The 922746-nt window shown below is 41.8% G+C and carries 820 protein-coding genes, 7 tRNA genes, 4 pseudogenes and 2 riboswitches (2 of these 833 running past the window's edge); of the genes and pseudogenes, 415 read left to right on the top strand and 416 right to left on the bottom strand.

Annotated features, from left to right (window positions below; translation table 11 throughout):
- Positions 1-1431: the 3' portion of a carboxypeptidase-like regulatory domain-containing protein gene (locus tag ACOQON_RS17715; protein WP_420576763.1), read on the top strand. It extends 1215 nt beyond the left edge of the window; the window shows 1431 of its 2646 coding nt (coding positions 1216-2646); its start codon lies beyond the left edge, outside the window; the stop codon is at positions 1429-1431.
- An 83-nt stretch (positions 1432-1514) separates the two neighbouring features.
- Here the strand turns inward: ACOQON_RS17715 and ACOQON_RS17710 are convergent, their stop codons facing one another.
- Both ACOQON_RS17710 and ACOQON_RS17705 read right to left on the bottom strand, forming a co-directional pair.
- Complete coding sequence (locus ACOQON_RS17710) at positions 1515-2354, bottom strand: tetratricopeptide repeat protein (RefSeq protein WP_420576762.1); 840 nt, start codon at positions 2352-2354, stop codon at positions 1515-1517.
- Complete coding sequence (locus ACOQON_RS17705; RefSeq protein WP_420576761.1) at positions 2326-3447, bottom strand: hypothetical protein; 1122 nt, start codon at positions 3445-3447, stop codon at positions 2326-2328. Before ACOQON_RS17705 ends, ACOQON_RS17710 begins: the two co-directional genes overlap by 29 nt.
- Positions 3448-3532: 85 nt before the next feature.
- Between ACOQON_RS17705 and ACOQON_RS17700 the strand changes: the two genes are divergently transcribed.
- On the top strand, positions 3533-4318 hold the full coding sequence (locus ACOQON_RS17700; RefSeq protein ID WP_420576760.1) for a sensor histidine kinase: 786 nt from the start codon (positions 3533-3535) through the stop codon (positions 4316-4318).
- A 127-nt stretch (positions 4319-4445) separates the two neighbouring features.
- Here the strand turns inward: ACOQON_RS17700 and ACOQON_RS17695 are convergent, their stop codons facing one another.
- The 9 genes from ACOQON_RS17695 to ACOQON_RS17655 form a co-directional block, all read right to left on the bottom strand.
- Positions 4446-5561, bottom strand: a complete 1116-nt coding sequence (locus tag ACOQON_RS17695; protein ID WP_420576759.1) for a DUF4249 family protein — start codon at positions 5559-5561, stop codon at positions 4446-4448.
- On the bottom strand, positions 5561-7975 hold the full coding sequence (locus ACOQON_RS17690; RefSeq protein WP_420576758.1) for a TonB-dependent receptor: 2415 nt from the start codon (positions 7973-7975) through the stop codon (positions 5561-5563). The genes ACOQON_RS17695 and ACOQON_RS17690 overlap by 1 nt, the downstream gene beginning before the upstream one ends.
- Positions 7976-8098: 123 nt before the next feature.
- Positions 8099-8599, bottom strand: coding sequence for a thiol peroxidase (tpx, locus tag ACOQON_RS17685; RefSeq protein WP_420576757.1), 501 nt, complete (start codon positions 8597-8599; stop codon positions 8099-8101).
- Positions 8592-9167 (bottom strand): 5-formyltetrahydrofolate cyclo-ligase, encoded by a 576-nt coding sequence (locus ACOQON_RS17680; protein ID WP_420576756.1) that lies wholly within the window; start codon positions 9165-9167, stop codon positions 8592-8594. Before ACOQON_RS17680 ends, tpx begins: the two co-directional genes overlap by 8 nt.
- 34 nt (positions 9168-9201) lie before the next feature.
- A complete protein-coding gene (locus ACOQON_RS17675; RefSeq protein ID WP_420576755.1) occupies positions 9202-11784 on the bottom strand; it encodes an ABC transporter permease in 2583 nt (860 codons plus the stop codon).
- A gap of 2 nt (positions 11785-11786) precedes the next feature.
- Positions 11787-12119: a PadR family transcriptional regulator gene (locus ACOQON_RS17670; protein ID WP_420576754.1), complete on the bottom strand. Its 333-nt coding sequence runs from the start codon at positions 12117-12119 to the stop codon at positions 11787-11789.
- 323 nt (positions 12120-12442) lie between these two features.
- Positions 12443-13981: a YifB family Mg chelatase-like AAA ATPase gene (locus ACOQON_RS17665; RefSeq protein WP_420576753.1), complete on the bottom strand. Its 1539-nt coding sequence runs from the start codon at positions 13979-13981 to the stop codon at positions 12443-12445.
- An 81-nt stretch (positions 13982-14062) separates the two neighbouring features.
- Positions 14063-14422: a hypothetical protein gene (locus ACOQON_RS17660; protein WP_420576752.1), complete on the bottom strand. Its 360-nt coding sequence runs from the start codon at positions 14420-14422 to the stop codon at positions 14063-14065.
- A 111-nt stretch (positions 14423-14533) separates the two neighbouring features.
- Entirely contained in the window at positions 14534-16174 is a 1641-nt protein-coding gene (locus tag ACOQON_RS17655) for a hypothetical protein (RefSeq protein WP_420576751.1), read from the bottom strand.
- A gap of 98 nt (positions 16175-16272) precedes the next feature.
- Here ACOQON_RS17655 and ACOQON_RS17650 point away from each other — a divergent pair, with 98 nt between their 5' ends.
- The 8 genes from ACOQON_RS17650 to ACOQON_RS17615 all read left to right on the top strand — a co-directional run bounded on the left by ACOQON_RS17650 (position 16273) and on the right by ACOQON_RS17615 (position 23023).
- Entirely contained in the window at positions 16273-16518 is a 246-nt protein-coding gene (locus ACOQON_RS17650) for a type B 50S ribosomal protein L31 (protein ID WP_420576750.1), read from the top strand.
- Positions 16519-16608: 90 nt separating this feature from the next.
- Positions 16609-17790: a GlmU family protein gene (locus ACOQON_RS17645; RefSeq protein ID WP_420576749.1), complete on the top strand. Its 1182-nt coding sequence runs from the start codon at positions 16609-16611 to the stop codon at positions 17788-17790.
- A gap of 3 nt (positions 17791-17793) precedes the next feature.
- Entirely contained in the window at positions 17794-18909 is a 1116-nt protein-coding gene (locus ACOQON_RS17640) for an ATP-binding protein (RefSeq protein WP_420576748.1), read from the top strand.
- A complete protein-coding gene (locus ACOQON_RS17635; RefSeq protein WP_420576747.1) occupies positions 18902-19327 on the top strand; it encodes an ATP-dependent zinc protease in 426 nt (141 codons plus the stop codon). The genes ACOQON_RS17640 and ACOQON_RS17635 overlap by 8 nt, the downstream gene beginning before the upstream one ends.
- Entirely contained in the window at positions 19328-20257 is a 930-nt protein-coding gene (gene hemC, locus ACOQON_RS17630) for a hydroxymethylbilane synthase (protein ID WP_420576746.1), read from the top strand.
- A 23-nt stretch (positions 20258-20280) separates the two neighbouring features.
- The gene (locus tag ACOQON_RS17625) at positions 20281-21129 is read left to right on the top strand and encodes a peptidylprolyl isomerase (RefSeq protein WP_420576745.1); all 849 of its coding nucleotides are present in this window, start codon (positions 20281-20283) and stop codon (positions 21127-21129) included.
- A gap of 81 nt (positions 21130-21210) precedes the next feature.
- Positions 21211-22128, top strand: a complete 918-nt coding sequence (locus ACOQON_RS17620; RefSeq protein ID WP_420576744.1) for an SDR family oxidoreductase — start codon at positions 21211-21213, stop codon at positions 22126-22128.
- Entirely contained in the window at positions 22121-23023 is a 903-nt protein-coding gene (locus ACOQON_RS17615) for an ATP-grasp domain-containing protein (protein ID WP_420576743.1), read from the top strand. Before ACOQON_RS17620 ends, ACOQON_RS17615 begins: the two co-directional genes overlap by 8 nt.
- Positions 23024-23437: 414 nt before the next feature.
- Here the strand turns inward: ACOQON_RS17615 and ACOQON_RS17610 are convergent, their stop codons facing one another.
- The 14 genes from ACOQON_RS17610 to yaaA form a co-directional block, all read right to left on the bottom strand.
- Complete coding sequence (locus ACOQON_RS17610; protein ID WP_420576742.1) at positions 23438-24076, bottom strand: hypothetical protein; 639 nt, start codon at positions 24074-24076, stop codon at positions 23438-23440.
- Between the two features lie 474 nt (positions 24077-24550).
- On the bottom strand, positions 24551-25093 hold the full coding sequence (locus ACOQON_RS17605; protein WP_420576741.1) for a type II toxin-antitoxin system VapC family toxin: 543 nt from the start codon (positions 25091-25093) through the stop codon (positions 24551-24553).
- Positions 25086-25436 (bottom strand): STAS-like domain-containing protein, encoded by a 351-nt coding sequence (locus ACOQON_RS17600; protein ID WP_420576740.1) that lies wholly within the window; start codon positions 25434-25436, stop codon positions 25086-25088. The genes ACOQON_RS17605 and ACOQON_RS17600 overlap by 8 nt, the downstream gene beginning before the upstream one ends.
- Positions 25437-25441: 5 nt before the next feature.
- Positions 25442-26314: a hypothetical protein gene (locus ACOQON_RS17595; protein ID WP_420576739.1), complete on the bottom strand. Its 873-nt coding sequence runs from the start codon at positions 26312-26314 to the stop codon at positions 25442-25444.
- On the bottom strand, positions 26314-26808 hold the full coding sequence (locus tag ACOQON_RS17590; RefSeq protein WP_420576738.1) for a hypothetical protein: 495 nt from the start codon (positions 26806-26808) through the stop codon (positions 26314-26316). The genes ACOQON_RS17595 and ACOQON_RS17590 overlap by 1 nt, the downstream gene beginning before the upstream one ends.
- A gap of 8 nt (positions 26809-26816) precedes the next feature.
- The gene (locus tag ACOQON_RS17585) at positions 26817-29729 is read right to left on the bottom strand and encodes a DNA methyltransferase (protein ID WP_420576737.1); all 2913 of its coding nucleotides are present in this window, start codon (positions 29727-29729) and stop codon (positions 26817-26819) included.
- Between the two features lie 530 nt (positions 29730-30259).
- Positions 30260-31096, bottom strand: coding sequence for a biotin-dependent carboxyltransferase family protein (locus tag ACOQON_RS17580; protein WP_420576736.1), 837 nt, complete (start codon positions 31094-31096; stop codon positions 30260-30262).
- Entirely contained in the window at positions 31084-31773 is a 690-nt protein-coding gene (pxpB, locus tag ACOQON_RS17575; RefSeq protein WP_420576735.1) for a 5-oxoprolinase subunit PxpB, read from the bottom strand. The genes ACOQON_RS17580 and pxpB overlap by 13 nt, the downstream gene beginning before the upstream one ends.
- Positions 31736-32476: a 5-oxoprolinase subunit PxpA gene (pxpA, locus tag ACOQON_RS17570; RefSeq protein WP_420576734.1), complete on the bottom strand. Its 741-nt coding sequence runs from the start codon at positions 32474-32476 to the stop codon at positions 31736-31738. The genes pxpB and pxpA overlap by 38 nt, the downstream gene beginning before the upstream one ends.
- Before the next feature lie 118 nt (positions 32477-32594).
- Positions 32595-33794: an Nramp family divalent metal transporter gene (locus ACOQON_RS17565; RefSeq protein ID WP_420576733.1), complete on the bottom strand. Its 1200-nt coding sequence runs from the start codon at positions 33792-33794 to the stop codon at positions 32595-32597.
- An 89-nt stretch (positions 33795-33883) separates the two neighbouring features.
- Positions 33884-34321, bottom strand: a complete 438-nt coding sequence (locus ACOQON_RS17560; protein WP_420576732.1) for a PaaI family thioesterase — start codon at positions 34319-34321, stop codon at positions 33884-33886.
- Positions 34318-35130: an NRDE family protein gene (locus tag ACOQON_RS17555; protein WP_420576731.1), complete on the bottom strand. Its 813-nt coding sequence runs from the start codon at positions 35128-35130 to the stop codon at positions 34318-34320. The genes ACOQON_RS17560 and ACOQON_RS17555 overlap by 4 nt, the downstream gene beginning before the upstream one ends.
- A 17-nt stretch (positions 35131-35147) precedes the next feature.
- A tRNA-Pro gene (locus ACOQON_RS17550) sits at positions 35148-35222 on the bottom strand.
- 22 nt (positions 35223-35244) lie between these two features.
- Complete coding sequence (yaaA, locus tag ACOQON_RS17545; protein WP_420576730.1) at positions 35245-36021, bottom strand: peroxide stress protein YaaA; 777 nt, start codon at positions 36019-36021, stop codon at positions 35245-35247.
- A 50-nt stretch (positions 36022-36071) separates the two neighbouring features.
- Here yaaA and ACOQON_RS17540 point away from each other — a divergent pair, with 50 nt between their 5' ends.
- Positions 36072-36356 (top strand): hypothetical protein, encoded by a 285-nt coding sequence (locus ACOQON_RS17540; protein WP_420576729.1) that lies wholly within the window; start codon positions 36072-36074, stop codon positions 36354-36356.
- Here the strand turns inward: ACOQON_RS17540 and ACOQON_RS17535 are convergent, their stop codons facing one another.
- The 4 genes from ACOQON_RS17535 to ACOQON_RS17520 are packed head-to-tail and all read right to left on the bottom strand — an operon-like array spanning position 36357 to position 40422.
- Positions 36357-37322 carry a polyprenyl synthetase family protein gene (locus ACOQON_RS17535; RefSeq protein ID WP_420576728.1) on the bottom strand — a complete coding sequence of 322 codons (966 nt, stop codon included), beginning with the start codon at positions 37320-37322 and terminating at the stop codon, positions 36357-36359.
- A gap of 37 nt (positions 37323-37359) precedes the next feature.
- Positions 37360-38448: a chorismate mutase gene (locus tag ACOQON_RS17530; protein ID WP_420576727.1), complete on the bottom strand. Its 1089-nt coding sequence runs from the start codon at positions 38446-38448 to the stop codon at positions 37360-37362.
- Entirely contained in the window at positions 38445-39605 is a 1161-nt protein-coding gene (locus ACOQON_RS17525) for a pyridoxal phosphate-dependent aminotransferase (protein ID WP_420576726.1), read from the bottom strand. The genes ACOQON_RS17530 and ACOQON_RS17525 overlap by 4 nt, the downstream gene beginning before the upstream one ends.
- Positions 39598-40422: a prephenate dehydratase gene (locus ACOQON_RS17520; protein WP_420576725.1), complete on the bottom strand. Its 825-nt coding sequence runs from the start codon at positions 40420-40422 to the stop codon at positions 39598-39600. Before ACOQON_RS17520 ends, ACOQON_RS17525 begins: the two co-directional genes overlap by 8 nt.
- 244 nt (positions 40423-40666) lie before the next feature.
- On the opposite strand from ACOQON_RS17520, the gene ACOQON_RS17515 reads away from it, so the two are divergent.
- Complete coding sequence (locus ACOQON_RS17515) at positions 40667-40840, top strand: hypothetical protein (protein ID WP_420576724.1); 174 nt, start codon at positions 40667-40669, stop codon at positions 40838-40840.
- Positions 40841-40842: 2 nt separating this feature from the next.
- Here the strand turns inward: ACOQON_RS17515 and ACOQON_RS17510 are convergent, their stop codons facing one another.
- Together ACOQON_RS17510 and ACOQON_RS17505 are read right to left on the bottom strand one after the other, a co-directional pair.
- Positions 40843-41877: an AbiH family protein gene (locus ACOQON_RS17510; RefSeq protein ID WP_420576723.1), complete on the bottom strand. Its 1035-nt coding sequence runs from the start codon at positions 41875-41877 to the stop codon at positions 40843-40845.
- A 3-nt stretch (positions 41878-41880) separates the two neighbouring features.
- On the bottom strand, positions 41881-44334 hold the full coding sequence (locus ACOQON_RS17505; protein ID WP_420576722.1) for a zinc-dependent metalloprotease: 2454 nt from the start codon (positions 44332-44334) through the stop codon (positions 41881-41883).
- A 51-nt stretch (positions 44335-44385) separates the two neighbouring features.
- Between ACOQON_RS17505 and ACOQON_RS17500 the strand changes: the two genes are divergently transcribed.
- The 4 genes from ACOQON_RS17500 to ACOQON_RS17485 are packed head-to-tail and all read left to right on the top strand — an operon-like array spanning position 44386 to position 47753.
- Positions 44386-45243, top strand: a complete 858-nt coding sequence (locus ACOQON_RS17500; RefSeq protein ID WP_420576721.1) for an alpha/beta hydrolase — start codon at positions 44386-44388, stop codon at positions 45241-45243.
- 4 nt (positions 45244-45247) lie between these two features.
- Positions 45248-46048: an alpha/beta hydrolase gene (locus tag ACOQON_RS17495; protein WP_420576720.1), complete on the top strand. Its 801-nt coding sequence runs from the start codon at positions 45248-45250 to the stop codon at positions 46046-46048.
- Entirely contained in the window at positions 46041-46574 is a 534-nt protein-coding gene (gene thpR / locus ACOQON_RS17490) for an RNA 2',3'-cyclic phosphodiesterase (protein ID WP_420576719.1), read from the top strand. Before ACOQON_RS17495 ends, thpR begins: the two co-directional genes overlap by 8 nt.
- 12 nt (positions 46575-46586) lie before the next feature.
- The gene (locus ACOQON_RS17485) at positions 46587-47753 is read left to right on the top strand and encodes an energy transducer TonB (protein WP_420576718.1); all 1167 of its coding nucleotides are present in this window, start codon (positions 46587-46589) and stop codon (positions 47751-47753) included.
- On the opposite strand, the gene ACOQON_RS17480 is transcribed toward ACOQON_RS17485, so the two are convergent.
- Positions 47750-48238 (bottom strand): DUF6702 family protein, encoded by a 489-nt coding sequence (locus ACOQON_RS17480; RefSeq protein WP_420576717.1) that lies wholly within the window; start codon positions 48236-48238, stop codon positions 47750-47752. The two genes, ACOQON_RS17485 and ACOQON_RS17480, sit on opposite strands and share 4 nt — an antisense overlap.
- A 104-nt stretch (positions 48239-48342) precedes the next feature.
- On the opposite strand from ACOQON_RS17480, the gene ACOQON_RS17475 reads away from it, so the two are divergent.
- The 5 genes from ACOQON_RS17475 to ACOQON_RS17455 all read left to right on the top strand — a co-directional run bounded on the left by ACOQON_RS17475 (position 48343) and on the right by ACOQON_RS17455 (position 53893).
- Positions 48343-48930, top strand: a complete 588-nt coding sequence (locus ACOQON_RS17475; protein WP_420576716.1) for a HupE/UreJ family protein — start codon at positions 48343-48345, stop codon at positions 48928-48930.
- Between the two features lie 25 nt (positions 48931-48955).
- Positions 48956-51199: a M1 family metallopeptidase gene (locus tag ACOQON_RS17470; RefSeq protein WP_420576715.1), complete on the top strand. Its 2244-nt coding sequence runs from the start codon at positions 48956-48958 to the stop codon at positions 51197-51199.
- Between the two features lie 86 nt (positions 51200-51285).
- The gene (locus tag ACOQON_RS17465; RefSeq protein WP_420576714.1) at positions 51286-52095 is read left to right on the top strand and encodes a hypothetical protein; all 810 of its coding nucleotides are present in this window, start codon (positions 51286-51288) and stop codon (positions 52093-52095) included.
- A gap of 91 nt (positions 52096-52186) precedes the next feature.
- The gene (locus ACOQON_RS17460; protein WP_420576713.1) at positions 52187-53578 is read left to right on the top strand and encodes a sensor histidine kinase; all 1392 of its coding nucleotides are present in this window, start codon (positions 52187-52189) and stop codon (positions 53576-53578) included.
- A 33-nt stretch (positions 53579-53611) separates the two neighbouring features.
- On the top strand, positions 53612-53893 hold the full coding sequence (locus tag ACOQON_RS17455) for a DUF427 domain-containing protein (RefSeq protein ID WP_420576712.1): 282 nt from the start codon (positions 53612-53614) through the stop codon (positions 53891-53893).
- Here the strand turns inward: ACOQON_RS17455 and ACOQON_RS17450 are convergent.
- Complete coding sequence (locus ACOQON_RS17450) at positions 53890-55089, bottom strand: DUF4105 domain-containing protein (protein WP_420576711.1); 1200 nt, start codon at positions 55087-55089, stop codon at positions 53890-53892. The two genes, ACOQON_RS17455 and ACOQON_RS17450, sit on opposite strands and share 4 nt — an antisense overlap.
- Positions 55090-55116: 27 nt before the next feature.
- Here ACOQON_RS17450 and ACOQON_RS17445 point away from each other — a divergent pair, with 27 nt between their 5' ends.
- The 3 genes from ACOQON_RS17445 to ACOQON_RS17435 are packed head-to-tail and all read left to right on the top strand — an operon-like array spanning position 55117 to position 58623.
- Positions 55117-56139, top strand: a complete 1023-nt coding sequence (locus ACOQON_RS17445) for a radical SAM/SPASM domain-containing protein (protein ID WP_420576710.1) — start codon at positions 55117-55119, stop codon at positions 56137-56139.
- A gap of 33 nt (positions 56140-56172) precedes the next feature.
- Positions 56173-58146: an alpha-ketoacid dehydrogenase subunit alpha/beta gene (locus ACOQON_RS17440; protein ID WP_420576709.1), complete on the top strand. Its 1974-nt coding sequence runs from the start codon at positions 56173-56175 to the stop codon at positions 58144-58146.
- Positions 58147-58179: 33 nt separating this feature from the next.
- Complete coding sequence (locus ACOQON_RS17435) at positions 58180-58623, top strand: YybH family protein (protein WP_420576708.1); 444 nt, start codon at positions 58180-58182, stop codon at positions 58621-58623.
- A gap of 6 nt (positions 58624-58629) precedes the next feature.
- Here the strand turns inward: ACOQON_RS17435 and ACOQON_RS17430 are convergent, their stop codons facing one another.
- Positions 58630-59025 (bottom strand): hypothetical protein, encoded by a 396-nt coding sequence (locus ACOQON_RS17430; protein WP_420576707.1) that lies wholly within the window; start codon positions 59023-59025, stop codon positions 58630-58632.
- Positions 59026-59028: 3 nt separating this feature from the next.
- Entirely contained in the window at positions 59029-59643 is a 615-nt protein-coding gene (locus tag ACOQON_RS17425; protein WP_420576706.1) for a porin family protein, read from the bottom strand.
- A 100-nt stretch (positions 59644-59743) separates the two neighbouring features.
- Between ACOQON_RS17425 and ACOQON_RS17420 the strand changes: the two genes are divergently transcribed.
- Entirely contained in the window at positions 59744-60718 is a 975-nt protein-coding gene (locus ACOQON_RS17420; RefSeq protein WP_420576705.1) for a gliding motility lipoprotein GldB, read from the top strand.
- Positions 60719-60791: 73 nt separating this feature from the next.
- On the opposite strand, the gene ACOQON_RS17415 is transcribed toward ACOQON_RS17420, so the two are convergent.
- The gene (locus ACOQON_RS17415) at positions 60792-61994 is read right to left on the bottom strand and encodes a glycosyltransferase family 4 protein (protein ID WP_420576704.1); all 1203 of its coding nucleotides are present in this window, start codon (positions 61992-61994) and stop codon (positions 60792-60794) included.
- A 94-nt stretch (positions 61995-62088) separates the two neighbouring features.
- Positions 62089-62733, bottom strand: coding sequence for an endonuclease III (gene nth / locus ACOQON_RS17410; RefSeq protein WP_420576703.1), 645 nt, complete (start codon positions 62731-62733; stop codon positions 62089-62091).
- A gap of 175 nt (positions 62734-62908) precedes the next feature.
- Between nth and ACOQON_RS17405 the strand changes: the two genes are divergently transcribed.
- Complete coding sequence (locus ACOQON_RS17405) at positions 62909-65341, top strand: outer membrane beta-barrel protein (protein WP_420576702.1); 2433 nt, start codon at positions 62909-62911, stop codon at positions 65339-65341.
- Between the two features lie 63 nt (positions 65342-65404).
- Here ACOQON_RS17405 and ACOQON_RS17400 read toward each other — a convergent pair whose 3' ends face one another.
- Both ACOQON_RS17400 and ACOQON_RS17395 read right to left on the bottom strand, forming a co-directional pair.
- Entirely contained in the window at positions 65405-65632 is a 228-nt protein-coding gene (locus ACOQON_RS17400; protein ID WP_420576701.1) for a hypothetical protein, read from the bottom strand.
- Positions 65607-66206, bottom strand: a complete 600-nt coding sequence (locus ACOQON_RS17395) for an RNA polymerase sigma factor (protein WP_420576700.1) — start codon at positions 66204-66206, stop codon at positions 65607-65609. Before ACOQON_RS17395 ends, ACOQON_RS17400 begins: the two co-directional genes overlap by 26 nt.
- A 178-nt stretch (positions 66207-66384) precedes the next feature.
- Here ACOQON_RS17395 and uvrA point away from each other — a divergent pair, with 178 nt between their 5' ends.
- Positions 66385-69177, top strand: coding sequence for an excinuclease ABC subunit UvrA (gene uvrA, locus ACOQON_RS17390; protein ID WP_420576699.1), 2793 nt, complete (start codon positions 66385-66387; stop codon positions 69175-69177).
- 9 nt (positions 69178-69186) lie between these two features.
- On the opposite strand, the gene ACOQON_RS17385 is transcribed toward uvrA, so the two are convergent.
- The 3 genes from ACOQON_RS17385 to ACOQON_RS17375 all read right to left on the bottom strand — a co-directional run bounded on the left by ACOQON_RS17385 (position 69187) and on the right by ACOQON_RS17375 (position 71767).
- Entirely contained in the window at positions 69187-69588 is a 402-nt protein-coding gene (locus ACOQON_RS17385; protein ID WP_420576698.1) for a TerB family tellurite resistance protein, read from the bottom strand.
- A 104-nt stretch (positions 69589-69692) separates the two neighbouring features.
- Positions 69693-70382, bottom strand: a complete 690-nt coding sequence (locus ACOQON_RS17380) for an ABC transporter ATP-binding protein (RefSeq protein ID WP_420576697.1) — start codon at positions 70380-70382, stop codon at positions 69693-69695.
- On the bottom strand, positions 70379-71767 hold the full coding sequence (locus ACOQON_RS17375) for a DUF5687 family protein (protein WP_420576696.1): 1389 nt from the start codon (positions 71765-71767) through the stop codon (positions 70379-70381). The genes ACOQON_RS17380 and ACOQON_RS17375 overlap by 4 nt, the downstream gene beginning before the upstream one ends.
- 67 nt (positions 71768-71834) lie before the next feature.
- Here ACOQON_RS17375 and tpiA point away from each other — a divergent pair, with 67 nt between their 5' ends.
- From tpiA to ACOQON_RS17320, 11 genes are all read left to right on the top strand, one after another.
- A complete protein-coding gene (gene tpiA / locus ACOQON_RS17370) occupies positions 71835-72599 on the top strand; it encodes a triose-phosphate isomerase (RefSeq protein WP_420576695.1) in 765 nt (254 codons plus the stop codon).
- Positions 72599-73423 carry a 50S ribosomal protein L11 methyltransferase gene (gene prmA, locus ACOQON_RS17365; protein WP_420576694.1) on the top strand — a complete coding sequence of 275 codons (825 nt, stop codon included), beginning with the start codon at positions 72599-72601 and terminating at the stop codon, positions 73421-73423. Before tpiA ends, prmA begins: the two co-directional genes overlap by 1 nt.
- A 53-nt stretch (positions 73424-73476) precedes the next feature.
- Positions 73477-78426 carry a hypothetical protein gene (locus ACOQON_RS17360; protein WP_420576693.1) on the top strand — a complete coding sequence of 1650 codons (4950 nt, stop codon included), beginning with the start codon at positions 73477-73479 and terminating at the stop codon, positions 78424-78426.
- 69 nt (positions 78427-78495) lie between these two features.
- Positions 78496-79863, top strand: a complete 1368-nt coding sequence (locus tag ACOQON_RS17355) for a dipeptidase (RefSeq protein WP_420576692.1) — start codon at positions 78496-78498, stop codon at positions 79861-79863.
- Between the two features lie 3 nt (positions 79864-79866).
- On the top strand, positions 79867-81804 hold the full coding sequence (locus ACOQON_RS17350; RefSeq protein ID WP_420576691.1) for a thioredoxin family protein: 1938 nt from the start codon (positions 79867-79869) through the stop codon (positions 81802-81804).
- An 18-nt stretch (positions 81805-81822) separates the two neighbouring features.
- Positions 81823-83133 (top strand): peptidoglycan DD-metalloendopeptidase family protein, encoded by a 1311-nt coding sequence (locus ACOQON_RS17345; protein WP_420576690.1) that lies wholly within the window; start codon positions 81823-81825, stop codon positions 83131-83133.
- 99 nt (positions 83134-83232) lie between these two features.
- The gene (locus ACOQON_RS17340; RefSeq protein WP_420576689.1) at positions 83233-83910 is read left to right on the top strand and encodes an OmpA family protein; all 678 of its coding nucleotides are present in this window, start codon (positions 83233-83235) and stop codon (positions 83908-83910) included.
- Positions 83911-83923: 13 nt separating this feature from the next.
- On the top strand, positions 83924-85975 hold the full coding sequence (locus tag ACOQON_RS17335; protein WP_420576688.1) for an OmpA family protein: 2052 nt from the start codon (positions 83924-83926) through the stop codon (positions 85973-85975).
- A gap of 61 nt (positions 85976-86036) precedes the next feature.
- Positions 86037-87440 (top strand): aldehyde dehydrogenase family protein, encoded by a 1404-nt coding sequence (locus ACOQON_RS17330; RefSeq protein WP_420576687.1) that lies wholly within the window; start codon positions 86037-86039, stop codon positions 87438-87440.
- Positions 87441-87443: 3 nt separating this feature from the next.
- Positions 87444-87845: a hypothetical protein gene (locus tag ACOQON_RS17325; RefSeq protein WP_420576686.1), complete on the top strand. Its 402-nt coding sequence runs from the start codon at positions 87444-87446 to the stop codon at positions 87843-87845.
- Between the two features lie 82 nt (positions 87846-87927).
- Entirely contained in the window at positions 87928-90828 is a 2901-nt protein-coding gene (locus ACOQON_RS17320) for an AsmA-like C-terminal region-containing protein (protein WP_420576685.1), read from the top strand.
- Between the two features lie 20 nt (positions 90829-90848).
- Here the strand turns inward: ACOQON_RS17320 and rodA are convergent, their stop codons facing one another.
- The 6 genes from rodA to ACOQON_RS17290 all read right to left on the bottom strand — a co-directional run bounded on the left by rodA (position 90849) and on the right by ACOQON_RS17290 (position 97596).
- Complete coding sequence (gene rodA, locus ACOQON_RS17315; RefSeq protein WP_420576684.1) at positions 90849-92117, bottom strand: rod shape-determining protein RodA; 1269 nt, start codon at positions 92115-92117, stop codon at positions 90849-90851.
- Positions 92086-93882 carry a penicillin-binding transpeptidase domain-containing protein gene (locus ACOQON_RS17310; RefSeq protein WP_420576683.1) on the bottom strand — a complete coding sequence of 599 codons (1797 nt, stop codon included), beginning with the start codon at positions 93880-93882 and terminating at the stop codon, positions 92086-92088. The genes rodA and ACOQON_RS17310 overlap by 32 nt, the downstream gene beginning before the upstream one ends.
- A gap of 23 nt (positions 93883-93905) precedes the next feature.
- Positions 93906-94421, bottom strand: coding sequence for a hypothetical protein (locus tag ACOQON_RS17305; RefSeq protein ID WP_420576682.1), 516 nt, complete (start codon positions 94419-94421; stop codon positions 93906-93908).
- Positions 94418-95218, bottom strand: coding sequence for a rod shape-determining protein MreC (gene mreC, locus ACOQON_RS17300; protein WP_420576681.1), 801 nt, complete (start codon positions 95216-95218; stop codon positions 94418-94420). The genes ACOQON_RS17305 and mreC overlap by 4 nt, the downstream gene beginning before the upstream one ends.
- A gap of 7 nt (positions 95219-95225) precedes the next feature.
- Positions 95226-96257, bottom strand: coding sequence for a rod shape-determining protein (locus ACOQON_RS17295; protein ID WP_420576680.1), 1032 nt, complete (start codon positions 96255-96257; stop codon positions 95226-95228).
- A gap of 88 nt (positions 96258-96345) precedes the next feature.
- Positions 96346-97596, bottom strand: a complete 1251-nt coding sequence (locus ACOQON_RS17290) for a TAXI family TRAP transporter solute-binding subunit (RefSeq protein ID WP_420576679.1) — start codon at positions 97594-97596, stop codon at positions 96346-96348.
- Between the two features lie 242 nt (positions 97597-97838).
- Here ACOQON_RS17290 and ACOQON_RS17285 point away from each other — a divergent pair, with 242 nt between their 5' ends.
- Positions 97839-99767, top strand: coding sequence for a CASTOR/POLLUX-related putative ion channel (locus ACOQON_RS17285; RefSeq protein WP_420576678.1), 1929 nt, complete (start codon positions 97839-97841; stop codon positions 99765-99767).
- Here ACOQON_RS17285 and ACOQON_RS17280 read toward each other — a convergent pair.
- Positions 99764-99937, bottom strand: coding sequence for a hypothetical protein (locus ACOQON_RS17280; RefSeq protein WP_420576677.1), 174 nt, complete (start codon positions 99935-99937; stop codon positions 99764-99766). The genes ACOQON_RS17285 and ACOQON_RS17280 overlap by 4 nt on opposite strands.
- A 180-nt stretch (positions 99938-100117) precedes the next feature.
- Between ACOQON_RS17280 and gdhA the strand changes: the two genes are divergently transcribed.
- Positions 100118-101467: an NADP-specific glutamate dehydrogenase gene (gene gdhA / locus ACOQON_RS17275; RefSeq protein ID WP_420576676.1), complete on the top strand. Its 1350-nt coding sequence runs from the start codon at positions 100118-100120 to the stop codon at positions 101465-101467.
- On the opposite strand, the gene ACOQON_RS17270 is transcribed toward gdhA, so the two are convergent.
- Both ACOQON_RS17270 and ACOQON_RS17265 read right to left on the bottom strand, forming a co-directional pair.
- Positions 101464-102060, bottom strand: a complete 597-nt coding sequence (locus ACOQON_RS17270; RefSeq protein WP_420576675.1) for a class I SAM-dependent methyltransferase — start codon at positions 102058-102060, stop codon at positions 101464-101466. The genes gdhA and ACOQON_RS17270 overlap by 4 nt on opposite strands.
- A 9-nt stretch (positions 102061-102069) precedes the next feature.
- Positions 102070-102486, bottom strand: coding sequence for an Hsp20/alpha crystallin family protein (locus ACOQON_RS17265; protein ID WP_420576674.1), 417 nt, complete (start codon positions 102484-102486; stop codon positions 102070-102072).
- Positions 102487-102664: 178 nt separating this feature from the next.
- On the opposite strand from ACOQON_RS17265, the gene ACOQON_RS17260 reads away from it, so the two are divergent.
- The 3 genes from ACOQON_RS17260 (at position 102665) to ACOQON_RS17250 (ending at position 104519) form a co-directional block, all read left to right on the top strand.
- Positions 102665-103252 carry a hypothetical protein gene (locus ACOQON_RS17260; protein WP_420576673.1) on the top strand — a complete coding sequence of 196 codons (588 nt, stop codon included), beginning with the start codon at positions 102665-102667 and terminating at the stop codon, positions 103250-103252.
- 83 nt (positions 103253-103335) lie between these two features.
- A complete protein-coding gene (locus ACOQON_RS17255; RefSeq protein ID WP_420576672.1) occupies positions 103336-103995 on the top strand; it encodes a LiaF transmembrane domain-containing protein in 660 nt (219 codons plus the stop codon).
- An 8-nt stretch (positions 103996-104003) separates the two neighbouring features.
- The gene (locus ACOQON_RS17250; RefSeq protein ID WP_420576671.1) at positions 104004-104519 is read left to right on the top strand and encodes a GNAT family N-acetyltransferase; all 516 of its coding nucleotides are present in this window, start codon (positions 104004-104006) and stop codon (positions 104517-104519) included.
- Here the strand turns inward: ACOQON_RS17250 and ACOQON_RS17245 are convergent.
- From ACOQON_RS17245 to ACOQON_RS17215, 7 genes are all read right to left on the bottom strand, one after another.
- Positions 104496-105113, bottom strand: coding sequence for a LysE family translocator (locus ACOQON_RS17245; protein ID WP_420576670.1), 618 nt, complete (start codon positions 105111-105113; stop codon positions 104496-104498). The two genes, ACOQON_RS17250 and ACOQON_RS17245, sit on opposite strands and share 24 nt — an antisense overlap.
- Positions 105110-106135 (bottom strand): hypothetical protein, encoded by a 1026-nt coding sequence (locus ACOQON_RS17240; protein WP_420576669.1) that lies wholly within the window; start codon positions 106133-106135, stop codon positions 105110-105112. The genes ACOQON_RS17245 and ACOQON_RS17240 overlap by 4 nt, the downstream gene beginning before the upstream one ends.
- A 3-nt stretch (positions 106136-106138) precedes the next feature.
- The gene (locus tag ACOQON_RS17235; RefSeq protein WP_420576668.1) at positions 106139-106648 is read right to left on the bottom strand and encodes a DinB family protein; all 510 of its coding nucleotides are present in this window, start codon (positions 106646-106648) and stop codon (positions 106139-106141) included.
- A gap of 74 nt (positions 106649-106722) precedes the next feature.
- A complete protein-coding gene (locus tag ACOQON_RS17230) occupies positions 106723-107199 on the bottom strand; it encodes a regulatory protein RecX (protein ID WP_420576667.1) in 477 nt (158 codons plus the stop codon).
- A 4-nt stretch (positions 107200-107203) separates the two neighbouring features.
- A complete protein-coding gene (locus tag ACOQON_RS17225; RefSeq protein WP_420576666.1) occupies positions 107204-107683 on the bottom strand; it encodes a YcxB family protein in 480 nt (159 codons plus the stop codon).
- 52 nt (positions 107684-107735) lie between these two features.
- Complete coding sequence (gene nadC / locus ACOQON_RS17220; protein ID WP_420576665.1) at positions 107736-108593, bottom strand: carboxylating nicotinate-nucleotide diphosphorylase; 858 nt, start codon at positions 108591-108593, stop codon at positions 107736-107738.
- Positions 108594-108636: 43 nt separating this feature from the next.
- Positions 108637-109011: a DUF4783 domain-containing protein gene (locus ACOQON_RS17215; protein WP_420576664.1), complete on the bottom strand. Its 375-nt coding sequence runs from the start codon at positions 109009-109011 to the stop codon at positions 108637-108639.
- A gap of 103 nt (positions 109012-109114) precedes the next feature.
- Here ACOQON_RS17215 and gpmI point away from each other — a divergent pair, with 103 nt between their 5' ends.
- The 3 genes from gpmI to ACOQON_RS17200 all read left to right on the top strand — a co-directional run bounded on the left by gpmI (position 109115) and on the right by ACOQON_RS17200 (position 112409).
- A complete protein-coding gene (gpmI, locus tag ACOQON_RS17210; RefSeq protein WP_420576663.1) occupies positions 109115-110617 on the top strand; it encodes a 2,3-bisphosphoglycerate-independent phosphoglycerate mutase in 1503 nt (500 codons plus the stop codon).
- Positions 110618-110619: 2 nt separating this feature from the next.
- Complete coding sequence (locus ACOQON_RS17205; RefSeq protein ID WP_420576662.1) at positions 110620-111168, top strand: hypothetical protein; 549 nt, start codon at positions 110620-110622, stop codon at positions 111166-111168.
- 119 nt (positions 111169-111287) lie between these two features.
- Complete coding sequence (locus tag ACOQON_RS17200; protein WP_420576661.1) at positions 111288-112409, top strand: M1 family aminopeptidase; 1122 nt, start codon at positions 111288-111290, stop codon at positions 112407-112409.
- Here ACOQON_RS17200 and ribH read toward each other — a convergent pair.
- The 3 genes from ribH to pdhA all read right to left on the bottom strand — a co-directional run bounded on the left by ribH (position 112406) and on the right by pdhA (position 114918).
- Entirely contained in the window at positions 112406-112891 is a 486-nt protein-coding gene (gene ribH, locus ACOQON_RS17195) for a 6,7-dimethyl-8-ribityllumazine synthase (RefSeq protein ID WP_420576660.1), read from the bottom strand. The genes ACOQON_RS17200 and ribH overlap by 4 nt on opposite strands.
- A gap of 188 nt (positions 112892-113079) precedes the next feature.
- Complete coding sequence (locus ACOQON_RS17190; protein WP_420576659.1) at positions 113080-113775, bottom strand: tetratricopeptide repeat protein; 696 nt, start codon at positions 113773-113775, stop codon at positions 113080-113082.
- A 126-nt stretch (positions 113776-113901) separates the two neighbouring features.
- Positions 113902-114918 carry a pyruvate dehydrogenase (acetyl-transferring) E1 component subunit alpha gene (gene pdhA, locus ACOQON_RS17185; protein ID WP_420576658.1) on the bottom strand — a complete coding sequence of 339 codons (1017 nt, stop codon included), beginning with the start codon at positions 114916-114918 and terminating at the stop codon, positions 113902-113904.
- 236 nt (positions 114919-115154) lie between these two features.
- Between pdhA and recF the strand changes: the two genes are divergently transcribed.
- On the top strand, positions 115155-116222 hold the full coding sequence (recF, locus tag ACOQON_RS17180) for a DNA replication/repair protein RecF (RefSeq protein ID WP_420576657.1): 1068 nt from the start codon (positions 115155-115157) through the stop codon (positions 116220-116222).
- Positions 116222-116512 carry a DUF721 domain-containing protein gene (locus ACOQON_RS17175; RefSeq protein ID WP_349566099.1) on the top strand — a complete coding sequence of 97 codons (291 nt, stop codon included), beginning with the start codon at positions 116222-116224 and terminating at the stop codon, positions 116510-116512. The genes recF and ACOQON_RS17175 overlap by 1 nt, the downstream gene beginning before the upstream one ends.
- On the opposite strand, the gene ACOQON_RS17170 is transcribed toward ACOQON_RS17175, so the two are convergent.
- Both ACOQON_RS17170 and ACOQON_RS17165 read right to left on the bottom strand, forming a co-directional pair.
- Positions 116509-117171, bottom strand: a complete 663-nt coding sequence (locus tag ACOQON_RS17170) for a DUF6048 family protein (protein WP_420576656.1) — start codon at positions 117169-117171, stop codon at positions 116509-116511. The two genes, ACOQON_RS17175 and ACOQON_RS17170, sit on opposite strands and share 4 nt — an antisense overlap.
- The gene (locus ACOQON_RS17165; protein WP_420576655.1) at positions 117152-117592 is read right to left on the bottom strand and encodes a hypothetical protein; all 441 of its coding nucleotides are present in this window, start codon (positions 117590-117592) and stop codon (positions 117152-117154) included. The genes ACOQON_RS17170 and ACOQON_RS17165 overlap by 20 nt, the downstream gene beginning before the upstream one ends.
- A gap of 316 nt (positions 117593-117908) precedes the next feature.
- On the opposite strand from ACOQON_RS17165, the gene rimO reads away from it, so the two are divergent.
- The 7 genes from rimO (at position 117909) to ACOQON_RS17130 (ending at position 128056) form a co-directional block, all read left to right on the top strand.
- On the top strand, positions 117909-119225 hold the full coding sequence (gene rimO / locus ACOQON_RS17160) for a 30S ribosomal protein S12 methylthiotransferase RimO (protein ID WP_420576654.1): 1317 nt from the start codon (positions 117909-117911) through the stop codon (positions 119223-119225).
- 16 nt (positions 119226-119241) lie between these two features.
- Positions 119242-120798 carry a bacillithiol biosynthesis cysteine-adding enzyme BshC gene (gene bshC, locus ACOQON_RS17155; RefSeq protein ID WP_420576653.1) on the top strand — a complete coding sequence of 519 codons (1557 nt, stop codon included), beginning with the start codon at positions 119242-119244 and terminating at the stop codon, positions 120796-120798.
- Between the two features lie 58 nt (positions 120799-120856).
- On the top strand, positions 120857-121942 hold the full coding sequence (locus ACOQON_RS17150) for an alanine racemase (RefSeq protein WP_420576652.1): 1086 nt from the start codon (positions 120857-120859) through the stop codon (positions 121940-121942).
- Position 121943: 1 nt separating this feature from the next.
- Positions 121944-123092 carry a glycoside hydrolase family 3 protein gene (locus ACOQON_RS17145; protein WP_420576651.1) on the top strand — a complete coding sequence of 383 codons (1149 nt, stop codon included), beginning with the start codon at positions 121944-121946 and terminating at the stop codon, positions 123090-123092.
- Positions 123093-123133: 41 nt separating this feature from the next.
- Positions 123134-124009, top strand: coding sequence for a bestrophin family protein (locus tag ACOQON_RS17140; RefSeq protein WP_420576650.1), 876 nt, complete (start codon positions 123134-123136; stop codon positions 124007-124009).
- 35 nt (positions 124010-124044) lie between these two features.
- Positions 124045-124944 carry a hypothetical protein gene (locus tag ACOQON_RS17135; RefSeq protein ID WP_420576649.1) on the top strand — a complete coding sequence of 300 codons (900 nt, stop codon included), beginning with the start codon at positions 124045-124047 and terminating at the stop codon, positions 124942-124944.
- A gap of 112 nt (positions 124945-125056) precedes the next feature.
- Positions 125057-128056: an ATP-binding cassette domain-containing protein gene (locus ACOQON_RS17130; RefSeq protein WP_420576648.1), complete on the top strand. Its 3000-nt coding sequence runs from the start codon at positions 125057-125059 to the stop codon at positions 128054-128056.
- On the opposite strand, the gene lipA is transcribed toward ACOQON_RS17130, so the two are convergent.
- From lipA to ACOQON_RS17095, 7 genes are all read right to left on the bottom strand, one after another.
- The gene (gene lipA, locus ACOQON_RS17125) at positions 128053-128934 is read right to left on the bottom strand and encodes a lipoyl synthase (protein WP_420576647.1); all 882 of its coding nucleotides are present in this window, start codon (positions 128932-128934) and stop codon (positions 128053-128055) included. The genes ACOQON_RS17130 and lipA overlap by 4 nt on opposite strands.
- Before the next feature lie 55 nt (positions 128935-128989).
- Complete coding sequence (locus tag ACOQON_RS17120) at positions 128990-129697, bottom strand: hypothetical protein (RefSeq protein ID WP_420576646.1); 708 nt, start codon at positions 129695-129697, stop codon at positions 128990-128992.
- A gap of 36 nt (positions 129698-129733) precedes the next feature.
- Positions 129734-130111, bottom strand: a complete 378-nt coding sequence (gene ytxJ, locus ACOQON_RS17115; protein ID WP_420576645.1) for a bacillithiol system redox-active protein YtxJ — start codon at positions 130109-130111, stop codon at positions 129734-129736.
- Between the two features lie 19 nt (positions 130112-130130).
- Positions 130131-131399: a hypothetical protein gene (locus ACOQON_RS17110; protein WP_420576644.1), complete on the bottom strand. Its 1269-nt coding sequence runs from the start codon at positions 131397-131399 to the stop codon at positions 130131-130133.
- A gap of 72 nt (positions 131400-131471) precedes the next feature.
- A complete protein-coding gene (locus ACOQON_RS17105) occupies positions 131472-133022 on the bottom strand; it encodes an Rne/Rng family ribonuclease (RefSeq protein WP_420576643.1) in 1551 nt (516 codons plus the stop codon).
- 145 nt (positions 133023-133167) lie between these two features.
- Positions 133168-133953 carry a tetratricopeptide repeat protein gene (locus tag ACOQON_RS17100; protein ID WP_420576642.1) on the bottom strand — a complete coding sequence of 262 codons (786 nt, stop codon included), beginning with the start codon at positions 133951-133953 and terminating at the stop codon, positions 133168-133170.
- Positions 133950-134240, bottom strand: a complete 291-nt coding sequence (locus ACOQON_RS17095; protein WP_089355061.1) for an HU family DNA-binding protein — start codon at positions 134238-134240, stop codon at positions 133950-133952. Before ACOQON_RS17095 ends, ACOQON_RS17100 begins: the two co-directional genes overlap by 4 nt.
- A gap of 89 nt (positions 134241-134329) precedes the next feature.
- Between ACOQON_RS17095 and mutY the strand changes: the two genes are divergently transcribed.
- The 9 genes from mutY to ACOQON_RS17050 all read left to right on the top strand — a co-directional run bounded on the left by mutY (position 134330) and on the right by ACOQON_RS17050 (position 143095).
- Positions 134330-135391: an A/G-specific adenine glycosylase gene (gene mutY / locus ACOQON_RS17090; RefSeq protein WP_420576641.1), complete on the top strand. Its 1062-nt coding sequence runs from the start codon at positions 134330-134332 to the stop codon at positions 135389-135391.
- A 13-nt stretch (positions 135392-135404) separates the two neighbouring features.
- Positions 135405-135845 carry a single-stranded DNA-binding protein gene (locus ACOQON_RS17085; RefSeq protein ID WP_420576640.1) on the top strand — a complete coding sequence of 147 codons (441 nt, stop codon included), beginning with the start codon at positions 135405-135407 and terminating at the stop codon, positions 135843-135845.
- 61 nt (positions 135846-135906) lie between these two features.
- Positions 135907-137223, top strand: coding sequence for a gliding motility-associated protein GldE (gene gldE, locus ACOQON_RS17080; RefSeq protein WP_420578700.1), 1317 nt, complete (start codon positions 135907-135909; stop codon positions 137221-137223).
- 17 nt (positions 137224-137240) lie between these two features.
- Entirely contained in the window at positions 137241-137810 is a 570-nt protein-coding gene (gldD, locus tag ACOQON_RS17075) for a gliding motility lipoprotein GldD (RefSeq protein ID WP_420576639.1), read from the top strand.
- Between the two features lie 210 nt (positions 137811-138020).
- A complete protein-coding gene (locus tag ACOQON_RS17070) occupies positions 138021-138902 on the top strand; it encodes a M57 family metalloprotease (protein WP_420576638.1) in 882 nt (293 codons plus the stop codon).
- Positions 138903-139076: 174 nt separating this feature from the next.
- Positions 139077-139955, top strand: a complete 879-nt coding sequence (locus ACOQON_RS17065) for a M57 family metalloprotease (RefSeq protein WP_420576637.1) — start codon at positions 139077-139079, stop codon at positions 139953-139955.
- 86 nt (positions 139956-140041) lie between these two features.
- Positions 140042-142135, top strand: a complete 2094-nt coding sequence (recG, locus tag ACOQON_RS17060; protein WP_420576636.1) for an ATP-dependent DNA helicase RecG — start codon at positions 140042-140044, stop codon at positions 142133-142135.
- A gap of 111 nt (positions 142136-142246) precedes the next feature.
- Positions 142247-142645 (top strand): GNAT family N-acetyltransferase, encoded by a 399-nt coding sequence (locus ACOQON_RS17055; protein WP_420576635.1) that lies wholly within the window; start codon positions 142247-142249, stop codon positions 142643-142645.
- Between the two features lie 30 nt (positions 142646-142675).
- Positions 142676-143095, top strand: coding sequence for a hypothetical protein (locus ACOQON_RS17050; protein WP_420576634.1), 420 nt, complete (start codon positions 142676-142678; stop codon positions 143093-143095).
- Between the two features lie 108 nt (positions 143096-143203).
- On the opposite strand, the gene purH is transcribed toward ACOQON_RS17050, so the two are convergent.
- From purH to ACOQON_RS17035, 3 genes are read right to left on the bottom strand one after another with little or no spacing between them, the layout of a single operon-like run.
- Positions 143204-144730 carry a bifunctional phosphoribosylaminoimidazolecarboxamide formyltransferase/IMP cyclohydrolase gene (gene purH, locus ACOQON_RS17045; RefSeq protein ID WP_420576633.1) on the bottom strand — a complete coding sequence of 509 codons (1527 nt, stop codon included), beginning with the start codon at positions 144728-144730 and terminating at the stop codon, positions 143204-143206.
- 50 nt (positions 144731-144780) lie between these two features.
- Positions 144781-145356 (bottom strand): phosphoribosylglycinamide formyltransferase, encoded by a 576-nt coding sequence (locus ACOQON_RS17040; RefSeq protein ID WP_420576632.1) that lies wholly within the window; start codon positions 145354-145356, stop codon positions 144781-144783.
- Positions 145357-145371: 15 nt separating this feature from the next.
- A complete protein-coding gene (locus ACOQON_RS17035; protein ID WP_420576631.1) occupies positions 145372-145713 on the bottom strand; it encodes a YraN family protein in 342 nt (113 codons plus the stop codon).
- Between the two features lie 30 nt (positions 145714-145743).
- On the opposite strand from ACOQON_RS17035, the gene ACOQON_RS17030 reads away from it, so the two are divergent.
- Positions 145744-146715 (top strand): type I phosphomannose isomerase catalytic subunit, encoded by a 972-nt coding sequence (locus ACOQON_RS17030; protein WP_420576630.1) that lies wholly within the window; start codon positions 145744-145746, stop codon positions 146713-146715.
- A 3-nt stretch (positions 146716-146718) separates the two neighbouring features.
- Complete coding sequence (gene lipB, locus ACOQON_RS17025) at positions 146719-147426, top strand: lipoyl(octanoyl) transferase LipB (protein ID WP_420576629.1); 708 nt, start codon at positions 146719-146721, stop codon at positions 147424-147426.
- Here the strand turns inward: lipB and ACOQON_RS17020 are convergent, their stop codons facing one another.
- On the bottom strand, positions 147427-148125 hold the full coding sequence (locus tag ACOQON_RS17020; RefSeq protein WP_420576628.1) for a hypothetical protein: 699 nt from the start codon (positions 148123-148125) through the stop codon (positions 147427-147429).
- An 89-nt stretch (positions 148126-148214) separates the two neighbouring features.
- On the opposite strand from ACOQON_RS17020, the gene ACOQON_RS17015 reads away from it, so the two are divergent.
- From ACOQON_RS17015 to ACOQON_RS16985, 7 genes are all read left to right on the top strand, one after another.
- Positions 148215-148604: a hypothetical protein gene (locus ACOQON_RS17015; protein WP_420576627.1), complete on the top strand. Its 390-nt coding sequence runs from the start codon at positions 148215-148217 to the stop codon at positions 148602-148604.
- Positions 148605-148628: 24 nt separating this feature from the next.
- Positions 148629-149351: a 3'-5' exonuclease gene (locus tag ACOQON_RS17010; RefSeq protein WP_420576626.1), complete on the top strand. Its 723-nt coding sequence runs from the start codon at positions 148629-148631 to the stop codon at positions 149349-149351.
- Between the two features lie 19 nt (positions 149352-149370).
- A complete protein-coding gene (gene rnr / locus ACOQON_RS17005; protein ID WP_420576625.1) occupies positions 149371-151545 on the top strand; it encodes a ribonuclease R in 2175 nt (724 codons plus the stop codon).
- 30 nt (positions 151546-151575) lie between these two features.
- On the top strand, positions 151576-152091 hold the full coding sequence (locus tag ACOQON_RS17000) for a hypothetical protein (RefSeq protein WP_420576624.1): 516 nt from the start codon (positions 151576-151578) through the stop codon (positions 152089-152091).
- Between the two features lie 140 nt (positions 152092-152231).
- The gene (locus ACOQON_RS16995) at positions 152232-152780 is read left to right on the top strand and encodes a hypothetical protein (protein ID WP_420576623.1); all 549 of its coding nucleotides are present in this window, start codon (positions 152232-152234) and stop codon (positions 152778-152780) included.
- An 88-nt stretch (positions 152781-152868) separates the two neighbouring features.
- Positions 152869-154125: a sensor histidine kinase gene (locus ACOQON_RS16990; protein ID WP_420576622.1), complete on the top strand. Its 1257-nt coding sequence runs from the start codon at positions 152869-152871 to the stop codon at positions 154123-154125.
- Positions 154122-154487, top strand: coding sequence for a response regulator (locus ACOQON_RS16985; protein WP_420576621.1), 366 nt, complete (start codon positions 154122-154124; stop codon positions 154485-154487). Before ACOQON_RS16990 ends, ACOQON_RS16985 begins: the two co-directional genes overlap by 4 nt.
- Here ACOQON_RS16985 and ACOQON_RS16980 read toward each other — a convergent pair.
- Entirely contained in the window at positions 154481-155965 is a 1485-nt protein-coding gene (locus ACOQON_RS16980) for a DUF4301 family protein (protein WP_420576620.1), read from the bottom strand. The genes ACOQON_RS16985 and ACOQON_RS16980 overlap by 7 nt on opposite strands.
- 106 nt (positions 155966-156071) lie before the next feature.
- On the opposite strand from ACOQON_RS16980, the gene ACOQON_RS16975 reads away from it, so the two are divergent.
- On the top strand, positions 156072-156530 hold the full coding sequence (locus ACOQON_RS16975) for a hypothetical protein (protein ID WP_420576619.1): 459 nt from the start codon (positions 156072-156074) through the stop codon (positions 156528-156530).
- Here the strand turns inward: ACOQON_RS16975 and ACOQON_RS16970 are convergent.
- On the bottom strand, positions 156527-157294 hold the full coding sequence (locus ACOQON_RS16970) for a S1/P1 nuclease (protein WP_420576618.1): 768 nt from the start codon (positions 157292-157294) through the stop codon (positions 156527-156529). The two genes, ACOQON_RS16975 and ACOQON_RS16970, sit on opposite strands and share 4 nt — an antisense overlap.
- Positions 157295-157636: 342 nt before the next feature.
- Between ACOQON_RS16970 and mfd the strand changes: the two genes are divergently transcribed.
- Complete coding sequence (gene mfd, locus ACOQON_RS16965) at positions 157637-160996, top strand: transcription-repair coupling factor (RefSeq protein WP_420578699.1); 3360 nt, start codon at positions 157637-157639, stop codon at positions 160994-160996.
- A 148-nt stretch (positions 160997-161144) separates the two neighbouring features.
- Positions 161145-162485, top strand: coding sequence for a gliding motility lipoprotein GldJ (gldJ, locus tag ACOQON_RS16960; RefSeq protein WP_420576617.1), 1341 nt, complete (start codon positions 161145-161147; stop codon positions 162483-162485).
- Between the two features lie 51 nt (positions 162486-162536).
- On the opposite strand, the gene ACOQON_RS16955 is transcribed toward gldJ, so the two are convergent.
- A complete protein-coding gene (locus ACOQON_RS16955; RefSeq protein ID WP_420576616.1) occupies positions 162537-163202 on the bottom strand; it encodes a ComF family protein in 666 nt (221 codons plus the stop codon).
- 21 nt (positions 163203-163223) lie between these two features.
- Between ACOQON_RS16955 and ACOQON_RS16950 the strand changes: the two genes are divergently transcribed.
- From ACOQON_RS16950 to ACOQON_RS16915, 8 genes are all read left to right on the top strand, one after another.
- Entirely contained in the window at positions 163224-163580 is a 357-nt protein-coding gene (locus ACOQON_RS16950; protein WP_420576615.1) for a hypothetical protein, read from the top strand.
- A gap of 40 nt (positions 163581-163620) precedes the next feature.
- Positions 163621-167001, top strand: coding sequence for a DUF4175 family protein (locus ACOQON_RS16945; protein WP_420576614.1), 3381 nt, complete (start codon positions 163621-163623; stop codon positions 166999-167001).
- Positions 166994-167398, top strand: coding sequence for an ATP-binding protein (locus tag ACOQON_RS16940; protein WP_420576613.1), 405 nt, complete (start codon positions 166994-166996; stop codon positions 167396-167398). The genes ACOQON_RS16945 and ACOQON_RS16940 overlap by 8 nt, the downstream gene beginning before the upstream one ends.
- The gene (gene ybeY / locus ACOQON_RS16935) at positions 167399-167818 is read left to right on the top strand and encodes an rRNA maturation RNase YbeY (protein WP_420576612.1); all 420 of its coding nucleotides are present in this window, start codon (positions 167399-167401) and stop codon (positions 167816-167818) included.
- A 61-nt stretch (positions 167819-167879) separates the two neighbouring features.
- On the top strand, positions 167880-169745 hold the full coding sequence (gene mnmG, locus ACOQON_RS16930) for a tRNA uridine-5-carboxymethylaminomethyl(34) synthesis enzyme MnmG (protein ID WP_420576611.1): 1866 nt from the start codon (positions 167880-167882) through the stop codon (positions 169743-169745).
- A 125-nt stretch (positions 169746-169870) separates the two neighbouring features.
- The gene (locus ACOQON_RS16925; RefSeq protein WP_420576610.1) at positions 169871-170617 is read left to right on the top strand and encodes a class I SAM-dependent methyltransferase; all 747 of its coding nucleotides are present in this window, start codon (positions 169871-169873) and stop codon (positions 170615-170617) included.
- A complete protein-coding gene (locus ACOQON_RS16920) occupies positions 170614-172290 on the top strand; it encodes an Ig-like domain-containing protein (protein WP_420576609.1) in 1677 nt (558 codons plus the stop codon). The genes ACOQON_RS16925 and ACOQON_RS16920 overlap by 4 nt, the downstream gene beginning before the upstream one ends.
- Before the next feature lie 378 nt (positions 172291-172668).
- Complete coding sequence (locus tag ACOQON_RS16915; protein ID WP_420576608.1) at positions 172669-174477, top strand: tetratricopeptide repeat protein; 1809 nt, start codon at positions 172669-172671, stop codon at positions 174475-174477.
- On the opposite strand, the gene ACOQON_RS16910 is transcribed toward ACOQON_RS16915, so the two are convergent.
- Positions 174454-174867 carry an Lrp/AsnC family transcriptional regulator gene (locus tag ACOQON_RS16910; protein WP_420576607.1) on the bottom strand — a complete coding sequence of 138 codons (414 nt, stop codon included), beginning with the start codon at positions 174865-174867 and terminating at the stop codon, positions 174454-174456. The genes ACOQON_RS16915 and ACOQON_RS16910 overlap by 24 nt on opposite strands.
- 195 nt (positions 174868-175062) lie before the next feature.
- Between ACOQON_RS16910 and ACOQON_RS16905 the strand changes: the two genes are divergently transcribed.
- Positions 175063-176304, top strand: coding sequence for a cystathionine gamma-synthase family protein (locus ACOQON_RS16905; protein ID WP_420576606.1), 1242 nt, complete (start codon positions 175063-175065; stop codon positions 176302-176304).
- Here ACOQON_RS16905 and ACOQON_RS16900 read toward each other — a convergent pair.
- Complete coding sequence (locus ACOQON_RS16900) at positions 176301-176858, bottom strand: hypothetical protein (RefSeq protein ID WP_420576605.1); 558 nt, start codon at positions 176856-176858, stop codon at positions 176301-176303. The two genes, ACOQON_RS16905 and ACOQON_RS16900, sit on opposite strands and share 4 nt — an antisense overlap.
- A gap of 89 nt (positions 176859-176947) precedes the next feature.
- On the opposite strand from ACOQON_RS16900, the gene ACOQON_RS16895 reads away from it, so the two are divergent.
- The 4 genes from ACOQON_RS16895 (at position 176948) to ACOQON_RS16880 (ending at position 182641) form a co-directional block, all read left to right on the top strand.
- On the top strand, positions 176948-177445 hold the full coding sequence (locus ACOQON_RS16895; protein ID WP_420576604.1) for a MarR family winged helix-turn-helix transcriptional regulator: 498 nt from the start codon (positions 176948-176950) through the stop codon (positions 177443-177445).
- Between the two features lie 27 nt (positions 177446-177472).
- Complete coding sequence (locus ACOQON_RS16890; RefSeq protein WP_420576603.1) at positions 177473-179854, top strand: 3-hydroxyacyl-CoA dehydrogenase NAD-binding domain-containing protein; 2382 nt, start codon at positions 177473-177475, stop codon at positions 179852-179854.
- A gap of 54 nt (positions 179855-179908) precedes the next feature.
- Positions 179909-181084, top strand: a complete 1176-nt coding sequence (locus ACOQON_RS16885) for a thiolase family protein (protein WP_420576602.1) — start codon at positions 179909-179911, stop codon at positions 181082-181084.
- Between the two features lie 96 nt (positions 181085-181180).
- Positions 181181-182641: a M28 family peptidase gene (locus ACOQON_RS16880; RefSeq protein WP_420576601.1), complete on the top strand. Its 1461-nt coding sequence runs from the start codon at positions 181181-181183 to the stop codon at positions 182639-182641.
- A gap of 437 nt (positions 182642-183078) precedes the next feature.
- On the opposite strand, the gene ACOQON_RS16875 is transcribed toward ACOQON_RS16880, so the two are convergent.
- From ACOQON_RS16875 to ACOQON_RS16850, 6 genes are all read right to left on the bottom strand, one after another.
- Positions 183079-183738 carry a response regulator gene (locus ACOQON_RS16875; protein ID WP_420576600.1) on the bottom strand — a complete coding sequence of 220 codons (660 nt, stop codon included), beginning with the start codon at positions 183736-183738 and terminating at the stop codon, positions 183079-183081.
- A gap of 21 nt (positions 183739-183759) precedes the next feature.
- Complete coding sequence (locus ACOQON_RS16870) at positions 183760-184527, bottom strand: sensor histidine kinase (protein WP_420576599.1); 768 nt, start codon at positions 184525-184527, stop codon at positions 183760-183762.
- 17 nt (positions 184528-184544) lie between these two features.
- Positions 184545-185207: a hypothetical protein gene (locus ACOQON_RS16865; RefSeq protein ID WP_420576598.1), complete on the bottom strand. Its 663-nt coding sequence runs from the start codon at positions 185205-185207 to the stop codon at positions 184545-184547.
- Positions 185208-186037: 830 nt separating this feature from the next.
- Positions 186038-186400 (bottom strand): hypothetical protein, encoded by a 363-nt coding sequence (locus ACOQON_RS16860; RefSeq protein ID WP_420576597.1) that lies wholly within the window; start codon positions 186398-186400, stop codon positions 186038-186040.
- A gap of 303 nt (positions 186401-186703) precedes the next feature.
- A complete protein-coding gene (locus ACOQON_RS16855; protein WP_420576596.1) occupies positions 186704-186832 on the bottom strand; it encodes a hypothetical protein in 129 nt (42 codons plus the stop codon).
- A 43-nt stretch (positions 186833-186875) separates the two neighbouring features.
- Positions 186876-187952, bottom strand: coding sequence for an aminotransferase class V-fold PLP-dependent enzyme (locus ACOQON_RS16850; RefSeq protein ID WP_420576595.1), 1077 nt, complete (start codon positions 187950-187952; stop codon positions 186876-186878).
- 73 nt (positions 187953-188025) lie between these two features.
- Here ACOQON_RS16850 and ACOQON_RS16845 point away from each other — a divergent pair, with 73 nt between their 5' ends.
- Entirely contained in the window at positions 188026-188361 is a 336-nt protein-coding gene (locus ACOQON_RS16845; RefSeq protein WP_420576594.1) for a Rieske (2Fe-2S) protein, read from the top strand.
- A gap of 3 nt (positions 188362-188364) precedes the next feature.
- On the opposite strand, the gene ACOQON_RS16840 is transcribed toward ACOQON_RS16845, so the two are convergent.
- The gene (locus ACOQON_RS16840) at positions 188365-189561 is read right to left on the bottom strand and encodes a sodium:calcium antiporter (protein ID WP_420576593.1); all 1197 of its coding nucleotides are present in this window, start codon (positions 189559-189561) and stop codon (positions 188365-188367) included.
- A 162-nt stretch (positions 189562-189723) separates the two neighbouring features.
- On the opposite strand from ACOQON_RS16840, the gene ACOQON_RS16835 reads away from it, so the two are divergent.
- From ACOQON_RS16835 to ACOQON_RS16825, 3 genes are all read left to right on the top strand, one after another.
- The gene (locus ACOQON_RS16835; protein ID WP_420576592.1) at positions 189724-190485 is read left to right on the top strand and encodes an SDR family NAD(P)-dependent oxidoreductase; all 762 of its coding nucleotides are present in this window, start codon (positions 189724-189726) and stop codon (positions 190483-190485) included.
- 61 nt (positions 190486-190546) lie between these two features.
- Complete coding sequence (locus ACOQON_RS16830; RefSeq protein ID WP_420576591.1) at positions 190547-190966, top strand: TerB family tellurite resistance protein; 420 nt, start codon at positions 190547-190549, stop codon at positions 190964-190966.
- A 14-nt stretch (positions 190967-190980) separates the two neighbouring features.
- Complete coding sequence (locus tag ACOQON_RS16825) at positions 190981-191376, top strand: TerB family tellurite resistance protein (protein ID WP_420576590.1); 396 nt, start codon at positions 190981-190983, stop codon at positions 191374-191376.
- 31 nt (positions 191377-191407) lie between these two features.
- On the opposite strand, the gene ACOQON_RS16820 is transcribed toward ACOQON_RS16825, so the two are convergent.
- A complete protein-coding gene (locus tag ACOQON_RS16820; protein WP_420576589.1) occupies positions 191408-192232 on the bottom strand; it encodes an arylamine N-acetyltransferase family protein in 825 nt (274 codons plus the stop codon).
- Positions 192229-193308 carry a hypothetical protein gene (locus ACOQON_RS16815; RefSeq protein WP_420576588.1) on the bottom strand — a complete coding sequence of 360 codons (1080 nt, stop codon included), beginning with the start codon at positions 193306-193308 and terminating at the stop codon, positions 192229-192231. Before ACOQON_RS16815 ends, ACOQON_RS16820 begins: the two co-directional genes overlap by 4 nt.
- 66 nt (positions 193309-193374) lie before the next feature.
- On the opposite strand from ACOQON_RS16815, the gene ACOQON_RS16810 reads away from it, so the two are divergent.
- From ACOQON_RS16810 to ACOQON_RS16790, 5 genes are all read left to right on the top strand, one after another.
- The gene (locus tag ACOQON_RS16810; RefSeq protein WP_420576587.1) at positions 193375-193950 is read left to right on the top strand and encodes a DNA-3-methyladenine glycosylase I; all 576 of its coding nucleotides are present in this window, start codon (positions 193375-193377) and stop codon (positions 193948-193950) included.
- 38 nt (positions 193951-193988) lie between these two features.
- Positions 193989-195059: a peptide chain release factor 1 gene (prfA, locus tag ACOQON_RS16805; RefSeq protein ID WP_420576586.1), complete on the top strand. Its 1071-nt coding sequence runs from the start codon at positions 193989-193991 to the stop codon at positions 195057-195059.
- 15 nt (positions 195060-195074) lie between these two features.
- Positions 195075-196448 carry a right-handed parallel beta-helix repeat-containing protein gene (locus ACOQON_RS16800; RefSeq protein WP_420576585.1) on the top strand — a complete coding sequence of 458 codons (1374 nt, stop codon included), beginning with the start codon at positions 195075-195077 and terminating at the stop codon, positions 196446-196448.
- Positions 196449-196521: 73 nt separating this feature from the next.
- On the top strand, positions 196522-198492 hold the full coding sequence (locus ACOQON_RS16795; protein WP_420576584.1) for a tetratricopeptide repeat protein: 1971 nt from the start codon (positions 196522-196524) through the stop codon (positions 198490-198492).
- A gap of 2 nt (positions 198493-198494) precedes the next feature.
- On the top strand, positions 198495-198863 hold the full coding sequence (locus tag ACOQON_RS16790; RefSeq protein ID WP_420576583.1) for a response regulator: 369 nt from the start codon (positions 198495-198497) through the stop codon (positions 198861-198863).
- A 1-nt stretch (position 198864) separates the two neighbouring features.
- Here ACOQON_RS16790 and ACOQON_RS16785 read toward each other — a convergent pair whose 3' ends face one another.
- Positions 198865-199170: a hypothetical protein gene (locus ACOQON_RS16785; RefSeq protein WP_420576582.1), complete on the bottom strand. Its 306-nt coding sequence runs from the start codon at positions 199168-199170 to the stop codon at positions 198865-198867.
- Between the two features lie 50 nt (positions 199171-199220).
- Here ACOQON_RS16785 and ACOQON_RS16780 point away from each other — a divergent pair, with 50 nt between their 5' ends.
- The 6 genes from ACOQON_RS16780 to ACOQON_RS16755 all read left to right on the top strand — a co-directional run bounded on the left by ACOQON_RS16780 (position 199221) and on the right by ACOQON_RS16755 (position 207000).
- Positions 199221-199949 carry a DUF3667 domain-containing protein gene (locus ACOQON_RS16780; RefSeq protein WP_420576581.1) on the top strand — a complete coding sequence of 243 codons (729 nt, stop codon included), beginning with the start codon at positions 199221-199223 and terminating at the stop codon, positions 199947-199949.
- A 107-nt stretch (positions 199950-200056) separates the two neighbouring features.
- Positions 200057-203965, top strand: a complete 3909-nt coding sequence (locus ACOQON_RS16775; protein WP_420576580.1) for an ATP-binding protein — start codon at positions 200057-200059, stop codon at positions 203963-203965.
- Between the two features lie 250 nt (positions 203966-204215).
- A complete protein-coding gene (locus tag ACOQON_RS16770) occupies positions 204216-204758 on the top strand; it encodes an RNA polymerase sigma factor (RefSeq protein WP_420576579.1) in 543 nt (180 codons plus the stop codon).
- 8 nt (positions 204759-204766) lie between these two features.
- Positions 204767-205507: a HEAT repeat domain-containing protein gene (locus tag ACOQON_RS16765; RefSeq protein ID WP_420576578.1), complete on the top strand. Its 741-nt coding sequence runs from the start codon at positions 204767-204769 to the stop codon at positions 205505-205507.
- Positions 205508-205555: 48 nt separating this feature from the next.
- Positions 205556-206338 carry a DUF4097 family beta strand repeat-containing protein gene (locus ACOQON_RS16760; protein ID WP_420576577.1) on the top strand — a complete coding sequence of 261 codons (783 nt, stop codon included), beginning with the start codon at positions 205556-205558 and terminating at the stop codon, positions 206336-206338.
- Positions 206339-206340: 2 nt separating this feature from the next.
- On the top strand, positions 206341-207000 hold the full coding sequence (locus tag ACOQON_RS16755; RefSeq protein ID WP_420576576.1) for a hypothetical protein: 660 nt from the start codon (positions 206341-206343) through the stop codon (positions 206998-207000).
- A 31-nt stretch (positions 207001-207031) separates the two neighbouring features.
- On the opposite strand, the gene ACOQON_RS16750 is transcribed toward ACOQON_RS16755, so the two are convergent.
- Positions 207032-208066: a hypothetical protein gene (locus ACOQON_RS16750; protein WP_420576575.1), complete on the bottom strand. Its 1035-nt coding sequence runs from the start codon at positions 208064-208066 to the stop codon at positions 207032-207034.
- Between ACOQON_RS16750 and ACOQON_RS16745 the strand changes: the two genes are divergently transcribed.
- Positions 208047-208571, top strand: coding sequence for a hypothetical protein (locus ACOQON_RS16745; RefSeq protein ID WP_420576574.1), 525 nt, complete (start codon positions 208047-208049; stop codon positions 208569-208571). The two genes, ACOQON_RS16750 and ACOQON_RS16745, sit on opposite strands and share 20 nt — an antisense overlap.
- On the opposite strand, the gene ACOQON_RS16740 is transcribed toward ACOQON_RS16745, so the two are convergent.
- Positions 208568-209317: a hypothetical protein gene (locus tag ACOQON_RS16740; RefSeq protein ID WP_420576573.1), complete on the bottom strand. Its 750-nt coding sequence runs from the start codon at positions 209315-209317 to the stop codon at positions 208568-208570. The genes ACOQON_RS16745 and ACOQON_RS16740 overlap by 4 nt on opposite strands.
- Positions 209317-212196: an aminomethyl-transferring glycine dehydrogenase gene (gene gcvP, locus ACOQON_RS16735; protein ID WP_420576572.1), complete on the bottom strand. Its 2880-nt coding sequence runs from the start codon at positions 212194-212196 to the stop codon at positions 209317-209319. The genes ACOQON_RS16740 and gcvP overlap by 1 nt, the downstream gene beginning before the upstream one ends.
- A gap of 147 nt (positions 212197-212343) precedes the next feature.
- On the opposite strand from gcvP, the gene ACOQON_RS16730 reads away from it, so the two are divergent.
- The 4 genes from ACOQON_RS16730 to ACOQON_RS16715 all read left to right on the top strand — a co-directional run bounded on the left by ACOQON_RS16730 (position 212344) and on the right by ACOQON_RS16715 (position 216621).
- Positions 212344-213798 carry a M28 family peptidase gene (locus ACOQON_RS16730; protein ID WP_420576571.1) on the top strand — a complete coding sequence of 485 codons (1455 nt, stop codon included), beginning with the start codon at positions 212344-212346 and terminating at the stop codon, positions 213796-213798.
- Positions 213799-214129: 331 nt separating this feature from the next.
- Positions 214130-215464, top strand: coding sequence for a dihydroorotase (locus ACOQON_RS16725; RefSeq protein WP_420576570.1), 1335 nt, complete (start codon positions 214130-214132; stop codon positions 215462-215464).
- A 67-nt stretch (positions 215465-215531) separates the two neighbouring features.
- Positions 215532-215607 (top strand) — tRNA-His (locus ACOQON_RS16720).
- A gap of 249 nt (positions 215608-215856) precedes the next feature.
- Positions 215857-216621 carry a DUF3667 domain-containing protein gene (locus tag ACOQON_RS16715; protein WP_420576569.1) on the top strand — a complete coding sequence of 255 codons (765 nt, stop codon included), beginning with the start codon at positions 215857-215859 and terminating at the stop codon, positions 216619-216621.
- Positions 216622-216666: 45 nt separating this feature from the next.
- Here ACOQON_RS16715 and ACOQON_RS16710 read toward each other — a convergent pair whose 3' ends face one another.
- Complete coding sequence (locus ACOQON_RS16710; RefSeq protein WP_420576568.1) at positions 216667-217836, bottom strand: hypothetical protein; 1170 nt, start codon at positions 217834-217836, stop codon at positions 216667-216669.
- A gap of 59 nt (positions 217837-217895) precedes the next feature.
- On the opposite strand from ACOQON_RS16710, the gene ACOQON_RS16705 reads away from it, so the two are divergent.
- On the top strand, positions 217896-218576 hold the full coding sequence (locus tag ACOQON_RS16705) for an SDR family NAD(P)-dependent oxidoreductase (RefSeq protein ID WP_420576567.1): 681 nt from the start codon (positions 217896-217898) through the stop codon (positions 218574-218576).
- Position 218577: 1 nt separating this feature from the next.
- Here ACOQON_RS16705 and ACOQON_RS16700 read toward each other — a convergent pair whose 3' ends face one another.
- The 4 genes from ACOQON_RS16700 to ACOQON_RS16685 are packed head-to-tail and all read right to left on the bottom strand — an operon-like array spanning position 218578 to position 221730.
- Positions 218578-219288: a DJ-1/PfpI family protein gene (locus ACOQON_RS16700; protein ID WP_420576566.1), complete on the bottom strand. Its 711-nt coding sequence runs from the start codon at positions 219286-219288 to the stop codon at positions 218578-218580.
- On the bottom strand, positions 219285-219701 hold the full coding sequence (locus ACOQON_RS16695) for a nuclear transport factor 2 family protein (protein WP_420576565.1): 417 nt from the start codon (positions 219699-219701) through the stop codon (positions 219285-219287). Before ACOQON_RS16695 ends, ACOQON_RS16700 begins: the two co-directional genes overlap by 4 nt.
- A gap of 4 nt (positions 219702-219705) precedes the next feature.
- The gene (gene metK / locus ACOQON_RS16690) at positions 219706-220959 is read right to left on the bottom strand and encodes a methionine adenosyltransferase (RefSeq protein WP_420576564.1); all 1254 of its coding nucleotides are present in this window, start codon (positions 220957-220959) and stop codon (positions 219706-219708) included.
- Between the two features lie 60 nt (positions 220960-221019).
- On the bottom strand, positions 221020-221730 hold the full coding sequence (locus ACOQON_RS16685; RefSeq protein WP_420576563.1) for an SAM-dependent methyltransferase: 711 nt from the start codon (positions 221728-221730) through the stop codon (positions 221020-221022).
- Between ACOQON_RS16685 and ACOQON_RS16680 the strand changes: the two genes are divergently transcribed.
- A complete protein-coding gene (locus ACOQON_RS16680; protein WP_420576562.1) occupies positions 221731-221937 on the top strand; it encodes a DUF2905 domain-containing protein in 207 nt (68 codons plus the stop codon).
- 141 nt (positions 221938-222078) lie between these two features.
- On the opposite strand, the gene ACOQON_RS16675 is transcribed toward ACOQON_RS16680, so the two are convergent.
- Positions 222079-222846: an alpha/beta fold hydrolase gene (locus tag ACOQON_RS16675; protein WP_420576561.1), complete on the bottom strand. Its 768-nt coding sequence runs from the start codon at positions 222844-222846 to the stop codon at positions 222079-222081.
- A gap of 113 nt (positions 222847-222959) precedes the next feature.
- Here ACOQON_RS16675 and ACOQON_RS16670 point away from each other — a divergent pair, with 113 nt between their 5' ends.
- From ACOQON_RS16670 to ACOQON_RS16655, 4 genes are all read left to right on the top strand, one after another.
- Positions 222960-224318: an alanine/glycine:cation symporter family protein gene (locus tag ACOQON_RS16670; RefSeq protein WP_420576560.1), complete on the top strand. Its 1359-nt coding sequence runs from the start codon at positions 222960-222962 to the stop codon at positions 224316-224318.
- A gap of 60 nt (positions 224319-224378) precedes the next feature.
- Positions 224379-225719 carry a Trk system potassium transporter TrkA gene (trkA, locus tag ACOQON_RS16665; RefSeq protein ID WP_420576559.1) on the top strand — a complete coding sequence of 447 codons (1341 nt, stop codon included), beginning with the start codon at positions 224379-224381 and terminating at the stop codon, positions 225717-225719.
- Positions 225720-225794: 75 nt separating this feature from the next.
- Entirely contained in the window at positions 225795-227186 is a 1392-nt protein-coding gene (locus ACOQON_RS16660) for a TrkH family potassium uptake protein (RefSeq protein WP_420576558.1), read from the top strand.
- Between the two features lie 53 nt (positions 227187-227239).
- Positions 227240-228334, top strand: a complete 1095-nt coding sequence (locus tag ACOQON_RS16655; RefSeq protein WP_420576557.1) for a prolipoprotein diacylglyceryl transferase — start codon at positions 227240-227242, stop codon at positions 228332-228334.
- A 55-nt stretch (positions 228335-228389) separates the two neighbouring features.
- On the opposite strand, the gene ACOQON_RS16650 is transcribed toward ACOQON_RS16655, so the two are convergent.
- The gene (locus ACOQON_RS16650; RefSeq protein WP_420576556.1) at positions 228390-228614 is read right to left on the bottom strand and encodes a hypothetical protein; all 225 of its coding nucleotides are present in this window, start codon (positions 228612-228614) and stop codon (positions 228390-228392) included.
- Between the two features lie 283 nt (positions 228615-228897).
- Here ACOQON_RS16650 and clpB point away from each other — a divergent pair, with 283 nt between their 5' ends.
- Both clpB and ACOQON_RS16640 read left to right on the top strand, forming a co-directional pair.
- Positions 228898-231513 carry an ATP-dependent chaperone ClpB gene (gene clpB / locus ACOQON_RS16645; RefSeq protein WP_420576555.1) on the top strand — a complete coding sequence of 872 codons (2616 nt, stop codon included), beginning with the start codon at positions 228898-228900 and terminating at the stop codon, positions 231511-231513.
- Positions 231510-231650, top strand: coding sequence for a hypothetical protein (locus ACOQON_RS16640; RefSeq protein WP_420576554.1), 141 nt, complete (start codon positions 231510-231512; stop codon positions 231648-231650). Before clpB ends, ACOQON_RS16640 begins: the two co-directional genes overlap by 4 nt.
- A gap of 74 nt (positions 231651-231724) precedes the next feature.
- Here ACOQON_RS16640 and ACOQON_RS16635 read toward each other — a convergent pair whose 3' ends face one another.
- Together ACOQON_RS16635 and ACOQON_RS16630 are read right to left on the bottom strand one after the other, a co-directional pair.
- The gene (locus ACOQON_RS16635; protein WP_420576553.1) at positions 231725-232246 is read right to left on the bottom strand and encodes a DinB family protein; all 522 of its coding nucleotides are present in this window, start codon (positions 232244-232246) and stop codon (positions 231725-231727) included.
- A gap of 75 nt (positions 232247-232321) precedes the next feature.
- The gene (locus ACOQON_RS16630) at positions 232322-233464 is read right to left on the bottom strand and encodes a PQQ-binding-like beta-propeller repeat protein (protein ID WP_420576552.1); all 1143 of its coding nucleotides are present in this window, start codon (positions 233462-233464) and stop codon (positions 232322-232324) included.
- Between the two features lie 106 nt (positions 233465-233570).
- Here ACOQON_RS16630 and ACOQON_RS16625 point away from each other — a divergent pair, with 106 nt between their 5' ends.
- The 3 genes from ACOQON_RS16625 (at position 233571) to ACOQON_RS16615 (ending at position 236318) form a co-directional block, all read left to right on the top strand.
- Complete coding sequence (locus ACOQON_RS16625; protein ID WP_420576551.1) at positions 233571-234803, top strand: hypothetical protein; 1233 nt, start codon at positions 233571-233573, stop codon at positions 234801-234803.
- 76 nt (positions 234804-234879) lie between these two features.
- Positions 234880-235047 (top strand): hypothetical protein, encoded by a 168-nt coding sequence (locus ACOQON_RS16620; RefSeq protein WP_420576550.1) that lies wholly within the window; start codon positions 234880-234882, stop codon positions 235045-235047.
- A gap of 56 nt (positions 235048-235103) precedes the next feature.
- The gene (locus ACOQON_RS16615; protein ID WP_420576549.1) at positions 235104-236318 is read left to right on the top strand and encodes a WG repeat-containing protein; all 1215 of its coding nucleotides are present in this window, start codon (positions 235104-235106) and stop codon (positions 236316-236318) included.
- 136 nt (positions 236319-236454) lie between these two features.
- Here ACOQON_RS16615 and ACOQON_RS16610 read toward each other — a convergent pair whose 3' ends face one another.
- The 3 genes from ACOQON_RS16610 to ACOQON_RS16600 form a co-directional block, all read right to left on the bottom strand.
- A complete protein-coding gene (locus ACOQON_RS16610) occupies positions 236455-237288 on the bottom strand; it encodes a dienelactone hydrolase family protein (protein ID WP_420576548.1) in 834 nt (277 codons plus the stop codon).
- An 85-nt stretch (positions 237289-237373) separates the two neighbouring features.
- Positions 237374-238021 (bottom strand): TPM domain-containing protein, encoded by a 648-nt coding sequence (locus tag ACOQON_RS16605; RefSeq protein ID WP_420576547.1) that lies wholly within the window; start codon positions 238019-238021, stop codon positions 237374-237376.
- A 13-nt stretch (positions 238022-238034) separates the two neighbouring features.
- Complete coding sequence (locus ACOQON_RS16600; protein ID WP_420576546.1) at positions 238035-238922, bottom strand: TPM domain-containing protein; 888 nt, start codon at positions 238920-238922, stop codon at positions 238035-238037.
- Positions 238923-238949: 27 nt separating this feature from the next.
- Between ACOQON_RS16600 and ACOQON_RS16595 the strand changes: the two genes are divergently transcribed.
- Positions 238950-239540, top strand: a complete 591-nt coding sequence (locus ACOQON_RS16595) for a LemA family protein (RefSeq protein WP_420576545.1) — start codon at positions 238950-238952, stop codon at positions 239538-239540.
- Between the two features lie 61 nt (positions 239541-239601).
- Here ACOQON_RS16595 and ACOQON_RS16590 read toward each other — a convergent pair whose 3' ends face one another.
- The 4 genes from ACOQON_RS16590 to katG form a co-directional block, all read right to left on the bottom strand.
- Positions 239602-240285, bottom strand: coding sequence for an energy transducer TonB (locus ACOQON_RS16590; protein WP_420576544.1), 684 nt, complete (start codon positions 240283-240285; stop codon positions 239602-239604).
- Positions 240286-240349: 64 nt separating this feature from the next.
- Positions 240350-240865, bottom strand: coding sequence for a hypothetical protein (locus ACOQON_RS16585; protein WP_420576543.1), 516 nt, complete (start codon positions 240863-240865; stop codon positions 240350-240352).
- Between the two features lie 27 nt (positions 240866-240892).
- Complete coding sequence (locus tag ACOQON_RS16580; protein WP_420576542.1) at positions 240893-241249, bottom strand: ankyrin repeat domain-containing protein; 357 nt, start codon at positions 241247-241249, stop codon at positions 240893-240895.
- 61 nt (positions 241250-241310) lie between these two features.
- A complete protein-coding gene (gene katG, locus ACOQON_RS16575; RefSeq protein ID WP_420578698.1) occupies positions 241311-243485 on the bottom strand; it encodes a catalase/peroxidase HPI in 2175 nt (724 codons plus the stop codon).
- A 70-nt stretch (positions 243486-243555) separates the two neighbouring features.
- Between katG and ACOQON_RS16570 the strand changes: the two genes are divergently transcribed.
- On the top strand, positions 243556-244629 hold the full coding sequence (locus tag ACOQON_RS16570) for a DUF3089 domain-containing protein (protein ID WP_420576541.1): 1074 nt from the start codon (positions 243556-243558) through the stop codon (positions 244627-244629).
- On the opposite strand, the gene ACOQON_RS16565 is transcribed toward ACOQON_RS16570, so the two are convergent.
- Positions 244626-245405: a carboxypeptidase-like regulatory domain-containing protein gene (locus ACOQON_RS16565; RefSeq protein ID WP_420576540.1), complete on the bottom strand. Its 780-nt coding sequence runs from the start codon at positions 245403-245405 to the stop codon at positions 244626-244628. The genes ACOQON_RS16570 and ACOQON_RS16565 overlap by 4 nt on opposite strands.
- An 82-nt stretch (positions 245406-245487) precedes the next feature.
- Between ACOQON_RS16565 and ACOQON_RS16560 the strand changes: the two genes are divergently transcribed.
- The 7 genes from ACOQON_RS16560 (at position 245488) to ACOQON_RS16530 (ending at position 252953) form a co-directional block, all read left to right on the top strand.
- On the top strand, positions 245488-245970 hold the full coding sequence (locus ACOQON_RS16560) for an SRPBCC family protein (RefSeq protein ID WP_420576539.1): 483 nt from the start codon (positions 245488-245490) through the stop codon (positions 245968-245970).
- 21 nt (positions 245971-245991) lie between these two features.
- A complete protein-coding gene (locus ACOQON_RS16555) occupies positions 245992-246339 on the top strand; it encodes a DUF4260 domain-containing protein (RefSeq protein WP_420576538.1) in 348 nt (115 codons plus the stop codon).
- A gap of 2 nt (positions 246340-246341) precedes the next feature.
- Positions 246342-246746, top strand: a complete 405-nt coding sequence (locus tag ACOQON_RS16550) for a VOC family protein (RefSeq protein WP_420576537.1) — start codon at positions 246342-246344, stop codon at positions 246744-246746.
- The gene (locus ACOQON_RS16545) at positions 246743-247447 is read left to right on the top strand and encodes a TIGR04283 family arsenosugar biosynthesis glycosyltransferase (RefSeq protein ID WP_420576536.1); all 705 of its coding nucleotides are present in this window, start codon (positions 246743-246745) and stop codon (positions 247445-247447) included. Before ACOQON_RS16550 ends, ACOQON_RS16545 begins: the two co-directional genes overlap by 4 nt.
- A complete protein-coding gene (locus ACOQON_RS16540; protein WP_420576535.1) occupies positions 247448-248461 on the top strand; it encodes a glycosyltransferase in 1014 nt (337 codons plus the stop codon).
- A complete protein-coding gene (locus tag ACOQON_RS16535; protein WP_420576534.1) occupies positions 248461-249615 on the top strand; it encodes an MFS transporter in 1155 nt (384 codons plus the stop codon). Before ACOQON_RS16540 ends, ACOQON_RS16535 begins: the two co-directional genes overlap by 1 nt.
- A 101-nt stretch (positions 249616-249716) precedes the next feature.
- Positions 249717-252953 carry a S41 family peptidase gene (locus ACOQON_RS16530; protein ID WP_420576533.1) on the top strand — a complete coding sequence of 1079 codons (3237 nt, stop codon included), beginning with the start codon at positions 249717-249719 and terminating at the stop codon, positions 252951-252953.
- 104 nt (positions 252954-253057) lie between these two features.
- Here the strand turns inward: ACOQON_RS16530 and ACOQON_RS16525 are convergent, their stop codons facing one another.
- The 3 genes from ACOQON_RS16525 to ACOQON_RS16515 all read right to left on the bottom strand — a co-directional run bounded on the left by ACOQON_RS16525 (position 253058) and on the right by ACOQON_RS16515 (position 254514).
- Entirely contained in the window at positions 253058-253507 is a 450-nt protein-coding gene (locus tag ACOQON_RS16525) for a DUF6265 family protein (RefSeq protein WP_420576532.1), read from the bottom strand.
- A 45-nt stretch (positions 253508-253552) separates the two neighbouring features.
- The gene (locus ACOQON_RS16520) at positions 253553-254011 is read right to left on the bottom strand and encodes a BLUF domain-containing protein (protein WP_420576531.1); all 459 of its coding nucleotides are present in this window, start codon (positions 254009-254011) and stop codon (positions 253553-253555) included.
- Positions 254012-254076: 65 nt separating this feature from the next.
- Complete coding sequence (locus ACOQON_RS16515) at positions 254077-254514, bottom strand: BLUF domain-containing protein (protein ID WP_420576530.1); 438 nt, start codon at positions 254512-254514, stop codon at positions 254077-254079.
- A gap of 45 nt (positions 254515-254559) precedes the next feature.
- Between ACOQON_RS16515 and ACOQON_RS16510 the strand changes: the two genes are divergently transcribed.
- The 4 genes from ACOQON_RS16510 (at position 254560) to ACOQON_RS16495 (ending at position 257806) form a co-directional block, all read left to right on the top strand.
- Complete coding sequence (locus tag ACOQON_RS16510; RefSeq protein WP_420576529.1) at positions 254560-255384, top strand: hypothetical protein; 825 nt, start codon at positions 254560-254562, stop codon at positions 255382-255384.
- The gene (locus ACOQON_RS16505; protein ID WP_420576528.1) at positions 255374-255886 is read left to right on the top strand and encodes a DUF350 domain-containing protein; all 513 of its coding nucleotides are present in this window, start codon (positions 255374-255376) and stop codon (positions 255884-255886) included. The genes ACOQON_RS16510 and ACOQON_RS16505 overlap by 11 nt, the downstream gene beginning before the upstream one ends.
- A gap of 74 nt (positions 255887-255960) precedes the next feature.
- Positions 255961-256695, top strand: coding sequence for a DsbA family protein (locus ACOQON_RS16500; RefSeq protein ID WP_420576527.1), 735 nt, complete (start codon positions 255961-255963; stop codon positions 256693-256695).
- Between the two features lie 118 nt (positions 256696-256813).
- On the top strand, positions 256814-257806 hold the full coding sequence (locus ACOQON_RS16495) for a hypothetical protein (protein WP_420576526.1): 993 nt from the start codon (positions 256814-256816) through the stop codon (positions 257804-257806).
- On the opposite strand, the gene ACOQON_RS16490 is transcribed toward ACOQON_RS16495, so the two are convergent.
- Positions 257807-259132 carry a flavin-containing monooxygenase gene (locus ACOQON_RS16490; protein WP_420576525.1) on the bottom strand — a complete coding sequence of 442 codons (1326 nt, stop codon included), beginning with the start codon at positions 259130-259132 and terminating at the stop codon, positions 257807-257809.
- Positions 259133-259251: 119 nt separating this feature from the next.
- Positions 259252-259686 carry a YHS domain-containing (seleno)protein gene (locus ACOQON_RS16485; protein ID WP_420576524.1) on the bottom strand — a complete coding sequence of 145 codons (435 nt, stop codon included), beginning with the start codon at positions 259684-259686 and terminating at the stop codon, positions 259252-259254.
- A 404-nt stretch (positions 259687-260090) separates the two neighbouring features.
- Here ACOQON_RS16485 and ACOQON_RS16480 point away from each other — a divergent pair, with 404 nt between their 5' ends.
- Complete coding sequence (locus tag ACOQON_RS16480; protein ID WP_420576523.1) at positions 260091-260516, top strand: BLUF domain-containing protein; 426 nt, start codon at positions 260091-260093, stop codon at positions 260514-260516.
- Positions 260517-260538: 22 nt separating this feature from the next.
- Positions 260539-261327 (top strand): PhzF family phenazine biosynthesis protein, encoded by a 789-nt coding sequence (locus ACOQON_RS16475; RefSeq protein ID WP_420576522.1) that lies wholly within the window; start codon positions 260539-260541, stop codon positions 261325-261327.
- Positions 261328-261338: 11 nt separating this feature from the next.
- On the opposite strand, the gene ACOQON_RS16470 is transcribed toward ACOQON_RS16475, so the two are convergent.
- Positions 261339-263393, bottom strand: coding sequence for a T9SS type A sorting domain-containing protein (locus ACOQON_RS16470; RefSeq protein ID WP_420576521.1), 2055 nt, complete (start codon positions 263391-263393; stop codon positions 261339-261341).
- Positions 263394-263466: 73 nt separating this feature from the next.
- Positions 263467-266331 carry an FAD-binding and (Fe-S)-binding domain-containing protein gene (locus ACOQON_RS16465; protein ID WP_420576520.1) on the bottom strand — a complete coding sequence of 955 codons (2865 nt, stop codon included), beginning with the start codon at positions 266329-266331 and terminating at the stop codon, positions 263467-263469.
- A gap of 191 nt (positions 266332-266522) precedes the next feature.
- Here ACOQON_RS16465 and ACOQON_RS16460 point away from each other — a divergent pair, with 191 nt between their 5' ends.
- The 6 genes from ACOQON_RS16460 to ACOQON_RS16435 all read left to right on the top strand — a co-directional run bounded on the left by ACOQON_RS16460 (position 266523) and on the right by ACOQON_RS16435 (position 271250).
- Complete coding sequence (locus ACOQON_RS16460; protein ID WP_420576519.1) at positions 266523-267074, top strand: RNA polymerase sigma factor; 552 nt, start codon at positions 266523-266525, stop codon at positions 267072-267074.
- 96 nt (positions 267075-267170) lie between these two features.
- A complete protein-coding gene (locus tag ACOQON_RS16455; RefSeq protein ID WP_420576518.1) occupies positions 267171-267965 on the top strand; it encodes a HEAT repeat domain-containing protein in 795 nt (264 codons plus the stop codon).
- A gap of 17 nt (positions 267966-267982) precedes the next feature.
- Positions 267983-268810 (top strand): DUF4097 family beta strand repeat-containing protein, encoded by an 828-nt coding sequence (locus ACOQON_RS16450; RefSeq protein WP_420576517.1) that lies wholly within the window; start codon positions 267983-267985, stop codon positions 268808-268810.
- A gap of 35 nt (positions 268811-268845) precedes the next feature.
- Positions 268846-269658 (top strand): hypothetical protein, encoded by an 813-nt coding sequence (locus ACOQON_RS16445; protein WP_420576516.1) that lies wholly within the window; start codon positions 268846-268848, stop codon positions 269656-269658.
- 8 nt (positions 269659-269666) lie between these two features.
- Positions 269667-270836 (top strand): serine hydrolase domain-containing protein, encoded by a 1170-nt coding sequence (locus ACOQON_RS16440; protein ID WP_420576515.1) that lies wholly within the window; start codon positions 269667-269669, stop codon positions 270834-270836.
- Between the two features lie 63 nt (positions 270837-270899).
- Positions 270900-271250 carry a DUF202 domain-containing protein gene (locus tag ACOQON_RS16435; RefSeq protein ID WP_420576514.1) on the top strand — a complete coding sequence of 117 codons (351 nt, stop codon included), beginning with the start codon at positions 270900-270902 and terminating at the stop codon, positions 271248-271250.
- On the opposite strand, the gene ACOQON_RS16430 is transcribed toward ACOQON_RS16435, so the two are convergent.
- Positions 271221-272996, bottom strand: a complete 1776-nt coding sequence (locus tag ACOQON_RS16430) for an SLC13 family permease (protein WP_420576513.1) — start codon at positions 272994-272996, stop codon at positions 271221-271223. The two genes, ACOQON_RS16435 and ACOQON_RS16430, sit on opposite strands and share 30 nt — an antisense overlap.
- A gap of 25 nt (positions 272997-273021) precedes the next feature.
- Here ACOQON_RS16430 and ACOQON_RS16425 point away from each other — a divergent pair, with 25 nt between their 5' ends.
- The 12 genes from ACOQON_RS16425 to polA all read left to right on the top strand — a co-directional run bounded on the left by ACOQON_RS16425 (position 273022) and on the right by polA (position 284980).
- Entirely contained in the window at positions 273022-273987 is a 966-nt protein-coding gene (locus tag ACOQON_RS16425; RefSeq protein ID WP_420576512.1) for a bile acid:sodium symporter family protein, read from the top strand.
- 140 nt (positions 273988-274127) lie between these two features.
- Entirely contained in the window at positions 274128-275960 is a 1833-nt protein-coding gene (locus ACOQON_RS16420) for a peptidylprolyl isomerase (protein WP_420576511.1), read from the top strand.
- A gap of 87 nt (positions 275961-276047) precedes the next feature.
- A complete protein-coding gene (locus ACOQON_RS16415) occupies positions 276048-276308 on the top strand; it encodes a DUF493 family protein (protein ID WP_420576510.1) in 261 nt (86 codons plus the stop codon).
- Between the two features lie 12 nt (positions 276309-276320).
- Positions 276321-276560, top strand: coding sequence for a 4a-hydroxytetrahydrobiopterin dehydratase (locus ACOQON_RS16410; protein WP_420576509.1), 240 nt, complete (start codon positions 276321-276323; stop codon positions 276558-276560).
- A gap of 110 nt (positions 276561-276670) precedes the next feature.
- Positions 276671-277351, top strand: coding sequence for a 16S rRNA (cytidine(1402)-2'-O)-methyltransferase (rsmI, locus tag ACOQON_RS16405; RefSeq protein ID WP_420576508.1), 681 nt, complete (start codon positions 276671-276673; stop codon positions 277349-277351).
- A complete protein-coding gene (locus ACOQON_RS16400) occupies positions 277348-278133 on the top strand; it encodes an inositol monophosphatase family protein (RefSeq protein WP_420576507.1) in 786 nt (261 codons plus the stop codon). The genes rsmI and ACOQON_RS16400 overlap by 4 nt, the downstream gene beginning before the upstream one ends.
- A gap of 34 nt (positions 278134-278167) precedes the next feature.
- A complete protein-coding gene (locus ACOQON_RS16395) occupies positions 278168-279028 on the top strand; it encodes a DUF4349 domain-containing protein (protein ID WP_420576506.1) in 861 nt (286 codons plus the stop codon).
- A gap of 107 nt (positions 279029-279135) precedes the next feature.
- Entirely contained in the window at positions 279136-279624 is a 489-nt protein-coding gene (gene ispF, locus ACOQON_RS16390) for a 2-C-methyl-D-erythritol 2,4-cyclodiphosphate synthase (protein WP_420576505.1), read from the top strand.
- 65 nt (positions 279625-279689) lie between these two features.
- Complete coding sequence (locus ACOQON_RS16385; protein ID WP_420576504.1) at positions 279690-280919, top strand: carboxypeptidase-like regulatory domain-containing protein; 1230 nt, start codon at positions 279690-279692, stop codon at positions 280917-280919.
- Positions 280916-281584, top strand: a complete 669-nt coding sequence (gene mnmD, locus ACOQON_RS16380; RefSeq protein ID WP_420576503.1) for a tRNA (5-methylaminomethyl-2-thiouridine)(34)-methyltransferase MnmD — start codon at positions 280916-280918, stop codon at positions 281582-281584. Before ACOQON_RS16385 ends, mnmD begins: the two co-directional genes overlap by 4 nt.
- Before the next feature lie 9 nt (positions 281585-281593).
- Positions 281594-282202, top strand: coding sequence for an FISUMP domain-containing protein (locus ACOQON_RS16375; RefSeq protein ID WP_420576502.1), 609 nt, complete (start codon positions 281594-281596; stop codon positions 282200-282202).
- Between the two features lie 18 nt (positions 282203-282220).
- Positions 282221-284980 carry a DNA polymerase I gene (polA, locus tag ACOQON_RS16370; RefSeq protein ID WP_420576501.1) on the top strand — a complete coding sequence of 920 codons (2760 nt, stop codon included), beginning with the start codon at positions 282221-282223 and terminating at the stop codon, positions 284978-284980.
- Positions 284981-285123: 143 nt separating this feature from the next.
- On the opposite strand, the gene ACOQON_RS16365 is transcribed toward polA, so the two are convergent.
- A complete protein-coding gene (locus ACOQON_RS16365; protein ID WP_420576500.1) occupies positions 285124-285510 on the bottom strand; it encodes an endonuclease domain-containing protein in 387 nt (128 codons plus the stop codon).
- 193 nt (positions 285511-285703) lie between these two features.
- Here ACOQON_RS16365 and ACOQON_RS16360 point away from each other — a divergent pair, with 193 nt between their 5' ends.
- The 4 genes from ACOQON_RS16360 to ACOQON_RS16345 all read left to right on the top strand — a co-directional run bounded on the left by ACOQON_RS16360 (position 285704) and on the right by ACOQON_RS16345 (position 288145).
- Positions 285704-286654, top strand: coding sequence for a threonine ammonia-lyase (locus tag ACOQON_RS16360; protein ID WP_420576499.1), 951 nt, complete (start codon positions 285704-285706; stop codon positions 286652-286654).
- Entirely contained in the window at positions 286654-287541 is an 888-nt protein-coding gene (locus ACOQON_RS16355) for a diacylglycerol/lipid kinase family protein (protein WP_420576498.1), read from the top strand. Before ACOQON_RS16360 ends, ACOQON_RS16355 begins: the two co-directional genes overlap by 1 nt.
- On the top strand, positions 287538-287705 hold the full coding sequence (locus ACOQON_RS16350) for a DUF4160 domain-containing protein (protein ID WP_420576497.1): 168 nt from the start codon (positions 287538-287540) through the stop codon (positions 287703-287705). The genes ACOQON_RS16355 and ACOQON_RS16350 overlap by 4 nt, the downstream gene beginning before the upstream one ends.
- Before the next feature lie 137 nt (positions 287706-287842).
- Positions 287843-288145 carry a DUF2442 domain-containing protein gene (locus ACOQON_RS16345; protein WP_420576496.1) on the top strand — a complete coding sequence of 101 codons (303 nt, stop codon included), beginning with the start codon at positions 287843-287845 and terminating at the stop codon, positions 288143-288145.
- Here the strand turns inward: ACOQON_RS16345 and lgt are convergent.
- The gene (gene lgt / locus ACOQON_RS16340) at positions 288135-288914 is read right to left on the bottom strand and encodes a prolipoprotein diacylglyceryl transferase (RefSeq protein ID WP_420576495.1); all 780 of its coding nucleotides are present in this window, start codon (positions 288912-288914) and stop codon (positions 288135-288137) included. The two genes, ACOQON_RS16345 and lgt, sit on opposite strands and share 11 nt — an antisense overlap.
- 67 nt (positions 288915-288981) lie before the next feature.
- On the opposite strand from lgt, the gene ACOQON_RS16335 reads away from it, so the two are divergent.
- Entirely contained in the window at positions 288982-289377 is a 396-nt protein-coding gene (locus tag ACOQON_RS16335) for a hypothetical protein (RefSeq protein WP_420576494.1), read from the top strand.
- Here the strand turns inward: ACOQON_RS16335 and ACOQON_RS16330 are convergent.
- Positions 289374-289856: a PaaI family thioesterase gene (locus ACOQON_RS16330; protein WP_420576493.1), complete on the bottom strand. Its 483-nt coding sequence runs from the start codon at positions 289854-289856 to the stop codon at positions 289374-289376. The genes ACOQON_RS16335 and ACOQON_RS16330 overlap by 4 nt on opposite strands.
- A 183-nt stretch (positions 289857-290039) precedes the next feature.
- Between ACOQON_RS16330 and ACOQON_RS16325 the strand changes: the two genes are divergently transcribed.
- Positions 290040-290924, top strand: a complete 885-nt coding sequence (locus ACOQON_RS16325; protein WP_420576492.1) for an MBL fold metallo-hydrolase — start codon at positions 290040-290042, stop codon at positions 290922-290924.
- Positions 290925-290928: 4 nt separating this feature from the next.
- A complete protein-coding gene (locus ACOQON_RS16320) occupies positions 290929-291492 on the top strand; it encodes a pentapeptide repeat-containing protein (protein ID WP_420576491.1) in 564 nt (187 codons plus the stop codon).
- Positions 291493-291562: 70 nt separating this feature from the next.
- Here ACOQON_RS16320 and ACOQON_RS16315 read toward each other — a convergent pair whose 3' ends face one another.
- The 4 genes from ACOQON_RS16315 to ACOQON_RS16300 form a co-directional block, all read right to left on the bottom strand.
- Positions 291563-293044 (bottom strand): RagB/SusD family nutrient uptake outer membrane protein, encoded by a 1482-nt coding sequence (locus ACOQON_RS16315; protein WP_420576490.1) that lies wholly within the window; start codon positions 293042-293044, stop codon positions 291563-291565.
- An 11-nt stretch (positions 293045-293055) separates the two neighbouring features.
- A complete protein-coding gene (locus tag ACOQON_RS16310; RefSeq protein ID WP_420576489.1) occupies positions 293056-296130 on the bottom strand; it encodes a SusC/RagA family TonB-linked outer membrane protein in 3075 nt (1024 codons plus the stop codon).
- A 115-nt stretch (positions 296131-296245) separates the two neighbouring features.
- The gene (locus ACOQON_RS16305) at positions 296246-298621 is read right to left on the bottom strand and encodes an FtsX-like permease family protein (RefSeq protein WP_420576488.1); all 2376 of its coding nucleotides are present in this window, start codon (positions 298619-298621) and stop codon (positions 296246-296248) included.
- A 183-nt stretch (positions 298622-298804) separates the two neighbouring features.
- Entirely contained in the window at positions 298805-299158 is a 354-nt protein-coding gene (locus ACOQON_RS16300; protein ID WP_420576487.1) for a DoxX family protein, read from the bottom strand.
- 95 nt (positions 299159-299253) lie between these two features.
- On the opposite strand from ACOQON_RS16300, the gene ACOQON_RS16295 reads away from it, so the two are divergent.
- The 3 genes from ACOQON_RS16295 (at position 299254) to ACOQON_RS16285 (ending at position 302931) form a co-directional block, all read left to right on the top strand.
- Complete coding sequence (locus tag ACOQON_RS16295; protein WP_420576486.1) at positions 299254-301413, top strand: penicillin acylase family protein; 2160 nt, start codon at positions 299254-299256, stop codon at positions 301411-301413.
- Positions 301410-302120, top strand: a complete 711-nt coding sequence (locus ACOQON_RS16290; RefSeq protein WP_420576485.1) for a membrane or secreted protein — start codon at positions 301410-301412, stop codon at positions 302118-302120. Before ACOQON_RS16295 ends, ACOQON_RS16290 begins: the two co-directional genes overlap by 4 nt.
- Before the next feature lie 61 nt (positions 302121-302181).
- A complete protein-coding gene (locus tag ACOQON_RS16285) occupies positions 302182-302931 on the top strand; it encodes a hypothetical protein (protein ID WP_420576484.1) in 750 nt (249 codons plus the stop codon).
- On the opposite strand, the gene ACOQON_RS16280 is transcribed toward ACOQON_RS16285, so the two are convergent.
- The 3 genes from ACOQON_RS16280 to ACOQON_RS16270 are packed head-to-tail and all read right to left on the bottom strand — an operon-like array spanning position 302932 to position 305875.
- A complete protein-coding gene (locus ACOQON_RS16280) occupies positions 302932-303723 on the bottom strand; it encodes an MOSC domain-containing protein (protein ID WP_420576483.1) in 792 nt (263 codons plus the stop codon).
- 2 nt (positions 303724-303725) lie between these two features.
- Positions 303726-304208 (bottom strand): hypothetical protein, encoded by a 483-nt coding sequence (locus ACOQON_RS16275; RefSeq protein WP_420576482.1) that lies wholly within the window; start codon positions 304206-304208, stop codon positions 303726-303728.
- A 5-nt stretch (positions 304209-304213) separates the two neighbouring features.
- Entirely contained in the window at positions 304214-305875 is a 1662-nt protein-coding gene (locus ACOQON_RS16270; protein WP_420576481.1) for a glutamine--tRNA ligase/YqeY domain fusion protein, read from the bottom strand.
- Between the two features lie 157 nt (positions 305876-306032).
- Between ACOQON_RS16270 and ACOQON_RS16265 the strand changes: the two genes are divergently transcribed.
- The gene (locus ACOQON_RS16265; protein WP_420576480.1) at positions 306033-306197 is read left to right on the top strand and encodes a Lacal_2735 family protein; all 165 of its coding nucleotides are present in this window, start codon (positions 306033-306035) and stop codon (positions 306195-306197) included.
- Between the two features lie 79 nt (positions 306198-306276).
- Positions 306277-307194 carry a polysaccharide deacetylase family protein gene (locus ACOQON_RS16260; RefSeq protein WP_420576479.1) on the top strand — a complete coding sequence of 306 codons (918 nt, stop codon included), beginning with the start codon at positions 306277-306279 and terminating at the stop codon, positions 307192-307194.
- On the opposite strand, the gene ACOQON_RS16255 is transcribed toward ACOQON_RS16260, so the two are convergent.
- Entirely contained in the window at positions 307191-307679 is a 489-nt protein-coding gene (locus tag ACOQON_RS16255; RefSeq protein WP_420576478.1) for a GNAT family N-acetyltransferase, read from the bottom strand. The genes ACOQON_RS16260 and ACOQON_RS16255 overlap by 4 nt on opposite strands.
- 179 nt (positions 307680-307858) lie before the next feature.
- Here ACOQON_RS16255 and ACOQON_RS16250 point away from each other — a divergent pair, with 179 nt between their 5' ends.
- Positions 307859-308023, top strand: a complete 165-nt coding sequence (locus ACOQON_RS16250) for a Lacal_2735 family protein (RefSeq protein WP_420576477.1) — start codon at positions 307859-307861, stop codon at positions 308021-308023.
- A gap of 2 nt (positions 308024-308025) precedes the next feature.
- Here ACOQON_RS16250 and ACOQON_RS16245 read toward each other — a convergent pair whose 3' ends face one another.
- The 9 genes from ACOQON_RS16245 to ACOQON_RS16205 all read right to left on the bottom strand — a co-directional run bounded on the left by ACOQON_RS16245 (position 308026) and on the right by ACOQON_RS16205 (position 324274).
- Entirely contained in the window at positions 308026-310698 is a 2673-nt protein-coding gene (locus ACOQON_RS16245) for an FtsX-like permease family protein (RefSeq protein ID WP_420576476.1), read from the bottom strand.
- Positions 310695-311027 carry a PadR family transcriptional regulator gene (locus ACOQON_RS16240; RefSeq protein WP_420576475.1) on the bottom strand — a complete coding sequence of 111 codons (333 nt, stop codon included), beginning with the start codon at positions 311025-311027 and terminating at the stop codon, positions 310695-310697. The genes ACOQON_RS16245 and ACOQON_RS16240 overlap by 4 nt, the downstream gene beginning before the upstream one ends.
- A 211-nt stretch (positions 311028-311238) precedes the next feature.
- Positions 311239-313842, bottom strand: coding sequence for an ABC transporter permease (locus ACOQON_RS16235; protein WP_420576474.1), 2604 nt, complete (start codon positions 313840-313842; stop codon positions 311239-311241).
- Between the two features lie 49 nt (positions 313843-313891).
- Positions 313892-314245 (bottom strand): PadR family transcriptional regulator, encoded by a 354-nt coding sequence (locus tag ACOQON_RS16230; protein ID WP_420576473.1) that lies wholly within the window; start codon positions 314243-314245, stop codon positions 313892-313894.
- Positions 314246-314484: 239 nt separating this feature from the next.
- Complete coding sequence (locus tag ACOQON_RS16225; RefSeq protein ID WP_420576472.1) at positions 314485-317067, bottom strand: ABC transporter permease; 2583 nt, start codon at positions 317065-317067, stop codon at positions 314485-314487.
- Positions 317060-319690, bottom strand: a complete 2631-nt coding sequence (locus ACOQON_RS16220) for an ABC transporter permease (protein WP_420576471.1) — start codon at positions 319688-319690, stop codon at positions 317060-317062. Before ACOQON_RS16220 ends, ACOQON_RS16225 begins: the two co-directional genes overlap by 8 nt.
- Positions 319683-322406 (bottom strand): ABC transporter permease, encoded by a 2724-nt coding sequence (locus ACOQON_RS16215; RefSeq protein WP_420576470.1) that lies wholly within the window; start codon positions 322404-322406, stop codon positions 319683-319685. Before ACOQON_RS16215 ends, ACOQON_RS16220 begins: the two co-directional genes overlap by 8 nt.
- A gap of 19 nt (positions 322407-322425) precedes the next feature.
- A complete protein-coding gene (locus ACOQON_RS16210; protein WP_420576469.1) occupies positions 322426-322788 on the bottom strand; it encodes a PadR family transcriptional regulator in 363 nt (120 codons plus the stop codon).
- Positions 322789-322894: 106 nt separating this feature from the next.
- A complete protein-coding gene (locus tag ACOQON_RS16205; protein ID WP_420576468.1) occupies positions 322895-324274 on the bottom strand; it encodes a WD40/YVTN/BNR-like repeat-containing protein in 1380 nt (459 codons plus the stop codon).
- A 124-nt stretch (positions 324275-324398) separates the two neighbouring features.
- Between ACOQON_RS16205 and ACOQON_RS16200 the strand changes: the two genes are divergently transcribed.
- Together ACOQON_RS16200 and ACOQON_RS16195 are read left to right on the top strand one after the other, a co-directional pair.
- Positions 324399-325172, top strand: a complete 774-nt coding sequence (locus ACOQON_RS16200; protein ID WP_420576467.1) for a DUF6503 family protein — start codon at positions 324399-324401, stop codon at positions 325170-325172.
- Between the two features lie 61 nt (positions 325173-325233).
- The gene (locus ACOQON_RS16195) at positions 325234-326268 is read left to right on the top strand and encodes a hypothetical protein (protein WP_420576466.1); all 1035 of its coding nucleotides are present in this window, start codon (positions 325234-325236) and stop codon (positions 326266-326268) included.
- A gap of 31 nt (positions 326269-326299) precedes the next feature.
- Here the strand turns inward: ACOQON_RS16195 and ACOQON_RS16190 are convergent, their stop codons facing one another.
- On the bottom strand, positions 326300-329389 hold the full coding sequence (locus tag ACOQON_RS16190) for a CHAT domain-containing protein (protein WP_420576465.1): 3090 nt from the start codon (positions 329387-329389) through the stop codon (positions 326300-326302).
- A 329-nt stretch (positions 329390-329718) separates the two neighbouring features.
- Between ACOQON_RS16190 and ACOQON_RS16185 the strand changes: the two genes are divergently transcribed.
- The 5 genes from ACOQON_RS16185 to ACOQON_RS16165 all read left to right on the top strand — a co-directional run bounded on the left by ACOQON_RS16185 (position 329719) and on the right by ACOQON_RS16165 (position 347508).
- Complete coding sequence (locus tag ACOQON_RS16185; RefSeq protein WP_420576464.1) at positions 329719-331509, top strand: LamG domain-containing protein; 1791 nt, start codon at positions 329719-329721, stop codon at positions 331507-331509.
- A 4-nt stretch (positions 331510-331513) separates the two neighbouring features.
- Positions 331514-341350, top strand: coding sequence for a BspA family leucine-rich repeat surface protein (locus ACOQON_RS16180; protein ID WP_420576463.1), 9837 nt, complete (start codon positions 331514-331516; stop codon positions 341348-341350).
- A 165-nt stretch (positions 341351-341515) separates the two neighbouring features.
- Positions 341516-342565 (top strand): hypothetical protein, encoded by a 1050-nt coding sequence (locus tag ACOQON_RS16175; protein ID WP_420576462.1) that lies wholly within the window; start codon positions 341516-341518, stop codon positions 342563-342565.
- Between the two features lie 8 nt (positions 342566-342573).
- On the top strand, positions 342574-343497 hold the full coding sequence (locus ACOQON_RS16170; protein WP_420576461.1) for a hypothetical protein: 924 nt from the start codon (positions 342574-342576) through the stop codon (positions 343495-343497).
- A 6-nt stretch (positions 343498-343503) separates the two neighbouring features.
- Positions 343504-347508: a T9SS type A sorting domain-containing protein gene (locus ACOQON_RS16165; RefSeq protein WP_420576460.1), complete on the top strand. Its 4005-nt coding sequence runs from the start codon at positions 343504-343506 to the stop codon at positions 347506-347508.
- A gap of 46 nt (positions 347509-347554) precedes the next feature.
- Here ACOQON_RS16165 and ACOQON_RS16160 read toward each other — a convergent pair whose 3' ends face one another.
- From ACOQON_RS16160 to rbfA, 4 genes are all read right to left on the bottom strand, one after another.
- Positions 347555-348799: a PDZ domain-containing protein gene (locus ACOQON_RS16160; protein ID WP_420576459.1), complete on the bottom strand. Its 1245-nt coding sequence runs from the start codon at positions 348797-348799 to the stop codon at positions 347555-347557.
- Between the two features lie 77 nt (positions 348800-348876).
- A complete protein-coding gene (locus ACOQON_RS16155; RefSeq protein ID WP_420576458.1) occupies positions 348877-351789 on the bottom strand; it encodes an SNF2-related protein in 2913 nt (970 codons plus the stop codon).
- A gap of 80 nt (positions 351790-351869) precedes the next feature.
- Positions 351870-353096, bottom strand: coding sequence for an ABC transporter permease (locus tag ACOQON_RS16150; RefSeq protein WP_420576457.1), 1227 nt, complete (start codon positions 353094-353096; stop codon positions 351870-351872).
- Positions 353093-353455, bottom strand: a complete 363-nt coding sequence (rbfA, locus tag ACOQON_RS16145) for a 30S ribosome-binding factor RbfA (RefSeq protein WP_420576456.1) — start codon at positions 353453-353455, stop codon at positions 353093-353095. Before rbfA ends, ACOQON_RS16150 begins: the two co-directional genes overlap by 4 nt.
- Positions 353456-353612: 157 nt before the next feature.
- Here rbfA and ACOQON_RS16140 point away from each other — a divergent pair, with 157 nt between their 5' ends.
- On the top strand, positions 353613-354920 hold the full coding sequence (locus ACOQON_RS16140) for a hypothetical protein (protein WP_420576455.1): 1308 nt from the start codon (positions 353613-353615) through the stop codon (positions 354918-354920).
- On the opposite strand, the gene rpiB is transcribed toward ACOQON_RS16140, so the two are convergent.
- The 3 genes from rpiB to glyA are packed head-to-tail and all read right to left on the bottom strand — an operon-like array spanning position 354910 to position 357442.
- On the bottom strand, positions 354910-355338 hold the full coding sequence (rpiB, locus tag ACOQON_RS16135; protein ID WP_420576454.1) for a ribose 5-phosphate isomerase B: 429 nt from the start codon (positions 355336-355338) through the stop codon (positions 354910-354912). The two genes, ACOQON_RS16140 and rpiB, sit on opposite strands and share 11 nt — an antisense overlap.
- A 4-nt stretch (positions 355339-355342) precedes the next feature.
- On the bottom strand, positions 355343-356164 hold the full coding sequence (tatC, locus tag ACOQON_RS16130) for a twin-arginine translocase subunit TatC (protein WP_420576453.1): 822 nt from the start codon (positions 356162-356164) through the stop codon (positions 355343-355345).
- Positions 356165-356167: 3 nt separating this feature from the next.
- Positions 356168-357442 (bottom strand): serine hydroxymethyltransferase, encoded by a 1275-nt coding sequence (gene glyA / locus ACOQON_RS16125; protein ID WP_420576452.1) that lies wholly within the window; start codon positions 357440-357442, stop codon positions 356168-356170.
- A gap of 52 nt (positions 357443-357494) precedes the next feature.
- Between glyA and radA the strand changes: the two genes are divergently transcribed.
- A complete protein-coding gene (gene radA, locus ACOQON_RS16120) occupies positions 357495-358850 on the top strand; it encodes a DNA repair protein RadA (RefSeq protein WP_420576451.1) in 1356 nt (451 codons plus the stop codon).
- Here radA and ACOQON_RS16115 read toward each other — a convergent pair whose 3' ends face one another.
- Genes ACOQON_RS16115 through ACOQON_RS16105 form a run of 3 tightly spaced genes read right to left on the bottom strand, consistent with a single transcriptional unit; the run spans position 358851 to position 363009 of the window.
- Complete coding sequence (locus ACOQON_RS16115) at positions 358851-360404, bottom strand: DUF5723 family protein (protein WP_420576450.1); 1554 nt, start codon at positions 360402-360404, stop codon at positions 358851-358853.
- Positions 360405-362078 (bottom strand): hypothetical protein, encoded by a 1674-nt coding sequence (locus ACOQON_RS16110; RefSeq protein ID WP_420576449.1) that lies wholly within the window; start codon positions 362076-362078, stop codon positions 360405-360407.
- Positions 362079-362106: 28 nt separating this feature from the next.
- Positions 362107-363009, bottom strand: a complete 903-nt coding sequence (locus ACOQON_RS16105; RefSeq protein ID WP_420576448.1) for a 1-aminocyclopropane-1-carboxylate deaminase/D-cysteine desulfhydrase — start codon at positions 363007-363009, stop codon at positions 362107-362109.
- 17 nt (positions 363010-363026) lie between these two features.
- Between ACOQON_RS16105 and ACOQON_RS16100 the strand changes: the two genes are divergently transcribed.
- Positions 363027-364052 carry an RluA family pseudouridine synthase gene (locus ACOQON_RS16100; protein WP_420576447.1) on the top strand — a complete coding sequence of 342 codons (1026 nt, stop codon included), beginning with the start codon at positions 363027-363029 and terminating at the stop codon, positions 364050-364052.
- A gap of 31 nt (positions 364053-364083) precedes the next feature.
- Here the strand turns inward: ACOQON_RS16100 and ACOQON_RS16095 are convergent, their stop codons facing one another.
- From ACOQON_RS16095 to recJ, 5 genes are all read right to left on the bottom strand, one after another.
- Complete coding sequence (locus tag ACOQON_RS16095; RefSeq protein WP_420576446.1) at positions 364084-365670, bottom strand: SulP family inorganic anion transporter; 1587 nt, start codon at positions 365668-365670, stop codon at positions 364084-364086.
- Between the two features lie 55 nt (positions 365671-365725).
- Positions 365726-366013 (bottom strand): hypothetical protein, encoded by a 288-nt coding sequence (locus tag ACOQON_RS16090; RefSeq protein ID WP_420576445.1) that lies wholly within the window; start codon positions 366011-366013, stop codon positions 365726-365728.
- Positions 366014-366112: 99 nt separating this feature from the next.
- On the bottom strand, positions 366113-367606 hold the full coding sequence (locus ACOQON_RS16085; RefSeq protein WP_420576444.1) for a GH3 auxin-responsive promoter family protein: 1494 nt from the start codon (positions 367604-367606) through the stop codon (positions 366113-366115).
- Between the two features lie 41 nt (positions 367607-367647).
- Complete coding sequence (gene lptB, locus ACOQON_RS16080) at positions 367648-368379, bottom strand: LPS export ABC transporter ATP-binding protein (RefSeq protein ID WP_420576443.1); 732 nt, start codon at positions 368377-368379, stop codon at positions 367648-367650.
- Positions 368380-368393: 14 nt separating this feature from the next.
- On the bottom strand, positions 368394-370091 hold the full coding sequence (gene recJ / locus ACOQON_RS16075; protein ID WP_420576442.1) for a single-stranded-DNA-specific exonuclease RecJ: 1698 nt from the start codon (positions 370089-370091) through the stop codon (positions 368394-368396).
- Between the two features lie 89 nt (positions 370092-370180).
- On the opposite strand from recJ, the gene ACOQON_RS16070 reads away from it, so the two are divergent.
- Genes ACOQON_RS16070 through hemH form a run of 3 tightly spaced genes read left to right on the top strand, consistent with a single transcriptional unit; the run spans position 370181 to position 372449 of the window.
- Entirely contained in the window at positions 370181-370813 is a 633-nt protein-coding gene (locus ACOQON_RS16070) for a hypothetical protein (RefSeq protein ID WP_420576441.1), read from the top strand.
- A gap of 27 nt (positions 370814-370840) precedes the next feature.
- Entirely contained in the window at positions 370841-371431 is a 591-nt protein-coding gene (locus tag ACOQON_RS16065; RefSeq protein ID WP_420576440.1) for a VTT domain-containing protein, read from the top strand.
- A 4-nt stretch (positions 371432-371435) separates the two neighbouring features.
- Positions 371436-372449: a ferrochelatase gene (gene hemH, locus ACOQON_RS16060; RefSeq protein WP_420576439.1), complete on the top strand. Its 1014-nt coding sequence runs from the start codon at positions 371436-371438 to the stop codon at positions 372447-372449.
- On the opposite strand, the gene ACOQON_RS16055 is transcribed toward hemH, so the two are convergent.
- Positions 372446-372919 carry a hypothetical protein gene (locus ACOQON_RS16055; RefSeq protein ID WP_420576438.1) on the bottom strand — a complete coding sequence of 158 codons (474 nt, stop codon included), beginning with the start codon at positions 372917-372919 and terminating at the stop codon, positions 372446-372448. The two genes, hemH and ACOQON_RS16055, sit on opposite strands and share 4 nt — an antisense overlap.
- Positions 372920-373039: 120 nt before the next feature.
- Between ACOQON_RS16055 and ACOQON_RS16050 the strand changes: the two genes are divergently transcribed.
- Complete coding sequence (locus ACOQON_RS16050) at positions 373040-373897, top strand: hypothetical protein (protein WP_420576437.1); 858 nt, start codon at positions 373040-373042, stop codon at positions 373895-373897.
- Position 373898: 1 nt separating this feature from the next.
- Here the strand turns inward: ACOQON_RS16050 and ACOQON_RS16045 are convergent, their stop codons facing one another.
- The 4 genes from ACOQON_RS16045 to ACOQON_RS16030 form a co-directional block, all read right to left on the bottom strand.
- A complete protein-coding gene (locus tag ACOQON_RS16045) occupies positions 373899-374357 on the bottom strand; it encodes a DoxX family protein (protein ID WP_420576436.1) in 459 nt (152 codons plus the stop codon).
- Positions 374354-375499 carry a cysteine desulfurase family protein gene (locus ACOQON_RS16040; RefSeq protein ID WP_420576435.1) on the bottom strand — a complete coding sequence of 382 codons (1146 nt, stop codon included), beginning with the start codon at positions 375497-375499 and terminating at the stop codon, positions 374354-374356. The genes ACOQON_RS16045 and ACOQON_RS16040 overlap by 4 nt, the downstream gene beginning before the upstream one ends.
- Before the next feature lie 12 nt (positions 375500-375511).
- On the bottom strand, positions 375512-376894 hold the full coding sequence (glmM, locus tag ACOQON_RS16035; RefSeq protein ID WP_420576434.1) for a phosphoglucosamine mutase: 1383 nt from the start codon (positions 376892-376894) through the stop codon (positions 375512-375514).
- 62 nt (positions 376895-376956) lie between these two features.
- Complete coding sequence (locus tag ACOQON_RS16030) at positions 376957-377184, bottom strand: hypothetical protein (RefSeq protein WP_350216837.1); 228 nt, start codon at positions 377182-377184, stop codon at positions 376957-376959.
- A gap of 184 nt (positions 377185-377368) precedes the next feature.
- Here ACOQON_RS16030 and mazG point away from each other — a divergent pair, with 184 nt between their 5' ends.
- Positions 377369-378163, top strand: coding sequence for a nucleoside triphosphate pyrophosphohydrolase (gene mazG, locus ACOQON_RS16025; RefSeq protein ID WP_420576433.1), 795 nt, complete (start codon positions 377369-377371; stop codon positions 378161-378163).
- Positions 378164-378213: 50 nt separating this feature from the next.
- On the opposite strand, the gene ACOQON_RS16020 is transcribed toward mazG, so the two are convergent.
- Positions 378214-378573 carry a helix-turn-helix domain-containing protein gene (locus ACOQON_RS16020; protein ID WP_420576432.1) on the bottom strand — a complete coding sequence of 120 codons (360 nt, stop codon included), beginning with the start codon at positions 378571-378573 and terminating at the stop codon, positions 378214-378216.
- 315 nt (positions 378574-378888) lie between these two features.
- On the opposite strand from ACOQON_RS16020, the pseudogene ACOQON_RS16015 reads away from it, so the two are divergent.
- Positions 378889-379221: pseudogene (locus ACOQON_RS16015) on the top strand (RDD family protein); the annotation flags it as partial.
- 188 nt (positions 379222-379409) lie between these two features.
- Here ACOQON_RS16015 and cysS read toward each other — a convergent pair.
- On the bottom strand, positions 379410-380894 hold the full coding sequence (cysS, locus tag ACOQON_RS16010; protein ID WP_420576431.1) for a cysteine--tRNA ligase: 1485 nt from the start codon (positions 380892-380894) through the stop codon (positions 379410-379412).
- 158 nt (positions 380895-381052) lie between these two features.
- Here cysS and ACOQON_RS16005 point away from each other — a divergent pair, with 158 nt between their 5' ends.
- Positions 381053-384022 carry a tetratricopeptide repeat protein gene (locus tag ACOQON_RS16005; protein WP_420576430.1) on the top strand — a complete coding sequence of 990 codons (2970 nt, stop codon included), beginning with the start codon at positions 381053-381055 and terminating at the stop codon, positions 384020-384022.
- A gap of 12 nt (positions 384023-384034) precedes the next feature.
- Complete coding sequence (locus tag ACOQON_RS16000; protein WP_420576429.1) at positions 384035-388090, top strand: OmpA family protein; 4056 nt, start codon at positions 384035-384037, stop codon at positions 388088-388090.
- On the opposite strand, the gene ACOQON_RS15995 is transcribed toward ACOQON_RS16000, so the two are convergent.
- Genes ACOQON_RS15995 through ACOQON_RS15985 form a run of 3 tightly spaced genes read right to left on the bottom strand, consistent with a single transcriptional unit; the run spans position 388087 to position 401468 of the window.
- Complete coding sequence (locus ACOQON_RS15995; protein ID WP_420576428.1) at positions 388087-389124, bottom strand: PorP/SprF family type IX secretion system membrane protein; 1038 nt, start codon at positions 389122-389124, stop codon at positions 388087-388089. The two genes, ACOQON_RS16000 and ACOQON_RS15995, sit on opposite strands and share 4 nt — an antisense overlap.
- A complete protein-coding gene (locus ACOQON_RS15990; protein WP_420576427.1) occupies positions 389121-390338 on the bottom strand; it encodes a gliding motility-associated C-terminal domain-containing protein in 1218 nt (405 codons plus the stop codon). The genes ACOQON_RS15995 and ACOQON_RS15990 overlap by 4 nt, the downstream gene beginning before the upstream one ends.
- Positions 390339-401468 (bottom strand): tail fiber domain-containing protein, encoded by an 11130-nt coding sequence (locus tag ACOQON_RS15985; protein ID WP_420576426.1) that lies wholly within the window; start codon positions 401466-401468, stop codon positions 390339-390341.
- Between the two features lie 328 nt (positions 401469-401796).
- Here ACOQON_RS15985 and rimP point away from each other — a divergent pair, with 328 nt between their 5' ends.
- From rimP to ACOQON_RS15965, 4 genes are all read left to right on the top strand, one after another.
- Positions 401797-402243: a ribosome maturation factor RimP gene (gene rimP / locus ACOQON_RS15980; protein WP_420576425.1), complete on the top strand. Its 447-nt coding sequence runs from the start codon at positions 401797-401799 to the stop codon at positions 402241-402243.
- Between the two features lies 1 nt (position 402244).
- Positions 402245-403486, top strand: a complete 1242-nt coding sequence (nusA, locus tag ACOQON_RS15975; RefSeq protein ID WP_420576424.1) for a transcription termination factor NusA — start codon at positions 402245-402247, stop codon at positions 403484-403486.
- Positions 403487-403506: 20 nt separating this feature from the next.
- The gene (infB, locus tag ACOQON_RS15970; RefSeq protein WP_420576423.1) at positions 403507-406200 is read left to right on the top strand and encodes a translation initiation factor IF-2; all 2694 of its coding nucleotides are present in this window, start codon (positions 403507-403509) and stop codon (positions 406198-406200) included.
- Positions 406201-406360: 160 nt separating this feature from the next.
- Positions 406361-406726: a hypothetical protein gene (locus tag ACOQON_RS15965; protein WP_420576422.1), complete on the top strand. Its 366-nt coding sequence runs from the start codon at positions 406361-406363 to the stop codon at positions 406724-406726.
- Here ACOQON_RS15965 and ACOQON_RS15960 read toward each other — a convergent pair.
- From ACOQON_RS15960 to ACOQON_RS15950, 3 genes are all read right to left on the bottom strand, one after another.
- A complete protein-coding gene (locus tag ACOQON_RS15960) occupies positions 406723-407451 on the bottom strand; it encodes a HisA/HisF-related TIM barrel protein (protein WP_420576421.1) in 729 nt (242 codons plus the stop codon). The genes ACOQON_RS15965 and ACOQON_RS15960 overlap by 4 nt on opposite strands.
- Positions 407452-407516: 65 nt before the next feature.
- Entirely contained in the window at positions 407517-408212 is a 696-nt protein-coding gene (locus tag ACOQON_RS15955) for a response regulator transcription factor (RefSeq protein ID WP_420578697.1), read from the bottom strand.
- Positions 408199-409812 carry a sensor histidine kinase gene (locus ACOQON_RS15950; RefSeq protein WP_420576420.1) on the bottom strand — a complete coding sequence of 538 codons (1614 nt, stop codon included), beginning with the start codon at positions 409810-409812 and terminating at the stop codon, positions 408199-408201. The genes ACOQON_RS15955 and ACOQON_RS15950 overlap by 14 nt, the downstream gene beginning before the upstream one ends.
- 143 nt (positions 409813-409955) lie before the next feature.
- Between ACOQON_RS15950 and ACOQON_RS15945 the strand changes: the two genes are divergently transcribed.
- The gene (locus ACOQON_RS15945; protein ID WP_420576419.1) at positions 409956-410792 is read left to right on the top strand and encodes a T9SS type A sorting domain-containing protein; all 837 of its coding nucleotides are present in this window, start codon (positions 409956-409958) and stop codon (positions 410790-410792) included.
- A gap of 52 nt (positions 410793-410844) precedes the next feature.
- Here the strand turns inward: ACOQON_RS15945 and ACOQON_RS15940 are convergent, their stop codons facing one another.
- From ACOQON_RS15940 to ACOQON_RS15925, 4 genes are all read right to left on the bottom strand, one after another.
- The gene (locus ACOQON_RS15940; RefSeq protein WP_420576418.1) at positions 410845-411243 is read right to left on the bottom strand and encodes a DUF1987 domain-containing protein; all 399 of its coding nucleotides are present in this window, start codon (positions 411241-411243) and stop codon (positions 410845-410847) included.
- Positions 411244-411254: 11 nt separating this feature from the next.
- On the bottom strand, positions 411255-412649 hold the full coding sequence (locus ACOQON_RS15935) for a PP2C family protein-serine/threonine phosphatase (RefSeq protein WP_420576417.1): 1395 nt from the start codon (positions 412647-412649) through the stop codon (positions 411255-411257).
- A gap of 91 nt (positions 412650-412740) precedes the next feature.
- Complete coding sequence (locus ACOQON_RS15930) at positions 412741-413424, bottom strand: response regulator transcription factor (RefSeq protein WP_420576416.1); 684 nt, start codon at positions 413422-413424, stop codon at positions 412741-412743.
- Complete coding sequence (locus tag ACOQON_RS15925; protein WP_420576415.1) at positions 413417-414652, bottom strand: sensor histidine kinase; 1236 nt, start codon at positions 414650-414652, stop codon at positions 413417-413419. Before ACOQON_RS15925 ends, ACOQON_RS15930 begins: the two co-directional genes overlap by 8 nt.
- A gap of 130 nt (positions 414653-414782) precedes the next feature.
- Here ACOQON_RS15925 and ACOQON_RS15920 point away from each other — a divergent pair, with 130 nt between their 5' ends.
- Positions 414783-415148 (top strand): DUF1573 domain-containing protein, encoded by a 366-nt coding sequence (locus tag ACOQON_RS15920; protein ID WP_420576414.1) that lies wholly within the window; start codon positions 414783-414785, stop codon positions 415146-415148.
- 35 nt (positions 415149-415183) lie between these two features.
- Here the strand turns inward: ACOQON_RS15920 and ACOQON_RS15915 are convergent, their stop codons facing one another.
- The gene (locus ACOQON_RS15915) at positions 415184-418783 is read right to left on the bottom strand and encodes a BamA/TamA family outer membrane protein (protein WP_420576413.1); all 3600 of its coding nucleotides are present in this window, start codon (positions 418781-418783) and stop codon (positions 415184-415186) included.
- Positions 418780-419580 carry an SdiA-regulated domain-containing protein gene (locus tag ACOQON_RS15910; protein WP_420576412.1) on the bottom strand — a complete coding sequence of 267 codons (801 nt, stop codon included), beginning with the start codon at positions 419578-419580 and terminating at the stop codon, positions 418780-418782. The genes ACOQON_RS15915 and ACOQON_RS15910 overlap by 4 nt, the downstream gene beginning before the upstream one ends.
- 188 nt (positions 419581-419768) lie before the next feature.
- Here ACOQON_RS15910 and ACOQON_RS15905 point away from each other — a divergent pair, with 188 nt between their 5' ends.
- Both ACOQON_RS15905 and ACOQON_RS15900 read left to right on the top strand, forming a co-directional pair.
- Positions 419769-420386 (top strand): HD domain-containing protein, encoded by a 618-nt coding sequence (locus ACOQON_RS15905; protein ID WP_420576411.1) that lies wholly within the window; start codon positions 419769-419771, stop codon positions 420384-420386.
- Positions 420365-420988 (top strand): Pycsar system effector family protein, encoded by a 624-nt coding sequence (locus ACOQON_RS15900; RefSeq protein WP_420576410.1) that lies wholly within the window; start codon positions 420365-420367, stop codon positions 420986-420988. Before ACOQON_RS15905 ends, ACOQON_RS15900 begins: the two co-directional genes overlap by 22 nt.
- Here ACOQON_RS15900 and ppk1 read toward each other — a convergent pair.
- Together ppk1 and ACOQON_RS15890 are read right to left on the bottom strand one after the other, a co-directional pair.
- Positions 420976-422958 (bottom strand): polyphosphate kinase 1, encoded by a 1983-nt coding sequence (gene ppk1, locus ACOQON_RS15895; protein ID WP_420576409.1) that lies wholly within the window; start codon positions 422956-422958, stop codon positions 420976-420978. The genes ACOQON_RS15900 and ppk1 overlap by 13 nt on opposite strands.
- Before the next feature lie 3 nt (positions 422959-422961).
- Positions 422962-424224, bottom strand: coding sequence for an adenylate/guanylate cyclase domain-containing protein (locus ACOQON_RS15890; protein ID WP_420576408.1), 1263 nt, complete (start codon positions 424222-424224; stop codon positions 422962-422964).
- A gap of 100 nt (positions 424225-424324) precedes the next feature.
- Here ACOQON_RS15890 and ACOQON_RS15885 point away from each other — a divergent pair, with 100 nt between their 5' ends.
- Genes ACOQON_RS15885 through ACOQON_RS15870 form a run of 4 tightly spaced genes read left to right on the top strand, consistent with a single transcriptional unit; the run spans position 424325 to position 428177 of the window.
- Entirely contained in the window at positions 424325-425155 is an 831-nt protein-coding gene (locus tag ACOQON_RS15885; RefSeq protein WP_420576407.1) for a GNAT family N-acetyltransferase, read from the top strand.
- Positions 425156-425159: 4 nt separating this feature from the next.
- Positions 425160-427544 (top strand): bifunctional UDP-N-acetylmuramoyl-tripeptide:D-alanyl-D-alanine ligase/alanine racemase, encoded by a 2385-nt coding sequence (locus ACOQON_RS15880; RefSeq protein ID WP_420576406.1) that lies wholly within the window; start codon positions 425160-425162, stop codon positions 427542-427544.
- Positions 427545-427553: 9 nt separating this feature from the next.
- Positions 427554-427694: a hypothetical protein gene (locus ACOQON_RS15875; RefSeq protein WP_420576405.1), complete on the top strand. Its 141-nt coding sequence runs from the start codon at positions 427554-427556 to the stop codon at positions 427692-427694.
- Positions 427695-427712: 18 nt separating this feature from the next.
- On the top strand, positions 427713-428177 hold the full coding sequence (locus ACOQON_RS15870; RefSeq protein ID WP_420576404.1) for a DUF2306 domain-containing protein: 465 nt from the start codon (positions 427713-427715) through the stop codon (positions 428175-428177).
- Here the strand turns inward: ACOQON_RS15870 and ACOQON_RS15865 are convergent.
- Positions 428160-428288: a hypothetical protein gene (locus ACOQON_RS15865; RefSeq protein ID WP_420576403.1), complete on the bottom strand. Its 129-nt coding sequence runs from the start codon at positions 428286-428288 to the stop codon at positions 428160-428162. The genes ACOQON_RS15870 and ACOQON_RS15865 overlap by 18 nt on opposite strands.
- A 64-nt stretch (positions 428289-428352) precedes the next feature.
- On the opposite strand from ACOQON_RS15865, the gene ACOQON_RS15860 reads away from it, so the two are divergent.
- Positions 428353-429495 carry a 5-(carboxyamino)imidazole ribonucleotide synthase gene (locus tag ACOQON_RS15860; protein ID WP_420576402.1) on the top strand — a complete coding sequence of 381 codons (1143 nt, stop codon included), beginning with the start codon at positions 428353-428355 and terminating at the stop codon, positions 429493-429495.
- A complete protein-coding gene (gene purE / locus ACOQON_RS15855; RefSeq protein WP_420576401.1) occupies positions 429495-429986 on the top strand; it encodes a 5-(carboxyamino)imidazole ribonucleotide mutase in 492 nt (163 codons plus the stop codon). Before ACOQON_RS15860 ends, purE begins: the two co-directional genes overlap by 1 nt.
- Positions 429987-429988: 2 nt before the next feature.
- Here purE and ACOQON_RS15850 read toward each other — a convergent pair whose 3' ends face one another.
- From ACOQON_RS15850 to ACOQON_RS15835, 4 genes are all read right to left on the bottom strand, one after another.
- Positions 429989-430975, bottom strand: a complete 987-nt coding sequence (locus tag ACOQON_RS15850; protein ID WP_420576400.1) for a TerC family protein — start codon at positions 430973-430975, stop codon at positions 429989-429991.
- A 106-nt stretch (positions 430976-431081) separates the two neighbouring features.
- Positions 431082-432557 carry a sodium:proton antiporter gene (locus tag ACOQON_RS15845; protein ID WP_420576399.1) on the bottom strand — a complete coding sequence of 492 codons (1476 nt, stop codon included), beginning with the start codon at positions 432555-432557 and terminating at the stop codon, positions 431082-431084.
- A 98-nt stretch (positions 432558-432655) separates the two neighbouring features.
- Entirely contained in the window at positions 432656-433888 is a 1233-nt protein-coding gene (locus ACOQON_RS15840; protein ID WP_420576398.1) for a Glu/Leu/Phe/Val dehydrogenase dimerization domain-containing protein, read from the bottom strand.
- Between the two features lie 38 nt (positions 433889-433926).
- A complete protein-coding gene (locus ACOQON_RS15835; protein WP_420576397.1) occupies positions 433927-434967 on the bottom strand; it encodes an anhydro-N-acetylmuramic acid kinase in 1041 nt (346 codons plus the stop codon).
- A gap of 25 nt (positions 434968-434992) precedes the next feature.
- Here ACOQON_RS15835 and ACOQON_RS15830 point away from each other — a divergent pair, with 25 nt between their 5' ends.
- Genes ACOQON_RS15830 through ACOQON_RS15795 form a run of 8 tightly spaced genes read left to right on the top strand, consistent with a single transcriptional unit; the run spans position 434993 to position 441868 of the window.
- Positions 434993-435712 carry a type III pantothenate kinase gene (locus tag ACOQON_RS15830; RefSeq protein WP_420576396.1) on the top strand — a complete coding sequence of 240 codons (720 nt, stop codon included), beginning with the start codon at positions 434993-434995 and terminating at the stop codon, positions 435710-435712.
- Positions 435712-436956: a hypothetical protein gene (locus ACOQON_RS15825; RefSeq protein ID WP_420576395.1), complete on the top strand. Its 1245-nt coding sequence runs from the start codon at positions 435712-435714 to the stop codon at positions 436954-436956. The genes ACOQON_RS15830 and ACOQON_RS15825 overlap by 1 nt, the downstream gene beginning before the upstream one ends.
- A gap of 13 nt (positions 436957-436969) precedes the next feature.
- Entirely contained in the window at positions 436970-438289 is a 1320-nt protein-coding gene (locus tag ACOQON_RS15820) for a tetratricopeptide repeat protein (protein ID WP_420576394.1), read from the top strand.
- Positions 438267-438911: an LPS export ABC transporter periplasmic protein LptC gene (gene lptC, locus ACOQON_RS15815; RefSeq protein WP_420576393.1), complete on the top strand. Its 645-nt coding sequence runs from the start codon at positions 438267-438269 to the stop codon at positions 438909-438911. The genes ACOQON_RS15820 and lptC overlap by 23 nt, the downstream gene beginning before the upstream one ends.
- Entirely contained in the window at positions 438908-439135 is a 228-nt protein-coding gene (locus ACOQON_RS15810; RefSeq protein WP_420576392.1) for a hypothetical protein, read from the top strand. The genes lptC and ACOQON_RS15810 overlap by 4 nt, the downstream gene beginning before the upstream one ends.
- Positions 439128-440411: a hemolysin family protein gene (locus tag ACOQON_RS15805; protein WP_420576391.1), complete on the top strand. Its 1284-nt coding sequence runs from the start codon at positions 439128-439130 to the stop codon at positions 440409-440411. The genes ACOQON_RS15810 and ACOQON_RS15805 overlap by 8 nt, the downstream gene beginning before the upstream one ends.
- Positions 440412-441416 carry a 1-acyl-sn-glycerol-3-phosphate acyltransferase gene (locus ACOQON_RS15800; RefSeq protein WP_420576390.1) on the top strand — a complete coding sequence of 335 codons (1005 nt, stop codon included), beginning with the start codon at positions 440412-440414 and terminating at the stop codon, positions 441414-441416. It begins immediately after the preceding gene.
- Positions 441413-441868, top strand: coding sequence for a GNAT family N-acetyltransferase (locus tag ACOQON_RS15795; protein WP_420576389.1), 456 nt, complete (start codon positions 441413-441415; stop codon positions 441866-441868). Before ACOQON_RS15800 ends, ACOQON_RS15795 begins: the two co-directional genes overlap by 4 nt.
- On the opposite strand, the gene ACOQON_RS15790 is transcribed toward ACOQON_RS15795, so the two are convergent.
- On the bottom strand, positions 441865-442716 hold the full coding sequence (locus ACOQON_RS15790) for a toxin-antitoxin system YwqK family antitoxin (protein ID WP_420576388.1): 852 nt from the start codon (positions 442714-442716) through the stop codon (positions 441865-441867). The two genes, ACOQON_RS15795 and ACOQON_RS15790, sit on opposite strands and share 4 nt — an antisense overlap.
- Positions 442717-442733: 17 nt before the next feature.
- A complete protein-coding gene (locus ACOQON_RS15785) occupies positions 442734-445295 on the bottom strand; it encodes a M14 family zinc carboxypeptidase (protein ID WP_420576387.1) in 2562 nt (853 codons plus the stop codon).
- Between the two features lie 126 nt (positions 445296-445421).
- Here ACOQON_RS15785 and ACOQON_RS15780 point away from each other — a divergent pair, with 126 nt between their 5' ends.
- The gene (locus ACOQON_RS15780; protein WP_420576386.1) at positions 445422-445919 is read left to right on the top strand and encodes a hypothetical protein; all 498 of its coding nucleotides are present in this window, start codon (positions 445422-445424) and stop codon (positions 445917-445919) included.
- Between the two features lie 95 nt (positions 445920-446014).
- Here the strand turns inward: ACOQON_RS15780 and htpG are convergent, their stop codons facing one another.
- On the bottom strand, positions 446015-447904 hold the full coding sequence (gene htpG, locus ACOQON_RS15775) for a molecular chaperone HtpG (protein ID WP_420576385.1): 1890 nt from the start codon (positions 447902-447904) through the stop codon (positions 446015-446017).
- Between the two features lie 122 nt (positions 447905-448026).
- Positions 448027-448416, bottom strand: coding sequence for a hypothetical protein (locus ACOQON_RS15770; RefSeq protein ID WP_420576384.1), 390 nt, complete (start codon positions 448414-448416; stop codon positions 448027-448029).
- Positions 448417-448521: 105 nt separating this feature from the next.
- Here ACOQON_RS15770 and ACOQON_RS15765 point away from each other — a divergent pair, with 105 nt between their 5' ends.
- On the top strand, positions 448522-449196 hold the full coding sequence (locus tag ACOQON_RS15765) for an RNA polymerase sigma factor (protein ID WP_420576383.1): 675 nt from the start codon (positions 448522-448524) through the stop codon (positions 449194-449196).
- On the opposite strand, the gene ACOQON_RS15760 is transcribed toward ACOQON_RS15765, so the two are convergent.
- A complete protein-coding gene (locus ACOQON_RS15760; protein WP_420576382.1) occupies positions 449197-449700 on the bottom strand; it encodes a DUF4293 domain-containing protein in 504 nt (167 codons plus the stop codon).
- Positions 449701-449874: 174 nt separating this feature from the next.
- Here ACOQON_RS15760 and truA point away from each other — a divergent pair, with 174 nt between their 5' ends.
- Genes truA through ACOQON_RS15745 form a run of 3 tightly spaced genes read left to right on the top strand, consistent with a single transcriptional unit; the run spans position 449875 to position 452950 of the window.
- The gene (gene truA / locus ACOQON_RS15755) at positions 449875-450618 is read left to right on the top strand and encodes a tRNA pseudouridine(38-40) synthase TruA (protein WP_420576381.1); all 744 of its coding nucleotides are present in this window, start codon (positions 449875-449877) and stop codon (positions 450616-450618) included.
- Between the two features lies 1 nt (position 450619).
- The gene (locus ACOQON_RS15750) at positions 450620-452389 is read left to right on the top strand and encodes an ABC transporter ATP-binding protein (RefSeq protein ID WP_420576380.1); all 1770 of its coding nucleotides are present in this window, start codon (positions 450620-450622) and stop codon (positions 452387-452389) included.
- Between the two features lie 21 nt (positions 452390-452410).
- Positions 452411-452950, top strand: coding sequence for a hypothetical protein (locus ACOQON_RS15745; protein ID WP_420576379.1), 540 nt, complete (start codon positions 452411-452413; stop codon positions 452948-452950).
- On the opposite strand, the gene ACOQON_RS15740 is transcribed toward ACOQON_RS15745, so the two are convergent.
- On the bottom strand, positions 452951-454735 hold the full coding sequence (locus tag ACOQON_RS15740) for an ABC transporter ATP-binding protein (RefSeq protein WP_420576378.1): 1785 nt from the start codon (positions 454733-454735) through the stop codon (positions 452951-452953).
- 126 nt (positions 454736-454861) lie between these two features.
- On the opposite strand from ACOQON_RS15740, the gene ACOQON_RS15735 reads away from it, so the two are divergent.
- The 13 genes from ACOQON_RS15735 to coaE all read left to right on the top strand — a co-directional run bounded on the left by ACOQON_RS15735 (position 454862) and on the right by coaE (position 465504).
- Positions 454862-455962 (top strand): Glu/Leu/Phe/Val family dehydrogenase, encoded by a 1101-nt coding sequence (locus ACOQON_RS15735; protein ID WP_420576377.1) that lies wholly within the window; start codon positions 454862-454864, stop codon positions 455960-455962.
- Between the two features lie 87 nt (positions 455963-456049).
- Positions 456050-457216, top strand: a complete 1167-nt coding sequence (gene nusB / locus ACOQON_RS15730; protein WP_420576376.1) for a transcription antitermination factor NusB — start codon at positions 456050-456052, stop codon at positions 457214-457216.
- A gap of 14 nt (positions 457217-457230) precedes the next feature.
- Positions 457231-457527 (top strand): YtxH domain-containing protein, encoded by a 297-nt coding sequence (locus ACOQON_RS15725; RefSeq protein ID WP_420576375.1) that lies wholly within the window; start codon positions 457231-457233, stop codon positions 457525-457527.
- Between the two features lie 6 nt (positions 457528-457533).
- Positions 457534-458094: a hypothetical protein gene (locus ACOQON_RS15720; protein WP_420576374.1), complete on the top strand. Its 561-nt coding sequence runs from the start codon at positions 457534-457536 to the stop codon at positions 458092-458094.
- A 226-nt stretch (positions 458095-458320) separates the two neighbouring features.
- Entirely contained in the window at positions 458321-458485 is a 165-nt protein-coding gene (locus ACOQON_RS15715) for a hypothetical protein (protein ID WP_420576373.1), read from the top strand.
- A gap of 73 nt (positions 458486-458558) precedes the next feature.
- The gene (locus ACOQON_RS15710) at positions 458559-459914 is read left to right on the top strand and encodes a carboxypeptidase-like regulatory domain-containing protein (protein ID WP_420576372.1); all 1356 of its coding nucleotides are present in this window, start codon (positions 458559-458561) and stop codon (positions 459912-459914) included.
- Entirely contained in the window at positions 459904-460542 is a 639-nt protein-coding gene (locus tag ACOQON_RS15705) for a hypothetical protein (RefSeq protein ID WP_420576371.1), read from the top strand. Before ACOQON_RS15710 ends, ACOQON_RS15705 begins: the two co-directional genes overlap by 11 nt.
- A gap of 1 nt (position 460543) precedes the next feature.
- Positions 460544-461053 (top strand): hypothetical protein, encoded by a 510-nt coding sequence (locus ACOQON_RS15700; protein WP_420576370.1) that lies wholly within the window; start codon positions 460544-460546, stop codon positions 461051-461053.
- Between the two features lie 57 nt (positions 461054-461110).
- Positions 461111-462871, top strand: a complete 1761-nt coding sequence (locus ACOQON_RS15695; RefSeq protein WP_420576369.1) for a peptidase domain-containing ABC transporter — start codon at positions 461111-461113, stop codon at positions 462869-462871.
- Between the two features lie 160 nt (positions 462872-463031).
- Positions 463032-463565 (top strand): DUF1573 domain-containing protein, encoded by a 534-nt coding sequence (locus ACOQON_RS15690; protein WP_420576368.1) that lies wholly within the window; start codon positions 463032-463034, stop codon positions 463563-463565.
- A gap of 78 nt (positions 463566-463643) precedes the next feature.
- Positions 463644-463970 carry a preprotein translocase subunit YajC gene (yajC, locus tag ACOQON_RS15685; RefSeq protein WP_420576367.1) on the top strand — a complete coding sequence of 109 codons (327 nt, stop codon included), beginning with the start codon at positions 463644-463646 and terminating at the stop codon, positions 463968-463970.
- Between the two features lie 18 nt (positions 463971-463988).
- Positions 463989-464915, top strand: coding sequence for a hypothetical protein (locus ACOQON_RS15680; protein WP_420576366.1), 927 nt, complete (start codon positions 463989-463991; stop codon positions 464913-464915).
- Entirely contained in the window at positions 464905-465504 is a 600-nt protein-coding gene (coaE, locus tag ACOQON_RS15675; RefSeq protein ID WP_420576365.1) for a dephospho-CoA kinase, read from the top strand. The genes ACOQON_RS15680 and coaE overlap by 11 nt, the downstream gene beginning before the upstream one ends.
- Here coaE and ACOQON_RS15670 read toward each other — a convergent pair.
- The 4 genes from ACOQON_RS15670 to ACOQON_RS15655 all read right to left on the bottom strand — a co-directional run bounded on the left by ACOQON_RS15670 (position 465490) and on the right by ACOQON_RS15655 (position 471837).
- On the bottom strand, positions 465490-468051 hold the full coding sequence (locus ACOQON_RS15670; protein WP_420576364.1) for a WG repeat-containing protein: 2562 nt from the start codon (positions 468049-468051) through the stop codon (positions 465490-465492). The genes coaE and ACOQON_RS15670 overlap by 15 nt on opposite strands.
- Before the next feature lie 241 nt (positions 468052-468292).
- Complete coding sequence (locus ACOQON_RS15665; protein ID WP_420576363.1) at positions 468293-469438, bottom strand: hypothetical protein; 1146 nt, start codon at positions 469436-469438, stop codon at positions 468293-468295.
- Between the two features lie 5 nt (positions 469439-469443).
- A complete protein-coding gene (locus ACOQON_RS15660; protein ID WP_420576362.1) occupies positions 469444-470586 on the bottom strand; it encodes a hypothetical protein in 1143 nt (380 codons plus the stop codon).
- A gap of 120 nt (positions 470587-470706) precedes the next feature.
- On the bottom strand, positions 470707-471837 hold the full coding sequence (locus tag ACOQON_RS15655; RefSeq protein WP_420576361.1) for a DUF2911 domain-containing protein: 1131 nt from the start codon (positions 471835-471837) through the stop codon (positions 470707-470709).
- Positions 471838-471959: 122 nt separating this feature from the next.
- Between ACOQON_RS15655 and ACOQON_RS15650 the strand changes: the two genes are divergently transcribed.
- From ACOQON_RS15650 to ACOQON_RS15640, 3 genes are all read left to right on the top strand, one after another.
- Positions 471960-472709, top strand: coding sequence for a TMEM175 family protein (locus tag ACOQON_RS15650; protein ID WP_420576360.1), 750 nt, complete (start codon positions 471960-471962; stop codon positions 472707-472709).
- Positions 472710-472839: 130 nt separating this feature from the next.
- Positions 472840-474393, top strand: coding sequence for a hypothetical protein (locus ACOQON_RS15645; protein WP_420576359.1), 1554 nt, complete (start codon positions 472840-472842; stop codon positions 474391-474393).
- Between the two features lie 219 nt (positions 474394-474612).
- The gene (locus ACOQON_RS15640) at positions 474613-475611 is read left to right on the top strand and encodes a CBASS cGAMP-activated phospholipase (protein WP_420576358.1); all 999 of its coding nucleotides are present in this window, start codon (positions 474613-474615) and stop codon (positions 475609-475611) included.
- Here the strand turns inward: ACOQON_RS15640 and ACOQON_RS15635 are convergent.
- Positions 475608-476150, bottom strand: coding sequence for a TIGR00730 family Rossman fold protein (locus ACOQON_RS15635; protein WP_420576357.1), 543 nt, complete (start codon positions 476148-476150; stop codon positions 475608-475610). The two genes, ACOQON_RS15640 and ACOQON_RS15635, sit on opposite strands and share 4 nt — an antisense overlap.
- A 264-nt stretch (positions 476151-476414) precedes the next feature.
- Here ACOQON_RS15635 and ACOQON_RS15630 point away from each other — a divergent pair, with 264 nt between their 5' ends.
- Positions 476415-477416, top strand: a complete 1002-nt coding sequence (locus tag ACOQON_RS15630) for a pirin family protein (RefSeq protein WP_420576356.1) — start codon at positions 476415-476417, stop codon at positions 477414-477416.
- A 7-nt stretch (positions 477417-477423) separates the two neighbouring features.
- On the opposite strand, the gene ACOQON_RS15625 is transcribed toward ACOQON_RS15630, so the two are convergent.
- From ACOQON_RS15625 to ACOQON_RS15615, 3 genes are read right to left on the bottom strand one after another with little or no spacing between them, the layout of a single operon-like run.
- A complete protein-coding gene (locus ACOQON_RS15625) occupies positions 477424-477924 on the bottom strand; it encodes a DUF6843 domain-containing protein (protein WP_420576355.1) in 501 nt (166 codons plus the stop codon).
- A gap of 16 nt (positions 477925-477940) precedes the next feature.
- Entirely contained in the window at positions 477941-478645 is a 705-nt protein-coding gene (locus ACOQON_RS15620; protein WP_420576354.1) for a potassium channel family protein, read from the bottom strand.
- Positions 478646-478656: 11 nt separating this feature from the next.
- On the bottom strand, positions 478657-480435 hold the full coding sequence (locus tag ACOQON_RS15615) for a TrkH family potassium uptake protein (RefSeq protein ID WP_420576353.1): 1779 nt from the start codon (positions 480433-480435) through the stop codon (positions 478657-478659).
- A 103-nt stretch (positions 480436-480538) separates the two neighbouring features.
- Between ACOQON_RS15615 and dinB the strand changes: the two genes are divergently transcribed.
- The 5 genes from dinB (at position 480539) to ACOQON_RS15590 (ending at position 487361) form a co-directional block, all read left to right on the top strand.
- Positions 480539-481744: a DNA polymerase IV gene (gene dinB / locus ACOQON_RS15610; protein WP_420576352.1), complete on the top strand. Its 1206-nt coding sequence runs from the start codon at positions 480539-480541 to the stop codon at positions 481742-481744.
- Between the two features lie 278 nt (positions 481745-482022).
- Complete coding sequence (locus ACOQON_RS15605) at positions 482023-482454, top strand: endonuclease domain-containing protein (RefSeq protein WP_420576351.1); 432 nt, start codon at positions 482023-482025, stop codon at positions 482452-482454.
- A gap of 185 nt (positions 482455-482639) precedes the next feature.
- Positions 482640-485615, top strand: coding sequence for a DNA polymerase III subunit alpha (locus ACOQON_RS15600; protein WP_420576350.1), 2976 nt, complete (start codon positions 482640-482642; stop codon positions 485613-485615).
- A 237-nt stretch (positions 485616-485852) separates the two neighbouring features.
- Positions 485853-486956 (top strand): TRAP transporter substrate-binding protein, encoded by a 1104-nt coding sequence (locus tag ACOQON_RS15595; protein ID WP_420576349.1) that lies wholly within the window; start codon positions 485853-485855, stop codon positions 486954-486956.
- Positions 486957-486959: 3 nt separating this feature from the next.
- Positions 486960-487361, top strand: coding sequence for a nuclear transport factor 2 family protein (locus ACOQON_RS15590; protein ID WP_420576348.1), 402 nt, complete (start codon positions 486960-486962; stop codon positions 487359-487361).
- A 54-nt stretch (positions 487362-487415) separates the two neighbouring features.
- Here ACOQON_RS15590 and ACOQON_RS15585 read toward each other — a convergent pair whose 3' ends face one another.
- The 9 genes and pseudogenes from ACOQON_RS15585 to ACOQON_RS15545 form a co-directional block, all read right to left on the bottom strand.
- Positions 487416-490979: a T9SS type A sorting domain-containing protein gene (locus tag ACOQON_RS15585; protein ID WP_420576347.1), complete on the bottom strand. Its 3564-nt coding sequence runs from the start codon at positions 490977-490979 to the stop codon at positions 487416-487418.
- Positions 490980-491080: 101 nt separating this feature from the next.
- Entirely contained in the window at positions 491081-492547 is a 1467-nt protein-coding gene (locus ACOQON_RS15580) for a tetratricopeptide repeat protein (protein WP_420576346.1), read from the bottom strand.
- A gap of 130 nt (positions 492548-492677) precedes the next feature.
- Positions 492678-497048 carry a T9SS type A sorting domain-containing protein gene (locus tag ACOQON_RS15575; protein WP_420576345.1) on the bottom strand — a complete coding sequence of 1457 codons (4371 nt, stop codon included), beginning with the start codon at positions 497046-497048 and terminating at the stop codon, positions 492678-492680.
- Positions 497049-497152: 104 nt separating this feature from the next.
- A complete protein-coding gene (locus ACOQON_RS15570) occupies positions 497153-498799 on the bottom strand; it encodes a tetratricopeptide repeat protein (protein ID WP_420576344.1) in 1647 nt (548 codons plus the stop codon).
- Positions 498780-501302: a ligand-binding sensor domain-containing protein gene (locus ACOQON_RS15565; RefSeq protein WP_420578696.1), complete on the bottom strand. Its 2523-nt coding sequence runs from the start codon at positions 501300-501302 to the stop codon at positions 498780-498782. The genes ACOQON_RS15570 and ACOQON_RS15565 overlap by 20 nt, the downstream gene beginning before the upstream one ends.
- A gap of 12 nt (positions 501303-501314) precedes the next feature.
- Positions 501315-501416 (bottom strand): annotated as a pseudogene (locus ACOQON_RS15560) (hypothetical protein); the annotation flags it as partial.
- 53 nt (positions 501417-501469) lie between these two features.
- Positions 501470-502771 carry a TRAP transporter large permease gene (locus ACOQON_RS15555; RefSeq protein ID WP_420576343.1) on the bottom strand — a complete coding sequence of 434 codons (1302 nt, stop codon included), beginning with the start codon at positions 502769-502771 and terminating at the stop codon, positions 501470-501472.
- Positions 502768-504075 (bottom strand): hypothetical protein, encoded by a 1308-nt coding sequence (locus ACOQON_RS15550; protein ID WP_420576342.1) that lies wholly within the window; start codon positions 504073-504075, stop codon positions 502768-502770. Before ACOQON_RS15550 ends, ACOQON_RS15555 begins: the two co-directional genes overlap by 4 nt.
- Complete coding sequence (locus ACOQON_RS15545) at positions 504053-504613, bottom strand: TRAP transporter small permease subunit (RefSeq protein ID WP_420576341.1); 561 nt, start codon at positions 504611-504613, stop codon at positions 504053-504055. Before ACOQON_RS15545 ends, ACOQON_RS15550 begins: the two co-directional genes overlap by 23 nt.
- Between ACOQON_RS15545 and rlmN the strand changes: the two genes are divergently transcribed.
- Positions 504603-505643, top strand: coding sequence for a 23S rRNA (adenine(2503)-C(2))-methyltransferase RlmN (gene rlmN, locus ACOQON_RS15540; protein ID WP_420576340.1), 1041 nt, complete (start codon positions 504603-504605; stop codon positions 505641-505643). The genes ACOQON_RS15545 and rlmN overlap by 11 nt on opposite strands.
- Before the next feature lie 43 nt (positions 505644-505686).
- Positions 505687-506544: a hypothetical protein gene (locus ACOQON_RS15535; RefSeq protein WP_420576339.1), complete on the top strand. Its 858-nt coding sequence runs from the start codon at positions 505687-505689 to the stop codon at positions 506542-506544.
- A 5-nt stretch (positions 506545-506549) separates the two neighbouring features.
- Here the strand turns inward: ACOQON_RS15535 and ACOQON_RS15530 are convergent, their stop codons facing one another.
- From ACOQON_RS15530 to ACOQON_RS15510, 5 genes are read right to left on the bottom strand one after another with little or no spacing between them, the layout of a single operon-like run.
- Entirely contained in the window at positions 506550-506921 is a 372-nt protein-coding gene (locus ACOQON_RS15530; protein WP_420576338.1) for a hypothetical protein, read from the bottom strand.
- Positions 506922-506963: 42 nt separating this feature from the next.
- Entirely contained in the window at positions 506964-507878 is a 915-nt protein-coding gene (locus ACOQON_RS15525; protein WP_420576337.1) for a rhomboid family intramembrane serine protease, read from the bottom strand.
- Positions 507879-507881: 3 nt separating this feature from the next.
- Positions 507882-508670, bottom strand: a complete 789-nt coding sequence (locus ACOQON_RS15520) for a rhomboid family intramembrane serine protease (RefSeq protein WP_420576336.1) — start codon at positions 508668-508670, stop codon at positions 507882-507884.
- 7 nt (positions 508671-508677) lie between these two features.
- Positions 508678-510501, bottom strand: coding sequence for a DNA mismatch repair endonuclease MutL (gene mutL, locus ACOQON_RS15515; RefSeq protein ID WP_420576335.1), 1824 nt, complete (start codon positions 510499-510501; stop codon positions 508678-508680).
- Positions 510498-510842 carry a hypothetical protein gene (locus ACOQON_RS15510; RefSeq protein ID WP_420576334.1) on the bottom strand — a complete coding sequence of 115 codons (345 nt, stop codon included), beginning with the start codon at positions 510840-510842 and terminating at the stop codon, positions 510498-510500. The genes mutL and ACOQON_RS15510 overlap by 4 nt, the downstream gene beginning before the upstream one ends.
- 83 nt (positions 510843-510925) lie before the next feature.
- Between ACOQON_RS15510 and ACOQON_RS15505 the strand changes: the two genes are divergently transcribed.
- Genes ACOQON_RS15505 through ACOQON_RS15495 form a run of 3 tightly spaced genes read left to right on the top strand, consistent with a single transcriptional unit; the run spans position 510926 to position 515026 of the window.
- Positions 510926-513163 (top strand): serine hydrolase domain-containing protein, encoded by a 2238-nt coding sequence (locus ACOQON_RS15505; protein WP_420576333.1) that lies wholly within the window; start codon positions 510926-510928, stop codon positions 513161-513163.
- Positions 513164-513217: 54 nt separating this feature from the next.
- Positions 513218-514363, top strand: a complete 1146-nt coding sequence (gene bshA / locus ACOQON_RS15500; RefSeq protein WP_420576332.1) for an N-acetyl-alpha-D-glucosaminyl L-malate synthase BshA — start codon at positions 513218-513220, stop codon at positions 514361-514363.
- Between the two features lie 48 nt (positions 514364-514411).
- Positions 514412-515026 (top strand): sterol desaturase family protein, encoded by a 615-nt coding sequence (locus ACOQON_RS15495; protein WP_420576331.1) that lies wholly within the window; start codon positions 514412-514414, stop codon positions 515024-515026.
- Here the strand turns inward: ACOQON_RS15495 and ACOQON_RS15490 are convergent, their stop codons facing one another.
- Complete coding sequence (locus ACOQON_RS15490; protein WP_420576330.1) at positions 515027-515251, bottom strand: hypothetical protein; 225 nt, start codon at positions 515249-515251, stop codon at positions 515027-515029. It lies immediately after the preceding gene.
- Positions 515252-515280: 29 nt separating this feature from the next.
- Between ACOQON_RS15490 and ACOQON_RS15485 the strand changes: the two genes are divergently transcribed.
- The 6 genes from ACOQON_RS15485 (at position 515281) to ACOQON_RS15460 (ending at position 521977) form a co-directional block, all read left to right on the top strand.
- Entirely contained in the window at positions 515281-516378 is a 1098-nt protein-coding gene (locus ACOQON_RS15485; RefSeq protein WP_420576329.1) for a vWA domain-containing protein, read from the top strand.
- Positions 516379-516407: 29 nt separating this feature from the next.
- Entirely contained in the window at positions 516408-517913 is a 1506-nt protein-coding gene (locus ACOQON_RS15480; protein ID WP_420576328.1) for a sigma 54-interacting transcriptional regulator, read from the top strand.
- On the top strand, positions 517906-518553 hold the full coding sequence (locus ACOQON_RS15475) for a helix-turn-helix domain-containing protein (RefSeq protein ID WP_420576327.1): 648 nt from the start codon (positions 517906-517908) through the stop codon (positions 518551-518553). Before ACOQON_RS15480 ends, ACOQON_RS15475 begins: the two co-directional genes overlap by 8 nt.
- 96 nt (positions 518554-518649) lie before the next feature.
- Entirely contained in the window at positions 518650-519987 is a 1338-nt protein-coding gene (locus ACOQON_RS15470; protein WP_420576326.1) for a PhoH family protein, read from the top strand.
- A gap of 71 nt (positions 519988-520058) precedes the next feature.
- On the top strand, positions 520059-520721 hold the full coding sequence (locus ACOQON_RS15465) for an ABC transporter ATP-binding protein (protein ID WP_420576325.1): 663 nt from the start codon (positions 520059-520061) through the stop codon (positions 520719-520721).
- An 89-nt stretch (positions 520722-520810) separates the two neighbouring features.
- Positions 520811-521977, top strand: a complete 1167-nt coding sequence (locus tag ACOQON_RS15460; RefSeq protein WP_420576324.1) for a mechanosensitive ion channel — start codon at positions 520811-520813, stop codon at positions 521975-521977.
- A gap of 51 nt (positions 521978-522028) precedes the next feature.
- Here the strand turns inward: ACOQON_RS15460 and ACOQON_RS15455 are convergent, their stop codons facing one another.
- Positions 522029-522208, bottom strand: a complete 180-nt coding sequence (locus ACOQON_RS15455; RefSeq protein ID WP_420576323.1) for a hypothetical protein — start codon at positions 522206-522208, stop codon at positions 522029-522031.
- Positions 522209-522362: 154 nt separating this feature from the next.
- On the opposite strand from ACOQON_RS15455, the gene ACOQON_RS15450 reads away from it, so the two are divergent.
- The 9 genes from ACOQON_RS15450 to ACOQON_RS15410 all read left to right on the top strand — a co-directional run bounded on the left by ACOQON_RS15450 (position 522363) and on the right by ACOQON_RS15410 (position 530211).
- Complete coding sequence (locus ACOQON_RS15450) at positions 522363-523814, top strand: BatD family protein (RefSeq protein WP_420576322.1); 1452 nt, start codon at positions 522363-522365, stop codon at positions 523812-523814.
- A gap of 4 nt (positions 523815-523818) precedes the next feature.
- Positions 523819-524901 (top strand): chorismate synthase, encoded by a 1083-nt coding sequence (gene aroC / locus ACOQON_RS15445; protein ID WP_420576321.1) that lies wholly within the window; start codon positions 523819-523821, stop codon positions 524899-524901.
- A 37-nt stretch (positions 524902-524938) separates the two neighbouring features.
- The gene (locus ACOQON_RS15440) at positions 524939-526255 is read left to right on the top strand and encodes a dicarboxylate/amino acid:cation symporter (RefSeq protein WP_420576320.1); all 1317 of its coding nucleotides are present in this window, start codon (positions 524939-524941) and stop codon (positions 526253-526255) included.
- Between the two features lie 4 nt (positions 526256-526259).
- On the top strand, positions 526260-527681 hold the full coding sequence (locus ACOQON_RS15435) for a dicarboxylate/amino acid:cation symporter (RefSeq protein ID WP_420576319.1): 1422 nt from the start codon (positions 526260-526262) through the stop codon (positions 527679-527681).
- 210 nt (positions 527682-527891) lie between these two features.
- Entirely contained in the window at positions 527892-528479 is a 588-nt protein-coding gene (locus ACOQON_RS15430) for a NifU family protein (protein ID WP_420576318.1), read from the top strand.
- A gap of 33 nt (positions 528480-528512) precedes the next feature.
- Positions 528513-529010, top strand: coding sequence for a YciI family protein (locus ACOQON_RS15425; RefSeq protein ID WP_420576317.1), 498 nt, complete (start codon positions 528513-528515; stop codon positions 529008-529010).
- Positions 529007-529282: an acylphosphatase gene (locus ACOQON_RS15420; RefSeq protein ID WP_420576316.1), complete on the top strand. Its 276-nt coding sequence runs from the start codon at positions 529007-529009 to the stop codon at positions 529280-529282. The genes ACOQON_RS15425 and ACOQON_RS15420 overlap by 4 nt, the downstream gene beginning before the upstream one ends.
- Position 529283: 1 nt before the next feature.
- Positions 529284-529880: a Crp/Fnr family transcriptional regulator gene (locus tag ACOQON_RS15415; RefSeq protein ID WP_420576315.1), complete on the top strand. Its 597-nt coding sequence runs from the start codon at positions 529284-529286 to the stop codon at positions 529878-529880.
- 52 nt (positions 529881-529932) lie between these two features.
- Positions 529933-530211: a hypothetical protein gene (locus ACOQON_RS15410; RefSeq protein WP_420576314.1), complete on the top strand. Its 279-nt coding sequence runs from the start codon at positions 529933-529935 to the stop codon at positions 530209-530211.
- An 8-nt stretch (positions 530212-530219) separates the two neighbouring features.
- Here ACOQON_RS15410 and ACOQON_RS15405 read toward each other — a convergent pair whose 3' ends face one another.
- From ACOQON_RS15405 to ACOQON_RS15370, 8 genes are all read right to left on the bottom strand, one after another.
- A complete protein-coding gene (locus ACOQON_RS15405; RefSeq protein WP_420576313.1) occupies positions 530220-530975 on the bottom strand; it encodes a hypothetical protein in 756 nt (251 codons plus the stop codon).
- 102 nt (positions 530976-531077) lie between these two features.
- Positions 531078-534065 carry a protein translocase subunit SecDF gene (gene secDF / locus ACOQON_RS15400; protein WP_420576312.1) on the bottom strand — a complete coding sequence of 996 codons (2988 nt, stop codon included), beginning with the start codon at positions 534063-534065 and terminating at the stop codon, positions 531078-531080.
- A gap of 86 nt (positions 534066-534151) precedes the next feature.
- Positions 534152-534502 carry a hypothetical protein gene (locus tag ACOQON_RS15395; RefSeq protein WP_420576311.1) on the bottom strand — a complete coding sequence of 117 codons (351 nt, stop codon included), beginning with the start codon at positions 534500-534502 and terminating at the stop codon, positions 534152-534154.
- Positions 534503-534523: 21 nt separating this feature from the next.
- Positions 534524-535132 (bottom strand): uridine kinase, encoded by a 609-nt coding sequence (gene udk / locus ACOQON_RS15390; protein WP_420576310.1) that lies wholly within the window; start codon positions 535130-535132, stop codon positions 534524-534526.
- On the bottom strand, positions 535125-535664 hold the full coding sequence (gene rdgB, locus ACOQON_RS15385; protein ID WP_420576309.1) for an RdgB/HAM1 family non-canonical purine NTP pyrophosphatase: 540 nt from the start codon (positions 535662-535664) through the stop codon (positions 535125-535127). The genes udk and rdgB overlap by 8 nt, the downstream gene beginning before the upstream one ends.
- Positions 535665-535708: 44 nt before the next feature.
- The gene (locus ACOQON_RS15380) at positions 535709-536332 is read right to left on the bottom strand and encodes an FKBP-type peptidyl-prolyl cis-trans isomerase (RefSeq protein ID WP_420576308.1); all 624 of its coding nucleotides are present in this window, start codon (positions 536330-536332) and stop codon (positions 535709-535711) included.
- A 12-nt stretch (positions 536333-536344) separates the two neighbouring features.
- Positions 536345-537247 carry an FKBP-type peptidyl-prolyl cis-trans isomerase gene (locus tag ACOQON_RS15375; protein ID WP_420576307.1) on the bottom strand — a complete coding sequence of 301 codons (903 nt, stop codon included), beginning with the start codon at positions 537245-537247 and terminating at the stop codon, positions 536345-536347.
- A complete protein-coding gene (locus ACOQON_RS15370) occupies positions 537244-538254 on the bottom strand; it encodes a DHH family phosphoesterase (protein WP_420576306.1) in 1011 nt (336 codons plus the stop codon). The genes ACOQON_RS15375 and ACOQON_RS15370 overlap by 4 nt, the downstream gene beginning before the upstream one ends.
- A 134-nt stretch (positions 538255-538388) precedes the next feature.
- Here ACOQON_RS15370 and ACOQON_RS15365 point away from each other — a divergent pair, with 134 nt between their 5' ends.
- Positions 538389-538808, top strand: a complete 420-nt coding sequence (locus ACOQON_RS15365; RefSeq protein ID WP_420576305.1) for a nucleoside-diphosphate kinase — start codon at positions 538389-538391, stop codon at positions 538806-538808.
- 51 nt (positions 538809-538859) lie between these two features.
- Here ACOQON_RS15365 and ACOQON_RS15360 read toward each other — a convergent pair whose 3' ends face one another.
- Entirely contained in the window at positions 538860-539633 is a 774-nt protein-coding gene (locus tag ACOQON_RS15360) for a segregation and condensation protein A (protein ID WP_420576304.1), read from the bottom strand.
- Positions 539634-539780: 147 nt separating this feature from the next.
- On the opposite strand from ACOQON_RS15360, the gene dxs reads away from it, so the two are divergent.
- From dxs to ACOQON_RS15345, 3 genes are all read left to right on the top strand, one after another.
- Entirely contained in the window at positions 539781-541697 is a 1917-nt protein-coding gene (gene dxs, locus ACOQON_RS15355) for a 1-deoxy-D-xylulose-5-phosphate synthase (protein ID WP_420576303.1), read from the top strand.
- A gap of 67 nt (positions 541698-541764) precedes the next feature.
- Entirely contained in the window at positions 541765-543246 is a 1482-nt protein-coding gene (locus ACOQON_RS15350) for a transporter substrate-binding domain-containing protein (RefSeq protein WP_420576302.1), read from the top strand.
- A gap of 100 nt (positions 543247-543346) precedes the next feature.
- A complete protein-coding gene (locus ACOQON_RS15345) occupies positions 543347-543793 on the top strand; it encodes a hypothetical protein (RefSeq protein ID WP_420576301.1) in 447 nt (148 codons plus the stop codon).
- Here the strand turns inward: ACOQON_RS15345 and ACOQON_RS15340 are convergent.
- From ACOQON_RS15340 to ACOQON_RS15330, 3 genes are read right to left on the bottom strand one after another with little or no spacing between them, the layout of a single operon-like run.
- On the bottom strand, positions 543768-545081 hold the full coding sequence (locus tag ACOQON_RS15340; protein ID WP_420576300.1) for an FAD-dependent oxidoreductase: 1314 nt from the start codon (positions 545079-545081) through the stop codon (positions 543768-543770). The two genes, ACOQON_RS15345 and ACOQON_RS15340, sit on opposite strands and share 26 nt — an antisense overlap.
- A complete protein-coding gene (gene kynU, locus ACOQON_RS15335) occupies positions 545071-546345 on the bottom strand; it encodes a kynureninase (protein WP_420576299.1) in 1275 nt (424 codons plus the stop codon). The genes ACOQON_RS15340 and kynU overlap by 11 nt, the downstream gene beginning before the upstream one ends.
- Positions 546346-546354: 9 nt before the next feature.
- Positions 546355-546885, bottom strand: coding sequence for a 3-hydroxyanthranilate 3,4-dioxygenase (locus tag ACOQON_RS15330; protein ID WP_420576298.1), 531 nt, complete (start codon positions 546883-546885; stop codon positions 546355-546357).
- Positions 546886-546926: 41 nt separating this feature from the next.
- Here ACOQON_RS15330 and ACOQON_RS15325 point away from each other — a divergent pair, with 41 nt between their 5' ends.
- Both ACOQON_RS15325 and ACOQON_RS15320 read left to right on the top strand, forming a co-directional pair.
- Complete coding sequence (locus tag ACOQON_RS15325; protein WP_420576297.1) at positions 546927-547703, top strand: SDR family oxidoreductase; 777 nt, start codon at positions 546927-546929, stop codon at positions 547701-547703.
- A gap of 4 nt (positions 547704-547707) precedes the next feature.
- The gene (locus ACOQON_RS15320) at positions 547708-549135 is read left to right on the top strand and encodes an aldehyde dehydrogenase (RefSeq protein WP_420576296.1); all 1428 of its coding nucleotides are present in this window, start codon (positions 547708-547710) and stop codon (positions 549133-549135) included.
- Between the two features lie 57 nt (positions 549136-549192).
- Here the strand turns inward: ACOQON_RS15320 and ACOQON_RS15315 are convergent, their stop codons facing one another.
- A complete protein-coding gene (locus tag ACOQON_RS15315; RefSeq protein WP_420576295.1) occupies positions 549193-549930 on the bottom strand; it encodes a hypothetical protein in 738 nt (245 codons plus the stop codon).
- Positions 549931-550145: 215 nt separating this feature from the next.
- Between ACOQON_RS15315 and ACOQON_RS15310 the strand changes: the two genes are divergently transcribed.
- Positions 550146-551414 (top strand): dipeptidase, encoded by a 1269-nt coding sequence (locus ACOQON_RS15310; protein WP_420576294.1) that lies wholly within the window; start codon positions 550146-550148, stop codon positions 551412-551414.
- A gap of 9 nt (positions 551415-551423) precedes the next feature.
- Here the strand turns inward: ACOQON_RS15310 and ACOQON_RS15305 are convergent, their stop codons facing one another.
- Positions 551424-552041, bottom strand: a complete 618-nt coding sequence (locus ACOQON_RS15305) for a carboxypeptidase-like regulatory domain-containing protein (protein WP_420576293.1) — start codon at positions 552039-552041, stop codon at positions 551424-551426.
- 70 nt (positions 552042-552111) lie between these two features.
- Between ACOQON_RS15305 and ACOQON_RS15300 the strand changes: the two genes are divergently transcribed.
- From ACOQON_RS15300 to ACOQON_RS15275, 6 genes are all read left to right on the top strand, one after another.
- Positions 552112-552495 carry an ArsR/SmtB family transcription factor gene (locus ACOQON_RS15300; protein ID WP_420576292.1) on the top strand — a complete coding sequence of 128 codons (384 nt, stop codon included), beginning with the start codon at positions 552112-552114 and terminating at the stop codon, positions 552493-552495.
- A complete protein-coding gene (locus ACOQON_RS15295; RefSeq protein ID WP_420576291.1) occupies positions 552492-553178 on the top strand; it encodes a YjjG family noncanonical pyrimidine nucleotidase in 687 nt (228 codons plus the stop codon). Before ACOQON_RS15300 ends, ACOQON_RS15295 begins: the two co-directional genes overlap by 4 nt.
- 82 nt (positions 553179-553260) lie before the next feature.
- The gene (pruA, locus tag ACOQON_RS15290; RefSeq protein ID WP_420576290.1) at positions 553261-554886 is read left to right on the top strand and encodes an L-glutamate gamma-semialdehyde dehydrogenase; all 1626 of its coding nucleotides are present in this window, start codon (positions 553261-553263) and stop codon (positions 554884-554886) included.
- Positions 554886-555302: a VOC family protein gene (locus tag ACOQON_RS15285; protein WP_420576289.1), complete on the top strand. Its 417-nt coding sequence runs from the start codon at positions 554886-554888 to the stop codon at positions 555300-555302. Before pruA ends, ACOQON_RS15285 begins: the two co-directional genes overlap by 1 nt.
- Positions 555303-555362: 60 nt before the next feature.
- Positions 555363-556151, top strand: a complete 789-nt coding sequence (locus tag ACOQON_RS15280; protein WP_420576288.1) for a hypothetical protein — start codon at positions 555363-555365, stop codon at positions 556149-556151.
- 29 nt (positions 556152-556180) lie between these two features.
- A complete protein-coding gene (locus ACOQON_RS15275) occupies positions 556181-557707 on the top strand; it encodes a sensor histidine kinase (protein WP_420576287.1) in 1527 nt (508 codons plus the stop codon).
- Here ACOQON_RS15275 and ACOQON_RS15270 read toward each other — a convergent pair.
- Positions 557704-558105 carry a response regulator gene (locus ACOQON_RS15270; protein ID WP_420576286.1) on the bottom strand — a complete coding sequence of 134 codons (402 nt, stop codon included), beginning with the start codon at positions 558103-558105 and terminating at the stop codon, positions 557704-557706. The two genes, ACOQON_RS15275 and ACOQON_RS15270, sit on opposite strands and share 4 nt — an antisense overlap.
- A gap of 284 nt (positions 558106-558389) precedes the next feature.
- A tRNA-Asn gene (locus tag ACOQON_RS15265) sits at positions 558390-558463 on the bottom strand.
- Between the two features lie 242 nt (positions 558464-558705).
- Between ACOQON_RS15265 and ACOQON_RS15260 the strand changes: the two genes are divergently transcribed.
- From ACOQON_RS15260 to ACOQON_RS15250, 3 genes are all read left to right on the top strand, one after another.
- Complete coding sequence (locus ACOQON_RS15260; RefSeq protein WP_420576285.1) at positions 558706-559134, top strand: Hsp20/alpha crystallin family protein; 429 nt, start codon at positions 558706-558708, stop codon at positions 559132-559134.
- Between the two features lie 154 nt (positions 559135-559288).
- Positions 559289-560755 (top strand): Do family serine endopeptidase, encoded by a 1467-nt coding sequence (locus ACOQON_RS15255; RefSeq protein ID WP_420576284.1) that lies wholly within the window; start codon positions 559289-559291, stop codon positions 560753-560755.
- Positions 560756-560822: 67 nt separating this feature from the next.
- Positions 560823-561938: an NAD(P)/FAD-dependent oxidoreductase gene (locus ACOQON_RS15250; protein ID WP_420576283.1), complete on the top strand. Its 1116-nt coding sequence runs from the start codon at positions 560823-560825 to the stop codon at positions 561936-561938.
- Here ACOQON_RS15250 and ACOQON_RS15245 read toward each other — a convergent pair.
- The gene (locus ACOQON_RS15245; protein ID WP_420576282.1) at positions 561931-562791 is read right to left on the bottom strand and encodes a UbiA family prenyltransferase; all 861 of its coding nucleotides are present in this window, start codon (positions 562789-562791) and stop codon (positions 561931-561933) included. The genes ACOQON_RS15250 and ACOQON_RS15245 overlap by 8 nt on opposite strands.
- 53 nt (positions 562792-562844) lie before the next feature.
- On the opposite strand from ACOQON_RS15245, the gene ACOQON_RS15240 reads away from it, so the two are divergent.
- Together ACOQON_RS15240 and ACOQON_RS15235 are read left to right on the top strand one after the other, a co-directional pair.
- Positions 562845-563939, top strand: a complete 1095-nt coding sequence (locus ACOQON_RS15240; protein ID WP_420576281.1) for a type III polyketide synthase — start codon at positions 562845-562847, stop codon at positions 563937-563939.
- Entirely contained in the window at positions 563932-564618 is a 687-nt protein-coding gene (locus tag ACOQON_RS15235; RefSeq protein ID WP_420576280.1) for a methyltransferase domain-containing protein, read from the top strand. Before ACOQON_RS15240 ends, ACOQON_RS15235 begins: the two co-directional genes overlap by 8 nt.
- On the opposite strand, the gene ACOQON_RS15230 is transcribed toward ACOQON_RS15235, so the two are convergent.
- On the bottom strand, positions 564619-565170 hold the full coding sequence (locus ACOQON_RS15230) for an EF-hand domain-containing protein (protein WP_420576279.1): 552 nt from the start codon (positions 565168-565170) through the stop codon (positions 564619-564621).
- Between the two features lie 128 nt (positions 565171-565298).
- Between ACOQON_RS15230 and ACOQON_RS15225 the strand changes: the two genes are divergently transcribed.
- From ACOQON_RS15225 to ACOQON_RS15215, 3 genes are all read left to right on the top strand, one after another.
- Positions 565299-566837: an aldehyde dehydrogenase family protein gene (locus tag ACOQON_RS15225; protein WP_420576278.1), complete on the top strand. Its 1539-nt coding sequence runs from the start codon at positions 565299-565301 to the stop codon at positions 566835-566837.
- Between the two features lie 267 nt (positions 566838-567104).
- Entirely contained in the window at positions 567105-567635 is a 531-nt protein-coding gene (locus ACOQON_RS15220; protein WP_420576277.1) for a YceI family protein, read from the top strand.
- A 23-nt stretch (positions 567636-567658) separates the two neighbouring features.
- Positions 567659-568918, top strand: coding sequence for a hypothetical protein (locus tag ACOQON_RS15215; RefSeq protein WP_420576276.1), 1260 nt, complete (start codon positions 567659-567661; stop codon positions 568916-568918).
- A gap of 55 nt (positions 568919-568973) precedes the next feature.
- Here the strand turns inward: ACOQON_RS15215 and ACOQON_RS15210 are convergent, their stop codons facing one another.
- From ACOQON_RS15210 to ACOQON_RS15195, 4 genes are all read right to left on the bottom strand, one after another.
- A complete protein-coding gene (locus ACOQON_RS15210) occupies positions 568974-569624 on the bottom strand; it encodes a hypothetical protein (protein WP_420576275.1) in 651 nt (216 codons plus the stop codon).
- A 39-nt stretch (positions 569625-569663) separates the two neighbouring features.
- Entirely contained in the window at positions 569664-571346 is a 1683-nt protein-coding gene (locus ACOQON_RS15205) for a formate--tetrahydrofolate ligase (protein WP_420576274.1), read from the bottom strand.
- 99 nt (positions 571347-571445) lie between these two features.
- Positions 571446-572006, bottom strand: coding sequence for a DinB family protein (locus tag ACOQON_RS15200; protein WP_420576273.1), 561 nt, complete (start codon positions 572004-572006; stop codon positions 571446-571448).
- A 66-nt stretch (positions 572007-572072) separates the two neighbouring features.
- A complete protein-coding gene (locus ACOQON_RS15195) occupies positions 572073-572651 on the bottom strand; it encodes a Crp/Fnr family transcriptional regulator (protein ID WP_420576272.1) in 579 nt (192 codons plus the stop codon).
- A 481-nt stretch (positions 572652-573132) separates the two neighbouring features.
- Between ACOQON_RS15195 and ACOQON_RS15190 the strand changes: the two genes are divergently transcribed.
- The 3 genes from ACOQON_RS15190 to ACOQON_RS15180 are packed head-to-tail and all read left to right on the top strand — an operon-like array spanning position 573133 to position 577202.
- The gene (locus tag ACOQON_RS15190) at positions 573133-573657 is read left to right on the top strand and encodes an RNA polymerase sigma factor (protein WP_420576271.1); all 525 of its coding nucleotides are present in this window, start codon (positions 573133-573135) and stop codon (positions 573655-573657) included.
- A gap of 49 nt (positions 573658-573706) precedes the next feature.
- Positions 573707-574648 (top strand): FecR family protein, encoded by a 942-nt coding sequence (locus ACOQON_RS15185; protein WP_420576270.1) that lies wholly within the window; start codon positions 573707-573709, stop codon positions 574646-574648.
- 4 nt (positions 574649-574652) lie between these two features.
- Positions 574653-577202 carry a TonB-dependent receptor plug domain-containing protein gene (locus ACOQON_RS15180; RefSeq protein WP_420576269.1) on the top strand — a complete coding sequence of 850 codons (2550 nt, stop codon included), beginning with the start codon at positions 574653-574655 and terminating at the stop codon, positions 577200-577202.
- 2 nt (positions 577203-577204) lie between these two features.
- Here ACOQON_RS15180 and ACOQON_RS15175 read toward each other — a convergent pair whose 3' ends face one another.
- On the bottom strand, positions 577205-577774 hold the full coding sequence (locus tag ACOQON_RS15175) for a hypothetical protein (protein ID WP_420576268.1): 570 nt from the start codon (positions 577772-577774) through the stop codon (positions 577205-577207).
- Between the two features lie 59 nt (positions 577775-577833).
- Here ACOQON_RS15175 and ACOQON_RS15170 point away from each other — a divergent pair, with 59 nt between their 5' ends.
- A complete protein-coding gene (locus ACOQON_RS15170; protein WP_420576267.1) occupies positions 577834-578217 on the top strand; it encodes an acyl-CoA thioesterase in 384 nt (127 codons plus the stop codon).
- On the opposite strand, the gene queD is transcribed toward ACOQON_RS15170, so the two are convergent.
- Entirely contained in the window at positions 578206-578574 is a 369-nt protein-coding gene (gene queD / locus ACOQON_RS15165) for a 6-carboxytetrahydropterin synthase QueD (RefSeq protein ID WP_420576266.1), read from the bottom strand. The two genes, ACOQON_RS15170 and queD, sit on opposite strands and share 12 nt — an antisense overlap.
- Before the next feature lie 96 nt (positions 578575-578670).
- Between queD and ACOQON_RS15160 the strand changes: the two genes are divergently transcribed.
- Positions 578671-578744 (top strand) — tRNA-Ala (locus ACOQON_RS15160).
- A 133-nt stretch (positions 578745-578877) separates the two neighbouring features.
- On the opposite strand, the gene ACOQON_RS15155 is transcribed toward ACOQON_RS15160, so the two are convergent.
- The 4 genes from ACOQON_RS15155 to ACOQON_RS15140 all read right to left on the bottom strand — a co-directional run bounded on the left by ACOQON_RS15155 (position 578878) and on the right by ACOQON_RS15140 (position 581172).
- A complete protein-coding gene (locus ACOQON_RS15155) occupies positions 578878-579342 on the bottom strand; it encodes a PEGA domain-containing protein (RefSeq protein WP_420576265.1) in 465 nt (154 codons plus the stop codon).
- Between the two features lie 79 nt (positions 579343-579421).
- Positions 579422-579889: a C40 family peptidase gene (locus ACOQON_RS15150; RefSeq protein WP_420576264.1), complete on the bottom strand. Its 468-nt coding sequence runs from the start codon at positions 579887-579889 to the stop codon at positions 579422-579424.
- Between the two features lie 20 nt (positions 579890-579909).
- Positions 579910-580350, bottom strand: coding sequence for a Dps family protein (locus tag ACOQON_RS15145; RefSeq protein WP_420576263.1), 441 nt, complete (start codon positions 580348-580350; stop codon positions 579910-579912).
- Positions 580351-580401: 51 nt separating this feature from the next.
- A complete protein-coding gene (locus ACOQON_RS15140; RefSeq protein ID WP_420576262.1) occupies positions 580402-581172 on the bottom strand; it encodes a class I SAM-dependent methyltransferase in 771 nt (256 codons plus the stop codon).
- Positions 581173-581247: 75 nt separating this feature from the next.
- Here ACOQON_RS15140 and ACOQON_RS15135 point away from each other — a divergent pair, with 75 nt between their 5' ends.
- Positions 581248-582393 (top strand): GWxTD domain-containing protein, encoded by a 1146-nt coding sequence (locus ACOQON_RS15135; protein WP_420576261.1) that lies wholly within the window; start codon positions 581248-581250, stop codon positions 582391-582393.
- A complete protein-coding gene (gene rlmB / locus ACOQON_RS15130) occupies positions 582390-583130 on the top strand; it encodes a 23S rRNA (guanosine(2251)-2'-O)-methyltransferase RlmB (protein WP_420576260.1) in 741 nt (246 codons plus the stop codon). The genes ACOQON_RS15135 and rlmB overlap by 4 nt, the downstream gene beginning before the upstream one ends.
- On the opposite strand, the gene ACOQON_RS15125 is transcribed toward rlmB, so the two are convergent.
- Positions 583127-584203, bottom strand: coding sequence for a mannose-1-phosphate guanylyltransferase (locus tag ACOQON_RS15125; protein ID WP_420576259.1), 1077 nt, complete (start codon positions 584201-584203; stop codon positions 583127-583129). The two genes, rlmB and ACOQON_RS15125, sit on opposite strands and share 4 nt — an antisense overlap.
- 147 nt (positions 584204-584350) lie before the next feature.
- Here ACOQON_RS15125 and recQ point away from each other — a divergent pair, with 147 nt between their 5' ends.
- From recQ to ACOQON_RS15105, 4 genes are all read left to right on the top strand, one after another.
- Complete coding sequence (gene recQ, locus ACOQON_RS15120) at positions 584351-586540, top strand: DNA helicase RecQ (protein WP_420576258.1); 2190 nt, start codon at positions 584351-584353, stop codon at positions 586538-586540.
- Between the two features lie 66 nt (positions 586541-586606).
- Entirely contained in the window at positions 586607-587890 is a 1284-nt protein-coding gene (purD, locus tag ACOQON_RS15115) for a phosphoribosylamine--glycine ligase (protein WP_420576257.1), read from the top strand.
- Positions 587891-587946: 56 nt separating this feature from the next.
- Entirely contained in the window at positions 587947-589095 is a 1149-nt protein-coding gene (locus ACOQON_RS15110) for a PSP1 domain-containing protein (protein WP_420576256.1), read from the top strand.
- A 1-nt stretch (position 589096) separates the two neighbouring features.
- Positions 589097-589561, top strand: a complete 465-nt coding sequence (locus ACOQON_RS15105; protein ID WP_420576255.1) for a gliding motility lipoprotein GldH — start codon at positions 589097-589099, stop codon at positions 589559-589561.
- On the opposite strand, the gene ACOQON_RS15100 is transcribed toward ACOQON_RS15105, so the two are convergent.
- From ACOQON_RS15100 to ACOQON_RS15090, 3 genes are read right to left on the bottom strand one after another with little or no spacing between them, the layout of a single operon-like run.
- A complete protein-coding gene (locus ACOQON_RS15100; RefSeq protein ID WP_420576254.1) occupies positions 589526-589873 on the bottom strand; it encodes a hypothetical protein in 348 nt (115 codons plus the stop codon). The genes ACOQON_RS15105 and ACOQON_RS15100 overlap by 36 nt on opposite strands.
- Before the next feature lie 2 nt (positions 589874-589875).
- Entirely contained in the window at positions 589876-593871 is a 3996-nt protein-coding gene (locus ACOQON_RS15095; RefSeq protein WP_420576253.1) for an AAA domain-containing protein, read from the bottom strand.
- 4 nt (positions 593872-593875) lie between these two features.
- On the bottom strand, positions 593876-594613 hold the full coding sequence (locus ACOQON_RS15090) for a ComEA family DNA-binding protein (RefSeq protein ID WP_420576252.1): 738 nt from the start codon (positions 594611-594613) through the stop codon (positions 593876-593878).
- A gap of 92 nt (positions 594614-594705) precedes the next feature.
- Here ACOQON_RS15090 and hemA point away from each other — a divergent pair, with 92 nt between their 5' ends.
- The 4 genes from hemA to ACOQON_RS15070 are packed head-to-tail and all read left to right on the top strand — an operon-like array spanning position 594706 to position 600492.
- The gene (gene hemA, locus ACOQON_RS15085; protein ID WP_420576251.1) at positions 594706-595956 is read left to right on the top strand and encodes a glutamyl-tRNA reductase; all 1251 of its coding nucleotides are present in this window, start codon (positions 594706-594708) and stop codon (positions 595954-595956) included.
- 28 nt (positions 595957-595984) lie between these two features.
- The gene (locus tag ACOQON_RS15080; protein ID WP_420576250.1) at positions 595985-598117 is read left to right on the top strand and encodes a WG repeat-containing protein; all 2133 of its coding nucleotides are present in this window, start codon (positions 595985-595987) and stop codon (positions 598115-598117) included.
- A 55-nt stretch (positions 598118-598172) separates the two neighbouring features.
- Positions 598173-600131 (top strand): PAS domain S-box protein, encoded by a 1959-nt coding sequence (locus ACOQON_RS15075; RefSeq protein WP_420576249.1) that lies wholly within the window; start codon positions 598173-598175, stop codon positions 600129-600131.
- Positions 600124-600492 (top strand): response regulator, encoded by a 369-nt coding sequence (locus tag ACOQON_RS15070; protein WP_420576248.1) that lies wholly within the window; start codon positions 600124-600126, stop codon positions 600490-600492. Before ACOQON_RS15075 ends, ACOQON_RS15070 begins: the two co-directional genes overlap by 8 nt.
- On the opposite strand, the gene ACOQON_RS15065 is transcribed toward ACOQON_RS15070, so the two are convergent.
- Positions 600489-601091 (bottom strand): ribonuclease HII, encoded by a 603-nt coding sequence (locus ACOQON_RS15065; RefSeq protein ID WP_420576247.1) that lies wholly within the window; start codon positions 601089-601091, stop codon positions 600489-600491. The genes ACOQON_RS15070 and ACOQON_RS15065 overlap by 4 nt on opposite strands.
- A 128-nt stretch (positions 601092-601219) precedes the next feature.
- Here ACOQON_RS15065 and ACOQON_RS15060 point away from each other — a divergent pair, with 128 nt between their 5' ends.
- Positions 601220-603568, top strand: a complete 2349-nt coding sequence (locus tag ACOQON_RS15060) for a TonB-dependent receptor (RefSeq protein ID WP_420576246.1) — start codon at positions 601220-601222, stop codon at positions 603566-603568.
- Positions 603569-603657: 89 nt separating this feature from the next.
- Positions 603658-604296: a peptide-methionine (S)-S-oxide reductase MsrA gene (gene msrA, locus ACOQON_RS15055; RefSeq protein ID WP_420576245.1), complete on the top strand. Its 639-nt coding sequence runs from the start codon at positions 603658-603660 to the stop codon at positions 604294-604296.
- 40 nt (positions 604297-604336) lie between these two features.
- On the opposite strand, the gene ACOQON_RS15050 is transcribed toward msrA, so the two are convergent.
- Both ACOQON_RS15050 and pnuC read right to left on the bottom strand, forming a co-directional pair.
- Positions 604337-604861: an AAA family ATPase gene (locus ACOQON_RS15050; RefSeq protein ID WP_420576244.1), complete on the bottom strand. Its 525-nt coding sequence runs from the start codon at positions 604859-604861 to the stop codon at positions 604337-604339.
- A 71-nt stretch (positions 604862-604932) separates the two neighbouring features.
- Positions 604933-605541, bottom strand: coding sequence for a nicotinamide riboside transporter PnuC (gene pnuC, locus ACOQON_RS15045; protein ID WP_420576243.1), 609 nt, complete (start codon positions 605539-605541; stop codon positions 604933-604935).
- Positions 605542-605726: 185 nt separating this feature from the next.
- On the opposite strand from pnuC, the gene guaB reads away from it, so the two are divergent.
- Positions 605727-607196, top strand: coding sequence for an IMP dehydrogenase (guaB, locus tag ACOQON_RS15040; RefSeq protein WP_420576242.1), 1470 nt, complete (start codon positions 605727-605729; stop codon positions 607194-607196).
- Between the two features lie 48 nt (positions 607197-607244).
- Here guaB and ACOQON_RS15035 read toward each other — a convergent pair whose 3' ends face one another.
- The 6 genes from ACOQON_RS15035 to ACOQON_RS15010 form a co-directional block, all read right to left on the bottom strand.
- Entirely contained in the window at positions 607245-607463 is a 219-nt protein-coding gene (locus ACOQON_RS15035) for a DUF6500 family protein (RefSeq protein WP_420576241.1), read from the bottom strand.
- Positions 607460-608116 carry a phosphatidylserine decarboxylase family protein gene (locus tag ACOQON_RS15030; protein WP_420576240.1) on the bottom strand — a complete coding sequence of 219 codons (657 nt, stop codon included), beginning with the start codon at positions 608114-608116 and terminating at the stop codon, positions 607460-607462. Before ACOQON_RS15030 ends, ACOQON_RS15035 begins: the two co-directional genes overlap by 4 nt.
- A 99-nt stretch (positions 608117-608215) precedes the next feature.
- The gene (locus ACOQON_RS15025; RefSeq protein ID WP_420576239.1) at positions 608216-609490 is read right to left on the bottom strand and encodes a Glu/Leu/Phe/Val family dehydrogenase; all 1275 of its coding nucleotides are present in this window, start codon (positions 609488-609490) and stop codon (positions 608216-608218) included.
- A 65-nt stretch (positions 609491-609555) separates the two neighbouring features.
- Entirely contained in the window at positions 609556-610374 is an 819-nt protein-coding gene (locus tag ACOQON_RS15020) for a phosphatidate cytidylyltransferase (RefSeq protein ID WP_420576238.1), read from the bottom strand.
- Positions 610367-610573: a hypothetical protein gene (locus ACOQON_RS15015; protein ID WP_420576237.1), complete on the bottom strand. Its 207-nt coding sequence runs from the start codon at positions 610571-610573 to the stop codon at positions 610367-610369. Before ACOQON_RS15015 ends, ACOQON_RS15020 begins: the two co-directional genes overlap by 8 nt.
- Positions 610566-611441 (bottom strand): CPBP family intramembrane glutamic endopeptidase, encoded by an 876-nt coding sequence (locus tag ACOQON_RS15010; RefSeq protein ID WP_420576236.1) that lies wholly within the window; start codon positions 611439-611441, stop codon positions 610566-610568. The genes ACOQON_RS15015 and ACOQON_RS15010 overlap by 8 nt, the downstream gene beginning before the upstream one ends.
- Positions 611442-611476: 35 nt before the next feature.
- Between ACOQON_RS15010 and dusB the strand changes: the two genes are divergently transcribed.
- From dusB to ACOQON_RS14995, 3 genes are read left to right on the top strand one after another with little or no spacing between them, the layout of a single operon-like run.
- Positions 611477-612472: a tRNA dihydrouridine synthase DusB gene (gene dusB, locus ACOQON_RS15005; protein ID WP_420576235.1), complete on the top strand. Its 996-nt coding sequence runs from the start codon at positions 611477-611479 to the stop codon at positions 612470-612472.
- A 14-nt stretch (positions 612473-612486) separates the two neighbouring features.
- Positions 612487-612948: a PH domain-containing protein gene (locus tag ACOQON_RS15000; RefSeq protein ID WP_420576234.1), complete on the top strand. Its 462-nt coding sequence runs from the start codon at positions 612487-612489 to the stop codon at positions 612946-612948.
- A gap of 20 nt (positions 612949-612968) precedes the next feature.
- Entirely contained in the window at positions 612969-613877 is a 909-nt protein-coding gene (locus tag ACOQON_RS14995) for a DMT family transporter (protein ID WP_420576233.1), read from the top strand.
- Here the strand turns inward: ACOQON_RS14995 and ACOQON_RS14990 are convergent.
- The 5 genes from ACOQON_RS14990 to ACOQON_RS14970 form a co-directional block, all read right to left on the bottom strand.
- Positions 613850-615271 carry an SLC13 family permease gene (locus tag ACOQON_RS14990; RefSeq protein ID WP_420576232.1) on the bottom strand — a complete coding sequence of 474 codons (1422 nt, stop codon included), beginning with the start codon at positions 615269-615271 and terminating at the stop codon, positions 613850-613852. The genes ACOQON_RS14995 and ACOQON_RS14990 overlap by 28 nt on opposite strands.
- A 10-nt stretch (positions 615272-615281) precedes the next feature.
- Positions 615282-616205 (bottom strand): hypothetical protein, encoded by a 924-nt coding sequence (locus ACOQON_RS14985; RefSeq protein WP_420576231.1) that lies wholly within the window; start codon positions 616203-616205, stop codon positions 615282-615284.
- Between the two features lie 81 nt (positions 616206-616286).
- Positions 616287-616535, bottom strand: a complete 249-nt coding sequence (locus tag ACOQON_RS14980; RefSeq protein ID WP_420576230.1) for a hypothetical protein — start codon at positions 616533-616535, stop codon at positions 616287-616289.
- A gap of 217 nt (positions 616536-616752) precedes the next feature.
- On the bottom strand, positions 616753-617910 hold the full coding sequence (locus tag ACOQON_RS14975) for a homogentisate 1,2-dioxygenase (RefSeq protein ID WP_420576229.1): 1158 nt from the start codon (positions 617908-617910) through the stop codon (positions 616753-616755).
- Position 617911: 1 nt separating this feature from the next.
- Entirely contained in the window at positions 617912-619543 is a 1632-nt protein-coding gene (locus ACOQON_RS14970) for a S41 family peptidase (protein ID WP_420576228.1), read from the bottom strand.
- A 78-nt stretch (positions 619544-619621) separates the two neighbouring features.
- On the opposite strand from ACOQON_RS14970, the gene ACOQON_RS14965 reads away from it, so the two are divergent.
- The 5 genes from ACOQON_RS14965 (at position 619622) to ACOQON_RS14945 (ending at position 622562) form a co-directional block, all read left to right on the top strand.
- A complete protein-coding gene (locus tag ACOQON_RS14965; RefSeq protein ID WP_420576227.1) occupies positions 619622-620356 on the top strand; it encodes an iron-sulfur cluster repair di-iron protein in 735 nt (244 codons plus the stop codon).
- Positions 620356-620769, top strand: a complete 414-nt coding sequence (gene ruvX / locus ACOQON_RS14960) for a Holliday junction resolvase RuvX (protein ID WP_420576226.1) — start codon at positions 620356-620358, stop codon at positions 620767-620769. Before ACOQON_RS14965 ends, ruvX begins: the two co-directional genes overlap by 1 nt.
- Positions 620766-621314, top strand: coding sequence for a peptide deformylase (gene def / locus ACOQON_RS14955; RefSeq protein ID WP_420576225.1), 549 nt, complete (start codon positions 620766-620768; stop codon positions 621312-621314). Before ruvX ends, def begins: the two co-directional genes overlap by 4 nt.
- Positions 621315-621462: 148 nt before the next feature.
- Positions 621463-622251: an amidohydrolase gene (locus ACOQON_RS14950; protein ID WP_420576224.1), complete on the top strand. Its 789-nt coding sequence runs from the start codon at positions 621463-621465 to the stop codon at positions 622249-622251.
- 161 nt (positions 622252-622412) lie between these two features.
- Positions 622413-622562, top strand: coding sequence for a hypothetical protein (locus tag ACOQON_RS14945; protein WP_420576223.1), 150 nt, complete (start codon positions 622413-622415; stop codon positions 622560-622562).
- Positions 622563-622824: 262 nt separating this feature from the next.
- Here the strand turns inward: ACOQON_RS14945 and ACOQON_RS14940 are convergent, their stop codons facing one another.
- Positions 622825-623229, bottom strand: a complete 405-nt coding sequence (locus ACOQON_RS14940; RefSeq protein WP_420576222.1) for a hypothetical protein — start codon at positions 623227-623229, stop codon at positions 622825-622827.
- A gap of 188 nt (positions 623230-623417) precedes the next feature.
- Here ACOQON_RS14940 and ACOQON_RS14935 point away from each other — a divergent pair, with 188 nt between their 5' ends.
- Entirely contained in the window at positions 623418-623987 is a 570-nt protein-coding gene (locus ACOQON_RS14935) for a hypothetical protein (RefSeq protein WP_420576221.1), read from the top strand.
- An 89-nt stretch (positions 623988-624076) separates the two neighbouring features.
- Here the strand turns inward: ACOQON_RS14935 and ACOQON_RS14930 are convergent, their stop codons facing one another.
- The 5 genes from ACOQON_RS14930 to ACOQON_RS14910 all read right to left on the bottom strand — a co-directional run bounded on the left by ACOQON_RS14930 (position 624077) and on the right by ACOQON_RS14910 (position 628995).
- Positions 624077-624592 (bottom strand): REP-associated tyrosine transposase, encoded by a 516-nt coding sequence (locus ACOQON_RS14930; RefSeq protein ID WP_420576220.1) that lies wholly within the window; start codon positions 624590-624592, stop codon positions 624077-624079.
- A 106-nt stretch (positions 624593-624698) separates the two neighbouring features.
- Positions 624699-627098: a leucine-rich repeat domain-containing protein gene (locus ACOQON_RS14925; RefSeq protein ID WP_420576219.1), complete on the bottom strand. Its 2400-nt coding sequence runs from the start codon at positions 627096-627098 to the stop codon at positions 624699-624701.
- A complete protein-coding gene (locus ACOQON_RS14920; protein WP_420576218.1) occupies positions 627091-627924 on the bottom strand; it encodes a hypothetical protein in 834 nt (277 codons plus the stop codon). The genes ACOQON_RS14925 and ACOQON_RS14920 overlap by 8 nt, the downstream gene beginning before the upstream one ends.
- Positions 627921-628493, bottom strand: coding sequence for a hypothetical protein (locus ACOQON_RS14915; RefSeq protein WP_420578695.1), 573 nt, complete (start codon positions 628491-628493; stop codon positions 627921-627923). Before ACOQON_RS14915 ends, ACOQON_RS14920 begins: the two co-directional genes overlap by 4 nt.
- Before the next feature lie 7 nt (positions 628494-628500).
- A complete protein-coding gene (locus tag ACOQON_RS14910; protein WP_420576217.1) occupies positions 628501-628995 on the bottom strand; it encodes a nucleoid-structuring protein H-NS in 495 nt (164 codons plus the stop codon).
- Between the two features lie 199 nt (positions 628996-629194).
- On the opposite strand from ACOQON_RS14910, the gene ACOQON_RS14905 reads away from it, so the two are divergent.
- On the top strand, positions 629195-629740 hold the full coding sequence (locus ACOQON_RS14905) for a hypothetical protein (RefSeq protein ID WP_420576216.1): 546 nt from the start codon (positions 629195-629197) through the stop codon (positions 629738-629740).
- A gap of 252 nt (positions 629741-629992) precedes the next feature.
- Here the strand turns inward: ACOQON_RS14905 and ACOQON_RS14900 are convergent, their stop codons facing one another.
- From ACOQON_RS14900 to ACOQON_RS14885, 4 genes are all read right to left on the bottom strand, one after another.
- Positions 629993-630145: a hypothetical protein gene (locus ACOQON_RS14900; protein ID WP_420576215.1), complete on the bottom strand. Its 153-nt coding sequence runs from the start codon at positions 630143-630145 to the stop codon at positions 629993-629995.
- 947 nt (positions 630146-631092) lie between these two features.
- Positions 631093-631177: transfer RNA gene (locus tag ACOQON_RS14895), tRNA-Ser, on the bottom strand.
- 59 nt (positions 631178-631236) lie between these two features.
- A complete protein-coding gene (locus ACOQON_RS14890; RefSeq protein WP_420576214.1) occupies positions 631237-632310 on the bottom strand; it encodes an acyltransferase family protein in 1074 nt (357 codons plus the stop codon).
- Position 632311: 1 nt separating this feature from the next.
- Positions 632312-632878 (bottom strand): ankyrin repeat domain-containing protein, encoded by a 567-nt coding sequence (locus tag ACOQON_RS14885; RefSeq protein WP_420576213.1) that lies wholly within the window; start codon positions 632876-632878, stop codon positions 632312-632314.
- A 196-nt stretch (positions 632879-633074) separates the two neighbouring features.
- Between ACOQON_RS14885 and ACOQON_RS14880 the strand changes: the two genes are divergently transcribed.
- Positions 633075-635120: a helix-turn-helix domain-containing protein gene (locus ACOQON_RS14880; protein ID WP_420576212.1), complete on the top strand. Its 2046-nt coding sequence runs from the start codon at positions 633075-633077 to the stop codon at positions 635118-635120.
- A gap of 3 nt (positions 635121-635123) precedes the next feature.
- Here the strand turns inward: ACOQON_RS14880 and ACOQON_RS14875 are convergent, their stop codons facing one another.
- Genes ACOQON_RS14875 through ACOQON_RS14860 form a run of 4 tightly spaced genes read right to left on the bottom strand, consistent with a single transcriptional unit; the run spans position 635124 to position 637591 of the window.
- Entirely contained in the window at positions 635124-635534 is a 411-nt protein-coding gene (locus ACOQON_RS14875) for an acyl-CoA thioesterase (protein ID WP_420576211.1), read from the bottom strand.
- Positions 635534-636568, bottom strand: coding sequence for an endolytic transglycosylase MltG (mltG, locus tag ACOQON_RS14870; protein WP_420576210.1), 1035 nt, complete (start codon positions 636566-636568; stop codon positions 635534-635536). The genes ACOQON_RS14875 and mltG overlap by 1 nt, the downstream gene beginning before the upstream one ends.
- 28 nt (positions 636569-636596) lie before the next feature.
- Positions 636597-637112: a 4'-phosphopantetheinyl transferase family protein gene (locus ACOQON_RS14865; RefSeq protein WP_420576209.1), complete on the bottom strand. Its 516-nt coding sequence runs from the start codon at positions 637110-637112 to the stop codon at positions 636597-636599.
- A gap of 5 nt (positions 637113-637117) precedes the next feature.
- On the bottom strand, positions 637118-637591 hold the full coding sequence (locus ACOQON_RS14860; protein WP_420576208.1) for a hypothetical protein: 474 nt from the start codon (positions 637589-637591) through the stop codon (positions 637118-637120).
- Between the two features lie 182 nt (positions 637592-637773).
- Between ACOQON_RS14860 and ACOQON_RS14855 the strand changes: the two genes are divergently transcribed.
- Complete coding sequence (locus ACOQON_RS14855; protein WP_420576207.1) at positions 637774-639342, top strand: capsule assembly Wzi family protein; 1569 nt, start codon at positions 637774-637776, stop codon at positions 639340-639342.
- Between the two features lie 2 nt (positions 639343-639344).
- Here ACOQON_RS14855 and ACOQON_RS14850 read toward each other — a convergent pair whose 3' ends face one another.
- Together ACOQON_RS14850 and ACOQON_RS14845 are read right to left on the bottom strand one after the other, a co-directional pair.
- Positions 639345-639974, bottom strand: a complete 630-nt coding sequence (locus ACOQON_RS14850; RefSeq protein WP_420576206.1) for an FkbM family methyltransferase — start codon at positions 639972-639974, stop codon at positions 639345-639347.
- Positions 639975-640033: 59 nt separating this feature from the next.
- Positions 640034-641650, bottom strand: a complete 1617-nt coding sequence (locus tag ACOQON_RS14845) for a cyclic peptide export ABC transporter (RefSeq protein WP_420576205.1) — start codon at positions 641648-641650, stop codon at positions 640034-640036.
- A gap of 137 nt (positions 641651-641787) precedes the next feature.
- Between ACOQON_RS14845 and ACOQON_RS14840 the strand changes: the two genes are divergently transcribed.
- Together ACOQON_RS14840 and ACOQON_RS14835 are read left to right on the top strand one after the other, a co-directional pair.
- A complete protein-coding gene (locus ACOQON_RS14840; protein WP_420576204.1) occupies positions 641788-643098 on the top strand; it encodes a hypothetical protein in 1311 nt (436 codons plus the stop codon).
- A gap of 39 nt (positions 643099-643137) precedes the next feature.
- Positions 643138-643929: a glycosyltransferase family 92 protein gene (locus ACOQON_RS14835; RefSeq protein ID WP_420576203.1), complete on the top strand. Its 792-nt coding sequence runs from the start codon at positions 643138-643140 to the stop codon at positions 643927-643929.
- Here ACOQON_RS14835 and ACOQON_RS14830 read toward each other — a convergent pair whose 3' ends face one another.
- The gene (locus tag ACOQON_RS14830) at positions 643930-644844 is read right to left on the bottom strand and encodes a Stealth CR1 domain-containing protein (RefSeq protein ID WP_420576202.1); all 915 of its coding nucleotides are present in this window, start codon (positions 644842-644844) and stop codon (positions 643930-643932) included. It lies immediately after the preceding gene.
- 40 nt (positions 644845-644884) lie between these two features.
- Here ACOQON_RS14830 and ACOQON_RS14825 point away from each other — a divergent pair, with 40 nt between their 5' ends.
- Complete coding sequence (locus ACOQON_RS14825; protein ID WP_420576201.1) at positions 644885-645481, top strand: LicD family protein; 597 nt, start codon at positions 644885-644887, stop codon at positions 645479-645481.
- On the opposite strand, the gene ACOQON_RS14820 is transcribed toward ACOQON_RS14825, so the two are convergent.
- Positions 645478-646197, bottom strand: coding sequence for an NTP transferase domain-containing protein (locus ACOQON_RS14820; RefSeq protein ID WP_420576200.1), 720 nt, complete (start codon positions 646195-646197; stop codon positions 645478-645480). The two genes, ACOQON_RS14825 and ACOQON_RS14820, sit on opposite strands and share 4 nt — an antisense overlap.
- 160 nt (positions 646198-646357) lie before the next feature.
- Here ACOQON_RS14820 and aepX point away from each other — a divergent pair, with 160 nt between their 5' ends.
- Genes aepX through ACOQON_RS14805 form a run of 3 tightly spaced genes read left to right on the top strand, consistent with a single transcriptional unit; the run spans position 646358 to position 649864 of the window.
- Positions 646358-647650, top strand: a complete 1293-nt coding sequence (gene aepX, locus ACOQON_RS14815; RefSeq protein ID WP_420576199.1) for a phosphoenolpyruvate mutase — start codon at positions 646358-646360, stop codon at positions 647648-647650.
- Complete coding sequence (gene aepY, locus ACOQON_RS14810) at positions 647650-648768, top strand: phosphonopyruvate decarboxylase (RefSeq protein ID WP_420576198.1); 1119 nt, start codon at positions 647650-647652, stop codon at positions 648766-648768. The genes aepX and aepY overlap by 1 nt, the downstream gene beginning before the upstream one ends.
- Positions 648769-648772: 4 nt before the next feature.
- Positions 648773-649864, top strand: a complete 1092-nt coding sequence (locus tag ACOQON_RS14805; protein WP_420576197.1) for a 2-aminoethylphosphonate aminotransferase — start codon at positions 648773-648775, stop codon at positions 649862-649864.
- Here the strand turns inward: ACOQON_RS14805 and ACOQON_RS14800 are convergent.
- A complete protein-coding gene (locus ACOQON_RS14800) occupies positions 649852-650952 on the bottom strand; it encodes a glycosyltransferase family 4 protein (protein ID WP_420576196.1) in 1101 nt (366 codons plus the stop codon). The two genes, ACOQON_RS14805 and ACOQON_RS14800, sit on opposite strands and share 13 nt — an antisense overlap.
- On the opposite strand from ACOQON_RS14800, the gene ACOQON_RS14795 reads away from it, so the two are divergent.
- The 4 genes from ACOQON_RS14795 to ACOQON_RS14780 are packed head-to-tail and all read left to right on the top strand — an operon-like array spanning position 650952 to position 654736.
- Entirely contained in the window at positions 650952-651743 is a 792-nt protein-coding gene (locus ACOQON_RS14795; protein ID WP_420576195.1) for a DUF3108 domain-containing protein, read from the top strand. The two genes, ACOQON_RS14800 and ACOQON_RS14795, sit on opposite strands and share 1 nt — an antisense overlap.
- A gap of 32 nt (positions 651744-651775) precedes the next feature.
- On the top strand, positions 651776-652867 hold the full coding sequence (locus ACOQON_RS14790; protein ID WP_420576194.1) for a phospholipase D-like domain-containing protein: 1092 nt from the start codon (positions 651776-651778) through the stop codon (positions 652865-652867).
- Positions 652868-652885: 18 nt separating this feature from the next.
- Entirely contained in the window at positions 652886-653818 is a 933-nt protein-coding gene (locus ACOQON_RS14785; RefSeq protein ID WP_420576193.1) for a fatty acid desaturase, read from the top strand.
- A 3-nt stretch (positions 653819-653821) separates the two neighbouring features.
- Entirely contained in the window at positions 653822-654736 is a 915-nt protein-coding gene (locus ACOQON_RS14780) for a CDP-alcohol phosphatidyltransferase family protein (protein WP_420576192.1), read from the top strand.
- Position 654737: 1 nt separating this feature from the next.
- Here ACOQON_RS14780 and ACOQON_RS14775 read toward each other — a convergent pair whose 3' ends face one another.
- The 7 genes from ACOQON_RS14775 to ACOQON_RS14745 form a co-directional block, all read right to left on the bottom strand.
- Positions 654738-654989, bottom strand: a complete 252-nt coding sequence (locus ACOQON_RS14775) for an acyl carrier protein (RefSeq protein WP_420576191.1) — start codon at positions 654987-654989, stop codon at positions 654738-654740.
- Positions 654986-656269 (bottom strand): beta-ketoacyl-[acyl-carrier-protein] synthase family protein, encoded by a 1284-nt coding sequence (locus ACOQON_RS14770; RefSeq protein ID WP_420576190.1) that lies wholly within the window; start codon positions 656267-656269, stop codon positions 654986-654988. Before ACOQON_RS14770 ends, ACOQON_RS14775 begins: the two co-directional genes overlap by 4 nt.
- Before the next feature lie 3 nt (positions 656270-656272).
- Positions 656273-656716: a 3-hydroxyacyl-ACP dehydratase FabZ family protein gene (locus ACOQON_RS14765; RefSeq protein WP_420576189.1), complete on the bottom strand. Its 444-nt coding sequence runs from the start codon at positions 656714-656716 to the stop codon at positions 656273-656275.
- Positions 656713-657492, bottom strand: coding sequence for an SDR family oxidoreductase (locus ACOQON_RS14760; protein ID WP_420576188.1), 780 nt, complete (start codon positions 657490-657492; stop codon positions 656713-656715). Before ACOQON_RS14760 ends, ACOQON_RS14765 begins: the two co-directional genes overlap by 4 nt.
- A 133-nt stretch (positions 657493-657625) precedes the next feature.
- Positions 657626-658744, bottom strand: a complete 1119-nt coding sequence (locus tag ACOQON_RS14755) for a hypothetical protein (protein WP_420576187.1) — start codon at positions 658742-658744, stop codon at positions 657626-657628.
- Complete coding sequence (locus tag ACOQON_RS14750) at positions 658744-659697, bottom strand: NAD-dependent epimerase/dehydratase family protein (RefSeq protein ID WP_420576186.1); 954 nt, start codon at positions 659695-659697, stop codon at positions 658744-658746. Before ACOQON_RS14750 ends, ACOQON_RS14755 begins: the two co-directional genes overlap by 1 nt.
- Before the next feature lies 1 nt (position 659698).
- A complete protein-coding gene (locus tag ACOQON_RS14745) occupies positions 659699-660904 on the bottom strand; it encodes an aminotransferase class I/II-fold pyridoxal phosphate-dependent enzyme (protein WP_420576185.1) in 1206 nt (401 codons plus the stop codon).
- Positions 660905-660999: 95 nt separating this feature from the next.
- On the opposite strand from ACOQON_RS14745, the gene ACOQON_RS14740 reads away from it, so the two are divergent.
- Positions 661000-661734, top strand: coding sequence for an NTP transferase domain-containing protein (locus ACOQON_RS14740; protein ID WP_420576184.1), 735 nt, complete (start codon positions 661000-661002; stop codon positions 661732-661734).
- On the opposite strand, the gene ACOQON_RS14735 is transcribed toward ACOQON_RS14740, so the two are convergent.
- Positions 661735-663045 (bottom strand): inositol-3-phosphate synthase, encoded by a 1311-nt coding sequence (locus ACOQON_RS14735; RefSeq protein WP_420576183.1) that lies wholly within the window; start codon positions 663043-663045, stop codon positions 661735-661737.
- Positions 663046-663233: 188 nt separating this feature from the next.
- On the opposite strand from ACOQON_RS14735, the gene ACOQON_RS14730 reads away from it, so the two are divergent.
- The 6 genes from ACOQON_RS14730 (at position 663234) to ACOQON_RS14705 (ending at position 668687) form a co-directional block, all read left to right on the top strand.
- A complete protein-coding gene (locus tag ACOQON_RS14730; protein ID WP_420576182.1) occupies positions 663234-663860 on the top strand; it encodes an L-threonylcarbamoyladenylate synthase in 627 nt (208 codons plus the stop codon).
- Positions 663857-664474 carry a WbqC family protein gene (locus ACOQON_RS14725; protein ID WP_420576181.1) on the top strand — a complete coding sequence of 206 codons (618 nt, stop codon included), beginning with the start codon at positions 663857-663859 and terminating at the stop codon, positions 664472-664474. The genes ACOQON_RS14730 and ACOQON_RS14725 overlap by 4 nt, the downstream gene beginning before the upstream one ends.
- 144 nt (positions 664475-664618) lie before the next feature.
- On the top strand, positions 664619-667183 hold the full coding sequence (locus ACOQON_RS14720) for an ATP-dependent Clp protease ATP-binding subunit (protein ID WP_420576180.1): 2565 nt from the start codon (positions 664619-664621) through the stop codon (positions 667181-667183).
- A 104-nt stretch (positions 667184-667287) separates the two neighbouring features.
- Positions 667288-667860: a hypothetical protein gene (locus ACOQON_RS14715; protein ID WP_420576179.1), complete on the top strand. Its 573-nt coding sequence runs from the start codon at positions 667288-667290 to the stop codon at positions 667858-667860.
- Complete coding sequence (locus ACOQON_RS14710; RefSeq protein WP_420576178.1) at positions 667857-668141, top strand: winged helix-turn-helix domain-containing protein; 285 nt, start codon at positions 667857-667859, stop codon at positions 668139-668141. Before ACOQON_RS14715 ends, ACOQON_RS14710 begins: the two co-directional genes overlap by 4 nt.
- Before the next feature lie 51 nt (positions 668142-668192).
- Positions 668193-668687: a hypothetical protein gene (locus ACOQON_RS14705; RefSeq protein WP_420576177.1), complete on the top strand. Its 495-nt coding sequence runs from the start codon at positions 668193-668195 to the stop codon at positions 668685-668687.
- A gap of 28 nt (positions 668688-668715) precedes the next feature.
- On the opposite strand, the gene ACOQON_RS14700 is transcribed toward ACOQON_RS14705, so the two are convergent.
- The 6 genes from ACOQON_RS14700 to fabG all read right to left on the bottom strand — a co-directional run bounded on the left by ACOQON_RS14700 (position 668716) and on the right by fabG (position 677327).
- Positions 668716-670746, bottom strand: coding sequence for a hypothetical protein (locus ACOQON_RS14700; protein WP_420576176.1), 2031 nt, complete (start codon positions 670744-670746; stop codon positions 668716-668718).
- A gap of 106 nt (positions 670747-670852) precedes the next feature.
- Positions 670853-672079 carry a hypothetical protein gene (locus ACOQON_RS14695; protein ID WP_420576175.1) on the bottom strand — a complete coding sequence of 409 codons (1227 nt, stop codon included), beginning with the start codon at positions 672077-672079 and terminating at the stop codon, positions 670853-670855.
- A gap of 33 nt (positions 672080-672112) precedes the next feature.
- The gene (locus ACOQON_RS14690) at positions 672113-672976 is read right to left on the bottom strand and encodes an outer membrane beta-barrel protein (RefSeq protein WP_420576174.1); all 864 of its coding nucleotides are present in this window, start codon (positions 672974-672976) and stop codon (positions 672113-672115) included.
- Positions 672945-674648, bottom strand: coding sequence for a DUF1501 domain-containing protein (locus ACOQON_RS14685; protein ID WP_420576173.1), 1704 nt, complete (start codon positions 674646-674648; stop codon positions 672945-672947). The genes ACOQON_RS14690 and ACOQON_RS14685 overlap by 32 nt, the downstream gene beginning before the upstream one ends.
- 5 nt (positions 674649-674653) lie before the next feature.
- Positions 674654-676429 carry a DUF1800 domain-containing protein gene (locus ACOQON_RS14680; protein WP_420576172.1) on the bottom strand — a complete coding sequence of 592 codons (1776 nt, stop codon included), beginning with the start codon at positions 676427-676429 and terminating at the stop codon, positions 674654-674656.
- Positions 676430-676580: 151 nt separating this feature from the next.
- A complete protein-coding gene (gene fabG / locus ACOQON_RS14675; RefSeq protein ID WP_420576171.1) occupies positions 676581-677327 on the bottom strand; it encodes a 3-oxoacyl-[acyl-carrier-protein] reductase in 747 nt (248 codons plus the stop codon).
- 116 nt (positions 677328-677443) lie between these two features.
- On the opposite strand from fabG, the gene lpdA (ACOQON_RS14670) reads away from it, so the two are divergent.
- Positions 677444-678838 (top strand): dihydrolipoyl dehydrogenase, encoded by a 1395-nt coding sequence (gene lpdA, locus ACOQON_RS14670; RefSeq protein ID WP_420576170.1) that lies wholly within the window; start codon positions 677444-677446, stop codon positions 678836-678838.
- Positions 678839-678928: 90 nt separating this feature from the next.
- Here the strand turns inward: lpdA (ACOQON_RS14670) and ACOQON_RS14665 are convergent, their stop codons facing one another.
- The 3 genes from ACOQON_RS14665 to ACOQON_RS14655 are packed head-to-tail and all read right to left on the bottom strand — an operon-like array spanning position 678929 to position 682177.
- Positions 678929-679906: a homoserine dehydrogenase gene (locus tag ACOQON_RS14665; protein WP_420576169.1), complete on the bottom strand. Its 978-nt coding sequence runs from the start codon at positions 679904-679906 to the stop codon at positions 678929-678931.
- Positions 679903-680874, bottom strand: coding sequence for a homoserine O-acetyltransferase family protein (locus ACOQON_RS14660; protein WP_420576168.1), 972 nt, complete (start codon positions 680872-680874; stop codon positions 679903-679905). Before ACOQON_RS14660 ends, ACOQON_RS14665 begins: the two co-directional genes overlap by 4 nt.
- On the bottom strand, positions 680852-682177 hold the full coding sequence (locus ACOQON_RS14655; protein WP_420576167.1) for an O-acetylhomoserine aminocarboxypropyltransferase/cysteine synthase family protein: 1326 nt from the start codon (positions 682175-682177) through the stop codon (positions 680852-680854). The genes ACOQON_RS14660 and ACOQON_RS14655 overlap by 23 nt, the downstream gene beginning before the upstream one ends.
- A 253-nt stretch (positions 682178-682430) precedes the next feature.
- Positions 682431-682536, bottom strand: a riboswitch (SAM riboswitch).
- Positions 682537-682838: 302 nt separating this feature from the next.
- On the opposite strand from ACOQON_RS14655, the gene ACOQON_RS14650 reads away from it, so the two are divergent.
- The gene (locus ACOQON_RS14650) at positions 682839-683300 is read left to right on the top strand and encodes a MaoC family dehydratase (RefSeq protein ID WP_420576166.1); all 462 of its coding nucleotides are present in this window, start codon (positions 682839-682841) and stop codon (positions 683298-683300) included.
- Positions 683301-683529: 229 nt separating this feature from the next.
- Here the strand turns inward: ACOQON_RS14650 and ACOQON_RS14645 are convergent, their stop codons facing one another.
- Both ACOQON_RS14645 and sucD read right to left on the bottom strand, forming a co-directional pair.
- Positions 683530-684183 (bottom strand): hypothetical protein, encoded by a 654-nt coding sequence (locus ACOQON_RS14645; protein ID WP_420576165.1) that lies wholly within the window; start codon positions 684181-684183, stop codon positions 683530-683532.
- A gap of 125 nt (positions 684184-684308) precedes the next feature.
- Positions 684309-685181 (bottom strand): succinate--CoA ligase subunit alpha, encoded by an 873-nt coding sequence (sucD, locus tag ACOQON_RS14640; RefSeq protein WP_420576164.1) that lies wholly within the window; start codon positions 685179-685181, stop codon positions 684309-684311.
- A gap of 356 nt (positions 685182-685537) precedes the next feature.
- Here sucD and ACOQON_RS14635 point away from each other — a divergent pair, with 356 nt between their 5' ends.
- On the top strand, positions 685538-686857 hold the full coding sequence (locus tag ACOQON_RS14635; RefSeq protein ID WP_420576163.1) for an HTTM domain-containing protein: 1320 nt from the start codon (positions 685538-685540) through the stop codon (positions 686855-686857).
- Positions 686850-687866 carry a threonine aldolase family protein gene (locus tag ACOQON_RS14630; protein WP_420576162.1) on the top strand — a complete coding sequence of 339 codons (1017 nt, stop codon included), beginning with the start codon at positions 686850-686852 and terminating at the stop codon, positions 687864-687866. The genes ACOQON_RS14635 and ACOQON_RS14630 overlap by 8 nt, the downstream gene beginning before the upstream one ends.
- Here ACOQON_RS14630 and ACOQON_RS14625 read toward each other — a convergent pair.
- A complete protein-coding gene (locus ACOQON_RS14625) occupies positions 687847-688731 on the bottom strand; it encodes a DMT family transporter (protein ID WP_420576161.1) in 885 nt (294 codons plus the stop codon). The genes ACOQON_RS14630 and ACOQON_RS14625 overlap by 20 nt on opposite strands.
- A 48-nt stretch (positions 688732-688779) precedes the next feature.
- Here ACOQON_RS14625 and ACOQON_RS14620 point away from each other — a divergent pair, with 48 nt between their 5' ends.
- Positions 688780-690048 (top strand): replication-associated recombination protein A, encoded by a 1269-nt coding sequence (locus tag ACOQON_RS14620; protein WP_420576160.1) that lies wholly within the window; start codon positions 688780-688782, stop codon positions 690046-690048.
- On the opposite strand, the gene ACOQON_RS14615 is transcribed toward ACOQON_RS14620, so the two are convergent.
- Positions 690045-690818: a hypothetical protein gene (locus tag ACOQON_RS14615; RefSeq protein ID WP_420576159.1), complete on the bottom strand. Its 774-nt coding sequence runs from the start codon at positions 690816-690818 to the stop codon at positions 690045-690047. The two genes, ACOQON_RS14620 and ACOQON_RS14615, sit on opposite strands and share 4 nt — an antisense overlap.
- Before the next feature lie 66 nt (positions 690819-690884).
- Between ACOQON_RS14615 and hutI the strand changes: the two genes are divergently transcribed.
- Positions 690885-692111 carry an imidazolonepropionase gene (gene hutI, locus ACOQON_RS14610; RefSeq protein ID WP_420576158.1) on the top strand — a complete coding sequence of 409 codons (1227 nt, stop codon included), beginning with the start codon at positions 690885-690887 and terminating at the stop codon, positions 692109-692111.
- On the top strand, positions 692104-693027 hold the full coding sequence (gene hutG, locus ACOQON_RS14605) for a formimidoylglutamase (protein WP_420576157.1): 924 nt from the start codon (positions 692104-692106) through the stop codon (positions 693025-693027). The genes hutI and hutG overlap by 8 nt, the downstream gene beginning before the upstream one ends.
- Here hutG and ACOQON_RS14600 read toward each other — a convergent pair.
- Both ACOQON_RS14600 and ACOQON_RS14595 read right to left on the bottom strand, forming a co-directional pair.
- Positions 693024-693401 carry a RidA family protein gene (locus ACOQON_RS14600; protein WP_420576156.1) on the bottom strand — a complete coding sequence of 126 codons (378 nt, stop codon included), beginning with the start codon at positions 693399-693401 and terminating at the stop codon, positions 693024-693026. The genes hutG and ACOQON_RS14600 overlap by 4 nt on opposite strands.
- Positions 693402-693465: 64 nt before the next feature.
- Positions 693466-694296 (bottom strand): mechanosensitive ion channel family protein, encoded by an 831-nt coding sequence (locus tag ACOQON_RS14595; protein ID WP_420576155.1) that lies wholly within the window; start codon positions 694294-694296, stop codon positions 693466-693468.
- Positions 694297-694470: 174 nt separating this feature from the next.
- Between ACOQON_RS14595 and ACOQON_RS14590 the strand changes: the two genes are divergently transcribed.
- Positions 694471-696177, top strand: a complete 1707-nt coding sequence (locus tag ACOQON_RS14590; RefSeq protein ID WP_420576154.1) for an alanine/glycine:cation symporter family protein — start codon at positions 694471-694473, stop codon at positions 696175-696177.
- Between the two features lie 32 nt (positions 696178-696209).
- Here ACOQON_RS14590 and ACOQON_RS14585 read toward each other — a convergent pair whose 3' ends face one another.
- Positions 696210-696659 carry an SRPBCC family protein gene (locus ACOQON_RS14585; RefSeq protein ID WP_420576153.1) on the bottom strand — a complete coding sequence of 150 codons (450 nt, stop codon included), beginning with the start codon at positions 696657-696659 and terminating at the stop codon, positions 696210-696212.
- A gap of 145 nt (positions 696660-696804) precedes the next feature.
- On the opposite strand from ACOQON_RS14585, the gene ACOQON_RS14580 reads away from it, so the two are divergent.
- Positions 696805-697848 (top strand): bifunctional transcriptional activator/DNA repair enzyme AdaA, encoded by a 1044-nt coding sequence (locus ACOQON_RS14580; protein ID WP_420576152.1) that lies wholly within the window; start codon positions 696805-696807, stop codon positions 697846-697848.
- Here the strand turns inward: ACOQON_RS14580 and lysA are convergent.
- The 13 genes from lysA to ACOQON_RS14515 form a co-directional block, all read right to left on the bottom strand.
- Positions 697842-699050: a diaminopimelate decarboxylase gene (gene lysA, locus ACOQON_RS14575; RefSeq protein ID WP_420576151.1), complete on the bottom strand. Its 1209-nt coding sequence runs from the start codon at positions 699048-699050 to the stop codon at positions 697842-697844. The genes ACOQON_RS14580 and lysA overlap by 7 nt on opposite strands.
- Before the next feature lie 187 nt (positions 699051-699237).
- On the bottom strand, positions 699238-699741 hold the full coding sequence (locus ACOQON_RS14570; RefSeq protein ID WP_420576150.1) for a hypothetical protein: 504 nt from the start codon (positions 699739-699741) through the stop codon (positions 699238-699240).
- A 129-nt stretch (positions 699742-699870) separates the two neighbouring features.
- The gene (locus ACOQON_RS14565; protein WP_420576149.1) at positions 699871-700302 is read right to left on the bottom strand and encodes a hypothetical protein; all 432 of its coding nucleotides are present in this window, start codon (positions 700300-700302) and stop codon (positions 699871-699873) included.
- 34 nt (positions 700303-700336) lie between these two features.
- Complete coding sequence (rny, locus tag ACOQON_RS14560) at positions 700337-701902, bottom strand: ribonuclease Y (protein ID WP_420576148.1); 1566 nt, start codon at positions 701900-701902, stop codon at positions 700337-700339.
- Positions 701903-701967: 65 nt separating this feature from the next.
- The gene (locus ACOQON_RS14555; protein ID WP_420576147.1) at positions 701968-702252 is read right to left on the bottom strand and encodes a cell division protein ZapA; all 285 of its coding nucleotides are present in this window, start codon (positions 702250-702252) and stop codon (positions 701968-701970) included.
- 15 nt (positions 702253-702267) lie between these two features.
- Positions 702268-702600: a hypothetical protein gene (locus tag ACOQON_RS14550; protein WP_420576146.1), complete on the bottom strand. Its 333-nt coding sequence runs from the start codon at positions 702598-702600 to the stop codon at positions 702268-702270.
- Entirely contained in the window at positions 702566-704977 is a 2412-nt protein-coding gene (gene pheT / locus ACOQON_RS14545; RefSeq protein WP_420576145.1) for a phenylalanine--tRNA ligase subunit beta, read from the bottom strand. The genes ACOQON_RS14550 and pheT overlap by 35 nt, the downstream gene beginning before the upstream one ends.
- A gap of 70 nt (positions 704978-705047) precedes the next feature.
- Positions 705048-705644: a DUF1684 domain-containing protein gene (locus ACOQON_RS14540; protein ID WP_420576144.1), complete on the bottom strand. Its 597-nt coding sequence runs from the start codon at positions 705642-705644 to the stop codon at positions 705048-705050.
- 133 nt (positions 705645-705777) lie between these two features.
- The gene (gene radC, locus ACOQON_RS14535) at positions 705778-706470 is read right to left on the bottom strand and encodes a RadC family protein (RefSeq protein WP_420576143.1); all 693 of its coding nucleotides are present in this window, start codon (positions 706468-706470) and stop codon (positions 705778-705780) included.
- Positions 706471-706542: 72 nt separating this feature from the next.
- A complete protein-coding gene (rpsT, locus tag ACOQON_RS14530) occupies positions 706543-706794 on the bottom strand; it encodes a 30S ribosomal protein S20 (RefSeq protein WP_420576142.1) in 252 nt (83 codons plus the stop codon).
- A gap of 96 nt (positions 706795-706890) precedes the next feature.
- On the bottom strand, positions 706891-707583 hold the full coding sequence (locus ACOQON_RS14525; protein ID WP_420576141.1) for a hypothetical protein: 693 nt from the start codon (positions 707581-707583) through the stop codon (positions 706891-706893).
- Positions 707584-707731: 148 nt separating this feature from the next.
- Positions 707732-710128, bottom strand: a complete 2397-nt coding sequence (locus tag ACOQON_RS14520) for a ribonucleoside-diphosphate reductase subunit alpha (RefSeq protein ID WP_420576140.1) — start codon at positions 710126-710128, stop codon at positions 707732-707734.
- 31 nt (positions 710129-710159) lie between these two features.
- On the bottom strand, positions 710160-711155 hold the full coding sequence (locus ACOQON_RS14515) for a ribonucleoside-diphosphate reductase small subunit (protein ID WP_420576139.1): 996 nt from the start codon (positions 711153-711155) through the stop codon (positions 710160-710162).
- A 418-nt stretch (positions 711156-711573) separates the two neighbouring features.
- Here ACOQON_RS14515 and rplU point away from each other — a divergent pair, with 418 nt between their 5' ends.
- Complete coding sequence (rplU, locus tag ACOQON_RS14510; protein ID WP_349563742.1) at positions 711574-711885, top strand: 50S ribosomal protein L21; 312 nt, start codon at positions 711574-711576, stop codon at positions 711883-711885.
- Between the two features lie 6 nt (positions 711886-711891).
- Complete coding sequence (gene rpmA / locus ACOQON_RS14505) at positions 711892-712152, top strand: 50S ribosomal protein L27 (RefSeq protein ID WP_420576138.1); 261 nt, start codon at positions 711892-711894, stop codon at positions 712150-712152.
- Positions 712153-712294: 142 nt separating this feature from the next.
- Here the strand turns inward: rpmA and ACOQON_RS14500 are convergent, their stop codons facing one another.
- From ACOQON_RS14500 to ACOQON_RS14475, 6 genes are all read right to left on the bottom strand, one after another.
- Positions 712295-712786, bottom strand: a complete 492-nt coding sequence (locus ACOQON_RS14500; RefSeq protein WP_420576137.1) for an NUMOD4 domain-containing protein — start codon at positions 712784-712786, stop codon at positions 712295-712297.
- 95 nt (positions 712787-712881) lie between these two features.
- Positions 712882-713331 carry a sterol desaturase family protein gene (locus ACOQON_RS14495; RefSeq protein WP_420576136.1) on the bottom strand — a complete coding sequence of 150 codons (450 nt, stop codon included), beginning with the start codon at positions 713329-713331 and terminating at the stop codon, positions 712882-712884.
- Between the two features lie 47 nt (positions 713332-713378).
- Positions 713379-714221: a phytoene/squalene synthase family protein gene (locus ACOQON_RS14490; RefSeq protein WP_420576135.1), complete on the bottom strand. Its 843-nt coding sequence runs from the start codon at positions 714219-714221 to the stop codon at positions 713379-713381.
- Entirely contained in the window at positions 714221-715717 is a 1497-nt protein-coding gene (locus tag ACOQON_RS14485) for a phytoene desaturase family protein (protein WP_420576134.1), read from the bottom strand. Before ACOQON_RS14485 ends, ACOQON_RS14490 begins: the two co-directional genes overlap by 1 nt.
- Positions 715707-716213, bottom strand: a complete 507-nt coding sequence (locus ACOQON_RS14480; protein WP_420576133.1) for an RNA polymerase sigma factor — start codon at positions 716211-716213, stop codon at positions 715707-715709. Before ACOQON_RS14480 ends, ACOQON_RS14485 begins: the two co-directional genes overlap by 11 nt.
- Positions 716214-716331: 118 nt before the next feature.
- Entirely contained in the window at positions 716332-717219 is an 888-nt protein-coding gene (locus ACOQON_RS14475) for a MerR family transcriptional regulator (protein WP_420576132.1), read from the bottom strand.
- 93 nt (positions 717220-717312) lie between these two features.
- Between ACOQON_RS14475 and ACOQON_RS14470 the strand changes: the two genes are divergently transcribed.
- A complete protein-coding gene (locus ACOQON_RS14470) occupies positions 717313-717618 on the top strand; it encodes a DUF4286 family protein (RefSeq protein WP_420576131.1) in 306 nt (101 codons plus the stop codon).
- Here ACOQON_RS14470 and ACOQON_RS14465 read toward each other — a convergent pair.
- The 3 genes from ACOQON_RS14465 to serS form a co-directional block, all read right to left on the bottom strand.
- A complete protein-coding gene (locus ACOQON_RS14465) occupies positions 717615-718061 on the bottom strand; it encodes a GNAT family N-acetyltransferase (RefSeq protein ID WP_420576130.1) in 447 nt (148 codons plus the stop codon). The genes ACOQON_RS14470 and ACOQON_RS14465 overlap by 4 nt on opposite strands.
- 61 nt (positions 718062-718122) lie before the next feature.
- Positions 718123-720261: a prolyl oligopeptidase family serine peptidase gene (locus tag ACOQON_RS14460; protein WP_420576129.1), complete on the bottom strand. Its 2139-nt coding sequence runs from the start codon at positions 720259-720261 to the stop codon at positions 718123-718125.
- A 73-nt stretch (positions 720262-720334) separates the two neighbouring features.
- Complete coding sequence (serS, locus tag ACOQON_RS14455; RefSeq protein WP_420576128.1) at positions 720335-721618, bottom strand: serine--tRNA ligase; 1284 nt, start codon at positions 721616-721618, stop codon at positions 720335-720337.
- A gap of 244 nt (positions 721619-721862) precedes the next feature.
- Between serS and rho the strand changes: the two genes are divergently transcribed.
- The gene (gene rho / locus ACOQON_RS14450; protein ID WP_420576127.1) at positions 721863-723440 is read left to right on the top strand and encodes a transcription termination factor Rho; all 1578 of its coding nucleotides are present in this window, start codon (positions 721863-721865) and stop codon (positions 723438-723440) included.
- A 49-nt stretch (positions 723441-723489) separates the two neighbouring features.
- On the opposite strand, the gene ACOQON_RS14445 is transcribed toward rho, so the two are convergent.
- The 7 genes from ACOQON_RS14445 to ACOQON_RS14415 are packed head-to-tail and all read right to left on the bottom strand — an operon-like array spanning position 723490 to position 730958.
- Complete coding sequence (locus ACOQON_RS14445) at positions 723490-724695, bottom strand: NAD(P)-dependent oxidoreductase (protein WP_420576126.1); 1206 nt, start codon at positions 724693-724695, stop codon at positions 723490-723492.
- A gap of 57 nt (positions 724696-724752) precedes the next feature.
- On the bottom strand, positions 724753-724944 hold the full coding sequence (locus ACOQON_RS14440) for a hypothetical protein (protein ID WP_420576125.1): 192 nt from the start codon (positions 724942-724944) through the stop codon (positions 724753-724755).
- Positions 724945-724948: 4 nt separating this feature from the next.
- A complete protein-coding gene (gene gltX, locus ACOQON_RS14435) occupies positions 724949-726484 on the bottom strand; it encodes a glutamate--tRNA ligase (protein ID WP_420576124.1) in 1536 nt (511 codons plus the stop codon).
- A gap of 60 nt (positions 726485-726544) precedes the next feature.
- A complete protein-coding gene (locus tag ACOQON_RS14430; RefSeq protein WP_420576123.1) occupies positions 726545-726928 on the bottom strand; it encodes a RidA family protein in 384 nt (127 codons plus the stop codon).
- A gap of 9 nt (positions 726929-726937) precedes the next feature.
- On the bottom strand, positions 726938-728770 hold the full coding sequence (glmS, locus tag ACOQON_RS14425) for a glutamine--fructose-6-phosphate transaminase (isomerizing) (protein ID WP_420576122.1): 1833 nt from the start codon (positions 728768-728770) through the stop codon (positions 726938-726940).
- Positions 728771-728788: 18 nt separating this feature from the next.
- On the bottom strand, positions 728789-730111 hold the full coding sequence (locus tag ACOQON_RS14420; protein ID WP_420576121.1) for a hypothetical protein: 1323 nt from the start codon (positions 730109-730111) through the stop codon (positions 728789-728791).
- A 37-nt stretch (positions 730112-730148) separates the two neighbouring features.
- Positions 730149-730958, bottom strand: a complete 810-nt coding sequence (locus ACOQON_RS14415) for a glycogen/starch synthase (RefSeq protein WP_420576120.1) — start codon at positions 730956-730958, stop codon at positions 730149-730151.
- A 113-nt stretch (positions 730959-731071) separates the two neighbouring features.
- Here ACOQON_RS14415 and panC point away from each other — a divergent pair, with 113 nt between their 5' ends.
- From panC to ACOQON_RS14385, 6 genes are all read left to right on the top strand, one after another.
- The gene (gene panC / locus ACOQON_RS14410) at positions 731072-731923 is read left to right on the top strand and encodes a pantoate--beta-alanine ligase (RefSeq protein ID WP_420576119.1); all 852 of its coding nucleotides are present in this window, start codon (positions 731072-731074) and stop codon (positions 731921-731923) included.
- A gap of 6 nt (positions 731924-731929) precedes the next feature.
- Positions 731930-732280 (top strand): aspartate 1-decarboxylase, encoded by a 351-nt coding sequence (panD, locus tag ACOQON_RS14405; RefSeq protein ID WP_420576118.1) that lies wholly within the window; start codon positions 731930-731932, stop codon positions 732278-732280.
- Positions 732281-732285: 5 nt separating this feature from the next.
- The gene (locus ACOQON_RS14400) at positions 732286-733272 is read left to right on the top strand and encodes a lysylphosphatidylglycerol synthase transmembrane domain-containing protein (protein ID WP_420576117.1); all 987 of its coding nucleotides are present in this window, start codon (positions 732286-732288) and stop codon (positions 733270-733272) included.
- Positions 733273-733360: 88 nt separating this feature from the next.
- Positions 733361-734050 carry a zinc metallopeptidase gene (locus tag ACOQON_RS14395; RefSeq protein WP_420576116.1) on the top strand — a complete coding sequence of 230 codons (690 nt, stop codon included), beginning with the start codon at positions 733361-733363 and terminating at the stop codon, positions 734048-734050.
- A gap of 123 nt (positions 734051-734173) precedes the next feature.
- Positions 734174-735313, top strand: a complete 1140-nt coding sequence (locus tag ACOQON_RS14390) for an acyl-CoA dehydrogenase (protein WP_420576115.1) — start codon at positions 734174-734176, stop codon at positions 735311-735313.
- 114 nt (positions 735314-735427) lie between these two features.
- The gene (locus tag ACOQON_RS14385) at positions 735428-736342 is read left to right on the top strand and encodes a helix-turn-helix domain-containing protein (protein WP_420576114.1); all 915 of its coding nucleotides are present in this window, start codon (positions 735428-735430) and stop codon (positions 736340-736342) included.
- On the opposite strand, the gene ACOQON_RS14380 is transcribed toward ACOQON_RS14385, so the two are convergent.
- Genes ACOQON_RS14380 through ACOQON_RS14365 form a run of 4 tightly spaced genes read right to left on the bottom strand, consistent with a single transcriptional unit; the run spans position 736339 to position 739970 of the window.
- The gene (locus tag ACOQON_RS14380; protein WP_420576113.1) at positions 736339-736719 is read right to left on the bottom strand and encodes a hypothetical protein; all 381 of its coding nucleotides are present in this window, start codon (positions 736717-736719) and stop codon (positions 736339-736341) included. The genes ACOQON_RS14385 and ACOQON_RS14380 overlap by 4 nt on opposite strands.
- On the bottom strand, positions 736697-737056 hold the full coding sequence (locus ACOQON_RS14375; protein ID WP_420576112.1) for a phage holin family protein: 360 nt from the start codon (positions 737054-737056) through the stop codon (positions 736697-736699). The genes ACOQON_RS14380 and ACOQON_RS14375 overlap by 23 nt, the downstream gene beginning before the upstream one ends.
- A gap of 23 nt (positions 737057-737079) precedes the next feature.
- Entirely contained in the window at positions 737080-738225 is a 1146-nt protein-coding gene (locus ACOQON_RS14370) for a Na/Pi symporter (RefSeq protein ID WP_420576111.1), read from the bottom strand.
- A gap of 26 nt (positions 738226-738251) precedes the next feature.
- Positions 738252-739970 (bottom strand): Na/Pi cotransporter family protein, encoded by a 1719-nt coding sequence (locus tag ACOQON_RS14365; RefSeq protein ID WP_420576110.1) that lies wholly within the window; start codon positions 739968-739970, stop codon positions 738252-738254.
- Positions 739971-740196: 226 nt separating this feature from the next.
- Between ACOQON_RS14365 and ACOQON_RS14360 the strand changes: the two genes are divergently transcribed.
- Positions 740197-741366 carry a porin gene (locus tag ACOQON_RS14360; protein ID WP_420576109.1) on the top strand — a complete coding sequence of 390 codons (1170 nt, stop codon included), beginning with the start codon at positions 740197-740199 and terminating at the stop codon, positions 741364-741366.
- A 2-nt stretch (positions 741367-741368) separates the two neighbouring features.
- Here ACOQON_RS14360 and ACOQON_RS14355 read toward each other — a convergent pair whose 3' ends face one another.
- The 12 genes from ACOQON_RS14355 to ACOQON_RS14300 form a co-directional block, all read right to left on the bottom strand.
- Positions 741369-742559 carry a M20 metallopeptidase family protein gene (locus tag ACOQON_RS14355; RefSeq protein ID WP_420576108.1) on the bottom strand — a complete coding sequence of 397 codons (1191 nt, stop codon included), beginning with the start codon at positions 742557-742559 and terminating at the stop codon, positions 741369-741371.
- Positions 742552-743046, bottom strand: coding sequence for an SPOR domain-containing protein (locus tag ACOQON_RS14350; RefSeq protein WP_420576107.1), 495 nt, complete (start codon positions 743044-743046; stop codon positions 742552-742554). Before ACOQON_RS14350 ends, ACOQON_RS14355 begins: the two co-directional genes overlap by 8 nt.
- Positions 743028-746381, bottom strand: a complete 3354-nt coding sequence (gene secA, locus ACOQON_RS14345; RefSeq protein WP_420576106.1) for a preprotein translocase subunit SecA — start codon at positions 746379-746381, stop codon at positions 743028-743030. Before secA ends, ACOQON_RS14350 begins: the two co-directional genes overlap by 19 nt.
- A 98-nt stretch (positions 746382-746479) precedes the next feature.
- A complete protein-coding gene (gene dapF, locus ACOQON_RS14340; protein WP_420576105.1) occupies positions 746480-747250 on the bottom strand; it encodes a diaminopimelate epimerase in 771 nt (256 codons plus the stop codon).
- A gap of 65 nt (positions 747251-747315) precedes the next feature.
- Entirely contained in the window at positions 747316-747681 is a 366-nt protein-coding gene (rplS, locus tag ACOQON_RS14335; protein WP_420576104.1) for a 50S ribosomal protein L19, read from the bottom strand.
- 75 nt (positions 747682-747756) lie between these two features.
- Positions 747757-748371, bottom strand: coding sequence for a response regulator (locus tag ACOQON_RS14330; RefSeq protein ID WP_420576103.1), 615 nt, complete (start codon positions 748369-748371; stop codon positions 747757-747759).
- Positions 748368-749150, bottom strand: a complete 783-nt coding sequence (locus tag ACOQON_RS14325) for a sensor histidine kinase (RefSeq protein ID WP_420576102.1) — start codon at positions 749148-749150, stop codon at positions 748368-748370. Before ACOQON_RS14325 ends, ACOQON_RS14330 begins: the two co-directional genes overlap by 4 nt.
- 605 nt (positions 749151-749755) lie before the next feature.
- Positions 749756-750385: a hypothetical protein gene (locus tag ACOQON_RS14320; RefSeq protein ID WP_420576101.1), complete on the bottom strand. Its 630-nt coding sequence runs from the start codon at positions 750383-750385 to the stop codon at positions 749756-749758.
- A 177-nt stretch (positions 750386-750562) separates the two neighbouring features.
- Positions 750563-751438: a hypothetical protein gene (locus ACOQON_RS14315; RefSeq protein ID WP_420576100.1), complete on the bottom strand. Its 876-nt coding sequence runs from the start codon at positions 751436-751438 to the stop codon at positions 750563-750565.
- A 69-nt stretch (positions 751439-751507) separates the two neighbouring features.
- The gene (gene trmD, locus ACOQON_RS14310; RefSeq protein WP_420576099.1) at positions 751508-752182 is read right to left on the bottom strand and encodes a tRNA (guanosine(37)-N1)-methyltransferase TrmD; all 675 of its coding nucleotides are present in this window, start codon (positions 752180-752182) and stop codon (positions 751508-751510) included.
- A 9-nt stretch (positions 752183-752191) separates the two neighbouring features.
- On the bottom strand, positions 752192-752713 hold the full coding sequence (gene rimM, locus ACOQON_RS14305; protein WP_420576098.1) for a ribosome maturation factor RimM: 522 nt from the start codon (positions 752711-752713) through the stop codon (positions 752192-752194).
- Between the two features lie 6 nt (positions 752714-752719).
- Positions 752720-753424, bottom strand: coding sequence for a 30S ribosomal protein S16 (locus tag ACOQON_RS14300; RefSeq protein ID WP_420576097.1), 705 nt, complete (start codon positions 753422-753424; stop codon positions 752720-752722).
- A gap of 300 nt (positions 753425-753724) precedes the next feature.
- Between ACOQON_RS14300 and ACOQON_RS14295 the strand changes: the two genes are divergently transcribed.
- From ACOQON_RS14295 to lpdA (ACOQON_RS14285), 3 genes are read left to right on the top strand one after another with little or no spacing between them, the layout of a single operon-like run.
- Complete coding sequence (locus tag ACOQON_RS14295; protein ID WP_420576096.1) at positions 753725-756436, top strand: 2-oxoglutarate dehydrogenase E1 component; 2712 nt, start codon at positions 753725-753727, stop codon at positions 756434-756436.
- A 43-nt stretch (positions 756437-756479) separates the two neighbouring features.
- Positions 756480-758045, top strand: a complete 1566-nt coding sequence (gene odhB, locus ACOQON_RS14290; RefSeq protein ID WP_420576095.1) for a 2-oxoglutarate dehydrogenase complex dihydrolipoyllysine-residue succinyltransferase — start codon at positions 756480-756482, stop codon at positions 758043-758045.
- Between the two features lie 38 nt (positions 758046-758083).
- Entirely contained in the window at positions 758084-759478 is a 1395-nt protein-coding gene (gene lpdA, locus ACOQON_RS14285; protein WP_420576094.1) for a dihydrolipoyl dehydrogenase, read from the top strand.
- A 2-nt stretch (positions 759479-759480) separates the two neighbouring features.
- Here the strand turns inward: lpdA (ACOQON_RS14285) and ACOQON_RS14280 are convergent, their stop codons facing one another.
- The 10 genes and pseudogenes from ACOQON_RS14280 to ACOQON_RS14235 all read right to left on the bottom strand — a co-directional run.
- On the bottom strand, positions 759481-761229 hold the full coding sequence (locus ACOQON_RS14280) for a tetratricopeptide repeat protein (RefSeq protein WP_420576093.1): 1749 nt from the start codon (positions 761227-761229) through the stop codon (positions 759481-759483).
- Positions 761230-761359: 130 nt separating this feature from the next.
- Positions 761360-761716 (bottom strand): DUF1801 domain-containing protein, encoded by a 357-nt coding sequence (locus ACOQON_RS14275; protein WP_420576092.1) that lies wholly within the window; start codon positions 761714-761716, stop codon positions 761360-761362.
- Positions 761713-762084, bottom strand: a complete 372-nt coding sequence (locus ACOQON_RS14270) for a VOC family protein (RefSeq protein ID WP_420576091.1) — start codon at positions 762082-762084, stop codon at positions 761713-761715. The genes ACOQON_RS14275 and ACOQON_RS14270 overlap by 4 nt, the downstream gene beginning before the upstream one ends.
- Positions 762074-762718, bottom strand: a complete 645-nt coding sequence (locus ACOQON_RS14265; protein WP_420576090.1) for a GyrI-like domain-containing protein — start codon at positions 762716-762718, stop codon at positions 762074-762076. Before ACOQON_RS14265 ends, ACOQON_RS14270 begins: the two co-directional genes overlap by 11 nt.
- 87 nt (positions 762719-762805) lie before the next feature.
- Entirely contained in the window at positions 762806-763294 is a 489-nt protein-coding gene (locus ACOQON_RS14260) for a YybH family protein (protein ID WP_420576089.1), read from the bottom strand.
- A gap of 5 nt (positions 763295-763299) precedes the next feature.
- Positions 763300-764268 (bottom strand): helix-turn-helix transcriptional regulator, encoded by a 969-nt coding sequence (locus ACOQON_RS14255; RefSeq protein WP_420576088.1) that lies wholly within the window; start codon positions 764266-764268, stop codon positions 763300-763302.
- A gap of 45 nt (positions 764269-764313) precedes the next feature.
- Entirely contained in the window at positions 764314-765198 is an 885-nt protein-coding gene (locus tag ACOQON_RS14250; RefSeq protein ID WP_420576087.1) for a hypothetical protein, read from the bottom strand.
- 154 nt (positions 765199-765352) lie between these two features.
- Entirely contained in the window at positions 765353-765706 is a 354-nt protein-coding gene (locus tag ACOQON_RS14245) for an arsenate reductase family protein (protein WP_420576086.1), read from the bottom strand.
- A gap of 3 nt (positions 765707-765709) precedes the next feature.
- Positions 765710-766312, bottom strand: a complete 603-nt coding sequence (locus ACOQON_RS14240) for a hypothetical protein (RefSeq protein WP_420578704.1) — start codon at positions 766310-766312, stop codon at positions 765710-765712.
- Positions 766313-766327: 15 nt separating this feature from the next.
- A pseudogene (locus ACOQON_RS14235) lies at positions 766328-766555 on the bottom strand (hypothetical protein); the annotation flags it as partial.
- A 193-nt stretch (positions 766556-766748) separates the two neighbouring features.
- On the opposite strand from ACOQON_RS14235, the gene ACOQON_RS14230 reads away from it, so the two are divergent.
- Together ACOQON_RS14230 and ACOQON_RS14225 are read left to right on the top strand one after the other, a co-directional pair.
- A complete protein-coding gene (locus tag ACOQON_RS14230) occupies positions 766749-768023 on the top strand; it encodes a hypothetical protein (RefSeq protein WP_420576085.1) in 1275 nt (424 codons plus the stop codon).
- A 7-nt stretch (positions 768024-768030) separates the two neighbouring features.
- Entirely contained in the window at positions 768031-769155 is a 1125-nt protein-coding gene (locus ACOQON_RS14225) for a pyridoxal phosphate-dependent aminotransferase (protein ID WP_420576084.1), read from the top strand.
- 288 nt (positions 769156-769443) lie between these two features.
- On the opposite strand, the gene ACOQON_RS14220 is transcribed toward ACOQON_RS14225, so the two are convergent.
- Together ACOQON_RS14220 and ACOQON_RS14215 are read right to left on the bottom strand one after the other, a co-directional pair.
- Positions 769444-769824, bottom strand: coding sequence for a hypothetical protein (locus ACOQON_RS14220; RefSeq protein ID WP_420576083.1), 381 nt, complete (start codon positions 769822-769824; stop codon positions 769444-769446).
- A 2-nt stretch (positions 769825-769826) separates the two neighbouring features.
- Positions 769827-771896 carry an alpha-ketoacid dehydrogenase subunit alpha/beta gene (locus ACOQON_RS14215; protein ID WP_420576082.1) on the bottom strand — a complete coding sequence of 690 codons (2070 nt, stop codon included), beginning with the start codon at positions 771894-771896 and terminating at the stop codon, positions 769827-769829.
- A gap of 382 nt (positions 771897-772278) precedes the next feature.
- Between ACOQON_RS14215 and ACOQON_RS14210 the strand changes: the two genes are divergently transcribed.
- Positions 772279-773412 carry a Fic family protein gene (locus ACOQON_RS14210; RefSeq protein WP_420576081.1) on the top strand — a complete coding sequence of 378 codons (1134 nt, stop codon included), beginning with the start codon at positions 772279-772281 and terminating at the stop codon, positions 773410-773412.
- 54 nt (positions 773413-773466) lie between these two features.
- On the opposite strand, the gene ACOQON_RS14205 is transcribed toward ACOQON_RS14210, so the two are convergent.
- Complete coding sequence (locus ACOQON_RS14205) at positions 773467-775626, bottom strand: S9 family peptidase (RefSeq protein ID WP_420576080.1); 2160 nt, start codon at positions 775624-775626, stop codon at positions 773467-773469.
- A gap of 22 nt (positions 775627-775648) precedes the next feature.
- Entirely contained in the window at positions 775649-776452 is an 804-nt protein-coding gene (locus tag ACOQON_RS14200) for a hypothetical protein (RefSeq protein ID WP_420576079.1), read from the bottom strand.
- A 35-nt stretch (positions 776453-776487) separates the two neighbouring features.
- Between ACOQON_RS14200 and ACOQON_RS14195 the strand changes: the two genes are divergently transcribed.
- Positions 776488-777177 (top strand): alpha/beta fold hydrolase, encoded by a 690-nt coding sequence (locus tag ACOQON_RS14195; RefSeq protein WP_420576078.1) that lies wholly within the window; start codon positions 776488-776490, stop codon positions 777175-777177.
- 4 nt (positions 777178-777181) lie between these two features.
- On the opposite strand, the gene ACOQON_RS14190 is transcribed toward ACOQON_RS14195, so the two are convergent.
- A complete protein-coding gene (locus ACOQON_RS14190) occupies positions 777182-777937 on the bottom strand; it encodes an enoyl-CoA hydratase/isomerase family protein (RefSeq protein WP_420576077.1) in 756 nt (251 codons plus the stop codon).
- A gap of 168 nt (positions 777938-778105) precedes the next feature.
- Between ACOQON_RS14190 and ACOQON_RS14185 the strand changes: the two genes are divergently transcribed.
- From ACOQON_RS14185 to ACOQON_RS14165, 5 genes are all read left to right on the top strand, one after another.
- Positions 778106-779242 carry a hypothetical protein gene (locus tag ACOQON_RS14185; protein WP_420576076.1) on the top strand — a complete coding sequence of 379 codons (1137 nt, stop codon included), beginning with the start codon at positions 778106-778108 and terminating at the stop codon, positions 779240-779242.
- Between the two features lie 63 nt (positions 779243-779305).
- Positions 779306-780475 carry a histidine kinase gene (locus ACOQON_RS14180; protein ID WP_420576075.1) on the top strand — a complete coding sequence of 390 codons (1170 nt, stop codon included), beginning with the start codon at positions 779306-779308 and terminating at the stop codon, positions 780473-780475.
- Positions 780476-780528: 53 nt separating this feature from the next.
- Positions 780529-782424, top strand: coding sequence for a tetratricopeptide repeat-containing sensor histidine kinase (locus tag ACOQON_RS14175; RefSeq protein ID WP_420576074.1), 1896 nt, complete (start codon positions 780529-780531; stop codon positions 782422-782424).
- A gap of 2 nt (positions 782425-782426) precedes the next feature.
- Positions 782427-783170, top strand: coding sequence for a LytR/AlgR family response regulator transcription factor (locus ACOQON_RS14170; RefSeq protein WP_420576073.1), 744 nt, complete (start codon positions 782427-782429; stop codon positions 783168-783170).
- Positions 783171-783214: 44 nt separating this feature from the next.
- Entirely contained in the window at positions 783215-783919 is a 705-nt protein-coding gene (locus ACOQON_RS14165) for a ZIP family metal transporter (protein ID WP_420576072.1), read from the top strand.
- Here the strand turns inward: ACOQON_RS14165 and paaZ are convergent.
- The 3 genes from paaZ to ACOQON_RS14150 are packed head-to-tail and all read right to left on the bottom strand — an operon-like array spanning position 783916 to position 787268.
- The gene (gene paaZ / locus ACOQON_RS14160) at positions 783916-785973 is read right to left on the bottom strand and encodes a phenylacetic acid degradation bifunctional protein PaaZ (RefSeq protein ID WP_420576071.1); all 2058 of its coding nucleotides are present in this window, start codon (positions 785971-785973) and stop codon (positions 783916-783918) included. The two genes, ACOQON_RS14165 and paaZ, sit on opposite strands and share 4 nt — an antisense overlap.
- Before the next feature lie 54 nt (positions 785974-786027).
- Positions 786028-786645 carry a deoxynucleoside kinase gene (locus ACOQON_RS14155; protein ID WP_420578694.1) on the bottom strand — a complete coding sequence of 206 codons (618 nt, stop codon included), beginning with the start codon at positions 786643-786645 and terminating at the stop codon, positions 786028-786030.
- Positions 786646-786674: 29 nt separating this feature from the next.
- Positions 786675-787268, bottom strand: a complete 594-nt coding sequence (locus ACOQON_RS14150; RefSeq protein ID WP_420576070.1) for a transferase hexapeptide repeat family protein — start codon at positions 787266-787268, stop codon at positions 786675-786677.
- Between the two features lie 98 nt (positions 787269-787366).
- Here ACOQON_RS14150 and ACOQON_RS14145 point away from each other — a divergent pair, with 98 nt between their 5' ends.
- Positions 787367-787900, top strand: a complete 534-nt coding sequence (locus ACOQON_RS14145) for a hypothetical protein (protein WP_420576069.1) — start codon at positions 787367-787369, stop codon at positions 787898-787900.
- Between the two features lie 42 nt (positions 787901-787942).
- On the opposite strand, the gene pcaF is transcribed toward ACOQON_RS14145, so the two are convergent.
- On the bottom strand, positions 787943-789148 hold the full coding sequence (gene pcaF / locus ACOQON_RS14140) for a 3-oxoadipyl-CoA thiolase (protein WP_420576068.1): 1206 nt from the start codon (positions 789146-789148) through the stop codon (positions 787943-787945).
- Positions 789149-789309: 161 nt separating this feature from the next.
- Between pcaF and carB the strand changes: the two genes are divergently transcribed.
- A complete protein-coding gene (gene carB / locus ACOQON_RS14135) occupies positions 789310-792126 on the top strand; it encodes a carbamoyl-phosphate synthase large subunit (protein ID WP_420576067.1) in 2817 nt (938 codons plus the stop codon).
- Positions 792127-792137: 11 nt separating this feature from the next.
- Positions 792138-792389, top strand: a complete 252-nt coding sequence (locus ACOQON_RS14130; protein ID WP_420576066.1) for a DUF4834 family protein — start codon at positions 792138-792140, stop codon at positions 792387-792389.
- 1 nt (position 792390) lies between these two features.
- On the opposite strand, the gene ACOQON_RS14125 is transcribed toward ACOQON_RS14130, so the two are convergent.
- The gene (locus ACOQON_RS14125) at positions 792391-794346 is read right to left on the bottom strand and encodes a tetratricopeptide repeat-containing sensor histidine kinase (RefSeq protein WP_420576065.1); all 1956 of its coding nucleotides are present in this window, start codon (positions 794344-794346) and stop codon (positions 792391-792393) included.
- Between the two features lie 127 nt (positions 794347-794473).
- Here ACOQON_RS14125 and accD point away from each other — a divergent pair, with 127 nt between their 5' ends.
- The 4 genes from accD (at position 794474) to ACOQON_RS14105 (ending at position 798454) form a co-directional block, all read left to right on the top strand.
- Complete coding sequence (gene accD / locus ACOQON_RS14120) at positions 794474-795313, top strand: acetyl-CoA carboxylase, carboxyltransferase subunit beta (RefSeq protein WP_420576064.1); 840 nt, start codon at positions 794474-794476, stop codon at positions 795311-795313.
- A 126-nt stretch (positions 795314-795439) separates the two neighbouring features.
- A complete protein-coding gene (nqrF, locus tag ACOQON_RS14115) occupies positions 795440-796738 on the top strand; it encodes an NADH:ubiquinone reductase (Na(+)-transporting) subunit F (protein ID WP_420576063.1) in 1299 nt (432 codons plus the stop codon).
- Positions 796739-796904: 166 nt separating this feature from the next.
- Positions 796905-797243 (top strand): hypothetical protein, encoded by a 339-nt coding sequence (locus tag ACOQON_RS14110; RefSeq protein WP_420576062.1) that lies wholly within the window; start codon positions 796905-796907, stop codon positions 797241-797243.
- Positions 797244-797314: 71 nt separating this feature from the next.
- Positions 797315-798454: a formimidoylglutamase gene (locus ACOQON_RS14105; RefSeq protein WP_420576061.1), complete on the top strand. Its 1140-nt coding sequence runs from the start codon at positions 797315-797317 to the stop codon at positions 798452-798454.
- Here the strand turns inward: ACOQON_RS14105 and ACOQON_RS14100 are convergent.
- Positions 798451-798645: a PspC domain-containing protein gene (locus ACOQON_RS14100; protein ID WP_420576060.1), complete on the bottom strand. Its 195-nt coding sequence runs from the start codon at positions 798643-798645 to the stop codon at positions 798451-798453. The two genes, ACOQON_RS14105 and ACOQON_RS14100, sit on opposite strands and share 4 nt — an antisense overlap.
- Before the next feature lie 6 nt (positions 798646-798651).
- Positions 798652-798882 (bottom strand): hypothetical protein, encoded by a 231-nt coding sequence (locus ACOQON_RS14095; RefSeq protein ID WP_420576059.1) that lies wholly within the window; start codon positions 798880-798882, stop codon positions 798652-798654.
- A 439-nt stretch (positions 798883-799321) separates the two neighbouring features.
- On the opposite strand from ACOQON_RS14095, the gene ACOQON_RS14090 reads away from it, so the two are divergent.
- A complete protein-coding gene (locus ACOQON_RS14090) occupies positions 799322-802588 on the top strand; it encodes a PAS domain S-box protein (protein ID WP_420576058.1) in 3267 nt (1088 codons plus the stop codon).
- Here the strand turns inward: ACOQON_RS14090 and ACOQON_RS14085 are convergent.
- The gene (locus tag ACOQON_RS14085; RefSeq protein ID WP_420576057.1) at positions 802572-803168 is read right to left on the bottom strand and encodes a LuxR C-terminal-related transcriptional regulator; all 597 of its coding nucleotides are present in this window, start codon (positions 803166-803168) and stop codon (positions 802572-802574) included. The two genes, ACOQON_RS14090 and ACOQON_RS14085, sit on opposite strands and share 17 nt — an antisense overlap.
- Positions 803169-803246: 78 nt before the next feature.
- Here ACOQON_RS14085 and ACOQON_RS14080 point away from each other — a divergent pair, with 78 nt between their 5' ends.
- The 3 genes from ACOQON_RS14080 to ACOQON_RS14070 all read left to right on the top strand — a co-directional run bounded on the left by ACOQON_RS14080 (position 803247) and on the right by ACOQON_RS14070 (position 805721).
- A complete protein-coding gene (locus ACOQON_RS14080; protein WP_420576056.1) occupies positions 803247-804617 on the top strand; it encodes a response regulator in 1371 nt (456 codons plus the stop codon).
- Positions 804604-805257 carry a response regulator gene (locus tag ACOQON_RS14075; RefSeq protein ID WP_420576055.1) on the top strand — a complete coding sequence of 218 codons (654 nt, stop codon included), beginning with the start codon at positions 804604-804606 and terminating at the stop codon, positions 805255-805257. The genes ACOQON_RS14080 and ACOQON_RS14075 overlap by 14 nt, the downstream gene beginning before the upstream one ends.
- Positions 805258-805388: 131 nt before the next feature.
- Positions 805389-805721, top strand: coding sequence for a hypothetical protein (locus ACOQON_RS14070; protein ID WP_420576054.1), 333 nt, complete (start codon positions 805389-805391; stop codon positions 805719-805721).
- 332 nt (positions 805722-806053) lie between these two features.
- Here the strand turns inward: ACOQON_RS14070 and ACOQON_RS14065 are convergent.
- A tRNA-Arg gene (locus ACOQON_RS14065) sits at positions 806054-806127 on the bottom strand.
- A 162-nt stretch (positions 806128-806289) separates the two neighbouring features.
- Between ACOQON_RS14065 and ACOQON_RS14060 the strand changes: the two genes are divergently transcribed.
- On the top strand, positions 806290-807057 hold the full coding sequence (locus ACOQON_RS14060) for a hypothetical protein (protein ID WP_420576053.1): 768 nt from the start codon (positions 806290-806292) through the stop codon (positions 807055-807057).
- Here the strand turns inward: ACOQON_RS14060 and ACOQON_RS14055 are convergent.
- Positions 807054-807656: a hypothetical protein gene (locus ACOQON_RS14055; RefSeq protein ID WP_420576052.1), complete on the bottom strand. Its 603-nt coding sequence runs from the start codon at positions 807654-807656 to the stop codon at positions 807054-807056. The genes ACOQON_RS14060 and ACOQON_RS14055 overlap by 4 nt on opposite strands.
- An 8-nt stretch (positions 807657-807664) precedes the next feature.
- Positions 807665-809101, bottom strand: a complete 1437-nt coding sequence (rpoN, locus tag ACOQON_RS14050) for an RNA polymerase factor sigma-54 (RefSeq protein ID WP_420576051.1) — start codon at positions 809099-809101, stop codon at positions 807665-807667.
- A 150-nt stretch (positions 809102-809251) separates the two neighbouring features.
- Here rpoN and asnS point away from each other — a divergent pair, with 150 nt between their 5' ends.
- The 3 genes from asnS to ACOQON_RS14035 all read left to right on the top strand — a co-directional run bounded on the left by asnS (position 809252) and on the right by ACOQON_RS14035 (position 812593).
- Positions 809252-810706 carry an asparagine--tRNA ligase gene (asnS, locus tag ACOQON_RS14045; protein WP_420576050.1) on the top strand — a complete coding sequence of 485 codons (1455 nt, stop codon included), beginning with the start codon at positions 809252-809254 and terminating at the stop codon, positions 810704-810706.
- Positions 810707-810824: 118 nt separating this feature from the next.
- Positions 810825-811676, top strand: a complete 852-nt coding sequence (locus ACOQON_RS14040; RefSeq protein WP_420576049.1) for a hypothetical protein — start codon at positions 810825-810827, stop codon at positions 811674-811676.
- Between the two features lie 98 nt (positions 811677-811774).
- Positions 811775-812593, top strand: coding sequence for a sterol desaturase family protein (locus ACOQON_RS14035; protein ID WP_420576048.1), 819 nt, complete (start codon positions 811775-811777; stop codon positions 812591-812593).
- On the opposite strand, the gene ACOQON_RS14030 is transcribed toward ACOQON_RS14035, so the two are convergent.
- The 11 genes from ACOQON_RS14030 to hflX all read right to left on the bottom strand — a co-directional run bounded on the left by ACOQON_RS14030 (position 812594) and on the right by hflX (position 824403).
- Positions 812594-815245: an ABC transporter permease gene (locus ACOQON_RS14030; RefSeq protein ID WP_420576047.1), complete on the bottom strand. Its 2652-nt coding sequence runs from the start codon at positions 815243-815245 to the stop codon at positions 812594-812596. It abuts the gene before it with no gap.
- The gene (locus ACOQON_RS14025) at positions 815232-815564 is read right to left on the bottom strand and encodes a PadR family transcriptional regulator (protein ID WP_420576046.1); all 333 of its coding nucleotides are present in this window, start codon (positions 815562-815564) and stop codon (positions 815232-815234) included. Before ACOQON_RS14025 ends, ACOQON_RS14030 begins: the two co-directional genes overlap by 14 nt.
- Positions 815565-815677: 113 nt before the next feature.
- Positions 815678-816277: a porin family protein gene (locus ACOQON_RS14020; RefSeq protein ID WP_420576045.1), complete on the bottom strand. Its 600-nt coding sequence runs from the start codon at positions 816275-816277 to the stop codon at positions 815678-815680.
- A gap of 91 nt (positions 816278-816368) precedes the next feature.
- The gene (locus ACOQON_RS14015; RefSeq protein ID WP_420576044.1) at positions 816369-817274 is read right to left on the bottom strand and encodes a hypothetical protein; all 906 of its coding nucleotides are present in this window, start codon (positions 817272-817274) and stop codon (positions 816369-816371) included.
- A gap of 12 nt (positions 817275-817286) precedes the next feature.
- On the bottom strand, positions 817287-817451 hold the full coding sequence (locus ACOQON_RS14010) for a hypothetical protein (protein ID WP_420576043.1): 165 nt from the start codon (positions 817449-817451) through the stop codon (positions 817287-817289).
- A gap of 10 nt (positions 817452-817461) precedes the next feature.
- On the bottom strand, positions 817462-817965 hold the full coding sequence (locus ACOQON_RS14005) for a hypothetical protein (RefSeq protein ID WP_420576042.1): 504 nt from the start codon (positions 817963-817965) through the stop codon (positions 817462-817464).
- 125 nt (positions 817966-818090) lie between these two features.
- Positions 818091-819449, bottom strand: a complete 1359-nt coding sequence (locus ACOQON_RS14000; protein WP_420576041.1) for a sigma-54-dependent transcriptional regulator — start codon at positions 819447-819449, stop codon at positions 818091-818093.
- Positions 819450-821846 (bottom strand): ATP-binding protein, encoded by a 2397-nt coding sequence (locus ACOQON_RS13995; protein WP_420576040.1) that lies wholly within the window; start codon positions 821844-821846, stop codon positions 819450-819452.
- A 77-nt stretch (positions 821847-821923) separates the two neighbouring features.
- Positions 821924-822835: a DUF4382 domain-containing protein gene (locus ACOQON_RS13990; protein WP_420576039.1), complete on the bottom strand. Its 912-nt coding sequence runs from the start codon at positions 822833-822835 to the stop codon at positions 821924-821926.
- 342 nt (positions 822836-823177) lie between these two features.
- Positions 823178-823249: transfer RNA gene (locus ACOQON_RS13985), tRNA-Arg, on the bottom strand.
- 29 nt (positions 823250-823278) lie between these two features.
- Positions 823279-824403, bottom strand: a complete 1125-nt coding sequence (gene hflX, locus ACOQON_RS13980) for a GTPase HflX (RefSeq protein WP_420576038.1) — start codon at positions 824401-824403, stop codon at positions 823279-823281.
- A gap of 65 nt (positions 824404-824468) precedes the next feature.
- On the opposite strand from hflX, the gene ACOQON_RS13975 reads away from it, so the two are divergent.
- The 10 genes from ACOQON_RS13975 (at position 824469) to ACOQON_RS13930 (ending at position 836564) form a co-directional block, all read left to right on the top strand.
- Positions 824469-825578, top strand: coding sequence for a glycosyltransferase family 4 protein (locus tag ACOQON_RS13975; protein WP_420576037.1), 1110 nt, complete (start codon positions 824469-824471; stop codon positions 825576-825578).
- Positions 825579-825617: 39 nt separating this feature from the next.
- Entirely contained in the window at positions 825618-826373 is a 756-nt protein-coding gene (locus ACOQON_RS13970) for a polysaccharide biosynthesis/export family protein (RefSeq protein ID WP_420576036.1), read from the top strand.
- Positions 826373-828748 (top strand): GumC family protein, encoded by a 2376-nt coding sequence (locus ACOQON_RS13965; protein ID WP_420576035.1) that lies wholly within the window; start codon positions 826373-826375, stop codon positions 828746-828748. The genes ACOQON_RS13970 and ACOQON_RS13965 overlap by 1 nt, the downstream gene beginning before the upstream one ends.
- Entirely contained in the window at positions 828749-829468 is a 720-nt protein-coding gene (locus tag ACOQON_RS13960) for a tyrosine-protein phosphatase (protein ID WP_420576034.1), read from the top strand. It abuts the gene before it with no gap.
- A 96-nt stretch (positions 829469-829564) separates the two neighbouring features.
- Positions 829565-830968, top strand: a complete 1404-nt coding sequence (locus ACOQON_RS13955) for a tetratricopeptide repeat protein (RefSeq protein WP_420576033.1) — start codon at positions 829565-829567, stop codon at positions 830966-830968.
- 68 nt (positions 830969-831036) lie between these two features.
- A complete protein-coding gene (locus ACOQON_RS13950) occupies positions 831037-831792 on the top strand; it encodes a phosphosulfolactate synthase (RefSeq protein WP_420576032.1) in 756 nt (251 codons plus the stop codon).
- Positions 831793-831807: 15 nt separating this feature from the next.
- On the top strand, positions 831808-832686 hold the full coding sequence (locus tag ACOQON_RS13945) for a DUF368 domain-containing protein (RefSeq protein ID WP_420576031.1): 879 nt from the start codon (positions 831808-831810) through the stop codon (positions 832684-832686).
- 49 nt (positions 832687-832735) lie between these two features.
- A complete protein-coding gene (locus ACOQON_RS13940) occupies positions 832736-833473 on the top strand; it encodes a shikimate dehydrogenase family protein (RefSeq protein WP_420576030.1) in 738 nt (245 codons plus the stop codon).
- 3 nt (positions 833474-833476) lie between these two features.
- Positions 833477-835498 carry an excinuclease ABC subunit UvrB gene (gene uvrB, locus ACOQON_RS13935; RefSeq protein WP_420576029.1) on the top strand — a complete coding sequence of 674 codons (2022 nt, stop codon included), beginning with the start codon at positions 833477-833479 and terminating at the stop codon, positions 835496-835498.
- A gap of 97 nt (positions 835499-835595) precedes the next feature.
- Positions 835596-836564, top strand: coding sequence for a ketoacyl-ACP synthase III (locus ACOQON_RS13930; RefSeq protein WP_420576028.1), 969 nt, complete (start codon positions 835596-835598; stop codon positions 836562-836564).
- An 89-nt stretch (positions 836565-836653) separates the two neighbouring features.
- Here ACOQON_RS13930 and ACOQON_RS13925 read toward each other — a convergent pair whose 3' ends face one another.
- Positions 836654-838825, bottom strand: a complete 2172-nt coding sequence (locus ACOQON_RS13925; RefSeq protein ID WP_420576027.1) for a ComEC/Rec2 family competence protein — start codon at positions 838823-838825, stop codon at positions 836654-836656.
- 117 nt (positions 838826-838942) lie between these two features.
- The gene (locus tag ACOQON_RS13920) at positions 838943-839725 is read right to left on the bottom strand and encodes a J domain-containing protein (RefSeq protein WP_420576026.1); all 783 of its coding nucleotides are present in this window, start codon (positions 839723-839725) and stop codon (positions 838943-838945) included.
- A 102-nt stretch (positions 839726-839827) separates the two neighbouring features.
- Between ACOQON_RS13920 and ACOQON_RS13915 the strand changes: the two genes are divergently transcribed.
- The 7 genes from ACOQON_RS13915 to ACOQON_RS13885 all read left to right on the top strand — a co-directional run bounded on the left by ACOQON_RS13915 (position 839828) and on the right by ACOQON_RS13885 (position 845033).
- Positions 839828-840520, top strand: coding sequence for a glycosyltransferase family 2 protein (locus tag ACOQON_RS13915; protein ID WP_420576025.1), 693 nt, complete (start codon positions 839828-839830; stop codon positions 840518-840520).
- A gap of 2 nt (positions 840521-840522) precedes the next feature.
- On the top strand, positions 840523-841980 hold the full coding sequence (locus ACOQON_RS13910) for a cellulose synthase family protein (protein ID WP_420576024.1): 1458 nt from the start codon (positions 840523-840525) through the stop codon (positions 841978-841980).
- Between the two features lie 69 nt (positions 841981-842049).
- On the top strand, positions 842050-843360 hold the full coding sequence (locus ACOQON_RS13905; protein WP_420576023.1) for a hypothetical protein: 1311 nt from the start codon (positions 842050-842052) through the stop codon (positions 843358-843360).
- Entirely contained in the window at positions 843357-843587 is a 231-nt protein-coding gene (locus ACOQON_RS13900; RefSeq protein ID WP_420576022.1) for a hypothetical protein, read from the top strand. The genes ACOQON_RS13905 and ACOQON_RS13900 overlap by 4 nt, the downstream gene beginning before the upstream one ends.
- A complete protein-coding gene (locus ACOQON_RS13895; RefSeq protein WP_420576021.1) occupies positions 843572-843883 on the top strand; it encodes a type II toxin-antitoxin system RelE/ParE family toxin in 312 nt (103 codons plus the stop codon). Before ACOQON_RS13900 ends, ACOQON_RS13895 begins: the two co-directional genes overlap by 16 nt.
- A complete protein-coding gene (locus tag ACOQON_RS13890; protein WP_420576020.1) occupies positions 843880-844374 on the top strand; it encodes a rhodanese-like domain-containing protein in 495 nt (164 codons plus the stop codon). Before ACOQON_RS13895 ends, ACOQON_RS13890 begins: the two co-directional genes overlap by 4 nt.
- A gap of 17 nt (positions 844375-844391) precedes the next feature.
- Complete coding sequence (locus tag ACOQON_RS13885; RefSeq protein ID WP_420576019.1) at positions 844392-845033, top strand: TIGR04282 family arsenosugar biosynthesis glycosyltransferase; 642 nt, start codon at positions 844392-844394, stop codon at positions 845031-845033.
- On the opposite strand, the gene ACOQON_RS13880 is transcribed toward ACOQON_RS13885, so the two are convergent.
- The 5 genes from ACOQON_RS13880 to ACOQON_RS13860 form a co-directional block, all read right to left on the bottom strand.
- The gene (locus ACOQON_RS13880; protein WP_420576018.1) at positions 845030-846280 is read right to left on the bottom strand and encodes a POTRA domain-containing protein; all 1251 of its coding nucleotides are present in this window, start codon (positions 846278-846280) and stop codon (positions 845030-845032) included. The two genes, ACOQON_RS13885 and ACOQON_RS13880, sit on opposite strands and share 4 nt — an antisense overlap.
- Positions 846277-847131, bottom strand: coding sequence for a hypothetical protein (locus ACOQON_RS13875; protein WP_420576017.1), 855 nt, complete (start codon positions 847129-847131; stop codon positions 846277-846279). Before ACOQON_RS13875 ends, ACOQON_RS13880 begins: the two co-directional genes overlap by 4 nt.
- A 99-nt stretch (positions 847132-847230) precedes the next feature.
- The gene (locus tag ACOQON_RS13870; RefSeq protein ID WP_420576016.1) at positions 847231-849903 is read right to left on the bottom strand and encodes an ABC transporter permease; all 2673 of its coding nucleotides are present in this window, start codon (positions 849901-849903) and stop codon (positions 847231-847233) included.
- Positions 849900-850235 carry a PadR family transcriptional regulator gene (locus ACOQON_RS13865; protein ID WP_420576015.1) on the bottom strand — a complete coding sequence of 112 codons (336 nt, stop codon included), beginning with the start codon at positions 850233-850235 and terminating at the stop codon, positions 849900-849902. The genes ACOQON_RS13870 and ACOQON_RS13865 overlap by 4 nt, the downstream gene beginning before the upstream one ends.
- 327 nt (positions 850236-850562) lie before the next feature.
- Positions 850563-851243: a Crp/Fnr family transcriptional regulator gene (locus tag ACOQON_RS13860; protein ID WP_420576014.1), complete on the bottom strand. Its 681-nt coding sequence runs from the start codon at positions 851241-851243 to the stop codon at positions 850563-850565.
- 77 nt (positions 851244-851320) lie between these two features.
- Between ACOQON_RS13860 and ACOQON_RS13855 the strand changes: the two genes are divergently transcribed.
- Genes ACOQON_RS13855 through ACOQON_RS13840 form a run of 4 tightly spaced genes read left to right on the top strand, consistent with a single transcriptional unit; the run spans position 851321 to position 852918 of the window.
- Complete coding sequence (locus ACOQON_RS13855) at positions 851321-851854, top strand: CopD family protein (protein WP_420576013.1); 534 nt, start codon at positions 851321-851323, stop codon at positions 851852-851854.
- Positions 851854-852048, top strand: a complete 195-nt coding sequence (locus ACOQON_RS13850) for a hypothetical protein (RefSeq protein WP_420576012.1) — start codon at positions 851854-851856, stop codon at positions 852046-852048. The genes ACOQON_RS13855 and ACOQON_RS13850 overlap by 1 nt, the downstream gene beginning before the upstream one ends.
- A 53-nt stretch (positions 852049-852101) precedes the next feature.
- Complete coding sequence (locus ACOQON_RS13845; RefSeq protein WP_420576011.1) at positions 852102-852470, top strand: SCO family protein; 369 nt, start codon at positions 852102-852104, stop codon at positions 852468-852470.
- The gene (locus ACOQON_RS13840; RefSeq protein ID WP_420576010.1) at positions 852460-852918 is read left to right on the top strand and encodes a c-type cytochrome; all 459 of its coding nucleotides are present in this window, start codon (positions 852460-852462) and stop codon (positions 852916-852918) included. The genes ACOQON_RS13845 and ACOQON_RS13840 overlap by 11 nt, the downstream gene beginning before the upstream one ends.
- Here the strand turns inward: ACOQON_RS13840 and ACOQON_RS13835 are convergent.
- From ACOQON_RS13835 to ACOQON_RS13815, 5 genes are all read right to left on the bottom strand, one after another.
- On the bottom strand, positions 852915-853322 hold the full coding sequence (locus tag ACOQON_RS13835) for a hypothetical protein (RefSeq protein WP_420576009.1): 408 nt from the start codon (positions 853320-853322) through the stop codon (positions 852915-852917). The two genes, ACOQON_RS13840 and ACOQON_RS13835, sit on opposite strands and share 4 nt — an antisense overlap.
- A 68-nt stretch (positions 853323-853390) precedes the next feature.
- Positions 853391-853828 (bottom strand): hypothetical protein, encoded by a 438-nt coding sequence (locus tag ACOQON_RS13830; RefSeq protein ID WP_420576008.1) that lies wholly within the window; start codon positions 853826-853828, stop codon positions 853391-853393.
- Positions 853829-853830: 2 nt separating this feature from the next.
- A complete protein-coding gene (locus ACOQON_RS13825; protein WP_420576007.1) occupies positions 853831-855075 on the bottom strand; it encodes an ABC transporter permease in 1245 nt (414 codons plus the stop codon).
- Complete coding sequence (locus ACOQON_RS13820; RefSeq protein WP_420576006.1) at positions 855072-855698, bottom strand: ABC transporter ATP-binding protein; 627 nt, start codon at positions 855696-855698, stop codon at positions 855072-855074. Before ACOQON_RS13820 ends, ACOQON_RS13825 begins: the two co-directional genes overlap by 4 nt.
- On the bottom strand, positions 855698-856222 hold the full coding sequence (locus ACOQON_RS13815; RefSeq protein ID WP_420576005.1) for a DinB family protein: 525 nt from the start codon (positions 856220-856222) through the stop codon (positions 855698-855700). Before ACOQON_RS13815 ends, ACOQON_RS13820 begins: the two co-directional genes overlap by 1 nt.
- A gap of 271 nt (positions 856223-856493) precedes the next feature.
- Between ACOQON_RS13815 and ACOQON_RS13810 the strand changes: the two genes are divergently transcribed.
- The 4 genes from ACOQON_RS13810 (at position 856494) to acs (ending at position 861195) form a co-directional block, all read left to right on the top strand.
- Positions 856494-857750: a cation:proton antiporter gene (locus tag ACOQON_RS13810; protein ID WP_420576004.1), complete on the top strand. Its 1257-nt coding sequence runs from the start codon at positions 856494-856496 to the stop codon at positions 857748-857750.
- Between the two features lie 30 nt (positions 857751-857780).
- Complete coding sequence (locus ACOQON_RS13805; RefSeq protein WP_420576003.1) at positions 857781-858842, top strand: glutaminyl-peptide cyclotransferase; 1062 nt, start codon at positions 857781-857783, stop codon at positions 858840-858842.
- A gap of 3 nt (positions 858843-858845) precedes the next feature.
- Positions 858846-859142, top strand: coding sequence for an SCP2 sterol-binding domain-containing protein (locus ACOQON_RS13800; RefSeq protein WP_420576002.1), 297 nt, complete (start codon positions 858846-858848; stop codon positions 859140-859142).
- 151 nt (positions 859143-859293) lie between these two features.
- Positions 859294-861195 carry an acetate--CoA ligase gene (gene acs, locus ACOQON_RS13795; RefSeq protein ID WP_420576001.1) on the top strand — a complete coding sequence of 634 codons (1902 nt, stop codon included), beginning with the start codon at positions 859294-859296 and terminating at the stop codon, positions 861193-861195.
- Positions 861196-861201: 6 nt separating this feature from the next.
- Here acs and ACOQON_RS13790 read toward each other — a convergent pair whose 3' ends face one another.
- The 3 genes from ACOQON_RS13790 to ACOQON_RS13780 are packed head-to-tail and all read right to left on the bottom strand — an operon-like array spanning position 861202 to position 867928.
- Positions 861202-861876: a phosphatase PAP2 family protein gene (locus tag ACOQON_RS13790; RefSeq protein WP_420576000.1), complete on the bottom strand. Its 675-nt coding sequence runs from the start codon at positions 861874-861876 to the stop codon at positions 861202-861204.
- A 3-nt stretch (positions 861877-861879) separates the two neighbouring features.
- On the bottom strand, positions 861880-866850 hold the full coding sequence (locus ACOQON_RS13785; RefSeq protein ID WP_420575999.1) for a C25 family cysteine peptidase: 4971 nt from the start codon (positions 866848-866850) through the stop codon (positions 861880-861882).
- A complete protein-coding gene (locus ACOQON_RS13780; protein ID WP_420575998.1) occupies positions 866837-867928 on the bottom strand; it encodes a PorV/PorQ family protein in 1092 nt (363 codons plus the stop codon). The genes ACOQON_RS13785 and ACOQON_RS13780 overlap by 14 nt, the downstream gene beginning before the upstream one ends.
- A 262-nt stretch (positions 867929-868190) precedes the next feature.
- On the opposite strand from ACOQON_RS13780, the gene ACOQON_RS13775 reads away from it, so the two are divergent.
- A complete protein-coding gene (locus ACOQON_RS13775) occupies positions 868191-868535 on the top strand; it encodes a PadR family transcriptional regulator (RefSeq protein WP_420575997.1) in 345 nt (114 codons plus the stop codon).
- Positions 868532-870979: a PspC domain-containing protein gene (locus ACOQON_RS13770; protein WP_420575996.1), complete on the top strand. Its 2448-nt coding sequence runs from the start codon at positions 868532-868534 to the stop codon at positions 870977-870979. The genes ACOQON_RS13775 and ACOQON_RS13770 overlap by 4 nt, the downstream gene beginning before the upstream one ends.
- 83 nt (positions 870980-871062) lie before the next feature.
- Here the strand turns inward: ACOQON_RS13770 and ACOQON_RS13765 are convergent, their stop codons facing one another.
- Both ACOQON_RS13765 and ACOQON_RS13760 read right to left on the bottom strand, forming a co-directional pair.
- Positions 871063-871347 (bottom strand): putative quinol monooxygenase, encoded by a 285-nt coding sequence (locus ACOQON_RS13765; protein WP_420575995.1) that lies wholly within the window; start codon positions 871345-871347, stop codon positions 871063-871065.
- 2 nt (positions 871348-871349) lie between these two features.
- Positions 871350-872126 carry an SAM hydrolase/SAM-dependent halogenase family protein gene (locus ACOQON_RS13760; RefSeq protein ID WP_420575994.1) on the bottom strand — a complete coding sequence of 259 codons (777 nt, stop codon included), beginning with the start codon at positions 872124-872126 and terminating at the stop codon, positions 871350-871352.
- Positions 872127-872292: 166 nt separating this feature from the next.
- Between ACOQON_RS13760 and ACOQON_RS13755 the strand changes: the two genes are divergently transcribed.
- The 5 genes from ACOQON_RS13755 (at position 872293) to ACOQON_RS13735 (ending at position 875679) form a co-directional block, all read left to right on the top strand.
- The gene (locus ACOQON_RS13755; RefSeq protein WP_420575993.1) at positions 872293-873255 is read left to right on the top strand and encodes a PhoH family protein; all 963 of its coding nucleotides are present in this window, start codon (positions 872293-872295) and stop codon (positions 873253-873255) included.
- The gene (locus ACOQON_RS13750; RefSeq protein WP_420575992.1) at positions 873224-873661 is read left to right on the top strand and encodes a GNAT family N-acetyltransferase; all 438 of its coding nucleotides are present in this window, start codon (positions 873224-873226) and stop codon (positions 873659-873661) included. The genes ACOQON_RS13755 and ACOQON_RS13750 overlap by 32 nt, the downstream gene beginning before the upstream one ends.
- Before the next feature lie 64 nt (positions 873662-873725).
- The gene (locus ACOQON_RS13745) at positions 873726-874532 is read left to right on the top strand and encodes a DUF6597 domain-containing transcriptional factor (protein WP_420575991.1); all 807 of its coding nucleotides are present in this window, start codon (positions 873726-873728) and stop codon (positions 874530-874532) included.
- 77 nt (positions 874533-874609) lie between these two features.
- Entirely contained in the window at positions 874610-875125 is a 516-nt protein-coding gene (locus ACOQON_RS13740) for a GNAT family N-acetyltransferase (protein ID WP_420575990.1), read from the top strand.
- The gene (locus ACOQON_RS13735; protein ID WP_420575989.1) at positions 875122-875679 is read left to right on the top strand and encodes a dihydrofolate reductase family protein; all 558 of its coding nucleotides are present in this window, start codon (positions 875122-875124) and stop codon (positions 875677-875679) included. The genes ACOQON_RS13740 and ACOQON_RS13735 overlap by 4 nt, the downstream gene beginning before the upstream one ends.
- A gap of 72 nt (positions 875680-875751) precedes the next feature.
- Here ACOQON_RS13735 and ACOQON_RS13730 read toward each other — a convergent pair whose 3' ends face one another.
- From ACOQON_RS13730 to ACOQON_RS13695, 8 genes are all read right to left on the bottom strand, one after another.
- A complete protein-coding gene (locus ACOQON_RS13730; RefSeq protein ID WP_420575988.1) occupies positions 875752-876195 on the bottom strand; it encodes a DUF6265 family protein in 444 nt (147 codons plus the stop codon).
- A 58-nt stretch (positions 876196-876253) separates the two neighbouring features.
- Complete coding sequence (locus ACOQON_RS13725) at positions 876254-877054, bottom strand: DUF6597 domain-containing transcriptional factor (RefSeq protein ID WP_420575987.1); 801 nt, start codon at positions 877052-877054, stop codon at positions 876254-876256.
- Between the two features lie 90 nt (positions 877055-877144).
- Positions 877145-877972: a hypothetical protein gene (locus tag ACOQON_RS13720; protein ID WP_420575986.1), complete on the bottom strand. Its 828-nt coding sequence runs from the start codon at positions 877970-877972 to the stop codon at positions 877145-877147.
- A gap of 6 nt (positions 877973-877978) precedes the next feature.
- Entirely contained in the window at positions 877979-879730 is a 1752-nt protein-coding gene (locus tag ACOQON_RS13715; RefSeq protein ID WP_420575985.1) for a 4Fe-4S binding protein, read from the bottom strand.
- A gap of 48 nt (positions 879731-879778) precedes the next feature.
- Entirely contained in the window at positions 879779-881110 is a 1332-nt protein-coding gene (locus tag ACOQON_RS13710; RefSeq protein ID WP_420575984.1) for an NAD(P)/FAD-dependent oxidoreductase, read from the bottom strand.
- A 270-nt stretch (positions 881111-881380) separates the two neighbouring features.
- Positions 881381-882118 (bottom strand): ABC transporter ATP-binding protein, encoded by a 738-nt coding sequence (locus ACOQON_RS13705; RefSeq protein ID WP_420575983.1) that lies wholly within the window; start codon positions 882116-882118, stop codon positions 881381-881383.
- On the bottom strand, positions 882118-883173 hold the full coding sequence (locus ACOQON_RS13700) for an iron chelate uptake ABC transporter family permease subunit (RefSeq protein ID WP_420575982.1): 1056 nt from the start codon (positions 883171-883173) through the stop codon (positions 882118-882120). The genes ACOQON_RS13705 and ACOQON_RS13700 overlap by 1 nt, the downstream gene beginning before the upstream one ends.
- On the bottom strand, positions 883170-884237 hold the full coding sequence (locus ACOQON_RS13695) for an ABC transporter substrate-binding protein (protein WP_420575981.1): 1068 nt from the start codon (positions 884235-884237) through the stop codon (positions 883170-883172). The genes ACOQON_RS13700 and ACOQON_RS13695 overlap by 4 nt, the downstream gene beginning before the upstream one ends.
- Before the next feature lie 34 nt (positions 884238-884271).
- Positions 884272-884492, top strand: a riboswitch (cobalamin riboswitch).
- Between the two features lie 75 nt (positions 884493-884567).
- On the opposite strand from ACOQON_RS13695, the gene ACOQON_RS13690 reads away from it, so the two are divergent.
- Positions 884568-886415: a TonB-dependent receptor plug domain-containing protein gene (locus ACOQON_RS13690; RefSeq protein ID WP_420575980.1), complete on the top strand. Its 1848-nt coding sequence runs from the start codon at positions 884568-884570 to the stop codon at positions 886413-886415.
- Here the strand turns inward: ACOQON_RS13690 and meaB are convergent.
- On the bottom strand, positions 886412-887404 hold the full coding sequence (gene meaB / locus ACOQON_RS13685) for a methylmalonyl Co-A mutase-associated GTPase MeaB (RefSeq protein WP_420575979.1): 993 nt from the start codon (positions 887402-887404) through the stop codon (positions 886412-886414). The two genes, ACOQON_RS13690 and meaB, sit on opposite strands and share 4 nt — an antisense overlap.
- 137 nt (positions 887405-887541) lie before the next feature.
- Between meaB and ACOQON_RS13680 the strand changes: the two genes are divergently transcribed.
- Positions 887542-888792: a CHASE2 domain-containing protein gene (locus ACOQON_RS13680; protein WP_420575978.1), complete on the top strand. Its 1251-nt coding sequence runs from the start codon at positions 887542-887544 to the stop codon at positions 888790-888792.
- 33 nt (positions 888793-888825) lie between these two features.
- Complete coding sequence (locus tag ACOQON_RS13675) at positions 888826-889770, top strand: hypothetical protein (RefSeq protein WP_420575977.1); 945 nt, start codon at positions 888826-888828, stop codon at positions 889768-889770.
- Between the two features lie 868 nt (positions 889771-890638).
- Here the strand turns inward: ACOQON_RS13675 and ACOQON_RS13670 are convergent.
- The 3 genes from ACOQON_RS13670 to ACOQON_RS13660 are packed head-to-tail and all read right to left on the bottom strand — an operon-like array spanning position 890639 to position 897765.
- Positions 890639-894838, bottom strand: coding sequence for a CHAT domain-containing protein (locus ACOQON_RS13670; protein ID WP_420575976.1), 4200 nt, complete (start codon positions 894836-894838; stop codon positions 890639-890641).
- Positions 894839-894886: 48 nt separating this feature from the next.
- Complete coding sequence (scpA, locus tag ACOQON_RS13665) at positions 894887-896887, bottom strand: methylmalonyl-CoA mutase (RefSeq protein WP_420575975.1); 2001 nt, start codon at positions 896885-896887, stop codon at positions 894887-894889.
- On the bottom strand, positions 896887-897765 hold the full coding sequence (locus tag ACOQON_RS13660) for a methylmalonyl-CoA mutase family protein (protein WP_420575974.1): 879 nt from the start codon (positions 897763-897765) through the stop codon (positions 896887-896889). Before ACOQON_RS13660 ends, scpA begins: the two co-directional genes overlap by 1 nt.
- 244 nt (positions 897766-898009) lie before the next feature.
- Here ACOQON_RS13660 and dnaA point away from each other — a divergent pair, with 244 nt between their 5' ends.
- Positions 898010-899398, top strand: a complete 1389-nt coding sequence (dnaA, locus tag ACOQON_RS13655; protein WP_420575973.1) for a chromosomal replication initiator protein DnaA — start codon at positions 898010-898012, stop codon at positions 899396-899398.
- Here the strand turns inward: dnaA and ACOQON_RS13650 are convergent.
- A complete protein-coding gene (locus ACOQON_RS13650; RefSeq protein WP_420575972.1) occupies positions 899395-900825 on the bottom strand; it encodes a S1C family serine protease in 1431 nt (476 codons plus the stop codon). The genes dnaA and ACOQON_RS13650 overlap by 4 nt on opposite strands.
- A 69-nt stretch (positions 900826-900894) precedes the next feature.
- Between ACOQON_RS13650 and ACOQON_RS13645 the strand changes: the two genes are divergently transcribed.
- Both ACOQON_RS13645 and rseP read left to right on the top strand, forming a co-directional pair.
- Positions 900895-902103, top strand: coding sequence for a 1-deoxy-D-xylulose-5-phosphate reductoisomerase (locus ACOQON_RS13645; RefSeq protein ID WP_420575971.1), 1209 nt, complete (start codon positions 900895-900897; stop codon positions 902101-902103).
- Complete coding sequence (gene rseP / locus ACOQON_RS13640) at positions 902104-903414, top strand: RIP metalloprotease RseP (protein WP_420575970.1); 1311 nt, start codon at positions 902104-902106, stop codon at positions 903412-903414.
- A gap of 43 nt (positions 903415-903457) precedes the next feature.
- Here the strand turns inward: rseP and ACOQON_RS13635 are convergent, their stop codons facing one another.
- Both ACOQON_RS13635 and ACOQON_RS13630 read right to left on the bottom strand, forming a co-directional pair.
- Positions 903458-903598, bottom strand: coding sequence for a bacteriocin class II family protein (locus tag ACOQON_RS13635; RefSeq protein ID WP_420575969.1), 141 nt, complete (start codon positions 903596-903598; stop codon positions 903458-903460).
- Between the two features lie 132 nt (positions 903599-903730).
- A complete protein-coding gene (locus ACOQON_RS13630) occupies positions 903731-905731 on the bottom strand; it encodes an OmpA family protein (RefSeq protein ID WP_420575968.1) in 2001 nt (666 codons plus the stop codon).
- A 145-nt stretch (positions 905732-905876) separates the two neighbouring features.
- Between ACOQON_RS13630 and lon the strand changes: the two genes are divergently transcribed.
- The 3 genes from lon to hslU are packed head-to-tail and all read left to right on the top strand — an operon-like array spanning position 905877 to position 910719.
- The gene (gene lon / locus ACOQON_RS13625; protein WP_420575967.1) at positions 905877-908345 is read left to right on the top strand and encodes an endopeptidase La; all 2469 of its coding nucleotides are present in this window, start codon (positions 905877-905879) and stop codon (positions 908343-908345) included.
- The gene (porQ, locus tag ACOQON_RS13620; protein WP_420575966.1) at positions 908342-909334 is read left to right on the top strand and encodes a type IX secretion system protein PorQ; all 993 of its coding nucleotides are present in this window, start codon (positions 908342-908344) and stop codon (positions 909332-909334) included. The genes lon and porQ overlap by 4 nt, the downstream gene beginning before the upstream one ends.
- Positions 909331-910719, top strand: a complete 1389-nt coding sequence (hslU, locus tag ACOQON_RS13615) for an ATP-dependent protease ATPase subunit HslU (protein ID WP_420575965.1) — start codon at positions 909331-909333, stop codon at positions 910717-910719. Before porQ ends, hslU begins: the two co-directional genes overlap by 4 nt.
- A 58-nt stretch (positions 910720-910777) precedes the next feature.
- On the opposite strand, the gene ACOQON_RS13610 is transcribed toward hslU, so the two are convergent.
- The gene (locus ACOQON_RS13610; RefSeq protein WP_420575964.1) at positions 910778-911263 is read right to left on the bottom strand and encodes a SixA phosphatase family protein; all 486 of its coding nucleotides are present in this window, start codon (positions 911261-911263) and stop codon (positions 910778-910780) included.
- On the bottom strand, positions 911264-912268 hold the full coding sequence (locus tag ACOQON_RS13605; RefSeq protein ID WP_420575963.1) for a glycosyltransferase family 9 protein: 1005 nt from the start codon (positions 912266-912268) through the stop codon (positions 911264-911266).
- 203 nt (positions 912269-912471) lie between these two features.
- Between ACOQON_RS13605 and ACOQON_RS13600 the strand changes: the two are divergent.
- The 4 genes and pseudogenes from ACOQON_RS13600 to ACOQON_RS13585 all read left to right on the top strand — a co-directional run.
- Positions 912472-912774 (top strand): annotated as a pseudogene (locus tag ACOQON_RS13600) (EVE domain-containing protein); the annotation flags it as partial.
- A gap of 32 nt (positions 912775-912806) precedes the next feature.
- Positions 912807-914363, top strand: a complete 1557-nt coding sequence (locus ACOQON_RS13595; RefSeq protein ID WP_420575962.1) for a hypothetical protein — start codon at positions 912807-912809, stop codon at positions 914361-914363.
- Positions 914364-914397: 34 nt separating this feature from the next.
- On the top strand, positions 914398-914940 hold the full coding sequence (pyrR, locus tag ACOQON_RS13590) for a bifunctional pyr operon transcriptional regulator/uracil phosphoribosyltransferase PyrR (RefSeq protein WP_420575961.1): 543 nt from the start codon (positions 914398-914400) through the stop codon (positions 914938-914940).
- Positions 914937-915860 carry an aspartate carbamoyltransferase catalytic subunit gene (locus ACOQON_RS13585; RefSeq protein ID WP_420575960.1) on the top strand — a complete coding sequence of 308 codons (924 nt, stop codon included), beginning with the start codon at positions 914937-914939 and terminating at the stop codon, positions 915858-915860. The genes pyrR and ACOQON_RS13585 overlap by 4 nt, the downstream gene beginning before the upstream one ends.
- Position 915861: 1 nt before the next feature.
- Here the strand turns inward: ACOQON_RS13585 and purB are convergent, their stop codons facing one another.
- Positions 915862-917205, bottom strand: a complete 1344-nt coding sequence (gene purB / locus ACOQON_RS13580) for an adenylosuccinate lyase (RefSeq protein WP_420575959.1) — start codon at positions 917203-917205, stop codon at positions 915862-915864.
- A gap of 100 nt (positions 917206-917305) precedes the next feature.
- Between purB and ACOQON_RS13575 the strand changes: the two genes are divergently transcribed.
- The gene (locus tag ACOQON_RS13575; protein WP_420575958.1) at positions 917306-918379 is read left to right on the top strand and encodes a 2Fe-2S iron-sulfur cluster-binding protein; all 1074 of its coding nucleotides are present in this window, start codon (positions 917306-917308) and stop codon (positions 918377-918379) included.
- Here ACOQON_RS13575 and ACOQON_RS13570 read toward each other — a convergent pair.
- Positions 918376-920604, bottom strand: a complete 2229-nt coding sequence (locus tag ACOQON_RS13570; RefSeq protein ID WP_420575957.1) for a tetratricopeptide repeat protein — start codon at positions 920602-920604, stop codon at positions 918376-918378. The genes ACOQON_RS13575 and ACOQON_RS13570 overlap by 4 nt on opposite strands.
- Positions 920605-920729: 125 nt before the next feature.
- Here ACOQON_RS13570 and ACOQON_RS13565 point away from each other — a divergent pair, with 125 nt between their 5' ends.
- Positions 920730-922746 carry the 5' portion of a M14 family metallopeptidase gene (locus ACOQON_RS13565; RefSeq protein ID WP_420575956.1) on the top strand. The gene runs 494 nt beyond the window's last position, so the window shows 2017 of its 2511 coding nt (coding positions 1-2017); it begins with the start codon at positions 920730-920732; its stop codon lies off the right edge, out of view.

The following is a 922746-nucleotide window of genomic DNA, read 5'->3' as shown; positions in this document are numbered from 1 at the left end:
CGCAGCACCATTGATCAGGGCATGATGAGAAATTCACAGCTGCTTTCCGGCGATAATCAATTGCAGGAAGGGAGTGCACGAATGCCACAAAGCATGAGTCATCAGCTGCGCATGTTCCAGGCGCTGAATGAGCGGAACATCATCTCCGCAGAGGTCAAATACAATGATGAACAGAACGTCAGCAATCAGCTGCTCTCCAGCGAGCAAGCTTTGTTTAGTTCCTTCCTTTCCAGTGATGTGCCGCTGCTACAGCTGAACCAGGATCAATCCATCGACACCCGACGACTGGATGGGGCCTTCAACTACTATTACATCCTCAATAAAACCACGCACATCAATACGGCATTTGGCATCAACCTTTCCAGACAGACACTGTCTACGAACCTGGCAGGTGAAGGGGAAAACGTATTCTCCCTGGATCAGGACCTGGACATCACCAATCGGTACGTCCGGCTGATGTACAAAAAGAAGTGGAACAAGCTCACGGTAAGTCCGGGAGTGAGTTTCAACAGTTATACACTCAATGGGGCAAGCGATGCTCAGGAGAATTCACAGTATGTTTTTCCGGAGCTTCGAGCGCTGTATGAGTTTGGAGGCTCACATTCCCTTGAGCTGGATTACCGTCAGTCCATTGAGTACAATGACGTGGCTGCTTACAGCGAAGGATACGTTATGAGTCGGTACAATACCTTGCTTTTTGGTAATGCTGGATTGAGTCCGGCGCTAAGCCATGCAGTGGGAGTAAACTATCGGAACTACAACATGTACAACTTTTTCAACATCTACGGCGGGCTCAACTTCACCTACATCGTAGACGGGTTTACCAATAATCAGCAGCTGCAAGGAGTAGAGAACGTGCTCACCCCGGTCAACGCCGGTTCCGCCAATCACATCACAAGCGGGTACCTCAACCTGGAAAAGCGTTTCGACCACTTCCGTGTAAGCGGACAGGTGAATCTCTCACAAGCAGTACTCAACAACCAAATTGAAAATCAGGTGATTGAAAATGACAATTTCACACAAAATTATTCCCTGAATATGTCAGCCAGGTTGTTCAAAAAATTGTCGGTGAGAACCGGTTATACCATGAGTCTGAATCGATACAGTTCGGGAGCAACTACCAGCCGGTTTGTGAATCATCGTCCCAACATTGGCGCGACCCTGACCATTAATGGATGGAGGATGGAGACTTCCTATGCGTACAACAATTACCTGAACAAAAACCAAAATCAGGAGACCTCTTTCGATATGCTGGACGCTTCATTGAGCTACCGCAAAAAGAAAAGTCCGTGGGAATTTAAGGTGCAGGGCTTCAACCTGCTGGACACTAGAAATGTCCGTAGGGACAGCTTCAGTGACAACCTGATCAGCACCTTTTCTTATGCCATCCAGCAGCGGTATGGGTTATTTACAGTGAAGTATGATTTATGATAGACTGGTGCAACAACTTTGACAGAAAGTGTCCCGGATTAATTCCGGGACCTAAATGTCATTGTGCACCTCAGTGAAGTCGATTAGCTAGTCGATATCTCCCTCCCCAGCCCCACTATGTCCTGAAGATAGATCTGTTCCAGTACCTCCACATAAGGGCGTTGATGGAAGTAACCCTTTTTGAAATATTCCTCAGCTATATCCAGTTCCTTTAAGGCCAGATCAAACTGTCCTCTTGCAATGTAAATACGTGCTTTGTGGTAAAAGCAGTCCGATAGGTTCGGATAATATTTCAGGACTCGGTCAAATTCAATAATCGCCTCATCGAAACGCTCTAGCTGCAGGAGTGACAGCCCTTTGTAAAGAATTGCGTACACGTCGACCCAGGATTCACCTTCTTCCTCTACCACTTTATTGATGTAGCGATCAAGAAAATTAATAGCCGTGGTATAATCCTTCATCCCGTAATAGCAAATTCCCCGCATATAATCATGGCTCTGACCTTGCGAGTAGTCCACCTGGCCATTTGCCTCATCCCCAAGATTAAAATCAGCGATAGCTCTTTCATAATCGCGATAAAAATAGAGGTATAGATAGCCTCTAAATCCGGCCCACTTTTCCGGCTTTCTTTTTACCGCCTCATTATAGTAGTAATACATTTCGTCCAGGATGCCACGCTTGACCCTAGCTGTTCCAAATTCCCGCCATAGATCCGCGTCAGTGGAATCGAGCATCATCGCTTCTTTTAACTGAAACTGCTCCGGTACTGATCCCTGATAGGAGTACACCCGCCCTGCTCGCACTTGCGGAGAGTATTGTTTTTTTAATTCTTCGGAAAGCTCCTTTTTGTACCACTCTCGCTGCTCGCAGGAGGTAAATGCAATGATCAGCGCACTAAGGAAGTATATCGATGATTTCACCATTTTCTATTTTAAAGTTGATGTAGTAATAAGCGTCTCTTCCCTCGTCCCCGATCACAACAGGTCTCCAATCCTCCAGCTTTTTTAAAATGCTATATAGATGCTCCACTGTTTCTTTCCGAAACTCCATGGGCTGGTAATTGACATCATATCCTTTTGCAATAAATCGGCCTGCTTTTCCCTCACAGTTGACCACAAAACGAAACACCAGGCTTCCGTTCTGATCTTCTAACTTCGATTTATCCAGATTGGTAAAGATGGTGTCCATCATCGCCCGCTTATCGTGTAGATATCTCCCGTCAGGGGTGGAGTTGTAGTAGTCGGCAATGCGAATCTCATGCCCACACAGGGTAAATTCAGTATCATCACCGATGGTTTGATCAGGATCAATCCATGCCACACGGTGTTCTCCATGAGCGGCTCTTTTTTCAAACTCCTCCACCGACATTTGCTCGATCAGCTCCATCTGCAAAGAATAGTCCTCTCCCTCTCCATCAGAACCAAAAAATCCCATGTCCTGAACATAGTAAGAGCGTGTTTTACCTTTGTTGAAGGTGGAATCTTTTCCTGCCTCCCGATAATTCCACTCACTCAAGAACACTTTAGCTGGCTTATCAAGAATGATGCTATCATATGCTGACTGCTGCTGTTCGGTATAGATATACGCCTGGTCATCAAACTCATATTGAATTTGGTATGGAGTCTTCATCTCATGCTCCCAAACAGAAACTACTTTGCTTAACAGGTTGAGTTCTGTGGTGTCCGTATAGTCCCTATAGCTAATGCCCATACCCCGATCAAGGATAAGGGAGTCGCCAGAAATTTCATAAAACCGGTTGTTCATTAATTGAAACCCGGCGTTATACTCTTCGGTCATGAAATGATTTTCATCCAGCCTGACATGCTTAGTATACTTCACTTCCGTGATAGGTCTGCGATCGGTGTTATCAGGGTAGTAGTGGCTGTAATACTTACTTACAAAACCATCTTCAAAGACGGATTCCGGGGGATAATACTTAAAAATTGGGCTATCGGATGGTTTTTCATCGCATCCTGCCTGGATGATTACCAGCATTAAGGTGATTAGTCTCTTCAAATTTTCTTACCTTTTAATTAGCGAAAAATACATAATCACTGTTTATCAGTTCCTATATTAAAGGCCTTTAACAAATTGTTAGGAAATGGAAGAGCATAAATCCAATGAAATAATCGAAAAGCTGAACCAGGAATTACTGGAAAAGCAGGAAGAATTGGATAGGCTCAATAAGATGAAAGGACGATTATTTTCGATCGTCTCTCACGATATCAAATCTCCCATTGGAATAGTTACAGGTTTTGCTGAAGTGTTGATCAATCACGTATCTGAAAACTACGATGTAAAAGATGATCCGCAGTTTGAGATCATAAAAAAGCATCTCAATGATGGCAAGGGTCGATTACTCACCTTACTTGAGGATCTCATCAGCTGGGTGAAAATTGAAAATGGAAGCATGCCATTCAGAGCTAAGATGCAAGAGGCAAAGCCCATCATTCAGGAAGTCCTGAATTCCTTCCAGTCATATGCATCGGAAAAAGATATAACCATCGATTTGCAGCTGGATGACGATCTTACCCTGTATGGCGACACCAATACTTTAAAAGTTATTTTTAAAAACGTATTAAACAACGCAGTTAAGTTCACAAAAAATGGAGGAAAGATTGAAGTTCTGGGTGTGAAAAAGGAAGGGTTTATTGCGTTTGAAATCTCCGATAATGGCATTGGGATACCCAAAGAGATCATCGATAGGATCTTTGAAGCGACTAAAGATAAAATCAGACCTGGTACGGGTGGTGAGTCTGGTGTTGGGCTCGGACTCAGTGTGGTCCACGGGTTTGTAGTACTGAATCAAGGAGAAATTAGCTTTGAGAGCAAAGAGGGTGAAGGGACTACATGCTATCTCAAAATTCCATCTGCGGAACCCAAATAAAAAACCCCGGCCAAAAATTGGCCAGGGCATCTATCACCAACCAGCTATAAATCGCGTCACCCGCGAGATATACTTGTTAGTGATACTTACGAAAGTCTTGTTCAGATTGGATTTCAGCGGAGTTAAATTATTTGACTTCTCTGACCTGATCCTCACTTCTTAGTCGATTCCCCGCGCTGGACACAGCTGCAATATTGAAAAATCCTGCTACTAAATTATCGTTGTTTTCAGCAACAATATTTGTAGAAACATTTGCCAACGGAGTAGCGAATAGAGCACCAAAACCTCCTTCTCTCCCGGACTCAATAATTACCTGATTCAAAAAGAAATACGCCTCATTGGAAATGGAGTGGATTTCTACATATACAGAATCTCCCATTACATAAAGTGAAGTGTCTGATTGAGCAACAAAGCGATCATCGTTTAGAGGAAGTGAAACCAGATAGTCAGGAACATTATTGTTTTGAAAAATACTGTCTATCTCATAGTATATTTTTTCATCCACTAGTACAGCATACTTTGAGCTATCTGGATAAATCAATGTATCACCATACCACCACAATGTTTCCGGCAAGGAATAGGGCGAAAGCAATTCTTCATTCCTTGACTCATCAATAGGGCTTATCAAGTCACGGATAGGCTGGATAAATTGAACCCCATCATTATCTGCATCTGGAGAAAACGCTGCATCATATGCAACATTTATTTCATCAATATTACCAAGAAACTGCCCGTTTTTCCATGCTTTGATCCAGTAGGTATCATCCTGCCCTTCCAAATCAGTTGCGAAAACCTCCCCAAAGATGAGATCGTCAAAAAATGAGTTTCCCTCCTCAAGACGAAAGCTTATACTGTCGATGGGAGGCACATCATTCAAAGTAGTTCTTGAAGTATAGATATCTCCGTTTAGCTCCACCCTCAATTCGTATTGATTTCCGATAATGCCGAGTGTTGCGCCTTTTCCTCCTCGCCAGGTATATCTATTTTCTTCTTCTTCGAAAGTGTATAATGTATTGTCAGTAAGATCTCTTACCGTCACGGAAGCCCCCGGTACTTTGCTGGGTGCCTGAGAATCAAAATAGGATTGCGATCTCGTGATGTTTACATGTTGGATTGAGTCAAAATTGGTCAGCCAGGCATCAATCACCAATACATTCAGAGAAGAATCAAGCGAAGGGTCTACCTCGGTTTCACATGAGAAAGACAATCCAATAATTAGAAGATATAATAGCTTATGTCTCATTAGAATTTGAAATTGTAAGTGATCGCCGGTAAAACAAAAAACAGTATAGATGTCTGTGAGGCTTTGGTTTGCACTCGCTCTGACGGAAGCACCAGGTTATTGATCTGGTTGTATCTCACCCTCTGTTCATCCTGGGTGAAATTGATCGCAAAAGCATTTTTACGGTTGTAAAGGTTGTAAACGGAAAGCACCAGGCTGCTGGACCTTTGCTTGCCTTTTTTACTGACCCAGTTGTAATCAATGGTATAAGAAATATCCAACCTGTGATAATCAGGAATCCTGACATTATTTCTACTCCCATCATTGACGGGGATTATATAACCTGCGACCTGAATCCGATCTGTTGGATAGGTGGTCGGTGTTCCAGTAATGTAGCTGAAGGTAGCTGACAAATTCTTTCGATCATTTAGCTGGTAGTTAGAAACAATCTTGAGGTTGTGCGTTTGATCAAATCGAGTAGGGTACCACCGGCCTTCATTAAACTCATTATTGAGGCCAGTATTGATCCCATCAACTTTTAACTCCGACCGACTTAGCGTATAGCTCAACCAACCGGTCAATCGACCTGAGTTTTTCTTGACGTATAATTCCAGCCCATAAGCTCTGCCAATCCCTGAAAGAACGTCAGCTTCGAGCAACTCATTGATGAACAAGTCCGCACCGTCAATATAATCAACCTGATTTCTGGTCCATTTGTAGTACGCCTCTACAGAAGTTTCGAATTGATTTTTATTGAAGTTTCTGAAATATCCGAGTGCCACCTGATCTCCTAGTTGCGGTTGAATATTGTTGGTACTTGGTTGCCATACATCAATAGGAGTCGCTGCAACTGTATTAGAAATCAAATGAATGTACTGATTCATTCTGTTGTAGCTGGCCTTTATGGAAGAATAGTCATTCAGTTGATACCTCACAGAAAGCCGAGGCTCCAGATTACCAAATTTGGCGATGGAAGCTCCTGAGCCTATGTCAACCGTATCTCTTACAGGTTTCCTTATTCCGGCTAGCGTATCTCCAAACGTGTATCGCTCTCCAGGACCCATATGATTGAAGTAGGAATACCTAAGCCCATATTCTACATTCCATTTATCTCCAATCTTTTGCTTGTTGCTTACATAAATACCAGCTTCAAGTGCTTTCTTTTTATCCAGTGTCAGATCAATGGGTTCGCCGGACGTAAATCCAATCGCATCGGCTGGAAAAAAGGTATAGTACAGAATTTCGCCACCGAATGTGATCTCGTTCTTCTGATCAGGAAAGTAGGTGAAATATGGTTTGAAGTTAAGCGTTCGGATTTTCGAACTCCAGTCAAATTGATCATCGTCTGTATTACCAAACTCAAATGCATAATCATAATTACTGTAGAAGGCGGTGAAGTTGCTGAAGAACCGATCATTAAAAAGATGATTCCATCGGATTGACGCGGTTTGGTTTCCCCAGTTAAAGCCCTGCTGTTCATCAAACTTAAATACATCTCTTCCAAAATATCCCGAAGCAAAAATCCGGTTTTTTGAATCGATGTTGTAATTGGCTTTTGCCGTCAGGTCATAAAAGTATAAGCCCGCTCCATCATCCAAAACGTCGGTAAACAATTTGATTGGTACATCGGCATAGGACCTTCGACCAGCCAAAATGAAAGAGGCTTTATCTTTCTTAATTGGACCCTCTAAAGTCAGTCGGCTAAAAACAGTTCCAATACCTCCGGAAACATCAAACTCCTTTATGTTTCCTTCCTTCATTCGAATGTCCAGGATGGAAGAGAGCCTTCCGCCGTAATTTGCAGGAATGCCCCCCTTGTAAAGCTTAATGTCTTTTACAGCATCAGGATTAAACACGGAGAAAAAGCCAAATAGGTGAGAGCTTTGATACACCGGAGCTTCGTCCAGAAGCACCAGATTTTGACCAACAGATCCTCCTCGAACATTGAATCCAGAGGCTCCTTCACCAACCGTACTTACACCAGGTAACAACTGGATGCTTTTTAAGATATCCAGCTCGCCTGCAAAAACAGGAATTTTGCTTATCGTTTTGATATCGAGCTCAGCCACACTCATTTCCGTAGAGGTGACATTCTCATCTTCCGGCTCTGCTGTGACTACCACTTCCTCCAGCTGAGTTTGTTCTTCTACTAGCTCTATATCTATTCGAGTATTTTCAGTGAGAGAGACCTTCCTTTTCTGAGATACAAATCCAACGTATCGATATAATACAGAGTACTCCCCTGGAGGAAGAGTGATTGAGTAAAAACCATAAACATTGGTAATGTTTCCTGTTCCTAAATCCTCAATCAGTACGGTAGCTCCGATGAGCGCTTCTCCATTGGCAGCATCCTTTACATACCCATTGATTGTGTACTTTTCCTGAGCCTTCATAAACATTGGAATGAAGGTCAGCAGCAGTAGAAAATTTTTCAAAACGGTGATAGAATTTTAAGTATTGACCTCTCGAAAGACGCATGAGGGTTCAAATAGTTTCGCTATTTGGTGGCAATAACAATTTGATAATGTGAATTAATGCCGAATGGTTGCTTTAGCTACCTAAATGGCAGCCAAAGCTTTTTCATAATTAGGCTCCTGGCCAACCTCCGATACTAATTCTGTGTATTTCACGGTTCCATCTTCATCAATCACTACTATGGCCCGGGCGTTTAATCCTTTGAATGCTCCGTCTGTAATTTCCACCCCGTAGCTCTTTCCAAAATCACCACCATCTCTAAAGTTGGTCAGGTTGTCAAGGTTGTCGATTCCTTCTGCATCACAATACCTTTTCAGTGCAAAGGGCAGGTCCCTGGAAACGCACACGATGCGGGTATTATCCAGTTTAGAAGCTTCCTGATTGAATTTGGTTGTGGACATGGCACAAACGCCTGTGTCAATGCTAGGATAAATATTCAGGATCACTTTCTGTCCGTGATAGCTCGCCAGCGTTTTTTCCTGCATGTCTTTACTTACCAATGTGAAGTCGGGTGCCTGACTTCCCACTTCAGGAAGGTTTCCAATGGTGTTCGTTTCGTTTCCGCCCAATGTGATTTTAGCCATAGTTATAGGTTTTAAAAGGTGTTATTAAATAGTCTAATGGAATATCCCATTCTTCTCTCTGTAGAATTTCATCTACCGGAGGCGATAAGGATAACCCCACTTTCAATGCTTTTGTTTCTTCTAGCAGTCGATCATAATAGCCTCCTCCGTATCCAATCCGGTATCCTGCTTTATCACTGACCAGCAGCGGTACCAAAATCAGATCCACATCATCAATGGAGACTTCCTTTGCTCCTGATGGTTCAGGGATGCCCATCTTATTTCTAACAAGCACTGTTTGATCATCTACATAGTAATGATAGAGCTGCTTAAGCTGGAAATCAATTTTGGATACAACCAGTCGAACATCTTCAGACCACCACTTTTTAAACAATGGTGAAACATCCGGCTCTCGGTTTTTATCCATCGACAAAAAGGTATGGATACTTTCAGCCTCTCTAACCTCTAAAAATTTTTCCACTGAACTCAATAGTCGGGTATTTCGCTGGAGGTATAATTCCTGACCAAGGAGCTTGCGATACTGAAGAACTGATTTGCGTAGAACTGACTTAGATATTGCGCTTTCCATCTGCTTGGAAATTTAAGCAGAGCTACGCTAATATTTATTCATACCTCAAACTCTCGACCGGGTTTTGTTTTGAGACATTCATTACATGCCAAATAATCGCCACAGTAGCTACCAGCGACGCTATGCAACCAGCCGCTATAAATACCCACGACCCAATGGTTGTCCGGTATGCAAACTCCTGAATCCATTGATTCGCAAAATACCAGGCGAAAGGAAGGGCAATGAGGAATGCGATGGCTACAGATTTAAGAAATGAAGATGATAACAGATAGATGATCTGCAATGCAGAAGCTCCGTTTACTTTTCGTATTCCTATCTCTTTGGTTCTTCTTCTGGTTTCGTAAAGTGAAAAGGTAAACAGTGAAATGGAAGACAGAATCAACGCTACCATTGTCAGACCGATGTATACTTTGCTAAGCTGCTTTTCTTTGGCGTATTGCCTGATAATCTGATCATCGAGAAGTTCATAATCAAACGGGCTATTGGGATTGATCTCACCATATAGTTCTTCCAGAAAAGAAATACCTGCTTGTTGGCTTCCGTCAAAGCGGACCAAAAATCGATCATCAGGATACGTGCGGAACCTCAAAACAAGTGGTTCTATTTTCTTTGAAAGATGCTCAAAATGAAAATCCTCCACCACCCCAATGATATCAAAATCGAATTCTTGTCGGCCACTGGTATTGCTCGTTAGTTTTTGAGTGGATATATCATTTATCCCCCAGTATTTCTTTGCGGCCTCATTGATAACCACCTTTTGTTCTCCTGAAGTGTCCAGTGAGTCAGAAAAGAATCTTCCCTCCAACATATCTATTCCAAGCAAATCCAAATATCCGGGACTTACAATCATCACCCTTCTGCTTTCATATTCATTTTCCTCTCCCGTCTTTTTCCAGGATGATAAAAAAGATTCCGCATTAACCGGGAGATCTCCCTGCGAAAATGCCGCCACCGGCGTATTGGATTTAAGTTTATCCCTTAAATAATCGAGTCCCTTTACCTGATTATCGTTAGCAGACATTTCAAAGAAGTTTACACTCACGATATTCTGATGATTAAAACCCGGATCTTTCGTCGACATAAATCGATACTGGATGAAAACCACGGTTGTTAAAATCATCAAGGTGATGGTAACAGTATATTGTATCGTAGTAATCGTTCGCTGCATGCGTGGAATTTTAAACAGGTTTTTTCCTCCGCTAACTGCGTCCTTAACATCCATTGCAAATAGTTGAACAAGGGAGATAATAATGGAAATGGATATGATACTGCCGATAATCGCGATGATACTCAACCCATCAAAAATTGGGTTAGCATCAAGATCCAGGTTTAGAATAGTCGTGTAATATGGAAAGAGGGCTTCAAAAATTAGAAACGTAATTCCGACTGCCAGGACAAAATAAATCAACCTCTCAATGATCATTTCAACGCAAATCACACCCTTGGAACCGCCGATCATTTGCTTAATTCCAAATTTTTCAGCCGAGTATAACAACTGTGTTGACTGAAGATTATTGAAGCCCAAGAACGTAATCAGGCAAATAGCCAAGCCAATAAAAATTAATGTTTGGACGGTGTTACTATTTCCATACTTCCCGAATAATGCCACGTCCAAAGGTTGAGTAAAGTAGGAATCCGCTATCGGAAGATAGCTGATCTGGCTCTCGGGAAATCGCTCATTGTTTTCTCTACCTAAGGCACTCACTTTTTCATTGAATTCACGTGAGGCAAAATCCTCATTTACCAAAATGAGATCCATAGGAATTCTTCTCCAAAATCGTTGCGAATGTCTGGGCACCACAAAATCAAAACTTATCGAACTGTTGGCGGGCAGCTTTTCCGTGACCGCCGCTACCGTGTATAATCCCTCCTGATCGCAGCTTACCTTAAGGGTTTTGCCGATTGGGTTTACATCTCCGAATACCCGATTGGCGAAATTTCCGGATAAGACAATGTGGGAAGGATCATTTAAAAGCTCAGCTTGATAACCATCCCGAATGGGGAAATCGAAGAAGGAGAAAAACGTACTGTCGGCTATCAAGCCCTTTCCATTAAAGGATTGGCCCTCATTTATGATTTTGATTTCATCTTTCTCATAAATATGGATCAATAGCTTATTCTCAACTTCCGGGTACTGATCGTAATCTATTCGAAACAATAGCTGTGGACTTACCGGAGAAACATCGGCCAAAGGGTTCGTCTGTACGGCACCCATGTAAATACGATCAAACTTTTGATGGAAATCATCCATGCTTAGCTCATTATTAGACCAGCTATAGATACATTGAAAGCACAGCGTTCCGAACACCAGTGTGAGCAGGCTTGGAATGGCTATCGTCCTATTTTTTTGTAATGAACGCAATGCGATTTTAAAATTGAGCTTTATCATACCCAGATAGTTAAGTTTTTTAGTCCCGAAAACACTCCTTAGAAGATTTGGCCGTAGAAAATGAAAAACATGATACCAATAGCTACCGACGCGTTTCCAGTTTGGTAACGCCATGAGTTCCTCCTCATGATACTCATGAAGATCCCCCAGGATTTCCTCAAGCAACTGACCTTTGATAAACCAACTTAGAATTCGATCTGCAAATTTTGGTGGTCGTGGTTTCTTCATCGTTATGCGTTTTTGATATTCAACTCTGGAATCTGCTGCCAGAGGTTGACTTTCACGTCCCGGCTTTTTTCCAATGCCTGCTTCCCTGCTGAGGTAATTTGAAAGATGCGTTTACGGCGACCTCCACGCTCCTCGGTGGCTCCACCCATAGACGACTCCACAAGACCCTTACTCTCCAGGCGATTAACCGTTCCATGCACTGCACCTATGGTCACCGAACGGTTGGCTTGTTCACTCAGTGCCTTTCGTATAGCCAGCCCGTAAGCTTCTTCCTTTAGCATCACGATGAGTAGAAGGACAAGCTCTTCCAATTCTCCAATATGATCTTTTGACATATTTATTCTATTTAATAGAACAAATATACGAAAGCTAAATCAATTAGTTCTATAAAATAGAATAAATAGGAAAATTATCTAACCTTTTTTTCTTAGGAAGAAACCGACTAACAGAATAATGACACTTATAATCACGGGGGTCCAATTGGCGCTGCTTACCGCGACATCCATTCCCAGAAAGGTGAAGCTTTCAGAGGCCTGAATCGCTTTTACACCATAAAAAATTGTACCTATCAAACCAATAATTAATAGAAGTGTGCCTACTGTTCTCATTTGAATTTTGCTTGTTTCTATTAGTCAAGATAGCATGAGATTAGGAATAATTATCCAGCCCAACCTTCCCGATCCAGGCTTCTGTATTGGATGGCTTCTGCGAGATGTTCAATGGCGATTTCCTCTGTTTCTGCCAGGTCGGCAATGGTACGAGAAACCCGCAAGATCCGGTCATACGCTCTGGCCGATAGGCCCAACCTTTCCATAGCTGTTTTTAACAGGGCTTTCCCGGCCTCATTGATCTGGCAAATTTCCTTCACCATATTAGAGCTCATCATTGCATTGTTAAAAACTCCTGGTTGGCCTTTGAATCGCTTTTCCTGAATTTCTCTCGCTTTGATCACCCGATCTCTGATCTCAGAACTAGATTCGGTCTTTCTGGTCTCCGTCATCTGATCAAACGAGACCGGGGTAACCTCTACATGCAAGTCGATACGATCGAGCAATGGCCCACTGATTTTATTGAGGTATCGCTGTACCACACCGGGTGCGCAAACACACTCTTTTTCGGGGTGATTATAATAGCCGCACGGACATGGATTCATGCTGGCGATCAGCATGAAGTTTGAAGGATAGTCTAAAGAAACTTTTGCCCTTGAAATCGTAACCTTCCGTTCTTCCAGTGGCTGACGCATTACTTCCAAAACAGTCCGCTTGAACTCTGGAAGTTCATCTAGAAAGAGTACCCCATTGTTGGCCAATGAAATCTCCCCGGGTTGGGGGATGCCCCCTCCACCTACCAGAGCCACATCAGAAATAGTATGATGCGGTTGCCTGAATGGGCGATGAGAAATAAGTTTTGCATCTGTCCCTAGCTTGCCGGCCACAGAATGAATTTTCGTTGTTTCAAGTGCTTCATGTAATGTCAGTGGCGGAAGGATCGAAGGCAATCGTTTGGCCAGCATGGTTTTACCCGCTCCCGGTGGCCCAATCATGATCACATTGTGGCCGCCGGCTGCCGAAATCTCCATCGCCCGCTTAATGTTTTCCTGCCCCTGTACATCAGCAAAGTCTGAGGCATAGTCATCCAGCTGACTGAAAAAAACATCTCGTGTGTCATAATCCATTGGTTGAATGATTTCCTCACCTTCCAGGTGATCAATGGCTTCTTTGATATTTTCTACTCCTATGACATCCAGGCCATCCACAATTGCTGCTTCTGATGCGTTCTCCTTAGGAAGGATAAATCCCCTGAAACCATTTTTTCTTGCTTCTATGGCGATTGGTAAAGCACCTTTGATCGGACGCAGTTCGCCATCAAGTGCCAACTCGCCCATGATTACATATTCTTCCAACTCATCGGCGATAACCTGTTCAGAAGCTTTCAAAATACCCAAAGCAATTGGCAGGTCGTAGGCGGACCCTTCTTTTTTGATGTCTGCAGGAGCAAGGTTCACGACCACTTTTTGTCGGGGCATTCGATACCCAAAATTTTTAATGGCAGATTCTACCCGTTGCTCACTTTCTTTGACGGCAGAATCCGGTAATCCCACCATAAAAAATTTGGTGCCCTGACCAACATTGACTTCAACTGTGATTTTATAAGCATCCACACCATAAACGGCGCTTCCATAGGTTTTTGCGAGCATTAGAAAACTGTTCTTAATAATTCACTTAAATATATGAATTACCTAAGAACAGAGACTAATCAACCGTGCTGTGAAAAGAATTTAATCCTCATCATCGTCCAATTCCTCATCCCCTTTGTCTACATCATCAAAAGAGATTTCCAGCTCTTCCTGTGATTTATCGTAAAGTTTCGCTTTCAGATCCTTTATTTCTTCCTTGAGCTCCTCCACGCCACTTTTTATTCCATGAATTTTAATTTGCTGAATCACAAACTCAATCACCATCAAAATGGAGATGAAGAGAAAAAGGCCCATCACATAACGTGGAAATTTGATGTAAGAGGAGAGTTTGATCTTAGATAAGTACTGCTCCGTATTTAAAAGAATATCCACTGAAAAATACATGATCACAAGTGCGATCACTACGTACACGATGTGGAAAATGAGCTTAAACCTTTTCATATTTTCGTTGAGTAGGGCTGAAAGTTATGAAACTTTTCAAGTTTTGAAACAAGGATATTTTTTAAGGGGTCGATTTGCCTGATATAACCATCCAAAATCCGAATATCCTTATCAAAATAAATACCTTCTTGTCGGAACATTCCACCTTAGTGTCAAACCAACAATAGAAGTTGAAGAATCAATCAAGCCATTGGTGTCTTGCTCTTTTCGGAATGTTACATCTGCATCTACAAAAAGATTGTGTCTCCACATATAGGACGCTCGGAAAAATCCCATCATCAAATCTGTTTTATTTCCCTGAAGATGTGAATTCCCATACTCCAGACTACCCCCGTTCACGTCAGGCCTTCTGACCGTATAGTCCTTTAAAATATCCCTTCCATAGTTCACGTCACCGATATCATTTCCATAGCTGGCCAGTATAAACATTCCTTCAAAATTCCACTGATCATTGAGTCGGTAATTAGCTCGCCCGATGTATTCAGTGAAATTGGCCCCCAGCGGATGTGCCAGCGAAAGATTGTAATGACTGTAGCTGGTAAAGCCATCCTCATGCGCATACATATATGGTCGTACCCGGTTTATCTCTCCCTGAACAATCAGGTTATCCAATCCAAATGGATCAACATATTTGGCTCCAAGCTGAAAACCCTGTTTATTGCCCCACCATCCTTTTCCTGAAAAAACCTCTCCCATAATCATCTCATCAATCACCAGCTGTCCATACAGCGAAACACGGTTTTTAATATTCCATTTAAAGTCAAGTCCAATCAATGCATTGTCCTCACTTCCATTCTGCTGCTCTACGGCCCGATAGAAAATGATCGGGTTCAAATATTCCACTTTGAGACCACCGGTAGAATCTCCATACATCACAGACTCAAAAAGACCGATATGCAAATTCGGCTTGATCTTCATATTGAGGTGATGAAAGGCCATGTACTTTTTCTGAAAACCTCCGGTCCCTTCCAACCCAAATGAACCACCTCTTACTCCAGCGATCAGCTCACCAAAAATGTTGGTATAATCAAAGATTTTTGTGTTGGTATTGATTCTCAGGTAGGGATAATTATTGGAATAATTCGATAGGATGAGCGAGCGAACACCATTTCCAACAAAGTGTTTTCCAAACCCCAGCTGAGCAGAAATGCTTTTACTCAAACCAAAATCCACATAGCCCTGCGCCCGGAAAAAGTCTACTCCTGTCGTGGCGAATTGTTTCCAAAAACCCTCATAAGGTACCACCAGCGTGCTATCCCGTACATCATTCACATACACAGGATACCTGGCCTGATTTTCTGTAAGCATCGTATAGAAAGCTACCTTCTTATCAACCCGTCCCCTGATTTCTGCCCCCCGGCTGTTTACATAAGTAGAGCCTAGTGCATCATTGGTTTGGCCATAAGAAAACTGAAGCACCGGATTGACATGTAAGTCTACACCCTCACTTTCATAATAGAAAAGATCGGCCGGGTACTGAAAAAACCTCCCCAGAATAGGTGCTTTGGATCTGGAGGAATCATTCGTGAACTCCCGAAGCTCTTTATTCATATAAAGACCCCCGTCCTGACCAAGTAGGTCGTAAACAGATTCCCTGGAAACCGGCTTTACAGTAGAAAAGAAACTGCCTTTAGTTCTTATCTCTTCTTGCTCAATAAGGTTGTAGGCTGGGTGCCCCAGGGTAAAATCAGTAGATTGTGCTGCTAAAAGATTGACGCAGAGCAAACTAAGAATCTGGAATGTTTGTCTCATAAATCAAACATATTCGATTTTAGTTGAATGAATAGGTTTGAAGAAGATAAAATTATACCTATCTTTGCCATCCTTTTTGAAAAAGAGACGAGAGACACATGAAAAAAGACATACATCCTCAATACAACGACGTTGTTTTTCTTGACACAACAAGTGATTTCAAATTCTTGACGAAATCAACAATGACGTCTAAGGAGACCATCAAGTGGGAAGATGGCAATGAGTATCCTGTGATTAAAGTAGAGGTTAGCTCAGCATCTCACCCATTCTACACAGGAAAGAAAATTTTCCTGGATACTGCTGGTCGAGTGGAGAAATTCAACAGAAAGTACAAGAAGAAGTAATTCTGTTCACAGAAGAAATTATAAAAGTCTTCGGGATTTACCTGAAGACTTTTTTTGTGCCCTTTTCTCAAAACAAGCTAAGTTTGATTCATGCAAGTCACCTTTATTGATACAGAAGGAAGTTGGAAGCAAATGCTGCCCATGAGCTACACACGTCCGGTGGCCGATGTTCGTGTGGGCATTCTCAAAGTGCATGAAAAGTGGAGCATGCATCTTTCTGCCCAAAGTATAGCTTTTCGATCTCAGGATTATCTATCCCAACTTTTCACACCACCTACCACCAAATCCCTGACCATCCTGGGGAATGTGCTTCCATCCCCGTCACTCGTCGATACAATTCAAAAATTAAAAGAGGACGAAGCGCTGGTCTGTCAAAATCAATTGATCGCTGGTTTTTACGATAATGACGAACCGTTCGAGCTGGGTGGACGTAAACCCATTCAAATAGAAGAAGTCAGTCAGATCGCCTATCCCTGGGACATCTTTCGCCTAAATGGAGCCGAAATCAACCATGATTTTGTGCTTTTAACCAAGGGAAAAAAATCTCAACCCCTTTGCGACCCTCACACCAAAACCTACGGTGATCAAATATTCATAGAAGAAGGTGCACGTGTCAAAGCAGCTATACTGAACGCCGAAAACGGACCGATTTATATTGGTAAAGATGCAGAAGTTCAGGAAGGCGCACTTATTCGCGGACCATTCGCTTTATGTGAACATTCCGTGGTGAATATGGGCGCAAAAATCAAAGGTGACACGACGGTAGGACCGCACTCTAAAGTAGGAGGAGAAGTTTCTAACTCTGTGATATTTGGCTACTCAAACAAAGGGCATGAGGGATTCCTGGGTAACTCGGTAATTGGTGAATGGTGCAACCTTGGAGCTGACACCAACAACTCCAACCTGAAAAACAATTATGCCCATGTAAAGATGTGGGACTTTGAGTCCGGGGGATTCAAGGATACCGGCCTACAGTTTTGCGGTTTGATCATGGGGGATCATTCCAAGAGTGGCATCAACACCATGTTCAATACAGGAACTACAGTTGGTGTCTCCGCAAATATTTTTGGAGATGGCTTCCCACGAACCATTATCCCTTCTTTTGCGTGGGGAGGCTCATCCGGCTTTACCACGTATCAAACCAGGAAAGCATTTGAAACCGCAGAGGTTGTAATGAAACGCAGAAACAAAGCACTCACTGAAGCAGACAAAGCGGTGCTTTCGCATATCTTTGAGATCACCGCCGAAAATCGGGTTTGGGACAAGAAATAATCCATGCAGTTTTCAGAAATACCAGGGCTTGAGGAACTAAAAAAACAGCTTACATCTGCGCATAAGCGAGGAAAAGTCGCCCATGCTCAGCTTTTTGCCGGAAGGCCTGGAACAGCCGTGCTCCCGATGGCATTGGCATACGCCAGCTACCTAATGTGTGAAAATAAAACTGAAGAGGATAGCTGCGGCACCTGCCCGAATTGTGTCAGAATAAAAAAGCTGGTACATCCCGATATTCACCTGCATTTCCCTAAAATTTCAGCGGGTGAAAGCAAATACGAAAAAGTCTTATCGGAAGCCATTCCCCGTTTCAGGGAATTTGTAGCAGAATCTCCTTATGGAGACCTGGAGGCATGGACCCGAAAATACGGCCAGGAAAACAAAAACCTTCTCATCAGTCGGGAGGACAGCCGCCAAATGCTGAAAAATGTAAGTATGCGATCAGTAGAAGGTGGATATAAAATTCTCCTCATTTGGGTACCTGAATTGATGAATCCGAGTTCGGCAAATGCGATACTGAAGATTTTGGAGGAGCCGCCGGAAAAAACACTTTATCTGCTGGTATCCTATAATTATGATAATCTGCTGGCTACAATAACGTCGCGTACTCAGCTGGTGACAGTGGCTCCAAACTCAATTGAGGAAGTTGCCACCTATTTGAAGGAAAAAGGAATTGAGGGTTCGAAGGTCGAGCAGGCATCCAAGCTTTCTGAAGGCAAAATTGGGCTTGCTCTTCACATCGCTGAGGCCGGAGAATCCCACGAATATGAAGATTTTCAAAAATGGATGCTTGAGTGCTGGAATGGCAATCTAACCGGACTTGTTCATCGGAGTGAAGAATTTTCCAAGTCCGGGAAAGCATCTCAAAAAACAACTTTGAATTTCGCCATAGCACTGATCAGAAATGCGGTTATACACGCCTCTGGTCAAAAACCACCGGTTCAAAGTGATGCTGAAGGTGCTTTCATCGGAAAATTCTCAGATAAACTGGGGTTAGAAAGACTGGAAAAATCATACGCATTGATGAACGAAGCGCTGATCCATCTTGAAAGAAATTCGAACCCTCGAATAACTCATTTAAATTTATCCCTGGATATCACAAGGGTATTGAATGGCTAAAAGAGTAAAGCAGGTAATCGGACGACTGGATGTCATAGACCTTCCGGACTTGGGGGTACAGGATATTCACGCAAAAATTGATACGGGTGCCTACAGGTCTTCTCTCCATTGTAAGAAAGTGCATGCGGAGCATGGAGTGCTGTATTTCACGCTTCACACCGATACCGGATACCAGGAATATGCCACCAAGGAGTGGACACAAAAAATCGTAAAGAGTTCGAATGGCAAAGCACAAAAGCGATATGTGATCAAAACCCGAATGAAGATTTTCGGTAAGAACTATATGGCGTCCATCTCTCTTACTGACAGAAGTGAAATGAAAAATCCGCTTTTGATCGGGAGAAAGATTCTGACCAATAAATTCATTGTTGACGTCTCACAAAAAAACCTATCCTACAATCAAAAGAAGCAGAACTGAATGGAGCGAAAGACGATAAAAATAGGAACACGAAAGAGTAAGCTGGCCATGTGGCAGGCTAACTATGTAGCGGACTTACTTGACGCTGGCGGCTTTCAGCCTCAGCTTGTGCCCATCGAAACGAAAGGGGATAAAATCCAGAATGTGGCGTTATCGAAGATCGGAAGCAAAGGGGTATTTACCGAAGAGCTGGAATCCCTTCTTCGCAGAGGGCAGATAGATATCGCTGTTCACAGTGCCAAAGACCTCCAATCCAAATTGCCGGAAGGGTTTAGTGTACTCTCATTTTGTGAGCGTGAATCCCCGGATGACGTCATTGTTTCCGACAAGGAAATAGACCTGAACAATCCGAAGCTTATCCTTGGTACCTCTAGCACCCGAAGGGTAGCCATGCTGAAGCATTATTATCCGCACGTCACTACGGTAGATATTCGGGGCAACCTCCAAACCCGTATTGAAAAAATGAGAACGGGTATCATGGACGGGATCGTGCTTGCCTATGCTGGCGTTCGACGAATGAACTATGACGACATGGTCAGATATTGGTTCGATACCGAGCGGTTCATTCCTCCGGTTGGTCAGGGTTCGGTGGCGATAGAGATTCACGACAGTATGGACAAAGAGGTCGCTGAAAAGATAAAGAAGGCCACAAATCATCCCTTAACTGAAAAAATGCTGCTCGCTGAACGAGCCTTCCTTCGTCGCATGGACGGAGGGTGTAGTATTCCTGTATTCGGACATGCAGAAATGGAAACGGATGGGCAGATCATTTTGAAAGGAGGCATTGCCAGCCTGGATGGAAAAGAGTTGATTCAACGGACCATGTATGGCAGTGAGCCAGAGGCCTTAGGCACTTCCCTGGCAGATGAAATCCTTCAAAGTGGCGGGAAAAAAGTACTGGACGACATAAAATCAATTATTTCAAAATAAGTTTGAAAATCAATTACATAGACATGAAAAAGCTAATACTCTCACTAATAATTATCAGTATCATCGCTGCATGCGGGGATAAAAACAAAGACTACCTCGTCAAAATCAAGACCAGACATGGAGACATGACCGTGTTATTATATGATGAGACTCCTCTACATAAAAAGAATTTTCTAGAGCTGGCTCGGGCAGGAAAATATGACAGCACGATCTTCCACCGAATTGTACAGGACTTCATGATTCAGGGAGGAGATGTAGCAAAAAAAGAAGGTGTCATTGAGAAGGAAGAAGATCGGATTCCTGCTGAAATAGTGGATGGATTATACCATGTAAAGGGTGCTCTGGCAGCAGCCAGACAAGGAGATCAAACCAATCCGGAGAAAAAATCTTCTGCGTCTCAATTTTATATCATTGATGGTTGGTCATGGGATTTTATGACTACCGATGTGAGGCTGCTAAATCAAAAAATGGGTGAGCTATTGCAAGACACAGCTTACAGTGATTTGCTCAAACAGTTTCAGGAACTGGCAAGAAATCGTGACAATGCAGGAATGACTGCTTTAGCTATCGAGAACAAAGAGCTGGTAGAGGAGAAGTACGATATAGACCTGAGTGTAGACCCTTCCGAAATCCCTGAAGCGTACCACGGTGTTGGGGGCTATCCGGGTCTTGATGGAGAATACACAGTCTTTGGGAAAGTAGTTGAAGGCCTGGAGGTGATCGACAAAATAGCAGCCACACCTACAACGAGAAACCCACAAACAGGAGAGAGATCACTACCAACAGAGAATGTCTCTGTTTCAATGGAAGTGATTGAAATGAAAAAGAAAGAGGTCACTGAAAAGTATGGATACGAATATCCGGCAGAATAAAAGAAAATACATTAAATCCCCTCCTTGGAGGGGCAAGGGGTGGGTTTGTGAAAAAATTTTCTTTTTCCAAATTTCCCAATAATGAGTACTGAAAAGAAAATGAAAGTTTTAATCACAGGTGCGAACGGACTGCTGGGGCAAAAGCTGGTGAAGCTTTATGAAAGCAAAGAAGATGTCGATGTGATTGCAACAGGCCGGGGAGCTACCCGAAATCCATTTGGGTCCTATACGTATGAACAGATGGATGTTACAGTCGCGAGTGAGGTCGACAAAATCCTTTCCAAGCATCAGCCTGATGTGGTCATCAATACCGCGGCTATGACGCATGTGGATCAATGTGAGTTAGACCCTGAAACCTGCCAAAAGCTCAATGTAGATGCAGTCAGTCATCTAATCGAAGCAAGCAAAAAGACCAATAGCTTCATCATTCATCTCTCTACCGATTTCATTTTTGATGGTGAGGATGGTCCTTACGTGGAAGATGACTTGCCCAATCCACTGAGTAAATATGCGGAGAGCAAACTTGAATCAGAGAAACTTTTAGAGGCGAGTGGGTTGAAGCATGCCATCGTCCGTACCATGCTAGTTTACGGAATTGTCCCAGATATGAGCCGATCAAATATTATTTTGTGGGTGAAGAAAAGCCTGGAAGAAAAGCAGCTGATCAAAGTGGTAAATGACCAGTGGCGCACACCTACCCTGGCAGAAGACCTGGCGAAAGGGTGCGCACTTATTGCAGAAAAACGAGCGGAGGGAGTATGGCACATTTCAGGGAGTGACATGCTTACACCCTATGATATGGCCATTGCCACTGCGGATTTTTTCAATCTGGATAAATCACTGATCGAGAAAGCGGATGGCTCCATTTTCACACAACCGGCAAAACGTCCGGCAAAAACCGGATTTATTTTAGACAAAGCAAAGAGGGAATTAGGTTTTGAACCTGTTAGCTTTAAGGAAGGTTTAGCCATTTTAAAATCCCAACTAGCCAATGTATGATGTAGTCGTTCTTACCGATGCGCGCTATGTGAATCCCAGGAAGCGCAACCAATACATTGATAATGTAATGATGGAAGACCGGTTGGTGATGGAGGCTTTGGAAAATCTGGGGCTTAAAACAAAGAAAGTGGCCTGGTCAGATACTTCGTTTGACTGGACTCAAACGAAGATTGCCCTTTTCCGAACGACGTGGGATTATGCGGAAAAATTCAATGAATTCAGCGACTGGTTGATGGAGGTTTCCCTGAAAACCAAATTGGTAAACGATTATGAAACAATCATTTGGAATTTGGACAAACATTACATGAATGACCTGAAAGAAGCTGGGGTCAATGTGGTGGAGACCTATTTCATTGAGCCGAGAGATCAGCGATCCCTCCGAGCGATTCATGAGGAGCTGGGGTGGGGAAGCACCGTATTAAAACCATCCATCTCAGCCGCAGCAAAAGACACATTCAAGCTCTCTCCTGAGAACATTGCAGACCATGAAGATCGATATGCTTATCTGATCAAAGATGAACCCATGATGCTCCAGCCTTTTCAGGGGGATGTTCTTAAACGAGGAGAACTTTCACTGATGTTGATCGGTGGTGTCTACACGCATGCGGTACTCAAAGTAGCCAAACCTGGTGACTTCCGTGTTCAGGATGATTTTGGTGGCACGGTGGAAGATTATAAGCCTACTCAGGCAGAAATTGACCTGGCGATTGCGGCAGTTAAAGCATGTGACTACACACCCCCTTTGTACGCACGAGTGGATATCGTAAACGACAATAACGGAAATCCGGCTGTTTCTGAGCTGGAACTGGTGGAGCCGGAGATGTGGTTTAGGAAAAATGAAAAAGCTGCAGAGATGTTGGCGGAGAAGGTTAAGCGTTTGTTGGGTTCCACATAAAGGCCAGATTCAAAATTCCTTCGTTCATGAAATCAAATAAAGAGAGTAATCTATTCTTTTACGTGTTTATGGCAATGTTACTTCTAGCAATGATTGCTTGTTACATTTTCTTATGAGTTTATGCGTGTAGTGGCCTTGATCTGTGTCTTCACAAACCAGTATGGCTTTTCGATTCGTGAGGATGCGAACAAGGTGGTCGCGAAGAACAATATATAGAACCGTCATTACCTTGGGAGGATAGCTTGCTATCCGAGTCATGGGAATCTCTGAGTTGAAGATCTGGAACCTGAGATCCCCAAGTCTCGCTCCTTCGTCGCTTCGCAAGGGGATAGGGAAGTAATAAAATGAGATAGAGGAAGGATTTCTAAGCTTTCGGAAAGGTCCAAACTTTCCGAAAGCTTTTCGTTTGGCCTATTAATCCACAATTGTTCGGGACGCGATATACCCATTATAAAACGTCGTATTCGAACGTTTGAATCGCTTCATTACCCGATCCAGCTTTTCCAGGGCTTTATCACCCTCGTCTATGAGACCTTCTATGCTTTGGGTTGCCTGTCGTGATGCCACCTTGTATGAACGAGGCATTCCACGCTTGTCCTGATAGTTGCCAAAGCTCAATTTCGCATCATCAATTTGGTCTTGTGTAAGCCCATAGTCTGCCATCTCTGCCACGTTTGATTCCAGTAAACCGATCACATTTTTCACCTTGGTTTCAAATGCCTCATTGGTTAACCGGATGTAATCGGTCTTGGAGTTTTCGGCCTGGGCAAGTAGTTCTGCATTTCCATTATCATCTGCATACGCTTCCAATATATCATCCAGAATATCCATCTTTTCTGCGATCGTTACTTTGAGTGTTTGCAGGTTGCTTCCGATAAACACCTGCGCTGCGTCTTGCGCCTGTGCCGCCGTTTTAAGGTCATCGATCGTCTGTGATAGCTGGTTTTTGTAAGTAGTGACAATGGGAATGGCACTCCAGATAGCCGTGTTTGCATCCAGGTAGTTGTTGGTCGTTTCCATCATTTCCGCTTTGTTGATCTGTCTTTGATTCATGTTGTGATTAGGATTTAAAAATTTGACATAAAACAGGTAGCCAAAATAATGCGATCCAATATTTACTACAATAAAACGGCATGTATTAAATGTAAAATACCCAAAAGTGGGTAGGGTATAGCCGTCGGACTGAGCTCTCCTCAATGTCATCCTGCAAAGGATCTTTGAATTTATGTGCTTCGATCCCCAAAGATTCTTCCAGAATGACACAAGGTTGTGAAATGATCCGCTTAGTCTGACGGCTAAGGGTAGGGTACTTTATGCTTTGATGCAATGAGCCATTGTTTCAATGTAAACATCCATTGCTTTCGTGCAAGATGTCATTGCTTTCATGCAAGTCCCATTGTTTTACTGTAAGAGGTCTTTGCTACGGTGTAAACACTCATTGCTTTACTGCGAGCATTGATTGCTAAACTGTAAATGGTCTTTGCGAGGATGTAAATGGGTGTTGTGGGGGTGAGAGGGGTCTTCGTGTTAGTTCAAAGCAGTAATGATATCCACATCCATTTCATTGTCTTCAAACAGGTCTCTATCATGTGTGACAATCTTCCAATCATTCATTTGAGCCAGTTCCAGGTAATAGGCATCATTAAAATCTGCCCTGCCAAATTCCGTGAACACATGATCCAGGTCAATGGCATTGAAATTATCTGTCATGCGTTCTGTAGACTTTAGAATTACGCGTAATTCATCCTTTACGTCCTCCACCGTTTCATTGAACCTATCTGTCCCTACAAAATCCTGCTTATAGCTGGCCCCATGCCTTCCTTCTTCATTTTTCCAAAGAGTAAAGTCAATTCGTAAATAAGCATTGGCATACTCTGAAAGCACTAATGAATTGACGAACAATCCGAAGTTTCCACTAATGATCTTTTTATAGAATGCAGAGTAAGCTCTTTGTGCGGCTTGATTATGGCTGGCTATCGGACAGTGTAGATAAATCCAAATATTGGTGTCGAAGAAAAAGGATTCATTGAAGCGGGGGTTGTAGTCCCCGACTTGGTAAACATTAGCCATTGTTCATCGCTTCGTTTACTGAAGAAGAGAAAGATTCACGGTTAGCAAAATACTGCTTAGCCCTGGTGACTACTTTTTGAAGTATTCTTAGATCATCATCTACCATGTTTAATACGGAAAAGTGATCTTTGATATAATCAGAAGAAAAAGAGCCGTATAGCTGACCTACGCTCGCATTTAAGAATGTTGAAACTATTAATTCAATATTCTCAAAGTCAATGCTCACCGCCTCACCTTTTTCAAGCAAAGGCTTTACCTTATTGAAAACCAAATCTCCATCTTCTGATGAGATCGCCTTTGTGCCTCCTATGATTTCCTCGATATTTAAAATGGTGTTGCTCATGGTCTTTAGAATATATCCTTCACGTCGATTTCAGAACTCAAAGCATAGGAGTATTTATCATTGATATTGAACTCCATATTTACCAGTGTGCCTACAAAGGTATGGTCAAATGATTTAACAGACTCAACACCTCGCCTTACCTCGTAGTAACCATCTGATGAAACAATCTGGAGTTTACCCTGGTTCATCAATAAAAACTCCCGTATTAAACTAAACCCCAATCCACCGGGGATATTGCCACTTCTAGTAGTGTTTCCTTCCTCTATAGCCCACCGAATAGCCATGGCTCCTGATAGTTTCGAATTGCCCAGAAAATCCCTAACATTTTTGCGAATGCTATGTCCTAAATCAGCAATGGTAAAGTCCAGTCGCTTTTTGGTGGGGTAGTATTGACCACAGCTGAAAGCCGTGTCACAGTTTCCATGTAGATAGCAATTGTTGAAGATCTCATAGATGCTCTTATTGATCTTCTTTTTTAATAATTCAGACATTCTAGGAAGGTCTTCTTTTGCCAGAAGTTCACGATCCAGGTACTCATTAAAGCCCTTGATCTTTGTAGCGTCAAATTGCCGATACTGGATGGTGGTAGAATAGTAATCTCGCTTTTTCCACCCACCAAACTGGGCCAAAAACCCATTCTTGGAAAGGATGCTTTGGATGTTTGCATGACCTTTAAATTCTATTTCGTTTCCTGCACCTTGTATGCTACTGAGAATTGCCCCTAATCCGGCACATAAATTGGCTTCAAACCACTGGGTTCCGTAGAAATGAAGGATTAGCTTGTCGCTTCTCAGCTCTCGAGTTTCCTGAAATAACCGAACCAACACAGAATAGCCTTGAAAATCGCTTTTGATATGTGAGGGGAAGCTGAAGGTCATCAATACTCTTTTATCAAAATGGAATAATCAATTATTCGTACGTTTTTGTATCCATTGAGAGGTTCCATAGCTGCCCGGAATAAACTTTCTGTTCTATTTATTCTCTCTCGACTTTTGAAATTTATCATTACCAGATTGAGGTGTTCAAATGCATATTTTGATGCATCAATGTAAAATTCACGTTTTATCTGATCTTCCAATTTGAACCAATTAACCAATTCGAGCAACCTATTGAACCAGGCAAATTCACGAACATCAAAATGTTTGGCTATTCGCTCCGTGAATGACATAGAACTAACCTTACCAACATATACTGGTCTAACACCTTCTCGGAAAACATATACACCCTCTCCTGGTAGGATAATTTTATTGTCTTGATAGGAAAGGTCCCGAACCTTCAACTCAGCAAGTTTGATTCCATCGATACTTTCAATGTAATCTATTGCCTGTGCAATAGTTTTATTCTCTATTTCCTCATATTCAATGAAATGCATACTGCAGATTAGTTATAATCAAACTTTACACAATCATCGGTGATAAACCGCTCCGGTTTTTTGACCCAGTCAGGCAGGCCGGGGGGTTGTACGGTTTCATCTTTGCTTTCCTTTTCGGCTACTTCCAGATTAAGGTCTAAGAGCTGCTGAAGCAGGTCTTTTTTAGGATCGAACCCATAAGCCTCCATGACCGCCTTATCCAGTGCAGCATGCAAATCTTTGATGGCGTTCTTGCCGGGCTTTTCCAGCAAACGATAAAGATCGCGAAGTGTCATGTTGTAGTCCTTAAGGTACTTTGAGCGGGTCTGATGTAGCTCTTTAGCAGCTTCCGCTACTTTTTCGATTTGCTTTTCTGTCGATGACTGTGGCCAGGGGAAGGTGTCCCAGATTGATGCTGTATTGTAATTAGGGGTTTCTGCTAGTGTGGTACAATTAGCTAAAAACCACTTCCAATGAATGTTGGATTGAATAATACCAAATGAATAATAATCTTCAAAACAAAACGCCATGACCTTATCATTAGGATTAATTTCAGAAGAAATGAATTCAAATATTGGGCGTTGGGTTACTCTGGCGCAGGCAATGTATCTACCTAATGCATTTCTTTGTCTTAGCATATCGTCCCTACCATATGATAACTTCCACCAATTATTTAAAAAATTAATGTGGTGTTTGTTGACTTTTGCTTTGGAGTTTTTCTTGAGCAGGTCTTCATTTTCTTTCTTCTGCTTTTCCCCTTTTGCCTTCCGATCAGGGAGTACCATGAGTTCAACTCGTTGAAAGGGTTCTTTAAATCTGGTGGCTGATATAACATCATGAAGAGTAAAGTCGATTACAAAGCGCTTTGGCTGTGAATTCTGGTTTGCCACTAATTCATCGCCAATTAGAAAGGGTTTCAATACTTCAGCATACTCAGGGTGCTTTTTTAATGTTTTTTTTGCATCACTTGTTGATACCAAAAACCCTTCGTGCCCGTGTGTTTGTCCCTGGAATACCTTCTTTGGTTTTTTGTTGGCTTTAATCACTTTCGCAGAGGATACATCCGTTTCCGCGCTAAGACTTGAGTTAATACTTTCTAATTCCAGTGCTTTATAGTGATCCTTTTCCCAGATGTATAAGGTTTTCTCATCATCTACCTTTCCTTTTCGCCAGCTTACTATGCTCACATAAACTGCCGCATCCCCTGACCATTTTTCGGAAGAGGTGGCATTGAAGATCGTGCCTCCATTTTTTACAATGTAGTCTAGACTTCCTTCCCGACTGTAGTTTTGGCGTATGGTATTGGTGCCTACCAACCCAGCATACTGTCCGTCTTTCAGGTGATCGTGAGCCTTGTGAAACCAATACACGCAGAAGTCTGCTCGGCCGGGTACATCCGGATAGGCTACACGAAGTGTGTTTAGATATTCCGCTCCAAACTCCTGCTGCATTTTGTTTTTGCTCTGGTAAGGAGGGTTGCCTATGATTGCGTCTACTTCCGGCCACTGGCGTGGCTGGTCACCGTCCAAAAGTGCATCCGCACAGACGATGTTTTCATCCAGATTGTCCAGAGGGAGCGGTTGAAACTTGTTGTCGGTGGCTTCTTTGTTTTCCAGATAAGCTAGTTCTTTTGCTACCATCAACGTCACCTTTGCCAACTCCACGGCATATGGCTTAATGTCCAGCCCAAAGAATTGTTTCGTCGTTACAAAAGGGTAATCATTGAGGAATTTATGAAGCCTTTCCCCTGCTCCTTTATCGTTTTCAGATGATTCCCTGACAAGACTAAGCAACTTTCGCTCGATCATTTTGAGTTCACGGAAGGCAATGAAAAGGAAGTTGCCACTGCCACAAGCCGGATCCAGCACTTTGTATTCTATGAGTTGCCAAAGCAGATCATAGTACTCGTCAAGTGTTTCTGCTGCTTCTATCTTTTTCATCCAAGGCTGCACGATTACCGGGTCCACTATCTTTTTAATGTCCACCTCATGCGTGTAATGAGCACCCAGTACATGGCGCTCGTCTTTTTCCAGTCCCGTCTCGAAGAGTGTGCCAAGAATAGCCGGGTTCACATGTCGCCAGTTGTGATGGCTGGCAAAGCTGAGATATTCAATCTCGCGCTGGGTAAGTTCTATTTTCTTTACCTCTTTGAATAGCCCTCCATTGAAGTAATCCACACCTTTGTATCGGCCACCTTCTGTTATGCCCTGCCGATTCATTTCAGAAAACAACTCGCCAATCAGGTCATAAGATTTTTCTACTTTATCCGTTGGCGCATCACTCTCTTCCTTGTCAAGCTCATCAATGATTTGAGAAAATATTCTTTCAGGAAGAAGCTCGGCATCTTCTGCAAACATCGACACCACGCACTGCATAGCATACTTAAGTGCGTCTCCTCTGTCAATTCCACGGCGAACCATGTTATTGAACATAGCAGCCACTTTTTCAGCGGCCTGCGCAGTAACGTCTTTCAGGTTCTTACCAAATAGGGGTGCCTTAGGTTGAGGGAGAAGGAAGTTTAGAGCAGCGTAGCGATCGGCCAGGTTTTCGGTTTTTATAATTTCTGCCGGGTCGTAGATACTTCGGTCAAAATCATAAATCCAGAACTCTTCAAAATTGCATAGTATGATGTATCGAGGACGATTACCCGCTAATTTCATCCAGTAAGAGGCTGCCTGTTGCAGGTGAGTATCTAAATTCTCACCTTTTTTCTTCATTTCTATTAGCACCTTTTTTGGCCAAACCAAATCAGCAAATGAGGTGGACTTTTTCTTTTCATCTCTAAGCCTAAACTCCAGCTCTGCTCCGGCATCTACCAGTCCGTTTTTATAACCTAGAGCGCTAAAGAAATGATCAAGAAAAATTTGGGCTTCTCCTTTTTCATCTCCTTTAAGCTTCTGAGCATATGCTACAAATTGACTGAAAGATTCCTTTAGACTCATGTAGTGATTGGTAATTAACGCTTGAAGATAGAAAAGAATGGGGAAGTATTCACCCCCTAGCCCCCTCAAGGGGGAATAAACTGTATCTTAGTAGCAAGTCCCGGATCATCGGGAAGGGAGGGCCAACACCTATGTGGAGTGATGGGGGCTGTTCTGGCTGCACGAACAGCGATGATCGGGGATCAGCTCCACTTTTTTAGTCACTTGAGACTGCAGCCCCGGGTACACTTGTATGAGTGATTCGGGGTTATTTTTTATGGCTTTCTTTTTTAAGCCATGGTTTGTGTCTTCACAAACCCGTATTACTTTTCTTTTCGTGAGGACACGAACCGGGGGCAAATAATTGTAGTCTGGAAATGTCGTCTTCGAGCGCCCTGCCTACCGCGGGCAGGCTCAGACTGTCAATTTTGATTGGCTTCCTCAGGTGCGTGTCACCCTGAGGTTCTCGAAGGGTGTGGATGTGTTAGGGACATGACACTCCTGAGTTTTCGGAAAGTTTGAAACTTTCCGAAAGTTGATCACTTAACCGCTCAAGCATCAATCAGCACCAACTTTACATTTCCTCCAGCCCTTACTTGAGCCACCTTCCACATATCCTCCTCAACCACCTTCCCAATCCTCGGATAGCCGCCCGTGATTTGACAATCGTTCATTAATATGATTGGGTGGCCGTCCGCAGGAAGCTGGATGTTGCCGGGAATCACTGCGGAGGAAGCAATCTCCTGGTAATCACACTCGAGTTTCGCCCCGGTGAGCCTTACTCCCATCCGATCACTTGATCCATCTACCTGAAAGGTTTCCAGTGAAGGGAGCTCCTTCAGTAAGTCCCACTCCGGCCCTTTCATGATTCGGATTTCAATAACGTCTCCTTGATCCCTTCCAGGGATCGGTATTTGGCATATTTTTCCTGGTTCGCCTTCGGTTTCAATTTGATCTCCATTTGCTAAAGCCTGACCATCCAACCCTCCAAATCTGGCTCTCGTATAAGTAGACACACTGCCAAAATCTTCCTGCGCTTTCATTCTTCCCCCCACTCCCAAATACGCATAAACCAAAGTTGGTGCAGATACTTTTATGATATCACCAACCGATACTTTGGAAGCAATTTCATTTCTTTCACCATTGACGTTGAGATCAGCACCAACCACTGAAATCATCGTTTCCTCTACTACTTCCAACTCCATGCCCGTGAGCGCAAACTCAATCACAGGGTAATCATTCGGATTGCCCACCAGCTTATTTGCAGCAATCATAAATTCCTTGTCCATCGCTCCTGACCGTGGAATGCCATATCGTCTATAGCCAAACCTTCCAAAATCCTGGAGAGAAGCCATCGGTCCGGTTTTGATCACTTTTAGCTTCCCCATTCCTCAAACTCTTTTTGGGTGATTCTGAAAAACCGATACTGTGTTCCAACCTCAATCAACATGGGTGGATTTCTATGCGGATCAAAGATTCTTGTAGGCGTTCGCCCGATGATGTTCCACCCTCCCGGACTAGCTAGTGAATAAATACCCGTTTGCGCTCCGGCGATCCCAACAGAGCCTGACGGGATTTGTTTTCTTGGCTGCTCCAATCGTGGACAAGCCAATGATTCATCCAATCCATCAGCATAGATAAAGCCGGGAGTGAAGCCAATGAAAAGTGATCGGTATGTGCCCTTTAGGTGCTTTTCTATGAGTTGCTCTTCGCTCATTCCCGTCTTCTCAATCAGCCTGGCAAGATCAAGCCCTTCTTCATAGCAAATGGGCAGCTTAATCACGTCCTTCTTTGCATCGAGTTGTTCCTTCGAGCCTGAAATTCCATTAAGCTTCTCCAGCAGCTCCTTCATTTTCAGGGAACTAAAGATGGCGACTGAATGGTAGGCTGGCACAATGTCATCAAGGTCGCTTCCTAGTGTATCCTTGATCAGTTTAGTACTTTGATGAATGACTTCAATAGGAATCTCACGAGCTGTTTCAAGTAACAGCACCTGTTCTCCCAGTAATTTTACTTTCCAGGAGATATTATTGAGCAGCAGCAATTTGGATTCCTTTATCGACAAGATGTTCGTTGATTTCTCTGGCTAAAGTTACGGCTCCCTCAGTATCACTGTGCAGGCATATGGACTGAACTTTCAATGGAAGCCACCCAGTCGCATTCACTCTCTGATGGAAGACTATTTCCTCTACTTGCTTAAGAACCTCTGCCGGTTTCAAAACCGCACCTTGCTTAGTTCGGGAACGAAGGGTTCCATCCACCTCATATTGCCGATCCGCAAATCCTTCTGCAATGAAGCGAAATGCAGAACCATGAGCAACCTCCTCAGAAACGGAGTTTGCCAGACCCATCCAGTAAACATCTGGTGCCGTTTCTTCAAGTACTTTTAAAATAAGCTCGGATATGAATCGATCATTCGCCGCATGGTTATATAATGCTCCATGCGGCTTCACATGATGAAGAGCAACTTCCTCCTCTTCGCAAATTCGTCTTACCAAATTGATTTGTTCCTTGAGGCTTTCTGCCAGGTCACCCGGCTGCATATTTAAAATCTCACGCCCAAAATGTTCGGGATCAGGATAGGATGGATGAGCACCTACAGCAACTCCATGGTTCTTTGCCAAACGAATCGTCCGTCTCACAGAGGCTTCATCACCAATGTGGCCTCCACAAGCCACATTACAAGAGGAGATGTAAGGCATAATCTGCTCATCCAGGTTGGTACCCGGATGTTCTCCAAGATCAGCGTTGAGGTCTATGGTTAGCATGCTTCAATTTAAAAAAAGTGAAGGTCATGCTGAACTTGTTTCAGCATCTTCATCATTAGTCCGCCAGAATACGCTTCATAGACTCTGAAACAAGTTCAGAGTGACAAACAATTTGATGCTAAATAAACCCAAATACACTATTCAAGCTTCTGAAACTGACCAGCAGACTAACAGCAATGACCAACATTGCCAGCGCATTCTGCCAGGGTTTATTGATGTAGGTTCCCAACAAGGATTTCTTATTGCATAGGTAAATGAGAAAGAAAACGATAATCGGTAAAAGAATACCATTCGCTATCTGCGCCACCTGAATTACCTCGATGGGTTTATAGCCAAGCATGGAGAAGAGTGTGCCTATTCCTAAAATAAAAATCCACACCGACCTGAATTTCAGGCTATTTAAGTTTCCGCTCCATCCGAAAATTCCTCTTGCTGTGTAGGCTGCTGCCAGCGGTGCAGTAATCGCCGAAGAAATCCCTGCTGCAAACAATCCAAGTGCTAAAAAGTATTTCGCCCAGCTTCCCAGCAGAGGCTCGAGCTGAAGGGCCATTTCATTAATGCCAGTCACCCCTTTGCCAAAAATGGTTGCTGCACTGGTGACAACAATCGCCATGGAAATCAATCCGCCCAGACCAATGGCTACACCATTTTCCTTTCGCAAATCATTCAAATCATTCGGTGATTTCCATTTCTGGCTCACGGAGGAAGCATGAAGAAACAAATTGTAAGGAACAATGGTGGTTCCGATCAACCCTAAAATGGCCAAATGATTACTTTCTGTAAGGCTGGGAACAAATAGCCCATTAACAATGCCTGAAACATTCGGCTTCACCAGAAATGCTGTGAAAAGAAAAACAGCACTCATCAGAATTACCAGGCCAATCAAAATGCGCTCGATGATTTTTACTTTTCCGATAAACAAAATTCCAAAAGCAGCCAATCCAATAAGCAATGCCCATGGAAAAGAAGAATCAAAGATTCCTGAAATGCCCAAAACTGCTCCCGATATATTACCTGCTTCGTAAGCGGCATTACCCAAAATAATTGCAGTGAAAACCAAGAGTACAGCTAGTGTTTTAGCTGTTGGGTGCTCGATCTGTGAGCGTATGGCTTCTCCCAAACCAGATTGAGTGATGAGTCCAAGCCGGGCAGTCATTTCCTGAAGGATGATGGTAGCAATTGTGGCAAAAAGCAAAACCCACAACAACGTATAACCAAAATTGGCGCCACTCAACGTGCAAACGGTGAGAGTGCCCGGACCAATGAAAGCTGCAGTGACCAATGTGCTTGGCCCAAAGTATTTTTTTATTCCTTTCATTTATTTTTTGTCATTTCGACGAAGGAGAAATCTTTAAAAGTATAAGTAAATATTTCTCGCGTTGCTCGAAATGACACTTTATAAAATCATTATACATATCCAATCTCTGCTGAGAGTGCTACTTTACTCTTTACAAATTCACCCTGGCCATACCCTACTACTTTCCCTGCTTCGTTTAGCAATTCGGATTTGGCTACATATGAATCTCCAGCAGAAGCGATTAATTCTCCCTTCGCCAATATCTTACCTTCGATTACCGGTCGTTTAAAATGAATCTCAAACGATTTGGTCAGAACAAAAACATCCTCTACAACCGAATTCACTGCGAAGAAAGCGGCATCATCAAGTAACTTGAAATAGATGGATCCATGCATAGCATTCAGTGCATGAAAATACTTTGGAACTACAGTCAGGCCAATTTCAGCTTCGCCATCTGATATCTTGCAGGTTGTAGTATCGAATATTTGAGTATTAATATTCGCCGACAGGTACATGCGCTCCAGTTTTCTGTAGTGCGCCTCACTCATGGCATGGACTTATCGATCGTGAACTCAACTTTCACCTCACCCTCCTTTCGCTCTCCGACGGGATAGCTTTTTTCCAGAAAAGCAACGTTTCCGTCATAGTCGATGGTGACAGCAGTAGAACAACAGGTCCCATAATCGGGTGTGCGGATACACATGGCGGAAACTGCCTTTTCTCTTTCGTAATCCAAACCCGTTTCCGGTAGCTCTTCATCCAGTGCAGTCTCCGTATCCTGCATCATTTCAATTAAATCCTCCAATGAAAAAGATTGTTGAATAAGTGTATTAAAAGCTCGTTTGGCTTTTTTCACTTTTGGCCATGGGGTTTCCAGCAATGCGTTGCTCAACCCATACACGCCCGGGTCAAGTAATTTGGCGTCTCCATCGTAATTACTCACATGTGCCATTTCTTCATCCAGTGTGATCAGGTTAAACCCATTATACTGGTCACCCTCACTGTGAACATGCCTGGAATAAACGGAAGGTCGTTCTTTTCCTAACAAAAAATTTACCGGGAGATCACCTCTCGATCGGGCATCTGACTTGATTTTCTTGATGTCACGAAAATTGGTCACTGCTGCAAACCGTCCATTTTTATGAATCGCCATCCAGGTACCCAAGGCTTCCATATCGCGACCTCCAAGGATGTTCGAATGATCTTCCCACCAATGAGCAACTGCGGTTGAACGTGCATAGAATTCATCACGATTAGCTGCAAGGATGAATTTATATTTAGGGTGGGATTTGTATGCAAAAGTGATGAGGCACATAAAAGTCTCGAGAATATCATGAATAAAAATTGAATAAGCCACCAAATGGTGGCTTATTGTCGGGATGACTGGATTCGAACCAGCGACCTCCCGCACCCTAAGCGGGTACTCTAACCGGACTGAGCCACATCCCGAACTTTCAAGTATAAAATTAATCTACTTCTTCTTCCCTTCCCTCTTAAAGGCCAGCTTATCTTCCGTGGAAGTCTCCTCATCAAAGTAATACCCTTCATAATCAAAGCCTCGTAAATCTCCCGGATCGGTGATCTGATGTTCGATCATGAATCTTGACATAAGCCCTCGTGCTTTTTTAGCATAGAATGAAATGATCTTGTACTTGCCATTTTTGAAGTCTTTGAATTCTACATCTATCACTCGTGCCGGCATATCTTTCTTATCAATGGACTTGAAGTACTCATTGGATGCGAGATTAAGAATGATATCATCTCCCTGATCCTTCAAATCTTTCATCAAGAGGTCAAGTATTTTGTGATCCCAATATTCGTAGAGGGTCTTATAGTCATCAAAAGCCAGTTTGGTTCCCATCTCTAGTCGATAGGGCTGAATCAAATCCAATGGTCGAAGCAGGCCATACAGTCCGGACAAGATGCGAAAATGCTTTTGCGCAAACTCCATCTTTTTTTCATCAAACGTTTCTGCCTTGAGCCCCTGATAAACATCTCCATTGAATGCCAATGCCGAAGGCCTTGCATTCTCATTTGTATGCTTGGGCTCAAACTCTTTGTAACGATGAACATTCAGTCCGGCTAACTGCTTACTGATGCTCATAAGCTCCTGCACATCATCCACTGATTTTTTCCGAAGTATGTCGATGAGTTCATTTGTGAACTCCATCAGCCTTGGCTGAGTGCCTTTTACATTTATTTCCGATTTAAAATCCAGATTTTTAGCGGGAGATACTACTGCAATCATGTTTTATAAGTTTATTTAAAAATAACACGTCACTGTAAACTAAGTTCGAAATGGATTCAGGAGATTGGAAGGATTTTGTGCAGGCAATCATCGATCAGGATACGGAAAAGGTCAATTACTATCTTGAAATGGATTTTGACCCTGATTTCCTTCACCCTGAAATGATGACCAGTGTGCTCATTGAAGCAGCAAGGACAGGAAATCCGGAAATCACCGAGCAATTACTTGATAAAGGTGCATCTCCAACGCTGACCTCTCAAATAGGAGAATCTGCCATCCAAATTGCCAAAAACACTAAAAACAAAGAGCTATTAAAGCTGCTCAAACAGTATTGACTAACGCTCTCGTTTCATCAAGCGTGTCAGAAAATCAACTAACTGTTGCTTTCCCTCATCCCGAACATCCATTTCATCCAAAAGACCAAACGCCTCATCATAGTAGCTGTTCATCTTTTGCTTAGTTAACTCAAAGATGTTGAGCTGTTCATAAATATTTTTAATGGCCGATACCTTTTCACTTATATCAAAGTCCGTTGCGGAAAGCCATTTATTGAGTTCTTTTCTCTGACTCCCATTGGCCAGTTCCAGCGCTTTGATCAGTAAGTAGGTTTTTTTATTGGAGACAATATCACCGCCCACCTGCTTGCCGAATTTGGCTTTATCACCATAGACATCCAGTAAATCATCCATGAGTTGAAAGCCAATTCCTGCCTTCTCACCCACAGCATTGAGCTGAGCTAATTCCTTTTCGTCCATGCCTGCAAGCAACCCACCATACTCCAGACTAAAGCCGAGGAGAACGGCCGTTTTCAGCCGTATCATTTCAATGTATTGTGTTTCTGTGACCGTCTCTAATTCTTCGTAATTCATATCCAACTGCTGCCCTTCGCAAACCTCTACGGCACATTTATTGAATTTTTTGATGGCTGAAGGAAGTGAATGATGTGGCCCTGTCAACAGCTGATCATACGCCTTTACCATCATGGTATCCCCACTCAGAATTGCAACTGTATTGTTCCACTTTTCATGCACGGTTGGTTTACCTCTTCTGATTGGGGCCTCATCCATGATGTCGTCGTGCATCAAAGTGAAGTTATGAAAGATTTCCACTGTAAGAGCGGGAGAGATTACCTCCTCTACATCTTCACTTTTTAATCCATACCCCAATAATACCAGCATGGGTCGCAGGCGCTTGCCACCTAAGGATAAAATATACCTTATCGGGTCATAAAGATTTTGGGGATGATTCCCCAGTGTTAGCTCGGTAAGTGAAGCATCGATTTTTTCAAGCAGATCTTTCATTGGCTGCAAGATAAAACCACAAAGGCATTCCGTTGTTTTATTCTTTTTCTAACTCACTGCGGTTCATCACTTCATTTTGATGCTCAATAGACTCCTGATGGATTGCGTTCAGGTACCGAACCATAAAAGTCTTTGACAAACCTTGAAGCTCTCCGTTGGAAGAAGCTTTTTCGATGATTTCTTCCCACCGGTTGGCCTGCAAAATGGTAATTCCCTTATCACGCTTGACAAGTCCTATTTCCTCTGCCACTTTCATGCGCTCGCCCAAGAGTTTGATCAGATCATCATCAATCAAATCAATTTGACTTCTTAGCATCGCCAGTTTTTGTGAAAGGTCCTCATCGGAAATGTTGGGCCTTCTTATAACCAAATTATCAATGATTGCCTCGAGCTCTTTGGGTGTCACTTGCTGGTCTTTGTCACTAAGTGCACTGGCCGGATCGATGTGCGATTCTAGCATCAACCCATCAAAATCCATGTCCAGAGCCTGCTGAGACACGGCATGCAACAAGTCACGTTTGCCACAGATGTGACTTGGGTCGCAAACCATTGGAATCTCCGGGAACCTCCGCTTCATTTCGATGGTCAACTGCCATTTAGGATCATTTCGGTAGACACTATTCCCGTATTGAGCAAATCCTCTATGGATGAGTCCTAGTTTAGTGATTCCTGCTCCATGAAGCCGTTCCAGCGCTCCGGTCCACAATTCAATATCCGCATGTACCGGATTCTTTATCATGACGGTAGCGTCTGTTCCTTTCAATGCATCTGCTATTTCCTGAACCGAAAAAGGATTTACCGTCGTGCGAGCACCTACCCATAAGATATCAACACCCTGTTTCAATGCTTCAAATACATGATTGAAGTTAGCCACTTCAACAGCTGTAGGAAGACCGGTCGCCTCTTTGGCTTTCTTTAACCATTTCAGTGCTTCTACTCCGATCCCTTCAAAACTATTGGGTCGGGTGCGTGGCTTCCAGATACCTGCTCGCAGGATGTCTACCTTACCTGTTCTCGCTAATAGGATTGAGGTCTCCACAACCTGCTCTTCAGACTCAGCACTGCAGGGTCCGGAAATGATGACCGGACGCTTCTGCTCAAAAATGTTAATCGGTGATGTTTTCATTTCTTTTCATTTAGCCTGTTGATTGCCTTCATCCATACATGCTCCGGACTGCACAGTGAAAGTCGAATATGCCGATTGCCATTGGATCCAAATATGGAGCCCGGGGGGATGAACAGGTTGTATTTCTCGAGAATCATATCAGAAAATGCCTCAGCATCAGATACATATTTAGGGATTTTCGCCCATAAAAACATACCCACCTTTCGTGGATCACACTGACACCCAAGCAAATCAACCAGCCTTTTAGCCCACATCTTCCGTTTTTTATATTCTTCATTTAACTGCAAAAACCAATGATTATCGAGATTTAGTGCCTCAACAGCCGCTTTCAGCATTGGCTTAAATTGTCCCGAATCAACCTGGCTTTTGAAGGTTAAAACCGTATCGATTAGCTCCTTGTTTCCTGCCAGCATCCCTATTCTCCATCCCGCCATGTTGTGAGACTTGGATAGGCTATTCAACTCCAAAACGTAATCACTCGCAGAGCGACCAGCCAAAATGCTTGTCGGAGCGTCCGTAAGAATAAAGGCATAGGGATTGTCATTGATCAAAATGATGTCATTCCTTTTACAGAAATCGATTAACTGCTCAAAAAAACCCTCTCCTCCTGGAGTGCCGGTCGGCATGTGCGGATAATTAACCCACATGATTTTGACCTTTCTCAAATCCATGTTTTCCAATTGTGCAAAATTGGGGTAGTACCCATTTTCTTCAGTGAGATCATAGTGAACCACTTCAGCTCCCGCCATCTTTGAGGCTGCTTCATAGGCAGGATATCCGGGGTTTGGGACCAGCACCTGATCTCCCTCATCAAGTAATGACATGCTGATGTGGGTGATTCCTTCCTTAGAACCGATAAGTGGCAATACCTCCGTCTCAGCATCAAGGCGGCAACCAAAAAATCTCTTATACCAATCAGCTATAGCTACTCTTAACTCTGGCAAACCACGATAACTTTGATATTGATGTGCTCCCTGCTCCAAAATTGCTTCATTGAATGATTGGATAACGGAGGGGTGAGGAGCCATATCCGGACTTCCAATTCCCAGATTCAACACCTCCATTTTGACACTCAGTTCTGCGATTTGCTTGAGCTTCCTTGAAAAATAGTACTCTCCGATACCCTGTATTCTTCGTGCTGTTGCTACATTATTCATATGTTTTTCCTTGTTTGTAGATGCCCAGGCAATCCAGCACCTGCGTTACTGATTCAAGATTCTTTAATAGCTCCGTGAGTTTAGTCCTGGCTGTAAATTCAAGGTCTAAGAAAAACCCATAGGCCTCCTTTTGATTTGGAACCGGGTGCGATTGAAGCTTGCTAAGGTTGATTTGTTTATCGCTAATGATCGATAGAACTGACGCCAATGCACCCACTTCATGAGCCGTTTCCAGATAAAGAGAAGCCTTATTCGCATCTGATACCTCTAAACCATGCTTCGAGAGGATTAAAAACCTTGTGTAGCTTCGCTGGTTATCCTCAATCCCCCTGGCGAGTATATGCAGTCCATAGGTTTCTGCTGCTAGTTCACTTGCAATCGCAGCAGTACTTTGTGATTGCTTCTCCCGAATGTCTGCTGCACTGCCCGCTGTATCAAAGGTCTCTACGACCTTAAGACCCGGGTTCAACTGTAGAAAAGATGAGCACTGACGAATTGCCATCTGATGAGAGTGCACCTCCGAAATATCCAACAGCGTCCTTCCACTAAGTGCCATCAGGTTCATCTTCACCCGCAGGGTTAACTCCCCACATATGGAAATTCCAGGATGTCGAAGCAAAGCATAATTGGGGATGATACTCCCCGCCAAGGAATTCTCAATGGCCATAATGCCGAAATCAGAATCAGCGCCTTTTACGTTTTGGACCACATCATGAAAAGCTTCACATTCCACGAGTTCTATTTCACTGCCGAAATAATTTCGCGCCGCTTCGTGATGGAAACTTCCTTTTAGGCCTTGTATTGCTATTTTCTTCATTGCTATAAACGAAAAAAGGCCTCCCTTTTGGGGAGGCCTCTGTAAATTTCTTCTTTATACCAGATATACTATAGCCACCCCATTATCCGCTGTGGATAAAAGAAAAAGTAGCTAAAGTAAAATGATACCTGTGCGTTCATTGTGGAGTAAATAGAAGTGAGAATTTTTTTAAATGCAAGGTGAAAAAGAAAATATTTGCTTGGCTCTTAAAAATAAATGAACTTTCAATTATTAAAATAGCCTTATGGAGCAAGGTAATTGCACTTATATTGATCAACTAAAAAAGGCTGAGTACGCCAAATCTTACAAATCAATGGTTGACGATGACAGCATTATCAGAATAGCGGAAGAAGGAATCGATGATTACTTTAGGCAGCTCATAGAAACCGATTTAGGGCAGAAAAATAGTACAGTTTGATATTACTTAAGTTGAGGACACGGAGTACTGGATTCTGCTGGAACAACTATTCTTCTAAGTCTCTTTTTATCCTCGAAATGCCTATTGATCTCAATGAATTTTTCCCTGTGATCTTTATGATCTAAATGATAATGATAGTGTATGCTACTGCATTTTTTATCTTCAAATATTTGTTTCAATAAAGTTCTATCAGTAACTCCGCAAGAATGTCCGTAAATGTCTACTGTGTAATTTCCAGACAGACACCCCAGTAAATGCCTATAAGTTTCATCTTTTGAATAAAAAATTGATTTAGAGTATTTTAAAAACTCGTTTTCATAAAGGTTTTCGATTTCATTATACCTAGGTGAATGTTCATCACCAAAACCAAAACAAATTTCAGATTCCTTGGTATCTGCTTGTCCATGAATATTGATTATCGCTGTTCCTTCATCATCTATATATTTTTCGAATGTTCTAGTATAATTGAAATTCAAAACTGTCAAAAATTGGTTTTCCTTATACCCGAATATCTTGTAAAATTTATCAATTGGGGATATTGTTTTAATTAGTGGATTAACAACATCAATTATATAGTTTCTGAACTTAGACAGAAAAAACTCGATAGACTGATTGAAATAAACTAAGCGAGCTCGGGCCTTCTCTAAATTGGTTTTCCTTCTTTTCAATTGATCCAAAATATCAATTAAAAAATCATGATAAAGGAGTTCTAAGTTTTGCCACCTTTCAATTCCCCTTTTTTGCAGAATAAAATGAAGAAATCCCTTTTCATTGATAAATATTGATGAGCTACCACCAAATGGACTTGAGTTAATTCTAGATGAAATTATTGCTCTAAAGTCATTCCTCTCATTATTAGCTATTGGTTTAACTGGATGAGAAACTTTAATCAATGGGTCTTTGTAAGTCTTTCTTGATTCTATTACTTCCTGGACAATCTCACTGATATAATAATTAAGGAAATCAGAATAGCGTGTTGGCAACCCATGAGCCAGATCGAATCCGTTCCCAATAATTATTAGTTGCGTGCTATTCATATCTTAAAAATCACAACTCCCTATCGGTGAGCCATCTGGTGCCGTGATCGTATCCGGGATCTTGAATTCCTGCGGTTCATCTAAAAATCTATCAATCTGACTTACCACGTACTGGTAGTAATCTCCATCACCGTTGGTACTTCTGCCAGTTCGTCCAGAAGCATATGACTTAATGGATTTGATTTTGGCCAGTGCTTTGGCCTTCACCTCGGTATAAGCTCTATCACTGACGGCCAGATCCATGAGCTGCTTGAGCATTTCCATTTCCACCACTTTTTGGATGGTTCGATCCTGAGCATTTGAAGAAGGGCTCATCCAAACAGCTGTGGTTATTCGATCCAACACCGCATCCACTCCTGGCTGATCTGTGCTACGTGTTTTATAGGTTAGCAGTCGATTGAATCTGTCGGAATTGAAAATGAAACCAAATGGCAAACTAGCAGCTGTCTCTACAGCGGCCAGGTAATCAAAAGCAGGTCCGGTTCTTGACTGAAACGTTTCTCTTGATCTTCCATAGCCAAAAGCTCTTGGTGGAATTTGACCAAGTAGTTCTTCAGGCAATTTTAGATTCTCAACTTTCACTGTGGTCAGCAAAGCCTCCAAAGCTGCCATTTGCTCCTCGGATGAAAGCATTTCTGTGACCACTTGATCCGCTCCTCTCAAGGCATAGCTGTAGTTCAGTCCGCCAATCAGCTTGGAAGTAGCATCTACCTGATACCTGTGGAACAAATACATGGGTACCAGCACCTCCTCGATACTACTCATCGGCGTACCGGTTTTGATTGCCTTTTCAGAGAATTTGTCAAGAATCGCTCTCCTGATTTCCATCATTCTATTCAGTTCAACTGCTGCATTGGTGCCATTGTCCCAAAGGTGTGCCTCCGGATGTAATCCGCTGGCCGGACGCGCATCCTGATCGGTGATGTATCTTAAATCATTATCAAAGGCTTCATCTAAAATGGCGTTGAGTTTTTCTTCATTCTCTCCTTCAGGAAAATCGCTATACCCATAAGTGATGGTCACTTTATCCCATGCTCCGATCTTATCATCATACGCTTCGCTTAAGTCAATATTTCCCTGGTCGTCCATCTGCACGTATGGATGCGGGTAGTCCATTACCGAAGCACGATCGTTTACGCTTGCGGCAAAATTGTGAGCTAACCCAATTGTATGACCAACTTCATGAGCAGACAATTGTCGCAATCGAGCCAGTGCCATTTCTGTCATGGCATTCGGAGTTTCATCTCCATTTTCATAAGGTTGTAACAATCCGGTAGCGATCAAAAAATCCTGACGCACTCGCAAGGACCCCAAACTTACATGCCCTTTGATCATCTCACCTGTCCGTGGATCTGTGATCCCGCTACCATAACTCCACCCTCTTGTAGATCGATGCACCCATTGGATTACATTGTAGCGAACGTCAAGTGGGTGTGCCCCTTCCGGCATCACTTTTACCTGAAATGCATCTTTGTAACCAGCTGCTTCAAACGCCTGATTCCACCAGCTTGCTCCTTCAATCAACGCGGATCGAACCGGCTCGGGAGCTCCTCGATCTACATAATAGATGATTGGCTCTACCGCCTCGCTGATTTCAGCTTCTGGATCTTTTTTCTCCAGTCTGTGACGAACAATAAACCGCTTGACCAGAGGCTCTTCGATGGGTGTAGCATAGTCCTGATACGAGATATAGAAAAAACCACTGCGCGGATCGAACGCACGAGGTGTATAATTATCAGCCGGCAATTCTATGAAGCTATGATGAGTTCTTACTGTCACCGCATCAGGTGTTGGTGTCACCGAACGTAACCACCAGCCTTTTGCATCCCCGCTGAAAGTAAGCAATGACTCAAACTCTGTATTTTTTGGAAAGTTAAAGGTCGCATCCATGTAGATAGCGGACCTTGATTTATCTACTGAAAAATTTCCCTGATTTGAACCTTGCAACCTTCCACTCACATCGTGAGAATCTCGAAGCAACCAATCTGTAATGTCGATAAGATATGCACTTTCGCTTTTTGTTTTGATCTCAAACCCTCCAATCACCGAACTGGCAAATGCCTCAGCGACCGACTTCACCTCATCCTGGTTATCACTCACGGCTCGATAATCCAGATTAGGCTGAATGAGCAATAGCTTATTCCCGTGTTTTTCAAATCGAACCACTCGCTCTCCCCCCAGCTGTCCGCGATCAAGTCCGATATCGTTAGAACCAATTCCGGCAGCAAGTGAATTCACATAAAGAAATTCCTGACCTACTTTGCCCACTTCCAAAAACATTCGACCCACCTCCTCATCATAGTAAAAATTGAAGAAGCCTTCCTGCTTTTGCATTTCTGCTGTGAAGTCTGCAATTGGGTTTGATTGATCGGATGAGGAAGAGGCCTTTTTTTTGTTAGATTGACCCACAACCATAAATGAGACAAAGATTAAGGTTAGAAAAGTGTAGGTTCTCATTGTTGTATATTTATGATGCTGTTCGAATTATCAATTCATTAAAGTAAAACATTGATCACCACAATCATATTAATAATTGTATCAATCTATGTTATTGTTAATGTAGCGGCATATTTCTTACAGGAGAAGTTTTTGTTTAAGCCTGAAAAGCTGCCCTCCGACTTTCAATTCAAGTATGGTGAACAAAATGTGCAGGAGCACAATCTCTACATTGGCGATGATGTACGCATAAATGGGGTTCACTTCAGTGTCAAAAAACCCAAAGGGGTGGTTATCTATCTGAAAGGCAATTCCAGATCAATCAAGGGTTGGGGAAAGTTTGCAATCGACTTTAACCGCCTGGGTTTCGACGTGGTAATGGTGGACTATCGGGGGTTTGGAAAAAGTACCGGTCGAAGGTCGGAGAAAGAAATTAAAAGCGACCTGCAAAAAGTCTATGACATCCTCAAGAGCAAGGTCCCGGAAAAATATATCATTATCTATGGCCGGTCCATGGGCTCAGGCTTTGCTGCCAAACTAGCCAGCAACAATGACCCCAAAATGTTGGTATTGGAATCACCCTACTACAGCATGAAGAAGGTGGCCAAGCGATACATCCCTTTTCTTCCGGCATCACTTATTCTTAAGTTTCCATTGACAACCTATAAATGGATCAAGTATGTCGAGTGTCCTATCAAGATCATTCATGGCACTAAAGACAAACTCATTCCCTATAAATCAAGTCTGGCGCTAGCGGAAAAAAATCCTTCTTTAACACGCGTGTACTCTGTGATTGGTGGTGGGCATAATAACCTGCATACTTTTGAGGAATATCATCGCATGCTTGAGGAGGCCTTGCATTCCGCAGAGTTGAAGCCCATTGACCCGGAGAAATCAAGCTTAAATTTTAGTAGAAAAAAGAAGCAATAAGAAGGTGACTTACATCAAGGTAATAGCAACAGCACTTTTGTGTATTTATGTATTGATCGGTCTGATCATTTTCCTGATGCAGGAAAGCCTGATTTTTCTTCCGGAAACCTTGCCTGAAAATTATGCCTATGAGTTTGAGCAGGTTTTTGAAGAGCATAACCTGGCCATGAGTGATGGTGCAATGATCAATGCACTCCATTTCAAACAAGCTGACTCCAAAGGGTTGATCGTCTATTTTCATGGCAATGCCGGCAACCTGGCGCGTTGGGGAGAGATTGTGATGCCCTTTGTTGATTTAGGATATGAAGTATTAATAATGGACTATCGAGGTTATGGAAAGAGCACCGGAAATCGAACGCAAAAGAAATTACTGAGCGATGCGGAGGAGATTTATGCTTTTGCCAAAAAACTGGAACGAGAAGAGCGGATCATCATCTTTGGGCGATCACTTGGTTGTGCATTTGCTTCATACCTGGCTTCCAAAAACAATCCGGAAAAGGTCATTTTGGAAACCCCCTTTTACAGTTTGATAGATGTCGCTGGTAAGCTTTTCCCCATCTATCCGACTTCCCTATTGCTCCAATACCGTTTCCCAAATCATGAGTGCCTAGAAAAGGTCAATGCTCCGGTTTACATTTTTCACGGGACGAATGATGAGGTGGTCCCCTATGAATCCGGACAAAAACTTTATGAGGAGCATCAGGATAAAGCGACTTTTATTTCTGTTGAAGGTGGACATCACAATGACCTGGCGCTTTTTCCTGAGTACTGGAATGCAATGGAAAATGTATTAAATAATGAGTGAGTCACTCTATTTCATAGCGATTGTTCCACCTGAAGATATTCAGGAAGAGATCACAAAGCTTAAGCATGAGGTAGCTGAAAAATACGGTAGTAAACATGCCTTAAGATCACCTCCTCACATCACACTTCACATGCCCTTCAAATGGAGGGATAAACGCTTCGATGAGTTAGCAGAGGTGATAAAAAACCTGAATAGTGATCTTGCGGCGTTCGAGGTTGAGCTTAAAGATTTTGACTTCTTTGAACCGCGAGTAGTTTTTGTGAATGTGGTGCAAAGTGAAAAGCTAAAGAAGCTCCAGAAAAAGGTAGTAGATGCTTGCAGGAAAGAGTTGAAACTTGATAACGCCAATTATAAAAACAGACCATTTCATCCACATGTCACCATTGGCTTCCGGGATTTAAAGAAGCCGATGTTTTATGAAGCGAAGAAAGAATTTAAAAAGCGGGAAGTTCTATTTGAGTTTCGTGTAGAAGAGATTGTACTATTGAAACATGATGGCAAGAAATGGAATGTTGTGGATTTTTGATATGATTGTAGGATGAAGAAAATAATTTTTGTTCTCTGTTTTATTTCCCTTTTCAAAACACTTGCTCAATCCGATTCTACAACACATCTTGGTAATTCTGATGAGATTTTTACTCAGGTAGAGGAGCCAGCTAGCTTTCCAGGTGGTATTGACGGTTTCTATCAATTTCTAGCAAAAAATTTGCGTTATCCCAGAAGTGCCCAAAGAATGGGAATAGAAGGTAGAGTCTTTGTTCAATTCGTTGTTGAAAAGGACGGCTCAATAACTGGTGTTAAAATTGTTAAAGGCATTGGTGCCGGTTGTGATAAAGAGGTTCTTCGCATAATGAGAATGATGCCAAACTGGATTCCTGCTAGACAAAAAGGTAAAGCAGTTAGACAGATAATGGTTCAGAACATATTGTTTAAGTTCCAGAATAACTCTTCGTTTGGCAATCAACCTCATTATGTTGCAAATGGAAGAATTAATTCGATTGATACTTTGGGTTATAATGCAAATCCTGAGCATTTCGAAAATGTAGTCCCATTTGGAAATATTGAACTTGCATTGACCGGGGCTTCATTTATTCCATTGATTGACACTAACAGCTATTTTGCCAAACCTCAAAATGGGTTTAGTTTTTATTCTAAGGAGTTCAAAGAAACATTACTAAACGACCCTTCCTATCACGAAGTTGATACCAAAACTTCAGTTTCGTTCACAATAGATGAGTCAGGTGACCTCCAAAATTTCTATCTTGGTGGCACACCTCATCCAAACGACACAGCAATTGTTCGATCACTCATGGTGTTAGGAAAATGGACTCCAGCAAATAGATTAGGAGTTCCCACAAAGCAAACCATTGAATTAAAGATCGTTTCCTTTTTAGGAGAAGTTTTTGATGAAGTGGATGTTCCCGCCACAGAGCCTGAAGATTTCATTAGATTTTTGAACTTGAATTTAAGATATCCATATCCCGCTCAGCGTAATGATATAAAAGGTATTGTAACTGCCTCATTTATAGTTGAAAAAGATGGGACAATTACGCAAGGAAAAATTATTGAGGGGATCGGATACGGTTGTGATGAAGAAGTATTGAAGGTGATTGCTCAAATGCCAAATTGGACTCCCGCTTTCCATAATGGCCAAAAAGTCAGGCAAAGGATCACAAGAAGATTCCCATTTAGAATGAATGATTAATCCTCCCAACTAAAAACCTCCGTATCCTCTCCCACAAACAACCTCGCACTCTTTACCTTATCGAAAGCACGGAAATGCACTAAATTTTCCTGATCGCTCCAGACTTCATGCAGGATGCTGTTCCAGACCTTAACTCGCTCCAGCTTCTTTACTTTTTCAATCTCAATGTAGCACCACATCACATCCTCCTCGATCTCTGCACCAATGTAGTTGAGCTCATATTCCTTCCCTTTTTCATCCCATAGCTTCATCCGATCCAATAGGTATTTTTCAAGGTTTGTGTTGATGAAATCCCAACTCTCCTCCTCCATAATATCAAGCGTATCATTCCCCGTGTAAGCTCTCAATGCCATCTCCAGATCATCCAGGAAAATTCGAGTACTTATTTGAATGGCCTTTTTGTCTTCCTTGTATTTAATGTCCGAAACACTGACATGAAATGGATGTAGAACCGATTGGAAAATAATGAGTGCAAGTGTAACCATAGGTCAAATCTAGACAAAGAGCATGCCCGACTGCAATACCGCTCATCAAATCCTCCTGGAATTGAAATCAACAGGTCAATCGCTTACTTTATATTCGCTACCCCATGAGTGAGTTTAGCTTGTATTACGAGTTGGGTCTCGATCATATCCTGGATGTAAATGGATACGATCACATCCTTTTTGTAGTGGTATTGTGCGCACTGTACCAATCCACCGACTGGAAAAAAGTATTGATTCTTATCACTGCATTTACCCTCGGCCATTCCATCACACTGGCACTGGCCACCATGCGGATTATCAAGATCAATGCAGACCTGATAGAGTTCCTAATCCCTGTCACCATCCTCGTGACAGCCATCTCAAATTTGTTTACCAAAGAAGACCGAATCGCTGAAGGTAAGATTTGGAGAAATTATGGGTATGCCGGGTTTTTTGGGCTTATTCATGGTTTGGGTTTTTCCAATTACCTCAGAGCACTTTTGGGAAAAGATGAGACAATCATCCTCCAGCTTTTTGCCTTTAATGTAGGATTAGAGGTGGGTCAAATAATAATCGTTGGATTATTCATGGCAATTAGCTTCATTTTCGTTGGATTAGGCGGTGTGACCCGCCGGGACTGGAAGATGATCATTTCATCAGCAGTAGGAGGAATCGCATTGATGCTGATGATGGATACGAATTACTTAAACTAAAAAACATTATTAACTAGACATAACTATGAAGAATAGCATTCTACTTATCGTAGCGTTTTTGGTTGGCACTGTGGTAACAGCACAGGACCGAAAACAAAAAGACACAGAGTGGGAACAAAAATTTGAGCAGCTGGGTACAATGCTGCCCACCCCTAACGTGTACAGAACAGCCAGTGGAGCACCGGGGCATCAGTACTGGCAACAAAAGGCAGATTATAAAATGAAGATCACGCTGGATGACAACAACCAAACAATCACCGGTAGTGAGACGATTACTTATTACAACAATTCCCCGGATGATCTGGAGTATCTATGGGTTCAGCTGGATCAAAACATGCGAGCCAGAGATTCCGATTCGCCGTTGATCGGTCAAAGTAGCATGAGGGATACGCTAAGTGCATTTTCTGTATTTAATATCACCGGAGATCAGGATTACGATGGTGGGTTTAAAATTAAATCCGTAAAAAGCGCCGGTAAGGATATGACTTACCTGATCAATAAGACCATGATGAGACTTGATCTGGAAAAGCCTTTGAAGTCAGGCGAAAATATGACATTCAGCATCGACTGGATGTACAACATCAATAACCGGATGACAGATGGTGGCCGCTCTGGACTGGAGTATTTCCCGGAAGACGACAACTACCTGTATACCATTGCCCAGTTCTTTCCAAGAATGGCGGTGTATATCGATAATGAAGGCTGGCAAAACAAGCAGTTCCTGGGGAGTGGCGAGTTTGCATTGACATTCGGAGACTATGAAGTAGACCTCACTGTGCCGTCTGATTTTATCGTAGGAGCAACAGGGAGTCTCCAAAACCCTAAAGAGGTATTGACTACCGAGCAGATGGAGCGATTTGAGCAGGCAAAAAAATCGTATGATAAGCCTGTCATTATCGTAACAGAAAAAGAGGCTAAGAAAAACGAGAAGACGAAAGCATCAGGAACAAAAACATGGAGGTATAAAGCCGAGAATGTAAGAGACTATGCGTTCTGTGCTTCCAGAAAGTTCATCTGGGATGCCATGGCTGTGAAACTGAGCGAGGGCAATGAGCCATTGGCAATGTCTTATTATCCGAAAGAAGGAAATCCATTGTGGGAAGAGTGGTCGACTGCAGCTGTGGCGCAAACGCTAAAGACCTATTCAAAATTTACCATTGAATATCCATATCCGGTTGCGATCTCTGTTCATACCGCATCCATTGGAATGGAGTATCCAATGATCTGCTTTAACTACGGCAGACCTGATCCGGACGGAACCTATTCAGACAGCAAGAAGCATGGAATGATTGGAGTGATCATCCACGAAGTAGGACACAATTTCTTTCCAATGATTATCAATTCCGATGAACGTCAGTGGACATGGATGGATGAGGGACTAAATACCTTTGTTCAATACCTGACTGAGCAGGAACTAACCGATCAACTTGGATATGAATTCCCATCCAGAAGGGGACCGGCTCACAAAATTGTAGATTACATGAGAGGGGAAAATGGTTTGGTTAGACCCATCATGACAAACTCAGAGCAGATCCGACAGTTTGGCTCTAATGCTTATGCAAAACCTGCTACTGCACTAAACATTCTCAGAACCACCGTAATGGGACCTGAGCTTTTTGATAAAGCATTTAAGACTTATGCTGAAAGATGGGCATTCAAGCATCCAACGCCGGCGGATTTATTCAGAACGATGGAAGATGCTTCCGCGGTTGACCTGGATTGGTTTTGGAAAGGCTGGTTTTACGGCACAGACTATGTAGACGTGGACCTTGCAAATGTTCGATGGTTTCAGATGCAGACTGAAGAAAACGGACTGGAAACAAGAAATATCAAAGGAGCAGGCCAGGGAATTGATGGCAAGAACAATGGGCAAAAAGATTTCGGCAATAGCCCGCAACCATTTGTTTTCAAGGAATGGAATGGTGGATATGGTGAATATCGTCAGTCCATGGATCAGAACAAAATCAAGCAATCAGCAGAAGGCAAAAACTTCTATGAGCTTACCTTGAAGAATCAAGGAGGGCTTGTAACCCCAGTTATCATTGAGTGGACCTATGTAGATGGTACCACTGAAAGAGAGAAAATACCTGCTGAAATATGGAGGATTAATGAAAAAGAAGTGACAAAGGTTTTCATGAAAGACAAAGAAGTCGCTAAAATTGTGATTGATCCGGATAAGATGACTGCTGATGCATACACGGACAACAACGTTTTTCCTCGGTCAGAAGAAGGTGACAGATTCGAGCAGTTCAAGGAAGGACAAGACTAAAAAAAGATTACAACCAACCTAAACTAAGGAGGAGACCGAATTGGTCTCCTTTTTTATTTTCTATCTTTAAGAAAACATTTACAAAGATGAAAAACCAGTTATTGTTTCTTTTAGCACTTGTCATTTTCACAGCCTGCTCTACCGGATCATCTTCATCCGAAAGTGCAGACACTACCGCTATCGCAGATGGTGGTGAGTTCATTGAATACAATAACCCACCAGCCGAAGGGTTCAACCAGGAGGGGTCTGACCTACTTGCAACTTTACTTGCAGACAAAACTATGTTGGCAATGGGCGGAAGAAAAGCCTGGGATAATACACGGTATATTAAATGGAATTTCTTTGGAAGAAGGGATCATGTATGGGACAAATGGACCGGTGATGTAAGGATTGAGGTACCGGAAGATGAACTAACTATTTTAATGAACATCAACACGAAAGATGGAAAAGTCATGAAAGGTGACAGGGAAATCACATCTGATTCATTGGATATATACCTCCAGAAAGGATATGAAATGTGGGTCAACGACTCCTATTGGCTGGTAATGCCTTATAAGCTTAAAGACTCTGGGGTAACATTAAAATATTTGCGTGAGGACTCTACGGAAGCAGGAACACGTGCAGATGTAGTTAGCCTGTCTTTCGATGCGGTTGGTGTGACCCCTGAAAATGTCTATGAAGTGTGGATAGATACCGATTCTAAACTAGTCACCCAATGGGCATTTTATCCGGATTCCAGCACCTTAGAGCCCCGTTTTATCACACCGTGGGGCAATTACAAAAAGTATGGAGGTATCATGCTTTCCGGAGACAGGGGTCAATATCAGTTGAACAACATAGAGGTTTTGGACACGGTACCTGAAGGCACATTTACTGATTTTGATGCAGAGACTTAGTACATCTATGGGCTAATTTTTTCCATTCAAAGATTGACAGGATAGAAATTTCCAAATTAGCTGGTTTTGGTTTTTCTTACTTAAAACAACCATGTTCCCTGAGGCCGTCAAAGTAGTATTTATTCAGTATGTGACCCAAGCACTGCTTGCTTTGGTTATTATGCTGATCCTCAGGAAATTTTTTCGCCAATACCGAAACGACTTTTACCTTCTCTGGTCATGGAGCTGGTTGGCTCTTTTTGTCAATATGCTGGGGTCAAGTATTTCTTTGGCCAATGCTTTTATGTTGCCTTTGAATCATCCATTCAGGTTATCTATTTCGGTAATCACAGTTGCCGCCAGTTTATTGCAAATCCTATGGCTTTACTCCGGAACGTTGGAAATTTCCAAAAATCAGAAAATGAACCGTGGGCTAGTCAAGACAATCTCCTACCTGATCATTCCAATTTCTATTCTACTCGTCCTCCTTTCCTTTGACAACCCTGATGCAGGTACGCATCGAATTCTTTACCGGGTAGGAATAAAATCACTTCTGGCTGGCGCTATATTCATAACATGCTCCATTATGTTAATTAGGATGACCCAAACAGGAATTGGCATTCGATTCATCATTTTCTCTTTTTTATCCTACGGCCTTTTGCAGTTCAATTACTTCCTGGAGGTTCTCTTGGAATTATATCAGACGGATTACCTTCTTGAAGTGCCTTATTTTGCAGGTGCAATAGATATTTTCCTTCAGGCTCTGATGGGCCTGGGTATGATTATCAGTGTCCTGGAGGTCGAGCAGCACAACCTTAAAAAAGCCAATTCAGAACTGGACACATTTCTCTACAGATCCTCACATGATTTGCGCGCTCCGCTAACGACTATTTCCGGAATTATTTCTGTCATTCGAGCGACGGATGACCCGGTAAAAAAAGAAGAGTTTTTTAATGCCATTCAGGATCGGCTCATTCAGGCAGACAATGTCATTCGTGACATCATTACTCTTAGAAAGGGTCAAAAAATGGATCTGAGTATCATCGAAGTTAATCTCGTAAATGAAATTGAAAAGGAATACCACTCATTGATCGACCCTAACGCTAAACACCCTAAACTTTCTATTCATGCAAATGAAAATGTCAGCATTCATACTGATAATGCGAGATTACATACTGTGCTTACCAATATCCTTGGAAATGCGATTAAGTATCACGACTTGGAAAGTGCGAACCCTGAAATTAGAGTCAGAATTGAAAAATCCGAAAAAGGATTGAACCTCCTCATTTCTGATAATGGAGCCGGCATAGATCAAAAACATCTCCCTAAGATTTTCGATATGTTCTATCGGGCACATAAATCTTCGAATGGAACAGGACTTGGCCTGTATTTGGTCAAAGACGCACTTGAGCATATGGGTGGAAGTATCGGTGTTACATCTGAAAAAGGCAAGGGAACGACATTTGATATCCATTTGGTGGACCACAAAGCAAACCATTCGTAGGAATATTTGATTATTGTATCAAAGCAAAAGACTATGAAAGCAATATGGAATGGCGAGGTAATCGCTGAAAGTGATGAAACAGTGGTAGTGGAGGGAAATCATTATTTTCCGCCATCATCAATTAAAAAAGAATACTTCAAAGAAACAGACACCCATACCCACTGTCCATGGAAAGGGGAGGCCAGTTACTATACCGTGGTGGTAAACGGCGAAGAAAACAAAGATGCTGCCTGGTACTATCCGGAAGCCAAGGAATTAGCCAAGAATATCGAAAATTATGTGGCTTTTTGGAATGATGTGAAGGTTGAAAGCTAAGCTTTCCCGTTTGTAGGGAGTTTGACCTTGGGTTTTCTAAGGTCATATCCAATATAAAAACTTCTCAGGACCATTGTAAGCACTAAAGGCACCAATGCCTGATGCAGCGGCTGAGGAAGAATAGCCCAAACTAAAAGTACGCCACAGTACCAGTATGCTAATACTTTAAAGTATTTCCTGAAAAAGTCTCTAAACCTTTCTTTTCCTACAAAGAAGATTAGTGGCAGGTGAAAAGGAATCGCCCACAGAATATTCAGATTTCTTTGAGACAAATGCTCTGTACCAAACCAAAGAAAAACCACCCACCAGCCGGCAAAGCCAACAACTGAAAAAAGTAGCGCATCAATCCATTTAGTTCGCTTTCCAGATTTGAGATTTCGATGTGTTATCAGCCCAACCACAAAAAACAGGATCACGAATGTGTTAAATGGAGTAAAAAGGCCGTTGCTGTTTTCCACGTCAGTAGGCATAAAGGTTGTCTCTGATTTCTTAACTAGCGGAACAGTGGCACTATCTCGAGAAATGGTAGCCCCTGAAAAGGCCATGTGGATATAATCCGGAAGGAACATGTATTCGTAGGCGGTTGCCTCTCTATCTATTTGCATCCCTAAACCCAGATCAATTGCAAGATCACCCCACGGTTGATAATCCAGGTAATCATCCATTAAATCCCGTATCGTTTTTCCCTCCTCCTTATAACTAAAATCAAAATTGATGCGACCCGCAAACAGTTCTTCAGGCACATCTCTGATTTTCGTAGCACAATTGTCATAAACATAATTGTAGAGGTATTCCGCGTTTTCAGGCTTGACATTGTTCTGTAAAAAATCAAAAAATCGTTGTTTTTCTTCTTGCGTCAGGTTCAAATATTGCTCTTTGATAAAGCGATCCTGGCTTTTATAAAACCTAAATACCCTATCATATTTGGTTACCCCAACCTTATACTTCAGAAGCCCCTGTGCAAAATTCAAAAAGAAGTTTTCCTGCTCGAAATCATACAGGCCATAATTGTAGAACCAGTCAATTCCCTTCTTTTGATCAACTATCCGTATGCCACTATGCCCAAAAGCCGACCAGACTTCACCCTGATACGGGCCAACTGTAATCACAGCGATTTCAGCCTCCTCAGACAATCTGATTTGAGCGATGGAAAAAGTGGATAGAAAAATTAGAAAGCTCAGAAATACGAATCTCATGATTCAAGTGTTTACTTTGTTTTTGCAATGATTGTCAATCTGCACGATAGCATCTCACTCGCTTCAAAGCTAACGCCAAAAAGAATATCCAATGCATGGAAAATCTGGCGAAGCTTTCAGCAGTCCATGAAGCACGGAAAAGCCGCGATCTCCGGACTCCCGATCAGCATGGCGATTGAGCCTACCACTGCATGCAACCTGAGATGTCCGGAATGCCCGAGTGGTTTACGATCTTTTTCCAGACCAACCGGAAAGCTTGATGTTTCACTGTTTGAAAAAATTATGGAAGATGTCAGTGAGCACCTGCTTTACCTTACTTTTTATTTTCAGGGAGAGCCATATCTGAATCCTCAGTTTCTGGATATGGTAAAAATTGCCAGCCAACACAGGGTTTATTCCACCACGTCAACCAATGCTCATTTTTTGGATGATGAGAATGCCAGGAAAACAGTGGAAAGCGGGCTGAATCGTTTGATCATTTCGATCGATGGTGCCTCTCAGGAAACCTACGAATCATATCGAAAAGAAGGCGATCTCACCAAGGTGCTGGAAGGGACTGAGAACGTTTTAAAGTGGAGAAAAAAATTGAAATCAAATAGTCCAAAAGTCGTTTGGCAGTTCCTGGTCGTTCGGCCAAACGAACATGAGATTCCAAAAATCAAGCGTCTTGCAAAAGAATATGGAGTGGATAAAGTAGCCTTCAAAACGGCCCAGATTTATGACTATAAAAACGGAAGTGATCTGATTCCAACCATTGATAAATACTCTCGCTACAGATCAAATGGTGATGGGACTTACAGCATCAAAAATCAGCTGGAAAATAAGTGCTGGAAGATGTGGCAATCCTGTGTCATTACCTGGGATGGTCAGGTCATTCCATGCTGTTTTGACAAGGATGCCAATCACAGCATGGGCAATGTCTCTGAAAGTTCGTTTGAAGACATCTGGCATTCCATGCCGTACCAAAACTTTCGAAATGCTCTTTTAAACGGCCGTTCAGAAATAGAAATTTGTAAAAACTGCACTGAGGGGCTGAAGGTTTGGGCCTGATGCACTTATTTCGCACTTCATATCACACAATTTATGAAATTCGATCGCAAGAATCGCACTAACGAAGAGCTTCTCGCCATACACAAGGCATTGGTCACCCCTCGATTGATCGAGGACAAAATGCTAATCCTTCTACGCCAGGGCAAAATCAGTAAATGGTTTTCCGGCATTGGACAGGAGGCCATTTCTGTAGGAGCAGCACTAGCCCTCAACAAAGAGGAGTACATCCTCCCCATGCACCGAAATCTTGGTGTTTTCACTTCAAGGGGTGTTCCGCTTCAGCGGCTTTTCTCACAGTTCCAGGGAAAAATGAACGGCTTCACTAAGGGTCGGGATAGAAGCTTCCATTTCGGAACACAGGATTACAATATCGTGGGAATGATCTCACATCTGGGGCCTCAAATGGGAATCGCTGATGGTATCGCTTTGTCCCACCTGCTGAGAAAAGAAGAAAAAGTAAGTCTTGTCTTTACCGGAGATGGCGGAACCAGTGAAGGAGATTTTCATGAGGCAGTAAACGTAGCTTCTGTCTGGAAGCTGCCTGTCATATTCGTGATTGAAAACAATGGCTATGGGCTCTCTACCCCCAGCCGAGAGCAGTTCAACTTTGACTCATTTGTCGTAAAAGGGCCAGCTTACGGAATGGAAGCCTACAGTGTGGAGGGTAACTCCATTTTGGAAGTATTAAATGAGCTGGAGCCACTGGTAGAAGACATTCGGAAGAATCCACGACCAATCATTTTCGAGGCAAAGACCTTTAGAATGAGGGGACACGAAGAAGCATCAGGAACCAAATATGTTCCGAAAGAGCTGATGGCAAAGTGGGCCAAAAAAGATCCTGTAAAAGCGTTTGAGAGCTTCCTGATCAAAGAGAAAGTTTGCACAAACGATGAGATTGGTGAAATCAGAAAAGCCATTCAAAAAGAAATTAGTGATGCGGTGAAAGAAGCCTTTGCTGAAGAAACCATTTCAGCAAACACTGAGACTGAACTAGCAGATGTTTATTTTCCGTTTGAGCAAAAGGTAATTGCTCCAAAAGGAAAAAAATCGTCTAAACGATTGGTTGACGCCATTTCAGATGGGCTAAGACAATCGCTGGAAAAACATCCCGAGCTTATCCTCATGGGACAGGACATTGCTGACTATGGTGGGGTTTTTAAAATTACCGAAGGGTTCATGGAGCAGTTCGGGAAAGAGCGCATTCGAAATACGCCACTCTGCGAAGCAGCCATTGTTGGGACAGGCCTTGGGCTAAGTATTGCCGGCATGAAAGCAGTCGTGGAAATGCAATTCGCCGATTTTGTCACCGAAGGTTTCAACCAAATCGTAAACAACCTGGCAAAGATTCACTACCGATGGGGACAAAATGCGGATGTGGTGGTGCGGATGCCGACAGGAGCAGGCGTTGGAGCAGGGCCTTTCCACTCACAGTCCAATGAAGCATGGTTTTTCCATACGCCTGGGCTAAAAATTGTTTATCCTTCCAATCCCGTAGATGCCAAAGGTTTGCTGGCTGCAGCGATAGAAGATCCAAATCCGTACATGTACTTTGAGCACAAAGCACTGTACCGCTCATTGACAGAGGATGTGCCTGATGCATACTATACGACTGAAGTCGGGAAGGCAGTCGTTTGTCATGAAGGTGATGATCTAACGATTGTCACTTATGGCATGGGCGTTCATTGGGCCATGCAATATGCAAAACAGGCCAAACATTCGCTGGAGGTCGTTGATCTCAGAACGTTGCTTCCGTGGGATAAGGAAACTGTAGCTGCATCGGTCAGAAAAACAGGAAGGGTTATGGTACTGCATGAGGATTGTCTCACCGGGGGCATTGGAGGAGAAATAGCGGCATGGATATCCGAACATTGTTTTGAGTACCTGGATGCACCGGTGATGAGAGAGGGCAGCCTGGATACTCCTGTTCCATTTGCGGCGGACCTGGAGAAGAATTTTCTACCCAATGAGCGGCTGGAGGAAAGACTGATCAGTCTTGTCAAATACTAATAGGGATAAAAAGCTTTTGATTGTTAATGGATCATGAAAGCATCCCACATATTCCTTTCAGCTCTGATCGTAATCATTCAGAGCTGCACAACCAATCAAAAACAAGATCCTGAGAGCCTCAAAGAGGAAATCGCACAGGCAGAAAAAGCTTTTAATAATTATGCTGCTGAGCATGGTGTCAAAGAAGCATTCTTAACCTTTGCCCATGAAAACGCAGTGCTAAATCGCCGAGACTCAATTATCGCCGGGAAAGAGGCGATTGCAAACTACTTCGATAATCAGACGCTCAAAAATGTCTCCTTGCAGTGGAAGCCTGATTTTATCGATGTTTCATTCAGTGGCGACATGGCATATACCTACGGAAAATATACCTTCAGTGCCATTGCACCAGACAGTACCACGATTAATGCATCCGGCATTTTCCATACAGTCTGGAAGCGAGATGAAAATGGCGAATGGAAGTATGTTTACGATTAATGGCAGCTATATAACCGCATAGATCAATAGCCCACCCAATAAAAAGCTAAATGGTGCCGTGAGCCTGACTCTTAATGGTGTGAGAAATCCTGCGCACCACAAGGCATACTGATGATGTACACGTCTTGGTACAAGATAAAGTACGCATGAGGTTGCGATCATGAAATAACCAAAAACGGTGAAATAAATCGGGTACCTCGAGAAGTCCGCATACACAACCAAAGAGATGGCAGGAATAAGCCTTAGAGTAATTTCTGCATAGTTTATCAGGTTGTTGCTGGCAGCCTTTTTAAGAATCGAAATCGCTTTGTTTGGAGCCCTAAACATAAGTATCCCGACAAAGATGATAAATAGACCAAAAGCCAATATTATCAACCTGGATAACTCATGTTGCCATTCCACTATTTAGAACTTCACACCTAAATCAATAGATAAAACGGTATTGCGAAGCTGTAGGTCACCAAACCCATCCGCTGCACCATTGACAACATTTACCAGCCCTCGTTGATAGGAAACGCCTCCAAAGATGGTGGTATTTATTCCGGCTCTGAATTCGATCCCTGCACCCAGAATAACAGGGATATCAATTGGTGTAAATTTTTCAACTGTGGTATAAGATGGGTCTTCTTCCTCATTGAAAACCAAAATCTCCAGCGCTGATCCAACCTGAAGAAACCCTTTGAGGTCGGGAGCAATTTCATTGGTGAAAAGCTTGAGTGTGGCAGGAATCTGCAAATATTGAAGCTTGTACTCTTCTTCAATGGTACCTGATGCATCCCTGAACGCCACACGCTTCGGAAGATAAATCAAACCTGAACTTAAAAAATAGGTGTCGGACAAAGTCTTATCTGCAATTAAGCCGACAGAGAACTTCATCTTCGAACCGTCATTTTCTACTGTTTGCGCATCATTTTTAGCACGGTTGGCAGCAACCACGGGTGCTAGCTTCAGACCCAGTTTGATTTGAGCCATGGAACCAAGAGATGCGAGGATAAAAAGAGAAAATATTAACTTCTTCATGTTCGTTATCTGATTTTGATTATTTCCATAAAGGCAAAAATTAGACCTCAATGAATGAAACAGGTTTACCCTGTTAAATTTGCCGTCAAAAATAGATAGTATGCGAGCAGTCCACCTAATGATTTGTATTGTTTTATTAGCTTCATGTACAAGTCAACCGTGCAGGGAATCGGTAGAGCCGGAAGCGGTAGTGCTTAGGGTTGAGCGATTGGAGCAAGAGCTTTTTGATAGCGAGTCTTCAGCTGAAGTAGAAGAATTTCTCCAAAACAATCCGGATTTTGCTCAGCTATTTCTTCATTCCGATCAATACCCTGCGGATTCTATTCTGGCAAATCGAATGTTTGGTTTGATCCAAAATCCATCGATTGATACACTGTATCAGGAGTCTGTTGCCACGTTTGAAAACTTTGATGATGTGGTAAAAACACTTGAAGATGGTCTTGGGAGATTGAAAGTGTATTACCCAAACGCTCCTTCGCCCGTCGTTCAGACATGTGTGACAGGATTATACAACGACCTTTTCATTTCCAATGAACACATCATGATTGGAATGGATTTTTTTGTTGGTCCCAATGCCACTTACAAGCCACAGCAAATTCCTAATTACATCCTCCAGCGATATACGATAGAGCATCTGGCGGCCAGCATACTTCAGTTCATCTCCAGCCAATACATTGCGAAAAGCAAGGGGGATGCAATGCTGGCAGAAATGATTGATTACGGAAAATCCTACTACCTCCTCGGAAAAATTCTACCCTGTACCCCCGGCAATATTTTGATTGGCTACTCCAAAGAAGAGTGGGAAGACATCTATGAGAATGATGCCATTATCTGGGCCAATTTTGTGCAAAACGAGTGGTTGTTTGAGACAGATCATACCATGAAGCAACGCTTTCTGGGCGAACGACCAAACGTTTATGAAATCGGAGATAAATGTCCGGGCAGAATCGGCAGGTGGGTTGGCTGGGAGATCGTAGAAGCTTACGCCGAAAGAACCGGTGCTTCTGTTCAGGATATCATGTCAGAAACGGACTTCAATAAAATTTTTACAGAATCTAAATACAAGCCGGGTTAATCCCCCTTTGAAGCGGTCCGACGATTCGGGGGGGTGAGATGGAAATGCGAGGTGGCAGGGGGATGTTTTCGCTCTAAGCCGTCAAAATATACACCTCAGAATCCGTCACCTCAAACTTGTATTCATTGTTGAGGATTTTTAAAAGCTTGGTGATCTGTATGTCTTTATCGTAGTAAAGCTCAGCAAGCTTTCTCCCGTTACGTTGATATTTAGCAAGCAGTTCAGGAGAGGCTAAAAATACTTTTAGCTTCCTTACAAATACTGTCTCGGAATGAGGGTCATGATGAAAGCCGCATCTGTTTTTACTAATCAGATTTTTGATCCACCCTTCAAAATTGATGATAGTGAGCTTCCCGGAAGCCAGAGAATCAAAAAGTTTGTTAGGACTTCCAGTACCCAGCACTTTCACATCCTTGAAGGATACATAGACAGCATCACTTTTATCGAGAAGGTTCTTCACACAATGCTTACTGGAATGCGGATAGAATGAAACATTCTTAAGTCGTTTGGCTAATGACTTCAATCGTTTGAGTTCAGAACCATACCCGATGATATTGAAGTGGACAGGCAGGCTTTCTTCTTTACACTGTCTTGCGGCATCAATCAGATATTCCAGGTGATTGGCTTTTCCAAGTGCACCGCAATAAGTAATCTGAAACCGGTTGTTGTCACTGAAAACACCAATGCTATAAGCGGCATCAAAAAAGGAGCAATCTGCCATATTCGGAATCACATACACTTTTGTATGTGGACTTACCTTTTCAATGTAATTTCTAATGGCTGGTGAAAGAGCGATTACCTTATCCGCCTCGAAGTAGAATTTCTTCTCCAGTGAATACAGCCATTTTTTAAGCCACTTGTTCTTGATGACTCCCATTTGAATTGGTGCTTCCGGCCACAAATCCCCCACTTCAAAATAATAAGGAAGGTCTAGTTCATTCTTTAGGTAGGTTGCTATAAACCCTGTGGTTAGTGGGGTCGTCATTACGTAAGCCAGATCATGCTTTGACAGCTTTTTAGCTTCCTTTTTGGCAAATCTCACGAAAAGAAAGAATGCCCAAAGTCGTTGAATGAACCCGAAGCTATTGTCATACACCACGGGTAGGTAGTGAACCTCAATTCCATCGACCTTCTTCACCTCATAGGCCGCATTGTGAGCCGTAATCATGGTCACTTCATGACCTGCATCTACCAATCCTTTCGCTAGATAATAAGACCTGATGGATCCCCCTTCTTCAGGAGTTTTGAAATACTGATGGACGTATAGAATTTTCATCCGTGCCTTAAATATGCATCCTTCCGGATTAAAATCAATTCCTCTTTCGAAGAAAACAATCTACTCATCGGTGACAAGTATGAAAATGAAGATTTTATATCCCGTTCCTCTCAAAGTATTTGCAAAAATGCGTGATCTCACATTTCTCACACATTGGCCTCCTGGCCAGGCACGTATATCGACCATGCAAAATCAACCAATGGTGCGCTCTTGAAACATATTCTTCCGGGATATGTCTTACAAGTTGCTTCTCTACCTCCAATGGAGTCTTAGCCGTTTGAGTAACCAGACCTAGCCTTTTCGATACACGAAACACATGGGTATCAACAGCCATGGCCGGTTGATTATAGAGCACAGATACAATCACATTCGCTGTTTTTCTACCCACCCCTTGAAGTGAAGTTAGCTCCTTGATGGTCGTCGGAATTTCTGAATTGAATTCTTCAACCAGTCTTTTACTCAGAGATAAAAGGTGCTTGGTCTTATTATTGGGATAGGATACACTACGTATATACGGAAACAACTCATCAAAATGGCTGGCGGCCATGTGTTCAGGTGTTGGAAAATCCTTGAACAAAGCAGGTGTCACTTTGTTGATTCGCTCATCGGTACACTGTGCGCTAAGCACCACAGCCACTAAAAGCTCGAATGGATTTCGGTACTTGAGCTCTGTTTCCGGCTCAGGAAAATTCAGAGAAAAATGAGATACGAAAGCTTCGAACCGTTCTTTTTTATTCATGGTATAAAGTGTCCGATTTTCAAAGGCTCCCCAATTTACATCAGATTTTGACCGTTTGTAAAAGCTTGCGTAAATCTTAACTCCAGGCAGCCCATAAAAACAACCATTTATCCAAAATACAGATTCATTTTATCTGTTGGCCGTTTATTCCTTTCAAAACCAAACTCAAAATAAAATGCGACTAATCACTACAGGGAAGCGATGGCTTCCTTTCATACTATTACTATGCCTGGGATCGGCTTATGCTCAAAGCGACCAGTCGGCCACCGTATCGGGAGTGGCCAAAGAACAATCAGGAAATCCACTGCAGTTTGCAACCGTGGTTTTAATGAACTCCGATTCTATCCCAATCAATGGAGCAGTAACCGATGAAAATGGAGCGTTTCAAATTTCAGCTCCTTATGCACAAAATGCGACACTGGTTGTTTCTTCTATCGGATTTCAGACCTACCAGTCATCCCCTTTCGATTTAAGCGAATCTCAGCCTCAAGTGGAAATGAATGACATTGTCGTTCAGGAAGACGCTGAGCTATTGGACGAAGTAGCTGTCACTGCGCTCCGGCCTCAAGTGGTCATGGAAGCAGACAAAATGGTCGTTTCTGTTGAGGGCACGGCTATGGCTTCCGGTTCAACTGCATATGAAGTGCTGGAAAAATCACCGGGTGTTTTTGTGGATCAGGATGGAAATATTCAGCTGAATGGAAGAAACAATGTGCGTATCATGGTGGATGGAAGACCATCTTACCTTTCAGCTCAGGAGCTCCGAAACCTTCTTCAGGGGATGTCTGCTGATAACATCAAACAAATAGAAATCATCGCCAACCCATCAGCCAAATATGATGCAGAGGGACAAGCCGGTATCATAGACATCCGATTGAAGAAAAATACAATGCGTGGAATTAACGGATCGGTAAATGCCGGAACCAGAAACAATGGTGAGCAGGGTTACAACGGAGGCCTCCAGCTCAATATGAAAACCGGAGACTGGAATTCATTTGTGACTGGAAACTATATGCGAAATCCGGGCGGAAGAGAAAACACGATGTACCGCGAGTTTAACGGGGCGCAATCCAGCTCGTTTGATCAGAGAGGTGAAGAAAACAGAATATTCGAAAGCCCATCTATACGTGTCGGAACTGATTATGACTTCTCCGAGAGACAGTCTATTGGTGCACAAATTGGATACTCAAGGTTTGAAGGTGACATAGATTTTTTTACCAGATCCTTTTTTGCAGGAGATACAAATGAAGACCCACTCGTAACGGCGAGAAACCTCACGGCATTCAATGTGGAAAACAAGTCGGCCAACCTTCACTATTCACTACAGTTTGATTCAGTAGGAACAAAAATGACAGCTGACTTTAATGTGATTGGCGTTTCGAATGATGGAGGGGCCACTTTCACAAACAGGTATTTTGATAACAATGAAAACCAAACCAGATCTGAACTTCTGGAAACAGTGAACCCAACTTCGTATGACATCATTTCCGGTCAGTTAGATTTTGAGATTCCACTTGGAAAGGGCAAGATTGAGACAGGAATAAAAGCAAGTAGCGTGACCTCAGATAATGATCTGCAATTTTATATGGTTGAAGGCAATGACCGAACATTAGACAATACACGATCCAACCATTTCATCTATGAAGAAAGGATATCGGCAGGATATGTGAGTTATGGAACTCAACTAGGAAAATGGACCGTGAAAGCCGGCCTACGAGGAGAGCATACAAAATCTGATGGTGAGTCGATCACGATTGATTCTGTTACCGTAAGAGATTACTTTAATCTTTTTCCTAGTTTATTCTTACAAAGGTCTCTTTCGGAAAACTATATGATCAACCTGAATTACAGTAGAAGAATTGATCGACCACAGTATCGAAACCTTAATCCTTTCATTTTCTATTTGGATCCCTACACATGGGCACAAGGCAATCCATTACTGCTTCCACAGTACACGCATTCGGTTCAGTTCACTCAAACCTTCAAACGACGATATAATTTGATTCTGGGATTTTCCCAAACGAAGCAATTTATCACAGAAGTACCTTTTCAGGATGTGGAAAACCTAACCACCGCATTCATTCAGTCCAATGTAGATGACTCGTATACCGTCAGCGCTAATCTGGTTTTACCATTCCAATTTACCGACTGGTGGACCATGAATAATAACCTTTCTGCCTGGCACCAGAACTTCACAACCTTCGTAGGGTTGGATGAAATCAGGAACAGCCAGACTTCATGGAATTTCCGATCCGGAAATACACTTAAGCTTGGCAAAAACACACGAGGCGAGGTGACATTTAATTACCGTTCCGCTATCGTGTATGGGTTATATCACCTCGATGCAAACTGGGGTCTGGATTTGGGGATCAAGAAGTCTCTTTTCAAAGGAAAGCTTGATGCAAGCTTAAACGCACGGGATATTTTCAAAACCCAACTGGTTGTCGGGTCCGCAGATATCGCACCAAATGTCAATTCATTTGATCAGTATTTCAACAGCCGTACAGTTGTGTTCTCCCTTTCATATCGCTTTAGCAAAGGGCAGAAATTCCAGTCTCGCAATCGAAACATCAATTTGGATGAATTGAATCGTACGGGAGGGCAATAAAAAATTAGGGGTGGGGCAATCAACTTGATCGCCTCACCTTTCAATTTCTACATCACGAAATGCTTACGCAGATTGTAAATTCTTCGAAGCGTAAAGAATTCTGGAAACAACATCATTAGGTGCTTTAAATGTAACAGCATCTAATGCAGATTTTGCTTCTTCCAGTTCGTCCAGTCTTGCTCGGAGTTCCATGTCAGCACACAGCGATTCCTTCATTTCTAATCGCTCGTCCTCATTTACCTCGTCGTATAGAAATCTTACTAAATCATCTTCTGTAAAGGTTTTTGTCATACGCGTTTTGGGTTTGCTCAAACTTTTTTCTCAAGTTTATCAAAGCATACCTCATCCTTCCTAGCGCCGTATTGATACTTACATCTGTTGCATCAGCAATTTCCTGAAAACTCATCTTCATGTAGTGTCGCATAACCAACACCTCACGCTGTGAGTCCGGTAAATCTTTGATGTAGGCTTTCAGAAGGTTGTAGGTATCTTGTTTGATATGTTCTTCTTCAATTGACGACTCAGAAAAATCAAGCGTATTAAACACGCTGCTTCCGTCCTCCATCACGATCATCGGATAGCGCTTCGCTTTTCTAAAGTGGTCTATAGACAGGTTATGGGCAATTCTCAAAATCCATGGTAAGAATTTTCCTTCCTCATTATACCTGCCGGATTTGATGGTACGAATAGCCTTAATGAAAACCTCTTGCAAGAGATCCTCAGCAGTGTACCTGTCTTTTACAATTAAATAAATGGTGGTAAAAACCCGATCTTTATGACGATTGAGGAGTTCCTCAAATGCCTCTTCGTTTCCGCCAATGTAGCGGGATAGCAAATCGCTATCATTCAAACTTGTCTTATTCATGTAATTCACCTGTTTGTTAACGTAGAGGTCTATATCATATTGTGGGGTTTAAGGTTTGAAATAATTTTAGCGGACAAGAATATAAAAATTCAACAACTCAGAAAAGTCTGCACCTTATTTTTGCGCGACTCGAACCGAATTTCTTTGTTAGTGTTTCATAGACAGGCGTACCCCTAAAATGGTTGGAAAAATCGACAATTTAGATCCCAAAGAATACATCCTGATTAAAGGAGCTCGGGTGAATAACCTCAAAAATCTGGATGTTGCCATCCCCCGAGATCAGCTTGTGGTGATTACGGGATTATCCGGTTCCGGAAAGTCATCACTTGCATTTGATACCCTTTTTGCTGAAGGACAAAGGAAATATGTAGAAAGTTTAAGCTCCTACGCCCGTCAGTTTCTTGGTCGGATGGAGAAGCCGGAAGTTGATTATATCAAAGGCGTAGCTCCGGCCATTGCCATTGAACAAAAGGTTTCATCAAGAAATCCACGATCCACCGTTGGCACAACCACAGAAATCTACGATTACCTCAAGTTGCTCTTTGCGAGAATTGGCAAAACCATTTCCCCGGTTTCAGGCAAGGAAGTAAAAAAAGATACGGTCACCGATGTAGTAGATTACATGCTTTCGCACGATGAAGGATCGAAGCTGATGGTCACCACTCCTTTAAAACAAAAGGAGAAACGGTCACTAACAAAAGAACTTGAAATCCTGATGAGTAAGGGCTATACCCGAATCATGATCGGTGATGAGGTGGCCTTCATAGAGGATGTGCTCAAGAACAAAGAGAAACCAAAGAAAGCCGTTGAAATTCTCATCGACAGGGCGGTGGTGCAAAACGATGAAGCCACCCAGTTTCGTTTAGCAGATTCAGTACAAACAGCCTTTTTCGAAGGAGAAGGAGACTGTTTTGTGACGATCGTTGGTAAGGGGAAAAAAGCATTTTCAGATCGGTTTGAACTGGATGGAATACTATTCGAAGAGCCTTCCGTCAATTTTTTCAGCTTCAATAATCCGTATGGTGCTTGCAGAAAATGCGAAGGTTTTGGCAGAGTGCTTGGCATAGATCCTGATCTGGTAATTCCGGATAGAAACCTTTCGGTATATGAGGGGGCCATCGCTCCGTGGAAAGGTGAAACCATGAAAAAATGGGCAGAGCCATTATTGAGAGATGGAATACGTTTTGACTTCCCGATTCACCGGCCTATTGCCGAACTTACACAAGAACAGTACGACCTCCTCTGGACCGGCAATGAATATTTTGATGGACTGAATAAGTTTTTTGCTCATTTAGAATCAAAGCTTCACAAGATCCAATACCGGGTGATGCTTTCTCGCTACAGAGGGAAAACTACTTGCCCGGATTGTAGAGGAACCAAGCTTCGCAAAGACGCAAGCTATGTTAAGATTGATAATCATTCCATTACTGATTTGGTCTTGATGCCCGTAAAAAAATTACGCCCATTTTTTGACTCCATTAAACTGAGCAAACACGATGAAAAAGTGGCTAAACGAATTCTTGATGAAATCAAAAATCGACTTTCCTATCTGGATCAGGTCGGGCTCGGATATCTTACTCTCAATCGGCTGACCAGTTCGCTTTCCGGTGGCGAGTTCCAGAGAATCAAATTGGCCACTTCACTCGGCAGTGCATTGGTCGGGTCTATGTACATTTTGGATGAACCAAGTATTGGGTTGCACCCTCGGGATACGGATCGTTTGATCGATGTGCTGAAAACTCTTCGTGATGTAGGAAATACGGTCATCGTTGTAGAGCATGAAGAAAAAGTGATGGAAGCTGCTGATCAGATCATAGACATTGGTCCGGATGCAGGTATCTACGGCGGAGAGCTGGTGTTCCAGGGGAAGACTTCCGAGATGAATGGTGAGACCAATTCTTACACCTCAAAATACTTACAAGGAAAGGAAACCATTCCGGTCCCGGAACGAAGAAGACCATGGAGATCTTCGGTACAAATAGAGGGCGCCAGAGAAAATAACCTAAAGAATATTGATGTAGAAATACCGCTTGGGGTACTGACAGTTGTTACGGGTGTAAGTGGTTCGGGCAAGTCTACTTTGGTTCGAAAAATTATTCACCCGGCAATTGGAAAGCAGCTTGGATTGATCGGAGAATCATCAGGGAAATTCACTAACCTGACAGGTAACTACAAGAAAATCACCCAGGTCGAGTTTATAGATCAAAATCCGATTGGAAAAAGCTCCAGATCCAACCCGGTAACCTATGTCAAAGCATACGATGCGATCCGTCAGCTGTTCTCTGAGCAGCCACTTTCGAAAACCAACAATTTCAAACCTGCCCATTTCTCTTTCAACGTAGATGGAGGACGATGCGAAGTATGTGAAGGAGAAGGCACGGTAAAAATCGAGATGCAGTTCATGGCTGACCTCCACTTAACTTGTGAAAACTGTGGCGGTAAGCGTTTCAAAAAAGAAATTCTGGAAGTCAAATACAACGACAAAAACATAGCGGATGTACTTGACCTTTCCGTGCAGCAGGCGTTGGAGTTCTTCGAAGGAAACAATGCAATCACTAACAAGCTGCAGCCCCTTTTTGATGTGGGTCTTGGCTATGTGAAACTCGGGCAAGGATCAAACTCACTCAGTGGTGGAGAAGCGCAACGTGTAAAACTGGCCTCCTTCCTATCAAAAGGAAGCAAGACCAACAACACGGATCACATCCTTTTCATTTTTGATGAGCCAACAACAGGCCTCCATTTTCACGACATCAAAAAATTATTGGATGCCATCAATGCATTGGTAGATGGAGGTAATTCCGTGGTAATTATCGAGCATAATACCGAAGTGATTAAAAATGCTGACTGGATCATTGACCTTGGGCCAGAAGGAGGAGAAGAAGGTGGTAATGTGTGTTTTGCTGGCACGCCTGAGGAAATGATCAAACTCAAGGATAATTACACCGCTCAATATCTGAAAGAGAAACTCTAGAAGGAGGTTCTACGCTATTATGTACTTCCTCATTCGGTGATTAATACTCCCAAGATTGGGTGTGTCATTGGGGTTGCTTTCCAGAATTCCTGATAAAAACCCGATGACTTTTTCTTCGAAACCAAGGGCCTTGGCAATCTTCTCTCCGAACTTGATTTCACTCAGCAACACTTTCCCGTCAATCTTCATGAGTTTTACAGTGTAGACAAGAATCTCCACTTTGTCATCAAAACCTAAATTCTTGATAAGGCTTCCGGTCTTATCTGCACTTTTGAGAAGCTCCTTGAGCTCTGCCATCGATAGGCCCTCAAGCTCAGCCAAATGACGAATAAATTCTTTCTCAGAGCTATCAAATTCTCCATCAGCTTGTGCGATCCCGAGTAAGGCTCTGAACTTTACAACATCTTTCATGAGTTCTTGATTTATGATCGTACAATTTGATCATAAATATTCGCCCAAAATATTCTTCCAAAATCTATTCGACGAGTAGGCTAAAAAGTGCCTATTAATGACACCTAGTTATCAAAATAAGCACCAAGCTTTTTCATGTTCTCCTCGCTCACAGCTACATCATACTTCACCTGACCCGCTTCAATGAGAATGACCCGATCACACGATTCTGCTATATTTTGCAGGTTGTGACTAGAGACAATCACGCAACGTCCTTGCTCTTTCTGAGCACGGATTAGCTTCCGAAGCTTTGCCTGTGAAGTAGGATCGAGGTGAGCAAATGGCTCGTCCATAATGATGTATTTCGGATCACCGGCAAGCAATGATAAAACTCCGATACGTACTTTTGTTCCTGTGGAAAGATCCCGGATATATTTCTTGTTCTCCTCAATATCCTTATTTGAAAAATCAGAATAATCAGCCAACAGCTGCTCCACATCAAACTGGGAATTCTTCATCTTCAAAATAAAAGTCAAGTACTCTTTGGGCTTTAGAAACTCGATTAAGAAAGATTCATCAATAAACGCATTTAAATGGTTTTGCCAGTCAGCGGAGATGTTCACATGTACATCTTCTACTGAAACATACCCGTCATCCGGTTTTAAAAGATCCAGAACAGACTTAAAAAAAGTGGTCTTCCCTGCCCCATTGTTTCCTACCACTCCTACACATTCTCCTGGCTGTATTTCCAGTTCTTCAATATCGAGTGCTTGAATCCCTCCGAAGGATTTTTTAAGGTTATGAATTTTGATCATGATTTAAAACTTTGCGAAAGGTGATATTTTTTTTGATGATATTTTCTGGCAATTAAATCAGTGATCGGATGAAAAAAGACTAAGCCTACCCCACCAAGAACTCCCAGCAGATAAACAGCATGTTCACCAAGTAAGGGCTGCCCTATTCCATAGATAAAAAGCGGGAGCAGCGTAACTAAAAAACTGGTGACGAAAATAGGTCCGGTTATCATGCCATTGTAATTCATGAAAGAGTTCTCTGTGAGGACAATCTTTGTGTCGTTCAGCGTAGAACGATAAAGCACCAGAGGGATGGTCACACCAACATTATACAGAAAGATGGCAACCAGATTTATCCAGCTTAAATCTCTAATGAAAGTAGATATTGACGCCAATATCAAACCAATAACGCAAGTTCCCAGATAGAATAGGTATCTGGTTTTAATGAAGACTTTCGGGGAAATATTACTAACCAAAAAATCAAAATAGCTTCCTTCCCATCCTAGTGAATACATCCCATGTTGAATAATAAAAAAGCCAGTGGTTATAAAAAACACCAATGTGCCAATCATCCACTCTGTATCAGAGTCAACCAAAAACGGCAACAACAATACACTCACTAAGCCTAGCAGTAAGTTGCTTCGTGTCCTTTTATTTCTTATCAGAAGCGCCCACTCCAACTGAAAAACAGGATTTTTAAAACTTAAAACAGGCAGAGAATCAAGTATTCCACTTGTTTTTTTCTCATCACTTATCACACGATTTTCAATATTTCCCAGCACCAATCGGTAACTCACAAATACTAACAGCAAAAGCAAGAAAGCTGGAACAACAGGATTGATCAGAGCAGAGGCAATATTTGAAGTCGGCAATAAATACTGAACGAGCAAGAGGGTAATAACAGTCAGGGCGATCCCTATTTTTATGCCTTTACCAGCAAATTGGGCAGTTAAACACAGAAAGTGATTGGATAGCCACCAAAGAACGATGGCTGAACTTCCATACCAGCCAAACCATTCAAACGCTTTTGTTGCCATCATCAACATAGAGATGAAAAGCACATAAGGCATAATGCCAAAGAGAGAAGTGAAAAGATATTGAGGAGCAATCGTTTTAGATTGATCTCTCCACAATACGTAATACTTGAGCTTTGGAAATGGTCTTCTGAAAACCAGCCTGATAGCTAAATCCAGCCAAACATAGCTTATTAAAAACAGATAATGGTTATCTGACGGCTGAGAGAAAAAGTCATTTAAAGCAGCGGCGTAAACATCCAACTCGGCATAGGTGAGCGCCATTGGTCCTACGAATATCAATGTCAGTATAATAAAGGCAAAAATTTCGCCATCAAAGGACTTGCTTCTAACAATGGATAGGTAATGATGCCGAATGTAAAAGAGGTTCATTCTGAATCTTTTTAAATGCAAATGCCGCTCGGTTAGTATCATTGCAATCTAAAAACATACACTGGGCATGAGAAAAAAAATTGTAGCAGGAAACTGGAAAATGAATTGTACCCTGCCTGAAGGGAAAAAACTAGCTTCTGAAGTGATCCACATGGTGGAAGATGAAGTGAACAATGATGCAGATGTAATCCTGATACCTCCATTTATTCATCTGACCGGTATCCATAGCCTTATAGGATCAAGTAATAATATCTTTCTTGGTGCTCAGAATTGTCACCAACATCAAAGTGGCGCATTCACCGGAGAAGTTTCTGCAGAAATGCTCATTTCAGCTGGAGCAACATACGTTATCCTTGGTCATAGTGAGCGCCGCGAATATTTCCACGAAACAGATGAGCTCCTTGCAGACAAAGTGAGTTTTGCGCTGGACAACAACCTGACACCCATTTTCTGCTGTGGAGAAAAGTTAGAGGTCAGAGAGGCGGGAAAGCATGAAGATCTGGTAAAAACCCAAGTAGAAAAAGCATTGTTTGGACTAACTAAGGATCAAATCAAAAAGGTGGTCATTGCATATGAGCCTGTCTGGGCGATTGGTACGGGTAAAACCGCGACCGCTGAGCAAGCTCAGGAAATGCATGCGTTTATAAGAAAGCAAATAGCTGATAAGTATTCTCAGGACGTGGCTGATTCTATTTCAATTCTTTATGGTGGAAGTGTGAAACCGGAAAATGCCAAAGAGATTTTCTCTCAGCCTGATGTGGATGGAGGCCTTATTGGAGGAGCTAGCTTAAAGTCTCGTGACTTTACCAATATCGTAAAAGCGTTTGATTGATGGAGTTTATCACCATCAAAGTGACCTGTGACCCAGCTCTCATCGATGTGCTCATTGCTGAGCTGTTTGAGGCTGGTTTTGATTCCTTTCAGGAATTTGATGACGGTTTTGAAGGCAGCTGTGAACAGTCCCAATTTGATGAAGAAAAAGTTGCTGTCCTTTTCAATGAATTTCCAAATGTATCATTTACTGTTCAGGAGCAGGAAAAGATTAACTGGAATGAAGAATGGGAAAAAAATTATGATCCGATTATAGTTGGTGATAAGTGTATCGTTCGTGCCTCCTTTCATGAATCAAGACCTGAATTTCAGTATGAAATCATTGTCACACCAAAAATGTCGTTTGGCACAGGGCATCACGCCACTACCTACCAGGTATTAGACTACCAGATGGAGTTGGGCCACCAAGGGAAAAAAGTGCTGGATGTTGGAACCGGGACAGGCATTCTTGCCATCATGGCTGCTAAACGAGGAGCAAAAGAATTAGTGGCTACCGACATTGACGACTGGTGCATTGAAAATAGTGAAGAGAATTTTACGTTGAATAGCGTGAAAGACGTGACGTTAATCAAAGGGGAAATCGATGAAGTCAAGGAAGCTAATTTTGATATTGTCATCGCTAACATCAACAAAAATGTGCTGCTTGATCAAATTGGTGCATATGCCGATAGATTGAATGAGCGTGGACAGCTAATTCTAAGTGGGTTTTATGAAGATGATATAGATGATTTATTGAGGAAAGCCAATGATTATGGACTTCAAAAAACACATTCTTCTGTCAGAGATCGGTGGGCGATGCTAGCCCTGGAGAAACGCTCCGTCTAAAACCGTCGTTTATTTACGGTACAGTGGGGACTTATAAATATCTTTAACGCTTGATGCGCTCGCTTTTACTTTCAGTTTTGGCCATTCTGCTTGTCGTCTCTGCGGCACAGGCACAACGATATTCCGAAGACAAAACGGAATTTCGAAATCAGGCTATTGCCAAGCTGAAATCCATTGGAACTGAATCTTCCAATAAGATCGCCTTTGACTTTCAAAATGCCTGGGATGGAAAGTTTACCGATTCGCAGCAGGACAAAGCGCACAAAATAGCTTTGACTATGCAGAAGAAAGGATACAAATTTTATCCTTACTTCTACCATTATTTTACCTATCTGGCTTATTCAGTAGCTCAGGAAAACCTGCAAAGAGACAAGCTAGATAAAGTACTCGAAATCAATGAGAAAGTAGTTCAAACACTCTCAAAATCTCAATATAAAGAGTTCCTCCACGGACTTAATATCTACTTCGCAAGGAGATATCTGAGTCTGGATAAAAACCTTTCCGTGCAAGCACTGGAGGGAAGCTATGAATTCAAACTGCTGGGGGATTATGTGGCACCTGACCCCATCCAAGAGGAAGGCATTGAAGAGGATACTGTTGAGCTGATTACAGAGGAAAATATGCCAGTCATTGAAGAGGAACCTGCAGACGATTCCTGGGGAAATGACTCATGGGGAGACAACAATGATAGTTGGGGTAATAATGATTCCTGGGGGAACGATGATAGCTGGGGGGATTCAAACGATTCCTGGGGTGATAGCGGAGATTCCTGGGGGAGCTCAAACGACTCCTGGGGTAACTCAGACGATAGTTGGGGAAGTAATGACTCCTGGGGTAGTGAGCCGGAGGTGGTAGAAGCCCCAAAAGCAGTAAGACCAAGTTACACGCCACCCACCACAAATTATCTCACACTCAAACGATATCAATATGTTCACCCGGAACCTGAAGGGCCTGTCATTGAAATTACCAATGCCCGGCTGGTTATGGCTACCCCGTTTGATTCACTTCGGATCAAAAGTGTAAATGGATCATTTTTACTACAAAATCGAACCTTCACAGCAAGCCAGGGATCGCTGGACTGGCCGGCACAAAATACCAAGTTCCGGGGAACCGTTGTTCAGCTCAAGGAGTTTCACATCAAAAAAGACCGTCCTGAGTTTTGGACTCCCAATGCGACTCTACAGTTTAGTGAACTAACCGGTGGAGAGGTAGAAGGTGTTTTTGAATTCAGAAGTGTAGGAAGACCAAAGCGATCACTTTCAAAGTTTCCCATTTTCACATCTAACAACGCAAATCAAACCGTAAAACTGCCGGATGAAAAGTTAAGCTACACAGGAGGTATTGAGCTGAGAGGAAATCAATTGTTTGGAAAGGCAGTTTCTCGTGAATCCGGCACATTAAAGATCATTGACGGTAAAGGCAACTCGGTTGTTCTTAAATCAAAGGAGTTTGTACTTGGAGATTCCCTGGTATCCATGAATAGTGGATCCATCACCATCCTTCATGGAAGTGATTCGATTTATCATAAATCCGTTCGAGCAAAATATGATGTTTTAACCAAGAAACTCATGGTGCTCCGAAATTCTACGCTCACCCCATACAAATCTTCCTACTTTGATGTGACCATGAATGTCGACCTGATTACCTGGAACATGGAGGAGGATTCGATAGCAATGGAATTAATGAACGGTAAGGATTTGCTACCAGCCACATTTGAGTCAGACGATTTCTTTGATATTATCAGGTACAAAAAGCTGGGGCGGTTTCTGGACTTTCACCCTATCAATGCGGCGGTTTATTATTCCCGCAAATACAACGTGGATGAATTCTATGCCGGCGAATTGGCCATTGAGTTTGAGATCAATGAAAATTTTGCAAAAGCTGCCGGAAAAGTCCTTTCTCAATACGGTTTTGCAGATTACAATGCAACATCGGGTAAAATCAAGCTTTATCCTAAAGCATTTAAGTACTACGACGCATCAGCTCAGAAGGTAGATTTTGATAATCTCATGGTACCATCAAAAATCAAGAATGGTTCTAATGCACATATTGTTCTTGATAGTGGACAATTAAAAGTGAGGGGCGTGAGCAGGTTTTATCTCACCACAGATTTCAAAATATATGCTGAACCAATAGATAGCACGGTGACACTTTTGAAAGGACGAAACCTGGAGTTTAATGGTATGGTGCATGCCGGGGACTTCCAATATAAAGGAACTGGTCATGCATTTGATTATGATGAGTTCATTATCAATATGCCGCAAATTGATTCAATGCGACTAACTGTCCCCCTTAAAGATACCACGAATATCGATGGTGGTTTTGAGCAGGTAACACTTCAAAATGAACTGACTGAAACATCAGGCACGCTGCATATCAACAGCAGCGATAATAAATCAGGAGTAAAAGAAAACAGGCGATATCCCTACTTCAACTCTGATAGCGAAGCAGTGGTATATTTTGATGGAAAAGAGGTCCTGAATGGTGCTTATGATAAATCAGTGAAATTCGTTATTCCTCCATTTGAGGTGGATAGTATCGAGCGTGAAGACGGAGAAAGTATCAGCTTTGAAGGTACCTTCAACTCCGGTGGCATCTTTCCCACATTTCCTGAAACCCTTCGTATCCAAAAGGATCGATCGCTTGGATTTACTCACAAAATCCCTGCAGAAGGTTACAATTTATATGGAACAGAAGCTAAGACCTATGAAGAAATTCGATTGAGCAACAAAGGAATGCGGGGATATGGACAAATTGATTTTCTCACCACCACCATCTATTCTGATGATTTCATCTATTACCCTGATTCGGTGACAAGTGATGGTTCCGGTGGAGTGATTTCTCCTGGCACATACAAAGGAGCCAGCTACCCGGAAGCAGTGCTTGGAAAGTATGACATGTATTGGCTTCCAAGAAAGGACAGCATGTATTTGAATACGGTAGACGAACCATTCAAATTTTATAACTCAACTGCTGAACTTGAGGGCCATGCCAATATCACCACTAAAGGAGTTTATGGCGGTGGAACCTTGATTACAAGAGGTTCTAAGTCGGAATCAGACGAACTGACATTCAAGGAACTTGAATATGGAGCACGTCACGCACAGTTTGAAGTACTAACAGACGACCCTGAGAAACCGGCTATGGCGGGAGATGACATTAGGCTAGACTTTGACCTGACACAGAATACAGCAACAATCAGGCCCGAACGGGTGGGGGTTGCCGCCATATCCTTCCCTTATGCACAAATGAAAACCTCTATCACAGAGGCTGTTTGGGATCTTGAAGACTCTGTGGTAACGATGACCAAACCGGACAATATCCCCATTGAAGATTCCTATTTTTTCACTACACGAGACGATCTCGACTCGCTGGCTTTCAATGCTGAAAAAGCGATCTATGACATTAATTCTCAGGAATTAAATGTGCAGGGCATCCCATATATCATTGTTGCAGACTCGAAAATTATCCCCGAAGGAAACGAAACCACCATTCTCGCAAACTCAGTGCTTCAAAGGTTTGAAAACGCTCAAATCATAATTGACACGCTTAATGGCTATCACTTTCTGGATCGGGCTTCCATCCGCATTTGGTCAAGAAATAAATTTGAAGGAAATGCCTTCTATCAACAAATTATTGGCACTGACACCTTCGATATCCGATTTGACAGCTTTGAATTGCAAGAAGTTCCTGTTGGCGAGCCGGACCGAAGAGGCAACTATGAAACGCGGTTAATGACTGTATCCGGAGGTGAAGTGTTGGAAAATCAGAACCTGATCATTTCGCCCGGGTTTTACTACAAAGGATCCGTAACCATGTATGCATCCAAACCCGCCCTGGATTTGGATGGCCTAATCAAACTAGATCTTGCTGATCCCGGCTATGACTATTGGGTACAGTTTAAACGAACCGAAGGAGAACGCGACGTACAGCTTCCTTTCGACAATGCCTTGCTGGAGAGTGGGGAAAAAGCATATGCAGGCATTCATATGAGTATCAGAGACGAGCTTTATTCCACATTTGTGGAGCCAAAAGAAAATGCGACCGACTTTGATTTTTTCACTGCTAGTGGAACCCTTTCTTATGTTGATTCGATAGATACTTACAAAATTGAAAATCCTGCAAAAACAGATGGATCCTCTTATCAGGGACATTCCATGCTTTACACGGACACCCTTAAGTCATTTATTTTCGAAGGAAAGGCCAACTTTATTAGCCCACTAAATGCGCAAATAAAAGTTGAGTCGTCTGTACTTGGAGTTGGCAATAAAAAAACCAACGAATATACAGCAGATGCCATGTTTGCGATGGAATTTCCAGCACCTAACGGAGCATTTGATATAATGGCTGCAGACCTCATTGAGATAATCGAACGCATCGGTCCTCCACTAGCAAATGATATTTCTTTGGAGCTCCTATATAAGCTGGCAAACTTTACCAATGACGCTACCGCAAAAGAATATGAACAGTCCAGCCTAAAAGACTACACCGCACTAGCCTCTGTTTCGAAAGACCTGGAACGACAACTTTTGATCTCTGGAGTGAAAATGAAATGGGATGCCGAACAAAAAGCATGGTACAACACCACAAAGCTGGCTATTTCCAACATCTACCAGAACGACCTGAACGCCAAGCTCGATGGATTCCTTGAAATCAAAAAAGATGATTCCGGTGCTGAGGTGGTAAATCTGTTTATTCAGGCTGCCCCGGGCATCTGGTATTACATTGGATATACCTTCAATCAGCTGATTCTATATTCTTCCAATGCTGAGTTTAATGAGCTGGTAAAATCCAAGTCCAATGTAGACAGCTCTAAGCCAGGTGAATTGATCATTGCAGTAGGTGATACCAATGAAACGCTCGGATTTATTAACGATTTTAGAAAGAAATACTTCGGGATTGATGAGCCATATAATTTGGTTTCACCGGATGAAATCAAAGTAGAAGATGAGAAATTTGATACTATCGAAGAAGATGATGACGATGGTTTCGGATTTGATTAAGCCATAAATCCGTGATTTTGTGCAGAGCTACTCATCCTGAATTAAGTTTGCCAAAAAATAAGAATCAACATGAGTGCTGTTTCATACATAGAAGAACACAAAGAACAATTTCTCAACGAACTTTTAGACCTACTCCGAATCCCTTCCGTCAGTGCGGATTCCAAATTTTCCGGTGACGTAAGAATGGCAGCCGAATACCTTAAAGTCAAATTTGAGGAACTGGACACACATGTAGAGATCTGTGAAACAGCCGGATATCCAATAGTCTATGCTGAGCATATCAAAGACCCTAACCTGCCAACAGTATTGGTTTATGGCCATTACGATGTTCAGCCAGCAGACCCTTACGAGCTTTGGGACTCCCCACCTTTCGAGCCCGTCATCAAAAATGAAAAAATTTATGCACGTGGATCTGCCGATGATAAAGGACAGATGTACATGCATGTGAAAGCCTACGAAGCATTAATCAAAACGGACAGTCTGCCATGTAATGTGAAGTTCATGATTGAAGGCGAGGAAGAAGTTGGATCGGAAAACCTAGAAGTATTCGTAAAGGAAAATCGAGAAAAGCTAGCTGCCGATGTGATCTTGATTTCTGACACGGCTATGATCAGTAATGAGACCCCTTCCATCAATGTTGGCCTGAAAGGTCTTAGCTATTTAGAAGTTGAAGTAACCGGACCAAATCGAGACCTTCACTCGGGAGTGTACGGAGGAGCTGTTGCAAACCCGATAAATACACTTTGTAAAATGATCGCTTCACTCCAGGATGAGAAGGGTCGGATCACTATTCCCGGGTTTTATGACAAGGTGCAGGAACTTTCAGATGAATACCGAGCCAAAATGGCTGAGGCTCCATTCAATTTGGAGAAATTCAAAAAGGATCTTGATATAGAAGAGGTTCAAGGTGAGGAAGGATATTCAACCATTGAACGAACAGGCATCAGACCAACGCTTGATGTCAATGGTATTTGGGGGGGATACATTGGCGAAGGAGCTAAAACTGTATTGCCCTCAAAGGCACATGCTAAAATCTCCATGCGCTTGGTTCCTGATCAGACCAGCGATGAAATCACCAAGTTGTTTGCCGATCACTTTAAAAGCATTGCTCCAAAATCAGTAAAAGTGAAAGTCACTCCTCACCATGGGGGGGAGCCTGCTGTAACACCAACCGACTCCATAGGCTATAAAGCAGCAGTGAAAGCGATGGCTAAAACCTGGAGGAAAGATCCAATCCCAACACGCGAGGGAGGTAGTATCCCAATCGTAGCTTTGTTCAAAGAGGAATTGGGCCTTGATTCTATTTTAATGGGATTCGGCCTAAACGAGGATGCCATTCACTCTCCAAACGAGAGCTATGGCCTGTTCAATTATTACCGTGGAATTGAAACGATTTCCCATTTCTATCAGTTTTTCACGGATATGTCAAAATCATAATTGATGAAGAAACCAGTCCTTTTTACAGCTTTTTTCTTTCTAATATTCGCAAGCTTCAGTCAGGTGCTGAAGCCCATCGAATGGGAAACAACCCTCTCTAGTAAATCCCCAAGAGTGGGGGATGAGATTGAGGTGCGTTTTAAAGCAAAAATTGAAAAAGATTGGTACCTCTACTCCTCAGACTTTGACCCTGATTTGGGCCCACTGGTTACTGAGTTCACCTTCGAAGAAAACGATTCCTACGAATTATTGGGCGAAATTGATCCGGTGGATCCAAAGAAAAAGTACGACTCCCTGTGGGAAGGAGAGTACACATACTTCAAAAAAGAAGGCCTCTTTATCCAGAAGGTGAAAATTCTAAAAGAGGATTTTAAAATTTCCGGCACCTATTTCTATCAGGTGTGCTCAGATATTGACGGAAAGTGTATTCCGTTTGAAGATGAATTTTCTTTTGGAAGCAAAACCAAACCTGAGGCAGACGGCTTAAAAAAAAAGACTGAGTCAGAAGAAGGAAGTCTTTGGTCGATTCTGATAACGGCCTTTCTGGCTGGACTGGTAGCACTGCTCACGCCATGTGTCTACCCCATGATCCCAATCACGGTTTCTATTTTCCTGAAACAGAGCAAATCGAAAAAGGAAGGGATTGGAAAAGCATTGATATATGGACTATCGATTATTGTTTTCTTTAGTTTACTTGGTTTTCTGATTTCACTCATTTGGGGATTCACGGCTCTCAATGAACTCAGCACCCATTGGCTATTCAACCTGATCATCTTTTCTGTTTTCATCCTTTTTGCCCTATCATTCTTCGGGCTTTTTGAAATTACACTGCCCTCTTCACTAGTAACAAAAATAGACCGGCAGGCAGATCGGGGTGGGCTAATCGGAATTTTCTTTATGGCTATCACACTGGTGCTGGTCAGCTTTTCCTGTACCTTCCCAATTGTTGGTACTGCGCTGATCAATACTTTAAGTGGTGGGAGTATTCTGGAAGGAACAATGGCCATGTTCGGATTTTCTTTGGCCTTTGCTATTCCTTTTACCGGGTTCGCCATTTTCCCCACATGGCTAAAATCCATCCCCGAATCTGGCGGATGGCTTAATTCAGTCAAAGTAGTATTGGGTTTTTTAGAGCTGGCACTCGCACTAAAGTTTTTGAGCGTTGCAGACCTGGCATATCACTGGGGTATTCTTGATCGCGAAGTTTTCATTGCGCTATGGATTGCAATCTTCGGATTATTAGGATTGTATCTAATTGGTAAACTCAAACTGAAAAGTGATACGGATTCCGATAAAATATCTGTCTCCCGATTAATATTGGCAGTCGTCACCTTTTCTTTCACCATCTCATTAATTCCTGGACTTTGGGGCGCCCCTCTGAAATCCCTATCGGGCTTTCTACCACCTATGGCCACCCATAATTTTAATCTCCTTCAAGAGGATGCAGGTGGGACAACTTGTGAAGAACCAAAATTTGATAACATTCTGCATTGGCCACATGGGCTAGAAGGGTATTTTGACTATGATCAGGCTGTCGCTTGTGCCAGAGAACAAGGAAAGCCGATTTTCATTGATTTTACCGGTCATGGCTGTGTTAATTGCCGGGAAATGGAACAGCGCGTATGGTCTGATCCTGAAGTTTTAAGGCGATTGAGCCAGGATTTCGTACTAGTTGCGCTTTATGTGGATGATCGTACAAAGCTTCCTGAAAATGAGTGGTATAATTCTTCCTATGATGGGAAATCCAAGAGGACCATCGGACAGCAGAACGCCGATTTTCAAATCACGCAATTCAATAATAATGCCCAGCCATTTTATGTCATCCTAAATGAAGAGGAAGAACTGCTAATCGCACCCAGGGCGTACAACCTAAGTGTCTCTGGTTTTGTGGATTTTTTAGATAAAGCATTGGAAAACCACCGAAATAACACAGTTTTGTAGCGTTACCAAGCTAATAGCATGAAAAAAACGAGAATCTGGCTCGTAATCACCGGGCTGACCATCGCACTAATTTCGGCTGTATATTTAAAAGCCCCATTGGTTGAGCAAGAAGAATTTATCTCTGAGATAGAGGTCGACTCATCTTTTTTTCAACTCCCTACCCTTCACTACGGATATCCTATCGATTCATTTGAGATCGTTGAGGGAAAAGTGAAATGGAATCAAAACCTCTCCGAGATACTTACCGCTTTTAATATCTCTTATAAGGATCTGCACATATTATCGCAAAGATCTAAAGAGGTCTATGACGTAAGAAAACTAAAGGCCGGCTCCAACTATTCCATTATCCATGACCGGGATTCCTTAAAAACCGCAAGACAGTTCATTTTTGAGCCATCTCCCACAGAATATGTGGTATATAACCTCGCTGACTCGATTTTTGTTGACGTTCAACAAAAGCCTGTTAAGGTTAAAGAGCGGATGCTTGCGGCTGAAATAAATTCATCTCTTTATGAAGCTATATTGGATCAGGGGGCATCTCCCTTATTAGTTGGTAAAATGGTGGACGTATTTGCATGGCAAGTAGATTTCTTTCGGATTGCCGAGGGAGATAAGTTCAAGCTGATTTTTGAGGAAGAAACGGTAGACGGTGAAATTGTCGGGATCAAAAGCATCAAAGGGGCGTATTTTGAACATTGGGGAAAGCCATATTATGCTATCCCATTTCAGACTGAAGAAAAGCTCGATTTCTTTGACGAAGAAGGAAAAAGTTTGAGAAAAACTTTGCTTAAAAGTCCTTTGGAGTATTTCAGTCGTATCAGTTCACGATATTCTCTTCGAAGATTTCACCCCGTTCAAAAAAGATATAAAGCACATCTCGGAACAGACTATGCAGCCCCTACAGGAACACCTATCCGAACAGTGGGTGATGGTGTTGTACTGGAAGCAAGGTATCACGGCGGTAATGGCAATTATGTAAAAATCAAACATAATAGTAATTACACTACTCAGTATTTACATATGTCCAAGATAGCTAGAGGTATAAGACCAGGTACCACTGTAAAACAAGGCCAAACAATTGGGTATGTTGGAAGTACTGGGCTTGCTAATGGTCCACACGTTTGTTTCAGGTTTTGGAAAAATGGCCGTCAGGTTGATGCATTAAAAGTGGATATCCCATCCTCGAGTGGCATTGAAGATACGCAATTGGCAGAATTCAAGGTGTATAGTGATTCAGTCAAAAACATTCTTGATAAGATCGAATATCAGCATCAAGAAACACTTCTTGCCAAAATTCCATCAGATTCAGAGGATGATCCAAATCCATAGAATCCGCAATTAGCCTACATACGTTTGCGGAAACGAACAACTATTCTTTAGTTTTTGCATTTATTTGAGTTATTTTGGCCTAAATCATCCAATAATTCAATGCGAAAAATTTATTTAGTTGCCATTTTTTCGCTCGCTTTAGTCGCCACCACCCTCGCCCAGGTCTCTTCAGACACGTTGGTCATGGTCTATGGTAAAATGCTTAAAGCACAAGACTCTACGCCTGTGGTTGGCAACATACTTTATGAAAAACTTCCATATTATGACGATATGGGAATGGCCTCAACAAAAACAGATGGCTCATTCGAAATTCAGCTTATCCAAGGCGAAACATACAATTTCACAGTAAAAAAACCAGGATTTAATAAATATACTGAGGAAATTAAAGTCACAGGTAATACTAATAAGAACCTGTACATAGAAGAAGATATTCTTGAGCTAAGAAAGCTTGAAAACCTCATTTTCGCCCGTGGTAGCGATCAAATCTCACCTAGCTCCTATCAGGAGTTAAATGAACTTGCCACCTGGATGAATGAAAATCCTACTGTTGTCATTCAGCTTGAAGGACATACTGACTTTGCCGGAAATCCTGATGCCAATATGCGTCTTTCCGAAGCTCGTGTTTTAGCTGTCCAGGAATACCTTATAGATCAGGATGTGAAAAAGAGCAGGATTTTCACCAAGGCATTTGGTGGTTCTCAGCCAGTAACACAGGATCGAACTGATGAGGCAAAAGCCCTCAACAGGAGAGTAGAAGTAAGAGTTATTCGTCGTTAAATTTCCAGACAAAATGAAAAGAATCTACCTAATCATCCTTGCCCTATTGGCAATAAACACACTAAAAGCACAGGAGACGGTTGCATGGGGAACAGAAGTAATTGATGTTTCTTCGGAATACTCTCCTTACGAATATTCTGCAATTCAAACATTGCATAGACCCAACGTACTTCCGAATGGGGGAGAAAATCCAAATGCCTGGAGACCCAAGAACACTAACAAAGAGGAGTTTGTTATGGTCGCTTTCAGAACTCCAATTAAAGCCAAGCAAATAGCGATCGCTGAATCTGAAAATCCGGGTGCAGTAAAGGCTGTTTATGGCTATGATAGTGAGTACAACGAATACTTGCTCTTTGAGCTTACACCACGTGAACTGCCAATAGAATCACGACTTTTAAATCTTTTCTTTGAAGAAACGCCCTATGCAGTTCAGGCGATTAGAGTGGTTTTGGACTGTAGTGTTTCTGAAGGATACAATGCGATCGATGCAATTGGAGTCTCTGCTTCAAACATTCCAATTAATGTATTGCTAAACCTGGCTAAAGGCGTAAATAGCTCTGTAGACGCACAGAAATTAAGCCCCAATGTCAATAGTGATTATGTAGAACACAGCCCAATCATTTCTCCAGACGGAAAAAAATTGTACTTCAGTAGACAGTTCCATCCTGATAATGTGGGAGGAGAGAATGATGCTGAAGATATTTGGGTTTCCGAACTCGACGAAGAAACCGGAGAGTGGCTACCTGCAAGAAATATCGGCCCACCATTAAATACTCAGGGTCCCAACTTTATTAGCTCAATCAGCAAGGTGGGTGATGAAGAGATATTGATTCTAGGAAATCGCTACGGCAAGAAGGGAAGGATGTATACAGGGGTTTCCATGTCAAAAAAACAAGGTGACTCATTTACAGATCCCGAGTCCATTGAGATTGAGAATGAATATAATTACTCGCCAAATGCAGACTTCTTTTTGGCTCCAGGTGGTAAGGCTATGATTATGTCCGCCGAAAGAGATGATACATATGGTGGAAGAGATCTTTATGTCACATTTAAGAAAAATGACGGAACATGGACCGAGCCGATGAATCTGGGCAATGACATTAATTCCATTGGTGAAGACGAATCTCCGTTCATGGCTGAAGATGGCAGAACACTATATTTTTCCTCCGATGGATACACTGGATATGGTGGCGCTGACATTTATGTTTCATTCAAACTGGATGATACCTGGAAAAGATGGTCTGAGCCTGAAAATCTTGGGCCCGGAATCAACAAGGAAGGGAACGATGAATACTTCAGTATTCCGGCCACTGGTCAAAACTTGTACTTTACACGAGGAGAAAAGGGCGAGGACACAGATATTTTCAGCTTTAAGGTTCAAGATCTTTTCTCAGATCAGGTAGAGTCTCCATTAGTGGCATCAGTAAAACACCTAGTGCCAGAGGACATCATTGCTACCGTTTCAGGAACTGTATTAGATGCAAAAACAGAAAACCCAGTGGAGGGTGCAACTGTACTAATCGAGCGACTCCCCGATGGCCTGGATATCGGGCACGCTGCTACCGATGAGACAGGAACATTCAAGTTCACAGTACAAGGCGGATGGCAATACGGGCTTGTGGGAGAGGCGGAAGGATACATTTCCGAGACAGAGCGATTGGATTTTGTCGAGTTGAAAAAATCTGATACTGTTGAGAAATTCATTCGAATCTTCCCAATCCAAAAGGGTGAAACTATCGAGTTGAAAAACATTTTCTTTGATTTTGATAAAGCAGAATTAAAGACTGCCTCCTATCCAGAGCTGAATAGAGTGCTTGATTATCTGGAAAGAGGAACCATTGAAAAAATTCTCATCTCTGGTCATACAGATAGCGTAGGTGACGAAAACTACAACATGAATTTATCTGGTAGAAGAGCCAAAGCTGTTATGGATTATTTTATTAAAAATGGTATCAGCAGAGATCGTCTGACTTACAAAGCTTTCGGTGAAACTCAACCAAAAGTTGCTAATGATACACCGGAAAACAGACAGAAGAATAGACGGGTGGAATTCCAAATCCAGTAGTGATTAAAAAGAGATTGATTAAAAAGTCAGCTTTTCGAGCTGACTTTTTTATTTTTAGAATATGGATACAGCTACACAGTCGCATATTCGTGATCTTTTTGAGGGAGTAAAAAAACATGCCTTAGTACTCAGAAACTCCAGCATCTCAGACCGCAAAACCAAGCTAAAAAAGCTTGAAAACTGGATCATGGATAACCGGAAAGAAATCAAGGATGCAGTATATCAAGACCTGCAAAAACCGCATGAAGAAACAGACCTGACAGAAGTATTCGTCGTGCTGTCAGAAATCAGAAAGGCAAGAAAAAATCTTAAGCAATGGATGATGCCTAAACCAGCATCAGCTAGCATCACATATCTTGGTACGAAAGCTGAGACCTTTTATGAACCCAAGGGCGCATGTCTGATCATAGCTCCATGGAATTATCCATTCCAATTGGCCGTTGGCCCACTGGTTTCTGCGATTGCGGCTGGAAATTCCGTCATCATTAAACCTTCCGAATTTTCTGAAAACACTTCAGAGCTTATTCAGCGAATGTGTTCTGACGTTTTTAAACCTGAAGAAGTGGGTGTTGTACTTGGGGCCATTAAAGAATCGCAAGAGCTGTTATCCTTACCTTTCGATCATATCTTTTTCACTGGCAGTCCTCAGGTGGGCAAAATTGTCATGGAAGCAGCTTCAAAACACCTGACATCTGTCACGCTGGAGCTTGGTGGAAAGTCCCCAACTATTGTTGATCGCTCTGCCAATATTAAAGATGCAGCGCAAAAGATAGCCTGGGGAAAATGGCAAAATGCAGGGCAGGTTTGCATAGCACCAGATTACCTTTTCGTGCATGATGATGTGAAAAAAAAGCTGATAGAGGAGGAGCTAGTAGTCCAGTCAGAAAAGTTGTATGGAAATAAAGAAATGTATGGAGGCATCATTAGTCGTCATCATCACAATAGAATCAACGACCTGATGGCTGATGCTATTAATAAAGGGGCTGACATTGAGTTTGGAGGGAAATCTGATCGTGATAATTTGAGATTTACTCCCACTCTGCTCTCAAATGTATCCAAAGACTCACGGGTTATGGAAGAGGAGATTTTCGGTCCGATTTTACCCCTAATGAGCTATTCAGAAATTGATGAAGTGATTGACTTCATTAATCGAAAACCAAAACCACTTGCCCTCTATATTTTTTCCAAGAAAAAATCAATCATATCAAAGATCAAGAAAAGCACAAGTTCAGGGATGATGACCATCAACGATGTAGTTCTCCAGTTTGCTCATCCTAACCTCCCGATAGGAGGCGTAAATAATAGTGGAATCGGTAAAGCTCACGGACATACAGGTTTCATAGCTTTTTCCAATGAGAAAGCTGTAGTGAAACAACGAGTCGGATTGACGATGGCAAAAACAGTTTACCCTCCTTATTCTGCTTTTAAAAAATTTATGATTGACTTCATGGTTAAGTATTTTTGAGAAGTGAAAAGAATTCTGATCATTCCATTTATCATTATCATTTCATGTGGCTCTCCATCTGATGAGAAAGCTGCAAATCGACCATCCGAATGGCATGGAAACTGGAAAGCAGAATGGGAAACACCTCCTGAATCATATCCGGAAGTTTCAGATATGGAGTTCTACATGGATGGGAGTTTTTTATTTACTTCTGATAGTCTAACAGTAACTGCAAATGGCTACCCAGATTGCATCTTTAATGTGGATACACTTTCTCATACCCAATCGTGGTATGTTTCTAATGACACCCTCTTCCTAATCAATGACCCAGAAAGTCCGGGGATGACTTACCGGGTAGCTTCTAAGTCCGAAGATCGGATCAGGCTTCAGCTGATGGAAGATATCTTCGTTACGCTTTCGAAGTAATTTCGACCTTTCATTTAAAAATGCTTTGCGTTTTATTAGATCGCCCATATTCTCATTAATTTGGTGTTAAAGTAGCTGAATCATGAAAAAGTTTCTTAAAATCCTGGGAACAGTAGTCGTTCTTTTTGTAATAGTCATCATTGTCCTTCCAATCATTTTTAAAGATGATATAAGGAAAGCCCTGGATGACACCATTGCAGAAAGTATTGATGCAACGGTTTACTACGATATTGATGGATTCAGTTTATCTCTAATCAAAAACTTCCCGGATATTACGGTCAGCATGAGTGACTTTGGTGTGGTAGGAAAGGGTGCTTTCGAAAAAGATACGCTTACATCTGTAAAGAATTTTCAGGTAACAGTAGACCTAATGTCCGTTATTAAAGGGGATCAGATTATTGTGGAAGAAATCTCCCTTGATGAGCCAAATATTAAGGTATTAGTTCTGCCAGACGGAACGGCTAATTATGACATAGCAAAAGAATCTGAAAGCGAAGTACTCCCTGCAGCAGAGGAACAGGAGACAGAAAGCACAGATGACACTAGTGAAAATTCGATGAGCATCGGCATTGAGAAGTGGAGTATCAATAATGCCAAACTTATCTATCGCGATCAATCGATGAACTTCTACACATCCCTGGTCGGGCTCAATCATGAGGGTTCCGGTGACTTTACCTTAGATGTTTTTGATATGAAAACAAAAACAACGGTAGAAAAGGCTTCCCTGGGATTTGAAGGAACTGAATATGTATCCAATAAACGTCTTGATCTCGATGTAACACTTAATACGAATCTGGCTGATATGAGGTTCACATTCAAGGAGAATCGCTTTGCTGTTAATCAGTTCGCCATTGAAGCAGATGGATATATCAGCATGCCTGGTGATGACATTGATATGGACATAACATTTGGAGGAAAAGAGATTAGCATTAAAAGTATTTTATCACTCATCCCGGGTGTGTTTCAGGAGTACCTTGATGGTGTAAATGCAAGTGGTAATATTGGATTTGATGGGTATGTAAAAGGAACATTTAATGAAACCTCCATGCCAAAAATCGCTGCAAACCTAGCCGTGGAGAATGGAAGAATCAGCTATGATGATTTCAATATCCCTATTGAAAACCTGAACATCCAATCCAATTTTAATTACCCATCCGCAGACCTGGCAGAAACCAGTTTCAATATTGACAAATTTTCAATGCTGGTAGATGGTGAGTCTGTAGAAGCCTACCTGAAATTCAAGAATTTAGAAAATTATCAATGGGATTTTGGATTTGAAGGCAATGCAGATCTGGAAAAAATCACCAAAGTAGTGCCATTAGAAGGGATGACCCTTTTAGGAAAAATCAACGCCCAGCTTAAGACTGCTGGTCAGATGGCAGACGTTGAAGCAGAGCGATTCGATAAGCTTCCTACCTCAGGCAGCCTGACGATCAGCGACTTTCTATTCAAAAGTGACGATTTGCCCCAGGGCTTTAGCATCTCAAGAGCTAACATGATGTTCGACCCTTCAGACATCACCCTGTCTGAGTTTTCAGCTAAATCAGGAAACTCTGATTTCAATCTTTCAGGAAAGGTTAGTAACTATCTGGGTTATGCCCTCTCAGATGAAATGCTGGTAGGAAACCTGACGTTCAATTCAACTTTAATTGATATCAATGAACTCATGCCGGAAGAAAGCATGGAAGAAGAGGCTGAAGATGAAAGTCTTCCACGAGAAGGTGAGGGTGTTAGCGAGGAAGAAATGGAAGTAGTCAAAATTCCAGAGAACATCGATTTCACACTTGTCTCTTCAATAGACAAAATTGATTATTCAAATATGCCAATCACCAACTTTCAGGGAAAAGTCTTGGTAAAAGACGGTGCAATCATTCTCGACAGAAACAGCTTCAATATGCTGGATGGTACGTTTGAGCTGACTGGATCATATGTAACAAAAGACCTGGACAAGCCAAAGTATAGCCTTGGCTTTAAGATCAAGGACTTGTCCATCGGAAATGCTTTTCAAACGTTTGAAACCGTACAATCTTATGTTCCTATTGCCAAGCAAGTAACTGGCAAATTCTCTACAGACTTTAATGTGAGTGGACTACTTGGCGAAGACATGATGCCCATAATGGAAGCCATCAATCTAAAAGGATTGGTAAATGTGGCGCAGGCAAAGTTGGAAGGGGGCACATTTATGCAAAAGCTGTCCTCTGTAGCAGCTCTAAAAACAGGTGCTGCAGATGGTGGTACCAAGGATAATATCTCTTTGAAAGACGTTTTGATCAAAACGGAAATCAAAGACGGGAGAATGTATGTTGAGCCGTTCGAACTAAACGTCAAAGGTCAAAAAGCAGTAGTTGGAGGCAACAACACCATTGACGGTAAGCTGAATTATTCCATGTTATTGAAAGACATACCAACTGGTGCTGTTGGTGATGCACTGAATAATGCAATAAGCTCATTTACCGGAGGTAAAAAATTGATCGCGGACAAAATTGATCTGGATTTAGGTATAGGTGGAACCTATGACGACCCGCAAGTAAAACTTTTGGGAAGCAGCGAATCGTCCGGTGGTTCTGGTGCTGCAGACTCTTTCAAAAAACAAATTTCATCACAAGTAGACGAACAAAAAGCTAAAGCTGAGGCAGAGCTTGCAAAGAAAAAAGCTGAAGCAGAGGCAAAAGCAAAAGCTGAGTTAGAACAGCAGAAAGAGGAACAGCGAAAGAAAATTATCTCAGAAGCACAGGCTCAAGCTGCTGAAATCAGAAAGAAAGGAAAAGCAAGCGCTGAAAAGGTCAGAAAAGAGGGATACGAAGCTGCTGATAAACTAATTAAAGATGCCGGCTCGAATCCAATCAAAAAGAAAGTAGCTGAGGAAGCCGCTAAGAAACTAAGAGCGGAAACCAATGATAAAGCTGACGCTATCGAAGCAGAGGCGAATAAAAAAGCGGATAAAATAATAGCAGAAGCGAAAGCAAAAGCAGCTGAAATATAAGGGCAATAAAAGATAACCGCTTACCAACGCTGCAATACCTGCATGCGGTGAGCATCCAGTTTCAGAAAGCTGAAGAGTAAAATGGTGAATGCCCATAACGAGGAACCTCCATAGCTAAAGAACGGCAATGGAATGCCAATCACCGGGAAAAGCCCTATGGTCATGGCAATATTCACGGTAAAGTGGAAGAAAATGATACTCACTACAGCATAGCCAAATATTCTTGAAAAAGTAGATTTTTGCCGTTCTGCCAAGTATGCCAGCCTTAAAAGCAAGGTTGTGAAAAGAGCCAGTAAGAAAATACTTCCAACCCACCCCTGCTCTTCTCCAATGGTGCAGAAAATAAAGTCAGTTGTTTGTTCCGGAACGAAATCAAACTTCGTTTGGGTCCCTTCCAAAAATCCTTTTCCGGCAAACCCACCAGAGCCTATTGCAATTTTTGATTGTGTGACATTCCAGCCTGCACCTAATGGATCAATATTGGGATTTACCAATGAAAGAACCCGCTTTTGCTGGTGTGGCTTTAATACTTCGGTAAGGACAAAGTCCACACTGCGAACTGCGAGGGTCACAATAATAGCCGATGCAACGATATAAAGCAGTCGTTTCGGATTTCGGGCATTCAAACCCAGTGCAAGTAAAGTGACTATTGCAATGCCAGCCAGCAGCACCGTTTGGCTAACCAACAAAGTCAAAATAAATACGGCGAAAATGGAAATGGCAAGGATTAATATCTGTGGTGGCATTCCTTCTCTGAACATAGGAATCACCAAGGCGGCAAATACCAGTGCAGTACCTGTATCCCCCTGTAAAACAATCAATGCCATCGGAAGTAGAATGATGGCGAATGATACTCCTAACGTATTGATGTTTTCCAACTTTCTTGTTGGGTGATCAAGATACCTGGCAAGAGCAAAGGCTGTTGCAAACTTTGCAAACTCTGAAGGCTGTAGACCAAACCCTCCAATTCCAACCCATGATTTAGACCCTGCTACCTCCTTACCACCTACAAGGATTAAGAGTAATAGAACCATCAATACCCCATAGATCACATAGGCAAATGAGTCAAAAAACTTATAGTCGAAGAAGAATAAACCAAACGCAATGAGTGCTGACGCTGCAATCCAAACCAACTGCCTTCCTGCACTCGTCCCAAAATCAAAAATGCTCTGATCCATTTCGGGATCATATTCTGCGGCATAGATATTTAACCAGCCTGCTAGCACAAGCGCCCCAAAGAGTAGGACCGAGATCCAATCAATTTTCTGCGAGAGTGGGTCTTGGCGCATTTTCAGGTAAATATCTTTCTTCTAACACATAATCTTCAAGCCATGGACGTGACACGGTCCCTAGCACATATTTCTCTGCCATCAAACTGGCTACCGAAACAGCCGCTCTTCCTCCTTGTCCTGCATTCTCAACATAAGCCGCTATGGAAATCTTCGGATCATCCAATGGTGCAAAACCCATGAAACCGGAGTGATCTTCACCGTGAGGATTCTGAACCGTACTGGTTTTGCCCGCAAGTTTCAGGCTATCTAAATAGCCTCTTCTTCCAGACCCTGCCATCACTACCTGCTCCATTCCTTTTACAATCGGCCCAAACAAAGCCGGGTCAAATGGCAAAATTTCTTTCTGGATGTTGGGGTTTGGCCAGCCTTGAATCTTGTCAACTACGTGAGGGGTAATAAAGTACCCCCGGTTTGCCAGAATGGCGCCAAGGTTGGCCATCTGCAAGGGTGTCACCTGCAGCTCCCCCTGACCAATGCTCAGAGAGGCAATGTTGGAATATTTCCACCTCTTAGGTCCATAGACTCGATCATAATACTCTATGCTAGGCAGATTTCCGGCTTTTTCGTTAGGTAAATCCACCCCAAGATTTCTACCTAAGCCAAATTCTTTTACATACTCCCTCCACTTTTCCAGACCAATTCTGGCATCAAGGAACTGACTTTCCTCCACACCTTGTTCCACCATTCTACGCATCACCAAATAGAAATAATTATTGGAAGACTTGGTGATCGCTTTAACCATATCATAAGGGCCGGGTGGAGCCAGGTCACCAATGTTGGATCCATCCGTGCGAATAATTTCGTCTGCTCTGACCACCCCTTCATGCATAGCTATAATCCCCTGGATCGTCTTGAACATGGACCCTGGTGGATACATCGCTTGAAGAGGACGATTGAAAAGCGGCTTATCTTCGTTATTGTTAAGATCTGGGAAATTTTTGCTGAGATTCTTTCCACTCAACAATTGCGGGTCATACGAAGGAGCTGAAACAAGAGCTAAAATTCTTCCGGTCTTTGGTTCAATCGCAACCACACTTCCCACCTTTCCTTCCATTAGCCTTTCAGCATACTGCTGCAGTTCCAAATCTATGGTTAGATGGATATTTTCACCGGACTGAGGAAGGGTATCATATTCTCCATCACGGTAATCATCTTTGATAATCCCCTGCACATTTACTACTTTGAACGTTGCTCCGCGCTTTCCTCTTAAATGCTCTTCGTAGGCTTTCTCTACCCCTCCAATTCCTATGTAATCACCAGAATGATAATAATTGGTGGTATCCCTATTCAAAAAACTCCGGCTTACTTCACCAACATAACCTACCACATTTGCCAGGGATTTGGTGTTGTATGACCGAATGGTTCGTGGCAAAACATAAAAACCGGGATAGTTGATTAACTGATCCTGGAGTCTGGCGAAAAGATCATCTGAAATTTGCTCAATAAATTTTGACGCTAAAATCGATGAGTACTCCTCAGCTTCATTGAGCTTTTCAATTAACTCTTCTCTTTCTATTTCAAGAAGCTGACAAAAAGCAGTCGTGTCTTTGATCTCCGCCTCTGTAGGCACGATCATCAGGTCATAAACAGGCGAATTATAAATCACCAGACTGTCATTACTGTCATATACCAAGCCTCTGAATGGGTACTGCACAATTTTTTGCACCACATTATTCTCCGCCGCAACTTTATAATCCTCCTCTAAAATTTGGATATAAAAGAGCCTAACCGCAAAAACTATTGCAGTAAAGAGAATAAACATTCGTATGATTAACCCTCGCCCTCTCATGCTCGTCTCCTCGTAGGCGTAATGATGAAGTTGATAACGAAAATGATCGCAGTACTAAAGATAGCACTGAAAACAACTTTACTCAAGACCATACCAAAAAGATGGAACCCTCCATTCTCGATTACGAAAATCAAAAAGTGATGAATGAATACAAGTGGAAAGATGAAGTATAAAAAGCCTGACTTCTTAAGTGTGCCTACGTTGAGATTGGTCAATTCCCGTGAATCATCGTTGACGACCTGAAGCCAAAAGTTTCTGCCAAACATAACAGCCACAGAGGCTGATGCATGGATGCCCGGTGTATTGGTAAATACATCAATGAGCAAGCCTGCTAAGAACCCTATCAACATCAGGTAAGACCGACTTAAGGTTCTGGGAAGCAAAAGCAAAAAGCCCACATAAAAGAAACCGAAAGCTTTATCAAACAAGGTAATCCGATGCACGAGTGGCAACTGAACCAGCAAAAGCAGGATCAGGTTTAAAATTTGCTCTTTGATGCTTACTCTTGTCATTGTAGCTGCAATGAATCTTTTTCCTCCTTAAATAGGTCCTTTATGACAAAAACCTGATACAAGCTGGTGAAATCGGTAGCCAATTTCACCTTTGCCTCGTAAAAAGTCATGTGCTCTTCCAGGTTTAAGTCATCCACAACTCCTACCAATATATTTTCAGGAAATACGGAATTGAAGCCTGATGTCACAATCGAATCTCCTTTTTTGAGTTTGATATGACGTGGAATGTATTTAAGACTAGCTCGATCATATGCCTCCTGATCCCATTGAACAGTGCATTTGGTGTCGGTGCGTTTCACTTTGGATGAGACTAAAAGTTTTGGATGCAACAGCGAGTAAATAGTAGCAAAATTCTGTGTTACCGATTTAACCTGTCCCACCACACCAAATGATGAAATCACACCCATTCCTACCTCGACACTATCCTTTCTACCGGCGGAAATAGTTACAAAATTAGTGCTTCTGTCGAACGTGTTGTTAATGACTTTCGCACCAATCACCCGATATTGATTCACCGTATCTAAAAATGAGCTTTTTTCAGTCCTCAGTACTCTCAGCTCCTGCTGTAGCTTTTCATTCTCAAGCATCAGTCGTTCATTCACTTCGGTAAGCTGAAAATAATCGCTTACATTATTCGAGGTGCGAGCAAGGGATGCAGCTGCCTCATTACTTGAATTTAGAAAAGAGGCATTGTACCGATTGTTATAGTTGATTAGAAGCCAAGCACTAAGAATTTCAAGGCCCAAAAAAACGGCTATTTCTCGTTGCTGATAAAGGAAATCTAAAAGCCTTTGCATTCACTTCTTAGGTCATCAATACCGCTTTATATTGATTCAGGTTTTTCAATGCCATTCCAGTTCCACGAACCACCGCTCTCAATGGATCCTCTGCAATATGAATTGGCAATTTGGTCTTCATAGACAGTCGTTTGTCCAGACCTCTGAGCATCGCACCTCCACCTGTCAGGTAGATTCCATTGTCATAGATGTCAGCGGATAATTCCGGTGGAGAAATCTCCAATGCTTTAAGCACAGCCTCTTCAATCTTGGAAACCGACTTATCAATTGCAAAAGCAATTTCTGAATAGGAAATCTTTATTACTTTCGGAATTCCGGTCATCAGATCTCTTCCACGAATTTCATAGTCTTCCGGTGCATCATCATCAAGTTCTGTCAGAGCGGATCCAACTTCGATTTTTACTTTCTCAGCAGTTCGTTCACCAATCAGAAGATTGTGTTGTCTTCGCATATAATCCAGAATATCCTTGTTAAAGGAATCTCCGGCCACACGGATTGACTGATCACATACAATTCCACTCAAAGCAATCACAGCAATCTCAGTGGTTCCCCCTCCAATATCCACAACCATGCTACCTACAGGCTGATCAATGTCTATTCCAATCCCGATAGCAGCTGCGATCGGTTCATGGATCATATACACTTCTTTTGCTCCGGCGTGTTCCGCCGAGTCACGAACCGCCCTTTTTTCCACCTCGGTAATGCCTGATGGAATACATATGATCATTCTGTGAGAAGCAGGCAGAAAGCTCTTTTTGCCTTTATCCATCATTTTGATCATCCCACGGATCATGTGCTCGGCCGCATGGAAATCAGCGATTACCCCGTCCTTAAGCGGACGAATGGTTTTAATGTTCTCGTGAGTTTTTTCGTGCATCTGCATGGCATCTCTGCCTATGGCCAGCACCTTATTTGTGTTTTTATCAATGGCAATAATGGACGGCTCGTCAACAACTACTTTATCCTTGCTGATAATTAGCGTGTTGGCTGTCCCTAAATCAATAGCTATGTCGCTCTGGAAAAAATCAAAAAGACCCATGAATGCTCACTCAGAATTTGTGCACGAATTTAGGTTCGATTTTGCATAAAAGCTAAAGCATCATCAATTAGTGATAAAAGTTTCATTTTTAAGAAGTTGTGCGCTCCCTTTTTGCCTTCAACATGCGCATTTTTCCACGTAGCTCATTGATGGTTTCTTTCGAAAGCTCCATGTAGATTCGGAAACTGTCATTGGCCACCAGCTTTTCTGCAATAAGCATTTCAAACGCTTTATTCTGAGCCGCATGTATTCTTTTTACCTGTGTCATTGCTGAAGGAATTTCTACGATTTTTGGAATAGTGTTTTTGATGTTCATCAAATCCTCATAGAACTCATCTATTTTGTCCTTCTTCTTCTGTGCCTGCCATTTGGTCAAGGAAACAATCCCACTAAAAATGGCGATGACGATCGAAAGTATTACTCCTCCTAATTCAGCATAGCGTTCGAAAAAACTTGGCTCATCCCGATCAAGAAAGGTCCGTGCTCCTTCATGAAGGGGAATGTTAAGAATGCCTTGATTAAAATCTTCTTTTAGCCCATCAAAAAGTAAAGGATCAATGGTGGTGAAAACCTGACGATTTCTGAGCATGGTTTTAGTGAAATCATTGACAGTGACTTCCAGCAATCCTGACCTCACGACCATGATCAAATCAACTGAAAGTGTGACTATCGGTTCCTGTGTATAACCCCAATAAGCTTTTTGAGGGATGACAAATGGGGATAACCGAGGATACTTCAATGCAATACCTTCCACCGTTGAAGCACTCCCCAGACGCTCTACCTGATCAAATGAAAAAAGATTGAAGCCGTCATAGCCAACTAGCTTTTGCAACGTAAATAAATTGGTGAGCTCAACAACAATGTCAGCCTGATCCATTTCAAAAGTCACCTCTAGAATCGAAGGGTCCAGCCCATAAAAGTCAAAGAGGTCCATCATCAAATTATAAGTCGGCGACTCCTCCCTTCCAATGTATACAGGGCCGCTTACCATAAGCGACTCAAATGAGCTCCCATCGATTCCCTCTCGATAAAAAATGTGCAATACCTCAGAGTACACCGAAAAAGCGGAGTTTAAGCCCGGCTGATAATTCACATAATTTTCCACCAGGGCAATATCTACTTGCTCGGAAACCAAGCTATCCAGATTGGCATCCGTGCTTTTTCCCTCTATTAATTTTATATCAACATTATAAAAGGAGCTTTCCAGGAGTTCCTCCATTCTTAAGGCAATTTCCCTGTTGGGTCCTTCGTCATTGTAAATAAAAGTGAAGGTTGTAAGGGTGGGATTACATGATACAACCAAAATAGCGATGATCAGGAACTCAAATATTTTCTTCATAAGAGCATTTTACGGCCATTTTAAAGATACTACCAAATTTTTTGTGTCATCCTTTTGACACTTCGTATTGTAGCTAAATCATGAGCAGTCATAAATTTGCATTATTTTAGGAGTACTTTTGTCGCCTGTAGCCGTGGATGATTATTTTTTGAATGAAAATAAGGCAAGGTTAATCATCCCGTTTTTAGTTAATTCGATGATCGATTTGTTTGAAAACAGGCCGCAAATAACTAGATAGTCACATGAAGAAAATTTCCTTATCGGATAAGATTAAATACCGGTTTGACAGTTTTGTTTCTCAGGGAACCATGGCCATGATCAAGGGGCTGGGTTTAATTACCTTGTTTCTTGTGGTAGTCTCAGCCATTGCTCTGCTACTTATCGGTATTCACCCAGACCATCAGGTTAATGACAGTACTTTCGGAATATTCGAATCCATCTGGGTCAATCTCACACACATATTGGACCCTGGTACAGTTGGGGAGCATGAAGACAACTGGCCGTTTCAGATTTTCATGATGATTGTAACCATCCTGGGATTAATCATCGTAACCACACTTATCGGTTTGGTCTCGAATGGTATTGTGACAAAACTAGAGTCTCTCCGAAAAGGACGATCCTTTGTAATCGAAAAAGACCATGTATTAATACTAGGCTGGTCTTCCAAAATATTCACCATTATTCCGGAAATAGTAGAGGCCAATGAGAACCAAAGACGTGGAGTTGTTGTGATCCTCGCCGATATGGACAAAGTGGTCATGGAAGATGAAATTAAGGATAAGGTTGGGAATACCGCCAACACTGAGGTCATCTGTAGAACAGGAAATCCAATCGATGTTCATGATTTAAAAATTGCCAATCCTTTTGAAGCAAAATCGATCATCATTCTTGATAAAGACAATGAGAACTCAGATAGTCAGATTATCAAAACCATTGTAGCGATTGTAACTGACCCTAAAAGAGATAAGCTCAGAGGTCCGGCTGAAACACGTCCTTATCACATCACTGCTGAAATAGAAGACAAACGAAACTTTGATGTTGCCAAAATGGTGGGTAAGGATGAGGTAGAGCTTATCCTTTCGGATGAGATTATCTCAAAAATCATGGTGCAGACCAGTAGGCAGTCTGGTTTGAGTGTGGTTTACCAGGATTTGATGGATTTTGACGGTGACGAAATTTACTTCGAAAGTGCCCCATCATTGGTAGGAAAAACATTCCGTGAGGTCTTATTTGCCTATGAGGATTCAGCCATTATGGGAATCCAGTTTGCAGACGGGCATGTGTCCATTAATCCGCCTATGGATACCATTTTCAACCAGGGTGACAAAGTGATTGGTATTACAGAAGATGATGATACGCTAGTACCAAATGCTCAGCCGGTAGATCCCCATGAAAGCAAGATCGTATACACCGAACCTGAACCACAGGAGCCAGAAAAACTAATGATTGTAGGTTGGAATGACAGAGCCAGATACATCATCAGAGAGTTGGATTACTATGTTCCACCAGGATCAGAGGTACGGGTAGTTACAAAATTCGCGGATGCCGAGGAAGTTGTGAATAGGTTAAAACAGACGGTTCAAAACATCACTATCGAGTTTGAGGTAGTGGATACCACAGGTAGAGAAACGCTGGAATCGATGAACCTGGAAAACTATGACTACATCATTCTACTTTGCTACCAAAATTATTTTCCTATCCAGGAGGCAGATGCTCAAACGCTCATTACGTTGCTTCACCTTAGAAATTTCACAGAAATAAAGGGAAGCAAGTACAAAATTGTAAGTGAAATGCTGGATATCAGAAACCGTCAATTGGCCGATATCACCAGTGCTGATGATTTCATAGTGAGTGATAAGTTAATCAGTTTACTTATGAGTCAGGTATCTGAAAATAAGGATCTGATGCGCGTTTTTGATGACTTATTTGATGCCGATGGATCTGAGATATACATCAAGCCAGCCAGAGAATATGTGCAAACGGGTGTTTCCATGAACTTCTATACCGTACTGGAGTCTGCCGCAAGGAAGAATGAAGTGGCGATAGGATATCGAAATATATCGAAAGCGAGGCTGGCGGATGAGCAATATGGAGTAGTGCTCAACCCTAAGAAGTCAGAAGAATTTGTCCTGGAAGAAAACGATATGGTTATCGTTCTATCGGAGGATTAAGCATTCTTCAAGGCCTCTCTAATTTCCTTCATTGCCTTTCTTCTATACAATCTGGTGTTATGGCTCGTCGGCTTAATGTTTTGGATGTAATGCAAAACATCATTCTTTTGATGGCCATTCAAATCTCGTACAGAAGTAATAATTTCGCTATCCAGCTTTAAATAATTCATAGTACGTGTGGTTTATATCTAAGTAATTTACGTTGCTCATGTTAGTCAGGTTTTAGGCTAATATTGTATTTCGATTAAATAGATCTTATCTAAATATTAATTAATAGCAATATTCCGTGTTTATACGGAAGGTGAATAGATAAAAAACCCCTAAATTCATTTCATTAAAAGAACTAACCCATGTCTAACCATTCGAAAGAAATTTCGCAGTTCCTAGAGAAAGTTGCGAGCAAAAACCCACACGAATCTGAGTTTTTACAAGCCGTGGAAGAAGTGGCCGAAACCATCATTCCTTTCATAGCTGACAAGCCTAAATACAAAGACGCCAATTTGCTGGAAACCATGTGTGAGCCTGAAAGGGTTTTCATGTTCAGAGTTCCCTGGATCAATGATAAGGGAGAGGTGCAGGTAAATCGTGGCTATCGTATCCAAATGAACTCGGCTATTGGCCCGTATAAGGGAGGTCTGCGATTTCACCCATCGGTAAATTTGAGTATTCTCAAGTTTTTGGCTTTTGAGCAAACCTTCAAAAACAGCTTAACCACCCTTCCCATGGGCGGTGGAAAAGGAGGGTCTGACTTTGATCCAAAAGGAAAAAGTGACAATGAAGTCATGCGCTTTTGCCAGAGCTTTATGACTGAGCTTAGTAAATACATCGGTCAGTTTACGGATGTTCCCGCCGGAGATATTGGTGTAGGTGGTAGAGAGATTGGGTATCTCTTTGGGCAGTACAAACGAGTTCAGGGAGAATTCACTGGTGTTTTAACGGGAAAAGGCCTTTCATACGGAGGTTCTCTGATCCGACCTGAAGCTACAGGTTATGGATGCGTGTACTTTAGTAAGGAAGTATTACATCACAGGGGAGATGGTCTTGATGGCAAAACCGCAATCGTTTCCGGCTCAGGTAACGTGGCTCAGTTCACTGTAGAAAAGCTATTACAAAATGGTGCTAAGGTTCTCTCAATGTCTGACTCAGGCGGTACTATCTATGATAAAGAGGGTATCACTTTTGAAAAACTGGAGTTCATCAAAGAACTGAAAAATGTAAAAAGGGGAAGGATCAAAGAATATGCGGACAAATACAAGACAGACTTTCATGAAGGAAGAACCCCTTGGGACATCAAATGTGATATAGCTTATCCATGTGCCACACAAAATGAGCTTCAGCTGGAAGATGCCAAAACCCTTCAGAAAAATGGATGCATAGGCGTATTCGAAGGAGCCAATATGCCATGTACTGCAGACGCTATAGAGCTGTTCCAGGAACATAAGATGATGTTTAGCCCAGGCAAGGCATCTAACGCTGGAGGTGTTGCTACTTCCGGTTTGGAAATGTCTCAAAACTCATTGAGGCTATCATGGACAAGAGAAGAAGTGGATGAAAAGCTTCAGGGAATCATGAAGGAAATCCACAGAAACTGTGTGCAGCATGGTAAGGTAACTAAAGATTACATCGACTATGTGAAAGGTGCGAACATCGCCGGATTTGTGAAAGTGGCAGATGCCATGCTGGCTCAGGGTTGTGTTTAAAATTTCCTGAGCACAAGAAAACTTTGGGCCCGTTCATCGTGGTGCACTAAGGTCCTTAAGGGTTCGATTTCTTCGAACCCTTTTTTCATTTCTTCATAAAGCGGATTTGTGAGTGCAAAGCGTATTTTGGTATCCGGAAATTCAAATTTTCCTTCTCCTAATGGTTTGGCTAAGGTATTATCAACCGCTGAATCCATGGTAATATAAACCACCCCTCCTGGAGCAAGTATTGAATTTAATTTCTGCCACATCAATTGAAAGTCTTCAATAGAATCAGCAAAGTGTAGCATCCGACTGCAAATGATTAAATCAAACGTTTGTGATGTGTCAGCGGCTCTTAAATCCGCTTCTTTAAAGGTAGCCCGATGGGATTCCAATGTTTGGGCCAAATACTCTAGCAATTTAAGCCTGGATGGATCATTATCCCACCCATGATACACATAGCCATTTCGAATGAAGTAGATCCCGTTTCTCCCCTCACCACAACCAATATCCAGCACACGTGCGTCTTCAGGTACTTTTCCTTTCAGGATTAAATCCATCAGGAAAAGGTCCATGTCACCAAAATGGTTATTGATGTCTTCCGTTTTCACAGAGGCAATTTAATGCCTGTAGATGTCAATATCTTTTTGAAAGCCCCCCGATAATTCACTGAAGGGCATAATAACAACCAAAAGGTCGTCCTCATATTCTGCATGTATATTCTCCAGCTCTACATCAGCTGAAATTTTTATGAGCCCCAGTATATTTGGAAGCGTGTACGCATTCACATGCACATTTTGATAGATCATTAGGTCACTCCCATTTACCTCTACTTTGATATCATCCGGAATAATGGTAGGGACACTCACCTCAAGTCGGTAATGATCTTTCTCGGTTGTTGTCTTAAAAGTTGGGTAGATCGTTCCCCCATTTATGGTATTTACAATACTAGCCGTTTCGGCCAATCGCTTGCTCACATTCTTATCTTCTCTCATATCTTCTCCATTCATGCCCATGGAAAGCAATCCCCGTTCCAATGGCAATTCTTATCAAAAACGTGCCACCCTGACCGATAAGTTTCTCAACTTCGGTCATTTTGGCCGATTCATGTTTTTCTACAATTCATCCAACGAAAGAAACATTCCATCATTTTATCTGTCCTTGGGATAATCTGCATATATAATTTCAAACTCACAATCAGAAAAACATAAACTCATGAAAAGGACACTACTCATTTTATTATCCCTTATTTCATTGACAGCAATCGCTCAAAGTGAACGCCCTAAAACACTCATTGGCAATGACCCGGAGGATATCTCAGGTTTTGGAGCCGTGCTTTTCTCTTTCATGCCGATAGATGGAAGCCTGTCTACCCTGACAGGTGGTGGCGGAGCGGTACTCTTCGACAATACATTTTTTATTGGAGGGTATGGGCTCGGACTCACCGGAAATCATGAACTCAGTCAAGACGGTTCAGATTACACAACCAGCTTTGGGCACGGAGGATTTTGGCTGGGCTACAACATCAAACCGGACAACCTCCTGCACATGGGAGTCGAAACAAAGCTGGGCTGGGGAAGCATGACGACTAAATCAATTGCAACCAATGAAAATGTGAATGAAGACGAGGTGTTTGTCTTCAACCCCCAGTTTTTTGGTGAAGCAAACATTGCTTATTGGTTCAAGGTCAATGCATCGGTAGGCTATCAAAAAACAATCGGAGTAGATAATTCCTTCTATGGCTCGTCTGATTTTGATGGTCCAACATTTGGTATTTCATTGCTTTTCGGTTGGTTCAATTAACCGAAAAATCCAGTAAATTCCCGTTAGCCTTTGAATTCTTCCTCGCAAAGGAAAAAGTCGTTTAACCTAAAAAAGTAAATATTATGGCTTCATCTAATCACAAGCGTGCCATCATCGGGATTATACTTGTAATATTGGGCGCTATCTTTTTATTGGACAATCTGGGGTATGATATCGATATTCCATATTACCTGTTTTCCTGGCCGGCAATCTTTGTGGTAATTGGTATAATCAATCTGCTTTCTGGCAACAGGCGTTCGGCGTTAATCTTTTTTGGGATCGCCACCATCTTCTATTTGCATTACTATGACGTAATCAATCTCCGGGATGTATGGCCGGTCATCTTAATTATCATTGGGCTTTCGTTTATTTTCAGAAAAACCTCCGTCGCAAGAAAGGTAGGAGAAGTGTCTGATAATTTCATTGACGAGGTAGCCATCTTTGGTGGAACGGAGCGGAAATTCATCTCAGATAATCTGCAGGGCGGAAAGATCACCAGTATTTTCGGTGGGTCAGAAATCGACTTTCGAGGATCGAAAGCTCAGGATGGAGCGGTCATTGAAATCTTCTGCATGTTTGGGGGAGTTGAGCTTATGGTACCTGAGGACTGGAAGATAAACATGGATGCTACTGCCATTTTTGGAGGGTTTAGTGATTCCAGAAAAAAAATTAGTGATACGCCAACCGCTACTGTTCACATCAAAGGATTTACCATGTTTGGTGGTGGCGAAATCAAAAGCTAGATAAACCTATGGGTGATGTAGTATTAACTCCATTATCTCAAAAGGATGCTGGTGATATCGCTCGCCTGCTCAATAACAAGAAGATTTGGGACAACATTCGTGATTATGTGCCTCATCCATATGGCATAAAAGATGCGGAACAGTTCATAAAAATGGTCTCCGAGGAAAATCCGGTAATGACATTTGGTATTCGGTGGAATGAATATCTTGCAGGTGTCATTGGCTTCAAATCTCAAACCGATGTTTACAGAAAATCAGTTGAAGTAGGATACTGGATTGGTGAGCCGTTTTGGGGCAAAGGAATTGCCACACAGGCAATCAGGCAAATCGTTTCATATGGTTTTTCCACATTGGATATAAATCGAATTTTTGCTGGTGCATACTCACACAATAAGGCTTCCATGAAAGCACTGGAAAATAGTGGCTTTCAAAAGGAGGGTGTGCTTAGAAAAGCAGTAATTAAAAACGAGGTATTTTTAGACGAGGTACGATTCGGAATTCTAAAAGAGGACCAGCTTCCCTAAAAAATAAACGCCCAATCCTAGCAATAAAAAGCCAGGAACCTTGTGCACCAGGAATGGATTATCAGCGATTTTAGTAAAGCGCTTACCGGAAGCATTGACTGTGAGAAGCAGGCAAAATGTGCCGGAAGCCAAACCAATCAGGTACACCCAAAACCCAAAGCCATCAACATTGATCAGGCCATCATTTTCGAGATAGGTAGTTATGGCCAACCAAAATGGGATGGTCATGGGGTTCAAAAAGCCAAGGATCAATCCTCTTAAAAAGCCATGTCGTCCGGTGATTCTGGTATCTACTTTTACGGATGAGGATGTGGCCTTTGAGAATATGTTCCAGAGCCCCAGGCCTATTAACGCGATTGAGGTGATGATTCGAAAGTAGTCTGCTATCGTTTCATTGTTGTTTAAAAAAATATGAAACTGGACAGTGATGCCACTATAGATAAACTCAACAGCAGAAGCAGCTAACGCAAAAAAGACAGCCGCTCGCTTCTTGCCAAGAATGGCCAGTTGCATCACAGAAACATTGATAGTGCCCGGAGGAATAGAGCCAATGTAGCTAACGATGAAAGCAACAATGAGTGTTTGAATGATCATGAGTTGGCCAACAGGCGATTATATCGTCGGTGCGACTTCCACATATTGAAGCCCTGCCTAAAACTCCAATATGAATGCCTTCTTTTTCGATTTTGGGCGCTAATATCAGACAAAACAGCCAGATGCCAAAAGATAGAACGGTAAGCTTTCCACAAAGAATAACCGGGTTGATAGATGTGTCCGGGCTCAGAGCCAGCTCCATTCAGCTCCAGTATTTTGAAATTTTTTAGTTGTTTCAAATCTTCATATGAATCACATTTCAAGTCGAACCGACCAAAGTAAAAATCCGGAATCTGATCCGCCAGTTTGTTAAAAGCTACATGCAACTCATCATCGATTTCATGATTGTCATCAAGAAATTTCGTTCCTCTGCAATGATTGCCGATTGGTTCTATTAGAATTTGCTCTCCATCCGCCGGAACCTTATCGGCGTTCATCTTAAGAAAATCACTTTTCAAATTCGCCGTAAGCAGTGCCCGATCACTTTCTTTCAACAGCTCCATGATTGTTTGTTTTCCATCACCTATGACATAGAGAAACTCCTTTTTTACAATGGAGGTCACGCGCCCTTTTTCACCGGGCTTCTTCACATAAAAAACGCCCAATTCAATTGGATGGGTCGCCATCTCCTGCAAAAGGAAATCAACCGGGCATGAATTTGCATACTTCTTCACCTCCTCATGATTTGAAATCTTTTTCACCCACGTTCCCCGCTCTCCTATATCTGGTTTAGCTATAAGTGGAAATCCTATTTGTTCCGCTAAAAAAGACGCACGCTCAATATCTCCTTTAGAGATCAATACAGTTTTTGGAAGATACTCACCTGGAATAAGTCTAAATATGTCTGACTTTTTCTCGCCAAACATTCCTCCAAATTTGATGCTCGGATTTGCTGCCGTAAAAAAGAAAAACGATCGGTGTTTCAGTACTAACCATCCGTAATAAAGAAAAACCGGAAAGTACAGAACCGAGAAAGGCCAGTACTCCCAATGGGTCAGCCTGACAAATAGCTTTCTTATCAACGTTTAGTTAGATTTTGCGCTGGCACGATATCTTACCGTAGAGCTGGCAACACCAAAATGTTCAGGCAGAGAAATGTAATTCAATGATTGTTTCACAGCCACTTTGAGTAATGCCATGTGATGAATAGCGTGCTCTATGTTATAAGCCAGCTCTCTGTAAAAACTGCTTTTCATGGGGTGATCCTGTCCTTCCTTGTTAGAGTAATTTGCCTCAAACGTCAATTCAAAATCTTCGGTATTTTCATCCAAAAACGACCGTATCGAATCTATGACGCTTCTGGCAAGCTTACGATCCGTCTCTATGAGCTGATCATGCTTACGCTGATCATAGTTGACCAACCCATCATTTTTCGCATCATAAAGGCAAATGAAAAATTCAAGCGTATGCCGAATATGTTGGCCAAAAGTAGAGCCACTAAGCTCTGCTAACGGACGAGCAAAATCCTCATCACGACAAGAATCTATAATGTGATCCAATTGTGAAAGTAGGTCCTTAGCTGATGAATGAAGCATAAAATTGATTTATCCAAAAATAAACTTACGGATTTTATTTCTTTCTGATTTCAGAATTTTTCGAAAAAGTATTCTTACAGACGTTCTGCATCTAACTTATGGATTGCACTCCAAATCAGATCCATCTCAAAACCCTTTTGGGCCAGGTAGGCAACCGTTTTTTGCTTTCGCTTCATAAATTCTTCTTTTTCCAACTTCACCCATTTGGCTTTTGCAAGTTCCAACAGCCTGCCTTCATACACCTTCGGATCAATCCGGTTTAAGGCATTGGTAATGGCTTCTTCTGAAAGTTTGTGGGGGTAAATGTGGGCTCTGATCTTCTGCTTACCCCAGGAGTTGAATTGAAATTTATCATTGCAATACGCATTTGCAAATCGTTGCTCGTCCACAAAGCCTTCTTTAGATAGCTCCGCTACCACTTGAGCCACTTGCTCTTCAGGTAGACCCCAGCTCTGTAGTTTTTCGAATAGCTCATTTGGCGATCGCTCGCGAAAAGCACAAAACCTTCCGGCTCGCTGCTTCGCTTCTTTGATGCCCAACTTTCGAGCCATGTCGCTATTTTTCGGAGATGTAGCCCTTACGCTTCAGAACCGTCTCAATGAAGCGTATTTCATTGTCATTGTTGAACGTCTTAAAAGGAAGGTGGATGAGCTGTGCTTTACTGGCAAAAAATGTAAACCCGTCTTTTCCCTTCTTTGCGCGTTTGATCTGATCCCACTTCATTGGCATGCCTTGCTTGGCATTCATCTTAATCAGTATCTGCTGAGATGAAATCTCATAGGATAGTTTTTGGAACATGAATTTTCCTTGCTCCAGCTGTGTGATCCCCGCAAATTGAATCAACCAGAAAAGCATATAGAGTGCAAGTCCGATAGACGCACCAGTGATCCACCAATGATTTGGGATCCAAAAATATCCTGAGCAAATGGCCAGGAAAATCAAGAATACCCACCATTGCTGCTTTAGTGCCGCTTTAAAAGCTATTCCGATGTATTTTTTTGTTGGAAGCTGGTATTTTTTTGTCCTTACTATCATGGCTCAATCGCTCTTTTCTACTTCAAAAATGATTCTACCGCGAATATAGAGTTTAAATAGCTTTGAGACTCATGTCCAGGCTCTTGTATGAGTGTGTGAGCGCACCTACAGAAATGAAGTCTACGCCTGTTTCGGCTATCTCAGCTATCGTTTTTTCAGTGATTCCACCTGATGCCTCGGTTTCAAATCTTCCTCCAATCATTTTAATGGCCTGACGGATATCGGACGGCAGCATATTATCAAGCATTACCCGATGTACATTCCCTACAGCCAACACCTCCTCAAGCTCACGCAGGCTCCTTACCTCTATCTCAATATTTAGCTTCAAATCATTCTTTTCCAGATACGCCACTGTCTGATTTATCGCATTTTTCACTCCTCCGGCAAAATCAATATGATTGTCTTTAAGCATCACCATGTCATAAAGACCGAAGCGATGATTGACACCTCCTCCTATTACTACTGCCCATTTTTCGGGTAGCCTAAATAGTGGGGTTGTTTTTCGTGTATCCAACAGCTTTGCTTTTGTCCCCTTAATCAATTGGTTCATGTGATGTGTATAAGTGGCTATTCCACTCATTCGCTGCAGGCAATTGAGCACTAGTCTTTCTGCCGATAGGATCGATTGTGAATTCCCCTCCACAGAAAAGGCTACTTCCCCATTTTCTATTTCATCTCCATCCTTTTTATGAAAATCCAACACGAGTTTTGGGTCAACATGATTGAAAATTTTCTCTGCCAACTCCAATCCGGCAATAATTCCATCATCCTTTATGATACAATGAGCTTGACTCTTCGCATCATTCGGGATTGACCCTAATGAAGAGTGATCGCCATCACCAATGTCTTCGGCAAGGGCTGCTTTTATAAAAGCGTTGATCTTTTTGGTAGTTAAATATGGTAGCTCCATAACAAGGCGGATTTCTAAGAAAACAGGCGGAAGGCGAAATTGGTTACTCTTGACTGAAATTCAAAGTGTCAATCAGGTATTTGTCGCCTATTTTTTTAATGAACATGACCACACGATACGCCCCATTTTCGTGCGTATACCTCCCAATATTGTATTTGAGCCCCTCAGGAGCCGATCCTTGATGGATATAAGTGAAATTCTTAGGTGGGTTTTTAGTGAAGAAATTTCTTAAAATCACCTCTGCTTGAGTTTTACTGTAGTTTGAACTTTCACCGTTGATTTTTATCTCCACGGTTTCATTACAAAACTTGATCAACTCCTTTGAACTACCCGCTTTGATGGCTGTCCCTATATTTTTTACCGTCTCATCCTGCGAGGGTGAAAGCAAAAGGGCGCATAACAACATTAGCATTTTCATTTCGTCGGTTTTTCAAATGTTTGTACACAATGTAGTAAAAACCATGCCCAATTTATTCATTACAGGAACTACATTCAAAAAATGACGCTTCTATATTTGCCTTATGGATAAGAAAGTCATTCTTCTGATACTCGATGGTTGGGGCATAGCCAAAGACAAGTCTGTGTCGGCCATCGATGCTGCCAACACCCCATTCATGGATCACGCATTTCAGGAGTATCCGCACAATACGCTTGAAGCATCCGGAATGTCTGTGGGTTTGCCCGATGGGCAAATGGGCAACTCAGAAGTGGGACACATGAATATCGGTGCAGGACGGGTCGTCTACCAGGATCTTGTAAAGATCAGCAATGCAGTGAAAGACGGCTCCATTCAAAAAAATGAAGCGTTGCAACGTGCCTTAGCCTATGCCAAAGACAATGAGAAACCCATTCACTTAATTGGTTTGGTTTCTGATGGTGGCGTGCACTCACACATTGATCACTTAAAAGGCCTGCTCTCCACTTTTGATCAAGAAGAATTTGACGATGTTTTTGTTCATGCTTTTACCGATGGTAGAGATACAGACCCGAAGGGAGGAGTGGACTATCTCCGTGACTTACAACATCACATGGCTGAAACGACCGGATCGCTTGCAACCATTACCGGGCGGTATTATGCAATGGATAGAGACAATCGATGGGAGCGAGTAAAGCTGGCGTATGATGCGATGGTTCATGGCGAGGGCAAAAGAGTTCAGGACCCATTAAGAGCGATGGAAGAATCTTACATGGAAGATGTTACGGATGAGTTTATGAAACCAATCATCTGTGCCGATGCGAAGATCGAGGAAGGGGATGTCGTGCTTTGCTTTAATTTCCGTACAGATAGAGGGAGACAAATCACTCAAGCCCTTACGCAGCAAGATTTTCCTGATCAAGGTATGAAAAAGCTCGATTTGCATTATGTGACCATGACCAATTATGATGATTCTTTCAAAGGAGTGCATGTCATGTATGGCAAAGAAAATCTTACGATGACGTTGGGTGAGGTGCTGGAAAAAAACAAAAAGAAACAAATCCGAATCGCTGAAACGGAGAAATATCCACACGTGACATTCTTCTTCTCAGGGGGTAGAGAACAACCTTTTGAAGGGGAGAAACGAATCCTCTGTCCTTCTCCAAAAGTAGCCACTTACGACTTGCAGCCTGAGATGAGTGCTTATGATATTCGAGATAAAATCATTCCTGAATTAAAAGCAAAATCAGCTGATTTCATTTGTCTCAACTTTGCTAACCCCGACATGGTAGGGCATACAGGTGTTTTTGAGGCTGCTGTAAAAGCATGCGAAACGGTAGATAGCTGTACTGAAGCAGTGGTAAATACTGCGTTGGAAAATGACTATTTATCCATCATTATCGCTGATCATGGCAACTCTGATATGATGATCAATCCGGACGGAACACCAAATACGGCCCATACAACGAACCTTGTTCCTTTTGTGGTGGTTGACAAAGAGTTTAAAGGCGATCTTAAAGCAGGAAAGCTGGGTGACCTAGCGCCAACCATTCTCAGATTTATGGGGTTGGATGTTCCTGAAGAGATGACCGGAGAAGTATTGATTTGAGAATGAGCCGATTGATTGATTTGAAGATTTTAGTGCTACTTTTAGTATTGGCAAGCTGTCAAAAGCTCAAGCCTGAATCGGTGAGCATTCCTGAGTATCCGGATTTCGAAAACCTTATAAAAACGCAGGCGGATCTGCTTGGAAACACACGGATCAAAAAAACGGTGAGGCTGGAAAATCGGACTGAAGTAAAAATTGTAGAGATGGATTCTGCTAAATGGGCAGAGGAACTATCCTTCTTAAAAGAAATCAATCCCAATCAGCCGGAATATGTTGGCGCCTTTACCAAAGAAACGGATGGCAATAAAACCTTACTCACCCTTGGCCCGGACGAAAAAGGAGAGCTCAAAAAAATCAGCTACATCAAGATTGGCGATATCTACTCAACTATGAATGCCACGTTTCACGAAGATAAGGATGTATATGTCCATCACCGGGATATTAACGTGACCTTCCGAGACGGACTGATCCAATCAGTCGAAATCAATGGCTACCAGAAAATGATGTTTAGGGATACAGTGCGGTTTGGGATAAACATTAAAGTCCTATAAGGTTGATACCCAAACAATTTCTAGTAACTCTTCTTTTGATTCAGGTTCTTAACGCCTTAAGTCAAAACGACAAAACTTATCCCAATGTCCAACAATATCAAGCTGAAATTGTACCTGACTTGATTAACCGATCAATTGAAGGGAGTGTCACAATTGATTTTCTAATCTCTCCTGAAGTGAGTCAAGTCCGTTTTGATTGTGGAAACCTTTCTATTTCTCAGGTGAATGGTACTTATGTAGAGAGGTTCAGACAAGAAGAGCAACAACTCATCATCAACCTTTCCAATCGTTCCAGTGATCCAGTTAGTGTTAAAGTCGAATATTCAGGATCACCAAAAAGAGGCCTGATTTTTAAAGAAGGGCTGGTATACACTGTTTTCTCAACTGACTATTGGATGGTTTGTAACATGAATCCATCTGACAAAGCTCGATTAAAACTTAAGATACAAGTTCCTGATTCACTAGATGTGATTATGAGTAACACAAGCAGGAATTATGAAGCCCCTGCCTATACTTACGGTTTTGTAATTGGTTCTTTCAATAAGCATTCAGAAGTCTTTGATAGCTTGACTTTGAACTATTATTCAAGTCAATATTCTGATGAACAACTCCAAAAAGTATTCAGGGAAACCCCTCACATTCTGGAATTTTTAGAGGAAAAGTCAGGCACTCCATATTATCAAAACAATTACTCACAAGTTCTGGGTGGAGATCATTATCAGGAAATGTCGGGCTTTGCAATGATAAAAGACACTTATGGTAATCTTGTGCTCAAAGACAGCACAGAAACAAACCTCATAACACACGAACTAGCTCATCAGTGGTGGGGGAATCAGGTGACCTGTCAAAACTGGAATCACTTCTGGTTAAATGAAGCATTCGCTACCTATCTCTCTGCGGCATACAATGAAGTGCGATTTGGGAAAGAAAAATATCAGTCAGATATTGACTCTTATTTTAAGGTTTACCAAAAGATTCTGGAAAAAGGAGCAGATAAACCACTGTTATTTCCAGATTGGTCAAATCCAAGTCGAGATGATCGAAATATCGTCTATTTCAAAGGTGCCTATGTTTTACATCTCCTCAGAGAAGAAATAGGAGATTCCACTTTCTGGAAAGGAATAAAGCATTACAGTAAAGAAAATTTTGGAAAATCCGTAACCACCAAAGACTTTCAGGAAGCAATGGAAATCGCTTCCAATAAAAGTTTACAAGAATTCTTTGATCTTTGGATCTATTAGCTTGATTTCAACCCCAACATCTTAATAGCAGTTGCTGCTGCTTCATCGCCCTTGTTTCCATGCTTGCCTCCTGCTCGATCCAATGCTTGTTTCATGGTATTCGGTGTGAGCACGCCAAAAATCACTGGTTTGTTGTATTTCAAAGACACATTGGTGATACCATTAGCCACAGCATCACAGATGAAATCAAAATGACGGGTCTCACCCTGGATCACACAGCCCAAACAGATCACCGCATCAATGTCTTTTCGTTCTGCCATCCATTGCGCTCCGAGACTCAACTCAAAAGTGCCCGGTACATTCATGCGTTCGATGTTATCACGATTAGCTCCAGCACCAATTAGCGTTTGATAAGCACCTGAGTAAAGGGACTCGGTTACCTGCTCATTCCATTCGGCTACCACAATCCCAAACTTGAATTTACTTACATCGATGGATGAGCCGATCTTTACGTCGCTGAGGTTTTTATCTGCTGATGACATAGTGTAAAAAGAATGAAGTTTCTACAAATAAAAAATATCCATGAGTTTAACACCCCTATAATCCCGAAACATCGAACCGCCTTATGGGGATAATTCCCTCTCAAAAAAGGGGGTTAGGGGGTTGTTAGATATTGCAAAAAAAATGTCACCTCCTTATGAGATGACACCTTCTACAAATTTATTTTTTCTTACTGCACTAAAGCCTCCAGTCTCGCCTTCTGCTTTTTCGCATCGTGAATTTGTGTGGAGTTAGGATAGTCAGATACAATTACACCGTAGGTGTTTGCTGCAGCTGCAAGACTGCCTTCCTGCTCCTGGGCAATTGCCAGCTTCTTCAAATAAATCGGAGTGAATGATTCGTTTTCCTTATAGTCCACTGCCTGCTCATAATAAGAGATAGCATTAGCAAAATCATCCATTTCCATGTATGCATCGCCGATCAATGAATATGTCCGGCCTTGAAGAAGGTAATCATCACTACTAAATTCTTTCAGCTGGCGGATGGCTCCATCGAAATCTCCTTGCTTCAGGAACGACGCACCTGCATAAAATCTTGAAAGGTTAGCAGCTTTTGTCCCAGGGAACTCCTCAATGATTTCAAGGAAGCCGTAGCTGTTTCCGTCTCCATTCAATGCAAGTCCAAGGCTGTCAGCATCAAAGTAGAACTGAGCCTGGAAAAGCTCTTCCTGAGCAGTTTGATTTTGGTTTGTGATATAATAGTTATATCCAGCAAAGCCTACCACCAATAGAGCGAGCACTCCACCGATTCCAAAGACCATTGCTTTGTTTCGCTTGCTGCTAAAAAATTCATTGGCTTTCTCAACAATTGCATTTGGATCCTCTAAGATCTCAACGCCCTCATCTTGCTTTTTTCCTTTTGCCATTTTCTTATAAAATCTTAATGTTTTCTATCGCATTCATTCTCCTACCGAGCCCCTTTCTAATTTGAAGGTAAAAAATGCGGTCGCAAAGATATATTTTTTGTTCAGATGTGTAAGACTCTCAGTCAATTATGTGTTTACGAATGGATAGTCATCCTCGACATAATTATCCGTATATGCTTCTGAAGCCTCCGGCCATGGTGATTCTTCCGCAAAATCCACAGCTTTCTGCACCTGGTCCTTAATCTCTTTATCGATTTCCTTCAGCTCGTCCTCTGAGGCCCATTTATTTTTAATGATCGTCTGCTTCACCTGTTCAATCGGATCTTGATTCTTGTATTCCTCAAGCTCTTCTTTTGTTCGATACTTTGCCGGGTCTGACATGGAGTGACCTTTGTATCTGTAGGTTCTGAATTCAAGGAATGTAGGTCCATCTCCTTTTCTAGCTCGTTTGGCCGCTTTTTCTACCGACTTATGAACGTCTTCCACCTTCATCGCATCTACAGGTTCAGATGGCATATCATACGCTTCCGCCAACGTATAAAGATCTGTCACATTCGAGGTTCTTTTTACCGACGTTCCCATCGCATAGCCATTATTTTCCACCACGAAAATGACTGGCATCTTCATGGTCATAGCCATGTTAAATGCCTCATGAAGTGCCCCTTGTCTAACTGCGCCATCTCCCATGTAGCAGATGCATAGGTTTTTGGTGCCCTTATATTGCTCAGCAAAACCAATTCCGGCTCCCAATGGAATCTGGCCACCCACGATTCCATGTCCTCCCATGAAATTCACTTCTTTATCAAACATGTGCATGGATCCGCCTTTGCCTTTGGAAACACCTGTAGCTTTTCCAAAAAGCTCGGCCATCACTTTGCCCGGGTCGGTTCCCAACGCCAATGGATGTCCGTGATCACGGTAAGCAGTAATCCACTTATCATCTTTCTCTAATGCAGAAACTGCGCCAGCGGCGCATGCTTCCTGACCAATATATAAGTGACAAAAACCTCGAATTTTCTGCTGGCCATACAGCTGACCTGCCTTCTCTTCAAACCTTCTCATGAGCTGCATAGAGCGAAACCACTCCATGTATTGCTCTTTCGAAAACTCATCGGATTTTTTTGTTGTCTTTTTAGCCGCCATAGGACCCAATTGTTTGATTTACTTTGCTAAACGGATTGCGAAATTAGCGTAAAACAAGGTGAGTTGAAAAGAATTGCCCTCAGATGCTTCTACATTCCGATATTCGAAAATGACTCAATTAGTCTCCTCCTCGGAGGAGAAAGAGGTGGGTTAATATTAAAACAGTCATTTTTGAATATCAAATGTTCAATGAAAACCCACCCCAACCCCTCCCAGGAGGGGATTTGATTTAGCAAATGATCTTAAAAGAACTAAAACTTACATCCTTTAAGAACCACCCGGAATCAACGTTCGAATTCGGTGAACGGATCAACTGTGTGCTTGGGAAAAATGGTATGGGCAAAACCAATTTGCTGGACGCGATATACTACCTCTCGTTTACCAAAAGTGCAGTTGGGTCCCAGGACAAACTGGCCATCACCCATGACCATCGCGCTTTCACCCTTTTCGGGACGTATGACGCGCTGACCATTGCGATACAGTTTGAGAAAGGGAAAGTAAAAACACTAAAAATAGATGGTCAAGAGCCTGACCGCCTGAGTCATGTTATCGGTAAAGTACCTCTTGTCATTGTACTCCCGGACGATACCTCCATGATCAAAGAGGGAAGTGAGGAGCGTCGTAAGTTTTTTGATGGTGCACTTTCACAGTTTGATGGAGAGTATCTGAAATCGTTGCTCAAATACAACAAAGTGCTCAAGCAGCGCAACAGTCTTCTAAAGGTAGAAGAAGGTAGAGGGCTAAATAAAAGGCTGCTTGAAACATATGACGATCAGTTGATCCCATTGGCAATTGACATTTCCAGGAAGCGACAAGAAATGAAGGAGTTTTTTCTGCCGTTTCTACAAAAAAACTATGCTGACCTACATGACGGTGGGGAAACCCCGGGCTTGAATTTCAAAACGCATGTGGGAGAAGGATTTGCAGATCGATTCAAGGCCAACACCCAAAAAGATCAGATCATGCAACGAACCTTACTCGGAAGTCATAAGGACGACTTTGAGTTTTTATTGGATGAGGAATTAATCAAAAAGTTTGGCTCTCAAGGGCAGCAGAAGACGTTTATCATCGCTTTGAAATTGGCACTGTATGATTTCCTAAGAGAAAAAACAGGGAAAAAGCCGTTGCTTTTGCTTGATGATATCTTTGATAAGCTGGATGATTCCCGAATTCAACTATTGGTCTCCTTATTATTGGATAATGACCGCTTTCAGCAGATTTTCATCACCGATGCACGAAAGGATCGAAGCAAAGAGCTGTTTAAAAAGGAGAAAGAAGTGAATTTTATCGAACTTGCATCTTGATGAAAGAAGATCCAATCAAAAGTTTTCGCAACGCCTTTCAAGGATTCCTGAAAGAAGAAAATCTGGAGCATACATACAAACAAAAACAGGTCATTGCTGATTGGGAACGAATTATGGGGAAGACCATCGCCTCACGTACCACCAAGATGTTCTTCAATCAAAAAACGCTTTTTGTAAAGCTCTCTTCAGCTCCGCTCAAAAATGAAATGCAAAACTCCAAGGCTCAGATCATTGAGTTAATTGAAAAGGAGATTGGAAAAGGAGAGGTGGAGGATGTGAGGTTTCTTTAGTCTCTAAACGGCACCCTCCACATCAAATAGTAATCAAAGGCAGTAGAATTCTGCCTTTTGGTTTTTCCAAAACCAGGCACGTCATAGGTTTTTAGCTCACCCTCTCCATTGATTTTTCTGGCAAACTGCCAGCGCATGGTGAAACCCATGTAGAGGTTGGAAACCACCTTTCCTCTGAGGCCTACAGCTACTTCAACCCATCGTGCAGTGAGGTTTTCATTTTCCAGAAAATAATCCTGTTCGCCAAATCCCTGATCTGCGGTGAATGAAATCTGATCGTTAAAGATGGCCCTGGCATATCGCAATCCCAGCGTCAATGCATTCCCGCTCTCTTGGTCCTTGGTAAAGTTTCTGTCTATTCCTATTCGATAGTAGCTGCCGTTGTTTTCGTAATCGAACGTCTCCCCCCGTTGATGCTCTTCTATTCCAAAGTTGCCTACCACCACAAACCGATGAACAGCTAAAGCTGCTTCCACCTCATGAGTGATCAGGTCAGAACCAAAAGCTGTCCGTGCTGATCGTATGGCATTCATCCCAAGCTTTAGCTCATATGGACGAAAATCCATAGGCTGCTTTTCATTTTGCTGGGGAGCCGGACTTTGAGCACTCGCCCATAGACCAATGAACAATGTCGATATGCTAAAAATAGACTTCCACATTGGTGCTTAATTGTCGGTTAGTAACTACGCCGGGAATGGATAGTGAGTCAAACGTGTATCTCACAGTGTCCAAGCCTATGAAAGTATAGGAAGGATCACATTTTGGATCGAAAATCGATATCTCCACTTTTTCATAGCTCATCTCCACCTCAAAATGCGAGGTATCTGAGTCAAAGAAAAAAATTGTTGTTGGATCATCCGGATTTAACGGAAGCCCGACTCCTGTGGAGTCCTCAAAAGGAGTGAATACGTAAGGAGAATTCTCGGCAGTAATGGTGAATCCGATCTTCTTTGCATTTTGCGTTTCATAATCGAAGAACCTCAAAATCATAAAATCGAGATTATCATCCGTACCACAATTTTCTATGTCCTGGCAGGAGATGATCGCTAATCCGAATATTATTATTGCGAGTTTTTTCACAGGGGGGCAAAATTAAGTCTTAGTATTCAATGTCGTTTAGCTAAGAGTTTTAATGTGCTATTAAGTTAAGGTCACTCCAGAATGGAGTCTTTGCAGATAAGCCAGTTTATATCTATGAAATCCAAAAATTCCATGCTGGAATGTCGTTTTAAGACGAAGATGAAACCTTAACTTAATAGCATTCCCGACTCTATAATAGTAGAATACATGACATGAAAGGAGTTTACCTAAACCACATAGCACTTCATATTCCATTAGCTTTGCACTCGCGAAACTAGAATGAACCAAAATAAGATCACAGGGTTCTATTAAAGTCATGAAAACGAAGGGGTTAAAGAAAACAAAAGTCAACATCGTCACACTCGGGTGCTCCAAAAACCTGGTGGATTCTGAAGTGATGTTGACACAACTGAGGGGAAACAACATTGATGCCACACATGAGTCTACCAAAGACGATGCAAATGTGGTTGTGGTAAATACCTGTGGATTTATTGATAATGCAAAGCAGGAGTCCATTGACACGATCCTTCGCTATGTGGATGCGAAGCAAGAAGGGCTGGTGGAAAAAGTCTATGTCTCAGGTTGTCTTTCTCAGCGATACAAAGATGAATTAAAGGATGAGATTCCGGATGTAGATGCATGGTTCGGAACCGGTGATCTGCCAGCGCTGCTGAAGAAGTTCAAAGCAGATTATAAAAAAGAGTTACTCGGAGAGCGAATCCTCACCACCAACAACCATTACGCATATTTGAAAATCGCTGAAGGTTGTGATCGTCCATGTAGCTTCTGCGCTATTCCACTTATGCGTGGAAAGCATGTTTCCAAACCTATGGAACAAGTGGTGGCAGAAGCGGAATCATTGGTACGACAGGGAACAAAAGAAATTCTACTCATTGCACAAGACTCTACTTATTACGGGTTGGATCTTTATAAGAAAAGAAATTTAGCTGAATTGATGGATCGATTGGCAGATGTGGAAGGGCTGGAATGGATTCGTTTACACTATGCCTTTCCAACTGGCTTCCCGGAGGATGTGCTGGATGTCATGGCGAAACGATCTAACATTTGTAATTATCTGGATATCCCGTTGCAGCACGCCTCCACCAATATGCTGAAAATGATGCGCCGAGGAACCACGCGAGAAAAAACGGAAGCGCTGCTGGATAAAATGCGTGCGAAAGTCCCAGATATAGCCATTCGAACAACCCTGATCGCCGGACACCCGGGAGAGACGCAGGAAGATTTTGAAGAAATGCTGGATTTTGTGGAGAAGAATCGGTTCGAGCGGTTGGGAATTTTTACCTACTCACATGAGGAAAATACCCACTCATACAATTTTGAAGACGATGTGCCTGATGAAACCAAACAAGAGCGCGCAAATGCCGTAATGGATTTGCAGGAAGAAATTTCCATGAGCATCAATGAGGAAAAGGTTGGGAAGGAATATAAAGTGCTGATTGATCGGATGGAGAGTGGAACATTTATCGGACGTACCGAGCATGATTCACCGGAGGTGGATAATGAGGTGATTATTCCGGCTGACCACTCATACTTACGAATTGGAGATTTTGCCCAGGTAAAAATTACTGACGCCACAGCCTTTGATCTGTACGGCGAACCAATTAAGCCATAACCCACTTTACTAAAGCGTGCGCACCGAGACCATTTCTTTAGATGAGACCGACTGTTTTTCCTCTTTTTTTATTGACTATATCAATGAAAAGGAGACCTTAAAGCCATTTTACTCGGCTTTCCCCTCGGTTAAGAACTTCAAGTCTGCAATAGCTAACAGGAATTTTCCTACAGCGAATAGAGAAGCATTGGTTGAGGTTTTGCAGGAACAATACAAAGATCTATCTACTGATAATTCAGTAAAACAAAATATCCAGTCGCTTGGTGATGGTAAAACCTTTACCATCGCCACCGGGCATCAGCTCAATATTTTCACCGGGCCGCTTTACTTTATCTACAAAATTGTGACCGTGATCAATGCCTGCAAGACGCTCAAGCAGTCCTATCCGGATTACAATTTCGTGCCCGTTTACTGGATGGCAAGTGAGGATCATGATTTTGAGGAAATCAATCACTTCTTCCTGGAAGGAAAGAAATATGAATGGCAAACCGATCAAAACGGGGCAGTCGGTCATTTTGATCCATCCGGGCTAAAAGAGATTGCAGAAAAATTGCCAAAGGGTGCTGAGTTTTTTGCCGAAGCTTATTCACAAAAAACATTGGCGGATGCAGGAAGAGCCTATGTCAATCACCTATTTGGTAAGGAGGGGTTGGTTGTGGTTGATGGTGATCATGCAGCATTGAAAAAGGTATTCACCCCAATTATTGAAGAAGATCTTTTTAAACACAACCCTGAAAAGTTCGTGTCAAAAACATCCTCATCGCTCGAAGATTTGGGATATAAGACACAAATCACTGCCCGTAAAATCAATTTCTTTTACCTGAAAAATGGCATCCGGGAGCGGATTGAGAAAACAGATAATGGATTTCAAGTGGTTGACACAGGTATTGCTTTCAGCGAAAAGGAAATACGATCGCTGATAAAAGAACATCCGGAACGGTTTAGTCCGAACGTGGTTCTTCGCCCGCTATACCAGGAAACGATTCTCCCCAACCTTGCTTATGTAGGCGGTCCCTCTGAGGCAGTCTATTGGCTCCAGCTAAAGGAAATGTTCGATCATTTTAAAACCGCCTTTCCTTTGTTGATGCCGCGAAATTTTGGTGTGGTTATTCCTGAAGCAGCCTCCTCAAAATGGAATAAAACCGGGCTCACACAATCCGATTTATTTCTAAGCACTGAAAAAGCGTTTGAAAAGTGGGTGAAAGCCAATTGCGATCATGACATTTCCTATGCTGAGGAACTGAAAAGTTTGGAAGAGCTAGAAAAATCATTGAAGCAAAAAGCTGGTGAAGTAGATGAAACACTGATTCAGCACATTGAAGCGCTACACACATCATTCTCAAAGCGAATCGAAAAAGCAGAAAAAAAACTGGTGCGGGCAGAAAAGCGGCTTCACCAAGATCGAAGAAAGCAGATCGAATCTGCAAAAGAAGTTTTGTTCCCTGGCGGGAGTTTGCAGGAACGACGAGATAATTTCCTTAACTTTTATTTGAACGATCCGGATTTTATACAAAAGCTTCTCAAAACTTTTGATGCATTTGACTATCGGATGTATTTGCTATACAATAGCTGAAGCTTAGCAGTTTAAGCAATTGATGCTTATTTTACGTCAAGTCAATTAGCTACAGCATATGGAAGTTAAAACACCCACCCTTCTTGTAGACAAAGGAAAGTGCCTTCAAAACATTGATCGGATGATCAAAAAAGCCAAGGCCTCAAACGCTACTCTCCGCCCCCACTTTAAAACACACTTCTCTGCGGAGATCGGTGATTGGTTCAAGAAAAAAGGAGTCAATCAATGTACGGTGAGTTCTGTTGACATGGCAATTTATTTTGCTGACCATGGCTGGGATGATATCACGATTGCCTTTCCATATAACTTGCTTGAAGCCGATAAAGTAAACAAGCTTGCTAAAAGGGTGAACCTCAACGTGCTCATCGAGTCCGAAGAAAGCCTTATGCATTTGGGTAAGCATGTACAAGAGAAGGTGGATTATTTTATCAAAATTGATGTGGGTACACACCGTACTGGAATCGACCCCAGAAGTGAACCGTTGATAGAAAAACTGGTGAATCACTCTTCTGAAAAACATACTTTCAAGGGCTTCCTGGCTCATGCTGGCCACACATATGGATCTACAGACTATGAAAGTGTCAAGTGGATCCATGACATGTCAGTCAAGGTAATGGAGCACCTCAAAGAAAAGTTTGGAGGGATGCTTTCATACGGAGACACTCCATCATGCAGTCTGATTGAAGACCTTTCTGCATTTGATGAAATCCGACCGGGTAATTTTGTCTTTTATGACTGGATGCAAAAAAACATTGGGTCATGTTCCGTAGAGGAAATTGCGGTCTGTATGGCCTGTCCTGTAGTTGCTATACACAATGAGCGAAATGAAATAGTCGTTTATGGGGGAGCTGTGCATCTTTCTAAAGATGTGATTAGCGAAAAAGATGCGTATGAAAAAACTAAAAACTGCTTTGGAAAGATGGTCTATCTCAAAAAAGATGGATGGACTACCGATATTGTTGGTCATGTAGACAGGCTATCTCAGGAGCATGGTATCATCAAGCTACCAGAAAATGAGATCGCTCGTGTAAAATTGGGTGACGTGATTGGCATTCTTCCTGTACATTCGTGCCTTACTGCTGAATTACAAGGACATTATCTTTCCACAGCCGGAGAGAAAATCGAAAAGATGCTGAAAAATTAACATGCGAAAAAACGTTTCACTGCTCTTATTCATTCTCGCTTTTTCTGGCTTTGCCAAAACCGATCCCCCCAAAGACACCATTGATATTATGATTGGCCAAATGATCATGATCGGAATTGGGGATTTTGATTTGGTCGATGATAGCAGGCCGATTTTTCAGGAAATTAAAGATGGAAAGGTAGGAGGAGTAGTATTATATGAAAAGAACATACTCTTTGAAAGCCCCAAGCCAGAGCTTGCATTGCTTGTAGAAACATTACAAAAAAACGCTTCCATTCCACTCTTCATTAGCATAGATGAGGAAGGTGGAAGAGTGACCCGGATGAAAACAAGGTATGGGTTTCCAAAAAATGTTTCAGCCCAATACCTGGGTGATATGAACAACCTGGATTCCACACGATTTTATGCCAATCAAACCGCGAGCATTCTAAGCAGCTTTGGTATTAATATGAATTATGCTCCGGTGGTGGATGTAAACCTGAACCCACGAAATCCGGTAATCGGACGAATAGAGCGCAGCTATTCAGAGGATTATAATGAAGTGATCAAACAAGCATACATAGTAATTGATGAGCACAACCAGCGTGGTGTTGTGCCTGTACTCAAACATTTTCCCGGTCACGGAAGCAGCCGAAGTGATACACACCTGGGCCTGACGGATGTAACACAAACCTGGCAAATAGAAGAAATGTACCCATATTCTGCTTTGATCGACAGTGGAAAAGTAAAGGCCATCATGACTGCCCACATTGTGAATCAGTCCTTGGATGCTTCCAAAAATCCAGCGACACTTTCAAAACGCATCGTCACAGGTATGCTAAGAGATTTTCTTGGGTTCGATGGGGTAATCATTTCAGATGATATGCAAATGGGCGCTATCAACAATGAATATGGATTGAGAGAAGCCATAAAGTTATCAATAGAAGCGGGTATAGATATGCTAATGTTTGCCAACAATGTAAAAGACTACAATATGGTAAGTGCAACCACCGTACACGCCATTATCAAAGACTTGCTTTTTGAAGGCATTGTTACAAGAGAACGCATCTACAAATCCTATCAACGAATCATGAAGCTAAAAGCCGAAACCGGATTATGTGATCCTGATTATTACCGCTCGTTGAAAAATAAGCTTAGGGCCTACAACTAAGTTATAGAAGTCAAACCTGATTTTACTATCTTCACCATTCCATGATCCAATACAACCCAAAATCGTGGTTTTCGCTCATTTTTGACGTCTATAGCAGATATGTCATTAGAGCCCTTTTCCCCCTAATTATGTTTGCGGGGGTATTGACCACAGTGCTTTGCTTTCTGTTTATAGATGTCCTCAAAATCACCATTGAAGATACTAAAGCCTTCCATTCCATTCTCGGGGTAATCCTGGGTTTGTTCCTTGTACTTAGAACCAACACGGCATATGATCGATGGTGGGAAGGAAGAAAGCTTTGGGGTCAGCTGGTAAATGACACACGTCAGCTATCAATCAAAATAGCCACCTTCCTTCCTTTGGATGCGAAAGAGGATCGATTATTCTTCAAGAAAATGATCCCCAATATCACTTTCGCAATGAAGAATCATCTTCGAAACAGCATCATGGTGGGTGAAATGGATTTTTACGACGACACAGTGAAAGACCGAATCATTAACAGCAATCATCGTCCAAACATCATTAACAAGATTTTGATGGAAAGGGTAATGGACCTTAACAAGCGCGGATTGATCACTGCCGACAAGCTTTTCATCCTGGATAAGGAGATCAAGGGTTTTACCGACATTATCGGTGCTTGTGAGCGAATCAAATCGACTCCAATTCCATACTCTTACAGTATGTTTATCAAGAAGTTTCTTTTCATCTATTGTATCACACTTCCAATGACCTTCATTGGTGAGTTTGGCTACTGGTCTATTATTTTAGTGGTTGTGGCTTTTTACTTTCTGATGAGCGTGGAGTTGATCTCGGAAGAGATTGAAGATCCGTTTGGCAGAGATATAAATGACCTGCCACTAGACGAACTTTGTGTAAAGATCAAAAAGAACATCATAGAAATTTTCAACAATAACTAACTTGGCAATTTAAAATCGCTTTTAAACCTGATATTATGAAACTCAATCAACTTAAACTATCCTCTCTTGTGCTCACAGCTGCGGTGCTCATGTCATCCTGTGGCGGAGGCGGCAGCAAAGAAGAATCTTCCGATGCATCTTCAGAGTTTGATGCTGCAAAAGAGCAAGTAGCTGCCGATGTATCAAAAGTTTTGAAAGACCTGCCGCCACCATCAGAGGTTCCTTACCTGCTAATGAACGCGGGAGCAGAGTTTGATCCAAACATTATCAATTCCATCGACAACATGGAATCATACCAGTCAAGTGAGTCGAAAGCAGCTTTAAACCTTGGAGTGTATGCAACGGACATTGGTTACCTGGCTTCCTACGAAAAGGCTGAAATGGCACTCGATTACATGGGTGAATGCCAGAAGCTGGCTGCACCAGTAGGTGTAGCTGAGGCGATTGATTACGGTATGATCTCGCGATTTGAATCTAATATGGAAAATAGAGATTCTCTTGCCTCCATCATTAACGAAGTGATGGAAAAATCCGGTGAGCGACTAAGTGAACTTGAAGAACTGAATAGTGCTGCTTTACTCTTGGCCGGAAGCTGGATCGAGGGAGTTTACATTTCCACAAGCATTGTGAACAATTACCCGGAAGATCTTCCGGAGGAATCCAGAACACTTATTCTGGAGCCTCTTGTAAAGATTGTTATGGATCAAAAGACTTCACTTAATGATTTGCTTCAAGTAATGAATGACGTTCCGGGAACAGATGAAATTACCAGCATGAAAGCAGAGCTTGAAAAGGTAAAAGCCATTTATGATGGTGAACTTGCAGAAGTAGAGACCCAGATTGCCAACAACACCGGTGATTTTGTTCTTCAGCCAAGCACACTTGATAACCTTTCTGCAGAAGTATCTCGTATTCGAGCATCCATTGTTGAATAATAAAGGAGTTCAAAAAATTAAAAAGCCGTCAAACAATGTATTGACGGCTTTTTTTGATTTTAGATCACATCAATGCCCTAACTTTAGACTCACCAAAAACTAACCTGACCACATGAGTGAAGAACTGCTGAAAGCAATCATTCGCCTCCTTGTAATCGTAGCGAAAGAAGAGGGAGTAGTAGACGAGAGTGAAAAGGACTCGGTGCGTGAATTTTTATATGAGAACGTGAGCCGGGACGACACACGCCACTACCTGAAAATCCTTGATCAATACGTAAAGGAAATAGAAACGGGTAATGGCAGAGACGACCAGAGTCAAATAGAGGAGATCACTACCAACATCAACCATGAGCTTACACAACAGCAAAAGCTTGTGGTGATGGTGCGCCTCATGGAGCTTATAATCGCCGATGAGAAAATCACCGATCGAGAGTCAGAATTGCTTTTCCTGATTGGAAAGCGATTCAAATTTGATAAAGACATTGTAGAGGCCATCACTCATTTTGTTGTCAATAGAGACATCAACAATTATTCTCAGCTTTATTCCATTGTCGTGTCCGGCGTAGATGATCCGGATCGTCCAAAGCAGGTTTACCTGGATGGACTAAAGGGTCACATTGCCTTTTTCAAGCTTCCAAAAATTGAAACCTGCTTCTTTAAGTACTATGGTGGAGATATCCTCAATCTGAATGGGTTGATGATCTCACCGGGAAAAATCAAGGTTTTTTCTACCGGAAGCTCCATTAAAGGCAAGCGAACAGAAAGACTCTACTACAGTGATATTGTCAGCATATTCAGAGATGATGTCTCTGAGACAAACGTCTCATTCGTGGCAGAGAATATCACCTACAAGTTTAGCAATGGAAACATCGGTCTACTGGATGTCAGCATTGCTGAATCCAAGGGAAAACTGGTAGCTATCATGGGTGGTAGTGGAGCTGGTAAATCTACGCTTTTCAATGTACTGAATGGATCCTCCAAACCTGCGGAAGGCTCGGTCAGAATCAATGGAATTGATATCTATAAACAGCCAAAAGAAGTTGAAGGCATTATCGGTAACGTTCCTCAGGATGACTTACTTATTGAGGACCTGACAGTTTATCAAAATCTTTACTATGCAGCTAAGCTCTGTTTTGACAAAACAGAAAAATCTGTCATTCATTCTTTAGTTACAAAGACATTGGATTCGCTAGGGCTAACCGAAGCGAAAGATCTTAAAGTTGGAAACCCGCTCCAAAAAACCATTAGCGGCGGTCAACGAAAGAGACTGAACATTGGTCTTGAATTGCTACGCGAGCCCTCCGTGCTATTTGTGGATGAGCCCACTAGCGGACTTTCTTCTAGGGATTCAGAAAATATCATGGATCTCCTGAAGGAATTATCTCTTAGGGGCAAAATGATTTTCGTGGTTATCCATCAGCCTTCTTCTGAGATTTTTAAAATGTTTGATAAGCTGCTCATTCTGGATTCGGGAGGTCATCAGATCTACTATGGAAATCCGGTGAAGGCAGTCACTTATTTCAAAAACATTGTCGAGATGATCGACAAAGATCAGAGTGCCTGTATTGAATGTGGGAATGTAAATCCGGAGCAGATCTTCAATATCATAGAGATGAAGGTGGTGGATGAATATGGTCGATTCACCAACAAACGGAAATATTCACCAAAGCAATGGCATGAACAATTTGTAAATAACATCGAGGTTGAGGAAGTTGAGGAAGAGGAAACCACACCAGAAAAATCACTTGATCTGCCAAGCAGACTGAAGCAGGCAAGAATATTTCTGCAACGTGATCTGCTGGCAAAAATTAGCAACAGGCAGTATGTGCTGATTAACCTGTTGGAAGCTCCTGCTTTGGCGCTTTTGTTGGCACTGATCACCAAATATGCGCCTCCGGGTTCCACATATACATTCTATAAAAATGAGAACATTCCGGTTTTCTTTTTTATGAGCATCATCGTGGCGTTGTTCATGGGGCTTACTGTCAGCGCAGAGGAAATCATAAAAGATCGTAAGATTTTGAAGCGGGAGGCTTTCCTGCATTTGAGCAAGCTCAGTTATTTGTCTTCCAAAACCTTATTGCTATTTGGTCTTTCCGCTTTGCAAACATTACTCTTTGTTATTGTTGGATCTGTGATTCTGGAGATTCAGGGTATGACACTGTGGTACTGGATCATTTTATTTTCAGTTTCTTGCTTTGCTAATATTCTCGGGTTAAATATTTCTGCGGGTTTCAACTCCGTCATCACGGTTTACATTTTGATCCCGCTGCTCATTATCCCTCAACTAATTCTCAGCGGAGTAGTCGTGAATTTTGATAAGCTAAATGATTCTTTCGCTAATAGGGAAAAGGTACCACTGATTGGTGAGCTGATGGCCTCTCGCTGGGCGTATGAAGCGATCGCCGTGACGCAGTTTCGAGATAATCCTTCCAACAAAGACATTTATCCTGTTGAAAGGAAAGTAGCAATGAACACTTACAAGTCGGTGTATTACACAAAGTATCTACAAGAACACCTGGACTATTGCTTTGAAAATAAGGAATTCAAGGGAAGAGATAAAAACCTACAACTCATTCAAAATGAAGTGAGAAAACAGCTTGGCATCTTCGGAGAAGATAAATTGCCATTGGTCGATCAGATTAGTACAGAGGGATTGAATAAGGAGGTTTATGAGCAAACCGCAGCTTTTCTGGAGACTCTTCAATCTGTCTACAATTCTCGAAGGAAAAAGGCTAAAGAAGAACTGGATGCCATGATTGCAAAGCAAACAGAAACACCAGAGCTAGAAGCTGAATTTTTGAGTATGCGAGATAGATATGAAAATGAGCGTTTGAGTTTGATGGTAAAAAACATTCAAACGAAACGTCGTGTGGTCACCTCAGAAGATGAGTTGGTCCAGCTTATCTATCCGGTTTTTGCCAAAAATGAGCACCCTGAGAGTGCCTTAGACTTCAGAACCAACTTTTACTACCCCGAAAAATACTTTGCTGGATCATATATCGACACTAAAGTGTTTAACGTCATCATTATCTGGTTGATGACCATTGTCCTATTTGTAGCTGTCTATTATGATTGGTTGAGGAAGATTTTGAGAGCCGGGAAACCTTAAATAGGGACGTTTACATGCCTCTCCGCATGATAGGATGATCTTACCAATGGTCCAGACTCTACGTATTTGAGTCCACGTTTCAATCCTTCTTCACGGAAGTGGTCAAACTTATCGGGGTGCACAAATTCAGCTACCTCGATGTGTCGTTTGGTCGGCTGCAGATATTGACCCAGAGTTAAAATATGTAAGCCATGTTCAACCAAATCGTCCATTGCCTTGTAGACCTGATCATCTGTTTCTCCGAGTCCCAACATGATTCCGGATTTGGTTCGCTTGCCTGCTTCATAGGTAAGCTTGATTTGTTCCAAACTTCTATAATACTTCGCCTGAGGCCTCACTCTTCTGTAAAGTTCTTCGACCGTTTCCATATTGTGGGAGACCACTTCCTGACCCGCTTCGATCATTCTGTAAAGTGCATCCCAGTTTCCTTTTACATCTGGGATCAATGTTTCAATTGTCGTCTCAGGTGATGCTTTCTTTGTCTCCACCACTGTCTGATACCAAATCTCCGCACCTCTGTCTTTGAGCTCATCCCGATTCACTGATGTAAGCACCGCGTGTTTCACACCCATTAATTTAATAGCCTCAGCTACACGCTTCGGTTCCTCCTCATCATACTCCGGTGGTCGTCCTGTTGCCACTGCACAAAAGGTACAGCTACGGGTACAGACATTTCCCAGAATCATGAAAGTAGCGGTCCCCTCTCCCCAACATTCTCCCATGTTCGGGCAGTTGCCACTTTCACAAATCGTATGAAGTTTGTGTTGATCAACCAGTCTACGCACCTTAGCGTAGTTTTCACCTACGGGCAACTTCACTCTTAACCAATCTGGCTTTTTCCTTCTTTCCGGTTTTTCTACTACTGGTAAATCAATCATACGCTACTATTCAGATGTAAAAATGCAAATCTAACAGGACTGGAGGAGATTTCTCCTATTTTCGGGTCCCCCAGAAGAGTGTGAAGAAAACAGAAGTAAAAACAGATTTGTTCGGCTGGGTGGGTACAAGTTCAATTTCTTTGGTAAAGGCTTCAGCCATGACCCCTACTTCAACTCCGGCGACATTGCTTCTGTAGGTACCAAACTCAAAAAAGACTGATCCCTTTGCATGCAGCCCCATCTCTAAATCAGCATCCCCTAAGCCCTGAAAAAGCTTTCCGGGTCCGGCAATATTTTGAGGAGATGGATGGGTCACCACGCTGAATTGATCATACTGTTGGTCTGCTCCTAAAACATAGTATGGAGTAACCAAGCCAAAAGTGGGACCACCCGCGGCTGCAACACTGATTTGAACACCTTGCTGGTTGGCCTTTTTGAACATGAGCTTCTCCAGACCATAATTCGTTCGGATTGCATAGAGATAATTTGATTTGCCATAGATGAAGCCAGCCCCACTAAGTCCAACGTACCGGGCCTCACTCGGGTGTTTAACATTTGATAGCTCCAGCCCAAATGTCTGAAACACGTCATCTCCCTTTTTTCTGCTGTGCCGCAACATCAAACCTCCAATAAGTCCGCCGTTGGTATTTTTATTGATTCCCCAGATCCACTCGGATGTATATTCAAACTCCTCGCCTTCAAAGAGCTGGGCACTCACGAAAAATGGTGCGATGAGTAAAATGAATATAGCTAGCTTTTTCATTGACCCTTAATCATAACAAAAATAATGCGCAAGTCCCTAAGATTTTTGTGCATGATTATTAAGTTCAGAATAACTAATCCCCATGTGAGAGGAATCGAAAACCGCTTTTCCATTTTTTATCAAAATGGTCTGAGGAGACTGATGAACCACTCCATATTTCTCTGCTATTGCATTTGAAACGTCCCTGTGAGCTATCAGATCTAAAAAGTATGGCTCAAATGCTGCTGTTTCCTCATATGATCGCTCAAAACGAGCCAATGACATTGCACTAATCGAGCATCTGGTACTATGCTTGAAAAGCAATACCGGTTTTTTCTGAGAATTCTTATCTACTTCCTCAAGCTGATCAATAGTTGTCAAACTATTCCAGGGAATGTCTACTTTATCTCCTTTCGAAAAAATTTTTGAAAACATCTCTTAACTATTGTTTGGCCTAATTATTCCATATCACTCGCTCCTTCTTATCAAACTGCGGCTCTTTCACTGGTTCTTTAACACCTTTTGAGATTTGGCTGTTCCCGTTTAATCGTGTCCAGAAAATATTCCACTTCCTAAACATCTTCCGAATCTTAGGACTATTGAACTTCATTGCCATGTGATAGTTGCTGCTTGGATGCTGATCACCAATTTTTCGACGACTGATCTTCATGTCACCTTCCCAAAGGGAAGACTCCTGATAGTATTTGGCATCACTCCATTCCTTTCCATTTGCGAACCATCGAATTTTCGTTCCGGTATATCTCGGTCGAACTTTGAAATCAACTCCTCTGAAAGGAGATCCGGCTGAATACCTTGGTTTAACATTATAGTCCTTGCCACGGAATGGCATGCCCTGAGAATATCGTGGGTTGATTTTGTAATCTTTCCCTCTAAATGGCATCCCTTGTGAGTATCGTGGGTTGATTTTATAATCCTTCCCCCTAAATGGCATGCCCTGAGAGTATCTTGGGGTCACTTTATAATCCCTGCCTCTGAACGGAGATCCCTGCGAGTATCGAACATTTACTTTGTAATCTTTGCCTCGAAAGGGATTTGATGGCGAGTACCTTGGTGAGACCTTATAGTCTCTGCCCCTAAAAGGACTACCGGAGGAATACCGAATGTTTACTTTGTAGTCTTTACCTCTGAAAGGGTTGCCTCCCGAGTACCTTGGAGTCACTTTGTAATCTCTTCCTCTAAATGGGTTGCCGCTGGAAGAATACCTCGGTGTTGCTTTGTAATCTCTCCCTTTGAAAGGACTACCTGTTGAGTATCGAATGTTTCTTTTATAGTCGCTTCCCCTAAATGGGTTACCGCCGGAATATCTTGGGGAGCGCTTAAACTTGCTGCCCCTAAAGGGGTTTCCAAAAGAATATCTGGGGGTCACTCTCTTGTCTTTTCCACGAAATGGACTGCCACCGGAATAACGTTGACGTGTTGAGTATTTTTTCTGACGGTCTTTGGCAGAAGAGTAACGTGGAGAGGTCGACCCTCTGGATAATTTAAATGGCGAAGAGGCACTTGAGTATCTGGGGCTCCTACTCCCATCAGCACCAGGTATGCCATCGCTTCCTTTTGGTTTTTTCTTGCTCCTGAAAAAAAGAAATCCTTTCCGCTCGACCTTTTTGGTTTTCAGCCTCCGATCAGAATCCTCGATCAATTGAGCATCGGCGGTGTATACCGCCGAGCCAATGATAAATGCTATGATCAGAAACCTTTTCATTTAATGCCTATCACCCAAAGGTTCACAATTTAGGTGATAATCTCAACGATTCGGTCGATTCGATTGATCGAACTAAATCTGAATCGGTTCTCCCTGAGCGTTGAGCACTTCAAATTCGGTGAGCGCCTTAGAGCTATCCTCCACCATATTTACCCAACGAAAATATTTGAAAAACCATTTAACACGCCTCGAAAAAACTCCCGCTGTGAAGTACGTGTAGAGATACGGATGCAATGCCACAGTGATCTTCTTCTCGTTTTGTGACTCAAAGAAATACTTGATGGTATTTTCAACCTGATCAGCTACCTGAATAGAGGCTGAAATCTTGCCTGTTCCGCTACACGTTGGGCAAACTTCCTTCGTCGCAATCGACAACTCTGGGCGTACACGCTGACGCGTAATCTCCATTAATCCAAATTTGGACAATGGAAGGATCGTATGCTTCGACCTGTCTTCCTTCATGGAGTCTTTCATCTTTGCGTAGAGCTTCTTTTTATTCTCGATCTTTCGCATATCGATGAAGTCTATCACAATGATTCCGCCCATATCCCTCAACCGTAGCTGACGAGCAATTTCTTCCGCAGCATCAAGATTCACTTTTAGCGCAGTGTCTTCCTGATTGTCCTCCTTGTTGGATTTATTACCACTGTTTACATCGATGACATGAAGTGCCTCCGTATGCTCAATGATCAGGTAGCCACCGTTAAGCATACTAACTGACTGACCAAAAGATGTTTTGAGTTGTTTTTCAACTCCTGTAGCCTCAAAGATTTTGGCTTTACCGGTGTACTGCTTTAGAATTTTTTCCTTGTCAGGAGCAATTCCCTTAACAAAGGTTTTTATTTCCTGATAGAGGTCTTTGTCATCAACCTGAATGCTATCGAAGCTTTCATTAAGCACATCTCGTAAAATCGAGTTGGCTCGGTTCATCTCACCGATGACCTTGTCTTTAGGTTTTGCTGTTCGAAGGGCTTTCATCCCAGCATCCCAGCGATCAACAAGATTTCTAAGATCTGTATCGAGCTCTTTTACATCTTTTCCTGTAGCCACAGTGCGAATAATCACACCAAAGCCTTCAGGCTTGATAGAGCTGATAAGTCTTTGAAGACGCTTGCGTTCGTTTGCGTCTGTAATTTTCTTTGATACGTTTACCGTGTTTGAAAACGGCACCATCACCAGGTATCTACCTGCCAATGACAACTCGCATGAAAGTCGTGGGCCCTTTGTAGAAATAGGCTCCTTTACTACCTGCACCAGAATCTTTTGTCCTTTGGTAAGGACTTGATTCATTTTTCCAAGCTTATTAATATCTGGCTCTGTTTTGAAACCTGCCAGCCTTGTGCTGTTGAGTTTCTTGGCCTGCGTAAGCTTGGTGAATTTATTAAGTGATTGGACCTGAGGTCCTAAATCCAGATAGTGTAAAAAGGCATCTTTTTCATATCCCAGATCAATGAAAGCAGCGTTCAATCCCTGAACTACTTTCTTGACCGAGCCAAGATAAATATCACCGACGTTGAAGGTCTGGCCTCCTCCGTCCTGATGAAATTCTACTAGCCTTTTATCCTTAAGTAAAGCAATACGACATCCCTCGCGAGTTGAGTTAATGATTAGTTCATTACTCATAGCGATTGATTATAGGTGCCGATTACTTCTTCTTATGTCTGTTTTTTCTAAGTCTCTTTTTTCTCTTGTGAGTAGAGATCTTATGTCTCTTTCTTTTTTTACCGCAAGGCATAATTTCTAATGTTTTATATGTTTTTAAAATGCTTTAAAGGCTATTCAGGTAATCATTCGCCATCACCTTGATAGCTGGAATGGAATCCTGTGTTGCCAAAATTTCCTCCAAAAGCAGGCGTGCCTGCGATTGTTGATTTATTTTCATCAATGAAACTGCGAGATAAAGCTTTGCTTCATGATCAGCAGCATTCATCGATACAAGGGTTTCAAAACGCTCTCTGGCTCGATCGAACTGTCCACTTTGAATGGCCAGTAAACCAAGATTTAAAATCGCCTGTCTGTTTGTCTCATCAACTGCCAAAATTTCTCTCAGCATGTTGATCCCAGCCATGGGATTCTCAGAGACAACCAACGTCATGGCTAATCGGTTCTTTATAACCAGATTCCCCGGATCTTTATCCAAAAGGGTCTGCAAAATTTCTCTGGCTTTTAGCGCGTATTTCTTCGCCTGTTCAGGTCCTGACGACCGTTCATAAGCGATGAAGTAAATATCTGCAGCCAGCTCGGAAGGGCCTTCTGCCCAACTCTGTAGCTTGTCCGCATAACTCGCAGCACTATCAACTACCCCATAATCGAGGAAGCGTCTTGCCAAAGAGTGCGCAAAGTTAGCTTTTTTATCAATATTTTCTTCCTCCTGGAGTAATCTTCTTAACTCAGTGATCTGAGTTTCAACTTCTTGAGGAATTTCCATCGAATGGCTCTCTGTTTCTGCCACTTCCTGCAACTGCTCGTTTTCTACCACACTTCTGGGTAGCTGAAACAGAATGACCGCCAACGCGATGGCGGCAAACACAAGAATTAGCTGAGCTCTTGTCACTTTATTTTTGGTGAGTTTTTAATTTTCTCAACAAAAATTTTTGATGGCTTGAATGACGGAATGTAATGCTCGTCAATCACAATGGCGGTGTTCTTTGAGATATTTCGTGCAATTTTCTTGGCTCGCTTCTTATTCACAAAGCTTCCGAATCCTCTCACGTAAACATTCTCTCCATTGGCCATGTTGTTCTTCACAACAGTGAAGAAAGCTTCAACAGAAGCCTGCACATCTGCTTTGTCTATTCCTGTCTTATCAGATATCTCGTTTATCACATCGGCTTTTGTCACAACTGTCTGGTTTATAGGTGGGTGTTAAAATTGGGTGGCCAAAATTAAATTTGCACCTTCACATAAAAAAAGGATTTCTAAATTATTAAGTGATCGAAGGGAAAACATTTGCCGAAAGGCTAATTTATTGGTATACAGAGAGAAAGCGAGATCTGCCCTGGCGAAAAACAAAAGACCCATATCCGGTCTGGCTGTCGGAAATCATCCTTCAGCAGACCCGGGTTGATCAGGGATTGCCTTATTGGGTACAGTTTATGGAGGCATACCCGACTGTCCATAATTTGGCTGACGCAAGTGAAGAAAAAGTGCTTCGATTATGGCAGGGTCTTGGGTATTATTCCCGAGCCAGAAATCTTCATGCCACGGCGAAGTATGTAGCAAATGAGTTGAATGGGCAGTTCCCTTCAAAGTATTCTGAGATTATCAAACTGAAAGGAATAGGTCCGTATACGGCAGCAGCCATCGCCTCCATCTGCTTTGATGAGCCGAGACCGGTAGTTGATGGAAATGTTTTCCGGTTTGCTTCCCGCTATTTTGGAATCGAAGAAGATATTTCTAAAGCCAACTCGAGGAAAGTGTTTGAAAGAATTCTGTCCGAAGAAATATCTAAAGATCAACCGGGGACTTTCAACCAGGCCATGATGGAATACGGAGCTACAATATGTTCGCCTGTTCCCCTGTGTGGGGACTGTGGGTTTCGGCTTGATTGTTTTGCCTTTAGAGCTAAAAAGCAAAAGTCACTTCCCGTAAAAACAGGTAAGACAAAAGTCAGAAACCGACAATTCCATTATATCGTCTTTAGAGAAGGAAACAATTTCTTTCTAAATGAACGTGTAGGCAAAGACGTATGGAGTGGTCTGTTCGACTTTTATCTAATAGAAGGGGTGGCAAGCGAGGAGCTGGTCATGTCGCTAATTAAAGAAAATTGGGGAATAGATGAGGCGACATTAGATGATGTTTCAGAACCTTTTATCCATATCCTGAGTCATCAAAAAATTCATGCAACATTTTACACAATGTCTATCTCAGCCATGGATGTAAAAAGACTCGGTGAAAAGAGTTCGCTAAGGGCTTATTCCACTGAGGAAATGCTAAATTTGCCAAAACCCAAACTAATCGTAAATTACCTGCAACGAATAGGTATCACTTAAAATCATTGAGAATATGTCCGGAGTTAATAAAGTAATCCTGGTTGGTCGCCTTGGTAAAGACCCTGAAGTTCGTCATCTCGAAAACGGCGCAACTGTAGCCAACTTTTCTATGGCTACCTCAGAAGTATATAAAGACCGGCAAACAGGAGAAAAGAGAGAACAAACTGAATGGCATAACGTAGTGCTATGGAGAGGCCTGGCTGAAGTGGCTGAAAAGTATGTGAAGAAAGGCGACATGATTTACATTGAGGGAAAACTCCGAACACGCTCTTGGGAAAAAGATGGTGTAACAAGATACACCACCGAAGTTGTTGGAGACAATATGACGATGCTTGGTGGAAGTGGTGGAGGTTCTTCTCAGCAAGGAGGAGATTATTCACAAAGTGAGCCAATGCAGGAGTCTACTTCATCACCGGATGCCTCCAGTGATGCAACAGACGACCTGCCATTTTAAACAAAACAAAAACTAGTTGGAAACATCTTTAGACGATCCATTCCCCACGGTTTTATTGAACATGATGGCTGACATGCCAATGTCATTCTACCTCATTAATGGGTTGGTGGTGTTAGTGTTGCTTGGATTATCCGGCTTGATTTCTGGCTCTGAAGTAGCATTCTTTTCTTTTTCTCACAATCAGATCAAGGAGTTTAATGCCTCCCCTGACCTTAAGGAGAAACGAATAAGTCAACTTCTGCATCACCCTAAAAGGTTATTAGCAACTATTCTTATACTGAATAACCTTGTCAATATTTTCATTGTGACCATTTCCACATTTGCTACCTGGCAAATTGTGGGTGAGGAAGGCAAGCAGGGAATCACTATTGTAATTCTAACTTCCATCATCACCGTCCTCATTATTTTCTTTGGGGAGATTATACCGAAAGTATACGCCAATCACAACGGAACAGCTTTCGCAAAACTTACTTCTGGAATGTTGCTTTTGTCCTACAGATTCTTCAAACCCATTTCCTGGTTTTTGATGAGCATCACAGGATTGATTGAGCGGAGAATGGAAAAGAAAGGATATAACCTTTCCGTCGAGGAGATCAATCAGGCCCTTGAAATTTCCGTGGAAAAAGAAGAAGTGAGTGAGGAGGAGAAGGGAATTTTGAAAGGAATTGTGAATTTTGGGACGCTCTCCGTAAAGCAGGTGATGAAAGCCCGGATGGATATCACAGCCGTGGATATTGAAACGGACTTTCATGAACTGATGAATCAGATCAACAAGACGGGCTATTCCAGAATTCCGATCTTCACGGAGACGGTAGATAAAATCGAAGGCATTCTGTATATCAAAGATTTACTTCCTCACATCGAGCAGGAGGAAGACTTTAAATGGCAAGAACTTCTGCGTCCAGCCTACTTCGTACCTGAGAGTAAGAAAATTGATGATCTTTTTAAGGACTTTCAAGAAAAGCAGGTACATATCGCAGTTGTGATAGATGAATATGGAGGCACATCAGGCCTGATAACTATGGAAGATGTCATTGAGGAAATCGTCGGGGAGATCAATGATGAGTTTGATGACGAAAGTGATGTCGCATACAATAAGCTGGATAACAATACTTTCATCTTTGAAGGGAAAACCTCTCTCAATGATTTTTGTAAAATAACCAACACAGATATCGCTCTTTTTGATTCGGTCAAAGGTGAGAGCGAGTCGCTGGGAGGACTTGTCCTTGAGCTAAACACCAAACTTCCGAGTGCGGGAGAAAAGATCCGTTTGGCTCATTTTGTTTTTACAGTAGTAGCTGTCGATCAAAAAAGAATTAAACGACTGAGAGTTTATATCAAGTCTGATAAAAGTAACGTTGCAGGGTTTGAAGATTAGCAACAGCTTTGTGCTCCATGAAGTATTCCATCATAATTTTTTCATTGCTCTTCATTGCCTGTGGAGCAGATTATTTGCCAAAACCGAAAGGCTATAACCGAATTGACTTGCCGGAGGCTTCCTACCAGCCAACACCGGACTCTCTTCCTTACTTTTTTGAATATTCAAAACATGCCACCCTTCTTCGGGATTCCAGCTGGATTACAGAAAGATATTGGATCAACCTACATTATCCTGAAATGGGCGCGACAATTCAAGTCACTTATAAGCCTGTGACCGATTCAATCATTCGGGAATATTTAAGTGACTCATACAAGTTGACCTCTCAGCATAACGTTAAGGCCTACGCCATTGAAGAAAGTATCCTTGAGCTACCAAACGGACTCTATGCTTCTTTTACCGAGCTGGAAGGCGAAGTACCTACACCAGCTCAATTTCATATAACAGATAAAGACAGCATCAATCACTTTTTAAGGGGGGCACTGTATTTCCGCACAGCCACAAAAAACGATTCGTTAGCACCAGTTATTGACTATCTCAAGCAAGACATGATCCACATGATCACAAGTTTAGAGTGGACTAAATAAAAACAAATTTTATTTGGACACACCGGACTTAATAAATGCAAATTTTTATTTCATAGCACGCGCTATTGACAATTAAATTTTCTGTTTAAGTGAAAAAATCAAATTATTTCAATACATATTATTGAATATTGATCGATATTATTTGGGAAAAGGGTTTTTATATTATATTGCGACGTTGCTAAAAAACACCCTTTACAAAACCTAAATATTATGAGGAGAATTAATAACATTTTTTCGCTCGCTTTGATTGCGAGTATCACCCTGTTTTCTTGTTCGGAAGAACAACCAATTGTAGATGATTTGTCAGTTTCCGATGAGGTTATAGCGCAGATCGCAGCACTTGGATTTGACGTGAACAATTTTGTTCCAACAAAAATTGATAATGGTTATCTTGTAGAAGGAGATATCTACCTGACAGACGCCACAATTGCTGAAATGGGAAGAGGAAACCTTGTTCCTGTTGTTGAGCAGTACAGCACCAACAATCTGGTAAATGCAGGTGGCGGAAGAGTCATTACAATTTATGCCCCTGAAGAAGGTGCCTCTTCTGGTGGAGGAGGAAAAGGTAAGAAAGGTGGAGGAGGTGGCGATGGCTACAGCCCTGCTATGATTGCAGGACTTGACGAAGCTATCGCGCGCTACAATGCCGAGAATCTTTCTATTTCATTCCAAAGAGTTACTTCATCCACTGGTGCCGATATCGTGATGACCCGATTAAGCAAAAGAGATGAAAGCAGAGGTGTATTGGGTTCTGCAGGATTCCCAACATCACAGGGCGACCCTTACGGAGAAATAAAAATGAGCGGTGTGCTGGAGTCAAGCTATGGTCTGAGCACAAACGGAATAGCTACAATTATTGCACATGAAATGGGTCACTGCATTGGATTCCGTCATACGGATTACTTCGACAGAAGCATTTCTTGTGGAGGAGGTACTTCTAATGAAGGTGCTGGTAGCGTAGGAGCAAACCACATCCCAGGCACACCTACCGGAGCTAGTCTAAGTGCTAAGTCCTGGATGCTTGCGTGTACTGATGGCAGCAACCGTCCATTTAACAATGACGATAAAACCGCACTTGATTATCTATATTAAAAAAATAAATGACATAAAGGGTGTAGAAAGGGGCTTATGGCCCCTTTTTTATTGCTTTCACTTTTCAGAATATTATATGGCATTCTGACAGAAATTCAGCGAATTGAAACTGTCTAATATTTTTTATACATTGCGAATTGATTAAAACACCCGATTAATCAAAATCCTAATATTATGAAGAGAATTAATAATGTATTATCGCTGGCACTTGTGGCTAGCATCACCCTGTTTTCTTGTTCGGAAGATCAAGCCGTTGTTGATGACCTTTCCGTATCGGATGAGGTGACAGCACAAATTGCTGCGCTTGGATTCGATGTAGAAAACTTTGTCCCAACAAAAATTGATGATGGATATCTGGTTGAAGGAGATATTTATCTCACTGATAAAACGATCGCTGAAATGGGGCAAGGAAAACTTATCCCGACTGTTGAACAGTATAGCACTGACAACCTTGTCAACGCTGGTGGCGGCCGAGTAATCACTATCTACGCTCCTGAAGAAGGATCCGGTGGTGGAGGCAAAGGCAAAAACGGCAAAGGTGGTGGAGGAGGTGGCGATGGCTACAGCCCTGCAATGATTGCCGGCCTTGATGAAGCCATCGCTCGATATAATGCTGAAAATCTTTTGATTTCATTCCAGCGAGTAACTTCCTCAAGTGGTGCTGATATCGTAATGACTCGACTTAATAAAAGAGATGAAAGAAGAGGAGTGCTTGGTTCTGCAGGATTCCCAACTTCTCAAGGAGACCCTTATGGTGAAATCAAAATGAGTGGAGTACTAGAGTCTTCTTATGGGCTTAGCACTGACGGTATCGCTACGATCATTGCTCACGAAATGGGACATTGCATTGGTTTCCGTCATACTGACTATTTTGACAGAAGCTACTCTTGTGGAGGAAGCCCAACCAATGAAGGTGACGGAGGCGTAGGTGCAAACCACATACCCGGAACTCCGACTGGTGCATCTGCAAGATCATGGATGCTAGCTTGTACAGATGGAAGCAATCGAGACTTCAATAATGATGACAAGACTGCTTTAGATTATCTATATTAAAAAAATATAAACATAAACCCAAGGGTGTTTTTGAAGGGAGTAGAAGATCTACTCCCTTTTTTCTTGCTTGCTTGTATCTTAGCTGCATGCACCCATTCTTTGATCGATCGATTGAGTACCTGAAAGGCGTAGGACCTCAAAGAGCTGAAACGCTCAACAAAGAATTGCAGATTTTTACTTTTGGCGACCTCCTCCAGCATTACCCCTTTCGCCACGAAGACCGAAGCAAATTCTATAAAATCAATGAGCTGCAACCCGACCTTCCGTCCGTCCAAATAATAGGCGAATTCAAATCTTTCAAAACCATCGGGATGGGACGAAGGGCTCGTCTGGTCGGTGTGTTCGCCGACGAAACAGGCACGATTGAAATGGTCTGGTTCAAAGGAATCAAATGGATCCAAAGAAGCCTGACCATCGGAGTGAAGTATGTGGCGTTTGGGAAGGCCACTTTGTTCAATGGTAAGTTCAACATTGCCCACCCGGAGATAGAAATCCAAACGGAAAAAAATACAAAGGGCGGCTACCTGCAGCCCTTCTACCACACCACTGAGAAGATGAAAAAGAAGGGGCTCGATAGTAAGTTCCTTACGCGAGTCATGAAGGTGCTTTTGGTAGAGGCTGTGAATCACATTCCCGAAACACTTCCACAACACCTATTAGATCAATTCAAATTGATTGATAAAAAAACGGCAGTTGTTGCAATGCATTTTCCCCGAAATGCACAGCAATTTGCTATAGCCCAAAACCGGATGAAATTTGAGGAACTGTTCTTTGTTCAGCTTCGATTGATCAAACTGAAAATCGCCCGAACTGAAAAATACCGAGGCTCTATCATCAACAAGAGCGACCTCCTCAATCAATTCTATGAAAACCACATGCCGTTTGAACTGACTGATGCTCAAAAACGAGTCGTGAAAGAAATCTATGCAGACTTCCGTTCCGGTCAGCAGATGAACAGGCTGGTACAAGGAGATGTGGGAAGTGGCAAAACCATGGTGGCCTTTCTTTCCATGTTGATCGCCATTGGGTCTGGCTTTCAATGTGCGTTCATGGCGCCTACAGAAATTCTCGCCGAGCAGCATTTCAAAGGGTTACAGGAATGGACCAAACCTTTGGGCATTCATATGGCTCGACTAACAGGCTCAACACCTACTTCCGAACGAAAGCTGATTCATGAAGGGTTGATGTCTGGGGTGATCACAATCCTTGTTGGCACACATGCACTTCTGGAAGACAAAGTGAAATTCAAGAATTTGGGTCTTGCTGTGATTGATGAGCAACACAGGTTTGGAGTGGCGCAACGTGCCAAGCTCTGGACCAAAACCAAAGACACCTATCCACATGTGTTGGTGATGACAGCCACACCCATCCCACGTACATTGGCGATGACACTCTATGGTGATCTGGACATCTCCGTGATTGACGAATTACCCGCAGGACGGAAGCCCATCAAAACCATGCACTACCGAGACAACAAACGGTTGGAGATGTTTGGGTTTGTACAAAAGGAAATTGAAAAAGGAAGACAGGCCTACATTGTCTTTCCGCTCATAGAAGAATCGGCCACCCTGGATTACAAAGACCTGATGGATGGCTATGAAAGCATCACTCGTCGATTTCCGGACTATCAAATTTCCATTGTGCATGGACGCATGAAAGCCGATGATAAGGAATGGGAGATGCAACGATTCGTGAAAGGGGAAACCAAGATCATGGTCGCCACCACTGTCATTGAGGTGGGGGTAAACGTTCCAAATGCGACCATCATGGTCATAGAAAATGCCGAGCGTTTCGGTCTTTCTCAGCTGCATCAGCTGAGAGGACGAGTCGGTCGTGGAGGTGATCAGAGTTATTGTGTCTTGATGACCGGACTTAAACTGAGCACCGAAGGACGCACCCGATTAAAAACGATGGTGGATACAACAGACGGGTTCAAAATTGCCGAAGTTGATCTCGCTCTTCGTGGACCCGGAGATCTGATGGGTACACGTCAAAGTGGAGTGCTGGATTTGCTTGTTTCTGATCTGGTGAAAGACGGAGAGATTCTGAAAGTTGCCCGAATTGCTGCTCAGGATATGTTGAAAGCTGACCCGAACCTTGAAAAACCAGAGCACCGAATGATCAAATCTCATATTGATTCATTTAGCAAGAATGCCGTTAATTGGGGGAGGATTTCTTGATTGAGAATGGAGAATTATTGTAATTTTTCTACAAAATTTATTTAATGTCAGAAAATCAACACGATTATAAGCAGGCAAACTACCGAGCCAATCCCTTACGCCTTATTGCTTTTGGCAGATCCGTCTAAGGAAATGGTTGATAAGTATCTGTCTTCTTCTGAAATTTTTCTGGCAAAAGATCAAAAGCATATCATCGGCATCCTCGTTTTAAAGAGAGAACAAAATGCGGCGGAAATCATGAATGTTGCTGTTGAAGAAAAATATCAGGGAAAAGGAATTGGAACGCAGTTGCTTCAACATGTCATTCAATACAGTAGAGAAGCGGGGATAAAGCAATTATCCATTGGCACTGCAGACATCAGCCTCGACCAAATAACCCTTTATCAAAAGCTCGGTTTTAAGGTTAATGACCGAATTGCAGACTTTTTTCTAAAAAACTATGAAAAGCCCATTTATGAAAATGGAAAACTAGCAAAGGATATGATCCGACTGGAAATGTCATTATCTTGAAGCTTGTGACTTAATACTTGCTACTACACAATGAAATCCCAATACATCAAACTCCTTAAGAAGCAAATCAGCAAACTGGAAGAAGATACTTTTGACCTGGAAGCCTGGAAAACCAGTGCGATTACGGTTCTACATCGCATTTTCGGAGAGACCGACCCACGTGCCAAGCAGATCGAAAACCTGAAAATCGACTATAGCAGCTGGGCACTACGTGATTCCAATTCTAAATACAAACCAGTAGAAACAGCAAAACTCAAAGGCAAAGAGGTCCTAAACACTGCCATTGAAGAAATCGAGATTTTTGGTGCGCCAGAAAACCATGCTGCAGAAGTTTTAGGCAATGATTTTGCAAAAAAACTACAAGAAATGAGTGAATCAGAGCGAAAAAAATATTTTGATGGAATGAAGAAAGGGGAGTTGGTGAAATTATTGATGAAGTTGACTTCCTAAATTTAACCACAAAGCAAGCGGAGTAGGCACTAAGGACACGGAGCTATCTACTTTCTAGAACTCTCCGTGAGCTTAGTGAAATTCATAGTGGTCTCTGTGGTTAAATAATCAGTGCTTAAAATGCCTCGTCCCCGTCATCACCATCGCTAAGCCATTTGCATCGCAGTAGTCAATCGAATCCTGATCTTTGATGGAGCCTCCTGGCTGGATCACCGCCGTGATGCCTGCTTTATGTGCAATCTCCACACAGTCCGGAAACGGGAAGAATGCATCGGATGCCATCACCGCGCCATTCAGGTCAAAACCAAACTTACCTGCTTTTTCAATCGCCTGGTTCAGAGCATCCACGCGTGAGGTCTGACCGACACCACTGGCCAATAGCTGTCCGTCTTTTGCTAAAACAATCGTATTCGACTTGGACTGCTTGCACACTTTGGAAGCGAAAATCAAATCCTCCACTTCATCCGCCGTTGGTGCCTTTTTTGTCTTTACCTCCAGGTCATCTTTGGTTTCAGACTTCAAATCATAATCCTGAACGATGGTACCATTGAGTAGACTTTTGTACTGTACTTCTTGCCTCCACGGCTTTTTCTGGATCAAAAGTATTCTGTTCTTCTTTTTCTCCAGAATCTCCAACGCATCAACAGCAAATGTTGGTGCAATCAGAATCTCAAAGAACAAGCTGCTCATTTCCTCAGCCGCAGCTCTATCCACTTCCTGGTTGGTGATCAGAATCCCTCCAAAAGCAGAAACGGTATCAGCGGCAAATGCTCGCTCATATGCTTCCTTCACGGTCTTGCCGGTTGCAATCCCACAGGCATTGTTATGCTTTAAAATGCCAAATGCTATTTCATCCGGAAACTCAGCCATCAATTGAACGGCCGCCTCAATATCTACCAGATTATTGTAGGAAATTTCCTTTCCATGAATCTGCTCGAAGTACTCCTCAAAATCCCCAAAGAAATAGCCCTTTTGGTGTGGGTTTTCTCCGTATCGTAAAGTTCTTCCCGGTGCAGATGAAAATCGGAAAGCTGGAACCTCCTTTTTGGCATTCATCCAGTTGAAAATCGCAGAATCGTAGTGGCTGGATGTGGCGAATGCTTTAGCAGCAAATAGTTTACGCTCCTCCTCTGTCGTTTCTCCATTTTGATTGTCCAGAATATCCTGCAAATCCTGATAATACTCCATTGAACTCACCATCACCACATCCTTGTAGTTCTTCGCTCCGGCTCGGATCAGTGCAATCCCTCCAATATCGATCTTTTCGATGATGTCATCTTCACCGGCTCCACTTGCAACCGTTTCTTCAAATGGATATAAATCCACGATCACCAAATCAATTGGCGGGATTTCGAATTTCTTCGCCTCAGCCAGATCCGACTCATTGTCTCTACGGTGTAAGATTCCACCAAAAACCTTCGGATGAAGCGTTTTTACCCGCCCACCAAAAATGGATGGATAATCGGTCAGGCTTTCCACCGGCACCACATCAATGCCTAGCTCCTTGATGAATTTTTCTGTTCCTCCGGTGCTGTAGATGGTTACGCCTTGTTCATTGAGTTTTCGAACAATTGGCTCCAGGCCATCTTTGTGAAATACAGAAATAAGTGCAGATTGAATTTTCTTTTTAGACATGAAGTGGGTTGGTTTATTTCAAGGTGTGCAAAGGTACCATCACTGTGGTTTTATTTCGAACGAGACATGATATACTCCTCAATTACGCGAGGAAAATGTTCATATTCCAGCTCATGAATTTTTTGACCCAGCGAGTCGGCGGTATCTGCTTCGGTCAGTTCACATCCAGTTTGAAAAAGAATTTCCCCTTTATCGTATTCTTCATTCACTAGATGAATGGTAATTCCAGACTCTTTTTCACCAGATTCGATCACTGCATTATGTACACGATCTCCATACATTCCTTTTCCTCCAAATTTTGGTAAGAGCCCCGGGTGAATATTGATGATTTTATTCGGGTATGCTTTAATCAAAAATTTAGGAATCAGCCACAGAAAGCCCGCCAGAATGATATAGTCGATATCCTCCAGCCGTTTAATGAAGGAGGCATCCTGAAATTGCTCTTTATTAAAAGTAGAAGAAGGGATGTTCAGGTTATCTGCTCGTTGATGCACAAACGCATCTTTTTTATTTGATAGTACTTCCTTGACCTGAATGCGCTCATGGTTTTCGAAATACTTGATGATATTCTCTGCATTCGTGCCGCTCCCGGAAGCAAATATGGCAAGGTTGATGTTTTGGCCCATTTCCTGCAAAACTAATTAGAAGGCATCTTCAAATACCTCAATTTCTTCGGCGGAATCTACACAGACAATATCAAAGCGAACATCCTTCTTCCAGTTGATCCCAAAAATGTAGTCTTCCGCAGCTTCTTTAATCCTTTCTTGTTGTGCTTCAGAAACAAATGTTTCTGCTTCACCAAAATCCTTCCTACTTCGATTTTTTACCTCGATGAAAATCAAAAGCTCTTCATTCAGTAGTGCGATAACGTCTATTTCAGCTCTCTTGTAGCGATAATTAGACTCCAAAATTTCACAGCCTTGTTTTTCATAGTAGCTTTTTGCTATTGCTTCACCCTGAATACCTTTAGTTTTGCGATCCATGTGCGGAGGCCGCAGGCCATATTTTATTCAATGTCACAATTATATCCATTAAAGTTCAATCCTATTTTCAAAGAAAAACTTTGGGGTGGTCAGAAAATAAAAACCATTCTTGGAAAGGATTTTGGTGACCTGGACAACTGTGGCGAAACCTGGGAGCTTTCAGGAGTCCCCGGCAATGTTTCAGTAATAACTAATGGACCACTGGCTCGAAAGTTGTTGTCAGACATGGTTGCTGAAAAAAAAGCAGAGCTTGTGGGGAAAGCTGTTTATGAGCGGTTTGGAAATGACTTTCCACTGCTGATCAAGTTCATTGATGCGGCTAAAGACCTTTCTATTCAGGTACATCCCGATGATGAACTGGCAAAAAAGCGTCATAATGAGAAGGGGAAGACAGAGATGTGGTACGTGCTTCAAAATGATCCTGGATCGACACTGATCAATGGCTTTTCAAAAAACACGAACAAAAGCGAGTACCTCGAACACCTAAATGCCGGCAAACTGGAAAAAATACTTAATAGTGTTGACGTTGAGACGGGAGATGTATTTTACTTGCCTGCAGGAAGAGTGCATACTATTGGGAAAGGGCTGCTTCTTGCAGAAATTCAACAAACCTCGGACCTGACCTATCGTATCTACGATTTTGATCGGGTAGACAAGGATGGAAACAAAAGAGAACTGCACACTGAACTGGCTCTGGATGCCGTTGATTTCTCAAAGCCGGAAGAAGTTAAAAGCGATTATCAAAACATTCACAATGAGGCCAACAGCATAGTGTCATCTCCCTATTTCTCCACCAACAAACTGATTTTAGATCAGCCAAAAAAGATCAACCGATCAGAGCTAGATTGTTTCAAAATCTATATTGGTGTAGGAGGATTTGGAAAAATTGAAGGTGAGTCCATCACCTTTGGGGAAGTACTGCTTGTTCCTGCAAGTATGAAAAAATACACGATTGAACCGGAAGGTACACTGGAGTTGTTGGAGACCTACATAGAAATCTAATTTGTGAATAAGAAGACCCAATTCATTCATCTAGGTCTTAAAGACTACAAAGAAGCGTGGGATTACCAGGAGAGGTTGTTTAAGAAAACAGTAGATCAGAAAATTGCCAATCGAAAGCTTCCCGAATCAGAGCAGGTACAAACTAAAAACTACCTGATCTTCTGCGAACATCCACATGTATATACCCTTGGTAAAAGCGGAGATGAAAATCACCTCCTTGCCAATGCGGCATTTCTAAAAGAAAAAGAAGCCACCTTTTACAAAATCAATCGCGGTGGCGATATCACCTATCATGGTCCGGGGCAAATTGTTGGTTATCCAATTTTAGATCTCGACCATTTTTTCACGGACATTCATAAATATCTACGACTTCTTGAGGAGGCCGTCATTTTAACGTTACAAGATTATGGCATAGAGTCCGGCAGGGTGGATGGCCTAACGGGTGTTTGGCTGGATGGTAATGACGAAAAGAAAGCCAGAAAAATCTGTGCCCTGGGTGTTAAAAGCAGTCGCTGGGTCACGATGCATGGTTTTGCTTTTAATGTAAACACCAATCTGGAGTACTTCAATTACATTGTCCCATGCGGCATTCAGGACAAAGCAGTCACCTCTTTACAAAAGGAGCTTGGTCGTGAAATGGACATCACCGAAGTAGAGGAAAAGCTCACGCAGCATCTGGCCTCTGTTTTCGAAATGGATCTGGAAGAATAACTACTTTTTTACCAACCAAAGTGAAAAACCATACCCCAAAAAAGTGGCCATCAGGTGCATCAATGAAATGTGAAGGTCTATTCCAAGAAGAGACAGATTAATGGCCTCAAAAACCACCGGTATTGTAAGTAATACCCATGGCTTTCTGCTCTTTGTTGCAAGTGCCCCATACACTTGAAACATGCCGATTGAGCCTCCCATCCAATTTCTTTCAAATGCAAATTGCATGAATCGACTATCAGGAAAATAATCCAATCCTATGGTATAAAATACTCCAAAGAAAGGAGCAACCGTCACGTAGGCTGAGAGAAACAATAGTGCTGTGATCTTCCAGCCGAAGACAGCCTCGTGGGACTGCACAATTACCAAAATACCCAAAACCGACACAAAGAGAATATGATCAAACCCATTGTGGAGGAATAATGTGGTAAAAAGATTGCGAATAAAAATGAATGGATCTTCGCGGAGATTTTTTACCCAAAAAGCAAAATCACATTGTAGGGCCAGCTGCCAGGTCTCATCACAGTCTCTGGTGGAGGCAAAACCTAACAGACCGATGATGGACCAAATAATGATTAAGTAAGTGATTGAAAATGATTTCTGCTTTAAGAGTCGAGAAAATCGAACTTTTTCATTGTTAGTCCCCCTCCAGGGCCAGACAAATGGGAACAGGCGTGTATTTTGTGAAGTAGGGTTCATTTTCAAATAATGCGGCAAACTAAACCAAGCAAAAAGAATAAGGAAAGGGGTTAGCATTTTTTGTGCCGAAATGATCGCAAATTTGCAGCATGAGGAAGGACATCAATTTTTCTCCGGTTAAAGATGTGCATGTGGTGGTGGGAAAAGATGGTGAAGGTTGGAAAGTTTTTTTGATTAACCGAACGAGAGACAAGCTGGAAAACGTCATGGTTACTTCACGCGGATATGGAGAAACCAAAACCGAGAAGCAACAAACCTCCACACTTCGTCACCTGATTCCGTTCATCGAACCGGGGGAATACGCACTAATTGAACCGATTGATGAATCTGTTTTTCATCTGAACAATGAATATTGGGTGAGCTATTTCATTGACGGGCAGGTATATGACAAAAAATTTATTTTCGTTCCCGACTCTATCCTGGAAGAAAACCTCATCTTCATTGAAGAGTTGGAAATGAAAGGTATCTTGCATGATTAAATACCTGATCAAACAGACTGAAGTTTGCATAACCACTTTCAAGACTTCTTAATTGTAGACATTGAAACAGTCTCGGGAAACGAGAACATAGAACAACTTTCTCCAGCTCTGAAAAAGCATTGGGAACGAAAAGCCGGATTTATTCGTAATCCAGATGAAAAAACGCCGGAAGAGCTCTATGAAGATCGGGCAGCCATCTATGCTGAGTTCGGCAAGATCATCGTTATCGGAATCGGCTTTTACCATGAATTAAAAGGAAAGCCGGCATTAAGAGTGAAGACCCTCGCTTCGGACAATGAAAAAAAATTATTAGAAGATTTTAAAAACTTAATTGAATCAAAATTTGATCAGGACAACCTAAGGCTCTGCGCGCACAACGGAAAAGAATTTGATTTTCCTTACCTGTGCAGACGTATGCTGATCAATGACATTAAAATTCCCTGGTCGCTAAACATGACCGGAAAAAAACCCTGGGAAGTCAATCACATCGACACGATGGAATTGTGGAAGTTTGGCGACTGGAAAAGCTTTACTTCCTTAGATTTACTTACCAACATCTTTGAGATCCCATCCAGCAAAACAGAAATGGACGGCTCAATGGTGACAAAAACATATTATGAAGAAAAAGATGGGTTAAAGAAAATTGAGGAATATTGCCAGAAAGATGTAATCGCAACGGCACAACTCTACCTCCGCCTCAATAATTTGCCTCTGATCGATCCAGGTCAGATAAACATCGTAAAATGACCGCACGGTCAACAAACACATGAGTAGAAAGAAAAGAAATAAGAAAATTGGATCACGATCCAAGCAACAACAACCCAACCACGTAAAACAGATAAAAAGCAAACTCCATGAGATTTTCTCTTTGAATGATGGAAAGTCCTATGGGTATCGTGAGCTCATCCGCCAACTGAAACTCCGGGACAAGAAATCAAAAGACTACCTGAAAAGTCAGCTTTTCAGCCTGGAAAGCAAAGAAAAAATCAGACGACTCAGCGACGGACGCTTCGTCAGCAACGCCGAGAGCGAATACATCCAGGGGACTGTTGATCATGTCAACCCAAACTTTGCGTATGTCGTCACACCCGAGCCAGAAGAAGATATTTGGGTAAAAACCGACGACCTGAACTTCGCCATCCATGGGGACCTGGTGAGTGTGCTGGTTACCAAACCATCCGGGAAAGGCTACAGGCCGGAAGGAAAAGTTGTGAATATTCTCAAACGTAATCGTGAAGAGTTTGTGGGACGAATTGAAGTATCACCGAAATTCTCCTTCGTCGTTCCGGACAGCCGCAATATCCACTTTGATATAATGGTCTATCCGGAGAAAATCGGGAAAGCCAAGCCGAATGACAAAGTGATGGTGAAGATCGACAAGTGGCATGATAAGAAAAACAGGAGTCCGCTTGGAACGGTAACCGAGGTGCTTGGCCCGGCTGGTGAGAATGAAGCTGAGATTCATTCAATCATGGCAGAGTTCGGACTTCCATTCCGGTTTCCAAAAAAGATTGAAAAAGCGGCAGATGAAATCACGGATCTTATCACGGATGAGGAAATTAAAAAACGAAGAGATTTTCGCGATACCACCACTTTTACCATAGATCCCTACGATGCGAAAGATTTCGATGATGCACTTTCCATTAAAGAACTGGAAAAAGGTAAATATGAAATAGGCATTCATATCGCCGACGTTTCTCACTATGTACAGGAAGGAACCGAACTGGACAAAGAAGCCATTGATCGGGCCACCTCTGTTTACCTCGTAGACCGAACCATCCCAATGCTTCCGGAAAGATTATCGAATGGACTTTGTTCGTTGCGACCAAACGAGGAAAAGCTCACATTCTCGGCTGTTTTTGAAATGGACTCCAAAGGTGTGGTTTCAAAAAAATGGTTTGGTCGTACCATCATCAAATCCGATCGCCGATTTACCTATGAAGAGGCTCAGGAGCGAATCGAAGGGCTGGACAGTGATTTTACCAAGGAGATCGTCACACTGAACAATATCGCCAAGCATCTGAGAAAAAAGAAGTTTCAAAACGGAGCGGTCAACTTCGAGACCGTAGAAGTAAAATTCAAGCTGGATGAAAAAGGTAAGCCATTGGAGGTGATCCCAAAGGAGCGAAAGGATGCGCACAAGATGATCGAGGAGTTTATGCTACTGGCCAACAAAGAAGTAGCCACTCACATCTACAAATGGAAGGAGAAAGGCAAAGAAGAAGGAAGCAAGACGTTTGTCTATCGGGTGCATGACGATCCGGACCCTGAAAAGCTGAGCACTTTTGCTTCGTTCGCCGCAAAGTTTGGGCATAAAATGGACCTGGGAAAGAATCTCTCCGGAGGTCTGAATAAGCTTATGGATGATATTGAAGGTAAACCTGAGCAGAATGTTCTGGAATCCCTGGCGATCCGGTCTATGGCTAAAGCAAAATACACCACGGATCCAAGAGGACATTTCGGGCTGGCTTTCGATCACTACACACACTTTACTTCACCGATCCGTCGATACCCCGATGTAATGGTGCATCGCCTCCTCGAGCATTACCTGCAAGGTGGCAAAAATGTAGGCAATGAAGAGTATGAGCCGCTATGTTTACATTCATCAGAGCGGGAAAAACGAGCTGCCGATGCGGAGCGTGCGTCAATCAAATACAAACAGGTGGAATTCATGGAAACGATGCTTGGTCAGGCGTTCGAAGGAATCGTTTCCGGAGTAACCGAGTGGGGCATTTTCGTGGAAATCATCGAAACGAAGTGTGAAGGCATGATACGCATGAGCGATCTGGATGATGACTATTACGAGTTTGATGAAAAGCAAATGCGCGTAATCGGAAGACACAACAAGCGTATCATTACCCTGGGAGACAAGCTGAAGGTATTGGTTGCCAAAACAGACATTGATCGAAGGACGATTGATTTAGAGTTGGTGAGTGAGTAGTTTTGAACCTGCTCAGTCAAATAATAAAAGATGCTCAGCAAAAAAGCGATCGATATGCTGGAGTACAACGGGTACTTCCTTAAGCAGGATGGAAGCCGAATTGTATTTAAAAATTCGGGCATAGATCGTATCGGCCTGATGATCGTCATTATTTTATCAGCCATAGGTATCGTTCTCCTGACCGCCATCGTCTGGTGGGCTGGGCTAATCGCACTAATTATTGCTTTTCTCATTTTCAAACCGCTGGTAGAGCGAATTCCCGGAGAATCAAAACTGATTATCGACACTGCAAACAAATCGTTTGAGTTGAATAATCATTCGGGATGGTATTCATTCAATCGAGTAAAGGGGGTTTTTGTCCATTCAAAATTTGTAGATGAGTATTCCAGTGCTTTTAAAAGCACCAGCGAAGAACATCAAGTTACAATTGGACTGGAATTGGATGAGCAACAACTACCCTTGTTCAAGTTAATTTCAGATCATGCCAAACCCTCTAAAGAAATGAAAGAAGTGGTGGACTTTCTCGAATCCTGCTTTCGTCCATAGTCAGGCAAACCATCGAAGAGCTGATCACCACCCGCAACAACTACTTATTGATCGAAAAAAATGAGGTTAGCACATTTTTTTCGCTTAATATTAGATTAAGATTGACTTAAAGCTTTTCGGGCTTTTAAACGATTAATCACATGAAATCATCTAATCTCAGCCGGAAGGCCATTGACCTTCTTGGCGAAAACGGCTATTCTCTTAAATCGAAAGATGGCAAGATCACGATCAAGCGACGCAATAGTTACATGGGTGCAATAGTGCTTCTTTTTGTAACTCTTTTTTTATCCATTCCGGTTTTTGCTGCTGGAGCTATCTATGGTGTTATGCTTATTGGTGGTGTGGTTAGCGCCATTGTTATCCGAAAAATCTACTTTGCTAAAAAGTCCAGCCTTACCCTTGATCTCAATAACAAGACCTTCACAGCAATTGTGGGAACATATTATCAGGAAGATCAGCCGCTAACGATGATTTCCTCTATTACGCTTCATTCACAGTTTGTGGATGAGTATACCACTGCCGCCAGAAATTCTGTAGAGGAGTACCTGGTATCCATTCGAATCCAGCTTATCACCAAAGAGGAAGTGACACTGTTTCAATTAAAATCAGACCAATCTGAGCCTACAGAGGAGATCAATGAAGTTTATTCTATGTTGGAAGCTGTTGTGAAGGGAGCAAAGGCTGCTTAGTCATGCGCGAACGAGTGTGGTTTTGAGGACATTTCGTTTACTTCTGCTTTTTCATTTCTAAATTCGTTTTTCTAATCACATCGCCACTTTGAAAAACTTATTCTACCTGAGACGCGAGCAAGGGTTCTATCTCTTTCTCATGATATCTGCTTACGTTTCCACCCTGGTATTCGGTGGGTTTTATTACCTGGCAGAAATCCCGGAACTTTATTTGCCCACTTTCGGGGCATTCTTGTTATTTGTGATTTTTGGAGTCCTCTCGTTCTTTTCAGTCAGTCTGGTTACACTTTTTAGATTATCAATTTTAACAGCCGTTGCAGCTTTTTTTAATCAAGTGTATTATACAGGGGGTATCGCCTCTTCGGGCATTGTTGAATTTGTAATTCCGCCTTTACTGGCATTTTTCTATCGCCCCCTGTCAGACAGATTTGTGTTTATGGTTGTCTCGGCTATTTGTTTAATAGCCATGTGGCCATTGACTGATTGGGGTTATTCGCAAAACCTGCTACCCGAATCCATGCTAAATGCACATGGATTATTGTGTGCTGTTTTTGTTTTTAGCATTGTCACCATTTATACGTTTCTTTTCCGAAATGCGCTGGTAATCAAAAACCAAAAAATTGGAGAGTCAATGAAACAACTCCAGGATACCACTCATAAATTGATCCAATCAGAAAAAATGGCTTCATTAGGTATGCTATCAGCAGGAGTAGCCCATGAAATAAACAATCCACTAAATTTTATTAAAGGTGGTATTGAGATTTTGGAAGAGGAGCTAAAAAAAGAAAAGGAGCTTAGGTTTGAGGCTGCCCCCAGCTTGCATGTCATCAAAGAAGGTTTGACCCGGGCTTCTGTCATCGTGAACAGCCTAAATCATTTCAGCAGAAATACCGAATCCATGAACGAGCGATGCAACATCAATGCAATAGTGAATAACAGTCTGATTATGCTTCAGCCAAAGCTCAAATACAAAGGGAAGGTTGAAAAGGACCTTACAGATCAGGAGCTAATCATAAGCGGAAATGAAGGAAAGTTGCACCAGGCCTTTTTGAATATTATTTCAAATGCTGAACAGGCGATTGGAAAAGAAGGGACTATTTCTGTGAAAACAAGAAAGAAAAACAATACCATAGAAGTAGAAATTAAGGATGATGGAGTAGGCATCAGCAAAGAAAATCTGAATAAAATAAGTGACCCATTTTTCACCACCAAGCCTGTGGGCAAAGGGACAGGGCTGGGACTCGCCATCACCTACAAAATCATTGAAGATCATAACGGCTCCATTAATGTTTCCTCCAAGCTGGGAAAAGGCTCTACATTTGTACTTTCATTCACTGTGTCGTGAGGCGAACTATTTTATTCGTAGATGATGAGTTGATCAACCTTTTTGTGCTGGAAAAAAGGTTTGAGGGTGAGTATAATGTGCTTACCGCAGAGTCCGGAGAGGAGGCGTTAGAAAAAATTAAACTAAACAAAGGTTCTCTTGATGCAATTATCACCGACCTGAAAATGCCCGGCATGGACGGACTTCAGTTGATAAACCAAGTGAAGCCTGCCATCATCAATATCCCTTGCTTTTTGTTAACTGGCTTTGAGCGAATGGAACAAATCGATATGGCGCTTTCTACAGAAAAAATTCAGCACATGTTCAAAAAACCATTTGATTACGAAGAAATTGACTCCAAGCTAAAGGAATCGCTTCATTGATGGGTGGGTTTAAGTAGATCCGTTATTGTTTTCACCGGATTAAAAGTAATGAGGGGTACTTCTACGAAAATGGTGTTCCAGTGAGCCATCGCACCATTCCATAATCCCGGGAGTTCCATTGCAAACAGTTTTTTTCCCTGAAACGATTTCTCAGAAATGAAGCCCGCTTCCTCATCCCTGTATCTCAGTAATTCAAACTTTTCTCCTTTATAATTTTTCACTCCGCATACCAGATCCACTGGATTGAAGTGTGTTCCTCTTTTAAAGGCACGGTGTTGTTCCGGGTTTGATTTATCCACCTGTGCCGACTCCACAATCTGCAATGATTCGGATCGTTCCCCTTTAACCCAAAATGGGCCTCCTCCCGGCTCTCCCTCATTTTTAACCATCCCACAAACCCGGATAGGTCTATTCAGAAGATCTGGTATTTGATCATCACCAAATCCACGAATTCCCATTTCCTCAAGCAGCTTTCTCCCCTCCGCCAAAATGTTTTCACCTGCATCAAGTCTATTAAGCAGGTCGAAGGTTTGCTCTTGAAATGACAACAATACGCCGGCCAGTGCCTGTTTATGACGAATCGTTTCGGGCTTAAGCCGATCCGGCACCACATTATCAATATTCTTTATAAAAATAATATCAGACTCAAGTTCATCCAGGTTTTGGAGTAAAGCTCCATGACCTGCAGGTCTGAAGAGCAATTTTCCATCAGCATCACGAAACGGATCAAAAGAAAGGGTTGACGCCAAAGTATCGGTTTCCGGTTTTTGCGTACTGTAGGCAATCGCAAAATCAGTTCTATCCGAAAATTGATTAACAGTCAGCTGCAAATGCTCATCAAAACGCTTAACGTGCTCTGCTGAAACAGTGAAGTGAATATTTACTTTGCCGGATTTACGGGCATAGGCAATTGCTTCATGCAAATGTTCATGAGCGGGAGTACGTGTCTCATTTTCGTATTTATGAAAATGCAACAATCCTTTTGGCCTGTTACCATAGTTCAATCCCTTTTCCCCAAGTAACATGCTTATCACTTCGTGATGCTGATATTTTTTCCTTGCTTCATCAATGGATTTCCCTTTTTTGGATATTAATAGTTGATTGAGTTCATCATAAAAAGCAAACTCATCAATATGCTGAAAAAACCTACCGATTTTCTTTTCTTCTCTCGAGATCGTTTCAAAGGAACTCTCTGTTCCATCAAAATCATCCAAAAAGGCAAATAGGGGTTTGAACATTCTGGTAGCAGCGCCAGATGCAGGTACAAACTTTAAAACATCAATTGCTGCTTGTTCATATTTTTTTCTGTAGTCATCTATTTGCTGAGATGAGAGGACTTTGATTCCATCTGCTGTGGTGGCTGGCTTGGAAATTTTGGCAAAAGGAAACCCTATTTCAAATCGGGCAAGTTGAGCTTTCGCTTGAGCCAGCTCCATTCCTTTGCTTTCTATTTGTGTTTTATCAGCTTCTGAGAACATTGTTCAACTAAATTCTCGGTTATTACTAATTTCAATCTGCGAAGTTGTTCCTTTTCCAAGGAAAACAAATTAATTTGGTTCAATTAAACATTATCGCCTAATCAATATGAGCACTGATATTTTTAAAATTTCACCCACTTTTTATGGTATCACTATGGTACCAAAGAAATTCTGGAGAGAATATGGTTACGCATTGTTGACTATCGCAGGCTCTGATGGGGATGTTTCTGATCCTGAACTGGAATGGTTAACCATAGAATGTGCACAGGCGGTTGATGTGGATGAAGATTTGATCGCTGATTGGGAAGAGTATGATTTTGAAGAAGGAAATCTTGAGGAAATTTTTTACAATTTCAACTCCTCTTCATTTGCCAATTTTAACAAGCTACTCATCTATGATGCTATAAGAATGTCCAGTGCTGATGGTGATTATGCTCAGGATGAACGGGAGCAGGTTCACCATGCTGCGCAAATATTGAAAGTGCCTATGGATTCAGTAATGGCGATTGAAGCATTGGTAGACCTGGAGCATGCAGCAGAAAAACTACGACTCACCATTTTTTAGCCATAAATATCATTCAATACGTTAGCCAGACGAATTCCGGCCTGAAGCAACCGTTGATTCAGGAGCTCGATGTTGTCAAAATCATATCGATAGCTCAACTTCTCATTTTCCGGCATAGTTTCATAACATTGATCACGATAGGTTTTTGATTCATTTGCCCAGTCCAGCACATTCAATGAAGACCAAGCTTCTAGTTGTTCATCCGTTGGATGATCAATCCATTCTACATATTCAGTGTAGCTATATTTCTGTCCATCAATCATTTGACTGTCCCAAACTCTGTGCAGATTAGTGCTTTCCCAGAAATATTCGATTCTCACATCGTTTCCACCTCTATCCTGACCGTTCCCCACATGAAGTGGTTGGTGAATATCACCAATTAAGTGAACCAGGCACTTTAGGGCAAAAGCCTCATCATAATCCGTAAAAGACTTTGAGTTTAGCTCGCTCATCAACCGCTGAATGGTCACAATTACATCTCCTTCTTCCGGAGTTCCCGCCTCTGAATAAGTCTTATCATCCGGAATGGTTGCGTAGTGCCAGGGAGACATGTGTCGATAAGTCGCGTCAGATTTAATGAAATCCATGTAGTTGCTTACTTCCGCCAACGTCTCAAAGCCCAGAACTTTTTCAATATTTCTTTTGGCCTTTTTTGTCAGATGCCTTTCTGCAATCAAACCAACTATTCGATGACCCGTAGCTCCCCAACCAAAAGAATGAAAGATGATTAGCAGACACGAAAACAATAGAACAAATCTTTTCATGAGATAAAGTTAGGTTGTAAAGTGTTTTGGAAATGATGATTAAGATTAAGAATTCATAAAAAAGAGAAGGCGTGCCCGGAATACGGTACACGCCTAATCACCAACCTAACCTAAAAGAAAGTTTTTAATAAACGTATGAAGTTTATTTTATTATGAAGTTCTTTGACTTTTATACCCATAAAAGGATCAGAATGTTGCAATGATATCTTGAAATAGTTCATTTTTTAGACAAACGCACGGTTAACGTCTATCAACCAATCGTTATCCTCAATTCATCAAAACCATTTACCGCACAGCCGTGTAGTATAAAGGTTAATTTTGCCATCTAATTTTTACGAGGGTTTGGATACGAAAGACTTATTACAGAAATATCAGGAGAGCACCAACATAAAAGCGATCGCTGAAACCATTCAGAAAAAAAAGCAGCTACGGCTAAAAGGAATTGCGGGAAGCTATGATGCGGTGTTGGTGGCATCCACTTTCAAAACTATTGGTGGTGTACACTTAATTGTCCTTCATGATTTTGAAGAAGCATCATATTTTGTAAATGACCTTTCAAATTTTCTTTCAGACGAATACATTTCTTTTCCTTCTTCATACAAAAAGCCCTATCAGTACGAAGAAATAGAAAATGCCAATATCCTGCAGCGAGCTGAGGTACTCAATAATCTCAATGACCGAGACGACTTGATCATTATTTCATACCCGGAAGCACTCTCTGAAAAAGTTATTAACAAACGTTCACTTGTTTCAAACACCTTTACCGCAAAGCCAGGAGAACAGTTGGATATAGAATTTTTATCTGACTTGTTGGTCACTTACGATTTTGAAAAAACAGATTTTGTGTATGAGCCCGGCCAGTTTTCAGTACGAGGGGGCATTATAGATGTTTATTCATACGCTCATGAGCAACCGTATCGCCTTGAATTGTTCGGAGATGAAATAGAGACCATTCGTGAGTTTGATCCGGAAAGCCAGCTTTCTACAAAAGAGCTCGATCATATTTCTCTAATTCCGAATGTGCAAACAAAGCTTGTAAGTGAGGAGCGTCAATCCTTTTTAGAATACATTCCCAGGGAAACCACTGTTTGGCTAAAGGATTATCAACAGTCTCTGGATATTATTGACAAGTCTTTTCACAAAGTTGAAGAGCAGTTTCAGACAATAAGGGAAATGAGTGGTGATTCTAAGTTGATAACATCACCGGATCAACTTTTTGAAACACAAGTCTCCTTTACCCAGTCGTTGGAGAAATTTGTCAAAATTGAGTTTGGAAAACGATTTTATTTGCCTCCCGATGAGGAGCTTACATTAGCCACCCGGCCACAACCATCATTTCATAAGAACTTTTCATTGCTTGCCGATAACCTGAAGGAACTTCAGCAAACCAACTACCAAAAGTTCATCGCCGCAGAGTCATTCAAGCAAATTGAGCGATTGGAAACCATATTTGAAGAGATTGATCCGGAAATCAAATTCAAAGGATTGACTGCTTCATTAAGGGAAGGATTCATTGACGATCATGAGGAGTTATGCGTTTATACAGATCATCAGATTTTCGACCGCTTCCACAGGTACAAGGGAAAAGAGAAGTTTACTAAAAGCAAAGCGCTTACGCTCAAGGAGCTTAAAACCCTTCAACCAGGAGATTTTGTTACTCACATCGATTATGGGGTTGGGAGGTTTGCCGGGTTGGATACGGTAGATGTTGGCGGCAATAAGCAAGAAGCGATTCGTCTCGTGTATCGAGATGATGATTTGCTATATGTCAGCTTGCACTCGCTACACAAAATTTCCAAATATTCCGGAAAGGAAGGTGAGCCTCCATCAATCAACAAACTTGGGTCGCCTGATTGGGAAAACAAGAAGAAGAAAATCAAGCGAAAGGTTAAAGACATAGCCAAAGACCTGATCGAGCTTTATGCAAAACGAAAGGCAGCAAGAGGCTATTCCTTTCCCCCTGATGATTACCTACAGGCCGAACTTGAATCATCATTCATTTACCAGGATACTCCAGATCAGTCCATTGCTACGGCAGATGTAAAAGCCGACATGGAGCAGGAGCACCCAATGGACCGATTGGTGTGTGGAGATGTGGGATTTGGAAAAACAGAAATTGCTATCCGCGCGGCATTCAAGGCAGTAAATTCAGGAAAACAAGTTGCGGTACTGGTCCCAACCACCATTTTGGCCATGCAACATCATCGAACGTTCGTTTCCCGATTGGAAAACATGCCTGTCACCATCGATTATATTAATCGATTCAAGACCAGCAAGCAGATCACCGAAATCAAGAAAAAACTAAAAGAGGGTAAAATTGATATTCTTATTGGCACTCATCGAATTGTAAATAAAGACATTGAGTTCAAAGATCTGGGCTTAATGATCATTGATGAGGAGCAAAAATTTGGTGTTAAGGTGAAAGAGCGATTGAAAGATATGCGTGTAAATGTTGATGCTCTCACCTTAACGGCAACTCCGATTCCACGAACACTTCATTTCTCTTTGATGGGAGCGCGGGATCTTTCCATAATCTCAACGCCTCCACCAAACAGACGTCCGGTTACAACCGAACTGCATGAATTTAATGAAGAAGTAATTCGTGATGCAGTAAGTCACGAGATTCGAAGAGGAGGCCAGGTTTTCATGGTACACAATCGGGTGAGTGATATCGAGCAGGTTGGAAACATGATTTTTAAACTCGTTCCGGATGCCCGAATCGGAATTGCTCACGGTCAAATGGAAGGGCCTCAACTGGAAAAGGTTATGTTGAAATTCATCGAAGGAGAATATGACGTACTTGTCTCTACAAATATCATTGAAAGTGGTCTGGACATACCGAATGCCAATACCATTATCATCAATAATGCTCACATGTTCGGACTTTCCGATCTGCATCAAATGCGTGGGCGGGTTGGTAGGTCCAATACTAAAGCTTATTGCTTCATGCTCACTCCGCCTGTTTCCGCTTTAACCAGTGATGCAAGGAAAAGATTAAATACGCTTGAGGAATTCTCAGAATTAGGGGATGGATTTAAGGTTGCCATGAGAGACCTGGACATCCGGGGCGCAGGAAACCTGCTTGGTGCCGAACAAAGTGGATTTATCAACGACATAGGATTTGATATGTATCACAAGATACTGGACGAAGCAGTTCAGGAGCTGAAAGAGGGTGAATACAAACAGCTCTTTGAAAATGACCTTCTCAAAAACAAAGAAGTAATGGATAAGCTGGTGGAAGACTGCAACATTGAAACAGATTTCGAAGCACTTATCCCTGAAAATTATGTGAGCAACATCTCAGAAAGACTAAGTCTTTATACTCGATTGGATGATCTCAAGTCGGAAAAAGAACTCTCAGAATTCATCGATATGATAAAAGATCGGTTTGGTCCAATGCCAAATGGTGTGAAAAATCTAACTGAAACGGTCCGTTTGAGATGGAAAGCCATTCAAATCGGATTTGAAAAGGTGACGATCAAAGGAAACAAGATGCGCTGTTATATTTCAGACAAGAAACCACAGGAGTACTTTCAATCTTCCCGATTTGGCAATGTTCTGGCATTCATAAAGTCCAACCCTCATGACAGCAAAATGAAAGAGGTTAAAAATAAGCTTTTAATCAGCATAGAAAACGTAGGGTCTATTGAAAACGCACGGGTAGTGATTGATCAAATGCATTCTCCGATGACTCCTGCGTGAATAATTCACGGAATGATGCAATAAAAGGGTGATAATTAGCATTAGATCAATAGGTTTAATCTAAAATCCATTGACTTACGATGGGTTTTTTGAAATATTTGTGTTTATTAGTACGTTGAAACGTTTCAAGACAAATTCAAACGGTGTTATGAAAAATTATGTGAGAGCAGTTAAAAGCACTGGTTACATTGCTTTAGCTGTAGTTTTTTTAAGCGCGTGTAACTTCATTGGAGGAAATGGAGGTGCACCATCCGCAGAAAACCCAGGTTATGCAAGTTCAGCCACCGGCCTGGAGTTTAACGAAGAAGGTGGTTTTCAAGTAAATGATTTTCAGGGTCAGCCAGATGGACCAAACCTAATCTTCATTGAAGGAGGTAGAACCGTGATGGGCTCTTTCGAAGAAGATGTAGTGCATGCATTCGACAATCTCGAGCGTGCTGTGACTGTAGCGTCATTCTACATGGATGAAACAGAAGTAGCCAATATTCACTGGCTTGAATACGAATACTATATCAAGCAAGACTCAGATGAGTATTATTGGAGAAATAATATGCCTGATACAACCGTTTGGGCAAAAGATCTCGCCTTTAACGATCCATATGTAAATAATTATTACCGCTACCCAGGATTTCGCTATTTCCCTGTTGTGGGGGTAAACTGGAGACAAGCGGTAAATTACTGTAAGTGGAGAACCACAGTAGTAAACCTGAAACTAGCAGAAGAAGCCGGATATTTTGAAGGAACAGCCGGTGGGGGCGGAGAAGATGCATTCGCCGGAGCTGAAGGTGGTGATTTAGGTGCTTCGGCTGGAACACCTCCCGGACTAAGTTCAGGAATTGTTCTTCCGGGATATCGATTGCCAACTGAAGCGGAATGGGAATACGCTGCTCAGGCACTTATTGGAACTCAGTGGCTAGATGAAAATCAGACACACAAAAGACTTTATCCATGGGATGGTCACGCACTAAGAAATCCATACGGTAAAAGCATGGGTTATTTCCTGGCTAACTTCAAAAGAGGCAATGGTGACTATGCCGGTATCGCAGGTAAACTAAATGACGGTGCAATGATCACCACATACATTTATGATTATCCACCAAATGATTTTGGACTTTATAATATGGCTGGAAATGTGAACGAATGGGTTCAGGATGTTTATCGTCCCCTTTCTTTCCAGGATATGGATGACCTAAACCCTGCAAGAAGGGATGCCATTCTTGACTCTGAGACAGGATACGATGCTGACTATTCATTCATTGGTAGAGAGGCTGCTTATTCAGAAGAGGAGTGGGTGAAAACTTCAGGACTTCAAAAGTCTTTTAATGCCGACAACCCACCAATGAAAAGACTTAGAGTTTACAAAGGAGGATCTTGGGCAGATGTTGCCTACTGGTTATCACCTGGTACTCGAAGATTCCTATTTGAAGATTCAGCAACATCAACTATTGGATTCAGATGCGCAATGATTCGCGCAGGATCTAATTTCTAAAAAGATAATCTCACAGATTTTTCAAGGGGCTGCTCAAAAGAGCAGCCTTTTTTATTTGCCTCTGGCAATACACGCGACATGAATATCAGCCACACCCGCCTCTACCAATCTCTGACATAGCATGCCGGTAGTTGCGCCAGTCGTTATCACATCATCAATAACCAAAACTGAAGAGTCAGAAACTTCCTCTTTTACCTCTGAATAAACATTTTCCATATTGTTCCAGCGCTGTGCTTTTGATTTACGGGTCTGAGATTTTGTAGCAACGATACGTTGAACCAAAGAACCGCGCACCTCAACATCTAATTGTTTAGATAATCCCTCGGCTATTTTTTCACTTTGGTTATATGTTCGTTTTCTAAGCTTAGACTTGTGAAGAGGGACAGGCATAATAAAGTCAAACTCCAAATGTGAAAGCTGCGGTGCAAACAAAGAACCGAGCAAAACACCAACATCCTTCTTACGATTATATTTGAGTTGATGTAATAGCTTTTGTGTGATTCCTCCTTTATGAAAGTATAGGAATGAACTGGCTGTTTTTACCTTTGGCTCGAAAGCAAACTTAGAATAGAGTTCGTTTGATTGGTTCTTGTAATCATTGGTAAGCGGAAGGTCTAACTTACATGCCGTGCACAAATATTTTTCTTCAGAGATAAGTGACTGCTGACAGTTTAGGCAGTTTTGTGGAAAGATAAGTGAGATAAAATCCTGTAGCATAAGTGAAAATTATCATAAATAATGGTTTATAAAAAGGATCTTGATCTACAAAAAGAGTGGGTTCAGCTTCTTTACAGGTTAAAAGAGATAACAGGAAAGCGACCCGCTGATCTTAATTCTGTGCTTTTTTTAGTTGGAGTTCAGGAATTAGGTAAGGGAGCACGATCTTTTTCAAAAGAAGAAAAACAGGATGTCATGCACATTGCGATTTGCAAGGTTCTTTCCCTGGCCGGATATTACGAACTAGAAGGATTGGATGAAGATGGCTGGCCCCACTGGAAGTTGGTAAAAAAGCTTCCAAGGTTTGATTTGTTAGAACAGGAAAAGCTCTTGAAAATTCAGATTTTAGAGTATTTCAAAAAAGAAATTGGCTGGTAAGATGCACCTTTGATTTGAATTGTCCGTTTACAATCGAACAATGAGTGAGATAAATAAGATAAAGCAGAAACTTGAGTCATTCAAAAGAAGGTACTATACCAGGCAGGTAGTAGTTGGAGGTCTTGCTTTTCTCATCATAAATGGCATTTTTTTCTTAGGGATTAGCGGACTTGAACATCAATTCTGGCTTAATGTCACTGGAAGAGCCATTCTTTTCTTCAGCTTACTCATTTGTATAATCTTATCCGGCTACTTTCTGGTTGTTCAACCTGTTCTAAATCTGCTTAGACTCAAAACAGGGTTAAGTGATGAACAAGCCGCCTTCGAAATAACACGACACTTTCCGGAAATAGAGGATAAGCTTCTAAATACGCTCCAACTAAGTCAGGAAGTAGATAATGTGCTCGTTTCAGCTGCTATTGATAAGAAATCCGCAGAATTTAGTCGTTTTGCTTTTATTCAGGCAGTTGACTTCTCACCTGTCAAAAAGTACGGTTTGATTCTTTTCGTCCTCTTGGTTGGATTTACCCTTGTCTCCTTCATAAATCCCTCAGTAATCATTGACAGCCCAAAAAGAATCGTCAATTTCAAGAAAGAGTTTCAGCCCAACGCTCCATTTAGCTTTCTACTAAAAAATAATCCCCTAACTGCGTTCAGAGGAGAAGACTTTGCACTTTCTATACAAATAGAAGGGGATCAAATACCAGAAGCAGCCACACTTATCATCGACAATAAAGCAGGTCGCCAGCTTAAGGTGAATGACGGTCAAATTCAATATGTTTTCCCGAAAATCCAATCGGATAAGCGTATTCAGCTGGAAGCTGCCGGTTTTAGATCTCCCGTTTACACTATTTCAGTAAATGATCGACCCGACCTTGTTTCTATGCTCATAAGAGTAACTGAACCAAACTATACCGGGGGAAAACGAAGAACCATTGAGAATACTGGCAATCTTACCTTACTAGAAGGCTCTTCCGTTTTATGGGAAATAAAGACTTTAGCTACCGATCGTACAGATTTTATCGTAAATGGGGAAAAGGTAGCCGTGACTCGTACATCAGAAAATGATTTTTCAATAGAAAGACGAATCTTTAAGGAGGGTGGATATACAATAGATCTGTATAATGAATTCAGTCAAAACATTTCTGAGCTTGGTTATTCCATCAATGTAATCAAAGATGAATATCCGGAAATAGCTGCTCAGTTTTTTCCTGATTCAATAATGTATCGCTCTTTAACGATGGCAGGTTCTATTTCAGATGATTACGGGTTTACCAGCTTGAAAATCAACTATCAAAAAGGTGAGAACGGCAAGGTATACAGCATACCAATTGAGATAAATAAACAAACAGGTAGCCAAAGTTTCTATGCAAATTGGAGTTTGGATAGTTTAAACCTTGACGCTGGCGAGACTTTGGAAGTCTACCTAAGTGTTTTCGACAATGACCAGCTTCGCGGACCTAAAGAATCCCGATCTCGATCATTTATTTTAAAAGCTCCAAGTGAAGATGAAATCAGCGCTCTTATTTCAGAAAAACAGAATAATGTAGAAAACCAACTTGACGACAGTGAAAAGAAAGCAGAAGAAATAGCAGAACGACTCGAAGAGATTGAGGAACGAATGAAGTCTGAGCAAAAATTCGACTGGCAAGAAAAAAAACTATTGGATGATGTCATCAAGGATCGGGAGAAACTTACTGAGCAAATCGAGAAACTAAAACAACAACATGAAGAGCTACTAAAATCGAATCAGAAGTTTCAAAAACAAAGTCCGCAAATTCAGGAGAAAAATCAAAAAATGCAGGAACTGCTCAACGAACTGATGGACGAGGAAACAAGAGAACTCTATGAAAAACTTAAAGAGCTCATGAAAGAAAATGCTCAATCCGATCAGGTTTCTGAGCAAGTAAATGAACTAAAGAAAAGCGAGCAAAATCTGGAACGAGACCTGGAGCGAGCTTTGGAGCTTTTCAAGCGCTTAAAAATGGAAAGTGCACTGGAGCAAAATCTTCAGAAATTAGATACACTGAGTCAGCAGCAAGAAAAAGCAGCTGAAGATCCATCTGACAAGCAGTCTCAAGAGGAAATCAATGAAGATTTCAATGATTTCAGGGAGCAGATGGATAAAATTCAGGAAATGAACCAGGAACTAAAGCGACCAGAGGCCATGGAGGACTTTGAGCTCGAGGAGCGGCAGATTGCAAAGGAACTTCGAGAAATCAAAGAGGAAATGGAAAAACAATCTGAAGATCAAAGCAGTCAGGAAAATAATGAAGATCGTTCAGGCGAGAATAGTGATCAGCAGGAAAGCGAAGATCAACAATCAGAAAATCAAAACTCACAAAAACAAAACACGTCAAAAAACATCCAGCAAAAGCAAAAAAATGCTGCTCAGAAAATGAAAAGTCTGAGTCAAAAGCTATCAAACATGCAAGGCGGAATGCAAATGGAAATGATGCAAGCCAATCTTGATCAGCTTAGGGATATTCTTGACAATCTAGTCAAGCTCTCTTTCAACCAAGAAGAAATCATGACTGAGATGCGAGAAGTAAACCAGTCAGATCCTCGTTTTCTGGAACTATCCCAGAATCAACTAAAGCTTAAGGATGATGCAAAAGTCATTCAGGATAGCCTATTATCGCTTGCCTCCAAGGTAGTGCAAATTTCGTCTTATGTAACACGGGAAGTTGGTGCCATCAATGAAAATATTGATGAGGCAATAGATTTTCTAAAGGATCGCAACAGAAACAGGGCATTATCCAGCCAGCAATTTGCGATGACTTCTATCAACAACCTGGCGCTTCTTTTGGATGACACCATGCAGCAGATGCAAATGGCCATGTCGGAGGCAATGGGCAATTCCAGCTCAGGAGATAAAAAACAGCCACAAGGAATGCCTGATATGCAAGAACTTCAAAACCAGCTGGGAGAAAGAATCAATGAGCTCAAAGGATCGGGTAAATCCGGAAGAGAGTTATCGGAAGAGCTTGCGAGGCTTGCTGCTGAACAGGAGATGATCAGACGCCAGATGGAAATGCTAAAAGAAGCACAAGAAGGAAAACCAGGGGGCGGAAATGGCACTGATGATATGAAGCGTGCCATCGATATGATGGAACAAAATGAAGTAGATTTAGTTAATAAACGGTTAACACAACAATTAATCAATCGCCAGAAACAAATTATGACCAGAATGCTGGAGGCAGAGAAAGCCCAACGCGATCAGGAAATGGATGAGGAAAGAGAGGCGCAGCAGCCTTCAGTTATCTCCCGAGAGATTCCTCCTGGCTTTGAAAAATACCTCGAATTAAAGAAGAAAGAGATAGAATTATTAAAATCTATTCCTATTGAATTAAATCCATTTTATAAAAAAGAAGTAAACGACTATTTTAGACGCTTAAGTTCAGAAGAAGAGAATGATTGACAACATTCAAATACAAATACCCTCACTACCTGAAAACATCAGGATTGTAGAGAGCTTCATTGATAATGCCAAAGATCAGTATCAGTTGAATGATGACATCTATGGGAATATCATGATTGCAGTAACTGAATCCGTAAACAATGCAATTGTTCACGGAAATCAATCAGATAGCAAAAAGAACGTGCTTCTTCAGCTGGCACTTGAAAAATCTCAGATCAAATTTATTATTGAAGATGAAGGATCCGGTTTTGACTACAACAACCTGCCAGATCCAACACTGCCCGAAAATTTAAGTAAGCCCGGGGGGAGAGGAATTTTCCTCATGAAAAACCTGTGTGATGAAGTTTCCTTCAAAAAGGAAGGAAGGGTTGCAGAGTTAAGTTTCTATCTTTCTTAGATGATCAATTTCTTCAACGAGGATATTGACTTCTCCATTCCCAATCCTCAAGCCTGCTCCGACTGGATTTCATCTATCATTTCCTCACATCAGTTTTCCTTAGAAGAGATCAACTATGTCTTTTGTTCAGACAACTATCTGCTTCAAATCAACATCGATTATCTGAATCATGACTATTACACAGACATTATCACTTTTGACAATTCTGATAAACCAAAAGTCATTGAGTCAGATATTTTCATAAGCATTGAGCGAGTAAAGGAAAACGCGCAAGACCAAAACACACTGTTTGAAGAAGAGTTGAACCGCGTTATGATTCATGGTGTTCTACATCTTCTTGGTTATGGTGACAAAACCGAGGAAGAAAAAAAGGCGATGAGAGAAAAAGAAGACGCCTGTTTATCTTTGCTAAAAAATTAGCGTTCCACGTGAAACATTTATTCGTGGTTCCAACTTAGGTTCCACGTGAAACATAGTATTTATGCTTCAAGAATATGATGTAATTGTTGTTGGTGCTGGTCATGCAGGTTGTGAAGCTGCAGCTGCAGCTGCCAATATGGGTTCAAAAACATTGTTGGTAACAATGAACATGAACACCATTGCTCACATGTCCTGTAACCCTGCGATGGGAGGAATAGCCAAAGGCCAAATCATCAGAGAAATTGATGCCTTGGGAGGGTACTCAGGGATTGTCACGGATAAATCAATGATCCAATTCCGCATGCTCAACCGATCCAAAGGTCCTGCCATGTGGAGTCCCAGAGCACAATCTGACAGAATGAGATTTGCAGAAGAGTGGCGTTTAGCTCTCGAAAGCATACATAATCTTGATTTTTGGCAAGAGATGGTCAATGGTATTCTAGTTAAAGATGGTCGGGTTGTTGGTGTAAAAACAGGGCTAGGGCTAGAGATAAAAGCCAAATCTGTCGTGCTCACAAATGGTACTTTCCTCAATGGCCTCATTCACATTGGCGAAAAACAGTTTGGTGGCGGCCGATCTGGAGAGCGTGCAGCAACAGGAATAACAGAACAATTAGTGGGGCTGGGTTTCGAATCCGGTAGAATGAAAACCGGAACACCACCAAGAGTCGATGGACGATCCTTAGATTACTCAAAAATGGAAGAACAAGAGGGAGATGAAATACCTGGCAAATTCTCCTACCTCGAGTCGTCCAGGCCTTTGAGTACTCAACGAAGTTGTCATATTACGTATACAAATCCAGAGGTTCATGAAATTCTACAGACTGGTTTTGAACAGTCTCCGATGTTTACAGGAAGAATCCAGGGGCTTGGCCCAAGGTATTGTCCTTCCATAGAGGATAAAATAAATCGCTTTGCGGAAAGGGATCGCCATCAAATATTTGTAGAGCCTGAGGGATGGAATACCATAGAGATATATGTTAATGGCTTTTCCACTTCACTACCTGAAGAAGTACAATTAAAAGCACTTCAAAAAGTACCAGGTTTTGAGAAGGTCAAGATGTTCCGTCCGGGCTATGCCATAGAATATGACTTTTTCCCACCTACCCAATTATCTAATACACTTGAAACGAAGCTGGTTGAAAACCTTTACTTCGCCGGTCAGATCAATGGTACTACAGGCTATGAAGAAGCAGGTTGTCAAGGGTTGATAGCAGGTATCAATGCCCATTTAAAGGTACATGAGCAAGAGCCCTTCATTCTTAAAAGAAATGAAGCTTACATTGGAGTCCTAATAGATGACCTGATCAATAAAGGCACAGAGGAACCTTATCGAATGTTCACTTCCAGAGCAGAGTTCAGGCTTTTGCTTAGACAGGACAATGCAGATATCCGGTTAACTGAAAAAAGTCATCGGATTGGACTAGCCAATAATGATCGATTAGACCAGGTCAATAAAAAGATAAATCAAACGAATGAGTTTAAATCCTTTTTGGAAAACACTAAATTCAAACCACAAGAAATAGAGGATAAATTGTCATCACTATCATCTGCTCCGATCAAAGACACTTCTTCACTGTCCACCATTTTAAAAAGACCAGAGATCTCCATTTATGATTTTAAAATTTTCTCTGGCTCGATAGAAAATAAACTCAAAGAATTCAATCCTGAAATAATTGAGCAAGCAGAGATTCAAATTAAATATCAAACCTATATTCAAAGGGAACACGAGAATTCTCAAAAAATGAACAACCTCGAAAACCTGAGAATCAATAAATCATTTGACTATAATAAACTACCGTCTCTATCAGCAGAAGCAAAAGAAAAGCTTTTGAAAATAAAACCGGAAACACTTGGTCAGGCTTCTAGGATAAGCGGTGTGTCTCCATCAGATGTTTCAGTCTTAATGGTTTATTTAGGTAGATAATGTACGAGAAACTAGACGAATGCCCTGTTTGTAAGCATTCACAATTCACAAATCATCTAATATGCGACGATCATTCGGTATCTGGTGAAAGCTTCGCTTTAGTCAAATGCAACAAATGTTCATTGGTGTTTACCAATCCACGGCCAGAAGAAAAAGCACTGCCTAATTACTATAAAAGCGATCAATATATCTCTCATACGGATAAGGCTAATTCTCCAATAAACTTCATTTATAAACTAGTTCGTAGATACACATTATCACAAAAAACCAAACTTGTTACAAAATTGAACAAAGGTCATGGACGCCTTCTTGATTTTGGCTGTGGTACGGGTAGTTTCATTAAAACAGCAAACCAAAGCGGTTGGCATGCTTATGGATACGAACCAGATGTGAAAGCAAGAGAAATCGCTGAGGCAAAGAATAATGAAAAAATATTGTATTCATTTGAATCGATAACTGAACCCTTTGATATCATCACGGCCTGGCATGTTATAGAGCATGTTTCTGATCTTAGTTCTACAGTTAAAAACCTAAAAAAAGCACTTAAGCCAAACGGTCATTTAGTATTGGCCTTACCTAATCATCACTCGTATGATGCGAAGCACTATTCAACTTATTGGGCAGGATATGATGTTCCAAGACACCTCTATCACTTTGATCCAATTTCTATTAAATCATTTGCCTCCAACTTTAAATTAAAACTGGTTAAAACCTACCCCATGAAATTCGATTCCTATTATGTATCTATGCTTAGTGAGAAATATAAAGCAAAGGGCAACATATTAAATGCTATCAGAATTGGTTTTGAATCCAACCAAAAAGCTAAGAAAACAAATCAGTACTCCAGCTTGATCTATATTTTCAGGAAATGAAGAAATTCCTCCAATTAATTATAATCACTTTAATCACTACAACTGCACTTCATAGATGTGCAAATCCAGGAAGACCAACGGGTGGACCAAAAGATACAATTCCTCCTATACTAATTCATTCCAATCCAATTACAGGTACCACTAATTTTAATTCCGAACTAATAGAACTTGAATTTTCCGAATATATAAATGCGGATAAACTCAAACAGGAATTAATCATTACACCTAAAACTGACATCAAATACAAATCCATTGTTAAAAGAAACAAGCTTATCATTAAATTGGATGGTAAGTTACTTGACTCCACTACCTATAATTTCAACTTCGCTAACGGAGTAACTGATATTACTGAAAAAACACCAGCTGTCAACCTTTCACTTGCATTCAGTACGGGACCATTTATTGATAGTATGTCAGTAAAAGGTTCAGTAGAAGAGCTACTTACCAAAGAACCTGGGAAAGGCTATGTTGTATCACTTTATCCATACACTGATACATTAGACTACTTTGCTGATAGTCCAATGTATTTTACAACCGCCAATGATTCAGGTAACTATAAATTAAACTTCATCAAAGAAGGAAAATACAAAATCATTTCATTTAATGACGACAATGGAAATTTCCTTTTAGATCCAGAATCAGAATCACACGGATTTATTTCAGACATCATAGATCTGGATTCAGCAACTCAATTACGAATAATGAGATGCATTCTTCAAAATGTAAAACCATTAACTCTTATAAATGCGAGACCAACTGGAAGATACGTTGAAGTCAAATTCAATAAACAAATAGATAACTACACCATAGGACCCGATCTACATAATCACAACATCATCGGTGAAAACAAAGACATCATAAGATTATATAAACCAGAGCAAATCAATTATGAGGATTCCGTCACCTCCTATATCTCTGCTAATGACAGTTTAGGTAACGTAGTAACAGATACCATAAAATATGTATTTTTAGAATCAAATAGAAAACCCGCCGGTTTTTCCTTTTCTACACAAGACAAATTAACGATTAAGGATAACCCCAGTATTACCCTCAATTTCAACAAACCCATATCCTCAATTTCGATTGACAGCATATGCATTAAAGCTGATAGCATATTTTCCTATGTACCTGAAAATGAAATCATCTGGAATAATAATCGCACATCAGCAACCATTGAATTTTCTCTGAATACAGATTCGCTATTACATGCATTTGAAAAAGCACTTCCAAAAGATTCGACATCAATCGATTCTACTTTGAGAAAAGGTTCAGCACAAAAAAGAAGAAATCTCGAGTTGATTATCGAAAAAGGAAGTTTCATATCGATAGAAAATGATACATCGAAACTCAAATCGATTCAACTAGAAGAACAAAAAACTCCACCCACTGGAACACTGAAATTGGATCTGCAAACAGAAGAAGAATCATTCATCTTACAACTACTTAACAAGTCAGGCAAAGTAGCCTATCAAAAACGAAATGAGAAAAAAATTTCATTTACAACAATAAGGCCTGATACATATGATATTAGAATTCTTATAGATACGAACGGAGATGGTAAATGGAGTTACGGAAATCTCTTAAAAAATGATCTACCAGAGGAAGTATATATCTATTCAGAAGAAATTTCCGTTAGAGAAAACTGGGTAGTAGAACTGAGCATAACTTTTTAAGCCTGTGCATAACCACATCTTTAGAAGTGGATAAGTATTCATTTGTACTTTTCATTTCCTCTAAAAACAAAATCAAAAAGATAATTCTTCACAACTACTCACTTATAGACAATTTCTTAGACGGCATAAACCAATTTACATATTCACATAACATATCCTCACTTATCTACAGAAATAACTAAAATTCTAATTTTCAAATAGTTAGGTGTTGATAGACTGTTAAACAAATTAGATCTCATTTAAGATTATAAACATTCGATTTTTCCAAATTATTTTTTCTAATCTTATCCACGAATCCACAGCCCTAATAATAAGAATGATATTTAATTAAACTTTATATTATTTATATAGGTATGTATATATGTTAATTACTTTATCATGATTAGAAAAATCCTGATTTTCCTTTTCCTTCCATTTAATTTGATAATTGGCCAACAACATGATCAGATTCAGTTGGCCAATGAATATTATCAACGAGGTGAGCTCGAAAAGGCAGAATCACTTTATGATGAATTAGCAGAAAGCCCTTACAACCTTCAACTCATTGCCAATAATTATCTTACACTTCTAAAGTCTACGCGTGCATATGACAAGGCGGAAAAATTTTTGACGAACAGCATCAAGACTTTTCCATCAAATTTGCAATTCCAAGCAAGCCTTGCTGCAGTTTACCAGGAATCAGGAAATCAGGAAAAACTAGATAAGTATATCAAGGATCTACGAAGAGATTCCAGGTCAAATCCATTTCAACTTAGCATCCTTGCACAATACATGGCAAATGAACAATTGTATAATGAAGCCATTCTATTTTTTAAGGATTCAAGAGAGATAAGAAATAACCCAACCGTTCATGCTTTGGAGCTTGCTTCTATCTATCGAATGGTGAATAACAAGTCAGCCATGATTGAGGAGTATCTGAATTATGCTTCGGATAGTCCAAACCGACTGAGCTATATCAAAAATTTACTCCAGAGTTTTATCCAGGAAGAACAGGAATTGGATGAGCTCGAGAGCACGCTCATTCGAAAAATGCAGGAAGATCCGGATGATACCAAATTTGCAGAACTATTACTCTGGGTAGAATTGCAGCGAAAGAATTTTTATGGGGCATTTATTCAGGCACGTGCCATAGACAAGCGCAATGAAAGACCTGGGGATCGATGCATGGATATTGGTAGAATAGCATTGGAGAACAAAGCGTTTGAAGATGCAGAAGAAATATTTGAATATGTGGCTGAGAACTATGTTGATACCAGGAACTATCAATATGCAAGAAGATTCTGGATGGAAGCCAAAGAGGAAAAAATTAAAAATACCTATCCCATCAATCACGAAGAGATCAGAGAACTGGTGAATCAATATCACCAATTGTATACCGAACTCTATCCATCCCAAACCGCTTTCGATGCGCTCCGGAGTAGAGCCTTGTTACATGCTTTTTACTTGGATGAAATTGAAACAGCAGCTCAGCTACTCAATCAACTGGTTCAAAATCCAAGGGCAGGGATGCAGCTTATTTCTCAAAGTAAACTCGATCTCGGAGATATCTATCTCTTGAAAGGAGAACCATGGGAAGCGACGCTTCTATACTCCCAGGTAGAAAAAGCGTACAAAAGCCATCAACTTGGATATGATGCAAAATTGCGCAACGCCCGACTTCATTATTTCACTGGAAATTTTGCTCTGGCAAAAGGACATCTGGATATTCTTAAAAAAAATACGACACGTGAGATTTCCAACGATGCAATTTCATTAGGAATGCTCATTACGGACAATACAGCACTCGATACTACCGATGCTGTGATGCAGGAGTTTGCCAATATTGAATTGCTGATTTTTCAAAATAAAAAGACAGAAGCAAATCAACGCTTAACGAAAATGCTTGAAAATTACATGCACCATTCAATAACAGATGAAATTTATTGGCTGAAATCGAAGCTCGAATTGGAGGCAGGGAATACGGAATCAGCAGTTAACTACCTTGATCAGATTTTGACGGCTTACGCATATGATATTCTGGCGGATGATGCAGCCTTCAAGAAGGCGGAAATTTACGACATGCATATAAAAGATATCGAGCAGGCAAAATCACTCTACCAACAATTCCTCGTTGATTATCCGGGCAGTATGTACGTCGCGGAGGCGCGAAAGAGATTCAGACAATTACGAGGAGACTTCATCAATTAATGGCAGCACGCTAGTTTGCTTTATTTTTTTCAAAACCATCATACTTTGAACCAATCGAATGTTATTTAGCCTGGCTAATTTTCGATTGACGAAATCAGCATATTCATCCATATCTCTTACCAATACCTTCACTAAAAAATCGAACGTTCCCGCCAGGTGATAACATTCCATTACCTCATGGAACTTGGCGATCTCCACTTCAAACTCACGGAGATATTCTGATTTATGAGATTCCAGTGTTACGGAAGAAAACACTTCAAAACCAAACCCCGCTTTTTTTGGATCAACGGATGCATGGTATCCCGTGATCAATCCTTTTCGTTCCAATCTTCTTAAGCGTTCATAGATGGGTGTGATGCTTAAACCCAGCTCAGCACTGAGTTCTTTCATTGTCAATTTCCCATTTTTTTGTAGTAGTAAAACCAATTGTTTATCAATCCCATCCATACATTTTCTTGTTTACTCCCTCAATCACAAACAATTTAGAAAACACATCTATTTTTTGCATAAAAAATAGTTGATTTTTCTAACTCTATTTGAAAATATGGATAAATCAATCACCTTAGTTGTATAAATGCTATTGATATGAAAAAGATGAGTCCTGAAAGTTTGATGATGTCCTATGGTTTTAAACCAGAGCTATCCGAAGGAGCAATCAAACCACCTATTTTTCAAACCTCGACTTTTGTGTTTAGGAGCGCAGAACATGGGAAGGCATTTTTCGAACAGGCCTACGGCCTGAGGGAAAAAGACGAAGGAGAGGAACTTGGACTTATCTATAGCCGACTGAATAATCCTGATCTCGAAATTCTTGAAAACAGACTAACCCTTTGGGACGAATCAGAAGATGCAGCAGTTTTTGAAAGTGGGATGGGAGCGATCACTACTGCGTTGCTTCGTTTCTTAGAACCAGGGGATTTATTGGTTCATAGTAATCCAATTTATGGAGGAACAGATCATTTTGTCAAACATGTGCTTCCCAAATTTGGTATCAATATTTTAGGTTTTGATCCGATGGATAGTCAGGAAGAAATAGAGAAACTGATCAAGGATTCGGGACATTCCGATAGACTCAAGATGCTGTATGTAGAAACACCGGCTAACCCGACCAATCAGCTCGTTGATCTTGAGATGTGCAGGAAGATAGCGGACAAATTTCAAAATGGAGACGAGCGACCGGTTGTAGCTGTTGACAATACATATATGGGTCCACTCTGGCAACATCCGCTAAAGCATGGGGCCGATCTTGTACTTTATTCAGCTACCAAATACATTGGCGGACATAGTGATGTGATAGCAGGAGCATGCCTTGGAAGTAAAGAGCATATTGCTATGATCAAGGAGATGCGAACATTCCTGGGGAACATGGCCGGACCATGGACAGGCTGGTTGCTGTTGAGAAGCCTGGAAACACTGAAAGTTCGAATGGAACAGCAAGCAAAAAATGCTGCGCTCATTTATGAAGGGATTAAGGATCATCCAAAAGTCAAAACCATTCATTATTTGGGTGCATTGAAACCAGGGACTCGCCAATACGAAATTTACCAGAAGCAATATTCATCTGCAGGCGCAATGCTTTCCATATTTTTAGAAGGAGGTGAAAAAGAATCCTTCAAATTTTTGAACAACTTAAAACTGATCAAGCTTGCGGTTAGTCTGGGGAGCACGGAATCACTTGCTCAGCATCCGGCTTCTATGACTCACGCAGGTGTGGATCCGGAAGATCGAAAAAAGTATGGAATTTCAGATAACCTTGTTCGGCTGTCAGTAGGCGTAGAAAATGCTGAAGACCTAATTGCAGATATGAAACAGGCATTGGAAGCTTAAAGCAAAACCAACCTTGGAGGAACAGGTTCCATCAAAGTAGGATCTGGCGAAAAGTGCTTGTTCATAAATCCGTTCATTTCATCGATGGTCTGCTTGGAGAGTAAAGGAAGAAGCTCCTCCATTACTTCACCGGAAATCATGTATGGGGGATTTTCCATATTCAGTTTTCCTCCTTTGCAATGCGCATAAATCTGATATTCCTGACAGTTTTCTACTTCGGTATGTTTGATCATGCAACTTTTAAGATTTTCTTCAGGTGATTTTTCCTGCATCTCCAATCGTGCTCGCACATCCATATTTTCCTGAAAATACTGCATCATCTTTTCCCAGGATTCTTTTGAAATTTCCTTACGCATTCGATCAGCGCAATCCATACAAATGGCGTAATCGAAGACCACATCCTTCGCTGAATATCCCTCGTAATTTTTGACCGCTTTTTCAATGATATATTCAGTATCCTCGTCCAATAAATATTTCTCACATTCGATGCATCGCTCAAAAGGAGCATTAGTCTCAAATGAATAAAACTCTTCCGGGATATTATTTTCACTCATATCTCAAATCTAAGAGTAAAACCAGACGCTGCGAAAAATAGTATGCATGCATAACAAATTTTGCTATATTTGAAATATATAGTGCACTTATGAAAAGAGAAGAAACGGTCGACTACAACATCAAAGGTCTCTGGCACAGTATTTCCAGGATGTATAACCAGTTTGGGTCGCAATATGACATTACGGCTTCTACAGGTTTTGTGTTACTCAATATTGATGTTGAAAAAGGCACTCCTGCAACGAAGATAGCTCCACTTCTTGGAATGGAATCGAGGAGCCTGACTCGCATGCTTAAAGCCATGGAGGAGAAAGGTTGGGTCTATCGGGAAAAGGATCCGACAGATGGAAGATCCGTTCGAATCTTTTTGTCCGACATTGGAAAAGAGAAACGAGAACTTTCCAGACGTGCTGTTCGAGAGTTCAATATGAAAATCCGAACACTAATTGATGATGAAAGACTTAACAATTTTTTCACCGTCATGCAGGAGATCAGTGAAATTGTTGAAGACCCTTCTTTGTTCAATAAGGTAGCAGCCCAGATTTCCAGTGAATTTGCTGATGCTGGACTCGTACAAAATCATTCATAAAAATAAATTCAATACAGTACCAACAATATGAAACGAACCATTAAGAAAGCAGCCGTCTTAGGATCCGGAATTATGGGATCAAGAATCGCCTGCCACTTTGCAAACATTGGAGTGGAGGTCGTTTTGCTTGATATCGTTCCGCGAGATCTTGACGATAAAGAAAAAGACAAACCGGCCGCTCGAAACAAGCTGGTGAATGATGCGCTTCAAACAGCGATCAAGTCAAACCCATCACCGCTTTACGACAAAGAGCGAGCACGTTTGATTGAGACCGGAAATTTTGATGACGACATGTCTAAAATCAAAGACGTGGACTGGATCATCGAAGTGGTTGTAGAAAACCTGGATATCAAAAAATCCCTTTTTGAAAAAGTAGAAAAAGAGCGAACGCCTGGAACACTCATTACTTCCAATACTTCCGGGATCCCTATTCACTTGATGCTGGATGGGAGAAGTGAAGATTTCCAGAAACACTTCTGCGGAACACACTTTTTCAACCCTCCAAGATATTTGAGATTGTTAGAGGTTATTCCAACGAAAAAAACCGATCCGGAGATTGTGGACTTCTTCATGAAGTTCGGAGATCTCTATTTAGGAAAAGAAACAGTACTATGTAAAGACACCCCGGCATTCATTGCCAACCGAATTGGTGTCTATTCCATGATGTCGGGCATGCACGCCATTTCAGACACAGATTTTTCAGTAGGAGAAATTGATAAACTAACAGGTCCTGTCATTGGAAGAGCAAAATCTGCAACGTTCCGAACCTCTGATTTGGTTGGGCTGGACACCACTGTGAATGTTGCAAATAATCTTTATGCAGCACTGGACAAGGACGAATCAAAGGATAGATTTAAGCTTCCAAAAATTGTGAAGGAGCTTCATGATAGAAAGTGGCTTGGAGATAAAACTCAGCAAGGCTTTTACAAGAAAGTCAAAGAGGATGGGAAGAAAGAGATACTTGAGCTCAACCTTAAAACTTTTGAGTACGAGCCGAAGAAAAAATCAAAACTGGATATTCTCGATAAAACCAAAAACATCGAGGATTTAAATAAGCGACTACAAATTGCCATTTCATTGAAAGGAGCAGAGGGCGATTTCTATCGAAAAACCTTCTTTGATCTTTTCAAATACTGCACATACCGAATCCCGGAAATCGCTGATGAGTTATTCCGAATCGATCAGGCAGTTTCAGCAGGCTTTGCCTGGGAGATGGGACCATTCGAAACATGGGATGCGATGGGCTTGAAAGACATTCTTGCTCAGATGAAAGAAGCAGGTGAAGAGCCAGCTTCATGGGTGCAGGAAATGGTAGATGCAGGATTCGAAAGCTTCTACACGTATGAGAAAGGAAAGAAGATGTTTTACGACATCCCTTCTAAGTCATATAAAGTAGTACCGGGAACCGAAGGACTTATTTTCTTGGATGCTTTCAAAGAAAACAATGTGGTATGGGAAAAACCCGGAGCTACAATCTATGATATTGGAGATGGCGTATTGAACCTGGAATTCCACACAAAGATGAACTCAGTGGACGCAGATGTGATCGAAGGAATCAATACTGCGATTACGATGGCCGAGAAAGACTATAGAGGAGTGGTGATTGGAAATGAAGGCCAGCAGTTTTCGGCTGGAGCAAACCTGGCAATGCTTTTCATGTATGCGGTAGACCAGGAGTTTGATGAAATTGATTTGATGGTGCGTACGTTCCAAAACACGATGACAAAAGCACGCTTCTCAAGTGTACCGGTAGTTGCGGCAACTTCGGGGCTTGTACTTGGAGGAGGTTGTGAACTATCACTTCATTGTGATGCAGTTCAAGCGCATGCTGAATCGTACGTCGGATTGGTTGAAGTTGGTGTTGGTCTGATTCCCGGAGGAGGAGGAACGAAAGAAATGACACTTCGAGCAGCTGACGATTATACTCCTGGCGATCCTGAACTCAATACGCTGCAAGAGTATTTTATGAATATTGCGACAGCCAAAGTGGCTACTTCAGCAGCGGAAGCAAAAGCCATGCACATTTTCAGGGATGGTGATGAAATTACACTTAACAGAAAACGTTTGCTGACAGATGCAAAAGAAAAAGTACTTGCACTTGCTGATGCCGGATATACCCAACCAGTGCCAAGAGATAACATAAAAGTTCAGGGGAAAGCAGCACTGGCAATGTTCCATGCAGGAATTAGCGGGATGAAATATGGAAGCTATATTTCTGACCATGATCAGAAAATCGGACAGAAACTCGCCTGGATCATGGCCGGTGGAGATCTTTCTGCTCCTACAGAAGTTTCTGAACAATACTTACTGGATTTAGAGCGTGAAGCGTTCTTAAGTCTTTGCGGTGAACCAAAAACACTGGAACGAATTCAGAGCATACTATTCAAAGGAAAACCTTTGAGGAACTAAGAATTGTTATAAAAATTAAAAGACAAAAAGTTATAAAAATTAAAAGACAAAAAAATGAATGCATATATAGTAGCAGGATACAGATCAGCGGTAGGAAGAGCCAAGAAAGGCGGCTTTCGTTTTTACCGTCCGGATGATCTGGCCGCAGATGTAATTAAGCATCTGGTAGGTTCGATTAAAGATTTTGATGCCACTCGCGTAGACGACCTCATCGTGGGAAACGCCATTCCTGAAGCAGAGCAGGGATTACAGATGGGTAGATATATTTCACTTCTTTCTCTTCCTATTTCTGTACCCGGTATGATTATAAACAGGTACTGTGGATCGGGACTGGAAGCAATCCATTTGGCATGTGCGAGAATTCACTCGGGCACTGCAGATTGTATCATAGCCGGAGGAACAGAGTCCATGTCTTTGGTCCCAATGATGGGATACAAGGCGGCTCTTAACTGGAAGATAGCAGAAGAGCACCCTGAATATTATTTGAACATGGGACTAACAGCCGAAGAGGTCGCTAAAGACTTTAATATTTCAGCGGAAGACTCCAACAAATTTGCGATGGAGTCTCACCAAAAAGCAGCTAAAGCAATCAAGGACGGAAAGTTCAAAGATGAAATCGTTCCGATTACAGTTGAAGAAACTTATCTGGGTGAAGATGGTAAACGTCATAAAAAAGAGTTTGTCGTTGATACAGATGAATGCGTCCGTGAGGACACAACAATGGAAGGGTTAGAAAAACTGCGTCCAGCGTTCAAACAAGGCGGACAAGTAACTGCGGGAAATTCTTCTCCAACTTCTGATGGAGCGGCTTTTGTGATGGTGATGAGTGAGAAAATGGTGAAGGAACATAATCTGGAGCCAATTGCTCAGATGATCAGCTACACCGCAGCAGGTGTGGATCCGCGAATTATGGGAATCGGTCCGGTGGAGGCTGTACCAAAAGCATTGAAACAGGCAGGCCTAAAACAAGATGACCTTGATCTCATAGAATTAAATGAGGCGTTTGCCGCTCAGTCACTAGGTGTGATTAGAGGGCTAGACCTGGACACAAGCAAATTGAATGTAAATGGTGGAGCAATTGCACTTGGTCACCCGCTGGGTTGTACAGGCGCGAAGCTTTCGATTTCATTATTAAATGAGATGCGAAGACGAAAAGGAAAATACGGTATGGTAACGGCATGCGTTGGTGGAGGCCAGGGAGTAGCCGGCATATATGAGTTTTTGAACTAGGTAATAAACCGGTTAATAAATGAGGAGGGCCATTCGCATAGCGGATGGCTTTTTTATTGAATGAATAAAACTATCTTGTGCCGAAATTTTAGAAATATGAAAAAATTACTTTCTCTGCTGTCATTCGTTTGGTCTCTCTTGGTTTTAGCTCAAACAGATATGGAGCTGGCAAAACAAACAGTAGATCAAAACCTAATCAAAAGTCATATTGGATTTTTAGCTTCAGATGAGCTAAAAGGAAGAGATACCCCATCCGAGGGTCTGAAAATTGCAGCTAAATACGTAGAAAGTCGATTTGTAGAATATGGCGTAAAAAAGGCTCCTGGCATGGACAGCTATTTTCAGGATGTGCCTATGAAAAAAGTAACTCCTCCAAAAGAAGGTAAGGTTGTTTTGGGAGAATCAGAATACAGTCTTTCGGATGATTTTATAATGATGGAGGGAGATAATATCGAATTATCGGCAAAATATGTTTTTGCCAACTATGGTTTAGATGCTGACCTTGACGGCATAGATATTAAAGGAAAAATAGTCGTGGCTATCTGTGGTGATGGTGAAAGTGATAGTCCTCAGCAGTGGTTTGGTCAATCAGTAGCCAAGCGAAAGAAAGTTTCCGAATTGGGTGGCCTGGCTTTAATTGAACTTTATAATTCACCACAGATCCCGTGGAATTTTCTGGTAAGATATTTTTCAGGGGAGCAAATTGCTCTTGATGAAGGCAAGGAGGATCAGAAGGGTCTTACACATTTATGGATGAATCGTGCTTCAAAAGATATTAACCAGAAGGACGGTGATGCGATGCTTTCAATAAGTGGTGCGAAGAATGAAAAATTTAGCTCTCAAAATGTGGTTGGTTATGTAGAGGGCTCAGACGCTAAATTGAAAGATGAATTTATTGTTTACTCCGCGCATTATGACCATGTGGGAATCGGACAGGCAAATGCTGAAGGTGATAGTATTTTCAACGGCTCTCGCGATAATGCAGTGGGAACTGTTACAGTCTTAACTGCTGGCCAAAACCTGGCTAAAAACCCAACTAAGCGATCAGGCCTTTTCGTGCTATTTACTGGTGAAGAAAAAGGACTCTTAGGGAGTCAGTCGTTCGTGGATAATTCGCCAATTGCTCTTGATCAAATAGTGTACTGCTTCAATTCAGATAATGGCGGTTACAATGACACTTCTAAGGCAACAATCATAGGTCTAACCAGAACTACTGCCCAGGAAATGATCATTGAAGCGTGTAAGGCGTTTGGTTTGGAAGCCATTGAAGACCCAGCACCGGAACAAGGACTTTTCGATCGTTCGGATAATGTACGGTTTGCTGCTAAGGGGATTCCAGCGCCTACGTTCAGTATGGGCTTCACCGCATTTGATGATGAAATCACTAAATATTATCATCAGGCCAGTGATAACCCGAACACCTTGGACTATGCCTATCTGGAAAAATTCTTCAGAAGCTATGTATATGCGTGCAGAATGATTGGAAATGCGAAGAAGGCCCCCTTTTGGATCGACGGGGATAAGTATTATGAAGCAGGAAAGGAATTGTACAAATAAGGAATTGTACTATATGAAAAGTTGTCCTACTATTTAATAAGGTGGACTCGATATATATCTAGAACAAAAAAGGCCCATATCAGGCCTTTTTTACTTTACAGGATTAGTGGTGTACCTGGATTTTACTAAAGTTTTTATGTTGAAAATACCAGGGAGTCCACTATGTGAGTGAGATAGTTGGCAAACCAAAGGATTAAGCGAAAACCTTGGACTCCCGGTATCTTCATAGATTAACCATCAACCTAAGAGCATATCATCTATTGTTATTAATAAATGACATTATGAAATTAGCCATTTGCATAACATCCAAATTGCAAACCCGAAATGATGCGGAGATAAATTAAATGTAAGTGTTTGAAAATCTTTATGTTATAAAGAAAAGGGAAACCTTGATTTACCCAATTATAGGTAGTAGAATACCCAAAAGTGGGTAGTGCCTATATAGCTGCAATTCCATTCTGAAAAGCAAACTTCACCAAGCCAACTGCGTTTTTGGCCTTCGTTTTTTTCATGAGATTCTTCCGATGGGTATGAACAGTCTGTTCGCTCAAAAATAGTTTCTCACCAATTTCCTTCATGGTCAGTTCCTGACAGATGAGCTGGAGTATCTCGATCTCCCGAGGACTGATATCTGCTCGTCTGGCAATACCTTTATCTAACCCATCTTTTTGTACTTTTTTATGTAGGGCTTTAGAGACGAGCTGATTGTAATAAAAGTCATTATTTACTACAGAAACGATTGCTTTGTGGACTTCATCAGGCTCTGCATTTTTAAGAAGGTAACTATGAACGCCTATTTCAATAAGGTCCGAAATAATTTGAAGTGAATCATGCATAGAGATCATGATGATCTTCACTTCCGGATGTTTGGCGGTGATCTTTTTGGAAGCTTCCCATCCATCCATTGTGGGCATTTCCAGGTCAAGTAAAATCAAGTCAAAATTATTTTCGTTGAGTTTTTCCAATGCCTCTTTCCCATTCTCGGCATCCTCCACATGACCCACTTCTTCAAAAGATTCGAGGAGCATCATGGTGCCACGACGGAATAGGGTATGGTCATCTGTGACCAGAATTTTTAGCTTATCAGGTTGACTCATCTCACTCGCTTGACCCTCAAATTAATCAATCGGAGCGTCTATTACCAAATCTACTTTTGCTCCGCCTGTTTCAGGGTTAGAAAAGGTAGTTTTTGCACCTATAGCCTGTGCCCGGTTTTTGATATTTAAAAGACCTATGCCATCGCTCTTTTTTAATACATCTTCCGGAAAACCTTTTCCATTATCGTAATAGGATGCAATCCATTCGGATCTCTCTTTTCTAAAGGCAAACTCTATTGAGGTTGCTCCAGAATGCTTCAAAGAGTTATTCAAAAGCTCTTGCACAATGCGATAAAGCATAAGTGTATTTTCTGGTTGAAGCATAGGATCTTCCCACTGAGTGATAGATGTGGAAAGCTCATCTGAATTTACTTTCTCAAAAAGATCTTCGATGGCTTGCTTAAGGCCATATTTTTTTAGAATGATTGGCATCATCTGGTGAGAGATATTCCTCACCTGGGAAATGGTTTCATCAAGATGACCCAACACAGCCTTCAATTCATCGACCTTATTCTTCCTGTTTGCAATCTGGAGATTTAATTTGATGGAGGAGAGCATCGCTCCTACGCTATCATGAAGCTCAGTACCCAGACGGTTTCGTTCTTCTTCCTGAGATTTCAAAGTCTCTGCAAGCATTTCTGCCTGATGCTTAGTTTCCAGTGACTGAACCTCCAGTTCATTTTCCAGTACCTTCCTTCGATAGAGGAGTACAAAGAACACCACCGAAAATGCCATAAGCATGACACCTATGGTACCTATTATAACTAGCAAGATGACTTTACCTTCCACAGCGGCAAAATAAAAACTTATTGCTCGAAATCCTTAGATGGATTCAGTAATGGATCATAGCGATCCATGTGGAGGAGCACTAAAACATAGAAGAGAAGATAGTTTTTTGAAGTGTTTGCTAATAAATTAATGGCAGAAATTGGAGCGTATTGTTCGGCCGTAATACCTAAATCAAATACCAGGTATTTAACAAATAAGTTTTTTAAGAAAGTGAAGGAATAGTATCCAAAGAAGGCAGTGATCAGATAAAAACTGGGGGTTTTTGAAAGAGGAACGGTTGAGTTATTAAGCAATTTCAAATAGCCCAAAACGGAAAATGTAATGAATGCAACGCCTGAAAAGGTTGTTGTTATTACGTTATGTTCGTAAAAGGAATAGAAGAATATAAAAGAGGGGACTGTAAGGACTACAAAAAGGGCAATCAGGAACTTAATGAGTTTGATCTTCTCCGGAAGAATTTTCATAAAGCACCACGACATCAAAAAGTAGTTCAAAATCACCCACCAATTGCCGCCAAGGTAGCTGTTTGGATAGAAGTATTTGATGAAAATGTAATTTCCAAAATCAAACCCGAAAGAAATAAATACGATATAAAAAATAATTGCTTTGGAGGACTTCCATTCTTTGATGAAGAATAAGAAATACAAAACCGCCGGCAAACCAGAAAAGCGATTAAACATTAAGAATAGATCAATAAAGTCGTGAAAGGTCAAAGCTTACTTTTTAGACGCGTAAGCTTTGGAAAAAGCAACTAAAAACCAAAGGACCCCTCCAAAAATGAGTGCTGTTCCATATACCACGATATTTACTATGATTTCAATCATGTGGCGTTTACTGGTTTTAGTGAAGCTGGATGACCTTTATCTATTAGAATAATAGCGTAGAATAGAATAAAGTTTTTGGAAATGTTAGCTAGGTTTATAATAAGTAGAATGGACTTGAAGCCGACTTTGCTAATATTCAGATCAAAAACGAGGTAATGCTGAAAAAGAAAAATCAATAAGGTGACTGAGCTAAAAATGAATACCGCAGTAGTCATCCAAAAAACGGGAAATACTTTAAGCTTTACTGAAGGGTTTTTTAAAAGTGAAAAGTAAGTTCTGACAGATAATCCTATTACTATCAAATTTGAAAATGTCCAGACAACTGTATTCGATTCAGAGAATGAGTAAACAAACGCAAAACTGGCAATAGTTATCAAGATAAAGCCTATCATTATTGCTGATATTAGCTTTTTCCCAAAAGGGATTGCTTTGTAAAACAGATATGTGACTAGTAGGCAATTTGTAAAATGCCAGACATTTATGATTGGATGATTGTTAGGGAAGACATATTTAGAATATGCATAACCTAAAAAATCACTCAAAAAACTAGCCAATAAAATAAAGAAAAGTATCCTTGGAATAATATTTAATTTCTTTGAAAAAAGAAGAAAAAAAACTATTCCAGGGATACTCGTGTATCGGCTGAGCTGTATAACCAATTCTACAATATCTGAAAAAGTCATTTTTTAACCTCCAAAACCAATTGGACACTCTGGTGGACAGGGAGACCCAGAATTTGCAGGATCATCCTCATCTCTTGTATTAATTTTTGCCGCAGCGCCTAAGGACTTCATTTTTTTATCCAGAATATTACCATCAGCATCCGCAGGGAAAAGCACCAGACATTCTTCATTATCGTCATTCAGTCCTTTAAATATCCAAATGCCATCAGAGCCTGGATAATTACATAGTTTTTCCAGGATATCTCTTCCATATAAGTATCCGTTGAGCTCGGCATCCGGGTTCGCTTTCTGATAATCCTTTACCCACTTTTTGGCCTTGGTTTTATCCATTGTTTTGCCAATCTTTTTTACATCTTTTTTTGCCATTTTGTATTAAGGTTTAGTTGGTTTGAAGACAATGGTAGCTTGATCTTCATTTTAATCAAAGAAGTGGGAAAGAAAAGGAATGAAAAATACCCAAAAGTGGGTATACAGAGTGAGGTGAAAGGCCGGAAATTAGATCAAATTTGAAGAAGCAACTATATTTGCTGTCACATAAAAAATTGATCAGAAAATGGCAATGCTAGGAATAATTATCGGACTGTTTGTGTTGGCAATTCTTTGCCCTTTCATCTTACCAAACAAAGCGGTAAGTAAACACAAAGGAGATCACGTAGAATAAGAAAAAGTTTAGTTCTTTTTCTGGTTTTCTTTTCGGGCATTTACAAATGCCAATGCGTGCACAAACGCTACCAAAAAGATCACAATATTTACAAAAATGTTAACGCCTTCGGTTACTGCTGGATTCGTCAAATTCATCGGTATCTCTTGTTTTATTACAGAGGCTCCATTTTTTAAAGCCTTATGATGCGAAGATAGGCTCTTTCATCGCTTTCAGCAATTTTCTCACATCCATTTCATCATTATACACATTAGGTGAGATGCGTATTGCATCTCCTCGCAAGCTTACACTTACCCGGTGTTTTTTCAATGATTGCTGCAAGGCAGATTGCTCCACATTCTCAGGAAGACGTACTCCGAACAAATGACTAGCGCGCCATGCCTCTTCTTCTATGGTGTAGCCCAGCTCTTTCATTTCATCGATTGCATCACTCATTAAAGCTCGTGTATACTCCTGAATATTTTCAGGAGACCACTTCAGCAATTGCTTGATAGCCTGATGAAGCATGGGAACGAGAATAAAATTACTATGCTCACCAACTTCGTACCGCAAAGCCTGCTCGCGATAATCTTCTTGATAATTAATTAACCTGGTAAAATCGTCACTCGCCATTCGATTGATCCAGTTTTCTTCTAATGGCTTACCATTGTCAAATGCTGATCCATAATAAGCCAGGCCTATCGAATATGGCCCCAAAAGCCATTTATATCCTGCACAGATAAGTGCATCAGGTCTGATTTCCTTAATGCTGAATGGTAAAGCCCCAATGGACTGAGTCCCATCAATGATGAGCAGTCCTCCTACTTCATCCAGTTTTTCCCTTATTTTTTTCAACTGGAATAGTGTGCCGTCCGACCAATGGACATGGCTGATTGCGACTACTCTTGTTGTATTACAAATAGATTCAATAATTTTTTCATTCCAGCTTTCTCCTCTGTTTGTGCTGTCTGCAGGCGAAATCACCTTGACGGAGAACCCCTTGTCCTTTAACCTCAGCCATGGGTAAACATTGCTTGGAAATTGTGCTTGTGCCAATAGTATTTCTCCATCTTTGAATGGAATGTTTTGTGTAACGTTCGCTAATCCATAGGAAGCCGATGGAACAATCACCACCCTGTTTGGCTCATCATTGACTATGAGCTGAGAAAAGATTTTTCTCAATTGGTCACTTTCTTTGAAAAAATCTTCTCCTGAGATTTTTGCCGGATTTCTTTTCTGTTTTAATCCCGCAATTCCGGCCTTTTCCACTTTTTTCATCAGTGGCGACATGTAAGCACAGTTTAGGTAGGCGTTTTTACGTTGGAGCAAAAATTTTTGTCGCTGGCATTTCATGAGTTATAATTACTATATGACTTTCAAGATATTGGATTCTGAACAAAAGGCAGAAGCTCTTTTTGAAGATGGTGAACCCAAATTAATCAGAGTGGGGGAAAGGGAGATATGCCTGGTTCGAAAAGGGAAGGAATATTTTGCATTTGATAATGCGTGTCCGCACATGGGAGCCAAACTCCATCAGGGAAACACCAATCCTTTCCACGAAATTGTATGTCCCCTACACACCTATCGATTTCACATGAAGTCAGGTGAAGAATCCAATAAGAGATGCAAATCCATGAAAACCTATTATGTCCATTCAAACGCTGGGGGACTTTTTATTGATTGCTGAGTACTATCCGATTCGAAAAAACCGAACCACAGACACCAACCAATCAGCAATGCTTTGAGAAATCTCATTTCCGGATCCCCGGCCAACTATATAAAGGACAAACAATGCATATAATCCCAGCAATAAGAAGGATTTTCTTCTTCCGAAATAAGTTCCACTAACGAATATGACAACCATCAATACGGTTAGTAGCCACAAGAGAAACCGTAACTCACTGCTCAGGTCCACCATTTCAGGTGGAATATGAAGCGGACCGTAAATCAAAGTAAACACCAAGAGAGGGAAACCCAGCGCGAAACAAATGTCGAAAATATTACTGCCGAGAGCGTTGGAGATTGCGTCATCATATTGACCTCTTTTGGCATCTTTTATAGAAATGATCGTGTCAGGAAAGCTGGAAGCAGCAGAGGCAAGAATTAATGCAACAAACATTACAGGGATGCCCAGGCCATCAAACGTTCCAAGTCCTGCGATTGTATATGTATCTGACCCAACCCATTCGCAAGCTAATACGAGGAAGTAGCACACCAGAGCTATTGAGACGGTGGAAAAGACAAGTAAAGACCATGCTCTTTTCCCACTTATTCTGTTATTACCTATAAATATTCGCTCCAGATCAAACGTTAGAAGACCTTTCAAAAATGGTCCTTGGGGCTCTTCACTACTTTCGAAAACCTTTTCCTCAACTACTTTTCCTTCGAGCTTTTCTTTTCGCTGAGATCTTTTCATTGTGGCAAACATGAATACAATATATGCTACGTAAACCAGCATTAGCAATAGCCCATGATACCAATATAAAGTAGCTCCACTAATCAGGATTAAGAAAATCAACTCTGCTATAATCAATGCGATTCCATCACGCATCATTACTTTTCGTGATACTTCTACACGCTTAGTCATCTTCATGGCAATGACTGTAAGCACAGCGGAGGCAGGAATCACCATACCATTGAAAATGGCACTTCCCGCGGTAGTTCCGACTCCACCAGAGAACCCTTCTGCATCTTTCAAAATAAAAAGGAAGAACAAAGAGGTGAATACTTCTGGCATTGAGCTCGCAATGGCATTGATGGTGGCACCTCTAACCCCTTCAGAGAGGTTTCTACCAATATACTCGGATGCTATCATGAAGCCGTCTCCGGCTCTCCAGATTATTATGCAACAAAACGTGATTAGGAGTAAGGGGATGATTATGCCCATGTATATTTATTCGTTCATGTGTTAAAGCGGTGACTCTTTAGCTGGAGATGGCCTAAATTAACAAAGATTTCATTCAGGCAAACAAGTTCCGCGATCTTTTATCATCAGATAAGACAACTTCAAACTGGTTTTGTCTAATTTTTCGGCTCAAAAGAAGCGTGTATGTATATCAATCTGTCAGGTTTAAACATCCTGGTAACAGGAGCAAGTAGAGGGATAGGTAAAGCTTTGGCCACCAAATTGGCGGAGGCAGGAGCAACCATTGCCGTACATTACAACAAAAATGTACGTGAAGCAGAAAACCTTGCTCATATTCTCGGAAACGAGTCAAAAGCATTCCAGGCGGACTTTTCAAAACCTGATGAAGCGGCCAAATTATTTGAGCGCGTGAGTTTGGAAATGGGAAGCATAGAAATTGTGATAAACAATGCAGGTTTGGCCAAGCCGTCCACTATTGATTCAAAAGATGATGAATGGATGAAATCCTGGAATGAAACAATGATGGTAAACCTGAATTCTTCGGCGATTATTTGTAAGAAGGCGGTTCAACATTTTATCAGCAGGAAAGCAGCGGGACGAATCATCAATATTGCTTCTCGTGCTGCTTTTAGAGGAGAAGAGGCAGAATATATTGCTTATGCAGCATCCAAAGCAGGCTTGGTTTCATTAACCAGGTCAATTGCCCGATCTTATGGGAAGGAAGGAGTAAAGGCATTTGTGATAGCTCCCGGGTTTGTGCGGACGGATATGTCACAGGAGTTTATGCAGCAATACGGTGAAGATCATGCAAAGGGAGATTTGGCACTGGAGCGCCTCACTGAGCCAAAAGATATCGCACCATTAGTTACTTTTATTGCAAGTGGAATGGCAGACCATGCCACAGGTGCAACTTTTGACATCAATGCGGGAAGCTATTTACACTAAGGAGGTTTCATTTTAGGGATTAATTCCTAAATTAGAAGGACGAAACACAACTACAGCGATAATGGAAGACAATATTAAAAACCACCTGAAAGCTTTAATCCAACTTTCGATTATTGATCGTGATTTTGGAGAGCCTGAAAAAACCTATGTTTATACGATTGGGAAGGCAAATCGAGTTCCGGAAAAAGAAATTGATGAGTTGGTAAAAGAGGTGTTGAATACTAAGGAGAATAGCGATGTAAACTTTGAGGGTTTGCTTTCTGAGGAAAGGTTCGATTATCTGTATGACGTGATCCAGTTGATGAAAATTGATGGGGAAGTCTTCCTTACTGAAATAAGATATTGCGAGGATGTAGCTGAAAAACTTGGCTATGAGAAAAAGGTCGTAAAGAAAATGTCTTCCAGAATTTATGGAGATCCATCCATCACCGGAAACAGAGAGGCACTGATGAAAGAGGCCAACAAATATTTGAAAAAGTAACCTACGAAGAAATTATGAGCATTAAGGCGAAACTAAGCGTGCTGGTTCAGTTAGCGAATATCGATGGCGAATTTGCTGGTGAAGAAAAAGATTTGATCTATATGATTGGCAAGGCCAATGGTATCAGCGAAGAGGAAATTAACAATATGGTGGAAAGCCCTGAGCCTCTTCCTCCTTTGAGCACCATGTCTGAAGATGACAAGTTCGAATATTTATTCCACCTTGTTCAGCTTATGAAAATCGACAGCCAGGTGTATTTATCAGAAATTAAGTTTTGCGAAGAATTGGCAGAAAAGCTGGGTTTTAAACGAAATGTAATCTCAGAATTATCCGCAAGAATTTACAGTGATCCGGCAATAGCATCGGATGTCGCCTCCCTCAAGCGGGAAGTTAGAAAACACAGACATTGATTTCAGATCCCGATATACCATCGGGATTTTTTTATGACTCTTTTGGAATAAGCTGTTGATGAGTAATGCCAAAATGATGTTCCAGTTTTGAGAGAAATTCGTCTTCATGTAAAATACCTGACTCTTTCGTTTCTCCCAAATCGGTAATCTTCAATTTGCGATCAGTTAATGTTACCCGACCATTAGGAAGAAGGCGGGTGGCTAATTTCTTTTGGGTAAATGGAGATGCAGGGGATGATTGATGATATTCGCACATTTCCATAAACTGAATGAGCTGTTTTTCCTGAGTAGTAAACCGTAGCTTCGTTTCATAATAACTTGTATCATTAGAAACTTTTAAAATCAAGTTTTCATCCGGGTCTTCCTCAATTTTCCAGTATTTGGTATAGTCCACCTGCACCTCTCCAACCTTAATTTTCAACGGATTAACGATTCCATCACCAAAGCCAACATCGGCCAGCCACAAAACATCATCAATCCCAACAACAATTGCCATATGATCAAATGGACGCCCAAACTCTATTGTTTCCTGGCTAAATACTTCCGCCGAAATGATATGACAATCAAAACCCAAATTACTTAGCAAGTGATAGAAAAGGCCGTTTAGTTCATAGCAAAAGCCTCCCCTTCCCCGCTTGACTACTTTATCGAAAATTTTTTTGTAATCCAGTATGATTTTGCTTCGATAGTGAATGTCCAGATTTTCAAACGGGATGTGTATAAGGTGAGCTTTTTGTAGCTCTTTCAGATAGGCCAGTGATGGAGGTTTTTTTTCTAAGTCAATCCGCTTCAGGTAAGCATCCACATCTATTTTAGATGCTTTAGGGCTGTTTTGGAAAAAGTTTAGTTTTCTCAATTTTTAATGTTCAGCTCCTGAGTGAGATTACCAATCATGTTGTTTAGCGCTTCCTGCCATGTGACATCCGCATCCCATTCACCAACATGTACATTTTTTGAAATATTCTGACGTATGTAAAACTTATGAACGATGGCATCCCTTGGAATGGTTTTCACACGCGTTTGATCCGGCATGACAGGAATGATAGAGACGAAACCTGTTTCACCAGGAGGCACTTCGTAATCCAGCATTTGTTTGACTATAACTGCAGAAGACCTGACAGATCTTAGCAAAAACTGATATCGGTTTCTTTTCAAATCATCATCGGACATAGGATCAATGATCTCATATTCATAAGGGTATGATTTTATTATTTGCTCAAGTTGACGGTTCTTCTCGGCAACTTCCTTATTGAATCTTCTGATGTTTTCTAACACCTCCTCGTCAGATATATGGGTTGAATCCAATAGACTGAAGCGCTCCACTGCGAGTTTACTTCTGCGTAAAATACCCGGATAGTTTTTCAACAAAGTATTCTCCACAATCGAAAGCCCTTTGAGTACATTGGGCTTTTCCGGGATCAAAAAATTGGCCAGTTCCTGATCTGCTCTTCGCACTTCTTTACCAACATTTAACAATAACGTGTAGAGATCACTAGCTTCCTGAAAAAAGGCGTCACTACCGTCTTTAATCAAGCGACTACTACCACTAAAAGGAGCCATCAAAAACTCAAAGCCACTATTTGTTTGACTAATGAAAACAATGTTTTCTATTCTTCGCTGATTAAACAACTCTACATAAGCAAGCCGGGCATTGTGACTGGCGGTGTAATTAATATCGTTTAAATAAAAAATAGCATCTATTCCCATCGTCACAAAAGCCTGATGCACTTGGGCCAGGAATTTTTGAGGGTCACCTACGGAGACAAACTCGTGGTTTCTTTCAGGAATTGAAAAAATAACAGCGGTACGCTCACTCCCAAGTTTTTCGGGCACTTTCAGTGTCTTGTTGAAAGAAACATAATCGTACAACGGGGATTGAGCATAAAGCAAAACCCCAATGGCATAAAGTACTACTGTGAAAAATCCTTTCATTAGTTGAATGGTAAAGTGCTAATTTTATAAGAACTCAACTCTCAAATATCTCAATTTAGTATAACTATGGAAACACGATGCACCTGGTGTGCCAATTCCTTTGATGAATATGTTCGCTATCATGATGAGGAATGGGGAGTTCCCGTCCATGATGATCAGAAGCATTTTGAATTTCTGGTATTGGAAAGTGCGCAGGCAGGTTTAAGCTGGGCCACAATTCTCAAGAAAAGGGAAGGATATCGGAAGGCGTTTGCCAACTTTGATTATCAAACAGTAGCGGAATATGGTGAAGGGATGGTAGAGGATCTTTTACAAGATGCATCGATCATTCGAAATAGAGCCAAAATTGAAGCAACGATTAATAATGCTCGTCGATTTATGGAAGTGCAGGGAGAGTTCGGCACTTTCGATAAATACATCTGGCAATTCGTGGGCGGTAAACCGATTGTGAATAGTTGGAAAACCATGAAAGAAGTACCGGTCACAACTAGGGAATCGGATGCTTTGTCTAAAGATTTAAAGAAAAGAGGATTCAAATTTGTCGGCTCTACCACCATGTATGCTCATATGCAAGCCATTGGCCTGGTTAATGATCATACCACGGATTGCTTCAGGTATGAGGAGTTGAAAAATAAAATTTGAAAGACAGTCGATTAAATTTGTGAGTTAAAGAGTCAGGGATGATTGAGAAACTGGAGGAAATAAAGCATCGATTTGAGGAGGTGGGTCAGCTTATTGTACAACCGGACATTGTCACGGACATGGAGAAGTATGGCAAGCTGAATAAAGAATACAAGGATCTAGAGAAGATTGTAAGGAAATACAAAGAGTTTTCAGAAGCTAAAAGCAATCTGCAAAGTGCAAAGGATGTGCTAAACAACGAGAAAGACCCTGAATTTCGTGAAATGGCAAAAGCGGAGATTGATGAGCTGGAACCGCAAATCGAAAACCTGGAAGAGGAACTAAAATTCATGCTCATCCCGAAAGACCCTAATGACAGCAAAAATGTGATTCTGGAAATTCGTGCAGGCACAGGTGGAGATGAGGCATCTATTTTTGCAGGGGATCTTTTTAGAATGTACAAATCCTATGCAGAGGACCAGAACTGGACTTTTTCTATCTTGAATTTTAGTGAAGGAAGTGCCGGAGGATATAAAGAAATAGTGGCCTCCGTAGAAGGTGAGGATGTTTATGCAAAATTAAAATTCGAGTCCGGAGTTCATAGAGTTCAACGAGTGCCCGCTACTGAATCCCAGGGTAGAGTGCACACGTCAGCCGCGACTGTTGCTGTTTTGCCGGAGGCGGAAGAGGTCGATGTGGAGCTGAACATGGGCGATATTAGAAAAGATACCTTCCGGGCATCCGGTGCAGGAGGTCAGCACATCAATAAAACGGAATCTGCCGTTCGGTTGACACATATTCCATCTGGCTTAGTCGTGGAGTGTCAGGATGGTCGCTCACAGCATGCCAATTATGATAAGGCATTGAAAGTATTGCGTTCACGACTATATGAAATTGAACTACAAAAGCACAATGCGGAAATAAGCAGCCAGCGAAAAAGTATGGTGGGCTCAGGAGACCGCTCCGATAAAATCAGAACGTACAACTATCCACAAGGAAGGGTTACGGATCACAGAATCAATCTTTCTGTATATAATCTGCCAAACGTCATGAATGGTGATATCGATGAATTCATAGAGCAGCTTAGAATTGCAGAAAATGCGGAGATAATGAAAGAAGAGGCGGGATAATCCGTTTTAATTCAGATGCGAAACCTCCTGATCATTTTTTGGATTTTCCTTCTGGGAATGGCGTGCTCTCCCAAAGAAGAGTCAATATCATTTGATCCGTCACTTTCACTATTATTTAGTAACGATACGGTTGCTTTCGATACGTTGCTTTCAGAGCGAAGAAGCAGTACACGCAGGCTGACCGTTTACAATCCTAATGAGGAAGCCATCCAGTTTACAGAGATCGTTTTGGGCAAAAGACAGGCTTCAGACTACAATGTCATTATCAATGGCAAGGATCAAAATGCAGTCTCAAACGAGCGTTTGCTTGGCGGAGATAGCCTGATGATTTTAGTGGAGGTGAATGTAGAGGCGAGGAATGAAAACCTTCCTTATATCGTCAAGGATTCGATTATTTTCAGATGGAATACCAATGAAGAGCATGTAAAGTTGGTCTCTTATGGTCAGGATGCCACGACAGTTAGTAATGTTACCATTTGTGATGAGACATGGACGAGCAGCAGACCATATATTATTTCAGATACGGTGCTTGTGGGGAGCAATTGTCGACTCATTATTGAAAAGGGGACAACTGTATATTTCGAAAATGATGCTGCGCTTTTTATTCAGGGAACTTTAACAGCTATTGGCGATTCAGCCAACCATATTGTTTTTCGAAACGCACGATTTGACGGAATATATGATCAGGTACCGGGACAATGGAATGGCATCTATTTTTTGGAGGGGAGTGCAGACAATCAGTTTGCATTTACAGAAATCTATAATGGACAGGTTGGAATCAGGCTCGGTAGTCCGGATGAAAATGATATCCCGGATGTTGTGGTTTCAAACACGGAAATTTTCAACATGAGTCAAGCCGGAATTCTGGCATTTACCTCTGATCTCTCCGTGACCAATACCCTGATTTACAATTGTGGAAATTACTTGGTCGGAGGTTTTGCCGGTGGTAATTATACATTTACGCATTGTACCTTCTCAAACGAGCCGGCATTATTTGTTCAGGATGAACCCACGGTTCAATTTTCAGATAACATTGTAATCGGAGAGAACGAACTTCTTACGGGCGATCTTTCTTTGGCTATTGCCAACTCAATTATATGGGGTTCGGGCGAGGAAGAACTCCTGATCAACAATGGAGGAGGAGCCAATGTTTCCGTTTTGCTGGAGAGTAATATCATCAAATCCGGCGAAGAAATAAGCAGCAACTTCACCTCACGGGAAACAAACTTCCCAGGCTTTACTAATGTATTTGCCAATGATTATTCATTAGATACGCTGGCTTTTGCGAAAGACAAAGGAGTAGACCTTGGAATTATGTATGACCTCTTGGGAAACCCCAGGGACAGCAAGCCTGATATTGGTGCGTTTGAACGCATCGAAAAAGAATAGTCGGCCGTCTAAATAGCAGACTCCTTTTACATATTTCTTGTTACCTTTTACTGAACTATCTTTCAATGAAAGAGTGAAAACCATCTTTTACATAGCAATTCTATTTCTGTGTTCGAATAATTTAATTGGACAATCGGACAGTTTAATAAACTATTCAAAGGAGGTTGAAGGGAAGGAAAAAATTGACGCGCTTCATCAGATTGTGATTGATCTTTGGTTGAATTATCCGGAAAGGGCAATGGGTTATGGAGAGGAGGCATTGAGTCTGGCTCAGGAGCTGGATGATTCTACTTTGATTTCAAAATCACTCAGACTCATTGCTGGGGTTTATTACTATAAGGGTGATTTTGATTTGTCATTGGAGTATAATAAAAAAGCGTTGGCAATTGCGCTGGAGCTAAAGGACTCGGCTCTCATAAACAATGGATACAATAACATCGGACTCCTTAATTATAATCTGGGGAGTTATCAGACTGCACTCGAGTATCTCCTGAGATCCAAGGAGATCAAAGAAAAAATTGGGGAGACCTATGGTTTGTCCACTACACTCAACAACATCGGACTGGTCTTCGAGCGCATTCAAGACTACAAAACGGCAAGGCAGTATTTCAGGGAAGCCTATGATGTGGCAATTGAGACGGAAGGTCTTGATAATGAACTGTATTCCACAAACAATATTGGGATTACATTCCTTAGAGAAGGAAACCTGGATGAGGCGCTCAAATACTTTAGAGAAGGGCTTTCCCTTGGCGAAGAAATTGAAAACATAAACTGGGGGGCGGTATCGGCCAGAGGGATCGCAGAAGTATTGATGCAAATAGAAAAGGTAGATTCTGCTGTTTACTACCTAAATAAGTCCCTGGAAGCAAGTACATCCATTGATGACAAAAAGGGGCTGGCTGAAGCCTACTTCTTATTGGCAAAAATCGCGGAAGATCAGGGGGATCATGAGGGCGCATTGGAGAATTTGAAAATGTGTGAGGACTGGGCGAATCAAATTCAACTCTGGCAGCAACAGCTGGATGTTTTGAAGCTATATGCGTCTGTATACAAAAGCTTGAATGAACAAACTTTAGAAAACAAGTATTTGAATGAATACATTCATCTTCGGGATTCCATTTTCCATGATGTCGTATCCCGCAACTTAAGTCTGATTCCGCTGAAGATAAAAGAGGAGCAGGATAGGCTTAGACTAACTGAGCAGCAAGCGCAAATCAGAAATCAAGTTATCACCAATCAGCTTTTTACTTTCATTATCATCATTACAGTGCCTTTATTGATTGTGATGATCATTCTATTGCGTAAGAATGACAAAAAGAATAAAGAACTTCAGCGGAATAATGAGGAGCTAAAACAAACACAGAAACTTTTGATTACGTCTGAAAAGATGGCATCTCTGGGAGTTCTGGCAGCAGGCGTAGGTCATGAAATTAATAACCCGCTTAATTTTATTAAAAATGGGATAGAGGCATTATCCAAAAAACTGGAAGGAAATAAGGATGAAGAGTTACAGTCATACTTTAAGATCGTAAATGAGGGAGTAGATCGTGCCACGAATATTGTAAAAAGCCTGAGTCACTTTAGTAGAAGAGGTCCGAATACGGATGAGAAGTGTAACATTCACGAGATTATAGAAAACTGTTTGCTCATTCTTCATAACAAAATTCGCAATCGCGTTCGAGTACTTACCAATTTTACCAATCAGGGTTCGGAACTCAAAGGAAATGAGGGCAGACTGCACCAGGCAATGATGAATATCATAGCGAATGCCGAACAAGCCATAATTGATGAAGGAACGATTGAAATAACCACGCGAAAAAAGGATGATTTTATGGAAATCTGGATTGAAGATGATGGTGAAGGAATTCCCGAAGAAAACCTTATGAAAATAAGTGATCCTTTCTTCACAACTAAACCACCCGGAGAAGGCACAGGACTTGGTTTGTTTATCACCTTTTCAATTATTGAGGAACATGGAGGAAATATTGATGTAAAATCAAACCCTGGACAAGGGACGAAGTTTATTATTCGCTTACCTTTATAGACATGAGTGAGAAACCGGCAATATTATACATTGACGATGAGGAGGCTAATTTGCTTTTATTCAGAATATCTTTTGAGGGGAAGAGAGAAGTATTAGTTGCTAATTCACCCGAGGAGGGGCTTAAAAAGCTAGAGGAAAATAAAGACAGGATACTTGCTGTTATCAGCGATATGCACATGCCTAAAATGAATGGTGTTCAGTTTATTGAAAAGGCGCAAGAAACAGTAAGCAATATTCCATATTTCATTTTGAGTGGGTATGCGTTCAATGATGAAATTGACCAGGCACTTCAGGAAAACACGATACAAAAATTTTTTACCAAGCCTTTTGATCGAGCGGAAATAGAAAAGCATTTGAGCGGTGCAGCTTAAGCTAACCGTCCTCCTTTTTAATTTCTTCTTCTGGTTTACCCAGTATTTGATCCTTCTTGTCTTTAATGCTTTCGGCTGCTTCTTCCAGGTTAAGTCGAGCTTTTAATCGATTAATAATCCCCTTGCCTATTGAAATGGCACGATCGCCAAAAGAAGGCTCCTCCTGAGGAGAAATTTTTTCTTCCGACCTTTCTGGTTTTATCAAATATTTATTGGTTGAGGTAGAATCCACCACAATTCGTTGGGCTGAAACATTAATAGAGACAGCCAGTATTAAAAGAAAAGTAATGAATAGTTTATTCCTCAATGCAACGAAGTATTTTCGATGTTCATCAATATTAATGTAAACGCAGAATATTGGAAAGAATCTGTAAAAACTGTGAAAGAAAACTTGAATCTGATTTTAGGTTCTGCCCTACTTGCGGTCAGGAGCACAAAGACAAGGTGGTTCATTTCAAGCAGTTTATTCTTGACTTTCTTGGTGATTACTTCACTTTTGACTCATTGATCATCAGGAGTGTCCGGCCACTTTTATTTAATCCCGGTTTTCTGACCAGGGAATTTGTTGCTGGAAGAAGAGTTCGATACATCCCACCACTCAGGATGTTCATTTTCATAAGTATTGTTTTCTTCCTTTTCCTTGGACCGGTAGATAAAACTGTTGCATCGGAGAAATCAGAGGAAGCAGAATTTTTAGACTCCTTTTTCAGTGTGTGGTTCCCGCGACTTTTCTTTTTGCTCCTTCCACTTTTTGCTCTTTTCCTTTATATCCTTTTCAGAAAGCCTGGACGATTTTATCTCACCCATTTTATTTTTTCAGTACACTATCATGCATTCGCATTTGTGTTGCTTACCGTCATGGTTATTCTGATTGACTTCATATTTCCTACAAGCGTATTCCTGAGTCAGTGGTCATTCTTCATTACACTTTTATTGCTTGAGATGTATCTTTTGATTGCCTTACGCAAAGTCTACCAGCAAAGATGGTTGACCACACTGTTTAAACTATTTCTATTAAATATCTTCTACATCATTTCCGCCATGATCATTTTCAGCGGAGTGGGTGCACTGATTTTCTACCTCTGAATATTGTTAGTCATTGCACTTATTACTATTTCATGATCGAGGTAAGAAGAGCTAAATAAGTGCGAACCAGTTAAAACTTTCACAATTGGTGATTATCTTAACTGGGAATGCGCCTATTCACCTCCTTTGCCTGCCTACTCCTTTTGACTGTGTCTTATTCCCAGTTTGAGCCACTTTACAAAGATTTTATTCACTATGATACCGATGATGGAATTCCACAAAGCTTTATCACCGGGATAGTTCAGGATCAGCAGGGTTTTATTTGGATTTCTACTCGTGACGGGATAGCCAGGTTTGATGGAAAAAACTTTAGGCGATATGCACCCGATGAGAAAGACCTTGACAGGCAGCTTTCAACCAACGCAATCAATGACTTATATCTGGATGATAAGAATAACCTCTGGATATACAATTTCAATAATCAGGTTGATCGAATCGATTTGAACACTGGCATGCTGCAAAAAGACGTGCCACCTGTTCTATCAATCTCCAAAGAACAGTTTCGGCTGAGGCTAGACCCTGAGCGGGTGCCCGAGTGGTTCTTTAAAGACGAGCAGGGACTATGGTTTGCAGGGGGTGAAGGGGAGTACAGACTATTCGATGCTTCTAACAACAGATTGAAAAAACTTTTTGAGGACCAGGTAAGTGACTCGATATTTGTTGCAGGCTTTACCACCGATGAGCGGAACGGGCTTTGGATGTTTATTGGCGCACACGACTTGATCGAATGTGACTCCAGTTGGTCAGCCGTCAGTAGACAGGTTGTCGGTGCGGTTCCTGAAAACAGGTTCAGATCAAGAACCAGAGTCCCCTACCGCATGCGCTATTTAAAAGGGGATAGGTTGTTCCTGCAAATACCTGAAAAGGGGAGCTTCAGTATTACCATTGTGATTTATGATATAAAGTCAAAAAAGTTCAGAAGGATCGATCTTCCCTACGAAACACGGTTTACCAAGTATATCGAGAACTTTACTTATGCAAATAATGGTGATTTGATCTTTGAGTACCATGGTAAAGTTTTAAGACTATCAGAAGATGAGCAAATCACGTTGCTGTGGGAGTACCCCTATGAACCCGCTCTCGAAATCTCATCTTTGCATATGGATCGCTCCAACAACTTATGGATCGGAACGAATACCGGCGGCCTATTTAGCATAGACACCAATCAGCCTGCTTTTCAAGCCTATGAATACGAAAGGAATTTTTTATACGACTTATTGAAATACCACTCAGAGGATTCTTTACAATTCCATCAAAACTGGGATAGAAAACGATGGGCGTACGGCTTCAGGTATGTATACGATGAAGAAAAGAATCTTTACATGACCAATGAGTTCCAATACTCTCACTTTAGAAAGGTCTTCAAAAATGGAAAACTACTGGAAAATATGAATCCATCATATCCAAGTATGTTTTTTGGTATTGATGTCTCAGGTAACTACTTGTGGACAGTTACTAATACAGGGGAATTAATTCAGTATTCAAAAAGCGGAAATGTGATTAGTGAAGTTGTTTTTATGAACTCAACGACTGACTATAATCAACCGGTCGATTTAGTTGTGGATGAAAGAAGCCAATGGGTTATAACCACATCAAACGAGCTCTTTGAAATCGCTGATGGTAAGGTTAAAAACGTTCATAATCCAGTATCTGATGAGAGTGGTTTTGTTTTCTTAAAAAAAGACATTCAAAACGATTCTATTTTTTGGATAGGGACCTTAGGAGCTGGACTGCTTCAGTGGAACAAGTACACCAGAGAAACAGCGCGAGCATTCACAGAGAGGGATGGTCTTCCAAATACCAATATGGCAGGCATGGTTCAGGACAGTCTGGGTAACCTCTGGGTAAGTACATTCAATGGGGTGGCTAAAATAGAAGACGATAGTTGGCAAATCACCACATTCAATCAAAGGGATGGCTTACATGGGAGCGAATTTAACAGGCATCATGTTTTTGAATTTCCGGATGGACGTATCGCTTTTGGAGGCCCGACCGGATATACCATCTTTAACCCCTATGATCTGGGAGAAGCAAACTATTCTCCCGAAGTAAGAATTTCCAGTCTTTACATTAACAATGTCATGGTTGATGAATACTTACCTACAATGAATTATTTGGAGCTGTCTTATGATCAAAACTCAATCGTTGTGGACATGGCCGCTATGCAATACAATGATCCAAGCTCCAACAAATTTCGATATAGACTGGATGGATTTAATAAGGAATGGATTAATAATGAGGAAAACGAAAGAGTCCGATTTGATAATCTGGGACCCGGAAACTATACCCTTAATCTGGAAGCTTCCAATACGAACGGCCTTTGGAGTGGGAAAGTAAGAAAGCTGGCGATTTTGATTAATCCTCCGATTTGGCAAACATGGTGGGCATATACAGCATATGCCTTATTTATTGGGATATTGGTGATCATATATTGGAGGAGCTATCGCAAGAGAGTCTATCGTGAGCAGGAAATGGCTTTCAATAAACGAGAGGCAGAAAGACTACAGGAAATGGATAATATTAAATCGCGGTTCTTTTCAAATATTACGCATGAGTTTAGAACGCCTCTAACATTGATTCTGGCCCCACTCGAAAAAAAGCTAAGAGAGAAGGAGTATCCTGATGATATCAGAAACCTACTCGAGAGCAATCACCGTCACGGAAATCATTTATTGAAGCTTGTTAATCAACTCCTTGATATCTCTAAGCTGGAGTCAGGGAATATTCAATCGCTTAAATCAGTAGGTGAGATCGCGCCTTTTGTCGGTGCTTTTGTGGATCAGTTTAGGGAGTATGCAAATGATAAAAACCTAACCATCAACTACGTGTCAAAAGAGATAGGGGGACAGTATCTTTTTGATAAGGAGCACTGGGAAAAAGTAATCATGAATCTGATTAGCAATGCCATCAAGTTTACCCCGGAAGGTGGGCGGATTGATATTGCCTTGAGCTTGGAGAAGATCGATCATCAGGAGGCAGTAGGCATTTCTGTCAAGGATACGGGCATTGGTATTCCCGCCGAAAAAATCGACCGGTTATTCGACCGGTTTTATCAGATTGATGATTCGGATGCCCGTCAACAGGAGGGAACCGGCATTGGGCTTTCACTAGTAAAGGAGCTTACAGAGCTAATGGATGGTACGATTGCTGTAGCTAGTGAGGTAGGAGTTGGAACAACTTTTAAACTTACACTGCCAGTGGAAGCATTGGACAGCAAAAAACGCGAAAATCAATCATCAAAGGAGCCGAATAGAAACCGAGAGGATGAGTCAACGATTCTAATTGTTGAGGATAATCCGGAGCTGCGTTCTTTCATTAGCGAAAGTCTGTCTTCAAAGTATTCTGTTTTATCCGCGTCTAATGGAAGGGAGGCTTTAGAGATGGTAAAAGAGCATCTTCCGGATATTATCATTTCAGATGTGATGATGCCAGGAATGAGTGGGTATGAGCTATGTCAGAAAATAAAGGAAGACATTCGCACCAACCATATTCGCTTCATTATGCTAACAGCAAAGACAGCCCAATCATCTAAGGAGAAGGGGCTTGAGACTGGAGCTGATGATTACCTCACTAAGCCTTTTCATACTTATGAGCTTGAACTAAGAATCTCAAATGTCCTTACGTCACAGGCAAACCTCAGAGAGAAGTTGAAACGAGAACTTTTACCGGAAAATCCATCTGTAAAACCGGTCAAAGTAGAAGACCCGTTTCTTCAAACACTCTATACCTTTCTCGAGGGCTCATATACCAATTCAAAGCTAGATGTTTCTGAAATAGCGGATGCGATGAGTATGAGCAAAAGCACACTCAATAGAAAACTTAAATCAATGCTGAACACCTCGGCGATCTCTCTCTTAAAGCAATATCGATTACAGAAAGCCGTCGTGCTTCTTGAAAAAGGAGAATCCATCGCAAATACTGCTTATGCTACAGGTTTTGAAAGTCCCTCTTATTTTACCCAGTCTTTTAAAGAGGTGTTCCAGAGCACGCCATCTGAGTATAAAAAAGTATCATGATTCAAATTTTATAGGATTTGATTCAAATCTGATGAAATTCTATTGGTTCTATTATTTATTTTGATAGTGTCACAAAAAAATTCTTCAAGTTTTTTTAATAAATCCTCACCATAAATCCCGGGTCCCGGTCATTTAGATGGCAGGGACTTTTTTATTTCCGTGTGTAACCTTCCTTTCCTTTTCTTGTAACTTATATGCATTTACCAGCGGGGCTGGTTTAAACCAATAGGAAATACAAACCTAAATCGATTTGGAAGTAAGTGACGAACAGTTGATGTCGCTGGTAAAGGCCGGACAGCTGGACTATCTGAATGAGGTGTTCCATCGCTACAGCAAGCGCATATACAACTACTTTTTGAAGTCAACGCTGGAGCGGGCTGATAGTGATGACCTCACGCAAGAGCTATTCGTACGGGTAATGCGGTACAGAAGCTCTTACAAGGAGGGTCGCTCTGTACAGTTTTGGATTTTTCAGATTGCACGAAACATGGTGAAGGATCACTTCAGGAAAATGAAAGTCCATAAGGATCAATTTAATCCGGTGGAGGTGATGCCTGAGGTGGAAGAGAAAGTAGATGAAGTGGCCATTGAAAATGAAAAAAAACTGCATCTGGCAATGAAGAAGCTGACGGATGAAAAACGCGAGCTGTTGGTGCTCAGCAAGTTTCAGGGTATGAAATATGAGCAGATAGCCAAACTGAGGGACACCACAGTCAGCAATATTAAAGTTCAGGTGCATCGCACCATTAAAGAATTAAAGGAAGTGTATTTCGAAATGTCAGATGACGAATAAGAAATAAGATGAAAGAAAGAATAACAGATGAACAACTAATTGCTTTGCTCGAAGGAGAGCAAAATGGTGAGTTAAAAGAAAAAGTAGAGCAGGACGCTGAGTTGAAAAAGCGATTCTCTGAGCTGGAAGAAGTTTATAAAGCCATGGAGATGACCCGAGAAGTTGAAGTTCCGGCCCACATTGAATCAAAGTTCAGAGAGGCATTGATTAATGAGAAATTGAGGAGTTCGAAACCGGCTACACCGTGGATGCAAATTGCAGCAGCAGTGGCTTTGCTGATCATTGGCTTTGGAATAGGAAAAATTTCTACACCTGGATCAACCGATGAATTGGTAGCACTGAAAGATGAGGTTCAATCACTAAGAGAAGTGACACTGAGAAGCACCTTGCAAAAGCATTCGGCAAGTGAGCGGATCATGGCTGTGAACCAAATTGAAGAGGAGGCATCAGTCAATACGCATTTGATTGCAACACTGATTACAACGCTCAACTCGGATGAGAGCCCGAATGTGAGGTATGCAGCCATGCAGGCTTTGGCAAAGTTTATTGACAATGTGGACGTAAGAGCTGAGCTGGTCAAGTCATTAGAGGCTCAGTCTGACCCACTAATCCAGATCACCCTGATCACCATCTTGGTTGAGGCAGAGGAACGAAGTGCGATAGCACCATTGAGAGACATTATAGAAAAAGAAGATACATCACCTGAGGTGAAACAACAGGCAGAAATTGCCCTTCAGGTTTTGACATAAAAATACCGGTACAATCAATTTTTAATCAACATTCAAAAACAAGATAAAATGAAAGCGATAATAACAGGACTAATACTGTTTGTGACCACCAGTGTTGTGGCTCAGACCAAAACGAATTACAGTTATCCAATAAAGGGTAATGCAGCTGAAACCTGGCTGGTCATCGAAAACCTGTCATCTGATTTGCAGATAGAGGGAATCTCCGGATCAGAAATCAGGATCGAAAGCAAGAACTATAAAGGATTGCCTGAGAAGGCGAAGGGATTAAAGCCTCTTTCGGCAACAGGACCTGAAAACACAGGAATTGGGTTGAGCATCAACCAGGAAGGAAGTACAATCTCTCTTTCCGGTGCTCATAGAGAAGCAGACAATGCAGACTATGTCATGTACTTACCAAAAAACCTGAAAGTGAAACTGAAGTATGACAGTTGGCAGGCGGGCGATGTTGTGATCAAAGGGATGGCTGGAGAAATAGAAGCCAAGAGCCAGGTAGGAGATTTGGAATTTATTGACGTGACAGGACCCATTGTGGCGCACACGCTTAGCTCAGATTTGGAAGTATCATTCACTTCTCTTTCCAGTAGCTCTCCGACATCTTTAAGTTCTACAAGCGGAGATATTGATGTGACACTTCCGGCCTCAGTGAAAGGAACCTTTAAAATGTCAACCATTTCAGGAGGTGTATATACTGGCTTTGATTTCGATTTTGGTGAAGATGCGAACATCCGTCGTGTAGGTGGTCAGAATGCGACTGGAAAGCTGAATGGCGGTGGTGTCGAGATTTCTCTGAAGACGATAAGCGGTGACATCTATATCAGAAAAGCAGAATGATTATGAGAGCGTTTACCATCGTGCTGTGCCTGGCAACTTTCGGGTTGTGGGCACAGCCTAAAAAAGTAACAGAATCAGTAGCTGTCTCAGGGCAGGAATTACTGGATCTTGAATTTGATTTCGCTGATGACATTGTCTTTGAAACATGGGATAAAAATGAAGTTTTGGTGGAGGTGATGGTTGAAATTAATGATGGAGAGGACAATGATATTTTTAGCCTTTCTTCTGAGACAAGCAGCTCCGCAATCTACATCGAAATGGATGAGGATATGTGGAAAAAGCTAAGCAAAGATAAAGACGGAAAGTGGAGTAACTGTAGCTATACCTCCACGATCAACTACAAGGTGTATTTACCTTCAAAACTTAGTGTGAGAGCGAGTACGATTTCAGGAGATTACCAGTTTGAATACTTTGGTACGGAAATGAAGTTGAAAACCATCTCCGGGGCAATTGATGTGACTATTCCACAAAGACAGGGAATGGATTTTAAGGCTAAAACCATCTCCGGAGAGATTTATTCGGATATCGAAATTGAATATCCATATGGAAAAGAGGGCTTACGACAAATAGTTGGACAGGATGTAAGAGGACGAGTAAGCTCAGGAGGTGTTGAATCCAACTTTGAAACCATCAGCGGAAACATCTATTTGAGAAAAGGCTAATTCTCCTCGAGAGGGGTTGAGGGTGGGTGCTTTACTCACCCTTTTTCTTTAACACCAACAACATATCGTCCATCACTGTCCCTACAAACAAAAGATCCTTATAAGGTGCAGCTACGCTGCTTGCGGAAACCAGCTCACCATTGTTAGTATATAGAGACTCTACCCGATCACCCGTTACTTTAATTACCTCGGAAGGAGCCGCTTCATTTTTTCCAACAGCGTAAGATGTGAATGCGAGAAGGCTCGGATGAGCCCCCATCCATAAGTCTCCTTTATCATCCAGTTCTATGTTATCAATACCGGTTCCAACATCCAAACTGTGGTCAAAGGACAAGTCTCCATTTTCTTGAATGTCGTAGTACCTAAGACTAAAACTTCTGGGAGAAGCCACTAACGCCTGTGATCGGTCTTTCGAAATGTTGATACCATTGGCATAGCTGATACCATCTGCCACTTCCCGATATTTTCCGTCATAAAAAATGACATTAGAAACAGCCAGCCCCAGGTAATTTTCTGCCATTCGCCCCCAGTAGCTGGTGTACCCATGATCATTCGTGAAGTAGAAGGATTCAGCATCCAGAGCAATGACATCATTCGGGCTGATCATGCTTTCATCACGGTATGTAGTTGCATAAACCAGGCTATCATTTCCATAAAGCTCAAACCTTTCGATGGTGTGTCCTCTTGCATGATTGACAACCAAAATTTGATAGTGTGCGGAATCCAGCTTTAGCAAGCTAATCCCGTGCGGGTAAAATTTGAGTTTATGATTCGCTGTGAGTTTCCTTGGCTGAAAATCGCCGGAATCCAAATCCAAATAGTAAAGATGTCCCTGGGACGGATTACCATCTCTTCTTCCTGCACGATCATCTTGCGAAATGATCATAAACCCATCCTCATAATTAATTGTGAAGTCTTCTGCCCCTTTCATTGGGATTTCTGCAATAACTTCATAGGATTCAGTGTTATTAACTTCGCGGAAGAACCCTGTAGAAGTAAAAGTGTACAGGGCAAATACCACAACGAGCAATACAACAATTAGAAGAGTGAGTAGAAACTTTTTCATGGGGATTAGATGTGTAATTCATAAAAGTAGGAAATCTTTCTATTTACTGGCATGTAGTCTCACAGTACTTTTGATAAGCTGTGGTAAAGACGAAGTGGAACTTCCTGATAAAGTGTTGCAGGGAGAAATCAACGGGCAAGAATGGACATATAAATCAGCCAATGCATTTTTAGAGTCTGCAGATTTCATTTATAAGGTGACTTTTTTGTCCACGGAAGAATCCGTTTCTGACCCATGTGCACTTCGAAGCACAGCCAAGCGAAATGTTACTGCTTTTCTTCGGTTCCCTGAATATGAGGGAAATTATTCCATCACTCCTCAGTTAGTCAATAACAATGATGTCGTTGTTACATTCAATGCGAATATTTCAGGCTCACTTGTTGCAACGAGTGGTTTCATGTCCATCTTCGCTATTGAAAACCGAATGGTATTTGGATATCTTCAAGCAGTTCTTGATGATGAAAATACAGTAGAAGGATCCTTTCAGATCAGGCTATGTAATTAATCACCAGTCGATAGCGTAATCCCATATCCAACCTCAATCGTCCAGAGACGTGCGTCATTGATTTGACCGACGGCATTGGGCTGGTCATAGACAGGGTTGAGTGAATAGCTTACATTAAGACTGATCACATTGTCAAAGTCAAAAGCCGGAATCAGGTAGTTGGCTCCCAGGTTAAAAAAGTACACGGTCTTGGTAGCCTTTACCAGATCATCTTCCCGGTCCCATTCCTCTTCGACGGTATTTCCTCCGGCCCCCACAAAGGAGTTGGAGCGCAAAGCAGTGGCTTGGTTGATATGTGGGGTGATGCCCCCATAAACAGTGAAGTCATTTATCTTTTTCCCATAGTTGATGGGAATGGCGATATAATCCAATCTGGGCCGAACTTTAAATCGACCGTCGGAAGTAATCAGCCCATAGAATCTTGGAACCTGAATATCAGGAGTCTTGAAAAAATAGCTATCTCCACCATTCGTGTATTTCACTCCTGTTTTCAGAAAGGTATTTTCATTCAGGTAGACGTCTATTTCAATGCTGATGACCGCTCCAATCCTCACTGAATTTTTTGCTTCAGATGATGCATTGATCCCTTCATCAATCAGTGCTTGACGGTATTCTATGAAACCGTACTCTTGCATGAGATCACGATCAAATGTAGAGACGGTCATTCCCAGCTGCCCATGGAACTTAACCTGCGCCAGCCCCTGAAAAACTGTAAAAAGCAGACCAATGAAAACGAGCCGTTTCATTATGCTTCTACTGCTACTTCCTTGTCCTCGAAGGCATCTACAGGCAGACAGCTGCAAACAAGGTTACGATCACCATAAGCACTATCCACCCTGCTGACCACAGGCCAGAATTTATTCTCCTTCACATATGGAGCAGGGAAAGCTGCTTTTTCTCTGGAGTATGGATACTTCCACTCATCTGCTACCAGCACTTTGTAAGAGTGGGGCGCGTTTTTAAGCGGGTTATCTTCTGCATTGGCCACTCCGTCAATTACTTCCTGAACCTCACCCCTGATGGCGATCATCGCATCGCAAAAGCGATCCAACTCTTCCTGAACCTCACTTTCAGTCGGCTCGATCATCATGGTGCCCGGCACAGGGAAGGAAACCGTTGGAGCGTGGAAACCATAATCAATCAGTCGCTTGGCGATATCTTCTACTTCAATGCCTGACTTTTTAAACTGACGACAATCAATGATCAGCTCATGCGCGTTTCTACCCTTATCATTTGCATAAAGTACAGGATAGTGATCTTTTAGTCTCGCTGCTATGTAGTTGGCATTTAGGATTGCCATTTTCGTAGCATTGGTCAGGCCGGAAGCCCCCATCATAGCGATATAGGCATGGGATATGGGCAATATACTGGCACTTCCGTATGCCGCCGCAGATACTGCAGGGTTACTGTTATGCTCGGTTGTGTGACCAGGCAAGTAAGGAGTCAAATGTTCAGCAACACCGATTGGACCCATTCCAGGACCGCCACCTCCATGAGGGATACAGAATGTTTTGTGCAGGTTTAGGTGACAAACGTCCGCACCAATGATGCCCGGTGAAGTCAAACCAACCTGAGCATTCATGTTCGCCCCGTCCATGTAGACCTGACCTCCGTTTTGGTGGATGATCTCACATATTTCGATAATGGCTTCTTCAAACACCCCATGTGTTGATGGGTAAGTCACCATCAAGGCAGCCAGCTCATCTTTGTTCGCTTCCGCTTTTTCAAGAAGGTCATCTACATCTATGTTTCCATTCTCATCACACTTCACAATGACTACTCGCATGCCGGCCATCACAGCACTGGCAGGGTTTGTCCCATGTGCAGAGGAAGGGATTAAAGCCACATTCCTGTTTGGCTGTCCTGTTCCTTCCAGGTAGGATTTGATTACCATCAATCCGGCATATTCTCCCTGTGCTCCGGAATTTGGCTGGAACGACACGGAGTGGAAGCCGGTAATTTCTACCAGCCAGTCATGCAATTCGTTGATCAGGATTCCATACCCTTCTGCCTGCTCTTTCGGTGCAAACGGATGGATATTGGCAAACTCTGGCCAGGTCACAGGAATCATTTCTGTGGTGGCATTTAGCTTCATGGTGCATGAGCCGAGTGAAATCATGGAGTGAACCAATGAAAGATCTTTGTTCTCAAGCTTCTTCATGTATCGAAGGAGCTCGTGCTCGGAGTGATACTGGTTGAATATTGGATGCTCTAAAAATGGAGTTTTCCGCATCAGTGCTGATGGGTATTCCACTTCAAAATCCTCAACAATGGATGCTTCGAAAGCATTTCCCAATCGTGCGAAGAGCTTCACTACCTCATTGGCATCTTCGAAAGTATGAGATTCGTCAAAAGAAACACCTACACCATCTTCAAAGAACCTGAAATTCATCTCGTGCTCCTCACTCAACTGCTTGATATGCAGCAACTGTTCAGGAGTCAGGTCGATTCTGATGGTATCGAAGAAGTACGTGTTCTTGTTTTCGAAACCGTATTGTGCGATTGTATTTGCTGTTTCTTTTGCCAGCCCGTGAGTTCGAGCACCAATCTGTTTCAATCCTTTCGAGCCGTGATATACAGCATACATGCCAGCCATTACAGCCAGGAGTACTTGAGCTGTACAAATATTTGATGTAGCTCGTTCTCTTTTGATGTGTTGTTCTCTGGTTTGCAGCGCCATTCGATAGGCATCATTTCCATGCGCATCTTTTGATGCTCCTATGATTCTTCCCGGAATGTGCCTTTTGTAGTCTTCTCTTGTTGCAAAATATGCGGCATGAGGACCGCCATACCCCATTGGAACACCAAATCGCTGGCTAGTACCAACCACTACATCTGTGCCCCATTCACCCGGAGCGGTGAGGAGGGTCAGCGCCAATAAATCAGCTGCGCAGGCAGTAAAAACATTATTTTCTTTTGCTTCGCTAACGACCATTGACCAGTCTCGGACAGATCCTGAGTTGTTTGGGTATTGGAAGAAAACTCCAAAGATTTCCGGCGAACTTAGGTCTGCGTTGGCCAGATCCACCACTTCTAATTCGATACCAAATGGCAATGCTCGGGTCTTAAGTACATCCAATGTCTGTGGGAAAACCTCTTCATCCACGAGAAATTTATTGGATGATTTCTTGTCCCCTTTTCTTAAACCATATAACATGCTCATGGCTTCTGCAGCTGCTGTTGCTTCATCGAGAAGAGAAGCATTAGCTATTTCCATTCCTGTAAGGTCGATGACCATGGTTTGGAAGTTGATAAGAGCCTCAAGTCTGCCCTGGGCGATTTCTGCCTGATACGGAGTGTAAGCCGTATACCACCCCGGGTTTTCCATAATATTCCGCTGGATAACCGTCGGCACTACACAGTTGTAATACCCTTGACCGATGAAAGACTTGTACACTTTGTTTTTGTCTGCCACCTTTTGCATTCGATTCAGGTATTCAAACTCATTCAGGGCGACAGGCAGGTTAAGTGGACCTTTTTTCAAAATAGGAGCTGGAATAGCTTCAGCGATCAGCTGATCTACGGAATCTAAACCAATGGCTTTCAGCATGTTTGACACCTCCTCATCAGAGGGACCATTGTGTCTTCTTTCAAACGCTACTCGATCATTCAGATTTAACTTCATCGGGGATATCATTTAGAGGCCGCAAATTTACGTCAGTACACTCAGTACAAAAAGTGTTTTACCCCCTAACCACTAGTGTAATTATTTGGTTTACCTGTACTAAAATTTCTTAGTTTTAAGTTCTGATTTTTAACATGTTATATCACAATGAGAAAGATTACTTATGTACTGGGCCTGATTGTGGCCTTTGGATTACTGGCGCAGGATAAGACGGCCATGAAATATGCTAAGACAATTACGGCTGAGGACCTGAAGGAACACCTTTCAATCCTTGCTTCAGATGAATATGAAGGCAGGGAGACCGGGAAAAAGGGACAAAAGATGGCTGCTGAATATATCGCCAATCACTTCAAGTCACTGGGCCTTGAAGCACCAGTAGATGGATCCTATTTTCAGAAGTTTAATTTGACAGAGTCTTCCATCGGATCTGTATACTTCCGAAAAGATGAAGAAAAGAAGATTGGCTTTGAGGATTTCGTGTATTACTCCAAAGCAGAAACGATGGGTGAGGAATACATCAGCCTGGTGATGGCCAATGAAGAAGGAAATATGGATGATTATGATGGGGCATATGTGGTATATGCTACTGAACAAATGGGAGGCCTTCAGGATAAAATAGATGAGGCGAAGGAAGCAGGCGCAAAAGGATTTGTGGTTGTATTGAAAAACGACGATGAGTTTGGTTCAGTATTGACTCGATTTGGACCTTACCTAAAACGTGCAAGCCTGGGACTCGAAGCAAGAGATAATGAGTCTGATAAGATGATCATTGCTGACAAATCATTGGCTTCCTGGATGTATGGAAAAGCATTTGAGGAGATAAAACCAGGAGATAAGGCGGAATTGGTTTTCAACGCCGACTATCTGGATAAACCTGTAGGAACGGAGAATGTCCTTGGCTTTTTGAAAGGGACGGAAAAACCTGATGAAGTATTAGTAATCACGTCTCACTATGACCATGTGGGAATTATCGGAGGCGAGATTCACAATGGTGCTGATGATGATGGGTCAGGAACAGTAACGGTGCTGGAAATCGCAGAGGCGTTTGCTGAAGCGGCCAATAAGAAAAAGGGGCCGAAGCGAAGTATTCTTTTTATGACTGTGACCGGTGAAGAGAAAGGCTTGTTAGGGTCTCGATACTATACAGATACTGATCCGGTATTTCCATTGGAAAACACGGTAGTAAACCTAAATATTGATATGGTAGGTAGAATTGATGACGCACATGCAGATAATAGCGATTATGTTTATCTGATTGGTTCAGATAAACTTTCGCAGGAGCTACATGACCTTTCAGAAAATGTGAACAAAACCTATTCAAACCTTGAGTTGGATTACACTTACAACGATGAGAATGATCCAAACAGGTTCTACTATCGATCTGATCATTACAATTTTGCTAAGAACAATATTCCAATCATTTTCTATTTCAACGGAACGCACCCAGACTATCATAAGGCTACCGATACAGTAGAAAAGATCGCATTTGATACCATGGAAAAAAGAGCACGACTCGTTTTCCATACAGGATGGGAAATTGCAAATAGAGCTGAAAGAATAAAAGCGGATAAAGATAAAATGGAGGAGACTGCTGGTGAATAGTTGAGAGAAAATTGATCATTGTGGGGCATTCGCCCCACAAGATCTTTTCAACCAGCTATGGAAAGAAAGACTATAAAATCCATCTTTCTGTTACAAGTATAAATATTTAATGCGGTTTCCAAGAAAGTTTTGCTTCAAAAAAATAGATAAAACTGTTTTTGGTGATTAGAAAGTCCTTAGAAAGAGTTGATAATGAGCTTTTTAAGGACTTTTTTTTTATTTGGAGCTATCTTTGAAAAAGTAGGATGTTTCTTAGCCTGAAGGGCGATTTAGGCGTAAAAACCCTTATGGGTTTCCATTAAAATTATATTTGGACTTAAAATATTTATATATGTATTTAATAAAAGAAGCAAGCATTGTCAATGAAGGAAGAATAACAGTAGGGGATGTACTCATCAAGGGTGATCGGATAGAGAAAATGGGATCCGGCCTTTCTGTGGAATCCCGTGTAACAGAAGTGGATGGTAAGGGCTTGCATCTTTTCCCGGGGGTGATTGACGATCAGGTACACTTTCGAGAACCGGGCCTCACTCATAAAGGAAACATTTTCACTGAGTCACGAGCAGCAGTGGCCGGAGGGGTAACTTCATTTATGGAGATGCCCAATGTAAATCCACAGACCATTACCCAGGAATTGTTGGAGGCTAAGTATCAAATAGGAGCAAAAAACGCCCTGGCAAACTACTCTTTTTATATGGGCAGCACCAATGAAAACCTGGATGAGGTATTGAAGACCGATCCTGCTACTGTTTGTGGCATTAAAATTTTTATGGGTTCGTCAACGGGGAATATGCTTGTGGACGATCCTCAAACACTCGAGAAAATCTTTTGTAATGCACCTATCCTGATCGCCACTCACTGTGAAGATGAAGCAACAATACGAGCGAACACTGAAAAGTTTGTTGCTCAGTACGGAGATGAAATTCCGTTTAAATATCATCCAATCATTCGTAGTGAGGAGGCGTGTTATTTATCTTCATCAAAAGCCATTGAGCTTGCCATGAAGTGCAACGCCCGCTTGCATATTCTTCACATTTCTACCGGAAAGGAAACGAACCTCTTCACCAACGAAATTCCGTTGAAGGAAAAGAGAATTACATCAGAAGCATGCATACACCATCTTTGGTTTTCGGATCAGGATTATGATGAAAAAGGCTCCTTTATCAAGTGGAACCCGGCGGTAAAAACAGCTAATGATCGTGACCAGATATGGAAAGCGTTGCTGGATGATCGTATCGATGTGATCGCGACGGATCATGCACCACACACTTTGGAAGAAAAGCAAAACCCATACACTAAAGCACCTGCGGGAGGGCCGCTCATTCAGCATACGCTCAATGCGATGATCGATTTTTACCATGAAGGAAAGATTTCTTTGGAGCGGATAGCAGAAAAGATGAGCCATGCAGTGGCGGATTGCTTCGAGGTAAAGGAGCGTGGATATATCCGTGAAGGCTACAAGGCAGATTTAGTTTTGGTAGACCTGAATAAGCCATGGACAGTCAACCGGGACAACATCCGTGCAAAATGCGGATGGTCACCGTTTGAAGGGCATACCTTTAAGTCCACGATTGAGAAAACTTTTGTTTCCGGCCACCTGGCTTATTCCGATGGAAAACTGGATGAAAGTCAGATGGGTCAGCGACTTTCTTTTGACCGAAAATAATCGTTTGTAGATTTCGAAAGGGGTATTAACTTTGCACTCCTTTTCAGGAATGCCTGATAAGATTTATGGTGGTTGTAGTTCAGTTGGTTAGAACGCCTGATTGTGGTTCAGGAGGTCGCCGGTTCGAGTCCGGTCTTCCACCCTTAGAATAGAAAGCAGTTACAGAGATGTGACTGCTTTTTTGTTTTTCGACCTCCTGACTTGCTTCATTGTAGTTCAGGAGGTCACCGGCCAAAGGTTGGTCCCATCGATCCAGCTGAAAGTAATAATGATATTTCGAGCACATGGACAATCTTCGGTTCCAAGACATAGAGGCTTTTAATTGATATTAAAAGCAATTGGAATAATTGAGGGGTCCTAAATTCTAATGTGAATTATGGTTATTTTCGGGGATGGCCAACGCAAAAACGTGTATCAATTGCTCTGCTTCTGTCAATGGTAATTACTGCATTCATTGTGGCCAGAAAACCAAAGTACTTCCAATTACCTGGAAGGGGCTGGTAACCGAACTTAGCTCTCGCTGGCTGGGGGCTGATAACCGGATCGTCCGAACGTTTATTGGCCTATGGACCAACCCGAAAAAAGTAATCACAGAATACCTGGAAGGAAATCGGGTAAAATACATTGGACCCCTCTCTTATCTTGTCGTGATGAGTTTTTTGTATGTGTTGTCTTTCCAGTTGACTGGGTTTACCCCCGAGGAAATGATGGATGAAACCTCCAGGATGTTCCAATCACCGGATCAGAAACTTTCGGAAAAGCAGCTTCAGTTTATCAATGATTATACCCAGTTGTTTTCTAAAAATATGCGCTTGCTTGTGGGTGTCATTATACCTTTTACAGCACTTGCTATGACTATTTTTTACAAGAAGAGAAATTATTTACAAAACTTCTTGATCATCAGTTATGTGGTGGCTCAACTTTTATGGGTCAGTATGCTTGCAGTCGCTCTCGCGGCATACACAGACAACTTGTTTTTTACCGAAGGCCTGATTATTAATATAGTTTATAGTGTCATAATTCTAGGATTGATGAACCCTCAGAAGTCCCTCCTTTGGACCTATACTAAAGCACTAATCGTATGGCTTGTTGGGTACATATTTTTTATACTTGTGATATCAGTTAGCACCTTCGTCTACATGATCACTCAGTTTTAATAAACGGATGCTTTTCATTTTACATAAAGAGAAAGGCCAGTTAAATCACCCCTTGATCGGCATCCGCCTAAACTCCTTTGTTCGGTCAAACAGGTATCGATACGTGTGATGTGTTTTCACCACATCGCCCCCTACTTGCTCCACGACCTTGATCATTTTGGGATTAAAATCGCCAATCCAATTCATTTCCAGTTCTTCATATCGGGTATATGTTTCCTGAACCACGTCTCTTACTGCCATTATTAGTGCACCATCCACTCCTTTTCCCTGATAATCTGGAGAAATACCAAACACTAACCCAATCATTTTTTTATTGGTTTTCATCAGTTTATGATACAGAAACTTAAGCTTTCCGATGAGGTCTAGCTTTCCATTCACATGCTTAAATACCTGATTCAATTCCGGGATGTTGATGTAAAAACCAACAGGTCGATCTTTATGGTAGCCAAACCACATGATTTTTTCATCCATGATCGGCTTCATTTTTTTAATGATGGCGTTAGCCTGAATAGAGGTCATCTTGGCTACACCCGGGTGTCGTGCCCAGGCATCATTATATACGGTTCGAAAGTCTTCCGCATATTGCTTCAACTTGCTTTTTTCTATGTGTCGGAAAGTGTAGTCAGCATCTTGATTGGCCACTTGTGCTTTTTCATACAGGCGATCACTAAGCGGATCCATCACCGGTCGTCCGAACGTAAACTGCTTGAAGTAGATTTGGAAACCGTAGTTTTCAAACAGATCTACATAATACGGGAAGTTGTAATTACACTGGTAGTTGGGTGGTCGGTCAAACCCATCTACCAGCAAGCCCCACCAGGTATCCCGGTCACCAAAATTGATCGGTCCATCCATCGCCTCCATGCCTTTCTCTTCCAGCCATTTTTTGCCGGTATCAAACAACAGGGTGGCAGCTTCCTGATCATTGATGCACTCAAAAAAACCTACTCCTCCGGTTGGCTGATCATTGTCTTTATTGACCGTTTTTTGGTTGATAAAAGCGGCAATTCTTCCAATCGTTTCTCCATTGTCATTTTTCAGAATCCAGCGTGTACACTCCCCGTTTCGGAAAAACTTATTCACCTTCGGATCAAACACACCATTGATGTCTTTGTCGAGCGGTCGTATCCAGTTGGGCTCATCCTTGTAAAGACGAATGGGGAACTGCAAAAATTCGTTAGCTGTTTTCTTATCCTGTACTTCTATGACGTGCATGGAGGCAAATTTTAGGCAAAGAAAGCCATTCAATTTTTAAATATTAAAAAAGCTAAGTTTTGAGTAGAAAACGAATCATCGTAACAGGAGGAAATCGAGGAATAGGAAAAGAAATCTGCAAGCAATTAGTGGAAATGGGTCATGATGTGGTGCTTACCGCACGATCCGTAGAAAAAGGAGAAAATGCTGCTATAGAGGTTGGAGCTAAGTTTCGTGAGCTGGATGTTTCCAAAAAGGATAACATTCTGGAGTTTACTCAAAAGTATAAGGATGAGGTTGGCGAACTGGATGTATTGATCAACAATGCAGGTATCCTGATAGATGATGGAATGAATGTCCTGAATGCGGATCTGAATGTTGTCAAGCAAACCATGGAGACGAATGTATACGGCCCCTGGATTTTGACTCAGGAATTAGCTCCACTTTTAGAGAAATCTTCTGACGGTCGAATCATTAATCTTTCCAGCGGGATGGGTGCGATTGACGATTTGCGAGCAGATCATCCGGCATACAGAATCTCTAAGACAGCCTTAAATTCATTGACAATCATGACGCATCAACAAATTGGGGCTAGCGTAAAAGCCAATGCCATGTGTCCCGGCTGGGTGCGTACAGATATGGGCGGGTCAGGTGCATCAAGGCCGGTAGAAAAAGGAGCGGAGACCGCCGTTTGGCTGGCTACTGCCGAAGAAATCCCGAGAGGAAAATTTTTGAGAGATAAAAAGGTGATTGAGTGGTGAGTTATTCCACCCGAACAAAAGCATAATCATTCACATCCCAATCGATAACCAGGCCTCTTCCAACTCCCTTCGCTACTTCATCTCCATAGAGATGATGGACCAAGTAGAGCGCTACATCATACGATTTTGCACCACCTGCTGAAGTGAGGAGGTTATCATGATGAACGAATGAAACCCCTTCATGAACGTTCAATGATGGAAATGTCTCTCTGTATCTGGCAATATCAGATGGAAATGTGGTAGACTCTTTTCCATCAACTAGTCCAGCCTTTGCTAAAATGAATGCTCCGTCACAAAGCGACATGACATAGTCAGCTTTATCACCAATTTCAGCGACCCAGTTAATGAGCGTTTCATTTTCCAGATCAGAATCCATGTTGTGTTCAGCACTTGGCACCACGAGAATGTCTATCTCAGGCAAATCTCCGCTATCAAAAGCATAATCTGGGAGCAATCTCAGTCCTTCAAATGAAGTCACCGTATCCATGGTTTCAGCAACGGTAAAAACCTTAATCCCACGATCAGTATGGAAGATGGTGTGTTGAAAAATATCGAATGGAGCCATCAGCTCTGAGTTGTAAATTCCATCAATCATCAAAAAAGCTGCGTTGAATGATTCTCCTTCAGCTACAGGCTCAATGGTGATTGGAGCTTTTTCCTGAGGGGGTGTACAGGCAATTAAAATTAGAAAACATAAAACCCAGATTCTCATGATACTTTCAGTTTAAGCTTGTCCCATAGACTCATATTCTCCAATTGAGCCTTCATTTTTTCGCCTACTTTTTCAATGGCCTTTAATGGGCGAAGCATCACTTTAAACTCCATGATTTTTCCTTCTTCATTACATGTGATGATATCAACACCATCAATGAGGAGACCATCAATTTCGGCATTGAATTCCAGAACAGCCTCTCGTTCGTTGACGATCTCTTTTACATAGTGAAAGTTCGTGCCCTCAAACATGTTGGCGGCAGCTAACAAATAGGCCATCACCATCTTTCGGCCTTTTTGAGCTTTGAAAAGAATGGGAGAATAAAATACAGCGTCTTTTTCCAGCATGGATTTCAGCAACTTATTATCATGGTTTTTCACCACTTTGTGCCAGTTACTGATCACCTCATCCATAACCTTACAGCCCAAAGGCTTCTTTCACCTGATCTACATAATCCAGCTTCTCCCAGGTAAAGGTTTCTACCACTTTTTTCACCTCTTCTCCGTTGCTTCCTTTAAAGATTACCTGTTTTACCTCCGGTGTTCTTCCCATATGTCCGTATGCAGCAGACTCTGAATAGATCGGCTCTTTCAGTTTCAGTCGCTTAATAATGTGCGCAGGACGCATATCGAAGATTTTTTCTACGATCCTGGCGATCTCACCATCTTTCATATCCACATTGGACGTCCCGTAAGTATTCACATAAATGCCCATCGGCTCGGGAACCCCAATTGCATAGGAGACTTGTACAAGAATCTCATCAGCCACTCCTGCTGCTACAAGGTTTTTAGCAATGTGTCGAGTTGCGTAAGCAGCGGATCGATCTACTTTGGATGGGTCTTTTCCGGAGAATGCCCCACCACCATGGGCTCCTTTTCCCCCGTACGTGTCTACAATGATTTTTCTACCCGTAAGTCCGGCATCACCGTGAGGTCCGCCAATCACGAATTTTCCGGTAGGGTTGATGTGATATTTTATCTGATCATTGAAGAGCTCCTGATTTGCTGGTTTAAGCTTAGCCTTCACTCGCGGGATCAAGGTGTTGATAATGTCTTCCTTGATCTTTTTGAGCATGTTGTCTTCGTTATCAAACTCATCATGCTGCGTGGAAACAACGATGGCGTCTATACGCACTGGCTTATTGTCATCGTCATATTCAATGGTCACCTGAGATTTTGCATCCGGACGGAGATACGTCATTTCTTTTCCTTCCTTGCGGATATCCGAAAGCTCCATCAGGATTCGGTGAGAAAGATCTAGAGCCAAAGGCATATAGTGATCTGTTTCTTTCGTGGCATAGCCAAACATCATCCCCTGATCTCCGGCTCCCTGCTCATCTTCAGAGTCTCTGTCAACTCCCTGGTTAATATCCGGAGATTGTTCATGGATGGCTGAGATTACTCCGCAGGAGTTGCCATCAAACATGTATTCACCTTTTGTGTAGCCGATGCGGTTAATTACCTCTCTTGCGATCTGTTGTACATCCACATAGGCTTGGGTTTTTACCTCACCAGCCAATGTTACGAGCCCGGTTGTCACCATGGTTTCACAGGCCACCTTACTATCAGGATCGAAAGCAAGAAAATGATCAAGCAAAGCATCGGAAATTTGATCGGCAATTTTATCCGGGTGTCCTTCGCTTACAGACTCTGAAGTGAATAAATAGGGCATATATCTTCGTTTGTGTTCTTTAAAGTTGGTCGGCAAATTTAGAAGATTCGGTGAACTCCATCAGGGGAATTGACCAAAACTGAATATTGCAGGTATTTTATGTATCTGAATGTCAGTCTTCTGCCACTTTGATACCGGTTGCGTCAGGATTTTTTCGTTCTCTCCGGAGATATCTGCGGCTATGCTCAATAGTGTATCCGGTCTGCAGGTTTTTAAAATGTCTTCGATCAGTTGGTGATTTCGATAAGGTGTTTCCATGAAGAGCTGCGTGTAACCGGACTGACTTAGTTTTTCCAGCTCTTTGATTTTTTTCTGTCGGGGATTTTTATCAATAGGTAAATAGCCATGAAAAGTAAACTGCTGACCATTGAAGCCGGAGGCAATCAATGCCATTTGTATGGAGGAGGCACCGGGCATGGGGACCACCTGAATACCTGTTTGGTGTGCAAAGCTGACCGCCAGGTTTCCCGGATCGGCCAGACACGGTACGCCAGCTTCTGAGATCACAGCCATATCTTCTCCATTTCTGGCAGGTTCAAATAGCGGATACATTTGGTCCCAGTTTGATTTTTTGTTGAGAATCTGAAACTGCAATTCATCTATCGTAATGCCCGCTTTCAAGCTGCTGATGAATCTCCGTGCAGTTCGAACATTTTCTACGAAGTAGTGCTTTGTATTTTTAAGCACTTCTGTAACCATCGGAGAAACAAACGATGCATCATTATCCGTTGATAGGTAGGTGGGAATAAGAAATAATTTACCTTGACTCATATGGGCAAAATATTGATTTTAATTGGATTGGTACTGGTCGTTGTAGGTGCAATTATGGAGTTTGCTCCGAATGTTCCGCTGGGCAGACTGCCAGGGGATATTCGTATTGAGCGTGAAAACTTCACTTTCTACTTTCCAATTACCACGTGTATTCTCATCAGTTTGCTATTGATGCTGTTTGGTTATTTATGGAATAAAATTAGGTAATGAGGGTTGTCATTTCGAGCCTGCCTTTGTCGGCAGACAGGCAAAGCGAGAAATCTATACTAAAGATGTTTGACGATTTATACGGTAAGGATTTCTCCTTTCAGTCGAAATGACATTATATAAAAAGGTTTCCAGGATATTTTAGCTATAGCACAAAAACTCCATTACCATTTTCCCCAATTCATTTGGTTTCTCGGCATGCACCCAATGGCCCGCATCCTTCACTGAAGCAATTAACGCTTTTGGAAAATGCTCACGAATGAGGTCATGGTCCTCATCCGTGATGTAATCTGATTTGCTTCCGGCAATGAATAGCGTGGTGCCATCAAAACTCACATCACCTTCAAGTCCCTCCCCCACATTTTCTACTGCCCGTTCAATGGCGTTCACATTCAGCTTCCAGCCAAAGCTTCCATCCTTTTTTCTATCCAGGTTTTTCAGGATAAACTGACGAACACCAAAGTTGGAAATCACCTTAGCCATTTGCTCGTCAGCATCTTTCCTGTTTTCCAGATTTTCCAGATCGACCGAATGAAATCCTTCGAAGATCTGCTGGTGGTGAGGAGGATAATATTTTGGTGCGATATCCACCACGATTAATTTATCCACGTTATCCGGATGCTGAGTCGCCAGGTGCATAGCTACTTTCCCCCCCATGGAGTGTCCCAGAATGTGGGCTTTGGTTAGGCCTTCATCATCCATCAACTCTACTACATCTTTCACCATTACATCATAGTCAAACTCATCACTATGTGGTGAGTTACCATGATTTCTAAGGTCCACCAGATATACTTTAAACTTTTCAGCGAAAACCTTTCCAAGTGTTTGCCAGTTGTCAGAGGAGCCAAACACGCCATGCATGATGATGAGAGGTTCGCCTTCTCCTAATGTTCTAAAATTTAGTTTCATTGAATTGAAAATCGATCGATAGGCTTAATAAATGACAAAAACGGGCATTTTGTTCATTTACCTGCCAACAAAATGGTTTTGACTCAAAGTTACATATTACCTTCACGAGCTTTATGAACTCGATCAGCACATTTCTGGCAGATGCGGTGAACTTTATTTGGGGACTGCCATTGCTTATTCTTTTGCTTGGCGGAGGTTTTTTTCTGCTTGTTTATTCACGATTCCTTCCCTTTCGATACCTCAGACATGCTATTAATATTTTAAGAGGAAAATATGATGATCCCGACGACCCGGGAGAGATCAGCCATTTCCAGGCGTTGAGTGGAGCTCTGGCTGCCACCATCGGTATGGGAAATATCAGCGGCGTGGCACTTGCCATAGCCGCGGGAGGTCCCGGAGCTATGTTTTGGATGTGGGTGAGTGCGTTTGTTGGAATGGCCACCAAATTCTTTACCTGTACACTAGCAGTGCAGTTCAGAGGCAAGGATTCCGAAGGGGAGCTGCAGGGAGGTCCAATGTACGTTATCAGGGAGGCTTTGGGAAAGAAATGGATGCCTTTGGCTGTTTTCTTTTGTGTGGCCGGGTTCTTTGGTGCTACACCTGTCTTTCAGACCAATCAAATGGTGGCGGTATTTAAAAATGTAGTGCTGGTACCTATTGGGGTGGAAAGTTCCTTTATCGTTAACCTTTCAATAGGAATTGTGATAGCCACACTTGTGGCCATCGTGATTCTGGGAGGTATCAAGCGGATTGGAAATGTTGCTTCCAAGCTGGTTCCGTTCATGGTTGTCCTATTTGTGATCAGCGTGTTGGCTATCATGATCACCAATCCGGGGGGAATCATTCCATCTTTTCTTTTCATTATTGAAGATGCATTCACAGCCAAAGCAGTTTTAGGTGGAGCTGTGGGGGCCGTTATAGTGGAAGGGGCAAAACGTGCAGCCTTTTCAAATGAAGCTGGAATAGGGATGGCACCATTGATGCATGGGGCGGCAAAAACGAAGGAACCAGTAAGAGAAGGGTTGGTTGCGATGCTAGGGCCATCCATAGACACCATTATTGTGTGCACAATGACCGGAATATGCATTTTAATTACGGGAGTTTGGAATAGTGGCGAGGCTGACGGGATTGTGATGACTGCCAGCGCATTTGAGGTTGGGTTACCTGGCTTTGGTCCCGTTGTATTAATGGTCTGTGTGATGGTTTTTGCGATCACCACCATTTTTGGGTTGGCTTATTACGGACAGAAATGTTTGTCGTTTTTGATAGGAGCGAAGTACGGGAAATACTTCTATTATTGGTACATCGCTCTTGTTTTGGTGGGGTCAGTTGCGTCACTGACAGACGTTGTGAACCTGGTTTTTGTAGCCTATGGCTTGATGGCCTTCCCAACCATGATTTCAACCGTGATACTCGCTCCTAAAGTGATGGAAGCGACGAAGAAGTATTTTAGTGAAGTATATAAATCGTAATCATTTGGAATGCTGGCACTTAGATGTCATATCTTTGCGCCCAATATCATTTAAGATAGGATGAGAATTGTAATAGCTGGAGCCGGTGAGATGGGTTTTCATCTTGCAAAGCTTTTAACCGCTGAAGAGCAGGATATTGTAATCATAGATTCCAATCCGAATGTGTTGGAATATGTGGGCCAACATCTGGATGTGAGTACGGTGCGCGGAAGCTCCACCTCCCCTCGAATATTAAAGGAAGCCAATATTGGAAAGGCGGATCTTCTGATAGCCGTGACATCCATTCAAGAAACAAACATCACCACGTGTATTCTTGGTAAAAGCTTAGGAGCAAAAAAGACCATTGCCAGGATTTCGAATGTGGAACTTCTCCACCTACGAGACGAATTGAACCTCAGCAATGTCGGAATAGATGAGATTATTTCTCCTGCGTCACTGGCTGCACGAGAGATCAAGAGGCTATTGAAGCAATCAGCACTTACTGACACATTCGAGTTTGAGAAAGGCATGCTTTCTCTCGTGGGAATCACGGTGGACGAAGGCTCACAACTCTTCGGAAAAACATTGACGGAAACAGCCTACCTTAATCCTGATCACAATTTCACCACGGTTGCAATCCTTCGGGACAATAAAACCATTATCCCTTACGGTGAGAACAAGTTTCAAAAGGATGATCACGCCTATTTCATTGCTCAGCCGGACGGTATTGAACGTGTAACTGCACTGGCAGGAAAGGAAAGCTTTGAGATCAAGAACGTGATGATTTTGGGAGCCAGCAAAGTGGGGATACATACAGCCAAACTGCTTAGCAAAAAGTACAACATTAAATTAGTAGAAGCTGACAAGGAAAAATGTCTGCATTTGGTTGATGAGCTTCCGGATACCATGATCATAAATGGTGATGGCAGGGACATCAACTTGCTTAGGGAGGAAAGTATTGATCGGATGGATGCCTTTGTGGCATTGACCGAAAACTCGGAGACGAATATTATGGCCTCATTGGTGGCCAAAAATCAGGGAGTGAGGAAAACCATTGCTTTGGTAGAAAATGTGGATTATATCCACCTATCTCAAAGCATTGGCATTGATACGTTGATCAATAAGAAATTAATCGCAGCAAGTTTTATTTTCAGATATATTCGTAAAGGCGAAGTACTAAATATCGCAGGTATTCACGGTGTGGATGCAGAAATCCTGGAGTTTGAGTTAGGAGAGAAATCACGTATTGTAGAGCAGCCATTGAAAGATCTGGATTTCCCGAAAACGGCAATCGTGGGAGGAGTCATCAGAGATGGACGGGGAATTGCAGTAAGAGGAAATTTTGAATTCAAACCAAAGGATCGCGTAGTAGTTCTTTCAAAACCGGAATGTATTAGAAAAGTGGAGAGCTTCTTCAAATAGTTCATGTATTTTAACTACAACTTTAAGGTCATATTTAAAGTTATTGGGATCCTCCTGTTAATTAACGGGGGCTTCATGCTTACCTGCCTGCCCTTTAGCTTTTACTATAATGAAGGCGACCACCTGGCACTCATTAGTTCTTCGCTCATCACCTTAGGTATCGGAGCGCTGCTAATGCTCCTAACCCGAAATCTCCAAACCAATGAAATGCGTAAGAAGGACGGTTATCTCATTGTGACAATGGGATGGCTTTCTATGTCGTTTTTTGGGGCACTACCTTACATAATCAGCGGCTCGATACCTGATCTTACGAATGCCTTTTTTGAAACACTATCTGGTTTTTCTACAACCGGTGCTACGGTGCTTACTGATATCGAATCGGTTCACAAAGGGATATTATTTTGGAGAAGCCTGACACAATGGATTGGTGGTATGGGGATCATCGTCTTAACGGTGGCCATTCTTCCACTCTTAGGGATTGGGGGAATGCAGCTCTTCGTGGCAGAAGCACCCGGAATCTCTCCTGACAAGTTGCAGCCCAGAATCAAAGAAACAGCCAAGCGACTATGGATCATCTATTGTGGGTTAACAGTAACCGAGCTGATACTCTTATGGGTTGGAGGCATGAGCTTCTATGATTCGATCAATCACAGTCTTACTACTATGGCTACCGGAGGGTTTTCAACCAAAAATGCCAGTATCGCTTACTTTCAGGATCCGTTCATTCAGTATGTCATCATCTTCTTTATGTTCATGGCTGGCACCAACTTTACCATGACCTATTTTGCCTTACATGGCAACTTCCGAAAGGTGCTGAGAAACGAAGAGTTTAGGTTTTACCTGTTCTTTTGTATTGCTGCGTCGCTGATTGTTGGACTCATTATTTTCAACCTTGGGCATGATACGCTCGAGAAATCCATTCGTGATGCATTGTTTCAAATCATCTCGGTGGTAACGACGACCGGATACGTGACCCATGATTATACAGCATGGACATCTTTCCTTACCGTCCTATTCTTCTTGTTGATGTTTGCAGGAGGTTCAGCAGGTTCTACAGCGGGTGGAGTCAAATTAGTACGACATATTTTGCTCATTAAAAATAGTTTACTTGAGCTCAAACGGATTTTGCATCCATCAGCAATCATCCCGGTTCGGTTCAATGGAAAATCGGTGAGCAGGGACATCACATTCAATGTGCTTGCATTCATCATGATCTATATTCTCATTGTTTGTTTTGGAGCCATTGCTGTTTCTTCTTTCGGCATTGATTTCAACACTTCGCTCGGTGCAGTGGCCACCACTTTAGGTAATATTGGACCGGGAATTGGCGATGTAGGGCCTGTGGATAATTTTGCTCATCTGCCAACTGGGGTAAAATGGATTCTTTCGTTCATGATGCTTCTTGGACGTCTGGAGCTTTTTACCGTCCTTATCCTCTTCACACCATTTTTCTGGAGAAAAGTTTAAGGCCTTTCAACAGATTGCCTCATCTTTGAGCGATTTCATCAAAAAATGAAAAAATGAATATTCCGGGCTACATTATCTGGACATTCGATCCAGCCATCTTTACCATTCCTTTTACAGACTATGCTCCCCGGTGGTATGGGGTATTATTTGCGGTAGGGTTTTTACTATCCCAGCAGGTTTTCTTTCGCATTTTCAAAGCAGAAGGTAGACCTGAGAAAGATGTGGAGCGCATTACCGGCTATATGGTTTTAGCCACAATCATAGGTGCAAGGTTAGGTCATTGCCTGTTTTATAATCCGGAATATTATCTCTCCAACCCCATCAAGATTCTAATGGTGTGGGAAGGAGGCCTGGCCAGTCATGGTGGGGCACTGGGTATATTGGTAGCCATCTATTTGTTCTGCAGAAAATACAACTATCGCTATCTATGGATTCTCGATAGGCTCGTAATAGTAGTGGCATTGACAGGAGCCATGATTCGTACAGGAAACTTGTTCAATTCAGAAATGGAAGGGACACTTACCAATTCTAATACCGGAATTGTCTATGCGCGTGCTACATATGATGTGCTCAATTACTCCGAAGATATAGACGATGTATGGTTTGAAGGGGGAGGAGAGATGCAGAGTGATGAGGTTGGGATTGTCCCGATTACGGCTTATATCGAATATCGGCGAGGCTATAAGTTCGAGATGAAGGATAAGATGTTCGTTGAAAACCAACTAAAGAGCACATTAAGCAGATATGGAGAAGTAACTGAACATGTGGACTTTGGTGAAGGACCACTGGTCTACAAAAACTATCAGAAGGATGGCAAGGAAATAGTGGAAATAGCTGCTCTCGGAAAGGTGAGACATGCGGCTCAATTGTATGAAGCCATCTATTGTGTAGTGCTAATGATTGTGCTTTACTGGCTGTGGGACAAAAGAAGAGATGTGCTGCCCGAAGGATTCAACTTTGCCTTATTCATGATCGTTCTTTGGTCGCTTCGATTTGTGGATGAATATTTTAAAATGAATCAGGAAGCTTTTGAGGAAGGGATGGTGCTGAACATGGGTCAGATTTTGAGTATTCCGCTAACAATTGCGGGTGTAATTCTGATGATCTGGATCTTTACCAGAGACCGAAAGATGGCGGATTTCAAGTAAGACATAAAAAAAGGGAGCGATTAGCTCCCTTTTGCTTTTCTTTTGAATAATGGAATTATTCCATGTCATCAGCAGCCTCTTCTGCTTCAGCAGCAAGAGAATCAACTTCTGCTCCCATTTCTTCAACAGCAGCATCAACTGAGTCTGCTACATTATCAGCAGCATCTTCCATATCATCCATTGCTTCTTCAGCAGCTTCGCCAGCTTCTTCAACTGCGTCTTCTGATTCAGAGTCTGATGATGAAGATGATGATGTGCATGCACCTAGGAATGCAACCATAGCTAATAGTAATAGTACTTTTTTCATTTTTGGTCAGGTTTTAAATTCAACCTTAAAATTAGGAGTATATCACTCATAAACAAACGAAAAACCCTATTTAGTGAAAATATCCCAAAGAAAAGTTTATCATTTTACGATTCATTTTTGATTATTTCGGACTGACTAGTTGTCTTAATTTCCGATAAAAACCCGCCTTGCCTCTGCCATCTTGTCTTGAAATAGTCCAAAAATTTCTTTGGAATAGCATTTGACATCTTCTGATCGTACAAGAATCAGTATACAAATGAACTTTAATAATTATACAATCAAAGCGCAGGAAGCATTACAAAAAGCGACTGAAATTGCTTCTGGCGGAGGACAACAAGTAATTGAGACCGGACATCTACTTCGAGCCATATTGATGTCGGATGAGAACCTGATATCTTTTCTTTTAAAGAAATTGGGTGCTTCAAAGCAAATGATTGAGGCACCACTTGATGAGTTGATGCAAGGTTATCCGAAGGTTTCAGGTGGACAACCATACTTGTCAAACGATGCAGCAAAAGCACTTCAAAAGGCAGAGAAATATATAAAAGATTTCGGCGATGAGTATGTGGCGGTAGAGCACATCATCTTGGGAGTTTTGGCCGGCTCTGATAAGCCAGCCCATATTTTAAAAGATGCTGGCTTTCAGGAAAAGCAACTGATATCGGCTATTAAGGAATTGCGAGGAGGAGATAAGGTAACGGATCAAAATGCCGAGTCTAAGTATCGGTCACTTGAGCGATATTCCAAAAATTTGAATGAGATGGCCAAAAAAGGAAAAATTGATCCGGTAATTGGTCGGGATGAAGAAATCAGAAGAGTGCTTCAGATTTTGGCGAGAAGGACAAAAAACAACCCAATTCTGCTTGGTGAGCCAGGTGTTGGAAAAACAGCTATTGTTGAAGGAATGGCTCAACGAATCGTAGATGGCGATGTGCCGGAGAACCTGAAGTCAAAAACCATTATCTCCTTGGATATGGGACTGTTAGTTGCAGGAGCCAAATACAAAGGAGAGTTTGAAGAGCGACTAAAAGCGGTAATAAAAGAAGTAACTGACAGTGACGGAGAGATCATCCTTTTTATCGATGAGATTCATACGCTAATTGGAGCTGGTGGAGGGGGAGAAGGTGCAATGGATGCAGCTAACCTTTTAAAACCTGCGTTGGCTCGAGGAGAGCTTCATGCTATTGGAGCCACTACTCTCCAGGAGTACCAGAAATACATTGAAAAGGATAAAGCCCTTGAGAGACGATTCCAGGCTATTACGGTGGATGAGCCGAGTGTGTCTGACGCTATTTCCATCCTTCGTGGAATCAAGGATAAATACGAAGTACACCACGGTGTAAGGGTGAAAGATGATGCGGTGATAGCAGCTGTGGAACTCTCCCATCGATACATCGCGGATCGATTTCTTCCGGATAAGGCCATTGACCTGATGGACGAGGCAGCCTCCAAGCTACGCATTGAAATTGATTCCTTACCTGAAGAGTTGGATGAGCTCAATCGGCGCATTATGCAGTTGGAAATTGAGCGAGAAGCTATTCGAAGGGAAAAAAATAAAGAGAAAGAAAAGCAGTTGAATAAAGATATTGCTGATCTTGAATCTGAACGCGGAGAGCTCAAAGCAAAATGGGATAATGAGAAATCAGTGATTCAGGGCTTACGTGAAGAGAAGGAGAACATTGAAAGATATAAAACAGAGGCAGAGCAAGCTGAGCGAGCAGGTGAGTACAATAAAGTGGCTGAGATCAGATACGGAAAGATTGTTGAGGCTGAGAAAAAACTAGCTGAGTACCAGCAACAGCTTCAGGAGATGCAGGGAGAAAAGTCCCTACTGAAAGAGGAAGTAGATGCAGAAGATATTGCCGAAGTAGTGGCCAAGTGGACGGGTATTCCTGTTTCTAAAATGCTGCAAAGTGATCGGGAGAAGTTGATCCATTTGGAAGAGGAGCTCGGGAAAAGAGTAGCAGGACAGTCTGAAGCCATTCAGGCCGTATCTGATGCGGTCAGAAGAAGCAGGGCCGGATTGCATGATCCGAAGCGCCCGATTGGTTCGTTCATTTTCCTTGGAACCACGGGAGTGGGTAAGACAGAGTTGGCAAAAGCATTGGCTGAATATCTATTCAATGATGAGAATTCGATGGTTCGGATTGATATGTCTGAGTACCAGGAGCGTCATGCAGTGAGTCGATTAATTGGTGCGCCTCCGGGATATGTAGGATATGATGAGGGAGGTCAATTGACAGAGGCAGTTCGGAGAAAGCCATACAGTGTAATCTTGCTTGATGAGATTGAGAAAGCACATCCTGACGTTTTCAATATTCTGCTACAGGTGTTGGATGATGGTCGATTGACGGATAACAAGGGACGTGTAGCGAACTTCAAGAATACGATCATTATTATGACAACCAATATTGGTTCAGGGTTGATCCAGGAAAACTTTGAGAAGCTGGATGACAAAAATCCTGAGCCGGTGATTGAGGAAACGAAGAATCAGGTATTTGAACTACTGAAAAAGTCCGTGAGGCCTGAGTTCCTTAACCGCGTGGACGAAACGATTATGTTCCGACCACTGAGCAAGGATGACCTTCAGAAAATAGTTGGCATTCAGTTTAAGCTGATCCAGAAAAGGTTGGAGGAGAATGGAATTAAGATTGAAGCTGATGACAAGGTGTTGAAGCATCTCGGAAAGATTGGATTCGATCCACAGTTTGGAGCCAGGCCATTGAAACGAGTGTTGCAGCGAGAAATTTTGAATGAATTATCAAAAGAAATTCTTGCCGGCAATATCGAGAAGGACTCGGTGATTGGAGTAACACTCAGTGATAAGGGAACGATTGAATTTCTGAACCTGGATAAGGTGGAAATTGAGTGAGGATCTGGAAAATAATACGTCGCTTCTTTTGGGTGATGATCATAGGTGTGATGATCGCTTTTCATAACACCTACAATCAGGAGTTCAAATCAATTGATGACGTGAAACAGGAAATCATTGAGGAGGAAGAGGAATAATGACTGGCATTAAGCCGGTCCTTTCTTAAAAATCAGTCGTCCGACCACATCGAGTGGTGGGACGACTTTTTTATTTAAAACAGTTTGTACTGAGGCGGTGCAATGCCATTCATTCGTAAATAAACAGCCGCCTGCCCTCTGTGATGTGACACATGTTCATGCGCTTTTTGAATCCACGCTAAACGGGTGATTTTAAAAGGACCCCTTTCCACAATTTCCCCGAATGTGCTTTCATCCATGTTTTTGATGGACGCTATCGCAAAATCAAAGCTTTCTGTGACCATCCGCTTCACCTCTTCCTTCGATTGTAGTTTGGGATCTTTTTCCAGATTCGCATTGGCATATATTCTATCAGCCCCGGTACCATTACTCACCAGCCCGATGGTTCCCTGCGATGCATGTAGAAATTGTTCAGCATAGGTCCTGACCTCATCTGATGGTTTGTAGCCAAACTTATCAGCTGGCATGGCATCTACATATTCCAAAGACATAGCTTTGGCTCGTTCATAATCAGCCACCAGCGTTTCTATGCTGGTTTGAGCAAAGCAAAAGCTTACAGTAACTGATAGAAGGATTAGGCATACATTCTTTTTCATAGGAGTCATGTTATTTTTGTCAAATAACAGGAATGCATCCTAAATCCCTCACGTATTTATTTAAAGCAGTAAACTTTATTCAATTTTTACTGAATAGATATTACCATCATAACAGCCAAAAATGACCTGATTGTTCTGGAGAGCAGGTGATGAGAAGGAACCCATTGGCAGTTCATACTGATCAATAACCTCTCCATTCGAGCGATTTAGTAGGAATAGGACACCATTATCATTCGGGTCATACCCATTTCCAGCTGTATAGATCAGCCAATCTTCCGTCACTACAGGCTTGGTGTAAATGTTTTTTCCACCATTTTGAGACCAAATCGGTCGGCCAATCACGGGATCAAATGCCAACATGGAATAATTGTCAGATCCTCCGATATAAAGTGTATCACTATAAATAACCGGGTCACCAATTACCCAGCCTTTCTTCGCATCAGTGTAGGTCCATTCTTTTTCACCAGTTTTGATGTCCAGTACGTTGAGCATATAATTTCTGGCTCCAAAAAATAGCAGGCCTTCATATTGAATAAACTCTGAGACTACCCCTCCAAACGTGCCATAAGGCTTCTCACCCCGGTAGGTTTTCTTTTTCCAAATCAGCTCATTGCTATCTAGTGAATAGCAATAAACCATTCCATACCAGTCACCAAAGTAGAGACGGTTTTGATAAACGAATGGAGATGACCTGACAGGAGCATTTTTGTCTGTGGGATAGGTTTTTTGCACTACACCACCGGAGGCATCAATAGCATAAACTTTACCATTTCCACACCCTACATAAATTAAACCATCGTCATAGGTAGCAATGGATCGCTTATCATCAAAAGGGTCGATTTTGTACGGCCATTCATGATCCTGGTATTTAAAAATGAATGGATTCATCCCAGAATCCAGCTTCCAAATCAGATTTCCATTTTTTGCATCGACCAGGTAGAAAACATTTGCTGACTCAAAAAATATATTGCCCTCAACCCATGTGGCTTTTGCCTGAATATTTCCCCTAGTCTCCATCCGCCATTTCTCTGTACCTGAAGCCAAATCCAGGCAAAAGAACACCCCGTTCTCATCGCCAACGAAGATGTTTTCGTTGTTAATTAATGGTGTTGCCAGCACCCTCCCTGTGGTCTTGAACTCCCAGTTTGATTGAAGTTCCTGGGCAGCAATAATCCCCATGAGACACACTGCCGTAAGCATTAATGTGATTCGTTTCATTAGTCCACTTTTTAGTTTGTTTTACAAGCCTATATGAAGTCGTGTAAACATTGATTTACTTGGCTTTTCAAAACCTTGGTAAAACCTTGGCAGTATAATTCAGGAAATGTCCGACAAGGATTACATAGCGCGTTGCAGAGAACAAATTGAGAAAGAGCTCAACCTTGATCCCGCTAACCTCATGGAGCGAGACTATGAATACCTGCATGAAGTAATCCTTGAAAGAACAAAAACGGATCTGAGTACCTCCACTTTGCGGAGACTTTGGATGGATAAGTATCAGGGAGTGCCTCAGATCAAAACACTGGATGCACTTGCGCAGGTTCTGGGATATTCAGGCTGGCATGCATATAAGAACGCCAAATCATCTAAGCCACATTTGAAAAAACAAAGCAACCGTACCTTGTTGTTCATCATGGGGATCCTGGTTTTAGGATTCGCGACTATCATTCTTTTGACTTCAACAGATAAAGCAACAGGTGAGGTGAAGCTTGATCCGGAGGTTTTGATTTATGATGGAGTGCCGGCCACCATAGGATTTAATTATTCTGTCTTGAACCCCGGTGTGGAGATTGAGCTCTCATGGAACCCGTACGAAAGAACAATGCTAAACCCGGAAAGACACTTTTATACGGGCACCTATTATTATCCTGATTACCATCAGGCCAAGCTGATTTTCAAGAAACAAGTATTGGCACAGGAATTTGTGCATGTGACCACCAAAGGATGGCATGCACTGATAATGGATTCGGGTATGGACACACATCCGCAATATGTGGATAGCATCGATTTTATTTATTCAGATAAATTGGCCATCCATGACGAGGTTCTCAAGAAGGCTACTGACAAGTCCGAGGACGTTTATTCAGCATTTACCCTGTCCAATTCATCATTAGGCCAATTATCGGGAGATCATTTTTACCTTGTCGCTAATGTTGAAATGTCTCCTATGCCAGAAGGGCCACTGTGCCTTATTTACGAAGTGCTGATAAAGGGAAGTGGTGGGAACATTCGGATTCCGATCACTCAACCGGGATGCTACGGAGTTGCCACACTTGCATGTGCAGAAAAAAGAATGACGGGAAAGCTTAACGATTTATCCAATTTGTCCACTGACTTAACACTGCCGCATCAGGTAAAAATCTCATGTCAGAGCAAAATGTTAGCTGTGGAAGTAGGGAGCAATCAACCTTTCGAGTTAAGCTATGAAGAAGAAATTGGACAACTGAAAGTCATCAAATTTATTTTCAACGGACTGCCTGAGGTTACGGCTTTTGAATTGAAAGATGAACATAATGAAAAGTTGAAGGTAAATGATTGGTATCCATTCAATGAATAAATTTCCACTGGTCCGGGAACGATATTCTGGAAAATTCTCTTAAATTTATTTATCGATTACCCGTAACAAATACGTCATGACTACAGAAGAAATCCAATCCCAAATCAAAGAGTTAGAGTCCAGTCTCACCGGAGATATGTTTAACGACATGGAGATTAAAGACAAAATTCACAACCTGAAAATGAAGCTGAACGGCACCCGACCAATGAACTCAGAGATTGAGTGTGTCGGTTGCGGGAGTTAGCAGATACAGAAACCATTTTATTCACACATTGTCATTAGCCTGAAAGATCCCATATTATGAAGGTACTTCAGGCTTTTTTTATTTTACTTCTTTTGAAGCCCTTTGCTTCCGGGGCTCAGGAAGATTCCAGATACGATTACATCGCTAGCTATGGTGAACATGGTCACAGCAGTTTAGCTGTTGTCCGAAAGGAAAATCGCTACGGTCTAATCGACAGACAAGGCAAGGAAGTTCTGCCGCTGGAATATGAAAAGATTTATTCTTTTGGCCATTCGGGTCTGAATTGGGCAAAAGTTCAAAAAAATGGCAGGTATGGCTACATCGATCGTGCGGGGGCGATTGTAGTAAAACCGGTGTATGATCGAATCTATGAATTCGGAGATAAGAATGTAAACTGGGCCCTGGTGCTAAAGAATGGACTCTACGGCTTCATCGATCGGTCGGGAACTGAGGTGGTACCCTGCATTTACAGTGACATCAATTCTTATGGATCCTATGGAGTAGCATGGGCGCGAGTAGAAAAAGACGGCTTGTACGGTTTCATTGATCGGAGTGGGAAAGAAATTGTGCCGACGACATACACTCGGATAGGAAGTTTTGGCTCCATTGGAGCGGATTGGGCGAAGGTGGAGAAAAATGGACTGGAAGGCTTTATCGACAGAAGTGGCAAAGAGATCATTGCGCCCAAGTATACGTCTGTATCATCTTTTGGCACGATAGCCAGTCATTGGGCGCGAGTGGAAAGGAATGGACTTTACGGATTGATTGATCGCACCGGCAAGGAAGTCATATCACCCAAGTATGAACGCATCTACAATTTTGGAAGCAAAGGGGCTTCTCATTTGGCATTGGTCCGGAAAAATGGGCTTTATGGTTTTATTGATAAAACAGGGGATGAGGTAGTCCCTCCGATTTATGATCGGATTAGCTATTTCGACAGGGAGGACTCTAAATGGGCGTTAGTGGAGAAGGATGGAAGATTTGGGTTTATTGACAAATCAGGGAAAGTGGTGGTGCCTGTTGCTATGGCAGACCTGAGTGGGAGCTTCCATGAGCTAAGTGATCACTTCAGCTCTCGTGGCACTCACATCGGGAATTTAGGAGCAGTAAAGAAATTCTGGGTAAGTGATTTTGTGGGAAAGTATGCGCTTATCAAGAGCAAAAAGTCATGGAAGCTAGGCGTGATTGACAAAGAGTTTGAAGTAGTGGTGCCTGTGGAGTATCAAAAAATTATGGTGGATGAGGCAGGAAACATTCATGTTTGGAAATAAAAAAAACTGTTCTAAAAAAGCGGGGGTGTCATTCTGAATTTATTTCAGAATCTATCGGTATTTAGTTGAAGGCCAAATAAATCCTGAAACAAGTTCAGGATGTCAAAATCTTTTAGAACAGTTTTCTAACGGAAACTTATTTAAAAGCTTCCTTAAATAATTCCTTCATTTTTTCCCAGCTGGCACTATCAGCTTTGGCATTATATGCCAGAGGCATTTCAAACTTGGCCGCAATAGAATCTGCAGCTTTGCTGGTAAAGCTATGAACAGCACCCTCATAATTGACAAACTCATAGTTTGCTCCGGCTGCATCCATGGCAGCTTTGAAATCTTCGATCTGTTGTTCTGGTACGAACTGGTCATCTGCCCCGTTGGCCACAAAAACTCTGGCTTTTACTGCCCCAGAGTCCGGCATGACAGGTAGACCTAATCCTCCGTGAAAGGAAGCGACGGCATCCAGATCATAGCCTGAGTTAGCCATGCTGAGAACGACAGACCCACCAAAGCAGTAACCGATCGCACCGATTTTTTCATCGTCCACATTCGGGTGATTTTTCAATGTTTCCAGTGCGGCATCAAATCGTGCTTTTGCGTCATCAAAATTCCCCATGACCATACCTGCAAATTCACCGGCTTCATCAGGGTGAGCTGCTTGCTTACCTTCTCCATACATATCTACTGCAAGTGCTACATAGCCCAGCTCGGCCAGCATATCTGCTCTCTTTCTGGAGTATTCGTTGTGCCCCCACCACTCGTGAACAACCAAAATTCCAGGGCGCTTAGAGGAGTCATTAACGTCTAGTGCCAGGTATCCGATCATTGTTGTAGAGTCCGTGGCGTATGATGTCACTTTCCCTATTACCTTGACAGGCATTTCTTCCGGTGCATCACTATCAGATTCTTTTTCGGTGCTGGTACATCCAATCAAAAATGCACCGAGCAACATTCCATAAAGCAGTTTGAATTTCATCTTTTTAGGTTTTTAAGTTTAGTATAAAGGTAAACAGGAAAGAACGATGTACTGTTCCGAAAAATGGTGAGCTAAAGCTTTCTTGCTACTCTTTGATTCTTAACTCATCAGACAACTCGTTCGTATCAGAGTCTTTCCTAACAAACCCATGATGGAGTAGCAGCTCCTTACAGTGGTTGATTCCATTCACTAATCCATCACCGATTTGTCTACGCTTCAGTCCATCTGTTATTAATGAAACCACCTTTTCCCAGTCGTCTTTCTTCACCTTCGCATTGATTCCTTCATCCCCCATTACCAGAACAACATGCTCAAGTCTGCTTATGTAGATCAATATCCCAACTCGCTCCTTTGTATCATATACTTTTTCATTAAGGAATGCTTCCTTAGCTCGCAATGAGATCATCTCCATTGCCCGTTCATCCGAAATGAATACTCGCTTGATAACCGGAAATAATACAGGCAGAAAGTATCCAAGAATCATAAGTACGAGAATCACCACAAATGCTTCTAAAAAGGAAAGAGCTGGAAGCAGCCAGGTATAAGAAAGCATGGCTATGATTGCTAAACCTGCTATCCCAAGAATTGCCGCCAGGTGCCAGGATACTTCGGAATAGTCATCGCTCTGTCTGGTAAAGAAGGGCACGATTTCTCCACAGGATTCTTTTTCGAGTGCTTCCACAGCCTCTTTTACCCGGTGCTTTTCCTCTTTTGTAAATATGTATTTTTTCATTTGTTCAAATATTTTACCATCCGCCGGAAGCACCGCCCCCGCCAAAACCTCCGCCTCCACCGGAGAAGCCGCCTCCACTGAAGCCTCCTCCTCCGCCCCAGGAGGAGCCACCAACATATCCGCCATAGTATCCACCTCCGCGTCTACCACCTCCTGAGCCTCTGCCATTAAGGAAGATCAGAGCAAAAAAGGATGCAAAAACTGCAGAGATGAAGTTTACCACCAGCCAAACCACCAGAAATACAATAGAGATCACAATCAAATTGCTCTTTAAATTTCCCAACTTATTGGCGAGAGCTACTTTGACTATTACGACAATAAATATCAAAACAACAATTCCAATAAAGAAAAGCAGACCAATGGTTTTATCATTTTTGGCTGTGGTCGTTGGTTTAACTTCTGGCAACTCCTCACCATCTATTAGTCCGATTATAGCCTCCATCCCTTCTTCAATTCCCAAATAATAGTCGCCATCTCTGAAGTGAGGTACGATGATATTGTTAATGATCCGCTTGGCATATGCGTCAGGAATTGCTCCTTCAAGTCCATAACCAACCTCTATTCTTACTTTCCGATCATTTTTTGCAACTATCAATAAGACTCCATCATCTACATCACCGCGTCCAAGTTTCCATTGATCCACTACTCTAATCGAGTATTGTTCGATGGTTTCCGGTTTGGTGCTGTTTACCGTTAGAATTGCGAGTTGACTTTCCTTACGGTTTTCCAAGTCCTCTAACTGACGGGTAAGAAATGATTCTTCTGAAGTAGACAGCAAGTTGGCTAAATCCGTAACACGAGTCTCAAGCTTTGGGACATCCTGCGAATCTTGAGCGATGGATGGGCTGATGGAGTTAATACCGATCAGCAATAGAACTATTGATTTAAGGTATGATTTCATATCTTCGATGAAAATAAATAAATAAACATGAATAAGCGATTAATCACCATACTGATCATTGTCGTTGTTGTTTTTCTGGGGTACAATTTCTTCGCAGGGAAGTACAACAGCATGGTATCACTGGATGAAGAAGTGAATACCGAGTGGGCCAATGTTGAGACTCAATATCAGCGGAGATATGATCTTATTCCAAACCTGGTGAATACGGTGAAAGGTTTTGCTGAGCAGGAACGTGAGGTGTTGACCCAGGTCACAGAAGCTCGTGCAAAGGCATCCAGCATTCAGATAGATCCATCCAACCTCAATGAAGAAGCGCTGCAAAATTTTGCTAATGCACAGGGTCAATTGAATTCTGCTCTTTCCAGATTGTTGGTTACGGTGGAACGATATCCTGACTTGAAATCAAATCAGAATTTCCTGGAATTGCAGGCCCAGCTGGAGGGAACAGAAAATCGTATTTCTGTGGCGAGGACACGCTACAATGAAAAAACAAAGACCTACAATACGTACATAAGGAAGTTTCCGAACACCATGCTTGCCGGGATGTTCGGGTTTGAAAGGAAGCCACTATATGAGGCTTCTGAAGGAGCAGAAGATGCTCCGACTGTACAGTTTTAATGCTTAGTGAGACAAAATCGTCCCACCACTTTGAGTGGTGGGACGATTTAATATGTATTCCTTATTGAAGTGTAAAGTTTACCGGAATCCTCATTCTTACTTTGACCGGCACACCTCTTTGCTTACCCGGACTATAGTTCGGAAGTAATTTCAATACACGAACGGCTTCTTCATCACATCCTGCACCAATACCTTTTAATACCTCAATGTTGGTTATAGCTCCTTGTTCATCTATAACGAATGAAAGTGTTACTCTCCCCTCAACCCCAATACGTTGAGCAGCTTTCGGGTATTTGATGTTTTCTGCAATAAACGTTAACAATGCAGCATCTCCACCCGGAAATTCAGGCATATCTTCTACTCTCTCAAAAGGTGCATCAGGTACGACTTCAATTGCTTGTGTTTCACCTGTGATTAAATCCTCAATTTCATCCTCAATAATCGGGTCATCAATTTCCACAGCTTTCGTAAGTTCTTTCACTTCTTTGATTTCTGATGCTGCTGAGACCACCTGTTTTTCAACCTTAGGTTTGGGCATTTCAGGAATATCGTGTTTGGTCACTTTTGGCTCTTCCATGATGAACCACGGCTCTTCTATGGGGGGATCAGCATCTAACACCGAATCCACCGGAGACTTCCACTCAAAAGCAACAATGGTTAATGAGAGGGCAACAATCATTCCGATTCCAAAGAACACAGGTCTTCTATGCTCCAGATCATACTTTTTGTTTTTCTTTAATTCCATAATTCAAGTGTTTATTAGGTTTTCAATCGTTAGATCGAAATAAAAAGCATGAATCATGCCTGAATTAATTCAGAAAGTCATTGATGTGTTTGACGAGATCTTCAAAAACCTCTTTTTGGGGGAGCAAGTCTTCCTTATTTGCTCCGGCCATCGGTCGCGCTACAGTCTGATGTGATTCCTGAAGGAATTGCTCGCAGAGTTTTAAATCTTTTAAAATAGGATTGTTGCGATCCATCGAACAGGCGTGCCGGAATTCATCGAGATACGCCTCATACCATTTGCCAGCACTGCTAAAGGTCACAAGGGAGGTGAAAAACAGCTCGAGTACATGGTCTCTTCCGCTGACTGTGGTAAGTCGTGAAGAATCAAAGGACTTTTCCTGAAGTGACCAGAGCTTGAAGATATTTTCGGATAAATCCCTGTTTGCCGAATAGATTACATCGGTGCGGTACAAAGAAGAAATGACAAGTGAAGACCCTTCGGAAAGAGATTGAATGAGCGACTTAAAATTTTGTGCTGTTTTATCTCTGAAGCAGAAGGGAGGGGCTTCTTTTCCTTGTATGTGAATGCAATGAAGCATAGATCATTTGCTGATGGCTATTGCTCCTTACAAGATACGCTGAATTTCTGATTGTTGGTGTGTGATAGCAAAATCCATCGCCGTTTCTCCTGCGTTGTTCACAACAGAAGTATCTGCTCCCCGATTAATCAGCATTTGAGCAATATCAGCATAGCCCTTGAATGCGACACCCATCAGGGCGGTATTGCCGGAGGCATCCTGCGCATTGATATCCGCACCATGTTCCAGCAGAAGCTCGGCAATAGCTATTTTATTTAGGTAAGTAGCCATGACCAGAGGAGTGAAGCCTCTTTCATCAGGCTTGTTTACTATATCCGGTCTTTCTTGGATCAGACGTTTAATCTGTTCAAGATTTCCGGCATACATAAGCTGTGCTAGTTCCATAAATGTTAAAGAAAGGGCTCAAAGCTTGTTGAGCCCTTTACTTTTTCAAAGTATTAAAATATTAATCCAAATCGAATCGATCCGCATTCATCACTTTTGTCCAGGCTGCTATGAAATCCTTCACAAACTTTTCCTTATTATCATCCTGTGCATAAAACTCGGCGTATGCTCTAAGGATGGAATTGGAACCAAAGACCAGGTCTGCTCTGGTTGCCGTGTAGACAACTTCTCCCGTTTTTCTGTTTTTACCTTCGTAAAGGTTCGACCCTTTTGGTTCCCATTTGTAAGCCATGTCTGTCAGGTTCACAAAGAAGTCATTGGTCAATGATCCAACTTTGTCAGTGAATACACCGTCTTTTGACCCGCCATAATTGGCTCCCAAAACGCGCATACCTCCTACTAATACGGTCATTTCCGGAGCAGTTAGCCCGAGTAACTGAGCATGATCCAACATCATTTCTTCAGCAGAGGCTGCATATGCTTTCTTTTGGTAGTTTCTGAAACCATCGGCCACACGCTCAAGCGGTTCAAATGCTTCTACATCTGTCATCTCCTGAGTGGCATCCCCTCTTCCGGGAGCGAATGGAACTGCCATATTGAATCCTGCAGCTTTAACAGCTTTCTCTACGCCTACATTTCCTGCCAGAACAATCACGTCTGCAATGCTGGCATTAAAATCCTTGGCTAGCGGCTCCAATTTAGACAGCACTTTAGAAAGTCGGTCCGGTTCATTTCCTTCCCAGTCTTTTTGTGGGGCTAATCTGATCCTTGCTCCGTTTGCTCCACCTCGCATATCGGATCCTCTGAATGTTCTGGCACTGTCCCATGCAGTGGCTACCATGTCACCTATTGAGATGCCGGAATCTGCGATTTTGGCTTTCAGGGCATCTACATCGTAAGATGCGTTTCCCGGCTCAATTGGATCTTGCCAGATCAAATCTTCTTTAGGAACTTCCGGTCCAATGTATCGGGTCTTTGGTCCCATGTCTCTATGCGTAAGCTTAAACCAGGCTCGTGCAAATGTTTCTGAGAAGTATTCCTGGTCATCTTTAAACTTTAAGGATATCTCACGATAGATCGGGTCCTCCCGCATAGCCATATCTGCATCAGTCATCATAGGCATGGTTCTGATGGATGGATCTTCAACGTCTGCCGGCATGTCTTCCTCTTTAATGTCTTTTGGCATCCACTGATACGCACCTGCAGGGCTTTTCTTTAGCTCCCACTCATGCTCAAAAAGCATTTTGAAGTATCCATTGTCCCATTTAGTTGGTTCAGAAGTCCAGGCACCTTCCAGACCACTGGTCACGGAATGACGGCCTAATCCACCGTTTTGATCATTTTTCCAGCCGAAACCTTGTTCTTCAATGGCAGCTCCTTCCGGTTCAGGCCCAAGCTTATTGGCATCTCCGTTTCCGTGCGCTTTACCAACGGTGTGCCCGCCAGCCGTCAAAGCAACTGTTTCCTCATCGTTCATGGCCATTCGCTTGAAAGTCTCTCTTACCTGAGCAGCAGTCTTTAGTGGATCAGGCTTTCCGTTTACCCCTTCAGGGTTTACGTAGATAAGCCCCATGTGAACAGCAGCCAATGGGTTTTCCAGTGTGGAAGGATCATCCAGATTTTCATATCGTTCCTCACTTGGTGCCAGGAATTCTTTTTCAGCTCCCCAGTAAATATCTTTTTCCGGGTGCCAGATGTCCGGCCTTCCGAAAGAAAATCCAAATGTTTTTAGCCCCATCGTTTCATAAGCCGCATTTCCGGCCAAAATGAAAAGGTCTGCCCAGCTGACTTTATTACCGTATTTCTTTTTAATTGGCCATAACAGTCGTCTGGCTTTATCCAGGCTGGCATTATCCGGCCAGGAGTTTAGTGGAGAAAACCGCTGGTTTCCGGTTCCTGCACCACCTCTTCCATCAGAAATTCGATAGGTACCTGCTGCATGCCAGGCCATTCGAATCATAAACCCTCCGTAATGACCCCAGTCAGCCGGCCACCAATCCTGGCTGTCTGTCATCAATGCATGCATGTCTGCTTTGATCGCATCAAAGTCTAATTCTTTAACTGCCTCTCTGTAATCAAAGTCTTCATCATAAGGATTCGTTTTGGAATCGTGCTGGCTGAGTATATCCAGATTGAGGGAATTTGGCCACCAATGTTTATCGGTGGTACCGGAAGATGTATTGCCTCCGTGAAAGGGACATTTACTTATTCCGTTACTAATTGTTTTTGAGTCCATAGTCATATTCGAAAAGGTTTAATACTTTAACTATTGTAAATCTATTATTTGTATTATTTATAATTTTTATATGTCTATAAGCTATACATATGCTAAAATGTTTGGTGGTCTATTGATAATTCTTATCTCACTAAATGCTCTAGCACAAATCCAGAAGAAGTTTAAATCCAAATATGATCGCGATGATTTGGAGATGGTGCCTCCCGCACCGGATTATGCCCAAATGAAATATTGGATTGCTCACCCGGAGGTTGAGGACATGGCTGATGAGGTGCCTGGAAGAGGGGAATTGAAGGAATACCAGGACAGTGCAGAGGTGGATGTATTTTTTATTTATCCAACCATTTACACGAAAAAGCAAGACAAGGAACACCCCTGGTTTGCGGATGTAAATGATGAAAAGTTGAATAGGGATATTGCCACATCTACGATTAAGAATCAGGCGAGTGTTTTCAATGCTTCAGCGAAGGTGTACGCGCCACTTTATCGTCAGGCTCACATTGGCGTGTATTATGCGGACAATTTACCTCTGAAAGTAGAGGCATTGGAATTTGCCTATACGGATGTCAAAAGAGCGTTTGAGTATTACCTGGAAAACTGGAACAACGGACGACCTATTATCATCGCTTCTCATAGCCAGGGGACGAATCATGCGGTGAAACTGCTGCGTGAATTTTTTGAAAGTAGGGCTCTGATGAATCAATTGGTTGCAGCATACATCATTGGAATGCCACTTGATAAAGGCACATTTTCATACATCCCTGTCTGCAAAGACCCAACCGAAACGGGCTGCTGGATTACATGGAACACCTATGCCAGGGATTATTACCCACCGCAACATGATATTTGGTATGAGGATGCACTGAGCATAAACCCTTTGAGCTGGAATACCGATACAACCTATGTTTCATGGGGTGCCAACCGAGGAGGGGTGCTTAAGAATTTCAAAAAAATTCGACCGGGGCTTACGGATGCTCAGAACAAAGATGGAATGTTGTGGGTGAATAAACCCAGATACTTTTGGAAGTTTTTGATGAACTGGAAGCGATATCACATCGTGGATTATAACCTGTTTTATATGAATATCAGGGAAAATGTAGCGGAGCGAGTGGAGGCGTATCTCGAGGAAAATAAGGAGGATTAGCCCTCTTCATATTCATCTTTCTCTACGTACTCTTCCAGAAAATCAGGCAATAATGCCATCATTCGCTGCTGGATATCGAATAGTGTGGCACTGGCCAGGTAATCCACAGAAAAGTCACAGTATGCGATGAAACTTGTAAGCTTATCTCCTTCGAGTTTGGTGTTTTCGGCCACCCATTCCCTTGTGAATTTTTGATAAGCTCTGGAGGTGATATGTTTGTTTTTTCTGATTTGCTGCATCTTTCGCTTTTCTTTTTCCTTTTTGCTGAAAGAATGGTGCATGGCAGAGACCGGGTGGAAGAACACAAAGGCAGGATTGAGGTATTCATTCTTTTCCATTTGCGGATAAGGATCCATGACCACTTGTGGCACACCAAAAACCTTGAAGGTGGTGTCTTTGGGCTGCTCCTCCATGATCATCTCTTTAAATCGATCGTATCGGGGCAGCTTACCCACTACTACTTCATCCAGGTAGATTGTGTTGACGGGGAGCAGGAACTCAATTTCTTCATTTTCAAACCAGCTTGAGTCAGCGATCCAGAATAGCGTTTTATGGCCGACACTTGAAAATACCAGCGTATCTCCAATCTGTGCAGGCATTTTGAATTTACCATCCTGATTTGTAGAAGTGAGACTGCCGGCATCAATATTACGGATGTGTGCACCGATCATTTCATCACCACTAAGGCTATCACGAACGACACCATAGACGTATGTTCGCTGAGCACTCGCAATAGCACAAAGACACAAAAGCGATATGACCAGGAACGTTTTCACGACTCAAATATCTGATTTTCTTTCACGCAAAATTTTGATTTAGGATTATTTAACATTTTGAGTAAAAGCGGGTTAATTCTCCATGATTGAAATCAAAAAACATTCCGGCATCTATACATTAACAGTAATGCAGCAGCTGCCGATAAAGTTGTCTGAGGCCTGGGAATTTTTTTCATCACCGAAGAATCTGGAGCGAATCACACCCGATCATATGGGTTTCAAAATCACTTCTGGTGAGCCGCAAAAGATGTATCCCGGGCAGATAATTAGCTACAAAGTGTCCCCATTACCAGGGATAAAGACCAGCTGGGTCACTGAGATTACCCATGTGGAGGAAGGAAAGTTTTTTGTGGATGAGCAACGTTTCGGCCCCTACAGCATGTGGCATCATGAGCATCACTTTGAAGAGAATGAAAAGGGGATTATGATGACTGATAAAGTGTCTTACAAGATTCCATTTGGTTTTCTAGGGTCCATAGCACAAGCGCATTTTGTTAAGAGACAATTGAAAGGAATTTTCGAATACCGGGTAAAGGTGCTGGAAGAGAAGTTCGGGAAAAGCTAACTTTCAGGAATAATTTCCTGAATGATGAAAAATCTGCTCAAAGTAGAGGAATTGGCCATGTTCCTTCTTTCTATCTACCTATTTAGCTTGCTCGATTATGCCTGGTGGGTATTCTTGCTGTTGATTCTGGCTCCTGACATTGGCATGTTGGGCTATCTGATAAACACAAAAGTGGGGGCACTCACCTATAATATTTTTCATCATAAAGGCATAGCCATTTTGCTCCTGGTATTTGGATGGGCAGCCATTTCTGAAGAGATCATGCTGGCAGGGATCATCTTATTTGGGCATTCCAGTATGGACCGGATATTCGGGTACGGGTTGAAGTTTAATGATAACTTTAAACATACACATTTAGGAAACCTGTAATCATGGCAAAAGCACCCTTCCCTACAGAAGATATGGCACTGACGACTATTTTGGTCGTTTCTGACATGAAGAAATCCAAAGAGTTCTATCAACATATTTTAGGAGCAGAGGTCTATCGTGAGTATGGTGGAGACTCATGCGTCTTACAATTTTTGGGAAACTGGATTCTGCTAGTAACACAAGGAGGCGAAACCAAAGACAAGCCGAACACACAATTTGTGTCACCAAAAAACCCCAACGATATAAGTCATTCCTTCACTATTCGTGTAAAGGATTGCATGGGATGTTACGAAACCCTAAAAGAAAGAGGGGCTGAGTTTCTTACTCCTCCGGTGGACTGGGGGTATGAGATACGGGCTTTTTTCCGTGATCCTGATGGTCATCTTTTTGAGATCAGTGAAGCGTGATTTCGATTATCATTCCAACACTCAATGAAGAAAAATATCTGAGGCAAACCATCTTACATACCTTAAAGATGGTCGAAGGCAAAACCAACCTGGAGCTAATTGTCGTAGATGCAGGAAGTACGGATGGAACGATCAAAAGCATTGAAGACCTGGAGGTAAAAAGCATAATAAGGCCGGACCTGCTTTTTCAAAAGTATGCAAGTATGAACTACGGTGCTGATCAATCTTCCGGTGACGTTCTCTTATTTCTGGATGCAGATACTTTACTGCCTAAGCGCTTCGATACGCTCATTCGACAAGAATTGAAAAGTACCGAAGTAGTAGGTGGGGCTTTTGAGTTTTCATTTGAAAATCCTGATTGGAAATTATGGACACTGGCCATCCTTAATCGGATCCGGTACCGTTTTAGCAAAGTGTATTATGGCGATCAGGCGGTCTTTGTTAGCAGGGAGGTATTTAATCAAATTAGTGGAGTTCCGGAAGAAGCATTGATGGAAACAGCTTTTTTATGCAAGAGGCTGAGAAAGGTAGGCAGATTAGCACTTCTTCGCCCCGGCATTCGGACTTCTGCACGTCGATTTCTTGAACATGGTTTTTTTAAGGTGGCCTGGTTTGACCTGAATATGTTCATTCGTTTTAATTTAGGGATTCCGGTTTCTCCATACGCCGAGAAATACTGGAACAAAAACCTAACGAATTAGATGGACCAGCAACCTCTTGTATCAATCATCATGGCGGCAAAAGATACCGCACCCTATCTGCCTAAGTGCATGGACTCGATTGTTCGGCAGACATATAAAAACTGGGAGTTGATTGCCATTAATGACCACTCTTCTGACCGAACGCCGGACATCCTGAACTGGTATGCGGAAAAAGACGACCGGATCAAAGTGGTGCATAGTCGCAGACATAAGCTGATACCCGCACTGAAAGAAGGATATGCCCAGGCTAAAGGGGAACTGATCAACCGAATGGACTCAGATGATTACATGCCGGATGATAAGATCGAAGTATTAGTCACAGAATGGTTGAAGCATGGCAAGGGTCATATTGTAGCAGGAGGTACGCAGCACTTCGTGGATAAAGGGGAGATAGGTGATGGTTTTCGCAGATATGAAGAGTGGCTAAATGAAGTAGCTCGGGAGGAAAAGCATTATCAGGAAATCTACCAGGAATGTGTCATTCCATCTCATTGCTGGATCATTCATAAAGAAGATTTTGATGCGGTGAACGCATTTAACCCGGAAGTCTATCCGGAAGATTACGACCTGTGCTTTCGTTTTTACAAAAAGGGATTGAAAGTACATGGAATAGATAAAGTGCTTCACTACTGGCGGGATCGGTCAGATCGTATTTCGCGGACATGGGAGGAGTACAAGGACAATCGCTACTTCGAAATGAAACTTCGGTACTTTTATCAGATAGACCGGGATCGATCCCGGCCGCTGTTGCTTTGGGGCGCAGGACGCAATGGAAAAGATTTGGCCAAGCTTCTTTTTGAAGAAGAGAACACTTTTCATTGGGTGTGCGACAATAGAAGGAAAGTAGGGAAGGACGTCTACGGCATTACCATCAAGCATCAGGAGAGCGTTCCGGAAATTGAAAAACCTCAAATCTTGATTGTAGTCACCTCCCCTGAAGAAAAAGTAGAAATACGAAATCAGCTGGAGAAGTGGGGGAAGAAACCCGTTGAAGACTTTTGGTTTTTCGCCTGATGCAGCAACGAGCTTATATCCTTTCAATCATAGTAGTTGCGCAATTTTTCTGCACCTCACTTTGGTTTGCCGGGAATGCTGTGATGCCGGGACTGATTGTTAAGCTTAACTTGCTCGATACAGATTTAGGATACATCACTTCCGCGGTTCAGCTTGGCTTCATTATCGGAACGCTCGTTTATGCTATGCTTACGATAGCGGATCGCTTCCAGCCGTCCCGGGTTTTCTTTGTTAGTGCCTGTTTGGGGTCGATCTTCAATGGACTGATTGTTTGGGATGTTTCTTTTTCACAGCTCCTGGCCCTACGATTTTTCACAGGCTTTTTTCTGGCGGGTATTTATCCGGTCGGGATGAAAATTGCGGCAGATTATTTCGAAAAAGGCCTAGGGAAAGCACTTGGGTTTTTGGTAGGTGCCCTGGTATTGGGAACAGCTCTGCCTCATCTGCTGGCCAGCATAGACCTTTCTTATGACTGGACCGTAGTGATCTATGCTACATCCACCCTTGCTGTGACCGGAGGGTTGTTGATACTGGTTTTTGTTCCGAACGGACCTTTCCGAAAACAAGGAGCAAAGCTGAAGCTAAAAGCGGCTATGAAAGTCTTCGAGAGTCGACCATTCAAAGCTGCGGCTTTCGGATATTTTGGACATATGTGGGAGCTCTATGCCTTCTGGGCGTTTGTCCCGGCTATGTTGGTTTTATATGAAAATCTTCGCAGTGTAGAAATAAATGTTTCTCTCCTGTCATTTCTGATCATTGGAGGAGGTGCGATCTCCTGTATTGCAGGAGGCTATCTGTCTGAGTGGTTAGGAGAGAAAAAGGTCGCAGCATCATCCCTTTTCATCTCAGGGATTTGCTGTCTATTAAGTCCGATTGTCTTTTTTGCTCCAGAACTTATTTTCATTGGGCTTCTTGTCATCTGGGGACTTGCGGTCATTGCAGACTCGCCACTTTTTTCTTCCCTGGTGGCAAAAAATGCAAAACCCGAACTCAAAGGCACGGCGCTGACTATCGTGACATGTATTGGATTTTCAATCACGATTGTGAGTATTCAATTGCTCAATTACTTGGTTGATAAATTCCCGACCTATGCTTATTTAATACTCGCTCTCGGTCCTGTTTTTGGTTTGGCATCTCTCAAAACAAAGAAATGAAGGGATGATTCAAAAAAACCAAGAACACCATTTAGAGGTGTAACCTTTTTTTGATTAGGAGCTATTGTTAGTAACTTGATTACATATCAACCCTATAAAAAATGAAAAAACACCTCATCTTACTAGCAGCAGCCTTCTTTTTGGCCTGTGATATTTCAGCACAAATTAGCGCTCGGATGTTACGAGATCCGGATGTCTCAGACAGCCAAATTGCTTTTGTTTATGCCGGAGACATATGGCTCGTTTCAAAAAATGGAGGAACGGCCTACAAACTTAGCTCTCCAAGCGGAGAGGAGAAATTTCCAAAATTTTCTCCTGACGGATCCAAAATTGCTTTTACAGCTAATTATAATGGAAACTGGGATGTATATGTTATTCCCAATACTGGCGGTCTCCCAAAGCGACTGACATCACATGGAGATGCAGACATGGTCATTGATTGGAATCCTGCCGGCGACAAAGTTTTGTTTTCATCGTCGCGAGAAAGTGGTAGGCAAAGGTTTAGTCAGCTTTTTGAAGTTGGAATGGATGGAGGATTACCGACTAAACTGGCTCCTCCTTATGGTTCGTTGGCTTCTTATTCACCAGATGGCAGCAAGCTCGCATTTAACTTTAAGTCAAGAATCAATCGTACATGGAAAAGATACAAAGGAGGATGGGCACCAGACATCTGGACGTACGACTTAGCCACAAATACGTCAGAAAACATCACAAACAATCCATCAAGTGATGAATTCCCAATGTGGTCAGGGAATAAAATTTATTACTTATCAGATGATGGCCCAAATAGCAGATACAATATTTGGTCTTATGACATTGGGGCAGGAGCGAAAACCCAAATCACCAATTACACCGAATACGATATTCATTATCCTTCGCTTGGACCAAGTGAGATCGTGTATGAAAATGAAGGTAAACTATACCTCATGAATCTGTCGAATCAGGAATCCAGAGAGGTTGAAGTGAATGTCATTACAGACCAAACTTCGCTCGCTGTAAAACGGGTTGACGCAAGCGAAAACCTTGGATGGTTTGATATTTCTCCTGATGGAAAACGCCTCATTATTTCCGCCAGGGGCGATGTGTTCACTGTTCCTGCAGAAGATGGAATCACCAGAAACCTTACACGCACAAGTGGTGCTTACGATCGCACTCCTTCATGGTCTCCGGATGGAAAAAAAATCGCATATTGGACAGACGAAACCGGAGAATATCAACTAAAAATTCACAATACGGAAAATGGGACTTCACAGATCGTTTCAAACTATTCGTCTGGATTCAGGTATGCTATGTTTTGGTCTCCTGATAGCAAAAAAATTGCTTTTGTAGATCAGACCATGGCCTTCCAATACTTTGATCTCAATACCAAGCAAACAATAAAGATTGGTGAGGGTAGATACCTGTTTCATGGTGGGCTGAACAACTATACTTTTTCCTGGTCATCTGATAGTAAGTGGATTGCATTCACTCAGGAAAACGCAAACAGGAATACATCGATTTATTTGTTCAATACCGCAACCAAGACGAGTCAAAAAATGACAAGTGGCTATTACAATGATTTTTCGCCAACATTTGATCCGGATAATAAGTACTTGTTTTTCCTTACGAACAGGAATATTAGCCCTGCTTACTCATCACTTGACAACACATTCATCTACCCAAATAGTACAATGATTGCGGCTGTTCCTCTAACCAAATCAACAGATAGTCCATTGAAGCCAAAGAATGATGAAGTGGAAGTGAGCGAGGAAAAGGCATCTGATGATGAAAATAAAAAGGACAAAAAGAAGGATGGAGATGCGGACGAGTCTGTGAAAATAGATCTGGCTGGGTTCGAAGAAAGGATCGTTTTACTCCCTGTAGGTCCGGGAAATTATGGAGCTCTCGAGGCTGTTTCAGGCAAAGTGGTATTTATGCAATTTCCATACACCGGCTCACCCGAAAATTCTTCAGATGTCAAGTATTATGACATAGAAGAAAGAGAGGTAAAGACGATCATCGGTTCGATCAATGGAGGGATAGAAGTTTCCGCAGATGGAAAGAAAGTAGCAGTTGCTAACAGGGGACAACACGCCATCCTTGACATAGCTGAAGGTCAAAAAATGGATAAAACCATTGACCTGTCTAATATGCAAATGGAGGTTGATCCGATGGCAGAATGGCAGCAAATCTTCGCTGATTCCTGGAGGTTTCAGCGTGACTATTTCTACGACAAAGACATGCACGGATTGGATTGGAATGCAATCAAGAAACAGTACGGAAAGCTGATAAGTCAGTGCGTTACACGCTGGGATGTCAACTATGTTTTGGGAGAAATGATTGGTGAGCTAAATGCCTCACATACCTACCGTGGAGGTGGAGATTTAGAAAACACACCTAATGTTAATGTCGGCTATCTGGGAGTAGATTGGGCAAAAGAAAATGGCGCGTACAGAATAAAGAGGATTGTAAGAGGAGCACCGTGGGATGCCGAGGTAGTTTCTCCGTTGGATGCTCCGGGAGTGAATATCAACGTTGGAGATTATATCCTGGCTGTGAATGGGGTACCGGTAGATATTACCAAAGATCCTAATATGGCCTTTCAGGGGATGGCCGGAGAAACCGTAGAATTGACATTGAACAACACGCCTTCGCTGAGTGGATCCAGAACCCAGCTGGTAGAAACACTTAATAGCGAATCCAGGCTAAGACACCTTGAGTGGATAGAAAACAATCGGAAACTAGTGGATGAGAAGACCAATGGGAGAGTTGGGTATGTCTATGTAAGAAGTACGGGAATAGATGGTCAAAACGAGTTGATTCGACAGTTTACCGCTCAATACCATAAAGATGGATTGATTATCGATGAGCGGTTTAACAGTGGAGGACAAATTCCGGATCGTTTCATTGAAATGCTGGATCGGAAACCACTGGCCTTCTGGGCTGTGCGCGATGGGGATACCTGGCAGTGGCCTCCGGTGGCCAATTTTGGACCAAAAGCCATGCTGATTAATGGATGGAGTGGATCTGGCGGTGATGCCTTCCCTGACTACTTTAGAAAAGCAGGTCTTGGGCCATTAATTGGAACCAGAACCTGGGGAGGGCTTATTGGCATTTCAGGCGCACCGTCATTGATTGATGGCGGAGTTGTGACCGTGCCAACATTCAGGATGTACAACCCGGACGGAACATGGTTTAAAGAAGGGTACGGGGTAGATCCGGATATAGAGGTAAAAGAAAATCCGGGAGAATTAGCCCGGGGGACAGATGCCCAATTGCTTCGCGCAATTGAATGGATAAATAAAGAACTGGAAAACTATCAGGGGATACCTTCCCGACCTGTTAAAGAGAAGAGATAAAGGATGCCCACTTCTGTGGGCACTCTCCATGAGACCAGTCGTCCAGCCAATAAAGAGGTTGGACGACTTTTTATTAAAGTTGTTATTTCTAGGAAGTTTAGAACCTACTTCCGTCTCATCTTAAAAACCTCCGTCCACTGCTTATCTCCATTTTTCAAGTCTAACCGAATTTCCATTTCTGTATCGGATTTTCGCTCGAAAACCAATCCCTTTAAAACAATTTTGTTTTCTGTGAATTCAATCAATTCGAAGTGAACAAAGTCCTCCTTGGTCTCCCATCCGACCATGTCAGGGTTAAAGTGCTTTAATCGCAAGCCTGTTGAATCCATCACCATGAATTCATAGAAATTTAAGCTCCCGTCTCCCTTGTGGTGACGATAGGTGCCCATCATGGTTCCATCAGCCGATGGCTCGGACCACAACTCTTCTGAAGTGCCTCCAAATCCATCACCTACCCAATTACCTGCCAGCCAGGCATACGGGAATTCAGATTGTGAGTAGCAGAAAAATGAATAAACCAGTAATGCAGTGGAAATAAGGAATCGATTTTTCATGTGTTTAATTTACCATATGACGAAGCACTTATTTGATTATGGACTTTAATCCTTCATTTTTTTCATCCGCTCAGGCTCATGGGCAATCCAGGTTTTGAGGAGGCTTTGCATCATGGCGATAAACTTTTTGGATTGCAGTTCGCTATTGAGCGGGTCATCAAGAAATTCACGCAGGTCATCAAGCGCATTTAACTCTGCTAGTTCCTTGCTGCTCAGCATCCACGAACCCATGGACCAATCGGAAAAAACACGCTCATTGGAGTATCCTTTGATCCATTGTGTTACATTTTGATGCCTTGGATCTTTCTTTATCTTTTCGAAAAGTGCACTTACCTCTTTTTCATCTCCCTCAAGGTATTGAAGGTATTTGTTTTCAATACCCAGCAATATCCCGGTAATTCCATCATTCGAATTATTGGATTGAGATTCTTTGGAAATTTGATCCAGAATCTCCCGACTCATTTCATCACGGGGTGCGCTGGTATAAATCGTGTAAAAAATCATTCAAATATGTAGTGTAGGTTCATCTCTAATTTAGATAAAAGAGATAAGAAGTCGATGAATTCTTGTCAATCAGACTGATCTGCGATCCATGTCTTGAGCAGACCATTCATCAAGGCAATAAATCTTTTTGGTTGAATCTTATTTTGTTTGGGATCTTGAAGAAACTTTTTCAAATCACTAAGTGCTGATAGACTTTCCAACTTTTCTTTAGAGAGCATCCAGGAAGCCATCGCCCAATCACTAAAAACCCGCTCCTCTATATACCCGGTAACCCATCTTACAAGTTCTCTATGCCTAGTATCTTTTTTCAGGGTTTCATAGAGTTTATCAACTTCTTGCTGGCCTCCTTCGAGATACTGCATGTACTTATTCTCAATTCCCAAAAGCAACCCGGTTATACCTGTCTTTTCATTATTTCGAATAGAAATCTGAGTGATGTCTTCCAACACCTCTTCGGTCATAGGTATAGTTGGCTGACTGGTATAAATGAGATAATATATCATGCCGCCAAAAAGGATTTCGCTTGTTATTAAGTTAATAAATATCTAGTGAACTTTTCAGATATTTATCCGGTGAAATCTTTTTTCCGTTTCTTCATATTTATTTTGGTGGTCTATGTGCTGCTCGCGAGCGTGATTAGTCTGCTTACGACTGAGTCAGTCAGTATTCAAGCATGTGCTGACCAGTTTAGGGTCATTAATGCAAATAATGATCGACTACACGAAAGAGACTGGCAACTGATCGACTATTCTCATTCTTTCTGCACATCCTATGAATCCAGCGAAGCAATTAGCCTGGCTTCAGGGGAGAAAAGAAATGATCTTATCGCCAATGCCGATTCTTATGAAAACTTCTGGGGCACGATCTACAGTAAGCTTGTTAAGGATAGTCAAACACACATTGACTTTCTTGTAGACTCGCTCTCTTCTATTGCTTTAATGGAAGAACTATCCAGAACCGAGTTGGCAGAGTTGATTGTCACTTTCGTTCAGGATATCCCTTATAGTTATGTGAGGGTGGAGGATTGCTCTGAAGCCAATAATCAGGGCAAACCCTGCATCGGGCATATTGCTCTGGGCTTGCTGTCACCTTATGAATTTTTGCATTCCCTTTATGGGGATTGCGACACACGCGCAGTGCTTATTTATGCCATGCTGGAAAAACTCGGTTATGACCCGATGATCGTGGTGAGTAATGAATACGCACATGCCATGATTGCATTGAATATCCCTGCAAGAGGGGATCACCTGAGGTATCGGGGTAAGAACTACTACTTTTGGGAGACCACCGGAAAAGGGTGGCCGATCGGAATGCTTCCACCCAATTCAAATAATATCAATTACTGGAAAATCGCACTTGTCAATGAACGCTAACATCGCACTTCTGGCTCTTATCGAAATCATTTCTGCCATTACGATCGGCATTTTTATTCTTGCGCTCACGTACAAAATTGTGCAGTGGGTTGGGCGAAAGTATTATCTTATCGACGATTACAACTTGTCCTACAGCATCTTCGTATCGGCGATCATTATTTCTGTCGGGATCATGATCAGTGGAATTATCCAGCCATTGATTTCATCGTTCAGGCTCTTGAATCAGCGGGCAGACAGCTTCAGTCTGGCTTTCGAATACATTGCTACCGGAGCAATCTACATTGCCATTGCCTACACTGCCACTGTCCTGATTGGTTTGATCAGTACCTTTCTTTACAGCAAGCTGACACCTATTGATGAGTTTGAGGAAATCAGGAAAAACAACGTGGGCGTGTCACTTATCATAAGCAGTATCCTCATCACGCTTACGCTTCTGACAAAAGAAGGTGTGATGCTTTTGATCGAGGCGATTATTCCTTATCCGGAATTACCTCCGATTTAGTTCTTCTTGTTGATCAACCAATCAAAAAGGGAAAGCATGCAAACTCATTCGCTATGCTGGTTGTTTAGCATTGCATGAACCCATATTGCGATCCCGAAACCGGCATTTGTACACCATCAACCTTCGAAGACCTTCAGTCAATCGGTCAGGATAAGCTGACAGAAAAGACAGAGATCATCTACATAGGCGATCCCATGTGTTCGTGGTGCTGGGGAATATCACCTTCTCTAATCAAACTTCGTGATCATTACCGCGACAAGGAAGTAAGCTATCGAGTTGTTGTCGGCGGACTTAGACCTGGCGGGGGCGACCCATGGAATGATCAAATGAAAGATTTTCTGAAGGAGCACTGGGGGCATGTTACAGAAATGAGTGGTCAGCCATTCGGCTACAAGCTGATGGAACGGGATGATTTCAATTACGACACAGAACCTGCCTGCCGGGCAGTGGTGGCTGCTCGCCCGCTGGTGCATGAGCAGGAAATGGAGTTCTTTGAAGAAATCCAGCGAAAGTTTTACGTAGAGTCTGAAGATCCCGGAACTAACGAATTCTACCAAAGCATCTGTGAGAAGTTTGGAGTGGACTATCAGAAATTTCTGGAGCGATTCGAAAGCGAAGAAGTGCGATACGAAACCCGAAATGAGTTTATGCTCAATCGTCAGTGGGGCGTACAGGGTTACCCGACTATCGTTTTGCTGCACCAGGACCAGCTGTTTATGGTCGCTCATGGCTATGCCACTTTCGAACAGATGCAGGCGCAAGTGGAGAAAACGATCGAGAGAGAAGCTGAATCAGAGAAAAACGCATAAGGCAGGAGAAACCTTCGTTTCCCCTAAGCATTCAAACTTTATTTTCACTTTTTGATCTTGTCATTGGGGGCTGTTTCTGTGTGAAGTCTCTTAGAGCAAACACAAACCCACAGCCAACATGAAAGCCTATGTATTTTTGCTCTGTTCACTCTGTTTTCAGCTAGCTACCGCCCAGAATGTCGTTTACTTTCCCGGCTTTGAACTGATCAATGTGGAAGAACCCACTGCGGGCCTGCAGTACTCCACTTCTAAGCTGATCAAATCATACATCGAGGATAATCATAGCTATACCATCCTGCTTGACGAGCGCATCGGAGGCGAAGGATATTTGAGCCGTGAATCCCTGCAACAGTCAGTGGTAAATGCCACGGAGCAAAAAGCTCGGTTCTTTATGCGAGGGGAAATTCATTTCCTGCAAGGGGTCTACATTATTTCACTTGGTGTGTATGAGACAGCCAGCATGGAGCAAGTCTGGCACGACATGGCCAAAGGAGCAGCCGAACAGGATCTGGATCCTTTATTGTCTCGTCTGGGTCGATCTTTTTTCACGGATCGAACGGCCAAGACAGATATTGAAATTGACGAAGTAACGACCTACGACCAGCAGGGAGTAGAGCTGGCGCAGATAAAGGTCAACCATTTTGTCGGGATCATGCTCGGAGGAAAAGCCATCCCGAATGAAAGTACGTTATCGGGGTTTGGCCTGGCGTATACCTACGATGCATCTACGGTACTTTTCAATTTTGATTTTGAGCTATTTCCTTCTTCTACCATTTCCATCAATCATAGCAATCCCGGTCAGAAAATGCAAAGTGGTGGAGTATCCCTGGGGGTAACGTATCCGCTCACACGAAAGCGTTCGACCTTCTTTTTAAACGGAGGGATGGAATACGGATACACCACGATCAGGCAGGAGGATGCGGAATGGGGAGACAAAGAATCTGAGTCTGGGATAGGTGCTTACATTGGAGGTGGCTACCTGATCAACAGGAACTCAACAGTGAACCTTCGCATATTTACGGCAGTATCTATTCCCTTCTACCATGTCAATCAAACGAATGTAACCGGGATCAAATTCGGGATAGTAACATCTTTTGCAAAGAAAAGATGATCAGGCCGGTTGTAAATCCTTTCTTTCTTTAGAAACCCAGTCTTTCGGGAGCTCATTCAGAAGCTGCCTTCTGAAAACATGGTAATCGACCGTAATCGTGTGCCTTGGGGTATTTAGTTGATTGTAATGCGGATGATTCACTTCCTTCTCAACCCGTTTCTCCATGTTTTGAGGCCTGCTCCATTTGCCCGCCAGTTGTCGGGCGATGATTTTGGCTTGCAATTCTGCACCGGGCCAAATGCATCCCAGCGGTTGAAAAAGCCCAACGAAGAATAAATTGTCCATCGTGGGATGCATCATTTTTAAATACAATGGAACCGGCCCATCGCTGTAATTGATCAGGGTGTCATCCAGAAACGGGTGGGAGATGATGAAACCCGTACAGGCAATAATCACATCAAACTCTTCCTGGCTTCCATCTTTGAAATGAACCGTATGACCATCTAGTCTTTCAATATCCACTTTCGGATGCACTTTGCCATGACGAATACGGTAAAGCAGCTCATCGTTGATCACTGGGTGGGTCTGACCAAAGTTGTGATCCGGCTCTTGCAGGCCATAATTTTTATTCGGACCAATGAAAATGCGAATGAGCAGTTGGGAAAGTAGGCTTCTGATTTTCACCGGTAGCCAGGTCATCCCTGAACCAACTATGTCAGAGGGCTTTCCAAACATGAACTTGGGAATGATGCGATAGCCACGCCTCCAACTGATACTGGTTTTTTTACTCACCCTGCTAGTTTCCACCGCTACGTCGCAGGCAGAATTTCCACCGCCGATCACCAGCACTCGCTTATCTCTGAAAGGCTCGGCTTTTTTGAAATCATGTGAGTGGAGGAACTCACCATCAAAACTGCCCGGATATTCCGGCATGCGCGGATTCCAATGATGTCCGTTGCAGACGACCAGGTCGGTAAAGACCTCTTCGTGTTGGCCGTCTTTATTTTCAATGGTGACTTTCCATTCGTCGTTTGATATTCGCTCGGCATGCTTGACGGTTGTTTCAAATTGGATGTGATCAAGCAGATCAAAATGCTGGGCATACCCCTGAAAGTAGCTAGCCAGCTGCTGATGGCTGGGATAATCTGCCACCTCTTCGCCATGATCCTCCCAGGTGTAGTCTTCGTATTGGGAAAGCAACTTGGAGCTGATGATGTGAGTGGTTTCAAAGACACTGGAGTGACTGGGCTTTTCGCTGTAAATCCAATTACCACCTACACGGTCGTTGCGATCGTAGCAGACGGCCTCTATCCCTTCATCCAAAATGTTTTTCAGTGCGGTAATTCCGGAAGGCCCGGCACCAATCACGCATGCTCTTCGCTTCATGGTTTGAAGATAATGAGAAGTGGTTAAATCAGTCGATCAGCTTTAGGAGTGATTCCCCCTTTGAAGGGGGGTGCGTCCGGTTTGTGAGCAGGGAGGGGGATGTAAAAGGGATTAATAAATCACTCCTCAATCACCTTCGGCCAGTTGGCCTCCGCCTTTTTTATAAACTCCGCCTGATTTTCTTCCCACTTTTCCTGGATGCCTTTGCTGTAGTTGAGGTATAGCTTCCCTTCTACGATCTTCCATGCTTCCGGCTCAATTTTATAGAGGGCACCTTTGGAAACACCGTACGCACAGTAGCCGCCAAACTGAGGCGCATACTTCTCCGGATCAGCCTTGAACGCTTCCATATTTTCCACCGTACTGAAATGCCAATCAGCATCTTTCCACTTGTAGGTATAAGTCTCATGTCCTTTGACAGCCTTGCCTTCTTTGAAGTATGCCACTGGATCATATCCTTTAATTGCGCCCACTTTGGTGACGTACACTGGGCTTTTTTGCGCTGAGGCGATCAAACAAAAAACAAATAGGAAAATGAATGTTGCAGTCTTCATACCTGAATAGTACGAGTAAGAAGAAGGAAAGATGGGGTCAGTGAATGTGTTTGTCGGCTGGTTGTCACCTCGCCAACACCCTCGCTGGCAACATAAATAGCGCCCGGATAAAGGCAAACACACCTTCAACGGCAAATCCTAGGATTCTGAACGGCAGCAAAACCAACCAGATAAGCGGATATAGAAACAAGATTGCTAGTGCTAAGGGCCAGCAGATCACGAGGAGGATAAACCAGAGTAGGATTTTCATGAAAGTATATACGGAGTGATAATTCTCGTGGTTATCTGCTCGTATGCGAACAATTGCTGTTCAAAACCGAAACATTGGGGTTTATTTTCTGACCGACAAAACACTTTATCATTTGATAAGTTGACTCTCCTGTTAACCATTAAACTAAACCGAAATGAGTACACTTTACCGACTGGTTTACACCAGTTTTCGTAAACCGGAATGCGATGAAAATGAAATTCAAAACATCCTGCAGTCCTGTAAGAAAAACAATCCCGGCAGAGATATCACCGGCGTTCTACTCCATTCAGACAAAAGATTTATTCAATACATAGAGGGGTCTAAAGAGGAGGTAGAACAGCTTTATGATCTGATAAGCGATGACCCTCGTCATACGAGCATAAACCAAAGAAACTTTGAAGCCATCAACGATCGTCTTTTTCCAAGTTGGGAGATGGGCTACAAAGACATTGATAAAGTTAGTTTTAATACAGATGCCTCCACAGAAGATCAGAAAACGTTTAATGGAATCATCAAAGGAGAATTGGATTTCGATGATAATGCATTGAGAATTTTGCAGCTTTTCTTCAAAATGGCCTAGCGTAATTTGTATCTTTAGGTACATGAAGCTACCTATCTACCAAGTCGACGCATTTACCGATCATTTATTTGCTGGCAATCCTGCTGCAGTCGTCCCGATCGATAATGAATGGCCCATTGATGATGTGCTACAGAAGATAGCCATAGAAAATAACCTGTCGGAGACCGCTTTCTTTCAGGATCAGGGTGATGTGTTTGAGTTGCGATGGTTTACGCCCGAGTTTGAAATTGATCTGTGTGGACATGCGACTCTGGCTTCTGCGCATGTGATTTACAATCATCTGGGTTACAAAAAAGATGAGATCCACTTTGAGACAATGAGTGGTCCATTGGTGGTGAAGCGAAAAGATCATTTGTTGCAGCTGGATTTTCCTTCCAGAAAGCCCGAACCGGCAGAAATGAAAGAAGGGTTATTGAAAGCATTCAATCACCCACCGAAAGAAATCCTGAAGTCACGTGATTATGTGATGGTCTACGATAGCGAAGCAGATGTGCGCTCGCTAAAAGTGAACGCCAGCCTGCTCAGCCCGGAGCATTTTGACAAAGGAGGCATCATTTGTACTGCTCCTGGAGATGGAGTGGATTTTGTTTCGCGTTTCTTTTTTCCTGGAGGTTCAGTCTTTGAAGACCCGGTCACAGGCTCTTCGCATTGCTCACTGATTCCGTACTGGTCGGAGAAGCTGGGCAAGAACGAGATGATCGCCTACCAGCTTTCAGAGCGCAAAGGCTACCTCAATTGCATCGCTATGGGCGAGCGGGTGCTGATTGCCGGTAATGCGGTAACGTATTTGGTAGGTGAGATTGAGGTGTAATTAGAGTAGATCTAGCGATCTACCTTAAGAACTTTGAAGATTTTATTGGTTTCTCCATGTCGTAGGTAATAAATTCCGGGCACCAGGTTTTCCATTTCCAGAATAATGCTCGGAGAATTTGATTTCTGAGCATGTAGCACCCTTCCGAATGAATCCATTAGCTCGATGGAGTCCACTGGTTTTCCGTTTGTAAGTTCAAAATGTAATTTTCCAAGAACAGGGTTTGGGTAGATCACTATTCTGGAGTTTTCGCTAAATCCAAGCGCATCCACTACCGTCAGTGTTTGCTCGACATCATCTGCAGCTAAGTAGTTGGCATTTCCGTCTTGAGAAGCTGTAATCGTGGTAGTGCCCTCTCCAACTATCGTCACTTCCCCTGATGCAGTCACAGTGGCAACAGATGGAGTTGCAGATGTATAACTAACATCCAGACTAGATGAAGAGGTGGCGTTTAATGTAAAAGGTTCTGACGTCAGTTCTTTGACTGGAATAGAACCGAAAGTAATCGATTGAGAAGCCTTATTTACAGTTAAGCTCCTAATGACATTTGGTGCGGCGTTATATTCTCCATTGCCTGGCTGAGAAGCTATAATGTTACACGTTCCTGCACCAATTATGGAAACGGTATTTCCATTGACTTCAGCCACATTATCATCGGTGCTTTCAAAGCTTACCGTAAGTTCAGATGAACTTGTTGCACTGAGATTGAAATCGCTATCTCCAAAAGTGACATCACCCAAAGGGTCGAAAGTGATGGTTTGGTTTGATTTTCCTGAAAGATTATACTTCCATAATTCTTGCTCATCTTCCACATTATCATCACCAATAAAATAAAGCTCTTCTTTGAAGATGGTCATCAGTTCTTGAACATAGAAGTCTGGTGTTGTCGTGATCGTACTGGCACCATCAGTTGGATTATAAATACCAAGGTTGCCGTTTACACGATAATAAAGATTTGAGTCATCAGAAAGAATCTCCGTCCTATTAGTTACTTCTGAGACTACTACAACAGTACCTTCTTCAGTACCATCCGATTTCCAAAGTTTGCTATCTGCTACAAAGTAGATTTCGCCCATAAAGTCAATAAAATTTTCAGGAAAGCCATCCCCGGCACTCTCATCAAGGTCTTTGACAAGTCCTGTACCCTCTGCAGTTCCATCTGTTTTGAAAAGCTCAATTCCAAATTCGTCTGTTCCGGCCCTAAAAAAGAGATTGTCGCCGGAGGCAACCATCGGATCATTAATTGGGCCACTAGTGCTCGTTGTGGTCAGCACCTCGGTACCTTCCACTGTTCCATCAGATATCCATACCTCATCATTTGCTAAACTAGAGGTGAAATTGTAAAACAAGATGTTTCCCTGATGATACGTCACATGCTCAGGCCCTGAGCCGCTTCCTAAATCAGCAAGTTTAGTGGTTCCTACTTCAGTACCATCCGATTTCCAAAGACCGTATTCCGAGGCTTCCGCTGCGATGAAGTAAAGCGTCCCATCGGCATTAGCAATATACCGCACATAAGAATGTCCGGATCCTTCATTGATATCCTTTATTCTGACAGTACCTTCTTCCGTGCCATCTGATTTCCACAGCTCTTCGCCATTGGCGTCTTTTCCATTGAAAGCAACACCTCCCCCGAACTCAACTATGTACTCCGTACTAAAGCCAGCAGAACTCCCTGAGTAGATGTCTTTAATAAGCACTGTTCCTTCTTCTGTTCCGTCCGATTTCCATAATTCCTGACCTGAAGACACTCCTGCATTTGCAGCAAAGTATAGCAAGTCGTTCACAACCAATCCGACAGGCTGGCTGGGAACTCCACTACCGGAGGTGTTGATGTCTTTTACGATTCCCGTTCCTTCCTGAGTCCCATCAGATTTCCAAAGCTCTCTTCCATTTGATGCTGAAAAAGTTGCAAAAAAGATGTGATTGCTATTTTGCTCAATAAACGTCCAACTCGACCCAACGGCTGAAGTTCCTTGATAAACCAAGTCATATTCTTCCTGTGCCTGCAAACCTGAAAAGAGAGATAATACGATGATTAGACTGGGAATGCGTGTACGTAACATGGTGAGGGTGAATTGATTAGCACTAATTTAGATAATTAACTGAATATTTTGTAATATTCTTATAATCAGTTCCTTACAATATCTCCACAATATGCCTCGCCACTTTCCCGGTTCCATCTAAAATCTGATGTCTACATGAGGTGCCGGATGCAAGAATGATGGTGTCTTTTTCTGATTCACGGACTTTTGGGAAAAGCACCAGCTCACCAATTTTCATGGAGACCTCAAAGTGTTCTTTTTCATAGCCGAATGAGCCGGCCATGCCGCAGCAGCCACTCGGAATCATTTGTACGTCAAAGCCTTCAGCGGCTTTTAATATTTTCATCGTTGGGATCATCGATGATAGGGCTTTTTGATGGCAATGTCCATGCACCAACACTTTTTGTTTCTTTCTTGGAAAGTCTGAGGAGGTCAGGTTTCCTGCATCCAGTTCTTTGGCCAGGAATTCTTCTATCGTGAAGGTTTTCTCGGCCACCTTTTCTGCCATTTTTTTTTCCTCATCCCTTAGCAAGTCAGGATACTCATCCCGAAAAGTCAGTATGGCCGATGGCTCTATCCCGACAAGGCATATGTCCTTTTTCAGTAAGCCGTGGAATAGATTCACATTTTCACTGGCCAGTTCCTTCGTCTCTTCCAGCATCCCTTTGGATAGATAAGTACGCCCACTAATGGCGTGTTTTGCAGAGCGCACCTCATAACCCATACGATCAAGGAGCATGATCGCCTTCTTCCCAATTTCCACATCCAGGTAATTCGTAAATTCATCAAAGAAGAAGTACACGGTCTTCTTCGGCTTTCGCTGAAGGGAATGGAATTTCTTCTCAAACCAATAGCGCAACGTTTGATTCGCCATTTTAGGAATGGAACGCTTACCCGCAAACCCCAGAACGGGCTTGGAAACATTTCGTGTCAGGTTGAACACCCAGGGTGCTTTTTCAAACCACTCCATGCTTTTGGCATAGTTGGCTATCATTTTGGTGCGGAAGGATGCTCCGCTTTCCTTCATGGATTGATACTGCCACTCGGCTTTCAGCTTACCCATGTCTACATTGGAAGGACACTCGCTTTTGCAGCCCTTGCACGAAAGGCAGAGATCCATCACCTCTTTGATTTCAGGCTGAGCAAATGGATTCGTTTCTTTAGAACGGGTGAGCATCTCACGCAGGATATTCGCTCGTGCCCTGGTGGTATCTTTCTCATCTCGGGTAGCCTGGTAGCTTGGGCACATGGTGCCGCCGGTCAGCTCGGATTTACGGCAATCGCCTGAACCATTACACAGCTCTGTCGAGCGAACAATACCCTGATCTTTGGAAAAATCGAGCATAGTGTCATACTCCGGTGTGACATGGTTTTTGTCAAACCGAAGGGAGGTATCCATAGGAGCTGTATCCACAATCTTGCCCGGATTGAAAATGTTTTCCGGGTCCCAGGCATGCTTTACTTTTTTCAGTAGCTGGTAGTTTTCCTCTCCGATCATTTTAGGAATAAATTCCCCGCGTAATCGTCCATCGCCATGTTCTCCGGAAAGTGAGCCTTTATATTTCTTGACCAGATTAGCAATCTCTTCTGCGATGGTTCGGAAAAGTTTGACGCCTTCTTCTGTTTTCAGATTCAGGTAAGGACGTAGGTGCAGTTCGCCGGATCCGGCATGGGCATAGTGTACACTGTATAATCCATGCTTATGGAGGATTTTATTGAAGTCGCCGATGTAGTTCGGAAGGTCCATGACATCTACTGCCGTATCCTCAATGACCGGAGCAGGCTTGGTGTCGCCCGGAATGTTGGAAAGCAGTCCCAATCCGGCTTTACGCAGGTTCCAAACTTTGGTGATATCGTCTCCTTTGATAATCGGGAATGCATATCCCAGTCGCTGCTTACCCAGCTCGGTCAGGAAATTGAGGATACGGATGTCTACTTCTTTTTCGGTCTCACCGATGAGCTCTACTACGAGGATGGCTTTTGGTTCACCCTCTACAAAGAATCGATTGGCGGCCTGCTCTTTATTTCGTGCGGTAGCCTCCAGGATGTAATGGTCCATCAGCTCGCAGGCGTATGGCTGATAATTAAGCGCGATGAGATTGGCTTTGAGCGAATCCTCAATGCTTTTGCAATGGATGCAAACGAGCCGTTTATGTCCTTGTGGGATTTTCGTGATCTTTAGTTTGGCAGCAGTAACAAAGGCTAGTGTACCTTCAGAACCAGCTATCAGGCTGCAGAAATTGAACGGCTTTCCCTTCGGATTAAATGGCTGCATATTGGCTAGCAGGTCCAGTGCATAGCCAGTGTTTCTTCGTGGGATATCCGGTTTTGGAAATTCCTTTTTAATGCGGTTGACATTCGCTTCATCCAGCAGAATTTCTGAGATATTTTGATAAAGCTCATTTTCAAGATCAGCCGACCCTCGCAAATCTTCTGATTCTTTGAAATGCACGCTCGATCCATCAGATAGCAAAGCTTTGACTTCCAAAAGATGCTCACGTGTACTCCCGTATACTACAGAATTTGACCCACAAGAATTATTACCAATCATTCCTCCAATCATGGCCCGGTTGGCGGTGGAGGTTTCAGGAGCAAAAAAGTAGCCGTGTTCGGCAAGGGTTCGATTTAGTTCATCTCTAACAATTCCCGGCTGTACCCAGGCGTATTCCTCTTCAATGTTGATTTCTAGAATTTTGGTGAAGTGTTTGGAGACATCCACTACGATTCCACCACCCACAACTTGGCCCGCCAGGGATGTGCCAGCTGTTCTGGGGATAAGTGAGGTTTGATTTTCTCTCGCGAATTGGATGAGTTTTTTGAGGTCTTCATCACCCATTGGGATCGCCACAGCCTGGGGCATTTCCCGATAGGCAGAGGCGTCTGTTGCATAGATGCGGCGGATGGCTTCACCCTCATGCAGCGTTCCTTTCAGTTCCTTTTTAAGCCCCTCGAAATTCATTATTCAAACCTAGCTGAGATTTTCTAATTTCAAAGCGTCATTCCTGACGCAGTAAACGGAGTTCAGGAATCTGTTGATTTAGATTCCGGTATTTCTCATACTTCGAAAACCGGAATGACGAAAGGAAAGAAATTTTCAATCCCCATGTAACCTTCCGAAATTACTTCAGTTTCCCCGTCAGAATGCACCAAATGAACCTACTGGAAGACCACAGTTTGATGTTGAAAGTGAAAGAGGGAGAGGTCGAAAAACTCAACCTTTTGTACAAGCGATACAGTCGCCGATTCTTTGGATTCTTTTATGGAATGACCAATGATGGAGCGACGAGTGAAGACCTGGTGCAAAACGTCTTCATGCGGATTTTAAAGTACAAACACACTTATAAGGAAAACGGAGATTTTGAAGTGTGGGCCTTCCAGATGGCGCGCAATGTGCATCACGATCATTACCGAAAAAATAAACGATACACTTTTCAGGAGGACATGAATCCCTACGAAGAGCGGTTGAGTGAAAACAAAAACCAGGAGGTGGATATGGAACGATCGGATGAACTGAACTACCTGAAGAAAGCACTGGCAAATCTTTCAGCAGAAAAACGCGAGTTGATCGAGCTGGTACGATTTCAAAAGGTGAAGTACGCGAAGGTGGCGGAGATGATGGGTGTGACAGAGAGCGCCATCAAGGTGCGGGTGCATCGAATATTGAAAGAATTAAGAGACTCCTACATAAAAATGGATGTCTAAATCCCCCTTTGAAGGCGGTCCGACGTTTCGGGGGTGTGGAGGATGTGAGATGGCATGGGGATGTAAAGAAGAATATTAATCTCAAACGAGATAACTATGAAAATAACAAAACAAAAAGCACAGGAACTCTGGCAAGACAAAATGGTCGGAAACCTTAGCGACAAAGAAGCTGAGGCGCTTGACCTGTTTTTGGCTGCTAATCGGGAGGTCGCTTCGGAACTGAAGGAGATGGAGCAAACCTGGGAGCTATTTGAGGAGATTGAGCGACCGGAACCTTCAGCGGCCATGGACGCACGCTTCGAAGGAATGATGGCAGCTTATACAGAAAAGCAAAAGGAAGTTCGTCCAAATGTGCTCGACTGGATCGTGGCGCAAATGACCAAAAGCTGGCAGGTGGGGCTGGCCTCCCTTGCGATGGGATTGTTCATTGGCTGGTGGATGCTGCCATCACAAGATCAGAAGCAGGATATTGCTCAGCTGAGTAGTGAAATTCAGAGCATGAAAGAAATGATGATGCTCACACTTATAGAACAGCCAAAAGCGCAGGAGCGCATCCGGGCAGTGAATCTGGCGGCAGAGCTACCGAAGGCAGATGAAAAAGTGGTCAATGCACTCATCACAACGCTTAACAAGGATGAGAACGTGAATGTCCGCCTGGCCGCTTTGGAATCACTGGTCAGATATGTGGATGAGCCGAATGTTCGACAAGCATTGGTCGATGCGCTGATGGTTCAGGAATCACCCCTGGTACTGGTAGCCATTGCAGATGTACTGGTGGCCATCCAGGAAAAATCCTCGGTGGAGGCCATGGAAGACCTGCAGCAGAAAACAGAGGACGAAATGGTGAAAGAAAAGCTGAATGAAAGCATTCAGACACTAAAGAATACTTAAACTCAAAATAAGGACTAATGCAATTATTACTAATACTATTAACACTGATCAACCCGGATCTCAAGGAGGACAAAGTGGTGATCAACAAAACATATGAACTCGCAAACCCCAGTCAAATGGCAGTCGTGATCAGCAACATACACGGTGATGTGGTGGTGGAAAAATCAGAAGACAATAAGGTCTATCTCTCACTCACCATCGAAATGTCGGCAAACTCAGATGCTTTACTGGAAAAAGCGAAAAATGAACTTGAGCTTGGTGAACGCGTGACGGCTGACTCACTGATGTTCTTTACCAAGGCACCATTCATCAAAAGATGTCGATGGGGAAATAATTCGGGTTATGACATGCGGGACCATCCAAAGTATGACTTCAAATATCAATACAAAATCAAGGTACCGAAGGATGTGAAGCTGGAGGCTAAAACCATAGATCACGGAGATGTTCGGGTAGAAAACATTGACGGACCCGTGAAAGTCGGCAATGTGAATGGGAAAGTAGATATAAAAAATGCCCGCAGGGTGCTCCAGGCTTCAACGGTCAATGGAGACGTGAATATCAACTTTCTGGAGAGTCCGAAAGATCCGATCGACTTCAATACGGTGAATGGAGACTTCAACTTTGAACTACCGGATAATTTCAGTGCGCAGGTTTACTTCAACAGCATGAATGGCTACCTGTACACCTCTTTTGACTATAAAAAAATGAGTCCGAAAGTAGAGAAGAGTGAAAAGAATGGAAAGTTTAAAATTGGCACCAAGGCTGGAGTGGAGATCGGTTCCGGTGGACCCGAGCTATCCTTCCGCAGCATCAATGGCAATGTGTATTTGAAGAGAGCAGACTGAAGCAAGAAAAAGAATAGAAAAATAAATTTAAAGACATGAAAAAGTTATTAATCATATTATTCCTGGGAGCCGCGGCAAGTGTCTGGGCGCAGGATTTCAACGAGCAGATAGCCGTGCCGCTTAGCTCTCCTGACAAAAAGGGAAAACTGGAAGTGGGCCAGGTGCGAGGTGATATTATCATCGAAGCGTACAATGGAAAAGAAGTGATCATCCAGGCGACTGCCGGAAAAGACGATTGCGATGACTGTGATCACGATCATGGAGAAAGCCGCAACGCTCCTGCCGGGATGAAGCGGATATCTTCCAGCCCGATTGAGCTGGAAGCATCTGAGAACAATAATCGTGTGGAGATCGAAACGAATTCCTGGAAAAAACCCATCAACCTGAATATTAAAGTGCCGGCCAATTTTGATCTGGAAGTATCTACCGTGCACGGAAAAGTGGAGGTTACAGGCTTGAATGGCTATCATGAAATTTCATCTGTTAACGGGCCTGTCACGCTCATAGACATGAGTGGGTCTATTGTCACCAATACAGTGAATGGAGCAATCATCGTTAACCTAAAATCTGTGAAACCAAACGAGCCCATGTCCTTTGTCACCCTCAATGGAAACGTGGATGTTACCCTTCCAGCCTCCGTGAAGGCACGTGCAAAAATGCGCTCGGATCGTGGCGAGATTTTTACAGACTTTGATATGACCATGGACCGATCAAAGCCGCAGGTAAAATCCGATGATGGGGAGTACAAAGTTTCCATCAACTCCTGGGTGTACGGAGACATCAACGGAGGAGGACCGGAATACACCTTCAAAAACATGAACGGAGATATTATTATCCGCAAGAAGTAAGAGTGAAATTGTCAAAATTTTATCTGATCTGGTTCCTGTTCCTAGCCCAACTTAATGGGTGGGGGCAGCAACTGGATCAATCTGTTCTTGATCAGATTATTGAGAAAGCAGAACAATCAAATTCAGATGCTCTGATTATTAAAAAGAGTGACAATGTGATTGTTAAAAAGGGCAAAGACTCACCTGTATATATAGCATCCGCAGGAAAATCTTTGACGAGCCTTGGAATAGGCATGTTGCTCATGGAAGGATTTCTTGATTCACTTGATCAGCCAGTTTATTCATTATACCCAGAGTGGGAACAAGGAAATAAGAAGTTCATTACGGTTCGTATGCTTTTGAACCATACTTCTGGTTTACAAAATCATCCCAATGCAAGTGTAGAACTTGAGCCTGCACCAGATTATAAAGTCGACAACATTATTAAGCTAGCTCTTGCCGCTGAACTAGAAAACAAACCTGGCCAAGAGGTTTCATACAATAACAAAGCAGTGGCTCTATTAGGAGGAGTAATTGAGGCGGCATCTGGTTTAAGGATGGATGAGTTCTTTGAAAAGTATTTTTTTGATCCAATGGATATTAAAGACGTCTCATGGATAAGGGACAGAGCAGGGAATCCTACTGCACATGGGGCGTTTATCATAAAGCCAAGCGACTTGTTGAAGTTTGGAACTCTGATGCTCAATGGAGGGAAGTATGAAGGTACTCGAATACTACCAGAAGAATGGGTAGAAGAGTCATTTCAACCAGGACAAACTCAACTTCCTATTTGGGGATTATTATGGTGGCGACTGCCTGCTTATGAAAAAAGAGTTATTGATGAGGAACTCATACAAACATGGCGTGAACGAGGGGCGTCTTCTGATTTAATTGATAAAGTTTTGCCGATAGTTGATAAAGTGTTTTCCGATAAGCATTCCTATTACAATGAGATGGAGCTTCTCTTAGGGGAAACATGGGGTAATCAGCTCGATGAAAATAATGTTGGCGGGAAATATTCAAGTAAGCGGATATATTCAGATGATATTGTGGCCTACTATGCTGATGGCTTTCGTGGAAACTACCTTGTTGTAATTCCTGAAAAAGAAATTGTGGCTGTAAGGTGTGCGGATCCTAATGGCTTTAATTATCAGACAGATTTCTTTCCCGATTTTGTGGAATTGACTAGCAAGCTGTAAACAGCTCTTTGTAAATAATGAATCCCACAACAGCATTGCGGGTTTTTTTGTTTATTTATTGGCATGAAAAAGAGGATCAAGCTGCCGCGAATTGTGCAAGATTACAAGAATAAGGAGAAAATTATCCTGCGTGATTACCTGGCCCTGGAGCGCACTACCATGGCCAACCAACGTACACTTTATGCCGTGATTCGAACGGCCATCTACCTCGTTTTGGCTGGTATTGCTTTCATCACGCTGGAAACCTTCACAAAGTTGAATTGGATAGGGTATGTCTTATTCATTATCAGTGGAGTGATGGTCATTTTTGGGGTTATACGCTTTCTTGCTCTGCGCAAAAAGCTCACTAGATTTTACGATGATTCAATGAAAGAATTTGAAGATTCAGAGCGGGTAAAAAACAGGAATGAGTAACGAGGCAATAGCCCAAAATAAAAGCTTGAGCGGGAGCCCTACTTTGGCAAAGTCTGCATATTTATAGGGTCCTGCACTGTATACCATGGTATTCGTCTGGTAGCCTACCGGTGTAATGAAACTGGAACTTCCTGCAAACGCAATGGTCATCAATAGTGGTGTTGGGTTTACATCCATTGCAGCGGCTATTGAAATTGCCACAGGTGCCAAAAGAGCAGCCGCCGCATTATTGGAAATGATTTCTGTAAGAATGGAGGTCGTGAGATAGATGGCAGAAATGACGGCCATAGGCCCCAGGTTTTTACCAACTTCCTCTGTTAGAAATTCACCAATCAATGAAGAAAGCCCGCTCTCATTCATAGCAGCTCCCATACTCAGCGCCCCGGCAAGCAGAAAAATGACCTGCCAGTCGATCGCACGGTAGGCATCATTCATGGTGATGACATTCGTGACGTTTAGAAAGACAATTCCTGCGAAGGCAGCAATCATAATGGAGGTAACATTGAATGTTGCCAGCAGAATAACTGCTAATAGGGTGCCCAGCACAATTACGAGCTTATTTTTATCAACCGAAGGGACCCACTCTGCACGCATAGATAGAAAAGAGGTTCTGTCATTCTCCTCATTTGTGTTTAAGAGGCGATACCCTTCTTCATTGGTCTGCAAAAGCAATATATCTCCGGGCATCAATCGGATATCATCCAGGTCTGAAAAAGACTCCCTGCCTCTTTGTCTGATTGCCAGAATGCGCGACTGGTACTTTCGTAAAAAATCGATCTGTTTCAGTTTCTTTTCGGCCATCGGAGAGTTGGGTAAAATGACAATTTCAATCAGCGATGTACCTTCTTGAGGGAAGATCTTCCCTGTGTGCTCATCGTGAATGTCGAACTTATCTGACTGAAGAATTTTATTGATTCGATCCATGCTGCCTTCCACCAGGAGCACATCGTTTTCCTGCAATTTGAAATCCGGAGTTGGGTCTTTCAGGGATTCATCTCCTCGTTGAATTTCAATGACCCGCTCTTTTTCAAAATAGTCGCTCAGGCTTCTTTCATCATCTTCCAATGCGTCAGTGACAATGATTTCACAGAGATAATCTGAGATTTTTTCATCGCGTGCTTTTTGATTCATCTCTCGTTCAGGAATAAGTTTTTTCCCGAAAAGCATTAAGTAGACGATTCCAACAGCAAAGAAGACCAAGCCCAATGGTGCCAGATCAAACATGAAAAATCCTTCAAGGCCTTCATCTTTTGCGATACCACTGACCAGCAGGTTGGTTGAAGTTCCTATCAATGTGCAGGTGCCCCCGAGAATTGCTCCAAAAGAAAGCGGTATCAGGTAGCGCGCCGGAGACATTTTTTGACTTTTAGCCGCATTGGAAACAATGGGAATAAAAGTCGCAACTACAGGCGTATTATTTACAAATGCAGATATGCCGCCTACCCCGGTGGAAAGGATCAATACACTTTTTTTGTAGCCTTTACGAAGCAGATCACCAAACCAGGGTGCGATGCGACTAATAATACCGGTTTTTAGCAGCGCATCACTTAAGACAAACATAGCAGCGACCGTCAGTGTGGCGGAGTTAGCAAATCCCATGACTCCTTGTTCGGGCGAAATGACACCAGAAAATACAAGAAGTACCAGTATCCCAATTCCTATTACATCTACAGAAAATCGTTCCGTGACAAAAAGCACCAATGCCAGCAGAATAACCCCTACGGTGATCCACATGTCTATTGTCATAGTCTAAATATACAAATAGCAGGTTTTGAAAAAATGGAATCTCACTATATTGCCTGCTAGCATGGAGGCAATTGATGGGGTTACTTTAAACTTTAGTGAGGCTAATCTTTTCTATCTGAATCTTAGCCTGGGGTTCATCATGTTTGGTGTAGCTATAAATCTGAGGATTGCGGATTTTGTCCGGGTAATCCAAAAACCAAAAGCTGCTCTGGCGGGCATGCTGTCCCAGTTTATCGTGTTGCCTGCACTCACTTTTTTACTGGTTCTTATTATCCAACCAAGGCCCAGCTTTGCACTTGGAATGATGCTGGTGGCCGCCTGTCCAGGAGGAAATATTTCCAACTTCATGACGGCCATGGCAAGAGGAAACACGGCACTTTCTGTTAGCCTCACGGCTGTTTCCAGCACATTGGCCATCGTGATGACACCCATAAATATTGCATTCTGGGGGAGTATGTATGCACCCACAGCTGAAATTCTCACAGAAGTGAGTCTTGATTTCTGGCAACTGTTGAAAACCATCACAATGCTTTTATTGATCCCAATCATTTTGGGAATGTTGCTTCGAAAGTGGAAACCTGCGATTGCAGACCGGCTGCATCCTGTCATGCATTACAGCTCCATTGCCATTTTTGTGGCGATTGTGATCATGGCTTTCAGTGCCAATTTTGATCTGTTTCTGTCCTACATCCACTTGGTAGTGTTGCTGGTACTCGCACACAATGCGGTTGCTTTGCTTGCCGGTTATAAACTGGGGGCACTATTTGGACTTGAATCACAGGATCGACGCTCTATTGCCATAGAAACAGGAATCCAAAACTCGGGGCTGGGCCTGATACTTATCTTTGGGTTTTTTGAAGGATTAGGGGGGATGGCGATTGTGGCTGCCTGGTGGGGTATTTGGCACATTCTCTCCGGACTTAGTCTGGCCTATTTCTGGAGCCGTTCGGACGCTTTGACGACAGCAGAAGTTTCAGAAACCAAACCATAAGATTTGCATCTTATTCTTTCGCTGATTATCAGTCCTTTAACCTCATTTGCGAATAATTTTTTGAATTGGTTCGCTGAATAGCCAATAGCAAATTATTTCCTTATTTTTGCCGACCTTATTAAAAGAGCATTTAGAATAACATGGCACTAATAGGAACACTGAGAAACAAGATGGGTAAGATCGTGGTGGGAGCAATCATGGTCACAATGGTCGCTTTCATTGGCACGGATTTGATTGGAAACGCTTCATTTTTAGGTGGAGGTGAAAACCCGGATATCGGAGAGATGGCCGGAGAGACTATTTCCAATACTCAGTTTCAAAATAAAGTAGACGAGCTGTCTTACAACTTTGCTATCAATACCGGCAGAAATCCTTTGCAGGAAGAGACAGATCAAATTAGAAATCAGGCATGGAATGCATTGATTTTAGAAAAAGTATATGAAAAGCAGTTTGATGAACTTGGTATAGTCGTAACTAACAATGAGTTGGTAGACATGGTGCAGGGCAGCAACATCAGCCCTCAGATCATGCAGTTTTTTGCAGATCCAAATACCGGCCAGTTTCAGAAGGAAAATATTACTGCTTTCCTTGGCAGCCTTCAGCAGGCTCCACCGCAGCAAAGAAATTCATGGATCGCATTCGAGCAATCGCTAATCCCAAGCCGAAAGCTTGAGAAATATGCAAACCTTTTCACAAAGACCAACTATGTGACGAAGTACGAGGCGAAGGACGAATATGTAAATCAAAATGCAAATGCGACAATTGATTACATGTACGTACCATTCCTAAGCGTTTCAGATTCTGCCATTAGCGTTACGGATAGTGAGCTTCAGGCGTATCTTGACGATCATGAGTCTGAGTTTCAACGCGAGGAAACAAGAAGCATGGACTATGTGGTTTTCGACGTTGTTCCTTCAGCTGCAGACTCAGCCATAGTAGCGGATGAGGTGATGGATTTGAAGCAGTCATTAGCTAACGCTAACAACGACTCTAGCTTTGTGACTATCAACTCTGATGATCCATATCCATTCATCACGTACACTGATGATAACCTACCGGCAGTTCTTCAAGGTCAGGAAATGGGTTTTGTATCTGAGCCAGCAATCGTGAATGGATCTTACGAGTTTTATAAGCTTTCCAGAAAGGATGAGCCTGCTCCTGACAGTGTGCTTTACCGAGTGGCTAAAATGAAAAAGGAATTTTTCGTTTCTGATGAAACGATTAACGAGGTATACAGACAAGCTGACCTTTTCGCAGCTTCTGCAGGAAACCTGGAAGAATTCACAAGACTTGCTGAGGAGCAAGGATTGGATGTGAGAACGGCTAACCGAATCGGTAAGAATGCGCAGCGCGTGGGTCAAATTATCGAAGCAAGAACGCTTGTGCTTTGGCTATACAATGATGCGAAGACCGGCGCAGTTTCAGAAGTAAAAGAAGTAGGTGAAAAATATGTGGTTGCCGCGATGACGGCCGAGCAGGAAGAGGGTGTAGCTAATCTGGAGGAAGTGAGAAACCAGGTGGAGCGAAAAGTAAGAAACGAAAAGAAAGCAGCATCAATCATAGGCAATTTGAACGGAATAGATGCTACAGGTGTAGAAGCATATGCGACGGCATACGGCGAGGGAGCAAAAACAGGAACTGCAGACTTCCAGCTGTTTTCAAATAGTATCACCGGAGTTGGATATGCTCCTGAGGCCATAGGTCTTTCATTTGCATTAAATGAAGAAGAGATGACCCGGGCATTCGCCATTCAGGATGGGGTAATCATAGTGAAATTGACCGCTAAGGATATTCCTGCAGACATAGATGATTATTCATCATTTGCCTTGCAGGTATCTCGTCAGCGACTGGGACAAAGTGCAATGGTGGCGGACTTCCCGCTTTCATACTTCAGGCTTTTCGTTCCTAGAAAGATTGACGAAGCGGTGAAAGAATTCGCAGAGATTGAAGATATGAGATACAAGTTCTTCTAAAGAAGAAAAAACAAATCTGTTCAAGCCATTCCGAACTATATCGGGATGGCTTTTTTTATAGTATAGATTGAAAACTAAATTGAACCAATGAGCTGGGACGAAAAAGCATTTTTGGAAAAGCTGGAGGGTGCGCATCAGTTCCCTGATAATTATACCTTTAAGTTCATCGTAAAGCCTGAACATCAGGCGCAGGTGGAGGCATTGCTGCCAGATGCAGATGTGAAGCTCAAGCCCAGCTCCGGGAATAAATATGTGAGTATTACACTCAATCAAAAGATGAACACCAGCAAAGAGGTAGTTGACGTGTATAAGCGTGCCCACACGATTGAGGGGATCATTGCACTATAAAATCAAAAAATTATGAGTTGGAAAGAAGAAGATAACAAGCTGAAGAAGACCTTTGAATTTAAAGACTTTGTGGAAGCCTTTGGCTTCATGAGTCAGGTGGCGATCATCGCAGAAAAGATGAATCATCACCCCAACTGGAGCAACGTCTACAATACGGTCAGTTTTGAGCTGAATACGCATGATGCCGGAGATGTGGTGACGGAAAAGGATAAGAAACTGGCTGAGGCGATTGATGGGTTAATCAAAAACTAATTCCTCCATTGAGGCCGGGCCGACGTTTCGGAGGTTAGATGGGTGTTTATGGCATTTGACACCCCTATAGTCCCCTCAAGGGGACAATCTTTGCATATCTTAGTCACATTATGACCGTTGAACCAGGAAAGCTATACCTTGTGCCCACTCCTATCGGTAACCTCGCCGACATGACCTACCGGGCGGTAGAAGTACTGAAGAACGTAGATCTAATTTTAGCCGAAGATACACGTACTTCCGGGGTACTCCTCAAGCATTACGACATAGGAACTCCGGCTCAAAGTTTCCATGCACACAATGAGCATAAAAAAGTCAACGAGGCGATTGAAAGATTAAAGAGCGGGCAATCCATCGCTCAGATATCGGATGCAGGAACACCCGGCATATCCGATCCGGGTTTTCTCTTGGTAAGAGAAGCACTCGCACATGAGATACCGGTGGATTCACTTCCTGGAGCCACAGCCTTTCTTCCAGCGCTGATCAAATCCGGTTTTCCGTGTGAACGGTTTGTGTTCGAGGGATTTCTGCCACACAAAAAAGGCAGGCAGACGCGAATCGAAGCAATGAAGGAAGAAACGAGGACGGCTGTCTATTATGAGTCGCCGCATCGTTTGCTCAAAACCCTTCAACAATTCAAGGATATTTTGGGGGATCGAAACGTTTCGGTTTCCAGAGAGTTAACAAAGAAGTTTGAAGAGACAGTGACTGGTCCAATAGAAGAAGTGCTTACTTACTTCAGCACCAAATCCATTAAAGGAGAATTCGTCATTGTATTAGAAGGAGCTAAATGAATCTTGAAAATCTCACCGGAAAAGTAGCAGCAGTAGCCCTGAAGACCGGAGGGTTTATCCGACAGGAGCGAAAACGTTTTTCCTACGATGAGGTGGAATTTAAAGGAGATAGCGACCTGGTTTCTTATGTGGATAAGGAATCTGAAAAGCAGATTATCTCGGGGCTTAAAAAAATTCTTCCGGAAGCCGGGTTTATCACCGAAGAAGAAACGACGGAGCAGGAGCAGAAGGAATTCACCTGGATCATCGACCCGCTGGATGGAACCACAAATTTTGTTCATGGAATACCTAATTATTGCGTGAGCATAGGTCTGATGCATGAGGAAAAGATCATAGCAGGAGTGGTTTATGAAGTAGCGAACGATGAATGCTTCTATGCATGGAAAGATGGGGGTGCCTATCTAAATAAGCGGCCAATCAGAGTGTCTTCAGCTCAATTTTTTACAGATACGGTGTTGGCTACAGGCTTTCCATATTACGAATTTGAACGGCTGGATGAGTACCTACAAATTTTGCATCAGCTAATGGAAGGAACGCAAGGGCTCAGGCGCATGGGTAGCGCTGCAGCGGATATGGCTTATGTAGCCTGTGGTCGTTATGGCGGCTACTTCGAGTATAACCTCAACTCCTATGATATCGCAGGTGGAGTTATTCTGGTAAAGGAGGCGGGTGGCACAGTCACTGATTTCAAAGGGGGTGATGACTACATTTTTGGTCGGGAGATCGTTGCTGGTGGAGGCGTTCACTCTCAACTATTGCATGTGATTAAGAAGTATTGGTAGGATTATTGTAGATTCAACCGTACAATCTACAATTATGAAAACACTCACTATTCTCATGATCTTCCTCATGGCTGCCTGTGGTGGCAATGGTGGATCAAATATAAGCGCTGAATCAGGACACATGGACTTGATGGATGTTGTTCCAGAAGAAGATTTTTTAGGGGAATCAAAAGAAACGTGGAGGCCACAAAATAGCTCTACATCCAAATCATCTAATCAATCTGATCCTGAAATAGAAAAGAAAGTCATCAAAACTGGTGGACTCTCCTACCGCGTGGAAAGCACCAAGGAAGAGTATCAACGCATCAGCAAGCTGCTTGATCAGTATGATGCCTATATCTCCTCAGAAAACGAAAACAAAGGATACGATCGGATCAACTACAATGTGAGCATCAAAGTGCCGCCTCAAAACTTCGATGTGTTAATAAAAGAGGTGACTGACGGTAAGAAATTGGATAATCGATGGGTGAACACCGATGATGTGACGAGTCGGTATTATGACCAGCAATCGCGCATTGAAAACAAAAAGAAGCTGGAGGAGCGATATCAGGAAATTCTGAAAAAAGCAGATAAGATCAGCGACATCCTGGAGGTGGAACGAAACCTGAATCAGGTACGCTCAGAGATTGAGTCTCTGCAAGGACAGTTTAAGTTGTTGAATCATCAAATCAATTACAGCACATTGGACATTTCCTTTTATGAACTTGTCCCTTATGAATTGGATCAAGAGCAGCGTCCGGGGTTTGGCACACGGCTCCTAAATGCCATGTCCGCAGGATGGCAAGGCTTTCAGACCTTCTTAGTTTATCTATTGGCACTCTGGCCATTTGGTTTGCTTGCACTTGGTGTAGTTTGGGTGGTGAGAAAAGTAAGAGCCCATAAGAAATCTGAATAGACATCCCCCTGCCACTTCTTCTTACTTCGCACCCCCCTTCAAAGGGGGAGTTATCCCCTTGAGGGGATTATAGGGGTGTTATTCATAATGTTTCTACTTTTGCTCACATGAGCAAACCCAACATACGAGTCGGTTACGGATACGATGTACACGCTCTGGCAGAAGGAGTAGACTTCTGGCTTGGCGGCATACATATCATGCATACTCATGGAGCTTATGGTCACTCAGATGCGGATGTTTTGATCCATGTGATTTGTGATGCTCTGCTAGGTGCTGCAAATATGCGTGATATCGGCTTTCACTTCTCTGATAAAGACCCAAAATATAAAGGGATCGACAGCAAGATTTTGCTAAAGAATGTGGTTGAGTTGATTGGAGAGAAAGGCTACAAAATAGGGAATATTGATTCTACCATTTGTCTACAGGAGCCAAAAATTAACCCGTATGTGCCGGCCATGAAAAAGACCCTAGCTAAGGTGATGGGCATTCCACAGGATGATGTTTCCATCAAAGCAACCACCACGGAAAAGCTGGGCTTTGTGGGAAAAGAAGAAGGGGTGGCAGCTCACGCGACAGTGCTGATTTATAAAGACTAAATTGTCACCCTTAGGCTCTCGAAGGGTGTCTATCTTTCGACGAGCTCAAGATGACACCAAGTAAAATGCCTATCAAAATCACGATATTACTTGTTTTTCTGGCGCAATCATTTCTTGTCCATTCACAGGGGAATAAGTCAGGATCTAACACCTACAATTATTTGATTGAACCTGGGAAAGCTGAGGGGTTACTAACTCTAAAAGGCAGAGTACTGGATCAAAGTAAGCAGGGAGTCCCATTCGTAAATATTGGTATTAGAGGGACACTTTATGGCACAGCTGCAGATAATCAAGGTTATTTCACGCTCATACTTCCATCATCACTTGACGATCAGATCGTAACCATTTCATGCGTTGGTTTCCAATCGATGACTTTACCAGTGACTGAACTAAAGAAGAAATATCAGTTTGTGCTGAATGATGACATTTCTCAGCTTGCAGACATTGAAGTAAAATCTGAGAGAATTACTGCTAGAGATGTGATCAAGGGAGTAATCAGGCGAATTCCGGATAATTACTCGCAAGAGCCATATACTCAGATGAAGCTGTATAGGCAGAAGGTGAAAATTGAAAATGGTGGATTATACATTGTGGAAAAAATCGAAGAGGAATACGATGACAATGGATATGAATCTTCAGGCATGTATAGCCTAAGAAAAAATGAAAGTTTTAGACTAATTCATCAATGTCGGATTGGAAAGCTAGATACAACTACAGGAAAAGTGTCGTGGTATAGAAATTATAAAAGAGACTTCCCGACACATACGGCCTGGTCTGACGCAGTTAACGTTAGATTCAATAATTTTCTTTCAAATAGTAAATACAAGAAATATGATTTTCAGTTCAATGAACGAGGCTTAACTAGCAAGGACACCATATACATTGATTTCAGTATTAATAATCCCGGACACAGAAGCACCACTGCACTTGATCCTTTAAAATTTTCCGGTTCTATCTTGGTAGATGCAAATACTTATGCTGTACTGGAAGTACAGACCTTAGCCGTTTTAGATAAGGTAAACATGCTTAAGGCTAAAACATATAGAAGTTATAAAGACAATTCAGAGCCTGTCTGGTGGGAAAAGGAGATTGTCAAGTACAAAAAAGTAGAAGAATATTATTTTTTGGGTTCATTTCAGCGGTTATCCAATTGGGATCAGAATGCAGATGGCTTTATAGAAATTATTGGTTTGAACGTGAGCTCTGGTGAACGAGAAAAGCAAGAAAGTAGCCGAAACCCGCAAGAGGAATACAATCCCAAAAAATGGGAGACATTTATCCAGTCCAATCAATGAGCATTAAAATCATCACAACGGAAGACGGCTCCCACAGCCTGTTTGATGAAGAGTTAAACGAAACTTACCACTCCACCCGAGGTGCGAGAGGAGAATCTTTGCATGTATTTATCAAAGAGGGTCTGGAACATTGGTTGTCACAAAATCAAGCGGATGAAATTCGAATTGTAGAAGTAGGTCTGGGTACAGGATTAAATGCCTTTCTAACTGCACAATTTGCCGAGCAGCAAAACCAAAAAATTCATTTCACCTCATTAGAGCCTTTTCCAATTGAAAAGGAAATCTTTGAGAACCTCAATTATTATGAAAGCGAGGACGAACGGCAACTTTTGATGGAGATCCATGAAACTGAGTGGGAAAAAGAAGTTGAGATTTCAAAGAACTTCAAACTGCATAAAACAGCTACTAAACTTGAGCGCTTCTCAACTTCAACACCTTTCAACATTGTTTATTTCGATGCATTCGCTCCCAGCAAGCAACCGGAAGTCTGGTCCTTGGAAAATCTTAAAAAGTGTAATTCCTTACTTCAAAATGGGGGAGTGTTAACCACTTATAGTGCGCAAGGGCAGTTTAAGCGAAACCTGGCTGAGGCTGGCTTTGAGGTTGAAACCCTACAAGGAGCCATGGGTAAGAAGGAAATGGTTCGGGGAATTAAAAATCAATAAATTGGTTACATGAAATTAATCCCTTTCTTTCTAGCTGTCCTACTTCCTTTCCTTTCGCTAAGCCAGTCTCAAATAATCGATCCTCGTGACGGTCAAGAGTATCAAATTACCAGGTTGGGTGATTTATTCTGGATGACAGAAAATCTACGCTTCAAAGGGGAAGGCTCGGTCTGTAAAAAAGATTGCGATCAGATTCGATTTTATGACTATCGTTATCTATCCAATGTTTGCCCAGAAGGATGGCGCTTACCAACAATGAATGAATGGGATTCTTTTACAAAATCATTTTCGGATGCTGAAACAGCCAGAATGATGGAGGGAAATGAAAAATTGTACCGGGTTGACTTTCTGGATCAACACCACATTTTTGAATCCAATGTATTGAATATCAAACCTTATGGACGCGTAGAGGGAGGAGACTTGGGAGAAGGAAATTTCATTGATTTTTGGTCCATCAATCCTGCATCCGCCGATGAAAGATTTCATATGCATCTGACTCCTTATTCTATTGTAGGCCATTCACATAAGCATCATTTAAAACCAAAAAAGGAAGAGGACTTCAGACTTTTTCCTGTCCGATGTGTTTGTGAGTCTGAGAAAGTTGAAAGCTCAAACTGATTAGAATATCTTAGCACAATGTCCGAAAAGAAACTCTTCCTACTCGATGCATTTGCATTGATTTACCGTGCGCACTTTGCCATGAGTCAAAATCCAAGACTCACTACGAATGGCATCAATACCGGTGCGATTCTGGGTTTTACCAATTCCCTGCTGGAGATTATTACAAAAGAGAAACCTTCTCATATCGGGGTGGCCTTTGATACCCACGCACCTACTTTCCGTCACGAAGACTATGCGGAATACAAAGCCACTCGTCAGGAGCAACCGGAGGAGATCAAGGTGGCTATTCCATACTGCAAGAATATCGTGAAGGGGTTGAATATCCCCATTCTGGAAATGGATGGCTATGAGGCGGATGACCTGATCGGGACAATTGCCAAAGAGGCAAGCAAGGAGGGGTTTAAGGTATATATGATGACACCAGATAAGGACTTTGCGCAGCTGGTAGATGAGAACATTTTCTTATACAAACCCAAACGAATGGGGAATGGAGTTGAGGTTATGGGAATCCCGGAAGTACTGGAAAAGTTTGATATCGATAAGGTAGATCAGGTACGAGATGTGCTAGGATTAAAGGGCGACTCGGTGGATAACATTCCTGGTATTCCCGGCATTGGAGACAAGACCGCTTCCAAGCTTTTAAAGGAATTTGGTACAGTTGAAGGAATCGTAGAAAATGTTGACAAATTAAAAGGCGCACTACAGAAACGTGTGGAAGAGTTTGGCCAGCAGGGCATCATGTCGAAAGAGCTGGCAACCATCAAAATTGATTCACCAATTAAGTTCGATGAAAATGATCTGAAATATGGTGATCCGAATCCGGAAATCCTGAAACCCATCTTTGATGAACTTGAGTTCAAGACCATTGCCCGTCGGGTGTTTCAGGAGGAGAATGAAATCAAGAAAGGCGACACTCAACAGCTGGGCTTGTTTGATACAGCAGGTACTTCAAGTGAGTCCTCAGACAAGCGATCTTCGATAGAAACTACCGATCACAAATATCATTTGGTTTCGACAACTGATGAGGCTAAAAAACTGGCAGATAAACTGGCACTTCAAAAGTCCTTTTGCTTCGATACGGAAACCACCAGTCTGGAGACCAGAGAAGCCAAGCTGGTAGGGATTGCCTTTGCTATAGAAAAAGGAGAGGCCTGGTATGTGCCTTGCTTTGACAAAGCACAGGAGATTTCTGATGTGTTTAAGGAGGTACTGGAAAATGAGGAGATTGAGAAAATTGGTCAGAATCTGAAGTACGACATCCAGGTGATGCGCAATTACGAGGTAAATGTCAAAGGCACCATTTTCGATACTATGCTGGCACACTTCCTGCTTGATCCCGAATCCAACAACAGCATGGATTGGCTGGCTGAAAAGTTGTTGAACTATAAGACCATTTCGTTTGAAAATCTGGTTGGCCCGAAAGGGAAGAATCAGAAAACCATCGATCAGATTGATCCGGAAAAGGTGAAGAACTATGCCTGTGAGGACGCGGACATCACACTTCAGCTGAAAGAGCTTCTGGAGAAGGATATTGATGAACGAAAATTGCAGCGACTACTTCATGAGGTGGAAGAGCCTTTATCCTTTGTGCTTGCCGACATGGAATACCAGGGAGTGAAGGTGGATACGAGTGCGTTGGAAAAAATGTCGAAAGAACTGGATGAGCTGAGCCGCAATGTGCAACAGGAAATTTTTGATATTGCCGGAGTGGAATTCAACATCGGCTCGCCCAAGCAGCTCGGAGAGATTCTGTTCGATAAGCTGAAAATTGTAGATAAACCGAAGAAGACAAAAACAGGCCAATATGCCACAGGTGAAGATATCCTTTCCAAGCTGGCAGATGAGCACGCCATCGCAGAGAAGATTTTAACCTTTCGGGAATATCAAAAGCTAAAATCCACTTATGTGGATGCATTGCCAAAGCTGATCAGCCCGGCGGATGATCGCATCCATACGGACTATCGGCAAACGGTGGCGGCAACCGGAAGATTGAGTTCCAATAATCCAAACCTTCAGAATATTCCCATTCGAACGGAAAAGGGACGTGAGATCAGAAAAGCATTTGTCCCGAGAGACAAGGACTATCTGATCATGGCTGCAGATTACTCTCAGATTGAGCTACGCATCATGGCATCTTTTTCCAAAGACGAGCACATGATGCAGGCCTTCAAAGAGGGGCGGGATATCCATGCGACCACAGCATCGAAAGTTTTTGGCGTTGACATTGACAATGTGGAGCCAAACATGCGCAGAAAAGCCAAAGAAGTAAATTTTGGAATTATTTATGGCATCTCTGCCTATGGTCTATCTCAAAACCTGAATATCTCTCGTGGAGAAGCACAGGAGATAATCGATTCCTATTTCAAGGAGTTTCCGAATGTGAAGAAGTACATGGACACCACGATCGAAAAAGCGAAGAAAGATGAATACGTGGAGACCATTTTAGGAAGAAGGAGATATTTGAGGAATATCAATTCCCGAAACTTCACCATGCGTGGGTTTGATGAGCGAAACGCTATCAACGCTCCGATTCAGGGAAGCGCTGCAGACATTATCAAAATAGCCATGATTGATATCCATCGATGGATGCAAAGGGAGAAACTCCAATCCAAAATGATCATGCAGGTGCATGATGAACTGGTGTTTGATCTACATAAGGATGAACAGGATCTTTTGGTTGGTAAGGTGGAGGATTTCATGAAAAATGCACATCCCCTGGAAGTGCCGATGGAAGTGGAAATCGGGATCGGTCAAAACTGGCTGGAGGCGCATTAAAAATTCTTTTCTTCATCACCCCCCAGCCCCCTCAAGGGGGAAATTGATTCTCAACAAGAAGAGTCTATAAATCTTTGTTTATAAACTAGACTTTTAATTCAGCGAGTCTAAAATGTTGTATGCTCCGTTCCCCCTCGAGGGGGCTAGGGGGTGACCTCTCTGTCCAAAATCCAATTTTCAATCGTTCGCACCACATTATTGATGTCGGAGAGAACCTCAGAATCTTCAAAATGAATAATGAAATATCCCATCTCTTTTAACTCTTTCTTCCGTACATGATCTTTAGCTGCCACCTCTTCAAACTGATGAGTGTATCCATCTACTTCGATGATTAGTTTGAGCTCTTTACAAAAGAAGTCGACGATATAATTTCCAATTGGCCTTTGCCTCAAAAAACGGTATTCCATCATCTGCTTTTCTCCAAGCACCTCACGCCACATGACTGTCTCTGCTTTAGTTGGGTTTTTCCTGAGTTTTCTAGCTAGCTGCTTTAGATTTTTGTTGTAGTTATTATTGGAATATTTGTTCATTTTCACCCCCCAGTCCCCTCAAGGGGGAGTTGTATGTATTGTTTCTAGAATATGTTTACAGATAAACATAGTTAAACCTGGAATACCTCAAAAGAGATTATCTAAGATTGGCCTTTTTTAGCAATCTTTCAAAAACACACCTTTCCCCCTTGAGGGGGTTAGGGGGTGATGGGATTCATCTATAAATTTGGGTATGCTAACATCTCCGCCTTCCTTCTCAGACATCAAGCGAGCACACCAGCGCATCTCGCAGTACATCTACAACACACCGGTAATGACCTCCGCCAATCTGGATGAACTGGCAGGATGTCACATGTTTTTCAAGTGCGAAAACTTCCAAAAGGTTGGTGCTTTTAAAATGCGTGGAGCTTCTAATGCCATCTTTTCATATCGGCCTGAGGAGAGAGTCAATGGGTTTGCATGTCATTCTTCAGGGAATCACGGGCAGGCGGTGGCACTCGCGGCTAAGCTGGCTGGATCCAAAGCCTATGTCGTCATGCCAAAAGGCGCACCAAAGGTCAAGATCGATGCTGTAAAGGGATATGGTGCCGAGGTGATTGAATGTGAGCCGACGGAGGAATCAAGGGAGTCGACCTGCAATGAAGTGATTGAAAAAACAGGCGCGATCCTTATCCATCCTTTTAATGATTATAACATCATCGCAGGGCAGGCCACTGCAGCGAAGGAGCTTATTGAGGAGGTGGAAAACCTGGATGCATTAATTGCTCCGGTAGGTGGAGGCGGATTAGCTTCCGGTATGGCGCTGGTTTCGCATTACCTGAATCCCAATCTGGAGTTGTATGTGGGTGAACCGGAAGAGGTAGATGACTGCTATCAATCATTGAAAAACGGGAAAAGGGTGGCGAACAAAACATCCAATACGATTGCAGATGGCTTGAAAGCATCCATTGGCCCAAAGAATTTCGATATTCTATCAGAGCACATTAAGGAGGTACTTCTGGTTTCCGAGGCGGAAATTGTACAAGCGATGAAGCTGATCTGGGAGCGCATGAAAATTGTGATTGAACCATCCTGTGCCGTTCCTTTTGCAGCGATTTTGAGAAATCCCAAAGTGTTTGAAGGGAAACGTGTGGGAGTCATTCTGACCGGAGGGAACGTAGAACTCACTCAACTCCCATTCTGATGTCCAGAAAAATCTTTGTCATCTGGAATCCCTTTGCCGGTGGTAAAGCGTTGAAGATTTGTAAAAAATTATCTGAGACACTTAGCGAGCGGCAGATCGATTATCAGGTCTTCGATACAAATGAAAGCAAGAGTGCCACAAAAACCATTGAGGAGTTTCTGGATACATCATTTACTGACCTTATCATCATTGGAGGAGATGGAACCATCAATGAATCGGTGAATGGATTGAAATATGACATTCCGGTTGCCATTCTTCCTGCAGGCACTGGGGACGACTTCATTAAAAATGTTACAATCGGCCAGACACTGGACGAGCAAATTGATACTGCGTTAGAAGGGGAAGTCCATCGAATTGATTTGGGTCAATGCAATGATCGTAAGTTCGTCAACGGAGTTGGGATTGGGTTTGATGGACAAATTGTAGAGGATATGGCGTCTAAGCGAGTCCCGCTTTTAACCGGACATGCCGCTTATTACTATCATGTACTTCGTATTTTAGGTGGCTATCGCGAGCGCAAATTCGACTACAAAATAGATGATCAAACCTTCCAAAAAGATTTGATCCTGCTGACCATCGGTAATGGAACAACGTTTGGAGGTGGATTCAAACTGATGCCCGAGGCAAAGGTTGATGATGGGCTACTGGAAATTTGCGAAATCGGCAAAGTATCCGGACTGAGAAGGTTTCTGAACATCAATAAACTCTCAGGGGGAACACACGGATCATTGAAGGAAATCAACTTTTACAAAGCAAAGTCGGTCAAAGTAGAAGCGAACGATTTACTATTTGCTCATATCGACGGTGAACGAATGGGTCAGCCGCCATTTGAGATTAAAGTGTTGCAGGAGGCTTTGCAATTAAGAGTTTTTAATAACTTTAGATGATGCCAAAGATTTATGAATACCTAGGTATTATTTTCTTTTTTTATTCTAATGAGCATGAGCCAATTCACGTGCATGCAAGAAAGGGAGAATTTGAAAGCAAGGCAACTATCATATTGATAAAGGGTGAAGTAAGTGAAATTATAATATCAAACGTAAAAGGGTAGAAACCACTTAAGGGAAAGGATTTGGTATCTTTAAAAGACTTTTTAGGTGAATACGCAGATGAGATTGTTAAGAAATGGATCGATTATTTTGTGTATCACAAGCAAGTCGATTTTCGTAGAGTTAGTAAAAGATTAAAATGAAAATCATAGAAAAATACCAGGAAGAAGTACAAGATCTAGCAATTAAAAGCGCTCATTACATCGGTGACTTTGCTATTCGGATTAGCTTTACTGATGGGACAGAGAAAATGGTAGACTTTAAACCGTTTTTAAATGCTAATAAGCACCCTGAAATTAAGAAGTATGAAAAGGAAGAGAGGTTTAAGCAGTTCAAAATAGTTAATGGTAATCTTGATTGGAATGATTTTGAATTATGTTTCCCATTAAGTGATCTTTATCACAATACTATTTTACACACAGAATCCTCGGCTATTTCCTAAACCTCGCCCTCTTCTTAAACCGCAAATAAAGCCACACAGTCACCGCAATTACTCCCAGACTGATAAACTGTGAGTGTGAGAGCACACCATCGATGATATAGCCTCTTTCTTCGTCACCTCTGAAGATTTCAATGATCCCTCTACCTACCGCGTACAGGATTATATATATGAAAAAAAGCTGCCCTTCGAATCGGTTGTGCCGTTTCAGCATGAGCAACACGATAAGAATTCCAAAAATCAATCCGGCAGAATAAAGCTGAGTCGGATGCAGGGGTGTGTTTAGTGGTTCAGCTTGTGAAATTGGGTCCGTGAACGTCACACCCCATGGCATGTCCGTTGGCACCCCGTGACAGCACCCGGCAAAGAAGCACCCGATCCTGCCCAGGCCATGAATGATGCATGCAGCGATCGCCAGCCGATCCATCAACGGCCAGAGCGGCCATTTTTCTTTTCGGAAATACCAGACAATGAGCGGCACAGCAAAAAGCAATGAACCGTAAAAAACAAATCCTGTTCGGAAGTTTCGTTTCATATTTTCCCACGAACTGAAATAGAATCCGGGATCCTCCAGGTAGAAAAATAGCTTGCCGCCGACGAAAGCAGCGATGATCACCATAATCGCCAGGTTCTGGATTTTATCTTTTTCAATACCCAGGTCTTTTTTGGCTACATGGCTCATGTATAAAAAACCAAGAGTAGCCCCCACCATGATCATAAAACCATAGGTGTGGATGGTGAAGTCTCCTATTGAAAACAGTTCAGGATGCATGGAATTTTAATTATTAATATCGTTTGATATGGCATAAGATTTGAGCAATATATTCAAAATAATAGCCATGAACCTAGTGAAAATATTACTCATTGGAATGCTCCTTGCCGGATGCAAAGACGAATCCGGAAGTTTGAAACAAGACGAGCTTTTAATTAAGTATCAGCAGACGATTACTCAGGAAATACTGGGGAAAGACTGGACCATTTCGTTTATTGATATTGAGGAGAATTCGCTTTGTCCGAAAGATGTAACATGCATTTGGTTGGGTCGAATGGTAGTGGCTCTTGAAATAAATGGAGTTGATGAACAATTAGGAATCGGTGATTTGACCACCAATGCGGAAGAGGAGATTGCCACTAAAGTAGTGGTTGATGGAGTACTTATAACCCTGACAGATGCCTACGATACGGAGGAAGAATCCACAACCAAAATCAAGTTGCTTTTTGAGGAAGCAGACTAGCTTTTAAAAACTGTTTCTTTATTCTCGCTACCATCAAAAACGCGGATAGCTACGACATCCGCTTCCGCGGTTTTTTCACCTTCAGCTGAGAGTAAGTCGCATTTGAGAACGGTTTTTCGTCCTTTTACTTCAACCACTCTGGCTCTCAATTCCACTTCGGTATTGGGTGTTGGCTTTAAGTATTTGACAGTCAGGGTGCCCGTTGCATATCTGTACTCTGGCTCAGAATCCAGCGATCTTCCCTCTCGTTTATATGCATCTGCCATGGCCGTGCCCATGCAATGACAATCGATCAGGGTAGCCATGATCCCGCCATTCATCAGGTTGCTCCATCCATGATACTTTTCCTCTGACGTCCACTTGCAGACAGACTCATCACCTTCCCAATAGCTTTTGATTTGAAGCCCTTCATGATTGTGACCACATCCGAAGCAGACATTTTCGGGCATGTGATCCTGAAAGTATTTTGACTCGCTCATTTTGCTAACTTTACTTCTAAACGTTAAATCAAATCAAAATACTTGTCTTTTCGACTTTGAGAGAAATATTTATAATAAAGTGGTTTGGATAAAATGTTTTAAAAGCCTTCTGGAATTAAGGGAGATATTTCATTGCATTCAATATGACAAGTTTTTCGATTTGATTCCTTCAAATTAAAAATTATGTACCACACCCTCGATCTCCATTTTCAAAATTACGAGCACGCTATCGCTGCTTTTCTAATAGAAACGAACGATGGTCCGGTTCTCATTGAGTCTGGTCCCTACTCTACATTTCCAAGCCTGGAAAAAGGATTGGCTGACCATGGATACAAAGTGAGCGACGTGCAACATGTCCTGCTTTCCCACATTCACTTCGACCATGCTGGGGCTGCCTGGGCATTTGCTGAAAAAGGCGCCAAGGTGTATTTACATCCTTTTGGTCACGATCACATGCATGATCCCACCAAATTGGTAGCATCTGCCACGATGATTTATGGCGATCAAATGGATACGCTTTGGGGGAAGATGGAAGGCATTCCAAAGAAGAATCTGAAAGTCATGGAGCATGAGGAGGTTGTGGAAATCGGGGGGCATAGTTTCAGAGCCTTACATACTCCGGGCCATGCCAAGCATCACATTGCCTGGCATTGGAAAGACACCATATTTACCGGTGATGTGGCCGGGGTAAAGATTGAAGGAGGGCCTGTGGTGCCGCCTTGCCCACCACCGGATATCAACATCGAAGACTGGCTACACTCGATTGATCTGGTACTTTCCAAAAATCCGAACCGACTGGTATTGACCCATTTCGGAGAGGAGATGAACCCGAACATCCACATGAAGGAGTTGAAAGAAATCCTGAATGACTGGGCACAATGGATGAAAGCAAAGTGGGAGTCCGGAATGAGCAACGATGAAATTACACCTGAGTTTATGGCCTACACAGCTAATCAGCTAAAGGAAAGAGGTGTTTCAGATCATGGAATTAAACTATATGAGGCAGCTAACCCATCGTGGATGAGTGTGGCCGGGCTGGTGAGGTACTGGAAGAAAAAGGAAGGGTAATCAAATGCTTGTTGCAAACGAAAAATTCGAATCGTTACCCAAACTGGATAACACCAATGAGTACGAAGGTTGTGTCTTTAAAAATTGTGATTTTTCAGGTGCTTATCTGACTTCTACACGATTTATAGAATGCGAGTTTGTAGAGTGTAATCTCAGTAATATCCACGTTGAGGAGACCTCCTTTCTGGATTGTACTTTTAGCAAGTGCAAGATGCTGGGAATTCAATTTGACAGATGCAATCACTTATTATTCTCAGCAAAATTTGAGAACTGCCAGTTGGATCATTCCACGTTTTACCAGATGAAGTTGCAACAAACGGAATTCAATCAATCCAGTATGGAGGGAGTGGATTTTACCGATGCGGAACTGAAAGGAACAAAAGTCACCGGTTGCAATCTGCTCAATGCCAAGTTTGAGCGAACTAATTTACAAGGGGCGGACCTTACTGCATCCTCAAACTTTTCCATTGACCCTGAACAGAATCAAATTAGCAAAGCGAGATTCTCTCAATCCGAATTAGAGGGATTGCTCATTCGGTACAATATCAAGGTTGATAGGAAGAGCTAAAAAAGGCTTCAAGTACTAAAAAATTCATGAAGTCGTCCAACTACTTGGAGTAGTGAGACGACTTTTTTCTTTAATCACACAATCCCGGGCTAGCTAAGCATTCGGATTGTGGTATTGGTAATATCACATCAAGAGGATTTACTCCAAAGGCAATAGACACATCGCTATCATTGAGTCGCCACCTTTTAAGGTCATGAAAAACTAACCCTTCGTAGAGTAGTTCTCGGTTTTTTTCAACTCTGACACTGTCAACAAACGCAAACTCAGACTGTGATCCGTCTAGCTCAGGAATTCTTGCTCTTCGACGAATTTTATTAAGGTCTTCTAACGCGGTTGGGTCTATTGGTGTCACGAACAAATCTTCATGTATTGCTTCCGCTCTAGCCAAATGAATTTCTGCTAATCTGATAACCGGGATCACGTCTGTAGAGCGCAAAAATTTGGAGCTACTCAAGTTGACATTTGTTTTATAAAAGGCAGAATCAATGGACTCTGGCAAATCAGTAGCTTCCGCATCTTGAATGGAATGCCGAATATCACTTTGATAAAAGTTTGCATTGTTTGGAATGAATGTCTTCTGCAGCGAGCCGAAAGTACTTTCTAGAATTTGAAAAGCTCCATAACCAGTACTATTTAAGCGGGAAAACATTGGAGCTAAACCTGTTGCAGACGTAAGATTTCCTGTTGTAGCTACAGGAGTTTGAACAACTACTAAAATATCTTCACTTACCGGTGAAGAATTATTAAAAGCGTCCAACGGACTATCCATTAGCTCAAAGGGTCCATCAATAACATTGTTAAAATGAGTGATTGCATCAGCGTACTCACTCTTTTGCATGGCCACCTTCCCGCGATATGCTTCAACAGCATAGTACGATAATCGATTCTTAGGTAGATTTTTATCTTCAAGCAGAAGACTCGCTCGTTCTAAATCATTTTCAACTTGGGTATAGATAGCATCTACGGTTGCTAGTTGAACATCACGTAAATCTTCTGTCGTGTTAATGGGATAATCAATTAAAGGAATTGCTTCTGCAGATGAATTGGCACTGCTGTATTGTGGTGCCCACAAGCGAACCATTTCAAAATAAAGCACTCCCCTAATCGCCAGGCTTTGACCTTCAATGAGTTCGCGTGTCCCGCTGTTTTGAATCACATCAAGATTTGCCAAAAGATTGTTTGCTATGTTGATTGTTTCGTAACCCCTCAACCAATTTGCCTCTATTCTTGGATCTACATTTGTAAAATTATTTTGGGAGAAGCGGGTGTAATTAGGGAATACATCACTTTGCCAGGAAACCTCCTGTCCATCATGCCTGGATAAGAGTGTTGGTATTATCTTAAAGTCTCCACCAAGAAGTTCTCCTCCATTAGAACCATCATAAATCCCGAAAAGGTTGAAATATGCTCCATCAAGAACGTTTTGAGCAGAATTAGCATCAACTATTATATCTCCGCTGATAGTGTTTTCAGCTTCAGCATCCAGCAAGTCGTTGCAAGATATTGCGATAATGGAGAGCAGTAAAAGCGAGTTGTTTATATATTTTTTCATTGGTGATTTCTTTAGATTCCGAACTTGATTCCTGTCATGATCATTCTTGACTGAGGCGTTGAGAAGTTATCAATACCTCTACTAATATTTTGGCCGATCTGACCATTCAATGGATCCACGTAGTTTACATCGGGATCATAGCCGGGATAATCAGAAAGCGTCAATAGGTTGGTCGCTCCTACGTATACGCTTAAATGACTCAGCCCCAACTGAGATAGCTTTGCTGCAGGAAGATTGAATGTTAACATGACGTTCTTCAGTCTTACATAACTACCATCCACAATCCATCTACTTGATTCCACGGGAGGGTTGCCGTCTATATCCAGGCCGGGGTTTGACGCGACATCACCCGGGGCATACCATCGATCTACTTGAGAGTTTAATTGACCTTGCAAATTGATTCCACTATTTGCTATCTGTTCTCCGGTAGCAAAGTACATGTCATTTCCCTGAACGAATTGGACGAGGAATGAAAAATCAAAATTGCCATAGGTCAGTGTATTGGTTATGCCTCCAAAGAAGTCAGGATTTGGATCACCAATTATGGTGAGTTCAGCATCATCAAGATCTGTGGTTTCCCCTCCATTCCCATCGGCATAAAGAGCAAGGCCTGTTGCAGGGTCAACACCAACAAAATCACGGGCGAAGAAGACACCTGCAGGCTGATCTTCGATATATGCGTTAACTCCAACCACAGCCCTGTTTCCATCCAGGTTTGTAATGGTATTTTCGTTTGTTGAAATGTTAAAGTCAGTTGACCAGCTGAATCTTTCAGTGCTCATATTTTGAGAGCTGATAAACAACTCAACCCCGGTGTTTTTCATTTCACCAAAGTTGGTTAAGACGTCAGGTTGACCAGAAGTAAGTGTAATAGGTCTTGGGAAAAGAAGATCTTTTGTGTTTTTAATGTAGTAGTCTACTGATCCTGTGAGCTTTCCGTCGAGAAAGCCAAAATCTACTCCAACGTTGAGTTGTGAGGTTGTTTCCCATTTAAGATTATCATTTCCAATGTCAATCGCCTCTATCGTTTCACCATCTTCAAAATTGACTGTCACGTAATTTCTTCTAAAGGCAAAATCGTCGAAAGGAGTATTTCCTACCAGGCCATAGCTTGCTCGTAATCTTAAGTTGCTTTCCCCACCATAAAACTCTTCATTATGGATGTTCCACCCAGCCGAAATAGCCGGGAAGAAACCAAAGCGATTGTCTTCTGAGAATTTAGAGCTTCCATCTACACGCCCAGTTACCTGAACATCGTATTTGGATCTTATTGAGTACGAAACGCGGCTATAAGATGAAACCAAAATATTCGCCGATCCGGGGACCAGAACATTGTTTAGCAGCGGGCTGTCATCTTCTAACGCATTCAACTGTTCTATTGTGGGAACAAATGCTTCTCTCACTGTAAATGTGGCATTTGATTCCTGATAGGATGCACCCAGGATAACCGATAAGTTATTGCCGCTGGCAAAGGAGTTGCTGTATGTTCCCCAGCCGTTGAAAACATAATTTCTAATCCGCTGTTCATTGACTAGAGTTCTTCCATTCGGGCTTCCATCCAATGTTACAGGCTGCAACTCAAGTTCATCATCAATATTGGCAAAGTCAATTCCACCGTTTACGTCAAAGCTTATTTTATCATTGAGCTTATAGTTCAATGAGAGACTTCCGATGTAGCTATTCTCATAGCTGAAATTATCGGAGTAATTGATTTCAGTAATTGGGTTGTAAAAATTACGGCCTGCAAAAACGAAAAGCCGATCGAAGTTGTCGGGCTCATATGTATCACTTGGTGGGAGGGCAAGCGCCTGGAGTGGAAAACCCAAATCCAGATTATCTCTTAATCGTTCATCTTTCGTGTTGATGTAATTGAAGTCTAAGCCAACTGACAGGTTCTCTGTGACTTCACTATTAAGCGAAACCGTTCCATTAAATCGATTGAAACTGTTGCCAATCAATATACCTTCCTGAGTGGTATAACCAGCTGCTACAAAATAGTTGAACGTCTTTTTTCCGCCTTGAAAATCGATATTGGCAGTATGTGAGAGCGCGGTTCTGAAGACTTCATCTTGCCAGTCTGTGTCAAAGGAGAGAGAGTCCAGGAACCTGTTCCTTGTAGGAGTTATTGGATTTCCACTGTTTACAACTCCGCTGGGATCGCGATATGAAACAGACTCCAGGTTGGTATAATTATCTTCAATGAAATCCCGGCCAAAGTCGGCTTCCTGGCCATCAACTAGAATTTCAAGAGGAGCGCCCGCTCCCTGAGAGATTTGTTGTATCTCACTTAAGATCGTGAATTCAAATATTAGCCTTCTGTGCTCATTTCCATCAAATAAATCCAGCTTTTTGGGAGTATTAGCAATACCTAATTGGTAATCAACATTTACTTTGAGTTTTCCAGCATTACCGCTTTTGGTTGTGATGATTATCACACCGTTTGCTGCTCTGGTTCCATAAATGGCAGTTGCCGAAGCATCTTTCAGCACTTCAATATTTTCGATATTGTTCGGGTTGATATTAGACTGGCTGCCGGACACTAATGGAACACCATCTACGACATAAAGAGGTTCATTAGATCCGGTAAGTGACGAACCACCTCTAATTCTCACTTTGGTAGCTTCTCCCAATGTCCCGCTGGAATTTTGCACTTGTAATCCCGCTGTGACTCCCTGATTGGCTTGTTCAAGGTTTACCAAAGGAGCCTGGATCATATTGTCAGCATCCACAGAAGAAACACTGCTGGTCACCTTATCCTTGCTTTGGGAGCCAATGCCAAAGTTTACCTGATCTCCGGATCGGGATGACTGCATGGAGATGTTAAGGTCCGACTGACCGGTTAAATAAACTTTTTGTGACTGGAATCCTTTAGCAGTGATCACCAGGGTCTCGTACCCATCGGTCAATTGAATCGTGAAGGAACCGTCTGATGATGTAGTGGTGGCATTTGTGGTGCCTTCCACTTTTACGGTGGCACCAGCGATTCCCTTATTATTAGCATCTGTGACTTTACCTCGTATTGTCACTTGGGCGGATACAGAAAATACCAATAGCAGGGACGCCAGGCAGGTTAGGAGTAGTTTCATGTTTTGGTAGTTGATAATAAAATCCTAAAAATAGGTAGATTCGACTATAGCCAAATGAAAAAAGGGCAGTAATCGATGATTCTGCCCTTCTTTTCGATTTTAATAACATATTATCTCACTCGTATCTCAATGATTCCACTGGGTTTTTCGTAGCAGTGCGGAAGATTCTGCTCGATGCAATGAATACAGCAATGAGCATCAATAGAATAAATGGAGCGAGTACTGTGAATGGGCTGATGGTTTGATAGACTGCAAATATGGATCCCATTAAGGCATCAATGGCCAGGTAAGAAAGTACAGATCCTATGCAGGCAAAGACCAACAGCAACCAGAAGAACTGCTTATTCATCAATACAAGAATTTGATTGACGGAAGCACCCAACACTTTACGTACACCAATTTCTTTCACCCGCTTGATGATATTGAGCGATACCAGGGTGTATAATCCAATGGAGGAAAGGATCAAGGCCAAAGCACCAAGAAATTTAAACATGGTAGAAATGTTGGTATTCACTTCATCTGTTCCGGCCAGTTGCTGATCAATGAATGAAGCATTAAATGGCGTATTGGGTGCTACTTCGTACCATTTAGCTTCCATTTTGTCCCGTAGTTCTGTTGGGCCAACCCCACTTTTGATTACAACAAAATTCATGGCCTCTTTATCTGCCAGCCTGAATCCACAAGGCTCTACCGGATCAAAGAAACCATACATGTAAAAGTCTTCCATGACACCAACTACTGTCAATCGGGTGCTGTCATCAATTTGCACCACTTTTCCGATTGGCTCATCCCAGCCAAACTCTTTTACCAGTGCTTCATTCATGATGATTGAATTTTCCTTATCAAATTCATACAGGTCCTTGTCAAAATATCTTCCTTCCTTAATGGTCAGATCCATGATGTCTTTATAATCCAGACTAAAATTCATCATGTCTGACTCGACTTCTTGTTCGCCAGCTTTCAGTGTTCGGCCATATGTCCACCACCCGATGTGATGAGTCGTCCCTGTGAGCTTTTCTATTTCCGGCATTTGGCTGACCAGATTGGTGAAGCGATCGTACTCGGATTTGTTTTCCACGCGCACACCCAGGATGTTTTCCTTTTGAAATCCAACATCCAGGCTGTTCTGATACTCTGCATTATTTGTAAAGGCGAGTGCCGAAATCAAGGCAATGATGGTGAGCATGTATTGCAAGCCAAGTAGCGTCTTTGAAAACCAATTGGTGCCTCCCAGTGATAAACTGCCTCTCAGGATATTCACTGGCTGATAGGCACTGATATAAAGCGAAGGATAACCTCCGGCAATGACTGATGTGAGCACTAATAGTCCGATCAGGAACAGATAAATCTCACTATCAGAAACCAGGTTTAATTCCAACGTGATGAAATCCCACATAGCACTGTATGCCGGTACAAGAAAATAGGCAAAGCCAAGTGCTACCAGCATGGAAAGAAATGAGAGCATGAGGTTTTCTCCCATGAATTGGGCGATGAGCTGCTTGCGGTCACTGCCCATCACTTTTCTGATTCCGATTTCTTTTAAACGCTTGCTGGAAATGGCAATGCTCGTGTTGGTGAAGTTGAAGCAGGCGATTAAAAGCATGAGAAAAGCCATAATCATTGGCACTACCACGGCAGGTGGTGGAGGCGGCTGGCTTAGCCAGTTGGCGCGAATCGACTCGGCAATGCTTCCGAGATTGGTGAGTTGTACAGCGTAGTAACTTCCAATTTTAAAGTCATCTCTCGCCTTGTTTTGTACCTCAACATAATTGGAGTTGATGTCATCTAGCAGGGTTTTAGGAAAGCTACCATCGGTCATCACAAACGTGGCGGCAACAAATTGTTTCCAGTCGGCATTCTCTAATTCACGGATTTTTAGGTAGTTGTCAAAGTGAGTAAGTGCGCTAAATCTCACGGATGAATTTTGTGGGACTTGCTCCAACACACCACCCACTGTCATGGGATATTGCTTTCCATCTTCGGTGATAATGGTGATGATCTCACCTGTAGGATCCACATCTTCTCCGAAGTAGGTATCGGCCGTGTAGTTGCTCAAAATGATCTTGCTTCTATCAAAGAATGCTGACTCATTACCGTATTTTAATGGAAAGGAGAACATATCAAGAAAGTCATCTTCGGCGAATGCAATGCCCTGATTGAATACTTTAAGCTCTTTTTTGAGGACAAGACCGGTTTCGATGTACCGGGAAGTGTGGGTAACTCCCGTGATTTTATCCTTGATCATTTCTCCTAAGGGGAGAGGAGTGATCCCGTAAGGCACATTCTGGTTTTGAACATCCTTATAGATCTGTACCTTGAAGATACGCTCATGGTTCTCATGATTCTGATCGTATTCGGCAGCAAATTTCCAGTTCAGATAACCGACAATACAGCAAGCCAGGGAAAGCCCCAGACCCAGCATATTGATAAAAACATAGGATTTGTTTTTCCGAAAATTTCGGAAAGTGATTTTAAAGAAGTTCTTGAGCATAGTCCTGTGAGTTAGTGATTTCAAAATATAAACGAAGAATGTGCCACCAAATACAATCATTTGATTATCAGTGTTTTAACTCACTAACAGCTCGACAGATTGTTCGGTTTCGCACGTCTTTTTGAACGCTTTACATGCGTCGTACTGTTTAAAAGATTCGAAAATTCCTCAGGGGTTGCTTTTCTATGTAAAAGAATATGCCCACCAGATGAGGACAAACTGCAACGGAAGGCGAAGAGCAAGCACCCAAACCATTCGTTTTTTTTGCCAGCCTTTCATGAAATGATAAATGTTGGCCGGGTAAACAGCGATAAGCAATGCAATGACTCCCCAGGCAGCCGTAGAGGTGTAGGATGGGATCAAAAGGAGGATTCCAAGAATGATCTCAGCGATTCCACTCATCCAGTTGATCAGCTTCTTGTTTCCAAGAAAAGGCGGAATGATCTTTTCATAAAACCGAGGCATGATGAAGTGATTGATTCCGGCTAGGATGTATAGGATCGCCATGATCCAGAGGCTGATGGTTTCGGTAGACATAATGGAAAGATAGGAAGTAAACCGATTACTCGAAGTAATCGGTTTACTAATCCTGATTGAATATATTTGATTAACAACAAATTCAACCTTAACCTATGTATCGGATATTTATTCTTTTACTCCTTACCACCCTTGCCTGCACCCCTGAGACCACTAAATCCGGACTCGCCGAACGAGCAGAAAACGTCACCATCATTCGAGATGATTTTGGGGTCCCGCATGTCTACGGGAAAACTGATGCAGATGCAGTCTTTGGGTTGCTTTATGCGCAGTGCGAAGATGACTTTCGTCGGGTGGAGCGCAACTTCACCTGGGCGATTGGAAGACTAGCAGAAACCGAAGGAGAGGAGGCACTTTATAGTGACTTACGAGCTCGCCTTTTTATGACGGAAGAGGAAGCAAAAGAAACCTATGCTTCGGCACCCGATTGGCTGAAGGAACTGTGTGAAGCCTGGGCTGATGGCATCAATTATTATTTAGAAACACATCCGGAAGTGGAGCCAAAGGTGATCACAACCTACGAACCTTGGATGACCATGTATTTCACTGAAGGGTCGATTGGAGGAGATATTGAGCGGGTTTCCACTAGGAAGATCAAAGCTTTCTATGAAAAAGAAAAAGTAGCTGTTAATGATGAATCAATGATAAAGCAAGGCTATGCCTTGGAAGAGCCACAGGGCTCCAATGGGTTTGCCATCTCCGGTGACCTGACCGAATCAGGAAATGCCATGTTGCTAATCAATCCGCACACTTCCTTTTACTTCCGCGGAGAAGTCCATGTAGTTAGTGAGGAGGGGTTGAATGCCTATGGAGCCGTGACCTGGGGGCAGTTTTTTGTGTACCAGGGGTTCAATGAAAACACCGGCTGGATGCACACGTCAACCGGCACGGACATCATCGATGAATTTCAGGAAACAATCATCGAAAAGGAGGATGGATTGTATTATCAATATGGAGAGGAAGAGCGAAAAGTGGAGGTCAAAGAAGTGAGGCTGAGTTATAAGGACGGGGAGGAAATGAAGAAAAAAACCTTCCCGATTTATCGTACCCATCACGGTCCGATCACTCATGAATCAGATGGAAGATGGACGGCCACCGCGCTGATGTGGAAGCCGGTAGATGCATTGACTCAATCATATACGCGGACCAAAAAGAAGAACCTGGAGGAGTTTCACGAGATGATGAACATTCGAACGAACTCTTCTAATAACACCGTCTTTGCTGATTCGGAAGGAAATATCGCCTACTACCACGGAAATTTTATTCCTAAGCGGGATATACAGTTTGATTATTCTCGACCTGTAGACGGAAGCAATCCGGCTACCGACTGGCAGGGATTGCACGAGCTGGACGAAACGATTATAGTCACCAATCCTTCCAATGGATGGATTCAGAATTGTAATTCCACACCATTCACTGCTGCTGCTGAGAACAGCCCGAAAAAGGAGGATTATCCGTATTACATGACTTCTTTCCCTGAGAACTTCAGAGGAGTGAATGCCATCCGTCTGCTTTCTCAGGTAGAGAGCCTTTCGCTGGACGGGCTGATTGAACTTGGTTACAATCCTTACCTGCCTGCTTTTGAGAAAGTGATTCCGGGATTGGTTAAGGCTTACGATAATTCCAACCAAGGCAAAACCATGTGGGATGCAATGGAGGAACTGCGAGCATGGGACTTCACCACTGGTGTAGATTCCAAGGCGATGACGTTGGCGCATTTTTATGGACAGGCGCTCTATCAAAATGCGGAGACACCCGAAGGGCTTAGTGGAATGGAGCGGTTCCATTGGTTTGGAACTGACTTACCAGAGGACGAGCGATTACGTATTTTTAAAATAGCCATGGAAGAAATGGATAGCCGATACGGCACCTGGCTGATTCCTTGGGGAGAAGTCAATCGCTTTCAGCGATTGTCTGGTGAAATTGACGCATCCTTTGATGATGGCGCCCCAAGTATACCTGTGGGTTATACCACTGCATGGTGGGGACACCTGGCTGCTTATGGCATGAGAGGAAATCATGATGTTAATAAGATTTATGGAACACGAGGCAACAGCTTTGTAGCAGCTGTGGAGTTTGGCGATAAAGTAAAGGCTAAAACCATTTTGGCCGGAGGGCAAAGCAGTGATCCGAACTCGCCACACTTTGATGATCAGGCGGAGATGTATGCCAATGGCCAATTCAAAGAGGCCGCCTATTACCGTGAAGATGTGGAGGCGCGTGCTGAGGAAACGTATAAACCAGGAAAGCGATGAAGACCATTTTAATAATAGCATGTGCACTTTCAACAGGAATCCTGTTCGCCCAAAGTCCCATCGGCGCGTGGGAGTGGATCGAGACACGAGAAGATGGTCAGAAGGTGAAAGGGGTAGTCACCTTCACAGAGAATTATCAGGCGGCCGCTTGGTTTGATGCCGAAACCGGCGCTTTTATTGAAACGAACGGAGGATTATGGAAATTGGAAGGGAATACCATGACGGAGGTGCCGGAGTTTCATACCAAGGATACCTCTCTAGTTGGAAAAGCGGTTTCATTTGATATTGAATTTGATGGCAATGACAAGATGCGTATTGTCGGATCGGTGAATTGGGCCTCTCGTGTAGATGCCGGTCAACCCGGTGATTTAGCAGGTGCCTGGCTGATGTCCGGAAGGAAACGAAACGGTGAGATCCAGGAGCGCGATACCAATCGACCTAGAAAAACAATGAAAATCCTTTCAGGGACACGATTCCAGTGGATTGCCTACAATGCTGAGACTAAACAGTTCATGGGAACAGGAGGAGGAACGTACACCACCGTAGATGGAAAGTACACAGAAAACATTGAGTTTTTCTCGCGAGATGATAGCCGAGTGGGCATGAGCCTGGAGTTTAACTATGAACTCAAGGATGAGACGTGGCACCACTCCGGCAAAAGCAGCAAAGGCGATCCGATGTATGAGATTTGGAGTCGGAGAGATTAATGATTGGTTAATTGGGGATTAGTTGATTAGATATATACTTCATTTTTTGACTTTCAGCTTCTTGACAATCTTAACTCAAGTGGGTGGAATAGCTTATCTTCTCTTTCTTTATATAAATAGAAAACTGTCACTAAAAAGATTCAAATCTTTTGGGTTATTTATTGGTCTTTACTTTGCTGTAAGCGTCTTTATCGTTCCTCTTGCTGGAGTCATTTCTAGCAGAAAGCCTTTACCATTAACCGGAGATTTAAGGCCTTTGACGCTCTGGACGGTGTTGCTTAATCGTCATTATGTGGATGAGAGTTTGAAAGAGTCAATGGCAAACGTAGCTAGTGAGATGGCCAAGGAATTTCCGGGAACCCATACCAATTATTTAGATGCAAATTTTCCGTTTTGGAATGGGTTTCCTCTGATCCCACACCTAAGTCATAATGATGGAAAAAAGCTGGATTTAGCATTCTATTATACTGAAAATAGCCAAGTATCTAATTCTGCTCCTTCATTTATTGGTTATGGCGCATATGAAGAACCTAAACCAAGAGAATTGAATTATCCTAAAATTTGTACAGGTAAAGGTTATTGGCAATATGGCCTGATTGGAAAGCTTGTGCCTGTATCATCCTCGTATCAAGTAGACGAGGATAGAACCAGAAAATTGCTTTTAAAACTGGCCGCTAACTCTGAGATCACCAAAATCTTTATTGAACCACATCTAAAAAACAGATGGGGTTTGTCAGAAGTCGATAAAATCAGGTTTCATGGATGTCAGGCGGTTCGTCATGATGACCATATTCACCTTCAAATCAGGTAACTAATCAATCAACTTAACCTCATCCCCAACCTTAATCCTCCCTGACTCTAGCGCTAGCGCATTCACCCCAAAAATCACTTCTTTTCCCTCTCTTCGGTAGGTGGCTAAAGTCTTTAAGGGCTCGGCTCCTTTTTTCCCTGTTTCCTGATCCACTGTTGTGAAGACACATCGCTTGCAAGGATGAGTAACATGAAATTTCAACTCGCCGATTTGAATGTCCCTCCAGTGATCTTCCTCGTAGGGTTTGCTTCCTTCCACTACTATATTCGGACGGAATCGATGCATGGGCAACTCTACTTCCATTCTTGCATTGAGATCATCAAGTGAGGACTGACCGATGATCAGGTAAGGATACGCATCAGCAAAGCTGACATGCTCACCATTAATAGCGCGCGCAGGATTCACCGGACGTGACCCAGCTTCCGGCATAAAAACCAGTTTGCATGGTTCTCCGGCAATTTTTGAAAACCAGTTGTTAATATTTTGAGGCGCTTCCAACGCATCCACCTGATCATCCCATACGGTCACCTGGATGTGTTTGCCAAGGTTAAGCGTGAGCGGAACTTCAAGGTCAGACATATCTCGATGTGTTGCGATGATGCTTTCCTCAGATAAAGAAATGCCTATCTGAGAAAGATGAGGATGTGTTCGTTGGGTGACGTGACCATTGGCTTTATTCACCAACATCCATCGCCGATCATATCGAAATCCTTTTTCCATCACCTCCACCTCTTGCAGAGAGATGCCCTGCAGGGATTTAATGGGATAGATATAGAGGCCTGAGACTTTCATATCTAGTAACTTGATTCCCTAAATGGGATTTCATATTTATCAGCTAATCTAGAACTGTCTAGATTCTCATGTACTAAATCTTTCGGCAACCATCCAAAGCCACTTTCAATATTATAGCCTTTTCGCTGAACGGACTCAACCTTGACTTTTATGCAGCAGGAATCAGGACTAATCTTAACTATACCAACTTTGGTTCCTGGAATTATTAATGGATGAAGATTTGGTCCATAAATTTTGCCAGTTGTGTCTATTGAATAAAATTTCGATGCTTGCTCAGCTCCTTGAACAGACCGGCTAAGCCTAACCGGCATATAATAACCTTGGTAATCAATATGATATGCATATAAATTATATGACTCAGGGGTTGGGTTATTTATTCTTGTATAGAAGTTATATGCTGGAATTAGAATTGCGGCTCCAATGCCGAAAATTACTAACCAACTTATTCTAAGTTCCCAATATCCAAAATTTGGTACTTTGCCCATGCGTTTTACTTCGCCCAGTTATCTCTTAACGTAATCGTCCGGTTGAAAACCAGATGATCTTCGGTGGAGTCTTCGTCTACACGGAAGTATCCGATCCGTTCAAACTGCATTTGATCACCGACTTTCGCATCTTTTAGTGATGGCTCCACTACTGCCTTTTTGTTGATGGTGAGTGAGTCCGGATTCAGGTGATTTTTGAAATCATCCTCGATCGTATTCAGGTTCTCCGTTTTGAACAGACGATCATATTCTCGCACCTCTACATTTACCGCATGTGGTACTGAAACCCAGCCAAGTGTTCCTTTCACCTTCTTGCCACTGGTATCTTGTCCGCTTCGTGTTTGCGGATCATATTCGGCGTACAATTCTTCGATGGTGCCATCGTCAGCTTTCTTGTACCCTGTGCATTTGATGATATACCCGAATTTCAAACGCACTTCTCTATCAGGCCCTAGTCGGTACCACTTTTTCGGACTTGGAGGGTCTTCCATAAAATCAGCTTGATCCACGTAGATCTCACGGGTGAATGGCATCTCACGAGTTCCTGCAGATTCGTCTCCCGGGTTGTTTACACCCGTCATCATTTCTTCTTTGTCTTCCGGCCAGTTGGTGATGATCACTTTCAGTGGATTCATGATACCAAACACTCGATTGGTAGTTGCATTCAGATCTTCGCGAACCGCATGTTCTAATACGGCAATATCCGTGATGCCGTCTCTTCTCGCCACGCCTATGGTATCGGCAAACTTTCGAATGGAAGCGGGGGTAAAGCCTCTCCTTCGGATCCCAGAGAGTGTAGGCATCCTTGGATCATCCCATCCCTGAACATGACCTAATTCTACCAGCTCTCGAAGCTTCCGCTTGCTTACAATCGTGTAGCTGAGGTTTAGTCGCGCAAACTCTGTTTGCTTGGATGGAAATATTTCCAATTCTTTAATCAGCCATTCGTACAGTGGACGGTGAACTTCAAACTCCAGCGTACAAAGGGAATGTGTAACCTCTTCCAATGAATCCGATTGACCATGAGCAAAATCATAAGTTGGATAGATGCACCACTGGTAGCCGGTGCGGTGATGAGGCAGCTGCTTGATCCGATATAGGATAGGATCTCGCATGTGCATATTAGGTGAGCTCAAGTCGATTTTAGCTCGCAATACCTTTTCACCATTTTTAAACTCCCCGGACCGCATACGTTCAAACAAGTCCAAATTTTCCTTCACAGGGCGATCGCGATACGGGCTAGGCTTTCCCGGCTGTGTGGGGGTTCCTTTTAATATGTTGAATTCTTCTTGTGACAAATCATCCACATAGGCTGACCCTTTCTCAATCAACTTGATGGCCATTCGATAGAGCTCCTCGAAATAATCCGAGGCGTAGTACTCACGGTCTTCCCAGTCGAATCCCAGCCATTTAATATTTGACTTAATCGAGTCTACATATTCTGTTTCTTCCTTTTCAGGATTCGTGTCATCAAATCGGAGGTTGCACTTGCCGTTGTATTTCTTAGCCAGTCCAAAATTGAGGCAAATGGACTTGGCATGACCGATATGAAGGTATCCATTTGGTTCGGGAGGAAAACGTGTTACGATCGAATCGTACTTTCCTTCCTTCAGGTCTTTCTCGATCATCTGTTCGATGAAATTCAACGGTTTTTTTGCCTCGTCCATAATCTGAAATTAGGGTGCAAAAGTAGGGGAATGATCAGTGAAAATCTATCCTGTGATATTCAACTTCAATGCTTTTGAAAATATTTGACTTATCAGGTAGGTATTTTCCATGTTCACCGTCTTTATATAGGAGTGAACATTAAAAACCTTCAAAGTTATGATTAAGCTATTCAGAAAAACCAATGTCGAATCCCTTCAAAGAAAATATGATAAGCTCATGCATGAGGCTTATGTGCTTTCAAAAACCAACACCGAGGAGAGTATGAAAAGGCAAAAGCAGGCATTAGAAGTGCAACAAGATATTCTTTCGATTAGTAAATAACCATTCCACATTATTTAGTTGGCATAAAATATTACTATAAAAATAGTTTTATTACTATTCTTATAGTTATACTTGTGGCATGAAGTCAACTATTTCACTTATTCTAATAGCAATAAGCGTTAGCCTTTTTGCACAGCAGAAAATGTGCATAACGATTGATGATCAGCCGACAGTAGACTATGGGCTTGGCAACCATCTTGAAATTACGAATGGATTGTTGAATGCACTCCAAAATCACAATGCACCAGCCGTAGCATTTGTAAATGAAGGAAAGCTCTATGAGGATAATCAGTTAAGTAATGAGAAAGTCAGGTTGCTGGAGAAATGGCTAGAAGAGGGCCATGAGCTTGGCAATCACACCTATTCCCACATGAATTATCACAATGTGAACCTTGAGGAATATGGAAAAGACATTTTAAAAGGAGAGCAGATCATCCGTCCACTTTCTGAAAAATACGGCAAAGAATTCCGCTACTTCCGTCATCCATACCTGCGAAGTGGTGCCGATAAGGAAACCAGTGACTCTCTGAAAGCCTTCCTACTAAGTAAGGATTACATTGAGGCGCCCGTGACGATCGATAATGAAGAGTATCTTTTTGCTAAGGCCTATGCGGTTGCCATCCGAAATGGAAATGATGAGCTGGCAGAAAATGTAGCAAAGGAATACCTGAAATACATGGAGGATCAGCTGGAGTATTTCGAGAAGGCTTCCAATGATCTGTTGGGAAGAAAAATGGATCATGTCCTACTTATTCATGCCAATTATCTCAATGCAATGTACCTGGATGACCTTTTGAGCATCTATGAGAAAAAGGGCTACACGTTTTCCACCCTTGATGAGGTGATGAAAGACCCGGCTTATCAGCTGGAGGTGACTCGTTTTGGAAACTGGGGTATTTCCTGGGTTCAACGATGGGGCATGAGTAAAGGCCTTAAGGGTGACTTCTTTAAAGGAGAGGCTCAAACACCAGAATTCGTAAGGAAACTGGCTAATTAAAAAACCAACTCCCAATATCCTACATCAATCCATCGGTCAAACTTGAAACCAACCTCTTTGAATTCACCAATCTTTTTGAAGCCAAGTTTTTCATGAAGAACACGACTCGTTTCATTGGGTAGCGACATACCACCAATGATGGCGTGATAGCCAAGGGCTTTTAGTTGATTCATTAACTCTGAATATAGAGGCAGTCCGTACCCTTTGCCTCCCTGATCTTTATGAAGGTAGATGGACGTTTCGGTGGTTTTTGAATACGCAACCCGTGCTTTCCACTGAGTGGCATAGGCATAACCAATGATTTGATTTTGCTCTTCTAGTACCAGCCATGGAAGATTAAACTCATCCTGTAATTTCTTTATCCTATTCCTCATCTCTTCTTCAGAAACAGGATCTATTTCAAACGTGGCATGTGAGTGCAGGATATAATGATTGTAAATACCAACAATATCCTTAGCATCTTCTGATTTGGCAGGCCGTATCATTTGCAGAATTTGGTGAAAGAATAATTCCCTTTAAAGATAGCATCATATGGAATTGAACTTTTCAGAGATATCAAATTAATTTCATCGAAAAATTTCCACTGTTCGAAGAGTAAGTTTATTACGGGTCAGCATCATTTCTATATTCGCCACCGAGAAACTTTAAACACCCTAGTACAGCTATGTTAAATCTATTCAAATCTTCGAAAGTAAGCTCCATGCAAAAGAAGTACGACCGCCTGATGAAGGAGGCGTACGACCTTTCAAAATCCAATCCGGAGGAAAGCCTGAAAAAACAAAAAGAGGCACAGGAGATTCAACGACAAATCATCGCTATGCCTCTATAGTGTTATTCGTCTTTTAGGGATTCAATCGGATTCGCTTTTGCTACTTTTAATGATTTGTATCCTACGGTAATCAGTGCTACTACCAGGCTTACAATGATTGCGAGAATGAAAAACTCTGGCCCGATAGTAATTCTATAAGCATACGTATCCAGAAAGGCACTCATTAATAAGTAGGATGTAGGTGCTGCAATCATAAAAGCAACCAACAATAGCACCAGCAATTCTTTAGAAAAGATGTTCCAGATGTTGAGTTCCGAAGCACCTAATACTTTTCGAATACCGATCTCCTTTGTTTTTTGATTGGCCATAAATGAAACTAGTCCATAAAGTCCCATCGCACCGATGAATATGGCAATAGCCACAAACAAGCGGAAAAGCTTGCTTACACTTTCTTCCAGTTCATACATGCTAGCCAGTTGATCATCATAAAATTCTACGTCAAAAACATAGTTAGGAAACACACTTGCCCAGCTATTCTCTATGTGCTCTAAGGTTCCTTTGAGTGCTTCTAAATTTCCTTTCTGCTTATGGAGCTTTATGCTAGCCTGAAAAATGTTCCATGGATAGTGAGCGAGTATCACATTATTGATTTCAGCGTGCAATGAGGCTGAGTGAAAGTCTTTTACAACACCAGAAATGGTCACAATAAGCCTTCCGCTTCTACCGTATTGAAACTGTTCGCCGATTGCCTGGTTAGGGTCGCTGTAACCTAAAGTCCTGACTAATTTTTCATTAACAACCACAAGGTTGGAAGGATCTGAATCTTTGAATGGCTCACCGGCTATAAACTCCATTTCATAAACTTCAAAATAGCTCTCATCCACGTTTTTCATATTTCCAGTATAATCCTGCCCTTCAATATTGGGATGGAAGATGGGGTTGGTAGAGTTGAAAGAAGCAATTGGTCCTGCAGTATTGAGACTCACTTGCTTTATTCCAGAGTGATTCATTAAATTATTTTTCAGGGTTTGGAGAGCAGTCGAATCATTTTCTGGGAGCTGAATGGTGACGATGGATTCTTTGTTGAATCCTAGGTCTTTTTCCTGAAAGAAATTCATCTGGGCGTTTAGAATAAGAATCCCGATAATCAGGATTTGAGAAATGCCAAACTGCAAGATGACCAACCCCCTTCTGAGTGAAAGGAAGCCAGAAGTTTGTTTGATGTTCAAGGTATTCTTGATGGCCAGCACCGGGTTCATTTTAGCAAGAATGGTTGCCGGATAGAAACCAGAAAGCAACGTAACCATCAGAAGGGCAGGAGCCATAAATCCAAGAATGCTAAAATCGCCAAGGAAGTTTAGATCGATGGGATAAGGATAGATGTCCTGAATGGGCTTAGCCATGAGTGTGGCTATCACTATCCCCAAAAATGAAGCAAACAGTGTGATCACAAATGTTTCACACAAGAACTGAACAACCAGCTGGCGCTTACTGCTTCCCATTGTTTTTCGTACACCTATCTCTTTGGATCGTTTAACTGCCTGTGCAGTTGCTAGATTGATGAAATTGATACAAGCCGTGAGGATAAGGAACAAACCAACCAAACCAAATACAGTAAGCTCTTCTTTAGTAGCGGTGATTCCTGCATAGGTTCTGCGAAGAGTGTCACTGTAATGTAAATCTGAGAGAGCTTGCAGCTTATATGATCTTTTTTCTGCCGTGTGTTCAGGTAAGTATTTGTCCACAAAGGCAATTAATTGATGTTCGATCTCTTTTGAAGACACACCTTCATCTAACAGGATGTAGCAGTTGGTGGCACTGTTGTATTCAACCCAGCTTTTGCCTTCATAAAACCATGGATTGCTTACATCCTGATCTTGGTAATGAAAGTAGATCGTAAAGGGAAAATCGGATGTTTTTGGCGTATCTTCTACAATCGCTGAGACTGTAGTAACCCGCTCATTTTCAAGAATGATTTTCTCACCAATTACGCGATGCAGGTTTTGATCCTGTACCCCAAAATACCTTTTCGCTAATGACTGAGTCAGGATCACCTTTCCAGGCCTGTCCAATGCAGATTTCGCTTCACCGACAATAAATTTTAATGAAAAAATACCCAGAAACTGTGGTTCTATGAAGACAACCCCGTCTTCTTCTTGATAGCGTGTGATGTTTCCATTGTCATTTTCAATTCCGATGAGCGCTTCTTTTTCATAGAACGTCATGGTTGCTTTGAGTTGTGAAAACTCATTCCTCAATGCACCCGCCAGTGGATGTGCCTGCCCTCGCCAAAGTTCTACACCGTTTGAGGTGACATCTTCATTATTGACACGATAAATACGTTCGTAATTGGAATGGTGCTTGTCATAACTAATCTCATGATCCAGGATTTTATAAATGATAAGGCCGCATGCGATACCTAATGCAAGTCCTGTGATATTCATCAGCGAGTAAACTTTTTCTCGCTTGATGAATCTGATTGAAGTGATAAAGTAATTTTTAAACATGCCGTAATTGTTGAGTTTTTGCCCGCCACCGACGGGTTTAATGATGTCCTTTCTAAAAAATCGTAGCACAGTCCAGATGAATCTTCTTTTTGCTTTGTATACCCCATGGTTTTCAACATCCTCTTCGAATTGCTCTTCCATGTCGCCAAGGATTTGCTCCTGCAAATGAGGCTTGCAGTACCACTTGAAGAAGTGGGTAAATAACTTCGGTGGACGAGGAGAACTCATGAAGAAAAGTTGAGTTGGGGGGCAAGTTTCCAAAGACTCGTTCGTGCATCCTTCATTTCCTGAAGCAGCACTTTACCTGCATTCGTAATTTTGAAATAGCGCTTCTTTCTACCGCCACGTGCTTTCGTCGCTCCCCCCATATGAGATTCTAAAAAGCCTTTTTCTTCCAGTCTGTAAAGTGTGATATGTACGGAGCTGAGATTTACATCACGCCCTTGATGTTCTTTTATTGCCTTGACTACTGTGTTGCCATAAGCCTCTTCATCCAGGATCAAAACCATGGTGAGGATAAGCTCTTCAAACTCACCCAGAAAATTTGTTCTACCCATTTTTATTGAATTTGTAAAACAAATATACGGAGCATTTCTATTTAAGTTGTAAAAGAAACAAAAGAAGCTGTCTCAAAAGTGTGCTGTCATTGCGAACAAAGTGAAGAATCTCTTTAAAAGCACCGTAAATGATGCTGAGATCGCTTCGTTTCCTCGCGATGACGAGCTTGATGTTTTTGAGACACCCTCAGTTAAGGATAGTTGATGTGCACTACTCGTACTTCAGTGATTCTACCGGATTCGATTTGGTAACCTTGAATACCTGCGAGCCTATAGTCAGTAAGCCTAATACCAGCATTATGAGCGAACCTAATAGCACTACTCCGACACCAAAAGGAGCCTGATTTGGGATATTTGCTATCCAGAGTTTGTTTGCGAAATAGCTGAGTGGAGCGGCGATCAGAATGGCAATGCCAAGCAGGATCAGAAATGATTTACTCAATAGTAAAGCAAGCTGCGTGCTTCCTGCACCCAGGACTTTCCGTATACCTACCTCTTTTACACGTCTCTCGGTAGTATAAACTGCCATTCCTAAAAGTCCCAGACAGGAAATGAGGATGGCAAGAAATGCAAAATAGCCGATGATGGAGCCAAGGTCTCCCATCCACTGGATGGACTTGCTGAGTGACTCATTGTAGAAATAGGCCTGCATGTCATGGACAGGGTCCACGCTTTCCCACTTTTCATCCAATAGCTGCACCACTTTGAGCGGGTTGTTTCCGGCAATTTTTACGTTTAGATAGTTGAATTGTGAGGGATCAAATCGCATCAGCAAAGACAAATCGCCTTCACCCATGATCATGCTTTGAAACTTAAAATCTTGGATCACACCTATTACTTTCCATGGATCTTTTTGTCCATGAAGAAAAAGGGTTTGATTGACGGCATCATTCGGATTTTCATAACCCATCAAGTGTGCGGCATATTCATTTATGACTAGTTCGTTACGCCCCTCCGATTCTTTATCAATGTTTTTTCCAGCAACTAGCGAAAGTTCCAATGTCTCGATAAACGAAGGGTTTACACTCATGAATTCAGAAGGATACCAATCTTCATCTTCAGCGCCAGTAACTGAGTAAGGGGTGCCGCTGCTGTTGGGCATAGCCGGGATCAGGTAGCAGGCAGAAATGTTCTCAACTCCCGGAACGGAACCCAGCTCGGCCATCATGATTTCATAGTCATTTCCCTGGAGCGGGACGTTAACAATGTTATCTGTTTGCATGCCATAATCAGCAGCTAGGTAGTGATCAAACTGGCGAACAATCACTATAGCGGTGATGATGAAGAAAAGAGAAAAGACAAATTGGGCGACATTCAGTGCGGCCTTTAGGCCCAGTTTCTTTGATCCGGAATTGAAATTTCCTTTAAGAATGCGAACTGGTGTAAATCTGGAAAGTCTGGCTGCAGGATAAAGACCGGCGAACACACCCACGACCATTGCAAACACAACGAACTGAGTGATGATGGGTAAACCAATAGCTAAGTCGGGACTTAGAGCTTGAATAGCCCAAAGGCTTTGAATCATTGGTTTCAACAGAAAAAGCACTGCGTTGGCTACCAACAAAGCAATCAGTGAAATCAACACGGATTCGATCATAAACTGCAGAAAGATTTGTTTTTTGGTGGCGCCATTTACTTTTCTTACCCCAATCTCTTTTGCCCTTGTTAAGGCTCTGGCAATCGAGAGGTTGGTATAATTGAGGCAGGCAGAAATCATCACCACCAGTGCCAGAATAACTAGTACATAGTACCCTTCAATAGGTAGCCTAAGCGTAATTGGATTGGCAAGAAACCGTCCTACATTGATGCTTTCCATTGCCTGTGTAGCAAATGATTGCTCGTTCAAAAGCTCTTCTTTTTCAATAGTTATATCGTTTAGATGAGCCTGCAACTCACTATCTGATGACCCATCTGCCATTAATACATAGGTATATGATCTGGAATTGCTTGCCCAGCTTTTTTGGTGATCCGTCAAGTGATCAAGCTGAGGGAGCGTGGAGGTGGAGATCAATGCATCGAACTTGATATGTGTTGGGTACTTGGACAGGTCGATTATTCCTGTGATAATGTACTGGCCCCAATCCTCTGCTTCTTTTCCCAGGGATATTCCGAAATCTACTGCAATGCCGTCCAGGCCTCTTTCTTTAAACTGAATGGATTGGCCAATTGCATCGCCGGCTTTAAATAATCGTTCCGCAACTGCTTTACTGATGACCATACTTCTGGGCTCTGCTAAAGCAGATGCCTCGGATCCTTCCTCAAGTTTGAAACCAAATACATCAAAGAAGTGCTCATCAGCAAAAAAACCCCGAGCCTCTGTGCTTTTTTTGAGATCGTGATTTTCGATATCTCCTCCGATGCTTCTGACCAGCTGTGTCGCGGTTTCTACGCTTGCATAATTCATAAGCTGCTCAGCTAAAGGCAATGGACTGGTCGCTCTTAGCAGTCCTTCGCCCTCTTTTTGTGTCAGGACACGATAAATACGTTCTTTATTTGGGTGAAACTGATCAGCCTTATCCTGATTGCTCATCATCAGGATAATGAGCATCCCCACCGACATGGCCACTGCCAGCCCGAAAATGTTGATGAAGGAAAATGTCTTGTACTTCAGGATATTCCGAATCCCTACTTTGAAATAATTTTTTAACATACCGTAATAGTTGAGTTTTATTGATCCTTCTGCTGGCCTAATTATGTCCTTTCTAAACAGCAGGAGGACGTCCTTTATAAATTTTCTGTCCGCTTTTTTCTTGCCGAGCTCTTTCACTCGCTCTTCGTAGAGTTCCATCAGATCACCCTCAATAGGCTTTTGCAACCGTGGATGGCAAAACCATCGGAAGAAACTGAGAAAGAGTTTGGGAGGGCTATGCATGGAAGAGTCGTGCAAATTTTACATCAAGGGAGACTGAAGGAATAGCATCCCAAAGCGAGTTTCTGGTTTCTTTGGTGTATTCCATCGCTTCTTTACCCAGTGCGGTAATCTTATAATATCGCTTAGGTCTTCCTGCTCGTTCTTGTGTTTCATCTTTATCATGGGAGTCGAGGTACTTTTTGTCCTCAAGTCTTCGAAGAGCGGACTGGAGAGCACCTACACTTACACCACGATTAAGTCGGCTTTCTATTTCTTTTTTGATGGATACGCCATACGCATCGTCGTAAAGAATGGCGACTGTTAGCATGACGATTTCTTCGAATTCACCGAGTTGAAATTTCTTCATGGTCTAAAGGTTTATGAGCGTTTTGCCACCCGTTGATTTACAGATTCTACTCTAAATGATTGGGTTAAGCCTGTCTGCCGACAGGCAGGCAGCATGCTCGAATTAATTCCTAATTGTAGAGTTTACGAAGAAAAAGAAATTTGGTTATAATTTCCTAATTGTAGTAAAATTATTTTGGAGGGTCTTTTGACCTTTCAGAAAGTTTCAAACTTTCCGAAAGGTGACTAAGAAGTGGGGACTTACTCGTCCCTAAGAGAATCTACCGGATTAGCCCTTGCTGTTCTTATGGATTTGAAGCTGATGGTCAGCACTGTCAGAATCAATGCGCCCAGGAAAGCAATTAAAAATACCCACCACTCAATCTCTATTCGGTATTCGTAGGCCTCCAGCCAGTTTTGAAGCAGGTAATAGGCCAGTGGCATAGCTATCACACAAGAGATAATTACCAGTCCAATGTATTCTCTGGAAAGCAATTTCCATAGATTAAGAATGGATGCTCCCAGTACTTTTCTTATTCCTATTTCTTTGGTTCGTTGTTCCACCATATATGCGGCTAATCCAAACAAACCCAGGCAACTAATTAATACGGCGAGAATGGTAAATACTTGGGATAAATTCCCGAGTCTTTCGATTTTATTGAATTTTCTTCCGTGAAGATCATCCACAAAATCAAATGCAAACGGCACCTGAGGCAAATGTTTTTTATGTATATCCTCAATGCCGGCAATTACCTTTAATAGCGGGAGATTAGGATTTAATTTGATGATCTGAAAATTTCTCAAATCTGCAGGACTGATTGCATATATGGGTGGCCTTACTTCGCTAAAAGGGCTCTCCATCAAGAGATTTTTCACCACTCCAATGATTCGAAAATCCTTGGACCATTTAACCCTAGTCCCAACTGGATTTTTCAATTGCATGTATTCAGCAGCGGCTTCATTTATAATCATTGCAGCGGAATCACTTTTGAGTTCCTCAGAAAAATCTCTTCCATCAATGATTTCCCAATTAATTGTTTGACCAAAATTGGGATTCACAATGAACGTACAAAATTGGGATCTGAAATCAGGATCCATTCCATCCCAACTAATATCTCCGTGCTCGGTCCAAATACCAGTCAATGGTGCAGAGGTTTGTGTGAAGTGGGTAATTAAACCTGAAGCCATTAGGTCATTCTTAAATACATCGTTGGTGGCCCAATGCTCTACGGCATGCATAGGAATAGAAATAATTCCACTTTGATCATAACCAAGTGGTCGGTTACTGGCATGATTGATCTGCTGGCTAACGATCATGGTTCCAATGATAAAGGCCACAGCAATTGTGAATTGGAATACAACGAGAAATTTTCTAAAAATAGCGGCTGAAAGTGAATTCTGATAAGTTCCTTTCAACACCCTAATTGGGCTGAAAGAAGAGAGGTACAAGGCAGGATAACTTCCTGCTAATAGTCCAATTAACAGAGCAACCCCAATTCCAATCGACCAAAAGTAGGGAGAGGAAAAAGGCAAAGAAATTTCTTTATTGATCAGCAGATTGAAGTATGGAAGTGTCAGGAATGCGAGAGCTATTGCAAACAAAAAAGCGATGAATATGGTCAATACCGATTCGATAAGAAACTGGCCAACTAGTTGCCCTCTCATCGTACCAATAGATTTTCGAATGCCTACTTCTTTGGCTCTTCGAATGGACTGAGCTGTGGTTAGGTTCATGTAGTTAACACAAGCCAAGAGTAACACGAATCCTCCAATCATCCCGAACCACCAAACATATTGGATGTCACCTCCTGTTTGAGAGCCATCTTCCCAATTGGATCGTAAGTGCCAGTCACGCATAGGGTGGAGGAAGACTTTAACATCATACACCTTATCTTCTTCTGGTAGATTATTATGAATGATTCGCTCTATTTTTTCATTCACTCTATCTAAATCTATTCCTGAGTTTAGCAGTCCATACAGCCGGTGTGCAGTGTTACTCCAGCTCGCTTTATCCCTCCATTGAATCGATGATTCATAAAAGTCCCAGTCTCCAATAAAGCTGACTTTATGAAATGAGCTGTTGGACGGAATATCTTTAAAAACTCCAGTTACTGTCATGGTCCAGTTTCTGTGTGCTTTGATTGGCTTTCCAATAGGGTCCTCATCATCGAATAATGCTTTCGCAACAGACTCAGATATCAAGGCACTGCCCTTTTCCGAAAGACTTTTTCGACTTCCCTTTGTCATGTTTAAAGACATCAGTTTTGGTGCTCCTGTACTCATAAATCCACCGTAAGCATTAATCACGGTTTCATTGTGGGATAGGGCTTTATTTCCAAACCAGGTAGAGATCACTACATGCTCAAAATCATTCACATATTCGTTTTTAAGGGCAAGTTGAAGCGGATATGGCACAGAAACTGAATTTTCAATGTCGCCATTTATGGTTGACTGTATCCGAACCATTGCTACTCGATCATAATTCTCATTTTGCTTGTTGTATGAAAGTTCGCTTTCTATCCATAATCCAATGAGAAGAGCGATTGTTAACCCCATCATAAGTCCTCCAATATTCAGGAGTGCAAATGACTTTCTTCGAATGAGGTTTCTGTAACTGATTTTCAGATAATGTTTAAACATACCATATTGGTTTAATCTATAATTTCCACTTAAGCGTTTCATCAAAGAGGGACGTAGAAGCTTCAATATTTCCCATATAAAAAACCATTTTGATGGCCTCTTTTCAAATCGTTCCCATAGATCCCCTTCTATGTCTTCCACATAGTCCGGGTGACAGAACCAGCGGAAGAAAAGAAGGAGATATTTAGGTGGTCGTTTATTCATCTCTTAATGATTCCACAGGATTTGCCAGCGCAGCACTGACGGTCTTGAAACTCATAGTAACAAATGCTACAATGAGTGTGATGACCGCAGAGACAGCAAACACTTCAAAGCCCAGGGATATGCGATAGGCGAACTCATCCAGCCAATTATTCATCAGGTACCATGAAAAAGGAATGGCTATGGCCAGTGCTATGATGTAAAGCCTGATGAAGTCTTTGGATAGCAGAGCAATTATTCGTCCGGTGGAGGCTCCCAGCACTTTTCGTACACCGATCTCCTTATTTCGTTGAGCTGTGCTATAGATTGTCAACCCAAATAGTCCCAGACATGCAACGAAGATTGCCAATGCAGAGAACACCGAAAAGATCATCCCAAATCGTTCATCAGATTCATATTGAGCATCAAAATTTTGATCGGCAAAGCGCGTATCAAAAGGTCTGTGAGGGACCACTTCCGTCCAAATGGATTCAAGCTCTGATAATGTCCTGGAATAATCCTGACTGTTGAGTTTGAGCGAGACAACCGACACGTTGAACTGCGTTCCGAACCGAATGGAAAGTGGCTCCACTTCCTCATGCAAAGAGACATAGTTGAAGTCCTCTACTACGCCTATCACCTTACCTTCTCTTCCCCACTGTTCAAAGGACTGACCGATGATGTCTTGCGGATTTGGATACCCAAAAAGTTTGGCTGCTGATTCATTCAAAATCAGGGCATTGGCTGAGTCGAGGGGAAAATCGTCAGAAAAGTTTCTTCCGGCTACCATGGTCATCTGATAAGTGGGAATGAAATCTTCATCTACCTCATAGATAGCAGGGCCTTTATAGGTGATTTCACCTGAGACTGGGTCTGCTACTCCGGTACCTGCATTAGGGAAGAAGTCGCCAGGTGTAGCTCTGGAAATGGAGACCATTTCGACATCTTTATGGTTCAGAAACTGTTGCTTGATGTACTCCCGCTTTCGCTGCACTTCACTATCGTAACCAAAATCGATAACGAGCACCTGGTTGGAATTGAAACCCAAATCTTTTTTCCGGAGAAAGTCCAATTGCGAGGAAACCACAGCAGCGCCTGCCAGTAAAATGATGGATAAAGCAAACTGGAGAACAACCAATGATTTTCTCAGCCAAATGCCCTTAGAGGAGGTTTTGAATGACCCTTTCAGAACAGTGATTGGCTTGAAGGTAGACAGCACAAACGCGGGATAGCTCCCGGCGATAATTCCGATGAATAGGATTACACCAATCGCAATGAATACATTTTGCAAGCTGAATAGCCAATCGATGGGTAATATTTTACCTGAAATCAATTCAAGCAAGGAATGACCAAACAGCACCAAAATGGTAGCCATGATAGAAGCAATGAATGTGACCAGGATGGCTTCTACCAGGAATTGATAAATCAATGCACGGCGCTGTGAACCTATGGTTTTTCGGATAGCGACTTCTTTGGCACGCTCCACCGACCGTGCAGTGGATAGATTCATAAAGTTGATACAGGCAATCAATAAGATGAAAATGGCCACCGAAGTGAAGATGAAAATGTTTCCCATACTACCTACCGGACCTGGCTGCCTTCCTGCCTCAGAATGAAGATATGCATCTGCAAGAGGTTCGAATTTGATATCATAATTGAAGCTGTTTGGGAAGTTGGCTTCCAAAAATTCGGAGACTTTTTCCTGAAGTTGCTCAATACGAGTACCTGGCTTTAGAGTGAAGTAGGTGTAAAAATCCACATAACCCCATGAATCAAAAATTTGCGGACGTGAATTTCTAAAGGTGCTCATGGAGATCAATGCATTGAAAGAAAAGTGGGAGTTGGTTGGCACTTCAACTACACCAGTTACTTCATATGGATCTTGATTGTCCATGATAATGGACTTACCTATTGGATTGTCATTACCAAAATACTTCTCAGCTAGTTTCTTAGTTAAGACCACCGTATTTGGTCTTTCTAGTGCGGTTTTTGGATTTCCTGCTATTACTTTCCAATCAAAAACATCAAATGCAGTAGAGTCAGCGAAGAGCACATCTGTCTCTGAATAGGTGATCCCATTGTAAGAAAAAAGCCAGGGCGCATCACTGGTAAACCGGAAGACTTTGTCTACTTCGGGGAAAAATTGCTGCATGGCAGGTGCGATCGGAGCGTTTCCCCATACCTGGTATTCATTCGTAGGCAAGGTGGTATAGTCAGGTGCTTCACCTTGCTGACCGTAATAGTGAATCACCCGATAGGTGTTCTCATAATTGCTATTGTAAGTATCATACGATAGCTCATTATTCACATATATCAGGATCAGAATACAGCTGGCAATACCCACACTGAGTCCGGAAATATTTAGAAATGAAAATGTTTTGTTACGAAGTATGCTCCGCATACTTACCTTGAAATAGTTAGAAATCATGTCGTAGTTATTTAGTTTTTGACCGCTAGCGAGTGGTTTTATTATTCCCGGACGAAAGAGTTTAATTACGTCCCATGCGAATAACCATTTTGCCGCTTTATGTTCATTAGTCCTTTTTTCAAATCGTTCCCATAGATCACCTTCTATATCTTCCACATAATCTTGGTGGCAGAACCAGCGAAAGAAGCGAAGGGGATATTTAGGTGGTTGCTTATTCATCTTTCAATGTCTCCACAGGGTTTCTATTCGCCGATCTTAATGACTGAAAGCAGATGGTTGCAATTGCAATTACCATGGCAGCTAAAGTTGCAGCTATGAATACCCAGAGTTCAATTGGAGTGCTGTAAGCAAAATCTTCAAGCCATTTTTTTACAAAATACCAGGCAAGAGGGCATGCTAATATGATTGCTAGAAATACCAGCCCGGTAAACTCTTTCGAGAACGTGATTGCCAACTCTGAAACACTTGCACCCAGCACTTTTCGAATCCCCAGCTCTTTAGTACGTTGTTCCGCTGAAAAGGCGGCCAGCCCAAACAAACCAAGGCAGGCAATAATCATGGCCATGATTGTGAAAACATTGAGGATAGTTGCCATTTTCCGTTCTGCTCGAAAGGTGGCTTCAAACTCCTGATCCATAAAACTATACTCAAAAGGAACGGTAGGATCTACCTGCTTCATTTCTTCTTCCAATGAAATCAATAGCTGATTCAGATCATTGGTGGTTGATACCACTTCCGGGTTTAATCGCATCGAATAAAAGGATCTACCTGCGCCATAATCCCATACGATATCGTTATAATGATGTATCAAAATCAAAGGGGCTATCTCTTGCTTCACACTATTAAAATTAAAGTCTTCAACCACCCCGATGACTTCAAGCTCCTCTTCACCTCCGGAAGCAAGAGCTACCGACTTACCGACGGCATTCTCGATATTCCAACCAAGGGTTTTAACCGCCTCTTTGTTTAGGATTACTTTATACTTATCAGTCTCTCTATTGGAATCGAAGTTTCTACCGGAAAGGAATTCAAGACCTAGTACCTCAAGATAGTCGTCATCAATACGAAGGTTATTTAGCTGGACCACCGGGTTTTCAGGGCCGGCTGCTTTATAGCGATCGCCGGAAAACACAAAAGGAGGTATTCCAAATGATTTACCAATCTCCGAAAAATTTGGGTTGGAAGTGAGTCTGTTTTTTAGTGCCTCCGTTTCAAATCCAAGTTCCTCTATATTGTGTAGTTGGATAATGTTTTCTTTAGCAAATCCAATATCCACATTTGAAGCATAAGTGAGTTGTTTTTGAACAAAAAACGTGGTGATGATTAGTGCGATAGAGATAGTGAATTGAAAAACCACCAGTCCGTTTCGGATGCTTTTTCCTTTGAATCCGGTTTTTATCTTTCCTTTCAGGGACTCGATAGGTTGGAACGAAGAGAGATATAGTGCGGGGTAGCTACCGGCCAGAAGTCCTAATATCAGGATAAATGCTCCAATGGCCAGATAAAATGTTGGATTGTGCAGATAGGTGCTCATTTCGATCTGCTTTTCTGCCAGGTGGTTGAATGAACTGAGAGAAAGATTGACCACCATCACAGCAAGAGCGGTTCCTATCATGACAAAGAGCACGGATTCCAAAATGAATTGCTTTACAATGGTGCTACGTTCCGATCCCAACACCTTCCTCACACCTACTTCTTTTGACCGGTTTGTGGCACGTGCAGTAGATAAGTTCATGAAATTGATGGCAGAAAGGATTAAAACCAGGAGCCCAATAGCGCCAAATATTTTAATGAAAAGCGGATTACCTGTCGGTCCAAAAGCATGTCCACTAGGCGATCCGGCGATGTATACTTCGCTTAATGGCTGTAGCTCAAGTTTCCATGGATTCCCCTCTGTAAACTCCTCGAATGTTTGGTTGAAGATACGCTCGGTTGTGGGTGGAGCCCATTTTGGAGGAATTGCCTGAATATCTTTTTCCAGCGCGGCGACATTAGTGCCTTCTTTGACCAACCCGTAGGTATTAAATGCTGTCCAAATCCACTTCCACCCATGCGCTTGCATCATTTCGGACTCACTTTTAAGCGAAAGCAGCATATCAAACTGAATGTGAGAGCGAGCAGGAACGTCTGCTAAAACCCCATTAATAGTGAAGGTTTTCCATGAGTTGTCATACTGTTTGATCTCAATACTTTTTCCGATTGTAGCGGCAGGTTCGGCATCAATGCCAAAATACCTTTTCATTGTTTTTTCGGTTATCAAGACATTCTGAGGATCTTTTAATGCTGACTCAGGATTGCCGGCTTTAAACTTGAAAGAGAAGACCTCAAAGAAATTTTCCTCTGCTGCATAGATGCGATCTTCTTTGAATGCATTGGAACGATTACCGCTATTTGAGGCAGTGGCTGTGAGAGATCCAAGAGATAACAATCGAGTGATGGCCTCAAATGCCGGAGCATCCTCTCGTAAAGCTGTGGCCACATTTGGCCCTGTGCTGGCCATCATTTTATTCCAGTCACCCCAAATATAAGGTTGGTTGACACGGTAGATTCGATCTCCCTTCTTGTGAAATGCATCGAATGTCATTTCATCATGGATGTACAGGCCAATCATTATACAAGTACTGATGCCTATGGTTAACCCAAGAAGGTTAAGAACAGTAAATTGTTTTTGGCGGATGGCATTTCGCCAGGCCATTTTGATCATTGATTTAAACATGCCGTAGTTGTTGAGTTTTTGTGTTCCTTCAAAATTTTTGATAATACCAGGCCGAAACAGCCGGAGCACATCAAGAGCAAACAGCCAACTGGCTGCCTTATTTTCATTAGTCCTTTTTTCAAATCGTTCCCACAGATCACCTTCTATATCTTCCACACAGTCCGGATGACAGAACCAGCGAAAGAAGCGAAGGGGATATTTGGGTGGTCGTTTATTCATCTTTTTGAGCATAAAAACCTCAATGGTTTCCGAAACCTTTGAGGTTTAACTTGGTAAACTTCACCACAAATTCAGGAACAGCATTCCATAGTCCCATTCGTTGCTCTTTGGTTTCCTGTAGAATGTTTTTGCCGGTGGAGGTCAGATGAAAGAATCGCTTCCGCTTGCCACCACGTACAGCAGTCGCTTCTCCCATTTCGGAAGTCAGATAGCCTTTTTTCTCCAGTCTGCGAAGTACAGTTTGCAGTGCTCCTATACTCACTTTCCGATTGAGACGCTTTTCCATCTCTTCGATGATGGCAAATCCGTATGCGTCATCCGTAAGGATCGCCACTGTAAGCATGACCACTTCTTCGAATTCTCCGAGTTGATGTTTTCCCATGATTTACATTTTTACCTTAAATGTAGTATTAATGATTAGACTTATACCTTAATTGTAGTTTTTATGTTTCGTTTGAGTGTGATTTTCTTAAAGAAGAAAGGTGATATCAATCTATAAAATTGGCATAGACTTTATATCCATGAAGAAAAAATTGATTTTGACTAACTACATGCAAATCATCAAACTGAGAGAAAAGATAGAGTCCGTTGATATTAGGCAGTGAAAGTTCCGGTCCATTTATTTTTTCCCAATCATTGGAACTTGAGTAAATAGTATTGTCACTCAAAACATATATGACTCCATCTTTTGTGACAATATCGGAGATGGTTGAGCTGAGTCCTGATGTGAAGGGAAAACTTTCAATTTGGTTACTGCCAAGATCTAGTGAATATAGAGTCTGATCTACTTCTGAAAAACCATCTGTCGCATCTGAGAGAATGAGAAGACTATTACCTATTCCAGGAAGCATTTTTTCTATATCACCATAGATTGAGCCAGGCATATCAAATACTTCCCAATTGTTTCCAGAGTTGGACGACCTAAGAAATTCATTTTGATCCGCATCAAACAAAAACAAATCACCATTTTGAGTTCTAGTCAAATTTGTAAAACCAGTACTCTCATAAACTAGTTGCCAGTTATCTCCGTTATCACGAGTTCGATATATGGCGTCACCCACACCGCCAAAACCAAACATTGCAAAGTATACACTGTCTTCTATGAGTAAATCGGAAGCAAAGCCTATAGGTTCTCTTATTTCGTGATCAATACTACTCCAGCTGATACCATCTGAGCTATATAGTATTCCTTCGCTGGTATTAGCTATCATAGATCCATCTGTGTTAATATTAAATTCAGTTATTTGAAAGTCGTATTCACCAATTAAATCCCATGTTTCAAAATCACTGGTAGTTAGAAGCGATGATTTAGAACCTACGGCTGATGGTGTGTAAATGTTATAAGTGTTTCCCGACAATGCATAGGTAATCCCGTTATGCTCTTCAATATGATAAATATTCACTAGCTCACATTGCAATTTCCAACTTCCTTTCGGTTCACTTCCGCGTGTGTTCACTTCAATACTTGCAATGGATGGGCACTCTTCCCTTGTAATACAAGATTTGGTTCTAAGAGAAATTTCAAATGTTTGCTTTTCAAGTTCACAATCCAACCATAGATACAGTTCTGCTTCGTAGTTTTCATCTATGAGAAAGCCACTATACATATCATTAGTTGTCGAAATTTCACCCATCACGCCACCATATCCATCCGATGGAAATCCAGATAATACAATATCCTCAGGTGGTAGATTTGATTGAACTTTAATTATCACTGGTTGAGTTAGATACTCTCCCTTTATTCCAATTTGATTGTTTCCCGAAATAATTTGTAATTCACCAGTAGGTATAGGTTGGTCATCGGATTTACATGAAAAAACAATCATTAATCCGCTGAATAAACTTATGAGCAGGAAATTTTTAAGCATCAAATCGTAATTTACTCCCTCGAAAATAAGTCAATTGTAACTTTCAATACGTTTGATTCAAATTTCTCGGGAATTAATAATGTAGAATCCGTTTTGACCATAACTTCGGATAAATTTTTTAATTATGAAAAATCTCACCTATCTAGCTATTGCATTACTCATAGTTGCTTGCCAACCGGCGAAGCGAGGAGAAGAGAAACCAAATGAGGAGGCTTCTTATCGAGCTCCTGATCATCATTCAGCTTCGCTAACAAAAGTTTTAGATGCACACGGAGGATATGAACAATGGTCAAAGATGAAATCACTTTCCTATTCGAAAGGAAATGAGTTTACAATCACAAACCTTCGAAACCGAAAGATTCTGGTTGAATCACCCAATCAAACGATAGGCTTTGACGGAACTGACGTATGGGTCTCACCGGATTCGATGGATGCCAGTAGAGCCAGATTTTATCATAACCTCTTTTTCTATTTTTATTCTATGCCGTTTGTGGTGGGGGATCCGGGTGCTTTTTATGAAGATGTAGAGCCGAGGGAATTGAAAGGGAAAACCTTGAATGGAATTAAAATTTCATATGGAGAGAACGTTGGTGATGCCCCGGATGACAATTACATTTTATGGTATGATCCAGAAACCAATAAAATGGAGTGGCTGATGTATACGGTTACCTACAACAGCGGAGAGCCAAGCAACAGCTATAACCTGATCAAGTATGACCGGTGGGGCGAGGTGAATGGGCTACTACTACCTAAAGCAATTCAGTGGCATCAGTTTGAAAATGACTCAGTTGGTGAGATGAGAGATGAAGTGCTCTTTGAAAATATTGAGATCACTCAAGAACCTCCGGCTGACAGTTTATTTGTGATGCCGAAGGATGCTCAAATAGCGCCGATGTAAACCAGCTAACTTTCAGGAAAAATAGAGTGGTTAGTTTTGGGCTTTCAAAATCACCTGAATCATGAAAAAACCACTCTTCCTGTTTCTCTTCTTTTTTGCATATGGAATACTCTTCGCACAGGAAAAATCTCCACTCGATGACCTGCCTGACTACATTACTCCGCTAACCCATTTTGGCCAGCGCGCAGATTGGTCGCATGATGGTGAGCGAGTGCTTTTCATCGAGAAGACCTTTGGTGATGTATTTGAGGTGGAGGTTGCCACAGGCACTATTCGTCCGATGACTCACCACTTTTTTCATGAAGGGTTTGTGAGAGCACTCTATCTCTCTAATGGTGACATACTTCTTTCTGGCGCAAAGAATTTCAATTCGGAAGATCCATGGAAAAGCAGAGATGCACGAAATACGGAGTTATGGGTATTAAAAAAGGACCTGAATTCTCCACCAACACCGCTGGGTGTTCACTGCAAGGAAGGGCCTGCTGTTTCGAGAAAGGAACTGAAAATCGCCTGGGCTTTGGGCTCTACCATTTACAAAGGAGAAATCGATTACGAAAATGGGAAGCCAAAGTTGAAAAACTGGAAACCACTTTTCACTTCGGGCGACCTGCCTTCACCGGCAAAGGGTTGGGATCTGGAGACACAGAATTTCCGACCCGGAAATGAAAATGAATTAATCTTTTATGCCTTTGGAGGGCAGTTTGGATTTCAGGCTGAGGTACTTGGATACGATATGGAAAAGAAAGAATTTGTCAATTATTCCATCAGTGAAAAGACATACGATGAGGCCGAGGGTACATTTCCTGATGGCTTGAGCATCCTGGTAGAGAGCAATCGTCACCGCCCCAGTCATAAGGGAATGAAAGAATTTCTCACGCTGGATATTTATAAGTTGAAATTAGACGCATCAGGAGAGATGGAACGGATTACCTATTTCAACGATAATCCTGAATATAAAGCTTCGAATCCTGTAGTCAGCGATGACGGAAGATACATGGTTTTTCAGCATGCCCATGCAGAGGATCCTGCGGGAAAGGGTCGCGGACTTTTGTTACTTGATTTGAAAGCATGGGAAAAGAAAAAAGGGAAGCGATAGCCTCCCTTTAATTGTTTATTTGATCTAATTTTTACTCCCCTACCATCACAAAGGCGCCCCAGTAGTATGGCTTGTCATACTTTTCTTTTAAACGTTTTTGTGCTGTATTGAACGCGAGACGCTTATCTCCGTGAGTAAGCCACTCTTCGTAAAAGTTAGTCATCAATTCCTGTGTAGCCGCATCATCCACCGTCCACATCGACATGATCAGGGCATCTGCTCCGGCGATCTGAAAAGCTCGTTGCAAGCCATAAACACCTTCTCCGTTTTTGATTTCACCCAGTCCTGTTTCGCATGCGGATAGCACCACAATATCTGTTTCATCCAGATTAAGGTTCATGGCCTCAAAAGCGGTGAGAATGCCATCATCCGTTCCCTGACGTTCATCCAATTCACCCGTACGGATGAAGCTATTTGCTCCAGCAAGAACCAATCCTGAGCGGAGCAATGGATTTTCAACATACTTATCGTTGCTTGCATCGTCCGGATCCAGCTCCAGGAAAAATCCGTGTGTAGCGATGTGTAGGGTGCTCGGGTTTTTGATTTCTTTCAGTTTGTTTTCAACAGCCTCTTCAAGCAAGTAAACCTCTGCCTCTTTAGATTTTTTAGTATAAAGACTATCAATCAGTTCCACTTCTTTTTTCGTTCCGGGAAGCATCGCCAGCCCGTTAAACGAACGCATATAACGAACAAGGTTTCCACGGATACCCCGAGGAACGGTTGCGCCCCTTTCAAGTGTTCCTGTGCCGCCGCTACGCATACCTCTACCCCCATTACCGGCTTCCTCACTGTCTTCGTCTTCTGTACCCATATTGTAGTTGGGGTAGCCAAAGAAGACACTACCTGAGCCATTATTTATATCTGCTTCAGCAAGCAAGTCTTTCGTATTTGTTACAATAGAGAGATCAAGTTCATCAATGAGATAGCTTTTGGTAGCGGGGTTCCTGAGAGTGTAAATGCTGATTTGGTTATAAACCCCATCAGGAGCTAAGTATATCTTTTTAACATCGCCAAGTCGATTGGCAATAGGTCTCCAAAAAAGACGATAGCTATAATCTTCAGCGATTTTATACTTAATGGCATTTCGATAGTTCGCCAAATATTTGTTTTCCATCTGGGCGCCATTACGGAGGATGACCATTTCCGGGAAGTCTTCCGTATCTGCTTTTACAATCAATGCAGCATAGTGAACTTCATCTGTAAATACTCCCGCCGAGTCAGTTGAGAAATTGCGATACCGAACCATCTCAATAGCTGCTTCTCCCGGTTTCAACGTCTTTTGTACATCCTGCCAGGTCAATTTTCTGTTGGCGAAGTTTTTACCGAAAACTTTTGAAGATTTACTCAATTCCTCTTCCAGCTCATTAGAGCGTTCAGTCAAAGAATCAATTTTCTTGTTTCTCTCGTCCAGTTCAATATCTGTAGCACTGAAAAGCTTGGCCAGCTGTTCTTTTTGACTAACCCAGTTTTCATATTTAGCAATCAAAACGTCATCTCCACTGGACAGGATACTTTCGCGTACTTTGGAAGTGGCGTACATGATCAGTCCTTTTAGCGAAAGCTGATAGTTATAAATCTCACCTATCAATTCTTTATCTTCTCTGGAGGTTTCCTCAATAAATGAAACATACTGTTCAAAAGCAGGCTTGAGGTTGGTGTAATAAAAAGTAGCTTTTTCTTCTTCTGTTAGTACAGGAAAGAACGTGTTGATTTGATTGAAATAGTTATCAAACGTCTCCTGATAAAAATTCAGAGCGTCTTCATTCTCACCCATTTTCCAGTTTAGGATAGCCATTTGGTTGGAGCTTCGCGCGAAAAACGGATGGGTTTCACCTAATCGTTTTTTCCTTACCTCATAAGCTTTTTTGGCCAGAGGCTCTGCTTTTGATATTTCCTCATATCCAAGGTGCGCATTAGCCAGGTTGAAATAGGCAAAAGCGGTCTCCGGGTGATCTTCTCCAAATGCGGCCTCATAAGAAGCAATCGCTTTCTGACCGTAATCGATCGCGTCACCTACATAGCCACGCTCATAGTATAGTCTGGATAGCATGGTTTCCACTCGCCCCTGATCGATTCCTCCACCGGAGGATTCGAATATTTCCAATGCCTGCTTTAATGCAGATTCTGCATTCTGATATTGTTCGTCTTCGAGATAAGAGAGCCCCAGATTTACAAGGTCCAATCCACTTATAAAAGAGTCTGCTCCATAGTACTCACTGTTTACCTGCTGTACTTCCTTTTGAATTTCAATGGCACGCTGATAGTCCCCAAGTTCAAAATAGACCTGACCAAGGTTGGCATTCAAATTGGCGATCACATCATCATTCTCACCCTGAATACGCTTGATGATATCCAGTGCCTGAGTAAATAATTCTTCCGCTTCCGGGATTTTTGCTTTCTCCAGGTAGAGAATGGCAAGACTATTTAAAGTGGACACATACTCGAAAGTGGCTTCTAAACCATTTGATTCAAATTTGTTCAGGCTTTTCGCAAATGCCCGTTCTGCTTTTTTAAAGGAACCTTCAGATGTGTATGCATCTCCTTCCCATTTGTAGGTCACAGCTTCCTCAATTGAATTTTTGTCAACCTCTTTTCTGAGGTCTTCTGCCATGCTTAGCAGCTTGGTAGCTTGTTCGGTTTGGTTATATAACTCAATGAGTGCGCTGGTCACATCATAGTATTCTGTGCTGCTTTTGCCAAACTCTTCGGCTTCCTGGGATTGAAGTTGCAATAGGATATTTTCAGCTTTAGAATAGAATCCAAGTTCATTTTGAAGGGTAGCAATATTGAATAAAAGGTCTTTTCGGTTGCCATCCGGGTCTATTTTTTCCCGAAGCGCTAATTCCAGATTGTAAAACTCAAGGGCTTGCTGAAAGTCTCCCAACTCATAGTCATATGCTTCGGCCAGGTAGCTGTAAACGTTCGCGGCAACAGTGTCTTCTCTGCTTAGAAAAGTCTCTTTCGCCAAATCCTCATTGTCCAAAATGGTGGCATAATCATAATCCAGATAGGCATCATCCAGCTTGTAATAGAGTTTTTCAGCCTTTTTACTTTCAAAGGCATATTGGCTGAATAGCGTAGTGCTTAATAAAATCAGAGTGGCGGTTTGTAAGAATTTCATACGTCGAATCATTTTGATTTCACATGGAATAGGTCTCAGGAGAGACGTATTTCATGGTAGTGATTTAGGTACTAAGAAAGCAAGGGTTTATGAATTTGAAAAATGGGTTGCTTCCAAAGAAGCAAGATAGCATATCCGAATATGACTGATTCCCTGATTCATGGCGAGAATGAGATTATTGATCGAAATAACCTCTTTATCAAAAGAAAACACCGAAAACTGAAACTATTTTTAAAACATATTCGCGAGAGAAATACCCGATTTGTGGTATTCCTTTTTGCCTTAGAATTAATCTTTTTTGTAGAAACTTTCCACCAACTATCACAAAAATGAACGACAACCACCTAGTCAGGTCACTTGCCTTAGTCATCTTTTTATTTATTGGTTTCATAACTAATGCCCAAAATCAGGCTCTGGATTTGTCCGGTGCAGGTAATGAGGTCAATGTCAATTACGATTTACTAACCACCGGATTTACTGTGGAGCAGTGGGTTTATTTCCCTAACTCGATAACTCAGAATACCTCCTTGATAAATCAGACAGTAAGCAATACTGCAAGACCCTTAGATGCCTATGTGACTTCTACGGGTCAGGTTTCTTTTTGGATAGGAGATGACGTAAGTTCATTGGAAGGGTTGTCAGGAGTAGGTGCAATTACCGCAAACACCTGGCATCATGTTGCCATTGTATATGACCCTTCTTCCACGGGTACTGAAGGGCAATTATACTTAGATGGATCCCCAACACCCGCAGCAACGGTAAGTTACAATGTTGGTACAGCAACCAATGATAATCAGGTTCGGATTGGTAGAAGAGCTGACGGGTTAGAAGGCGATGATATTTACTTCGATGAGGTAAGGATTTGGAATAGCCCTAGATCAGGTGCCCAGATAAGTGCCAACTATGACACAAACTTAGACCCTGCTACAACCGGTTTGGATGTTTATCTGAAGTTTGATAGTGGTTTGGGTTTGCAAGACTTTGCATCTGGCAATGGTGATCAGTCTGGAACTATTGCTGCAGGATCTGTTGCATATACTCCCGGTGTGTCCCTTCAAAATAATGCGCTGAATTTTGATGGGACGGATGATGTGGTTGATTTGGGCTCTGTGGCTCAGTTTAATATTGGTACTTCATTCACCTTTGAAGCATGGATCAACCTTGATTCTTATCCTTCATCACTTAATGCGATGGTTTTTAATAAGTGGCAGAGTGGTTTGGAAGATAAGATTATGGCTATTACGCCTTCCGGAAGTATTTTATTTAGCCTATTTGGAACTTCAGTAAATGTAACCTCTCCCTCTTCAGTTCCATTGAGCCAATGGGTTCATATAGCAGCATCTTATGATGGAGTGAACGCAAACATTTATATCAATGGAGCGCTGGATGCAAGTGCTGCCGCCTCAGGAGATGTAGGAGATGGAACCGGGACCTTGTACTTGGGAGGAAATGCAGAAAGATCACCTGCTGAGTTTGAATATCTGGATGGTAGTCTGGATGAAGTGAGGTTTTGGAATATTGCAAGAACACAAGCAGAAATCCATGCGAATGCCTATAGTTCCGTTTCACCTTCGGGAGCTTTGACTGCTTATTACGATTTTAACATAAATTCAGCTTCAGGAGATAATACAGGAGCTACAAACCTCTATGATGCCGGAGGTACCGGGTTAGATGGAACATTAAGTGGTCCGTTCTCACTGATTGGCTCAACTTCCAACTGGGTGACTTCCAATGCCTGGGACAATGATGTTTTTGCCCCTTTGTTCGATGTTGGCTTTCCTTCTGTTAGTGACATCACTGAAAACTCCTTTGACATCACATCCAGTGCTAATGAAGGAGGTTTAGTCTATGGAGTGGTTTTGCTGGATGGAGCTCCTGCTCCGTCAAGTGCGGAAGTGAAGGCCGGTACAGGCCAGGGAGGCTCACCAGCTCAGACCTTTTTCAATTTTGGCACTAATTCCACTGCAAATGATGTAGGGGGGGACTTGTTCCATGGTACGGCCTATGATGTATACCTCGTTGCTGAAGATTTTGAGCCCAACACTCAGCTAATCCCCACACAACTGGACGTGACCACCCTAGGCACGCTAAATAATACTCGCATTCGATGGAGTAGATGATTACGTGGCAATACCGGATGCGGCTTCTCTGGATATCACCTCTGACCTGACGATTGAAACATGGGTAAAGTTTTCTAGCGTGGTAAATGAGGAAACGGTTTTGGTATCAAAGTGGAACCCGGATGACACTCCGGAAGATCGTTCATATTTACTTCAGGTTTCAGGTACTTCGGATTTAGGATTTGCTGTGTCTACAGATGGAACAACAGGTGCAGAGGGCGTAAATTTTTCATTTGTTTCGGCTAACTACTCCTTTACTGCTGGTCGATGGTATCACATTGCCGGGACTTATTCTCCATCAAATGCCCTTCGAATTTATGTAAACGGGGAGTTGATTGGTGAGAATACAACCAACATCATGGCTTCTATCCATAATAGCAACTCATCCGTCGTGTTAGGTGCTAACGGGAACTTTGCTGAAGTTGGTGTTGGTAACGTATCTACCGGGGTTGCGATGGAAATGGACGAAACGAGGATCTGGTCCATTGAGAAATCTCAAGCTGATATTCAGACTGATATGTTCAACACCCTGACAGGTAGTATTACCAATCTTAATGCTTCATACACCTGCAATTACACTTCCGGCACAACACTATCAGATGACGGATCACTTGGGAACAATGGAACATTAAATGATAATAACAATGGAACTGCAGATGGAATTACCGCCGGACCTATTTGGGGAAACTCCACTGTTTATGATGCTGATGTAGTTGCACCCTTCAATATTTCGGGCTACCCATTTGTTGATAATATCACTGAAAATGGATTTCAGATTACCACACAGCTTTCTGAAGTAGGAACTCTTTCCTACGTGGTTTTAACCGACGGAGCATCTGTTCCCGGGAAAGATGATATACGCGGAGGGACCGGCTTTTTAGGAGCTCCGGCGGAGGCATTCGGAACCATAAATGTAAGCACCCCATTGGTTGATTTTTCGGATATTGTATCTGGATTAAGTCCCTTAACTAACTATGATGTTTACATGGTGGCAGAGGATTTGGAAGGAGTTCCTAATGTTCAGATTAATGTCGACTTCTTCGATGTAACGACCAATGCAGCACCTGTTCAAAATGCACTCGACTTTGACGGGACAGATGATTATGTCATCGGAACAGGGATCAATTTGGCCAGTAGCGATTTTACCGTAGAGGCATGGTTCAACACTAATGATGTAACTGCTACACAAAGCATTTTTTCATTGGGAAATGCAGGAACAAATAACCAGTCTCTACATATCAATCTCGAGGAAACACAGGTGTTGATTGGCTTCTTTTTTGATGATGTGGCCATCCCATATACGGTACCAACTGGTTGGAACCATATTGCAGTTACTCACAATGCAACAACTCGTGAATCAAGTCTATATATCAATGGTCAATTTATCGGTTCGGGTACGCATTCTGGAAACTTCACCGGAAACACAGACTTTACCATCAGTAGAAATGCATGGGATGCTTTCACTGGGTTTTTTAATGGTCAGCTCGATGAGTTGAGGGTTTGGAATGATATAAGGAGTGAAACTGAGATTGCCTTCAACAGGTATACTGAAATTGATCCAGTGCCGGAATCGAATTTAGTTGCCTACTACCAATTCAATGAGGCCTCAGGTACTTTATTGCCGGATTCAAAAAATTCAAATGGTGGAACCTGGAATGGTTCAGGAGGTGGGGCCTATACGACTCCTCAGTGGATAGCATCCACAGCATTAGACATCCCTCCATACATTGTTACAAATACCAATGACTCTGGAACCGGCTCCTTAAGAGATGCCATTACCCATGCAAATGCAAATCCGGGCACGTCGATTTCATTCCTGATTGGTGAACCAACACCTTGGCAGATCGACTTAAGCACTGCACTACCATCCATTACTGCAGCAGGGACCATCATAGACGGGTCTACTCAGCCAGGCTGGGTATTTGGCGACCCAAATAATATGGTGACAATAAATGGCTCATCAGTAGGGACCTCAAACGGAATTGAAGTTAGCGATGTAGCTAATGTGGAAATCTATGGGTTGATCATTACTGGTTTTTCTGGGACTGGAAGCACAGGAGCAATTATCATCAATGGAGAAAATGCTGATGGTGCGGTGATAGGTGCTTTTGATAAGGGTAATATTATTCATGGTAACACGAGCAGTAATGGAATTTATATTGTCAGTGGAGACAATGCGACCATTCAGGGCAACTGGATAGGCACACTCGATGGAACAAGTGCATCAGCCAATGGACATGGGATTAGGACTACTACCAACGTAGATGGCCTTTTGATTGGTGGCGATTTTTTCACTGGTGAAGGTAATGTGATCTCTGGTGCCGGCCCTTCTGATTACGGAATTCAGATTGTTGGTAGCGACAATGTAGACATCAGAGGGAATCTCATCGGAACAAACGCCACAGGCACTGGGGCTATCCCAAATCTGGGAGGAGGCATAATCCTTGAAAGTGGAGCCACCTTCATTGCCATTGGCGGACCATCTCCGTCTGATCAAAATATTATCTCAGGAAATAATAGTCGAGGGATCTATGTTCTGTCAGCAACTGACGTGGATATAGATGGTAACCTGATTGGGCTGGAAGGAGACGGAATCTCCCCTCTGGGAAATACTGGTAATGCGATTCTTCTTAGCACTAGTCCATCCAATATCAATATTGGCTTGCAGCTGGCTAATAAAATTTCATATAATGATGGATATGGTATTTTCTACAATGGCCTCAGCTCTCTACAGGGTCCAGCTCCGGTCAATGAGATCACATGTAATACTTCTGGTGGAATAGGTTTTGGAAGTACACCGGATGCAACTCCTCCTACCATTGACACCATCACTCCGACAGAAGCAACTGTGTCTACAACTGCTGCAGATGGAAGCACAGTGACGGTATGGTTGGCTACCGACGGGTGTAGTAATGACCAGGGTGTCTCCGTCGCAGGAACAGGAGTTGTTTCAAGCGGACAGGCCATCGTCTCCGGTTCGTTTTCTACCGGGGAATACTATACAGCTTATGTGGAAGATGTAACACTTGGGACGTCACCGTTCTCAGCCAGCTACTTCTTTGCTTCGGCATCCAGTTTCATCACCACATGGAGTACAAGTGATGGCACCATAACCATTCCTACTAATTCAGGTTCTTATTCATACAACTATGACGTAACCTGGACCAACCTGACCAACACAGGTGTGGGGGACGGATCACTTACTTCTCAAACCGGAGATGCTTTGCTATCCGGCCTTGAGAACGGCAGTACTTATCAGGTAGAAATCACAGGTACATTTCCTGCCATTTATTTTTTTGGAGGGTCAGAAGCCACCAAACTGTTGACCGTGGAGCAGTGGGGCAGCAATTCATGGGTTTCAATGGCAAATGCCTTTAATGGGTGTTCAAATCTTACGATTCCAGCTGTAGACGCACCGGATCTTTCGGGTGTAACTAGCTTGGCAAGGATGTTTGAGGGTGCCTCTTCTCTTACTACCGAAGATTTTAGTGGATGGGATGTATCTACAATTAATGATATGTCTCGGATGTTTGAACAAGCCACTAATTTCAATGGAAATGTAACTAACTGGAATGTTTCTAACGTGTCGAACATGTCGTTTATGTTCTTTGGTGCTTCAACCTTCAATCAAGACATATCTGGCTGGACAACCAGTTCGCTATCAATTGCAGATGCAATGTTTAGAGATGCAAGCTCATTTGATCAACCCATAGGCTCATGGAGCACAACCAATCTTACAAGTGCACCATCGATGTTTTATAACGCCACAGTGTTTAATCGGCCGCTATCAGGTTGGGATGTGAGCCAACTCACAGAGCTGTATTCGATGTTTGAAAATGCTGTAGACTTTGATCAGGATCTTAGTAGTTGGGATGTGAGTCTTGTTACTGATTTCTCATTTATGTTCAGTGGGGCTACCTCTTTCGCTCAGGATTTAAGCTCTTGGATGACCACCAGTGCCCAGAACATGGACTATATGTTCAGTGGTGCCAGCTCTTTCAATTCAGATCTTTCCGGTTGGAACGTAGAGAGTGTGGCTTTCATGGAAGCAATGCTAGACAATACTGCCATGTCCATAGCCAACTATGATGCTACCCTGATCGGTTGGGGAAGCCAAACAGTGCAATCGGGGGTGCTACTAGGGGCGAATGGATTGACCTATTCTTCGGCGGCACAGTCCGCCCATGACGAACTTACTGGGACCAATTCGTGGACAATTGTGGGGGATATGCTGGATGCCGGCGAATCAAACAACGCACTCAATTTTGATCGAACCGATGATTATGTGGATTTGGGTAACCCGCCAATCTTGCAGCAAGGTGATGATCTTACCCTTGAGGCATGGGTTTATTGGAACGGGGATAATTCTCAGCCGCACACTATTATAAGTCGGGCAACATCAGGTGAAGCATCAGCAGATAATGTTTTGTATTTGTTTCAAATTAATAGTGATGGACGTGTACGTTTGTTTTATGAGTATGATGCCGGTCTTGATGTAGACGCTTATTCAACTAATGCTATACCGACAAATACCTGGGTGCATGTCGCCGTGACTCGTGAAACTGGTCCTAGTACCGCTGCAGATACCCGCACACGATTCTACATAAACGGACAGCTGGATGGTGAAATCACCGGTCAGGAAGATCCATGGGATGGTGGTGGTGGTCATCTTGTATGGATAGGAGCGACTAATCAGACAGGTTCCGAGCGATACTTTGGCGGATCGATCGATGAATTGAGAATATGGAATATTGAGCGTACGCAGGGTGATATTGAAGCTGATATGAATGTCAACCTGACAGGTTTGGAATCTGGTTTGTTAGCGTATTATGATTTCAATCAAGGTACCGCGGAAGGAACAAACACAGGAGAAACCACCTTATTCGACCTTTCGAGCAATGCAATTAATGGAACATTAAATGGATTTGCTTTATCAGGGACTTCATCCAACTGGGTTACTTCAGGTGCTCAGGATGGAGGCGGTTCTTCCTCAGATTTTGCATTGGATTTTGATGGGACTGATGATCACTTGGTGGCTCCAGATATTACTGAACTAGGAATCACTGATGGTACTATAGAAGCATGGGTCAATCCAGCTTCTCTTGCTTTGGACGGAGGGTCAGTACAAAGAGTATTGGCTAAGCCAAGTAGCACAGGAAATGAAAGCAGTCCATATCAGCTTGTCATTACGGATGGAGGAGCTATCCGGTTGACTCTGGGAAATGGTGGCTCTTCTGTTTCTTACGATTCTAATACTGGGCTAGTTCAAACGGGAATCTGGCAGCATATTGCGGTAACCTGGGACGGTTCAAATGTCCGGTTTTACTACGATGGTGTAGAAGACCTGGTGTTTACTCAGACCATAACTCCAAATACAAATACATCAAGTTTAATTATAGGTGGATTCAATGGAATTTCTGGCTCAGGCCAATTCAATGGTGCTATTGACGATGTGCGGATCTGGGATTTTGCCAGGAATGAAACGGCTATCAATGACACCAAAGATTTTTATCTGATCGGAGATGAGACTGGACTTGTAGCATACTATCCTATGTCGGATGGTACGGGGAGCACAATAGCATCAGACAAATCCAATTTTGTGAATGATGCTACGCTCACTAATATGGCTGAAAATACCGACTGGGTTGATGGACCAGGGTTGATCAATTCTGGTGGCGGTTCAAGTATCTTCGAAGACTTTGAGTCAGGCACAGTTCCTTCTGCAGATTATTCCGGAACCTTGTCGCTTGGGTCTGGTGATTGGGAGAGTAATAGTCTGTCTCCCGAGATGACAAATGTGCAATCAGGTGCGGAAGCCATTTCGTTCAACCAGGCTGGAGATTATTTACAATCATTCGAGATAGCCGAAGGGGTAACAGATGTTTCCTTCTTTGTTAATCAGGATAATGGAGATGGTGGTGAACTGGATGTGCTTTACAGCACAGATGGCGGATCGTCATTCAATTCTGCTGGTCAAACAGGTCTTTTCACATTTACGGCGTATGAGGAATTTATCATTCCAGTTGGAACCACTGAGCCTACGATCATAAGAATTGAGGCAGTGACTACTAATGAGCCGGTATATCTGGATGACATTACCATCAATGTCAACGATGGTGGAAGCGGTCCAACAGGATTGCCGAGAGTCATCTACTTCACAACGCCAAGTGCAACGGACGTTAATAAAGTAGAGATCAATGGAGGAATTGAAGAGTCCTTGGTAGCATCGAATAGCGGCGTAGGTGATTACGGCATTGCATATTCTGCGTTTTATGATCGCGTTTATTACATCGATGGGTCCAGCACTGGTGATAAGATCATGTCTGTACAAAGTGATGGTCAGGCCGTTCAGGAGTTTGCTGACCTGGGAACTTCTGGAGCAGGGGGATATGGTAGCCTCGCATTGGACACTGTTTCTAATGTACTCTATGCAGTCACACCAACTGGCCTCCAATCATTCGATCTGGCGGACGGAACCCCAATTACCAATTATGGTGATATTTTGATTGGTTCCACAGGTTCAGTGAGTGATATAGAAGTTTATGATGGAAATCTTTTTTGGTCTCAGAGCGGACTCGACAATGGAATCGCCGTGGCATCTCTATCAGACATATCGGGCACCTCTCAGTTAATCGTTGATCCTTCCGTCACGGGTTTTATTCAAGGATTGACAATCGACCCTCTTGATAACAGGCTTTATTGGACTACTGGTGGGGGAGAGATCAGAAGCGCTAATTTCGACGGATCAGATGAATCCATTCTTGTTGATGGTTTATCCAATTTGGAAGATCTGGAAATGAACTATGAAAATCGTCATTTGATCTATGTGACTGATAACTTAAGTTCAACGATCGAGGCGATCGATACGGAAGGAACACCTCAGGGGACTTTGCTTTCTTTCTCAGGTTCTATCAACTATATCCATCCATACACCACATACAGTATTGGAGCAGGTGGAAGTGACTTTTACGAAGATTTTGATAGTGGCCTTACCTCAACGACAGATCCGTCTTTCCTTCTTGAGAGCGGGACATGGCTAACTCAGGGTGTTAAATCCGCTGAAAATCCCGCACTTGCTTCCGGCGGTGAGGGAGATGCTGCATATATATTCTTTGGAACGGGTAACTATCTCGTATCTCCGACCATTGAGAATTCTACTTATGTCACCTTTGATTATCGAGCAGATCCCGTTTCAGCAGGAACTTTTGATTTTGACGTTTATGCATCGGATGATGGTGGATCTACATTCACCAACTTCCTTGGATCGGGCTCAACTGGTGGAACAGAGTACATTCAGTTCAATTATAATTTCGGAACAGAGTACACCGGACCAATTCAGATTATTTACACCGGAACTGGTAGCGAAAGTGGTTTGATTGATAACTTCAATTCAGATGGAAGCGAAATTCCGGTTGATGTTACTTATACTACTTTGAGTATACCGGGTGGAGGTCTGTCTCCCGGTTCCACAGACAACCTCATTTATGGCTTTAGTATTGCTCCTGCAGATGATGTGCGAACTATCGGCGTGATTCTTACGCTGGATGATTCGAACTACCTGTCCGGGGATTTTCCTGCCAACCCAGTGAAGTTGTGGAGCAATACCACAGATGATTTTGGTAGTGCTGCAGAGATTGGCAATTATGATTTTGCCGGGACTATTCCGGAAGGCCCAACAGTTGATCCAAATCAGGTGGCTCTGCTGTTTGAGGATGTCCTTACTGGTGGGACTACCACCTATTATTACGTCACCATTGATGTAGATGCAGGGGCATTGGTAGGTAATTCGCTTTCGGTTCAGCCGATCAACTTCGAGCAAGAGGTAGGAATTGAACAAAGGACAAATCAACTCGGATCATTGAATGGTGGAAACTTGTTTACCATTCAAGCCGGATCCTTTGACCCACCAAATGTTTTAGCTGCAACCGGTATTACATCTACAGAGTTTACAGCCAACTGGGAAGCCGCAACAGGCGCGATTGGATATTTTGTGGACGTGGCTACTGATGCTGCCTTTACCAAGATCCTGCCTGACTATGAAGATTTTGATGCTGAAACTAATGTGGGGCTCTTTGTTTCCAATCTTGATTTCAGGCAGAGTTATTATTATCGTGTAAGAGCGGATTATGGGGGAGGAAATGTTTCAGTCAATTCTGCCGTGGAGTCTTTAAAAACAGATATTGATGCGATAACATTAGCCGATTCACTTGCTTTGGTTCAGATATATGATGCAGTAAGTCCACAGGGTTTAAACTGGGAAAGTGCCAGATTAAGAGACTGGGATGGTGTTGTGTTGAACCTTGCTAAAACAAGGGTTAGAAGAGTGGATTTCCCTTCTACTGGTGCTGTTGGTGAGATGCCTAACCCATTTGCTGCAGAAACTGATCCTGAGAAAGGTCCTTTGGACATGGAAAATGCACTCTCGGTCTTGAATCGAATGAATGTTTCTAACAATGAAATTTCGGGGTTAATGGATTTTGCCCCAACGGCAATGAACAACTTGAATGTTTCAGGCAACAGTCTGACTTTTGGTGATCTGGAGCCATTAATGTCCCTGGATATTACGACCCTGAACTATGCTAATCAAGCGAGCATTCAATTTCTTGAGGATAATGGAGGAGAGCCAATTTTAGAACCTCATTTAGGTGATCCTGATCTGGAAGTAATCACTGATGGTTCTGATAATGTATACACTTGGTACCGAAATGATGTGACAATTTCTTCAGGCACTGAGTTTGGAATTTTTGGTGGCACATTAGTGATCAATGACATAGATTATGAAAATATGGGTGAGTTTAGAGCGGAGGTGACCAATAATATTGTAACAGGGTTAGTTGTTGATGTCGACCCACAAATTGTGTATGCTACTGCGGATGTAACAATGACACTTAATGATCTTGATGGTGATTTATTGAATGGTGAAACCTTCAATGGAGCACTACTCGAAGCGATCAGAAGAGATGCAGGATATGATACGTTGGAAAGAGCTCCTAATGTTGATGCAAATTTTGTTTTCAATGACGTTGTGCTAGGTGACTACCTCTGTGGTATTGATCCACTAAATAGAGATGATTTCATCCCAACTTATTTTGGTGATGCGTTTGAGTGGGAACTGGCAGAAGTGATTGAGCTAAGAGCAAATACTTCGCTGGATATCCGTATTACTGAGGTACCTCCTGTTTTAGGCCCGGGAGATGGTGAGGGTACGCTTGATGTTCTCATTGAGGAAGATTTTGGTGATGAGGATGGGAGGCTAGAGGCCAGAAGAAGAGCGAAAAAGCGTAAGTGTGGATTGAAAAGAAGAAGAAGGGGTGGGCGTACTGATCAGGATGAATTTGAGTTGATTGCCTACGGGGAAACAGATGATAACGGAGAATTCCAGTTTGGATTCTTGCCGCAGGGCGAATATCGTTTCTTTGTGGAATATCCTGGTATACCTTTAGATGAAAGTGCATTCGTTGAATTTGAGGTAGGTGAAGCGGGCGTGAGTGATACGGACTTCAAGCTTCAGGCGTTTGCAACTGAGGATGGAATCGAGGTAACAATCGAAGCTGTTTTGGGTGTTATTTTAGAGTACTTTAAGGATTTGGCGATTTATCCAAACCCATCTGACGAATACTTAAATATTCGATATCGCCACTTGAAATCCAATTATGTGACTGCACAACTTGTTGATTTGGCCGGTAATACACTTTGGACTTCTGATCTAAGAAATGGATTTGATGGGGAGGTAAGGATTGATGTGACGGGCTATGAAGAAGGGATGTATATTTTGAGGTTCTATGATCGAGAGCAGCCAAATGAAAATGTGGTGAGTTTCCGTGTGCTTGTCAAAGAATAATTATCTAATTAACTGCTATTATAGAGGGATGACATTGCGTCATCCCTTTTTTGTTTGCACATCCTTGGTAGTTCAATATACCGTATTCACGGTATTAAATGCAGGCTTTTCAGATTCTAGTTTTAAACCCCAATTGAAAACCAATTTTCGTCTAAAGCTATGACAATGAAAGCTAAACTTTTTACCGTCTTTTTTATCGCCACTTTTTTTGCGAAAGCAACTGTTATCATTGTTGATAATAATGGGAATGCACCAGTTGGTGTAGAAACATCCTTAACGAATGCTATCAGCAATGCCTCGGCTGGTGACACACTTTTGATTATTCCAAGTTCCTCTACCTATGGTAATATGAACGTGACTAAGCAACTCACCATCATTGGTGTAGGCTTCAATCCGGACATGGAAATCCCTTTTACCAGCAAAGTGAACGCAGTGACTATTTATACTGCAGCAAGCGGGGCGAAAATTATTGGGCTGGAAGTCACTAGCACTTTAGTACTGGGAAATACAGGAGGAGCCTTGACCAACGTAGTGATTGAAAACAATAAGTTGGACAACATTACTACTTCTGGAATTTCCAGCCTTACCAATGTATTGATCAGACAAAATGTAATTCGTCCTGCAAGTGCATTTGTTTACTCGTTAACCCTCAACACCGCCAACCAATCTAATATACGTGTTGCGAATAATGTGTTTTCTAATACAGGGACTACCAATCAATTCAGGGGACCTTATATCACCACAGGTGGTGTCACTTTTGATCATAATACATTTTTAGGAACAGCTTCTCAGTACGCCTTTTATCAAATCATCAATTGCCTTGTTACAAATAACATCTTTGTAACACTTTCTCCTGCTCCTCAGGCAGCATCTTCAAATATCCTATACAAAAACAACCTTTCTAATGGCTTTGCTTTTGGTGATATCAATGGGACAAACATCAATATTGAATCAAATATTGATAATACATCTCCGACTTTCGTCAATATGCCACTTTCTACCTACTTGTATGACTACACACTGGATCCCTATTTAGATGCAGGATCAGCAGGGGAGGGTGCTGGTACTGATGGAACAAATCTTGGCCTGAGTGGAGGCACCTCTCCTTTCAAATTATCAGGATCAGTACTACCTGTTGTAAGAAGATTTGATTTGCCGGCCAACATCACCGAGAGCTCGGATGCAGACGCTACAATTGAAGTAACAGGAAACTAATTCCAGCAATGAAAAAGCTACTTTTCACTATTGGGATGCTTATGGGATTGGGTGAGGTCTATGCCGATGTGGTGGTAGTTGATGCCTCAGGTCTTGGAGACTACACGTTAGTGAGTGATGCCATCACAAACACGACAACAGGCGACACCATTTACATCGTTGGTTCAGGAGCGTCTTACGGGAATGTCTCTTTGAATTCTCAGCGAACATTTATGGGAAATGGATACTATGGCCAGAGCAGTGGCTATTCACCTTCGTCCAGACTCGGAACAATTACTCTAAATGTCGGAGCAGCTAATTCTGTTTTTTCTAACCTGGAAATTGGAGCGATCTCTTTCAATGAGAGTAATGTAGTTTTTAATGCCTGTTTGGTAAATGGCTCGTTAACAGTAGGAAGTAGCATTTCTAACATTTCCTTTAATAGGTGTCTGTTTTCATCAACTATAAATATTCAAAGCGCATCAGTAAGCTTTTCAAACTCCATTTTCAATTATCCAAGTGCAGGGAATGGCATCACGGTTTCTGGTGGCGTTGGGGCCACATTCGATTATTGTACATTCTTTGATGGGAACATTTCACTGGATGCCAGCACTGTCAGCAACTCCGTGGTAAACTCAAGCAGGGTAGGCCAAACACCTTCATCAATATCGGATGGAGTGGGTGGGAACAAAGTTGATTCAGAGATTACTCTACTCTTTGAAACTTCATTGGGAGCTGATGCTTACTTCCAACTTCAGTCAAGCTCACCAGGGAAGACATCCTCACAAACTGGATCAGAATCAGGGGCTTTTGGATTTCCCACAGGTCAGCCGGAAGACGCTTATATCTTATCAGGGTTGCCTGTTATCCCAAAGATCACGGGATTAGAATTCGGGAGTTCCACTAATAGCGCATCTAATCTATCCATCAGAATCCAAGCCACTTCAAACTAACCTCAAATGCAAAGGACATTAGTCATTTTTTTCATCCTTCTTTGTTTTGCTGGGTTTACCCAAAACATCAATAAAATCTCTGTTGTAATCTATCAGGATGGAAGTGTGATAGATACGCAAGAATTCACCTCATTTACCCCTTCGGCTACTATTGATGAAACGATTTCTGTAAATACCTCAGCACTTGATCCGGGAGTTTACAGCTTCGCGATTTTTGTTTCTGATGAAAATGATATGAGGAGTATTCATTCGTCGGGCTCCTTTTTGCAAGAGGAAATTATTACGGATGCTAACCTTGCTTCTTTAGAATATTTCATAGACACTGATCCTGGTCAGGGTATGGGATCTGAGATCTCTGTATCCAGTGCGTCTCATGTTTCAATCACAGAGTCTCTCGGTTTATCAGGACTTTCAGATGGGTTTCATACCATCTATTTAAGAGGTAAAGATGAAACCGGTAAATGGGGGGGCTATGCTTCCCACACCATTTATGTTGAAAATGCTATAGGGGTAAGTGATGTGGTGCAGATTGAGGAATTGGAATACTTTGTGGATGTGGATCCTGGTCAGGGCATGGGCATGCCGATTTCAATTGCTCCATCCACGGATGTTTCTACTGTTGAGAACCTTGACTTATCTGGATTATCTACAGGATTTCATACTGTCTATTTGAGAGGCAAACTACAAGGTGGCTCGTGGGGGCCAACTGTGGCCACAACTGTTTTTGTTGAGTCTGTAGTCGGGTTGGGTGACGTAGTGATAGTTGAAGCGTTGGAGTTTTTTGTGGATACTGATCCCGGTGCTGGACTTGGCACACCAATCAGTGTTTCTGCAGCTTCTGAAATTATCACGAGTGAGGCATTGACAGCAAGTGGTTTATCAACTGGTTTTCATACGGTTTATTTAAGGGGAAAGCTCCAGAATGGGAGTTGGGGGCCTTACACTTCTCAAACAATTTATGTTGAAGAGGCCCAAAGCGTTTCAGATCAAATCATTGCGGTGGAATATTTCTTTGATGCTGACCCAGGTTTAGGCAATGGAGTCCCCGTCTCTACCACCTTACCAACAAGCGCAATCAATGAGCTGGTAAACATTGGAACTTCAACCTTGGAACCGGGAACACATACAGTAAGCCTTAGAGCACGAGATGATTCCGGTGCATGGGGACAATATTTGACTACTACATTTGAAGTTGATCCAGCAGCGGTCTCAATATTGACAGTAAATCCCAATGGAGGTGAGACGCTGACTGTTGGAGATGCGTATGAAATATCCTGGACAGAGGTTGGGTTCCCCGATACGGATTTGATAGAGATAAGATGGAGCTCTGACGGAGGAGACAATTACTCCATTATAGCCGACGGGACATTCTCGATGTTTAGCGGCACATTTGAATGGACGGTTCCAAATACTCCGGGAACGAATAACCTGATTCAAATTGCAAACACAACTCAGGCAGTTGCAGATGAGAGTGATGCAGTTTTTACAATAGATGCGGCTGCACCAGCTATAACTGTGCTCACTCCGAATGGAGATGAAACCTTGACCGTTGGAGATTTATATGAAATATCCTGGGCGGATGCAAACATCCCAAGTACTGACCTTATCGAAATAAGATTGAGTACTGATGGAGGGAACAATTATTCTATACTTAATGATGGAACATTCTCTATGTACAATGGTAGTTATGAGTGGACAGTTTCAAACGATGTAGGATCAAATAATCTGATTCAGATAGCAAATACTACTCAGGCAGTCGCCGATGAAAGTGATGCTGCATTTACAATTACTACTGCACCTGTTCCGGCCATTACGGTTTTAACACCTAATGGGGGTGAAAATGTCACTGTGGGAGAGGAGTATGAGATCACCTGGAGTACTACCAATATATCACCATCTGATCTGATTGAGATTCGATTGAGTACGAATGGAGGAGATACTTATTCAATCCTCAATGACGGTACTTTTTCAATGTATAATGGAAGTTATAATTGGACTATTCCTGATCTTGAGGGGAATAATAATCTAATTCAAATCGCGAATACCACCTTGGGAATTGAAGATGTCAGTGACGCTACATTCTCCATAGTTCCAAACTATGATCCTCCAATTGCATTGGCAGGAACTGATCTAACTTCAACATCTTTTACTGCATCATGGACGGATAGATCAGCAGACACCTATTTTTTAGACGTAGCATTAGATGCGGACTTTGAAAATATGCTGGAAGGCTATGATAACCTTAACGTGGGAACGGCTACTAATCAAATCATTGCAGGTCTTGTATTCAGACAATCTTACTACTACCGCGTGCGGGCAGATTTTGGTGTTCAGACTTCTGCAAACTCCAATGTAGTAAGTGTGAAAACGTTGATTGACCCTGAAACATTTGCAGACTCGGTTGCTTTGAGGCAAATCTATTCGTCTCTTGGAGGAGGTTCCTGGGAACCTACTGTAAACTGGACTACTGACCGGTTCAGAGACTGGAATCGGGTGACCTTTAATGTAGCGGGGGATCGGATTCAAACAGTTGATCTTTCAAGTATTGGAGCCGTTGGTGAGATGCCTAATCCTTTTACAGGAGGTGCAGTGGGAGGTTTGAGTGCAGTTACAGAAATGGACCTCTCAAATAATGAAATTTCAGGGTTAATGGACTTTACAGATGTGAGCATCACCAGCCTAAACGTTTCTGGAAATAGCTTGGAATTTGATGATTTAGAACCCTTGGTAGGCATTGGGGATCTTGAGTATGTCAATCAGGCGAGCCTTCAATTCGATGGCTTTACCGGGGAGCCTGTCAAGATTTACCATTTGGAAGATCCGGGATTAGAAATTCTTTCCGGAGGGACAGCAAATAATTACCGGTGGTATAGGAATGATATTGAAATTTTCTCCGGTTCGGAATTTAACGTTTCAGGTGCTTCGCTGGATATTCTAGATATTGATTACAATAATATGGGTGCCTTCAGAGCTGAAATTACGAATGAACTCGTGACGGGTCTAACAATAAATGTAGGACCTCAGGTTCTTTTGGCAATTGCGAATATTGAGGTGGATGTTACCGATTTTGATGGTGTTTTGCTGGCTAGTAATCTTTCCGCCTATCTACTGCAAGTTACTCAGACTGGTGGCTATGATACACTTATAGATGGAAGACTGGAGAATGTATCCAGTCAATTCAATTTTGAAGAAATTGTGTTAGGTGATTACCTTCTTGCCATTGAGCCGAATGAGGAGGATAAATACATCGGAGGTTATTATGGTGATACCTATTCCTGGGAGGAAGCAGAGGTGCTCCAATTGCGGAGAGACTCTGCAATTGCCATTAAGATTACAGCCTTACCGCCACCACTTGGACCGGGTGATGGAGTTGGCAATTTGGATGTGTTGATCGAAGAGGACTTTGGTGATGAAGAAGGAAGAGTGGATGCAAGAAGGAGAGCTAAGAAAAGGAAGTGTGGTCTGAAGCGTAGAAGAAGAGGAGGACGGACAGATCAGGATGAGTTTGAGTTGATTGCGTACGGAGAGACAGATGACAATGGAGAATTCCAGTTCGGGTTCTTGCCGGAGGGCACGTACAGATTCTTTGTTGAGTACCCGGGTATTCCACTAGATGATGCGTCATCGGTTGAGTTTGAAGTAGGTGAGGCAGGGGTGAGTGACACGAACTTTAAGCTTCAGGCCTTTGCAACTGAAGATGGAATAGAGGTAACAATTGAAGCTGTTTTGGGTGTTATTTTAGACTACTTCAAGGACTTGACGATTTATCCAAATCCATCAAATGAGTACTTAAACATTCGATATCGACATCTGAAATCCAATGATGTGACTGCACAACTTGTGGATCTATCCGGAAATGAAAAATGGAGTGCTGATTTGCAGAATGGCTTTGATGGGCAGATTCGAATAGATGTTACAGGATTTTCTGAAGGAGTATATATTCTCAGGTTTTATGATAGGGAAAGCCCCAATGAAAATGTGGTGAGCTATCGTGTGATTGTAAAAGATTGATGCCTGATCACCTGAGATAAAAGGGCGGCTTAAATGGCCACCCTTTTTATATAATCCTTTTTAATCTGAATTTTACTTTCTCTCGTCCTCCATCCCTATAGAGTTTTACTCTAATTTTCCTTCCATCCCGAGACTGGAGTAGATTATAAATATCTGATAATGAATGATACCGCAGGCTTTTTCCATTTATGGAGTGGATAGTGTCTCCTTTTTTAATGTCAGCATTAAAGGCAGGGCTACCTTTATCCACATGCACTACTTTGAGGGTGTCTAGATTTTTTCCTACTGCATTTAATGAGAGTCCACTCATATCATATTCAAAAGGACTCTTAAAATCATCCCCCTTTCTCAGGTACAACTTACTATTTTGATAGTCAAAAGTAACATTGAAACGAGTGAGCAATTCTCCACCAAAAGTTCCAACTCTGGCCCCCCTCTTAATTATCTTATTATAAGCGCCATCATAGGGAGCCGAGACTAACATTTCGCTGAAATCAAAACAATCTATTTTGACTGAATCCATTCTTCCAATATGACCCGGAATATCTCCCGCTATTCCCCGTCCCAATCTGGTTTCTATCGTTTTTTCAGGAGGTTCTATTCCATCTAAGTAATTGTAGTCGATCAGGGCAGCATGACTTGCTCCGGTATCAATCATGATTTCCAGTTTCGTTTTTTGACTGTCCTGCCTTATTGTAGCATTCACAAACGGTTTTGAGCCGCGTATTTCTATCGGAACTTCAACAGATCTTTTGCTTTTCTTGTATCGTTTCGGATCGTGTAGAGTGATGATGTTATCATCGTAATCAATATCAACCACAAATCGAGAAAAAATGTCATACCCGATGATTCCATGGACATCATCACCGATGTTTTCTGAAAGTTTCAAATAATCCTCCTTCAAAACCAGCATATTCATATTATGCCCAATCACTCCTCCAGGAAGTCCAAATGTGATTTGATTAGCAATGTAAGCTTCTACAGAGTCAATTAGCCCAGGGCCATCAATAGTGATTTCTCTAATGTAATTGACATCCATAATGTCAGCGTACAGTTTTTCAGTCAGAATGGCGTTTTCAACTCCAGTATCCAGAATGAACTTAAGTGTTAGAAAGCGATTGAGCGTGACAGGAATGATGATCAGGTTATTATGTTGCTCAAAAGGGATTTCTATTTTCTTGGTTCTTTCAGGCATTTTAAAACCAAATTCCTTTTGCCCGGATGCGGTTGAACAAAGACAAGTATTAATCACCAAAATGAATGCAATCAGACTTACAATTGGATTTCTCATAGAAAAGTCTCTTACGTAATGAATTACACCCATCTAACAACAGGGACAAAATCTAACCCTTATTTGTTCGATAAAATTTAGTCAAATAGATCTTGAATGTCGCCCTGGGATAGGCTTTTTACGAAACTTTCCTCCACGGTAATGAGATCTGTAGCCAGTTTTTGCTTGTGTTCTTGCAGCTTAATGATTTTTTCTTCAATGGTGTCTTTACTTACAAATTTGTAAGCAAAGACCTTTTTCGTTTGGCCAATTCTATGGGCACGATCAATGGCCTGGGCTTCTACTGCCGGATTCCACCACGGGTCAAGGAGGAATACATATTCTGCTTTTGTGAGATTAAGACCGGTTCCACCTGCTTTTAGTGAGATGAGGAAGATCGAAACCTCCGGATCATTTTGGAATCGCTCGACTTGCTTTTGGCGATCCTTTGTAGAGCCATCCAGATATGCATAGGACAACCCCTGCCCATCCAGATACTCTGATACTATTTTTAGATGTTTCACAAACTGACTGAAGATAAGGACTTTATGTCCCTTTGAAATGGTATTTTCAATCATGTAAGTTATCTCCTCCAACTTCCCTGAGCTTTGATCATATTCCGGATCTACCATACCAGGATGATTGGCTATCTGTCGTAGCTGAGTTAGGCCCTGTAGCAAAACCATATGCGATTTAGCTATGCCGTCAGTCTCTATGACATCCATTATTTTGCTTCGAAAGGCATTCTTCTCTTTTTCATAATATTCTCTCTGGGCCTCAGACATGGTACAATAGCGTACATTGATGACCTTTTCAGGGAGATCATCAGCTACCTGACTTTTTTCCCTTCGGAGAAGAAATGGCTTGATAAGCGTATTGAGTTTTCTGGTCTTATGCTCGTCTTTTTGCTTTTCTATGGGCTTTAGATATTCCTTTTTAAAGTACGTTTCATTCCCTAAAAGGCCCGGATTTAGGAAGCTCATTTGTGACCACAAGTCAAGGGTACTGTTTTCAATGGGCGTTCCTGTAAGAATCAGTTTTCTCCTTGATTTAAGTTCCCGTACTTTTTTCGAAATAAGCGAATCCGGATTTTTTATAGCCTGCGATTCATCCAGTATGATATAGTTGAAATAGAATTCAGCAAGAATGTCAGTATCCACTCGCGTGGTACCATAGCTGGTGATTACCACATCATATTGACCAAATAATGCACTGTTCTTATCTCGGTTTATACCGGTGTAGTTTAAAATTTTAAGATCAGGTGTGAATTTCTTAGCCTCCATCTCCCAATTGTAAAGTAGGGAGGTGGGCATGATCAATAGACTTGTGCTATCCGAATTTTCATTTTTTTGGTGCTGAAGCAAGGCCAACGCCTGTATCGTTTTTCCCAGCCCCATATCGTCAGCCAGGCAACCACCAAAATTATAATCTTCTAAAAACCTAAGCCAATTGTAACCAGCAAGTTGATAGGGTCTAAGGTCACCTTTGAATGAGCTTGGAACAGGATAATCTTCCATTTTTTCAAACTCAAGAAGCTTTTCAAGCTTGCGATCCATGGTCACTTTAGCGAGCTCACTTTCCTTTAATTCCTGTACCAATGAAACATGAATTTTATTCAACGTGATTCCTCTGTCGGTCTCAGAAGAGAAGGCAAATAAATCTTTATAACGAAGAATCCAGGATTCAGGGATTACACCAATTTCTCCATTAGGGAGCATCACTTCTGTTTTTCCTTTCAAAATACATTTTCGTATTTCTTCGAAAGGAATTTCAAAATCACCGAAACGAATTTTGGCTTTCAAATCAAACCAATCCACACCTTCGCTCACTTCCAGGTCAATGGTTGATTCACCCATGAAGAATTTTTTGCCCAGCTGATTTTGTTTGATGATAAAATCACGCAACAGATCGCTATTTTGGCCAATCCAATCAAACGCAGCTGTTTTTGGTAACGTCACACGTGAGTTCCTTAGCTGTAGACCCTTGGTTGCAAGCTCTGCGATAATTCCCTTTTCGCCTTCATGATCTCGGCTAATTCTATGAAAAGTATAATTGTCCGCGTTCTTTTCCATGGAGACGCTGACCTTGCTGAGCTTATCCGCGTTGAAATTGTGCTTGCCATAATCGAATGACAGTTCCAATAATAGTTTGTCATTTTCTGCAACCGGAGCATTTCCGCCATCATCAAAAAGGGTGGCATTGTGAGAGGTCTGCAACTCGCTCACAGTGATTTTAGGAGTGGGCTTTGGTTTATGCGTTACTATGTCAAAACCTTTGGCATATACATCAAATTCGGAGATCAACGGACCTACAAATTTTTTATAGTACGTCTCCTCGATATCCTTTGGAATAAGGATGAACTTCTTTTTCAGGAATGGTTTTAGCTTGCCACCACTGACCGGCTTTTGAAAAGTGAAGAGCTGGTCGTTTGCAACAAGCCAGGCAGGCTCTTTGCAAAGCAGGTAGCTTCCGTTATTCAAAAAATCGACCTTTTCCCCTCTCAATTTAATTGTGGGGAAATAATGAGTGTTATCCTCATTTTTTCGGAAATGAAAAAGGATCGTTGCTTTCTCATCAACCACTTCGATTTCTTTCCAGGCAGGCTCCCCATCTTTGCCCATTTCAAATAATCTTTTCCCGCCGATTAATGAAAGGATCTGGGATCTTCTGCGTTCTATATAACCCTCAATCTCGCCCTGCAGGAGCTTATCTCCGGTATCCTTATCGTAGACCTTTAGAAAAAACTCTTCTGGTTTCTGTTTCTTCTTTTGAAAATGATTAGCCACCTGATCCTGCTGAATTTGGTCCATAAGCTTAATGATCTTAAAATCATTTTCGTCAAGTCCGGAGCTAAATTCCTGAGCGTTTTTCGCCGAAATATTCTGATGGGAATAAGTGAGTTCACCCTTATCATTCAGTTGTACAACAAAGGATTCGATTAGATATCCCAGATACTCATGATCGTAGAGTGAATAGATAAGTTCAAATGGCTGGTCAGGAGATACTTTCACAGATTTTCAAAATCAGATAAACTTCGAAAATAGTAAAAATCCGAGATGCATCCATCAATATACCGTGAAGAGTTTACTACTTATTGTAAAGTATGTGTAGAAAAGGATTTTCCTGCTTTTACTGCGGGTTGAATAGAAGCCAGGATGGTAATGACGATTATGGCTAAGATGGTAAGAAGTACGTCCAGCAATTCAATCTTTATCGGATATGCATTCATAACGGCAGAGTCCATTCCCATTCCTACCAACCCATAGTGCTGCTGCAGCAGACTGAGGCCAATACCTAAGATCAAACCAACAAATGCGCCTGAAAAAGCAACTATGCAGCCTTCGTAAAGGAAAATATTACGAATGAGTTTGCCGGATGCACCTTGCGCAAAAAGAACGGAAATATCCTTCTTTTTCTCAATTACCAGCATGGTGAGGGAAAAGAAAATGTTGATCGAAGCAATACCAATGATGGACACTAGAATGAGAAAGACAAACAGCTTTTCTATTTTCAGCACTTTGTACAGGTCGCTATGTAATTCTGCCCCGAGTTTTACCTCAAAATCTGCTCCTAATAGATTTTGTATTTCTTCTTTGACATTTGAAGAACTTGCTTCTTCTTCCAGATATACATCAAACGAGGATAAACGATTTTTATAATTAAGGAGGTCTTTTGCAAACTCCAGAGGCACGAAGACATAATTATCATCGTAGGATTTTTCGATAGCAAATATTCCACCGGGGATAATGTTCAGCAGATTGTACATTTTTGTTGGGTTCACCACCCCCGGGCCTATGTCTTTTGGATAGTACATCTGTAGGGTGTAAAAATCGTTTTTCAGACTCAGCGAGAGATCGTATTGTACTCCCCGACCAATCAGGGCATAGCCGATGCTATCTCGAACCAACGGGAATTCACCCGAAACCATTACATTCTTTATGCCACTATATTTATCAAAATCACGGCTTACTCCTTTCATTCTCACCAGGCGTTGGGCGTCTTTGTACTCCACCAACACATTATCTTCCACTACTTCGGCCACACCCAAAACGCCATCCACAGATTTTATTTGCTGTGTATATATGGAATCATACTGGAAAGATTTTCCCGATGATGGCGTAATCACGATATCCGGATCAAAATTTCCGTACATGGATCGTAACAACCCTTCCAACCCATTAAAAACAGATAGTGCCAGGATCAGAGACATGGTTCCTATGGCAACCACCACCATTGATATAATGGAAATTACATTGATGAAGTTTTTCTTTTTCCCTGACAGGAAATATTTCCGTGCTATGAAAAAAGGAAAATTCATTGTTCCTCAGGAGGTATGTTCAGTTTGTTTATAAGGTTGTCAATTTTGGAAGCCTTCTCTTCCGTATCATCGTGAAAAAATGCCAACTCAGGAATGATTCTCACCTGTTTGCCAATTTTTTTACCCAACTTCAGCCGGATCTCACTTTTAATATTATTCAGATGTTCAAAAACTTCCTCGGCTTTGCTTATTGGGAAAACGCTGATGTGAATACGCGCCAGACCTAAATCAGGAGATACACTCACACCCGTAATGGTGCCCAATGAGGATCCAAAGTAATGAGATGGATCTTGCTGAAAAATCTCTGCCAGATCTTTTTGAAGTTGCTTACTGTATTTTACTTGACGCTTGCTTTCCATATATCTGCAAATATCCTAAGATATTCGTTAAGGGGTTTAGCCAAATGACCTAATTTCGAATTCTACAATTTGAAGCCCACTAAATAGCAACTGATTGTTACGGTTTTTTAGAATAAATGATCCTTACCGTCTAGCCATTATTTTTTTATTGATGGTAATGATTCGATTTGTTCAGGCCTTTTTCATCGAAGGTGAATCATATTATGAACTGAAATGGCTATTGCTTGGTGAATGGCTTAATCAAGGGTTCAAAATGTATTCAGAAACCTTTGATTACACGGGTCCGATTGCTGCTTTTGTCTATAAGTACCTATACTTCATTTTTGGTCGGAGTAGCTTTATCCATTATGGTGTCAGCTCTGCATTAATCATTTTTCAGGCAGGTATTTTCAATCAACTTTTGCTGAAGAATAAAGCCTATGATGAGAACAGCTATTTGCCTGCATTTCTCTACGTGATGCTGATGTTGGCGGTACCTGACTTTATGACGCTTTCACCACAGCTTCTGAGTCTTACATTCGTGTTGATGTCCCTTCGAAATGTTTTGCGAAGAATAGACAATCAGGTAACTGATGAGCTGTTCTTAAATTCCGGTATTTACCTGGGGATAGCCACCATGATATATCTGCCGTCGATGATCTTCTTTTTTGTGTTTTTGTTTGCACTGATATTATTTTCTACGGCTGTTACCCGTCGGTTACTTTTATATCTATTTAGTTTCTTTTTAGCATTTTCTCTTTGTGCCCTTTATTTCTATTGGCGTGGAGATGTGTCGATCTTTATCGACAGTTATGTAATCCAAAATATCCTGTTAGACGCAAACTCATCGATTAACCTGAGTGAGTTTTTGTTGATTAGCGGAGGGTTTATTCTCATTTTTATTCTTTCAGTTTTTAAAACCTGGGGATCTGCTAGACTCACGAGCTTTCAACAAAAAATACAGCAGGTAATCTGGCTCATGTTTTTTGGTGGAGTGGTGACATTCTTTCTCTCCAATGAAAAATCGCTCCATGAAATTGTTTTTACTATCCCGGCTATTGCTTATTTCTGGACGCATTACTTTATCCTTTTAAAAAGGAGAATATTTCAATTTCTTATGCCCGGAATATTGGTGTTTGGACTGTTGTTTTATTCCATATATGCCTATTTAAACTTTTTGAGTCCACTGCAAGTCGATGAGAAGAAATCTGAGCCAAAGCTCATGATTTTGGGTGGTGACCTGAGCTATTATACACAGGAGAAAGTATTGACCCCATGCTTTAATGAGCATTTATCCAGACGAGCGTTTGAAGGACTGGAATATTATCATTCGGCAGGGGAGCTTTATAAGTTATTTCAAAAAGCGTCTCCGAATGTTATTGTGGACAATCTAGGAGTTATGCCCGACGTGAGGAGACGTTTTCCTTCGGTAGAGTCAGCGTATGTAAAAACCAACGATGTGAGGTATGAAAAAATCAACAATTGATTTTGTTCACTCTTCGCTCATGTCTACCTCCTTCAAATGCCGTATTTACGAATGTATCCACCAGGCTCTCTGCATATTCATAGGCAATGAATCGTGCCGGAAGACAAATAATATTAGCATTATTATGCTGACGGGCGAGTGCTGCTAGTTCCGTATTCCAGCAAAGGGCCGCTCGTACATTTTCATGTTTATTAGCCGTCATAGCCACACCGTTACCACTTCCGCAGATCAAAATGCCCAACTCGAAATCCTCAGACGCAATGGAGGTGGCAAGCGGATGAACATGATCGGGATAGTCCACTGAATCGTCCGTTTGAGGACCGAAATCACGGACATCATGACCATGCTCTTTAAGGTGTTTGATGATTCGCTCTTTATATTGAAATCCGGCGTGATCGCCACCGATTGCTATTTTCATGATGTTATTTGTTTTGTCTTGCTTCTCTCTTTTCGATGCGTTTCGCAATAACGATGCTGAACTGATACAGCATCATCAAAGGTAAAGCAATCAGAATTTGGCTAAAAGGATCCGGTGGAGTAACGATTGCTCCAAGGATCAAAATTACGATGATTGCATGTTTTCTGTAGGCTTTCATCAGTGCCGAGCTTACGATACCTGCCTTGGTAAGAAAATAAACAATGACAGGTAGTTGGAAAAGCACGCCGCAACCAAAAACAATCATGGTTACAGTATTTATGTAAGAAGAAAGATCAAATAGGTTTTGAAGCGATGGGTCTACCTGATAGGTGGAGAAAAAGCGTACAGAAATGGGAGCAATCAGGAAATAACCAAAAAGGACCCCCAGCATAAAAAGAACACTTACTGAAAAAGTTGCGCCCCTGGAAGCTTTCCGCTCCTGTGGTCTTAATCCCGGTTTAATAAACCTCCATATCTCCCAGAACAAATAGGGAAAACCCAAAATCAATCCCACTATGAATGAGACTGAAACATGTGTCATAAACTGGCTGCTAAGCTTTCGGCTTACTAATTCGAAGGTTAGTGAATCAATACATAAAGCCGGTGTGCCAATAAGATCAGCCAGCTGGCAAAGCTTTTGATAGGTCCAGAAGTCTGTGCGGGAAGGCCCCAGGATAACGGTCCCAACTACAAAGTCCTTCATGATGAATGCAGCTATTGAAAACGTAACAATAGCGATCAGAGAACGGATGATATGCCATCGCAATTCTTCGAGATGGTCCAAAAAGGACATCTCCTTTTCATCAGGTATCTGATCCAGTGGCATGAATTATCCCTTAAATAACGGAAACTTAGACATCCAGCTATTCACTTCGGTTTTCACTTCTGCGATTTTACTTTCATTTTCACTATTTGTGATCACCGTATCAATGAGATCCACAATTTTCACCATGTCCTCTTCTCCGAGACCTCTCGTGGTGACTGCCGGTGTTCCTATGCGCATTCCGGAAGTCACAAATGGACTTTTGTCATCAAATGGAACCATGTTTTTGTTTACAGTGATGTCGGCTTTAATGAGTGCATTCTCAGCATCTTTACCAGTGATGTCTTTCGAGCGAAGGTCGATTAGCATTAGGTGATTATCAGTTCCTTGTGAGATTACATCGTATCCTTTTTTCACAAAAGCATCTGCCATCACAGCGGCATTTTTCTTAACCTGAAGCAGATATTGCATGTAATCGTCAGAAAGTGCCTCTCCGAACGCTACAGCTTTCGCAGCTATGATGTGCTCCAACGGACCGCCCTGTGTTCCCGGGAAAACACCGGAATCAAGCAGTGAGCTTAGCTTGCGAACAATGCCTTTTGGTGTGGTAATTCCCCACGGGTTGTCGATATCGTCTCTTACCAATATCATACCGCCTCTTGGTCCCCTCAGGGTTTTGTGAGTAGTAGTAGTTACAATATGGCAATACTCCAGCGGGTCGTTTAAAAGACCCCTTGCAATTAGTCCGGAAGGGTGGGCCACATCGGCAAGCAAAATGGCTCCAACTTCATCAGCCACTGCTCTAAACCGTTCATAATCCCAATCACGACTGTAAGCAGAAGCTCCACATATGATCATCTTGGGTTTCTTCTCACGGGCAACCTTTTCAAGTTGATCATAATCAATGAGTCCGGTTTCTTTTTCTACCCCATAGAAATTTGGCTTGTAAAGTTTACCTGAAAAATTCACAGCCGATCCATGGGTGAGGTGACCACCATGAGAAAGATCAAAGCCTAAGATCTCATCACCAGCATTAAGACAGGCTAGCATCACCGCGGCATTGGCTTGTGCTCCGGAGTGTGGCTGCACGTTTGCCCAGGTTGCTCCAAAAAGTTCTTTTGCTCTTTCGCGAGCCAGATCTTCAATTTCATCCACAACTTCACACCCACCATAATATCTTTTGCCGGGAAGGCCTTCGGCATATTTATTCGTTAGCACACTTCCTGCTGCTTCCAGTACCTGGGGTGAAACAATATTTTCTGAGGCTATCAGCTCAATTCCTTCTACCTGTCGCTTTTCTTCAGCCTTAATGAGGTCGAAAACTTTCTGATCTTTTTGCATGGCTCAAAATTAACTTAGACAGTTTATATCTTAGCCGTTATCCTGACGTAATATGGCCAAAACGAAAACAGTATTTTTTTGTCAATCCTGTGGTGCTGAATCTGCCAAGTGGGTTGGAAAGTGTCCTGCCTGTGGAGAGTGGAATACCTATGTGGAGGAAGTTGTATCAAAGAGTGCATCTGCTGCGGTTGATTTTTCGACAGAAAAAAGCCGACCTGTTAATATCAAAGAGGCTGGTGAGGAGACGTTAAAGGAACGATTAAAGACTGGTATTCTGGAATTGGATCGGGTGCTTGGGGGTGGTATTGTGGCTGGGTCTTTGGTTCTGGTTGGCGGAGAGCCGGGTATAGGGAAGTCCACAATCATGCTACAGATGGCTATAAAGCTCCCGCAAAAAACCTTATATGTTTCAGGCGAAGAAAGCACAGAGCAGATAAAGATGCGAGCCGAGCGGATCGGTACCACTGCGGAACATTGCTTTCTTTTTGCAGAGACCAGTTTGTCGGAAGTACTCAGGCAAGCCGAAAGTTTAAATCCGGATATTCTTATCATTGATTCCATTCAAACACTACACTCCGATCGTATTGAAGCAGCAATTGGGTCAATTTCTCAGGTCAAAGAATGCACGGGTCAGCTGATGAAGTTTGCCAAGCAAAAGGGGATTCCTGTTTTCTTGATCGGGCATGTAAATAAAGACGGTGCTATAGCCGGACCGAAGGTGCTGGAGCATATGGTGGATACGGTTTTACAATTCGAGGGTGACAGGCATTTGTCTTATCGAATTTTGCGTACCATCAAAAACAGGTTTGGCTCTACTTCGGAGTTAGGAATGTTCGAGATGAATGCCAATGGATTGAGAGAGGTCACCAATCCATCAGAGGTACTGATATCACCTCGGGAGCCGGGACTAAGTGGTATAGCGCTTGGAACCACACTGGAGGGCAATAGACCGTTGATTCTTGAGACTCAGGCTTTGGTAAGCCCTACAAGCTATGGTAACCCTCAAAGAAGTACGACTGGTTATGATTATAAGCGATTGACCATGCTTCTGGCCGTAATGGAAAAGCGGCTTGGGGTTAGGCTGAGTACTCAAGATGTTTTCTTAAATATTGCAGGAGGGTTGAAGGTGCAGGATACGGCTTTAGACTTAGCCATATGTTCAGCGATCTTTTCCTCTTTTGAGGATGCCCCAATCGGCGAGGATGTTTGCTTTTCAGCTGAGGTGGGTCTTGGTGGAGAGATCCGGCCGGTAAATCGAATTGAAAATCGAATCAATGAAGCGGAAAAGTTGGGGTTTAAGGAAATCTATATTTCCAAACACAACCTGAAAGCGAAAGACCTTGATAAATTCAAGATCAAAGTCCACTCATTCTCGAAACTTAGTGATACGTTTAGGAAGCTTTTCTAGTTATTCTTCGTTGTTGTCAGCGTTTTTCTTACCTGATCTGCCATTCAGGCTTTTCTTTTTCACGTCATTATCACGTTTGGTACGCTTGTTTTTGATTTCTCGTCGCTTCTGCTTTTTGATGATAGAGTAAATACCATCTCGTTTTTTAGTTTTCACTTTTTTACCCAGGAACACATTCGTATCCAGGCCTTTTGCTCCCTGAATGGGCCCGCTGGAAAGTCCTCTCCCATCACCTGATCCGCCTTTTCCTTTTCCAATAACGAAATTCATACCAATTCGAACGTCAATGGCTCTTGATTTGGGAAGGTTGAAATTAATAACGTGATCTACAGCCATATACATCTGCACTGGTCCTCCTTTGGCTGTAAATGCAGCTCCTAAATTGAAGAATTGCTGAGGTAGTTTGGTCACACTTAATGATCCTGTAAATGCTCGTCCAAACTTCTGTGTGACACCACCTCCATACATCATTTTAAACTGGCGTTGAACCCATCGGGATCCTACTGTAACATAGAAATCTGTTTGTGGGCTATAGTGATAAATCCAGCTTCCGTAAGCAGTGGTAGGCAGCCATGTTTTATAAGGATCAAAATTCTCTGTTGTATTAAACCTATCAAAAAGCGAGTCCTCGAGCGATTGCTGGAGGTTACCAATGCTTGATAGGTCAACCCCATTATAAGTGAAGGAAGTGTCATTCAATACCTCATTTTGTACGTTTTCCTTCCAGTTAATAAACCCAATATCTACAATTGACCCGGTAATCGTGTAGTATCTATTGAGGTGGTAGGTGCCTCCTAAATCAAGAGCAAACCCGGTATTACTGTTCATTACCAGGTGAGACCCTAAGTCTCCTTCATCTTCATTATAGATATCCAAACCTGAGGTTCGGTACATCGCATTCTCCCAATCAGCGGAAAGCTGAAAGGCCTCCCCATTTGATCTTAAAGTTGCTTTTGCATTTCCCGGTGTACTAACATCACCAAACCCAACCAGAAACTTAGCTCTTATCCCGGCTGTAAGTTGCTCATTGATCGGGGCGGCTAGACCCAGACCAAACTCCCGAAAATGGGTCGCTCTAACACCAACCTTTGAAACTTTCACATCTCTGTTTAAAGCGGCAGAATTCCCTGGTTTAAATACATATTCTACCATTTCTTTTGAATAGAGAAAGTCACCTTCAATACGCTCATTGGCAGTGAAGCTGATCATAGGACCGGTATCAAATCGATATCCAATATGTAGCAGATTCACATTAGCCTTTACGGAAACCATGTTCTGGTTTTGTAATTCACCGAGCATCTTGTCCACATCGATGAGTGTACTGTTTTCCTGTTTGGTAAACGTTTCATTGTAGCTCAGCTTATTGTTCACATTAACATGAACTCCGGATATGACAGGTAGGCCAATAAACCATTTACCTTCAGGTATGAGTGATGGGTTTATTAAGTTATTTTGAAAAGTTGCATTACCGAGGTGCTGAAAAGACACACTTGTCTGAGCCTTCAAAAAGGAAACGCAGGTTAGAAACAATATGGTGATTGCAAATTTCTTCATTTATAAATCAAGGTTGAACCTTGTTCCAATGCCAACTTTAAGGTTGAGTGTGTAGTCAGCAAGTACTTTCACATAAATGTCTCTTGAAGTCTGACTAACTGGAGTGTTAAAAGTCATAGTGATAATAACCCTGGCTGCTCCACTTAATAGCTGAATTTCCTCATTGGTTAGTGCGATATCTTCCGTGTCACCACTAGGATCGGTTACTTCACCGTTCACGCTGATTAGAGGCGCTTTGATAATAGGCAAGTTTGTAAACCTTTCTATCTGTGTTGGATGATTTGTCACAGCTGAATCATATCTGGGGTCACTCTCATCGGTGATAGGGAATAACACTGTACTATCTTCTGCCTGAACCTCTAAACTTACGGTTCCTGTAAAGGGTAGCTCATTAAGTGTAACGATTCGTATAAAAGCCGAGTCAAGATTGGATGCGTCAAAACCGCTACCCAAACCAAAGGAGCCCGTCTCTTGATAATCTTCAAGTTGCACTTCCATTGGTATCTCAACCGTAACGTATGCGGTGATTTCGCTTGTTGGCTGCAAATAATTAAGTTCAGTCTCACTTTCAGGGTTAGATATGCCGGCGATATCAAATACGAGTTGTTGCGGGGACGAACCAAGCACATTTACGATGCTGGAGTTGGTTCGATTTATTTCTATGATGGACTGAACGGTCTCACCAGGCGTATTGACCGTAGGTGTATTCACACCAGAACCCTCAATGACTGGAGGATTATTAACAATATTTCCGGTAAGAAATGTCTGATTTCCAGCACCATCATCCGCATATACGCCGGAAAAATCAACTCCAATGGGGAGGCCAAAAGAGTTACGAAAATCGAATGTCAGGCTTGGGTTTCCAAAGGTGATTCCATCTCTATTGGCCTGCGTAAAAAAGTCAATGTCTAATGCCTGATTACCCACCTGAACTACATCTTGACCAAACTTTCCATAAATGAGGCCAAAAGTTTGATTTCCATAAGTAAGTGTAAACCTGAGTTCTTCAAGCCCAGTCAACGATTGTGCAGCAGCAAGAGTAACTGTAGCTTCTAAGTTTACCCTGAATGTGTTGTTATTTCCGGAGAGCTTAGTCACATGATTTACGAGTGATTCAGTCTGAGTATGCGTATCAACGGGTGCTGCAGTATTTGTTACGGTCCCTGAAACGCTTATGGGAGTTCCATTATTAATATTGGTCGTATTCTCAACGGTATAGACGTAATCAATATCCGCAGGTATTTCAGATTCAGTTAGGATAGTCAAATCTCCCGTGAGATAAAAGAGTGAATCAAGGATCTCACCATCTTGCGGGTCGTATGTCAGGTCAAAAGATGCACTGAAGGTCTCTTGTCGAGCTGCTCCGGCCAAGTATGCTGGTGGATTGGTAGTTCCCGACTGAACAATATCATTTATTGTTACAAAATCATCCGGTGCACTGTATGTAATTGTATCGTTATAGAAAAAGGTGATGAGCGAGGTGCTGTCTTCTACAAAGTCCTGCCCTTCCGTTTGCTTATCCAACAAATCCCTGAGTACATAAGTAGACTCCCCCAATGGAAATACAAAGGGCCCCTCGATCGGAGTAACCTCCAAATCATCAAACTCCAACTGATCTGCATTACAGGCTGCAAGCAGAAATGCGGAGATAGCTACATACACAAATTTTTTCACCGCTGACAAATTGATCTAAAATTAAGTCTTATTGTATAATATTTTCATTTTTTCGATTAAAGCCTTTTATGCCTTGAAGACCACCCGTGTGTAATAGTACTATTTTAAGATTTTTTTCAAATTTATCGGTTTTAATCATATCCCAAACGCCAAAAAAGGACTTTCCTGTATAAATCGGCTCTAAAGGAATGCCGAAGTTTTCTTTAAACCAATTAATAAAGTCGATCAATTCGGTATTTGTTTTCCCATATCCGCCAAAATGATATCTCGTAATAATCGAGTAATTTTTACTTTTTATATTCATTTTTTGAAGTAATCGACTCATTTCGCTGGAGATGAAATCTCCTTTCAAGCTACTAATACCAGCCACTTTTTGACTCTCTGAAGCAGATTTCACCAATCCGGCGAAGGTACCCCCGGTACCTATAGGCGTAACGATGATATCAAAGGGAATTGTAATTTCATTGATAATTTCTGTGCAACCTTTTACTGCCAGTTCATTGGTGCCTCCTTCGGGCAGGAAATAGTGATCCGGATATTCTTCTTTAATTAAACGAAGGTTTTCTCTAAAATCTCGGAATCTGTGACGATTTGCAAAATGCAGCTGCATGCCTTTCGAATGGGCAAACCGTAAGGTGGGATTACTGTTTTCATCTAGTTCATCACCTCGTATGATCCCGACGGCTTGAATTTTGTGTTCGTGGGCTGCTGCTGCGGTGGCGGCTATATGGTTACTATATGCGCCACCCATTGTAACAAGTGAGGTTTGCTTGTTACTCTTCATTTCTTCCAGATTGTACTTCAGTTTCCGCCATTTGTTGCCCATGATTTCAGGATGAACCAGATCGTCTCTTTTTACAAAGAGCTGAATCTGTTTTTCCTCCAGAAGAGGATGCGATATTTCCTGTATTGGTGTGGGAAGATTAACCATCGCTTAAATTTACAGCCATGACGGATGAACCAAATGAAATTGACGGGGACTTATATGAGCATCATAACATTAAGGTAGATGCCGGACAGGAACTGTTACGGATAGACAAGTTTTTGATGGATCGTCTCCCGAACGTTACCAGAAACAAGGTGCAGGCAGGAATTAAGGATGGCTTTGTAAAGGTAAATGGGAGTGATGTGAAGCCAAACTACAAAGTTCATCCGGGGGATGAAATTTCAGTGATGCTTCCAGAGCCGCCGAAGGATGAAGAACTTGTGCCGGAAGATATTCCCCTGGATATTGTAATGGAGGATAAGCACCTTTTGGTAGTGAATAAGCCAGCAGGAATGGTAGTCCATCCTGCCTATCAGAACTGGACGGGGACACTTGTCAATGCGCTGGCATTTCATTTTAAAAATTTGCCGGAGATGAAAGGAAATGATGGACGACCTGGCCTGGTTCATCGCATTGATAAAGACACATCAGGCTTACTAGTAATCGCTAAAACAGAGCAAGCAATGAATGGTCTGGCCAAGCAGTTTTTTGATCATTCGATTGAGCGAACCTACTATGCCTTAGTGTGGGGAGTGCCGGAGGAGGAAAAGGGAACCATAGATGTAAATGTTGGGAGAAGTCTGAAAGATCGTCGCGTGACAGCAACTTTTCCTGAGGGGGATTTTGGGAAAAACGCTATAACTCATTACGAGGTATTACAGGACCTTAGATACGTCTCTTTGATTAAGTGTAACCTGGAAACAGGTAGAACACACCAGATACGAGCACACATGAAGTATCTGGGTCATCCGCTCTTCAATGATGAAACCTACGGTGGAGCTGAAGTAGTGAAGGGCACGGTGTTCACGAAATACAAACAGTTTGTTCAAAACTGTTTTAAAATGATCCCAAGGCAAGCCCTACATGCAAAGACATTGGGTTTTACTCATCCGATTACCAAAGAGAAAGTATTTATTGATTCAGAATTGCCGGAGGATTTTTCTTCCGTTCTGGAAAAATGGAAACATTACATTGACCACACAGATTAAAAAAGGCCTTCAGAAATGAAGGCCTTTTTCGTTACATATCTTTGGCTGCTTTTTTCAGCTCTTCCAACTGGTTGGTATGCACTTTGTCAAGCCCGATGAACTCTAATTGAATATTTCGATATTCTGCATTGAGTTTAAAATCCTCAAAAATCTCCATGATGTCCGGATGAATGAAATGAGACCTGGAAGCATCAATGGTAATTTCAGAGTCATCTGGAAGATGGGAAACGGTTTCTATTATGCTTGCTTTATTCAAAAATGTGAGATTTTCTGAAAGCTCCAATCGCAATTTTTTTCTACCATTTTCCTCTTGAGCAGTAACGACATAAGGTTTTTTGAAATTATTATAGAGAATCTGGAAGAAACCAACGGCCAGACCCAGCAAAATACCAATCAATAGATCAGTGAAAATAATACCCACGATTGTTACCATGAATGGTATGAACTCATCACGACCTGAGGCATACATTTTTTTGAAAAGAGATGGTTTTGCCAGTTTGTAACCAACAACGATCAGAATCGCTGCTAAACTGGAGAGTGGAATTAAGTTTAGAACATTAGGTATTAAGATAACTGATACCAGCAGCAAAACACCGTGCATAATGGCAGATAATTTACTCTTACCTCCTGATTGGATATTGGCAGAACTTCTAACAATTACCTGAGTGATCGGGAGTCCGCCAATCATACCGGACAAAATGTTTCCAGATCCCTGGGCTATCAACTCACGATTGGTTGGAGTGATTCGCTTTGCAGGATCTAACTTGTCTGTTGCTTCCACACATAGAAGTGTTTCCAAAGAGCCTACTACGGCAATTGTACCACCCAGGATGAGTACATCTTTTCTAAGCATAGCCGAAGGATCAAAAAAGGTAAACTGGTTGATGAACTCAGTGAATGTTCCGGCAACCGGAAGGCTTACCATGTGAGTCTCATCAATGTATAAACTAGAACCAGAGAAAAGCTGGTTGATTACAATCCCGGCTGTCACTACCACCAAAGGGCCCTGAATTACCTGAAAAATCTTTATTTGCTTCATGAAAGGACGCTCCCATAAGATCAGAATGACCATGGAAATAACGAATATGATTAATGCTCCTTCCTGAACATAATCCATCATGGTGATCAGCTCTGAGAATGTGTTTTCCCCGTCTGGCTGAATAAATTCAAGGTCTCCTTCCGGGTCAGCATCATATCCTACCGCATGAGGTATTTGTTTAAGGAAAATGATAATACCAATAGCAGAAAGCATTCCTTTGATCACTGATGAAGGAAAGTAATAACCTATAATTCCTGCTTTGCCAATTCCCAGTAGAATTTGAATGATCCCACTGATTACTACAGCTGCAAGGAATATGGGAAAACTTTCGAGCTCCTGAATGGCAGTCAGCACAATAATGGCAAGACCTGCTGCCGGTCCACTCACACCTAATGAGGAACCACTGATGAGACCTACAACGATTCCTCCAATTATACCGGCAATAACACCGGACATGAGTGGAGCTCCTGACGCAAGTGCTATACCCAGACAAAGCGGTACGGCTACCAAGAACACCACCACACTGGCGGATAAATCGGCTTTAAAATTATTGAATATACTGGTTTTGTTCGAGTCCATTTGATTTACGGTTTGTCGATGAGTAAAAGTCTAAAAAATTGGTTGAGCGGAGGTCTTAAGCCTGCTCCGGAGGAGGGGTGTGTAAATCAATGGAAGGGGATTTCCAGTTGTTATCCTGGTTTACAGCAGCATACTTCAGCTTGGCTGCAAGTCCTTCGTGTTCATTCAGGTCGTATTGATGACCTGTGGTTTTTTCTTTTTCTGTCTCGTTATTTTCCTCTTGCTCTTTTTCTGTGTCTACTTCAATGGTTATTTCATCACCAAAGACCATAATAGGGATTTCGGCAAGCATTGTGAAGCATAGTGCAGTTGCAAGGATTTGTATAGCGAGAGTGTTTCTCATGATCAGATTAAACTACCAATTTTTTTGCATTTCTGGTAGCCCAAATTCTTACGCAAAGCTACAGAAGTAGTTGACTTGGTGGTTAGGATAGCGAAAATATTATGATGAGTGGGACTTAAAGTTGATCAACTGATCAAGATATTCCCTGTTATTGGCCAGTCTCGGGACTTTATGCTGACCGCCCAGTTTTCCTCTGGATTTCATCCATTCGTAGAAGGTGCCCTGAGGGACAACATGAATAATTGGCTCACGCAATGCAATATCTTTATAGCGTTTGGCATCATAGTCAGAGTTGATCTCCCGTAGTTTCTCGTCAAGCAACTTTGAAAAACGCTCCAGATCTTCCGGATCCTTAGAAAATTCGATGACCCACTCATGACCTCCTTTTTTGCCCTCATCCAGATACAAAGGACCTGCTGTGAAATTGTCAATAGTTGCATTGGTTTTTTTGCATGCTTCTGCGATAGCTACCTCTGCATTATCGATGATCAATTCTTCACCAAAAGCATTGATGAAGTGCTTAGTACGGCCGGAAATCTTGATTCTGAAAGGGTCGATGCTGGTGAAGGTTACTGTGTCTCCAATTCTATATCTCCACAAACCAGCATTGGTTGTGATGATAATCGCGTAGTTTTTTCCAACCTCAACCTCATCCAGTGTTAGTGTTTTAGGGTTGTCACTATCCAATTCACTAAAAGGCACAAATTCATAGAAAATGCCATAGTCAAGCATCAGAAGCATGTCCTTGCTATCGGTCTGATCCTGAATGCCAAAAAATCCTTCCGAGGCGTTGTACGTTTCCATATATCGCATCTTCGGAGAGGGGATCAGCTTCTTGAACAGGTCTTCGTAAGGAGTAAAAGAAACGGCCCCATGAAAAAACACTTCCAGATTGGGCCAGATTTCCAGGATGTTGCTAGCATTATTTCGCTCCAACATCTTTTCTATCAGCACAATCATCCAGGTCGGTACTCCGGAAATATTGGTCACATTCTCTGTGGAGGTGATATCCACCATCTTATCAATTTTTTCTTCCCACTCATCCATCAGTGCGATATCCAGACTAGGTGTACGAACCATTTGTGCCCACCAGGGAAGGTTTTTTAAAAGTACTGCAGAGACATCTCCATAATAGGAGTTTGAATTTTCATCGAATTGATTGATTTGATGACTGCCCCCGATCACCAGTCCCTTTCCGGCAAACATCTTCGCTTCCGGATAATTATTGAAGTAGATGCTGAGAAGGTCTTTACCTCCTTTGTAATGACAGTCATCGAGTGCTTCTTGAGATACCGGTATGAATTTACTCCGGGCATTGGTGGTACCGGAAGATTTCGCAAACCAACGTATTTCTGAAGGCCAAAGCACATTTTGCTCTCCCTTCATCAGCCGCTCTATGTATGGAAAGAGCTCTTCATAATTAACAATTGGCACTTTGTTTTTGAAATGCTCATAGTTTTCGATTGTGCCAAAACCATACTCTTTCCCATATTCCGTTTTGTTGGCTTTCTTCACCAAATCCTCCAGAAGCTCGTTTTGAACTTCATGTGGGTATTTCATAAAAAGCTCAATCTGGTGAATGCGCTTTTTCATGACCCATGATAATATGGAGTTAAAGAGTTCCATTCGCTGTGTTAAATCTTCCGTTTTAGCTCAAAGTGCTTACCAAGATAAACTTTCCTAACCTGCTCATCGTTCGCCAGCTCCTCTGCCGTTCCGGCTTTTAGCAGCCTTCCTTCAAACATCAAATAAGCTCGATCGGTAATGGAAAGTGTTTCATTCACATTATGATCTGTAATCAAAATACCAATGTTTTTGTTTTTGAGTTGGGCCACAATGGTTTGGATTTCCTCCACCGCGATAGGATCTACACCGGCAAAGGGCTCATCTAGCAGGACAAAATTGGGGTCTACGGCAAGTGCTCGGGCAATTTCTGTTCTTCGTCTTTCCCCACCTGAAAGAACCTTTCCAAGGTTTTTTCGCACATGCGTCAGACTAAATTCTTCCAGCAGGCTTTCACACTTTTCTTTCTGCTCCTGCTTACTCTTTTTGGTCATTTCCAGCACCGCCAGAATATTATCTTCTACGCTTAGGTTTCTGAAGACAGAAGCTTCCTGAGCAAGGTATCCAATGCCAAGCTTTGCCCGCTGATACATCGGCAGGTCAGTGATATCATCTTTATCCAGAAAAATATGACCTTCATTCGGTTTGATCAAGCCTACGATCATGTAGAAAGAGGTGGTTTTCCCGGCTCCATTCGGCCCGAGAAGTCCAACAATCTCTCCGGTATTTACCGATACGGAGATGTCATTAACGACCTTCTTCTTTTTGTATTTTTTAATCAGATGTTCTGCGCGTAATTCCATAAAAGAGGTGCAATTTATGCATCAAATCTTACATCCTTCAGATTCAGGATGAGTGACTTGTTGCCCATGTAATTATTTTCCTCCAGATGATAGGCTATATGGAAAGGAACACCTGTTTTTATTTGTTCCAATTTGTCCGCCATTCCAAATCCAATAAACTCAAAAAGCTTTGTGCTGTTTTGAGCATGCAAAAAGCCTTTGATGTGCTTGTCTTTGATCACCTTTGGAGTGGTGTCCACAATTACATTTTTTGTGCCAAAGATGGGAGACATATTCTGAGGGCCAAAAGGAGCCATCTGGCTCATTACATTATACGTCTTGAAATTGATATATGAAAGTGGGATTTCTGTGTCAATCTCCACCTTAGGAATTAGCTGTTCAGGTAAAATGCGCTCACTCACCACTTGTTCAAAACGATCAATGAATTTTTCCACATTATTTAGCGGTAACGTAAGCCCGGCCGCATGGGTATGACCACCAAATTGTTCTAGTAGATCTGCACACTCGGATATCGCCTGATGAACATCAAAACCATCTACCGACCGTGCAGAGCCAGTTGCCATGCCTTTTGATTCGGTGAGAATAATGGTAGGCCGGTGGTAGTGTTCGATACATCTGGAAGCAACGATCCCAATGACCCCTTTATGCCAGTCTCCTTTAAAAAGGACTGTCGATTTTCTTTCTTCTTCAAACGAAGCAATCATTTCCAACGCTTCACTAGTAATTGTTTGATCAAACTCTCTCCGTTCTTTGTTTCGATCGTTGAGGTTATCGGCAAATGCACCAGTCTCCTCTGCATCTCCAATAAGCAAGTTCACGGATTCTTTGGCGTGTGTCAGACGACCGGCAGCATTGATTCGCGGACCAATGGAAAACACCACATCAGAAACAGAAAACTCATTTTTCTTACCACTGATTTCAATGAGCGATTTTAAACCTGCAGATGGTGCCTGATTGAGTTTCTTGAGGCCGTAAAAAGCGAGAATACGGTTTTCATCTACTATGGGAACAATATCACTTGCAATACTGACAGCCACCAAATCCAGAAAATCAAAAAGCTTTTCTTTTTCGATCGTGTTTTGCTGACAAAAGCCTTCCAGCAGCTTAAACCCTACCCCGCAACCGGATAATTCTTTGAAAGGATATTTACAATTTAGTTGCTTAGGGTCAAGTAAAGCATAAGCATCCGGAAGGTCATCTCCCGGTAAGTGGTGGTCGCAGATGATTAGGTCAATGCCTGCATCTTTGGCCTGTTGTGCTCGGTCAATCGCCCTGACACCACAATCAAGGGCGATGATGAGTCGGACTTCATTTTCAATGGCATGGTCAATTCCTTTTTTAGAAATGCCATATCCCTCGGAGTAGCGGTCTGGGATGTAGAATTCGAGATTGTCAGTAAACTGTTTGAGAAATAAATACATCAAACTGACGGATGTGGTGCCGTCCACATCGTAATCACCGTAAATAAGAATCTTCTCCTTGTTAAAAACCGCCTCCGTTAGCCGGTTGACAGCCCGGTCCATATTCAACATCAGAAAAGGGTCATGGAGTCTGGAAAGAGAAGGCCTGAAAAAATCTTTGGCAAGATCGAAGGTGTCAATACCACGTTGCACGAGAATTTTTCCCAGGTACTCATTGATATTAAGTTGCTGACTGAGTTTATCAACTATTTCTTTATTTGGCTCTTGTTTATATATCCATCTTTTTTCCACGGGATGAAGTTATAAAAACGATGATCAAAATGTGTGAAATTATCGTATGTGATACCGAATGTTTATTTTGGGATCGCTAATTATAGGTGATGAAAATCGCGCTAAACGAAATATGGAATTTTCTGAAGATGGTAAACACCAAGGAAGAAGGGTGGTCTTACTCGCTTTGTGCAGGGGATGTGAGCGTGGATGCCATTTCTACGGAGACCATGTTGGCGTTAAAAGACGATGAGACTTACGATACGGAACTATTACCTTCCATCTTCACCTTTCGTGAAATCCTATGGCAGCCGGATGTCTTCACCGAGGCGAGTATGAGTATTCCCTCCTTACGGATTCTTCAGGCTTTTTGCGAAGAAACATGTGCTGAGCTGGAAGAAAAAGGGGGTGAGGTTAATAATGTTTATGTTCCACTCATTAAAGGAGTTGGTGACTGTAGTGGCAAAGCCATGAAAGCGTTGCAGAAAGAAAAAGCAGATGTAAAAAAAGTCTTGGGGGATTTTCGCACCTGTGTCTTTCCGATCATCAAATTTTTCATTTATCACCCAAAGAATCGAAATGATTATTTTCAGGATGCACAGAACCGCCTCAATTATGCGGTTAAAATCATGCTGACCCAGTTTTATGGAAGGTACACCGAACTGGAGGATCCTTTCTGGAAGGTGTCTTTTAAAAAAACAAAACCGAAAAAGGATGTGGAAACTAAGCCGGAGGAACAATAATTTCGCATTTCCAGTTTAGCTTCAAGCATGATCCGAAGAACCCAAAAAGAATTACCTGATCGAAGAAAATTTCTATTGAGAAATCTTCTCAGAGGGTTTTTATGGTTAGCTGTCATAGTTATTGCGTTTATTTATGCACGTAAAAACTATGATTTCACGCTGGAGGCAGTGCTCGGGCCGGTTTACGATCGACCTACGGTGGTTTATTTCATCTTTCTCGCTTCTGAAGTGATATTTGGTATCATCCCGCCAGAGTTTTTCATGATCTGGTCTCTGAGGAGTGAGATACTTTCCAATTATATCAACAACATCATTGCACTATCGGCAATCTCATATGTGGCAGGAATCATTGGTTTTGGCATAGGAGCATATTTGAAGAACACGCGCTTTTATCGAATCATGAAGATTCGTGTCTTTGGGAAGTTTGAAAAACATTTAAATAATTATGGTGGTTTTTTGGTGATAGTAGCATCACTTACACCATTGCCTTTCTCCGGAATTGCAATGCTGGTCGGGTCAGTGCATTATTCATTCAAAAAATATTTGTGGTTTTCCCTTTTTCGGTTCCTCCGATTTTTAGCTTATGGAATCGTGATTTGGGAAGCCAACATTTTCTAATTCTATGACTAAAAAGAAAGGGGTTTTACTCGTAAATCTGGGTACACCGGATTCCACCAAAGTTTCTGATGTAAGAAAATACCTGAAGGAGTTTTTGATGGATAAGCGAGTGATTGACATCCCAGCTTTTCCTCGTTTTTTATTAGTGCAGGGAATCATCGCTCCCTTTCGTGCACCTAAATCTGCCAGGGAATACCGAAAATTATTTGATGATCGAGGGTCTCCTTTGAAATACTATACGGAAGACATCACGGAGCACTTAAGCAAGAAGCTCACTGAGCAATATTCTGTTAAGTTTGCGATGCGCTATCAAAGCCCCTCTATCGAATCAGTGCTAAGAGAGTTTCAGAAAGAGGAGGTAGCCACCTTGCATGTGATTCCACTTTTTCCCCAATATGCTTCTGCAACTACAGGTTCTATCATTGACAAGGTGATGGAGATCACTAAGCAATGGCAGATCATACCTGACATCAAGTTTACTTCTCAATTCATAGAAGAGGAGCTCTTCATTGAAACGATTGCCGATCAGGGCAAAGGACTCATGGCAAAGCAACAATATGATCATTTTGTGTTTAGCTATCATGGGCTCCCTGAAAGACAAATTCGTAAGGGATCGTATGGAGATTATTGCCAGTTAGGTAAATGCTGCGATACGTTGAACGAACATAACCGCTACTGCTATCGGGCGCAATGTTTTGAAACAACGCGTTTGGTTACGGCTAAGCTTGGAATTAAAGAAACGGATTATACGGTATGTTTTCAGTCACGCTTAGGCAAAGACCCGTGGGTAAAGCCATACACCGAAGACGTCCTTAAAGAACTTGCTAGGAACGGTAAAAAGAAGGTATTGGCGTTCTCACCGGCCTTTGTTTCTGATTGTCTGGAGACCACCATTGAAGTAGGGCAGGAATATCACGAAGAATTCATTGAAGCTGGAGGTGAGGTCTGGGACTTGGTTCCCAGCCTGAATAAAGAGGATAAATGGGTGGAGTGTTTGAAAAACTTAGTGGCATCCTAGTTCTGATATTCCACCTTTCCACATTGCGCAAATTGACCTGTTCGCACTAGATCCATATTGACAGTCGGTAGAATTTCTTGAATATGTCGATTAAATGATTCGATCTTTTCTTTTGGAAGATCATTCATAATACGGAAAGCATAAAACTCAACCTCGGAATTGGAGTTAAAATATATTTTGTTCACGAGTTTTACTGGCTTCTCACTTCCCCATTCAAATCCTTTTTCTTTCAACTTATTCCCAATTTGTTGGTGAAACTTACTCCATGAATCCACTACTTCGGGAAGCTGCTCTTCGGTGCTAACTCTTGGGTCCAATAGGTTCGCATACTTATCATCCAACTTCAAATCATGGACTGACTGAATTCCTTCCTCATCATGAAGACTGAAGACGACAACCTCTGATGTTTCACTGCTATTGGAAGATTGACAACTGAAAAGAGTAAATGCTAGGAGCCAAATGTTTTTCATGTGGCAATAGTGTATCTTATTGTCATTCTTTCCAAACCTTTTATTGGGTTATAAATAATTGACAACATGAAGTCATATCCCTTTTAAAACCGCTATTGATTTTTCCCCGTAATAGAATGAATGAAAAAGTTCTTACTAGTTCTTCTCATTTCCGTTTTTATTATTCATTCTCTTTCGGCTCACCCTTCTTATGGGATTGTGGTGGACAAGGATCGAAATATTTATTTCGCCGATATCATGCATGAAGGTAGAGGGTCTGTTTGGAAGCTACATAATACCGGAAAATTGGAGTTGTTGCTCAGTGATTTCCACGCTCATAATATGGCCATTGATGATGAGGGTAATATTTACACAGCACATGGTGAGGGCGATCATACGATGGTCAGGATTTCCAAAAATGGAATTGATACACTACATCGGTCCTGGGATCATCGTGATTTTTTCGGAGGTAATTGCACCTATTCAAAGGGTGCGATCTATTTCAGTGCCAGTCATCACATCTGGCAGATTAAAGATGGAAAGAAGAGGAAGTTCAATGATCATTACCTGGAATGGAACCAATCCATCTACGCGGATCCGGACGAGATGATCTATGCCACAGATAAGGCGACCAACGGAGGAAGCATCATCAAAATGGATCAGGAGGGAAACTGTAAGGTTATTGCTTCGAACCTAATCACAAAACTGGATCACCGACCGGTCGACAAGCATAATGATGTCCTTCTGGGCATCACCAAAGGATGTGACAATTTCATGTATGTGGCCGAGACGGCAGGTAGAAGAATTGCTAAAATCAATGAGGACGGAAGCCATGAAACATTCTACCGACCGGAAGATGGCTGGTCTCCCGTAGGACTAGACTTTTTTTCCGGAGACGCCTATGTCCTCGAATACCATATTGATGGAAATAAAGGTCCTCGAATTACCAGAATAAAGGAGGATTTAAAGAGTGAAGTAATTTTCGAATACGAGGATTGAGTTAATCATCAAATAACCCATCTTCATCATCTCCCCAATCAAACTCAAAGTTGGCAGCCTTGGATTCTACCCTTTGCATGTTCCAATGGAGGACAATCCAAAGCGAGCAGAAAATAACGATAATACTGAGGATGAAAAGTAATCCACCATCATCATTGACAATGAAGCCCAGCTTGGTGAAGTGAAGAAAGTTTGCTGCGCTAATGATGCTTAGCGAAATGATCGCTCCAAAAATGTAATAGTTAGTTAGCAACAGTATAGTTGAAACAGTTTCAATGCTGGCGATGAGATAACGTCCCCACGGTTCCCATCCAATCTGATTAAAAATCCAGACACTTTCCTCCGCACCACTAAACTTGAATGGAAGTGTTTGCGCCAGAATGATGGCTACAATCAATCTTGGAATAATGTGAATCAGGTCTTTGGCCTGAAACTGATGAAATATGGGTTTAACGTTCATGCAGAGGTCGTCTCGGGCTGATAAAGCTCCGCAAGCTTCTCAACCGCATAATCCACTTCCTCTAATGTATTGTATTTGCTAAAAGAAAAGCGAATGGCTCCCCGATTTTGATCCCTATTTAGCTCCGCCAAGACATGTGACCCAATACTTGACCCGCTGCTGCATGCACTTCCCCCTGATGCGGAGATGCCTGCAATGTCCAGATTGAAGAGCAGCATGTCATTATCATCATTGGGAGGGAGACACACATTCAGAACGGTGTAAAGACTATTATCCAGATCATCAGAGACACCATTGAAAGCGATTCCATCGATGGACGCTTTCAACCTTTCAATCATATGTAATTTCAACCGTTCGATGTGTTTACGGTGATTTGCCATGTCTGAATAGGCAATTTCCATGGCCTTCGCTAGTCCTACGATTCCGTAAACATTTTCTGTTCCACCTCGCATGTTTCGCTCCTGCGCTCCACCATGGATGAACGGATGAATTTTATTTTTATGGTTGATGTAAAGAAATCCAACGCCCTTAGGTCCATGAAACTTGTGTGCAGATCCTACTGCAAAGTCTAGTTTTAACTTAGACATATCATGCTCATAGTGAGCCATGCTTTGAACGGTATCAGAGTGAAAAACCGCACCATATTCTTCACACATGTTACCTACTTTTTCTAAGTCGAGCAGGTTTCCAATTTCGTTATTGGCATGCATGAGTGAAACGAGGGTATTGGGATGACTTTTCAGAAGGGATTCCAAATGGTCATAATCTACACGCCCATGACCATCCAAATTGACATAGCTAACCTTGATGCCATCTTTTTCAAGTTGCTCCACCGTGTGTAAAACCGCATGATGCTCAATCTTGCTAGAGATGACATGTTTGATGCCTTTATCCTGCACCGTGCATCGAAGAGCTGTATTGTCTGCCTCTGTTCCGCCGGAGGTGAAGAAGACTTCAGCAGGCGCAGCATGAAGTAGGTCAGCTACTTTTTTTCTTGATCGCTCGATGGCCGTGCGCACTTGTCTTCCGTGGGAATGAATAGAAGATGGGTTACCAAAGTGTTCGAGCATGTATGGCTTCATAGCCTCAAATACATCCAGGTCGATTGCCGTGGTGGCAGCATTATCAAAATAAACCTTCATACCAAGTAGAGTTTAACTGGAAATCACTTCCTTGATGTCCATGATCAGTTTTTTAGCTAAATGTTCAGCCGTATTCTGACTCTCAGACTCTGCAAAAATACGAATAATCGGCTCAGTATTCGACTTTCTTAGCTGAACCCACTCTTTGTCAAATTCGATCTTCACTCCATCAATGGTATTGATCGGCTGACCTTTGTATTTCTCTTTGATTGCCTCAAGCACACCGTCTACATTTATTTCAGGTGTCAGCTCAATTTTGTTTTTGGAAATAAAATAGTTTGGGTACTTCGCTCGAAGCATGGAAGCACTCTTTCCAAATTTGGCCAGGTGTGTCAGGAATAAGGCAACTCCAGCTAATGCATCTCGTCCGTAGTGCAAATCCGGTACGATCACACCGCCGTTTCCTTCGCCACCGATCACCGCATTGGTTTCTTTCATTTTAGCTACCACATGTACCTCACCAACGGCTGATGCATTGTATTCGCATCCATGCTTTTCTGTGATGTCTCTCAGTGCGCGGGTAGACGATAGGTTGGAAACCGTATTTCCTTTCTTCTGAGAAAGCACATAATCAGCGACAGCTACTAGCGTATATTCTTCGCCAAATGGCTCTCCATTTTCACACATCAGTGCCAGGCGATCTACATCGGGATCTACAACTACCCCCAGATCATAGTTGCCATTTTCCAACTCACTGCTGATTTGCTGCAGGTTTTCAGGAAGTGGTTCTGGATTGTGAGGAAAGTTGCCCGTAGGCTCACAGAAAAGTTCTTTTACCTCTACACCCATTTGTCTTAAGAGAGGTACAATGGAGACACCACCTGTACTGTTTACGGCATCAACAACCACCTTAAAGCCGGCAGATTTGATCGCTTCAACGTCTACTAACGGATGCTTCAGGACCTGTTCAATGTGATAATCGATGTAAAAATCGTTGTTGGACAGCTTGCCAAACTTGCCAGACTGGGCAAACTCTATGTCTTTTGATTCGGAGTAATCCAGTACCTTCTTGCCTTCTTCAGCAGAAATGAACTCACCACGATCATTCAGCAATTTGAGGGCATTCCATCCTGCCGGATTGTGACTTGCTGTCAAGATAATTCCACCTTGTGCTTTTTCAGCGATCACTGCCATTTCCACAGTCGGAGTGGTGCTGAGGCCGAGATCTACAACATCTATTCCTTGATTGATGAGTGTATTCGCGACAAGCTGTGCAAAAGATGTTCCGGAAGGGCGTGCGTCCCGTCCGATGATGACTTTCGGTTTTTTAGTTGTCTCTTTTAGCCAGGTACCATAACCTGCGGCAAACTTGACAACATCTAAGGGCGATAAATTTTCTCCGGCTTTTCCACCTATCGTTCCACGCAGGCCGGATATTGATTTGATTAAGGTCAAAGCGATTAATTTTTAGCGGTGCGCAAAGATAGAAATGTAGGTAGAAGTAAAAAGCCTTCTATTCAGAACTTGGCCAGTACCTTATTCACTTCCGAATCAGGATTTGCACAATCTTCACCGGGCTTTACGGTCTTCCCACAAAATCCACAGGACGCACCTTCTTTATTAAGGTAAGGGTTCTGAGAAGCACAAGTCCCCTTAAATTCTCCATCTTTTTTTAGCAAGATTCGGATGGACAACCCCACAAAAAACAACGCGAAAATTCCGATTCCTAATAATACTACCTGCATTCGTTCCGATTTTGATACAAAATTAGCCAATTTGCGGCTGTAGTTGATGAACAAGTTGATGTGAATAATGATTCACTTCTTCACACCCCTACGGTCCCCTCAAGGGGACAATATTCCCCCTTCGAAGGGGGAGTGAGATGGCCTTGTGTGATGGGAGGGGGATGTAATGAATAGCTGATTTAGAATGACCAAAAAACCACTTTCCGCACCAGACCCAAACCGAAAGGCCAAACTCGAAGCGTTTGATCGTCTGCTAACTATCATGGATGAGCTGAGAGAAAACTGTCCATGGGACAAAAAACAGACGATGGAAACGCTGCGACACCTTACGATCGAAGAAACCTATGAGCTGTCGGATGCGATCATTGAAGACGATCTGGAGGAAGTGAAAAAAGAACTGGGGGATCTGATGTTGCATATGGTGTTTTATGCACGGATTGGAAGCGAGAAAAAGTCGTTTGATGTGGCGGATGTGCTGAACCAGGTCTGCGACAAACTGATCAACCGACATCCGCACATTTATGGCGATGTAAATGCCGAAGATGAAGAGACGGTAAAGGCCAACTGGGAGAAGATCAAGCTAAAGGAAAAAGGCAATCAATCGGTACTGGGTGGAGTGCCGAAATCATTGCCAGCGCTTGTGAAGGCGATGCGCATTCAGGAGAAAGCTAGAGGGGTTGGGTTCGACTGGGACAACCAGGATCAGGTTTGGGAAAAGGTGAATGAGGAGCTGGGTGAGTTCGAGCAAGAGACCGACAAAGAAAAGCAGGCCGGTGAGTTTGGTGATTTGCTATTCTCCCTAATCAACTATGCCCGCTTTGTGGACATAAACCCAGAGGAAGCACTGGAACGTACCAACAAAAAATTCATTAAGCGTTTTCAATACCTGGAGTTAGAATCCAAAAAAGACGGAAAGAACCTGGGCGAAATGACGCTGGAAGAGATGGATGAATATTGGGAGAAGGCTAAATTGATTTGAAGATTTGAAAATTGATTCGATTTGAAGATTATCTAAGTCTTAGAACAAGTTCATTTTTTGTTTAGCAAGCCAAGCTCTGATTTAAGTATTTGAATTTCACGTTCTAATGATTCTATTTTTTCATTGATTAACGGGGAGTAATAGTTCTGAATATTTCCGTTTTGTGGGCCATAGACATTTTCGGTTTGTTGTTTCTCAATTCTAATTGAAATCCCTGAAGAGTCTAACAATTCTCCTGGATTAACTTTTAAAATATTGGCTATTTCTTGTAGCTGAGAAACTTTTAACGAAGTAGCTCCGCTTTCGATACGGCTGTAGCTTTTTTGACTTATACCTAGAGAATTGGCTACTCCTTCTTGCGAAATACTCTGAGCTTCTCTAAGCATTCTAATTTTCTCATTGATTTTCATATGGTCTAAGTTAGTCGTTTTTGGTATAAAACAGTAATCAATGGTATTGTTCTTAATATATAACTGATGGACTTTTGAATATCACTGAAAACACAATAATGATGAAAAAATTTCGTAACTTAATTTCCAAAAAACTGATAGCGCTTTTCGTGCTTTTCTTACCTATGTTATCGTTTGCACAATCTTATTTCGTTGAAGAATGTAGAGATGGTGTTATTGGTTACAATTTAGGGGTAATTTATGGTGAAATAGAGGTTGAATACTGTTTTGTATGCAGTACTCGAGTAAGTCGCTGTTGGGTTGAAATTAGATAATATGGAGTTAGCTAAAAATAAGTCAAGGGTTTATGCCTTTATCTTGGACTTAATATTCTTGATTTTGTTATCCAACCTCATTAAGGTTTTTTTCCCATTTATTGATTTAAGATATGATTTTGGAAATATTGGCCGAATGGAATTTGGACTCAACTTTTTTGATCCACTTCTATGGTTCGTCTATTTCTTACTTGGAGACTTATTGGCCAATGGATCTATAGGAAAAATAATTCTGAATATAAAGGTTTCAAGCTTAGATGGAGAAGATGCAAGTTTTGTTAAGTTGGTGATAAGGAACTTGATTAAATGCACTATTTCTCCTGTCTTGTTAATTGGATTTTTAATGGCTTTTTTTAACGATAGAAATGAAACATTACACGATAAAATTGCCAAAACAAGTGTAGTAAATCAGGAAAAAGTTTTGTCCTAAGATTATTTTAATTTTAGGTGGTTAATAAGGGGGAGCAGTATATGTTCCTCCTTTTATTTGTGTCAAACTGATCGACTAAGATAATGAGTAAATCATTCCTCAAACGCCCACTCAATCTTTTCTTTCATATCCTTCACCACAATACCTTCCGCTTTCAGCTCGGCGCGTAGCTTATCCACCCGCTCAAAGTCACGGTTGAACTTGGCGTCTTTGTACTCCCCAAGAATGGTGTTGATCAACGCTTTGTAATCCACATCGGCTTCTACCTTCAGGCCTAGCACATCTTCTGCAAATCCAAGAAACGTTTCTTTCATTCGCTTGAACGTTTCCTCACCGATCTCACCATACTTCAGCTGTCCGGTGTGTAGCGAGTTGATCTTCTTTACAAGATTGAACAGGTGCCCAATCGTCAGCGCTGTATTGAAATCATCGTTCATGGCGTAGTAGCAGTTATCGCACATCTTGTTGATCTGCTCAACTTGCTTCTCATTCAGCCCACCATCGTCTTTGGTCCACTCCATTTCATTCATTAAGCGCATGCCGTTGGCAAGACGCACATATCCTTTTCGCGCAGCTTCCAGTGCATCATTAGAAAAGTCCAGTGTGCTGGCATAGTGTGATTGCATCATAAAGAACCGAACAGTCATCGGACTGTAGCCTCTTTTTAGAAGCTTGTGATCACCCGCCATCAGTTCTCGCGGGAGAAACGAGTTGCCCAGTGACTTACTCATCTTCTGGCCGTTGACCGTGAGCATGTTGGTGTGCAGCCAGTACCTGGCTCCACCTTTTCCATGAGTACCCGCATTTTGGGCGATCTCACATTCATGGTGGGGGAATTGCAGGTCCATACCGCCTCCGTGGATGTCAAACTCTTCACCTAAATATTTGGTACTCATCACCGAGCACTCCAGATGCCAGCCTGGGAAGCCATCGCTCCATTCGGTCTTCCAGCGCATGATGTGCTCGGGAGAGGCTTTTTTCCAAAGGGCGAAATCCAAGGGATTTCGCTTATCACTTCCGCCATCTAACTCGCGTGTTTCGCTCATCAGGTCTTCAATCTTTCTGCCGGAGAGTTTACCGTAGGAATGATCGGATTCGTTGTGGTATTTTTCTACATCGAAATAGACTGAGCCATTGGACTCATAGGCATATCCATTTTCAATCAGCTTTTTGGTCATCTCAATCTGTTCCATAAGGTGTCCTATCGCTGAAGGTTCAATATCCGGTGGAATGGCGTTAAACATTAGCATGACATCATGAAAATCATTGGCGTACATCTGCACAATTTCCATGGGTTCCAATTGGTCTAATTTGGCTTTCTTAGAAATCTTATCTTCTCCGGTATCTGATAAGTGCCCTACATCGGTGATGTTACGAACATATCTCACTTTATAACCAATGAATTTCAGGTAGCGATACACTACATCGAAGCTTAAAAATGTTCGAACATTTCCAAGATGCACATTACTATATACGGTCGGTCCGCACACATACATACCCACATGCGGCGGGTGTAGAGGGGTGAATTCTTCTTTCTGCCGGGTAAGTGAATTAAAAACTTTGAGTTTACCGATCATGAGCCTTGTTTGTCTCGCAAAGAAAGGCATTTACCGAAAAATTAGCATGAAGGTTACTGAATCCTTTTTACGTCCAAAAATTTCCTCCTTTCGTTCAACTCTAAATTTATCATTTGCTAATATCCGTTGTAGCTTAGCAGCTGGTATTTTTCACCACCATGAAAAGCACATTCGCCTGTATATTCTATATGCTATTAGCATCGTTTTGTTATGCTCAAAACGTAAGTGGTCTTATTGCCCAGGCCGAAAGGAATCTGGAAAAGAATCACTGGGAACAAGCCACAGATAATTTTAAGAAAATCATTGAAAATTATGAGGATGATATGACCTATCATCAGCGGGCGAAGGTCTACAATCATCTCGGATATCTCCATTATAGTTTATTAGATCCATTTGAGGCTGAGCGATATCTTAACTTATCCATTTTATATCATGAGGAGGCCGGAATTCCCAATCAGCGAGATTATGCGAAGGCACTGTTGAATATGGGTGTCCTTTACCTGGATCAGGTTGAGTTTGATTTAGCCAGGCAATACATCCAAAAGTCATTGGATATTCTAAATCAGATTCCTGGCGATCGATCACAATATTGGATTGCTCGCTCCAAGTTGGGCTTTGTTTATGAGGAGGCTGGTTCCTACACTTTAGCACTTAGCATTTACGATGAAAGCTACAATCAGCTGGTTGCCTCAGGAAACGACCTTTCACCTGATTTTGCTGAAATCTGTATGCACAAGGGTCGAATTCTCATTTTTACTGGAGATCCAGAAGAAGGAGAGAAATTCATCAGCCTGAGTACGACTATTTACGAATCACTTGGACCAAATTATGCTGTTCAACGTGCTGAGTCCATGGAGCACCTGGCCATTTTTTATGAGCGCATGGGTAGGTTTGACGAAGCAGAGGAGACACTACTCACTGTCTTAAAACTGAAAAGAACAATTCCTGATGAGGCTGATATCCTTATTATAGAAACACTAAATGATCTGGGTATTCTATACCATCAACTCGGGCAGTTTGCAAAGGCCAAGGAGATGTTTAATGAAGTGGTTGAAGAATGTGAAGAAAATGTAGGTACAGATCACCCTTTTTATGCCACAGCAAAAAACAATCTTGGAGCTCTTGCAATAGCGGAAGGAAACTTTGTTGATGCACGAGATATGTTTAATGCTGCGCTGGCTACTTATAAAACAAGGTTTGGCGATAGCCATCCGTATTATGCAAATGCACTGAATAACCTTGCCAGAGTGGAGCGAAAGCTAGGGAACACCTATCTCGCTGAAAAATATTACCGGGAAGTTCTACAAATAGATGAACGTATTTATGGTAAAGATCACCCGGATTATGCTACAACATTAATCAACCTGGGTATACTCTGCAGTGCAAATAACAGGGAAGACGAAGCAGCCAAATACTACGAGGAGGCTGTGAAAATCAGGGCTAAAGTGCTGGGCGTAAAGCATCCTGCTTATGGGAGTGCATTAGAATATATGGGTATGCATGCGCTGGCGGTTGGAGACTATGTCAATGCAGAGAAAAATTTCAGAGAGTCGATTGAGATCCAAATCGATCGAATTCACACGCTTTTCCCCATCATGTCAGAGGCTGATCGACAGTCCTTTTATGATGGTATCACCACAAGCATAGATCGGTATAATTTCATCGCGATCAGTCTGCTGGATCAGAAGCCCGAATTGATAAAGAACATTTATGATTTTCATGTCAAGACGAAAAGCATCCTTTTCAGCACCTCTGATAAAGTGCTGGAAAAGGTTCAGGATAGTGAAGATTATGAATTAAAGGAAATGTTCAGGCAATGGCAATCGGACAAACGACTTTTGGCCAGTTATTTCCAGATGGGTATTCACGAGTTGGAAGAGCTTAATATTAACCTGAGGTATGAGGAAGAGCGCATAGAGAGACTGGAAGATAATTTGATATCCAGGATCGACAATTTCGAAGGTTCACTACAGCGGTTTCGTGAAAACTGGAAATCCGTGCATGAGAAAGTAAGGCCAGATGAAGCAATCGTAGAGCTGATTAAGATTCGAGAGTTTGAGTCGATAGGTGAATCGCAAAGCACTTTGTTTAGCTTCACCAACTTCACCAAATACCTGGCAGTGATATTTCTACCCAATAAATCCGAGCCGGCTTATGAGATTATCGGCGAAAAATCAAGGACGGATTCTCAGTACTTGGCGGATTATATCAGTTATTTGGATGGCGGAGATGGTAAACAGGCATTCGATCTTTTATGGGAGCCCATACATCAATGGGTTAAAGAATTGGATTATGTACGTCTTGGCTCGGATGGCATTTATCAGGGAATAAATCCCAATGTGTTTAAAACTTCAGGAAAGAATTATGTGATTGATGAGTATTTTGTCACCAACCTCTCAAGTCCGCACGATCTTTTTCGGGCTAATGCATCTACTTACAGCCCTCGTGCATACATTTTTTCCAATCCGGAGTATGCAGGTAGTGAATCAGGTGATCCCGCTGACATAGGTAAGTTGGAACGGCCATCTGCGATTGGGGAAGGATCATTTAGCTCAACAGAATGGAGTGTGAGATCATATAATGGATCAGATGCAAATGAATTGAGGGTTCGGTCCGCCTTCAACCCGACGGTCCTGCATTTTGATACGTACGGATTTTTGGATGACCAATTTAAGTATATCAGAGCAAGAAGCCCATTGACCAGTCACGTGTTCCAGTCTGGCATATATCTCACAGGTGCTTCTGAATCTTATTCAAGGTATCTGGAAGGCATTAGGACCATTTCTGAAAATGACGGCATCCTGAGTACACATGAAATTATGAATCTGGACCTGACCAAAACGAGCCTCGTTGTGGTTGCAAATATCGTTGAGCAACCCAATGCAGAAACAGCGGATGCTTTCTTTGGGTTGCAACGAGCTTTTATGGTTGCGGGAGCCCGAAATGCGATGGTTAGGGTATTGAAGTCAGATCAAGATATTTCGAAAGAGTTATTAACACTCTTTTATAAAAAGTATAATGAGACCAAAAAGGTTGGAAGTTCGTTAAAACAGACGCAACTTGAGATACGGGCTAAGTATCCGGATCCAAGAGTGTGGGGAGGATACATGATTACAGGTGTTGACTAAAATTTGAATGACATGAAAAAATTTGTTTTTCTATTTTCCTTGTTAATAGCCGCCGGTGTTTTGGCGCAAAATGATCAGATGAAATCCTCTGTTCGGGTAAAAGCCGGAGATGATTATTTTAAGGATGGCTATTATATGGAGGCCATACGCTACTACAAAGCAGCCCTTGAGGAATACCCGGATAATATCAAAGCTCAATACCAACTGGCTGAATCCTACAGGCTGACTCAGCAATATGAAAACGCTGAGTATTATTACGAGCAAATGACGTCAGGCGGACAGGATTCACGCTATCCCCTTGCAGGATATTATCACGCCATGATGCAGAAGCTGAAGGGCCAATACGATGCGGCCATGAAGAATTTCAAAGAGTTTAGGCAACTGTTAGTAACGAGTGGCCAGCATGAGTCGGAGCAGTTTCGATATTATTATAAACAGGCAAAGATTGAAATTGACGGATGTCAGCTGGCATTGAATCAAATCACCATGGTTCACCCTGATTATCAATTTCAACCTTTGAGTGCACCGCTGAACTCAGAATACAACGATTATGCTGCGTTTAGTGTAGGAGATGATGGGGTGGTATGCCTTACATCTGCAAGAAGCAGTGGCAAAGGGAGTTTAGTGGACAATCAGTTTGGAGAGGCTTTCGCTGATTTATTCCGATTTTCAAATCAGGGCGGAAGTTGGGAAGCTTATGATCCTAATGATCGATTTGAGAAAATGATCAACACAAAATATGGTGACGGATCAGGATCATTCAACAGAGAGCGAGACAAGTTTTACTATACAAACTGCGATGAGGAGGGAAGTGTGTGTCACATCTATGTTTCTAAGCTGGAAGGAGGAAGATGGAGTGAACCGCTTCCATTAAACCACAACATCAATGAGTATGGCTTTAACTCAAAGCATCCAAGTTTGACGCCAGGGGGAGACACCCTTTTTTATGTTTCAGATCGAGAAGGCGGAATGGGTGAGTTGGATATTTATATGAGTATCAATGCCGGAGGAGATAATTGGGGGCCTCCAATTCATTTAGGAAATCAAATTAATACACCATTTAATGAAATTTCCCCTTTCTATGATGCCGATGAGCGGGTATTATTCTTTGCTTCAAATGGTCACAGAGGATTTGGTGGGTATGATATTTTCGTTGCTAGAGGAGCCAAATTGGAATCAGCAGAAATATACAATGCTGGGATCCCATTCAATTCTTATCGCGACGACATTTTCTTTTTCTTAGGAAATAAGAAGGGGTACCTTTCTTCTAATCGCGAGGAAGGAGTCGGACAATTTGATATCTATGGATTCAATATTCAGTCAAAAGGGAACATCATTTCCGAAGTATCGAGTGAGGGGACGATCGCTGGCCGTAATTCGCTTTTTACAGATGACTACAATTTCGACAGTAATGAGACAGAAATCATCAACCAGATTATCTCGCGGATGCTTTCTTCTTCCGTTTCAGATGTGGATTTAATACTGACGGATCGTCAGCTGGCTGTGTACAATTCCTTGAGCAAAGATGACAAAGAGCGAATTGATCGGATCGTAAAGGCACGGGTTAGAAAAATGACCAGCAATATGATCAGGTCCATTCGAACAGAAGATGATTATTATTATCAACAGTTAAGCGTAGATAAAAGACGCAAAGTGGACAACATTGTTACTACCTATTTAGAGCAGCAGGGTATGGGTAACAGTGTAAGCATGTCTAATGATGTGTTTGGCTTTTATAGCTCAGTAAGCTCAGATGAGAGAGAGAAAATAGATGTTCTTATTTCAGACCGGTTGAAAAATGCGCAAGCATTTAGGCCAGCTACTCCTACGTATAATTCCTTTGCGCCTAAAGAGCAGAAGAGTATCGATGGTATTGCAATCAAATTCTTAAAACAGAGAAGAAATCTGGATGCCATACAATATGACATGAATGAAAAGGTATTTCTGAGAGATAATCAGGAATCATTGGATGATGTAAAAGCAGCTGTTCAGGAGAAATTGATTGCCATGAGTAGTGAAGAGAAATATAAGCTGCTAAAAGAGGATAGGGATTATTATGAATCGTTAAATGATTTGGATAAGGAGCGATTGAAATCCATTGCTAACACTTTTATGGTTTCTGATATTTCAAATTTTGATCAAAATGTAAAAAACTCAGACCTGGAAGTTTATAAGAATAAGAATTCGGCTGAGCAGAGTAGATTAGATAAACTGCTTTTGAAACAAATCTCCAACTTGGCTAATTCAAGTATCTATTTAACGGAGACAACTTTCTCTCAATCGGAAATTCAATCAGCCATTGGCGATTCTGCAGATGAAACTGTTGCAAAATTGCTGGCAATGAGGCCAGAATTAAATGAAGAGCAGAAAAAGGCAGTAGAACGATTCGTGAGATCAGCTTATGATTCTTATATGACTCAGCCAGAGCCTGTCTTCCTCAATCCTTCGACACCTGTTGTGAGTCAGAGTGGTGAGGCAATAACCGGAGACCCGTCTGCGAGGTTGACACAAGCTGATATCAACCAATACGAAGCACTTAGTGAAGCTAAAAAACGTGCGATTGATAATGTGATAGCGCTTGATTACATCACATTAAAGTATTCCGACAGAGCATTGAGACTGAAGGATGAAAGCAAGTTGCCAGAGCTTTCCAGTAGAGAAAAAGTTTATACAGCCGCTCTTGCTAAAAAAGTATCTGGTCAGGAGATAAAGCAAAATGAGAGAGCATACATCAGGGATGCTTTTGTTTATTATGATAATCTGGCTGAGGATAGAAAAGGATTTATAAGCAGGATAGTATTAGATAAGGGATTGCCAAAAAGAAACGGTAATTATGTACTACCGTCACGAGATGCAAGCGCTAGATCTCAACTCACCTCAAGCGAACTTGATCTCCTAGAGAAGATCAAAAAATTCAGATTCAACAATCAACGGATTTTGACTGATAATTTAGCGGTAGATGCGAAAGATGTTGACACTGCACCAGTTGACCTGATGGCGTTAGCTACGCAGGAGAACATTGAGCACTCAGGAGCTGAGAAGATATTAGGAGCTGAGGACATTCTTGCTTCAGAAGAACTTGATGAGATACGAATTGAACTACCGATTAATAAAATTGAAGGCTATGATGAAATTATCATTAATGGTAGGTTAGTAGGAAGCAATTCAGGAAGTCCACTCTCGTCATATTCCATTACTCTGATCTCATTTGATAATAACAAAACAGTAATCGAAGGATATACCAATAGAGCGGGTGAATTTGAGTTTACAGTACCACCTGCTAAGTATGATCTTACGTTCAAAAAGGCGAATAGTGCAGAGCCCGTTTCCCTGGAGGATTTTGTTGTTGAGGGAAGAAGAACAAAAGCAACTACACTTGTTACTAACGCCACAAGAGCATTCTTTGATGTTGATGCTTCGGAGTTGAGGCCGGAAGTAAAAATCTTACTTGATGATGTAGCTGAAGCCTTTGTTAATGGTGGAGCTAAAATCGAGATTGAATCGCATACTGATGCTACAGGGGCAGCAGACTATAACCTGGCTTTGAGTAAAGATCGTGGTTATGCGGCAAGGGATTACCTGATTTCAAAAGGAATAGATAAGTCAGACATTTCAGTGATTTGGCATGGTTCAGAAAGACCAATCGCAGATAATAATAGCCCATTTGGAAGGCAACTAAATAGAAGAATCGATGTGAGACTTATTGGGTCCAACAGACAAGATTTCGGTCAGTTTTATTTGATTAGGCCAGGTGCAACCATATCCAGCTTAGCAAACAGTATGAATATTTCTGATCAGGAAATCAGAAAGCTCAACGGGCTGGAAGGAGATCTCGAGGCTTATCGACCAATTCGCATAACTCAGCAAGTGGAACCAAACTATGATTTGCTGGTTCCTGCTGATATTGAAAGCGACAGTGACTTTGTTTATTTCGTGAAGGAAGGAGAAACTATTCAGAGTGTTTCTAAAAAATTCAATGTCCCGGAAGAGATAATAATGGAGCAGAATAGACTAAATTCTACCACTCTGAAATCTGGTCAACGATTGATTATATACAAGAAGAATTAGAATAATGGATTTGTAGCTCTTTTCGCTCCGGCATTTTTGGACAAGGAGTATTGGATAGATATTTCCATTGAGTTTTGTGCCAGATTAATATTTCGGTTGGGATCGAACAAGGTGCTATTCATGTCATAGCTAACTCTTACTGTGAGTGATTGGAGTTTGACCCCTCCCATAAAGATGAATGAGTCCCTTAACCTGTACCAGGCACCAAACAGCAACTGACTTCCTTTGGCACGATATCTTCCAGCTCCGGGTGAATAAGCGACATTGATACCGGCATTGAACTGGTGGTTATTCCGTAGGTTCAAGTATAAGAGGCTGGGCATAAAAAAGAATTTGTCAAATTTAAACTCAATTCCACCATTGTATTTAAAAAGCATTGGTGCATCACTCTCTATATCGGTTGTGAAAGAGATGTTTGGTTGGTTAAGATTAGTAGCTGAGACTCCTAAAAACCCACTATAAGAGTGTAGCAAATAATTTCTTTCAGGATTGAAGTAGTACATGATACCTGCATTTACTACAATGTTGTTTTGCTGGTCATTAAACTCAGTAACAGGAATTGGAAGGGAATTGTCATAACCAAAAAACGGATTATACTGTGAGCCCCATGATAGATTGCTGAAATCCAACTTCCTCAATTCGTATCCTACCTGAACACCAAGAGAAACCAGATAGGTGCTCAATAAACCAAACTTTATATTATGGGCATAATTAGCAAAGATTGAACTGCGTTCATATACTCCACGAAATCCGCTCTTTTCATTGAATGCCATAATTCCTGCACCACCAATGGACCTCTCATGCTGGCCGTTTGGCTTAATAGGGAAGATGAATGAAACTTGAGTGAGCTCATTGATCACATCTACACTTTGAAGTTGTCGTTTATGATTTAGGTGAAATGACGGATCATTATAGATACCACTAAAACCTGGATTCAAATAAAGAGATGCGGCATAGTATTGTGAAAATTGAGCATCCTGTCCAATCGAAAGAAAGGAGGAAAACAAAAGCAATATGGTGGTGATTCGTCTCATCTTATTAAATAAAATACTCCTGACTTTTGTACTGGCAATCCTGTCCTAAATCTAAATTTTACAGTATAGTAGTATATGCCGGTGGGTTCTTCTGCACCTGTTTTTTGATTTTCACCATTCCATCCATTTTCGTTTGCCTCCTTAAATGATGTGGTAGAAAAGACATTTACACCATATCTGTTATAGATCTGAAGATCAAACCCCTGCTCGACAATTCCTTCTCCAAAAACCCTAAAAGTCTGGTTCCTCGTGTCACTTGCTTGTGGTGAAAAAGCTTCCGGTATATAATAAAGACCATCAGTGGGTATTCTCGGCGCTAGTGCCATTGCCAGATACACTTTTTGACCCAATGTAAACGACAAAGGTGTTTTGCTGACGATGGTTCCATAAGTCAATGTGTCAGAGTTCACCAAGGATTCAATACCAAGCGATTCGTAGATTCCCTCAGGATTGAATGCATAGGCAACTGCCGGGGCATTGACACGATGACGAATGTTATTGAAGATTCTAAAGTCGCTTAAATCTTCCTCGCTATACTGTAGCTCAATCTGAGTCACATCGGTACCTCCGTTTAGTAACTCCAGTTCCCAAAGCCCTCGATGGGAAACACCCAACAAGCTATCGCCGGGAACCGGATCGACTGGATTCTCTCGGGAATAGGAAGCTTGAATTTCTGTATTCAAACCAAAAACATCCAGCAAGGTGATTGGTGAATAAACGCCATTAAAACCAACCGGGAAAGTTTTGATTCCACTCCCCCTGGTGATTAAACTTCCTTCAAAATACGAATCAACCGATCCTCCTAAAACCCGAGCATTTTGACCTAAAACAAAACGGGTAGATTCACTTGGCACGATATTTCCAAAACGTAGCTCCAAACGATCCGTTACCGTATAATCAGATCCGGGAAAGCTCACATTTCCAAGTGAGTTGATTATTAATTCACTCGTTGTTAGAACTCCAGTTGGGGCTAGCTGATCAGAAATACCAATAAATTGAATACTACCTAATTCTCCATTGAAGTTTCCGTTTGTAATCCAGTCCTTGTAAAGAGTAATTGTGCCAATATTTTGTATAGCACCCCTATTGTTGAGATCACCTCCTACTTCGAGGTTGGCTCCTTCAGCGACATGCACAAGGGCATTGCTTTGAATGTGCATTTGTCCAAAAAGTATGGAAGGAAAGAGAAGCAATATGGTGATTACCTTTCTCATTTATTTGTTGTCCTCTTTAGCAGTTTTATCACCCATCAGCATCTTTTTAATTAGATCAAGGTCATTCTTCATCTCTTTATTGTCAGACTCAAGCTGAGAAAGTTTAGATTCCTGATTTACTACTTTCTGATTCAGTTGAGAGATTTCGAGCTGCTGCTCTTTGATGGCTTGCATTAGTACAGGGATAAGCCCTTGATAATTCACCATTAAATAACCTCTATCATCTTCTTTTACTAATTCAGGGAATACTTTTTGAAGCTCCTGAGCAATTACACCTATTTGTTTTTTCTTCTTATCATCAGCTTTATAGTTGTAGTTATAACCACCAAGTTGGTTGAGTTTAGAAAGCGTGTTTTGAAGAAGCTCTATGTTCTCTTTAAGTCTTCTATCAGATGATACACTCATTGTTCCAGAGCCATCAATTGTTAAGGTTCCTCCCGTAGTACCTCCTGCCAAATTAGAAACAGTCAAGCTTGATACTGTAGTCGCGCCTGCTCCTAAAGTACCAGAAGTAGAAATATTTGAAGATAAACTACCGATGTTCGACGTAGTGATATCATCAGTTGCATCTGTGTCTAAGTTTGTTGGCAAATTGGAAATGTTAGCATAATCCACATTGTCCACAGTAAACCCAGTTGAATAGGAACCTGAGATGTCTCCTGCGGCAGGGGAGTCTCCGTTATTTACATCATCGGAAGCATCCGTATCATAATTACTTAGATCAATGCTGGTGGCATCTGGATCACCACTTAGAGTTATTACTCCTGCTGTAAAATCTAAGTTCTGAGAATCCGTGTTATCCAGATACCCAGAAAGGTCAACTGGTGTTGCATCATTTGTCAAAGAAAGACTGTTACCTGTAAGTGATAAATCTTGATTATCTGTATTGTCCAAATAGCCAGAGAGATCTACAGTTGAAACGTCATTTGTCAATGAGAGTGTGTTTGCCGTTAAGGTAAGATCCTGATTATCCGTATTATCAAGGAAACCTGAAAGATCAACGGTGGTTCCATCATTTGTAAGTGAAAGTGTACTTCCGGTTAGAGATAAATCTTGATCATCAGTTAGGTCACCAGCTGCTATTGCGTCTGCATTGATCTTAACTTGTGCATCAAGGCTATTATCGGCATCTACCAATGAGGTGGAAGAACTGATGTAATTCGCAGTTCCATTTGCGGTGTAAGTACCATCGGCATTTAGTCCCGCCCCACCTTGAGTAACATCAAGTTCGGCCTGAGTAGCATCTGCATCCACTTCATTGGCATCCACATCGGCTTGCACGCCAGCGATGGCTGCATCGAGCAGGTCGTCGGCTGCATCGAGTGATCCAGCAGCGTCGATGTAGTTGGTACCGGAGTTAGTGTTGTACGATCCATCGGTACCTAATCCTGCTCCTGTTTGTGTATCATCGAGTTCAGTTTGCACCCCTGCATTGGAAGTAGCTACGGTGTTGATGGCCGCATCGAGCAGATCATCGGCATTGTCGAGTGAAGTAGCGCCATCGATGTAGTTAGTTCCGGTGTTGGTCACGTAGGTACCTGTTGCACTCAGGCCAGCGCCTGTCTCTACGGCATCCAGTTCAGTTTGGATAGCCGCATCGGCATTATCAGAATCTGTTTCATTGGCATCCACATCGGCCTGCACGCCAGCGATGGCCGCATCTAGTAAGTCATCGGCTGCATCGAGTGAAGTAGCGCCATCGATGTAGTTGGTGCCGGTGTTGGCGTTATAGGATCCATCCCCGGCAAGTCCTGCTCCTGTTTGGGTATCATCGAGTTCGGTCTGCACCCCTGCATTGGAAGTAGCGACGGTGTTGATGGCCGCATCGAGTGCTAAGTCCACTGCATCAAGACTAGCCTGTCCGTCGATGTAGTTAGTTCCTGTTTTACCGGTGTAAGTACCATCGGCATTTAGTCCCGCCCCACCTTGAGTAACATCAAGTTCGGCCTGAGTAGCATCTGCATCTACCTCATTGGCATCCACATCGGCCTGCACGCCAGCGATGGCCGCATCGAGCAGGTCATCGGCCGCATCGAGTGATCCAGCTGCATCAATGTAGTTGGTGCCGGTGTTGGCGTTATAGGATCCATCCCCGGCAAGTCCTGCTCCTGTTTGTGTATCATCGAGTTCAGTTTGCACCCCTGCATTGGAAGTAGCGACGGTGTTGATGGCCGCATCGAGTGCTAAGTCCACTGCATCAAGACTAGCCTGTCCGTCGATGTAGTTAGTTCCTGTTTTACCGGTGTAAGTACCATCGGCATTTAGTCCCGCCCCACCTTGAGTAACATCAAGTTCGGCCTGAGTAGCATCTGCATCTACCTCATTGGCATCCACATCGGCCTGCACGCCAGCGATGGCCGCATCTAGTAAGTCATCGGCTGCATCGAGTGAAGTAGCGCCATCGATGTAGTTGGTGCCGGTGTTGGCGTTATAGGATCCATCCCCGGCAAGTCCTGCTCCTGTTTGGGTATCATCGAGTTCGGTCTGCACCCCTGCATTGGAAGTAGCGACGGTGTTGATGGCCGCATCGAGCAGATCATCGGCATTGTCGAGTGAAGTAGCGCCATCGATGTAGTTAGTTCCGGTGTTGGTCACGTAGGTACCTGTTGCACTCAGGCCAGCGCCTGTCTCTACGGCATCCAGTTCAGTTTGGATAGCCGCATCGGCATTATCAGAATCTGTTTCATTGGCATCCACATCGGCCTGCACGCCAGCGATGGCCGCATCGAGCAGGTCGTCAGCCGCATCGAGTGATCCAGCTGCATCGATGTAGTTGGTGCCGGAGTTAGTGTTGTAAGATCCATCGGTACCTAATCCGGCTCCTGTTTGGGTATCATCGAGTTCGGTCTGCACCCCTGCATTGGAAGTAGCGACGGTGTTGATGGCCGCATCGAGCAGATCATCGGCATTGTCGAGTGAAGTAGCGCCATCGATGTAGTTAGTTCCGGTGTTGGTCACGTAGGTACCTGTTGCACTCAGGCCAGCGCCTGTCTCTACGGCATCCAGTTCAGTTTGGATAGCCGCATCGGCATTATCAGAATCTGTTTCATTGGCATCCACATCGGCTTGTACGCCAGCGATGGCCGCATCTAGTAAGTCATCGGCTGCATCGAGTGAAGTAGCGCCATCGATGTAGTTGGTGCCGGTGTTGGCGTTATAGGATCCATCCCCGGCAAGTCCTGCTCCTGTTTGTGTATCATCGAGTTCGGTCTGCACCCCTGCATTGGAAGTAGCGACGGTGTTGATGGCCGCATCGAGTGCTAAGTCCACTGCATCAAGACTAGCCTGTCCGTCGATGTAGTTAGTTCCTGTTTTACCGGTGTAAGTACCATCGGCATTTAGTCCCGCCCCACCTTGAGTAACATCAAGTTCGGCCTGAGTAGCATCTGCATCTACCTCATTGGCATCCACATCGGCCTGCACGCCAGCGATGGCCGCATCTAGTAAGTCATCGGCTGCATCGAGTGAAGTAGCGCCATCGATGTAGTTGGTGCCGGAGTTAGTGTTGTACGATCCATCGGTACCTAATCCTGCTCCTGTTTGGGTGTCATCGAGTTCAGTCTGCACCCCTGCATTGGAAGTAGCGACGGTGTTGATGGCTGCATCGAGTGCCAAGTCCACTGCATCCAGGCTAGCCTGTCCGTCGATGTAGTTAGTTCCTGTTTTACCGGTGTAAGTACCATCGGCATTTAGTCCCGCCCCACCTTGAGTAACATCAAGTTCGGACTGAGTAGCATCTGCATCCACTTCATTAGCATCCACATCGGCTTGCACGCCAGCGATAGCAGCATCGAGCAGGTCGTCGGCGGCATCGAGTGATCCAGCAGCGTCGATGTAGTTGGTGCCGGAGTTAGTGTTGTACGATCCATCGGTACCTAATCCTGCTCCTGTTTGGGTGTCATCGAGTTCAGTCTGCACCCCTGCATTGGAAGTAGCGACGGTGTTGATGGCTGCATCGAGTGCCAAGTCCACTGCATCCAGGCTAGCCTGTCCGTCGATGTAGTTAGTTCCTGTTTTACCGGTGTAAGTACCATCGGCATTTAGTCCCGCCCCACCTTGAGTAACATCAAGTTCGGCCTGAGTAGCATCTGCATCTACCTCATTGGCATCCACATCGGCTTGCACGCCAGCGATAGCTGCATCGAGTAAGTCATCGGCTGCATCGAGTGATCCAGCTACATCGATGTAGTTGGTGCCGGAGTTAGTGTTGTACGATCCATCGGTACCTAATCCTGCTCCTGTTTGGGTGTCATCGAGTTCGGTCTGCACCCCTGCATTGGAAGTAGCGACGGTGTTGATGGCTGCATCGAGTGCCAAGTCCACTGCATCCAGGCTAGCCTGTCCGTCGATGTAGTTAGTTCCTGTTTTACCGGTGTAAGTACCATCGGCATTTAGTCCCGCCCCACCTTGAGTAACATCAAGTTCGGACTGAGTAGCATCTGCATCCACTTCATTAGCATCCACATCGGCTTGCACGCCAGCGATAGCAGCATCGAGCAGGTCGTCGGCTGCATCGAGTGATCCAGCAGCGTCGATGTAGTTGGTGCCGGAGTTAGTGTTGTACGATCCATCGGTACCTAATCCTGCTCCTGTTTGGGTGTCATCGAGTTCAGTCTGCACCCCTGCATTGGAAGTAGCGACGGTGTTGATGGCTGCATCGAGTGCCAAGTCCACTGCATCCAGGCTAGCCTGTCCGTCGATGTAGTTAGTTCCTGTTTTACCGGTGTAAGTACCATCGGCATTTAGTCCCGCCCCACCTTGAGTAACATCAAGTTCGGACTGAGTAGCATCTGCATCTACCTCATTGGCATCCACATCGGCTTGCACGCCAGCGATAGCAGCATCGAGCAGGTCGTCGGCTGCATCGAGTGATCCAGCAGCGTCGATGTAGTTGGTGCCGGAGTTAGTGTTGTACGATCCATCGGTACCTAATCCTGCTCCTGTTTGGGTGTCATCGAGTTCAGTCTGCAGATTGCTATTGATGGATTCTACGGCACTACGCACGGCTGTTTCGGTGACGAGGGTGTTGTTATCGGTCAGTCCGGTAGCCCGTACATCGGTACGGATGTTGTCGACAGGGTTGCCGGCAGCATCGAACTGGAAGTTCCCATCGACGCGGGTGTTGCCGGTGATGGTCGCATCGTTGGTGACGTTGAGGTTACCACCGAGTACATCGACACCATTTTGTGCATCGACGTTCCCATCGAAGTTGGCAGCTTCATCCACATCGAGTGTACCTCTGATGTTGGTAGCTACCCCTGTAGCAGCTAAACTGGTTTGTCCGGCCACATCAAGTGTACCGTCTACGTCGGTGTTGTTGGTAACATTAAGATTGCCTCCAAGCACGTCTACTCCGTTTTGTGCATCGACGTTCCCATCGAAGTTGGCAGCTTCATCCACATCGAGTGTACCTCTGATGTTGGTAGCTACCCCTGTAGCAGCTAAACTGGTTTGTCCGGCTACATCGAGTGTACCGTCTACGTCAGCATTGTTGGTAACATTAAGATTGCCACCGAGTACATCGACACCATTTTGTGCATCGACGTTCCCATCGAAGTTGGCCGCTTCATCCACATCGAGTGTACCTCTGATGTTGGTAGCTACGCCTGTAGCGGCTAAACTGGTTTGTCCGGCTACATCGAGTGTGCCGTCTACATCAGCATTGGTAGTGACGTTGAGGTTATCGGTGATGTCCACATCGCCAGCAGTTACATCGATTCCATTGCCAGCGGTGATGAGACCTGTTTGGTCGAGGGTGACATCTCCGGTAGATCCGTCCACGACCAGGTCAAATCCATTATTGGTGATGGTGGTGTTTTCCAGTAGCGGCCCCCCGAGTTGGATGTTGCCATCGGGATCTTCGTTAAGTCCGTTATCGGCGGTGACTGATCCGGAGATGGCACTACGCACGGCTGTTTCGGTGACGAGGGTGTTATTATCGGTCAGTCCGGTAGCCCGTACATCGGTACGGATGTTGTCGACAGGGTTGCCGGCAGCATCGAACTGGAAGTTACCATCGACGCGGGTGTTGCCGGTGATGGTCGCATCGTTGGTGACGTTGAGGTTACCACCGAGTACGTCTACTCCGTTTTGTGCATCGACGTTCCCATCGAAGTTGGCCGCTTCATCCACATCGAGTGTACCTCTGATGTTGGTAGCTACCCCTGTAGCAGCTAAACTGGTTTGTCCGGCTACATCGAGTGTACCGTCTACATCAGCATTGGTAGTGACGTTGAGGTTATCGGTGATGTCCACATCGCCAGCAGTTACATCGATTCCATTGCCAGCGGTGATGAGACCTGTTTGGTCGAGGGTGACATCTCCAGTGGATCCGTCCACGACCAGGTCAAATCCATTATTGGTGATGGTGGTGTTTTCCAGTAGCGGTCCCCCGAGTTGGATGTTGCCATCGGGATCTTCGTTAAGTCCGTTATCGGCGGTGACGGATCCGGAGATGGCACTACGCACGGCTGTTTCGGTGACGAGGGTGTTATTATCGGTCAGTCCGGTAGCCCGTACATCGGTACGGATGTTGTCGACAGGGTTGCCGGCAGCATCGAACTGGAAGTTCCCATCGACGCGGGTGTTGCCGGTGATGGTCGCATCGTTGGTGACGTTGAGGTTACCACCGAGTACGTCTACTCCGTTTTGTGCATCGACGTTCCCATCGAAGTTGGCCGCTTCATCCACATCGAGTGTACCTCTGATGTTGGTAGCTACCCCTGTAGCAGCTAAACTGGTTTGTCCGGCTACATCGAGCGTACCGTCTACGTCAGCATTGTTGGTAACATTAAGATTGCCACCGAGTACATCGACACCATTTTGTGCATCGACGTTCCCATCGAAGTTGGCCGCTTCATCCACATCGAGTGTACCTCTGATGTTGGTAGCTACGCCTGTAGCGGCTAAACTGGTTTGTCCGGCTACATCGAGTGTGCCGTCTACATCAGCATTGGTAGTGACGTTGAGGTTATCGGTGATGTCCACATCGCCAGCAGTTACATCGATTCCATTGCCAGCGGTGATGAGACCTGTTTGGTCGAGGGTGACATCTCCAGTGGATCCGTCCACGACCAGGTCAAATCCATTATTGGTGATGGTGGTGTTTTCCAGTAGCGGCCCCCCGAGTTGGATGTTGCCATCGGGATCTTCGTTAAGTCCGTTATCGGCGGTGACTGATCCGGAGATGGCACTACGCACGGCTGTTTCGGTGACGAGGGTGTTATTATCGGTCAGTCCGGTAGCCCGTACATCGGTACGGATGTTGTCGACAGGGTTGCCGGCAGCATCGAACTGGAAGTTACCATCGACGCGGGTGTTGCCGGTGATGGTCGCATCGTTGGTGACGTTGAGGTTACCACCGAGTACGTCTACTCCGTTTTGTGCATCGACGTTCCCATCGAAGTTGGCCGCTTCATCCACATCGAGTGTACCTCTGATGTTGGTAGCTACGCCTGTAGCGGCTAAACTGGTTTGTCCGGCTACATCGAGCGTACCGTCGATATCAGCATTGGCAGTGACGTTGAGGTTATCGGTGATGTCCACATCGCCGGCAGTTACATCGATACCATTGCCAGCGGTGATGAGTCCTGTTTGATCGAGGGTGACATCTCCTGTAGATCCATCTACGACCAGGTCAAACCCATTATTGGTGATGGTGGTGTTTTCCAGTAGCGGTCCCCCGAGTTGGATGTTGCCATCGGGATCTTCGTTAAGTCCGTTATCGGCGGTGACTGATCCGGAGATGGCACTACGCACGGCTGTTTCGGTGACGAGGGTGTTATTATCGGTCAGTCCGGTAGCCCGTACATCGGTACGGATGTTGTCGACAGGGTTGCCGGCAGCATCGAACTGGAAGTTCCCATCGACGCGGGTGTTGCCGGTGATGGTCGCATCGTTGGTGACGTTGAGGTTACCACCGAGTACGTCTACTCCGTTTTGTGCATCGACGTTCCCATCGAAGTTGGCCGCTTCATCCACATCGAGTGTACCTCTGATGTTGGTAGCTACGCCTGTAGCGGCTAAACTGGTTTGTCCGGCTACATCGAGTGTACCGTCTACGTCAGCATTGTTGGTAACATTAAGATTGCCACCGAGTACATCGACACCATTTTGTGCATCGACGTTCCCATCGAAGTTGGCCGCTTCATCCACATCGAGTGTACCTCTGATGTTGGTAGCTACGCCTGTAGCGGCTAAACTGGTTTGTCCGGCTACATCGAGTGTACCGTCTACGTCAGCATTGTTGGTAACATTAAGATTGCCACCGAGTACATCGACACCATTTTGTGCATCGACGTTCCCATCGAAGTTGGCCGCTTCATCCACATCGAGTGTACCTCTGATGTTGGTAGCTACGCCTGTAGCGGCTAAACTGGTTTGTCCGGCTACATCGAGTGTGCCGTCTACATCAGCATTGGTAGTGACGTTGAGGTTATCGGTGATGTCCACATCGCCAGCAGTTACATCGATTCCATTGCCAGCGGTGATGAGACCTGTTTGGTCGAGGGTGACATCTCCAGTGGATCCGTCCACGACCAGGTCAAATCCATTATTGGTGATGGTGGTGTTTTCCAGTAGCGGCCCCCCGAGTTGGATGTTGCCATCGGGATCTTCGTTAAGTCCGTTATCGGCGGTGACTGATCCGGAGATGGCACTACGCACGGCTGTTTCGGTGACGAGGGTGTTATTATCGGTCAGTCCGGTAGCCCGTACATCGGTACGGATGTTGTCGACAGGGTTGCCGGCAGCATCGAACTGGAAGTTACCATCGACGCGGGTGTTGCCGGTGATGGTCGCATCGTTGGTGACGTTGAGGTTACCACCGAGTACGTCTACTCCGTTTTGTGCATCGACGTTCCCATCGAAGTTGGCCGCTTCATCCACATCGAGTGTACCTCTGATGTTGGTAGCTACCCCTGTAGCGGCTAAACTGGTTTGTCCGGCTACATCGAGCGTACCGTCTACGTCAGCATTGTTGGTAACATTAAGATTGCCACCGAGTACATCGACACCATTTTGTGCATCGACGTTCCCATCGAAGTTGGCCGCTTCATCCACATCGAGTGTACCTCTGATGTTGGTAGCTACGCCTGTAGCGGCTAAACTGGTTTGTCCGGCTACATCGAGTGTGCCGTCTACATCAGCATTGGTAGTGACGTTGAGGTTATCGGTGATGTCCACATCGCCGGCAGTTACATCGATTCCATTGCCAGCGGTGATGAGTCCTGTTTGATCGAGGGTGACATCTCCTGTAGATCCGTCCACGACCAGGTCAAATCCATTATTGGTGATGGTGGTGTTTTCCAGTAGCGGCCCCCCGAGTTGGATGTTGCCATCGGGATCTTCGTTAAGTCCGTTATCGGCGGTGACGGAACCTGAGATGGCACTACGCACGGCTGTTTCGGTGACGAGGGTGTTGTTATCGGTGAGTCCGGTAGCTCGTACATCGGTACGGATGTTGTCGACAGGGTTGCCGGCAGCATCGAACTGGAAGTTGCCATCGACGCGGGTGTTGCCGGTGATGGTCGCATCGTTGGTGACGTTGAGGTTACCACCGAGTACATCGACTCCATTTTGTGCATCGACGTTTCCATCGAAGTTGGCAGCTTCATCCACATCGAGTGTACCTCTGACGTTGGTAGCTACACCTGTTGCAGCTAAACTGGTTTGTCCGGCTACATCGAGCGTACCGTCTACGTCGGCATTGTTGGTGACATTGAGGTTGCCTCCAAGCACGTCCACTCCGTTTTGCGCATCGATGTTTCCATCTGCTGTGATCTGTCCTGCATCATCGATAGAGAGTGCGTTAGCGGTGGTGCCGTCGGTGAAAGAGATAGAGTTGCCGGTCGTTATACCAACAGTGGTGGGCTGATCAAGGTCTCCTCCTAAGTCAATGGAGTTATCCACATCTATGGTCACACCACTACCCGAAGTAAGTGTGATGTCCGATACTTCTGTATCAACATATGTTTTAACAGCCTGTTCGGTAGGCAGTGCATCATCGCTATTGTCAGATAAGGTTCCATCGATTGAAATCTCGTTGACGGTAGTACCAGATGCAAGTCCAAGTGTGCCGTCGACCTGTAGATCATTAAAAGTGACATTATTCGTAGTGGCAACTCTTTGATCCAGATTGTTGATATTCTGGAATTCCGCATTGGAAACCGTGCCATCAGCTATTTTGGATGCATTGATAGCCGCCGAAGCGTTGATATCAGCATTAACAATTACACCGGGTTGGATTTGAGCATTGGCGGCTGTACCTGTATTAGTCAGTGAGATGTCACCTGTGACAGGCAATCCTTGAGTAACACCAGAACTGCTTCCGATGAAAATGTTATTAAATGGAAGAGCTGATGAAGCAAATTCAGCTCGATCAGTCCATTGAACTCCCCCGGAAGCATTTACCGTTAAAACAACATTTGTGTTTCCCTGAGGATTAATCTTTGAAATGGTAATTGTTCCATTAGCGATATCAGCATTTTGAATTGAACCATTTATTATGTTAGCTGAGCCGATTTGAATAATAACTTCAGAAATCCCGGTAATTCGACCTTTTTGATCAACGGTAAGTTGCAAGACATTAAATGCGTCAGTCCCGTAGGTACCAGCACTAATGCTGCTGATGTTTTCCAACTTATTTCCTGTTACAGCCAGGTCAGCAATTTTTTGTGTGGTGACAGCACCATTGTTTATTTTGTCTGTTGTTACACTACTGTTTTGAAGTTTGTCTGTTGATATTGCCCCATCAGCTATTTTTGGTTCGGTTACGGCCGCAGTTCTAATAACAGGGTTTGGATAACTACCAGTCAGATCCCCACCTGCCGTAGTTACATTTATCACACCTAGTCCTGCTTTCCAGCTTCCATTGTTCCAATAGAAGAAGAGGTCCAGGTCTGTATCAAAAACCATCAACCCATTATCCTGATTGTTCAGAGACATTGAAGTCCGCTGAGATGTTGATAATCTAGGCACAAGGAACCCTTGGTCAGAGTTTGGTGAAACTAGCTCCAGCACCGCATTGGAGTTTGGAGAATTTGTATTAATTCCTACGGAATTGTCTTGTGCGAAAGACAAAGTGTAGGCTAGAATAAATGCAGTAAACACTGCGCTCTTATTAAAGCTCATAATTGGGGATATTTATTGAACTAAGGCTAACCTAAGCGGTTGGACTTTTTTGGTTTATCAATTGGTTAAAAATTGGGCGGTGAGACTATTCCAAAACTGAGTGTAAAAATTAGACCAATGGGCTATAATTTCCAAAAAATCAACGTGTTATGGGGTACAACTTTAGATGAATGATTGGTTTTGGTATTTAAATAGAATCCGATTCAGAGAATCACGATATTTTTTGAGCATAATAGCAGATTTCCATTTTAGTTTCCTACCTTTGTACCCAGTTAATTATCAGAATACCGAAAGAGGGGACATCAGTCCCCTCTTTTCATTCATAGAAATGAAAGAAGAGCAGATAATAAGGGAGTTGGCAGAAGAGGCAATTTCTGAAAATAATTCTTTGTTTTTAGTAGACGTTAAAGTCAAAGGAAACACAGGAAATCAGAAGGTGCTGGTTTTTGTGGATGGTGATGAGGGAATTTCTATTGATGAGTGCAGCAGAATTAGTAGGAAGATTGGTTCCGAATTGGAAGAAGCAGATTTTTTTTCGGGTAAATACACGCTCGAAGTGTCTTCTCCGGGATTAGATTTTCCAATTACCCTCCATAGGCAGTATATGAAGAATGTAGGTCGAATTCTGGATGTCGAAATGACAACTGGCACAAAAGAGGAAGGTGAACTGTTAGAAGTAAATAATGACGCGATCGTTTTGAAAGGAAAAAAAGAAAACCGATCGCTGAAGTTTGAAGAAATAAAACAATCAAAAGTTAAAGTATCATTTAAATAAGATGGAAGCGTCAGTATTAATTGATTCGTTTGCGGACTTTGCCAGAGGCAAAAACATTGACCGCCCAACCATGATCAGAATTCTGGAAGATGTATTCAGAACGATGATCAGGAAGAAATACGAGACCGACGACAACTTCGATATTGTAATCAACGCAGACAATGGAGATCTTGAGATATGGAGATTCCGTGAAATTGTGGATGACAACTCAGAAGATATTTGGGATCATGATAAGATAAGTTTGACCGAAGCTCGTGAAATCGAGCCCGATTTCGAAATAGGAGAAGAAGTTGCGGAGGAAATTAAGCTTGAGGATTTTGGGAGAAGAGCAGTGATGACGGCTCGACAAACGCTCATTCAAAAAATCAAGGATCTTGAAAAGGATATCCTTTTTCAGAAGTACAAGGATTTAGTAGGAGAGATCATTCAGGGCGAAGTTTATCAGGTATTAGGTCGAGAGGTGCTTCTTACTGACGGTGAAGGAAATGAGTTGACAATCCCGAAAAGTGAACAAATTCCTAAAGATAGATATAGAAAAGGCGATACAGTACGTGCAATCGTGCATAGAGCAGAAATGGTAAATGGTAATCCAAAGATTATTCTTTCCAGAACATCTCCAGTTTTCCTTGAAAGACTTTTTGAGGCGGAAGTCCCTGAAGTTTATGACGGATTGATTACAATTAAAAACGTTGTTAGAGAGCCTGGTGAAAGAGCAAAAGTAGCGGTAGAGTCTTACGACGATAGGATTGATCCGGTGGGTGCGTGTGTAGGAATGAAGGGGTCACGGATTCACTCAATCGTACGAGAGCTTCAAAATGAAAACATTGATGTAATCAATTTCACCGACAATCTTGAGCTTTATTTGGCTCGTGCATTGAGCCCTGCGAAGATCACAAGTATGAAAATAAGCGAAGAGAAAGACAGGGTATCTGTTTATCTCAAGCCAGATCAGGTATCTTTGGCTATTGGAAAAGGTGGTCAAAACATTAAATTGGCTAGTAAATTGGTGGGAATGGAGATTGATGTCTTTCGTGAACTGGATGAAAGTTCAGAGGAAGATGTGGATCTGGATGAGTTTACTGATGAATTGGAAGATTGGGTTATCGACGAGCTAAAACGTGTAGGCTTGGATACAGCTAAAAGTGTTTTAAGACTTGGTACCGATGACCTGGTGAGAAGAACAGATTTAGAGGAAGAAACAGTACATGAAGTGATTCGAGTTCTGAGCCAGGAATTTGAATAAACTAATTTTGAGAGGTTTATATGGCAGAATATAGATTAAGTCAAGTAGCAAGAAAGCTAAACGTAGGTAAGAATACAATCCTGGAATTCTTAAAAGAGAAGGGCTATGAGGTAGACTCAAACCCGAACTCTAAAATTGCACAGGAGCAGTATGACATGCTTGCCAGAGCGTTTGCAGATTCGGCGCATGACAAAGAAGAGGCATCTGAATTAACCATTGGAGGTAAAACCGACAATATGGTTATTGACGCGGAAAAAGGGTCATCTGATGAAAAGAGTGAGGATGAGAGAATTCTCATTAAAGACAATGTTGGATCAGAACCTGAGCCCGAAAAAATTTCTGCCAGAACCAAACTAGATGGGCCAAAGGTTGTGGGTAAGATAGACCTTGACAAGAAGAAAAAGGAAGAGACAAAAGAAGAGACAAAAGAAGAGAAGCCTGCCAAAGAAGAAGCAAAAAAAGAAACAGAAGAGAAGCAGGAGAAGAAGGAAGAGAAAAAGCCTGAGGCTAAAGAGGATAAAACTGAATCTAAACCTGCTGAAAAGGAAGAAACTAAGAAGGAAGAAAAGGAAGAGGAAAAGGACAAAGGAGTTATAAAAGCCAAGGCCGACTCTCTAAGGGGACTAAAGGTTTTGGATAAAATCGAACTACCAAAAGATAAGCCGAAACCTGTAGCTTCTTCTGACTCCAATCAAGACCGCAAAAAACGTCCCAGAAAACGAATACAGTCAGGTGGAGGGCCGCAAAGAGGTGGTGGTCGAGGCGATCGTGGAAGGACACAATCAGGAAGAAAAACCGAAGAACTTTCCGATAAGGAAATTCAGGATAAAATCAAAGCAACCCTTGCTAAGCTAAGCGGGGGAGGCGGAAAAGGTGGATCTCAACGATCTAAATACCGAAAGGATAAACGATCTGCCAGGGCCGAGGAAGAGGAAGAAAGACTGCAGCAGGCAGAAGAGGCTTCAAAAACACTAAAAGTGACGGAGTATATCTCCGCAAATGATCTGGCATCTTTAATGGATGTTTCTGCAAATGATGTCATTTCGGCTTGCATGTCGCTTGGCATGTTTGTTTCGATCAACCAGCGATTGGATGCTGAGACCATCACAGTTATTGCAGATGAATTTGGTTTTGATGTTGACTTCACAGAAGCCAAGGAGGAGACAGACATTATTGAGGAGCAGGATGATGAAAGCACATTAGTAGATCGTGCACCCATTGTGACTATTATGGGTCACGTAGATCATGGTAAAACATCTCTCCTTGATTTCATTCGCGAATCAAAAGTAACAGAAGGCGAAGCTGGAGGTATTACCCAGCACATTGGTGCTTATGATGTGATGACCAATAGTGGTAAACGTGTAGCTTTCCTTGATACACCCGGTCACGAAGCTTTTACAGCGATGCGTGCCAGAGGGGCGAAGATCACGGATGTTGCCATTATTGTGGTAGCTGCAGATGATTCAGTGATGCCTCAGACAAAAGAGGCTATCAATCACGCTCAGGTTGCCGGGGTGCCAATTGTTATAGCGATCAACAAGATAGATAAGCCAAACGCCAACCCTGATAAAATCAAGGAAGACCTTTCTAACATCAATATTCTGGTAGAAGACTGGGGCGGTAAATATCAGTGTCAGCATGTTTCTGCAAAGACAGGAGAAGGAATTGATGAGCTGCTCGACAAGGTATTGCTGGAAGCAGAACTCTTAGAACTTAAAGCCAATCCGGATAAACCAGCTGTTGGTTCGGTGGTTGAGGCATCATTAGATAAGGGTCGAGGATATGTTTCTACGATTATGGTACAAGCAGGTACTTTGAGAGTGGGAGATGTTGTATTGGCTGGACCATATTTTGGTAAGGTGAAGGCGATGTTTGACCATAGAGGACAGAAACTCAAAGAAGCCGGACCATCTACACCAGTGTTGATGCTAGGTCTTGATGGAGCCCCACAGGCAGGTGACAAGTTCAATGTCATGGAGAGTGATAGAGAGGCTCGCGAGGTGGCTAACAAGCGTGAGCAGATCTTAAGAGAGCAATCCATCAGAACTAAGAAACACATTACACTTGATGAGATTGGCAGAAGGCTGGCAATAGGAAGCTTTAAAGAGCTAAACGTAATTGTAAAAGGAGACGTGGATGGTTCAATTGAAGCATTGGCGGATTCTTTACTTAAGCTGTCAACTGAAGAAGTTCAGGTAAACATCCTGCATAAAGCGGTGGGTCAGATTTCTGAGTCAGATGTATTACTTGCTTCGGCATCAGATGCTGTAATTGTTGGATTCCAGGTACGTCCATCGAGTGGTGCCAGGAGACTTGCTGAAATCGAAGAGATTGAAATCAGACTTTACTCAATCATCTACGATGCTATCAATGATGTGAAAGATGCCATGGAGGGCATGCTAGAACCTACCAGTGAGGAAGTAATTACTGGCAACATTGAAGTAAGGGATGTATTCAAGATTTCGAAAGTAGGAACGGTAGCGGGATGCTACGTTACAGACGGAATTGTGAAGCGATCCAATCAGGTTCGATTGATACGTGATGGTATCGTAGTTTACACAGGTGAGATTAATCAGTTGAAGCGTTTCAAAGAAGACGTGTCTGAGGTGAAGAGTGGTTACGAATGTGGTCTTAGCATCAAAAACTTTAATGATATTAAAGTTGGGGATGTGATCGAAGGATTTGAAGTGAAAGAAGTTAAGCGAACACTTTAATACGGTGTTTGGAAGATATAAAAAGCCTGTCCCTATGGATGGGCTTTTTCAATATTATTACCTCAGCCATATTTAATCTCGAAATACTTCAAAATCAAAAGTTAAGTTTTGTAAAAAAACATAACCTTCCGTCTATTATTTCGTTATTTTGTTGTTTAAGATGAAGATATTGAAAAGTAATAGGTACATATTTTCAGTGTTTCTCCTGATTTTCATAGTTAACATAGGTCTTGCCACAAATGGTCAGGAGTCTAAAACCTCCAATCAAGAACAAGAGGGCAGGAAAAAATCCAATCAGGCGATGATACATCCAGATGGTGACTATGGTTCATCTGGTCAGGGGCAGCAAGAGTTCCAACAGCAGGAGGCAGAGTCTAATGTAGAGCCAGCTGCGAGTTCAGATTTGGAATCAAAAGAAAACCCTCAAATTAAATCAGACTCATTACAAGATGATTCTGTAAGTAAGTACAATTTTATCTTCTACTTCCTTTATAAATTCAAATACGAGTCTGAGGAGTCCCCTTAAGCAACAACTGATTGATAGTTGTCTATGTCATCCAAGGATATGTTTCCTTCGTAAAAGGCCTTACCAAAAATCACACCATATAGGCCGATATCTCTTAACTTTTTGATATCGTCCATCCCTCTAACTCCTCCACTGGCAAAAACACAGAGGTCAGGAAACTCTTTCAAAAGCTTCTTGTAAAGGTCAAAGGAGGGACCTTCCATTGCTCCGTCTTTTGAAATATCAGTGGTTTTCAGATACTTTAATCCTCGATCATAGAAATAAGCGATATGATCAAAGAGATCCTTAGAGGTGGCTTTTTGCCAGCCGCGAATTCTGATTTTCCCTTTCAGGCTATCAGCAGCCAGAGCTATTTTTTCTCGTCCATAAGACATTAGCCAATTGGAGAACTGTTCCTTATTTGAAACAGCCACAGAAGCAGCTGTGATACTTTCAGCCCCATATTCAAAGGATTTAATCACATCTCCATCTGTATGAATTCCGCCTGTAAAATTTACTTTCAAATCTGTGTAAGCAGCTACCATGTGGAGTATATCGTAATTGACTGAAGTACCTCTCCTTGCTCCGTCCAGATCTATGAGATGAATTCGGGAGATACCATGGTCCTCGAACTGCTTGGCCACATCTATAGGTGTGTTATCATAAACTTTTTCACTGGAGTAGTCTCCTTGTTTGAGGCGAATGGTTCTGCCTTCAATAACTGATATTGATGGTACTAATAACACAATAAATAAGATTGATTCCTTTTAGGATGCTCTTTTAAAGATACTACATTCTGATTAGAATCGGGTTAGTTAACTTCAACTAATTTGAAACCTTCACCATGAATTGTCAATATCTTAAGACTGGGTTCATCTTGGAGGTATTTTCGAATTTTCGCAATATATACGTCCATGCTTCTCGCATTGAAGTAGCTATCATCTTTCCAGATTTTTTTCAAAGCGGAACTTCGATCCACCGTTTTATTCACGTTTTCAAAGAAAACCTTTAGTAGCTCATTTTCCTTTGTTGTGAGGTTAATCTCCCTTTTTGGTGTAATGAGGCGATTCTCTTGATAATAATATGTAAGACCTGCGATTTCAAAAGGATTGGGGAATGGTTCCTCTTCCTCTTTTTTTGTAGACCTCTTCAGAATGGCCTGAATACGCATCAAAAGCTCCTCCATGCTGAAGGGCTTGGTCATATAGTCATCAGCACCAATTGTGAATCCTTTGATGATATCCTGTTTCATTGATTTAGCCGTAAGGAATATGATCGGGGTGTCTTCATCTGAGGCTCGTATCTCCTTAGCCAGCGTAAACCCATCTTTTTTTGGCATCATTAAATCCAGAATGCAAAGGTCAAAATCACTTTCTTTGAAAGCATTGCCTCCTTCTTCTCCATCACGCTTTAGTGTTGTGTCATAGCCTTTCAGCCCGAGGTACTCACTTAATATTTCACCCAGATTGGGGTCATCTTCTACAATTAATAATTTAGGCTTCATCAGCTAATGGTAATATGATTGAAAATTTACTTCCTTTTCCTGGCTCGCTATCCACGTGAATACTACCCCCATGAGCTTCTACTATCCGCTGGACATAGGCCAGACCAAGTCCAAAGCCTTTCACATTGTGAAGATCACCTGTAGGCACTCGATAGAACTTCTCGAAAATATGCTTTTGTTGTTCACGAGTCATCCCAATGCCCTTGTCATGAATGGAGAGAATAAAATCCTCTTCATCCGATGCGGTTCTTAATGTAATATTTGGAGAGTCTGGAGAGTATTTATTTGCGTTATCCAGTAAGTTGAGAATGATATTGGTCAGGTGAAGTTCATCTCCCTGAACTATATCTTTTTCTGCTTTTTCAATGAGGTTGAGTCGCCCACCCCGTTGCTCTACTTGCATAGCGATGTGTTCTGCTGCACTTTTCACCATGTCACTCATCCGCAACATTTCCTGCTTCAGGTTATAATCTTTTCTATCAATAGCAGCAATCTGTAAAACCTTTTCTACCTGATTGCCTAACCGCTTATTTTCCTCACCAATGACTTTGATATATTTCGTTCGTAGTGCGCTTTGTTCAATGTCTTTATCGTTTAATGCCTCAACAGCAAGAGCAACCGTAGAAATAGGGGTTTTCAATTCGTGCGTCATGTTGTTGATGAAATCATTTTTCATCTCGGAGAGTTTCTTTTGTCTCACGATGGTTCGAATGCTATAGCCAAAGCAGAATAGAATGACTAAAACCAAAAAACCTGAGCTTACCATGGCGGACCAGGCTTTGCTCATCAGATACCCTTGCTTGCCGGGAAAGTTGATTGTGAGCATGCTGTCATTGCCAAATATATCATTCGGAAATAATGCTGCCCGAAGTTCACTTTGCGCTAAATCATTTTTTTGAGCACCATTTGTCAGTAGAAGGAATCGATTCTGCTGGGGATGGATCACCCCATAATCATACTCAATGTCAATGCCCTTGTTGCTCAATTCGTTTTTTAGTAATGAATCAAGTTGTTGTGGGTTGAAGCGTGAAGCGATTGAGCGATTTGGACCCATCAAGTCGCGAACTACATCGAAGGTGAGCTCATATTTCCTGGAAACCCGTGCAAGCTTATTTTCAAGTTGCTGGATCTTCACATCTCGCTCTTCCAGCATTTGCTCCATCGTTGAACCGGGTGGTGGAGGAGCGTTTTCAAAAAAGAAGCGATCGGCAACACTTGAAAAATTCACCACGAACTCAAAGCCACCTTCATTGATGGTGTCAGCGAAATAGAAAACCTGTTGATTCCCCTGCTCAATAATTTCGACGTTTCCACTCCTTTTTTCATTTTGCAATTTTTCAGCTTGCTCCATCTTTTGAAGATGTAAGTTTTCTCGCTGTTCATAAAGTGGTGAATTCACATAGTTCAGCTTCTGCAGAGCTGCAAAAGTCTCCTGTCTTTCCAGCTTGCTGGCCACAGTGTTGAGTGCATCTAATACATCTTTTCGAAAGCGCTCCTCATTAGCAGAAACCAGAGAATCGATCCAGTAAAGCTGAAAAGCAATCAGGCCCATCATTGCCATCCCCATCAGGCCAATTATCCATCTCAATGTCTTTCGCTGCATACCTCAAAAATACGACTAAGGAAGAAGCGTAGTTCCTGTTTAACCATTTTTAACAACGATTAACGACTGATTAACAGTGAGATAGAGACCCTCTACGTACTTTCGATTGACGATTTAGATCAAAAACAAAACTCAAAATTGATATGAAAACTAATTTAAAAATTTTGACCTTACTGGTGTCACTTTTAACATGTGGTGTCGGCCTTGCACAGTCTGATGACGAGGGAAAAATCGTTGTGGAAATAACCAAAGAAGTGAATGGTGAAAAGAAAACTTTCAAAGGTGAATACAACAGCGCTGAAGAAATGAGAGCTGACCCAAATTATCAGGAATTTGCCGGCGATGAAGGAGGTTTCAATATTTGGTTTGATGATGAAATGAGCAAAGATGTTTTTCTTAACCTCAATCAATTGAAAGACCAGAATCAATCATTTTTCAAGTTCTTCCACGATGATAATGAAGATGCTGGTCAGGGCTTCTTTTTTAAGCATTTTGATAATGACTCGGTTGATGGGTTTTTCAATTTCCACCTTGACAATATGAATATGGAGGAGTTCAAAGAGCAGATGAAGAAGTTTGGGGAGGAGATGGAAATGATGATGGAAGGCTTTCATGAAGATGACAATGATCAGGTGAAAGTATTTGCCTTCAAACGAGTAAAAGTCACCGATGTAGATGATGAGTTTGGTAAAAAAGGAAAGGTAGAGGATAATTATAAGCTGGAGCTGGAGGATTTGAACTTTTATCCAAACCCATCTTCTAATGGGCGGTTTAAGGTTCGGTTTAATGTACCGCAGGAAGGTGAACTAAGCATTAAGGTTTCCAATCTTGAAGGCAAAGAAGTTTTTAGTAGGTATTTTGAGAGATTTGGTGGGTTGTATTCTGAAATGATTGACCTTTCCGGACAAAATGATGGCATTTACTTGCTGGAAATAAGCCAGGGTAAAAAACGGCTTACAAAGAAAATTGTGATCAATTAAAACATGATTTTGGTTTAATAAGTGGCCGATTGATAATCAATCGGCTTTTTTTTTATTTTAAACTTTCTGAAGAACTAAAAATTTTGATGTTAAACTCAATACCTATGATGTCTTGAAAATCCATTGCCGTATCGATCATATCCTCATCATCTTCTTCGGCATACCAGTTGATTGTTAGGTTCTTCCCTTTTTCCATGAGCATTTTGAGTTCTTTGACTATTAGATAAATACATCTTGCGGAGCTCGTATTGAAATAAATAAGTTTAAAACTGGCTTTTATATCCCTATGATCAGATTCCCCAAGTTCTGATATGGCCGCTAAAAACGGATCGTAAAACTCCATGGTGTTTTCCGGGCTAGATCGTCCTTTAACCATTACCCGACCCGTTTTGTAGTCCACGCATGTCATTGGAGTGGTTCTGGTTGCTTCTGTGATGTAAGGTTTTTTCATTGGTTTATACATTAGACTTTTACTCCCATAATTAACATATCATCCAGCTGTTCCTCATCTCCTCTCCAAGTGGCTATTTCGTTTTCCAGTATTTCTAACTGTTCTTCCGGAGACTGAACGTGAATGGATTGCAGAAAGCTTTTGAATTTTTTTGAAGAGTATTTTCTATCTCCCTTGCCGCCGATTTGATCTTGAAATCCGTCGCTGTAGATGTAAAAAGTATCACCGGCTTTTAACTCAACCGAATGGTTGGTGTATTGCCTGTCTATTTTTCCAAAATATGAACCAATCGGCATTCTGTCAGCTTTGGTTTCAATTAACTCGCCGTTGCGGATCAGGCACAGAGGATTAAATGCTCCTGCATATTCCATGGTTTTTGTTCTGTGGTTAATGGCACAAAATGCAATGTCCATTCCGTCTCGGGATGAGTTTTCTTCACCTTGTTGCATGGTGTCGATTACTTCCCGGCGCATGATGTCCAAAATCTCTGCTGGTTTGGTCCGATAATCAGGTACTACTTTATTTAAGATGGTGTTCCCGATCATGCTCATAAATGCTCCCGGAACTCCATGACCAGTACAGTCAACTGCAGCAATGTATGATACATCATCAGCATGTTTGAACCAGTAAAAGTCCCCACTCACTATATCCCTGGGGCGATAGTACACAAATGAATTCGGCAGGTATTTTTTGATTGTACGTTCTGAGGGAAGAATTGCTTCCTGGATTTTCTTGGCGTAGCGAATGCTTGAGGTAATATCCTTGTTCTTAGACTCGATGATTTTTTTCTGCTCGTTGAGCTGTTTATTTGATTCTTCTAAAGACAACCTCGCCACGATCTCCCGTTTTGTTAGGTTATACCTCGTTTGAATAAGGATGATTGAAAAGATCATCACAGTACCAGTGAGCAATCCACCACTGGCAAGGATTTCTTCCAGAGACAATGTGCTATTTCGAATAAGGAAGAAGAAATTGGCTGCAATGGAAAGTACTACTACAATGATGGACCAATATATTTTCCATAGAACCAACATGCCCGCTCCAATGAATAACGCTATGTAGGCAAGAGTGTGTTTTTGGAAGTCGTCCACATCCATCAAACTCCACATGAACGCATTTTGTATAGAAATGAGCAGGACAGGTACGAAAATCAAAAATTCAGCAGATAGATTAAGCGGCTTTCTCAGTACCAATGTAATAGCTGTAATTGAAGATACAGCCAGACGAAAAATGAAGAAAACTTCAAAATGATGGTTAACATTGATGAAATCAGTAGCACCAAAAATAAGATTGAAGATTACGGCAACCCATGCACCTGCGATGTGGTATTTTATAGTGGCACGTTTTAATGCTTCTTCCCATTCTACTTCCAGCGCGCGTTGTTTAAGCAATTTGGATGTACTCATTCAGATCGTGGTTGTTGGTTAATAGATAGTGACCGATAATCGATCAAGTACTACAACTACGAAGCGTGGGAGGGGTTTGGATTTCTGGAATTTAGCCGGAAACGATCAAGCTGAAGCCAACACCATGATGATTTCTAATCTCCAGAGTGGGATCGTTTTTTAAATATTTTCGTAATCGTGTGATGAATACATCTAAGCTTCTGCCTTTGAAGTAGTCATTCTCACCCCAGACCTCTTCCAAAATTTCCTCCCTTTTTACCAATTCGTTTTGGTTATTGATCAGTAGCTTTAGTATCCCACCTTCCATTTGAGTGAGTGAATGTGCGCTATCCCGGCAGCTATACACAAGATTCCTTTCATCATAGCTGGATTGTCCAAAGTGCACGGCTTGGGTGTTTTTTGAAGGCTGTGATTGATTCCGACGAATGAAAACATTGATACGGCATTCCAACTCCTTCATGGAAAAGGGTTTAGTCACATAGTCATCTCCACCAACCTCAAATCCACCAAGTCTATCTTCTTCTTGCGATTTGGCAGTAAGAAAAATGATTGGAATAAATTCATCCATAGAGCGAATGGCGGAGGCTAACTCAAATCCGTCCATTTTTGGCATCATCACATCCAGGATGCACAGCTCAAAATCATCCTTTTCAAACTGTGACAGAGCAACGGCTCCATCAACACACCATTGTACTTCATGACCAGCTTCTCGAAGGTTGTCTTCGATCATAAAGCCAAGGCTTTCGTCATCTTCTGCAAGTAGAATTTTAGCCATTAGGTAATACGATTTTGAATGTGCTTCCTTTTTCAAGCTCTGAAGAAAGAGAAATTTTTCCACCAAGCTTTTTAACTAAGGTTGAGACAATATGAAGCCCCAAACCAAATCCTTTTTGATTATGCTGATGATTACTTTCCGGTACTCTATAGAATTTTCTAAAAATCTTATTCTGGTGTTTCCGGGGAATGCCCATTCCATCATCAGTGATTGAAATCGAAGTGGTTTTTTCCTTTTGCACCACTTCCAAATGAATTTTTCTGGCGCCATATTTTACCGCATTATCCAGAAGGTTTCGAATTACATTTTCAAGCAGCTTCGAATTGGAATCTATTTTTTCTGTTGCTGAGAGATTAATAGACCAATCAATCATCTTTGAGGAATACTCCTCTTTTATATCCCTAATCAAGGCATTAAAAAACTCAATCAAATCCACCTTTTCCTTTTTCACCTTCATGCTTGACTCTATCATCGCAGAGTGTAAAATGTCTTCAACGTTTTTCTTCAGGCGGGTCACTTCTTTTTGAATGATTCCAATATACTTCTGCTCACGATCTCCCGACCGTTCGCTAAGTGTACTTGACGCAAGTGAGAGGGTTGCTAATGGGGTCTTCAGCTCATGGCTGACGTTATTAATAAAATCTTTTTGGATTTCACTGAGTCGCTTTTGACGGAGGATCACAAATAGTGCATAACCGAAAAAAATGATGACAACAAGGGAAATGGCTGTAGTAAACTTCCACAGATCAAAACCAGCAAAAAGATCCTTTGATTTATCAGGAAAGTAGACGCCAAAATAATACTCGTCGTTTTTCAAAACCGGAATTGGCTCACGGTCATCGTCATATTCCAAATTCACATTTTCTGCATATACCATTTGATCGTTAGCGCAATCATAAACGCCATATTCAAAGTCCTGAGTGATAGCTCTTTTTTTTATCTCTGCTGAGATCAGGTATTCCAAATTTTTAAGATCTATTCGATCATTGGTACGGACAATGAAATAATTTCCCGAAATCTGCTCAATGGGATTTACAGAGGGGAAATCTTTTCCGCTTGCTTCGCAAAGTGACTCTACAACGTTGCGAAGGGCCACCTGCACATTGTGATTGAAAACCTGGTCTTGCTGTGCGATGGCCCGATTGAGCCAAAAGACCTGTGTGCCGATAATGCCTACCAGCGAAAGAATGGCAAGAACGACTAATACGCGTATGTGGGCATTCTTCATACAGCCAAAAGTAAACGGAAAGAAAGTGAAAAAATGGAGTTTAACAACTCATTAACAATCATTAGGAGGTCATTAACAATGTTTTGAGGAAGCTACATTCAGTTTTGGTGGAAACAAAAATTACTAAAACATGAGAAAAGCAACTTTTATCGTAATGCTTGGGATCGCAGTAGCTGTGATGGCCGGCATGTCCTCAGTCACCTGGAAAACAACCTCCATTGATTTGGGCAAAGTTTCCCAAAATGAATTGAAGGAACTATCCTTTGAGTTTACCAATAACTCGGGTTCAGCTATTCAAATTCTTGAGGCCAAGGGTTCATGTGGGTGCACAAATGTTAAGTTTCCGGAAGGAGAGATTAAATCCGGAGAAACTGCATCAATTACTGCAAATTTCAAGTCTAGCAAGCTTGGTACATTTAAGAAGAACATTCGAATTAAAACATCAGATTCAGATGAGTATACCTATCTCTACTTTAATGGGGAGGTTGTGGAATGATTTGAAAAACGCCTCTCTTTGGAGAGGCGTTTCCTTTAAAAGAAAAAACTCATGTAAAAGGTGGGCAGATTTTCGTCTTCACCAAACGCATAGTTGATATTCAATACCACGGTATTCATTGGGCTGAGCCATAGACCAAAACCTTTACCCTGATGCCATTCATTGGAATTCTCTCCATCAACCCACACTCTGCCTACATCGTGAAAGGCAAGAACGCCAAACTGGCCGGGGAAGATGTAACTTCTGAATGAGGCAATTTTCAGTCTGAGATCAAGGTTGTGATAAAAGGAGGATTGTCCATAGAATCGTGTTCTCCGAAAACCTCTGAGGTTTGTTCGTCCACCTAGAATGCTGGCATTAAAAAAATCAAGGTTATCCGATGGTATATAAGAGGCACCCAAGCGATTGGCAATTACCAGTCTCGATGGGAGTCGCGTAGAAAGGTAAAATGCCCATTCGGCATTATACTTCGTTGTGTTTTCTGAAAAATCGGTTAGAGCTTCCAGGTGTTCGATTTCAGCCGTTGCGGTCATACCAGCTTTTGGCAAAACTTTATTGTCTCGCGAGTCAAATGCAATGCCTGTAGCAAAACGCATGTATTTGTTTTCTTCAAAATAATCGATATCTGTTGGCTGGTCTGAAATGAAGCGATTAGCAGTGTTTTCTACTTGTACTGATTTATAGCCAGTGCTCATATAAAATTTAGCTTTGGCTCCCACATTTCTGGAAACCCCCACATTCAAATCCAGGCGATCCATTCGAATGCGATAGTAGTCAATGGGGTCATCGTCAGGAGAAATAAACTGATCCATCAGAAATTCGGTCTCGTTTCCAAACCCGAAGTAATTGTTAACAAAAAAAGGCTCTTGCCAAAGCACGGATGTATTAAGATCCCACTTTCCGATGACGTCCGTGTAGTCACCAGAATAATCAAATTGATAAGAGCCTGTCTCGAAAGCTGTTATTGCTTTGAAGGTGTGCTTGGCTGCAAATGGCTCTTTTCTCCAGCCATGCTTGGTGTATGCAAAACCTCCGCCTAGGAAGATACCATCATCCGGGTTTGCTGCTGCCGTGACAAGAGGCATTAAAACATCATATTTAAAAGCCTTACGATCATATCTATTAACGTCCGGCTTGTCGCTTAGCTTAAGTATCCCACTTGAATTCCCCTGAACCCGTGAGCTTTTGTATCGATCATAGACCTTCACTTTGCTCAGCTTCTCTTCAGCGTTTCCATTGATGATCAAGTCTTTATCTGTGCCTCCGATGATTCTCAATTTTATTTTTGAATCGGCACCTTTTATTTCAAAAACATCTTCTCCATCAAATCCATAGAGACGTATTTCTTTGGTTTCGTCCGCTTTGAATAGACGTTCGTAAATGACTTGTTCAAGTTCTCCATCTTTTTTTCGTTTTCTTACAGTCACTCTGGTTTCTTCCTCGTTTAGATGTTCTACCAAAAAATATTCGTGTTTATCTGAACCTGTGATTTCAACTTCTTTGGAAAGAAAAAGGTAAAGCTCGCGAGCATAGGATTCCATGTTTTCGCGTCTCGCTTTCAGACCATTTTTTATTCGTTCGCCTGTTAGTTCTTCAATTTGATCTGGCCATTGAGCTACCGCGTGATCGATCACCTCGTCAGTCAGGTTCTCTTGTAAAAATATTATTTGCTCCTGCCAGTCCTGCCAGTCAGCTTCGTTCATGAAGGTACGATCAAAATACCTGGCGTTTTGGCTGATTCCGGGGGCCCAGTTTACCTCTTCGTCAAATCCTTCGATTTTTGGTAACGCCCATTTGCGAGCTGCAATTTTGGGGATTATTCCTTCATTGATAAAAAAGGCCTGATCTCTATCTCGAGGAATCGGTCGATAAATGTTGCCCTTGTCTTTATCTATTTGTGCCCAGCGCCATTGGTCATCGTGACGATCCCAGTCGCCAATCCACATATCAAACAACCGATTTCGGACCACAAAATTTTGATCTACCTCATTATCATTGTCTTCTCTCAGGTTTTCGATGACTGTATCAGTTCCGTCAATATCCTCTCCGCCACCAAAAAATAGCTCACGAGAAGCCGCTTCATTTGGTCTTTCCTCATAGAGTGCCAGCGTGCCGGCAAACGTATTTTGAAACTGTCCCAGCCTTGGATCATCCGGGATAAAGACCGGCTTGGGATTGGTATGATATATTCCAACAGGCTCAGCCAAGTAGGGTACTATAAATGCACCATACGGATGCGATGCAGAAATCTGATCCTCAACGATATCTTGGGCAAAGGTCTTTTGAAGGGCGGTTGGAATAGCATTTTCAGGATACTTTTCAATGGACCTGAGTACGTATTGCTTACCATCACTGGCCTCTAATCGCAAAGATTTGGTTTGCATTCCTCCACCCTTTTTGATGACCTCAAGTCCACCGTGCTCATAGCCTAGATCAAACACATCCACTTCCACAGGAGTGCTCCAGACGTCACGATAGTTTTCCCCCAGCCAGCGATGCTTGCCCTTGTCCCCTTCATATTTTTTGCTGGCTACAACCGTCACTGTACTATCGGAGAAGTCGAGCGGTGGAAGTTCTTTTAATGTTTCCTGCAGTTCTTTTTTGTAAAGTTCAGTTTGAAAGAGCTCATCTCCTTCTATTCCGAAGTAGGCAACATTTGCACTTCCTGAATTATTCAGGTTGAGTATAGCAAATCCCTGTTCCTCTCTTGCAAAAATGCTGCCTTTGCCTTTCTTCACATGAGAGGTCTTGGAACCCGATCCACTCACAATAAAATGATGGCCATTTTTTTGGATAAGCTGAAGTGAGTGCTCATGACCGCTCGCATAAACCACATGCTCAGCCTGATCCATCGCTTCGATGATCTGGCCCATAACCGCCCGGTATTTGGGGTGTGTGTTGTCTTGAATATTCCCTATCAATCTTCTGAAAAGTGGCTGAATGCTACCCAGAATTGGGAGTGGAATCATTTGATCTTTAAAACTGAAATTGCCATGATGCTCGCCGTAGGTGTAAACAGGATGGTGTGCAGCGATAAGGATATGTTTGCCAATATTCCGATTAATGATGGCCTTCAGATCTTCCAATGCCTCAATGGTCGATTTGTTTTCGCAGTTATCATCTTCATCCGGTTTGTCCCAGCTGTGGAGGAAATATTGGGTGTTTAGAAGTACGAGCGTTGATTTTTCCCCCATCGGGATTTCCACCGGACCCGGACATCCGCCAAGTGGAAGAAATACATCCTCACCTTCGAAGTAGTTTCGAATGAACCGCTCCATATTCAAATTGTATTCCCAGCCATATTTCCTTCCTTGAGCCCAATCATGATTGCCTGGAATGATATAGGCAGTGCCCGGAAAAGCTTTCATGATTTCCAGCTGGGGAATGAGCTTATTTTCCATCTCCTCTCGGTTAGGATCTTCCTTTCCGGGCAATCCTTTTGGGTAGATGTTATCTCCAAGAAAGATGAGGTAGTCTTCACTTGAGGCAGTCTTTATTTTTTCTTTTAGTAATTCCAGATTCGGGTCAAGAGATTTTGGTTCACCAGCATCCCCGATAAGATAAATCTGTTGCCCCCATGAGCAAATAGGTAGAAGCAGGGTGGTAAAAAAAAGTACTTTCAGGGATGATCTCATCGCATTTCAAATTTCAAAATGTAGCCTCTGTCGCCCTCTCCTTCGCTGCTGATATACATGTCTCCTTCCGATGAAAAACAGATACCTTCTGGTTGTCCCAACACCCGGGGTGAAATAGGGTAGGTGCCTAAAATAGTTCCTTCATCTGTTGTTACAAGGAGCATTTTGCCAACGGATGAGAGAATGTAGTAATGTCCTGTGAGGGGATGAGTGGCGATTGCTGAAGGCTTAAATTTTATTCGTTCTTTATCGTAATCAAAGTCTTTATGCTTTTCCCAGAATTCTTCCAGTTCATTAGGTCCAATTATAAATATTGGTTTTTCAGAAAGCTTCTTTTTTTCAGGGTGAAACGAGTAAAAACCCCGACCTTGAATTTTTTGGTCTCCAATATGCCCTTCCTCTTTGCATGCAATTAAAAGCATTTTTTTTATTGGATCATAGCCAAGGCCTTCCGTGTCATTGTCATTGTGAAGCGCTGTTTCATGCTTATTCGAGCGAGTTTGTTTCCCGGATCCGTAAGGAAAGTGAAAAATATCCCCATCGTGTTTCAACACATAGATATCATTGCTTACAAGTTCTATTCCCTCATAGTCATCAGACTTGTAGAATTCAATGGAATGAACAATTTCTCTTTTCTTCAGGTGGTATTCAAATATTTTCCCTGATTCATCATCCACGGCAAGCAACTGCGAGGGTGGGCGAAAAGTCAATCCGGAAATTTCCTCTAGTACGTAAGGGAGAAAATGCTTTTCAGTTGGTCGCTTCAAATCATATTTTATATCCAAATGTTGATCCACAAGGAAAAGGCTGTCAGCGTGTTGACCAAATGATGATGAAGAGCAGCCTTGGCTCAAAGAAATGAGCAAGATGAACAATAAAAGGGGGACTATGTTCTTTAATAAAATCATAGGTTGATCTAAAATGTCTAGGTGACAACACTAAAATGCCTAATTTTTGTTCTATTTTGTGAATTGATTTGGAAGGAATGGAAACCAGGAATCAAATTCTGAGACAGGTAAAGGATCATGCGATCAAGGTGCTGACGAAAGAGTTGCCGGATAACATGACTTATCACTCCATCAATCATACGTTAGATGTAGTCAATTCTGTACAGGAAATTGCAGATAAACAAGGGCTTAGTGAGGGGGACACAGAGGTTTTGACGATTGCAGCGTGGTTTCACGATATCGGCTATACGAAGGGATGTGAAAATCACGAAAAAAATGGTGCTCAGATGGCACATGATTTTTTGAAAAAGCATGATTATCCTGAAGATAGAATTGAAAAAGTAGCTGGTTGTATTATGGCAACTCAAATGCCACAAAATCCACAAAACCCACTTGAACAGGTCATATGTGATGCAGATATGATGCATTTGGCAGATCATAATTACTTTGCCAAATCGGACCTACTTCACAAGGAAATTGAGAAAACGAAGGTGTGTAAGATTCCTGAATCGGAATGGCTGGAAATGAATCAGGATTTTCTGGATAAGCACTGTTTTTTTACAGATTACGCAAAGAAGAATTACGAATCGGCCGTAAAAGAAAATCTAAAAAAAGTACGTGATCGCCTAAAATCATGGAAAAAGGAGAAAAAGTAGACGAGCTGGAAGAAAAGGTCACCAAGCTCAAAAAGAAGGTGAAAAAGGCGAAAGAGCTCAAGCCAACGCGTGGCATTGAGACGATGTTTCGAACGACCTCAAAAAACCACATGGAGCTCAGCGCGATTGCTGACAACAAGGCGAACATTATGATTTCCATCAATTCAATCATTTTGTCGGTCTTGGTATCCGTATTGATCAGGAAGCTGGAGGAATATCCGCACATGACCATACCGGCAATCTTACTAACGTTGGTCTGTTTAACTACCATTGTTTTTGCAGTGTTAGCTACTCGCCCCAATGTTTCCAAAGGACGTTTCAAGCACGAGGATATCATCAATAAAAAAGCAAACCTCCTGTTCTTTGGAAACTTTCATCGCATGAAGCTGGAAGATTATCAATGGGGAATGAAGGAAATGCTTCAGGATGCAGACTACCTATATGGAAGTATGATTAAGGACATTTACTATTTGGGAGCCGTACTGGGAAAGAAATATCGATTACTGAGGATTAGCTATACGATTTTCATGTTTGGGTTTGTACTTGCGATACTTGGCTTTATTGTGGCTGAGCTTTTCTTCAAATCCCCTTATCCATATTGACCTTTAAGATAATTATAGGTCGCTGATTGGGCTTGTATTTCGTGTTCGACTTTTGGTCTCTTATTTTCCATTTTCGAGCTTATCCAAACTCCCTTAATATCATCTTTCCATTGAAACTTTAAGATGGTAAGAATCTCTTGCTTCATTGCATCATCTGTGATAGGGAAACACACCTCGATTCGTCTATGCAGGTTTCTATTCATCCAATCTGCTGATCCAAGGTATATTTCTTGCTCTCCATCATTATGAAAGTAAAACACGCGACCGTGCTCAAGGTAGCGATCAACAATGCGCTTTACTTTCAGGTTTTTGCTTGGAACTAAGCAACAAATACTGCGGACAATCAATTTGATGTCGACTCCCTTTTTGGCGGCCTCTTTGAGTTTCCTGATCAGTGTTTGTTCTTGGAGGTTATTCACTTTTACAATAATTCGAGCCTCCTTCCCCGCTTCTGCGTTTTCGATTTCCCGATCAATCTTTTCAATGAACTTCTCATAAGCTCCAAACTGCGAGACGATAAGCTTCTCAAATGGAGGAGGTGTGTATTTTGTGAGTAAATACTGAAAGAGGTTGTGAAGCTCCAGGGTCATGTATGAATCTGATGTTAGAAGTCCATGATCACAGTAGATTTCTGAAGTTTTTTCATTGAGATTGCCTGTACCAAAAAAGGCAAACATCCTGTTGGTCTTTCGCACCAAAGCAACTTTGGCATGAACCTTTAACCCCGGTAGGCTATAGACGATTTTAATTCCAGCCGCTCGCATTTTCCTTGCCCAGTCCAGGTTGTTTTTCTCATCAAAGCGCGCCTTTACCTCCATGAATACAGACACTTTTTTTCCATTTTGGGCAGCACTTATCAGTGCTTCCGCTATGGTCGATTTTTTAGCCATACGATAAAAGGTCACATTGATTTCCTCAACCTCCGGGTCAATAGCAGCTTCATTGAAAAACTGTAGTACATAGTCATACGGCTGGTAAGGAAAGTGGAGCAGGTAGTCTTTCTGAATGATGCTTTTTAGAATTGATCTGGAGTTCTGTAAGGAGAAAACGGGTACAGGAGATTGATCATCGTAAACAAGGCTTGAATTTTTGGGATCTATCTGGAAGAAATCATTGAGGTTGTGGTATCGACCACCAGTTACAATATCATCAGAAGAGAGCTCCAGCTTGTCGGCTAAAGTGGAAAGCACCTCATCGGGCATATCAATATCAAATAAAAATCGAGCAGGCGTTCCGAGATTCCTTTTTTGGATTTGCTTTTCGATTTTCTTGGCCAGATTACCGGAGTATTCATCATCAATTTGGAGTTCAGCATCTTTATTGAGTTTGATAGAGTAGGCACCTTTGACGGCTTCACCCGGGAAAATCAAATCTAAATGGAGACGTATGACATCATCCAGAAAGGTGTAATAGGTTTTATTTCCCACTTCATATGTTGAGAATCTGGGAAGATGATCAGTTGGAATATTTAGAATGGAAACCTCACTACTCTCCATCTGGACTGCTAAATAGATGGCCTGATTATTCAAAAAAATTTCGGTGTTCTTATCCAGCTTTTTCGGTCGAAGGAAGGCAGAAATGGATGTCTTAAAATAGGCAAGGAGCTTGTTATTTAATTCATTGGGTATTTCTGAAGTGTCTGTACAAATGATTTGATTTTGTTCCTTCAGCTGGCTAATAATGGCTTTCATGGCATTGCCATATTGATCTAGCTGGTGGCTTACCTCATTGTGAATGTCGACCAATAAATCAGATGCGTTGAAATCAAGTTTTTTGTTGATTTTCTTCTTATCGATTTGTTTGATGTTACGGATACTGGCAACTCTCACTCTAAAAAACTCATCGAGATTTGAAGAATAGATCGCAATAAATCTTAAACGCTCAAGAAGTGGGACACTTTCATCCATCGCCTCCATCAACACTCGGTAGTTAAATGAAAGCCAGCTGAGATCACGATCGAAAAACTTCACTTATTAGGCAAGTTTGATGATTTCCATTTCCTTGTCAATTCCTTTTAGTTTCACATGTCCCATTGACGTTCCATTAAGCGCGAGGTGTTTGATGTCCTCATAAAAAGCAGAAGAAACCAACCATGAGCAATTGTAGTCTTTGGTAATCTGTTCCAATCGTGCCGCTGTTATTACAGGAATGCCGGAAATGGAGAATTGCTGACGAGTATTGTTACCAATATTCCCTGCAATGATCTCTCCGTTGTGGATTCCAATTCCTACTTTAATTTCCTCGCTCCACTCTGATTTATTCATTTTACTAACCGTTGATAGGATGTCTCTGGCGGCCTTAAAAGCATTCTCCGGTGAATCACCCTCCTCCGAGGCAAATGTTGCCATCAGTCCGTCACCCATCAGTTGATTAATCATTCCGCCGTGATTATGGATGCAGTCCATGATAGGACCAAAAAACTGATTTTGGAATTTATTCACCTCCTCGGGCGAGAGCAGTTGTGCTCTTTGAGTAAAGTCCCTTATATCAAGAAAAAGCACCGAAGCTTTGATCTTAAAACTGGCACCATCTGTTTGCGTTAGTGCCTGCACCACTTCTTTTGATACTTGTTTACTGAACAGTTGCTCAATTTCGTCTCGCTCTTCCTGTGTTTTGATAGATATGGTCAACCTTTTATTTAATTCTTTAGCAACCAGACCTGCACATATTCCTGCAATTAAAAACATCACTGCTTTTGTGTAGTAAACGATGGGTGGTAACATAGATGCAGTGTCATATGTATCGAATGTCCAGGTTATGATTGCAATGTAGAGAGTGGAAATTAAGATTCCATTAAGGAAACTTATCCAAAAGTTTAAATAAAGGGCAGAAACGATAATGATTGGCACAAAAATGAATATCAATGGGGAGTCAAGGAAGATACCACTGCCTTCCCATTTGATTATGAAATAGAGCCAGATAAAGGGAACTACTGAGTCCGAGATGACCGAGTAGTATTTGTACCATATTGGTAGTGGTTTCTCACAATCGGCAATTTTTCCGACCATCCACCGGGAGATTAAGAGAATAACTACAAATGCAGAGGTAGTGTACACCCCCAATTTGATGCTCCTATCATCAACAAATGTATCGGAGATCGTTGTGGGAAAGAAGATCATATTGGTTAGTAGCAATACCAAACCTATAATGAGAATCCCGATAAATATTTCCAGTCTTCTCTTTTCGGTTTTTACTACCTCCAGATCAATACATTTTTCTAACTCGTCTAATTGCATGAAGGGTTTTCCTTTTGGTCAGATCGGCTTAATTTTATTAATGCACAAGTTATAAGAGTAAATGAGGACAAGTAAGTTCCTTTAAGTCTAAAGTAATTAGATGAATATACGATTGTTGAGCAACGAGGATTTAAATCCTCTATATCGAACATTTACATCTTCCTTCGCCAATAATGAAGTTCGTTTCCAGCCTTCATTGGATGACTTCAATTATCGTATCCATAAGAAACTTCTTCTTGATATGGAAATATCTGCAGCAGCCTTCGATGGGGATGAAATGGTTGGCTTTATCTTACATAGTTCCAATCTTTATGAGGGAATCCCAACTGCTTACAATGGAGGCACTGGTGTACTCCCTGGCTTTCGCAACCAGCAGGTAGCCGCTCAGGTTTATGATTTTCTGATTCCACGAATCCAGCAAAAGTCCCTGGCACGAATTCTACTGGAGGTGGTCGAAACAAACATTTATGCCATAGCGCTCTATGAAAAAATCGGATTCACATTTAAGCGAAGATTTAAATGCTACAAGAAAGTTAAGCAATTGGATGACAAACCCGAGGTTGAAGTAGTAGAAGGTGAGATGCAGGATGTTGATTTTTCTTTTGTTGATTTTAATCCGTGCTTTATTGATAGTGGTGACCAGTTGAAAAGGGGGAATGAACAAGTGCTCCTGGCAAAGGATGAGTCTGGTAATTCTATTGGACATCTCATTATGCAACCACACCTGGGTCGGATTTCGCAAATAGCTGTCAGTCGGATACATCGTCACAATCATGTAGGCTTATCTCTGATCAGAAAAGCACAGACATATACAGAGAAGCACTTGTTCATTATGAATATCCCTGAAGAGGAGATCGGGTTTGACGCATTTTTAAAAGCCTGTGGTTTTGAAAATCAAGTCAATCAGTTTGAGATGGAATTGATAATTTAGGTGAATGCTTTTTTCTCAGCTAAAAAACATCACCAAAGGTCGAACTAAGATTTCAGAAGATCTTGATGTCACCCGTTTTTCCACTGATACACGGACGCTCTCAGGAAGTACCAGCGAAGTTTTTGTAGCCATAAAGGGCAAAAGAGATGGCCATGATTACATCTCGAACGCTGTAGAGAAAGGTGTTAAGAATTTCATCGTCGAAAAAGAACCCGATCATCCAAACGGCAATTTTCTGATCGTCAATAACTCTCTTGATGCCCTTCAGCAGGTTGCAGCCACCCATCGGACTCAATTGCATATTCCTGTTGTGGGTATAACGGGCAGCAATGGGAAAACAACTGTGAAAGAGTGGTTATCCACCATTCTTTCCGAGCAGTTTTTTGTGGTTAAAAGCCCGAAAAGTTTTAATTCCCAAATTGGTGTTCCGCTTTCCCTTTTGGAAATGAGAACAGGGCATGAGATTGGTGTTTTTGAAGCGGGTATTTCACGTGTTGGTGAAATGGAAAAACTGGAGAAGATGATCAAACCAACATTGGGAGTTTTTACCAACCTGGGGGAGGCGCATGATGATGGGTTTGAGTCTCGAGAGCAAAAGCTATCCGAGAAATTGAAGTTATTCAATTCAGCTGAACAAGTCGTTTGCAAAAAGGATACTTCGTATTTTGAGCAGGTTAAGAGCAATCTTGGAAATAGAGTAATCTCTTGGAGTTTAAAAAAAAATGCAGATTTTTTTGTCCAGTGGGAAAGTGGAAATGTCCGGGTAAATGGCGAAACATACTTATCAGCATTTGACACACCCACTCAATTAGAGAATTTGACACATGCAATAGTTGTTGCCTTGGAGCTGGGATTAAATCATGATCAAATTCAAAAAGGAGTTGATTTGATAGAAGGTGTGCCGATGCGTTTGGAGTTGAAGAAAGGAATCAATGGATGCTATATTCTGGATGACTCCTACAACAATGATGAGGTCGGACTGAAGGTGGCGCTGGATTATCTGGAATCTCACAAGCAGAATGCAAAACGATCACTCATTCTTTCTGACATCCTACATTCCAGCAAAGAAGACCATGATCTCTACGAAGAGATAGCGAAGCTTCTAAAAGCGAAAGATATTACCCGACTGGTTGGGGTTGGAGAGCGAATTAAAGCATGTGCAAATTCATTCTCTGTGGATGCAGAGTTTTTTGAAAGCACCGAAGATCTGCTTAATAATCTGCCTGATTTTCATAATGAGATGATTGTGGTGAAAGGGGCGAGAAATTTCGAGTTGGAGCGAGTGGTTCAGCGGCTGGAGGAAAGAAGCCATGGCACTGTGCTGGAGGTTAATTTTGAAGCGCTTCAGCATAACCTCAACCAATATCGTTCACTATTAAATCCGTCAACCAAACTCATGGTCATGGTGAAAGCCAACGCGTATGGTAGTGGGTTGCTGGAGGTAGCTAATTTTTTGCAGCACCAACGCGTAGATATGCTGGGAGTAGCTTATGTAGATGAGGCGATTCAATTGAGAAAGAACGGGATTAATATTCCAATCATGATCATGAACCCTCATATCGAGAGTTTCGATCAGTTTGAGCAATACGACCTTCAAGCAGAAATTTTTAGTATTTCATACCTGAAACGGTTATTGAACGATACGAAAGAACACCCGAAAGTGCATATTAAAATTGATACAGGAATGCACCGATTAGGGTTTTCGACTGAACAGGTAGGAGAGCTAATTTACCTTTTAACTAAAAACCCTCAGGTGAAAGTTGAAGGGATTTTCACCCATTTTTCCAGTTCAGATGTAGTAGACGAGGATGCTTTTACTATTAATCAGGCCAAGCTTTTTGAAGAGGCATACAAGAAAATCACTGCTGCCATAGGATACGCACCGCTGAGACATGCTTGCAACTCTCCGGCGATGGTAAGGTGGCCTCAGTATCATTATGATATGGTGAGGCTGGGGATTGGTTTACATGGTTTCGACCCTACTGGACAATTGAGTTTGAGAAATAGTAGTCAGCTTAAAACGGTGATTTCTCAAATACAGAACCTAAAGGCGGGAGATACGGTGGGCTATTCACGCATGGGTAAAATCAATAGGGACAGTAAAATAGCTGTTCTTCCTATTGGCTATGAGGATGGGTATTCGCGTGTATTCGGAAATGGGAATGCGTTTGTAAGCATAGGAGAGAAACTATGTCCCACAGTTGGGAATATTTGTATGGATATGACAATGGTAGATGTGACGGATGTTGATACAAAAGAAGGAGATGAGGTGATCATCTTCGGAAGTAACCCAACCATCAGGGAGCTATCCAGATGGGCTCACACCATACCTTACGAAATACTCACAAATGTGAGCAATCGTGTAAAGAGAGTTTTTGTTTCTGAGTAAATTCATGCCATGGCTACAAAGACGATCATCAACGTTAGAAACGGCTTTTATGGCTTTTTGTGCATTGGAGTTGCTCTTTATGCCCTTTCTCACCTATTCAGAGAAGATTTTTACTCGTTCAAGACGAATGGAATAGCGGACGTTGCATGATGGCGTGTAGCTTTTCATATGCACTTCATTGGTGGAGCCATTGCCTTGGGTATTGGCTGGACTCAGTTCCTGAAAAATTTCAGGACAAAGCATTTAAATACTCACAGGAGGATAGGTTATGCCTACATCATCGCAATTGTCTTATGCAGCTCACCTGCGGCATTTTACATGGCTATGTATGCCAATGGCGGCTTTAATAATGTGTTGGGTTTTGGAATGATGGCCGCATGTTGGTTTGGGTTTACAGCTATGGCTTTTGCCAGTATCAAGCGAAGAGATATTGGTGCACACGAGCGATGGATGATCCGAAGCTTTGCTGTGACTTTAGGTGCGGTGACCTTGAGGGTTTTCATGCCTCTGATGATTGCAATGGGAATCCCTGAGCCTGAAGCCTATCAGGCCATTTCTTGGTTTTGTTGGGTGCCTAATCTTTTTGTAGCGGAATGGATTATTCAGAGAAAGCTTCTAACCCCCACAGCCTAGGAATTTTTTGAAATCCACGTTCTCAGGAAACCCACCTTTTTCAATTTCTTTTTCCTCTTCATTGGTTTCTTTTTTCGCCTTCTTCTTTGCCTTCTTTTTATCCTTTTCCATGTACTAAAGATACTTGATCATATTTCAATAACACTGAAACTACTTGTAAGGTTATCTTTGCCCCATGCCAGTAAAAGACATTACAGATATAAAAATCGGAGTGCTTGGAGGAGGCCAGCTCGGCCGTATGATGATCCAAAGTGCAATCAACTACAACCTGGATATCTCCATTTTGGATCCGGACGAAAATGCTCCGTGCGCTCATTTAGTCAAGAATTTTTCAGTGGGAAAACTCACTGATGAAGCGTATGTCTACCAGTGGGGGCAGCAATTTGATTTATTAACTATTGAGATGGAAAACGTTAGTGTTGCGGCTTTAAAGCGGTTACAGGAAGAGGGTAAAAAAGTCTATCCTCAACCGGAAATAATAGAGTTGATTCAGGATAAACGGAAACAAAAGACTTTTTACAAAGCTAACCGCATCCCTACTTCAGATTTCGTACTCACAGGAAATGCGGCAGATGTAGCGACGCATAAAGAAATGCTGCCTGCCGTCAATAAGCTGGGAACTGAGGGTTATGATGGAAGAGGAGTGCAAATGATACGAACGGAGGCTGATTTAGTCAAAGTTTTTGATAAGCCGGGACTTCTGGAAAAACTTGTTGATTTTGAAAAGGAGCTCAGTGTAGTAGTTGCCAGAAATGAAATGGGTGACATGGAATGCTTTCCAGTTGTTGAGCTTTCTTATCATCCCGAACAGAACCTGGTAGAATTTCTTTTTGCTCCGGCACAGATCAATAAAGAATTAGAGGACAAAGCATATAAGCTTGCAAAGGATGTGATAGAGAAGCTGGGCATGGTAGGTCTCCTTGCAGTTGAGATGTTTTTGACGAAAGAGGGAGATATTCTTGTAAATGAAGTTGCTCCTCGAACACATAATTCAGGTCATCATACTATAGAGGCCAATCGTACCTCACAGTTCGAACAACACCTGCGGGCCATTCTAAACCTCCCACTGGGTTCTGCAGAATTGATTACACCAGCAGCAATGGTAAACCTGCTGGGAGAAGATGGTCACACAGGCAATGCACAATACGAAGGAATGGAACCCTGCATGGCAATGAAAGGAGTTTATGTGCATCTTTATGGAAAGAAACTGACGAAACCTTTCAGAAAAATGGGTCATGTGACTATCACTGATGATTCGATAGATAGTTTGAAAGTAAAAGCACGAAAGGTAAAAGAAACACTAAAAGTAAAAGCATAATGGCATCACCGAAAGTTGGTATTATCATGGGAAGCAAATCAGACCTTCCAGTCATGCAGCAGGCTGCTGATATTTTGGAAGAGCTTGGAGTTGATTATGAGCTAACCATTGTATCTGCTCACCGAACCCCTCATCGTATGCTCGAATACGCTGAGGGAGCACGAGGCAAAGGGCTTCAGGTTATCATAGCAGGAGCTGGTGGAGCCGCTCACCTACCAGGGATGGTTGCATCTCTTACCACACTCCCGGTTATAGGAGTACCCGTAAAGTCCAGCAATTCCATTGATGGCTGGGACTCAATCCTGTCCATCCTTCAAATGCCTGGTGGAATTCCAGTTGCTACAGTAGCACTGGATGGTGCCAAAAATGCCGGCATTTTAGCCGCTGAAATTGTAGGCGCATCAGATGACTCGATCGCCAACAATCTTCAGAAATATAAAGATAGTCTGAGGGACAAAGTGATGGAAAGCGTGAAAAGTCTGGAGAAATAAGCTTACTCGTCGGCCGGTAATTTTTCCTGTATGATTTCCTCAGGGTCCTCTTCCCTTGGAAAGATTAGTGACAGCACAATGGCCAGCACCAGTGCTCCAATGATGATGGTAAAGGAGAGGAATATCGGAACATGGATATCGAAAATCTCAGCTAACATCTTAGCTCCAATAAATATCAGCACTACGGATAATCCTTTTTGTAGTAGATAAAATTTATCCAGCACGTTGGCCAATAAGAAGAACATGGCTCTCAATCCCATCACAGCAAAAATATTGGAGGTGTAGATTACAAACTCATTCTGTGTAATGGCAAAAGCGGCCGGAATGGAGTCTACGGCAAAAATTAAGTCAGTAGATTCTATAAGAATAATAACAAGAAAAAGAGGGGTAAACAGAAGTTTCCCTTTTTCTCTGAGCCAGAACTTTCCTCCTTTATCGGAAGTACTCATTGGAAGTATCTTTTTGGCAGCCTTCAACAAAGGGTTTTTCTCGGGCTCCAGCTCCATATCATCATCTTCACCGAAAAGCTTAATACCTGAATAAACCAGGAAAACACCGAAGATGTAAAGAATCCAATGGAACTCTGCGATAAGTAGGGCACCTACGAAAATGAATACGGCACGAAAAACGATTGCACCAAGAATACCCCAGAAAAGGATGTTATGATAGTATTCTTCTTTGACGTTGAAGTACCTCAAAATCAAGAGGATCACAAAAATATTATCTACTGAAAGTGCCTTCTCTGTTACATAAGCAGAGAAAAATTCAAGAGTCGCTTGGGACCCTTCACCATAAAAGTAAATCAGGGCGCCATAACCAACAGAAACCAATACCCAGAAAATAGATTGCTGAAGGGCTTCCTTTTGGGATACTTTCTGATGCTTTTTATGAAAAACCCCCAGGTCTACGATCAGGAACAGGACAATAATAATTCCGAAGACTCCAAAAAGGAGTCCTTCATTTTGTCCCGTAAATAAATTCAGTAGCATTCGTTAGGCGATTATTTATTAGTGAGGGCGCAACTCAAATTAAGTAATTAACCACAAATAAAGGAAAAATTATTTGATAATATGATGTACTAGCTAAGGGTAAAATTTAATGCCCCATAAAGAAGATGAGCCAGATGATTATTAACATCGGCAAAAGAATTGGGATTGAGTACTTCACAATGTACGAAAAGAACGATGGCATTTTGATACCAACCTGCTCTGCAATGGATTTTACCATGAAATTAGGCCCATTTCCGATGTAAGTGAATGCACCGAAGAAAACTGCACCAAGCGAAATTGCCATTAATGAAAGAAGTGATTCACGATACTCATTATTAGCAAAAGCAATGACTTCCTGAATTTTATTGACATCAGCTCCAACACTTGCCATGGAGGCAGTCAAAAAGTTCACATAGGTAGGCGCATTGTCAAGAAAACCACTTAAAACTCCTGTACCCCAGTATAGTGTACTTGGACGTATTAATTTTTCACCTTCAGGTGACTGAGCAAATTGACTTACTAGCTCAAGGGCAGGCATCATGGTGAAGAAAATACCGATAAACAGAAACGCCACTTCCCGAATTGGCTCAAAACTGAACTCATTTCCCTGGATGGCTTGCAAATCAGAAAACTGATAAGATCCCAGGGCCGCAAGTAACATTATGATTTCTCTGATGTAGGAAAATTTCTGACCTTCATATATGATGCCTGGTACCCAATCAAAAACATTTGGATCCAGAAAAACCGCACCCACTACGATTGCCAGCCAGATAAAGTTTCTTCTTCCTTTCAAGGAAACCTGGCCTGTTGGGGCTTTGATTTCATCCTCTTCGCCTCTCATTTTAGCATAGTCTGCCTTGTTTCGGATGTCGTAGAAGTAGAAAAAAGTAATGAGGATAATGCAGGCGATTACCCATGGAACGAAATTATGAATGAGCGTCCACTCGAATGGGATGCCCTTCAGGAACCCCAGGAATAGCGGAGGATCACCGATTGGGGTTAATGAGCCACCCACATTACTCACAATAAAAATAAAGAATACAATGTGATACGGCTTGATCCTATTGCTGTTCAACCGTATGAAAGGACGTATCAAAAGCATGGATGCTCCTGTAGTGCCAATAATATTTGCTATGACTGCCCCAATGGCCAGAATAATGACGTTTGTTCGCGGTTTGGCTTCTTTGTCCACCACTATCAATATCCCACCAGAAGCAACAAATAGACCCGTAAGAAGGGCAATAAACTGAATATACTCCGCTGTGGAATGTACTGGACTGTGATAGTTATTTAGGTAGAATAAATAATAGGTGCAAACAATGAAGGCAAGTATGATTGAGATGACGGGATAGCTTTTGTGCCAGAAGTGCGGGTAAAAAAGTGGTCCTGTCGCAATCATGAGCAACAACAACACAAATGGGATTACACTCCATCCTGCCGGCTTTTTGGAGTGATGCCCTTCACTGGTCCCTCCTTCATGATCTGACTGACTTTCTCCGCCTTGCTCAAGGGTTTGATGAGTTTCCTGTTGCTCATGCGACTGCACCGAATCATCGGCTTGCGCCACCAAGATTGCACTCATTAATAAAATGGCAACAAGAATTCGACCGATCATACTTAGGCGTTACTGATTAATAATAAAGTTATCATTAGCGCAGACAAAAACAAACCTACTGAAAATCAAACAAGCTTATTTAACGAAATGGTAAAAGCGGTCTCAGCAAGATTTACTCGGGTATTATTCTCTTTATGAACAGCTTGTAAGGCCGAACCGATTGTTTTAGAACAATCATTGAAAATATCAGCATCCGTAAGCACACTGTCATTTTCCGGATCCATCAGGAAAGCAAATGTTCTTGCCATTCCACAGTTCGCAATGAAGTCAGGCAGCAAGGAAACCTTTTTATCCACGAACTCTGCGATAGGGCCATAGAAAATCTCAGTATCTGAAAATGGTACGTTAGCACCGCATGAAACTACTTCAAGGTCGTTATTAATCATAGATTCTGCTTGCTCTTTTGAAACAAGTCTTGAAGCTGCAGCAGGAATAAATATTTCAGCGCCCATTGACCAAATTTCTTTATTTATCTTTTCGAAAGGGATCATATCATCCGCAACTAACTTGTTGCCTTCCTTGTCATGGAATAATTTCTTGATATCATCCAGGTCGTACCCCTCGGTGTTCATCAAGCCACCTTCACGGTCAATAATTCCTACGATTTTAACTCCATATTTAGCCAGGTAAAGTGCCGCAGTGGACCCAACATTTCCCCAGCCCTGAATGATCGCTCTTTTTTCATTGATGTTGCCACCCCAGATTTGGTAATAATGACGTACAGCTTCGGCCACTCCATATCCAGTGATCATGTCAGCTACCACATACTTTTTCGGCGAATTAGGGATATACTCCTGATCCTCCAAAACCTTGGAAACCCCTTGTCTCAAACGTCCCAACATGTGGATTTTAGTGGGTTTACGAGGATTGTAATGTCCATTTACAATACCTTCTTGTGGGTGCCAAAGTCCAAAATCCTCTGTTATGGGGATAACCTCATGAATTTCATCCACATTCAGGTCTCCACCTGTTCCGTAATAATTTTTCAACAATGGATAAACAGCATGGTACCACCTTTTAAGTACTCCTTCCTTTCGAGGGTCATTAGGATCAAAATTGATCCCTGATTTGGCACCACCGATTTGTGGTCCTGAGACGGTAAACTTGATCTCCATTGTTTTAGCCAGTGATTCAACTTCTCTTTTGTCCAGTCCCACTCGCATACGAGTTCCGCCACCGGCAGCACCACCTCTCAGAGAGTTGATCACAACCCATCCTTGAGCTTCAGTTTCAGGATCAGACCATTCAAAAACGATTTCTGGTGTTTTGTCTTCAAATTTTTTTAGGAGTTCTTTCATTGTAGCACTTCAATATTTTGAGGGCGCAAATCTAATCATTAAGGAAGATGAATCACACCTGAAGAGGAGTCTTTGCTAGCACCTGTCACTGAAGCGAGCACGTTGATTTCATTCCTGAACCTTCTGAGGGCTAGAAAAGCGAATATCAATGATTCCTTAAAATTGATCAGTTTTGACTCTGGCACAACTATTTCCCATTTATTAAGCCCCTGCTTAATTAATTCAATTAGAAAGTTGTTGAAAGCACCACCACCGGTGATCAGCAATTTGCCAGGATTTGTTTGGTAAAGAGATGCTTTAATTTGTTCTGCAATGACTTGACAATAGGTGCGAAGACCATTAAAAGGTTTAACCGATTCAAGAGTTTTAGAGCTGATAAAATTATTAGGTAGAGATTTAGGTGGAGGTTGCTTGAAAAAATCAATTTCAGAAATTAGATTATAGAATTCGGAATCTATTTCCCCCTTTTTAGCAAGTTCCCCATTCGCATCGAATGGATCACCCATTTTTTTTGCGTAAAAATTGAGTACTTGATTGCAAGGGCAAATATCCCAGGCTGTCTGATTCTCTTTTAATGACAAGTTAGCTATTCCACCAAGATTCAGACATGCATCATATTCTGGGAAAAGCTTAAAATCCCCGAAAGGAACTAGCGGAGCACCTTGTCCTCCGTTTTGCACATCTTTCGTTCTGAATTCGGTGATGGTGGGAAGCTTAATTTCTTTAGCAATGATGTCTCCTCGTCCTAATTGCCAGCTTATTTTATCTGATGGCGAGTGAATAACCGTGTGGCCATGAACTCCCACAAAATCAATTACATCAATATCTGATTTAAATAAGTTGATTTTATTACCGATCCACTTACCAAATTGACGGTCCAACTCATGCTGTTTACTTGTGCTCATGCTGGAGGAATCTTTTAAAAGGGCATGAATTACATCATCATACGGTATGGTTTCGCTTTTTTTAAGATGAAAACCCCAACTGTTATTTTTTTCTTCGAAGATTATGTGAGAAAGATCCAGTCCATCCATAGATGAGCCAGCCATTCCTCCTATGATGGAATACGTTCTTTTCATTTTCTTTGCAATGAATTATTCGCCTATGGCTGAAAAGATAGAGGTAATATTGATAGATGTGGGTAATACCTCAGTGAAAACCACAGAAGTAATAAATGGAGAGTTTGTAAATACTAGGGTTTGGAAAGAAGAATTACTTTTAATAATTGAACATTATGGATCCGTTCCTCTGATGGTTTCTTCAGTGAAGAAATTAGATAAATGGATTGTCGGTAGAAAAAATATCACCTCATTATCTCACCTCAGTAAACTTCCCATTGAGTTGGACTATAAAACACCGGAAACCCTTGGTGCTGATCGAATAGCCGCCGCTGTAGGAGCGATGGAGATGTTTCCTGATCAAAATAATGTGATTATTGATTTAGGCACATGCATGACTATTGATTTAGTAGAAAAGGAAGGAGTGTTTAGAGGAGGAGTCATTGCGCCAGGCTTGAAAATGCGCATGAAAGCCATGTCACATTTCACAGACAGCTTGCCTGATATTTCTAACGAATGGGAAAGAATAATGTCTGGTGAACTCGGGAAATCAACCAAAGAATGCCTTTTCAGCGGCTCTTTTTGGGGTATCATTCATGAAATAAATGGCGTTTTGCAGACAATGAGGCAGGATTTCACAAGTCTTAACACGATTATAACAGGTGGAGACGCTCATTACTTTGAATCCAAGCTAAAAGCTCACATCTTTGCTGGCTCAAAAATTGTGCAGAAGGGTCTATACCGAATTTGGAAGTATCAGCAATAATGAAAAGGATTTTAGCAGGGGTTGCCTGTTGGTTTATTTTAGGACAGTTTGTGCAGGCACAGTCCATTTACTCATTTCAGGGTCTGGGCAGTCTCAACCATCAAGGAATGCCTAATAACGTTGCGATGGGAGAGGTGGGAATTGGAACACCAACCATCTGGCATATAAACACCCAAAATCCGGCAAACCTTGTTTACAATAAATTTAGCACCTTCCAGGTTGGGTTAGAAGTGGATCGAAGAAGCTTTACAGGAGATGAGGTTTCAGGAAAAGATACCGATGGAGGCCTTAGGTTTCTAGGATATGCTTTTCCAATTATGCCGGGCAAATGGTCTTCATCTTTTGGGATTCTTCCTTACAGTTCTGTAAGCTACAACACGTTTTCACAAGGCACTGTAGATGGCACTAATGAAGAAGTGAATCAGATTTCTGACAATCGTGGTGAGGGTGGCCTCACTAACCTTTTTTGGTCGAATGGTTTTATGATTAAAGAGAAATTCCTGGTAGGAGTTAGAGCAAATTACACGTTTGGGTCCATAGAAAAAACCTCGACAATCTCCATTGGAGGAAGCGATGTGCCTGTAAGTAACATCACTTATGAGCAGCTGGAATCATACTCTGACCTCAGCTTTTTGTTTGGTTTAGGGTATAGACATACCCTGTCAGAGGAAACGTATTTAAATTTTGGGGCGACTTTCTCTCCACAAACTCCTTTCAATGGTGCTTCCGAACTTTCACTGATCAGACTTTCCCCTACAGGCTCTGAATTGGAGACAGTTGAAGTTGGCTCACAAACTATCCAGTTTGATCTTCCTGGAACATTTGGTTTTGGAGTCTCTTACCAGAAGTTAAATAAATATACCATTGGGTTTGACATAGAATCCGAACGGTGGGAAGGTGCTGGATCTGGTAGTCAAACTTATAATAACAGTGTAAAAATGGCCCTTGGAATAGGTTGGACACCAGACTTTGATAATGTAAGCTCCTATTGGAAGCGTGCCAAGTATTCAGCCGGCTTCAACTATCACAAGCTCCCATATATCGTAAATAATCAGGCACTTACTGATTTTGGTATTAATTTTGGTGCCTCTTTACCAGTTAGTGGCTTTTCAAGTTTGGATTTAGCCTTTAAATGGGGGCAACTTGGAGAATCAACAAATGGATTGATTAAGGAAACTTATTATAAAGTTGTTATAGGAGCAACCATCAATGACAGATGGTTCATAAAACGAAAATATGATTAGTAAAAAGTAAGTTATGAAGACGATTACTAAAATACTCGGAGCATCCTTTATCTTATTACTTGCGTTTGGAGCAGATGCTCAAAATGGATGGAATTGGGGCGAGCAAGTTGATAAAGCAAAGGAGAAAAATGTACTCTACACAGATGCTCTTAAAGCGAAAAACTACCAAGCGGCAGTTGAACCATTGAACTGGTTGCTTACAAACACACCAGATCTAAATCCTTCCATTTATATCAATGGGATAAAGGTTTATGAAGGATTGGCCGAGAAGACAAGCGATCCTGCCAAAAAAGATGAATATATCCAAAAAGCATTAGACCTTCATGACACTAGAATGGAAGTCTATCCGGAAGACAAGGCAGATATCATGGATAGAAAAGCCACATTTGCTTATCAGTTCTATGGTAAGGATCAGGATAAGTATCCTTACCTATATGAACTATATACCAAAGCTTTTGAGGCGAATGGAGCGGATATGAATAGTGGAAACCTGGTGGCATATATGCTGGTAATATATAAACACAGGATCACAGGCGGAAACCTAAGTGACGAGGATGTGATCAATCTTTACTCGGCTATTTCCGAAGCACTTAACGAACAAAAGAGTCGTGTGACCGGGAATAATAAAAAGCGCTATGATAAAATGCTTGATCAGGTTGATAAGATTCTTACAGCTACTAAAGTGGAGATTAGCTGTGAGTTTGTAGAAGAAAAACTGGGGCCTAAATTAGGACAGGGAGATGATCTTAATATGGCCAAGAAAATTTTCGGTTTGATGCTTGCCGGAAAATGCCTGGATAGCCCGCTTGCTTTGAAAGCAGCTGGAATTGTACAGCAAAATGAGCCAACCTATGGAGTAGCTAAATTCCTTGCACAAAAGAATGCTCAGGATGGAAACGATGCAAAAGCTATCGAATATTTCGAGGAGGCTGCTGGTCTTACTGATGATAACGCTGAAAAGGCAGAGATGTACGTAAGTATCGCTCGTATACAAATGAAAAATGGTCAGAAGTCTACAGCTAGAAATAGCGCAAGAAGAGCGCTTTCATTTGATCCTTCTTATTCGGATGCATATAAGGTAATCGGGGATCTTTACATGAATAGCTTTAATGACTGCAAAAAAGAAGAAAGTCAGGTGCAGGATCGGGCTGTATTTATTGCCGCTTATAATGAGTATAGAAAAGCGGGAAATAGCAGTGCTATGGCAGCAGCCAAAGCACAATTCCCTTCCATCGAAGATATATTCAATGAGGGTATGGAAGAAGGCCAGTCAATCACTGTAGGGTGTTGGATAAATGTGACAGTAGCACTTGAAAGAAGACCTGCGAATTAATATCAAATCAATCAGAAACATATATGCGGCCTGGAAGTCTATTCCGGGTCGCTTTTTGGTTTTAAGCCTTTGGGTAATCTTTTTAGCATGTGATCAGCGAAAGGAACTAGTGGATGCCCCCCAATATGATGGGCCACTTTCATCTATGGATAGCGCTATCACCTTGCTGAGCGATTCAGGAATAGTGGTAATGAAGATGAAGGCAGATGTTCAGAATAACTTTGAAAACGGGGACAGGGAATGGCCAAACGGATTTTATATAGAGTGGCTTAATAAAAGAGGTCAGGTGACTAGTTATTTTTCTGCAAACTATGTGTACTTCACACAAGCCGATAATCTATATCGGGCGGAAGGTGATGTAGTTGTAAGAAGCAATGTGAAACAAGACCAATTGAATACAGAGGAGCTATTTTGGGATCAAAGCGAGGAAAAATTTTATACTGACAAGTTTGTAACCATCAAATCTGAAGATGAAGTACATACAGGTGAAGGTATGGAATCAAATCAGGATTTTACGGAGTACCGAATCTTAAAACCAAGTGGGACGTTTACTTTGGAAGATGATCCAAACCGTCCTTTTCAAAGAGATGTTCCTCTCAGACCAATCAAAGAAGATCAATGAGATTATTTGATGTAATACTCTTTGTGTTGATCTTCGTTACCTTCATCATTGGTATTGATCAGGCAATTGTTGTTGGCATAGCTGAATCCTATTGGATTTTTATGTTTAGCCTCGCACTCTTATTTTTATATGGTTATCGCAAGGGCCAAAGACAATCCAGAGAAAAAGAAGAGTTAAAAAAGGCCTCTAAAAAGCACAAGAAAAAGAAGCGAAAGCATGGATGATCCATTCCCCTATTTGATCATACTCCTTTGTTTGTTGTTTTCGGCGTTTTTTTCAGGAATGGAAATCGCGTTTGTATCAGCAGATAAACTTCACATTGAGGTGTTGAAGAAGAAAGGTTCTTTTGGTGGTAAAATCCTTTCGCTTTTCACGGGCAACCAGTCGCAGTTTCTAGCCACGATGCTTGTTGGAAACAATATTGCCCTGGTACTATATGGTATTTTTATGGCGGCCATTCTTGAGCCGGTAATTGTTTCCCTTCTACCAGTGGCGATAGCATCGGATGTTGCGGTTTTGATTGTTCAATCCATAATTTCTACTGCTCTGGTTTTACTAACAGCCGAATTTTTACCAAAGAGTCTGTTTTTAATCAACCCCGACTTCTCCCTGAGACTTTTTGCCTTTCCTATGGGAGCAATATATATCCTGATGTATCCTATCGTATTTCTGGTGGTTAAGATATCATCCGTCTTTATCTGGGTATTTGGATACAAGCTTTCTGATGAAAAGCCTGTCTTCGGTCTTACAGACCTGAATAATTACATCAAAAACAATATCCTGAATATTAGAGATGAAGAGGAGGCTGAAATAGATGCGAAAATCTTTAATAATGCTATAGAGTTTAAAACGATCAAGGTGCGGGAATGTATGATCCCCCGAACGGAGATCGTAGCTGTTGATGTAAACGACTCTATAGAAGAATTAAAGGAGCATTTTGTAGAAAGTGGACACTCAAAGATTTTGATTTACAAAGAATCCATCGACGATGTGATTGGCTATTGCCATGCTTTGGAACTCTTTAAAAAACCAGAAGATATTAAATCCATTCTGGCAGAGATACCCATTGTTCCGGAGACGATGCTCGTCAATGAGCTTTTGATCCAGTTTATCACAGATAGAAAAAGTCTGGCCCTGGTAGTGGATGAGTATGGCGGCACATCCGGATTGGTAAGTATAGAGGACGTGATAGAAGAGATTTTTGGAGAGATCCGAGATGAGCACGATGATGAGTATTTGACTGAGCAGCAACTGGATGAATACAACTTCATTTTTAGTGCACGTCATGAGATTGATTACCTGAATGATCGTTACGAGCTTTCTCTGCCCGAAGGTGAGTATGATACGCTGGGAGGATTGATTTTCGCCTATCATGAGGATATTCCTGAGGTCAATGAAATCATTGAAATTCCTCCATTTGTCATCACCATTTTTACCATGGAGGAAAACCGGATCGATAAAGTGAAGCTTACATTGATAAATACGGAAGAGTTGGTCTAAATGAAAGCCTTTTACACCTCGTTTAAGGTTTTCATCAAGGTCATGCTTCGGCTGTATTTTCGAAGGATCAGGATTGAGGGAATTGAAAATGTACCCAAAGGAGTTCCTTTACTGATTACGCCTAATCATCAAAATGCCCTGATTGATCCACTGATTGTTGGCGCGTTTATTCCAACACCCATTCATTTTCTTACTCGCTCCGATGTGTTTAAATGGTGGATCAACCCCGTCATGAAATGGATGAACATGATGCCGATTTATCGTATACGGGACGGTTATTCCAAGCTGGCATTAAATGATGAAGTGTTTGCTGCATGTAAAGAAATATTCAGGAAGAATGGTTCTGTTTTGATGTTTGCAGAGGGCAATCATGGAAGGGAATATTTTTTACGACCGCTTACAAAAGGTGCGGCTCGGCTGGCCCTTCAATGCCAGACCGAGCTGGAAAATGACTTGATGATTTTACCCGTTGGATTGAATTATTTTGAACATCGAAATCCTCAATCCACTGTTCTCGTCCGTTTTGGTATGCCAATTCGTGTCAGGGACTACCTCAAAAACCATGATGAAGACCGGGCGAAAGGTCTAATAGGAATGAGGGATGCCATTAGTGATGGCATGAAGGCAACTCTGGTCATTCCGGAACAAACAGAAGACTATGAATTAAGAAAAAGGATGATTTTTCAGGAGCAGAATGAACATCTTTCATTCTCACAGCTTAAAGAGCTAATCCCATCTCAGAGTCAGGATGAAGTGAGAAAAAAGTCTCATCACCGCATCGCCAAAATGTTGAACCCGATTCCTTTCCTTATAATCCATCATTTTATTATGAATACGGAGGATGTGGTTTTTCATTCCACACTTAAGTTTGGTATTGGCCTCTTTGCGTTCCCTCTCTGGTGGATCATGGTTTTTTTACTATTATGGTTTGCGGTGGGAATTAATATTGCTGCTTTGGCGGTTATAGTGATGATTTTGGGCCTTTTCTATAGCTATCAAAGATGATCGAGATTGTCAACTTTCAGCCTAATCATGCTACTGCGTTCAAGGAGCTCAATGAAGCATGGATTAATGAGTATTTTGAAATGGAGGAGTCAGATCACAAGGCGCTTAGTGATCCACAAGGATATATTTTAGACAAGGGAGGAGCAATTCTCATTGCAGAGATGGATGAAAAGCCGGTTGGAACGTGTGCGCTAATTAAGATGGATGATGGAGTATTTGAGTTAGCGAAAATGGCCGTATCACCGGAGGCACAAGGACAAAAAATAGGATGGAGGATTGGGTTGGCTACCATCGAAAAAGCAAAAGAATTAGGGGCGGAGCGAGTATACCTGGAGACAAATAGCATATTAAAGCCAGCCATCCATTTATATCAAAAGCTTGGATTCAAAGATGCAAAGGGCTACTGTTCGCCCTATGCCCGATGTAATGTGCAAATGGAGCTTGTTCTTTAATTCCGACCCTTCAGAAATTTTTGGCGATCGTAAATTAAAACTCCTTTATTATCCCATTCTCTTGCGATGTAGGGATTGAACTTGAAGTTAAAAGGGTCATCAGGGTAGATGACTTCACGTTTCACCCGACCACCATCATAATATTCTCTCCACATACCTACCTTGTGTCCAAATTTATAGTTACCCCTCACGGCCACTGATCCATCTTTATGGAATGCCCAGTACTCTCCATCTTTTTCGCCAAAATGTACGGGGATCACTTCTCTCAGCTTTGTCTTGTTGAAATCATAATAAGCCAGCTTAGACTCCTGTGGCCAACCTTTCCACCAGTATGATTTGTCTTGCAAGATATCATGCCTGTTGAAGCGAACCCATCGCCGGTGTTTCATGCCTTTGTAATACCACCCTTCTTCCAACACCTGATCTCCCAGCATCTTTTGATAAGGACCATGCAGTACACCTGCATTTCTCTTATCCACTTTTAGAGAGTTCATGATTTTCTTCTTTTTATAGTCAAACCAGTAAAAATCAGCTGCATATTCAGGTGGCCCTTCATATTCTCTCAGGACATTAAAAAGCTCATAAACGACATCATTTCCAAATCCCGTTCGAGTAGATGCTTTTCGGGTTTTGATGCCAAAATAGACGTTACGTTTTTTCTTCTTTTTCTTCTTTTTTTCGACGGGATCATCCTCTTTTTCCTTCTCCTCTTCTTCCAGGTCAAGGGTGAGAGGTGTGTCATAGTCTACCTTGAAGAGATCTTCCAGAGACTCTCCATCCTGAGAAAAAACAGAAAGCCCCATAAAAATGAGGCTTAATGTAAGTATGTGCTTTATCTGAACTTTCATCCAGTTGTTGTTTCTATTTACTCACCAGCACCACGGCTGATTGCTTCTCCAAAAAACAACGCATTCATGAAGATTTTATTGGTACCATACCAGAATGCCCTGAAGTTTGGATTGTCTGCTAATGTAATCACTTTCCCGCGACCAACATTAGATATGGTCACCGCCGGTGAATTTTTAAATCGCTCCAGGTTTTCCTCGGAAACATAACCGGAGAGCAAAGGGTTTTCTGTGTAAACAAAAGGATTTGCATAGGCATTTTTTGATCTCTCCATGACCAGGTTGTGATTTCTGAATAGCGGCATACGATCGCTTTCCATTCCATAAGCCAGTGGATGTGTCAAATCGACCTTCGCCTCAAAAATGGAGCCACCTGTTACCTGGGCCCCTCTTTCTTCATCCAGATTTTCGTACGCTTTGAAGGACTCTTCTTCCTCTTCTTCCTCGTCACCATTGGCATACTGCACATTGGTGATCTCTGCATCGGATAACCATTTTCCTCCGTTTTTCCATGCAATTGCCACACCGCCTTGCGAAATCCACTCTTTCAGGTTTCTTTTTTGCGAATCACTGAGTGACCCCCACATGTTGGGAATAATGATTCGATTATATCTTGATAAGTCCTGACCCAATCTGCTTACCGGGAGCTTGGTCATTTTCATTTTGTATCGCTGATCCAAAAGGTGCCATACTTCACCAGCCTCATAGCTGCTGACACCACCTTCAACTAATACTGCAATTTTCGGCTCTTTCATCGTGGTGTTGCTTCGGCTGCCTAAGTCTACTCCTGATCTGGCAAGACCAGTATTCAGTGCATATACGTTGATGCCATCTTGTTTAACGATTTCATCTATGGTTTGCTCGATCCATGCCCGCTTATTTTCCTGCACACCAACTGGAATGATCATTGTGCCTCGCGGATATGTGCGAGCACCATCGTTATGTGTTTCATTCAACATCTGCACCACTACTTTCTTACTCAACAACCGATTGATTGCTCTGAAACCAAGATATCCGTAAGGCTCGATAGCATATGCGTAGGCTCCTTTATCGCCAATCAGTTCACCTTCAGGCATGGCTGCATATTCAAGTGGTTCATTCATGCTGATGGATCCAACCTCCCTGCTTCCCAGTTCTGCATATGGGAGGTTAAATGCCAGTGGCATAGTCCAGGTGGATACATCGTAGAACAAACTGTCGCTAAATGAAGTCCGTGTTTCAAAAATCGCTTTTGCTAATCGGTACTGGTCCTGATTCATCGGTACCACATAAGCCTGATCCTTTTTGAATGATTTTCCATTCTTGGAGATGTCTCTGCTTAGCGGATAAACATCGATCTCATGCTGTATAAGCATTTTGGCTAGCTCATAATTTCTGTATGGGTCTTTTTCTGAACCGAATACATATGCTTTGACTGCATCTTGTGAAGCGAGGTTGGAAGCACCTTGATAAAATTCCCTTTGATAATCCAGAAATTCTTTACGATGCGCAATGCCGGAAGCAAGCGTGGAAAGTGATGCCGTGAAATGATTTCTGATGGCCATAGGGAAGGTTAAAATTCCGTAATCATTTTCCTGGGCATGGCCCCTGGAGCTGGCTTGCTCAAATAAAATCCCAACACTTCCATTGACATCCGGATAAGTAGAGCCCTTACCGATGTAAAAGTCATCAAAGCTTTCCTCGCTGTAATACAATGAGCCAATCTGATCCAGATATTTAGCATGGAAAGCCGCCATTTTGTGAGTGAGGTCCACGTTCTTGTCTGGTGTCCATGGAAACTTCCTTGACGGAATGCCCGGCTGGAAGAAGAAAGTGGAGTTCGTACCCATCTCATGATGGTCTGTCAGGATGTTTGGTTTCCACTCGTGGAATCGAGCTATGCGAGCTCTTGATTCCGGGTGTGCCAATGGTAACCAGTCACGATTCAGGTCAAACCAATAATGATTGGTTCTGCCTCCGGGCCATGCTTCATCATATTCACGATCATTCGGGTCTGGGCTGATTACGTGAGAGCGGTGCATATTTACCCAGGTAGAAAAGCGATGTAGTCCATCGGGGTTAAAAGATGGATCTAAAATGATGATGGAGTTTTCCAGCATCTCATCAACTTCGGCTCCAAGAGCTGCGGCCAAATAGTAGGCCGTGATCAATGAAGCATTTGATCCGCTGGCTTCATTTCCGTGAACAGAGTAGCCGAGTAACATCACAATTGGCATTTCAGCGGTATTCATTGAAGATGAGACAGATGGGTCTGTTAGTTTTTTGTGATCAGCTTTGATCTTATCCAGATTGGCAAGATTCACCGGTGAAGAAACGGTGATCTGAATCAACGGTCGTCCTTCATACGTGCGACCAATTTCTTCCAGTATCATCCGGTCAGAAGCTTCCGCTACTTCTCGCATGTAATACACTAGCTGATCGTGACTCACATGCCATTCACCCGGCTGGTAGCCCAGCACTTCATAAGGAGTAGGGATGTCCGGGTTATAGGAAAATCCTTCCGGGAGGTAGTAAGCCATATCTACCTGCGCGAAAGACCAAAAGGAAAGAATTGTGAAACATAAGGTGAGGTACTTCTTCATATCTTCATTTTTTTAGGTTGACTAATCTAAGAAAATGAACAGGGAGATGAAAGAAGGGTTTGATGGGTGGTCGAGGGAGATCAACACTGAGGTGAAAAACACGTTATTGGGTGAAAAGAAAAAACTATGAATAGAAAGACATATATCAAAACTCAGGTTTTGGCTCTGGGAAGCTTTGTAGCACTTCCCACACTGGCTAATAGTTTGGTTAATCAGGATGCTACGGTTTCCACAAAAATGATTAAAGAGTTTGTTTCAGCAGGACATAACAACATAGATAAAGTCAAGGAGCTACTGGCTGAGCAGCCGAACCTTATTTATGCCCGCCACGATTGGGGAGGGGGTGACTTTGAAGAGGCGATTGAAGGAGCCGGCCATGTTGGCAACAAAGAGATTGCTACTTTTTTGATTGAAAAAGGAGCAAGACCCAACCTGTTTGTTATGGCGATGCTCGGAGAAAACCAGATTGTAAAATCTACATTGGAGGCCTACCCGGCATTGTTATCAGCGAAGGGACCACATGGATTCAGTTTGTTACACCATGCCAATGTTGGAGGGAATGAAGGACTATCAGAATACCTGAAGACCAAAGGACTTAGCGAGAAAAAGTTTGAGATGAAATAAAAAACCCACTCAACCGAGCGGGTTTTTTCTATGTCATGTTGAGCTTGTCGAAACATCAACATTTGCCTTGTCCAACTTCGGAGGTCTCTGTTTTTTTACACCAAACTAAGCTCAACGCTTCGATTCACAAAATCCGTCAGATCCTTACCCTCCAGCATGCCTTGTGAAAGGAGCGCCAGGTCATAAGCCTGCTTCGCCAGCTTTTGCTTCGCTTCGTCAGAGTCTGCCTCCAGAATCTTTTTCGTCATCGCATGGTTAGCATTCACCGCTACCGATAAAGTCATTGGCATGTCGCCAAACATCATAGGACCGCCACCGGTGGCCTGCATGTCTTTCATTCGTCGAATAAACTCCGGTAAAGTGATGGTAACCGGCAGGTCATCAGTAGCCATCGGCTGTACAGCTACGCTATTATTCTTGTTATTGATTGCTTTTTCAAAGATCTCTTTGATAGATTCTTGCTCTTTTTCGGAAAGCACTGACTCTTTCTTCTCGTCTTTGTCAATCAACTTGTCGATCACATCCGCATCCACACGCTGCAATTGCAGCTTGTCATGCTTCTGTTCCAAATGGCTAATGAAGTGACTGTCAATCGGACCACTCAGCTCGATCACATCGTAACTGCGCTTCTGCGCAGTATCAATATAGCCGTGCTGTTTGTCCTTATTCGTGGTGTAAAGTGCCACTACATTTTTGTCCTTGTTGGTCTGGTTTGCCTCAATGTGCTTCTTGTATTCCTCAATGGTGAAGTACTTGCCTTCGAGGTTTTTCACCAACGCAAAATCTTTCGCTTTCTCATCAAACTTCTCTTCGGAGATCATGCCGTATTTTACAAATACACCAATGTCTTCCCACTTCGCCTCATATCCTTTTCGGTCGTTTTTGAAAAGCTCTCCCAGTTTGTCGGCTACCTTCTTGGTGATGTATCCGTTGATCTTCTTCACGTTGGAATCTGACTGCAGGTAGCTTCGGGATACGTTCAATGGAATATCAGGAGAATCAATCACCCCGTGTAACAACTGCAGGAATTCAGGCACAATGTCCTTCACTTCATCGGTGATAAACACCTGACGAGAATACAGCTGAATTTTGTTTTTCTGCATCTCGAAATCCTTCTTCAGCTTAGGGAAGTAAAGCACCCCGGTCAGGTTGAATGGGTAATCGACATTCAGGTGGATCCAGAAAAGCGGCTCATCGCTGAATGGATATAAAGTCTTGTAAAAATCAAGATAATCCTGATCCTTCAGATCGCTGGGCGATTTGGTCCAGATCGGGTCAGTGTCATTGATGATATTATCAACTTTCTCAGTTTTGTATTTAGGCTTACCATCTTTGTCTTTGCCGTCTTCTACCTGATTTTCCTTCTGACCGAACTTGATTGGGATCGGCAAGAACTTGGAGTATTTATCAAGGATACCTTGCAGCCGGTGTTCATTTAAGAATTCTTCTGAATCATCCGCTATGTGAAGGATGATGTCAGTTCCACGGTTCTTACGCTTTCCATTTTTGATTTCAAACTCCGTATCACCCGTACAGATCCAGTGTGCAGGTTCAGCACCTTCTTCTCTGGAAAGTGACTGAATCTCTACTTTCTTAGCTACCATAAAAGCCGAGTAGAACCCAAGACCAAAGTGACCTATGATCTGCTGGTTATCCGCTTTGTCTTTGTATTTCTCTACAAACTCAGTGGCGCCTGAGAATGCGATCTGGTTGATGTATTTCTTGATCTCATCGGCCGTCATCCCGATACCATTATCGGAAACGGTGATCGTTTTCTTCTTTTCGTCGAATGACACTTCGACAGTGAGATCACCCAACTCGCCGGAGTATTCACCCAGCTGCGCCAGTTGTTTGATTTTCTGAGATGCATCTACAGCGTTTGAAACCAATTCACGAAGAAAGATCTCGTGATCGGAATACAGGAATTTTTTAATGATCGGAAAGATGTTTTCCGTGTGTATTGAGATTGTACCTTTCTCTGCCATCGTCTGATTACAATTTTTTAGTTGTTACTCAGTCGGACAAACTCAAAATCTATTCCAGAGGACGAAAACTGACAGGTTGGCAGAGACGTGCAAGGGGTGAGTTCCCCTCACACGATAATTATTTACCCCAATTCTTTTGATGGAGTCACCTTGTCGTTGGTAATCATAAAGAGCGAAAACGCCCCCATCGCCATGACCAAATCTCTTACAGCTACATCTACATAAGACCAGGTGGCAATCAAAGAAAACGCAATGCAAACCAGCCCTGCACCCACAATGAAGGAACCGATTTTGGGTTTTACCAACACAATGATCCCGGCAATTATTTCAATAATCCCTACCACAATCATAAATGTAGATGGGTCGAAGGGAAGCACTCCCGCAAAACTCTGAGATAGGTACAATCTCCATTCTGTTAGCAGGTTTGTGAACTTATCCAGCCCCGCAACTATTGGGACAACCCCGTATGTGTATTTCAACATCGTTTGAACAAATTGAACATTTGAATTCATAACTAAATTTTTTGGTTAAAATCATGCGTTAGATTGAGTGCTGTTCGAAAGGATACAAAATCATGTAACTTTTTTCGAGATCCGCTATCTAAGCCAAAAGAGAACATGATGATTACCACATACAAGGGCAGGCAGGACTCACCGGGAATGAAGGAGTCTGACATTATCAGGCGCATTCTTGGTGGTGAAAGGGAACTGTACGAAATTTTGGTCAGGAGAAATAACCAAAAGTTGTTTAGATGTGTGCGAGGGTATCTTTCCGATGAGGAAGAGATAAAAGATGTAATGCAAAACAGCTACCTCAAAGCATTTGACAAGCTAAGCCAATTCAAACTCCAGTCTTCATTTTCTACCTGGCTGATCCGTATAGCCATGAATGAAGCGTTGGCACGATTGAAACAAAAAGGGAAGATTGTTGAATGGGACACAAATCGATTAACAGATGCTGAAAATGACTTTGCGAACGATAAGAGCCATGAACAGAACCCCTACAACAGAATGATAAGAAAAGAAGGAAGGGAGCTTCTGGAAAGAGCCATTGGAGATCTGGATGTAATCTACCGGACGACTTACATCATGAAGGAACTGGAAGAGATGAGCATAGAGGAAATCTCGGAAGTTCTGAGTATTTCTGTATCCAATGTGAAGATTCGGCTTCACCGGGCCCGACTGATGCTGCGGGAAAGCCTGTATGCATTATCTCAGGACAAAGACCTCTTTGAGTTTGGCTTTAGCAAATGCGATAATATTACTAAACGGGTGATGAAAGCGATTCTATAATTACCTAATCCGATCCGCACTCCTCACTAATTTTTCATCTTTTCTGATGAAACGATTCGCCAGGAAATTGTTAAGCATCGCTACAATGGGGAGGTAGAAGCCTACGAGAAACGTTCCTTGTACTTGAGGGTCGAATAGTTGGTTGGCTTTGCTGATATATAAATAAGATCCCACGAGCGTGGCTGCTGTGATCAGTGAGAAGAGTGCATTCAACTTTACCTGAGTCATTCGGTTCTTGTAGCGCGTGATGGAGAACAACATCACCAGTGCCGCTACCACAGCGCCAGCTGAAAGCAAGAATGTACTCTGAGTACCAAGCAGCTGTACTTCACCGGTCTCCATAATGTGCTGCTCGTATCGAAGCTGAAATGAATCCATGATGGCGTATTCTCTTTTTTCAGCTTCAAAGTTCTGATCGGATTTCTCCCAGATCGGGAAGAAGAGCATTAGAATCATCGCGATTGCGGCGATGGTCATGAAGATGGTTTGTACTCGTTGCAGCATTTTTTTTCTGAGTTAAGGCTTTATATCGAAAGTCATTCTGAACTTGTTTCAGAATCTTTTAAACAAATGTTGAAAGATGCTGAATTAAATTCAGCATGACCTTTATTAACATAGTATCTGCAAATATGAACGGAAACACCTATCAAATGGAAGTAATACCACAATTTTGTCGCCGTGAGGTATTTCATGGACATCAGCTATCGAGGCACGAACTATAGTGGTTGGCAGACCCAGCCCAATGGTGTGACTGTACAGGAAGAAATCGAAAAAGCAATTTCAACGGTTCTGCAAGCCGAAATACCCATTACCGGGAGCGGTCGGACCGATGCAGGTGTACACGCCACCCAACAAATTGCACACTTCGACGCAGATAACATTGACCCGAATCAGCTGGGCTTCAAACTGAATTCGTTTCTAGGTCCGGACATCTCCATCAACAGTATTCGTCGGGTCAAAGATGATGTAAGTGCACGTTTTGAAGCTACATCCAGAAAATATCATTATCACCTTCATCAGGCAAAGGATCCTTTTAAAACCGGCCTTTCGTACTACTTCCGACCGGAACTTAACGTCGACTTAATCAATGAAGGATGTGAAATAATTAAGGGTTGGCAGAACTTTGAGTGCTTTAGTAAAGTTCATACCGAGGTGAATCACTTCAATTGTGACATCTTCCAGGCCAAATGGGTGCAGGAGGGCACCAATCATTTGTTTGAGATCACAGCTAATCGCTTTCTTCGTGGAATGGTACGTGCCATTGTGGGAACGTTGATAGATGTTGGCTTGGAGAAGACAAGTTTGGAGGGGTTGGGACTGATCCTGAGAAGTAATAACCGAAGTGAGGCAGGACGAGCTGTGCCACCGGATGGGTTGTACCTGCAGGAAGTGATTTACCCGAAAGACATTTACATAGACTGATTTGGAAAAAGAAAAAGCGAGCGGAAATATAGTAGACCTTAAGGTGCTGAAGAGACTTTTCGCCTTTGCTAAACCCTACATCGGGGTTTTCTACTTTATCGTATTCCTCACGATCGCATTGAGCATCGCGGGCCCACTCCGTCCAATGCTGATTCAAAAAGCGATAGATAATAATGTCGCCAATGGGGATTATCCGGGATTGGTGAATATGATCCTCCTGTTGATTGGTTTGCTGGTTATTCAGTCGGTCATCCAATACCTACATACCTTTTATTCCGGTTGGTTGGGGCAAAATATCATCAAGGACATCCGCATCAAGCTATATCGACACATTCAAAGTCTCAAGCTATCTTTTTTTGATAAAACCCCAATAGGCAGGTTGGTGACCCGAAACATCTCGGACATTGAGACACTTGCTGAAGTTTTCAGCACCGGGATCGCAGGGATCATAGCTGACGTGATGCAGCTACTAGTTATTCTCGGTTTTATGTTTTGGATGAACTGGTCATTGACGTTGGTGAGTTTATCACTCCTCCCGATTTTACTTTTTGCCACCTATGTTTTCAAAGAAAAAGTGAAGGTGGCTTTTAATGAGGTGCGCGCTGCGGTTTCTAATCTCAACTCGTTTGTGCAGGAACACATCACCGGGATGAACATCGTGCAGATCTTCAACAGTGAAAAGCGTGAGTTTGAGAAATTCAAAGAGATTAATCAGGAACATCGAAAAGCGAACATTCGCTCCGTACTTTATTATGCGACCTACTTTCCCGTTGCGGAAGTCATCCAGGCGGCTGGTATTGGATTGATCGTTTGGTATGGAGGAGGACAGATGATCCAGGGAAATGTGGAGTTCGGGATGCTAATCGCTTTCATTCTGTATTTGCAGATGTTCTTCCGCCCGATCCGGATGATTGCTGATCGATTCAATACCCTTCAAATGGGAATTGTATCATCCAACCGTATACTTGACTTGCTGGACAACACGGATCACATTCAGGATAATGGAACGCATCAGCCGGAGCATGTAAAGGGAGATGTGAAGTTCGAGGAGGTGAAGTTTGCGTATGTGGAGGATGATTACGTGCTTAGAGACATTTCTTTTGAAGTGAATGCCGGCGAAACGATCGCACTTGTAGGAGCTACAGGTGCGGGGAAGTCTTCCGTGATTAACCTGTTGAGCCGATTCTATGAAATCAATGAGGGCAACATTTATGTTGACGGTACGGATGTTAGAGAATACAATTTGCAAAACCTGAGAAGCCACATTGCAGTGGTGTTACAAGATGTATTCTTATTCTCTGATTCTATTTACAATAACATCACTTTGCGCAATCCGGATATCTCCCGGGAAAGAGTAAAAGAAGCAGCAGAGCTTGTCGGTGCACTTCCATTCATTGAGAAGCTACCGGGCGGTCTGGACTACAATGTCCAGGAAAGGGGAGCGACACTTTCAGTAGGTCAGCGTCAGTTGATTTCCTTTGTTCGGGCGATGGTCTATGATCCAAAGATCATCGTGTTGGATGAGGCGACATCATCAGTGGACACAGAGACGGAAGAATTGATCCAGTCAGCTATACAAAAGATGATGTATGGAAGAACATCAATTGTGATTGCTCACCGACTTTCTACCATACAGAATGCTCATCAGATTTTGGTATTGGACAAAGGAAGGATTGTAGAGAGAGGAAACCACGAGGAGCTACTTCGAAAGGAAGGTCACTATGCCCACTTGCACCAAATGCAATACAAAGAGGTAGCAAAAGCTGTCTGATTCACCCCTATATTTGATGCCATGAAGCGAGCTAAGCTTATTTATTCAGCCATTATTGTGGTGTGTCTGATTATCATTATGTGGAGCACTTACTACACCCTTGGTGGATTTGATCCGGTGGAAGTGTTCGTCATGGAGGGCAAAGAGCGGACAGTGATCGGGAAGGAATACATCGAGAAGTATGATTACGATGCGTTTGGAAAAAAAATGAAGGAAACCCGGAAAGCCATCGATTCAGGAAAATTGAAAGGCATGTTGACGGTGGTGTTTTTTGAAAACGATACGATAGGTTCGGATTCAATTCACTATTTTCTTGGCGCTTCTAAAGATGAAGTGAAAAATGTAGTCATGCTTCCGGCTGGCTATGATTACAAGGAGTTCAAAACGGATAAGATTTTGAAGGTTTTCATGACACAACACCCGCTAGTAAGACCCAACCCCGAAGAAATCAATGAACTCATGGAGATCAAAGCCATCGAGGAGGGAGTAGTGCTTCAGCCTGTTTGGTTTGAGCTTTATTATCAGGATGAAAGCCTGAGTGTGGAGTATTGGGCTAAATAGTTAGGCCACTTCTTCTCCTGTCAGCTGCTTGTCGTGAAGCTCTTTGTACGCGCCTCCTTTCGAAAGCAATTCATCATGCGTACCCTGCTCCACCACTTTGCCATCATCCAGCATCACCACCTTATCAGCAAGCTTCGCTGAGGAAACCCGGTGGGAAATAATAATTGAAGTTCTACCCTGCATGATTCGTTGCATGGCATTGAGGATGGCGTTTTCTGTTTTGGTATCAACAGCAGAAAGTGCATCATCCAAAATCAAAATCTTCGGCTCTCTGGCAATCGCACGTGCAATTGAAACGCGTTGTTTTTGTCCACCGGAAAGCGTAATGCCCCGCTCACCTAATCGCGTTTCAAACCCATTTTTAAATTCTTTGATATTTTCCAGCACATCCGCATCTGCAGCGGCTCGTTCCACTTCTTCCCGGCTCATTTTTCGGTTGCCGAATGAGATGTTATTCTCGATCGTATCTGAGAAAAGGAATACATCCTGCGGCACATACCCTATCTGACTTCTCAAAGAAGAGAGGCTGTAGTCTTTCACACCTACATTATCAATTTCGATCTTGCCGCTATCGATATCGTATAACCTGCAAACCATATTGGCGATGGTACTTTTTCCGGAACCCGTGGTTCCCACAATCGCGATGGACTCTCCCGGTTTCACCTCGAAAGAGATGTCCTTCAATGCGTGGATTCCAGAGTCAGGATAAGTAAAATTCACCTTATCAAAAATGATATGACCCTCAATTTCCCTCTCAATATCTTTTTCTGAAATAATATCTGTTTTGGTATTGAGGAATTCATTGATCCTGCGTTGTGAAGCGGCCGCACGCTGAATGATAGAGGTAATCCAGCCCAAAGCGGTCACAGGCCAGGTGAGCATATTCACATAGATGATGAACTCCGCAATGTTACCCGTACTTACTTCACCATTAAAAACCTGAATCGATCCAACCCATACGGTGAGAATAATACTTAAACCAATTAGCCCCATGATGAGTGGCATAAACAAGGCCTGTACAAAAGATAGCTTGAGTGATTTGTCTCTATAGTCTACACTTTCAGTTTCAAAATTTTTGGCTACTTCTTCTTCACGCACAAACGCTTTGATCACCCGGATGCCTGAAAAAGCTTCCTGCACATATGTGGAAAGCCCTGATAAACTTTCCTGAATTTCTGTCGAGCGTTTGTTAATGATGTTGCTTACAAAGTAGATGCTAACCGAAAGCACAGGGAGCGGAAGTAAGGAGTAAAGAGTAAGTGTTGGATTAATCGAGATCATGTAGGGGATTACCATCAGGAACAAGGTGAATAAATTGATCCCATACATAATGGCCGGGCCTATGTACATACGCACTTTGCTCACATCCTCAGAAATCCGTGCCATCAGATCTCCGGTGTTATTTTTTCTGTAGAAGCTTAAAGGGAGGGTTTGGTAGTGTTCAAAAATCTCATTTTTCAGATCATACTCCACATGTCGCGACATCACAATGATGGTCTGGCGCATAAAAAACAGGAAGACTCCTCGTAGAAGTGCTGAGACCAGGATCAAGACGGCAAGAATGACGATGCTAGACCCGATAATTTCTACTGTATTATTTTGAAGATCAAACCCTTCAAACGAAGAAAAAATAGCGTAGCTCCTACCCAAAATATCGAAAGCATACCGAACAATTACCGCAGGAACAATTGCAAAGAAATTTGCTATAATGATAAATAAGGCACCAAAAATTAGGTGAAACTTATATTTGAGTAGGTATTTATTTAAGTAGCCTAGGTCTTTCACGAAATTTTATAAAGGCCTGACAGCCAATGTGTTTTAGTTAAAAATGAGATATTTTTGCAGCCCTTTTCTCTATGTGCAACTGCACCCGAGAAAGAAGGTTCAAAATTAGATTAAAGTTCATTTACAATGATAGACACACAACCCGAAGTAAAGTCGAACAGTGTATTCGACCAGATGGCCAACCTACAGCATGAGCAAGTGGTATTCTGCAGAGATGAAGCAACCGGCCTTAAAGCAATCATTGCCATTCATAACACCGTCCTTGGCCCCTCAATGGGCGGTACCCGCATGTGGAACTACGCTACGGATGAAGAAGCATTGAATGACGTCTTGAGACTTTCAAGAGGAATGACGTTTAAGTCAGCCCTTGCTGGTTTAAATATTGGTGGAGGCAAAGCCGTAATCATCGGGGATGCTCGTAAGATGAAGAATGAGCCATTGATGAGGCGTTTTGGAAAATTTGTAAACAGCCTGAACGGAAAATACTACACTGCTGAGGACATGAACATCACCATGCGTGACATTGAGTACATGAGCATGGAAACGCCTTACGTGGTAGGCAAGCCGGAATACATGGGAGGATCTGGTGATCCAAGCCCGATGACTGCATACGGTGTGTATATGGGAATGAAAGCAGGTGCTAAAAAAGCATACGGACTTGATTCATTGGGTGGAAAAAACATTCTTGTACAAGGAGCTGGTCAGGTAGGAAAATATTTGGTGGATCACCTGATCGAAGAAAATGCAAATGTTTTCATTGCTGATATTTTTGAGGATAAAATCAAGACAATTACTGATAAGCATGACAAAGTATCTGTGGTTGATCCGAATAAAGTGTTCCAGATGGAGATGGACATTTATGCACCATGTGCCATGGGAGCAACTTTAAATGATGAAACCATCCCGGAAATGAAGTGTGCTGTTGTGGCAGGCGCGGCTAACAATCAGCTGGCCAATGAGCAAAAACACAGTGCAATGCTGAGTGATCATGGCATTATTTACTGCCCGGACTTCCTGATCAACTCAGGTGGTATTGCCAACGTTTATCACGAGTACCTTGGTAATTACAACAAGGATAGAGTCATCGCATCTACAGAACACATTTACGATGTATGCCTGGATGTATTGAATCACTCTGAAGACAATAAGATCGGATCCCATGAAGCTGCACTGGAGTTGGCATTGAAGCGAATAGAGCAAGTGGGGAAAGTAAAACTTGGAGAATAAGGAATTATCCCACATCTTCAGTATCCGAAAGTGGATGACTGAAAAATTTGAAATAAGGAGAAGTAGAAGGCGACAGGCCGAATAAACATGCTAAACAGACGAATACTTAGAGTAAAAGCCATGCAGGCATTATATGGATATTTCACTGCAGTGGAGTCCATAAAAGAGGTGAAAAGAAATGAGCTGGAGGAAATGCATGCACTGGACCCTGCCAAGCATGATTTTGCGGATAAGGCGCTTTTTGAGGCTCGGAAAAGACAGGCCGTCCAGCTTTTCAATAGAAATTTGCTAGCTGGTAAAGTGGAGAATGCGAAAGACGCTGAGGAGGAGGTGGTTAAGAATGTGAATGATGCACTTTTGGAATTTGAAAATCAAATCAATAAAGAAGCGCGCATTCGCAGGAACGATATGATGAAAGAGGCCGAACGGCTTCAGGATACGTATCTGAAATTGCTACTTTTTCCTATCGAAATTGAGCAGCGAGAAAAACTGGATAGCGAGAAAGAGGATAAGGCCTACATCACCAAAGAGAAAAAGATATATCCGTTTATCGGGAATGACCTGATCCGACAGTTGAAAGAGTCAGACCTCCTGCAAAAAGAGGCAGCCAGAGCCGGTGTAAGCTGGAGCAATGAGCAGAATGATATTAAAGCCTGGTATCGTGAGCAAATACGTACGGCTAAACCTTTGCAGCATTTCTTTGGAGGTTCTAAATCGGAAGATACTCCTGACAATGACATTGTGCTTGAGCTTTTTAAGCGTGTAGTATTTAAAAACGAAGCGATAGCATCCTACCTTGAAATTAACCACCTGCATTGGGTGGAAAATCAGCCCATTGTGAAAAGCATGGTGGTGAAGACAATAAAATCTCTTCAGGACGGTGAAGGGTTTGAGTTGGCGGAACTGACAAAAAATGGCGAGGAAGATTTTAAGTTTTTGGAACGCCTTTTTGATGATGTCATCAATCAAAATGAATTTCTCGAGGAGATCATTCAGAGCAAAACGATGAACTGGGACGTAGATCGTATTGCGCTGACAGACCGGGTTATTCTGAAGCTTGCACTCGTTGAAATGATGAATTCGCCGAGTATTCCTGTGAAGGTCACAATTAATGAGGCGATCGAAATTTCAAAGATGTATAGCACTCCGAAGAGTAAACAATTTGTAAATGGCGTTTTGGATGTACTTTCAAACGAGCTAACTTCGAGTGGTAAAATTCGTAAGAGCGGTAGAGGCCTTATCGATAATAAATAAACAAAAAAACGACAATGAGCAGATCAGGCGGTTCTTTTTTCGCATTCCTTCTAGGTGTAGTCACCGGAGGTGTACTTGGTATCCTTTATGCTCCTGACAAGGGAACAAACACGCGTGATAAACTCACTTACCAGCTGGATAAGCTCAAAAAACAACTGGAGGGTTTCGTGAATGACGTGGCTGAAGGAAAAGATGTTTTCGACAATGATGCGAAGAATCAAGGGGAGAAGATCGTGAAAGATGCTAAGGATAAAGCAGAGCGCTTGCTGGATGATGTAAATGGCCTGATTAGTCAGATTCAGAAAGACTAAGATTTCTTGAAGAGATTAGCTTTAAGCTCCCTTTTAATTGTTTTATGCTCGCATGCTTATTCGCAGGATTCTACAGCTTGGGAAATACGAGCGGATGTCTTAGCCCCACTAACTAACAACCTTACTTTTGGTATTGAGCGAAAATTTGATGGTTTTGGCATTCAGGTAGATTATGGGTTCCCGGTACAGATGATTCGCTATGATGGAAACATTTTATTGGCGGATCAGCCTGAAGGTGATAAATATGATGAAGGTCACTTCTTCAAGGCCACTTACAAGAATTACACTCTGCTAAAGCATTCTCGGAGATACGCACTCTTTCAGATATCCAGGGCTTCTTATGGAAATAATGAAGACTGGTTCACTGCATACGGGATTTTCGTAGGTGTTGGTGAGCGTCTGAATTGGAATAAGGTGGTTTTAGACTACTATGTTTCATTAGGGTTGGGTGATTCGTCAGGAGAGTCCAGGAATTATCATTTTGGTTTTGCCTCTCAGGCCACAGGAAATCCAATGATATCACTGGGGGTTGCTTTGGCTTTTCCGATAAGGAAAAAAAGTCTTTAACATTTCATTAAGACTTTTGAAACCATACTCCTTTTTGGGGGAGATAATTTTTTATGGCAAATAACTACTCCTTGTTATCATTTGATAAGCCATTACGTTTTTTGGAAAATAAATTCAAAATTCTTGGCATTATACTCCCCCCCTGTTTTATACTTACAACGTTTTTACCTAATCTGGCCAGTAGGTGGGAATAATTTGTTTTTATTCACCTTTAAAATTAAACGTAATGAAAAAATTAACGAATGAACAAAAAATCCAAATACAAGGTGGTGCACCTGTAACTTGGGAAGAATATTGTGGCACTTTGAGAATGATTGCAGAGAATAATCCTGACAGCATAAACGATGGAACAGTTTTAGGTCTTTCTAATTGCCAAATGCGAGGTTATTAGTAAATCAGGAAATTTGAACTTGAATCCTCCAGCTTCATCAAGTTGGAGGATTTTAAAAATGCTTTGTTTGATTATGTGCAATAAACAATGTCTTAGGAGTCAACTAATAAAGTTTTTTATCCTATTCCTTCTTTTTGATTCATATTATTCTCTCGGACAAAATTCAAGCAATAAATTAAAGGGCTCTATTTTAGATCGAAATGATTCATCAGGCTTAGAGTTTGCACATGTATACCTCAAAAACAGTACGATTGGTACTTATACCAATACCAATGGTGAATTTCTATTTTACTATCCGGATTCTTTAGCTCAAGACACCCTTGTTGTATCCAGAATCGGGTATACCAGCTATAATCTTGCACTTGGGGAAAGAGATACTACTACGACTGACCTCTCAATTTATCTGAGTGAAAGTAAAGACTATCTGGATGAGGTAGTGGTATATGCAAAAAAAGATACTGTAGTCTCGATAGTCAAAAAGGCTATCAAGAGATTTAGAAAAAATTACCCGACAAGACTTCACTATCTCGAAGGTTTTTATCGTGAGCTTAGCCTGAAAGGAGATGAATATACACGACTAATTGAAGCTTCAGTAGGAATTACTGAAAACAGCTACCGCAAAGCAGAAACCAAGACCAAAATCAAGGTCAGACAAATTCGAAAAAGTGAGGATTATAGAGATTATAGCATAAAAGCCAAGTTGTATCTAGCGGCTATGAAATTAGCAATGGGTGAATCTTTTGCTGACTATAATAACCTCAGTAAAATGTTGAAAATGAATTTCGCGAAAATTGATCGTGGGAAAATCACTATCTGGTTTGAGGAACTCAATTTCATTGAAGCTTTTGACTTTGAGATTGCGAAAGTGACTGTTGAAAATGGGCATAAGCGAATGCATATTTCATTTCAAATGCCACTGACAGCATCAGCCGTTTCCTATTCCGCGGGAGAACTGGTAATCAATATGGAGGATTATGCTATAATAGAATGGAAGTATGGTCAAATACCACACCCATCTAAAGCTATCAAGAAATTAGATGTAATGTATTACAAAGGACGTTTTCACCGACATAATCATATTATCTATTCCAAAATTGAAGATAAATATTACCCCACTTTTTTCGAAATGTATGAGCCAATCTTAAAAGGTGAAAAACATGTATACGAAGATGGTCGAAAAGAGTATCAATTTGATAAAATTACCTTCATGGTTAATCAGGTAATCACACGCAAGCGAGATTTTGACCGTATCAAAAACAGGGAAGCTCTAGAGGAAGACCTAGATCTCTATGATACCGATCATTCATACGATCCAGAATTTTGGGCAAACTACAATCTGCTACTCTTAGACCCATTATTGAAACCCGCCAAAGAAGACCTAGAAAAAGAAAAATCACTAGAAACTCAATTTGAAGACAATGGAGAATGAAAGCAGTTTAGACTTATCAGATCAGCGTTCGTATTCCTCTCTGCCGGGATGGGGATTTGCCCTTTTACTTTTTATTGTTTTAGCCTCACTAATTAATTATGTCTATTTCAAAGAAATTTTTCTTGTATCGGAGGGAAGGGAAGATGATTTTATTCTTAAAAACTTTCTCGTATATAATTTAGGTTTAAAGGCTATTTTATACCCATTCAAGTTTCTTGCATTGGCGGGTATGATGATGATGGGAGCTTTTCTATTCAAGGTAGAACAGCCAGATTTCTCAAACCTGCTAAAAATAGTTGTCCTGGCAGAATTAGTTAAGTACCTCCCCGAAATTTCAAAAATTCTTTGGTTTACTTTTTTTAATGCAGACAACCTGGTTGGATATGAAACGGGATTGTTTGATAACTACTTGTCCCTGAATGGTTTACTGGGGATTACTAAAGAGAACACCATCTATCCGTTATTCAAATACTTAAGTATTACACAGGTGCTATATGTTTTAGCTGTTGCTCAGTTACTAAAGGGTTCTACCGATGAGAACCTATCACATCATCTATACTGGTTTGGAATTACCTATGGTACGATTGTTTTACTTCTTGGCTTAGGTTCAACCGTTATTTCCCTTTAAAATGAAAAAGTACGCCTTGTTTATTGTTGGTGGAATGCTATTGCTTTTTGTATTGCTTGGACTGGCTTCAAAAGAAATGACAGACAGCAACAGTTCTAAACCGGAAAAGGAGGTCTTACCCAATATTTACCTCTCTGATTTTGACAGCACCCAGGTAGAATTGCATGATATCGAATTTGAAAAGGGCTTAGTCGTTGGGCTTATTAATTCTGAGTGTCAAATCTGTCACTCACTTGTGGATGAACTCTATAAACGTGCGCATAAACTTGAGGGTATTAAAATCATTCTTATTTCCTATCAAAACATTGAAGACATAAAAATCTTTGCAGAAAACTATCCTGATCCTCCTTTTAAATTTTGGAAGGCTGATTTCGAATTACTTAATACCCAATTCAATGAGATGAATACCCCCCAGGTTCGTTTGTACAATCCCCAACTTGAAATGATCAAAAGGATAGACGGTATCGCACGTGTAGTATACATTAAAAAATACTTTGAGGGCACAAAGTGAATATATCGATTCTAAATTGATCAAGAAAACGTTCACTCAACAGCTTGATCGGTCAGTTTGTGGGGCAGCCTGCTTGCTATCTATCGTAAAGTATTACAAGTCGACAATTCAAAAAAGAAATGGATAAAAACATTAATAAAGGATGATTTGAAGATCCTCTCGGTTAGTGCTGTGCTCGGACTTGCAATAGCAATACTCGGACTTGCAATGGCCATCTTCAACAAGAAGCTGATAGATGAGATTCTGCCAGAGCGAAATATAGAAGCACTTTTCATCGGCATTGTTACGGTCGCCTTCCTGCTTTTCATAAAAAGTGGACTTAGCGCCTTACGCTCTTCCTTGATTATTGACCAATCACGTCAATTCAATATTCGAGCAACAGGGAGCTTCCTCAATAGACTGTTATTCTTGCCTAAACCATTTTTTGACACGAGAAAGGTCGGTGACTTTGTCGCAAGACTCAATGATACTTCCCGTATTCAAAGAGTGATCAGTCAATTAATAGGTTCTACAATAATAGACTTTATTATAGCTCTAGTTACTATTGGCTTTCTGTTCTTCTTTTCTTGGAAGATTGCCCTAATTGCGATATTAGGTCTTGGTATTTACTTTATCATATTATATAGAAGCAACAATGAGATAATAAGCACTCAAAAAGCAGTGATGAGTAATTATGCTTCAAATGAAAGCCAGTATATTGATACGATAAGAGGGATTACTGATATTAAATCCTATCATAAATACAATGATTTTTTAGAAGCCAATAAACTTGTATTCGGCCAATTTCAGGAAAGTATTTTCAATCTTGGAAAAATCAATATCAAACTATCTTTATTAGCTGGTATTGTAAGCACTTTAATTCTACTTTCAATCTTATCGCTAGGTAGCGTTCAGGTCATCCATGAGGAGATGGAACTTGGAAGCCTCATCGCCATAATGGGCGTTACGATAAATCTAATTGCATCTGTTGCCAATCTTGCAATGGTAAGCATTCCTCTCAATGAAGCTATGGTGGCTTTTAATAGAATGTTTGCATTTTCATCATTTCCGCAGGTGCAGAAGGATCAAAACATAAAATTAAATTCTATTGACTTTATTGAGATGAACGAACTGTCATTCAGTTATAAAGGAAGAGCTACATTATTGCGAAATATTTCTTTAGAACTTCGGAAAGGTATATTATTCACCTTAATAGGAGAAAGTGGTAATGGAAAGAGCACCTTACTACAGATTCTTCATAAATTCTATCAGAATTCTGGAGGAAATATTATTGTAAATGGTATCCACAATCTTCACGAGATTTCTACTTCATTTTGGAATAAAAAGGTAAGCTACATTCCACAAAATGTTCACATATTTAATGGGTCCGTACTACATAATATAACGCTGACGAATAATAAGAGGGATTGGGAAAAGGCGGTTGAGTTCTGTGATGAAATTGGCTTAGGGGATTTAATTGCTGGATTTCCACAAGGTTTCGAGACTGTAGTCGGAGATGGTGGCATTAATTTATCGGGTGGACAAAAGCAATTAATAGCATTGGCAAGAGCTTTGTACCATAAGCCTCAAGTACTTCTATTAGATGAAGCTACAGCAGCAATGGATAGAAATACGGAAAACTTTGTCCTGAATTTATTGCACGAACTAAAAAAAGAATTAATCATATTCATTGTGACGCATCAAATGAAAGTTGCTTCTAAATCTGATTACATTTATGTCCTCGAAAAAAATATGATTGGTTCAGCAGGCACGCCTGAATCATTATTGCTTACTGATAACTTTTACAGTAAAGGAGTTAATGAGTTGATTTCTATCTAGCCATGGATTTGGGTTTACTTATTTTCTATTCCTCACATTAAAAGGGGATAAACCCCTATTTACCTGAACTAATCCACCTTTAACATTTCATTAAGACTTTTGAAACCATATCTTTCGTAGATTTGTATTTCAACTGGTTAAATTTTAATAAAGTAGAGTGATGAAAATAGCAAAGATCTTTTTAGGAGTGATTGTGGCAGCCGTGTTAGTTAGCTGTGGCAACAAAGAAATGGAATCAAGAATTACCAAGCTTGAAGGCAGAGTAGCTGCCCTTGAAGGTAAGGGTGGAGTAGCGAGAGCCAATCCTACCGCACAGCCGGTACCAGTAAATAATACTCAGCCTGCAGCCCCGGCTGAAAAACCTGAAGGACCGCTTCCGTCGTTTCAGTTTGAAGAGAAATTACATGATTTTGGAACCATCAAAGATGGAGACGTAGTAGAGCACGTTTTCTCTTTTGTAAATGAGGGTGAGGCTCCATTGATAATTTCAGATGCGAAAGCAACATGTGGATGCACAGTTCCTGAGTGGCCAAGACAACCTATTCCGGTGGGGGGTACAGGAGAAATCAAAGTTCGATTCAACAGTAAGAATAAACCGGGTGTACAGAATAAAACTGTAACACTAACTGCGAATACCTGGCCAACGACTCAAAGGCTACAAATCAAAGCAAATGTGGTGAAGGAGGGCGAATAAGTCTCTGATAAGCCCATCAAATTTTATTAACATTGTCCCGGCAAATTGTCGGGACTTTTTTATTTCAAATAACATAACATGAACACAGTTTTACTACAAGCAGGAGGGGGAAGTGACTTCACTTCTTTTTTACCAATCATCGGGATGATTGCGATCTTCTATTTCTTTTTTATTCGACCACAGCAGCGAAAGCAAAAGGAGACAAAGAAATATCTGGAAGAAATAAAAAAGGGAGACATGGTAGTGACAGTAGGTGGCATCCATGGTAAAATCGTTGAGGTTTCAGATACTACTGTATTGATCGATGTAGATCGGGGAACCAAGCTTTTGGTAGAAAAAGCATCCATATCCCTGGAGGCCAGCAAAAGACTAAGCGATAAGGGCGATAAGAAGGATAAAAAATAACAACTTAGTGCTATGGGAGTGCCCAAAATATTAGGAAACTGGAAAGTGGTTTTGCTCTCTTTTTTGGGAGCAACCATTTTCTGGTTTTTTAGTGCACTGGGTAAAGACTACAATTCCAGAATTGAATATCCAATTGAGTTCGTATACGACAAGGACAGTCTGGTAGCGATCAGTCCTCTTCCGGAGTATGTGGATATTGATGTGTCAGGGGGAGGATGGGACTTGTTTCGTGAGTTTTTTTGGTTTGGGAGCAATCCCATTGTGATAGAACTGGACAATCCGGCAGCCATTCGATATCTCACTCGCCCCACTATCCTTCCGATCATTACAGATCAGCTGGATGAATACCGCATCAATTTCCTGTTTACCGATACACTATTTGTTGATATTGACAGAAAGGTTTCTAAAAATGTGAAGCTTAAAATTGATTCAGCGGCAATCAGCATGGATGAAGACTACAGGATAATTTCCCCTATTAAGCTTACTCCTGACACTGCTATCATCTTTGGTCCAACCAGCTTTATCGATACACTGAATACGACTTACATTTTTAAGTTAGACGCTGAAAGCATAGATAAAACATACGATCGATTTGTTAAACTGGGTCTACTTGAGGCTTATGACATTTATTCAGATCCGCCTACTGTAAATGTAAAATTTGGAGTTGGCCAGTTTGATAGACTGGAGTTAAATACGACAGTGGAAATGCAAAATTTTCCGCAAGATTCCTCTGTATATGTCTCCAACCCCAATGTAATTGTACGTTTTGTGGTATTGGAAGATCTTCGTGAAGACTACTTTGCCGATGATTTCAAAATTGTAGTTGACTACAATCTGATAAACAAAGCCGATTCCACCGCACCAGCAATTGTTCTTTTTCAACCGGAGAATGTGATTGAGGTGGAAACGATTCCCGATTCCTTAGCTATCACTTATGTCAAATAAGCCGCTTATAGTAGGTGTAACCGGGGGCATTGGATCAGGCAAAACAACAGTCTGTAAGGTTTTTGAAACACTTGGAGCTAAGACGTACTATGCCGATGACCGTGCCAAATGGCTGATGGAAAATGATCCGGAGCTGGTTGAGAGTATAAAAAGCCTTTTTGGTGAAAGTGCCTTCAAAGAGGGCAAGTTAGATCGACAGCACATTGCCCGAGCTGCCTTCAAAGATGATTCTCTTCTGAACCAACTTAATAAATTGGTTCACCCTGCTGTGGGTAGGGATGTTGAAAAATGGATGAGAGAAAATCAAAATTCTAAGCTGTTGCTAAAAGAAGCAGCACTTCTTTTTGAAACCGGATCTTACAAAAATCTGGATAGAAATATTTTGGTTACAGCACCAGAGGACATGAGGATTCGGAGGGTAGTTGCCCGCGACAGTCACAGAAAGGCTGAAGATGTTAAAGATATTATCTCGAAGCAGATGAAGGATGAAGAGAAAAGGAAGCTGGCTGATTTCGTCATTGAAAATGATGGTAATAGGTCAATGATTGAGCAAGTGATGAATATCTACAAGGAACTAGTCGTCGCATAGAATAAGATCAAATTCTTCACGGGTATAAGCATTCGAGAGTATGAGTTTTCCCTCCTGATTAACATAACTCACGACATGGAATCCGGCCTTATCCAAGTGCTGATCTGAAAGAAACAGTGGGTTCTGTTCGGTTCCAATATTGAAGATATCCGTAAACTCGGGTTTGAGTAATTCACCAAACCGATTGCTGATAAGTCCATAACGGCCATTTTTTACAAATCGATAGATGGCCTGCAGTTCATTGCCAACAATCTTTCGCATACTTTCAAACGGTTCATAAACCGGCTCCTGATCATTGTCAATAATCCAGTATTGCTGATCCTCTTTTACAAGGTAGGTTGTGTCGTTCCATGGTTTTATCTCGTCATAGACAAAAGGAAGCACCTCCTGACTGGCAAAATTGATCACCCCGAACTTTCCGTCTTTCTTCGCCAGATAGTGATCCCCAAACCGCTCCAGCCTCGCTTGGTATCCCGTCTCAATGAGTTCGTTGATCAATGGGTCATAGCATCCTATTTTCCCATTAATAAGTGTCAATACCAAGCCATCTTTTTCATCAATGCTGTCAAAAACCGGATTCAAAATCCAATCGCCTTTGGTGTGAATCAGCCCTTGTTTTCCACGAATTTGAACCCTAACCAGTGTGTCATTCAGAAAATTTGTACTTTCAAAATTGCCGGAAATAGCCACCTCTCCTTTTTCATTGTAGATAGTAGAGCTTCCACGACGGGACACATTTACAAACTGTGTCTGATTGGGTAGGATGGAGATCGCTTCATCGCCAATGGCTACTCGGTTTCCTGAGTTAAATAGCAGCGTTCGGTTGTCGTCACTCATGACAATCGCTGCATGACTATTGAGTAATTTGATGGAATCATATTCCCGTGAAGGCTGTAGGATACCTTTTCTGGGAAGAAGCATCCAGTCCGTCTCCGTTTTAATGGCTAGCCATCCATCGTTTGATTCCAGATAGGGATAGTATTTATCCATCAGGTTGTCCTCTGACTGATTATAAATTCGATAACCCTGTTCCGATCGTAGGTACCATCCGGATGCTTCCGGGAAGATTTCATGCTCTCCCCAGGGAATTAAAAACTTTAGCGTTGAATCCAGTAGGCACTCTCGTTCTCCCCTAAACCCAATCAATGCGTTGGAATTCACCAATTCAATATCGTCAAATTTGAATTCGAGTGACAGTCCACGTTGTTCTATTTCATCCAGAATTAAAGATTCTGTGTAAACTGCAAAAAGCCCGTCTTTTTCAAAAACCCAGAAATTCCCTTCTATGAAAATGTCATCATAAACACTCTCGGCGATACTTAGACCCAAATAGCTAAAAAGTCCCCATTTTCCATTTTGAAGAACCTTGATCCATTTATTTTCCAAAATCTCAGCTTTATCTACAGGGCTAGTGAGAATTTCAAATCCACTTTTGTGAAACAGATACCAACTTCCACTTTTCTTCACCAAGCCAACATCTTCGCTGAGGCTTTGATAGTCCTCAATGCCAAATAATATTGATTTGCCATTTTTTGTGATTATTCTTCCAACATTGTTTTCGTACACGGATACCCAGCTATCAGAGGTAAGCGTGCATTTATTGTCAGGCGGGATGTCATCGTAGTGGGCATTTATTTTTAAACTTCCGAATTGATCATAAAATCCAATTTGATTCTTAATCACTACGGGAAAAAGATGCGTATCATTCAGGCGGCTGGCAAGTCGCAAAGAGTCCTTCAAAGGATGCAGGTTTTCACTTGCTTTCTGATCAAGATAGAAAAGCACGTCTCCTGCTCTCTTTTTCAAAAAAGGAACGGACGATAAGGAAATAAATGATTCATATTTTTCCGCTGAATGAGAAGCTGTTGACACCTTCAAAATGTAGGCTTCCACCTTTCTTCTATATCGGGTGTATGGATACCTCTTCAGGAAGGTATAAAAATCAGTGAGTGAACCTGTGTTCTCAAGAACCTGCCATCTCATATGATCAAGCAGTGAATCTGCCTTTGGCTTAAATACAGAGGTGGGATGTTTTGCAATGAAATTTATCAATGCCGTTTGCGATTGTTTATTTCTGGCACGATCATATTCAATGCTGTCTTTTTTAAAGGTGAGAATGTCATCATAAACTGATTCAGGAAAGTTTTGCTGATATTTATGAATCCTCTCCAGCGTTAAATCTTTGAGAGTGTTTTGAAATGCCCGGTCTCTAATCTTCTCCTTGAGCAGGTTGATTTTCTCCTGAGTTACTCCATCATCCAGCAACTTTTGCTGTAAGTCAGCAGAAGCATTTTCGAATGCAGTCAGGGATCGTTCTATGGCAAGACGGGCAGTGTCTAAATTATTTTGATTGAAGTCAGAATCATAAAACAATAGGGCATGATAGTAGCTCACACCCGGGTTATTGGGTTCCTTTTCATACCCTTTTAAAATGAGTTCATAGGCTTTTTCATACTCTTTCTTTTCCATCGCTTTTTGTATGCGATTAACCGTGCCGAATACAATCAGCTGTGGAAAAAAAGCGAGATAGAATATGAACTTCAGCATTAGTGGCAAATTAACTCAACAGAACCAATCTCTGTTGACTGTTGGTGCAACAAACTTTTTGGAAAAGAAAATCAGTATTTAGTCCCAAAAAATGTTCGATAATTATTATATTAGCTATCTACATTTACAGGCGAGTAAATTAGGCGGTGATTAGATTCGACAATAGTCGGGTCGAAAGTTCGATCCAACCAGCACATTGGGATCGGCTATGGGAGTACGAAGGTGCTCCCTTTTTTTGTGCCTATTGTACTTTAAACTTGAGTTTCAATTCTTCTGTTGAAGGAGTTCGCTCCGTCCCCTCCAGGTCAAATGCATAGTGTGGCGTGTTGCCACAGACATCCTCTAATCTTGGGTCGATCACAAGATCCAGTTCTTTGGATTCATCAAGTTGCCAAAGCACTCTAAATTTCTCTGGGCTATCAAACTCAACCCGCGATGGCAATATTTGACCACTTTGACCTCTAACAAAAAGCATTCGTTTAGCCAACGGCTGATCAAGGGGGTGATCCGTTACCACATGCAGCACGCCTATATTTTTACGCTCAGCTCTCAATGCCCAGCTATTGATATTCATTGCTCTTTCCAGCGGGTTAGTCGCATTGATCACTTGAGTAAAGGTTGACTTCAAAGGCTCTCCACTTGCTCCCTTCCACTCCTTACTAATCTTCAACGTATAGCTATTGCCCGCTTTCAACACATCGCCAAGGGTCATATTTGGACCAACGCCCTGCTTTACTCTGCCTGGGTGTAATAGTAGAGTCAGCCGAGTGTGATTGATATTCCATAAGCCTTCGGGAATAACAACAAACGGATCAACGAGCTCTTTACCATTTTTATCTTCGATGGTAATGAAATCGTAAGGGTTCTGTAACAAGCTCATTGGGGCTGAGAAATACACGTAAAGCCTCAGAAGATTTGCCGGCACTTCTTCCAGTTCAGGAATAAAGGAGATGACTTCAGGTTGTGTCGTCTCAGGAGGCTCAAAAGAGGCTATATCCGTGAATTCGGCCTGCTCCGCAATATGTTCTGACAGTAGCTCATCTAGCTTGGGATAGGAAAATGTTACCAAATACTGAACATTAGGGTCCGGAAGGAATTTTGGATTAAATGCCAGATGGTTATTTACGATACTGTATTGACCAAGTACAGCAGGTGCTCCCTGGGCTGTCTGGACAAAGAAAAAAGAAGACCATTGTTTAAAAGTAAAATTCTCTTTTTGAATGAGTTTGACAATTTCTTCTGGCACCAGTCGGGTTGTTATCATGCCATAATTTTCTGATTTGGGTAAGGTCTTGGCGGTAAAGAAGCTTTGACCTAAAGCAGTGCTGGTCAGTAAGAAAAAATAAAGGAGACACAGAAGGCCTCCTTTGGTAATGATTGATTTCATATTGATTACGGATAAAGCCACTCTTTAGGGAGTGAAGTTAATGCAAGCTTTCCGTTTGGCAGTCGCTGTGTGGACAGAATATACTTAGTATTGAAGTCTGCAAGCTGCTGAACTCCATTACCGGAGCGTGGAGTGTACTTCACCCCTGCCAGGTATCCTTTCACTTCTTCGGTGATTTCACCTTCATATTCTGCTACATCCTGCGGGTCGAACAGCAATAGTGGGAGGGCACTATTCGACATAAGAATATAGTCTTTACCATTGTTTTGGTATAGCAACATGTCTATCGGGTAATTTCCAGAGCCAAACTCAGCAACCGTTCTTCCTTTTACATGCTGACCGTCTTCCAGTTTATTGGCATCTATGGTCACCAGCGGAGTACATAGATAGGCAGCTAAAAGCTGTTTTTGATTATTGATCTGATATGGGAGGAATGCTCTAACCGGAGAAGCAGTCTCCCACTTGCCGTGCGCTCCATGAAAAATTTCCAGGGTGTTTGCTTTCACATCTTGTGTAAAAGGGTAAGTGGTGGTCCACATAGCGGAACGAAATTCCTCATTGGAAAGTCCGGTCACATAAACCTTGTTATCATCAAATGCAATATCAGTTATGGCATTGCTTCGAAGCTTAGCTCCTTTTATCCATCTGTGCTCAATGTCAGGTGATACGGGGTTGGGAATTTTAACACTTGAGTATGCAACATTCTCGAGGCTTGCCTCAGTCATTTCGCCTGTTGGAGTTATCTTGATTAAGATGCTGGCATCTTCCAGGTCGTTAGGGGTTTCCCATCTTGACGTCCATTTTGCACGACCTCTAGAGACACTGAGATAGACATTTTGAGAGATGGGGTTGACAGCCATATCATGCACCATGATATTGTCTGCCGTGGTTCCCAGCAGTCCGGCTAGTTTGTCTTCCAGGTCAGGGATGCTGAGTTGTTCCTCGTTATTGCTTTTCTGAGTGTCGTCCAGATTTACAGCATATATGATTCCACCCTTGGAGTCACCGATAAACAAAACGCCATCGTTGTTAAACTCCAGAACTGAAAGTGAAATGATGTCCGGAGTGCCTTTTTTCATTCCCGGGTCGATTGCCTGAGTAGTCAGTGCAATCAATCCTATAGCGAGGCTTAAAAGTGTTTTTCGCATGGTTAAATTGTTTTTTGTTGAGTCCGTCTTTCAACGGATAATTGAAGACTAGTGTTTTTAGCTGGTAAAAAAGAAAGCCCATCCGGATGGGACAGGCTCTCCGGTCATGTTGGTGATGAATCAATTGATGTCTTCACCATTTTTAAGCTTTTCAATGTTTTGATCAATGATTGGTCCATTCACATTGTCACCTGCCGGAATATTTTCCTTAGCAAGTTTCATGTATTTAAGAGCTTGTTTATAGTCACCAACTGCAGAGTAACCTCTTGCCAGTCCATAGTTTGTTGGCCATGCACCATTATTTGTTTTATGATTGTATTTGAATATTTCGAGGGCTTTATCCTTTTGACCAGCTGCAATCAATTGACGTCCATATTGGTGAATAGCTCCTGCGGTTGCTCCCGGCAACTTGATGGCTTCATCCATTACCTGGGCAGATTCTTCTGCTTTTCCCGCGGCTGCTAATATTGCTCCTTTGGTAGACATGGTTGCCCAATTTTTTTGGCCGACAAAAGGTGCGTTTATTGCAGCATCAGCCCACTCAATGGCTTTTTCATGCTCTCCTACACTAGATGCATATCCTGCAGCAGCGGTAAAATTTTGAAAACTAAATCCCTGCTGATTATTAAGTTCAGCAGTGAGTTGCTCCATGTGGGCTTTAACTGGATTGGCAAGCTCAATTTTGATTGGAAGCTTTTTGTCTCCCCAGATCAATGCTACAGTTGTGGATGTTGGTTGGCGATCAATAAACTCATACGTCAGCCACTCATGGAATCCGGCATCTTCCGGCTCCACCTCTACTCTTAAAGCATCGTTTTCTTCTTGGTAAAAGAAGCTCCCCCAGTGATTGTTATCCTTCGAGAAAATCACAGTCCATGAGCCTTCTTCTTCAGGAGCAACAAAGAAACCATACTTGCCGGCAGGCAAATCCTGTCCTTCTATTTTCACGTCATGAGAAAAGTTGAAAGTGGTATTTTGATCTGCACCTGCACGCCAAGGTGACGGGTTATCCGTAGTGCTCAGACCGAATCCAAGATTGTTAAATCCATAAGGAACAATACCACCATAAATAGTACGGCCCCTGGCTCCAGGGCTACTATATTCAATAGCAACTGAGCCCACCCCACCAATGTGTTGTTTTACATATGACCGTTGACTTCCTCCACCAGGAGGTGTACTTAGCTGCGCCAGTCCCATAAAGCTGATAAAAGCAAGGGCCAGCATTCCAAAAAATCTTTTGTTGTAGTTCATAGTGTTTGAGAGTTGGTTTTCCATGAATGAAAAACGACTCGGGTGGTAACGACCTTTTTATTTTCTATCAGGGGATTATTTTGTAGATGAATGGTTATCATTGAGTACTCAACTGATCGTTTATGAGGGATTTAAAAGATCAACTGGTAGGCCTTGATCCGAATTTCAGGTATAGAGGACTGAACCAGACGCGAATTGAAACATTCAGCGATGCTGTGTTTGCAGTTGCGTTCACCTTGGTGGTATTATCATCAGCTGTGCCTGAAACGTTCAGTGAACTAAGAAAATCCATCCACGATATCATACCCTCCTTCATTTGCATTGTGCTTATCGTGGTGATTTGGTATCAGCACTATGTGTATTATCTACGATATGGTCTGCAAAACACAAAGACTGTCACCATAAACACGTTCCTCCTATTCCTGCTCCTGATCTATGTATATCCATTAAAATTTTTAGCCAGATTTCTGGTGGAGCTATACGGAGGATTGATTTTCGGAAGGCCGGATAACTTCATGAATAATTTTGGAGGAGAAATGAATAGTGAGAACATGACACTATTAATGACTGCATATGGTGCCGGTGCTACGTTGATTTTTATGGCAATGACGTGGCTTTATCGGGAGGCTTATAAAAAAAGAGAGGAACTCGAACTCAATGAATATGAGACTTTTTCCACGAAGGTGAGTCTTTGGCAAAACCTGCTGATGAGTTCAATTCCGTTTTTATCCACCATCGTTGCATTCCTTCATCCATTCGGGTATGGCGCACTCAATTTTGCCATAGCCGGGTTTATTTACATGCTTTATCCACCGGTGATGATCACTTTTGGCTACCGCGTAAAGAAGAAATCCAGAAAATTATTTGGGTAGGTGAATTACCATTTTTTAGGTATTGGGTATAAGGAGTAGAATAAAGAACTTTAAATCTCACCTACTTATCTATGCTATGAAGAAATATGCAGATCTGCATTGTCACCCGCATTCCAGAGCTTTTCATTGGATGAGACACACAAAAAATGAAAAGAAACCTGCAAAGTATAATCCATGGAATGTTGTCCTCAGCAACTTCAAAAAACAGGAAAAAGGGAAGCGGGCATTTAGCTATTCGCAATGCGATCCGGTGAAACTTTGGAATGGGGAAACCAAGCTGGTTTTTACTTCACTTTATCCATTTGAAAAGGGCTTTTACAAGGGGGGACAGATTGATCAGAATAAGCTGATTCGCATTTTGGATGTCTTGTCGACATCCGGGTTGGGGTTTCTCAATCCAATTAAATGGTTTCAGGCGATTTTCGCTTTTCTTACTGGCGCACCTACTATTCTAAAGATAGCCCGCGCCTTTCTGCAATCTTTACTTATGCGCATGCCCATCCGACGGATCAAGTATTTTATTTCGAAGGATTATGACTACTATAAGGAGCTGATCAGGGAACGTGATTTTTTGTTAAGCATGAGCGGAGAGCAAGTGCAAAACAAAATTTATATTCCTGGCATTCGCCGACTTTGGAAGCGTACCGGCAAGCTTCGTAGAAACTATCCTGAGTCATTGGATGCAACTGGAAAATACCGGGTGTGTGAGGATTATGACCAGGTAAAATCGACACTTGATAGCAATCAAATAGCCATGGTACTGACCATCGAGGGGATGCATGCATTGGGTACAGACACGCAATTGGGTAAAGTAAATGATCGTATCAAAGAATTGAAGTCATGGCACAAGCCCGTTTTTTTCATCACATTCGCTCACCATTTTAACAACTACCTGGGAGGACACGCCCATAGCATGCCAGATGCGCTACGGATATTGTCCGACCAGACAGACGGAATGAATGAGGGCATGCAACCGGAAGGAGAGGAGGCGGTAAGGCTATTACTCGGACTAAACGAACAGCTGGATCGCGATCCGGCCTTAGGGCGTAGAATCTTGATTGACCTAAAGCATACGGCTGCTAAATCACGCAAATGGTACTATGAAAACATCGTAGAAAAATGTTTAGCGAAAGGAGATGTAATCCCTGTCATTTTGAGTCATGTTGGATACAGTAGCTGGGATACGCTTGATCAGACTATTGAATACGCCAGTAGTGAAAATGACTTTGATGAAAAGGATGGTTTTTATCCATGGAATATCAATGTCTGTGGAGAAGATGTAATCTGGGCGGCAAAAACAGGAGGGCTGATTGGAATATGTTTTGATCAGCGAATTTTGGGAGATAAGAAGGATAATGTGAATAGTATTGATTTGATCTGGAAAAACCTGAAGGCCATGACGGATGCAATACTAAGCAGTAATAAGCTTTCTGCTGATCAAAAATCCAAATGCTGGAACTACTTCACATTAGGTACCGATTTCGAGGGTTATATCGACCCTACACAGGATTATGGTAACTCTTTGCTTTTTGATGAGTTTGAAAAGGACTTATATGAGAAACTGAAAACTCTTCAGGAAATCGATGGCGCATCTTACTACCTTCCGGATGAAGCTTCGGTTGAAAAAGCAGCAAGAGGAATTTGCTTCGAAAATGCTCATCAATTTCTCAAACGGCATTTCTAAGATTCGATGGATAAGGGTTCTGGTTCGGTGAAAATCGTTGAATCATGAAAGATTACCCGTTTTAGGGTATTGATTTTCAGGCATATAGCAATCGATCTTTGATGTATCATTTCTAAACACACATTGCTATGAAAAAGATTACACGAATTGTATTTGTTGCTATTGCACTTATTTTAGCCTTTTTCGGATACAAAAAAGTGAAGGTTACGAAGAATTAAGATGGCAGAATTGAAAAAGATCCTTTCCATTGATGGAGGAGGTATTAGGGGCATTATTCCCGGTCAGATACTTGTTGAAATTGAAAAGGAATTCGGCGTGCAGGTTGCCAGCGAATTTGATCTGGTAGCCGGAACCAGTACCGGCGGGATTTTGGCGTGTGCCTTCCTGCTACCCAATGTTTCTAAACCATCCCAACCAAAATTCTCAGCAGAAGAGGTGGTAGGACTCTACTTTGAACGTGGAGATAAAATCTTTGACGTCCCCTTTTTCCATAAGATCAGATCAGTAGCCGGCATTCTGGATGAAAAATATCCGGCCAAAGGAATCGAAAAGGCACTCAACGATTATTTCGGTGCAGCCTGGCTGAAAGACCTGCTCAAACCCTGCGTCATTACTACATATGATATTGAAAACCGAAAAGGTCATTTCTTTGGTCAGCACAAGGCGAAGAATGATCCAGACTATAATTTCAGGGTTAAGGATGTAGCTCGTGCTACCTCCGCAGCTCCCACCTACTTTGAGTGCGAGCGCATTACCTCTGAGGCAGGCAACTCCTTCGCTTTGATTGATGGCGGTGTGTTTGTGAACAACCCTGCGCTGGTGGCATATGCGGAAGGCAGAAACATCTTCAAAGACAATGGTGATGAGGCGACCGCCAAGGACATGAAAATCCTATCTATTGGGACAGGGCACAACCGCAAATCATATAAGTACTCTAAAGCGAAGAACTGGGGGATGGCCGAATGGGTGCAACCAGTGATCGACATCATGATGTCCGGCTCTGCCGATGTGGCTCACTACCAGCTGGACAAGATCTATGGCACCATAGATAACCCAAAGCAATACTTAAGAATAGACAAAGATCTGGATCCAGATGCCACCGGAATAGACCCGGATATGGACTGTGCCACACAGGAAAACATGGCCAAACTGAAAGCCTTTGGCCAGCAGCTTTTTGAAGAGAATAAGGGGAAGATTGAGGAGTGGCTAGCCCTTTAGCTCTTAGCAACCAACCGTGCGATCAATTCGACAGGCTCACTTTCTACTATCGCCTGATCATGCAATGACTTATACAAAAACCCCTGCTCTTCCATGTGATCGAAGAAAGCGATGAAGTGATCGTAGTAGCCTTTGGTATTGAGGAATGCGCAGGGCTTATTGTGGTAGCCTATCTGTGCCCATGTCATCACTTCGGTCATTTCTTCCAGTGTGCCCACACCTCCGGGCAAAGCAATGAACCCATCTGAGAGATCAGCCATCAGGGCTTTGCGTTCATGCATGTCTTTCACGCGGTACAGTTTGGTGATACCCGTGTGGGCGACCTCCATTTCATAAAGTTTGTCCGGGATCACTCCAGTGATGATGCCATTGTTTTCCAAAGCGGTTTCAGCAACTACGCCCATCAGCCCTACATCTCCACCACCGTACACAATCTCGATTCCTTTTTTCACCAATGCTTCGGTCAGCTCCCGTGCTGCTTGTTCATAGACCGGCTCATTACCCATTTTAGATCCACAGAAAATGGCGATTCGCTTCATAGAGTAAAAATAGTTATTGATTACTATAGACCTCAGGTTAAGCGGAACCTGTTTTCGCTCTGTTGTCATTCTGACTAGGCGTCCCCGAAAGAATCTCTGGAGATCGGAGTGCTGAAATTCATAGATCCTTTGCAGGATGACTTTGAGTAGAGCTTAGCCTGAAGTTCGTTGCTTAACGGAATACTGGCTGCAGAGAGTTGTTGAACTTGCTTTTCTGAACCTGATCGGTGTATTACTAGTTAATGATTAAAATATAAAATCGACATGTCAGTAATCAAACAAATCAAACCGTTAGGATTTCCATGGGAGACACAAGACCCCTTCCTTTTTTGTGTTTACCACCGTGATCTTTTTCCGAAAGGGAATGACGAAATGGGTCCGGATCCGGAGCATTTAAGAGGGAGAATGATTGGGCAGGACTTTACCATCAAGGATGGCTGGCGCATGTACCATGGCAGCAAAGTGCCCGGCTTTCCACAGCATCCGCACAGGGGTTTTGAGACGATCACTGTGGTGCCGGAAGGGTTGGTGGATCACTCTGATAGCCTGGGAGCGACCGGACGGTTTGGTCAGGGAGATGTGCAGTGGATGACCGCCGGAAAGGGAGTGCTCCATTCAGAAATGTTTCCGTTGATTAACGCTGACAAAGACAATCCCATGTTGCTGTTCCAGATTTGGCTGAACTTACCGCGAAGAAGCAAGTTTGTGGAGCCTCATTACAAAATGCTCTGGGCGGAAGACATTCCGGTTCACAAAACCGATGATGCGGAAGTAACAATTGTGGCGGGTGATTTCAACGAAACCAAATCACTGGACACCACGCCGGATTCCTGGGCGGCAGATCCCGAAAATGGAGTGGCCGTGTGGTTGATTAAGATCAAACCGAATGGCCAGTTAGAGCTACCAATCGCTGACGTAGCAGTAAACCGATCCATCTATTTCTATAAAGGGGAAACATTGGATGTAGATGATCAAACCCTCAATGAGCAACAAGGGGCAGACCTGCATGCCGATCAAAAGGTGGTGTTGAAGAATGGGAGCGAAGAAGCACATTTACTCTTACTGCAGGGCAAACCAATTGGTGAACCGGTCGTGCAACAAGGACCTTTCGTGATGAACAGTCAGGAAGAAATTTATGATACCATCCGTGAGTTTCAGCGTACCCAGTTTGGTGGATGGCCATGGCCTAAAGATGAGTTTGTACACCCCAGAGAGAAAGGTCGCTTTGCCCTCCATGCCGATGGTAAGGAGGAGGAAAGAGGATAATGCTATTTTAACGATCGAGTTTTGAACGAGCATCCCTAATAGCATCAAACCTTTTTTCTGAAAGATTAATGACTTTATTCATAGGGCATACGAGAATGGATAATCCCGGAGGGCTTATGCTCACAACTTCGTTATGTTCATTGTAGTTAGTTGTTTTTGCAATGGTCTGAGGATTGTATGCTACAATTTCATCAGAATAATTCTCGATACCATCATGCCTATAAACAGGTCTTATCTCTTTAGTTACTCTCCCAAACTCATTTACATAATAGTATTTGGCGTTCACAGCTCCATAATTGGCACTGAATTCAGTGAACAAGATTCCATTTTTAGGTATTCTATAGATTCTGCCACCATCATTTGAGTATTCCTCATCCTGCCCATCTGTTTGATCAAAGAATATGACAACCGTTCCCTCAAAACTTTCGGGAATATAGAAGTGTTCATCTTCTGCAAACCGACATGATTGAAAAAGAACAATTAGAATTACAAGGTATTTGGCTCTCACTTCTTACAAAGAATAATCACTCATCCGAAACCCCAAGGCCTTTCATCATTTTCTGAATGTCTTTAATGGTGCCAAAAAGCACAAGGGTATCGTTTTCACCAAACTCCGTATTGCCGGAAATGACACCCACCACTTCAGCTTTTTGAATGGATCTTCCCAGGATGTTTTTCCGTGTTTTGTGACGGATGATTGTGATCAGTGACACGTTCCAGTTAGAGATGATATCTACCTCCTGCACTGTCTTACCCAGATAGAATTCAGGAACTTTAAACTCCGCAATCTCATATTTTTCATCAAGAAAGAAGGACTGGATGGTTCCGGCTATGCTGATTCTGTTGGCAAACTGGTCTGCATATTCTGCTTCCGGATTCACTATTTCGGTAATGTCCATGGCCTGAAAGATCGTCTCGAGAATATCCGAAGTAGCCCGTCCGATAATCCGACATTTAGGTGCGTGTTTTTTGAAAAGGGCTGCTGTGGTGATGGAGTCACCGGTTCGCTCACCGATAGCAATGACGACAACATCCGTATCAGACAAAGGCAGGCTAGTCACAGCCTGCTCATTCGTACTGTCCATTTTCAGTGTGTGGGTGAGCTTATCCTGATGCAGGTCCACATGTTCGGCATCATGATCCACCCCAATCACTTCATGCCCGTCTTCAATCAGACGAATTGCCAGTGAAGAACCAAAAGTACCAAGGCCAACAACAATAAATTTCATAGCGTTTTCATTTAGTTGATGAAAATATCTTCCTCCGGATAATCAATAGGCGAATACTTATAGCGAACAATCTGCCGTACCATACCAGTCAGCAGCGTCAAAAAACCCACCCGTCCCACGAACATGGTGATTACCAAAATAAATTTACTCAGATCACTCAGCTGGGCTGTGACCCCCATACTTAATCCTACGGTGCTGAAAGCAGAAAAGCTTTCAAAGGCAAGCTGAATTACCCCCAGTTCACCGTCAAAAGTGACTAACAAAAAGGTACTTAGCCCGATCATGATCAGGGAGAGTGAGATAATAGCTGTGGCACGATGCAGCGCTTTTTGAGGTATTTTTTTGAAGCCTACCCGAATGTTTTTAAAGCCAAAAACCTGCTGAATAATATTGAGGGTTGCTACGGCGAACGTGGTGGTCTTGATTCCCCCACCTGTAGAGCCCGGGGAAGCACCAATCCACATGAGTAAAATCACAATCATGATAGTAGAGTAGCTTAGAGCTCCAGTATCCACTGTATTGAATCCTGCAGTACGCGTCGTGATGGATCCAAAAAGGGAAGTGGCGATCTTACCCCATAGGCTGTAACCCTTCATGGTGTTGTCATACTCTAGTAGGAAAAACAGTAAGCTCCCAAATAAGATCAGGATGAGGGTAGTAACTAGAACAATGCGCGTATTCAGGCTCACGTGTGGCCTTAGCCTCAGCATTTGATCTGTACTGTGAATATTGAAGTACCTCTGCAAGAGGTAGTAAAACCATTTTTTTATGTATCGGTACAGATTGATCACTACACCATAGCCTAGTCCACCCAGGATGATTAGCACGGCAATGATCAGATGCAATCCATATTGATGCTGGTAGCCCTCTTCATAAAGGGAGTTGGTGAGCGTGGAAAAACCCGCATTGCAAAAACCCGAAACAGCATGAAACAAGCTAAAAAATGCCTTTTCAGATAATGATTCGAATGGCAGATCCGCAGTGAAGAAAATCAGTATTGCACCGGTCACTTCTACGAGAAAAACGAACAGAATGATCTGTAGCAAGGTTTTAAAGGTATCTTCCAGGCTTTCCGCATTGATCATGTTTTTCAGGTTGAGACGAGATTCAAACGACCCAAATCCCCGAAAGAAAAGAGCAAAAAGCGAGGTGAAACTCAGCATCCCGAGAGCTCCCAGTTGGATCAACCCAAGAATGGTAAGCTGGCCAGTCATTGTAAAATCTTTGCCGGTATCGAGCACCACCAGACCGGTCACGCACACGGCACTGGTGGAAGTAAATAGCGCATCGATGAAACTGATGCCTGAGTAGGTAGCCTTGGGAGCCATCAATAGCAGTGTGCCGATGCAGATGAGCACCACAAAGCTAAGCACGAAGACCAGGGCCGGATGCAAGGTTTGTCTGTCGAGTTTGTATAGCCTTCCACTTAAGTCCGTTAAAGTGAGAATAAACACCAGTCCGGCAGTATAGAAGTTGAGGACAGGAGATTCGTTCAGTAGAAAGTTCGTCGTATTGGCAATAGCCAGAATCAGCAAAATTGATGTGAGAATAAGCGAGGCGATATACCCTTTAAATCCGCTTTCCCCCTTTTTCTTATCTTGATACTGCTGAATGTGGAAGGTAAAAAAAATTAATGCGAAGAGCAGATAAAAGACATCTGTTCCGAGGTGCATCCAGTAGTTGAGACGATAGCCATAGTCCAGAATGAGCGCAACCAGGGAAATCAAACTCCAGATAAACACCGACTGATCACTGACTTTTTTTGACTTCCGTGGGATTCTGGATGACATGGGTACAAATGTAGGGACAGTTGGTTCTAAACACTTGTAAAATTCTGCAGTTAATATTACTAATAATTTTAGCATTACTAAAATAAGTAGCTAAATTTACGGTATGGAGCGGTCAATTCTTCACATGGATTTGGACACATTTTTCGTGTCTGTAGAACGGTTGCGAGACAGTCGGCTGGAGAAAAAACCCATTCTGATCGGCGGGTCCAGCGACCGGGGGGTGGTGGCAGCCTGTAGCTATGAGGCACGGAAGTTTGGCATTCACTCAGCCATGCCGATGAAGCTGGCGATGCAGCTGTGCCCGGAGGCTATCGTGATCAAAGGAAGTCACACGGATTACACCAAATTTTCCAATGATGTCACGGAGATCATCAGCGAAAATGTGCCGGTATTCGAAAAAACTTCCATCGATGAATTCTATGCAGACCTGTCTGGGATGGATCGATTTTTTGGTTGCTATAAAATGGCGAGTGAACTTAGGGAAAAAGTAATCAAAGAAACAAGACTTCCAATCTCGTTTGGCTTGTCAATCAACAAGACGGTTTCCAAAGTAGCCACCGGAGAAGCTAAGCCCAACAACAAACTATGGATCGAGACCGGCAGGGAGCGAAACTTCTTGGCACCTCTTCCGGTCAATAAAATTCCGATGATTGGTGAGAAAACCCATCAGACATTGATTGGTCTGGGTGTGCGATTGGTACAGACCCTCCAGGAGATGCCCCGGGATTTGCTGGCGCAGATCTTTGGGAAAAATGGAATCGCGATGTGGGAGAAAGCGAATGGGATTGATAACTCCCCGGTGATCCCATATTCGGAGCGAAAATCAATTTCTACCGAGCGCACCTTCGATCAGGATACAACAGATGTTGTGAAGCTACGTGAGATTATTCTGGCCATGACGGAGCACCTGGCTTTTCAGCTTCGTTCGGAAAATAAACTCACCTCATGCGTTGCGGTGAAAGTGCGCTACGCCGATTTCAATACGTACACGCAACAGATTCGGGTACCCTATACGTCGGCAGATCATATCCTGATTCCACGGATTTTGGAGTTGTTTGATAAGCTCTATGATCGACGCTTACGAGTGCGATTGGTCGGTGTGCGTTTCAGCAGTCTGGTGCATGGTAACTATCAGATCAACCTGTTTGAAGACACGGGCGAGATCATCAACCTCTACCAGGCGGTGGATCAAATGCGGATGAAACACGGCGATCGCTCGGTGGTTCGGGCAAAGACGATGAATGTGAAAGCACTGCGAACTTTTAATCCGTTCAAAGGGGATTTGAGGATTTCGAAGAAAGCTGGTTGAAGATGGAGAATAAAAACAGTGTCCCCCTCTGGAGGGGGCCAGTGCTATTAAGCTAAGCAACAAAATGTCCCTCTCTCGGAGAGGGTGGAGGGAGAGGACAGAAGTAAACTGCTTAGCGTAATAGCATGATGTCGGGGACGGAGTTAACGATTAAGCGGAGGAGGGATGGTGAGATTGCGAGTGCTTCCTCCCCCAATTAAGATGATCCAAAAATCAGGGTACAGTATCCCCCGCTGGCGGGGGTAGGGGGTGGATTTAATGAACTAATTGAATAAGTAATGAAATCATCTAACCAAAACAACTACGGATACAACAAAGCTTTAAAGTCTAATGCCAATAGGTTGAGAAAAGAAATGACCAAAGCAGAGGCTTGCCTTTGGAAATATGTTCTCAGAGCAGGAGGTGTAATGGGTTTCACTTTTCGACGGCAAAGACCTGTGCTGGATTACATTGCTGATTTTATGTGTAAGGATTTGATGCTCATAATTGAGGTTGATGGAATCACACATAGTTATGAAGAGGTTGTTAAGGAAGACCACCAGAAACAGGATCGATTGGAACAGGCCGGTTTTAGAGTACTTCGATTCTCTGATGAAGCAGTTTTAACTCAAATTAATAGCGTGGCTCGAGTCATAGAAAATGAGGCAAGGGAAATTATTCATAAAAATAAAATTCCCTTACCTAAGCCAAGGACGAGGAGGGTGAAATGATGAGTGGTTTCTCCCTCAATTAAAGCGATTCAGATATGATTTTTGACCTTCAAAAAACTGTCTTCATGAGAGTCCTCCCTCTATCTCCCTCCAGAGGGAGAGATATATGGCGTTTTTTGAAATCCAAAAATCAGAGCAGTGTATCCCCCGCTGGCGGGGGTAGGAGGTGGATTTAATGATTAACCATGTACCTCAACACCCATTCATATTACAGCTTTAAGTACGGCACACTTTCCGAGGAAGACCTCCTGGCAGAGGCTAAAAGGTGTGGAATTAATGAGCTGGCACTAACCGATATCAACTCCACTGCGGGCAGTCTCAACTTCGTTCGGTTGGCCAAGGAGCAGGAAATCAAACCTATTCTCGGAATTGATTTCCGAAATGGGAACGAGCAGAAATTTATCGGGATCGCAAAGAGCAATGAAGGCTTTCAGGAGCTGAATGAATACTTATCCGAACATCTGCATGAGGGAAAGGATTTTCCGGATCGAGCGCCGGTATTTGAGCAGGTATTTATTATCTATCCATTTCAATTTGATTTTGACCGGGAGCTGGAGTCGCATGAATATTTGGGCGTGCGTCCCCGGGACATGGTGAAGTTTACCATGACAAAGTGGAGCAAGCAACTCGACAAGCTGGTGGTGTTACAGACGGTTTCTTTTCGGGAGGAAAAAGTCAGCTTCAATATGCATCGTCTGCTTCGCGCGATGGATCAAAACACCTTGCTGAGCAAGCTTTCGAAAACACAGGAGGGTAATCCTGATGATGTGATGTATCCGTTAGGCAAACTATTGGAATGCTATCGGGACTATCCGGAAATTATTGTAAATACCAAGCGGTTGTTTGATCGATGTGCAGTCGACTTTGAGTTTGGGAATTTTGAGCGGCACCAAAACATCAAAACGTATACCGGATCGGATGAGAAAGATTGGAAGTTGTTGGTGGATCTATGCGAGAAAGGGCTACCCTATCGATATGGGGATCATCCCGAACCGGAAATTCACGAACGGCTGAAAAAAGAGCTTGACCTGATTAAAACCAAGGGGTTTATCTCTTACTTTCTGGTAAACTGGGACATTCTGAATTATGCCCGAAAGATGGGATATTATTACGTAGGACGCGGGAGTGGGGCGAATAGCATCGTAGCATATCTTCTCCGGATCACAGATGTAGATCCGGTGAGTCTGGATCTGTATTTTGAGCGTTTCATCAACCTGTTTCGCCAGAACCCGCCTGACTTTGATATCGACTTTTCCTGGAAGGATCGGGACGACATCACCTGCTACATCTTTGAACGTTTTGGTCAGTCTGAGAACGGATTGAAGGTGGCGCTTCTTGCGACTTACAGCACTTTCCAACATCGGGCAGTGATGCGAGAACTGGGGAAAGTATTTGGATTGCCGGGCTATGAAATTGAGAAGGTTGCTGCGTCTGAACCATCCAATCTTGATCACATTGGTCAACTGATTCATCGGTACAGTGAGCGGTTGAAAGATTTTCCAAGCCACCTGAGTATCCACGCAGGAGGCATTCTCATCTCCGACAAACCCATTCATTATTTCACCGCTACCAGTCTGCCTCCGAAGGGTTATCCGCTCACCCATTTTGACATGATCATTGCGGAGGATGTGGGCTTGTACAAGTTTGATATTCTAAGTCAGAGAGGGCTTGGTAAGATTAAAGATTCACTGGAAATAATCAGCAGAAATTGCCCGGATGTGGGTGATATTGATATTCATGATTTCAAAAAATTCAAAGAAGATCCGGTGATTCGTGACCGGCTGAGAAATGCAGATGCTATTGGCTGCTTTTATATTGAGTCACCAGCCATGCGGATGTTGCTAAAAAAGCTGCAGGTGCAGGAGTACATGGGATTGGTAGCCGCCAGCTCCATCATTCGTCCGGGCGTGGCTAAGTCAGGAATGATGCGAGAATACATCCTTCGTTATCGTTATCCCGAGCGTAGGAAAGAAGCCCACCCGGTGTTGTGGGAGATCATGCCCGACACGTACGGTGTGATGGTGTACCAGGAAGATGTGATCAAGGTGGCGCACTATTTTGCCAAGCTCACACTCGGAGAGGCAGACGTGCTGCGTCGGGGGATGTCGGGAAAGTACCGATCTAGAGATGAGTTTCAAAAGGCTCGTGACCGATATTTTGAAAACTGCAAAGACCTGGGTCACCCGTACGAGCTGGCAGCTGATGTCTGGCGGCAGATTGAAAGTTTTGCCGGATATGCCTTTGCGAAAGGACACTCGGCATCTTATGCCGTAGAGAGCTACCAGGCCTTGTTTTTGAAGACCTACTACCCGCTCGAGTATATGGTGGCGGTGATCAACAATGGAGGAGGCTTTTACCGTGTGGAGTTTTATGTGCACGAAGCACGGATGCAAGGGGCGCAAATCGAGGCACCCTGTGTCAATCATAGCGAAGGACTGACAGTTATTTTGGGTAAGACGATTTACCTGGGGTTAGGAATGGTCAAGGGGTTGAATACCGAGGTGATTGAAAAGATATTGACGGAGCGTGAGGTCAACGGGCAGTACCTGGATTTGGATGATTTCATTGAGCGCGTGGATGTTTCGCTTGAGCAGATCAAGCTACTGGTGAGAGTAGGAGCACTTCGCTTTTGTGGGCTTTCAAAAAAGGAGACGCTCTGGCAAGTGCATTTCCAGTTAGGGTCCGGCGTGTCGAGAGAAAAGAACCAGCTATTTTATACACCGATGAAATCCTGGAAACTACCAAACCTGCATCAGGACCCCAGGGAAAGTGCTTTCGATGAAATGGATCTGTTGGGCTTTCCGCTATGTAACCCTTTCGATTTACTGGAGGCGGATGAGCGGGGTGTTCTTTCACGCCAGCTACCTGATTTTCTGGGGCAGAACGTAACCATGCTCGGTTATCTGGTGGCGATCAAAAATACAGGCACATCAAATGGTAAGCGCATGAACTTCGGGACGTTTGTAGATCGGGAAGGTCAGTTTATTGATACGGTTCACTTTCCTCCTTCGGCTGCCGCCTGGCCGTTTCGGGGACAGGGCGTGTATCGTCTGCAGGGAAAAGTGGTGGAAGAATTTGACTTTTATTCTCTGGAAGTAAACAAGATGGAGAAGTTGCAGTATGTGAATATGGAGAAAGAACTGCTCAGAAGTACTTATTGAATGGGATTAAAATCTCCTATTCTTGATTTCTTCGCCTTCAAGCCAGGCGGGCTCTTCATTTTTGGCTTGGCCCAAAAACGAAGCAAAAAAACCAAGAAAGTTTGAAAGCTATCAACCCTCGAGCCCCACGCTGGCCCGCCAAACTTTCATTCCTACCCTCCTTGACGTATGAGATAGCATAGTTGAATATCAATATAGCCGTCATTTGATAGGAGTTTAATTATTAGCTTTAGCGACATGAAACGTCGCAACTTCCTAACTAAATCTGCCCTGGCTGCAGCAGGCGCTACCACATTGGCCTCCTGTGTAAAATCGGAAGAAAAAAGCCAGGGCCCCTACATCAATTTCAACAACACTTATCGGTGGAAGATGACCACTACCTGGCCGCCTAATTTTCCAGTAGTCGGAGAAGGCTGTAAGTTGCTTGCAGAATGGGTGAAGAAAATGTCCGGTGGCCGCATGGAGATCACGGTCTATGGAGGAGGAGAGCTCATACCCGCACTGGAAGGGTTTGATGCGGTGAGCAATGGAGCAGTGGAGATGAATCATGGAGCCGCCTATTACTGGGCAGGAAAGGTGCCTGCTGCACAGTTTTTTGCAGCCGTTCCTTTTGGAATGAATGCCCAGCAGATGGGATCATGGATCATATCCGGAGGAGGCGCAGAGCTATGGGAAGAACTTTATGCACCCTTCAATATCCAGCCGATTCTATGCGGAAATACCGGAGTTCAGATGGCAGGGTGGTTTAAAAAGGAAATCAAAACGATTGAAGATCTTCAGGGATTGAAAATGCGTATTCCCGGATTAGGAGCAAAAGTATTGGAGAAGGCAGGAGGTACTCCGGTGTTGGTTTCTGGAGGAGAGATTTACACCAACCTGGAGCGAGGAGTTATTGACGCTACCGAATGGATTGGGCCCTTCCATGATTATTTGATGGGCTTTTATAATGTAGCCAAGTACTATTACTATCCGGGTTGGCATGAGCCGGGCCCGGCGCTGGAAATGATGATCAACAAACCAAAGTTTGATGCATTACCATCTGATTTACAAGAGATCATTCGTACTGCTTGCTACCGCACCAACCGATGGATGGGCGCTGAGTTTGATGCCAAGAATGGGCAGTATCTGCAGAAGATTATTAATGAAACAGATGTAGAGGTTGCACCATTTCCTGTTGAAGTTTTGGAGGCGTTAAAAGGATATACCAAAGAAGCATTGGCGGAACTCTGTGAAAAGGATGCACCCAGCAAGAAAGTGTATGAAGCTTTCGATAAATTCCGAAAGGATGTGAGTACGTGGATGAATGTAAGCGAGCGGGTATTTTATGAACGAATTATGTAAACAATGAAGAAATACATTTTGATTATTCTGGCTAGTCTTTGTGTCAACCTCCTATTTTCTCAAACACCGGAAGAGCTGGCTAATGAACAACTCGAGGCTTATAACAACCGTGATATTGAGGCTTTTCTAAAACCCTATTCGGATTCGGTGAAAGTATACAATGACAAAAGAGCGTTGCTTTATCAAGGTAAAGAAACCATGCGAGCACAGTATGGGAATATGTTTGCCCGAACGCCTGACCTGAATTGTAAGCTTCTCAATCGAATTGCGGTAAACAATACAGTGATCGAGCATGAAGAAGTGACTTTTGGGGAAGGAAGAAAGATTTTTGCGATTGTAATGTATAAAGTGGCTGAAGGTAAAATTCAGGAGGTTTATTTTTTAGATAGAAAAGAGGCAAAATAAAAAAAGGGCGACTCCTGGAGCCGCCCCATCGCAATAGCCATAGCTAATGCTGCCTTAGTTTGCCTTTATAATTCGATGGTTAGCAGAGCGATCTCCATCCATAATTTTCAATAAGTAGATACCTGGTTGTAAAGACTGTAGATTCATTTGGAGTTGCGTGCCCACTTCGCGCTTTAATTCCCTACCCTCCATATCCATTAGTCTTGCAGATATCGATTCTTTTGCATCTATATGGATGAAGTTGGACGTAGGGTTGGGGTAGATTTTGATCTTAAGGTCTTCCAGGCCGAGAGCTACTTCTGATACTGTGAAGGTGAATTCATCAGCCACCGACCCCCCATTTCCATCGGAGGTAGATATTGAGATAGTCGTTGTTCCAATTCCAACCTCAGAAATAGTGAGTGTTGCTTCTGTGACTGCAACTGTTGCTACATCCGTATTATTACTCGTTGCGGTAAAGGTTAGCTCATCACCATCTGGGTCAGCGAAAACTTCTGCTAAGTTTATTGAAGTAGTTTCAAAACCCTGATCCACGTTTTCATCAATTATTGGATTTGCTACAGTAGGTGCATTATTGTTTACTGAGAAGCTGAATGCGTCTGAAACAGAGCCGCCAAAACCGTCATCAGCAGTTATGGTGATGGTGCTAGATCCAACACCTACTTCATTGATTTGAATCTGATCTCCTTCAATAACCTCTGCAGTCACAACATTTTCATCTGAACTCTCTACTGAGATATTCAATGAGTGCCCTTCTGCGTCAGAAAATACGTTTGCATAGCTAATTACTGTTGATCCGAATCCGGCGTTATCCTGCACATCACTGAGTTCGTTTTCAACAATCGGAGCAGCGTTCGGAGCAGTTGTCACTGTTACCGTCCACTCTTGTGCTTCCCCATACTCAGATGTTACTGTGTAGACAACAGGGCTACTAAAGTCCTGTGCTCCGCTCAGGTCAAGTTCAGCATAATCAGAGATACTTATTGTCGGATTCAGGTTGCTGACATCTGTACCGAAAAGCGTTTCGATGGTAATTGTATGGTTTTCAGCATCAATGACTGCATTTCCGGTTTGCTCAGCTAAGCTGAATGTCAGAATATCATTTTCAATTTCGATCCTTCGGATTCGGTAAAGTTCATCATCCACGCCATTGTACCCCATGAAATAGGCGTAATTATCCAGTATGCCAAGGGTATAGTAATCATCACCGTTTTGCACATAAGGTTCTACCTCAGCAACAAATTCAATATCTCCCATTCCATCATATCGGTGTAATCCGTAAGGGTTTCCGTCTGATTGAGCTCCAAAGTACATATAAGGTCCGAACTCAAAGAACGAAGATGGGTTGGAAGCTTCTGCTCCAGTAACTAAATCGAAAGGGGTTAGATCCGTACCATCGTATTTGAACAGTTCGCTTCCATTCACGCCATCAAAAGCCTCGAAGTACAAAATATCCTTGAATTCGAAAAAGCCATTAGGGTAGGAGTCTCCCGATGGATTGACGTCAATCAATTGAACGTTGGTTCCGTCAACAATATGCAAATCGTGACCATTAACACCGTCATTGGCCTTAAGCACTAGTTTGTTTTGGTATTCGGTTAGATTACCAGGTGATGAACTCGAAGAGCCTTCAAAAATATCAATAATGCTCACAGAAGTTCCATCATACATACCCAGTTCCTGTCCTTGAGTAGATGATGTAGCTCTGAAATACAAGTTTGATCCTGCAACAGTCAACTCACTGGGGCTGGAGTGGCCAGTTCCTGAATTAATATCAGCTACAAGGCTGACGGTGGCACCATCGTACTTCCAAAGTTCATTACCACTTGTAGCATCCCTTGCCTTAAAATAGAGATCGTTATTGTAAATGCAGAATTCACCCGGGTATGAGCTATTCGTCCCCTCATTGATGTCTTCGACAAGCGTGATTGTGGACCCATTGTAAGTATAAAGCTCACAACCGAATTCATCAGAACATCCTTGAAAATAAAGTGCTCCATTGTACTCAAAGAAACCATCTCCTTCGGACCCGGAATAATTGAATACTTCGAAGCTGGAGCCGTCATACACATAGATCACATCGTCTTCTGCAGTGTATCCAAAATAGAGCAATTTATCGCCAAAGCTTACCATATTATACCCTTCCGTTGCATCAATGCCGGGATATTGATCGGCTACTAACTCGGTTGTTGTGCCATCGCTGGACCATAGCTCGCGACCATTGATCCCATCATCAGCTGTGAAGTATATTTTATCACCTAGCGCTGTTATATAATAGGGGTCACCAGATTCCGTCTTTCCGTGCGTAGGTACTCGTGAAGCAGTGGTCCCGTCATATTCATACAGTTCCCAGCGCCGACTATTGTCGTTAAAAACTGTGGTGAAAACTACTTTCCCGTTTAGCTCTGTCATATGTCTGGGAGACCTTTGTCCTTCACCCATGTCGATGGTGTTGAGGTTGGTTCCGTCGTACTCTCTTAGTGTAGTGATGGTTCCGTCGTATCCCTGAAAATAGAGCTTTGAATTGATCACGGAAAGGAAATCCGGATTGCCATTCCCTGAACCTGGATTAAGATCGATTCTGGTAACCGATGTGCCATCGAATTTATATAGTTCATCCCCATTAACTCCATCATCTGCTTCGAAATACATGTTACCGTTAACAATGGCGAAATGGGAGCCACCGCTTACTCCATTTGCAATGTTTGAATTTCCACTACCTTCGTTGATGTCTCCTACATTTGTCACAGTGGTTCCATCGTACTCCCATAGCTCCCCTCCAAAATCACTTCCGCTTACAAAACCATAGAAATAAAGCTTGGAATTGAACTGCGTCATAAGTCTAGGGTTTCCAATCGTGTTATCCACATTGGTTACATCGGTACCATCATAGACCCACAAGCTCTGCGAGCCTGTGCTGGCATTGAAATAAAGTTTACCATCATATTCTTCGAAATCAGGACTCGTTGCGGCAGACCCAATGGATCCACCACGAATATCCTGTACTAAAGAGGTGGAAGTACCATCGTATTTCCAGAACTCTTGTCCATTGACCCCATCATCTGCGAAGAAAACCAGTTCGTCATTATAAACGACGAGGTATTCGGGATCAGACCCTACTGAACCTTCTTGAATATCATGAACTTGAGTGGCTGTGGTTCCATCGTACTTCCATAATTCGTTTCCGTCAACTCCATCGTCTGCAGCGAAGTATAAGTCTGATCCCCATACGGTCAAGTAGCTGGGATTTGAATCACCGGATGAGTTGATATCAATCAGGGTGGCGGTAGTGCCGTCATATTTCCATAATTCCCTTCCGTTCGTTCCATCATCCGCGGTGAAGTACACTGTGCCATTTAGGTCGATGAAATCACGTGCAGCAAAGGTTCCTGTAGTCACGTCGATGGTGGTATAGTCTGTCCCATCGTAGATACCGACATTGGCATGGACAGAGGTAAAGAAAACTTTGTCTCCAGCTTTGTCCATTACATGGCTAAGCGGAATGGTTTGCTGTGGCAAAGTATTAATGTCCTGAACAAGTTCAGGTGTTTGCGCTTTGACTGAGAGAAATCCCATCAGCATAGCAGCGATAGTTGTTAAGTTTTTGATTTTTGTCATGGCATTGCGATTTTGTTCAGCTCAAAGTCACTGAAATGCCAAGAGGTTTTACCTGACCTTATGGGTTAGTTTTTAAAAAATAAATCGTAAGTGATTGTGAATCAGCTCGTTTTGAGCATGAATTGAAATGCCTCTTTACGGTTACCAACCCCCATTTTTGAATAGGCATTTCGAAGATGAAATTTTACCGTACTCACAGAAATGAACAGTTCTTCTGAAATATCAGGATTGGATTTGCCCTCTATGCTGAGTTTGAGGGCATCAAACTCACGTTCCGTAAGTGGAGTGTGTAGTTTTTTATTCAGTTCGTCCATATCCATTTCCATAGCCAATTCGGATGGGCTGGAATGAAGTTCCATGAATCGTTTTTTCAAGGCCTCTACCTGAAGCTCCTGCGCTTCTCTTTCTGCCTTTAATTTTTTGTTTCGCTGAATGAAGAAAATAGCTAAAGCGACAATGGTCATGACGGCTCCTACACCAATAGCAATCTGCGCATTTCTAGCACTGGCAAGGTTGGCCGTTTGCAATTCATTTTCCAAAGACAAACGTTCAATTTCCGCTTCTTTTTTGGCTGTTTCATATTTCGTCTCAAGTTCCTCAATCTGTTTAGATTTTTCAAGTGTAAAAACCTCTTGTTGCTTCGCTTTACTTTTCACTAAATATTCATGAGCCCTTTGATAGTTGGAGGTGGCAAGACTAATTTGTTCCAGTAATTCATAGGTATATATGACATCTTGTGCTAACTCATTTTTTTCTGCCATATCGAGTGCTTCTTTAGCCAGCTCGTTGGCTTTTTTATAATTACCCCGGGCAAACTCATTTTCTGCCATCGATTGAATGGTATTCTGAATGCCCGAAGAAAATTTTATTTTTTTAAAAAGAGCTAATGCCTTTTCGAGATATTCATCTGCTTGATCAAATTGCTCTAAGAGGCTGTAGGTTGTTGCTGTGTTTAGAAAAGTATTAGCAAGTCCATCTTTCTCATTTATAGCTTGAAAAATTTCGGATGCTTGGTTGTAATAGTCAAGCTCGCTATCATAATCTCCGGAATAGCTGGCCATAATTCCCAGGTTATTGAGCGCATGGCCAAGTCGTAGCGAGTCTCCAAAAGACCTGGATAGTGACTCTACTTTTTTATAATATTCTACTGCTCGCTCGTCTTCCTCTTGAAACATAAAATCAATTCCAATATTGTTGTAAGCATCTATTAGGGTTACAGTGTCCTTAAATGCTTCTGCTATTTTCAGAGCTTTGAAGCAATACCAGGTAGAAGTATCATAGCTGGCCATGTAGCTGTGAGCCGACGAAAAGGCAATATAAATCTGGCCCTTTAAAGAATCATTTTGCACATTCTGAAGTGCTTCAGCAGCAAGAATCAGTGCTTTTTCTGCATTAGTTTCCGCGTATTCTTTAGCAAGCAATGTTAAAGTAGAAGTGTATTCAGTCGTATTTTGACTCAGTTTGGATAGCTTAGACTCAAGGTCCTCAATGTTCTTTTGACCAAAGACATGAAGTGTGATTGATTGGAATAGGGTCAGGAGAAATATTTGTGGAAATAGACGGATCACGAATCCAAATTAACTAACCCTGAATAGACAACCAATAAAACCCGAGATTTACCTGTGGGTATGAAAGAAGCGAAATAAAAAAGGGCGGCTCCTGGAGCCGCCCATCGCAATAGCCATAGCTAATGCTGCCTTAGTTTGCCTTTATGATGCGCTTGGTTTCCGTTGATTCACCGTCACTGATTTTTAGGAGATACATGCCGGCCTCAATCGCTCGCAGATCCATTTGGATATGTTGACCGTTGGCAATTTGCAAGGTTCTTCCATTTAAGTCAATCAGCTTTACTTCCAGTGATTTGCTCGAACCGATATTCAGGAAGTCCACGGTAGGGTTTGGATACAACTTTACACTTAAGTCTTCAACTAGCCCGAGTGGAGCTTCTGTAACGGTGAAAGTAAACTCATCAGAAACAGACCCTCCAAAACCATCGGATGCGGTTACTGTGATGGTACTTACTCCAATTCCTACTTCAGTTACTCGAATATTATTATTTGAAGCTAGTTCTACGGTCACAACATCCGTATTACTGCTTTCAACTGAAATAGTCAATGAATGTCCATCGGCATCAGCGAAAGCATTCACATAGCTGATGAGTACCGAGCCGAATCCTTCTTCCTCACTCAGGTCTTCAAATGCTGTCTCAAGAGTAGGGGCTGTATTTTCACCAACGATCACTGACACGTTCCAATCTTGTGTAGAACCATCCTCCGCTGTAACGGTGTAAACCACCGAATTAGTAAAATCCTGTGCTCCTCCCGGGGAATAAGTAGCATTGTCAGAAACAGTGATGGTAGGAGTGAGATTCGTCACATCCGTTCCTATTTCTACTTCAATGCCTACGGTGTGATTGTCCTTGTCAATGACCGCTTCACTAGTCTGTTCTGCCAGAGAGAAGGTTAAAATATCATTTTGCTTACTAGCACAAAACGTATTGAATGAGACACCTTCATCATAGCTGTAATTCGCTTCTGCATAAGCTACATCCGTGGTTTGGGCGCATGTAAGATTTGGATTATCGTAGATGTCCAAACTGTACACCTTCCCAATGTTTATTTCCTTAAGGTCATTTGAGTAGAGGTAAACCACACTATTGTTGAGTGTCCCTTCCGGATCGAAGTATACATTGCTCAAATCAATATACTGGATGTTATTGTATTCCAACTGCAAGTAATACAATCTGGAAGGATCAGACGGCAGGATGAGTTCTTCAAGCTTTCCTCGTTGTGGTTCGCCTTCTGTACCATCTCCTCCGTAGATATCAATTCGTTCCAGCAAATTGTTATTCATAAGGTCTAGTGACACTACATTGGTTTCCAATAATTCTATGGATGTTAAACCGGTCAGGTTACTCACATCCAAAGAAGTAATGTTATTACCTGAAGCACTCAGTTGTTCGATGTTTGTCAACCCTGTCAGGTTAAGTTCATTTAGATTGTTATAGTCTAAATAAAGTCGAGTGAGCAATGTATTATTTGATAGATCGATTGAAGGGATATCATTGTAATACAGATTTAGAAACTGAAGGGATGTGTTTTGGGATAAATCAACTGACAACAACTCACAGGAATTGCAATTGAAATCTGTAAGATTTGGATAAAGCGTCAGGTCCAAGCCTGTCATAGCCGTCCTTGACACATTTATAGTTTCCAAAAGCAGGTTATTGCTCAAATCAATTTCGGCAACACCTTCTCCAAAACTTTGCGTGAAGATGAAACTTGTTAATTGGGTATTGGCAGTTACATCTACTTCGTTGAGTGAGGCCTGATATTCAATTCTCAATCCATCCAGATTTTCGAACGCTTCGATACCGGTGAGATCTGTTACTGCATAGCTAAATGTTCGGAGCTCTCCTGTATACGCCAGTGCTTCCCCATAGGTAATGTCTCCATCACTGTTTGAATCCACACCGGAATTAATGATGCTTGTTTTCCAAAAGCCGTCCGGAATGTGGACAATCTCATCCGAATCACAATAGGCAGAGAAACTTGCTCCTGCATCTATGTTTGTCCAGTTTTCCTCGGAATACCTGGCCTGATCTACCTTGATACAACTCAATCCTGAGTTACCCGTAGCGTCAAACACAGTGAAATTTTGGTTGTTCCCATTTTTGACATTGAGGAGTGTTAGATTATTATCACTAATGTCTAATCCTGTAGTACCTGTGAAATATTGAAGTTCATCTGCCGTGGTGATGCTTAGACCTGAAAGGTCTAACACTCCTGTGAAAGCGGCTGCTTCACTCAATCTAATATCACCATCTGCATTTAGATCAATGGCAGGAGTGTAGCTTAAGAGTGCTGTCTCAAGGTTTGCATCAGCAAACGGAATAGGAAAATCATCACAATCAATATCAAAGCTTTGACCCTCATCAATATTGATGAAGTTGGCTTCCGCATAAGCCACATCGTCCACTGCAATACAGGTTAAGTTAGGGTTGCCATTAGTTCTGAATTGAGGCGCGAAAATACCTTCGATATTGCCGTTCTTGACATTTAATGAGGTAAGGTTGTTATCCTGAACATCCAAGTGTGATAGGCCTGGTACATGGCTAAAATCCAGCTCAGTAAGCGCATTGTTTCTGAAAACAACGGTTCGGAGTTCTTTATTATTAGAAATATCTACCTCCTCAAAGTATGAATCATTCAGGTATAAGTTTGAGAGTGCCGGATTGTTCCTCAAGTCCAACGATGTGAAGTTGCTGTTTTCCATACCGTTTAACTGTAAGGTGCTCAGCAGTGGATTCATGGAGAGATCGATCGAGCCAATGGCAGCACCTGGCAATTTTAGGGTGGTCAGCTTTGTACACTGTGTCAGATTGATAATCGAGGTATTAAAAGTTGTGGGGAGTTCAAGTGTTTGGAGTGCCGTGAAAGCTTCAAACCCGGAAATAATGGATAAGCTGGTGTATGCAGTATATTTCAACTCTGTTATTTGTTCAGCCTCACTGACCTGAATATCCCCGTCATCATTGAGATCATACCCATCTGCAATAAGTCTATTTTCAAAAGCAGTCGGAACACTGGCAGTACAATCTGTACAGTAGTTGGCAGCAGGGAAAAAATTCCAGTTGTTTTCTGAATAGACAGGATCATCCACTGTAATAAATGAAGGATACCAGGAAGCCCAGGTAATGTTCGTGATTGCCTCATTGTTTCCATTATCGAGGCTCAGAACCCGCAGCTCACTGATGCCGGAAATATCTAGTGTAGTTAAAGCTGGATTTTCAGATAAATCAAGGTTTCCAATGTCCGTTTGTGCCACATCCAATCCGGTAATTCCAGTGAAGTATCTTATCTCACTGACGTTCTTTATTGGATTCTGTCCTATGTCAAGCACCCCTGTGTAAGCAGCAGCCTCTGTTTTTGTGATTACCCCATCAGCATCAGTATCTATAGCAGGAGTGTGTTCTAAAAGGGCCGTCTCAAATGCCTTATCAATAAATACTATTTGACCGGGAACACAGATATCTCTGAAATTTGAAAATCCATTTAATGTCAGAGTGGTTGCGTTAGGGAAAGGGTCGGTTGGATTATCAACCTGAATGCAGGTGAGGTTAGGATTATCGCCAATGGCGATGTAATCTAGCTTGTCATTGTTTCCATTGGCTAAGTTTATGGACTCAATGAGACTTTCTGTTTCGTAAAAATCAGCACTCCAGTGATAGAAAAAAGTCAGGTTGACATTGCTTGATAAGTCAAGTTCCGTCATTGAGGTGTTTGAACTATAGAGCATTTCAAGTGAGGTGTTTTGTGATAAATCGATTGTGGTAATCGGGTTATCGATTATGATCAGCGATTTAAGATTGCTCAATGAGCTGACGTCAATGGAAGTAAGGTTGCTGGTCCTACATTCCAGGTATTCAAGATTAGGAAACTGTGTAAAATCGAAGGTGTTTGAGAGCGGATTGTCTCCGTATCCCAGTTGCGTCAAACTTGATTCAATGCTGGCAGGAAAGGTAAAAGTAGAAATCTCATTTTGCCAGAAATTGATTCCCTTTAGATTGATGTTGTTGGTTACATCAATGGAAGTCAATTGATTCCCTCTAACATCCAAATAGATCAGGCCGGTGTTGCTGTTTAGGTCAAGAGTAGTTAGTTGATTAGTAAATAGAACAAGCGTATCTAGTTGTGTATTCTGTGAAACATCTATAGATGACAGTGAATTTGAGTATGCATAGAGGTAAGTAAGGGCAGTAAGGTCTGTGACATCAAGATTCGTTAAACTATTCTGGGAAATGTTCAGTTTGGTGATGTTAATAAAAGCTTCCAGCCCGGTAGCATCACTGATACTCTGATAGTAGAGGTTTAAGAAACCGGTAAAAGCCTCCGCTTCACTCACCTGTATTTCATCGTCACCGTTGGTGTCGATGACCGGATCATGGGCGAGCAGGGCATTTTTAAAATTCGTATCGTTAAACGTTACGTTTTGAGCACTTGCTAGTTGATTCAGTGCAACCACTATGGAAGCAAAGAGCAAGAATTTTTTAACTAAGACATTTGTCATGGCATTGCGATTTTGTTTGGATCAAACTTCTCGCGATACCATAAGAATCTGCCTGACCTTATGGGCTAGTTTTGTCCTACCCTTGTGGGTAGTTTTGTCAAGAACTAGCTTGAGGTAGCCTGGAAAGCGAATTTCAATGCCTCTTTTCTATTAGACACTCCCAGCTTTTGGTAGACATTTTTGAGGTGATACTTCACTGTATTGGTAGAAATGTAGATTTTATCTGCGATCTCACTGTTGTTTTTATCGGTCATTGCCATCTGCAAAACCTCAAATTCACGATCACTCAGTGGCTCCTTTAGTGCTTTGTTTAGCTGATCAATGGAGATGTGCGATTCCTCGGGTTTGAAGTCAATGAGCTGTTTGATCTGGAGTCGCAATTCACTGATTTCCGACTGCATCAATTGTTCTTTTATCCTACTTTTTGAAATAAGTGAATAGGTAATGAGCGATCCGGTTACTAATACAATGATCACCAAAACAGTCAGCCAAAATGTAGTATTTTGTTCTTGAGCAAGTTTTGCTATCGCTACATCACTTTCCAATTGCAAAATCTCATTTTCACTTGCTATTTTATCCACTTCATATTTTACGGCCAGTTCAGAAGCTGCCCGTTGGGCTTCAATGGTTTTGATCGAATCGGAAAGGATGCCGGCTGTTCTTAGCGCATCATATGCTTCTCCTGATCGTCCCACTTTGTTTAGGAGCTGTGCATATTTCTTTTGAGCAATGTGGAGATGCTTGATCGACCTTATTTCTTCTGCAAGTTTTATGTTTGTTTCTGTAAGCTTAATAGCCGCTTGTTTCCGTCCCTGCTTTTCATAAGATTCAACCGCTGCTGTGTTGGCCATCAAAATCAGGTCACTTTTTTTCAACTGTGCCACTCTATCACTGGCTTTCAGGCTCCACTCCAGGGCTTGTTCCGGAAAATCCATTTGATTTAAGATCATGGCACGATTGATCCATCGGTTCGCCAGGTTGATTTCATCATTAAACTGCTCATGAATTTCAATGGATTTCTTATTGTAGAAAAGGGCGCTATCCCATTCGCTTTTTCGCAGAAAGGCTTTTGAAAGATTGTTATACCGGGTGCCCAGTGAATTGTAATTCCCGGAACTCTTCGCCAGAAGGAGTATAGACTCTTTAAAGTATTGGATGGCCTCATCCGGATTGTTCATTTCCAAAGCGGCATATCCCAGTGTGTTCAGGTCAAAACCTATGGCTGCAGTGTCTCTTCTTTGCTTATCTATCGCATAAGCAAGCTCCAGCAAGTTCATGCCTTCTTCCAGACTACCTTGCTTTAGGTGAGCATTGGACATGTTGTAGTAACCTACTGCTACCTCCGAGCTATCATTCAATTCAACTGCAAGATCAAAGGAAGCTTTATAGTACTGCAGCGCCTTATCGTGGATTCCTAAATCACTATAGCAAAAACCAATATTGCTAAACGTTTCCTGTAGTACTTTCCTGTTTTCCAACAGTTTGATTTGCGGTTCTTCACTCGCTAGCAGGTAGTTCTTCAGGGAGTTTTTGATGTCTGCCAGATAGTAGTAAGCATCTCCCTTTTTGCTGTATAAATAGTAGTAGTCTTCATAGAATTGCGACAGGTTGAGTAGTGAATCTGCTTGTTTGATAGCTTCTTCGTACTCCTCATCCTCAATCAAATCATGGACTGCTTTTGAAACATCCGACTGGGAAAATAGAAGACAAGGAAATAGTACTAATACCAGATTAAGACTTTTTGACCACATAAACTAAGGCTTCTTTGCGATTGCTGACGCCTAATTTACCATACGTGTTTCTTAAATGGAACTTTACGGTGCTGATTGATATAAATAATTCATTTCCGATCTCACTATTTGATTTTCCTTCCAGGCTGAGTTTGAGCACCTCGAATTCTCGTTCACTCAGTGGAGTGTTTAGCTTTTTATTCAATGCAGTCATATTAAGGCTTATATCCGGAGGTGTAGCATTTAGTTCGATTAGCCTTTTATGCATTGCTTCCAATCTCAGCTCCTGTGTCTCCATATCTGCTTTGCGTTGCAGAACCCTGATCCTGATTTTATAAAGAGCAAAGGCCGAACCTATGATGAATAAACAGCCGAGCGTATAAAACCACCAGGTTTCCCAGAAGGGGGTTTCCAACAGAATTTCAACTGATTTTATTTCACCCCAGTCTGTATCATGATACCTGGCCTTTACTTGAAATGTGTATTTGCCACCCTCCAGATTCGTATACCTGACATACCGTCTGTCTTTGGATGGAATCCAGTCTTTATCCTGCCCGACTAATCGGTACGAATAAGAGATTTTTTCCTGCTCATGAAAATCGGGAGAGGTAAAAGAAAATGCTAAAGAATTGTGCTGGTAGTCAAGAATAATTTCATCAGTAAAGTCAATGGCTTTTTCAAGTGGATAAGTGTCATTTGCTACTTCGAAAGAAAGCAGGTTTACTTTTGGGGCTGTCTTCTTATATGACTCATTTTGGGCAGTCATTTTTAAATAGTTCCCATGCGTTCCATAATAGACATCTTCATCTATTATCCTTAGAACCCCTTCACGATTAATGATGCCATCAGAAAGGTCATAATTGATTATTTGCATTGAAGTGGGATCTAGAAAGCTAATACCCCTTTGTGTCTTCAACCAGAGATTATTTTTATGATCAACCTCTATCTGAGAAATGATATTTCCCGGTAAATCAGAATTGATCACGGTATATATTTCAGTAGAATTTTCACCTTTCCTGATCAGTCCTGAGGTGGTGCCTAACCATATGGTTCCTTTTCTATCTTTTGCGAGGGATAATACGTCTGGATCTTTCTTCCCTTCAGATAGCTTCAAGGGAAGCTTGGAAAGCTGGTCAGATTCAGGTTGATAAATGGTTACTCCTTTGCTCGTCCCAAACCAAATAGAGCCATCTTCTTGAAGGATCGCTTGATTCTGCCACTCTTCGACGTTTTGATCATTTGTTAGCTTGCTAAGCTGATGAGAAGATAGATCAAGTTTAAAAGAACCTCCGAAACGTGTTAGAATTAACAACTGTTGATCATCCCATTTCAAGAGCGTGTTAAGTGAAATTTCCCGCCCTTCAAATTGCGCAAACTCAAGCTTGTTAAAGCTTTTGGAAGACTTATTGAAAGTATACAACTGATTATCATATCCAATCAGATATATAATGTCCTTGTATTCCAGAATGACCGAAAATTGAGTTTCACCGCCATACTTGTAGAACTTTGATTCACCCGTAATCTTATCTATTTCATAAACTCCATATAGCGAAATGCCGGTTATATATATCTTATCATAAACCCCAGACAAATCAGATACTACCTTCAGTGGGTTTTCTGAAAATGGGACGGTAAATGCGGAGAAAAGCGATTGCTTTTTATTTGAATAGGAGATGCCATGCCTTCCGCCTACCCACACACCATCGCCTTCTGCATACACAGCATAAGTAAACCCCGGAAACGGGGAAGACTGATTGTTAACATCTGCCGGGAGGAATGTCAACTCTTTTGAGTTCACATCATATAACCCCAGCCCTCTTCGCCTACCTGAAACCCAAAATTCAGTTTCAGACTTTTTAGCCAGATCATAAATGCGAACAGTTTCTGAGGGATCAGTATACACGCCTTCCCACTTTTCTTTGTCTATGTGATAAATGTCTACTCCTGCATGAAAAAAGCCTCCCAGTAATCGGGTGCTATCAATTTGAATTAAGGAAAATAAGCCATGCCTGTTTTTTGGTGTGAGCGGATGATCGATCACTTTAAATGATTCTTTTTTGATATCGAAGCGGATCAATCCGCTCGTTGTGCCAAGCCAAAGTAGGGAGGAGTCATATGCATCCAGAACCAATCCTCGTATTGCCTTTACTCCCGGAGTTGTGACATCTTCAAATGGGTCGTAGTTCACACTTGTACCCTCTTTTATGTTGAATTTACTAAGTCCAAATCCATTATCAAATCCAACCCATAGGTTGCCATTTCCGTCACATATAATTTCTCTGACACGATCTGCGGCTATGCTGCTGGGGTTTTTAGGATCATGCTGATAAGAACTAAAAGTCTCTGTCGCCGGATCAAACTTATTGATGCCGCCGCTATTTGTACCAACCCATATATTCCCTTCTGTATCCTGGCAGAGCGCAGTTATAAAGTCATCAGAAATCTCATAGCCCAGATCCTGTGTGAAAGGCTTTATTTCATATCCATCATAGCGACAGAGCCCGGATGCTGTACCGAACCACATAAAACCTTTTTGGTCTTTTAAGAAAGCATAAGCCTGATTCCCCGGTAATCCCTCACGTTCAGTCAGTCTGGAAAACGTAATTTCCTGACTGCTGGCGTGAAAACAAATAAGCACTAAAACTAAGACAGCACTAAATCTCACTTTACAATTATGTAATTATTAAAGTATTAAATTATCGAAATCAATCCCGGAAACACAATCAACAAGATCAGAAATAATAGTTGAATAATCACAAAAGGAATAATGCCCTGATAAATGTGGCTGGTTTTCACTTCCGGAGGAGCTACACCTTTCAGATAAAACAAAGCAAAGCCAAATGGAGGGGTCAAGAATGATGTCTGCAAGTTGATTGCAAGCAAGATTCCAATCCAGATTAAATCCACCCCTAGTGAGACAAAAATGGGTGCTACTACAGGTACGATGATGAAGACAATCTCTATAAAATCAATGAAGAAGCCCGAGATAAACACAACGATCATGACTACAATGAGAAAAGTAGTCGCATCCAGATCAGCACTTTGTATAAGATTCAGTAAAAATTTATCGCCCTCTAATCCTCGAAAGACCAACGAAAATGCGGTTGCTCCTACTAAAATCATAAAGACCATGGAGGTAAGCATAGTGGTTTCCTTCATCACTTCTTTTAGTATGGACAAGTTGAATTTCTTACTCACCAGTGCCAAAATCATTGCGCCAAAAGCACCAACACCGGCAGCCTCGGTAGGCGAAGCGATTCCGGCGAAAATGGAACCCAGCACAATCAGAATCAGGATGAAAGGAAACAGAAAGGACTTTACTACCTCTGCTGAAAAGCCTTCTGATCGGAATTCCTTTACTTGCTCCCTCGAAACTTTTGGTACTCGCTCCGGGAAGATTTGTCCATAAATAATGATGTAAAGCAGGTAGATCACCACCAGGCAAACCCCGGGAACCACTGCCGCCAGAAAAAGATCACCTACCGATACATTCAGCACACTACCTAAGAGGACAAGAACTACCGAAGGAGGAATTATTTGACCAAGTGTTCCGGAGGAGGCGATTACTCCTGTACTGATTCGTGGGCCGTATCCGTTTTTCAGCATGGTAGGTAAGCTGATCAGGCCCATGGTGACGACCGTGGCTCCTACAATACCTGTGGATGCGGCCAGCATAGCACCAACCACCACAACCGCGATGGCCAGCCCGCCGCGAATTTGACCAAATAGCATACTCATGGTGTGAAGGAGTCTTTCAGCAATGCCGGACTTCTCCAGCATCATGCCCATGAAAATGAAAAGTGGAACGGCCAGCAACACAAAGTTTTGCATGGTGCCATATACCCTGAGGGAAAGAAGATAAAAGAAGTCAATATCGAAAACGATCAGGCCAACGAAGACAGAAAGCCCGCCGAGGGTAAAGGCAACCGGATAGCCTAATAAAATCAACAGGAATATTACTCCAAATAAGATTAATGGGAGATACTCAATCATGGTTTATCGTAGATAAAATAGATGTTGCTGATCGTTTGAAGGGAATAGTTATCTTTTTCTACAATGTCTTTGGCTACTTCTTTCATCCCGGTAGTATCAATGCCAATTTTTAGAAAATGCGGGCCTCCATCGAATTTACTGATATCAATAAATGAGGTAAAACCAAACTCGTATGACCTGGGGTGTTGTGTTTTAAACCAACTGATGCTATCCAGACGTGTTTCATCAATACGAATATTAAGTCGCTTTTTAAAATAAAAGGTGACTGAGTCTGAGGATAGCCGATCCCACTTTCCTTTTTCTAATTTTTTTCCTTCAAAAAGATGGATACCACCGAAAGCATCAAGATCTTTTAGAAAAACCTTGAGTGTATTATCATGCACAATGTCTGACTGTATAGTGGCAACTAACCTGTCAGTGTTGTTTCTAGTGTTTTCATAATTGGAAGAAATATACTCGCCCAAAGCAGCTTTGATGTAGTAGGCTTCTTCCTTTGCGTCCCGAATACTCTTAGTTAGGTAAACAAACCCTCCTGTGATGATAAGCACAACAATAGGAATCAAATACGACCGCCATCCTTTTGTATTAGAAATAAGTACCAATAATGATCTTCTGTATAAGAAGGAAAGTGTAACAACCCTAAAAATGAGAGCGACATAATAAAACCAGTCTGCTGACCAATTTTTTCTTCTGAAATAGCCATTTGTAAGGAAATCTATAAAAACCAAAATTGTCAGTAGAAAGTAGAAGAGAATTAGTATGCCAATGACCCCTCCCATGTAGGTGTTTTCACTCATCAAAGGAGTGATTAGCTCAAAGAAGAAAATAAAGGAAAAGATAAAGGAAGCAAACCCTACAAGCGTCCCAAAGAAAATAAATGAAATGCCATAAATGATCGAAGAGAGTTCTTCTAATCTCAGTACCATTTTAACAAGCGAGCCTGAATTGGTTAGTTCTTTTTTAAATTTTCCTTTGAATTTCAAGGAGGTGGCATCTATGCCTTTAGGAAAAACATAGCTGAGCCCTACCGAAGCAACCCAAATTCCCCTGACGAGGATGTGAAGGATGTAACCAAAACTTAACAAGCGAATCGCTTTTTCAATTATCCCGAACAACTTATGTAGCTGGCTACCACGCTCAAACGATTGGAGTGCCCACATTTCTAAAAAGTCTGGAATTTGAAATAAGGTATAAAGCAAAAGTGCCGATATTAATAGCTCCGCTTCCCAGCTATTCAGCTGGATAGTTTTCAGCCAACTCGGAGTTTTTTCAACCTGCGGCTTATTGGTTTTCTTGTCCTCCATGGGTGATTGTCTTGATTGATTGTATGATTAGTGAAATGCCCTGAAGCGCTAATAATAAAAAGCCTACAGGAATGGTTGACTTAATAATCCATCTGGCTGGAAGTCCGCCGGGCTGAGGACTGGTTTCATTCATAGAAAATGAGCTCTGAACAAAAGACAAAGACTCCCAGAAAGCAACAGCACAAAATGGCATCAGGAGCAGGAGTGTTCCGATTAGGTTTACCCATGCTTTAGATTTTGGAGAGAACCGGTGATAAAAAACATCTACCCGTACATGCTTATCCTCTTTCAAGGTATAGGCTGCCCCAAGCAAGAAAATGGCTGCAAACAGATGCCACTCCAATTCAAAAGAAGCGGCTGAGGTGATGCTGAAAGTATATCGTAGAATTACATCCACAACGATTATCAACACCAAAAGCAGGGTAAGCCACGAAATGGCCTTACCAATTGTTTTATTTAGGTTGTCGATTAGGGTCACATCAACGAAAATAGTAAAAGAACCGTAACCATCTTTATACCTTTGCAGAATGAAGGACATCAGGAAAGAGACGTTGGAGAGTTTGACAATCTGGTTTGAAGCGAATGGAGAAAAGAAATTTCGTGCAAAGCAGGTATGGGAATGGTTGTGGGCGAAATCCGCCAGGACTTTTGATGAAATGTCGAACCTTTCCAAACCCCTTCGGGATAAGCTGAAAGAGGAATTCGTGATCAATCACATCACGATCGACAATTCTCAGCTTTCCAATGATGGCACCATTAAATCCGCATTTCGTCTTCACGATAAACATCTGATTGAAGGAGTACTTATTCCGGCAGACGATCGCATGACGGCCTGTGTTTCCTCTCAGGTTGGCTGCTCACTAAGTTGTAAGTTCTGTGCGACCGGATACATGAAAAGAGAACGAAACCTGGATGGTGGTGAAATTTATGATCAGGTGGTGGCGATTAGAGATCAAGCGGAAGAACACTATCAAAAACCTCTTTCTAATATTGTATTTATGGGTATGGGTGAGCCATTGCTCAACTACAAGGGAATGATGGAAGGGATTGATCGCATCACAGCCGAAGATGGATTGAATATGTCACCGAAGCGCATCACGGTTTCCACTGCAGGCATTGCGAAGATGATTCAGAAGCTAGCCGACGATGAAGTGAAGTTCAACCTGGCACTTTCGCTTCATGCAGCAGATGACAAGAAACGTGATTCCATCATGCCTATCAATGAGACCAACACCCTTGAGGCATTGCTTAAAGCACTGAACTATTTCTACGATAAAACAGGAAACCGAATCACGTTCGAATACATCCTTTTTTATGATTTCAACGACTCAATCGAAGATGCAGACAAGTTGCTGAAATATGCGCGAAAGGTTCCCGGAGTTCGTGTCAACATCATTGAGTACAATCCAATTTCCGAAGCATCATTCACCAAAGCTGACCCTGAGACCATCGATCGGTTTGCTAATCACCTGATCAAGGGAGGGATTCATACAAGTGTGCGTAGAAGTCGGGGTAAAGACATTGATGCCGCATGCGGACAGCTGGCGAATAAAAGTAAGGTGGCGTAGTTTGAAACAAAAATTTTATTTTTGCGCCTCTTTCTCTTTTTAAATGAGAGCGGTAAAACCATCACATATATTTATAATCGGGCTGCTGATAAGTGCTTTCACTTTATCTATCCGGTTTTTTGCCCATCAAAAAGTAGTCGCTTCCATCTCGGATTCTCGATTGGTTGAGGTCTCTGGAATAGATGAGTCTTATACAAATCCCGGTTATTTCTGGACACATAATGATAGCGATAGCGATCCGATTATTTACTTGATCGACAAAGAGGGAAATATTCACATGGAAGTGACTTTGGAGGGAATTGAAAATCGGGATTGGGAAGAGATTGTCACCGTCAATAATGGAGAGCAGTCGTTTATTTATGTCGCCGAGACAGGTGATAACCGGGCCGTGCATGAGTCTGTCAGTTTGATTCAGCTGGAAGAACCAATATTCAACTCTGCCACGTCCAATGTCCCGAGAGAGAAACTTAAAATCATGCAGTTCAAATACGCTGAAGGAGCTAGAGATGCTGAGGCTGTGTTGTATGATTATCAGAAGCAGGAATTTGTGCTTGTCACAAAGAGAGAAAAACATGCCATGGTCTATTCATTTCCTTTTGAGATCAATCCAACTCCGATGGTAATAAAAGCAAAAGGGACGATCCCATCCCGAAATTTTACCGCAGCTGATATGAATGAAAAGGGTGAATTGTTACTGAAACATTACGATTCAATATTTTACTGGGGACAATCAAGTAAACCGGCTGTTGACCGTATTTTGGATTGGAACCCCCGAACAATCGACTATACTCCTGAACCACAGGGGGAAGCCATTTGCTGGCACAATGGTAGTTTCTACACGATCAGCGAAAAGAACATAGGGAAGCCGCAGGAAATGTTGTATTTCCAGCGGCTGAGGTAGTTTTTTTAAGATTCAATTTCCTGACAATTTCCTGATACGCAATCCATCTCTGGAGCGGTAACGACAGAACAATCAGAACCGAGGTTGTTTACCTCATTGTATTTCGAATTCAGATCGTTGTATTTCTCAATGAGGGCATCAAGCTTTTGTTGATCAGTTTCACTGGAGTGAACAATAAACTTTGTCGGCCCACCACAAGGCTTGACGCCTACAGGAGTAGCAACGCAATGGTCGGATGACTCACAGGAGTTAACGATAAGTGCTTCTATTTCATCATTGATGCTGTTCATCTGACTCAATAAGTCATCGGAAGTCGGTGTGTCCTCTTTGCAACTCAACACCAGTAGCAAAGGAAAAATCAATAAGTATTTGCTCATAGCTTTTAGCTTTATATAGCCAATTAGCTAGCAAATCTCGTGCTACTTCTTGCTTGCGTTGAAAAGCTTTTGCTTCTCGTCTTTCGTGAGGCTTTCATATCCGGACTCTGAGATCTTGTCCAGGATCGCATCAATCTCAGACTGTGGCGTTTTATCTGCTGAGGAAGAGGCACTTGATTTTCCATCTGAACCGGATGGCCGTCTATTCCCACCTCGATGAGTCACTTTGATTTTGGGCTGAGGTTTAAATAAGCTTTTGACAAAATGGATGAAGCTAATGACCCAACCCCCGATATCAGAACCTTTGTTGAGCTGAGAGATGTACAGCCATCCTACAAATGCTCCTCCCAGGTGAGCAATTTCTCCTCCGGCATTCGCCCCCGTCGTTCCAATAAAGGACATAAACACATAGAAGATGGCGATGTATTTGATCTTAACGGGTCCAATAAAAATCAAGAAGAATGTATAATTAGGCATAAACACTGCCGCACCCACAACAATAGCAAAAACCCCGGCTGATGCACCAAGCATCATCGATTCGGCGACACGATCTGCATAAAATGGAAGGAAATTGTAAATGAATATGTACAATAATCCACCAGTTAGGCCACCCAAAACATAGAGTGAAATCACCCTCTTGCTATTCAGAAACTCCTGAATGATGCGTCCAAACCAAAACAGGAAAAGCATATTGAAAAGGATGTGGAAGAAATCAAAATGAGTAAAGAAGTAGGTGACCAAACTCCAGGGCTGCAGAAGTAGGGTGCCAACATCAGCAGGAAGTTGAAGTTTTCTGAAAATCCAGAAAAAAGTATCCGTAGCTCCGCTTAGATCAAAGAATACTTTGAAAACACGAGCCGCAACAAAGATGATCAGGTTGATCAGAATGATCTGAACGACCGCATTGTTCGGCTTGCTCCAGGCGTTGCTAAATTCTTCTTTAATTCCTCCGTTCATCGTCTAGTAAAATCTTCGGGTATCGTTTTTCCAGATTTTCAACAAAATAAATGCAATTAGCATTCCACTCAAATGGGCAAGGTGCGCCACGTTATCTCCGGGCATCCGATTAAACTCTGCATAAAGCTCATACATCCCGTAGAAGAACACGAGGTATTTGGCCTTGATAGGGATTGGCGGAAAGAGAAGAAAGAGTTCCGTGTTCGGAAACAGAAATGCAAACGCAAATAGAATCCCGAATACAGCTCCTGAAGCTCCGACCATTGTACCCTTGGTAATCACGCCATTGTAAATGCTTTTTACCGCAGCTACAGTCTCAGGTTCATATGCTGGGTTATCGTAATAGAGATCCAGCAGTTCGCCACCTCTAGCAACGTTAATAAATGATTTGTTTTCAATAATGAATTGCTCAAAGGCCTCCGGACTTGGATTTTCAATGTAGGCTTCAGCAGCATTTTTTAGTGGGAGCTTTTCTGCTGCATCTACCACCCCGTAAAGCACTCCTGCGCCTATACCACAAACCAGGTAGAAGATCAAAAAGCGTTTAGAACCCCAGACCATTTCCAGCATGGGAGCAAACACCAAAACAGCAATCATGTTGCCAAACAGGTGCCACATACCACCGTGCAGCCACATGTAGGTGAGAAACTGGTAAGGTGCAAACTCAGACGAATAGACCACCCTTAGCCCAAACCACTCATTAAGAGGAAGTCTTAAAAGCGAAGACAGCAGCAAAATTGCCACATTGATGATCAGAATATTTTTTGCGACGGGAGTGAGTCTTCTAAACACGTTCTATTTAGCTTCTTTTAAACCATTCATTTATTTGCTCTAAGCTAACCAAAACATACGTAGGATTGCCATCCGGAGTATAATTTGGTTGCTCGCAGGCGAAGAGTCGATCCATCAGGTGATCCATCTCTTCCTCTTTCAATTTGTTGCATCGGCTACCCGCTGTTCGCTTGGCCAACGCCCTTGCCAGGCTTTCTTTCTTTGGAAGGTCCAACTTCTCCGCATTAAACTTATACTGCTCTATTAGACCTTCAAACACCTCTTTTTCGTTGCAGGGAGCCAGCTCCGATGGAATGCCCTGTATCACGATCATGCGTTCACCCATCTGTTCAAACTCGAAACCCAGCTGATTGATTTCTTCTTTCAGCTCCATCGTCAATGCAAAATCGGATGGATTCAAAGCAACCTGCTGCGGAAACATGCACGACTGTGAGGTGCCGGTTCCACTTTTGATGGACTTCCGGTACTGCTCAAATAGGATTCGCTCCAGTGCAGATACTTTATCGAGGACCACCATCCCACTCTTCACCTGACGAAGCAAATAACGTCCGTGGAGGTGATAAGTTGGCTTTTTTTCTTCCTGATCTGTAGGCTGATTCATAGAGCTACTGAAAGTGGTTTGCACCACTCGCTCTTTTTCCGCTTCCTCAATAGTGGCAATCTCTTCCTGAGAAGCAGAAGCATAAAGTTCATTGAGCTTATCCAGACGCTCTTGATTGCTTTCCAGCGATTTGAAAGAACTGTAATCCCGATCTTTTTTATTCGATATCGACTGGCTTTCTCGCTGGATATTCAGATGTTCAAAGCTCACATCTGCTGAAAAATCCAAGGAAGGAGTGACGTTGAAAGAAGCGAGCGCCTGACGTACAGCCGAGTTTATCACACCGTAAAGCATCCGGTCATCATCAAACTTGACTTCCGTTTTTGTGGGGTGAACATTGATATCGACATGTACGGGATCAATTTCAATGAACAATACATAGAAAGGGAAGTAATCTTCTTTGAGCAACCCCTCATAAGCACGGGTCACCGCATGATTTAAGTATGCGTTTTTGATGAAGCGATTATTGATGAAAAAGAACTGCTCGCCCCGGGTTTTCTTCGCATTCTCTGGTTTTCCTACATAACCGGTTACTTTCACCAAATCGGTTTCCTCACTGCAGGGCACTAGCTGTTGCTGATAATTTTTTCCAAAAAGCTGCACAATGCGTTTGCTCAACTTGCCGGAATCCAGTTTATAGGTTTCCAGGTCATTTTGTACCATGGAAAAAGCTACTTCCGGATTAGCAAGTGCCACCCGCTGAAATTCATCGTTGATATGGCGTAATTCGACAGGGTTTGATTTCAGAAAATTTCTCCGTGCCGGCACATTGTAAAAAAGATTCTTAACGCAAATCGATGTGCCCTGATTGTACGCAATTGGCTCTTGACTTTTTACCTCTGAGGATTCAATGATCAATTGCGTCCCCAGCTCATCTTCTTCTTGCCGGGTTTTGAGTTCCACTTGGGCGACTGCCGCGATGGAGGCCATTGCTTCACCCCGGAAACCCAGCGTTTTGATTTTGAATAGATCGTCGGAGGTTCGGATTTTGGAAGTCGCGTGACGCTCAAAACTCATGCGCGCATCCGTTCCGCTCATGCCACACCCATTGTCCACTACTTGAATTAAGGATTTTCCCGCTTCTTTGACGATAAGCTTGATGGAGGTCGCTCCCGCATCCACGCTGTTTTCCAGCATCTCTTTTACCACGGAGGCAGGACGCTGCACCACCTCACCAGCGGCAATCTGGTTGGCAATGCTATCGGGCAATAAGTGAATGACATCACTCATTTACGCCTTCTTAATGTTTTTAATCTGTAGAGTAAATAAACCGGCAAAGCGATCCACAGAAGGTAATAGAAGATTTCATTACCAAATTGGAGCCATCCTAAAACCATCACTCCCAAAAGCGCCGCTATTCCTAACTGAAGCATGGAAGTGGCAGGGGCTGATTTAGCTTTTCGCTTAAATTCAATACGGGAAGGACGGTAATCGCCAGCATCTTTTCCTTCCATTTCTTCCTTGATGCGCTCGGTTCTTTCCTTAATTTCATCTTTCACCGGGTCGTAATACCGTGGTTGTATTCGAAATTGTTGGTGTTTTGGTAGACGAAAAAGGGATGGAAATCGCATTGGGTATCATTATTGGTCGAATGTTCTGTTATTGAACACGACATGTTCGAAAAATTGTTCAAATTTAAGATTAATTGCCGTTTATGAGAGACTATCTCTTAATAGTATTTGCCTTAATAGGCACATCCGTCTTTGCGTCTGATGATGAGGTAAAAGAAGAGGTGTGGATTGATGGTGATTCCTTTTACAAATCCATCGGCCACAAGAAAAAATCAACCATCTATTTTAAGCAATGGTCAGGTTACGTAGGCCAGTTTTTGGAAGATGAGAATTATTATGTTGCCTTACAGTTAGATGAATTTTTCGATCCACTTCCAAAAGATGGTGTTGCTCTTCCCTCGCTCACTACCCTTGCAGCCATTTCGGATAAGGGTTTAAAAAAAGATTATTTCAGATTCCTGGAAAGCTTTGGCCGAACATTCGGAGTAACTTACATGGTGCTTCCGGACACATCTTTATTTTCCGGATTTGAATTGGAGGTGATCAAGCAAGCGAATGAGCACTCACCATTTTATTTTCTGCATCAGTCTTCACTATCCAGATCAATACCAAGCTCAAAAAAAGAATACGAATCAAAAACAGAATCGTGCCCTACCATATGGTTGGCTGATCAGGATGAAAATACCAGGAAGCTAAACAGGTGGAGTGAAAAGCTCGAAAGCGCCAGACAGGAGTCTTTCTATTCCCAACTTAGAGAAGCTAAGCAGGCAGCATTTATGCCAGCCTTTGAGCTACCAAAATCATTGGCAGGGGCAGTTTTTAGTGCCGGAGTAGTGGCCATAGATCCAAATAACACCTTTCCTATTCAAGGAGAAGTTGTTACCTATCTGGGTCTTGACATTCAGCTTAAAAATCGATTGGCTCAATACCTGCAAGTTTTGGACTATCGTATTGCGGGCGTGCCCTGTATCGTTGATGCACGAAATCACAATGGCGAAATAGAGGAGGAGGATATTGTTATCCAGGTAGGCCAGCGGTACGCTAATCATACATCTCTTAGTTTGCCGGAGGTATCCATTCAGGGTGAGGATGTAATCATTGCTAAGAAGCTTTTCGGGGCAGAGGAAATTACAGGAAGAAGCAGGCACCCATCAGCCAGGCAGGTGGATAATCTTCGATTTCTCGGCTATTCCGATGCTGAAATTGCCGGTATCAACTCAAGTCATCTTCGATGGATCGATTCCCTTGCTGCAGATGCAATCAAAAAATTTGCTACCCCAGGCATGCAGTTGGCAGTTGTGAAGAGAGGGGATGTTGTTTTCGAGAAAGGGTATGGCTACTATACGTACGATAGTATGCATGCAGTGACTGACGAGACCGTTTACGATATTGCATCGGTGACAAAGGTGGCTGCCACCCTTCCTGCAATTGCATTACTCATAGAGCAGGGGAAGATCAATCTTGATGATACCTTAAGCCAACACCTATCCATTTTTGAAAAATCCAACAAGTCGTCGGTCACACTTCGACAGTTGCTGGCTCACAATGCAGGTCTGCGATCATACGTACCATTTTGGAGCATGATGATGGACGGGGATCGGCTGGATGCCTTTTACTACAAAACACCGGAGGATGAGGCCAGAGACATCAGAACCTATGGACTGGAACCCCACCCCAGCATGCTTGATTCATTAAAGAGCTTTATTGTCAAGTCAAATCTGATAGAGAATCCGCATGCGTATAATTACAGTGATCTGGGGTTTATGATTTTGCACCTTTTGATAGAAGAGGTATCGGGAGAGCCATTTGATCAGTTCCTTAAAGAAAATTTTTACCTGCCTATGGGCTTGAAAAGCACAACTTTCAATCCCATCAGAAATGGAATTTCTCCACAAAAAATTGCACCTACAGAGTACGACCAACGCTATCGCAACTACCAGGTGTGGGGAGAGGTACATGATCGAAATGCACTCGTTTTCGGAGGTGTTGCGGGGCATGCGGGACTATTTTCTACGGCCAGTGATTTAGCAAAGATGATGTCGATGTTTCTCAATGGAGGTTATTACGGGGGTCGCCATTATTTGTCCAAAGAAACCCTCAACTCACTAAATATCCGTTATTTCGATAATAACCGCAGGGGACTTGGATGGGATAAAAAAGGGGGAGAAAAGAATGCTGCCTCTTCCCTGGCGAGTGATGAAAGCTTTGGTCATACAGGTTTCACCGGCACCATGGTTTGGGCGGACCCTGAGTATGATTTGATCTACGTTTTTCTTTCCAATAGAATATATCCGGACGCAGATAACTGGAAATTAAGCACGCTGAATACCCGAACACATATTCATGATGTGATTTATCAGTCGCTCCAAAACATGGAATGAAACTAAAAGTCCACTCTGTCAGTTTAAAAATCTTGAAGAAAATAGCCTAACAAAATGAAGGTAGGAATAGTATGTTATCCCACGTATGGTGGAAGTGGAGTGGTAGCCACAGAGCTTGGAAAGGCGCTGGCAAAAAAAGGTCATGAAATTCACTTCATTACCTATTCACAACCTACCAGGCTTGATTTCTTCAATCCCAATTTGTATTACCACGAGGTAAGCGTTAAATCATACCCTTTATTCCAATATGCTCCTTACGAGTTGGCACTTGCCAGTAAAATGGTGGATGTAGCATTAAACGAGAAGCTGGACCTTTTGCATGTACATTATGCTGTGCCTCATGCCTCCGCAGCATATATGGCTCAGCAAATTCTTAAAACCAAGGGTTATGAAATTCCTTTCATCACCACTTTACATGGTACGGATATCACGATCGTAGGAAAAGATGCTACCAATGAACCTGTCGTAACATTCTCCATCAATGAATCGGACGGAGTGACCGCAGTTTCTGAGGATTTAAAAAAGGATACGCTGGATCACTTTGATATTTCTGTGCCGATAGAAGTGATTCCAAACTTTATTGACCTGGAGCGATTCAAGAAGCAACCTAAGGAACACTTCAAAAAAGCAATTTGTCCGAATGATGAGAAATTAGTCGTTCATACATCCAATTTCAGGAAGGTAAAGCGAGTGGATGATGTCTTGAAAGTTTTTTGCGAGGTTCGGAAAGTAGTGCCATCTAAACTATTGTTGATCGGAGATGGTCCGGAGAGAAAGAAGATGGAAGATATGGCTCGTGAGATTTGCACGGAAGACATCCGCTTTCTTGGCAAGCTTGAAGCAGTGGAGGAAGTACTCTCTGTAAGTGATCTGTTCCTGATGACGTCTGAAAAGGAAAGTTTTGGGTTGGCAGCTTTGGAAGCTATGGCTTGTGAAGTCCCTGTTATTTCTACGAATGCAGGAGGTCTTCCGGAATTAAATAAGGAAGGATACTCAGGCTATGTCTGTGACGTGGGAGATATTGATACAATGGTAAAGCGTGCGATTCATATTCTGGACAATAAAAATCTGGAGAGTTTCAAGAAAGGAGCACTTGCACGGGCCAAAGAATTTGATGTAAATAATATTCTTCCGAAATATGAAGCCTATTATCAATCCGTTTTAGAGAAACATAAAAAGTCATTATCAGAGAGTTTGTGAAAAATTAGGGTTTCTTTTTCCTAATTTTGCCCTCAATAAAACGAAGCAATGGAACTAAAGAATAAACCACACGCAAAAGGAACGAAAGCACTTTTCAAGAATAAGTTTCTTGAGAAGTTAACTCGAACGCATATCGCAATCCCTTTGGTTGTGTTTTCGATCATCTCCACAGGGTTGTTAATTTATGGTTTCCAGGAATCATATCTTACAACACTGAGTGCGCTACTTTTATTCATTGGAGGCTTTATGTCTTTCACTCTGGTAGAGTATCTGATGCACCGATTTGTTTTTCACCTGACTCCTACCACAGAGAAAAGGGAAAAATTCGCCTACACTGTGCATGGCGTGCATCACGATTATCCGAAAGACAAGGATCGATTAGCCATGCCAATTCCTTTAAGTCTGGCATTAGCTACCGGATTTTTCTTCTTGTTCAGGCTTTTTATGGGCGCGAATGTATTCGGTTTCTTGCCGGGCTTCCTGATAGGGTATGCTGCTTATTTATGGGTGCACTATATGGTGCATGCATTTCAGCCACCAAAAAATTTCTGGAAGGTACTATGGGTGCATCATGGCATTCACCACTACAAAGATCCGGGAAATGCGTTTGGTGTTTCTTCCCCTTTCTGGGATGTGATCTTCAGGACTATGCCAAAGAAATAACTAATTATTTTCTTTCTTTTTCTTTGCAGCCTTCTTAGCCTCTTTAGCTTTTCGCTTTTCAGGAGAGGCGGGCTCCAGCGTTGCTTTGAACAAAAAGTCCCGGGTTCCCCAAATCAAATTGGATACTAATGATGCGAATATGGGTCTTCTTCCGGGCATAACTAAGTGATATTCTAACGTTAATTTAAGGGAAAAAATTCTCATTTCATCATTCGATGAAATCATTCTTAGACGATTTTAGTTAAGTTAATGCTATGATCGGATACCGATTTACTGAATTCATCCCTGAGAAAAATCCTGAGCAAAATACGTTCGACAATTTGTTGAATATTTTTCTACAGCTGCTGGTCATTACCTCCGGAGATGTAAACGAGGCACTAAGCTGGCTCACCAATTTGGACAGAGAGCACGGCATTTCAAATGCTGAGTATGGAATAGGAGATTTTATTGACGACCTGAGAAGTAAAGGGTATATCGATGATAAAAACGATAAGGGTGAATTCCGGATCACAGCCAAGAGCGAACAGGAGATCAGAAAGAGTGCCCTTGAAGAAATCTTTGGCAAACTTAAAAAGTCAGGGAGGGGCAGCCATAAAACAAATCATACCGGAGCAGGAGATGAGATCACTTCAGACTACCGTGAGTTCCAATTTGGTGATTCTCTGGAGCAGATTGAAATGACGGAGAGTTTGCGCAATGCTCAGATTAACCATGGGTTGAACGACTTGATGCTGACGGAGAATGACCTGGAAATCCGTGAGCGAGAATACAAAACTCAGACCTCTACCGTCCTGATGATCGATATCAGTCACTCGATGATATTGTATGGAGAGGATCGAATTACACCTGCCAAGAAGGTAGCAATGGCCTTGGCAGAGCTGGTGAAAAGAAAATATCCAAAAGACACTTTGGATGTCATCGTGTTTGGCAATGATGCCTGGCAAATTGAAGTCAAGGATTTACCCTATTTGAACGTAGGTCCCTATCATACGAATACGGTAGCTGGTTTGGAATTGGCTATGGATCTTTTGAGGCGAAGAAAGAATAAAAACAAGCAGATTTTTATGATCACGGATGGAAAGCCTACTTGTCTGAAAGAAGGAATTAAATATTATAAGAACAGCTTCGGTCTTGATCCTAAAATTTTAAATAAAACGATGAACCTTGCTGCGCAGTGTCGCAGGATCAACATACCTATCACCACATTCATGATTGCATCAGATCCCTATCTTCAGCAGTTTGTGCAGGAATTTACTGAGGTCAATAATGGCAATGCATACTACAGCAGCCTGCAGGGGTTAGGCAATCTGATTTTTGAGGATTACAGGAGAAACAGAAGAAAAAACCTTTAAGCGGTCAGTCAATTTAATCACGAGCATTAATGAACTATAGAAACTTATCTACAGAGCAGAAGTTGAAAATCACCACGCTCGGAGAACTGAAAGATTCAGGATACGAGCCTCAGTCAATCAAGGAAGAACTCCGAGCTAATTTGATCAAAGCAAAGAAAGAGGGAAGGAACGTATTTGAAGGCATCTGGGGGTATGAGGATTCAGTCATTCCGGATGTGGAGAGAGCGATTTTGTCACGACACAACATCAATTTTTTAGGATTGAGAGGTCAGGCAAAAACGCGAATGGCGCGAATGATGACTGGATTACTTGACGAGTACATTCCGGTGATTAATGGGGCACCACTAAATGATGATCCGCTAAATCCTATTTCAAAATTTGCGAGAGAAAAGGTGGAGGAGCTTGGCGATAAGACCTCCGTTGGCTGGATGCATCGCGATGATCGATATACTGAAAAGCTTGCAACTCCGGACGTGACTATCGCTGACCTGATTGGAGATGTTGATCCGATTAAGGCCGCCAGTCTCAAGCTTCCTTATTCAGACGAGCGTGTTATCCATTTTGGTCTGGTGCCCAGATCTCACCGAGGAATTTTCGTAATCAATGAGCTGCCTGATCTACAGGCAAGAATCCAGGTGGCACTTTTTAATATTCTTCAGGAAGGCGATATTCAAATTCGTGGATTTAAGCTTCGTATGCCGTTGGATGTTCAGTTTGTATTCACTGCCAACCCGGAAGATTATACCAATAGAGGTTCGATCGTTACGCCTCTCAAAGATCGAATCGATAGTCAAATCATTACGCACTATCCTTCCTCGATAGAGATTGGTAAAAAGATCACAAACCAAGAGGCGGCATTGGCTAAAGAGCAACAAGATGCGGTCGAGATATATGATTTGGCCAAAGATCTGATCGAGCAAATTGCGATGGAGGCTCGTGATAGTGAATATGTTGATGCAAAAAGTGGCGTCTCAGCCCGCTTGACCATCTCAGCTTATGAAAACCTGGTTAGCGCCTGCGAGCGTCGCATGTTGATGAGTGGCGAAGAAAAAACCAGCGTTCGTCTCACTGATTTTATAGGTGTGATCCCGGCAATTACCGGGAAGGTAGAGCTGGTATACGAAGGGGAGCAGGAAGGGCCCGGTATCGTTGCTAACAACCTTGTTGGGAAAGCCATAAGGTCCCAGTTCATCAGTTACTTTCCTGATCCCGAAAAAGAGCGAAAGAAAGAGAAAGGCAATCCATATGAGCCCATTAAAGAGTGGTTTGAAAAAGGAAACATGGTGGACCTCACCTTTTACGCTTCTGAAAAGGAATACCGGAAAGAGCTGAAAAGCATACCTGGATTAGAGAAGCTGATTGATAAGTATCAGAAAACTTCTCACGAAGGGTTTAAGTACTTTTTGATGGAATTCGCGTTATTTGGATTAGCAGAATATAGCATGCTGAGTAAGCATCAGTTGCAGCAAGGAATGCAGTTTAAGGATTTATTTACCAGCATGTTCAACATGCCTGAGATGGGGGACGATGAATGAGCAAGTTAAAACAGCACTTAAATTAATTCGTGGAGGAGAGGGACAGTTTGTTGAGTTTAAAAAGAAAGCAAACCATCCGGAGAAAATCATTCGTGAGGTGGTGGCTTTTGCCAACAGCACCGGCGGGCATCTCTTTGTGGGCGTAGACGATAACGGCACACTTGCCGGACTAAAATATCCGGAAGATGAGGAATATGTGCTTACAAAAGCGATCAATGAATTATGTCGTCCATTGGTTCAATTTACGGTTGAGATTTTACAGGTTAAAGAAGATGTTGAAATTCTCCATTACCACATTTTTGAGAGCAAGGACAAACCACATTTTGCTTTCCTGGAGAAAAAACACAGGTATGGAAAAGCATTTGTTCGCTCGGAAGACCAGTCTATACAGGCTAGCTATGAGGTAAGGCAGATATTAAAGCGAAGTAAGAAAGCACATCAACCCATAGAGTTTGAAGAGAAGACACGGCAGCTTTTTAAATATTTTGAGAACAATAGCGGCATCACGCTTGTGGAGTATGCCAAACTAAGCGGACTTAATAAAAAGCTTGCTTCTAATAAGTTAATTCATTTGGCTTTATCCGGCGCTTTAAAAATTGAACCAAAAAAAGATGGGGACATCTTTATGCCAGCTGAATAATTTTCATCAAATTCCTCACGTTTCTTTTCTTTTTTTCAGCCGAATCTCCAATATTACAGTCAATCCTTTTCGGAAGAATTGTAAACCACCCGACGCATGGCAAAAAGCACCAAGCAGAAGAAAATCTTTGTACTTGACACTTCAGTAATTCTTTATTCCCATGATTCCATTCTCAATTTCGCCGAACACGATGTAGGAATTCCTATTACCGTTTTGGAAGAGCTGGATCAGTTCAAAAAAGGAAATGACACCAAAAATTTTGAAGCACGGGAGTTTATTCGATTGCTTGATCGCTTAGCAAAGGATTATAGCTTGCAGGACTGGATTCCGCTAAATGGCAAGACCAAAGGTTGCTTTAAAGTGATCATGGATTCCGATAGTACATTAGATGCTACTCAGATTTTCAATGACGGTAAAAATGACCATAGAATCTTAAATGCGGCACTTACCATCAAAGAGCAGGAGCCAAAAAGAAAGGTGACACTGGTCTCGAAAGACATTAACCTGCGCCTCAAAGCCAAATCCCTACAGCTGCCTGCTGAAGATTATGAGACGGGTAAAATCAAAAATGTTAATACCCTAACCACTGGTAAGACGGAGCTTGACGATATCAACTCAGAACATATTGACGAGCTGTTCAAAAACAATGTGATCGATCGGAAGAAGGTCTTGAAACGGAAGAAATTTCCAGCCAATAACTACTTCATCCTGAAGAGCGAAAAAAACTCCGTATTGGGGTATTACAACCCTACTGAGGACACGGTAGAGAAGGTGGATAAACAAATGGTTTATGGGATTAAACCGAAGAATGCTGAGCAAACCTTTGCCATGCATGCGATGCTAAATCCGGAGATTAGACTGGTAAGTATTAATGGAGTGGCGGGAACTGGAAAAACGCTTTTAGCTCTAGCTTCAGCTTTGGAACAACGGAGAAATTTTAAGCAGATTTACCTGGCACGTCCAATTGTTCCATTGAGTAATAAAGACATTGGATACTTACCAGGTGATATCAAATCCAAGCTGAATCCATACATGGAGCCCCTTTGGGACAACTTGAAATACATTCAGCACCAGTTCAAAGAAAACGACAAGGAGTTTACCCGCATCACTGATATGGTGAATCAGGAGAAACTGATGATTACACCACTGGCATATATCCGTGGCAGAAGTTTGTCTAATATTTTCTTCATTGTGGATGAGGCCCAAAACCTCACACCACATGAGGTGAAAACGATTATCACAAGAGCCGGAGAGAATACGAAGATCATTTTTACCGGGGATATTTATCAGATAGATACGCCGTACCTTGATTCTCAATCGAATGGTCTTTCCTATTTGATAGATCGAATAAAGGATCACCCGATGTTCGCGCATATCACCCTTGAGAAAGGCGAGCGGTCTGAGTTGGCAAACCTTGCCAATGAACTTTTATAGGTTGTTTTATGATAAAATGCATCAAAAAATAGCGGGATTCGTTAGGTTTAGCTGGTCAAAAATTCAAGGACATGATAAAACTACAAGACGTAAGCAAGTTCATAGAATCCAAATACCAACGAACTTTCATCTTGAAAGGCGTTGACTTGGAGATTAATGAAGGTGAATTTGTAAGTATAATGGGTCCATCAGGATCAGGAAAATCCACCATGCTAAATATCATTGGCATGCTGGATAAACCTTCAGAAGGAGAGTACTATTTCATGGATGAGCCTGTTCACAAGCTCCGTGAAAAGCGCATTTCCAGAATACACAAAGAACATATCGGCTTTATTTTTCAGGCTTATCACCTCATTGATGAGCTGACTGTTTATGAAAACATCGAAACACCACTGATATACCGGGGGATCAAAGGAAAGGAGCGAGCCAGTATGATTGCGGAAATGCTGGATCAATTCAATATGGTTGCGAAAAAAGATTTGTTCCCGGAGCAGCTCTCAGGAGGACAGCAACAATTGGTTGGTGTAGTGAGAGCGATCATAGGTAAGCCAAAGCTGCTATTGGCAGATGAGCCAACAGGAAATTTGCATTCATCGCAAGGTGAGGAAGTAATGGATATTTTGAAAAAGCTTCATAAAGACGGCATGACCATCGTTCAGGTAACTCACAATGAAAAATTTGCTGAGTATGGGTCTCGTGTCATTCAACTGGAGGATGGGCGAATAATGGACTAGCAAATCTTTTAGGTTAGACAGGTTACGAAAATCCTTATATTTGGATTAAGAGAAGATTATTTTTAACAAAACCTATCTAACCTATGGATATGCCTGAATATTTAGAAAACCTGGTAAACACCGTTAATGAATCATTACCCGGAGTGCTGGGTGCTGTCATCGTCTTTATTATTGGCTGGCTACTTGCCTTACTCGTAAGGCGAATTGTCCATGGTCTCATGAAGAAAACGGAATGGGATGAACGATTGCTGGGTAATACGATTGTAGACACCAATAAATTCATCGCCAACTTCGTGTACTACATTCTGATGTTCATCATCCTGTTGGTGGTGCTGGAAATACTGGGTGTGAGCTACATACTGGATCCAATCAAAGGGATGTATCACGGATTCATAGAGTTCATTCCAAAGATTATTGTCAGCATTATTACCTTCTTTGTTGGGTATATCGTTGCGAAGTTTCTCTCCAACATCGTAAAGATGGCAGGAAGTGTCATCGACAGACTGGCAAACAAAATAGGCTTTAAGGAGACTGATAAGCTGGTATACTTCATTCAGCAGGTGATTTTCATCATCGTTTTGATCCCATTTATTATTCAGGGGTTAAACGCTTTGGAGCTGGATGCAATCACAACTCCGGCTAACAATGTGTTGCATGAAATGCTGGATTCAGTTCCAAATATCATCGGAGCTATTTTGATTATTTCAATATTCGTGGTGGGAGGAAGATTCATTACTTCCTTCGTTAAAGACTTGCTAGCCAATGTAGGTCTTGATAATCTTATCGATCGTCTTCAGCTCAAGTCTGTTCTTGGAAAGCAAAAACTATCCACCATTGTAGCTAATATTATTTTCTTCTTCATGGTGTTCTTTGGTGTGATTTCTGGCGTGGAAATGCTGGGACTTGATCGGTTAGCAGAAGTTTTACATACGATTCTAAACCTTTCCGGAAATGTACTTTTCGGCTTGATCATACTTGTTATGGGCAACTTTCTTGGCTCCATTATTTACAAGTCAATGAATAACTCAGGAGAAAATACATTTGTCGCCGGAATCGCCCGTGTTGCTATTATTGGTTTATTCCTGGCCATAGCTCTTCGAACGATGGGAATTGCCAACAGTATTGTTGAGTTGGCATTTGGGTTGACCCTTGGAGCGATAGCGGTTGCAGTAGCACTTTCTTACGGTTTGGGAGGGCGAGAAGCAGCTGGTGATCACATGAAAGAAATCCTCAAGCGGTTTAGAAGCAAGAAATAAATGAATTTTAAAAAAGAAAGCCCCGGTTCGGAAAGAATCGGGGCTTTTATTTTATGCAAAGCAGGATGCTAATATCGGCTGATACTGCCTGCCAAATTTACGGTAACACCACTCTTTGAGTAGCACGACTTCATCCGGAATCAGGGCTTTGATTGCCTTCTTCAATTCCTTCTCGAATAGCCGCTTATCAAAGCTTACTTTCGATAAAATAGTTTTGAAGTACTCTAACATGTGAATAATTGTTAATGATCAAACCCTCACCTTAAATTTGGCGTTCCGGTTTGATGGTTGTTTAACTTTAACATTTAGTTTGAGTAAATAAATCTGCGGTTGCTTTAGTGTTAGCCTTCGTGAAGAAGACCGAATGCATTGAAAAACAACACACATGAAATTAACGAACAAGATCTTGATTGGTTGTGCGATAATCTTAGTATCTGCCACAAATATTCTGTCTCAAGATGTATCCATTAATTTAGGTAAAAATGAGATAGGAATCAACCAATATTTCACTATTACCATCCAGGTGGAGAACGATCGTCTCAAACAATACAGCGACTTTCCTGATATTGAGGGATTTATAAAAAGAGGCACTTCGTCTTCCACTACAACCAATTATATCAATGGAAGGATGTCCTCTACCCAGGGACTCACCCAAAATTATCAAGCCACCGAAAAAGGCACTTTTTTGCTGGAGCCTTTTTTCATGACCATCAATGGAAAGGAAGTGAAGTCTGAGGGTACTCAAATCGTGGTGGGAGATGCTGTCCAGCGACAGGCACGTCAAAGCCCATTTGGTCGTGATCCTTTTGAGGACATGTTTGGAAACAGGTCTGAGCCTGAAGAATTTGTTGATATAAAAGCTGATGCTTTTGTAGCGCTGACCATGGATAAGGATGAGGTGTATGTAGGTGAAGGGTTTACGGCGACTTTGGCCTTTTATGTGGCGGAAGCGAACCGTGCGGAGATGCGGTTTTATGATTTGGCTAATCAAATAACCGAGATCGTAAAAACCGTCAAACCACCCAATTGCTGGGAGGAAAATTTCAGTATTGATCAGATTTCGGGTGAGCCTGTAACTATCAACAACCGAAATTACACGCGCTATAAAATCTATCAGACTGCCTATTATCCGCTCACTTTACAGGATATAAAGTTTCCGTCTGTCGGTCTGAAAATGATCAAGTATAAGGTGGCAAAGAACCCTTCTTTCTTTGGGAGAAATCGGCAGGAGGATTATGAGACATTCTACTCAAAGCCAAAAACTGTAAAGGTGGTGGATTTACCCCCGCACCCACTCAAGGAACAAGTGGCCGTTGGTAACTATTCACTGGATGAAAAAATAAGCACTCAGGAATTGGCTACTGGCCAGAGCTTTAATTACGGATTTGACATAGTGGGGGAAGGAAATATAAGCTCGATCGAAGCTCCAAATCCACCCGAAAATGATGTCTTTGATTTTTATGCACCAAATGTCACTCAGCGAATAAACAGAGCGAGCGGTAAAGTACGGGGAGTAAAAAGTTACGATTTCTATGCTATTCCGAATGAACCGGGAGACTACAAATTATCAGATTTTTTCTCATGGGTATTTTTCAATCCAAGCACAGATTCCTATGACACACTCTCCTCTAATTACTCCATAAAGGTGACAGGAGAGAGTAGGAAAAACCTTTCCATTGCATCAAATGATTTGGGTGATTTTTATGATGAGATCGCAAATGCAGACAATGACCTCTCCTCTATTGATGGCAATGATTGGGTTACCGTCATAGTTAATATCTTTATCGCGTTAATATTGGGCTTCACAGCTTATCTGCTCTTCAAAAAGACAGCATAATTGCATGGGAAATACACTCGGAAACATTTTTAAGATCACCTCATTTGGTGAGTCGCATGGAACAGGTGTGGGTGTGATCATTGATGGCTGCCCTGCAGGGATAGAATTGGACACAGGTTTTATCCAATCAGAGCTGGATAGAAGGAAGCCCGGACAATCCCGAATCACCACCCAGCGAAAAGAAGCAGATGGGTTTGAATTTTTCTCCGGTGTTTTTGAAGGAAAATCAACAGGTGCACCCATTACAATTTTGATCAGGAATCAGGATCAGAAAAGCAAGGATTACGATCACATCAAAGATATTTATCGCCCTTCCCACGCGGACTTCACTTACCAAAAAAAGTATGGCATCCGGGACTACCGGGGAGGGGGCAGGAGCTCTGCAAGAATTACCGCAGGCTGGGTCGCTGCGGGAGCAATTGCCAAGCTAGTGCTTCGTCAGCTGGGAGTAAAGTGTCAGGCATACGTCTCACAGGTAGGAGATTTGAAGGTAGAAAAGAGCTACAGTGAGCTGGATTTGTCTCAAACTGACTCCAATGAAGTGAGATGCCCTGATAGTCAAATAGCGAAGCAGATGTTTGAGCTGATAGACCAAATCAGAAAAGATAGAGATACGATTGGTGGTGTTGTCACAGGTGTTATCTCGGACGTTCCTGTTGGTCTGGGCGAACCACTCTTTGATAAGCTTAATGCTGCCCTCGGACATGCGATGCTGTCCATCAATGCAGTGAAAGGATTTGAGTTAGGGAGTGGATTTGAAGGTGTGAAAATGAAAGGCTCTGAGCATAATGATATCATAGAGAGCAAGGATGGACAAGTCAGAACAAAAACCAACCACTCCGGCGGTATTCAGGGTGGGATTTCAAATGGAGAAGATATTTATTTCAACGTCGCTTTTAAGCCTGTAGCCACAATCATGCAAGATCAGTCCTCCATCGATAAGGATGGGAATGAGGCCACAGCAAAAGGAAAAGGGCGACATGATCCATGTGTGGTTCCTCGTGCAGTACCGATTGTGGAAGCAATGTCGGCTTTGGTGATGGTCGATTTCTGTTTATTAGCTCAAACCAATATATTGCGAGGCTAATACAACATTGATTAATTCTTGAAACCAACAATTTCAAATGATTAAAAGGTTACCCCTCCACACCAAAATATTGATTGGAATGGCACTGGGTCTTGGGTTTGGTATGATGTGCATACAGTTCCCCTCCCTGTCACAATTTACCATTGACTATATTAAGCCCATTGGAACGATCTTCATCCGAGGGTTGAAAATGATTGCAGTTCCATTAGTGCTGGCATCACTTATCATTGGTGTGGCAAACATTGGTGATATCTCCAAGCTCACACGCATGGGAGGGAAAACCCTGTTGATTTTTATCGTGACCACAGTCATTTCCATCAGCATAGGTTTGTCTATTGTTGCAATCGTGAAACCTGGACACAAGTTGCCCGAAGAAACACGTACAAACCTGATGGAGCTTTATAACTCCAATGCTTCAGGTAAAATCGATTTCGCCGAGCAGGTGAAGACCAGAGGACCTTTGCAGCCACTGGTCGATATGGTTCCGGATAATATTTTTATGGCTACCACAAATAATGGAGCTATGCTTCAGGTGGTTTTCTTTGCGATCATTATTGGCATAGCTATGCTGAAAGTGCCTAAAGAAAAAAGCAAACCTGTTATCGCATTTTTTGATGGCCTTAACGATGTGATTGTCAAGGTAGTGGAATTCATTATGCTTATTGCCCCTTATGGAGTCTTTGGGCTGATTGCCTCGCTGATGATTGAAATAGCCGGCGATGATCCAACCAAAGCTTGGGAGCTTCTCTATGCGCTGCTGTGGTATTCACTTACGGTCATTGGAGGCATGATGATCATGATGGCAGTGATCTATCCGTTGCTCCTCAGATCATTTACAAAAATCAATGTGCTGGATTTCTTTAAAGGGATGAGGCCAGCCATGCTTTTGGGTTTCAGTACCAGCTCCAGTACTGCTACACTACCGGTTACAATGGATCGTGTAGAAAAGCATCTGGGTGTTTCTGAAGAGGTTAGCAGCTTCGTTTTGCCCCTCGGTGCAACCATTAACATGAATGGCACGAGTCTTTATCAGGGCGTTTCGGCCATATTCATTGCTCAGGCGCTTGGTTTGGATTTATCATTAACCTCTCAATTGACCATTGTCTTAACAGCTACACTTGCTGCAGTTGGCACGGCAGGTGTTCCCGGAGCAGGTCTTGTGATGCTGGTGATTGTATTGGAAGCAGTAGGCATCCCTGCGGCTGGCATTGCACTCATTATGGCTCCAGAAAGAATTCTTGATATGGTTCGGACCATGGTCAATATCAGCGGTGATGCAACTGTGTCGGTTGTGGTGGCAGCAACAGAAAATGCCATTGATGAAAAAGTTTTGAAAGAGCATGTAAATGACTAGGAACGTGAAGAAAAAATTACCCCTGCATACAAAAATTGTAATTGGTTTAATCCTTGGGACTATCTGGGCATTCACCTCAAGCTACCTCGGTTGGAATGAGTTTACGATCAACTGGATTGATCCATTCGGCACCATCTTTATTCGTTTGCTTAAGTTCATTGCTGTCCCGCTTGTGCTGTTCTCCATCATCAATGGCATCTCAGGATTGAGCGACGTTTCAAGCCTTGGAAGACTTGGCGCCAAGACCGTGACTGCATATATGATCACCACCTTTTTGGCTATTGGAGTTGGTCTGTTGTTTGTCAATGTGGTGAAACCCGGATCACACATTGATGAGACTCAACGCATCAAAAACCGGCTTTCTTATGAAGTATGGCTGCAGGATAATGACATGGGTCTTCCACGAGATGGCAAGTCATTTTTGTCGGATCCACAATACAGTCAATATTTGACAGATGCCCAGGCAGATCGTGGTATGACTGAAAAGGAGCGTATGGATCTCGAAGATAAAATGGCCCGGGCTGAGGAAGCAAAGGAAAGTTCACCGTTGCAGTTTGTGGTGGATATGGTTCCGGAAAACATCATTCTTTCCATTTCCAATAATCAACTGATGCTCCAAGTGATATTCTTTGCTATTTTCTTTGGAGTGACTATTGTTTTGCTGCCTAATGAAACTGTAGCTCCAGTGATCTCTTTCGTGGAAGGTATTAATTCCGTTTTTCTGAAGATGGTGGACATAGTAATGAAGGCAGCTCCATTCTTTGTCTTCGCGCTTTTGGCTGGGGTAGTGGCTAAAATGGCAGATACACCCGCAGAAGTTTTTGAGATATTCCTGGGGCTTGGATCCTATTCGCTGACATTACTTGGCGGCTTATTCTTTGTGATTTTCATAATGTATCCTATGATTTTGAAGGTCATGGTTTCCGGGTTTTCCTACAAAGAGTTTTTTAAGCAAATGAGCCCGGCCCAGTTTCTGGCTTTTTCTACCAGCTCCAGTGCGGCTACTCTTCCAGTCACGATGGAGTGTGTGGAGAAGGGAATGGGTGTTCCGAAAAAGATTTCCAGCTTCGTCCTACCCATTGGAGCTACAGTTAATATGGATGGCACTAGCCTTCACCAGGCAGTAGCAGTGATATTTATGGCGCAGCTTCACTTTATTGATCTGAGCATTGCACAGCAACTCACAATCGTGCTTACTGCTTCTTTGGCTTCCATTGGTGCGGCAGCCGTTCCTAGCGCAGGTTTGATCATGATGATCGTGGTGCTACAATCCGTAGGGTTAAATCCTGCTTGGGTAGCAATCATTTTCCCGGTTGACAGATTTTTGGATATGTGTAGGACTGTGGTGAACGTGACTGGTGATGCCACAGTTGCAACACTGATCTCAAAAACTGAAGGTGGACTGGAACATGAAGAGTTATCCTAGCATCAGGTAAGAAACATAAACGGATAGTCCAAGAGCTAGCGTGATGATTGCTGCCATTATACCTATTTGAATTTTTCTGGTTACCATAACATTGTGATTTAGGGTGATAAAAAACGATTCTAGAAGTATGGTAACTATGATACGACTATCCCTCAGCTTGTTTCGAACTTTTCTACGAACTTTGTAATTGTATTGCTAAACGTACAAACTATGCAGATGACTGAGGCACCCAAAGTGGTCAATATTTATACAGAATCCAATCCCAACCCAAACTCCTTGAAGTTTGTAGCCAACTTTATGTTGATGCCTGAAGGGGTGAGCAGAGATTTTCCGAATGTAGAGAGCACCAAGGAAGCACCATTGGCAAAAGCTCTTTTTGAAGAATTCGACTTTGTTACAGGAGTGTTTTATATGAGCAACTTCATCACTGTAACTAAGAAGGAAGAAACCGAGTGGTTTGAGGTGAAGGCTAAAGTCCAACAGTTTATTAAAGATTTTTTGACGGAAGGGAAGGACATCCTTACAGAAGAAATCACTGATGATATTGACGCAGAGCTAACCGGAGATGATGCTGAAGCTAAAATAAAAGGAGTGCTGGAGGAGTATATCAAACCAGCGGTTGAAATGGATGGAGGAGCCATCAAACTGGCCTCTTATAAAGATGGTATTGTAACGGTGACGCTTCAGGGTTCATGCAGTGGATGTCCATCATCTACTATTACTCTCAAAAATGGAATTGAAAATCTACTTAAGCGGATGGTGCCGGAAGTGAAAGAAGTGGTTGCAGAAGAGGGCTGATTTGCTGAACTTAGGAGAAAACTCAATTCTCCTATGAAGAACCTTTTTATTATCTCAATCTTATTTCTTGGAATAATTGCTTGTGAGCAAAATCCGAAAGATGAAACCAAGTCAGTTGACACAGTTGATGCGAATTCAGCATTAGCCGGATATGATTCATTGCTTGCAGCAGAGACCGGGGCAGATGACTATGGCATGCGCAGGTATGTCATGGCTCTATTAAAAGCCGGCCCCAACAGAGATCAGGACTCCACAGAGGCAGCAGAGCTACAACGAGCACATTTAGATAATATCACTCGAATGGCTGAGGAGGGTAAGCTGGTGTTAGCAGGACCTTTTTTTGATGATTGGGAAGTTAAAGGCATTTACATTTTTGCTGTTGAAACAATAGAGGAGGCTGAGGAATTGACAAAAACCGACCCTGCGATTCAAGCAGGCAGGTTAGTCATGGAGCTACACCCATGGTATGGCAGTGCTGGCTTGATGAAAATTGGAGAAATGCATAAGAGGTTGGCAAAAGAATCAATATGATCGCTTTGCGCATTAAAGTGACAGGCAGAGTGCAAGGAGTTTTTTTTCGAGCTTCAACTAAGGAAAAAGCAGATGAGTTGGGAGTTAAAGGTTGGGTCAGAAATGAACCGGATGGAAGTGTGCTGATTGAGGCTGAGGGTGAAGAATTCAAGATGAATGAATTCAGGGAATGGTGCTCAATAGGTCCACCTGCTGCACATGTTAAAGATATTTTAGTCAAGGACATTCCCAAAGGAGTTGAAGCATCTGGGTTCAGTGTGAGATATCATTAGAATGGAATTCCTCAAGGAGTACCTAAATATTGTTAGCCCCATTTCAACAAAAACATGGGATGATATAAGGCCAATGCTTTCCCTTAGGTCTTTTAATAAGGGTGATTTTTTCGCCCGACAGGAGCGCATAGAAAGTGAATTTGGAATACTGACTGATGGAATTTTTAGAGCGTATATACCTGATGGGCGTGGCTCTCATTATGTCAAAACACTCTTTACACCCATTCATTTTAAAACACCCATATCTTTTGTGGGTGCATTTACTTCTTTGGTTTCAAGCACACCAAACCTTGTTTCTATAGAAGCATTGACTCCAGCCAAAATGTATGTCGGGAAGTTTGAAGAATGGGATGAGCTATCCCATAAAAATATGGAAGTTGCTCAGTGGAGCAGAAAGCTTGCTGAGCTATTTTTCATGGGGAAAGAGGCCAGAGAATTTGAGTTTCAAACGATGCATGCTGAAGAAAGGTATTCCTTATTTAGATCTAGATTTCCAGAATTAGAAAACCTAATCAGTCAATATCATATCGCTCATTTTTTGGGAATAACTCCTACACAATTGAGTAGAATAAGGAAAGCACTATTCCGCAAGAGCTAATCTGTCAACATATGTAAATGGATTTGATTAGTTGTTGTTCCAGTTTTGGAACATGAAGAAGTCATTAACACTGTTATTTGGGATTGCGCTTATACTATTCTCTTGTAAGGAAGAGGAAGATCCACGTTACTGCTTTGAATGTAGTCGTATTATTCAAACGTTTGATAACGAAGATATTCAGATTCTTAGGCAGGAAGACACATTTACAAAATGTGATATAACAGAAGCTGAAATGAGGGCTATTGAGGAAAAAGGAACTAGAACAGAAGATAACTCATCAGGGGGGAGACAGGAATTTTTTACTACATGTGTAAAATCAGGAAGCAACTAATTCTCTCTTTACTTAGTAAATTTTTTTACACTTTCAGGTGTCAGCTCAGGAGCTTCTAATATATCCGGGTTTGTTCCGATCTCAATAGCATTTGCCTTCCAGCTATAACTTGACGGTTTGATGGATTTAAGTGGTATTCCGTTTTCAAGAAGGGTATAGGCTACAATTTGAATATCCTCAATAGCCACATTTTCACCATAGTACATCACATTGCTTCCCAAGCCCTCCGTCTCAGTGGCTTCTTTTTCATGTATATAATAACCTAGCGATTTTAAGGAATAAACTTTGTCACCATCCTGATCATGCCGGTAATACCTTATTACTACGTCTTCGCGCAATTGTCCGGGAGGTAAATTGGCAATTTTGGGAGCGAGATAAATATTTTTTAACTCAGCCAAACCACTATATGACCTGGTGGAGGTTGGTTTATTCGTCGCACTGTTTTCAGGGGTTTCCGATTTTGTATCGAATGCGTTGTTCACCTGAATATCATCAGCTTCATCAACTGGCTCAAATGTGTCAGTTTCCAATGAGTCACCTTCCGTTCGGTCTAAGACTGGAGGAGGGGTTTTCTCTTGCAGTTGCGATGTTATTTCGGATGAACTTGATGCGGCTTCCTTCTTTGAGGGCTTATAGATATCTTTTGAAAAGGTGGTCTTCCTGTTCTTCGAATATTTTTCAGCATCGAAAGCAGTAACCTGTAGGAGTTTGATGATTCCTATAAAAATTAAAGCAACAATGGCATAGACTGGATATTTACCCATCGGCGTATTAGTGATTTGGTAGCCTGAATTTAACTAAAATACTGATTGGGCACAAAAAAGCCCCCATTCACAAATGGGGGCTTAAGTATTTGATTTGAGCTTTTATTCGCTCTTCTTCTTATTCAAATCAATTACGATAGGTGTTGCAATGAAAATCGACGAGTATGTACCCACAATAATTCCTACTAGCAATGCAAAGGAGAAACCTTGAAGTACTGCTCCTCCGAATAGGAATAGAACAATTACCACAATCAAAGTAGTGATGGAGGTAATAAACGTTCTGCTCACCGTGTTATTCAGTGACTCATTGAAAACTGGAATTAACTCAGAGCCGGATTTAATCCCCATATTTTCCCTGATACGGTCAAACACTACCACTGTATCGTTGATGGAATAACCGATGATGGTAAGAATAGCCGCCACGAATACCTGATCAGCCTCGAATGAGATACCGGCAACATTTGCAATTGCAAAAGCTGATAATACAAAAAGTGTATCGTGGAATAGTGCAATGATAGCACCTAGTCCGAACTGCCATTTCCTAAATCGGAAAACAATGTAAATGAAGATACATATCAATGCGATGATTCCGGATTCATATGATGAGTTCTTGATATCATCAGCAATGGTTGCACTTACTTTGGAAGAACTGGAAATAGTAAAGTTGCCTTCAGCTAATTGAGATCCATCCTCAATGTAAGTCAACCCTGTTGTTTCAGCTAGTCCGTTGATCAACTCTTTCCGCACCTGCATATCTGCCTCATCACTCTCATCATCAATTTTATAAGAAGTAGTGATTTTCAGGATATTATCAGCTCCGAACGTCTTCACTTCAGTCCCTGCATTTTCGAAATAATTACTTAGAGAAGTTTTTATTTCAGTCGGACTCTTAGCTTCATCAAAGGTAATTACGTAAGAACGGCCACCTTTGAAATCCACACCTAAAGTGATTCCTTTTGTGATTAATGCCACAATACCGATCGCAATGAAAATACTGCTAAACGTATAAGCCAGTTTTCGCTTGCTGAGGAAATTAAAATTGAGGTTTGTTAATGCATTTCGAGAGAACGCGTTTGCAAAGGAAATCTTTGCATTATCACCCTTCTTAGAAAATGCTTCTACGATTACTCTCGTGATAAAAACCGCACTAAAGAACGAGCAGACGATACCAATCATCAAAGTGATGGCGAAACCTTTGACAGGGCCCTGACCCAATGTGAATAGAATGAATCCAACAATTAAGGTAGTCACATTCGCATCGAAAATAGACCAGTAGGCTTTGGAGTAACCCGAGGAGATTGCCGCTTTCAGTCCTGCTCCATTTCTCAGCTCTTCTTTAATTCTTTCGAAGATTAGCACGTTTGCATCAATCGCCATACCAATGGTAAGTACGATGCCGGCTATACCCGGAAGAGTGAGGGAAGTTCCAAACTGGGCCAGAATTCCCATGATAAAGAATACATTGAAGAACAATGCGAGGTTGGCTATCAATCCACCTTTTGCGTAGTAAACAACCATGAAGATGATCACGATAATCAAACCTACCATGATGGAGTTCAAGCCCTGGTCTTGAGCAACTTTACCCAATGTCGGACCAACAACTACATCCTCTACAATGGTCGTTGGTGCTGGCAATGAACCTGCTTTTAGGATGTTTGCCAGATCTTTCGCTTGTTCGATGGTTTCAAATCCACCAGAGATGGATGAACTTCCGTTAGGGATTTCGCCTCGTACCCATGGTGCAGAGAACACATAATTGTCAAGCACAATGGCAATACGCTCACCTACATTTTCACGGGTCATTTTTGCCCATGTACGTGATCCGCTTGCATTCATTTGCATGCTCACCTCCGGCTCAGCACGCTCGTTAAGGGAAGCTGTTGCTGTTGAGATCGTTTCACCTGTAAGTGAAGCTTTCCCGTTTCTGTTGGTTTTAATTGGATATAATTCCAGCAGATCTGGGCCCGTAAGATCGTCACCCTTATCTTTTGGCTGTACATCCCATAAGAACTTCATGGTCGCTGGGATGATCGCCTGCACATCATCTCTTTCAAGGATTCGATTTATTTGAGCAGTATCTTTTACATTGTAAATAAGCCCTCCGTATTGAGGTGCATTCACAAGCAAATCAAATAAGGGAGATTGTCTGGTGTTTATCAACGAATCAAGCGCTTCTTTTTTGGTAGAGTCTCCTTCTTGTGTTGAAAGGGAGTCTGCATCATCACCACTAAGCAATGCCGTGATATCGTCTTTCATTTGTTGATCTTCTTCCGATTCAGAGGCTGTAGAAGGGTTCTTCTTCATTTCCTGAACAATGAGTGAATTGATTGAGATCAAAACCTGTGAAACTTCCTGCTGTTGATATACTTCCCAAAATTCTAGCTTGGCAACACCCTGAAGAAGTTTTCTTACCCTTTGTGGGTTGTCCACTCCAGGTAGTTCTATTTGAATTCTCCCGGTACCCTGCAAGCGCTGAATATTTGGCTGAGAAGTACCAAAGCGATCAATACGTGTTCTCAGGATGTTAAATGAGCGATCAATCGCACTTTCAACTTCCGTATCGATAATATCCAGTATTTCAGCATCTGTGCTTTGCAAGCTAATTCTACCTCTGTTGGCAGCAGTAGCAAATATCTGAGCTAGTTCCTTGTCCGGAGCACTTTCCTTAAACTCGCTGTAGAATTCATCCACAAAGTTGAGTTGAGTACCTCGTACATTTTGTTTAGCCTGCTCAAGCGCTGCTGTGAAGTCAGGGTCAGTACTATTCCCACTCAAACCTTTGATTATGTCGATTGGAGATACCTCAAGGGTGACATGCATACCACCTTGAAGGTCAAGTCCGAGGTTTAGTTCGGTCTCTTTAATTTCCTTATAGGTATAATCGATTCCAAAAAGGTTGTAGACGGGCTCATTCCAGATTGAGTCCAGATAGCGCTGTTTTTCTGTTACATCCACTGAGCCATCTTCACTGGCGGTGACTTCAGTCGCTTCCTTTTGGATGTTTTGAGAAATGTAAGTGAATGACAAATAATAGATACAGAGCAATGAGATCAGTATCGTTAAGAAAACAATAAATCCTTTGTTTTTCATGGTAAAATATAAGTTTGATCTGTAGTGGTTACAGCTGTTTGTTTAATAAAAAATAAGTGTGAAATGGTTACCTGAATGAGGCTTTTTCAGGGCGCATTCGGAGAAATAATATTCCTGAATAGTATTTTCAGTGCCTTTTGCGCTGAAGGAAGAATGTATTCAACCGACGGTGACTTATCCTCGCCTTCATCCTGAAAGAATACTTCATTAAGAAGGTACGATTGATAGTCAAGATTTATTTGAAATGAAGATGTTGGTACCGCTGCTGTTTTTGATAGCTGCTGGACCTCCTGATCTTCATGATCACTATCGCTCTGCTCTTGTTTATCGTGACTTTGTTCAGGAACATACACAGCTTGCGTTAGGACAAAAAGTGCAAGTACCAAACCAAAGACTGTTTGGAATATTTTATTCGATATGAAGTTCTTTTTCAGCAAAGTGGGGCAAATGTAGTAAAATCACTGATTAAGAAAAGCAGTTATTACTTTAAGTGCTTTTTCAAAATTTTGGTGATTTGGAATGATCAAATCAGCATAATGCTTCGAAGGCTCAATATATTGTCTATACGCTGGTGTAACGTGGTGTTCGTATCGATAGAGCACGTCATCAAGGTCATACCCTCTTTCTTTTGAATCTCTAATGATTCTGCGCTTCATCATTAAATAATCTGGAGCCTCTATATAAAGTTTTAAATTAAGTAGGTCACGGACTTTTTTTAAATGAAACACAAAAATTCCTTCGACCAGAATTACTGAGCTGCTTTTGACCGTAATTTTCTTTGGGTTGGGGTTATCACGATCGTTGTTGTAGGTGTATTCAGTAAGCTCAATGCTTTCCCCAGCGATAAGTTTTTCAAGGTCACTTATAAAAAGCTTTTGATCGATTGATTCCGGGGTATCAAAGTTTTCAATCCCGGATGAGTCTTTCGGTTGACGACTTTTTTCAATATAGTAGTTGTCCATTGAGTGTAAAGCAGCATAGGGGATTTGCTGCATGAGCTCTTTCATAAAGAGCGTCTTGCCGGATCCACTTCCACCGGTTATTCCTACTACTATTGGCTTATTCATTCGATTGATGAAGGTATTCAAGTAGCTTTTGCACTGCCTTGGCCCTATGTGAAATCCGATTCTTCACCTCGGTAGAAAGCTCTGCAAATGTTTTGTCATATCCTTTTGGCTGAAAAATCGGATCATATCCAAAACCATTAGCCCCCCGTTTCTCATTCATGATATCACCCTCTATTCTTCCTGTAAAAGAATGATTGTTTCCTGCTTCATCAATGAATGAAATGACTGTCTGGAACTCTGCTGATCGATCACTAAGATTCCTGAGTTTTTCCAATAGCAAGTCCATGTTCTTATTGTCGTCCTTTTCAGGACCAGCATACCTTGCGGAGTAGACACCCGGTTCTCCATTTAAGGAATGCACTAAAAGACCGCTATCATCAGCGAAAACAGGCATTTTAAACTTCTTAAACACATAAGAAGCTTTGATCTGAGCATTTTCCTCTAAAGACGATCCTGTTTCAGCGATTTCATCAGCGACCCCTAATTCATCCAGCCCAACAAGAGAGATGCCGTCAGGCATGATATCGCTCATTTCCTTTACCTTGTTTGCATTATGCGAGGCAAAGCAAATTCGCATTACTGTTTAGTTACTTTTATTGGTCTCAGTTCAAAAGCGATTGGGGTATTTGGTCCGATAAATACACCAGATCCATTTCTTCCATATGCGCGCCCTGAGGGGATTAAAATAAGCACCCTTCCTCCGACTTTCAAATACTTGAAGGTGGCAGCCATTCCTTCAGCAAACCCCGGGATATATCCTCCTTGACCAGTTGGGATAGTCCATCCTGATGAAGAGTAGGTGATGAATAATGGGTCGTATGATGTAAATTGAAAAACTTCAATGGTATCATTATCCAAAACAAAAGGATTTTCCTCGTAATGAGCTTTCAGTGAGTCCCCGATTTCCTGAATAGACGTATCAAAAATGGTGTCTCCTAAAGTCTTGCCTATGTAGTTAAACTCAACGAAATCACTTTCATCTATAGATGTCATAGAGCCAGAGTCAAGGATTACATATCTAATGCCATTGGTGGTATTTCCAATCTCATCTTCACTGTAATCATTCATAAGGAGGTATTCGATCATTTCAATACTGTCCTTTTCGAACTGTATTTGAGGATCCTCCGGTATAACCACATTGCCATCTCCACAGGCCAGTAGTATAAAACCTACTAAAACCGATAATAATCCCTTTCTCATTGTTTTAATGGCTTACTTAATTTCTACTACTTCTACGTCAAATTCGAGTATGCTGTTAGGCTGAATTATTGGACCGGACCCTCTGGAGCCATATCCTAAGGTACTGGGAATATATAGTGTGGCTTTACCACCCTCTGGAACAAGCAGAAGGCCTTCGTCCCAGCCTTTAATAACACGCCCCTGACCTACGACTACCTCTAAAGGATCATATCCAATTTGTTGAGCCCTTCTTTCATTGTAAATGCCTTTTTCTCTTGCAAGCTCTTCGTTGCTTGTGTCAAAGTAATCACCATCAAGCACCTTGCCGATATAGTCTACTAATACTGTATCACCTTTTTCTGCAAAATTTCCATTTCCTTCTTCTGTGATCACATAACGGAGACCACTTTCTGTTTTCTGAGCATCAATTCCATTTTCAGCCAGGTATTTATCCAGTATTTCGCTATCAACAACAATTTGTTTTGCAGCAGCTTCTTCAGCTTTTTTGGCAACCATTTCGTAATACCCCTCTTCGGTCAATTGGTCTACATACGTAATCTGGAATTGAATTTTGCTATCCGCAGCGATGGAATCCGGACGTGGAGCCCTAAAGGTCTTCTCAAATAGCTCCGAAGCTGTGAGAGAGAATTCTACACTGTCACCTGTTTTTAATTTAGTTAAAACATTGAAAAGCTCACCTTGATCCATCTGATTGTTTGGATCGATTTTTAGAGGCATAGGCTCATCAGCATCCATCATCACTTCTCCCTCTTCGGTGGTGTATTTGATTCTAAACATGGAAACCAAACTGTCTACCGGTGATTCCCCGTCACCCTTTTGAAGGTAAGTCACTGTGGTTCCCGCTTCTGTCTGGAATGTGTTGGATCCGCACGCCGCAAGCACCAATGTTAAAATGATATATCCTAATTTCTTCATTTGATTTTCGTTTTTAAAATGTCTTTTTCTATTAATTCTTTGAATTTCTTTTCTGTTTCATTAAGTGATAGCTCTGACATGCCACCAGAGGCATTTTTATGTCCGCCACCACCGAAGTACTCTTCCGCGAATTTATTAACTGCAAAGTCCCCTATGCTTCTGAATGAAAGTTTTATTTCATTTTCTCTCTCGATTATGATAGCTGCAACTACTATTCCTTTAATTGACAGTGCATAATTAACCAATCCTTCCGTGTCCCCCTGCTTGAGCCTGAAATCTTTAAAATCCTCTTCGCCAATTACAAAATAGGCAACTCTTGCAGGTTCATCTACTTTTAGTTTTTCTGCCAAAGCATGACCCAAAAACCTCAATCTCTCAAGGGAGTTGGTATCATAGATTAGTCGACTCACCTTATTTACATCGGCACCTAAATCAATAAGGTCTGCCACCATCCTATGAACCTTGGAAGTAGTGGAAGGATGCTTAAATGAGCCTGTATCCGTCATAATGCCGGCATAGAGACACTCAGCGATATTTTTGTCAATTACTTCACGTCCACTATAGTCAACGATTAGATCATAGATTAATTCCGCAGTAGCAGCTGACTTGTCATTCCAGAAATTAAAGTCTGGCGTGATTTCAGGATTTAGATGGTGGTCCACAAGAGCCACTTTCGCTGCAACATTTTCGGCAGCCTGTTTCATGTCTTTAATTCTGCCAAACCCCGAATAGTCGAGACAAAATAGCAGTTCAGCTTCAGCTATTATGTTATCTGCGGATTCCTTTGATTTTTCGTAATTGATCACCAAAGGGTTTCCTGGCATCCATTCCAGAAAATCAGGATAGCTGTTTGGTACAATGGTGCTAACATTATGCCCCAGCCTCACAAGAAAGTGGTGCAAACCCAAAGAAGATCCCAATGCATCCGCATCCGGATTTGCATGGGTGGTAATGACGATCTTTTTCGGGGATTGTAAGAAGTCCTTTAGCGCCTGTGTGTCCTTCATAAAAAAATGCCCGAGACGGGCAAATGTGAACGGCAAAATTAGTAACATTTATAAAACCTAATAATGCTGAGTAAACTCTTTATGATTCCTTTATTTTTGCGGCGATTTTAGAAGCGAAAAACAAAAAACGAATAATGGCTGGAAAAAAGACTTTTACAATGATTAAGCCTGACGCTTATGCTGCGGGCAATTCAGGAGCAATCATTAAAATAATTGAAGAAGCAGGGTTTAGAATTGAAGCGGCAAAATTGACAAAGCTGTCAGCGGAGCGTGCGGGTCAGTTTTACGAAGTGCACAAAGAGCGACCATTCTACAATGACTTGGTAGCATACATGTCTTCAGGACCCATTATTGCCATGTTTTTAGAGAAGGACAATGCTGTTGAGGATTTCAGAAAACTAATCGGAGCAACAAATCCGGAAGAAGCAGCAGAGGGAACCATTAGAAAGCTATTTGCTAAGTCAATCGAAGCAAATGCCATCCACGGATCAGATTCTGATGAGAATGCAGCTATTGAAGGAGGGTTTTTCTTCTCTACAACTGAAAGATTTTAAAAGCTTAATTCTAAGTTCTTAATCAAGAGGCCCGCGAAACTTAGCGGGCTTTTATTTTTTAGCATCTGCCATGGCAGATTCATCTCTTCGTTCGATCCAGAAGTTATTAAATCCTTCGCCTAAAGAAATGACAATTTGCTTCAGCTGAAGCAGTTCCAGGATGGAAAGGAAGTTGAAGATCACCAAAATTTTATCCGGCTTTTCCTCTATCATCTCCGCAAATGAGAGCTTCTTTCCGTATACGAGTCGCTCCATCAGCTTGGACTTTTGCTTTTCTATCGTGTAGGGATATTGGACCACTTGGTGGACGGGTTTGTTTTGCTCAAACTCGTACCGTTTCATCACTTTTTGAAAGACCTTCATCATTTTGTAAAGGTCCAGGTCTTGAAGTTCGGCTTCTACGTTGATAGTTTGTGAAAGATGTCGGATCTCTTTTTTAAGATTTCCTCTTTTTTCTCTGTCAAGGCGATCGGCCTCCATTTTAGAAAGTGTAGCAACAACAGATTTGTACTTCTTGTACTCCAGCAGGTGTTTTACTAGTTCTTCCCGGGGATCAATTTCATTTCCTTCCTCATCCATGACCGGACGAGGGAGTAACATTTTCGCCTTTATACGCATCAAAGTGGCAGCAACTAAAATAAATTCACTTGCTATCTCCACATTCAATTTTTCCAGATGCTCAAGGTATTCAAGAAAATCATCCGTGATTTTAGAAATGGGAATGTCGTAGATATCCAATTCGTCTCGCTCTATGAAAAAGAGGAGCAAGTCGAAAGGTCCTTCGAAAAGCGGGAGTTTTATCTCAAATTTTTGATCTGTAGCCACGAGCCAAAATTACGGACAATATGGAATTTCACATCTATTAATTTACCTTTCGGTGTAATGCTTAATTTTGCAGACTGCCTTTTTGATAAAGCAGTCTTTTTCAAACAATCTAAAGCATTGAGCGTTTGGAAGAAATACGTATAAGTAATGGAGATTAAACCAGGGCCACTTTTAGCGAAAATCGACTCACCAGAGGATTTAAAAAAACTGGATGTAAGGCAACTCACCCAAGTATGCCAGGAACTTCGTGATTTTATCATTGACAATGTTTCAGTGTATGGAGGTCATTTTGGAGCTAGCCTTGGTGTTACCGAATTAACTGTAGCCCTTCATTATGTTTTTAATACACCCAAAGATCAGCTGGTTTGGGATGTAGGACATCAGGCATATGGACATAAAATCTTAACAGGACGGAAAGAAACATTTCATACCAATAGAAAATATAAAGGACTCTCTGGTTTTCCAAAAAGAAGCGAAAGTGAATACGACACATTCGGTGTGGGTCATTCATCGACCTCTATTTCTGCGGCTCTCGGGATGGCTGAGGCGTCAAGGCTTAAGGAAGAAAATGACAAACAGCATATAGCTGTAATAGGTGATGGTGCTATGACTGGTGGATTGGCATTTGAGGCAATGAATCACGCAGGGGTTAGTAATTCCAATCTTTTAATTGTCCTGAATGACAATTGCATGTCCATTGACCCAAATGTGGGTGCTCTGAAGGATTATTTGACGGATATCACCACTAGCCAGACTTACAATAAATTCAGAGATGAAATCTGGAAGATTTTAGGTAAAATCAGCAAGTTTGGCCCGAATGCTCAGGAGATAGCAGCCAAAGTAGAAAACTCTATGAAGAGTTTGCTATTGAAGCAAAGCAACCTATTTGAATCCTTAAACCTTCGCTATTTTGGCCCAATCGATGGACACGACGTAAATCATCTGGTAGATGTGATGGAGGATTTGAAAAAAATTCCCGGGCCTAAAATTCTTCACTGTCTGACGGTAAAAGGGAAAGGATACGAGCTTGCGGAGAAGGATCAGACGAAGTGGCACGCACCCGGCACTTTTGATAAAATCACCGGTGCAATAAATAAGAAAAAGTACGATACGCCTCAACCTCCAAAGTTCCAGGATGTCTTTGGACATACGTTAGTAGAGTTAGCTGAGAAAAACGAGAAAATTGTGGGCATCACTCCAGCTATGCCATCAGGTTCCTCCATGAAAATAATGATGGAGGCATTTCCGGATCGATCTTACGATGTAGGTATAGCGGAACAACATGCAGTAACCTTTTCGGCGGGTCTGGCTACACAGGGCTTGGTTCCATTTTGTAACATCTATAGCACATTCATGCAGCGAGCTTACGATCAGGTAATTCATGATGTGTGTATTCAAAATTTACCTGTAATCTTTTGCATGGACAGGGCAGGAGTTGCAGGAGCTGATGGTCCTACACACCATGGAGCATACGATATTGCCTACATGAGATGTGTGCCAAATATGGTGGTTTCAGCACCTATGAACGAGTCAGAACTAAGAAATTTGATGTTTACAGCCAGCGAACACAATGGGCCGTTTTCAATCAGATACCCAAGAGGTGCCGGAGTAATGCCGGAGTGGAGAACTCCATTTGAGAAAATTGAAATTGGAAAGGGCAGAAGACTGATCAAAGGAGAAGATTTAGCCATTCTTTCCATCGGACAGGTAGGAAACTATGCAATGGACGCAGCACAGGATCTCAAGAATGAAGGCTTGAATCCATCTGTTTATGACATGCGATTTGTAAAGCCGCTAGATGAGGAGATGCTCCATGAAATATTTGAAAGACATAATTACATCATAACCGTAGAAGATGGCTGTCTGATGGGAGGATTCGGCTCGGCCATACTTGAGTTCGCGGCTGATAATGATTTCCATGCTTCAATTAAGAGATTAGGAATCCCTGACAGAATAATCGAACATGGTGAGCAACCGCAACTCCATCGAGAGTGTGAATATGATGCTGAGGCGATAAAAAAGACGGCATTCGAATTCGTCGCAAATAAGACGTCAATAGTCTAAACATTACAAGAATAAGACCCTGACCAGAACTATCATTAGCGATATTTTTCGTATTTTAAGAAATGATATGAACCTTCATTTCAAGACCGCCGCTCTTTATCTTGCTTTGATGTTGACTTTTGCTTCCTGCAAGCAATCCACGTCTAGCCAGTCTAGCAATGACTATCCGGAAAGAGAGGAATTTATTGTGGATTTGGATTTGGACAAGATCAAGGAGCGTGGCTATATCACAGCCATCATGGACAATAGTTCCACCGGACTTTTTGTTTACAAAGGCAAAACCATGGGATATGAGTATGAGTTGCTCAAGATGTTTTGTGAAGAACAAGGCCTGCAACTTCGCATCAACATTACTCAAAACCTCGGAGAAGCATTTAATAAGCTAAATACGGGTGAGGGCGACATTCTCGCTTATAATCTGACGGTAACCAAGGAGCGAAAGAAGCGAATTGCATTTACCCATTACCATAATTTGCAAAGGCAGGTTTTAATTCAACGAAAACCTGACAACTGGCGGCAGATGAAGCTTCATGAAATAGAGGCACAGTTAATTCGAAACCCTGTGGAATTGATTGGAAAGGAGGTAGTGGTTCGTCCACATTCGTCTTACTATGATCGAATGGCAAACCTTTCCGAAGAAATTGGTGGTGACATTTTGATCGTACCGGGTGAGACGAATGCCGAAACGGAGCAACTTATAAAGCAAGTAGCTGAGGGCAAGATAGACTATACGGTAGCAGAGGAGGACATTGCATTAGTAAACTCCACCTATTATCCGAACCTGGACATAAAAACACCAGTTAGCTTCTCTACCCAGATTGCATGGGGGGTCCGTAAGAACGCCAACAAACTATTGAGTGAGTTGAATGACTGGATTGTCAGAATGAGAAAGACCACAGATTACTATGTCATTTACGACAAGTATTTCAAAAGCTCTAAATCTGCTTTAAGAAGGTCTCGAAGTAAATATTCAACGATTAGGGGAAAAGGTGCTATTTCACCTTATGATAGTTTGATTCAAAATGCGGCGGAAGAGTTGGAATGGGACTGGATGTTGTTGGCTGCCCAGATTTTTAGGGAATCTAAATTTGATGAGAATGCTGAGTCCTGGGCAGGAGCTGTAGGATTAATGCAGGTTCTTCCGCGCACAGGCAGGGAATATGGCGTTACGAACCTATATGGCCCTGTAGAAAATATTTATGCCGGAACCAGACATCTCGAGTGGATACAGAATTACTGGATGAGAAAAATAGAGGATGAGAATGAGAGGATGAAATTTGTCTTGGCGTCTTATAACGTAGGACTTGGACATCTACAAGATGCAGTAAGATTAACGGAAAAATATGGCGGTAATGTTAAGAGCTGGGAGGATGTGAGTGAGTTTCTGCTAAAAAAATCAAGATCTAAATACTTCAATGATCCTGTTGTAGAATACGGATATTGTCGTGGATCAGAGCCTGTGGAGTATGTCGATCGTATTTTAGATATTTATCAGAACTACAAAGAAATATTGCAGCAGGAGAGCCAACTTCAGGCCATAGCCCAATAGCAGGTCGATAATCAAAGATAAAATGCATGGTTACTTTCATTTTTTATGGGGTATCTATTGAAACAGCCTATCTTTAGGCACTTTAAAAGTCACCCTAATAATGAAAAATCAGCACGAGACATTACTTGAAGAGTATCACAAAGTAAGAAAGTCTGAGCTTGGCATTGATCAGTTCACCTACATATTAAAAATATACCCCTCCCTTCTTGTTTGCATGAGTGATGGTAAACTTGATAAAGAGGAATGGGATGGTGTACTTAATATTTCTAAAGGCCTTGCTCTTTTGTATTTAGATCAGCAGCCTAATACAAATGCAGAAAAGGTAGAAACACTGTTTAGAACGGAATTCAGATACCTTCTTGAAAACATTGATAAGTGGGAGAAAAAATTCCTCAATACACTTAAGAGTTATCTGGAAGAGCATCCTGATGAAAGGGAATTTGTCTACGAGGCGATGTATTTGTTTGCCAATGCTGCTGATGGAATCTCTGCTGACGAGCAGCGGACAATTGACTCTCTCTCTAGTCGACTTGCTTTAGAGTATTAAATCGGTCGATAATCGCACTAAAGTCTATTTCGGCTGTCTGATCTAGAAATTCGTCCATTACTTTTTTCTGAATTTTTCCTAAACGCAGAGCTTCTGAGTAGGGAAGGTCCGAAAATGTAACCATGCTATAAAGTGGAACCCATTCACTAGGATATTGCTCTTGTATTTGAGCTTCTAGTTTTTTCCGCTTTAGGAAATCCGGATCGCCCACATGATCACGCATTTCAATAAAGTTATGAAGAGCCAATTCAGAAATTGCATCAGCATCTTTCTTTCTGAATGAGGAGTATTTCGGTAGCACCTTTTCCCATTCCCAGTTCATTTCTTCAGCCATTTCTACAAATAGTCGCACATCTTCAAAACCGGAGTTCATCCCTTGACCATAGAATGGAACAATTGCATGAGCTGCGTCCCCCAGCAGAATAGTTCGACTCTTATGCCAGGGCTCACACTTAGTTGTGACCAATGAAGAGGTAGGGTTATTAAAAAACTGCTCGGCTAAATCGGGAATTAAAGCTTTAGCATCACTGAAGTATTGATCAAAAAAAGCATTGACCTCTTCTTTCGAGTTTAATTCTTGAAAAGATGGACTCCCTTCAAAAGGAAAGAAAAGCGTACAGGTAAATGTCTTGTCATTATTAGGGAGGGCGATCAGCATAAAGTTCCCTCTTGGCCAAATATGGAGGTAATTAGGCTCCATGAGAAACTCTCCATCCGTGGGTTCAATGCAGAGCTCCTTGTAACCATGTTCAATGTAGTGCTGAGAAAAATTGAAACGATCTGTTAACTCTAGCTTCTTTCTGATGGCAGAGAATGCACCATCTGTCCCGACAATTAGCTCGCATTTAATAGACTCTCCATTCTCAAATTGCAGTCTGTTATCCTCAAAATCAACATCTGTGCATTTATGATCAAAATGAACCTCTACACCGGCTTTTTCTGCATTTTCTATCAAAAGCTCATTCAGCTGGGCTCTGGAAACAGAATTAATGAACTGGCCTTCCTTCCCGTACGGTTGAAATGTGAGCTCACCCACTTCGTTGTGCATCATACGACCTTTCATTGGGATGAGGTATGGCTCTATCGTTTCAAAAACACCAGCCATTTTAAGGGGTAGAATGCCCCTTCGACTCAATGCCAGGTTGATTGACCTACCTTCGGCAACTTCAGATTTCCTGGGATCTTTTCTTTTTTCAAAGACCTGCACTTCAAATCCTTTTTTCTTAAGAATTACCGCCAGCAATGATCCAACCAGGCCAGCTCCAACAATACTAATCTTATCCTTCATTGGAAATCGCTTCTTCTAAAATTGAAACAAAATTCACCACATCAGTGAATGTATTATACAATGGAACTGGGGCCACTCTGATCACATTTGGCTCTCTCCAATCCAATATGCATCCATGTTCAATCAGGTAATTAAAAATGCTTTTACCATGGTTTATCAAGAACAAGGAAAGCTGTGCTCCTCTTTCTTCGTGTTTAGACGGAGTGAGAATTTTTATTTGATTTTTTAACACTTCAGAGTTTAGAACCAGCTTTTCCATCAAGTTGGTAAGCTCTAAGCTTTTTGCACGTAAATTTTCTATACCCGCTTCATCAAAAACAGAAAGTGAGGCAAGGTGAGAAGCATGTGATAAAATATTTACGTTGCTTAGCTGCCATCCGTCAACCGTTGGAATGGGGTTAATCTGGTTGTTCATTTTGAAGCGAGCCTCGGCATCATGGCCCCACCATCCTGATAGTCGTGGCATGTTTTTGTTTTTTCCATGCTTTTCATGGATGAATAGTCCACCCACACCACCAGGTCCTGAGTTCAAATATTTATAGGTACACCAAACCGCAAAATCCGCTTGATGATCATGCAAGTGGAGAGGTACATTTCCTACAGCATGAGCCAGGTCAAAACCGGCATACGCACCTATGCTATGAGCTGCCTCAGTAATTTTTTTAATATCAAAGAACTGCCCTGTGTAATATTGAACACCGGGGAACATGACAAGAGCTAATTCATCACCCAGCTCATTGATTTTTTGAATAATTTCTTCTGTGCTCAGGTAATTAGACTTATCAGGAGAATCCAGTTCTATCAGATTCGTCTTCGGATCATAACCACTGACCTCTATCCGAGAATGAACCGCATAAAAATCTGATGGAAACGCTCCTTTCTCGATTAAAATCTTTGTTCTCTTTCCATTTGGTCGGTAGAAGGAAGCCATGGCCAAATGGAGGTTTGTGGTCAGGTTGTTCATTGCCACAACTTCATGTTCATTCGCTCCTACAATTTTAGCCAATGAAGCTTTCGCATTTTGGTGATAGCTCACCCAAGGCTTGTTACCAGTGAAGTGACCTTCTACGCCTTTTTCCTGCCAGTTTTTGAGTTCTTCATTTACATATTCTGAGGTTCTCTTAGGCTGAAGCCCCAATGAATTTCCACACAGGTAGATGCAGTCTTTTCCATCTTTCTGAGGAATATGAAATTCTGATCGGAATTTCGCTAGCTGATCATTTGCGTCTAGTTGACTGGCTTTTTTTAGATGCTCTTCCTTCAAAACGTTTAGTTAGTCAGTGAATCGTGGATCCGTTTCCATGATTTCACCGCAATTATCGCAAGTTCTTAACTCTTCAGAATTGAAAAACTCCCGAAATCTTGGAAGAAAATCTTTTTCAATATTGGTAAGATGAAAATAGGTATCGTGAAGCTTGTTATTGCAGTTATCACAATACCATAGCAGGCCGTCCTTGTGCTCCGGCTCTCTTTTCCGTTCGATCACCAATCCAACCGTATTGGCGGGTCGTGCCGGTGAATGAGGGACCTTAGCAGGGTGAAGATACATTTCACCCTCTCTGATTGGAATTTTTACAGCTTTTCCATCCTCCTGAATGGTAACCTCAATGTCACCTTCTAGCTGATAGAAAAGCTCCTCTGTTTCGTTATAATGATAGTCCTTTCGGGCATTGGGTCCGCCCACAATCATTACAATGTAATCTCCAGCATCCGCATAGAGATTTTTATTACCTACCGGGGGTTTTAATAAATCCCGGTTTTCTTCTATCCATTTATGAAGGTTAAAGGGTCTTTTTATCGCCATGTCAGAGATGTTTATTTTTGAAGAAAAGTTAGAAAAAATTTATGGATTTAGACCTGAAAGGACGAAGAGCTTTAGTTTGTGGTAGTTCACAGGGAATGGGACTGGCGATTGCAAAGGAATTGAGTGGCATGGGTGCCAATGTCACACTCTTTGCGAGAAATGAAGATTCATTGAAAAAAGCCTTGGATCAACTATCTCCGGGAGATCATGACTACCTGGTTGCTGATTTTGATGATCTGGAGGCGGTTAAAAATGCAATTGATGTAGGACTGGCAAAAGCACCGTATCAAATCCTGATAAATAACTCAGGAGGGCCTGCACCCGGCGCTTTAGCTGACGCAAGTCTTTCCGATTTTGATAGGGCGATGAAAAGGCATTTACACGTAAGTCACACCCTGGTTCAAAAGGTTCTGGAAGGCATGAAGGAAGCACAATTTGGAAGAATCGTGAATATCATATCTACTTCTGTGAAAGTACCCATAGCTGGATTGGGAGTGAGCAATACCGTTCGTGGAGCGATGGCTTCATGGGCAAAAACGCTGGCGAATGAGTTGGGGGGTTATGGGATTACTGTGAATAATATTTTACCGGGGTTTATCAATACGGCTCGAATAGAAAGCCTGGTAGCAGGAAGGTCAAAGAAACTGGGTAAGTCCGAGCTCGAAGTAGAGGAAGACATGAAAAATACCATTCCTGCGGGCCGTTTTGGTGAGCCGGAAGAGATTGCAGCATATGCAGGCCTACTTTGCAGTAATAGTGGTGCATACATCAATGGAACGAGTTTAAGAATAGACGGTGGCCGCACCGGATCAATTTAATCAAATGCAGAAGATACAGAATTTCATCAATGGCGAATATGTGGATCCAATTCAGGGTAAATACATTGACGATATTGAGCCTGGAACAGGAAAGGTGTTTGCACAGATACCAAATTCAACTAAAGAAGATTTAGACCAGGCCGTTGAGGCTGCTAAGGAAGCATTCCCGGTTTGGAGTACTATGTCAGTAGATAAGCGCAGTAAGATCATGCATACCCTCGCTGATCTGATTGAAAAAAACCTGGACGATTATGCGTTGATGGAAAGCCGTGACAATGGAAAGCCACTTTGGTTGGCGAAAGCAGTTGATATCCCTAGAGCGAGTACGAACTTCAGGTTCTATGCCTCCGCAATTGTGAACTTTTCCTCTGAGGCGCAAGTGTCAGAAGGATTCATGGTAAACTATACACGCAGAGCCCCGATTGGTATTGTGGGGTGTATTTCTCCTTGGAACCTGCCGCTCTACCTTTTTTCGTGGAAAATTGCTCCTGCATTGGCTATGGGAAATTGTGTGATTGCAAAACCTTCTGAACTTACTCCAATGACTGCTTTTTTATTGGGCAAGCTTGCCAATGAAGCAGGGATGCCGCCGGGCGTACTCAACATTCTCCATGGAGAAGGAAAAGGTATTGGTCAGGCCATTGTAGAGCATGAAGCCACTAAGGCAATTTCTTTCACCGGTGGTACAACAACCGGAAAAATTGTAGGAGCCACTGCGGCACAACAATTCAAGAAAGTTTCTTTGGAGTTGGGGGGAAAAAACCCGAATATCATTTTCGCAGATTGTGATTTGGATGAGGCAGTGAAGACCAGTGTGAAAAGCTCTTTTACCAATCAAGGGGAAATTTGTTTGTGTGGTTCAAGAATACTGATAGAAGAGTCAATCTATGATGAATTCAAAAAGCGATTTCTGGCAGAGTGTAAAAAAATAGTGGTTGGTGACCCTATGGATCCCAAATCGACGATGGGCGCACTGGTATCTTCTGATCATTTGGATAAAGTGGATTCTTACGTCAAACTTGCCCGGGAGGAGGGCGGCACTATTTTATCTGGAGGTAGAAGAATTGATCGTGAAGGGTTTTATTATGAGCCGACCGTCATTGAAGGACTTGATGAAAATTGCCGAACCAATCAGGAGGAGATTTTCGGACCTGTAGTAACACTGAATCCCTTCAAAGGAGAAGAAGACGCCATCCGTATTGCAAATTCAACAAGATATGGGCTTTCATGTACCATTTGGACCTCAAATCTGAAACAAGCTCACCGTGTCTCCCATGCGGTTCAATCTGGAATTATCTGGGTCAATTGCTGGCTGGTAAGAGACTTAAGAACCCCTTTTGGTGGAATGAAAGATTCGGGAATTGGCAGGGAAGGTGGAAATGATGCGCTTCGATTCTTCTCTGAACCACAAAATGTCTGCATTAAGCTTTAGACAATAAAAAACCCCAACTACTGTTGGGGTTCAATTTCTATTCGGTTATTGAATTTCTTATGCGGTAGCCTCGCCTGCTTTAAGCTTCGCGATTTTGAAGGACTTTCTTTCCTTATGCCCACAGTATCCGCAAGCATAATATTTCATTAGCTCGCCTTCTTCTGTTTCAGAGGCAGTTTGGATCACTTCTTCTCTCTCCACCTTCAAAGTTTGGTAGTTACAGTTGTTGCATTGCAGTGCGTGTAGTCTACCATTATACTTCTCAATCTTAGTGAATCCTGATTCTTCATCAATCCACACATCATAGTCTACTGAGAATGCATCTTCCTCTGCCTGCATGCCTTCATCCAGATAAACATCCTCTTCCTCTTCACTCAAAAGCTTCATTTTTCTTCCATCAGGGGAAGTTCTTGGTGTGAATCTCAATTTCTTAAGACGCTTTTCAATGAAAAACGGATAGTAGAACTTCAGAACGTTTTGAATAATCACTCCAAGGATTACCGCAAACATTGAACTCATGAAAAGCCTTACAAAGAACCACAACCAGGTAGACTCACCAAAAATGGTATTGAAATAAAGCGTACCACCGATGATGATAAGCAATGCTCCATTCCACAGCATGTTAATCTCATGCATGTTGATGTAGTCATATCGTGTCTTGTAATCGCCTGTTGCTAGAAGCTTAAGGTAGTGCCCCAGCAAAATCAACACTCCAACGCCAGCCACAGCCATGGCTAGATATCCTCCGTAAGTGTTCCAATTATTTAGTAGTTCAGGTGAAATAGGGTCAGTCATAGCGTCTGTTTATTAAATCAGGAAATACTCCTTATACAAAAATGTTACATTTTTATTAAAACCAACGAATCAAATTAAAATAAGAAGTACTTAATTCAATCAAATTTTCCTGTAAAATATCAAAAATTTGTAATACCAACAATCATTAGTTGTTCAGGATTGTTGTTGAAGCATTTAGGTATTTTTGTCAAAATCAATCAATTTGAAAACATAATATGGATTTTTCACTTAAAAAACTACTTTCATTACTACTAATCACAGCCTTGATATTTAGCTGTACAGCTCCTAAAGAAGAGAAAATTAACTATACAACTATGTCTGATGTTGAGTTGGATGAGGTTGCAGATTCTTTGGCTCATGCTTACATTATTGTTGATGGTCATGTGGATTTGCCTTACCGAATGAATGTCAAAGGTTTCATGATCACCAAAACTGTTGAGGATGTTTCGGTAGAAACTACCGGAAACTTCGACTATCCGAAAGCAAAAAGAGGAGGACTGGATGCTCCATTCATGTCGATATACGTCCCATCTAGATATCAGGAAACCGGAGGTGCCAAAGCTTTTGCGGATTCGTTGATAGATATGGTTTCAAGATTACCTGAGACCTTCCCTGCAAAATTTGCCCTGGCAGACTCACCTGCTGATGTTCAAGTTGCTTTTGAGCAAGGACTGATCGCATTGCCTATGGGAATGGAAAATGGAGCTCCTATTGAGGACGATATTAACAACGTGAAGTATTTCTATGATCGGGGAATCAGATATATCACCCTGACCCACTCAAAAGACAATCAAATCAGTGATTCGTCTTATGATACCACCTACACGTGGAATGGTGTGAGCCCATTTGGAGAGCAGGTAATTGCCGAGATGAACAAATGGGGAATCATGGTGGATATTTCTCACGTGACAGATAGTGCGGCTTTTGATGCACTTAGATTAACAAATGCACCGGTCATTGCTTCACACTCATCTTGTAGAAAATTTACTCCGGGATGGGAGCGAAACATGCCTGATACACTGATTAAAGCAATGGCTGTAAATGGAGGTGTGATTCACATCAACTTTGGATCGAGCTTCCTTTCGCAGGAATCACAGGATAAGTTTGAGAAGATGCGTGAAGATCTCACCAATTACCGAGCGGAGAACAGCCTGTCACCGGAAGACTCTATCTACAAAGCATATGCAAAGCAATATGCACTTGACAATGATGTCTATGAGGACGTTCAGAAAGTTGCAGATCACATCGATCATGTAGTAAGTTTAGTAGGCGTGGATTATGTTGGATTAGGATCAGATTATGACGGTGTTGGTGACAGCTTACCAAAGGGCCTGAAGGATGTCTCTACCTATCCTAACCTGATAAAGGAGCTTCTGAAAAGAGGATATACGCCTGAGGATATTGAAAAAATTTGCTATAAAAATACCTTCCGTGTTTGGAGCAAAGTACAAGAGGTAGCTCAGGATCTTCAATCCAATAGCTAGGTAATTATGTTATTTCTTTCGCTTGAGTGAATTGATAAAATTCGCCCAGGCGAAAGGATTTAACAGTTGATTTTGGGGAGGAGAATATCGATTGATGTATGACTGCCGCTGCAATTGCATGTAATACTGATGATTAGCATTTGGAGAGGCAGGTATTTCAAGATATGCATCGGACATATACTGCGCATTTAACCACTGATAAATGTTTGCATACTCCTTTTGATTGGGTAGCTCCATTGTGATTAGCGCTTCTTTAAACATGCTTTCTGTTGGATATGGACGAATTTCCACTTCCTCAAGAAATGTAATATCATCCTGAAGGGCAATAATGACACGCAAACTGGATTCCTTTTCGTGCTTTGGCACAATGAAGTAAGCTCTTTTATATCCGACTGAACTGAAAATGACACTGTCTCCTTCTAAAACAGGCAGGGAAAAGAAACCGTAAGGGTTGGTGGTTGTTCCTCTCCCTGATTTGGGAATATACACGTGAGTTCCGGGCACTACAGTTGTGCTATCAGCTCCGAAAACCACACCAGTGAACTGGATCACTTTTTTATTTTGATCCTGGGCAGATGCCTGAGAAATTGAAAAAACAAAAAACGTAAATATCAGTATGTATCTCAAATCAAGTTCCTTTGTCTAATAAAAGAGTTTTAGCCAATAAAAGTTTAACTTCGGTAAAAGTAGTGAAAAAATGAGGCTCAAAAATTTCAATCTGACTTTTGGCACCCAGATTTTCAAGTCATTTTCGGATGAGTCTCGTACCCGTATTTTACACTTACTCTACCGACAGGAAGAGCTTTGTATCTCTGATCTCGAAGCGATTTTGGACTTTACACAAACTAAGACCTCCCGTCATATAACGTACCTGAGAAATGCTGGTTTGGTCACGTTCAGAAAATATGACCAGTGGGTCTTCTACAGTATCAAAGAGGAAGGGTACGATATGGTCAGTCAGATATTTGAGTTTCTCAGTAAAGATCCCATCTTACGAAAAGATTTGGAGGTCTATAAAACAATGAATGCAAATCTGGCGTTGGCCAAAAACAAGATAGAGGCGAAAAAGTACAATAGGTGAAGGGAATTAAGCATATTTTCTTCGATCTGGACCACACCTTATGGGATTATGATCGAAGCGCACAGGAAACATTACTGGAAATTTTTGTGAATCTGGAGCTGGCAAAGTCTGGTCTCTCTAAGAAGAAGTTTGTCGATACCTTTTATGAGGTTAATGATAAGCTTTGGGTCAAGTATAATGATGGGCTCATTGACAGGGAATACATCAAAACCGAGCGATTCAATGAAGTCTTCCTTACCTCAGGGATCGAAGTGGCAAAGTCCAAAATGGCATCAGCGTACTTTCTAAGTAATTGCTCGATGAAACCTTATTTGATGGCAGACGCAATAACAGCACTCAACTATCTTGACAAAAAGTATGACCTTCACATCATTACGAATGGATTTTTAGATGCTCAAAACCGAAAGCTAAGCAGCTCTGGCATAGCTAAGTTCTTTAAGGTAATGGTTACGTCTGAGTGTGCAAACTCCAGGAAGCCCAGCCCGGAGATTTTTGAGTATTCTTTGAGCGAAGCAGGCGCAAAGAGAAACGATAGCATCATGATTGGGGATAACCCCCGAACCGATATTCATGGTGCACGAGAGTTCGGAATGAAAACCATTTTTTATGATCCCTCGGGCAGAAAGAAATCCCTGGCTGATTACACCATTCAATCTCACATGGAATTGCTCAGGCTTTTTTAACCGTCACCGAATAACCTATTCCGGTTAAGTTTTTGAACTATTCGCCTTACTTTTGCGCTCCATTCATAAACAAAGAAGAGAGATGCCAAAAGGAAATTTTTTCGTACCAGAACCAATCAATGAACCTGTATTAAGTTATGCTCCCGGCACAGCGGAAAGGGAGGAACTACTAGCTAAATACAAAGAGATGTATAATGAGCAGATTGATGCGCCAATGTACATCGGTAACAAGGAGGTTCATACTGAAACAAAAATCCCAATGACCTGTCCTCATGACCATCAGCATGTATTGGGTCACTTTTCTGAAGGAGGATCAGAACATGTTAAGAAAGCGGTTGATGCAGCTCTGTCTGCAAAGGAACAGTGGGAAAATATGACATGGGAAAATAGAGCAAGTATTTTCCTGAAAGCTGCTGACCTTTTAGCTGGCCCTTACAGAGCTAAGATCAATGCTGCTACTATGCTGGGACAAGGAAAAAATGTGCATCAGGCTGAAATAGATGCAGCATGTGAACTCATCGACTTCTTAAGGTTCAATGTGTCATTCATGCAGGAGTTGTACATGGAGCAACCCATCTCTTCTGAAGGGGTATGGAATAGAATGGAATACCGGGCGCTGGAAGGATTTGTTTTCGCAATCACACCATTCAACTTTACAGCGATTTCCGGAAACCTACCTGCCGCACCCGCAATGTTGGGTAACACGGTGGTTTGGAAGCCGAGCTATACCCAGGTTTATTCCGCACAGGTAATCATGGAGGTCTTCAAAAAAGCGGGTCTTCCAGATGGTGTTATCAACTTGATTTATGTAGATGGACCGGTTGCAGGTGATGTCATTTTCAATCACCCGGATTTCGCCGGGCTTCATTTCACAGGGAGTACGGGCGTCTTCAAAACCCTATGGAAAACCATTGGTGCAAACCTTGACACCTACAAAACATACCCAAGAATTGTGGGTGAAACAGGCGGAAAGGATTTTGTTGTAGCGCACAAGTCTGCGGATGCAAAAGAGGTGGCCACCGGGTTAGTGAGAGGCGCCTTCGAGTTTCAGGGACAAAAATGTAGCGCAGCATCACGTGCTTATATCCCATCGAATTTGTGGGATGATGTGAAGAAATATATGATTGATGATTTGAGGTCAATCAAAATGGGGTCGCCTGAAGACCCATCAAACTTTGTAAACGCTGTGATCGATGAGAGAGCATTTAAGAAGATCACAGGGTACATCGACGAGGCAAAATCTGCAAAAGATGTAGAGCTGATAGCAGGAGGTAATTACGATGGCTCAAAAGGCTGGTTTATAGAGCCAACTGTCTTTGAAGCTAAGGATCCAAAATACAAGACCATGTGCGAGGAAATCTTTGGTCCTGTTCTGACTGTTCATATTTATGATGAGAACAAATTCGAAGAAATTCTAGATGTTGTTGATGGTACATCTCCTTACGCATTGACGGGCGCTATTTTCAGCAAAGACAGATATGCTGTTGATTTGGCAACTCACAAGTTGAGAAATGCAGCCGGAAACTTCTACATCAACGATAAGCCAACAGGTGCGGTAGTGGGACAACAGCCGTTTGGTGGAGCCAGAGGTTCAGGAACTAACGATAAAGCTGGCGCTATGATGAACTTACTTCGTTGGGTGAGTGCGAGAACGATCAAAGAAACCTTTGTCTCTCCAACGGATTACAGGTATCCATTTTTAGGCTAATGGGATTGAGACCTTTCCATTTGGCCGTCCCGGTAAAAGACCTGAAAGAAACACGGGTCTTTTATCGGGATGTTATGGGTTTTGAAGAAGGTCGTTCGTCCGATCGATGGGTTGACTTCAACTTCTATGGACACCAGTTCGTGATTCACATTGTGGACAAAAAGGAAGGTTTGGAGGTTAACCCGGTAGATGATCATCCTGTGCCGGTACCGCACTTTGGTGTTGTGCTAGAATGGGACGACTGGGAAAACCTTTCAGCAAGATTAAAAGAGGCCAACATTGATTTTGTAATTGAACCTTATGTTCGATTTGAGGGAGAAGTAGGAGAGCAAGCGACCATGTTTTTTCTCGACCCATCAGGAAATGCCTTAGAGTTTAAAGCCTTCAAAAACGATTCTGAAATTTTTGCCAAATAGGGTTTGAGAATTCATTTTTAATAAATTCTTCCCTACATTCATACCCCATTTCCTGAGGGTATGAGTACTTCCACAGATCATAGTCTAGAGTCGATCATGCGGCTATCAAAGTCGGAGCTGTTGCAGGGAGGAAAGTTTAAGGACTTTCTTGCAACGCTGGTTCCAATAGTATGTAATTCCCTCAGTGCATATAAAACTTCTTTTTGGCTTTACAGAACTGAAAAAGACGAATTTGAGAGCATACAGTGCTATGATAAGGAAACTAACAATGCTTCAGTAGGAAGCACCCTGGATCCGTCCTCGTTTGAAGCTTTCTTTGAAATGCTGAAAAGTGATCTTTTTACTCACATTGATAGTAGTGACGAATCGGAGGATTTGGAGGAGTTTACAGTTGATCACATGCTTAAAAATCGTTTAAGATCATGGGTTGGTATTCAGGTTTGGAATGATAATCGGCTTTTCGGTATTCTGGCGGTGGAATGGAAGGTCAATAAAGATTTCTCTATTCAGGACCGACTAGTCATGGTCACAGCGGCCTCAATGATCAGTCAATGCTATGACGCCCTACTTCGATTGAAAGAAGATTTTCTGCATCGTAATGAAGTGAATAGTTTGAGGGGAGAAGAAAAAGAAAAAGAAAAGCTGGCGAAGAAGCTGTCTGATCATGCTTTCTACACCTCGCATAGCATTCGTCATCCATTATCAACCATACTTGCCCTTATTGATTTGATTAAGCTGAATTGGGAAAGTCGTGAAGCTTATGAAGAACTGTTGCAGCAATTGAAAATAGAAACGATGAATTTGGATGACGCTATTCGCGTGATGACCGCAAAAATTGAATTAGATTAGTTGCCTCAACCGCGCCAAGAGACTTTGTAATGACCACACGACCTAATCGAATAAAAGAGGTAATTCTACGCCGAAGTTCCTTTATCATTTTCTTGATTTTGATTTTAGGAGCCTTTGGACTACTTCGTATTGTAACGACCCACAAGGACATTGATGATGTAGCTCACATTGATCTTCCGATCATTGAAATTCTGACTCAGATTGAGACTTATCAGTTAGAGCAAGCCATTGCTTTCGAGCGAGCTATCAGGTATGCAGAGGAATTAGAACCAGGAAATGATATTGCTTTACAAGGTTTTGCAGAAGCGGATAGCACGTTTAGATATTTAGCCGAACTGGTGGATATTTTATTGCTGGACGCAGAGCATGAAGTCACAGAAGCTCTTAAGCAAACAAATCAGGAGGCTCAGCGAATTAAACTCAAAGGACTGCTTCTATCAATTAAGAAACTCGAAAGTGATCACACAAGCTATGAAAATCATGCGCTTGAGGTTGTGGACTTACTTGAAGAGGGCAAGTTGAAAGAAGCCGTTTTCGCTTCGGAGCGAGTTGAGTCTGAGGAAGATCAGTTCAACAAGCAGGTTGAGGGGGTTTTAATGCGACATGAAATGTTTACGGAGGCGCTTGTGAAGATTGTTGAACAGGAAGAAGTGCTCTCCATGAAATGGATTGTTACACTGACCCTACTTTTTATCATTCTCTCACTTTTAGCGGTTTATACCTTCAGTTACAAAATCTGGCGTCCGCTTGAAGATATCCGTTCGGGTGCCGAAAAAATTGGAGAGGGAAATCTAAGTGCCAGGATTAAATTAAGCTCGAACAGTATCACCAGTGATATTGTAGACTCTTTCAATGAGATGGCGGATAAGCTACAATATTCGCAGAAAGAGATTGATCAGTTTGTTCATTTTTCTTACAGCACAGCGGATGATCTGAAAGCGCCAATCACCAATCTTGGGTCTTTATTGGACATGCTTGGTAAAGACAATATGAATGCCTCCAACTTCAAGGCGATTCTTAATAACGCAAAAAAAACCAATCGACAACTCGAAAAAACAGTTAATTCATTGGTAGAAGTGAATAAAGTGCGTGAAGAATTGGGTTCTGAAAATGAGGAATTGGATATTGACGAGGTGTTAAAAGAAGTAGTGACAGGCTCAATCACACAAATCAAAAATGCAAATGCTTCTATCAAAAAGGACTTCTCGGAATGTCTGATGATGAGCTATCCTAAATCTCAGCTGAGGGTTATTTTTAAGCACTTGCTCCAGAATTCATTGGCATACAGAGATCCGGAGAAGCCTCTACAAATCAGAGTGAAGTCTAAAAAGGTCAATGGTCATACTACCATCATTTTTAAAGACAATGGGCTCGGCTTTGACTCCATCAAATTCAAAAATGAGATTTTCAGGCCTTACATCAGATTGCATTCACATGTAGACGGATCAGGTCTGGGTTTGTACATCATCAAGATGATCATTGACTACCACCGAGGAGGGGTAAGGGTAGAAAGTGAGCCTAGAAAGGGAGCAACATTTGCCTTGAGGCTGGACTAATTTTTCACCAGGTAGCTTTCATAGATATTCTCCAACAACTCAGGGGAGAGTGGTTTAGAAATAAAAGCTGTGATTTGAGACGTGGAGGAAGCACGTTCTTCATCTTTTGCAGATATAGAAGAAGTGAGCATAATCACTTTGGTGGCCCCATTCATCTCAAGCTTTTCATACTCTTCCATAAAATCCCAACCATCTTTATCCGGCATATTAAGGTCCAAAAAAATTACCTCCGGGCGGTCTTCTGAATCTTTTGTTTTGCTTAGAAATTCAATGGCGGTTGGCACATTATTGATTGATTCCACTTCATCCGCAAACCTGGCGTGCTTAATGATCACCGAGTTGATAGAGTTGACGATATCATCATCATCAACAAGTAAGACTTTTCTAAATTTTTCCAAGCTAAGCGATGGTTTGCTTTAAAGTTAAAAAAGGCAACCAGAAATGCACTGTTCATGTTGTGGCTTTTTTTTAAAATTCGACCAATGTTGATCTAAGGGTGCGTTGCGTCCTTGGAGTGATTAAACAGAAATGATTGAAAATGAAAAAAGCCCAGCGACTTGCCGGGCTTTGCTCTCCCTCTTGGGCTCGATCGGAGTGGCGTTCCACCCAAGGACCCGTCCTTGGTGTTATTTGAAGCAGAATGGTTTTAAATGAAAAAAGCCCAGCGACTTGCCGGGCTTTGCTCTCCCTCTTGGGCTCGAACCAAGGACCCTCTGATTAACAGTCAGATGCTCTAACCAGCTGAGCTAAGGGAGAAGATTTCCTTAAAAAGGAGTGCAAATGTAAGCATCCAATCAACAATTCTCAATGGCACCCGTCAAAAAAATTTCAGCAATCATAAAATCATAAAATAAAGACATAATGACAGTAATTTTTCATGATAATCGAAAAATAAAGACATAATGACATGAAATAATTAATGTTTAAGGCATTGGTACAGAATTCGATCCATTGTCAAACAAAAACATTGAAATTGTAAAACTTAAAACTTAAGGAAAATGGGACTTATAAAGTACAACACAAACGATTACAGACCGACAAGCTTTAGAAGCTTCGTAGACAGGTTTTTCAATGATGAATTTGTTGGTGGCTCTATGCCGACATTTTCACCAAAAGTGGACATTGCTGAATCTGAAAAGGAATATGAAATTCAGCTTCATGTTCCGGGAATGAAAAAGAGTGATTTCAACATCGACTTGAATGATGACCAAATCACTATCAGTGGAGAGAGAAAGTTTGAGAATGAAAAGAAAGAGAAAAACTACCACAGTGTAGAGAGTTATTATGGAACATTCAACAGGACTTTCTATCTACCAGATGTAGTTAACAGAGAAAAAGTTGATGCTTCTTATCAGGACGGGATTTTAACAATCACACTTCCAAAAGATGAGAAGAAAGTCACTAAAAAACAGATAGCAGTTAAGTAAGTGTTTTGAGTAGGTGATTGGGGCGTTCCGGTAGTGCGGGATGCCCCTTTTTTATTTGTTAAGAATGGTTAAGGTTGAATGCTATATCTTAAATGATAAAACCAATTGACCACTTTTACGGTATAAAGACTATCATAAAAAAGGATTTAACGATATGAGTAAGAGAAGTTTAATATTCGCAATGATTTTCTCTTCATTATTTGGAGGGTTAGTTGCCGTGGTTGGGTATTCTTATATCAACCCTCAGGAGCAAATCACACGACAAACATCAGCTTCAACAAATCCGGTCAGTTTAACCAACTATGTCTTTGACTCTGCAGATTTTGTTGTGCCCGAAGGATTAAATTTTGTATTTGCAGCCAAAAATGCGACACCATCTGTCGTGCATATCAGGACTTCTTATAGTGACGGGATGCGGGCAAACAGCCCATTCAATGAATTTTTCAAAGACTATTTCGGAGAGCGTTATGAACGTCGTGGAGGCCCGGCCCGCGGTGCAGGTTCGGGTGTGGTAATATCACCGGACGGATACATCGTGACGAACAATCACGTGATTGAAAATGCTGATGAAATCGAAGTGGTACTCAATGACAACAGGAGTTATCAAGCCAAGGTAGTGGGAGTGGATGAAGATACAGACCTTGCCGTTCTGAGCATTGATGAAGACAACCTCCCGGCTGTCAATTTTGGCGATTCAGAGAAAATAAATATCGGAGAATGGGTGCTTGCCATTGGGAATCCATACGAATTCAGATCTACTGTAACCGCTGGAATAGTTAGTGCTAAAGGGCGAAATATAAATATCCTGAATGGGAGGTATAAAATTGAATCATTCATTCAGACAGATGCTGCTGTGAATCCCGGGAACAGTGGTGGAGCGCTCGTAAACCTGAATGGTGAGTTGGTTGGAATCAATACTGCCATTGCTTCACCATCTGGAGCATTTGCGGGATACTCTTTTGCCGTTCCCGTTACTCTCGTAGAGAAAGTAGCGAATGATTTGATAGAATATGGAACTGTACAACGTGCTCTGCTTGGAATTCAGATTGGGGATGTTGATGCGGATATCGCGGAACGTTTTGATTTGGATGTATTAAGAGGGGTGTACATCAGTGGTGTTGTAAATGGAGGCGCTGCTGATAAAGCGGGGATCGAAGATGGAGATGTGATTATCGCTCTGGATGAAAGACCTGTCAATAATGTTGCCCAGTTGCAGGAACAAGTTGCCATTAAAAGACCTGGCGATGAAGTGAGCGTTACATTCATCAGGGATGGTAGAAAAAAGGTAGTGAAAGCCAAACTTCGAAATGCTGAAGGCAACATGGATATCGTTGAACTGGCATCTGATTTTAGGATAGAAGGGGCCACATTCGTGGATGTTTCTGATGAATTGGCAGATCGACTGGACATTGATGGTGGTGTTCAGATCAAAGAACTTGGAGATGGGAAATGGCGTGATGTACGGATGAAGGAAGGCTTCATTATTACAGGTATTGACAATGAGGAAATAAGAAATATCCGTGATTTGGAGAACTATTTTATGCGACCAAGAACAGACGGAATTCTAATCGAGGGTGTTTATCCGGATGGAAGCAAAGCACACTACGGTTTAGGGTTATAAATAGCTAATTTTCATATTTTCAGGCCCGCCCTTCGTGGTGGGCTTTTTTATTTCATATTTTCGGTAAGTGAAAGATGTGATCATCATTGGAGGAGGGCTTGCAGGTCTTACAAATGCAATATTGCTTAACCGGGCAGGCCTGAGCGTGCAGTTATTTGAAGAGAAAAAGTATCCCTTTCACCGCGTTTGTGGAGAATATATTTCCAATGAGGTTATCCCCTTTCTTTCCAATCATGATTTATTTCCCGAAGAGTTAGATCCATCGCGACTGTCTGAGTTTCACTTGACATCTGTTTCTGGTAAAGGTCTAAAAATGCCACTTGACTTAGGCGGATTTGGAGTGAGTAGATACGCTTTTGATCAATGGCTACTGGAAAAAGCAACAGCCGAGGGTGTTCTTTTCATTAATGAACGAATTATTGATGTGAATTACAATGATGATGGTTTTGAAGTGAAGGATAAGGATGATTTAGTCCATGAAGCCAAAGTGGTCATCGGTGCTTTTGGCAAAAGAAGTTTGATGGATAAACAACTTCAAAGGGACTTCCTGAAACGAAGATCTCCTTACGTCGGGGTGAAGTATCACCTCAAAACAAATGAAGTAGCTAATGATGTCATTGCTCTTCACAATTTCAAAAATGGCTATTGCGGTATCAGTCGCATCGAAAATGACACCTTCAACCTGTGCTATTTATCTCATCGATCCAACCTGAAGAGTGCAGGATCTGTTGAAGAAATGGAGGAGCAAGTACTGAAAAAGAATCCGTATTTGAACCGCATACTTTCCAACAGTGAAATGCTTTTTGAGAAGCCGGCGGTGATCAATGAAATCACCTTTGAGAAAAAAGAGCCGGTTTACAATCATGTACTTATGTCTGGGGATTCGGCTGGTATGATTACTCCACTTTGTGGGAATGGAATGGCAATGGCCATCCACTCAGCTAAACTACTAAGTGAGACCCTCATTGAAAGCTTTAAGAATGGATTTGATCGCGATCGGGTAGAAAGGGAATACCGGCACAAATGGAATAATTTGTTTGCCCGTCGTTTATGGGCAGGCAGAAAAATTCAACGACTTTTCGGTTCGCCGGCTATTTCAGAATTCGCAGTTTCTTTTGGTAAATGGGTGCCTCCTTTTGCATCATACCTCATGAAGCAAACCCATGGAGAGCCTTTTAGCTGATTGCGAGATAAGCAAAGACCACATTGAGCATTAATGAAGAAATAAGGTTTAGTCGCATGGTTGATTCAAAATTGGCTGCATTACGATCTTTTCGTGTCCTCAAGTACCAGGTAGAAAAATAGATCAGTATCGGGATCATGGCCCCAAGAAATATGAGTCCTGCAGGAATAGGAAATTCCGTCTGGAAAAAGTAGAAAAAACCCACACTTGAAATAAGAAATGAAATGGAAGTAAAGTGAAAGGTACCTAATATGCCTAGCTTTTGACTGATCGTAATATCACCACGTTTTGCATCTTCTTCGTGCTGGTAAATCTGTGTCATTGGATAAGAACCTAAAAGCAAGAGTGTGCTAAGAATGCCGGGAAATTGAATGTTCCATTGAAAGGTGCTTACAAACGACACATCATTAATGGCAATGTAGCTGAGTAAAAATGTGAAATACCCCTGAAATATCCCTGCAGCTAACCATCCAAGAATCGGATATTTCTTTAGTCGGATGGATGGGTGGCTATAGGCTTTGGAAATGAGGCCATATATGAAAATCATTAGCATAAACTCTAATGAAATAGCCCATCCAATAATCAAACCTAGTGTATCTAAAAGAAGCGAAACCCAATAAAGTTCTTTGCTTACTTGTGGAGGTCTTTTCAATCCCCCGATACTTTTCTCGTCCTTATCGAAATAGGAGTTGTATCCATTGCTCGCTGGATAAATCAAAAAGTGGAGCACTAAAAATGTCAAAATGGCATTTTGGATATCAATATCCTTAGAAACCGCCAATGCAAGCAGATAGACAGGCAAAAGGAAAAATGAAAAGGGAATACGTAAGTGAAGTAGTGTGGATTTTTTCAAGTTGAATTAATCTTCGCGACCAAAGTTTGGTTAATATTAATGAACTACTGGCAATGCCCACATATATAAACACGATAGAAACTGCGCTTCCGCCAAATTTGGCCAATCAGAATCAGATTGCTGATTTCATGGTTGAGCACCTGAATCTCAATGAAAGAGAAGAAAAAAGATTGCGTGTTTTATACCGAGCAAGCGGCATTAAGCAGCGCTATTCTGTATTGAGGGATTTTGCTGAAAACCTAAATGGCCAGAGCTTTTTCAAGGAAGATGCTTTTCCTTCCGCAAAGCCACGGATGTTGATTTATCAAACACATGCGATAAATCTTGCCAAAAAAGCATGTGAAAACGCCATTAAAACAAGTGGGATTAATAAAAGCGAGATTACTCACTTAATTGCTGTAAGCTGCACCGGAATGTATGCCCCGGGATTGGACATTGAATTGATTGAACAGTTGGGACTCTCCACCTCAACACAACGAACCTCGATCAATTTTATGGGCTGCTATGCGGCTTTCAACGCGATGAAAGTTGCTGACAATATCATTTCATCGAATCCTGATGCTAACGTTTTGATTGCATGTGTGGAGCTATGCAGCATTCATTTACAAGAGAAAAAGGATGATGAAAACCTTTTAGCCAATGCCATTTTTGGAGATGGTGCAGCCGCAATGATACTTACATCCAGTCCGTCGAACAGATCACTTGAAATGCGCAATTTCTTTAGCGATTTAGCACTCAATGCACGAGATGAAATGGGTTGGTACATTGGCGATCATGGATTTGAAATGCACCTCACGAGTAAGGTGCCGGATGTTATCAAAGAAGGCATTGGACAGTTGACGGACCGGCTTTTGGAAAAAATTAAACTTCAGGTTTCAGACATTGATTTTTTTGCAATCCATCCAGGAGGCAAGCGCATCCTGGATGTAATTGAAGAGAAGCTTCACATCACGAAAGAACAAAATAAAGCTGCTCGTGAAATTCTGAGTTCTCATGGCAATATGTCTTCACCGACTGTACTTTTTGTTATTAAGAGGATACTGGAAAGCATGACTGTCGCTGATGATCAGAAGCATTTATTGAGCTTTGCTTTCGGCCCAGGACTTACAATGGAAAGTGCCGTTCTAAAAACACATATTCATGCTTGAGCATCGCTCTGCTGAAATCGAGATTATGGATGATCTCTCCATTTCAGGAGAGGTTATTAATCAAACGCTTAGGGAATTAAATACCATTAACAAAAGACTCGGTGGCAACAAAATCAGTGTTTCTGCCTTTCAAAAATTTGTCAACGATAAAGCGGAGGTAACACTGGCAGATCTGGGTTGTGGAGGAGGCGATATTATGATGGAGATGGCAAAGTGGAGTAGAGAGAACGGCATCAAGGCGACATTTGTAGGCATAGATGCAAATAGAAATATTGTTGACTATGCTACTGGACATACCAGTGCGTATCCTGAGATTTCCTATCAGGCGATCAATATTTTCAGTGAGGAGTTTAGGTCGCAAACCTTTGATATCATCCATTGCTGTTTGTTTTTGCATCATTTCACCAACGAACAATTGATAGAACTTTTTTCTCAGTTTCGAAAACAGGCCAGGGTTGGTGTCATTATGAATGATTTACACCGACACCCTCTTGCATATTGGAGCATTAATTTGCTCACCTCATTATTTTCGAAATCAGCAATGGTAAAAAATGATGCTGCAATTTCAGTAGCCAGGGGATTTAAGAAAAAAGAGTTGATAGAAATCTTAAGCAAGGCAGGAATAACTGATTATTCATTGAGCTGGAAGTGGGCGTTTAGATGGAAGCTGATCTTCTAATTATCGCCATTCACCAAAAATCAGGTTGCCTTTTGCTTCGGCATCGCCAGACTTGAAAAAGTTGTTCAGACCTTCTACCATTTCATCTGCAGAAATAAAATGATCTCCGTTCGTATCCAATTCTTCAAATCCCTGAATAGCCATTTTATGGGAGATATTGTAAATGGTGAGCATATTGGCATATTCCTCTTGTGAAATCAGTTTATCCTTATTCATGTCAAATAAGTCGAATATATGCCTGGATGTTCGTTGAATATAGTGATCCAGAATTCCCTCATCTTCTGACTCCACCTGGTCTCTAAAAAAAGCTATCCAATCCCAAAGAGTCAAACTAAGCTCAGGATTATGTAAATCTGTGAGTAGCTGTACAAATAGTCGATGCGATTTTAATAGGATTAATTTGGCGCTCCTTGATTTTTCACTAAGGCCAAGTTGCTTAACGATTTTCTTTCCAACGTTTACAAAATCGTTTGGCTGAAGTTGCCCATTCCGATCGATATCTAACACATTAAAGAGGTGATGAACCTTTCTTTTTTGTGTTTCAGAAAACACGAATCGGGGGCTTGAGTGTGATGTGGTGGTTACGCTCCCCATTTTTTCAACCCTCAATTTACAAAATAATTTCCACCCTTCCACGCATTTCTTAGTTTTGCGCACCAATTCTTAATAAACAAAACATCATGTCCCAGGATATTCAATCAATTCTAAAAAGACTTCAGGTAGATGCAGACAATAAAGGAGCTGCAATAGGCCATAAATGGTTAACAACTTCAGGCGAAAAGCTAGCTTCTAATTCACCAGTAGATGGCAAAGTGATTGCAAACGTGACTTTAGCTGATGAAAAAGCATACGATCAGGTGATAGCAGAGGCACAGGCGGCCTTTAAAGAATGGCGATTATTACCAGCGCCTCAGAGAGGTGAAATCGTTCGTCAGCTTGGAAATGAGTTACGAGAGTATAAGCAAGAGCTTGGCTCATTGGTGTCCTATGAAATGGGTAAATCCTTGCAGGAAGGATTAGGTGAGGTACAGGAAATGATTGATATCTGTGACTTTGCTGTCGGACTTTCACGTCAGCTTTACGGATTGACCATGCACTCTGAAAGACCATCTCACAGAATGTATGAGCAATGGCATCCACTTGGTGTTGTAGGTATAATTTCAGCATTCAACTTCCCTGTCGCCGTATGGTCATGGAACGCCGCGCTTGCATGGGTATGTGGTGATGTGTGTGTGTGGAAACCATCCGAAAAAGCGCCTATCTCCGCGATTGCCTGTCAAAAGATTGCTCAACGAGTATTTGAGAAAAATAACATTCACCCGGGTGTATGTGGACTGGTGATAGGCGATGCAGAAATTGGAAAAAAACTTGCAGCAGATACTAGAGTTCCGTTGATTTCAGCGACAGGATCAACCAGAATGGGTAAAAAAGTTGGAGAAGTTGTTGGAGCTAGATTGGGTAAACACATTCTTGAATTAGGCGGAAACAATGCAATTATTATATCAGAACATGCAGATTTGAATATTGTGGTTCCTGGCGCTGTGTTTGGAGCAGTTGGTACGGCAGGTCAAAGATGTACATCTACTCGTCGCTTGATTATTCATGAAAGTCAATATGAGGAAGTAAAGAAAAGATTGGTTAAAGCCTACGGTCAGTTGCGAATCGGAGATCCTTTGGATGAAAACAACCATGTGGGACCATTGATTGATACTGATGCAGTTGAAATGTATAAATCTGCTATCGAAAAAGTAAAAGCAGAAGGAGGTAAGACTGTGGTTGAAGGTGAAGTGCTTTCAGGCGCTGGCTATGAGTCTGGATGCTACGTGAAGCCAGCTATTTATGAAGCTGAGGCAAATTTCGAGATCGTTTGTAATGAAACATTTGCTCCGATCCTTTATTTGATCAAATATTCTACAATAGAGGAGGCTATCGATATTCAAAACGCTGTTCCTCAGGGACTTTCTTCTGCGATCATGACCACCAATATCAGAGAGTCTGAATTGTTCCTTTCGCATGCGGGATCGGATTGCGGGATTGCGAATGTAAATATTGGTACCTCCGGTGCTGAGATTGGTGGAGCTTTTGGAGGAGAGAAAGAGACCGGAGGAGGTCGTGAATCCGGCTCAGATGCCTGGAAAGCATACATGAGACGTCAAACCAATACGATTAACTATTCCACTGAGCTACCGTTGGCTCAGGGAATTAAGTTTGAGCTTTAATTGAGATGTCGTTCAACCACTGAATGTGGTGGAGCTGCTCTTATTACTTACTTCTTTTCTATAATATGACTAAGGCCTGCAATGCAGGCCTTTTTTGTTTCCAACCAATTCAACACGCTGAAACTCACAAAACTGATTTTTGTCATTTTTTAATTGTTGAAAAATCATACAATTAACTGTTGAAGGTCATACACATGTCTGTGAAAGGTCATGATTCACACTTGACCTCAATTCTAATTTAGCACCTGAAAACAAATCCATTAGGCGATGAAATACTTATTATTAATAACAGCACTATGCGGGTTTTTCGGAGCAGGCCAGATCAATCTGATATCCGAAAAGAGTTCCATGAAAGTAACCGGAACTTCTTCCCTGCATGATTGGGAAATGGAGGTGGAAGAATTTGATGTTACCGGTGTTGTCACCGAGACGCAAGTTCAAAACCTAAAAGTAACTGTTGTTGCAAAGTCAATGAAAAGCGGCAAGTCCATTATGGACGGCAAAGCTTATGACGCAGTGCAGGCAGATGATTATCCTCAGATAATTTTTAAAGCAAAAACATTAAACATCAAAGGGACAAAAATTACAGGTGAAGGCACACTTGAGATTGGCGGTGAAAGTAGACCGATTGATCTGCAGGCCGACATTGTAAAGAATGCCACAGCTGAAATGCAGCTGAAAGGCTCGGTTCCAGTGACAATGACCGACTTTGATATTACCCCACCCACAGCCATGTTTGGTACGCTTAAAACCGGGGACGATATCGTAATCAACTATGACATTTTAATAACAAAATAATTATTCATTAAACAACCTGAATTATGAAAACTTCAATATTTAAACAAATACTAGCGGGTGTGATGCTGTTCGGGACTGTAGCAGTCTACGCCCAGTTGCCTTCTATCCAATACTATAGGTATAACGATAAGAGAGGTGTGAATGTCTTCGAAACAAGCAAAGAAGACACAGTAAAATACGAAGGATTGAAACTACGAGTAGGTGGTGACTTTTCCTTCATGTTCCAAGGAATTTCTCAAGAGAATGACCTGGTAGGTGACACATTGGTAGAACTTGCTAATAACTTTTCTTTACCTACAGCAAACTTGAACTTCGACGTTCAGCTAGCTGACGGTGTTCGTATGCACTTGAGAACTTATTTATCTTCCAGAAACCATACAGAAGCCTATGTAAAAGGGGGGTATCTCCAAATGGATAAACTGGATTTCATAAGCCCTGGATTCCTTGGCGGATTTATGAAAATGGCCACCATTAAAGTGGGTATGGATGAAATCAACTACGGTGATACTCACTTTAGACGCTCTGATAATGCTAGGGCAATTTATAATCCATTTGCAGGAAACTACATCATGGATTCTTTTACAACTGAGCCATTCTTGGAAGTTACTATTCAAAACAATGGAATTATTGGTCTCGTGGGGATGTCAAATGGACGCTTAAATCAAAAGCCGACTGCAGGAGATGATGGTCGTGTGTTTTATGCCAAACTGGGCTATGATAAGCAAATGAATGATGATCTAAGGTTCAGACTGACAGGGTCTTTATACAGCAGTAGTGATAAAGGTACGAGAGATTATCTCTACAATGGTGATAGGGCAGGTGCTAGATACTATAATGTATTAGAAGGAATCAATGATGGTGGTAGTGCCTTCTTACCAAGGTTGAATCCTGGTTTTGCTTACCACACGGCATTCCAAATCAACCCATTTGTTAAATATAGTGGTCTTGAATTCTTCGGTGTGTTTGAAAAAACATCTAATGGTGATGATGCAACGGGTGGAAGCTTCACACAATTAGGCGCAGAGCTACTCTACAGATTTGGAACTACAGAACAACTTTACGTTGGAGGTAGATATAACTCTGTGACAGGTGAGTTTGCAGATGGACTGCCAGCAAGTGATGTAAACAGGTTAAATCTTGGTTTTGGATGGTTTATGACACAAAACATTGCAACTAAATTGGAATATGTCACTCATAAGTATGAAGGTGACGGCTGGAACGGTACTAGGTTTCAGGGAGCTCAGTTCGACGGAATCGTGATAGAGGCGACAATCGGTTTCTAGACTTAGTTCAAACTTAATGGATGAGGCCGCTCAATTTTTGAGCGGCTTTTTCTTTTTAGAGCGATGAAACTTTCATCCTGATTACGAACTCAATTTCAATATCATCGGTGACTTTGATCATTCCAAACATCTTGGTGGGTGGCTCAATGTTGAAATCAGTCATGAGCAGTTCTTTATCTCCTTTCAAAGTCATCTGTGCAGAGGAATGATTGATAACTTTTCCTCCTTTAACCTGAATCTTTTTCCTCACTCCTGCAAGCAGTACTTCCACTTCCGCATCCACATCCAACTCCTCAAAAGCATCATTGGAAGGATGAAGTGTTATGGAATTTAGTTGCAGGTATAAGTAAGGTTCGTCTTCAGCTTTTAGCAATTCCTGGAAGTCACTATCCATCGCACGGATACCACACGCGAAATGATCTACCCTGTATTTTAGTTTGAGCCCTTCAAACTCCAGCTTTTGGTTCAGCCAGATATTTTTCACAACGATGGAATCGTTGAGTGCCGGCTGATCCATTTTACACTGGAACTTATTCACATTCGTCTCTCCCTTTATAACGATAGAGCTCGCTGTGATTTTTACCTGATGATAATTAGTGTTCCCTCCACCATTTTGCGTTATACCTTTCAGAGAAGTAAGTAGAATAATTGAGACGACTAAGAATTCTTTCCTGCTAATCATGACATAATAATATACAATGTACATGAATAGGCAATCTTCTTGCCAGCTTAAGTAGCTGAAGATTTAGAACAAGCCGGTTATGTTACCTTGATCGTCTATGTCTATATTCTCTGCAGCAGGAATAGCTGGAAGACCAGGCATGCGTAGCATTTTACCAGTGATCGGGATGATAAATCCTGCGCCCGCTGCAATTTCCACTTCTCTTACATGCAAGGTGAAATTTGTGGGTCGTCCGTAGTAAGCCGCATCATCCGAAAAGGAACTTTGGGTTTTAGCTATACAGACAGGAAAATGTCCATAGCCCAGTTTTTCTGCCCTTTTTAACATTGATTCTGCACTCACGCTATAAACAATTTTATTGGCTCCATATACGCGTTCGGCAATGGACTGTATCTTATCCTTAAATGAATCTTCAAGTTTATAAGTTGGAGTAAAAGCGCCCTCACATTGCTCGGTGGCAGTCACTACCTTAGTGGCAAGGTCCTCCATGCCTTTACCCCCATTGGCCCAGCCGTCGGAAAGAGCAACTTCCACCGCATGGCTTTTGCATCTTTTTACAATACACTCCATCTCGGCTTCTGTGTCAGACACAAATTTGTTGATTGCTACAACCACCGGGATCCCGAACGACTTAATGTTTTCAATGTGCTTTTCGAGGTTTCCAAGCCCTTCTTCAACCGCTTCAACATTCGGTGCTTCCAACTCATCTTTCTTTACCCCTCCATGATATTTTAAAGCTCTTACTGTAGCCACCAATACCACAGCTTTTGGACTGATTCCACCTGCCCGACACTTGATATTGAAGAATTTTTCAGCCCCCAAATCAGCCCCAAAGCCTGCTTCTGTTACAACATAATTAGCCAGGGATAGCCCGATTTTCGTTCCGATCAATGAGTTGGTGCCTTGAGCAATGTTCGCAAAGGGACCACCATGAATGATGGCCGGGTTGCCCTCTAGTGTTTGTACCAGGTTGGGTTTTATGGCGTCTTTGAGCAAGGCTGCCATTGCTCCATGGGCATTGAGGTCTTTGGCGTAGATGGCCTCCCCCGTGAAGGTATCACCTATATAAATATTTCCCATACGCTCTTTCAGGTCTGACAAATCTTTTGCCAGGCAAAGGATCGCCATAATCTCTGATGCTGCGGTAATATTAAACCCAGACTCTTGCAAGAATCCCCCTTGCTTTCCTCCGAGACCTGTTACTATGTTCCTGAGCGATCGGTCATTCATGTCCATAGCCCAGCGCCATTTAACTGTACGCGGATCTATTCCGAGATTTCTTGATCTTCCGTAAATATTATTATTGATTAGTGCTGAAAGCAGGTTGTTAGCCTTTTCGATGGCAGCAAAATCTCCATTGAAATGAAGATTAATGTCTTCCATGGGGATAAGTTGAGAATATCCTCCCCCGGTTGCTCCCCCTTTTATTCCAAAAACCGGACCCAATGACGGCTCTCGTAGAACAGCCATCGCTTTTTTACCGATGCTATTGAGGCCATCCGTAAGCCCAACAGATACGGTTGTTTTACCCTCTCCGGCAGGAGTTGGGGTGATCGCGGTGACCAGGATCATGTTGCTTTTCTTAATCTTATCTTCATCAATGTAGGAAAGAGGAATTTTCGCCTTGTATTTTCCGTATTGTTCTATTTCACCGTTTGTGAGATTTAGTTTTTTTGCGATTTCCTCAATATGTCTTAAAGTGGCCTTTTGAGCTATTTTGAGGTCGGGGCTTTCGTTTTTGATCATATCATCGAGATTTTTTGGTGCCCCAAAGTAAATGCAGAAATGCGAAGTAGGTATGACGATTGTCAACCTACCGCCTGTTAATAGTCTTGAAAATACGTTTTATCTAGCGGCTTCTACGGCTTCTGCAATCTGAATCATGTGGCGCTCTTCATGAGCCAAAAGGAATTCAAAACACTCTGCTACATAAAATTTCACACGTTCTCCCAAAGCAGTAGGAATCTTTACATTCCTCAAGTTTTTTGTTCGGGCATCCTTGATCAGTCCGTTGAACGTTTCTTTGTTTTGAAGATATGTATCAAGAATATCATGCAACTGCTCAGGAGCGATGGCCGGACGGAAAAAATCAAACGTTTTAACTTTAAATCTTCGTTTCTTTCCTTTTGGCTTGTTTGCATATATGGAAAGACGGGCCACAATCGTCCGCTTCATGGTTGGGGCCTCACTCTCAGGTAGGTCATCAGCACCATCTATCACTTTTCGAAAGTTATCGAGGTATACATCGTAGACCTTGTTTAAGTGTTCAACTACCTCAAGCGCAGACCATTTTTTGGCACTTTGTTTTTTGGTTAATACACTTTCATCCATGTTGGCGATATCACCTTTTATGTAGTTTTTGATTCGATTCGAATCCTGGAGCATTTTTTCGTAGTTGGCTTCCATAATTTTGTTGTTTTTGACGATTCAAAGCTGTGCTGTTTGAACAACAAAAAAATTGATATAGATCAATTAATCTCTTAGCGCTCGTAATCGGCTATATGTTTCTGGGGTCATGTTGAGGTAGCTAGCAAGGTATTTTTGAGGTACCTCAAGTAATTCAGGAGGGCATCTTTTCACAAACGCATCAAAACGTTCTTTTGCAGAGAGGGTCATCATTTCAACCTCTCTGGAGAGCCTTCCAAACAAAATGTTTTCAATGAAGTGAGTTCTCCATTGATAGAATTCCGGGAATTGATTAAACAGGGCAAAGTAGTCTGTTCGGCTGATCCCAATCATTTTAGTCGGTGTGATGGCTTCCAAAAAGAGGTTTGAAGGCTCGCCGGTAATGAATGAATCATAAACCCCTGAAATATTTCCGGTAAAAGAAAATCCGAGTATTACCTTTTCTCCTTTAGTATTGATGATATAGATGGCCTGAACGCCGGATTGCACCAGATAGAAGTATTTGGCCAATCCGCCACCTTCTACAATTATTTCTCTTGCAGTATATTCTTTTTCTTGGAAATGTTCGCATAAATACGCGAGTGCTTCCGAGCTTGTTTGACTATACTTTCCAAAGTGGGATTGAATCAGTTCCTCTTTCCGCATAAGTGAATTTAGGTATGGGAAGAGAGAATATCAGAATTCAATTTGCTAATTCACTTTAGTAATGTACATGTAAGGTGATGGCTTTTTGTAATACCTGTTTTTTCTATAGCGCTTAACGAAGCGCTTTATTAAGCGCGTTAATATGTGTTTCATGCTGGCTGATGGTTGAAAGTTGCAAAGAAAACTAACTCTTAAATTATAAAAAAATCCATTGACTATCAAATGGTTATAAAAAAAGCGGCCCACCACAGGCCGCTCTATTAAGCGCCTGGAGGGCGCTCCGCCTTAGCATTCACTACCACATGAATTGCATTTCGTTTCTTACTCTCAGCAACCGAATTCCTATTGATTGCGAATTAGTGACGGTGAGGTATTCAATTACCCTACCAGAGTGATTGAATTTTTTGATGGTCGTTTTCCATGCGATGTGATTACTCCATGAATTACATTTGTCCAGAACCAGGCAAAACCAAAACCTAACGTGGAGCGATCATTATGTGAGGAGCAGGTATTCCATCAGGAATACACCAGTCATGAGCTTAAAGTCAGAAATTTCCTCTTTTACAAGCTGGGTGATTTAGAAAAGGCGCGGGATTTTACGCAAGAAGCCTTTATACGATTATGGAACAATTGCGCGAAGGTGGCCATTGAGAAATCACTGGGCTTTCTTTTCACCACCGCCAATCGATTGTTTCTGGACCACTATGATCACCAAAAAGTGGTGCTAAAATTTGAATATCGAATGGATCGTTCCGAAGATCAAATGGAACAAAATCCAGAGTTTATGTACCAGGAAGAGGAGTTTAAGGAGCGGTTGGAAACTGCCGTTTCTGACTTGCCTGAAAAGCAGCGAGTGGTTTTCCTGATGAGCCGCATCGATAAATACAAAAACAGGGAAATTGCTGAGATCATGGATATCTCTATAAAAACAGTGGAAAAGCATATCAGCACGGCAGTGAAAGCACTTAAGGAAAACCTGGATGAGTTGGATTACCTGAAAGTCTGAGTAGGGTAAAAAACGATTTCCCCTTTTTACAAGCAAGAAAGTAGAAATTATGGACGAAAACTTATCAAAATGGCTAGATGGTGAACTTACCGACGAAGAGCTGGTAGAGCGAATTGGTAAGGAAGAAGCCTTGAAATACATCCAGATAGTGGGCGAGGTAGATAACTGGGTGCCTGATCAGTCTCAACGTTTGCTGAATCCGAAGGAAATTACGTCCCGACCTAAAGGAAAAGTGAGAACAAAGAACCCATGGTTGAGCTATGCCGCAGCAGCTGTTATATTACTCACTGTCGTTTCCTATTTATGGATTTTAATGGGCGATAGCACGGTCTCATATTCCTCACAAGTTGGAGAGGTAAGAACCATTGAATTACCGGATGGGTCTGTCGTGACGCTGGCACCAAACTCAGAGATTTCATGGGATGAGGATGAATGGGAGAAAGTGGTTGCGCTGAAGGAGAAAAGATTGAAGTCAAAAAGGGCGAGAAGGAAAATTGAATTGAGAGGCAAAGCCCTTTTTGAAGTTGAAAAAGGTGCTCCATTTAGTGTCGAGTCCCCAATTGGGACAGTGGAAGTATTGGGAACAACTTTCGAAGTAGATGATTTTGAGGAAGGTCTTAATGTTATCTGTTTTGAAGGAAGAGTGAAAGCCAAGCCAAAAACAGGCACTAAATCAGTCACTGTATCTGGAGGTGAGGCGTACCTTTTCTTTGAGGGCAGGTGGGGAGCTAAGAAAGTGACTTCCAGGACTATGCCGGAGTGGCTTCAAAATCAAACCAAATTTGAGAACGCACCACTCACCCAGGTGATTAAATCACTGGAAAAACTATATGGAATTACCGTCGATAAGGGTAGGGTAAACACGTCTCGGCGATTTACAGGCACTATACCAAATGATAACCTGGACGTAGCTTTACGAATTGTTTTTTTACCTTTTGAAATCGATTATGATAAGGATGGGAAAAAAATAACCTTGTCCGATTCAAAGTAATCCCATGCGCGCCGTAGTTTTTTTTATTGCCTCTCTGGCAACCTTCTTCATTCATGCACAAACTGCATCGAAACCATTTTTTTATGCTGTCAGGAGTTATGAAAAAGCTATGGATATAACCTTTTCATTTGACGCTGAACTTATGCTTATGGTTGATGAGGAAGCTGTTTTCACCACAAATGACCTATCAAAATTCATTTCTGAAATCGAAGATCGGTTTCCTTTAGAGGTTGAACAGATTGATGAAGAGTACTTTACTATTAGTGCTGTTGAAACCACTTACAAGATTGATGTAAGAGATTCTTTGGACAACTCAGCGATCACCGAATCTTTTGGCGTTCAGGTTGTGATTAATGATGCACCAATACGGACGACATTCGAAAATGGTGCATGGCAATTTAATTACAAACCTGACCAACGAGATAATATAAAAGTCTTTAGTCAAGGCTATAAGCCTACACCTATAGCTGTAAAGGATTTATTTAATCAAAAGTCTTTACAGGTGGGCCTGGGTTTGCCAACGCGCAGATTGAATACGGTAGTCGTGGAGGACTATTTAACGAAGGGGATTAACATGATGCCTTCTCGTCAGCAAATCCAAATTGATGTCAATGATCTGCCGTTATTACCTGGAGAAACGGATGGTGATATTTTCACCTCAATAGCAGCACTTCCGGGCATCACCAATCCGGACGGCCGTGCCGGAAACTTACTCATCCGTGGTAGTGAGACCGATCAAACACTGATACTCTTTGATAACATACCAATATATCACAGAGGACATTATTATGGAACGATCTCTCCATATAATCCAAAAATCGTGGATGATGTGGAGGTCTATCGAAGTGGGTTTCATCCCAGATTAGGAGATCGTGTGGGGGGAGCAATTGTGGTCAATTCGGATGAGGCAATGGGTTCATCCAAGTACGGGTTAGGAGCAAACACACTATTTGGCATGGGATATGGAAAATTTCGTCTTTCAGATAAACTTAGTGGCACATTGAGTATTCGAAACTCATATCCAAGATCATTCAAATCACCAAAACTGGAAGCTATATCAGAGTCAGTTTTTGCAGGCACATCATTGATTGGTCAAGGTGGATTGTTGACAGAAAGAGTGGAGGTTTTTTTTAGTGATTACAATGGTAAGCTGTCCTATCAGCTAAATGAAAATAATAGATTAGGCATATCTGCGATTCATACATTTTCAGATGTCAACTTTATGCCAGTAACACCACCGGATGTTCCGGGGAGATCAAACGAAAACCGATATGAAAATACGGGTGCAAATCTTTCCTGGGAGGCTGAATGGGGTCAGGGTTGGAGCTCAGAGGTTAATACCACTTATTCTAGGTACGATTTTGAGTTTACCGTGAACACACTGGCACCTGACATAGATCCATTCCAGTCAGACAATAGCATAGACGATATCAATGTTGTTCAAGAGTTTTCTAAAGAAAATGAATATTCCAACCTTCAATTTGGAGTGGACTATAAATGGCAAACTGTATCCACTAATTACCAAAATCAGCTTCGGGATTCATCGACTTTCATCTATCAGAAAGAGGTATCATCGTCGACCATTTCACCTTTTGCAAATGTTGAATTCTATGGCTGGCAAAAGGTGTTTTTACAGCTAGGCTTCCGGAGTACCTACTATAGTAAATTGGATGATTACAGCATCTCTCCAAGGATCCTTATCAATTATGATTTAACTAATTGGGCAACACTGAAAGGATCTCATGGCTGGTACAACCAGTTCTTAAGTCAGGTGAAAAATCTGGAGTATTCCAGCGGTGGATTTGATAATGAATTATGGGTGCTTGCTGATAATGAATCTGGTTTTATCATGAGGGGTACTCAATCTATGTTTGGCGGAGTGATCAGCGTTAATGATTGGATATTTGATGTTGAGACATTCCATAAGACAGCAAACGATATCACCATTTACGAGGATCGGGTTTTAAACCCGGAACGTGACTTTTACACCATGGATCAGCAGACCTATGGTGTGGATATTTTACTCAAAAAGCAGGTTTCGGAAGCTACTTCCCTATGGGCTGGATACTCCTATCATGATTCGAAAATTACGATTGATACAACCGATCAAATTACTTATAAATCAAAATATGTCCAGCCGCATGTGTTGTATCTTGGAGGAGCTTATAAGAAAAATCGATGGAAGCTATCCGCTGGTTGGCGGTATGCTTCCGGCCTTAATGCGTACTCTTTAGATATTGCGTTCGCAGAATCTATCTTCAGAGCCGGCCCGCCACCCGGTGCTCTACCTCCACCACCTGGCGTTCCACCTCCACCTAATCCATTTGCAGATGTGCCGGATCGGTATCCTAGTGTTCATTCACTCGACCTTTCAGCCTCTTATAAAATTCCACAGACGGATGAAAGAAAGTGGAGTGCGTCATTTGGCATATCTATTGTCAATGCGCTCAATCAAGATAACCTGACGGATCGGGTCTTTAGAAGCAGACAGGGCTTTGTGGATCGTGAGGCCATTGGTTTTGCACCAAACCTGATGGTGATTGTGGAGTGGTAATTCTACTTTGAAAATAGAATAAAACCAAGTTCAAATCCACCTATGAGTGAAACATCTCCGCTAATATATTCACCGTTTTTATACCCTAGACCAATGCTAAAATCGAGATGGATACCACTAGCATAATTTCTTTGAAGTCCCCAAACCGGTCCAACTACAAACACATTGGTTTCTCGATTTCGAGCTCGTTCTTCAATTGTGTCATCCGTACTTCCGAAAGGAGCAAATTGATGTGAATGGAACATCCCAATGTAATTCCCGGAGTTTTTCATCAAATCTTGTTCTTTGACTTTATTTCTTGCATAATAGCTTCTAAATGATGAGGTGATATAAGGATGAAGAAATACAAACGTTTCAGTCACAGGCTCGAAACCACTAGTATAGTTTTCTACTAGTATAGAGGGTATCATACCACCGCTTATAGTGTATGACATAGTATTGTTTACTTTCCCTTCGTAAGCAATTGCAAGAGGAATAAGGTTAGCCTTGACTTGACTTTTCGATAATCTCACATTTTGTGCTTGTGAGAAAAGTGAAAGAATTAATAATGCTAAAGTGAAAAGGTGTTTCATGTAAGTTTTATTGAAAAACTGCTAATTTATGCAAACGCTAAAAATCACTAAACCATTAAATGAAAATTTTCACAAAAAGAATCACTGTCACCAAAGACCACCTCGATTTCAATAATCATGTAAACAACCTGGTGTATATGCAGTGGGCACTAGATATTTCACGAGAGCATTGGCTTTCAGAAATCAGTGAGGAGATAAATGAAAAGTATTTCTGGATGGTCCGGTCTCATCATGTGGAGTATAAGAAGCAGGCATTTCTCGGGGATGAGATTACAGCGAAAACGTTTGTAGATGGTTATCGGGGACCCTTTTCAGACAGGATTGTAAAGGTTTACAAAGGAGATGAGTTGCTTGTAGAGGTGAAATCAAATTGGTGCCTAATAGAACGAGCTACAGAAAAGCTGAAACGTGTGCCCGAAGAAATTATGAAGTTATTTAGCTGAATGCTCCCCGCGATACACTGCACCTGATGTTGGGGTTTCATTGAGCTCTATTCGACAAAGCATTGGGATTTCGGGCTTTATCCGATCCCATAGCCATACAGCGATGTGTTCACAAGTCGGATTCTCAAGACCCTCAATATCGTTCATTAGTTTGTGGTCCAGCTTGTCCACGATCGGTTTTACCACCTGTTTTATATCTGCAAAATCCATCACCCACCCTAAATGGTTGTCAAGTGGCCCATCAAAAATAACTTTCAGGTGATACGTATGTCCATGTATGTTTTTGCACTTGTGTCCATCAGGCACATTGGGTAAAAAGTGGGCAGAATCGAATGTGAACTGTTTAAATATTTCCATTTCTGATTACAAAATTAGTGCATAAGCTGATTCTTATGTCATTTGTATTCTACTAGTGTGGATTTCTTGATATGCGCTTATATTTGCGATCCTCATGGGGCTATAGCTCAGTTGGCTAGAGCGCTACACTGGCAGTGTAGAGGTCATGGGTTCGAATCCCATTAGCTCCACTATATTTATATTCAATAGCAGGTCTAAAAGCATCGGCAGTGTAGAGGTCGCCTGGCGGTTCGCTGCTGCGATCGAGACCGGCTAGCTCCACAAAAAAAGCCTCTAGATATTCTAGAGGCTTCTCATATTTAATCAATTCGCTCTTTTAAGCGATCCAATTTTTTCCCAGTCAGGGTCAGGGTTTAAGGTTGTCATAATAATGACTTCATTCTTCTTGAGATCATTCATCGCTGATCCCCCCAGTTGAGCATTAATTTCTTCAGGTGAAAGTTTGTACATACTACCAGTAGCTGCATCTATTATAAGTCCAATTAATCCACCAAATACAATATTTCCAGCAATCCAGCCGCTAGTTTTTCTCGATAACACAGTCTCATAAGGCTCGTAACCTTCAAGCTCAATTTTTATATTAAAGCTTTCGGCCTCACTTTTTTTAATATTTATACTCTTCGGGGTTTTACCTTCTAACTCTCCGTTAACATATATCTGAGCATTTGAGGGGCTACTTGCAATGCTTACTGGTTGTCTTGATCCTAGAATAATAGTAGCGCAAGAAGATAGAGATAGCACGGTGATTAAAAAAAATACTTTTTTCATTTCTGTTAGGTTTTAAATTTACCAGCAATGATAAATTCAAATTCCTAATAACGGCAAGTATTGTTGGTAAAAGAATACTTTATCTAATCACCCTCCTAAACTTCTTCACATTATTCTTATAATAATCCGCAAGTAGGTTGGATTCGATTACTCCTCTTGAAGAGGAGGAATGAACAAACAGGATTTTGTCATTACTTACATGGGTAATCATGCCACTGTGATACCACTTGCTTCCTTTTTTCTTGAATTTGAAGTAGACCAGGTCGCCTTCACGAAGACTATTCCATCCTCGCTTCTTTCCCGTTTTGGATTGAGCTTTTGCTGTGCGTGGAAGGCTCACTCCTATGGTTTTGTAGGAGTTGTAGATCAAACCGGAGCAATCGATCCCGGACCGGGACATTCCACCCCATTTGTAAGGAGTGCCAATGTAGGATCGTCCGGTTGCAATAACAGATTCAATCCTCTTAGCTCGCTGCTTTTTTCTCTTTTGTGCTGGAGCGGAAATAAAAATACCTGCTATCAAAAATGCTGACAGCAGGTATTTCAAGTATTTTAATTGATGTTGTTTCACTTACCTAACCACGAATTGAACATCCACTGGGTTTTCTCTTGAGAATTTACCAGGGCGATCATCATATCTTCTGTTTCATTGTCACCAGCTTCAACGGCCAGTTCCTTAACTTTATTTTCCTGAGCTACTAAAGTCGTTAGATTGCTTACCATTGTTTTAACCAATGCCTCATCATTAGACTCGTCCTTTACAGATTGTATTTTGGATTTCTCCAGATAAACTTCTAACGTATGATCTGGACGACCGCCGATAGTCAGGATACGTTCAGCTATTTCATCAATATGATCCAATGCCTCTGTGTAGAGTTCCTCAAACTTCACATGCAGCTCAAAGAATCTTGGACCTTTGATGTTCCAGTGAGCTCCGCGTGTGTTTTGGTAGTATACATGGAAGTCCGAGAGTAGCTGGTTCAGTTCTGTGATTAATGCCTTATTCATAAAAATTTTGATTTTTCTGTGATTAAAAATTAATTATTCCGCTATAGCGGTTTATTTACTTAGTAAACAGAATAAATCAAGGTTTTGTTCGTCCTGATCCATCAAATTGAAGTCTTGAACGGTAATTGACTTAACCAATTCATCGTCAGTTTCCCGGAGCTTATTTCTATTCATCCGATTGAGGATGTCATAAGGGATTCGGAGTAGTCCGGCTGGTAGCTTATGTTGTAAATCAAAAATGTCAAATCGCATAATTCGCTGGACAGAAGCTCTGTTTCTTTCATGATATTCTAACACTTTTTCACTTCCGGCTATCCCTTTCATGTCTACTTTATCAAAGTATTTTTCACAAAGTGCTTTGAGTTCATCGCCTGTGTATTCCCGCTCATGCCAGGGATTCCTTGAAAGCGTCATTTTGATGTTTGGAGTTGTAATTAGTGCTTTTCCACCAGGCTTTAATACACGATGAATCTCTTTAATGAATCCTTCATCATCTTTTAAATGCTCGATCACCTGAAAAGTGATGATGGTGTCAAAGGAATCATCTTCGAATGGGAATGGTGGAAACACTCCGCTCATAAATTTATAGTCGGGAAATTTTTTCTCAAGATCCTCAACGACAGGCTTGATTTTATCTATTCCTACGTACGAATCAGCAAGTGGGGCAAGCAATTCCACTCCACGTCCCTCACCACAGCCAAGTTCCAGCAAATCCCCTTTAATATATGGTTTTGCCTGGTGGTAAGCAGACAGTAGTCGTTGGTGAATGACATTGTCAGAAGGAATTTTATCGGAAGCTATTTCCGTGGTGTATACGCTCATATGTTATGTTACTGTCGTATGATTTTTGTATAAAGAGCACAAAGAAAATCAATTATATCGCTAATTTGGATTTCTATGAGAAAGCAAGTCTTTTTTATTGGCATAATCACACTTCTATGCAGCTTTTCTGTTGATGCAATTAATTTCTCCAGGATTAATGTGGCATGGCAGTATGATGTGAATTTCGGTGTTAAAATGTCACATCGGGTAGTCAAAGAAAATGAAGGAGTGTTCGTCTTCTTAAAAGTTTCTGCAGATTCCATCAATTCCTGGACATATGAATTTTTGGTGCAGGACCGCTATGAATCTGAGGCGCATAAAAGCATCCAACCTGTTGCGCTTGATACGTTGCTGGATGTGGGTAAGGAAGTGTTAATTAAGCTGTCACTCCCTCAAGTGGAGGGCAATCTTTTGGTGATTAAGTTTTCAAAGCCTGAAGCGTTTTACTATTACGACATTAGCTTAAGAATTGGTTCTTTATCTTTTCCATCTATCTATCCGGTAGATGAAAGAGGCTTGCCAATTCTGGAAAAATACATCAACCGATCCGGACATAAATGGATAGGAACGGATACACTTTTGGCAATGCAATACACGGAGGACTTTCCGCCAGCCGATCCACCGATGGCAGACATGAAGCCTCTGGCACCACAGGTGACGATGGATACTTCGTTTCTATTCAGTGGCTCACCTGTATGGGCGGAAAACTATTTCTATACGGTAAGAAAAGATTCACTAGCAACTGTAGGGGTTACGATGCTTAGAGTGCAGCCATATTTTCCGGAGTATCGTCAGCTAGGTGAGTTAATTGAGTCAATGCTTTACCTGACAAGTGAGCAGGAAAAAAAGGCCATGCTTCGGTCAAAAAACCCAAAAGAATCATTTGATTCATTCTGGATGAACACCTACTCCACAAAGAACAGGGCGCGCAATGCCATTAGAAAATATTATAATTGGGTTGAGAATGCTAATACACTTTTCACGGATTTCAAGCCCGGCTGGAAAACAGATAGAGGCATGATGTATATCGTTTTTGGTAAACCAGATGAAGTTTATCGCACAGGGAGTTTGGAAGAATGGTATTATGATGATGGTTCGGCTTTTGAGTTCACGATTATCTCCACTTTTTTTGCACCCAAAACCTATTCGCTGCGACGAAATATAGAATTTGAAGAGCAGTGGTTTACCCAAATAGCGGCTATCCGTCGTGGTATTAAATGAATAAGAAATCCAATATTATTTATGGGATAAGAACAGTTATAGAGGCTGTAAAATCCGGTCAGCACCTGGAACGGGTGTTTATTCAAAAAAACCTAAAGAGCGATCTTTACAGGGAGTTGATGCTGGAGCTACATCAGACAACCACTCCTATTTCCAAAGTACCGGTAGAGCGAATAAATAAGTTCACTAAAAAGAATCACCAAGGTGTGGTGGCTTTGATTTCTCCTGTTCAATATCATAATCTTGAGCACCTGGTGCCACAGCTTTTTGAAGAGGGTAAGAACCCATTGATATTGGTTTTAGATGAGATTACAGATGTGAGAAATTTTGGTGCAATTGCACGTACTGCAGAATGCCTTGGTGTACATGGGTTGGTCATTCCCTCAAAAGGAGGTGCTCAGATCAATGAAGATGCTGTTAAAACATCAGCAGGAGCTTTTAACTACCTCCCGGTATGTCGTGAGGAAAATCTCAGAGATGCAGTTAAGTACCTTCATGAGTCCGGAATCAATGTGGTCGCCTGTTCAGAGAAGACAGATAATACACTTGATCAAATGAACTTCACGATACCCACAGCAATCATTATGGGTTCCGAGGACCAGGGAATTTCTCAAGAGCTAATTGACCTGGCTAATGAAGTGGCTAAAGTACCTATGTCCGGCTCCATTGAATCACTAAATGTAGGTGTGGCGACCGGGATGGCGCTGTATGAGGTGCAAAGGCAAAGGAATGTCTAGACAAACTTATCTCCTTTTGCCTCTTTTACGTCTGTAATGAAATCTCTAAATATGGAAGAGTCTTCTTTTTTGCAGACAAGGAGTACATCGTCGAAATCAGCGATTAACATACCTTCACATCCCTGGACGACAGTTACTTTACCTTTTTTTCCTTTAATGTAATTGTCTTTCGATTCATACGTCATAACAGACCCTTCAATGACATTTTCGTTATCGTCCTTGTCTTTGATTTCATGGAGCGCATTCCAGGATCCCAAATCTGACCATCCAAATTCCCCCGGTACCACGTAAACATTTTCAGCTTTCTCTAAGATGGCATAGTCAATGGATATGTTCTTACACTGACTATAGGCCTTTTTGATAAAAGCTTTTTCATTCTCAGTATAGAATTCATTTAATCCGTCTGCAAATAAGCTTGCGATTTCGTCTTCATGCTTTTCAAATGCTTTCACAATTGTATCAATGGACCAGACAAAAATCCCCGAATTCCAAAGAAAATCCCCGCTTTCTAAAAATTTGGCGGCAAGATCGACCTCAGGCTTTTCTGTAAATGTCTTTACTTTTTTAACCGGGACACCCGGGTCGCTTATATACTGGATGTACCCATATCCTGTTTCAGGTCTATTTGGCCGTATGCCAATGGTGATTAATTTATCCTCAGCATCAGCGCTTTGCACCGATGTAGAGATAACCTTAAGAAATTCACTTTCTTTAAAAATGGCATGATCTGAAGGGCTAACAACCAGAACCGCATTTGGGTCTTTTTTCATGATCTTGTACGCCGCATAAGCGATGCAGGGAGCCGTGTTTCGCTTTTCTGTTTCAAGCAGGATTTGATGTTTTTCGAGTTCCGGTAGCTGCTCCTGAATAAGCTTATCATATTTCTCGTTGGAAACCACCCAGATTTTATCCGAGGTTGTGACCTCTCTAAATCGGTCAAATGTCATTTGTAGTAGTGATCGTCCGGTTCCAAGCACATCCAGAAATTGTTTGGGTTTCGCATCTCTGCTGTAAGGCCAAAAGCGGGTACCGCTTCCACCAGCCATAATCACTACATAAATATTTGTACTCATAAGATTTTGGTGAGAAATTCGCGTAAGAATTAGCCTTGGCAAATATAGCTTATCACAATGCGTTTAGATAACGCACTCACCCGAATCTTAATTTGTTTGCAATCAAGGTTTTGATTAACTTTTTACTTTACATCATCAACAGGAGAGATGGAGACAGCTGCGGAAGTGAGCCTTAAGGATAGCCTTAAACGTGTTTTTGGTTACGACAAGTTTAGAGGTAAGCAAGAGGATATTATTCATAATATTCTTGACAGGCAAAATACGTTTGTAATTATGCCTACTGGAGCTGGAAAATCTTTGTGTTACCAGCTGCCGGCTATCGTTCAGGATGGAACGGCTATCGTTATTTCACCACTCATTGCACTGATGAAAAATCAGGTGGATCAGATGAACGCTGTTGGTGTACACGCGCGGTTTCTCAATTCCACCCTTACGAAATCAGAAAGCAATCGAGTAAAAAAGGATACGATATCCGGTGCTGTTAAACTCTTATATGTAGCTCCTGAGTCCCTGACTAAAGAAGAGAACGTAGAGTTTCTAAAGCAAGCCAAAATATCCTTTGTTGCTATTGATGAAGCACACTGTATCTCAGAGTGGGGGCATGATTTCCGTCCTGAGTACAGAAGGATTAAAGATATTATTGCCAGGCTCGGCGATATTCCGATGATCGCACTGACAGCTACTGCCACACCCAAGGTTCAGCTGGATATCCAGAAAAACCTAACCATGGATGGAGCTAAACTTTTTAAGTCTTCATTCAATCGAACGAATCTTTATTATGAGGTTCGTCCAAAACAGAATGCGAAAAAACAGCTGATTAAATTCATAAAGGATCATAAAGGAGAAAGTGGAATTATTTATTGCCTGAGTCGAAAAAAGGTAGAGGAGATTGCTGAGTTTCTCAGAGTGAATGATATTAATGCTGCACCCTATCATGCAGGCATGGAATCCAAAGAGCGCATGAAAAACCAGGATGGTTTTCTCAATGAAGACGTGGATGTGATTGTGGCAACAATAGCTTTCGGAATGGGTATTGATAAGCCTGATGTGCGATTTGTTGTTCACTATGACGCTCCAAAATCCATAGAAGGTTATTATCAGGAAACCGGACGTGCAGGGAGAGACGGTATAAACAGTAATTGCCTGATGTTTTATTCTTACAATGACATCCTGAAGCTGGAGAAATTCAATAAGGATAAGGCGGTTACTGAGAGAGAAAATGCACGTTTCCTCCTGGAGGAAATGGCATCTTACGCCGACTCAGCAATCTGTAGAAGAAAGCAGCTTTTGCATTATTTCGGAGAGGAGTATACGGAAGATAATTGTGGGCAGTGTGATAACTGTGTCCATCCAAAAGAGCAGTTTGAAGGTAAAGAAATCATTGAGCTCGTGATTCAGGCTGTTAAGCAAACGAATCAGCGATTTGATATTAATCATTTGGCGGCCTTGCTGGTTGGGAAATCAACACAGCATGTAAAAAGCTATGATCATGATAAGCTGGATGTGTTTGGAAAAGGGAAGGACATCAACGCTGACGAGAATTTTTGGCGTTCTGTGATCCGGCAAACTTTGCTACATGAATTCTTGAAAAAGGATATTGAGAATCCGGCTGTTTTCAAAGTATCAAAAAAAGGAGAAGACTTTCTGCAAAAGCCATATTCACATAAACTCACCAAAGACCATGAGTACACCTCAGATATAGATAACGAAGATGAGATGGATAAGGCTCCTGTGAATGTGAGTGCTTACGACAAAACACTTTTCGGAATGCTGAAGACACTTCGAAAAGATATCGCTCACCAGGAAGATATTCCACCTTATGTGATTTTCAGTGATCCATCCATGGAGGAAATGTGTACCGTTTATCCTACCACAATGGATGACCTGAAGCAGATTGTCGGAGTAGGCGAAAGTAAAGCGAAGAAATTTGGTGAACCCTTCCTTCAGATGATTGAAGAGTATGTAGAGGAAAATGATATAATAACTGCATCTGATGTTTTGATAAAAACTTCGGGCACGAAATCAAAGAACAAGATTTATATCATTCAGCACATCGATCAGAAGATGGATTTTGAGGAGATCGCAGAGGCAAGAGGGATGAAATATGAAGATGTAATCGCGGAGGTTGAGAATATCTGCTACTCCGGGACCAAGCTCAACATTGATTATTACATCGATCAGTTACTAGATGATGACCGTCAGGATGATATTTATGATTATTTCTTGAATGCTGAAACAGACGACATGAATGTGGCTATGGAAGAGCTAGGCGAGTATTATTCAGAAGATGAGGTTCGTTTGATGCGGGTGAAATTCATGTCAGAATACGCACACTAGTAACCATCACTTTGAAAAAAGAATGAATACGGTGAACTTAGCCGCCTGTTTGCAAAATCATAATCAATGAACATTCTAATCCTTGGTTCCGGAGGTCGGGAACATGCACTTGCCTGGAAAGTAAAACAAAGTCCTAAATGCGGTAAGATTTTTATTGCACCTGGAAACGGGGGTACACATAAAGTGGGCACAAATCTGGATCTCGATCCAAAGAACTTTGAGAAGGTTGGTGAGGCCATAAAAGAAAATGAGATAGATATGCTCATTATCGGTCCGGAAGATCCTCTTGTCAATGGGATTGTTGATCACCTGCGTTCCAGTAAAGACTTCAAGAAACTTAAGATCATTGGTCCAAATGCAAAGGGGGCCATGCTTGAGGGGAGCAAAGAGTATGCGAAGGAGTTCATGAAGAAATATGATATTCCTACCGCTGATGCCCGTACAGTCACTGAAGAAAATCTGGAGGAGACCATCAAATACATGGAGCGACTGGAACCACCCTATGTGTTGAAAGCAGATGGCTTAGCCGGCGGAAAGGGTGTGATTATAACCGAGGAACTTGAGGAGGCAAGAAAGTCACTTAGGAACCTGATTGAAGACAAAAAATTTGGAGCGGCGAGTGAGAAGGTTTTGTTGGAACAATTTTTAAAGGGAATTGAGGTCTCATTCTTCGTGCTTACTGATGGCAAGGATTACCGGATTTTGCCTGAAGCAAAAGACTATAAGCGAATTGGAGAAAAGGATACAGGTCTGAATACAGGAGGGATGGGTGCTGTGTCACCTGTCGTTTTTGCTGATAGAGCCTTTAAGGAAAAAGTAAACAAGCGAATCATCAAGCCAACTATTGACGGATTGAAAAAAGAAAAAATAGACTATTGTGGGTTTATTTTCTTTGGCCTGATCAACGTAGGTGGGGATCCTTATGTGATTGAATATAATGTGCGCATGGGTGATCCGGAGACCGAAGTTGTGCTTCCCCGAATAAAAACGGACTTCCTGGAGCTTTTGATAGCTACTGCTGATAAAAACCTAATAGATACAGAAATTGAGTACGAACGATTCACTGCCTCCACAGTCATGTACGTGAGTCGCGGTTATCCTGAATTTTACGAGAAAGGGCATGAAATCACAGTGGGCGACATTCGAACTGTATTGCCGTTCCATGCAGGTACAACCATGAAAGATGGAAAGCTTATTACAAACGGAGGACGCGTAATTGCCCTGACCGGCCTAGGTAAAAATTTAGGTGAGGCATTGAGTAAGTCTTACGCCGGAGGAAGGGAGATTAATTGGGAAGGGAAAAGGTTTAGAGGAGATATTGGCTTTGACCTCAAAGCATTGGGTCAATAATTTTTCCTCTTTTTCAATCTTCAATTTCCTGAAGATATCCATTAGATTACGGAAATATGGGATGCGCTAGTTGTGGTACAGGAGGATCGGCCGGGTGTAAAAACAACGGTCATTGCAGCTCAGGAGGTTGCAATAAGCTCAATGTGTTTGATTGGCTTTCAAATATGGATGTCCCTGCTATGCATCGTTTTGACGTAGTGGAGGTTCGTTTCAAAAGCGGACGCAAAGAATTTTATAGGAATACTAAAAAACTGGATATCGTTACAGGTGATCCGGTGGTAGTAAACGTACCCAATGGTCATCACATTGGTTACGTGTCATTGCAAGGTGAATTGGTTAGACTTCAGATGTCGAAAAAGGGAGTCAATGATGATGATGAAATAAGAGAAATTTACAGGAAGGCCACCTCACGCGACATGGAACGTTGGGATGAGGCTCGGAATCGTGAAGATTCTGTGATGTATCGTACAAAAGGGATTATTCAGGATACCAAGCTGGAAATGAAACTTACGGATGTGGAGTTTCAGGCCGATGGAACCAAGGCCACTTTTTTCTATTCAGCTGAAGGAAGAGTGGATTTCCGTGAACTGATTAAGATTCTGGCGAGTGAGTTTAAAATACGCGTGGAAATGCGTCAGATCAGTGTTCGCCAGGAGGCTGGCCGAATAGGAGGTTTAGGTGTTTGTGGACGAGAGCTTTGCTGTTCAACATGGCTCACCAATTTTAAAAATGTGTCTACCTCTGCCGCCCGGTATCAGAATCTATCGCTGAATCCAAGCAAGTTGTCCGGGCAATGTGGAAGGTTGAAGTGCTGTTTAAACTATGAGTTAGATACCTACATGGAGGCACTAAAAGACATACCTGATGTGGAAGAGCCTCTGAAGACACAAAGAGGTCTGGCCAAGCTGCAAAAGACTGATATTTTCCGAAAGATTATGTGGTTTGGGTATGACGATGATAATAACTGGCATGCAGTTGATGTAGAGCGTGTCAAGGAAATACAGGCTTTAAATAAGAAAGGGAAAAAACCAGTCACTCTTCAGGAAAATGAATCTGAAATTGACAATTTAGACACATCCTCCATAAACAGTGACCTGGAGGCAATGGATCGGAAGTTTAGTGGTAAGGGGAAAAAGAAGAAAAAGAAAAAGAAACGAAATAAATTCCGTGACAAAAAGCCACATCAAAAATCAGAAAAACAGTAATATGAAGTACTTGTCAATCATAGCACTTTTCCTATGTATTACTGCTTGTGATTCAAGCCGGGTCTATGAAGACTATAATGATTTGGAAGAAGCATTCTGGCACTTGGACTCCATTCAAACTTTTTCTTTTCAGGTAGATGACACCACGAAATCTTACAATTTGAAGGCGACATTTCGAAATGCTTCCTCTTATCCCTTCTACAACCTTTACTTTCAGTATACACTAGCGGATTCTAGCGGAAATGTTTTGAGGCAGCAACTCAAGGAGGTTGAGCTTTTTGATTCCAAAACAGGAGAACCATACGGCAGTGGACTCGGAGATATGTTTGATCATTCTTTCATGCTTGAGGAAGGCTATAAGTTTGAAAGTGCCGGACAGTACTCGCTTTCATTCGAACAGTATATGAGACGTGACACGCTTCCATTCATACTATCTGTGGGAGCCAGAGTTGAATTCGCCAAGTGATTCAGGTCCTTCTTTCATCTTCTTATTGGTGTCAATAATGATTCGCTGAATCTCATTTTTGTATTTGAGGTAGTAAATCAGCGGAAGTACCGGAGTAAGGATCAGTCCAAAAACAATCCATCCAATCTTATTTGCAGTACTCAGGTGATTGTTGAAAGAAACAATGGGTATAAGCAAGCTAAGTATCGTGAGATACGTCAGACCGAAAGATACCTTAATGATAGGCTCAGAACTTGATAAGTTCAGAATACTGTAACCCCAATAAAGTGAGCATATTAATAAGCTTATTAGTATAAGATGATGCTTTTTCATGACTAATTCGAATACAAAAACTTCCTCATTTTCTCTTTTGCAGCATCCACATCCAGCCAAAATTCTCTACTATGAAAGCGCACATGGGGCCAGTTTTTCATGATCAGGTGAAAATGCTGGAACGCATAAATCTGTTTCGGTGAGAGCGCCTGATAATATCGTTCATCATCTGTAAGAATCAGCCCGGTGTAAGTATCTCCCTTTTTCACTGAGAGGTCCGCAAAAGGCAACTCTTTCGCAAGCTCGAATTCCTTATACTCATGAAATGATTTATCCTGAATTTTATTCCTTAAAAACCAGTCGACATGGTGTTCCTCATATTCGGGGATGTGCGGTTTCCATTTTCCAATGCTTACATTCCACGCGTACTCCAGGTATTTTTTCAGTAGTTTCGGGCCTTCATTTTTAGTGTCCTCTGTTTTCAACAATTGTGGCAAAATGCTGCTCACGATGATGATCTTTTCTCTGGCACGTGTGACGGCTACATTTAAGCGATTTTCACCACCTTGAGCGTTCAGGCTACCAAACTGAAGCTTCAATTTGCCTTTTTTATCAGGGGCGTAACCGGTGCTAAAAATGATGATATCACGTTCGTCTCCCTGAACATTTTCTATGTTTTTCACGAAAAGTGAATCCGGGATCAATATGCTTTTCTCTGCAGATTTTTCTTCTAAAAGATCAAGGATCAAACCCTGCTGTCGATAGTTAAATGTGACAATGCCAATTTCTTTTTCCGGATACTTTTTCAGTAAGCTAAATGTCTGGGCGATTACCTCATTCGCCTCGATTTCATTCATTCCTTCATCCCAGATTCCTTTGGTCTGGACGTACTCAATCGAAGGTTCTTTTTTATTCACGTAAGAGTAGTCCGGGAGTAATCTGAGTTTTCCTTTATAAAAATGTTCATTGGAAAAATCGATCAGTTCCAAGGACTTACTTCGGTAATGACCGGCAAGACTCACTTCCGGTAAGTAATGTTTGGTGAGGTCCAGCAATGAATCAATCGCAAGTTCTGGTGTGTCATCATCTTCATCATCCCAACGAACACGATATAGGTCGCTAGGCTGTAACTGCATGCTATCGCCGGTAACCACTATCTGTCTGCCACGATACATCGCCGGAATACCTCTTTCTGAAAAGCACTGAGAGGCCTCATCAAATATGACCAGATCGAAGTTCTCTCTCATAGGGAAAATTGCGGAAGCACTTTCCGGAGAGCACATCCAGCAGGGAAGAAGTGTAAAGAGTTCATCAGCGAACTCAGAAATAACTTTTCTGATTGGCCATATTCTTCTTTTTTTGGTGACCTGATGCTGAAGGTCTCTGTAGGTTACCCTGTTTTTTAGTCGATTATATTCGATATTTTCATAGGTCTTTTCTCTCGACTTTAAGAGTAAAATTTCTTTGCTAGCCTCTCGCTTTGATTCGATCTGCTCCCGTAGCTCATTGGCGAGCTTGTCCAGCTTGCCTGAAGCGACATTTCGTAAGTCAGGATATTTAGACTCAATGTGGTCAATCCATGCTAAACACAGACTGTTCTTAAATAAGGCTATACCGTCATCAATGGATCCCGAATTACCTGAAGTGATTTCATACAGAACTTTGGTTTCCTCAGAGCTTAGGTCAGCTTTGAGTTTGTGGTATTCACAGATTGCATCGAAATCCTTCTTCAGCAATTTTTCAAGTTTATGCGGGTCTTCCTTCTTCAGGATGATTGCTCTGATCTGATGAATGTTTACATACCGCTTCCACAGGATCAATTGTTCGGGAATTTTATGTACTAGAGAAATCAACTGGTCGAGTCGCTTATGATAGTTTTTATGATCCAGCTTTGAGACAGGTAAGTATTCATTCAGGGACCTTACTGTCTGTGCTACTGCAAACATGTTCAGGCCCATCTTCTGCCAGTAAAACCAATCCTGAAGGTCGATTTTTCTGAAACTTGAGGGAAAATTATGCAGCCACGAGTTGTCTTGAATTTGGGATAAAGAGTGCTCAAAATTCAGACGATTATCTATACGTTCAACTAAAATATTAAAGCCTCTTTTGTTGCTTTTCAGATCGTTGGCGACCATTACTCGTTTCAAAAATGTCTTCTCTTTTGAGAATATGCTCCACTTTAGCCAGCTAAACGGATTCTTTCTCGCCTTCATGGCAGATCTAAGCACTTCCTGAAAACGCCCCAGATTTTCAGACTTTAGGGTGTTCTCCAGACCTGCTCCGCGGAAGCATGCCATCATGATCCGTTCCGTTTGAGACAACCAGTTCAAATCCTTGGTGGGTTTATCACTGTGTAATTGCTGATAAACCTTATAAACAACTCCTTCTTTTAATCCCTCAAGCAGTTCCATTAGCTCCGGCAGCTTAGTGGACAAATATTCTCCGGTCTCAAAATCAACCGGTTGAGAGCAAAATTCTTTGGACGTGATAAGTAATTTATTGTTGAATTCAGGGACCTCAAAAAGGACCTTTTTAAGGCTTACCAAATCCTTTGTTTGAAAACTGGCAAAGGACGGTCCTTTAGCCCAGAAATGTGTTCGCTTTTCAAATTTGTCAAAATACTCAAGATAGGTCTTGAAGCGTCTGATTGTCTCATCAAGGGATGAAAAGTGAAAGGCACGATATTCCAGGTTCATACTGAAGCTGGGAAGATCGGGGCTGCTGGTGAGGTAAAGTTCTTTTACAGACTTTCCACATTCGGACTCATCAAAAAGCGCTTCTCTAAATTCCTGTAGCTCCTCTACGATTTGATCAATTCTTCTACTGGCTTGTAGAAAGCCTCGTTCCAGCTGAATGGCATCCAGGCTGTTATTTTTCTTTTCATAAACCTCAACGGATTCGATTTGCTGATCGATTTGCTCATAAATCGGCTTCCTGTCATTCTTGAAGTCATGCACCAGTGCTACAAAATCGTGCATTTCCTTTTCCTTTAGCCTCTGGTACACTACATCCAGCGCAGCTTTCTTTTGACACACTAAAAGAACGTTTTTCCCACGTGCAATAAAATCGCAAATGAGATTGCTAATTAACTGAGACTTCCCGGTTCCGGGCGGTCCTTGCACGACCAATGAATTTCCTTTTTTTATTTCCTTTAGTGCATGCTCCTGATATGCATCCAAGGGAAAAGGAGTGAATGTGTTCTCCTCATTTACCCGATCAAATAAAGCCAGCTGGTTTTCATTTTCCTTTTGAACTTTTTTCACAAAAAATTCTTCCAGATCTGTCTCGTCCTGATCTTCCAGGAGCTTGACGTAATCAGGAACAAGATAAGAGCCTGATTGAGGAAAAATACCAAGCACTGCCTGTGGAAACATTTTTAGCGCTCCGGTTTTTTCTCCGGACTCCAGCTGAGATTTTTTCATGTCCGAAAAAGCTTTCAGCTCATCTGCAAAGTTTTCCTGATTGAAATTCAATTCGACCCCACTGTTTTTCAGCAGTTCATAAAGCTGAGTTCTGAATACAGTGGCATCCCGGTCATAATCATCAATGACGGTTTCTATTAGCTCCTCATCCAACGGAATTTGATTATAATAGGAGTACGCCAATAAAAAGGTCTTGTTCAAGGTGATGTTGACATCATCCCTTCTTGATAGCAGCCATTCATTACCGTTTTTCTCAATGGAGACAGGGAAAAATATGAGCGGACACCTCACTAGAGTGTCATCAGAAAATTTACCTTTTATAAAAGGCCATCCAATGTAAAGATCTTTCGCGCCACGCTCCTCGAAAATGAACTTCTCGATGCGTTGAATTTTTTTTAAACGTTTACTTAAGTCGTTAGATGACTTGCTCCGACTATCTATTTCACTACATAACGGAATCTTCTTTCGCTGCTCAATCAGGTTTTTTACAATCTCGAAACTGGCTTCATTCTCAGCATAATCAAAATCGTGAACATCAATAAACTGGTCTTTGAGTAATCGAAGTAAGAGCAGTGAACGATTGTTTCCCGATAGATTACTTAGCCTCCTTAAATATGACTTGAGGATTTTCTGCATAGCCTTATTTCAAATATGGCTTTAATCTCAGGAAAGTACGTTCATCGATCGCTTTTATTTTGCGAAGTTCAATGGGTGCCTTGAAATCTCCGTGCTGCTGACGATAGTTGAGAATGATGCGAGCTAAATCATAGCTTATATATGGGTGCTTAGCCAAAACTTTAAGTGAATCTGAGTTGATCTCAATCGCATTAACTTCAGATTGGATTTGAAAATGTTTTGTCAATTCATTGATTGTTTCAGGCTCCAGTCCATATACTTCTTTAAGCTGAGTGGTGTCAGCATATCCACCAAGTAAATTCCGATATTTGACGATTCGCTCCGAATATGCAGGACCTATGCCTCTGACTACTTGCAATTCCTCAGCCGTTGCAGTGTTTAAATCCTTTATCTCAATTTTAGCAACCTCATTTTCCTTTTCACCTTCGTCAGATAGAGTAGAGCGTTTAAAGGTTTTATTAGCCTTCTTTTTAGGATACTCCTTTTTGACAGGGAGGTATACAGTCTTGTCAAATTTCGATTCCTTTTCTTTTTTGATTTCAATGGACGCCTGGACTTCATCCATCCACTGAAGTGCTGTGGTATCTGTTGCTAAAGGGACTGCATTTTTATACCTACTGATTCCCCAATTCATTAAAAGGAATGATATAAAAATGACAAAAATCAGTACCAGCGTCCCCCTGGACTCTGTTTTGGTGAAGCCAATTGCACGTGATATCGCATTAGTTAGGTATTTCAGCATTATTTATAACGATTCTAAATAAGAAATTGCTGATTTTTATCACAACCAATATACGCAACCTGCTGTTATTTTTGCCATCGCAATTGATTGAGATGGAAGGATTTAAGGCTTTAGGACTATCATACAAGAATGCACCGATAGATATTCGGGAGAAGGTTGCCTTTAATGAAGAAGAAGCCGGTCAGTTTTTACTAAAGCTGAAAGATATTTTTTCGATTGAAGAGGCGCTTTTAGTTTCTACCTGCAATCGAACAGAGCTGTATTATACATCGAATGATCAGCTACATGATGAGATCATTTCTTTAATGGCTTCATCTAAAATGATTCCTTCCGATACACTTTCTGCTTATTTTCAGTCTTATAACTCTTCGTCGGCTTCTCAGCATCTATTTAGAGTAGCCCTGGGATTAGAATCCCAGGTATTGGGAGATATTCAAATAAGCAATCAGGTTAAGCGGGCTTATCAGCAAAGTGCTGATATGAACCTGGCCGGACCACATTTGCATCGATTGATGCATACTATTTTTTTTGCTAACAAGCGTGTAGTTCAGGAAACGAGTCTTCAGGATGGAACCGCCTCTGTGGCCTCCGTGGCTGTAGATTTAATAGGTGGGTTCATTCGAAATATTGAACAGCCACGTATTGCATTAATCGGCCTGGGTGAGATAGGCCAAAATGTGCTGGAAAATCTAAACAGTAACGAAACTAATATTACGCTGGTCAATCGGACAAAGTCTAAGGCGGTTAAGTTGGCAGAAGGAAAGAATATAAAGGTCAGTGATTTCAACTCGCTCGATAAAGTAATTGCTGACAATGATGTGATTATTTCTGCCGTATCTGGCACAAAGCCCGTTATATCTGCCACCAATTTAGGGAAGGACTCCATTCACAAGCTTTTGATTGACCTGTCTGTGCCAAGAAGCATGGATGTGGATCTTGAAAATATTCCAGGCATCTCATTATATAATGTGGATCAGCTGACAGAACGAACAGTGAAGGCTCGGAAAGTGCGTGAAAGGGCCATTCCGAATGCCGAGAAAATTATTGAGGAAGAATTGCTCAATTTCTCTAAGTGGAAAAATGAGATGGAAGTTTCACCTACCATTCAAAAGCTAAAGAATGCACTTGATCAAATTAGAAGAGAAGAACTGGCAAGGCACAAAAAGCTCTCGGAAGAAGAGATGGAGTTGCTGGAGGTTGTTACAAAAAGTATGATCCAAAAAGTCATTAAGTTGCCGGTACTTCAGTTGAAGGCAGCTTGTAAGCGTGGTGAAGCGGATACACTGGTAGGAGTGCTTAATGATTTATTTAACCTTGAATCCGCTGAGGTAGAAAAGAAATAGACCCGCTTTATATTTGTTTGCGGGGAATATGCGGAATCTAATTTCAATCTTATTCATATTTTGTTGCTCGATAGCATCAGCCGAGCAGTTTACCGTATTTGAAAAAGACGGATACTTTGGTATTAAGGACCAAACAGGAAATGTGACGGTTCCTGCCGTGTATGAAAGACTGGGATGGTCAGACGGATCCACCAGTGTTATTAATGGCGTCATTGGATTTCGGAAAGATAACCTTTGGGGTTTAATTACTGTTCGCAATAAATCGCTGACCGGTCAAAAATTTTACACGATCCACCCGGTAGTGGATAATTATTTCAAAGCTTCAATAAAGGGAAAATTCAGCAACCACCTGTTTCATGGAATCCTGGATGAAAAGGGAAGAACGATTGTAAGCTTTAATTACTTTTCAATTGCTCCTCTAGGATCCAATTGGCTAGTGAGTGATTTTGATGGGAAATATCAGAATTTCGGAGTGGTTTCTAATCAGAACGAGCTTCTGATTCCAACAAAGTATAAGTCGATAAGTGAACATCATTCTCTTTGTCAGGCAAGGTTGGCTGGTGGTAAAATTGACCTCTACAATATTCGGGGAGATATAATTGAGCTAGGTCTTGACTCCCTTCGATATGATCAGGGTTGGATTGCATACAGGGATGGTTATGCAGGCTTCATCTCCAATGATGGAAACGAAGTGTATGATTTTGATTTTAAAACAATCAAAGTGACACAAGGTAAACCAACTCCGGTGAGGTTTTCGGAGTGGACAATCTTTGAGAAGGATAGTGTGTTGATGAAGTGGGAATGTGATTCAATCACGGTTGGAAAAAGCGGATTACTGATGGCTTATCTAAATGGAGCCCATCATTTGCTTCTCAAAAATGCTACTCTGCTTAACAATCACGAACTAGTATTAAAAGACTTTGTCGATGATCATTTGATTGTTCAGAATAGCAAAACGAGAAAGTGGTCAGTATTAAATGAAAATGGGGAAAAGCTGCTTTCCGGATATGACTCACTTTACTTTGCAAGTGGACATTATGCTGCTTTGAATAAAAAAGGATGGTGGTTGCTTAGTAGAGAAGGAAAAGAGCTTAATCGCTTTCCATTTGAAACCATACAAAAAGGGAAGGGAAATCAGTTCATTACAAAAAGAAATGACCATTGGGGAATTTTTGACTCGGATGGAGATGAGACCACATATAAGTATGACAATCTTATACTTTTCAAAAACGGATACCTTGTCAATTATTTGAACATGTGGGGAGCCCTAAATGAAGATGGATCCTGGATCGTTCGATCTGAGTTTAACGAGATTATACCAATTGGAGATTTTTTAATAGGCCGGAGAGGCAGAGGGTATACATTTTTTTACAATGGTCAGCGAGTATATAAGGCTACATCCGAACCTGTGAGAGAAGTCGGGTCGCACCTTCTTATTAAAAGTATGGATGGGTATGGTGTACTTAATCCCCATGGAGAGGTTTGGGTTTACCCGGAATATGATACAATAAAGCTGGTTGGGGATCATTTTGTGCTGATTGATGAAGGAGCTTTAACCCTTAAGTCACCAACCGGGGTAGAATTGATTCATGAGGAGGAAGGGTATAAACAACTAAAGGATTATTCAGAGGGTTATTTTGTTATTGAGAAAGACGGCAGGTGGGGATTTGTGGATGATCAGGGTCGGTTAAGAATCAGTAATAGATATGATGCAGCTGGCCCCTTCATTGAAGGAATGGCTCCAATAATGTTAAGAGGAAAATGGGGGTTCATTGATAAAAATGAGACGATAAGAGTGCAGCCCTATTATGATGCAGTTATGCCATTCGCGGCGGGTGCTTCTATTGTTTCACAGGGGGGGCAGTATGGTCTATTGGACAAGCAAGGGAAGGAAGTATTAGAACTTATTTGGAAATCTGTTTATCGATTGAATACAGGTAATTATATTGTGCAGGATATGGATAATCGATTTGGGCTGGTGAATGAAGATGGCAGCTTCATTTTAAGGGCAGCTTATGATTATCTTGAAGATTTTGGAGACCGGGTATTGGTCTCAAAGAATGGTGCCTGGGGAGTTTTGAGCTATTCCGGGCAACAAATATTTAAGATTAACCACGAGGGGGTCAAGGTAGTAGGTGATTATACAATGATCAAAAACTAGTTTTGAACTCCTCTAAACCGAAAAGGGTAAACCAGCTATTGCCCGAACTATAAGTATGGATTTTAGTCAACTTCTGGAATCAATAAACCAGAATATTAGTGAGGCCGTTTTTCGAAGTGACAGTGAAGGCCTTATCTATGTAAACAACGCCTTTGTTAAAATGTTTGGTTTTGCCTCTGAGGACGAGGTTAAAAAAATCCCTATTGTATCCATGTATAAGGATCCAAGAGACAGGGATAGACTAATAAACCGCCTCAATGCAGATAATTCCTATGAAAACGAAGAGGTGGTTTTTCTTAGGAAGGATAAATCAGAATTTATTGGCTTGGTCAGCACCAAGATGCATAAAGATGAGAAGGGAAACCTGTATTGGGATGGTGCTATCAGGGATGTGACGAAGGAGCGCGAATTTTTAGATAGAATTCGCACAAGGGAGCAGCTACTGGAGAGTATCAATAGAAACATCAATGAAGCGATTTACAGAAGTGAAAGCGAAAAAGGCATCATCTATGTAAATGACGAATTCGTGAAGATGTTCGGGTATGAAACCGCGCAGGAAATCATGGATATGGATCCGATGGACTTATACAAGGATCCTAACCAAAGGGCAGAAATCGGTAATGAAATACTCAAGCATGGATCTATTGAGAATAGGGAGATAGAATTTCGCAGAAAAGACGGAAGTACATTTTGGGGTTATCTCAATTCCATCAAAATCGAAGGAGCAGATGGGAAAATGTATTTCGATGGTGCAGTAAGAAACATTACAAAGGAGAAAGAGGCTGAGCGTGCATTGATGCGATATGCTGAAATGCAGCGTATTCTGATTAATCTTTCAACCAAATATATTGACTTGCCTCTTGCTGAAGTTGAGCAAGCAATTAATGATTCATTGCGAGAACTGGGAGAGTTTGTTGGTGCGGATCGCTCGTATGTTTTTGATTTTAATAAGGAAATGGGAGTTTGCAGCAACACCTACGAGTGGTGCGCGGAAGGCATTTCCCCTGAAATCCAAAATAATCAGAACCTTCCTCTTGAAATCATGCCTGAGTTGGTAAATGCTCACCTAAAAGGCAACCCAATGATTGTGGATGATGTACAGAAAGTCACGAAGAAAGACTTTAGGGAGCTACTGGAAGCTCAGCAAATAAAAAGCCTAATGACTATGCCTATGATCCATAGCAAAGAGTGCGTGGGGTTTGTGGGATTTGATTGGGTAAAAACGCAACACATGGCCAATGAAAAAGAGGTTTTGTTGCTTGAGCTATTTTCTGAGATGTTGGTTAATATTCGGATTAGATCTCATAATGAACGGGAGCTTCATAAACTATTCAGTAAAACGATAGAACAAAATCAACGGCTAAAAGACTTTTCATACATCACTTCCCATAACTTCCGATCCTCAGTAGCCAATCTTGTGGGGCTTTTGACGATCATAGAGGATGATCCTACAAACAAAGAGTACTTTGATATGCTGAAGGCGACAGCTCTAAAGCTTAACCTCGCCATAGACGCAATCAACGATCTCCTAAACTTCGAAAAAGATATTTCCATGCTCGAAAAAGAGGAAATAAACCTGCTGGAAGTTGTAAATGATGTTATTCTGTTGAATCGAAAATCTGCAATTGAAAAAGAAATAGAATTTGATGTGAGTATTCCTAAAGACCTCACACTCAGAATACTACCTGCCTACTTGCAGAGTATTTTACACAATTTGATTACGAATGCCATGAAATATGGCGTAACTAAGGATAAACGAAAAATCGAAATTTCTGCGAAAAAAGAAGCAAAAGAAGTACTTTTATCGGTGGCAGACCAAGGCCAGGGAATCGATTTAAAAAGATTCGGAGGCAAAATGTTTCAGCTGGGGTCTAGATTTCATCCTGATGAAGAGAGTGGTCATGGGATGGGATTATACATGACTAAGCAGCAGATTGAGGCAATTGATGGTCGCATAGAAGTAGAAAGCGAAATTAACCAGGGAACCAAGTTTAAGGTGTATTTTAATGGGTAATCCAAATAAAATATTGCTTGTAGATGATGATCCAATTTTCCTTACACTAGCGGAATTGGCAATCAAGAAGGAGCGGGATTCAATCGAGATATTTAAGGCGATGAATGGCGAAGAAGCCATCAATTTCTTAAAATCTCAATCTGTAGACATTATATTTCTTGATTTGAACATGCCTGTGATGAATGGCTGGGAGTTTTTGGACGCCCTTCCTCAAATCAATAATAAAGGGAACCATATTTTTGTTCTCACCTCATCGATAGATCCTTCAGATCAGCGAAAAGCTGATGAAAATCCATTTGTAACCTCCATGTTGGAGAAACCACTGGATAAGGAAAAAATATCGATTGCTCTGGCATCTTAATCAGGAAACAATTCCAACTGACAAGGCAATAACTGAAAGCTCATGCGGTGATGCGGTGTGCTCCCCATTTCTCTTAAGCCATCTCTATGTACGCGTGTAGGGTATCCAACGTTTGTTTCCCATCCGTATCCCGGAAATTCGATAGCCAGCTGACGCATTAGATCATCCCGATAGGTTTTTGCCAGAATAGATGCTGCTGCAATGGACAGGTATTTTCCGTCTCCCTTAATAATGCATTCGAAAGGAATGTTAGAAGAAGATTTGAAACGATTCCCATCTATCAAAAGCAGCTCCGGATTGACTTTCAATTGCTCAACGGCACGGTCCATCGCCAGGTAGCTCGCGTTAAGGATATTGATTTGATCAATTTCACCTGGTGAGGCGATACCTACTCCCCATGCGATGGCGTCTTTCACAATATCTTTTTTTACCTCTTCTCGCTGCTTTTCAGTTAATTGCTTCGAGTCATTCAGCACTTCATGTGAATAATCCTTGGGGAGTATTACGGCAGCTGCCACAACCGGTCCCGCCAGGCATCCTCTGCCGGCTTCATCACAGCCAGCCTCTATTTTTTCTTTCTGGAAGTAGGGTTTGAGCATCGCTCAAAGTTATTAAGAGGGAAAGAATAATTGTTGTTCACCTTTTATCTATCAGAGATTAAGAAATGTGGAGAAGCCTTGTTGGATTTTTGCCGTCTCTAACTGAAAACAAAAGTCAAAAACACCTAATGAAAAAAGCTACTTTGGGGATTATTTCCCTTTTTACCGTCATTGTTTCTTTTTCTCAATCACTCACACAAACCATAAAAGGACAACTAACTGATGAACAATCTGGGGCGCCTATTATTGGTGCCACTGTGCAGGTGCTGGAGTTGACTCCTCCGAAGGGCGCAATCACAGACATTAATGGATATTATCGAATCGAAAACGTACCGATTGGCAGGCAGACACTTGGTGTTTCCTATTTGGGATATGAGCCCATCACTATTCCCAATATCCTTGTTGGATCTGGAAAGGAAGTTGTGGTTGATGCAAAACTGATAGAATCACTGCAACAGCTAGAAGAGGTAGTTGTGAGGGCATCAGACCAAAATAAGGGTCAACCTAAGAATGAACTAGCTACAATCTCCGCCATTTCGTTGGGTATGGATGAAATCAGCCGTTTTCCCGCCACATTCAATGATCCTGCAAGAGCGGCCTTAATGTTTGCCGGCGTGCAGACAGGTGGAGATGATTTACTAAATGAAATCGTGATACGAGGCAACTCTCCAAAAGGCATACTATGGAGAATGGAAGGAGTCGAAATCCCAAACCCCAACCACTTCACTTCTATAGGGTCATCAGCAGGAGGAATTAGCATGCTGAGCAACAATATGCTCGCAAATTCTGATTTCTTTACCGGGGCTTTTCCAGCCCAATATGGCAATGCAACTTCAGGAATTTTTGACCTTCAACTGAGGCAAGGGAATTTTGAAAAACATGAGCACACTGCTCAGGTAGGCTTACTTGGTGTAGCAGCAGCCTCGGAAGGGCCCATAGTGGAGGGTAGCAGAGCTTCTTATTTGGTAAACTATCGTTACTCCACTTTAGCTATGCTTACCGAGCTGGGTCTGGACCTGTTGGGCGAGCAAGAGGAAATTACTTTTCAGGATCTCTCCTTTAAGATTAAAGTACCTACTAAAAAACTAGGGTCATTTTCTTTTTGGGGATTGGGAGGAAAAAATACCTATCAATTTCTTCCAGACCGTTCAAACGGAGAATGGGAAAATGAAAGTGAGGAACAAAAGCTAGGTGTGGCGGGAGTCACAAATGTGGTGTATTTATCAGATGACTCTTATTTTGAAACAATTTTATCCGGATCATTCAGTCAAATAACAAATAGGTATGATTCTCTGGAAATCATCACTTACGATGAGGAGGACTTTGTCGAGTCACAGATTCGATTTTCGACTTACTTCAATCACAAATTTTCACCGAGACACACTTTAAGAATTGGCAGTATAGTCAGTCGTTTATCTTATGATCTATCCAATGTCTACTGGGATAGGACGAGCCAGGATTATATCACACCTTTGGATGAAAATGATCATGCAGGGTTTTATCAAGGCTTTGCCAATTGGCAGTTTAGAACGAGCGATCAGTTTACGTTAAATACCGGGTTGCACCTTTCTCATTTTGCTTTAAATGGTAAGTCTTACCTGGAGCCGAGAATGGGGTTTAAATGGGATCGTGATTCATATACTATCTCAGGTGGTGTTGGTTTCCATAGTAGAATGGAGACCGTGGCACTGTACACTGCACGTCAATACACGGGAGATGGAGATTTTGTGCAAAACAACAAGGATTTGGGATTCACTCAAGCATTTCATTCAGCCCTTGGTTTTGAAAAAATGTTGAAACCTAAGCTTCGACTTAAGGCCGAAATCTATTATCAATATTTATTCAATGTTCCTGTTTGGCCAAATGATACGACTTCTGATTATCGTTTACTGACTTTTTCAGCAGTCAATACATTCGATGGTTATACACCCGATGAATTGGCTAATGATGGAACCGGAAAGAATTTTGGAGTGGAACTCACGCTTGAGAAATTCTTATCGAAAGGGTTTTATATGCTTTCCACAGCTTCTTTATATAAGTCTCTTTATACAGGCTCAGATGGAGTTGAGCGTAGCACTCAGTTTGATGGTGGGTATATTTATAATTTCCTCGCCGGAAAGGAGTATAAAGTGGGTAGGAACGGAAATAATTCAATTAACATCAATGGCAAGTTCATTTTTGCAGGAGGAAAAAGGCAGGCGCCAATAGATATTGCTGAATCAAACAGCGAGGGACACACGGTGTATCGCTATGAGGACAACTATGAGCTACAGTTGGACGGGTATTTTAGAATGGATCTGGGAATCAGCTATCGAAAAAACCGGGAAAGGACTACCTCAGTGATTTCTTTGGATATTCAAAATGTTACTCAACGTGAGAATGAATTTTTCAGGTATTACAACGTAGGAGCAAGGAGGATTGAATCAGATAGTCAGCTGAGTTTTTTTCCAAACCTCAGCTATCGTCTGGAATTTTAAAACATCCGAATTGTAAGGCAGGTTACATTGTTAACCATTTAAGAATCTATTCGATCCATAGAAACGTAGATTCGTAAAAAAAATTAAACATGAAATACATAGCCTTAATCGCAGGATTATTCCTTTTCAGTTGTCAGACACAAGGCAATAGTTCCAACACAAAGAAAGAACCAGTTTCAGAGCAAATAAATTACCAGAGGTTGGATACGGCCACTTTCGCTGGTGGATGTTTCTGGTGCGTGGAGGCCTCATTTGAACAGATCCAGGGAGTGGCAGAAGCCGTTTCCGGTTATGCAGGTGGGGATAAGTCTACTGCCGATTATCGGCTGGTAAGTTCCGGGAGAACGAATCACGCAGAAGCTGTTCAGGTTTACTACGATCCATCAATCATTGATTATGAGACACTACTTGAAATATTTTTCACCGCTCACGACCCGACCCAATTAAACAGACAGGGGCCGGATGTAGGGGCTCAATACCGATCCGAGATTTTTTATCACAATGAAGAGCAAAGGAGATTGGCTGAGGCTAAAATGGAGGAGCTAGCACCAGAATTTTCTGATCCAATTGTGACAAAATTGAGTAAGCTGGAAGGCTTTTACGAAGCAGAAGAGTACCATCAGGATTATGAGGTGAAGCATCCAAATAATAGCTACATCGTGAATGTCTCACGTCCTAAAATCGAGAAAGTGGCCAAAAAATTTAAAGACCGACTGAAATCAAATTAAGAAAATTCCCCCTTATCAAAGGCGGCTCGACGTTTCGAGGCTAGGGGGTTGTAGTAAAATATTCCTCTATCGCATCCACAGCACATTTCTTCCGCTCTCCTTCAATGCCGGATATAATTGCAAATGGATGATCATTTTCTTTTAGGTATTTCCTGTAGACTTCAAAGAAATGCTTTCTAAGCTTAGGGTGCTCACGCTGTGGATCTGGTGTCCAGGGAATATCGATATTGTTCAATAGGTAGAAGTCGTATGACCTTTCATTGAGCTGCCGCTCAATCCATTCATCTGTTTTTCCATACTTATGGTCACCCCATATTTTTATCACGATCAAATTGGTATCGCAAATCAGGTACCTGTTCGCATACTCGGCTTTTTCATCTTCCCAGGTTATCTGTCCTTCTGCAATAGATGTTAGGTCATGTTGCTCATAATCACGATCCAAACGGTCAAGGTAAAAGCGTGCATATTCCGGCACCCATTCAGTATCGTAGTGACTGGCCAGATGCTGACAGAGTTCACTTTTGCCTGTTGACTCAGGGCCGATAACAGCAATTCGTTTGATCATTTCTTTATTTGATGTCATTGCAGTGAAACGAGAAATCTTTACTTATACTCTTTAGCCCTTGGCGAGAGAAATCACTTTTCACCCATCATCAATTTCCGTCTCCAGGATATCCATCCTAAAACAGCAATGTAGGTGAATACCAGAAATTGGAAACTGGTAAAAGGCAATCCTTTGTAGATGTAAAGAGGAATGGCTATCAAATCACAGGTAATCCAGAAAAGCCAGTGCTCAATTTTCTTCAGGGCCATCAAATACATCCCGGTCACAGCCAGTCCGGTTGTCATGGCATCAAGAATGGGCACATCACTGTCGGTGAATTTTATCAATAGGAGATAGATGATACCAAAGGCGGCTAAAAATGTAGAGATATTCAGTATGTGACCCAACCCTGAGCTTTTGGTGATGGGAATCTGGCTTCTGGCAATATCTTTCGTGTTTTTCCAGTTCCACCACCCGTAGACGCTCATGAAGAAATAATAGGCATTAATTCCTGTTTCGGCATAAAGACCATATTCATAAGTCAGGTAAACAAATATCACAACACTAACTATCCCGAAAGGATATACTAAAATGCTTTCCTGCTTACTAAACCAAACACTGAGAATGCCGCAAATCACTGCGATAAACTCCAGCCAGGTAGTCTCTAAAAGTTGGTCATAAAATGAACTCCAGATATCCATGCTTTGAAATTTAAAGAATTAAGCTAATTGGTACACTAGAACTGAAATCACAAGTAATGCCTCAACAGCCATGTTGAGCTTTTGCTTGTCCATGACGTAAAAATATGTCTTGTCATAGTACTTATTCTATGGAACAGGCATAATTTTGCACGGCAAATAATCATAACAGTTCAGTATTATTTGCCATGACGATAAACGATAAATTCCTCTTTGAAGCACTCACCTATGATGATGTGCTTCTCCTTCCCGGTTATTCTGAAGTACTTCCCCGAGACACTGACACATCCGCTCAGATCACTCGAAATATTCGTCTGAATATTCCATTGGTTTCTGCTGCGATGGACACGGTGACAGAAGCTAAGCTAGCGATTGCCATGGCGTTAGAGGGTGGTATTGGTATCATCCATAAAAACATGACGATTGAGCAGCAGGCCATCCAAGTGCGAAAAGTGAAGCGTTCGCAAAGTGGTATGATTCTGGACCCAATCACCCTGCATGTGGATGCAACCATTAGCGACGCGGAGGCCATCATGAAGGAAAATAAAATCGGAGGAATTCCTGTTGTGGACAAAGACAACAAGCTGATCGGGATTGTAACCAATAGAGATCTACGCTTCGAGAAAAAGCAAAAACGCCCGGTAAAGGATATCATGACAAAGGATAATCTGATCACCGCCACCGCTGAGGTTGGGCTGAATGAGGCAGAGGCAATTCTCCAGGAACACAAAATCGAAAAGCTTCCGATTGTAGATAAGAATGGCAAACTGACTGGACTGATTACTTACAAAGACATCTTGAAGAACAAAGACCGTCCGAACGCATGTAAAGATGAGTACGGGCGACTCAGAGTGGGAGCGGCAGTAGGTGTAACTCCTGATATTGAAGATCGAATTGCAGCGCTAGTAAAAGCGGGTGTCGATTTGGTTTCTATTGATACAGCCCACGGACATTCAAAAGGCGTAATTGACGCGGCTAAGCGCATCAAGAAAGCATTTCCTGATGTAGACATGATTGTTGGAAACATTGCCACGCCGGAAGCGGCGAAAGCCCTTGTGAAAGCCGGCGCTGATGCCATCAAAGTAGGTGTGGGTCCCGGAAGTATTTGTACGACCCGCGTCATTGCTGGAGTAGGAGTGCCTCAGCTTTCAGCCGTCTATGAATCAGCAAAAGCCATCAAAGGGTCAGGAGTTCCGGTTATTGCCGACGGAGGGATACGATTCTCAGGGGATGTGGTAAAAGCCCTTGCAGGGGGAGCGGATACCGTAATGATCGGCTCATTACTCGCAGGTACAGAAGAAGCTCCGGGCGAGGTGATCCTTTATGAAGGAAGAAAATTCAAGTCTTATCGTGGAATGGGATCTGTGGAGGCGATGGAAGAAGGGTCTAAGGACCGATACTTCCAGGATGCGGAAGATGACATCAAGAAATTAGTGCCGGAAGGAATCGTAGGAAGAGTGCCATTTAAAGGCTTAGTTCAGGAAGTACTTTACCAGATGGTCGGTGGTTTGAGAGCGGGTATGGGATATTGTGGTGCAGGGTCAATTGAGGACCTGCAAAATGCCAAGTTTGTGAAAATTTCAGGAGCTGGTGTAGCAGAGAGCCATCCACATGATATTCATATCACCAGGGAAGCACCGAACTATAGTAGGAAGTAAATTAGATATTGGATTTAGACGTTAGACAGCAAATGTCTAGCGTCTTTTTCAGTCCATTTCCTGAACTAGCTTTTTAATCTTCGCGGCTTTTTCAAAATGGTCCAATTCATTTTTCAGAATCCACCATTCCGCCACTTCCATTAGCAGTTTTGGATTGTCATTTTTGTTGGCAAAGAAGGCATAAAAGGAAAGCCCTACTTTTTCACCTTTCGTAGCTATCTTTTCATCACAAACTTGAATGATCTTTTTTCTAAAGGATTCTGTCATTTTAGTATGGCCACTTCAGTCTCGCCACCTTTCGTCAAATCTCCAATCTTCACTTTGATATCTGCATCTAACGGAAGGAAAAGGTCTACCCGGCTGCCAAAGCGGATGAAGCCAACGTGTGAGCCCTGCTCTACTTCATCTCCAACTTTAGGATAAAAGGCGATACGTCGGGCGACTGCACCCGCGATCTGTCGCATGAGGATGTTTATTCCGGTTTCTGTTTTAAAACCAACTGAAGTTCGCTCATTATCGGTGCTGGATTTTGGGTGCCAGGCGACTAAAAACTTGCCGGGATGATACTGAAAGAAGTCTACCTTTCCCTTTATCGGACTTCTATTTACATGCACATTCAATGGTGACATGAAAATGGATACCTGAATACGATCTTCTTTGTGGTACTCTCCTTCGTAAGTACGTTCAATCACTACTACCTTTCCTTCAGCTGGAGCGTATACCACCCCATCTTTTTGAGGAGTTTCCACCTTCGGGTTACGAAAGAAACGCACTACAAGGATCATGAAGATGATTGCTGCTACAGCCAGAATCATTTGAATGATGAAGATTGGGATCAGCCAGTAAAGCAATGCGTACAGTCCTCCTGTCAGCACTGCCATGATTGGGATCATCTTAAAACCTTCCTTGTGTATCCTCATTTTCTTAACACCCCTACAATCCCCTCAAGGGGATATTCCCCCTTTGAAGGGGGTTAGGGGGATGTTTTTTATCTAAATAAATCCAAATCTCGAAACGACTTAAAATCCTCCGCGATACTTATATGTCTTCGCCACTTTATCAATCGCCACGATATAAGCAGCAATACGCATACTTACGTTGTATTCTTCAGATGTAGCATATACTTTATCGAATGCAGTCTTCATGATACGATCGGATCTTCTGCTTACTCGCTCACGTGTCCAACCATATCCAAGACGATTTTGTACCCACTCAAAGTAAGATACAGTTACTCCACCTGCATTAGCCAGGATATCAGGAACAGCAAGAATGCCTTTTTCATTCAGAATGGCATCAGCTTTGGCAGAGGTTGGACCATTCGCACCTTCCACGATCATTTTCGCTTTGATCTTGTCTGCATTTTTCTGAGTGATCACATCTTCAATAGCTGCAGGCACAAGCACGTCTACTTCCAGCAGAAGCAATTCTTCTGCGTCGATTTTTTCAGCTCCGGAGAATCCTTCCAGGCTGCCATTATTTGCATTGCGGTATTCGATTGCTTTTTTGATGTTGATGCCTTCCGCATTGTAGTAAGCGCCGGAAAGATCACTCACAGCCACAATGTTTACACCTCTTTCTTCGAGTAGTGTTGCAGCCCATGAGCCCACATTACCAAAGCCCTGAATGGCACAGGTAGCTTTGAACGGATTGATTTTTTGTTTTTCCATGGCAGCCAGCGCAGAGATCATCACACCCCTACCGGTTGCCTCTTCACGACCCAAAGATCCCCCAAGCACGAGCGGCTTTCCGGTCACTACCGAGTTCACGGTCATGCCTTGATTTCTGGAGTACTGGTCCATCATCCAGGCCATTTCTCTTGGTCCCGTTCCCATATCCGGCGCTGGGATATCACGGTCTTTTCCAAATACATCATGCATGGCCTGAGTAAATGCCCGAGTCAAACGTTCTACCTCACCGGCTGACATTTGTCGCGGATTACATTTGATTCCTCCTTTGGCACCACCGTAAGGAATATCTACCACGGCACACTTCCATGTCATCCATGCAGCAAGGGCTTTCACCTCGTCGATGTTCACATCCATGTCGTAGCGAACCCCACCTTTGGATGGGCCTAAGATAGTGGAGTGGATCACTCGATATCCTTCAAATACTTTAATCGATCCATCGTCCATCGTGACAGGTAAAGAGACGATCACCTGCTTGGCAGGAGTCTTCAGTACATCATACACTTCCTGATCCAAGCCGAGATGCTCAGCAGCAATCTGGAAGCGGGACATCATGGATTCAAATGGGTTATCTCTGTCCTTTATTGGCGCGGGTTCTATATATGCCATAGGAATTAAATAAAATGGGGTTATTGTTTATTTGAGCGCAAAACTAAGCGGAAATCCGCTTCTCTTTAGAATAATTTCAGGAAAACTACAACGAAAGGAACCGCAATTAAAAAGCTATCAAATCGATCCAGAAATCCGCCATGTCCGGGGATGGTCGTTCCTGAATCTTTAATCTGAATAGACCGCTTAAAATGTGATTCTACTAAATCGCCATAAGTGCCTGCAATTACCACTATGATGGAGACACTGATCCACTCAATAGGGTTCAATCCTTCGAAATAAAAACCAATAACAACGGCCGTCAAAGCGGCGGTGATAGCTCCACCAATGCTTCCTTCCCAGGATTTGTTGGGTGATATACGCTCAAATAATTTTCTTCTTCCGAATAATATCCCCGAAAAATAAGCACCAACATCATTGGCCCAGGTAAGGAAAAGAAGGCCCATGATAATCTCATAGGAATATTCTCCACTGTAATACACCAGGATATTGATTAATGCGAACGGAACAGCCACATATAGAATACCCAGGTAGAAGAGGGCAATGTTGATGAACGGGTGAACATCACTCTTTTTATAAAGCTTAATCAGGAAAACGAATGACGCCAGGGGAAAAAGTGCCACATAAAACTCTGACGGGAGTAAATCAGCCTCAATGAGGAATGTGAGGACAAACAATAACCCACCGATTGTTACCCCCAAAAGCCGTATTGGCACATAGCTCTGAAGTCGCATAAGCCGATAAAACTCCCACATGGTCATGCAGGAGATAAAAAGAAATACAGCAAAGTATCCCCACTCGTTCCACAAAAGGGATAGGATAATAATCATTCCACCGATAACGGCTGAAAAGAATCTGGGAGCTAGGTCAGGATATCTACTCAAATTTTATTTCTTCTTTAATAATTCTAATGGCCCTGATGACATAGTCTGGCGCCACAAATATTTCAAAATTTCCGAAACCATGTTGCGAAACCTGCTTATTGATTTTTACAGGAGACATTCCTTTATCGGACAGGACAGCCTGAACAATATCTACACGGTGTTCCTGATCGTCTGAATATACTGCCTGCCAATCACGCATGTTGAAATTTTTTATAAAATGCCCGAATCAAGAAAAAGGATATGGCTGCAAAAACCAAAACAGCCGGCCATGGAGCAGCTTGCTCCATTTGTTCAGGAGATACTTCCACCACATCTTTTTGGGCCAGGTAAATAGCAATAAGAGCTAGTCCATTATTTACAAGATGACCAATCATCGCTACACTCAGCTTTCCACTCCAGTGATAGAGATATCCGAATAGAACGCCTAAAAGCATACGTGGCATAACACCAAAAAACTGCATGTGGATCGCTGCGAAAATGAAGCCCGTTATCCAAATAGCGATGTGAGGGTTTGCAAATGCTTTGGTAAACATATTCTGGATTAAGCCCCGGAAAAGGAGCTCCTCACCAATCGCCGGAATGATAGCCACCACTACGAGTGCCAGAATGAAATGAGAAGTTGAAGTGAAATCAGTAAGATGTTCTGTTAGTACTTTTAACTGGTCCTCGGACCTTCGGGCCCATTCAGCAAAGTCAGAATTTCCGAAATCCAAATTCATGTTCCACTCTCCAATGGCACTATTGACGACCATAAAACTTATTGAGATCAGGATGGTAAGCCCGGCAGTGGTCCATGAGACATTCGGAAAAAACTCCCTGATTGGAACTTTTAAGGCTATTCCAATAAATAGCAATGGAACACCAACAAACATGAAAGTGGAGGCTATGCCCTGAATAGCGAGAAGAAAGACCGGATCCATTTGGAGAATCATGTCTGTTTCCACCTCATCTCCACCACTACCACCCAGCATCATCACGATAGATATATATGCTGTCAGTCCTAAGCCAAAGGCCCAGGCACGTGCCTGCTGTTTATCTTCTGCGTTATTTCTGAGAATATCCTGCATATGGCTAACTTTGCCGACAAATATAACCGTTCAAGGTGGTTAAAATCAGCGATATAGAAATTGGAGAGTTTCCATTGCTACTGGCACCCATGGAGGATGTAAGTGATCCGCCATTCAGGGCCGTTTGCAAGCAGAATGGAGCAGACTTGATGTACACAGAGTTTATCTCTTCTGAGGGATTGATCCGGCATGCAGAAAAGAGCGTGCAGAAGCTTGACATCTACGATTACGAGCGGCCGATCGGGATACAAATCTTTGGAGATAAGATCGAGTCGATGCGGGAAGCGGCGGCTATTGCCGAAGAAGCAGATCCGGAAATCATAGATATCAACTATGGCTGCCCGGTGAAAAAAGTGGCTTGCAAAGGAGCTGGTGCCGGCATATTACTGGATTTGCCGAAAATGCAAAAGATGACTGAGGAGATTGTGAAGCAGGTGAATAAACCTGTGACAGTCAAAACGAGGCTAGGCTGGGATGACTCTACGATCAAGATCAAAGAAGTGGCTCACCGCCTTCAGGATGTGGGTATCAAAGCCTTGAGCATCCATGGCCGTACCCGAAAGCAGATGTATAAGGGTGAGGCAAATTGGGAGCCAATCGCGGAGGTGAAAAACGATCCGGGTATTCACATCCCCATTTTTGGTAATGGTGATATTGATTCATCTGAAAGAGCGCTGGAATACCGAAATAAGTATGGGGTAGATGGGATCATGATCGGTCGTGCTGCTATAGGGTACCCCTGGGTCTTCAATGAGATCAAACACTTCATGAAAACAGGCGAGTTGTTGGATCCACCATCATTGGAGGAGCGAGTCAGAGTGGCCGTGCAGCATCTCGATTTTTCCATGGAATGGAAAGGTGAAAAGCTGGGCTTGTTTGAAATGAGAAGGCACTACACGAACTACTTCCGAGGTATTCAAAATTTCAAGCCCACACGGACTACACTCGTAGAATCCGAATCTTATCAGGAAGTAAAGGAAACATTGCTACAAATACCGGATTTATACGGGGAAGCTGTTATCTTCAGTTGAGATAAGGCTGTAGCATGAAAGTTTATAGATCCAGGAGAAGCATCCTTTTGGGCATATTTCTTTGGGCGGTGCTCTTGGCTCCCGTTTTTGGAATGCTTCCATTTAGTGGGTCAGGAATAATTTTCCTGGTTATTTATTCGGTTGTTCTTGCTTTTGTAGGTGTCATATGGTTTGGGATAAACTATCAGATAGGAGGCACTATCCTATGGGTTATGATTGGACCGGCCTGCCTTTATAAGGTAGACATAAAGGATATTGAATCGATTAACCGAAGCTATAATCCATTAAGCTCACCGGCTGCCTCTTTGCGGAGAATTCTTGTGAAATTTAAAGGAGGAGAGCTATTGATCTCTCCAAAAAATGAGAGAGTGTTTGTTCATGATTTGAAAGAAATAAACAATTCGATATACTGTGGAATAAGTTGGGAGAGGGAAAATGAATCAATCCTGACGAGATTTGTTTATTCTATTTTGTAACTCATTCACAACTAATCTAAATGCAAAAATCTCCGCTCTTGGCCTGGGTGCTTTTATTCACCCTGGCGTTTATCTGGGGTAGTTCTTTTATCCTCATTAAAAAAGGATTGATTGGACTGGAACCCCAGGAGGTGGGCTCGCTCCGTATTGTTGCAGCCTCACTTTTTTTGCTGCCCTCAGCGATCAAGCGATTTAGATGGGTGGAAAAATCCCGAATTATTTATTTGAAGTCCGCAGGATTTTTGGGGAGCTTAATACCTGCTTTTCTTTTTGCAATTGCACAAACACAATTAGAAAGCGCAATTACAGGCGTTTTAAACGGACTGGTGCCTATTTTCACCATTTTGATTGCTCTTTTTGTTTTCAAGCAGAAACAGTTAAAAGCAGTTTATGTAGGTGTGTTGATTGGGTTTATCGGGACAGCCATATTGATTACTGCAGGCGAAGGAAATTCATTGAACGGAATCAATGCATATGCCTTATTGGTGGTCCTGGCTACCATTTGCTATGCATCCAATCTAAACCTGATCAAGCAGAAGCTTAATGACTTACATGCGGTTACAGTCACCAGTGTCTCATTGATTTTGGTAGGACCTATTGCAGCCATCTATCTCTTTGGGTTCACAGACTTTTGGCCAAAGCTGATGAGCGTAGAAGGAACCGGTTTAGCCACCTTCTATATCTGTGTGTTAGGTGTGGTGGGAACGGCTATCGCGCTAATTATTTTCAATAAGATTTTACAAATGAAGGATCCCCTTTTTGCTTCCTCAGTAACCTATATCATTCCTGTTTTTGCGGTGATGTGGGGGGTGATAGACGGGGAACGACTTTACCTCATGCACTATGTGGGGATGATTGCTGTGGGAATAGGCGTTTATATTGCCAATAGCAATCGGGCTGCTTATAGAAAGGCCGGCAAAACAAAGTAAACAAGTACGCTAATCAGGATGCTGGAAGTAATGTTTAGCCAAACACCTGCTCGAACCATATCACCCATTTTTAACTCTCCGGAACTGAAAACAATGGCATTTGGGCCTGTTGCAATGGGTAGCATAAATGCACAGGAAGCAGCCATCGTTGCGGGAACCATCAAAAAGAAAGGATGAACGCCGATTGCTTCAGCCAGTGAAGCGAGGACCGGAAGCATAATGGATGCAGTAGCTACATTGGATGTCACTTCGGTCAGGAAATTAACAGTGAGGGAGACAATCAGAATAATGAGAAAGAGTGGCAGTTCAGATACGCCTGTTAGTTGCAATCCCAACCACTCAGCGAGTTGGGAACTTTGAAAGGCGGCAGCAATGGAAAGTCCACCGCCGAAGAGGATGATTACACCCCAGGGTAGTTTTTCTGCCTCCCCCCATGTTAGCAATGGTTTTCCCTTTTTGGTCTTTGATGGGATGATGAAAAGTGTGAGCGCTGCTGCGATGGCTATCACCGTATCATTGATGCCCGGGATGAATTGATTGAGAACAAAGGAGCGCGTGATCCACAAAATGGCTGTTATCAGGAAAACAATAGCAATGGCTTTTTCCTCTTGTCCCATTTTTCCAAGCGCTTCTTTCTCCTTTAAGATCATTTCTTTTCCCACCGTAACGTCCACCTTGTGGAGTTGGAATACAAATCGTGTTAATACAAGCCAGCAAACTCCCAGCATCACTAGGGAGAATGGCAAGGCAAATGCCAGCCAGGAGGCAAAGCTGAATTCCTGCTGATAAAGCTGATCGGCAATGGAAACGAAAATCGGGTTGGTTGGAGTACCTACCAACGTAGCTACCCCACCAATGGAAGCAGAAAAGGCAATTCCAAGCAAAAGTGCTTTAAAAAACATTTTTCCTGACTTCCCTGTGAGCTCTTTCATCTCAGCAATCAACGCCGTACCGATTGTGACCATAAGTAGTGTGGTGGCGGTATTGGATATCCACATAGACAGGAGTCCTGTAGCCAGCATAAAACCTAAAACAATGAGCTGGGCATTGGTGCCTACTGCTGAGATGATCTCAATAGCAATCCTTCGGTGAAGGTTCCATCGTTGCATTCCAATGGCAATGACAAACCCACCGAGGAATAAGTACAGCATCTTATCACCATAGGCAGCAGTCGTTTGTGCAATGGTTGCTCCTCCCGTTAGAGGAAGAAGGACAATAGGTAGCAGGGCTGTAGCAGAAATAGGCAGAGCTTCTGATAGCCACCAGGTAGCCACCCAAAGTGTACAGGCAAGAACCGCATTGGCTTCCTGATTAAGTCCCTCGAAGGGACTTAGAAAAAAAACAATACAAAACAAAATGGGCCCGATAACGAGCCCAATTCTTTTTCTGATCATATAGGTGAGGTTAGAATGACTCTTCTTCTTCCTCCTCTAATTTCTCAAAATCAAATTCATTTAAGAAATTCTTAGCCTGATCAATGTTTTGGAAGTCAAACTCTCTTACCTCACCTTTTCTGCCATGTATTTCTATTCTGACAACAGAAATACGCGCATCATGGGTTAAAGGGTCATCAATTAAGCGACCACTGCTTGCATCCTTGATTTTGTGAGCAAGAACCACATTTTTACGTTTGATTCGATTACAATACGAGCACTTGTATTCTTTAAGCAACTCTCCATCTTCCTCTGCGGTTGCTTCTCTGATAATTTCTTCTTTCTCCAACCGGAGTGTTTGGAAACCACATCGATCACATTCAAGTGCGCTAAGGTGGCCTTTGTATTTTTCGATTTTGGTATAGCCGGTAGATTCGTCAATCCACACGTCATAGTCCACAGAAAAAACATTTTCCTCAGCCTGCATCCCTTCGTCCAAATAGGCATCCTCCTCATCTTCACTGAGGAGTTTCATCTTTTTACCATTCTCAGGATTTATCCGTGGTGTGTATCGCAGCTTCTTTAGCTTTTTCTCGAGAACACCGGGATAATAAAACTTCAGGATAAGCTGTGCTATATAACCATAAAGCACGCCAATACAGAGGGAAACGAAAAGTCTGATAAAAAACCACAGTGGGTCTATTTTCATCGTTTCATATTCCAATGTATTGCAGAAAAGGAAAAGTGCCACAGCGATCATAATATGACCGGTTAGGAGCTTTTTAGATTCCTTTTCGCTAGCGAGATCATACTTCTCTTTGTAGGTCTTTTTGGTGGCAAAAGTGATCTTAAAAAAGACGTAATTGAGCACGCCAATTCCTAGAACTACAAAGACCAGGATGTAGACGATTTGCTGCCATTTGGCTAGAAAATCGAGATAAAATTCTTCGTTCATACGGGTGACAAGTTTTAACAAAAATAAGACGATTTAAAAAATCGGCATACTTTATTAAAAACAGTACGAAATTTTGCTTCCCTAATTGTTTGTTGAATTAACTTTTTTCGAAGAGTCAGAAAGGAGTGCGTGGAGGATGGAGACCTGCTGGGTGTACGGGTTGATTGAGTTGGTTTGTTTAGGCTTTTGATTCACAGGAAGTAAAGACGCCCACCCGGAAAGCTCTTTTTGTGCTATTTCAGATACTCTTTCTTCTGCCTCCATAAGGAATGCAAACGTGCCGAGTAGCAGTAGCAATGTTATGAGTTTATTGAACTTGGGTTTTTTCATTAGTCTTAGTCCTTTTTCCAAATGAGCGTCTGTCACTTCTTGTTTGAAAACCTAACCTTGTCTAAAGGATGAGCAACACCATTGAAAAGTTGCATCACACCTCAAATTTTACGAATCCGAGTGTTAATTACAGTTAATTAATGTTATATGGTGTAATCAACCACCCGAATAGTACAGGAAGTACTCTCGGTTGAATGGAAGGTTACAGGACTGCTAACTACTTCCAGCTCATGGGATAGTTCTCATCCACATACTGAAGACCAGTCTTAGTTACATAAAGAGGCCCAAAAGTGTCAAGCATCACTGCCAGCTCTTCTGTTTCTTTGGCTCCAATACTTTTTTCCACTGTACCAGGATGAGGTCCGTGCGGCAATCCTCCAGGATGCAAAGTGAACGACCCGCGATCGATACCCTTTCTACTCATGAAGTTTCCTTCCACGTAGTAAAGCACTTCATCTGAATCAATGTTGGAGTGATTGTATGGTGCAGGAATCGCCTGAGGATGGTAATCAAATAGTCTCGGGACGAACGAGCAGATCACATACCCATGTGCCTGAAAGGTCTGATGGACCGGAGGTGGCTGATGGATTCTGCCGGTTATAGGTTCGAAATCATGAATGGACAGGGCATAGGGATATAAGTTTCCATCCCATCCTACCAGATCAAACGGAGAAGTTTGATAATGATAGTCATGCAGCATGTCTTCATGCTTGATTTTCACCAGGTAGTCTCCTTTTTCTCTTTCCGTTACCATTTCTGATGGGGGACGGATATCTCGCTCACAATACGGCGAATGCTCTAATAGCTGTCCCAATTCATTTCTATATCTCTTTGGTGTTTCCACCGGATGGTTGGATTCAATAATCAATAGCTTCAAAGGCCCCTCATCCCATTCCAGTCGGTAAATGGTGGTTCGAGGTATCACCACATAATCACCTTGCTTGATTCTCAGTTTTCCAAACTGAGAGTATAAATAACCATTACCATCATGAATGAAAATAACCTCATCGGCCTGTCCATTTTTGTAGTAATAGTCCATTTTTCTGGAGGTAGGATGGCAAATGGCCATACTTACATCTTTGTTTTTAAGCAATACTTTTCTTGCCTCCAGAAAATCATCCCCTGTGGTTTCCACGCCTGAAGTGTTGAGGTGCGTTTGCTTCAAAGTATAATCTTTGGCAATTTCCTCTTTCCATGGAATGGATTTACCCACCTTTTCCACCCTGGTAGGAGGATTGATGTGATAGAGGTTTGAATAAATCCCCGAAAATCCACGAGAAGAAACCAACTCCTCTGCATAAAGGCTCCCATCGGGTTGTCTAAACTGAATATGTCTTTTTGGAGGTATCTCTCCTAATCTGTGATAGTACGTCATATTACCTCTTAGCTATTTTATCTGCTTCATCCATTAGCTGGATGGCTTGCTGAAAAATTTCATCTTGCTCATTGAAGATTGGATAAAAACCATCATTATCCCATATCCCTCTTGCAATATAGGCTTTAGTTAGTTGCTTTAACAACCTTTTTGATTGATTGAATTCCTTATCATTGAACTTCAATCCATTGTCAGTAGCTACCGCAACCAGATTTTTTAGCATCACATCTGTAACATCAAATGACCTCCTAAATGTTTCAAATCCCATTTCTGAGAGCTTTTCGCTGTTTTCCTGGGCATATTTCACCGTGTACTCCTGTATGGAGTTCGTATTAAATAATCTATTCAGGTAGCGAGTGTTTTGTGTGGTATCCAGCGGGACAAAATAATCGGGAGTGATGCCACCACCACCGTACACGATTCGGCCTTTATCTGTTTTATAAACCAGCGAATCATTGAATTTGATGCTATCGGAGGAATACACCTCACCGTTTTCATAGCGGTTATATGCTTCCATGTAATATTCATCCAGATTGCCACTTTCATACATTTTCTGGATACTTCTCCCACTTGGTGTGTAATACCTGGAAATGGTCAGACGTAGTTCAGAGCCATCATTTAAATCGATCGGAAGCTGAACCAATCCTTTTCCAAAAGACCTTCTCCCCACAATCAGTCCCCTGTCATGATCCTGAACCGCCCCGGCTACAATCTCTGAGGCAGATGCAGACCCCTCATCCATCATGATCACCAGTGAGCCTTCCTCGAAATCTCCTCTTTCTCCTGAATAATGTTCTTCAACGTATCGTTTTTCCTTTCCGTCAGTGTAGACGATCATTTGTCTGCCCGATAACACCTCATCTGCGATTTGTACAGCACGATTGAGGTATCCTCCCGGATTCCCTGTCAGGTCAATGACAAGTTTCTTCATGCCTTGATCTTTTAGGGATAAAAGCGCTTCCTTGAACTCCAGGTAGGTAGAGTTGGCAAATCGTGCAATCTTGATGTAGCCAATTTCATCATCCACCATGTAGGATACATCTACAGAGTATTGAGGAATCACGTCTCTTTCAATTGTGAAGTCAATCAACTCATCTTCCCCTTCCCGTTTGATGCTGACCGTAACCTCAGACCCTCCGGGCCCACGCAGCATTTCTACCACTTTTTGGTTCGTCATGCCAATTCCTGCTACGTTTTTCCCGTCCACCTTTATGATTTTATCACCGGCACGGATGCCCAATTTCTCTGATGGTCCTCCACTTAGCGGACTGACCACATGAATGGTGTCTTTGAAAATATTAAACTCCACTCCGATTCCTTCATAATTGCCTTCCAACCGCGATTGGATCAACTCCAGTTCTTTCGCTGGAATGTATGAAGTGTGCGGATCCAGCTCTTCCAGCATGCTGGAAATGGCACTTTCAACCAATTCCTCGCTATCTACCTCATCTACATAGTCGTTTTCAATGTGTGTTAGAACCTGCCGAAATTTATTCAGGCTATTCATGAAATTTGAGGTAGTAGCGGAGGTGGATCCGGCCATATTGGCTCCAATGAATACCCCTACGCATAAAGTGATTGCAATGTAAAGTGGCAGACGAACTGCCCGACTGGAATTTTTATGTGTGCTCATAGTCGACGATAAAGGTCAAAAATAAAAGTTATTTGAAAGGAATGAACGCATTGATGATCAAAGTGTTGGCTTGCGTCGATGAAGAGGTTATTTTTGTATATGGTCTTCGATAAAACGATCGGTCAGGTAGTCGATGAAAACTATGTGTATGCAAGGGCATTGCATTACCTGGGTATTGATTTTTTTGAAGCGCCGGAACGAAAACTGAAGGAGATATGTGAGGAGCGGGGACTGGATCGTCAAAAGGTTATCAAAAGTTTCTACGAATTTGATACGTGTCATCGATTCAGCTTTTCAGACCTTGAGCGCTATCCGATTGAATTACTCACGGAATACCTTAAGCATGCCCACCACATCTTTATCAAAGAGAAGCTTCCATACATCGTGCATTTGGTGAAAAAATGGAATCGGGAAGAGGGATTGAAAAATCTCCTTCCGGAATTTGTGGAGGATTTCATCAAACACATTTACGAGGAGGAAGACACTACATTTAAATACATCAATCTGCTGTGTGAGGTGAATAAGGGCTATATGTCAGCTTCTTTAAACCTGTTTACAGAATATGACAACTTTTCGTTAGAAGCAGAACTCATCGAGCATCAGCATGAGGATGAATTTGGAGCCATTCGTTCGTTGATGGCCTCTCTCAAACCACAGAGTTTACATGATCGCGTGCTATTGCACGAAATAATGGCCTTCGATCGTGAGATGATTTACCACGCAGAGATTGAGAATCGCATTTACTTTCCAAAAGCGATTAGGCTGGAAGAGGAAGTAAGTAAGAAGATCAAAATCTTATCTACACTTAATTAATGCCGAGAATCTTGGCGATAGACTATGGAGCCAAGCGAACAGGTTTGGCTGTGACGGATCCTTTGGGAATGATCGCATCCCCTTTAGATGTGATTCCCAGCCATACCCTTGAAAATTTTCTTAAAGCATATTTTGAAAAGGAGGAGGTGAGCCGCGTGATTATTGGGATGCCGATGAATACCGATGGCAGGCCTACCAACGCTACCCCGCTGGTTCAGGCATTTATCAACCGATTCAAAAAAGTTTTCCCTTCAAGGGAATTAATTTTGCACGATGAGCGCTTTACTTCTAAAATGGCGATGGATGCCATGATCGCAGGGGGCATGAAGAAGAAGGATCGAAGAAATAAAGGGAATGTGGACAAGGTAAGCGCAACGATCATTTTGCAATCATATTTAGAAAGTATTCCATGATTTTTCCAATCGTACTATACGGTGACCCGGTACTCAAGAAAAAAGCTCGCGAGGTAGAAGAAGGCGATGATTCTGTGATAGAATTCGTAGAGAGCATGTTTGAAACGATGTATGCTGCCCAGGGCGTTGGGTTAGCTGCACCGCAGGTAGGAGAGTCCATCCGCATTTTTGTAATCGATACTGCTCCTATGGAAGATGATGAGGAGGAAGGGCTAAAGCAGGCATTCATCAACCCGATCATGATTGAGGAAACGGGTGAAAAGTGGGCCTTTGAAGAGGGGTGTCTGAGCATCCCAGGAGTGAGAGCAGATGTGGATCGAAAGCCGCAAATCACGATTGAATACTTTGATGAAAACTGGGAGCTTCATGAAAAAACCTTTGATGGGATGAAAGCGCGTGTAATCCAGCACGAATACGATCACATCGAAGGAAAGCTTTTTACCGATTATCTCACACCTTTTAAGAAGCGACTGATTAAAGGAAAGCTGGCAAACATCAGTAAGGGAAAGACAGATGCGGAGTACCGGGTGAAGGTGCCGAGGTAAGCTACATTAAGAGTCAAAAGTTGTCATTTCGAGGGAAGCGCTAGCGACGAGAAATCTTTAAGGTTTATAAAAGGAGTAAAGATTTCTCACTTCGTTCGAAATGACAAAAAAGAACTTTTGAGTTTTTTTTACCAATCCATCAAAAACCATGAAAGACCTGACAATCTCATTGATACAAGCCGACCTTCACTGGGAGCAGATAGACGCCAACCTGGCGATGTTCGAGGAAATGATCTGGTCCATCGATGGATCAGACCTGATTGTATTACCGGAAATGTTTACCACGGGCTTTTCCATGAACGCTGATAAACTTTCTGAACCTCCCGGAGGCAGAACCTTCAAGTGGATGCGACAGATGGCCACTCAACGGAAAGTGGCGATTACTGGCAGTGTGATTACAAAAGATCAGGGAAAATTCTATAATCGGCTCTACTTCGTGTATCCGGACGGTTCTTCCAAGCAGTACGACAAAAAGCATTTGTTCAACCTCGCTGCTGAGGGTGAAACCTACACGCCGGGCTCAGAACGAATCATTCTGGAGTATCAGGGGTGGAGAATTCATCCGATGATTTGCTATGATTTACGGTTTCCGGTGTGGGCACGCTCGAAGAAAACTAAAGAGCAAACCTATGAATACGACTTGTTGCTCTATGTTGCCAACTGGCCCGATACACGTGTGAATGCATGGGATACGTTGCTCAAAGCCCGAGCGATTGAGAATCTGGCATACTGTGCGGGAGTGAACCGAGTAGGGACTGATGGGTTTCCTAAAGATTACAATGGTCATTCAGGCATCTATTCTCCAAAAGGAGAAGAACTAGCCTTCTCTGATAATAAAGAAGTAATCCTGACCGCTACACTCTCGGCTGAAGAACTACAGACCTATCGAAGAGATTTCCCTTTCCAGGAAGATGCGGATGGGTTTGAGTTGAAATAGAAGATCAAATCATACCTGTAAGGTTTTCAAAACCTTACAGGTCTTCTCTGAGTAAAAGTTTATCGGGTTATCTTACTGAGGAATGTTTGTTGGTGACAACACCAACAAAGGCCTAAAGATTTTTATTTTTTAGCAGCTATAGTGTATCGATTTAGAATTTCATGAGCAAAAAGAAGGGCAATGTTTACTTACTCGGAAAGGTGTTAATTGCATTCTTATTGTTTGCTCTCTTTGTTTTTGCATCTTCCTGGCTCGGAGGTTTTTTAGTTCTCTTGATTTTGATTGTTGGCTCATTGCTGTTGGCAGAGTAACCCCTTAATATTGGAATTTTTGAATCCGTTTGAGGAATTGTGCACGTTAGCATCGAAAGAAAACTGGTGTTTGAATCTACGTTGTACTACTTGTGGATATTTGCATTTGCTGAATTGGGTTGCAGGAAAGACTTGGCAAATTGATAGCATGATAAAGACCAGTTTCTTTACTCTTTTGGGATGCTAAGTCATGCTAATATTCCAGGGGGAATCGTAAAACCTTCTTTAATTGATAAATTGATAGATAAAAGACATGACTGCCTTAATCCTCTAATTTGTTCTTTAGATAGCACGACTGTAGGATAGTTTCTTTTAGATCAGACTCTTCAAATGCAGGATCTTCTAAATCGTCATAACCAATTTCGTTTTTCACATAACTATCATTGATGCATTTGCAGTACTCCAAGGTGTTTAAGGTGTTTTCATGTTCTGTAATAAGCCTCATGCAATTTAAAACGAATGCATCGCCAAACTTCGCCATAGCTTTAACACCTTTATCAGAGAACCTCATCTTGGGGAGAAATTTTGGGACGCATCGTTGTGCAACAATAAATCCCAGATCAGATGCATCTGTATATCCATCTGTGTAATATCCATAAGCACAATCATAAAACTCAGGAGGTAAATAAGTTACATTTGAACTGCCTTCAAAGAATGATTTTAGCATGTTACTTAATTCAACTTTACTGTAAGATTGAGAATGCAAAAAGCCTGAAGAAACAATTAGTAATAAGGAGATTAAGAAATATTTCCTTGACATTTTTCATATCAATTTTTGAATAAAAGAAAGTAGGAAGTATTGACGAAAGTTAATTCATTTATATTTAAGATTGACAAAACGAAGCTTATTGGTTTATGAAGCTACTAAATAAAAAGAAAGACCTGATTGTACTTTTAACCTCTATGGTAGCTTTGATCTTGCTTGGAATTGTATGTTACCTACTCTATGTCAATAGGTCTACCGACGTTCAGATTATTGATACTTCAAAGGGGGTATTCAAAGTAAGGGGAGATGGAAAAACTTCTGTATTTACCGGGGACTCTTGGAAAGAGCTTTATTCGGTTCGTAGGGATACTACTTATGACACTTATAATGTTGAAGCACAGGGCCTCTATTTTAATGACACTTTTACAGCATGGATTTACAATGGGGGGACTTTAGATATCCTTGAGTTAGGTGTCGAGATAGAACTTTATTCGAAAGATGATACAATCAAGAGGGTTTATGTGGTGGATAAAATATTGAAGAGATTGTCAAATGGTCAAATTAACATTGAGGGACTCAAAAAGAAAGAGCCAGAGGAAGAGTGGTCTTTTGAATTAAAATACCTCGTTGTTGAACGACCAACTTTTGAAGAGTTGAACGAGAGCATTTTAGATAAGTCCCTTAAAGAGAGGTTTAGACTGCATGAGTGGTTGAAATAAATTCTTTTACCATTTTATCATTCTGATTCCTGCCTCTGTTGGTGTTGTCACCAACAGACCCACACTAGCGGCTAAGTGAAACTTAAAGGCTATCCATCATGATGACTTAAGAAATCAAAGTATGAGTCACCATCAAAATAGAATCTAGCTGAAGAATAATGGTATTCGGTAGGTTCATTGCATAGCTCGGCCTTCACCGGATTGTTATGAATGTAATCCAGCTTTTGTTGGAAGACTTCAGGGCTATACACCGGTACATTAAGTGGGCTTCTCTGCCAAATCTGATATTTTCTGTCGGCGAGATTCACTTCTAATTCAGCCAGAAGTTCCGGATTGGTTTCCTGTAGAAGGAACTTGATTTTCTGAGCTGTAAATTTCAGGAAATCTCGTTGAACATCTTTGAGAATATGTCCGTCTCGTATCTGCCATATCAGATGAATATGATTGCTCATGATGACAAACCCATAGATAAAGGCTCTTTGCTGATGATGAAGGAAGGAGAGGCTGTCGACAATGATCTGCTTGGCATCATCTGACTTTAATACATGTTTCCAGTTGTTAACAGTTGCGGTGAAGTATTGTGCGTGATCCTGGGTTATTTCCATTTGTTGAAGATAATTAGGATGGGTTCATCTAGCTATCCTCTAATGCATGTTTGTTGGTGACAACACCAACAAAGGCCCTGGAAGATGCGGATGGATTTGAGCTTAACTAATAGAAAGTCACCTCGCAATCACCAAAGGCCACTTTGAAATCTTCGATTTCATTGTCCGAAAGGCGGGTGTTGTAGCAAATCAATTTTTCCAGCTTGGTGAGCCCGTAAATCCGTGAAAGCTTCCATACCCGGGTGTTGCTCACATTCAGGTATTTCAGGTTACTCAGCTCATCGATCCCTTTGAAGTTTTTGATACTGGTACCGGAGCAATCGAGCCGCTCTATATTTGTGAGATGCTCGATCGGACGTATATCTTCAACCGCTGTATTGGCAATGTTCAATGTCTTCAGGTTTCTCAGACTGCCAATTCCTTCCAGTGTTTGTAATGGACCATTCGCACACGTAATAGCTGTCAATTTCCCTAGTTGATTCAATGGAGAAAGACTAGTGATCCGGGTTTGATTTAAACTAACCTCTCTGAGATTAATGAATTCCAATAAAGGATCAAGTGACCGGATGGGAACATTGGAAATGACCAGCGCCTGTATCTCGATCAATTGGTGAAGGTGGAAATTGCTCGTTTGCTTTAGGTTGAATGCTTCTTTCCATTCCGCAGAGAGGCCGTTCCACCACTCATTTAATGCTGCCGACTGAAAGATCACTACTAGGTTCGGATTGCCATCAACCAGCTCGCTGACAGCATTTTTGGAAACCTTCGTGCCATCTATATCCAGCAGTTGAAGATTGGTGAGTTTTTTTAAGGGATCTACAACCAGGACGCCCGTATGCTTTAGCGAAAGCTGCTCCAGGCTGGTAAGTTTTTCAAAAACGTCAACCTTAGAAATCGGGAGACTATCTCCTTTAAAGGATTTCAAGCGGTCGAAGGATTTCAGAAAGGTTAGATCGCTGAAATAATTTTTACTGACATCCAGATGGGTCACTCCGTTGAATACCTCCAGGGGTGCAGGATTGATGAACTGCGCTCCGGAAATATCCAGTGAATCTAAATTGACCAGCCGGATAAGGTCCTCCTTCCCATTCGGTTCAAAATCCACATTGCTCAGGATTTCCTCTTTCCATTGCGGAGAAAGTGACAACCACCATTTTTCGATTTTCTCACTGTTGCTTATAACCAGCACTTTAGGTCTTTTCGACATGAAAGCTGAAGCCTGTTTGGATGTGATGGTCGTGTAGTCGGCAGATACTTTCTTTAATGCCGGAGCTTCCAAAAGCGGATTAAGGTCATTGATGGAAGTATAATCGATATTCAGATACTCGAGGGAGGGGTGACTTCCCAGTGGAGACAGGGTGGAAACGGAAGTCTTCGAAATATTTAGGTTTTTGAGGTTGATAAGTTTTGCCAGCAGGGAGACATCTGCCACTTCTGTATTTGAAAGGCTTAATCCCCTCAACTGCGTAAGTGGTTCAAGAAAATTCATCTTCACTATTCCTGTGCCCGATAAATCGAGCTCATCCAGATTTGCAAGTGTCCGGAGTGGCTCGAAGGAGGTGGGTCGTGTTCCTGAGAGATCGAGTGTACGTAGCATTTTCAATCGCGACAACTCGTTTAAATCCCGTACAGGAGTGCCGGCTATGTTCAGTGATTTCAGACCTTCAAAATATTGAACGATGGAGAGATCACGTATCAGGGTATTATTCGCTGAAAGGTGCTGCAGATCGTTGGCGTATCGCAGCGGCTTCAGGTCAGAAATCTGCGTGTTATCAACGCTTATATATTGAAGGTCTTTTAATGCTGAAACGGGCTCAATGGTGACGATGAATGCATTATCAGACAAGTCGAGGCTGTCAATGTCTGCCATTTTTTGCAGTACCTGAAAGGTCAGTGAATCGAAAGGAACTCTTTCTTTGAATATCCGCCTCCATTCAAAAGAAAGGGATGTCCACCATTGCCGAAGTTCTTTCTCACGGCTCATTTTGTTGGTGTATACGCTGGCAATGCGAAGGTCGGCGGCATCCCGGTCTACATTTACTTCAATAAACCGTTGGTTGGTTTGTGTATAGGATTCACCTTCAATCGTTTCGCCATCTATGGTGTTTTCAAAAGTCACCAGGTAATATTCAGACGCATCGCTTTTCGTCTGTTTGGTAATGGAGGTTTCTTTGAAATCAAAGGTGATGTCATTGAAGAAAAAATCAACATCCCGGAGGTAAGCACTTACATTTTTATTGGTGATGACTTTGCGATCTGGGATCAGGTCATCCTCGATTTGCACGTTCTCATTCTCAAAAATCTTTTTAAAACTTTCTGTAATGATTACCTCTTTGTCGCGTGTTGGCGTCTTCTCTGCACCGACCGTATTCAGCATGTATTCATAAAAATCCACGAGGCTTTGGACCTCTTCTATTTTGGGGTCGGGCTCTTCATCTTGAGCATGGGTGTAAGTGAATATTACCAGGAAGAGAGGAGCCAAAAGCAAACGTGTCGCCCTAGTCAAGATCGTAGATATAGTTTTTGATGGCATTTCGATGCTGGTCATTTTGTATAGGTACTACATTATCAATGAGCCAGCCGGAATTGTACCCCATCCGGTTAAAATTGGCTAAAGAAAAGTACCAATCATCAATGGTAAAGAAATGAAATTTTACTTCACGAACGGTCTTAAAAGTCAGAATTCCCTGATTTAGTTCGTGCAGGAATAGCGTGAGCTGATCGGGTCTAAAATCCCTCGCTGTGAATTGTTCGCTGTGCGATTCGTTTTTGAGAGCTTTCCTTAAGGTCATAAAATCCAGCTCATGACTCATGGGGTGGAGAAATCGCTTGGTAGCCGACGTATCTTTTTTAAAATAAGATTGATAATGATCAAAGGAGACATGATCAATCACCCACTCATAGCCCTGGCCCTGTTGCTGCAGTTTCATGTAGAGCAAGCCTGAAATTTCTCTTCCTCCTTTTAGAAATACAGTTTGAACTTCAGCAAACCAATCTTTCGCATGAAAATCCAGGTATTTTGGCGACTGCTTATCAGCCACATCTTTGACGAATTGCTTTGCTTCTTGTGCAATACGCTCGTTGTTCAGATCGAAAAGATTGGGGAGGTAGTTTTTTCTCAGTGAAATTGATCGGAACTCTTTGTCAGAAGGATTGAACCGGTTTCCATCTTTATCCTCTTCCCCGTTAAACCTTCGAAAGAATTGATTGATTTGCTTGGTCGAAGCATTAAACTGTTCCTCATGTTCTTTCATTTCATCTGTGAGCCCGTTTTGACCCACAGATGAATGAATGATTAATATAAAAAGGATGAATCCGGACCAGTATCTCATGCAGTCGTTTCGGTTACACGGATATCTCCAAGTAGCACGTCCCAGAACTCAATGATTCGTCCGGCGATTTGTGTTTCTTTTTTCTTCACATAAATCGTGATGTCTTTCTTGGTTGTGTCTTTGTATGACAGACCATCCTCTGATCGGCCTTCAAACCGTTGGTAGATGGTGATCACACCCACGTATGTTCCATCCGGTTGTTTTTCCAGGTCACTTACATAATGGATATCATACCATTTGATGGTCACCTTGTCGTAATTCAGTGCGGATAGTCGCTCAAAGTATTCGCGAACTTTATAGTAGCTGATTTCTTCTTTTGAGAGAGAGGAAACCCCCATTTCACTGCCGGGAGCAAATAACTCTTCTGCTCGGTCCATCACACGCTTTGCCTCGGAAAATTGCGTGTCTTTATTCCCGATAATGCTAATGTATTTACTTAAATCCTTGACCTTTTCCAGTGCCAGGGAGTCGATCGCCTGCTTCCGCTCCGGGTCTACATTTGTCTGTGCTGAGGCCAGCGTTGCAACACCCATAAAGAGTGTTAGCGTCATATATTTTATCAATTTCATCATTTGCTTATTTTACTTTTTTTAGAACTATTTCCTTGATTCTGCCATTGGAATCCATCACCATTTCGTCAACACGTGTACTGTTGTTATTCGTGTCCTTGAGATAGTTAAGGTACTTTTCAATGGTAGTAGGCTCATCATAACTTGGGGTGCCGTTGGCCTCATAGAAAACAATAAGAACCGGAACATCTGGATTGGAAAAAAGGGTGAGGGCTTCCCGGATGCTGTTATTAGCACTTGTAGTTGACGAAGCGTTAGCTATTGCGCTGAAATAGCTATTGACTCTTGACTCAGTGCTTTCCGGAGATTTCTTGGAGGCACCATTCGTTTTTGCAGGCTCAGGATCGCTTTCCTCTTGCCCGATTGGCTTGCCCCGCTCTACTTGTTCCTGTACATCTGTTGGATCGCTCAGGTCGGTCATTTTCTTTTGGTTTTTGCATGAAGAAAATGCGACTGCAAGGACGACCATCAGTGTCAGGTATCGATTTGAATTACTGATCATTTTATTTCTGTTTGTTGTGTTTAATGCGAATTCTTAATATCAAATAATGTTCCACTCTGTGTTTAAACGAACTGCTGGCAGAATTAATTTATGATTATCTATCATTTTAAGAAATTGGATGTCAAAATGAGAATTTGAATACTTCTCTTTTAATCCAGTCATCTTCAGAACACTTTTCGCTTATTTGAGTTTTGTAGATGTGAAAACCTTTTTATTATCCTTTGGACTATTCGTTGCAATATTTTCATCAGCAGGTCAGAATCTAGCTGAAATACGATCGGCATTTCATTTAGTTGTCCTCAACCCTGATGACTCAAAGGATTTTCATCAATTGGTGAATAACGTAAAAAATCCATCTTATACAATTGAAGCATATCAGGCAGTTTCAGAGGCCTTGCTCGCTCAGGTTGTATGGAATCCTATTTCTAAGCTAAATCAGGTAGTGAAGTATAATAAAATGATGGAAAAGATTGTCGATGAAGATCCAACGAACATAGAAATCAGGTTTTTACGTCTTGCCATCGAATACAACCTGCCGTCATTTCTCGGGATGAGTACCCATCTGGAAGAGGATGCCGCTCAGATTGTGAGTAACCTTTCCAATGTTTCTGAGATGCAGGTTAATCCCATGCTTGGAAAATATATTTTGAGTTTTCTTGAGCAAACAGACTTGTGCACTCCTTATCAACTGGCTCAAATGAAGCGAAGTTTTGGGCAAGGGGTAGTTACTGCTGGGGCGGAATAATTTGACTTTGATTATTTACTACGATCCTCTTAAATAAGATATTAACAGCGATTACAATTTAAATGAGTATGTAAAGTGAGAGGTTGTCTTACTTTTATGGAGTATTGCCCTTACAATACCGAGCATCAACTAAATTTATCACTTAATGAAAATGCCACAAAAGGTTTCAATTAATAATGGTGGATTTTCAAATTGAATATGGGAAGTATCTAATCATATGACGAAAGAAACGCCGCATTTCCATCAAGCTTACTATAGTGCAAGAAAAGCATATGCTCTATTCTCGGGATTGTCTTTACTGTATTCTTTGGTTGGCCTAAGAATTGGGACTAAGCCATTTAGTTCAATTGACATTGAATTGTTAGCTCCATCTGCTATCCCGGTGATTCTGATCTTACTGGTCATATATTATGGTTTTCGATACATAATAGAATGGAGGCAAACCAATTATGACAGAAGAGAATTTACAATTTCAAAATTAGATTTTGCTTTAAGTCATACTTTAGCTCTGTTGACAATTGCTGTATTTATTTATCAACAACTATCTGATAGCCTGGTTTTCGATTCTGATTCAGCAATAAAAACATTTATTTTTTCAATAATAAAGATTACCATTATTGAAATAGTCTTCATGAGTGTAGTCATTACTGATTCATATTTTAAGTTTCTAAAAAAAATTAGTCAAGACATACTCATTCTGTTTATCTCCATCATCCTCTATGCTTCGAGTATAGCATGTTATTACATATATGGTGAAAGTTTTGACCTTCAACTCGCTTCATATATAGGTTTGGAAGTATTCCTCAATCTTATTGTAATCTTTTTTTTCAAATCTTTTATTCGAGTATATCATAGATCGTAGAGGTTTAAGGACCCATACCCAAAGCCCGATGCTATGCATCGGGCTTTCGCTTGCAGAGGCGGAGGGATTACTCATACGCTCGTCCGTGCCGCACGACCCTCGTGAATTCCGCTTTGCTCCATTTCGATCTCATATCATCAGCACTATAAAATGAAAAAGGTCTAATAAATTTTGAGTTAGATAGGGATTACTGGCGTGATCCCTTGAGGGGGTGTGTCAAGCGAAAGCCTTCTCGTTGCACTCTAAGTTCCTTTTTTTATTTGCTCTGCTCATTCGAACACGTTCGATCCGCCCACAAACAAAAAACCCTGACTAATGTCAGGGCTTTCGCTTGCAGAGGCGGAGGGATTACTCATACGCTATACCATGCCGCACGGCCCCTCGTGAATTCCACTTCGTTCCATTTCGAACCCCCTCGGGAGTTCTCATATCTTCAGCAGCATAAAATGAAAAAGGCCAGCACTTTATCAGTACTGACCTTTTCATTTTGCAGAGGCGGAGGGATTCGAACCCCCGGTACCTCTCGGTACAACGGTTTTCAAGACCGCCGCATTCGACCACTCTGCCACGCCTCTGGGTCTATGCTTTTATTCGCTCTTTGCGAAAAATCGGATCGCAAAAGTAGCATTTTCCATCAAACTGTCAAACTGATGCGTCGGCCTTTTGAAGAATTCTTAAGTCCGAACAATGGACGCAGCAAAAACACCCTTCGAATAAGAACATGGTAGGTGATAAGCGAGCCACCAAAAGTGAAAATCACCAATCCAATAAACTTCAACATAGGTGCCAGTTCCATGGGAAAAAGCAACAAACTTCCCAGATGTATGAAGATCCAGTGAAGGATATAAACAGGGTAAGCAACTTCGCTCAGGTAACTCAAATATGAATTGGAAAAATTGAGATACTTGAATCCTAATCCCAGGAGGGCATAAATCCATATCAATGTCTCAATTGACATCAGGAACACAGGACTTTCCATATCGAAGTAGAGAAGCCGTACGAAGTATAGGACAAATCCTAAAAATAGGAAGCTCCATTTCCATTTGTTAACCGTGTGCCAGAAAACATCTCCAGTATATACAAATAAATAGCCAAGAAAGAAGGCGAGGAAGCCAAGCACATACCCATGGAAGGTTAGTGCATACATAGTGTAGTGTTCCGGGTCAATTAGTAAAGATTGTCCAATGAATGGGATGGTCCACAGCAGCAATTTCACAGGGTGATCTACTAGTTTAGCTAACTTGATTCTTAATGTATCTTGCTTCTTTTTCATGTAAAATAGAAGAGGGACAAGTAGAATCACATAGCTAAAAATATTCCCTAGAAACCACAGGTGAGCCGGGTGAAATTGAGGTTTGAGATCCTGATGATAATATACCTGCCAGAGAAAGACCTGAAGCGGGACAATCAATATGGTTCCGATAATGAAAGGGAGAAGGATTCGCTGTGTACGTTCAGTTAGTAGCTTTTTCCAATTTCGCTTTCGCATAGAAAAGTAAACACCCATGCCTGACACAAAAAACAACAGCGGAATACGCCATATACTTAAAAGAGACATGGGCACCCATAAGGACTCAATAGATTCAGGACTTTGGATGAACCCAATGAATACTCCCCAGGGCTGAAAAGGGATTGCCACATGATAAATGAGGAGAAATCCTATGGCAATCACTCTCAACCAATCGATATCATACCTTCTGGTTTGCATTTCAGTTTTGATTGGTTTTAGTCTTCAGAATTGTAGCTATCTCTTTTCTAGCTTCCTGAAGCTTATCGTAATTCAGAGAAAAGCCCATTGGGCCCAAGTCTTTGCTCAACTGATCGTAGATTGGTTTCATTTGCTCAAACGGGCCAGAGACAATCTCAAGGGCCGTGGAGCCATAACTGTTTTTTGCATTGATATCTACTCCCTTTTCGATTAGTGCTTTAGCTACTTCCGTTCTTCCGAAAAATGCCGCAGAGTGAAGGGGGGTAGAGCCGTCAGCTGAAGTCAATGTCAGATCCACATTAGCTTCAATCAATGCCAGAGCTACATCTGTTTTATTGAATGTAATGGCAATGTGAAGTGGAGTTGATCCGTAGGCATCTTTTTCGTTTAAATTCGATTTGCTGGAGATATGTTTTTTAACCTCCTTAAGGTTGCCGAAAAAAGCTGCTTCCTGAATGGTCGTTCTTGGTTTTTCCACTTTAGTAGACTTTGAAGATTCTGTTTGTGAATTGCATGACCAGCTCATACCTAGTATGAAAAGGATCATAAATGTTGATAAAGTTTTCATCGTGATTTTGTTTTTGAAATGATGTTACAAAGCTCTGAAGGGGGCTGCAGGGACATATATCAGGAATGTTTCAATACCTATCACTTTTAAGTCACCCATAATAATTATGCGTCAAGTATGGTAATATTGATTCATCTTGGGTTTTAAATGTAGTTTTGAAGGCACTTCAAAAAAGAAGATTAGGCTGAGCTAAAACATGTCCTCAAAAGATGAAATCATAGAAAAACTGACCCGGATTGTTGAAAAACATTTGGCTGATGAAAACTTTGGGGTGACAGAGCTGGCTGAGGAGATGACTATTAGCAAGTCAACTCTGCTTCGGACAATTAAGAAACACACTTCACTATCTGTTAATCAATTCATCAAAGACATACGACTGGAACATGCGAAGGTCAAACTGAGTGAGACACAAAGCACCGTTGCGGAAATTGCGTTTGAAACTGGTTTTGGCAGTCCTTCCTATTTCATCAAGTGCTTCAAAGAAAAGTATGGATATTCACCAGGCGAGCAAAGAAGTGGATCGATTGCAGTGGAAGATGGAAATGGGATAACTCAGAGTACGTCAAAGTGGAATTGGGTGATAGTGGGAATTGGTATTGCTTTGTTAACACTCATGGCTATTTTCTTTTTTCTTGAAAAGAATAGTCAAACAGTGGAATTCAATGATAAATCCATTGCGGTGCTTCCATTTAAAAATGAGAGCAGCGATTCTTCCAATTTGTATTTTGTCAATGGCATGATGGAGTCCATCCTGAATCACCTCCAAAAAATTGAAGACCTCAAGGTGATTAGTCGAACCTCAGTAGAAAAGTACAGGAATCTTCAAATGACCGCACCTGAGATCGCACAGGAGCTTGGCGTCAGCTACATTGTAGAAGGGAGTGGCCAAAAGCTGAATAATGAAATCTTGCTGACCGTGCAGTTAATCTCAGCGAAGGAGGATAGACACCTTTGGTCAGAACAATATAAAAGGGACATTTCTAATGTGTTTGCTATTCAGGCTAGTGTTTCTCAAAGAATAGCTGAAAGCATAGAAGCGATTATCAGCCCCGAGGAACTGGATCGGATCGAGGCAATTCCTACGGAAAACATGGACGCTTATGATGTTTACCTAAAGGGAATGGAATTCATGAATGACGAGACTGAGGCAGGGCTCGATTCAGCTCTAAAGTATTATTCGCAAGCCATCCAACTAGATGAAGACTTTGCCAATCCCTATGCCTATTCTGCAATTTGCTATTACTACAAGGACTTCATGAAGTCCGAAAAGGTGAATCTGGACAAATTAGAGACATATGCTGACAAAGCACTTTTGCTAAATGCTGAGTTGCCGGAGGCGCTAATAGCGAAAGGATTGTACTATATGCAGGTTTCAAGGTATGAGGAGGCGAAGGAGTATTTCAAAAAAGTGTTGAAGTTCAATCCGAATTCAGCCTGGACGCATAATTTTCTTTCTGAAATATATAATCTTTATCTGCTGGACACAGAAAAATATTTAATCCATTCATTGTCGGCACTGCAGCTGGATCTAAGCAATACAGATTCCTCCGATATGAGCTATACGCATCTAATTCTGGCTAATGCCTTTAGTCAATCCGGAATGATGGATAAAGCAAAGGAGCACATTGAAATATCGCTTGATTATAATCCTGATAATGTGTTCTCTAACTATTTAGTCATCTATATTGATTTGGCAAGAGGGCTAGATTTGGAAACTGCACGATCACGCATGCTAAATGTATGGAATAAGGACACAACCCGGTTGGATGTTTTAAAGGAGCTTGCAAAGCTCTTCTATGTGCAAAAGAATTATGAAGCATCTACTCGATATTACAGTCGTTTTCTTAGTGAGAAATCCAAGTATGGGTATAATATATTTCCAGCAGAGGATATTACTATGGCATTTGTTTTTAGGGAATCTGGTAAGTCCGAACAGGCGGATTCTTTACGAAATACTTTTGAAAAATTTACACAGTCAGATGAAAGTATCTATCAGCCTCTTCACTACACTTTCTTACATCTCTATGACAGTAACACAGAAAAGGCATTGTCTTCATTAAAAACGTTTTCAGAAACGGAAGACTATATGTACTGGATTCTATTGATGTTTGATGATGATCCGCTTTTTGAATCTGTAAATGATAACCCGGAGTTTAAATCAACATGGGAAGCAATGAGTGCCAAATTTGAGGCCAGAAAAAGGGAAAAAATCAAAAGGCTAAAGGAGATGGGATTATGGTAATTCCTATTTCTCAAAAAAAGGAGAAATTGATTCTTTCATTCGTTCCGGCATTTTTACCGGCCTTCCGGTCTCCATATTCATAAATGCCAGGATGGTTTCTCCGGTATTGATCAGCTTGCCTTCTTCGTTTTTTATTTCATAAAGAAATTTCATACGAGCCCGGGGCATCTCAGGAATAATCACTTTGACTGTCAACAGGTCATCGTATTTGGCGGGCCCGTGGTATTTGATGCTCATGGTCAGTACCGGCATGCCTACACCACCTCTTTCCATCTCTTTATATGGAAACCCTAGTGCCCGAAACCCTTCTACCCGTGCGATTTCGTAATACTTTGGATAGTTACCATAATAGGCAAAGCCCATCTTATCTGTGTCGGCGTATCGTACTCTTATTTGGGTTTCGTGCGTGTACATTATCGGTAGATTCGTTCCTGGTTCAGTGCCCGTTGAAATTTACGTGCATTCACATTGTGCTCAGTCAAAGTTTTCGCAAACACATGATAGCCCGAAAAGTCAGCTTTGGCACAGAAATATAGGTAATTATGGTCTTCGAAATTCAAAACCGCATTTAAGGCAGGGATGCTCGGCAAGTTGATAGGACCTGGGGGAAGCCCTCTGTTTTTGTATGTATTATAGGGCGAATCAAATTCTTTGTCCTTGTTCAAAATTCGACGGATACTGAAGTCACCTATGGCGAACACCAGTGTTGGGTCTGCCTGCAGTGGAATGCCACGTTTTAGTCTGTTGATGTAAACACCGGCAATGGTAGCTGCTTCGTCCATCTTGTTTGTTTCACCCTGAACGATGGAAGCAAGTGTGGCTACCTCCGCTTTTGTCATGCCAAGATCTCCGGCCTTTTTTTCACGCTCCTCCGTCCAGAAACGATTGTACTCGGCTTTCATACGATCCAGCAGGCCCTTTGGAGTAGTGGTCCAGTATACCTCATAGGTATTCGGGATAAACATGCTGATGAAGGTTTCTTTTGTGAACCCATAGTGTGCAGGAGTTGTATCTGCCAAAAGCAAGGGTGCTAAATCAGCAGAATCTATTTCCAGGCTTTGCGTAAGTATTTTAGGAAGTTGCTTTAGCAAGCGGGCATTCGAAAATGTCAGCTGGATTGGGGTTTGAGAGCCGGACCTAAGTAAGTTAATCAACTCGATGTTGGTCATGTCACCTTTGATTAGGTACATACCATTCTTTACGTTGGTATCCAGATCCTTAAGCTTTGCTAAAAAGCTGAACGATACCAGATCATTGACGATTCGTTCTTCAGCAAGCTTATTTTGAAGCTGCTTGAAGGTAGTACCTTTCGGAATAGCAAAATACTGATCCTCCTTCTCAATCAGCACATTTGGCGTGTACAAGATCTGATAAGTATAAAAGGCGAATGAAGACAGCATCATGGTGAAAACCACGAGGAAAATGGCGATGAAATACTTTTTACGCATGCGTACAAAAATAATATTGGAATATTGACTAAAGCAGACTTTTAGGGAATGCTACAGCACCATAACGGCCGTGATGGGAAATGGATATTTCTTTTTTTTCAGGTTCAATGATTGGGAGATTCAGGTCGTCAGACCCGATGTGATAATCCAGCCCTTTCTCACGAAAAAACTCAATGACCATGAAGCGGATACCTTCACTCCAGTCTTCATGTGATTTATCAAACGTTTCATATGCGATTTTTTCCAAATCACCGCACACGGCCAGGATGTATTCGTCTGTAATTTCGATTTTACCTTTTATACCTTCCGATTCGAATGATATTGTGCCATTGTCTTGTGATACGATAACAGGAATTTTGGTTGGCGCGAAATTAAGTGGCTCGCGCTTGCATTTGAATATCGCCTCCTTTGCCGACCAAAGAATCCAGAAAATGTGTGGATGCTCAATGGTGACATCTGCTGTGTTTTTGATTAAGTCGAGGGTTCGACTGTTTCGTTCTTTAAACGAAGGGTCTTTGATATCAACTATGTCTATGCCGAGCATTGGTTTTATTTTTTTGAGTCGAAAACCCATTCTTCGATTTTGTAGGATGCTTCATATGTCCTGCCAATTTTGTTTTCGTAAATTGACTCATTGACAAAGTCCACAACCTCTCCTTCAAGAATAAGGTCATACATTATCTCCCACTTTTGGTCTATTTGATCATCGTAGGGTTCCACACCATTGAATAGCTCTATTCTAATTACTTCTGCACCATTTGAAACAAAGGGGTCAAGATTAACTTTCTCATCCACATCGTATCCACTAAGTATGGTCTTGCTCTCATAGATTAAGGAATCATCCACAAATACTTTTGCCTTGTTGTTGATTCTACTAAATAGCACGCTTGATCCGGTTATATCTGTCTCTGCCACTTTTGAGGTTTCCAAGCCCAGAATGTCTTTGTTATTATTGTCATTGCCGGTGGAATTGCCGCAGGCAACCACGAGGAATGCTAAAGAAAGGAAAGTGAGGTATTTCATTTGGCTTGTGATAATCTTTCTTGCTCAATTCATTTCGTAAAGTTAGAAAGCTTGAAAGTTTCAAAGCTAACATGTTGGCTTTTTATCTTTATTAGTTGTGTTCTTTACAGGTAAACCTGTATTTAATAGTACTTTTGGCCCTTTTAATGATCTGATTTAGAAGTTAATAATGCTTGGTTTTGATGACAATAAGAAGAAATAAAGGTATAATCTCTCTATGTGTATTTTTTGTTATGTCCGGGTTTGGGAGTAGTGCTCAAGTACTTGACCCAAATGATATGTTGCTTGATTACTATAAAATCTTAGAATTAAAAAATCCACAAATCCAGGAAAGAATTAACATACATCCCTCGATTGTCCATAGCTATGAAAATGACAGTTTAGAGTGGAATCCATGGCAAGACTATTTGATTAGCTCTAAAAATGGAGAAGCTTTTCAGATGTTGCCATTACGTACAAAGGCCTCATTTAATTCCGGATACTCAAGGAGTTACAACGATGGAGCAGTCTGGCAGGGGAGAGGGCTGACAATGCAGGCCCAAGCGGGATTCACGGGTCGTAATGGTCACTTGAGATATACTTTCATGCCTATTGTTTATTGGAGTCAGAACAAAAGTTTTCAGCTGGCAGAAAACCTTAATAGTGATGTTAATCCTTTTAATTACCAATTCCAGGTAAGAGGCTTTGCTGACTATGTACAACGTTACGGGAATGATAGTTTTGTGGGTTTTCATCCAGGGCAGTCGGAGGTTCGGGTTGTTTTTAATTGGTTTACAATTGGTATTGCTACACAAAATGTTGTTTTTGGCCCGGCGCAAAGAAATCCTATTCTATTGGGTAATTCGGGAGGTATGATGCCTCATATAGATTTGGGAACTGATAGGCCGGTTAAGACGCTGATTGGTAAAATCGAAGCAAAAATGTATTGGGGTAGAATGACAGAATCGAGTTACAATAACCCAGTTTCTGACAATCCCAATCAGTATTTTGCTGCCCTATCTGTTGGTTACAGTCCTAAATGGATTAAGGGGCTGTATTTTGGAGCTAATAGAATATTTTACAAGCGATGGCAAGATTTTAGCGCCTCAGACTATTTGGTTGCAATTGCCAGATTCAACCCTCCTGAGGATAGGGTTTTTGGAAATGATGATTTGGATCAAACAGGCTCTTTTACCATGCGTTGGTCGTATCCGGAAGTGGGATTTGAGGCCTATATGGAATTTGCAAAAAGTGACTTTGGAGGGAATGTGCTAAGACTTGAACCAGAGCATGGGAGAGGTATTACTTTGGGATTCATCAAACTCCTTGAATTGAAAGGGGCAGATGTAAAATTGAACTACGAGCACACTACCCTGGGCCAGCCTAAAAACTCAATCAACCGGTTTTATTATCGTTATTACACTCATGGAGTTGTAAAAAATGGGTACACCCATAGAGGCCAGTTGCTAGGAGCAGGTATTGGACCAGGGTCGAACAGCGACTGGTTTGATGCAAAGATTTACTTTGACAAGAGCATGTTAGGGGCTACAATGCAACGCATTCGGTTTGATGACGATTTTTTTTATGAGAATTTTTCAAGGAAGGAATTAAGAGACTATGAATGGTCTTGGGGATTGCAATATGAGAAGCTATCAGATGCCGGAAGATTAGGATTTGAAGTTAATTATGCAAGTCGGCAAAACCGTTATTTTATTGAGGGAAATAGTAAAAGCAACATCTATTTTGGGTTCTCTTTTGTTCGCCCCTTGTAGGATCAAATGTCAAGGCAATTATTTCCTGCTCGATAAAAAATGGTTGAGGCGTACCGTCGAAATCCACTCGGTTTGAGTCCCGTAAAGGTGAGTTTTCTAAATCCTTTTTCTTCATAAAAAGAAAACACTTCTCTGTAACGATCCCTTTGACTATCATCAAGGATTAATACACCGTTTGTGCTAAGTTGATTAAAGGCATTTTTAGCACATTCTACTCGTTTTCGTCCATCTATGAGGATAATATCATATTTGTCTTTCATGGTATTGATAGCTTTTTCATATCCATTGTCTAACTCTACCAACTGAATACTCACATTGTCTTTTCCAGCCAAGCTATTTTGAATGTCACTAAACCATGTTTTGTCATGCTCTACGGATTTGACAGATTTTAATCGTTCTGAAAAATAGAGTGTTGAAAATCCTAATCCATACTCGAAAAGTGACAGATTCTTATTGAGCTTTTCTTCAAAAAAATCCAGTATGGCATAGTTCATCCAAGGGAGTGGGTTGCCCTTCTTATCGAAAGGTCGATCTGTTTTAATAGACTTTAGAAAACCGTAATGTAAAAAATAGGAATCCGGATCAAAAGTTAGGCGATAATAGAGTTGGAAAAGTCTGTATAGTTTCTGCATGGATGATTGGATATTTAGTACTAAAAGTAAAGCATATGACTCAATGAGGATAATGCATTTTACCCGTGAGATAAAAGTTTTCCATCTCTCAGTCTCAAAAGCGTGTCAGCCAGATGAAAATATCTGTCATCATGTGTAATAACGATCAGCGTTTTGCCTTTTTCCTTTAGAAAAGGAATGATTTTACTGTAGAAAATTTCTTTGAAATAAGGGTCCTGGTTTGCCGCCCACTCATCAAACAAGTAAACTTCTTTATCTTCTAAAATTGAACTAATAAGAGATAACCTTTTTTTCTGCCCATCTGATAGACTTTTGGTTGAAAACCCCTTGTCCTTAATTTTAACCTTTTTGGTTAGCTCTAGCATATCGATAAGTTCCTGTCCCTTTTCATCAAGGAGTGTATGATCGATATGATCCAATTCTTTAAAGACGTAGGAGTCAGTAAAGACCGCAGAAAACCTACTTCTGTAGAATGAAAGGTTCTTATTGGTTACTTCAACACCTCTGTATTCAATTTTCCCGGCTTTATTCTTATATAGCCCAAGCATAATTTTTGCCAATGTGGTTTTTCCACTGCCATTTCCCCCGACGATAAAAATTGACTCACCTTTTTTGATTTCCAGATCAATGGGGCCAAGCTTGAAGTGTTCATCTTCGTCAGCATGATAATAGGTATGCTCAACCTTCTTAAGCTCCACAAGAGGATAAGAGGAACTCCAGGAGTCACTCTTGATTTCTTCATCATATTGAAAAGATGGTTCAAGAGTAATTCCAACTTGTTCAATATGTTTAAATGATACCTCGATATTTTTTAGATTTCTCAAAAAAGCAGTTGCGGAAGAAAGTGGGGCCAACGTAAACAACACAAGTGTGAGGTACTTTCCGAAAAATTCTAAAGTAACAAACTCTGTTTGGTAAATAATAACAATTAGTGCACCCATTCCCATAAGCAATACCAAGTCGGTGGATCGGTTAAAAATGGCAGCTACGATACTCTCCTTTAAATAGAAGCGCATTTGTTTTTTGCTTGTAGGCTCGATATGATCTTCAACGAATGACTTAGAGAAATTTTTATTCAGAGCTAACTCTTTAATACCAAAAATAAGTCCCTCAAAGTGATCAAATAAATAATTTAGGTTACTTCTCGCACCATAAGCAAACTTGCTAATGAGTGGTAGGGCTACTTTGCTAATAATGACAATTGAGGAAAATATAATGATGGTTGAAATGGAAAGAATTGGGGAATACCAAACCATGTAGCCAAGTATTCCAATTACAGTAGCAAGCCCGGTGGTAACAGCCGGTAATGTTCGAATTTGTGTTGCGACCTTGTCGATATCACCAGTTAGAATAGGCACTAGCCTCGATTGATTCCGTTCAATTTCCTCATATGGAGCCTGAATGATTTTATTTGACATCTCAATTCTCAGGCGATGTATAATCTTTTCCATAAGTTTTGAAACAGCGTAAGAGGCAAGGATGGAAAACCCTCCATATAAAACCCAGTATATGCCAAATTCCAAAAGAAAAGATTGTAAATCAAATGGATCAGCTTCCACCGCCTGATGAATGCTTCGTATGACCATTGTAGAGGTGAACCCAGAGAACACACTGGAACATGCTGCCAAAATAAAAAGTGGGAGCGATGATTTAATCAGTATTCTTATTACAACCATAATAGAACCGCGAAGCTAGTTAATTTGCGATTAAATGCTCAGTCTTGATCCCAAGGAGAAATAGTTTAAATGTGTAAATAATAGAGAATTCAAAGTCTTTCGATAAATGACTTTCTTTGCGGGAAACCGAAACAATTTTGACTAAGAAGGTTCTTTTAATTTCACCCTACTTTCCACCACACAGAGCAATCGGTACAAAGCGAGCAATTAATTTTGTTCAGGGTGTACATGGGAAAGAGAATTGGGAGGTTATCGTATTAACAAGTAAACCATTGAATGATAACAATGATCCAAGCCTGTTGCATCAAGTACCAGAAGGGGTGATCACAAATTATAGTTTTGTTGGTGCCTTGCGACCTATTATCCAATTTTTCTCAGGTAGTAAAAAGAAGACCTCAAAAGTCACACTTGCCAAACCGGTATCCAATCCGAAAGTTGCAAAAAAGAAGAGCAGTCAAAAAGGTTCACTCACACCTTTTGATCAGTATTTGTGGGATGTTGGAGCAGGTGTTAGAAATGGAAAAAAGCTAATCGAGAAATATAGGCCAGATGCGATTTGGGTTAATGCTGATCCATGGTCTGGTTTTTTGGTTGCTGACAAACTCAGTAGAAAGTATAATATTCCCTGGGTAGCCGATTTAAGAGATCCTTGGACCGTCTTCGAAAAAAAGATGGATTTGAGACCTAAATTAACCGCAAAAATTATTCGGTGGTATGAACGGAAATTCTTCACCTCCGCAACTAAAGTAGTTCTTAACACGGAAACTGCTTGCCAGGCTTACACGAATGCCTATCCTGAATCGCTTCAGGGAAAGTTTACGTTTATTCGTAACGCGTTCAACGAGAATCTTTTAATAGGTGATCAAGCAGAAAATTCAACTCAAAAACCCTTCATTTTTGGTTATTACGGAGGGTTTAGAAAGTTTGTGCCCTCCCAGTATTTATTAAAAGGCTTTTCTGAGTTCGTCAAACAAAATGGATTAAGCCCTGATCAAGTTCGAATTGATGTTAGAGGGAATGTATATTCAGATTTTTGGGATCAAGTCACCGAATATCAAGTACATAATTATGTAACTGTTGAAAGAGAGGTAAATCTGAATGAGACCGTTTCATTGTTAAGGTCATGGGATGTGCTGTTGCTTAGTGCGATTCATGATTTCAGGTGGATGATTTCCGCAAAATTTTATGACTACATCTATGCAAGAAAGCCAATTTTGGCTGTTTCTGACAATGAGGAATTGAATCAACTAATAGAAACAACGAAATCGGGCAAGTGGGCGAACACAGACGAGCCCAATAAAATTTCAAGAATGTTTGAAGGCTTCTATAATGCCGGAAAGACAGATCTTTTATCAAATGAAGAGCTGATAAAGTCTTTTGGGTTTGAGCATCAAGCTTCTCTTTTTAGAAAAGAGCTAAACGAGATTACTCCTGCTGAAAAAGCATAGTTGCATTGTATACCTTTGCGCCGATTTAAAAAATGTATAATGGCCAAGAAACATTTTCTAACCTTCGCAACAAATTTTAAGAACGAAAATCCATACTTGAAAGATTGGCTGGATTACCACATAAAAGTAGGTGTCAACCACTTTTACTTGTATGATCAGGACGGAGGTGAAGAGGCTAAGGAGATATTAAAGCCCTATGAAGAGAAAAGGTATGTGACCAGGCATCCATGGACCCACTTAGATGGAACTAAGTACGACGGGGCTACAAAATGGTGGCAGAGAAATAAAAACCACATGGGGTTTGCTCATGCTGCGAAAAACTACCGAAGAGAGTTTCAATGGCTGATGAAAATTGATGTGGATGAGTTTTTATTTCCGCTGGATGGGAGTGACCATTTGCACACCTGGCTCAAAACTGTAAATGAGAAGAAGATCAAAGGAATCAAACTTCCGCGTATCAATTTTGGTAACAACGGGTACGATAAAAAACCTGAAAAATCTGTCTTGGAAGCATATATCAAAAGAGAGGAAAACTATTCAGATCATAAAGATCTCGGAAATGGTGATTTCCTTTCCAGTAATCGCTTTGCATATAGTGCTCACTGGTGGCATTATAAATGGTACAAATTTGGAAAAATGATTACTGACACAGATAGGATGGGCTGGCGTATAAATCATTATTACACCAAATCATTAGAAGAATACTTGTCTCGACAAAATGTTTCCGGCGGAAGGCCAGTTGGAAGGGAAGGTTTTGACGAAAAGAATCGTGGCTGTAATGATGTCGAAGATACTAGTATGCCAGACTTGCTAAAGAGAATTGATTGGTAATCACCTCTCAAATTCAGATTTTTCCGGGTAATATCCGGCTAAAAAATTCTGTACAATTTCAACGACGTTTAGATTGGGGTCATTCCCCTGATCATCATTCAGGCAATAGAATTTTGGCTGCTTCTTTTCGAGCCATTTGAAAACTCGCTGCTGCTTTCTCAGGTTGTTGGTGATTTTATGGAATGCATGGATCTTCAATAGCTCCGAAAGCTTAATAGCCTTGGAGTGCGCTGATTGATACTTTAACGTATACCAGCGATATAGCTTGTAAGTCATTACATCCGTTCCCTCACGAAATTTATGAGATTTGATTTCTTCAATTAATTCCGGACGAACATCCTGCATGCCCTGCCACCATTCTTTTCTGATAAGAAGCGGGGAATGTTCAATAAGACCCAATCCTACAATGTCATTTTTCTTATTGTAAATTCTCCAGCTAAGATTTTCACCAAATAGCGTTCCATGTATCAGTACCTTGCCATCCTTGGTGTAGAAATCTTCCGGGAATACCTCACTTCCGAAAAGGAAGTCATCATTGAGGTAAATGAAATCTTCAGACAAGCCAGGGATTTTGTGAATATAGCTTTCGATAACATTGTAATTGAAGGTGGGCACATCCTGCTCCTCAAACACTTCATCGTGATGAATGACTGATATCTTAGGGTGATCAATATTGAGCCAGTCCGGTTTCTGAGGGCGACATGTGAATATATAGATGTGGTTAATCCAGGACGCAAATTTTTCAACGGATCGCAAACTATATTTCATTAGTTGAAAAAGATCTCGATAGCGTTCGGGGTTGAGATCCAATGGCTTTTCTGAATATTTATTCACCAATTTTTGATACTCCAGATCATTGCCATCCACCCAGGTATATACTAAATCGATCGACTTATTTAACTCTGTCTTGCTCAACGATTCCAATTAGTTAACACGAATTACCTTCTTTTGCGTCATGATTCGTCTGATCCAATATTTCAAACGCGTTGCAAATGTAGTTTTATTCGCTTTGCCCGGTCAATATCGTAAGCGAAAGCTTGCGATTTTGGAAGAGATGTTTCGCAAATCAATTAGCGTTCTCAAAGAATCAGGAGAGTCGTACTGGTTGGATTTTGGAACATTGCTGGGGTATCACCGAACGGGTGGAATAATTCCACATGACATAGACATTGATGTGGCCATGATGGAAAGTGCCTATGAGTCGGTAAAAAAATTAGAAGATAAAATGCCCAAGGGTCTGCGGTTTTATGACACCTCCTCAAACCATGAAGGTCCTAAGATTTACTTCTCGTATAAAGGATATGATTTTGACATTTTCTTCTATGAAGACGAAGGAGATACCATCCGAAGCTTTGTTGAAGCCAACTGGCCCAATGAGCGTCAACGCATCTTCAAGGAATTGGTCTTTCCGCTAAAAGAAGACACCTTTCTGGGTGAAGAGGTGACCGTACCTAGAAACACTCCTGGCTATTTGGAGCAGATGTATGGTTATTTAGGAATAGGAGGATGGAGAGATCAAAAAACAGGATTGTGGCATCCACCAAAAGCTTAATCTAACCGAGGTAGAATTTTCTCCTTAGCCCGCTCCAGATGGTCTTGGTTATCAATTTCACACCACACTAAGTCTTCTAGTTTTAGTACTTCAACAGGGTGATCATCTGATAATTGTGCGATAGCCATTTCGTAATCTTTTTTTGAGCCATCTTCAGCCTCTTTGTGGTGTGCTTTCAATTTTTTAAGTAGGTCAATTGAAATCTTCCATACCCCTACCAACTCTGCATCGACCGATCGTAGCTCCCCTTTTTGCTTTGAAAGATTTTTCAATCTCCCGTCCTCTACCTCAACATATACTTCGTCATTTGACTGAGTAAATCCACTACAGAGTATGATGTCTTTTGCCTTAGCCTCAATCAAACTTTTTATGGCATCAGAATGATAAAGCAAGTCGGATTCCAATAAGAGAAAATCTCCTTTGATCAGGTCAGATCCATAAATCAACGTGTGGAAACTTCCAGTTGTAGCATAGTCTGGACTTAAGAAGGTGGTCAACCCATGTTCCTTCGCAAATTTCTCATAATGCTCATGCAAATGACCAGTGCCAATGATTATGTTTTTAATGCCATTTTCCTTCAGGATTCTTATGGATCGTTCAATGAGTTTTTCTTCACCCACTTGCATAAATCCTTTTGGAATATCGAATGTGTATGGCTGAAGTCTTGTGCCCCTTCCGGCAGCTAAAATCACGGCAGTTTCAATCGTTTGCGTCATCTCTTGAAAATAAAGAGGGGAATCCCTCGGTTTCCAATTACTTTTGCGCGAAGATAGAATATTCTAAATCGCGATGGGCGGACATAAATTCATAATTATAAATATTCTATTTGGGGGTAAATGAATTTATGTGCACCTATTACAAAATTTTCATACTTAGATGAAGAAAGTATACGTAGGAATGGGGACAGACCTCATCCACCATGGACACATAAATATTATTGAAGTCGCTCGAGAATTGGGTGAAGTAACTGTAGGGCTACTGTCGGACAAGGCGGTGAGTAAATACAGCCGGACCCCCTTCTTATCTTATGATGAGCGAAAAAAAATCCTTGAAAACCTGAAAGGGGTTGAGAATGTCATTCTTCAGGAGGATTTGGATTATGAAAAAAATCTACGTGAGGTTAAACCTGATTATGTGGTGCATGGGAGTGACTGGAAAACGGGTCCTCAAAAGCATATTCGGGACAAAGTGATCAAGCTTTTGGAAGAGTGGGGCGGTGAACTCGTAGAGCCGGAATATACATCAGGTATTTCATCAACCGGTTTGAGACAGGCGATGAAGGAGGTCGGAACTACTCCAGACATTCGTAGAAGAATGTTAAGAAGGCTATTGGAGTCAAAAGACATTGTTCGAGTACTGGAAGCTCATAACGGAATCTCAGCCTTGATTGTAGAAGAAACAAAAGTAGATGCCGGAAATGAATCAAGAGAGTTTGATGCCATGTGGGTGAGTTCTTTGACAGACTCTACAGCGAAAGGAAAACCAGATACGGAATACGTAGATAGAACGTCTCGATTCAATACAATCAATGACATTCTGGATGTAACAACCAAGCCAATCATATTGGATGGAGATACAGGGGGTGTTACAGAACACTTTGCCATGTTGGTGAAAAACCTGGAGCGCTTAGGAGTTTCCGCTGTGATCATTGAAGATAAGGTGGGTTTGAAAAGAAATTCACTTTTTGGAACCGATGTGAAGCAGGAGTTGGACACGATAGAAGGATTCTCAGAAAAAATCAATACGGGTAAGAAAGCCCAGGTTACTGAAGATTTCATGATCATCGCACGCTTGGAGAGTCTGATCGCTGATCATGGAATGGAAGACGCACTAGAAAGAGCAAAGGCTTACATCGAAGCAGGTGCAGATGCGATCATGATTCACAGCCGTCATAAGGATGGAGCAGAGATCATGGAATTTATGAAACGATATCAGGAGTTTGAATACAAAGTGCCGGTTGTTTCTGTGCCTTCTTCTTACAATCAGTTTACTGAAGATGAACTAAAAGAAGCTGGATTTAGTATCGTTATTTATGCAAACCATTTACTTCGAGCTGCCTTCCCTGCAATGAAAAGAACTGCAGAATCCATTTTGGAAAACAAACGCTCAAAAGAGGCGGATGAGTTTTGCATGTCTATCAAAGAAATTTTGACCATTCTTCCTAACTAATGCTAAACCCTCAGAAATTTCTAAAATCAATTCGTTCACAGGGCATTGAGTTTTCCGCCGGTGTACCCGATTCATTATTGAAAGACTTTTGCTCGGTCATGACAGATGAAGGGTCGGACATCATAGCGGCTAATGAAGGTGGAGCCATTGCTTTGGGCATGGGCCATCATTTAGCAACCGGAAAAATTCCATTGGTTTATATGCAGAATTCCGGCTTTGGAAACTGTGTAAACCCATTGACATCTCTGGCGGATAAAGAGGTGTACTCTATCCCGATGTTACTTATGATCGGGTGGAGGGGAGAACCCGGAGTGAAAGATGAACCTCAGCACGTGAAGCAAGGACGAATTTCTGAGGAACTTTTACAGGCTATGGAGATTCCATATGCGATCTTGTCAGGAGATGAGGCAGAAGCAGAGAGTCAGTTGGCAGAGGCAGTGAAGGTGATGGGTGAGATGCAGGCACCATTTGCACTGCTTGTTCGAAAGGATACATTCGAAAAATATAAGCTTCAAACTAAAGTAAAGAACCCGTATACGATTAACCGTGAGGAAGTGATCGAATGGATGCTGAAAGAGATGGAAGAAGAGGCTGTGATCGTTTCCACTACCGGAAAATCATCTCGTGAGGTTTTTGAGATCAGAGCAAAAAATAACATGGGCCATGGTAAGGATTTCCTTACAGTTGGTGGAATGGGGCATGCATCTCAGATTGCTTTAGGAATAGCACTGAGTAAGAAAAACAGACCGGTTTATTGTCTGGATGGAGATGGGGCTACCATTATGCATATGGGTGCTGGTGCGATTGTTGGAAACCAACCCGCACCAAACTATAAGCATATTTTGATCAACAATGGCTGCCATGAATCTGTAGGTGGACAGGCCACCGTTGGCTTTGCTATTGACTTTCAAAAAATAGCAGAGGCTTCCGGATACAAACAAACATGGTTGGTTGACAAGATGGATGATCTGCCGGCAGTTTGGGGGAAATTCCAGCATACCAAGGGTCCGGTTCTTTTGGAAATCAGAACCACAGAAGCTTCTCGCGCAGATCTGGGCAGACCAACAACGACACCTGTTCAGAACAAGGAGGCGTTCATGAAAAACCTTAGCAATTAATACGATGCTACACAAAAAGGAACTTAATCGTAAAATACTATTAAATCCAGGTCCTGCTACTACCTCTCAGCGAGTGAAAGAGGCACAATTGGTTTCGGATATTTGCCCGAGGGAAAAAGAGTTTGGACAGGTGATGCATGACATCTGTGATGGAATTCTGAAAGTCGGAAATGGCCAAAACTCGCATCGGGTAGCCTTATTTGGTTCAAGTGGCACAGGGGCGATGGAAGCTTGTCTGGTTTCTGCGATTGGAAAGAATGATCATGTGCTTGTCATTACGAATGGAGCGTATGGTATCCGAATCAAGGCGATATGTGATGGTTATGGGTTGAAGAATACCTCCATGTTTGAGTTTGGTGATTATCCCGAGCCAACAAAGATCAAAGAAGCTCTGGCATCAGGTAAGTATACGCATCTGGCGATGGTGCATCACGAAACTTCTACAGGGATGATGGATCCACTGGAAGAGGTGGCTGAGATTTGTAAAGAGACCAAGGTTAAATACATCGTCGATGCGATGAGTTCGTATGGTGCATATCCGATTGATTTGGCAGGGCTTCACATTGACTACCTTTTCTCAAGCTCCAATAAATGTATCCACGGGATGGCTGGCTTATCGTTTGTGATTTTTCATAAGGATCGAACAGAGGATTTAAAAAATAATGGTACCGGCTTCTACTTTGATGTGTACAAGCAATGGGACAATCTGCAACAAAAAGATCAGCTGAGGTTTACTCCTCCGGTACAGACGAGCTATGCGTTTCTAGAGGCGATTAAAGAGCACGAAGAGGAGGGATTGGAAAATCGTTGGAAAAGATACCAGGCCAACTGGCAGAAACTCTATGATGGGTTTACTGAGCTTGGATTTACGCCTTTTCTACCACTTGAGCAGGAGTCTAAGATACTTCTGGCGTTGAATCTTGATAAACCCGGATTGGATTTCAACCATTTTCATGATTATCTCTATGAAAACGGGATTACGATATATCCGGGGGTGATACCTGAAAGCAAGACATTTCGTGTTGCTGTGATAGGTGATCTTTACGAAGAGGACATGGATTACGTGATGGAGAAGGTACGGGCTTACTTCAAGTAAACCTCATTCACCTCTTTAGAGACTTCCGACCAATCATACTTTTTCACTTCCTCCAAACCATGTTTGGATAACTCTTGCCGTTTGGAAGAGGGGATAAACTTTTCTATACAAGAGGCAAACTCTTCCAGATTCCCTGGCTCAGCAAATCCAATTTTCATCTCCTCAGTGATCACATTCTTGTATCCTGAATTAGCATAGCCGGCGATGGGTGTACCCACTGCCATAGATTCAAGGAGAACTATGCCAAAGCTTTCCCCGTAGAGTGCAGGTGCTAGGTAAATGTCAGACTCTTTGAGCAAGCGATATTTTTCTTTTTCGCTGACAAATCCCAGCATTTCCACATCTTTCAAGTTGAGATCAGAAATAAATTTTTCCAGCTCAGCTCTTCCATCACCATCTCCGGCAATTACCAGTTTCATTTGTGGATACCGTTGCTTTAGGAGGTGAAAGGCCTGAAGCGCATGCATGACCCCTTTTCGTGGTTCCAATCTCCCCATGAAGAACATCTGGAAGTATTCATCGTTTCTTGTGCTCTTTTTTGGTGCCAAGGATGCGATTTCCTCCAGGTCAATGCCATTGGGAATGATGTGTATTTTTCGCTTCGAAAACCTTGAAATATATGCTGACTGGCTTTTGGAAACAGAGATTATCTGGTCAAGAAATGTAAAAATTCCACGCGCTACCGTAGGCATAATCCAGTCGCCTACAAACTGGCTTTTGGGAGTATCGTGAAAAGTAGCTATTTGCTTCGCTTTCGAATGCCTGAGTACCTGAAATGGTAGCAGAGGATTCCATATCGTATGATAATGGATAATGTCAAAGGATTCTGTCTTTAGAAATGACTTCAATGACTTCTTTTCTTCCTTCAGTGCAATGTTCACATCGATCTTAGTCCCTCCAATGTTTACCGATCTATTTTTGCCGAAAAAATGAACGTTTTTTTCTTCCACTAAATTGGCATTAATATTGGGTGCAATGATCTTAACCTGATGACCTATCATTGTAAGATGTTTCGACAAACTCACAATGTGAGACTTAACACCACCCGGGCGTGAAAAATCATATGGACAAACAAGCGCGATTTTCATTGACTACAATCTTACGGCGTTGGATCGGCATGGCTGTGCTGCTTGCGCTGCTTTTTGCCAGTCTTCAATCCGAGGCTCAAAGTAAATCATATCCTTTTAAACCCGGGGAAAAACTGACCTATAACATGAAGTTTGGTTGGTTCAATATCGGAGAGGCAGTGGTATGGCTCGATCCGGAATTCCACTATCCAAATGGTAAGAAAAAGCCTCATTATAAAGTTCAGTTTACAGTGACAACAGCCAGCTGGTTTAAGGTATTTTCCAAGCTGAGCGTTTGCATGGAATCATTAATTGAGGTGAATCAACTTCAGCCACTTCGCTCAGATAGAGATATGGAGGGTAAGGGATCAATAGACATTCGGCATGATTATTTTTCATATGCAGATTCTGTATCCGTCAAGGCTTATATTGAGGATATTGATGAATGGCGGCATCATAAGTTTCCTACCGGAAATGTACCTATTAGAGACGCACTCAGTACGTATATGTGGTTGAGGAGTAGAGATAAATCTCAGTTTACACGTACGGTTGAAGTGCGAACATTCTTTTCTAATGATCTTTATGAATTTAAAATGCTGCCCGGAGAGAGCACGACACATAAGTATGATAGCAGGAAGGTAAGAGCACTGGAGTTTGGATTGGTATTTCCTGAAGGGGAGTACTTTGACAAAGGCAAAACCGGTCGTGTGATCATGAGTGATGATCGTAATCGGTTTCCTCTGAGATTTGAAATTGACATGACGGTCGGCTCATTTGTCTTCGATCTGCACAAGGTGGAGTATATGGACTAGTATCCGTTAACTTTGCTATTCAAAAAATTTCATTGGCTAAATCAAAGATCTTACTAGGTTCAGAGGCTTTTATGAAAAGGCTGGAGGAGGTAGCTTCAAATGCATCCCAGACCTTTTATGCTCAGGCAATGACCTTCGAAGGGGATCAAGCTGGCAAGTGGCTGGTTGAAGTAATGAAATCAAGTCCGGCCAAAGAGAAAAAGCTTTTGATAGATAGCTACTCTAAGTTGGTTATTAATGATCAATTCATACCTTCTCTCAAATACCTTCAGGATCTTGAATTTAGAAATGAGGTAAAAGAGACTTCTAAGCTGGTAAAGGAAGCTCACCAAAATGGGATAGAGGTGAAATTCACCAATCCCATTGGGTTTTTAGCTCTTAAATATCCTCTCAGAAACCATAAAAAAATGGTCATTATTGATGGGGAGGTAAGTTTTTTGGGAGGAATAAATTTTAGTGATCACAATTTTGCCTGGCACGACATGATGGTAGAGGTGTCGGATCAGAAGCTGGGAAGGAGTTTGGTAGAGGATTTTGAAAAGACCTGGCAAGGCCAAAATCAGTCGCTAACCATTGAAACTGATCAGGGCCAATTATATCTCTTTAACGGATCCAAAAGCAAAAAGCTCTATCAATCATTTTTTGACCACATTAGAAGTGCTAAAAAGCAAGTGCAGGTGATCTCACCTTATATTTCTGAGCCATTATTGGGGGTATTGCGATCGATTGCTGACATGGGTGTAGAGATCACTGTTATTTCTCCACAGGAGAACAATAAGTCGATCTTTAAGAACATCATTTTATCAGAGCAGGAAAAGGGATATTTCCACTTAAAGGAATACCCTGGGATGTCACATATGAAGGCCATTTTGATAGATGATGAAAAATTGATTTTTGGGAGTAGTAATTACGATCTGGTAAGTTATTATTTTGAGCAAGAGGTGGTGTTTGTGTCTGAGGACATTGCATTGATCAGGGAATTCCGGGAGAAAGTACTGGCCGGCGTAGGAGCATTCAATGCTGACGCAGTTTCAGCATTTGGAAAACGAAAGGCTGATTTTTTAATGGGAATGCTCAATAAAGTAGGCGGATTTATGTCAAGAACTTTTTTACGTCCCCATTAGTTAAATTTGCGGTTGATTATGAAGGACTTAGATTTTATAAGAAGCGAAGAGAAAGAACCTCACTTTCAGCGGAGAAAAGTGATCATGGAGGAGCATCCAGAAGTTAAAAAGCTATTTGGGAACGATCCTTCATTGATTTTTAAGACATTATTTGTGGCGGCATTACAGCTTGCTATTCCAATTTTTTTCCTACCGGATAATCCGTGGTTATTCGGTTTACTTGTACTATTAGTTGGAACCACACTTACACACATTATTGTATTGGCTGTTCATGAGATCACGCATGACCTGGCCTTCAAGAAGAAAGTTCTAAATAATTGGCTGGCTATTATAGTCAACTTCCCGCTTGTAGTGCCATTTGCTATGGCATTTAAAGCATATCACGCAAAACATCACTGGCATCAGGGAAAGGAAGGAGTCGATACAGATTTGGCGGTTTCATGGGAGGCCAGATTCTTTCGTGGACCCATTGGAAAATTTGTCTGGTTGATTATTCAGATCCCGATTTATGCCATCCGTCCTTTATTTGTTCATCCAATGGTGCCAGATAAATGGCAAATCATCAATGCCATTGTGCAGGTTTCTGCTATGGTTGGATTTTACTTTTTGGCGGGATGGGAAGGATTTCTGTATCTGGGGCTTTCTACAGCGTTAGCTACAGGATTACACCCTATCTCAGGTCACTTCGTTGCAGAACATTTTGTGTATAAAGAAGGTCAGGAAACCTACTCATATTATGGATGGTGGAACAAGTTGATCTGGAATGTAGGCTATCACAATGAGCATCACGACTTTCCCACCATTCCGGGATCAAAGCTCCCCGAGTTAAAGAAAATTGCTTCTGAGCACTATGATAATCTTTATGCGCACAAAAGCTATTCGAAGGTTATCTGGCAGTTTTTGTTTGACAACAAGATTTCTCTATTCTCACGAGTTAAGCGAAACAAGTAATCAATGCTCAACTACTTCAAGAGGAGATATCAAAATCACCTGGACAAGGTATTATCCACTATTAAGTTAATTGATGTAGAAGAGCGCTACGATCTTCATTTTAGCAGGTTCTACGGACTTTACTTCGCCAATGCAGCCAAGTGGCTAAAAATGACGCCAACACAGGTATCCATCATCAGTTTAGCGATAGGAGTTGTTGGAGGATCACTATTTTACTATCAGGATCAATTTTGGATTGTAGCTCTTGGAGGGTTTCTTGTGACATGGGCAGGTGTGCTTGATAGTGCCGATGGTCAGCTTGCTCGAATGACTGGTCAGTCTTCTGAACTTGGACGTCAGATTGATGGCTTAATTGATAACCTGGTTTTTATCTCATGTTACATAGGAGGAACGCTTTTTCTTATCCCTATTTATGGATACTGGATACTTCTGTTAATGGTAGCGGCAGGACTTGCACACAGTTACAAGGCGGGACTTTATGAGTTTTATAAGTCTGAATACATTTTTCTGGTCGGGAAATCTCAAGCAGGGTATATCCCATTGACTAAGGATGAAATCAAACCTACAGGAGATAAATGGCATCATAGAATCATGCATTATATCAACCTGGACTATACGGGTAAGCAGATAAGCTCTACTACAAGATCACCTGAGGAGCGTAGAAAAATGCGTGAACTTGCAGAAAATAATCCCGAGGAATTCGATCCACTTTATAAGAAATGGAATTTTAAGATGCTATTTTGGTGGGCATGGCTTGGTGGAAGCAATACCCACCGCAATGCGATGGTAGTTTCTGCACTCTTTGGAAGATTTGAGATCTATTTGGTTGCCAGTCTTATTTGGACATTAGGCTACCTGCCTCTGAATATCATTCAGAGGAAATATGATCAAAAGTTATTGAAGGAGTTGACCAACTAGATTAGGCAGTCTTTTTCAAAACTACGTCGATTGAATCCTGAACGGTATTCATTTCACCAATCACGTCATCATCAATCATGATGTCGAATTTATCCTCAATATCCAGCACGATATCTACGATGTGTGCAGAATTAATCATCAAATCATTGATCAGGTGCTTATCTTCAGACACCTCAGTAGCCATTACATCTTCAGGAAGGTAAGGCTTTATGATGTTAATCAGGTCGGTTTTTACAGTTTCTCTAGTCATCATTCTTTGTATTTCCTTAAAACGAGCGCGCAATTTAAATCACCAAAGCCAAAATTAGCTTTGATAATAGTGTTCACTTCCTTGTCTTGGCAACTCGTTGGGATACAACCCCCAAAAATTTCTGAAGAAATTTCTGGATGAATATTTTCGACATTTAAATTGGCGTGCACAAAGTCTTTATGCAATTGCAATACACTGGCAACCAGCTCGACCGAACCAGCCCCTGCTACTGCATGACCGATCATAGATTTGGGTGTGTTAATCAGAGGAAAACCATCACCTGACCTTCCAAGAGCAGCAACCCAATTCCTTATTTCTGCCGGATCACCTTTTGTAGAGGTAAGGTGCCCGTTGATGAGGTCGATTTCTTTAGGATCAATTTCAGAACTTTTTATGGCTCGTTTGATACAATCCTGAACGGCTTCTGGATTTGCAGCCGTCATTGTACCACCGCTTCGCTGGCCACCGGAGTTTACATGTCCACCTAAGATTTCTCCATAGATTTTAGCACCTCTGGCTTTTGCACTTTCAAGTGTCTCCAGAACTAATGCACCGGATCCACCGGATGGGACGAACCCTGTTGAGGAATCACTCATGGGTCTTGATCCAAACTCCGGATTGTCGTTTGAATCTGAGCAGAGTACCCTCATCGCATCGAATGCAGCCCAGATATATCTTCCATCACCTTCGGTACTCCCACATATCATGCGATCGGCTTTTCCGAGGGCTAAATGTTCATATCCCATCAAAACAGCTTCTGACCCTGTTATACAAGCAGATGAGTTGGACTGAATTCGGTTTCCTAAACCTAAAATATTGTTAAGGTAAGCGGCAGCCCCACTGTTCATGCACTCAGAGATGGTTCGTGAACCCAACTTTCTACTTTCCCCATTATCGATTGGGTAGGCAGGAAAATCCCGATTGATAAAGCTATCGAAGCTGAGGTCACCTGCTCCGAAGATCATCCCCGAGTTGTAGTCCGTATTTTCTGTGTTGGGCTCAAGACCGGCATCTTTCCATGCTTCAACACCTGCGAGCATTGCATAAAGAATGCCTTTGTTAGTGATTTTTTCTGCTAGCAATCGTGGCAGATGATCGCCTAGATTTACCGAAGAAAGATCGGGGGCTCCACCAATCTGACATCTCAGGTTGATTTTATCTAGTTCTTCCCAATGCTTGATTCCGGATTTCCCTTCCCGCAATGCTTTTTCATAATTATCAACGCCAATTGCATTAGCGGATACGACTCCTAGTCCGGTTATTACAACTCTATGTTTTTCCAAAATTTATGCTTCTGATTTCACTACCATCCCTGCTAACTCTCCTTTGGCCACTACAGTTCCATCCTCTTTTTTACAGGAAACAGTGCATTTTAACTTTCCGAAGCGAAAATAGACTTTTTTTGACTCAACAATAAGTTTGTCTTCAGGGATTACCTTAGAGAGGAAATCAACATTGGCACTTGTGAAGGCTGGTAAAACCTTAGAATGCTCGTCTAAATCCATCAAATACATGGCTAGCGTTACTAGCCCGATCTGGCACATAATCTCAGTCAAGATCACACCAGGAACGACGGGATTTCCGGGAAAATGTCCTTCCAAGAAAAACTCGTCTTTTTTGATGGTATAGTTTCCAACAGCACCCTCTTCGTTGATGGAAGTGATCTCGTCAACAAACAAAAAGGGACGTTTGTACGGAAGAAGTCGTAATATTTTTTCGTAAGCACTCATATCAGATGTTCGCCTCCATCCACGTGAATCAGTGCACCATTAATCCATTTAGCTTCAGGTTGTGACAATAGATAAACCGTATTAGCCACGTCTTCAGGGGTAGTGAGTTTCTTGTACGGATTCCTTTTTTTCGATTGTTCAATTAATTCTTCAGCTCCGGGGATCAGTCGTAAAGAGGGCGTGTCTGTAACTCCAGCCTGAATAATATTGACAGTCATGCCTTTAGGAGCCAGCTCAATTGCCAGGTATCGTGAGAGTGTCTCTAGTGTGGATTTTGCTAGTGCAACAGCTCCATAACCTGCCCAAAATTTATCATTTCCTTCGGAAGTTAATGTCAATATTCGGCTGCCTTCACCAATTAAATTTCTATTTATAAGTTCATCAACCCATACGCGAAGATTGGTTCCCATCGCGTCTATTGTTAGAGCCAAATCTTGTGAGTTCAGTTTAGGGCCATCGGAAACAAAAGGTTTCAGATTTCCCCTTGAAACGGCATGAAGAACAATATCAAATTTTTTTATACCACCTTCGGAAATGTCACTTATACATTCGTGAATTTTTTCAGCGTTGGTTGCATCGATGTTAAAATTGGTAATTGAAATGTCATGATTGGATTTTAGTTCATTAATTACTGATTCCAGGTCGGCCAAACCCTGACGTCTGTCTCTGTGGATGATTGTGATATTGCAACCATGAGATGCTAGCTTTTTGACAGTCGCCAGTCCGATCCCGCTGGATCCACCAATGATCAATGCATGTTTGTTTCTCAACTCCATTAAGTCTTATTTTCAGAAAAAAGAGATTTGATGCAATTTCAATTATCGCAGCTAATTATGCTCAATAATTATCGAGCCTGTCTGCGACAAAGGCAGGCATTATGCTCCCATTACGTGAAACTACAAAAAATGACTAGAAATATTTGATGAAACAGGAGCGCTTTATTTTTCCAATGTCGATATCAAATTCACTCCAGGTGTTCAGCACATTTTTATTGTCTTCCAGCATTGGACCTGAGGCCATGTATTTAATGCCGTGCTTTTCATAGATTTTTTGCAGATAATCGAAAATAAGTGCATGCACGCCTAGCTTTTGATATTCCGGTTTCACACCGATCAAAAAGAGGTCCGCTGTGTCATTGTAATAAAAAGCTTTTAAGACATGAATAAAGCCAAAAGGATATAGTGACCCTTTGGCTTTTTGGAAGGCTTTTGAGAGTGATGGTAACGTCAATGCGAAACCGACTACCTCGTCTGATTCATTCACTACTACGCAAACAAAATCTTTTCTAATGAAGCCAAAATACTGCTCCACATAGTAATCTATTTGCTTCTGTGTTAGAGGGATGTAGCCATAAAGATTAGAGTAAGCTTCATTTAAAACATCAAATACTCCGGGAGCATATTTCAGGATCTCTTTGGCATTTTTGAAATCCTTTATTTTCACTTTATATCGATCCTGAATGAGCTTCACCACTCGACTTACCTTTTCAGGGTTCTTGGTCGGGGCTTTTCCTCTCAGTTCTACCCAAGTGGCGGCTATTTCCATGTTCCAGGCACGGAAATGATCAATATAGTAGGAGTGATTGTAAATGGTTGCTTGCGTCGCAATTTGATCAAAGCCTGAGATTAACGCACCTTCAAAATCCAGATCAGTAAATCCCATGGGACCATGAATTGCTTTTGCTCCTTTGTTTTCAGCCCATTTTTTGGCGGTGTTGAGCAATAGGTGTGAAACCTCTTTGTCATCTATGAAATCGATCCAGCCAAAACGAGCCAGCGACTTCTCTTTCAATTCCGGGTCTAATATGATAGCAGCTATCCTACCTGCTATTTTTCCATCTTTTTTAGCGACCCAGTATTGTGCTTCTGCATGGTCGAAAGCCGGGTTCTTGTCCTTTCTGAGCGTGCTGATCTCAAATTCGACAAGTGGAGTGACGTAGTAAGGGTTGCCTTTGTAAAGATCAAAAGGAAACTTGATGAATTGCTTGAGTTCCTTTTTGGTGTTGACTTCCTTTATTTCAAGTGACATCAGATTAGATTGTTTTCCTGATAGTATTTAAGTGCATCTTTGAATCCTTCCCTCAAAGATATTTCAGGCTTTTCAGAGGAGTGCCTTAAATCTGTTGTATGCAGGTCCCAATGCTGGGAAATCTCGTCAAATTTTTCGAGGGTAATTCCAGGTCTTTTGTTGATGAGTTTGTGCCAAACATCGGATGAGCCCATTGAGAACTTAGCCAGCCATTTCGGAAGGGGAAATGTTCTGATTCTTTTTTGAAAGAGATCTTTGAAGATTTCAACAAAATCACTGTGAAGGTATGTGTTGCCATCATTATAATGCAATGGACCAGTCTCTTTCTGCATATCCTGAACAACCATCCGTGCCAGGTCTGCTCCATGGATCATAGTCATGCGCTGCTTGCTGTCAGTGACAGGATAAATGCCCATTTTCGCTCCTTTAAAGAGCGGTAAGAATGCCTCATCTCCTGCACCATATATAGCCGTTGGCCGAACCAAAAGATGTTTGTTCATCTTTTCACTGATTACCTGCTCTGCCTGTAGTTTACTTTGGCCATAGTGAGAAACAGGTCGTTTTGTATTCGCAGGGCCAGGGGCTGCATAAGAGGAAGTGTAAACAAATACACCATCATCTTTAAGTAAATCGATTTCACCTAGTGCATCACAAATAGTAGTTGTTAATCCTACGTTGACCTGATAGTACTCCTCATTCTTAAGACTCACGGTCATGCCTGCATTGTGCAGAAAAAAGTCTACCTGACCAGCTTCTTGTTTGATAGTGGCAAACTGGGAGGTCAGATCTTTTCGGTAATCAATGTTTTTTACTTGAAGATTCTCATGTTTGGGTAGGAGAGAAGTGTTGGCTCCAACACGTATAAAAGCATAAACCTCCATCTGCTGACGGAGGCATTCTTTTACTAAGTATGATCCAAGAAAACCATTGGCTCCAGTGATCGCTACTTTCAACTTAAGCTACTTCGGTTTGACGTTTTACATCCAGTTCGTCAGCCACTTTCAAAATCTTGTCAATAGCAATGTCGATTTGTTCGATGGTATGAGTTGCCATCAGCGAGAATCGAATTAAAGTGTCAGTAGGTGCAACAGCCGGAGCAACAACCGGGTTAACGAAAACGCCTTCTTCAAACAGTCGCATCGTCATTTTGTACGCTTTCTCATTGTCGCGGATGTAGATTGGAATAATCGGGGTTTCCGCATATCCGGTATCAAATCCAAGTTCTTTTAATCGCTTCAATGAGTAGTTAGTATTTTCCCAAAGCTTTAGTCTTCTGGAGTCATCAGACTGCATGATTTCTAAAGCTGCGATGGTCGCAGCAGTTGATGAAGGTGTCATGCTTGCACTAAAAATGAGTGAACGAGCTACGTGTCTGATATACTGAATGGTTTCTTTATCACCAGCGACAAATCCACCTAATGAAGCAAGGGACTTACTAAACGTACCGCCAATCAGCTCCACATCATCGGTCACACCAAAATGATCAGGCGTTCCTCTTCCATGGTCACCAAGTACGCCAACGGCATGAGCACAGTCGCTCATAACAGAGGCGTTGTATTTTTTTGCTAGTTGAACTATTTCCGGAAGCTTGGCAATGTTTCCTTCCATGCTGAAAATGCCATCCACTACGATTATTCGATGATTTGCATCTTGCAGATTAGCGAGTTTCTTTTCCAGTGCCTGCATATCATTGTGTCGAAAAACAACCGTGGAAGCATCACTAAGCTTTGCTCCCTCGTAAATCGAGGCGTGATTCAATCGATCTAATAACAGGGCATCACCTTGCTTGGCTATTGAAGGCAAGACACCAAGGTTTACCTGAAAGCCGGTACTGAAAACAAGGGCTTCTTCTTTGTTGAGGAACTGGGCGAGCATGTTCTCTAGCTTTTCATGCATATCTGTGGTCCCATTCAAAAATCTGGAACCCGAACAGCTGGATCCATATTTTCTAACAGCTGACTCGGCAGCCTCTATCACTTTTGGGTGGGTAGTAAGACCCAAATAGCTGTTTGATCCAAACATCAAAACATCTTTCCCATTCACCTTCACTTCAGTCTCTTGCTTGGACTGGAAAGTTCGGAAAAAAGCATAGTATCCGTTCTTCTTAGCGTCCTCTGCCAGCTTGAAGGTTGAAAATCGTTCTCTCAGAAAATTCCCCATTCCGCAAAAATAGTTATATCACTTGGAAACATTTTCGTAACATTGAGATTTGAATCGAAAGCTTCATCTTTTTTTAATACAAAAATCATTTCATTTTGAATCTTGTAATCCTCGCTGCAGGTAAAAATACCCGATTAGACACAGGCATTCCAAAAAGTCTGGTCACTTTAAATGGTGAAACGTTAATGTCGCGCCATATTCGAATTTTTAAGAGCTATGGTGTAAAAAAGTTTTGCATTATCAGCGGCTATGGTGCTGATAAACTCCAGGATGCTCTTCCAGATCTTTGTAAAACACATGATGCTGATATAACTATACTTCATAATGAGAGGTTTGATTTGGAGAATGGTTTTTCAGTTTTTAGAGCGAAGGAATGGGTAGAACAAAATGAAATGTCAGACTTTTTTCTTACGATGGGCGATCACGTCTTCGATCCGGAATTCGTTGGTGAGTTTGTGAAAAAATCCAGCGGTTTGGAGACCACACTTCAACTAGCTGTTGATATGCCTGGGGAATCAAACAATCACATCGATATTGATGATGTAACCAAAGTACTCGTAGATGATGAGGGGTTCATTAAGTCGATAAGCAAAAAGATTCCGGAGTACAACAGGTATGATACGGGTCTTTTCCGATTAAAATCAGAAGTTTTTGAAGTGTTTCAGCAATCATTTGATCAGAAAGAGTACACCATTTCCGAGTCAGTTTCAAAGCTGATTGACGGGAGGGAAGCTAAGTCCGTACTAGTGGAGGGGTACACCTGGAATGATGTGGACAATCCAGATGACCTCCAAAGTACTATTAAGCTGATGGATCAAAAACGACTATGATCAGTCGTAATAATCCAGTCCTAAGTTTGTTATAAGCGTTTCGCCAGCCAGGTGACGAAGCGTATTCTTCAACTTCATCAGCTGAACAAAAATGTCATGCTGTGGTTTCAGACCTTTCAGCGCCTGTGGCGATTTTAGGTAGAATGATAACCACTCCTGTATTCCTTTCATGCCTGCACGCTGTGCAAGATCCAGGAACAATGCCAGATCAAGAACAAGTGGAGCAGCAAGAATAGAGTCCTTACAAAGGAAATCTACTTTGATCTGCATTTTGTAACCAAGCCATCCGCGAATATCGATATTATCCCATCCTTCTTTATCGTCACCTCTTGGTGGGTAATAGTTGATTCTTACTTTATGATATAAGTTTCCATATAGTGTAGGATGCAATTCAGGCTCAAGTACTTGCTCAAGCACACCTAGCTTAGATACTTCTTTCGTTTTGAAGTTGTCCGGATCATCCAATACTTCACCATCCCGGTTTCCAAGGATGTTTGTAGAGAACCATCCGTCGATTCCGAGTGATCTTGCTTTCAAACCTGGGGCAAGGATCGTTTTCATCAATGTTTGGCCTGTTTTGAAATCTTTACCTGCGATAGGAGCACCGGTCTGCTTAGCTAGTTCTACAAGGCAATCTACGTCACAAGAGAGGTTAGGTGCGCCGTTTGCATAGGGTACACCCATTTTTATTGCCGCATAAGCATAGATCATACTTGGAGGTATATCCGGATGGTTGTTTCGAAGACCTTCTTCAAACTTTTCAATTGTCGAATGAACTTCTCCTTCTTCAATGTAAATCTCAGTAGACCCACACCACACCATCACCACACGCTCACAGTTGTTTTCTTTTTTGAAATTCTTGATGTCCTCCATCAACATCTCAGCAAGCTCCATTTTGTTGGCACCTTTTTTATAGTAGCTGCCTTCCAGTCTCTTTACGTAATTTTTGTCAAAGACCGCTTTCATGGGCTTGATTTGCTCTAGCTCCTCTTTAAGGTCATTAAGAAGGTCCTTATCCAAAACTTTCGCGTGCATTGCGGCCTCATAAGCATTGTCTTCGAATATATCCCAGCCGCCAAGCGCAACATCCTCGAGAGATGCTAAAGGCACAAAGTCCTTGATGAGAGGGTTCCGTTTTTCTGTTCGTTTACCAAGACGGATGGTGCCCATTTGAGTGAGGGAGCCGATAGGTTCTGATAAGCCTTTTCTAATGCTCAATACCCCGGCCATGAAAGTGGTGGCAACTGCACCCATTCCTGGTGTAAGGATTCCTAATTTACCGTTCGGTTTTTGGATTGTTGATTCTGACATGTGTTTTCTATTAATCTTGTATCAAATCATCTGTCATAAATAAGGATGACCCTCCCTAAAACTGAGCAGAAATTTTCCGCAAAATAAATTAATCCATAGCGGATAATCTTAACGAATTGATATTTTGATTGTAAAATGCCTCTAATTCTATCCTTTTGCTAACTTGTTTATGTTTGAAAGATATTCATATGACAGCCCAACTGGTAAAGCTATATCCTGAAAATCCTGAAAGAAGGAAGATTGAAGAGGTCGCCAAAGTCCTACGGAATGGAGGTGTGATTATTTATCCAACCGACACAATTTATGGACTAGGGTGTGATATTTTCAACCAGAAAGCCATTGAGCGAATTCGTATCCTAAAGGGGATAAAGGGTAAGCATCTGAATTTATCATTCATTTGCTATGATTTAAGTCACATTTCTGAATATGTGAAGCACCTGGATACCCCAACGTTTAAGTTGATGAAGAAGTCACTTCCAGGGCCGTACACTTTTATTCTCGAATCTTCCTCGAAAGTTCCTAAAATCCTGAATGTAAAGAAGAAAACAGTCGGTATTCGGGTGCCGGATAATAATATCCCACGTGAGATTGTAAAGGAGCTTGGCAACCCAATCATAACCACCTCCATACATGATGATAATATTCAAGATCATGCGACGGATCCCGAATTGATTTATGAAGATTTTAAAAACCTGGTGGATGTTGTGATTGACGGGGGATACGGACAAGTGCACCCAAGTACGGTGATTGATTGTACAGGCATTCAGCCAGTTATTGTGAGAGAAGGTATGGGAGATGTCAACATCATTGCATGAGGAAGATCGTTATTGAGCCACACTATTTAGGTTGCCTCGAATATTATGCATTGTTGATGCAGTATGATGAGGTTTGTCTTGAAGTAAATGATTCATTTCCAAAGCAGACTTATCGCAACAGAACCTATTTTCTTATTTCGAACAAGGTTCAACCCTTGATCATCCCGGTTCGGTATTCAACCGGTTCTCCTACCAGCAAAGTAGTGGTTGACTATTCTCAAAAATGGGTCAAGGATCATTGGGGTGCGTTTTATTCAGCGTATGGTAAAGCACCTTTTTTTGAATATTTCGGTGAAGAATTCAAAGGCATATGGGATCGTAAAATCCCAGAATTGGTCATGCTTAATGTCGCGTTTATGAAATTGATTCTGCGTGTATTGCAAAAAGACCTAACTATCTCATTCACAGAAGACTTCCAAACAGAGTACGATGCAGATTATCGAAATCTGATCAATCCCAAGAAACCTTTTTCTGATCGAAAAATATATCACCCATATTCTTATCCGCAGCTTTTTGGTGATAACTTTGTCCCAAATCTGAGTATCGTTGATTTGATTATGTGTGAGGGGTCAAATGCGGCACATATTTTGACCAACTCATACGCAGGAAAGTGATCAGGCAAGTGACTGTTCATCGTTACATAAAGTATTTCGACGAGAGATTGAACAAATCTGAAACTGCTCACGTTTTTTCATCTACATTAAGGGATATTTCTTCGTATATCCTATATTTTTACTAAAAAGCGAAAGGCAAAACGCATGTCAAAAGAGGCAAAATTTTCAAACAGAGTCAAAGAAGTCATCTCACTAAGCAGAGAGGAAGCTCTACGGTTAGGGCACGACTATATTGGCACAGAGCACCTCTTACTGGGTATGATCAGAGAGGGAGAAGGTGTGGCTGTGAGCGTAATGAAAAAGCTTGGCTTGTCCATGAAAGAATTACGTTCGGCAATTGAGCAAGCCACAAAAGGGACAGCAACCAGCAATGTTAAAAACCTGGCGAACATTCCATTAACTCGTCAGTCAGAAAAAGTATTGAAGATTACATACTTGGAGGCAAAAATCTTCAAGAGTGCATTAATAGGTACTGAGCATTTACTGCTTTCTATCCTTAGGGATGAAGATAACCTTGCAACCCAAATACTGGAGAAGTTCGAAGTGAACTATGACTTGGTTAAGGAGATGCTTGAGTATCAAACAGAGAATCCAATGGCATCTGCAGATACTGATGATCCCAACGATGAAGGTGACGAGCTATATTCCAGTACACCTAGAGGTTCTGGCAGATCGTCTGCTGGAAAGGATAAAGGAAGCGAAAAATCAAGAACACCTGTCCTTGATAATTTTGGCCGTGACCTTACCAAATTGGCTGAAGAGGATAAACTTGACCCGATCATTGGCCGGGAAAAAGAAATTGAGCGAGTAGCTCAGGTATTGAGCCGTAGAAAGAAAAACAATCCTATTTTAATTGGTGAGCCTGGTGTGGGAAAAACAGCAATTGCTGAAGGACTTGCATTGAGAATTTCTCAGAAAAAGGTATCAAGAATTCTATTCGGTAAGCGTGTTGTGACTCTTGATTTAGCGTCACTGGTGGCAGGAACAAAATACCGTGGACAATTTGAGGAGCGAATGAAAGCAGTGATGAATGAGATTGAGAAATCTCCTGAAGTTATTCTTTTCATTGACGAGCTTCATACCATTGTTGGTGCTGGAGGAGCATCCGGATCGCTTGATGCATCTAACATGTTCAAGCCAGCATTGGCAAGAGGGGAAATCCAATGCATTGGAGCTACCACACTCGATGAGTATCGTCAATATATCGAAAAGGATGGTGCGCTGGCACGTCGCTTCCAGATGGTGATGGTAGATGCAACTTCACCTGAAGAGACGCACAAGATTCTTGAAAACATTAAAGATAAGTACGAGAATCATCACCATGTAAATTATACCCCGGAAGCGGTAAAAGCATGTGTGACGCTTTCTGACAGATATATTTCCGATCGATTCCTTCCGGATAAAGCGATTGATGTGTTGGACGAGGCTGGTGCCAGAGTTCACATAAACAACATTAATGTGCCTAAGATTATCACTGAACTGGAGGAGCAGATTGAGGATGTGAAGAAGGAGAAAAACAAGGTAGTGAAGAGCCAGAAATATGAAGAGGCTGCTCAGTTAAGAGACCGTGAAAAGAAATTGATTGCTCAATTGGAGGATGAGAAAGCCAGATGGGAGGAAGAAACTCGAACGAAGCGATATGAGGTAAGTGAGGAAAATGTGGCTGACGTGATTGCTATGATGACTGGCATTCCTACCAAGCGAATTGCTGAAAACGAAAGTGCGAAGCTTTTGACAATGGGCAAAGAGCTAGAAGGAAAAGTAATTGGCCAAAACGAGGCAATCAAAAAATTAGCAAAAGCTATTCAGCGAACCAGAGTTGGATTAAAGGACCCAAGAAAGCCGATCGGCTCTTTTGTTTTCCTTGGCCCAACAGGTGTTGGTAAGACTGAAATGGCGAAAGTCCTTTCTACTTTCTTATTTGACAAGGAAGATTCACTCATCAGAATTGATATGAGTGAATATATGGAGAAGTTCTCCGTGTCACGATTGGTGGGAGCGCCTCCGGGATATGTTGGTTATGAAGAAGGTGGTCAGCTTACCGAGAAAGTAAGAAGAAAGCCTTACAGTGTGGTTCTTTTGGATGAAATTGAGAAGGCTCACCCGGATGTGTTTAATATCCTGCTTCAGGTGTTGGATGATGGTGTGCTTACTGATGGGCTGGGAAGAAAAGTTGATTTCAGGAATACACTGATTATCATGACATCAAATATTGGAGTACGGGATCTGAAAGATTTTGGTGCTGGAATTGGTTTTGCTACGCAAAGTCGAAAAAACAGTATGGACGAAATCATGAAGTCCACCATCCAGAATGCTTTGAAGAAAACTTTCAGTCCTGAATTCCTGAACAGGTTGGATGACGTGATCATTTTCAATTCTTTGGAGAAAGAAGACATCTTCAAGATCATTGATATCACACTTGGTAAATTATTCTCAAGAATTACCGATCTGGGTTATTCAATAGATTTAACCAAGAAAGCCAAAGAGTTCTTAGCAGAGAAAGGATATGATCCACAGTATGGAGCACGTCCATTGGCAAGAGCAATACAAAAGCACCTGGAAGATCCAATAGCCGAAGAGATTCTGAAAGGTGAGATTCAGGAAGGTGATACCCTTGTTGCAGACTGGGATGGTAAAAAAGAGGAATTGAATATTAAGTTGAAGAAGAAGAAAACCAGTAGCAAAGCCCAGGACAAGAAAGAGAAGTAAGTTCATATCTTAAGGGATAGGATCTATCCCTTATTTTTTATGATTTAGGTTTATAATATAAACTTATTTATATTTGAATCGTTATTATAAAAAAATGTGTAATTATGAGTGACAAAGAATTATCTAAAGACGAGAGTTTGGCTCTGATCACAGAGATGATTGGGCAAGCTAAGCGAAATGTAGCCAAGGGAGGAAGTTTTTACTTTTTGCTTTGGGGATGGGTGGTTATGATTGCCAACCTGGGACACTATTTGATTGCTACTTTTGACTGGTATGAACATCCATACATTGTGTGGTTGTTAACTATTCCCGCAGCTATTGCATCCATGGTGTATGGCGCAAAAAGGAGCAAAGAAAGTGCAGTAAAAAGTCACCTGGATAGTTTGTATAGTCAAATATGGTTGGCTGTTTTTGTTGGAGTCATAATTATCCTATTTTTCATGGATAGCGTGAACTATAATATCAATGCGATCATTTTGACTTTCGCAGGAATAGGAACTTTTATATCCGGTCAGGCATTGCGTTTTACTCCTTTAATCATGGGAGGTATTGCTTTATGGATAGCAAGTGTTGTTGCGTTCAATTTGAATCCAATTGATCAGTACCTTGTGGGAACAGTCGGTATTTTAGCAGGATATTTAGTTCCAGGATATTTACTTAGAAAGGCAGAAAAATGAGTTTTGCACAATTAGATCCGTTGTTACATTCCCAGCTTCGGTTAGCTATAATGTCTCTATTGATTGGGGTGGATTCTGCAGAATTCGTTTTCATCAAAGAAAAGACGGGAGCTACTGCCGGAAACCTGAGTGTGCAGCTGGATAAACTTTCAAATGCAGGATATATCAGTGTGACTAAATCATTCAAAGGTAAGAAACCACTAACCACTTGCAGCATTACCAAGGTGGGGATAAAAGCCTTTGAAGACTATGTTAATAACTTGAAACAATACATTGAGTAATTTTTTTGAATATAAAGTTTATAAAATAAAGTAGTTTAAATATTGTCAATTATGAAAAGTATCGTATTAGCAGTTTTGATGATGCCGGGAATTTGTTTTCTGGCTGAATCACAAGAACAGATGAAAAAACTTGAGCCTATGGTTGGGAACTGGAAAGGAGGAGGATGGTATATGGATCAGGCAGGGAAAAGGTATGAATTTACTCAACAGGAGGAGATATCTAAAGAGTTGAGCAATACCGCGTTATTAATAAAAGGCAAGGGATTTTCTGATGGAGAAGTTATTCATGATGCAATGGCAGTTGTATCGTATGACTCTACCTCTGGTGATTACAATTTTCACTCGTTTCTATCTGATGGTAGAAAAACAGATGCAAAGCTAAAAGTGATTGGTGATGGTGAGTTTGAGTGGGGGTTTAAAATACCCAATGGATTGATTAAGTATTCCATTCAAATCGCGAATGATCAATGGCATGAGAAAGGAGAGTTTTCTCCCGACGGGTCTAACTGGTATCCCTTTATTGATTTTAATCTTTCCAGAAAATGATTCACAGGGAGCTTTTAAGCTCCCTTTTTTAATACCCACCCCAATATTTCCTTAAAAACCACTCAGTGGAGAACAGCATAAATATGATCAGATACCACCACCAGGCTCTATAGAGTGGAACCAGTTCTTCCTTACTTTTGATTACTGACTTAAAATCACGTTTATTTATTTCATCAATTAAGCGATCCAACTCATTGAAATGGGCGTAGCTTCCTCCTGTCTTGTTACTCAGGTTTTTCAAAAGTCGATGATCGGCTGTCAGGTTGAGAAATTCCGGATTGATGTTCTGGATTGAAAACTCTCCCTGATCTGTGAGAATTTTGTCACCTACCTTGACCTGGGCCTGATAGGTATAGATTCCGGGTGCTAAGATCGGTGACCGAAAAGTTGAGTTGTATTCCGAATCTGTAAAATTGTAGTTTTGAGTTTGATCAGATTCTGATGTGAGAGTTATTTGGATATTATTCCCATAAATTCTCTCATAGATATCATTGTAGACCTCAACATCAAAAAGTGCAGGTTCTGAATCATTGAAACTATTCTCCCTTACATTAAATCTAAATTGCTTTTTGTCGTTCTTTACAGACAGAAACTGAATCGTTTTTGTGATCAGGTTTTCAAATTGAGTTGCATTTTCATTAATAGCTGCTTCTTGTAATTTCCATTTCCAAATATTCTGACCAAGCAAAAGGGCGCTTTTTTGTGAACCATCATTATAGACCGCCATGAGAGGCTTCTGTGTTTTCACATTTCCCAGTTGCTGGTACATTAAGACTTCTACCGGACCACTCAGGGAATAATTCCCAAAAGGAACTTCAATCGGCGGGTATTCTTCAAAAGCAGAAGCGTCTTCGATTTTGAATTTGCTAAAATTCTGGTTGAAAGATCCCACCACCTTATCAGGTTGTGAACCCCGACGTTCAATATTGATATAAGGAAGAGTTTTGTTTGCAGAGGTTATGGAACTCTCATTGCTTAGAATGTACCAGAGTCCAGGATTTTCTTTTGGGGTGAATTGAACTCCTGATGTAAATGCTCCGTGAAACACCACTACATCATAAATATCATTTGGCTTCTCGCTCTGAATTTCAGGGATATAGACATCTGTTTCATAATTACCAGTAGCCTCAAGGGTACTTCTGATGGCTTTAATATCCGGGTGCGGTGAGTTGGCTACAAAAAGTACTTTTTGCCTACCATCGATCACTTCCATGAAAATATTTGACTGATTGTTTTCAAATGTTGATTCGCCTTCCATTGGAGAGATATGAGCCACCAGATGTCTGAGCCCTTCTTCATTGGATTTAATGACAAATTCTACTTCCTCGATGGTATTTCGTAAACGAACCTTTTCCTCAGCAATCAAATTGCTCCCTTCCCTTAGTTGAACAGAAACCTGTTGATTATCATATCCTTCCTGATTTACTTCAAGTTGAATAGGTGTCTCATTGTCTTTGTAGGTTACTTTATTGTATAATGTCCGGGAGATACTTATATCTTTTGGAGGGATGGTGTCTCCCAGTCCAAGGGTGAAAACTGGTGTGATATAATTTTTATAAAGTGGTGAGCTACCCCTGTTATAAATACCGTCTGTTGCCAGCAGAATTGTAATAAAATTTTTGTTTTCAAGCTTATCCTTCGTTTGATCCACTAGCTCAGATAGACTGGTTGTGGGAGCATTGAAATCAAGGGAATCCGTGAATGTGATAACTGAAACTTCTATGTCATTTTTTTCAAAATTTTCTTTAAGCTTTGAAATTCCCTTTAAAATGTTTTCTGCTGAATCATTACGTTGAATAATGGATTCAGAATTATCCAAAGCTATACCAATGACTGGTTTTTCAACCGTGTTGGTAACATGGCGAACAGATGGTGATAGCAGTAATAGAAGGATTGCCAGGATGGCAAAAAAACGGATAGATGCCAGCAGCCAGTTTTTTGTATGATTCCACGGCACATTTTTTTGTGTATACAAAAAGTAAGAAAGACCTGCCGCCAGCAAGACGATTAGCAAAACCCACCAGCCGGAATATTCTAGTTGAAGAAAGCTTCTATCCATGAAGTTTTTATTCGGTTCGAATCATTGAATTTGCCTGAACTTGAAATCTAATTCAAAAGAACAATACGAAGCATCTTTTTGATAGATACTATTTTTTGTTGAGTGGCTAATTCAAGAATCCGGATACTTCATTTGCCGAGACTTTATTGAGAGTTATGCGCTCGAATCTGCCGGCGACAAAAGTAGTGCCTAACACCAGCAATGAATTATCATTTCCTTGTTTGATCGATGCAAAAGTGAAAGGGTTAAGATATCCAATTCGATGCATACCACTTACTTCACCGTCAGAGCTATAAAAATTCAGCAGAATTTGTCTGCCTTTGGTTTCGCTTGCAAAAACAGAATAGGTTTCTCCATCAGAATAATTGATTATCTGTGCAGGAGTGTATGGTTTGACCTCAGCCATATTTCCTGTGAAAAGGTCAACACTGGAAGTGGTGCCGCCTGTTGAAAGAGTAGCAGATGCCAGCTGAAAGTTTGCATCAAATTGATAACCTGCAACGGCAAAATCGCTTCCTGTTAAATGCATAACAGCTCTTAATCCCGCATTGCTGGCCTGCCCTTGCACTACTCCGCTCGGAGAGTCAGAAAAATCGGTAAATACGAGTGACAAACTATAATTATAGAAACCATTGAAATAATAATTACCAGCAGATACTTCACCGCAAAAGAAAGGAAGTGGGCGCTCTGTAGCATTCAGGTAATGATTGATGATTTCCTCCTGAACATCATCGCCGGGTCCAATGGGATAACTATTGCCTCCTACAAACGAGCCATCCAGTGAGATTTCAGATATCTCTGTTTCCTGAGTAAGGGGATCATAACTCTGGAGAAGAAAATTACCATTGCTAATCACTGCAGAAGAAAGTGGATAATTTAAACCGCCTATTGAAACTTCCGTTTGGATTTCCAGTTGCGGGTTTACTCCTATCAGTACAGCTTCTAGCGAAGTAGGATTCATGGCAAAAAAGTAGCTGTTGCTATCTGTTTCATTCAGGTACATCTTCCCCACGGGTACTACATAATCGTCCAGGTCCACTTCAAACTCATAGTTACCTTCCTTATCGATTTTGAGAAGACGAACACCCATAAAATCAGATTTGGATAACTCGGTTCCGGTCAGGATAATGAAACCATCCACTGTCTCCACTACGTCGATGGGTTTATAGTTCACATCCAGGTCAGAGTCATCATAAATTTTTAAAAATGACTCGCTCAGAGAAGGCTCATCGTCGGCACAAGAAAGTAGAAAAGGAACAAGAACAAGAAAGAGGATTCTTGTAATCCTACTTCTAAGTTTTTCTTTGTGGTAGTATTTATGATTTGTGCACATGTTCTCTCAAATAAATGGCTGGGCATCCATGCCCTAATAGGCTTTGAATTGTTGGTCGATAAATCGGAATGGAAAAACAAAACTTAGCGAAATATTAACATCCCTCAGGTAAATCTCATCGTTCGTTTCCCCTAATGAAGCTAACTCGTTTTCTCGCGTGTTGGGCTGAGTAGCCGAAGTAAGTGAGTGTTTGTAATTCACTTCAAAAACCGTTCGAATGTTCCAGTAGTCAAGATTCACACCTAATCCTCCAGAAACCCCTGAAAAAGGTTTAAACGCATCTTTTATGCCTAATGAGGTCGACCCACCATCAGAGGTCAGAGGGTTACCGGATGAGTAATCAATCTGAGTGATATCCACCTCTTTTTGAGCAGATAGTATACGTGAATGGAAGCCGCCAACCATGACAAAAGGCCGGATCTTTCCCGATCGAATCACATCATATTTGATCATTAAAGGCAGTTCCAGTATATCCACTCGTTGCTCTACGTCGTATCGAGTCTCAAATCGATTCCCTGATGTTTCTCCTCTCCACTCAAGAGCACTATTGTATTTGAATCTGCTTCTTTTATAAGCAGGTTGAAATGATGCAGAGAACCCTTTGTGATAAAAGTTCATCTCCAGTCCAACATGTGCACCAGGTAAGGCAAAGTCATCATAACTTTTTTGAAGACTATCAGCATTGTAGTCAATCGGGCTAAAGCCGGTATTCCGAGTTTCAGGAAAGGCTTGTGTGTAGTTCATTCCTACTTTTATTCCTAACCAGAATTGAGTGTCCAGAAAGGACTCCAACGGGTTTTTATCGGGTTTCTTTTGAGCAGTGAGAGCGCTCGAGATAAGAACAAGCATCAGAAAGCTGATGACCTTATTTACGGATGATGAGCCTTTTTGTATCATCTAACATTTCAGATTTAGCTTTTATAAAATAGAAACCAGGGCTAAACGAATCTAACATAAATGAAAATGTGTGGTCACCCGGAGATAACCTTCTACTGCTTTGAGCTACAATATCTCCCCTGACATTGATTAGCTGCACACTTACATCCTGATAGTTGTTCACAAATATTTTTGCCTGCGCATAATTGGAAGCAGGATTCGGATATACTGATTCAATCCGGTAGTTTTTCTTTATATAGTCCTTTTCGCCAAGGATCACCTCTTTGATGAGATCCATTGGCTCATAATTTCCGCCTTGCGGATTTGGCCCTTCAATGAAATCCCGGAAAAAGATGTCGTTTGAAATAACCGATCGATCGACTCCCATCCATTCATGCAGAATGTTTGCATAGAGTTGCCGATAGTCAAATTGCATACCTACATTGCTTTGAGAAACATCCGGAACGGTTCCATAAATTCCGGGTTTTACACCCAAACCAAACATCATTACCGGACCTCCGGTACCATGATCACTTCCATAACTTCCATTCGAACCCACTCTTCTCCCAAACTCAGACATGGATATTGTTAGCACGCGATCTTCAATACCCCGTGATCGTAAATCTTTTTGGAATGCCTGCATGGCAGATGATATATGATAAAGAAGTGCCGAGTGCATACCCATGGTGGAATCGTAATCCTCAACCTGGGATGCGTGTGTATCAAAGCCACCCATTTTTACTAGGAACACTTTGGTCTTCACACCACCAGCCAAAAGTCGCGCAACTAGTTGTAATTGCCCGCTAAGAGGGTTTCTTCTGGCTCCTTGCGGAGCATTAAAGGGGTAGGTTTCAGGATAAGTAACTGATGTCTCAGCCGCTGAGTCATAAATTTCAGCGAGTCGCTTGATGTATGTTTCTGACTTGTCCTCCAGACCTAAAATCCAATTCATTTCCTGACCATAGGGGGAGTTATTTAAAAAAGACGGGGGATTTCCTCGTGGATCCACTCCCTCGTCCACATACCCTTCGAGTTGATCAATCAGGTTAGCAATGTTTCCGGGACTACTACCTAGAGAGATTGATGTAGGAATATTTCCTTCCTGATGGAAAAGGAGTGAAACGTCATTTCCCATTTCAAGTGCCAGTGGATCTGGCATATCATTCGTTGGAAAATCGTTAGGATAACTTAAAGGCTCATATTCTGTACCCAAATACCTACCGATCCAACCAGAGCTGAAGTAGTCATCCGCATCACCCCCCATGAACCAGATGTCACGTCCTCTAAAGTGGGATCCGTTGTTGTTTTCATAAGATACACCTTGAAAGACAGCTGCTTTTCCGGTATCATAAAGTCGTTTGAAGCCCTGCATGTCCGGATGTAAGCCTACCTGTTCTTCGCTGGCTACAGTGCTATCAAGTGGAATCAGTGTGCGATTTCCTACTTTATAAGGTATAGCAATATTGGCTCGACGACTATAGTATTCATCATAATTGGAGATCGGGATGATCGTATTCAGTCCATCATTTCCGCCATGCAATTGCAGAATGATCAAGACGCGATCATTTGTGCTTTGCTGAGCAATTCGTTGTATGTCTTCATGGCCAGCAAGGAGTTTTAGTGGAACACCTTGAAATGCGATGGGAGCACCTGCTGCAAAACCAATTTGTTTTAAAAAATTCCTTCTTTTCATAGCCGCTACATTAATTGGTACTCAGGTGATTGAAGCATGGAGTTGAACAAGTTGGAGAGCTGATTTCTTACCGTTTCCTGACCTATTCCATTAGTCCATCGATTCGTCCAGGCTGCTTCAGGATCTGGATCAATCTGTGGTGAGAATAGAAATGCAGACAAAAAATAATTTAACCGTTCAACGGTAAGTTCACCCACATCAGGAGTATCAAATGTTAGATTTTCTGCGGTCGGCAATAAATATTCAGAGATTGCAATAATCAAGTCTCTGGCGTCAGCGGCTACCGTTCCAAAATTGTCCTGAACGAACTGTAGAATGTCCACCTGTCCCATCTCAAGATCTGTTTCAGGTGTGATGGAAGCACGAATAAAATTATACCTGTTGGTCAGGTAATTTGTCGTGATCCAGCTTCTGTTGAAAATAGGAAACTGGTGATAGGCCGGATAACCTGCTACTTCGAAAGGCTCATAGTAATCCATTCCCTGTCGATCAATTTCACCAAGAAGGCTTCCGGCAAATTCGTAATAGTTCGCAAGGTCGGTTTCATAGTCAGGAAGCTGGATTTCAAAATTCCGCATAAACCCGAGTACCAAATCAACGGGCGACTTTATGATTGCACCGAAGTTGTTATCATCTTCACCAGCCTCAGCTTCATAGAAATGCTGACTTGTAAACAATGCTTGCAGTACCGGCTGAATTTTAAATTCGTTTGCTACGAATATGTCAGCCATTTCCTGAATGATATCATCCTGAAGTGTTTGATCAATTTGATGATAGACAAAGAAGCGATAAATTTCTCGACAGATCGCTCTTGGTGTTTCCTCCTGATCGTAAATCAGATCCACAAACTGACTGATTTCGTCGATTACACTTTCTTCGGTAGGACTTCCTGCCTGAAGCAAATCAGTATCAGGAGTGACCACTCCATTTCCCATCCTGGAGCTGAATGTCTTTGTTCCTTCTTCATGACTGGTGGCTATGGTTCCACCACGCACGACACCCCTGGGAAGTCCTGTTTCTTCATCAATGTTTGAAAAAGTATCGTCAACATTAAATCCTGAAAGCACTTTTGCTCCCGCTTGCACATCTTCCTCAGTGAAATAAAAATAGTCACCCTGAAACTCCGGTTCAGGCACATTCCCTTCAAGGCCTCTGCCTACTGAATAAAGCTCAAGTAGTTCACGCGCATAGTTTTCGTTTGGACTTCCTTTCACATTGTATCTTCCATCTAAGAAAACCAGCATGGCATTATCCACACCTAGTTTTTTCGTGAGTTGCTTAAAATTTCTTGGAACAATAATATCGGGATCCATCGGGTCATCAGCAGGGATAGCAATATCATCTTCATCAAAAGCAAAAAGTCTGAAAAGTGCTTGCTGATAATATAGAGCCCTGGAATTTCCAACAACCGATTTTTTTGTGGTAAAGTGTGTATGAAAAAAGTAAACGAGCCGCTCCCGGAATATGTAGGAGAGTTTGTCGGCCTCATCAACACCATTTCCGAGCATCTGACCAATATGCCAGGCCAAAAAATATCTTTCCAGTTCAAAACCTTCGCTTTGAGGAGCAAAAGCTCCTGTAATCCATTCATTACCGGATAATGGATCAATCGGTAAAACCGGATCCGGGAGTGCATTATTAAAAAGCTGATCAACTGCTTGTGCCGGAGTAAGTGCGGCGAAGGAGTCAATCTCAGCAATAGACCCTGCCAGACAAGTCCGACGAAGAAGGTGAGCAGCTCTTTTTCTGCCCAATGTACTGGTGACTTCTACAAGTGGCATTTAGAGCTGTTTGAAAATGTAACAGGAAATTTAACGCATTTATTATAAAATAAATGATAAAAAATCTCTGAATAGTTTAATTGATTGTTATGACAATAAAAAACCCACCATTTTTGGTGGGTTCATCATTTAAATATTAAATTCTTTTTTATCAAGTCAGCATTCCGCCATCTACCTGGATCGTTTGTCCGGTGATATAGGAAGACATATCTGATCCGAGGAAAATGCAAGCATTCGCCACATCTTCCGGAGCACCACCTCTTTTCAATGGGATCGCATCTCTCCAGCTTTGTACGGTCTTTTCATCCAATGCATCAGTCATTTCTGTTTCTATAAAGCCAGGGGCGATAGCATTACATCTAATCCCTCTTGATCCCAGCTCCAGTGCCACCGATTTAGTAAAGCCGATGATTCCGGCTTTCGACGCAGCATAATTAGCTTGTCCGGCATTTCCTTTTACTCCTACTACAGACGACATATTGATAATGGAGCCACTTCGCTGTTTCATCATCGTTCTGCATACAGCTTTCACAGTATTGAAGCAGGACTTCAAATTGATATTTTGAATGGTATCCCAATCTTCTTCACTCATACGCATTAGAAGGTTGTCTTTAGTGATGCCAGCATTATTTATTAGTATGTCCAGCGATCCAAAATCCTCTACCACACTATTAATCAAATCCTGAGCTGCCTGGTAATCAGATGCGTCTGACCGATATCCCTTTGCCTTGATTCCTCGTGCAGCCAGCTCTTTTTCAAGCGCCTCTCCCTTTTCAACGCTAGACAAATAAGTGAACGCAACATTTGCGCCTTGCTCAGCATATTGCTCAGCTATGGCCTTACCAATTCCTTTGGATGCCCCGGTGATGAGTGCTGTTTTTCCTTCTAGTAGTTTCATGTGTTGAGTGATTCAAAATTTATGGTCAAAGATAATGATTGACAGAAGACTGCTCAGTCCTTAATTTCCACAACTTTTCGAGTTAAATTTGCGCCTCAATTTAAAATCTATAAAGCATGGCATCTAAATATGATCTAATTGTAATCGGAAGTGGACCTGGTGGATATGTTGCAGCTATCAGAGCATCTCAACTTGGAATGAAAGTTGGGGTAGTGGAAAAGGCTGAGCTTGGAGGTGTGTGTTTGAATTGGGGATGTATCCCAACCAAAGCGCTTTTGAAAAGTGCACAGGTTTTTGAATATATCAATCATGCGGATGATTACGGGATCAAAGTAAAAGATGCAAAAGCTGATTTTTCCGGAATGGTGAAAAGAAGCCGGGAGGTAGCCGGAGGAATGAGTAAAGGAATTCAATTCCTTTTCAAGAAAAATAAGATTGATCACATTGCCGGACATGGTACCCTGAAGAAAGGTAAGAAAGTAGAGGTGAAGGATGATAAGGGCAAAGTGACGACTTATGATGCGAGTCATATCATTCTTGCTACCGGTGGACGTTCAAGAGAATTGCCGTCTATGCCAATCGATGGTAAGAAAATCATCGGTTATCGAGAAGCAATGGTTCTAGATAAGCAGCCAAAGAAGATGGTGGTTGTAGGCTCTGGAGCGATCGGGGTTGAGTTTGCTTATTTCTATAGTGCGCTGGGTACTGAAGTGACGATCGTTGAATTTATGGATCGTGTGGTTCCTGTTGAAGATGAGGAAGTGAGCAAGCAGCTCGAAAGAACCTTTAAAAAAGCGGGAATGAAAATCATGACCAGCTCTGAAGTGACAAAAGTAGATACCAGAGGATCAGGCTGCAAAGTGACTGTGAAGACCAAGAAGGGTGAGGAGCAGATCGATTGTGATGTGGTACTTTCGGCAGTAGGGGTTGCCACAAATTTGGAGAACCTTGGTCTGGAGGATGTAGGTGTTAAGACCGAAAAAGGAAAAGTAATTGTAGATGATTACTATAAGACCAATGTTGATGGAGTCTATGCCATAGGAGACATTGTAAAAGGTCAGGCACTTGCACATGTAGCATCGGCTGAGGGAATCATTTGTGTGGAGAAAATCAAGGGCATGAATGTGGAGCCTTTGGACTACAACAACATTCCGGGATGTACATACTGCTCTCCCGAGATTGCATCCGTAGGATATACAGAGAAAGCTGCCAAAGAAGCCGGATATGAAATTAAAGTAGGTAAGTTTCCGTTCTCAGCATCAGGGAAGGCGAAAGCAGCGGGTGCATCTGACGGTTTCGTAAAAGTGATCTTTGATGCAAAATACGGTGAATGGCTGGGCGCACACATGATTGGTGCGAATGTGACTGAAATGATTGCAGAGGCGGTTGCTGCCAGAAAACTAGAGACCACAGGTCATGAAATCATCAAAACTGTTCACCCACACCCAACAATGAGTGAAGCGGTGATGGAGGCTGCTGCTGCTGCTTATGATGAGGTGATTCACCTTTAATAAATTGGAAATAAAGTCGTCCCCTCACTTCAGGTGGTAGGAAGACTATTTGAAATGACAAGCCCCTGACAGAATCGTCAGGGGCTTTTTTTAGGACACAGTCTTAACCCTTTTACTAACCTGATAACTGTAGCCATCAAGGAGGCGTTTCAAATCTTCCAGTACTGCTGAGCCTGTTGGGAGTGCTCCAGCACCTTTACCCACAAACACATGCCGTCCGCTGATAAGAGTTTCTACGCTTATTGCATTATTCTCAAAATCTACGGAATAGAGCTCATCATTGGGGCCAATAGTTTCGGGTTTTACCGTGCAGATGATCTCCTGATCAGATTTTTTAAGTGTGGCAACAAGCTTGATTTTTCTACCCTTCGATTTTGCTTTTTTTATGTCCTCTTTGGTGACACTTTCGATGCTTTCAATCTCAAAGCTTTTCATCGATGGTACTTCACCAAAAGCATGGTAAGCCAGAATGGAAAGTTTGTATGAGGCATCAATACCACTCACATCCAATATAGGATTTCGCTCGGCAAAACCTTTTGATTGCGCTTCCTTCAAAGCTTTATCAAAATCCCATTGGTTGAGTTGCATCTGTGTCAGGATATAATTGGATGACCCATTCAAAATCCCTCTGATTTCAGTAATCTCCTGATCACGAAAGAAGCCGTCAACCGAATGGACAATGGGTATGCCACCTCCAACAGCTGCTTCATATAAAAAATGATGATTGAAGGAATAGTGCCAATGGGAAACCTCTTTTAGAGACTCACCAATCATTTTCTTGTTCGCACTAATCACATGTTTACCGGCCAGGAGTGCCTTCTCCACAAATATTTTAGCAGCCTCCGCATCATCTATTAATTCCACGATGATATCCAGTTCAGGATCAGAGAGCAATTCCTCCGGATCATTTGTAAAATATAGCTCATGTCCAATGCGAGGTAAGTCCAGCCTCTTCACACACACTTTTGAGATGATGGCAGGGAGGTGGGGGTGTTTTTTCAGGTTTTCGTAGAATCCTTTACCAACGGTTCCAAACCCAAATAAGCCTATTTTCCTGGGTGTTTTCATGTTAGCTCTTTTTTTAGAATTTGATTGATCTGCTTGGTTTCCAATAAAAATCCATCGTGTCCGTAGAGGCTTTCAATGGCGTAAAAAACTCCATCGGGAGTTCGCTCTGCAATAAGCTTTTGTTCAGCAGTCGGGAATAAAATGTCTGAGGTGATACCAATGGAAATGACTTTCGATTTGATTCGTTTGAGCGCATTATCTACACCCTTGTAGTGTCTTCCTACATCATGGCTGTCCATGGTCTTACTCAGGTAATAATAGCTAATGGGTGAAAACCGCTTTCTTAGTTTTTCCCCCTGGTAGTTTTGATAAGAGGAAGCTGAATAATGATCAATTCGATGATCAGTGTCTGTTTGTGTCTGCTCAAAGGTTTGGTAGTTCCGATAGGAGAGCATCGCAATAGCACGTGCAGCTTCAAGCCCCTGATTTTTATCAACGTTTTTTAATGCCATACGCTGGGCTTCATTGAATGCGATACCCCATGCCGAATGTTTTGCATTAGTTGCCAATGGAACGATTACCTCGAATAAACCCGGCTCTTGCACCGCCCATTCCAGCAATTGCTGACCGCCAAGGGATCCGCCTATTCCAAGTTTGATTTTATCAAATCCCAAATACTTTTTTAAGCATTTGTGACCTTCCACTATATCTCGAACAGTGATCAATGGAAAATCATAGTCTTTTGGTTCGGTGCCCCCATAGCAAGACCCAATGGTGTTGGCACAAATAATAAAATCTTTTGTGGGGCTGATCGGACTATCTGCTGTAAAGAGATTTTCCCACCACTCCGATGGATCGCTGTTAGCGGTCAAGGCGTGAAAGACCCAAACCACATTTGATTTATCTGAATTGAGCTTACCCCAGGTGGTGTATTGGATCCTCAGATCCCGGAGCGTGACGCCACACTCCAGGACCAAAGGTTCCTCAACCTTATAACCAAAAGACTTAGATGCTTGCAGTGTTTGCATATACTTTTTCACATGCTTGTTCAAAATCGGACTTGATATCATCAATGTGCTCAATTCCAACGGATACCCTCAAAAGATTTGGTAAAACACCCGCATCTTTTTGTTCTTCATCTGACAATTGTTGGTGAGTGGTGGCTGAAGGCTGAATGATCAGCGTCTTCGCATCACCCACATTGGCCAGATGACTGACTAATTTCAGGTTGTCTACGAACTTTGTGGTTTCCTCTTTTTCTCCTTTTAGGTGAAAAGAAAGAACCCCGCCAAATCCATTTTTTAAATACTTTTTCGCTAGCTCATGGTAAGGACTGGATGCCAGCCCGGGATAATTCACTTTCTCAACCAATGGATGTTGTTCAAGCCAATTGGCTAGTTCCAGTGCATTGTCCACCGTACGCTGCACGCGGAGCGAGAGTGTTTCCAGACCTTGAAGTAGCAAGAATGAATTGAATGGGCTGAGGGCAGGACCAAAATCCCTGAGTCCTTCCACACGCGCACGGATAGCGAATGCAATATTCGGCAAACCAAGCGGATTCCCTTCCCCAAAGACTTCCCAAAATTTTAAGCCATGGTAACCTTCAGATGGCTCTGTAAACTGAGGATACTTACCATTACCCCAGTTGTAGTTTCCACCATCTATGATCACCCCACCAATGGAAGTTCCATGCCCACCAATCCACTTGGTGGCGGAGGCTGTCACTACTGAGGCCCCATGCTCTAGCGGGCGGAAGAGGTAACCTGCCGCTCCAAAGGTATTATCCACAATGAGTGGAATATCATGATCTTTTGCTACCTCAGCAATTGCTTCAAAATCAGGAATATTAAAGCCCGGATTACCTATAGTTTCCAGGTAGATCGCTTTGGTATCTTGGTCGATTAACCGTTCGAAATCAGATGCTTTGTCTGTTTTGGCAAAACGTGTTTCGATTCCCAGTCTCTTAAACGCAACTTTGAATTGATTGTAAGTTCCGCCATAAAGGAAGGACGTAGAAATGAAGTTATCTCCAGCTTCAAGAATATTGTTCAGGGCGATAAACTGGGCCGCTTGACCTGAGCCAACTGCGAGAGCTGCAACTCCTCCTTCCAATGCTGCAATTCGCTTTTCGAATACATCGTTGGTAGGGTTCATGATGCGCGTATAAATGTTTCCGAATTCTTTTAATGCGAATAGGTTCGCCCCATGTTCAGAGTCCTTGAACGTGTATGAAGTGGTCTGATAGATCGGAACGGCCCTGGATCGTGTGGTTTCATCAACTTCCTGACCGGCGTGTAATTGTAATGTTTCGTATTTTAATGCTTGTGACATGTGTGTAATTCTTTTTTTGAAAATATGATGAAGTGGATTTATCATAAATAACTGACAAGTTGATTTATGAAGGGATTTTTCCGGCTGAAGACACACTTCAGACCTAAGATGATCGCAAACCCGAATGGATCAAATGGTAATTACCTGTTGCTGCAACAGCAACACATGCACATGAGATGGAATATCGATGAAGAAACGCAATTTCCCTGTCTGACTTGCTTGTCAGCTACCTTGGGAACGATGTGATTTTGTGTGTTCATAGCAATCAATTTATCGTTCAGGAATTAGCACCGTTTCCTAATTTTTGGAGGGTTGCTAGCGCGTCATAGAGCCTGTCTCTCGGCGCTTCTTTATAAATCGATACCTTATCGATTTGATGATGCAAACGTAGATCAGGAATTTTGGTTTATCCAAATTTTTTGAAAATAAATAATCAATTCCTCTTTGTGTGAAGGATAAAAAAGGTACTTGAGATAATAGGAGAATTAATTTTCTATTTGATGTAAGTATTTGATTTTCAATGAATATGATTGATAACTACAGGTAGTTGGAGGGTGTTTCTTTCAGAAGAAAGTATTTTTAGAATTTATGTATGAATTTTTCTTAACAGACTGACATACCTTTGGATTTTGAAAGAAGAAAATTGACCTAACGCAAAATCATGAGTAAACTAATCATCAATAATCACGAGGAGTTTGAACAGTATCTGGGAAAAGTGATGGGCGAATCGGAGTTTCACAAGATCACGCAAGAGCAGATCAACAAGTTTGCTGATGCTACATTAGATCATCAATGGATTCATACGGATCCCGAGCGAGCAAAGGATGGGCCATTTGGAACGACCATCGCTCATGGCTATTTGACTCTCTCACTCATGCCTTACTTGTGGGAACAGATTGCGCAGTTCAACAATGTTAAGATGTTAGTGAATTACGGAATCGATAAGCTCAAGTTTGGTCAGGCAGTGAAGGTGAACGATGAGATTAAACTGACAGCTACACTAAAATCCTTGGCCAACCTAAGAGGAATTTCTAAGGCGGAAGTTGATGCTTTGTTGGAGATCAAAGGGGAAAAGAAGCCCGCGTTCACAGCGACCATGATATTTTTGTATCACTTTGAGTAAGGCATAAAAAAAGCCCTGTTAAGGGGCTTCTTTAGTTTATGAGGAGAATTAGGTTATTCGGGTAGCTTGAAGCTGATTGGTTGTACCATTTTTTGCCTAACCAAATTTCCACGTTACTAAATATTTAGTTTAAAGTGGCAAACTTTTATCAACTAAATTTTTAGTTATATAAAGTAAGGCATAAAATACCTATCTCAAAGTATAGGTATTTTTTATATAAATCTATGAATTACAGCCCGTTATGAATAAAACCTTTAACGGATGAAATATGCAACTGAATGGAGTCAGGAATATCTACTTCAGAGCTATCATTTATAATGTCTGGAAATAATACTGCTGAAAAATCACCTTCAAAAATGGTAACTTCATCCATGCCATTACTTCCTTTGAATACAGCTTCTTGTGCTAAATAAATGTCGTGCAAATCAAATACTGATTGTTTTCCGACATTATAATAGTAATTTTTATCAGGTCCTTCAAAAAATGCTGAGGCTCCAAAAAATTCTTCTGAGAAATTAGAAAAATCGGAATTTGGTATTACGATATACTGGTCTTTATAAAAAATTTGCGGAAGCTCTTTATGGGATATGTCCATATCATTTATTCCATCAATATCAACAACTCCAACGTAGATATCTATTCCCTGACTAAAGGAAGAGATAAATCCTGATAGCCCAACATCTTTAAAGCTCCCAAATGTTTGTGCTTGGGTTTCATCTAATTGGATGGTATCTATAGGTATACCTGAATCATAGAAGATCATTTCACCTCTTAAGTGATAGGAATTCAAATATTCCCCAAAATTTAGCTCTCTCGTTGAATCACTATCGCACGAAAGTGTAATTATGAGTATTGGGAGTATAGTGGCTACCAATTTTTTCATTCCCTTCTATGTTGAGAGGTTTCGTTGTGTAAAATAATACCATCAAATTTGTCTATGTTTTTTATTTAAAACAAAAAAAACCTATCAATTATTGATAGGTCTATTATTATTTGATGAAAATTCCCTTAGCTCAATGCCTTTTTCATCACCGCTCCAATATCAGCTGGAGAGTCAACTACATGTAAGCCACACTCACCCATGATGCGCATTTTGGCTTCTGCCGTATCATCTTTTCCGCCAATGATGGCGCCAGCGTGACCCATTCTTCTTCCCGGAGGCGCTGTTTGTCCGGCGATGAATCCTACAACCGGTTTTTTATTTCCATCTTCCTTGATCCATTTAGCTGCATCTGCTTCATACTGTCCACCGATCTCACCAATCATCACGATTCCTTCTGTCTCAGGATCTTCCATCAGCATTTGAACGGCCTCTTTGGTTGAGGTTCCAATGATTGGATCCCCACCGATACCGATAGCTGTAGAAATACCCATCCCTGCTTTCACTACCTGATCTGCTGCTTCGTAGGTTAGTGTTCCTGATTTTGATACGATCCCAACTTTTCCTTTCTTGAAGACAAAGCCTGGCATAATGCCGACTTTAGCTTCCTCAGGTGTGATTACTCCCGGACAGTTTGGTCCAACAAGGACTGAACCTCTTGCTTTTGCATAAGGTTTTGCATGCATCATGTCTTTGACCGGAATCCCTTCAGTAATCGTTACGATTACCTTGATGCCTGCATCAGCTGCCTCCATAATTGCATCAGCTGCGAAAGCTGGTGGCACAAAGATGATGGTTACATCAGCACCGGTTTTATCCACTGCTTCTTTTACCGTATTGAATACAGGTTTGTCAAGGTGAGTCTGTCCACCTTTACCCGGTGTAACACCACCCACCACGTTGGAGCCGTATTCGATCATCTGACCGGCGTGAAAAGTACCTTCAGAGCCTGTGAAACCCTGTACAATAATTTTGGAATCTTTATTTACAAGAACACTCATTTCTTTTAGATTTTCCGCAAAAATATACGATTAAATCTGTCTGCCAATTACTTAAGCCATTTGCCGTTCATAAAACTTGATAAATGGTCTTTCTTACAAGTAGAGTAAAAATATTCTTCTGATTTTATTGTGCATTGGCACACTTTTCGCTCCCTTTTTTATTCGATCAAACTATTTAGGTGATTAAACTTTCGATGAATGGAGAAATCCAATAGTTAAAGAGCGTTAAAACGCTAAACCTCAAATAGGTACGATCGTAAAAGACAGTAAGTAATTAATCCTCTTCATATTTACTTAGGTTTAGAATTAAGGAGCTTTCGGGCTCCTTTTCTATTTTCACAGTCTAAACACTAAGTATGCGATCCTCTGTCCGCACTTTTTTAGGAACTGAAGTAGACAACAGTCCGCTGGTACTGTTTCGAATGGTGTTTGGATTTTTAGCAGCTGCCGAGAGCTATGGTGCAATTATGACCGGCTGGGTAAATAAAGCTTTTATCGCTCCTGATTTCACCTTTACCATGATTGGATTTGAGTGGCTCCAGCCACTTCAAGGCGATGGGATGATTTATTACTTCATTGTAATGGGTACAGCTGCTTTGTGTATTATGCTGGGACTTTTCTATCGTGCATCCACCTTCACCTTCTTTAGCATGTGGACGGTGGTGTACCTCATGCAAAAAACGCATTATAACAATCACTACTATTTGCTGATCCTATTGAGTGCAGCGATGTTTTTATTGCCTGCGCATAAAAATTACTCTCTCGATGCAAAATGGGGGTTAACCACAAAACAAGTGACTTGTGCTCGTGTATGTCACTGGTTTTTTATCATTCAGATTTTGATCGTATACATCTATGCAAGCATCCATAAAATGCACTGGGACTGGCTGGAAGCCCGACCAATCGGTATATGGTTTCAATACAAAGCGGATTATTGGTTAATTGGATCTTTGCTTCAGGAAAAGTGGTTTCAGTTAATAATAGCCTGGGGAGGTGTAATCTATGATGGATCAATTGTTTTTTTACTTCTTCATCCCAAAACAAGAAAGTTGGGTTTTATTCTATCCATCATTTTCAACCTTTTCAACTCATTTATTTTCCAAATTGGCATTTTCCCGTACCTGATGATCGGGTTGACGGTTTTCTTCTTTCCGCCGGAAACAATCCGAAATATTTTTTTTAGAGGAAAGCAGAGTGTGTATCCAATCAGAAAGCAACTCTCCCTGGGTTGGACTTATGTTTTAGCGATCTATTTCTCAATAATGATTTTGTTGCCTCTGCGCCATCACTTTATTGAGGGAGATGTAGCGTGGACAGAAGAGGGCCATCGGCTTTCATGGCGTATGATGCTGCGTGCTAAATCCGGATTTGTAAATGTATATGTCGAGGATAAGGAAACAGGTGAGCGGGAAAGAGTAAACTTACGAGACTATGTTTCACGGGATCAAAGAGCCTCATTGGCAGAACAGCCAGATATGATCTGGCAACTAGCTCAACGCCTGAAAAATGAACATGAGGAATCAGGAAAAGATGTGGAGGTCTTTGTGAGAAGTGAACTATCGTTAAATGGACATCCGAGAAAACCGCTTGTTGACGAAGAAGTTGACCTTGCCAGTGTACCGTGGGACACCTTTAAACATTCCGATTGGATTTTAACTTATGAAACCTATGATTGATTTAAGAAGCGATACAATCACCAAGCCTACAAAAGAAATGCTGGAGGCGATGATGTCTGCTAAGGTTGGGGATGATGTATTTGGAGATGATCCGACTGTGAATACTCTTCAAGAAAAGATTGCTGATTTATTTGGAATGGAAGATGCCATTTATTGTCCATCAGGAACTATGACGAATCAGATTGCGATGCGTATTCATACCAGACCTCAAGATGAAGTGATCTGCCATAGACATTCGCATGTGTATTTATATGAAGGTGGAGGAATGATGTATAACTCTATGCTTTCACCAAAGCTGCTTGATGGAGATCGCGGAAGGATCACTGCTGAGCAAGTAGTAGAGAGTATCAACCCAGATGATATCCATTTTCCACATTCAAAGCTAGTGGTACTGGAAAACACCATGAATAAAGGAGGTGGCTCTGTTTATGATCTTGAGGAGATAAAAAAAATAAGAAGAGTGTGTGATGAAAATGATCTAAAACTGCATCTGGATGGTGCCAGGTTTTTTAATGCTATCATTAAGACAGGCGAAAATGCATCCGATTATGGTTCCCTTTTCGATACCATCTCCATTTGTTTTTCTAAGGGCCTGGGTGCTCCAGTGGGTTCTGTTTTGTTAGGCACAAAGGCTCAGATTAAAGAAGCCAGAAGAGTAAGGAAAGTTTTTGGTGGGGGTATGCGTCAGGCCGGCTACTTAGCTGCTGCCTGTATTCATGCACTTGATCATCATGTTGATCGGCTGGTGGAGGATCACAAACGAGCAGAGAAAATCGGACAAGTTTTGCAACGATGTGCGTTCATTGAAGAAGTGATGCCTGTGGATACCAATATTGTCATTGGTAAACTGACTGAGGGTAAATCAGAGAAGTGGTTGCTTGAGGAACTGGAAAAACAGGGGATTTTGGCAGTGGCTTTTGGAAAAGGTCTGGTTCGCTTCGTTACGCATCTTGATTTTGATGATGCCGATTTAGATCAGTTTGAAGCGGCTATTTCGAAGATTTCTTAGTCACCAACCACACTCCGATAAATACAAAAAGAGCAGCAATCAGGTGTTTGATCAAGAAAATCTCTCCAAAAAATAAGATAGCAGTGAGTGAGGCAAAAACTGGCTGGAGGTAAATAAAAGCTCCTACCACTGAAGAATTCACTTTTACAAGAGTCCACGCATTTAGAAAATACACAACTACCGTCACCACCACGATGGTATACGTCATGCTCATCCAGACTTTTGGAGGAAAAGACTGGAAATCAGCTACGCTGGCCTGACCAAAACCTACGGGTAGAACGAAAAGAATAGCAATCGTAAAAACCCAGGTTACCACAGTCATCGGTTTGTATTTTTTCATCAATGGTTTTACGAGTACCAGGTAGCAGGCATAACTCGCGCCATTAATGAATACCAGAATATCACCTCTCCAGTCGCCTGAGGTTAGCAATTCGTCTGGTTGATAGAGGATGATCACAGCTCCCACCAAACCTAAAAAAACACCAATGATTTTTGTGCGTGTTATTTTTTCACCGATAAGTAATGCAGCCCAGATCAGCACAAGAACAGGCGTTAAGGTCATGATAATCGAACCATTGACCGCAGAGGTCAGGCTAAGTCCTTTATAAAAAAGCAATTGATTGACAGCCACACCTGTGAGTGCACATAATGCCAGCATCCACCCATCTTCTCTCCAGTTTATCTTTTCCCGGTTGAATGAATGGATCATCCAGAAGATGATCGATGCAATAATGACACGAAATACAATGAACCCGTATGGTCCAACATATTCTGGAACCACAATTTTCAACACACTGTAATTGACGCCATAGAAAAGGCTCACCAGAGTGAGAGCTACGTACGTTTTGATAGCTTCTAAATTCACCCCGCAAATGTATACTGGTAGAGGAGCGAGTTTTCGTAATTTTGAAAAATGTTTCAAGACAACTCTCCATTAGCCGAACGCATGCGCCCGTCTAAGCTATCTGACCTTGTTGGTCAGGAGCATTTGGTAGGTGAAAATGGTGTGTTACGTCGTACAATACGATCAGGGCAGGTCCCCTCCATGATTCTGTGGGGCCCTCCAGGTACAGGGAAGACCACCATTGCAAATATTATAGCAAATGAAGTGAAGCGTCCTTTTCATACATTGAGTGCGATCAGTTCGGGGGTAAAGGAGGTACGGGAGGTTATTCAACAGGCGAGTCGGGGAAACAAGGCCATACTATTCATCGATGAGATCCACCGATTCAATAAAGCACAACAGGATGCGTTGCTTGGCGCGGTAGAAAAAGGGGTGATCACCTTAATTGGAGCTACTACAGAGAATCCAAGCTTTGAGGTGAACTCTGCTCTGATATCTCGGTCACAGGTTTATACCCTAAATGCATTAACGAAAGAGCATCTTCAGATGTTGGTCGAGAAAGCACTTCAGGAGGATGAGGAACTGAAAAAGGAAGAAGTGGTTCTTAAAGAAACGGAGGCACTTTTCAATCTTTCCGGAGGAGATGGTAGGAAGCTTTTAAATCTGCTGGAGCTGGTAATCAAAAGTGACGATGGAGAGCAGAAAGTGATTACTGATGAAAAGGTAATTGAGGCTGCTCAGCGAAAGACGGTGCTTTATGATAAGAAAGGCGAGATGCACTATGATGTCATTTCTGCATTCATCAAGTCTATTCGAGGGAGCGACCCCAATGCGGCTGTGTACTATCTGGCACGGATGATCGAAGGAGGTGAGGATGTAAAGTTTATTGCCAGGAGATTAGTGATCCTTGCATCCGAAGATATCGGAAATGCGAATCCGACAGCTTTGGTTATGGCCACTAATGCTTTTCAGGCTGTGAATATGATCGGCTATCCGGAATCTCGAATTATTCTATCTCAGTGCGTGACTTACCTTGCTTCCTCTCCGAAGAGTAATGCGAGCTACATGGCCATCAATCAGGCTCAGGCGCTGGTGCAAAAAACAGGTGACTTACCTGTTCCAATGGCCATTCGTAATTCTCCAACAAAGCTCATGAAAGATCAGGGATATGGTAAAGGCTATAAGTATGCTCACGATCACCCGATGAACTTTGCTGAAATGGAGTTTTTACCGGAAGAAATTGAAGGAACTAAGCTGTACGAGCCGGGTAAAAACGCACGTGAGGAAGAACTTCGAAAGTTCCTCCGCACGCGCTGGAAAGATAAGTACGGGTATTAGAATTTAACCGCTACTCCAAACTTGATCATAAGTAGGTCAGTAGTAGACTCTCGTGCAACTGTTTCAAATTCGAGAGCTTCGCCACCTACTGTATCAGGATCAAAATTTGTGGGATCTCCACTGAATTCTATATTCCATGATTCAGTATCTTCTCCATCAAAGTATTTAGCTCGTTCTCCTTTAAAAAAGTCAGCTCTGATGTCAATAAAGAACTTAGGTCCTACCTTGATCATAAATCCACCACCATATCCATAGCTGAAAACCCAGTCATCCAAGACTGTCTCTCTCACGATTACCTGATCATCGCGCTCACTCCACCTACCATCACTGGATTGGTCGGTAATCTTCGTATTTGTAGAAATATACCTGAACCCTATCAAACCTTCCACATATGGTTGAACTAGCTCAAAAGGGGCTTGTGCTCTTATAAGCGCATGTGTGCCAAATATTGAGTTAGTATTCTTTATTCTTAGTGGAATAATGATTGGGTCGCCAATTGGAGTTCCATTGGCAAGTGTTATCTGAGCTTCTAATGTTTCGTCTTTGGTGTTTGATCCATAGACGATGTAGTTGAAGTCAAGACCAAATGATACGGGAAATCCTTTTTGAAATGGGATCCCGAACGAAAGGTCTGCTCCAAAACCGGTAGCATCTGTGTTTTCTCTAAACTCGTTTCTTGGAAGGCCAAGCGTTAGATCAAAACTTCCCCATTGTCCAAACGAAACAAGGGAAATAAGCAATAGCGAAGAACTAAGTAAATATTTTTTCATAGTGATTGTGGTTCGTGAAACCTTAGCAAAAATCGTAACTTTTCGTTTCTTTTCAATTTTCGTACCATGTCAAAGCTAATAGGTCCATTTAAAGAAGTGCTCACCTTCACTAAAACACCCCAAAAAGGGGCTTTAGAAGACGATAAGATAGGTATTATCCAGAATGGTGGGGTGTTAGTCGATAATGAAAAAATTTTAGAAGTAGGTGATTTCGATCAGCTAAAAAGTAAAACCTCTGAAGTTGAAGAGATAAATGGGGATCATATTTTGTTGCCTGGTTTCGTTGATTGTCACACTCATTTGGTATGGGGAGGTACTCGGGCACGAGACTACACTTTACGCATGTCCGGTGAGTCATACGAAAAAATATTAGAGCAGGGTGGCGGCATTTTCGATTCAGTGGAAAAGACCAGAAAAGCTACCCCAGAGGAATTGAAAAGTGGATTGATCAAGCGTGCGAATCGACACTTGCACGATGGAGTCACCACCATCGAGGTGAAAAGTGGTTATGGACTTGATGTGGAGAATGAACTGAAAGTGTTGGAGGTAGTAAAAAGTGCTATGGCCGAAATCGAAGCAGATTTGATCCCTACTTGCCTTGCAGCTCATGTTTGTCCTAAAGAATTTAAGGACAAAAAGGACTTTTTAATTTATCTGGAAAAGGAACTGCTTCCTCAATTGTTGGTTAAAGGACTGGCGAGCCGGATCGACATTTTTGTTGAGCCTTCTGCCTTTCCCGTAGAAATAGCCAGGGATTATATGTCAGCAGCAAAAAATCTGGGTTTTGACTTGACCATTCATGCCGACCAGTTTCATACCGGTGGTAGCCAGATGGCGGTGGATTTAGGAGCAAGGAGCGCTGACCACCTGGAGGCCAGTTCCCAAAAAGAAATTGAGTTATTGGCGAAATCGGATACGGTAGCGGTGGCGCTTCCGGGTGCCAGCCTCGGGTTGGGAATGAATTTTACGCCGACCAGAAAATTGTTGGATGCAGGGGCTTCTGTCGCCATTTCTACGGATTGGAACCCTGGCTCAGCACCAATGGGCGACTTGTTGGTTCAGGCAGCTATTTTGGGTATTTACGAAAAAATGTCATCAGCTGAGATTTTTGCGGGTATGACCTTCAGAGCAGCGCATGCTTTGGGTTTGGGGGATCGTGGAAGGATAGCACCAGAGATGAAAGCAGATTTGGTGGCGTTTCCTTTTGATGACTACCGGGAGATTTTATACAATCAAGGAAAACTAAAGCCGGATATGGTGTGGAAAAATGGTAATCGGATAAAACATGTATAAACCAGGAAATAAAGCGATTTGGAAGGGGAGACAAGATCCGGATTCGATTCGGGATGTATGGCATCAGATTGTGGAGGTCGGCGACCTTAACGCAGGAATACCTGAGGATGTATGTTTTCTGGGCTTCTGCTCAGATGTAGGGGTAAAACGAAACCTGGGAAGAGTCGGAGCAGTAGATGGCCCTGATGCCATTAGAAAAGCAATGGTGAACCTGGCAATTCATTTTGATGAAGGTAAAAAACTTACCGACGTGGGTGATGTGGTAGTAAGTGGAGATCAGCTTGAAAACGCGCAGGTGGAACTGGCCCGATACGTGACATCCATGATCAAAAAAAGTGCATTTCCGGTATTGCTGGGAGGTGGACATGAGATCAGTTATGCACATGGCAAGGGAGTGTTAGATGCTTTTTCAAAAGAGAAAATCGGAATGATCAATTTTGATCCGCATTTTGATTTGAGGCAATTTCCACAAGGCGCACATTCAGGGAGTTGGGCCAGGCAGCTCTTCGAGGAATATGAGGGTTTCCATTATCTCCCCATTGGAATCAACGAAGCGGTAAACATTGCTTCCATGTTTGGATTGATGCGAGAAAAAAATCAATCATTTATTTCTATGGAGGAACTTCTGGAAGAGTCCAGTGAAGAGCTACTCGCTCGCATTCATTATTTCATGGGCGAAATGGACAAAGTGTGTATTACACTGGATCTGGATGTTTTTTCCGCTGGAGTAGCTCCGGGAGTGAGTGCAGTAAACCCTTATGGAGCACTTCCCCACCACATCAAACCCTTGATGAATGAAATCCTGAAATCAGATAAAGTGATCAGTTTTGATGTAGCAGAAATGAGTCCTAAATACGACGATGGACGAACCGCAAAGCTGGCTGCAAGCTTTATTTACGACGTGGTGATGCGCTAAGACACAATTGCCGTAGCTTCAATTTCAATGAGCATATCCGGTTCTATTAACGAGCGAACCTCCACCATGGATGTGGCAGGCTTTATACCGCCAAAAAATTCGCCATGGGCCTTGCCAATGGCCGCCCATTGAGCAATCTCTGTGACAAACATTCTGGTTCGAATCACATCTTCCATTTTTCCGCCTGCTTTTTCCAGCGCTTCTTTGATAATCTCCAAACAGATCTTTGTTTGTTCATAAGCATTGTCGCCTACTGTTTTTCCATCACGAACAGGCGCAGTGCCTGACACCTCTATGGTGTTTCCAATGCGTACTGCTCGGGAATAACCCACCTCATTTTCCCAGGGTGCTCCGGATGATATGTTTTGTCTCATTACTATAAAAATAAAAAAGTCCGATTCGAAAACCGGACTTTTATTAAAATGATTAAAATGTTTTTTAGTTGTCTTTGTGCACATGCACATCCATTTGAGGGAATGGGATATTCAGACCCACTTCGTTGAATTTGTTGTAGACCTTTTCATTCATATCAAATTTTACCGCCCAGTAATCTGCTGCCTCAACCCATGTGCGAACAACGAAGTTGACTGAACTATCACCTAATTCAGAAACAGCAATGAATGGTTCCGGATCTTTAAGAATACGATTATCAGCATTGATTAACTCCATTAATGTTTGTCGGGTTTTTTCAGTGCTGTCTCCATACCCAACTCCAAAAGTCCAGTCAACCCTTCTTCTGGGCTCGGTGGAATAATTGGTCAATGATGAATTGGCCAGCGGACCATTAGGGATAATGATCGTTTTGTTGTCTGGGGTTTTAAGAATCGTATGAAAAATCTGAATTGCATTCACCGTACCTGAGTGGTTGGGTGTATCAATCCAATCTCCTACCTTAAACGGTTTGATCAGTAAGATGATAACTCCTCCGGCAAAGTTTTGAAGCGTTCCTTGTAGTGCCAAACCTATTGCTAAACCAGCAGCACCAAGTACAGCGACGAAGCTGGTAGCTTCAATACCTACCATGCCAATGACAGAAATGAATAGCATGACCTTAAGTGCAGCTGAAATAAGTGATTTTAGAAATGGCCTCAAGGATGGATCAACATCTCGTTTTTGCATTCCTCGATTTATGCTCCTGGTGATGATTCCGATTACCCACAAACCTAGAATCAGCGTGACAATTGCGGCCAACACTTTTGGACCCCAGGTCATTAGGAGATCTATTCCCATTTCTGTGTATTTTGATGCTTCTGAAGTTACTTCTTCCATTAAATAGTCAGGTTTAAGGTTTTAAAATTGTTATATGAATATACGAAAAATGTGCTTTTGAAGACTCATCATGATCTTTCTTGTAACACTGCAAGGAATGAAATATTTCTAATAGCGTGTGATTCATTAAAAACCCTATTTTTGTCGGATTGCGAAAATCGAAAAACCTAATTCATGCGAGAACTTAATGATATACTAAATCAAATTGATGGTGCCATCGGCGGGTCTTCCTGGTTCGTTTATTTATTGCTGGGAACAGGCCTTTTCTTTACCATCTATCTGAAATTTCCTCAAATTCGGTATTTCAGATTCGCACTGCGTGTGGTAAGAGGAAAGTTTGATAAGGCCGATGATGAAGGGGATGCTTCGCACTTTCAGGCATTAGCAACGGCACTTTCAGGTACAGTAGGAACCGGAAACATAGGTGGAGTTGCACTGGCCGTTCACCTTGGTGGTCCTGCCGCATTATTTTGGATGTTGGTGACCGCAGCATTGGGTATGACAACAAAATTCGTGGAAGTAACACTTTCACATAAGTACAGGGAAAAAGTAGGAGACGGTATCTCTGGTGGTCCGATGTACTATATGAAAAAGAGACTAAACATCACCACTAAGTCAGGGAAGGTGATAAAAACCGGGTACTTTATGGGAGGGCTCTTTGCCGTGGCAACAATCATGTCTTCATTTGGAACCGGAAACCTCCCTCAAATCAATAATATTGCTAATTCTGTTTTCACCACTTTTGGTGTAGAGCAGTGGATAACCGGCGCGATATTGGCTGTTTTTCTTGCAGCGGTAATACTGGGAGGTATTAAGCGGATTGTGAAGGTGACGGAGAAGATCGTTCCTTTTATGGCTGTTATCTATTTCATTGGTGCACTTTCCGTGATCTTCTACAATGCGGGAAATATACTTCCTTCAATCGCAGCAATCTTCGGAGATCTCTTCTCCGGAAGTGCAGCACTCGGAGGTTTTCTTGGAGCTAATCTTGCGTTTGCATTCAATAGAGGAGTAAACCGTGGCTTATTTTCAAATGAAGCAGGTCAGGGATCAGCCCCTATTGCTCACTCAGCAGCACGCGCACATGAACCAGTGTCTGAGGGAATGGTTGCAATTTTGGAGCCTTTCATTGATACGATTATTATTTGTACAATCACAGGCCTGGTGCTTTTATCTTCAGGAGCGTGGGCGAAGAAATATGATAATGAACTTCAGTATTCAGATATCATTGTTTTTGCTGATCCATATGATGAATCGGCTGAAGCCGACAGGTTGGTGGTAAAAAATCACTTAATTCAAGAAGAGGCGGCACCATTATTTACAGGCGACCTGAATGTTTCTGAAGGAAAAGTTCAAAATCCGGTTACGATTATCGCCGCAGAGTCCTTTGCCGAAAATGTGCGAATGACATTGAATGGGGAACCGTACTCCGGGACACTAAATGTAGTAGGAGGAAGTATCTCAAGTGATGCTGGGGTGACCATTCGTGGTAAGTCCCTCCTTCATAGTGCTCCATTGACAACAGTAGCTTTTAATGAAGGCTTTTTCGGTGATAATGGAAAATACATCGTTACTATTGGCTTGATCCTGTTCGCGTTTTCAACGGCGATCAGTTGGTCGTATTATGGAGGAAGAGCCACAACATATCTGTTTGGCAACAAGTACATCATTATATATAAGATCATCTATGTTGCCGGGTTCTTTGTAGCCTCATTTGCAGATACCACGATCATCTGGACATTGGCTAACATTACGATTGCATTGATGACGATACCCAACCTTATTGGTATTCTGATTATGCACAGAGAAATGAAGCAAACGGTAGGAGATTACTGGAAGGATTTCAAGCTGGAGTGGCCAGAAGAGAAGACACCAGAGTAAAAGATTAAAAACCCGCCAATCGGCGGGTTTTTTTATTGGCCGTATTTTGGATTTCCCTCGGCGAAAGCTTTAAAGTCTTCCATGTAAGAATAGCTCTGCTTTTTGAAAGCTCCTTTTCCCATAAAAAAAGCCATTAGTTTCATAAATCCTTTAAACTTAAATTCTGATTCTGAGATCCATCGGGTCTGGCCGTTTTCTTCTTCGAAATGGTTTCTTTGAAAGTTGACCACTCCATTTGTTTGGTAATTAGAATGAAATTCATCAGGAAATCCATTAAAAGTGATGGTTTCAATCATTTCAATTTTTCGCTTGCCCATTTCATATTTTAACAATGATTCGGCACCCTGTTTACCTGGTTCGCCTGAAAGGTGCTCGAAACTAATAAGCCCTTTTTGCCAGTATTTCATATTGTCCGAATTGTCAAATAGTTTGACCACCTCATCCCGAGGTTTGTCAATCACGATTTCAAGGGTGTATTTCATAATAGGTTATTTAGGTCAATGATAAATTGCCTTTTAAAAGTTAAAAACTATTTTATAAAAATCACCCGAACGGGCGATAGTCCTTTTAAAATGGTTGTTCAGATTTCGGTTGTTCCTTGAAGGAACGTCTTCCTACTTTTATGCTATGAAAACAACTCTTCCAACTATTGATGAAATGTACCAGGCCCTTTTGGATAAGGACTCACATTATGAAGGAGTTTTTGTAGTAGGGGTAAGAACTACCGGAATTTTTTGCAGACCGACATGTACGGCCAGAAAGCCCAAGCAGGAAAATGTGGAGTTCTTTTCTTCTGCGAAAGATGCGCTAGCAAATGGATATCGAGCCTGTAAAGTATGCAGACCGATGAAGCAATATGAGGAATCACCTGAATGGCTGGTTCCCCTTCTGAAAAAAGTGGAGGATAAACCGGAAAAAAAGTGGCGTGATTATGAGCTAACAGAAATGGGGTTTAGTCCTTCACGTGTAAGAAGATATTTTAAAAAAACGCATGGCATTACCTTTCAGGCTTACCTTAGAATGAATCGGATAAATGGGGCTTTCCTCAAAATAAAGGAAGGGCAAACGGTGACCCAATCAGCGTATGAACAAGGATATGACTCACTGAGTGGGTTTTCAGAAACATTTAAAAATTTGGCCGGATTCTCACCAGGAAAAGAAGGAAATATGGTGACTATTAATAGAATACCTACACCCCTGGGTCCCATGATGGTAGGAGTGACCGATGAAGGATTGTGTCTATTGGAATTTACAAACAGAAAGATGCTGGAGACCCAAATTGATGTACTGAAAAAACGAATGAGATGTGAACTGGTCACAGGAAAGCATCCAATGATTGATAAGGTCACAAATCAATTGAATGAATACTTTTCAGGCAGTCGAAAGGATTTTGATATACCTCTGGTGGTCAGTGGTACTGAATTTCAACAGCGGGTTTGGAGTGCGCTTCTGAAGATTCCTTATAGCATAACAAGATCTTACAAACAGCAGGCGGATATCGTTGGTGATGTAAAAGCCGTTAGAGCTGTGGCAAGAGCCAACGGCGAAAACAGAATCGCGATCATTATCCCTTGCCACAGAATCATTGGCTCAGATGGTAGCATTGTAGGCTATGGGGGAGGTGTCCATAGGAAACAATGGTTACTGAAGCATGAGTTTGAGAATCAATAGTTGATCTCAGCATCTATCTGGGTACTCAACAAATCTTCAATCGTTTCCCTCCTTCTAATCAGATGATCTTTGCCATCAAGGACCAGTACTTCAGCCGGCCTGGGACGAGAGTTATAATTGGAAGCCATCGTGGAGCAATAGGCTCCCGCATTTTTAAATACCAATAAATCACCCTTACGTACTTCTGGAATGATTCGATCAGAGGCGAAAGAATCAGTTTCGCATACATAGCCCACTACATTATAGACTTTCTTTTCTCCATTCGGATTGGAGAGGTTTTCGATATGGTGATAAGCGTTATAAAACATCGGTCGGATGAAATGATTAAAACCCGTATCCAGGCCAACAAATGTGCACGAAGTGGTCTGCTTTATCAGATTTACTTTAGCAAGAAAATAACCGGCATTACTCACCATGTATTTTCCGGGCTCAAATTCTAGCGTGTAGTTCTTGCCCTGCTTTTCGGAAAAATCATTAAAGGCTTTACTGAATTTTTTACCGAAACGACTAATGTCAGTATGAAGATCATCTGGTTTATAGGCCACTTTAAACCCACTACCAAAGTCAATGTGGGTGACCGTATCAAATTTTTCTACAACGCTAAAAACGAGCTCTGCTGCTTTAATGAAAATATCTGCATCGAGGATATCAGATCCGGTATGTACATGGATACCCATGACATTGATGTTTAGTTTCTTAACAATCCGCTCCACGTTAGGAACCTGATGAATTGAAATCCCGAACTTGGAATCGATATGGCCTACGGAAATTTTCTGATTTCCTCCGGCCATTAAATGTGGGTTGATTCGGATATAAATAGGAATATCCGGATGGTTGATCCCAAAGTATTCAAGTGTGTGGAGGTTGTCTACATTGATTTTCACCCCCAGCGCGATCGCCTCCTCATACTCTTCAGTTGAGATATTGTTTGGTGTAAACAGAATATCTTCAGCGGGAAATCCGGCATGTAGGCCCAAATGCACCTCTTCTATGGAGACACAATCCAGACCAGCCCCCAATGATCTAAAAAGCTTGAGGATAGCTTGATTATTTAGTGCCTTGCAGGCATAATGCACTTTTAACTGATCCACTTTGAATGCTTTAACGAACTGGTCATAGTTCTTCTTCATTTGATTGGCATCATAGACATAAAGTGGTGAGCCATAATTTTCTGTGGCACGGATTAAACTTGCATTTTCCATTTTAAAAATTTTACAAAAGGGTTAAAACAAAAAAACCGAAGCTTGATGCTCCGGTTCTTGAAATATTATTGGTTTTAAATAAAATCTAATCAATGGCCGGACCTAAAGAAATCGTTTGGATTTCTTATCAGATTTTCTCTTTTTATCTGTCCAGCTTTTTATCATGCGTCAAAAATATCTAAAAAAACTAGTTTGTAGCAAATTCTCCTGAGAATCCTCCAGTTAGCTTGTCTCCTCCATCGAGGTTAAGATTGAAGCTGACTGTGAAATTTGGGCTCGACCCACTTAGCTTAATTTTCCCTCCAGTCACGGAATATGTTGTCCCGTCCGCCTGGATCAATTGAATGAAAAATACCTTACCAGCGTCAGGACTCAATACATCCCCTTCGCTATAGTCCCCTGAGTCCAACCCGCCATCCCCTAAAGAAGCCAAATTGAAGATAACTCTAATGTCTGAACTTGTCGATATTGAAAATGAACTTCCTGAGATGGAAACATTTGCATCTGACAAAGCAAAAACTCCTTCAGAAATACCATCGGTATCACCGACGCTCAAAAAACCAGCACCCTCAATGTCGTAGGTTTGATCACCAATGGTAATTTGATTACTCACAGATACTCCATCATCTTTTCCACATGAAGAAATGATGAGTATTGATAGAATGGAAAGGGATAATAATAGCTGTTTCATACTAATAGATATTTTATGATCTTATTTATTGACAAATTAAAGTAAACTCTCCGCTATATTGGCCAGTTAGCCGGTACTCGCCTGTTAAGGAGCCATCCGGCTGCCATTGCTCCCCGGTTACATTAAAGTCTATAGTATATTTGGGTACGTGCCGTTTAATTCAACTGTGCCTCCGTTAGCGCTATACGAAATATCATCTGCATAAAGCGTAATAAAGCTAAATCTCCTATCCTCAGCATTTGCCCCACCTGAGAATTGGTAAACTCCTGGAACTAAATTTGTGGATCCTGAAGCAGTTAATGAGAAGTCCAATCTTAATGTCATTAAGTCATCGAATGATTGGAAACATCCAGCCGAGTTACGTTTCTCAGATATAGCTCGATCTGAGATTATGAACCTTCCTCGACTAAAATTGTAATCTTCGATGTGTTCTCTCAATACGCCATTTCTTGCTATAAAAGTCTCATTGCTAATAGAGATTTCATAGATGGCTTCAGCATCATCGTCACCACATGATGCAATTAATAGACCAATGAATAATGTTATAAGGACTCTCTTCATTCTTACTTGTTAATTTTTTTTTAATTACAGAATGCTACTTGGCAAACGCTACAGCACGCGTTTCCCTTATTACTGTCACTTTTATTTGTCCCGGATACTGCATATCCTTCTCTATTTTTTGTGAGATATTAAACGATAGATCGCTTGCGTGCTTGTCGTCCACGTTCTCTGCGTCGACCAATACACGAAGTTCACGTCCTGCTTGAATCGCATAGCATTTGTTCACTCCTTCAAAGTTTAGTGCGATACCTTCCAAATCTTTCAGTCTCTTCAGGTATTGCTCCATGATTTCACGCCTTGCTCCCGGACGAGATCCTGAAATAGCATCACATGCCTGGACAATCGGAGAAATCATAGATGTCATCTCTATCTCATCATGGTGCGCACCAATGGCATTGCATATCTCTGCGTTTTCTTTGTATTTCTGGGCCAGTTCCATTCCGATAATTGCGTGAGGCTTCTCTGGTTCATCCGGCCATACTTTGCCAATATCATGGAGTAACCCTGCTCTCTTAGCCAGTTTGGGGTTTAGGCCAAGCTCAGATGCCAATGTAGCACAAAGATTTGCTACCTCTCTGGAGTGCTGCAGGAGATTTTGTCCATAGGATGATCGGAAACGCATGCGACCAACCATCTTGATCAATTCAGGATGTAATCCATGGATACCCAAGTCGATGACCGTTCTTTCTCCTATTTCTACGATTTCATCGCCGATATTCTTGGTCGTCTTGTTTACAATCTCTTCGATTCTGGCCGGGTGTATTCTTCCATCCTGAACCAATCGGTGAAGGGAAAGTCTGGCTATTTCTCTTCTCACCGGATCAAAACCTGAAATGATGATAGCCTCCGGTGTATCATCCACAATAATCTCAACACCCGTGGCAGCTTCAAGTGCACGAATATTTCGCCCTTCACGACCAATAATTTTTCCTTTGATATCATCACTCTCGATATTGAATACAGAGACTGTGTTTTCAATGGCATGCTCGGTTGCTGTGCGCTGTATGGCTTCTACAACCACCTTCTTTGCCTCTTTGGTGGCAGTCATTTTTGCTTCTTCTACGATCTCTTTAATGTGAGCGGAGGCACTGGTTCGGGCCTCATCTTTTAACGCCTCCATTAATTGAGCTTTGGCTTCTTCAGCGGGAAGGTTTGCCGCTTTTTCTAAAATGGCAACTTGCTGTTTCTGCATTTTTTCAAATTCTTCCTTACGCTGACGAGCAATTTCCATCTGATTTGCAAGAGTCTCCTTTAAGCTGTCCAGCTCATCTTCTTTTCGTTTGACCTGCTCAAATTGCTTGTTGAGGTTTGATTCCTTCTGCTTGAGCTTTTGCTCATTGGTTAAAAGAATGTTTTTCTTTCGTGCAGACTCTTCTTCAAACTCACTTCTCAACTTGAAGAGCTGCTCTTTTCCTTCATGAATTTTATCTTTTTTAATACTCTCCGCAGTGACTTCTGCTTCTTTTAGGATCAACTTACTTTGTTCCTCAGCCTCTTTTACTTTCTTGCTGGCATTCTTGCCTTGCATAGAGCGTCCGATCAACAGGCCTACTATAGTACCTGCGACGGTGGCTATTACGATAATAATTGTGGTGTCCATCTGTGTGTATTTGAATGAATCAAATAACAGGACAGTCAGGTGTGTCTAGATCAAGGGCGATATAATCAGATCGAGTTCGTGATAAGCTGGTTTAGTTTTGAGATTTCTCCCAGAGCAAAGTCATCCGAAGCATCAGATGATTCTTCTCTTTTAAGCTTCTCAACCAGACAATCAAAAGCTACCATTGCTACCAGGTCTTGTGTGTCATCTATGCCGAACTGGTTTTGGTAATTTTTTATTTTCTCATTTAAAAGTTTTCCTGCTCTTCTAATCCGTTCCTCATCCTCCGCTTTCACTCTCATGGGATACTCCCTGTTCCCAATTCTGATTTTTATGGATAGTTCAGCCATTCGGTATTCATTTAATTATTCTGCCAAATGGGCAATACATTTATCTATCTCCTTGATGTAGCCATCTATCGTCTCCTTCAGCTGTGCCGAATCTCCATCACTGACTACCTTGTTATTTACGAGTTTACTTATTTTCATTTGATCCTGAAAGGAACTTAGACTTGCCTGCTGGCTTTCCATTTTCTCTTTCAGGGTGCCATTTTCCTTCCTAGCTACATTCAATTCGTCTTTCAGGCGCTTGTTTTCGCCGATTACCAACTGAATCTTACGTTCCAGGTTCTGAAATTCACGATATAATTTTTCGCTAGGCATCTTATTTTCTGATGACCGCACCGAGTTCTTTTTCATAAAGACTCATTAGTGCACTCATGCTTTTATCTATCTGTTTATCTGTTAAAGTTTTGAATTTATCTTGAAGAAAAAAACTAATTGCATAAGCTTTTTTTCCTTTTTCTATCTTATCCCCCTCGTACACGCTAAAAAGGTTCATTCTATTCAATAATTTCTTTTCCTGCTTGAAGGCAAGTTGCTGGATGTCAGCGTAAGATACGCTTTTGTCCAGCACCAATGAAAGGTCTCGTTTTACTTCCGGGAATTTTGGGATTGGCTCATATGCCACGTCAGTCTTATATAATTTGAGTACTGTTTCCCAATCGAGTTGAGCATGGAAAACGTCCTGCTTAATTCCGTAAATGGAAAGTAACTCTTTCTTCAACTTGCCTAATAAGCCAAGCATCTTTCCTTCCTTCTTAATCACAACACCATATTCATAAAGAGTACCCTTTTCAGAGGGAATGATTTCGGTTTTTCGTATACCTGCATACTTGAGCATACTCATGACTGTCGTACTTAAGTCATGAAACGAATTCTTTCTTGGTTCATCAAGCCAGTTTTCTTGTTGCGTATTACCAGTCAGGTAGAAAGAGAGCCATTCAGTCTCTTTATACTCTTCACCCTCTTTTTTATATGACCGTCCAAACTCGAAAAACTTCAGATTGGGGTTACGACGATTGACGTTATAAGCAACAGACTCCAGAGCAGTGTAAACCGGTGAGGTTTTCATAATTGTCAATTCTTCACTGGAAGGATTCAGCATTTCAACCGGCTCGCCACCTAGCGTGAATTTCTTATAATACCGGGCGTTAGTTAATGAGTTTGTCAGGATTTCAGAATATCCACTCCCAGCAAGGTACCTGGAAAGGTCTTCCTGAACACGATATGGTTCATGCTCATTAAATTCTGCCAGATAGTCGGCAGAAAAATCCTCATCAAGCTCCACTTCATTGAATCCATAGATTCGAAGCACCTCCTCAACCAGGTCTGCCGGTCTGGTTACATCACTGCGATATGCCGGAACGATCGCCTTGAAACCTGTATCAGTTACATTCTCTGTCTTGATATCCAGCCAGTTCAGAATTTCAATGATCAGCTTATTGTCCAGTTTTTTTCCGATCAACCAATGGAAGTTTTGGAAGGTGATGTCTATCTCTTTTTTCTTGATGGGATTAGGGTATAAGTCCACAATCTCAGAGGCAGCATGTCCTCCAGCCAGCTCCAGAATAAGCGAGGTGGCAAGCTTGATCGCCGGTACAGTCATCTCAGGGTCTGCTCCTCGTTCGTAGCGGAAGGATGCATCTGTAGAAATGGTATGATATTGAGCTGATGAACGAATTCCATCGGCCTCCCAGTAAGCACTTTCCAGAAAGATGTCGGTCGTTTCTTCCGTAACACCGGAAGTCAGTCCTCCCAAAACTCCGGCCATACACATGCCTTCTTCCTTACCATTGCAAACCATCAGGTCATTGCTTGTTAGCTTTCTTTCTTTACCTTCTAGTGTGGTAAATGGAGTATTATCTTTCAAGGTTTTGACAATGATTTTATCCTCTTTCACATGGGCTGCATCATACGCGTGCATTGGTTGACCCAAAGAGTGTAGGACATAGTTTGTGATGTCAACCACATTGTTGATTGGTTCCAGCCCTATTGAGCGAAGTTTCCACTGCAACCAATCTGGAGAACTTTGAACTTTAATGCCTCTAATAGTGATACCCGAGAATCTCGGACATCTTTTGTAATCCTTAACCTCGACTGAAATGGGGCGATCATTTTTAATTTCAAATGATTCAGGCTTAGGGATTTCCAGTTCTTTCCTAAAGTAGGCTTTCAGGTCTCTGGCAGAGCCCATATGGGAAGTAGCGTCTCCGCGATTAGGAGTTAGACCAATTTCAAATACATGGTCTTCTCCTGTTTCAAAAAGCTCGATGGCAGGTGTGCCGTTTGGCTTATCTGTATCCAGTATCATGATGCCGTCATGGCTGGTGCCCAGACCCAACTCATCCTCTGCGCAGATCATTCCCTCTGAAACTTCCCCTCTGATTTTGGCTTTTTTGATTTTGAATGGCTCACCGTTTGTTGGGTGGATGGTAGAGTTCACGGTTGCTACTAAGACCTTTTGTCCCTTAGCTACATTGGGAGCTCCGCAGACGATATCTGACAGTTCTTTTGCACCAATGTCAACTTTCGTCACTTTGAGCTTATCGGCATTTGGATGCTTCTCGCAAGACATCACTTCTCCAACGACAATACCTTGTAGTCCTCCCAGAATTTTTTCAACTTTTTCAATGCCTTCAACTTCCAGCCCGGTCTGGGTTAAAATATCTCCGAGTTGTTCTGGAGTCTCTTTAAAGTTGATGTATTCTTTCAGCCAATTGTAAGATATCTTCATTCTACTCTATCTCTGAATTTAAGAGAGCAAAAATAAAGAATCTGGTAAGCTGTCCGTGGGGTTTAGGTATCTAATACGGATAATTCTTTTCGCCAGCCTCAATTGCAACATCCAAAAGATTTTCCCGCGGCGGGAGTGGACAAGTAAAATCCTCGAAGTAAGCACAGTACGGATTGTATGCTTTGTTGAAATCTAACGTGATCTGATCAGATTTTCCGATCGCTACATCGAGGTAGCGACCTCCGCCGTACGTGGTATCCCCACTTGTGGCGTCACCGAAAGCCAATAGATACTGGTTGCCAAACCCAAGTGCCTTTAGAAGTAGCAATGAATACTCTTGGCCGTTGATTTTAAAGTTCACATCTGCGAACTTGAGATAAGTAGTTGATGTGCCATCACTATTTCCAAGTGTGATTGTTTCTCGCTTTGTAAAACGATTTAAGGTTCCATTTACTTTGTAGTCCGGGTTAGGCTCAAAGAATTCCACCTCATCATAGTCAACTTCTTTTTGAACAAACGGGCTGGCTTTGGAAGTTTTGAAAAAGTCGTGCCTGTCTTCCCAAAACTGGTTGATCTCCTGCTTATAGCTTTCATCACTTCCTCCCGAACGCATCATAAAGAATACAATTAATGTAACGGGTATCAGAATTAGCCAGGCTTTTTTCATTCTAACTAGTTATTAATTCCAACAACAAATAAAACCATTATTAATGTTCTCTCCCTACCCCGAAACGTCGGACCGTCTTCCAAAGAGGGATAATAGGTTGTTTTATTTGTTGCATTAAAACCACAAACATGATTTATAACAGGCTCTCGTCAGCAAAGCTGAAAAAGGAGTGATCCGTGATGATCAGGTGATCAAGGACTGAAATATCGAGAGACCTACCAGCTTCTTTCAGTCGCCTGGTTAAGTTGATGTCTTCCTGGCTGGGTTTCAGATTTCCACTGGGGTGGTTGTGAGCCAAGATCAAGCCGCTAGCTGTTTCTTCCAGTGCGCGCTTGAAAATGATCTTAGCATCCACCACCGTTCCTGAAACGCCTCCACGACTCAGCATTTCCTTTTTTATTACTTCATTGTTTCGTTTAAGCAAAAGCAGCCAAAACTCTTCATGGTTTAAATCCATCATGTCACCCTGGAGGACTTGAAACGCATCTTGAGATGAAGTGATTTTTGCTTTTTTGGAGGGTTCAGATTCTTTTCGTCTTCTCCCCAATTCCAGTCCTGCTACAATGGAAATCGCTTTAGCTTCACCAATACCTTTGAATTTCTGAAGGTCTTTGATAGAGAGACGTGCAAGATTGGCAAGATTGTTTTCACACTGACGAAGAATATGCTGTGAAAGCTCAACTGCGGTTTGCTCGGTATTACCCGACCCTATAAGAATGGCAATGAGTTCGGCTTCAGAAAGTGAGGCTTTACCCTTCAATAAGAGTTTCTCACGCGGGCGGTCTTCTTCTGCCCATCGTTTTATTGTCAAACGGTTATCTTCCATAACTGCTTGCAAAATAAAAAACCCTGTGCAATTGCTCACACAGGGTAAAAAAAATGTCTTTAAAAATTGGTCTTATAGACCTGCTACGTGCTTAGTCAGCTGAGACTTAAGGTGACCAGCTTTGTTTTTGTGGATGATATTCTTCTTAGCAAGCTTATCCACCATAGAAACAACTTGTGTAAGAAGCTCTTCCCCTTTCTTTTTATCAGTCGTATCTTTTAGTCTCTTGATAAACGTACGAGTCGTTTTGTGCTGATACTTATTTCTCAGTCTCTTTGCTTCGTTGCTTCTTATTCTCTTAAGTGCCGATTTATGGTTTGCCATAACGCTTTTCTGTATTCTAAAATTTTAGGACGGCAAAGATAGGATTTTTCTTCTAAAATGTAAAAGCTTTTCGCAAAGAGAAATTTGAACTTTCAATCAATTATCAAACGATGTTAGCTCTGTGTATCCCATCAGGTCTCCTTTTTTGTCGTAATTCTCATTTCTTACCATACCCACACCCTTCGCATACCACGATGCTGATGAATTCTCAGTGGTTTTATTCATGCCCATCATATTCATTTTTACGATCGTATTTTGTGATATTTTGTACGTGTCAAATGATCCTGCAGGGGTATTTAGCGTTTCCACTTTCTCTACTTTTCTGTCAGTTATGGTCATATCCATGGTGATGTTCATAGCTGCCGCACTTGTCATTTTGATTGTAACTGTGCCTGAGCCATCGGGCAGGGATTGACCTTCTTGCAGGTCATTTGGGATTGTGATGAAATCTCCTTCTACGGTCACCTCCGCATCGCCATATTGATCCAGCATGCCATCGGGAATGAATTTATTGAAGTCCATTTTGATCATATTCCCTTCACAAATGATGGTGTATTCTCCATCAGCTACTTCTTTCCCTTTCTTGTCGAAGAACACATTTTTAACAACGGCTGAGGAGCCATCCACTGTAACAATTTCACTCATGCTTTTGCCCTGCTCTTTTCCCTTCTTATCGTAGGCTGTTTGTTCAAAACTTACGCCTTCATTAAATGGGAAGAATGAATCGTTGCATTGTGTAAATGCTGTGAGTGTGCATGCGACCAGTACCAGTGTAAATAGCTTTTTCATAACTGTGATTTTAGTGAAAGACTAAATTACATAATTATACATGGATAAAATAGGATATATCTGAGTGGGATAAATAAAAAGCCCTGACATTGGCCAGGGCTTCTCTAAATCTAGAATTACACTTATTAAATACTATTAACTCTTTGAATCAAGAGCCACACATTTCGCAATCATCCGGATTGTCCAGCGAGCATTGCATTGCCGCCTGTTGATCAATCTGTGCTTGTGTCTGAGCGTCTACCGGCTGAACGGCTGCTGCTTCCTTTGGCTGCTCTTGTTTTTCTTTCGATACAGTAAACTTGATCGCATCCGTTGCTGCTTTTGTTCTCAGGTAGTACATACCTGTCTTCAGACCTTTTTTCCATGCATAGAAGTGCATAGAGGTCATCTTACCAAAGTTGGCATCTTGTAAGTGGATGTTCAAGCTCTGGCTCTGACAGATAAATGCTCCTCTATCAGCAGACATGTCAATGATCGCTTTCTGAGAGATCTCCCATACGGTCTTGTATCTTTCCTTAATCTCTTCCGGGATTTCCGGGATGTTCTGTATAGATCCATTCTCAGCTTTGATTCGATTCATCATACGCTCATCCCATAGTCCAAGGTCGATCAACTCTTTCATCAGGTGCTTATTTGCAACGATGAATTCACCTGAAAGCACTCTTCTTAAGTATAGGTTGGACGTATAAGGCTCGAAGCACTCATTGTTTCCAAGTATTTGAGAGGTAGATGCTGTAGGCATAGGTGCAAGAAGTAATGAGTTTCTCACTCCATTCTTTTTCACCTTTTGTTTCAGGTCCGTCCAATCCCATCGTCCTGAGTCTGGTGTGACACCCCACATATCAAACTGGAATACGCCTTTAGATACAGGAGAGCCTTTGAATGTCTCATAAGGGCCTTCTTCTATTGCCATCTCCATGGAGGTCTCCATTGCAGCAAAATAGATGGTCTCAAAGATCTCTTTATTTAGCTTTCGTGCTTCGTCAGACTCGAAAGCCATCTTCAATAGCAAGAAAGTATCAGCAAGCCCCTGAACACCGATACCGATAGGACGGTGCTTCATGTTGGAATTTCTTGCTTCTGGTACCGGGTAGTAGTTCACATCGATCACCTTATTCAGGTTTCGGGTAACTACTTTAGTTATTTCATAAAGTTTCTGATGATCAAACTTACCATCGATCACAAATCGTGAAAGAGCGATTGAGGCCAGGTTACAAACAGCTACTTCATCCTTAGAAGTGTACTCCATGATCTCAGTACATAGGTTACTTGATCGGATGGTGCCAAGGTTCTTCTGGTTTGACTTCTTGTTCGCGGCATCCTTATATAACATGTAAGGAGTACCGGTTTCAATTTGTGCCTCAAGAATTTCAAACCAAAGGTCCTGAGCTTTTACCGTTTTTCTTCCCTTTCCTTCACGCTCGTACTTTTCGTAGAGTGCTTTAAATTCATCTCCGTAACTATCAAATAGTCCTGGACATTCATCCGGAGACATCAGCGTCCAATCTCCATTGCTTTCTACACGTTCCATGAAAAGATCAGGAATCCAAAGTGCGTAGAAAAGGTCTCTCGCTCTCAATTCTTCCTTACCGTGATTTTTTCTTAAATCAAGGAAATCGAAGATGTCTGCATGCCATGGCTCGAGATAAATAGCAAAGCTTCCTTTTCTCTTACCACCGCCTTGATCGACATACCGGGCAGTCATATCAAAGTTTCGAAGCATTGGGACGATTCCGTTGGAAGTACCATTGGTTCCTTTGATATAGGCGCCTGTTGCTCTTACATTATGTATGCTAAGGCCGATACCACCGGCAGACTGGGAAATTTTAGCACACTGTTTCAGGGTGTCATAGATTCCGTCAATGCTGTCGTCTTGCATAGAAAGCAAGAAACAAGAAGAAAGCTGTGGCTTAGGAGTACCTGCATTAAATAGCGTAGGAGTCGCGTGGGTAAACCATTTTTCAGACATCAAGTCGTATGTCTTAATTGCAGACTCAATGTCCTCACCATGGATACCTACGGAAACTCTCATAAGCATGTGTTGTGGACGCTCCACAATTTTGCCATCGAGTTTCATCAGATAGGAACGCTCTAATGTTTTGTAGCCGAAGTAATCGTAGTTGTAATCCCTGTTGTAATCAATCGCATCATCCAGTCTTTTCGCATTCTTTCTGATGATCCCGTAAACTTCTTTTGAGAGAAGCGCGGCATTCTCTTCTGTTTTTGGATTGATGTACTCATACATTCTCTTCATAGTATTCGAGAATGAGGTCTCAGTAACCTTATGAAGGTTAGAGATTGAGATTCTAGCTGCCAGCTTAGCAAAATCAGGGTGACGTGTGGTCATCGTGGCAGCTGTCTCTGCAGCCAGGTTATCCAGTTCGATAGTAGATACACCATCGTATAACCCATCAATTACCTTCTTGGCAATTTCTACAGGCTTTACATAGTCTGCGTTTAAACCATAACACAGCTTCTCAATTCGAGCTGTGATTTTGTCAAATTTTACTGACTCTCGTCTTCCGTCTCTTTTTACAACTAACATAGGCTATCGTGATAAGGTGATTACAAATAATTTAAAAGTCTTCATCAAGTGAGAATTTGTCTTTTCCGCTTTCGCCGTTATCCATTACTCCGGCTTTTTGATATTCACCCACTCGTTTTTCAAAGAAGTTTGTTTTCCCTTGAAGAGAAATCATCTCCATGAAATCGAACGGGTTGGTTGAATTATATATTTTGTCACACCCAAGCTCATCCAAAAGTCGATCCGCAACAAACTCAATGTACTGACACATCAGGTCTGAGTTCATGCCAATTAATTTTACTGGAAGAGCATCGGTTACAAATTCTTTTTCTATTTCTACAGCATCTTTAATGATCGCCTGGACGGTTTCTTTCGGAAGCTGATTTTTAACGTGGTTATTATATAGCAAGCACGCAAAATCACAGTGAAGACCCTCATCTCTCGAGATCAATTCATTAGAGAACGATAACCCTGGCATCAAGCCTCTTTTCTTCAACCAGAAGATACTGCAGAAGCTTCCCGAGAAGAAGATCCCCTCTACAGCAGCAAAAGCAACCAATCTTTCAGCGAAATTTCCTTCATCGATCCATCTTAGTGCCCAATCTGCTTTTTTCTTTACACAGTCCATTGTCTCAATGGCATGAAAGAGATAATCTTTTTCTTTTGGGTCCTTTACGTAGGTATCTATTAATAATGAGTAGGTCTCAGAGTGAATGTTTTCTACTGCGATCTGAAATCCGTAGAAAAACTTTGCTTCGGTATACTGTACTTCTGCAACAAAATTTTCAGCCAGGTTTTCATTCACGATTCCATCGCTGGCAGCAAAGAACGCAAGCACGTGTTTAATGAAATGCTTTTCATCATCGTTCATGGTATTTTGCCAATCCTTTAAATCCTGGCTCAGGTCAATCTCCTCAGCTGTCCAAAAGCTGGCTTCTGCCTTTTTATAAAATTCCCAGATATCATTATGCCGAATCGGAAAGAGAACAAAACGATCTTTATTCTCTTTTAGAATAGGTTCTTCTACATGTGCTGCTGTGTCGCTCATAATTTTCTGTTTTTCGAATAGTTTATTCTATTACACAAACAATAAAATCCCCCTTAGGCTCATCTTTTTTGAAGTGCTTTTTTAAAACTTTTTAAGTCTCGGGATACAGCCCTAAGAGTGGTTTATTTTTTCTCGCGGCTTGTCTACAAATGTGTTAAAAACGACGCGAAATTCCAAGCAGTTATTACGGGTGCGGAAGGTGTGATTTGGATAATTGAAATTTATTATAACGAATTGTATTTTAGTGATTTAGACTCCAATTTTGTAATTGCTACTTTGAGGAAAACACGCAGAAAAGGGGGTAAAAAAAAGTGAAAAAAAAATAAAAAATATTTTTAGTGTGTTTTATCCATACTCGGTGTTTGGATATTCATATTAGAATGGTATCTTTGCAATCCTTTTTTCAAAAGAAGATAAAATGTACGCGATAGTAGACATTGCTGGGAAACAGTATAAAGCAGAGAAAGACAAATTCCTTTACGCTCCGTTAATGGAAGGTAAAGAAGGCGCAAAAGTAGACTTTGATAAAGTGCTACTGGTAGATAATGATGGCAAGGTGAAGGTAGGGGCACCTACTGTAAAAGGAGCCAAAGTTTCTGCAAAAATTCTTGAGCATGTAAAAGACGATAAAGTAATCGTGTTCAAAAAGAAAAGAAGAAAAGGCTACCGGGTGAAAAATGGTCACCGTCAGCAGTTTTCTAAAATTTTGATCGAAGACATTAAAGGATAAAATCTCATGGCACATAAGAAAGGTGTAGGTAGTTCGAAAAACGGAAGAGAGTCAGAAAGTAAACGACTCGGTGTAAAAATCTTCGGTGGACAGCAAGCTGTTGCTGGAAATATCCTCGTTCGCCAGAGAGGCACTAAGCACCACCCAGGTCAAAACGTTGGTCTTGGAAAAGATCACACGCTTTTCGCACTAGCTGATGGTGTGGTAAAATTCCACAAAGGGAAAAAAGACAGATCCTACGTTAGCGTAGAGCCATCTGCTAAGTAATTTCAAATCCGATTTGTATTATAGTTACACTTCCTTGTTGAAAGGGAAGTGGGAAAGATATTGCGTTAAGCGATTTTAGGTTAGGTTAGTTAGAGTATTAAAAAAGGGGTTCCATTTGGAGCCCCTTACTCTTTTATAGCTATCAAGCTTTTGATTTGTTCTTCTTTGGCCTTCCGGGAAGAACAGTATCAGGTTTGAAACCATTCTTATACCTTTTCTTCCTTGTTTTCCAGACTTTGTAGTTGTTTTTGTTTCCAACTTCAAACTGCCACTTCATATGCTCTGATGGAGTCATCCATTCCAGGTTTTCGAAGTAGTTGTTTCGTGGGTTATTGTCTTTGTGAATGATCATGGTCTTTTCCGGACTATTACCCTTCACAAAAACCTTAGCGGTTTCTTTATGTGGATATACCGTTCTTCTCTTACCGTTATCATCAATAAGGTCCAGAAAATAACATTTACATATTTTGTTCCACCGCTGGCGCATGAGCTTACCACGCAACTTCATGTGGGTCTTGCTACCTTTATGCCAAACCTTTCTGGTTTTACTGCGGATTTTTCCTCTATTGGAGATTTCGTAGTTTGAGAAACCTTCGATGGCTCCCCAAGCTTCTTCTTTTTTTTGATCTGCCATTTAGCTCGCTTTTTTTGGTTTGATAAAACAAGCCGATTCGTTAATGATTATCAAATGTAACGAAATTCATTTTATCAAATGATGATGTTGAAGCGTTATTTCTCGTATTTTTTTGGTGCATACAAAAAACCAAATGCTTCAGCTCCTTTTTTAGTATGTTTCTCATGGTGTACATAGTGTGCACGCATGATTCGTTTCATGTATTTGCTTTTTGCTTTGAACGGGATTTTGATTCGTCTGTGGACGATAATGTCATGGAAGATGAAATAGAAAATACCATAGCAAAGAATCCCAATACCAATGTACAGAAGCCACCAAAACTCTGCGTAATTAGCGTATCCAAAGTAAATCGTAAGTATTGATGGGATACTAAACACTACTGCAAAAAGGTCATTCATCTCAAGTGGATGATTATGAACTTTATGATGTGATCTATGCCAGCTCCATAAGAACCCATGCATGATAAACTTATGTGTAAACCACGCAACCCCCTCCATAAAAAGGAAGGTTCCAATCACAATCAGAATATTTACTACTATCTGCATTTAGCTAATAATTAACATTTAAATAACTAAAACAAAGGTAGTCTTGTTCATTCTGAAATGAAGTTAAGCTTGTGAAGAAAGTAACTCTTAATAAGGAGTAACAGCTTTTTGAAATTAGGAACTCGTATTCTCTCCGACTTGATCCTTTCTGGAGAGAGTCGTGTAATTTTTTTGAATAATACCGTGTAGTAGATATATGCCAGGTATACTCCAGCTCGCACCCCCCTGGGTAGCTTTTTAATCCCAACTAGTGCTTTCTGAAACTCTTCTTTGATATCAGCTTCAATGTGTTTTTTTTCATCCTCAGTAAATCTATTGAAATCTACCCCCGGGAAGTAAACTCTGCCCCGTTCATCATAATCACTTTTTATATCTCTTAGAAAGTTTACTTTTTGGAAAGCCGAGCCAAGGTGTTTGGCAGGAGTTAATAATTCTTCATATTCTTCCTGATCACCATCACAAAAAACCTTCAGGCACATAAGTCCAACTACTTCGGCACTTCCATAGATGTATTTTTTGTATTCAGGATCATCATAGTCTTTCTTGCTCAGATCCATTTCCATACTCACCAAAAATGCTTCGATAAGATCCAGATCAATGCTGTACTGATTGACAACTTGCTGAAGACTATGGAGAACGGGGTTTAAACTAATTCCTTCTTCGATGGCCTGATAAGTGTCCTTTTTAAAACGAATGAGAAGCTTCCCTTTATCATGATCATGAAAGGTATCGACAATCTCATCGGCGTATCTCACAAAACCATAAATGGCATAAATAGGAGCGTGATATTTTTTATTGAGTGTGCGGATACCCAAAGAAAATGAGGTGCTGTATGTCTGCGTGATCAGCTTACTACAGTCGAACGCCGTTTGTGTATATAGGTGTTCCATTATTTTTTAAAAATAGGAAAATCTTTGGCGATTTCTTTTGCTACCACCTCACCGGAGATGAGTGATGGAGGAACGCCGGGCCCTGGTACTGTCAACTGACCTGTGTAATAAAGGTTTTTCAGTTTTTTGTTTTTTAAGGAAGGCTTCAAAATTGCGGTTTGAAGTAAGGTGTTCGCCAATCCGTAGGCATTGCCTTTGAACGAATGATAGTCTTCGATAAATTCTTTATGAGCATAACTTCGTTTTGTAATGATGTGATCACGAATGTTTTCGCCGGTAAAGATTTCAAGTTTGTCCATGATTAGATCAAAATACCTTTCACGTGTTTCCTCAGTATCTTCAATGTCAGGAGCTACGGGGATTAAAATCACCAGATTTTCATTTCCTTTAGGGGCAACCGAATCATCGGTTTTAGATGTAGCAGAAACATACAGTAGTGGCTTGCTTGGCCATTGAGGGTTATCGTAAATCTCACTTGCGTGTTGTCTGAAATCTTCGTCAAAAAATAATGTGTGATGCTGAAGTTTAGGAAGCTCTTTACTCACACCAATGTAAAAAAGGAGGGAAGAAGGTGCGAGCACACGGCTGTCCCAGTATTTTCTACTGTAATTCTGAAACGATTCCGGTAGAATATGCTGATCTATGTGATGATAGTCAGCCCCTGCTACTACCATATCACATGCATAAGATTCTTTGGAGGTATTAACTGATACTACTCTATTTCCATCGAATGAGAAGTCAGTGACTTCTTCCCCTGTTTTTATATCTACTCCAAGCTCTTTTGACAGCTTCACCATTCCTTTCACAACGGAGTGCATGCCTCCTTTTGGGTACCATGTGCCAAGCGAGAGATCGGCATAGTTCATTAGGCTGTAGAGTGCAGGGGTATTTTCGGCGGTTGCTCCAAGAAATAGAATGGGAAATTCCATCAACTGAATAAGACGCTCATCTTTGAAATGCTTTCTAACATGTTTGGAGATAGATGTGAATACGTCCATTTTCAATAACCCCAAAAGCAATTTGATATCCACAAATTCAAGAAGTGACCTACTGGGCTTATACACCAGCTTCTTTACTCCAACATCATACTTGTATTTGGCCTGCTTTAGGAAAGAGCGGAGTTTTTTACTGCTCCCAGGCTCTATTTCTTCAAAGAGCTGCTCAAGCTCAGCCATACTTGCCGGTATGTCTATTGTATTATTCTTGAACTTAATTCGATAGGATGGATCTAAGCGGTCGAGCTGGTAGTAGTCTGAAACTTTTTTTCCAAAAGAGTCAAAGAATTTTTCAAAAACGTCAGGCATCCAATACCAAGAAGGCCCCATGTCCCAGGTGAATCCTTGATCGCTGTAGCTTCTGGCTCTTCCTCCGGGTTGGTCGTTCTTTTCTAGAAGCGTGACCTTATAGCCCATTTTTGCCAGATGGCAGGAACAAGAAAGGCCGGAAAATCCGGCCCCTATCACTACAACTCTACTATGGAAATTCTTAGTTTGCATATACTTTTAATCCTTTCTTCAGCTCCTTCCTTGCAATGTGAATTCTGTTTTTAACAGTTCCAATTGGAATATCGAGCTTGTTGGCAATCTCGTGGTATTTGAAGCCTCTAAAATACATGGTAAAAGGAATCTTGTACATGTCTTTTAATCCTTCAATTGCGGCATTGATATCATTCATGACAAAATTTCCCTTAGCTCCATTCTCAATAATTGAGCTTGATGAATTTAGAAAATGGTTATTATCTGTTGTGTCAATGAATGTATTTCTTCTCACCATTCGCTGGTAGTTGGTGATGAATGTGTTTCTCATGATGGTATACATCCAAGCTTTTAGGTTAGTGCCATCCTGAAATTTATCCCTGTTATTATAAGCTTTGAATACAGTTTCCTGGAGAAGGTCATTGGCATCTTCACCATCTTTAGTCAACTTCAAAGCATAAGGTTTGAGTGAACTGGTCAGATTCTCAATTTTATAACCGAATTCTAAAGCTGTCATTTTGTTTAACGTTTAGTTTAAAATGTTAAACGAAACTATATAATTTATGTTTAACAAAAAAGAAAAAAGATTAAACAAAATAATTTTACTATCTGAAAAGATTACGCCAGAACCTGATTTATGCTTTTAGGTGAGCCTTTGGGGCCAGCTCGAAAAGATCTTCAAATTGATTGAGGATTTGCATGTTTTGCGAAATAGATATATCCTGACCGACTACTCTACTTCCAGTGATGTAGATGGTGCAATCTTTGAATTTATTTCCCAACCTATCCACATATTTCTGCACTTCGATAGATTCGGGTGCTGTGGTTAGGGCAGTCATAATACATTGAGGGTGAAGCTTGTGGTAAACTTCTTCTAGTGCTTCTAGTGGTACCGTCTGTCCAAAAAACACGGTTCTAATTCCTCGTGAACGTAAAACATAATTTGCAAATAGTAACCCAAGCTCATGTAATTCTCCTTCAGGAAGAAAAAGTAAATAGAGTGGGCCTTCAACATTGACATTTGCCTTATCTGTCGCAGCAATTAGCTTTTGACGAACTAAATGAGTTATAAAATGTTCCTGAGCCGGATTAATTGCATTGGTCATCCAAAGAATCCCTATCTTTTTCATGAAAGGATAAATCACATTCATCATGGCTTTTTCAAAGCCCATCAGTTCGATTGTTTCATTTAAAATTGAACTGAAGACAGACTCATCCAAGTCAACCATCGCTAGCGTAAGCCCGCTTATTTGGTCTTCTTCTGATTTATCACCCTCACTTATTTTATGAACTTCCTGCTGAATAAGATCTCTAGGCATTGCAACAATCTTACTTATTTTCATTCCCTGATTTTTAAGCGTTGCAATGCTCAGAATAAGTTTTAGATCATCATCATTGTAGTATCGAATGTTGGTAGGTGTTCGCTCCGGGGAAAATAGTTGGTATCGTTGTTCCCATATACGTATGGTATGGGCTTTGATGCCGGATAGATGTTCAAGATCTTTTATGGAATAGACACTCATTCCCATTTTAACCGGTGGTGATATTAAATTGTTTAAAACCTAAGGTGGTTAATTTTTCGTATCCTTAATTTGCCAAACCTAATAAAAGCACGCATGATTTTATACAATGTTACTGTCAATATAGATTCTGATGTAGAAGATGACTGGATAGGATGGATGAAAGACATTCATATTCCAGAGGTGATGGATACGGGTTTTTTTATGGAGTATCGAATGATGAAGATGCTATCGGAGGGGCAGGATGATACCGGGTCTACCTACGCCATCCAGTATATGGCAGAAACATTGGGTCATCTCGAAACTTATTTGAATACGGTAGCACCAAAAATTCAAAAGAAGTCGATTATCCGATACGGGACAAAAATGGCTGCTTTCCGAACGGTACTTGAAGAAGTTTAGAAATCAATGTTACAGTTGAGCCATTCGGCCTCAAATCGGGTATTATATTTTTTGTAAAAATTGATGGCGGGTTCATTCCAATCGAGTACCTGCCACATCATACCTGAGCAATTTGTTTTTCTCGCTATTTCAAGGGTCGCTTCAAATAGGAGTTTTCCTGCCCCTTCTCCTCGCTTTGACTCTGTGACAACCAAATCTTCCAGGTAGAGACGTTTACCTTTCCATGTGCTGTATCTATAATAGTATATAGAAGTACCTATGATCTGGTTGTTTTCTTCAGCGACGATAAATCCAAATACAGGATCATCTCCAAATCCATCTTCTTCCATTCGCTCAACTGTATTTGCTACCTGATCTAATGCCTTTTCATAGACGGCAAGCTCTTTTATCAGATCCAGCACGCTCGGTAAATCTTTCTTTAGTCCTTTTCTTATTTCAATCATAGCTGTAAAATTAAAAAGCCCTTCCCCGAAATGAAGAAGGGCTTGTTTGAATCATCTAAACTTACATATCCTTTTTAGCAATTTCCGGAATCACTCCCATGTTGTACCATGCATACGAATACATATCACTGTAAAGCTCGATTCGCTTTTCAGTGGACATCCCCGCACCATGCCCTGCCTTGGTTTCAATACGTATTAGTAAAGGATTAGGGTTGTTTGGATTTTTTTCCTGAAGCGTAGCAGCGTATTTAAAAGAGTGCGCAGGCACCACACGATCATCGTGATCTGCTGTTGTGACCATTACCGCAGGATAAGTAGCATCAGGATCTATGTTGTGAACAGGGGAGTAGGAGTACAGGTATTTAAACATTTCCTCCGAATCCTCTGAGGTACCATAGTCTGCTGACCAGGCTCTACCAATGGTGAAGTTTTGATAGCGAAGCATATCCATCACTCCTACCATAGGGAAAGCTACCTTAGCCAGGTCAGGTCGCATATTAATAGTAGCTCCAACAAGGAGGCCGCCATTAGATCCACCCTGAAGTGCCAGATACTCCGATGAAGTATAGCCTTCATTAATAAGGTATTCACCAGCTGCTATGAAATCCTCGAATACATTGACTTTTTGGAGCTTAGTTCCTGCCTTGTGCCATTCTTCACCATACTCTCCTCCACCTCGAATGTTCGGCATAGCAAACACGCCACCATTTTCCAGCCACACCAGGCGAGAGGTACTGAAAGATGGCTGAAGACTTATATTGAAACCGCCGTAGGAATAAAGCCAAGTAGGATTTTTTCCGTTCAGCTCAATTCCTTTTTTGTGAACAATAAACATTGGAACTTCAGTACCGTCTTTGCTAGTATAGAAAATCTGCTTTGTCTCGTAAACTTCAGGGTCAAAGTCTAATTCTGGTCTGCTGTGCAGGTCTGATTCGCCTGAGGCAATATTATATCTGTAAACCGATGAAGGAGTTGTGAAAGAGGTGAATGTGTAAAACAATTCTTCGTCTTCCTGTGCTCCACCAAATCCACCAGCGGTTCCAATGCCGGGTAACTCTACATCTCTAATCAGGTTGCCTTGATAATCATACTGCCTGATCGCAGTTTTGGCATCTATGAGATAGGAAGTGAAAATATTACCGCCAGCTGTACTCGCACTCATCACATTCTCCGTTTCAGCGATCATATCCTCCCAGTTTTCAGGAGTGGGATTTTGATAACTGACTCTAACGATTCGGTTGTTTGGAGCGTCCAAATTTGTATGGATGATCAGATCATCACCGTCATTGTCTACAATGTAGTGGTCATTGTCAAAACCTGTGATGATCGGGATAAAGTCACTGTTAGGATTCGAAAGATCTTTTACGTAGAGTTCATTTCCACTGGTGCCAACATAAGAATAGATGAAAAGAAAACGTTCGTCATCACTTACTCCTGCACCAAATCTATTTTCTGCATTGTCAGGATTTGAATAGACAAGTTCATCTGCTGACTGATCTGACCCAACCTTGTGGTAATATACTTTCCCATATTGATTAGCTGCAGATAACTCATCGCCTTCTTTAGGCTCATCAAATAGTTGGTAGTAAAACCCATCCTTATACCAACTCATTCCTGAAAACTTGATCCATTTAACTTCATCATCAAGCAGTTCTTTGGTCTCAGTATCCATGATATATGCAGTGCGCCAGTCAGAGCCACCCTCAGATATGTTATAAGCGGTGTACTTGTAATCATTGGAGAAGCTCAGGCCTCCAAGTGCTGTTGTACCATCCTCAGAAAATGTATTGGGGTCAAGGAAGACTTCAGGTTCGTCATCAAAATTCTTTACCCGATATAGGACAGACTGATTTTGTAGTCCGTCATTTTTATAGAAATAGTAGTAGTCTCCACGTTTGAAAGGGGCACTTACTTTTTCATAATCTTCCAAAGCGGTTAGTCGAGCTTTAACTTTATCTCTGAAGTCGATATTGTTTAAGTAGGAATCGGTTACTTCATTTTGAGCCTTTACCCAGTTGGCCGTCTCTTCAGAATTATCATCTTCTAGCCAGCGATACGGGTCTGGTACTTCTGTTCCAAAATAAATATCAGTGGTATCTACTTTATTACTTTCAGGGTAGGTGAGGTTTGCTGCTTTTTGTTCCTGCGGCTGACAAGCCCATAACAATGGAATTGTCATTGCATAAATTAATTTCTTCATAGGTTTCAATTTATTGGATTATGAAATTAGCTATCAAAAAATTAATCCGCGAATAAGATTACATCAGAGGTTGTTACCCCTTCCGTATCTCCTTAAATCCAAGATAAGGATGCAATACCTCTGGCATTTTGATATGATCACTAGTCTGGTTGTTTTCCAAAATAGCAGCAATGATTCGTGGCAAAGCAAGCGCACTACCATTTAAAGTATGAGCAAGTTCTTTCTTCCCATCGCTATTCTTGATTCGTAGCTTTAACCTATTTGACTGAAATGCTTCGAAATTTGATACAGAGCTGACCTCCAGCCACTTTTCCTGTGCAGCAGAGTAAACCTCAAAGTCATAGGTAAGAACAGACGTGAATCCAAGGTCACCGGCACATAATCGCAAGATTCGGTAGGGGAGGCCCAAAGACTTGATTAGTTCTTCCACATGAGCTACCATTTGATCCAACACCTCGTATGATTTGGACGGTTCTACCACCTGAACAATCTCCACCTTATCAAATTGATGCAGACGGTTCAATCCCCGGACGTGCGAACCCCAGGATCCGGCCTCTCTTCTAAAGCACGGTGTATGTCCGGCATGCATGATAGGCAGCTGATCCTCTTTAAGGATTACGTCCCGGTAAATGTTGGTGATCGGAACTTCGGCAGTAGGTATCAAATACAGATCATTGGCTTCACTATGATACATCTGTCCTTCTTTGTCAGGCAGCTGTCCGGTACCTAGTCCTGATGCTTCATTTATCAATACCGGAGGCTGTACTTCTTCATAACCACCTTCAGCAGCTTTATCAAGGAAGTAGTTGATCATCCCTCTGACCAGACGGGCTCCTTGTTTTTTGTAAAAAGGGAATCCCGCACCGGTCACTTTATTACCCAGTTCGAAATCAATGATGTCATATTCTTCTATCAGCTCCCAATGAGGCTTTTTATGATCTCCAAGATTCGGAATGTTTTCATCTGCAAGCTTCACTACTTCATTATCTTCATCAGATTTGCCCGCAGGGACAGATTCATGAGGAATGTTGGGAATATTATAAAGATGTTTGGTGAGCGACTCTTCTATACCTCCCAGCTCTTCTCCCAGTGCTTTGCTTTTTTGCTTCAGATCAGACGTCCTCACTTTTGCAGCTTCAGCCTCTTCTCGTTTTCCCTGCTGAAAAAATTGACCGATCTCTTTCGCCAGCTTATTTGACTCATGCAGGATTTCATCCAGCTCGCCCTGGAGCTTCTTTCTGCTTTCGTCTAATTGAAGCGCATCTTTTAGTAGGATTTCTGCTCCTTTTATCCCTCGCTTTTCAAGACCTTTTAAGCATCGGTCAAATTCTTTTTCTATGGTAGAAACCTGCAACATCTGGATTAAGATTTTTTATCAGGTCGCAAAGAAAAATGATTTTAGCCTGAATTTTGTTGGTATTACAGAAAAGTAAATTTTTTACCAAGGTTTGGGATATTGTGGTGGATGGTCTATTATTGCGAAGCAATCCACGAAAAACTCATCCGGGTTTTTCTGCTTAACAAAAGCAAACAAGCGATTACCACGAATTCTTCGGAATTATTTTACTAACAAATTTTGAAACCCACTTTTATAAACAGTTATGTACACACTAGATGATCTTAGTGTAATGTTGCTATCCGAATTGAAAGAGATAGCGGAGAAACTAGGAATTAAGAACCACAAGAAACTTGCTAAACAGGACCTTATCTACGCTATCCTGGATCAGCAAGCGAGTATGCCGGAAGGCGAAATCAAGAAAATCAAGAACGAAACACTAGGAGGAGCATTAGCGGAAGAGCCAAAAGAGAAATCAGATAAAAAGCCTCGTCCAAAAAAAGATGCTCCTAAAAAAGATAAGTCCGACACTGATAAAAAGGAGGATAAGTCAGATAAAAAGGAGAACAAAGATCGCTCTGACCACAAACGTAATGATGATAAGAAGCATGACGACAGAGAAAAGAGGGATGGAGATAGCAAAGACAAGCAGGAAAGAGACAACCAGCGAGCTGAGCGTGAAGAGAGGAAAAGGAAGAAAGAGGCTTACAACGAAGAAATTAAAGAGTTTGATGGCGTAATTGAAAACGAGGGAGTACTTGAAATTATGCAGGATGGTTATGGATTTCTGCGATCAAGCGACTACCACTACCTGGCGAGCCCAGATGATATCTATGTTTCTCCTTCTCAAATCAAATTGTTTGGTCTGAAGACGGGAGATACCGTAAAAGGTCAGATCAGACCTCCGAAGGATGGTGAAAAGTATTTTGCACTTCTTAAAGTGGAATCTGTTAACGGAAAGACTACTGAGGAGGTAAGAGATAGAGTAGCGTTTGAATACCTAACTCCGCTTTTCCCTCAGGAAAAACTCAATCTGAGCACTAAGCCGGATAATTACTCCACTCGAATTCTTGATCTTTTTTCTCCTATAGGTAAAGGACAGAGAGGAATGATCGTAGCACAGCCAAAAACAGGTAAAACGGTGCTATTGAAAAATGTTGCAAATGCAATTGCAGAGAACCACCCTGAGTGCTACCTCATGGTATTGCTTATCGATGAGCGTCCTGAGGAGGTTACAGATATGGCTCGTTCGGTGAAAGGTGAAGTGATTGCTTCCACTTTCGATGAGCAGGCTGACAAGCATGTGAAAGTATCCAACATGGTGCTTGAGAAAGCAAAAAGGATGGTTGAGTGCGGTCATGATGTGGTGATCCTACTTGATTCAATCACTCGTTTGGCAAGAGCACACAACACAGTTGTTCCCTCTTCAGGCAAGATTCTTTCAGGGGGTGTGGATGCGAATGCACTTCACAAGCCTAAGCGATTCTTCGGAGCAGCAAGAAATGTTGAGAACGGTGGTTCATTGACGATCATCGCCACTGCACTGATCGAAACAGGATCGAAAATGGATGAGGTAATCTTTGAGGAATTCAAAGGAACGGGTAACATGGAGCTTCAACTGGATAGAAAACTATCTAACAAGCGTGTTTATCCTGCAATTGATGTTCCTGCTTCTGGCACGCGTCGTGAAGATCTGTTGATGGATCCTGAAGAGTTGAAACGTGTATGGATCCTTCGCAAGTTCATGTCTGACATGAATAGTAACGAGGCGATGGAGTTCTTGCTTAGCAAGATGAAAGGAACTGCCAATAACGAAGAGTTCTTGGTTAGTATGAATGGCTAATTTGTCCTAACAACAAAGCATAGGAGCCAGACTGCAAAGTCTGGCTTTTTTATTTTCCATCCACGTAATCTTGTAGGTAGCTATATTTTTCAGTGAGTGATCCGGCTTCTGTGATAGTCGCCCGATGGATAACTCCTTTTTTATCCTCACCTAATAAGTGCTCCACCACATTTTCCAAAAATTGATCTCCAAAACTCTGAGAGGCATCTCGGGGCAACTCACATGGCAAGTTGTCAACTGCCATCACCGTAATGTTTCCTTCATCCACCAATGGTTGCTCTATTTCGTCATCACTGGGATTGTAGTCATAGATTGGATCATCTATGGTGCTTGGTTTTTTCGTTGAAGGAATCGACCCTTCTATGTCACAGGTGATATCAGCAATCACCTTAATGTCAAAATTATCTTTTATGATGTCTTCTCGATGGAATAAAACAGGTGCAGCCGGATCCCAGTAAGCGCAAGCTATCAAGATGTCTGTAACCTGAGTATATTTTATGAAGTCGCCTTCGTAGAGTTCAGGGTTCTTATAGAATTCGTTTCTAAGAAACTCCTTGCCATCTTTGCGTTTATTGTAGTCTCGGGAGTTGAGCTGAGTGAATACTGGCTCATCGAAACGCTGAGTTAAGTAGTCATGAGGTGTAACCTGACTAATGCCAGCGCCAAGCAAAACCTCCATTGCGCCCTTGGTCACACGTCCACCACCTGTTAAAGCAATTTTGATATTCGGCAGTTGAATTTTCCTAAACTCCGTTTTCAGATCTTCATAATCGAAACACTCATGAGCTCTTCGAAGATTAAATAAGTTGTAGCGTTTGCCATACGTCCAAAGACCATTGTAAGCACCAACTATTCCAGCCCATCGACCAAAAGCAATCACTCGATTACCAGCTTCATTGGTGAGTGTTTCCCAATCAATAAGCTTGATTTTCTTATCAAGGATTGCTTTCAGCAGTTTCCGATTATACTCTTGTTTTTTGATGGTATGCGAAAAAAAGAAATGCGTCTTATTTGGTATGAGCTTTTCAATTGGCACTTCTTTTACTCCAAGAATTATGTCACAATCCTCAAGGCTGTCGACAATGGGTAATCCGGCATTTCGGTAATCATCGTCAGTAAAGCAACGAATATCGCTTGATTGCACCACGACTTCAACATCGTAGTTTTCTTTCAATTGCTTTGCTTGTTGGGGAGTTAGAGGAACTCGTCTATCTATGGGGATTTTACCCTCCTTTATGATACCAATCTTCGTCATCACTTCTTTTTTGAACGGATGCGAAATTAGTCAATAGCGACCGAGGGTAGAAATACGTTAGTCGTCTTTCTTCAGTTCATCTAAGTCTTCTCGGTCTTTAAGTTTTTTGTCTTCTACATTTTTGTTGAGAAACTTATTTAGCTTATCGATGGGCATGCTCGAAGATATTTCTCCAAATGAGTCGACATTGAGCTCAAGACCGTCTAAATCCTTATGAACCCTGGCTTTGTCTTTGTCTTTCTTACTCATAATATCAGCTTTGATTACTTAACGTATCAATAGACGATTTGATTCGTTTAGCAGCTTTTTCGCCTCCTAAAATCTCTATTATAGTCATTAGGTCCGGGCCTGAACCCTCACCTGTTAGTGCCAGACGAAGTGTTTGCATGAACTGTCCTGGTTTATAGCCTTCGGCTTCTAATGTGTTCCAGAAAAGATCTTTAGCTGATTCAGATGAAATATTCTCCTGATCCGCAAGTTTATCTGCGAAAAGAGCTAGAACTTTAGGTGTGTCCTCATTCCATTTCTTCTTCAATACTTTTTCATCATATTCGGAAGGTGGGTTGAATATAATAAGCCCCTTCTCAACAAATTCAGATGGAAAAGTTACCCTTTCCTTTAATAAGTCAATGATTTGGATGGCCTGCTCGGAAGGACATTCAATTCCATGCTGAGCCTCAAATGCTTTGACCAAATCCGCTGCAAAAACATTGGAATCAGTTGATTTGATATATTGTTGGTTAAACCATTTTGCTTTATCAAAATCGAATTTGGTTCCCGCCTTATTTATCCGATCTTCAGAAAATTCATTCACTAATTCATCTAAAGAAAAAATCTCTTGCTCTGTTCCAGGATTCCAACCAAGGAAAGCCAGAAAGTTGACTAAAGCTTGTGGCAGGAATCCAGTTTCCTTGAACCCTGTAGATATTTCTCCTGTTTCAGGATCTTTCCAATCGAGAGGGAAAATCGGAAATCCTGCTTTATCGGCAGCACGCTTGCTTAGCTTACCGTTTCCATCAGGTTTTAGAATCAATGGAAGGTGTGCGAATTGTGGCATTTCGTCTTCCCAGTCGAGAAATCGATATAGGAGAACGTGTAGCGGCGCAGATGGAAGCCATTCTTCTCCTCTGATCACATGTGTGATCTTCATTAAATGATCATCGACAATATTCGCAAGGTGGTATGTAGGCATCCCATCAGACTTCATTAGAACCTTATCATCCAGTACCTCTGTGTGCACCATCACCCAGCCTCTAACCATGTCGTTGAGTCGAACCTCCTCTTTCTTGGGGACTTTAATTCGAATAACGTACGGGTCTCCATTGTCAATTCTTCGCTTCACCTCTTCATCAGATAGGGTCAGCGAGTTTTTCATTGTTGTGCGTGTAATGGTATCGTACTGAGGGTTGACAACTCGTTGCTCTTTAAGTCTTTCACGCATTGCCTCTAGCTCTTCCGGTGTATCAAAGGCGTAATATGCATTCCCCTCTTCAACTAATTTTTCAGCATATTGCCTATAGATGTCTTTACGCTCGGATTGTCTGTATGGCCCAAAATCCCCTCCCTGGTCGGGCCCCTCATCAGGATCAATGCCGCACCAATTGAGCGTATCTTTTATGTATTGTTCGGCACCTTCAACATATCTTGCTTGATCGGTATCCTCAATGCGGAGTATAAATTTGCCATTGTGTTTTCTGGCAAAGAGATAGTTAAACAAGGCTGTTCTTACTCCTCCAATATGTAAGCCTCCTGTAGGGCTTGGTGCAAATCTTACGCGTACGTTTTCCATCTAATTATTGATTGGAGCGCAAAAATAAGAATCAGAAGATGGAAAGCTAAGTATTACAAACTATTCTTGGAATGTAGCTATACAGGAGATTTCTACATTGACTCCTTTTGGTAGGCCACTAACTTCTACCGTTTCACGAGCAGGAGGGTTTTCTTGAAAATACCTTCCATATACTTCATTGATACGAGTAAAGTTTCCCATATCAGAAACAAAAATGGAACATTTCAGCACATGTTTAAATGTGAGGCCTGCTTCTTCAAGGATGTAACCCAGATTTTTCATGACCTGTTCGGTCTCATCTTCTATGGAGGTGTCAATTAAGTTTCCTGTACTTTGATTAATCGGAATCTGACCTGAAACGTAGAGGGTATTTCCTGATTTTACTGCCTGTGAATAAGGTCCTATTGGAGCAGGTGCTTTAGGTGAGTTGATAATTTCCTTCATGGCACCAAGTTATTCCACAGTCACCGATTTCGCCAAATTTCTTGGCTGATCTACGTTTGCTCCTCTCATCACAGCAATGTGGTAGCTGAGGAGCTGGAGGGGGATGACAGACACTAATGGCATTAGTGATTCATGAGTAGGTGGAACCTCTACCGTGAAGTCAGCCATATCAGGTATCAAAGCGTCTCCTTCAGTTACAATCGCGATGATAATTCCTTTTCGGGCTTTTACTTCCTGAATATTGGAGACGATCTTATCGTAGCTACTGTCCCTAGTAGCGATAACGACTACAGGCATATTTTCATCAATAAGTGCAATAGGCCCGTGTTTCATTTCTGCTGCAGGATACCCTTCTGCATGAATGTATGAGATTTCTTTAAGTTTAAGTGCACCTTCAAGTGCTACTGGGAAATTATATCCTCTACCCAGATAAAGGAAATTTTTAGCATTCTTAAACATATCAGAAATATGTTCAATCTTATCGTTTGCTTTTAAGGCTTTCTCTACCTTATCAGGAATTATGCTTAACTCTCTTAAAAGCTCTTGATATTTACTTTCTGTGATTGTACCCTTGTTGTGGGCTGCTCGAAGAGCAATCATATAGAGCACGGTCAGCTGTGCCGTAAATGCTTTTGTTGATGCAACTCCAATTTCTGGACCCGCGTGCAGATAAGCCCCCTCATGAGATACCCGTGAAATGGATGATCCAACTGTATTTACAACGCCCAAGACGATTGCTCCTTTGCTTTTGGCTAGTTCAATGGCAGCCAAAGTGTCCGCTGTTTCCCCTGATTGTGAAATTGCAATTACAATATCTCCTTCATGGATTACCGGATTTCTATACCGGAATTCTGACGCATACTCTACTTCAACCGGAATCCTGCATAAATCTTCAAATACATATTCTGCCACCAGTCCTGCATGCCATGAGGTGCCACATGCCAGGATAACAATTCGGTCTGCGTTTTCCAGGGCTTTTGCATAGTTTCGGATCCCACCAAGCGTTAGTTGTCCTTTATCTGCATTTAACCTTCCTCGCATACAATCTGCAATAGATATTGGCTGCTCAAAGATTTCCTTGTGCATGAAGTGTTCGTGACCACCCTTTTCTATTGCTTCCAGTTCCAACTCCAGCTTTTGAATATATGGTGTTTGTGGAAGGTCTTTGGAGTCTTTAATTGAATAGGCACCATCTTCAATAACAACAATTTCTTCGTCTTTGAGGTAAACGACTTCATTAGTATGCTCTATGATGGGTGTCGCATCCGACGCAAGAAAAAACTCATCTTTACCAAGGCCTAAAACCAGCGGACTTCCTTTTCTTGCAGCAACTAACTTATTAGGACTGTCTTTAGATATAATAGCAATTGCATAAGCCCCTACAATTTTTGATAAAGCAACCCTAAGCGCATCCTCTATTTTCAGATTTTCACTTTTTTGGATGTCCTCGATAAAGTTCACGAAGACCTCCGTGTCGGTCTCACTTTGGAATGTATAACCTCTTTTTGTCAGGTCAGCCTTAAGTGATCCATAATTTTCTATTATTCCGTTATGGATTAGAGCCAGGTTTCCGCTATTTGATACATGGGGGTGAGCATTTACATCATTTGGTTCACCATGGGTTGCCCACCTGGTATGTCCTATTCCAATCGTAGCAGAATTTTCTGGTATAATTTCTTCCAGTTCTTTGACTTTCCCCTGCTTCTTAAACGTTTTTAAATCGTCGTTTTCAAGGAGAGCTATTCCTGCACTGTCATATCCACGGTATTCAAGCCTTTTAAGACCATTTATTAATATAGGGCAGGATTTTTTTTTACCAAGATATCCGACAATTCCACACATTGGTATTAAACTTTATTATTAGTCCACTTCTGTATAGTAAATTCTCAATTTAACGCCATTCTCCTTAAAAATAGTTCTTTGAAGAGTGACATCAATTGGACTTATTAATACCAAGTCATCAATTTCTTTAACAACACCGTTTGTTGGAGTTAAGAAAGTCAAAGTAGTATCTTCTTTTGGATCAAACCGCTTATACAACTGTTGGAAAAAGAGGGTAGGTGTTAATATGATTTTTGATTTATCATTACTAAGCGACCCATTAGCCGGATTTGATTCTTGCCTTAGATAACCATTATCAGACATCACAATATTTCCAAACGGGTTGCTAGCTAAAGCCGGGCCGAAGATACTTTCATCCGGTTTCCTGAAGAAGGAAATCAAATTAACCAAGGTGTCACGCTGATTTTCAGACTCAAATTCAAATGAGACTGAAGCATTGTTAATTATAACATTTCTGTTTTCTTCAAAAAAATCTTCCAGGGCGGTTAGTCTAAAGGCGGTACTTAAGCCCATAAGTGGATCAACTACAGTTTTTCCTGATGAAAGATCAAAATTTTGACTTTCCGTAATACCGCTAAATTCAGAGCTCGATAAGTCACGTTCCAGGTATGAATAATTCTTGCCTGAGAATCTAAAGGAAGTTAGATAGGTTGTGTCTTTGACATCAGGATTGACCGGGGATGAGTACATTATCATCCTTGAAGTATCACTAGAAAAGTCAAATGATGTGATGCTCTCCGAAGAAGCACCCGGCAACAAGCCAAGAGACTGGAAAACCGTTGAGGATGTCGTTTGATTAGGGTCACCTGCTATCTCACTCAATTTATCAAAAAGGCTTTGTGAGAACGGATCACTTATTTTCAATCTATATATCGTGTCAGTCAACGCATTAATAGTACTGGAATATGATCCTATTTGTGAAATTGGTGTTTGCTTCAATCTGGATAAGTATATGGCACTACTTTCCAAACTGTCTTCAAGTTCGTGTAAGGTAAATTCCTGATAAGAATTTCCTGATAAAGGTATAATTGCATTAGTTTCTACCGTGAAGATCAATGAATCCAACTTAAGGGTATCGGACCCGTCTTCTTCCTTCGGCAAAGGGCCTTGTTCATAAAAGAACTGGAAGTACCCTTCGGCACTCACAGACCCTGTCAGAGGGTCAGAATAATTACCAACGAAAACCCTGTTTTCACCATCCGTTCTTAAACTATCAATGTAGATATTACTTGCTGGCAATGTGAACTCAATAAGCTTCACACTTGCATCGGATCCTAAATCATACTGAATACCAAGGTCGTCTTGAGTATCACAGCCGAAAAAAACCGGGATCAAAATCATTAATCCCGGTTTTAATATCTTTTTAATAGATAGCTTATTAGCCAATAAGTTCATTGTATAAATTGTAGTAAGACTCTTCAAAATTTTCATCCTTCTCTATCGTGTCTGTTTTCTTGTCTCCTAAATCTGCTATGAGTTTCTTAAAGCTGTCCGTATTTTCCTCTTTAGCATTGATCACTGCATCTGCATATTGCATGCCAAGCTTCACGAAACCATCATAATCAGCAGTTTTTAGTGGATCTAGCATTTGGTCGTCAATATCGATCATTTTTACCTTCTCTAACAAGTCATCACCAAATTTATGCGTGAATCGATTGTTATAAATTGTGAAAACGGTCTTTGAGTCCTTGTATATAGGGTCATTTTTATACGTCGTTTTCGTGTAAAGAGGGATTAGACTGGTCATCCAGTCATTGCAATGAATGATATCTGGGGACCAGCCCAACTTCTTCACCGTTTCCAATACGCCCTTACAGAAAAAGATTGCTCTTTCGTCATTGTCTTCAAAAAAGTTGTCTTCCTTGTCAAAGAATACGGATTTTCTGTAGAAGTAATCCTCATTGTCAATGAAGTAAACTTGCAACTTAGCGTTAGGAATAGATGCTACTTTAATCACAAGTGGTTTTTCTTCGTCACCTACCGCGATATTGATTCCCGATAGTCTCACTACCTCGTGTAGTCTGTTCTTTCTTTCGTTGATGAGTCCGAATCTTGGAACTAAAATCCTGATTTCCATTCCTCGCTCTTGCATCGCTTGAGGAAGCCTTCTCACAAACTCCGCTACTTCTGTGGTTTTGAGAAAAGGGTTGATCTCGCTAGCCACATAGAGGATTCTAATGTTTTCCATAAGTGCTTTTGATTAATTTCTTGATGGGACCTTAAAAATGACCACAAATTTACCATTTTTTTGATTTATTATCAACGCTTTCAATAAGTTAGCCTTTTAAACCCATCAAGTATATGCGCATAATCAGCGCCCTGAGTGAGCTTAAGGACGTAATTTTATCTTACAGAAAAAATTCACAAACCATTGGGTTTGTACCTACAATGGGTGCCCTTCATAAGGGACACATTGCCCTTATCGGTAATTCGACGGAGCAAAATGAGGTGACAGTAGTAAGTATTTTTGTTAACCCTCTACAATTTAACAACGCATCAGACCTGGCGCTATACCCACGTGTTGTTGAGGAGGATATTGAGTTATTAAAAACATATAAGGTTGACGTTGTTTTTATTCCGGAGGAGGATGAATTTTATCCTGAAAAGCCATCAATTTCCGTTGATTTTGGTGAGTTGGCAAACCGACTTGAAGGAAAGTTCAGACAAGGCCATTTTGAAGGTGTTGGTGTTGTAGTGAGTAAACTGTTGCATTTAACAAACCCAGACAGAGCTTATTTTGGTCTAAAGGACTTACAACAATTCCTTTTAATCAAAAGAATGTGTCAGGAGTTAAACTTTCCATGTGAGGTCGTAGGTGTTGAGACGGTGAGAGAGGAGTCTGGATTGGCCCTATCTTCAAGGAATCGCAGACTCACTGAAAACGGCCAAAAAGTAGCGTCCACTATATTTAAAGGACTTCAGTCAATTCAATTAGGAATAGAGGAGGGGAAAAGTCTAAATAAGCTCTTGCAAGAAACAGAAAAGAGGTATCAAGGTGAAGAGGGTTTTGATTTGGAGTACTTAGAGGCCGTTGATACGAAGGAGCTTTTGCCAGTTAATAATTATTCATCGCTTCACGAACTTGCGATATGTGTTGCTGGTTATGTAGAAGGCGTAAGACTAATCGATAATTTATATTTGCGCCTCAAATAGCAGGGAATGTTAATAGAGGTACTAAAATCCAAAATTCACAGAGTAAAGATTACTGAGGCAGAGCTTCATTATGTCGGTTCAATTACCATAGATGAAGACCTAATGGAGGCAGCCAATCTGGTGGAGAATGAAAAGGTTCAGATTGTCAACATCAACAATGGGGAACGGTTGGAGACCTATGTAATTAAAGGTGTGCGTGGATCCGGCCAAATATGCTTAAATGGGCCTGCTGCAAGAAAAGCTCAAGTGGGTGATGTTGTCATCATTATTTCATATTGTTCCATAAAGCAGAAAGAAGCACAGAGTCATAAGCCTGTAGTTATTTTTCCTGATGAGAAGAACAAGCTAGGCTCTTAATCTAAATGTCCAAAAGCTTAATTATCCTCTTAAAAGTCCTGATCAGCATTGGTCTGGCAGGTTTACTTCTATATCTGGTATTCAGAAACATTGAGTGGGTTGAGTTTTGGGAGCGAACAAAGACGGTAGATTATTCCTGGGTTATTGCTTCAATAGCTCTTTCTGTGGTTGCTTATGTTGCCAGGGCATACAGGTGGAATATTTTGCTTGAGCCCTTAGGATACAAGCTGAGGACTTCCCGAACTACATTAGCTGTTTTAGTGGGGTATTTGGCTAATCTAGCCCTTCCACGTTTGGGTGAAATAACCCGATGCGGGATCTTAAAAAGAAATGATAATGTGGCTGTCCCTTCAGCATTAGGTAGTGTTGTAACCGAGCGAATCATAGATGTTTTTACACTACTCTTACTCATACTAGTTAGTTTGATCGTCGAATCAGAACGCCTTTTTACTTTCTTGACTACCGCATACCAAGATTTACAAATACCGAACTATGTGGTAGTGATCGTTATAATTGTACTTATTCTTGGGATGACTGGGTTGATATTCTTTATAAGAAGACAAGATAAGTTGAAAGGAAAGCTTGCAGCACTTATAAAAGGATTCATAGAAGGTTTACTTTCCTTAAAAGACATAAAAAGGCCAATCGGGTTTTTGGTTTCTACCGCTATTCTCTGGGTAGTCTATTATTTGATGTCATATATCATATTTTTTTCTTTACCCGAAACCTCTCACCTTGGTTTAGGCGCAGGGTTTATGCTACTCATTACAGGAGGTATTGCTTTGTCTCTTCCCGTTCAGAGCGGTTTTGGCACATACCATGGAATGGTGGCTGGCATGCTATTACTTTATTCGATTGATGAAACGACAGGAGTTTTTTTAGCAACGCTTTTGCACACCTCTCAAATCATGGCTATCGCTCTTTTTGGCAGTATTGCACTGATTATTTCGTTTATCATTAGGCGAAGAACTGCTAAAAAAGAGACAAATTGACAGAGTGTGAGATTGGCCTGAAAATGGCAGTAACTTCACACAGGTTTTGTCGTATTCGATTTAATAAACAAGAAAGAAAAGAATAGATATGTTAATAGTAATCATTGTTGTGTTCATGATCGCCAGCTGGGCAGTCAGCACAAGATTGAAAAATAAGTTTAAGAAATACTCTCAGGTGACATTGGGCTCTGGTCTTTCAGGCAGAGAGATTGCGGAACTGATGTTGCGAGACAATGGCATTTATGACGTAAGTGTAACATCAGTAGAGGGTAAGCTTACAGACCATTATAATCCGGCTAATAAAACAGTAAACCTAAGCTCGGATGTCTACAATGGACGGTCAGCCGCTGCTGCTGCAGTAGCTGCCCACGAATGTGGTCACGCAGTGCAACATGTGAAAGCATATCGGTGGTTGGAGTTTCGATCAGCGATGGTGCCGGTTCAAAACGTGAGTGCCAAAATCATCAACTTCGTATTTATTGCGATGTTCATTGGTGCATTTGGTCTCAATATGCTTGGAACAAGCACCGCTTTATTGGTGATTACCGGCTGTTACAGTGTATTCACACTATTTGCCTTTGTTACACTCCCTGTTGAGTACGATGCAAGTAATCGTGCGCTGGCATGGATTCAGGATCGAAATATTGTAGATGACCGAGAGCATAAAATGGCAAAAGATGCGCTAAATGCAGCGGCCTCTACTTACTTGGTAGCAGCACTTGGTGCACTGGCTACATTGCTGTATTACGTGATGATATTCCTGGGAAGCAGAGATTAAAAAAATCAATCATTCTAGTAATTAAGCCCCAAACATTGGGGCTTTTTTGTTGGTTAATAGTCTGCATGCATAACAATGAATATATTTGCGGCCAATTCTATTTAAACCATAATCCAACGACAGATGAATTTCAACTTAACTGAGGAGCAATTAGCAGTTAGAGATGCAGCCAGAGACTTTGCGCAAAAGGAACTCTTGCCAGGTGTAATTGAACGAGATGAGAAGCAGCAATTTCCTGCAGAGCAAATTAAGCAACTTGGAGAATTGGGATTTATGGGTATGATGGTGGATCCAAAGTATGGTGGTAGTGGAATGGATACTGTTTCGTACGTACTTGCAATGGAAGAAATTTCTAAAGTAGACGCATCTACCTCTGTTTGTATGTCAGTAAATAATTCCCTTGTTTGTTGGGGACTTGAAAAATATGGAACAGAGGAGCAAAAAGAGAAATACTTGAAGCCATTGGCTAGTGGTCAGAAAATAGGAGCTTTTTGTCTATCAGAGCCGGAAGCCGGATCAGATGCCACATCTCAGCGAACGACAGCTGAGGATAAGGGGGATTATTACTTACTGAACGGGACAAAAAACTGGATTACAAATGGTAATTCTGCATCGTATTATATCGTAATCGCTCAGACTGATCCAGAGAAAAAGCATAAAGGTATCAATGCCTTAATTGTGGAGAAGGACATGGAGGGATTTACCGTAGGTAAAAAGGAGGACAAACTGGGTATTCGTGGAAGTGACACACACTCTTTGATGTTTCAGGATGTAAAAGTGCCAAAATCAAATAGGATTGGTGATGATGGATTTGGCTTCACATTCGCAATGAATGTATTAAATGGTGGTCGAATTGGAATTGCCGCACAAGCTTTAGGAATAGCTTCGGGAGCGATGGAGCTGGCACTTAAATATTCACAGGAAAGAAAAGCCTTTGGCGTGGAGATATCTAAACACCAGGCTATTCAATTCAAACTGGCTGACATGGCTACACAGGTTGAAGCAGCTCGTCTTCTTTGCCTAAAAGCAGCGCAGATAAAAGATGCCGGTGAAGACTTTTCTCAAGCTAGTGCTATGGCCAAATTGTATGCTTCTGAAGTGGCCATGAAGCAAACGGTTGAGGCTGTGCAAATCCATGGTGGATATGGATTCGTGAAAGAATACCATGTTGAAAGATTGATGCGGGATGCCAAGATTACGCAGATATATGAGGGAACATCCGAAATACAACGAATCGTAATTTCTCGTGGTTTATTGAAATAGTTCAATACCTGAAAAACCTGTCACCCTTCGTTTATTAGGTTTTAAAGACGAATATTATTAGATTCGTCCTATTATTTTACTATTTATTAATAGATTAACCTGCTTTATTTATAAATGGAGGACTACAATAAGATTATCGAGTCACTGGAAATAAGGTATGTGAAGGCTAAAAATATTAATATTTTGAAGCCGGTAACTATCGACAATAACTACGAGGTTGAAAACTATCTGATCCTCGTGACAGGTGGCGAAATCAAGTTTGGTAAAGAGAAAGAGGTAGCCTCCGAGGGTGATGTGATCTTTGTTCCGGGTGGACGACCAGTTTCTATAAGTTATGGATCGGGCGACCCAACAGTACTTTCAAAAGATGATTTTTTAACCAATAAAGATCAGTTTTTGAAATCATTTGGTGAGCATTCCATTAGTGATGAGCACTATTGTTATGTTGCCTTTGATGCCAAAGCGTTTGACTCAGTTAATTTCTTTTCATCGTTAGACATTCCACCTTTTAAAATACAGGAAAACTATAAGCTGGCAGGGCTTATAAAGCAGATCAATGATGAAATAAAGGCGAATATGCCCGGCAGAGACCGAATCGTGAAGGTACTGACCGAGAATATGACTATTGAACTGATCAGGTATATTTTGAACAATAGTCTTTTTGTAGAAAAGCTGGCAACAAACAGTACCTACTTCAAAGACCCACGACTCATAGATATCTTCACATTTATAAAAGAAAACTTATCTGACGACCTTTCTAACAAGGTCTTGGCTAATGTGGCCAATGTTTCAGAGGATTATGTTGGACAGTATTTCAAAATGCTGACAGGGATCAATCCTCAGGACTACATAGAATATCAGCGAATGGAGGCAGCCGTCAATCTTTTGCGTACAAGTAAGAAGAGCATCCGGGATATTGGTAAAGAGGTTGGTTATAAAGACACTGCTTACTTCTGTAGAAGGTTTAAAATGATGTTTGGGATACCTGCAGGCAAGATGAGAAGAAGAGAGTCGTTGATGAACGTTTAGTCTTCTTTTTCTGAATCTCCTTTTTCTTCTGTATTCTTTTTTTCACTCATTCCCTCATCTTCCAAAATTCCGTCAAGTACTCTATTTAGGTAGGGAAGTAGTAGTGCTGTAATTCTGGATGTACTTCCGCTGGAGTATTTGTGTCTTTTCTTTTTCTTCTTTTTGGGTTTTTCCTCTTCCTCCTCTTCCTCCTGAAAAAAAGCATTCCAAATCCAGTATCCAGCGAGTCCAACCAATCCCGCAATCAAAGCAATTTTCCCTACTCGCATAGCTTTTTCTTTCATTTCATCAGAATTGCTATCCAGCTGCATTTTTATTTTTTCTTCTCTTTCGGCGAGAGCTTTAACACGACTTTCAATTGTCTCTTTCTTGCTCATACTTGGCTTCTTCTAATTTAACAATGAGTAATTCAATCCATTTTTGCAGCTTTCTACTTTTCACAAGAATGACCACCAAAATAATAATCAGAAAATAAACGCTGGCAATTATCAGGTAACCATAATACGTGTGGTCAAGAGCGGCATTAATCATTTCGGCGAATGCGAAGCTGAGAAAGAATAAAAAGAAGAAGGTTAAAATGGCCAGCATGGAAAGAGCCAATACCCCGGAAAGCATACGAGCCACCCTGGCAATGATCCTGAGCTTGATCTGCTCGGTTTTCACCTCAATGAATTCCACGATATTATCGATCACCTTTCTTGCTGATGAGGCCATATTAGCTTCGTTTGTCTACAAAGCTAATCCTCAGAAGTCACTTCTACAGGATCAGATTGTTTTTCGGTTGACTTTGAGAAATAAATAAGTGTAAAAGGCAACAGAAAAAACGCAATGAATATATAAGCAAACCCAACCAGCCTGATTTTGACTGTTATTCTTCCCATTTTCTTGGCTAGATAAACAGGAATTTGGGAGAGGTAAGGAATTAAGAAAAATATCAAAACACCTATAAGATTGAAGAGTAAGTGTACAAGCGCCAGGCTGATTGCAGCTTCTGATTGGAACATTGCTGCAATCAATGCAGTAATGGTTGTGCCAATATTTGCACCTAGAATAAACTGAAATGCTTTTTTAATTTTCACCTTTCCTGTTGCCACAAGCGGTACAATGAGAGAGGTAGTGAGTGAGCTTGACTGTGCAACGGAAGTAATGATAAGCCCCCAGCTAAAGGCTCTGTATTTATTTTTAAATACAACCTTCTCAAATCGGTCTTTTGTACGACCTATAAGGATTTTGTACAGCCACTTGGAGATGAGCTTGATGCATGTGAATATCAGGACGGCTCCAATAAGTAGTGAAATGATGGGTCCGAGACCTGACACAAGCCACTCAGAGCATGTTTCAAAAATGGAAGTGAATCCATAATTTCCTGAATTATCCAAGCTGGAGTTGCCTGAAATATGCATGACGGAAGAAATTGAAGCACTTATTTTTTCCAGAAACCGATAGTTAACCTCCAATGGGAAGAGTAGAAGCACTGTAAGAATATTGAAGAAGTCATGTGAGGTACCAGCTGCTACCGCTCTTCTAAACTCTTTTTGTTTTGAGATATAACTCATGGAAACGATTGTGCTTGTGATGGTCGTCCCAACATTGGCTCCTAAGACTATTGGTATAGCATTTTGGAGGCTTATTGCCCCGGATGCTACGGCAGCTACGGCGATAGAGGTGGTAGTAGAGCTACTTTGCAGCAAGGCAGTTGAAAGTAAACCAATAAATAATCCAATGAAAGGATTGGCTGTAACAACCGAAATGCTCTCTGTTAATGGCCCAGCGATTTTTGCAATAGAGTATCCTAATAGCTCAATTGAGAGCAAAAAGAATAAAACGGACACGATGATTACGAGTGTCCGGGTAAGTATGGATTGGTAAGTATTCTTTTCCATGTCGGATGACAGGAATGCGTCACTCATCATTCGGCTTCCATCTCTTCTTTTAATACCCTTTCTTTCTCACCAGTCATTGCTTCTGAAACATTGATGGCATGGTCGCCAACTTTCTCACATAAGTGGAAAAGGTCCTTGTACCATCCATCCCGTTGAGGGTCATATTTATCTTTCTTGATATCCTTCGTTAGATCTTTTCTTAAAGAGTTTCTCAGGCTATCAATTTTTTCCTCAACGATCATTGCAGGTTCTAAGCTCTTATCACCGTTCGTCGTGTTTAGGTTTTCAGCCATGATCTTGAGCGCCTCATCAATCAACTCCATCATTTCCTGAAGATTCTTTATCTGCTTGCTCTTAAACTTTTTATCACTCTTGAGAATGCGCTCCACATCACGAGACATTTGGAAAAATATATCTCCAATACGCTCTAAATCATTTACCGCACTTAATAAGCTGGTAACTTTAATAGTACTTGTGTCACTCAAAGTACCGCTCGAAGTAACTTTCATTAAATATTCAGAGATCTCATGCTCCATTCGGTCAGTCATTATCTCATAATCCCTGATCTTCTTAAGTTGCTTTTTCTGTTTTTTGGGCTTCTCTTCAACAATTAGATTTTGAAATTGCTTCGACATTTTCTGAGTCATTTCACCCATACGCACTGTTTCCTTTCTGGCTTCTTCAATGGAAAGCTCTGCGGTATTCATCATTCCGGTACTGATGTATTCTAACTGGAACTCATCATCACCTGTAGACTTAATGAATTTAGTAACCGTATTGGCGATGAAATTCACAAACCAGATTAAGAAAAGCGTGTTTAATATATTGAATGCCGAATGGAAGATGGAAAGCGCAACAGGGATGCTTGTTGCTGTAACAAATGGAGAAGCAGAGCCGCTGGAGACGAGATACCAATCTACCAAATTCAATGCCGGTCTGATGAGAATAAGGATCCAGATAACTCCAAAGATGTTAAAGATGAAGTGAGACAGAGCTGCCCTCTTTGCGTGAACATTACCCACCAAAGCAGCAAGGTTAGCCGTGATGGTTGTACCAATATTTTCTCCCAAAACCATGGCAGCAGCTAGTTCAAAAGGAATCCAGCCATTATTGGCCATTACCAGTGTTAGCGCCATCGCTGCACTTGAAGATTGAACGACAACTGTAATTCCTGTTCCTATCAAAACAAAAAGAAGGATTGATAGGTAACCCAAATCTGTATACTGACCCAGGAATTCAAGAATCTGAGGATTGGATTTCAAGTCCGGAACGGAATCTTTTAATAGAGCCAATCCCATAAATAGTAGGGCGAATCCTACCAATACTTCACCCCAAAACTTTAACCTTTCCCTGTTGAAGAACATCAATGGAAATCCAAATGCGATGATGGGTAGCGCATAGCTTGCTATTTTCACTTTGAACCCTACAATTGAAATCAGCCAGGCAGTGATCGTGGTTCCAATGTTCGCACCCATTATTACCCCGATTGACTCTGTAAGTGAGAGCAGGCCGGCATTCACGAAACTCACCACCAGAACGGTGGTGGCGGATGAGGACTGAACTAAGCTGGTAATGGTGAACCCTGTGAAAACTCCTTTAAAACGATTGGATGTCATGGAGCTAAGAATGTTACGCATTTTAGCTCCAGCCACTTTCTGAATCCCTTCACTCATCACCTTCATCCCGTAGATGAAAAAACCAAGAGCACCAAGGAGATTAAGTAATTCGAACAGTCCGTATTGCATCTTTCAGATTTTTTAAGTTCTGCAAAGGTATCCGCTCAATGTTTCGTATATGTTAAGAAATTGTTTAGTCTGAATGTTGAATCTGAGGTTGGTCTCAGGTTTTCGGTACCCAAAATCGTCCCTATCTCCATGTTAACCTATTGTTAACTATTTAACATAGGGGAAATAATTGGGTAATACTAAAGCCCTAACATTGCGGCTTAATTTAGAGAACCATTAAAAAATTATGAATTTTTCTAAATATTGGACTTTTCTGGTGTTTTTACTTGCAACAACGGTGAGTGCTCAGGATACGACCACAAGTTCTTGGGGTAAGCGCTTGCAGTTCGCTGCACAAGATTCTTCATTCTTTCTCAAATTTGGGTTTCGATTTCAAACCTTGTATGACGGCAGATACAATCTGGAGGATGATATCTATGAAGATGCATTGATGGTTAGGAGAACCCGATTAAAGTTTGACGGGTGGGCAATCGACCCGCGAATTGTGTATAAGCTGGAGTTGGCGGTATCAAACAGGGATCAACGAAGTGGCCACAATAATGAGTCGGGTAATACTGCTAACATTGTTTTGGATGCCGTTATAAAATGGAATTTTGCAGAGAATTGGTACGTCTGGTATGGTCAAACCAAATTGCCCGGCAACAGAGAACGTGTAATATCGTCTCAGGATTTGCAGTTTGTAGATCGAAGTTTGGTAAATGCCCGCTTCAACCTTGACAGGGATGTAGGAATACAGCTGCGCCATAAGAGTGCTAATGATAAATTCCGGCAGATTTTGGCTATTTCCATGGGGCAGGGGAGAAACGTAATTGATAGAAACCCTGCGGAAGGCTATGAAGTTACAGGAAGGCTCGAATTTCTTCCTATGGGAAGCTTTAAAGGAAAAGGAGATTACTTTGGTTCTGATTTGGAGAGAGAGTCCTCACCAAAATTGTCTATTGGCATTACCGGTGATTTGAATACGAACGCAGTTCGTTCAAGAGGAAATCTTGGAGGTTTTGTGACGGTCTCCGAAACGGATGATACATATTTACCTACCGATTTAAGGTCCTTTATAGCAGACATGATGTTTAAGTACAATGGAATTTCTGCCATGTCTGAGTTTGTGAAGCGTTCAGCAGGGAATAATGAAGGAAGATATGGTACAGGGACCGGATTCGTTTTCCAGGCGGGCTACCTGATGCCGTCAAATTGGGAGATCGCTGGTAGATTCACCAATATCGATGCTGATGATACGAATACTGTCTTTGCAGATCAAAAAGAGTATACTTTAGGAGTCTCGAGGTACATTTCGGGTCACGATTTAAAGTTTCAGAGTGATATTAGCTATCAAAGTTTCCCCGGACAAACGACGGAGTACCTGATCTTTAGATTCCAAACAGAGATTGCCTTATAATTTTAGCTATTCAGCTCATTGATGGCTAAGAAGGCCATCAATCCCATTCCGGTTTTGAGTGCACTCTCATCGATATTAAAGTTTGGTGTATGGACGCCCGAAGTAATTCCTTTTTCATCATTTCGGGTACCTAATCGATAAAAACATCCCGGGACTTCATGGGAGTAAAATGCGAAATCTTCAGCAGCCATCCATAGGTCAAGCTCTACGACATTTTCTTCTCCCATGTAATTTTTAGCTGCTTCTATATTTCTCATGGTGTACGCTTCGTCATTAACCAGAAATGGATAACCTGAAGCAATATCTACCTCACAAGACCCGCCCATGGATGAGGCAATAGAGGTGGAGATGTCTTTAATTTTTTGAAGAGCTTCTTTCCGCCACTCTTCATCAAATGTGCGAAATGTCCCGTCAACTTTTACTTCATCCGGGATGACATTATTGATGTTTCCACCTGCAATTTTTCCAAAAGAAAGAACTGATGGTGTTTTGGGATTAGCCATCCGACTCACTATTTGTTGAAGTGCCACGATGATTTGACTCGCGATAGCAATCGGATCGACGAAATTTTCAGGCATTGCCGCATGGCCACCTTTTCCTTTCACCGTTAAGTAAACCTCATCGGCACTCGCCATGTATTTTCCAGGGCGGAACCCTACTTTTCCTTCAGGGATCAATGGCATTACATGCTGGCCTAGAATACTATCAGGTGCTGGGTTTTTCAGGATACCTTCTTTGATTAAGATAGAAGCTCCACCTGGAGACTTTTCTTCAGCGGGTTGAAATATAAACTTGATCGTTCCACTAAATTGATCGGTAAGTTGAGAGAGGATTTTTGCCACCCCCAAAAGATTGGAGGTGTGAACATCGTGCCCACATGCATGCATGACACCCTCATTTTTCGATTTGTAGGAAACATCATTAGCCTCTGTTATCGGAAGCGCATCAATATCGGCTCTCAAGGCGATGGTCTTTCCCTTTTCTTTCCCTTCAAGACAAAAAGTAACACCTGTTTTTGCGATTCGTTGTGTGTTAGTTATGCCGAAAGAATGAAGTTTTTCTTCAATAAATTTTGCCGTATTGTGCTCTTCAAATGAAAGCTCAGGATGGGCGTGGATATGACGCCTTATTTCAAGAATTTCTTCAAAATAAGATTCCGAGAGGGACTTTATTTGCTGAATCAGGTCACTCATATGTTTGAAGGAACCTTTCTGGAATGAGTAAAGCTCTCGGGAACTCTTTCTTGACTTGTTGATGGATGCGGTTGGCCTTGAGTCTATTCGTGAATTTTCCAGCCTTCACCCTAAAATTGGGCTGATGGTATGAAACTTTTGGTTCGAGTTCGGGAAAGATTTCATTCATTTTGTATCGCGCGTCATTAGCATCCTGACGACTGTTGCCGGAGTAAACCTGAATGACGTAACCATCCACGTACCTACCGGCTTTGTTTTGCTGATATGCCACCCTGCTAATGCTATCTAGTTCCGTTTTTATATGACCACTTAGTGGGACATAGGGCTCGGATTTCACCTCTTGCACAACTTCGGTGCTGTCTTTTTCTACGTCAATCATAACCGGCCTGTGTATGCTCAGATCTTCTGAATACACACTGGTTGAAGTAGGTGTGGAGGCCTTACAGGCTACCAAAAAAAGTAATATGATCAGTCGATAAGTACGCATTTATTGTTTTTAATGTCGTCTTCCACTGTTTTGTATTTTACATCTTTCTTCACTGACCCATCAGCATATTGCACATTCACTCGCTGATTTCTGCTAGCGATTTTTTGCGAATGAACTGGTTGCGTTTGTTGCTGAACAGGAGGTCTGTTTCCTCCTTGTGGCCCTGCCAGGGCAGAACGACTTTCTTCTTTTTGTTCTTTGTAGTTGCGAGCAGTTTTCTGCTTTTGCGCTGCTTGAACATCGTCGGCTTGTTCAACCGGGATTTCCGCTTTCATCAGGAATGAAATTGTCTCCTCATTTACTCGTCCAATAAAGCGTTTGAACATTTCAAACCCTTCAAACTTGTAGATTAAAAGCGGATCTTTTTGCTCGTATTGCGCATTTCGAACACTTTGGCGCAAATCATCCATTTCTCTTAAGTGCTCTTTCCATAGAAGGTCAATGGTTGCCAAGGCGATCATTTTTTCCATTTCAAGGATTACTTCTCGTGCCTCTGTTTCAACAGCTTTCTTCAGGCTAACAGATGTGCCTATTTGTTTTTTGCCATCAGTAAACGGAACAAGCACATTTTCCAGTGTAGCTCCTCTTGTCAGATTAAGCTGTTTTAAGATCGGAAGCGCTTTGTCCTTTATGATCTGATTTTTTTGTTGATAACTCTTCAGCGCTTCTTCATATAATTTATTTACCAGCGTGTTTTCATCCCCTTTTTCCAGCTCTTCCTGAGTTAGGTTGAAGTCAAGGCCAAGGATTGAGATTGCATTCAATTTCAGGCTATCAAGGTCGTTTGTACCCTTCGCATTAAATACAATGTCTTCACATGTTTCAAGAAGCATATTGAGGATATCCAGCTCTAATCGCTCCCCATAAAGGGCATTTCTTCTTCGCTTATAAATCACTTCACGCTGACTGTTCATTACATCGTCATATTCGAGGAGGTTTTTACGAATAGCGAAGTTGTTTTCTTCCACTTTTCGCTGTGCACGCTCAATTGACTTGGTAATCATTGAGTGCTGGATAACTTCACCTTCCTGAAGACCTAATCGGTCCATGATTTTAGCCACACGATCCGACATAAAGAGTCGCATCAAATTATCCTCAAGTGAAACGTAGAACTGAGATGATCCCGGATCTCCCTGACGTCCGGAACGACCTCTAAGTTGTCGGTCTACTCGCCTGGATTCGTGCCTTTCTGTACCTATGATGGCCAGACCCCCTGCTTCTTTTACTTCCGGAGTTAGTTTAATATCGGTACCACGACCTGCCATGTTGGTGGCAATGGTTACTGCCCCGGGCTTACCGGCTTCAGCGACTACATCGGCCTCTCTGGCGTGTTGTTTAGCGTTCAAAACCTGATGTTTGATATTTCTCATTTTGAGCATCCTGCTCAAAAGCTCGGAAATTTCTACTGAGGTTGTACCCACAAGCACAGGCCTGCCTGCCTGGGTTAGCTCCACAACCTCTTCTGCTACAGCATTAAATTTTTCACGAATGGTTTTATAAACCTTATCATTTTCATCATGTCGCGCGATTGGCTTGTTGGTTGGAATCACAACCACATCCAACTTGTAGATGTCCCAAAACTCACCAGCCTCTGTTTCGGCTGTTCCTGTCATACCGGCGAGCTTATGATACATTCGGAAATAGTTTTGAAGGGTGATGGTAGCATACGTTTGTGTAGCGTCCTCAACCTTTACATTTTCTTTCGCTTCAATAGCCTGGTGTAATCCGTCCGAATAACGACGACCTTCCATGATACGACCGGTCTGTTCATCTACAATCTTCACTTTTCCGTCCATCACCACATACTCCGTATCTTTTTCATACATGCAGTATGCTTTCAATAATTGATTGACGGAGTGAATTCGTTGACCCTTCACATTGTAATCGCGAATGATGACTTCTTTTTTCTGAAGCTTATCATTCTCAGAGAGTTCTTCATCTTTTTCCAGCTTGGCGATCTCGTCACCGATATCCGGTAGTATGAAAAAATTCGCATCTTCTCCTTCTCCCGTGATCAGGTCGATTCCTTTTTCAGTCAGGTCTATGCTATTGATTTTCTCATCAATGGTGAAATAGAGTGGCTCATCCGCCTCAGGCATTCTTTTCTGATTGTCAGCCAGATATACATTCTCTGTTTTCTGAAGGATTTGTTTGATCCCTGTTTCACTCATAAACTTAATGAGTGGTTTATTCTTTGGAAGACCTCTGAAAGCTCTGAATAGGGGAAGGCCTGCTTCTGCCTCTTTTCCTTCTTTGACTAATTTTTTTGCTTCATTCAGGTAATCGCTCACTAGTTTTCGCTGAGCATCTACCAGTCGCTGAATTCTTGGTTTTAGGTCATAGAATTCATGCTCGTCACCCTTAGGAATAGGACCGGAAATGATCAGTGGTGTTCTTGCATCATCAATAAGTACCGAGTCTACCTCATCGACCATTGCATAATGGTGTTTTTTCTGCACCAGCTCCTCCGGACTTCTGGACATATTGTCCCTCAGATAGTCAAAACCGAATTCGTTGTTGGTGCCATAAGTGATATCCGCGAGGTAGGCATTCCTTCGCTCGGGTGAGTTAGGTTGATGATTGTCAATACAATCGATTTTTAGCCCATGGAATTCGAAAATTGGCGCATTCCATTCAGCATCTCTTCGCGCCAGATAATCGTTTACCGTAACAATATGAACGCCTCGTTCTGCCAGTGCATTGAGGTATGCAGGTAGTGTAGCTACGAGCGTTTTACCTTCTCCAGTCTGCATCTCAGCAATTTTACCCTGATGAAGTACCACGCCACCAATCAGCTGAACATCGTAATGAACCATATTCCATACCACCTCATTGCCGGCAGCCATCCACCTGTTTTTCCAGGTGGCCGTTTCTCCGCTAATTTCTACATTGTCTTTTTTGGCAGCTATTTCTTTATCATGTTGGGTGGCAGCTACAACTATTTTTTCATTTTCTGCAAACCTTCTTGCAGTCTCTTTTACAACAGCAAAGCCCAGTGGAAGAATATCCATCAGCACTTTCTCCAGCTCTTCATCACGGTCGCTTTCTAATTTATCAATTTGGGCGAAGATTTCTTCTTTTTGATGTACATCCAGAGAATTATCTTCATCCACTTGATCATGTAGCGTGGCTATTTGATCATCTATTTCTTTCAGACGATCCTTAATGATTGATTTAAGCTCTGTGGTTTTTCCTCTAAGCTCATCGTCAGAGATATCTCTAAGCTTTTCAAATTCAGCGTTGATAAGTCCAACGTAAGGATTGAGTTCTTTTAAGTCCTTCTCTGTTTTCGTGCCAAAAATTTTGGCAATTCCCTTCGTGATCGAGTTTAGCATTGAAAATTTTTATTTGTAGATCCTGCGAGGATCGTTTGTTTCCAAATTAGCCTTTTATTAAAAGGCCTTAAAGTTATAATGGTTTAGTGTAAGAGTAGTCAGATTGTTACACTTCCTTCAAACACTTTTTCAGCCGGTCCTGCAAGCCAGATGTTAGTGAAGATGCTATCCTCGTTCTTGAAAGAAACGTTAAGTGTTCCTCCCTGTGTTTGTATCTGAACCGGACTTGGAAACCCAAGGTTTCCAGCCATGATTCCTACAGCAGTTGCACCGGTCCCGCAACTTAGTGTTTCATCTTCAACTCCTCTTTCATAAGTTCTGATTTTCACCCTGTCTTGCAAAAGCTGTGCGAAGTTGACATTCGTGCCATTTTGGCCGGAATATTCCGAACGATTGCGGATTTTACGTCCTTCTCCGACAACATCAAGGTCTTCTAAATCCTCACTTAATACGATATGATGAGGTGACCCGGTGTTAATATACCACTCACGGTCATTGAGTTTTTTAATTTCTTTTACATCAAAGAGCTGGAAATGAATATTTCCGTTTTCTTCTTTGATTTTGTGGATTCCGTCTGTGGTTTCAAACGTGGCAGCATTGTTCACTATCCCTAATGTTTGTGAGAACGCAAATCCGCAGCGAGAACCATTACCGCAAAGGCTTTGAGATCCATCAGAGTTGAAGTAGACCATGCGATAGTCCAGTTCTGGGTGATCTTGAATGAGAATCAACCCATCAGCCCCTATCCCGAATCTTCGATCGCATAGTTTTTTTATTAGCTCAGTATTGGTTGGGAAGGATTGATCTCTATCGTCAATCAGGATAAAGTCGTTACCCGTGCCTTGATATTTGGAGAATTGCAGCTTCATATCAGGCTAAATTAACCGGATAATGGGCAAAAAAAATCCCGATACTAAGATCGGGACTGAATTTTTTATTTTGAAGAAAGCTTCTCTTTGATTCGAGCAGCTTTTCCTTTTCTTCCTCTTAGGTAGTAAAGTTTAGCTCTTCGCACGCTTCCTTTTCTCAACACTTCTATTTTTTCAATATTAGGAGTAAGGATAGGGAAGATCCTTTCCACCGCAATATCACCGGATACCTTTCTTACAGTGAAGGTTTCACCGTTTGTGTTTCGATTATTAATAGACATTACAGTTCCCTGGAACTGCTGCACACGCTCTTTGTTTCCTTCTTTAATTTTATAGTGAACATTAATGGTGTCACCTGGTGCGAATGAAGGATACTTAGCTTTAATCTCTTTGTACTCTTCCTCTACTACTTTCAATAATTCTGTGCTCATTTCTGTACTCTTTGCTGAGTGTTTTGAAAAAGGAGTGCAAATATAGAAATAAGTATCGGAAAAAAAGGAATTCAGTTAAATAATTCCAATATTGAGTGCGTATTGAATGAGCTCTGAGCTGCTGTGTAAATCTAGCTTTTTTAAGATGTTTTTTCGGTGGGTTTTTACGGTGTGTTCAGAGATATAAAGCTCATTTGCAATTTGTGAGCTGGTCATACCGTCACCAAGCTTTCGAATAATTTCAATTTCACGGTCACTCAAGGTGTAGTTTTGCTTTGATTCTTCTTTGGAGAAGTTTTGGATTTGATCATAATACGATTTTCCACTTTGAACGCGAGCGATTGCATCTGACAATTCTTTTCCTGTGTTGTTTTTGAGCAAGCATCCGTCAATGCCAATTTTTACAATTTCTTCAACAAATGACTTTTGGGCGTACATGGTGAGGATAATGACTTTCACTTCAGGGTAAGTGGCTTTGATTCTTTTTGCACACTTGATCCCATCCATTTCAGGCATATTAATATCAAGCACAACCACGTCTGCTTTGTTGTTTTTTAAGAAGTCCAGTACCTCCAATCCATTAGCAGCCTCTCCGATCACGTTGAAATCTTCTCTCGAACTCAAGACCAATTTGAGGCCATCAATAACAATTTGGTGATCGTCTGCGAGCACTATTTTTATCTTTTTCATAGTTCTGAGATTTCAATAATAAAGGTGCTGCCTTTACTGATACGGGAATCTATAGTAAGGTCCCCGTTCAGCTTTTGCACCCTGTTTTCAATATTTTTTAGCCCCATTCCACGGGTGATTTCATTTCTATCGAACCCTATGCCATTATCCTCAAAAATCAGGTTGAGTGATTTATCCATCTGGGTTAGTTCAAGGTGGATTTTGGTGGCTTTGGCGTGTTTTAAAGTGTTGTTAACCATTTCTTGGATCATGCGATAGATTTCAAGTGAAATTTCTGGACCCAGATTTTCTTCAATTTGGATGGATATGTTGAATGTGAGTTTTCGTATGGATGAGACCGCTTCTGATAGTTGTTTGATTGCGGCTTCAAGACCAAAATGGTTGAGCATGCCTGAATCAAGGCTATGGGAAATTTTACGGGTTTCTTCGTTGGCTAGTCGGGTTGTTTCCCCGATTTTTTCCGCCAGTCTCTTCATTTCTTCCGGCTTCTTCGTTTGTAGAGCGTCTGCATACATGTTGAGTGTTACCAGGATACTGCCAAGATTATCATGTAGCTCTGCTGCGATTCGTTTACGTTCTTTATCCTGACCTTCCAGTAAGGCGTAGGTGGTTTTGGCTTCTTGTTCACTGAGTAAATTTTGAATCTGTTGGTTTTCCAGATTTTTCTTAATAAGCTTTCGTTGGTAGAGATAAATGAATAGAACCACCGAAAAGGCTAAAAAGAGCATACCAAAAGAGCCAAAAAAAAGAACATATTCGGTATCAATCTCCCCTGTCATATCTATATTTTTTTAGAGCAACGATGAAACCCATCGCGAATAAAAAGTTTTTGAGAATATTAGCAAGGTGAGTGAATGACCATGGTAATGGACCATTCAAAATTTCGTGGCTCAAAACTATTGTAAACATTGAACCGGAGAAGTAAAACAATAATCCAATTACAAACCAGAAATCAGGTAGCCTTTCAATTAGGAGATTTTGCTCCTTATGATAAATTTCATAAAGGAATAGGATACATATAGGAATGTTAGCGAGAGCATGAATAGAGAAATATCTGGTTAGGTAAAAGTTGAAATTTAAGGTTGTAATTGTAAGGAGGAAGTAAAGGAGAAGAATTAAGTAGATTATTTGCGGGATTTTGCTCTTTATTACCCTTTTATAGAAAAAGAAGAGAAAAATTATTTCCAATAAAAAATAGGTATTGATAACAAAGTAATTTACTCCATAGAGCTTTGCAAATAAAAAAGAAATCCAATCGGATAATGCTGAGTTAAGAATTAGAAGGAAAGCAAAGATAAAAGTACGATTCATGGATTCCCTCATCAAAAATATACTTGTAATAAGTGGGATCAATGGAGAGAAATTAGAACCGTACTTTAAAATATCAACTACCTGATTCACAAACGTCTGGACAAGGGTTAGAATTGTTAAGAGAAACGGTTCCGTCTTTCTGAGCACTCACTTCAGATTTTAAATTACGATCAGGAATATCCTGATAAACGATCCTTGAGTCTTTGAAAATGTGGTCTCCTTCTTTATCTACTGGCGTGATGAATGCATCAACATAGAAAACTGTTTTACGATTAATTTCCCGTGAACTTTTGCCAAGGTGAATTCTGATTCCTGTTAAACTATCTGCTGAAGTCCTATATCTATTTAATGAATCGATATCATTCACTAGCTGTTTTATCTCATCTAATCCAAAAGAATAAGAAGTAGACATTGAAAGATCAAGTGATTGCATCGCAGGTTTTAAGGCTAGCTTAATTGATTTGAAGTCGTTTATGTGCCTTTCAGCTTCTATTTTAGAAATTCTTGTACCAAGACCTCTTGACACTCTTCTGTCTCTTCTTAATTGAGCCTCAAGAGTATCAACGAGTGCGATTTGTTCTTTGGTTGGAGGTGTCAAGCCCAAGAAATTTTCTTTCGAGCTATCATCACTTGGTTTAAGATAAAAATAACAAGCAACAACTCCTATTAAAATGCCGATGATCAAAATAAATGTCTTTTTCATTTTTCTAAGTTTAGGTTAGTTAATTGGTTTCTTTAAAAATATGGAATCAAACGGATGATTCACTTTATTCTTTGATAAAGATCATGACGATAATGATAATGTGAAATACCTATCTGGGGGTATTTATAAATAAAAAAGCCCTCCAAGGAGGGCTTTTAAGAAGTTAAAATTATTCTCTTATTGAGGGCAACTAACTCCAAGATCCCATGCAGTTCCACCGCCAATACATCCACTCATGTAGACAGTGACAGTTCTTGAAGTAGATGGGTTGTAGTTAACGTCTATAGTACCTGTACCACTTACATACCCATTTTGGCCATCTCCACAGCTGCTAACAGGCGGGAAAGATGAGCTACCAAGACTTGAGCCAGAACCTCCAATCCACTGATCGTTATAGAAAACATCAATACGATCCTGAATCGAGTACATGTCATAGCTTATTGTAGCAGTTCCAGGAGAATCACCCAGGTCATATGTGGCAATGGTTAGCCCGTCACTACCACTTGTAAATGCCGGGCATTCTTGAATTGGTCCCACAGTAACACAGGTGGTGAGCAGGTTACTAACTCGTCCACTATTATCATAAATACAATAAGTCAGGCAGAAATCTCCCTCCTGTACGCTTGCTGGAATCCCAACCGGAACGACTAGCAGGCCGTCTTGAGTTGATGTACCGTCAGGAATATCAAAATAACTGGTTGCTCCGTTTACCTGAACATAGCACCCCCCATATCCCTGAACGGACTCAAAATTGAATGGTAAGTACAATGTATTGTCTGAAACAACAGTAGCTGAGGTTTGATTACCAAATACATTAGGTGCATCTGAATCGGTACTTGGTGCAGGTGGCTGTCCGCCTACATTCTGGCTCCCTGGAATAACCAATACCCCGGTTAAAGCATCAGCATCTGATGGATCTACTTCAGCGGGTGCTGCATCGTCATCTCCACCACCACAGCTGGTGATGAGTATTAAAGTTGAAAAGCCTATAAAAAGGCTTAGAATCTTAATTGAATTGTAAAGTGTCTTCATGGCTATAATATGATTTTTCACCAAAAAGACGTATTAGTGGGGTGATATAAAATACCTACTTAGGGGTATTTTTTAGTGAAGAACAACTGATCAATGAAGTAGATCTGGCCTTCTATTTTCTGTTCTTTTTAACGCCTCCTCATTTCTCCAGGCTTCAATTTTGGCTTCATGACCAGAAGTCAGCACCTCAGGCACTTTCCATCCTTTGTAATCTGCTGGACGTGTATAGACTGGAGGTGCTAGCAGATTATCCTGAAAGGAGTCAGAGAGCGCGGAAGTTTCGTCGTTTAGTACACCGGGGACGAGTCTTATGAGGGAGTCGGCCAAAACCATGGCTGCCAATTCTCCACCGGATAGCACATAGTCTCCAATACTTATCTCTTTGGTGATTAAATGATCCCGTACTCGTTGATCCACACCCTTATAATGACCACAGAGAAAGATGAAATTCTCTTTCAAAGAAAGTTGATTGGCTATGGATTGATTGTAGGTCTCTCCATCGGGAGTAAGATAAATAACTTCATCATACGTTCTTTTCTTCTTTAGCTGGGAGATGCATTTGTCAATAGGCTCAATCATTAAAACCATTCCAGCCCCACCACCGAAAGCGTAATCATCTACATGCTGATGCTTTCCGGTAGCATAATCCCGTAGATTATGGATTTCCAGTTCTACAAGGCCTTTATTTACGGATCGCTTTACAATGCTTTGAGTAAGTGGCCCTTCGAAGAGATCTGGTAAACAAGTAATAATATCTATCCGCATGACTTGAAGTTAATCATTGTAGACATCCAAAAGGCCGTCTGGTAGTTCAACAGTCACTTTTTTGTTGTCCAGGTCAACAAGGGTAAGTATTTCGTCTTTTAATGGAATCAGGATTTCTTTCTCACCTGTATAGACAGCCAGTAATTGGTTGCCGTTGAGATCGATGACCTCTTTAACCTGACCCAAGTGCTCTTCTGCTTCAAAAACATCACATCCCACAAGATCATGAAAGTAATACTGACCATTCTTAAGTTTCGGCAGAGAGGAAAGAGGTAAAAATAGTTTAGACTTTACCAGGGTTTTTGCATCGTCCAACGAGGATATATCCTCAAAATGGATCAATGCTTTATTGCCATTTATTTGAATGGTATCAATAAAAAAAGGAACCAGATTTCCGGATTTTTCCAGAAATACTGATTCCAAATTTTGATATTCATCAGGAAAGTCAACATCCAAAAGGATGGATACTTCTCCTTTCAGACCATGGGTCTTGATTACTTCCCCAAGTTGGTAGCAATCAGCCTGCTTCATGGCAGATTAACCCTCTTTTTTGTCGTCTTCTTTAGCTTCTTCAGCAGGAGCTTCCTCTTTAGCCTCAGCTTTAGGCTCGTCCTTGGCTTCTTCCTTAGACTCTTCTTCTTTTGCCTCAGCTTTAGGCTCTTCAGCTGGAGCTTCTTTCGTTTCAGTAGCCTGAGCTTCTTCTACTTCAGCAGCATCATCTGCTACATCTTCATCACTTTCAGCTCCACCTTCTTTGATTTCCTCAACCAAAGTAGCCTCAGCTTCCTGTGCTTTTTTCTTAAGCTCTTCAGCTCTAGCTTCGCTCACCTTCTTCTCAGCCTCAAGTGCAGCCTTCTTCTTGTCTGCTGCAGCTTTTGCAAGCTTGTCTACTTTGCCTTGAATCTTAGCTTCTTTGTCTTTCATCCAGGCATCCAACTTCTTATCAGCCTCTTCCTGTGTGATAGCTCCTTTATTAACACCTATTTGAAGGTGCTTTTTCATCATGATGCCACGATATGAAAGCATTGCCCTAACAGTATCTGTAGGTTGCGCACCCTTCATTACCCAATCAAACGCTTTATCATTATCCAGATTAATGGATGCCGGATCTGTGTTTGGGTTGTAAGTACCAATCTTTTCAATAAAGCGACCATCTCGTGGTGCTCTGCTGTCAGCCACTACTACATCATATAGGGCTTGTTTTTTGCGTCCTCGACGCGCTAGTCTAATTTTTACTGACATAATTCTTTTTGTTTATGGAACTCGTCCATCAAAAGTTTTAAAAATGGAGCGCAAATGTAGTCTATTTTTTCCGTAGTGAGAAGATTGTGCAGAAAAGAAGCAATAAACCGTTTTCCTACTTTATTAGGATAAACTTTCGTTCCAACTTCTTTTATCCTTTCCAAGCCTTCTAAATGAGGGTTGGTGAGATATTAACGACTTAACAGTCAGTGTAATTACATATGTGTATTCGCTAAAACGATTTTACAGTTTTTAAAGAAACTCAAATGGATATACCTTTGTTTCACAACTAAAATGAATATGGATAAATATTCTTACATCGCCAACGCCCACGGCAATTATTTGGATGAGCTTTTCAAATCCTATAAAGAAGATCCTGAAAGTATTGATGAATCCTGGAGAAAGTTTTTCGAGGGGTTTGAGTTTGGGCAGGAAAAATATGAAGCCGGTGGGGCAGAGCAGTTAGCTACACCTAAAGAGACGGCTGTTAGAAACTTAATCTATAATCACAGGGCCTATGCTCATCTGGTAGCTGATACCAATCCTGTGCGCGAGCGACGTAAACATTCAACTCGTTTGGAGCTTTCGGATTTTGGTCTATCTGACAGTGATCTTGATACCGAGTTTGAGGTGGGGGGTGAGATTGGGCTTGGGAAAGCTTCTCTGAGAAAAATTCTTGAGCGACTTAAAAAGGTGTATACCGGACACATAGGTTTTGAGTACAATCACATTCGCGATTCTGACATTCAGGAATGGTTCAAAACGAAGTGCGAAACAGGAGGTGCTGAGATTAATCCATCGAGAGAGGAAAAGCACCGAATCCTATCAAAGCTGAATGAGGCAGTTGGCTTTGAGAACTTTTTGCATACCAAATTTTTAGGTCAGAAGAGGTTTTCACTTGAAGGTGGTGAAAACATGATTCCGGCGCTTGATAAAGTGATTAATAAAGCTGCCGAGTTAGATGCAGCTGAAATTGTGATTGGTATGGCTCACCGAGGCAGGCTGAATGTGCTTGCCAATATCATGGGTAAGACCTACGAAGAGATTTTTAGCGAATTTGAAGGGAACCAGGAGGTGGACCTGACCATGGGTGACGGTGATGTGAAGTATCACCTGGGCTACTCCTCGCACATGGAAACTACCGCTGGCAAAAAGATGTATGTCAAGTTGGCTCCTAATCCATCTCACCTCGAGGCGGTGGATCCTGTTGTTTTAGGATATGCTCGTGCTCAGATTGATGATGAGTACAAAGGTGACATGGGAAAAGCGATTCCTGTTCTTATTCATGGAGACGCGGCAGTAGCAGGTCAGGGAATTGTCTATGAGTGTGTGCAGATGTCTTTACTTGAAGGGTATAAGACTGGAGGAACGATCCACTTTGTGATCAATAACCAGGTAGGTTTTACGACTGATTTCGCTGACGCCCGATCAAGTATTTACTGTACAGACCTTGCTAAAATTGTAGATGCTCCAATTCTTCACGTTAATGGTGATGACGCTGAGGCAGTTAATTTCTGTGCCAACCTTGCAGTAGAATACAGACAGAAATTCAAGAAAGATATTTTCATTGATATGCTGTGCTACAGAAGGCATGGTCATAACGAAAGTGATGAGCCAAAATTCACTCAGCCAAAGCTTTATAATGCAATTGGAAAGCATCCAAATCCAAGAGAAGTCTATGTAAAATACCTGACCGAACAAGGTGATTTGGATGATAAAGAAGTCAAGAAATTAGATAAAGATTTTAAGGAAAGATTGCAGAATCGCTTAAACGAAATCAAAGAGCGACCACTTCCATATAAGCCGCAGAAAATAGAAGAAGAGTGGGATCACCTCAGGCGGTCTGACCCAAAAGACTTTGAAAAATCACCGGATACATCTATTTCCGAGGAAGCAATAAAAAAGGTTGCAAAGGCGATTACGGAGGTGCCGAAAGGGTTTAAGCCGCTGCGACAAATTGAAAAGCTATTAAAAGATCGAAAGACAAATTTCTTCGAGAAAAAAGAGCTGGGATGGGCTGATGCTGAATTATTAGCGTATGGGTCGTTGCTAGCTGATGGGAATATTGTAAGGATGTCCGGTCAGGATGTGAAGCGAGGTACGTTCTCACATCGACATGCCTACTTCTTTGATTCCAACACCAATGAGCCTTATTGTGGATTGAACCATGTTCAGGAGGGTCAGCAGCCGCTCAGAATCTACAATTCACTATTATCAGAGTACGGAGTACTTGGGTTTGAATACGGTTATGCCATGGCTACCCCTAATGCATTAGTCATTTGGGAAGCTCAATTTGGCGATTTCGCGAATGGTGCACAGATCATGATTGATCAGTTTATTATCAGTGCCGAGAGCAAATGGCAAAGAATGAACGGATTAGTGATGTTACTTCCTCATGGTTATGAGGGGCAGGGACCTGAACATTCAAGTGCTCGAATGGAGCGTTTTCTTCAGATGTGTGCAGGAGAGAACATCATTATTGCGAATCTCACCACCTCTGCAAACATTTTTCATTTGATGCGAAGACAGGTGTCCTGGGAATTCAGAAAACCGGCAGTTGTGTTTTCTCCTAAGTCACTGTTAAGACATCAGGGTGTGGTGTCTCCAATGAAAGATTTTACGTCTGGCAGATTCCAGGAGGTGATTGGTGATGATTATGTAACCAACAAGAACGTGAAAAAAGTGCTTTTCTGTTCCGGAAAAGTGTATTTCGACCTTCTGGAAGAACAGAAGAAAAAGAAAGCAAAAGATATTGCTATCGTAAGGGTAGAACAGATTTATCCATGGCCACAAAAACAGATTGATGCCATTCTTAAGAAATATGATAATCCTAAGTTAGTGTGGGTCCAGGAAGAGCCTAAAAATATGGGAGCCTGGAGCTTTATAAATATGCGAATCGATATGGATTTCGATGTGATTTCCAGACGAATAGGCGCTTCACCTGCCACCGGGTTTTCTAAAATTCACAAGGAAGAGCAGGAAACACTGGTGAAGCAGGCATTCGAAATTTGAGATAGATCTGAAAAGAATACAAAAACATTAAAACAAGAATAAAATGAGTCTTGAAATGAAAGTTCCTTCGGTTGGTGAGTCAATCACAGAGGTAACCGTTGCATCCTGGACAAAAAGTGATGGGGATTTTGTAGAGATGGATGAGGTAATCTGCGAATTGGAATCTGACAAAGCCACTTTTGAAGTTACTGCCGAAGCAGCCGGTAAACTCAGTATCAAAGCTGAAGAGGGTGATACCCTGGAAATTGGAGCAGTACTATGTGAAATCGACGATAGTGCCAAAGGGGGCGACTCTTCTGGCTCAAGCGATGATACCTCCGGTCAAAAGGATGATAGCTCGGGCGATTCTTCCTCCGAAAGCAAGGCCACTGGCGAGGTATTGGAAATGAAAGTTCCGGCAGTTGGTGAGTCTATCACAGAAGTAACTATTTCAAACTGGGCGAAGAGTGATGGTGATTTTGTGGAGCTGGATGAAGTGATTGCAGAGATTGAGTCAGATAAAGCCACTTTTGAGCTTACGGCAGAGGCTCAGGGGAAATTACAGATTGTAGCTCAGGAAGGGGATACGCTCGAAATTGGTGCTCTGATTTGTAAGATTGAAGTAATGGAGGGTGGAGCTCCATCTTCAGGTTCATCATCAAGTGATTCGTCTTCAGAATCTTCTGGAAGTTCCGCATCGGATAAGGAAACATATGCCACGGGGCATGCTTCTCCGGCAGCAGCTAAAATTTTGGATGAGAAGGGAATTTCTCCGGACAATGTGAAAGGAACTGGTAAGGACGGTCGCATCACAAAAGAGGATGCCATGAAAGCCGAAAAATCAAAACCACAAGAGCAGAAGAAGTCTGATTCTCAGGATACACCTTCCAAGCCTCAATTCGAAGCTCCGACATTCGGTGGGGGAGTAAGCAGAGAGCAGCGAAGGGAAAAGATGTCTTCATTAAGAAAGACTGTATCTCGCCGATTGGTATCTGTGAAAAATGAAACGGCTATGCTCACCACCTTCAATGAGGTGAACATGAAGCCAATCATGGATTTGAGGAAAAAATATAAAGAGCAGTTCAAAGAGAAGCACGAAGTAGGTCTTGGATTCATGTCATTCTTCACCAAAGCCGTTTGCGTGGCACTGCAGGAGTGGCCAGCGGTAAATGCTCAGATTGACGGAAATGAAATGGTTTTTAATGAATACTGTGACATTTCTATTGCGGTATCAGCTCCAAAAGGACTCGTTGTGCCTGTGATCCGAAATGCTGAGGCATTAAGCTTTGATCAGATCGAAAAAGAAGTCGTAAGACTGGCAACCAAAGCACGTGATAATAAGTTGAGCATAGAAGAAATGGAAGGTGGAACCTTTACTATCACCAATGGTGGCGTGTTCGGTTCGATGATGTCAACTCCAATCATCAATGCACCTCAGTCAGCAATTCTGGGAATGCACAACATTGTGGAGCGTGCGGTAGTTGAGGAAGGAGAAGTGGTTGTCAGACCGATGATGTACGTAGCGCTTTCTTACGATCACCGTATTATTGATGGACGAGAGTCTGTGAGCTTCCTTGTACGGGTTAAGCAATTATTAGAAGACCCTACAAGACTATTATTAGGTGTCTAAATCAAAATTCAAAATCTCCCAATCATAAATCTGTAAATATGGATTATCAAGTAGTAGTAATTGGTTCCGGACCTGGTGGATATGTTGCAGCCATTCGATGTGCGCAGCTGGGAATGAAAACAGCCATCATTGAAAAATATGACACCTTGGGCGGTACCTGTTTGAATGTAGGTTGTATTCCATCAAAGGCACTTTTGGATTCATCGGAACATTTTCATGCAGCAGAACACACATTTAAGGAGCATGGAATTGATATTAACAAACCTAAGGTCAACCTGAAGCAAATGATCGACCGGAAGGCTGATGTTGTGAAGCAGAATGTAGAGGGAATCGATTACCTGATGAAGAAAAACAAGATTGATGTTTTTCATGGGATGGGGAGCTTCATAGATAAGAATACGATTCAGATCGAAGGGAAAGACAAGAAAAAAATCACTGCTGAGAAGGTCATTATTGCAACGGGCTCTAAACCAGCAAACCTTCCCTTCATCAAGCTTGATAAAGAGCGTGTAATAACCAGTACAGAAGCATTGGAATTGAAAGAAGTTCCCAAACACATGATTGTGATTGGTGGGGGAGTAATCGGTGTTGAGTTGGGTTCAGTTTATGCACGATTAGGAGCGAAGGTTTCTGTGGTGGAGTACTTAGACAGTCTTATTCCTACCATGGATTCAACCATGGGTAAAGAGCTTCAGAAGTCCTTGAAGGGACTGGGTTTTGATTTTTACCTGGGGCACAAAGTGACAGGAGTGGAGAAGAAAGGCAAGAATGTGACCGTAAAGGCAGAAACAAAGAAAGGGGAGGAAGTAGAGATCAAAGGCGACTATTGTCTTGTCTCAATAGGTCGAAGACCATATACCGATAAGCTAGGATTGGATAAAGCTGGCGTGAAAATGGACGATAAGGGTCGAGTGGAGGTAGACGATCACTTGAAAACCAATGTTGATCATATTTATGCAATTGGAGATGTGGTAAGAGGTGCGATGTTGGCACACAAAGCTGAAGAGGAAGGAGTTTTTGTGGCCGAGACCATTGCTGGTCAGAAACCGCACATCAATTACAACCTGATCCCTGGAGTCGTTTACACCTGGCCGGAGGTTGCTTCAGTCGGTTACACGGAGGAACAGTTGAAAGATCAGGGTAAAAAATATAAGACAGGTAAATTTCCATACAAAGCGCTCGGAAGAGCAAGAGCAAGTATGGATACGGAAGGATTGGTGAAGATCCTTGCTGATAAGGAGACCGATGAAATCTTAGGAGTACATATCATAGGTGCTCGAGCTGCGGATATGATTGCAGCTGGTGTAACGGCAATGGAATATCGTGCCTCTGCAGAGGATGTAGCTCGTATGTCTCATGCACACCCAACCTATATGGAAGCTTTCAAAGAAGCAGCATTAGCTGCGACAGAGAACAGACCGATCCATATGTAAAATTATTTGGGAAGGGAGATGCTGAAGGTAGTTCCCTTCCCTAATTCACTTTTCACTTCTACTTCACCATTGAGTCTTTCGATGGCTCTTTTTAGTATGTGAAGTCCAAGTCCCGTTCCCTCAATTTTTCGGTTAACCCGGAAAAACATGGTGAAAATCTTTTCTACTGTTTCCTGATCCATACCAATTCCATTATCAGTGGCATCTATCAGGATTTTATCCGTCTTTTGTTTTACGGATATTGATATAAAAGGCTGATTATCTTCCGTTCGTGCATACTTGATTCCATTTTCGATCAGGTTTTGCATCACCGTATTGATCAGTGCCCATTCAGCTTCAAATTTTATGCTAGGATCTACATCGATTTTGAATTCTACCTGATCATAGTTAGCGAGAAATTTATAAGATGAAATGCAATCGTAGATGATCTTCTCAAAGTCAATTTCCTGCTTACTGTCCTCATTGAAAGACATTTTGGTGAGATTTAGCAACCCGTCCAAAATCGTATTCAGTCGGTTGGCTTGCTTCTCGTAATCATCTAAAAACCTCAATGCAGTTTCATCTTTAACCTCTAGTTTGGCTACATAGTTGAGGCTCATGAGTGAAGTGATAGGTCCTTTCAAGTCATGCGAGATGCGATAGAAAAAGGAGTCCAGCTCGATCTTTTTCTTTTCGATCAGGTCAGCTTTTTCTTTTTGTACCCTGGCATCTTGTTCCAGGCGATGCATCTCATTGATCACATCATAGCTCTCTATTACCTTGGCTGTACGATCGTTAATTACGCTCTCTTTTTCATCAATGTATTGCTGCAAGTATTTCAATGCCAGCTCATAATTGCCTCGTTTTTTTGCTATTTCGTGGAGTAATAAGTTGGCTCTGAACTTGATTAGTATAATGCGATTTTTATTGCTGTACTGTAGTGCTTCAACAAGCATTTCTTCGGCCTCATCAAGCCGGTTCATTTTTATGTAAAGTGCACCTCTTTTATGATAGCACATGGCAAGTCCAAGCTTTTCACCCATTTCCCTATGGATCTTCTCTGCTTCAAGAAAATCTGCTTCAGCTTTCTCAAACTCCCTGGTTACCGTATAAACTTTCCCTCTTCCATATAGTGCAAAAGCAAGTCCCCTTACGTCATTTGACTCTTTTTTATAAGCGATGGATTTCTCAATTAGCTCCAATGCTTCTTTTATTTTTCCCTGATTGAGATAAATTCCGGATAAAGGATTGAATGCGTTTGATTGTAGGTTCAGATCATCAGCTTTTTTACCCGACTCAATCGAGGCTCTGTAAATTTTGATGGCACTTTCTTCATCACCAAAGAACTCATACACGGTACCCATGGATTTTTCAACGCGTGCCTGGTTGTGAAAATCATCAAGCTTCTGGTACGTTTTTAAGCAATCCACCAGATATGTGAGCCCCAGATTGTAGTTATCTGTTTTGTATAGCGCTCCCGCAATGGTGTACTTTGCATCGGCAATGCCCTTGTCGTCACCAGTTTGTTCAAAAATTTCAATCGCTTCCTTGGCCATATTGATGGACAAGTCAAAATCACCGATAATCATATGAAAAAGGGAAAGCTGAGAGAGCGACTTTCCAATGCATGCCATATCCTCCAGCTCTTTGCTTATTTGCAAAGCCTCTTCTGCGAGCTGGATACTCGTTTTTAAATCATTGATCCGCTTTTTGTAAGCTTCTTCCAGCAGATCAAGAACCTTGGTGTTTGTGAGTGATGGTGAGGTTTCCAAACGTTTTTGATGACTATGTAATCTTGAAAGATAATTTAGACCTCAGATTTTTTAAGTGATTTTAGGTAACGATACTGCGTTTGAATGAATATTTAGGTGGATACACCTATCATTTTGATAAGTAATTTGCTTAATGTTTGTGTTTGGTTATTTCTTCTAAAAGGAGAGCCTCCTGAATAATTTCATCTATATCCCTTTCTGGAATGGTTGATACATCGAAGAGATCTACTCCAGCTACCATTTTGCGATCCTTACTTCTCAATAATCCCTGATCATTCGATAACTGGTGTCCTTTCAGGAAAGCTAATTCTATTCCATTTTTCTTAATTGGGTTGAGGTAGCACACCCAGCTCTTTCGGTAATACATCGGGATATTGAATCTTATTTTGGGAATAAGATCATGATGATTTACTAACCGTTGATGCAAAAAAGAAACGATGGCCTTTTGCTGACCATCGAGTCCAAGTATGAAATTCTCTACGGTCATGGAAGTTTGAAATGGGGATTGTAAATCAATCCAATTACATTATCCCAGGGGTCCAGTAAAGTAGTCACTTCTATGCCTCCACCTACTTCTTTAATTTCAGTGTGTTCTTTAGCCCCAAGTTCGAGGAGTCGGGTGTGTTCTTTTCTGATGTCCTCTACTCCCCAATATGATTCTACATTATCCGCTCTTTTTTGCCCCTTCTTTTCCGGATGCAGACCAAGCTCATAGCCACCGATATTAAACCCAACATAGAATGGCTCATCGAAATATGGATCCTGACCAAATGCCTTGGAATACCATGATTTTGCTTTTGCAATGTCCGGAACCATATAAATGGTTGTTCTCAGACCAAGAATGTTATTTTCCATTTTTAATATTTCTTACCTCATACCTTAAAATAGTCTTCAGCTTCTCTTCAGGCGTTTTTCTTGGATCGCTAAGGTAGATTTCATGATGATAACCACTTACTTCCAATCCATTTTGTTTCAGGAATTCCAGCATTTTCATGATTGATGGTTCCTCTTTATGGTAGCTGCCGATATGCAAAATCTGCACAACTCTCCCCTCATTGAGGAGTTCGTATTTTACTTCTTTATCACCGAGCAGTGATGGATTTTTGACCTTTACCTTCTGCACCGCACGGTAGTAATGATCACCTTCAACAAAATCCGGCATCCGAATAACGATTTTCCAGTTCCATTCTTCCATCGGTGTTTGTGTGAATTTGTGCTGAGCTTCAAGGCCACCATCTATCCACCAGAACGCTTCCATTTTCGGGACAACAAAATCCATATCTTCTGCCTTGCAGGTGAATTTAATGGCATATGCAACAGCATATATCTTTTCAATGGCAGTTATAAAGATTTCTGACTCAGGATTGCCCCGGCCGCTGATTGAAAGGTAATAGTAGGGTTCAAGGTCTTTCAGTTCCGGTTTGTTCCCTGCCTTGTAATAATTAGGATCTGCCTTTTGGAGATCAAGTTTTTCGATAGTTGCTTCCATAATTTGTGTGAGTTTTATGATTATGAAAACAAAGAAAAAGAGATGAGTGACAGCCCTATGTCACTCTGAAATGAAGAGTTAAAAAAATTATTGAAGATGAATAAATTCTCTGGTTTCAAGGCTTTCAGGGGTGATTTTTACTCCATTAATTTCCCCTGTGTCCCAGTCTTGGGCAATCTTCCATACTCCGTCTATTTTTTTCAATGCGACATGAAATCGGCCAACGTAATACTGATTTCCTGAATCTGATGGAGAAGTGATACGGTAGTAGCCAACTTCGTATGCATTGTTTCCATTGGAAGTTCTGGTCTCGAATGAAAACTCAATGATGTTCTTATTCGACTGACCATACATTCGCTCTTTATTTCGGTTTCTGTATTCATCACCAACTAACAATCTGCCGGGATTTATACGCCAGACGTCATCAGTATGAACTGCGTTGTAGGCTTTACCATCATTCGCTTCCCACGCTTTCGTGAATGGAATCCATACCTGCTCATCGATCTCTTTTTGAGTGTTTTGTGAATAACCAGAAAGCGAAAGTGTAATAAGAAATAAAGCAATTGTGGTTTTCATATCTTTTATGTTTTAGCTAAGAAAGGTGTGCTGTGGTGTTCCAGCAGCTTTTTGGCATGAGTTGCAGCTATGCCTTGAAGCTCTGAAGGTGAAATTATCTCTACTTCTTCTCCATACATCATGAGCCAACGAGCGAAATAGTCATAATGAGGGGTCACAAATTTCATCTCATACCGTCCGTCCTCCATTTTCTTTTCCTCAGCAAAACCCATATAGTATTTCTGCTCTCCCATAAAACGAGCCACCATGGATGTCGCATGAATGATTGCTTCTTTGGCGTCTGTTCCAATCAAGGTGTCATTCAAAAATGACAGATAATTTGGGTGCAAACCAGGGTCAAACTCCTCAGCCAGCACATTAACTTTTTGAATACGGTCTGTTCTGAAATCGCGCAAATCATTTCTGAGTCGACAATGGGCGATCAGGTGCCATCGACTGGAGTAAAACACCATACCTAAGGGTTCTACAGCTCTCTGACTTGTAGCGTCACTATAATGAGAATAGTAGGTCATCGAAATGACCCGATTAGTTGCGATGGCCAATTGAATTTCAGCTAAATGAGAATCAGGTTTCTGCATTGGAACCGGGCTTGGCCTTATGGCAATACGATCTTCCAGATTATCCAGAAATTCTTTGTCAGAGTATTTCAGGACGGCCTTGATTTTGTACATCGCTTTGTTGAATGTATCGATGGTCTGAGTATCGGCACTACGCTCGATGAATTTGGCACCCATTAAAATAGCGCTGGCTTCTTCCTTATTAAATACCACAGGAGGTAAATGGTAGCCTTCTACGATGAAATATCCTTCTCCGGCATCTCCTCCAATAGGCACACCAGCATCAATGAGCGATCGCACATCACGAAAAATCGTTCTTCGTCCTACTTCAAACCGTTCTTCGAGTTCAATGATTGGTACTCGTGGTTTTCCCTGAAGGTGAATAAGGAGTGCGTTCAGTCGGTCGATGCGATTCATAAGAGAAATTTATCAAATTCTCTCACGTGATCGCATCATTTTGGTTTAATGATTTTCAGCCACCAGATAATTTGTGTCTACGGGAATTCTGTTTTTTAGAAACTCAAACCCCTCCCAAAACGAATCTGTGCTAATTTCGGTAGCCGTATCAAAAAGCGGAACATTATCGCCGATAAAGACCATATGCTGCGGGATTTCACTGAGGGTTTCTTGTTGATCCATGGCTAGAAAGGCCTCATAGTGAAAGTTATCCTCCGTACTTTTTCCTTTGAAGGTAACATTTACCAGTTCGTAGGCACCATTTCGAAATTCAAAGTTTTCTGACCATGTAACCTCCTCCCAAACTTTTGAGGAAGTGGTGAGTGGTGTATACTCTATTTTGATGATACCATAATACAATGGATCAATATAGATTCTGCCCTTCACATTACCATGTGAGCCTTCGGCCGGCTCAAATTCAATAATCTTCACATCATCGGATTTGATTCTGGTTTCTCCAGCATAGGAATAAGTGTAGCTGTCTCGATTTTTTTCATTCAAAAATGAGTTTGGTCTCCAGATAGATGAGCGAGCCATATCACTGGCATTTCCAAATAGCAATTTATTTACATCGATTTCTTTGAATGCTTTTTTTCGTGTTTTAATGGGGTATACGCTAGCATTATCTGAATGATTAAGATTGCTGGGTATGTAGACATCTATAATTCCTTCTGCCAGATAATAAATGGAATTGGAATCCGATACAGACTCCTGGTAATAACCCATTTTGTGCAGCCTACTCATCTCATAGTTGGAGTGGAAGCGAATGAACACTTCTCTCATTATAGAAGAGCCTGTTTCAACTGCCTTTTTAGAAGTGTCGTTCTGTTTGGTGGCTGCCATTCCCCAATGGAAAATGAGCGTTAGCGTGATTAGTGTAATAAGTCGCATACCGGTGTAGTTTGGTATGATACAAACTTAGAGGGTCAATAACCCTAAAAACCTCCTTAGTTACGCATATTTCAACATAAGCATTACTCCTAATGCCTTCTAGATGCTTTCACTTAAAGTGATGCTTTAAGTTTTAAGTTGTTTTATGAGGTGTTTAGCTAAGGTGTTTTTTCAATGCTTCGACCACCTTTTTACTATTACCTACGAATATCTCATTATCCACGATAAAGACCGGACGCTTTAGAAAAGTATACTCTTCCTGGATGAGTGTTCGATAGTCATCTTCGGTTAGGTTCTTATCACCCAACCCCATTGATCGGTATTTCATTGCTTTTCTGGAGAAAAGGGATTCGTAGGATCCACTGCGCTTTTTCATTTCATCAATCTGTTCGAAAGTCATCTGCTCAGTTTTGATGTCCTGTTTTTCAAAATCGGCGATTAAATCACCTAGCTCATCCATGATGCGCTTACATGTGGTACAGGTAGACAAGTAGTAGATTTTTTTCATTGCTCAAATAGACCAAAAAGTGATGAAAAATAGTAATGCCCGGTAAATGTAGAGGACAATCGTAAAGGAGGCCAGACACAGAATTGAATTAATCACTGCCCTCCATTTTTTAGACCCATAGAAATTTCTCTCCACACCAAAGAAGAAATAGAAAAGTAGTACCAAGCTGATTAATGAAATGGCAAATTCTCCAACGAATTCAGATTGGAGAATTTCGCTGTATTCGTGAATGATCAGTATGAGTATTCCCTGAAGTTGAACAGCAGACAAAATGGTAAATGTCATTAACTCTAAACCAACAGTCACATGGTCGGCGAATAGGTCTTGTTTTGGGTGAATCAAAACGAAAAAGAAGGCAAGAAAAAATACCATCGTAATGAGAAATAGCTTAGAGAGTTCATTGGTTTTCGCATTGTAGATCATTTCATACTCCTCGAAAGTGATTTTCTGCTTCGCAACTTCTTCGTTGACCCAAGCTTTAGCTAACCCTGAGTGAATATAGCTGGGAGATTTTATTTGTGTTTGCAGGTTAGAATTGAAGGTATTAAACAGAGGAAATAGAAAGTAAATGAGATTGGCGAGGAAGAAGAGAGATATCGGTTTCATGTAACCTTTCCGTTTCCCATCAACAAAGTCTCTAGAGAATTTTCCTGGACGTATCAGAATGAACTTTAGGGACCGCCATAATTTGCTGTCAGCAAAGGTTAATGCATTAATGAAATCAGCAAGAAAATATTTGAGCTTACGATCCTCTCTGCGAATCACCTTCTCCCCGCAATTATTGCAATAGTTGCCAGAGAATTTATTTCCGCAAGATTTACAGGTTAGTATCGATCCATCTGAGGACATAAAGTAAATATCTCTCCCTCCGGTCGAGATGACAAGGGGGGAGCCGTTTTTTAATGTCATTTTGAACTTGCCTGCCGGCAAAGGCAGGCCTAGTGAGAAATCTTTAGCAATACTATTGGCATAGATTGATCTGATTCGATCTACTTAATCTTCCAATTCAGTAAATTACAAGACAACCTAATTTGAATCAACTATGAAAAAAGCTAGTATTTGGATGCTTTCTTTAGCTGTATGTATCGCGTGCACGCAACCCGAAGAGCCACCAACGATGGATAACATAGCTGAGCAGTACGTAAAACTTATGCTGGAAATTGGTCAGTATAATGCTGACTTTGTGGATGCATACTACGGGCCTGAGGAATGGCGACCAGATTCCAAAGCAGACTCGCTACCAGCCGATGATTTCATCAGCAGAGCTAATAACCTGATCAGTCAAATTCAGTCTGTAGAGGGCGATAAGGATCGAAAGTTCATGCTGGTGAAGCAATTGATAGCTGCGCGCACCAAAGTTGAAATGATGAACGGGAAAGTCTACTCGTTCGATGAAGAATCGAAGCTTTTGTATGATGCTGAACCACCGTCGTTTCCTGAATCGTACTTTGATAGTTTGCTTGTGGACTTGGAAAAGGTGCTTCCGGGAGAAGGAAAGCTAGCCGATCGATACAATGAATTTGTTAACCAATTCATCATTCCCAAAGACAGGCTTGACACGGTCTTTCAGACAGCCATTGCCGAAGCAAGAAAACGAACCATGTCAAGGTATGACTTGCCTGAAAACGAAAACTTTCTATTGGAATACGTGACCGATAAAAGCTGGTCCGGCTACAATTACTATCAAGGCAATAGTCAGAGCCTGATTCAGATAAATACCGATCTTCCTATCAAAATAAGTAGAGCCATTGACCTGGCTTGTCATGAAGGATATCCCGGTCACCACGTATTCAATGCACTTTTGGAGCAAAACCTGGTAAATGGTAAGGGATGGAAAGAATATTCGGTGTATCCGCTTTTCTCTCCTCAGTCACTGATTGCAGAAGGGAGCGCCAACTATGGGATTGATGTCGCCTTTCCGGGAGAAGAACGGGTGAATTACGAAAAGGAGGTTTTGTTTCCGCTAGCCGGACTGGATGCTTCACTGGCTGATACCTATTATGAGGTTCAGGGACTTATTGGAAAGCTAAGCTACGCTGGAAATGAAGCAGCCAGAAAATACCTGAACGATGAGATTAGCAGGGAAGAAGCTGCAGATTGGTTGGTGAAATATCAGCTGAATGAGTCGGAAAGAACACTTCAGCGCACACGCTTTTTTGATCAGTATCGAAGCTATGTAATCAACTATAACCTGGGCAAAGACCTGGTGGCTAATTACGTGGAATCACAAGGAGGTACCGCAGATAACCCTGAAAAACGTTGGGAGGTTTTCAAGGAGTTGTTGAGTAATCCAAATACAGCCAGTACCATTAAATAATTTCATTATGAGCATTTCACGCAGAGACTGGATCAGGCAGAGTTTATTGGCTTCAGCCACCATGCTGGTGGCTGGACCTCACGTAGCACAGGGTTGCGCCAGCGAGCGGCCGAAAAATTTTACGGGAAAAGATGATTTCATTCTACTGAACTGGAATGAGAATCCGTATGGTCCATCGGATGTGGCGATACAGGCTGTTAGTGATGCCATGAAATATGCCAACCGATATCCGGACGAGAAACTGAATGAGTTGAAAGAAAAGCTGGCCAAAAAGCATGGATTAAAGCCCGTTAACTACTTATTGACTGCCGGTTCCACTGAAGTGCTGAGCTTGCTAGGTCAGCACGTTGGATTGCAAAAAGGCGAGATACTTACTCCATTTCCGACCTTTCCAACAGCGCTCCGTTTTGGTGAGCGAGCCGGCGCTACTATTAAAAAAGTGGACCTGGATGCCGATGATCGCATTGATTTGGATCAGACACTTGATGCTATTACGGACAAAACCACAATGGTTTTCATTTGCAATCCCAATAATCCAACGGGTACAGAACTGGAAACAGAGGACCTCAAGGCTTTCTGTAGAAAGGTACCTGAAAATGTGCTGATCTGTGTAGATGAGGCCTATGTTGAATATTCTAATGCAGGATTGAAAGGCAGCATGATTTCATTAGTTAATGAGCTGCCCAACCTGGTGATCTGCCGTACTTTTTCCAAGGCTTATGGACTGGCAGGGTTACGAATGGGATATGCAGTTTCCAATTTGCGCAACATTCAGGCTCTGAGGGATCGTCACCTGGGTGCTGAGATATCGGCAGGATGGCCTCCATTGGTTGCGGCGAGTGCATCCCTGGACGACCCGGAGTTCATCAACAAATGTGTGGCGAAGAATGCTGAAGGAAAGCAAATCGTATATGATGCTTATGATAAATGGGGTGTGAAATACAACCCATCCTCAACCAATTTCATTTATGCTCGGGATGATCGATTCGAAGGGGATCTGGTAGCCAAGATGCGAGCCAAGGGTATACTGATTACCAAATGGCCAACGATGACCAATCACATACGGGTAAGCATCGGCAAGCCTGAGCACATGCGGTTGTTTGTGAAGACGGTGCAGGAGTTTTTGGTATAGTGGAACATAACTATAATGTTATTCTGAGCGAATGTGAAGAATCTACTTATGGTAGAGATCCTTCACTGCGTTCAGGATGACAGCTCCGATCTAAATTTAGCACTATAATCCCCCTTTGAAGGCACTCAGACGTTTCTGGGGTGTGGTTGCCCATGCGATGGCAGGGGGATGTTTTTGCACTTTTATTTCCGTGCTGTCATGCTGACGTGAGGAAGCATCTAAAGAGATTCATGATCTCCGCTACGCTTCGTCAGGATTGAAGTTCTTATTTCTGTGCATCAAAGTACTTTAGTCGTCTAAATAGATATCTGTCGATCCGGACAAATCCCATTTGTCTTGGTCTAAATTTAAATTTGACATTAAGTTTTGAGCCCACTTTCTGGCCAAATCCCAATCTGAACTTTCATCAAAGTCAACTGGATTCCATAGGCTCGGATCAATTGAGTTTACAAACTCGCCGAATTTGACTAATTGGTTGCTTAGATCAGCATTAATGATTTTCTGATTAGCCAACCTATTAATTGAATCTTTCGAGAATGCAACTGTTATGCAGGTATCAATCTCATCTAAAACTTCAAATGTTGATGATTCTAGATGACTTAATTCATCATAATTTCTTGAAATTCCAAAGAGGCCATTTCTAAGAAATAAAGTCCCCTTATTCTCCATATCTAAAACGCCAAAATCTCCTTCATCTTCTCCCCAATTCGCTCTGCATTCGGCACTACCGATTCCATCAATGGCACATTGTGCGGCAGTGGAATATCCGGCATGGCAATTCGCTCAACCGGGGCATCCAGATAGCTGAATCCTTCTGAAGCTAACACCGCTGCTATCTCAGCACCAAACCCTGCGGTCAGTGCATCTTCATGAACAATTAGGCACTTGTTGGTTTTCCTGATGGAGTTGAGTACAGCTTCTTTGTCCCACGGCATGATGGTGCGCAAATCGAGTACATCCGCTGAGATGCCTGTTTCTTCTACAGCAGATTCACAGGCCTCACACATGGCTCCCCAGGTTACGAGAGTGATGTCGTTCCCCTCTCGGAGGAGGTTCGCTTTGCCAAACGGAACCACAAACTCATCACCCGGATATGGTCGTCGAGCGTAGCGGTTGTCGTTCAGGTTTCGGTGCTCAAAGAACATGGTTGGGTTATCAGAGCGCATAGCCGAACGGATCAGCCCTACGGCATCCTGTGCATTGCTCGGGAAGGCCACCTGCCAGCCAATGGCATGGGCAAACATTACTTCGTTGGTCACCGAGTGCCAAGGGTCACCTACCTTGGCAAATCCTCCGGGCATCCGCACGACGATCGGTGCTGCAAACCGGTTGGCCGTTCGCCAGCGTGTGGTACCACAGTTGTTAAGTTGCTCCATCGCCGGGTCGGCATATTTTCTAAACTGGATTTCTGCCACCGGCATCAGTCCTGCATAGGCCATACCTACCGCACGACCAATGATTCCTTCTTCAGATAGCGAAGTGTCAAACACCCGATCTTTTCCGTATTTGGACTGCAAGCCCATGGTCACGGCATGAACGCCACCCTTCATTCCGACATCTTCACCAAATACCAGGACTTTTGGATTGGTTTTTAGCTCATAATTCAGTGCGAGGTTGATCGCCTCACCAATATTGATTCTGCGCTTGTCAGGCTTTGGCTCCTCGGAGGAGGCTGGGAATTCATGCCCCGATGGACGTAACCCACCGATTCCCTGAACTTCGTTGGTTTCTGAGAAAACGAATTTCTTGATTTTGGATGCATCAGGTAATGGGCGATCCAGTGCTGCTTTTGCTGATTCGTCTACAATCTTTTGTGCCTCTTTTTCCAGTGCTTTCCACTCTTTGTCGGAAAACATTTTTTTTACGCTCTTCAAGGGATCGTTGGCTTGTTCTTTCTTTACCAGCTTTTCATCCTTGTATGCCTGGTTGTCCTGGTAGGAGTGACCATTCAATCTAGGGACAGTCAGTCGTACAAGAGCTGGTCCTTTTCTAGATCGTACGTGATCCGTTCCTGCTTTCAGTAGTTTATAAGCTTCTTCCGGATCTGTTCCGCTCCCATCCCAGATGTCCAGGTTTTTGAATGAAGCTAAGTTCTCGGCAATGTTTTTTCCTGGAGTCTGATACTCGCTCGTTACTGAGATTCCATAGCCATTGTCCTCGATGTAGAAAAGGACGGGAAGTTTTTGTGTAGTGGCAATCGTCAAGGCTGACCAGAATCCATTGGTAGCAACCGATCCATCCCCACCCAGGATGGCAGAAATGGAATCCTTGTAGCTTTTGTCTTTTAATGTCTTTGCATAGTACTCAATGCTCTGTGCCCATCCAATTGCAGGTGTATACTGAGAACCCACATCACCAGCCATGGGCAAAACCACGCATCCTCTGTCTGATTTCGGCATGTTGCACACCACCCCGATATCACGTCCATCGCTGTAGCCTCCGGAGCGGGTGAGGGGAGCAGAAAGCGCATCTTCAACAGAAAGTCCCAGTCCAATCATCAGCGGACGCGAGCGATAATACGCACTTGCAGAATCTTTTGGTTTGTCCAGTAAATGTGCAAGGATCAGCTGCCCCAATTCATGACCCCTGGCGGAGAATTGATAAAGCACTTTTTTCTCCGGAACCAGCTTGTTTTCCTCCAGATCGTCCATGGCTCTGGAGATGAGCATTTTCAGGGCAATCTCTCTCCAGTTTATATCTATGTTCGTCTTCTTTTTCGGTGCAGTTGCTGTTTTCGCCATAATCTTTATTTGGGGGCGCTAAGTTACAAAGGCAAAGTTTTGTGGTGAAACCGTTTATCAGATCAAACCAATCATTTTAAGGTCTGCTTTAATAGTAAACATTAAAAATTATTTAATTTAATGTCTACTTATTTGTAGGCCTTAAAATAATGCCTTACTTTCGGGTAAACATTAAAAAATACAATAATTGATGTTTAGTGAAAGGTAAACCTTTAAACATTGCAATCGAAGAAGAAACGTTTAATACATCCCCCTAGCCCCCTTCAAAGGGGGAATATCACCTTGAGCCGTCCGCGGAAGCGGGGATTATAGGGGTGTTTAAAAATACTTGACACAAATGTCTAGTTGAGATATCAACTAGACTTTACGAAGAATATTTGTTATGAAACAACCCCTTTTCAACATAAACCCGGACCGAAACAAACCCTGGAATGACCTCCCGGACTTGCCTATCCATCCGGATTTATATCGCACGGTGGACATCATGGAGCAGCTGGCCAATGCTAAAGCAGCTCTGGGACGTTTGCATGGACGTTCGGTAGCTATTCCTAATCAGGGAGTCTTGATAAATACCATTTCCCTGCAGGAGGCCAAAGCATCCAGTGAGATTGAAAACATATTTACGACCGATGATGAGCTATATCAGGCGTATAGTGAGGAGGGGGAAGACATGCACATCAAAGGGGCACCTAAAGAAGTTTTACGATACCGGGAAGCTCTTTGGGCCGGGCATCAGCACCTGATGACCCATGGACAATTTGATATGGATTATTTTATCAACCTGTATCGTATCGTGAAGCAAACCAATGATGGATTAAGACCTCCAAGTGCTCGCATTTACATCAAACAGGGAGGAACCGGACCAAATGCCGGAACGGCGATCTACACACCACCGCGAGGAACGGCGATTCTTGAGCAAAAACTTAAAAACCTTCTGGAATTTGTCAATGATGATGAAAAATATCCGGTTGATCCGCTGATCAAAATGGCGATCGCCCATTATCAATTTGAGGTGATTCACCCGTTTCGGGATGGAAATGGACGTGCCGGACGAATTTTCAATATCAACATTCTGACCCAAAAAGGTTTATTGGACTTACCGATCCTTTTCCTGAGCAAGTACATCATTGATCATAAGAATGACTACTACTCACACCTGGCCAGTGTAACCCAGCGTGCCATGTGGGAAAGATGGATTCTGTTTATGCTAAAGGCAGTAGAGTCTACGGCTAATCTCACCTTCGATAAGGTCAATGACATACTCGCTGCGAAGGAGGGAATAATGGAAACCATCGAACAGGAAACGAAGATCAGGAAGCCGGAGCTTTTGGTGCAGATGCTTTTTACCCAGCCATTGACTAAAGTGAGTCACCTGACAGATGCGAAAATCTATGCTGAGAATACAGCCAGAAACTATTTGAATGAATTGGTAGACTTAGGAATTTTAGAGAAGCGCACGATTTCCGGGCATCATTACTATTTGAATCTGGAGCTGTTTCGGATACTTTCGGAATAGACATAAAAAAAGGAGGCTAGGTGCCTCCTTTAGCAATTCTAATTGTAATTCTTACTACAGTTTTTCCATAATGAATCTGGTCATTTTCTGATAAAGATGTCCCCTACGATTACCAAGACTATGCGCCCGGTCAGGATAGTAGAATGAATCGAATTGCTTTCCGGCATTCAGTAGTTCATCCTGAAGAGCTACGGCATTTTGGAAATGCACATTGTCGTCACCTGTTCCATGGACGAGCAAGAAATTGCCTTTTAATTTTTCAGCATGGCTATTTGGACTGTTGTCATCATACCCACTAGGGTTGTCCTGTGGTCGTTGCAGGTATCGCTCTGTGTAGATGGTGTCATAGTACCTCCATGTAGTTACCGGAGCAACAGCAATGGCAGCTTTGAACACATCATTGCCTTTCAGGATAGCCAAAGAGGACATGTAACCTCCATAGCTCCAGCCCCAGATACCGATTCGATCCTGATCGATGAAATCATATGCACCCAATGTTTTTGCAGAGAAGATCAGATCTTCTGTTTCATATTTTCCAAGCTGCTTGTATGTAAGTTTTTTGTACGCTTCACCCCGGTAGCCAGTTCCCCTGGTATCGATCACTGCCACTATGTATCCCTCCTGAGCCAGATATTGATGCCAAATAAAGTGACTCCCTCCCCACCGATTAGATACATTTTGAGAACCCGGACCACTGTATTGATAGATGAGTAACGGATACTTCTTGTTTTCATCAAAGTCGGAAGGCTTCAAAAAGAAGCCACTCAAAGTGCTTCCGGTTTCGATGGTCAGCTGGAAGAATTCCTTTTCTGCAAACCCATATTCTTTCACTTTTTGAGCTAACTCCTGATTGTCTTCCATCACTTTAATGAGTTTGTTCCCGCTGGTTTGATACAAGGAAACAGTCATTGGAGTGTCTGCAGAAGAAAAATAATTCATATAAAAGCTACAGTCATCGCTCATATCAACGGTAGAAATACCGGCTTTATCAGTCAATTTCTTCTTTCCTTTTCCAGAAAGAGAAACCACATACAAATGACGCTCCAATGGGGAGTCTTCTGTGCTCATGTAGTAGAGCTTCTTTTTTTGTTGATCCAGACCCACTAAATCGCTGGCCTCAAAGCTGCCTTTGGTAATCTGGTTTTCCAAAGAGCCATCCATATTGTAGAGGTAGAAATGCTTGTATCCATCTTGCTCACTGCTGTAAAGAAACTGTGTTCCATTATCCAGATAAGTCAGGTCATCACAGAAAGTGAAGTCGATGTATGTTGTACTCTCATCAGTTAAAATGGTATTTGATTCACCGTTTTTTGCATTCACGTGAAGAATGTCAAGACGATTTTGCAGTCTATTTAATCGCTGAATCGCTAATAATTCCGGATTTTTTGTCCAGTAGATGCGTGGGATATAAATGTCTGTCTCCTCACCAATATCAGCTTTCACCTTTTTCTTAGATCCCAGTTCGTATAAATAGATTTCCACCACAGAATTACCCTCGCCCGCTTTTGGGTACTTATATCGATAATCCTCTGGGTAAAGCGCTCCTTCGTTCCATTTTTGCATGTTGTATTCTCTCACATCTGACTCATCAAAACGATAGTAAGCGATTCGTTTGCTATCAGGAGACCAGGAAAATGCTTGTGTGAGGTATAGTTCTTCTTCGTACACCCAGTCCGTGCTACCATTAATGATGTAGTTGAATTTACCATCCGTTGTTACTGCGGTTTCTTCATTGGATTCGATATCAACGTAAAAGAGATTATTGTCTCTGGTGAAAGCCACTTTTGAATTATCAGGTGAAATGGTCGCATAAGATTGGCGTCCGTCAGAGAGCTTCTGAACTGAATTAGTACTTCGATTATACAGGTAAAAAACGGCCGTATATGATCTGCGATAGATACTTTTCCGATCGGTCATCAACAGCACTAATGACTCATCATCGCTGAAGCTGTAAGAGTCAATCTCAAGATCAAGGGAGTTTCCATCAACGATGGTCTCTACTTCGTCACCCGTTCTCACACTGTATTTGATGACTTTGTTATCAGACATGGCGCTGTAGAACTGCCCATCGTTCATCCAGTTCAAACTCCTTACAGATTGCTGCCGAAAGGTGCCATCTGTGATGTTTTCAACTTCGATTTCCTTCTGCGTAAAACCACTCAGTGATAGTCCCGTAAGGAAAACAATTGCAAATGATTTAAGTATTCTCTTCATAATGTCTCAGGTTAATTCAAATTTATTGAGGTGAGTCTGCTTTGTTCTCTTTAACACCATGTACCTCATCATATATTTCTAAAATTTCTTCTTCACTCCAGTTAGGAAAATACTTTTTTCCAACTCCAACCGCTACTTCTTTAACAGGAAACTCAGGCATTTTCTGTTTCATCAGATTGCGTTCTATTTCTTTTCTTTTTGCTGGATCAATACGATCATTTAAAATGGCAAGCGCATTTTGAGATCTGACAATAATACGTTGCATGATGCTTCCCCGATCCTTGGTAAACATCACATATCGCCTGAAGTTATTGAAGTTCTCATAGCTCATCAGTTTTACCTCTTTACTATTGGAATCCAGTGTTGGAGGTATCAGACGGTATCTCAGGGCAATTTCAGTCAGCAATCTTTCTGTGTGTTCCGCTTTTTTTATTCCTACATGCAATTGTTGCAATACGTCATATAATTCAAAGTCAATGATGTCACTATCATTGGTATTGATGGCGTGTTCCACGATTTGGTAATCAAATTGTGGGGCTATAAACCTTCCCCCGGAAAAATCATGATATGTGTCGTTCGATATTTTATCTTCCCACTCCTTAACTGTTCCGCTGATACCTAACGCAATTTCTGAAGCAAGAAATCTAAAAGATTCAAGTTCGTATTTCAGTGCCGTATAAATCTTATCTTTTTCTTTATTGGTTTTATCCTGCTCAGCATAGCTCTGAATCAAAAAAGCACAATACACCCCAATAATTACAATCAATAAGTCGATAAGTACCCAGGTGAACTTATTATTCGAATTAAAAAGCTTGCGTAGAAACATCGGTTTGGTTTTAGGTAAAAATATAAATTTAATCCATGAAGCAATTGATTCTGATACATGGTGCGATTGGTGCAGCAGACCAGATGATCCCGTTGAGAGAGCTATTGAAGGATGAGTTTGAGGTTCATATTCTGGAACTTGAAGGACACGGAAGTGGGTCACATTTGTCGGATGCCTTTAGTACTTCAAAATTTATTTCGGAACTGACAGCATTGATCAGCCGGATTGGAGCACCTGTCCACATTTTTGGATACAGCATGGGTGGTTTTATTGCTTTGCTGTCCGCAGCTAATGGAAATAGTCAGATTAGATCCATTACCACCCTTGGGACCAAAATGAAATGGAGCCCTCAAATTGCTGAGCAAGAGGTCAGACATTTAAACCCTGAAAAGATCAGGGAAAAAGTGCCAGCGTTTGCCAGTGCCTTAGAGAAGCGACATGGGAGCTATTGGGAGGAGGTTTTACGACGCACAGTTGGCTATATGAAAATATTGGGTGAGGAGGCACCAATTACCAAAGAACGCATGAGTCAAATTAACATTCCAGTTCAGCTTTGTTTGGCAGATCAGGATCAAATGGTTTCAAATGAGGAAACGGAAGAGGTGCTTAACTGGCTTCCTGATAGCAGAATCCAATCAATAGCGGAAAGCAAGCATCCTATTGAACAAACAGACCTGATCGCTCTGGCTGAGACAATCAGGTCTTTTATAAATGCTGTTGATTAACTGATTATTTGTCTTTAAACTTTTGAATGAAGTTTCGGGTAAAGTCAGACAGTACCAGTTTTCCACTGGTCTTTGCTCTTTCTGAAAGCAGTTCGCCCCAGTGCTCTGTTCCTTTCCAGAATACTTTTTTCAATTCAGCCATGGCCTCCGGATTGTAGCCGGCCAGCTTTTCTGCTAATTGATTCACTGCTTTATCCAGGGATTCTACATCATCATAAAGTTTTCCGAAAAGGCCTTTTTGGTGTGCCCATTTTGGATCAAAGAACTCGTCCGGATTTAATGCCATTTGTGACATAGCGGAAAGCCCTACTTTACGCTCGATAGCCGGGCCTACTACGAACGGACCTATGCCCAGAGCCAACTCGCTCAATTTAATTGCTGAGTGCTTGGTGGCAAAACAATAATCAACGGATGCGGCCAATCCTATTCCGCCACCCACAGCTTTTCCCTGGAGTCTACCGATGATAAACTTTGGACATTCCCGCATTGCATTGATCACATTTGCAAAGCCCATGAAAAACTCATGCCCTCTTTCAGCACTATCTACCGCAATCAACTCATCAAAGCTGGCTCCTGCACAGAACGTGCGATTACCACCACTTTTGAGGATGATTACTTTGATATCCGGATTTTTTCCTGCTTCTGTGATTGTCTCAGCTAGCTTTTTCAGAATATCTCCGGGTAGGGAGTTGCTCTGCTCGGTAAAGAATTCAACGGTACCGATCCCGTTTGTTATCTTAAGGTTCACGTAATTGCTCATGGCGCAAAAATAGAAGTATCAGTCAATAACCGCTTTTGTATTTCATCAATTTTGGAGAATTGATTCACAATTAATATCCATCAACTCAAAAGCACCATCCATCAATTGACTGGCCTTGGAGTGTCCTGCTTCAGGCAGTATTGCATCAAAACAATTTTTATTTCGACCATGAAAAAGACAATTTTAAAACTTACTACGCTTGCCCTTCTATTTGGAATGATTGGATGTAGCGATGATGATTCGACCACTATGGTTGAAGGAGATGCTAATATTAGCGTTTACAAAGGAACTCAAAGTCCCGGTGATGTGTGGGACTGGACACTTAATCACGACGAAAACACCTTCACTACAGTTTGGGATTATGGCACATTTGATGATGTGACTGATGACATAACTATTGAAGGCACCTATGAAACACTAGCAAGTGGATATCTGAAGTGTACGATTAATAGCGTAAATCCGTCACATGAGGAAATTCCTGCTGATGGATCTGCTTATTTCTATGCAATGCAATTGCCGGATGTTGCGATGATGGTAAAGCCAGAAGGAAGCATTAAGGGCGACTTAATCGCAACTGTTGCTGCCGGTGACTGTGGAGATGTTGTAGGAGAATACAATTATATCTTGACTGCACCGGGTAACGGTGAGCTATATGATCCTGCAACTGAAGAGGCTTATGGAGAAGTAACCATTGTTGATAATGGTGGAGGAAACTTCGGAATATCGGGAAACAAATACTCCCTGGATTGTGCTAATGAAGGTGCCTGCACGATCAACTCAGCAATCACCGGGCTCCCTACTGCTGTTTGTAGTGAAAGTGGCACGGTAGTGATTTCAAGTAATGATAATGAAACTGAGGTGGTAGGTCAGTTTACTTCTGCAGGTGTAATGATGCTCGACAGAGGCCAAGGCAATGGTGGTGTTTTAGCTTTCCAAAAGTCTGCATCATATGACTTCAATGACCTGGTAGGAGCTGAGATGATCGGGCTGGCCTATCTGCCTCACAATAATGATGAAAAGACCGTGCCGATAAAATTCACTTTTGAGGATACCGGGGATGCTATCCTGGGTGATGGACATATGATCACAGATATCTATACCGGATCCTTGGATCCTGAAGGTGTGACGATGAGAGTAGATGGCATAACTGAAGGATTATTAGATGGGGATTTAACATTCGATTCGAATGGGTTAGGAACCAACTTCGTTGCAGCAATGCTTGAGAGCAACGGCAGTAAAATGCTGATTGTAAGTTCACATGACCCTGAAGGTTCTCCTTTCATACTAGTGTTGGTAGAAAAATAAGCCAGCTATGTACCGGAGTGGGTGAGTGATCATCCACTCCTTTCTATTTAAATTAACCATGCAATGAGCTCCTCTGAAGTAAAAAATAAACTGGTATCAATAGAAGATATCCTCACTTCTTTCTCCCTATCCATTCTGGGAAAGAAAACAGAAGAGGAAGTGATTTGGAGCTTAGTAAAAGACTGCATTTCAGCATTAGACTTTGAGGATTGTGTGATCTACTTTGTAGATGAGAAACGAAAAAATTTAAAGCAGAGAGCAGCTCACGGACCAAAGAACCCGGATGGAGAGAGAATTCTATCGCCGATTACCATCCCTCTGGGTGAGGGTATTACAGGCAGTGTTGCAAAAACCGGAGAGGCGATGATTATACACGATACTTCCAAAGATTCAAGGTATATCGTGGATGATGCCCAGCGATTGTCAGAAATATGTGTTCCTATTATGATTGATAATCAAGTGATCGGAGTGATTGATTGTGAACACTCTGAGCGTTATTTTTTTACCGAAGATCATCTGCACTTTCTCACGGTCATTTCAAAAATATGTGCAATCAAATTAGCTCAGCTGGATGCCGAAAGATCCAGAAAAGCACAACTGGAGGAGACACACAGGGTGAAACTGCAGTTGGCACAGCTTCAAACGAAGGTGTTGAAATCACACCTGAATCCTCATTTTGTTTTTAATACACTGAATTCCATTCAGTACTTTCTCACAGAGGATAACAGGAAATTGGCACTTGATTATCTCACGCTATTCAGCAAAATCATACGATATTATTTGGGGAATTTTGAAAATGATCTGATAAATGTCAGTCAGGAATTGGATGCTGTGAGTAATTATCTGATGCTCCAAAAGCTCAGATATGACAAGGGGTTCTCTTATCATGTTTCAAAAACAAATCTCAATTCTTCGAAAGAAGACAGCATTCCTCCGCTTTTATTGATTGCTGCCACGGATGAAATAATTGAACATCATTTATCTGAGAACGGTCAACTGAAGGTGGAGGTGAAGGCAGAATCCAAAGATGACGCGCTACTACTGAGCTTTGAATATGAATATAAAGATGAACAAAGATCGTCTACAGGATTTAGAAAGAATATGGTATCGTGGAAAGATCAGGTTGATTATTTCAATGAGCTGAAAGGTCAATCAATTAAATACTCGGTTTCCTCGGTGGAGATAACCGAACAGAAAAAGCGGAGTAAATTAACTATCACAATTCCCCAATGATGATTTTTAGGTACTGCAGTTTTTTACTGTTGCTGGTTTTTGTATTTACCTCAATGGGGCAAACACGGGAAATTGATAGTTTGCGGAAGGTTATTGACAATACACCTCCAGACTCCAATCAAGTCAATACATACCGTAGGTTGGGTATGGCATACAGAAGAGTCAACAAAGACACGTCACTTCTTTTTATCAATCAAAGTGTAGCTAAAGCAAAAGAAATTGAATTTGGGTTAGGTATTTCCAGAGGCCTTTATGCTCGAGCACTTACCTACGGGATGACGGGCGATTATGCTGAAGCACTTGCGGCTTTAAGTGAATGCGAAGAGTCAGCCACAAAGATTGGAGATTATGAAAATGTCGTTTTTTCCAACAATGCCCGTGGGATTATCTATAAGCGACTTGGAGATTATCCGGCAAGCAAGGCTTACTATATGAAGAATATTAAGTTGGCAGATTCATTGGACCTTACCGTGAATATGTCTTCGCTCTACAGCAACCTGGGGATTCTCTATGATTTAATGGATGAAAAGGAAAATGCACTTAAAGCTTATGAAAAAGCTATTGAGGTGCATACTGGTCCGGGATTGGATGATTTGAAAAGAAACATTGAAGCCAATATTGCTGTGATGGAATATTCCGATGGGAACTATGAATCTGCGTTGCTGCTTTTCAAAAACTCAATGGACTCTTCAGATCGGATTGGACTTACCACCTCGTATTCAAATATTGGATTATGCTATATGCAACTTAAAAACTGGGTAGAGGCTGAACGATATTTTGATCAGGCGCTGAGTACAGCCCGAGAATTAGAGCTGAAGAAAGAGGAAATGACAGTTCTGAGAAATAAGTCTGAATTGATGTTTAAGCAAGGGAAGTTGGTGGAGGCTGAGCGATTCTATCAACGTGCGTTAGGAAAACTAAAGGGATATGGACAGTATCAATGGAAAAAAGAGGTACATGAACTTGCATTTCAGATACATGAACAGAAAGGAGAATTTGAAAAGGCGATATCTCACTTACAAAAAGCGATTATCTATAGAGACAGCCTATTTAATGAATCTAAGATGCGGGAGATTAAAAACATGGAGCTTCAACATAACATTTTCACCAAGAATCAGGAAATCGCTAAGCAAGATCTGGAACTGGAGCTGCTCAATGAACGCATAGAACTGGAAAATCGACGCAAAATTCTTCTGGGAATAATTGCCTTGCTCTCAATTTTTTCTGTGGCATTGTTGGTCTATGGTTATCAGCGTAAGCAGCGCTCCAATAGTTTGCTGAAACAAAAAAATCAGTTAATCATTGACCAAAAAGCACAAATTCAGGAAATGAATGCAGAGCTGGAGAAAAAGATGCTGCGAGCTCAAATGAACCCACATTTCATTTTTAATTCACTTAATTCCATACAGCACTTCATCACCACCAATGATAAAACTGCAGCTCTTACTTATCTGACAAAATTTTCAAAGCTATTGCGTCAGGTATTAGAAAGTTCAATCGATCTCAATGTGATACTTGAGGATGAAATCAAGCTGTTGAAAATTTATGTGGAACTGGAAGCTCTTCGATTTGATGAGACTTTTACCTATGAATTTAAGGTTGATGAGTCATTAGATACCTATTCTCATGAAATACCAATTCTTCTGGTACAGCCATACATTGAAAATGCCATTATTCACGGATTGATTCCAAAGGGTGGTAAAAAGCACTTGCTTATCGCTTTTGAGGACTCCAAAGAGTATATTAAATGCGTTATTCAGGATAATGGAGTAGGAAGAAATGAATCAGGTTCAAATGAAGAACATATTTCCCGCGGAATGTCGGTCACTGAACAGCGCATTCAGGCTTTGGAAAAAACCAACTACCAGATGGTGATTATTGAGGACTTAAAAGATAATGGCCGGCCGGCCGGTACACGCGTCACTGTAGCCATACCAAAAAACGAATAACTATGTTACGAGCAGTAATTGTAGAAGATGAAAAACACAGTAGGGAAACCTTGAAGAATTTGCTAAGCGAATACTGTGAAGGAGTGACTGTGGAAGGCGAGGCAGATTCCGTTACAAAAGGAATTGAAGCGATAAAAAATGTGAAGCCTGATGTGGTCTTTTTGGATATTGAACTTCAGCCGGGAACCGGGTTTGAAGTACTTCAGGGGGTAGGTGATGTTGATTTTGAAACCATTTTTACCACCGCCTATGAGCAATATGCCATTCAGGCCATCAAACTCAGCAGTTTGGATTATTTGCTAAAGCCTATTTCAATTGATGACTTGCAGGAAGCCGTAAAAAAGTGTCATCACAAGAAGGGCGAAAACAATTACAAGCAGCAGATGGATGTGTTGTTGAGCCAACTTTCTCATAAGGATGGAGATAAAAACATTTGTCTTTCAACAGCTGATGGGATGGAATTTGTGAAGGAAAGTGATATCCTGTTTTGTAAGGCAAATGGCTCATACACAGACTTCAAATTTAAAGATGGAAGCTGCATTATGGTGAGCAAGCACCTGAAGGAATATGAAGACCTTTTACCCCCTGCTCATTTCATGCGTGTACACAATAGCTACCTAATCAATCTCCGGGAAGTGAAGAAATTTGTGAAGTCAGAAGGAGGCTACATTTTGATGAACGATGACTCCACAGTCAGCATCTCCCCTAAAAAGCGTGATGAGTTTATGGAGCGTATGATTGGGTGACTGAAGTGTTTTTATTCAAAGTGCACTCTAATTAAATTGGTTGAATGATCAATCTTCTCATTTTTTCAGGATTGGCTGGTGTAACGGTCATTGCAGGCGGAATTCTAGCAAATGTCTTCGATCATCATTTAGATGAAAGCCCGATCAAATATGAAATTAGTCATTCGCTTATGTCGTTTGGTGCGGGGGTTATGCTGTCTGCATTGGCCCTGGTACTGATTCCCACATCTATGGAAAGACTGGGCTTAGGTTCACTGATTTTTTATTTTCTACTGGGCGCAGTTTTGTTCTTTTATCTGGACAGATACCTTGGGAAAAGAGGAGGAAGCACAGCTACTTTACTCGCAATGATGATGGATTTTGTGCCCGAATCCATTGCGCTGGGTGCTGTATTTGCTTCAGAGACCAATGTGGCTTATTTGTTAGCCGTATTTATTGGATTGCAGAATTTGCCAGAAGCTTTTAATGCGTTCAGGGATTTAGTTCAAAGCGGCTTCTCAACTCGTCGCTCTTTGATTATTTTCTTTTTCTTAAGCTTCGCAGGAATAGTAGGTGCTCTAATCGGCTATTTGGTTTTGAGTGACTATCCTGAAACCACTGCCCGGCTGATGTGCTTTGCTAGTGGCGGCATCCTTTATTTGCTCATCCAGGATATTATCCCGGAGAGCAAACTAAAGACTTCATATGTCACTTCTCTTGGTGCTAGCGTTGGTTTTTTGATTGGAATGGTAGGAGAGAAGTTGATTTAGCTATCACCCTGATCCCGCTTTTTAATCATCGTTAAAATTGTAGCAATAGCTACTGTCTCCCCGGTTTCGTCATAGACGTCCACCAGGAATTTCACGATTCCTTTCGCGATATCATCTTTCTTTTCCTGATCTACCTTTTGTTTTACTGTGCACCGAACACCGATGGTCATACCCGGATATACTGGCTTGGTAAATCGACATTCCTCCAAACCGTAGTTAAGAAGAACCGGACCTTTCTTAGCCTGAACGAATAATCCTGCTGCTGCTGATAGAATGAAGTATCCATGGGCCACTCGTCCTTCAAAGGTTGTTCCTTCCAGGGAAGTCACATCGGTGTGAGCATAGAAGTGATCCCAGCTCACGTTGGCAAACGTGACAATGTCTCCTTCAGTGATCGTGCGCTTTGCCGTTATTACCGTATCACCTACCTCTAAATCTTCAAAGTGTTTAGAGAATGGATGTGTTTCAGTGTCTTTATATTCTCCACCATATTGGTACTGCTGAGTGATTTCTGTAAGCGTCGTTGGTGATCCTTGGATGGCGGTACGCTGCAGGTAGTGCAGTACACCTCTTTTTCCACCCATTTCTTCGCCACCTCCGGCACGTCCAGGTCCACCGTGAACGAGCATGGGTAGGGGTGATCCATGACCTGTGTTTTCTTTGGCACATTTTTCATTTAGTACCAAAATTCGTCCATGATGTGTCGCAGCTCCAACCACATATTCACGGGCAAGTTTATCATCTGCCGTGGTGATGGAAGAACAAAGTGATCCTTTACCTTTTTTGGAAATAGCGATGGCCTCATCCATGGTTTTATAAGGCAGGATGGTACTCACCGGACCAAATGCTTCAATGTTGTGTACTTCTTCGGTATTTAGTGGATTTTGATTAACGAAGAGCATCGGAGACATGAAGGCTCCTTTTTTCCAATCGGCACCCATTGCTTCACCGACATTATCTAATGAACCATACACTAGCTCTGAGGTTTTTGCTAATTCAGCGACACGCTTCGTTACTTCCTCAAGTTGCTCTCTGCCAGCCAGGGCACCCATTCGCACTCCTTCCACATCCGGATCGCCGATGGTTGTTTTTTCAAATGCTTTCCCCAGTGCAATCTGCACATCTTCCACCAGCTTTTCAGGTACAATGATTCTTCTTACCGCGGTACATTTCTGACCACATTTTACCGTTATCTCTTTTCGAACTTCTTTGATGAAAAGGTCAAACTCTGGTGTTCCGGGAACAGCATCTTCTCCAAGTACGGCACAGTTCAGTGAATCGGCTTCCAGGTTGAATGGAACGGAGTTTTCTACTATCTGTGGGAGCGTTTTTAGTTTTTTACCCGTTTCAAACGATCCGGTGAAAGTGACCACATCCTGCGAGTCTATATGATCCAGGATCCCATTCCCATAGCCGGCAACAAGTTGCAATACTCCTTCTGGTAGAATTTTAGAATCAATAATTTCTTTGACCATTGCTTCGGTGAGGTAGCAGGTTTGTTCTGCAGGCTTCACGATGCAGGGCATTCCGGCCAACCAGTTTACCGCGGCTTTTTCCAGCATCCCCCAGATCGGAAAGTTGAATGCGTTGATATGCACTGCAACACCATCTTTCGGCACCATAATATGATGACCTACGAAGGTTCCTTCCTTTGATAAGCCGATTGTTTCTCCATCTACATGGTAAGGGAGGTCAGGAAATTGCCTCCTTAAAGAAGCATTGGAAAACACATTGCCAATCCCACCTTCAATATCGATCCAGCTATCCACACGGGTTGCCCCGGTTGCTTTGCTGACCTCATAAAACTTCTCCTTTTTATCTAGCAAGTGGAAAGCAAGTGCCTTGAGCATTAGGCCCCTTTCCTGAAAGGTCATTTTACGCAGTGCCTGATTCCCAACATTTCTCGCATGATCGTATGCATCCTTAAAATCAATGCCTTCAATGGTATGGGCTGCTACCGGCTCCCCGGTGATGGCATGATGAAGCACCTCTCCATCTCCGCCTCCTTCAATCCATTTTCCTGCGATGTAGTGTTTTATCTTGGGTATTGACATATGTTGTTTCGTTCTAAGTTCAGATGTAAAGTTAAGCAGATATAAGAAGCAGACTTAACTAAAAAGCCCATGAAGTTCTGTGTCTATTTTGAATACGATATCCGAAAAGTCTTCTGTGTTTTTCACAAAATCAATTTCAGTGACATCAATGACTAATAACCTCCCCGCATTATAGTCTGCTATCCAATCTTCGTAGTGCTGATTTAACCCTTTCAGATAATCTATTCGAATGAGATTTTCATAATCCCGCCCTCGCGTTTCAATGTTTTTCACGAGTTTACTAATGTCTGACTTGAGGTAAATAAGTAAGTCGGGTGGTTTCACAAATTCTACCATTGAATCAAATAAAGCACGGTAGTTTCGGTAATCTCGCTCTTTGAAAAACCCCTGTTTGTAAAGACTTTCCGCAAAGATGTAGGCATCCTCATAAATAGTTCGGTCCTGAATAATTGTTTTGTCACTTGCTCTCAATTTGCTGAGCTGCTCAAATCGGCTGTTCAAAAAATAGACCTGTAAATGAAAAGACCATTTGTGCATATCGCTGTAAAAGTCCTGTAGGTAGGGGTTATCCTCTACAGACTCAAACTCTGCCTGCCAGCCGTAATGTTTTGCAAGCATCTCCGTAAGTGTCGTTTTTCCCGCGCCGATATTGCCGGATACTGCAATGTGCATGTTCTGATCTGCCATGTGGTTGAAATGATCTATTTCTTTGTTTCGTTCCAGGTTTTATATGCCGCTGATGCAGTAGGACGGTTTGGCTCCACTTCTCTTAGAGGTTCGCATCCCTTTAGTGTCTCATAACATTCTTTAGGTAGTTGCTGGTAGAGTTTGGTTCCCTCTGTCTTCCAGGCGATCATGTCATCACTAACCTCTTTCATTTTCTTAGCAGGATTGCCAACGATCAAACTGCGTGGTTCAAATTTGGAGTCAGCTTTGATAAATGCCAGAGCTCCTACAATTGATTCATCACCAATTTCAGAGTTGTCCATGATGACTGCATTCATACCGACCAGCACGTTTTTGCCGATGTTAGCCCCATGAACAATGGCCCCATGTCCGATATGTGCACTTTCTTTTAAGGTGATAGTAATCCCCGGAAACATATGAATGGTACAGTTTTCCTGCACATTGCAACCGTCTTCAATGATGATCCTGCCCCAATCACCACGGATGGCGGCTCCCGGGCCAACATATACGTCTTTGCCGATAATAACATCTCCCGTAACCGCAGCTAGTGGGTGGATAAATGCAGTGGGATGAATGACCGGTTTAAGGTTATTAAACTCGTAAATCATTGATAATTAATTATTTATGAAAATACCATGTTTATGGTATTTACTTTCTTTTAGTATATCTATACCTTACAATACAAAAATCACTAACTAATACTATTATGAAAAAGTTAATCTTAAGTATTTGCGCGATTGCCCTGTTTGCTTACACGGCAAATGCACAGTTTCACATTGAATTAGGGCCAAGTTTTAATTTACCGCAGGGGGATTTTGCCGACTCTTATGATTTAGGGGCTGGGGTTTATTTAGAGCCACGATATGCCATGACGGAGAATATTGATCTTGGATTGCATATTGGATTCGGTGCATTTGCCGGAGGGGATTTAGCTGGAGGTGGCGGTGATGTTTCTGCAGCCGGAATCACACCGGTTTTGGCAACTGGACATTACAGATTTTCTTCTAATAATGTTACTCCTTATGCTGGTTTAGGATTGGGAATGTACTTTGTTAAGTCGGGAGATGTTTCTGTCGCAGGGGGTGGAACAGTAGAGGGAACAAGTGATTCAGAGTTTGGCTTTGCACCGAGAGCAGGGGTTTTCATTGGAAGAATGAATTTGGGTGTAGCCTATAATATTGCCGGAGATTTAAACTATCTACAGTTTATGCTGGGCGTTCGAATTCTAAGCAGAGACTAACCATTGTGCATGTAAAAAACAAAAGGGGCGAAAGCCCCTTTTTTATGCCCTCTCCAAAATCACCGCATATCCCTGACCCACACCAATGCACATGGTGCAGAGTGCGTATTTCTTTCCGGATTTTTGAAGCTGAAGTGCAGCCGAGTGTGTTATTCTAGCGCCTGTCATCCCCAGGGGGTGGCCAATCGCAATAGCACCTCCATTTGGATTGATTCGCTCATCATCATCAGCAAGACTTAAAGAACGAGTACATGCAAGTGATTGTGCAGCGAATGCCTCATTTAATTCGATGATGTCCATCTGATCCAGTGTAAGCCCGGCTTTTGCTAACGCTTTTTTTGATGCCTCAACCGGACCGATCCCCATGATTCGTGGTTCCACACCTACCACTGCTGAGGAAACAATTCTTGCCATTGGTTTGAGGTTATGATTCTTTATAGCATTCTCAGAAGCAACCAAAACAGCTGCCGCTCCATCATTTAATCCGGATGAATTACCGGCAGTGACAGATCCATCTTTTTTAAATGCAGCACGAAGCTTACCTAATATCTCCATGCTGGTTGTTGATTTCACAAATTCATCTTTATCAAAAATGATCGGATCTGCTTTTCTCTGAGGAATTTCTACTGCAACAATTTCTTCGCTTAGTCTTCCGTTTTTTTGTGCTTCCGTCGCTTTCATTTGAGAGCGGTAAGCAAAAGCATCCTGATCTTCTCTGCTGATTTTGTGAATTTCTACCAGGTTTTCTGCAGTTTGACCCATGCCGTCTGTTCCATAGAGCTCTTCCATTTTTGGATTGATGAATCTCCACCCGAAACTGGAATCATACATTTTAGCATCTGTTCCAAACGGCTTGGCAGACTTAGAGATCACCCATGGTCCACGGGTCATGTTTTCCACTCCACCCGAAATAAAAAGGTCCCCATCTCCTGTTTTGATTGCACGGTTTGCATGAACAATGGAAGACATTCCTGAAGCGCACAATCGATTTACCGTCTCTCCCGGAACGGAAAAAGGTAATCCAGCAAGTAGAAGAGCCATACGCGCAACATTTCGATTGTCTTCCCCTGCTTGATTAGCACAGCCCATGATCACTTCATCGATGGAAGCAGGATCAAGTTCGGAATTCCTATTCATCAATTCTTTAATCACCAGAGCCGCAAGGTCGTCTGTACGAACGGCTCCTAAAGTGCCTCCAAAGTTTCCAATGGGTGTTCTGATTCCGTCTATGATGTATGCTTCTTTCATTCTTATCGAGATTTCTTGTTTCGCAAAAAAACAGCCTTCTATCTTACCTACCAATTAACCGCATTACTAATTAAGAAATTCCTTTGCCGCCCATCGTTCATACCTTAATTTTGCCGGAATTTGTTTTAACCTGATTAACTCACAGGAAATACACTTATCTCATGCCTAAAAACCCAAAAATTAAATCAGTCTTAATTATCGGAAGCGGTCCCATCATCATTGGTCAGGCCTGCGAATTTGATTATTCAGGATCTCAAGCCTCCAAATCATTACGAGAGGAAGGAATTGAAGTAACACTGATCAATTCCAACCCTGCTACGATCATGACGGATCCGGTAACCGCGGACAACATTTATCTGAAGCCACTTACCAAGCAGTCGATACGCGAAATACTGGAAGAGCATCCGCAAATTGATGCGGTACTTCCTACCATGGGCGGTCAAACTGCTTTGAACCTTGCGATAGATTGTGACAAAGCTGGTATCTGGGAGAAGTATAATGTGGAGATGATAGGGGTGAATATTGAAGCCATAGAGACCACAGAAGATCGGGAGAAGTTCAGGCATAAAATGATTGAGCTTGGGATAGGCGTTTGTAAGGGAGAAACAGCCACATCGTTCCTAAAGGGAAAGGAGATTGCTCAGGAGATTGGTTTCCCGCTAGTTATTCGTCCTTCCTATACCCTTGGTGGATACGGAGGTGGATTTGTAAATACAGCAGATGAGTTTGATAATGCGTTGAACGCAGGGTTGCAAGCCTCACCTATTCATGAGGTGTTGGTAGAGCAGAGTATACTTGGCTGGAAAGAATATGAGGTTGAGCTTCTGAGAGATAATCTGGGTAACATCATTATTATCTGTTCGATCGAAAACTTCGATCCGATGGGAGTTCATACTGGTGACTCCATCACCGTAGCTCCCGCCATGACATTATCTGATACGGTTTATCAGAAGATGCGTGATATGGCCAAGCTGATGATGAATGGAATTGGTCACTTTGCCGGAGGGTGCAATGTGCAGTTCTCAGTAAATCCTGACACGGAAGACATTATTGGGATTGAAATTAATCCTCGTGTATCCCGTTCATCAGCACTTGCATCAAAAGCAACCGGATATCCGATTGCAAAAATTGCTGCCAAGCTGGCGATCGGTTACAACCTGGATGAGTTGAAAAACCAGATCACGAAAACGACTTCCGCTTTCTTCGAACCTGCAATTGACTACACGATAGTTAAGGTTCCGCGATGGAACTTTGATAAATTCAAAGGATCAGATAGAAAGTTAGGCCTTCAGATGAAGTCGGTAGGTGAGGCCATGGGAATTGGTCGAAATTTTCAGGAAGCGCTTCAGAAAGCATGCCAGTCACTGGAGATCAAAAGAAACGGACTAGGTGCAGACGGACGTGAATTGAAAGATCAGGAGGCTATACTCCACAGTTTGGAGCATCCTAGCTGGAACAGACTCTTCCATATATATGATGCTTTCAAACTAGGAATTCCTTTCAAAACCATTCATAAGCTGACTAAGATTGATCCATGGTTTCTGAACCAGATCGAAGAACTTATTACGCTGGAAAAGGAAATTGAAAAATACAAAGTTGAAGATATTCCTAAAAGCTTACTGATGGAGGCTAAGCAAAAGGGATATGCTGACCGGCAGATCGCCCACCTCATGGGCTGTTTGGAGAGTGAAGTTTATAAGAAACGAAATGATGAAGGAATTAAGCGTGTTTACAAACTCGTAGACACATGCGCTGCGGAATTTGAAGCACAAACGCCTTATTACTACTCCACATTCGAAGAGGAGAACGAATCGGTTGTTACTGATAAAAAGAAAATCATTGTTCTTGGTTCTGGGCCAAATCGGATCGGTCAGGGAATCGAATTTGATTACTCGTGTGTGCATGGAGTGCTTGCAGCCAAGGAATGTGGGTATGAAACCATCATGATCAACTGTAACCCGGAGACCGTTTCTACGGATTTCGATGTGGCGGATAAGCTTTACTTTGAGCCAGTCTTCTGGGAGCATATTTATGACATTATTCTACATGAGAAGCCAGAAGGAGTGATCGTGCAATTAGGAGGGCAGACAGCTCTGAAACTTGCGGAGAAGCTTGAACGATACGGAATCAAAATTCTGGGGACGAGTTTCAAAGCACTTGATTTGGCAGAAGCCAGGGGTCGTTTCTCCGACTTATTGAAGGAAAACAATATTCCTTACCCACTTTATGGAACCATCGAAAGTGCAGAGGAGGCGGTTGAGTTATCCAAAGAATTAGGATTTCCGCTACTTGTGCGACCTAGCTATGTGCTGGGTGGGCAAAGCATGAAAATCGTAATCAACGAGACCGAGTTGGAGCAGCATGTGGTGGATATTTTGAAGGATAAACCAGATGGTGAAATTCTGCTTGATCACTTCCTTGAAGGTGCGATAGAGGCTGAGGCCGATGCGATTTGTGATGGAGAGAATGTGTATATCATCGGTATAATGCAGCACATTGAACCAGCCGGTATTCATTCCGGTGATTCTTATGCTGTTCTTCCCCCTTATAATCTAGGCGACTTGGTGATGCGCCAGATTGAAGATTACACAAAGAAAATCGCCGTTGCACTTGAGACTGTGGGACTGATTAATATTCAATTCGCAGTTAAGGATGACAAGGTATACATCATAGAAGCAAATCCGAGAGCATCACGAACGGTACCTTTCATTTGTAAAGCATATCGTGAACCATATGTTAATTATGCTACTAAGGTTATGCTGGGTGAGAAAAAGCTATCTGATTTTGAGTTCAAGCCATACAAGAAGGGATATGCAATCAAAGAGCCGGTCTTCTCATTCCACAAGTTTCCAAATGTAAATAAGGAGTTGGGTCCCGAAATGAAATCGACTGGTGAGGCGATTTACTTCATCGATGATTTAATGGACGATTATTTCATGGAAATTTACGCTGAACGAAACTTGTATCTGAGTCGATAAGTTTAATAGACATGCTGAAGATTATAATCATACTGATCCTGATTGGATATGTTTTTTATAGGGTTACTTCATTAATTTTTTCAGGACTTTTTGGAGGCTTCAACAGGCAACAGCATTTCGGTCAAAGCCAGTCGCAGTATACCCGGAAGTCCAGAAAGGCTCCTGATTCCAATCTGAACATTGATAATGTGCCCGGCAATCGATCCAAGAAAGATGGTGATTATCGAGGTGGTGAATATGTGGATTTTGAAGAAGTGAAGTAAATCAAGCTTTGTTTCTGTTTACGGTGAACTTGAAAGTTGTTCCAACTCCTTTTTTACTTTCAACAGAAATGCTCCCTCCATTTTTCTCAATAAATTCTTTACAAATAATCAAACCTAGCCCGGTTCCATCTTTATCGGTAACTGAGCTTTTATTGAAAATATTTTCTCTTTGACTTTCAGTCATCCCTATTCCATTATCAGAAACAACCACCTCTATTAGGTCACCATTGGGTTTGGTTTCAATGGAAATGGTTCCATCTGATTTTGTGAATTTGATCGCATTGGAAATTAAGTTACGGATAATAGAAAAGAGCATTTTATAATCTGCATACACAACAGCATCTCCTTGTACCTTATTTTCAATCTTCAGGTTCTTGGCATCAATAGCTCCCTGGAAGAGTTCAAATGTTTCACCCACAATATTTTTAACCACTATTTTTTCAGGATTAAATCGAAGATTGCCTGATTCTGTAATGGACCACTCAATCAAGTTTTGAAGTAATTCCAATAACTTGTTTGAGGTTGTGTCGAGTTGAGAAATGAACACCTGAGCTTCTTCATCTGACATGGATTTATAGTTTTCATCCAGGGCATTCGCAATGGCTTTAAATGCGCTAAGCGGGTTTTTAATATCGTGCGCAATCATTGAAAAGAGCTTGTCTTTGGTTTTATTCACTACTTTCAATTGACTATTTATTCTCATTCGCTGGCGATACAGATAAAAGATTATTGCGCCTATAAGGATTAGAAGGAGGGCTATTATCGAAAGGAAAAAATTTCTTGTCTGAGCTTTTCCCAGCTCTAATTCTTTTATTTCCTGATCAGCATTTAACCGTTCTATTTCATTCTCTTTTTTAGCAGTTTCATACCTAATATCTAGTTCAGAAATTCTATCAGCTACCTCTTTGCTTCTTATTGAATCATTTGTTGCTTCTTGTTTTTTTATCCACTCATGTGATTGATTGTAATTGCCGTTTGCAGATTCTATTAGAGATAAGAGCAGATACCCTCGTGGTAGTTTGGCTCTAAATTCGTTGGCTTTCGCTATCTCAATCCCTTGAATTGCATATTTCTTTGCATCTCCTATTTTGCCTTGTCTGAAATAGATGCTGGATAAAGTGAATAAGCTGGAAATATGGGGATCAAGATCTCCGAAATTTTTAGCCAGTTTCACCACTTTGCTTGCGGTTTCAACTGCTTTATTGAGTTCCCCTTTTTCAATCAGGATGTCTGTGGTATTAATGTAATTATAAATAATCTGTGAGGTATCCTTGCTTATGAGGAGCATCTCCAGCGCCTCCTGATTATACTGATATGCTTTATCAAAATTGCCCAATGCCTGATATACTATAGCGAGAAGGTTTGCTGAATAGGAGATGTTTTCTTTATCGTTTAGGTTTTCATATATGGTTCGTGCTTGAAGCACTTTTTCCAGAGCCACTTCATAATTTTTAAGATCATAATGTATGCCGGATATATTGGTTAAAATATCGGCATACCATTGCATATTCTTTACAGCATTTGCATAATCCAATGCTTTTAAAAAGTTCTCCAGTGATCCTTCCATGTCACCGGTAATTCGGCTAAGATTACCAAGGCCATTGTAAGCTCTGGAGATGTAGGCACTATCCTGGCTGGATAAAGCTGCCTCAAGAGCTTTGGTGAAGTAAAATTTTGAGGAGTCAATTTGACCCAGCATGCCATGACAGACTCCCATTTCATTCGAGGCTATTATTTTTCCTTTATCGGATGCTTCTTCAGCGAGTCTGTATGCCTGGCGAGCATATATCAGTTTGTCATTCGGGTTTTGAAATTGATCAGTAATGATGCTCAGTGCCTCAATTTTCACGTCTGGATCGGATGAGTTTTGGATAACTATTTTAAGGCTGTCAAGGATATTCTGGGCTACTGATGTGTAGGTGATAATAGAAAAGCACAAGTAAAAAATGGACTTCATGGCGGTAATGAAGGTTGATGATAATCAGATGAATTTAGATTCAAGATAGCAAAAATGGAAGATTGTTTAATGGGCTCATTTTCGCAATTATCATTTAGCTTTGCTGATTCACTGAGAAAGAATTCGAATGGCGTGGTTTAAGCGACAAAGCAAAGGAATACTCACAAAAACAGAAGATAAGAAAGAGGTGCCTGATGGCCTCTGGTACAAAACTCCTAGTGGTAAAATCATCCATATGAGAGAGTTGAAAAACAACTCATACGTATGTCCTGATGATGACTACCATGTAAGAATCGGCTCCAAAGAGTATTTTGAAATATTATTTGATAACAACAAGTTTACTGAGCTTGATGAGAATTTGACATCCGGTGATCCACTCAAATTTGAGGACACCAAGAAATACCCTGATCGTATCAAAGCGACCCAGAAAAAGACAGAACTGAAAGATGCCGTTCGTAGTGCAACAGGTAAAATGAATGGAATCAGCATTGTAATTGCCTGCATGGATTTTTCATTTATTGGTGGCTCGATGGGTTCTGTGGTTGGAGAGAAAATAGCAAGGGCAATTGACTATTCTTTGAAGAATAAAATTCCATTTTTGATGATCTCCAAGTCAGGGGGCGCCAGAATGATGGAGGCGGGTTTCTCTCTAATGCAAATGGCCAAAACATCCGCTAAGCTCGCGCTTCTGTCGGAGGCAAAAATTCCTTATATCTCATTATTGACAGACCCGACTACTGGTGGGGTAACTGCTTCATATGCAATGCTGGGAGATTTTAATATTGCAGAGCCAGAGGCGCTTATAGGATTTGCAGGGCCGAGGGTAATCAGAGAGACCATAGGTAAAGATCTACCTAAAGGCTTTCAAAGTTCTGAATTTGTTCTGGATCATGGCTTCCTCGATTTCATCGTGGATAGGCGTCAGCTCAAAACAAGACTTACGACACTCTTAAAAATGTTGGATTAAAACAACATTTTCCTTAATCATGGTGTTAAAAAAACAAGAACAAAAAAAGGTTCTGTTTATCGGTGAATATGGTGTCATAGATCAACTATATTTGCCCTGATTTTTAAATAAAAAGGTTTTAGACATATGTCTTCTATTGTCATTACTTCAATCATCGCCTTTACAGTTTTAATTCTTCTATTGGTTTTAATTCTGTTAGTGGCACAGTCCAAGTTAGTTCAGTCAGGACCTGTTAAAATCACCGTAAATGGTGATAAGGAAAACCCTATGGTAACACAAGCAGGCTCAACCTTGCTTTCCACTCTTTCACAAAAAAGTGTATTCCTTCCATCGGCATGTGGTGGAGGTGGAACCTGTGCTATGTGTAAATGCAAAGTGATAGAAGGAGGAGGAGATGTGCTGCCCACTGAAGTCGGTCACTTGAGTAGAACAGAGCAGAAGGAAAATGTTCGACTGGCGTGTCAGGTAAAAGTGAAGAATGACATGGAAATCGAAATTCCGGAAGAGATCTTCGGAATTAAGAAGTGGGAAGCTACAGTTGTAAGAAACTACAATGTGGCGTCATTCATTAAAGAATTTGTTGTTGAGTTGCCAGAGGAGATGGATTATGAAGCAGGAGGGTATATCCAAATAGAGGTGCCGAAGTGCGAAGTAGATTTTAAAGATATTGACATTACTGCTCACCCGGATGAGCATCCTGGCGCCCCTGATAAGTTTCAATTGGAGTGGGATAAATTTGGTCTGTGGGATTTGAAGATGAAGAACGATGAAACGATTGAGCGTGCCTATTCGATGGCCTCTTACCCTGCGGAAGGAAGAGAAATTATGCTCAACGTTCGAATTGCAACACCACCGTGGGATCGTGCCAAAAACTCCTGGATGAATGTTAACCCAGGAATTGCTTCTTCTTACATCTTCGGCCTGAAGAAAGGTGATAAGGTAACTATTTCTGGTCCTTACGGCGAATTCTTTATCAATCCATCAGAGGCAGAAATGCTCTACGTTGGGGGTGGTGCAGGAATGGCACCCATGAGATCACACCTCTATCACCTATTTAAGACATTGAAAACAGGAAGAAAGGTTAGCTATTGGTACGGGGGACGTTCCAAAAGAGAGCTTTTCTATCTGGATCACTTTTATGATTTAGAGAAGAAATTTCCAAACTTCTCTTTCCACATTGTGCTTTCTGAACCTCTTGAAGAAGATAATTGGAAAGCGAAGGAGAGCATGGATGATGAAGGTGATGGTTTTACTGGATTTGTACATCAAGCAGTAATTGACCACTATCTGAGCAAACATGATCAGCCTGAAGAGATCGAGCTTTACTTCTGTGGCCCGCCATTAATGAACCAAGCCGTACAGAAGATGGGAGAGGATTTCGGAATCCCTGATGAAAACATCAGATTTGATGATTTCGGAGGGTAATCCGGCTATTAAAAATATAACTATGAGCCTCGCAGAAATGTGAGGCTTTTTTGTTGGTGGATAAATTACGCATTTCACCTAGTTCGATTTCGGGATTTCACTAATTTTTAAGAGGTCTGTAATTGGCAATTTTGTAGTGTAGTCAAAAGAACAAACGCCTTAAGTTATGCCAAAAATTATCCTAATTATTACACTCGCTTTTTCAGGTCTTTTTGTCGATAATGAAGACAACCTATTAAATTCCAAAAAATTACCTGTTATTGAGTTTTCAAATTCAGCAATTGATTTTGAAAGTGGCCAGCCTGTTTTTTCAAAAAAAACAAATGCAATATTGAATGTTCAGGGAGGTGGCTCTGTCAGAGTTATAATCAATGATGCAGTAGATGCCAAGGTGTCTAAGAAACAAATCAACCTTTCATCGCTGATCGAGTTTTCAGAAGGTACTTACACAGTTGTTGTGAAAGGAAAGGATTTTGAGGAAGCATTTGGATTTACCATCCGATAAAAAAATTACTAAGAGCAAGTAAATGCCTCGCAGAGATGCGGGGCTTTTTTGTTTCTGCCTAAATTAGCTCCATGGACTTAAAGCTTTTTTTCAATCCTACAGAAGTAGATGTAGATAAGGATGCTGCATCGTTCCAATCTTCGATTTACATCAACAGGCATAAAATGCCAGATCATGACGGGATGGACATAGCCTTGATAGGGTTATGTGAGTATCGAGGTGAAAATGAAAAGGCAGATTCTAGCTCAGCGGATGAGGTCCGCAAACAATTATATGGACTGAAAAAAGGCTTTGGTGATTATGGCATCATTGATTTGGGAAATTTTAGAAATGGACCTAAACTGGAAGATACATACTTGAGACTAAAGGAGGTGTGTGGATACCTCATGGAGAAAAATATAATTCCTGTACTTTTTGGAGGAAGTCATGATTTGGATTTAGGGCAATATTACGGTTACGAATCTGCTGATAAGCTGGTTTCAGTGCTGAATATCGACAACTCCATGGATTTTGATGATGACCATTCACCGGCAAAAGGTCATCTAGGTACTATGTTAAAACATAGCCCTAATTACCTGTTTAGCTATTATCATCTCGCATACCAGAGCTATCTGACCGATCAGAAGTCCATTGAATTGATGGAAAGGCTTTCTTTTGAGGCGGCACGTCTTGGTGTCGTAAAGGAGAATATTAAAGAAATTGAGCCTATTGTCAGGGATGCTGATATGCTTTCCTTTGATATGTCCGCACTTCAGGCTTTCTATGCGCCAGCCGCTTCAAATTCCAAAGTATATGGTTTGACAGGGGAAGAGGCGTGTCAGTTGACATGGTATGCAGGGCAAAATGAGAAAATGAGTTCTGTTGGGCTTTACAACTACGACGCTTCGCTTGATTCAAAAGATCGTAAAACTGCCTTTGTGATGGGCACGATGATCTGGTATTTCATTGAAGGCTTCTATCATCGAAAGGGAGACAAAAACTTCAAATCTAATGATTACCTCATGTACGAAGTTCACCTGGGTGGAGAACCGGAGACCATCCGTTTTTATAAAAGCAAACTATCGGAGCGTTGGTGGATGGAGGTGCCAAACCCTGAAGCTGAAGGGCTATTCAATCGAAACCGAATGGTTGCCTGCAATTACAGCGACTATGACCTGGCTCTAAAAGGAGAATTACCAGACAGGTGGATGAACTTTTACAATAAAGTTTAGTAGCGTGGAGGCATTACGATCCACAAAATGATATAAACCAAAATGCCGGGAAAACCGATGCTGGCTATTGAGAGAATGATATACGCAATTCGAACCAGTGTAGGATCCCAGCCAAGATATTCAGCGAGACCAGCACATACACCACCTAGCATTCGATCGTTTGATCTGAATAATCGTTTTGTCATTTCCATACTTCTTTAGTTTAAAGATGTAATTTTTTTGTGAAAATCTTTAAAACTGATCTTGCCAATTTTGTCTAAAAAGGTTTTGGAAGTTTTGGCATCCAGATTCTGCATTTTGGTCGGTTCGCTCAATAAATCCGCTGAGTACAGCGATTTGGCATTGAGCGTAAGCAGACAAGCTAAAATGATTCCCAGTAGAATCAATAGCGTGCGATTAAGTCTTGAATGTGTTCGGTTGGTTGCCATTGCTTTTTATTTTACAAAGGCTGTGCCAAAACACGTAACTATCTTTAATTCAATAACTTATATTAGAATACGTGTTATTAAGTGTACATGATCGAACATGTAAATCGAGAGAGTGAACACTGTTTTCTAGATAAAAAATTAAAGGCATAAAAAAAGGTACCTCCTCCGAGGCACCTAATCACCTAATCACACTGCTGAACGCATTGTTTTTTAAAGAGAGCTAAACGCTCATCCCTTTTTTATTTTTTTTCGATAAGCATGCTTAATACTTATCTGATACAAAGAGACTACTAAATGGATATTTTAATCGTTGGTGGTAATGAGGAATTTGATTTAGTTAAAATGCTTATTTCCTGATCTCTGAATCTTTTCATCTCACCTTTAGTTGATTTCTGATAAATTTAAGTAAATAGGTCAGAGCGCATACCAGCTTGCTATTTTGGATACTCAACTTCACATATCCCACAAAAATGTCTTGGAGAGCATGCCTTTTGGCGTGATCCAGGTAGATCTCAATGGTAGAGTGATTTATGCAAATAAATCAGCTTATGAATTGCTGGGAGTTAAATCAGAAGGTCACTTGCTCGGTCTCCATTATGAGGATTTTGCTTGGGATCAATTTGGGGAAAATGAAGTATCACTGGGTTCTGATGATCATACTTTGTATAAGGTTTTGACCGACGAAGTTGAAGTTACTTCAAGTATTCAGGGTACTTATGTTGATGGTAAGCGAAGGTGGTTTTCTGTGAACGCGGCTCCTGTATATGATGATGAAAAGAAACTCATAGGTGGCATCTCAAACTTTGCTGATGTTACCACGAAAGTAGAGGAAGGGAAAAAGAAGGATGAAGAATCAGCTCGCTATAAGATTCTTGTAGAAAATCTAAATGGGGTAGTTTGGGAGACAAAGCTAGGAACCCAAACTTTTTCATATATCAGCCCACGAGCTGAGGATTTGCTTGGGTTTCCTAAAAATGAGTGGGTAAAAGAGGGGTTTTGGCAGTCACGAATTCACGAAGAAGATAAGGAACGTGTGCTGGCTTATGAGAAGCAAAAGATTGATGATGCAAGCAATTATCAACTTGAATATCGACTAGTACATAAGAATGGGAACATTGTATGGGTGCGAGACCTAGTAGAGGTGGTAATGGATAGCAAAGGAAAGCCTGATCTGCTTCGAGGTATTACACTGGATATTACAGATAATCATGTTTCCAGGCAACTCCTGCGAGAAAGCGAGAAGCGCTACAAGCAAATGATTTCGGAGGCACCTTACGCAATCACGATTTATAATAAAGAGGGCACTTTGATTGCGGCAAACTCAAAGTGTGCTGAATATTGGAGGGTTGACCTGAAAGACTATATAGGCAAGTTCAATATTTTTAACAATGACCTTTTCATCAAGGACTCTCAAAAGGTTGAAATTGAGAAGGCTTTTAGTGGAAGACAAGGAGAGATCACAGCCAATGTCCCCCTGATACATGCTGGTGATTCTACCAGAAACTATCACTTAAAATATTATCCCTTGTTTGATGCCAATGGGGAGCTGGAGAGCGTGGTTTATTTCACCGAAGACATCACAGATCTCAAGCAGGCTGAGAGAAAAATCAAACAGGAGGAGACATTGAAACAAGGCGTTTTAGATGCTTTGGATGAGGGAATTTTAGTGGTGAATGAAAAAGGGAAGATTATTGGCGTTAATCGGAATTTGAAGATTTATGTGAAAAATCAACCTTATTCTGAATTAGAGATAGGAAAGTCGGTCTTTGATTTTATACAATACTTTGATGAAGAGGAATATTTAAAAAAGGGCCTAGAGTCCATTCTTACACAGAAGTCCAAGGTGTTGGATCATGAGATGAAGCTTACAGATGGAAAGTGGTACAATTTAAGAGCAACACCATTGAGCGATCCATTTGGTGCTGTGATCGCATGGCAAAACATTCACACCAGAAAGGAGATTGAGATAGCACTTGAACGTTCGCTGAAAAAATATCGGAATATCTATAATAAAGCTCCCGTAATGATGCACTCCATCAACAACAAACTGGAGATTATAAGCGTCAGCGATTTCTGGCTCGAGAAAATGGGCTATGAAAGAAATGAAGTCATTGGTAAAACCCCCATTGATTTTATGACTGAAGATTCACTGGCATCTATTGCAACAAACCTGAAAGAACTTTTTCAGAAGGGTGAGGCGAGGAATGTAGAGTATCGATATGTGAAGAAATCAGGTGAAGTGATGGATGTACTATTATCGGCAGTTTCAGAGTATGATGAAGAAGGAAATTTTGAAAGATCCATCACTGGCATGCTTGATGTCACTGACCTGAAGGCCGCAGAACGAAAATTGCAGGACAGCCAATTTAAGCTCTTGGAGTCTCAACGAATTTCTAAGATAGCCAACTATGAATATGATATTACTTCGGATTTAGTTACCCCTTCTGACGAAATGATATCTATGATGGGTTTGTCGGAATCTGACAAGCATATTTCGGTAATAAAAAAGCTTATCCACCCAGAAGACTTGCCAGAATTTGTGCATAAGCTTGAAAAGTGTATCCGGGAAGGAAAGGATTTTTTCCACATCTATCGCATCTACCACTTGAGGACAAAGAAAATAAAATGGATTTCAGGTCGTGGAAAAATGATCAAGGGTACAAAAGGCAGAGTATCGAAAATGATTGGTACGGTACAGGATATTACTGAGCAAAAACATGCTGAAGAAAAGATCAAGCGGCTGACCGATCGTATACTATTGGCAGCCGAAATAGCCAACTTAGGAGTTTGGGAATATGATCGTGATACACAGGAAATTTTCTGGGAAGATCAAATGTATTCGATTTTTTCAGATGCACAGAAACCACTGGGAATAGAGGAAATCAGTGAATATTTTCTGAGTGATAGTGAAAAAGTGATTGATGATAGCCTGCGACTGATTAAAAAGGGCATCAATTTTCTTGAGTCCGATTTTCGTGTGAGTGTTCAAGGAGAAGAAAAGTACTTAAGAGCTTTTACCAGAATCTTACGAGACAACCATTCCAAAGTGAAGGGGATGATAGGGGTTGTCTATGACATTACAGGCGATAAGCGACTCCAGATGCAATTGGAGACTTCATTAGAAGAAAAAAATATATTAATCAAAGAAGTGCACCATCGGGTGAAAAACAACATGCAGTTGATCTCCTCCATCATGGCCCTCAAATCATATGACCTTGAAGATGAGAATTCAAAATCTATTTTCAATGAGGTGAATAATCGCATTAAAGCAATGTCTGTGATCCATGATAAGCTTTACACCTTCTACAATGTCTCAGAAATTGATATAGGTGAATATTTAAGACATATTGCCAGTGAGCTTCAAGTGTTACAAGGATCTGCTGAAATTGCGATTGAAGTCAAAGCGGAAAAAGTCATTTTGGATGTTGAGAAAGCGCTATTGATTGGATTGATGGTCAGTGAGATGGTAAATAATGCCATCAAGCATGGGTATGAAAAAAATCAAAGAGGACACATCACCATCCAATTTACCAAGCAGAATAGAAAGCTATTATTGGGCGTAGTAAACGATGGCAAGGAGCTGGCCAAAGATATCCTGGAAAACAATACAGGTTTAGGTATATCACTGATTAAGACATTTGCAAAGCAGCTCTCAGGTACTCTGTTGGTGGATGATGAGAAAAACGGGCTTAAAGTGATTTTTTAAAAGTAGCTGAATAATCAAACAGGGTTTGAATGAGCCCACTGGTTGTTTTGGTATCGATTTTTCTCATGATATTTCCTTTGTGAGCATTGATGGTTCGTACACTCAAATCAAGCTTCGTAGCAATTTCTTCGTTGGTCATATCCTGCATCATGAGTTGTAATATCTCGTTTTCTCTCTCAGTGAGCGAGCGAACTTTTTCAGCCATTTCATTTGCCTTATTAGAAAAAAGCATGCTGATCATTGTCTCATTGTAGAAAATATCATTGCTCAATGCCACTTTGATTGTTTTTAAAATATCATCAGCTTCCATATTAAGCGAAATGATGCCATTCACATCAAAACGAGAGGTGTATTGAATCAATAAGGGTCTCAGGTCAAATGCAAAAAGTATGGTTGGTTTCCCAGATTGATATTTTTCCATTTCATCGGGAGAAATTGTTTCAACATCAATAATGATCAAATCTATTTTCTGACTGAAATTTGGAGCCATAGACAGAGTTCGGGGGCAAATTTCGTCTAGTAGTAGAAAAAGGTAGTTGGCCAGTGATGCATTCTTTGATACGATGAAAATCTCTTTCATTTTATAAGGTGTTTCTGGTCACTTGCAATTGTAATATCTCACAAAAACTTATAAATTGATAGTAATCGACGCGAACCTATGGGAAAAATTTTAGTTGCGGAAGACTCTCTTATTGTCAACCAACACATCAAGCACGCTTTGGAATCGGGCCATCATGAAGTGCTTTCCGTTTACTCCGGAAAAGAGGCTGTTTCCGTCGCATCAAAGGAAATTCCTGATTTGATTCTGATGGACATCATGATGGAGACGAATTCTGATGGGATAGATGCAGCTTTTGAGATCAAACAGAGTCTGGATATTCCGATCATATTTCTTACGGCTCTTACGGACGAGCCAACCATTGAAAAGGCTAAGTTTAGTTTGCCATATGGTTATGTCGTAAAACCATTTAATGAAGCAGAGTTACTGTCTAATATTGATGTCGCGCTTTACAAAGCCCAGGCAGAAAAGAAAATAAAGGATAACAGTGAACTCTTTCAGGCGATTATCAACTCGATTGATAAAGCCATATTTCTGCTTGACGCAGAAGGAAATATTAAATACACTAATTCAGTGGTAGAGTCCCTGACCTCCCGCTCTTTTGATCAACTCATGGATCGGAATATCAATGAGATTCTCAGCTTTTCAGACAATAGTGGAGTGAGACAGAATGATATTCTGACGATGGAAAATGATTCCGAACAGGAACTCATTTTGGGGGATACCGAAAAAATATTTGGTGATTTCTATTCCCACAAAGTTTCTCTAGACGAGGATTACACGCTGCTTTTTTTCAAAGACATAACCGAGCGAGTCAAGATAAGAGAGGCCAATGAGGACATGAAAAACCGCAGGCTGCTCTCCTTCATCGAAGGACAGGAAAAGGAGCGAGAGCGGATCGCAAGAGATTTGCACGACGGAGTAGGCCAAATAGCCAATATGATCAAGCTTGCGGTTAAAAAAGGAGAATCTGAAGATGTCCTTGCCGATATGGTGGATCAGTTTTTGGATGAAATGAGAAAAGTGACTGACGGCTTGCTTCCAACGCTACTGAGTGATTTTCCTATTGATGTGTGTATTAAGAAAATCGTAGATCAGGCAAATAAAAGTTCAAATGTAAAATTTGAATTTCATGCTGAAGACCTTCCTGAGTTGGATATGAAGCATAAGGTGAATATTTATAGAATTTCTCAAGAAAATATCTCTAATATTATCAAGCACTCAAACGCAAAAACTGCTTCAATTCAACTTTATGGTTTTGGTAAGCACATTCAAATGACCATTGAAGATGATGGTGAAGGCTTTGAAATGGGGGATTATAAAGACGATACCAGTCATCACGGGATACAGAATATTCTTTTTAGGGCTGAAGTTTTAAATGCAGAGTGTAATATTGACGCCAAGAAAGGTTCAGGCACTTTTATTAGTTTAAAGATTCCTCATGAAATGAACGCAAATGAAAAAGACTAAACTATTTCTCGTTGAAGATCACGAGTTGGTACGCAAAGGCGTCCGCAGCATCATAGATATGGATCAGTCTATAGATATCATTGGTGAATATGACAGGGCCGCCAAAGCGATTGATGCAATGGATCAAGGTGATGTCCCTGATATTATTCTGATGGATATATCCATGCCGGAAATGACCGGGTTAGAAGCATCCAAGATGATTGGGGAGAAGTATCCGGATGTGAAAATTATCATACTAAGTATGTACAAGGATGAGGAATATGTGATGGAGGGATTGAATTTTAATATTGCCGGATATGTCGTAAAAGACAGTGTTGCTGATGAAATCCTGGTGGCAATTGAAAAAGTAAATGATGGGGGTAAATTCTTTAGTCGTGAAGTGATTGATACGGCATTGAATTCTTACAAAGAGATAAAAAAGGAGAAGAAAAAGGCGGAGAGTGTTCAACTTACAAAGAGGGAAATAGAGGTTTTGAATGATATTTCTGATGGTCTTAAGAGTCAGGAAATAGCTGAAAAATTATTTATCAGTGAAAGAACTGTGGAAGCACATCGTGGAAACATCATGAAGAAATTACATGCAAAGAACATGGCTGAACTCATCAAAAAAGCAATGAATCTGGGCCTTATTAAGCCTTGATTCTTAGTGATTATGACTAAATAAAGAGTCGTATTTTCCATATATGGTTTTATTGCTTCCTTTTCTAGGTTTGATTAGGAATGAGCTTTCTGAGTATAAAACCACCGTTTTGTTTCAGAAAAGAAGAGGATATGGTTATTTCAAAGACTCACCAAAAAATCAATACATTAAGGGATTTAGTGCCCGATAGCTTTGTATTCATTCTGGATACCACGGATAGATCCTTTCTGTTTAAATCGAAGGAAAGCCCGGATTGTGAACAGCGTGTAATATCTCTTGATAAAATCTATGGCATAGATACATTGACCAGAAGCAATGATTACTATAATCATGAAGATGATACTTCAATGCTCAAGCTTAGTAGGATAGGTCAAAATACTTTTATGGGACTTTGTGCTCCGAAAGAAAATTACTCTGAGGAGCAATGGGGTTTGGTTAGTGAGTGTCTTTTTGAGTCCGCATGAATTTCAAAAAAAGAACATTTGGCATAGTCTGGATTACCCATGCACACCTCCTTAGCACAGCCACACGTGAATCACACTTCCTTCTATTTCGAACCCCATAGGGTTCTCATCCCACCTCGATGAAATAAAAAAAAGCTGACTAAAAGCCAGCTTTTCTATTTCAGTGAACTCGGAGGGATTATTTACATGATCCCTTGAAGGTCAGAATTTCGAATAGCAAAACCCAATCTTCGATTGGTTTTTTTTACTCCTGGCTCTCGTTCAAACAAAGTTTGACTCGGCCTTTCACAAAAAAAACCCAATGCTTTCGCATCGGGTTTTGCTATTCTTCGTGAACTCGGAGGGATTCGAACCCCCAATCTCCTGGGCCGTAACCAGGTGCATTATCCAGTTGTGCTACGAGTCCAACAGGAGCGCAAAAGTAACAATTATGCTTGAAAATTTTCGTTAGTGCTCCATGATTCTATCTTTGCCGAAATTTTTCAGATTAGGCTTTTTATCATTTAACATTCATTAAGAACAAAAACGAAGAAAAAGCCGCTTCTTTGCAGCAAATCATAAAACACACATGAAATATCTAGTTGGAGCACTTTTAGCATTTATAATCGTTCAGGCAAGCGCACAGGAAGGTGGAATGAAACGACCGGATATACCGGGTGAGCTCATGGTGGATGTTGGATTAAATTATTGGGATGAGGTGGGGAGTAACATGGATCAAAAAGGTTGGCCTTCCAAATCTATTAGTATATCCTATTCAAGAAACGTTAGGTTAAGTGATAATTTTCGATTTTTGTATGGACTAGGACTAGCTTTTGATAAAGTTGGTTTTGATAACAATAAATGGATACCATATCAATTAGTGGATTCATTAAATAACTATGCCTTTGCCGAGGTTGCATTTGAGGATAAAGACCAACTTCCAAAAAAATATAAAATTGCTACGACTCATATTGAAGTTCCTCTGGAGATGCGTTATCATCCAATGGGTACAACCGATGGAGAAGGCTTGTTTTTGGGAGTTGGTCTAATAGGGGGTGTTTTAGTAAAGGCTTACGATAAAACTGTGATAGAATTGAACGGTGATAAAAAGAAGAATAAAGATATTGGGATTCAGGGCTTGAATAACTTCAGGTACGGTATCCAATTCAGAATTGGATTCAAAGGAGTTCATATATTCTATAAGCAATATTTCTCTGACTTTTTTGATTCAGACGTTAGATCTTTGTCTTTTTCAAGAGATCCATTCAATGATTTATCAGCCGAACCTCTTTTTATTGAGGAGAAATTCTTTAATCCAAGAATGACAACTATCGGAATCAACATAACAGGATTCTAAAGAAAAATAATGATGGTCAGGAAGCTGTATGCAAATCCAAGTATGGCTCCTGCCCACACTTCTTTTGGTTGATGGTAGCCGAGGTAGAGCCGACTCGAGCTGGTCAAACCTGCCGCGATGATCAAGCCAAAATAATACCATCCTATATTCACAGCCATTGTTACCATTAAGGCGCTAACGAATCCCACCCCACTCCATGTCGCAGCAGCATGAATGCTGATTTTGAACCAAATGGTAATGATTAGTAACCCCAGAATTAAGACAGTTACACCAATCATGACTGTCATGAAGACCGGCCCCATTTCGAGTTTATCAGCAAAAAGATAGGAGGAGGCTGCATAATAGAATGCAATGAAAATAAACGGCCTCATTCGTTCGGCTCTTTTAGTTAACTCAAGGTTAGTTATAAACGCAAAAGATTTGAGCAGGAATATGCTAAGAGCAGGCATTAAACATGTTGTAATAAAGACCACCAAAATAAACTGAGGAATAACTTGTGGCATCACTCGAGGAAATAATTCCGGAGCTTCAGTGAAAAGGATGGCACTCAGATAAGTCGCCATCAGCAACGGGTGGAAAACCACCGATACTATCTTCATCAAAATCTTCAAAGTTCTTTTCTGAGGCGTGCCACAGGTATGTTTAGCTGCTCCCTATATTTTGCCACCGTTCTCCTGGCAATGTTATAGCCACACTCTTTTAGTGCTTTTTCAAGTTTTTCATCAGATAGTGGCTTGGATTTATCCTCAGCTTCAATAAACGATCTGAGTTTATTTTTCACTTCTCTGCTACTTACATCTTCACCTGACTCTGTAGAAATACCTTCTGAGAAAAAGTATTTCAGAGGGAAAACACCAAATTCTGTTTGGACTGATTTGCTGCTGGCAACCCTGGAAACAGTGGAGATATCCATGTTGATTCGCTCAGCAATATCCTTTAGTATCATAGGCTTGAGCTTACTCTCATCACCTTCAAGAAAATACTCATACTGGAAGTCCACAATCGCCTGCATGGTATTCAAAAGCGTTTGCTGACGTTGACGAATTGCATCGATAAACCATTTAGCAGAATCAAGCTTCTGCTTGATGAAAGAAACGGTCTCTTTGAGCTTCTTGTCTTTTTTGTTACTCTTATCATAAGCCTGAAGCATTTCAGAGTAGGATCTACTGACCTTTAATTGAGGTGCATTCCTTGAATTCAATGAAAGCTCAAGTTTGTCGTCGTTATTGATCAGAATAAAATCAGGGATAACATACTGCGTTTTAGCTACATCGTCTCCAGTGCCTCCGGGTTTAGGATTTAACTTAGTTATTAAGTAAATCGCTTCACGAAGTAGCTCCTCATCTTCCAGCCCTAATTTTTTGGCTATTTTGTCATAGTGCTTTTTCGAAAACTCATTGAAACAGCTGTCAATAATTCTTTTGGCAGTTTGGACAATATCACTGTCTTCATCTTTTCTTTCTAGCTGTAATGACAGGCACTCCTGTAGGTTTCTTGCACCAATTCCAGCCGGATCAAAATTCTGAATTTTATAAAGGAGGCTTTCCAGCTCTTCCTCGTCCGTCTCAACACCCTGCGAAAAAGCCAGATCATTAACAATTGCCTCGAGTTCCCTTCTGATGTATCCATCAGAATCGATGCTTCCGATCAGTTGGCGACCCAATACCTCCTGACGTTCATCCAACTTGAGGTAGCCCAGTTGAGAGATCAAATGTTCATGGAGGGACTTTCCGACGGAGATTGGACTTTCCTTATCTTCTTCGTCAGGACTTCTCCCATCTCCCTGCATCTTATATCCGGCGTAATCATCCTGTAGGTAATCTTCTATCCCCTCGGTTGCACTCTCATACTCATCTTCATATTCGTCTGCCTGCTCATCCGCTTCCTTTTCCTCTTTGCCTTCTTCCAGAGCAGGATTTATCTCCAGTTCTTCCTCTACACGTGCTTCCAGCTCAGCTGTTGGCACCTGCAGAAGCTTTATGAACTGTATCTGTTGAGGAGACAGCTTCTGTTGAAGTGATTGAGTTAATGAGAGTTTTTGCATTATATAAGTCCTAAAATCTACCTCTTAGAATAACCAAGAGGCTTTATAGTTAATAAAGTCTATGCTTAGAGGCAAGTCCAAAAGCATAAGACCTCACTATGTCAGTCAAAAATATCACATTCGTTACTTTTGCCGCGCAAATATTTAACGATGGTGGATAAAATTAGAAGAACAAAAATCAGGCAAATTCTGGATGAAGGAAAATCGGGAGCAGAATTATGTGTAAAAGGTTGGGTGAGGACAAAGCGCGAAAGCAAGAATGTGGCTTTTGTAGCGCTTAATGACGGTTCGACTATAAATAATTTGCAATTGGTTTTGGATGTGTCTAAAATGGAGGAAACCACCTTGCGGAAAATCACTACCGGAGCAAGCATTTCTGCAATCGGAAAACTCGCTGAATCACAAGGGGCAGGCCAGTCGGTTGAGCTTTTAGTTGATCAAATTGAGGTGCTGGGAGAGGCTCACCCGGACGAATACCCACTCCAGCCGAAAAAGCACTCGATGGAGTTTTTGAGGGAGATCGCTCACCTGAGACCAAGAACCAACACTTTTGGAGCTATTTTCCGAATAAGGCATCAGATGGCTTATGCCTTGCACACTTTCTTTCATGAGAAAGGATTTTTGTATCTCCATACGCCGATTTTGACAGCTTCAGATGCTGAAGGTGCAGGAGAGACCTTTAGAGTCACCACCATGGATTTGGCTAATGTGCCGAAGACTGAGGATGGACAAGTCGATTACAAACAAGACTTTTTTGAAAAAGAAACGAACCTGACAGTTTCAGGGCAATTGGAGGGGGAGCTAGCTGCATTGGCAGTTTCAGAGATATACACGTTTGGTCCTACGTTCCGAGCAGAAAATAGCAATACAACTCGACACCTGGCGGAATTCTGGATGGTAGAACCTGAAATGGCTTTCTATGATCTGGAGGATAACATGGATTTGGCAGAGGAAATGCTCAAATACATGGTTCGTCATGCGCTGGAGCACTGCAAGGATGATTTAGCATTCTTAAACAAACGCTTACAAGACGAAGAAAAACAGAAGCCTCAGGATCAGCGTAGCGAGATGTCTTTAATCGAGCGTCTGCAATTTGTAGCTGATAATGATTTTGAAAGAGTTTCTTACTCGGACGCTATCGAAATTCTGAAGCGATCTAAGCCAAACCAGAAGAAAAAATTTCAATACATCATTGAAGAATGGGGTGCAGACCTTCAATCGGAGCATGAGCGGTTTTTGGTAGAAAAACACTTCAAAAAACCAGTGATTCTTTACAACTACCCGAAAGATATCAAGGCGTTTTACATGCGTCAGAATGATGATAATAAGACCGTTGCGGCTATGGATGTGTTGTTCCCGGGTATAGGAGAAATTGTAGGAGGATCTCAGCGAGAGGAGCGAGGACCAAAGCTGGAGCAACGAATGGAGGAAATGAATATTCCAAAGGAGGAGCTTTCATGGTACCTTGATACCCGAAAGTTTGGAACGGTACCTCACAGTGGATATGGACTTGGATTTGAGCGAATGATTCAGTTTGTGACAGGTATGGGTAATATAAGAGATGTGATTCCATTCCCACGCACACCAGGTAATTGTGAGTTTTAATACTCTGTGCTCAAGCAATTAGACGTGACCAAAGCACAGATGACTTACCTTGAAAAACAGTATATAATCGTAACTTTTTCCTTCCCATTTCAGTCATCCATGTATTGATTGAAAAAAGATGAAAAAGCTATTTTTCTGTTTGCTCCTATGTATTGGTGCGCTATGTCATTCGCAGGATCGGGTTATTGAGGGACTTATCTTGGATGCCAAGACCAGACAGCCGATTTCGTATGCTGCTATAGGGATAGTAGGTGAAAATATAGGAACAGTATCTACAGAAGATGGCCTCTTTCGTTTAGTCATTCCTTCACAATACACAGACGACTCACTGACTTTTTCTGAGGTAGTCCATTTGCCAAAGAAGCTATCCATTACTGACTTATTAAGTACTGAGGAAATTGTTGTTGCACTTGAAGAAGCAGTCATGGAGCTTAGAACAGTTGAGGTTACTGTCGATAAAGAAAAAAGAAGGTATGAAAAACTAGGTGTTAAGCCAATGTTTTATTGGGGGTCATGCTATGCCAACTTCAAGGGAGGAGCACAAATAGCTCAATTGATGGAAGCCAGTGCTTATCCGGTTGTCTTATCCAAAGCAAAAATAAAAATAGGAGATAACACCCTGAAAAAAGCGAAAATAAGAGTTCGAGTGATGGAAAAAGACGAAAATGGATTGCCGGGATCAGATGTATTTATGGGAACCTTTATGGACATTTCGCTCCGGGAGGGATGGGTTGAGATTGATCTAAGTCAAGAGTCTTTGGTTTTTACCAAAGACTTCTTTGTTTGTTTTGAATTTTTAAATGTATCGTGGCAACCAACAGTTGGTTATTTTTCGATTGTTTGTTGGGAAACTGATACTTTTTCTAAAAAACAACTTGTTCGCAGTACTAGCTTTAGTAAATGGGTAGACTCTTTACCAGGACAGAATCATATTTATGCTATTGGAGCAGAAGTATATAAATTGAAGTAATTTCTTCATCAACAACCTAAACCGGGAAATTGCGAATTTTAGTATCAAACAATTTATCGCTTGCTGTAGTATATTCGTTATGGATTAAGCTGTAAGTGATGGAGAACTTTCTGAATTACTTTGCTGAACTGACAACCATCCAAAAAATTCTTTGGGTAGGTATTTGTTTGGTTTTCTTTTTTGTACTGGAGAATATCATTCCTCTTGTAAAACATGATTACAAGCGCCTTCGGCATGATGGAGTCAATATGTTCTTTTTCGTCTTTCTGATGATCATCAATGTAATCTATGGAGTTGCGCTCGTGGGCGCTACCAAATGGACATCCCAGGCAGAGTTCGGCATTCTCAATTGGTTTGAGATGCCTGTTTGGCTTGGGCTTTTGATTTCGTTTGTTGCGCTGGATTTGGTATCACAATATTTTGCCCATTTCTTACTTCACCGGGTTAAGTGGATGTGGAAGCTGCATCTGGTTCATCATAGTGATACTAAAGTGGACTTAACCACAGGCGTGCGACAACATCCCATTGAGTTTGTGTTGAGGGAAGCTCTGGCACTGGGCACTTTTATCTTGTTCGGTATGCCAGTTGCTTACTATCTATTCTATCGAATTATCACTATTTTCTTCACCTATTGGACACATGCAAATATCAGCTTACCAAAATGGTTGGATAAGGCGCTGAGTTATGTAATTATCACGCCAAATACTCACAAATTTCATCATCATTTTGAGCGTCCGTGGACAGATACCAACTTTGGAAATGTGCTATCCATTTGGGATCGAATGTTTGGGACATTCACCTATGATGACACCTCAAAAATCAAATATGGTCTTGATGTAACAGATCCAAGCAAGGACGAAAACATCAAGTATCAACTTGGACTTCCATTTAATAAATCCATCAAGACCGACTATTGATCATTCATATTTCAAGGTCTCCACAGGGTTAATTGAGGATGCTCTCATGGCATGATAAGCGATGGTAACCATAGAAATCACAAACGTGACTAACCCTGCAAGAATAAATGGCCAGAATGGCATGTCAATTCTAAATGCAAATCCTGCTAGCCATTCGTTAACCAAATAGTATGAAAGCGGAATTGCGATTAAAAACGCTATTCCAATTAACATCATGAATTCCTTGGACAGTAACATCAAAATCTGAGATGTGTTGATACCAAGTACTTTCCTTACGCCGATCTCTTTGGTTCGCTGTTCTACGCTAAAGGTGGCTAATCCAAATAGTCCGAGACAAGCCACAAGAATCGCGAGTACTGAAAAAATTAATGTTACGCTGCTGAGTTTTTGTTCTGATTTGTACGAATCATTCAGTCGATCATCTAAAAAGAAGAAATCAAAAGGTCGCTGAGGAAGAACGGAAACCCAGGCATTTTCAAGATCAGATATGGCGGCCTGCATTTGTGTCCCCTCAATTTTGACTGCCACATATTTAATGAACAGGTTGAATGCACCCGGATGGGTATTAAGCGTGATAACAAGAGGAGCAATTGGATGGTGCTTTGAAGCAAAGTTGTAATCTTCTACCACCCCGATAATCTGGCCTTTGAGTTCTCCTCTAAAATTGAATCGTTTACCTACAGCAGCTTCCGCACTTTCCCATCCCATACTTTTGACCAGAGTCTCATTTACAACCAAAGCCAACGAATCATCAGTCTGGATGGTCTGATCGTAACTCCTTCCTGCTACCAGCGGAATATTCATCGTTTCGACAAAGTCATGCCGGACATTGAAGCGTGGGAATGGTTTCGATTTATCCATACCCTCAAAAGTGTAGTTGCCAACCTGGAACTTTGCACCCACTATTTCTTCTACAGCCGTCATTGATTTTATGTGTGGACTTTGCAGAGCAGCTGTTTTAAAGTTTTCATAATGATTACCCATTGGAGACTGAATCACCGGGACCATTACAATATTTTCATCATCGAAACCAGCATCTTTGTTTTGTAAAAAATTGAGCTGACTAAGGACAATCAGTGTACCAATGATCAACATGATGGAGATCGCGAATTGAGTGGTAACCAAGAGCCTTCTGAAATTCAATCCACTTGTTTTCAGGTGGTTGTTCTTTAAGACAGAAACAGTCTTGAATGATGACAGGACAAATGCAGGATAAAAACCGGATAGTAAACCAATGCCCAATCCAGCTCCTAACAATCCAAAAAGAAAGATGGGCTCAAGTAAAATCGTTAGTGAAACGGCCTTTTCCGTTAATTGATTAAAACCAGGCAACACCAAGGCTACAATTGCAATCGCAACGAAAAGCGAAACGAACGTCAGAAGGACAGATTCGAAAATGAACTGATTGATCAGCTGAGATTTAGCACTACCCAGTGATTTCCGTACACCAACCTCTTTTGCTCTTTTATTGGCCCTGGCTGTGCTGAGGTTGATAAAGTTTATGGAGGCAATGATCAATACAATGATCGCTACCAGTCCAAAAATGTAGACGTTTTTGATATCGCTGTTTGCTGTGATTTCATAGTCCAGTTTACTGTGTAGATGTATATCTTCAATCGACTGGAGCTCAAGAGTAATATCTTCCTTCACAAAATCCGGGAAATATTTCAAAACGAAATCTGGAAATTGTGCCAGGAGGTCTTCTTTCTTGGTGTTTTCTTCAAGGACTATGTATGTCCAGCAGGGATTCCAGTACCAGGTGGTTGGGTATCCACCACCGAATGATTGTTTGAGGGTTGAAAACGACACGATAAAGTCGAACTTAAAGTGGGCGTTAGTGGGCGTATCTTCCAGCACCCCGGTCACTTGCAAATTTTGATTACCCTGAAATTCTAAAATTTTACCCATCGGGTCTTCGTCCTCGAAGTACTTTTTCACCATCGAGCGGGTGATGAGGATGGAGTTAGGTTCGTCAAGAGCTGACTCTTTGTCCCCGGCTATCAACTCAAAATCAAAGACATCAAACAGAGTCGAATCAGCAAAAAAGATATTTGATTCATTAAAACCTTTGTCTGCAGCCTTATTTGCCAAAGCCAATGAAGGCGATTGAAAGTTAAAAAAGCGAACGACCTGTTCTACTTGCCGATCAAAATCAAGTTTTAAGGCAGGACCTGTTGGAAAAGGAAGACTGGCAGAGTGTTCACCTACTCCCTCACTCTCGAATTTCTCCAACACCCGATAGATACGATCGGATTTAGAATGAAAAGTATCGTAGCTTAATTCATCGTAGATATAGAAACAGATGAGGATGCAGCAAGCCAGCCCGATTGCCAACCCACTAACATTTAGAAATGAATAGACTTTTTGCTTGATAAATGTCCTGTAAGTGATTTTGAGATAATTTTTAAGCATAGTAATTTGAGTTGAGTTTTGACTTCTTTTTTTGAAAGCAAATGGGCGACAGAGTCCCAGAATGTCGAGAATGAAAAACAAATCGGCTTTCCATTTTTTCATGTTCTCGATTCGTTCTTCGTAGAGTTCATAGACATCTCCTCGCAGAATTTCCAGGTGATCATCATGACAAAACCAGCCTAGAAATTTATCGGGCCACCTGGGTGGATTCCTTGGTTTGGTGTAATTAGTCCCCGACATAATTAACCTGTGGTAACGTGTGGTAGAGTGAGGATCTTAGTTCATAAGACTGGTCAAGTGCTTTTCTGCCGAATGCAGTAATTTCATAAAATCGTTTTCTTCTTCCCCCTCTTTCGGATGTGGCACCTCCTTCATGAGAGTTTATAAATCCTTTCTTTTCCAGTCGGTTGAGTGCAGAATGAAGTGCACCAATGCTTGGCTTTCGACTTGTTTTGTCCTGCAATTCATTTTTAATGGAAATGCTATAGGCATTTTGGTGCAATGATCCCACTACCAGCAAGACCAGCTCTTCAAATTCACCTAATTGTGTGTGCTTCATGAAAAGCTAATACGGAGTTATTTTAGATTAGTTTCCTAATCGTATAACAAACAATAAAAAATAAAAGCCTACCCGAAATCGGGCAGGCCTTTAGGTGAGGAATAAGACAAGTCTTAAAAGTCTAGAGCAACATAGAGTTGAAGAACGGAATTTTTAGCGTTATCCACAGCTTCTCCCGCGAAGGATCCTGACTTACCGATTTCCCTCAGACCGTAGTTGTATCTTAACCCAATCTGGCTAGCGTCGAAATCAATCCCTACTCCACCTGCTAATCCGTAATCAAACGTATGAAAATCATCTCTATCTAATTGAGCAACTTGATTGATGTCACCGTCGGAATCAACATCTTTAATATTTGCACCAACAAGAAATGCTGCATATGGTCCAACCTGGAGGTTGAGTCTTCCTACATGTCCTACAAACAAGACAGGCAATTCCAGGTAGTTTAAATTGTAGCGGTATTTTCCGCTTCCCAGCGCTCCATCATAAACGATTTCCGCGCCTTTGTTGGAGTAATTCAACTCTGTTTGGAATGCTCCATTTGCAGTTTGGTGCCACAACCCCAGATTGAGTCCTATTTTCATATTTTCGTCACTCACGTCATCTACATATAGATTGGAAAAATTGGCTCCACCTTTGATACCACTGCGTTGTGCCATCAGTAGTCCTGATGCTAGAATGAATATGCTTATTAATATACTTTTAGTCTTCATTGTATCTATTTCGTTTTGTGATTAAAATGATTTTAAAAAGAAGGGTCCACAGGACGTGGACCCTAAGAGTCACCACAACCCATAACTGATCCTAGCTTTTAACAGCTACAACCAGGTATTTCGAAATCCCCCAGAATTTTTCCGGGTTCTTAATGTCAATGTATTTGACAACATCTCCTTCCTTCACTATTTCATAGGAGTCTGAAGGGTGTTCTGTAATCAAATCAACTTTCTCAGAATCTACGATTAGACGATTCGTTGTTCTGATATCGATCTCACTAAATTTGTCTTTGGATGCATCCGGGTCTAACTCATTTGTCTTGCCAAACCATAAGAAACCTCCTTCTTTAGAGACAAGCCCATCTTCCACAAGTGACTTTTCAGAACCAATTGCGAAGAATGCTTTATTAAGCTTTTCTTGTTGCATATTGATCTCAGCCATCTGAGTATCTAACGTTTTTTCCTGTGTATCTACCCGATACTTCAATGACTTGATATCAGCCGTCATTTCGGCTATTTCGATATCTTTTTCTTCCAGCTCCTTTCTCAGGGAAGCGACAGACTGCTTGCGGTCCTCCAACTCTTTGGAGAGTTGATTTACACGGTTTTTGAACGAGTTGAGATTGATATTAGCATTGTCCAACTTCGACACTAATCGAGCAACCGTTTCATTGGTTTGAACGATCAGGCTGTCAATCATACTCATGTCTTTAACCATTTGCTTTTTATCAGCAGTTGTGAAATCATTGGTGTTGCTTACATTAGAGAGTAGGTTTTCTCTCTTTTTGATTTTTTCAATCTTGCTTTCGACTCCATACATGATGTCAATGATCTCATTGTAAGCTGAGTCACGTTTTTGTAACTCTTCTTCCAATTGAACAGACTGTACAGTCAATTCTTCCTTCTCTTCTTGCATGGAAATGAATGCCGCTGCAAGACCTACGGTGATAACTAATCCAATCACCACGGCTAGTATGTATTTAGTTTGGGTTTTCATAACGGTTTATATTTAAATTTTCACTTGGTTTATAATTGATTTAATCCAGCGCTTTAGTTTTTCCATCCGGAATATGACCGGTACTTTTTCTTCGTATTCATCACCATAAGTGCTAAGGTGAGCGATACTACAGACGGTAATTCCGAGAAGAATGTATGCGATTGCTACTAGTTCCATAATGTTTTTATTAAAAGGTTACTTTAATGCCTAACCCAGGATCTAAAGCGATGAATGCGTCTCCATCAGTAGCTACTTCAAAGAAAGGTTTGAAGTCCAGGCTCATTGCGATGGGTACTTCCTGAATTTTATACTCGATACCGAAGATTCCGTCTATACCAAACCCAACTTCAGATGTTTCCCTTCTGTATAGACCTTCGTTGCTTACCACGTCTGACTGAGTGGCTACATGACCACCGATCCCGTAGTACCAGTTAAGTCCCGGTTCAGAAAATGCCGGGGCATAACGTTCAACCAATAAAGTGGCTGAGAAGGCATTTGGGTAAAATCCCACTATTCCTTCCAGTGCCTGATTGTTTCCTGTAAAATGTTTGATTGTCAATCCTGAAGTTCCAAGTCCACGAACACCCACTGCGGTTTTATAGGTGGTGCCGGTTTTCAGTTGCTGACCCAATGCAGGAGCAGCGAGTAGGATACTTAGAATTACAACAGATATTGATTTTATGAATTTCATAGTCATTTCTAATTGTCGTTTGACTATGAATATTCAATCGATGTGCCTTATAAATAACTACTTGAAAATCAATGTGTTATAAAATTATGCTTGTTCTGCATTTTCTCATTTTGAGAAAATGCATCTTACTGAGAGGATTCTTTTTCTTCTTTCAGGAGTCTGTAAATCGTGGATTGACCAATATCAAGCTTATCTGCAACTAATTTTATATCCTCATTATACTTTTTCAGGTAGGAATGAATGATTCGCATTTGATAGCCTTTCATGGTCATCTCCTCTGTCAGAATATCAGAAAGCACATCTTTCTGTGCAAAAGTGATATCCTCCGGAACGATCATATCTCCATCTGACATGACCATGGATAACTCAACAATGGACTTTAATTCTCGGATATTTCCAGGGAAAGGGTAGTTCATCAATTTCTGGAGTGCCTCCTTTGTAAAGGATTTTAATTCCTGATCATTTTCCCGCGCAAAAGCTTCTGCGAAATGTTTTGCCAGGATAATAACGTCTTTATCACGTTCACGCAATGGTGGTAATTCAATTGGTAATCCGAAGAGCCGATAATATAAGTCTTCTCTGAAGTTTCCATTTTTTACTTCCTGCTGTAGATTTCTGTGGGTTGCTACAATTACACGACAGTCTACTTTGATGGGGGAGGAACCGCCGACACGTGTAATTTCTTTTTCCTGGAGTGCGCGTAAGAGTTTAGCCTGCAAAGAAATATCCATCTCGCCAATCTCATCGAGGAAGAGCGTGCCTCCCTGAGCCTGCTCAAATTTCCCAATGTGCTTGCCGGTAGCTCCGGTGAATGAGCCTTTTTCATGTCCGAATAGTTCACTTTCAACCAGGTCTTTTGGGATGGCACTCATATTGACCGGTATGAAAGGTTTGGTTTTTTGCTTTCCATTGTAGTGAATGGATTTAGCCACCACTTCTTTTCCGGTACCAGTCTCACCGGTGATCATTACTGTAATATTGGTTTGGATTGCCTTCTCAATAAGTTTGAAGACACGCTTTATTCCGGCACTTTGACCGATAATATTGCTTGAAAAGTCGTATTTCTTCTCGACCTCTTCCTGAAGTGATTCCACCCGTGCTTCCAGCTGCTTATTTTTATCCAGTTTGTTCAGCACATGGATCAGCCTGTCACGAATGTCATCGGTTTTGGTGAGATAATCGTAGGCTCCTTTTTTTAGCAGATTGATTGCTGTCTCTATATCCTGTTGTTCAGAGATGATGATAACTTCTATGGAAGAATCAAATGACTTGATTTTATCAAACAACTCTGATCCGGAATAGTCCGGCAGTCGAAAATCCAGGGTGACGAGTTGAGGCTTTTCTTTTAATTCTTTGAGCAATGATTCTCCATCCGGAAACGCCTTTACAATATGGTCAGGATTTAGTTCTAGCGTGTGTACAAGAAGTTTCCGATACCAATCATCATCTTCAACGACAAATATTTTGAAAGACTGATCGCTCATTTATTTTTTGTTTTTCCGTAAATGTAATTGAAGTGCTTCAACGAGCTCTTTTGTTGATTTTTTGATGTCTTTATACTCATCTTTTGGGATAGGGTGACCGTCCCTGGCACTTAGTTCATGTTTTTTCAATAGGCTGACAACCTGGTCTGCTTTTAAGTGTCTGGCGGGAGCAATGATTTTATGGAGCACTTCTGCAGCATCCTGCCAGTTCTCATTCCCTGCATGTTGGTCAAGCAATCGCAGGTTTTCATTTGTACTTGTGATGAAGGTTTCGATCATATCTGTAACAAAAGAAGGATCTCCCATTTTGGAAAGCCCTTCCAGATTAAACGATGCGTTGTTATCTATTTCCATGTCCTTAGATTTTCTTGAGTCAGAAGGTATAGCTTCATTCATTAGGCCAAGAAGCTCGTCTGTGTCAAATGGTTTTCTTAGTACCTGATTGATACCAGAGCTTTTAGCATTTCTCATATCAGCATCTGAAACAGTTGCAGTGAGGCCAATGATTGGAGTTTCGGCGTTTCGCTTATTCTCTTTCCTGATTTTTTCAGCCACTTGTGGACCGTCCATCTCCGGCATTCGAAAATCCATGAGTACTATGTCAAAATCTTTTTTCTGCATAAGATCATAGGCCTCTTTTCCGTCCGCTGCTATGTCGTATGTTATACTCTGATCTTTTAAAATGGCCTCTAGCAACTTTCTGTTAAATGCCTCATCATCGGCAATCAGCACATGCATGCTATCAAGTTGAGGGGTCTTTTTAGTGAGGAGAGCAGAGTTTTTTGTGTCCTGATCGGCAAGCTTGAAGGGAAGTGAAATTGTAAATGTGCTTCCTTTACCGACAGTACTATCCAGTTTTATTTTCCCTCTATGGATCGTCACCAATTTTTTAGTAATGGAGAGTCCCAAACCGGTTCCCTTCCGCTTATCTTCTCTGTTTACCTGCTCAAATTCATTAAAGATATGTTTCTTCCGATCTGCTGGTATTCCGATTCCGGTATCCATGATCTCGAATGAAAGTTGGATTCCTTTTTTGGTTTCTTTTTCTCTTTTGGCTGTCACATATACCCCGCCCTTATCGGTAAACTTGATTCCATTATAAATCAGATTCAGAAGGATTTGTCGCAGACGGTAAGGGTCACCAATCACTATATCGGGCAGATTTTCTGTTTCATATTCCAGCCGTAGATGTTTTTCTGTAGCCTTATCCTCCAACAATTTGATGGTATCATTTACCAAATCAGCAGGACTAAATGGCTTCTCTTCCAATTTTATCCTGCCGCCTTGCAGCTTGGAAAAATCGAGTACATCATTTAGAATGTGAGTGAGGTGCTCGGTGGATTTATCAATGATGTGGAGGTATTCCTCTTGCTCCTGATCGAGATTACTCTTTTCAAGTAAAATCTTAGCGAAACCACCAATAGCATTCATGGGGGTCCGAATTTCATGGCTCATATTGGCGAGAAATTGTTCCTTTTCTTTGGCCAGTTTCAATGCATTTCTTCTCGATGAATCTAATGCCTGTTGATGCTTTTTGGTTCTAAGAATGTAAATGACCAATACAGAAAATGTGATTAATAGGAGGAGGGGTACAACTATACTGAATCTCGTGACATATTTGTTTGTATATCGGGCGATTTCCCGCGCATTTGCTGCGTGATTTCGTATTCTTTCAAGCTCCCACTTTTCGAGTGATGATAGCAGCTCGGATATTTCAGCTTGTATTTGCTGGTGATCACGTTGCAGGGTGAATTCTTTTAGCTTTTGAGTGTATGCTTTTTGTTGCGATTGGTTGGCAATCGAGTCTAGTTGGCTGTTAATAAGGTTTTTATACTCCGTAGAATTATAGATGTCGATGGTGTCAGAGGTTATTACCTGTTCTTCCTTTCCAAAAAGATTTTGAAGAAACCCTCTTTTTTTTCGCATGAGCGTATCTTCCAGTATTTGTTTGGTTTGGATATCGTTCAGCTGAAGTTTGAGGTTGGCAAAGGTTTCTTCCATGGACTCATAGTCCAGATCTGCAACTTGGGAAAGGACTGTTCCTTTGTTTAATACCAGATCTTGTAGCCGATCCATGGATTTAAGTATTTCCGGATCATCATTTTGTTCTTTCAGTGTGTCAATTATTCGTACGGTCTGGGCAATGCTTTTTCTGAAGTTCTGCATGTGTATTTCCTCATTTGTATACACATAGCGTTCCATGGCATGCTCGACTTCTTGAAGTTCAATATCAATATTATTGAGCAAGAGAAGGTTGACATTGGGTTCTACTTCGCTTTCCAATGCCCCTATAATCTGATTGAGGTTATTATATGCAAAAAATCCCAGGAACGATGCACCAATGGTTAATACCAGCAGTGACGTTCCTAGTATATAAGGAAATCGATTACGTTTCAAAGATGTTCTTTTAGACAAAGGTGAAGATAGTTTGTGGTAACTAAAAAAGGGGCACAGGGCCCCTTTGATAGTTCTAATTATTGCAATAGAATATTAGCCGTTACTGCAGAATTAGATTCAACGTCAATTGTGTTGAATAAAGATCCGTTGATCATGATTTCTGAAGAAACTCTTCCTTCAAACTCAAGTTCCTCATCATCATCTGTATTGGAATATGATGCTACAACTATTTCATAATCACCTTCTTCCATAAAGGCCAACATGTAAGATCCGTCTTCAGCAACAATCGCTGAGTTTACTGATCCTTCATATCTGGTTCGACCTTCAACAGGTTCATTTTCTTCAGATGCTGAGAAACTACCTTCTTCATATGCATAAACAATTAGTCTTTCCGATGAACTTGATTGACCATCTACAGTACCTTCGATTGTACCAGTAGCATCAGCCTCAACAAGTCTGGCTGTAGGTCTCAGCATGAAAGTCCCTTCACCGGTAAATACGAGAGCTTTTCTTAAATCTACGTCAGCAACTATATCGGTAGTGGCATTAGCTACTACTTCAAATGTTCCATTTACTTTATAGCCGGAAGTTGTCCCACTTGGAATCTCTAGTTCTTCTTTAGTTCCGTCATTCATTTCAATGTATGAATCAGAGGCGCCAGAGATTATAAATCTTAAGTCAGAATAGGTTCCAGCCTCAAGATCACCTTCACCAAGAGCATAAGTTTCACCATTTTGATACGCCATTAAGTTGAATTGTTTAGGTGTATCAAATGTGGCTACTGTTCGAGTCTCACCATTTGCGGTGGCCTGAACTTCACTGATAGACAGCATAACCTTACTTACATTTTCTGCATCAACTGCAGCATCGGTCATGGCAACACTGGCTTGTCCCTGCGATTCAACACTTGAATCATCGTCGCTACAGGCGAAGAGACCTGATAGTAATAGTATTCCTAAAATTTTTGATGTTAATCTAAACTTATTCATTACGAGTAAATTTTTGGTTCAACATTTATTTCGCCTAAGGATGTACTAAGCCCGTGCCAACGGTTCCTTTCTGGATGAAAACACACCATGTGTAGATGAATGGGATAAATCGATCGGTTACTATTTAATGGGATTTCTCAAAATGAGAAGATAAGTGTTATAATGAGAGAAAAACCCTTTGGAAGAGGATAAGACATGGTTTCTGGAGAATCCCATAACAGCGGCGAACCGTCTGGATCAAGCGTTTTAGAGTATTAAGTAGCCCTGACAGGAATCGAACCGCAGCGGCGGACCGTCTGTATCAAAAGTTTAGAAAACTTTAATTATGCACACCGACAGTAGTAGCCTCTCCAGGACTCGAACCTGGATCAAGCGTTTAGGAAACGCCTATTCTATCCCTTGAACTAAGAGGCCATGTAAACAAAAAGCAAAAATATAAAACCTCAATAAACCTCTTGCTGCATGTAGTTAGGATAGATTCTCATATGCACCTTCTTAACTTCGGAAAAGAGCAATTCTCTTAGTTCGGGGATTCCTTGCTTTGTTTTAGCACTAATTTGAATGGATAGACCTTTTCCATTTTGGGCCACCGGCTCTTCTACTTTATCAATTTTGTTGTAGACTTTGATCGTAGTGATATCTGCAGCACCTATTTCCGCTAGTGTTTCATCCACAATTCGAATGTGATCTTCATGTGAAGGATTCGAAGCATCAATTACGTGAAGCAAAATATCGGCTTCCATCACCTCTGCCAGCGTTGATTTAAAGGACTCAATCAACGAGTGAGGTAATTTCCTGATAAACCCAACCGTATCCGAAAGTAGGAAAGGAATGTTATTCAAAACCACTTTACGGACAGTTGAATCAACTGTGGCGAAAAGCTCATCTTTTGCATATACCTTTTCCTTGCTCAGCAACTTCATCAAAGTGGACTTTCCTGCGTTGGTATAACCGACTAAAGCCACCCTGGCGACTCCGCTTCTGGATTTTCGCTGTGTATTGGATTGTTTTTCAATTTTCTCTAACTTTTTCTTGAGCACATTGATCTGATCTCTGATGATCCTTCTATCTGTTTCAATCTCCTTCTCACCTGCACCACCCCGAGTACCTGTTCCACCTCTCTGTCTTTCAAGGTGAGTCCACATTCGGGTAAGACGAGGGAGTAAATACTGGTAACGAGCAAGCTCAACCTGCGTCTTTGCCTGAGCGGTTTTTGCTCTCTTAAGAAAGATGTCTAAGATCAATAAACTACGATCGTAGATTTTGACTTTAAGCTCCTTTTCAAGATTTCTTAGTTGTGACGGAGAGAGATCATCGTCAAATACAACCACATCGATCTTATCCATCTGGCACATGATCTTGATCTCTTCAAGTTTTCCTTTACCAACAAAAGTTTTGGGGTCAGGATGCTCCAGTTTTTGGGTGAATTTCCCCAAAATATCTATCTGCAGAGTCTGAGAGAGGAACTCGAGTTCATCCATCATCTCTTCCATACGCTCATCAGACTCTGATTTAGAGCCGACAGCCACGAGCACTCCTCGCTCATTCTTTTTTGCAGTTTCAATCATATTCTTCGCAAAGTTTGCTAAATAAGCATAGCTTACAAAAGTTTGCTATCCAAAGAGTTTACACTGTGAAGGTCGCTTTTGTTGCCAATACTTGTTGGAATATCTACAATTTTCGGAAGGGTCTCGTTCATCACTTTCTATCTAAGGGTGACGAAGTAATTGTGCTGGCTCCTCGAGATGAATACACAGAAAGGATTGAAGACTGGGGGCTTAGGTGGATAGATACTCCGCTGCAGGGAACCGGTACAAATCCAATAAATGACATTGGTTATTTCAGAAAGCTTCGTTCAGTATTCAGTCAGGAAAAACCGGATGTGACTCTGGCGTTCACTATAAAGGCGAACATCTACTCCGCATTGGCAGGTAGGTTTGCTTCCATTCCGGTAATCTGCAATGTAAGTGGACTGGGTACCGTCTTTCTTGTCAAAGGATTGGTTGGCAAGGTAGCAATGTGGTTATACAAAATAGCCTTCAGATCTGCCGGTCATATTTTCTTTCAAAATCAGGATGATAAGGAGCTTTTCATATCACATGTGAGATTACCTGAAAATAAGATTGGAATCCTTCCCGGGTCAGGAATTGATCTGAAGCAATTCACTCCCGTTCCTATTCCTGAGAAGGATGTGATTAAGTTCCTCATGATTTCTCGTGTTATTGTGGAAAAGGGTGTTCAGGATTTCGCGGAGGCTGCTGTTCAATTCAAAGATGATAGGAGAGTGGAGTTCATTTTGGTTGGAAAGTTTGATGAAGGTCATTCAAGATCCGTTTCACGAGCTGAACTGGAGCAATGGGTTTCGGATGGAATTATTGAATATTTACCACATTCAGATAAGATCAGCAGGCTGATCGCTGAATCAGATGCGCTTATACTTCCATCGTATCGGGAAGGAACACCACGGACATTGCTGGAAGGAGCGGCAATGGGGAGACCTCTTTTGGCATCTGATGTTCCGGGCTGCAAAGAGGTGGTAAGAGATGGCTTTAATGGTTTTTTATTTGAGGTTAAAAATGCGAAGAGTTTATCTGATAAGATTCGTCTTTTTCTATCGCTAAGTAGGCAGGAGCGAGAGCAACTTGCAGCTAACTCTCGTAAGTTGGTAGAGGAGACTTTTGATGAAAATATTGTCATTGATATGTATGATCAAACAATACGTCGAATCATCAAGCCTTCATAGATTATTTCTTCTATTTTTACGACTTATAAATACTTATCTGTGAACCGTTTAGTATTAATTGTTTTAATCGCTGTTTTAAGTAGCTGCAAAGCCTACAAGCAAGACATCATGTTCCGGCTGGATGATGACTTCACTAAAGAAGATTTATCAGTCGTGACTGAAGAGATCGAAAGCAACTATGTCTTGAAACCGAATGATGCGCTGTTGCTTGATGTTTTCACCAATGATGGAGAGCGTCTCATCGATCCCAATCAGGAGTTAATGACCAATCCTGGACAGCAACAGCAGCAACAGTTTAGAGATCGATTTCAATATATCATCCAGGCTAATGGAATAGCCACTTTTCCAATGATCGGAGATATGCAATTGGAAGGAATGACTCTTTTCGAAGCTGAACGAGCGATCGCGGAACGTTTCAATAGTGTTTATAAAGGCTCTTTTGTGAAGCTGAGAATAACGAACCGACGGGTTTTTGTACTAGGAGCTCCAGGGGGTAGGGTGGTACCAATACCCAATGAAAACACCAGCATCATTGAGGTGCTGGCCTCAGCAGAGGGACTTGAAATGGGAGCGAAAGCACAGAATATTAAGTTGATAAGAGGAAAAGAGGTATATCGTATAAACCTTGCCACCATCAGTGGTATGAGGGAAACAAATATGAAAGTAGCTCCGGGTGATGTCATCTATGTGGAGCCATGGAGAAGACCATGGTTAGAAACGTTGAGAGATGTCTCTCCGGCTCTCAGCCTTATTTCCAGTGTCTTAACTTTAATCGTTGTTGTTCAGAATATATAATGGAAGGCAACATCCAAACACAAAATCAAACTGACACAGAAAAGGATTTTTTCGAATCTTTTGATCTCGAGCGATTCTGGTATGTCTTGAAAAGAAGCAAATTCTGGCTTATCGGATTTGTACTGCTCACCACGTCCTTGTCATATGTATATGTGAGGTATACAAAGCCGCTTTACAATTCAGAATCCATTGTCAAATTGGAATTTGAGAGTGAGGCAAACGTCTTGGGACTGGTGGAGGTCGTAAATACTCAGGAAAGAAATGAAATTTCGGGTGAAATAGAGCTTATCAAGTCCAAGCTCTTCCTGAATCGAGTTGCTGATGCTGCTAAAATGGACGTTTCGTACCACGTTTATGGAAGGTACCTCACAGATGAGCGATATAGGAATTCTCCTTTCATCGTTTCTTATAAAATCCACAATGCCAATTATTATAACAGGCCATTTGATATTGAATTTGGTGCGGAGGATTCTTTTAGCCTATCCTGTCAAATCAATGATGAAGAAGTAGAGAACACTTACAATTTTGGGGAGGAAATCAAGACAGAGGATTTTAATCTACTAGTTCAACGAACAGAGTTATTTAATCCAAAGGATGAGAATAACTACTTTTTTATCATTTCTAATAGGGATGCGTTAATTAGCACACTTCAAAATAACCTTGAGGTTATCCCGGAAAATTTTAATGCGAAAACAATTAAAGTTTCATATTCAGATCATAATAAGTACAAAGCCAGGGATTTAGTTGATCTGGTGGATTCACTTTATTTGGATTACACGAGAGAAGTAAAGAATGCAGCTATTGAACAGAAAATAGAATTCCTGAATCGACAGATAGAGAGCACAGAGGATAAACTGGAGGAATACGAAGATTATTTTGAGCAGTTTACAATAGAAAACAGGACCACCAACCTAGATGAAGATTTAAGCCGTACAATCGAACAACTCAGCATCCTTGATTCACAGCGATTTTCACTAAGGAGAAATATCAATGATCTGAATGTGATTCAGAATCAAGTCAACACGAAAGGCCCCATTGCTGTCAACCCACTTATGCTTGAGCAGTTGCCTAAATCTCTTTCGGAGGCGATTTCAGAGTATTCGGATCTCCAACAGGAGCGGGAACTAAAGCTTGCGTCATATAATGAAACGTCCTACATCGTGGAGCAGCTCGATGTGAAAATGGAGAAATCAAAAAATCTCCTGACCGAACTGTTACAGTCTTACGATCAAACACTTGAGGATCGCATGGATCAGATTGACAGGAGGCGAAACATTCTGGAAAATAACCTTTCGCAGATGCCATCAATGGGCACTGAATATGGAAAGAACAGACGTTTTTATGAGTTGCAGGAGGAATTTATGCTCTCGCTTCAAACCTCAAAAATGGAGCTGGAAATCACCCGAGCAGGTACTGTAACCAAAAATGTGATTCTCTCTCCGGCCTCACTGCCTCAAGCACCGATTAAACCTCAAAAGGCATTAATAGTAGGAGCAGGCTTTATGGTTGGCTTGATCATGAGTGTAGTTTATCTCCTAATCAGATACTTAGCGCACAACAAAGTTGCAGGTGTGAGGGAATTGGAACGATTGGTGAAAGTTCCTGTGCTGGGTGCAATTCCTCAGTATAAAGAAGCTTCATTGAATCATACTTCCCTTGTTGTTACCAAAGATTCCAAAAGTTCGCTGAGTGAGGCACTACGTACGATTCGGACCAACCTTGATTTCATTCACCCTAAGAGTGGGTCAAAATCAATTAGTGTTACATCCACAATTTCAGGTGAGGGAAAAACATTTGTTGCTGCCAATCTGGGAGCGATCATGGCCATGACCGGGCAAAAGGTTTGTGTGGTAGATATTGATATGAGAAAGCCCAAAGTGCACCTTGCTTTTGGTGTTGCCAGCACGCATAATGGTGTCAGTACCATTCTCTCGGGGAAAAGCAGTGTAAAAGAAAGCATTCAAAAATCCGATATTGAGGGGTTGGACTTTGTTTCGGCCGGGCCTACACCTCCTAATCCATCCGAGCTATTACTCCAAAAGGGGTTTACTAAAATGCTGGAGGATCTTCAAAAGAGTTATGATGTGGTTATCCTTGATACCCCCCCTGTTGGGTTAGTTACCGATGGGCGTTTAGTAATGAAAAGCTGTGATATTCAGCTTTATATTGTACGTGCTGATTATTCTAGAAGAAGCTTTATCAAAGTAATGAATGATCTGAAAGTAACAGGCCAGTTCCCAAATATGACGACAATTCTTAATGCGATTGATTCTACCCCGGGCTATGGTTACGGTTATGGCTATGGTCATGGTTATTATACTGATGAAGAATCAAAGCGGAAGAAAGTAGCCACTAGCATTAAAAACTTATTCTAAATGGGCCTTTTCGGTAAGAAAAGCATTCATCCGCTAAAGGTTGACCTACACTCACATCTTATTCCGAATATTGATGATGGCTCTCAATCTATGGAACAAAGCATTGATATGCTTAAGAGCTTAATGGAACTCGGCTTTAGTAAAGTAATTACAACGCCACACATTCACCCAAGGTATCCTAACACTCCGCATGTGATAATGTCCGGTTTGGAGGCGCTTCAGGCAGAGGTCGTTTCGAGAGGAATACAGGTAGAAATAGAAGCGGCTGCTGAATATTATGTAGATGAGTCTTTTTACTCCAAAGTAAGGGAAGGTGATCGTATTCTATCGTTCGGAGATAAGTTTGTTCTTGTGGAATCTTCTTTTGTGAATAAGCCAATCTTTTTTGAAACTGTCATGTTCGACCTCCTTGCAAAAGGGTTCAGACCTGTACTTGCTCACCCGGAAAGATATCAGTTCCTGGAAGGAAGTATTCGTTGGCTTGAGGAACTAAAAGAAATGGGAGTTATGTTTCAGGTTACTTTGGGTTCTTTGGGGGGGTATTATGGAGAAAAACCATTACAAATTGGCAAACAATTAATAGCTAAAGAAATGGTTGATTTTCTGGGTTCTGATTTACATCGCCAGAATCACCTGCCATATCTTGAAAAAGGATTGAAGTCCAAAGAAATACAACGATTAATTAAAAAGGATCTACTTAAAAATAAGGATCTTTTATGAGGGTGTGGAAAACTTTTTAGCCCCTAACCCAAGGGTTTTAAGTACATTTTCGCGTAAATTCCTTAAATCATTTACCACCGAATTTAATCTTTTGCCATGGCCGAAGAACATAAACGTAAGGAAGAGAGAGAGTTGATAAGAAAGTTTGAAGCATTCCTTAAAAACAGGGAAAATCACTTCTTTGATGAAGAGTCACTCATTCAAATCATTTGTTACTACAGTGTACATGATAAATTAAATCAGGCACTAAAGGCTGCTGGTATTGCTTTGGAGCAATTTCCTTACTCGGTAGATCTTACAATAGAGAAATCTGATGTGCTCGTTAAAATGGAGAGATCGGATGAGGCCATTGATCTGCTTGACGAAACGTTAAATATCCAGCCTAATGATCCTGAATTGCTTCTGCAAAAAGGTGCCATCCATTGTTTGCTCTCTGAGTTTGAGGAGGCAATCGAGGCATATGAGAATGCCATTTTAAATGTGGATGAGAAGGATGAAGTGTATTTTAGTATAGGCATGGCTTATCAGGGACTGGGTAAATACAAGGAAGCTGCTGAGCAGTACAAAATGGCCATTGAAATAAACATGCATAATGAGAATGCATTATATGAACTAGCCTATTGCCTGGATGTCTCTGGAGAATTGGAAAGCAGCTTATCGTATTATCAAAAATTCATTGATCAAGATCCTTATTCGGAGTATGCGTGGTACAATCTGGGAATCGTTTATAATAAGCTAGCCAAGTTTGACGAAGCGGTAGATGCCTATGAATATGCCACCGCAATAGATGAAGGCTTTAGTAGTGCATGGTTCAATATGGGTAACGCCCTTATGAACCTGGGGAAATACGACAGGGCCTTGGCTGCATACCTGAAAACCTATGATCAGGAAGGAGCTTCCCCGGAGACTTATTGTCATATTGGTGCGGCCTATGAAAAACTTCAGCAACACGAATTGGCTATAAAGTATTATCAAAAAGCTACAAAACTAGACCAGTTGTACCATGAAGCGTGGTATGGTGTTGGCGTTTGTCTCGCTCTTCAGGATAAATGGTATGAAGCTATCCATTTTTTGAATAAGGCCCTCAAGATCGACTCTGAAAACGCCCACTATTGGAAAGCAGTTGCGGATGCTGAATATAAAACCGGTAATCTGGTCTCTGCATTGGATGCCTACAAGGAAGCCAGTGAGATGAATGCTGAAGATCCAAATATTTGGCTTGACTGGTCTATGGTGTATTATGAACAAGGTGATTTTGCTCAGGCCATTGCCATATTGGAAGATGGATTGGACGAATGTCCGGACAATGCAGAAATGTACTATCGAGGAGTAGTGTACCTCATTGGATCCGGTAGCTACAAGAATGCCATCAATAGACTTGAGACTGCATTAATGTTGGATTTTGAAGGGCATGAGGTTCTTTTTGATTTCTTCCCAAACCTTCCGACACAAAAAGCACTGTACCGAATTATTGATCAGTTTAGACAGGATAATAAATAAACTTTGACCGTCTAAAGATAATTTGTGATTTTTGGGGCTTGTTTTGAAATAAGCACCAGATATCCTAAATGAATTATCATCTAAACAACCTACCCGAGCGAACACAAAAACCAAGAACTGAAGGCTATACCATGGTCATGGATAAAGGCCTTAGTTTACGTGAAGTTGAAGATTTGATTGAGTCAAGTGGTGATTACATCGACATAGTGAAGTTCGGATGGGCCACCTCATTCGTTTATCCAAATCTTAAAGAAAAGATTGCTCTATACAAGTCAGCAGGAATACCCTGTTACTTTGGCGGAACATTATTTGAGGCCTTTGTGGTTAGAAATCAATTTGAGGACTACCAGAAGGTGCTGGACGAATTCGGTTTAGAATACGCTGAGGTCTCCGATGGATCAGTGGAAATGGATCACGATGAAAAATGTCAGTATATCCATACACTAGCCAAGCAAGTGACAGTGCTGAGCGAGGTGGGATCAAAAGATGCCGCTAAGATCATTCCTCCGTATAAATGGATTGAGCAAATGAGAACAGAACTGGAAGCGGGTGCCTGGAAAGTGATCGGAGAGGCTCGTGAAAGTGGAAATGTTGGTCTTTTTAGGGATTCAGGCGAAGTACGCCAAGGGTTGGTTGAGGAGATTTTAACACAAATTCCATCAGAGAAAATTTTGTGGGAAGCACCTCAAAAAGCCCAGCAAGTCTGGTTCATTAAGCTTAGTGGGCCCAATGTGAATCTTGGAAACATTGCACCAAATGAGGTAATTCCATTGGAGACCATTCGACTAGGACTGAGAGGAGATACATTTAGCCACTTTTTGTAGGTCGTATTTTTTAAAATGATCAATTTCAAACTTTTCCTAAAAGGTGCTGCCATGGGATGTGCCGATCTCATCCCGGGAGTTTCGGGAGGAACGATAGCATTGATTACAGGGATATACGAGGAACTGATCGACTCCATTCGCTCAATTGATGCGAAGGCACTAAAGCTTTTATCCAGTTTTAAACTAAAAGAGTTATGGCACCATGTGAATGGTCCATTTCTCCTCCATGTTTTTGCTGGAATACTTCTTAGTATTTTCTCACTTTCAAGTCTCATTACTTATTTCTTACATGATCATCCAATCCCACTTTGGTCATTCTTTTTTGGTCTTATCCTTGTTTCGGCTTTTTATGTGATGCCCAGAAAAAGAGGCATGGATGTAATTTTTTTTACAATACTTGGCATGCTTTCAGCATACCTGATCACCTCACTTACCCCGTCTGCTACAAGTGACCAGCTTTGGTTCATTTTCATTTCTGGAGCGATTGCCATTTGTGCCATGATTTTACCAGGTATTTCGGGTTCCTTTATACTGATCTTATTAGCGAAGTATGAATTTATCCTACATGCGGTTAAGACTCTTGATGTTAAGGTGATCCTTACGTTTGGAGTGGGGTGTGTGGTTGGGCTACTTTCATTTTCCAAATTGATCCATTGGCTTTTGAAAAATCACAAGTCCATCACCATGTCTGCCTTGGCCGGTTTTATGTTGGGATCATTAAATAAAATATGGCCGTGGAAATTGGAGTCTGATTTTAGCTTTACCAATCTTACCCCATCTGAATTCACTGAATCCACTGGTGAGCCAAATCAACTAATGGCGGCCATTATTTTTTTCATAATTGGTGGTGGGGTTGTTTTTCTCCTTGAACGAATAGGAAGAACTGCAGAATAATTTCCTGTTTTCTTCGCCCTTCATTTTTTCGCCCTAACTTTAGTCTCCCATGAAAAAATACGGATTGGTTGGTTATCCTGTAGAGCATAGCTACTCCCAGGATTTTTTTCAGAAAAAGTTCAAAAAACTTGGCCTTAAGGATCATTCGTATGAGTTGTTCGAGATGGAATTTTTAAATGAATTTCCTGCTTTATGGCTCAAGCACAATGATCTAAAAGGAGTGAATGTGACAGTTCCGTATAAAGAGCAGGTACTGAAGTACATCGATAAGCAAGACGCTAGTTCAATCAAGGTTGGTGCTGCAAATGTGATTCACAGAAAGGGAGGGAAGCTAATCGGTTATAACACTGATTATATGGCCTTTAGAAAATCATTAAAGTCCTGGATTGGAGCTTTTAAAGGAGAGGCCTTAATTCTCGGTTCAGGAGGAGCATCTAAAGCTGTTCAGGCGGGGCTGACTGATCTGAATATACCATACAATCAGGTAAGCAGAAGCTCTAAGGGTGGAGACTATACATATGACCAACTGAAGGCAAATCCAGAAGTGATTGAACGTTTTAAGCTGATTGTAAATACCACTCCTCTTGGGATGTATCCCAATATTGAAACAAAGCCAGAGATTCCTTATCAACGAATATCAAAGGGAAACTATTTATATGATCTGGTTTATAACCCTGAGGAAACTATATTCATGAAAATGGGTAAAAAGTATGGAGCAAAAACTAAAAATGGGTTGGAGATGTTGGAGCTTCAGGCAGAAAATTCTTGGGACATTTGGACAAGCTAATTCATGGATTTCGAACTTACCTCAGAATATAGTCCAACGGGTGATCAACCTGAGGCTATAAGACAGATTGTAGAAGGTGTAAACAATGGGGAGGCAGCTCAAACATTACTTGGGGTGACCGGTTCCGGTAAGACCTTCACCATGGCCAATGTGGTAAATCAGGTGCAGCGACCCACACTTGTACTAAGTCATAATAAAACACTTGCTGCACAGCTTTACGGTGAATTTAAACGCTTTTTCCCTGAAAATGCAGTAGAGTATTTCATCTCCTACTATGACTATTATCAACCTGAAGCATATATTCCAACAAGTAATGTCTATATCGAAAAGGACTTGTCAATCAATGATGAGATCGAAAAACTCAGGTTAAGCGCCACTTCCGCTCTATTATCAGGGAGGAGAGATGTGATTGTAGTGGCCTCTGTTTCATGTATCTATGGTATAGGTAATCCAGAGGAGTTCGGAAAAAATGTAATCCGATTACAGGAGGGTGATAATATTCCAAGAAATAAATTTCTTTTCGACTTGGTTGATATCCTATACAGCCGGACAGAGGCTGAGTTTAAGCGAGGGACTTTTCGTGTAAAAGGGGACACAGTAGATGTGTTTGTGGCCTATGCGGATTTCGCCTATCGGTTTATTTTCTGGGGTGATGAAATAGAATCGATCCAGCGGATTGATCCCATAACGGGGGAAAAACAATCGGATGAACGTATCATTACCATATTTCCGGCGAATCTTTTTGTGACTGGAAAAGATCAGCTTCAGGTGGCGATAAAGGAGATTCAGGATGACATGGTTGAACAGGTGCAGTTTTTTGAGGATGAGCGTCGATTCCTCGAGGCGAAGCGATTGAAGGAGCGAACTGAGTTTGATCTGGAGATGATCCGTGAGATTGGATATTGCTCTGGAGTCGAAAATTATTCCCGGTATTTTGATAGAAGGTCTCCCGGGAGCAGGCCCTTCTGCCTACTGGATTACTTCCCGGATGATTTTCTTATGATTATTGATGAGAGTCACGTGACCATACCACAGGTAAGAGGTATGTGGGGTGGCGACCGTGCAAGAAAGGTAAATCTGGTAGATTATGGGTTCAGGCTGCCGTCTGCCATGGATAATCGTCCTTTGACTTTCAATGAATTTGAAGATATGCTCAATCAGGTCGTTTTTGTGAGTGCCACTCCGGGCGACTATGAATTGAGAAAATCTGATGGAGTTATTGTTGAACAATTAATCCGACCAACCGGATTGTTGGATCCGGTCATTGATGTAAGGCCAAGCCATAATCAGATAGATGACTTAATGGAAGAGATACAGCAGCGAATCGAAATGGAGGATCGTGTGTTGGTCACCACGTTAACAAAGCGGATGGCTGAAGAGCTAACTAAGTATTTGCTCAATGCTGGAGTAAAAACCCGATATATCCACTCTGAGGTAGATACATTGGATCGTGTAGAAATATTGAGAGAATTGCGACTGGGAGTTTTCGATGTGTTAGTGGGAGTCAATCTATTACGTGAGGGTCTTGATCTTCCGGAGGTTTCTTTGGTAGCTATTTTAGATGCAGATAAAGAAGGCTATTTGAGAAATGAACGTTCCCTTGTGCAAACCATCGGTAGGGCTGCCAGAAACGATCGGGGCAAAGTAATCATGTACGCTGATAAAGTGACTGGTTCGATGAAAATGGCTATTGATGAAACCAACCGTAGGAGAAGTATTCAGATGGAATACAATGAAAAGCATGGAATTACGCCGGTCTCATTAAAGAAAAACAGAGAAGAGATTCTGCGTCAGACAGGAGTAGCGGATAAGAAGAAGGGGAACAGGAAATATTACATTGAGGAAGAGCAGAATCTTGCCGCCGATCCGGTGGTGGCATACATGGATAAAAATCAGCTCAAAAAGCTGGTAGATGAAACACGAAAGAAAATGGAGAAGGCAGCCAAAGACCTAGACTTCATGGAGGCTGCACGGTTAAGGGATGAATTACAGGAAGCAGAGAAAATGCTAAAAGAAAACAAGTAGTTCTTTGGAATTGACCCCTTCCTGATTCAACTTGCTTTTGAAATAGACGACACACCCAAAGATTAATCTATTTCGAATTAAATCCCCAATATTTCTTATGTCACAAATTACAGCATTTGGTACCTATGTACCTGAACGAATCGTGGACAATCATTACTTCGAAGAATTTATTGACACGAATGATGAGTGGATCATTTCCAGAACAGGGATAAAGACCCGTCGCTTTTCGAAAGATGGAGAATACACCAGTGATCTGGCGGTTAAAGCAGTAAATGACCTGGTGGAAAGCAGCGGAAAGGATATTTCAGATGTGGACTTCATTATCGTTTGTACAACCTCTCCGGATCAGCCTATGCCTAATTCTGCCTCAAGGGTGCAATATAAGCTTGGTATTCAAAACTGTGGCTGTAATGATGTATATGCTGCATGTGCAGGATTTGTTTACGGTTTACAAATTGCTCACGGTTTTGTGAATTCCGGAATTTACAGGAAAGTTTTGGTGATAGGGTCAGAGACTCTGACCAAGATCATGGATTTGGAGGATCGAACTTCTTGCATCCTGTTTGGTGATGCTGCGGGAGCGGCATTGATTGAGCCGGGTGATAGTGAGCATTTTATCGCTTTTAATTCTGGAACAAATGGAGATCTTGGACATGATTTATACCTGAGTCATAAGAAAAACAGCATCAATGGTGTTGGGATTAACCCACACGGGAAAATTGTCCAAAATGGCCGGTCTGTATTTAAATGGGCGGTTGGGAATATCCCTAAGAAGATCAGAGAACTGGTAGAGAAAGCTGGAATGACATTGGATGACATTGATTATATCGTGCCTCATAGTGCCAACCTTAGAATTATCGAAGCTATTGTTAAGGATCTGGATTATCCAATGGAAAGGGTACCGGAGAGTGTAACGGAATTTGGAAATACATCCTCAGCTTCCATTCCTCTGGCTATTGCAAAGTCCAAAAGAAATGGTGGGATTAAGAAGGGAGATACGGTTCTGATGATTGGGTTTGGTGGTGGATTGACTTTTGCGGGCGCTATCGTTAAATGGGAAATTTAATTGAACTTTTTCAGATTTTAGTTTTGGTGAATAGCCTGATGTATATACATTTGTGATACTACTAGGCGGTAGTAAGTTTTTTCCCGATGCTAGTCGGGATTGGTGGTGAACAGAGCGGGCAACATTGTCCGCTCTTTTTTTATGCCCTCGTTTAAGGGTACCCTAAGTGCACCATCCACTTTCATGCTGTGTATGCGAAGACCAAGTTTTTTGGCTTGAGTTTTCATTTTTTGAGAATAGAATCGAGAATTTTTATTACTTATAATTAAGTGCTGGAATGAAAAATGTTCTTTAAGCCATTCCATACTTTTCACAGCCTGGTTGTTAATAACTACAAAATCAGCATGGATTACTTTTTTAAAGTCGAGGTGAAATGTGGTAGAATCAAAAATCAAAAATCTCTTTCCAGCAATTTGACCAAGTTGAACCGCATCTTTTTGCTGGAAATTTGCTTCTTCGAGACTTACAAGAGACTCTTTGATGGGTGGAAGGTGTGAGGATAATCTATGTGGGTTTATTTGAAAGGAAAGCAACTCTAACTCACTTTTCTTAAAGTCATCAATGTAAAGTTTTCCATGATGGCCACTGATGTGATCAACAGCCAGCTTGTCTGAGATTTCATAGAAAACAAGCTCTTCCCTGGTCGATTGTTTCTCATTGGATATCCAAGCCCAAAGCATAAAGATTACTCCAAAGCACGACGAGACAACCAATGTTTTAAACGATGAATAATGGAGGCCAGCAATTAGAGTGAATACGATAAGGTATGTCATGATTAAACCAAACCGATCCATGTAAATCCATTCTATTAAGCTATTGGGCAGGACATGCACATAGCTGATTATTTCATTGATCAGCCATATGAATTGACTTAGCCAATGACCAATAAATGCTCCGACCGACGAAATGACTGGGTCAATTACCAACATACTAATTCCACCAACCAACATTAAAAAAGAGGAAGGAATGACAATAAGGTTTGAAGCAAGAAAGTAAGTCGGAAACTGATGGAAATAATAAGCTGACAAAGGGAATGTAGCGAGTTGCGCTGCGATGGAGACACACGTAATGGCCCATGCTTTGTCCAGTAGCCAAATTCTAAAGTCAAACAGCCTGTAGAATTTGGGTTGTAAATAGACGATTCCAACAACGGCAGCAAATGAAAGCTGGAATCCGACCGAATAAATTAAATAGGGATCAAACAACAATAAAATGAATGCTGCAAAAGCAAGCGTATTATAGATATTACCTTCTCGAACGTAAGCCTGACTGAAAGCAACTAATGAAAACATGGTTGCTGCTCTTAAAACAGATGGACTTAGTCCTGTAACCATGGCATAGAACCAAATAGTGGATACGCTTATAAGGCCAAAGGCATAGTTGCCCCATTTTCCCGATTCTGTCAACTTGCCAAATACAAGATTGATTAACAGGAATATAATTCCAACATGCAGACCTGATACAGCCAATACATGCATAGCTCCGGCGGAAGAGTATGCCTTTTTTACATCATTATCGAGATGATCCTTGATGCCTAATAATAAAGCCTGGGCAATACCATTTTCTCTGGGATTTTGAATGTATTTATCTATGGTTCTTGAAGCTGACTCTCTAAGTGAAAAAGCCCACTCCTTGAATATGTTTGGTGGATTGTTCCCTACTATTTTTATTCGTGCTTCCTCGACAAAAGCATGACTATAGATATTCTGACGTTCCAGGTATTTCTTATAATCGAATTCATCTGGATTATCCGGGCCGGAAACCGGATAAAATTTTCCATACACAATTAATCGATCACCATATTTCAGAGGAGTGTTGAGGCTATCTTTCCTGATATAGAGATGTATTTTGCCGGCAGCTTCGTGAATGGAATCAGATGTTGAGTATAGGGTATTTATATTAAAATCGTATCGAAAATGATTGGTTCTCTCATTTGCCGGACTGGTTACAATGCCCGAAAAACCTTTAATTTCTATTCGATGGTTTGTGTAGTGGTGGGATGGATGATTTTGATACTTATATTTTGCAATACTGCCGCCAATAATTAACAAAATACTGAAGGCAAGGATACCATTGATGTGTCTAAGTTTGTAAAAGCTGGTCTTATGAGAAATGAAGAGGGAAAAGGAATAACAACCTATCAGAATACAGAGGGCAGTGATTGACCATAGCTCCATTGTCGTAAAGTGGTCAAAGCAAACGATTCCAAGGATTAGAGCAATTGTAAATCGCACAAAAGGGTATGTATTCCAGAAGTACATGCCGTTGTGCAGTAAAGATGCAAGTCAAATTATTAAAATGCAAAAAGCGGTTTTATAAAATTTTTTAATTGAGAAAAATTGTTTTAGCGATTCGTAATGACAGGATCTGATCCTTTATTATATCTCCGAAATAATAAATAGCAGCAGAAACAAGACAAAAAAGCCAGGCACTAAGCCGCAGGATAGCCGAAAATCTGTGTATTCCTTGTTTCTTATCACGATAGCAGAAAATACAAGAATGATGACAGAGAACACATTTCGAAAGGTGTAAATGGATCCATTAATAATGAAATCCCTTTGTGTCCCAATGACCTGAACCCTGGCTGGTATCTGAAAGAGAAGAGAATACTTTACATTAATTCGACCAACGTCACCCTCCCTATAAAGATCATAAAGAGACTTTGAGGCAAAAATGCGCTTACCATTTTCTAACAAAATATTCGTTTCAAATCTGGTTTCATTAATTGTTTCTATTCTCTCATGCACTTGATTAGGCTGATAGTAATAGTCAACAGTAAAAATCACCGCCAGTACAAAAAAGACCATATTAGCCATTCGCTCGTACCGATAAAATCGTGTTTTTAATTTGAGGAGATAGATGATTTTATTCCTTTCTTTTTTCACTCTTTTGGCTCGATATTCCTCCTTATATCGTTGATATGGGGTGACTTCTTCAATATCCGTTTTAACAGGAACTCCTTGAAGGTAGAGGTCATAGAGATTGCGTGAAGTAGCATTGGATAAAACCTCATAGGCTTCATTAATCAGGATCATTTGATCTGCCGCAGTAGTGGTCGGGTTAAGATCCGGGTGATAAATTTTAACCAACTTTCGATAAGCTCTTTTTATTTCTACATGGCTGACAGAATGAGCTACTCCTAAAACTTCATAGTGATTCATGGCTCATAAAACTAAAAATAGATTTGAATGTAAGTGTCATCACAGAGTCAGTTTTAGTCCGATCATACACCTACCTTTGCCGCCTCATAAAAGAGCGTTCTTTTGAATAAACCAGATATCCGTGTGATTATTCCGGCCTTTAATGAGCAAAATGCCGTTGGCCTGGTTATCGATGAAATTCCTAAAGATTGGGTTTCGGAAGTCATAGTAGTGGATAATGGCTCAACCGATGATACGTTTGAACAGGCAAAATCAAGGGGAGCCACAGCTCTCAAAGAACCAGACAGAGGCTATGGAAATGCCTGTCTTAAAGGAATGGCTCACATTGCTTCCTCGACTTCTAAACCGGATATCGTGGTATTTCTCGACGGAGATCACTCAGATTATCCGGAACAGCTGGTGGATCTGATAAAGCCCATCATAGAAGAAAATGTTGATATGGTGATCGGCTCTCGTGCGCTGGGTAAAAAAGAAAAGGGCAGTATGACGATTCAGCAATTGTTTGGCAACTGGCTGGCAACTACCCTGATAAAGTTGCTATATGGTAAGAAGTACACAGATTTAGGACCATTCAGGGCGATTAGATATGAAAGTCTGCTGACAATCGATATGAAAGATCGCACTTATGGCTGGACCGTGGAGATGCAATTAAAAGCTGCCAAGTTAAATTTGCATACGAAAGATATTCCTGTGGATTACAGACAAAGAATCGGTGTTTCAAAGGTGAGCGGTACGGTAAAGGGAACACTGGGTGCCGGATACAAAATCATCTATACAATTTTTAAATATCTATAGGGGTGGAGTGGTTAGTTATCGTGCTTTATGGGATTACGCTGATGATCATTTGCCTTTTTAGCTTGGGCCAGTTCAACCTTACCTGGCACTATTTAAAATCAAGAAAGGATAATGTGAAAGAGTCAGCAGCCCTTACAGAATATCCTTATGTCACCATCCAGCTGCCAGTTTTTAATGAGCGGTATGTAGTGGAGCGTCTCATCGATGCAGTGACAAAGATCAATTATCCAAAAGGCAAGCTTGAGATTCAGATTCTGGATGACTCTAATGATGAGACCATCCAGATCATTGAAAAGAAAGTAAGTGCTTATCAGGCAAATGGGTGGGATATTCATCAAATCAGACGTCCAGACAGGGTGGGTTATAAAGCAGGTGCACTTGCTTACGGCCTTAAAGAAGCCAAAGGCGAATTCATCGCCATTTTTGATGCGGACTTTGTGCCTAATCCGGAGTTTCTCCTTCGGACCTTACCAAAATTCAACCACGGCAAAGTGGGGATGGTACAAACCAAATGGAGTCACCTCAATACGGATTATGGCTGGTTGACTAAGATTCAGGCCTTCTGGCTGGATGCACACTTCACTGTAGAACAAAAGGGACGAGAACATGCAGGTAGCTTCATCAACTTTAATGGAACTGCCGGTGTGTGGCGTAAAGCATGTATTGAAGATGCCGGAGGATGGCAATATGATACCATCACAGAAGATTTGGACCTGAGCTATAGAGCTCAATTAAAAGGCTGGAAGTTTGTATACCGCGAGGAGATTGAGTCACCGGCTGAGCTTCCGATTTTGATACCGGCAGTAAAATCCCAGCAGTATCGATGGAATAAAGGTGCAGCTGAGACAGCAAGAAAAACGCTGGGTAAGGTACTCACATCCAACATTGGATGGAAACACAAGGTGCGTGCTGCTATGCATTTACTTAATAGTTCGGTATTTCTGCTCTTATTGATCGCTGCGGTTTTAAGTATACCAATGCTTTATATCAAAGAGTACAACCCAGATTTGGCATTGGTTTTTGATTTGGGAAGCATATTTATCATTGGATTTTTGGCTATGGGCTTCTTTTATTGGGTGGCGGCTAAAGCAACTCACCCGGAGTACACCCTGAAATATTTTTTAAGGAATTTTCCGGTTTTCCTGGCCTTCTCCATGGGGATGGCGCTGCATAATTCGGTAGCAGTTGTGGAGGGGTATCTAGGGATCAAAACACCATTTGTGCGGACACCCAAATTCAATGTCAATGTGAAAGGTGACTCATGGAAAGGCAATATTTATTTGAACAATGTGCTCACCCCTGTGACGTTTATGGAAGGCCTCCTTTCTGTGTATTTTATCTATGGGATATTCTCAGGGTTTAAATTGGAGGATTACGGACTGATGCTTTTCCATGCGATGCTTGCGATTGGTTTTGCATACGTTTTTATCTTGTCGGTGAAACCGATGAAACATGCCTAACCTGAATGATTCTGGTGGTATTTATTGAGAAAATTTCATCTCCGAGATTGTTTTGGCCGCAAATAAATAATGGGAATTAAACACGCAAAAACAGGCTACTACACTTTTCTGATTGTTTACATCCTTGCTGTTTTTTCAATTAGCAACTGGATCGAGCGATACCAATCACTTTCTCTGATGCTGGCCTATGGAAGTGGTTTTATGGCCTATGTTTTTTTGCTTCAAAATTCAGAAAGTGCAAAAACCCTGTTCAATGCCGGGATTATCCTGAGGGTTCTCATGTTTTTTAGCCTGCCATCCCTATCTGATGATCTATATCGATTTATCTGGGACGGGACATTGATAAAGAATGGGATTCATCCATTTGAAGCATTACCGGACTTCTATCTGGATAAAGAAATACCAGGTATTACTCACGAGCTTTATGCATTGCTCAATTCTCCACAATACTTCACGGTCTACCCACCTCTTAATCAGGCCATTTTTTGGTTGAGTGCGGTGATTGGCAATGGGGACTGGCTGGTTTCTGCTAGTGTTATCCGCTTAATACTATTTGCCGCCGATGCGGGATCTTTTTTCCTGTTAAAGGCTATATTAAAATCGAATGGCAAGCCCTCTTTTCTTGCCCATTGGTTTTGGCTCAATCCATTGGTAATTCTTGAGGGTGTAGGAAATCTACATTTTGAGGTGCTGGTGGTTTTCTTTCTTCTTTTGGGCATATATGGATTTCAAAAAAGTAAAAACCTCATGTCTTCAGTTGGATTTGGATTAGCAATCGGCACCAAGCTTCTCCCGCTCATTTACCTGCCGGCTGTATTTATGATCGGACTCAGAAATAAAAAGTGGTGGATTTCCATAGCCGGAGGGTGTATCGCTGTTATCACCCTCATCCCAATGTTAGATACAACTTTTCTTCAAGGTATGCGGTCGAGTCTGGACCTCTATTTCCGATCGTTCGAGTTTAATGCCAGCATTTATTTCATTGCAAGGGAAATCGGCTTCTGGTTTTACGGATACAACAATATTGCTTTGATTGGACCTCTGCTATCCATCTTATCATTTCTATCAATCCTATCAGTTTCAATTCTGGCCTATGTAAAAAAGTGGGACATATCGAGAAGTTTACTTTATGTTCTCACTGTTTACTTGCTTTTTGCCACCACTGTACACCCCTGGTACATTATTCCTTTGACCGCCTTAGGTATTCTATCAGGCTACTGGTACACCATAGTATGGTCCTTTTTTATTTTTCTTACGTATGTCGGCTATACCAGGGAAGGGTTTGAACTTCCGGTATATATCGTTGTTGTGGAGTATATGATCTTGCTCATGACAATTGTTTTAGAGCTTAGATTGAGAATGACTAATTTTAAAAAATGAACACAGAGATTAAACTCGAACTGATCAATAAAATAGCCAATACCAATGATGCGATCTTGTTGGAAGAGGTGAAGAAACTTATTGAATTGTCGGACTCTGATGTAATCTATAATCTTTCTGATGAGCAACTTAAAGGCATTTCTGCAGCAGAAGATGATATTAAATACGGAAGAGTGATTGATCATGAGGTTGTTAAGGATCAAACTTCGAAATGGTTGAAAAAGTAGTTTGGACACAGACGGCTTACACTCAAAAACTTGAAATTTTTGAGTATTGGAATCTAAGAAATGATTCAACGAATTTTAGTCAAAGCCTCGAGAGTAACATCAATTCTGCCATTGATCTCTTGAAAAAATTCCCCAGACTTGGAATCAAAACTCAATTGAAGGATGTTCGAGTAAAAATTATCAAAAGCTATCTATTGATTTATAAAGTGACAAAGGACACCCTTTATATTCTTCTATTTTGGGATTCGAGACAGAATCCTAAGGATCTAGAGCGCTTACTGGCATTGTATCAATGAAAAAATATTTACCTCCGTTTATTTTAATTATCATATCCACGTTTACATCATGTGGGCAAAAAACCTTTGATGAGAAAATGGAAAGTCTCTATAAAAAGACCGTTCCATTGATTAAGTCAGATTCGTTGAAACCAAAACTCGATGATGTGGTTTTGTTGGATGCACGGGCCAAAGAAGAATATGAGATAAGCCATATCAAAGGAGCACGCTTTGTCGATTATGATGACTTTGAAGTCGAGCAAGTCAGGGATATTCCGAAGGATATGGAAGTCATCGTTTATTGCTCCGTTGGATATCGAAGTGAGCGTGTAGGAGAAAAATTACAAAAGGCCGGTTATTCCAATGTCAAGAATCTGTATGGCGGTATTTTTGGATGGAAGAATGAAGGCAATGAGGTTGTAGTTGGACCAAACGATCAACCTACAGATAGTGTCCATACGTACAACCGATTGTGGGGTAAATGGCTATTTAACGGAATAAAAGTTCACTAAAAGAGAAAATGAAAGCTATGAGCGACAGTTTGTTGATGATTTTTGTGAAGAACCTGATCCCGGGAATGGTAAAAACACGTCTGGCTGAAGATATAGGGATAGATAAAGCACTCGATGTTTACAATGAATTGGTTCATCACACCAATAAGATCACCAGAAAAATAGAGGTTGATAAAGCTGTTTACTATTCTGAGTATGTGGAAATCGAAGATGTTTGGGACACAGATGAATATAAGCTCCATGTGCAGAAGGGAATGACCTTAGGGCAAAAAATGTCGACTGCTTTTGACGAGGCGTTTGATTCTTACAAGAAAGTGGTGATCATCGGGAGCGACTGCTATGATCTCAATTCCAAGACGATCAAATTGGCTTTTGAAATGCTTGAAGAGTATGATCTGGTTGTTGGTCCGGCCAAAGATGGTGGCTATTATTTACTAGGTATGAGTGAGTACTTCCCACAACTTTTTCAGGATAAAGAATACAGCACGGATACTGTTCTAAAAGAATTGTTGGAAGAGGCTGAAGAGCTTGAGTTATCTGTTTACAAACTACCCGAGCTCAATGATATTGATACACTCCAAGATTTGAAAGAGACAAACATTGAATGGGAAAAGCTGGGAGCAGATGCCGAGGTGGATGATGAAAGTGAGACATATTAGAAATACTGACCGATCCCCAGTACAAATCCATTGACCTCTGGTTGCTGTAAATTGACCCCATAATCAACTCGAAAGATCGCGTTGAATATTTTCTTGTGTATAAATCGAAACCCACCGCCAGCGAACAGCACGAAATTTTTTGAATCAGTAAAGTCAGAAAAGTCGCCTCCTGGCTTTCTCCAGGATCCAGAATCGGAGAAAAGCACTCCCTGTACCGCTAGTTTGCGCTGATCGATGAAGCTGTAGCGATATTCTGCATTTAGAATGATTGCTCCGGTTCCACGATCGACACGATTGCCTACTCCACGAATATTAACATAGCTATCCAGCACGAATGGTGCAAAGGGGCTTTCCTCATTGGAACTTAGGCCAAGTCGTAATCTGGAAGCAAAATTTCCATGCTCACTAATTCTTATAAATCGCTTTAGGTCGTTGAAGATGATGTAAAAGGCAGGATCGTTATCGAACGATTGTACTGTTTGAAGATTCAATTGATTATACCACCCATTCAGGTAAAAAAAGTGGTAATCCACTCGGTTGTGGATGAGCCTAAGCTTGCTGAGGACCTTGTGTTTATTGACTCTTTCAGGTGCACCTTCGAAAGGTCCTTCAGTGAATTTTTTATAATCCTCAGTAAAATAGGCCCCTCCGAATTCAATTCGATCTCTAAAATTGAAATGACGGATTGCATCCACCCCCAGCGTATAATTATCGTATTCATACTCAACCGCATTGCCATTAAAGAATAACGGTTCTAATGTTGACCATTTGATTAAGTTGATATTTACACCCCATGGACTTTGTTTGATTCTGTCAAAGGTGAGATGAGTTGCATATGAGCTTCGGTCGTAATATTGGTAGTAGGTTGTCAGTTTGTTTCCACGACCGCTGAGGTTCACCTCACTGGCACCAATTTGAAACCAAAAATTTTCTTTAATTCCACCAAAATTAAAAATAGGGAGCAGGGTAAACAGTTCCTCCATGTGAAAAGCAATTGTGACACCTTTGGCACTTTGTTCTACCTCGTAGCTGACATCAGCAAACATTTCCAAATTGACCAGAAGTTGCTTCGTTTCCTCCAGCTTTGCAGAATCCAACTCATCTCCCTCTTCAAAAGATAGGAATTGATTCAGGTAAGTAGGCTTGGTTTTTTGAAGACCTTCAAAGTTGATGGTCTTAATTGTTTGAGCATCAATTAAGAAGGAACAAAAAGTTGTTAATATTATCGCTGATAGAACTCTTCTCACTTTTGGCGTATCACTCGGATACCCAAATTTATCGTTTCTCCTGCTCCTTTAAATTCACTGCCATTCCAAAAGTTGGTATACAGGGCTTCCAATTCAATAAGGTTGGGTATTAATTGATACTTAAGTCCAAGTCCTGATTGTAAGAAGTAGGCAAAGAAAGCTTCGCTACGATCATTACCAAAATCATAATGTGTTGGAAAATACTCCGTCATTCCGTAAATCGTCCATCGGGATGTAGGAAAGTAACTATAAAAAATACTGGTCTGTGTCTCCAGGAAGTTATTATCAACTGAGGAGCCATCCTTTGTCATTCGATACCAAAAGGCCTGCTGGAAAAAAAGCTGAGATTTCTTGTTGAGAGGCAGGTCGAAGTAAATCTGGTTTAGCCATAAGTTGGCATCCCACTCCAAAAAATACCTGGATCCATTCACTCCCTCAGGGTCATCAACCGTATTGAATAGAAATGTGCTTTGAATAGACAGGCGAGGAAGATCTTTGAATGGAGCGATTTTTATTTTGGGCCCAATACCGGTCAATCCTGTTGATGAACTAAAATTATCAATGGAATTATTAGATGATTTTACCCATACATCTAAGCCAATATTGACCTGGTCATTCAGGCCGTACAGAAACTGATTGATGGAAGTAAAGAAAGTCTCCCGCTGACCGGTTGCTACCTTACCACCATCTGTATCAAACAGTTTGGTTTGTGTATATAGGTTTTGAAATGTTTTGTACTCCCAATCTCCTTTTTTGAAAAGAATGGAGGGAGTATAATTCTGCAGGTTATTTTGACCAAAGGCGGATAGGCTCACTAAAAGGATGAAGATAGGTAATAGGATGATTCGCATATTCAATTATTTCAGCATAAAGAACGGGGAATCATCCTAAATCAACAGTCAACCAGCAGACAATCACCATTTTGTTAAACAAAATTTACTTTTCAGTGATTACTCATATCGGAGGGAATCCACAGGATTTGCATCAGAAGCCCTCCATATCTTTAACCCAATTGACATTAATGCTATGGCAATGGATATGAATCCGCCCAAACCATAAATCCACCAGGAAATAGTGGTTTTGTAGGTGAAATCTTCCATCCAGCTATTGATAAGAAAGTACGCTACCGGAATTGCGATTAAAAAAGCGATCAGGATAAGTATCAAGAACTCTTTAGAGAGAATTGTCCCAATGTTTAAGACCGATGCTCCCAGCACCTTACGAATACCTACTTCTTTGGATTTTTGTATGATGTTGTACGAAATCAAGCCAAATAGTCCCAGGCAGGAGATGAGTATAGCAATCACCGTAGCAACTCCTGCCACTTTTGAGGTACGCTTTTCTGTCTCATAAAAGCTCTCGACCATTTCGTCCATGAATTTCACTTCAAGTGGTTCATCCAAATAAATGTTACTCCAGACATCCGTAAGTTCATTGATCGTAGACGGTAAATCTTTTGTTGCTAAGGATAAACCAATACATCTGGAATATTTTTCATCGTACGAATACATCAGCGGCTCGATAGCAACATGAAGGGATTGGAAATGAAAGTCTTTAAGAATCCCTACTACCTCATACACGCGCTCTCCATTTGATACCTTAGCACCTATTGCTGCCTGAGGCACTTCAAAACCAAGCATTTTAGCGTACGTCTCATTAATGACCGTTTCTAGCTTCCCATCACTTTCTTTTATATTTCTTCCTGCTAAAAGCTCAAGCTGGTAAACGTCAAAATAATGTTCATCTCCTCTCTTTTGATGCACCGACTGCACCGTCTCGGTGGAATCCTGATCATAAAATTTCATCGTGGAGGTCGACCATCCATTCCGGGCGGGCGGACTCTGATGAACGCTCATTGATTGAATTTGAGGAATACGCTGAATCTCGTTCAGTAGAACTTGCTGCTTCTCTTTATTTTCATATCGTGGTGTCTCAAAGTAGATCACCCCTTCATCCTTAAACCCCATTTCTTTATCCAGCATATAGGATACTTGCCATACAATGGCAATGGTACAGATGACCAGTAGTTGTGAAAAGACGAACTGGGAAGTGATTAATACTTTTCTGATGGCTTGACTACCTCCTGATTTAGCTGAAAATTTAATTGTAGATTTCAAGGCCTGAACAGGAGAATAAGAGGAGGCGATAAATGCCGGGTAAACCCCGGCCAGAAAACCAACAATTAACACCAATGCCATTAGATAGATCCAGAAAAAAGGATTAGTCCATTCGATAGAAAATCCTTGAGGCACTAGATCTGAAAACAGCTTAACCCCATAGAATGATACTGGGAGTGAAACAATAGCAGCTAAAAAGGTGACCATTGTACTTTCCGTTAAAAAGCGACCAATCAAAGAAGGTTTTGAGATTCCCATGGACTTTCTCAGGCCTACTTCTTTTGATTTGTTGATTGCCTGTGCCGTTTCAAGATTGATAAAATTGAAAATAGCAATGGAGAGAAGGGCGATTGCTACACCCAGCAGAATGTTTAACGTCTTTAAATCGGTGGCCGATCTCGAATGATCGAAGATCCCCACATTCAAGTCGTAATGAATGTCATCGACGGGTTGAAGAGCAAGCTCTGTATGCCATGTTTCACTATCCGATTCATGAGAGGCCATCTCTCTATTGAGGTCCTCGAGTATTTCTCCAATTTGATCCTCAGTCGCCTGACTGTGAAACTTAAGATAAAGCTGCCATGAGCTGTTTACACTTGTCCATTCACCTTTGGGAAATTGTTCCTTTACCCAGGTTGCATCTATCGTGCTGAAGGAAATGAGATCGGTAAAATTAAAATCTGTTTTTGAAGAATTGAGTGAAACTACCCCGGAAACAATGACGTTGAGTGAATCTCCGTAAATAACTTGTTTTCCTATCATATCCAGAGGTGGTATTCCTCCAAAGTATTTCTCACCCTGATCCTTGGTGATTACCAGTTGATTGGGTTTATCAAGCGAATTATTAGCTGTCCCGGCAAGCCATTCATACTGATCGATGACGTTAAAATACCGGTGATCAACAAAGGCTATTTTATTGTTCCAATCAAATTTTTTTATCTCCCCCTCATCTCCTTTGGTTTTTACTTTGGTCTGGAAAGTATATACACGGGCCAGTGATTCGATAATGCTTGCACTTTCCTCCAGATAATCAGGAATAGGGGTTGCAACAGCAGGGTTGGTTCCTGAAAAAGCCCCTCCAAATTCCGTATAAACCCGGTAAATCCGATCCCTATCGGGAAGATGTTTATTGAAACTGAGCTCATATGATACAAGGCTGTAAATAGCCACAAATCCACCAATGCCTATGGCCAGCCCGGTAACGTTAATAGCCGTGGTGGTTTTTCTTCGGATTATATTTCTCCACGCGATCTTGATGTTGTGTGCCAAAGAGGCCACAGAGAGTAGATGTCCTTTGTTTTTCATTTTAGTCCTTTTTAGTGCGAATGATCGAAAACTGCGAATGACTAACCACCAATAGAAGAGTGAAGCAAATCGTGTCCCTTTTTCTGCTATTCGCTCCTGAAAAACTTCATAGAGATCCCCTTCCAACTCCTCTAACCGCTCATCGCTGCAATAGAGGCGGAATAGTTTCAGTGGAAGTTTCGGTGGCTCAAGTCCTTTCATCCCAGATGTTCAAATGCTATTTCCGGAATCTGATTTCTCATGCGGTTTCTCAACTCGTTAGCGGTTTCAAGAGCTTCTTTTCCAGCATGTGAAATGGTGAAAATCCGCTTTCTTTTGCCACCACGCTCACTGGACATTTCGCCCATTCTGGAGTTTAAAAGTCCTTTTTCCTCCAGACGATAGACTGCAGCATGAACCGAGCTGATACTTACTTTTCGGTCGGTTTGCTTATTAAGCTCCTGCTGAATAGCCACGCTGTAAGCATTATCATATAAGATGCCGACAGTCAGCAAAACTAGCTCTTCAAACTCTCCTAAATTCGTTCCTTTCATATTACTACTTGAACATTAATTTCGTAAATGTAAGTATAATTAATAATTAACTTCGTATTTGTAAGTATTATTTAACCGGAATTAACATGAATATTGGATAAGAGGAAACTAAAATGATCCAAAATGATGCCTTAAAGTCTCCTCCTTGGAGGAGAGAGAGGTGGGTTTCTAAAAGCAATCATTTTGGGTCATTTTACGTGTGAAAGAAAAGCATTTTTAAATGAACCCACCCCCACCACCCCTCCAAGGGAGGGGAATAATGGCTCTTTTCTTTCACCTTATGCGATATTCACGTTAAATTAACTTGAGCTGGATATGATAGGTCGATTAGGCTAGTTTTTCCAGATCTCTGATTAAGATCCGTCTCCTGTCGAATGTGATGAGATTACTGTCACGAAGTTCATTCATGACCGTGGTGACAGTTTGTCGGGAGGTACCGGTAAGGCTGGCAATATCTTTATGAGTCAAATGATTTTTGATCATCATTTCAAAGCCCACCTTTTGGCCTTTTTCTTCTGCCATTTCTCTGAGAAAATCTACAATGCGTGTTCGGGCATCTTTAAAGACCAAGGATTCAATTTTTCGCTCCATTTTACGCAAACGAAACCCAACGATTTTGAGGATCTTAAAACTCAGTTCTTTATTATCTACCATAAGGTTTTGCAGATCCTCAATGGTCATCGCACAAACGCGCGTATCATTATCCATAGCTTGTGCGAAATCCTGACGTGTATCTTCACCGGCCAGGGCCATTTCACCGAACAATTCTCCCTTTGTGAGTATGGCTTTAACAATCTCTTTGCCATCGGGACCGTACGTTCCGATCTTCACACGTCCATTTGAGACCATGTAAATATTTTCGGAGGATTGATCTTTGAAGTAGATAAATTCATCTTTCTTGTAAACTCCGGGAGTGTGTTTATCTTCCATTGTCGGAGTTTTGGATGGACACAAGACCTTAAACAGGTCTACATCCTCAAAATACCATAGATTACTTTCGGCGCTCATTATCGTGTGATATCAGGATTTAAATCAAATTTGCAACAACCACGGGTTAACAACAATTATAACTAAAAAGCTCCCGAATGGATTATTTATATCTGAAAGCTCTCCATATCATATTCGTAATTACCTGGTTCGCCGGATTGTTCTATATCGTTCGACTTTTTATTTATCATACTGAGGCCTTGAGCAAAGAAGAGCCGGATCGCTCCATCCTTTCCGATCAGTTGGATTTAATGAGTAAAAAATTATGGTATATCATCACCTGGCCTTCTGCAGTGATTACGCTGATACTTGGCATATCTCTTTTGGTTGTACAGCCAGAATGGTTAAAAATGCCATTTATGCACGTGAAACTAGGGTTTGTGATACTTCTTTTCTTATATCACCTCGGCTGTCACGGTATATTCAGGCAGCTACAAAAAGGGAAGGCGAGGTATACATCCACTCAACTACGCGTTTTTAATGAGGCAGCTACCCTGATACTTTTCGCGGTTGTTTTCCTTATTGTTTTGAAAAATGAAATCAGTTGGATTTATGGTACGATGGGACTTATTAGCTTCGCAATTGTGTTAATGATAGCGATCAAATTATATAAACGATTTCGGAAAGACTGATGAAAAAACTACTTATACCTTTTATCATTTTGATGGCCTGCCAGCAGCAGTCTGGATCTGATAAGTTGCCTTTCATGGGCAATACTATTTATGAGGAAAATGATACCATCTATCATACCATTCAGGATTTTCAACTGGTAGATCAGGATAGTAGTATTGTTACAAATGAGACATTCGATGGTCAGGTTATGTAGCGGATTTCTTTTTTACTTCCTGCCCAACCATTTGTCCAAAGATGAAAGCTCAGATGCTGCGTATATATGAGAAATTTGAAAGCAATCCGGAAGTAGCCATTCTCTCTCATACCATCGATCCAACATATGATACCGTGGCTTTGTTGAAAGACTATTCTCAGCGGCTTGGTGTTAGTTCGGACAAATGGAAGTTTGTAACCGGAGATCAGGATTACATTTATGATCTGGCGGAAGGTAGCTACATGTCTATTGCAGATGAAGACTCAGATGCTCCCGGAGGATACATTCACTCTGGTGCTTTTTTGTTGGTAGATAAAGAAAGGCGCATTCGAGGGGTTTATGATGGAACGCTTCCTGAACAAGTGGATGTGCTTATGAATGACATAGAAAAACTATTAAAAGAATATTCGGATGAGAAGTAACTATCTAATTGGGCTTTTGGCCATGACACTTTTTGCATGTGGTGGAGGAAAAGGGCAGGAAAAAGAAGAAAAGAAATCAGAACTCAGCTCGCGAGATGAGGTTAGACTGAAACAATATCAGGTGGAGGGCGCTAAAGTTTATGCTACCTATTGTGCCAACTGCCACCAACAAGATGGAAAAGGGCTGGCTTCTTTATATCCGCCACTTGCCGGAGCAGATTATTTACTCGAAAATCTTCCAAGAGCCGCTTGTATCATTAAAAATGGCCAGAGCAAAGAGATTGTGGTGAATGGAGAAACGTATAACCAAATGATGCCTGGCAACCCAATAACCAATTTAGAGATCGCAGAAGTACTTACTTACATTGGAAACGCCTGGGGTAATGATGCTGGTCTTGTCGGTGTAAAAGACGTAGATAAATGGTTAGAGGAATGTGAGGAGAACTAATTCTCCTCACTCAAAACATCATTCCCCTTCTTCAGTGACTCTATCATTTCATCTTTCACTTTCTGGATAGCTACTTTCTGATCTTCCAGGTATTGTTTGATTTCTTCATCTGTGCCTTCAAATTCCGGCTCGTAGGCACGCATCCATTGCATCATGCCTTCGTTCGCATTTCCTATTTCGTCTGCTACGGTTGTAAGCATAGCTGCTCTATCGGGATTGCTTTCCATCAAAGAATCTGCCTGCAGCAATAGATCTTTTCGGGTTCTTCTGAGCTCGCCCATTTTTGGCATCACTTCATCATGGATAGCCATTACCTCGCTTTTTAGCGTTTGGAGTTCTTCTTTTTTAGAAGGACCGCATGCGGCTAAAAAGATGATTACGGTTAGTAATGTTAGGTTTTTCATATAGTATATTTGGTTCTTCGTCACCCCCTAGCCCCCTCAAGGGGGAAACTGTAAGAGGGGATTTTTTTCTAATCGATTTTTACTTCAGCGTCTTTTAAGATATACATGAGCTGATCATAGTCTGTGTCATTGAGCACCAACTTTCCGGTTACTGTCACAGGCTTGGCTGTGTATTTCACTTCTTCTTTTAAATAAGCTTCAGCTACTGTTTCTGGTCCACTGCCTCCGCAGAAAAAACATGCGGCAATAGGAAGCGAGGAAATGATGATATGCTTTGGCTCAAACATGCCTTCAAAAGGGATGATGAATCCTTTTAATGAAACTGTTTTACCATTCATCCTTTGCACGTCATCACCAAACTTTGGTACGTAAATCTCTCCGTATTCATCCTGCGATTTTTCATACTTCACATCAGCTAATGTTTCCCAGTTTTTGTTGGAGTCAGTATACTGTGCACTTACTGCGATTGAAAAAAGAATGGAAAAAGAAAAAATAAGTTGTTTCATAATTATGCTTTTGAAAGCGTTTCCGAAATATCTGATTTGTACGCAAGAAATGCCGGAATGATCGAGGCAAAAATACCAACGGTCAGACTCCCCAGCATTACTTTATATTCATCAGTTACAAAAAACATACCGCTGGTCTGAATTTGTTCCATCGAGTCAGCCAAAATCGCAAAACCCAGATGTGCCAGCGCAAAACCAAAGATGCTTCCGATGATGGTCAGAACGATTCCTTCGGTTAAAATCAATACAAAGATTTTTACCTGACTCGCTCCCATCGAGCGCATGATTGCTAACTCATATTTTCGCTCTTTGAGTGAATTAATTAAAGCAATAAACACACTGGTGGCACTCAAAACAATAATGACCAGCCCTAGCACATTCACCACATCCACTCCCACGCCGATGATATTGAACAAGCGAGCGGTCTCATAGGGCGGAGAAGCAGCTTGCAAATTGCTGGTTCCATTGACAATTCGCGGCAATTGTACAGCCGCCATGGGTGACCGGTACTTTAGCAGTAGGGAGGTGATGTCTTCATTCTCTAACTGTTCATTTGTGACTTCCAACCCGAGCCGATCCAACGAAACAATTTCATGATGATCACCCCCTTCCTCATGATCGTGCTCCTCATGGCTTCCATGCACTTCCCACACACTTTGTACAGAAACTAAAATCAACTGATCCATAACAGATCCTGAAGCCTCCATGATGCCAACAACCCTAAATGGGTGCTCTTCATGTCCACCAGCACCTTCCGCCAGCCCATGTGCACTCTCCAATTGATCTCCGATTTCAATTCCAAGGGTTTTTGCAATAGAAGCCCCGACTGTGGCTGTCATTTCATCTCCAAACCATTCTCCTTTTGCCAACTTGACCTCATAGAGATCGGGGTAAGCTTTGGTCGTGCCGACTATACGATAGCCCTGATAGCTATCTCCTAAAGAAAGCGGGATGGCAGAAGCTACTAACCTGTTTCGTGTTAGGTCATTGGCATCTTTGAGTGAGATGTTTCCGGTTGGAAAATCAATGTGAAAAATGGTAGCCAGAATAATCTGCAGCGGACTGCCTTTCGCGCCAACCACCAAATCAATGCCCTGTGCATTTTTATTGATCTCATTTTTCAAAAATGTGCTGGTGAGAAGAATAGAAACGATGATTGCTACACCAAACCCAAACAAAAGAACACTCAGCAACGAGCTAAGTGGCTTGGCAAAAACGTTTTTGATGCTTAGTGAAAATAGATTCATAGGTCCAGCTCGTTTTGAAATTCGCTTTTCACCCGATGATCATGAGTAGCCACAATCAATGTTGCCCCTGTCTTTTCAGCCTGAGATTTAAGTAAGTCAATGACTTTCTGACAATTTTCATCATCCAGGCTGGCTGTCGGTTCATCGGCTAGCAACAGTTTAGGATTATTAATCACCGCTCTTCCAATTGAAACTCGCTGAGCCTGTCCTTGGCTAATCTGGTGGACGCGACGGTTGGCCAATTCTTTGATTCCCAGTCTTTCCAGAACCTCATCTGCTCGCTTACTGTCCGTTTTCTTGTGAGCCAGGTATTGAGACAAGGTTAGGTTTTCCTTCACTGTAAGTGATCGAACTAAATGTGGTTTCTGGAAAACGATTCCAATATGTTCTCCTCGGAATCGATCAAGCTTAGCTTTCGATTTTTCTGAAAGATTTTCACCTGCAACTTCCAGCGTTCCTTCTTTTGGAGGCATTAGCCCACCAATCAAGTGAAGCAGTGTGGTTTTTCCACAGCCGGAGTTGCCCAATATAATCGCGTGATTCCCTTCTTTCACCTCCCAGTCAGGATAGCAAATAACAGCAGCACCATCGTAGGTGTGTTTTAGTCCTTTGATCTGTAGCATTAAAGTCCCAGTTGTTTTTTGATTCGATTGATTTGATGCACGTGGTGAACCTGATGATATATAAACGAGTCAACTGCTCGTTCAAGATTTTGTCTTCCGCCCATCGGGTGCTTATACACAAGCTTGTCCAGCCATTTATCCGGATACTCATTTACAAACTCATGAATTTGGCTTCTGGTTTCTCCCCACTTCGATTTTATTTCATTTAGTGTGTAAGTAGGAGGACTGGAAATGTAACTGGGTGCCTTCCATTTTAATGAGCTTTTCAAGACCATATTGGTAAGCCCCATTCTAAGCGAACTACCCAAACCTGCATTTTGCATTTTATCGCCAGCCTTCACTTTTTTCTGCATGTATTTAAGTGAAGCAGTCTCCGCATCATTCAAATGTGATAACACCTGTATAATGCTCCACCCATAACGCTGATCCTGAAGCTTTTCCTCTGAAATTCCTTCTAATGAGGAGTAGATTGATTCTGTGTCAGCATTGAGCTTTTTTAGCTTGTTATTTATCGCATCTTTCACCAATATTCATTTTTTGCTAGAAAATATAAAAAAAGTTATCTTCGTTCCTGTTATTCAGCCTTTTTATAAAGGTATAACCCACCAGAAAGAGTTCCAGAAATGGGACAGGTACTAAAAGAGGTACCAAATTATAAAGTATTTGTTCAATCCCCTGATGAATTCAGAAGGATGCGACAATACTTCTTCATACTCTCAAACGCTAGTATTAAAGTTCGTACTGTTAGTTTTTAAAATTAATATTGCGTAGAATCACCTTTTAAATTGCACGGAAGTGAGTATTCTCGACATCATCGCCTTGTTTATCTTCCTATCGGGAGCGTTTATTTTTATAAACACTTTTTACCTTAAGCTACCATCATCCATTGGGTTGATGATTATGGCACTTGTACTTTCCGTAATCGTCCTGATTATTGGAAGTGTTTTTCCTGAGTTACACCTCGCTGAGCATGTGAAGGAATATGAATTCGAAGAGGTATTATACCAGATCGTGCTGAGTTTTATGCTCTTTTCTGGAGCTCTGAACATTGATTTCCGAAAATTAAGCAGCCAACGGAGTTCGGTTTTGGTGCTGGCCATTGTCGGAGTATTGATTTCCACTTTCGTAATTGGTACCGGTGTTTATTTCATGTTGGATGCAATGAGTATCCACCTCGACTATCTATACTGCCTTGTTTTTGGCGCCCTGATATCACCAACAGATCCCATTGCTGTAACACGCACAATCAAACGGTTCAATCTGTCTAAAGATCTGGAAATCAAGATTGAGGGTGAATCTCTTTTTAATGATGGTATTGCCGTAGTTCTGGCGCTAACGTTATTGGATATTGCCCATGCGGGAGAGGATCATACATTGACGATTATTGAAACCGCCTACATTGTGATAGCAGATATAGGTGGTGGAATATTTATCGGATTACTTTTAGGATATATCGGCTATCGCCTGCTAAAGTACGTTGATAATGATGCGGTGGAGGTCGAAGTGTTGATCACACTAGCTTTAGTACTTGTTGGATCTCAGCTAGCAGATTTTATTCACGTTTCTGCCAAGCAAGCAGCTGTTGTTATGGGGCTCGTTGTAGGGAATGAGGGAAAAAGCACACATGTGGCTAGTGCAACAGGAGATTATGTTTTCAAATTCTGGAAGTTGCTGGAAGAGACTTTTAGCGCCATGCTGTTTGTGCTCATCGGTTTGGAGATGTTGGTTTTAGATCTTCGCCTGGATTTTATTGCTGCAGGATTCTTTGCTATCTGTATTGTATTGTTCGGAAGGTGGACAAGTGTTTTTATCCCAATAAAAATGATGTCGGTGAAAAACCATTTTGCTCCCAATACGATATCTGTTCTTACCTGGGGGGCTTTGAGGGGAGGTTTACCTATTGCACTTTCCTTGTCCCTTACTGATTTTAATGGAAAGGAAGTGATTGTAACGATGACTTATATCGTAGTAGTTTGCTCGGTACTTTATCAGGGGCTGACAGTACCAACACTTATGCGATCCTCTGGAGAAAGTCCAAAGTCGGAAGCATAATCATATAGCAGTATTTGCTAATTTTAGGGCATGTTCAGACTAAGCTATGCGATTCTCTTTTTGCTGATTTTTGTATCGTGCAAAGAAGGCAAGGAAGAAACAGAAAAGAATTCATCTCCCCGGATACGGAAAAACACTTCCATTGAGCAGCCCTCTCAAAATCAAATATTTGTCAGAGGCTCTGCAATAAATGTTTCGGTGGCTACTAATGAAGAGTTTCCGATTGATTCCATTGTAGTTTCTGTAGACGAAAAGACTTATACTTTTAAAGCGAATTCCTTTCAGTTGACCATTCCTGATCGAAGGGTGGGAACCAGACGATTAGTAACTAAAGCATATAGCGGAGATAAATCTGAAACTCATTTTCGAAAGGTTGTGATTCTTCCGGAAAATGCACCTGAAGAGTTGACCTATCAAATAAAGAATACGTATCCTCATGAAACGGATGACTATACACAGGGGCTACTAGTCAAGGATGGAATTTTATATGAAAGTACTGGTCAGCGTGGAAGTTCGGCGCTCAAAAAGAAGAATTTAACCACAGGAGAAACACTTAAAGTGGTGAATTTGGCTGCAGACCTCTTTGGAGAAGGTCTCGCTACGATCAATGATGAATTCTACCAACTCACCTGGACATCAGGTCGAGGGTTTGTTTACAATGCTGATATGGAACAAATTCGGACCTTTAACTATCAGGTCGAGGGTTGGGGACTTGCGACTCTTGGTGATCAACTGGTGATGACGGATGAGACTGAAAAATTGTACTTCGTAGATCCCGCAAGTTTTACCATTCAACGGGAACTTGAGGTCTTTGATAATACGGGTAAAATAGATGCACTAAATGAACTTGAGGTGATCGATGGATTAATTTATGCCAATGTATATCAGGAAGACTTCATTGTTGTGGTTGATCCGGAAACCGGGGAGGTTTTGAAAAAAATTGATTTTACAGGCATCCTCTCAAAAGAGGAGGCTCAAAGTGCTGACGTACTGAACGGAATAGCTTATGATGCTGATAGTGGCCGCATCTACATTACCGGTAAGTGGTGGCCCAAATTATTTGAAGTGACTTTTCAACCAAAACCAATATAATAGATGACTTTAGAAGAAATAACTGAGAAAATTCAAAAGCTTGCAGATAGACATAGTGGACAGTTTCAGGGAAAAGCAAACTTCAAATTTGAGGAGGGAGTGGTGCACCTGGATGATACCGTATCTCCTACAGTCGTAGTGAATGAAGAGCGAGAGGCTCCATTTTCCATCAAAATGTCTGCGGATAATTTCAACAAAATCCTTTCTGGGGACTTAAACGTCATGATGGCATTTATGTCAGGAAAGCTAAAGATAGAAGGCGATAAAGGTGCAGCCATGAAGTTGACTTCACTCTTTTAAATGATAAAAATTGATTTAAAGTAAGAAGCTCTGGAAGACCAGGGCTTTTTTTGTTGCATTTAATCTCACGGATCATTTCGGGAATAACCCTGCATCTGCCTTTCAATAAACCATTAGCTTTTTTACCTTTTAGGGAAAATCGAACGATAGCATGAGTCATAAAATTCAAACCCTCTCCGGATATATTCACGAGTACCAAAAAAGTGTGCTACAGCCAGAGGAATTCTGGTCACGCATTGCTGATTCTTTCTACTGGAAAAAGCCCTGGAATAAGACGTTGGAGTGGAATTTTGATGGTCCGGATGTGAAGTGGTTCCTGAACGGAAAATTAAATATCACTGAAAATATTTTGGATCGACACCTGTTTACAAAAGGAGATGATCCTGCCATCATTTGGGAGCCCAATGAGCCGAATGATGAAAATAAAACGATCAGCTACAGGGAGCTTTATGAAATGACATGCCAGTTTTCGAATGCGCTTGTAGCCAATGGAGTTAAGAAAGGTGACCGTGTCATCATCTACATGCCTATGGTGGTGGAGGCTGCAGTCGCCATGTTGGCATGCGCAAGGGTTGGAGCTGTTCATTCTGTGGTTTTCGCCGGTTTTTCATCCAACTCACTCGCCGATCGTATCAATGATTGTGAAGCTAAAATGGTATTAACTTCTGATGGGAACTATCGTGGAGCAAAGCAAATTCCCATCAAACCCGTAGTGGATGAGGCATTGGAGAAAACATCCTCTATTGAAAAAGTCATCGTTTATAAAAGAACAGGTGATGACGTCACCATGAAGGAAGGGAGGGACATCTGGTGGCATGATGCCATCGATGGCCAATCTAAAGATTTTAAGGCGGTAGAAATGGATTCTGAAGATATGCTCTTCATTCTGTATACCTCCGGATCTACCGGAAAACCTAAAGGTGTCGTTCATACATGCAGTGGTTACATGGTTTACACTTACTACTCATTTTTGAATGTGTTTCAATACGCTCAGGGAGATGTGTACTGGTGTACTGCGGATGTGGGTTGGATCACTGGCCACTCTTACATTGTCTATGGCCCGCTTTTGGCCGGAGCTACAACCTTGATGTTTGAGGGTGTGCCGACTTATCCGAACGCGGGACGGTTTTGGGAAATTGTCGATAAGTACAAGGTCAATCAGTTTTATACTGCACCAACAGCTATCAGGGCACTTCAGGTCTATGGTTTGGAACCGTTGGAACCTTATTCACTAGAATCACTCAAAGTAATTGGTTCAGTAGGTGAGCCAATCAATGAAGAGGCATGGCACTGGTATCACGACCATATAGGCAAAGGAAAATGCCCGCTGGTTGACACTTGGTGGCAGACAGAAACCGGGGGTATCATGATTTCCGCGCTTGCGGGAATCACGCCAAATAAACCAGCACATGCTTCACTCCCTTTGCCTGGTGTACAACCGGTAATTGTAGATACTGAAGGCAATGAACTTCATGGGAATAATGTAGAAGGTAATCTCTGCATCAAATTTCCATGGCCCTCTATGCTTCGAACAACGTACGGGGATCATGAGCGGTGCAGGCAGACTTATTTTTCTGCTTACAAAGGCATGTATTTTACGGGTGATGGAGCAAAAAGAGATCACGATGGTTACCTGAGAATCTTAGGACGAGTAGATGATGTAATTAATGTCTCCGGACACAGAATGGGTACGGCAGAAGTAGAAAATGCCATTAATGAGCACCCTAAAGTGGTAGAATCTGCGGTTGTTGGCTTTCCACATGAAGTCAAAGGTCAGGGTATTTATGCTTATGTGATCTGTGATATGGAGGGAAGGACTGAAGAGAACCTCAAGAAAGAAATAAAAGATACCGTTCGAAAAATTATTGGACCTATTGCGACCCCTGATGAAGTACAAATTGTGCCTGGATTGCCTAAAACAAGATCTGGAAAAATTATGCGTCGAATTCTGAGAAAAGTAGCAAGCAAGGATATCTCCAATATGGGGGATACTTCTACTTTGTTAAATCCTGAAGTGGTCGAAGAAATTATTGAAGGAGCGGACTTAAAATAAGGTTGGCTACCCTTCATCATTTAAGTCTAACTGCTCTAAATCACGATCAGGATTTGTTTCTGTGATGATCTCTTTGTTCAGGTATCTCTCAAATCCGATGTAGTAGGCGGTTGCGATTATTATTCCGATCAGTGATCCTGCCATAATATCTATCAAAAAATGCTGTGCCAGGTAAACCCGAGATAGTGCAGTGAGGCTGGCCATCACAAGAAGCATCAAGGAATAGCTGTTTTTTTGGAGCATAAGAGAAATGAATGTCCCAAGCGCAAATGCTGCTATGGAATGACCGGATGGAAAGGAGTTCAAATCCAGCATTTGCACCCCATCTACTAATGCCAGGATTTTATGCCCTTCGAAAAAGATGGAAGGTCTGGGCACATCAGGAAAAAGAACAAACTTGAAAAAAGAAGAAACCAGAATCACTGTGATTCCAACTATTGAAAGAACGAAACCATATCTTCTTCTTAGGAAAATGAGAAGAAAAATGACGGCTATGAAAAAATAAGTGCTTCCGGTATGAGTCCAGTATTTGAAGAAAAAGTCCCAGATCGGATTATGGAGTTCATTAAGCAGAATTACAAAATCCCCATGACTTTGATAAAATAAAGAAATCACCGCTATCCCAAACAGGCACAGATAAGATAGATAGAATGATTGGATGTTTCTTAGGTGATTAATCATGGATTAACGCAAGATATATAGTTTGCCGAATCCGTGTTTAAACGCCCGGTCAGCACTTGTAGATCTTCGTTCCACTGCATTTCCATTTGAGTTGATAAAAACTTTATAGAAATACACCCCATTGGCTAATTGATCACCAAATTCATCCCTGCCATCCCATGCATAGCTCGTGATGTTATTTCCAATTCGAATAGGACCAATCTCATCTTGGGTGATCTCTCGAACCACTCTTCCGGAGACCGTCATGATTTGAATTTTAATTTGATCGGGTATTTCACTTCCGGTTAACGTGAAAACAAAGCGGCAACTTGTCGAAAAGGGATTCGGGTATGGATAAAAGTGAGTGACAGTAGATTCGTTAATAACTTCAAAATTGATCTCGTATGGCTCGGTTCCGGCTTCATTTCCGGCTTCATCCTCTGCCTGGATGCGTAGGGCGTGTGCCCCATCTCCCAATGGACCGGGTTGATATTCAATTTGAAAATCCTGATTTTCACTGGCAGGGGTATAAGACAATCGAGGATCGGAGAAGTTGACTCGCTGAAACTGACTGGTCTCTCCGGGAAGACGAAGGGAAAGATTTATTCCAGTAGTGTCCGTCTTGTTTACAAAAGGATTATCGTCCCGCATTTTCACAACAATGTTTGGGTTGGGTGATACAATATCACCATCCAAAATGTGATATCCATCAAATGTGACATCCAGTACCGGGTTGGTTTCATCCGCTTGTACTTCTATTAAATTTGTCAATGTTAGTCTGTTATTAAACTCGTACGCTTCATTTTCATTCGCCATCACCTCCACAACCAAACTATTCAACCCATCCATATTAAATGACGGGAATTCAACTGAAAAGAAGGTGGTATCTCCGGAATTGGGTGGACCGATTTTAAAGCTAGACTCTTCAATTCCACCTGTTTGTTGGTTGATCAGGGTTGTCATCACGGTCAGGGAGTCTGTGAATGGCAGTCCAGATGTGTTATAGAAAAAGAAATCACGTGTGATTTCTGCGCCCTCTAAAACGGATGTGATTGACTTACCGTTTGGCAGCAGAATTCCTTCTGGAGGATATTCGTAGTTAACCTCCCAAAAATTGAGCTGCGAAGGGGTTTGATCTGCTTCATCCTCAAAGGAGAATGAGAGTTCCAGTTGAGGGTACAGAATAGCGTCTGTCCCGGCAATATTGATAGATTCTGCCCTTGCCCGAGACTCCAGGCTTGTCAGGTTGCCATTTGGATCGACACCATACACATCGATCATAATGTTGTCGTTTACTTCTTCCGCGATATTATACGAAAACTCATCCCAGCTCCTGGCCGGTCCGATTCGTCTGCTTCTTATTTCACCACTTATAAACTTTCCTTCTACATCATCCAGCAGCTCTATGCTTTGTTCTCGCACGGGGGTGGCAGATCCATTGTTGGTGACCATGATAGCCGTACCCGGCGTGTCACCCTTTCGCCCTAAGAATATGACTGGCTGCCCATCAACTAATGAGCCAATCGTGGCATTGTCCACTCCTAATGAGTTGAGTGTGGTCTCAACTCCTGCATCCCAGTTTGAGTAATCCACATTACCAATGTTGAACATAATTATAGGGTCACCGTCTCGCATATTATTTACCAAAACCTGAAAACGACTATCAGGATCATTCATATCCTGCTCTCTAAATTGGTAAATACGCTGAGGAAGCCGACCACATACTTCCCGATTAAAAACGTCAATTTCTGTGGTTTCAATCGGCCGATAAGGGTCACCACTTTCTTTGTCAAATGCAATCGCGTTAAAGGTGTTTGTCTCGCAAACCGGATCAATGGTATTTGAAGTAACAAAGAAATTGAGCCCACCAATGATCGCTTCCAAATCATCATAGGAATAGGTAGCGTTATCTACTCCGAAAGTAAATATGTCTATTGAGGTGGTGGATTCTATAAACTCCCACAAGTTGGTTAATTGATTATATTGGACTCCTGTAACGACAGCCTTTTCTATTTGCTCAGGATCGTATTGTCCCCACCCCTCACCAATATTGTTTACTAAAGTGAAAGAAGACTCAACCCATTCATTGGTTTCGTCCGGTTCAGGGTTTGAGAATCTGGTTCTCCAATATATGGTGGAAGAATCGAGTAGGGAGAAAGCAGAGAAGTCAAATGACTGGGCAATGAGCACTTCACCAGAAACACTAAACTGCCGATTGTTTGGTCCGTTAAAATCCGGCTGAGTGTCTATTTCTAGATCGTAAGAACGATTATCCTCAAGTAAATTGCTTGACTGCCAAACAAACTCTACCTCATTACTCGATTGTGTTCCGTTATCAATCGGATAGAGGTTTGCTGTGCTACCACTAAATATTGAAACCTCCAGTGTGGCAGAATTATTTGTTTCGTTTAGCTCCTGAGTAGTATTTTGAGGATCCAGAAGCACAGTAAATAAATTTAATCCATCATTATTCTGTGTAGGCTCCATAGGAATGTAGAAAGCAAGGGTGTCTTGCCTCAATGGCCGTAAAAACTCCTTGGTGTAAACCTCCTGGCCTCCGTCAGGATAGGTACGATTAACCTGTAAAATGAGCGAATCCAGTGTTGTTCGCCCAAAGTTTTTCACGATAACATCAATTTTGAACGAATCCTGGGTGGAGAGAATTTCTTGTGCATCTATGGCAGAAGCAGTTAGAGAGTTATTATCGATATGATAGTCAGGATAGTCTGCCCCGAACACACGATAGGCAGGATCTCCCTGAAGCGTCATCTGATGTATTTGAGTGAGGTTGGTATTGCTATTACCATATTGACTGAGATACCTATTGGAAACCTCCAGCATGACAGTACCAACAGACTCACCAATAAATGTATCATCTCCAAACCCCAGCTCATAGAAGAGGTCACTCCATCTTTCCAGTGTCGTGGCGATCGCAACATCAGTATGAGCGATGAAGCCAACAGCTCCTAAATCCGGTGTAAGAAGCCAGTCCTCACCAAATGTGAAATTAGTGCCAAAGATTTCGCCGGCCTTACACCCATTCACCAGGAAAATCGGATACTTGCCTTTATTTGAGAAACCAAAGGCAGGATCACTCACTCTTCCAATTTCAATATCTGTAACTGTACCACTTGAATGCCCAAAAAATGTTACATATCCCACGCCTTGATTGATCCTGTCAGTAACATCTACATATTCAACGGCATCACTGGTCTCTTTCCCAGTATTAAATGCTCGCCCTCCGATATAATCCTCTTCCAGTACATCAGTGAATTCCTGCACAACGTCAATGAAATTCGAAATCTCGAACTGATTGATCCCACCACTTAATTGAAGAAAATCCTTTCGAAATAATTCATCAAACGGAAGAGCTTCCATCTCTATAATTTTATTCAGATAAGCAGTGACATCAGCAGTGGTGAGTGCATTTAGTCGCCCAATCGGGATTCCAGGGAGTTGTGGGTCTGAATTGATTCCCAAGGTGTACATAAGATCACCTCCTGGCAAACCGTAAGTTGGAACGTTTACATCCGCCTGAACACCTCTATAGTAATCGTAGTTGAGGGTGAAGCCTTTTCCGATAATAAATACATTCTCGACAGGGTTCTGGTTGTTAGCATCAATAATGAAATTTCGAATGGCTAAAGGAGACGGATCTCCATAGCTATATAGATTGAAAAGGTCTGTGATATTTCCAATTTGAACATTGAATGAACCTCCGGCTGTAGACTCCCTATATACCTCGTAATCCTTAACTGGGTCACCCGATTTTCTTAGATCGGGGTGAGTTACAATTAGATAATCCTTATTGGATAAATTATAATTTGGCAGACTTACCGGCTCAATGGTTGGAACAGAAAGTGGGGCTGTTACGGCTAAAACTTTTTGTCCCGGGAAAGTACCTGGAACTACTACTTCTACTCGGTCTGAAAAATTGGTAGTGGCTAATCTTACCGCATTGAAAGGGTCTGAAATTTCAAAAATCCTGGTGCCTGAGGCATTTGTTGTTCCAATTTGCAACCAGGCTTTGGCACTTGATGGATTTGATAGGGTGAATACCTTGTTTTCATTGGCTGCCATTTGAATAGTTTGCGGATATTTCAGTTGCATGAATGCCACTGAGATACGTTCAGCAACCCCTGCTTCTCCAATGGGGGTGACTCTTGCCACAAATTCACCTCCCGCACCAATACTTGAACTAGCTACAGATCCTGAAAAGAACTCCTTGCCCCAGCCGTCCCATTCTACATTGGCCATCACACCTAGTGAACTTGTATTTGGGCCGATACTTATTTCTACGTTATGCAAGAGGCTGTTGCCACCTATAAAGACAGTTTCCAGCACAGGATTAACCCCGGATGATTCATAGTTTTCCAGATTGAAATTGAAGTCTTTTAATACATTTTTCGACTGAAAACCTCCTGTCCAACCTTCGCCATTGTCGTATTTACTCAGACTAAAAGCCGACCCTGAGCCAAACCTAACTCCGGCGGCATAATTAGTGGTGAAGAGCTGTATTGTGTCTTTGATGTGATAAGGTTCAACTGACAGTCCGGTGGTGTTCTTGTCCGATGAAAAAGTCATTCGTTTGCCATTCTCACTTCCCAGTTTGTAGGTGAGGAAGTAGCTGGCAGTATCTGAGAAAAGGTTGTAAAACTTGTGTGGCTGGTCTCCTGCATCGTAAAGAGGAGAATCACTTTCTCCATTGTTCTTTTGACCATAGAACTCAAAATAATTCAACGTGCCATCACCATTTGTATTTACATTCAAAGCAACCTCCTGTCCTCTTCTAAAGAGCTGTATTCGACTGGCGGGTACACTGGAAATAGGAAAACCAATGGCCTGGAGTTCCTCCTGGGTGATCCGATAAAAACCATCCTTGCCTATTTTCAACTTGTAGTATGATTGAGTAAAGTCAATCCATTCATTTCCAACCTGTCCAAAGGATGTGAATGCGCATAAAAGCAAAATCGGTATGAGCTTATTTCTCCACATTGAAATCCACTTTTATTGAAAAAACATGAGAAAAAAGTCCAGGTGCTAAATCCCCAATATCAGTAAGCGCATAGTCGATAGTGAGTTCCTTAATGTTTACTCCTACACCTAGATTGGGCTGAAAAGTCCATGATGTGGAACCATCGAAATCTTTGATTTTTTGAAACTGATTAACTCCGAATCGCAAAAAGGCCAGCTTTTTATAATCAAACTCAACACCGGCTTTTGGATCTATGGATAATAAGCTGGTCCGAATAAGAGTATTCCTTTTTCCATCAAAGGTCATATCCAGATCCACTGAGGCCATAGCTCCAAATTGTTCAGTGATTTTAAAATTCCTGGATCCCCCAATGATTAGCCTGGGAAGCGTTATTTCAACTGAATTGACTGGTACATCATTTCCTGTTAGTGCATAGATTTCCTCAACCTCAGCTGAATTGTGCGACCAGGCATTAAACGTGCCGAGCATATCTCTGGCTACTAAGCCAAGTTTCCACTGATTGATTTGTTTTTGGGCACCAAAATCAAACCCAAAGCCCCAAGCTTTTGAGAAATTGCCGACGGTTCTGTGGATAATTTTCAAATTTCCACCCGCGTCTAGTCCTCCTAAAAAAGGGAGTTTTCTGGCATAGGATACAAGGAACCCATAATCTGCTGAGGAAAAGAATTCAATATTATCGTAGTTGATAGAGCCATTGACATCTACAAGGAAGCGTGTATCAGGAATATCATCTACCGCAAATCGGATAATAGAAATGGCAATCTTACTTTCCTCATCCACTGAGGTAGCAAACCCAACGTAATCATAATTTGCCAGTCCTCCGAAATACGATGAATGCATTAGCGCCAACTCATGTGTGTTAGCCATTCTATTCAAACCCGCAGGATTCCAGTAACCTGCTGTTACATCGTCTATAAATGAAACACCGGTAAACCCCAAGGCGAATGAACGGGCACTCACACCTATGTTCATGAATTCATTGCTGTACTTCGGTGTATTGTCTCTGGAATCCCCTTCGTTTTGGGCCAGACTCACACTTCCAAGTGTACACAAAATACCAGCTAGCAAATACCTCATATAGATTCGAATCAATGGCAATTTAGTGATAGCGTCCCGATTGATATGAACCTCATTCGGTGAATATTGGCTTATAAACGACAAAGGGTAATATTATAATTATTCATAACTATTTAAAGAAATCATATAATAATTTAAAGAAAATATAACCTTAAGTAGATTTTTTCGTCTAGTACTTGGCCATGCAAAGTACCTTTACGTATATAGCACTGAAAACCTATCCATGCATAATGAAAAGTTTGACTTGAAATGAGAGCAACAAATGAATATTGAAAACACACAAGTTCAGATGAGAAAAGGGATACTGGAGTTCTGCATCTTGCACATTATCTCCAGAGGAGAGGTTTATGCTTCCGACTTATTGGAAGAACTTACTTCCGCAAAAATAATGGTGGTGGAAGGAACCCTTTACCCACTGCTTACCCGACTAAGAAAAGCCGGATTGGCAGATTACAAGTGGGTAGAATCAAAATCAGGACCTCCACGTAAGTATTATACCCTAACCAAAGATGGAGAAAAATTCCTCGAAGGTTTAGATCAGACCTGGACAGAACTGGTTGGATCCACAAAAAAAATCATCGCGAATAAAAACACGAAGAAGAAATGAAAAAGAATATAAGTATCAACATTGGCGGCATCATATTCCACATCGAAGAGGATGGATATGATAAACTGAAAAATTACCTCGATTCGGTCAATAAGTACTTTTCTTCTTTTGAGGATAGCAAGGAAATTATTGACGATATAGAAGGCAGAATTGCCGAAATATTTCTTTCAAAGCTGGATGAAGGCAAACAAATCATCACCAAAGAAGATGTGAATGACCTGATTGCCACAATGGGCACCACAAAGGATTTTGAGGAATCGATTACCCCTGATCCAGATGAGAAAGCTGAAAAGGCTGAGGAGAAGCAGGAGCAGGCCGAAGAAGAAAAGCAGGAGGAGCCTAAAAGTTCTTACGAAAAAGCGAGGCGTCTTTATCGTGATAACAAGAGAAAAGTCATAGGAGGAGTAGCAGCAGGAATTGCCAATTATTTTGGTATCGACCCAATCTGGGTACGACTATTAATGCTTGCTTTCCTTTTCAATATATTCTTCTGGGGCTTGAGTGGATTTACTTTCCTTGCCTACATCATTTTATGGATTGCAGTACCTGGTAGTGATAAACTGGAAGATGACAAAGCTGTCAAAAAGCTATTCAGAAGCACCGATGATCGCGTGTTAGGAGGAGTTGCAGGTGGCATAGCTTCTTACTTTGGAACAGACCCGGTCGTTATTCGAGTAATATTTGTTGTTTCTATCTTCTTAGGTGGAGCCGGCTTATTGGTTTACCTGATTATGTGGATCATAACACCAGAGGCTAAATCCATTACTGAGAAAATGCAGATGCAGGGAGAGCCTGTCACTATTTCCAACATTGAGGAAAATGTGAAAAGAAGCCTGAATGTGAAAGAAGGAGAAGAGAGCGTTTTCGTAAAAATTCTACTTTTCCCATTCCGTTTGATAGCTATGATTTTCAAAGCACTGGGAGAAATCTTAGGCCCACTTTTGAAGGTGGGGGTAGAGGTTCTCCGTGTAGCTGTAGGTGTATTCCTTGTGTTTCTTGGATTTGTTTTAATGGTAGCCTTCACGATTTCACTCGCCACACTATTGGGCGTTGGCGGAGCAATGGAATCCTGGGTTCACTTTGGAGACTTCCCGGCTCGAGAATTGTTCAGCTCCATGAGTACTGTAGCCATTGTCTCAGCTTATATCACATCGGTAGTTCCATCACTGGCATTGCTTCTTCTAGGTCTGGTGATCATTGTAAAGAAGAAAGTAACAAATGCCTTTGTTGCCTGGGGAATGTTTGGACTCTGGTTGCTCGGACTGATTGGTCTTGCAATAGCAGTGCCTACTATCATACGTGATTACAGTGTTGAGAGCACTTTTAAGGAAGAGAAGACTTTTACGGTAAGCGATGGAATCGCAGAGCTAAAGCTCAATGATCTTGACTGGAATTCATATCACAGTGTTGATCTTAAAATTAGAGGTCATGAAGATTCCACAGCATTCTTGCTTGAAATGGAATTCGACTCAAGAGGTTACTCCCGCGATAACGCAAGGGAAAATGGTGACGCAGTTGACTATATAGTTACTCAGGATGGGAATGTGATTTACTTCGATTCTGAAATCACTTTCGGAGATGCACCATTTAGGTTCCAGGATGTTTCTGCTACCTTTTATATCCCGTATGGCAAGGTCTTCAAAATGGACTATGATCTTAGAGATATTCTTAGAAATACGCTGTGGATTCACGGATATGATGCCGGCGATTTAGGCAACAATGAATGGGTATTTGATGAAAGTGGATTGAAGTGTCTGACCTGCAAAGAGGAAGATCGGGAAAGCTCATCCTATAATCGAAGCTCAATTGGTGGAGATAGTCAGGAGTATCAGTTTACTGATTTTGATGAAGTGGAGCTGATCTCACTTTTCGACTTTGAAATCACCAGAGGAGATGAGTATTCTGTAAGGCTGGAAGGTGATGATGACGAGTTGGACGAAGTTTATCTAAGCCAGACAGGAGATGAATTGGAAATCAGGTACGGAAGGAATACTGACTGGTGGAAGAACCGAAAGCGAAGGGATAAAATCAAAGTATTCATTAGGATGCCAGAGCTCGAATACCTTCGGGCTACCGGTGCTTGTGTGGGGGAGATCCGGGACTTTTCCGGTACGGAAATGACGTTTGATATCGAAGGAGCATCTGATGTGTGGGCAGACGTAAATGTTGGCTATTTACAGGTTGACCTTACCGGCGCTTCCGAATTGACCCTTATTGGCAATGGGGATGACCTGAAAGCTGACTTGACAGGGGCTTCCGAATTAGATGGGTTCAACTTTATCGTGGAGGATGCAGACATCACAGCTTCGGGAGCTTCGACTGCTAAAGTTTATGTAAAAAATGAGCTGGAGGCGGATGCATCTGGTGCCAGCAGTATTCGCTATCGAGGAGATGCCCGCGTGTCATCTGACAGCAACGGACTTAGCTCAATAAAAAGAGATTAAAAACATCTAACTGGTCGCGAGTCAACTAACTGGCTCTGTCATTTAGGTTTTGGTTCCCCTGCTTTTGGTCGAGCAGGGGATTTTTATTGTGGATCAAGCGAATAAGCCAGCGGCTTACCTCCAAACAGAACCTTCGTTTTCGCCCAGGTATCTTCAAATAGTTCTGAGTGCCTGTATTTTTCCAGATCACCCTCACTTTCCCACTTGCTGAACGTGTAGTAGACATGATCCAACTTAGCGTCCTTGCACAGCTCCAGGTGATTGCAGCCAGGAAAGTTGACGATCTTTTCTTTAACGTTTTCGAACAATTCAAGAAAGTCATTCACTTTCTTTGGATCAAAATCCATTCGTACTATTCGTAGCAGCATAATTATCCGTTTGCAAATTCAATGAGTACAGGGGAGTCTATAGACAAACCTAACAGCTCAGAAGCATTTCCTTTATTAATTCCAATCTGAAGCTGCCCGGAAGAATTGAACATCACATAGCAGTCACCGGACTCTACGTCACTAAAGTAGCCATGCAGGTTTTGAAACTGTTCACGCCCAAATCGTATCGCATATCTTACACCTGCTCCGTTGATTTCTAAAATCTTTTCGAATTCCGTCTTATTGATGTTGGTGATCAAGTTTCCATAGTGATCAACCGTTACCACATGCCCGGCGATTTCCCGTTTGGTCACTTTCAGCTGCCGAGCATAGAGCTCCGTCATTTGATCCACCAACTCACCTACATCTTTTAGCGATTTCCCATTTGCCAGTTTTAATGCCACCTTAGCCAACACATCCTTCGCCGGGAAGGTAGACTGGCCATTTTCTAATACGGCCATTGCGTCCGGCTTTTTATCTGAAAGTAGGCTAAATATACCTGAATCAAAGCCAACAAATAGGTGCCCATCAATTTCAACAGCCATCGCTCTGGACTTTTCACGCATCGCGTCTACTGCTACGATATGAACCGTTTTCGTTGGAAAATCCTTGTATACATTACGAAGCACATTGGCAGCATGTGAGATGTCAAACGGACGGATGTCATGGGTAATGTCAGTGACAGGTTGATTGGGCGATTCAGACACAATAGCGGCCTTCACTGCAGCCACATAGTGGTCTACCGTCCCGAAATCAGACATGAAGGTGATTAACGCCATTTGAGGGAATTCAGCTTACATTTGTTGTCACAAAGCTATATATTTTACTCACACAGTGAGGTTTAAAAACCTTAGGGTTTATCACAAAAAAAGATGCTATTTGACAGGTAATAAAGTATGGTGTTCCATTCGTCATTTACCTTTGAAGGATTAACAGAAAAATCGATTGCTGGAAAAAATAATTACACTTGAAAACGTTTCCCTGGTAGACTTTCTGGGGATTGAAAATCAAAACATCAAAACCATTGCTTCGGCCTTTCCTGACAGCAAAATTGTCAGCCGTGGTAATGAGATTCGAATCAAAGGATCTGCACCCCAAATCCTTAAAATCAATGAGATCCTCAATTCGCTTCTGGCACATTATCACGAATACGGCAAAGTGACCGAGGAAAACGTAAAAGATTTTGTGGACAATGAGGAAAATACGATTGAGGCAGATAAAAACTCAGAAGCACTGGTACATGGCACCCGGGGCTTTAAGATAACACCCAAAACTGTCAATCAGAAAAAGCTGGTATCTGCAGTGGAGCAAAATGACCTGGTGTTTGCCATCGGTCCGGCAGGTACGGGTAAAACCTACATTTCTGTTGCGTTGGCAGTGAGAGCACTTAAAAACAAGGAAGTAAAAAAGATCATCATCACCCGTCCGGCTGTTGAGGCCGGTGAAAACCTTGGGTTTCTTCCGGGTGACTTGAAAGAAAAAATTGATCCTTACCTGCGTCCTATTTACGATGCGCTTCGGGACATGATCCCTGCAGAGAAACTAAGATATTACCAGGAAAATGGGGTTGTGGAAATTGCACCACTGGCCTACATGCGTGGGCGAACCCTTAATGATGCCTATGTATTGTTAGATGAAGCACAGAATACCACGCCCATGCAGATCAAAATGTTTTTGACACGGATGGGACCTCAATCGAAGGTGATCATTACCGGTGATCAATCACAGATAGATTTGCCTAAAAAGCAGATTTCGGGTCTGATTGAAACCATGCAGGTATTGAAAGATGTGAAGGGGATCGGTTTCGTGAAACTGGATGATCGGGACGTGGTGAGACATAAACTGGTAAAAGCAATCATAAAAGCCTACGATAAATATGACCTTCAGAGTAGTTCCGGCAACAAGTGAAGAGTTGAAAAAGAAAGCTTTCACCATTCGTGAAGAAGTATTTGTGGTGGAGCAACAGGTGGCAGCTGCAGAGGAGTTTGACGAATTTGAAGAAGAATCACACCACTTTGTGGCACTAGATGAAAACGATAACCCGATCGGTTCCGCCCGCTGGAGATACACAGATAGAGGCATCAAACTGGAACGATTTACTGCTAAAAAAACATGGCGAGGCAAAGGACTAGGTACCGCCATAGTAAAAGCTGTATTGGATGACATCTCAGAAAAAGCCGATAAAGGAACCTACCTCTACATGCATGCCCAGCTACCCGCGGTACCGCTTTACTTAAAATTTGGCTTCCAGACCAAAGGTGATCAGTTTGACGAATGTGGGATCATGCATTATTTGATGTGGCGGGAATTGTAAGTAAGAAGCAATCGTGGAGGATTAATTTCTATTTTGTTACATTGTTGGTAATAAGTGGAGTGTATTGATTTCTATTAAAACATATCATCCTGAAACATTAAAAGGCATTATTAAATCCTTTTGGTGTCTGATCGTTGCGGAAAATATTAAGGATCCATACATCGAAGAAATAATACCTGATCTTCATCACGAGATTATTTTTGAGATAAATGCCTCCTCATACCGAAGACATAAAAATAGCTGGGTGAAGAATCCAACTATTTATTTTGCCGGACAGAATAGCCATAGTTATAAACAAAAGTTTCAATCTGGAGCCATCATTTACGGCATCCGATTTTATCCTCATACTCAGGCATTGCTATATGATTTTGAGGCTTCACTTAGTACCGACTATCCAATTCCTTTCTCAGATATATCCTCTTGCAATGAATTATGTTCCTGCATCTCTGAATCTGCAGAAAAAACCTTTCACCGATTTGAGAAAGTACTGTTCAAAAAAATCAGCGGAATAGCTCATTCCGGTACATTCAAATACGTAGATGCTGCAATAAATAAAATTTTGAAGGTGAATGGAGCCATGAAAATCTCTTCACTTGAGCATTATACAGGTGTTTCAAGCCGCTCTCTTGAAAAAGGATTTAAACACTACGTAGGGATTGGTCCCAAGCAGTTTAGCAATATGGTCAGATACAACCACTTTATTTCTATTCAAAAAAATCAGCCCGAAAAGCCTCTTACTTCGATAGCTTATGAAGCTGATTTTTACGACCAATCTCATCTGATTCGTCAATCGAGACAAATTAGCGGGAAGACGCCTTCCGATCTCTTACTACAACCTGGCATCATCAACGATCACTTCATTTCATTTTGATCGGGTTCGGATTTATCCAATTCGTAGCTTTTTCCTTCCTCTACATTTGCTGCAATATTTATTGACGACAAAAACCAATGATTCGACTGGAAACATTCCAACCGTCCGATTTTGAAAAGTTGATTGCCTGGATTGATAATGAAGAGCTGCTGGTAACCATTGCCGGAACTGATTTCACTTATCCACTCACGACAGAACAACTCTGGAAATATTTCGAAGATGCTAGCAGCCATTCGCTTTCTATCATTGAAACACAGGGTGGATGCATTGGTCACGCAGAACTTAAAAAGACTGGTCCACGCATATACAAAATTGATAAGCTAGTTATTGGTGATACCAAAAATCGTGGAAAGGGGATCGGCCAATTAGTGATTGCAGCACTGCTTCGAACTGCCTTTGGAGAGCACAAAGCTTCTATCGTGGAGCTTAATGTATTTGAATGGAACCTAGCAGGGATCAGGTGCTATGAAAAATGCGGCTTTCAATTCAACGCTGAAAAACATGCAATATTTCGGGTGGGGAGTCGGGAATGGACCGCCTTAAATATGACTATCAATAAAAAAGAATGGATAAATAAAAATCAAAGTATATGAGAAAGATCGTTTTAAATCTGGCAGTAACCCTGGATGGATTTATAGAAGGACCCAATGGAGAAATAGACTGGCTGGACACTGGAGAGAAAAGCTCAAATGGTAGTTCACAGCTCTTTCAATTTCTGGAGGAGATTGACACTATTTTTTATGGTCGGATAAGCTATGAAAAATGGGGTGAGTTTCAGCCGGCTTCCGACGCTGAATCAGCTGACAGAAGGCTATGGGAAACAGTACATAGCAAAAAGAAATATGTTTTTTCCAATACGCTTAGCCCATTATCAGCCAATGCCGAGGTTATTGGTGGAAACCTGGAAACCAGGGTGAAGGAAATACAAGAAGAACCAGGCAGAAATATCTGGCTCTACGGTGGATCCGGCCTGATCACCACTTTTATGAACCTTGGACTGGTTGATGAGTTGCTACTGGCCGTCTTTCCGGTGGTGCTGGGTCAGGGTAAACCCCTCTTTGCCGGGATCGAGCGAAGGACAGACCTGCGCCTAAACAACGTCATCACCGAATCAGGCATCACTTTACTGAGCTATGATTGTAAATGATAGGTACTGATGGACCAACACAATGTTAAATATGGAACTATGCATTATTTGATGTGGCGGGAATTGTAGCTTTTACTCCACCTTATCAAACACAAAACCCATCTTTTTTTCACCTGCCGAAATGATAGCAGTCATTCGGGTTCCTTCGAGGATGTACTCAATTTTCTTAGGGAAATCATGTTCAGGATTTTCGCTCACAAATCCATTTTCCGAAACCGAGGTGATTTTGAAATAGGTGGGCTCGGCATTAGCACTGACGTCTGCCACATAATACATATTACCATCTTCTTTTACGATTTTCAGTTTTTCCACGAAAGTAGTATCGGTTCCCTTCATGGAGACGCCCCAGCCTTCATACCCGTCTTTGGTTTTCTTCCAAACCTCGAAAGCGCTGGTTCCAGGATTGACATTTTGACGTTCCCATTTCCCTTCCAGCCATTTTAAATCTTTGATTGATTGAGCAAATGTTAGTTGAGTGATTGCTAACACAAAAATGCAGAGCGTGATCTTTTTCATCGTTTTTTAAAACAATGATAGATAAGGAAAACATTCAGGTATTGTAAAAAACCGACACCTACTTTTTCAGAAAGAAATTAGCAAGATTTTTCTCATCAAAACCATAGTTCGAGGGTTCTTCTCCTGTGAATTCCTTGAAGTTTTTTATGAAGTGAGATTGATCAAAAAAGCCAGATTGCAGAGCTGTGCGTATCCAGGAATCCTTATGATTCTTAATCACTTCAAATATGTGGTTGAATCGTATGATCCGACAATAAAACTTTGGTGTCAGGCCAATAACTTTTTTAAACATACGCTCTAGCTGGCGAGTACTTAATTGAATATCATTAGCTAACTCAGCTATATCAATCATTCCCTTTTTTTCAAAAATCTTATGGATACATCGATCAGTTTTAGCTTGAGGCTCATGTTTTAAAAGCTGTTTTTGAAGCCATTCTTCAGCCTGATTCACTCGATCAATGGATTCAAGATTTTCTTTCGTGATTTCATGTAATTCGCTAAGGTCGCTAAAGAGTAATTGCTCAAGAGGAAGGACCTGATTAATAGTGGAACTCAAATCGATTCCAAAAAGAGAATAGAATGCAGAAGGATAAAGTTTGATTCCTAGCATTCCTGATTTCCCGATATTCTTTAAATAAAAGTATTTAGTGATCTGACTGGAAAAAAGGATACGTGATTGCGTTTCCCAGTCTCCGTGTAGATTGACTTGATACAAGTCGCCGTAATGAATGATGATTTCGCTGTACCCGTCAGGAATAATCTTTTGCTCAGTCATTAAGCCATCTTCATTTTCATAAATCCAGTACTCTTTTACCAGACTTTTTAAACGATCTGAAGGCTGAAGACTTTCAAAATGCATAGATGCAAACTATGCATTTTACTTGATTTGTTCACACATATAGTCAATCACCAAAAAAGAGATGAGTTTCACTTTTCTTGCTATGAGTAACTATTTAAGATCTAGAAATACACCCAGGGAATAGGAGGGACTGGCAAAGATCAAAGAAGCGCTTAAAACTGACCCATACGCTGCGGTAACGCCGATTTTGTCTGTTATGTAACCTGCTATTTCGTAAGTAGTGGCTATGTATTCTGTATTGTTGGCAAAAACGGTTGCACCGTCACTAGCGGCAGTTGACTCATCTCCATTTTGAAATGACTCTATGCCATCAATACGAAGAATCGTCCAGACTCTGCTATCTAAAAAACCAGCACCAACTTCAGCTCCGAATCTTGCTTCGTCAGAGAAACCATTGGTTCTATTATTATACCCGGCATAAACATTAGCATAGGCATTCACCTTTCCAAGAGGGATGGATCTGCTTAAGTCCAATCGTATGAGTTGGTTAAACTCTCCATCTCCGGTCTGTAACGTACCATTGGACCCGCCAGAATCTTCACCAAGAGGTAATCCAAATAGTAATGTAGATGCTAATACAAATTTGCTTTCAGGCTTAGTAATGCGGTACTTAAATGCGATATCTGTGTCGCCAATACCAGAGATAGATTCTAGATTGTTCGCTGATTTACTAAACGGAAGATTGATGATTCCGGTGAATCGATCTGTGATTCCATATTCTGCGAAAATGGAGGTATTGAAAATGCCTTCTTTTGGTGAAGTCTGTGTATTTCCATCGAAGGTGTATTCTTTCGCCGCATTTACCCACCAGTGTGATACTTTGTAATAACCTGTTCCTTTTTTCTTGGTCCATCCGCCACCGGCCATTGCAGTCCCTACCAAAATAAATAATGTGATTAGTGTGATTGCTTTTTTCATGAATACTCATTTTGAAACCTCAATACTATCGTTTCCCAGCAAAATAGGTTGGTTAAACCGTCCATCTTCGTCTCGATTTTCGAGGTTAAGGACGCCTCGCGGACAAACGGCGGAGCATACACCACACCCAACACAGCTGGATCGAATGATATTTTGTCCTCTTTGAGCATACCATCTGACATCTATTCCCATCTCACAATAGGTGGAGCAATTGCCACATGAGATACATTGACCTCCATTCGTCGTAATTCGGAATTTTGATTTGAATCGCTGAACCAGCCCCAGGTACGCCGCGAGCGGGCATCCAAATCGACACCATACTCTGTTTCCCATCAAAGGATAAAATCCTGTGCCAACCACTCCTGAGAAAATAGAACCGATCATGAATCCGTATACTGTACGGATATTGCCGCTAGAGAAACCAAAATCATCTCCATCTACGGGCATGTATTTTGCAAAAACTGATGTTTCACTAAGGATCACTCCAAGTGCAAAGAACCCCACAATCCCTACAACCACATTTCTGACCTTTTTTCCAGACATGGATGAATAAAACTTTCTGTGAAGAACGTACAGAGTCACCCCAACCAAAGCAACAATTCCCAATACGATCCACTTGTGAAAAGTGAAGTAAAAGTCTCCCCCGAAAAAGTTATAAAGTACCAGTCCGGTCATGATTACAGCGAATACCAATACACCATGAACCAGGTACCGCTCGATCTGCCACGCCTCAGTGGACTTATCAGAAAGCTGTCTGAACGGATCACCTGCAGTTTCAGCCAGTCCACCGCATCCGCAAACCCAGCTACAATACCATCTTTTGCCAAAGAAGTAGACAAATACGGGAACGCCTATTGCGAAGAGTGAAATGCCCCATGCAAACATGAAAACACCTAAACCGCCGGCAGAGGTGAGGGTGTTGATGTGCCAGGCATCAAAGAAGTCGTAATCCAGTGGCCACATGTTTTTGAAGTCAAAATAGGGCTGATTGAGTCTCACTAAGATTTCAGGTAGGAGGAAAGCAAAAGCCAGCTGAAAGAACATGACCGAGCAGGTACGAAAGATCTGGTATTTGCTGTGACGGTATTTGATGATCATGCGTACACCCATGACCAATACAGCGAAAGTGTACAAGAAGCCATATAAAAACCATTGACTGGAATTCGCTGAAGGGTTGATCCATTTCTGAAGTGGGTCAACAATGATAATCCAGTTGGTGATGTATACAGGGTGGAAGTAAAGAAGAATGTAGAACACAATAAGTAAGGCGCCAGTCAGAATACCCATCCACCCCCGGTTATTGAGTGCATGATGAAAAATCCGATTGTTTTTTATTCCCGGAGGACCATTCAATTTCACCTGAGGAACAATAAACATGAGCGCACCAATCGCACCCACGATGTAAATGAGAATGAAGAAGAACAGCTTATTTTCCGGTACAAGTCCTGTCGCAGAACTCCTTGCTAGTGAACCCGCATAATCATCGTAGATCACCTTGTCCCACTCCTGATTGGATCTGGCTTCCTTATTAACAGTTTCAATCGCTTGATTGATATCTTTTACAAATGGAATGCTGCTTTTGTACTCCTTTCCGAACAGGGTCTGGATTTCAGGCTTTAATACTTTCTGATGCTCCTTTTTAACAACTGCATTGAATGTTTTTTCATCTAGTCTGAAGCTAGACATTAAAAAGCTTCCCAGAAATAACCCTAGTGAGAAGAGAAATAAAATGAGTCCTGTATATCTGATTGCTTTCATATTTTGATATTTAGACCTTTTAGGTTTTAGAAACCTGAAAGGTCTTTTTTAGCTAAAAATCTTTTCTAAAAATCCTTTCTTTCTCACCCCAACTTTTTTCTCAGGGAACTGCTCATTGAATTTGGCTTGAATTTCACTCTCCCAATGCGTATAAAACTCGGGATCAAAATTGGCTTCCGGCAAATGTGAAATGATGTAATCAAGTGGTCGTTTTTCTTTTAACCATTTATCCCAAACCTCATGTCTGTTTCTAATGCCAAATAAGTTGACTCCCTGTACTTCAAGAGAGTCTTTTTTATAAATGATCTTGATGCATTTTTCATGGTTATCAGACTCCCAGTAAAAAGAACCAGAGTCTTCGGGGCATTGAGGTAAGACAATCCCATAATTCTGATATTCTATATCAAAGAACTTTGCAGAGTTGAACCAAATGCCGGGTTTGTGCTTTGTTTTATTTCCGGTAATCGTCTGAGCCACTGTTTCGCCCATCATGCGTCCGGCATACCATACTGCCTCTATTGCTCGTCGGTGGGGTAGTGGGTTTATTAATTGCGCACAATCCCCAATCGCATAAACATCAGGAATGTTGGTTTGAAGATATTCATCCACAAGAATCCCTCTGTCAGTTTCTACTTTGGAATTTTTTACCAGATCAATGTTAGGGTGAACTCCAACGGTCAGTCCTACAAACTGACATTCCACAATGTCACCCGCCTTCGTTTTTACTGCCTTCACCCGACCGCTTCCATCATCAATAATTTCTGCTAATTCTGTTTCTTGTCTGAGATCAATCCCATGCTTAAATAAATGTCGATCAATTAAAGTGGCCTCTTCTTGAGGCAGCATGTTGTCCCAAAAATGTTTTTCGCGAATTAGATAGGTAACAGGGATGTGCCTGGAATGAAGCATTTCAGCCATTTCCACACCGATCAAACCACCTCCAACAATGACCGCCCGATCAATATTTTCGGTATTTTTTTCCATTAGCTCTAAATCCTGATAGGAGTAGAGTCCCTGCACACCTTCCAGATCCTGACCAGGCCAGCCAAATTTGTTGGACTGACTTCCAGTGGCAAGGATCAGCTTATCATATTCCTGAGACTCACCACTTTCAAAATGCACCTTCTTACCATCAAAATCGATCGATTTCACCCACGCTCTTTTTAGGTCGATTCGATTTTTCTCCCAAAACCAATCTTCATAAGGTTTGGTGTTTTCATAACTCATATGGCCCATGTAAATGTACATGAGTGCTGTTCTGGAAAAGAAATGGTCCGTCTCCCCGGATATAACAGTTACCTGATCATCCGATTTTTTTCGAATGTGACGTGCGGCTGTGATACCTGCTACCCCATTTCCAATGATGATAATTTTTTGCATTTAATGCACTTGTAAGGTCAATAATACGGTGTTATTCCGTCCTCGATTATTGAAGTTAACCAGATAGTCGGCCGTTTGTCAAAGGGTTGACAAAAAAATATTTAAACCTTCTCAATCTATTTTCGGTTATTTACGTACCACATATTGGTGATTAGGTGAAATGGGTGAGTTAGCGTGCAAAGGCACGTTTCTATTCGGTTAGGTTAGGTTACGATTATCTCACCCATATATAAGGGACCCGCCAGGGTCCCTTTCTTTTTTCGTAATTCTTTACAGCAAAGTAGATTTTGGGATATGTAAATAATCCTGCAATTCACCGCTCCCAATTATTTTTTCAGGCTCACCTACGAGCATTTTTTGTCCAAAATCCATGCACCAGAAAAGATCGCATACTTGAGCCGAAAGTTGAATTTCATGAGTAGATATCAATACTCCTTTTCCGGACTTTGCAATTTTTTGAAGCAGTTGAAGAACATCAATTTTATTCTTTAAGTCGAGGTGGGAGGTAGGTTCATCCAGGATGATCAGGTCGGTTTCCTGAGCCAGGGCGCGGGCAATCATTACTTTTTGCATTTGCCCATCGCTCAGCTCATACAAACGCTTTTTTGCCAGGTAATTGATTTCCATGAGTGAAATTGCTTCTTCAATCTTTTCCCGATCTGATGATTTGAGATTTCCAAGCCAGCCTGAGTAGGGGTGTCTTCCAAGCGCCACCAATTCAAGTACTGACAGATTGAGCGATTCCGGACGTCCTGTAAGCACAACACTTATTTTTTTCGCGATCTCCTTAGCCGGTAGTTCTTCAATTTGGTCACCGGTCAGAAACACTTTCCCTGATAATTTCGGCTGGAGACCACAGATGGTACGAATAAGCGTTGATTTGCCCACTCCATTCTGTCCTACCAAACCAATTAACTGACCATGATCCAGAGACAGATTTATTTCTTCCATCAGCTTTTTACCCGGAGGATATCCAATACCAAGATTTGATATGTCTAATAGTGCCATCAGAATCTATAGTTAAGATTAGATCGTCGCAAAATCAGCCAGATTACGAATGGGGCCCCAAACAACGAAGTGATCGCATTAATAGGAAGGGTTTCATCCATTCCGGGTAGCTGAGCGATGATATCAAAAAAGAGCAGCATAATTCCACCGAGGAGAATAACCAATGGCGTGAGTAGAAGGTGGTTGCCGGTATTGAATAACATTCGTGCAATATGCGGTACAGCTAATCCAATGAAAGCAATGGGGCCACAAAAAGCAGTCACTGTTCCTGCCAGCAAGCTGGTATTGATGATAATTAGCATACGTGCTTGCTTTAAATTCAAACCGAGTGATTCGGCATAGTTTTCTCCAAGCAAGAGCGCATTCAGAGGCTTGGAAAGTAGAAAGGAAAACAATAGTGATAATAAGATGACTGGTAGCATCACATAAAGCTCGTTCCATGAAAGACTACCCAGGCTACCGAATGTCCAGATCACATAAGCCTGAATATTTTCAGCCTGACTAAAGTATTGAAGTATGCTCACGATAGCACTTACAGCTGAGCCAAACATTAGCCCGATGATGAGCAAAGAAATTCCTGACCGGATACGGAAGGAAGCAATTAATACGATGGATAGAACCGTAAATGAGCCGAGCCCAGATGCGCCAACAAGCAACCAGCTTCGTCCAAGTCCGGTCATTTCTAAAAACCCACCCAGCCACACCCCCAGGAAAATGACCAGTGCCACTCCCAGACCAGCACCTGAGCTGATTCCTAAAATAAATGGTCCGGCTAATGGGTTTCTAAATAGTGTCTGCATTTGCAAACCACTGATTGCTAAGGCACTTCCGGCAAGAATGGAGGTGACAGCTTTTGGAATGCGAAAATTATGGATGATGTTGTCCCAAACCTGATTATCAGTATTGCTAAAAAAATAATTCCAGATGTAACCAAACGGAATATTCACTGAACCAATTGAGATACTCAGAACAAATCCCATAGCAAGTAGAATTAGGAGTAATAAGAATACTCCTTTCCACTTTTTTCGCGATTCATCTAATTGAGATTCAATCATGGCAGCTTCTCGAAGTAAACCGTTTCGTAATCAGGGAGCAACTCAGGATGCAAAATTTTAATCAAGTCTGATAAAACCAGATCAGGCCTGGAGTACCCGGATTCGAAAAAGTCATATCCCCCATTCGGACCTATTTTTTTGCTATAGTTATATACCTGATCATTGGAGAATGCCCTAAAGTCTGCGTATCTGCTTTCCTGGCTGATCAGTTCATTTCTGGAATTCAGGGTCGATGTGCCGATCCACACATCAGCATTATGCGCCTTTTCGTAAACTACTTCAAAGCTCAATTCCAACCAGCCGGAGGTGGTATCAGCATCCCACAAATATTCACCGCCCGCGTTTCGATAAAAGGTAGCGGCCCAGTTGTTCCCACCGGGCAAAAACCAGGTGTCTCCGTAAACCACTCCGCTAAGAATAGAGGGCCTTTCCTCTACTTCCGAGGCAAGTTTCTGCATCTGTAAGTATTCCTCTTCGATGGCTTCAAAAATGGAGTCAGCCTCAGCTTCTTTATTGAGCAGTGCTCCAAAAAACCGGATCCATTCTGCACGCCCAAGAGGGGACTGCTCTAAAAAATCTGAATTATAATAAACCGGAATTCCGGCCTCTTGGATTTTGTCCAACACCCTTGATTCACCCCCCATATCAAAAGCAACCACTGCGTCCGGGTTTACGCCCAGGAGCAATTCCATATTGATTTTCCCGTCAGGGCCAAGATCTGTGATTAAGCCTTTTTCTCCACGATCAATAAATGTCTCAGAACTTATGTATTTAAGGTTTGGAAACCCAACGACTTTATCGGCAGCACCCAGCATTTCAATGTAGGGGAGATGGGAAGTGGAAGTAACAACCAACCGCTCGATAGGGGATTCCAGCGAATATGAGATTGAATTCTCCGCTTTAGGCCAGGGTTCATCTACGACCAGCAGCTTTTTCCCTTCTTTTAGCTCAAAATGAAAGCCTTTGGCATATTTAGTCTGCCGCGTGTTCTCATATCCGGATTCTTCTCTAATGGGACCGCAAGCCACAAAAAGCAGGATAAAAATGAGGCTAATTTCTTTCATACACTCAAAAGTAGCTGATCAAAACGAAGTTGGTTAATATTGCGATGATATTGGTTCCGGTGCTGATGACAACAGCATTGGATTAAAATGGGAATCCCGTGACTAACATGGTTAGAAATCGGGAGCTGTCCCCGCAACTGTAAGTCCATATCTAGGGTTTTGGCCTGATCTAAGTCCACTGTTCCGCTCCGGCGGAATGGGAAGGAAGCCAAAACCGGACAAGCCAGGAGACCTGCCATATCATTTTTTAAACATTCTAGCTTCGGGTGAAAGCAGAGGAAGGGGGTTACTCCATTCTTTCTTACGAGGCTCATAGTGACTAAAATTTCTATGAGAAAAACACAATTAATCATTGCATTATTATGCACGGGCTGGACTGTCAAGGCACAGGACACCCTCAAGACCGTCCAATTGGACGAAGTGGTAGTGACAGGTACCAAATCAGAAATTTCTGTTGAAAAATCCGGGAAATCCATTTTTAAAATCACACGAAAGGATATTGAGCAAAGCACCTCAAGATCTGTTGCTGACCTGCTCAATGAGGTTCCGGGTGTTCAGATGGATGGCAACTTTGGTCCGCTTGGAACTAATGTTGATTATTTCGTTCGTGGAGCAAGAAGCAAAAGCACATTGATTTTGATCGACGGGGTTCCTTTCAATGACGCTTCCGGGATTGATCAAACCTACGATCTCAGGTTGCTGGATCTGGATCAGGTGGAGTCCATTGAGATACTAAAAGGAGGTTTAAGTACGCTTTATGGTACGGGAGCTGCCGCGGGAGTTATCAATATCAGTCTCAAACAGGCTTCAAAAGATCAGCTTTCAGGAAATGTGGGAGCAAGCTATGGTAGCTTCAATACCTTTCAGTCCAATGCTGGCGTATCGGGAACGCAGGGCAATTCTTCGTTTGTCTTCAATGGAGGGTATAAAAAATCGAATGGATTTTCTGCTGCGAAAGATGAGGATGAAAGTGGAAGTTTTGATGATGATGGGTTCGAAGGTTTCAATCTGCTGGGTAAGTATGATATTGATTTTACTGAGCGATTTTCACTTGGGGTCACGGTTTCCTATGATTTCTTCGAGACCGATTTCGACGCAAGTGCATTCGCTGATTCGGAGACAAATTTTTCCGAATACCGCCAGCTGAGAGGAGGAATCAGGCCGTCATACAGATGGGAAGGTGGAAACATTCAAGGCAAAATCTTCATCAATAAACTCGACCGTTTCTTCCTGACAGATTTTGGACTTTCAGACTATGATGCAAAAAGCCATCAGGCGGATGTGGTCATCAATCAAAATTTATCTGATCAAATCAAGTTGATTGGAGGAGCAAACTATCAGCGTTTTCAATATGCTGAGCAGCCTGATTTTGAAACTTTTGATTTCAATATGTTCGATCCGTATGCAACTGTCATCTATGATATTTCAAATCTTTCAGTTCAGCTTGGAGGGCGATTGAACATCCATAGTGATTACGGTGAAAATTTTGTTTGGAATGTAAATCCGTCATACCTGCTTCAAACGGAGGCGGTCAATGTCAAAGTGTTTGGTTCGTATGCAACCGCTTTCATTGCACCATCATTAACACAACTCTATGGACCTTTTGGAGCAAATCCTGATCTATCTCCTGAAGAATCTCAATCTGCCGAAGGAGGTTTTTCTCTTCTGGGTGAAAAGCTCAGGTCGGATATTGTCTACTTCTATCGTAAAGATGAAAATTTGATCATCTACAATTCAGAATTTCAATATGCCAATGCAGATGGTGTAATTGAAACGGATGGAGTAGAGGTAAGTGGTGAATACGAATTCAATGATCAGATAAGCTGGTCAGCCAACTATACCTACACACGAAGGTTGAATAATGAGACTGCCTACCGTATCCCGACCCATAAGTTAGGAACTTCCATTACTATTCGTCCTATGGAAAACTTATCCACTCGGTTGAGTTACCTATATACTGGAGATCGTGCGCTTCAGTATTTTGATAGTAACACTTTCGAGACCGTACAAGTGAATGGAGAAGCATTTGGTTTGCTGGATTTCAAGACTTCATATGCTTTCAACAGGTTCAGACTTTCAGCTGCGGTAAATAATATCCTCGATGAAGATTATGTGGCTATAGCAGGGTATAATGCGGCTGGTCGGAACTATAATGTAAGTCTGAATTATAGCTTTTAAATACTAAAAAGCTCATCCACAGCTTTACGAACAGATAATTTCTGGGAGGAGATCAGCTCCTCCCTTTTTTTGATTTCTGCTTTGATATTCTGCTGAGCATAAAAATCCTCTTCCAATCTGGCATGAAGGCGTTCATGAAACCATTTGATCAATTGGCGTTTTCGGTTCTCATCAAACCATCCGTTGGATTTCGTTTGCGTCTCATATTTCTCAATTTCACTCCAGGATTCTTCAATTCCTGTTTTTTCGATTGCTGAGCATAAGCCCACAGGTACCGTCCAGTCAGCTTCATTGGGGGGAAACAGATGAACAGCGTTTGCATATTCTTTTTTGGCTTTTTTTGCTGCCTCCAGATTGTTTCCATCTGATTTATTGATAAGGATGTGGTCGGCCATTTCCATGATGCCCCGTTTGATACCTTGAAGCTCATCGCCACCACCAGCTAGCATGAGAAGTAAGAAATAATCAACCATGTCTTTGACAACCGTCTCGCTTTGGCCCACGCCCACGGTCTCAACTATGATGATCTCAAACCCGGCCGCTTCACAGATTAAAATAGTCTCTCGTGTACTCGATGCAACTCCACCCAGACTAGATCCGGATGCAGAAGGTCGAATGAAGGCATTAGGATCTCGTGACAATTCATCCATCCGGGTTTTATCACCAAGAATACTGCCTCTGGTTCGGTTGCTACTTGGGTCAATGGAAAGGACGGCCACCTTCTTTCCTTTGCTCGTCAGCATTTTACCGAATGCTTCAATGAAGGTGCTTTTTCCCACGCCGGGAACACCCGTAATGCCAATTCTGAGGCTTTTATTGCCGGTTCCTGTAATCTTATCAATTAGCTCAGCACTGAGCTTACGGTCATCTGCTCGCTTGCTCTCTACCAACGTAATAGCCTTGCTCAGAAAAACCCTGTTTCCTTGTGATAGTCCATCTATTAAGTCTTGTAGATGAATATCAGGTGTTCGCCGAAAAGTTGAATCCATAAGACGATTAAGTCAGTTTTTATTGCGTAATTTGAAGAAAAAATTGAACTCTTCTAATAGAACAATTGTGATCGTTAGTGTAAAATGCTTTAATTGCATATATAATCTTAACTGACTAACTCACCAACGAATAGACAATGTTTAGAAGATTCTGGCGGGATGTAATCCTGGGAACGTTTTTTATAATCGCGCTGATGGCCACTTTTACATTGGTATCAGCATTTAAGGTCTTTGACATATTTGATCCAATTGGAGATGCTTTTGGGGACATGGAGTTTACAGACATCTATTTTTCCCAATTGCTGGATGATCCCATTGCAGACGAACGAGTTGTTCTTGTGAATATGGGGTTAGAGTCTCGGGCTGGAATTGCCATGATGATCGACTCAATTAGCCAACATAATCCGGCTGTGATCGGGGTGGATTCTTTCTTCGATTTACCGAAAGAAGATACACTGGGGGACATGATGTTGATGGAGGCGCTTGGACGTGTAGAAAATCTAGTGATGGTTACTCAACTACTTCCAGATCCTGAAACTTTGGAAATTGATGATTCTATAAGGACTTCACATCCAATGTTTACATGGAATTCGGATTCGGCTTTTGCAAATCTTATTACTGATGCGGATGTTCAGGAAGATTTGAAGATGTGTCGTGAATTCTTTCCTCAATTAGAGGATGTTTCCGGAAAGAATCATATTGCACTTGGAGTGAAACTGGCATCATATTATGATGCTGAGAAAGCTCAAAAATTTCTTGACCGGGGAAATGAAGTGGAGGTGATTAATTACAGAGGGAATGTAATTGATTATGGCGCAACCAAATTTGGGAATAAATACTATGCACTGGATGTAGGAGATGTTTTTGGTGGGAATTACGTGCCAGATATTATTACAGATAAGGTTGTGATTTTCTGCTTTTTAGGAGAATATCTAGGGGATAGAGAAAATTTTGAAGATAAATTCTTCACTCCGCTTAATGAAGAATACATCGGTCGTGCTTTCCCTGACATGTATGGAGGAGTGATCCACGCGAATATTGTTTCCATGATTTTGAATGAAGACTATATCTTTTATTTAAAAGAATGGCAGAAAATAACAGTCGCTTTTGTTATTCTTTTCTTAAATATCATGGCTTTTTCATGGATATATAAGAAGCTGCCAAAATGGTACGATGGTATCACGAAGCTCATCCAGTTAGTCGAATTTGTGGGGATTGTTTATATCATGATTTACTTCATGGATATATTTAGTTTCAAATTGGATCTTACATTGTTATTATTTGCTGTTGCCCTATCGGGCGATGGTCTAGAGGTCTTCTACGGAGTAGTGAAAAACTCACTTTCCAAAGAAGGAAGAAAAGAATTGTTTAGAGTATCACGAATATAAATTTTAAAAACGCCAAATATTATTGGAACTATTATGAGAAAGTTTGTTTCTATCGCTATCACAATCATGCTTGTATTCTGCGTTGGATTTGCCAACGGACAAGGATACACATTTAGAGTATTGGCTAATAAAGGCCAGAACCAAGTTAAAAAAGAAGGTGCTACCTCGGCAGTTTCACTTAAAACCGGTGCTACACTTAGCGAAGGTGATGAGTTGATTGCTTCACAAGGTGCTTACATCGGTTTGATGCACAAATCCGGTAAAACGCTAGAGGTAAGAACACCGGGAACTAAAAAAGTATCTGACTTAGCTAAAATGGTAAACACCAAGTCTGCAAGTGTTTCTAGCAGATATGCCAAATTCTTAGCTGAAAAGATGAATGAGAAAGACGAGCCAAACTACAGAGCTCGATTAAATGCTACAGGAGCGGTTTCCAGAGCGCTTGCTGGAGATGAGCAGATTCAGGTATTGATTCCTGCCGAAGATGCAAGTGTACTTGGAGATAAAGCAATCCTAAACTGGGATACTCCTGAAGGAATGGAAGAAAATACATTCATCGTAACAGTGAAAAATATTTTCGATGAGGAGATCATGAAGGAAGAAGTTTCCGGAAATGCCATAACCCTTGATTTCACAGCGGATCAAATGAAGAATGAGGAAGGCCTTTGGATCATCAATGTGAAGGCTAAAGAAAACACCGATGTGACTTCCGGAGATATCGCAATTAAGCGACCTGATAATCCTGGTCAGTACGAAGAGAGCCTTGGAACTCTTAAGTCTGAGGTAGATGAGGACAGCCCGCTTAATAAAGTGATCTATGCTTCTTACTACGAGGAAAACGGATTGATTGTAGATGCTTTGACAGCTATTGAAGAGGCAATCCAGATGAATCCTGAAGTGGAAGACTTCAAAATCCTGAAAAAGGACATCATTGAGAGAAACGGAATTAAAGTTTATAAAGAAGAAGAAGGGGAGTAACCTTCAGGCTTCTTATAGAACAAATTTTCAGAAACCCTGGTCCGGATGGATCAGGGTTTTTTGTTTTTGTTTCGAGTCTCAAACAAATTAATAGTGATGTTTTGTAGCACTCGTTGCAAAGGAGGGCCAGTTAGACAAATAGACATACTATAAATGATAAATAGTAGAGTTGAATTAAGCATAGGTAATAGAAATCTTGGACTAATAACATTTGTAACAACAGGCGCTGTAACACTTACATATGTTATGCTTAGTCCTTCTTTAATTTCCTATATAGTCTCATTTTTTGTGATTTTACTTAATGCTTTTCAGTTACGAATGACCAATTACATTTATTTGATTGAGGGATGCTTGGAGATCGAAAATGCGTTCAAGAAAAACAAAAAAAGAATATCTCTGCAGTTGTGAAGGTATCGCCAATTATCAGAAACTTATTTAGAATTCATTTCTCTGATAATAGTTCATTTATCTTCTGGGGTAAGTCCATGCATGATATTAGAGAGAAGCTTTCCATTCCCTCAAAGTCACCCTTGGACTGAGATTCGGGTTAGCGGACTCTGGTGAAATAGAAATGAATCTCTTTGTCGCGAAAGTTATTTCCGAGACAATACTGCGTTAACACAAATAAAGCGATCCTCCCTCTGTTGCGGAAGTTACTTCTGTGACAATAAGTTAGGACAATTGAAGTTTGTAGATGTTGAAATAAATTCAGCATGACTTAGCATTTTTTGCTAGTTGCTCTTAATTAGAAAGTCACTCTGAACCCTGGCCTACAGAATTGATTTACCTCAATTACATTCAGTAACATTCTAGGTAAACAAAAAGGACACCCTCAGGTGCCCTTTCAAAATCTTAAATTTCCATAACCTTAATCCAATCCGATCATCACGAATGGTCCCCAGTAGATCGGGTCTCGGTATTCATTTCGAATCTCTTTCTTCGCATCGATAAAGGATTGACGTTTGTTTCCTGTCTCAATCCACTTTCTGTAGAATTTCACCATGAGTTGCTGTGTGGCCTCATCACTTACTTTGAAGAGCGACATGATAATCGTACGTGCACCGGCCACCAGGAATGCCCGTTGAAGACCGTAAACACCTTCCCCGGCTTGCACTTCACCCAGTCCTGTCTCACATGCGGAAAGCACCACAAGGTCTGTTTGATCCAAGGAAAGGTTCATCGCTTCATAGGCAGTTAGGATACCATTATCCACATTGTAATTGAACTGGGTTTGGTTCAGAATATCACCTGCTCCGGCAAGCAGCAAGCCTGTTTTAAGAAGCGGGTTATCATAAGCTGCGTTCTCATTATACTCCTGGTCGGAAGCATCCGCTTTTGCGGCTTCTTTAAAGAATCCGTGAGTGGCGACATGGAACACACGAGGGTTGGATACCTCTTTAATGGATGCTTCACTGGCTTTAATCTCGGTGAATTTATCTGTAGTCCAGCCTTTTCTATCCAATAGGTCATCCAGTTCCTCAATCTCAGCTTTTGTGCCCGGTAGAGGAGAGACCACCTCCGCTGTGGCACGGGTCAGTCCCGAAGTAGCGAGCGGCTGACCAGGTTGAGTCTGAAGATAGAACTGCGGATTTCCAAACATCATCGCATATTGCTTTTCAGCAACCACTTTGGTTTGGATCTTATTCAGGAATAAGTCTTTGGTGTTACTGATCAATAGAATGTTGGAGTTGTCCAGCACATACCTGCCATCAGGTGTAGGGATTGCTTCCAGGTTGATCTGGTTGTAGACACCATCCGGAGACAGGTACAATGTGGCTACCGCACCGATTTGTTCGGCAATAGGTGCCCAGAACTGCTCATAGGAATACTTATCTTCAACTTTGTATTTGATACTGTTACGGTAGAATTTGAGGTATCTGCTCTCAAGTTCTTCACCATTATCCAGTAATATCATTCTAGGCTCTGACCTCTTGTCTCCCTGAACATAAAGCAGTGCGTACATGACCGAATCAGTAAACACATGGTCAAACACTCGGAAACGCACCATTTCGATTGCAACTTCATTTTCACCGAGTGCACTTTTTACATTTTCCCATGTTACCGTTCTACTATCTGCACTTTGGGCGAAGATTTCGGACTTCAAACTGATGTTTTTCTCCAGTAATTCAACTTTCTGCGAGAGTGCTGCAACGTCTATCCCATTGTCTATCAGATCCTGCTGACTCATAGAGAGTGCCGCAGTGAGAAGCTCTTTATCATCGATCCAACTGGAATACATCTGTTTAAGCTCTTCATCATTGCTATTCATGATTCGCTGACGAACTTTAATGGACGAGTTAAGCAAAAGTGCCTTAGTTAATAGGGCGTTGTTGTACAGCTCCCCGATATATTTGGAGCTTCTGTTTCTGCTGACAATCAGGGTATTATAATATTCATAATCACCTTTGATTGTATTCCAGAACTTCGCTTTTTCACGTTCACTCAAAGCAGGAAAGTACTCCTGGATGAAGTTTTTGTAGTTGGCGAGCACCTCCTCCATTTCATCCTGAGCTCCTTTATAATCAGCCTGCATAAAGTACGTTTTGCTCAGCTTCGATTTTACCTTTACATATTCCGGGTGTGTATCGTTAAATACCCTTTTGTATTGTTTTTGGGCATCTTCATAATAATCCTTTGCCTTCGAGTAGTTCTTTTGTTTATAGAAAATGTCTCCTTTTAGCACAAGCGCTGTAGCCGCGTTGATGTTGTTTCGCTTACCGATTTTGTTTTTCCAGATGCTTTCAGCCTGATTTAAATAAGTGAAGGCAAGCGAATAGTTTCCTTCTGCTATATTGGCAATCGCCATATTCTTAAGAATCTCAGCATACGTAGGGTTATTAGAGCCTAACTTCTTACCAATAATCTTTTCTGCTTCCTGGAATAGTGATTGAATCTGGGTCAGTGGCTTATCCTGATAGAAGTACACCAATGCCAGCTTGGATGTGGAATTACCTACGTCTACATGCTCCGGTCCGAATTTGTCTTTTTGAATTCTGATTGAGTTCTTCAATAGTGTTTCTGCTTTGTCATAATCACCTATTGTGGTGTAGACATCTGCTAGTCTCAACATTGATGGCACTATTTTCGAAGAGTTCTCCCCGAAAATAGAGGTGGCAATCGTATTGGCTTTTCTGGCTTGTTGCTCAGCAGCAGTATAATCACCTTTGATCAGGTTCAACTTTGCATTTGCAACTAAGGTTTGATTGAGGTGACGACTATTGCTTCCAAACTGTGCGGTCTTTTCTTTCAATGACGCTGTTAATAAATCAGTGGCATCAGAATACCGTCCGATATTCGTGTAGAGCGCACCCAAATCGTCCTGATAGCTCAGTCCGGTCACATCGGTTGTGAGTGCTCCTTCTTCTCTCAGGTCCTCTGAATCATAGATGTGATCTTCCGCTGCATCGTACTCGCCTTTAATGGATAGAAGCTTGGCTTTTGTAATAAAAGCAGAGGACAGGTAGCTTTTTGCCTCGGCAGTTTTGGTATCTTCCATGATCTTAATTGCTTCTTCCAGGTTTTGAGTAGCTTTCTCATACTCCCCAATGTTTATCTGAAGCCCGGCAATTTTCTCTAACTCTTTCCCATATTCAATGTCAAGGTTGTCGTATTTAACACGTGCAGCGAGTAGAGCGTCATCCAAAATATCTGATGCCTTAGCGTAGTTGTCTGTTTCCTCATAAAACTTAGCGAGGTGGTTCATGATGTCTAAATAGTCCACATGACCCTTGGTAATTTCAGGCTCTACGATCGCATGAAAGCTATTATCATAAATCTCTTTCGCCTCGGTAAACTTGTCAGTGAAATCCACATAATAATTAGCAATTTTTGTTTGGGTGAGGTGATACTCGGGAGCATCTGTACCAAGCAAAAACTCTTTAATCCGTAATATTTCCGTGTCGTATGCTTCGGTATTTTTGTGTTGTCCTGCATACAGCGACACTTTCTTTGCTAACTCCAACAATTCGATACGCTCGGAATGAAATTCGGGAATGGTAGGACTCGCCAGCATTTCGTTGATTGCATTTTCCATCTTTTTGATGTCCTGGTCCGCCAGATCAAATGTAAGATTCATCTTGTCTTCTGCCAGGTTGAAAATACTTGTTTTGTCAAACTCCCTCAGTGATTTCTTAAAATCCGCAGAAACGATCTTAAGCTTCGCACCTTTATCACTTTGGTAAAGGGCTCGCATTAAATTCGCCTGCATGGTCATTACAGCGTTGTGCGAGTACTGGTATTTTCGAATAGCCTGAACATAAGCATCTTCATAGAGCTTTGCTTGTGCATCCACAGCCAAGCCATTTTCTTCTAACAGTTTGGCATTTAAGAAAGCATTTCTAGCCCAAAGAAGGTGGGTTTTTTTGAGATTTTCGTCCACCCAGCGGAGGTTGGTGATGAAAGCTGAGTCTGCCGACTGATAGTCACCCATCATTCGAAATGAATTCGCTTTTACAATCATCATTTTAGCGAACTCTTCTTTCCGCTCTTCTATTTGATCCTTATCGCCTTCGGTGGACATAGCTCTTGATAAGTAGTAGTCAGTCTGGCTGTCTACTAGTTTGATTGCCTTACTATAGAACCCTTTTCCGGAGAGCACTTGCGCACGCTGCACATCCAGTACAGCTTTGATGTCTTCAATCAGTGATCCTGATGCCTCGAAGGCTTGAGTCGCCTTGTCGATAAATTCACTCGCAAGTTGGTAATTACCATAGGAGATTAGTACTCCGGAGGCTTCCATGAGAATGAATCCATGTTCAGCGCTTTCTACACCATTTACTTCTTCGCTCATCGCAATACCCTCTTCCAATGGCTTCATCACACTTACCAGCTCCCCAAGACCCACATTAATCTTGGCTTCTTTTATAAGTCCAATGGCATTAAATGGGTTATTATAGCTCAGACTTTTAGTCGCTTTCTTCTTGAGCTTCTCTATTTGTTTTCTGGCCGAGGAGTAGTCTCCATCTTCGTACTCTTCATCAGCTTTTTCAATGTATTTCTGATATTGTGCATTTGTAATGGTGAAGCATAGCATCAGCACTACCACCATGGCGGATTGGAAGTATTTCATTCTTAATTGGATTTTCTTACGATTAAAGTTATTGAAAAGCAGGAACTATCAGGTCATCAGCTTGTTAAGAATTTTAATTGCTGCTTTTGAAATAATGGTTCCCGGTCCAAAAATGTCAGTAACGCCTTTATCAAGCAGTTCTTGATGGTCACTTTCCGGTATTATTCCTCCGGCAACTACCAAAATATCTTCTCTGCCTTGTTTTTTAAGTTCTTCGATCAGCTCAGGAATAAGTGTGGTATGGCCTCCTGCCAATGAAGAAGCCCCAACCAGGTGCACATCATTTTCTATTGCCTGCTTTGCAACCTCTTCCGGAGTTTGAAACAAAGGACCGATATCTACATCAAAACCCAGGTCGGCGAATGAGGTGGCAATTACTTTTGCACCTCTATCATGTCCATCCTGTCCCATCTTAGCGATCATGATTCGGGGACGTCTTCCATCAAACTCTTCAAACTTATCCGATAGTTCTAATGCCTTTTTGAAGTCTTCGTTATTTTTAATTGCTGATGAATACACACCTGAGATTGTTCGATTTGTGGCCTGAAATCTACCAAAAACATTTTCCATGGCGAGAGAAATTTCTCCCAAGGTAGCTCGCTCCCTTGCTGCTTCAATAGCTAGTTCGAGTAGGTTTCCATCATTTCTGGCTCCTTCTTCAAGTTTTGAAAGGCATTCCTGCACCTTCTTTTCATCCCGATCAGATTTGATTCGATTGATTCGGTCGATTTGCTTCTTGCGAACTTCATTGTTATCCACTACCAACAATTCAATCTCCGTTTTTTCATCGGTGATGAATTTATTAACTCCTATGATAGATTCTTCACCAGAATCAATTCGGGCTTGCTTCTGCGCGGCAGCCTCTTCGATTTTCATTTTAGGATATCCCGCCTCGATTGCTTTAGACATCCCACCCATCTCTTCTACCTCCTGAATAATTTCCCAGCTTTTTTCAATCAGGTCGTTGGTAAGCTTCTCCACATGTTTCGACCCGCCCATCGGATCTACCACATTTGTAATGTTGGTTTCCTCTTGTAAGTAAATCTGCGTATTACGAGCAATTTTAGCTGAAAAGTCAGTCGGCAAAGCAATGGCTTCATCCAATGCATTGGTATGTAATGATTGGGTATGTCCTAAAGCTGCAGCAAGTGCTTCAATGGTGGTTCTGGCCACATTGTTATAAGGATCTTGTGCTGTTAGGCTATAGCCGGAGGTTTGACTATGTGTTCTCAATGCCATGGATTTTTCATTCTTTGGGTCAAAGTCTTTTATGATCCTGGCCCACAGCACCCTTGCAGCTCTCATTTTGGCAATCTCTGTAAAGAAATTCATACCGATACCCCAGAAGAAAGACAGCCGTGGTGCGAATGAATCAATATCTATTCCGGCAGCAATTCCTGTTCTCACATATTCCAATCCATCTGCGAGAGTAAAAGCCATTTCCAGTTCTGCAGTTGCTCCAGCTTCATGCATGTGATACCCGCTGATACTGATGGAATTGAATTTTGGCATGCGTCGGGAGGTAAATTCGAAGATGTCTGCAATGATCCTCATCGATTGAGTAGGAGGATAGATGTACGTATTGCGTACCATAAACTCCTTGAGGATGTCATTCTGGATGGTGCCAGTAAGCATTTCCGGGGAAACGCCCTGTTCCTCAGCAGCCACAATGTAAAAAGCCATGACAGGGATGACTGCTCCATTCATGGTCATGGAAACAGACATTTTATCCAGAGGTATCTGATCGAAGAGGATTTTCATATCCTCAACCGAGTCAATAGCCACTCCGGCCTTTCCTACATCACCTTTTACTCGTGGATTGTCACTGTCATATCCGCGGTGAGTAGCCAGGTCAAACGCCACTGATAAACCCTTCTGGCCTGCAGCAAGGTTTCTTCTATAAAATGCATTTGATTCTTCTGCGGTACTGAATCCAGCATATTGACGGATAGTCCAGGGTCTGGAGGTATACATTGTCGCATATGGACCTCTCAAAAATGGAGGGGTTCCTGCTGAAAAACCATCCTGAATAAACTTCTCTTTTCCCATTATTTCAGCTTTTCTTTTACACCATTTATGATTTTGTCTGTGAGTACCTCTATATAAAAGGAACCGCCACATTGATCTGAATATTCTTCAATTCCACTTTCTTCCCGAATAAGATTACCGGTATTCCTGCTAATCCTTGGATCACCAATTGCCGTGGTAAAGTCAACCGAATGACTACCCCCTAAAATGCTGGCCAGACCCGCTGTGGTGTTTAGGAACCATTGGTGTTCATCTGATTGATGTCGGGGGATGTGAGTGTGGATATGCGTGTTTTTATTGCCTTGATCATTCACCAGAAACCTTAAAGCTCTGACGGTTGCAATTTCCAGAAAGAAATCCGGGAAGGCATTTCTAAAAATGTATTCTGCTCTTTCGGAATCAAGTATTTCCAGAAGCTGTTTGACAGGATCATCGGCTTCTTTTATAAGCTGACAGTTGCCTTCAGGCATGATCATCATTCCGGAAAGGCCTTTAGCGTTGATTTTTCTTTCTGAGCGGATTGAGACATCACAGATGGTTTCATCAACTTCTTTCAGGGCACCCTCTATTAGGTCCGCATCTTCAATCGAAAGAATCACACCATCACACCCTCCCATCAGCGCGTTCAGAATTTGCTCGTTGGTCTTCTTTATATCCTCCGCGACTTTTACTTCCTCATACAATTTCCATCGATGTGGTTTTAGCCCGGAGAAAAAATCCGTCAGGTAATGAAGTCCTGATAAATCAGTCTGATCATAATAGGCTTCCAGGTTGATGCCGGCATTGTTTTCCCATATCAATTGCTCATCCGGATCACCTCCTTTCAACTGCTTTTCAGCCAGCTTTTTCCATTGTCCTTTATTGATTTTAGGAAATATATCAAGGTTTAAATCTTTCAAAATATTCTCTCTTTGCGATGATTGTTTTACGAAATTAGACCAGAAAAGGGATGTTTAGAAAAATTGTATTTTTCAAAGAATTTTCAATTGAAAATGCCATTATATGAACATATGAAACCATTTGAAAAAGTCAAGGGCAAAATCCATTTTTTTATGAAAAAAAAATCAAACATATTTGATGCCCTTTCAGAAAAAAAGGGTCACCTAAGCCAAAGTAATAAACCACTAATAACGCTAATCGAAAATGCACGATTTAATATGGAAAAACTGCCTTGAGTACATAAAAGAGCGTATTCCCAACCAAAGCTTCAGTACATGGTTTGAGCCCATAAACCCCTTAAAGACAGAGGGTAACGTTCTTACGATTCAAGTCCCGAGTCAGTTTTTCTACGAGTGGTTGGAAGAACACTACGTGCATATCCTGAAAGAGGCAATTGCCAAAGAGATGGGAGAGGAGGCAAGATTGGAATATTCTGTTGTCGTGGAAAACGAGGATTCCAAGAAATCCAGTGCCACTCCCCTGAAAATCAACAACCTAGCAGATCGTAATGGAAGTAATGGTAAGGGGTTGAATACTGCATTTATCGATGATCTCAAGAGTGAAAATAATTTAAACCCTACTTATACATTTGAGAACTTCATAGAAGGTGATTGTAACCGACTTGGCCGTTCTGCAGGATATGCAGTTGCTAAGAAACCGGGAATCACTTCATTTAATCCATTGATGATTTATGGTGGAGTGGGTTTAGGGAAGACACATCTGGTTCAGGCGATTGGCAACCACATTAAAAAAGACGATCCGTCTAAGAAAATTATTTATGTAGCTTCTGAAAAGTTTACAAATCAATTTATTGATTCGTTAAAGAACAATAACGTACAAAGCTTCATCTCTTACTACCGGGGTGTTGACATTCTTATTTTAGATGACGTACAGTTTCTAAGAGACAAAGAGAAAACACAAGAGATTTTCTTTCACATATTCAATCATCTGCACCAATCCGGTAAGCAGATTGTAATGACCAGTGACTGTGCACCGAAGGACTTGAAAGGCTTACAAGAGCGTTTAGTTTCCAGATTTAAATGGGGACTTACTGCGGATCTTCAGCAGCCGGCTTTTGAGACGAGAATGGCTATCATTCAGCGAAAGATTCAGGAAGATGGGATTCATATTCCTGAGGAGGTGATTGAGTATATCGCTTATACGGTAGATACCAATATTCGTGAACTGGAGGGAGTGGTCGTTTCATTGATCGCACATGCTTCGCTGATGCGAGTAGAGGTGGATCTTGAGTTGGCCAAGAAAGTGCTCAAAAACATCGTAAAAGAAATTGATTCTGAAGTAGGTATTGACTACATACAAAAAACTGTATCGGAATATTTCCATGTTGGTCAGGATGACCTAAAAGCCAAGACACGAAAAAAAGAAATTGTCATTGCTCGTCAGGTAGCTATGTACTTTTCTAAAGATTATACCAATCACTCCCTGAAATCAATAGGGTATCATTTTGGAGGACGAGACCATAGCACAGTTATCCATGCCCTTCAATCAGTCAATGATATGATGGATACGGATTCCAAATTCCGGTATTCAGTGGATGAGTTAAAGAAGAAACTTAAAATGCGTACTGCCTAACGTCTAAACGGGTAGTACACCTTTCTTCCTCTTTCATCTATACCTATTACATCGAATCTTCCACGGATGTTTGACAATACGTTGGCCAATTCTTCCGGCTTATCGATGGATCGGTTATTTATTTGAGTGATGATGAACCCTTTTGGAATACCCAATCCGGCAAAGAATCCATTGGATTTATAGTCAACGACTTTCACTCCGCTACTGATACCGAGCAGGTCTTTTTCCACTTTGGGTACGCTTTCAAAGTTCGCATCCAGGTCCTCTGAGTAATAGATATCTCTTTTTATGATGCTGGTGGTACCTTCTCTGTTTGTCAGCACCATTTCCCTGCTAATCATCTCACTATCCCTTTGTGCCACCACATTTAGCTTGTCACCCGGATAACTTTTTGCAATGAGCTCCTCAAGTGTTGCTTTATTTGAAATCTGCTTACCATTTATTTTTCTGATCACATCTCGTTTTTTCAATCCTGCCTTATCTGCCGCACTTTCATCTTTTACCTCCGCAACAATCACCCCATCCAAATCTTCTATTCCGATGCGTGAAGCCAGCTCACTATCGATATCGATAAACTCAGCTCCCGTAAAAGCTTTTTGGACCTCACCATACTTTACTAAATCATTGAACACCTTCTTGACAATATTCACAGGTATAGCGAATCCATATCCGGCATAAGAACCCGTTCTGGAGAGAATGGCGGTATTGATACCGATTAATTTGCCCTGAGCATTTACCAGTGCACCCCCGCTATTTCCAGGATTGATGGCGGCATCTGTTTGGATGAAGCTTTCAATTGGAAATTTGTCTCTCAAAATATTGATGTTTCGTCCTTTTGCACTGACTATTCCGGCTGTCACTGTGGATGTTAGGTTAAATGGGTTCCCTACTGCTAGCACCCATTCACCCACTTTTACTTGTTCAGAATCACCCTTATCAATCACTGGGAGGTCGTTTGAATTAATTTTAACAACTGCCAGGTCGGTGCTTGGATCCCTCCCAACCAGCTCTGCTTCGTAACTCCTCTTTCCTGCGATTACGGTGATTTCATCTGCATCCATAATCACATGATTGTTCGTAACAATGTATCCATCCTGTGAAAAAACCACCCCGGATCCGCTACCTACCCGCTGAGATGATCTGGGCTCAAAAAACCAGTCCATCCATCCTCCGGTTCGATACTCGATCTCACTAAGTGTTTGTATGAACACAACACTTCCGGTGCTTTTTTCGGAAGCTTCAATGAAGTTCTCATTAGGTATCATGGAGGAATAGGAAACTTGCCTCATCTGAGGAGATGGTTCCTCCTTTTCGGTCTGTTGTACTTCTGAGGTTGGCGCATTTTCTTTTTCATCAAGATGGTTGACGATCAGAGCACCACTTATTCCAGCAATCAATCCAACTAAAACTGTTCTTATCGTGTTCATAGCTTTCAAATTCTGATACATGAAGTAAACCGATTCACATCAAAATTTATTCCAAGCGGGTGTTAAAAAATGCAAACTCTTACCTTTGCCGACTGTTCTTTTGAAAAGGCAGGGACGAATTATATGAAGAAACGAAATATTGCCATTCTTGGCTCGACAGGTTCAATCGGAACTCAGGCTCTGGAAGTCATTGAACGACATCCTGAAAATTTTGAAATAGAGGTACTCACTGCTCAGAACAGCGCCGATCTGCTGATTGAGCAAGCATTGAAATACAGACCTAACACGGTGGTTATTGTCAATGAAGACCATTATCAAAAGGTTTTTGATGCGTTGGACCCGCAGGATATTAAAGTTTTTGCTGGGGAGAACGCACTAGCCTCTGTGGTTGAGATGGATTCTATTGATATGGTATTGACGGCCCTGGTGGGTTACTCCGGTCTATTACCAACAATCAGAGCCATCAATGCAGGTAAGACTATTGCACTTGCAAATAAGGAGACCCTGGTGGTTGCAGGAGAGATGATCACGAAGCTCGCTCAGGAGAAGGGGGTTAATATTCTGCCCGTAGATTCGGAACACTCTGCGATTTTTCAATGTATCGTCGGTGAATTTCATAATCCAATCGAAAAACTTACTCTCACTGCATCAGGAGGCCCTTTCAGAGGAAAGAACCGAGAGCTATTGGCATCAGTTACGAAGGAGCAGGCTCTGAAGCACCCAAACTGGGATATGGGCGCAAAGATCACCATTGATTCTGCTACCATGATGAATAAAGGGCTTGAGGTGATTGAAGCGAAGTGGTTATTTGGGGTATCACTTGATCAGATTGAAGTTGTGGTTCACCCTCAGTCAATTATTCACTCCATTGTCCAATTTGAAGATGGCTCCATGAAGGCACAAATGGGTCTGCCGGACATGCGAGTGCCGATTCAGTTTGCAATGACCTATCCGGGCAGATTAAAAGCTGACTACCCAAGATTCGACTTTATGAACTATCCGGAACTCACTTTTGAAAAACCGGATGTCGAAACTTTTCGTAACCTAGGGTTAGCATTTGAAGTTGCAAAGGAGGGAGGTAATCAACCATGTATTTTGAACGCAGCTAATGAAATTGCTGTTCAGGGATTCCTGGAAGATAAGGTTGGGTTCCTCGAGATTTCAGATGTGATTGAAAATTGCCTAAAAAAGGTAAGCTATATTCGCAATCCTGAATTAGAAGATTTTATACAAACAGACAAAGAAACAAGAGCCAAAGCGCTCGAATTGATTAAATAGATGGAGACTTTAATAATGGTAGGGCAGCTTTTACTAGGGCTGTCAATTTTGGTAGGAGTGCATGAGTGGGGACACATGGTGGCTGCAAAGTCATTTGGTATGCGAGTGGAGAAATTTTCAATTGGATTCCCACCAAAGATTTGGGGTAAGCAAATAGGGGAAACAGAATATTCGATTGGAGCTATTCCACTTGGAGGGTTTGTCAAAATCACAGGAATGATCGATGAATCTTTGGATACCAAAACCCTTAATGCCGAACCGGAACCTTACGAATTCAGGGCCAAACCTGCCTGGCAGAGATTGATTGTAATGCTAGGGGGTATTATAGTAAATATAATTGTTGGGGTTATCATTTTCATTGGACTATCAATGGTAAATGGTGAAACGTATCTCCCAAAAGAAGAACTCAACAAGCATGGTATTGTAGCCTACGATTTAGGTCAACAATTAGGTTTCCAAACTGGAGATAAGATTCTTTCTATCAATGGGAGAGATTACGAGAGATTTTCAGACCTATTAAGTGGTGATGTTTTGCTTGGGTCTGACAACTACTTCCTTGTTGATAGAAATGGAGAGCAAATCAAAATCGATTTGCCAAATGATTTTATCGATAGGATATCTGACGGAGGAAAACGAATACCAGTTTTTGAGCCTAGAAGACCATTTTCAATTGGGGAGGTTGTCAAAGGCTCAAATGCTGATATTGCTGGCTTAACTAGTGGTGACAGAATACTGAGTGTGAATAATCAACCATCAAGTTATTTTGATCAGTTTTCTACGATTCTTGATTCCTTACGTGGAGACTCTGTTTCACTTCTAATTGAAAGAGGTAACGCTAAATTGAATTTGAAAGCTAGAGTCACTGAAGAGGGCACTTTAGGTTTTCAAGCCTATCCGGGCTTAAACTTCGTTGAGAGAGACCTTACATTTGGGGAGTCAGTTGTTGTTGGAACTACTCAAGCCTTTTCAGCAATAATCTTAAATGCTAAGGGATTTGGAAAAATGTTTTCGGGAGATATTGATCCACGCAAATCTGTTATGGGGCCATTAGGCATCATGAAACAATTTGGTGGGACTTGGGACTGGAATCGGTTCTGGTACTTGGTGGGTCTATTATCAATGATATTGGCTTTCATGAATTTGTTGCCAATCCCCGCATTAGATGGTGGACATGTTATGTTTCTATCGTGGGAGATAATTACTGGTAGGAAGCCTTCTGATAAGTTTCTGGAAAATGCTCAAAAGTTTGGAATGGTTATACTTCTATCCCTAATGGCTTTTGTCATTATTAATGACATTATTAATTTCTGAGAAATGGAGTGGGGTTAAATTCTACCCCACTCCATTTATTGGATTATGCCATTTCAGCGTATCTAAAATCTCGGTTTACACCTTCACTTGCCTCCAAAATTAGGGCACACCAGTCCCATGGATACCAACTCCCACCTTCTACTTTTGTGAGTTCTTCAGTTTTTAATTCTTGTAAATTTTTCATAATGATTTTTAGAAAATATTATTTTCTCATTCTCTAAGTGGGGATGAGAAAAACCCATTCAAGTACTTGAATCACAAGTGTAGGTTTCTTCCGTCCAGAAAAAAGAATGGAATAATATTATTTTGATCTATTCTAAAAATCATTTGTAGCTTCCGCCGACTCTTCGGTTGGTGGAGCTTCCCGATAGATTTCAAATTCCACCCGTCGGTTTAGCTTTCGGTCGGCTTCTGTCACCTCATTTTCAACGATAGGTTTGGTATCCCCATATCCGTTGGCCTCTACCCGTTCCTTTATGATGCCTGCGAAAATCACAATGTAATCACGGATGTTCTGTGCCCGCTCTTTAGAAAGACGTAGGTTTTTTTCCGGATCACCTACCGAGTCGGTGTGACCCGAAATGCGAAGCTTGAATTCGGGGTTGTCATAGAGGAAATTGACCACCTTGTTTAAGTCCGCATACATCTCTGTTTTCAACTCAGCTTTGCCTACATCAAATTCGATCGATTCAAACTTCATTCTGGAGGCAAGAGGTTGAGTAACTGTTTTCAACTCCATTGGTCCATCCAGATAAAACACTTCTTCAATACGGAAAAAATCATCACCCTGAAGAATTAGTAGGTAATTTCTTTGGTTGATCAATTCAAACTCAAATGAGCCATCCTGCTTGAGAAATTTAGGAGCCACTTCATTCCCCTTGTCTAAATCGATAATGGATACGATACCCTGAAATGGCGCCCCGGTAAGCGAATCTGTGAGTGTTCCTGTGACAGTTGTGGTTGCTTCCGGCTGAGCTTCCATCGGTAGCGGGAAAGAATAGATGTCCTGCTTATTCAAATCCCGAGTCGAGGATCTTGCATAAAACAACAATTCAGATTCAGAGTCAATGGTAAAATAGAATTCGCTTCCTCGTCCGTTCACCAGTGGGCCAATGTTTTGAGGCTCAGTCCAATACCCGTCTACATTATAGGCTTTATAGATATCAAATTCTCCAAAATTGTATAATTGACCATTTGAGCTGAAATACAACACTTCGTATACCGGGTGATAGAACGGACTCACATCGTTTTGTCTTGTATTTATTACAGGGCCCATATTTAACGCTGCAGACCAACGCCCTTTATCATCCCTCGTTGTGTAATAGATGTCGGCAAGACCAAACCCTCCCAGTCTATCAGAGGCAAAGAACAGTGTATCACCTGAATGAGAAAGTGCGGGATGAGAATCCCAGGCCAGACTATTGACACTTACACCCAGGTTTGCTGGTCGGGTCCATGTACTATCTTCCTGCAGGGTAGCAATAAAAAGATCACAATCCCCATAGGAATCTGGCGAGTCACATCTCGAAAAAACCAATGTTTTACCATCACCACTGAGACATGGTGAGCCCTCATTGTAATGAGAATTTAGTTTTGGAATCGGTGCAGCTTTCGACCAGGTACCATAAGGATCCTTTCGACTGAAGTACAAATCCTCATCTTCCCTGAACCGAATGGTTTCATCTACCTTTTTTCGCTTAGACGTAAATACCAGGATGTTATTATGAATATTTAAAGAGGGACCGTAATCCGCACTGGCGCTATTTACAAGCATCCCCATGTTCAGTAATACACCGCGGGGAGGCTGAAGTGTGTCAATCAACTTACGATGCTCCACCAGTTCATAATAGTAATCGATAGGGACGAATTGTTCGGCTGCTTGTCGGTTTAGTGAATCATAGTAGAGTTCTATTTCTTTGATATTTATTCCCTGATAGTGGTGGCGCAATACCATGCGATAAAGCGTCATCGCTTCCTCTTTGTCTCCAAAAAGTTCGGTCATCTTGGCCAGTCTCCAGATGAGTTTGGTGTCTTTGTAAAAATTTCGGATGCCGAAACGACTCACATAATCTTTTAAAGCGTCATACAGCTCTTCCCATTTTTCTTCCTTGTCCAGATTAATAATACGTTCCAGCTTTTGCTTGTTGAAATACTCAGGATATTTGTTAATTCCTTTGAATTCATACGCATTAAAAACAACATCTTTAGGAATGGAATCAGTTACAATCTGAACCTCTTTTCGCCCCCTCTGTGCTGATACACAAAGGCTGAGTAGAACTAAGAAAAGTCCAATATGGCGATGAAAATAGCGGTGCATGCTGTCGATTCGTCAGTAAAAATTAAAATTAGTTTAAAGTTAGCACTATTTGCCGTGTGCCACCACTTTGGCATAGCGATTGACAATTATGTACCTTTCCCTAAAAGCTAGGGATGTGTACTAATTATATGACACATTGGCATTTATGAATGACGCGAAACTTAAATCAATTTTTATACCGGAATTTGCAAATGAAGACTCGGAAGAGCTGATCCAGATCATTTCTCCTGAGGACAGTCAGATGGAGGATGCTGATTTGCCGGAGGAATTACCAATTCTACCCATTAGAAATACCGTTTTGTTCCCGGGAGTAGTACTCCCCATTACAGTAGGTCGGACTAAGTCAATCCGGTTGGTGAAAAAGGCCTATCGAGGGGATCGAATCATTGGCGTGGTAGCGCAAAAAAATGGCAAAACAGAAGATCCGACTTTTAATGAGTTGTATGAGGTAGGCACCATTGCCAAAATTCTCAAAATGATTGTACTTCCTGATGGAAACACGACAATCATTATTCAGGGTCAAAATCGATTTAAAATAACAGAACAGATTCAGGAGGAGCCTCATCACATAGTGAAGTACCAAACTGTTCCTGATAAAAAGAATGAGCTATCCAAGAAGGAACAAAGGGCGATCATTCAATCGATGAAGGATACAGCTAGCAAGATAATGGGGCTGAGTCCTGAAATACCGAAGGAGGCTCGTGTGGCCGTCGACAATATTGATAGCTTTAATTTTTTGACGCACTTCCTGTCCTCCAATGTAAATGCAGAGGTGAGCGACAAACAGGCTCTATTGGAGATTGATGATCCAAAAGCACGTGCGGAAAAACTATTGCAGTTTATGTTGAAGGATCTTCAGATGTTGGAGCTCAAGCAGGAGATTCAGGAAAAAGTACACACAGACATAGACCAGCAGCAGCGAGACTACTTTCTACGTCAGCAAATACGAATTCTTCAGGATGAACTTGGTCAGGACGGTCCTGACCAGGAAGTGAATGCACTTCGAAAGCGTGGAGAGAAAAAGGATTGGCCCGAAGAGGTACAAGAACACTTCGAAAAAGAACTTGATAAAATTTCCCGTATGAATCCTGCTGCAGCCGAGTTTCCGGTGGCTATGAGTTACGCGGAATTACTGGTAGATCTTCCATGGAATGAGGTAACGGAAGACAATTTTGATTTAAAACATGCGAGAAAAATTCTGGATCGTGATCATTTCGGTCTAGAGAAAGTGAAAGATCGGATCATTGAATACCTGGCGGTAAGAAAGCTAAAGCAGGACCTAAAAGGGCCTATTTTATGCCTCTATGGCCCTCCCGGTGTAGGTAAAACCTCATTAGGGAAATCAATCGCGGATGCACTGAATAGGAAATATGTTCGCATGTCACTCGGAGGAGTACATGACGAAGCTGAAATAAGGGGTCACAGAAAGACCTACATTGGAGCTATGCCCGGGAAGATTATACAAAATCTGAATCGGGCAAAATCATCTAATCCGGTTTTCATTCTTGATGAAATTGACAAGGTGAGTTCGGACTTCAGAGGGGATCCATCGTCGGCTTTATTGGAAGTGCTCGATCCCGAGCAGAATTCCACATTTAAGGATAATTACCTGGAGGTGGATTACGATCTTTCCAAAGTACTCTTTATAGCTACTGCAAATTCATTAGATACCATTCAGCCAGCGTTGAGAGACCGAATGGAGATCATCGACATTAGTGGGTATACACAGGAAGAAAAGCAGGAAATAGCAAAAAAACACCTGATACCAAAGCAACGAAAGGAGCATGGGTTAAAGGCCAAAGATGTTACGTTTGATAAATCCGGGATAGCCAAGCTAATCAATGATTATACCCGTGAGTCAGGTGTAAGAAGTCTTGAGCGCAAAATTGCGGCGGTTGTACGCTCGGTTGCTAAATCTGTGGCAATGGAAGAGGACTATGAGTCAAAGATCGATGCTGGTCGGGTGCGAGAGATACTAGGGCCTGAAATATTTGATAAGGATAACTATGAGGATAATTCTATTCCAGGGGTGGTTACCGGGCTTGCTTGGACGCCATCAGGGGGTGATATCCTTTTCATTGAATCTTCTTTGAGCCGAGGAAAAGGGAAACTGACACTTTCCGGACAGCTGGGTGATGTAATGAAGGAATCTGCTGTTGCCGCTCTCTCATATTTACGTTCACACTCAGAATCTATAGGGATTGATCATCGTGTTTTTGACAATTATGATTTGCATGTGCATGTTCCGGCAGGAGCTATTCCGAAAGATGGTCCCTCTGCAGGAATCACGATGTTGACTTCATTGGCATCTGTTTTTACGCAGCGAAAGGTGAAGAAGCAATTAGCCATGACGGGGGAAATTACATTGAGAGGAAAAGTGCTGCCTGTAGGTGGAATCAAGGAGAAAATCCTGGCTGCCAGAAGAGCAGGGATTAAAGAGATCATCATGTGTAAGCGCAATCAAAAAGACCTGGAAGAGATCAATGAAAAATACCTGAAGGGACTGAATATTCATTTTGTAGAGTATGTACCAGAGGTACTTGATATTGCGTTAACGAAACAAAAAGTAGATAACCCAATCGAGTTTATCCTTCCCGAAGAAAAGAAAGATTGAAGGCTTTAATTGCAATAGCGTGTTTGATCCCGCTTTTTAGCTGGTCACAAATTGGCGGTCAGGCCGGATACCAATCCCTCCGTTTGACAACCAATCCCCGTGCTGCTGCATTAGGAGGAACGACGGTCTCTTTGGCGGATGGAGATATATCTCAATTTTTTGAGAATCCTGCTACCCTGGATTCAGTAAAGAGTAAGAATATTTTTTTCCAAATCAATCCATATTTTGCTGATGTTTTCGTCTATTCCGGAGCGTACACCTTTAATGTGGCCAATGCCGGAACATTTGCAGCAGGAATCAATTATGTGAACTTTGGCTCCTTTGATATGACAGACGAAAACGGAAATCATCTTGGTACTTTTCAAGCTCAGGATTATACCATCCAGGTTGGAAAAGCTCATCAACTAGGGCCTTTTACTTTAGGAGCCAATTTAAAGCTGACACATTCATCCATTGAGATTTACGGTTCCACTGCTGTACTCATGGATATTGGGGGTATTTTTCGTCCGTCCAAAAACTGGACAGTCGCCTTGGTTATGCAAAATATTGGTGGCCGGGTATCAGAATACACCTCATTTTCATCACCATCAATCCCTTTTGATATCAAATTGGGTACTTCATTTAAGCCTGAGTACATGCCTTTGCGATTTACAATAACTACCACAAATTTGGTAGACCAAAACGTCATTCAGGATGAAGAGTCAAGTGGTAGAAACAGTAAAGGCATTGATAAAGTATGGAAAAGAGTGAACCTCGGGGCAGAGGTCTTGTTAAGTAATAATATTCAGTTGCTTGTAGGATATAGCCATAAAAGGAAGCAGGAGTTGAGACTGGACGATATTGGCGGAGGTGCAGGCTTATCATATGGTTTGATGGTGAAAGTGAAACGAATAGAATTTCGTTTTTCCAGGGCCACTTTTCATGCAGCAGGAGGCAGCAGCTTTATTAGCCTTCGAACAGATTTAAATGATTTTAAGAAAATTTTATGAGTGAGATAAAAAACGATTTAACACCTAAGCAGATAGTTGCTGAGCTGGATAAATACATCATTGGTCAAAAAGATGCGAAGCGTAATGTGGCGATCGCACTTCGAAACCGGTGGAGAAGAATGAATGTGAAGGAAGAAATACAGGGTGAGATCGTTCCGAATAACATTCTTTTGATTGGATCGACAGGGGTTGGTAAAACGGAGATAGCGAGGAGGCTGGCCAAAATTGCAGATGCACCATTTACAAAGGTGGAGGCCTCAAAATTTACCGAAGTAGGATATGTAGGAAGAGACGTTGAAAGTATGGTTCGTGATCTTGTCGAGCAGGCGGTGAACATGGTGAAGGTCGCCAAAAAAGAAGAAGTTAAAGAGAAGGCCGCTGAAGTAGTGGAAGGAATTATTCTGGATGCACTGATACCTCCGCTTAAGGGAAGCCCAAATGCGTTTTCAACTAAAGTAGGAAGCGATGAGCCAGAGAATGAGGTAGAGTTGAATGAGCAGACAAGAGCCCGGTTTAGAGAAAAGATCAGGAAGGGGGAGCTTGACGATCGGAAAATAGAAATAGATGTCACTGCTAATCCATCAGGGAATGTGGGGATGATTGGAGGAGGAATGGATGAAGCTTCAATGATCAATATTCAGGAGATGATTGGTAATATGATGCCTAAAAAGAAAAAGAAACGGAAGGTGACAATTTCTGAGGCAAGAAAAATATTACTTGAAGAAGAGGCTTCCAAAATGATAGACATGGATGAAGTGAAAGAGGAAGCCATTTTTAAAGCGGAGAATACAGGGATCATTTTCATCGATGAGGTGGATAAGATCGCTAAAGGAGGAGATTCCGGAAAAGGTGGTCCCGATGTGAGTAGGGAAGGGGTGCAAAGAGACTTACTTCCCATCGTTGAAGGCAGTGCCGTTAATACGAAATATGGAATTATTAATACCGATCATATCTTATTTGTGGCTGCCGGGGCATTTCACTTCAGTAAACCTTCTGATTTAATTCCTGAGCTTCAGGGACGCTTTCCGATTCGCGTAGAACTGGACAATTTGACAAAAGCAGACTTTTTGCGGATCCTGACCGAGCCTAAGAACGCGCTTACAAAACAGTATGAAGCATTAGTTGCTTCTGAGGAAGTTCATCTTACTTTTCAGGACGAAGCACTGGAGGAAATAGCAGAAATGGCATTTCAGATAAATGAAGAGGTGGAAAATATTGGTGCGAGGAGACTGCACACCGTGATGAGCAAGTTGCTTAATGAAATTCTGTTTGATATTCCTGACACCATTGGTCCAAACGCACAAATTGTGATCGACAAGGCGCTAGTTCAGGAAAAACTGGAAGGACTTGTGAAGGATAAGGATTTGAGTAGGTATATTCTGTAAAGAATGGGAGTTAGGGGCATTTTTTGTGATGTGAATAGTGGTGCCTTAAATGAGAGTATTAAATCTCCTTCGGAAAGTAAAAGAAGGTTAGGATACCAGTTCCAAACTCCACATCTTTCCAATAGTTCACATTGAAATTGATGCCAACAATACCACAGGTTGGAACATTATCAAATGTCTGATTGGCAAGAGCATTTGCTGCACTGGTGAAGCCGGGGTTGTGACCAAAAATTGCCAGCCGCTGACAGTTTGGAGCATTTTTTACAATTTCAAGTATTTCTCCAGCTCCAGCATGGTACAAGCTTTTATCAAGACGAATGTTTCCTTCATCAATCTTTAGTTGATCACAAATGTGTAAGGCCGTGTAAAATGCCCGGCTTGCTGTGCTGGAAATAAATACTTCCGGAGGTGCTTGCTGTGAGGTCAGATGATTTCCCATTTTTATTACATCCTTTCTTCCACGCTTTCCTAACGGACGATCATGATCACTTAAATCAAATGACCAGGAAGATTTAGCGTGACGGATGAGGTAAAGTGTCTTCATTTAGTCTGGCAAATAAAAGTCAAAAGTTACGTCATTCATGCATTTAAAATGTCCTTTTGGACAATTTGAATACCCGGTAGATGTGCAGGGTCTGCACCTCAATTTATTATTTTCAAAAATTGTGAATTGTGTCCTAAAAGGATATTCCCCGAAATGGGGAGTTGTATTTCCCCAGATGGAAAATATCTGCTTTTTAAATGCCGCAGCTACATGCATGAGGTCATTATCATGAGTAAAAACCCAGCTGGCATTTTTGATTAAAGATGCTTGTTGATTAAAGTTGAATTTCCCACAAGCGTTGAAAATAATCGCCTTTTTATTCAGGTTTTCAATAGCCTCTTCTTCCGCCTCTGTTCCACGCTCGAAGAACGATTCAATTTCATCAGCCACTTGCTCATCTTCTTCATTACCAATTAAGATGATTGGTTTATTTATTCTGTCACAAAGCTCGATCAATCTATTTACTGGAAGTCTTCTCGTATTGTGCTTGGCAACTATTGCCACAGCGGCATATCCTCTCTGATGTGACGTGGGAAGCCAGTCATTTTCTACTTCATCTTTTTCAGGAATGTAAAAATCCAACCCGAGGTTGTCCCCTTTTATACCTAGGGGCTTCAATAAATCTATATACTGTTCGACAATGTGTGTTTTAGGGAGAAGGTTAATTTTCGTTTTAGTATAGAGCCATTTTCTAAAAAGATTCTTTTTGAATGTAAATCGATGTTTACCGTTTTGCCATGAGATCAAAAATGATCGAAGATTAACTTCAAGGTCTACGATTGAGTGGTAGCCTTCACTTTTTATTTTTTTTCTAATCTTAAAAATTCCCTGATTCAGGCTTATGATTTTATCACAGTATGGATTTTCGTTCAGGATATTCAATCTGTTTTCTTGGAGTACGACGTGAACCTCAGCTTCTAGTTCTGTTTTCAGTATCCGAATTAAAGGGGTTACAAGGATCGTTTTGTCTATACTGCCGGATTGGATGATCAATACTTTCATCATGGGTAAAAATGAATCAATTACTGATGGTTTGAAAACAAAAGCTGTTATTAAATAGCAACCAGAAACACAATTGTTTAGATTTATTTAAAACTTTCGAAATGAATTACTGGTTGATCAAAAGTGAACCGAATACCTATTCATAGGATGATCTTGTCAAGAAAGGTCGAGACCATTGGGATGGAGTAAGAAACTTCAGGGCCAGAAACAATATCAAACAGATGAAAGAGGGTGATCTGTGCCTATTCTATCACAGTGTGAATGAAAAGGCTATTGTAGGAATAGCTGAGGTAGTTAAAGAATACTATAAGGACCCAACTACAGATGATCATCGTTGGTATGTCATGGATGTGGTTCCAGTAAGGAAACTTAAGCGAGCTGTGGCGTTAGCGGAAGTGAAGGCTGATGAAAGACTTAGAGATATGCAATTAGTTAAATATTCAAGGCTTTCTGTTCAGGCAGTGAAAGAGGAGGAGTTTGATATCATCATTGAAACGAGCGAACGATAGGGGAGCCAATAACGTAATTGTTTTATACATCCATGAAGAGACTACTAATCATATTAATTGCACTTCCGATTCTATCTTTCTCACAGAGGAAGAAAGATAGAGATACAAGTGCCGTAATTCTTCAGCCAAATCGCATTGAGTTTGAAATGGAGCGAGATGCATCGGAATTTTTTGTTGTACCTGGAAATCAAGATGGTATTCTTGTGGTTGAGGAAACCGGTGAAGGTGCAAAAGGAGGAGGTTTTCAGTGGAAGCTTCATATGGTGGATACTTCACTACAAGTAAAGTGGTCTCAAACTCTGGTTATTCCTGCTGGTGGATCAATTTTGGGCTATGAATACTTCAAGGGAAGGTTCTATTTGCTGTTTAATAAAAATCAATACCGAAGTGAGGACCTCATTGTCTATCAGCTTAGTTCAGAATCCGTTGAATATGCGATGTATGAGATCACCACTGTATTTCCTATTGACATCACGCATTTTGAGTCAGTTGGGGAAACAATCCTCCTTGCTGGATATGCCAATTTCCGACCAGTGGTCATTACGTATAATATCAATGACAGGATTCCGCGTGTTGTTCCGGGATTTTATGATAATAAGAATGATATCTTAGACTTAATTGTTGATAATGAATCACGACTATTCACGGTTATTTTATCGGAAAAAATGCGGAACAAAAAGTATACAGTGAGAGTCAAAACTTTTACGGACAAGGGAGATGTTATACAAGATAATCTGATTGATCCTGGCGAAAGAAGGAGTTTATTAGATGCAGCAAGTACCACATTTGCTGGCGGGCTTCAATATTTAGCAGGCACTCACTCAAGAAAGTCCTTGCAATATAGCCAGGGTTTCTACTTAAGTAAATTCATAAACGGTCAACAGCAGTTTAATAAATATTATCCATTTGCCGATTTGAACAATTTTTTTGGTCATATGAAACCTAAAAGAGAAGAACGAATCAAGAACAGAATCGAACGAAAGAGAGCTAAGGGTAAAATCAAGAAGTTTAACTATCGCTTACTAGTACATAAAATACTAGAAAGGGAAGGAGAGTATATTATGATTGCAGAAGCGTACTATCCAAGATATAATTATTCAACTCGTTCAAATAACTTAAGTCCATACGGTTATACTCCTACTTTTAGAAACAATCCATACTTTTTAGGCTATAAGTATACACATGCGGTTGTCTTAGCCTTTGATCCGAATTGCAATATTTTATGGGATCAAACATTCAAAATTGAAGACATTCAAACGTATTCACTTGAAGAAAATGTGGTGGTAAGTGCCTCGGGTGATAGAGTAATTTTGATGTATTTGGAAGAAAATGAAATTCGGACAAAGGTTGTAGAAGGAAATGATATTGTGGAGGGTAGAACATTTAACCCTGTAAAGCTTTCATTTGAATCCGATGAGGTTAAGTCACGCGATCCAAATGTTGAAGGACTTAAGAAATGGTATGGAAAAACACTTTTTGCCTATGGTGAGCAGCGGATAAAAAATCAGAGTGGTATTGGGGGTCAGACTCAACGAAGAGTTTTTTATATTAATAAGATTCAATACGATCTGGATAGAGAGTTCAATTAAATGTTAACTATTACTTTTGCAGGAATAATTACTCATGCAAAAGCGCCTGCTTTTCGATAGTCCACTCCTAGAGGTCACAATCAGCCGGTTGTGCCAGCAACTCATTGAAGTTCATGAAGATTTTTCTCAATCAGTCATTATAGGCATGCAGCCACGAGGAATCTATGTGGCCGAAAGAATCAAAAAGGAGCTTGAAAAGCTGATTAAAAAAGACATACATCTCGGGTATCTCGATACAACTTTTCATCGTGATGATTTTAGGAGAAGGGATGAACCAATTACAGCCAGCCAGACTAAAATTCCATTTTTAATAGAAAATAAGAATGTCATTCTGGTGGATGACGTTCTCTTTACGGGTAGAACGGTGCGAGCTGCCCTGGATGCTATGAATACGTTTGGCAGACCGGCGAAGGTAGAGTTACTTGTTCTGGTTGATCGTTTGTATAGCAGACACATCCCTGTAGAGGCAACTTATGTAGGTAGAAAGGTAAATACTATTCAGTCTCAAAAAGTACTGGTGGAGCTGGATGAAAAACAGAAAGAAGATCATATTTGGTTAATTACGAAAGAAGAATGAGTCAACTAAAAACCAAGCACCTCCTAGGGATTAAAAACCTCGATAAAGAGGATATAGAACTCATTTTTCAAACAGCCACCAACTTTAAAGAAGTAATTAACAGACCAATCAAGAAAGTGCCTTCTTTGAGAGATGTGACGGTAGCCAATATTTTCTTCGAAAATTCGACCCGAACCAAACTTTCATTTGAACTTGCAGAAAAGAGACTTTCTGCTGATGTGATCAACTTTTCTGCATCAGGTAGTTCGGTGAAAAAGGGAGAAACACTGCTGGATACGGTCAATAACATTTTGGCCATGAAGGTGGATATGGTGGTGATGAGACATTCCAGCCCGGGAGCTCCTCATTTTCTTGCTAAGCATATAGATGCTAATATCATCAATGCCGGAGATGGCACACATGAGCACCCCACTCAAGCCCTTTTAGACACATTTTCGATCCAGGAAAAATGTGGTGCCGTGGAAGGTAAGAAAGTAGTAATTGTTGGAGATATTCTCCATTCCAGGGTGGCGCTTTCCAATATCTTTGCCTTGCAGACACTTGGTGCAGAAGTGATGGTTTGCGGCCCGGCTACTCTACTTCCAAAGCATATTGGTGAGTTGGGAGTAAAAGTTGAGACGAACATCAGGAAAGCCCTTGAATGGTGTGATATCACAAATATCTTACGCATTCAACTTGAGCGTCAGCAGATGAAGTATTTCCCATCTTTGCGTGAGTATTCAAGGTATTTCGGTGTGAATAAGCAATTACTTGATTCACTTAATAAAGAAATAACGATAATGCATCCCGGTCCAATTAATCGAGGAGTGGAGATTACCAGTGATGTAGCAGATTCTGAACATTCCATTATTCTCCAGCAAGTGGAAAATGGAGTAGCTGTTAGGATGGCGGTGCTTTACCTTTTAGCTGGGGTTGCTTAATCTATCTCCCCACATAATTATACGGAGTAATCGCTTTTAGCTCCTTTTTGATCTCATCAGAAACATTCAGTGTATCAATAAACGATTGAATTGAACGCTCTGTAATCGCCTCATTGGTTCTTGTGAGCGCCTTTAATGCTTCATAAGGTTTAGGATATCCTTCTCTTCTTAGGATGGTCTGAATGGCCTCAGCAACTACTGCCCAGTTGTCCTCTAGATCCGCTCTAATTGATGCTTCATTAGCCTTGACTTTGGAGAGCCCTTTTTCAAGTGAAAGCAAGCCAATGAAAGAATGAGCAATCGGAACACCGATATTTCTTAGAACAGTCGAATCCGTCAAATCTCGTTGAAGTCTTGAAATAGGTAGTTTGACGCTCAGGTGTTCGAACAGTGCATTAGCAATCCCAAAGTTTCCTTCAGCGTTCTCGAAATCGATCGGATTTACTTTATGAGGCATAGCGGATGACCCAACCTCATTCTTCGAGATGGTTTGGGTAAAATAATTCATTGAAATGTATTGCCATACATCACGACTAAAATCAATCAGGATGGTATTGATTCGTTTCAATCCATCAAAAATGGCGGCCAGGTGATCATAGTGCTCAATCTGAGTAGTCGGATAGCTTCGTTTCAGTCCTAACTTTTCCCTCACAAACTTATCGCCGAATGCATGCCAGTCATTATCAGGGTAAGCCACATAGTGAGCATTGAAATTGCCGGTAGCCCCACCAAATTTAGCAGCATAAGGGATTTGCTTAAGTAGGTCCAATTGCTCCTTTAAGCGAACCACGAATACGTTAATTTCCTTACCTAATCTCGTGGGAGAAGCTGGCTGTCCGTGTGTTTTTGCCAGCATAGGAATGTCATTCCATTGTTTTGCTTTTGCTTCCAACTCAATGATCAAGGCGTCCAATTTTGGAATAAATACCTGTTCAAGGGCATCTTTAAGCGATAGTGGAATAGACGTATTGTTGATATCCTGAGAAGTCAGTCCGAAATGTATAAACTCCTTTAGGTCAGTCATTCCCAGACCATCAATTTTTTCTTTTATGAAATACTCGACGGCTTTCACATCATGATTGGTGGTTTTTTCAATCTCCTTGATAGCTTCGGCATCTTCCATAGAAAAGGACTCAAAAATTCGAATCAGCTCTTTATTTTTCTTCGAGTCATAGCTCTTTAGTTGTGGAATCCCACTTTCACAGAGTGCGATGAAGTATAGTATTTCTACCTTCACTCTGTATTGGATCAGTGCCTTTTCCGAAAAAAAGTCTGCAAGCTGAGAAACTTTGCTTCTATATCTGCCGTCGATGGGCGAAATACCCTCTAATGGATTAAAATTCATGAATATTATCTACAGTAAAAACGAACACAAAAGTACCGCATCATGTTTACTTGCCTGACCTCTATGGGGGAATTATCTTTGCGGCCTTAAAATTGACAAAATGGCGTTTTCATTATTTAAAAAGAAAAAGAACAAGAAAGACGATAGATATCAAACACTCACGATAAAGGAGGTGGTGAATGTAGCGCAAGATGCAGTGAATCTTGTTTTTGAAAAGCCTGAGTCATTTAATTACGAACCTGGGCAGTTCATTACACTTATTAAAGAAGTGAACGGTAAGAAAATAAGGCGTGCGTACTCTCTTTGTACCACCCCTTTTGAGGATGAAAGTCCGGCAGTAACTGTAAAGCGTGTGGAAGGTGGAGCTATGTCTAACGATCTGAACGATAATGCAAAGGCAGGTGATCAGATTCAAATCATGGAGCCAATGGGCATGTTTACAACGGAATATAATGAGTCTAATGAACGCCATGCAATATTTTTTGGTGGAGGGAGTGGTATTACACCACTCATGTCGATTATAAGGTCCATTCTTTTAAAAGAGCCAAAGAGTAAAACCACCTTGGTTTATGGTAACAGGAGAGAGGAATTTGTCATTTTCAAAGAGATGATCTCAAAGTTAGAGGACAAATATCTCGAGCGATTCAAAATAATACATATTCTCGAGGAAGGGGATGCGGACTATACAGGACGGCCAACTCCGGATATGATCGCAGAAATATGCGGCAAAAATTCAGTTGATAAGGATACGGAATGTTATATCTGCGGGCCACAGCCAATGATGGACGTAGTTGCAGAGGGGCTTAGAAAAGCCAATGTAGATCAGGAAAAGATTCGAATGGAAAGCTTTGAAGCAGGTAAAACATCTCCAACGGAAATCATTGATACGGAAGGAGCTTCGGAGAGCGAGGTAACTATTCTTTTAGATGGGGAGGAATACTCAATCACCGTAAAGAAAAACGCCTCTATACTGGATACAGCTTTGGATAACGATCTGGATATGCCATATTCTTGTCAAAGTGGACTGTGTACTGCCTGTAGAGGAAAATGCGTAGAAGGAAAAGTAAGTATTGATGAAGCGGAAGGGCTCTCTCAAGAAGAACTTGATGAAGGTTATGTGCTTACTTGTGTTGGGAAACCTTTAACAGATCGCGTACGGGTAGAAATTGGCTAAACCTTGTCAAAAATCAGGTTAAATGCAGTGCCTTCACCAGGTTTGCTATGGCATTCGATTTTCCCTCCCATCGCTTTCACAAATTTATAGGCAATAGATAAGCCCAGGCCGGTTGAACGTTCTTGCTCTGTTGGCTTAGAGCTAAGTGTTGTGTATGCTTGAAACAAAGCCTTTTGTTCTTCTTCTGAAATCCCTGGTCCCTGATCTTTCACTACGATCTCATGATGATTATTTTCAGAGATTAAAGAAACTTCAATTTGTTTGCCCCGATCAGAAAATTTAATAGCATTAGAGAGGAGGTTATCAATTACCTGTACCAGATAATTTGGATCCACATTTGCGTATCGTTCACTCGATTTATCAATGTTGTCTATAATTGAAATCTGCTTTTGAGAGGCGATTACGTCAAAATTATGGATGGATGAATATGTCAGCTCTGAAAGATCCGTCTTCTCCAACTTGAGATTTACCTTCATGTTTTCGATGGCGCTAATATCAAGCACTCTGTCGATCATGTCTCTCATTCGTTCAGAAGACACCCCAAGTAGTTCCACATATTTTTCGAGATTCTTGTCTTTGTTATTTTTAACTACATCCTGAAACAGGGGCATTAGCCCAATGATCATATTTAATGGATTTCGAAGATCATGAGCGACAATGCCCATGAGTTTGTTTTTTTCATCGTTGAGCCATCTTAGTTTCTTATTTCTTTTTTGAATCACATAGTATGACCGACCCATAGTTGCCGCAAGCAGGAAAAAAAGTAAAAGGGCTAATAGAATAAGCCTGTTTTGGTAAGTTTTTGCCTGTATTTCTTCAGCAAACTTCTGCTCAGACTCCATTCGATCTTGTTCCATTTCAGCCACTTGCTTTCTGAAATCATACTCTGCTGCCAGCTGGGTTGCTTTTTCAATATTGTTTTGTTTATTGATGGAGTCTGTAAGCATCATATATTCCTCGAGATAGGCCATGGCCCTACTTGAATTACCATTGCTTTTATGAAATTCATAAAGCGCCTGGAGTGCCTCTTTTGTTTCAAGTTGTAACTGGGAGTCTTTTCCGATTTTAAGGGCTTTATTTAAGGATGTTACGGCCTCATCAGCTTTCCCTTGCTTGGCGTAGACCTGCCCTAACCCTTTTAAAACTGTTGAAATCACCACGGCTTCTTCACAATCATTGGAAACCTTCAAGGCTCTATCGAAGAAATATTCTGCAGAATCCCATTTATTCAGATTTAAGTAGATAGACCCCATCCCTTCTAGTGGGTAACTTTCGAAACATGGATAACTCTCGGACAAGTCAATAGCTAATGCACTTTTTAATAAACTGATGGCTTTTGTTGTGTCACCTCTTTCAAGGTGTACATAGGAAAGGTTATTTAATAATGTTGCTTCGTTGGCTTCCAGATTGTGAATACGCGTTTTCTCCAGTGCATTGCTGTAGTACTCCATTGCCATCTCGGAGTTATTCATGTTGTCGTAAATCACGCCAATGTTGTTATTGATCAGTATCTCACCACCTATATCATCTGCCTGAATGGCCATGTCTCTAGCCTTTAAGTAATGATCGAGAGCCTCAGAGTATAGCCCTTTTTGATCGTAAATAATACCTATTTGATTAAGTGCCTGGCTGATTTCTTTTGTTAAACCACCTTTTTCGTAGGCTTCTTTCGCTTTGATTGCCCAGGTTAATGCCCCCACATTTTTTCCTCTTTTATTATTTATGTTGGCCATGGCATAAGCGGCATTTCCATATTCAGGCAGAACATCATTCTCCATTCCCATTTCGTAGGCTTTTCGGTAATAAAGAAGTGCAGTATCTAATTGGTTATTAATCTCGAAAGTGAGAGCAATAATGTAGTTTCCATTTACAGCGTACTTTATTAGCTCATTTTCCAGATACCCTTGAGTTGCCTCCTTCATAAGGATAACGGCAGAATCCAGATCATAATGGGAATAAAAGATGCCGAGTGCCAGCATAGATCTGTGCTTATGCTTGGGAGATGTTACCTTTTGACCGATTTCATAGGCTTCTTGGGCGTATTTTAATTGATCTTCCTGAGATTTTGATTCATAGGCCATACTGATCAAAATCGAAGATTTAAGTGTATCAGACTCAGCTTTTTCTAATTCAGTAGTGAGACTGTCAAGCTTACTTTCTTGCGCAATAGCACTGACAGAAGATGCCAGAAATAGTAAAATTAGGAGGTGTTTTAAAGTTCTCATCTTTTTAAAGCCAGTCATTCAAATATAATCTTTTGATAATCTGTAATGAAATGACCGCCCAACACTTTTCGATTGGTTGGCTATAGTTATCGGTTTAACTTGGTGACAAAAAAATAATCGTGTTGATGAAGACTCTTTTTAGTTACTTTTCGCTCCTTCCAGTACTTCTTTACGCCCAATTACAAAGTCCAAATGATTTTTTAGGTTATGAACTTGGTGAGAAATTCACTCGTCATCATCAAGTGGTGGACTATTTCACCTATATATCCGAGAACTCGGAAAAAGTAACCCTTACTCAATACGGGAAAACATACGAAGATCGCCCACTGATACTTGCATTTGTTTCTTCTGAGGAGAACCTTGCCAACCTTGAAAATATCCGGTTGGACAACCTAAGGAGAGCAGGAATTGAGGAGGGCACACCAACGACAAACATTCCGATTGTTTGGTTGAGCTACAATGTGCATGGAAATGAATCTTCTTCTACTGAAGCTTCCATGGCTACTATCTACGAGCTAATAAAAGAAGGTTCTGATGTAAGCGACTGGTTGGAAAAGGCTGTGGTGGTGATTGATCCTTGTATCAATCCAGACGGGAGAGACAGGTACGTGAATTTTTTCTGGCAATATGGAAGTCAGCCGTATAATCCCGATCCGAATGCAATTGAGCATAATGAACCATGGCCAGGTGGTAGGCCTAATCACTATCTGTTTGATCTGAATCGGGACTGGGCATGGCAGACACAAATAGAAACGAAAAGTCGAATTAAAGTCTACAATCAATGGCTGCCTCAAATTCATGTGGATTTTCATGAGCAGGGTATTAATTCACCCTACTATTTTGCTCCGGCAGCTCAACCGTTTCATGAATTGATCACGCAATTTCAAAGAGATTTCCAGACAGAAATAGGTCGAAATCATGCGAAGTACTTCGATGAAAACAACTGGTTCTATTTCACCAAGCAGTTTTTTGACCTACTATATCCGAGTTATGGTGATACGTATCCTACCTACAATGGTGCCATTGGCATGACATATGAGCAAGCCGGACATGGAAGAGCTGGGTTGGGAATTATTAAGCAGGAAGGAGATACACTTACGCTAAAAGATCGGATCGCGCATCACTATACAACGGGGTTATCGACAATTGAAATTGCAGTTGATCATGCCGATCGACTACTGAGTAATTTCGGAAAATTCTTCGGTGACAACTCCAGTTTAAAGTACAAAACGTTTGTGCTGAAATACGATGGAAATGATGATAAATTCAACACCTTAAAATCATGGCTGGATGATCAGGGGATTCGATATGTGGAACCGAGCGATGCTAAACTCAAGGGCTATCAATTTAGCTCTGGAAAGCTTGTTGATTTCAGCGTTACCGAAAATGATTTGGTAATTCAAATGAATCAACCTAAGGCCACACTAGCTCACATTCTTTTTGAACCGAAGACCAAATTAGTTGATTCCGTAACTTATGATATCACCGCTTGGGGTGTCCCGTACGCGTATGGAATTGAAGCTTACGCATCAACTCAAACCATTGATAAAATCGTTGTTAAATTGACTAAGGATTTTCATGTGGGTATGTTGGAAGTCCCTGAAAAAGCGTATGCTTTTATCAGCAAATGGAATAGTATGGATGATGCACGGTTTCTAGCGGCATTACTTAAAGCTGATGTAAAGGTTCGCTTCACTCAGAAACCGATAAATTATAAAGGGAAGTCATTTGATCGGGGAAGTTTGATAATCGCTAAACGCGATAACAAGCAAATCAGTGATTTTGAGGAGAAAATAGTTGAAATCGCTAACATGTATGAAAGGCCAATTTCAGCGATTCAGACAGGTTTTATGGATGCAGGCCCGGATATAGGCTCATCTGATGTTCGGTATTTGAAAAAGCCAAAAATTGCTTTGCTAGGTCATGAAGGCACTTCATCGTTGGCTTTTGGTGCTACCTGGCATTTCATGGAACAAGAACTGGAATATCCGGTAACTATTCTGGGAACAGATTATTTCAATCGAGTGGATCTATCCGAATATGATGTGTTAATCATGCAAAGTGGCTGGTATAGCAGCTTTGGTGAGAAGGAAATGAAGAAAATGATGGAGTGGGTTTCCAATGGTGGAAAGCTTATCGCAG

This window comes from Ekhidna sp., assembly GCF_965221965.1.
Classification (GTDB): Bacteria; Bacteroidota; Bacteroidia; order Cytophagales; family Cyclobacteriaceae; genus Ekhidna.
Note: the sequence above shows the minus strand (reverse complement) of the source record. Positions and strands in the feature narration are given on the sequence as shown.

Coding starts and splice junctions, on each gene's coding strand:
- ACOQON_RS13835 (WP_420576009.1), bottom strand. CDS start 853,322: ATGAAAAACCTAACATTACTAACCGTAATCATCTTTTTAGCCGCATGC.
- ACOQON_RS17665 (WP_420576753.1), bottom strand. CDS start 13,981: ATGCTCGCAAAAACCTATGGAAGCGCCGTTTATGGTGTGGATGCTTAT.
- ACOQON_RS15850 (WP_420576400.1), bottom strand. CDS start 430,975: ATGCTACTGAATTTATTTACGGGACAAAATGAAGGACTCCTTTTTGGA.
- ACOQON_RS15180 (WP_420576269.1), top strand. CDS start 574,653: ATGCGCGCCGTAGTTTTTTTTATTGCCTCTCTGGCAACCTTCTTCATT.
- ACOQON_RS14060 (WP_420576053.1), top strand. CDS start 806,290: ATGAAATATCTAGTTGGAGCACTTTTAGCATTTATAATCGTTCAGGCA.
- ACOQON_RS16995 (WP_420576623.1), top strand. CDS start 152,232: ATGAAATCATCTAATCTCAGCCGGAAGGCCATTGACCTTCTTGGCGAA.
- ACOQON_RS16715 (WP_420576569.1), top strand. CDS start 215,857: ATGGCCAACGCAAAAACGTGTATCAATTGCTCTGCTTCTGTCAATGGT.
- ACOQON_RS14590 (WP_420576154.1), top strand. CDS start 694,471: ATGCGAGAACTTAATGATATACTAAATCAAATTGATGGTGCCATCGGC.
- ACOQON_RS16475 (WP_420576522.1), top strand. CDS start 260,539: ATGAAGCTACCTATCTACCAAGTCGACGCATTTACCGATCATTTATTT.
- rbfA (WP_420576456.1), bottom strand. CDS start 353,455: ATGGAAAGCAAGCGTCAAGTAAAATACAGTAAGCAACTTCAAAAAGAT.
- ACOQON_RS14085 (WP_420576057.1), bottom strand. CDS start 803,168: ATGAAAGAGATTTTCATCGTATCAAAGAATGCATCACTGGCCAACTAC.
- ACOQON_RS17215 (WP_420576664.1), bottom strand. CDS start 109,011: ATGAAAATGCTAATGTTGTTATGCGCCCTTTTGCTTTCACCCTCGCAG.
- ACOQON_RS17290 (WP_420576679.1), bottom strand. CDS start 97,596: ATGAAGAAAATATTTGAGTTCCTGATCATCGCTATTTTGGTTGTATCA.
- ACOQON_RS15440 (WP_420576320.1), top strand. CDS start 524,939: ATGATTAAAAGGTTACCCCTCCACACCAAAATATTGATTGGAATGGCA.
- ACOQON_RS14460 (WP_420576129.1), bottom strand. CDS start 720,261: ATGAAGAAATTAATTTATGCAATGACAATTCCATTGTTATGGGCTTGT.
- ACOQON_RS15915 (WP_420576413.1), bottom strand. CDS start 418,783: ATGAGATCATCCCTGAAAGTACTTTTTTTTACCACCCTGCTTCTACCT.
- ACOQON_RS16760 (WP_420576577.1), top strand. CDS start 205,556: ATGAAAGCGATAATAACAGGACTAATACTGTTTGTGACCACCAGTGTT.
- ACOQON_RS15485 (WP_420576329.1), top strand. CDS start 515,281: ATGATCGGATACCGATTTACTGAATTCATCCCTGAGAAAAATCCTGAG.
- ACOQON_RS16670 (WP_420576560.1), top strand. CDS start 222,960: ATGAACTCGATCAGCACATTTCTGGCAGATGCGGTGAACTTTATTTGG.
- ACOQON_RS16220 (WP_420576471.1), bottom strand. CDS start 319,690: ATGAATAAGCAACCACCTAAATATCCCCTTCGCTTCTTTCGCTGGTTC.
- ACOQON_RS15805 (WP_420576391.1), top strand. CDS start 439,128: ATGGATGATCCATTCCCCTATTTGATCATACTCCTTTGTTTGTTGTTT.
- ACOQON_RS16605 (WP_420576547.1), bottom strand. CDS start 238,021: ATGAAAAAATACATATTTACAAAAGAGGAAAAGCACCGGGTAAAAGAG.
- ACOQON_RS15010 (WP_420576236.1), bottom strand. CDS start 611,441: ATGCAGGATATTCTCAGAAATAACGCAGAAGATAAACAGCAGGCACGT.
- ACOQON_RS17205 (WP_420576662.1), top strand. CDS start 110,620: ATGAGCCGATTGATTGATTTGAAGATTTTAGTGCTACTTTTAGTATTG.
- ACOQON_RS16775 (WP_420576580.1), top strand. CDS start 200,057: ATGCGCCTATTCACCTCCTTTGCCTGCCTACTCCTTTTGACTGTGTCT.
- ACOQON_RS13990 (WP_420576039.1), bottom strand. CDS start 822,835: ATGAATAAGTTTAGATTAACATCAAAAATTTTAGGAATACTATTACTA.
- ACOQON_RS16275 (WP_420576482.1), bottom strand. CDS start 304,208: ATGGGCAAAGTACCAAATTTTGGATATTGGGAACTTAGAATAAGTTGG.
- asnS (WP_420576050.1), top strand. CDS start 809,252: ATGGTGGATAAAATTAGAAGAACAAAAATCAGGCAAATTCTGGATGAA.
- ACOQON_RS16515 (WP_420576530.1), bottom strand. CDS start 254,514: ATGATATATTATCTCATTTATACCAGTCAGCCAACTATACCTATGACC.
- ACOQON_RS14200 (WP_420576079.1), bottom strand. CDS start 776,452: ATGTTTCTACGCAAGCTTTTTAATTCGAATAATAAGTTCACCTGGGTA.
- ACOQON_RS16305 (WP_420576488.1), bottom strand. CDS start 298,621: ATGCTCAAGAACTTCTTTAAAATCACTTTCCGAAATTTTCGGAAAAAC.
- pnuC (WP_420576243.1), bottom strand. CDS start 605,541: ATGGATATCTGGAGTTCATTTTATGACCAACTTTTAGAGACTACCTGG.
- rsmI (WP_420576508.1), top strand. CDS start 276,671: ATGACCGTTGAACCAGGAAAGCTATACCTTGTGCCCACTCCTATCGGT.
- ACOQON_RS14010 (WP_420576043.1), bottom strand. CDS start 817,451: ATGGAACTAGTAGCAATCGCATACATTCTTCTCGGAATTACCGTCTGT.
- metK (WP_420576564.1), bottom strand. CDS start 220,959: ATGCCCTATTTATTCACTTCAGAGTCTGTAAGCGAAGGACACCCGGAT.
- polA (WP_420576501.1), top strand. CDS start 282,221: ATGTCCGAAAAGAAACTCTTCCTACTCGATGCATTTGCATTGATTTAC.
- gdhA (WP_420576676.1), top strand. CDS start 100,118: ATGTCTAACCATTCGAAAGAAATTTCGCAGTTCCTAGAGAAAGTTGCG.
- ACOQON_RS17640 (WP_420576748.1), top strand. CDS start 17,794: ATGCAGTTTTCAGAAATACCAGGGCTTGAGGAACTAAAAAAACAGCTT.
- hslU (WP_420575965.1), top strand. CDS start 909,331: ATGAGTGAGATAAAAAACGATTTAACACCTAAGCAGATAGTTGCTGAG.
- ACOQON_RS17015 (WP_420576627.1), top strand. CDS start 148,215: ATGAGGAAGGACATCAATTTTTCTCCGGTTAAAGATGTGCATGTGGTG.
- ACOQON_RS14400 (WP_420576117.1), top strand. CDS start 732,286: ATGTCCAAAAGCTTAATTATCCTCTTAAAAGTCCTGATCAGCATTGGT.
- ACOQON_RS15830 (WP_420576396.1), top strand. CDS start 434,993: ATGGCTGAAAAGATAGAGGTAATATTGATAGATGTGGGTAATACCTCA.
- ACOQON_RS16590 (WP_420576544.1), bottom strand. CDS start 240,285: ATGGAATTAAAGAAAAACAAAAAGTATGATCTGGAGCATAGAAGACCT.
- ACOQON_RS17530 (WP_420576727.1), bottom strand. CDS start 38,448: ATGAAAACATCACCGATTAACATTTTTGAGCAGAAGCGTCCGGTCATC.
- ACOQON_RS15530 (WP_420576338.1), bottom strand. CDS start 506,921: ATGAGCAAATACTTATTGATTTTTCCTTTGCTACTGGTGTTGAGTTGC.
- ACOQON_RS16595 (WP_420576545.1), top strand. CDS start 238,950: ATGAATAAGCGATTAATCACCATACTGATCATTGTCGTTGTTGTTTTT.
- ACOQON_RS14415 (WP_420576120.1), bottom strand. CDS start 730,958: ATGGAAAACATTAGAATCCTCTATGTGGCTAGCGAGATCAACCCTTTT.
- ACOQON_RS15465 (WP_420576325.1), top strand. CDS start 520,059: ATGATAAAACTACAAGACGTAAGCAAGTTCATAGAATCCAAATACCAA.
- dxs (WP_420576303.1), top strand. CDS start 539,781: ATGGAGATTAAACCAGGGCCACTTTTAGCGAAAATCGACTCACCAGAG.
- ACOQON_RS15985 (WP_420576426.1), bottom strand. CDS start 401,468: ATGAGCTTTAATAAGAGCGCAGTGTTTACTGCATTTATTCTAGCCTAC.
- ACOQON_RS15205 (WP_420576274.1), bottom strand. CDS start 571,346: ATGATCAAAAACGAAAGCCCCGACCTCAAAATAGCTCAAAAGGCCACT.
- ACOQON_RS15035 (WP_420576241.1), bottom strand. CDS start 607,463: ATGACAGAATCCTTTAGAAAAAAGATCATTCAAGTTTGTGATGAAAAG.
- ACOQON_RS15220 (WP_420576277.1), top strand. CDS start 567,105: ATGAAATACTTATTATTAATAACAGCACTATGCGGGTTTTTCGGAGCA.
- ACOQON_RS15050 (WP_420576244.1), bottom strand. CDS start 604,861: ATGATCAAACGAATTGCTGTTATCGGCCCTGAGTCAACAGGCAAAAGT.
- ACOQON_RS14215 (WP_420576082.1), bottom strand. CDS start 771,896: ATGGCGAAAACAGCAACTGCACCGAAAAAGAAGACGAACATAGATATA.
- ACOQON_RS14250 (WP_420576087.1), bottom strand. CDS start 765,198: ATGCGACTTATTACACTAATCACGCTAACGCTCATTTTCCATTGGGGA.
- ACOQON_RS15405 (WP_420576313.1), bottom strand. CDS start 530,975: ATGGGTAAATATCCAGTCTATGCCATTGTTGCTTTAATTTTTATAGGA.
- ACOQON_RS15715 (WP_420576373.1), top strand. CDS start 458,321: ATGAAAAAATTAACGAATGAACAAAAAATCCAAATACAAGGTGGTGCA.
- ACOQON_RS14950 (WP_420576224.1), top strand. CDS start 621,463: ATGAAAGACCTGACAATCTCATTGATACAAGCCGACCTTCACTGGGAG.
- hemH (WP_420576439.1), top strand. CDS start 371,436: ATGACTAAAAAGAAAGGGGTTTTACTCGTAAATCTGGGTACACCGGAT.
- ispF (WP_420576505.1), top strand. CDS start 279,136: ATGAGCAAACCCAACATACGAGTCGGTTACGGATACGATGTACACGCT.
- ACOQON_RS16625 (WP_420576551.1), top strand. CDS start 233,571: ATGTCCGACAAGGATTACATAGCGCGTTGCAGAGAACAAATTGAGAAA.
- ACOQON_RS17305 (WP_420576682.1), bottom strand. CDS start 94,421: ATGACAAGAGTAAGCATCAAAGAGCAAATTTTAAACCTGATCCTGCTT.
- ACOQON_RS15060 (WP_420576246.1), top strand. CDS start 601,220: ATGAAAAAAGCTACTTTGGGGATTATTTCCCTTTTTACCGTCATTGTT.
- ACOQON_RS17170 (WP_420576656.1), bottom strand. CDS start 117,171: ATGTGGAAGTCTATTTTTAGCATATCGACATTGTTCATTGGTCTATGG.
- ACOQON_RS14990 (WP_420576232.1), bottom strand. CDS start 615,271: ATGATCAGAAAAAGAATTGGGCTCGTTATCGGGCCCATTTTGTTTTGT.
- ACOQON_RS14910 (WP_420576217.1), bottom strand. CDS start 628,995: ATGATCAGTAATTCAAATCGATACCTGACACTGATGGTCGTCCTTGCA.
- ACOQON_RS14720 (WP_420576180.1), top strand. CDS start 664,619: ATGTCAAAAGAGGCAAAATTTTCAAACAGAGTCAAAGAAGTCATCTCA.
- ACOQON_RS16800 (WP_420576585.1), top strand. CDS start 195,075: ATGCGAAACCTCCTGATCATTTTTTGGATTTTCCTTCTGGGAATGGCG.
- ACOQON_RS16400 (WP_420576507.1), top strand. CDS start 277,348: ATGAATCTTGAAAATCTCACCGGAAAAGTAGCAGCAGTAGCCCTGAAG.
- ACOQON_RS16585 (WP_420576543.1), bottom strand. CDS start 240,865: ATGCTTCATTGCATTCACATACAAGGAAAAGAAGCCCCTCCCTTCTGC.
- clpB (WP_420576555.1), top strand. CDS start 228,898: ATGAACTTTAATAATTATACAATCAAAGCGCAGGAAGCATTACAAAAA.
- ACOQON_RS15930 (WP_420576416.1), bottom strand. CDS start 413,424: ATGGCTAAAATTCTACTTGCAGAAGATGACGAAAGCCTTGGCTTTATG.
- ACOQON_RS17175 (WP_349566099.1), top strand. CDS start 116,222: ATGAAAGAAGATCCAATCAAAAGTTTTCGCAACGCCTTTCAAGGATTC.
- gpmI (WP_420576663.1), top strand. CDS start 109,115: ATGGATAAGAAAGTCATTCTTCTGATACTCGATGGTTGGGGCATAGCC.
- ACOQON_RS15425 (WP_420576317.1), top strand. CDS start 528,513: ATGAAGAACCTTTTTATTATCTCAATCTTATTTCTTGGAATAATTGCT.
- ACOQON_RS13605 (WP_420575963.1), bottom strand. CDS start 912,268: ATGATGAAAGTATTGATCATCCAATCCGGCAGTATAGACAAAACGATC.
- ACOQON_RS16740 (WP_420576573.1), bottom strand. CDS start 209,317: ATGAAACGGCTCGTTTTCATTGGTCTGCTTTTTACAGTTTTTCAGGGG.
- ACOQON_RS14635 (WP_420576163.1), top strand. CDS start 685,538: ATGCGATCCTCTGTCCGCACTTTTTTAGGAACTGAAGTAGACAACAGT.
- ACOQON_RS16615 (WP_420576549.1), top strand. CDS start 235,104: ATGAAGGTACTTCAGGCTTTTTTTATTTTACTTCTTTTGAAGCCCTTT.
- ACOQON_RS14445 (WP_420576126.1), bottom strand. CDS start 724,695: ATGACGAAGATTGGTATCATAAAGGAGGGTAAAATCCCCATAGATAGA.
- ACOQON_RS14180 (WP_420576075.1), top strand. CDS start 779,306: ATGAGCTCCTCTGAAGTAAAAAATAAACTGGTATCAATAGAAGATATC.
- hutG (WP_420576157.1), top strand. CDS start 692,104: ATGTATAAACCAGGAAATAAAGCGATTTGGAAGGGGAGACAAGATCCG.
- ACOQON_RS14220 (WP_420576083.1), bottom strand. CDS start 769,824: ATGGAGAATAAGGGGACTTTATTTCTTAGAAATGGCCTCTTTGGAATT.
- ACOQON_RS16185 (WP_420576464.1), top strand. CDS start 329,719: ATGAACGACAACCACCTAGTCAGGTCACTTGCCTTAGTCATCTTTTTA.
- ACOQON_RS16600 (WP_420576546.1), bottom strand. CDS start 238,922: ATGAAATCATACCTTAAATCAATAGTTCTATTGCTGATCGGTATTAAC.
- ACOQON_RS13575 (WP_420575958.1), top strand. CDS start 917,306: ATGGCGTTTTCATTATTTAAAAAGAAAAAGAACAAGAAAGACGATAGA.
- glyA (WP_420576452.1), bottom strand. CDS start 357,442: ATGCAAAAAGATCAGAAAGTTTTCGACCTCATTAAGGCTGAAGAAAAG.
- ACOQON_RS13720 (WP_420575986.1), bottom strand. CDS start 877,972: ATGAAAAAAGCAATCACACTAATCACATTATTTATTTTGGTAGGGACT.
- ACOQON_RS17420 (WP_420576705.1), top strand. CDS start 59,744: ATGCGAGCAGTCCACCTAATGATTTGTATTGTTTTATTAGCTTCATGT.
- ACOQON_RS17450 (WP_420576711.1), bottom strand. CDS start 55,089: ATGAGATTCGTATTTCTGAGCTTTCTAATTTTTCTATCCACTTTTTCC.
- ACOQON_RS17135 (WP_420576649.1), top strand. CDS start 124,045: ATGAAACTCAATCAACTTAAACTATCCTCTCTTGTGCTCACAGCTGCG.
- ACOQON_RS13860 (WP_420576014.1), bottom strand. CDS start 851,243: ATGAGCGCCGAAAGTAATCTATGGTATTTTGAGGATGTAGACCTGTTT.
- ACOQON_RS14365 (WP_420576110.1), bottom strand. CDS start 739,970: ATGCAATACGGACTGTTCGAATTACTTAATCTCCTTGGTGCTCTTGGT.
- ACOQON_RS14715 (WP_420576179.1), top strand. CDS start 667,288: ATGAGTGACAAAGAATTATCTAAAGACGAGAGTTTGGCTCTGATCACA.
- ACOQON_RS16115 (WP_420576450.1), bottom strand. CDS start 360,404: ATGAAGAAATTTGCAATCACCATATTGTTTCTAACCTGCGTTTCCTTT.
- ACOQON_RS14355 (WP_420576108.1), bottom strand. CDS start 742,559: ATGAGTGACCTGATTCAGCAAATAAAGTCCCTCTCGGAATCTTATTTT.
- ACOQON_RS17600 (WP_420576740.1), bottom strand. CDS start 25,436: ATGAGCAACACCATTTTAAATATCGAGGAAATCATAGGAGGCACAAAG.
- rnr (WP_420576625.1), top strand. CDS start 149,371: ATGAGTAGAAAGAAAAGAAATAAGAAAATTGGATCACGATCCAAGCAA.
- ACOQON_RS14020 (WP_420576045.1), bottom strand. CDS start 816,277: ATGAAGACTAAAAGTATATTAATAAGCATATTCATTCTAGCATCAGGA.
- ACOQON_RS14745 (WP_420576185.1), bottom strand. CDS start 660,904: ATGGGGAATTTTCTGAGAGAACGATTTTCAACCTTCAAGCTGGCAGAG.
- ACOQON_RS17435 (WP_420576708.1), top strand. CDS start 58,180: ATGAAAGCATCCCACATATTCCTTTCAGCTCTGATCGTAATCATTCAG.
- ACOQON_RS15320 (WP_420576296.1), top strand. CDS start 547,708: ATGCAGAAGATACAGAATTTCATCAATGGCGAATATGTGGATCCAATT.
- ACOQON_RS13885 (WP_420576019.1), top strand. CDS start 844,392: ATGAGCGACAGTTTGTTGATGATTTTTGTGAAGAACCTGATCCCGGGA.
- ACOQON_RS13710 (WP_420575984.1), bottom strand. CDS start 881,110: ATGCAAAAAATTATCATCATTGGAAATGGGGTAGCAGGTATCACAGCC.
- yaaA (WP_420576730.1), bottom strand. CDS start 36,021: ATGATTGCAGTAGTATCTCCCGCTAAAAATCTGGATTTTAAATCGGAA.
- coaE (WP_420576365.1), top strand. CDS start 464,905: ATGTCAAATAAGCCGCTTATAGTAGGTGTAACCGGGGGCATTGGATCA.
- yajC (WP_420576367.1), top strand. CDS start 463,644: ATGAACACAGTTTTACTACAAGCAGGAGGGGGAAGTGACTTCACTTCT.
- ACOQON_RS16755 (WP_420576576.1), top strand. CDS start 206,341: ATGAGAGCGTTTACCATCGTGCTGTGCCTGGCAACTTTCGGGTTGTGG.
- ACOQON_RS14255 (WP_420576088.1), bottom strand. CDS start 764,268: ATGAATCGCATCGACCGACTGAACGCACTCCTTATTCACCTTCAGGGA.
- lpdA (WP_420576170.1), top strand. CDS start 677,444: ATGGCATCTAAATATGATCTAATTGTAATCGGAAGTGGACCTGGTGGA.
- ACOQON_RS14835 (WP_420576203.1), top strand. CDS start 643,138: ATGGCCAAGAAACATTTTCTAACCTTCGCAACAAATTTTAAGAACGAA.
- tpiA (WP_420576695.1), top strand. CDS start 71,835: ATGAGAAAAAAAATTGTAGCAGGAAACTGGAAAATGAATTGTACCCTG.
- ACOQON_RS17340 (WP_420576689.1), top strand. CDS start 83,233: ATGCGAAAAATTTATTTAGTTGCCATTTTTTCGCTCGCTTTAGTCGCC.
- ACOQON_RS14630 (WP_420576162.1), top strand. CDS start 686,850: ATGATTGATTTAAGAAGCGATACAATCACCAAGCCTACAAAAGAAATG.
- ACOQON_RS14985 (WP_420576231.1), bottom strand. CDS start 616,205: ATGAACGAAGAATTTTATCTCGATTTTCTAGCCAAATGGCAGCAAATC.
- ruvX (WP_420576226.1), top strand. CDS start 620,356: ATGCCGAGAATCTTGGCGATAGACTATGGAGCCAAGCGAACAGGTTTG.
- queD (WP_420576266.1), bottom strand. CDS start 578,574: ATGGAAATATTTAAACAGTTCACATTCGATTCTGCCCACTTTTTACCC.
- ACOQON_RS14000 (WP_420576041.1), bottom strand. CDS start 819,449: ATGAGCGATCAGTCTTTCAAAATATTTGTCGTTGAAGATGATGATTGG.
- ACOQON_RS15735 (WP_420576377.1), top strand. CDS start 454,862: ATGATAGACACACAACCCGAAGTAAAGTCGAACAGTGTATTCGACCAG.
- ACOQON_RS16695 (WP_420576565.1), bottom strand. CDS start 219,701: ATGGATGAGGTGATCAGTAACTGGCACAAAGTGGTGAAAAACCATGAT.
- ACOQON_RS17255 (WP_420576672.1), top strand. CDS start 103,336: ATGGCTTCATCTAATCACAAGCGTGCCATCATCGGGATTATACTTGTA.
- ACOQON_RS14645 (WP_420576165.1), bottom strand. CDS start 684,183: ATGAAAAAATTGGTAGCCACTATACTCCCAATACTCATAATTACACTT.
- purB (WP_420575959.1), bottom strand. CDS start 917,205: ATGAATTTTAATCCATTAGAGGGTATTTCGCCCATCGACGGCAGATAT.
- ACOQON_RS15705 (WP_420576371.1), top strand. CDS start 459,904: ATGGAGAATGAAAGCAGTTTAGACTTATCAGATCAGCGTTCGTATTCC.
- ACOQON_RS15105 (WP_420576255.1), top strand. CDS start 589,097: ATGAAGTACTTGTCAATCATAGCACTTTTCCTATGTATTACTGCTTGT.
- uvrB (WP_420576029.1), top strand. CDS start 833,477: ATGGATTTCGAACTTACCTCAGAATATAGTCCAACGGGTGATCAACCT.
- ACOQON_RS16295 (WP_420576486.1), top strand. CDS start 299,254: ATGTATCGGATATTTATTCTTTTACTCCTTACCACCCTTGCCTGCACC.
- ACOQON_RS17040 (WP_420576632.1), bottom strand. CDS start 145,356: ATGGGCCAAAACATCAACCTTGCCATATTTGCTTCCGGGAGCGGCACG.
- lysA (WP_420576151.1), bottom strand. CDS start 699,050: ATGGAAAATGCAAGTTTAATCCGTGCCACAGAAAATTATGGCTCACCA.
- ACOQON_RS16710 (WP_420576568.1), bottom strand. CDS start 217,836: ATGCACGTCATAGAAGTACAGGATAAGAAAACAGCTAACGAATTTTTG.
- ACOQON_RS15340 (WP_420576300.1), bottom strand. CDS start 545,081: ATGAAGGATAAGATTAGTATTGTTGGAGCTGGCCTGGTTGGATCATTG.
- fabG (WP_420576171.1), bottom strand. CDS start 677,327: ATGAAACTACTAGAAGGAAAAACAGCACTCATCACCGGGGCATCCAAA.
- ACOQON_RS13785 (WP_420575999.1), bottom strand. CDS start 866,850: ATGTGGAGAAATAAGCTCATACCGATTTTGCTTTTATGCGCATTCACA.
- ACOQON_RS16365 (WP_420576500.1), bottom strand. CDS start 285,510: ATGAACAAATATTCCAATAATAACTACAACAAAAATCTAAAGCAGCTA.
- nusB (WP_420576376.1), top strand. CDS start 456,050: ATGCTAAACAGACGAATACTTAGAGTAAAAGCCATGCAGGCATTATAT.
- ACOQON_RS14585 (WP_420576153.1), bottom strand. CDS start 696,659: ATGAAATACACCCTTGAAATCGTGATTGACAAACCTCGGGATGAGGTG.
- ACOQON_RS15285 (WP_420576289.1), top strand. CDS start 554,886: ATGGGATTGAGACCTTTCCATTTGGCCGTCCCGGTAAAAGACCTGAAA.
- ACOQON_RS16260 (WP_420576479.1), top strand. CDS start 306,277: ATGAAGTCAACTATTTCACTTATTCTAATAGCAATAAGCGTTAGCCTT.
- ACOQON_RS14500 (WP_420576137.1), bottom strand. CDS start 712,786: ATGGCAGATCAAAAAAAAGAAGAAGCTTGGGGAGCCATCGAAGGTTTC.
- rdgB (WP_420576309.1), bottom strand. CDS start 535,664: ATGAGCGATATCATGCCTGACGGCATCTCTCTTGTTGGGCTGGATGAA.
- ACOQON_RS15725 (WP_420576375.1), top strand. CDS start 457,231: ATGAGCAGATCAGGCGGTTCTTTTTTCGCATTCCTTCTAGGTGTAGTC.
- ACOQON_RS15600 (WP_420576350.1), top strand. CDS start 482,640: ATGTACCTCAACACCCATTCATATTACAGCTTTAAGTACGGCACACTT.
- ACOQON_RS14820 (WP_420576200.1), bottom strand. CDS start 646,197: ATGACGCAAACGATTGAAACTGCCGTGATTTTAGCTGCCGGAAGGGGC.
- ACOQON_RS15450 (WP_420576322.1), top strand. CDS start 522,363: ATGAAATTAACGAACAAGATCTTGATTGGTTGTGCGATAATCTTAGTA.
- ACOQON_RS15655 (WP_420576361.1), bottom strand. CDS start 471,837: ATGAACTACAACAAAAGATTTTTTGGAATGCTGGCCCTTGCTTTTATC.
- ACOQON_RS15140 (WP_420576262.1), bottom strand. CDS start 581,172: ATGAGCGTATACACCACGGAAATAGCTTCCGATAAAATTCCTTCTGAC.
- ACOQON_RS15175 (WP_420576268.1), bottom strand. CDS start 577,774: ATGAAACACCTTTTCACTTTAGCATTATTAATTCTTTCACTTTTCTCA.
- ACOQON_RS13900 (WP_420576022.1), top strand. CDS start 843,357: ATGAACACAGAGATTAAACTCGAACTGATCAATAAAATAGCCAATACC.
- ACOQON_RS14650 (WP_420576166.1), top strand. CDS start 682,839: ATGAGTAAACTAATCATCAATAATCACGAGGAGTTTGAACAGTATCTG.
- ACOQON_RS16555 (WP_420576538.1), top strand. CDS start 245,992: ATGATGAAAAATCTGCTCAAAGTAGAGGAATTGGCCATGTTCCTTCTT.
- ACOQON_RS17310 (WP_420576683.1), bottom strand. CDS start 93,882: ATGTTTATTCTCTTTACTGCAATAGTTTTTGCGGTTAGGCTCTTTTAT.
- ACOQON_RS16280 (WP_420576483.1), bottom strand. CDS start 303,723: ATGAAAGTCTCAGGCCTCTATATCTATCCCATTAAATCCCTGCAGGGC.
- ACOQON_RS14420 (WP_420576121.1), bottom strand. CDS start 730,111: ATGATTTTGATCCCGGTTTTTTTCGGCTGTGATACTCAAGACGACCTT.
- ACOQON_RS17140 (WP_420576650.1), top strand. CDS start 123,134: ATGATCCAATACAACCCAAAATCGTGGTTTTCGCTCATTTTTGACGTC.
- ACOQON_RS16560 (WP_420576539.1), top strand. CDS start 245,488: ATGATTGAAATCAAAAAACATTCCGGCATCTATACATTAACAGTAATG.
- ACOQON_RS15840 (WP_420576398.1), bottom strand. CDS start 433,888: ATGAAAGAACTCCTAAAAAAATTTGAAGACAAAACACCAGAAATCGTT.
- ACOQON_RS16000 (WP_420576429.1), top strand. CDS start 384,035: ATGAAAAAATTTGTTTTTCTATTTTCCTTGTTAATAGCCGCCGGTGTT.
- ACOQON_RS13585 (WP_420575960.1), top strand. CDS start 914,937: ATGAGTCAACTAAAAACCAAGCACCTCCTAGGGATTAAAAACCTCGAT.
- ACOQON_RS15280 (WP_420576288.1), top strand. CDS start 555,363: ATGAGTACTTCCACAGATCATAGTCTAGAGTCGATCATGCGGCTATCA.
- thpR (WP_420576719.1), top strand. CDS start 46,041: ATGAGTGAGTCACTCTATTTCATAGCGATTGTTCCACCTGAAGATATT.
- ACOQON_RS14230 (WP_420576085.1), top strand. CDS start 766,749: ATGAAAAAAGCTAGTATTTGGATGCTTTCTTTAGCTGTATGTATCGCG.
- ACOQON_RS14540 (WP_420576144.1), bottom strand. CDS start 705,644: ATGAAAAAAGCCTGGCTAATTCTGATACCCGTTACATTAATTGTATTC.
- ACOQON_RS16975 (WP_420576619.1), top strand. CDS start 156,072: ATGAGCACTGATATTTTTAAAATTTCACCCACTTTTTATGGTATCACT.
- ACOQON_RS17645 (WP_420576749.1), top strand. CDS start 16,609: ATGCAAGTCACCTTTATTGATACAGAAGGAAGTTGGAAGCAAATGCTG.
- ACOQON_RS15845 (WP_420576399.1), bottom strand. CDS start 432,557: ATGAGTGCAATCTTGGTGGCGCAAGCCGATGATTCGGTGCAGTCGCAT.
- rpsT (WP_420576142.1), bottom strand. CDS start 706,794: ATGGCAAACCATAAATCGGCACTTAAGAGAATAAGAAGCAACGAAGCA.
- ACOQON_RS16910 (WP_420576607.1), bottom strand. CDS start 174,867: ATGAAAGAACTCAGTGCTGAGCTGGGTTTAAGCATCACACCCATCTAT.
- ACOQON_RS14375 (WP_420576112.1), bottom strand. CDS start 737,056: ATGGCCTCATCAGCAAGAAAGGTGATCGATAATATCGTGGAATTCATT.
- ACOQON_RS16940 (WP_420576613.1), top strand. CDS start 166,994: ATGATTGACAACATTCAAATACAAATACCCTCACTACCTGAAAACATC.
- ACOQON_RS15545 (WP_420576341.1), bottom strand. CDS start 504,613: ATGTCCTTCATTCTGCAAAGGTATAAAGATGGTTACGGTTCTTTTACT.
- ACOQON_RS14805 (WP_420576197.1), top strand. CDS start 648,773: ATGCTACACAAAAAGGAACTTAATCGTAAAATACTATTAAATCCAGGT.
- pcaF (WP_420576068.1), bottom strand. CDS start 789,148: ATGAAAGAAGCATACATCATAGACGGAATCAGAACACCCATTGGAAAC.
- ACOQON_RS16650 (WP_420576556.1), bottom strand. CDS start 228,614: ATGGTTGCATTCCTAGGTGCATGCACATCATCATCTTCATCATCAGAC.
- rlmB (WP_420576260.1), top strand. CDS start 582,390: ATGAATAAGAAATCCAATATTATTTATGGGATAAGAACAGTTATAGAG.
- ACOQON_RS15690 (WP_420576368.1), top strand. CDS start 463,032: ATGAAAATAGCAAAGATCTTTTTAGGAGTGATTGTGGCAGCCGTGTTA.
- ACOQON_RS14685 (WP_420576173.1), bottom strand. CDS start 674,648: ATGAAAAGAAGGAATTTTTTAAAACAAATTGGTTTTGCAGCAGGTGCT.
- ACOQON_RS17700 (WP_420576760.1), top strand. CDS start 3,533: ATGGAAGAGCATAAATCCAATGAAATAATCGAAAAGCTGAACCAGGAA.
- ACOQON_RS13865 (WP_420576015.1), bottom strand. CDS start 850,235: ATGAAAGGAACGAATTTAGGAGAGTTTGAAGAGCTAGTTTTGCTGACT.
- trkA (WP_420576559.1), top strand. CDS start 224,379: ATGAGAATTGTAATAGCTGGAGCCGGTGAGATGGGTTTTCATCTTGCA.
- ACOQON_RS15480 (WP_420576328.1), top strand. CDS start 516,408: ATGAACTATAGAAACTTATCTACAGAGCAGAAGTTGAAAATCACCACG.
- ACOQON_RS15015 (WP_420576237.1), bottom strand. CDS start 610,573: ATGCGTGATTGGCAGGCAGTATATTCAGACGATCAGGAACACCGTGTA.
- ACOQON_RS14480 (WP_420576133.1), bottom strand. CDS start 716,213: ATGACAGCTTTAGAATTCGGTTATAAAATTGAGAATCTGACCAGTTCA.
- ACOQON_RS14620 (WP_420576160.1), top strand. CDS start 688,780: ATGTTTCAAGACAACTCTCCATTAGCCGAACGCATGCGCCCGTCTAAG.
- ACOQON_RS13965 (WP_420576035.1), top strand. CDS start 826,373: ATGGAAGGCAACATCCAAACACAAAATCAAACTGACACAGAAAAGGAT.
- ACOQON_RS16810 (WP_420576587.1), top strand. CDS start 193,375: ATGGAAACACGATGCACCTGGTGTGCCAATTCCTTTGATGAATATGTT.
- ACOQON_RS16450 (WP_420576517.1), top strand. CDS start 267,983: ATGCAATTATTACTAATACTATTAACACTGATCAACCCGGATCTCAAG.
- ACOQON_RS14765 (WP_420576189.1), bottom strand. CDS start 656,716: ATGAGTGCTTACGAAAAAATATTACGACTTCTTCCGTACAAACGTCCC.
- ACOQON_RS16050 (WP_420576437.1), top strand. CDS start 373,040: ATGAAAAAGTTCTTACTAGTTCTTCTCATTTCCGTTTTTATTATTCAT.
- ACOQON_RS15950 (WP_420576420.1), bottom strand. CDS start 409,812: ATGCAGCGAAAGACATTGAGATGGATAATTGGCCTGATGGGGATGGCA.
- ACOQON_RS13570 (WP_420575957.1), bottom strand. CDS start 920,604: ATGAGAACTTTAAAACACCTCCTAATTTTACTATTTCTGGCATCTTCT.
- mreC (WP_420576681.1), bottom strand. CDS start 95,218: ATGCAAAGGCTTTTAGATTTCCTTTATCAGCAACGAGAAATAGCCGTT.
- ACOQON_RS13645 (WP_420575971.1), top strand. CDS start 900,895: ATGCAAACTCTTACCTTTGCCGACTGTTCTTTTGAAAAGGCAGGGACG.
- ACOQON_RS14570 (WP_420576150.1), bottom strand. CDS start 699,741: ATGAAACAGCTATTATTATCCCTTTCCATTCTATCAATACTCATCATT.
- ACOQON_RS17515 (WP_420576724.1), top strand. CDS start 40,667: ATGGAGCAAGGTAATTGCACTTATATTGATCAACTAAAAAAGGCTGAG.
- ACOQON_RS13595 (WP_420575962.1), top strand. CDS start 912,807: ATGAAGAGACTACTAATCATATTAATTGCACTTCCGATTCTATCTTTC.
- ACOQON_RS14395 (WP_420576116.1), top strand. CDS start 733,361: ATGTTAATAGTAATCATTGTTGTGTTCATGATCGCCAGCTGGGCAGTC.
- ACOQON_RS15095 (WP_420576253.1), bottom strand. CDS start 593,871: ATGCAGAAAATCCTCAAGTCATATTTAAGGAGGCTAAGTAATCTATCG.
- ACOQON_RS15315 (WP_420576295.1), bottom strand. CDS start 549,930: ATGACTGACCCTATTTCACCTGAACTACTAAATAATTGGAACACTTAC.
- ACOQON_RS15070 (WP_420576248.1), top strand. CDS start 600,124: ATGGGTAATCCAAATAAAATATTGCTTGTAGATGATGATCCAATTTTC.
- ACOQON_RS15595 (WP_420576349.1), top strand. CDS start 485,853: ATGAAACGTCGCAACTTCCTAACTAAATCTGCCCTGGCTGCAGCAGGC.
- ACOQON_RS16635 (WP_420576553.1), bottom strand. CDS start 232,246: ATGAAAAAGAATGTATGCCTAATCCTTCTATCAGTTACTGTAAGCTTT.
- ACOQON_RS15505 (WP_420576333.1), top strand. CDS start 510,926: ATGAGAGACTATCTCTTAATAGTATTTGCCTTAATAGGCACATCCGTC.
- prmA (WP_420576694.1), top strand. CDS start 72,599: ATGGAGTTTATCACCATCAAAGTGACCTGTGACCCAGCTCTCATCGAT.
- ACOQON_RS17330 (WP_420576687.1), top strand. CDS start 86,037: ATGGATACAGCTACACAGTCGCATATTCGTGATCTTTTTGAGGGAGTA.
- aroC (WP_420576321.1), top strand. CDS start 523,819: ATGGGAAATACACTCGGAAACATTTTTAAGATCACCTCATTTGGTGAG.
- ACOQON_RS16685 (WP_420576563.1), bottom strand. CDS start 221,730: ATGAGTCAAGGTAAATTATTTCTTATTCCCACCTACCTATCAACGGAT.
- rimO (WP_420576654.1), top strand. CDS start 117,909: ATGAAAACGAAGGGGTTAAAGAAAACAAAAGTCAACATCGTCACACTC.
- ACOQON_RS13630 (WP_420575968.1), bottom strand. CDS start 905,731: ATGCACCGCTATTTTCATCGCCATATTGGACTTTTCTTAGTTCTACTC.
- radA (WP_420576451.1), top strand. CDS start 357,495: ATGGCCAAAACGAAAACAGTATTTTTTTGTCAATCCTGTGGTGCTGAA.
- dnaA (WP_420575973.1), top strand. CDS start 898,010: ATGCACGATTTAATATGGAAAAACTGCCTTGAGTACATAAAAGAGCGT.
- ACOQON_RS14705 (WP_420576177.1), top strand. CDS start 668,193: ATGAAAAGTATCGTATTAGCAGTTTTGATGATGCCGGGAATTTGTTTT.
- ACOQON_RS16790 (WP_420576583.1), top strand. CDS start 198,495: ATGAGTGAGAAACCGGCAATATTATACATTGACGATGAGGAGGCTAAT.
- ACOQON_RS16765 (WP_420576578.1), top strand. CDS start 204,767: ATGAAAGAAAGAATAACAGATGAACAACTAATTGCTTTGCTCGAAGGA.
- ACOQON_RS16430 (WP_420576513.1), bottom strand. CDS start 272,996: ATGACAATAGACATGTGGATCACCGTAGGGGTTATTCTGCTGGCATTG.
- ACOQON_RS15370 (WP_420576306.1), bottom strand. CDS start 538,254: ATGAAGGACACACAGGCGCTAAAGGACTTCTTACAATCCCCGAAAAAG.
- ACOQON_RS16105 (WP_420576448.1), bottom strand. CDS start 363,009: ATGGTTAATCTTCCCACACCAATACAGGAAATATCGCATCCTCTTCTG.
- ACOQON_RS14965 (WP_420576227.1), top strand. CDS start 619,622: ATGAAGAGGTTATTTTTGTATATGGTCTTCGATAAAACGATCGGTCAG.
- ACOQON_RS16980 (WP_420576620.1), bottom strand. CDS start 155,965: ATGTTCTCAGAAGCTGATAAAACACAAATAGAAAGCAAAGGAATGGAG.
- ACOQON_RS15905 (WP_420576411.1), top strand. CDS start 419,769: ATGGAAACCAGGAATCAAATTCTGAGACAGGTAAAGGATCATGCGATC.
- ACOQON_RS14785 (WP_420576193.1), top strand. CDS start 652,886: ATGAAGGACTTAGATTTTATAAGAAGCGAAGAGAAAGAACCTCACTTT.
- ACOQON_RS16875 (WP_420576600.1), bottom strand. CDS start 183,738: ATGAGTCAACCTGATAAGCTAAAAATTCTGGTCACAGATGACCATACC.
- ACOQON_RS17395 (WP_420576700.1), bottom strand. CDS start 66,206: ATGAATAAGACAAGTTTGAATGATAGCGATTTGCTATCCCGCTACATT.
- ACOQON_RS16240 (WP_420576475.1), bottom strand. CDS start 311,027: ATGGGTAGAACAAATTTTCTGGGTGAGTTTGAAGAGCTTATCCTCACC.
- ACOQON_RS14205 (WP_420576080.1), bottom strand. CDS start 775,626: ATGAAGAGAATACTTAAATCATTTGCAATTGTTTTCCTTACGGGACTA.
- ACOQON_RS16225 (WP_420576472.1), bottom strand. CDS start 317,067: ATGAATAAACGACCACCTAAATATCTCCTTCTTTTCTTCCGCTGGTTC.
- ACOQON_RS14755 (WP_420576187.1), bottom strand. CDS start 658,744: ATGTCACTTGAAATAAAGGAAGTCAACACCAAAAAGGAACTCAAGCAA.
- ACOQON_RS16530 (WP_420576533.1), top strand. CDS start 249,717: ATGAAAAAACACCTCATCTTACTAGCAGCAGCCTTCTTTTTGGCCTGT.
- ACOQON_RS16835 (WP_420576592.1), top strand. CDS start 189,724: ATGTATATCAATCTGTCAGGTTTAAACATCCTGGTAACAGGAGCAAGT.
- ACOQON_RS17120 (WP_420576646.1), bottom strand. CDS start 129,697: ATGAAAAAGCTAGCTATATTCATTTTACTCATCGCACCATTTTTCGTG.
- ACOQON_RS14125 (WP_420576065.1), bottom strand. CDS start 794,346: ATGAAGTCCATTTTTTACTTGTGCTTTTCTATTATCACCTACACATCA.
- ACOQON_RS16005 (WP_420576430.1), top strand. CDS start 381,053: ATGAAAAGCACATTCGCCTGTATATTCTATATGCTATTAGCATCGTTT.
- ACOQON_RS17355 (WP_420576692.1), top strand. CDS start 78,496: ATGAGTGCTGTTTCATACATAGAAGAACACAAAGAACAATTTCTCAAC.
- pruA (WP_420576290.1), top strand. CDS start 553,261: ATGCCAAAAGGAAATTTTTTCGTACCAGAACCAATCAATGAACCTGTA.
- ACOQON_RS17130 (WP_420576648.1), top strand. CDS start 125,057: ATGAGTGAAGAACTGCTGAAAGCAATCATTCGCCTCCTTGTAATCGTA.
- ACOQON_RS15630 (WP_420576356.1), top strand. CDS start 476,415: ATGTCAGTAATCAAACAAATCAAACCGTTAGGATTTCCATGGGAGACA.
- ACOQON_RS14975 (WP_420576229.1), bottom strand. CDS start 617,910: ATGACGTACTATCACAGATTAGGAGAGATACCTCCAAAAAGACATATT.
- ACOQON_RS14940 (WP_420576222.1), bottom strand. CDS start 623,229: ATGCTAAAATCATTCTTTGAAGGCAGTTCAAATGTAACTTATTTACCT.
- ACOQON_RS14175 (WP_420576074.1), top strand. CDS start 780,529: ATGGGGCAAACACGGGAAATTGATAGTTTGCGGAAGGTTATTGACAAT.
- ACOQON_RS16500 (WP_420576527.1), top strand. CDS start 255,961: ATGAACCCATATTGCGATCCCGAAACCGGCATTTGTACACCATCAACC.
- ACOQON_RS13845 (WP_420576011.1), top strand. CDS start 852,102: ATGCTGCGTATATATGAGAAATTTGAAAGCAATCCGGAAGTAGCCATT.
- ACOQON_RS13895 (WP_420576021.1), top strand. CDS start 843,572: ATGGTTGAAAAAGTAGTTTGGACACAGACGGCTTACACTCAAAAACTT.
- sucD (WP_420576164.1), bottom strand. CDS start 685,181: ATGAGTGTTCTTGTAAATAAAGATTCCAAAATTATTGTACAGGGTTTC.
- ACOQON_RS15650 (WP_420576360.1), top strand. CDS start 471,960: ATGAGGGATTTAAAAGATCAACTGGTAGGCCTTGATCCGAATTTCAGG.
- ACOQON_RS14725 (WP_420576181.1), top strand. CDS start 663,857: ATGAGGAAGATCGTTATTGAGCCACACTATTTAGGTTGCCTCGAATAT.
- purE (WP_420576401.1), top strand. CDS start 429,495: ATGGCATCACCGAAAGTTGGTATTATCATGGGAAGCAAATCAGACCTT.
- ACOQON_RS17610 (WP_420576742.1), bottom strand. CDS start 24,076: ATGAATCAAAGACAGATCAACAAAGCGGAAATGATGGAAACGACCAAC.
- gldJ (WP_420576617.1), top strand. CDS start 161,145: ATGAAAAATTATGTGAGAGCAGTTAAAAGCACTGGTTACATTGCTTTA.
- msrA (WP_420576245.1), top strand. CDS start 603,658: ATGAAATACATAGCCTTAATCGCAGGATTATTCCTTTTCAGTTGTCAG.
- ACOQON_RS17280 (WP_420576677.1), bottom strand. CDS start 99,937: ATGAATTATTTAAAGCTGGATAGCGAAATTATTACTTCTGTACGAGAT.
- ACOQON_RS15825 (WP_420576395.1), top strand. CDS start 435,712: ATGAAAAGGATTTTAGCAGGGGTTGCCTGTTGGTTTATTTTAGGACAG.
- ACOQON_RS15345 (WP_420576301.1), top strand. CDS start 543,347: ATGAAAAATCAGCACGAGACATTACTTGAAGAGTATCACAAAGTAAGA.
- mnmG (WP_420576611.1), top strand. CDS start 167,880: ATGCTTCAAGAATATGATGTAATTGTTGTTGGTGCTGGTCATGCAGGT.
- meaB (WP_420575979.1), bottom strand. CDS start 887,404: ATGGATTCAACTTTTCGGCGAACACCTGATATTCATCTACAAGACTTA.
- ACOQON_RS14025 (WP_420576046.1), bottom strand. CDS start 815,564: ATGAAGCACACACAATTAGGTGAATTTGAAGAGCTGGTCTTGCTGGTA.
- ACOQON_RS13740 (WP_420575990.1), top strand. CDS start 874,610: ATGATTCGACTGGAAACATTCCAACCGTCCGATTTTGAAAAGTTGATT.
- ACOQON_RS16065 (WP_420576440.1), top strand. CDS start 370,841: ATGATCCGAAGAACCCAAAAAGAATTACCTGATCGAAGAAAATTTCTA.
- ACOQON_RS16815 (WP_420576588.1), bottom strand. CDS start 193,308: ATGAAAGGATTTTTCACAGTAGTACTTTATGCCATTGGGGTTTTGCTT.
- lptB (WP_420576443.1), bottom strand. CDS start 368,379: ATGGAATTACGCGCAGAACATCTGATTAAAAAATACAAAAAGAAGAAG.
- ACOQON_RS15380 (WP_420576308.1), bottom strand. CDS start 536,332: ATGAGAAAGGGATTATTATCGGTTTTAGTAGGTTTTATACTACTGGCC.
- ACOQON_RS15215 (WP_420576276.1), top strand. CDS start 567,659: ATGAAAACTTCAATATTTAAACAAATACTAGCGGGTGTGATGCTGTTC.
- ACOQON_RS15495 (WP_420576331.1), top strand. CDS start 514,412: ATGGAACTAAAGAATAAACCACACGCAAAAGGAACGAAAGCACTTTTC.
- ACOQON_RS14900 (WP_420576215.1), bottom strand. CDS start 630,145: ATGACCAGTAAGATCAGAATCACCGGGATAGCAGATGGAGCTAACAAT.
- ACOQON_RS15080 (WP_420576250.1), top strand. CDS start 595,985: ATGCGGAATCTAATTTCAATCTTATTCATATTTTGTTGCTCGATAGCA.
- ACOQON_RS15940 (WP_420576418.1), bottom strand. CDS start 411,243: ATGAAAAAACCTTACATCACAGAAGCAACCAGAACCACTCCAATGACA.
- ACOQON_RS14270 (WP_420576091.1), bottom strand. CDS start 762,084: ATGGAAAATAACATTCTTGGTCTGAGAACAACCATTTATATGGTTCCG.
- ACOQON_RS16385 (WP_420576504.1), top strand. CDS start 279,690: ATGCCTATCAAAATCACGATATTACTTGTTTTTCTGGCGCAATCATTT.
- rodA (WP_420576684.1), bottom strand. CDS start 92,117: ATGCGCCAAGACCCACTCTCGCAGAAAATTGATTGGATCTCGGTCCTA.
- ACOQON_RS16290 (WP_420576485.1), top strand. CDS start 301,410: ATGAAGACCATTTTAATAATAGCATGTGCACTTTCAACAGGAATCCTG.
- ACOQON_RS13775 (WP_420575997.1), top strand. CDS start 868,191: ATGAATATTGAAAACACACAAGTTCAGATGAGAAAAGGGATACTGGAG.
- purD (WP_420576257.1), top strand. CDS start 586,607: ATGAACATTCTAATCCTTGGTTCCGGAGGTCGGGAACATGCACTTGCC.
- ACOQON_RS14915 (WP_420578695.1), bottom strand. CDS start 628,493: ATGAAATTGATAAAATATATGACGCTAACACTCTTTATGGGTGTTGCA.
- ACOQON_RS16480 (WP_420576523.1), top strand. CDS start 260,091: ATGAGTACACTTTACCGACTGGTTTACACCAGTTTTCGTAAACCGGAA.
- ACOQON_RS16955 (WP_420576616.1), bottom strand. CDS start 163,202: ATGCTACAGGATTTTATCTCACTTATCTTTCCACAAAACTGCCTAAAC.
- ACOQON_RS17375 (WP_420576696.1), bottom strand. CDS start 71,767: ATGAACCTCTTTTACATTCGGCATCATTACCTATCCATTGTTAGAAGC.
- ACOQON_RS17405 (WP_420576702.1), top strand. CDS start 62,909: ATGCGACTAATCACTACAGGGAAGCGATGGCTTCCTTTCATACTATTA.
- ACOQON_RS17620 (WP_420576744.1), top strand. CDS start 21,211: ATGAGTACTGAAAAGAAAATGAAAGTTTTAATCACAGGTGCGAACGGA.
- recF (WP_420576657.1), top strand. CDS start 115,155: ATGATCTTAAAAGAACTAAAACTTACATCCTTTAAGAACCACCCGGAA.
- ACOQON_RS13635 (WP_420575969.1), bottom strand. CDS start 903,598: ATGAAAAATTTACAAGAATTAAAAACTGAAGAACTCACAAAAGTAGAA.
- ACOQON_RS14300 (WP_420576097.1), bottom strand. CDS start 753,424: ATGTCAGTAAAAATTAGACTAGCGCGTCGAGGACGCAAAAAACAAGCC.
- ACOQON_RS14035 (WP_420576048.1), top strand. CDS start 811,775: ATGGAGAACTTTCTGAATTACTTTGCTGAACTGACAACCATCCAAAAA.
- pdhA (WP_420576658.1), bottom strand. CDS start 114,918: ATGGCGGCTAAAAAGACAACAAAAAAATCCGATGAGTTTTCGAAAGAG.
- ACOQON_RS15870 (WP_420576404.1), top strand. CDS start 427,713: ATGCACTTCATTGGTGGAGCCATTGCCTTGGGTATTGGCTGGACTCAG.
- ACOQON_RS17150 (WP_420576652.1), top strand. CDS start 120,857: ATGGAAGTTAAAACACCCACCCTTCTTGTAGACAAAGGAAAGTGCCTT.
- cysS (WP_420576431.1), bottom strand. CDS start 380,894: ATGATCGGTAAACTCAAAGTTTTTAATTCACTTACCCGGCAGAAAGAA.
- ACOQON_RS14995 (WP_420576233.1), top strand. CDS start 612,969: ATGCAAAAATCTCCGCTCTTGGCCTGGGTGCTTTTATTCACCCTGGCG.
- ACOQON_RS13730 (WP_420575988.1), bottom strand. CDS start 876,195: ATGAAAAAGATCACGCTCTGCATTTTTGTGTTAGCAATCACTCAACTA.
- ACOQON_RS14945 (WP_420576223.1), top strand. CDS start 622,413: ATGAGCAAAAAGAAGGGCAATGTTTACTTACTCGGAAAGGTGTTAATT.
- ACOQON_RS13650 (WP_420575972.1), bottom strand. CDS start 900,825: ATGAACACGATAAGAACAGTTTTAGTTGGATTGATTGCTGGAATAAGT.
- ACOQON_RS16205 (WP_420576468.1), bottom strand. CDS start 324,274: ATGCTTAAAAATTTCCTGCTCATAAGTTTATTCAGCGGATTAATGATT.
- ACOQON_RS17505 (WP_420576722.1), bottom strand. CDS start 44,334: ATGAGAACCTACACTTTTCTAACCTTAATCTTTGTCTCATTTATGGTT.
- ACOQON_RS16300 (WP_420576487.1), bottom strand. CDS start 299,158: ATGTCTACCGAAACCATCAGCCTCTGGATCATGGCGATCCTATACATC.
- ACOQON_RS14665 (WP_420576169.1), bottom strand. CDS start 679,906: ATGAAAACACCCAGGAAAATAGGCTTATTTGGGTTTGGAACCGTTGGT.
- bshA (WP_420576332.1), top strand. CDS start 513,218: ATGAAGGTAGGAATAGTATGTTATCCCACGTATGGTGGAAGTGGAGTG.
- ACOQON_RS14370 (WP_420576111.1), bottom strand. CDS start 738,225: ATGGAAAAGAATACTTACCAATCCATACTTACCCGGACACTCGTAATC.
- ACOQON_RS17540 (WP_420576729.1), top strand. CDS start 36,072: ATGGATTCAGGAGATTGGAAGGATTTTGTGCAGGCAATCATCGATCAG.
- ACOQON_RS15350 (WP_420576302.1), top strand. CDS start 541,765: ATGAACCTTCATTTCAAGACCGCCGCTCTTTATCTTGCTTTGATGTTG.
- ACOQON_RS13675 (WP_420575977.1), top strand. CDS start 888,826: ATGAGAAAGTTTGTTTCTATCGCTATCACAATCATGCTTGTATTCTGC.
- ACOQON_RS17190 (WP_420576659.1), bottom strand. CDS start 113,775: ATGGCAAAAGGAAAAAAGCAAGATGAGGGCGTTGAGATCTTAGAGGAT.
- ACOQON_RS17145 (WP_420576651.1), top strand. CDS start 121,944: ATGCGAAAAAACGTTTCACTGCTCTTATTCATTCTCGCTTTTTCTGGC.
- ACOQON_RS14730 (WP_420576182.1), top strand. CDS start 663,234: ATGACAGCCCAACTGGTAAAGCTATATCCTGAAAATCCTGAAAGAAGG.
- dinB (WP_420576352.1), top strand. CDS start 480,539: ATGGAGCGGTCAATTCTTCACATGGATTTGGACACATTTTTCGTGTCT.
- ACOQON_RS16535 (WP_420576534.1), top strand. CDS start 248,461: ATGCAGCAACGAGCTTATATCCTTTCAATCATAGTAGTTGCGCAATTT.
- ACOQON_RS17020 (WP_420576628.1), bottom strand. CDS start 148,125: ATGAACCCTACTTCACAAAATACACGCCTGTTCCCATTTGTCTGGCCC.
- ACOQON_RS14185 (WP_420576076.1), top strand. CDS start 778,106: ATGAAAAAGACAATTTTAAAACTTACTACGCTTGCCCTTCTATTTGGA.
- ACOQON_RS15660 (WP_420576362.1), bottom strand. CDS start 470,586: ATGCGAAAAACACTTTTAAGCCTCGCTATAGGATTGATTGCACTGACT.
- rpmA (WP_420576138.1), top strand. CDS start 711,892: ATGGCACATAAGAAAGGTGTAGGTAGTTCGAAAAACGGAAGAGAGTCA.
- ACOQON_RS16085 (WP_420576444.1), bottom strand. CDS start 367,606: ATGAAAAAGCGCATTCACCAGATTGAGCTTTTTATGAAATACCCACAT.
- ACOQON_RS15700 (WP_420576370.1), top strand. CDS start 460,544: ATGAAAAAGTACGCCTTGTTTATTGTTGGTGGAATGCTATTGCTTTTT.
- nqrF (WP_420576063.1), top strand. CDS start 795,440: ATGTCTTCTATTGTCATTACTTCAATCATCGCCTTTACAGTTTTAATT.
- ACOQON_RS17680 (WP_420576756.1), bottom strand. CDS start 9,167: ATGGAAAGCGCAATATCTAAGTCAGTTCTACGCAAATCAGTTCTTCAG.
- pheT (WP_420576145.1), bottom strand. CDS start 704,977: ATGAAGATATCTTACAATTGGCTGAAAGAATACATCAACTTTAAAGAG.
- ACOQON_RS15590 (WP_420576348.1), top strand. CDS start 486,960: ATGAAGAAATACATTTTGATTATTCTGGCTAGTCTTTGTGTCAACCTC.
- ACOQON_RS17535 (WP_420576728.1), bottom strand. CDS start 37,322: ATGAAAGATCTGCTTGAAAAAATCGATGCTTCACTTACCGAGCTAACA.
- htpG (WP_420576385.1), bottom strand. CDS start 447,904: ATGGCAGAGAAAGGTACAATCTCAATACACACGGAAAACATCTTTCCG.
- ACOQON_RS14695 (WP_420576175.1), bottom strand. CDS start 672,079: ATGTGCACAAATCATAAATACTACCACAAAGAAAAACTTAGAAGTAGG.
- ACOQON_RS14710 (WP_420576178.1), top strand. CDS start 667,857: ATGAGTTTTGCACAATTAGATCCGTTGTTACATTCCCAGCTTCGGTTA.
- ACOQON_RS13760 (WP_420575994.1), bottom strand. CDS start 872,126: ATGGCGTTAATCACCTTCATGTCTGATTTCGGGACGGTAGACCACTAT.
- ACOQON_RS15460 (WP_420576324.1), top strand. CDS start 520,811: ATGCCTGAATATTTAGAAAACCTGGTAAACACCGTTAATGAATCATTA.
- ACOQON_RS16465 (WP_420576520.1), bottom strand. CDS start 266,331: ATGAATTTCGAGGGGCTTAAAAAGGAACTGAAAGGAACGCTGCATGAG.
- ACOQON_RS15325 (WP_420576297.1), top strand. CDS start 546,927: ATGGATTTAGACCTGAAAGGACGAAGAGCTTTAGTTTGTGGTAGTTCA.
- tpx (WP_420576757.1), bottom strand. CDS start 8,599: ATGGCTAAAATCACATTGGGCGGAAACGAAACGAACACCATTGGAAAC.
- ACOQON_RS14170 (WP_420576073.1), top strand. CDS start 782,427: ATGTTACGAGCAGTAATTGTAGAAGATGAAAAACACAGTAGGGAAACC.
- gldE (WP_420578700.1), top strand. CDS start 135,907: ATGATGGCTGACATGCCAATGTCATTCTACCTCATTAATGGGTTGGTG.
- ACOQON_RS15565 (WP_420578696.1), bottom strand. CDS start 501,302: ATGTGGTTCGGTACAGCATCCGGGCTCTGTCGCTATGATGGATATGAA.
- ACOQON_RS16265 (WP_420576480.1), top strand. CDS start 306,033: ATGATTAAGCTATTCAGAAAAACCAATGTCGAATCCCTTCAAAGAAAA.
- ACOQON_RS16950 (WP_420576615.1), top strand. CDS start 163,224: ATGGTTTATAAAAAGGATCTTGATCTACAAAAAGAGTGGGTTCAGCTT.
- ACOQON_RS15745 (WP_420576379.1), top strand. CDS start 452,411: ATGAAGCGAGCTAAGCTTATTTATTCAGCCATTATTGTGGTGTGTCTG.
- ACOQON_RS17085 (WP_420576640.1), top strand. CDS start 135,405: ATGTCCGGAGTTAATAAAGTAATCCTGGTTGGTCGCCTTGGTAAAGAC.
- ACOQON_RS14555 (WP_420576147.1), bottom strand. CDS start 702,252: ATGGCTGAACTATCCATAAAAATCAGAATTGGGAACAGGGAGTATCCC.
- ACOQON_RS16030 (WP_350216837.1), bottom strand. CDS start 377,184: ATGCAGGTAGTATTATTAGGAATCGGAATTTTCGCGTTGTTTTTTGTG.
- ACOQON_RS14475 (WP_420576132.1), bottom strand. CDS start 717,219: ATGAGTGTCTATTCCATAAAAGATCTTGAACATCTATCCGGCATCAAA.
- ACOQON_RS14105 (WP_420576061.1), top strand. CDS start 797,315: ATGGACTTAAAGCTTTTTTTCAATCCTACAGAAGTAGATGTAGATAAG.
- ACOQON_RS17225 (WP_420576666.1), bottom strand. CDS start 107,683: ATGATAGTAAGGACAAAAAAATACCAGCTTCCAACAAAAAAATACATC.
- ACOQON_RS16170 (WP_420576461.1), top strand. CDS start 342,574: ATGAAAAAGCTACTTTTCACTATTGGGATGCTTATGGGATTGGGTGAG.
- ACOQON_RS14890 (WP_420576214.1), bottom strand. CDS start 632,310: ATGCAAACCAGAAGGTATGATATCGATTGGTTGAGAGTGATTGCCATA.
- ACOQON_RS15065 (WP_420576247.1), bottom strand. CDS start 601,091: ATGCTCAAACCCTACTTCCAGAAAGAAAAAATAGAGGCTGGCTGTGAT.
- ACOQON_RS17465 (WP_420576714.1), top strand. CDS start 51,286: ATGAAAAACCAGTTATTGTTTCTTTTAGCACTTGTCATTTTCACAGCC.
- ACOQON_RS16830 (WP_420576591.1), top strand. CDS start 190,547: ATGGAAGACAATATTAAAAACCACCTGAAAGCTTTAATCCAACTTTCG.
- ACOQON_RS14155 (WP_420578694.1), bottom strand. CDS start 786,645: ATGCACATTGCAGTATCCGGCAATATCGGCGCGGGAAAAACGACACTT.
- ACOQON_RS15535 (WP_420576339.1), top strand. CDS start 505,687: ATGAGAGCGGTAAAACCATCACATATATTTATAATCGGGCTGCTGATA.
- ACOQON_RS16680 (WP_420576562.1), top strand. CDS start 221,731: ATGGGCAAAATATTGATTTTAATTGGATTGGTACTGGTCGTTGTAGGT.
- ACOQON_RS13855 (WP_420576013.1), top strand. CDS start 851,321: ATGGATTATTTATATCTGAAAGCTCTCCATATCATATTCGTAATTACC.
- ACOQON_RS16675 (WP_420576561.1), bottom strand. CDS start 222,846: ATGAAACTAAATTTTAGAACATTAGGAGAAGGCGAACCTCTCATCATC.
- ACOQON_RS16915 (WP_420576608.1), top strand. CDS start 172,669: ATGATTAGAAAAATCCTGATTTTCCTTTTCCTTCCATTTAATTTGATA.
- ACOQON_RS13695 (WP_420575981.1), bottom strand. CDS start 884,237: ATGAAAGAAATTAGCCTCATTTTTATCCTGCTTTTTGTGGCTTGCGGT.
- dapF (WP_420576105.1), bottom strand. CDS start 747,250: ATGAAGCTGCAATTCTCCAAATATCAAGGCACGGGTAACGACTTTATC.
- ACOQON_RS14690 (WP_420576174.1), bottom strand. CDS start 672,976: ATGATACAAAAAGGCTCATCATCCGTAAATAAGGTCATCAGCTTTCTG.
- ACOQON_RS16525 (WP_420576532.1), bottom strand. CDS start 253,507: ATGAAAAATCGATTCCTTATTTCCACTGCATTACTGGTTTATTCATTT.
- ACOQON_RS17425 (WP_420576706.1), bottom strand. CDS start 59,643: ATGAAGAAGTTAATATTTTCTCTTTTTATCCTCGCATCTCTTGGTTCC.
- ACOQON_RS15260 (WP_420576285.1), top strand. CDS start 558,706: ATGGGACTTATAAAGTACAACACAAACGATTACAGACCGACAAGCTTT.
- ybeY (WP_420576612.1), top strand. CDS start 167,399: ATGATCAATTTCTTCAACGAGGATATTGACTTCTCCATTCCCAATCCT.
- ACOQON_RS16045 (WP_420576436.1), bottom strand. CDS start 374,357: ATGAACGTTAAACCCATATTTCATCAGTTTCAGGCCAAAGACCTGATT.
- ACOQON_RS17520 (WP_420576725.1), bottom strand. CDS start 40,422: ATGAAGAAAATAGCAATACAAGGCCTAAAAGGAAGTTTCCATCACGAA.
- ACOQON_RS17455 (WP_420576712.1), top strand. CDS start 53,612: ATGAAAGCAATATGGAATGGCGAGGTAATCGCTGAAAGTGATGAAACA.
- ACOQON_RS16345 (WP_420576496.1), top strand. CDS start 287,843: ATGAAAATCATAGAAAAATACCAGGAAGAAGTACAAGATCTAGCAATT.
- ACOQON_RS17660 (WP_420576752.1), bottom strand. CDS start 14,422: ATGAAAAGGTTTAAGCTCATTTTCCACATCGTGTACGTAGTGATCGCA.
- ACOQON_RS15420 (WP_420576316.1), top strand. CDS start 529,007: ATGATCGCTTTGCGCATTAAAGTGACAGGCAGAGTGCAAGGAGTTTTT.
- ACOQON_RS15185 (WP_420576270.1), top strand. CDS start 573,707: ATGGACGAAAACTTATCAAAATGGCTAGATGGTGAACTTACCGACGAA.
- udk (WP_420576310.1), bottom strand. CDS start 535,132: ATGAATAAGCCAATAGTAGTAGGAATAACCGGTGGAAGTGGATCCGGC.
- ACOQON_RS15195 (WP_420576272.1), bottom strand. CDS start 572,651: ATGCGGAAAGAGGAACTGATTCAATCCCACTTTGGAAAGTATAGTCAA.
- ACOQON_RS13670 (WP_420575976.1), bottom strand. CDS start 894,838: ATGAAATACTTCCAATCCGCCATGGTGGTAGTGCTGATGCTATGCTTC.
- gldD (WP_420576639.1), top strand. CDS start 137,241: ATGAAGTATTCCATCATAATTTTTTCATTGCTCTTCATTGCCTGTGGA.
- ACOQON_RS15620 (WP_420576354.1), bottom strand. CDS start 478,645: ATGAAATTTATTGTTGTTGGCCTTGGTACTTTTGGTTCTTCACTGGCA.
- lipA (WP_420576647.1), bottom strand. CDS start 128,934: ATGATTGATTTACCAGTAGTAGAAAAACCGGAAAGAAGGAAAAAGCCA.
- ACOQON_RS15255 (WP_420576284.1), top strand. CDS start 559,289: ATGAGTAAGAGAAGTTTAATATTCGCAATGATTTTCTCTTCATTATTT.
- ACOQON_RS16895 (WP_420576604.1), top strand. CDS start 176,948: ATGAAAAGAGAAGAAACGGTCGACTACAACATCAAAGGTCTCTGGCAC.
- mnmD (WP_420576503.1), top strand. CDS start 280,916: ATGAGCATTAAAATCATCACAACGGAAGACGGCTCCCACAGCCTGTTT.
- ACOQON_RS15030 (WP_420576240.1), bottom strand. CDS start 608,116: ATGAGGATACACAAGGAAGGTTTTAAGATGATCCCAATCATGGCAGTG.
- secA (WP_420576106.1), bottom strand. CDS start 746,381: ATGCTAAACTCGATCACGAAGGGAATTGCCAAAATTTTTGGCACGAAA.
- ACOQON_RS17110 (WP_420576644.1), bottom strand. CDS start 131,399: ATGAAAAGGTTTCTGATCATAGCATTTATCATTGGCTCGGCGGTATAC.
- ACOQON_RS16190 (WP_420576465.1), bottom strand. CDS start 329,389: ATGAAATTCTTACAAACCGCCACTCTGATTTTATTAAGCACTACGCTA.
- aepX (WP_420576199.1), top strand. CDS start 646,358: ATGAAGAAAGTATACGTAGGAATGGGGACAGACCTCATCCACCATGGA.
- ACOQON_RS17445 (WP_420576710.1), top strand. CDS start 55,117: ATGATTGTCAATCTGCACGATAGCATCTCACTCGCTTCAAAGCTAACG.
- ACOQON_RS16255 (WP_420576478.1), bottom strand. CDS start 307,679: ATGATACGGCCTGCCAAATCAGAAGATGCTAAGGATATTGTTGGTATT.
- hutI (WP_420576158.1), top strand. CDS start 690,885: ATGTCAAAGCTAATAGGTCCATTTAAAGAAGTGCTCACCTTCACTAAA.
- ACOQON_RS13930 (WP_420576028.1), top strand. CDS start 835,596: ATGTCACAAATTACAGCATTTGGTACCTATGTACCTGAACGAATCGTG.
- ACOQON_RS16445 (WP_420576516.1), top strand. CDS start 268,846: ATGAAAAAGTTATTAATCATATTATTCCTGGGAGCCGCGGCAAGTGTC.
- ACOQON_RS16540 (WP_420576535.1), top strand. CDS start 247,448: ATGGACCAGCAACCTCTTGTATCAATCATCATGGCGGCAAAAGATACC.
- ACOQON_RS14680 (WP_420576172.1), bottom strand. CDS start 676,429: ATGCCACTTGTAGAAGTCACCAGTACATTGGGCAGAAAAAGAGCTGCT.
- ACOQON_RS17385 (WP_420576698.1), bottom strand. CDS start 69,588: ATGAAAGATGTTGTAAAGTTCAGAGCCTTACTCGGGATCGCACAAGCT.
- ACOQON_RS13820 (WP_420576006.1), bottom strand. CDS start 855,698: ATGCTACAGATCAAAGGACTAAAACACACCTACGATGGTGCTGCTGTT.
- ACOQON_RS14800 (WP_420576196.1), bottom strand. CDS start 650,952: ATGAAAATCGCGCTTGTTTGTCCATATGATTTTTCACGCCCGGGTGGT.
- ACOQON_RS14030 (WP_420576047.1), bottom strand. CDS start 815,245: ATGTCGGGGACTAATTACACCAAACCAAGGAATCCACCCAGGTGGCCC.
- ACOQON_RS15075 (WP_420576249.1), top strand. CDS start 598,173: ATGGATTTTAGTCAACTTCTGGAATCAATAAACCAGAATATTAGTGAG.
- ACOQON_RS13825 (WP_420576007.1), bottom strand. CDS start 855,075: ATGAATCTATTTTCACTAAGCATCAAAAACGTTTTTGCCAAGCCACTT.
- ACOQON_RS15880 (WP_420576406.1), top strand. CDS start 425,160: ATGCTTTTTTCTCAGCTAAAAAACATCACCAAAGGTCGAACTAAGATT.
- mltG (WP_420576210.1), bottom strand. CDS start 636,568: ATGCGTAAAAAGTATTTCATCGCCATTTTCCTCGTGGTTTTCACCATG.
- ACOQON_RS15000 (WP_420576234.1), top strand. CDS start 612,487: ATGAAAGTTTATAGATCCAGGAGAAGCATCCTTTTGGGCATATTTCTT.
- ACOQON_RS14070 (WP_420576054.1), top strand. CDS start 805,389: ATGGTTATTTCAAAGACTCACCAAAAAATCAATACATTAAGGGATTTA.
- ACOQON_RS16200 (WP_420576467.1), top strand. CDS start 324,399: ATGAAAAATCTCACCTATCTAGCTATTGCATTACTCATAGTTGCTTGC.
- ACOQON_RS13800 (WP_420576002.1), top strand. CDS start 858,846: ATGACTTTAGAAGAAATAACTGAGAAAATTCAAAAGCTTGCAGATAGA.
- ACOQON_RS14015 (WP_420576044.1), bottom strand. CDS start 817,274: ATGAAAACCCAAACTAAATACATACTAGCCGTGGTGATTGGATTAGTT.
- ACOQON_RS15470 (WP_420576326.1), top strand. CDS start 518,650: ATGGCAAAAAGCACCAAGCAGAAGAAAATCTTTGTACTTGACACTTCA.
- ACOQON_RS15275 (WP_420576287.1), top strand. CDS start 556,181: ATGACCACACGACCTAATCGAATAAAAGAGGTAATTCTACGCCGAAGT.
- glmS (WP_420576122.1), bottom strand. CDS start 728,770: ATGTGTGGAATTGTCGGATATCTTGGTAAAAAAAAATCCTGCCCTATA.
- ACOQON_RS17625 (WP_420576745.1), top strand. CDS start 20,281: ATGAAAAAGCTAATACTCTCACTAATAATTATCAGTATCATCGCTGCA.
- ACOQON_RS15605 (WP_420576351.1), top strand. CDS start 482,023: ATGAAATCATCTAACCAAAACAACTACGGATACAACAAAGCTTTAAAG.
- lpdA (WP_420576094.1), top strand. CDS start 758,084: ATGGATTATCAAGTAGTAGTAATTGGTTCCGGACCTGGTGGATATGTT.
- ACOQON_RS17245 (WP_420576670.1), bottom strand. CDS start 105,113: ATGATCATTCAAACACTCATTGTTGCTTTCATCGTTAGCTACATTGGC.
- ACOQON_RS16270 (WP_420576481.1), bottom strand. CDS start 305,875: ATGGACGAGGCAAAAAAACCGTTGAATTTCATCGAACAGATGATCGAG.
- ACOQON_RS15430 (WP_420576318.1), top strand. CDS start 527,892: ATGCAGATGACTGAGGCACCCAAAGTGGTCAATATTTATACAGAATCC.
- ACOQON_RS15110 (WP_420576256.1), top strand. CDS start 587,947: ATGGGATGCGCTAGTTGTGGTACAGGAGGATCGGCCGGGTGTAAAAAC.
- ACOQON_RS17320 (WP_420576685.1), top strand. CDS start 87,928: ATGAAAAAGTTTCTTAAAATCCTGGGAACAGTAGTCGTTCTTTTTGTA.
- ACOQON_RS15835 (WP_420576397.1), bottom strand. CDS start 434,967: ATGAAAAGAACGTATTCCATCATAGGAGGAATGGCTGGCTCATCTATG.
- ACOQON_RS16725 (WP_420576570.1), top strand. CDS start 214,130: ATGTATTTAATAAAAGAAGCAAGCATTGTCAATGAAGGAAGAATAACA.
- ACOQON_RS14850 (WP_420576206.1), bottom strand. CDS start 639,974: ATGCAGAAACTATACAGACTTTTCCAACTCTATTATCGCCTAACTTTT.
- ACOQON_RS16330 (WP_420576493.1), bottom strand. CDS start 289,856: ATGAGCGAGTCAAAATACTTTCAGGATCACATGCCCGAAAATGTCTGC.
- ACOQON_RS17485 (WP_420576718.1), top strand. CDS start 46,587: ATGAAGAAAATAATTTTTGTTCTCTGTTTTATTTCCCTTTTCAAAACA.
- hemA (WP_420576251.1), top strand. CDS start 594,706: ATGGAAGGATTTAAGGCTTTAGGACTATCATACAAGAATGCACCGATA.
- ACOQON_RS14385 (WP_420576114.1), top strand. CDS start 735,428: ATGGAGGACTACAATAAGATTATCGAGTCACTGGAAATAAGGTATGTG.
- ACOQON_RS15925 (WP_420576415.1), bottom strand. CDS start 414,652: ATGAAGAATGCCCACATACGCGTATTAGTCGTTCTTGCCATTCTTTCG.
- ACOQON_RS15785 (WP_420576387.1), bottom strand. CDS start 445,295: ATGAAGAAGTACCTCACCTTATGTTTCACAATTCTTTCCTTTTGGTCT.
- nth (WP_420576703.1), bottom strand. CDS start 62,733: ATGAATAAAAAAGAACGGTTCGAAGCTTTCGTATCTCATTTTTCTCTG.
- rpoN (WP_420576051.1), bottom strand. CDS start 809,101: ATGCAAAAACTCTCATTAACTCAATCACTTCAACAGAAGCTGTCTCCT.
- ACOQON_RS17380 (WP_420576697.1), bottom strand. CDS start 70,382: ATGATCAAAATTCATAACCTTAAAAAATCCTTCGGAGGGATTCAAGCA.
- rseP (WP_420575970.1), top strand. CDS start 902,104: ATGGAGACTTTAATAATGGTAGGGCAGCTTTTACTAGGGCTGTCAATT.
- ACOQON_RS16245 (WP_420576476.1), bottom strand. CDS start 310,698: ATGAGTTCTCCTCGTCCACCGAAGTTATTTACCCACTTCTTCAAGTGG.
- ACOQON_RS13840 (WP_420576010.1), top strand. CDS start 852,460: ATGAGAAGTAACTATCTAATTGGGCTTTTGGCCATGACACTTTTTGCA.
- ACOQON_RS15800 (WP_420576390.1), top strand. CDS start 440,412: ATGAAAGCCTTTTACACCTCGTTTAAGGTTTTCATCAAGGTCATGCTT.
- ACOQON_RS16140 (WP_420576455.1), top strand. CDS start 353,613: ATGATTCGATTTGTTCAGGCCTTTTTCATCGAAGGTGAATCATATTAT.
- ACOQON_RS13905 (WP_420576023.1), top strand. CDS start 842,050: ATGGGAATTAAACACGCAAAAACAGGCTACTACACTTTTCTGATTGTT.
- ACOQON_RS15375 (WP_420576307.1), bottom strand. CDS start 537,247: ATGAAGAAATTAGGATATATCATTTTAACATTGGTGCTTGCGGCGTGC.
- tatC (WP_420576453.1), bottom strand. CDS start 356,164: ATGCCACTGGATCAGATACCTGATGAAAAGGAGATGTCCTTTTTGGAC.
- ACOQON_RS15795 (WP_420576389.1), top strand. CDS start 441,413: ATGATCGAGATTGTCAACTTTCAGCCTAATCATGCTACTGCGTTCAAG.
- ACOQON_RS14595 (WP_420576155.1), bottom strand. CDS start 694,296: ATGGAAGAAGTAACTTCAGAAGCATCAAAATACACAGAAATGGGAATA.
- ACOQON_RS16375 (WP_420576502.1), top strand. CDS start 281,594: ATGAAATTAATCCCTTTCTTTCTAGCTGTCCTACTTCCTTTCCTTTCG.
- ACOQON_RS16250 (WP_420576477.1), top strand. CDS start 307,859: ATGTTAAATCTATTCAAATCTTCGAAAGTAAGCTCCATGCAAAAGAAG.
- accD (WP_420576064.1), top strand. CDS start 794,474: ATGGCGTGGTTTAAGCGACAAAGCAAAGGAATACTCACAAAAACAGAA.
- ACOQON_RS14240 (WP_420578704.1), bottom strand. CDS start 766,312: ATGAAACCGATATCTCTCTTCTTCCTCGCCAATCTCATTTACTTTCTA.
- serS (WP_420576128.1), bottom strand. CDS start 721,618: ATGTTGCAGGTTTCTACCATAGAAAAAGAATTTGACCGATGCTTAAAA.
- ribH (WP_420576660.1), bottom strand. CDS start 112,891: ATGTCATCAGCAGATAAAAACCTCAGCGACGTAAAGATCGGCTCATCC.
- ACOQON_RS16730 (WP_420576571.1), top strand. CDS start 212,344: ATGAGAAAGATTACTTATGTACTGGGCCTGATTGTGGCCTTTGGATTA.
- ACOQON_RS13705 (WP_420575983.1), bottom strand. CDS start 882,118: ATGGCACTATTAGACATATCAAATCTTGGTATTGGATATCCTCCGGGT.
- ACOQON_RS14775 (WP_420576191.1), bottom strand. CDS start 654,989: ATGATGACTAGAGAAACTGTAAAAACCGACCTGATTAACATCATAAAG.
- ACOQON_RS16495 (WP_420576526.1), top strand. CDS start 256,814: ATGAAAGCCTATGTATTTTTGCTCTGTTCACTCTGTTTTCAGCTAGCT.
- ACOQON_RS15890 (WP_420576408.1), bottom strand. CDS start 424,224: ATGCAATTAGACGAGTTAGAAAAATGTATTGATCTGGAGGTAGTAAAA.
- ACOQON_RS16945 (WP_420576614.1), top strand. CDS start 163,621: ATGAGTGAGATAAATAAGATAAAGCAGAAACTTGAGTCATTCAAAAGA.
- ACOQON_RS14470 (WP_420576131.1), top strand. CDS start 717,313: ATGATTTTATACAATGTTACTGTCAATATAGATTCTGATGTAGAAGAT.
- ACOQON_RS16100 (WP_420576447.1), top strand. CDS start 363,027: ATGACGGATGAACCAAATGAAATTGACGGGGACTTATATGAGCATCAT.
- ACOQON_RS16970 (WP_420576618.1), bottom strand. CDS start 157,294: ATGAAAAGATTTGTTCTATTGTTTTCGTGTCTGCTAATCATCTTTCAT.
- ACOQON_RS14565 (WP_420576149.1), bottom strand. CDS start 700,302: ATGAAGAGAGTCCTTATAACATTATTCATTGGTCTATTAATTGCATCA.
- recG (WP_420576636.1), top strand. CDS start 140,042: ATGCACCCATTCTTTGATCGATCGATTGAGTACCTGAAAGGCGTAGGA.
- ACOQON_RS16215 (WP_420576470.1), bottom strand. CDS start 322,406: ATGAATAAACGACCACCCAAATATCCCCTTCGCTTCTTTCGCTGGTTC.
- ACOQON_RS16885 (WP_420576602.1), top strand. CDS start 179,909: ATGAATGCATATATAGTAGCAGGATACAGATCAGCGGTAGGAAGAGCC.
- ACOQON_RS15225 (WP_420576278.1), top strand. CDS start 565,299: ATGTCCCAGGATATTCAATCAATTCTAAAAAGACTTCAGGTAGATGCA.
- ACOQON_RS14390 (WP_420576115.1), top strand. CDS start 734,174: ATGAATTTCAACTTAACTGAGGAGCAATTAGCAGTTAGAGATGCAGCC.
- ACOQON_RS13690 (WP_420575980.1), top strand. CDS start 884,568: ATGAGAAAAACACAATTAATCATTGCATTATTATGCACGGGCTGGACT.
- ACOQON_RS14330 (WP_420576103.1), bottom strand. CDS start 748,371: ATGAAAAAGATAAAAATAGTGCTCGCAGACGATCACCAAATTGTTATT.
- ACOQON_RS15570 (WP_420576344.1), bottom strand. CDS start 498,799: ATGTGGTCAAAAAGTCTTAATCTGGTATTAGTACTATTTCCTTGTCTT.
- paaZ (WP_420576071.1), bottom strand. CDS start 785,973: ATGTCAATACCCAAGATAAAACACTACATCGCAGGAAAATGGATTGAA.
- ACOQON_RS15365 (WP_420576305.1), top strand. CDS start 538,389: ATGGCTGGAAAAAAGACTTTTACAATGATTAAGCCTGACGCTTATGCT.
- ACOQON_RS16620 (WP_420576550.1), top strand. CDS start 234,880: ATGACTACAGAAGAAATCCAATCCCAAATCAAAGAGTTAGAGTCCAGT.
- ACOQON_RS14935 (WP_420576221.1), top strand. CDS start 623,418: ATGAAGCTACTAAATAAAAAGAAAGACCTGATTGTACTTTTAACCTCT.
- ACOQON_RS16855 (WP_420576596.1), bottom strand. CDS start 186,832: ATGAATTTGACGAATCCAGCAGTAACCGAAGGCGTTAACATTTTTGTA.
- ACOQON_RS14350 (WP_420576107.1), bottom strand. CDS start 743,046: ATGCGTACTTATCGACTGATCATATTACTTTTTTTGGTAGCCTGTAAG.
- ACOQON_RS16395 (WP_420576506.1), top strand. CDS start 278,168: ATGAAAACACTCACTATTCTCATGATCTTCCTCATGGCTGCCTGTGGT.
- ACOQON_RS14980 (WP_420576230.1), bottom strand. CDS start 616,535: ATGAAAAAACCCAAGTTCAATAAACTCATAACATTGCTACTGCTACTC.
- ACOQON_RS16890 (WP_420576603.1), top strand. CDS start 177,473: ATGAAACGAACCATTAAGAAAGCAGCCGTCTTAGGATCCGGAATTATG.
- ACOQON_RS13870 (WP_420576016.1), bottom strand. CDS start 849,903: ATGAAAGGACTTGAGCCACCGAAACTTCCACTGAAACTATTCCGCCTC.
- ACOQON_RS14760 (WP_420576188.1), bottom strand. CDS start 657,492: ATGGAGTTGAGAAACAAACATGCATTGATCATTGGTGGATCCAGCGGG.
- ACOQON_RS17295 (WP_420576680.1), bottom strand. CDS start 96,257: ATGGGTCTTTTTGATTTTTTCCAGAGCGACATAGCTATTGATTTAGGG.
- ACOQON_RS14920 (WP_420576218.1), bottom strand. CDS start 627,924: ATGAGATACTGGTCCGGATTCATCCTTTTTATATTAATCATTCATTCA.
- ACOQON_RS14265 (WP_420576090.1), bottom strand. CDS start 762,718: ATGGAAGCAACTATCGAAAAACTTGATCTCCAAAAGGCAGATCCTAAT.
- ACOQON_RS15765 (WP_420576383.1), top strand. CDS start 448,522: ATGATGATTACCACATACAAGGGCAGGCAGGACTCACCGGGAATGAAG.
- ACOQON_RS14550 (WP_420576146.1), bottom strand. CDS start 702,600: ATGAAAAAGAACTCGGTGCGGTCATCAGAAAATAAGATGCCTAGCGAA.
- ACOQON_RS16360 (WP_420576499.1), top strand. CDS start 285,704: ATGCTAACATCTCCGCCTTCCTTCTCAGACATCAAGCGAGCACACCAG.
- ACOQON_RS15945 (WP_420576419.1), top strand. CDS start 409,956: ATGAAAACTAATTTAAAAATTTTGACCTTACTGGTGTCACTTTTAACA.
- hflX (WP_420576038.1), bottom strand. CDS start 824,403: ATGATTGAAACTGCAAAAAAGAATGAGCGAGGAGTGCTCGTGGCTGTC.
- ACOQON_RS17105 (WP_420576643.1), bottom strand. CDS start 133,022: ATGAGTAATGAACTAATCATTAACTCAACTCGCGAGGGATGTCGTATT.
- ACOQON_RS17655 (WP_420576751.1), bottom strand. CDS start 16,174: ATGAGACAAACATTCCAGATTCTTAGTTTGCTCTGCGTCAATCTTTTA.
- ACOQON_RS16150 (WP_420576457.1), bottom strand. CDS start 353,096: ATGAATTTTCCTTTTTTCATAGCACGGAAATATTTCCTGTCAGGGAAA.
- ACOQON_RS14055 (WP_420576052.1), bottom strand. CDS start 807,656: ATGAAGATAGTATCGGTGGTTTTCCACCCGTTGCTGATGGCGACTTAT.
- ACOQON_RS16460 (WP_420576519.1), top strand. CDS start 266,523: ATGAACCTACTGGAAGACCACAGTTTGATGTTGAAAGTGAAAGAGGGA.
- rny (WP_420576148.1), bottom strand. CDS start 701,902: ATGGACACCACAATTATTATCGTAATAGCCACCGTCGCAGGTACTATA.
- ACOQON_RS14210 (WP_420576081.1), top strand. CDS start 772,279: ATGAAACAACCCCTTTTCAACATAAACCCGGACCGAAACAAACCCTGG.
- ACOQON_RS17415 (WP_420576704.1), bottom strand. CDS start 61,994: ATGAAAATTCTATACGTCCATCAGTATTTCAAAACTCCTGAAGAAGGG.
- ACOQON_RS16825 (WP_420576590.1), top strand. CDS start 190,981: ATGAGCATTAAGGCGAAACTAAGCGTGCTGGTTCAGTTAGCGAATATC.
- ACOQON_RS13715 (WP_420575985.1), bottom strand. CDS start 879,730: ATGAAAGCAATCAGATATACAGGACTCATTTTATTTCTCTTCTCACTA.
- rplU (WP_349563742.1), top strand. CDS start 711,574: ATGTACGCGATAGTAGACATTGCTGGGAAACAGTATAAAGCAGAGAAA.
- ACOQON_RS15145 (WP_420576263.1), bottom strand. CDS start 580,350: ATGAATAAGGCATTAATCACAGAACTGAACCAGCTACTCTCGGACTTC.
- ACOQON_RS13950 (WP_420576032.1), top strand. CDS start 831,037: ATGAATTATCATCTAAACAACCTACCCGAGCGAACACAAAAACCAAGA.
- ACOQON_RS17065 (WP_420576637.1), top strand. CDS start 139,077: ATGAAGAGAATTAATAATGTATTATCGCTGGCACTTGTGGCTAGCATC.
- ACOQON_RS16410 (WP_420576509.1), top strand. CDS start 276,321: ATGAGTTGGAAAGAAGAAGATAACAAGCTGAAGAAGACCTTTGAATTT.
- ACOQON_RS16845 (WP_420576594.1), top strand. CDS start 188,026: ATGAGTTATAATTACTATATGACTTTCAAGATATTGGATTCTGAACAA.
- ACOQON_RS16420 (WP_420576511.1), top strand. CDS start 274,128: ATGGCACTAATAGGAACACTGAGAAACAAGATGGGTAAGATCGTGGTG.
- odhB (WP_420576095.1), top strand. CDS start 756,480: ATGAGTCTTGAAATGAAAGTTCCTTCGGTTGGTGAGTCAATCACAGAG.
- ACOQON_RS13955 (WP_420576033.1), top strand. CDS start 829,565: ATGGCCGAAGAACATAAACGTAAGGAAGAGAGAGAGTTGATAAGAAAG.
- rho (WP_420576127.1), top strand. CDS start 721,863: ATGTACACACTAGATGATCTTAGTGTAATGTTGCTATCCGAATTGAAA.
- ACOQON_RS13925 (WP_420576027.1), bottom strand. CDS start 838,825: ATGTACTTCTGGAATACATACCCTTTTGTGCGATTTACAATTGCTCTA.
- katG (WP_420578698.1), bottom strand. CDS start 243,485: ATGGACTCAAAAACAATTAGTAACGGAATAAGTAAATGTCCCTTTCAC.
- ACOQON_RS15525 (WP_420576337.1), bottom strand. CDS start 507,878: ATGAACGGAGGAATTAAAGAAGAATTTAGCAACGCCTGGAGCAAGCCG.
- ACOQON_RS17710 (WP_420576762.1), bottom strand. CDS start 2,354: ATGGTGAAATCATCGATATACTTCCTTAGTGCGCTGATCATTGCATTT.
- ACOQON_RS14075 (WP_420576055.1), top strand. CDS start 804,604: ATGAAAAAGACTAAACTATTTCTCGTTGAAGATCACGAGTTGGTACGC.
- ACOQON_RS16880 (WP_420576601.1), top strand. CDS start 181,181: ATGAAAAAATTACTTTCTCTGCTGTCATTCGTTTGGTCTCTCTTGGTT.
- ACOQON_RS14780 (WP_420576192.1), top strand. CDS start 653,822: ATGCTCAACTACTTCAAGAGGAGATATCAAAATCACCTGGACAAGGTA.
- ACOQON_RS15640 (WP_420576358.1), top strand. CDS start 474,613: ATGGCAGAATTGAAAAAGATCCTTTCCATTGATGGAGGAGGTATTAGG.
- ACOQON_RS17480 (WP_420576717.1), bottom strand. CDS start 48,238: ATGGTTACACTTGCACTCATTATTTTCCAATCGGTTCTACATCCATTT.
- scpA (WP_420575975.1), bottom strand. CDS start 896,887: ATGGGAAAAGAGAAGTTTATTCAGGATGGTTTTTCAGCAGGAACCCCT.
- ACOQON_RS16435 (WP_420576514.1), top strand. CDS start 270,900: ATGAAAAAGAGGATCAAGCTGCCGCGAATTGTGCAAGATTACAAGAAT.
- ACOQON_RS17335 (WP_420576688.1), top strand. CDS start 83,924: ATGAAAAGAATCTACCTAATCATCCTTGCCCTATTGGCAATAAACACA.
- ACOQON_RS16900 (WP_420576605.1), bottom strand. CDS start 176,858: ATGAGTGAAAATAATATCCCGGAAGAGTTTTATTCATTTGAGACTAAT.
- ACOQON_RS16905 (WP_420576606.1), top strand. CDS start 175,063: ATGAAAAAGATGAGTCCTGAAAGTTTGATGATGTCCTATGGTTTTAAA.
- ACOQON_RS15310 (WP_420576294.1), top strand. CDS start 550,146: ATGGATTTTTCACTTAAAAAACTACTTTCATTACTACTAATCACAGCC.
- ACOQON_RS13780 (WP_420575998.1), bottom strand. CDS start 867,928: ATGAGGTATTTGCTAGCTGGTATTTTGTGTACACTTGGAAGTGTGAGT.
- ACOQON_RS15135 (WP_420576261.1), top strand. CDS start 581,248: ATGAGAAAGCAAGTCTTTTTTATTGGCATAATCACACTTCTATGCAGC.
- ACOQON_RS15170 (WP_420576267.1), top strand. CDS start 577,834: ATGAAAATTTTCACAAAAAGAATCACTGTCACCAAAGACCACCTCGAT.
- ACOQON_RS16230 (WP_420576473.1), bottom strand. CDS start 314,245: ATGAAGAAATTTCAACTCGGTGAATTCGAAGAAATCGTCATGCTAACA.
- ACOQON_RS15665 (WP_420576363.1), bottom strand. CDS start 469,438: ATGAAATCAATCATTACCAAAGGAGGCCTTCTGTGTCTCCTTTATTTT.
- ACOQON_RS14880 (WP_420576212.1), top strand. CDS start 633,075: ATGTCCTCAAAAGATGAAATCATAGAAAAACTGACCCGGATTGTTGAA.
- ACOQON_RS15710 (WP_420576372.1), top strand. CDS start 458,559: ATGTGCAATAAACAATGTCTTAGGAGTCAACTAATAAAGTTTTTTATC.
- ACOQON_RS16920 (WP_420576609.1), top strand. CDS start 170,614: ATGAAGAAATTCCTCCAATTAATTATAATCACTTTAATCACTACAACT.
- ACOQON_RS17565 (WP_420576733.1), bottom strand. CDS start 33,794: ATGAAAGGAATAAAAAAATACTTTGGGCCAAGCACATTGGTCACTGCA.
- ACOQON_RS14655 (WP_420576167.1), bottom strand. CDS start 682,177: ATGTCACAAGCATTAAAATACGAAACATTACAATTACACGCCGGTCAG.
- ACOQON_RS17440 (WP_420576709.1), top strand. CDS start 56,173: ATGAAATTCGATCGCAAGAATCGCACTAACGAAGAGCTTCTCGCCATA.
- ACOQON_RS15585 (WP_420576347.1), bottom strand. CDS start 490,979: ATGACAAAAATCAAAAACTTAACAACTATCGCTGCTATGCTGATGGGA.
- ACOQON_RS15865 (WP_420576403.1), bottom strand. CDS start 428,288: ATGGAAAAGGATAAAAAGAAGGCAAAGAAGAAGGCGAAAAAAGAAACC.
- ACOQON_RS14515 (WP_420576139.1), bottom strand. CDS start 711,155: ATGAGCGACACAGCAGCACATGTAGAAGAACCTATTCTAAAAGAGAAT.
- ACOQON_RS13750 (WP_420575992.1), top strand. CDS start 873,224: ATGACCTTCAGAGTAGTTCCGGCAACAAGTGAAGAGTTGAAAAAGAAA.
- ACOQON_RS16840 (WP_420576593.1), bottom strand. CDS start 189,561: ATGGGCATAATCATCCCCTTACTCCTAATCACGTTTTGTTGCATAATA.
- ACOQON_RS17345 (WP_420576690.1), top strand. CDS start 81,823: ATGAAAAAAACGAGAATCTGGCTCGTAATCACCGGGCTGACCATCGCA.
- ACOQON_RS16630 (WP_420576552.1), bottom strand. CDS start 233,464: ATGAAACGAATCACATTAATGCTTACGGCAGTGTGTCTCATGGGGATT.
- lgt (WP_420576495.1), bottom strand. CDS start 288,914: ATGCATCCTGAACTGTTTTCAATAGGAGACTTCACCATCCACACCTAT.
- ACOQON_RS13920 (WP_420576026.1), bottom strand. CDS start 839,725: ATGAATCACTATGAAGTTTTAGGAGTAGCTCATTCTGTCAGCCATGTA.
- ACOQON_RS14735 (WP_420576183.1), bottom strand. CDS start 663,045: ATGTCAGAATCAACAATCCAAAAACCGAACGGTAAATTAGGAATCCTT.
- acs (WP_420576001.1), top strand. CDS start 859,294: ATGAGTCATAAAATTCAAACCCTCTCCGGATATATTCACGAGTACCAA.
- lon (WP_420575967.1), top strand. CDS start 905,877: ATGAATGACGCGAAACTTAAATCAATTTTTATACCGGAATTTGCAAAT.
- mutL (WP_420576335.1), bottom strand. CDS start 510,501: ATGAGTGATGTCATTCACTTATTGCCCGATAGCATTGCCAACCAGATT.
- ACOQON_RS14490 (WP_420576135.1), bottom strand. CDS start 714,221: ATGGAACACCTATATACACAAACGGCGTTCGACTGTAGTAAGCTGATC.
- ACOQON_RS16320 (WP_420576491.1), top strand. CDS start 290,929: ATGCTTGTTGCAAACGAAAAATTCGAATCGTTACCCAAACTGGATAAC.
- ACOQON_RS17460 (WP_420576713.1), top strand. CDS start 52,187: ATGTTCCCTGAGGCCGTCAAAGTAGTATTTATTCAGTATGTGACCCAA.
- ACOQON_RS17070 (WP_420576638.1), top strand. CDS start 138,021: ATGAGGAGAATTAATAACATTTTTTCGCTCGCTTTGATTGCGAGTATC.
- ACOQON_RS15875 (WP_420576405.1), top strand. CDS start 427,554: ATGGCTACAAAGACGATCATCAACGTTAGAAACGGCTTTTATGGCTTT.
- ACOQON_RS17670 (WP_420576754.1), bottom strand. CDS start 12,119: ATGTCAAAAGATCATATTGGAGAATTGGAAGAGCTTGTCCTTCTACTC.
- ACOQON_RS15550 (WP_420576342.1), bottom strand. CDS start 504,075: ATGGAGGACAAGAAAACCAATAAGCCGCAGGTTGAAAAAACTCCGAGT.
- ACOQON_RS13805 (WP_420576003.1), top strand. CDS start 857,781: ATGTTCAGACTAAGCTATGCGATTCTCTTTTTGCTGATTTTTGTATCG.
- ACOQON_RS17695 (WP_420576759.1), bottom strand. CDS start 5,561: ATGAGACATAAGCTATTATATCTTCTAATTATTGGATTGTCTTTCTCA.
- ACOQON_RS14615 (WP_420576159.1), bottom strand. CDS start 690,818: ATGAAAAAATATTTACTTAGTTCTTCGCTATTGCTTATTTCCCTTGTT.
- ACOQON_RS16520 (WP_420576531.1), bottom strand. CDS start 254,011: ATGATTTTTTACACGATTTATACCAGCGCACCCCGTGATGAAATGAGT.
- ACOQON_RS17675 (WP_420576755.1), bottom strand. CDS start 11,784: ATGAAGAAACCACGACCACCAAAATTTGCAGATCGAATTCTAAGTTGG.
- ACOQON_RS15200 (WP_420576273.1), bottom strand. CDS start 572,006: ATGGAAGCCAACTACGAAAAAATGCTCCAGGATTCGAATCGAATCAAA.
- ACOQON_RS14245 (WP_420576086.1), bottom strand. CDS start 765,706: ATGAAAAAAATCTACTACTTGTCTACCTGTACCACATGTAAGCGCATC.
- ACOQON_RS15670 (WP_420576364.1), bottom strand. CDS start 468,051: ATGCTGAAGTTCATATTCTATCTCGCTTTTTTTCCACAGCTGATTGTA.
- ACOQON_RS14165 (WP_420576072.1), top strand. CDS start 783,215: ATGATCAATCTTCTCATTTTTTCAGGATTGGCTGGTGTAACGGTCATT.
- ACOQON_RS15455 (WP_420576323.1), bottom strand. CDS start 522,208: ATGTTAGAGTACTTCAAAACTATTTTATCGAAAGTAAGCTTTGATAAG.
- nadC (WP_420576665.1), bottom strand. CDS start 108,593: ATGGAGCTACCATATTTAACTACCAAAAAGATCAACGCTTTTATAAAA.
- ACOQON_RS15300 (WP_420576292.1), top strand. CDS start 552,112: ATGAGGCTCAAAAATTTCAATCTGACTTTTGGCACCCAGATTTTCAAG.
- ACOQON_RS15125 (WP_420576259.1), bottom strand. CDS start 584,203: ATGAGTACAAATATTTATGTAGTGATTATGGCTGGTGGAAGCGGTACC.
- ACOQON_RS16865 (WP_420576598.1), bottom strand. CDS start 185,207: ATGTTTAATCGCTTTTCTGGTTTGCCGGCGGTTTTGTATTTCTTATTC.
- secDF (WP_420576312.1), bottom strand. CDS start 534,065: ATGAAAAACAAAGGATTTATTGTTTTCTTAACGATACTGATCTCATTG.
- ACOQON_RS16505 (WP_420576528.1), top strand. CDS start 255,374: ATGAACGCTAACATCGCACTTCTGGCTCTTATCGAAATCATTTCTGCC.
- ACOQON_RS15770 (WP_420576384.1), bottom strand. CDS start 448,416: ATGAATTCAAATGTTCAATTTGTTCAAACGATGTTGAAATACACATAC.
- ACOQON_RS15575 (WP_420576345.1), bottom strand. CDS start 497,048: ATGACAAATGTCTTAGTTAAAAAATTCTTGCTCTTTGCTTCCATAGTG.
- ACOQON_RS14430 (WP_420576123.1), bottom strand. CDS start 726,928: ATGAAGGAAATTATCAACTCACCTAAAGCACCTGCTCCAATAGGACCT.
- ACOQON_RS17590 (WP_420576738.1), bottom strand. CDS start 26,808: ATGCATTTCATTGAATATGAGGAAATAGAGAATAAAACTATTGCACAG.
- ACOQON_RS17035 (WP_420576631.1), bottom strand. CDS start 145,713: ATGGATCGCAAAACTAAAGGTATTCAGGGTGAAGCAATAGCAAAAAGC.
- ACOQON_RS16850 (WP_420576595.1), bottom strand. CDS start 187,952: ATGAAAAAAGTGGAAAAGGCCGGAATTGCGGGATTAAAACAGAAAAGA.
- ACOQON_RS16700 (WP_420576566.1), bottom strand. CDS start 219,288: ATGAGAATCTGGGTTTTATGTTTTCTAATTTTAATTGCCTGTACACCC.
- ACOQON_RS15555 (WP_420576343.1), bottom strand. CDS start 502,771: ATGATTGAGTATCTCCCATTAATCTTATTTGGAGTAATATTCCTGTTG.
- ACOQON_RS13680 (WP_420575978.1), top strand. CDS start 887,542: ATGTTTAGAAGATTCTGGCGGGATGTAATCCTGGGAACGTTTTTTATA.
- ACOQON_RS17285 (WP_420576678.1), top strand. CDS start 97,839: ATGAAGAAAATTTCCTTATCGGATAAGATTAAATACCGGTTTGACAGT.
- mazG (WP_420576433.1), top strand. CDS start 377,369: ATGACCAAAAAACCACTTTCCGCACCAGACCCAAACCGAAAGGCCAAA.
- pxpA (WP_420576734.1), bottom strand. CDS start 32,476: ATGCTAACCATAGACCTCAACGCTGATCTTGGAGAACATCCGGGTACC.
- ACOQON_RS15995 (WP_420576428.1), bottom strand. CDS start 389,124: ATGAGACGAATCACCACCATATTGCTTTTGTTTTCCTCCTTTCTTTCG.
- ACOQON_RS16095 (WP_420576446.1), bottom strand. CDS start 365,670: ATGGACTCGAACAAAACCAGTATATTCAATAATTTTAAAGCCGATTTA.
- ACOQON_RS14320 (WP_420576101.1), bottom strand. CDS start 750,385: ATGAAAAAGACATTTATTTTGATCATCGGCATTTTAATAGGAGTTGTT.
- ACOQON_RS15155 (WP_420576265.1), bottom strand. CDS start 579,342: ATGAAAAAAGTATTTTTTTTAATCACCGTGCTATCTCTATCTTCTTGC.
- infB (WP_420576423.1), top strand. CDS start 403,507: ATGGCAGAATATAGATTAAGTCAAGTAGCAAGAAAGCTAAACGTAGGT.
- purH (WP_420576633.1), bottom strand. CDS start 144,730: ATGTCTAAAAAGAAAATTCAATCTGCACTTATTTCTGTATTTCACAAA.
- def (WP_420576225.1), top strand. CDS start 620,766: ATGATTTTTCCAATCGTACTATACGGTGACCCGGTACTCAAGAAAAAA.
- ACOQON_RS17525 (WP_420576726.1), bottom strand. CDS start 39,605: ATGAATAATGTAGCAACAGCACGAAGAATACAGGGTATCGGAGAGTAC.
- uvrA (WP_420576699.1), top strand. CDS start 66,385: ATGGTTGGAAAAATCGACAATTTAGATCCCAAAGAATACATCCTGATT.
- ytxJ (WP_420576645.1), bottom strand. CDS start 130,111: ATGTTTTCAAAAATTTTTTCGAAAGGAGATAAAGTAGACATTCCCTGG.
- rlmN (WP_420576340.1), top strand. CDS start 504,603: ATGAAGGACATCAGGAAAGAGACGTTGGAGAGTTTGACAATCTGGTTT.
- ACOQON_RS14440 (WP_420576125.1), bottom strand. CDS start 724,944: ATGAGTAAGAAAGACAAAGACAAAGCCAGGGTTCATAAGGATTTAGAC.
- ACOQON_RS14080 (WP_420576056.1), top strand. CDS start 803,247: ATGGGAAAAATTTTAGTTGCGGAAGACTCTCTTATTGTCAACCAACAC.
- ACOQON_RS14260 (WP_420576089.1), bottom strand. CDS start 763,294: ATGAAAACCACAATTGCTTTATTTCTTATTACACTTTCGCTTTCTGGT.
- ACOQON_RS14190 (WP_420576077.1), bottom strand. CDS start 777,937: ATGAGCAATTACGTGAACCTTAAGATAACAAACGGGATCGGTACCGTT.
- ACOQON_RS15510 (WP_420576334.1), bottom strand. CDS start 510,842: ATGCGATTTCCATCCCTTTTTCGTCTACCAAAACACCAACAATTTCGA.
- ACOQON_RS15780 (WP_420576386.1), top strand. CDS start 445,422: ATGAATAGAAAGACATATATCAAAACTCAGGTTTTGGCTCTGGGAAGC.
- ACOQON_RS14195 (WP_420576078.1), top strand. CDS start 776,488: ATGAAGCAATTGATTCTGATACATGGTGCGATTGGTGCAGCAGACCAG.
- ACOQON_RS14145 (WP_420576069.1), top strand. CDS start 787,367: ATGAAAAAGTTAATCTTAAGTATTTGCGCGATTGCCCTGTTTGCTTAC.
- ACOQON_RS17250 (WP_420576671.1), top strand. CDS start 104,004: ATGGGTGATGTAGTATTAACTCCATTATCTCAAAAGGATGCTGGTGAT.
- ACOQON_RS17000 (WP_420576624.1), top strand. CDS start 151,576: ATGCTCAGCAAAAAAGCGATCGATATGCTGGAGTACAACGGGTACTTC.
- panD (WP_420576118.1), top strand. CDS start 731,930: ATGTTAATAGAGGTACTAAAATCCAAAATTCACAGAGTAAAGATTACT.
- ACOQON_RS14110 (WP_420576062.1), top strand. CDS start 796,905: ATGCCAAAAATTATCCTAATTATTACACTCGCTTTTTCAGGTCTTTTT.
- trmD (WP_420576099.1), bottom strand. CDS start 752,182: ATGCGGATAGATATTATTACTTGTTTACCAGATCTCTTCGAAGGGCCA.
- ACOQON_RS15415 (WP_420576315.1), top strand. CDS start 529,284: ATGGAATTCCTCAAGGAGTACCTAAATATTGTTAGCCCCATTTCAACA.
- ACOQON_RS16485 (WP_420576524.1), bottom strand. CDS start 259,686: ATGAAGACTGCAACATTCATTTTCCTATTTGTTTTTTGTTTGATCGCC.
- ACOQON_RS13850 (WP_420576012.1), top strand. CDS start 851,854: ATGAAAAAACTACTTATACCTTTTATCATTTTGATGGCCTGCCAGCAG.
- ACOQON_RS13725 (WP_420575987.1), bottom strand. CDS start 877,054: ATGCATTTTGAAAGTCTTCAGCCTTCAGATCGTTTAAAAAGTCTGGTA.
- ACOQON_RS13875 (WP_420576017.1), bottom strand. CDS start 847,131: ATGCGAATCATCCTATTACCTATCTTCATCCTTTTAGTGAGCCTATCC.
- rplS (WP_420576104.1), bottom strand. CDS start 747,681: ATGAGCACAGAATTATTGAAAGTAGTAGAGGAAGAGTACAAAGAGATT.
- ACOQON_RS14040 (WP_420576049.1), top strand. CDS start 810,825: ATGAAAAAGCTATTTTTCTGTTTGCTCCTATGTATTGGTGCGCTATGT.
- ACOQON_RS17560 (WP_420576732.1), bottom strand. CDS start 34,321: ATGAGTGAGGCGCACTACAGAAAACTGGAGCGCATGTACCTGTCGGCG.
- ACOQON_RS16210 (WP_420576469.1), bottom strand. CDS start 322,788: ATGGGAAAACATCAACTCGGAGAATTCGAAGAAGTGGTCATGCTTACA.
- ACOQON_RS17615 (WP_420576743.1), top strand. CDS start 22,121: ATGTATGATGTAGTCGTTCTTACCGATGCGCGCTATGTGAATCCCAGG.
- ACOQON_RS17050 (WP_420576634.1), top strand. CDS start 142,676: ATGAAATCCCAATACATCAAACTCCTTAAGAAGCAAATCAGCAAACTG.
- ACOQON_RS15490 (WP_420576330.1), bottom strand. CDS start 515,251: ATGATTTCATCGAATGATGAAATGAGAATTTTTTCCCTTAAATTAACG.
- ACOQON_RS15635 (WP_420576357.1), bottom strand. CDS start 476,150: ATGAAGCGAATCGCCATTTTCTGTGGATCTAAAATGGGTAATGAGCCG.
- ACOQON_RS14495 (WP_420576136.1), bottom strand. CDS start 713,331: ATGCAGATAGTAGTAAATATTCTGATTGTGATTGGAACCTTCCTTTTT.
- carB (WP_420576067.1), top strand. CDS start 789,310: ATGCCTAAAAACCCAAAAATTAAATCAGTCTTAATTATCGGAAGCGGT.
- ACOQON_RS14865 (WP_420576209.1), bottom strand. CDS start 637,112: ATGCTCGGCATAGACATAGTTGATATCAAAGACCCTTCGTTTAAAGAA.
- ACOQON_RS13890 (WP_420576020.1), top strand. CDS start 843,880: ATGAAAAAATATTTACCTCCGTTTATTTTAATTATCATATCCACGTTT.
- recQ (WP_420576258.1), top strand. CDS start 584,351: ATGGAGACAGCTGCGGAAGTGAGCCTTAAGGATAGCCTTAAACGTGTT.
- rimM (WP_420576098.1), bottom strand. CDS start 752,713: ATGAAGCAGGCTGATTGCTACCAACTTGGGGAAGTAATCAAGACCCAT.
- ACOQON_RS16195 (WP_420576466.1), top strand. CDS start 325,234: ATGAAAAAACCACTCTTCCTGTTTCTCTTCTTTTTTGCATATGGAATA.
- ACOQON_RS15645 (WP_420576359.1), top strand. CDS start 472,840: ATGAGACACACAAAAAATGAAAAGAAACCTGCAAAGTATAATCCATGG.
- ACOQON_RS16860 (WP_420576597.1), bottom strand. CDS start 186,400: ATGGCAAAAAAAGATGTAAAAAAGATTGGCAAAACAATGGATAAAACC.
- ACOQON_RS17235 (WP_420576668.1), bottom strand. CDS start 106,648: ATGCTTCATTCATCAGCTAAGGACCTACTTTCACAATTGGATCACATT.
- ACOQON_RS14275 (WP_420576092.1), bottom strand. CDS start 761,716: ATGACCGTAGAGAATTTCATACTTGGACTCGATGGTCAGCAAAAGGCC.
- ACOQON_RS14970 (WP_420576228.1), bottom strand. CDS start 619,543: ATGAGCACACATAAAAATTCCAGTCGGGCAGTTCGTCTGCCACTTTAC.
- ACOQON_RS17400 (WP_420576701.1), bottom strand. CDS start 65,632: ATGACAAAAACCTTTACAGAAGATGATTTAGTAAGATTTCTATACGAC.
- ACOQON_RS15935 (WP_420576417.1), bottom strand. CDS start 412,649: ATGAGTACATCCAAATTGCTTAAACAACGCGCGCTGGAAGTAGAATGG.
- ACOQON_RS16310 (WP_420576489.1), bottom strand. CDS start 296,130: ATGAAACTACTCCTAACCTGCCTGGCGTCCCTGCTATTGGTATTTTCT.
- ACOQON_RS16750 (WP_420576575.1), bottom strand. CDS start 208,066: ATGAAAAAGTTTCTACTCACTCTTCTAATTGTTGTATTGCTCGTTGTG.
- ACOQON_RS17635 (WP_420576747.1), top strand. CDS start 18,902: ATGGCTAAAAGAGTAAAGCAGGTAATCGGACGACTGGATGTCATAGAC.
- ACOQON_RS16660 (WP_420576558.1), top strand. CDS start 225,795: ATGCTTACCTGCCTGCCCTTTAGCTTTTACTATAATGAAGGCGACCAC.
- ACOQON_RS14660 (WP_420576168.1), bottom strand. CDS start 680,874: ATGCAAACACTGCAAGCATCTAAGTCTTTTGGTTATAAGGTTGAGGAA.
- ACOQON_RS17595 (WP_420576739.1), bottom strand. CDS start 26,314: ATGACCTTCAGCTTCCCCTCACATATCAAAAGCGATTTTCAAGGCTAT.
- ACOQON_RS17360 (WP_420576693.1), top strand. CDS start 73,477: ATGCGCTCGCTTTTACTTTCAGTTTTGGCCATTCTGCTTGTCGTCTCT.
- ACOQON_RS17510 (WP_420576723.1), bottom strand. CDS start 41,877: ATGAATAGCACGCAACTAATAATTATTGGGAACGGATTCGATCTGGCT.
- ACOQON_RS14095 (WP_420576059.1), bottom strand. CDS start 798,882: ATGGCAACCAACCGAACACATTCAAGACTTAATCGCACGCTATTGATT.
- ACOQON_RS15885 (WP_420576407.1), top strand. CDS start 424,325: ATGAATATACGATTGTTGAGCAACGAGGATTTAAATCCTCTATATCGA.
- hemC (WP_420576746.1), top strand. CDS start 19,328: ATGGAGCGAAAGACGATAAAAATAGGAACACGAAAGAGTAAGCTGGCC.
- ACOQON_RS14225 (WP_420576084.1), top strand. CDS start 768,031: ATGAGCATTTCACGCAGAGACTGGATCAGGCAGAGTTTATTGGCTTCA.
- ACOQON_RS13735 (WP_420575989.1), top strand. CDS start 875,122: ATGAGAAAGATCGTTTTAAATCTGGCAGTAACCCTGGATGGATTTATA.
- ACOQON_RS16070 (WP_420576441.1), top strand. CDS start 370,181: ATGAAAATCGCGCTAAACGAAATATGGAATTTTCTGAAGATGGTAAAC.
- pyrR (WP_420575961.1), top strand. CDS start 914,398: ATGCAAAAGCGCCTGCTTTTCGATAGTCCACTCCTAGAGGTCACAATC.
- ACOQON_RS15025 (WP_420576239.1), bottom strand. CDS start 609,490: ATGGCATATATAGAACCCGCGCCAATAAAGGACAGAGATAACCCATTT.
- nusA (WP_420576424.1), top strand. CDS start 402,245: ATGGAAGCGTCAGTATTAATTGATTCGTTTGCGGACTTTGCCAGAGGC.
- ACOQON_RS16020 (WP_420576432.1), bottom strand. CDS start 378,573: ATGAAAATCAATGAGAAAATTAGAATGCTTAGAGAAGCTCAGAGTATT.
- ACOQON_RS16175 (WP_420576462.1), top strand. CDS start 341,516: ATGAAAGCTAAACTTTTTACCGTCTTTTTTATCGCCACTTTTTTTGCG.
- ACOQON_RS14860 (WP_420576208.1), bottom strand. CDS start 637,591: ATGAAATACCTCACTTTCCTTTCTTTAGCATTCCTCGTGGTTGCCTGC.
- ACOQON_RS14855 (WP_420576207.1), top strand. CDS start 637,774: ATGACAATAAGAAGAAATAAAGGTATAATCTCTCTATGTGTATTTTTT.
- ACOQON_RS16325 (WP_420576492.1), top strand. CDS start 290,040: ATGTACCACACCCTCGATCTCCATTTTCAAAATTACGAGCACGCTATC.
- panC (WP_420576119.1), top strand. CDS start 731,072: ATGCGCATAATCAGCGCCCTGAGTGAGCTTAAGGACGTAATTTTATCT.
- ACOQON_RS16415 (WP_420576510.1), top strand. CDS start 276,048: ATGAGCTGGGACGAAAAAGCATTTTTGGAAAAGCTGGAGGGTGCGCAT.
- ACOQON_RS15210 (WP_420576275.1), bottom strand. CDS start 569,624: ATGTACATTGTATATTATTATGTCATGATTAGCAGGAAAGAATTCTTA.
- rimP (WP_420576425.1), top strand. CDS start 401,797: ATGAAAGAAGAGCAGATAATAAGGGAGTTGGCAGAAGAGGCAATTTCT.
- ACOQON_RS14005 (WP_420576042.1), bottom strand. CDS start 817,965: ATGAAATTCATAAAATCAATATCTGTTGTAATTCTAAGTATCCTACTC.
- ACOQON_RS16090 (WP_420576445.1), bottom strand. CDS start 366,013: ATGAGAAACACTCTCGCTATACAAATCCTTGCAACTGCACTATGCTTC.
- ACOQON_RS14360 (WP_420576109.1), top strand. CDS start 740,197: ATGAATTTTTCTAAATATTGGACTTTTCTGGTGTTTTTACTTGCAACA.
- ACOQON_RS16550 (WP_420576537.1), top strand. CDS start 246,342: ATGGCAAAAGCACCCTTCCCTACAGAAGATATGGCACTGACGACTATT.
- ACOQON_RS16610 (WP_420576548.1), bottom strand. CDS start 237,288: ATGAAATTCAAACTGCTTTATGGAATGTTGCTCGGTGCATTTTTGATT.
- ACOQON_RS15810 (WP_420576392.1), top strand. CDS start 438,908: ATGAGATTATTTGATGTAATACTCTTTGTGTTGATCTTCGTTACCTTC.
- ACOQON_RS14580 (WP_420576152.1), top strand. CDS start 696,805: ATGAAAACAACTCTTCCAACTATTGATGAAATGTACCAGGCCCTTTTG.
- ACOQON_RS15235 (WP_420576280.1), top strand. CDS start 563,932: ATGCTTGAGCATCGCTCTGCTGAAATCGAGATTATGGATGATCTCTCC.
- ACOQON_RS16160 (WP_420576459.1), bottom strand. CDS start 348,799: ATGAGAAATCCAATTGTAAGTCTGATTGCATTCATTTTGGTGATTAAT.
- ACOQON_RS14875 (WP_420576211.1), bottom strand. CDS start 635,534: ATGTACACGCACGAAACCCAAATAAGAGTACGATACGCCGACACAGAT.
- ACOQON_RS13790 (WP_420576000.1), bottom strand. CDS start 861,876: ATGATTAATCACCTAAGAAACATCCAATCATTCTATCTATCTTATCTG.
- ACOQON_RS14700 (WP_420576176.1), bottom strand. CDS start 670,746: ATGGATAGAAGCTTTCTTCAACTAGAATATTCCGGCTGGTGGGTTTTG.
- guaB (WP_420576242.1), top strand. CDS start 605,727: ATGACGATAAACGATAAATTCCTCTTTGAAGCACTCACCTATGATGAT.
- ACOQON_RS14485 (WP_420576134.1), bottom strand. CDS start 715,717: ATGCAAACTAAGAATTTCCATAGTAGAGTTGTAGTGATAGGGGCCGGA.
- ACOQON_RS13945 (WP_420576031.1), top strand. CDS start 831,808: ATGATCAATTTCAAACTTTTCCTAAAAGGTGCTGCCATGGGATGTGCC.
- ACOQON_RS14520 (WP_420576140.1), bottom strand. CDS start 710,128: ATGTTAGTTGTAAAAAGAGACGGAAGACGAGAGTCAGTAAAATTTGAC.
- radC (WP_420576143.1), bottom strand. CDS start 706,470: ATGGAAGATAACCGTTTGACAATAAAACGATGGGCAGAAGAAGACCGC.
- ACOQON_RS15900 (WP_420576410.1), top strand. CDS start 420,365: ATGGAAAAAGGAGAAAAAGTAGACGAGCTGGAAGAAAAGGTCACCAAG.
- aepY (WP_420576198.1), top strand. CDS start 647,650: ATGCTAAACCCTCAGAAATTTCTAAAATCAATTCGTTCACAGGGCATT.
- ACOQON_RS16055 (WP_420576438.1), bottom strand. CDS start 372,919: ATGAAAAACATTTGGCTCCTAGCATTTACTCTTTTCAGTTGTCAATCT.
- ACOQON_RS14130 (WP_420576066.1), top strand. CDS start 792,138: ATGCTGAAGATTATAATCATACTGATCCTGATTGGATATGTTTTTTAT.
- ACOQON_RS14825 (WP_420576201.1), top strand. CDS start 644,885: ATGATTCGTCTGATCCAATATTTCAAACGCGTTGCAAATGTAGTTTTA.
- prfA (WP_420576586.1), top strand. CDS start 193,989: ATGATTGAGAAACTGGAGGAAATAAAGCATCGATTTGAGGAGGTGGGT.
- ACOQON_RS16580 (WP_420576542.1), bottom strand. CDS start 241,249: ATGGAACTAGCACAGCTTATGTATGCCGGAAATCTTGAACAGATTAAA.
- ACOQON_RS13960 (WP_420576034.1), top strand. CDS start 828,749: ATGGGCCTTTTCGGTAAGAAAAGCATTCATCCGCTAAAGGTTGACCTA.
- ACOQON_RS16490 (WP_420576525.1), bottom strand. CDS start 259,132: ATGAAGCGAAGAGCATGCGTGATTGGTGCCGGGCCTTCCGGAATTACC.
- ACOQON_RS14325 (WP_420576102.1), bottom strand. CDS start 749,150: ATGACAGGGGAGATTGATACCGAATATGTTCTTTTTTTTGGCTCTTTT.
- ACOQON_RS15920 (WP_420576414.1), top strand. CDS start 414,783: ATGAGAAAAGCAACTTTTATCGTAATGCTTGGGATCGCAGTAGCTGTG.
- ACOQON_RS16355 (WP_420576498.1), top strand. CDS start 286,654: ATGTCCAGAAAAATCTTTGTCATCTGGAATCCCTTTGCCGGTGGTAAA.
- ACOQON_RS17605 (WP_420576741.1), bottom strand. CDS start 25,093: ATGGCTAATGTTTACCAAGTCGGGGACTACAACCCCCGCTTCAATGAA.
- ACOQON_RS16455 (WP_420576518.1), top strand. CDS start 267,171: ATGAAAATAACAAAACAAAAAGCACAGGAACTCTGGCAAGACAAAATG.
- ACOQON_RS13770 (WP_420575996.1), top strand. CDS start 868,532: ATGAAAAAGAATATAAGTATCAACATTGGCGGCATCATATTCCACATC.
- ACOQON_RS14465 (WP_420576130.1), bottom strand. CDS start 718,061: ATGATTGAAATAAGAAAAGGACTAAAGAAAGATTTACCGAGCGTGCTG.
- ACOQON_RS13940 (WP_420576030.1), top strand. CDS start 832,736: ATGAAAAAATACGGATTGGTTGGTTATCCTGTAGAGCATAGCTACTCC.
- ACOQON_RS15100 (WP_420576254.1), bottom strand. CDS start 589,873: ATGAAAAAGCATCATCTTATACTAATAAGCTTATTAATATGCTCACTT.
- ACOQON_RS17470 (WP_420576715.1), top strand. CDS start 48,956: ATGAAGAATAGCATTCTACTTATCGTAGCGTTTTTGGTTGGCACTGTG.
- ACOQON_RS17030 (WP_420576630.1), top strand. CDS start 145,744: ATGTCACAATTATATCCATTAAAGTTCAATCCTATTTTCAAAGAAAAA.
- ACOQON_RS15240 (WP_420576281.1), top strand. CDS start 562,845: ATGCCCACATATATAAACACGATAGAAACTGCGCTTCCGCCAAATTTG.
- ACOQON_RS15820 (WP_420576394.1), top strand. CDS start 436,970: ATGAAGACGATTACTAAAATACTCGGAGCATCCTTTATCTTATTACTT.
- ACOQON_RS16350 (WP_420576497.1), top strand. CDS start 287,538: ATGATGCCAAAGATTTATGAATACCTAGGTATTATTTTCTTTTTTTAT.
- ACOQON_RS15615 (WP_420576353.1), bottom strand. CDS start 480,435: ATGTCATCCAGAATCCCACGGAAGTCAAAAAAAGTCAGTGATCAGTCG.
- ACOQON_RS17260 (WP_420576673.1), top strand. CDS start 102,665: ATGAAAAGGACACTACTCATTTTATTATCCCTTATTTCATTGACAGCA.
- ACOQON_RS17475 (WP_420576716.1), top strand. CDS start 48,343: ATGAGTGAGTTTAGCTTGTATTACGAGTTGGGTCTCGATCATATCCTG.
- ACOQON_RS15330 (WP_420576298.1), bottom strand. CDS start 546,885: ATGGCGATAAAAAGACCCTTTAACCTTCATAAATGGATAGAAGAAAAC.
- ACOQON_RS17585 (WP_420576737.1), bottom strand. CDS start 29,729: ATGAGTCTAAAGGAATCTTTCAGTCAATTTGTAGCATATGCTCAGAAG.
- ACOQON_RS16570 (WP_420576541.1), top strand. CDS start 243,556: ATGTCTATAAGCTATACATATGCTAAAATGTTTGGTGGTCTATTGATA.
- ACOQON_RS16470 (WP_420576521.1), bottom strand. CDS start 263,393: ATGTTACGTACACGCATTCCCAGTCTAATCATCGTATTATCTCTCTTT.
- ACOQON_RS16655 (WP_420576557.1), top strand. CDS start 227,240: ATGAATATTCCGGGCTACATTATCTGGACATTCGATCCAGCCATCTTT.
- ACOQON_RS15090 (WP_420576252.1), bottom strand. CDS start 594,613: ATGCTGAAATACCTAACTAATGCGATATCACGTGCAATTGGCTTCACC.
- gltX (WP_420576124.1), bottom strand. CDS start 726,484: ATGGAAAACGTACGCGTAAGATTTGCACCAAGCCCTACAGGAGGCTTA.
- ACOQON_RS14525 (WP_420576141.1), bottom strand. CDS start 707,583: ATGAAAAAGCTATTTACACTGGTACTGGTCGCATGCACACTCACAGCA.
- ACOQON_RS16165 (WP_420576460.1), top strand. CDS start 343,504: ATGCAAAGGACATTAGTCATTTTTTTCATCCTTCTTTGTTTTGCTGGG.
- ACOQON_RS15790 (WP_420576388.1), bottom strand. CDS start 442,716: ATGAAAGTTCAGATAAAGCACATACTTACATTAAGCCTCATTTTTATG.
- ACOQON_RS16335 (WP_420576494.1), top strand. CDS start 288,982: ATGAACCTAGTGAAAATATTACTCATTGGAATGCTCCTTGCCGGATGC.
- ACOQON_RS14150 (WP_420576070.1), bottom strand. CDS start 787,268: ATGATTTACGAGTTTAATAACCTTAAACCGGTCATTCATCCCACTGCA.
- ACOQON_RS17350 (WP_420576691.1), top strand. CDS start 79,867: ATGAAGAAACCAGTCCTTTTTACAGCTTTTTTCTTTCTAATATTCGCA.
- ACOQON_RS16040 (WP_420576435.1), bottom strand. CDS start 375,499: ATGAAGGTTTATTTTGATAATGCTGCCACCACGGCAATCGACCTGGAT.
- ACOQON_RS13610 (WP_420575964.1), bottom strand. CDS start 911,263: ATGAAGACACTTTACCTCATCCGTCACGCTAAATCTTCCTGGTCATTT.
- ACOQON_RS13830 (WP_420576008.1), bottom strand. CDS start 853,828: ATGAAACAACTTATTTTTTCTTTTTCCATTCTTTTTTCAATCGCAGTA.
- ACOQON_RS15410 (WP_420576314.1), top strand. CDS start 529,933: ATGAAGAAGTCATTAACACTGTTATTTGGGATTGCGCTTATACTATTC.
- ACOQON_RS13700 (WP_420575982.1), bottom strand. CDS start 883,173: ATGATTGAATCTCAATTAGATGAATCGCGAAAAAAGTGGAAAGGAGTA.
- ACOQON_RS14295 (WP_420576096.1), top strand. CDS start 753,725: ATGGATAAATATTCTTACATCGCCAACGCCCACGGCAATTATTTGGAT.
- ACOQON_RS15760 (WP_420576382.1), bottom strand. CDS start 449,700: ATGCTGCAACGAGTACAAACCATCTTCATGACCATCGCCGCAATCGCG.
- gcvP (WP_420576572.1), bottom strand. CDS start 212,196: ATGAAGTTAAATCTGAATGATCGAGTAGCGTTTGAAAGAAGACACAAT.
- ACOQON_RS17580 (WP_420576736.1), bottom strand. CDS start 31,096: ATGGGGAAGCTAAAAGTGATCAAAACCGGACCGATGGCTTCTCTCCAG.
- ACOQON_RS13765 (WP_420575995.1), bottom strand. CDS start 871,347: ATGCTGCTACGAATAGTACGAATGGATTTTGATCCAAAGAAAGTGAAT.
- ACOQON_RS14930 (WP_420576220.1), bottom strand. CDS start 624,592: ATGGAAATAACCCAGGATCACGCACAATACTTCACCGCAACTGTTAAC.
- ACOQON_RS15475 (WP_420576327.1), top strand. CDS start 517,906: ATGAATGAGCAAGTTAAAACAGCACTTAAATTAATTCGTGGAGGAGAG.
- ACOQON_RS14100 (WP_420576060.1), bottom strand. CDS start 798,645: ATGGAAATGACAAAACGATTATTCAGATCAAACGATCGAATGCTAGGT.
- ACOQON_RS16315 (WP_420576490.1), bottom strand. CDS start 293,044: ATGAAAAAATATATAAACAACTCGCTTTTACTGCTCTCCATTATCGCA.
- ACOQON_RS15990 (WP_420576427.1), bottom strand. CDS start 390,338: ATGAGAAAGGTAATCACCATATTGCTTCTCTTTCCTTCCATACTTTTT.
- ACOQON_RS17230 (WP_420576667.1), bottom strand. CDS start 107,199: ATGGCTCGAAAGTTGGGCATCAAAGAAGCGAAGCAGCGAGCCGGAAGG.
- rpiB (WP_420576454.1), bottom strand. CDS start 355,338: ATGAAAATAGCAATCGGTGGCGATCACGCCGGATTTCAATATAAAGAG.
- ACOQON_RS15965 (WP_420576422.1), top strand. CDS start 406,361: ATGAAGATATTGAAAAGTAATAGGTACATATTTTCAGTGTTTCTCCTG.
- ACOQON_RS17650 (WP_420576750.1), top strand. CDS start 16,273: ATGAAAAAAGACATACATCCTCAATACAACGACGTTGTTTTTCTTGAC.
- ACOQON_RS14885 (WP_420576213.1), bottom strand. CDS start 632,878: ATGAAAACTTTATCAACATTTATGATCCTTTTCATACTAGGTATGAGC.
- ACOQON_RS14380 (WP_420576113.1), bottom strand. CDS start 736,719: ATGAGCAAGAAAGAGACAATTGAAAGTCGTGTTAAAGCTCTCGCCGAA.
- ACOQON_RS14600 (WP_420576156.1), bottom strand. CDS start 693,401: ATGAGACAAAACATATCATCCGGAGCACCCTGGGAAAATGAGGTGGGT.
- ACOQON_RS15860 (WP_420576402.1), top strand. CDS start 428,353: ATGCCAGTAAAAGACATTACAGATATAAAAATCGGAGTGCTTGGAGGA.
- ACOQON_RS14845 (WP_420576205.1), bottom strand. CDS start 641,650: ATGGTTGTAATAAGAATACTGATTAAATCATCGCTCCCACTTTTTATT.